Here is a 915,233-nt window from a genome sequence, read left to right on the forward strand (position 1 = left end):
TGTACCAGGCCGGGGATTCCAGGATGTTGCGGCGGATCACCGGCGGAGTCACGGTGTCGTAGTAGCCCTGGCCGATCATCTGGACTGCCGTCTTGTTCTTGGCGGCAAGCTTCCGCAGTTCCGTGAGGACTTCAACCTCGCTGAGGGCGTCGGTCAGCTTGAGCGCAGTTTCCTGGCGGATGGGCGCGGGGACGGCCACGTCAACCAGGCCATCCAGGCTGTCGTAGCCGATGGCCTTGAGCATGGTGTCGATGTCGGCCTGGCGGCGCGCGCCGATATGGCGGTCAACAAACGATGTTGGATGCGAATGAATCGTCATGAGGAACTCCAGATCTGGCCGGCCGAAGGTGGCACGGCGTGGGATGGGTTCCTCCCCGCTCTGTATTGGACCTGAGAGATTCCGCGTTGCCTGCTGTTGGCAGGGGACCGCTTGCACCGTCGGTGAACCAGGCAGAAGCCTGATTGCTTTCCAGAGTCGCCTCGCCGTGACGGTACGGGGGCCTGAGAGATTCCTGGGGAGGATTTGCTCCTACGGCGCCTGACCGGTGTTTCGCCGGGAGGACTCTCCCGTCACAGCTCGAAAGGCTTATTCAAATGTGGGTGATTCGGCTCACAAGGTACCGGGATAGACCCGTCCGTGGCAAATCGGGCGGCTTCCGTGCGGGGCTCGAGGGGCACGTGACGCCGTTCTTCCCCGCTTGTGTCGGGAGGGGTTTGACATTCGATCGTGACGGACACCACACTGAACCCCGGGATTGGCGCCGCCGGTGGCTGGCTCAGCGTATCCGGAGCAGCCCACCAGTCGGCGCCTGTCCCATTGCATGACCGGCCGTGGCCCAAAAAGCCTGCGGCTTCCAACTGAATACGCCTTCGACCTGCGGCGGGAGAGCCCTGCCGGGTACATCCAGCAGGCGCCGTAGGAGCAAACCCTCCCCAGGAAACTCTCAGGCCCACGTACCGCCGCGGACAGGCAACTCTGGAAAGCAGCCGGGCATGACCCTGGCTCACCGGCGGTGCAAGCGGCTTTTGCTGCGGAAACTCTCAGGTCCACTACAGAGCGGGGAGGAACCAAATCTTTTGCGGCACCCAAAAGCCGCTTTATCGATGGAGTTCCTCATGGCGATTCATCCCCCCACGTCCAACGGCGAACCAGCCCGCAGCCAAGGCGCTGCCACGGCAGCCCGCAGCGAGCCTCCCCACCTGGAGCGGCAGCTCACCAACCGGCATATCCAGCTCATCGCCATCGGCGGCGCGATCGGCACGGGCCTGTTCATGGGTTCCGGCAAGACCATCTCCGCGGCCGGCCCATCCGTGATCTTCGTATACATGATCATCGGCTTCATGCTTTTCTTCGTCATGCGGGCCATGGGTGAACTGCTGCTCAGCAACCTGAACTACAAGTCCTTCAGTGATTTCGCCGCCGATCTCCTGGGGCCGTGGGCCGGATTCTTCACGGGCTGGACGTACTGGTTCTGCTGGGTGATCACCGGAATCGCCGACGTCATCGCCATCGCAGGGTACTCAAAGGAACTTTGGCCGGCGCTGCCACTTTGGATCCCGGGCCTGGCCACGGTGGGCATCCTGCTCCTGCTGAACCTCGCCACCGTCAAGGCGTTCGGCGAGACCGAGTTCTGGTTCGCCCTCATCAAGATCGTCGCCATCGCAGCCCTGATCATCGTGGGACTCTTCATGATCTTCACCGGTTTCCAGAGCGACGCGGGCACCGCAAGCTTCACCAACCTGTGGAGCCATGGCGGGTTCTTCCCCAATGAGTTCATGGGCTTCGTGGCCGGATTCCAGATCGCAGTCTTCGCCTTCGTAGGCATCGAACTGGTGGGAACCACCGCCGCCGAGGCCAAGAACCCCGAGCGCACGCTGCCCAAGGCCATCAACGCCATCCCCGTCCGCGTGCTGCTCTTCTATGTCGGTGCGCTGGTCATCCTGATGGCGGTCACCCCGTGGACCCAGTTCGCCGCCGGCCACAGCCCCTTTATCGGGATGTTCTCCCTGGCCGGCCTCGGCGCCGCGGCCACGGTGGTCAACCTGGTGGTCCTGACTTCGGCGATGTCCTCCGCGAACTCCGGCATCTACTCCACGTCCCGCATGGTCTTCGGCCTGGCCCAGGAAGGCGATGCCCCCGGTATCTTCAGCCGGCTCTCCACGAGGAAGGTGCCCAGCAACGCGCTGTTCCTGTCCTGCGTCCTGCTGCTGTCCGGCGTCGTACTCATGTATGCCGGCCAGGATGTTGGCATGGCCTTTGAAATGGTGACCACCGTGTCTGCGGTCTGCTTCGTCTTCGTCTGGTCGATCATCCTCGCCAGCTACATCTCCTTCCGGCGCCGCCGGCCGCACCTGCATGCGGCGTCGAAGTTCAAGATGCCCGGTGGCATTCCCGCCGTGTGGGTGGTGTACGCATTCTTCGCCTTCGTCCTTTGGGCCCTTACCACCCAGCCCGACACTCTCGTTGCACTGCTGGTAACCCCCATCTGGTTCGTCATCCTGGGCGTGGCTTGGGCCATCCTGCGGCGCCGTCCCGCCCACCTGGCCCGCTTCGAGGTCTTCCGTGCCGAGCTTCAGGCAGACCAGGCCACTGCCGCGCGCAGCGGCGGCCAGGACGCCGGGGCGGCGGGGCGCGAGGTCCAGCAGGCCGGGAAGTAACGTCCGACGGCGGGTTGCAGCGGCGGCGGTGAGGTGCAGGTACCGCATCCTGCCGCCGCAGCGCGCCGGACGAAGCCACGGCCCGGAAGTTAAGCATGCTTAGTGTCTATCCACATAGGATGGAAAGGCACGGCAGCCTACCCGCTGCAGGTCGATTTGAATGAAGGTGACCATGGCCCGGCGCAGCAACCCCGCAGTACGCATCGCACAGGAAACCGCCCACAACGCAATGTTTGACGCCGAGGGCAAGCCCAAGCCCGGCGTCCACAACATGCTCCTGAAAGCAGTGCAGATCCAGCGGCCCCTGGTGGTTGGCTACATCCGCAGGCTCCAGAAGAGGCATCCGCGGGCGACGGCCGCGCAGCTGGCGGACATCGCAGAGCGCGACTACCTGCGGGCTGTTGCCGGAGGGGGAGCCCTGGTGGGTGCCACCGCCGTCGTCCCCGGCGTTGGAACCGTGGCGTCGCTGGGACTTTCCGCAGCCGCCACCGTTGGCTTCCTGGAAGCCACAGCCCTGTACGCAACCTCGCTGGCTGAACTGCACGGCATCCGGCTGACCAACCCGGAAAAGGCCGGCACCATGGTCATGGCCATCATGCTCGGCGAGGAGGGCACCGCCCTGCTGGGCACGCTCAGCGGCCAGGCATCCGGCGGCGCCACCAACACCTGGGGCAACGCGCTGTCCAAATCCATGGTGGTGCCGGGTTTCGGCAGCGTCCGGAAGAGGATCCAGCATGCCTTCCTCAAGAACCTGCTCAAGCGCCAAGGGACTGCCTTGTTCGGGCGGGCCCTCCCGTTCGGCATAGGGGCCGTTGTCGGCGGAGCCGGTAACCTCGTGATGGGCCGTGCGGTGGCCAAGAATGCCCGGGAGGCGTTCGGGCCGATGCCGGACACCATTCCCGGGGAGCTGACTTCCGCTGCCGGGCCGGACAACCTGACGCTGGAAGGCAACATCATTGGATCTCAACGCTGACGTAGGCCAATCATTCGGCTCCTGGACCGCGGGAGGCGATCCGGCGATGCTCCAGCTGGCAACCAGCGCCAACGTAGCCTGTGGCCTCCACGCGGGGGATCCCGTCACCATGCTCGACAGCTGCAGGGCCGCGTACGAACTTGATGTCACCGTCGGCGCGCACCTGGGCTACCGGGACCTGGCCGGCTACGGGCGCCGCATGCTTGGCATGAGCTTCGACGAGCTCTTCGGGGACGTGCTGTACCAGCTGGGCGCGCTCGACGGGGTTGCGCATGCCGTGGGCGCCTCCGTGGACTATGTGAAGGCGCATGGAGCGCTGTACGACACCACGATCCATGACGCCGAGCAGGCCTCCGCCGTAGTGGCTGCGGTCAACGCCTACGATCCAGGCCTTCCGTTCCTGGGCTTCCCGGGCTCGGAGCTGCTGAAGCAGGCCAAGGAAGCCGGGCACCCGGTGTTCGTTGAGGCTTTCGCCGACCGTGCCTACCTCGCCGACGGCGGCCTGGTGCCGCTCTCCGAGGACGCTGCCGTCCTGTACGACGTCGATGCGGTGGTCGAACGGGCCGTCCGCCTGGCCACGCAAGGCGAAGTGGTTGCCGTGGACGGATCCGTAATTGCGGTACGGCCCGACTCCCTGTGCATTCACGGTGGGACCCCTGACGCCGTAGAAATGGCGGCCCGGATCAGGGCAGGACTTCAGGACGCAGGCGTCGGGTTGGAGTCCTTCGCGTAGGAGCCTGCAGCCGTACGGCGGGCCGACTTCTTTCCAACAATTCCAGCGTCACTCCAGCCCTCCGTGCCGCCGTCGTACGCCTTATCGACACGCACATTCCTTTTCGCACCCCAAATATCCCCAGCGAAAAGGAAGATGCGCAGCGCCAAGATGAATCTGCAGCGAAAAGGAAGATGCGCAGCGCCAAGTCCACCCGGGACCTACAGCAGCGGAAAACTACCCAAAGATCAGCTGTGCCACCGTGAAAATCCCCAGCCCGGCCAGGGACCCCACCACGGTGCCGTTGATGCGGATGAACTGCAGGTCCTTACCCACCTGGAGCTCGATCTTCTGCGAGGTTTCCTCGGCATCCCACCGAGCCACGGTGTCCGTAATAACGCCTGCGATGTCCGAACGGTAGGTGCGGACCAGGTACCCGGCGGCGTCACCGATCCATGCGTTGACCTTCCCGGCCAGTTCGGGGTCGTCCACGAGCCGTGACCCAAAATCGCGCACCGCAGCCTTGAACTTGATGGTGAGTTCGCTGTCCGGATCATCCACGGCGCCCAGCAGCGCGTTCTTGACCGTTCCCCAGGTCCGCGAGGCCAGTTCGCGCACTTCGGGGTCGCCCAGGACCTGCGCCTTGATGTCTTCCGCGCGCGCAATCATCGCGGGGTCATGCTGCAGGTCCTGTGCCAGGTCGTTGAGGTACTTGTCGATTGACTGCCGCACCTGGTGGCGGGGGTCAGCCTGGACGGCACGGACGAACTTCAGGATCTCGATATAGACCTTGTCGCCCACCAGTCCGTCCACGAACTGCGGAACCCACGTGGGGGAGCGGTCGGACACCAGGCGGGTGACGGTTTCGTGGTTATCGTCCACCCAGTCCGCCGCGCGGTCCACCAGCAGGTCCACCAGCGTGTGATGGTGCCCGTCATGGAAGATGCGCTCCGCCAGCCTGCCCACGGGAGGTCCCCACGGCGGGGTGAGCAGATGCTTGCGCACCATGCCCTCGATGACGGCCTGGACGTCGTCGTCATTCAAAACCTTGAAGGCGCCGCGGATAACGGCAGCTCCCTCCTTGGCCACGCGTTCGGCACCACCAGGGCCAGCCAGCCAAACGCCGGCCCGGCGCGCGATGTTGACGCTGGCCAGCTTCTCCTGGACCACCTGCTCGGAGAGGAAATTGGTCTCCACGAACTCGCCCAGCGAGGCCCCGATCTGGTCCTTCCGGCGGGGAATGATGGCGGTGTGGGGAATCTTGATGCCCATGGGGTACTTGAACAGGGCCGTCACGGCGAACCAGTCGGCCAGCGCGCCCACCATTCCGCCCTCGGCCGCCGCGCGCACATACTGCAGCCACGGGTAGTCCTTCTGCAGCGCGAACGCAAAGACAAAAATCACGGCCATGGCGATCAGCAGGCTCAGCGCCAGCAGCTTCATCTTCCGCAGCGCTGCCGCTTTCTCGGCGTCGCCGGCACCGGGCTGGCGGCTTACGACGGCGCCTGCCGCCATAGTGCCAGGGCGCACCTGCTGCGCGGCCTCGGCGGGGGAATCCTGCGTGGTTGGCCCAGTAGTTGCCTCAGAGTTCACCTGCATGTGCCAAGCCTAGCCCCGAAGGCGGGGGCCGGTCGGCTACCGTGTGTCCATGACAATTGACGAGTCAGTGCCGCAGCGGCCGCTGGTCTTTGCCCATCGTGGTTCCAGCGGCGCATACGCCGAACACACCCGGGCCGCCTACCTGCAGGCATTGGCTGACGGGGCCGACGGGGTGGAGTGCGACGTCCACCTCACCCGGGACCAGCACCTGGTCCTGCTCCATGACGCCAACCTGGACCGGACGTCGGACGGGACCGGGCCGGTGGCTGAACGGACCCTGCGCGAGCTGCACCAGCTGGACTTCTCATCCTGGAAGGGGGTCCGCATTCCCGAAGAGTATGGAGCACGTTCGGAACAGCTGCTGACCCTCCCGGAGCTGCTGGACATCCTCCGCGGGGCGGGCCGCCCGGTGAAACTCGCCATCGAGCTCAAGCATCCCAGTCCCTACCAGCTCAAACTGGAGGACCGCGTGCTGGAGGTGCTCCGCAGCGAGGGCTGGGACCCGCAAAGCTCCACCGTGGACAACGTGGCCGTGACCTTCATGAGCTTCAGCCCGGACTCGGTCCGCCACCTGCTCCAGTCCGTCCCGCCGCAATACATCTGCCAACTGGTGGACGACCTCACCATCCATGAGATCCGCGGCGGGCTGGGCCTGGGCCTCATTACGGGGAGCGCCGTCGCCAACCTCATGAAGGCCACCCAGCTGGAGGGTGAACGGATCCTGGACGACCGGGAAGTAGGAATGGCCGGCCCCGGCATCGACTACGTCAGGGAGCGCCCGGCCACAATCCGCCGATGGCTGGACTCCGGGCGGCGCTTCCGGGTGTGGACCGTGGACTCCCCGGAGGATGTGGCACTTTGCCAGGAGCTGGGCATCCACGAGATCACCACCAACGTGCCGGCCCGCGTCCTGGACCAGCTCCACGCAGCCTCTCCGCAGGGAAAGTAGGGCGGACGTGGACGCGCACCACGTCAATCCGCTCCCGTATTCGCCCCGACGCTGGTGGGCCGGCGCCCTCGACGTCGAAGGCCTGGCACTGTACTCGGTGGGAGCCGCGGCGGAAGCGCTGAACCTGTATGCGCGCACGCCCGGCCGGTTCAGCACTACGCCGGCGCTTACCGCGGCTGCCTTCGATTCCTTCGGCCACCTGCGGATTGCCGGACGCAAGCCACAGGGCTTCGCGCCCCTGTCGGGCTTCCGGCAGACCCGCGATGGCTGGATCCGGCTCCACGCCAACTACCCGCACCACGAGCAGCGGCTGCTGCGCGCCTTGGGAGCCGCCTCCGCGGAAGGGGCGGAACAGGCTCTTCGTTCCATGGCGGCGCTTGAGGCTGAGGCCGCCATCCAGGGCCACGGCGGGATCGCTGCGGCCGTGAGGACGCGTGACGAATGGCTTGCGTCCGGCATGGGCCGGGCGGCGGGATCCGGACCCTGGATTGCCGTGGAGCATACCGACGGCACCACGGCCCGTCTGGGACTGCAGGACTTTGCCGCGGCGGCTACTACGGCAGGCGGCGAGGGCATCGGTGGCGGCCACAAACCGCCGCTGGAGGGGCTGCGGGTCCTGGACCTGACCCGGGTGATTGCAGGGCCGGTGGCCACCCGCCTGCTTGCAGCATTGGGAGCCGACGTCCTGCGGATCGACCCGCCAGCCTTCCCGGAAATCGAAGACCAGTTCGTGGACACCGCGTTCGGCAAGCGCAGCGCGGAAGCCGATCTGGGGCTTCCGCAGAACCAGCACAGCCTCCAGCAGCTCCTGGCCCGCGCCGACGTCGTGGTCACGGGTTACCGGCACGGCGCCCTGGACCGTTTCGGGCTCAACCCGCGGGAACTGCTGGCCTCGCACCCTCGGCTGGTGGTGGTCACCCTCAACAGCTGGGGGAGCGCCGGGCCATGGAGCGGTATGCGCGGTTTTGACAGCATTGTCCAGGCCGCCTGCGGAATCGCGCACGTGTACGGGAAGGACAATGACGACGGCGGGTGGCGCCCGGGTGCCCTGCCTGTCCAGGCGCTGGACCACGCCACAGGATACGGGGTGGCTGCGGCGGCCGTCCGCCTCCTGGACCGACGCCGGGAGGCTGGGATGGGTGCCTGTGCGCAATTGTCCCTGGCCCGCACCGCCGAGGAACTGTTTTCCCTTCCAATGGGCACCGAAGCAGGGGACACCGAACCAGGGGTCACTGACGGCCCGGCAGAGCTACCCGGACCCCACCACAACTCCATGGACAGCACCTACGGGCAGCTCCGCTACGTCGGTCCACCGTTGCTGGACGCGGGCCGGGCGGTGGACTACCTGTCCCCGCCGCCCCCGTATGGAAGCTCTCCGCCCGCCTGGAATTGAGGGACCTTGCCTCACAGGCCGGTTTCTGGCGGCCACCGTGGCTGTGATTGAGTGGTTCCATGCCTCTTCCCTGGTCCGGTCCTGCAGTCAGGGGCTTGTCCGTACCGAACTGTTCCCTTCAGGGCCCCGCCGTTCAGACCCTGTCCGCGGCTGCCATGGGAGCCCTCCTGCTGGCCAGCGCGGGCAAGCACTTCAGGGATCCCGGCTTCTACCGCGACGTCGTTCCGGACTACCTCTGCCGCCGGGACGCGGAACCGGATCCGGAACCCGGTGCGGCCCACACTGTGGTGCCCAACCATCCTGTGCCCAACCATCCCCTGGCCGTCCTGTCCCGGGATGAGTGGATCGCCGTGAGTGGACTGCTGGAGTTGGCCGCCGCCGTCGGAATCCTCCTCCCGCCCACCCGGAAGCTGACCGCCACCGCCCTCACAGCGATGTTTGCCGCATTCCTGGCGGGACACGCTGACGCACTGGCGAAGGCTTATGGTCCGCAGGGTACGCCCCGCCGGCGGAAGATCCACACCGTGCGGTTGCCGCTCCAGGCACCGTTGATCCTCTGGGCCTGGAGCCTCCGGAAGCCCATCCAAAAGGCACGCAAACCTGGAGGCTGGGTGTGAAACTCCTGGCCTCGCCGGCGGTCAGGGTGGGGATTTCCATCAGCATCGCCACCGGCCTTTATGGGGTGTCCTTCGGAGCGCTCGCAGTGACCTCGGGGCTCAACCTGTGGCAGACCATGGCCCTGAGCCTGCTCCTCTTCAGCGGTGGTTCGCAGTTCGCGTTTATCGGTGTGGTGGCAGGTGGAGGTTCGGGCATCGCCGCAATGAGCGCAGCAACCCTGTTGGGCATGCGCAACGGCATCTACGGCATGCAGTTGAACGCACTGCTGCGGCCCACCGGCTGGCGTAAGTTTGTCGGCGCGCAGCTGACCATCGACGAATCAACGGCCACCAGCACGGGCCAGACGGACCCGGCCGAGCAGCGGCGGGGATTCTGGACTGCAGGGATTGGCGTCTACGTGCTGTGGAACCTCTTCACCGCCGTGGGCGCGCTCGCCGGGAGCGGACTGGGCGATCCCAAGCAATGGGGGCTCGACGGTGCCGCGGTGGCCGCCTTCCTGGCGTTGCTCTGGCCGAGGCTTAAGGGCCGCGAGCCCATTGCCATCGCGGTGGTGTGTGCGGTGGCCACCGTTGTCGCCGTTCCCTTCGTGCCGGCGGGGGTGCCCATCCTGGTGGCCGCCCTGGTGGCCGCGCTGGTGGGCTGGTTCAGCCACGGCCGGCGCGACGAGGGCCTTGAGCCGGACGTCGAGCCCTATGGCGGACACCGTGACCATCACCCTGGCCGGCAGCAGGACGCAAGCCGCCCGTATACGGGTGCGCAGGGGAGCGAAGGCACGGATCCGGGGGCAGGCGCATGAGCCTGTGGATCTGGCTGCTTCTTGCCTGCGCGCTGGCGTACGCCTGGAAGATCGTGGGCTACTTCGTGCCCGCCAGGTTCCTCGAGGACCAGCGCACATCCCGGGTTGCGGGCACCATGACCATCGGCCTGCTGGCCTCCCTTACCGTGGTGAATGCCGTCGTGTCTGGCCAGGGACTCGCGGCTGACGCCAGGCTGGGGGCGCTTGCCGCGGCCGCACTCGCGCTGGCGTTCCGCGCACCCTTCCTGGTGGTGGTCATCGCCGGGGCCGGTACCGCTGCCCTGCTGAGGGCATTGGGCTGGAGCTAGTTTGGCAGGCGTCTGCATAAATTAGTGATGGGGGTCACTTCCCCGGCGCGGCGGCGGCTGTACTATGAAATCGGCTTATGCAGTTGGCCATGGCATTCCTACGAACGGCGACCATGGAAAATCAGCTGTATCCCGCAGGCGGCTTGGCGGGCAGACCCCGCCACAAGGACGCCCGACGGCGGGCGGGCCTCCCAGCCAAACGCTTCTTCAGGCGCTTTTCCCGCCTTTCGGACGTGCCGGAAGAGGACCTGGAAATTCTCGCCCAAAGGCTCCGGGAGGCATTCGACCTGGACCCGTCGTCGTCCGTTCCAGCGCTGCAGGCCCTGGTGCGTCAGGAACTCCGCAAGCGGGCAGACGCGGGCAACGCCTAGCGGGCCAGCATCGCGGGGCCAGGTGTGGTGGACTGGAGGAGATGCAGCCCACACCAGGCGGCCACCAAAGGAGGAATCGAGATGGACGAACAGTCACGGCCTGATAAGCCGCAGGACGGCCAGGGCACAGAGGACACCGAAGGGAAGGCTGGGGAAGCGCGCAGCACTGGAATTCCTGCCGCTGAGCAAACCGGCAAGCTGCGGCCCGCCTACCTGGACCCCCGCGGCTCCGAGGCAACGCGTGAATTACGGGACACTGCACGGCGGCGCCGGGATGCCGAGGAGAAACTCCAGCAGCACCTGATGGAGGCGAAGCACCACATCCCCAACGAGTTCCATGAGCACCATGACCACGAACCCCAGTCACACGGGCATCCTGAGCCAGGACAGCCATCAGAACAGCCCCGGCCCGGCACCCAAGGCGGAGAAACCGGCACTGGAGAAAACGGGGAAAATCCCTGACGGAACGCTCCCGATACCGGGGAAACACTCCTGACAGCCGGGCAGCGCCGGCCGGCTGTCAGGGGCTCGATACAGCGGTAGCTACGCCACGCCGTGGGCTGCGCCGTCGGGCGAGACCGACCTGCGGCAGCTTTCTTCCACGCCCATCTCGTACCACACCTGCGCGCCGAACTCGGGCTCGGGGGTATCAAGGTTTTGGTACAGGGCGTCAAGCAATTCGACGAGTTCCGCGGTTGTCAGCGCAGGGAGGACTTCTTCTGGCCCGCGGGCGTCAGTGAGGTAGTGGAAGAGTTTTGATCTGGTCATCGCAGCGCGGCGGTTGCAGGGTGGATACGCAGGAAAAGTTCCATGGGTCGCTCCATCTCGGACTATTCGAGGCTGGCTGCCTAACCCCGCTCTGAGTTTATTGCACGTGTTGTGTGCCGACAATGGTGCCCCCGGGGATGCCGGGTACTGCGGCAGCAGGGACGGGCACCAGCGCGGGAAGCGGGCGTGGCGGGCGGACCGTACGGATGGCGTCCTCGACCAGTGCCAGCGGACGGCGCCATGCATCGGAGCCCGGCTCCATGGTGTCGACAACGCCGATCAGCATGGCCAGCAGCCGGAACATGTCCGTCATGGTGATGTCCGTGCGCAGGCTTCCCTGGCCTTGCCCGCGCACCAAAAGGATGCTGATCGACTCCATGAGGGACCCGGTAATGCCGGTGAGGAGTTCGCGCCGGCCCGCCACAGCGCACAGCAGGTTGGCGTCGTCGCTTGCCGCAGCCATCAGGGCCTCGAGCACGCGCAGCAGCCCGGCAGCGGCATCGATATCGGCCAGGGCGCCGTCCATGACGGGATCCACGGTAAGCCGGAGCTGCCGGTTCAGTGCCGCCAGGACCAGTTCTTCCTTGTCCGCGAAGTTGCGGAACAGGGTTGCGGGGCCAACGCCCGCGGTGGATGCGATGGTTTGGAGCGGTACTTCCGGGCCGAACTCCCGGAAGCACTGGCGCGCCGCCGTGATGATTTTGTCCACGTTCCGCGCTGCGTCTGCGCGGAGGGGCTTACGGGCGACTGCGAGGCTCATGCCCAAAAGGGTAGCAACGGAGTCTTCGGCCACCATGGTTACTCCGGGGTAGGAGCTTATGTGACGGCGCGCTCCCGCGTTTGGGCCTGCGGCAGTCCGGGGACCGCGTGCGAAACTTGGAGGCATGTTGCTTGCATTTTCTGTTGCTCCGTCAGGCGTTCCCAGCGAAGGTTCCCGGCCAAACGATGCGTCCGTGCACGACGCCGTTGCAGCCGCCGTGAAGATCGTCCGGGAATCCGGGCTGCCCAACCAGACCGATTCCATGTTCACCACCATTGAGGGTGAGTGGGATGAAGTGTTCGACGTCGTAAAGCGCGCCACCGAGGCGGTCGGACGCTACGGCAGCCGCGTCTCACTGGTGATCAAGGCCGACATCAGGCCCGGTTACAGCGGCGAGTTGACGGCAAAGGTGGACCGCCTCGAAAACGCCCTGGCCCAGGAGTCCTAAGCCTGTCCTGAGCCTCCGCGCCGGGGCTGGCGTGGGCCCGGCTAAAGTGTCTGGACCGCCGGAACGCCGCGTGCCAAACTGTGCCCATGTTCGAGCACAAACCCCGGCCGGAATGGATTGCCACCGAGGAGTTCCTGTCCCGCACCGTGGTGCATCCGGACGAGGCGGTCCAGCAGGCCATCCGCACTGCGGCTGACGCCGGCATGCCGGCCATTGAGGTGGCGCCAAACGCCGGGAAGCTCCTGAAGCTCCTGGTCCAGTTGTCCGGCGCCCACCGCATCCTGGAGATCGGGACCCTGGCGGGTTACAGCACCATCTGGATGGGCCGCGGCCTTCCCCACCACGGCAAGCTCGTCACCTGCGAATACCTGCCGCAGCATGCAGAAGTGGCGTGGGCCAACATCGACGCCGCCGGCCTGGGTGAAAGGGTGGAAATCCGGCTGGGCCCCGCGCTGGAAACCCTGGCTGCCCTCGAGGAAGAGGACAGGGAGCCGTTCGACTTCATCTTCATCGACGCCGATAAGCAAAACAACAGCCGCTACCTCGACTGGGCCGTCAAGCTGGGCAGGCCGGGTGCGGTGGTGGTCCTGGACAACACGATCTGGGAAGGGGCCGTCCTGGACCCGGACATGGACCCGGTGAACGCGCCAGGAATCATCGACGCACTCCGGCTGCTCGGCAACCACCCGCGCCTGGACGCCACTGTCATCCAGACGGTGGGTTCCAAGGGGTGGGACGGGTTCGCGCTGGCGCGCATCCTCCCGCAAAAACAGTAAGTAAGCTGTGGAGATGCGTCCGGCGCAGTGCCGGGCATCGTAGAGGGAGGGCTTTTTGCACGCGGCACCTGCTCCTGTACTCCTGGACTCCACGCCCGCAGATTTTTCGCCATGGGTTCCGCTGGTCGAATCCGTCGGCGCCGCAACGGGTGACGTCCCTGCCCTGCTGGCCCTTGCCGTCGAGGCCGGGCGGACGTGGCCGCGGCCCGGTGAGGGGCGGACCGCCGTGTTGTGGGAGCTCCTGGCTTCCGTGGCTGCCACCGATGTGGCCGCGGCCCGGGTGCTTGAGCCGCACCTCGACGCCGTCGCCATTCTTGCCCAGGCTGCCCACGCAGCTGAGCCCGGACACCCGCTTCCGGACGGGAGCAGGGATGCCGCATGGGGCGTCTTCGCCGCAGAGGCGCCGGGTGCCCGGCTCGAAGCGCATTCCGCAGGTGCCGGCACCACCCTCAGCGGGTCCAAGCCGTGGTGTTCCCTCGCCGCGGCCCTGGACTGCGCGGTGGTCACCGCCCACACGGACGACGGCGGCAGGGCGGCCTTCGCGGTCAATCTTCGCCATCCCGGCGTGGCATGTGAGGAACCGGAGTGGATCGCGCGCGGGCTCCAGGAAATCCCCAGCGGAACAGTTCACTTCGACCAGGTCCCGGCGAGCCCCCTGGGTGGTACCGGCTGGTACCACAGCCGGCCTGGCTTCGCCTGGGGCGGGATAGGCGTGGCTGCCTGCTGGCTGGGGGGAGCAGTGGGCGTGGCACGGGACTTCCGCAACGGCTTGCTGGCAGGGGCCGAAGCGGGGCGGGAGCCCGACCAGGTGGCACTTGCGGCGCTCGGAGAGGTGGACCGCACGCTCTCGGCTGCCCTGCAGTATCTTGCCCGGACCGCAGCGGGCATCGATGCTGGCACCCTCGGCTCCGCCGGCAACCACAGCGCGTGGAGCGAAGCGCAGCGGGTCCGCGGAACTGTTGCGGCCGCCGTCGAACGCGTCCTTTCCCTGGTGGCTTCCAACCGGGGTCCAGGTCCGCTTGCCTTTGACGGGCCGTACGCCAAGAGGATGGCCGACCTGGCACTCTACGTCCGGCAGCATCACGGGGCACGGGATGATGCCCAATTGGGCCGGCTTGCGCTCAAGGGGGACTGCCCGTGGTGACCTTTTCGCACGCTGACCAGGGAACTGGCGAGGCCGCCTGGGCCGTGAGCGGCCTGGACGCAGCACCCGAGCTGCCGCTTGACCCCGCCGAACTGGCCGGCATGCGCTTCGTGGTCCTGGCGGCGCATCCGGATGACGAGACACTGGGGGCCGGTGGGCTGATGGCGTCCCTGGCGGCACTGGGAGCCGAGGTGGAAGTCCTGCTGTGCACGGCAGGGGAGGGGTCACACCCGGATTCGCCCACCACCTCCCCGGAACAGCTGGCCCACACCCGGCTGGCTGAATTCTCAGCGGCCCTGGCCGCACTGGGCCTGGCGGACCGCTGGGCATTCCTCGGGCTGCCGGACCGCGGACTTGGAGAGCATGCCGGAACCATGGCCAAGGCTGTCCGGGAGGCCGCCCGCCGGCTTCCCGGTGATCCCGACCGGCTGGCCCTCGTGGCACCGTACCGGGCCGACGGGCATGGTGACCACGATGCGCTCGGTGCGGCGGCGGCAGAAGTTGCGCGGCAGGACGGCCACGCGCTGCTGGAATACCCCATCTGGTTTTGGCACTGGGCCGCACCCCAGGTGCCGGAATGGCGGTCATGGCTGCGATTCCACCTGGATGAACCGGCCCGGGCGGCTAAAAGGCGGGCCATGGCGGAGCACGCAACACAGGTGCAGCCCCTGTCTCCGCTTCCCGGCGACGAAACACTCCTCAGCGGGCAATTCCTGGCGCACTTCTCACGCCCCTTTGAGGTCTTCGCCTGGACGCCGGCGCCCACTGCATCCGCGCAGGCGCATTCTAGCGATGACGCGGAACTGGTCTTCGACGGCGTGCATGGTGGCTCCACGGATCCCTGGAACTACACCGGGAGCTGGTACGAGCGGCGCAAGCGGGCGCTCACCCTTGCTGCCCTCCCGGAGGAATCCTATGAAAGCGGCCTGGAAGTGGGCTGCTCCATCGGGACGTTGACAGCCGGGTTGGCTGCCCGGTGCCGCAAGATGTTGGCGGTGGATGCCAGTGGAACCGCGGTCCACCGGGCCAGGCAGCACCTTGCAGGCTGCCCCGGGGTCCGGGTTGAACACTGCGTCGTTCCCGGGGCATGGCCCGGCGGAACTTTTGACCTTGTGGTGGTTTCGGAGGTTGGTTACTACCTGTCCGCGGGTGAGCTGGGCCAACTGTGGGACCGGATCGAAGCGTCCCTGAACCCGGGCGGAACCCTGCTCCTGTGCCACTGGCGGCATCCCATTGCAGGCTGGGAACTCGACGGCGACACCGTCCACGCGATGGCCCGGCAGCGTCTGGGCTGGCGGACCGCAGGACTGTACCAGGAACGGGACTTCGTATTGGAACTCATGGTGGCCCCCGGCCACAAAGCGTCGGCATGACGGTCACGGCTTCAGGGGGAAGCGGCGCTGCCAACAGCATCCGGCAAGTTGCGGTGGTGATTCCCGCGCACAACGAGGAGCAGCACCTTAAGCGTGCGCTGACCGCAGCCCGTGCCGCGGCAGACCGGGCCGAGTCGGAACTTACCGGCGTACGCGTGCAGGTGGTGGTTGTCCTGGACAGCTGCACGGATGGCTCCGCTGCGGTGGCGGCGGTCTTTGCTGCTGAGGACCCGCGGTACATGGTCCTGCCGGTGGACTTCCGGAGCGTGGGCAAGAGCAGGCAGGCAGGGGCCGAAGCCGCGCTGGAGAACGCAACCAGGCGTTCTCCTGCGGGTGGATCCACGGCAGGTTCTTCGCTGCGGCACGTTTGGCTGGCCAACACGGATGCCGATTCCTGCGTTCCGGAAAACTGGCTGGTGCGCCAACTGGAATTGGCCGCCGGGGGTGCCGACGTCGTCCTTGGATCTGTGGAGCCTGATGGCCACGGCATGCCCCACCACCTCGCTGCCCGATGGCATGCCCGGCATGTTCCAACGGAGAACCACCCCCACGTGTACGGTGCCAACCTTGGGGTGCGTGCCTCGTCCTACCTTGCGGCAGGCGGGTTTCCCGGGGTTGATTTCGATGAGGACCGGGCTCTGGTGGACCGGCTTCGCGGCAGCGGGGCGAGCATGGTTGCCACGGACACAACCCGGGTTCTCACCTCCGGAAGGACTGTGGGGCGGGCGCCGCGGGGGTTTGCCGCCTACCTCCTGGCGCTGGCCCAGCCATAGCCGGGACCCTCAACGGCGGGGCAGCATGGGATGCAGAAAGGGCTGCTGCCTTCCGGCAACAGCCCTTTACGGTGCGGACGCAGGTTCCGCGTGCAGGCCTTATACCAAGTCCGGAGCGCTGGCTACGATGTAGTCCGCCGCGGCGGGTCCGGTCATGGAAAGGTTGTTGCTGTCCGGGTTGATCCCGGCATCGTGCATGGCTTCCCAAAGCGCAGCCGGCGGCTGCAGTTCAGCTTTGTGCAGGAGGCACCAGCTGGTGTAGAGGCCGTACAGCTCGTCGCGTCCCAGGCCCAGGCCTGGCTCCCTGTCCGCGACAACTGCTTCGGAAAGAAACTGTTCAAAATGGGTAGCAGGCATGTCCGCTCATAAGGGTTGACCGTGGTGCCGCCGTCTGCTTCAGCGGACCTGCCGGTCTCCAAAGGATCCCGGCGAGGTATTCAAGAAAGTATTGCAGTTCACTGCGCTTTGTCCAGTCAGGGCCTGACCGCCGGGGGGAGGCTGAGGGGGCCGACGGCGACTGGGGGGACTGGCCTCGGTCTCAGAAGAGGCCATCTCACCGCCGACCCCGCATTGCCCCGGGCCGCATGCCACCCGGGAAACCTCAACAGGACCTCCAAGATGAATTTTCCTCCATCTTGAAGGTCCTGCCTAGTCCCTCTTCCGGTAGCCGGAGCGCGCCCGCTACGCCTTCCCGCTTGGCCGGCCGCCGTCGTCGGACTCCCCGTTGCCAGCGCGGTGCTGTACCTTCTCGCGGACCCTGTCGCGGTGCCGCTCACCGTGGTGGCCGCCGTCCTGGCCATTGCCGGCAGGCTGCCCGTCCTGGCTGTCGGCGGAGCCGTTACCGCCGTTCTCCGAGGAGTACTTCTCCCGGAGTTCGCGGCCGTGCTTGATGTCTTCCTCGATCTGCTGCTGCATCTTTTCGCTCTTTTTGGTATCCCGCGGGGGCAACTGGATGGTCTCCTCCGCCTTGATGCCGGCCTGGAGCTGGCGCCCCCGCTCGACTTCGGCGTCGAACTCAGCACCGAAGAGCAGGGACATGTTCAGGATCCAGAGCCAGAGCAGCATGATGATCACGCTGCCCAAGGCGCCGTAGGTCTTGTTGTAGTTGCCGAAGTTACCCACGTAGAAGCCGAAGCCCAGGGAGGCGATCAGGAACACGACCAGCGCGATTCCGGAGCCCATGCTCATCCAGCGGAACTTGGGCTGCTTGACGTTGGGCGTGGCGTAGTAGAGGACAGCAATGATGGCGATGATCAGGACGATCATGACGGGCCACTTGGCGATGTTCCAGACCATGAGGAACGGGCCGCTGAGGCCGATGAGCCCGCCCACGGCCTCGGAGACCGGCCCGCTGAGGACCAGCATGCCGGCCAACAGTGCCACGATGACCACGGCCAGGAGGGTGACGGCCAGCATGGTGCCGCGGAGCTTCACGAAGGCGCGCCCTTCATCCACCTCGTAAACCCGGTTCATCGCCCGCCCAAAGGCCCCAACATAGCCGGATGCCGACCACAGGGCGGTGGCAAGGCCGATCACCAGGGTGAGCCCGGCCGCCGGGGCACTCGTCAGTTCCGAGACGGGACCGCTGATCGTATTGACGGTCTCGGCAGGAGCGAAGCCGCGCACGATTTCCAGCAAGGCATTAGTGGTCTTCTGGGGATCGCCAAAGAGGCCAAGAAGTGAGACCAGTGCCAGCAGGGCGGGGAACAGCGACAGGACCGCGTAGTAGGTCAGGGCTGCTGCCAGGTCGGGGCACTGGTCCTTGCTGAACTCCCGGAGGGTCTTCCTGGTGATGTATTTCCAGGACGGTTTGTCCAGGTCCCTTGGGCTGGTGGGTTTCCTTGCGTCGTTTGGATCCGGAGCCTGGCCCGCCTTGGCGGTACTGGTCTCGGAATCGTCGTGAGTGGCCATGGGGTGTCCTCTCAATCAGGGGCGAAACGAACAGGCCGGCCCGCGGAGTGGCGGTGCCGGCCTGCCGAACGAAACTATTGCCTTACGGTGCGGTGCTGGACTGATCAGGTGTTTTGGACGTGGTCTTTGGCGTCGGTGGCGCGGTCTTTGACGTCGGTGGCGGCTTGTTGGCCTTCGAGTTTGACGTTTTGGGCGGCGTCGGTGGCGGTGGCCTTGACGTTTTCCATGGCTTCCTGGGCTGGTTCCTTGAGGTCCTGGGCCATGGTTTTGGCGGCGTCGGTGACCTGGGTTGCCAGGGGCTGGGCTGCGGTTTTGAGCTGGTCCGCGGCTTCGCGTTCCTTCTGGCTTGCCGGGATCAGCGAGGAGACCAGGAGTCCGGCGCCGAAGGCGATCAGGCCGGCGGCGAGCGGGTTGCCGGCGGTTTTGGCTTTGACCTGGTCCGGGGCGGCGGAGACGGCGTGGCCGGCGTCGCTGAGTTTTGCCGAGACGGTGTCGCCTGCCTGGTGGAGGCTGTCGCCGGCGGTGTGCATGGCGTTGGTGGTGTGCCCGGCGCCGGTGGCGGTGGTGTCGTGGACCTTGGTGGTGGCGTTGTCTGCGGCGCCCATGATTTTCTCCTTGACGCCGGTGACGGCGTCTTTGACCTTGTCGGTTTGGCGGTGGACGATGTTGGACGGGGTGACCTTGTCTGCCACGGCGTCCACGTTGGTGCCCAGGCGTGCCCGGGTGGCTTCTATGTCTGCGCGGATGACGTCAGGGTTTTCGCTCATCGGTTTACCTCACCTGGTTTTAGGGTTGGGGGAATTTCTGAGAGGGTTTCCCCGGTTTGGGGCAGGCCTTTGATCTGCTTGAGTTCCTTGCGGCCGGTGGAGGCCAGGACGGCGGCGATGATGGCCCAGATGACGGCGACGATCAGTGCGGACCAGCCCAGGGGCATGATGGCGCCCAGGGCCCACATCAGGGCCAGGGAGAGGAAGAGCAGGACGAAGTGTCCGCCGATGCCGGCGCCGGCGAGCATGCCGGCGCCTTTCCCTGCGCGGGAGGTGGATTGTTTGAGTTCGGCTTTGGCCAGTTCCACTTCCTGGCGCATCAGGGTGGACAGGTCCCGGGTTACGTCGCCCAGCAGCTCGCCCAGGGACGCGTTGTCCGCTTTCACATGCGCCGCACTCGGCGGCATTTCCGGAATCTGGCTACTCATTACAGGCCACCCGTCTGGCCGCCCCGGCTGCGGTCCTGCGTGAGGGGGTCGTTTGCCATGGGATCGTCGGCGAGTGCGCGGTCACGCAGCGGATCGTCCGAGAGCTGGTTTCCGGACCACGGTTCTTCCACCAGCTGCGGGCTGTCCAGGCCGCTGGCCGGCCCCGCTGCCTCCGGATAGCTGCTGCCCGGTGCACCGCCGTCGTAACCGGCCGTAGTGGTGGCCGGGCCGGGGAGCTGGACCGGAGGCGGAGGAACGGTCCCGCCGGCAACGGGGCTTGTCTGGTTGTACTGGCCACCGTAGGGGGTGCCGGAGTACTGGCCGGACAGGCCGGATGTCCTGGTGCCGGCAGAAGTGGATGAAGTGTCTGGCGCGCCTGCGGTGAGGCCGCGGGTGAGGCGTCCGGCAAGGACACCGGCGCCGGCGGCGAGGAGCAGGAACGTGCCGGGATTGTTGCGGGCGAACCGCTGGACCTCGTTCAGGAGGTCACCGGGTTCCCGGTTCTCCAGCCAGGACGCGATGGAAGACGTCCGCTCGGCTGCCTGCCGGACAAGGTCGCTGGCCATGCCCTGCTGGTCCGGGGCGCTGGCCATGCTGTGCAGCTGGCTGGAAATGTTGCGGATGCCCTCGGCGGCCTTCTGCTGCTGCGTGCCGGCCTGGGTGGTCAGGCCCGACTTGGCCTGGTGGAGCAGGTCCTGGGCATTGAGCTTGGCCTCGTGGGCAACATTCGCGGCCTCGCCCTTGGCGGTCTCCGCTACATTCTGGGCGGATCCGGCAGCGGTCCGGGCCACATCGGCTGCTTCTTCCTTGGCAGCGTCTTTGCGCGAGGACGCAGAGGTGTCACCGGTGGTGGGGTAGCCGGTTCCGGCTTCGCCCGCGTATGGGCTGGCGGTTGACGGGAAGGTGGTGGCCTGCCGTTCACCGGGGATTCCTGTACTGCCCGGAGGAGTCGTGTAAGCGGGGTCCTCGGGCCATTGGTTCTCTGTCATCTTCGCTCTCTCTTTCCAAGAAGGCCGGTTGTTGATCAAGAACCAGCAATACTGGCCGTAAAATGATAAGCATGGTTACTAATAAAAAGTAAGTACCCTTGCTAAGCGAGTTATAACCGTTCCAAAAATGTCAGCCGGAATGGCGAGGGCCTGCCCGGTCACAACGAAGTGGAAAGTGGTGGGAAACATGGATACAGCTCCATGGGTTTGGGTGATAGTTGCCATCGTTGTCATTGCACTGATCGTGGTGCTCCTTTTGGCCGGCGGAAAGCGCCGGAAGGCCCTCCAGCAGAAGCGGGACCAGGAGCACCGGGAAAAGGCGGCAGAGATCCGGCGTGAAGCCGAGAACATGGAAATCGACGCCCGCGAGAGGGAAGCCAAGGCCACCCGGGCACGCGCCGACGCCGAACAGGCACAGGTCGACGCGGCGCGCCTTCGGCAGGAAGCCGAGCAGCGGGCCCATGAGGCGCAGGCCCTGCGTGGCGACGCAGCCAGCCACACCCGGAAGGCGGACGAGCTCGATCCCGACGTCGGCCGGGATGGCCGGCGGGACCAGGCGGCGGGCCCAGACGGCCGCCAGGCGGAATACGGGAATGCCGGCCATGACGGGCGTGGACCTTCCGACGCTGGTGCCGGCCGGGCTACGGGCGGGGACGCGGGATACGTGGAGGGCCGCCATGCCGACCTGCCACATGACGGCCGCGGCAGCCGCGGCACGATTGACGGCGGAAACGGGTCGGATATGCCGGCGGGCATGACTGGCGCCGAATCCGAGCGGAGGCGTCATCGCGATGAGACTGGCACCCCGGGAAATACGGGCACTTCGGAAAATCCAACTAGTTCGGAAAATCCAAACACCCCCACGGGACGTGATGCACGCGGCAGGGAAAACCCGCGTATCTAAAGCCCGCAAGCGGCCGCAGGCGGCGGCCGCAGTGGTTGAGCCCGGGGTCTTAAGCGCTAGGGCCGCCGCGGCTTGAGGACGGGGGAAGGGCCAACGCCTTCCCCCGTTCCCATGCCCGCGAGGACTTCCTTGACGGCGTCTATTGATGACACCCGTGGTTCCCACCCCAGGATCCGTTGTGCGCGGCTGGTGTCCATGATGGGCGCGCCCGCCGCCATCTCCACCCATCCGGAATCCGTGGGCTGGATACGTGCCCGCCACGTCAAGTCCACCACGGCGTGAAGCAGCCGCATGGGGATGGGGAGGATCCTCTTGGCGCCCAGGATGCGGCCCAGTTCCTGCGGGGTCAAAACCGGCTCGGCGGCGATGTTGAAGGCTCCGCTGGCCCGCTGGTCCACCACCCGCCAGTAGGCCTCTGCCACGTCGTCCGCGTGCACGGCCTGGAAGACCAGGTTGTCCGGGACCGGCAGCAATGGAACCCAGGGTTTGCGGGGTACGAGCTGCGAAAGAACCCTTCCCAGGAAGTACCTGCCAATTTCACTCCCTGCGTTTCCCTGGAAGATGAGGGCCGGCCGCAGCCTGGCGACCGAAATCTCCGGTTCAGCGGCGGCGAACTGGTCAAGGAGCTTTTCCTGCTCGGCTTTGTGGCGGCTGTAATGCGATCCGGCCATCCCGGTGGCGGGCCAGGACTCGTCCCTGCGCCGGTCTTTGTCCGCCTTGCTGTAGGCGCCGACGGACGAGGCGCAGACAACCTGTTTGACGCCCATCTTTCCGGCAGCGTCCAGGACATTCCTGGTGCCTGTGACATTGGTGCGGTGCAGGAGGGGCAAATCGCGGTTCGGCTGGATCTGCCACGCCAGGTGGACGACGGAATCAACCCCTTCGAGCGCCTTCTCGAGCAGCGGCCTGTCCTGTTCCAGGCCCACGTCCAGGCTGTGCCACTGCACGCCGCCGTAGGGGTCCCGGGACGTGTCAGGCACCCTCCGGCTGATGCCAACCAACTGCAGGCTCCCGGGCTTTCGGGCGACGTGGCCCTGCAGGTTGCGCAGCAGTGCTGTTCCCGCGTTTCCGCTGGCCCCGGTGATGGCAATGCGCATGCCAACGACTCCTTTGCACGCTTGGACTGGTTGCGGGCCCTTCAGGACGAGCCTACAGCGGAGGAGCATTGTTTTATAAGCAACCTTATGATTTGCTGCTTCTAAGTCTTGCCGCAGGCTTTCGGAACCAGACCGAGGGAAACCAACACTCATGCCCGAATCCTTTGCCGCATTTGCCGTGGACGCTGCCCCTGTCCGCTGCCAACAGCCCGAACCGGCACAACAACCCACTCCTCCCGCAACCTCAGGACGGCTGCGGGAAACGTTTGAAAACGAACTGGTCCTCCGGTACCTGGACCTCGCCGAGGCTTTGGCCGCCCGTTTTGAGGCCCGCGGCCGGGAGCGGGCAGACCTGAACCAGGTGGCCTACCTTGGCCTGGTCAAAGCGGCCCGCGGCTTTGACCAGGCCAAGGGCGAGAGCTTTCCGGCCTACGCCGCGCCCACCATCACGGGCGAACTCAAGAGGTATCTCCGCGACCGGACCTGGGTTGTGCGCCCGCCACGCCACATCCAGGACCTGAGGACGCGGCTGTTCCGTGCAGAGCCGGAACTGACCCAATCCCTGGGCCGGAATCCCAGCGTCGCCGAACTGGCCAGCGAATTGGGAAGCGACCCGGCTGAGGTGCAGGAGGCCATCTCGGCATCCAGCAGCATGCACCCGGACTCCCTTGACGCCGCGAACCCCAACTCGGATGCCCCGTCCATCGGCGACGTCCTGGCAAGCCCCGAGACGCCCCTGGAACGGCTTGAGGAACTCGCCTGCCTGCGGGACGCCATGCAGGACCTGGATGACTCGGACCGGGAGCTTTTGTACCGGCGCTACTTCTGTGAGGAGACGCAGGTGCAGCTGGGGAAGCGGTTGGGGATGTCCCAGATGCAGGTGTCCCGCCGTTTGGCCAAGGTGCTGGTGGAACTGCAGCGGCGCCTGGAGGACGGCGCCCAGTTCGGCGCGCCGGAGGATGCCGCCGGCAACGGGACCTCATCCCGGGTTGTGCCGGCAGGCCGGACAGCCAACCACCCCGCGCCTTTCCGCCGTGCCCGGAACGGGCACACCGGCGCAGGTGCCGGCCGCCGCTTCGGCGGTGCGGAGACCAGGTAAAGCCCGGCCTTCGACCGGACCCGCGCAGTCAACGGACGACGGCGGGTGGCGGCCGCGGAAGCACATCATCGCCGGCTGCCGGGAGGGGCTGCGAAGCGCCCCGGAGGGAGTGCCTGCAGCAACAGGCATCCTATCTTGCCTGTTCAGCCGCCGAAAGGAAACACGCTCCTGCGGCTGAAAGAGGCCGTGGCCCTGTTTAGGAGCATCAGCAGGAGGGAACTGTTTGGTCATGGGAAGCTCTGAAAGATCCAAGCTCCGCGCTGTCCTGTTCGACCGGGACGGAACCTTGGTGATCGATGTGCCCTACAACGGGGACCCCGGCAAAGTACGGCCAATGCCCGGCGCCAAGGCCGTGCTGGACAGCCTGCGGGCGGAGGGTATCGCCACCGGCGTGATCAGTAACCAGTCGGGCATTGCCCGCGGCCTGATCTCGGCCGGGGACGTGGCAAGAGTCAACGCCCGGGTGGAAGAACTGCTGGGACCTTTTGACGTGTGGGAAGTCTGCCCCCACGCGGAGCAGGACGGCTGTACATGCCGGAAACCCGCTCCGGGGATGGTCCACAGCGCCTGCCGCAGACTTGGCATCCATGCCTCGGAGGCCGCCCTGATTGGGGACATTGGCGCCGACGTCGGTGCTGCCGAAGCGGCCGGCGCCACCGGAGTCCTGGTTCCCACCCCCGTGACCCGTGCCGAGGAGGTGGCTGCGGCGCGGCTGGTTGCTTCCGACCTGGCGTCCGCCGTCGGCCTGCTGCAGGGGACGCCCTGATGGGGCGCGTCCTGGTGGCCCGGCTGGACAGCATGGGCGATGTCCTGCTGGCAGGTCCGGCCGTGCGGGCGGTAGCCAACGGCCGTGCCCAGTACGGCGGCAGCACCAACCACGTGGTGATGCTGTGCGGCAGGCAGGGTGAAGCTGCGGCCGCGATGCTCCCTGGCGCCGCTGAGGTGTACAGCTGGGACAGTCCCTGGATCATGAACCCGGCGCCCGGGATGACCGGGCCGCACGCCGACCGGCTGATCGAGTATGTCCGCAATTCCCGGATCACCGAAGCAGTCATCCTCACGTCCTTCCACCAGTCGCCGCTGCCGCTGGCCCTGTTGCTGCGGCTGGCAGGAGTGGAACGCATCACCGGCGCCTCCACTGACTACGCCGGCTCCCTGCTGGATGTCCGCCTCAAGCCGGGGGAGGACTTCCCCGAAGACCAGCCCGAGGCGGAGCGGGCACTGGGCATTGCCGAGGCCGCAGGTTTCCGACTTCCCGCGGGCGACGACGGGAAGCTGCGCGTGAAGTCCGGTCCGGACGTGACGGGCCTGGTGGGTGACGAACCGTACGTTGTGGTCCACCCCGGAGCCGCTGTTCCCGCCAGGGCGTGGCCCCCGCTGCACCATGCCGCCGCCGTCGAACTCCTCCAGGGTGCCGGGTACCGGGTGGTGGTGACCGGCGGACCCGGCGAGGAGTCGCTGACCGCCACGGTGGCCGGCCCCTCTGCGGTGGACCTCGGCGGGCGCACCGACCTGCCCACCATGGCCGCCGTCATGGCCGGAGCCGATGCGGTGGTCAGCGGGAACACCGGACCGGCCCACCTGGCAGCTTCGGTGGGCACACCCGTGGCGTGCCTGTTTTCCCCTGTGGTCCCGGCCATCCGGTGGGCGCCCTATGGCGTGCCCCTGGAACTCCTCGGGGACCAGAACGCACCCTGCCGTATGTCCCGCGCCCGGCTTTGCCCCGTCCCGGGCCACCCCTGCCTCGACTCCGTATCGCCGGAGGAAGTGGTGGCAGCGGTGGAACGCCTGATCAGCGGAGTGAGCTCCTTCAGCACCCATGTCAGCACCCGTAGAAAGGCCCGCAACAGATGAGAATCCTGCTCTGGCATGTCCACGGTTCCTGGACGGACGCCTTTGTCCGCGGCCGCCACGAGTACCTGCTTCCCGTCCTGCCCGGAGGCGGCGCATGGGGCCTGGGCCGCGCCGGCAGGGACTGGCCGGAATCAGTGCGGGAGGTGGACCTGGCGACGCTCCACCCTGACGCCGTGGACGCCGTCGTCCTCCAACGCCCGGAAGAGATCGATGAGGTGGTCCGAACCCTGGGCCGGATGCCCGGCGTCGACCTTCCGGCCGTGTTCGTGGAGCACAACACGCCCAAAGGCAACTTCCCGAACACCAGCCACCCGCTTGCGGACCAAACCAGCATCCCGGTGGTCCACGTCACCCACTTCAACCGCCTGGCCTGGGACAACGGCTCCGCTCCCACCACGGTGATCGAGCACGGAATCCCGGACCCTGGCCAGCTCTATACCGGTGAACTGCCGGAACTGGGGGTAGTGGTCAACGAACCGGTCCGCCGCGGCCGGGTCACAGGAACCGACCTGCTGCCGGCCTTCGCGTCGGTGGCGCCGCTGCAGGTGTTCGGCATGAAGACAGAGGGCCTGGCGGCAGCCACCGGAATCGAGGCTTCACGCGTGACGTCCCGGGGCGACCTGAAGACCCGGGACCTGCACCGGGAACTTGCCCGCTGCCGGGTCTACGTCCATCCCATGCGCTGGACCTCGCTGGGGCTGTCCCTCCTGGAAGCCATGCACCTGGGCATGCCGGTGGTGGTGCTTGCCACCACCGAGGCCCCACGTGCCGTGCCGCAGGAAGCCGGTGTGGTCTCGGCCGACGTCGACGAGCTGCTCCGTTGCGCGGCGCGGCTGGTGGCCAATCCGGATGAAGCCCGACGGCGGGGAGTTGCCGCCCGGGAGGCGGCACTCGAGCGTTACGGCCTGGGCAAGTTCCAGGACCGCTGGGATGAGCTCCTGGCGGATCTGCGGAACCATCCGCGGCACCCCGTTAACGAGCGGCCGGACGAGCGGATCCTCGTTCCGGCGCGGGAGAGGAAGACACCATGAAGATCGCCATGATTTCTGAACACGCCAGTCCGCTGGCGGCACTGGGCGGGGTGGATGCAGGCGGGCAGAACGTACACGTTGCCGCGCTGTCCGAGGCCCTTGCCAAGCGCGGCCACCACGTCACCGTCTACACCCGCAGGGACGCAACGGAGCTTCCCGCACGGGTCCGGGTGGGGCGCCGGTTCGAAGTGGTCCACGTGGACGCCGGGCCCGCCCGCCACGTGCCCAAGGACCAGCTGCTGCCCTACATGGGCGACCTCGCGGACGGCGTGGCCAGGGACTGGGGGCATCGGCCGCCGGATGTGGTGCACGGCCACTTCTGGATGTCCGGCCTGGCAGCCCTGGAGGCGGCCAGGCGGCCCGATGCCGGATACCGCGTGCCCATGCTGCAAACGTTCCATGCGCTGGGCACCGTCAAGCGGAGGCACCAGGGCGCGGAGGACACCAGCCCGGAGGCACGCCGCTGGCTGGAACCCGGCGTGGGACGAGCTGCCGACCGGATCATCGCCACCTGCTCAGACGAAGTTTTCGAGCTCAAGGCCATGGGTATCGCCACCGGCAAGATCTCCATTGCACCCTGCGGCGTGGACCTGGGCTTCTTCTCTGCAGAGGGGCCGGTGGCAGCCAGGAAGCGCCGCTACCGGATCCTGTCTGTGGGGCGGCTGGTGCCACGCAAGGGTGTGGACCTGGTGATCCGTGCGCTCCCGTACCTCAAGGCGGCGGGATTCGACGACGTCGAACTCCTGATCGTGGGCGGGGGCGGCGACGCGAACGTGATGCACGCCGACCCCGAAATCCGGCGCCTGCTGGACCTCGCCGCCGGGCTGGGCGTGTCTGAACACGTGACCCTGCAGGGGCAGGTGTCCCGCGCGGAGATGCCCGGCATCTTCCGCAGTGCCGATGCCGTGGTGTGCGCACCCTGGTATGAACCGTTTGGCATCGTGCCGCTGGAAGCCATGGCATGCGGCATTCCGGTGGTGGCAGCAGCGGTTGGCGGCCTCCGGGACACGGTGGTTGACCACACCACCGGCCTGCACGTCCCGCCGCGGGACCCTGAAGCCATTGCCTCGGCACTGTCACTGCTGCTGGAAAACCCCGCCCTCAGGACGAAGCTCGGCCAGGCCGGGGAGCGGCGCGCGCGCACCCGTTACTCCTGGGACCGGGTGGCAGCGGAAACCGAAAAGGCATACCAGCTGGCCATGGCCGGTGCCCCGGCCAGCGTTTCGGCCGGGATCGTACCGATGGAAGGAGCCGCCCTGTGACTGCTGAATCGTCCCTGCGTGAAGCAGACCTCCGTACCCTGACCGCAGTACCGGCCCTGCCCGCTGTGCTCCCGGGCGCCACGTTCGTGGATGCCGCCAGCGCCGAGGCCGTCCGCACCCACCTGGACAACGTCATTCCGGCGCTTGATTCGCTCCGCAGCCAGTCGGGCCGGCTGGCTGCCTGGGGCGTGGAGCTGGCACAGCGCCTGCTGCGCGGCCAGCGGCTCCTGGCCGCGGGCAACGGCGGCTCAGCCGCGGAGGCGCAACACCTCACCGCCGAACTGGTGGGCCGGTTCGACAGCGAGCGGGTCCCGTTCTCCGCCATTTCCCTGCACGCGGAGTCATCGGCGGTCACCGCCATCGCCAACGACTACGGGTACGACGAAGTCTTTTCCCGGCAGGTCCGCGCGCATGGCCGCTCCGGTGACGTGCTGATGCTGCTGTCCACCAGCGGCAAGAGCCCCAACCTGCTGCGCGCCGCGGAAGCGGCCTCCCGGCTCAACGTGACCACCTGGGCGCTCACCGGCTCCGGCCCCAACCCGCTGGCCGACGTCTGCGACCAGGCCGTCATGATCGACGCCCTGAACGCCAACGCCCAGGAAGGGCACCTGATCGCCCTGCATGCCGTGTGCCGGGCCTTCGACCTTGAGGTTGCCCGGCACACCCCGTCAGTGGTCCCAGGGTTCCCCAGAGATGGCCGGCCATGAGGATCGTCGTCGTGGGAGACGTGATGCTGGACGTCGACCTTTCCGGTGAGGCCACCCGGCTCAGCCCGGACGCCCCTGTTCCCGTGGTGGACGTTTCGGCTGTCCGCCGCCGCGCCGGCGGCGCAGGCCTGGTGGCGCGCATGCTGGCCCAGGACGGCTGGCCCGTCACGCTGGTGACGGTCCTTGGCAACGACGACGCCGGCAGCCAGTTGCGTGCGCAGCTGGCCGGCGTGCGGCTCGTCGCGGGCAGCAGCAGCTATCCCTCGCCCGTCAAGACCCGGGTCCGGGCGGGTTCCCATCCGGTGGTCCGCTTCGACCAGGGCTGTGAAAAGACGCCGGTCCCGGAGGTCAGCCCCGCCATGCTCCGCGCCGTGGAAAAAGCCGGCGTGGTGATCGTGGCGGACTACGGCAGGGGACTGGCAGCCAACCCGCAGCTGCGCGACGTGCTGGCCCGGCTCGCGGACAGGGTGCCGGTCATCTGGGACCCGCATCCCTCGGGGCCCGATCCGGTGCCAGGCGTAACCGTGGTGACCCCGAATATCTCCGAGGCCACCAAGGCGGTGCAGTCCGGTCCGGGGAAGGGCTCCGCCCAGGCGGATTCCGCAGACCCAGCCGCAGCCGTGGCAGGGGTCCTGCTGGAACGCTGGCGCAGCCAGGCGGTGCTGGTGACCAAAGGCGAGGAAGGGGCCGTGCTGCTGCAGCGGGGCGGTACCGCCGCCCGTTCCGTTCCCGCGCCGAGGGTGGAGGCCGGCGATCCCTGCGGGGCAGGCGACCGGCTGGCAGCCAGCCTGGCGGTGCACCTCCTGGCCGGCCGCGACCTGCCGGATGCGGCGGCCCTGGCGGTCCACGATGCCGCCGATTTCCTGGCCGCCGGAGGAGTGTCGGCCCTGCCCGATGCCGGTGGGGAAGATGCCGCCCCCGGACATCGCGGGCCGGCGCAGGCGCCCGGCCGGCGTACCACCGAACCACTGCTCCTGGCCCGTTCGGTCCGTGAAAACGGCGGAAAAGTGGTTGCCACCGGCGGCTGCTTCGACCTGATCCACGCCGGCCACGTCCGAACACTCACCGCAGCCCGGGAGCTGGGGGACTGCCTGATCGTGTGCCTCAACTCCGACGATTCGGTGCGCCGGCTCAAGGGGCCGGAGCGTCCCATCATCGGCCAGCATGACCGGGCCGAGCTGCTCCTGGCGATGGAATGCGTGGACGCCGTGATGGTCTTCGACGAGGACACACCGGAAGCCGTCCTGGACCGTCTGCGTCCGGACATCTGGGTCAAGGGCGGCGACTACAAGGGCGCCCGCCTGCCCGAGACGGACCTGGTGGAAAGCTGGGGCGGCCGCTGCCTCACCGTCCCCTTCCACCCGGCCCGCTCCACCACCGGCCTGGCGGACGCACTCGCCAAGGTCAGCTGAACCTCCCTGCCCATCGACTTGTTTTCCCCATTGAAAGGAACACCATGACAGCAGAACCAACTGCAACCGCACCCACCAACCCCGGCCGCGTCCTGGTCACTGGAGGTGCCTCCGGACTGGGGGCCGCCGTCGTCGACGCCGTCCTCCGCTCAGGTGGCACCCCGGTGGTCCTGGACCGCGACATCAGCAGCGTCTCCGGGGTGAAGGCGTTCGAAGTGGACGTCGCTGACCGCGCTGCCGTGGAGAAGGCTGTCCTGGAAGCCGCCGAAACCCTGGGCGGCCTGGACGCCGTGGTCACCGCCGCCGGAATCGACCGCTGCGGCAAGCTCGCCGACGTCGAAGCCAACGAGTGGGAAAAGGTCATCGGCGTCAACCTGATGGGCACCGTTTCCGTGGTCCGCGCCGCCCTGCCCTACCTAAAGGAAACCCACGGCCGCGTAGTGACCGTGGCATCCACCCTGGGCAAGCGCGCCGTGGCTGATGCCACCGCGTACTGCGCCTCGAAGTTCGGCGTGGTGGGGTTCAGCCACGCACTGGCCGCGGAAACCGGCGGCGAAATCGGCGTCACCACCATGATCCCCGGCGGCATGAAGACCCGGTTCTTCGACGACCGCACCGAGCAGTACAAGCCGCAGGACGACTCCCGGCTCAACGACCCCGCCAACACCGCGCAGGCCATCCTGTTCGCACTCAACCAGCCCACCGGCTGCGAGGTGCGCGAGATGCTGATCTGCCACGAGGAAGAGGGCTCCTGGCCCTAAGCCGCCGCCGGCCACAACTACGCTGCCATCCGCAGTTTGCACAAGCGACATATCCAGCACCGACACATCCAGCACGGAAAGGCGGGAGGAACACCATGCCCACCACAGCCACCGAAACATCCGCAGGCCATGAGACAGTCCAGGGCTCCGGCATCACCATCCAGGACCCGCGAACCGGTGAAGTGCTTTGGACGGTGCCCGAAGCGGCGCCCGAGGCCATCAACCACGCCGTGGGTGTGGCCCGCAGCGGTGCAGCAGCGTGGGCCGCAACCGCACCGGCCGAACGGGGCGCCGCGCTGCGGGCAGCCGCCAAAGCCCTTGATGCAGCTGCGCGGGAGCTCGCGGGGCTGAACGCCAGCGAAACCGGCCGGCCGGAGGATGAGGCCCTGGCCGGCATCGCCGCCGGGGTTTCCACCCTGGAGCAGTACGCGGAACTTGGCCCGGTCCACCGTGGCCACAGCCTCCGCGGCAACCGGCTCGCCTCCGACTACACGCTGGCCGAACCGCGCGGCGTGGCCGTCCTGCTGACCCCCTGGAACGATCCGGTTGCCGTTGCCTGCGGGCTGATCGGCGCCGCGCTGGCCACGGGCAACACGGTCATCCACAAACCCAGCGAGCGGTGCCCGCGGCTTGGGGAGGCGCTGGGCGAAGTGCTGGCGCCGGCCTTCCCTGCCGGGGTATTCCAGACCCTCTCCGGTGGCGCAGGGGTGGGAGCGGCGCTGTCGCAGGCCGCCGTGGACGTCATAGCCCACGTGGGATCCAGCGCCTCAGGCGCCCGCATTGCCCAGGCCGGAGCCCTTACCGGCGCCCACGTCATCAGGGAAAACGGTGGCAACGACCCCCTGCTGGTGGACCGCGACGTGGATCCCGGGTGGGCTGCCCAGCAGGCAGCCATCGGAGCCTTCAGCAACAGCGGCCAGATCTGCACCTCCGTGGAACGGATCTACGTCCATAGGGACATTGCCGCCGAGTTCTGCAAAGCCCTGGAGGCCGAGGCAGCGCTCCGGAACAGCAGCGGCAGCGTGGCGCCGCTGGTGGACCTGCGGATGCGCGACGCCGTCCACGCCCACGTCGCCGAGGCCCTGGCCCAGGGCGCCCGCGCGGTGGAGGGCGGTGCCCTCCCGGCCGGCCCGGGTTCCTTCTACCCGGCCACCGTCCTGCTCGGCTGCACCGAAAGCATGCAGGTGATGGCGGAGGAAACGTTCGGCCCCGTGGCTCCGGTGCAGGTGGTGGACACGTTCGACGACGGCCTGCGCCTGGCGTGCAGCGGCAGGTATGGATTGGCGGCCACCGTCCTAAGCAGCAACATCGCGCACATCCAGCAGGCGGTGGCTGCGCTGCCCGTGGGAACGGTGAAGGTCAACGAGGTGTTCGGCGGCGCCCCCGGCGGAGCAGCCCAGCCGCGCGGCGAGAGCGGGGCCGGGTTCGGCTACGGGCCAGAGCTCCTGGACGAGTTCAGCCAGGTCAAGGTGGTGCACATCGCGGCCCCGCCGGCGGCCGGTTCCGGCGACGGCCCGGATACCATCATCAACACTGACGACCGGGACCTGCCGTGAACGCGTCCCCGGAATCCATCGACCTGTCCACCCAGCGGGCACTGTCCGACTGGCTCCCCGGCCGGCTCGCCGCGGAACATCCCTCCATCCTGGTCATCGGCGACGTGATGCTCGACGGCTGGTGGAGCGGCAGCATCGAACGGCTCTGCCGGGAAGCGCCCGCCCCCGTGGTGGACATCCAGTCCCGCGAATCGGTCCCGGGCGGCGCGGCCAACACCGCCATGAACCTGGCCGCCCTGGGAGCAAAGGTCTCGGTAGCCGGAATCATCGGCTCGGACGACGCCGGCGAAGACCTCCGTGCGCAGCTTGCCGCCGCCGGCATCGACGTCCGGCACCTGCACACCCACCCGGACATGGTCACCACCACCAAGATCCGGATCAGCAGCGGCGGCCAGGTGATGCTGCGCCTCGACGACTCGGCCGGCGCTGTCCCGGCCGACGCCCTGGCCGCGCTCGCCGCCTCGGTGCGTGCCGCCGTCGAACGCCAGGACGCCGTGCTGGTGTGCGACTACGGGACCGGCGTGGTGGCGGACCCTGTCCGCACGGAACTGGCGCGCGTCCTGGGACCTGACACCGCCGGCGAAAACCGTCCGCTTGTGGTGGTCGACGCCCATGATCCGCGCCCCTGGGCTGCCCTGCAGCCCCACTTGGTGACCCCGAACGCGCAGGAAACCGCCCGGCTCCTGGACCGGAAACTGCCGGAAGGGCAGGCGCGGGTGGAGGCGGTGTCCGCGGAGTCCGCGGCCCTGCTTCAGGCAACCGGCGCCCGGGCCGTGGTGGTCACCCTGGACCGGGACGGAACCGTGCTGTTGATGCCCGACGGCGTGCGGCACCGGACGTGGGCCCGGCCCGCCGCGGAGAAGCAGGCATCCGGGGCAGGGGACACCTTCGTGGCGGCCCTGACGCTTGCCCGTGCCGCCGGGCTGCCGCTGACCGCCAGCCTGGACCTGGCCCAGTCGGCCGCCGACGTGGTGGTCCACCAGCCCGGCACGTCTGTGTGCAGCACCGCCCAGCTCAGCCGGTACCTGGAGGCCTTCGCCGATACCGCCCTGAGTGCGGACGAACTGGAACGGCAGATGGAAATACACCGCGCCCAGGGCCAGCGGATCGTGCTGACCAACGGCTGCTTCGATGTGCTGCACAGCGGCCACACCAGGTACCTCAACCAGGCGAAACAGCTGGGCGACATCCTGGTGGTGGCACTGAACAGTGATGATTCGGTGCGCCGGCTCAAGGGCCCCGGCAGGCCCATCAACACCATGGCGGACCGTGCAGCCGTGGTGGCGGCCCTGAGCTGCGTGGACTATGTGACAGTGTTCGATACCCCCACGGCCACCCCGCTGATCCGCCGGCTCCGGCCCGAAGTCTATGCCAAGGGCGGGGACTACACGCCGGAAATGCTGGAGGAGACCCCGGCGGTGGAAGAGTACGGCGGCCGGATCGCCATCCTTGATTACGTGGCTGAACGGTCCACCACCGCCGTGGTGAAACGGATCCGCGACGGTGAAGGCGCAGTGCCTAGCAACTAAGGTTGAAGCATGACTGAAGCGTGGCACGGGTAATGGCAAAACGCGGAAGGTCAGGGGGCCGGAACAGCATCCGTGCGGTTGCAGGCGTGGTGGAGGTGCCTGCGGGCTCCCGCCAGAGTGGTCCGGTGGAGGGTGTCTACTACATCGATACCGGTGACTGCGAGCTGGTGGCGGACCAGGACAACTCCACGGGCTGGCTCCTGAAGATCAACGGGGTCATGAGCTCGCACATCGACCTCGCCGATCCCCTGTTTTTGGACTTCGAGTACATGCGGTGGATGGCGGCGCTCATTGAATCCCGCTGGCCGCCGTCGGACGCATCGTCGGCAAAGCTGCGCGGGCTGCACCTGGGCGGCGGCGCCTGCTCCATGGCCCGCTACTTCGCCGCAGCCTACCCGGACGCCCGCCAGGTGGTGGTGGAACTGGACGGCAAGCTCGCGGAGCATGTCCGCAACTGGTTCGACCTTCCCAAGGCGCCTTTGCTCCGGATCCGGGTAGGGGAGGCCCGCGCCGTGACGGAGACCCTGACGGCCGGCACCCGGGACTTCATCATCCGCGACGTCTTCGCCGGCGCCCACACCCCGCGCCCGCTGACCACCGCCGAATTCAATGCGCACGTCAAACGGGTCCTGGCCCCGGGCGGCCTGTACGTGGCCAACTCCGGCGATGCCCCCGACCTCCGGAATGCGCGGGAGGACGCGGCCACCATTGCGGCAGCCTTCCGGCACACGGTGATCATTGCCGACCCCGCCATGCTGAAGGGCCGGCGCTACGGAAACATGGTGATGGCCGGCAGCGACTCGCCCATCGTGGACGACCCACAGCTGCGGCGCAGGCTCCTGGGCGGAGCCGTCCCGGCCCACCTCTGGGACGACGCCCAGGTCCGGGCGTTCGCCGCCGGAGCGGCAGTCCGCCACGACCCGCCGGCGCCCCCGGAAGCCTAAGCCCGGCCCAGGAGCGCTTCGCGGTAATCCGCCATCCGTTCCCGGAGGGCCTGCACCACCGCGGCAACCGCGGGCCGGCGCAGCGAATCCGGGCGCAGGACCAGCCAGTAGGGGAGCAGTTCGCCGATCTCGTCGGGCAGCAGCCGGACCAGGTCATCGTGCAGGTCCGCCATGAAGCACGGCAGGAACCCGACCCCCGCCCCGGCCCGGGTTGCCTCCACGTGCACGAACACGTTGGTGGAGGTGAGGCCGTCGCGCATGGCCGGAACCAGCCGCCGCGGCGCGTCAAGGTCATCCACCTGCAGCATTGAATCCACGAAATACACCAGCGGGTGCCCGTTGAGTTCAGCCACGGTGGCCGGTGTCCCGTGCTCCGCCAGGTAGGCGCGGGACGCGTACATTCCCAGCCGGTATTCACCCAGCCGGATGGCCTCCGCCCGGTGCACCTGCGGCTCGCCTACCACCACCTCGATGTCCAGGCCGGACCGCTGCTGCAGGGCACGGCGCGTCATGGTCACCACTTCCACGCTGAGGCCCGGATGGTCCCGGCGCAGGCGCGCCACCGCTGGGGCTGCAATGTAGGCGCTGAAGCCATCGGTGGCGGTCATGCGTACGACGCCGGTAATCGGGTCGGGTGCCTGGCCTGCCGGTCCCAGCGTGCCCAGCACCGCTTCCACCTGTTCCGCTGCCCGCACGGCCCGTTCGCCGAGCTCCGTCAGTTCCCAGCCGCCTGCTGCCCGGGACAATACCCGGCCGCCGAGCGCTTTCTCAAGGGCGGCGATCCTGCGGGACACCGTGGTGTGGTTCAAGCCCAGGGCCTGGGCCGCCGTCGTAAACCTGGCCGAGCGGGACACTGCCAGGAGGACCAGCAGGTCATCGGGGTTCGCATTCATATCTGCAATTGTGCACACGTTTCGTGCCGCTTTGGGCATTGAAGCGCCTGGTTTGTGCAGCAATACTCATCTGAGTCACTTGTGCTGGAGATCACAGCGCGTGTCAATGTGGACACTAGGAGAAACCATGAGCGTAGAGCAGCGCCCCGCCAACGAGGCCGGGCATGCACCCAAAGGATCAGGACTGAAGAAGATCGTCGCGGCCTCCATGGTGGGGACGGTGGTGGAGTGGTACGAGTTCTTCCTCTACGCCACCGCCGCCACCCTGGTCTTCGGCAAGTACTTCTTCCCCGCCACCGGAAACGAGCTCGACGGGATCATCCAGGCCTTCCTCACCTACGCCGTGGGCTTCATTGCACGCCCGCTGGGCGGCATCGTGTTCGGCCAGATCGGTGACAAGCTGGGCCGCAAGCCCACGCTGCAGCTCACCATCGTGATCATCGGCGTCTCCACGTTCCTGATGGGCTGCCTCCCCGGCTTCGCCGACATCGGGTACCTGGCCCCCGCACTGCTGGTGGCCCTGCGGTTCATCCAGGGCTTCGCGCTGGGCGGCGAATGGGGCGGAGCAGTCCTCCTCGTGGCAGAACACAGCCCCAACAAGACCCGCGCCTTCTGGTCCAGCTGGCCCCAGGCCGCCGTCCCGGTGGGCAACCTGCTGGCCACCCTGGTGCTGTACATCATGTCCACCACCCTCAGCAGCGAGGCCTTCCTTGGCTGGGGCTGGCGCGTGGCCTTCTGGCTCTCGGCCGTGATCGTCTTCGTGGGCTACTACATCCGTACCCACGTCAGTGAATCCCCCATCTTCCTCGAAGCCAAGGAACTGGTGGAAAAGGAACAGGCCGTCAGCTACGGCGTGTTCGAGGTGGTCCGCAAGTACCCCAAGGGCATCTTCCAGGCCATGGGCCTCCGGTTCGCGGAGAACATCATGTACTACCTGGTGGTCAGCTTCGCGATTGTCTACCTCAAGAGCGTGCACAAGTACGACACGTCATCACTGCTGCTGGCACTGCTGATCGCGCACGTCATCCACTTCGCCATCATCCCGCAGTACGGCCGCCTGGCGGACCGGATCGGCCGCAAGCCGGTCTACCTCGCCGGAGCCATCCTGGGTGCCACCTGGCCGTTCTTCGCCTTCCCCATGTTCGACACCCGGAACGCCGTGGTGATTGTCCTTGCCGTGACCATCGGACTGTGCCTGCACGGCCTTATGTACGCCGGCCAGCCGGCCATCATGGCCGAGATGTTCCCCACCCGCATGCGGTACTCCGGAGCCTCCCTGGGTTCCCAGGTCACGTCCATCTTCGCCGGCTCCCTGGCGCCGCTGCTGGCCACCCAGTGGCTCAAGGACACCGGCTCATGGGTGCCCACCGCCATCTACCTGGTGGTGGCCTGCGCCATCACAACCGTGGCCGTCCTGAGCCTGAAGGAAACCAAGGGCATTGCCCTGGAAGACGTGGACAAGGAAGACGCCGCCCGCGAGGGACTGCTCAGCCCCACGCATGGCTGACCTGGCCACCATTGGACCGATGGAACCCGCTGGACTGCGTAGGCGCACAAAAGGAGAACTGCAATGGAGGACACGTTGAATGGACGCAAGGCGCTGGTCACCGGCGGTGCCAGCGGAATCGGGGCGGCGTGCGTGCGCGCACTTGCCGCGCGGGGAGCGAAAGTGGTGGTGGCCGACGTCGACGCCGCCGCGGCGGCGACGCTCGCCGATGAGGTGGGCGGCACCGCGTGGGGCGTGGACCTGCTGGACGTTGACGCCCTGGCCACCCTCAGCCTGGACTGCGACATCCTGGTGAACAATGCCGGTATCCAGCGCATCAGCCCCATCGAGGACTTTGAGCCGGCAGATTTCCGCCGGCTCATCACCCTCATGCTGGAGGCGCCCTTCCTGCTGATCCGGGCGGCGCTGCCACACATGTACGCGAACAACTTCGGCCGCATCATCAACCTCTCGTCGGTGCACGGGATCCGGGCCTCCCCGTTCAAGAGCGCCTACGTTTCCGCCAAGCATGGCCTGGAAGGGCTGAGCAAGGTGACGGCGCTGGAAGGCGGGGCTCACGGGGTCACGTCCAACTGCATCAACCCCGGCTACGTGCGCACGCCCCTGGTGGAGTCGCAGATCGCCGACCAGGCCAAGGTTCACGGCATCCCCGAATCCGAGGTCCTGGCCAAGGTGATGCTCACCGAGGCGGCCATCAAGCGCCTGGTGGAGCCGGAAGAAGTGGCGTCCCTGGTGGCCTGGCTGGCTTCCGCGGACGCCGGAATGGTCACCGGCGCCAGCTACACCATGGATGGGGGCTGGTCCGCGCGGTAGCACCCGTCCGGCCCCGCGCCTCCTATTCCAGGGGTTTGACCAGCCGGTGGTCGAAGAAGAAGACGCCGTAGGTCGTCTTCACCCCCACCGAACGCCGGTCCCGCCACACGACGACCCCTTCGCGCCTGCCGCTGAAGGGGTCGTCGCCTATGACGGTGTCACCCACCCGGTAAGGGGACCGCGGACTGAAGGCCTCCAGCATCAGTCCCAGGACCTGTCCCAGCGCTTCACCCACGCTGACGGGCTGGCCCAGGCGGGAAAAATCCTGTGCGTAGTCGTCCCTGGCCATGTGACCAACTCCTCCAGGCGGCAGCCTGCCGCCCGCTAACGGTGCTGGTTGGCCGAACGCTCCCAGCGGAGGATGGTCCTCCCATTCCGGCCGCCACCGTACGCCCACGCTAGGCGCTAATCACATCAGCAACATCAGTAACAGGTACTCAAGTTCTGAGGGGGGCATTACCTGCCCAGGCCGGCTCCGTTGATGATGTCCTCGGCGTTGTCGAATGCCCACGCAACCAAAGGCACCAGGAGAGCGCTCAATTCGTAGCCCCGCTCCGTGAGGCTGTAATCCACGCGGGGCGGAATGACCGGCTGGGCGTTCCTGCTGACCAGGCCATCACGCTCCAGGGTCTTCAATGTCTGGGCCAGCATCTTCTCGCTGATTCCCTCGGCCCGCCGCCGCAATTCACTCCAGCGCTGCTCACCCTCGGACAGGGAAAGCAGGATCAGGACTCCCCATTTGCTGGTGATGTGGTCCAGCAGGGTCCGGCTGGGGCACCCGGCGGGGAACACGCCGTCGGCAAAGGCCTGCGGGAGGGGCGACGCGTGAGGTGCTGTTTCCATGCCTTCAGCTTACCCAAAGCCTGGTACCTAACTCTTGGGTTAGTACCTTACTTCAAAGTGCGTACTCTCTGTTGGGAAGTTCTGCCGACTGGCCATGGTTGTGCCCTCTGACAGAGAAAAACCCCCGAAAGGAACCACCGTGAGCATTGTTGTTACAGGCGCCACCGGACAGTTGGGCCGCCACGTTCTTGAAGCCCTCCTGGAGAGGGGCGTACCCGCCGCGGATATCGTGGCCGCCGGCCGGTCGGTGGAGAAGCTCGCAGACCTTTCCGCGCGCGGGGTACGCGTGCAGCACATGGACTATGCCGACCCTGGTTCCGTGGCCGAAGCACTCAAGGGCGCCCGGCGGGTGCTGCTGATTTCCGGCAGCGAAGTGGGCCGGCGGGTGGAACAGCACCGCACCGTGATCAACGCCGCAAAGGCCGAAGGCGTGGAGCTGCTGGCCTACACCAGCATCGCCAATGCGGACACCACGGGCATGCTGCTGGCGGATGAGCACAAGGCCACGGAGGCGCTGCTGCGCGAATCCGGCGTCCCCTTCGTCCTGCTGCGCAACGGCTGGTACCTGGAGAACTACACGGAACAGCTGCCGGGCACCCTGGCCCAGGGAGCGCTCGCGGGCAGTGCCGGAGCGGGCAAGGTCAGCGGGGCCGCACGGGCCGACTACGCCCACGCCGCAGCAGCGGTCCTGGTGGCCGATGGCCAGGCCGGCAAGGTCTACGAGCTGGGCGGCGACGAGGCCTTCAGCATGGCGGACCTGGCGTCCGAGATCACCGCAGCCACCGGAAAACCCGTCCGCTACAACAACCTGCCCACCGAGGATTACGTTGGCCTGCTCACCGGTGTGGGTGTTCCCGAGGCTTTTGCCGGGATCCTGGCTGATTCGGACCTGGGCATTGCGCGCGGCGATCTCCTGGTCAGCACCGGCGACCTGCGCAGGCTGATCGGGCGCCCGACGACGTCCCTCGGCCAGGCGGTACGGGCCGCCGCTGCTGCGGGCTAGGGGAGCGCAGGCCTGACGGGGCAGTGGGCTGACAGGGCAGTGGCCTGACAGGCGCCGGTCTTACAGAGCAGAACATGGAAGTGCCCGGTCCGTTCGGGGACCGGGCACTTCTTGCTTCAGTACTGCTGCCAGGGCAGGTGCAGTCCTAGGTTTTGGATCCGGTTAGGGCCAGCGTTCCGCCGAGGCCGATCATCATTGCCCCGCCGACCGCCTCCACCGCGGGGACGCGCCGCGGTGAGCGGACGAACCACAGCCGCGCCCACCCCGCCGCGATCGCCCACACGCTGTCCGAGACCAACGCGATCAGCAGGAAGACAGCACCCAGCAGTGCAAGCTGGAACGGAATGTTGCCGGCAGGGTAGTCCACGAACTGGGGCAGGATCGCCACGAAGAACACCACCGACTTCGGGTTCGTGGCGCCCACCACCGCCCCCTGGCGCACCAACGTCCACGGAGTGGAGGCCGGCGGCGGCGCAAGCCGCCGGGAACCGTGCCCCCGGCGGACAATGGTCCGGATCCCCAGGAAAACCAGGTAAGCGGCACCTGCCAGCTTCACGATGCTGAAAAGAAGCACGGACTCGGCCACCACCACACCCACGCCAAGGGCCACGGCGATGACCTGGACCAACTGGCCCGTGGCATTTCCCAGGACGGTGAGGACGCCGCCGCGCCACCCCAGCGCGAGGGAACGTCCAATGACGAACAGCACGCTGGGGCCCGGGACGGCGATCAGGATTACGGACGCCAGGGCGAATGCCACCAGGTTGGACATTGGAACCATGGCTGATTGTAGCTCCGGTACGGGCGTCCGCAGCCGGCTGTTTCCGGCTTAGCTGCCCGTGCCTGCCCCGACCACCGGCAGCGGCGAGGTCTCGTCCTCAAGGTGGGCCCGGCGTCGGCCGTCACCCTTGATCCACAGGCGGTAGGCCATCACCAGCAGTCCCAGCCATGCCGCGCCCACGTACAGGGCGATCCGGGTGTCCTCGAACGCGCCCAGGATGGCGATCACCAGCACCATGAAAGCGATGGTCAGGACGGAGGCGGCGGGCCACCACGGCGACGGGAATTCCGACGCCGGCAGGCCCCCGCGGGCGATTTCCCGCTTCATTGCAACATGGGACGCGAGGATCATCACCCAGACCCAAACGGTGGCGAAGGTGGCAATCGAGGCAATCACCAGGAACACATCCTCCGGAATAACGGCATTGAGGACCACTCCCACCAGGAGGATTCCCGCCATCATGACCACGGTCATCCACGGGACGCCGTGCCGGGAGACCTTGCCGAAGGCGGCCGGTGCATGGCCCTGGCTGGAAAGCCCGAAAAGGATGCGTCCGGCGCCGAAGATATCGCTGTTGATGGCTGAAAGCGCGGCCGTGATCACCACGGCGTTCAGGATGTGCGGTGCCGCCGGGATGCCCAGGCCGCTGAAGATCTGCACGAATGGGCTGCCACTGGTGCCCACCTGGTCCCACGGGAAGAGGCTCATCAGGACTCCGAGCGTGAGGACGTAGAACAGCAGCACGCGCACGGGCACAGTGTTCACGGCCTTTGGGATGACCTTTTTGGGGTCAGCCGCCTCGCCGGCCGTGATGCCCAGGGTCTCGATGCCGCCGAACGCGAACATCACCACGGCGAACGATGCCAGGAGGCCTTCGAAGCCGTTGGGGAACAATCCGCCATGGTCAACGAGGTTGCCCAGTCCCGGAGCCACGGCAGTGCCGTCGCCCTGGAAGCCGAACACGATCAGTGCAGCGCCGCCCGCGATCATGGCGATGATGGCCGCCACCTTGATCAGCGAGAACCAGAACTCAAGTTCTCCGAAGACCTTGACGCTGAGCAGGTTCAGCGCGGCGAGGAAGCAGATGACGGCCAGGATCCAGATCCAGCGGTCCACCTGCGGGAACCAGAAGCCCATATAGATGCTGAAGGCCGTGACGTCGGCGATCGCCACGATGGCCATCTCGAAAACGTACGTCCAGCCGGTCACGAAGCCGGCGAGGGGGCCGAGGTACCGGCTCGCGTACTGGCTGAAGGAACCCGATACCGGGTGCCGCACGGCCATTTCGCCCAAGGCGCGCATCACCATGAACACGGCTGCGCCGCCGATGATGTAGGCCAGCAGAACTGCCGGCCCGGCTTTCTGGATGGCGGAGGCTGAGCCATAGAAGAGGCCGGTGCCGATCGCCGAGCCCAGCGCCATGAAGCGGATGTGCCGGACGTTCAGCCCGCGGTTGAGGACATGCCCCACGCCGGCAGTTGGCTTGTGCGTTTCCGCCGCGGTTTTGGTCCGGGTTGGGGTTGGAGCTGGTTGCATGCAAATACCTTCTCGTCATTGGGAGGGGAGCCGCTAACCAGCAGACCATTTTCGCAGGCACCGTGATCAGGCTCACGGCGGGTTGCTGTCTTTCATTTCAGACTGTTCGCAGCGCCCTTTCGCTGCGGATATCATTTGGCGCTGCGCATCTTACTTTTCGCGCCGGATATTTAGGGCGCGAAAAGGGATATGCGTGTCGATAAGGCGTACGACGGAGCGAATGTCCGGTATTTCAGACACGGTGACTCCGAACGGGGTTCAAACGACATCTCAAGGGGCGCAAGCTTAAGTACGGGATACCGGACAGAGCTAGCCAGAAAGACCCTTCCAGCCGATGAGCACTGCACTAAGCGCCGAAACAGGGGGCGCCGGGAACCAGGCGCCCCGGGCATCCGTCAAGGCAACGTCAAAAGTTCCTGCCGCAGAAAACACCCTGCGCATCCTCAAGCTGTTGGCTTCGCGGCGTGGCCCCATGGCGGCGTCGCAGATCGCGTCCAGCCTGGACCTGCCCCGCTCCAGCGTCTACCACCTGCTGGGGGTGATGGAGGCCAATGGCTTCGTCCTCCATTTGCACGAGGAACAGCGCTACGGGCTGGGCATCAGCGCTTTCGAGCTCAGCTCCGCGTACTCGCGCCAGGAGCCGCTGTCCCGGTTGGGCCGCCCACTGCTTGCCTCGCTGGTGGACGCGATTGGCGAGAGCGCCCACCTCGCCGTCCTGCACGGCCGCGACGTCCTGTACATCGTGGAGGAGCGGGCCAAGAACCGCCCGTCCCTGGTCACCGACGTCGGTGTCAGGCTGCCCAGCCACCTCACTGCCAGCGGCCGGGCCATCCTTGCCGCCCTGCCCAAATCCCAGGTGCGCGCCCTGTACCCCAACGCTGCTGCCTTCACTGCGCGGCACGAGGTGGAGGGGGCCATCATGAAGTACTCCGCCCTGTCCTCGCACCTGGACCAGGTCCGCCAGCGGGGCTACGCCACCGAACACGGCGAGGTGACCCCTGGCTTCGGCTCCATTGCCGCCGCGGTCACCGACCATTTGGGGTGGCCTACCGCGGCCGTCGCGGTCACCTTCCTGGAGGACAAACTGCCTGCTGACGAGTGGCCGGTACTGGCGGCCCGGGTGCAGAAAGTAGCCGACGAACTCTCGGTCCGCATCCACGGCCGCCCGGTCAATTGAGCGCAGCCAAACAACTGACGGCGCTGGTCTGAAATACCGGACAGCACCCCGCTAAAACCGCTGTGAAGCCCGTCCTCAAAGGGCTTTAGTTGATACAGAACTTCTTCGAAACCTCAGACACCAAGAAAAGGAGCCCATCATGGCACCCGCCGATTTCACCACCGGGGCCCGCCCGGTCAAAGCAGCCCGCGGCACCGAGCTCACCGCCAAGTCCTGGCAGACCGAAGCGCCGCTGCGCATGCTGATGAACAACCTGGATCCCGAGGTCGCCGAGCGCCCGGACGACCTGGTGGTCTACGGCGGCACTGGCCGCGCCGTCCGCTCCTGGGCAGCGTTCGATGCCATCACCCGCACCCTGGAGACCATGGAAAAGGACGAGACCCTGCTGGTCCAGTCCGGAAAGCCGGTGGGCGTCTTCCGTACCAACGAGTGGGCCCCGCGCGTGCTGCTGGCCAACTCCAACCTCGTCGGCGACTGGGCAACCTGGCCCGAATTCCGCCGGCTCGAGGCCGAGGGCCTCATGATGTACGGCCAGATGACGGCCGGTTCATGGATCTACATCGGCACCCAGGGCATCCTGCAGGGCACCTTCGAGACCTTTGCCGCGATCGCCCGCAAACTCACAGGGGACGAAAACGGCACGCTCGCCGGCACGCTGACCCTCACCGGCGGCTGCGGCGGCATGGGCGGCGCCCAGCCGCTCGCCGTCACCCTGAACGAGGGCGCCTGCCTGATTGTCGACGTCGACGAAACCCGCCTGCGCAGGCGGGCCGGCAAACGCTACCTGGACGAGGTGGAAACCGACCTCGACGCCGCCATCGCCAAGGTGCTCAAGGCCAAGGAGGAACGCCGCGGCTGGTCCGTGGGCTACGTGGGCAACGCCGCCGAAGTCTTCCCCGAGATCCTGCGCCGCCACAAGGCCGGCGAACTCACCGTGGACATCGTCACCGACCAGACCTCCGCCCACGATCCCCTGTCCTACCTGCCCGAAGGCATTTCCGTGGACGAGTGGCACCGCGAGGCAGAGGCTGATCCTGAAGGGTTCACCAAGAAGGCCCAGGCATCCATGGCCCGGCACGTCCAGGCCATGGTGGAATTCCAGGACGCCGGCGCCGAGGTGTTCGACTACGGCAACTCCATCCGCGACGAAGCCCGCAAGGGTGGTTACGCCCGGGCCTTCGAGTTCCCCGGCTTCGTCCCCGCCTACATCCGGCCCCTGTTCTGCGAAGGGCTTGGCCCGTTCCGCTGGGTCGCCCTGTCCGGTGACCCGGAAGACATCCGGGTGACGGACGAAGCCATCAAGGAGCTCTTCCCGGAGAACAAGCACCTGCACCGCTGGATTGACGCCGCCCAGGAACGGGTCGAGTTCGAGGGCCTGCCGGCGCGCATCTGCTGGCTCGGCTACGGTGAACGCGCCAAGGCCGGCCTGCTCTTCAACCAGCTCGTCAAGGACGGCAGGGTCAAGGCTCCCATCGTGATCGGCCGCGACCACCTGGATTCGGGCTCCGTCGCCTCCCCGTACCGCGAGACCGAGGCCATGGCGGACGGCTCCGATGCCATCGCCGACTGGCCAATGCTGAACGCCCTGCTCAACACTGCCTCCGGCGCCACCTGGGTGTCCCTGCACCACGGCGGCGGTGTGGGCATCGGCCGCTCCATCCACGCCGGCCAGGTTTCCGTCGCCGACGGCACCGACCTCGCAGCGCAGAAACTCGAGCGCCTCCTCACCAACGACCCCGGCATGGGCGTCATCCGCCACGCCGACGCCGGCTACGAACGCGCCCTCGACGTCGCCAGGGAACGCGGCGTCCGCATCCCCATGAATGAAGGCAAGTAGAAAATGACTGTTACGACACACGAACCGCTGACCGTCACCCTCGGGTCCGTCGGCGTCACGCCCGGGGATCTGCTCGCCGTCGCACGCCACGGCGCGAAGGTGACCATCGCGCCGGACGCCCTGGAAACCGTCGCCAAGGTGCGCGCCCACATCGATGACCTCGCCGCCAGCGACGTCCCCGCCTACGGCATCTCCACCGGGTTCGGTGCCCTGGCCAACCGCCACATCCCGAATGAACTGCGCACCCAGCTGCAGAAGTCCCTCATCCGGAGCCACGCTGCGGGCATGGGGCCGGCCGTGGAGCGGGAGGTGGTCCGCGGCATCATGTTCCTGCGCGCCAAGACCCTTGCCTCCGGCCGCACCGGCGTCCGCCCCGTGGTCCTGCAGACCATGGTGGACGTCCTCAACGCCGGCATCACCCCCGTGGTCCGCGAGTTCGGCTCGCTGGGCTGCTCCGGTGACCTGGCGCCACTGTCCCACTGCGCCCTGGTCCTGATGGGCGAAGGGGAAGCGGAAGGGCCCGACGGCGTGACTTACGGCGGGCGGGGAGAGCGGCCTGTCGCTGAGCTGCTGGCAGAACACGGCATCGAGCCCGTCACCCTCGCCGAAAAGGAGGGCCTGGCCCTGGTCAACGGCACCGAGGGCATGCTGGGCATGCTCCTGATGGCCATCGCCGATCTTCGCCAACTGCTGTCGACGGCGGACATCACCGCCGCCCTGAGCGTCGAGGCGCTGCTGGGCACCGACCAGGTATTCCTGCCCGAACTGCACGCTGCGCTGCGGCCCCACCCGGGCCAGGCGGCAAGCGCGGACAACATGCTCCGCGTGCTGTCGGACTCTCCCATCGTGGCGTCGCACCGGGTGGGGGACTCCCGGGTGCAGGACGCCTACTCGCTGCGCTGCGCCCCCCAGGTTGCCGGTGCCGTCCGGGACACCGTTGACCACGCCGAATTGGTGGCCACCCGGGAGCTGGCGGCAGCCATCGACAACCCCGTGGTCCTTCCCGACGGGCGTGTGAGCTCCAACGGCAACTTCCACGGCGCGCCCGTGGCATACGTCCTGGACTACCTGGCCATCGCCGTCGCCGACCTCAGCTCCATCGCTGAACGCCGGACCGACCGCATGCTGGATCCTGCCCGGTCGCATGGCCTGCCCGCTTTCCTCGCCGCTGACCCCGGCGTGGACTCCGGGCTGATGATCGCCCAGTACACCCAGGCCGGCCTGGTTTCGGACAACAAGCGGCTTGCCGTTCCGGCCTCCGTGGACTCGATTCCGAGCTCCGCCATGCAGGAGGACCATGTCTCCATGGGCTGGCATGCGGCACGCAAGCTGCGCAAGTCGGTGGAAAACCTCCGCCGCGTCCTGGCCATCGAACTGGTGACCTCGGCGCGGGCGCTGGACATCCGCTCGCAGCTCTCGGGCGGGGTCCTGACGCCGGGGCCCGCGGGTACCGCTGTCGTGGCCGCGCTCCGCGGGGTGGTGGAGGGGCCGGGGACGGACCGGTTCCTGTCGCCGGAACTGGAAGCGGCTGACCGCCTGGTCGCCTCAGGTGACGTGCTCCGGGCAGCCGAATCCGCCGTCGGGCCGCTCGCCTGATACCGAAGAATCTTCAGCGCCTACTGACCGTCCGTCCGAAAGGTGGAATTTCCGGCGCCACGACCCACCGTGGCGCCGGGAGTGTAGTAGAACTGAAGATGTAGTGAAAGTCACATCAAAGAAGCTGTGGCAGCAGAACGATACAAAGGGGTAGAAGTTCAAATGAAAGCACGTGGGGCAGTCCTGTCCAGGCGCAATGCCCATTCCGCCGCGGTATCCAACTGGAAGGCCCTCAAGGCCGGGGACCGCGTCGAGATCATCAAGCATGCGCATGTGGTGGCAGCCGGGGAGGTGGAAGAGGTGTCCCAAAGCGGCAACGTCCTTTGGCTGGTTCCGGCCGGTCCGTCAGGCCCCGCGGAGAAGCAGCTTTTCCTGAAGTCCGACGGCGTGGAGGTCCGCCGCGGCTAGCAGTCCCGCAAGCAGCAACCAAAAAATCCCCGCACTGCCGTATGGCGTGCGGGGATTTTTTGTAGGCGTGGTCAGGCCGCGAAGGACTCGTACGTTTCGCCGAAAGGTACTGATGCGTCCAGGGCTACCGTGTAGCTTCCCGGGTGCAGCCTGGTGACGCGGATGCCGCACTCGGCATCCTTCGCTGCCACCCCAATCAGTTCGGCCACCGCCTCTTCCAGTCCTGCGTGGACCTCGCTGGCGCTGGAGAACTCCAGGCTGATGGACCGCAAAGCAGGTCCTTCGGTGGGCTTGGCGGCGGCGGGGATCCGCTCCAATGTGGCTGTAGTCATGTACTGCACTTTCTGTGTTTCGTGCCAAGATGGCTCAACCATTCTACCGACTGCTCGGGATAGATGTCAGATGACTGTCCTTTGAGGGCTCCGGACGTGCAGTCACAATGGCGTCCGTTCGCGGGATCGCAGCGAATCAACGACCATGGATCTCGGGGCCCGGGGGCCCTGGAAGCACCCGATCGATACGGCTTGAGGAGAATTCGGTATGAAGATCATGCGCCTGGGCGAAAGCGGCAGCGAGCAGCCTGCGGTCCTGGTTTCCCCGGCGGACGGCATCGACCGGTATTTCAGCCTGTTGCCCCTTGCCGCCGACGTGGACGGGGAGTTCCTTGCCGGGGGCGGACTGGACAGGGTGCGGGATGCACTGGAGGCCGGGGAACTGCCGGTTTTGGCGGGCGCCGCTGCGCTTCGGGTTGGTTCCCCCGTGGCCCGGCCCGGTTCGGTGGTGGGCATCGGGATGAACTACGCCGCCCATGCCGCCGAATCGGGTGCCGAACCGCCAACGGTTCCCGTCGTCTTCCTCAAGCCCAGCAACACCGTCACCGGCCCCTGCGACCCCGCCCCGCTTCCGCCGCACTCCACCCAATATGACTGGGAAGTGGAACTGGGCATCGTGATCGGCAGCGAAGCCAGCTACCTCGGGTCCGTCGACGAGGCGTCCAAGTGCATTGCCGGCTATGTGACCGCCAACGACTTCTCCGAGCGGGAATACCAGTTGCCGGGAGCGGCGGGGCAATGGACCAAGGGGAAATCCCTTCCCGGGTCCACGCCCCTGGGCCCCTGGCTGGTTCCGGCGGGGGAGATCGACGGCGGCAACCTGCGGCTGCGCAGCTGGGTGAATGGTGAGCCGCGCCAGGATTCGTCGTCATCGGAGCTCATCTTTGATGCGCCCTCACTGGTCCACCACTGCAGCCAGTACATGCGGCTTGAACCGGGTGACGTGATCCTGACCGGGACGCCGCAGGGTGTGGCCCTCAGCGGCCGTTTCCCCTACCTCCAGCCGGGCGACGTGGTGGAGGTAGAGGTGGACGGCCTGGGCCGCCAGCGTCAGGAGTTGTTCCGGGCACGGGCGGCCGTCAGAGCCTAGGGTTACTGGCCCGCTTTTACCGCCAGGACCGGGCAGTCCGCCTCCAGCAGGATGCGCTGGGACGTGCTGCCCATGATCAGCTTGCCCACCGGGGTGCGGCGGCGCAGGCCGATCACGATCAGTTCGGCGTTGTGCTCCTCCGCGGCGTCCAGCACCTCGGCCGCGGCATCATGGCCGCGGACGGGCCGCTTGATCAGGTACTCGATGCCCTGGCCGGCCAGCCGCTTCTCGATGTCCTGGATGTCGCCGTCCTGCGCAAAGCGGTTGTCCACCGGTGCTTCGCCCTTTGAGGAGTTGATCAGCACCAGGGTGCTGTTGCTCTTCCTGGCCTCGGTGATGGCCTGGGTGAGGGCGGCTTCGCCCTCGGGGGTGGGGACGTATCCCACAACGACGGTCATGGAGTCTCCTTTTCTGCTCGATGCGGGTAGTGGGATCTGGCGACGGGGCGGCCCTGCTCAGTCGCTGTAGTCAGCTGCGCCCGAATTGGCGGGAACCAGCGGCCTGCGGTCCGGACGGCTGCGCCGGTACAGCTTGTAGGCAAAGGGCCAGAGCAGGATGAGGCCAATGATGACATAGATCCCGACGGCGATCGGCTCGCTGAAGAGCCCTGCCGGGTCACCCGCGCTCAGCTGCAGGGTCTTGCGGAGCTGCCCTTCGATCCGCGGACCCAGGATCACGCCGAGGATCAGCGGCAGGACGGGAAGCCCGAAGCGCCGCATCATGAAGCCCAGTGCGCCCAGGACCAGCAGGATCACCAGGTCGAACGCCTGCAGGTTCACCGAGTAGGCTCCCAGCGTGGCGAAGAACAGGATGCCGGCATACAGGTAGGGGCGGGGCAGCTGCAGGAGTTTCGCCCACATCGGTGCCAGCGGGAGGTTAATCAGCAGGAGCAGCAGGTTGCCAATGAAGAGGCTGGCGATCAGCGCCCACACAAGGGGCCCTTGGCTTTCGAAAAGCTGCGGGCCCGGCTGGATGCCGTAGCTGGTGAAGGCCGCGAGCATGACGGCGGCGGTGGCGTTGGTGGGCAGGCCCAGTGCCAGCATGGGGGTCAGGGTGCCGGCGGCCGCCGCGTTGTTGGCTGCTTCCGGACCGGCAACGCCCTCGATGGCACCCTTGCCGAACTCTTCGGGGTGTTTGCTGAGGCGCTTTTCCGTGACATAGGAGAGGAAGGTTGGGATCTCGGCGCCGCCTGCCGGCAGTGCGCCGAACGGGAAGCCAAAGGCGGTCCCCCGCAGCCAGGGCTTCCAGGAGCGCTTCCAGTCGGACTTGCCCATCCAGGGCTGGCCCACGGGAATGGCATGCAGGGGGGTACGGCGCAGGTGCGCGGCCACCCAGAGGGCCTCTCCCACGGCGAAGATGGCCACGGCCACCACCACGATGTCCAGGCCGTCCGCCAGGAGCGGCTGGCCGAAGGTGAGGCGGCGCTGGCCGGTCACGGAGTCCATGCCCACAAGACCAATGGCCAGGCCCAGGCCCAGGGAAGCAAAGCCGCGCAAGCGCGACGAACCGAGTACGGCCGTGACCGCCAACAGCGCCAAGACCATGATGGCGAAGTAGCTGGGTGCACCAAGGCTCACTGCGAACTTCACCACGATCGGCGCGCAGACGGCCAGCAGCGCCGTGCCGATGGTGCCGGCGACGAACGAGCCGATGGCCGCCGTCGCAAGCGCCTGCGCCGCCCTGCCCGCCTTGGCCATCTTGTTGCCCTCGATGGCGGTGACCACGGAGGACGATTCGCCGGGAGTGTTGAGGAGGATCGAGGTGGTGGAACCGCCGTACATGCCGCCGTAGTAGATGCCGGCGAACATGATGAAGGCGCTGGTGGGTTCCAGGGCATAGGTGACGGGGAGCAGCAGGGCAACGGTCATGGCCGGGCCCAGGCCGGGGAGGACACCGACGGCGGTGCCCAGGACGACGCCGATGACGGCGTACAGGAAATTCATGGGGGTCAGGGCGGTGGCGAAGCCGTCCATCAGGGAGGACCAGACGTCCATTTAGAGGATTCCTTCCAGGAGGCCGGCCGGCAGCGCGATGCCCAGGCCGAGGTAGAAGCCGTAGAAGGTCAACAGGGACAGGGCCACGGAGATCGCGCCGTCCCGGACGTAGCGGCGGCTGCCGAGGGCCAGGACGCTGCCCCAGAACAGGACGGTTCCGGAGATCACCCAGCCGGCCCAGTCGATCAGCAGGATGTTCAGGATGAAGGCGCCGGCCAGCGGCAGGACGGTCTTCCAGTCGGCGGGGTGCGTGAGGTCGACGTCCTCGCCGCCCTCAGCCTCGCCCTTGCCGTCGCGCAGGACGTTGACGGCCAGCAGCACGGCGCAGACCACCAGCATTCCGGCCACGATGAACGGAACGGTTTTGGGACCCACCGGGTCGGACTTCGAATACGGGGTTACCAGGCCGTTGGCATCCAGGAAGACCAGGACGCCGGCCGCCCCGAGCAGGAGTGCAACTCCCAGCTCGGAGCGGCCTTTGAGGCCTGTGGTCAGGGAGGTCACGCCAACCCAAGCTTGGTGAGGACGTCCGCCACCCGCTTGTCCTGCTCGGTGAGGAAGGTCTTGAACTGGTCACCGGTGATGAAGGCATCGGTCCAGCTGTGGGTCTTCAGCGCTTCCTTCCAGCCGGCCGTGCCGTGCATCTTTTCCAGGGCTGCGATCAGGGATGCCTTGTCCTTGTCGCTGATTCCCGGAGGGGCCACGACGCCGCGCCAGTTGGTGAACACCAGGTCGATGTTGGATTCCTTGAGCGTGGGTGCGTCCACGCCGTCCAGGCGCTTCTCGCCGCTGGTGGCCAGGACCCGGACCTCGCCGGATTCGATCTGCTTCAGGTACTCGCCGGCGCCGGAAGCGGCGAAGCCCAGCTTGTTGCCCAGGATTGCGGGCAGGAGGTCGCCGCCGCCGTCGTAGGCAACGTAGTTGACCTTGGTGGCGTCGATGCCCACGGCCCCGGCCAGCTGCATGGGCAGCAGGTGGTCCGGGCCGCCGGGGGAGGAGCCGCCGCCCACGGCGATGGAACCGGGATCGGCTTTCCAGGCCTTCACCAGGTCATCGATGGTCTTGTACGGGGAGTCCTTGCTGACCATGATGGCGCCGGGCTCTTCGATCAGCCGGGCCAGCGGGGTGGTGTCGGTCAGCTTGGACTCGGACTTGTTGGTGTAGCTGGCGCCGACAACGCCCAGGCCCATGAGCATGGCAAGATCGCCGTTGCCCTTCTCGTTGACCACGCGGGCCAGGCCCACCGTGCCGCCGGCCCCTGCGAGGTTGAAGACCTCGGTGTTGGTGGAGATCTTCTCGTCGTCGAGGACCTTCGCGGCGGCGCGGGCGGTGGTGTCGTAACCGCCGCCGGGGGTGTTGGGGACCATGATCTGCAGGCCGGTGATGGGTCCGGCGGCGGCGCCGGAGCTTTCCGAACCGGTGGAGCTCTTGCTGGTGGCACCGCAACCGGTGGCCATCAGGGCGATGCCGGCGGCAACGGCGGCAATTCGCAATGCGCGGATCTGGCGCATGTGTTCCTCTTCTCTCGAACAAATCTGACCGGCATCGGCTGCCTTGCGGTTCCGATGCCTTGTGGTTCCGATGCTAGGGGCGGCCGTGACGCCGATCACTCTTGTGTACGCAGAGAAAGTTGTGTTCATTGCGTTCACGTTTCCAAACCCCCACAACGGCCCGGCCGCGGGCTTTGGGATATAGTTCCCGGTACCAACCCCGGCCCTGGGCCCGCGCTGCTGCGCGCATAAGGGGCCAGCCAAACCCGCCGGACAACTCCCGGCCCAACCAGCAACTCCAGGAAGACCATTGTGACTCGACGACGAGGAATGTCCCTCGCGGGGCAGTACCTTCTGCTGCAGTTGCTCATTGTCCTGGCCGTCCTGGTGGGCGTGGTGGCCATCTCCCTGGCCCAGTCCGCGGCCGCCTTCGAACGGATCGAAGGCAGGCGTGCCCTGTCGGCCGCGGAAGCCCTGGGCGGCAACCCCGTGGTGCGCGAACTCCTCCCGGACGCCGAACCGCGCGGCGGGGCCGTCCTGCCGTCGGTGGCGGAATCCGTCCGGATCGTCTCGGGCTCCTCCCGGGTCGCGCTCGCGAAACTGGACCGCACCGTGGTGGCGTCCTCGGACCCCAGCCTGCTGGGCGAGCCGCTGGAGCTCGGCGCCAGCCGGGTGATGGAAGGCAGGGCCTGGACCGGAGTGGTGGGCGGCACGCCGGCCCCGCTCCTCTCCGCCCACGTCCCGGTCCTGGACGATACCGGCCGCATGATCGGGATCGCCTCCATCAGCCGCAACTATCCCACCGTGCTCGAGCGGCTGGGCGACGCCGTCCCCAACCTCCTCACGTACCTGGGCGTCGCCAGCGTCCTGGGCATTGCCGGCTCCTTGCTGCTCTCGCGGCGGGTCAAACGGCAGACTCTCGGCATGGAACCCAGCGAAATCACCAGCCTGGTGGAGAACCGCGAAGCCATGCTGCACGGCCTCAAGGAGGGTGTGGTTGCGCTGGACCTGCACGATCGGATCACGGTGGCCAACCACAGCGCCCGCGCCCTGCTCGGACTCCCGCCCGACTGCGTGGGCAAACGCGTGGCGGGCCTCGCCGTCGAACCCGCCCTCAAGGAAGTCCTCACCCGGGACCAGCCCGGGCCGGACCAGCTGGTGCTGGTGGGGGACCGGCTGGTGGTGATGAACCGGGTGCCCATCCAGTCCCGCGGCCGGGTCATCGGCTCGGTCACAACCCTTCGCGACCGCACGGAACTCTCCGAACTGGAGCAGGAACTCGGCACCACCCGCACTGCCACGGACACCCTGCGGGCCCAGGCGCACGAGTTCGCCAACCAGCTGCACGTCATTTCCGGCCTGATCCAGATCGGCGAGTACGACTCCGTGGTCCAGTTCGTCAACGGTGCCACCGTGGACCGGACCCGGCTCAATGACGAAGTGACCGGCCGGATCAAGGATCCCGCGCTCGCTGCCCTGCTGATCGCCAAGTCCAGCCTCGCCACCGAACGGGGCGTGGCCCTGCAGCTGCACCCCGACTCCGTGCTGGACCCCGTTGATGACGAGTTGTCCCGGGACCTCACCACCGTGGTGGGGAACCTGGTGGACAACGCGTTCGACGCCGTCACCGGGCTTCCGCAGGGAGCCGTCACGGTGCGGGTGGAGGGCAAGGCAGGGAAAGGCGTCGTGGTGACGGTGCGGGACAATGGTCCCGGCGTTCCCGGCAGCTCCACGGACCACATCTTCCGCCAGGGCTTCACTACCAAGGAACCGGGCCCGGCCGGCAGCCGCGGTTTCGGGCTGGCGCTGTCCCGGGTGGTGTGCCGCCGCAGTGGCGGGAACCTGGCGGTGGCCAACGATAATGGGGCTGTCTTTACCGCCGTGCTGAAACGAGGGAGTACCCAGCCATGATCAAGGTCCTGATCGTCGATGACGACTTCATGGTGGCCAAGGTGCATGCCGGCTTCATCCAGCGCACGCCGGGCTTCGCCGTGGTGGGTGCGGCACACACCGGGGCCCAGGCCGTGGCGGAAACCGAACGGCTCCAGCCGGACCTGGTGCTGCTGGACATCCACCTTCCGGACATCAACGGCCTTGACCTGATGCAGCGCCTGCGAGCGGTGGCACCGGAGCTGGACGTGCTGGTCATCAGTGCCGCACGGGAGGTGGAGACCGTGCGGAAGGCGCTCCGGGGCGGCATTGTCCATTACCTGATCAAGCCTTTTTCGCAGACGGACCTGCAGGAGCGGCTGGAGCACTACCGCAGTGCCTACCAAGGCCTTGACGCGTCCAAGGACGTGGCCGAGCAGTCGGACGTCAACCGGGTGTTCGGCCTGGACCGCGCCGAACGTCCGCTCCCCAAGGGCTGCAGCATCGAGACCCTGAGGCTGGTGGAGGCGGCACTGAACGCTGCCGCCGGTGACGTGTCAGCCGCAGAAGTGGCCCAGGAACTGGGCACTTCCCGCGTCAGCGCCCGCCGCTACCTGGAATACCTGCACGACGAAGGCACCCTGGAGGTGCGGCTCAAGTACGGCGTGGGACGGCCGGAGCGCCGGTACGTCCTGAAGGGAGCCTGATTCAGGGCTGCGGCGTCTTTCAGCGCAGCAGCGTGTCCACCAGCCGCGCTGCGGTTTTGGCGGTCCGGCCGTCGATGTCGAAGGCCGGGTTCAGCTCCGCAACGTCCAGGTGCAGGAGCTTCCCGCTCCGCGCCACCTGCCGGCACACGGCGGAAATAACAGGCAGCGGCACGCCGTAGGCCGCGGGCGCGCTCACCCCGGGCGCCACGGCCGCGGGCAGCACATCCAGGTCGATGGTCAGGTACAGCACGTCGATGTCCGCCAGGAAGGCGTCCACGAAGTCCCGCACCCTCTCTGCGTCGCAGTCCTCGTCCAGCAGGTACCGAACGCCCAGCGTCCGGGCGGTGTCGAACAGGACCCGGGTGTTGTTCGGCTCCGAGATGCCCACGACGGCGTAGCGGAATTCCCGCCCGGCGTCCGCTTCCGCATGGGCCATCTGCAGGAACGGGGTCCCGGAACTGGGCACCGGCTCGTCGCGGAGGTCGAAGTGGGCGTCAAGGTTCAGGACACCAAGCCGCTGCCCGTTGCGGACCGCCGACGAGGCGCTGACGCCGAGGTAGCTCGCGTAGGCGGTTTCGTGGCCGCCGCCCAGGACAACGGTCTGGTGGCCGGCGTCCAGCAGGGCCGCCACTGCGCGGCCAAGCCGTTCCTGCCCGGCTTCCAGGTCTTCCCCGGGCACCGCCACGTCGCCGAGGTCAGCCACCGTCCGGTCGAGGTGGAAAGCGAGCGGGCCCAGCGCCTTCCGCAAGGCTGCGGGGGCGGCGGACGCTCCGGTGCGCCCCTTGTTCCGGCGCACGCCCTCGTCGCTGGCGAAGCCCAGCAGGGCCACGGGCCTGCCGGTCGCCGTACCCCCCGTACTCGGCGCACCCATCCGGTCCCCCGCACCCGCCGTGGTGCTGTCCAGCGTGTCAACTGCCTGCCACCATCGGCGGTGGCCGGGAGCGTCGCCGTCGAACCTCCCGGTCCAGAGCTGGGGCGGGACATCGACGGCGGGGAGCTGGAGGGACATGACTCAAGCTCACCGCATGCGGGGCACGAAAACCAGCAACGCCGCCGTCGTCCTGTCCGGGATCCAAGAACCCCCTAACTCCAGGACCCGGCTTCCAGGTACCCGGACTTCTTACTGCGCCGGGGATATGCCGGGTGCAGGGGTTATGGTGAGAGCAGTCCGCCCCATCGAAGCGTGGCGTGTCCGCTTCCGGATCCACGCAACCATTCCAGGCTGGAGAGCCTTCCCCATGTTCGAAGCCCCAGACATCCTCTTTGCCGCGGCAGGCATCGCCGTCTTCATCGCCGCGGTCCTGCCCAAGCTGCTGCGCGACATGCCGCTGTCCATGCCCATGGTTTTCCTTGGTGCCGGGATGGGGGCGTTCGCGCTGATTCCATCGCTGCCGGACCCCAACCCGGTGGAGCACGGCGATTTTGTCATGCACCTTGCGGAGGTCTGCGTGATCATTTCGCTGATGGGCGCCGGACTGGCCCTGGACCGGCCGGTGGGACGCAAGCGCTGGTCCACCACGTGGCGGCTCCTGGGCATCGCCATGCCGTTGTGCATCCTGGGGTTGACGCTGCTGGGCATGTGGTTCCTGGGCCTGGGGCTGGGCGCGGCCCTGCTGGTGGCCGCCAGCCTCGCCCCCACGGACCCGGTCCTCGCGTCCGAAGTCCAGGTGGGCGAGCCCGCGGACCAGGATGGCCATACCGACAAGGAGGATGAGGTCCGGTTCGGACTCACCTCGGAAGCCGGGCTGAACGACGGGCTGGCTTTCCCGTTCGTGTACCTGGCCATTGCCATCAGCGTCGCCGGGGCAAGCCCAACTGCCTGGTTTGGCGAATGGTTCGGGCTGGACGTGCTGTGGCGGCTGGCCATCGGGCTGCTGGTGGGCTTCCTCACCGGCAAGCTGCTGGCAAGGGTCTTCTTCTCCGCCCATGCGGAGAGCTTCAGGCTGTCCAACCACTCCGAGGGGTTCGTGGCCCTGGCGGCGACGTTCCTGGCCTATGGGCTGACGCAAATGGTGGCGGGCTACGGATTCATCGCGGTCTTCGTCTGCGCCGTGACCATCCGCGCAGCTGAACGCACCCACGGCTACCACCGGGTGCTGCACTCCTACGTGGAGCAGCTGGAACGGCTCCTGACGGTGGTGATCCTGGTCCTGCTCGGCGGTGCAATCGCCCGTGGGCTGCTTGAAGGGATTGGCTTGGGGGAAGTGCTGGTGGCGTTGGCATTCCTGCTGGTGGTCCGGCCGCTTGCCGGCTGGCTGGGCCTGCTGGGCGGCAAGACCGGGCCGCGGGAACGCGTGGCGCTCTCCTTCTTTGGCATCCGCGGCATCGGGTCGGTGTACTACCTGGCCTTTGCGCTGGGCGAAGGCCACTTCACGGACCAGGCACACTGGCTCTGGTCCTTCATCGGGCTGGTGGTGGCGCTGTCCATCGTGATCCATGGCGCCACCACCTCGCCCCTCATGAACCGGCTGGACCGGCTGCGCGAAAGGAAGGCGCTGGCGGTGTCCGGCGACGAGGGACTCGCGCCGAACACCCCTGTATAGCTGCATGCCGTGCAGCTATACAGGGGTGTAGCTACATGCCCAGTGCGGCCTCGATGGGCCCGATGGCGAAGAACAGTGCGAACGCCGCGGCCACGGCCCACATCAGCGGGTGGATGTCCTTGACCCGTCCCTGGACGGTGCGGATCAGGACGTACGCGATGAAGCCTGCGCCCAGGCCGTTGGCGATGGAGTAGGTGAACGGCATCAGGGTGAACGTCAGGAACGCCGGGATGGCGATGCCCCAGTCCTGCCAGTCGATCTTGCCCACCTGGGACACCATCATGAAGCCCACCACTACCAGCGCCGGGGCCACTGCCTCGAACGGCACCAGGTTGATCAGCGGGGTGAAGAACATGGCCACCAGGAACAGCAGGCCGGTGACCACCGAGGCGATACCGGTGCGGGCGCCTTCGCCGATGCCGGCGCCGGCCTCGACATAGATCTGGTTGGAGGAGACGGAAGCGCCGCCGCCGATGATGGCGCCGAGTGCGTCCACCTGGAGCACGCGGTCGACGTCGGGAATGTTGCCGTGCTCGTCCACCGTTCCGGCCTCGTTGGCCAGGCCCACCATGGTGCCCATGGCGTCGAAGAAGATGCTGAGCAGGATTACGAAGGCCAGCAGGGTGGCGGCCACGAAGCCGAGGTGTTCGAAGGCGCCGAAGGGATTGGCCTTGCCGATCAGGGACAGGTCAGGGGCGGCCCAGCCGGAGAACGCCGGCGCCACCAGGGACCAGCCCTGGGGGTTGAAGTTCTTGCCGTCGAAGCTGGGTCCGATGTGCAGGGTTGTCTCAAGGATCACGGACAGCACGGTGGAGGTGATGATGCCGATCAGGATGGCGCCCTTGATCTTGCGCACCACAAGGGCGATGGTCAGGATCAGGCCGAAAACGAACACGGCCGTGGGCCAGCCCAGCAGCTTGCCTTCGAAGCCAAGGCCAACGGGCACCGTGGTGCCTGCAACGTCCGGAATGCGCCGCACGAATCCGGCGTTGACCAGCCCGATCAGGGCGATGAACAGGCCGATGCCCACCACGATTGCCGTCTTGAGGCCGTCCGGCACGGCCTTGAAGACGGCGGTCCGGAAGCCGGTGAGGACCAGGATCAGCATGGTGACGCCGGAGAGGACCACCAGGCCCATCATGTCCGGCCAGCTGAGTTCCGGGTTTGTGGCCACGGTGACGGCCACGAAGGCATTCACGCCGAGGCCGGTGGCCAGCGCGAAGGGGTGCCGGCCCCAGGCGCCCATCAGGATGGTCAGGATGCCTGCCACGAACGCGGTCACGGCGGCCACGGCGGTGAAGCCCAGTGTGGTGCCGTTCGAGTCCGGACCGGACAGGATCAGCGGGTTCAGCACCACGATGTAGCTCATGGCGAAGAAGGTGGCGAACCCGCCGCGGATCTCGCGGGAAAGGTTGGAACCGCGCTCGGTGACCCTGAAATACCGGTCCAGGGCAGAGCCTTGCTTAAGCATTAGTCCTCCGGGGAAGTGTGTGGGGATACCTGCATCCTAAGGGGGCGGCAGGGAATGGGCCGGCAAATGCGCCTAGTCTGTAAGGAAGCCAACACAAGGAGCAGCCCAAACATGCGCCACGTCCGCCGCCGACTGCTGGGCTTTGTGCCCGGTTTCTTCATCCTCTCCTTTGTCCTCGCCGCCGCGATGCTGGGCCTGGCGGGCCCGGCCAGCGCCCACGATGCCGCAGAGTCCACCAGCCCGGCCCAGGGTGCGGCGCTGCCGGCGCCGCCCGGCGAGGTTTCGGTGACCTTCAGCAACAAGCCGCTGGGCATCGGCTCGTCGTTCTCGGTCAAGGACGCCGGCGGTACCGAATGGGCTGACGGGTCCGTGCAGATCGTGGACAACGTGGCCACCCAAAAGCTTCGGCCAGGCGGCCCCGCGGGGAAGTACACCGTGGCATGGCGCGTGGTCAGTTCGGACTCGCACCCCATTGAGGGCACATTCACTTTCACCGCGGCCACAGGCGACCCGTCCGCAACGGCGGGCCCGGCCAGTCCGACGGCGGCGGGTGCAGTTCCGGGAATGGGTACAGCGCAGCCCGGGGTTACGGAGGAGCCGTCCGTGCCTGCCAATGCCGGCGAGCCCTTCCAGTGGAGCATCGTGATTTTTGCGGCCGTTGCCGTGGGGCTGCTGGTGGCCCTCGGCGTCCTGGCCCGGCGCCGGCTCACAGGCGACGGGGATGACGGGGACGGCATGGATGCCGGGGAGGACGGCCGGGGGTAGCCCGGCCCGGGGGTGCCGGCCGGCTCCGGCCTGGCGGCGGGCAGGGCTGTCAGCAGGTCAGCACCGCAAAGCTGCCCGTTGCCGGGAAGGCGCCGCCGGACGGGTGGCCACTGCCTGGATTGACCTTGGCGGAGATGGCCTGGCCCACCGTCTTGGCCTGGCGCAGTACTTCCTTGGGCGACGGCGTGATCAGCTCACCCACTCCCACCAGGTAGATGCCAATGGCCCGCATGGCCGCTGCCACGTTCCGGCCTACGGCGATCCCGAAGTCGTTGAGCATGCGCCGCAGCTGGCTGTGGGCGCACCTGGTCAGGACGATGTGGTCGGCCACCAGGATGCCGGTGGGGGTGTGCACCTGCCATTGCGGAGCGGCGCCGTGCCCGGGTCCCTGGAGCATGGTCAGCTGGACCGCGCGGGTTGTGTTCCGGACGTCCACGCTGTGGCTTGTGGCGTAATTGCGCAAATGGCGCAGGATCTCGTTGCGCTCCCGGAGGGTGTCGCTGTCCGCCGCGTCGCAGCGCTGCAGCGAGGACGTGTTTGCGGGTTGCCCGGCGCCGAGGATGTCCAGCCCGTCCACCACAATGGAGGCCACGCGGTGGCGGCGCAGTTCTGCGGCCACGGCAAGCCCGGACAGGCCCGTGCCAATGATGACAGTGGTGGTCTGTTCGGTCTGGGCATCCCCAGGCATGCTTGACACTACAGTTTCCCTCCTTCGAAGCTTTCGGCAGGTGCCGGCGTCCTCGCCGGCCCGCGTCCCGTTACCCCCAAGTACGGCCGCAGCGCATGGCCCGGGACAGTGCGCGCAGGAAGCTGCGGTTGGCGTCCCGGACCAACAATGTCCTGAAGACTACAGAACAAATGCGGCCGTGGATAGCCCAATGAGGAAAACGTTTCTGATGACATGAAGGCGCTTTCCCAGCCGCTCCGGAGGGCCTGTGGATAACCCGGCCTACCCGCCCCTGAACAGGCTTGCTAAGCCCTGGGGGACGGAGAATAGTGGGAATCGGGAACGGCCCTTTTCCTGCCGGTGCCGCTGGGGGCCGGGATGCACGGGGAGTGGTCCGTTTTCTGGCAGAATAGCCGCAACATCAGGCGTATCGCGAGGAGGCGGCCCCCATGGGCTCACGAGAGTTGCACCCGGACCAGGCCCGGGACGGTGGTGGTGCGTCACCCGCTCCCCACGGCATCGTGGTGGGCGTGGACGGTTCGGACCATGGCCAGTGCGCCTTGGTGTGGGCCGCGCGGGAAGCCCAGCGCCGCCGTCGTCCGCTCCATATCGTCACCGCCTATTCCGTGCCGATCTTCGCCGCGTCCGGACTGGACGGAGGCTATGCCACGGTGGACGATTCCGTCATCCGTGAAGGTGCCGAGGCCATCGCCAAGCAGGCTGTTGAAAAGGTTTCCGCTTACGACATTGATGTCAGTTCCTCCGTAGAGAACGGCGACGCAGCAGGAGTCCTGCTGGAAATCTCCGAAACCGCGCAACTCCTGGTGGTGGGCACCCGCGGCCGCGGCGGCTTCGTGGGCCGCCTCCTGGGATCGGTCAGCAGTGCCCTGCCTGCCCATGCAAAATGCCCCACCGTGACGGTCCCCTTGTTCTGTTCGGACCGGCTCGGTGAAACCACCGAGGACCGCCGCGTCAAGGCGGAGCAGGCCAAGTCCGGCCACCGGCTGGTGGAGAACGTGGTGGTGGTCGGCGTCGATGGCTCCGAGCAGGCACGCGTTGCCGTCCTCGAAGCAGCCGACCAGGCCGAACGGCTGGGTGCCTCGCTCCGCGTGATCTGTGCCGTCCCCCAGTACAGCGGTTCCCTGGCCTGGGTTCCCGCACCCATGGACCGGAAGGCATTGTTTGACGATATCCGGGTCACCCTGGAGGCCGGCATGGCGTGGCTCCGCAGCCACTACCCGCACCTGCGGGCTGACTACGAGCTGAAGGACGGTTCGCCGGTGGACGTGCTCGTGGAGGAAAGCCGGCACGTGGAACTGGTGGTGGTGGGTACCCGCGGCCGCGGGGGCTTCACCGGAATGCTTCTGGGCTCAACGTCCGATGGCGTCCTGCACCATGCAAAGGGCCCGGTCATGGTGGTCCCGGACCGGGAAGACCCCCGCCTGGCGGACCGTGCGCGGTTCGGTCCGATCCTCGGCGACGCCGCCTAGCCGGCACCGGACAAACAGCAAGGCATCCCCGGAATACCGCCGCTCGGATAAGGCATCTGGGACATGGAGCAGCCAGGGCTGTCAAAAGTCGGCACCAGCACGGACGCCGGGCTGGTGCTGGACCTGCGCCGGCTCGACGCCGGAATGCTGGGCTTGGCGGGTGGCAAGGCAGCCAACCTTGGAGAGCTGTTGTCCGCAGGGTTGCCGGTCCCGGAGGGTTTCTGCCTCACTACCGCTGCATACCGGCAGGCAACCGGCGCCCCCGACTCCCTGCCTCCCGCGCTGGCCGGGGTTTATGCCACCCTGGGGGACGCCGCCCGGTCCGGCGTTACGGAACCGCATGACGTGGCAGGGCTGGCTGAAACAGCCCGTGCCGCGATCCTGGCACTTCCGCTTCCGGCGGCGGTTTCCCGCGAGGTGGAACAGGCGTACGCGGCCCTGGGACCCGATGTTCCGGTAGCGGTCAGGTCCTCGGCCACCGCAGAAGACCTGCCATTCGCCAGCTTCGCCGGGCAGCAGGACACCTACCTCAACGTCGTCGGAGTGCCTGCCCTGCTTGAGGCCGTCCGCAACTGCTGGGCGTCGCTGTGGACGGACCGGGCAACCGCCTACCGGGCAAGCCTGGGGATCGATCCGGCCGGCGTTGCGCTCGCGGTGGTGGTCCAGCGGATGGTGGACGCGGACGCTGCCGGCGTCATGTTCACGGCGAACCCCCTGACCGGCCGCAGGCGGCAGATCGTTATCGATGCCAGTCCCGGCCTGGGCGAGGCCGTCGTCTCAGGCGCCGTCAATCCGGACCACTTCGTGGTGGACGCCCTGACCGGAAGGGTCCTGGAACGGAAACTGGGAGATAAGGGCGTGGCGGTACGCCCCCTTCCCGGTGGCGGGACGCAAACCCTGAAGGTTCCCGCAACCAGCAATGCTGCCTGCCTGACGGACAGCCAACTGGCTGGACTGGCGCGCCTTGGCCTCGAGGCCGAGGATCATTTCGGCGCCCCGCAGGACACCGAGTGGGCCATCGACCGTACCGGGGCCCTGTGGCTCACCCAGTCCAGGCCGATCACCACCCTCTACCCCGTCCCGGAGAGCAACGGTGCCGCGGGCAGGGTCCCCCAGGGCAGCCCCGCCGCAAGCGGTACCAGGGCGTATCTCTGTTTCAGCCTGGCCCAGGGGCTTACCCGCCCGCTGACGCCCATGGGCCTTGCGGCGCTGCGGCTCGTCGCCTCCTCCATCGCCCAGGCTGCAGGCTTCCCTGTTCCGGACCCCCGTGGCGGACCGTCGCCCTATGCCGAGGCCGGGCAGCGGATCTACGTCGACTTCACCACTCCCATCCGCAGCACCGTGGGCCGGCGCCTTGTACCCCGCGTCTTCGACATCATGGAGGCCCGGACAGCAACGGTCATGCGGCAACTGTTCGACGATCCCGCCTTTTCGGTGACCACGAGGACGCCTTTCGGGCTGCTGCATCACATCGTTCCCGTCGCAGCCCGCGCCAAGGTTCCCGCCACGCTTCTCCGGGCGCTGGTCCGGCCCCGGGCAGCGCTCCGGCGGCTGGACCGCTTCACGCGCGACTTCGAGGCATCCCTGGGCTCCGAAGACGGTGCCGGCGCGCCGGCACGCCTTGACCACGCCGAATCCCTCCTTGGGCAGCGCCTGTTCCCGATTGTTCCGGCAATTCTTCCCCTTCCCGCCCTGGGGTTCGCCATGCTCGGCGTTGCGGGAAGACTGCTGGGTGGCAATGCCTGGGCTGAGCTGCAGCCCGTGATCCGTGGCCTGCCCAACAACATCACCACCGAAATGGACCTGGAGCTGTGGCACCTTGCCAAGGAAATCCGGGAAGACGTTCAATCACGAACCGAACTCATGGCAGGCGATCCCACCGTCCTGGCAGCCGCGTACCAGGCCGGACAGCTGCCCGCACGCCTCGATGCGGGCCTCACCCGGTTCCTGGACGAGTACGGCCACCGGGCAGTGGGCGAAATCGACGTTGGACTGCCGCGATGGTCCGAAGAGCCGGCACACATCCTGGGCATCCTCGCCAATTACCTCAGGCTCGAGGACCCGGCCCTGGCGCCTGACGCACAGTTCAGCAAGGCCGTGGAGGACGCGGAAACGCAGGTGGACCGGCTCGTTGCCCGCGCCGCCGCCCGCGGCAGGATCCGGGGAAGGCTGGTGCGTGCCGCGCTGCACAGGGCACGGCTGTTCGCCGGCCTGCGCGAGCTGCCAAAGTACCAGCTGGTGACCGGCCTCGGGGAAGTCCGCCGGCAACTGCTGCTGGTGGGCGGGGAGCTGGCCCGGGCGGGCGTCATCGAACAGCAGGACGACGTGTTCTTCCTGGACCTGGTTGAAACCAGGCAGGCCTTGTCCGTGGACGCCGACGGCGGAGCGCCCGTCCAGGACTTTCGCGCACTCGTGGCCGGCCGCCGCGAGGATTACGCCCAGGAGCTCAGGCGCCGGCATATTCCCCGGGTTCTGCTCTCGGATGGAACCGAACCCGAAGCGGTGCGCACCGCCGTCGGCGTCACCATGGAAGGAATGCTGACAGGCAGCGCAGCCTCGGCAGGAACAGTGACCGCTGCCGCGCGCGTCATCCTGGATCCCGTGGGAGCCCGGCTTGAGCCGGGCGAAATCCTGGTTGCCCCTTCCACGGACCCCGGCTGGACGCCGCTGTTCCTCACTGCGGGCGGGCTGGTGATGGAAATGGGCGGAGCCAATTCCCACGGCGCAGTTGTGGCCAGGGAGTACGGGATACCTGCGGTGGTCGGAGTCGCGGACGCTACCGGGCTGATCAGGACCGGCCAACAAATAACGGTCGACGGCGGTGCGGGCACCGTAGTGCCGGAACGGCCCGGCCGGCAGCAGGATGGGGGCGCTGCGGGTGACACCGATCCACCTGCACCGGCGTAGTCTTTACCTATGGGCTCCAACACGCTGGATTCCAGCGGACCGTCGCAACGAAACAGCACAATGAACCGCCGGGCATGGCTGCGGTGGCTGCCCGCCGTCGCGGCTCCGCTGGCGATCGCTGCGGGCGCCTTGGCCGGCTCCCTTCCGGCCGGTGCCAGCAACCCACTTCCGGCCAAGACGCCGGCGCAGGTCCTGGAGTTGGCGGCAAGCCACCAGGTGCACACGTTCTCAGGGACAGTGGAGCAGTCCGCCGACCTGGGGCTTCCGGAGCTGCCCGCCACCGGGAAACCATCCGGTCCCGCGGCCGCGGGGAGTGCCGCATCCGTGATTGAGCTGCTGTCCGGCAAGCACACCGCGCGCGTCTACCTGGACGGCAAGGACAACGCCCGCGTGCAGGTGATGGACCAACTGGCTGAACGTGACGTGGTCCGCCACGGCAGCGACGTCTGGTTCTATTCGTCGAAGGACAACACAGCCGCACACTTGACCCTGCCGGAGCATGCCCAGGATCCATCCCGGGCGAAGGACCATCAGTGGGCAGGTGGGATGCCGACGCCAGGCGACCTGGCACAACGCTTCCTGTCCGAGGTTGAACCGACCACGGCCGTTTCGGTGGGGCCGGACGTTTCCGTCGCAGGACGGGCTGCCTACAACCTGCTGATTGAGCCGCGCACCGACGCGACCCTGGTGGGTAAGGTGGCCATCGCCGTCGACGGTGAAAACGGCATGCCCCTGTCCGTGCAGGTGACCGCACGCGGAGCGGACACCCCGGCGTTCCGTTCCGGGTTCACCAGCCTTTCGCTGGAGGCTCCTGACCAGTCCGTCTTCACCTTTACCCCGCCTCCGGGCAGCACGGTCAAGGAACTTCCCGTTCCGGACAAGCCCCATGAGCCCGCAGACATGCACAGCCCCGACGGCATGCATCCCGGTGCCACTAAAGACGTTTCCGTAACCGGCGCCGGATGGGAGACCGTGGTGGGCACGGCGCGTGGGTCTGCTGCCGCTGCCGAGTCGCTGCTGCAGGACCCGCTGCTGTCCCAGGCCGCCGTTGCCGTCCCCGGCGGCCGGCTGCTCTCCACCGCCCTGCTCAACGTCCTGGTCACGGACGACGGCCGGATCTTCGCAGGAATGGTGCCGCCGGAGCGGCTGCAGGCCGCAGCAGCAGCGGCCCAATAAGTGTTGGGTGGACGGGGGAGTGTTGGCCGGACGGGGGCCGGCCCGGTGAGCGCGGGGTTGGCGATCGAGACCCGGGGACTCAGCAAGCACTTTGGCCGGCAGGCCGCCGTCGACAGCGTGGACCTGGCCGTCCCGCACGGGAGTGTCTTCGGCTTCCTGGGGCCCAACGGCTCCGGCAAGACCACCACCATCCGGATGCTGCTCGGCCTGGCGGCCGCATCCGCGGGGACGGTTCACCTGCTGGGCCAGGAGATGCCCGGCAAGCTCCATGATGTGTTGCCGCGCGTGGGCGCCCTGGTGGAAGGCCCCGCCTTCTACCCTTTTCTGTCCGGCGCCGCCAACCTGCACCGGCTCGACGCCGCGGGCCCGCACACCGTGCCCGCCACACGCAAAGCGAGGGTGCAGCGGGCGCTGGAGCGCGTGGGCCTGGAGCACGCCGCCGGCAAACGGGTGCACGCGTACTCCCTGGGCATGAAGCAGCGACTGGGCATCGCCAACGCCTTGCTGTCGCCACGGGACCTGCTGGTACTGGACGAACCCACCAACGGGCTGGACCCGCAGGGGACGCGGGAAGTCCGGAACCTGGTGCGGTCGCTGGCGCATGAGGGCACCACCGTTTTCGTGTCCAGCCACCTGCTGGCCGAGGTGGACCAGATGTGCACCCACGCTGCCGTCATGAGCGCAGGAAAGCTCGTGGCACAGGGGCCCCTGGCTGAGCTGCGGCAGGCCGGCAGCACCCGGCTCCGGCTGGTAACGCCCGACGGCGGTGCGGCCCGGCAGGTCCTGGCGCGGCTGGGGCTGGTACCGGAACCTGGACACGCTGAACCCCGGCCCGCTGAACCCCGACAAGCTGAACCCGCGCGGGCGCGGCCGGACGGCGAGACGATCGTTGCGGCCATGGTGGAGGGTGCCCAGCCGCCCGCGGTGCTTCCCGAGGACGTCGTGGCGCACCTGGTCCAGGCCGGCGTCCGGGTCCGGGGATTCGCCGTCGAGCGTGAAAGCCTTGAGGACCGCTTTGTTGCCCTCACGGGGGAAGGATTCGACGTTGCCCAGTAGTGTTCCCGCGGATCTTCCGGAGGCTGCCGGAACAGCCCGGCCGGCCGCAGTGCCGCGCAGTTCCGGGCTGTCCCTGTTGGGGTCGGAGCTCAAGGTCCTGTTCGGGCGCCGGCGGACCTGGGCGCTGCTCCTGGCGCTCGCTGCCATTCCGGTCCTGATTGCCGTTGCCCTGAAGGTCTCTTCCGCGGTCCCGCCCGGGCGGGGACCCGCCTTCCTTGACCGGATCACCCAGAACGGCCTGTTTGTGGCCTTCACCGCCATGCTGGTTTCCGTGCCGCTGTTCATGCCGCTCGCGGTAGGTGTGGTGGCGGGGGATACGATCGCCGGGGAGGCGAACCTGGGCACCCTCCGGTACCTGTTGGTGGCACCGGCCGGGCGGGTCAGACTCCTCCTGGTCAAGTACGCGGGCGCGCTGGCCTTCTGCATCGTGGCCCCGTTGACCGTCGGTCTTGCCGGCGCTGCCATTGGCGCGGCACTTTTCCCGGTGGGTCCCGTGACACTGTTGTCCGGCGGGGTGGTCCAGCCGTCCGAAGCTGCCCTGCGCATCGTGCTGATCGCTGCCTACCTGGCGGTGTCACTCGCCGGCCTTTCGGCGATCGGGCTTTTCCTGTCCACGCTGACAGTGGTGCCGGTGGGAGCGATGGCCGCCACCGTGGTCGTCTCGGTGGTCTCGCAGGTCCTTGACCAGCTTCCGCAGCTGGAGTGGCTGCACCCCTGGCTCTTTAGCCACTACTGGCTTGGTTTCGGTGACATGTTGCGCCAGCCGTTAGTGTGGGATTCCTTTGCCAGCAATGCGCTCCTGCAGGCCGGGTATATGGCAGTGTTCGGTGCGCTCGCCTATGGCCGGTTCGTCACCAAGGACATCCTGAGCTGAGGCAGTCAAGCAATCTATCCGTGGAAGTCAACCGCACAATTCAACCGCACAATTCATCCGTGCCGCCTAGTAGCGGGCCGCGTAGGGATAGAGGTCCATGCCCACCATGGAGCTGATGGTGGAAACGGTAATGCCTTCCTGCGGGTTGAGTGCCTGCACCACCTGGCCGTTCCCGAGGTAGATGGCCACGTGGTAGAAGTTCGGTGCCGAACCCCAGACCAGCAGGTCGCCGCGGCGGGCCTGCGAAATGGGGACGTGGACCGGCGCGGCGGCATATTGCTGTGAAGCTGTGCGGGGAAGGTACTTGCCAGCTGCGGCGAAGGCGTTCTGCACCAGCCCGGAGCAGTCAAAGCCGTAGGGACCGGTACCGCCCCACTGGTAGAAGTACGGCGCGCCCACCTTTCCCAAAGCGACGGTGATGGCTGCCTCGTAGGTGCCCGAGCCGGTGGCAGGGGCAGGGGCAGGCGCCGGTGCAGGCGCGGGAGCCGGTGCCGGTGCAGCGGGTGCGGGTGCTGGTGCGGCAGGGGCGGGTGCGGGGGCAACCGGAGCAGGAACGGGGGCGGGTGCAGCCGGGGCAGGCGCAGGGGCGGCGGGGGCGGGAGCAGCCGGGGCAGGCGCTGCCGGAGCCGCCGGGGCCAGTTCCTGCCCGCGGCTGTTCTGGTTCGCTGCCTGATTCTGTGCTGCCTGGTTTTGGGCGGCGTTGTCCTGCGCAGCTTTTTCCTGGGCGGACTTGTCTGCGGCGGCGGACAGGGCGGCAAGCCGCGCCTCTTCACGCTGCCGTTCCAGGGCATCCACGCGGGCCGATTCAAGGGCCACAGTGGTGTTGCGGAGCTGCGCCAACTGGTCCACCAGGATGGTCCGCTGCGCTTTCGCGTCGGCCACGGCCTTGGCCTGCGCGGCATTGGCCTGTTCCGCCTGGGACTTCCGTTGTTCAGCGGTCTTCGCTGCGTCGTCTGCGGCTTTGGTGGCGTCGTCGGCAGCTGCCGTCAGGGACCGGTAGGCGGTGGCCGCGGTGTCCGCCGCTTCGAAGGCCCGGCTGCGGCTGGCCGAGAGGGCCTCGAGCGTGGCTGCCTGCTGCAGGCTCTCGCTGCCGCTGGCAATGGTTCCGAGGGTCGGGTTCAGGCCGCCGTTGCGGTACAGGTCCCCGGCAAGCTGCCCAACCTGCTTCCGGGTCTTGTCCTGCTGTTCACGGGCGGACGAGGCTTTGGCTGATGCAACGGATGCCGCTTCGGTCCTTTGCTGCAGCTCCACCAGTGCCTCGCTGTACGAGTTGTTGGCCTGCATGGCCACGGCAAAGGCTGCCTGCTGGGCTGCGGACGCGTCGGCAAGGATGCGCTCGATGGCGCCGACCTGGTCCGCCGTGGCGGCCTCACTGGCCTTAGCCGCGGCAATGTCCTCCGGCGAAGGGATGTCAGGCGACGCCGGAACGGCCAGTGGAGCGGACGGCGCCGGTACAGCGGCTGCCGGCGTTGCCGCGGATGCAAAAAGGACGACGGCGGCGCACAGCACGGCCGTCCTGCGGCCGGATCTGGATAAAGCCATCTGCAGAGACCTCGCAACGTTAAGGCCGGGAGTGAGGTTCTGGATGCGGCACGACGATGCCCCTCAGCTGCCCCCAGCAGTCCGAGGTTACGTGACCCCCTGCACATTAGCAACAGCAGTCACATCAATAACATAAACCACAACAGTGTCATTAGGGGCGGTTTTTGTCTGGTGTGTCGTGGTCGGCCGGGGTCAGGCGTGCTGGTGCGCCTCATGCTCGGAGTGGCTGGCAGGTTCCAGCTGGAAGGTGCAGTGGTCGGTATCGAAGTGGGAGCCCAGGCAGGTGATGAGCTTGTCCAGCAACTGGTCGGCGCCGCGGGCATTGAGCACTCCGTCCTCCACCACAACGTGGGCCGAGAAGACGGGGACGCCGGACGTGATGGTCCAAATGTGGATGTCATGCACATCCGTCACACCGGCCACCGAAAGGATGTGCTCGCGGATCATCTGCACCTCCACCCCTTTGGGACTGGCTTCCAGGAGGACGTCCACCACATCGCGCAGCAGGCTCCACGCCCGCGGCAGGATCATCAGCGCGATCAGGACGGAGGCAATGGTGTCCGCCGCCTGGAAGCCGGTCAGCATGATCACTGCGGCCGCGATGATGACGGCCACGGAACCAAGGAGGTCGCCAAGGACTTCCAGGTAGGCGCCGCGGATGTTCAGGCTCTCATCCTGTGCCGTGCGCAGGATCACGAGCGACACCAGGTTGGCCACCGCACCGAGGACGGCGGCAAACAGCATGATGTCCGTCTGCACTTCCGGCGGCGCACCGAACCGGCGGACCGCCTCCGTGAAGATGACCACGGAGATCACGATCAGGATCAGCGCATTGGCGAGGGCGGCCAGGACCTCAGCGCGCTGGTAGCCGTACGTCCGCTGGTTGCTCGCCGGGCGGCCCGCAATCCAGGAGGCCAGGAGCGCGATGGTGACACCTGCCGCGTCCGAGAGCATATGTCCCGCATCGGCGATTCCCAGGACGGCCACAAGGCGTTTCCGGTGCCGCCCCGTGGCGGTGATCCCATGGCTGTGGCTGTGGTCTTGTCCCATGCTTACAAGGCTAGCCCCAGCCCAGCTCATGCAGCCGGTCATCGGAAATCCCGAAGTGGTGGGCGATCTCATGCACCACCGTTACGGCCACCTCGTGGATCACATCGTCCCTGGAACCGCAGATCTCCAGGATGGGTTCGCGGAAAATCGTGATCCGGTCCGGCAGCGAACCGGCGTCCCACCAGGAATCGCGTTCCGTCAGCGGAACCCCTTCGTACAGTCCCAGCAGCACGGTGTCCGGATCTTCCCCCGGCCCCGGCACGTAGTCGTCGTCGATGAAGACGGCCACGTTGTCCATGGCCCGGGCCAGCCTGTCCGGAATGCTGTCCAGGGCATCCTGGACGGCTGCCTCGAACTCGTCAGGGGACATGGTGAATTCCGGCGGTTCGTGCGGGCCGTCGGGAATGATGGGCAGTCCCGGCGGAAGGCTGGCTGGCATACCCCGACTCTAGCGCCGAAGCGGCCGCGGGTCGCCGTGGACCCGGCTCCGCCGCCGGGTGAGCCCCACCCCCACCAGGCATACCAGCCCACCCACCAGTCCCAACGCCGAGGGGATTTCACCAAGCAGCAGCCAGGAGATGAAGACCGTGGTGCCGGGGACCAGGTATGTGGTGGCGGCCAGCTTCCCGGCGTCCACCAGTGACAATGCGTACGCCCAGGTGGTGAAGGCGATGGCGGTGGGGAACACCCCCAGATACACCAGCCCCAGCGTGGCCTGCGGCGGAGCCGCCTGCACCTCGGACACCAACTGCCCGGCGAACGGCAGGCAGCACACTGCCCCCACCACGATGCCAAACCAGGTTGCCTGCGCCGCCGGGAACTTCCGCACCACCGGCTTCTGGATGATGACGCTGACTGCGGCGAGCACCGCGGCAAGGAGGCAAAGCGCCACCCCGGCCAGGTCCGCCGTCGAACTTTCCCCCGTCCGTGGCTGTCCGGAGCCGAGGGCGATCATTGCGACGCCGGCGAAAGCCACGGTGCTGCCGATGAGCAGCCAGCGCGGGAAGCCTTCCTTGAGGAAGATGCCGGCCATGATGGCCACCAGGATGGGGTTGACGTTGATCAGCAGGGCGCTGGTGCCCGCATCAAGGATGTGCTCGGCGGCGTTCAGCGCCACGTTGTAGCCACCAAACCACATCACGCCATAGGCGAGGATGGGCAGCCATTCCCGTCCCCGCGGCAGCATCCGGCTCCTGAGCAGTTGCGGCACCACCAGGAAAGCCAGCACGACGGCGGCAATCGCCAGCCTGCCCAGGGTCAGCGGGCCGGGGGAGAAGTGGGGGCCGATGGCCCGGATGCCCACGAACGCTGAGGCCCACAGGACCACCGTGACCACCATGGCCGCCACGCCGAGGGCCTTCACGGGCTTTCCTGCTGCAGTGGCGGACGCCAGGGGTTCATGGGCGGGGCTGGTTGGCGGCATGGGACAAATGTACGGCCGGAACGGACGCCGGGCTGGCGGAAATCGGCCATGTCGGCAGCGGTGGTAACCGTGCCTGCGCCTTCCAGGGCCTACTTCGAACCGGCCCAGGCCAGCAGTTTGTCCGCCGGCCAGGTGGTGATGATCCGCTCGGCAGGCACGTTGTTGCGGGCGGCCCGCTCGGCACCGTACTGCAGGAAATCCAGCTGCCCTGGTGCGTGCGCGTCGCTGTCGATCGAGAACAGGCAGCCTGCATCCAGCGCCAACTGGATCAGCGCATCGGGCGGGTCCTGCCGTTCCGGGCGGGAATTGATCTCGACGGCCACGTTGTGCTCCGCGCACGCGGCGAACACTTCCGCGGCGTCGAATTCCGACGGCGGCCGGGTTCCGCGGGTGCCCTCCACCAGCCGCCCGGTGCAGTGGCCCAGGACGTTGGTGTGCGGGTCCTGGATGCCGCCGAGCATCCGGGCGGTCATGGTCTTCCTGTCCGCGCGCAGCTTCGAATGAACGCTCGCCACCACAATGTCCAGGCGGTCCAGCAGCCCAGGCTCCTGGTCCAGCTGGCCGGACTCCAGGATGTCCACTTCGATCCCGGTCAGCAGCCGGGTGTTCCCGCCGTTGCTGTTGATCGCTGCCACCACGTCCAGCTGGTCCAGCAGGCGCCCGGCCGACAGCCCGTTGGCGATGGTGAGGTTGGGGGAGTGGTCGGTCAATGCCAGGTACTCCCGGCCCAGCACCTCCGCTGCCGCCACCATCAGCTCAATGGGGGAGCCGCCGTCGGACCATTCGCTGTGGCTGTGCAGGTCGCCCCTCAATGCCCCACGGATTTCCGTCCCACCGGAGGCCAGCGGCTGGGCGCCCTTCTCCCGGAGGTCGGCCAGGTAGTCGGGAACCTCGCCGTCCACCGCCTGCCGGATCACCGCGTAGGTCCGGTCGCCGATGCCCTTCATGGACTTGAGCCGGCCGGTCCGGGCCCGCGTGGCTACTTCCTCAGGGCCAAGGGGGCTGATGGCCGCCGCCGCTTTGCGGAAGGCCTGGACCTTGAAGGTGGCGGCGCGTCCGCGCTCCAGCCAGAAAGCAATCTCATTGAGCGCTGCGACGGCATCCATCCGTCCATCTTGACCCGTGCGGCGGCCCAACGGCGCGGTTTTTCGCCGATTTTGGATAATTCCTGCGGAGGCCCTATAGTTTTAGAGTCCAGTTCGGAGAAACGCAAAGGACAAAGACGGAAAGCCTCGCTTGACGCCTTTTATTTTGTTCCGAACGGGTTCTGGCCCCCATCGTCTAGCGGCCTAGGACACCGCCCTTTCACGGCGGCGGCACGGGTTCGAATCCCGTTGGGGGTACGCAAGGAACTGGTCAAACAGGCTAAAAAAGTCTGGTAGGCTGGAAGCCTTGAAAAAAGCGGTAGAGATACTGCAAAAGCAAGAAACGCAAGGCCCTGTAGCGCAGTTGGTTAGCGCGCCGCCCTGTCACGGCGGAGGTCGCGGGTTCAAGTCCCGTCAGGGTCGCTCTGATTGTTGGAAGAAATTCCGGCTGTCATGGTGACTAGTCACCTAGGCTCTGTAGCTCAGTTGGTAGAGCGTTCGACTGAAAATCGAAAGGTCACCGGATCGACGCCGGTCGGAGCCACCACTGGGAAGCATCAGTTCTTCGGAACTGGTGCTTTTCTTCATTTACCGCCATTGGCCAGCCGCTCTTCAAGTGCGTTCCGTGCCCTTGTCCAGGTGGATGGCCCCGGAGCAACTGTCCGGCGCCCGCCTCACCTCCGGCGCACCAACCGCGGCATCGACACGCAAAATCGAAACCGACACCCTTGGTCGCCTGCGCAACCCATATTTGCGTATCGATACGGAATATGGGCGGCGCCGGCGAATGTGCGCGTCATGCTCAGGTGGGCCGGCCTTTGGGGATCGTGCGTGCCCGGCGCCACCAGGACGAGCGGCCTGCGGCGGCGTGGCCTGCGCAACAAATCGCTTGTCTTGTCAGGAAAAAATCGAGCCGCCCTGAAACATTTGATTATTGCCAAACCGATGTGGCACGCGCGCGCGTTGGCTTGCGTAAGCGCTTGCACCCTACTCGGCGGTAGCCGTTTTTGGGCTGTGAAACAGGGTTTGAACTGCATCCGGCGCCCGTTCTAGCGTGGAGCGCGGCGGAGGGAAAGCATGCTTTCCATCGGCCGCAGGGCCCCACCCAGGTCCTGATCCCCCCAGCACAACGGCGTCCCCGGCGACGCCTGAGGTGTTACCGGGCCGCGGTTGTTTTCGGGGTCATGGGCACATGCCCGTCTTCCACGAACAGTTACAACTCCGCGAGAAGAGCAAGAAATGCACAAGCACCCCCAACACCGGCTGCTGCGGTGGCGCCCTGCCGCCGCAGCACTGGCCGCAGCCGTTGCTGCCTCGGCCTTCCTGGCCGTCCCCTCTGCCCAAGCCAACGAGCCGTCGGACCCGCCGACGGTCCGGCAGCTGCCGGCCCCCACTCCCGGTTTCGCCCTCCCCACCGAGCACACGCAGGAGGCCTTCGACCCGGCGTCGGACTTCACCTCCAAGTGGACCCGCGCAGACGCCAAGCAGATCATGGCGCAGAGCGATCCCACGGTGGCTCCCGGCCAGAACTCCATGAGTCCCGACGTCACCATGCCGGAGATCCCCCAGGATTTCCCCGCCATGAATGACGACGTCTGGGTCTGGGACACCTGGTCCCTGACGGATGAAAACGCCAACCAGATCAGCTACAAGGGCTGGGACGTCATCTTCTCCCTTGTTGCCGACCGCCACGCCGGCTACGGCTTCGACCAGCGCCACTGGAACGCCCGGATCGGCTACTTCTTCCGCAAAACCAACGCCGACCCCGCCAAGGACAAGTGGAACTACGGTGGCCATCTCTTCCTGGACAACACCTCCATCGGCAACACCGAATGGTCCGGCTCCACCCGCCTCATGCAGGGCGACCACGTCAACGTCTTCTACACCGCCACCACCTTCCACGACGTGGCCGAGCGGAACGCAGGTGGCGGCGGGATCGCTCCTGACGCTGCCATCGCCAAGGCCCTGGGCAACATCCACGCTGACAAGAACGGCGTCAGCTTCGACGGCTTCGAGCACACCAAGCTGCTGGAACCGGACGGAAAGATGTACCAGACCAAGGCGCAGAACCCGGGCTTCGCGTTCCGGGACCCGTACACGTTCGCCGACCCCGCCCACCCGGGCAAGACCTTCATGGTCTTCGAAGGCAACACCGCCGGCACCCGCGGCGATTACCAGTGCAAGGGTGAGGACCTCGGCTACCAGCCGGGCGACCCCCAGGCAGAAAGCGTTGGCGACGTCCAGAACAGCGGCGCAAACTACCAGACCGCCAATGTGGGCCTGGCTGTAGCCGACAACAAGGACCTCACCAAGTGGTCCTTCCTGCCGCCGATCCTTTCGGCCAACTGCGTCAACGACCAGACGGAACGTCCGCAGATCTTCATCCAGAATGAAAACGGCAAGAACAAGTACTACCTGTACACGATCAGCCACCAGTTCACCTACGCGGCCGGCATGCGCGGCCCCGACGGCGTCTACGGCTTTGTTGGTGACGGCGTGCGCTCGGACTACCAGCCGGTGAACAACAGCGGCCTGGCCCTCGGTTCACCCACCGACCTCAACCTGCCGGCCAACAACCCAAGCGGTACCATCTCCGGGCAGCAGAACGGTCGCCAGTTCCAGGCATACTCGCACTACGTGCAGCCCGGCGGACTCGTGCAGTCGTTCATCGACAACGTCAACGGCGTGCGTGGCGGATCGCTGTCACCCACTGTCAAGATCAACTTCAGGAACGGCGTGACCCAGGTGGACCGCAGCTTCGGCCAGAACGGCCTCGGCCCGTTCGGCTACCTGCCCACCAACGTCAGGGTCGGCGGCGAAGGCCTCTACAAGTAGGACAGCCTGCACACCTGAATAGACCGCGGCTTCTGCCGCACCGCCGCTGACACAGGCGGCACCGCTCAGGCGGGAATGTCCTTGGGGGCGTTCCCGCCTGGGTCCTTTAAGTCCAGGCCGGTCGGCGGGCCGCAGAGTTTCCAGCGCATGTGCCGCACCCTGGGGATAGGGTGGAAACAACAGAAGGGGGAGTGCCTGATGGAATACCAGAACCCACAACCCGTGGTGCCAAACCGTCCTTCCGGAAGCCCGGCTCCGGGGCCCGGCCGGACGATAATTTCCGAGACTGCCGTGGCAAAGGTGGCGGGAATTGCCGCGCGGGCGGTTCCCGGGGTCTACTCCCTGGGTTCGGGCCCGTCCCGTGCCTTGGGCGCGATCCGCGACGCCGTCGGAAGTTCTGACCACGCTGCGGGCGTCCACGCGGAAGTGGGCGAAACGCAGGTAGCTGTTGATATCACCCTGGTGGCAAGCTACGGCACACCGCTGCATGCATTGGCCAATAATGTCCGCGCCGCCGTGTACCGCGCAGTTGAGGAACTGGTGGGGCTGCAGGTTATCGAGGTGAACGTCGAGATCGCGGATGTCTACGTTCCGCCGCCGGTCAAAACAACCGCGCCGTCTGCTCCCGAACGGGAGGCGCTGCTGTGAGCCTCACGATTGCAGGCACCGCCATCGGCGCCTTCGTGGCGTTCATGTCCCTGCAGTTCGGACTGTGGGGTTTCCTCGTCTCCCTGCTCTTTATGGCAATCGGAGCGCTCCTGGGCCGTGCCGCCGAAGGGAAGCTGGACCTGCGCGGGGTGTTCGATGCCATCACCGGCCGGCGCTCGTCCTCATGAGCTCGCCCGCGCCCGTTGTGCGTGGGCAGGCGCTCAGCGGCCATAACCGGATCAGCACCCAGGCCTTGACCAGCCTCGCCAAGGCTGCTGCGGCCCAGGCGTTGGGCGTCGACGCCCAGGACGTGCGGGCGGACTGGACGGACGACGACGGCCTGCTGGCTTTGTCCCTCGTCACCCCTATCGGCGTCCCGCCGCTGCAGTCCGTGGTGGCCAACCCTGCACGGGTGGACGCACTCGGCGGGTCCATCTGGGACCGCGCCGTCAGGGCCAAGGAAAGCATCCTGGCAACGGTCTCGGAATTGAGCGGTTCCCGGCTGAGCCGCGTGGACATCCGGATCAGCGGGGCAAGGATCAGTACAGAAGGGCGGGTACGGTGAGCAGCAGTGTGGAAAGCCGCCCGGTGAACAGCGGACCGCGCAGAAGCAACGGACCGGACATGCGCAGGGTGGTGTACCGCGAGACCCATTCCCCGCGGGCGGTGGTGTCGGTTGTTGCCGCCGCCCTTGTGCTTGTGCTGGCCGCTTACGGCGTCCTCGAATCGGGAGTGCACGCCGTGGGCCAGCCCGCGTGGCTGATTGAGCCCCAGGTGGCGGCGCAGCGCATCGTGGATCTTCCCGCCGGAACCTCGCCGCTGCTGCTTGCCGCGATCGGCGGCGTGCTCGCCATGGTGGGGCTGATCTTCCTCCTCAGCGGCATCCTCCCGGGAAAGCGCGCCCGCCATCTGCTGGCCGGCGGACGGGAGGAAGGGCTTCCGGCGGTGGTGGTGGACGACGAAGTCATCGCCTCCTCCCTCGCCCGCCGGGCACGGCTGGCCGCCAACGTCACGCCTGAACAGGTCATGGTCATTGTCTCCCAGCGGCAGGTTCTGGTGAACGTGCGGCCCACCTCCGGTGTACCTGTGGACCAGGACAGGGTGCTTGAAGCCGTCCGCGACGAGCTGGACCAGATGCTGCTGGAACCGGCGCCTGTTCCCCGCGTCAATGTCACTCCTTCGGGGGTGATCGGAGCGTGAACAGCACACCGGCGCTGCTCAACCGCATCCTGCTCACCCTGCTGGGCCTGATCCTCCTGGGGGCGGGCGTCCTGCTGTTGCTCCTGGCGACCGTTCCTCCGGTTGCCTCCTGGTGGCACTCCTGGTCCGCCGGGGTGTGGAGCGGCATCAACCGGCTCTTTGACGCCACCCGGTTCCCCGGCCGGCCGGAAAGCTGGCTGTGGATTGTGGTGGCACTGGCGCTGCTGGCATTGATGGGCCTCATGGTTGCCTGGATTGCCCAGCAAGGAAAGGGCCGGTCAAACCTTCTGGCCGCCGAATACGATCCCGGCGACACGCCCGGCGACGTCCGGATCGGCGGCGGGGTGGCGGAACAAGCGCTGCGGCACGCCCTCGAGGGACGGCCGGACCTGGCCGGTGCCACCGTCACCACCTACGACGTCAAGGGCTCTCCCGCGTTGAAGGTGCGTCTCCTGCCGCGCCAGGGCGTGGCACCGCACCTGCTGGCAGTGGAGGTCGCCGGGCTGCTTGACGCGATGGAAGCTGTGGTGGGCAAGGAAATTCCTGTCCTTATCCACATCGGGGCGGGCGCGCGGACCCGCTTCAGCCGGGCCGAGCGGGTCCGCTGAACCCATTGCCAACCGTAGGCTGCCGCGCCCGCGGTGCCGCTGCGCCAGTTGCGCAGCGGCACCTGCCCCGCTTCATCCTTTGCAGCTATATCCGTTGCAGGTACACGGTGCAGTCCACAGGAACCTCTGTCATCCCGGTCCAGTCGTCGGCCGGTTCGGGACCGCTGGAGAGCACTACGGCATAGCCTTCGGGCACGGGGGCCGAGGCGAAGCCCATGTTGGACAGGACCACCACCTCCCCGTTCCGGAACGCCAACAGTCCACTGTCCGGTGCGTGTTCGTCCGTCCACTCCACGCTGCCGCTGCCCAGGTGCCGGGCTGACCTGAATGCAAGGGCGGCACGGTAAAGCTCCAGCGTTGAGCCCTCCTCGCCGTCCTGCTGATCGGCGGCCAGGGGGCCGAAGCTTTCCGGCTGGGGGAGCCAGGGCTCGGGAGCTTCCCCTGACAGTGCTCCGGAGAAACCGAAGCCGGGTTGATCCCCTGCCCACGGCAGCGGGACGCGGCAGCCGTCCCGGCCGATCTCGGCACCGTCGGTCCGGAAGAAGGTAGGGTCCTGCCTGGCCGAGTCGGGAAGGGTGGTGTGCTCCGGGAGGCCCAGCTCCTCGCCCTGGTAGAGGTATGCCGAGCCCGGAAGCGCCAGCGCGACCAGTGAGGCGGCCCGGGCCCGGGCAAGTCCCAGGGCTGCGTCGGGCTGTTCGTCCGCGGCGCCGATGCCCTTGGGGAAAGTAGTGGGATCTTTGAGCCCAAACCGGGTGCTGTGCCGCACGGTGTCGTGGTTGCTGAGGACCCACGTGCACGGAGCACCCACGGATGCTGCCGCTGCCAGGGATGCGTCGATGGCGTCGGCCATGCGTTCGGCGTCCCAGCCGGCCAACAGGAAATCGAAGTTGAAGGCCTGCTGCATCTCATCGGGCCGGACATACCGTGCCAGGCGCTCGGCAGGTTCCACCCAGGCCTCGGCCACCATCATCCGGTCACCGCCGTATTCGGCCAGGACCCGGTTCCAGTCCCGGTAGATGGCATGGACCCCGTCCTGGTCGAAGAACGGCGACGGCGGGTACATCGGGGAGACGGCCCGGTGCGGTTCCTCGGCATCGGTGTGGGCATGCGGGGCGTCGCCCGGCAGGTGGCTTTCCAGGCGCGGAGCGGAGGTTCCTTCCACCATCGCCGCCACCCCATCCCAGTCCGGAAGACCCGCTTCCTTTACCAGGCCGTGGGCAACATCCACCCGGAAGCCGTCCGCGCCGCGGTCCAGCCAGAAACGCAGCACCGAACGCATTTCCTCCTGCACTTCCGGGTTGTCCCAGTTCAGGTCCGGCTGCTTGGTGTCGAAGAGGTGCAGGTACCACTGTCCGGGTGACCCGTCGGCTTCGGCCACTCGGCTCCAGGCCGGGCCGCCGAAGACGGACTTCCAGTTGTTGGGCGCCCGTCCGCCATCCCCGGACCCAGGCACCTCATCCTTGCCGTCACGGAAGATGTACCGGTCCCTTTCCGGGCTTCCCGGCTCCGCCGCCAGCGCTTCCCGAAACCACGCATGCTCATCGGAGGTGTGGTTGGGAACCAGGTCCACGATCACCTTCAGTCCGCGGCGGTGAGCTTCCTGCAACATGGCGTCGAAGTCGGCCAGCGACCCGAAAAGCGGGTCCACTTGCCGGTAGTCCGCTACGTCATAACCGCCGTCGGCCTGCGGCGACTTGTAGAACGGGGACAGCCAGATGGCGTCCACTCCCAGCCCTTCAAGATAGGGGAGCCGGTCCAGGACACCGCGAAGGTCGCCCATCCCGTCGCCGTTGCCGTCGGCAAACGACCGGGGATAGATCTGGTAGACAACGGCGTCTGTCCACCAGGAGGGCATTTGGCGGGGCGCCGGAACGGTTGGGTCGGGCATTTGGTTCCCCTCTGATAACTTTTTGATGTAAACGCTTGCATTCCCGACAGTCACCTTACTAGTGTGATGGTCACCACATCAACCTCACCTAGCAAGCGCACTGTCGACTTACTTGTCACTCAGCGAGGAGCTTCAAGCTAATGAAAACCCCGAGATTCCTGCTTCCGGCGGCCACTGCCGGCATCCTGGCCCTTACGTTGTCCGCCTGCGGCGGCGGAGGTGGAGGGGGCACCACGGGCGGTGGAGGCAGCGACGCTGACGCCAACCTCGACGGCCGCGGCCCGATCACTTACGTCCAGGGCAAGGACAACAACAACGTGGTGCGGCCGTTCATCGAAAAATGGAATGCGGCACATCCTGACGAGAAGGTCACCTTCAAGGAGCAGACCGACCAGGCTGACCAGCAGCACGATGATTTGGTTCAGCACTTCCAAGCCAAGCAGTCCGACTATGACGTGGTCAGCGTCGATGTTATTTGGACGGCGGAGTTTGCCGCCAAGGGCTGGCTGCAGCCGCTGAAGGACAAGATGGCCATTGACACTTCCAAGATGCTCAAGGCGCCGGTAGAAGCAGCATCCTATAAGGGCACGCTCTACGCTGGGCCCAAGGATTCCGACGGCGGCATGCTCTTCTACCGCAAGGACCTGGTCCCCAACCCGCCCAAGACCTGGGACGAGATGATGGGCATGTGCTCAATCGCCAAGACAAACAACATTGGGTGCTACGCCGGCCAGTTCAGCAAATATGAAGGCCTCACCGTTAACACTGCCGAGGCCATCAACTCGGCAGGCGGGTCCGTCCTCAACAAGGACGGAAAGCCCAACCTGAACACGGCCGAGGCCAAGGCCGGCCTGTCCAACTTGGCGAAAGCTTACGCGGACGGCAACATCCCGAAGGAAGCCATTACCTTCAAGGAAGAGGACAGCCGCCAGGCATTCCAGGGCGGCAAGCTCCTGTTCCTGCGCAACTGGCCTTATGTGTACAGCCTGATGAGCACTGAAGGTTCGTCGGCTGTGAAGGACAAGTTCGGCATGGCGCCCCTGCCGGGCAAGGACGGCCCCGGTGCTTCTGCCCTTGGTGGCCATAACGCAGCCATCAATGTGTACTCCAAGCACAAGGCCACGGCGCTGGACTTCATCAAGTTCATCGAGACCGAGGAAAATCAGAAGTTCTTTGCGAACCAGGCCTCGCTGGCTCCGATTCTGACGTCGCTGTACGAAGACCAGGCACTCGTGGCCAAGCTGCCCTACCTGTCTGTTCTCAAGACGTCCATCCAGAACGCTGTTCCCCGTCCCGTGACGCCGTTCTACCCGGCTGTCACGAAGGCAATTCAAGAAAACGCATATTCCGCAATCAAGGGAGAGAAGCCCGTGGATACCGCACTCTCTGACATGCAGAAGTCCATCGAATCCGCCGGTGCGGGATCGTAGTTCTGCCATGGCAACCGAACTAGGCCCGACGCCGGTCAAGGCACCGGCGTCGGGCGGCACCCCCGTCCATCACGCGCCCAAGGGTGTGGGGGAGGACAACAGGATCGCCAGCCAAGGACGCTGGGCATCCTGGCTGCTCGCTCCCACCATCATCGCTTTGGGCATTGTCATTGTTTACCCCATCATCAGCGCCATCGTCATGTCCTTCCAGAAGGACGCCGGCCTTGATCCCGCCACCGGCCTGTTCACCGCGGGTGGCCCGGCAGGCATCCAGAACTACGTGAACTGGCTCGCGCAGCAGTGTTCGGCGCCGACAGGCGGAACCGTCGCCTGCCCGCCTGGCACCCTTGGCGGCCAGTTCTGGTCCGCCACCGCCACCACCTTCTTCTTCACCATCGTCACGGTGGCGTTCGAAACCGTGCTGGGCTTCTGGATGGCCATGATCATGGCCCGCGAATTCCGCGGCCGCAGCCTGGTCCGCGCAGCTGTCCTGGTGCCGTGGGCCATCCCCACGGCCGTGACGGCCAAGCTCTGGTTCTTCATCTTCGCCTTCGAGGGCATCGCCAACAAGCTGTTCAACACCACCATCCTGTGGACTGGAAGCGAGTGGCCGGCAAAGTGGGCTGTGGTCATCGCTGACGTCTGGAAGACCACGCCGTTCATGGCGTTGCTGATCCTGGCAGGCCTGCAGATGATCCCGGCTGAAGTGTACGAGGCCGCAAAGGTCGACGGAACCACTGCATGGCAGCGGTTCCGGCTGATCACCCTGCCGCTGGTCAAGCCGGCGCTGATGGTGGCAATCCTGTTCCGTACCCTGGATGCACTGCGCATGTTTGACCTGCCCTACATCCTCACCGGCGGCGCCAACAACACCACCACTTTGTCCATCCTGGTCATCAACCAGATCAGGCAAGGGTTCAACTCGGCGGCCGCACTGTCCACCATCACCTTCATCATCATCTTCCTTGTGGCCTTCATCTTTGTCCGCTTCCTCGGGGCAAACGTGGTTGAACAAAGCGGCGCCACAGGAAAGGGGAAGAAATGACCACGGCTACGGCAGACGCCTCGGCGCTGCGGGCAAGGCAGGACAAGGGCCGTAAGGCAGCGCAGAACCGGGAAAAGTGGGCGCAGGGCAGGACCTATATCAGCGCGGCCATCGTGCTGCTCTGGTGCCTGGCGCCGGCCTACTGGATGGTGGTCACCGCCTTCCGCGAGGTCGGGTTCACCTACGACACGTCCATCCTTCCCACCCACGTCACGCTGGATAACTTCAGGACGGCGTTCGACACGTCGTTCGGCAACAGGTTCGGCCAGGCGCTGCTCAACAGTGTGTTCATCGGCGGCGTGGTTACGGCAGTCTCCCTGCTGATCGGCGTGTTTGCCGCCTACGCGCTTGCCCGGTTGAACTTCCGCGGCAAGTTCCTGGTGCTCGGTTTCATCCTGGGAGCTTCCATGTTCCCCGGTGTTGCCCTGATCACCCCGCTCTTCCAGCTGTTCACCAACATTGGCTGGATGGGCACGTACCAGGCGCTGATCATCCCGAACATCTCCTTCGTGCTCCCGCTGACGGTCTACACCATGACCTCGTTCTTCCGGGAAATGCCCTGGGAGTTGGAAGAATCGGCGCGCGTTGACGGCTGTACCCAGGGACAGGCCTTCCGCAAGGTCATCATGCCCCTGGCAGCGCCGGCAATCTTCACCACGGCGATCCTGGCCTTCATTTCCTCGTGGAATGAGTTCCTGATCGCCAGCCAGCTGTCCAGCGACGCAACCCAGCCGGTGACGGTGGCCATTGCCAACTTCGCCGGTGCACAGCCCAACCAGATCCCGTACACGGCCATCATGGCCGCGGGCACCATCGTCACCATCCCGCTGGTGATCCTGGTGCTGGTGTTCCAGCGCAAGATCGTCGCCGGCCTTACGGCTGGTGCGGTCAAGTGACGCCCAACGGTTCCCGCCCCCGCACTCCGGGGGCGGGAAACCGCAGCCGTATGGTCCGTTCGGGCGAAGACTTCGACATCATTATCGGCTTCCTCGCATTTTGGGCCCTTGTCCTCCTGGTGGTAACCGTGTGGATGGAAGTCACAGCCCAACCGGCCCTCGGCTGGGCCCTGGGCCTGCTGGCAACACTGCTGGCGCTGTATGGAATGGTTCGCCTGCGCCGAAAGCTGCCGGCCCGCAGGTAAGGGAGCCCATGCGTCGGTTCCCCGCCATAGTTATCAATGCCTCGCCGTGGAATGCGAAAATACAGGGCGGGCGTAACGCAGGGCCTTTCGGCCCTACGCCGAAAAGGAGTTAAAGAGGGGACACGGTGGCACGGACAACGGAAAGGTCCCAGCGGGGCGGCCATAACGGCGTCAGCATCGAGGACGTGGCGGCAGCCGCCGGAGTCTCAACAGCAACTGTCTCCCGGGCTGTACGCGGCCTGCCCCGGGTCTCGCCGGCCACCCGGGAAAAAATCCTGGAGGTGGCCGGAAACCTGGGCTACGTTGCATCGTCCTCCGCCTCCGGCCTGGCCACGGGCCGGACCAAGACCATCGGTGTCCTGGCCCCGTTCGTCAGCCGCTGGTTCTTCTCCAAAGCAATTGAGGGCGCGGACCGCGAGCTGCATGCCCGGCACTACAACCTCTCCCTGTTCAACCTCGGCGGCCACGGCAGCAACCGTGAGCGGCTCTTCAGCAAGACCATGGTCTACAAGCAGATCGACGCCCTGCTGGTTCTATGTATGGCGCTCAGCCACGAAGAGATCGAGCACCTGCAGAAGATCGACATTCCGCTGGTAGTGGTGGGTGGCCACGTGGAGGAATGCCCCTACATCGGCATCGACGACTACGCCGCCGCCTCAACAGCCGTCCGGCACCTGATCGACCTGGGCCACCGGGATATTGCCCTGCTGCATGGCGACGACGAAACCGACCTGAACTTCGACGTCCCCCGGGTGCGCATCCTGGCGTTCAAGGACGTGATGGCCGCGGCCGGCCTGCCCACCCGGCCGGAATGGGACGAATGGGGGGACTTCACGGTCCGCAGCGGACAGGAAGCCTTCCGCCGCCTGTGGTCCCGTCCCGGACAGAAGCCCACGGCAATTTTCTGCGCCTCGGACGAGATGGCCATGGGAGTCATCTTCGAGGCCAACCGCCTGGGCGTCAACGTCCCCGGCGAACTGTCGGTGGTGGGCATCGACAACCATGATTTCGCCGATGCCATGGGCCTGACCACGGTTGGGCAGCGCCCCGACGAGCAGGCCGAGCTGGCCACCAAGATGCTCCTGGACGAACTGGACGGCGAGATCGGATCCGTCCACTCAGCCGTCGCGCCCCATGAACTCATCATCCGGCGCACCACAGCGCCCCCCAGGAACTGACGCGTCAGGACGCGCGGGCCAGCTGCCGGATGGGGATCCAGCGGGACGCGAGCCTGCGGTAGGCGGCCGCAGCCCCGGTCATGTCACCCTCCGCCAGGCACTCGATGCCCAGCCTGATATCCATGGGGGATTCGTCCGGGTAGACCTTGTCTGCCACGGCGCCGTAGTCCAGTTCCACCATGGAGTTGACGTGGAACAGCTCAAGCCACTCCGTCAGCTGCGCCAGGTCGTCAAGCATGTCCAGGTCCGGGGCAGCGAGGGCCAGGTTGGCCACCGCGTAGCGGGCCCGTTCCAGGGCATCGGTGATGGGCGCCCAGACCCGAACGGTGAGGATGCGCCCAGCGGCCTCCACCACATCCTTGCGGTCCGACTCCATGAACAGCGAGAACCAGCTGAACGGGATTCCCCAGGTGGACGCCCGCGTATGTACCCGGATGGATCCGTCCCGGGCCTTCACCTGGTCGATCCGTTCCTGGTGCCGGTCACGCTGCTCCTCCGGGATCAGCAGCTCGGCCAGGGGGCCATGGATTCCCTCCATCAAGGCGTTGGCCGCCAGTCCGGCGCGCAGGACAAGCTGGCTGGGGCAGTACAGGAGGACGGGCTCGGCGTCGGCGTCAGCACCGTCGTCGGGCGCTCCACCCTCCGGGGCCGGCACGGTGGTGACGCGCACCAGGTCCGTGCGCCCCGTGGGGAAGGGGTCCCCGCCGGAGCGGGTGATGCGGCCCAGCGAGGCCAGCAGTTCAGCGTTTTCGACGGCGGCACGCGGGACCGCCCGGGCCCCCGCGGCCTTGATGGCCGGACGCTGGTCCTCCGGAAAGGCTTCCAGGGGTTCGTAGACGCGCAGGGTTGAGGAAAATGGCAGGCCGGCCTGGCCCCGATAGAGGTTTCCCGTCATTACGGTCTCCTTGAATGGGTCCAGGATGCAGTCATCAGTCCGCCAGTTCCACCAGCACGGGAGCGTGGTCCGAAGCGCCCTTGCCCTTGCGTTCCTCGCGGTCGATCGAGGCCCCGGTGACGCGCGCGGCCAAGGCGGGGGAGGCCAGGATGAAGTCGATCCGCATGCCCTCCTTCTTGGGGAACCGCAGCTGGGTGTAGTCCCAGTAGGTGTAGACGCCGGGGCCCGGCGTGTAGGGGCGCACCACATCGGCGTAGCCGGCAGCTTCGAACGCGTGGAACGCCTCCCGTTCTGGCGGGCTGACGTGAGTTGCGCGGTTCCGGATGAACAGGTCGATGTCCCAGACGTCGTCATCAAAGGGCGCGATGTTCCAGTCACCCATCAGGGCCACCTGTGCCTGGGGGTTGTCCGTGACCAGGGCCTGGGCGTGCGTCTTGAGGCTTTCCAGCCACTTGAGCTTGTACGGCATGTGCTCGTCGTCCAGCGAACGGCCGTTGGGGACGTAAAGGCTCCAGACCCGGATGCCGCCGCAGGTGGCAGCCATGGCGCGGGCTTCCTGCACGGGATCCTTGCCCGCCTTGCCGAACGAGGGCTGGTCCAGGAACGTCCGCTCCACGTCTTCAAGCCCCACCCGGGAGGCAATGGCTACGCCGTTCCACTGGTTCACCCCGAAGTGGGCCACCTCGTAGCCCATCCGTTCAAAGAGCTCCCAGGGGAAGTTATCGTCCTTGCACTTGGTCTCCTGGATGGCCAGGACGTCGCAGTCGCTGCGCTGGAGCCAGGCTTCAACACGGTCGGCGCGGGCACGGAGCGAATTCACATTCCAGGTAGCTATCTTCACGGTTCCTAACTTACCTTGGCAGCCGCAGGGCGGGTAAAGCCTTGGCCGTCCCCGCGTCCGCGATCCGCCGTGGTTGGTTCCGGGCGTGAAGGGGCGGGTATATTCGCAACAGAATGACCTGGATCACTCATCCGGCCACCATGCGAAGGAGCACCCAGCCGATGACCGCAGCCAAGGACAGCACAACGGACAACGCGGCAGGGGACGGAAGCGCGGACGTACTCTTTGAGCGCCGCGGCCGGCTGGGCGTGATCACCCTCAACCGGCCCCGGGCCGTCAACGCACTTACCGCGGGAATGGTGGGGCTGCTCCTGCGGCAGCTCACCGCATGGGCAGGGGACGACGGCGTGGCCACCGTCCTGGTCCAGGGCGCCGGGGAGCGGGGCCTGTGCGCGGGCGGGGACATCGTGGCCATATACCGGGACATGCTGCACGGCGGGAACGGGACGGCCCACTTCTGGCAGACCGAGTACCGCCTGAACTCGCTGATTGCCCGGTACCCCAAACCGTACGTCGCCCTCATGGACGGCCTGGTCCTGGGCGGCGGGGTGGGCATCTCCGCGCACGGGGACGTCCGGGTGGTCACCGAGCGGACCAGGATGGGGATGCCGGAGACCACCATTGGCTTCGCGCCCGACGTCGGCGGGACCTTCCTGCTTTCACACGCACCAGGCGAGGCGGGAACCCACGCGGCGCTTACGGGAGCACACCTGGCAGCCGGGGATGCCCTGTTCCTGGGCCTTGCCGACCACTACGTTCCGTCGAACGCGCTGCCGCGCCTCGTGGCTGCGCTGGAGAAAGAAAGCCCGGAAGACGCCGTCGCCCGTTATGCCGGGCAGCCCCCTGCCTCCATGCTGGCCGGGCAGCGGGAATGGATCGACTCCTGCTACGCCCCGGACGATGCTGGAGAGATTGTCCGGCGCCTCCGGGCGTGGACCGGGCCCGGACGCGACGATGCCGCGGAAGCCGCCGCCACGATCGAAGCCAAGTCACCCACCTCGGTCACGGTCACCTTGGCGTCGCTGCGCCGCGCGGCCGGCCTGACCCTGGATGAGGCCCTGGCCCAGGAGTACCGGGCCGGGATCCGCTTCCTGGCCGCACCGGACTTCCGCGAAGGAATCCGCGCCCAGGTAGTGGACAAGGACAGGAACCCGCAGTGGAAACCTGCCACGCTGGCCGAGGTGCTTCCCGCCCAGGTGGAGGGGTTCTTCCAGCCCCTGGACGGCGGGGAACTGGACCTCCATGTCCCGCCTGAGCTGCACCCCCGGCTTGAACCGCACTCCAACCCCGACCTGCAGATGAAGGAGACGGACCATGCCTGACAAGAGCGGTGTGGCCTTCCTGGGCCTTGGACACATGGGGCGTCCCATGGCCCTGAACCTGGTCCGCGCCGGTTACCGGGTTGCTGGTTTCGACGTGGTCCCTGAAGCCCTGCAGTCGGCCCGTGCACAGGGCATACCGGTGGCAGGGAGCGCCGTGGAGGCGCTGGCCGGTGCCGACGTTGTCCTCACCATGTTCCCCAGCGGCCGCCACGTCCTGGACGCCTACGTGGGCGGTGCAGACGGACCCGGGCTGCTGGCAGAGGCGCCGGCCGGGACGATGTTCCTGGACTGTTCCACCATCAACGTCGACGAGGCCAGGGACGCCGCCCGCCTGGCCATCGAAGCAGGCCACCGCTCCGTTGACGCCCCCGTTTCCGGTGGCGTGGTGGGGGCCGAAGCAGGCACCCTGACCTTCATGGCCGGCGGCGACGGGGCTGACTTTGAGGCGGTGCGGCCGCTCCTGGAGGTCATGGGCAAGCGGGTGGTGCACTGCGGCGGACACGGAGCCGGCCAGGCGGCCAAGATCTGCAACAACCTCATCCTGGGCGTCTCGATGATTGCGGTCAGCGAGGCCTTCGTGCTCGGCGAAAAGCTGGGCCTGACCCACCAGGCCTTGTTCGACGTCGCTTCCGCCGCGTCCGGCCAGTGCTGGGCGCTGACCACCAATTGTCCGGTGCCCGGACCGGTTCCCACCAGCCCCGCCAACAGGGACTACCAGCCGGGCTTTGCCGCAGCGCTCATGGCCAAGGACCTCAACCTCGCCGTCAACGCCCTGGACAGCACAGGGGTGGCGGGACAGATGGGAGCGCTCGCCGCCCGGATCTACGATAGGTTTGCCGCGGAAGGCGGCGCGGGCCGCGACTTCTCGGCCATCATCACCGACATCCGCGACGCCTCCGGGCAGCATGCAGCGAGGCAGCAAGAGCCGGCGGCGGGGGAGAACACCGGCACGGAAATGCCGGGCCGGCCAGGGACCACAACAGCACACGACGACGGGAGCCCCGAATGACGGAGTACGCCAACATCCTGGTGGAGCAGCAGGGCAGGGTAGGGCTGGTAACCCTCAACAGGCCGTCGGCGTTGAACGCGCTGAACAAGGCCACCATGGAGGAGTTGGTGGCCGCCGTTACCGCCATGGATTCCGATCCCGGTTTGGGTGCCGTGGTGATCACCGGCTCGGGCAAAGCGTTCGCGGCCGGAGCCGACATCAAGGAAATGGCGGACCAGGGCTACATGGACATGTATGCCGCCGACTGGTTCCGGGGCTGGGAGGACTTTGCCCGGCTGCGGATTCCCACCATCGCTGCGGTGTCCGGGTTTGCCCTGGGCGGCGGCTGCGAACTGGCCATGATGTGCGACCTCATCATCGCCGGGGACAACGCCAGATTCGGCCAACCGGAAATCAACCTCGCCGTACTCCCCGGCATGGGCGGCTCGCAGCGGCTCACCCGGGCCGTGGGCAAGGCGAAGGCCATGGACATGATCCTCACCGGCAGGTTCATCGAGGCGGAGGAAGCCGACCGGTGCGGGCTGGTGTCCCGTGTGGTTCCGGCGGCGGACGTCGTGTCCGAGGCACTCAAGGTGGCAGGGGTGATTGCCGCCAAGTCCAAGCCCGCGGCGATGGCTGCCAAGGAAGCTGTCAATGCCGCCTTTGAAACCGGGCTGGCCCAGGGGGTGTTGTTCGAACGGCGGCTCTTCCACTCCCTGTTCGCCACGGAGGACCAAAAGGAAGGCATGGCGGCGTTCGCCGAGAAGCGCCAGCCGGAATTCAAGCACCGGTAACCCGGGCGCAGGGGACGGGACGGGCGTATGTGGACAATCTTGACCGGTGCAGCCAGCCCCACTGAGGGACTCACCGGAATCGTCGGGTTTGCGGCGAGGGCCATCGACACTTTGGGGGAGTGGGGCGTGGGGGGCTTCACGCTCGCCGAAACCGTGGTGCCTCCCATCCCCAGCGAGGTGATCCTCCCCCTGGCGGGATATCTGGCCAAGCAGGGCTCCCTGAACCTTTTCCTCGTTTTTGCCACCAGCACCCTTGGCGCTTATCTGGGGGCGCTGTTCCTTTACTGGCTCGGCGCCAAGCTGGGGCTGGAGCGGTCCATCCGGTGGTTGTCCAAACTGCCCTTGGTGGACCGCGAAGACTTCGAACACGCGGCAGGATGGTTCCGCCGCCACGGCAGGTCATCCATCTTCTTCGGCCGCCTGTTGCCCGGCGTCCGCAGCCTCATCTCCCTTCCGGCGGGGGCGGCGGCCATGCCCTTTGCCACCTTCACCCTGTTCACCCTGGCCGGCAGCGGGCTGTGGAACGGCGCCCTCATCGGCCTGGGCTACCTGCTGGGCACCCAATACAGGCTGATCGAGGAGTACTCACGCTTCCTGAACTATGCCGTCTACGCCGGATTGGCCATTGCCGTGGTGCTGCTGGTGGTCCGGCGGACCCGGCGCGCCAAGACTGATCGGGCGGGCGCCGGCAGCTCCAAGACCAGCCGCTAGGCTGCCTTCCGCCTCTGCCCTACAGATACTTCTCCGCAAAACTGCGAAGGGCCGCCCGAACGAAGCCCGCCCCCTCCACTCCGCCGTAATTGGCGGCGAAGCGCAGGTCTTCCACGTACATGTCCGCCAGCCCCAGGACGTATCCCTTGACATTCCCGCTGTTTCCGGCGGCCGGAGTCCCGGGGATGGACCTCAGCCAGTCGACGTGCCGCGTTGCCAGTTCCCGGGCCTCGGGACCGTCCGCAGCAACGCCGGAGCGGGCGGCAGCCTTCCAGTCGTTGCCAAGGGTTTCCACCTTGGACATCCACTCCTGCTTTTCGTCCGACGCCATGCCGCGCCACCACGCGTCGGATTTTGCGTAGGCCTCCTTGCCCCACCGTTCCTCCACCTCATCCTTGTACTGGGTGTGGTCGAAGCCGTCGAACATGTCCTCTGCCATCAGTTGGCCTCCTGCCCTTACTGTTTCAATGGTTCGCCGCACGGATTGCATTTGCCGTGCCAGCCGCTGCTGCTCCTGTCCGAGCCACTCAAGATGACGGGTGAGCGCGGTGACCGGGTCAGCCTGCTGGTGGAAGACCTCCGCGATGGCCGGCAGGCCCAGGCCCAGCTCCCGCAGCAGGAGAATGCGCTGCAGTTGGAGGAGGGCGGCGCCGTCGTAATAGCGGTAACCGTTGCTGCCCACCCTGCTGGGCTTCAGCAGGCCGATGTCATCGTAGTGGCGCAGCGTGCGGCTGGTGGTGCCGGCCATCCTGGCTACGTCCTGGATGGACCAGTCCGTGCCGGTGTCGGGGATGTCTTCCATGCTCCGAGCCTAGGGTTTGACGCTGCGTCAAGGTCAAGGTCAAGGTCAAGGTTTGAAATTGTCACCGCGCCTGCCGGCGGCGCCTGGCCTGGGCCACCAGCCGCGTGAAAGCGAAAACAAACACTGCCTCGATCACCAGCATGAGGCCCGCCAGCAGCCACTGCTGCCGGCTGATGAACACAATGCACCCGGTCAGGGCCAGGATGGTTCCCAGCGCCAGGGCGTAAACGGCAAAGCCGACCGCCACCCGGGCGCTGCGTACCCCGGTGCGGAAGCCGAAACCGTAGGGCTCCCCGCCGGGCTGGCCCGGCACGCGGTCCGGTGCAGCGGGCCCCAGAGCGTCAAACTCCTCCCACGGATCCTTGTCCCTGTCCTGGTCCTGTCCGGTCATGGATCAATTATCCCAAAAGGGAAACCGGAGGACTGGCCCCGGGAACACGTGCCCCACAAAACCCCCACATAAAAGCAGCGGCCCCTCCAACCTGAGCTGGAGGGGCCGCTGGATGGGGTCCCGGCAGGTGCCGGAGGCCGCCGAAGACTTAGAGCGGGCGGATGTTCTCTGCCTGCGGGCCCTTGGGGCCCTGGGTCACATCGAATTCGACCTTCTGGTTCTCGTCCAGTGAGCGGTAGCCGCTGGTGGCGATTGCCGAGTAGTGGGCGAAAACGTCAGCGGACCCGTCATCGGGGGCAATGAAGCCAAAACCCTTTTCGGCGTTGAACCATTTAACTGTGCCTGTTGCCATGGCTGCATTCCTTCATGTGACTCTGATTCTCTCCCCGGGGAATCATCCCGGAGTGCGCGGGAGTTAGTCCCCGCAGTCCCAAACGTACGGGGCACAGGGCCCGGGTGCAAGGGTAAGGGCCATAAACCGCGGTTACCGCATGCCCTCACGGCGTATCGCGGTGGCAATAGCGGCCGCCCGCGTATCCACTCCGAGCTTTGCGTAGATGTGCGCCAGGTGGGTTTTGACGGTGGCCTCGGAGATGAAAAGCCGCCGCCCGAGCTCCCTGTTACTGAGGCCTTCAGTGAGCAAACTGAGCAATTCTGCCTCCCGGGGGGTGAGGACTTCTTCGGGGTTGCGCAGCTGCTGGAACAACCGCGAGGCCACCGGCGGGCTCATCACGCTCCTGCCCTGAACCGCGCCGCGTATGGCGGCAAAGATTTCCTCCGGTGCGGCGTCCTTCAACAGGTAGCCCATGGCACCGGAATCGACTGCGCGGACAATATCGGCATCCGAGTCGTAGGTGGTGAAAACCAGGACTGCCTGCCCGCTGTTGAGATCCCGGATCCGCCTGATGGCCTCGATTCCATCCATGCCAGGGCCCATGGCAAGGTCCATCACCACCACAGCCGGGAGGTGCGCATGCACCAGCTGCAACGCTTCCTCTCCCGAGGATGCCTCCGCCACAACCGCCAGGTCAGGCTGGGTTCCCAGCAACGCGCGCAGCCCGCTCCTGACCACAAGGTGGTCGTCCACCAGCAGGACCGTGATGCTGCTCATGCGCCCTCCAACGGCAATTGCGCCGCCACGATGGTCCCCTCGCCGGGGGCACTTTGGATCGAGAATATGCCACCCAGCTGCTCCACCCGCTGCCGCATGGCCCGCAGGCCGTAACCTCCGGCCGTCGACGGCGGAGCTGCCGCCGCCGGATCAAAACCGGCGCCGTCGTCGTAGATGTCCAGGGTGACGGCGTCCGGCAGGAAGCCCACCGTCAGGGCAGCGACTGAAGCCGCAGCGTGCAGCGCGGTGTTGGAGGCCGCACTCTGCACCACCCGCAGCAGTGCGTGCCGGATGTCCGGTGAGACTTGCCTGGGGGCTCCTGTCACCACAAGGGTGGCTTCCGGCAGGTATTGCCGGGCGGCCAGCAGCAGCGCTTCCGGCAGCGGCGTTGATTCCAGCCCGGGGGAAGCAAGCTCGTGGACCAGGCTCCGGGTTTCCGCCAGGTTGGTGCGGAGCAGGCTGGTGGCCTGGTGGAGATCCTGCTGCGCGGCGCCACTTGGCCAACCACGCCCCGCGGCTTCGAGCAGGAGCAGGCTGCTGGCGAGCCCCTGGGTGACGGTGTCGTGGATTTCCCGGGACACCCGCTCCCGTTCGGCGATGGTGCCGGCCCGGCGTTCACTGGCCGCCAGCTGGCCTTGGGCCTCGGTAACCTCCGCATGCAGGCGGCGCTGCTCCTCGGCGTCGTGCTGTATCCGGTCATAGATGAGCGTCAGCATGACGCCTACGGCCACAGGCCCCAACAGCATGGCAAGGTCCGTACCGTTGCCCAGCCGGAACAGGCCGGCCGCGGTTGCCAGGGTGATGCCGCCCGCCAGGACGTAGGACGCAGCACCGCGCAGGGCACTCCTGCACAGGAAGAAGAGGGCGAAGGAACACCAGGCGAAGCTCGGTGCTGCCACCACCAGGACCGCCCAGACAGCCACCAACGCGACCATCCACGGCGCGCTGTGCCGGTCCCGCAGCGAGAGCAGGGCCACGACGGCGTACAGCAGGCAGGCGGCGGCGGCGAGTCCCAGGACCAGGACGTTGTCGGAAGGGGAATGCCGCATGACATAGCGCACCACCGATGCCACCAGGAGCACCGCGAAGCCCAGATGGACGGCGGCCTCAATGCTGCCCAGGCGGCCCTTGGGGGTGGGCGGCACCGGACGGGACGCGCCCCCGGCGCCCCCGGCGGCAACGGCGGCCGCCAGGCCGGTGGCCGGGGTGGAATCTTTGGCAGGCATGCGGGATCCGGATCTCGTGGTGGGAAGCACTGCCTTCCATGCTAGGGCTCCACGCCTGCAGGGTTCCTCAGCCTTTTGGCTGATACGGCTGGCCTTTCGGGCCAGCAAGGGGCAGCCGAAGGCCCGATGCCACGCCAACCGCTGCCGAGAAGGATGGAAACCGGCAACAGCACACCTACCAACCCAAGGAACGCACCATGAAGAAATCCCACAAGGCACTCACAGCCGCCGCAGCCGCAGCAATCCTGGTCACGGCCGGAGCCACCGCAGCCGCCAACGCCGGCACCGGCCGCGTCAGCGGCACTGAAGCGCCCGCCGTCGTGCCCGCCGTTGACGTGCAGCCGGCGCCGGAGACTGTGGTGCAGCAGAACCGCATCTCCGCCACAGCCTCCGCCCAGGCAGTCGCCGCGGCACTCGCCAAGTGCCAGGCGGACAAACTGCCGTTCGTCACGGTGGCGCTCGTTGACCGCTTCGGCACCGTCCAGGCACTGCTGCGGGGAGACAATGCCGCGGCGCACACCATTGAGGCCGCCAAGGAAAAGGCCTACACCGCAGCAGCTTTCGGTACCCCCACCAGCGAGCTGGCCAAGCGCATCAATGGCAATGGCCCCTCGATCGCAGACTTGCCGGGCACCCTGTTCCTGGCAGGCGGAGTCCCGCTGAAGGTCAACGGCGTTTCCGTGGCCGGCATCGGTGTGGGCGGGGCGCCCGATGGCGCCCTTGACGAAGCGTGCGCCACTGCCGGCGCCGAGTCCATCGCAGGCACTGCGAAATAGGCTGCGGTCCGCCGTCGTGAAAGCAGCCCACGACGGCGGACCGGCCCCGGACAGCTACACGGCCTCCAGGATGCTGACGTAATTGGCGATGCCCACGCCGCCCATGTTCTGCACGGCTGCCCGGCGCGGAGCCGGGAGCTGCATGTCGCCCGCGGTGCCCGTGAGCTGCATGGCCGCCAGGACGTGCTGGGACACGCCGGTGGCACCCACGGGGTGGCCTTTGGACTTGAGGCCTCCTGAGATATTGATGGGAAGTTTCCCGTCCTTGTAGACCAAGCCTTCCTGGAGCGCCCGGGCGCCCTGACCGGGTTCGGTCAGGCCCATGGCCTCGTACATGAGCAGCTCAGCGATGGTGAAGCAGTCATGGACTTCGGCCAGGTCCAGGTCCTCAATCCCGACGCCGGCCATCGCCAGGGCACGCTGCCAGGACACCCGCGTGGCTTCGAACGCCGTCGGGTCCCTGCGCGCCGCGGGGAAGAAGTCGTTGGCCTGGCCAAAGCCGGCGAGCCGTACCGGTGCCGTGAGGCCTCCGGTTGGCGAAGTGGACAGCACGACGGCGGCGGCACCGTCGGACACGGGGGAACAGTCGGTCCGGCGCAGGGGATCGGCCACCATGGGGTTCTTGTCCGAGACGGTTTGGCAGAACTCCTCGCCGAGGTCCTTGCGGAGCTGGGCGTACGGGTTGTCCACGCCGTTGCGGTGGTTCTTGGCCGCGATGGTACCCAGGACGTCGCCCAGCTTCCCGTCAGCGTCGTAGCGTTTGGCGTAGTGCCTGGCCACTTCCGCGAAGAGTCCGGTGAACCCGGTGGTGGAGGGCCTGCCGGCCATGTCGTAGTCGGCGCCCAGCAGCCCGGCGCCCACCACATCAGCTCCCGCGTGGGTCATCTTTTCGGCGCCGATCACCAGGACCGTTTTGGCGGTTCCGGCGAGCAGTGCCTTGGTGCCTTGCTGGAAGGCCGCCGAGCCCGAGGCGCACGCGTTCTCCACGCGGGTGGACGGGACGTTGGCCAGGTCCGGTGACACCTGCAGCGCCAGGGAGGATGGAAACGCCAGCGGCATCATGCCGGAGTTGAACTGTCCCACGTAGATTTCATCGATCCGGGCCGGCTCAATCCCTGCGCTGCTGATGGCGTCCGTGGCCACCTGGACGATGAGGGATTCCAGGGTGTCGTCGGTGAGCTTCCCGAACCTGCTGTGACCCCAGCCGGTGATCAGGACATCCTTGCCGAACTGCTTTTTGAGGCTCATGCCGAGGCTCCTTCCAAGGTGGTGGCTGGATCGAGGGAGTGGGCGACCTCAAAGCCGGCTTCGGTCATTTCCCGGATGTCCTCCACGGTGACCCCCGGTGCCAGCCTGGTCAGCGTGAGCTGCCGCCCGCCGTCGTCCTTTTTGTGAAGGTCGAAGACGGCGAGGTCGCTGATGATCCGGTCCACGCAGCTGAGCCCGGTCAGCGGCAGCGTGCATTCGCGGACGATTTTGGCGGTGCCGTCCTTGGCGTTGTGTTCGGTGAGGACCACCACGCGCGGTGTTCCTGCCACCAGATCCATGGCACCGCCCATGCCTTTGACCATCTTCCCGGGGATGGTCCAGTTGGCCAGGTCGCCGTTGCCGGAGACCTGCATGGCGCCCAGGATGGCCACCTTGACGTGCCCGCCCCGGATCATGCCGAACGAGGTGGCGGAGTCGAAGATGCTGCCGCCCGGCAGGACCGTGACGGTCTGCTTGCCGGCGTTGATGAGGTCGGCGTCCTCCTCGCCCTCGTACGGGAACGGGCCCATGCCCAGCAGCCCGTTCTCGCTCTGCAGCACCACCCGCACGCCCTCAGGCAGGTTGTTCGCCACCAGCGTGGGGATGCCGATCCCCAGGTTTACGTAGTCGCCGTCGTTCAGTTCCTCGGCCGCAATCGCAGCCATTTCATCCCTGGTCCATCCCATGGGTTTTCTCCTTTGGTCGTCTTGGCTGTAATTCAGTTGGGTATTACCGGCGGCACGAACTCGAACGTCATTCCCAGCAGCCAGGCGAGCAGCAGGACCACCGGCAGGTGGAACAGGAACTGCTGGAACGTGAAGCCCACCAGGTCCCGGGCGCGCAGGCCCAAGACGGCCAGCAGCGGCAGCATGAAGAACGGGTTGATGAGGTTGGGCAGGGCCTCGGCCATGTTGTAGATCTGCACGGTCCAGCCGAGGTTCATGTTCACGTCGGTGGCGGACTGCATGACGTACGGTGCCTCCACCAGCCACTTTCCGCCGCCGGACGGAACGAACATGCCAAGGAGTGCCGTGTAGATGGCGATGATGACCGCGAACGCCCCGTTGCCGCCGATGCTGGTGAAGAAATGGGCCAGATGCTCCGAGACCGAGAGGCCGCCCGCGCCGGTGGCCTTGGTCAGGATGGCCGCCATCGCGGCATAGAGCGGGAACTGGACCAAAATGCCTGCGGTTGCGGGCACGGCCTTGGTCACGGACTGGAGGAATTTGCGCGGGGTTCCGTGCAGCACAAGCCCCAGCATCAGGAAGACCAGCAGGTAGCCGTTCAGTGAACTGACCACGCTGAGGACGGGCAGGGTCAGGAGTTGGGACACCAGCCACCCCAGCGTCAGAACCCCGGCCAGGACGGGGAGGACCCTGCTGTATTCGAGCCACTCGCCGGGGCGCGACTTTTCGGCCGGCGGTTCGGGCTGGTCATCAAGGTCGACGCCGAGGTCTGCCGCGGTTTTGACGGCGCCGCCCGTGGGGGCGGAGAAGTGGGCAATGACGGTGGTCAGCAGCATCAGGATGACCAGGGTCAGCAGGGACTGCCAGGTGAAGATGGTGGTGCCGAAGTCCAGGACGCCGGTGATCTTCAGCAGCGCCGGGGGAATGGAGGCCTTTGTGGCCTGGAGCTGGGCCGCGGAGGAGGACATGCCCAACGCCCAGACGGCGCCCAGCCCCATGAAGGCCGCTGCCCCGAGCGCCCGGTAATCGACGTGCAGATCCGCCCGGCGGGCCACGGCACGCGCCAGGAGGCCGCCGAAGATCAGGCTCAAACCCCAGTTCACGAACGACACCGACATGGACATCACGGCAACGAAGCTGACGGCGGCGCGCGCGGAGTTTGGCACCTGCGCCAGTCGGTCAATCAACCGGGCCACGGGCGGCGAGGTGGCCACCACGTAGCCGGTCAGCACCACCATGGCCATCTGCAAAGTGAAGGCGGTGAGGTCCCAGAAGCCGTTTCCGAAGGAGTCCACCACTGCCTTGGGAGAGGCGCCGATGGCGAGTGCTGCGATGGCCACCAGCAGCACGCCTGCCAGGGCGAAGATGTAAGCGTCCGGGAACCACTTCTGCGTCCATCCGGCCAGCTTTTCAGCCATCAGGGCCAAGCCCTTCTGGCGGACGTCCGGTTGGTCGAGCTGGCTGGTGGCCATGGCGGTGTTTCTCTCCATTGAGTGATGTTCTTCCGTTGTTGGGGTGGCCGGCGTCGGAGGCCGGTCAGGCGGAGACGAGGCCGGCGCGCTGCCGGACGGTCCGCTGCTCGATGTCCTTGACCCGGTCCGACGCCTGCACCAGCCGCTGGACGAAGACGCCGGGGGTCGCAACGTGGTTCGGGTCCAGCCGGCCGGGCTCCACGATCACTTCCGCCTCGGCGATGGTCAGTGTGCCGGCTGTGGCCACTACGGGGTTGAAGTTCCGGGCCGTGTAGCGGTAGATGAGGTTGCCGTCCGTGTCAGCGGTGTGGGCATGGACAAGCGCGACATCGGCCCGGATGGCCCGCTCCTGGACGTACGTTTCGCCGTCGAACACCTCGTGCGGTTTGCCTTCGGCAACCAGGGTGCCCACGCCGGTTTTGGTGTAGAAGGCAGGGATGCCGGCGCCGCCGGCGCGAAGCCGCTCGGCCAGGGTGCCCTGCGGAGTGAATTCCACCTCCAGCCTGCCGGCAAGGTACTGCTCGGCAAACAGCTTGTTCTCGCCGACGTAGGACGCGATGACCTTGCGGACCTGGCCCGCCTCGATCAGGATGCCCAGCCCCTTGCCGTCCACGCCCATGTTGTTGGACACCACGGTGAGGTCCCGGACGCCGGAATCACGCACAGCTTCGATCAGGTCGGCCGGAATGCCGCTCAGGCCAAATCCTCCTACGGCGAGGGTGATGCCGTCCTGCAGGGCCCCTTCCAGGGCGCTGGCGGCGGAAGCCTGGAGTTTCTTCATGTCGTCTCCTCGTTGAGCACGGTGGTGTCCACTAAGTGGATGCCGGGGATCTGAGTCTGGAGACTACGGGCGCATTATTGCGCCTGTCAAGGACCACGGCGTGGCCTATTTACAGTGTGGACAGTACGATGGCGTGTATCCATATTGTGGACATTAGGAGGGTTTATGGCCATGCAGGTGCAGGGCGCGCAGGTGGTAACGCGGATCGCCGGCCTGCTGCGGCTGGTGGGCAGGAGCTCGGAGGGAATGCCCCTGGTGGACCTCGTGCGGGAATCCGGCCTTACCCGTCCCACGGTCCACAGGCTCCTGACGTCCCTGGCCGCGGAAGGCCTGCTGGACCATGATCCCGTGACGGGGAACTGGGTGCTGGGCCCCGAGATCCTCCTGATGGGCTCGGTGGCTTCGGCGCGGTTTCCCCTGGAGGACATCGCCCGGCCCAGCCTCCGCCGGCTGGCGCAGGCCACGGGCGAGAGCGCCTTCTTCTCCATCCGCCGCGGCGCCGGGACGGTCTGCCTGCTGCGTGAGGAAGGCAGCTTCCCGGTCCGCTCCTTCGTCCTGCACGAGGGTGTCCGGTTCCCCCTTGGCGTCGCGTCGGCCGGGACGGCCATCATGGCCTTCCTGCCGGAAAGCGAGCAGGAGGAAATGCTGGGGCGCTGGAGCGAACACGCGGGCGAGTTCGCCGGGAACCATACTCCCGAACTGGTGCGGAAGAACCTGGCCCGCACCCGGCTGGCCGGCTATTCGGTGAACCCCGGCCTGGTCCTGGAGGGAAGCTGGGGGATGGGTGCGGCGGTGTTTGACCGCTCCGGGAAACCGGCTTGGGCATTGTCGTTGACGGGCATCGAACCACGCTTCAAGCCGGAACGGCAGGAGGAACTCGGCGGCCTCCTGATGGCGGAGGCGCACCGGATTACGCAGCAGCTTGGCGTGGGCGGCGACGCCGGGCGGCGGCCCCGCTGAGCCTCCCCGGCTCTGGCCGCGAACGACGACGGCGGGCGGCACCTTCCGGTGCCGCCCGCCGTCGTTCTCCCCGAAGACGTGCTCCCCAAAGGTGGGGAAGTCCGGCGAGGCTGCCTAGAGGCCCACGCGGGGCTCCTCGGGGCCCTGGTCCTTCCACCACGTGTCAAAGATGGTGACCGGCACGGTGCGCTTGTGGCGGGTCCGGAGGTACTTCTGTTCGATGGAATCGGCAACGGCGTCCGGAACCTCGCGGCCTTCGAGGTAGTCGTCGATCTGGTCGTAGCTGAGGCCCAGTTCGTCCTCATCGGTTCGGCCTGGCCGGTCATCGAGCAGGTCGGCGGTGGGTACCTTCTCCCAGACGCGCGCCGGCGCTCCAAGTTCAGCCAGCAGGGCGCGGTTCTGCCGCTTGTTGAGGCCGAACAGGGGCAGGATGTCCGCGCCGCCGTCGCCGTACTTGGTGAAGAAGCCGGTGACGGACTCGGCGCCGTGGTCGGTGCCAACCACCAGGTAGTTGTGCTCGCCCGCCAGCGCATACTGGGCGATCATCCGGGTGCGGGCCTTGGTGTTGCCCTTGTGGAAATCGGAGATCTCCGAGCCCACGGTCTTTTCGAACTCGTCTTCAAAACCGTCCACGGCGGCGGAGATGTTGAACGTCCATTCCGTCTTGGCCTTGATGAAGTCCAGGGCTGCCTGGGCATCTTCCTCGTCGTGCTGCACTCCGTAGGGAAGGCGGACGGCCACGAAATTGGCTTCCACGCCTTCGGCCTCAAGCTCATCCACCGCCAGTTGCGCAAGCTTGCCCGCCAGGGATGAATCCAGGCCACCGGAAATGCCCAGGACAAAGCCCTTGGTGTGGGTTGCCTTCAGGTATTCCTTGAGGAACGTGACGCGTTTGCGTACCTCCCCCGCGGGATCGATCCGGGGCTGAACGCCCATTTCTTCAATGATTTTGGCCTGGAGTTCGCGCATGTTGTCCAGCCTAGCCAGCACTGTCAACAACCCTCAACTGTTCCGGGCGGCCCCTGCGCGGCGTAGCGTAACTGCATGGAGCGGACAGGGTGTGCCGTGGTGGGCGGAGGCCCCGCGGGAATGATGCTGGGACTGCTGCTGGCCCGGGCCGGAGTGCAGGTGACCGTCCTGGAGAAGCACCGCGACTTCCTGCGCGACTTCCGCGGCGACACGGTGCATGCCTCCACCATCCGCCTGATCGACGAACTTGGCCTGGGCGCGGGATTCCGCAGCCTGCCCCAAAGCAGGCTGAACAACGTGGCTGTTCCGGTCCCCGGCGCCGGCCTGGTCACCCTGGCGGCCTTCGACTCTTTGAAGCCCCCGTACAACTACGTGGCCATGATGCCGCAGTGGGACTTCCTGGATTTCCTCGCCTCGGCGGCCGCTGCGGAACCGACGTTCAGCCTGCTTATGGAGAGCGAGGCCACCGGCCTGGAGTTCAACGGCGGCCGCGTCACCGGAGTGCGCTACAGGGCCACGGGCGGGGCCGGGCCGGGGGCGGAACACGTGCTGCATGCAGATGTGGTGGTGGCCGCGGACGGGCGCCATTCAGTGCTGCGGGAGGCGGCGGGAATGCGCACCAGGGAGTACCCGGTGCCGTTCGACACCTGGTGGTTCAGGCTCCCGCGCCACGCTTCCGAGCAGGGCGAAGTGGCGGGTGTGGTGCCGTCGCTGGGTGACGGGGACGCCATGATTGCCCTGAACCGCACCGACTACTACCAGCTGGGGTACCTCGCCCCCAAGGGCTCGGATGCCGGGATCAGGGCCGGCGGCGTGGAACGGTTCCGGCAGCGCGTGGCGGCACTTCGTCCGGATCTCGCCGACCGCGTCGACTCCATTCGCAGCCTGGACGACCTTCACTGGCTGGACGTTAAGCTGAACCGCCTGCAGCGCTGGTACACCGACGGATTCCTGTGCATCGGGGATGCAGCCCACGCGATGTCACCGGCCGGCGGCGTAGGCATCAACCTGGCCATCCAGGATGCAGTGGCGGCCGCCGAACGGTTGGCCCCGGACCTGTGGCGGGGCCACGTGCGGGCCAGGACCCTCGCGGCAATCCAGCGCCGCCGGCGCATGCCTACAGTGGTGGTCCAAACCGTGCAGCGCATCCTGCACAGGGTGGTTTTTGTTCCGCTCTTCGCCGGGAGATTGTCCGGGGCGACCCTGGCCGGCGATGGTGCCCGGACTACGCTCTCCATCACGCGGATGGTCTTCTTCATCCTGCGCCACAACCCCGTGGTCAGGCGTGTCCTGCCGCGCGTCATCGCCTTCGGGCCCCGCCCCGAGCACGCGCCAGGCTTTGCCCGCCCACTCACCGTCCGCCCACCCACTAAACTTGAGCCCATGACTTCGCCCTCTGACACTGCGGTAGACACCGCAGCTGCCCGCGCCCGCCTGCTCGAACTCATCAAGGAACTCGCCGTGGTCCGCGGCAAGGTGATCCTCTCGAGTGGGGCCGAGGCTGACTACTACATCGACCTCCGCCGCATCACCCTTCACCACGAGGCCTCCAAGCTGGTGGGCCAGGTCATGCTCGCCCTGGCGGACGACGCCGGGATCGACTTTGAGTGCGCCGGCGGCCTCACCATGGGTGCTGACCCGGTGGGCACTGCAGTGATGCACGCTGCCGCTGATGCCGGCCGTGCCGTGGATGCTTTCGTGGTCCGCAAGGCCCAGAAGTCCTACGGCATGGGCCGCCAGGTGGAGGGCCCCTCCGTTGAAGGCCGCAAGGTGCTGGTCCTGGAGGACACCTCCACCACGGGCGGTTCCGCGCTGACGGCAGTGGAAGGCGTCCGGAAGGCCGGCGGCAACGTGGTTGCGGTGGCAGTGATCGTGGACCGTGACACCGGTGCCAAGGAAAAAATCGAAGCCGAGACCGGCGTTCCATACCTGTTTGCGTTCAGCAAGGACGAGCTGGGGCTGTCCTAGGTCCTGCTGAGGACCCGGGAAATCGCCTGGGAACAAGTATGCTGGCCGTTGGCCGGGCTGTTGGCGCTGCTTTATGATGTCCTTTAACACTTTTCAGTTGCTTGGAGATCATGCATTTGCTCCCCCCAGAACAGCCTTTGAGCGCAACCGACCAGGTCCAGAACCTCATCCTGGAAAGCGCTGATTTTGAGGACTTCCTCAACGAACTGGCCCGTTTCTCCGCCCACCAGATGGCAGGCGACGGTGACGACGCCCTGTGTGGCATCACCCTGCTCCGTGACCGCAAGGCGGCCACCATCGGGTGGAGCAGCGATTCGGCGCGGGAAGTGGACGAAATCCAGTACTCCTTGTCTCAGGGCCCCTGCCTGACTGCTGCGGAGGAGGAACGCGAAGTCCACGTTCCCGATCTGCTGGAGGAGAACCGGTGGGGTCCCGATTACGCAACGGCCGTTGCCGCCCATGGCCTGCGTTCGGTGCTTTCCCTCCCGTTCACCCTGCAGGGCGAGGCCAAGGCGGCCCTGAACCTCTATTCCGATGTTCCCCGGAAGTTCGAAGGACGGGCCACGGCAAGGGCCCGGGACTTCACCCGTGAAATTTCGCAGGCCCTGCGCCTTGCCGTCCGGTTCTCCCTGCATGCGGACAGCGCGTCGAACCTCCGGGCCACGCTGGAGTCCCGCACCATCATCGACATCGCCGTGGGCATTGTCATGGCCCAGAACCGCTGCAGCCAGGCGGCTGCCGTCGAAATCCTCACCGAGGCATCCAGCAACAGCAACACCAAGCTGCGGGACATCGCCAAGTCCCTGGTGGACTCAGTGGGCGGAGCCGGTGCCCGGACGCACTATGAGGAGCCGGAAAAGGTAATCCGCGCGGCCCGTTCCTAAGGGTTGGGTTGTGCAGGGGCTCCCGCGGAGGTTAGGCTTGCGGAGGTTGAGCCGTCGGCCATAGACCTCTTTTGGAGTACCTATGGACCGAGCATTAGACGCAGTTGTTAATTTTGATGTCCCTGCAGACATCGTCCGGATTGAAGTCCGGGGGAGCCTTGACAGCGGTTCCCGCCCCCACCTGGTCCACATCATCCGCCGTGTCCGGCGAATGGGCATCCGCTGCCATATTTGCGTTGACCTCTCAATGGCGGACCTGGTGGAGTCAACCGCGCTGGCCGGCCTGCGCAGCGACCTGAATGCGCTGGATGCCAACGCGCTGCCGGGAGCCTGTGGTGCAGGCGTTTCCCTGCAGCTGGTACCCGCTGCCCACAATGCTTCCTTGAACCGGCCATCCGGCGAGCAGCCACTTCCCCTGGACGGCGACGTCCGTGAGCTGTTCCCCGGAGGCCGCTTCGCCGGGGAGTATCCACACCTTCCTGTCATGTGGATCGAGGAGTTGTACGGGCCGCCCCTTACGGAATACTCCAACGAGGAGCTCCTTGCGGCCAGTGACGCACTCTTCGCGCTGCTCGACAATCCAAACACCCAGGACAGTGCCGACCTGCTGGGCCGCTACAACGACATCGGCCTGGAGATCCATCGCCGCCGGCAGGAACCCACGTCCCCAATCCCCGCCGCGGAGGGCCAGGCCGCCTGCTGACCCCAGCGTCACCGAACGGTTACCCCCGCCCGTTGCGGCGGTACGTTTGGGTGGGCTTACGGTAGGAGTGTGCCGTATGAGGGGGAGGTAAGTCCGCAGGGCGGGCGCGGGGTTTCCCACGCCCGGCTGCTGGCGGAGGCGGCTGCGCTGAAACGCTTTTCGCGGCGCACGTTCCTGGCGGGTGCAGGGGCGTCCGGGCTGCTGGCTGCCGACATGCTGGTTACCCGCGAGGTCCAGTCGCAGCGCCGGACCACCAGGATCCTCAGCGTTGCGGACGACTTCGCGGACGCCTATTACCCGGATGCCAGCTGGTTCCTGTTCCCGGGGTACAAGACCAGCTGGGAAGAGGCACAATGGATCCTCAACACCCTGCGCGGGGCGCTGAACAAGCGCGCCCGGCTCGCCGCCGTCGGGTATTCCAACCTGGGGCTGAACATCACGGAGGTGGTCAACGCGATCACCGACTACATTGCCGAAGAGAAGATCACCAAGCTCTTCTTCTACGGGCACAGCTTCGGCGGGATGCTGGCCACCCAGGTGGCTGCCCGACTCCTTGCCCTGCAGGGAGTCCAGGTGCAGTTCATCCTCCTGGACTCCAGTCCCTACAGTGCGCACGACGTGCTGGACCAAAGCTGGTTCGACGGCGTGGTGTTCCTTTACGAGCGCGGCGTCAGGTTCCCGTCCACGCTGCGCGGTGGGTATGAGCTGGGTGAACGGATCATCCACAAGGACGAACGGAGCTGGCGGCAGGTCCTGGACCAGACCCTGGAGCAGCTGTCCCCGATCGCACCTTCCAGCGTCCTGATCCAGACCGAGTCCGCGTATATCTACCACTTCGAGGGAAGCCAGTTCGCCGGGAAGCTGGGCACGGCCAAGATGGCCTATATCGGGAACCCCAAGGACAGGACGGTCGACTACGAAACCGCGGCGGAAACCTGGGCCGTGGTCTTCAAGGACAACATGGTCTCAAGCAACCTGCAGACCACCGGCGCGGCACCCGCCCACGCCAGCCCCGGCTGGAATCCGCAGGTCTACCGGCCCCTGGTGACGGAACTGCTGGACGGGTTCTTCCCGCTGCCCCGGGGCGGCTCCCGGGTGAGCATCTTCTAGTCCTAGATCTGGTTCTTCAGGTCCGCCACGGAGTTCAGCACCTGGTTGGGGCGGAACGGATACGCGGCAATGTCATCCTTGTGCGTGATGCCGCTGAGGACCAGGACGGTGTGCAGGCCCGCTTCCATGCCGGCGATGATGTCCGTATCCATCCGGTCACCGATCATGGCGGTGGTCTCGGAGTGTGCATCGATCTGGTTCATCGCGGAGCGGAACATCATGGGATTCGGCTTGCCCACAATGTACGGCTCGCGGCCGGTGGCCTTGGTGATCAGGGCCGCGATGGCACCGGTGGCGGGCATGGGGCCGTCCTTGGAGGGGCCGGTGGCATCCGGGTTGGTGGCGATGAACCGGGCACCTGCAAGGATCAGCCGGATGGCCATGGTGATGGCTTCGAAAGAGTACGTGCGCGTCTCGCCAAGCACCACAAAGTCCGGGTTCTGGTCGGTGAGGATGAAGCCGGCCTCATGCAGCGCCGTCGTGAGCCCCGCCTCACCGATCGTGTAGGCGCGGTTGCCGGACTCTGAGCCCCGCACCTGGTCCTTGAGGAACTGCGCCGTGGCCAGCGCCGAAGTCCAGATGTTTTCCTCCGGAATTTCCAGGCCGGAGGAACGCAGGCGGGCGGCAAGGTCGCGCGGGGTGAAGATGGAGTTGTTGGTCAGCACCAGGAAGCGCTTGGACGTATCCACCCACCGCTGGATCAGTTCCGCGGCGCCGGGGATCGGCTGGTTCTCGTGGACCAGGACGCCGTCCATGTCCGTCAGCCAGCACTCGATCTCCTGGCCGCTGCGGTAAACCGCGGGGTTTGCTGCTACCTGGTCTTCTTCTGCCACGTTTACCTCCACCGGTGATGAATGCTCCAGTGCTCCAGTCTAGTGTTGAGGGGTGAACCAAACGCCCGGCCTGCCAGACGAACCCCGCCACGAGCCCGGGGAGGCCGAGCCCGCAAAGGCGGAGGTCGGCGTCGGGCCCTGGGAAGGCGAACTGCCCGAAGGCGACCACTGGGACCCTGACCTCCTTGCCGACGGGGACCGCCGCAACGTCCTGGACAAGTACCGCTACTGGAAGCACGAAGCGATCGTGGCGGAGCTCGATTCCCGGCGGCACAACTTCCACGTGGCCATCGAGAACTGGCAGCACGACCTGAACATCGGCACGGTGGTGCGCACCGCCAACGCCTTCCTCGCCAAAGAGGTGCACATCATCGGCCGGCGGCGATGGAACCGCCGCGGCGCCATGGTCACCGACCGCTACCAGCACGTCCGCCACCACCCCACGGTCGAGGACTTCGTCCAGTGGGCGCAGGGGGAGGGGCTGGCGATCATCGGCATCGATATCTTCCCGGACTCGGTTCCCCTGGAGACTTACGAGCTGCCGCGCGACTGCGTGCTGGTCTTCGGACAGGAGGGCCCGGGCCTGACCCCCGAAGTCCACCAGGCCGCCGCCGCCACCCTGTCCATCGAGCAGTTCGGCTCCACCCGGTCCATCAACGCCGCCTCGGCAGCCGCCATCGCCATGCACGCCTGGATCCGGCGGCACGTGTTCAACCAGCACGTCTGAGTGTTACTGAGCGGTGACCCGAAACACCCTCGTGGTCCGGGAATGGCTAGGATGGTGCCTAGCCGTAAGCGGTCTACTTGAGGGTCTTCCACCCACAGACGAAACTCAGCAGAGGAGCCAGCATGCCCATTGCAACCCCAGAGATCTACTCCGAAATGATCGACCGCGCGAAGGCGGGCGGCTTCGCATACCCGGCCGTGAACGTCACGTCCTCGCAGACGCTCAACGCAGCGCTCCGCGGCTTCGCCGAGGCGGAGTCCGACGGCATCGTCCAGGTTTCCACCGGCGGTGCGGCCTACTGGTCCGGCGCATCCACCAAGGACATGGTTGCCGGTTCCCTGGGCTTCGCAGCCTTCGCCCGCGAAGTAGCCAAGAACTACGGCGTCAACGTCGCCCTGCACACGGACCACTGCCCCAAGGACAAGCTGGACGGTTTCGTCCTGCCCCTGCTGGCTGCTTCCGAGGCTGAGGTCAAGGCCGGCCGGAACCCGCTGTTCAACTCCCACATGTGGGACGGCTCCGCCGAGACCCTCCAGGAAAACCTGCGCATCGCCCGCGAACTGCTCGGCCGCACTGCTGCCGCCAAGATGATCCTCGAAGTGGAGATCGGCACCGTTGGCGGCGAGGAGGACGGCGTGGAAAACGCCATCAACGACAAGCTGTACACCACCGTTGAGGACGCCCTGGCCACCATCGATGCCCTGGGCTCCGGTGAAAACGGCCGCTACATCACGGCCCTGACCTTCGGCAACGTCCACGGCGTCTACAAGCCCGGCGGCGTCAAGCTCCGCCCGGAGATCCTCAAGGACATCCAGGCCCAGGTGGGCGCGAAGATCGGCAAGGACAACCCGTTCGACCTCGTGTTCCACGGCGGCTCCGGCTCCTCCGACCAGGAAATCGCCGACGCCGTCTCCTACGGCGTGATCAAGATGAACATCGACACCGACACCCAGTACGCCTACACGCGTCCGGTTGCTGACCACATGTTCAAGAACTACGACGGCGTCCTGAAGGTGGACGGCGAAGTGGGCAACAAGAAGACCTACGACCCCCGCGTCTGGGGCGCCTCCGCCGAAGCCGGCCTGGCGGCCCGCGTGGTGGAAGCCACCAAGCAGCTCGGTTCGGCCGGAAAGACCTTCTAGATGTCGGACGAGTTCCGCCGGAACCTGATGGGGCCGGAGCCCACTCTCCTGCCTGCCGAAACCGAGGTGAACGCGCAGCTTGAGGCCGGCCAGGAGGCCCTGGACCTGGTGGCGAAGCACCCAACGTCCTCGCTCCTGTGGGCCGTCCTGGCTGAGGAGGCGTGGACGGAAGGCCGCACCATCGACTCCTACGCCTATGCCCGGGTGGGTTACCACCGCGGACTGGATGCGCTGCGCCGCAACGGCTGGCGCGGCGTGGGGCCCATCCCCTGGGAGCATGAGCCAAACCGCGGGTTCCTGCGGGCCCTCTACTCCCTGGGCCGGGCCTCGTCGGCCATCGGCGAGGCTGAAGAGCCGGAGCGGATCGAGAAGTTCCTGAACGATTCCGATCCCACGGCAAAGGCAGCCATCGAGGGCGAATAACTCCCTGGGCCCACGCCCGCACTTTTTCCTGGTGCAGATTGCCAGGGAGGGGTTCGGGCTGGGAACGACGGCGGGCGGTCACCTTTCAATGAGAAGGTGACCGCCCGCCGTCGTATCCGGCCTGGAATGCGCCGTCCCTCATTTCGGTTAAAAGAATCGAAGGGCCAGGGGAGGAAAGGAGGAGCTGCGCGAAGCGTGGGAAAGCAGGAGAAATCGCGTCTCAGGTTCTGTGACTACTACTCGTGGATGTCGTACGCCGACTTCACCACCTGGGTTGAAGCCGAAGACGAATCGGCACCGGGAATTTCGTTTACCGAGTCCGATGCCACAGGCTGAGCGGCGCAGGTCTTAAGGTTTGGCAATACCCGTGCGGGCCATGGCGTCTGCATAGGCAGTGCGCATGTCCTCCAGGTACTCCTCCTGGCGGGCCGGGGAACCGGCGAAGGCGCGGCCGCTCAGCGAGCGGACCTTGTAGGTCTTCAGGCCGCGGCGCCAGAGGAGGGGCACCTCGGTCTTCAACAGCAGGTTGGCCAGGCGGTTGGCTTCGGTGCCATGCGCCACGATCACCGAGGCGCGGGGGACCAGGGCCAGGAACTTCAGCAGGGGCTTCAGGCCTGACTGGATCTGGTCCGGAGTGAACTTGCCGTTGGCTTCGCCCGGGACGTGCCAAGGGTGGACGTTCCACGGCATGACGAACTCCGGGCGCAGGCCAAGCTTCCACTGGATCCCCAGCATGCGGGTAACAGCGTCCTGGTCGCCGGGGGTGATGAACCCGGACGGATCCACCTCGCCGATGTTGGAGAACAGGCTGATGATGCGGCATTCCTCCACGTCGTGCATGGGGTCCACGTAGGGCACCACGGTTCCGGGCTTGGCCTCCTGCAGGGAATCACACAGTTCGTTGACGGCGGCAACGCTGGGTTCGTAGCGGCGGCTCATGAGCTGTTCGTGGAATGTTTCGGGTGCCAGGGCTGTCATGAAGTGCTGGATCTCCTGCGGGGATTGGCGTTGCTGCCGCCACGGACATGGGCGCACGGCGGCACGGCACATCAGTGGCGGTTGATTGGGGTGGACCAACTCCTGGTCGGCCTACTCCAGTTTAGCAAGCCCAGGCAAGCGAAACGCCGGCCGCCCCTTCCGGTGATGGAAGGCACAGCCGGCGCGTCGGTGCGGGAGCGGCTAGAAGAGGCGCTTCGAGGCGCGGCGGGCACCCTCACCCAGTGCCTCCAGCTTGGCGAAGGCGATCTGCGGGTGCACCCTGCCGCCCAGGCCACAGTCGGTGGAGGCAATGACGTTCCCGCGGCCCACGAGGTCCGCAAAGCGGACGATCCGGTCCGCCACCAGGTCCGGGTGCTCCACCACATTGGTGGCATGCGAAACAACGCCCGGGATGATCACCTTGCCCTCGGGGAGCTTTGTGTCCTCCCACACCCGCCATTCGTGTTCGTGGCGGACGTTTGCCGCTTCAAAGGAATAGGCGCCGGCGTTGACCTGAAGCACAGAGCCGATGATGTCGGCGAACGGGATGTCCGTGGTGTGTGGGCCGTGCCAGGATCCCCAGCACACGTGCAGCCGGATCTGTTCCTGCGGCAGGCCGCGCAGCGCCCAGTTGGTCGCTTCGACGCGCAGTTGGATGAACTTCAGGTAATCGTCCAGGGATGGCTCGGGATTGATCTGGTCCCAGCTTTCGGCCAGGGACGGATCATCGAGCTGCACCGTAAGGCCGGCCTCGATGATGGCCTTGTATTCCTCCCGCATGGCATCAGCGCAGGCGTAGACGAGTTCCTCGTCGTTCTTGTAGTAGTCGTTGGCTACCCGCGCGCATGAGCCGGGGGAGAGGGAGGCCACGAAGCCATCCGTGAGGCCTGCGGCGGCGAGCCCGGTCTTCAGGTTCCGGATGTCCGAGGCCACCAGGTCCTGGCCCGTGTAGGTCAGCGGTCCGGCGATCTTGGGCTGGGCAACGCTCTTGCGGTGGGTGAGGATGCCGGATGCGGGATCGCTGTAGGCCTCGTTGAAGGCCTGCCGGTCGCGCCGGTCCGGGAACGAGGTCAGGACAACGTTGCCGGGGGACGAGCGGCGGACGCCGGACTCGGCCCAGCGGTCCACGGTGGTTGGCTCAAGGCCCCCGAGCCGGGCGAAGGAGTAATTCCACCACGCCCCGTAATCCACCGAGCTGGACATGGTGTGCCCGTACTCGCCGTCGTTGGGGATGTCGATGCCAAGGTCCTTCTGGCGCTGCACCACGTCCACTACGGAGGCTTCGAGGAGTTCCAGGAATTCCGGCGTGATGCCGTCGGCTTCCTTGGCGGCGTTGGCCGCAATGAGTTCAGGGGTGCGGGGCAATGAACCGGCGTGGGTCACGCGGATATGGTCGGTGTTCTGGGACATGCTGGAATCTTCCTTTCCATCGGTCCTGGCAGTAGCACCTTCGGCCGGCAGGAGTCTGCCGGGACGTGGTTGCTGCGGCGTCATTGAGCCAGGTCTCTCGGCCGCTCCGGATGGTCCACTCTCAGATAAATCGACGCGCGTGGAGCCGCGCAAATCCGCACCGCTTTATGTCGTGGGCATGTCCGGCCGGCCGCCGGCGGCAGGACCGGAACGTACTTACAGCGTTTGTCCAGCATATTGACAGGTTTCGTTAAGCTTGGTTGTGTGAATGTCACATGCCTCCGCTGCGACGGAGCGGCGGATGCCACCCGAGCACTCGAAAGAGGTAACTGTGACGAAATCCCTCAGGACCCTTGCCGTTAGCGGAGCCCTCGCGCTCGCCGTCGCAGCAGGTCCGGCGCCCCTGGCCGGCGCCGTAGGCGAAGGGCCTTCCTACGACGGCAACGGCCAGATCACCACGTCGAAGCTGGCCACCTACGACCAGATGGTCTCGTTCCTGAAGGACCAGGATGCGCGCCAGCCCGCCATGGAGCTGGAGGTCATCGGCCAGACCGTCAAAGGCCGCGACATCCACCTGGTCAAGTACATATCGGACCCGGCCAAGCCCACCATCCTGTATTTGACCCAGCAGCACGGCAATGAACAGCTCACCACCGAGGGTGCCCTCGAGTTCGTCAAGCACCTGGGCACGGGCAAGTCGGCAGGCATCCTGGACGGCGTGAACATCCTCATCGTGCCCATGCTCAACGGGGACGGTGCCATGGGGGATGTCAACTTCTCCCTGGACGACTACCTTGCCAGAGGGGACCGCCACCTCACCCGCTACAACGCGGAAGGCGTGGACCTGAACCGGGACCATGTGGCCAAGGTCCAGCCGGAGACCCAGGCGCTGCACAACAACGTGATGCGCAAGTACCGCATTGACTACATGATCGACCTGCACCACCAGGGCACCCGCGCCGAGCGCGACGGCAAGCTGGTTTCCGGCTCCATCCTGTACCCCACCACCCCGAACGCCGACCCCGCCGTCGTCGAGAAATCAAAGCGGCTCGGCGCCGTTGTCTTCAACAACGTTGACTCCACCGGCTGGGGCCACCTGGGCAGGTACCAGGGCGGCAGCGCCGAGACCATCAGCCGCAACGGCATCTCCGTGGAATACGGCATTGCCACCCTGCTTTTCGAGATGCGCGGCATGTCCGACCACTACCTGGATGGTTACGCGCTGGGGCAGCGGAGCAATGGTTACCTGATCAAGCAGACGGTCACCACGCTGGCGTCCACCGCCGCGGCCATCGCGGATGGATCCATTGCCGACGCCGACACCTCCTTCTGGGACACGCTCGCCGAGCAGACGTCCCGGCCCGCGGGGGAGGCCGAGGACGAGTAGGAGGCCCGGCGCCCGCCGCGGCCCATATTTGCGAAAGGGCCGCGGCGGGCCACAACAGTGGACAAAGTGCCCCATCGGCTAAACTTGGGTGGTAAGAGCCCCGGAACTCTTGCTTCGCCGTGCCGTGCTGCGGCTGTGCGAAGGCCGGTATGTTCGGGGCATTCTCATGAACGGCGCTGCATGGGCCCGCCACCAGGTGGCTGGACCCGGGCAGCCCGAACGAATGGGGGAGGATCCCATGCCAGCAATTGTGATCGTAGGAGCCCAGTGGGGCGACGAAGGAAAAGGCAAGGCCACCGACCTTTTGGGCGGCCGTGTTGACTACGTCGTCAAGCCCAATGGCGGCAACAATGCCGGGCACACCGTCGTCGTAGGCGGTGAAAAGTACGAACTCAAGCTGCTGCCGGCAGGCATTCTCAGCCCCAACGCTGTTCCCATCATCGGCAACGGCTGCGTGGTGAACCTCGAAGCCCTCTTCCAGGAAATCGACGGGCTCCAGGCCCGCGGTGCGGACACTTCGAAGCTGCGGGTTTCCGCCAACGCCCACCTGGTGGCCCCGTACCACCAGGTCCTGGACAAAGTGACCGAACGCTTCTTGGGCAGCCGCGCCATCGGCACCACCGGCCGCGGCATCGGCCCCGCCTACATGGACAAGGTGGCCCGGCTGGGCATCCGCGTCCAGGACGTCTTTGACGAATCCATCCTCCGCCAGAAGGTGGAAGGCTCGCTGCGCCAGAAGAACGAACTCCTGGTCAAGGTCTACAACCGCCGCAGCGTTGTGGTGGACGAGATCGTGGACTACTTCCTGTCCTTCGCCGAGCGGCTCCGTCCGCTGGTCATCGACAGCACCCTGGTCCTGAACACCGCGCTGGACGAGGGCAAGGTGGTCCTGATGGAAGGCGGCCAGGCTACGTTCCTGGACGTGGACCACGGCACCTACCCGTTCGTGACCTCCTCCAACCCCACCGCCGGCGGCGCGTCGGTTGGCTCCGGCATCGGGCCCACCCGCATCTCGCGCTCCATCGGCATCATCAAGGCCTACACCACCCGCGTTGGCGCCGGCCCGTTCCCCACGGAACTCTTCGACGAGATGGGCATGTACCTGCAGAAGACCGGCGGCGAATTCGGCGTCAACACTGGACGCCCGCGCCGCTGCGGCTGGTACGACGCCGTCCTGGCCCGGCATGCCTCCCGCGTCAACGGCTTCACGGACTACTTCGTCACCAAGCTGGACGTGCTCACCGGCATCGAACAGATTCCCGTGTGCGTGGCCTACGACGTGGACGGCGTCCGGCACGATGAAATGCCCATGACGCAGACCGAGTTCCACCACGCCAAGCCCATCTTCGAGTACTTCGACGGCTGGACCGAGGACATCACCGGGGCACGCACCCTGGCGGACCTGCCGGAGAACGCCCGGAATTACGTGCTGGCCCTTGAGAAGCTCTCCGGAACCCGGTTCTCCGCCATCGGCGTGGGCCCGGACCGGGACCAGACCATCGTGGTGAACGACCTCATCAACGACTGACACTCCCCAGGGCAGCATGACGACGGCGGCAGGCCACCTTTGCGGGTGGCCTGCCGCTTGTGCGTCCCGGGACGTTCGGCCCCGGGTGGAAAAGCAATTTACACAGGCTTAACGCGCACGGTCTTGTGAGGCTGCACGCGTACCGGCAAGACTCGGTAGTACCCCCTGGTGCCCAAGGAAGGATCGTCATGGCCGGAAAATTTGAAGCATTCATTGACGCTGATTCGTTGTTCCGGTTCCGGCTCCTGGCCCCGGATGGCGCAGTGGTGGCTGTCTCCGGGCCGTACCAGGACAAGCAGGCCCTGGCGGCAGGGATCGCTGCCGTGCGTGAGTGCGCCGGCACCGGCCTGGTCACCGACCTCTGTCCCGCCGGGGCCGTATCCCGTCCCGCAACCGTGCCCGTAGCGGCAGCCGCCGCCGTTCCCGCGGAGCTGCCCTCCGCCGTCGTACCTGTCTGTAGCGACGAGCGCCTGCCCGCCAGGCTGCACTTTTTCGCGCTGGCCAAGGCATCGCGCAGGCAGGCGACGCCGCCCCGGTGGACCAGGGCAGCTGCCCGCTGACAGCCGCGGAACGGCTGCCAAAAAAGTTTTTGAAATCGCGTAACCCTTTGGGGGTGCGTAGCGATTACCCCTATGAAGTGCCGGTCTGGAACCTGTCCCCCATCACGTTCCAGACCGGCTCTTTTGTTTTCCGCCCAGCCGGCTTCAGGTGCCGGGAGCCCGCAATGGCCCGCTTACCCGGCGCCGTGGCGCTTCCGGCAGCGGTTGTTACTGAAGGGTAAAGTAGGGGCAGCGTTCCGGATGTACTGAGCGTTCACCTTGCCAACTCCCTCTTTGACGGAAAGCACTACGTCAGTGACCGATGCACAGACAGACGAGGCTCCGGACCAGCCAACTCCCGGGACCGCTGCCTTCAGCCTCGTCTACAAGACGTACGCGTCGCAGGTGCTGGGCTATCTCACCGCCCGGGGAGTCGAGGATCCGGAGGCCGCCATGCAGGAAGTGTTTCTTTCCGTCCTGCCCAGGCTCGACAGTGTCCGCGGAGGGGATGCGGGGCTGCGTACCTTCATTTTCTCCGTTGCCCATGCGCGGATGGTGGACGACCACCGCCGCCAAAGCCGAAGCCCGCTCAAACTGCCGTTCGAGCCAGAGCTTGACCAGCGCCAGGACAGCTCAGCGGAAAAGCTGGCGCTGGAGCGCATCTCACCCCGGGAAGTCCTCGGGCTGCTGGACGGGCTGCCGCAGGACCAGCGGGACGTGTTGTCGCTTCGCCTGGTGGGTGGCCTGACAGTGGAACAGACCGCGGAAACCATCGATAAGAGCGCCGGTGCCGTGAAACAGCTCCAGCGGCGCGCGCTGCTGAAACTTCGGGAACTTGCGGCAGTGAAGGAGTATCTCACGCCATGACGTCCGCTTCGGATAATCTCATCGCCCTTGTCGACGACATGCTCCAGGACGCCGGTGCAGCCCAGGATGCGGAACTCCGTGACACCCTGGTCGCACTGGGCGCCCTGGCCTCACTGCCCGTACCCGCGCCCACCGGCGAGCTTGCCGCGATGCTGGCAGCAGGAGGTCCGACAGAAGACGCCGCTTCCGGGAATCTCGAGGGTGAGCAGCGGGTTGAGCAGCCGGGTACCCACCGGGGTGCGCGGCCGGGCGATGAACTGGCGCGCCGCCGCCGTCGGCACCGCCCCACCGCGCTGGGCCTGGTCCTCGTGGCGGGAATGGGGCTGGGCGTTGGCGGAGTAGCCGCCAGCTCCACCGCTCCCGGAGGCAGCCCCATTGAGCACGTGCTGACGGAATGGATGCCGTGGAACCATACGACCGACGCCGCGTCGGCCGCCTCCTCCACCGACGGCGGGCCAGACGTGGGCGCGGAAGGGGAAGTCACCCAGTCCGGCGCAACTGCCGCACCGGCTGGGGCTGCGGACGCGTCACACCGTGCGTCCCGTTTCCTGCGCGATCCTGCCGGCCTGTTCGGCGGCACCCGCACGCCGGCGTGTGCCGGCCCCGCCAAGCACGACGCCGGCACAGGTCCAGGGAACTGCGCGGCCGAACCCGGGGCTGCTGCAGTGGGTGGAGCCGTCGGCGGCATGGATGGCAGCGGACGGGCTGTGCCGGCGGGAACCCCGGCGGATCCAGCTGCGGCCGGACCGGGCAAGGCCGGGGCGCCGGCACCGGCTACTGTGGCAGGCGGCGTGGACCCGGCCGGGACGGCGCAGAAGGCGGCCGGTTCCGCTGCCACCACCGGCCGGGTGCCGGGCCAAGGCCAGCCACAAAACCCAGGGACGCTGGAACCAGGGACACAGGGCGCAGGGGGTTCAGAGTCGCAGGGCACAGGCCCCAAGGCCGCCACCCCGCTGAAGTAGCTGAAGCATGACAGGACGGGCAGCGTAGGCTGATCCCATGGGCCACACGAACGATCCCGCAGTCATCGAACGCCTTCTGCGAACCAAGGGCCGGTGGGCCATCGTCGGACTCACCACCAATGAGTGGCGCTCCGCCTACGACGTCTCGCTGATGATCCGCGACCGGCTCGGCATGGAGATCATCCCCGTCAACCTGAACGGCGACACAGTCCACGGCGAACCCGGCTATCGCACCCTCGGCGACATCCCGGCGGACAAGCAGCCCATCGACGTCGTGGACTGCTTTGTGAACTCGCAGAAGGTGGGCAGCGTGGTGGACCAGGCCATTGCCGCCGGGGCGAAAGCCGTGTGGCTGCAGCTGGGGGTCATCGACGAGGCAGCGGCGGAACGTGCCAAGGCGGCGGGGCTGGACGTGGTGATGAATCTGTGCCCGGCGCAGCTTGCCTGGAAGTACAACCTTTAGCGCTTCATCAACTCCGGATAGTGCCGTTCGGTCACGTCCGGGTGTGCCCGCATCCGGCCCTTGAGCATGTTGAGGCCGAACGATGCCAGGAGCGGGTTGTCCGGATCGTCCGTGATACCCCGGGCAGCCGCCTTTAGCTCGGGTGCCAGGGGGACGGGCTCGATGACCGCGTCGAGCCGCGGCGACCAGAAGAACGGCACCGAGTACCGGTCGACGCCCGGTGGCGGTGCCTGGACGCGGTGGATGGTCGCCGCCAGGTATCCCGCCGTGGCTACTTCGAGCATCTCGCCAAGGTTCACCACCAGTGCCCCCGGCAGGGGCTCCACAGGCAGCCACTGGGTGGTTCCGGGCGGCAGCACTTCCAGGCCGCCCACGTTGTCCTGCAGCAGGAGGGTTACGAAGCCGTAGTCCGCGTGCGAGCCAACGCCCTGGTCCCCGGCCGCTTCCACCACGCCGCCCACGTAGTGGACCAGCTTGCCCATCCATGCCGGTGAATCCCGGAAGGGCCCGTCGAAGTAGTCCTCCGGCAGCTGGAGCGAAACGGCGATTGCCCTCAACAGTTCCATGCCCACGCCGGACATCAGCTCCGCCCACTCCATGGCAGCAGGCTTCAGCTCGGGGAATGTTTCATCGGGCCAGAGATTGGGACCCTGCAGCAGCCAGTAAGGCTGGCTGTCCGGGTAGTCCCGCACCGGCTCGCGCTCCGGTGAATAGTCGATCTGCTCCCGAGCGTCGGCCCGGCCCTGGGTCACCTCGGTGCCCATGCGCGTGTAGCCACGGAAGTGGGGGGAGAGGCGGTTGTCCAGCTTCATCCGCTCCTCAAGGGGCAGGTCGAAGAAGCGCTGAATAGTGTCCAGGAGCTCTTCGGCCTGTCCCGGGCGGCCACCATAACCGGTGACCTGGAAGAACCCGATGTCGTGGGTGGCGTGCCGCAGCTGGTCGATGAACTCCGGGCTGAATGTGCCGTCGGCCCGCCGGGCGGCACGCAGGTCCAGAACAGGTATGGCTCCCTGGTCGCGTGACATGTTCGCAGACTAGCACCGCGCAGGTCTGCTTTATAGGCTTCCGTTATGGACCCAAGTGCGCTGCGGAAGATCTGCCTTTCGTTTCCCGGAGCCTATGAGGATTTTCCGTTCGGACCGGAGACTTCGGTCTTCAAGGTCCGTGCCGGGACTGCCGGGGGAGCGCGGCACGAGGCTAAACTGTTTGCCCTGTCGTCCATGGACGAACGCGATTTCTACGTGAACTTGAAGTGCGAGCCGGCCCTGGCCGTGCAGCTGCGCGCGGTACACCCGGCAATCACCGGGGCGTGGCACATGAACAAGACCCACTGGAATGGTGTGCGCATCGACGGGTCGCTGCCGGACGGGATGATCCGGGACATGGTGGAGGACTCCTACGACCTTGTGGTGTCAGGCTTGAGCCGGAAGCAGCAGGATCAACTGGGGTGGGCACGCCTCGAAAGGGCAGGCGGCGATGATTGACGCGGGAAGACTCGGCTATCCGGGAATTGGCGGCACGGAGCACGGCGTCGCGCCAGTGGGGTACGACCGCGTCCTTGAGGAAGCCCGCCTGGGTACCGGCCTTGGCGTCTACCGGCGCGTGGCGGACGGCATCCTGGGCTGGGAACTGCAGCGGAGGGCTGGCCTCACGGTGCGGGCAGACGCGCCAAGGGCTGTGCCCGGGGCACACGTGGTGAGCGGTTTCGGCGTCGGGCCCTTCCGCCTGCCCGCGCCCTGCCAGGTGGTGTGGGCGCGGGAGCCGGCACCGGACGGTGTTCCCCAATCCGCCGGGTTTGGTTACGGGACGCTGCCCGGCCACCCCGCCCGTGGCGAGGAATCCTTCGAGGTGGAGATCAACAGCCACGGAGAGGTGTGGCTGCGGATCCGTGCTTTCAGCAGGCCTGCCAACTGGTTCTACGCCGCCGGTGGCCTGGTCACCCGCGCGGCACAGCGCTACGTTACTTCCCGGTACATTGAAGGGGCACGCACCCTCGCCGCGGAAGGAACATCCCAGTGATCTTTATCGTCGTCAAGTTCAAGGTCAAGCCCGATTGGTCCGGGCGCTGGCTCGATCTGGTGGCAGACTTCACCCGGGCTACCCGGGAGGAGCCGGGCAACCTGTGGTTCGACTGGTCCCGAAGTGTGGACGATCCCAACGAGTTCGTCCTGGTGGAAGCGTTCAAGGACGACGCCGCGGGAGACCATGTCAACAGCGGCCACTTCAAGAAGGCCATGGCCGACATGCCCCAGGCACTCGCCGAAACACCCAGGATCATCAGCCGCCAGCTGGACGGCGAAGGCTGGGACCTGATGGGTGAGCTCACCATCGAGTAAAGACAGGGGCGGCCATGTGGATCGGCTGGATCGAGTTCGACATCCTCCTTGGGGACGTGCAGAGCCTGAAGGAAAAGCGCTCCGTCGTCAGGCCGCTCCTTGCCGAGCTCAAACGCCGCTTCGAGGTGTCAGTCGCCGAAGTCGGGGACCATGCCCAGTACCGGCGCTCGCAGGTCGGCGTTGGCCTGGTGGCAGCTGACCGGGCCCATCTCGTGGAGGTGCTGGCCGCCGTCGAACGTTTTGTGGCAGCCCGGCCGGAGTTCGAGCTGCTCAGTGCACGGCAGCGGGAGCTGCACAGCGAGGACTGAACCGGTCCTTAAATGCGGACGGACACCCAAAGCCCTCTCTATGGGCTTGAGTGTCCGTCCGCGTTCTGTGGGGCCTAGCCGAAGTACTTCGGCAGGGTCCCTTCGTGGGCTTCGCGGAGCGCGTCCAGGGACAGGCCCTCCACGCCGTTGATCTCCAGCTTGCCGCTGGCCGCGTCCACCACGCCGATGCGGGTGTGGGTGAAGCCGCGGGCGGTGCACATGTCCGTGAAGCGGACTTCCTCGGAGCGGGGGACGCCCACAACGGCACGGCCCTGGGACTCGGAGAACAGGGCCGTGAACAGGTCCACGCCGTCCCGGTCCATGACGTCCTGCAGCGCGATCCGGGCACCCACGCCGTAGCGCAGCGAGGACTCCACCAGGGCAGCCGCGAGGCCGCCTTCGGAGAGGTCGTGGGCGGAGTCGATCATGCCGTCGCGGGACGCGTTGATCAGGATCTCGCCCAGCGCGCGCTCGGCCTCGAGGTCCACCTTCGGCGGCTGTCCGCCCAGGTGTCCGCGCATGTTGGCCCATTCGGAACCGTCCAGCTCGGCGCCCGTGGTGCCCAGCAGGTAGATCGCCTGGCCATCCTCACGCCAGCCCGACGGCGTGCGGCGCGCAACGTCGTCGAGCTTGCCCAGGACTGCCACCACCGGGGAGGGGTGGATGGGCGTGGTGCCGGTCTGGTTGTAGAGCGAGACGTTGCCGCCGGTGACAGGGATGCCCAGCACCATGCAGGCGTCGGACAGGCCGCGGATGGCTTCGGCAAGCTGCCACATGACGTCCGGGTCCTCGGGGGAGCCGAAGTTCAGGCAGTCGCTGACGGCCATGGGGATGGCGCCTGCGGTGGCTACGTTGCGGTAGGCCTCGGCCAGTGCCAGCTGCGCGCCGTGGTACGGGTCCAGGTAGGTGTAGCGGCCGTTGGCGTCGGTGGCCAGGGCAACGCCCAGGCCGGTTTCCTCGTCCACGCGCACCACGCCGGCGTCGTCGGGGAACGCCATGGAGGTGTTGCCGCCCACGTAGCGGTCGTACTGGTTGGTGATCCAGGACTTGGAGCACATGTTCGGCGACGCCACCAGTTCGGTGACGGCCTTGGCCAGCTCAGCGGGGGCGGCCGGGCGGCCGGCGTCCTGCACGGAACCGGTGAAGGTGTCCGCCTGCACGGCATCCTGCCACTCGGGGCGGGCGAACGGGCGGTCGTAGACCGGGCCGTCGTGCGCCACGGTGCGGGGATCGACGTCGACAATCACCTCGCCTTCCCAGGTGACGATCAGGCGGCCGGTATCGGTCACCTCGCCCAGCCAGGAGTACTCCACGGCCCATTTGTCCATCACGGCCTCGAACGCTTCCACGTTCTCCGGGGTGACAACGGCCATCATGCGTTCCTGGGACTCGGACATCAGGATCTCGCCCGGGGTCAGCGTGGGGTCGCGCAGCAGGACGGAAGTCAGCTCAACCTGCATGCCGCCGTCGCCGTTGGAAGCAAGTTCCGACGTGGCGCAGGAGATGCCGGCGGCGCCAAGGTCCTGGATGCCTTCCACCAGGGAGCCCTTGAAGAGCTCCAGGCAGCACTCGATGAGGACCTTCTCGGCGAAGGGGTCGCCCACCTGGACGGCGGGGCGCTTGGAGGGCTTGGTGTCGTCGAACGACTCGGAGGCCAGCACGGAGGCGCCGCCGATGCCGTCGCCGCCGGTGCGCGCACCGAACAGGACCACCTTGTTGCCCTTGCCGGAGGCGTTGGCCAGGCGGATGTCCTCGTGCCGCATGACGCCGACTGCCAGGGCGTTGACCAGCGGGTTGCCCTGGTACACGGAGTCGAACACCATCTCGCCGCCGATGTTTGGCAGGCCCAGGGAGTTGCCGTAACCACCGATGCCCGCAACGGCACCATGCATGACGCGGGCGGTGTCCGGGTGGTCGATTGCGCCGAAGCGCAGCGGGTCCATGACGGCCACGGGGCGGGCGCCCATGGAGATGATGTCGCGGACAATGCCGCCGATGCCGGTGGCCGCGCCCTGGTAGGGCTCAACGAACGACGGCGAGTTGTGCGATTCGATCTTGAAGGTCACGGCCCAGCCGTCCCCCAGGTTGGTCACGCCGGCGTTTTCGCCGATGCCCACCAGCATGTCCTTCTTCATTTCCTCGGTGACCTTCTGGCCGAACTGGCGCAGATGGTTCTTGGAGGACTTGTAGGAGCAGTGCTCGCTCCACATGACGGAGTACATGGCCAGTTCGGCGCCCGTGGGGCGGCGGCCCAGGACCTTGACGATCTCGTCGAACTCGTTCCGCTTCAGGCCGAGTTCGGCCCAGGGAAGTTCGGTGTCCGGGGTCTTGGCCGCGTTCTCGACCGTGTCGATGTTGAACTTCTTGGTGGTTTCCGTGGTCACTTGTCGCCTCCCACAATCTTGTTCAGGACGGAGGTGAAGAAGCCCAGGCCGTCGGTGTCGGAACCGCCGATGCCGTCCAGCGATTCGGGCCCGAAGCCCGGCTCCACGGCGTGTTCGGGGTGCGGCATGAGGCCCACCACGTTGCCGGCGGCATTGGAGATGCCGGCGATGTCGCGGCGGGAGCCGTTCGGGTTGAAGCCCACATAGCGGAAGACAACGCGGCCCTCAGCCTCAAGGGCGTCCAGGGTCTTCTCGTCCGCGATGTACTGGCCATCCTGGTTCTTGAGCGGGATGGTGATCTCCTGGCCCGCCTGGTAGTCCAGGGTCCACGCAGTGTTGCTGTTCTCGACACGCAGCACCTGGTCGCGGCAGAGGAACTTCAGGTGGTCGTTCTTGATCATCGATCCGGGCAGCAGGTGCGACTCGGTGAGGATCTGGAAGCCGTTGCAGATGCCGAGGACCGGCAGCTTGGCATCGGAGTTGGCGGCGTCGATGATTTTGGACATCAACGGCGCGAAGCGGGCAATGGCGCCGGCGCGGAGGTAGTCGCCGTAAGAGAAGCCGCCGGGGATGACCACGGCATCCACGTCGCCGAGCTGGCTGTCGCCATGCCAAAGTTCGACGGCGGTGCCGCCCGCAAGGCGCACGGCGCGGGCGGCGTCGCGGTCATCAAGGGTGCCGGGGAAGGTAACGACGCCGATGCGGGCGCCGGCGAGGCGCGGCTCCGCCGCGACTGCGACGGCTTCGCCGATCAGGGGGAGTTCAGTCATGTCAGGCCTCGACGACCTCGACGTTGACGACATCTTCGATCACGGGGTTGGACAGGAGGGTCTCGGCGGCGTCGCGGGCCTGGGCCAGGATTTCCTCGGTCACCTCGCCGTCGACCGTCAGTTCGAAACGCTTGCCCTGGCGGACAGAGCTGAAGCTGGTGAAGCCCAGCCGGGGGAGAGCGCCGACGATCGCCTTCCCCTGCGGGTCCAGAATCTCGGGCTTGGGCATGACGTCAACAACGATCCGGGGCATCCGGCAACTCCTGTGCGTGAGCTTGGGTAAGGGCGCAGCGGAGTGGTGCCGTCTCACGCCGTACCGGGGTTGGGGGGACTGTTGGTCACCTGCGTTGGTTCACCATGAGGTCGGGCGCTCCGCGAGCTTGCCTTACCATTCTACCGGGCCGGGCGCACCCCTTTGCATCCGGCCTCCTGGGCAGCCGGGCGGCCGGGAATGAACCGGGGACGGGGGCGCCCCTGGGCGGGGTTATGGAGTTGCCGGAGGGCGTTCACTAGAGTTGCTGAATGGGAGAAAATTCGAAGTCCGTGCTGTTGCCGATGGTTGCCGCGGCCGTGTTCGCCGGCCTGGGCAGGATGGTGTTTCAAAAAGTGAAGGCGGACCGCCTGGCCCGGGAGACGCGGGTAGCCGGTCCTGTGGATGAAAAAACCAGGCAATGGATCAGTGACGTGGTGCGCACTCCCCGCCAGTAGTTTCGCCTGCGGTCTCTCGTCTGCCAGGGCGTCCTTCGGGGCGCCCTTTTCCATGCCTGTTTCCGGGTCCTGCGGGCCAACGCCCCACCCCCGTATGACAAGCGGAAAATTCTCAAATGTGCCCTATGTCATATCGTGCTCTCAGTCTGTACTCTGTGAACAGTCTGGTCTCAGCAAATTACAAAACCTGTAATTCCCTCTGCAGTTCCAGTCGTTCGGGCTGCCCACCAAGGCTGGGCGGTACATCGTGAAAGGGTTGCACGTGAAATCAACTGGAAAGAGCCCCTCGCGGGCTGGGGGCCTCCGGAAAGCGGCCGCACTGGCCGTCGGGTTGCCCCTTCTCCTTAGCTCCATGGCCGTGGGTCCCGCGTCGGCGGCACCCGGCGGCCAAGGTACGGAAAATGCCTCCTCCACTGCGAAGGACAGCCAATTCAAGGACGGCCGGTACATCGTGGTGCTGGCCGGCCCGGCTGCCGCGGCGTACGAAGGGGGAGTTGCCGGACTGGGAGCCACCAAGCCCCAGCAGGGCAGGAAGCTCGACGCCGGCAGCCCCAACTACAAGGCCTACGACGCCCACCTTCGCAACCAGCAGCGTGAAGTCGCAGCGGCGCAGGGTGTCAGCCCCGCAAAGCAGTACACCGCAGCACTGAACGGGTTCACTGCCGAGCTGACCGCAACGCAGGCGGCAGCCTTGTCCAAGGACAACCGCGTCCTGGTGGTTTCACCCGACGTCGAAAACAAGCCTGTCTACACCACCACCGACTTCCTCAAGCTCACCGGCCCGGACGGCGCATGGGCCCAACAGTTCGGCGGCCAGGCAAACGCCGGCAAGGGCGTTGTGGTGGGTGTCATCGACTCGGGGTACGCACCGGACAACCCCTTCCTGCAGGGCGAACCCGTGAAGCCACTGCAGGGTGACCCGCAGGTGGGCGTCCCGTACCGCACCGGCGATGGCAGGATTGCCATGCTCAAAGCGGACGGCACCACCTTCGAAGGGGAATGCCAAAAAGGCGAGGGCACCGGGGCCGGGTTTGACGGCTCGCTCTGCAATACCAAGGTCATCGGCGCCCGATACTTCGCCGATTCCTTCCTGCAGTACGTGGCGCCGGGAAACCGTGCCCCGGAAGAGCAGATTTCCCCGGTGGACGTTGGCAGCCACGGCACCCACACCGCCACCACGGCGGCGGGCAATGCCAATGTCGAGCAGGTGATTGATGGAACCAGCTTCGGCAAGAGCTCGGGAGTGGCCCCCGCAGCCAAAGTCTCGGTGTACAAGGTCTGCTGGGAGGACACCAACCCGGACACGGGCGGCTGCTACTCCTCGGCGTCGGTCGAGGCCGTGGACGCAGCCATCAAGGACGGCGTCGATGTCCTGAACTACTCCATATCGGGCAATAACAACAGCACCACCGATCCCGTGGCGCTGGCGTTCCTGAACGCGGCTTCCGCAGGTGTCTTCGTTTCGGCTTCGGCCGGCAACTCCGGCCCTGCGGCCTCCACCGTGAACCATGCCTCACCGTGGCTGACCACCGTGGCTGCTTCCACCTTCCCCAGCGACCTGCTGGGAACGGTCAAGGTGTCCGACGGCTCCCTGTACCGCGGAGCGTCCATTATGAAGTCGGAAGTGGCGGACAAGCCCGTTGTCCTTGCCGCGGCCGCCGCGGCCGCGGGTGCGGCAAACCCGAACCTCTGCGGCCCGGGGACCCTTGACGGCTCCAAGGTGGCCGGCAAGGTTGTGGTCTGCGACCGCGGCGTGGTGGACCGCACCGCCAAGAGCCAGGAGGTCCTGGACAAGGGCGGCGTGGGCATGATCCTGGTGAACCTCACCAGCAGCTCGGAGGACGCAGACAACCACGTTGTTCCAACTGTCCACGTCAATGCCCCCAAGAGCCTGGAGCTGAAGTCCAAGCTGGAAGCCAATCCGGTGCTGACCGTCAGCCTGGTCAAGGGCGACCTGACCGGCCTGCCACCAGCCGCGGCACCCCAAATCGCGGGCTTCTCGTCCCGCGGGCCCACCCTGGCATCCGGCGGCGACCTGCTCAAGCCGGACATCTCCGCCCCGGGCGTCAACGTCCTGGCCGGTGTCTCCACGATCGGTAACGACGGCGACCAGTTCGGGTTCATGTCCGGCACCTCCATGGCCGCACCGCACATCGCCGGTTTCGGTGCCCTGGTCCTGGGCAAGCAGCCGAAGTGGACCCCGGCAATGGTTAAGTCCGCCATGATGACCACCGCCTACCCTCTGGTCAATGCCGACGGTTCGCCCAACACCGACCCCTTCCAGGGCGGCGCCGGCCACATCGATTCCACCCGCGTCCTTGATCCCGGGCTGGTCTACGACTCCGGGACCCAGGACTGGCTCGGCTTCCTGAACGGGCAGGGCGTTGACACCGGAGCGCCGCAGGCCGGCAGCATTGCCGCCCGCGACCTCAACCTGCCCTCCATCGCGCTGGGCAGCCTGGTGGGCGAAGTCCAGGTGAAGCGCAAGCTGACCGCCCTGGTCCCGGGCATGTACCACCCCGAGGTGAACATGCCGGGCTTCAACGTCAACGTCGAACCCAAGGCGCTGAACTTCGCCAGGGCCGGCCAGACCCGTGAAGTCACCGTCACCATCCGGAACGTCAGCGGACCGGTTGGCAAGTTCAGCACTGGAAGCCTCACCTGGAAGGGCCCGCGGACGGTTACGTCCCCTATTGCCATCCGTCCTGTTGATGCCCAGATTGCCCCGTCGTTCTCCTTCAGCTCGGCCACGGGCACCGGCAGCGGCACGATGGAGCTCGTATCCGGCTCCGACAACCCCATCGCCGTCGGCGTGGAGGGCCTGGCACCACTGAGCCAGACCGCCATCACCAAGACCCCGGGCGAGTACGCGGCCACGAATGACGCGCACAACGCCCTGCTCCAGGTGAAGGTGCCGGCCGGTGCCTCGTTTGCGCGGCTGGGCATCCAGGCACAGTCGAACGACGTCGACTGGGACATGGTGGTCTACGCACCGAGCGCGTCTGGCGGGTTGACGGCCACCCAGGTGGCCACTGCCTCGGCCAGTGAATTCCTGGACCTGGAGTCGCCGCGGGCGGGCACCTACTATGTGGTGGCCAACCTTTACGCCACGCCGGACAATGGGCCGGCCACCGCGTCCGTCCAGGCTGTGACCTTCGCCGGTGACGCGGGCAACCTCACGGTGAACCCAAACCCCATCGTGGCGCCGAACGGAACCGCCACCTCGGCGACCCTGAGCTGGACCGGACTCCAGGAGGGCTCCTACCTCTCCCGGCTGAGCCTTGGCAGCAACGGCATCAAAACCTGGGTGAACGTGCAGGTGGGACAGGGCGCTGCCCCCGCCCCGGCCGGCGCTCCCCGGCTTGACCTGGCCCAGGCGGTACCCGCAACCTGATCCGGAAGGCATGGGGGGAGGTCCCGGGCGGCTATCAGGCCGCCCGGGACCTTTTTTCGTTCCTGCCGGCGGGAAGGCCAGGCAGCGGAAGGCTAAGTGGCTGTGCCGCCCAGTAAAGGTGCCATGGCCTTCCAGCGGGCGAGCTCGCAGCCGTCGGTGCGGGTAAAGGTCGAGTTGACGTGGCGCCCATGGAAAGTTCCGGTGACCGTGGCAACCTGCGGGCCGCCGTACTGCTGGGTGCACAGCTTGGGAGGACCAGGTTTGGGGAAGAAGATGCCTTCACCGAACCGCTCCACGGCGGCGAGGGCTGCTCCAGGTCGGGGCAGCGTGGTCCCGGCTGCGGGGGCGCCATCCGTGGCTACCAGCCGGAACACATGCTCCGGCGCATCGGGGGCCTCGCGGATTCGGATGGTCAGGTCGATCAATGCGGCGCTCCGTCCGACACGGCCCCGATTTCCGCGGCGAGCCGTTCCCGCAGGGCCCCCGCTTCCGTGGCGAAGGCACGCTGGTGCTCGACATAGGCGGCCTTGCCCTGCGGCGTTTCGATGGGGATGGCCGGATAGCCCCAGCCAGCCAGATCGTACGGGGAAGCCTGCATATCCATGGCCCGGATCCGCCAGGACAGTTCAAAGCAGTCCATGACCAGTTCACTGGACAGCGCAGGCAGCAGCTTGTACGCCCACTTGTAAAGGTCCATGTTGGCGTGCAGGCAGCCCGGCTGTTCCATGTGGCGCTGCGTGTCCCGGCTGGGGGAGTGTTCGTTGAGCGGGATGGCGTCGGGGGTATAGAAGCGGAACGCATCGAAATGGGTGCAGCGGATCCTGTTCTCCTCCACCACCCGGTCGGTGCCGGCCGCTCCCAGCCGCAGCTGCAGATACTCATGCCGGAGGTCGAATTTGTCCTGGCGGTACACCATGGCCCACTCGTGGAGGCCGAAACAGCCGAACTGTGCCGGCCTGGCCGCCGTCCCCCGGAGGATGATGCCGGCAAAGGCCACGGCATCCTTGCGGTCGGCCAGGAAGGCGCGCCGATCGAAGGTGGCCGCGGTGCTTCCCGCGGCCAGCCCAAGGGAGGCGAGCTCGCCGTCGTCGAGCATCCTGTAATGCTTCCACCCCAGCCGCGTGGCTGCCTGTGCGCCCGTAAGGACCGCTCCGGCGCCGGGGTGCCAGCGCTTCAGCTGGCCCGGCTTCTGCGTGTAATAGGTGAAGAGAAAGTCCTCCACCGGGTGTTTTTGGCCAGCGGACCGTCGGGCCAGGTAGGGATCGGCGTAGCGGCTCACGCGCTGCAGGTGGGCTTCTTCCCTCGCCTGGGCGTTGTCTGCCGCCAGGAGCTTAAGAGGCTCCACCGGCGGCACCCAGCACGTCCTTGGCAGCGTCCCACGCACTGATTTCGCATCCGTTGGTCCGGGCAAAGGAGGAGTCCACGGCAACACCGTCAACCATGCCCGTCACGGTTGCCTTCTGGGGGCCGCCGTACTGCTGGGTACAGGGTTGGGAAGTTCCCGGGGCCGCCGGGGACAGGATGGCCGGGTTGGCTTTCAGCGCTGCGCAGGCCGCGGCAGCGTTGGGGTGGCTGCTTTCCGCGGCAGGGGTGCCGGCGGAACAAACCAGGGTGTAGTCGAGTTCATCCGCGCCCTGGGACGGCACCACCGTGATGGCGAGTTCAGCGTTTCCCTGCCCCGGGCCGGCACTTGGCCGCGACGTGGTGGGGGCGGGAGCCGGTACCGACGTTTCGGTGTCCGGGGAAGGAGTAGGGGAGCCTGCGGATGAGCTTCCGGCTGCGGAGGTGGAGGGCGCAGGTGAGGCGGACGTGCCATTGTCAGGAGTGCCGCTGCAACCGGTGATTAGCCCGGCGCCAACTGCCAGGACCGTGGCGAGTATGCGGAAACTACGCATCAGGCTTCCTCTCCTTGGTCTGGTTATTCTAGTCGCTTGACGCCCTGCCGACGTGCCCGGGACGGGTCCTGCCGGCACTTAACGGGACGTCGCAGCGATCAGGCCCATCATGGACGCGTGCAGTTCCGTCACCTGCTCCCGGGTCAGCCCGAGCCGCTCCATCATGGTCCCCGGTACCTTGAGCGCCTGCTGCCGCAGGGCGGCACCCTTGGCCGTGAGTTCGACGGCGAGGGCGCGCTCGTTTCCGTCCGCCCGGTGCCGCGTGAGCAGGTCCGCTGCCTCCAGCCGCCGGAGGAGCGGGGAAATGGTGGCCGGCTCCTGGGCAAGGGCCTCGCTGATGTTCCTTACTGTCCGCGGGCTGTCTTCCCACAGGCAGAGCATCACCAGGTATTGCGGATGGGTGAGGTTGAGCTTCTCGAGCACGGGTTTATAGGCCCCCACCACACTGCGGGCAGCCACCGTGAGGGCGAAGCAGAGCTGGTGCTCCAGCAGCAGGTCGTCCTCCTGCACCCCGGATGGCCCTTCTGCAGAGTGTTCTTCCGTTTGCGCTTCTGCTGCGGCGGTCATACGTCCTCCATTGTTAGTGCACTAATCATTAGTGTACATTTGTTGGAGGTGAACAGTGAGTGGAAGGAAGCCTCTTCATGGGCAGGGATAAGTCCGCAGGCAAGGGCAATGCTTCCCAGCGCTTCATGCGCGCCACAGGCAAGCTGCGGGCGGTTTTCGGCCCCGCCAGCCGCACCGCGCTGGCGCACGACATGACCGAAGAAAACCGCCGGCTGCTGGTCCAGCGCCAGGCGGAAACCCAGCAGTGGGAAACCATCACCAGGCCGGACGGCAGCACTTACGTGGTGCCACGGAACCCCGAAGACCGGTCCCTGCGCTAGCAGCCCGTTCCGCCGCGAACAGGCGCCTTTTTCCTGCCCCGGGTCTAAAATAAGGGCACTGGCTCCTGCCGGAGCCTGCTGCACTTTCGCCCGAGGTCCGGGAAGGGGGTGGAAAACAGTGGCACATGTCCTCAGCGGTTTCATGAGCCTGACTGACAGGCTGCGCTTTGTCTTTGGTCCCGCCACCCGGCTGGATGCCGATGCGCCTGTAGTGCACAAGCATGATGAGTTCGAACAGGCCTCCGAAGAGGAACTCTCGCACTTCGTGGTCGAGACCGATTCAACCGGCCACCACTACGCGGTGCGCCGCGAAGACCTGGAACGCGAAAGCTAAACCTGTCCAGGCGCACGGTAAGACCAAAAAGCCGGGCTGCCTTTCCCGTGGGAGGAGAGGCAGCCCGGCTTTTTCGTTGAGTCCTTAGCGGCCGGTGCCCCCGTAAACCGTCGCTTCGCTTTCAGTGTCCAGCCCAAACGCCTTGTGGATCACGCGGACAGCCTCATCCAGCAGGTCGGCGTGGGTCACCACGGAAATGCGGATTTCCGAGGTGGAGATCATGTTGATGTTGATGCCGGCGTCGGACAGCGCCTTGAAGAAGGTGGCGGAGACGCCCGGGTGGGAGCGCATGCCGGCACCGATCAAGGAGAGCTTGCCGATCTGCTCGTTGTATTCAATGGCCTCAAAACCGATCTGGTCCTGGGCAGCGTGAAGTGCGGCCAGGGCGTCCGCGCCTTCAACGATGGGCAGGGTGAAGGAGATGTCGGTCTTGCCCGTGCCATGGGTGGACACGTTCTGGACGATCATGTCGATGTTGGAGTGTGCATCGGCGATGACCTGGAAGATTGCGGCGGCCTTGCCGGGGATGTCGGGGACGCCGACCACGGTGACCTTCGCTTCGGAACGGTCATGCGCAACGCCGGAGATGATTGGCTGCTCCAAGGCAACTCCCTCTTGAGTGGTGATCTTGTCGTCGGCGCTGGGGATGACCCAGGTGCCTTCATGCTGGCTGAATGAGGAACGGACGTGCAGGGGGACGCCGAACCGGCGGGCGTATTCCACGCAGCGCAGGTGGAGGATCTTGGCACCCGAGGCGGCGAGCTCCAGCATCTCCTCGCTGGAAATGGTGTCGATCTTCTGTGCCGACGGGACCACGCGCGGATCGGCGGTGAAGATTCCGTCCACGTCGGTGTAGATCTCGCAGACATCCGCTTCGAGGGCAGCCGCCAGAGCCACCGCCGTCGTGTCGGAGCCGCCGCGGCCCAACGTGGTGATTTCGTTCGTGGCCCGGCTCATGCCCTGGAAGCCTGCCACGATGGCGATGTGGCCCTTGTCCAGGGCGGTGCGGATGCGGTGCGGGTCGACGTCGATAATCCGGGCCTTGCCGTGGATTCCGTCGGTGATCATGCCTGCCTGGGACCCGGTAAAGGACTGGGCGGAGGCGCCGAGCTTGTTGATGGCCATGGCCAGCAGGGCCATGGAGATGCGTTCACCGGCCGAGAGGAGCATGTCCATTTCGCGGGCGGGGGCGGAGTCGGTCACCTGGGCAGCGAGGTCCAGGAGTTCATCAGTGGTGTCACCCATGGCTGAGACGACTACGACTACCTCGTTGCCGGCTTCCTGGGCATCCACGACGCGCTTTGCCACGCGCTTGATCCCGTCGGCGTCCGCAACGGAGGACCCGCCGAATTTCTGCACGATGAGCTGTTTCGTCACCGCGCCGGCGGCGGGGGCCACCTGGGGCTGGGTTGCGTTGTGCACTTCGGCAGTGGGCGTACTCATGCGCGTACCTTCATTGGATCAATTGGAGTTCTGGGAAACCAGGCAGCCTGACGCCGGGACGGCGCGACTTTCCTCCGACAGTTTATCGCCGCGCCCGGAGCGGCGTTGAATTGTGACCACATACCGGCCACGACGGTTCCTATGGACAGGCCCGGGGTGGTGGACCACGATGGGACCAGTTACCCGGCTTCACGGGCCGTAGCCCGGACCTTGGCAGGCACAGGGCCGGGGGTCCTTTGGAGATATGGAGGATTCCGTAGTGGCCGACGACCCGCAGCCAACTGCAGGAATGCCCCAGGAGCCGGTTTTTGAGCCGATCGGCCCGGACGCGGATAAGCGCGGCGGGGAAAGCGCCAACGAGGGCCTGGATACCGGCCGTTCCGGGTCTCCACGCCCGGGCTTCGCAAGGACAAGCCTGGTCAAGGGACTGGCCGACTGGCTGGTCAGCCTGACAACCATCCGGTTCTGGTTTACGGTGGCGGCCGCGGTCCTGTGCACGTGGGCTGCTGCCGGCTCCGTGGTCCTGCTGGCGCCCCTGGGCGGTGGGGCCGGTCGGGAGGTCTTTCCCATGCTGGTCTACTCGCTGGCGTCAGCCCTGATGCCGGCGACCGCCACTTTGCCCGCTGTTGCCTGGGGCGTGCGAGCGGAGGTCAGGTTCCGCGGCGTGAGGGGGCGTACCGGAGGTTTTGCCCTGTTGGCGGTACTGCTGGCCACGGCTTTGCGGGGACTGGTGTTGGCAGCTGTTGTTCTCGGTGTACTGCTGGTGCAGGCCTGGATCGCGGGCGCTTCGGGGGCAGTGGCGGCCGTTTCTGCGGGCGTCGTCCTGGTGGAGTGCGTGGTGTTCGGTGCCATGGGCGCTGGGCTCTCCGCATGGGCTGGACGTCGGCGCCTGGCGAATGCCGCCGGCGGGTTGCTGGCCTTGGCCTTTGTGGCAGGGGCCCCGGCCGCAGCCATCGGATTGTTGCCCCTGGTCCGGGCGGAGGAACGTGTCACGGTGGCGCTGAATGTCGAACGGGCGCGCGACGGAACCCACGTGGCCTTCCGATGCTCCGAGATCGAGGCCGGCATCAGCGAGGTTTACCACACCGAGCGTCTGATGTGGCTCCCGGCGCTGAGCCCGCCCGTCCTGTTCCTGATGGCTGGGGCGGAGGCAGACCGCGCCGGCCGGGTCCTGGGATGGGTGCCCGCAGCGATTCAGGAAGCTGCGGACGGGATGCAAGTGCCATGCGTGCAGGGGCAACCGCGCAGCCGGGACGAGCCCCGGGCGCCCATGCCCGGGATGGGGCTCCTTGGCCAGGCGGCGATTGCCGGCGCCGTCGTGGCGGGAGGTTACCGCGCAGCGCGGCGCCGCGACGGGGCACGGGGTGATCCGGCCTGAAGGGCGTGCTTCGGAAAAACCGGGCGCCTGCGCTCAGCCCAGGGCGTTGCGCCGGCCCTCGAAGGCCCGGCCCAGGGTGACTTCGTCCGCATACTCCAAGTCACCGCCCACGGGCAGGCCGGAGGCAAGACGGGTGACGGCTATGCCGATCGTCTTGAGCATGCGGGCCAGGTAAGTAGCCGTTGCCTCGCCCTCAAGGTTGGGATCGGTGGCGATAATCACTTCCTGGATTTCGCCGTCGTTCAACCGTGTGAGCAGCTCGCGGATCCGCAGCTGTTCCGGTCCCACGCCGGCGATGGGATTGATGGCACCGCCCAGCACGTGGTACCTGCCGCGGAACGAACGGGTGCGCTCCACGGCCAGGACATCCTTGGATTCCTCCACCACGCAGATGATCGCGGGATCACGGCGCGGGTCGCGGCAGATGTTGCACAGTTCCTGCTCCGTGACATTGCCACAGACCGTACAAAACTTGACCCGCTCCTTGACCGTGGTGATTGCTTCCACCAGCCGCTTCATATCCTGGGGGTCGGCTTCAAGGATGTGGAACGCCAGCCGCTGTGCGGACTTGGGGCCCACCCCCGGAAGGCGTCCGAGCTCGTCGATCAGCTCCTGGACAGCACCTTCGTACACGTTTCCCTCTTTAGTTTGGTGTGGATGGCGGGTGGAACACTCAGTTGGTCATGGCTGCGGGGCTGCCCGCCGGCGGTCGACCTTGCCGGCCGTCAATAGCGTGGCGTGACCGGGCTTCCGTCCAGCGACCGCTCCTCGATCAATTTTCCGCCCAGGATGCGTTCCACGGCAGCCCGGCCGAAGACGCCGGACTCCTCGATGGTTTCATCGTCGGCGCTGGGCACGTCCTGGACATAGGCGCTGGGTGCGGACGCGGCCCTGGCCGGTGCCTTCGCCCGTCCTGCCTCAGCCTCTGGGCTGTTGGACAGCCGCTGGTAGAGGCTTTGCCGCGTTTCAGTCCGTCCGGCCACGGGTGCAGCCGCCGCCGGCTGGGGACGGGAGGGCGCAACCGCTGCCTTGGCCACCCGGGCGGCTGCCGCCGAGGCCATGGCGAATTCCGGCGCGGGAGCGGAGGCGGGGGACTGCGCCGGGTAGGATCCCGCGGCGGGCGCGCCGCGACCGGGGCCGGAGACTGCACCCGGGGCGGAACCTGCGATGGAACCCGTACTCGAGCCCGAACCCCATCCCGCTGCTGCGACAGGGGCAGGGGCAGGGGCCGCGGCCGCGGGTGAAACGGGGATGGAGGGCGGTACCTGGGCTGTTGCAGGGGCGTAATGCGGAACGTCGGCCTGTGTTCCGATGTTATCGGGTACAGAGCCGGGTGCGGGGTTGGCACCCACGTTGCTCTTGTCTCCGACAACCCAGACGCCGGGGGCCTGTTCCACAGCCCGTGTCCAGGGATCGTGGGCCGGACCCGCATCTGTGCTGCCGGGCTGGGCAACGGTGTCCGGGGTGGAACCATTGGTTGCTGCCCCCCGGGGGCGCGCAGCGGCATCACCGCGGGAGCCTGACGGTTCCTGGCTGCCGCCCACTTCGGGGGGTGGTGGCGTTGCCCGGTTGCCGGACGGCGTGGCGGGCACCCAGTCCATCGGGGGTTCCTCATCCAGCGGGGGAGCGTCCTCATCCCGCGGCGGGCCCCAGTCGTCGTCGGAGTAGGAGTAGTCGCCACCCGCCGACGGGTAGGGGGATTGGCCGGCGTCCGGGCCAGAGGCGCCGGCGGCTGATCCCGGGCCCTGGGCGCCGGGACGGGAGGGCTGTGCGTCCCCGTGGCCGCGCACGCCGGCGTCGGTCACCGGACCTGCGCCTGGAGAGCCGGCCACAGCGGGAGTACCCTCCGGTACGGCTTCCGGGCTTGCGGCAACAGCTGTGCTCCCGGAGCTTCTGCCAACAGCGGAACCCTGGGCAGGCACCGGGTTCCGGGCAGCGGCGGGGCTCTCAGGGCTTCCGCCCGCCGGAGCCGCGGGTGGGGCGGCTGTGGGAGCCTGCGCCGGCGGGACAGGCTGCGCGGGGGCAGGAGCAAGCCCCCAGGCAACGTCAGCTGAAGTGGCCGGAACCACCGGGCTGGACGGCGCTTTTGGGTTTGGCACAGAGCTCGTTTGGCTGGTGCCGCCGGAAACCGCGTTGATCTGGCAGTCGATGCCGACGGTCTTGTGGATGGCCTGGCGCAGGTTGTCCGAGTGGTCCGCCCTCCCAAAGGCGCCCGCGAGTCCCGGCGTGGTGAAGGACAAGGTCACAACACTGCCGTCGAAGGCGCTGACCTGCGCGTTGGGCTCAACGAGGGCCCAGGTGCTGCGCTTGATTTTGGACAGTGCCTGCAGGACATCCGGCCACGCCCTGCGGAGGACCTCCACGTCACCCATGGCCGCGGGAGCCGCAGGGGCGGGCCTGGCGGGCGCCTCCTGGTGCGGCGACGGCACCGCTGCCTGGGCGGAAGCCTGCCGGTCCTCCGGAGACCGGGATGCGGCAATGGCTGGCGTTGCTGCGTTGCTTGGCGGCGCGGCATTGGCTTGCGGTGCTGCGCTGCTGGACGGCACGGCATTGCTTTGGGGCGCTGCGTTACTTTGGGGCGCTGCCTGGCCGGTGCGTGCGGCGGCGGGGCGCTCCGGTGTCCCGAGGCGCGCCGGGTCCTCGACAGGCCAGTCATTGGTGCTTACCCGCGGCGGTGTCAGCGGGCTCCGGGGCGCGTCAGTGCCAGGCCGGGCGGGCGCGGCCTGGGCCGGAATGGACTCGGCAGCGCCGGGCCGGGTGGGTTCGGATGGCGTGGGGACGGCTTGGGCCTGTGACTGTGGTGCCGCCTGAACGGAAGGGCCGGCCGCCACCGCTGGGTGCAGGGGCTCGGGCGAGGAGGTGCCCGGGGTGGCGGCGGAAGTTGCGGCTGCCGGCACTGCCGTTGCGGGAGCAGCCTGGGCCGCCGGAGCGGTGACGTCGTTCCCTGTGTAGTTGAGCCGCCGCTCCACCCGGTCAATGCGGGCCGCCATGCCGCGCTCATTCTGTTCCGAGCTGGGCAGCAGGATCCGGGCACACAGCAGTTCCAGGTGCAGCCGCGGGGACGTGGCTCCGGTCATTTCGGTCAGGGCCGTGTTGGTGACATCCGCGGCCCGCGAGAGTTCGGCGGCGCCAAGGTTGTGGGCCTGGTTCTGCAGGCGGGCGATCTGGTCCGCGGGCATTCCCCGAAGGATGGCGTGCGCACTTTCGGGCATGGCCTGGACAATGATCAGGTCCCGGAAGCGCTCCAGCAGGTCCTCCACGAACCGGCGGGGATCGTGCCCGGTCTGGATGACCCGGTCCACGGCGCGGAAGACTGTGGCGGCGTCGGAGGCGGCCACGGCCTCCACGACGTCGTCCAGCAGCGAGGCATGGGTGTAGCCCAGCAGTGCAACGGCGAGCTCATAGTCCAGTCCATGGGGTCCGGCGCCTGCCATGAGCTGGTCCAGGACGGAGAGCGAATCACGGACAGAGCCGCCGCCGGCCCGGATGACCAGTGACAGGACGCCGGGGGCGACGGGAACGTTTTCCTGGCGGCACAGGAGCTCAAGGTAAGCCATCAGCGGCTCGGGCGGCACCAACCGGAAGGGGTAGTGGTGGGTCCGGGAGCGGATGGTTCCGATGACCTTGTCCGGCTCTGTGGTGGCAAAGATGAACTTGATGTGTTCCGGCGGCTCTTCGACGATCTTCAGCAGGGCGTTGAACCCGGCGGAGGTGACCATGTGGGCTTCGTCGATGATGAAGATCTTGTAGCGGTCCCGCACCGGGGCGTAGGTGGCGCGCTCGCGGAGGTCCCGCGCGTCGTCAACACCGCCGTGGCTCGCCGCGTCAATCTCGATGACGTCAAGGGAACCGGAACCGCCGCGGGCCAGCTCAACGCAGCTGGGGCAGGTTCCGCAGGGGGTGTCCGTAGGGCCCTGGGCGCAGTTGAGGCAGCGTGCCAGGATGCGGGCGGACGTGGTCTTGCCGCAGCCCCTGGGGCCGGAAAAGAGGTAGGCGTGGTTGACCCGGTTTTTCCGCAAAGCCGTCATCAACGGCTCGGTGACATGCTCCTGCCCGATAACGTCAGCGAACGAGTCGGGACGGTATCTGCGGTACAGGGCGGTAGTAACTGTCACAGAGAAAACCCTACCAATCCGGGCCGACATCATGCCGCCCTGTGGGGGAATAGTAAAGACCCCCCATGCACCCGCCAGAGCCCGTCTACCCTTGCTACCTTCCGGTCCTGGGGGAGTTCAACAGGATGACGCCACATGAGGGGCCGCGAGCTACTTTACCCGAACATCCGGCTCGACTCGAATCGGCCGTCGCCTGCTTCCCGGAGCCCGCTTCTGGGGAACAACACAGTGCCGGAAGCTATTCAGACGGCGGTCTTCATTGCTTATCCCACCGGCAGCCGCGATCATTGGTATGTACACCGATTGGGGCAATCTCAAGGTTGTGAGCTGCGTGGCCTGGCTGAACGGGACGGACCCGGCAGCTCAACGGTGCATCGGGGAATGGGCGCGTTGGGGGCGTCCATTTCCAGCTTAAGGGCGATGCGCAGGCGTCTCCGGGCACGGGCAGGGGAGCGCGGAAATCCTGCTCCGAACAGCCCAATTGGGCGATGCGGAAAAGTTCAGGTAATCTAATACCTGCTTTTGATTCAGAAGCAGTTGGAGAATTCGCCTAGCGGCCTATGGCGCACGCCTGGAACGCGTGTTGGGTTAACGCCCTCGGGGGTTCAAATCCCCCATTCTCCGCCGGTTAAGAACCCGGCCCCGGTGATTCCGGGGCCGGGTTCTTGCGTTTCCTCCGTCATGGGCTCGTGGTCGTGGACCCCCCCCTAGGCCATGTCCGCCAAAGGCTCGCCCAGCCGCCTCAGGCGCTGCCTCGCAGCCAGTTCGCTGGGACCCATCCGCCGGCGAAGCCCGCCCAGGGCAAGATGGACGACGCCGAGCACCACCTTTGTGCCCAGCCTCACGGGCAGGGGGAAGGGGCCCAGCCGTGGAACGGAAAGCCCGAGCATCTGGCGGTACCGGGGTTCCAAGCTGTAGACGGCGGCCGCAAACAGGATCCGGTAACCGGGCTTCAGCAGGGGATGCAGCGGAGCGTTGCGGATGAACTGAACCGTTTCCTTCACCCTGTCGTCCGCGCGCAGGACGCCCTGCGTGTACCACTGGTCCAGCTGGCCGCGCATCTCCGCCTCGGTCAGCGGCGGGTTGTCCACTCCCACCAGCCGCCCGGCCTGGGCCCACTCCCGGACGTAGGCGTCCGGGCCGCCAGGAATGGGTCCGCCCCAGATCTTATGGGCTGCCAGGAAGCCATCCGTGAAGGCGATATGGATCCAGCCGGCCAGCCCGGAGTCGTTGGCACTGTAGGTGCGTGTGCCGCCGTCGTTGTCTTTGTAGGTGCCCTGGACCGGCTCATGGAGCCGGCGGACACGCCGTGTTGCCTCCTCCGCGGCCGCCGTTGAGCCGTATGTCACCGTGAAGATCCACCGGATGGTGTTGGCCAGCCGGCGCAAGGGGTCTTCCCGGAAGTTGGAGTGTTCGTGCACTCCCGCCAGGGCACCGGGGTGCAGCGACTGCATGAGCAGTGTCCGGATCCCGCCAACGATCGGCGTCATGGAGCCATGGACTGCCCAGACGGCCGAGCCGGGCAGGTGGTAGCCGGCGTCGTCGCCTTCCGCCAGCCGCAGCGACCAGTCCGGTGGTGCATCAGCCTTCCCTGAAAAGGTCTTCTTGATTTCGTCCTGCCATGTACGAAGGACATTGCGCATGAGATATTGTTGCCCATTTCTGCAGGGGCACCGCGACCAACCTCCTGAGCAGCGGAAACTCCCAACCCCCTAACGCCCGCAAAAAACCCGCAATGTGCACCCATGGGGTTTCCACCCCTGCGGTGCTGTGGTCCCATGGGACATACCGTCGAGACAACGGGCGGCAGGCCACGACGTGGAGTCAGTCACTTGGGCAAGAATCCAGCGCCCGGCACCAGAAAGCCGGCCCAGCGTAGCTTTCCCCCCGTTGCACGCGCCGTCGCCGCGGCGGGGGTGCTGGCGGCGTCCGTTTATGCCGTCAACCTTTCTGCCGGCCCGGCAGGGCCCGTGCAGTGGACGGGATCAGTTGCGGGCACCGGGACCGAGGGTGCTGCAGTCCCCGGCGGAACATCCGGCGGGAACAGCATCGAGGAAGCGCAAAGGGAACCCGGTCCGCCGGCGTCGGACCAGGTCGGCGCCGGCGCCCTTCCGCCGGCCATCCTGTCCAGTCCTATGGTCACCCTGGCCTTCCCACATACGGCGATAGGAAGTACGGGCGCAGATGCCCCGGCGGCCCTGACAGTAGGGCCGGCGGGCACGGGCAGGCCCGGAGCCGGCTTTTTGATGGCCCCGCTTCAGCTCCTCGAGCCGAGTTCGCCGTTCGGCTTCCGGGTCAGCCCGATCAGCGGGACTGCTGGTGATTTCCATCTGGGGCAGGATTATGCAGCGGCCTGCGGCATGCCCGTCCACGCAGCCGACGCCGGTGTTGTACGGGCGGCCGGATGGCATCCCTGGGGCGGCGGCAACCGTGTGGAGATCGATCATGGCGACGGCCTCATCACCACCTACAACCACCTTGAGTCCATCGGCGTCCATACGGGCGATACAGTGCAGGCAGGCCAAGTCATCGCGCGCGTTGGTACCACCGGATGGTCCACGGGCTGCCACCTGCATTTCGAGGCCATCCTGAACGGGCGGTATACAAACCCCCTCAGATGGAGCTTCCTGCAGCTCCGCACTTTGAACTGGGCCCTTCCTGCCGACATGGTCTCCTATGCGCCCGGCCAGGGGCTGTCTGCCGGCAGGATCAGCTGGACCATCCCCCTCCGGGTGGATCCGGGCGGAGAAATCCCCGCTGCCGGGCTGCAGGTTTCACCCTTCCCGCCACTCCTGCCGCTTGCACCGGCACCTGCGCCCTCGGAGGCGACGGGTGTAGTGCTTGCGCCCCCTGACGCGCAATTGACGACGACGGCCCCGCCACCCGCTGAACCTTCGGGGAGTGCTGCGTCGCCGTCGCCCACGGACCCCGCGCCCGGCCCGTCGCCGTCGCCGACCGACCCGGCAACTCCGACGGCCTCGCCGAGTGATCCAACTGCCTCGCCCAGCCCGACGCCGTCGCCGACTGACCCGGCAACTTCAACGTCAACTCCGACGGCCTCACCCAGCCCGACGCCGTCGCCGTCGCCGTCGCCCAGTGACCCTGGTCCAACTCCGACGCCGACTGAACCATCGCCCACCGCTCCAGCGGCCGCTACCCCAACCCCGGCGCAGACAACCCTCGAACCGACCCCAACCCCGAGCCCGGCGCAGACAACCCTCGAACCGACCCCAACCCCGAGCCCGGCGCAGACAACCCTCGAACCGACACCAACCCCGACCCCAACCCCGAGCCCCACGCCAACCCCAACCCCGGCGCAGACAACCCTCGAACCGACACCAACCCCGACCCCAACCCCGAGCCCCACGCCAACCCCAACCCCGGCGCCTCCGCCGGCAGAACCCGAGCCCACGGCAACCACCTCGTCAACCATGACGCCAAGCGCGACGGCCACCACCCCGGCGGCCTAGGAAATCTTCACTTTGGACCCGTACGGTGGGACCTCGGCAACGAACTGACCATATGAGCAACCTTCCGCAGACCCGACGGCATGCGCCGCTGTATCCCATCCCGCTGGTCCTCAACGACGGCACCCGGACGGACTTCAGCCAGTTCAAGGGAAAAGTGGTGTTGGTGGTCAACGTGGCCTCCAACTGCGGCTTCACCCCCCAGTACGCCGGATTGGAGGCCCTTTACGAGAAGTTCCGGGACCGCGGATTCGAGGTCCTGGGCGTTCCGTGCAACCAGTTCGCAGGGCAGGAGCCCGGAACCGACCGCGACATCGCGGAGTTCTGCGAACGCAATTTCGGGGTCACGTTCCCGCTCACCGCCAAGGCCGATGTCCGGGGCAGGAATCAGCACCCGCTCTACACCGAGCTCACCAAGTTCAAAACGGGGCTGCTGCCGGGGCTGGTGAAGTGGAATTTCGAGAAGTTCCTGGTTAACCGCGACGGCGAGGTGGTGGCCCGCTTTGCCCCCACCGTTGAACCGGACTCGGCCGAGGTCATCGACGCGGTCGAGCAGGAGCTCGGATAAACGCGGTCTGGCCGAACCGGGTCTGCAAAAGCGCAGTTCTTCCAACTTTTTCCACATCAGCTCCGGCGATTTACCCCAAGTTTGCCAAATGTCTGATTGGATAAATATTACTGAAGGGTACAAGGGAAGAACGGCTTCCCACCGACCATAGAGGTAGCAATGGAGCACATCGAGGCCGAACACCCCCGGCCACGCCACTTCCTACTCCACCTGAGCGATCCCCACCTGTTGGGAGGTCCAGACCCCCTCTACGGAACTGTCGACAGCGAAGCCAGGCTCATCCAGCTCTTCGACGAAGTCAAAGCATCCGGCGCAAGGCCGGAAGCCGTCATCTTCACCGGCGACCTCGCTGACAAAGGCGATCCCCGGGCCTACGTGAAACTGCGGGCCATTGTGGACCCTGCCTGCAAGGAGCTCGGCGCCCAGGTCATCTGGGCCATGGGAAACCACGATGACCGGGCCAACTTCCGCAAGGGCCTGCTCGACCAGCCCGGCAGCGACGAGCCGGTGGACCACAGCTACTTCATCAATGGGCTGCGCGTCATCACGCTGGACACCACTGTGCCGGGCTTCCACCACGGCGAACTGAGCGGCGCCCAGCTGGACTGGCTGGCCCGGCAGCTGGAAACCCCTGCCCCGGACGGCACCATCCTGGCCCTCCACCACCCTCCGGTCCCGTCCGTGCTTGACCTTTCCGTGCTTGTGGAACTGCGCGACCAGGCCTCGCTGGAGGCAGTGGTCCGCAACTCGGACGTCCGCACCATCCTGGCCGGCCACCTGCACTACTCCACTACGGCCAGCTTCGCCGGCGTCCCCGTCTCGGTCGCTTCCGCCTCCTGCTACACCCAGGACCTGAACGTCCCGGTAGGAGGCACGCGCGGGCAGGACGGCGGCCAGGCCTTCAACCTGGTGCACGTCTACGAGCACACCATCGTGCACTCCGTGGTCCCGCTGGGCGCTTCACCAACGGTGGGCGAGTACGTGTCACCCGAGGAAACGGCCCGGCGGCTGGAGGCTGCGGGGATCCGGATCCCGGAGACCACCAAGCAGCGCGGCAACGCCAAGCTCGGAGCGTCCACCAGGCGGTGACTACAGCCTGGACCGGGCTACTTCTCCCAGGGCGCCTTGATGGGGAAGTACCTTTCCAGGAAGTCCGTGACCACTTCGGCGCGCTCGTCCGCGCTGATCTCCGGGAAGCTCCCGTCGTTCAGGCAGAAGAAGTCCATGTTCCGCTTGGCCAGCAGCTTGGGCAGGTATTTCAGCCCTGAGCGCATGGTGGTGTCAACGTAGCGGACCTTGGCGGCTGTCTGTGTAACGGCCCGGCCGGTGAGCAGTGCGTAGTAGTGGTAGAACGAGTTGGTCACGGAGATGTTGTCCGCAGCGCGGAAGCGGCTGGCTGCCGTCTTGCTGAACTCCGCGGGGAACTCCTCCTCCATCTGGGCCACCACGCTGCGCCGCAGCGGCGCGGCGGTGTGCTCCAGGTGGCGGGTGGTGATCCGGCCGAACCGGTTCCACAGGAGCTTGCGGTTCACCCTGGCGGCATTCTCAAACCCGCTGCGCTCAGCGGCGTTCTCACCCAGGCCGATCCTGGTTTCCGCCTCGATGAACTTGGTGATGCCGCCGGGCGTGAAGAACATGTCAGGGCCCACGGGGCGGCCAAAGAACATGTCGTCATTGGAGTAGAGGAAGTGCTCGGACAACCCCTCGATGTGGTGCAGCTGGCACTCCACGGCCTGGGAGTTGTGGGTGGGCAGCACGGAGGGGTCAGCGAAGAACTCCTCGCTGCGGACTATGGTGACCGACGGGTGCTCTGCCAGCCAGGCAGGCGCGGGGGAGTCGGTGGCGATGAAGATGCGGCGGATCCACGGCGCGAACATGTACACGGACCGCAGCGCGTACTTGAGTTCATTGATCTGCCGGAACCGGGCCTCGTGGTCGTCACCTTCGCCCAGGACGACGCCCTGCTGCTGCGCGCGGCGGGCAGCAATGTATTCCGGGGAGCTTCCGTCCACCCAGGAGAAGACGAGGTCGATGTCGAAGCTGATGTCGCTTGCGTGGTCGGCGAACATGTTCTCGATGGTGGGCCAGGTATGGCCGTAGCGTTCCACGGTGCCGCGGACGGCGTCCTGGCGCAGCAGGGTCCTGCGGGTCAGCGAGTTTTCGATGGGAAGGATGAGTTCCTCGCCCTCGAAGGACCAGAGTTCGATCTGCACCCCGGCAGAGGCGCCGAACTCGAAGCCGCCCACCGGCTCCACCCGGGGCCGGTACAGGCGGAAGATGCGGCCCTGCCGGTTGGGCGAGAGCTCCCCGTCGGCCACCAGGACAGACGTCTTCTTCTTGGCGTCCACGGTCATGGAATAGAAGGGCTCGTCCCGGCACGCCTCCACCAGGGCGGCCCGGAGCTTCTTCCGGTCCTTCCAGTCCAGGGCCAGGACAGGGCGGTCGTTGTTGCCACGGACCAGCAGATAGTTGAGGCCCGCGTTCGCCAGGACATTGCGGAGGAACAGCAGGTCCTCCACCATGGCCTGGTACGGAGTCCTGGTGTCATTGATCAGGGCAAAACGGCCCTTGTGCCGGATGACATCGGGGCGGTGCCTGAGCCGCTGCTCTGCCGCCGGAGACGTGATCTCGGCGTGAAATTGTTCCTCCACGGACGCCTGGCCGCCGTAGTAGACCTCGTCCTGGACCGGTGCTTCTGTAATGGTTGTCTCCGAGCTGGTGGAAGTGGGCATTCTTAACTGCATGATAGTCCTGCTGGAGTAACGGAAGGTTTCGGGGCCCGGTTGAAGCCCCTTGGCGACGTTTCGACGGCGGCCCGGCAGGGGGCTCAGGCGTCCAGCGCCTCACGCCAGCTGCGCAGGAAGGCCCCGCCGGCGTCGTCGTGGATCACTGTTTCCTCCAGCCCGAGGTCCGCTGCGGTCAGCACCGGATAGGGCTTGGCCGGCACACCGTCCGCCGGCCGCACATCCACGTGCTTCACCGGGTGGTCGTTATGGTGCAGCCAGTCCGCCATGGCGTAGTCGGTGCGGGAATCGCCCACCGTCCGCCACGCCTGCGGCGTGATGCCCTGGGCCGCCAGCAGCTCCACCGCCCGGCTGGCGCCAAGATCCTTCCCCAGCCGCACCGACTCGATGTCCGTGGAAATGATGGTGGGGTCCACGCGGTAGTCCACCTCGTCGTCGGAGTTCGGTGCGTGGTGGTCCAGGCGGACAACGCCCAGCCCGTGGCGCCCCATGAGCGCCATGGCCTCGGCGTCGAAGAGCTTCTGCTCGGCCAGGTAGTCCGCGCTGGGCACATCGATGTGCTGCTCCACGGACACCATGGCGCGCTTGGTTTCGTCGAAGAACATGTGGGCTGCATAGTCCTCCGCCACCAGCCGGCGGATGTCGTCGCCGTACGCCGCCGGAACGGCAAGCTCCCGGTCCACGTGGATGGGGCCGGGGCCGGCAGAGGTGTAGCTGAACCAGACCGCACCCTTTTCGCAGACGGCATGGATGACAGTTCCGGCTGGAATGCCGGCGGCGATCATCGGTTCCATGACCTGCTCGCGGATGAAGGCGTCGGAACGGCCGGTGTTGAAAATGACGGGGATGCCGGCTGCGGCCAGCGCCACCAGGTCCAGGATGATGTCCGGTTTGACGTCCCGCGTCAGCGGGCTGGCCACGGGGCCGTCCACGTCAAGCAGGAGCGCCAGCGGCGGCGCGGACGGCTGGCGGATTCCGGGCACGGGCGCGGCAGGGGACTCGGATACTGTCATGGTTCCATTCTGTCAGCACGGCAGGCGCTGCCGCTGTGTGTCCGCCCTACGGCCGGGACGCATGGCATATGGTCACTGTTTGGCTACAACCTGGCGCCGGTCCGCCCTGCCACTTTCGCTGGGGCAGCGCGGTGCCTACTGTGGCATGGTGATATTCAAAGCTGTGGGCGAGGGCCGCCCTTACCCCGACCATGGTTACAGCACCCCCAAGCAGTGGGCGTCGCTGCCGCCGCGACCGGTCCGGCTGGACGAACTGGTCACCACCAAGCGCACCCTTGACCTGGAAGCGCTGCTGGCGGAGGATTCCACATTTTTCGGCGACCTGTTCCCGCACGTAGTGCAGTACAAGGGGACCCTCTACCTCGAGGACGGCCTGCACCGCGCGGTCCGGACCGCCCTGCACCAGCGCACCGCGATCCACGCCCGGGTCCTGGTGCTCGATGGCTAGGGGGCGGCCGAAGGATCCGAGTGTCCTTCATGGCCACCATGTTGTTTCCGGCCCTGAGCTGCGCGCCGCCATGGAAGCGGCCGCGGATGCCGATGAGACCGCCCGGGTCCGCCGCCGCGTGCTGCACGGGGTGGTGCTGGTCCTCCTGGCAGGCCTGATCGCCGCAGGCATCATCGTTGCCATGGCCATCATCAACGGCCGGTTGAAGATCCCCGCCGCCGAGCCCGCCCCGGCACCGGTTTCCTCCTGCCCGGCCTCCATGTTCGACTACGTACCCAACGACAAGATCAACCTCAACGTCTACAACTCCACCACCAGGGCCGGGCTGGCGCGCTCGGTGGCGGACGAGTTCCTGGCGCGGAAGTTCGTGGTGGGGAACGTCTCGAATACCAACGCCGGCTACCGGGGTGTGGCGGCCGTGGTGTCAGGTGCGGGCGGACAGTCGGCGGCATTCACCGTGCAGCGCAACGTGCCGGGGTCGGACTACTTCCAGGACGGCAGGACCGACGCCAGCGTGGACGTGATCCTGGCGCAGGACTACAAGGCACTGGTCCCGCCGGATCTGGTGGACCAGACGCCGGGAAAGCTCAGCTGCCCCCGGGAAAGCCGGCGCATAGCGGACACCAACAGACTGCCTGTTACCCCCGCGGCCTGACCTCCAGCCAGCCGGTCCTTAGCCGGCCACTGCGGAAAGCTGCGCCGCTGGCGGAAGCTGCGCCGCTGGCGGAAGCTGCGCCGCTGGCGGAAGCTGCGCCACCCGGATGGGCCGCCCGTCGTCGTCGAACCGCGCACCCGCACCCAACTGGATGAAGCGCACCGTCCTGGCCACGCGGGCTTCCAGCTCGGCCGGCTCGTCGCTGCCCCTGGCCGCACTGGAGGACAGGGTGCCCAGGATCAGCTGGGACTGCTGGCCCACGTCCGCCACCGGCAGGTACCCCTGCTCCATGCCGTCACGCAGGATGTCCTGCAACAGGACGCTTAGCTCGCCTACATGGTCCGAGAGCTTGGCAAAGGACGACGGCGACAGCACCGCCCCCATGGCAGGTCCGGGCGGGAGGTGGCGGCGGCTGAGGTCAACCACCTGGGCGCGGACGTACAGGGCCAGCCGTTCCACGGGGTTCTCCAGCCGGGCCAGCGATTCACGCAGGTCGGAAAGGAACTTCTCGGTCTCATCCAGGGCGTAGGAGATCAGGAGTTCTTCGATGTCTGCGTAGTAGTTGTAGACGGCCGTGCGGCCCACCCCGGCATGCCTGGCCACGTCTGTCATGGTCAACCCCGGGAGGCCATGGGTGAAGAGGAGTTCGCCAAAAGCGGTGAGGATGCGCCGCTGGGTGTCCGCGCGTTGTTCGGCATTGCTGGCCGCTGAAATCCTGGGCATGTAGACACTTTACCGCGATGTGTCAGTAAAAGGCGCTACACCGCGCAGCCGTCGGGGCCGCAGGCGCCGCCGTCGGAGGAGTTGACCAGGACCAGCGGGTTGGCAGCCTGCCAGGCCTGGGTGAGGGCGGCGGTGAACGTCTCCGCCGGCTGGGCTCCGGACAGCCCGAACTTGCGGTCGATCACGAAGAACGGCACGCCGCTGATGCCCAGGCCCTGTGCCTCCTGGACGTCGAACCGGACCTTGTCCGTGTACTTGTCCGTGGTGAAGAGCTCCTCCACCTCATCGGACGGCAGGCCAAGATCGTTGCCGAGGGAGGACAGGTAGTCCCGGCTGCCGATGTCCTTGCCGTGCTCGAAGTGGTCGCTCAGGAGGCGCTCCTTGGCCGCATCCTGCCGGCCGTGCGCCGCTGCAAGGTGGATCAGGCGGTGCGCGGTGAAGCTGTTGGCCACCACCACTTTGTCGAAGCGGTAGTCCAGGCCTTCGCCTTTTGCCTGCTCCGCCACGTGCTCAAACATCTGCGCGACCTGCCGTGACGGCATGCCCTTGCGGCTGCTCAGGTACTCCAGCTCGGTCCCGTCGTAGTGTTCCGGCAGGGTGGGATCCAGCTGGTAGCTCCGCCACACCACCTCAACGGCGTCACGGTGGGGGAATGCTGCCAGGGCCGCCTCGAACCGGCGCTTCCCGATGAAACACCACGGGCAGGCAACGTCAGACCAGATCTCAATCTTCATGCCTTGCACAACCGGGCCGCGCCTGCGGCCATTCCGCCGGCGCCTTATGAGATGGCACACATCCGCTCTTGTGGCCGGGGCAATCCTGGGCAATAGTCGGAGTTAGGTGAAGCAGACGCCAAACAAAATGAGAACACCACGGGACCCTAACGGTCCCGCGGGTTGATGCGCCTGGCGGCTGGGGAGCTCGGGCCCCTTCCTTGGAGGCCAGACATGCGAATTGGACTGATTGCGGGACCCTGGATTCCCATCCCTCCGTTGACTTACGGCGGCATCGAAAGGGTGGTGGACACCCTGGCGCGTGGCTTCGCGGCCGCCGGACACCAGGTCCTGCTCGCCGCCCCTTCCGAAAGCACATGCCCCGTGCCGCTGGTGCCGGGCATGCGGCCGGCGTCCCGGGACGAGCTTGGCTCAACCATGTCCGAACTCAGCCACGTGATCCGGGCCTACAAGGGGCTGCAGGACGTGGATATCATCCACGACCATACGCTCGCCGGCCCGCTCTACGCCCACCGTCCGGCCAAGGTTCCGGTGGTCACCACCATCCACGGCCCGCTCCACAAGCAGGCAGAGGACCTGTACCGGGCCATGGCGCCGGATGTGGCAATCGTGGCGATCTCCCGCGACCAGGCTTCACACGCTCCCGAGGTTCCCGTCACCCAGGTGATCCATCACGGCATGGACGTTTCCACTGTCCCGGTGGGAAGCGGCCGCGGCGGTTACCTGTGCTTCGTGGGGCGCGCATGCCATGACAAGGGGCTGCTTGAGGCCATCACGATCGCCCGCAGGGTGGGCATGCACCTGAAGATAGCGGTCAAGATGCGGGAGAAGGACGAGGTCCGCTACTTCCGGGAGGTCATCGAGCCCATGCTGGGCCCAAACGAGGATTTCGTGGGGGAAGTGGACGATGCCGCCAAGTACCGCCTGATGGGCGAGGCCACGGCCTTCCTCAACCCCATCCAGTGGTCCGAACCGTTCGGCCTGGTGATGATCGAGGCGCTGGCCACGGGCACTCCCGTCGTCGGGACGCGCGTCGGTTCAGCGCCCGAGATCGTGGAGCATGGCCGGACGGGCTTCCTGGGGCAGACAGAGGATTTGCCCGGATTCGTTGAGGCAGCAGCCGGCTTGAGCAGGGAACGGTGCCGGGCATCAGTGGAGGAGAGGTTCAATGCCCAACGGATGGTGGCGCAGCACCTGAGGCTCTTTGATGAACTGCTGGCGGGCAGATTGCCCGGAGGGGTTCCGGATGCCGCGCCCGTGCACCAAAATCGTTAAGGGGGCGGGCGGCCTTCCGGCTCCCCGGCAGCAAATCGCCTGAGAAGGGAGTCCTTCATGACCGCCTGGAACGAAGACAACGAGGCCTCCGGGTCGGACGTCGGCGCCGTCACCGTCCTGGAGGGTTCTTCGTTTTGCATATCGGCCGGAACCGGTGACATCAGCCCAGACGCCGGCACGAACGGCGCGTTCTTCCAGGACACCCGGATCATCTCCCGCTGGGTGCTGCGTATCAACGGCTCGATGCGGGAGCCGCTGTCTGCCCAGCGGCCGCATCCGTTCGAGGCCACGTTCGTTGGCCGTGCCGCGTGGCCCGGGGGCAGGTTCGACAGCCCGTTGGTGGTCCGTCAGGTCCGCCACATCGGGCCCGGCCTGCAGGATGACATCAGCCTGGAGAATTACGCGGCGGAGCCTGTTGAGTGCGACATCGAACTCCTCGTGGATGCGGATCAGGCCGATCTCTTCGACGTTAAGGGCGGGCGGACCACCGGCCCGGACGATACAACGCGCACCGTGGTGGATGGAAAGCTCATCATCGAGGCATCACGGCATGGCCAGCAGCGGGGCTCCGCCATCGGGGCACGGGGTGCAGACGTGGACACAGACGGGTTGCGTTTTCACATCACCGTCCCTGCCCGGGGCAAATGGGCCACCAGCGTGATTGTGGTGCCGCTGGTGAACGGGGAGGCGCCGGAAAAGCCCTTCAAGGAAGGGCAGCTTCCGCACCACCGGGAAGGTGTGCGGCGGCATCTGGCCTGGGAAGAGAACGTCCCGCGGATCAGCGTCGAGGACGCAAGCTTCCAGAACGTGCTCAACCGGAGCCAGAGCGATCTTGGTGCCCTGCGGATCTTCGACGCCCATCACCCCGACCGCGCCGCCGTAGCCGCAGGTGCGCCCTGGTTCATGGCGTTGTTCGGACGGGATTCGCTGCTGACTTCCTACATGAGCCTGATGGTCAACCCGAACCTTGCGCTGGGCACGCTGCAGACCCTGGCCGGGATCCAGGGGAAGAAGGTTGACCCGGATTCAGAGGAGGAACCCGGCCGCATACCGCACGAGGTCAGGCTTGGTGTCACCGCCGGCCTGTCGTTGGGCGGCACCGCGTATTACGGCACCGTCGACGCAACCCCCCTGTTCGTCTCCACCCTGGGCGAGTTGAGCCGGTGGGGGCTCTCCCGGGATGCGATCCAGCCCTTGCTGGCGCACGCGGACCGGGCCCTGGAATGGATCGAAAAGTACGGCGACCGCGACGGCGACGGCTTTGTGGAATACCTTCGTCCCAACGACCATGGCCTGGTGAACCAGGGCTGGAAGGACTCCTGGGACGGGATCAACTTCGCGGATGGGACCATCGCGGAGGCGCCGATCGCCCTCTGCGAGGTCCAGGCTTATGTGTACTCCGCCTACCTGGGCAGGTCCTTGCTGGCCCACTGGAGCGGCGATTCGGGGCTGGAACAGCATTGGGCCGGAAAGGCGGCAGCTTTCAAGGAGGAGTTCAACAAGAAGTTCTGGCTGCCGGACAAGGGGTACTTCGCGGTGGCACTGGACAAGGACAAGCGGCATGTTGATGCGCTGACCTCCAACATTGGCCATTGCCTATGGACGGGGGTGGTGGACGAGGACAAAGCCACGTCCGTCATGGAGAACCTGATGTCCCCGCAGATGTTCACGGGCTGGGGCATCCGCACGCTGGCGTCGGACATGGGCGCCTACAACCCCGTCAGCTACCACAACGGCTCGGTGTGGCCACACGATACCGCGCTGGTGGCCACCGGGCTGATGCGCTACGGATTCGTGGACGAAGCCAGGCGGGTGGCCTTGGGCATCCTCGACGCTGCCGAGCACTTTGACGGCCGGCTGCCGGAACTGTTCTGCGGCTTTGACCGCGGCGAATTTCCCGGCCCCGTTCCGTATCCCACCGCTTGCTCACCGCAAGCCTGGGCTGCGGCCGCGCCGGTGCAGCTCGCCCGGATCCTGCTCCGGTTCGACCCCGTCTTCACCCGCGGGGTGGTGCACCTGGCACCGATCCTGCCGGAGTCCGTGGGTTCGTTCCGGGCGGAAAACGTCCTGCTGGACAGCAGCCGGGTGACCATCAGCGCCGCCGGATCCACCGGAACCATCGACGGTCTCCCGCCGGGGCTGAAACTCCTGGACGAACCGCGTCCGCCGCTGGCCTACCCGGTGGAAAGGGTGGGCGCCGGCGCGAACGCCAGCAGGCTGCACTGACAGCGGCGCTGCCAATCAAGGACCTGGACCGCTACGGCAGTGCGCGCTCCAGCACGAAATCATGCTCCACTGTGCTGCCCAGCCGGAAGGATTTGGTACCCACCCTCCGGAAGCCGGACTTTTCATAGAAGCGGATGGCGCGGGCATTCTGGCTGTTGACACCCAGCCATGCCCCGGCGCCGCCGGTCCCTGCAGCAGCCGCCAGGCTGGCATGCATGAGTTCGGCGGCGGCGCCCAGTCCGTGGTAGTCCGGGTGGACGTAGCATTTGCTGATTTCCACGGACGGCAGCAGGGTCAGGACGGACGCCACATCCGGATCCGCGGCTGGCCGGTCCACCAGCAGGCAGTAGCCGTTGAGCCGGCCGTCCGCGTCGATGACCAGGATGGTGGTGTCCGGGTCCGCGAGGTATCCCTTGAAGTGTTCCTCGCTGAGCGTGTTGGCCAGGTGCGCGGCGATGTCGGCAGGTGACGACGACGGCGGGCAGGCCAGCGGAAAGGTGACGGAAGCCAGGGCGGCGAGCGGGCCGGCGTCGTCCGTTGTTGCCCTGCGGATGGTGTGGGTCATGCGTTTCTTCCAGGTCAGGCGGTGAGGGTCCGGATGGGGGCGCCGGCGAGCCAGGCGGTGATGTCCTCAAGGGCGCCGCCGTAGAACAGCCGGTAGCTTTCCTGGGTGACGTAGCCCAGGTGGGGGGAGAGCACGGTGTTCGGCGCGGCCAGGAGCGGATGGCCGGCCTGAAGGGGCTCCTGGTCGAAGACGTCCAGGGCGGCGCCGCGGATCCACCCCTGGTTCAGCGCCGTGACCAGCGCGTCCTGGTCAACCAGCGGGCCGCGGGCGGTGTTCACCAGGATGCCGTCCGGGCCCAGCAGCCGCAGCTCGGCCTCGCCCACGGTGTTCTCGGACCGCGGGGAGAGCCGCAGGTGGAGGGTGGCGACGTCGGCTGCCGTGAAGAGCTCCTCCTTGGACACCAGCCGGGCGCCGGCCTGTGCGGCGTCCTCAGCCGTGAGGTTCTGGCTCCAGGCCACCACGTCCATGCCGAACGCCTGCCCGTAGGCGGCCACCCGCCGGCCGATCTTCCCCAGACCCACGATGCCCAGGGTTTTGCCGGCGAGCTCCACCCCCACCGTCGACTGCCAGGTACCCGCCCGGAGCGAGTTTTCCTCCGCCGGCAGGTGCCGGGCGATAGCCAGCAGCAGGGCCCAGGTCAGTTCCGGCGCAGCGGAGGGCGAACCCGGCGTACCGCACACCGTCACCCCGTGGTCAGCAGCTGCCGCCAGGTCGATGGAGGCGTTCGCCATCCCGGTGGTGACCAGCAGCTCAAGCGCCGGCAGTTTTTCGAACACCTCACGGGGGAAGGCCGTCCGTTCGCGCATCGCGATGACCATGGTGGTGTCTGCCAGCGCCGACACCAGCGCATCCGGGGATGTGAAGGGCTCCCGGTAGGACGTCACGGTGACACCCTTCGCCTCCAGGGCCGCGAAGTCGGCGAAGCCGTGGGCCACGTCCTGGTAGTCGTCGAGGATGGCAAGGCGGTGCGTCATGGCTGTCCTTCGCGGTGTCCTACGTCCTTGGGTCACGTTCATCGTATGGCAGGGTGCCTAAAACTCCCGTCACGCCGGGCATGATAGCAATGGGAGTGATGAATCCACGCCCATTCCCGATTTTGCCCCTGTGAGCGGCCACGTCCTCTCCCGCGTCCCGAAGAGCTGGGTCCTGCTGGCCTGCATCGGCCTGCTGGCGCTGAACCTCCGCGGCCCCTTCGTCGCCGTCGCGCCCCTGGTGGACCCCATGCAGGCGGAACTGCACTTTTCGCCGGTACTGCTGGGACTGCTCACCAGCATTCCGGTGCTCTGCTTCTCGCTCGCGGCTCCGCTGGCGTCGCTGGCCGCCCGGAAATTCGGGGCCGAGTTCGCGGTCACGCTGACCATCCTGGGCGTACTGGCCGGCGTGCTGGTGCGCTCCGCCGGGGGCCCGGTGCTGGTGGTGGCCGGCACCGTGGTCATCGGGTTGGCCATCACCGTGGGGAACATCGCGGTGCCGCTGATCATCCGCCGTGATTTTGCGCCGCGCCGGCAGGGGACAGCGATGGGAATCTACACCGCCGCCCTGAATATCGGGTCCTTCCTGACCTCGGTGGCCATGGCCCCGCTGGCGGCCGTGACGGGGTGGAGGCTGGCCCTGGCCGCCGTCGCCGTCCTGGCAGTCGCCGCGGTGGTGGTGTGGGTCCTGGCCGTGGGACCGCGGACGGCGTTCCTGGTATCGGGGGACGACGGCGGGGACGCGCCGCTGCCCCGGGCGGCCGGTTCGGGCTGGACCACCTTCGGCCTCACGGCCGGCTTCGGCGGCCAGGCGTTCTCCTACTACGGCGTCACGGCATGGTTGCCCAGCTACCTCCACGACGAGCTCGCCATGTCGACGTCCGAGGCGGGCGCCGCGTCCTCGATCTTCCAGATCCTGGCCATCGTGGGCGGCCTCGGCGTGCCCTTCGCGGCCAAATACATGAGTACGACGGCGGTGGCGGTCACCCTGGGTACGTTGTGGCTGGCGGTTCCCCTCGGGCTGCTTTTGCTGCCTGAGCTCTGGTGGCTGTGGTCCACGTCCGGCGGCATTGCGCAGGGCGGCGGCATTACCCTGATCTTCATCGCCATCATCAAGCTGGCACGCGACCAGGCTTCCGCCGGCCGGATGTCCGCCACCGTCCAGGGCCTGGGCTACTGCCTCGCCGCAGTGGCCCCGCCGCTGGTGGGCTTCGTCCACGACAGCTCGGGATCATGGACTCCCGCACTGCTGGTCATCCTGGTGTCGGTACTGGCCTTCTTCGTCAGCACTACCCTGTCTGTGCGGAAGGTGCCGAAAGGGCGCTGAGGCGGGCGTCCGCCGTCGAACGTTCCGCCACTCAAACGCCCGCCCACTTTCTTTGGGAAAGCGGGCGGGCGTCTTGGTTTTCCCACACAAGTGAGCGGGGTGTGGCGGTTGCTCCGTCGCCGGGCCGGCGCCCCGGATTTCGGGGGGCCTGTTGCGGAGGGCGTGCCGGCCCGGCGGACGGAAGTGTGTGGTGCTGGTCCCTGGCTAGGCTGCGGCCAGCTCCTCGACGGTGGCCTTTTCGCGGGCCTCGGTGAGGTAGCGGGCGTAGGCGGGGAGGGTGAGGAAGGACGGGAACTCACGGGCCAGCGTTACTTCTTCGAAGATGTCCCGGGCGTCCTCGAAGCGGTCGCCGTCGAAGCGCTCCAGCCGGGCGAATTCCTCGTCCAGGAGTTCCTCCACCCATTCGTGGCTGATGATCTCGCCGTGGTCCGTGATGGCCCGGGCGTAGATCCACTGCCAGAGCTGGGACCGGGAGATCTCGGCGGTGGCGGCGTCCTCCATCAGGTTGTGGATGGCCACCGCGCCGTTGCCGCGCAGCCAGGACTCGATGTAGCGGATGCCCACTTCGATGTTGTTCCGGATGCCCTGTTCGGTGATGGTGCCGGTGGTGGCGGCCACATTAATCAGGGCGCGGTCATCGGGGGTGACGTCCTCGCGGAGCCGGTCCAGCTGGTTGGGCTTGTTGCCCAGGACGCCGTCGAACACTTCGCGGCAGACGGGCACCAGGTCCGGGTGGGCTACCCAGGAACCGTCGAAGCCGTCGTTGGCCTCGCGGGTCTTGTCCGCACGGACCTTTTCGAGGGCGTTGGCGTTGGCTTCCGGGTCCTTGCGGTTGGGAACGGCCGCGGCCATGCCGCCAATGGCCATGGCGCCGCGCTTGTGGCAGGCCCTGACCAGCTGTTCGGTGTAGGCGCGCATGAACGGCTGCGTCATGGTGACCTGGCCGCGGTCCGGGAGGACGAAACGGGGGCCGCGGGTGCGGAAGTTCTTGATCAGGGAGAAGATGTAGTCCCAGCGGCCGGCGTTCAGGCCCGAGGCGTGGTCGCGCAGTTCGTAGAGGATTTCCTCCATTTCGAAGGCCGCGGTGATGGTTTCGATGAGCACCGTGGCGCGGATGGTGCCCTGCGGGATGCCGAGCAGGTCCTGGGCCAGGATGAAGATGTCGTTCCAGAGCCGGGCTTCGAGGTGGTTCTCGATCTTGGGCAGGTAGAAGTACGGGCCCTTGCCCTGGGCCAGGAGACGGCGGGCGTTGTGGAAGAAGAACAGGCCGAAGTCCACGATGCCGCCGGCGATGGGCTGGCCGTCGATGAGCATGTGCTTTTCCGGCAGGTGCCAGCCGCGGGGGCGGACCACGATGGTGGGCAGGTCACCGGCGGGGCGGAGCTTGTATTCCTTGCCTTCTTCGCTGGTGAAGTCGATCCGGCGTTCCAGGGCGTCGGTGAGGTTCAGCTGGCCCTTGATGACGTTCCGCCAGGTGGGGGTGGAGGCGTCCTCCATGTCCGCGAGCCACACCTTCGCGCCCGAGTTCAGGGCGTTGATGGTCATCTTCTTGTCCACCGGGCCGGTGATCTCCACACGGCGGTCCTCCAGCCCGGGTGCCGGGGGAGCCACCCGCCAGGACGGATCATTCCGGATCTCCTCGGTCTCCCGCAGGAAGCGGGGGTCCGCCCCGGCGGCAATGTCGGCCCGCCGTGCCCGCCGTGCCTGCAGCAGCTCCTGCCGCCGCTCAGCGGTGGCCCGGTGCAGCTTGGCAACGAACGAGAGGGCGTCCGGAGTCAGCACCTCGTCCTGCCGGCAAATGGGCTGGGCGGTCAAGGTAACGCCATTGATCGTGAAGCTGTCAGTAAAGCTGTTCATCTCAGTCTCCTTAAAGACGAAAGGGAAGTTCGACGGCGGGTAGCAGCAGGGTGGCGACTGAGGCACGAGGCCGAGGAGCCGGTGTCGCGGCAGCCTGCGTAAAAGGGGCCCTGCGTCCGGCCTCGGCGAGTTCTACGAGCCCAAGGCCGGACGTGGGGAATAGCAGGCAGAGCGATGCCGGTCCGAAGGCCGGACGGAAGCGCCGCCGTCGTAAGCGTTAGTGGAACTGGCCCTCTTCGGTCGATCCGACCAGGGCGAGGGTGGAGGCGTTGGGGTTGAGCGCCGTGGAGATGGTGTCGAAGTAGCCGGTGCCGACTTCGCGCTGGTGCTTGGTGGCGGTGTAGCCGCGGGATTCGGAGGCGAATTCCTTTTCCTGGAGCTCGACGTAGGCGCTCATGCCTTCACGGGCGTAGCCGTGGGCGAGGTCGAACATCGAGTAGTTCAGGGCGTGGAAGCCGGCCAGGGTGATGAACTGGAAGGTGAAGCCCATGGCGCCGAGTTCGCGCTGGAACTTGGCGATGGTGGCATCGTCCAGGTGCTTGCGCCAGTTGAAGGACGGCGAGCAGTTGTAGGAGAGCATCTGGTCCGGGAACTCGGCCTTGACGGATTCGGCGAACTTGCGGGCCAGTTCCAGGTCCGGGGTGCCCGTCTCCATCCAGATGAGGTCGGAGTACGGGGCGTAGGCCTTGGCGCGGGCAATGCAGGGTTCGATCCCGTTGCGGACCTTGTAGAAGCCCTCGGCGGTGCGCTCGCCGGTGATGAATTCCTGGTCGCGTTCGTCGACGTCGGAGGTGATCAGGGTGGCTGCCTCGGCGTCGGTGCGGGCAATGACGACCGTGGGGGTGCCGGCGACGTCGGCTGCCAGGCGGGCGGCGTTCAGGGTGCGGACGTGCTGCTGGGTTGGGATCAGCACCTTGCCGCCGAGGTGGCCGCACTTCTTCTCCGAGGCGAGCTGGTCCTCCCAGTGAACGCCGGCCGCGCCGGCCTGGATCATGGATTTCATGAGTTCGTAGGCGTTCAGCGGGCCGCCGAAGCCGGCCTCGGCGTCGGCGACGATCGGCACCATCCAGTCCTCGACGGTCTGGATGCCCTCGGAGAACTCGATCTGGTCCGCCCGGAGCAGGGCGTTGTTGATGCGGCGGACCACCGTGGGAACGGAGTTGGCCGGGTAGAGCGACTGGTCCGGGTAGGTGTGGCCGGAGTTGTTGGCGTCGGCCGCCACCTGCCAGCCGGAGAGGTAGATGGCGCGCAGGCCTGCCTTGACCTGCTGCACGGCCTGGTTGCCCGTCAGGGCACCGAGGGCGTTGGTGTATCCGCCGGTCTTGTGCTCCTCGGTGAGCTGCTTCCACAGCTTCTCCGAACCACGGCGGGCCAGGGTGTGCTCTTCGGAGACACGTCCCCGGAGACGGACGACGTCGGAGGCTGAGTAGTCCCGGGTCACACCTTCCCAGCGGGGGTTGGCGGCCCACTCGAGCTCCAGGGCGGCGGCCTGCTGTTCGGGCGTCTGCTGGGTGGGCTCAAATGCTGCAGTCATCGTTGATCTCCTTGATTGAGCTCCGGATGGGGTAGGTGGGAACCGCGCCGTTGCGGTTCCCACCGGCTTTTCCGGTGCGGTGTTTCTTTCCGTAGTAACTACTTTTCAGCACTTCCAACCCCCTTTCTAGAGAAGAAGGGTGGAAAGAAATGCACTTCTTCACGTATTCTTCAGAAATGTCACCTTCAAGCTGGAACAGGGACGTTTCCCAGCCGTCGTCCACCGCCGCCCCGGAACTGGACGTCATTGCCCTGGGTCGCCGCGTCCGCCATCTGCGCAAACAAGCCAGGCTCACGCTCGATGACCTGAGCGCCGCCGTCGGCACCGCTCCCAGCCAGCTCAGCCTGATCGAAAACGGCAAGCGTGAACCCAAGCTGACCCTGCTCCAGCACCTCGCGGGGGCGCTCAATGTCACCATCGACCAGCTGCTGGGGGCCGAGCCGCCCAGCCGCCGCGCCGCCCTGGAAATCGAGCTGGAACGGTACCAGCGCGGTCCGCTTTATGAATCCCTGGACCTGCCGAAAATCCGCATCAGTTCGCGGCTGCCGCTGGATGTGCTGGAGGCCCAGGTGGGGCTGCTGCATGAGCTCGAACGGAAGATGAACGAGCAGGTGGCCACCCCCGAGGAAGCCCGCCGCGCCAACGGGGAACTGCGGGCCATGATGCGGGAACGTGGGAACTACTTTCCGGAGTACGAAGCCGAGGCCCAGAAGGTCCTCAAGGAGGTGGGCTACACCACCGGTCCGCTGAGCCAGCACGTCATCGCAGACATCGCCGCGCACCTCGGTTTCACCCTGCACCACGTGGGTGATTTGCCGCATTCCACCCGCTCGGTGACGGATTTGAAGAACCGCAGAATTTACCTGACCCAGAGCCAGCGGCAGGACCACGACCCCCGCTCCGTGCTGCTCCAGGCTCTTGGCCACTACGTCCTGGGCCACGAAACGCCCCGGAACTACGGCGACTTCCTGGCCCAGCGGGTGGCCACCAACTATTTCGCCGCGGCCCTGCTCCTGCCCGAGCAGGCCACCGTGGAATTTCTGCAAAAAGCCAAGGCGGCCAAGGAAATCGCCGTCGAGGACATCCGGGACGCGTTCGCTGTGTCCTACGAGACCGCCGCGCACCGGTTCACCAACCTGGCCACCAAGCACCTGGGCATCACCACGCATTTCCAGAAGACACACCAGAGCGGCATCATTTACAAGGCGTATGAGAACGACGGCGTGAACTTCCCCCAGGACCATACCGGCGCCATTGAGGGCCAGCCGTCGTGCAAGGCCTGGACGTCACGTGCGGTGTTCGACGTGCCGGACAAGTTCAGCGCGTACAGCCAATACACGGATACGCCGTCCGGGACCTACTGGTGCACCGCCCGTACCGAGCGCTCGGCCGCCGGGGAGTTCTCCCTGAGCATCGGGGTCCCGTACCAGCACGTGAAGTGGTTCCGCGGCCGGGAGACCACCGCGCGGGCCACATCCAACTGCCCGGATCCCACCTGCTGCAAGCGGCCACCAGCCGAACTGGCCACGCAGTGGGCCGGCAACGCGTGGCCCTCAGCGCGGGCGCACTCGCACCTGCTCGCCGCCATGCCTCCGGGAGCCTTCCCGGGCGTGGACGAAACCGAGGTGTACAGCTTCCTGCAGGCCCACTCGGGGAGCTGAACAACGCCCGCTCACTTCTGGCAGCTTGTCGCTGAACGCCCGCTCACTTTCTTGGCCAAAGTGAGCGGGCGTCGCCGTAAGTGCTGCCAAATGTGAGCGGGCGTTTTGGTTAGCCGTGCAGCGCCCGGTACGCGTCCGCCGCGGCCGGGTGCAGGGGGACCCCGGCGGTGTTGATGAGGCTCTCGGCGCTGAGGAACTGCACGCCCAGGCTGGACTGGGGGATCAGCTCGGCGGCCGAATGCACCAGCAGCTGCACCGTCCGCTCCACGGTGGCATTGTCCAGGTCCCGGCGGCACAGGAGCAGGTTGGGAGCGCCCACCGTCCACACCGCCGGCACTCCGGGATAGCTGCCCTCCGGGATGAGCACGCGGTCGTAGATGCCGCCGTACCGCCGCCGCAGTTCCGGCAGCAGGCCGGACAGGTCCAGAAGGCCCAGGGCCACCTCCTGCTGTGCCGCGGCGATGGCGGCAGTGGGAACGCCACCGGACCAGAACAGGGCGTCGACGGCCCCTGCCTTGAGGGCGGCGATGCCGTCATTCAGGCCAAGGTTTTCGACGGCGGCGCTTCCGGCTGGCGGCGCAGCGGCACCTGCCGAGGTACCCAGCCCCGCCGCTTCGAACAACCGGGGCGTGGTCAGCGACGTGCCGGAGCCGGGCTGGCCCACGGCGACCCGGCGTCCTGCCAACCCGGAAATTTCCCGGATGCCGCTGTCCTTCCGCACCACGCAGTGGACATAGTTTTCATACACTTTGCCGACCGCGGCGATCCCGGCGGCGTCAGCGCCCGGCTCCTGGTTCGCAGCATCCGCCAGGGCCACAGCAAACGCTGCCCGTCCCGCCCGCAGTTCCGCGATGTTGTCCAGGCTTCCCCCGGTGGTCACGGCCCTGGCGTGCTGCGCCAATCCGTGGCGTTCCAGGGCAGCGGCCAGCAGGGTTGCGAACTCAAGGTAGAAACCGCCCGGTTCGCCGCCCGCCACAATGAGGCTCTCCGGCCGGTCCCCGCCGGTGCAGGCACTGAGCGCAGGCGGCAGGCATGCGGAGAGTCCGACGGCGAGGGCTGACTTGAGCACGGAACGCCGCCGCGGGTGGGCGGCAGCACCGCCCGGGGCGCCAGGTTCACGCACGGGCACCATCCCTGCCGGACCCAACTGCCAGCTGGGCCGCCGATGGGGTGGGGAACCGGATCCGGGCCGCGAGACCGTGGGGGGCCGCTTCGGCCAGCACCAGCCGGGCCCCGTTCGCGGCGGCAAGCTCGCCCACAATGGTCATGCCCAGTCCGGTCCCCGGAACCGAAGAGTGCCTCGGAGACCGCCAAAACCTGGTGGCAGCCGAGGCGCGCTCGGACTCCGAAAGCCCCGGCCCGTCGTCGGAAATCTCCACCACCACCGCGTCCTTTTCCGTCCGCACGGCAGCGGTGACGGTGGCACCCGGGGCGTACTTGATGGCGTTGTTGAGCAGTTCGCCAGCCATCTGCGCCAGTTCTGCCGGGTGGCAGGCAACCAGTGCCGCCGGCTGCGGCGCCGCGGCAAGGACCAGCCGGCAACCGGCCTGCTCCGCCAGCGGTGCTGCCCGCTCCAGCTCCCCCTGGAGGATGGGAAACGGGTCCACGGGCTGGGCGGCCGCATGGTCTGCGGGAGTGCCGGACGCCCGCAGGTACCCTTCGGATGCCCTGTGCTCCGCGGCGGCGAGCTTCAGGACCCCGTCCAGGATCTCCTCCACCCGCTCAAGCTCCGTCAGGGCGCGCTCGGCGGCGTCGTGCTCGCGGGCGGTCTTCAGCTCGAGCTGGAGCAGGTCCAGCCGCAGCCGGAGTGCCCCCACTGGGTTCCGCAGCTGGTGCGACGCGTCCGCAATCAGCTGCCGCTGGGCCGCCATGCTGGCGCTCACGGTCCGTGCCATCGCCGTGAAGGACCGGCTCAGTTCCCGCAGTTCGGGCGGTCCGTCGTCCGGTAGGCGCCCGGCCCGCCCGGTCCGCTCCAGCTCGTGTACCGCTGAGTCCAGCCGCAGGACGGGCCGCAGCACCCAGCCGGTGACCCGCGCGGCGCCCACCAACAGCACGGCGGCCAAGGCAAGCGCAGCGATACCCACCGCGAGCCACCGCTCCCGGAGCTTTTGCTGCGCCGTGCCGGCGCGGACGTCAAGGACCACGGCGCCCAGGACCTGGCTGGCACTGCCGAAGGGCCTGAAGATGACGCGGGAACTGGAACCGAAGGGCTCCAGCGGTTCCAGGGATGTGTTGCTCACGTTCAGCCGGGCAAGGGACAGGGCATCCTGCACGTCGGACCGCCCTGCATCCAGGCCGCCGGACGCCAGGATGTCCTGCTGGACCCGTACTACGATTCCTTCCCCGTAAAGCCCGGAATAGGTGTCCATCTCCCGCTGCAGCCGCACGGTGTCGCCGTCGCCTGCGGCATCAAAAGCGACCTGCGCCAGCCGGTTCAGGGACGCCGCCCGGTTGATCTGGAGTTCCTGCGTCAGCTCGCGGGAGGCAGACCCCAGGATGGTCCCCGAAATCAGGAAGACCACCACCAGGCAGAGCACGCTGAGGACGCCCAGCACCCGGAGCCTCATGCGCCGGCCGCCTCCACCCGGTAGCCCACCCCGCGGACATTGATGATGAAACCGGGTTTCTGCAGTTTTGCCCGCAGCCCGGTGAGGTGCACGTCCAGGGACCGGGAAGAGGCCAGGAACGCATCGCCCCACAGGGCGTCCAGGATCTGCTCACGCGTGACCACAGAGCCGGCATGCCGTGCCAGCAGTGCGAGGAGTTCGAATTCGGTGGCCGTGAGGGGGAGCGGGTCACCGCCCTTGGATGCGGTGCGCCTGTTGAGGTCGATGGCAAGGTCGTCCAGGACAATAACGTCCTCCTGTGGTGTCCCGCGGCTCCGTCCCGCCCGCCGCGTCACGGCTTCAATCCGGGCCAGCAGCTCCACCAGCTTCACGGGCTTGACCAGGTAGTCGTCGGCGCCGGAGCGGAGCCCGAGCACCACGCTGCGTTCGTCGTCGCGGGCGGTCAGGATCAGGATGGGCACGTCGGTGACCTGCCGCAGCTTGCGCAGCACCTCCAGCCCGTCCATGTCCGGAAGCCCCAGGTCCAGGAGGATCACCTGGAAGTTCCGGTGCGAGAGCAGCGCGTCCGCACCCCGGGACAGCCGCTGCGGGTGATGGCCGGCGCTTTCGACGGCGGCGGTCAGGGCACCGGCCATGGCGTCGTCGTCCTCGACGATCAGCACGTCCATGGCCATCTTCCTTGCTGTAGTGCGGGGTCCGGTTCACCCCCGCTTGGTGAGATTACCGCGTGCCGGCCCGATTTGCCCGGCTGCAGCGGGGAGAACAGCGGAGCCGGGCGCCGAATCCTAAGGAAGTGTTAGGAAATGCCCCACGACGTTGGTTGTGCGGTGGATCACCCATACCGTGGATGAGGCCCTCCGCTGCCGGAGGCCGCCGTCACTACAAGGAGGAACTCGCCGATGAGCACCCAACAGACCGCACCCCCATCGGAGGCAGCCCAGACCCGACGGGCCGTGGGCAATATCCTGAAGGGCTCCGCCGGCAACCTTGTGGAATGGTACGACCTCTACGTCTACACCGTCTTCGCCGCCTACTTCCAGGCCCACTTCTTCAACTCCAAGGACGAGCTCCAGGCCGGCCTCGAAGCGATGGCCGTGTTCTCGACGTCGTTCCTCATGCGCCCCATCGGCGCCTGGTTCTTCGGCCGGTACGCGGACCGCAAGGGCCGCAAGGCGGCGCTCACGCTCAGCGTCACCATGATGTCCGCCGGTTCATTCGCGATCGCGGTGCTGCCGACGCAGGACGTGATCGGCCTGTGGGCCATGATCCTGCTGGTGCTCATCAGGGTGATCCAGGGCTTCTCGGTGGGCGGTGAATACGGCACCAGCGCCACCTACATGTCAGAGGCGGCCACCACTAAGCGGCGCGGATTCTTCTCCAGCTTCCAGTACGTCACCCTGATCGGTGGCCAGATGCTGGCCCTGCTGGTCCTGGTGATCCTGCAGAACGCCATGCCCAAGGGCGACCTGAACGAGTGGGGCTGGCGGATCCCCTTTGCCATCGGCGGCGTGGCGGCCCTTATCGTCCTGTGGCTGCGCCGCTCCATGGAGGAGACCGTCTCCGCCGAACAGATCAACGCCGCAAAGACTCCCGCCGTGGCCGGCCAGGCCCAGCCGGGCACCATGAAGCTGCTGTTCACCGGCTACTGGAAGCCGCTGCTGGTCTGCATTGGCATCACCCTTGGCGGCACCGTGGCCTTCTACACCTACACCAACTTCATCCTGAAGTTCATGAACGATACGTCCGGCATCGCCAAGACCGACACCTCCGTGATCAACTTCTGGGCCCTGTTCATCTTCATGCTGCTGCAGCCCGTCTACGGCATCATCTCGGACAAGGTGGGCCGCAAGCCCCTGCTGCTCTGGTTCGGCATCACCGGTGTGCTGTTCACCTGGCCGCTGCTGTCCACGCTCGCCGGCACCAAGGATCCGTTCACCGCGTTCCTGCTGATGATGGGCGGCCTGCTGATCGTGGGCGGCTACACCTCCATCAATGCCCTGGTGAAGGCCGAGCTCTTCCCGGCCTCCATCCGTGCCCTGGGCGTGGGCCTGGGCTACGCGATCGCCAACTCCCTCTTCGGCGGAACCGTGCCGCTGATCGGTGCCGCCTTCCAGAAGTCCGGACGGGAGGACCTGTTCTTCACCTACGTCACAGTGGCGGTGGCCATCTCGCTGGTGGTCTACATCTTCGCCCTGAAAAACAAGAAGGCCACGCACCTCGACGCCGAACAGGGCCACGCATGGGCATCCAACGCGACCGACGGCGAAGAGCGCGTGGGTGCCGGACGGTAGCCTTTAGCGGCACCCAGGGGCCAGCTCCCCAAGGAGGCGTACGACGGCGGCTGCCCGGCCGCCGTCGTACGTCTCCTCTGCATGCCCGTCAGGTGCCAGCCCAGGTGGGCGGACTATATTGGGCCATGTCAGCCACCACCACAAACGCGGGAGTCTGCACCCATGGCCAAGGAACTTGCCACCCAGCTCATCGAACAACTCCAGGCTGCCGGCGTGCAGCGGATCTACGGGATTGTGGGTGACAGCCTCAACCCGATCGTGGACGCCGTCCGCCAGACGGGTGGCGCCGCGAAGGGCGGCATTGACTGGATCCACGTCCGCCATGAGGAAGCGGCCGCCTTTGCCGCGGCTGCAGAGGCGCAACTCACTGGCAAGCTCGCAGTCTGCGCCGGCTCCTGCGGCCCCGGGAACCTGCACCTGATCAACGGCCTCTACGACGCCAACCGGTCCGGCGCGCCGGTGCTGGCCATCGCCTCGCACATTCCCAGCAAGCAGATAGGCAGCAGCTTCTTCCAGGAGACCCACCCGGACCGGCTGTTCAACGAGTGCTCGGTGTATTCGGAGCTGGTCAGCACCGCGGAGCAGGCGCCCCGCGTGATGCACAGCGCCATCCAGCACGCGCTGGGACTCGGCGGAGTCGCCGTCGTGACCCTTCCAGGTGACATCGCCGGCCTGGAAGCCACAGGCCCCACGCCGCTCCCGGCCACCTTCCGGCCGGCCAGCCTGGTCCCGGACCCGGCCAGCGTCCAGGCCCTCGCGGACGCCATCAACGACGCCGGCAAGGTGGCCATTTTCGCCGGCGCCGGCGTGGAGGGGGCGCACAGCGAGCTGATGGCGCTCGCCGAACTGGCCAAGGCGCCGGTGGGGCACTCGCTCCGCGGCAAGGACTTTGTCCAGTACAACAACCCGTTCGATATCGGCATGACCGGTTTGCTGGGCTACGGTGCCGCGGCGGAGGGGATCGAGGACGCGGACCTGCTGATCCTCCTCGGCACGGATTTCCCGTATGACCAGTTCCTGCCCGACACCAGGACCGCGCAGGTGGACCGGGCGGCGCACCGGCTGGGCCGCCGGACGGACGTGGACATCGCCGTCCACGGCGACGTGCTCCCCACCCTGCGCGCACTGCTGCCGCTGGTGAAGGCGAAGAAGAGCCGCCGGTTCCTGGACCAGATGCTCAAGAAGCACGACCGGCTGATGAACAAGGCGGTGGGCGCCTACACCCGCAAAGTGGAGAAGAAGCAGCCCATCCACCCGGAGTACGCGGCCTCGCTGCTGGACCAGGTGGCGGCGGAGGACGCCATTTTCACGGCCGATACCGGCATGTGCAACGTCTGGACCGCGCGCTACATCAACCCGCTGGGCACCCGCCGGCTGATCGGGTCCTTCTTGCATGGCTCCATGGCCAACGCCCTCCCGCATGCCATCGGGGCCCAGCTGGCCAACCCGGGCCGCCAGGTCATCTCGGTTTCGGGTGACGGCGGGCTGTCCATGCTGCTGGGCGAGCTGATCACCGCGGCCGCGTACAAGCTGCCAGTCAACGTGGTGCTGTTCAATAACTCCACCCTGGGCATGGTCAAGCTGGAGATGCTGGTGGACGGGCTGCCCGACTTCGGCGTGGACGTGCCGGACGCCAACTATGCGGCCGTGGCCAAAGCCCTGGGCTTCCATGCCGTGCGGGTGACCGATCCTGCGCAGATCGAGTCGGCGTACCGGGAGGCCTTCGCCCACCCGGGCCCGTCACTGGTGGAGCTGATCACCGATCCCAAGGCGCTGTCCATCCCGCCGAAGATTTCCGGTTCCCAGGTGATCGGGTTCGCTACGGCCATGTCCAAGGTGGTCCTGAACCGAGGGGCGGGCGAGGCCGTGAGCATGGCCCGCAGCAACCTGCGCAACATCCCCCGGCGCTAGCCACACGTCGAGCTCGCCGGGAACTGCCGGGTTCGCCGCAAAATCCCGGCGATCTCGAGGGTTTCCGGCGAACCCGGCGCGGGGAGATCGGTTCTACCGGGCGCCGCCCTGCCAGAGGGCGTCGAACGGGGCGCCGGAGGCAACACGGTTGCGGATGCCGGCGGTGACGAAGTCCTTTGCGGTCCGTGCAGCCTCCAGCGGGCTGGCGCCCTTGGCCAGCTCCGCGGTCACGGCCGCGGCGAGTGAGCAGCCGGCACCGGAGACGGCAACTTCGCCCACCTTCGGGGCGGTGAGGACTTCCAGGGTTTCGCCGTCGTAGAAGACGTCGACGGCGTCCGGGCCGTCCAGCCGAACCCCGCCCTTGGCAAGAACTGCCGCGCCGCTGAGTTCGTGGATGCGGACGGCGGCGGCCTTCAACGACTCGATGTCGGTGATTTCCAGGCCGGACAGGGACTCCGCCTCGAAGTGGTTGGGCGTGACGAACGTTGCCAGCGGCAGGATCTGCGCCTTCAGGGCCTGGTCCGTGTCCAGCGCGTGCCCGGGCTCCTGGCCCTTGCAGATCAGCACCGGGTCCAGGACCACGTTGGCGAAGCTGTTCTCCTGCAGGGCAGACGCCACCGTGCTGATGGTCGCGGGGCTGCCCAGCATGCCGATCTTCACGGTGTCCAGGGCGGAAGGGGCGCCCGACGCCGGACCGTACGCCGCCGTCGTCGCCTCCAGTTGGTCGGCGATCACCTGTTGGTCCACCGGCACGAAGCGGTGGTTCCAGCTGTCCTTGGGGTCGAAGGACACGATGCAGGTCAGGTTGGCGATGCCGAAGACGCCCAGTTCCTGGAAGGTCTTCAGGTCCGCCTGCGCGCCGGCGCCGCCGGTGGCTTCGGAGCCGGCGATAGTGAGGACGACGGCGGGGCCGGCGGCGGACAGCGTTGCGTCAGGGGTAGCGGAAGTCATGCACCCATCCTGCCACCCGCCGTCGGACGCTTTCCATGTGGTGCCGTACAGGGCGCCGGGACGTCATATGGTCAGGGTTCCAGCGGTGGGCCGGGCTTCTGCGCAGCCACGGGTTCCCGCGCGGGCGCGTCATGGATTGTGACGAGGCCGGACACAGCTGCCCGCCCCAGCGCCGCGCAGCACCCCGTCCATAGGACCATGCCCCACATCGCGGACCAGTGGCTGCCTGTGATGAACATGAGCGTAAGCATCCCGGTTGCCAGCCCTGCCACGCCGACGGCCAGGACGTGCAGCAGCTGGTTGCGGACGGTCCGCATGCAAATCCCGGCAGCCAGCGCCAGGGGCATTCCCAGAAGCAGTGCGGCGAGCGTTCCGTAGAGATAGCCGGGGACCCCCAGTGGGAACCCGAAGACCAGGACCGTAAGGCCCGCGCCGGGAAGGAACGCGCCAGGACCGAAGGTGACGCGGAGCGGGCGGCTCATTCCCGGCCCTTGGCGATCTGGAGCAGTGCCCGGCCCAGCTCCGGCTGGCTGTAGACGAAGCCCGCGTCGAGGAGTTTCTGCGGCTGGACCCACCTGCTTTTGAGCACAAGCTCGGTTTCGGTGCGGATCAGGACGGCCCCTGCACGGAGGAGCCACGCAGGGGTGGGGAGCCCGAAGCGGGCGCCGTAGGCGCGCCGCACCAGGCGCATCATTTCCCGGTTGCTCACCACGTCCGGCGACGCCACATTAACGGGTCCGGTGACGTCGGTCCGCATATGCAGGAAGCGGATGCTGCGGTACAGGTCCTCCACGTGGATCCAGCTGAACTTCTGCCTGCCGTCGCCCATGTGGCCGCCCAGGCCCAGCCGCGCCAGGTTGGCGAACGGCGCCAGCGCGCCGCCGCCGCGGCCCAGCACGGTGGCGATCCGCAGCGGGATCTTCCGGGTGGCCGGCGTGGTGGCCGCCGCGAGGGCGGCCTCCCACGCTTTGGCCACGTCCACGGAGAACCCGGAGCCAAGCTCGCCGTCGGTTTCAGGCTGGGGGTGGTCTCTGGCATCGCGGTAGATGGTGCCGGTGCTGGCATTCAACCAGGTCGACGGCGGCTCCGGGCATTGTGCGATGGCACGCCCGAGCGCCTGGGTGGTGGCCACGCGCGAGTCCATGATGATCGCCTTGTTCCGCCGGTTGTAGCGGCAGGAGACGGACCGTCCGGCGAGGTTCACCACCAGCCCGGCGCCGTTGAGCACCCGCACCATGCCGGCGTCGTCATCCCATCCGGCTGCGGCGCTGCCCGTTCCCTTGCGTCCAATGGTGCGCACGGTCCATCCGTCTTCCTGGAAGCGCCGGCGAAGGTACGTGCCGATGAAGCCGGAAGCCCCCGCCACCACAACGGTCTTTGTGCAGCCCATCTTTTCCCCCAATGTTTCTTCTCTAATCGCGGATGCTGCGGCCCAGGTCCAGGACGTCGTCCAACACCTTGCTGACTCCCGGGATGCGGGCCAGAGCGAGACCGCGGGCAATGAGTGGGGCCGCGCCGTCCACCAGCCTCCTGGTCCGCCTCTGGCTCTCCGAGGCGTCATAGACCCAGAAGAGGGTGATGCCCATGTAGCAGAGCCACAGCAGCTCCGGCAGGTCGGTCCGCAGTTTCTTCGGTACGCCGGGCCGGGCCCCATCCACAGTGCGCCTGAAGATGTCCAGGGAGGCCTCGCGCGCAGGCGTGGACCGTGCTGAGAAGGGGTTCACCGGTGATGTTGGCCGGATTGCGGTGGCAACGAAGTCCGCACCGAACCGGTGGTAAGGGGCCATGACGTCAAGGCCGGCATGCAGCGTGGCCTTCAGGCGCTCAGTCAGGGAAGCGGTCCCGTCCAACGCTTCCGAGGCCCGCGCCGCGTGCTCTGCCTGCACCTGGATGTACAGCTCGTGGACCAGGTCATCCTTGGACGCGAAGTAGTAATAGGCGTTGCCGACGGAGACGCCTGCCCCGGCGGCGATGGCGCGCATGGTGGTCTTCTCGAACCCGATATCTCGGAACATGCGCAGCGCCGTGTCCGCCACCAGCTGCCTGGTCTGTTCGCTCTTCGCTGCCATCGGCATCCCCATTCTTTGAACATGTTCAAAAGCAGTGTGCCACAATAGTTGAACAGGTTCAAAAACTGTCCGTGCTAATCAAACCTTCTCCTTGGGGAGCTTTGCCACGCGGCCCGGTGCGAGAATGGCACGAGTGCTAATACAACCGGCCGCCCAGTACGGCAGGCCGGCCCACCACTCCTGAACGGATCCCTCGATGACCTCCGCCCCCGGCCACAGTGCCCTGCCCCAAACCGTCCAACCCACTGCCGCAGGTCCCGCCGCCAGATTCGCGGAAATCGGTTCGCCCTACTTCGGGATCATGCTGGCAGCCATGGCAGTGGTGCTGATCCTGTCAAACATCGGAGCGTCCAAGGGGGTGGCATTCGGCCCCATCGTCACCGACGGCGGCTTCTTCCTCTTCCCGCTGGCTTACATCCTCGGCGACGTGATCAGTGAGGTCTACGGCTTCAAGGTGGCCCGCAAAGCCATTTTCACCACATTTGCGCTGTCCGTCTTCGCTTCCCTCTGCTACTGGGTAGTCATTGCGCTCCCCGGATTCGACGACGAGTACGGTGCCGCCAAGCAGTCCGCCCTGGAAGGGGCGCTTGGCCCCGTGCCACAAATCGTCCTGGCCTCCCTGCTGGCATTCCTGGCGGGGCAGACCATCAATTCCTGGATCCTGGTCCGGATGAAGGCCCGCACCGGGGAGAAGTCCCTATGGGCGCGGCTCATGGGATCCTCGGGCGCCGGGGAGTTTGTGGACACGCTGATCTTCTGCAGCATCGCCGCACCCGTCATCGGCATCGCCGACCCCGGCAGCTTCGTGAACTACGTGCTGGTGGGTTTCGTCTACAAGACCGTGGTGGAGTTCCTCTTCGTCCCCGTGACCTCGCTGGTCATCAACTGGGTCAAGCGTCGCGAGCCCAGTTACGGCGTCGCGGGCCACGCCGCGGAAGCGGTGACAAACGCCGCATAGCTGCCGCCCGGCGTCGTACGTTCCAACTGCTGATCGCGTGGGATCGCCGGAAAGCTGCCGGATCGCCGGAAATTACCGGCGGCCTGGTCCCGTTCCGGCGATTTGGCGCTCCGGCCGGCGGCGTGGCTACCGCCCAAGCGCAGCAAGGACACGGGCTTTGAACTCATGTTCACGGAAAAGGTCGGCCCATGTCAGGCGAAGGAAAGTCCAGCCATTCTCGGTGAGGGCCTTCTCCCGCTGCCGCTCCTGAAACAGCACCTCAGCCGTTGGCCCATAGTCGAAGTACTTCGTTTTCCCGTCGAATTCGAGTGCCACCTTCTTATCCTTCCAGGCGAAATCCAGCCGGTACCGGCCAGCACGTGTTGCCACCAACACTTGAGGCTCCGGCAGGGGAAGTCTCAGCCGCGTCAGGAGTTCGCGGGTTAGTGTTTCACCAGCTGACTCCGAACGTGGATCAGCGTGGGTAAGGGCGCGCCGGAGGGTCCGGACCCCGCGGCGTCCCTCCAGGCCCTCGGCCATGCTTTTCAGGAGGGCTTTGTCGGCCCCAAGCCGGAGGGCGTGATCGGTGAGCACCAGGGCCTGCCGGTAACCCAGCATCATGGCGCAATCCACTACCGTCCGCTCCAGCGAGGTCGCTTTGAGGCCGCCGAGGGTTACCACCTCCGACGCTGTCCACGGCCGGGTATGGCCCCGGACATCCTTGCCGAGCCGCTCGCTGGAAGGGTTCCCCGGCAGCAGAAGGTGGATCGTGTCATCGACTGCCCACAAGTGCAGACCGTGCAGCCGGGCGGCAGAGGTATGGCTGTACACATAGCCGCCCGCAGACCTGGTCAGCGTCCCGTGCGCGTGGGCGCGAATCAACTGCTTGCTGCGGACGGGACTCGTCTGCTTCTCCCACAGCTCAGCGCGGATGTAGCAGCCGTGGCGAAGACGTACCAGCTTCCCGTGGAGGACCAATGCCTTGATGGCCCGGGAATTGAGGCCCCTCTCGTGCAACTGCCCCGTCCGCCACAGGTTGCCGGTGCTCGGAAGGGAGGGGAGGCGGACTGGCGGCTGGGGTGTCATCCCGACAGGATCCTGCCGCTGCGACAGTTCAGGAAGGCGCCGCCGTCGTCATGTGGAAAACCTGCCAGGACCGTCCTGCCTCCCGGGGTCGCCGGAACCCGTCCGGCTCGCCGCAACGTTCCGGCGATCCGGCAGCTTTCCGGCGAGTTCGACGGCGGCCGGCCGGGTCAGCCCTTCAGTGTCCCGTCCAGGAGGGCACGCAGCTCACGGAAATGGCGTTCGGTGGCATCAGGGTGGAAGGCCGACGTGTCCGCCATCGTGTACCCGTGGGGCGCCCCTTCATAGATGACGTTGGACGCCTCGAGCCCCGCAGCCTGGAGCGCCTTGCCCAGCCGGGCGACGGCGTCGGGAGCCATGCTCCGGTCATGGTCCGCGTGGCCGAACACGAACCGGGCCCGCGCCTTCCCGAGCCCAAGGTGCGGGCTGTCCGGCTCGTCAGTGGCCAGTCCGCCGGCGTGGAAGCCGCCGCAGGCAGCCACCACTTCAGGGTGGGAGGTGGTGGTGCGCACAGCCAGCCGGGCGCCCATGCAGTAGCCCACGGTGCCGATGGGGCCGGGGGCGACGCCGTCCAGTGCCGCCAGCGCCGAAATCCACGCGTCGATGTCCGGCAGCGCCTTGTCAGGAGTCAGGCGGCCAATCCGCGGGAAGGCGGCCCTGCCCGCCGCTTCCCGGCCTTGCTGGGTGGTCATGTCCGTGGCGGGGGCGAGTTCGGCGGCCGTTCCGTCCCGGTAGAAAACGTTGGGGGCCAGCACCACATAGCCCCAGTCGGCGATGCGCTGGGCCATCTCCTGGATGCGGGGGCGCAGGCCGAAGGCGTCCATGTAAAGGATGACGCCGGGAAAAGGACCGGTTCCGGTGGACGGGCGGGCCACCAAGGCCTCTGCAGTACCTTCCGCGGCAGGGATATGAATGAGCATCCGGCCAGCCTAGCGGACGTGCCTAGGAGTAATACCGGCCCAGGGTTTCCGCCTTGAAATCGAAGAAGGTGCCGGACTCGATGGCCAGCCGGGCGTCATCCACCATCTTCACCACGAACCGCTCGTTGTGGATGGAGATCAGGGTGGCGGACAGCATCTCCTTGGCCTTGAACAGGTGGTGGATGTACGCCCGCGAGTAGTTGGCGCAGGCGTAGCAGTCGCAGCCTTCCTGCAGCGGCCCGAAATCGCGCTTGTACTTGGCGCCCGAGAGATTGAACCGGCCGTCCGGGGTGTAGAACGCGGAATTCCGGGCCACCCGGGTGGGGGAGACGCAGTCGAAGGTGTCGGCACCGTTTTCGATGGCCGTGAAAATGTCATCCGGCTCGGAGATCCCCAGCAGGTGGCGTGGCTTGTCCTCCGGCAGTTCCTCGTTGCACCACCGCACGATGGTGCCCAGGTTCTCCTTCTCCAACGCCCCGCCGATCCCGAACCCGTCGAACGGCATGGCACCCAGGTCCCGGCAGGCCTTCCGGCGAAGGTCCTCGTACTGGGCGCCCTGGATCACGCCGAACAGGGCCTGGTAGGGCTTGCCGGCCCGTGCCTCCGTGAGGCGGAAGTGCTCCTCGAGGCACCGCTCCGCCCATAGGCGCGTGCGCTCCAGCGACTCCTCCTGGTAACCGCGTGAGTTCTGCAGCGTGGTGAGCTCGTCGAACGCGAACATGATGTCCGCCCCGATCTGGTGCTGGACCTGCATGGAGATCTCGGGGGAGAACCGGTGGCGGTCCCCGTTGAGGTGGCTCTTGAACCAGACGCCATCGTCGTCGATGTGGGCCAGGCGTTCCTTGCCGGGGGCCACGGCATCGTCCGGTCCGGGCGCGCCCGCGGCGGCCACAGTCTTCATGTCGATGACCTTCTTGAACCCGGAGCCCAGGCTCATCACCTGGAATCCGCCGGAGTCCGTGAAGGTGGGGCCCGGCCAGTTCATGAAGGCACCCAGGCCGCCGGCCTCGTCCAGGATGTCCGGCCCCGGCTGCAGGTAAAGGTGGTAGGCGTTGGCCAGCAGCGCCTGGGCGCCCAGGTCTGCCATGGATTCCGGCAGTACGGACTTCACCGTGGCTTTGGTCCCGACGGCGATGAACGCCGGCGTCTGGATTTCACCGTGCGGCGTGGTGATGGTGCCGGTGCGGCCCAGGAACTCCCCGCCGTTTTCAGCCGTCCGGGCGGCAGCGGGCGGACAGGTCTCCGCCAGGCGGGTGCCCACTGTGAAGGAAAACTGTGACCGGGTATCAGGCAGGGCAAAGGCGGGATCGGCAGGCACGGTACCAGTGTGCCAGCAATTGGCGCTGCCCCAATAAACCAGCCGGCGCCGTCAGCTGACCGGTTCCGAGTCCGGGTAGTTCCTGGAGCGCCACGTATCCCAGGCGGACCGGATGGCGTCAACCTTGCCGGCGCCCAGGTCGTAGGTGGAGGCGATGACCAGCGACCCTTCACCCTCTGCCCGGACGTCCTTGATGGCGGGATGGTCGGCCACCACCAGCAGCCCCTCGCCATGCTCTGCGTAGCCGTGCACGGTGAGTCCCACCTGGTGGCTGGTCCGGTACCAGACCTTGCCGCTGATTTCCTCTCCGGTATCCAAGGTGATTTGGTACGGCTCGCCCGGGGCAGGGAGGTCGGCCAGCCCCAGTTTCTCGATCGCGGAGCCCTTCCCCTCTGTCAGGTGCAGGAACAGGGTGTGCCGCTTGCCGTGCGGGTGGCGTTCCAGGGCAAAGCGGAGCTGCTGCAGGAAGGTCAGCCAGCCCTGGGTGATGTCCTCGTCCCAGGCAGCCCACTCGGAGTCGTGATCCATGGCCCCGCGGGTGACGCTGACCCGGGTTCCGCCGGCCACCGGGTGAAGCTCGAACGTGTCCCCGCCGTGGACGGTGAGGCTGGTATGGTCCGCGGATTCCTCCACGTCGCTGGAAAAGTAGATCTCCTTGATCTCGGACTCCAGGTCCTCGGCCTGCCAGCCGTGCCACTGGGCTACCTTGGACGGTTCACGCAGCATGGTCCAGACCTGCGGCGCGTCGGCGTTGATCACTACGCTGAGATTGTTGGTCATAGCCCCGAATGTACAACTCCGGCTACGCCCCGGGTAGGGGTAATTTCCCCCGCCCCGAAGCCGGTCCTGCGGTCAGGACCGGACAGCCTCCAGCTCATTGCTGATCCGGCGTTCCAGCTCGGGCATCCCGATGGTTTCCGAGCCGCCGTGGGCCCGCAGGAACAGCAGGCTTTCCAGCCGCAGCAACCGCCATTCACGCTCGGCATCGTGGTTGGAGTTGTCGATGGAGCGGAAGATTTCCTTGTCGTACAGGTTGGGTTCGTTGAGTGAGCGCTGCCGCACCTTGGCGGCCATGCGTGCCTTGAACGCATCCGTTTCCTGGTTTTCCGGGGTGCGGATCAGCTTCTCATAGACCTCGGCGCGTTCGTCCTGGCCGTCCTGCCGGCAGATGTAGCTGGCCAGGGCGAGGGAGGCCTCCACCGAGGTCCACCGGCCGGGGTTCCCGTCATAGGGCAGCACGGTGAGGAGGTCAGCCACGGCCAGAGCCCCGTCGGCATCCTTGAGCGTGATGAACAATTCGTGCGCCAGGTCGGTAAGGTCCTTCAGGCAGCTTCCGGACTTGAAGTTGACGCCCTTGGAGAGCCGGTCGGCCAGGAGCAGGACGCCCTCGGCATCCGGGTGGGCCTCGGCGGCGGCTTCCACCACGGACTCAGGGGTGCCGGCCGGAGCCGGGATGAGGGCGAGTTCCTCCTCGCTGGGTCCGGTCGCCGCGGGCGGTACCGGCGGCAGGGGAGGTACGACGACGGCGGGCGCCACGGTGATGGGCCCGGTCCCGGCGGTTTCCACCGGCGGTGTGGCTTCCGGGAGGTCAGCCGGCAGCGGCAGCTGGGTGACGTCGTCGTGCGTTCCGTCCACAACGGTGACGGTGGCACCTATGGCGACCCGCAGCGTCCCGCCGCCGGAGAGGCTTGCCAGCACCAGTGCCGGGGAGCCGAAATCGTCCCGCTCAAGCTCCACCTGGTCGATTTCGGCGGTGCGGTGGCCGTCCGGAAGGAGGATGTGGGTGCCGGTGGTCAGAGATCCAGCCTGCTGTTCACGGTGGTGCCTGGCGGCTGGTGATTCGGTCATGGGAGTCCTTAAGTTCTCTTGCGGTCCGCCCTACAGTCTACAAAGGCGGGCGCCTAAAACCGGGGACCCCCAGGTCCCGGCGCGGATGTCAGAAGCCCACACCTGCGAACGCCAGGGCCTGCCGGATGAGGCCGCCGCGGCCTCCTGCGAACTCCATCTGGACGCCCGGGCTGAGGACTTCCTCGGGGGTCATCCATGTCAGTTCCAGGGCGTCCTGGCGGGGTTCGCACTCGCCCGTGACCGGGATGATGTAGGCCAGGGACACGGCGTGTTGCCGCTCGTCGGTGAACCCCGTCTGGGACGGTGCCGGGAAGTATTCGGCCACCGTGAACGGCACGGGGCTGAGCGGCAGCTGCGGAAACGCCAGGGGGCCCAGGTCCTTCTCCATGTGCCGCAGCAGGGCGGCGCGGATGGTTTCGCGGTAGATGACCCGGCCGGAGACCAGGGACCGCACCATGGTCCCGTCGGCGTCGGCCTGCAGCAGCGTGCCCACCTCGTTGACGTATCCCAGCGGATCCAGCCTGACCGGCACGGCCTCCACGTACACCATGGGCAGCCGCCCGCGGGCCTCAAAGAGGTCTTCTTCAGAGAGCCAGCCGGGATTCGGGTCAGGTGTGCGCACGTTCATGGTTAAGTTCTACCCCATGGGGCGGTGCTGGGAGATCCAGAGCGTGGCGGGCGCGTTGGGGCTGCCCACGTCCGGATTGGCAACGTGAAGAGTGCTCCCAAAGGCTTCCTCGGTCAGGCTGGCCGGGAAACCGGCACCGGCGAGGCGCTCCCGCAACGGTTCCAGCCCGCCGTCGTATTCGAAGCCCAGGCCTGAGCGCGGGGGCCCCGACGCCGGGCGCACCAGGAGGACGCCGCCGTTCTTGGCCGTGAAATCGGCGGTTTCGTCGTTGTCCGGCACCGGCCGGGGACGGGCGCCGGCGTGCAGCAGGGTGCGGATGGCTGCCTCCGGGTCCGGGGTGTACCAGACGCCGGCGACGGCCAGTGCGGGATCGGCATCGGCGCACTGGGCGCCGTGGACGGCCTTGTCCGCCAGGAAGCTGAATCCGTCCGGCGCGGTGACCCGGCAGGCCTCACCGTGGTCCGTTGCGACGAGTTCGGCCGGCTGCGTTGGTTCCTCTTGCGTTCCGTCCGCCTGCGGTCCGCCCTCCTGGGCGGACAGGTTGGTGCGGCGGGCGAACTCCGCCACGTCGCCCACTTCCACCCCAAACACGGTGCGGCCGTCCTGGCCGGACCCTGCCTCGGCGCCGTGCAAAGCCAGGCGGCCTGACGCGGAGTCGAAGACCTGCCACCCGCCGTCGTCCTCTGTCTGGACCATTCCCAGGGCGGTGAGGAACTGCTTCCAGGGCTCGATGCGGGACGTGAAGTGGACGGGACGGACTCGGAGCATGGCATTGTCCTTGATGCTGGTTGACGGGCGGCAGTGGGTGACGGCTGCTGTATGGCCATGATGCCACCGGAAGCGCCGGCGCACACAGGGCTTGTGGCCTGGGATTCTCCGGGCAGAATGGGGCCATGGCCGATGACCTCGATGAACTGCTGGTACCTGACGCTGCCGCCTGGCGTGCATGGCTGGAAGAAAACCACAGGACCAGCCCGGGAGTGTGGCTGGTCCTGCACAAGAAGGGCGGCACGGTAACCGGCCTGGACTACCCGGCGGCGCTGGACGAGGCACTCTGCTTTGGCTGGATCGACGGGCAGCTGCGGCGCCGGGATGATGAAAGCTCCTTCCAGCGGATGACGCCGCGGCGTCCGCGGAGCGTCTGGTCCGCCCGGAACGTGGGGCACGTTGCGCGCCTGGAAGAGGAGGGGAAAATGACCGACGCCGGCAGGGCAGCGGTGGAGGCGGCCAAGGCGGACGGCCGCTGGGACGCAGCGTACGGCGGGCAGGCCGACGTGAAGGTTCCGGCAGACCTGGCTGCCGCGATTGCCGCGAACCCCGAGGCCCAGGCGATGTTCGACGTCCTCACTAAAACCAACCTGTTCGCCCTGGTGTACAGGACCAATTCGGCCAAGCAGGCAGCCACCCGGGAACGCCGGATCGCGGGGTTCGTGGAGATGCTGGCCCGCGGCGAAACCCCGTTTCCGCAGAAGAAGCGCCCTGCCGGCCAGGACCGGCAATAGTTCATGACGCTCCGGGATTCGGTTCCCGGGCGCCGGGCCGGTAAAATTGACGGTTCACTTGCGCTGGTGCCGTTCCCCGAACCCGGGGGACGGCACTTGTGCGTTCAGCGACGGATCGACACAACATGCCATCCACCTTTTTCAGAACCGCGTTTGCAGCCCTTCGGCGGCGGCCCCTCCTGTGGTCCGTGGTGGCCGCGGTTGCAGCCCTGGCCCTGGCCGGTTCGCTGGTGCTCGTGGGAAATGCCCAGCGTGACGACAGCCGGCCGGCCGGGCAGCCCACGGCCGCACCCACGGAATCTTCTCCGGCTGCAGATCCCGGCTACCGCCCCGCCTACCACCTCAGCCCGGACCAGCGCTGGATGAACGATGCCCAGCGGCCCTTCCTGCTGGACGGCGTCTGGCACTATTACTACCTCTACAACGCTGACTACCCGGACGGAAACGGCACCGAGTGGTTCCACGCCACCAGCACGGACTTGGTGCACTGGAAGAACGAGGGCGTAGCCATCCAGAAGTTCCGCAATGGCCTGGGCGACATCGAGACCGGATCCGCGGTGGTGGACACCGAGGGGACGGCCGGGTTCGGCAAGGGGGCGGTGGTCGCCGTCCTCACCCAGCAGCACGACGGCGTCCAGCGCCAGTCCCTGTTCTACTCCACGGACAAGGGCTACAGCTTCCAAAGCTACGGGCAAAACCCCGTGATGGAGAACCCCGGCGCCGAGCACTGGCGGGATCCGCGCATCGTCCGGGACGACGCCAACAACCAGTGGCTGATGCTGCTTGCCGAGGGTTCCAAGATCGGCTTTTACACCTCGAAGGACCTGTTGCAATGGACCTATGTGTCGGGTTTCGAGAAGGACGGGCTGGGCATCCTGGAGTGCCCGGACTTCTTCCAGATGGATGTCGACGGCGACCCCGCCAAGCGCACCTGGGTCCTGGCGGCGAGCGCCAACGGCTCCGCCGAGGGCCGCAGCACGGGGCTGGCCTACTGGACCGGCGGCTTTGACGGCAAGGCCTTCACCCCCGAGGGCAGCCATCAGTGGCTCGACGGCGGCCCGGACTTCTACGCGGCCGTCACCTGGGAGGATCCGCGCCTGGACGACGGCCGGCGGAAGGCCTCCCGGCACGCCATCGGCTGGATGAACAACTGGGCCTACGCCCGGCAGCTGCCCACAAAGGACTGGCAGGGGGCCGCCTCGGTGGTGCGGGACATCAGCCTCACCTCCGAGGGCGGCCGCCCGGTGCTGGCGTCATCGCCCACCGCCGGGCTCCGGTCGCTGGAGGGGGACCCGGCGCACCTGCAGGCCGGCAGCATCGGGGACGGGCAGCCGCTCCCGGTTCCCGAGGGCGGCGCCTTCAAGGTCGACGTCGAACTGGAGAAACCCGGGAACGGGACCGGTGAAGCCCGGCTGCTCCTGCAAAGCGGCGGGAGCACCTACGCCACCATCGGCTACGACTTCACTGCCGGGCGGGCCTATGTGGCCCGCGACGGTGACACGGTGGCAGGCGGCCAACGGAAGGCCGCCGACCCGGCAGCCGACACCGAGTACCGGCAGCCGCGTTCCGTCCAGGTCCGGCCCACGGGGGACACGGTGCACCTCACGGCATACGTGGACCGCTCATCGATCGAGGTCTTCGTCGGCGGGCAGTCCCTGACCTCCCTGGTGTTTCCGCCCGCCGGCCCCAGGGAGGCCCGCCTGGCAGCCGACGGCGGGGTGCTGCTTGGGGCCGGCACCGTCACGCCCCTGGCCGGCATCCGTTAGCCAGCGGTTGGCGCGCTGCCGTCGGGACTTGCCGCGGTGACTGCCGCGGCAGCCTCCAGCGTCATCCACGCCTGCAGCTGCGTGGAAAGCTCGACGGCGGCGCCCGGGGGATACGCCTCAGCGGCCGGGTGGGCGGCATGGATGGAGAAGATGCTGGTGCCTTCAAGCCGTGCCCTGGCCTCCCCGGCGCCGACGGAGCGCCGGCCGGACCAGAACGCCTCCGCGGTGTCCGTCACCAGCCGGGCAGCCGTGGCACGGGTGGCCGCGGGCAGCCGGGTGTCGGCTGCCGCGAGCGCCAGGTAGCGGCAGAGGATCCCGGTGAAGAGGCCGCCGTCGCCCGTTCCTTCGCACCGGAGCACTGGGCTGTCCACGGCCGTGAGCTTCATGTTTACCGCGTCCACCAGGGCTGCCGCCCGGGCGAGGTTGGCGTCGCCGCCCAGTTCCAGGAGGGCCCCCAGCACGGGACCCTGGTTGTAGGTGTACACGGCGCGTTCCACCACCACGCCGCCGGCGGGGTCCGGGCGCACACCGTCCAGGTACAGGCCCTGGTCCAGGTCGAAGAGGGTGGCGTCCAGCCAGTCCAGCAGCGCCTGCGCCTTGCCGCGCTGCCCGGTGCGGGCGTAGAACAACGCCACGGGGGCCGTGGCAGGGGTGTTCTTGAAGTCCCGCTTCTTGCTCCAGAACGTGCCGCCGCCCAGGTCATCGGTGCATGCGGCGTCGAACTGCAGCGTCAGCGATGCGCGGACCGTGGCGTTGCGGCGGCGGCCGGGACGCCGTGTCTCCTCAGCCAGCCCGTCCAGCCTCAGCGTTGCCAGCGCCAGCCACGCCATGTCGTCGTAGTAGCTGTTCACGAAGGTCAGGGCGTTGCGCAGCCTGATGCCGGTGACCAGGCGCGAGGCCAGGCGTCCGGCGATGGGCCGGTCCGGGCCGTTGAACCGGGCCGCGGGGGTGGCTCCGCCGCCCAGCTCCCGCCGGCCGGTATCCACCAGGCAGTCCACGTAATGGGCCTGCCACCAGTAGTGCCACGGGAGGACCAGGCCCGCGGCCGGCCGGACGCGCCGGAGCGCCGCGAGCCACCGTCCCAGCCGCCGGCCGCCGGGCTCCTGTCCCTGCTCCGCCGCAGGCTGGTCCTGCCCCGCCGGGTGCTTGCCCTGCCACAGCACGGCGCCCAGGTGGGTTCCGGGCAGCAACAGCAGTTTCCGGCCGAACAGCGTGGTCACCGACCGGGCCGCGTGGTTCGCCCTGTCCTGCCAGGCGGTCAAGGAGGTGCTGCTGGAGGTCATGCCGTCCACCCTAACGGGGCACACGCAGCCCGGGCGCGTGCGGCGGTGGCGCATTTCAGTTAACATTCATTAACTGTTGCTCGAGGCCGCGCCGCGGCATGGGGACACGCATCAAGGAGGATGTATGGACATCAAGGGCTGCGTCGCACTGGTGACAGGCGGTGCCTCCGGGCTGGGAGCTGCCACGGCGCGGAGGTTGTTCGACGGCGGGGCCTCCGTAGTGCTCGTTGACCTCCCGTCCTCCAACGGGCAGGCAGCCGCGGACGAACTCAACGGCCGGGCCGAAGCCGGCCAGTCCGCCGTCTTCGCCCCCGCTGACGTGACCAGCGAGGCGGACGTGCGGGCCGCCGTCGGGACCGCCGCAGGGATGGGCCCGCTCCGGATCGTGGTGAACTGCGCCGGGATCGCCACCCCCGGAAAGGTCCTGGGACGCGACGGCGTGCTGCCGCTGGAAACGTTCAGCCGTGTCATCCAGGTGAACCTGATCGGCACCTTCAACGTCCTGCGGCTGGCGGCCGAGGCGATGGTGGCCACCGAGCCCGCCGTCACCGCGCTGGGCGGCCCGGAGCGCGGCGTCATCATCAACACCGCCTCCGTGGCGGCCTTTGAAGGGCAGATCGGCCAGCCTGCATATTCCGCGTCCAAGGGGGCGGTGGCCGCCATGACGCTGCCCATCGCGCGGGAGCTGGCGCGCTCGCTGGTCCGCGTGGTCACCATTGCGCCGGGAATCTTCGAGACCCCCATGATGGCCGGCTTGCCCCGGGAGGCCCAGGACTCGCTGGGCGCCCAGGTTCCGCACCCGTCCCGGCTGGGCAAGCCGGCGGAGTACGCCAACCTGGTGGCGCACATCGTGGACAACGCCATGCTGAACGGCGAAACCATCCGCCTTGACGGTGCCATCCGGATGGGGCCGAAATGAGCGCGCCTGACGTGTCACAGCTGCCCGCGGCGGACTTCTTCGCCGTCGAATCCCTGCTGGGCCAGGCCGAGAGGAACAAGCTGGCCGAGCTGCGGGACTTTTTGGCCGCCGAAGTGGCGCCGTACGCCGGGGACTGGTGGAACAAGGCCGAGTTCCCCGCCCACATCCTGCCCAAGCTGGCTGCGCTGGAACTGAGCACGCCCGCCCACCGCGGCTACAGCCACCTGTTCGCCGGGCTGGTCATTGCGGAGATGACCCGGGTGGACACCTCCATCGCCACCTTCTTCCTGGTCCACCACGATCTCTTCGTTGAGTCCCTGCACACCTTCGGCAGCGAGGACCAGAAGCAGCGGCTGCTGGCTGACGCCTCGGAGCTGCGCACCACGGGCGCCTTCGCCCTCACCGAACCCCTGCACGGGTCCGACGTGGCGGGCGGCATGGAGACGCGGGCACGGCGGATATCGTCCAGCACCGGGGAGCCGGACGGCGGCGGCGACACCTGGGTGCTCAACGGCGCCAAGCGGTGGATCGGCAACGGGACATTCTGCGACTACATGCTGGTGTGGGCACGGGACGAGGGGGACGGTTCCGTGCGGGGCTTCGTCGTGGACGCCACCCTGCCGGGGGTAAGCCGGAGCAGGATCGAGAACAAGATCGCGCTGCGCACTGTCCAGAACGCGGACATCGTGTTCCGGGAGGTCCGGGTACCGGAGGCGGACCGCTTCAGCGGGATCAGCAGCTTCGAGGACACCAAGGAACTGCTGCGCAGCTCACGGATCATGGTGGCCTGGCAGACGGTGGGCCAGCAGCTGGCGGCGTTCGACGTCGCCCGGCAGTACGCCGTGGAACGCGAGCAGTTCGGCCGCCCGCTGGCACACTTCCAGCTGATCCAGCAGCAGCTGGTGACCATGCTGGGCAACGCCGTGGCCAGCATGGCCATGATGGCCGGAATCGCCAGGCTGCAGGACCAGGGTGCTGCCGACATGCCGCAGGTGGCGCTGGCCAAGTCCTACCTGAGTGCCAGGATGCGGGAAACCGTGGCGCTGGGCCGTTCCATCCTGGGCGGAAACGGCATCGTCACCGATTACCGGATGGCCAAGATCTTCGCCGACGCCGAGGCCATCTACACCTACGAGGGATCGTTCGAGGTGAACACCCTGATCGTGGGCCGGGCCATCACCGGGATCTCCGCCATCTCCTAGGCAGGGTACGGCTGCTTCTCGCCTGCCTCCACCCGGATGTCCAGGCTGTTGTTCCTCACCGGCATGGGGCAGGTGCCGTAGGGCGTGAAGGCGCTGGGGTAGTTGATGGCCCGGTTGAAGTCCAGCACCACGGTCGCCCTGCCCGAGGCATCGTGCCGGGGCCTGGGCATGGAGAGTTTCCGCCATTCGTCAGTGGTGTCGCCGTTGGTCTCGTCATGGAACGTGACGGTCAGGGCGCCGAGCTTCTCTTCCTCCGCCTGGAGCCGGAACTCATGGTTGCTGCCGGGCAGCCTGAACACCACTTCCCCCACGCTGCGGTGCACGCCGTCCACCAGGGGGTTCGCGGTGCTGATCGGCACGTCCACCGGGGCCGGGTAGGGCTCAAACCGGCCCGCCACCTCCCAGTCCGGGTTGTACGGGTAGGTGGGGACGCCGTCAAACCCGGTGAAGGCCGGAGATGCAGAGTCCCGGGTGCGGATGGCGTACCGCCCGCCGCGCATGGCCAGTTCCACCACCACCTGGTCCCCATTGGGGCCGCCGAACTGCACCCACATCAGCGACTCCTCGTCCGCCAGGACGGCGGACACCGTGCCGTCCACCTTTTCCCCCGTCTCCACCAGCGTGAGCCCGTCCGGCGGAGCAGCGGTGAGGAACGCCGCGGTGCCTCCGGGGTCCGTGGACCACAGGCCCGGGGCCAGGTCGACGGCGGCGGGGGCGTCTTCGAGCCACTGGAACGAGGTGAGGGTGAGCCAGCCGTGCGGCGCTGCCAGGGCTTTGTCCCGGTTGGTGCGGAAGCGCTGCCAGCGCTCGACCTTGGCGGCGGGAATGGCGGCGGGGGCGTTAGCGGGGGTGGCTGGGGTGGTGGCCATGGTTCCTTCCGGTTGCGTTGCCCCCGCTACAACCGCAGGCATGGACGGTTCATTCCGCCGGACGGACGCCGGCAACCCGCTGGGCATCCCGGATTCCAGCTGCACGGTGGTCCGCCGGGGTTGAATGGAGGGGTGGACATCCTTGCCGGAGTGAATCGGGAGTGGCTGGCGGCGCTTACGTGGCTGGCGGCGCTGGTTGCCGGCGCCATGGTGCTGGCATGGCGACGCAGGCGGGCCGACCTCGCCGCGCTCGCCGCCGTCGTCGTCTTCATGGCAGCCAATGTTGGCGCCGGCATCTACGTCCTGAACCACCTGGCGGACGGGCGCTGGGGCGGGGACGCGCAAGCCAAGCTCGTTCCGCCGCCGCTTTCCGGGACCCCGGTGGTGGGCCGGTTCCTGGAGCCGCTTGACGGGGCCCTGGCGGGCATGGCCGGCGGGGTCAACGACTTCATCGACTTCCGCGCTGCGCTGCCTGTGGCCCTGGACTTCTTCGCAGCCGCCGGCTGGGCCCTGGCCGTTTCGGTGCCGGTGGGGCTGGCGGCCGCCGCCGTTCAGGCGGGGAGGGCCCGCCGTCGTAAGGCTGACGATGCCGCCTGGCGCAGCGAGGTGGAGCAGCTCCGCGTGGAACTGGACGCCGTGAAGCGCCATGTGGGGTACCGCGACATCTTTTGAGACGGATTCCACTGCTGCACCGCACCGGGGGTAGCATCTTTAGCTAGTAACGTGGCTCACAGTATCCAGCGCAGTGTACGAGCCAAGTCCATAACCCTCGAAAGATTGCTTCAATGGCACACACTGCAACAGCGCCCGAAACAGATCTCGCCTCCGAACTGCGCGCGGACGTCCGCCGCGTTTCCACCCTTCTGGGGGAATCGCTGGTCCGCCAGCACGGACCCGAACTCCTGGACCTGGTGGAGCAGGTCCGGCTCCTGACCAAGGAATCCAAGGAAGCAGCCCGCGGCGGTGCACATGCCACCGGCCCCTGGAGCGCGCACGACGTCGTTGCCCAGGTCCGTGAACTGCTCGGATCCCTGCCCATCGAGCAGGCAACCGACCTGGTGCGCGCCTTCGCGTTCTACTTCCACCTGGCCAACGCCGCCGAGCAGGTCCACCGCGTTCGCGGCCTGCGGACCCGGGCCGAGAAGGACGGCTGGCTGGCCAAGACCGTGGCGGAGATCGCCACCCAGGCCGGCCCCGGGGTGCTGCAGGAAGTGGTCAACGGGCTGGACGTGCGCCCCATTTTCACGGCGCACCCCACCGAGGCCTCCCGCCGCTCCGTCCTGGACAAGATCCGCAAGCTCTCCGACGTCCTGGCCCAGCCCACCGCCGAAGGGTCCACCGCACGCCGCCGGCAGGACCGGAAGCTGGCCGAGATCATTGACCAGATGTGGCAGACCGACGAGCTGCGCCAGGTTCGGCCCACCCCTGTGGATGAGGCCCGGAACGCCATCTACTACCTGGGCGGCATCCTCACCGATGCCATGCCGGAGATGCTGTCCGAGCTCTCCGAGCTCCTGGGCGAACACGGCGTCACCCTGGCGTCCAAGGACGCCCCCATCCGGTTCGGCTCCTGGATCGGCGGCGACCGCGACGGCAACCCGAATGTCACCGCCGCCGTGACCCGCGAAATCCTGCAGATCCAGAACCAGAGCGCCATCCGGATCAGCATCGGCATGATCGATGAGCTGATTTCCATCCTGTCCAACTCCACGGCACTGGCAGGCGCGGACGAGGCATTGCTGAAGTCCATCGATGAGGACCTGAAGAAGCTGCCCGGCCTGGACAAGCGGGTCCTGGAGCTGAACGCCCAGGAGCCGTACCGGCTGAAACTCACCTGCATCAAGGCCAAGCTCATCAACACCGGCAAGCGGGTGGCCGCAAACTCCAACCACGAGCACGGCCGCGACTACAACGCAACCGATGAACTCATGGCAGACCTGCAGCTGCTGGAACTGTCGCTGCGCAACCATTCCGCCGCCCTGGCCGCGGACGGGTCCCTGGCCCGCGTCCGCCGCGCCATCGCCTCCTTCGGCCTGCACCTGGCCACCCTGGACATCCGCGAACACGCGGACCACCACCACGACGCCGTGGGGCAGCTGATGGACCGGATCGGCGGCCCGGGGCTCCGCTACGCCGAACTGAGCCGCGAGGAACGCTTCGAGGTCCTGGGCTCCGAGCTGGCCTCCCGCCGCCCGCTGTCCGGCCACCCGATCAAGCTCGACGGCGCCGCGGACGGAACCTATGACGTCTTCCGCGAGATCCGCCGGGCCCTGCGCATGTACGGCCCGGACGTCATCGAGACCTACATCATCTCCATGACCCGCGGCGCCGACGACGTCCTGGCCGCCGCCGTGCTGGCCCGCGAAGCCGGCCTGGTGAACCTTTTTGGCGACAAGCCCTACGCCAAGCTCGGCTTCGCGCCGCTGCTGGAGACCGTCGAGGAGCTGCGCGCCTCGGCCGAGATCGTGGACCAGCTGCTGTCCGACCCCTCCTACCGCGAACTGGTGCGGCTGCGCGGGGACATCCAGGAAGTGATGCTGGGCTACTCGGACTCCAACAAGGAATCCGGCGTGATGACCAGCCAGTGGGAGATCCACAAGACCCAGCGCAAACTGCGCGACGTGGCCGCCAAGCACGGGGTGCGCGTCCGCCTGTTCCACGGCCGCGGCGGCTCCGTGGGCCGCGGCGGCGGGCCCACCTACGACGCCATCCTTGCCCAGCCGAACGGCGTCCTGGAAGGCGAAATCAAGTTCACCGAGCAGGGCGAAGTCATCTCCGACAAGTACTCCCTGCCCGAACTCGCCCGGGAAAACCTGGAGCTGTCCCTGGCCGCGGTGCTGCAGGGTTCGGCCCTGCACCGCGATCCGCGGACCTCGGCGGACCAGCGGGAGCGTTACGGGCACGTCATGGAGACTATTTCCGACGCCGCCTTCGACCGCTACCGCAAGCTGATCGACCACCCGGACCTGCCCGCCTACTTCATGGCCTCCACTCCGGTGGAGCAGCTGGGTTCCCTCAACATCGGCTCCCGCCCCTCCAAGCGCCCCGACTCCGGCGCCGGACTCGGCGGCCTGCGCGCCATCCCCTGGGTGTTCGGCTGGACCCAGTCGCGCCAGATTGTGCCCGGCTGGTTCGGCGTCGGTTCCGGGCTCAAGGCCGCCCGCGAGGCCGGACATTCCGCCCAGCTGGTGGAGATGATGGACCACTGGCACTTCTTCCGCTCGGTGCTGTCCAACGTGGAAATGACGCTCGCCAAAACGGACATGGACATCGCCGGCTACTACGTGGCCACCCTGGTCCCGGAGGAGCTGCACCACCTGTTCCGGAGCATCCGGGACGAGTATGAGCTCACCGTTGCCGAGGTCCGGAAGCTGACCGGCGAGAACCTGCTCCTGGACGCGCAGCCCACGCTGAAGCGCTCGCTGGAAATCCGCGACCAGTACCTGGACCCCATCAGCTACCTGCAGGTGGAACTCCTGCGCCGCATCCGTACCGAAGCCGGGATCAGCGGAGCGGAAATCGACGAACGCCTCCAGCGGGCCATGCTGATCACCGTCAACGGCGTGGCGGCGGGCCTCCGCAACACCGGCTAGGCACACGCCCGCTCACGTTTGGCGGCTTTCCATGGAACGCCCGCCCACCTCCCGCCCGGAAGGTGGGCGGGCGTTTCGGGTCCAGGAGCAGGATGTGAGCGGGGGTTTGGATAGGGTTGGAGGCATGCCTTCCTTCCAGACCCGCCTCAAGATCACCGGGCTGCGGCCGGGCAATCCGCCGGAGGCTGTCATGGACGCGGCCGTGGAGGCGCTGGGCACCCGCCACCACGTGGAGGCGCACCAGCTCCAGCTCGCCGGCGGCGTGCCGCAGCTGAACCTGCGCTTCCTCGTCGAAGCCAGCGAGTACAGCGGCGAGAACCGGCAGGCGGTGGAGTCGGCAGCCATGATGCGCGACGCCGTCGAACGCGTTGCGCTGACAGGCTCGCTCAGCGTGCTGCGGCGCAGCCGCGGCAAGTGGCTGCCCGTCTAGCCTGCGTCGGGGATTGGCTCGTCCTCCACCGGCGACCGGTCACCGCGCCGCCGGGTGACGATGATCCCCACGACGGCGCCGATCACCAGGCCAACGGCCACGCCGATGAGTGAGCTGGCCCAGAACGGCAGCTTGGTGGCCGAACCGGTGAAGTAGCCCAGCCCCACCAGCCAGCATGCCCACAGGACCGCCCCCAGCCCGGCGCAGAGGCTGAAGCCCCGCACGGAGACGTTCGCGATCCCGGAGGCGGCCGATGTGGCCAGCCTGCCGCCGGGGATGAACCGGGCCCCGATGATGGTGCCGTAGGTGGATGAACGGCCCGCCTTGGCCAGTCCGGCATGGATGCCGGCGTGGACGCGGCGGCCCCATTTCCAGCGGTCCAGCACATGGCTCAGCCGCCGCCGGAAGAGCTGGAACACCACCATGTCTCCCATCCAGGAGGCCAGGGCGGCCAGGACAAGCACCAGGAACACGTTGGCCCGGCCGTCGGCGGACAGCGCGCCTCCGGTAATCACCACCATCTCCGACGGGATGGGCGGAAAAATGGCGTCGCCGATCACCACCGGGATGACCCAGAAATAAAGGGCCGCCCCCCAGCTGTCAATGCCGCCGAAGTCCATTGCCACAAGGTACCGCACTTGGGAAACTGGCGGCATGCGGATCTCGGTTCTGCAGGGCGACATTACGCAGCGGCGGGTGGACGTGGTGGTGAACGCCGCCGACCCTTCGCTGCTGGGCGGCGGGGGAGTGGACGGTGCGCTGCACCGGGCCGCCGGGCCGGAATTGCTGGCAGCGTGCCGGGAACTGCGTGTCACGGCGCTGCCGCACGGCCTCCAGACCGGGGCCGCCGTGGCCACGCCGGCGTTCCGGCTGCCGGCCCGCTGGGTGATCCATACGGTGGGACCGAACCGCCGCGCCGGACAGACCAACCGTGCGCTCCTGGTGTCCTGCTTCAGCGAAAGCCTGCGGCTGGCCGACAGGTTGGAAGCCGGGGAGCTTGCCTTCCCGGCCGTGGGGGCCGGAGCCTATGGGTGGCCGGCTGCGGCGGTGGCGCAGGCGGCGCTGGAGGCCGTTGATGGTTTCCGGGCCTCGCATCCGGCAAGCGGCCTGGAACTGGTGGAGTTCGTGCTGCACACCGCAGACGTGGAGGCGGTGTTCAGGGACGTGTTGGGGCCGCTTCGCTGAGTTCCAGGCTGCTGCGGTACTCCACCGGCCGGCCGGAGATCGGATCCACGAACCGTATGCCGCGTGCCAGCAGCTGCAGCGGTCTGGCGTAGTCGTCCGGGGCTTTGTCCAGCAGGTCCGGGTAGAAGGCGTCGTTCACGATCCCCAGCCCCAGAGAGGCCATGTGCACCCGCAGCTGGTGGGTCTTTCCGGTGTGCGGTTCCAGCCGGTACCTGGCCAGGCGCGGCCTGCCGCCGGCACCGGTGCCCGCGGCAACCGCCGCCGGGCCGCCGTCGAACGTTTCCAGCCGCTCAATCCTGGTTTCCGCGTTCGGCTCGCCGTCGATGACCTCCGCCAGCAGGTAGCTGCGGGACTTGGTCATCCGGTTGCGCACCACTACGGGAAAGTCGACGGCGGGGTACCCCTGCGCGGGCTCGGCGGCCGAGACGCACTCGTATTCCTTCTGCACCTGCCGCTTCTCAAAAAGCACCTGGTACCTGCCGCGGGTCTTCGGGTTGGTGGAGAAGAGCAGGACGCCGGCGGTCATCCGGTCCAGCCGGTGCATGGGGATCAGGTCCGGCAGGTCCAACTGGTTGCGCAGGCGCACCAGGGCCGACTCCTGGATGTACGTGCCGCCCGGGGTGGTGGGCAGGAAGTGCGGCTTGTCCACCACCAGTAGGTGGTTGTCCTGGTGGAGGATGCTGATTTCCACGGGCAGCCGCGTCTCCGGCGGCAGCGTGCGGTAGTACCAGATGAAGGTGTGGTCCTGCAGCGGAGTGGCGCGGTCCAAAGGGACGCCGCCCTCGCCAACGATCTCGCCGGCGTCGAACCTGTCCTCGATGCCCTGCGGATCGATATGTCCCCAGCGGTGCATCATGTAGTCCATTGCCGTGTCCCACGGACCCTCTTCCGGAAGGCGCAGGCGGGTGGCGTTCACGCCGTCGCGCACGGGAAGGGGGGATTGCATCACCTGCCCATTCTACCGGGGCGGCCGTGGCCCTCCGGGGCCGGGTCCAGCCTCCACCGACGATAAAAAAGTTCTTGACAATAAAAGTTGTCGGTTGCGATAGTGGAGGCATGCAGGACATCGCAGTCATCGAGGACCCGGCCACGGCCGAGGTATCCCTGGACCCCATCCGCACCCGGATCCTGCGCGAGCTGGTCCAGCCGGCTTCCGCCACGCAGCTGGCTGTCCGTGTAGGCCTGCCCCGGCAGAAGGTGAACTACCACCTCAAGGCGCTGGAGCGGCACGGGCTGGTGGAACTGGTGGAGGAACGCCGCAAGGGCAATGTGACCGAGCGGGTCCTGCAGGCCACGGCGGCGTCCTACCTCATCTCACCTATCGCGCTGAATGAGGTGTCCCCGGACCCGCGACGGTTTGCAGACCGCTTCTCCGCCTTTTGGCTGCTGGCGCTCGCGGGCCGGATGGTCCAGGAGGTGGGCAAGCTGATTGCCGGCGCCGCCGCTGCCCGGCAAAAGCTGGCTACGTTCGCCATTGATGGCGAGATCACGTTCCGCACCGCGGCGGACCGTGCAGCCTTCGCCGAGGAGCTCGGCACCGAGGTCACCCGGCTGGTGGACAAGTATCACGACAGCGCCCCGTCACCACGGGGGCGGCGGCACCGGCTCGTCGTGGCGCTGCACCCTGCACTAAAAGAGACCAGTGCCCTCGAGGCAACCGATGAATCCCATCCAGGCAAGGAGCAGGACAAATGACCGACAACCGCAACTTCGAAATCGTCTACGACACGGAGCTCCCCGGCACGCCCGAGCGGGTGTGGGAAGCGGTGACCAATGGAACGTCCGCATGGATGTTCCCCACGGACCAGTGGCCGGACGTCAGGATGGTGGAGGAGTACCCGCACCACCTGGTCTCCCGGATGGACGGGCCCGACGGCTGGTTCAACCAGCTGGAACATGTGCTGGAACCGCTGGACGGCGGCCGGGCCCGGCTCCACTACGTCCACAGCGGCATCTTCGCGGACAACTGGGACCAGCAGTACGACGGTGCCAGCCGCCACACCGAGTTCTACCTGCACACGCTGGGCCAGTACCTGCAGTACTTCGACGGCAGGCCTGTGGTGTTTACGGACGTCCAGGCACCGGCGGCATCCCAGGCCCCCGATGGTTTCATCCGGCTTCGCGAAGCGCTGGGTGCCGGCGCGGCCGGGCAGGGCGCTGCGGTGGATGTGGAGCTCGACGGCGTGGGCTGGCTGACAGGCGAGGTGGACTTCTCCAATGAGCACTTCCTGGGCGTGCGCACCCCGGACGCCCTCTACCGGTTCTTCGGCCGCAACGCTTTCGGTGCCCCCGTTGGCATGACCGTGCACGACTTCAGCGGCACCGCCGATTCCGCGACCACGGCCAAGGCCTGGGGCGGTTTCCTGGAGCGCGTGTACGCGTAGCTGCCCCTAACGTTCTGTGTGGCGCTCCAAATCGCCGGAACGGTGCGGGATCGCCGTACCTCTCCGGCGGCTTGGCACCGTTCCGGCGATTCCGCTGGCGGCCGGTCGCGGCCGGTCCGGCGATTCCGACGGCGGCCAGTCCGGGCCCGGGTCAGGCGATGGCGACGGCGGGGGCATGGGTGAGCGAGCGCCGCAGCTGGGGAGCGGAGTCCAGCTTGTCCTGGGCGGCGCGCAGCGCCAGCACCGCCGTTTCGAGCTTGTCCGGTGGAAGGGCGAACGGCACCCGCAGGTTGCGTTCGAACGCGCCGCCGATGCCGAACCGGGGTCCCGCCGCCAGCCTGACCCCGAAGTCCGGCGCGAGCACTGTCAATGCCGTGCTGATGGGCGTGGGAAGCCGGCACCAGATGGACAGGCCGCCGGCTGCACGCGTGGTGCGCCAGGTGGGCAGATGTTCGGACAGGAGGCCGAGAAGTGCTGCCCGGTTGCCGCGGAGGGTCTCCAGCAGCGCGGGCAGCGGTTCGTCCAGGGCCCGCACCAGGTGGGCGGCGGCGAGCTGTTCCATGACGGGTCCGCCCAGGTCCAGGGTGGTGCGTGCCGCGGCAAACCGCTGGATCATCGCTTCCGAGGCCCGGATCCAGCCGGTGCGCAGGCCGCCCCAATGCGACTTGCTGAGGGATCCGATGGACACCACCGTGCTGCCGAAGGCGGCCAGTGGAGTGGTGGCGACGCCGTCCAGGTTCAGTTCACGGAGTGTCTCGTCCGCTACCAGCACGGTTCCGGCAGCGGCGGCGGCGCGGACCAGCCGCCGGCGCTGGGCGTCCGGCATGATCATGCCCGTGGGGTTGTGGAAGTCGGGGACCAGGTAGGCGAGCTTTGGCTTTTGCTGGGCCATGGCCGACTCCATGGCGGGCAGGTCCCAGCCGGACTTCGTGAAAGCCACCGGGACGGCACGGCAGCCGGCCGCCCGGATGGCATCCAGCGCGTGCGGGTAGCTGGGGTGTTCCACCATGACCCGGTCCTGCCGGCCTGCCAACGTGCGGATGATGATGGTCAGGGCATGCTGCGCGCCGGACGTCACCATGATCTGGCCTGCCTGGGTGGGCGCCCCGGCTGCCGAATACCTGTCCGCAATCGCCTGGCGCAGGGGCATTAATCCCAGGGCGTCGTAGCCGAATCCCGGCAGCAGGGCGGGAAGCTCCGTCAATGCCGCGGCGAAGGCCCGGTGCACCACCTCGCCGCTGGCAGGCAAGGCCGAATAGGCAAGGTCGATCAACCCTTCCGGTGCGGTGAGGCCAGGTGCGGTAAACGGTTCGGCCGGCCGCGGCTGCGGGCCGTAAAGCGCCCGGCCGAACGGCGTGAGTTCGGGGATGCGCGTCTTGCCGCGGCTGCCCTGGCCGCTGCTGAGGAAGCCCTGTTCCCGGAGGCTGGAGTAGGCGGCGGTAACGGTTGTCCGGCTGATGCCGAGGGCTGCCGAAAGGGACCGTTCGCTGGGCAGCGCGCTGTCCAGGGCCACACGGCCATCCAGGATCAGGAGCCGAACCACATCGGCCAGTTCCCGGTAGGCCGGGCCGGTGCCGTTGTTCCAGGTGCCAAGCAGGCGGGACAGGGCGGTGGCGCTCAAGGTGGTGGACATGTAGCCAGTATCTCAAACTGGCTATGTATTCCAATGCCAGTTGCATGGAATGGTTGTTTGCATGATGACCCGCAGACTCCTCCAGCTCTTCACCGGCCTCGCCATGTACGGCATCTCCCTGGCCATGTTCATCCGCGCCGGGCTGGGGCTGGACCCCTGGGACGTGTTCCACCAGGGGCTGGCGAACCGGACGGGTCTGAGCATCGGTGTGGTGGTCATCGCTGTGAGTTTCCTGGTGCTGCTGCTCTGGATACCGCTCCGGCAAATGCCGGGCTTCGGCACTCTCTGCAACGCGGTCCTGGTGGGCGTATTTGCGGACGTCGGCCTGGCCCTGATTCCTGCCGTACCCCACGTGGCCGGCCAGGCCGGGCTTCTTGCAGGGGCCGTCCTGGTGAACGGCGTCGCCTCAGCCTGCTACATCGGGGCCGGGTTCGGGCCGGGTGCCCGCGACGGGCTGATGACGGGACTGGCGCGCCGGACCGGGTGGTCAGTCCGGCTGTCGCGCACGCTGATTGAGGTGTCCGTGCTGGCCATCGGCTGGCTGCTGGGAGGCTCGGTGGGCGTGGGCACGGTGGTCTACGCCCTGGCCATTGGTCCGCTGGTCCACGTGCTGCTGCCGCGCTTCATGGTTCCTGCCGCCGTTCCGAAGACCGACGGCAAGGCACGGACCGCTATGGCTCCGGAGGGCTGCGCCTGACAGGACCACCTGCGCCTAAAGATCAACTGGGTACGGGCTGGCATTTCGGGCAGAAGTAGATGTCCCGCTCCTCCTCACCGTTTGGCTTGCCCAGGAGTCCGCGCTGGATGGGCGTGCCGCATTTCAGGCAGGGCTGGCGTTCCCGGCCGTACACCCAGTAGCCGGGCCTGCCTGCCATCCTGCCCACCGGCATGCCGCGGGCATTCAGGATGGTGACGCGGCGGCCGGGCCCGAGGTTCACTTCCAGAAGCTGTTTGGCATCGGTCATCAGGGTCCGCACGTCCGTGACCCCGGAAACCGGCGTGGCGGGATGCACCCCGGACAGGAAGCACGTTTCGCAGCGGTAAATGTTCCCGATGCCTGCGAGGTTCCGCTGGTCCAGCAGGGCAACCCCCACCGGCGCCTCAGGGCGCGAACGGATGCGCCGTTCCGCCTCGTCCGGGTCCCAGTCCGGGCCCAGGAGGTCCGGGCCGAGGAATCCCACGATGGAGTCCTCATTGGCTGTGGCCACCACTTCCACAATGCCAAGGGAAAAGCCGACGGCGTCTGCCACAGCGGTGCGGAGCACGCACCGGGCGGTGAATCCCGGCTTCCGCCACCTTCCGCCAGGCGGATACACCTGCCAGGCGCCTTCCATCTTCAGGTGGGAGTGAATGGTCAGCCGTTTGTCCTCCGGGCTGACCACCCGCATCAGCAGGTGCTTGCCCCTGGGAACCACCTCGGCAACGGTCCAGCCGGCCAGGTTGAGGGTGGCGAACCGGGGCACGCGGAAGTCCGAGGCGAGCAGCGTCTGTCCGGCTAAAGCCTGGTGCAGCTGGCGGGCGGCCCGCCAAACCGAATCGCCCTCAGGCACGGATCCTCAATCCCTTCGGGGTGGAGTAGGCGCCGGCGGAGCTGAGGGCAGCGGCCACCGGGGTGTCCAGGATGCCGTGCCCGTTCACTTTCTCCATGATCAGCTTGTCCACCGCACCGCGGGTGACCACCCCCACCAGCGCGGCACCCGCCGCCGCCAGGACGGCCTCGTCATCGCTGAAGGCCAGCAGGGTCTTCCCGCCACGCTCGACGTACAGGACCAGCGCACCGTCCACCAGGACCACCAGCGCGCCGGCCTTCCGGCCGGGACGGTGGCCGGTTCCGGCGTCGTCCTGCAGCGCGGGCCAGGGGAGGGCCGCACCGTAGGGGTTGGCGGGATCGGTGGCGGCGAGGGCCAGGGCCACCGGTTCGGCCTTCGCCAGCTGCGTGTCTTCCGAGTAGGAGCGGAGCCGGTCCACGGTGGCCGGAACAGCGAACTGGGCGGCACCAAGATGTTCGATGAAGTACCCCCGGCGGCAGCGGCCCGCCTCCTCCAGCCGGGCCAGGACCTTGTACATCAGGCCGAAGCCACCCACGATCTGTTCGGCCATGACCGAGCCGCGGGTGACCACGCCATAGCGGTCCAGCAGGAGTTCCGCCGTGGCGCGGGCATGGATGGTGGGATCGAGTTCAGGCTCGGGAAGCGCCGACCACCGCCCGGCGGCGGTGGGCGGAGTGGCGGCACCCTGCGTTCCATACCGGCCGCCGGCCAGCCCGGGGGAGCCCATCAGGCCGGTGCCGTGGGAGCGGCCCAGCCGGCTGAGCCGCGGCGCCCTGGCACGTGGTGCCCTTGCCACCTGGCGGTGGGCCGTGTGGCCTCCCGCGATCAAGGCCCGGACCGGGGCGAACGTGTCACCGGTGATCCTGCCGGCCCATGCGAGGTCCCACAGCGCAGCCACCACCTCCTGGTCGCTCAGCACGGCGTCCATGCCGCCCGCCACTTCGGTCAGCTGGCGGAAGAAGTACCCGCCGCCGTTGTTCCGCAGGTGGTCCAGGAGCCGCTGGCCGGCGTCCCCCGGTTCAAACTCGGGCGATGGGTTGAGGGTCAGTTCCACCGAGTCCGCCAGGTGAAGGCTGATCCAGCCATCGTTTCCCGGGAGCGCCCCGGCCCCCGACCACAGGACTTCACCTGCAGCCATCAGTTCATCCAGCATCGCGGGCTGGTAATTGGATACCCGTGTGGCCAGCACCAGGGGCTCCCAGGCTGACGCGGGGACGGGCACCCCTGAGAGCTGGTCGATGGCGGTGATGATGCCGTCCAGGCCGCGCAGCGAGGGCTGGCCGCGGCCGCCGCCGGGAGTCCTGACATGCTGCCACGCGGGCAGGAAACGTCCGTAGGCGGCAGCGTCCACCGGCTCCACTTCGGCACGCAGCGCGGCCAGGGAACGACGGCGGAGCTTGCGCAACACCTCGGCGTCGCACCATTCGCTGGCGATAGTGTGCGCAACGTCGGGGACGGGAGCGCTGGCGGCTTCATCGGCTGGCGGTGGTCCGGCAGGTTCGCCGGCCTCCGGCGGCGCGGTTTCGGGCGGGGTGACGTGGGGCCGGAATTCCCCCTCCACCACGCGTCCATCCGCTGCCAGGCGTTTCAGGGCCGTACCCACCACAGCCACACCGAGGCCCAGCCGGGCAGCGGCTTCGGCAGCGGTGAAGGGCCCATGGGTCCGGGCATACCGGGAGACAAGGTCGCCCAGGGGATCGGCCACCGGCTCGATGAAGGCCAGCGGAACGCCCATGGGCAGCGGAACGCCAATGGCGTCGCGGAGTCGGGCTGCATCCTCCACGGCGGCGAAGCGTTCAACCCCGCCGATGTTGACCTTGATGGCGCGGTTGGCGCGCTGGAGCGCGGCCAGGTGCGCTGCCGCCTCTTCCACAGTTGCGGCAGCGTCGACCGGCGGAGCGTCACCGGGCTCGAGGACCTGGACTGCGTCCCCTGCCGGCTGTGAACCCTGGAGCCGTGCCGCCGTTTCCCCGGCCGTCAGCGGGCCCAGCAACCGCAGGAGGTCCGCGACGCCCTCCATGCCCCGTGCACGCCGGTCAGGGGCCAGCCGCTGCAGCTCGCGTTCGGTGGCCTCGATGACTTTGGCGTCCAGGAGTTCGCGCAGTTCCACCCGGCCCAGCAGCTCGTTCAGGAGGGTGGAGTCCAGGGCCAGGGCGGCGGCCCGCCGTTCGGCGAGCGGGGAATCGCCCTCATAGAGGAACTGGGCCACGTAACCGAAGAGGAGGGACTTGGCGAACGGCGAGGGCTGTTGGGTGGTGGTCTGCAGGATCCGCAGCTCACGCCGTTCCACGGACGCGGCGATGTCCTTCAACGCCGGCAGATCGTAGACGTCCTGCAGGCATTCGCGGACTGTTTCCAGCACGATGGGGAACGTGGGGTACTTCCTGGCCACGTCCAGCAGCTGGGCCGACCGCTGGCGCTGCTGCCAGAGCGGCTGGCGCTTGCCCGGGGTCTGGCGCGGCAGCAGCAGCGCACGGGCAGCGCACTCCCGGAACCTCGAGGCAAACAGGGCGCTGCCGCCCACCTCTGCCGTGACGATCTGCTCGAGTTCCTCGGGATCGAAGAGGAACAGCTCGGCGCCGGGCGGCTCGTCCTCCATCATGGGCACCCGCAGCACGATGCCGTCGTCGGCGGCCATGGCGGAGCCGTCCAGTCCGTAGCGCTGGTGCAGCCGTTGCCCCACAGCCAATGCCCAGGGCGCGTGCACCGGCATGCCGAACGGGCTGTGCAGGATCACGCGCCAGTCGCCCAGTTCGTCGTGGAACCGCTCCACCACCAGGGTGGTGTCGCTGGGGACCACCTCGGTGGCCTGCTTTTGCTCGTTGAGGTACTGGATGAGGTTGTTGGCGGCGAAGTCGTCCAGGCCGCTGGCCTTGCAGCGCTCGGTGGCAGGGCCGGCGTCGGACGCGGACAGTTCGCGGACGAAGGCGCCAAGTGCGCGGCCCAGGTCCACGGGCCGCCCCAGCGAATCGCCCTTCCAGAACGGCAGCTTGCCGGGCTGCCCGAACGCGGGGGAGACCAGGACGCGGTCGTGGGTGATGTCCTCGATCTTCCAGCTGGTGGCGCCCAGGGCAAAGACGTCCCCCACCCGGGACTCGTAGACCATTTCCTCGTCCAGCTCGCCCACGCGCCGGCCGCCCTTTGGTGCGCGCGCCGGTTTGCCGTCCCCGGAGGGGGAGGCAGAGCCTTCCTGTTCGGTGCCGATGATGTAGACGCCGAACAGGCCGCGGTCCGGGATGGTGCCGCCGGACGTAACGGCCAGGCGCTGGGCTCCGGGCCGCCCCTCGATGGTGCCGGCGTTGCGGTCCCAGATGATCCGTGGCCGCAGCTCGGCGAACTCGTCGGACGGGTAGCGCCCCGCCAGGAGGTCGAGGGTCGCCTCGAACGCTGACCGGGGGAGGGAAGCAAAAGGCGCCGAGCGCCGGACGGTGCTGAACCACTCCTCCACGTCGATGCTGCCCAGGGCGGTTGCGGCAACGGTCTGCTGGGCCAGGATGTCCAGCGGATTGGCAGGGATGCTGAGCCGCTCGATCTTGCCACCCAGCATCCGCTCCACGGTGATGGCTGTGTGGACCAGGTCTGCCCGGTGCTTGGGGAAAAGGACGCCCTGGGAAATCTCGCCCACCTGGTGCCCGGCGCGTCCCACCCGCTGCAGGCCGCTGGCCACGGACGGTGGCGACTCCACCTGCACCACCAGGTCCACGGCACCCATGTCGATGCCCAGTTCCAGGGACGACGTAGCCACAACGCAGCGCAGCCGCCCGGACTTGAGGTCGTCCTCGATGAGCGCGCGCTGGTCCTTGGACACGGAACCGTGGTGGGCGCGGGCCAGGACCGGATCAGCGCCCGCGGAGCTGCCGGCCTGGGCCATCATGTGCGCAGGGGTGGCGGTTGAAGCGGGAATGCCCGACGGCGGTCCCCCCGGCGTGCCGGGCCCGCCGGCCTGCCCTTCCGGGCCGGGATCGTCCCAGCCCCCGCCGACGGCAATCAGCTGGCGTTCGGCGTAGATCTCGTTGAGCCGCGCCGTGAGGCGCTCGGCAAGCCGCCGGGAGTTGGCGAAGACGATGGTGGACTGGTTGGCCAGCACCAGGTCCACGATCTTTTCCTCCACATGCGGCCAGATGGAAGCCTGCGGCTGCAGGCCGGAAGCCGGGCCGGAGTCGAACGCCCCTGCCGCGCCCTGCAGGTCCGACATGTCCTCCACGGGCACCGATACGGTGAGGTCCCAGTTCTTCCTGGCCGGCGGGGCGACGATCTCCACGGGGGCTGAACCGGCCAGGAACTGGGCCACCAGCTCCCGCGGCTCCACCGTGGCGGAAAGCCCGATGCGCTGCGCAGGCTTGGGCAGCAGCGCGTCCAGCCGCTCCAGGGACACGGCAAGGTGGGCCCCGCGCTTGGTCCCGGCCACGGCGTGGACCTCGTCAATGATGATGGTGTCCACCTCGGCAAGGGTTTCGCGGGCCTTGGAGGTGAGCATGAGGAACAACGACTCCGGGGTGGTGATGAGGATGTCCGGCGGGTTGGTCAACAGCGTCCGGCGGTCCGCAGCGGGAGTGTCCCCGGACCGGACCCCTACCGTGATCAGCGGGGCGGGAAGTCCCAGCCGCTTTGCCGTCTGGGTGATGCCGATCAGCGGGGACCGCAGGTTCCGTTCCACGTCAACGCCCAAAGCCTTAAGGGGCGAAATGTAGAGGACACGGGTCTTACGCTTTGGCGCCCGGGCCCGCTTGCCTTTTGCGGGCACTTCGGCAGGGGCGGGATCAGCGGCCTGGGACGCCGAGGCGAGCAGCCTGTCCAGCGCCCAGAGGAAGGCCGCGAGGGTCTTTCCGGAGCCGGTGGGGGCCACCACCAGCGCATGCGATCCTGAGGAGATGGCGTTCCAGGCCCCGGCCTGCGCAGGAGTCGGCTCGGAAAACGCGCCAAGGAACCAGTCCCTGGTGGGCCGGCTGAACTGGCCCATGGGGGCGGCCGCACCGGAAACACTGCTGCCGGCAGGACGCTGTTCCTGGTTCATGCCTCCATCATGCCGCAAGGCACTGACACCCGACTCCCGGGCGGCCGGGGTTCCGCCCGAAGCCGAACATCACCCCGTCCAACCCCGGGATTTCGGCCAAGGCAGACGGCAGCCCTGCAGGGCCTCGGCCGGCAAATCCCTGTTCAATAGCTGATCAATTCCTGTTCAAACAGTTTCGGACTCCGGCAGGTCCTTGGTGGCCGGGCCTTCAAGCAACCTTCCCTGGTTCGTGAAGCGGGACCCGTGCAGGGGGCAGTCCCACGTCTGTTCGTTGTCGTTCCAGTGCAGGATGCCGCCCAGGTGCGTGCAGACCGCCGAGAGCCTGCAGGTGGTTCCTTCCACGGTGGATACAGCCACCGGCCGGTTGCCCTCGCGGTAGACCTTGCCCTGGCCTTCGGCCGGGACGGCGGCCGGGCCTGCGGTATCAGGTGTTGCGGGGGCAGGCGCTGCGGGAACGGTGGGTCCGCGGGTTCCCCGTTTGAGGCCGTCAATCCTGCGGCCCTCGGTGGTCACTTTCCCCCAGTCGGAGGCCATCCTCGCGGCAACGCCGGCGTTGAGCGCCACGGCGGACAACGCACCTGCCGGCGATGTAATGCGGTGGTGGATGGTGTCCGCCCAGGGCACCTGGCCGCCCAGGATGTCCGCCGAGATGCCCAGCGCGGCGGCGACGGCGTTGGTCATTCCCCACTTGTTGTAGCCGGTGCCGAAGTAGATCCGGCCTTTGCCGCGCGGGAGCTTTCCGAAGAAGGGCATGAGGTTGGTGGGCATGTAGTCCTGTGCCGACCACGTGTGCGTGGTGACCGCACCGGGGTAATGCCGGCCCGCCCAGTCGAGCAGCCCGGTGAGGTGCGCTTTCTCTGAGTCCGTCCGCCCCACGTGATGGCCGTGACCGCCCACAAGCAGCAGGTTCCGGCCGTCCACCTCATAGTCGCGAAGGGAGTGCGTGGGCTGCTCAACGGAGATATACATGCCCGGCGGAGGTGCCTGGTCATCCTGCAGGGCAAGGGCCGCCGCGTAGGAGCGGCTTGGCTTCAGCTTGGCGAAATAGAGGCCGCGGTTCAGGACGGGGATTCCGGTGGCAAGGACGACCGTGTCCGCCCTGACACTGCCACGGTCGGTCCTGACGGCGGAGGGCGCATCGCCGGTGACGTCCTGGAGGCGCACGCCGCTGACGATCCGGCCGCCACGGCGGCGGATGTCCGCCACCAGTGCGTCGAGGACCTCCATCGGGTTGATCTGGGCCTGGTCCCGCAGCCGGGCGGCCCCGTGGACGGGAAACGGCAAACCCGCGTCGCGGACGTAATCCACGTCCAGCCCGGCGGTGGTGGCGGCGCTGACCTCCTCCCGCAGCTTTTCCGTTCCCTGTGCTGACGCAGCATAGGTGTAAGCGGTGCGGCGCTGGAAGGGCACGTTGTGCTCCTCCAGGTAGCGCAGCAGCCAGGCCTGGCCCTCCCGGTTTCCGTCCACGTACGCCTGCACCTGTTTCTGCGAATACTGGCGGGCCAGCTGGGACAGGAACGTGCCCTGCAGCAGCGTTACTTTTGCAGTGGTGTTGCCGGTGGTCACGGCCCCCGGCCGGCGGGCCTCCAGTACCAGTACGCTTTGCCCGGAGCGGGCCAGCAGCAGTGCGGCGACCAGGCCGGTGAGGCCGGCCCCCGCCACCACCGTGTCATACCTGGTGTCCGGTTCAAACGGATCAGAAATGAAGGGATCCCTGCGGTCCAGCCAAATCGACGTCATGCCAGTCCAACCTGCCTACGGTCCACGGCCCTCGCAGGCCAGTTTGTGCCTCCCTCCATTCCCGGTTCCCTCCTGGGTCAGGTCCCGGGGTCAGGCGGGCTGGAACGCTCCAATGCTGAGCAGTGTGATGTTTGCGTTGCCGCAGGCCCGGGTAGGTTGCGGGAGGAACAGGGAATCGGTGTCCTCGGGCGGATAGATCCGGTAGCCGGCAGCGTCCACGGGGGAGCAGTCCATGTAGTTGCCTGCCTGCGTGTAGCGCAGCACCGCAGTGCCCGTCTGGCCGGGGGCCAGCAGAACGTCCACGACACCTGCGGACTCATCCCGCGTGGCGGGGGCGCCAATGGGGGCGCCGGCGGCGTCTGCCACCAGGGAGACGCCCGGGAAGCCCCTGAGGATGCACGGCTCGGAGCCGCTGTTGGTGAGGTTGAGCTTCATGTAGACACTGCCGGCAGCGCCGCCACCGGACGGATCCGTGGCCGCCGTGAGCCCGGCCGCCTTGCACAGGCCCGGAGTGCCGGCAGGGCTGACGGGGGACGGGGAAGCCGGCGTCGACGTGGCCGGCGCCGAGGACGCCGGAGGCGCCGTTGACGCGGTCGGCGAGGGGGACTGGCTGGCCTGCCCGGTGGCGGGCGCCGTCGTAGTCTGGGACTGCGGCTGGCTTGGACCGCACGCGGTGAGCAGCAGCGCTGCCGCTGCGGCCGCCGTCGTCATGGCAAACCCCTGGGAAATTTTCTGAGACCTCATGGGACCACCTTCGCGGTAGCCGTTGCCCGCGTCAACGATGCCACCTGCAGTAGGGGCAATTTGATGCCCGGATCGTGATGATCCGGGCACCAATTACGACCCTAGGGCTTGCCGGCCGGCTCCCGGCCGGCAGTGCCGGCGGCAGTGTTGCTGCCCGGCGCGCGGAGCCTGCCCTTGCTCCGCAGCAGTGCCGCCCCGCCCAGGACCAGTCCGCCCACGCCGGCAGCAAGCCCGGTCCAGCTGCGCGCCTCCGCGCCGCTGTCCGTCCCCGCCGCCTGTCCGGTGCCGTGGGCAGCTCCTGCCGCGCCGTGGGCGTCCGCGTTGTCCGCCGCCGTGATGGTGAGCGAGGGGGCGGGGGCTTCCAGCCCGTGGGGGTCCTGGCCGTCAGCGGCGACCTGGGACCAGTCGGTCTGGCCGCTTTCGCAGGTCTGCAGCGTGGGGAAGTTCAGGGTTGTCCCGGCCATGTCCGGCAGGTGCACGGAAAGGACCAGGGCGTCGCGCAGTTCGGGGCTCAGCGGCGTCTTGGCCGTATAGACGATCTGGCTGGTCCGCTGCGTGATGGCGGTTCCGTCCGGGAGCTTCCGGGGTTCAGCGAACTGTTCGGTCACCTTTTCCGCTGTCCAGTTGGGGTTGACCGTGGGTTGGGCGTCATTCAATTCCGGGGGCAGCGTGATGGCCACCTTCGTGGTGGGGGACGTGCCGCAGCCGTGCGGAATGCCGAACGTCAGCAGGGCATAAGAACCGGCGCCGGTCTTGTCCGGGGTCACGCCAACATGCGCTGAGGCGCCGCCCGCCGCGGCGAGCAGGAGAACGGCTGAGCCTGCGGCGGCTGCGGATGCGGTCACGGTACGGCGAAATAACGGGGTTGTCATGGGTTGCCTTTCTGGCGCACACCACTGATTCAGGGCGTGCAAAATGTGTACCCCGACGCCGGGCGGAAGGCCGGTGCGGGGCTTTAGCAGGGAAGCACGACGGCGGAAGGCGGGCCGCGCCGGCTGTCCTGGCGGACGTTGCGCCAGGGGGAGCGGTACAAGGGAACGTGCCTGAACAGTCCGTTGAGGCGGACGGCAGGGACAGGTGCCACCGGCCCGGGAAGGCCGGCAAAGGGCCGCAGCCAGTCGGCCAGTGCCCACAGGGCAGCTTCGCCTTTGGCGAGGAGGAGGGCGCAGCCCAGCGTGGCCGCCGCGTGCGCTGCGAGCATCAGTGGTGCCAACGCGGGATTCGCGGGACTCAGGTGCTCCGCCAGGGGAGCGAACGCTGCGAACCCGGCCAGGGGGACCTGGTGCAGGTGGGCCGCCGCCGGCGCACCTGCTGCGCTCTCAAGGGGAGCGGAAAAGGCGGTGAGAAGCTCGTGCAGGGCCAGCTGGCCGCCGCCCAGGAGCGCGGCCATGGCCGGAAACGCCAGCCGAAGGCGGGTTGCGGCCGTGCTGGCCAGTGCTGTCAGGGCCAGCACGGCCAGGAGGAAGCCCGGGGCCGGAAGGCGGCCTCCGCCAACCACGTGGGCGCCGCCGGCGAGGGCCAGGGTGCCGGCGGCCAGGGTCGAGGCACGGAGGAGGTGGAAAGGGACCTGCGGGAGGGAACCACGCACGGCTGCTCCTCCTGCTGTCCGCCGGCACTGCAGGGTGCAGGGCCGGTTCCGCCTACGGGTCCGGAGCCGGTGCCCGGACCCTCAAGATTCTACCGGCCCCTTAGTCAGTCTCCGGCCCGGTGCAGTAGGGGCAATCGTCCGGGCAGTCCGTCATGCCGGCACCCCTGCCAGGTCGTAGCCGTCGGCGATATGGAACAAGCGCCGGCCTCCCGCGGGGGCTGCCACCCACACCACGTCGCCGTCATCGGTCCGGGCATCCACCAGGCCGCTGAAGGCGGTGTGCCCATCCCTCCTGAGTTCCACGCTGTCGCCGACCTGGACGGCGTCCCAGCGGACAGGGCTCTTTACGCGGCTCGTCATTGAAGTCACGGATATTCCTTTGAAGAGGCTTGGCCGGGGCGGCTGCTGCGGCCCCGGTGATGCCATCAAACCGCTGCGCCACGGCGCGGCTCAATGGAGGAATGGCCACGGGTTCCGGTCCCTTGTTGTGCATCCCTCCAGCAGAGACCCTGTGCCGGCATGGAGCGGCAGGGTTAGACTGCCTGCATACGTGTTGGCGATCGAAGGAGAAGTTCATGGACTACACCGGAAGCCAGTCGGAGAAGGCCGTAACCGCCGGGGAACTGGGCCGCAGCCACATCGGGCAGACCATCAGCTTCAAACCGAACGAGTTCACGGTTGTGTTCGGCAAGCTCGCGGGCATCGCCCGGACTGAGGCCATGGTCTACCTGTCGCTGACGGGGGTTGGAAACGGCACCCACCTGAAGGACGAATATGACCTGCCGCTGACCCATGAGGTCTTTGTGCCGGTGGACGTCATCACCAACGCGGAATCCACCATCAAGGACCTGTTCGGCAAAGTCCAGGAAAACCTCCGCGGGGCCGGCCACAAGGGTGGCGAGGACCGGACGGACCGGCTCTAACCGCCCGCAGCAAGAGCAAGGAAGAAGGCCGGCACTTTCGTGGCGGCCTTCCGCTTGGCCTAGTACGCCTTGACCCGCTGCTCCACCACGAGATGGATGAGGGCGAATACGCCGTCCCGGTCAATCGCTGCCAGGGCTGCATCCAGCGCTGCCGGGACATCTCGGTCCTCGGTCACCGTGACCCCGAATCCGCCGAAAGCCCTGGCCATCAGCGCAAAGTCGGGGTTCTTCAGCTGGGTACCGGAGACGCGCCGGGGATAGTGCCGCTCCTGGTGCGTGCGGATGGTGCCGTACTCCTGGTTGTCCATGACCACCACCAGCGGCGTGGCCCCGTACTGGGCAGCCGTGGCCAGCTCCTGCCCGTTCATGAGGAATTCGCCGTCCCCGGCGATGGTGACCACGCGCCGCTTCGGTTCGGCCAGGGACGCTGCGATGGCCGAGGGGACGGAGTAGCCCATGGACCCGTTCCGCGCGCTGATCATGGACGCGTAGCGGCGGGTGGGGAAATACCGGTGCGCCCAGTTGGTGTGTTCACCTGCACCGAACGTCACCATCGCATCCTCCGGCAGCCGGGGGACGAGGTTGGCCATCAGGGTGTCCATCCGGGCCTGCCCGGCCGCCGGGGCAGCAGGAGGCAGCGTGGCAAAGCGCTCCTGCTCGGCGCGCATCCTGACCGTCCAGGCCTTCCACTCTTCCTTCACGGGCAGGCTGATGCCCTCCAGGCCGCGCACGAACGCTTCCGGTTTGGCCAGGATCTGCCGCGACACCGGGCCGGACCTTCCCCGCAGCGACGGGTCCACGGTGACCAGGAAATTTTCCTTGTTCCAGTCCTGCCGGCAGACGAAACCGTCCGTAATGACGTCGCCCGGCACCGTTCCCACGAAGACCAGGAGGTCGGTCTCCTCCAGCAGGTCGTAAGTGGGGCGCGGCCGGCCATAGCCGATCGGTCCCACGTAGGACGGCGAATCGAAGGGCACTGTTCCCTGCGTCCGCCATTCCGCCGCCGCCGGGATGTGGTGCCGTTCCAGCCAGGCGGTGAGCTGGTCCGCGGCCTCCTGCGTCCAGTCGTTGCCGCCGGTCACGAACAGCGGCTTGGACGATTCCGCCAGCGCCGCTTCCAGGGCTGACGCATCAGCGCTGCCCATCCCGCCTGCGGCCACGGGAATCGCAGGATGCAGCGCAGGGCTGACCTCCCGCCGGATGACGTCCTCGGGCAGGCCCACCACCACGGGCCCGGGCCGGCCGCTCATTGCCGCAAACATGGCCTCCGCCACTATCTCGGAGGCCCGTTCCGGGTGGTCAAGGACCATCACCCGCTTGGCGCCGGTGTCGAACCAGGACTTGATGTCGAATTCCTGGAACGCCTCGCGGTCCCGGTGGGCAAACGGGATCAGGCCCACGAAGAGCAGCATCGGCGTGGAGTCCTGCCAGGCGGTGTGCAGCCCTACGTGGGCGTTGGCCGCGCCGGGCCCCCGGGTCACCATCGCCACGCCCGGGCGCTGGTTCAGCTTTCCGTCGGCTTCCGCCATGTACGCGGCACCGCCTTCATGGCGGCAGACGATGGTTTCGATCTTCGAGTTGTGCAGGCCGTCCAGCACATCCAGGAAGCTCTCGCCGGGAACCACATAGGTGCGTTCCACGCCATGCGCCACCAGCGAGTCAACGATCACGTGCCCCGCGGATTTCAGGGCGGGCGCCACGGTGTCCTGGTGATGGACGACGGCGGCGGGCCGGGTGGGGGAGGAGGTCAGGGTGGGCTGCGGCTCTGGTGTCATGTTCTTTCTTTGGCTCGGAAGGTTGGCGGAAGGGATGGGGTCAGGAGATGGGGGTGCGGTTGGCGATGACGGGGGACTTTCCGGTGTAGCCGTCGCGGGTTTCGGCGATTTGGCGGATGCGGGTGCGGCAGGCGTACCAGCCGGCGACCATGAGGATGGAGGCGATGGCGGTGACGAGCATGGTCAGGGGTGAGTCGATGAAGACCATGATGAGGACGCCGATGAGGAAGAGCAGGGAGAGGTAGCCGGTGTAGGGGGCGCCGAACATGCGGAAGGAGGGGCGGGTGACCCAGCCTTTGTCGGCCCAGCGTTTGAGTTGGATTTGGCACAGGACGATGGTGGCCCAGGTCATGATGATGCCGACGGAGGCGATGTTCAGGACGATTTCGAAGGCTTCGGCGGGGACGAGGTAGTTCAGGGGGACGCCGAGGAGGGAGACGGTGGCGGTGATGGCGATGCCGCCGTAGGGGACGCCTGCTTTGTTCATGCGGGAGGCGAAGCGGGGTGCGGAGCCGTTGACGGACATGGAGCGCAGGATCCGGCCGGTGGAGTAGAGTCCGGCGTTCAGGGAGGACAGGGCGGCGGTGAGGACGACGAGGTTCATGATGACGTCTACGCCCTGGACGCCGATGGAGCCGAAGAAGGTCACGAAGGGGCTGACGCCTTTTTGGTAGGAGGTGAAGGGCAGCAGCAGGGCCAGGAGGATCACGGAGCCGACGTAGAACACGGCGATGCGGAAGACCACGGAGTTGATGGCCTTGGGCATGATTTTTTCGGGGTTTTCGGTTTCGCCGGCGGCGGTGCCGACGAGTTCGATGGAGGCGTAGGCGAACAGGACGCCCTGCATGAGGATGATCATGGGCAGCAGGCCGTTGGGGAAGATCCCGCCGTTGTCGGACAGGAGGCTGATGCCGACCTGTTGGCCGTCCACGGGGGTGCCGAAGATGACGAAGTAGGTGCCGATGATGAGGAACGCGACCAGGGCGGCGACCTTGATCAGGGCGAACCAGAATTCCATTTCGCCGAAGACCTTGACCGAGACCAGGTTCAGGGCCAGGACGACGATGAGGGCGGTCAGTGCCCAGGCCCACTGGGGGACGTCGGCCATCCAAGGGATGTAGTTGCCGAAGAAGTGCATGTAGAGGGCGGCGGCGGTGATGTCCACGATGGTGGTGGTGGCCCAGTTGATCCAGTAGAACCAGCCGGAGACGAACGCGGCTTTTTCGCCGAAGAATTCGCGGGCGTAGGAGACGAACGAGCCGGAGGAGGGCCGATGCAGGACCAGTTCGCCCAGGGCGCGCAGGATCAGGAACGCGAAGAACCCGCAGACCGCGTAGGCGATGACCAGGGACGGGCCCGCGGCGTTGAGCCGGCCGCCGGCGCCCAGGAACAGGCCGGTGCCGATCGCGCCGCCGATCGCGATCATCTGGATCTGCCGGGGCTTGAGGTTCTTGTGGTAACCCTTGTCCTCCGCGTGCAGGGAGGTCTCGGACGCATGCGCGTGACCACCATCAATTATGTGGTCGAAGCCAACCTCGTCATTGGGGTTGTTGGGCATGGGTATTTCCTTTCGATCCGGGGAAGATCTGTCTTGGATGGGAAAAACTAGAAAACTGACCAGCCGGTGCGGTCGGAGAGGTCGGCAAGGGCTGCCGTGCCGGCGAGGGAATTGCCCTTGGCATCCAGGCGCGGGCTCCAGACGCAGATGGCGCACTGGCCCGGCACGATGACCAGTATTCCGCCGCCCACCCCGCTCTTTCCGGGCAGGCCCACGCGGTAGGCGAATTCGCCGGCGGCGTCATACATGCCGCACGTCAGCATGATGGAGCCGATCCGCTTGGCCTCGCTCCGGGACAACACGGTGCCGGCGGCTCCCTGTCCGTCATTGGCAAGGAACAGGCCGGCCTTGGCCAACTCCGCGCAGGTCATCATGATCGAACACTGGCGGACGTAATTCTCCACCACTGATTCCGCAGGCTGCGTGAGGTTCCCGAAGTCCTTCAGGAAATGCGCCAGGGCAAGGTTGCGGCTGCTGCCGGCCAGTTCACCGGCGGCAGCTGCCTCGTCAATGAACGGCCCCTGTCCCCGGCTGTCCGCCTGTCCCTGGTGACCCGCTTGTCCGGTCAGGAACCGCAGGAGGTGCGCGGCGGCGTCGGGCGTCTCCTGCATCAGGTGGTCGGTGACCACCAGCGCCCCGGCATTGATGAAGGGGTTGCGCGGGATGCCATGTTCGGCCTCGAGCTGAACCAGGGAGTTGAAGGCTGTTCCGGACGGTTCGCGCAGCACCCGAGACCACAGCCGGGCGGACCGGCCGCCCTGCAGCGCCATGGCCAGGGTGAAGACCTTGGAGATGCTTTGGATGGAGAAGGGGACATCGGCGTCACCGGAGCAAAAAACGTCACCGGACGTGGTGGCGACGGCAATGCCAAACCGGTCGAAGGGGACCTTGGCCAGGAAGGGGATGTTGCGGGGTACTGCACCCGTTTCCTTCCGCGGACGGTGACGCCGGACGATGTCCTCGAGGAGGATGTCCAGGGGTGGTGCGCCGAGTGTTGTGGTCATTTCCTGCCTGAAGTGTCGTAGGAAGTGGAGGCCCACTCCTGGAGGTGGAGCAGCGCCACCAGGGAATCCCTGGGGCTGCCGAAGTCGAGGCCGGTCACCCGGGTGGCTTTGGCCACCCGGTAGTAGACAGTGTTCTTGTGCAGGTTCATCCGCCTGGCGCATTCGGCGACGTCGAAGGACGCATCGAAATACGTGCGGAGGGTGTCGGCGAGTTCGGCGTCCTCCTGGAGGAGCGCTGCCAGGCCGCGGTGGCGGAACGGTGAGGTGTGGAAGTTCCGCACCGCCTCGCGGTAGAGGATTTCCGCTTCGAAATCGCCCACCGCGGCAACCGTGCCGGGTTCTGCCGTGCCCACGCAGGCCAGCAGCGCCTCCGTCACCCCGGTCACCGTATGGAGGGACAACAGGTCCGGCACCAAGGGGCCCACGGCCGCGAATGGACTGATGCCGAGGTGCTTGCGGGCATCCCGGACGATTGCCTCGGCAAGGGAACGCAGCCCCGATTCCGCGGTGCTGGACTGCAGGTCAGGCACGATGATGGCGGTGTCACCCTTGAACTGGCCCACGACGGCGGTGGGCTTGTACGCGGCCGCGTGGATGGAGGCGAGATTGGCAAGTTCCCCGTGCTTGAGTGCGGCGTCGTCGGCGCGCGAGTCGGCGTCGGACATGCCGATGAGGATGAGGGCGGCGGGACGTTCCGAAGGGATTTTTCCGCTGTGCGCGCTGGCGGCGGCCTCCGCGGGACCTGACAGGATCCGAACAATCCGGTCCTCCCGCATATGGACGGACTGCTGGTTGCGGTACCGGATCAGTTCGGCCGAGACGCGTGCCGCGGATCCCGTGAGGACATACTCAACGTCCGGGCCGAACCCGGCTCCGGTCTCCTGGAGCCAGATGTAGCCCATGATCCGTTCGCCGGCAAAGAGCGCGATGGCCACCCGTTCCCGCAGCCCGTCCTGGGGCCGTGCGGGTACCCGGACCGGCTGCCGGGTGCGGTGCAGTTCGCGGTAGGCGCCAAGATCCTTGAGCAGCAGTTCGTATTTGCGGGGGCCGCGCCGGGCCAGGATGGAAGCCTTGCGGAGTTCGTCGATGTCATTGGTGACGGTGGAGTAGGCCAGGACCTTGTTGGCCGCATCCTCGATGAGCACGTGGCTGGACGTGAGCCGCGCTGTGGTCTGGGCGATCGCGAACAGGTCTTCCTCGAGCAGGGTCAGCACTTCGCTCTGGTAGCTGCGCGGCTGGATCCGGTCCTTGGCTATGGAGAGCAGGCGGTCCCAGTCTGCTGCCGGATCCACCAGCAGCAGTCCCGATCCGGCTGCGCGGAGGAGTTCTTCCGCTTCCGCCAGGTCTTCGCGCTGGCCCTTGACGGCGACCACCGGGGGCGGGTCCTTCAGGAGGCGCCGGAGGGCAGGCAGCGCCGAACGGCCACGGACCCCGATGAGCAGGACAAAGGCTTTGCCGGCCTGGGCTGCTTCATCGTCGGCGTCGACGATCAGGAACCGTTCGATGTCCGGCGCCGAGGGGGCCGGGCGAAGGATGAGGCTGGCGAAGCCGAGGGGAAGATCCGAGAGGATGTCATCCACCGTAACCGCGGCCATGGGTTGTCCTTTTGCGTCGATCCCACCGGACGGCTCTGTCCGGTCACCTCATGCTATCCAGCGTCCTGGGCTGATTTTATGGAACCTGCTCCAAGTCCAGGGGATCCTTTTTAGGCTCCAGCCTGAGGCGACGCACCGCACGTGACGGGACATGCGGGCAGGAACGCCGAAAGGCGGGCCAGCCGGTGCTGGCCCGCCTCTGGTGCGGTGCTGTGGCGGGTGCCGCGGCGGCCTGTCAGATCCAGGCCGGTGCCGGCGGCGCCGGGGTAGCTGCTTCGCCGTCGCGCTTCGCCGTGGTTCCGTCCGTGCCGCGGCCCGCGGCCCACTGGGCGATGGCGGCCAGTGAACCGGACACCACGGTGGGCGACGGGGCGGCGGTGTCCCCAAACGACAAGCCGGTGCCGTCCACTGTGATGAGGAGCCCGGCATCGGTGCCGCGCACATGCCAGGCGCCGGTGATGTCCTTGAGCAGGCGTTCCAGGACGGGTGCAGGGATGTCCTTGAAGGTGGCCCCGTTGTCCAGGTCCACGGCGTGGACCCAGACTTCGCGGGTGCGCATCCACGCGGTCTCTTCGGCCGGGACTGTCCTGCCCTGGACGGTTTTGACCTTGTGGTGCCAGTTGGCGGCGGGCAGGTCGCGCCATTCGACGTTCAGGTGCACGGCGGAGTGGTCGAACAGGTTCCGCAGGGCGATGGGGCTGAGGGTGGCCCCGAAGTCGATCTCGTGGTTGCGGACCTCAACGGACGGGTACATGGGTGTTTCCACCCCGGTGGCCGCCCACTCGACCAGACGGGCGATGGCCCTGGCGTTGTAGCCCACGTGGGCTACAACGTGGCGGCGGGTCCAGCCCGGCAGCAGCGAGCCCCCGTCCAGTTCCGCGTCGGGAAGCTCGTTGAGCTTGCGGGCGAAGAACGCGGTGCCGCGCCGCGCCTGCAGCAGCCCCTCGAGCAGGACGGGGTCGGTGGCCTGGTCGTGCCGGGCAACCATCAGGCTTCCTTGACCACGCGGTTGGTCAGCTGGCCCAGGCCCTCGATGGTGGTGACCAGGACTTGGCCTTCCTGCAGGTAGCGCTTGGGGTCCTGCGCGTGGCCCACGCCGCCGGGGGTGCCGGTGGCGATGACGTCGCCCGGGTTCAGGGTGATGATGGTGGAGATGTAGGAGACCAGGTATTCCGGGGTGAAGACCAGGTCGCTGGTGGGGGTGGACTGCTGGACGTCGCCGTCCACTGCCGAGGTCATCAGCGGCCCGGGGGTGAATTCGTCCTTGGTGACCAGGGCCGGGCCGAACGGGGTGGACTTCTCCCAGGTCTTGCCCTGCAGCCACTGGATGGTGCGGAACTGGTAGTCGCGCATGCTGATGTCGTTCAGCACGGAGTACCCTGCGATGTGCCCGGCAGCCTCTGCCTCCGGGATGCGCCGGCCGGCCTTGCCGATGACGACGGCGAGCTCGGCTTCCCAGTCCACGGTGTCCGATTCCTGCGGCAGCGCGAGGTCATCGTTGGGCCCGATCAGCGACTCGGCGTACTTGGCGAACAGGGTGGGGTACTCGGGGACCTCGCGGCCCATCTCCTTGATGTGGTTGCGGTAGTTGTGGCCCACGCAGATGATCTTGCCCGGGGAAGGCACGACGGCGGCGAGGTCGGCGCCGTCGAACGCGTGCGTTGCGCCGTTGGCATCCTTGGCGATGGTTTCCCAGTTGGGGTCCTGCAGCAGGGCCCCGACATCGGAAAAGCCCGGGATTTCGGTGAGGGTCTCGCCGTCCTGGCGGACCGCCGTCGTGCTCTTGCCGCTGCCGGTGCCGGCGGGGAGGCGGAGGGTGAGGAGTTTCATTACTTGGTGCGTCCTTCGATGTAGGTGCGGTTGAAGTTCAGGCGCTCAAAGATGGGTGCGTCGCTGAACCGGAACAAATCAAACTCGGATTCGGCCTGCAGTGACCAGGCGGCCCAGGACGGCACCACGAAGAGGTCGCCCTTGGCCAGGACCTTGGTTTCGCCGTTCAGGGTCACGGTGCCTGTGCCTTCGAAGACCTGCCAGACGCTGGAGCCCACCTCGCGGACCGTCTCCGTCCAGGCGCCGGCGCGGAGCCGGTGGAACTCGGCGCGAATGGTGGGCATGACGTCCCCGCCCGTGGTCGGGTTGGTGTACCGAACGGCGGCGTGGCCCTGTGACACGGTGGCCGGGTGGCCCTCGTCCTCGAGGAGCAGCTGTTCGCGCAGGGCGGCGTCGGTGTACTTCCACCGGTACGCCGCGATGGGGGAGTTGGTGGTGTCATCGAGGCCGGAGAGCGGGCGGAGTCCGGGGTGGGCCCAGAGCCGCTCGGAGCGGGAGATGTCCGGGGTGGCTTCGTCGGTGACGCGTTCGGTGCCGAACTCGAAGAACCCGGCGTCCGCGTAGTGCACGAACGGGATGTCCAGGCCGTCGATCCACGCCATGGGCTCGTCGGTGTCGTTGTGGTGGCCGTGGAAGTTCCAGCCCGGGGTGAGCAGGAAGTCGCCGCGGGACATCCGGACAGGGTCCCCGTTCACCACGGTCCACACGCCCTCGCCCTCGACGACGAACCGGAACGCGTTCTGCGAGTGGCGGTGCTCCGGGGCCGTTTCACGGCCGCCCAGGTACTGGATGGCCGCCCACAACGTCGGGGTGGCGTAAGGCGTGCCGGCCAGGCCCGGGTTGGCCAGCGCAATGGCGCGCCGTTCCCCGCCTCGGCCCACGGGCACCAGGTCCCCGGCGCGGGCGGCCAGGGGGTACAGGTCATTCCAGCGCCAGACGTGCGGCACTGCTTTCGGGGACGGGACCATGGGCATCAGGTCCGCGATCTCCGTCCACAACGGAATCAGGTTTTCCTTATCGAAATCCCGGTACAGCTGCTCAAGCTGCGCAGCCTCCTCCGGGGTGGGCTCGGGAACGTGGTGTTCCTGCGCCACGGATTCGTGCGTTTGGTTTTCAGCGCTGATCGACACTGGCCTTCTCCTTGCGTGCGGACTGACTGCGACGTGGATTCGACCCTAGGGAAGATCTGCTGTGATCCCCAGCATATTCTGGCATGCAGAATTCCTTCGGCCCTGCCGGTCAGCTTCCGGCTGCCCCGTCCGCCGGATTGGCCGCGATGTCTATTTCCAGCTGGCGCCGGGTCTCCATCATGACGCCCACCAGCCCGGCGTCGAACAGGGGCCGGAACCGTGCTACGGGAGTGGCCACGCTCAGGGCGCCCACCACCATGCCCTTGCCGTTGTGCAGGGCCATCCCAAAGGCGCTGATTCCCTCCTCGGTACCCTCGAAGTTGGCGGCAAATCCGTTGGCGCGGACGGACTCAAGCTCGCGCAGGAACGCGGGGTAGTCGGCGTCCGGGATGTAGTCGCCGCCCAGTTCCGCGTTGGGGCTGCGGAACAGCTGCTCCAGCACGGCGGGATCGAGCTCCGCCAGGATGGCTTTCCCGCCCGAGGCTTTATGCGCGGGGAGCAGGGTCCCCTGCCGGTCCCCGACGCGAAGGATGTTGGTGCTTTCCACCGTGTCCAAAAAGCGGACTTTCGTGCCCACCCGGATCATGAGGTTGACGGTCTCGTTGGTGCGCGCGCACAGCAGTTCCATGTGTGGCCGGGAGATGTCCCGCAGCTGGCGTGTCCAGCTCAAGCCCGCCGGGCCGGCGCCCATCGCGGGGCCCGGCACATACCGGCGCGTTTCATCCTGGACCGCGAAGCCCCTGTACACCAGCATGGCCAGGAGCCGGTGTGCCGTGGACGGCGCCACGCCGAGCTCCGCCGCAGCGTCCTTGAGCCGCAGGCTGCCGACGTCCCGCAGGAGCTGGAGGAGCTGCAGGGCGTTATCCACCGCTTCGATGGAGTAGGTGGGCTTCCGCCGGGCAGGAAGATTCTGCATGACAGAATAATATGGGCGCGCTGGTATGACTGCCAGCACAGTGGTGGGATGAATCACACAACTTCCGCTGCAGCGCCGCAGCGCACGGCCGCCCCCACCTCGGGCGCAGGCCTTTCCGGGTTCCCCCGGCGTTCCGTACTTGCCGTCCTGGTGTGCTGGCTGCTGGTCGTTTTCGACGGCTACGACCTGATCGTCTACGGCACCGTCCAGGGCTCACTCATCAGCGACACCGGCTGGGGCCTGACCAAGGCCACGGCCGGGACCATCGGGTCCATGGCCTTTGTCGGCATGATGATTGGAGCGGTCTTTGCCGGCCGTATGTCCGATACCTGGGGCCGGCGGCGCACCATCATCGGCTGCGCCATCGTTTTTTCCGCGTTCACCATCCTTTGCGCCTTTGCCCCCAATGCGCCGGTCTTCGGCGGCCTCCGCCTGCTGGCCGGCATCGGACTGGGGGGCCTGGTGCCCTCTGCCAACGCTTTGGTGGCCGAACTCGTGCCGGAAAAATGGCGGTCAACCATCGCCACCCTGATGATGTCCGGCGTTCCCATCGGCGGCTCCCTCGCCGCGCTGGTGGGCATACCGCTGATTCCGGCCTTCGGCTGGCCCATCATGTTCCTCGTGGCCGTCGTCGCCCTGGTGGTGGTGATCCCGCTGGGGTTCCGCTACCTGCCGGAAACACTGGCACCCAAGACAACCGGCGGCAGCACCGCGAAGGAGTCCGTGGGATTCGGCTCCCTGCTCCGGGCGCCTTACCTCGGCACCAGCCTGCTGTTTGCCATCGGCACCCTGGTGACCCTGTTCGCCTGGTACGGGCTGGGCACCTGGCTGCCCAACCTGATGCAGCTGGCCGGGTACAACCTTGGCTCCGCCCTGACGTTCGCGCTGGCGCTCAACCTCGGCGCCGTGGCGGGCTCGGTGCTGACCGCCTGGGCCGGCACAAGGTTCGGGCCCATCCCCACGGCGATTGCGGCAGCGGCGGTGGCCGCCGTCGCCCTGGTGGTCCTGGTGTCCGGGCCGCCCGTCGCCGTCGTCTATTTCATGCTGGTGCTGGCCGGCGTGGGAACGCACGGCACCCAGTGCCTGATTATCGCGGCCGTGGCCAGCCACTATCCGGCACACCTCCGCGGTACTGCCCTTGGCTGGGCACTCGGCGTGGGCCGCATCGGGGCAGTGGCCGCACCGCAGGCCGGCGGGCTCCTGCTCGCAGCGGGCCTGGGCGTCAACTCAAACTTCCTGGCGTTTGCCGGAGCAGCCGCCGCAGCAGCAGTCCTGCTCGCAGCAGTCGGCATCAAAATCAAGAAATCAACAGCAGTAGGAGTTTCCAATGTCTAACGTCAAAGCGTCCACCGACGTCCTCGTGGTGGGCGGCGGCATGGCCGGGCTTGCCGGAGCGCTGGCGCTTCGCGAAAACGGCGCCGGCGTCACCCTGGTTGAAGTGGCACCGGCCTTCGGTGAAGTGGGTGCGGGCCTGCAGATGGCCCCCAACGCATCCCGCGTCCTGAAGCGCTGGGGCCTGCTGGAGAAGGCGCTGGAAATTGGCGTCCAGCCCAAGCACCTGGTGTTCCGCGACGCCATCACCGGCGAGGAGCTGACCCGCCAGACCCTGGGCGGTGAGTTCGAGGAGCGCTATGGCGCCCCCTACGTCGTCATCCACCGCAGCGACCTGCACCGGATCCTGCTCGAAGCCTGCCAGGAAGCCGGCGTCACCCTGGTGAACGACGTCCTGGTGCAGAAGGTGGAAACCGACGGCGACCGGGCCCGCGCTTACGCCGCCAAGGGCGAGGTCTTTGAAGCCGACGCCATCCTGGCTGCGGACGGGCTCAAGTCCACCTTGCGCGGCACCGTTGCCAATGACGGTCCGGTGAATTCGGCCTACGTGGCGTACCGCGGAACCGTGCCCATCACCGAGGAGACCCCGGCCGCGGACCTGGAGGACGTCATCGTCTACCTGGGACCGGACTGCCACCTGGTCCAGTACCCGCTGCGCAAGGGCCAGCTGCTCAACACCGTGGCGGTGTTCAAGTCCCCGTCCTTCGAGCGCGGCGAAGAGCAGTACGGCGGCGTGGACGAGCTCGAGGCAGCCTATAAGGACTGCGTCCCCGCTGTGCAGGAAGCCCTGAAGAACCTGGCCACCGGCATCCGCTGGCCCATGTACGACCGCGACCCCATCGAGAACTGGGTTTCCGGCCGCATGGCACTCATCGGCGACGCCGCCCACCCGATGCTGCAGTACCTGGCCCAGGGTGCCTGCCAGGCGCTGGAGGACGCGGCAGTCCTGCAGGACGTGGCCCGCGAAAAGGTCTTCACGCCCGAGGGCATCGACGCCGGCGCCTGGGAAGCTGCCTTCCGCGGGTTCAACGAAGCCCGCGCCGCGCGGACGGCCCGAGTGCAGCGCACCGCCCGGATCTGGGGCGAGTCCTGGCACGTGGGCGGCGTGGCACGCGTCCTGCGGAACATGCTGTTCAAGAGCCGCGGCGACAACAACTTCCAGTACAACGACTGGCTGTACGGGCGCGGTGAGCCGGGCGTTCCCGCGGAGGTTCCGGCCGGGGTTCCGGCGGGGTCCAGGCTGGTGGAAGCCTAAGCACTGATTTTCCAGGGCGGGCGTACGACGGCGGGTGGCTCCCGCCGTCGTACGCCCGCCGGAGCGGCCCCCACCTGGACCCGCGCCAGCGGGGCCTTTCCAGGCAGGAAGTCGTTGACGCCATCGCCCGCCGCGGACGTCCGGGGGGGGGGGGGGGGGGGGGGGAATGAGCCTCGCCTTCCTATAGTCGTGCAGGGCCTGTGGACTCCCGGATGGTCAAGTGGGTGGGCATGACCGCCAGCTGCCGGGCGGCTCTTCCCGCCAGCGGGTTGAGCTGGGCCAGCAGCATGGACACCGCCACCCGGCCGGCCTGTTCGATGGGACTTGAAATGGTGGTCAGGGGCGGGTTGCAGAAGTCCGCGCCGAAGATGTCATCGGACCCGATGATGCTCATGTCCTCCGGGACGCGGATGCCGCGGGCCTGGAGGCGCTGGAGCATGCCGATGGCCAACAGGTCGTTGAAGACGATGCAGGCAGTGGCACCCGTCCTGACCGCCGCGTCTGCCGCGGCAGCCCCCGACGTCGTCTTCGGGGTGTAGGGCCCGATCCGGTGGACCTCCATACCGCGCCGTTTCGCGTCCTCCTCGAAGACCTTCCACCGCATCTGGTTTGACCACGACGTGGGTGGTCCGGCGACGTAGCAGACCTTGTGGTGGCCCAGGGAGGCCAGGTGTTCCAGGGCCTGGATGATGGCCGACGGCGTATCGATCATGACCGTGGGAGCGCTCGTGGAGGCGCGGTTGAAGGTGACCAGGGGCTGCGTCCGCGAGACCTCCGCCAGCTGGGCGTCCGTCAGGCGGGAGGCAGCGAGAATGAAACCGTCGGCGGATTTGCGCATCTTGTGCAATGCATCGAGTTCCACCTCGTTGGATTCTTCAGTGTCCACCAGCAGCTGGGTGTAACCGGCTGCCTTGAGCTGGTGCTGCGTGCCCCGGATGATGTCGAAATAGAACGGGTTGGTGATATCGGGCACCAGCACCGCCACGGCGTTGGTGCGCCCCGAACTGAGTCCCCGCGCCTGGGAGCTCGGCACGTAGTTCAGCTCCGCGGCTGCCTCTTCGATCCGCTGCCGGGTCCTCGCATTGACCCGGTCCGGCCGCGACAGGGCACGTGACACCGTGGAGGTGGCCACTCCGGCCAGTTCCGCCACGTCGCGGATGGTGGGCGGCCGGTTTGCACCGGCGTTAAGGTCTAGCGCACCGCGCGTGGTGGCTTCGACGGGTAGATCAGCCATGACGCTGGACCTTTCCTCGCTGGCTGGACGAACCGTCGTCGACAATTAACGCCGGCGAGGCCCCTGACTCTGTGCCTTAATCCCACCATTTTTGGCAACTTTTGGCAACCGCTTGCCGGAGTTGTTGCATCCTTCCTAGACTGGCATTCGAGTCGCCTGCAGTGATTTCCGCCACAGGACGGATGTGGCCATGTGGGTGTCCTAGAGGAGAAAAACAATGAGGTTTAAATCGACTACTGGGCTTGCGGCGATTGTTACGGCTGCAGCACTGGCCCTGACCGGTTGCGGTTCGGGTTCCGGGACCGGTGGGGGAGGGTCCACGAATGCGGACGGCAAAGTGGACGGGACGGGCAAGACGCTGAACGTCCTGACTGGCGTTCTCAGCCAATACCCCGAGCAGCAGAAACAGTGGCAGAGCGATATTGCCGCCAAGTTCAAGGCTGAAACCGGGGCCGACGTGAAGTTTGAAACCTTCGCCTCGGCCAACGACGAGCTCACCCGCATCCAGACTTCCGTGGTCTCCGGCCAGGGGCCGGATGTCTACGGACTCGGCACCACCTTCACCCCCACGGCCTATGCCACCAAGGCCTTCGTCACCCTCTCGGATGACGACTGGAAGAAGGTTGGCGGCAAGGACCGCTTCAACCAGGCTGCCCTCGGTATTTCCGGCCCGGACAAGGACCACCAGGCCGGCATCCCCTTCGTCAGCCGCCCGTTCGTGATGGCGTACAACAAGGACCTGCTCGCCGCGGCCGGCATTGACAAGCCCGCAACCAGCTGGGACGAGCTCGCAGCCCAGGCCAAGAAGATGACCAAGGCTGATACCTATGGCATCGCCACGGGCTACAAGGACAACTATGACCCCTGGAAGTTCATCTGGGCCATGGCCGTCCAGGCCGGAAACCCGTTGGTCGACGGTAACAAGCTCAAGATGGACGACCCCACCGTCAAGAAGGCCTACCAGACGTACTTCGGCTGGTTGACCCAGGACAAGGTCGTTGACCCTGCTTCCGTCGGCTGGAGCAACAGCAACGCCGTGGCGGCCTTCGCCAGCGGCAAGGCCGGCTACCTGATGATGACCACCTCCAGCTCCATCCCCACCCTGGACAAGTCCGCAGTTGCCGGGAAGTACGAGTACGCCCTGATGCCCACGGTCGCACCGGGCGAGACGCAGTCCAAGTCCGATGGCGAGGCCGCCAGCATCCTCTCGGGCGACAACCTGGTGGTGGCTGATTACTCCAAGCAGAAGGACCTTGCCTTCGCCTACATCAAACTGATCACTTCCAAGGACGAGCAGTTGAACTACCAGAAGACCTTCGGCGACCTGCCTGCAAACGCCGAAGCCCTGGCCGCTCTGACAGACCCCAAGCTCAAGCCGGTGGCTGACGCCGCCGCCAAGTCCAAGGCCACACCGTTCACTGGCGCCTGGGGCGATATCCAGCTCGGCCTCCTCAACGTCACCGTGCAGTCGATCCCGGACCTGGCCGCGGGCAAGGTGGACGAGTCAGCACTCGAACAAAGGATCAAGGACGCCCAGAACAAGGGCCAGGCTTCCCTGGACCGGGCCTCCAAAGGATAGGTTCTGATGTCAACCGACGCCTCTCATGAAGTCCGGCCTGCGGTGGATTCCGCCGCGGGCCGGGCGCCCCGCGATTCACACGACGCCGGGCAACAGCCCGGCCACCAGGGCGGCCTGCGCCGCAAGGGAATGAGCGAACGCAACCGGCCGCTCTGGATGCTGATCCCGGGTGGGGTCCTGATGATCATCATCATCGTGGTCCCGCTGCTGCTGGGCATCTACATGTCCGTCCTCAACCTGGACCAGTACACCCTGCGGAAATGGATCAGTGCGCCGCTCATCGGAGCCGAAAACTTCGTTGAAGCGGTGACGGCATCGCCCTTGCTGCACGCCGTCTGGCTCAGTGTCAGCTACTCGCTGCTGGCCATGGTGGTGACGCTGCCGCTGGGCATCGCCGCCGCGGTGGCCACGCAGAACGCGTTCAAGGGCCGGGCAGTGATCCGCTCGGTCTTCCTCATCCCGTACGTCCTCCCATCCTTCGTGGTGGCCACCGTCTGGCGCACCATGCTCCAGCCCGGCGGGATCGTGGACGAGGCCTTGGCCACCGTGGGGATCCACGTGGGGCTGTGGCTCAACGGCCCGCAGACCTTTTGGACGCTGGTACTGGTCCAGATCTGGGCATCGTGGCCGTTCATCTACCTGCTGGCCCTGTCCGGCCTGCAGTCGGTGGACCATGAGGTGCACGAAGCGTCGGCACTCGACGGTGCGCTGTGGTGGAACAAGCTCCGGTACGTGGTGTTCCCGTACTTGAAGGGCCCGCTGGCTCTGGCCTTCCTGATCGGGATGCTGCACCACATCAACAACTTCACCCTCCCGTTCGTGCTGTTCGGCGTCCCTGCGCCGGCCGACGTCGAAGTCCTCCCCATCCTGACCTACGTCACCAGCTTCCAGAGCTTCCGCTTTGGACTCAGCGCCGCAATGGCCTTCATTTCCCTGGTGCTGATCGCCATTCCGCTGTTCGTCTACCTCCGTGCCGTCAAGCTTGACGACGCCGAAACACCAGGAGCGAAGAAATGAGCACCACGACAGCCACCCGGCGGAGTGCGTCAACCGTTGATGTTGACCGTCCGGGCTCGCACCGCCAGCATGAGGTGCTCCGGCTCCTTCCGGGCCCCCTGCTGGTCATCATCCTGGTATTCCTCGGCGCACTTGTCCTGATCCCTGTGCTGTACATCTTCCTGGCTTCGGTGAACTCGGACATCGGGGTGGCCAATGGCGAGTTCTGGCCGTCCTCAGTCACATTCGATAACTACTCGAAGATTTGGACCAGCGTTGGCCTGGCCACCGGCCTCACCAACAGCGTCCTGGTGGCGGGAGCAACCGCGGTGGTCTCCGCAGCGATGTCCATCTCCACTGCGTTCGTCCTGGTCCGCTACAGCTTCCGCGGCAGGCTGACCATCCTCCGCGGGCTGCTGGCACTGCAGTCGGTGCCCGGAACCCTCATGGTGCTGCCGGTCTTCGTCCTGTTTTCCTCGGCGGCAACCTACCTCGGCATACAGGTGATCGGAACCCAGTGGGGCCTGTTCGTGACCTACCTCACCTTCGCCATGCCGTTCTCCACCTGGGTGATGGTCACCTACCTTCGCGGGCTTCCCAAGGAACTTGAAGAAGCAGCACGGATCGACGGCGCGTCCCACCTTGGCGTCCTGTTCCGGATCATCCTTCCGCTGAGCTGGCCCGGCATTGTGGTTTCGGGCATCTTCGCCTTCCTGCTGGGCTGGAATGACGTGTTGTTCGCCTCGGTGATGACCCGCCCGGAAAGCCAGACGGCCGCCGTCGCACTCCAAATCTTTGGTGCTTCGCAGGAAGGCGGCGCCATTCCGTTCTACGGCCAGATGATGGCGGCGGCATTGGTTTGCGCCGCTCCTGTGGTCATTCTTTACCTGATTTTCCAGCGTTACCTAGTAGGCGGGCTCACCGCCGGAGGAGTTAAATAACCATGGTTTCGACCACCCAGGTCACGTGGCAGCTGTCAGGCTTCGGCGACGAAATCGACGACGACCCAGCGGTCCAGATAGCAGTGCTGCAGGCCCTCGGCGCCAACCACATTGAAGTCCGCAGCGCCTGGGGCACCAACATCGTGGACCTGAGCGATGAACAGCTCCAGTCCCTGGCGTCCCTGCTGGCGGAGAAGGGCATGAAGGTCTCCGCCGTCGCTTCCCCCATTGGCAAGGTGGACGTCAGCCTGCCGGTGGAGCACGAGGTGGAACGGCTGCGCCGGGCGGTCAACGCCGCCAAGGTCCTGGACGCCAGGTACATCCGCATCTTCTCCTTCTACTACGGCGAGTCCGTGCAGGTCGAGTCCATCCGCGATGCCGTCATCGAACGCATGCGGGCGCTCGCCGATGTGGCTGCGGAAGCGGGCGTGATCCTGCTGCACGAGAACGAGAAAGACATTTTCGGTGACGTACCAGACCGCGTCCTGGACATCATCGAAACCGTCAACTCGCCCGCGCTGAAGGTGGCATGGGATGCCGCGAACTTCGTCCAGGTGGGGGTCAAGCCCTTCGATGAGGGATACGCCAAACTGCGTCCGCACCTTGAGTACCTGCAGGTCAAGGACGCACTGTTTGAAAACGGCCACGTGGTGCCGGCAGGTGAAGGCGACGGGGATGTGCTCCGCACCGTGGAGGCCCTGAAGGCAGACGGGTACCAGGGCTTCGCCTCCCTGGAGCCGCACCTCGCCGGTGCCCACGGACTGGGCGGTTTCTCCGGCCCCACCGCGTTCGGCATCGCAGCACGCGCCTTTGCAAAAGTCACCGCAGAAGCAGGAGTCCAGACCGCATGAGCACCCTTAACGTAGCCATCACCGGATGCGGCGTCATCGGGCGCACCCACGCCGTAGCCCTCGAGGCATTTCCGGAAGCCCGGATCGTGGCACTGGTGGATGCCATCCCGGCCGCCGCCGAGGCCCTGGCGGACTTTATCGAACAGCGCGGCGGCCAGAGGCCGGCGCTCTACAGCACACAGACGGAGGCCTTTGCGGCTGAGGACATCGATCTTGTGGCCCTGGCCACCCCCAGCGGCCTCCACATCCAGCAGGGCCTGGAAGTCCTGGCCGCCGGTAAGCACGTGGTGATCGAAAAGCCACTCGACGTTGACCTCACCCGGGCCCAGGAAATCGAAGCCGCAGCCAAGGAAGCGGCCAGCAAGGGGATTGTTGCCTCGGTGATCAGCCAGCACCGGTTTGACCAGTCAAGCGTCGCCGTTGCCGACGCTGTGGCCAAAGGACGTTTCGGGCGGCTGACGTCCGCCATCGCTTCCGTGGCTTGGTGGCGCAGCCAGGGGTACTACGACTCCGGCGACTGGCGCGGCACCTGGGCCATGGACGGCGGCGGTGCGCTGATGAACCAGGGCGTCCACACGGTGGACCTGCTGCTGTGGTTCATGGGACGCCCCGTTGAGATCCATGCGCACACCGCCAGGCTTGCGCACGAACGCATCGAGGTGGAAGACACCGCCGTTGCCACCATCACCTTCGAAAACGGCGGCCTGGCCGTCCTGCACGCCACCACCGCTGCCTACCCGGGGCTGACCGTACGCGTCCAGCTCATGGGGTCCGAGGGCTCGGCGGTGGTGGACAACGACCGGCTGCAGTACTTCCACAGCAAGGACGCGGGCGGCGAGTCCGCGGACATGGGCCTTCAGGGCGGGGGCAACCAGGCGGAACAGGAACTGGCCAAATACCCCGAGGAGGACTACAAGGCCGCGGACCCCACCGTGTATCCGGCCGGCCACGTCCGGCAGTACCGGGACATCCTGGGCGCCATCGCCGGTGGGCGGCAGGCCGGCGTCACCGTCAGCGACGCCGTCAACGCACTCGCCGCGGTGCGTTCCGTCTACGTTTCGGCCACGCTTGGCCAGCCCGTCCTCTTCGACGATGTCCTGGCCGGCAAGTACAACGACCTCGAAGTCCGCACCGGCGGCACTTCGGCAGAAAGCGCCTGAGCCATGAAGTTTTCAGTATTTACCGCATCAACCCCCGAATGGACCCCCGACGAAGCAGTGCAGCACCTGGCCCGGCAGGGCTGGGATGGCATTGAGTGGCGGATCACCGACCAGGCCGACGCTGCCGAGCCGGGCTTCTGGGCCGGCAACAAGGCCACCGTCCCGCTCACCGGCATGGAGGACCAGCTGGACCGGATTGCCGCCCTCACATCCGGCGCGGGCCTGGAATTCTCCGGCATCGGGGGATATGCACGGTGCGACAACCATGCGGACGTTGACCGGATGCTGGCCGCCACTGCCAGGCTCGGCGCCGGGCAGGTCCGGGTGACCACCCCTCCGTTGGGAACGGCCGTCTGGGGGAACGAACCGGCCAGCGGTACCCCGTACCCTGAGCTGTTTGCCGGTGCCCGCCGTGACTTCGAGTGGATCGCCGAACGGGCTGCCCACCACGGCGTGAAGGCACTCGTGGAACTGCACCACCGCACCATCACCGCTTCGGCCTCGTCCGCGCTGCGGCTGCTGGACGGACTCGATCCGCGGCACGTGGGAGTCATCCATGACCTCGGCAACCTGCTGATCGAAGGCCAGGAGGACTACCTCCCCGCGTTCCAGCTCCTGGGCGACTACCTGGCCCACGTGCACGTCAAAAACGCCGTCTGGGTCAACAGCGGCAATACCGACGACTCCGGTGCCGCCATCTTCCGGAACGAGTGGGCCCCGCTGCGTTCCGGCCAGGGCAGCGTGCTGGAGTACTTCAAGGCACTAGCGGCCCATGGCTATGACGGCTGGGTGACGGTGGAGGACTTCTCCACCGAACTCCCGCTGGCTGAACGGACGGCAGATAACCTTGACTACCTCCGCTCCGCGGCCGCGCTGGCGGGACTTTCCGTCCCCGCAGGGAGGCGATGACCCGTGGGAGCGCCGATTGCGGAACACCCCGACCGGCTGCTGCCGGCTGATCCCGGTGTCCGGAGCATCGCACGGTCACTGTTCACAACTGTGGAAGGGCTGCCCATCATCTCCCCGCACGGGCACGTGGACGCTGCGGTCATCGAGCAGAATACCCCTTTCCCGGACCCGGCTGCCCTGCTGGTCACCCCGGACCACTACGTCACCCGGCTGATCCACGCCGGCGGGGTGCCCATGGACCAGCTGGGGCTGGGCAGCCAACCCGCCGCGTCACGGGAGGTCTGGCGCCACTTCTGTGCCGCCTGGCCCACCTTTGAGGGAACGGCATCCGGTTACTGGATCCGGCAGGAGTTCGCCCACGTGTTCGGCCTGGCGGAGGAACCGTCCCGGGAGAACGCGGACCGGCTTTACGACGCCCTGCAGGCCAAGCTCTCTGAGCCGGGCTTCCGGCCGCGCGAGCTGTTCAAGGAATTCAACATCGAGGTGCTGGCCACCACGGATGATCCCCTGGACTCACTGGACAGCCACGCCGCGCTGCACGCGGACCCATCCTTTGCCGGGCGTGTCCTGCCCACCTTCCGCCCCGACCAGTACCTGAACATGGCGCACCCGGCCTGGCGGGACAACGTGGACCGCCTGATCGCTTCGGCGGGGGATGGCGCTTCGGGTTACGCCGGGTACATCAAGGCGCTTGAGGCCCGGCGCAGGCATTTCGTGGAGCGGGGCGCCGTCTCGGCCGACCACGGCGTTTTCACTCCTGCCACCCTGAAGCTGGACGACGCCGAGGCGGAGCGGCTTTTTGAGCGCGGGCGCAACGGCCAGGCGGATGCAGCTGACAGGGAAGCCTTCGAAGCGCACATGATCTACCAGATGGCGCGGATGTCCGTGGAGGACGGCCTGGTGATGACCGTCCACCCCGGATCCTTCCGCAACCACCATGCCCCCACGTTCGAGGCGTTCGGGGCGGATACCGGCCACGATATTCCTGTGGCGGTCAACTACACCGAGGCCATCCGGCCCCTGCTGCAGGATTTCGGGACCGCCAAGGACTTCCACCTGGTCCTCTTCACGCTCGACGAGACGGTGTTCTCCCGGGAACTTGCCCCGTTGGCCGGGTTCTACCCGTCGGTGTACCTGGGAGCGCCGTGGTGGTTCCTGGATGCGCCGGACGCCATGCTCCGTTTCCGGTCTGCCGTGACGGAGACGGCGGGCTTCTCCCGGTCCTCCGGCTTCATCGATGACACCCGGGCCTTTTGCTCCATCCCGGCCCGCCATGACACGGCCCGGCGGATCGAAGCCTCCTTCCTGGCGCGGCTCGTGGCCGAGCACCGGGTCACCGAAGAGCGGGCGCACGAACTGATCGTGGACATCGTGGACGCCTCACCCCGCCGGGTGTTCAAGCTGTGAGTGCCCCCTTTACGACCCCTCCGTCGGCCACGCCGCCCACTGCGGAGCTTCCGCGGCTGAACCGGACGCTCCGTCAGGTGCCCAAGGCGCCGGTCCGCATTGTCCACCTGGGGCTGGGCGCCTTCCACCGCTCGCACCAGGCCTGGTACACCCAACAGGCATCAGATTCCGCCGGCTGGGGGATCGCCGCCTTCACTGGCCGCCGGCCGGATGCGGCCCTTGCCCTGGCTGAACAGGATGGTCTCTACACGCTGGTGGAACGCGCAGACGAGGGGGACTCCTTTACTGTCATGGGCAGCATCGTGGAGGCCCTGGACGGTGCGGACATCGAGCGGCTTGCCGCCCTCGTGGCTGCACCGGAGACCGCCCTGGTAACGCTGACCATCACCGAGGCCGCCTACGGGTTGGGTGCGGACGGCAAGCTGGACACCAAGGCGCCCGACGTCGCCGCCGACCTTGCGCTGCTGGGTTCCGGCAGCGGACGGCCCACCACGCCGTTGGGACGGCTGGTGCTTGCGCTCGCCGCCCGCCGGGAAGCCGGTTCCGGGCCGATCGCGATTGTCTGCTGCGACAACCTGTCCAACAACGGCACGGTGGCACGGCAGGCAGTGGCGGGGTTTGCCGGGGCCTGGGATTCCGAATTCGCCGCGTGGGTCACGGGCAATGTCAGCTTCGTGAGCACATCCGTGGACCGGATCACGCCCAGGACCACGGAAGGGGACCTCGCCGTCGTCCGGGAAGCCTGCGGTTACGTGGACAATTCCCCGGTGGTGGCTGAACCCTTTTCAAGCTGGGTGCTCAGCGGGGACTTCCCCGCGGGCCGCCCGCGATGGGAGGACGCAGGTGCCCTGTTCGTCCAGGACATCGAACCCTACGAGAACCGGAAACTGTGGCTGCTGAACGGCGCACACTCACTGCTGGCTTATGCGGGCCAGTTGCGGGGTCATGCGACCGTCGCGGAGGCATTGGCCGACCCCTGGTGCAGGCGGGCAGTGGAGGCTTTCTGGGACGAAGCAGAAACGAACCTTGCCGGCCCCGCCGACCTGCGGATACCCGAGTATCGGCAGGCTCTCCTGGCCCGTTTCAGCAACGCGAGGATCGCCCATAACCTGGCCCAGATTGCCATGGACGGCAGTACCAAACTTCGGATGCGCGCTGTCCCGGTGCTGCAGGCTGAACGCGCCGCCGGACGGTCCGGTGCCGCGGCGGCGCTGATGATTGCCGCATGGATGGACTACAGTGCCACCGCGTCCCCGTTCCACGACCCTCTGGAGCAGGCCGTGACTGCCGCCAACCGGCTGCCAGGCACTGAGCGAACCAAGGCGCTGCTGGCAGTTGTCGACCCTGCCTTGGCAGGGGATGCCGGTGTGGTGGGACTGGTGGAAAGCCTGTGCGGCACCGCTGCCGGGCGTTCCGCTTCCGAATAATCATGAGTCAAATCTGCCCGGCACGTGCGCGTGCCGGGCAGATTTTGTGTGAAACGAAATTATGGCAATTTTTGGCAACCGGTTGCCACTGGGTTTGCCGTTTCGTTAGTATTACTGCCGGAGCAACACCCGGCGCGCCCACGCGGCCCGCACTTCTTCTCTTGGCCACCACCGCAATGACGCGTTAGGACTCTCAGAATGAACAGGCTGACCAAGCTCAGCATCCTCGGCTATGGCGCGGGGGATCTTGCCAACAATCTTGCATTCACCCTCTCCACTACCTACCTCCTGCTGTACTACACGGACGTCGCCGGTATCTCAGCGGCGGCAGCAGGCACCCTCTTCCTCCTGGTGCGCGTCTTTGATGCTTTTGCGGACATCTTCGCGGGCCGGATCGTTGACCGCACCTTCCACAGGAAGCTGGGCAAGTTCCGCCCCTTCATCCTCTTCGGTGGCCTTCCTCTGCTGATCATGAGTGCTCTGACCTTCTCCGTCCCGGCGGACTGGAGCCATGACGGCAAGCTTGCGTATGCCTACCTGACCTACGCCGGCCTGGGCCTGGCATACTCCATGGTCAATATCCCGTACGGCTCGCTGGCCGGCGCCATGACGCAGCAGCCGGCGGAGCGTGCCAAACTGGGCGCTGCCCGCTCCTGCGGTTCACTCGTTGTGGGTTCCGGCCTGCTGTTCTTCATCACGCCGCTCACCAAACAGGGTGCCGCGCAGCTGCAGCCACTCTTCACCACGCTGACCATTGCCTTCGTGGTGGTGGGCATGGCGCTCTACCTGCTGACCGTCTTCACTACCCGGGAAGTGGTCCACCGCGAGGTTCCCAAGGTGACCTTCAAGCAGTCCCTGGCCACCCTGAAGGGCAACCGTCCACTGCTCATGCTCTGCATTTCATCCCTGCTGATGCTTACCGCCAGCACGGGGCTGTCCACCATCCAGGTCTACTACCTGCGGGACGTGCTGCAGAATGTCAGCCTTGCCCAGCCCATGGCCGTCATCAACGTGGTCCTGGCCGTGGTGGTCATCGTGCTCACGCCGGCCATGGTCCGGCGCTGGGGGAAGAAGGCCCTGTACCTGGCAGCCGGAGGCCTGGTGGTGCTCGGTTCGCTGGTGGTCATGCTGGCCCCGCACTCGTTGACCTACCTGGCCTTCACCGGGCTCGTCATCAGCCTCCTGGGCGTGCAGATGATGAACATCGTGGTGTGGGCACTGGAGGCGGACACTGTGGAGTATGGCGAAGCACGTACGGGTGTCCGAACCGAAGGCATCATCTACTCCCTCTTCTCCTTCACCCGGAAGATGGGCCAGGCGCTGGGCGGAGCCGTCATGGCCTACGCCATTGCCAGCGCCGGCTACGTCCGGTCGGACAGCGGCCAAAGCGAGGCCACCATCCAAGGGCTGCAGCTTGCCGCAGGACTGGTGCCCCTGGTCCTCTGTGGGCTGGGCATGGCCATCATGAAGTTCTACAGGCTCACTGACACTGCCCACGCGGAAATCGTCGCCGAGATCAAAGCCCGCCAGGCTGTAGCCGCCGCCGGTACAAGCCGGCAGGCCGCCACCCACGCGGAACTCCACTAACCACCGAAAACACTCCTTCACGCCACAACGCCCCCTCCGACCGACCGTCTCCGAAAGGACCAGCTGTGAAAATCATTGCCGCGGAAGTGTTCGTTACCAGCCCCACCCGAAACTTCGTGACCCTCCGGATCACCACGGACGAGGGCGTGACGGGCATTGGTGATGCCACCCTGAACGGCCGCGAGCTGGCTGTGGCCGCCTACCTGAAGGAGCATGTGGCGCAGTTGCTCATTGGCAAGGATCCGCACCGGATTGAGGATACGTGGCAGTTCCTGTACCGGAGTGCGTATTGGCGGCGGGGTCCGGTGACGATGGCGGCGATCGCTGCGGTGGATATGGCGTTGTGGGATATCAAGGGCAAGGTGGCCGGGTTGCCGGTGTACCAGTTGCTGGGTGGTGCGTCGCGGAACGGGTTGCGGGCGTATGGGCATGCTTCGGGTGCGGATATTGAGTCGTTGTTTGATTCGGTGCGGGAGCATCTGGAGTTGGGGTACAAGTCGATCCGGATCCAGACGGCGATCCCGGGGATCAAGGCCGTGTATGGGGTGGCGGCGCAGGCGCAGGCGTCGGGGGAGCGGTATGACTATGAGCCTGCCGGGCGGGGTGCGTTCCCGCAGGAGGAGGACTGGGATACCCGGGCGTACCTGCGGCACCTGCCCACGGTGTTTGAGGCGGTCCGGAACGAGTTTGGGCCGGAGTTGCCGTTGCTGCATGACGGGCATCACCGGATGACGCCGATCCAGGCGGCGAAGCTGGGCAAGGCGTTGGAGCCGTATGACTTGTTCTGGTTGGAGGACTGCACGCCGGCGGAGAACCAGGAGGGGCTGCGCCTGGTGCGGCAGCACACCACCACGCCGTTGGCGATCGGGGAGATCTTCAATACGGTGTTTGACTTCCAGACGCTGATCAAGGAGCAGTTGATTGATTATGTGCGGGCGGCGTCCACGCATTTCGGTGGGATCAGTCCGTTGAAGAAGGTGATGGATTTCGCGGCGCAGTACCAGATCAAGTCCGGTTTCCACGGTCCGACCGATATTTCCCCGGTGGGCTTCGCGGCGCAGCTGCACGTGGGGTTGGCGATCCATAACTACGGGATCCAGGAGTACATGCAGCACTCGGCCAAGACCAACGAGGTCTTCGAGCAGTCCATGACGTTCGTGGACGGGTACCTGCACCCGGGCGACAAACCGGGCATCGGCGTCGAATTCAACGAAGAAGCCGCCGCGGCCTACCCCTACCAGCAGGCCTACCTGCCCTACAACCGCCTCGTCGACGGCACCGTCCACGACTGGTGAGACCGCCACGACTGGCAAGGACCAAACAATGATCAAACATCGCATTATCGTCATGGGCGTCTCCGGCTGCGGCAAGACCACCATCGGTGACCTCGTCGCCCGCGAACTGGGCGTCCCGTTCGTTGACGGCGATTCCCTCCACCCCGTGGAGAACGTCGCGAAAATGGCTGCGGGCACACCGCTGACGGACGAGGACCGCTGGCCATGGCTCGCAACGGTGGGCAGCAAGCTGGCGGCTGCGGGCGACGGTGGGCTGGTCCTGGCGTGTTCTGCCCTGCGCCGAAGCTACCGGGACGCCATCCGGGAACAGGCCCCGGACACCGTCTTCCTGCACCTGGACGGCAGTAAGGAGGTTCTGAAGGCGCGGACCGAGGGACGGACCGGGCACTTCATGCCTCCCGCGCTGCTGGAATCCCAACTCGCCACACTGGAACCTCTGCAGGAAGACGAGCGCGGCGTGGTGGTTGACATCGCCGCACCCGTTCAGGACGTGGTGGCGGAGGCACTCAAGGGGATTGCCGCCGTCGTACCTCCTGCCAAGGGGGCCGCGGGCACCAGGCCGCGCCAGTTCGACGTCGACCTTGCGGCAGCGCCATTCATGCTCGACGCCGGCGCGATCGCCTGGGTGGAAGGCACCATTGGTGCCATGACGCTCGAGGAAAAGATCGGGCAGCTGTTCATCAACCACAACAACGACTACTCGCCCGGATACCTCGACGGGGTGCTGGAAAACTACCACGTGGGCGGCATGCGGTACCGGCCCGGCCCGTCCGCCGCCGTCCAGGAACATATCCGCTACGCGCAGTCCAAGTCCCGGATTCCCTTGCTGATTGCCTCCAACCCGGAGATGGGCGGGGCCGGCAGCTGCGACGACGGCACGTTCGTATCCACGCACCTGCAGGCAGGCTCGCACCCGGACAGGAACATCGCCCGGCAGATGGGGCAGGTGGCAGGCGTGGAGACGGCTGCCCTGGGCTGCAATTGGGCCTTCGCGCCGATCGTGGACATCCACTACAACTGGCGGAACACCGTCATTTCCACACGGTCCTTCGGCAATACCCCGGAGGTGGTGGTGGAGCGCGCCAAGGAGTACTTCGACGGCATCAGCGAATCACCCACTGCCTGCGCCATGAAGCACTTCCCGGGCGACGGCATCGACGAGCGGGACCAGCATGTGGTCACGTCCTACAACACCCTCGGGTACGAGGAATGGAACCGGACCTACGGGCACGTGTACCGGGAGATGATTGCGCACGGCGTGCAGTCCATCATGGTGGGCCATATTGGGGCGCCGGAGGTCTCGCGGCATTTCCGGCCGGGTCTTCCTGATGCCGGGATCCTGCCGGCCACGTTGTCCCCGGAACTGCTGCAGGACCTGCTGCGCGGCGAACTGGGCTTCAATGGCCTGGTCCTCACCGACGCCTCGCAGATGGTGGGCCTGACGCAGGCAATGAAGCGGAAGGACCTGGTTCCGGCAACGATTGCGGCCGGCTGCGACATGTTCCTGTTCTTCCGAAACCCCGCCGAGGACTTCCAGTACATGCTGGACGGATACAAGTCCGGGGTCATCACCGAGCAGCGGCTGCACGACGCCCTGCGGCGGATCCTCGGACTGAAGGCATCCTTGGGGCTGCACCTGAAATCCGCTGACCAGTTGGTGCCGCCGGCCGAGGCGCTGGCCGTGATCGGCAGTCAGCCGCACCGGGCGATTGCGGCCGAGATCGCCGACAAGACCGTCACACTGGTCAAGGACACGGCAGGGAACCTGCCCATCACCCCCGGGACTCATCCGCGGATCCGGTTGTACGGCATTTCCGGCGGCGCCGACTTCACGCGGGCAGATCCGCTGGCCTACCTGGACGTGGTGAAGGAGGAACTGGAGGCCGCCGGCTTCGAAGTGTTCTTGTACCGGACGGCTGAACAGCGCGAGGCGGCGGGGGAGACCGGGGTGAACTTCATGTCCGTCATCTCCGAGGAAGCCACCGGGGACTACGCGGAAAAGTACGACGCCGCATTTGTCTTTGCCAACGTCAAGGGCTTCGCCCAGGAGGCCGCCATCCGGATCAAGTGGTCCTCGCCGATGGCCGCGGAGATCCCGTGGTACGTCACGGAGGTGCCCACGGTGTTCGTGTCCCTCAACCAGCCGAACCACCTGATTGACGTGCCCATGGTGAAGACGGCAATCCACGCGCATGCCGGGACTCGGGAAGCCATCCGTGCCGCGGTAGAGAAGATCCAGGGCAAGTCCGCGTTCCAGGGAACGTTCAACGAGAACGTATTTTGCGGCTCGTTCGACACCCGGCTTTGAGCAGGTACTGAAGAAGGAGGCGCCGCCGCAACAGCGGTGGCGCCTCCTTCATGCCCGGAAGGCCAGGGCTGGGTTCCGGGACACCGCCACGTTCTTCGCACTGCCTGATGACTTCTTGATGGGTGGTTGCCAGGCAGTTGCCTGCCTGGGACGTCAGTCGTTGCAGGGCGGCCGCAAAGGGGGGCCTTGGACTCTGTGGCGGCCAGATGATGGTTTGTAGGCTGCAAGGCATCGCGGAACCACCTCAACCAAAGGGAGGCGTGCCATGAGCAGCACGGCGTCGGATGTCCTGGCCTTCATTCGGCCGAAGACAGGCACGAATCATTCATCCACCCCTTCCCGCCGCCGGCTTTCCGGATTCCTTGGTGCTGCGGCCGCTGCCGGGTTTCTCACGCACGCCCTCGTGCCGCGTGCCCTGGGGACATGGGGAACCACGGAGCCCGAAAGAACAATGCCCCTTCCCGGGGACGAATTGATTCCCGATCCCGAGGACATCCAGACCATGGCGGTCACTGTCTCCGCCCGTCCCGACCAAGTGTGGCCCTGGATAGTGCAAATGGGTGTGGACCGGGCGGGGCTGTATTCCTACACGGCGGTGGAGAACGGATTGCTGCACCTGGGTGTCACGAACGCGGACCGCATTCATCCGGAGTGGCAGGACCTGCAGGTGGGGGACATCATCGCCTTCACGCCGGAAGGTTACCCGGGCGGCCGGCGCGGGCCGCGCGTGGTGGAGCTGGAGGAGGGCCGCCACCTTGTTCTGGACTCAAGCCCTGGTGCCCCGCCCGGAAAAGTGACAGGAACCTGGCAGTTCGTCCTCCACGATGCCGGTGCTGCCGGTACCAGGTTGCTGCTCAGGACGCGCACGGGCCCGGGACGCCCTGCCGGGCTTCGTGTGACGGACTTCCTTCTTCGGCCCGGCTACCTGGTCATGGACCGCGCCATGCTCCTGGGCATCAAAAAGCGCGTCGAGACGGAATCGCAGGGGCGTCCGCCGTTGTCGACCCCGCAGTGACGCCGTCCTGGACGTGGGCGCCTATATGGGCTCGGCGTAGTGTGAAGCAGTGGACTTTTCCTGTGTGATTGCCGAAGGTGTTGTACTCCGTCCCGTCCGGGCGTCGGACGCGGAGGCGCTGGCAGCGGCGTTTCAGGAGAACCGGTCATATCTCGCCCCGTGGGAGCCTGTCCGGCCTGAGGAGTTCTACACCGTCCAGGGCCAGCGGGACGTGGTTGAGCGGCGGCTTGTTGAACTCGATTCGGGCACGGCACTTCCCATGGTGCTGGCACAACATGACGGTATCGTCGGGCTGCTGACCCTCAGCTCAATCGTGCGTGGCGCATTCCAGAACGCGCACGTTGGTTACTGGATTTCCCGCAAAGCCCAAGGGAAAGGGCTTATGACGGCGGCAGTAGCGGCGGCCGTCAATATTTCACAGGCTGCATTGGGACTTCACCGACTCGAGGCAGCAACCCTGGTGCACAACACGGCGTCGCAAAGAGTGCTGGAAAAGAATGGCTTCGTGGCCTACGGCACGGCCCCCGACTACCTCCGGATAGCCGGCAGGTGGCAGGACCACCGGATGTATCAGCGGATTCTCTAATCCTGCGGAGACCGGCAGTGACGCCAATGCTCCCGGCAGCATCCGTGGCTGGCCAGCATGTGCGGCTTCGCGGCAGGACACAGGGGAGGGATTTCGATGCACCATCGCCGCGTGCGAAGATGTCGCCGGACTCCCGGCTGAACAGGACGGGACGAATTCGATGCCTGGAGGACACTATGCGCGCGATTGTCATGAACAGCATTGCCGGGCCGCTGGCGGTTCACGAGGTCGACGCCCCGGAGGCGCCTGCCGGCGGTGTGGTGATCACCGTCGTGGCCACCGGATTATGCCGCAGTGACTGGCACGCATGGGTAGGCCACGACGACATCGCTCTGCCGCACGTTCCAGGCCATGAGTTCGCCGGCGTTGTGGCCGTGGTTGGTTCGGGTGTGACCAGATGGACGGTTGGCGACCGCGTGACCGCACCCTTTGTGGAAGGCTGCGGCGCCTGCGAATGGTGCCTCGGCGGCAACGCGCAGGTCTGCCCGGAGCAGCAGCAGCCAGGCTTCACCCATTGGGGTTCCTTTGCCGAGCAAGTTGTGATCCATGCGGCCGACACCAACCTCGTGGCAATTCCCGAAGGGGTCAGCTTCGAAGCAGCGGCCAGCCTGGGATGCCGCTTCGCCACTGCCTACCGGGCGCTCACGGGCCGGGCCCGGCTTGCGGCCGATGAATGGGTCACCATCGTCGGGGCAGGCGGTGTGGGGCTCAGCGCCGTCATGGTTGCGAAGGCGCTCGGCGGAAAGGTTGCGGCTGTCGACCGGAACCCCGCCGCCCTGGAGGTGGCCGCTTCGCTCGGCGCAGACCGCGTATTGGTCGCGGACGGCTCGGACATCCCCGCACAGGTGCATGCGATCACGGGAGGATCCCATGTCTCCATTGATGCTGTCGGCAGCGAGCAGACGTGCGCCGACGCGCTCCTGAGCCTTCGTCGCCGTGGACGGCATGTCCAGATCGGCCTCCTCCCGCCCATAGAGGGTCACCCCCGCGTGCCTATGGCGCGCGTTATTGCCTGGGAACTGGATGTGTTCGGAAGCCACGGGATGGCTGCGGCCGACTACCCGCAGATGCTCGCCCTCATCGAGTCGGGGTCACTGGAACCGCAGAAGCTCATCGAACGCGTTATCGGGCTGACCGAGGCCGCTGACATGCTCCCGCAGTTCGACACTGTCAAGGTCGCGGGCATGACGATGATCGATCCCGCGCGCTGACGCTTTGGCCGCTGAGGACATATGGCCCGGGGAAAGCAAAAGGCCCTGGTTTCCTTGATGTACAAGGGAGCCCAGGGCCTTTTCCTATATGGCGGTGACGGTGGGATTTGAACCCACGTTGGCTTTTACACCAAACAACATTTCGAGTGTTGCACCTTCGGCCGCTCGGACACGTCACCAACCTCAATAGGGTACCGGAGCATGGCCTGCATCCCCAAAACGGACGCACAGTGGGTGCCTCTTGCGGGTTTCATCCAACCCAGCGCTGCCTGGGGGATGGGCGTTGGAGCAGGATCATAATTGTCGGACCCCCTTGCCATGATGGGTTTATGGGGAAAGCGGCGGTGGTGAGGGCGTTCGAGGAGATCCGTGCTGCCCTTGCTGTGCTTCAGGCTGAGGTGGACGGGGCGGGTCTGGAGGCGTTCTCGGATGCTGATGCGGTTTCTGATCCGCTGGCCGGTCTGGCCGATGGCTGCCTGGAGATTCTTGCCGGGGCCCGGGAGGTCGAGGCGCGGGTTGCGGGGTTGAAGGCGAAGGCTGCGGTGGCGTACGCGGAGGCTGCGCATGCTGTGGCGGGGCCGGACGTGCCGGTGGTGGCGCAGGAGATGGCGGTCGCGGCGGAGATCGGGTGCGTGCTGGCCCTGGGTCCGCGGGCGGCGGCGTCGTTCCTGGCCACGTCCCACGCCCTGACCAGCAGCTTGCCGCGGACTTTGGAGGCGTTGCAGTCCGGGACCCTGTCGTGGCAGCACGCGATAGTGCTGGCCGACGAAACGGCGAGCCTTGATGCGGCGGGGGCGGCGGCGTTGGAGGCGCATTTCCTGGACCCTGAAGCACAGGATGCCGCCCGGGGCTGCCCGGTTGGGGAGCTGCCGGCGCACCGGTTCCGGGTCAAGGCCCGGACCTGGCGGGAACGCCACCACGCCGAATCGATCGAGAAGCGGCACGCCAGGGGTCTGGCGGAGCGGCGGGTGGAGTTCCGGCCGGACCGGGACGGGATGGCGTGGCTGGGCGCGTACCTGCCCGCGGACCAGGCCATGTCCGGGTGGAACCGGCTCACCGCTGCCGCACGGGGCCTGCAGGGGCCGGGCGAGGACAGGACCATGCCCCAGCTGCGCGCTGACAGTTTCACCGCAGCGATCCTCGGCAGCGGCAACACCCGGGGCGGCAGCACCAGTCTCACCAGTGCCAGTGGCAGTGCCAGTGCCACTGCCGGCGTCTTGGCTGCTGCCGGGCCGGGCGCCGGTGCCGGTGGCACTGACGGCGCCGGGCCGGGACGCTTGCCATCGGTCCGCGCCGAGGTGCTGGTTACGGTTCCGGTGTTCGCGCTGATGGGTTTGACGGATGAACCGGCGATGCTGGACGGGTATGGTCCGGTGCCGGCGTCGATGGCGCGGCGACTGGTCGCGGACGGGGCGGGCTCGTTCTACCGGGTGTTGGTGGACCCGCGGGACGGGGCGCCGTTGGAGATTGGCCGGAAGAGTTACCGGGTTCCCAGGGCGATGCGGGCCTGGCTGCGGATGCGGGACGGGAAATGCCCGTTCCCGGGCTGCAGCAACACCTCCCTGGACACGGAGGCCGACCATCTCCTCGCCTGGCACCACGGCGGCACCACCGGAATCAGCAACCTGGGACAGCCCTGCCCGAAACACCACAGGCTCCGGCACACCACCGGCTGGAAACCCACCCCGGCCAGCACGAACGAACCACCCGGCTGGACCTCACCCACTGGCCGCCACTACACAAGCGAACACCAGGACTGGGAACCACCAAAGTGGCCGCCAGGGTTCCTGCCCGGCGAACGAAGCCTCCTCGAGGAGGCACTGCTTAAACACCTCGGCGTCTAAGCCGAAGCTGCTGCACTGCCGCGTCTTCAGTCCGGTCCGCCCGCGCAAGTTGCGGCAGGTCCACGTCCCGGCGCCACCCTCCGCACCCGCCCGCCTTGATGCCGGCACGGACGCCGCCGCGCGGCACCAAACCCCGCCATCCGCCGTCGGACTTTCCCCGCCACCGCGCGTCCGGTTAGATTCATCAGCAAGATGACAAATTCACAGACTCCGATCCACGCAACCGCTTACTGGACCACCGCCAAGGAACACGGCGAGCTCAGGGCCGAAGAAGTGCCCGCGCCGGGGCCGGGCGAAGCTTTGGTGCGTGCCCTGTACTCCGGCATCAGCAAGGGCACCGAAATGGTGGTCCACGCCGGAGCCGTGCCGCCACGTGTCGCGGAAGAGATGCGTGCCCCACGCCAGGAGGGAACGTTCCCAGGGCCGGTGAAATTCGGCTACCTCTCGGTGGGGGTCGTGGAGGAAGGTCCTGAGGAGTGGAAGGGCCGGCGCGTCTTTTGCCTGAATCCGCATCAGGACCTCTATGTGGTGCCGGTGACCTCTCTAACCAGGGTTCCCGACGGCGTTCCATCCCGGCGGGCGGTCCTCACCGGCACGGTGGAAACCGCAGTCAACGCCCTGTGGGAAGCCGGGCCTCGGCTGGGCGACCGGATTGCCGTTGTCGGAGCCGGCCTGGTGGGCGGCATGGTGGCTACGCTGCTGCGCACCTTCCCGTTGCAGCGCCTGCAGTTGGTGGACCTCGATCCGGGCAGGAAAAAGCTCGCGGACACCCTGGGCGTGGACTTCGCACACCCCGATGACGCCCTGGCGGACTGCGACATCGTGTTCCACTGCTCGGCCTCGCAGGAAGGCCTGGAGCGCAGCCTGCAGCTCGCCGGCGATGAAGGCGAAATCATCGAAATGTCCTGGTATGCCAACCGTGAGGTCACTGTGCCGCTGGGGGAGGACTTCCACGCCAGACGGCTGTCCATCAGGGCGAGCCAGGTGGGCATGGTGGCGCGTTCCCGGCGCCACAGGCGCACCAACGCGGACCGCCTGGACCTGGCCGTATCGCTGCTCAAGGACCCCGTCTTCGACGCGTTCCTGACGGGATCGTCCCGGTTCGAGGACCTGCCTGGCGTGGTCCAGAGCCTGGCGGACGGCAGCCTGGAAGCCCTGTGCCACGTCGTCGAATACCCTGCCGGCAGTCCCGCGCCCAGCCCAGCCACCCACACCCCCAAAGACTTGAGGTAACAATGTTCAGCCTGACCATCCGCCGCCACTTCATGATTGCCCACAGCCTTCCCCGTGAGGCTTTCGGCCCCGCCCAGGGCCTGCACGGTGCAACCTTCGTCGCCGAGGTGGCCTTCCGCCGTCGCGCCCTGAATGCCGACGCGATCGTCCTGGACATCGGCGCCGCCGGGACCATCATCGAGGAGGTGCTCGCCGGCCTGAACTACCGCAACCTGGACGAGCACCCGGACTTCGAGGGCAAGCTCAGCACCACGGAAGCCCTCGCCGAGTACATCGCCCGGAAGGTGGCCGCAGAGATCAAGGACAACGACGACGGCCGTGAACTCGCAGGACTGGAGGTCACCCTGCGCGAGAATCCTGACGCCTGGGCCACCTTTTCCCTGGACCTCACCGCGTAGCAATGCGTCCCATCCGGCTGCTGGTTCCCGGCAATATCCGCCACAGCTCAGGCGGCAACGTCTACAACGCGCGCCTGGTTGCGGGCCTGCAGGAACGGGGCGCGGAGGTGGAGGTGGTTGCCGTGGAGGGCAACTGGCCGGACGCCGGCGCCAAGGAACGACGCCGGCTGGGCACCCTCCTCGGAGCATGGGAACCGGAGGCACACCACGGGGACGCAGTGGCCATCGTGGACGGCCTGGTGGCGGTAGGTGCCCCGGATGAACTCGAATACGCCGCGAAGGCGGGCGGGGAAACATGGGTCCTGGTGCATATGCCCGTTGAGGAAAGCTCCGGGGCTGCAGCCCTGGAACGCGAAGCGAGAGCCCTCCGTGCGGCAACCGGCGTGATCTGCACCAGCACGTCGTCTGCATCCCTCCTCCTGGAAAGGGGGCTTTCCCGGGTCACCGTTGTCCTTCCCGGCGTCAACCCCGCACCCCTGGCCCAGGGATCCAGGCCGCCGCACGTGGCGGTCATCGCCGCGCTGCTGCCCAACAAGGACCAGCTGCTGTCCGTGCATGCCCTGGCCCGGATCCAGGACCTTGAATGGACTGCGTCGTTCGTGGGCTCCGAGCAGGCGGACCCGGACTACGCACGGGAGGTCCGGGCTGCCATTACTGCCCACGGGCTCCAGCGGCGGGTTCAGCTCACCGGCGAGCTCATTGGCGAAGCCCTGGAGGCCGAATGGGCGCGGACGGACCTGACCCTGCTGGTGTCGCGGCTGGAGGCTTTCGGCATGGCCGTCACCGAATCCCTGGCCCACGGCATTCCTGTTCTGGTCCGTGCCGGGACCGGGGCGGTGGAGGCGCTTGGCATGGGCGGGCTGGGAACGGCCGACGGCGAACCCCGCCTTCCGGGGGCAGTGCTTACCCTTCCAGACGGCGGACAGGAGAGTCCCGGCCGCCTGGCCAATGCCCTGCGGGGTTGGCTGGTGGATGGAAAGACCCGGGAAAAATGGCGTTCAGCTGCGCTTGATGCGCGGACCAGGCTGCCGGGATGGAGCGAAACAGCGCAGGACGTGCTGGCCCTCCTGGAGGGACCCGGCGGACACGGGGAGCGGCAGGGCTAGAGGCTGCTCCGGTGGGCGGCGAAAAATTCGCGCAGCAGTAAAGCGCACTCTTCCCCGCGGACCCCGGGATACACCTCAACCCAGTGGTTCAGCCGGCGCTCGCGGAGGATATCGAATACCGATCCCGCAGCGCCGGCCTTCTCATCCCAGGCCCCGAACACAACCCGGGGAATCCTCGCCAGGACGATCGCGCCCGCACACATGGCGCAGGGTTCCAGGGTGACCACCAGTGTGCAGTCGGACAAGCGCCACCCGTCGCCCTGGCCGCCGCCGAGCCGTGCCCGTTCCCGCAGCCGTCCGGCCGCCTCCCTGATGGCCACCACCTCGGCGTGGGCTGTGGGGTCGCCCAGCTCCTCCCGCTGGTTGCGTCCCGAACCCAGAAGGTCGCCGTCGGGCCCTATCACTACGGCGCCGATGGGCACGTCCTCCGTGTCGAGCGCACGGCGGGCCTCCGCCAGGGCAAGGCCCATCCAGGCCTCGTGTTTCTTTTCGGGCAAGGGCATGGCTCAATGATAGTTTCGGGGTTAGTCAGGTTACTTGCCGATGCCGGGAGGCACCATGGACACTCTTCGGGACCGATTGGGTATTTGGTTCAAACCCTATGCGGCGTTGATCCTCACCATCCTTGTGGGCGGTGTGGTCATCGTGTCCCTGGCGCTGCTTGGGGCAGAGGTCTACGACGATGTGGTGGACTCCGCTGGCCTAGCCAACCTGGACAAGCCTGCCCTTGCCTTTGCCGAAGGCCTCCGCAGCCCCGGCCTTGACTCCTTTGTCACCGGTTTCACCAACATCGGCGGCGGCATCGGGATGCCCATCCTGGCCAGCATCCTCACCGCGTGGTTGACCTTCCTGAGCCGGAACTGGCGTCCGCTGGTCCTGATCGGCGGTGCAGCGGCAGCGTCCGTCACCGCCACCACGTTCGGCAAGAAGCTGGTGGGCCGTACCCGGCCCGACCATGCGGACGCCGTCCCCCCTTACGAGGATTCGCCATCCTTCCCCAGCGGACACACCCTGAACACCACCGTGGTGATCAGTCTGGTGATCTACCTCATCTGCCTTCAGTTCCACACCATGCGGGTCCGGGTTACCGCCATCACCGCCGGCTCGATCTTCATCATCGCCATGGGCCTGAGCCGGGTCTTCCTGGGCCACCACTGGCTCACGGACGTTATGGCCGGCTGGATCCTGGGCCTGGCCTGGGTGGCAATCGTTATCCTGGCCCACCGGCTGTTCCACCTGGTCCGAAGGCGCGAGCACGCAGGGGCAGCGCCGTCGTTCGACCGTCCCATCGTCCGGGACGTGGTGGCCGAGGAACTGCACGACGGCGAACACTCCGGACGCGGGAAGGGCAGCGCCGAGTGATAGTTTTGGGGGATGCGCACTCTCGTTGTTGACCACCCCCTGGTCGCCCACAAGCTCACTGTCCTGAGGGACAAGAACACGCCGTCGCCGGTCTTCCGCCAGCTGACGGAAGAGCTGGTGACCCTGCTGGCCTACGAAGCCACTCGGGAGGTCCGCACCGAGCCCGTCACCATCGAGACGCCCGTCAGCACCACCGTCGGCACCGCCTTCACCAAGCCCACCCCGCTGGTGGTTCCCATCCTGCGCGCCGGCCTGGGAATGCTGGAAGGCATGACCAAGCTGGTTCCCACCGCTGAAGTGGGTTTCCTGGGCATGGCCCGGGACGAGGAGACACTGGACATCATCACCTACGCGGAGCGCCTGCCGGAGGACCTCACCGGCCGCCAGGTTTTCGTCCTGGACCCCATGCTGGCCACGGGCGGAACCCTGCGCGAAGCCATCAAGTTCCTGTTCAAGCGCGGCGCTTCCGACGTCACCTGCATCTGCCTGCTGGCCGCCCCCGAGGGCCTGGCGCGGCTGGAGGAGGAACTGTCAGGGGCCAACGTGCACATCGTCCTGGCCTCCATCGACGAGAAGCTCAACGAGAAGTCCTACATTGTCCCCGGGCTGGGCGACGCCGGCGACCGCCTCTACGGCATCGCCGGGTAGCACTTCAACCCTGTTTGAACGGGCTCTTTCCCAACGGGTGTCCCGCCGCTAGCCTGTGCGGATGGACTGGAAACTCGAGCTTGTCTTTGTCCCCGTATCCGACGTTGACCGTGCCAAGGACTTCTACGTCAACAAAGTGGGCTTTAACGCCGACTACGACGAGCGGCCGTCGGACTCCATCCGCTTTGTGCAGTTGACGCCGCCGGGCTCGGCCTGCTCCATCTGCATCGGCGAAGGACTCGTCGACGCCCCGCCCGGCACGGGCTCCAACCTGCAGATGGTGGTCGACGACATCAATGCGGCGCATGACCAGCTCAAGAGCAACGGCGTGGATGTCAGCGATGTGGACGTCCAGGACTGGGGCCACTTTGTGTACTTCGCCGATCCGGACGGAAACAAGTGGGCTGTCCAGTACATCCCGTGGCGGAACGCCGGGCCGGGCGCTGGCGGGAACACCGGACAGGACGCCGGACCGGGCGCTGGTTAACCAAAGCGGCGGGCCGCATCATGATGATGCGGGCCGCCGCTTTGGTGCAGTTCCCCCGGCATCGCTGCCGCCGGGGGGGAGTAGTGCCTAGTACCAGTTGTGGGCCAGGTGGAAGTTCAGGGCACCACAGGGCGACTGGTAGCTCTTCTTGATGTAGTCCAGGCCCCAATTGATCTGCGTGCGGTAGTTGGTGAGGTAGTCCGCGCCGGCGCTTGCCATCTTCTCAGCGGGCAGGGACTGGACGATGCCGTATGCCCCGCTGCTGGAATTGGTGGCCGTGGTGGTCCAGTCGGACTCCTTGGTCCACAGCGTCTGCAGGCACTGCATCTGGTCCGGTCCCCAGCCAAACGCCCCCAGCTGGCTGGCGGCGTACGCTTGGGCGCCTGCAGGATCGTTAACCGCGACGGCGCGAGCCGGCTCAGGTGCGGGGGCGGGCTCAGGCGCCGGGGCCGGGGCAGGCGCTGCGGGTGCTGCCGGTGCCGCTGCGGGGGCCGGTTCCGCTGCCTGCGGTGCCACGCTGATGGCAGCGGGCGCGGGGCTTGCTGCCGGGTTGGAGCGGATCTCGCTCTTCTCGATGCTCATTTGAGCGTCGGACGCCGACGTGGAAGGGTTGGACGCGGTGGATGACACCGGAGTCATGCTGCTGGTGGCCTGTCCTGCCGCGCCTACCCCCACCAGCACCGCGCACGATGCTGCAAGGACGGCGGCGCGCTGGCCCAGGGTGGTCTTCTTGGCCTGCTGCGCGGCCCTGTGTTTAGCCTTGGCCTGCAGCAGGCGTGCTTCTGCCGTGTTTTTGGACATGATTGATCGCCTCTCACACCTGCGGAGTTAGCTGTCGGGTTCGGATGAGGGCATCCGGCCGTACGGAAAGATCACGTACTGGCTTAACCCCAAGGGCATTCAATGCCCGGGACGGTGGGTCCCCCGCCTCTGCCGTAGCTCAATCGGAATCCGGGGAAGCGGCAGAGCTTGGCGTCGACCCGGGATATGCGGCCCGAACGGGGGCCGCACCCAATCGACGCTACAGGAAGTGCACGCGAAAGTCACATTTAGGTAACGGAAGTCACGATCCTCAGCGCGTTGATTTGCCGGATTCCCCGTTCGTAACCTCGGTCCCATTGGGGTATGGCCGCCCCATTTCATGAGCGCAGCGCGCCGACCGTTACAGTTCCCGTTACCCAGCCAACAGGTAGACGGTGGTGCCGCCAATGCTCTGCGCCGTGAAGTTGTTCGCCACCCACTGGGCGATCTGGGCGGCAGCGTCCGAACCGGTACTGGCCCGGATGGTTCCGCCTGTGATGAAGTAGTGGATCTTTCCCTGGGACACCAGATCCTGGAACTCCGCCAAGGTAGGGGCGGGATCTGTGCCGTTGAACCCACCCACCGCCATGACCGGCAGTTCCGTTGCCAACTGGTAACCGGCAGCGTTGTTCGACCCCACCACTGCCGCTGCCCAGGTGTAGCCCGAGGCGCCATTCCTGAGTGCTGCCACGAGTTCCGCGGACGGCGTGGGGGCGCCCAAGAGGCCTCCCACGGCCCCGCCTCCGCGACCACCGGCAGCAGCGGTTCCGCCGGGAAGTGTTCCCCCGGGCGCGCCCTGCTGGCGGGCCGTGTTTCCCTGGGTTGTTGGCTGCCTGGTGCTGCCTGTCCCGCTCCGGCCAGGGCCCGTCCCGCGAGGGGCGAAGCCCGACGAGGGCCCGGCACTGACGATCGCCCCGCTGTGCGTTGTCGACGCCGTGGAAAGGGAGTACGCCAGCGGCCCGGTGAGCGACGCCGCAATGGCGAGCGCCGCCGTCGTCCGCTGCACGGCACGCCAGCGCAGGAACCTGCCGAACGCCACGCCCGCTGCGGCCGCCAAGCCTCCGGAAAGGACCAGCCAACGCAGCCACGCGCCGTAGGCGGACGTGGTGCCCAGCAGCTGGAAGGCCATCAGGGCGGCCGCGGCCACCGCTGCGGCCAGCAGGAGTGCGGCGGGTGGCTGCTGCCGGTGCTGCCACAGGAGGACCGTGCCCAGCCCCGCAAGCCCGGCGATCCCCGGCGCCAGCGCCACGGCGTAGTAAGGGTGGATGATGCCGGCCATGAAGCTGAAGACCAGGCCCGTCACCAGCACCCACGAGCCCCAGATGATGACGGCGGCGCGCACCGCATCGGTCCGCGGGGCCCGCCGGCCCAACCACAGCAGGCCCGCCGCAAGGATCAGGGCGGACGGCAGCAGCCACGCGATCTGGCCGCCGAACTCGCTGTTGAACATCCGGAGCAGCCCGGGATCTCCCCAGCCGTTGCCGCCGCCCACACTGCCGGTCTCGTCGCCCGTCAGCCGGCCCAGCCCGTTGTAACCCAGCGTGAGCTCCAGGATGGAGTTGTTTTGCGATCCGCCGATGTAGGGACGCAGGCCGGCCGGCGTCAGCTCCACCGCCAGGAGCCACCACCCGGCGGAGGCCACCATGGCCGCTCCCGCCGCGGCCAGCCGGAGCAGGCGCCGCGGGAGACTGTGCGGGCCTGCCAGCGCGTAGGCGATTGCGAATCCCGGAACCACCAGCAGGACCTGCAGCTGCTTGGCCAGGAAGCCGAAGCCCAGGAACACTCCGGCAAGCAGGAGCCAGCGCAACCGGTCCTCCTGGACTGCACGGAGGACCGCGTAGGCGGCTGCCGTCATGAGCAGCACCAGCAGGGCGTCCGGGTTGTTGAAGCGGAACATCAGCGTGGCAACGGGGGTGAGGGCCAGGACGGCCGCGGCGATCAGTCCTGCGCGGTGCGCCAGGCGTGGATCGGCCGTGGCAGGCGACGCGGCCCGCCGTACGGCCAGGTAAAGCAGCCAGGCGGTGCCGACGCCCATCAGTGCCTGGGGGACCAGGATGCTCCAGGAACTGAGGCCGAAGATCCGGACGGACAACCCCATGATCCACAGCGACGCCGGCGGCTTGTCCACCGTGATGGCGTTGGCCGCGTCGGAAGAGCCGAAAAACCAGGCCGTCCAGTCCTGCGATCCGGCCTGGGCCGCGGCGGAATAGAACGCGTTGGCCCAGCCGGATGCTCCAAGGTTCCACAAGTACAGCACGGCGGTCCCGGCCAGCACCGCTGCCAGTTCCAGCCCCCGCCGGAGCGCCCGCGGGTCCGGCCGGTAGCAGGCCGGGACAGGATGATGCGCGGCGGCAGGAGCGCCGGCAGGGTGTCCGGTGTGGACCGACGCAGTGTGGACGGACGCTGGGTAGTGGCTGGCCATGGAGTCCTACTTGGTGAGTTGGTACACGGTGGAGTTGCCTACGGTCTGGGCCTGGAAGTTGGCCTGGACCCAGGCGGCCACCTCGGAATTGCCGCGACCACCCATGCCGCCGCCACCCATGCCACCGCCTTGGATGAAGTAGCCGATCTCGCCCTTGGCCACCATGTCCTGGAACTCGGCGAGCGTGGGGTAGGGGTCACCGCCGTTCCAACCGCCCAGGGCAATGACGTTGGTGTTCGTGGCGAGTTCCAGGCTGGCTGCCTGGCTGGCGCCGGAGACGATCGCGGACCACTTCGTGGTGGTGGCCTTCAGGAGTGCCGCCACCGCCGCATCTGCGGATCCTTCGCCCGGGCCGCCGGCGCCCCCGGCACCCCCGGCACCTCCGGGGCCGGCTGCGCCGTCGAGGCCGCCGAAGGGATCGAGTCCACCCGCACCGTTGGCAGCGTCAGTGGCGGCCTCCCTGCCGTCAGCCCGTGCGCCGCCGAATCCAGCGGCACGGTTGCCGAAGCCACCCGCGGACGAACCCGCCGGGCCCGACGTCGGAATGGAACCGGAGTGGGCGGAAGCAGCGGTGGCGAGGGTCCACCCCGCTGTCCCAAGACCGCCGGCCAGGAGGGATACGACGACGACGGCGGCCGCACCGGCCCGGCGGAACCGTCCGGAGGCGCCCAGTTTCGAGGTGCCCGGTTTCGAGGTGCCCAGTGCGTCGAGGCGGAGGAGGATTGCGGCGGCGGCGAGGACGCCGAGCACGATGATGGCGACCCGCAGCCAGGGGAGCCACGACGTGTCGCGGCCCAGCAGGACTGCCGACCACACAGAGGTGCCGAGGACGGTCACGGCGAGGACGATCCGGGCCGGCCAGTAGCTGCGGCCACGCCAGAGCTCCACTGCGCCTATGCCCACCAGCGCTGCGATCGCCGGCGCCAGTGCCACCGAGTAGTAGGGATGGACAATGCCGCTCATGAAGCTGAAGACACCTCCGGTGACCACGAGCCAGCCGCCCCACAGGATCAGGGCCGCGCGGCCCGGGGAGGTGCGTACTTCCCGGCGCGTGAACCAGAGGCCTGCCACCAGCAGGACCAGGGCGGCGGGCAGAAGCCACGAGACCTCACCGCCAAAGCTGGTCCCGAACATCCGCAGCAGCCCGGCCGCCCCGCCGAATCCGGCGTTGCCGCCGCCGAAGCCGCCTGCGGGACCGCCGGCAGCACCCCCGGCCCCGCCGGGCATGCCCTCGCCGGAACCGGTGAGACGGGCCAGCCCGTTGTACCCGAACGTCAGTTCAAGGAAGCTGTTGGTGCTGGACCCTGCCATGTACGGCCGCTCCGAGGCCGGCGTCAGCTGGAACAGGGCGATGTAGCTGCCGGCAACCACGACGATTCCGCCCAGCGCGCCAAGCAGATGCACCAGCCGGCGCCCCACCGGCGTGGGTGCGGCCCACAGATAGGCCAGTCCCAGAGCGGGAACAATCAGGAAGCCCTGCAGCATCTTGGTCAGGAAGGCCAGGCCAACCACGGCACCGGCGGCCACCAGCCACTTCCAACCCGCCCTCTCAATGGCGCGGGTGGTGAAGTAGGCGGCGAGCACCAGGCACAGGGTGAGCATGGCGTCCGGGTTGTTGAACTTGAACATGAGCGCAGCCACCGGCGTCAGCGCCAGGGCAGCGCCGGCCAGCAGGCCTGCGGCAGGTCCCGAGACGCGTTTGACGGCCAAGTAGAGGAACCCGACGGCGGCCACCCCCATGAGTGCTTCCGGCACCAGCATGCTCAGTGGTGAAAAACCGAAGATGCGCCCTGCGAGGGCGGGGATCCAGAGTGCTGCCGGCGGCTTGTCCACCGTGATGGCGTTCCCTGCGTCCAGCGAGCCGAAAAGGAACGCCGTCCAGTCCTTGGCGCCGGCCTGGATGGCGGCTGCATAGAAGGAGTTTCCGTAGCCGGTTGCTGCCAGGTTCCACAGATACAGGACCGCCGTGGCTGCCAGGAGCCCCACGGCGGAAGGCCTCACCCAGCGGGGCTGCGCACCGAAGGCGTAGCGGGTCCAGCGGGGTGCGGTATCGGCCGCCCCGGGGGAGGAGGCAGCGTGGCCGGATGGCGACGGCTGCCGGCCGGCGGGTGAGCCGGCGTCCGCCGGCGAAATGGTGGAGGTCATGATGCTGCCGTTTCTGTCGAAGTGGGGGCGTCTTTGGTGGTCCGGTTGCCGTGGTTGCCGCGGAACACCCAGAGCCGGAACAGCAGGAACCGGACCGCCGTGGCTGCCAGGTTCGCCGCCACAACGGTGAGGACTTCCACCCACCGGTCAGGCGTCGTCGTCCGGTGTACAAAGGCGAGTGCTCCGGAGGTGAGCAGCAGGCCGATGCCGAACACGATCAGCCCTTCGAAGTGGTGCCGGACCGGGTTGCCGCCCTGGATGCCGAACGTGAAGCGCCTGTTGGCGCCAGTGTTGGCCACGGCGGTGATCAGCAGTGCAAGGAAGTTGGCCAACTGCGGGTCCATGAATCCCCGGCAGAACACGAAGATCAGGAGGTACGCCAGGGTTGAGGCGGCGCCAATCGCGGCGAACCGGACCAGCTGGCCGAAAAGGCTGCTGCCGCGTGTCTGCTCACCGGACCGCGAGGACGCCGGGATCGGACCCCGTGCCAGGGCTGCGCGCAGTTCCGGGACCGGGATGCGACCGTAGACCAAGTCGCGGGTGAGCCGGGCCATTCCCCTCACGTCGGCCAGTGCTGTGCGTACCACGTCCACGCTGGAATCGGGATCGTCGATCCAGTCAACGGGGACCTCATGGACACGCAGGCCGCAGCGTTCGGCGAGGACCAAAAGCTCGGTGTCGAAGAACCAGGAGTTGTCCACGGTGTAGGGCAGGATCTGCTGGGCGACGTCGGCGCGGATGGCTTTGAACCCGCACTGCGCGTCGCTGAACCGCGCGCCCATGAACGAGTGCAGCATCATGTTGTAGCTGCGTGAGATGAACTCCCGCTTGGGCCCGCGGACGACGCGGGAGTTGCGGGTCAGCCGGGTGCCGATGGCGAGGTCCGAATGCCCGGAAATCAGGGGCGCCAGCAGCGGCGGCAGGGCGGCGAGGTCGGTGGAAAGGTCCACGTCCATGTAGGCCAGCACCGGTGACGGGGAGGCCAGCCACACTTTGCGCAGGGCGTTGCCGCGGCCCTTCTCATCCAGGTGGACCGCCACGAGCTCAGGGAACTCCCGGGCCAGCCGCTCGGCGATCTTCAGGGTTCCATCCGTGCTGGCGTTGTCCGCCACGGTGATCCGGAAGCTGTGTGGAAAGGTATCCAGCAGGTGCCCGTGGAGCCGGCGAAGGCATTCCTCAAGGTCACGTTCCTCGTTGAAAACGGGAATGGTCACGTCAAGGACGGGGACGGTGGTACGGGTGTCCACGGGTGCGCGCCGCGCGGCATGTCCGCGGGAAGGAAGGCCCGCCGGGGCCACCGCGGCGTCCGGCAGGGTTCCTGAAGTGGAGTCGGTGAGCGTCATGGATCAACAGTGGCGCCGCCGGATTTGAGGGCTTTAGGCGCAACCTGTGATGTGCCTGTGTAACTGGCGCTGTGCAACCGGCGCTGTGCAACTGGCGCAGTGCAGTTGGCGCAGTGCAGTTGGCGCGGGCTTGGCCTTCAGTGGCCACCGCCCTGTGCGTGTGTGGCGGTCAGGCGGCGGCGGGTCCGGGCACGGGAAGGCGGACCGCAAACTCGGTCCTGCCTGGCCGGGACACCAGTTCCACCGTGCCTCCGTGGGCCATGACGATGGATTCGACGATGGACAGGCCCAGGCCCGACGAGCCTTCTGAGCCTGAGCGGGCGGCGTCGGCCCGGGTGAAGCGCGAAAAGATGTTGCCCTGGAATTCGGCGGGGATGCCGGGCCCGTCGTCGGTAACCGTCACCACCACGCTCCCATCGGCCGAGCGCATCAACCCGGTGGTTACGGTGGTGCCGGCCGGTGTGTGCTTCCGGGCGTTGGACAGCAGGTTGGCCAGCACCTGGTGCAGCTGGGTGGCATCCCCGCGGACCGTGACGGGCTCGTCGGGCAGCGTCAGCTGCCACGTGTGGTCCGGGGCCATGACCTTTTCATCGCTGACGGTTTCCACCACCAGCTGGGTAAGGTCCACATCGGTGGTTTCGGTTGCCTTGCCCTCATCAAGCCTGGCCAGCAGGAGCAGGTCCTCCACCAGCGCGGTCATGCGCTCGGACTGGCTTTGGACGCGGCCCAGTGACTTCCGGCCGTCCTCGGTAAAGGTCTCGGTCATGCGCATCAGCTCGGTGTACCCGCGGATGGCGGTCAGGGGCGTCCTGAGCTCATGGGAAGCGTCCGCAACGAACTGGCGCACCTTCATCTCGCTGCGCTGCCGGGCTTCCAGGGCGCTGGAGACGTTGTCCAGCATCAGGTTCAGGGCATGGCCCACGCTGCCCACCTCGGTGGTGGGATGCGCTGCGGACGGCGGTACGCGCACGGCAAGCGCCACCTCGCCGGCGTCGAGGGGCAGTTTGGAGACCTTGGTGGCGACGTCGGACAGCTGTTCCAGCGGACGCATGGTCCGGCGGATCAAGGCAGTGCCCGCAAGCCCGATCACGACCAGGCCGCCCAGTGACACCAGCACCATCGTGAGCACCAGCGAGGCCTCGGTGCTTTGTTTCGTTGCCAGCGGCAGGCCGGTGATCACCACGTCGCCGTAAGGGGTGGCCGTGGCCATCAGCCGGTAATCGCCGTTGGACAGCTTGCGGTCCACGGGAAGGCCATTGCGGGGCAACGCCTGCAGGGTGGCCACATCGGCGGAAGTCAGCGCCGTGCGGGTGGCATCGGAAGACAGGAAGCCCGCCTCCCGGCTGACCTGGCCGCCCACCACCCGTGCGTTGAGCGTCCCCACACTCTGGCCCCGGGCATCGAGGGGGTCCGGTCGGCCGGACGGGTTGCCCTCCGGCGGCCGTCCGCGGGAGGCCAGCATCAGCTGCGAGTCCAGCTGGTTGGTCAGGACCACATCCATGGAGGCGTAGCTGACCACGCCGATGGCGCTGGAGATGGCCACCAGGAGCGCCATGGAGAGCAGGATCAGGCGGGTGCGGAGGTGCCAGGTGGACGGGTTGAACCAGGACCGGCCGGTGGGCCGGGGGACACCGGAAAGGGACACGCGTTTCCTTTGGCTAGTCTGCGGGCTTGATGACGTAGCCTGCTCCGCGCACGGTGTGGATCATCGGCGGATGGTTGGCTTCGATCTTCTTGCGCAGGTAGGAAATGTACAGTTCCACGATGTTCGCCTGGCCGCCGAAGTCGTAATCCCAGACGTGGTCCAGGATCTGGGCCTTGCTGACCACGCGCTTGGGGTTTTCCATCAGGTACCGGAGGAGCTCGAACTGTGTTGCCGTCAGCTGGATCCCTTCCCCGGCACGGGTGACTTCACGGGTGTCCACATTGAGCACCAGGTCGCCGACCACCAGTTCGGCAGTGTCCATGGCGGCCACGCCGGAACGCTGCACCAGCCGGTGCAGGCGCAGCAGGACTTCCTCCATGCTGAAGGGCTTGGTGACGTAGTCGTCCCCGCCGGCGGCCAGTCCCACAATGCGGTCCTGGACGTCGTCTTTGGCCGTCAGGAAGAGCGCAGGCACCTCCGGCGCAAAGGCGCGGATCCTGCCCAGCAGCTCCACGCCGTCGAACCCCGGCAGCATGACGTCCAGCACCAGGACATCCGGGTGGAAGTCCTTGGCGAGCTTGACGGCAGTGGGACCGTCGGCTGCCACGGCCACAGACCAGCCCGCCATGCGCAGGCCCATGCTCATGAGCTCGGACAGGCTCGGCTCGTCATCCACCACCAGGGCACGGATCGGCGACCCGTCCGGGTGGGTGAGCTGGGGAAGGTTGTTGGTCATGGAGTGCGGGGATGCCATGGGACAACTCTCCGATCTGTCGGTTTGCCGACGCTTTGCCGTTGCTGTGCTCCAGCTGTGAGGTCCAGCCTAGCCACCTGAACCCAACGCAAGCTCTGCCCTGGGGATGCGGCCCCGAAGGTCACAGGCAGGCTTGGCCTGCCGCACAGCCGCCGCACAGCATGGCGGCAGACCCTGTTGGAACAACAGCATCACCACCATCAGTTTCAACTTCTTGGAGAAAGCCATGGATCAGCAAGACGACCGCGCCGTCCCCGGGGCATCGGGGCAACCCGGCTCCTCAGGACGCACGCCCCAGCCGGCTCCAGTCTGGGGCGGGGCAGCCGACGGCACCGACCGGGACGGGGCAGCCACAGGATGGGGTGTCCCCGCAGGCAGTACCAGCGGCCGCGGGGAGCCAGCCCGGTCACCCCAGGGGCAGCCTGTGCAGGGTTGGGGTTCATCCGCTTCCGCTGCGCCTTCCGCAGGCTGGGGTACGACGGCGGCACCTGGCCAGGTGCCAAACGCCGGCGGTGGGTGGGGCGCGCCGCAGCCGTACGCCTCCGGCACGTCTTCCCGTTCCGGGAAAGGAAACTGGACCGCGAAGAAAGGCCTGTTGGTAGGCGGCGTGGCGGTGGTTGTGGGCGCCGCGGCCGGTGCCGGCGCCTACGCTGCCGGAAACGGTGCCACTGCGGCGTCGAACAACGGCCAGGGCACAGGTGCCGCGGGCCAGTTGGGCCCGGGAGGACAAAGCGGCATGACCGGACAGGGCGGCATGATGGGCCCCGGCGGCCAAAGCGGCATGGACGGCGGCATGGGCATGGACGGCGGAATGGGCATGGACGGCGGCCCCAGTGGCCTGGGGATGGGAGCGGCCGGCCTGAACGCTGCCGTCCACTCCGAATACGTGGTCCTCCAGGATTCGAACTACGTGACCATGGCGGGCCAGACAGGCACGGTCACGGAGGTTTCCGCGACCTCCCTGACCGTCAAGAGCGGGGACGGCTTCTCCCGCACCTATGCGGTCGGTTCCGGCGTGCAGGTCACGCAGGGAATGCGGCAGCGGGGCAGTGCATCCACCAGCAGCACGCTCAGCATGTCCAACGTGACCACGGGAGCGGGCGTCCGGGTGACGGCCGTGAAGGATTCGGACACCTACACCGCCCAGACCATCCAGCTGGCAACATCCGGCATGGCAACCACTCCGGGCTCCGGAGCAAGCAGTAACTGACACGCAAAGACGAACGGGGCAAACCATGTGGGGCCGGGCACCCGACGGTCCCGCGGCAAAAAAATTCGGGAAGAGAGGGAATGTCGGCTGGACAGGAGAGGGGCCTGTCCAGCCGATTCTATGTCAAACGGTTGAATTTCAGAGAGATTCGGTCAAATCCGATTCGAGCGAATAATGTTCTCAAAACGGCTAGATAGAAGGCCCTTCATCGGATAAGCATCAAAAATAAATCCCTCTTCCGAAATAGTGATCTACCGCACAATTCTGCGTTTCGTCTCACAATGCGGACGATTTGGTCCATTGTTACTTGCAAGTTGGCATTGTTACGCTGCACACTTCCAATGTGAACAAGAACTCAACAGCACCTGCAGCCGCAGAATATTGGCCCAGCACATCCGCTGCTGCCGACATGCGCTGTTGTCGAATGCACGCCTGACCTTCCCACCCAACGAAGTTCTTAGGCATTCGCCCCCAAGCCCAGCGTCGGGCGCCCATCCCCGGTTCCTGTGACGGGGAAGCCAGCATTCGAGCCGCGAAAACGGCCATTTCACATTGAGGTAAGCATTTCATGTCAGTTGCATCCGGATACGTCCACATCTCAGTCCGTAACGCCGCCAAGGCAGGCCAGCCCTCCGGCCTTCGTCCCGGTTTCGGCCCGCGCCCGGCACTCGCTCCCTCCACTCCCGGAAGCAGCTTCCCCGGCCAGGGTTTCGCCCCGCAGGGATACAACCCCAACTCATACGGGCAGCTCCGCGCCGTACATCCCGCAGACTCCGCGCCGGTGACCGCTCCCACCCCCGTCGTGGCCGGCGCCAACCAGGTCCGCCCTGTCGCCAACGAGAACGTCGCCCGCGGATTCGTCCTCTACATGGGCATCGACGAGGAGACCGCGGCAGCAGCCGGAACCTCCATCGCCAAGCTCGCGCAGGAAATCCGCGCATACGCCCAGTCGCTGGTCTCCGGCGCCGAAAGCTACGCCGCCGTCGCAGTAGCCCCGGCCGGCACCCCCGGTTCCGCTCTCGACGTCGTCCGTTCCACCTTCGGCGACCCCACCGTGAACTCCCGCCAGCGCTCGGAAACCCCGCGCCCTGCCCAGCCGCAGGAACCCCGCCCCTCCGGCGTGCTCATCGACCTCGCCCGCCGCGAAGTCCACCTCGACGGCGAATCCCTGAACCTGACGTTCAAGGAGTTCGAACTCCTCAACTACCTCGTCGAAAACGGAACCCGCACCGTGGGCCGTGACGAACTGCTCGAAGGTCTCTGGCGCAACGCCGAAGAGGTTCCCAACGAGCGCACCATCGACGTCCACATCCGCCGCCTCCGCTCCAAACTGGGCCGCCTCGCCAACACCGTCCGCACCGTCCGCGGCCAGGGCTACCGGTTCTACGAGCACCCGGAAGTTGTTGTCTGGGCCGCTCCGGAGTACTCGATCTAGTTCCTCTGTACGGGAGGCGCCCGCCCTCTGGGGGTCCTTGTGTCACTGTGGGCATGCTTTGGTGCGGTTCTCTGTTGCTGAGGCCTGTATTTGCGGGCGCCCTCTGCTTTTGCTGGGGCTAGGCTTGGGCCATGAGTTCGCACCATGTCCGACGCCTTGTGATCATGCGCCACGCCAAGGCCGACTGGCCCGGCGGGGTGGCCGACCATGAGCGGCCGCTCGAGGAGCGCGGGCACCGGGAGGCGCCGCTGGCCGGCCGCTGGCTGCTCAAGCACAACATCGTCCCGGACTTCATCCTGTGCTCCAGCGCGCTCCGCACGCGGCAGACCTGCACCTGGGTCTGCTCCGAACTCGGCGACAAAGCGCCGACGCCCAAGCTGGAAGACGGCCTGTATGCGGCCTCGGCCCTCCGCATGCTCACCGTGGTCAACCACGTGCCGGACACCGTGACCACCCTGATGGTGATCGCGCACCTGCCCGGCGTGCAGGACCTGGCCATGCACCTCGCCTCCCGCGACTCCGACCACGATGCCTACATGGACGCCGCCACCCGCTTTCCCACCAATGCGCTTACCGTCCTGGAGACGGAGAAGACGTGGGCGGAACTCGATGGGCAGGATGCCCGGATCACCCGCTTCAAGGTGCCCCGGGCCCACTAGCCCCAGCCTCACCAGCTACCGGGCCCACTGGCTCCCAGCCTCACCGGCTCCTGGCCCATCCGCCGCGATGCCGCGCAGCAGCGCCGCGACGTGCCTGATGCCCGGACTGGCCGTCATGGTCCTGCGATAGACCAACCCCACCTGCCGCGCCTGGACCGGATTGACCACTGGAATTGCGACGACGTCCGGAGGCAGCGCCGGGCGTCCCAGCCGGGGCACCAGTGCAACCGCCACGCCCTGCTCCACGAAAGCGATGTGCGTGGCAAAATCAGGATCGTAAACCCTGATGTCCGGAACCCGGCCCAGGTCGGCGAAGATCCGCAGGAGCGCTTCGTTGCAGATCGCGCCGGCCGGCGTACTGATCCAGCGCTCGTCGACAAGCTGGGCAGGGTCAACTTCCGCCCTAAGCGCGAGTGGATGCCCGCGGTGGACCAGGACATCGGCCACGTCCTCGCACAGCCACTCCAGCGCCAGGTGCTCAGGGATCACCAGCGGCACGGAGTTCCAGTTGTGCACCAGGCCCAGGTCGGCTTCGCCGTTGGCTACCCTGGCCACGGCCTCGCGCGGGTCCTCCGCCAGGACGGAAATGTCGAGCGCCGCCCCCGACTGCCCAACCTGGGCCAGCAGAGGCCCCACCAGTCCACGGCAGGCAGTGGAAAACGAAACGATGCGGAGGCTGCCGCTGGGCTTCGCCGGGTCTGCCAGCAGCGTGGACTCCAACTCCTCCAGCTCTGCCAGGATGCGCCGCCCGTAAGCCGCCAGGGCCAGCCCCCGCTCGGTGAGCAGAACCCCGCGGCCGCGGCGTTCCAGGACAGCGAAGCCGCCCTCTTTCTCCAACTTCTTCACCTGCTGGGACACGGCGGACGGGCTGAATCCCATGGCTTCCGCCGCCGCAATAACCGTCCCGTGCTGCTCGATTGCCGCAAGGGCGCGCAGCGACCCGATGTCGATCATGAAGAAAACGTACACGATTCAGTGCTGAATTACGCGCTGGTGCTTCATTGATACCTCTGCCAGAGTGGGAGCGTGAGCCTGCGCGAATCCCTCCTTGCCGTCCTTGTAGCCCTGCTGTGGGGCCTGAATTTCGTGGCCATCGACATCGGGCTCCACGCCGGCGGCCGGAATTTTCCCCCGTTGCTGTTCGTCGCGCTGCGTTTCGTCCTGGTGGTTGTCCCCTGGATCTTCTTCGTCAGGAAGCCGGACGTGGGCTGGAAGGCCATTATCGGCGTCGGACTTTTCATGAGCGCCGGCCAGTTCGGCCTTCTGTACCTTGCCATGGCGCTTGGCATGCCGGCCGGTCTTGCCTCGCTGGTGCTTCAGGCACAGGTGCTCCTGACCGTCCTGCTCGCCGCCGGGTTCCTGCATGAACGGCCCAGCGCACGCCAGCTCGCGGGTGTCGTGCTGGGGGTAGCAGGACTCGCCCTCGTGGCCGTGGGACGAAGCGCCGTGGCACCGCTCCTGCCGCTGGTCATCGTCCTGGCGGCGGCACTGTCCTGGGCAGCCGGAAACGTCATTGCCCGGAAGGCCAGGGCTGCCTCCGGCCTGGGGCTGGTTGTCTGGTCCGGAGCTGTGGTGCCACTGCCGCTGGGGGCGTTGTCGCTGGTGGTTGACGGGCCGGGCGCCGTGTGGGACTCGCTGTCCAATCTCCAGGGGCCAACCATGCTCAGCGCCCTCTACACCGCTGTTTTCGCCTCATTGGTGGGCTACGGAATCTGGAACCGGCTCCTGGCCAGCCACCCGTCGTCGGCTGTTGTTCCGTTCACCTTGCTGGTCCCCGTGGTGGGCATGAGTGCTGCATGGCTGGTGCTCGGGGAGGTGCCGTCGCCAACGGAGCTGGCGGGCGGGCTGCTCCTCCTGGGCGGGGTGGCGACGGCGGTGCTCACCGGTGCGGGCAGACGGCGTCAGCGCCGGGAAGCGGAGCCGCTCCCGGACCTGGGTGCCGGCCTGACTGAGGGGGAGGCGGACGACGACGGGCGCCTGGCTGCGGTCGAAGAGCCGCCGGACGGTCTACGGGTGACGGAGGCCCGCTGAGGGGCGGAGGCCTGGTTGCCGGAGCGCGCGGAGGGGCGCGTTGCCTGGGGACTTCCGCGCCTGGCGGAGGAAGGCCTGCGGGCCGGCATTGCCTGGCCCCTTCCCGGCCATAAGGCACCCAGGAAGAGGATCCCGAAGGTTCCGGCAAGGGCGCAGGCGGCACCCACGAAGTAGTTGTCGGGGTCGTCCGTGGGGAGTGGGGTGCCCAGGAATGAGGACTGGCCGCTGAACGCCAGCTCCCACGTGCTGACGAACGCCAGGGAGAAGCCGAGTGCCAGGGCGGTCCCGGCGCCCGCGGCCAGCAGGGCAAACCGCCGCCGCCTGACCAGGATCTCGGCAAGCGCGCCGAGGTAGGCCAGCCCCAGGACGCCCAGGAAAGCCAGGAAGACCGGTTCGGCCAGTGTCATCGCCGTGAGTACCAGCAGCCCCGCAGCGACGACGCCGCAGATGACCGCGAACTTTCCGCTCTTCCCCGTATGGCGCATGTGCTCCATCATCCCCGAGGAGCCGGCTCCTTGAGGACGTAGCCGCGCATGATGGCCATGATTGCTGCAACACTTTGGTCACGGGTGCGCTCGGGGTTGTAGGTCTGCCGGTCCAGGCCCACCACGAAGCAGGCCCCAAAGATGGCCGTCTCCAGGCTGCCCCGGGACACCGATTCGTCCACGGGATAGGCCTTGGCCACCCTCTCCACGGCCTGGCCAATGACCTCCAGGAGCTCGCGGCGCAGGACCGAGAAGGTGCCCTGCCATTCGCTGGGGATCCGCCAGTTCTCGCTGACCCACAGGCGGGCGAAGGAAGGGTATTCGGCCATGAAATCCATGGCCTGGCCGATCATCGCTTCCATGGCCAGCAAGGGGTCCCGGCCGGTGCCTTCGCTGTCCGCGGCCTCGAGCAGCTGCGCCTTGAGGATGTCCACACCGTGCCGCAGAAGCTGCGCGATCAGCTCCGATTTGCTGCCGAAGTTGTAGTAGACGGTGCCCTTGGAGACCCCGGCCGCCGCTGCGATCTCATCCACCGTGACACTGGCCGCGCCGCGCTCGCCGATCAGCTCCATGGAGGCATCGAACAGTTTCTGGCGGGTGGCGTTGGTGCGGGCGGGCCGGAGCCCTTTGCCCGCGGCCGTGGGTTCGGTGCTCATACCGCGATCTCCGGTTTCAGTGTCTTGAGCGTCCAGTATTTGTTCTTGCGTACTGCGAGGGTGGACATGGCCGCCCCCAGCAGGGTGTAGCCCAGCAGGCCCGCCAGCGTGGGGGCAATCATGGACAGGTCACCGCCGTAAATCAGGTGCCGCATCCCGGTCACCACGTAACCCATGGGCAGGACCTGATGCACCACGTGCAGCGGCTGCGGGGTGGTCTGCCACGGGAACGTGCCGCCGGATGACACCAGCTGCAGGACCAGCAGGATGAGCACCACCAGCTTGCCCGGCGAACCCAGCAGCGCCACCACACCCTGGATGAGCGCGCTGAACGCCATGGCAGCGGCGAGCATGAACAGCCACATCAGGACCGGGTGCGCCGGGTCCAGGCCCAGGGCCACGTCCACCACCAGGGTCAGCAGCGACGCCTGCACCACCGAGACCAGCAGGAAGGGAAGCCAGCCGCCCAACGCGATCTTCCACGACGGCGCGTTGGAGGCCAGTGCCCGCTGGGTGATGGGGCGCATGGCCTGGACCAGCATGAAGATCCCGATCCACAGGGCGAGCGTGAGGAAGAACGGCGCCAGCCCCGCACCGTACGATCCGGCCTTGGCCTGCGAGACGTTGCTGACCGCCACAGGATCGGCCATGACCTGGGACAGGTTGCTCTTCTGGGCATCGTCCGGGTTGGGGACCTGGCCGGCGCCCTTCCCGATCTCGTCGGCGAGAGTACCGGACCCCGTCGCGGCCTGGGCCGCTCCGTCGGACACCTGCGCTGCCCCCGCATCCACCTTCCGTGCTCCGTCCGCAAGGCCGGCGGAACCGTCGACGGCGGACTGCTCACCGGCTGCCAGCGCGGCAGCGCCCGTGTGCAGCTGGTCAGCCCCTGCCGAGGCCTGCGCGATCGCGTCCCTGAGGGCCGGCATCCCGGCTGCCAGCTGGGCTGCGCCGACACTGACCGCCTCGGAACCGCTGGCCAGCTGCTGGACCTGGGCCGCATCCGTCTGGATCCTGCTTTTGGCCGCTGCCACGGGGCTGGATGCCGCGGCGGCGTCGAAATCCGCCAGCACCTTGTCCGCCTGCTCCTGCGTCAGGACGCCCGAGGCGACGAGCCTGCTGTTGGACTCCACCACCCGGGAGCGCAGTCCCTGGTCCGCTGCCTCCAGCTGCGCCGCCACATCCTGGACCTTGGCGTTCAACTGGGCGTTCCCGGCAGCCACCTGGGCGGCGCCGGACGCGAGGGTCTGGGTATCGGTTGGCAGGGTGGCCGTCTTGTCCTTCAGGACTGACAGTCCGCTGCTGAGCTGCCCCGCGCCGTCGGTCAGCTGGTTGGCGCCGTCCCGCAGCTTCAGCTGGCCGGCGTACAACTGGTCCGCCCCGCTGCTCAGGGCCGAGGTCCCCTCGTGGAGGGTGACCGTTCCGTCCCTGAGCGTGGCCACGCCGTCTGCCAGCCGGGTGGCACCGTCCGCGGCCTGGACCATCTTGGAGTGGATGGTGCCGAACCCGGTGAGCAGCTGGTTGGCGGTCTCCTCACCCACCTCCTTGGCGACACTGGAGTGCACGGCAGTGGTCAGCTTGTCCACGATCGTGTTCAGGAGGTAGTTGTTGGCGTCGTTCGTGGTCACGTTCAACATGGCCTGGCTGGCCGAGTCGAAGCTGCCGGGCGATACCAGGTTGGCCGAAAAGTCCTTGGGGATCTTCAGTGCGAAGGCGTACTGCCCGCTGCTCACACCCGCGTCGGCCTCCGTGGAGCTGGCCACCGGCACCCAGTGGAAGACATTGCCTTCCACCAGGCTGTCCGCCACTTTTGTTCCGGCCTCAAGCCGGCTGCCGTCCGCCGTGGTTGCGCCCGCATCCTCCACCACCAGGGCTGCGTCCAGGTTGTTGAGGTGGCCGTACGGATCCCAGTTCGCGTAGAGGTACACCGCGCCGTAGAGGAGGGGGACCATGGTCAGCGCCAGAATGGTCAGCTTGGGGAGCAGGCCGCCGGTCATGCGCTTGAGTTCGGAGCGGGCCAGCCGCAGGACAGTCACTTGGCAACCTCTGTTTCGAGTGGGGTTTCCTGGTTTTCCGGGTCCGGCCCGGCTTCCGCGGCAGGGGCCGGCTCCGGGGCGGCGTTGCCGATGGCGGCGACGGGCCCGTCCCATGAGCCGGGGACGGCGCTGACGGCCGCAACGACGGCAAGCGGCCGCCCGCCGTCGTACGCCAGCTGCTGCAGGCGCGGCAGCCAGGTGAGCTCATCTGCACTGTGGCGGTCCGGGGAATCCACCACCAGCAGGTCCGTGCGGGGGTTGGCCAGGGCCAGCGCCGTGAGGAGTTCGAGCCGCCGGCGGGGTTCAAGCTGTTCCGTCCAGAGGCCCGCGATGTCCTCGAACCGGTTGACCTTGAGCCACGGGCCGCTGAGCAATGCCCCACGGTAGCGCCGGGGTATCAGGGCCAGGTCCTCGGTCACCAGGTCGCGGACGCTGAGGTGTTCTTCAGGTTCATTGACGCCGGGGGAGTCCACCAGGGCCGCTGCCAGGCGGAGCTGCTTGGTCCGGGAACTGTTGTCCCAGCCGACCTGGCCGCCCGAAGCCTTCATCCTCCCGCTGAGCAGGAGGGACAAAGCGGTGCGCTGGTCCTGGCGGTCACCGGTAACGAGCAGCAGTTCGCCGCGGCCCACGGCCAGCGAGGTTGGCGGAAGCAGCGGGTCCCGGCGTCCTTTGGCATGGAGCTGGAGTGCTGAGAGCAAGGCTTGCCTTTCGCAGGAATGGTCTGCATCAAGGCTAACCGAACTGACTGGTCAGTTCAAATAAGTGTCACAGGCCGTACTTCTCCAGCAGCCGGAGCCACACCTCGCTGATGGTGGGGTAGGAGGGGACGGCATGCCACAGGCGGTCCAGCGGCACCTCGCCCACCACGGCGATCGTGGCCGCGTGCAGCAGTTCCGCCACGTCCGGGCCGGCGAACGTTGCGCCAAGGAGGACCCGTCGGTCTTCATCAACCACCAGCTGGGCCCAGCCTTCGTAGTTCTCCGAATGGAGCGACGATCCGGCCACCTGGATGGGCAGCTCCACCGAGGATGCGTTGTACCCGGCCTTCCTGGCCGCCTGCAAGGTGCGTCCCACGCTGGCCAGCTCGGGGTCCGTGAAGACGACGCTGGGCACGGCGTGCTGGTTGGCCGTCTGGGCGAAGCGGGTCCACTCGCCGGGCGTGCCCTTGAGCTCGCCCCTGGCCCGTGCGGCAATGGCGTCAGCGGTGGCCCGCGCCTCGTACTTGCCCTGGTGGGTGAAAAGGTTATGGCCGGCGGCGTCTCCCACCGCGTACAGCCAGGGTTCGTCACCGGGGGTTCCCTGGACCAGGCCGGAGGTGTCCGTGGTGAGCGAAAGGTGCCCGGAGCCGTCCGGCTCGAACCCGACGCTCTCCAGGCCCAGGCCTTCGAGGGCCGGATGCCGGCCCGTTGAGACCAGGACCTTCTCGGCCGTGACGTCGGTTCCGTCGCCCAGGCTGACGGTGAGGGTGCCGTCGCCGTTCTCGCTGATGCGCTTGGTGGCGGTGTTGAAGCGGAGTTCGACGCCGTCCGCGCGCAGTCCTGCCGCAACCAGTGCCGCGGCCTCCTCCGGAAAGTTGCCCAGCAGCCCGCTGCGCGCCACCAGGGTCACGCTGGAGCCCAGGCGGGCGAAGGCCTGGGCCAGTTCGGCGCCGGCCACGCCGCCGCCCAATACTGCCAGGCGCTCCGGAACCTCGGCCGCCGATGTGGCTTCACGGGTTCCCCAGACCTGTACATCCTGCAGACCGTCGATGGGCGGGGTGTTGGCGGTGGAGCCGGTGGCGAGTACTACGGCATGCCGCGCCCGCAGCAGGTGGCGGGTACCGTCCAGGCCTGCCACCTCCACCGCCCTGGGGGCGGTCAGCCATGCATGGCCGCGCACCAGGTCGATGCCGGTGTCCTCCACCCATGAGACCTGGCTGTCGTCCTGCCAGTTGGAGGTGAAATAGTTTCGGCGTTCCAGGACGGCCGCGGCATCGAGGGTACGGGTGACTGCTTCCTTGGCGCCCGGCGTCGTCTGTGCTCCGTGCAGCGCGGTGCCGGGCCGCAGGAGTGCCTTCGATGGCATGCAGGCCCAGTAGGAGCATTCGCCGCCCACCAGTTCCGCTTCCACGAGCACGGCGGTGAGCCCGCCCTCCACAACGCGGCCGGCCACGTTTTCCCCCACGGCGCCTGCGCCGATAACAACAACATCAAATTCGCGCTCAGCGGCGTCGGGCATCATGTGCAAAGCCTAGCCGGGGATCACGGGCCCGGCTGCACAAAAAAGGTCCGCACCGGCGAGCCGGTGCGGACCTTGTTGGTGCGCCCAAAGGGATTCGAACCCCTGACCTTCTGTTCCGTAGACAGACGCTCTATCCAGCTGAGCTATGGGCGCATTCCGTGTCCCGGGAGAAGAACCGCTCTCCCCGAACCTCGAATTACTTTACGCGAGCAGGGCCCGTAGTGCCAAATCGAACCGACTGTAATCTCCGCAACTAGACCGGTATAGGTGACCTTTGTCACTTAATCGGCGTTTTTGCGGGAATAATTCCTTGATTTTCCGCGGAATTCACTTTTGGTGACCGGAGATGTCAGTCAAGCTCCCCAAAAACTCCACTGGTCCGGACCATAGCATTTAGCTCACACCGATGAACCCGAGGAAGGGAACTGCAATGGGCGATCTGGCGCAGAAGCCGCTGCTTGAGAAAGCACCCACCACACATGCCGGCCTGCTGGCATGGGTCGAAGAGGTTGCTGAGCTTACGCAGCCGGACCGCATTTACTGGGTTGACGGGTCCGAAGAGGAAAACACCCGCCTTACCGACGAGCTTGTTGCTGCCGGCACCCTGACCAGGCTCAACCAGGACCTCTTCCCGAACTCCTTCGCTGCGTTTTCCGATCCCGCCGACGTCGCCCGCGTCGAGGAACAGACCTTCATCTGCTCGGAAAACCGGCGTGACGCCGGCTTCACCAATAACTGGATGGAACCGCGGGAGATGAAGGAGAAGCTGCGCGGGCTGTTCGCCGGTTCCATGCGCGGCCGCACCATGTACGTCATCCCGTTCGTCATGGGCCACCTCGACGCAGAGGACCCCAAGTTCGGCGTGGAAATCACCGACAGTGCCTACGTTGTCGCTTCCATGCGCATCATGGCGAACATCGGCACCGAGGTCCTGGACAGGATCACGGCCACCAACGCCTTCTTCGTTCCGGCCCTGCACTCCCTCGGCGCACCGCTGGCCCCCGGCCAGGACGACGTGCCGTGGCCCTGCAACCCGGACAAATGGATTGTCCACTTCCCCGAAGAGCGCTCCATCTGGTCCTTTGGCTCCGGCTACGGCGGCAACGCCCTCCTTGGGAAGAAGTGCTACGCCCTGCGCATCGCCTCGGTCATGGCGCGTGACGAGGGCTGGCTGGCCGAGCACATGCTCATCCTCAAGCTCACCTCGCCGGAGAAGAAGTCGTACTACATGTCCGCGGCCTTTCCCTCGGCCTGCGGCAAGACCAACCTTGCCCTGCTCGACCCCACCATTGAAGGCTGGGAAGTCGAAACCCTTGGCGACGACATCACCTGGATGCGGATCGGCAAGGAAGGCGAGCTGCGCGCCACCAACCCGGAGGCCGGCCTCTTCGGCGTAGCCCCCGGCACCGGCTGGGGCACCAACCCGAACGCCATGCGCGCCATTGCCAAGGGCCACAGCATCTTCACCAACGTGGCATTGACCGACGACGGCGGCGTCTGGTGGGAGGGCATGACCGACGAGGTTCCGGCGCACCTGACCGACTGGCAGGGCAACTCCTGGACCCCCGATTCGGGCCGTCCCGCCGCCCACCCGAACTCCCGGTTCTGCACCCCTATCTCGCAGGTGGACATGCTTGCCGAGGAATACTACAGCCCGGAAGGCGTGGAGCTCTCGGCCATCCTGTTCGGCGGCCGCCGCAAGACCACCGTTCCCCTGGTCACCGAGGCACGCAGCTGGACCAACGGCATCTTCATGGGGTCCACCCTTTCCTCCGAAACCACGGCCGCAGCCGCCGGACAGGTCGGCGTGCTCCGCCGCGACCCGATGGCCATGCTGCCCTTCATCGGTTACGACGCCGGCGACTACCTGAAGCACTGGATCAGCGTCTCCGGGAAGGCCAACCCCGAACGCCTGCCGCACATCTTCCTGGTGAACTGGTTCCGCCGCACCGCCGACGGTGGATTTGCCTGGCCCGGCTTCGGCGACAACGCCCGCGTCCTGAAGTGGGCCATCGAGCGGATCGAAGGGAAGGCGGACGCCGTCGAAACACCCATCGGCTTCGTGCCCGCCGGCCATTCACTTGACCTCACCGGCCTTGACCTGACCCACGCCCACGTGGAGGACGCTGTCCGCGTGGACCGCGGGGAATGGGACGCCGAGCTGGCCTCCATCGAGGAGTGGTACGCCAAGTTCGGGGATTCACTCCCGGATGCCCTGCGTGCCGAGCTCGCTTCCCTCAAGGAACGCATGGCCAAGCACTAGTCACTGCTGAAGCCACGACGGCGGCCCCGCACCTTTTTCGAAAAGGTGCGGGGCCGCCGTCGTTGGATGGCTGTTTCAGCTGGCGAGCCAGATGTCCGGGCCGAAGACCTCGTAGTGGATCTTGGTGGCCGGGATGCCGGCGTTGATGGCCTCGTTGCGGATGTTCTTCATGAACGGCAGGGGGCCGCAGAGGTAGAGGGAGGCGTCCGCCGGAAGGTCCACTTCGCGCAGGGACATGAACCCTTCCCGGGCGCCCTCCACCGGCTTCTCCAGCCACAGCTGGAGTTCCGCGCCGTCCAGGCGCTCGACGTCGTCCGTCATCTGGCTGCGCAGGGCCCAGCTGTCCAGGGTGCTTTCGGCATGCAGCACCAGGACCTGCCGGTCGGAGCCTGATTCGGCGAGGGAGCGGAGGATGGAGGCGGTGGGCGTGCAGCCAATGCCGGCGGAGGCGAGGACCACGGGGCCGTCGCCCTCCTTGAGCGTGATCTCGCCGTAGGGGTTGGAGATCTCGACGACGTCGCCCACCTGGACGGTGTGGTGCAGGACGGGGGAGACCTCGCCGCCGTCGTCCAGCTTGGTGGTGAAGATGCGGCTGGTGCCTGCATCGCCGGAGAGGGAGTACTGGCGGACCTGGCGCAGCCCGTCCGGGAGGGCCACTTTGACGCTGATGTACTGGCCGGGCAGGGCGGGGGTGACGGGGGTGTCGTCGGCCGGCTCCAGGGTGAAGGTCATGGACCCGGTTCCTGCCGGTGCCTTGGCTGCCACCCGCCAGGGCGTCCACATTTTGTCGTTGGCCTGCGCGGCGTAGAGGCCCTTTTCGAGCTTGATCAGGGCGTCCGCCATCAGCCAGTACACCTCGGTCCAGGCTTCGGCGATTTCAGGAGTGATCACCTCGGCCAGGTCCTCGGCGATGGCGGCGAACAGGTGCTCGTAGACCACCTGGTACTGCGGCTCCGTGATGCCCAGGGAGGCGTGCCGGTGCGCGATGCGCGAAAGGACAGTTTCCGGCAGGGTGCCCGGGTTGTTCACCAGATGGGTGGCGAAGGCGGCGATGCTCCCGGCGAGGGCCTGCTGCTGGTTGCCGGAGCGCTGGTTGGAGCGGCTGAACAGGCCATCCATCAGTTCGGGGTGCGCCGCGAACAGGCGGGCGTAGAAGTTGGGGGTGATGGATCCGATCCGGGAACCGACCAGCGGCAGGGTGGCCTCAATGACGGGGCGGGACTTGTCCGAGAGCATCTGAACTCCTGAGGTAGTGGCCGGGGCCTTCGTCCGGCCGGAGGAAAACTCATATTTGAAATACGAGTATTTCTGCCTCAGTTCTACACCTTGTAGAAGTTTGAAATCAAACCGGGAGCCTGCGCTCGGATAGTCGGTTCAAAGCCCCGGGCGGAGGCCGATCATCTGGAAGACCGGAGCCATTTGCCGGGCCTGGGGGAGTTCCGCGATCACCACGGAGTCCAGCTCCGCATAGAAGGCTTCGCGGGCGCGGGCCAGTGCGCCGCGCAGTTTGCACTCGTTAATGAGCGGGCAGTTGCCGCCAGGCGCAACACAATCGGCAGGATCGGTGCGGGTATCAAGCTGCCGCAGGATCTGGCCCACGGAGGCGATCCGGCCCGCATGGCTGAGCCGGGAACCGCCGGACCGGCCCCGGACAACCTCAATCAGGCCCATGCTCCGCAGTTTGGCCATGGCCTTGCTGACATGGTTGTAGGGTGTGCCCACCGCGTCCGCGATGCTCTGGGTGGTGAGCAGCGTGCCGTCCGGAACGGCTGCGAGCACCATGAGTGCTCGCAGGCTGACGTCAGCGAAGGCATTGATCTTCATGGCTGCGGGTCCGGTCTAGTCCACCCAGATCGCAGGCTCGCTGGCGTCCGCGCCCAGTTCGCCGAACTCCCAGGACTGTGTGGTTGCGTTGGCGGAGTATGGCAGCACGGCCGCAAACAGGGATCCGTCGCGGTGTTCGGCGGCCACATGGATGGCGTCCGAATCCTCCTCCACCAGCAGGATGTCGCAGACCACCGCGGCGGCGCGGAAATCGTCCCGGTTCTGGCGGAGGAGGGCCTGAAGGTCGTGGATCATGGCATCCGCGTCGAAATCCCCGTCCGCGCCGTCGGCGGCATCAGCAGGCGAGACGGCCACCAGCCGCACCTCGCCGTCGTTCTGGACTGTCAGCGCGAAAGGCAGGAAACCGCCGTTGCGCTGGAGCTGCTCCTGGGCCGCGCTGACGCCCGTGCCCAGGAGGTTCTCCAGGTCAGTTGCCGTGGCCTCGGAGACGGAATCGCGCCAGCTTTCCTGCCCGCCGGTTCCGCCCGCTGCCTGCCCCGTGTGGTCAGCCATCCGCTGCTAGGCCCGCACCAGGGACAGGACGCGGTCGCGGATGCGTTCCATGGTGGCCCGGTCCGTTGCCTCGGCATTGAGCCGCAGGAACGGTTCGGTGTTGGAAGGGCGGAGGTTGAACCAGTAGCTGCCGTCGTTGGCCGTGAACGTGCTGCCATCCATGTTGTCCACGGTGAGGTCCTCGTCCGCGAAGGCCTGGCGCACCCGCTCCACCGCTGCGGGCTTGTCCTCCACCTCGGAGTTGATCTCGCCGGAGCTGACATACGGCTCGTATTCGCGGGCCAGCTCGGAGAGCGGGCCGTCCTGCTCGCCCAGGGCTGCCAGGACGTGCATGGCGGCCAGCATGCCGGTGTCAGCGTTCCAGAAGTCGCGGAAGTAGAAGTGGGCGGAGTGCTCGCCGCCGAATACTGCGCCTTCCTTTGCCATGACTGCCTTGATGAAGGAGTGGCCCACGCGCGTGCGGACGGCGCGGCCGCCGTCGTGCTCCACCAGTTCGGCGACGGCGCGGGAGGTCAGCAGGTTGTGGATGATGGCGGGCTTTTCCTCGCCCTGGGCCTTGGCGCGGGCGATCTCGCGGCGGGCCACCATGCCGGTGATGGCCGACGGCGAGACGGGCTCGCCCTTCTCGTCGATGACAAAGCAGCGGTCGGCGTCGCCGTCGAAGGCCAGGCCGATGTCCGCGCCGTGTTCGATGACAGCTGCCTGCAGGTCGCGGAGGTTTTCCGGCTCCAGGGGGTTGGCCGGGTGGTTGGGGAAGGAACCGTCCAGTTCGAAATACAGGGGAACGATATCGAAAGGCAGCTTGGGCAGCAGCGCGTCACCCAGGACGGCCGGGGTGGTCAGGCCGGCCATGCCGTTGCCTGCATCCACCACCACCTTCAGGGGGCGGGACGCGGAAAGGTCAACGAGCTTGCGGAGGTACTCGGAGTAGTCCTTGAGCACGTCGCGGACACTGATGAGGCCGCGCATGCCGCCTGCGGGGATGGACCCGGAGTTGAGGTACTGCTCCGCGAGGGCCTGGATTTCCTTGAGGCCGGTTTCGGAGGAGATGGGGACGGCGCCCGCCTTGGCCATCTTGATGCCGTTGTATTCGGCGGGGTTGTGGCTGGCGGTGAAGGTGGCCCCGGCGCGGTTGAGGAACCCGCAGGCAAAGTACAGCTCATCGGTGGAGATCAGGTCCAGGAGCTCCACATTGGCGCCGCGGGCTGCCGCTCCGTTGGCGAAGGCCTTGGTGAACTCGGGGGAGGAGGGGCGCATGTCCCCGCCCACCACGATGGTCTGGCCTTCGAGCTGCAGGACATCCACGAACGCGGCCCCCACGGCTTCGACGATTTCGGCGGTGATCGACTCGCCTACAATCCCACGGACGTCGTAGGCCTTGAAGGATGCCGAAAGGTCAAATGTCGTTGTCTGTTCGCTAGTCACGGGCTTTATCTTACGTGGGCAGCGCTTCCGGCCAATGTGGATTGGGGAGCTCTTTCGTAACGGGTCCGCTTTGCGGCCGGCTTTCCACATAGCAGCCCGCGGCTGTGCAGGGTGTCGGAGGGTGCTGGGATACTGAACCAATGGCCGATAACCAGTACACGTCCACAGTTTCCGCTACCGCCGCTGCAGACATGGCAGCTCCCGGCGCACCGGGCACCGCCACCCATGCCGAAGCGCTTGAGGTCCTGCGGGGCCTGGTGGGGCACCCGGACGCGGTCTTCCATGACGGGCAGTTTGAGGCCATTGAGGCACTGGTCGACGGCGGGCGGCGGGCTTTGGTGGTGCAGCGCACCGGCTGGGGCAAGTCGGCTGTGTACTTCGTGGCCTCCCTGCTGCTGCGGCGCCGGGGCGCCGGGCCCACCCTGATCGTCTCGCCGTTGCTTGCCCTGATGCGGGACCAGGTGGCCGCCGCCGCCCGGGCCGGGGTGCGCGCCGTTGCCATCAACTCCGCCAACCAGCTGGAGTGGGACGCCGTGCGTGGCCAATTGGCCGCCGATGAGGTGGACGTCCTCCTAGTCTCGCCGGAGCGGCTGACCAATCCCGCGTTCCGCGAAACCCAGCTGCCCGAACTGCTCCGCCGGACCGGCCTGCTGGTCATCGATGAAGCCCACTGTATTTCCGACTGGGGCCACGACTTCCGCCCCGACTACCGCCGGATCGCGGACCTCATCACGCGGCTGCCGGATTCCGTCCCCGTTCTGGCGACCACCGCCACGGCCAACTCACGCGTGGTGCACGATATCGAAGAGCAGCTCGGTGAGGGAGTCCTGACCATCCGCGGCTCCCTGGGCCGTGACTCGCTGCGGCTTGGTGTCCTGTCGCTCCGTGACTCCAAGGAACGGCTGGGCTGGCTGCTGACCCACCTGGCCGATCTTCCGGGCAGCGGGATTATTTACACCCTTACCGTTTCCGCGGCCGAGGACACCGCCCGCCTGTTATCAGAAGCGGGGCACAACGTACTCGCCTACACCGGACGGACCGATCCCGCGGACCGTGAACGGGCCGAGCAGTTACTGAAGGACAACCAGGTCAAGGCGCTGGTGGCCACGTCCGCCCTGGGGATGGGCTTCGACAAGCCCGATCTTGGCTTCGTCGTCCACCTCGGTGCGCCGTCCTCGCCCGTCGCCTACTACCAGCAGGTGGGGCGTGCCGGACGTGGTGCCGCCAACGCGGACGTCCTGCTGCTCCCGGGCGCGGAGGACCGTGAGATCTGGCAGTACTTCGCCACCGCGTCCATGCCGTCCGAGGAGAAGGCCGGAGCCGTGCTGACGGCCTTGGCTGAAGCCGGAACCGCCCTGTCAACCGTGGCGCTGGAGGCCAGGGTGGACCTTCGCCGCACGCCGCTTGAGCTGTTGCTGAAGGTGTTGTCGGTGGACGGGGCGGTGGAACGGGTCGGCGGGGGATGGCGGTCCACCGGCCAGCCCTGGGTTTATGACGCGGAACGCTACGGCCGCATTGCCGAGGCACGAGTGGACGAGCAGGACTCCATGGTGATCTACCAGGACACCGCAGGATGCAGGATGGAGTACATCACCTCGGTCCTGGATGACGAGACGGCCCGTCCCTGCGGGCGGTGCGACAACTGCGCCGGCCGGTGGTTCCCGGCAGACGTGGCAGCCGATGCCACGGCGGCGGCCGGCCAGACCCTGAGCCGGGCCGGCGGCGTCCTTGAACCGCGCCTTCAGTGGCCCAGCGGGATGGACCGGCTGGGAGTACCGGTGAAAGGAAAGCTCAAGCCGGCAGAGGGCCTTTCGGAGGGACGTGTCCTGGCCCGGCTGACCGACCTGGGGTGGGGCGGTGCCTTGCGGGAGCTGTTTGCCGCCGGCGCGGAGGACCGGCCGGTGGATCCCGGCATGCTCCAGGCCTGCGTGCAGGTCCTGCGCGAATGGGGAACCGGCGATGCCCGGAACCCGGGCTGGAGCGGCGCGGGCAGGCCGGCCGCCATCGTGGGTATGCCGTCCCGCAGCAAACCGCAGCTGGTGGGCTCGCTGGCCAGGGGGATTTCCGAGATCGGGCGCATTCCCTACCTTGGTGATCTGCAGCCGGCGCACGGCGGTCCCACCGGCGGACGCGGCGGAAACAGCGCTTACCGGCTGGCGGGCGTGTGGGACAGGCTGGTGGTGGGCCCGGAGCTCGAAGCCGCCCTGCAGTCCGTCCAGGGCCAGACGGTCATGCTGATTGATGACCTCGCCGACAGCCGGTGGACCCTTACCGTCGCGGGGCGCGCCCTTCGGCAGGCCGGGGCGGGAGCGGTGCTTCCCCTGGTTTTGGCCCAGGCCGGCTGACGGCTGCCCCCGCATGGCGGGGGAGCAGGATGCTGTCCGCGGTGCTGGCCAGCATCAGGACGGCCATTGCCACAAAAGCGCCGCGGAAGGGCCCGGCGGGGTCCTGCGGTCCGAGGGCCAGCCCGTCAAAGGTCCGGATAAGCAGGGCTGCCACCGCGATACCCGAGCCGGTGGCCAGCTGTACCAGGGTGGCCGACACCGTGTTGGCGGAGGTCAGCTGTGCCGGCGGGATGTCGGCGTACTGCACGGAGGCATAAGCCGAGAAACCGATGGAGCGGAAGGCCCCGCTGCACACCAGCAGCACAAACATCACCGCCTCAGGGGTCTGCGGTGTCAGCAGGGCACAGAGGGCGAAGGTGACGGCGGAGGCCAGCGAGGCGAACACCAGCATTGCCTTGAAACCGAACTTCCGGATCAGCGGGGTGGTGGCCGGTTTGATCCCGATATTCCCAATGAACACGGCCGCCACCAGCGCCCCGGCATGCAGGGGAGACCAGCCGAACCCGGTCTGGAACATCAGGGGCAGCAGGAACGGCACTGAACTGATGGTGACCCGGTATATGAACCCGCCGGTGGCCATAGCCCGGAAGGTCCGGGTGCGGAAGACCTGCAGGTTGAACAGCGGATGGGGAGTCCTGCGCATCCAGAACACGGCCCCGGCTAGGGCGGCAACCCCGGCGGCGGCACTGATCCCGGCCCAAGGCAGTTCAGGATGGCTGCTGGCCAGTTCCAGACCGGCCACGAGTGCGCCCACCCCCACCGTGGTCAGGGCCATTCCGGGCCAGTCCAGCCGCCGGTGCGGATCTCCCGGAGCCGGGGGGACCAGGCGCAGGGCGGCGGCAAACGCGGCGGCACCAAGGGGAATGTTCACCAGGAAGATCCAGTGCCAGGAAAGGTACGTGGTGAGCGCGCCGCCTACCAGCGGCGCGAGGACGGGTGCCAGGAGCCCGGGCCACACCAGGAAGGCGGTGGCACGCAGTAATTCGGATTTCGGCGTTCCGCGCAGGACCACCAGGGTTCCCACCGGCACCATCATGGCCCCGCCAACGCCCTGGGCGATGCGGCTCAGCGTCAGCGTGGCAAGGTCCTGGCTGAGGGCGCAGGCCAGGGAAGCGAGCGTGAAGATGGCGATGGCCGCGCAGAACATCCGCCTGGCGCCGAACCGCTCCGCCAGCCAGCCGCTGATGGGGATGCCGACGGCTACCGTCAGCAGGTACGCGGTCATGGTGATGTTGACGTCGGCGGCGGGGATGGCGAAGTCCGACGAAATGCTGGGAATGGCCGTGGTCAGGACCGTGCCGTCCAGGAATTCCATGAAGAACGTTGCCGCCACCAGAAGCGCCAGGCGTGGATTCCATGCCGCCCGGCCCACATCCGGTTGGTTTGAGTTGCTGCGTGCCGCCATGCGCTAATCCTGCCACTGCGGCAAGGCCTGCGCGCCCAGCGTCCGGCTACCGGACAGCGTTTTCCGCGGACCGGGCCCACGCCCGGCGTATCAGAAGCTTGTTCGCGTTTCCGAACCTTCAAGGCGCTGATTCGCCAACGGGCTTAGGACTGGCCAGGGGCCCCGGAAACGCAAAAGGCCCCGGTCCAGGGACCGGGGCCAAACGCGGAGACGGGGGGATTTGAACCCCCGGTCGAGTTTAACCCCGACCCTTCATTAGCAGTGAAGTCCATTCGGCCGCTCTGGCACGTCTCCAATTGCTATTCCTAGCCCACCAAGGATACGCAGATCCGGCCATGCAGTGCAAAACGGTCCCCGCCACGGCCGCGGGCATGCCGGCCGGGGCCCCGGCGTCCTATGGCAATCGTTGCCCGGGGCGGACGATGCGGATTTCCGGGAGGCCGGAACCGGCCCTCCGGACAGCCAGCCAGGGGCCCACGCCGGTCAGCCTGCCAGCGCCTTCCACAGGAAGTGCTGGCTGCGGGCCTGCAGCGCGGCAGCCTGCCGGTTGTCCGAGGCGCCAGCATGGCCACCCTCCAGGGCTTCGTGGAACCAGACGTTGGGGATGCCCATGGCCAGCATCCGGGCTGCCATCTTCCGCGCCTGCACGGGGCCAACCCGGTCATCGGAGGTTGCCGTCCAGATGAAGGTCTCCGGGTACTCCACCGCGTCCTTGAGCAGGTGGTAGGGCGAGAAGGTCCTGATGTACTCCCACTGTTCGGGAACGTCCGGGTTCCCGTACTCGGCGATCCACGAATGGCCGGCGGAGAGCTTGGTGTAGCGGCGCATGTCCAGCAGGGGCACTCCGCAGGAGACGGCCCTGAACAGTTCGGGGTACCGGGTGAGCATGTTGCCCACCAGGAGGCCGCCGTTGGAGCCGCCCACGCAGCCCAGGCGTCGGGGCGAGGTGACGCCGCGGGAGATGAGGTCCCGTGCCACGGCCGCGAAGTCCTCGTAGGCCCGGTGCCGGTTTTCCTTCAGTGCCGCCCGGTGCCAGGCGGGCCCGTACTCCCCGCCGCCCCGGATATTCGCCACCACGTACACTCCGCCGCGGGAGTGGGGCGCCTTCCCGCCGTCGCCGCCGGACAGCGTGGTCCGCCGCTCCAGCCATGCCCGGCCCACCGTGCCGCTGTAGGACGGCGTCCGCGAAACCTCAAACCCGCCGTAGCCGGACAGCTGGGTGGGGTTCTGCCCGTCCAAAGCCAGCCCCCGCGGAGCAATCTGGAAATACGGAACCCGGGTGCCGTCGTCGGACACTGCGAAGTGCTGCTCCACTTCATAGTCAGTGTCGGCAAAGAACGACGGCGAGGCCTTGATTGCCGCATGCCGGCCCACCACGCCGGACGTCCCGGCGCTGTGCTGCTCCAGGGTGCCGCGCATGAGCGTGGTGGGGGTGGTGAAACCGGTGGCGACGAGCCAGAAGTCGTCGCCGGCGCCGCCGTCGGCTGGTCCGTCGTCCTCGTCGTCCACGGCGTAGGCATTCACGTCATGCAGCGGTGGGCAGGCGTCAAGGAGGGTGGCCGCCCAGCCGCAGTCCGTGGTGCCGGCGGGCCTGGATGGATCCAGGACCCGGATTTCCGAGGAAACGTCCCTGAGCAGGTTCAGCAGCAGGAAGCTGCGGGTCCAGCTCCAGGACTGCAGCGATGTGTGGTCATCGGGGGTGAACAGCACGGTGAGCTGCCGGCTCCCGGCGAGGTAGTCCTCGAAGTTTGCGGCGAGCAGGGCGCCGGAGGGGTAGGTGGTTCCGTCGAGGACCCAGTCCTGTTGCGGGCGGAAGAGCAGCCATTCCCGGTGCGCGCTGACGTTGACGTCGGTGGGCACATCGATCGGCGTCCAGTCACCGTCCCGGAGCACAAAGTTGGTCCGGTTGAAGAAGTCGATGTAGTCAACAGCGAAGGTGCGCTCAAATCCGGGTGTGGAATCGTGCGCCGCGACGGCCATCATGTGGTCCTCCGGCACGTCGAAAAGGCGCGGGGCAGCGGCCAGGGAACCGCCGCGTTTGAGGGTCACCGCTGTGCGGGCGTAGGACGACGCGGTCTTGGGCAGGCCTTCCGCGGTGGAGGAAACCAGGAGTGTGTCGGCATCCAGCCACGACACGTTGCCCTTCGCCGTCGGCAGGTCGAACCCGCCCCGGGCGGGGTCAACGAAGCCGCGCGCCTCGACGTCGAACTCGCGGTAGCGGTTCGCGTCGCCGCCGTCGGGGGACAGGGCCAGCAGCGCCAGCCGGTAGGGGGCTCCGGCCGCGGGGCGCAGGAACGTGGCGCCGTGGAACACCCACTCTTCGCCTTCGGTCCGGGACAGCTCGTCCACGTCCAGCAGGACGTCCCAATCGGGGGAATCGGTGAGGTAGCTCTCCCAGGTGGTCCGCCGCCACAGGCCCTTGGGGTTCTGGCTGTCCTTCCAGAAGTTGTAGTACCACTCGCCCCGCTTGCCCACCATGGCGATCCGGTCCGTGGAGTCCAGGACCTCCAGGATGCTGGTCTCCAGTTCGGCGTACCCGGCGTCCTCCAGCAGGTCCTCGGTCCGGGAGTTCTGCTCCCTGACCCAGGCCAGCTGTTCCTCGCCGTAGATGTCCTCCAGCCACACATTCTCGTCGACGGGCACGGGCGCAGTTCCCTGGGATGCGGTGCCGGAGGTGTCCTGGCCGGGGCCGGGAGCGGAGGCTTGATCAGCTGCTGTGGTGGTCATGCGCCCCATCCAAACAACATCCCCCAAGGCTGGCAAGTCAAGCGTCCGGCACATCCTCCGCTTTCAGCCCGTACGCTGGATGCCGTGGAATTATCGCAGAGCAACCGGGCCGTCATCATCGGCGGCGGCCCCCGTGGCACCAGCGTGCTCGAGCGGCTGCTCGCCCACGCCGCCGCGGCCGGAGGCCCTGCACAGCTGCACATCGACGTGGTTGACCCCTACCCGGCGGGCCCGGGGCACGTGTGGCAGCCCGGCCAGTCACGGCTGTTCCTCATGAATACGCAATCCTTCTACCCCACGCTGGTTCCCCAGGAACCGTCGCTGCCGGCGCCCGTGGCCGGCACCACGTTCGACCAGTGGCGTGCCCGGCAGCAGCGGGATCCGTTGCCGGCCCTCACCGGTGAGGAGCGGGCGGAACTGGCGGTGCTGGGGTCCAATGACTTCCCCAGCCGCGCCCTGTACGGCCGCTACCTGAAGTGCATGCTGGAGGAGCTGCTGGCCAAAGCTCCCGACGGCGTCACGGTCGAATTCCACGAAACGTCGGCTGTGTCCGTGCGTCCGGTGGGGGACGGAATGTTCGACGTCGGCCTGGCCGCCGGGGCTGCCCTCCGCGCCAACGCAGTGGTGCTCGCCCTGGGGCACATCCCGTCCCGGCTGAATCCGGAACAGCGCGGCCTGCACGCCGCGGCCGAGCAGCTGGGCCTGCAGTACTTTCCCCCTGCCGTGCCCGCAGACGTGGACTGGACACGGATTCCCGCGGGGAAACCCGTGCTGGTCCGCGGGATGGGCCTGAACTTCTTCGACACGATGGGGCAACTCACCGAAGGCCGCGGCGGAAAGTTCGTGTCCGCGGGAAGCCGCCTGGAGTACGAACCGTCCGGCCAGGAACCGCTGATCATCGCGGCGTCCCGGCGCGGAACCCCCTACCGTGCAAAAGCAGCCCTCAACGGCTATTACGCCACCTCCATCACGCTCCGCTACCTCACCGAAGCCGCCCTGGAGCGGCTGGCCAAGGCCGGAATCCGGCCCTCGTTCGACCACGACCTGTGGCCCCTGCTGCACCGCGATGCCCTCTGGGCGTACTACGCAACCCTGGTGCGCTCGCAGCCGGGGGCTGTCCCCGATGCGGCGGCTTTCCTGGCAGCGCTGGAGGAAGCCCTGCAGCCGCACGCCCACAGCGCCGCCAACTGGGAAGACGCCGTGGAAAGCGTCCTGGCCGTCCACGTTGGTCCGCGGCACCGGCTGGACCTACCGGGCCTCGCGGCCCCCTTGGCGGGGCGCTCCTTCGCGTCCCGGCGTGAGCACGATGCCGCCGTGGTGGAGTTCCTGCTGGACGATGCACGCCGGTCCGCGCTCGGCGAGGACGACCCCGTCAAGATGGCCATCGGCGCCCTGCACCACGGGCGGGCCCTCCTCAAGACGGCGGTGGCCGACGGCGGCATCACCGATGAATCATGGGTCGCCGGGCTGCGCGGCTGGTTTGAATCCTTCGTGGAAGGCCTTGCCAGCGGGCCGCCGGCGCTGCGCGCCGAACAGCTCGCCGCACTGGCCAGGGCAGGGGTGGTCAGCTTCGTTGGACCGGACCCCAAGTTCGGCGTGGACCGGCAGTCCGCGATGTTCACGGCTTCCTCGCCGTGGGTTGCCGGTCCGCCGGTCCTGGCACGGACCATGGTGGAGGCCCTTGCGCCGGGCAACAGGGTGTCGGCCAATGATTCGCCGGTCCTGGAGCAGATGCTGTCCGATGGGCTGGTGCGTCCACGGCTCATGATGACCGCAGAAGGTGCCCCCGTCGAGTCCACGGGCCTGGACGTGGAGCCCCACCCGTACCGCCCACTTGCCTCCAACGGGTCCGTGACGGAAAACCTGTACGTGCTGGGCCTCCAGTTGTCCTCCACCCAGTGGGGCACGGCCATCGCGGCCGAAGCCCTCCAGCCGGGCAGCCCCGCCTACCGCAGCGGCCAGCGCACCCTCAGGGATGCAGATGAGATCGCGGCAGCCATCCTGCGACGCTGACCCGAACGCCCTGTCACGCTTGACCGGTAAGACAGCAGCGCCCAAAACACAAAACCCCTGGCGGCCGGTGCCGGCTGCCAGGGGTTTCCAGTGCGGAAGGTAAGAGATTCGAACTCTTGGTACGGGGTTACCGCACACTGGTTTTCAAGACCAGCTCCTTCGGCCGCTCGGACAACCTTCCTCAGCTAGTAGTGTTTCATAGGCACTTGCCTGCAACAAAACAGGAGCGGGAAGGTGCCCGGTGCACACTTGTTGCAGCCAGGATTTGAGTCAGGAACGGGAGAGGTCCATGAAAGCCGTCTACATATCGGAACCGGGCGGCCCGGAAGTGCTGGAAGTCCGGGACGTGGATGCGCCGGTGCCTGGCCAGGGCGAAGTGCTCATTGACGTGGTGGCTGCGGGCCTGAACCGGGCCGATGTCCAGCAGCGCCGGGGTTTCTACCCGCCGCCTCCCGGTGCCTCCGAGATCCCCGGGCTGGAAGTTTCGGGCCGGATCGCAGGCTTTGGCCCCGGCGTCAGCAAGCCATTTTCGTTGGGGGACAAGGTGGTGGCCCTGCTGGCCGGCGGCGGCTATGCCCAGCAGGTGGCGGTTCCGGCCGAGCAGGTACTGCGGGTGCCGGACGGGGTGGACCTGGTCACAGCGGCCTCGCTGCCGGAAGTGGCCGCAACGGTCTATTCGAACCTGATCATGACGGCGCAGCTGCAGCCGGGGGAGACCGTCCTCATCCACGGCGCCACCGGCGGGATCGGCACCATGGCCATCCAGCTTGCCAAGGCCTTTGGCGCCAAGGTGGCCACGACTGCCGGCACTGACGAGAAGGTGGGCACCGCCAAGGCGTTCCTTGGTGCTGACATCGCCATCAACTACGCCGAGGAGGACTTCCCGGAGAGCCTGCGGCGGCAGAACGATGGCTACGGGGCGGACGTCATCCTGGACGTGGTGGGGGCCAAGTACCTCAAGCAGAACGTGGAGGCCCTGGCCGACTACGGGCGCCTGGTGGTGATCGGCCTGCAAGGCGGCACCAAGGGGGAGCTGGACCTGGGCCTGTTGCTGAAGAAGCGGGCAGCCGTGGTGGCCACCGCCCTGCGGCCCCGGCCGGTAGCCGAAAAGGGTGCCATCATGACTGCGGTGCGGGACGCCGTGTGGCCGCTGGTGGCTGACGGCCGGATCCGTCCGCTGGTCGCCAAGACCTTCCCGCTGCACCAGGTAGCGGCAGCCCACCGCTATTTCGACAGCGGCGACCACGTGGGCAAGGTCCTCCTGGTCATGTAGGAACCCCCGATTGCATACCCGGTATTGCGCCGGGGCGTCAGTCGGGGCTAGGCTGCCTATACGCGGTATGCACGGGTCTTGGGGGCTCGTGCATACCGGTTGGAACCAGCCCGGGGGAGCACAATGTCCATTCGCCACAGCCTCCTTGCCCTGTTGCAGGACCAGCCGCGCTACGGCTACCAGCTGCGGGTCGAGTTCGAGAACCGCACCGGGGCCACGTGGCCGCTGAACATCGGGCAGGTGTACACCACGCTTGACCGGCTGGAGCGCGATGCCCTGGTGGCTAAGGAGGGCGACGACGGCGAAGGGCACGTGGTGTACAGCATCACCCCTGCCGGCAAGGACGAGGTGCGGAACTGGTTTTCCGCCCCCGTGGAGCGGAACAGCCCACCACGCAACGAGCTCGCCATCAAGCTTGCGCTCGCCGTTACCCTGCCCGGGGTCGATGTCCAGGCCATCATCCAGGCCCAGCGGGTGGCGTCCATCCGCGCCCTGCAGGACTACACCAGGGCGCGCCGCGATACGGCGGCAAACCAGCGGGCCACGGATACTGCCTGGCTGTTGGTGCTCGATTCACTGATCTTCCAGACCGAAGCGGAAGTCCGCTGGCTGGACCTTTGCGAGGCCAGGATGGTCCAGCAGGCGCAGGCCACGGCGGCAAGTGGAGCCCGGAAAGCCTCCAACGGGGCCACGGAAGACACCCCGCTCAACGCGGACATCCGCCGGTGAGCGTGCAGGGGCCGCAGCAGGTCGTTGAACTCGCCAGGGTGGGAAGGACTTTCGGGCACGGCGCGACGGCGGTCGCCGCCCTCCGCGACGTTGACCTCACCATTTCAGCAGGGGAGTTCGTCGCGGTCATGGGCCCGTCGGGCTCCGGCAAGTCCTCCCTGCTGGCCATTGCCGGCGGACTGGACCGGCCGACGTCGGGCGCTGTCTACGTTGAGTCCACGCCGCTGGCCGGGCTGGGCCTGAACGAACTGGCCCGGCTGCGCCGCCGGGCCGTGGGGTACGTCTTCCAGGACTTCAACCTGGTTCCCACGCTGACCGCCGCGGAGAACGTGGCGCTGCCGCTGGAACTGGACGGAACTTCCACCAGGAAAGCGCACCGGCAGGCCGCCGATGCGCTGCGGCAAGTGGGGATTCCCGAACTGGCGGACCGGTTCATGGACCAGATGTCCGGCGGCCAGCAGCAGCGCGTCGCGATCGCCAGGGCCATCGTGGGCCAGCGGCGGCTGATCCTGGCCGATGAACCCACAGGTGCATTGGATTCGACAACGGGCCAAGGGGTCATGGAGGTCCTGCGGGCCCGTGCCGACGCCGGAGCGGCCGTCATGCTCGTCACCCACGAAGCCAGGCACGCCGCCTGGGCGGACCGCGTGGTTTTCCTTCGGGACGGGCGGATCATCGACCAGGCCGCCGCCATGCACGATCCCACCATGCTGCTCACCCAGGCCGGTCTCTGATGCCGGTGGACCTTGCTCCGGAGCCCACAAGCCGCCGGAGCAGCCTTCGGGTTGCCCTGCGGCTGGCGCGCCGGGACATCACCCGCCACAAGGGGCGGTCCCTCCTCATCATCCTGCTCATCATGCTGCCCGTGGCCGGGATGACGGGTGCCGCCACCCTCTACCAGAGCTCACAGCGGACGCCGGGTGAAATCGTCACCTACGAACTGGGAAGCACCCAGGCCAGGTTCAGCGTCCTGCCCGTTCCCAGCGCGGACTCCCTCCAGGACCCGCTCAATGACGGTGTGGTCGCCTCCAGCACCGGCCGGTTCGATCCTGAATTCCGGCGGACCGACCCGCTTGACGCCTTTCCCGCGGGCTACGATGTGCTGCCGCAGCGCCTGCTCCAGCTGACCACCGGCGTGGGGGAAGCACTTGTTTCGCTGCAGGGCCGCGAAGTGGATGCCCTCAATCCGGCCTTCACCGGAAAGTTCAGCCTCCTGGCGGGCCGGGCCCCGCGCGACGGCACGGAGGTGCTGGCGTCGCCCGGGCTGATGACGCGCTTCCACCTCACTTTCGGACAGGAATTTACGACGTCGGCAGGCACCTTCGTGCCGGTGGGCACCATTCGCGATGCCGGCCTCCCGGACGGCACCAGCTTCCTGTACCTGCAGGCAGGACAGGTACCCTCTGACCTTGCCAGGGGACCGCAGACCCGCCAGTCCGTGTCCTACTACCTGGTGGGTCCGGAGCCGGTCACCTGGCCGCAGGTCATGGAAGCCAACAGTAAAGGCGTGGGCGTGCTGTCCCGCAGCGTGGTGCTGGACCCGCCGTCCCGGGAGGAACGGACCGTTGCCGGTTCCGTGCCCCGGGATGATTCCACGGAAGCGGTGGCCGTCTACGCCGGCTTCGGCCTGATCGGCGCCCTGGCGCTGCTGGAGGTGGGCCTGCTGGCCGGTGCTGCCTTCGCCGTGGGCGCCAGGCAGCAGGTGCGTGGGCTGGCACTGCTGGCATCCTCGGGTGCGGAAGGCCCCGCCATCCGCGCTGTTGTCACCGCGGGTGGACTCTGGCTGGGCGGAGTTGCCGTTGCCGCCGGAGCCGCGGTGGGGCTGGGAGCCGCTGCCGTCGTCGTCCACGTGGTCCGGTTGCACGGCTCGGCACGGCTGGCAGGGCTGCATCCGGATTTCCTGCTGACACTCGCCGCCATGGCCATGGGGCTGGCATCCTGCACCATCGCGGCGATGGTACCTGCCCGCCAGGTTTCCCGTCAGGCGGTGCTGGGTGCCCTCAAAGCCGGCCGGGCACCCTCCGCGAAGCCGCGGCGGGCACCCCTGGCCGGCGCCGGGGTGCTGGTACTCGCTGCCGGGCTGTTGGCGGCGGGCTGGCTGTTGGGACGGTCCACCAACGATCCGGACCGGCTGGCGGAGCAACTGCCGCTGGTGGTCACGGTGCTCATCCTCGGCGCCGTGCTGGCGGTTGTTGCCCTGGTGCTGCTGACCGGCTGGCTGGTCCTCCGCCTGACCTCCCGCATCCAGTGGATGCCGCTGTCACTCCGGATGGCGGCCCGTGATTCGGCCCGGAACCGCGGGCGCAGCGTTCCCGCTGTGGCCGCGGTACTCGCCGCCGCCACCCTGGCAAGCGCCGCCCTGGTGCTCTCCGCCAGCCAGCAGGCAGGGATGCGGGAATCACATTACTGGGGCGCCCTGGAAAACCAGGCGTACCTGCCGCTGGTGGTGGACCCGCCGGCGTCGGCCGATGGCAGCAGGAAGCCGGCCGTCCGGGTGGATGTCCCTAAGCTCTCCTCTGCGGTGGCAGATGCCCTTGGCACCGTCGAATCGACGCACGTGATCACGGCGCCGGAGGGCCTGCGCAACTGCCCCGAGGGCCCGGCTGATCCCGGACTGCCGGCGCGCACGGATACGTCAAACTGCCTGCTGTTTTCGCTTGCCAGGCCGCAGGCAAATGAATGCCCTAGGACTCCCAAGGGAAGGGTGTTGGACCCGGGCGACTGGCGGTGCCGCGGTTCCATGGTCAGCGAACAACCGTCCGGCCGGGCCATCCTGGTGGGCGGCGGCGAGGAGATCCGGGCGGCGCTGGGCCGCAGCGCCACCGCCGAGGCAACGGCGGTGCTGGACGCCGGCGGGATGGTGGTGACCAACCCGGTGTTCGTCAGTGATGGAAGGGTACTGCTCGAGGGAAAGGACGTACGGACCCAAGAGCCGGCATCCTCGGGGCCGGGCACCGTCCCCTCAACCGTCAGGAGCGACTCCCTTGCCGCGGCAGTGCTTGAACCGGCTGTCCCGGTGCCCTACTACGGCGTTGTCTCGCCGGAAACCGCCGAACGCCTGGACCTCCGCGCGGCCCCGGCCGGACTGCTCGTGCAGCTCTCTGCCTACCCCTCCGAGGCTGAGGCAGATGCGGCCTCCGCTGCGGCCGCCGCCGTCTACGGGCAGCCGGGCATGACTTTCCAGGCGGAACCGGGCGTTTCGCAGGTAAGCCAGTGGATCACCTGGTCCATCGTGGCCGCGGCTGCGCTGATCACCTTCAGCGCGGCGGGCATTACGACAGGACTCTCCATGGCTGATGCCCGGAAGGACCATGCGGTCCTCGCCGGCGTCGGGGCCTCGCCAAGGCTGCGCAAGGCCCTTGCCGGGTCGCAGGGACTGTTCACCAGCGGCGTTGGAGCCGTTCTGGGGACGCTGGCAGGAACGGTGCCCGCGGTCCTGCTGGTCCTTTCCACGGACATGCGGACAGCCCTCGAGGTTCCCTGGCTGCACCTGTCCGCGCTGCTGGTGGCAGTGCCCTTGACGGCGGCAGCGCTCGCCTGGGCCTTCACCCGGTCCGGGCTGCCCCTGTCCAGGCGCAGCCTGGCGGAGGGGCATTAGGTCAAAGTATTGGGTCTTTTTGATCACCGGGATCAGGCCTACCGTAGGTGCACGAGCCGCCCGCCCGGGCGGTGGAACTTACGGAGGAACTTCATGACGACCCATGTTGCCGACTGCAGTGTCACCCGTTGTTCATTCAACGACCATGAAGGCTGCACCGCCCATGCCATCACCGTGGGGGGAAGCCAGGACCACGCATCCTGCGCCACGTTCATCGAGACCGGCATCCACGGCGGCCTGCCCAAGGTCCTCGCCGACGTGGGAGCCTGCCAGCGGGCCGAGTGCGTCCACAATGACCACCTGATGTGCAACGCCCCGGAGGTGCACGTCGGGCCGGGAGCCGACAACGCTGACTGCCTCACCTACGCCCACGCCTGACCGTCCCTGCCGCCATGCGAAGGGCGAAGGCTCCCGTCCGGAATCCGGACGGGAGCCTTCGCTTTTGCCGCAGCCCGCCGTCGTACGTCCGTCACCGCTCATTCAGCGCCGGACTGCCGCCGCTCGCCGCACAGGCCGGCGCCGCGCCGCCGTCGGACCCTTTTGGCAGGATCGGCGTTGGTAGGGTGCCCAGTAGCAAACGAGGGAAAACTCTCAAGGAGGAGACATGGCCGGAATGCCTGACCAGCGGAACAACGGATCCCGGGCGGAGGGCGGGTTGGCGACTGACCCGAATCTTCCCCCGCCCGCTGTGGACGAGGCACGGCTCGACGCCGAAGACCGGAGGTGGACGCCAGGCAAGATCGCGCTCTGGGCAGCAATCGCCCTCCTCGGCGGGGTGGCCTGGTTCATGCTGGCGATCGTCCGCGGGGAAACCGTCAATGCCATCTGGTTCGTCTTTGCCTCCGTCTGCACCTACCTCATCGGGTACCGCTTCTACTCGAAGGTGATCGAGCGCTACATCACCAAGCCTGACGACCGGCGCGCCACCCCTGCCGAATACAAGGCAGACGGCAAGGACTACGTCCGCACCGACCGCAACGTCCTGTTCGGCCACCACTTCGCCGCCATTGCCGGCGCCGGCCCGCTGGTGGGGCCGGTCATCGCGGCGCAGATGGGCTACCTGCCCGGCACCATCTGGATCATCCTCGGCGTCGTCCTTGCCGGGGCCGTCCAGGACTACCTGGTCATGTTCTTCTCCATGCGCCGCGGCGGCCGGTCGCTGGGCCAGATGGCCCGCGAGGAACTTGGCGTCATCGGCGGCACGGCCGCCCTCATCGCCACCCTGCTCATCATGGTGATCATCGTGGCCATCCTGGCGCTCGTCGTCGTTAATGCCCTGGGCGAAAGCCCGTGGGGCGTGTTCTCGGTGGGCATGACCATCCCCATCGCCCTGTTCATGGGTGTCTACCTCCGTTACCTGCGCCCCGGCAAGGTCATGGAGGTCTCGATCATCGGCTTCGTCCTCCTGATGGCGGCCATCATCGGCGGCGGCCTGGTGGCGCAGACCCAATGGGGCGCCACCGTGTTCCACCTGGACAAGGTCACCATCGCCTGGGGCCTGATCGTTTACGGCTTCATTGCTGCGATCCTGCCCGTATGGCTGCTCCTGGCTCCGCGCGACTACCTCTCCACCTTCATGAAGATCGGCGTGATCGTGATGCTCGCGCTGGCGATCATCGTGGTCCGGCCCGAAATCACCGTCCCGGCCTTCAGCGAATTCGCCGGCCGCGAGAACGGGCCCGTGTTCTCCGGCGCACTGTTCCCCTTCCTGTTCGTGACCATCGCCTGTGGTGCGCTGTCCGGTTTCCACGCCCTGATCTCGTCCGGCACCACCCCCAAACTGGTGGAGAAGGAACGGCAGACCCGGTACATCGGCTACGGCGGCATGCTGATGGAATCCTTCGTGGCCATCATGGCGCTGGTAGCAGCCATCTCGATCGACCGCGGCCTCTACTTCGCCATGAATGCCCCCACGGCGCTGACGGGCGGCACCGTGGAAACGGCAGCCACCTGGGTCAACGGCCTGGGCCTGAGCGGCGTCAACATCACCCCCGGCCTGCTCAGCGAAACCGCCGCCAACGTTGGGGAGCAGAGCATCGTCTCCCGCACCGGCGGCGCACCCACGCTGGCCGTCGGGCTGGCGCACATCATGCAGCAGTTCATCGGCGGGACGGCCATGATGGCGTTCTGGTACCACTTCGCCATCATGTTCGAGGCGCTCTTCATCCTCACCGCCGTGGATGCCGGCACCCGCGTTGCACGTTTCATGCTGCAGGACTCGATCGGCAACTTCGTCCCCAAGTTCAAGGAAGCCTCCTGGCGGCCCGGGGCCTGGCTCTGCACGGCCATCATGGTGGCTGCCTGGGGTGCCGTGCTGCTGATGGGCGTGACCGATCCGCTGGGCGGCATCAACACCCTGTTCCCGCTGTTCGGCATCGCCAACCAGCTCCTGGCCGCCATCGCGCTGGCTGTATGCCTGGCCATCGTCGCCAAGCGCGGCACCTTCAAGTACCTGTGGATCGTTGCCCTGCCGCTGGCCTTCGCCGCCGTGGTCACCATCACCGCCAGCTACCTGAAGATCTTCTCGCCCGTCCCTGCCGTGGGGTACTTCGCGAACAACGCCGCCTTCAGCAAGGCGCTGGCGGACGGCAAGACCGAGTTCGGTACCGCCAAGACCGTGGCCGCCATGGAAGCTGTGGTCCGCAACACGGCCATCCAGGGCTGGCTGTCCGTGATCTTCGTGGTGCTGAGCATCATCGTGATTGCCACGGCGGTGCTGGCCACGGTCAAGGCATTCCGTGACAGGGCGGCCGGCACTGCCACCACGGACAACGAGGACCCGGCGGTTCCCTCGCGCGTCTTCGCCCCCGCCGGACTGGTGCCGACGACGGCCGAACGTGAGTTGGCAGCCGAGTGGGACAGGGTGCCCGCAGACGCACGGCTTGAACGGGCCAGGCACTGATGGGCGCCGGTGTGGCTTTGGTGGCCAATGGCTTCCGCGGGTTCGCCCGCTACCTGGGCGGCGTCATGGGCGCGGACGCCTACACCAAGTACCTCGAGCACCACAGGGCAGCCGGGCACCAGGAGGAGCCCCTCAGCGAACGCGAGTTTTGGCGGGACCGTACGGACCGCCAGGACAACAACCCGCAGGGCAGGTGCTGCTGATTGGGCCTGCTGATTGAGCCGGCAGCGGACAAACCCGCCACAGGCGTTCACGGGTGGACTCCGGGCGGATGGGCCGTGAGAGTATGAACGCATGAGCGATCCCAACGACACTCAGGCAGCTGAGGACCTCCCGGTAGAAGGCACTCCCGTTGACGACACCCAGGACCCCGTGCAGATTCCGTCCGCCGCGGACGGCAAGCCCAGGGGCAGCAGCCTGCAGGATCTGGTGGACGAGCCTGCCAAGGTGATGCGGATCGGCACCATGATCCGCCAGCTTCTCGAAGAGGTGAAGTCCGCGCCGCTTGACGACGCTGCTCGGGGCCGGCTGGCCGCCATCCACGCCCGCTCCATCAAGGAGCTGGAGGACGGGCTTGCGCCGGAGCTGGTGGCAGAACTGGACAGGATCAACCTGCCCTTCTCGGACGACGCCACGCCCTCCGACGCCGAGCTCCGGATCGCCCAGGCGCAGCTGGTGGGTTGGCTTGAGGGCTTGTTCCACGGGATCCAGACCGCCATCGCGGCGCAGAACGCCGCCCGCGAACACGCCGCCGCGCAGCTGCAGCTGCGTCAGCTGCCGCCAGGCACCATGATTGCGCCCGGCGTCGTCATCGGCGAAAACGGCGAGCCGCAGCGCGCCCCGGCCGGAGCACGGCCGGGGGCGCAGGCACGGCCCAACCAGCGTGACGAACCGGACCACGGTCCCGGGCAGTACCTGTAGGCTCCGCTTGGGCTTTTTCAGCGCCGCACGGCAGGGGCGCAAGGATGATGTTGAACTGGGCAAGGGGTTGTGGCGCCGCGCGCACGACCGCTTCCAGCGGGGACTTGACCGCTTCCACCAGGTGCTCGAAGGGGTGGAGGACGACCAGCTGTACGGGGAACTGGTGGATATCGCCAACGAACTGGCCGGCCTCCTGCAGCGTGTCCGGACGGTATGCATGGAAGCGCAGCGGCGTGCGCCCAGTGACGGCCTGGACATCCCGGCCGGCCTTGCGGACGTCCACAGGTCCCTCTCCAAGGCGGGCAATTCGCTGGCCACCACGGCTGAGGCGGCGGCAATGTTGAGGCTCGCCGTGGGGCCGGTACCGGTTGGTGCGGTGTCGGTCCGGCGCCGGGCTGAGGCGGTGTTCCAGCAGGTGAACGACGCCGAGAGGCAGCTTCGCGGGGAGTAGCTGGACCGGTGCCGCGCAAATATTCCCGGTTTGGGACGTAAATATCGCGGTTACGCGCGTGGCTGACATTGAACCAAACGGGAGCCTGAAGCGGGGGACGTTTGGCAGGATGAAGAAATGACTTCTTCACCTACCTTGACTTTCAACGACGGAAACACGATCCCCCAGCTCGGCTATGGTGTGTGGCAGGTTGAGGACGGCGTGGCTGAAAAGGTTGTCCGCCAGGCCTTCGAAGCCGGCTTCCGGCACATCGACACGGCGAAGATCTACGGCAACGAGGCAGGCGTTGGCCGTGCAATCGCCGGCTCCGGCCTGTCACCGGAACAGATCTTCATCACCACCAAGCTGTGGAACGCGGACCAGGGGTACGAATCCACCCTCGCCGCCTTCGAGGAATCCATGGACCGGCTTGGCCTCGAAACGCTGGACCTCTACCTGATCCACTGGATGCAGCCCAAGCAGGACAAATACGTGGACACGTGGAAGGCGCTGATCGAACTCCAGAAGCGCGGCCGGGTCAAGTCCATCGGTGTCTCCAACTTCACCGCCGAGGGCCTGCAGCGCCTGATCGATGAAACCGGAGTGGTTCCGGCCATCCACCAGATTGAACTGCACCCCTACTTCAGCCAGCGTGAACTGCGGGAATTTGGAGCAGTAAAAGGCATCCTGACCCAGGCATGGTCCCCGTTGGGCCAGGGCGGGGAACTGCTGCAGGACCCTGTTGTTGCGTCGATCGCTGCCAAGCACCAGGCGACTCCCGCCCAGGTGGTCATTGCGTGGCACCTGGCCATCGGCAACGTGGTCATCCCCAAGTCCGTGACTGAGTCCCGCATCAAGGAGAACTTCGCGGCACTCGAGGTTTCCCTGGACGCCGGGGACGTTGAAGCCATCAACAACCTGGACCGCACCGCCGGCGGCGAGGGCCGCATCGGACCCGATCCCGCGGTCTCCGACTTCGCGTAACCCGCGACCGGCGGTGCCGGCCCAACCGGCCGGGGACCTCCGCCGAACCAACGTCAGCCCGTGCTGCCGGCAACCGCCAGGCAGCGCGGGCTGACGGCTTTAATGCGAGGCTGGCGCCCGTAACCGGCGTGGCTGTCCTGCCTGGTTTGCACCCTGGTTGGCGGAGCTGGGCCGCGGCTGGCCTGGGCAGTGGACCGCGGGGTTTTTGGCTGAACCGGTCAGGCGGCGATTCGGACGTGCTCCACGGTGACGGCGTCCACCACGGCCCAGCTGTCTTCGCCGTGGCAGTGCCGGGAGGCGAAGCGCTCGGCCTCTTCGAGGGTGTCAAAATACTCGGAGCGGGCCCGGCCGCAGTCGGCGTCGAAGTACGTTACGTGAAATTCCTGTACGGCTTGGTTTTCCATAAATCCAGTGTGCAACCGGGGTCTGACATTCACCGGAAGCAGCGCCGCGTGTTGTTGGGATTTGCCAACCCGGCTGAAGCCAGGCCGCGCACCTGGCGGGCTAAAGGGCCCGTGGATCCGGGACTGCGGCGCCGGTGGCCCGCACCTTCAGCACGAGTGCGGCCACGGACAGCATTGCCAGCCCGCTCCATGTGAGGGTTCCGCTCCATATCTCGGGCGGGAAGCTGAGCGCCCGGTCGTGAAGCGCCACAGTAGCGAAATAGGGGGCCCAGAAGACGACAGGTGAGAGGCCTGCCGCGGTCAGGAGCCGCGCGGGACTGTCCGGGACCGGCCGCGCCACCGCCCACACCACTCCTACCAGGAGTGAACCGGCCAGGGCAGCCGGCAACAGCCAGGCATCCCGAAGGGCCACCATGATCTGCAGGGCTGCGGAGGGGACCAGCACCATCGCCGCCGGCACCAGGGCCGGCAGCCGCCACCGCAGCGACAGCAACAGGATGGGAACGAAGAGCACGAACGTCGAGACCAGGAATGTCGCCAAGGAGACCATGATGCTCGACGACGTTGGACCCGTCACCGCCGGCTGGGTCCCGGCGGGGCCGGAGTACGTCTGGATGAGGCCATGGCGGGAGAAGACCGCAAACTCCTGCAGGATGAAAGCTGCAACCATGCCGGCGAGCATCGCGCTCACGAACGCCGGCACCAGCCGGGCCCACGGCCGGGCAGGTGAGTGCCACGCTGCCGAGAAAGGTGCACCAAGAATGAGGAAGCCGCCGGTAGCCAGACCCAGGTGGGACGGGCTGAACAGGGCGCTGATGTTCTGCTCAATGCCGAACACCGAATGCCAGGCGAAGTCGCCCAGCCCGGAAGCAAGGAAGAGGAGTACGCCGGCGGCGGCTGCCCCATAGCCGGCAGGGACTGCTTCCCGCCACCTCGTCCCCGGGGCGTGCCGGCGCCAGGTCAAGGCGCCGATCCAGAGGGCGCAGGCGGCGAAGCCTGAGTAGAGGATCGCGTGCCACGGTGTGAAGAACGTCTCCAGGCCGCGGAGGTTGTTGTGCGCCCAGCCGTCAACGTAGGTCCCCGTGAGGAGCCAGACGCCGGCCGCGAGGGTGACGGCGTCTTCCACGGCCGTGGTGGGACGGTGAACCGATACCGGCGGGATCGCAAAGGCGTGTGCTGCTGCGGCGTCCATAGCTCCACAGTAGGTCCCGCCGATGCCCGGGGCGAGAGGGCATGCCAAGTAGTTGGCGCCCCTCAGGTGCTGGCCAGGCGGAGTACGCGTTCCTGTGCCAGCATGGCCGTGCGGCTGGCTTTGTCGGCCGCCCGGACCGCCTGTTTCGCTTCTGCGGTGGTGGCGGCGAGCCGCTTCCGGGAACGGTCCAGGCTTTCCTCGGCGGCCTTGAGCCGGTTTCGAAGCTCAGCCGTTTCCTGCTGCAGTAACGCGATTTCCGCACGTGTCTGCTCCTCCCGGTCCTGCAGCTCGCCCGCGAGCCGGGAGGCCTCTTCTTCAGCGGCCTGGGCCTCGGCCAGCGCGGCCCTGGCCCTTTCCAGCGCCGGCGGCGAGGCCGGCCGGGGAGTCTGCCTCACTGCCTCAAGCCGGGGCTTGGCGGGCTTTGGCTGGGTGTGGTGCTCCGCCGTCGTGCGTGTCTTTGCCGCTGTTGCCTTTGGCCCCGCTGCCTGCGCCTCCGTTTTCGTCTTTGGAGCCGGGGGAGCACTTGCGCGGGCGGTGGCCGGCGCGGCCGGGAGCAGCCCGGGGAGGGCCACTGCCCCGTCCAGGTCGACGTCGTTGATGCCGTCGGCTGACAGGACTTTCAGCAGCCGGCCGCTGCCCACCGCAGCCGCCGCACGCTCGTCTGCCGTCAGTGCCCGCAGGGTCTCCTCAACGTCGGCGGCCATCGCGTCGCTGATGGAGCGGCCCTGCTCCTGGGCCACAGACCGGGCAGCGTCGACGGCGTCAGCCAGCATGGTGCGGCGCTCCCGGCCCAGTTCGCGCAGGGCGGGCGCATCCAGCGAGTTCTGCGCTGCCCGCATGCGCTCGCCAAGTCCGCGAAGCGCGGCCAGCACGTCCGGCCGGTGCCGTGCCAGCATGTTGAGCGCCCACGCGGCGACGGATGGTTTCGGCAGGGCGCGGACCGCTGCCCCCAGTTCCTTGTCCTGCCGCCCGGCGTCCTTCGCAGCGGCGGTCCTGGCCGCTATGAAGTCGTCCAGCGTCCCGCCGTACAGCCTGTCCGCAATGTCCGCCAGGGCTTCGTCTTCCATGCCGCCATCTTAGGTGCCGTGCTCCCGCCGGCGTCCGGTCCCGGCGGGCGCCGGACGCCGGCCGCCCTGCCAGTGGCCTCGGCACTCTGTTACTCATCGGCCCGGAGGGGTAAGTTGCACGAATGGACGATTCATACCAGGTCATCGTGGTTGGCGGCGGATTCGCCGGAAAGACGGCGGCTGAGGAGTTGGGCCGCAAGGGCGTCCGGGTGCTGTTGCTCGATGCCAACAATTACCAGCAGTTCCAGCCGCTCCTGTACCAGGTGGCTGCATCCCAGATTGGCGTCTCGGCGGTCACCCGGCCGCTCAGGTCGGAGTTCCGCAAGGTCAACAATGTCCGCGTCCTCACCGCGGAGGTGACGTCTATCGATGCGGCCAACCGCACCGTCACCACCGCAGACGGCTCCAGCTACCGGGCCAGGATCCTGGTCATCGCCACCGGGGCCGTACCGAACTTCTTCAACACCCCGGGCGCCGAAGAGCACGCCTACCCGCTGTACTCGGTGGCGGACGCAACGCGCCTGAGCGCCGCGATCACTGCTGTTTTGGACGAAGCTGACCGCGAGCCCGGGGCGGAAGCCGACGTGGTCGTGGTGGGCGGGGGTCCCACTGGTGTGGAAACTGCAGGCGCCTTGGCGGAGAACGTCAAATACATCGTGCCCAAATACTTCTCGCCGGGGCTGGCTGCCCGGTGCCATGTCCACCTGGTGGATATGGTTCCGAACGTCCTCGCCGCGTTCTCCGAAAAGTCGCAGGCGTATGCGCGGGACCGCCTGACCAAGCTGGGCGTACAGCTGCACATGGGCCAGCCTGTTGGTGAGGTCCGCCCGGACGGCGTGACCCTCAAGGACGGCACCGTTATTCCCGGCCGGGTGGTGGTGTGGGCCGGTGGCCTCCAGGCCGGCCGGATCATTACCGGGTCCGGCCTGAAACAGGGCAAGGGCGGCAGGGTGGACGTGCAGGCCGATCTGACAGTCCCTGATTTTGACGGCGTGTACGTGCTGGGGGACTCCGCCAACATCACCGATGCCACTGGAAACAAACTGCCGCAGCTCGGGTCGGTTGCGCAGCAATCAGGCAAGTGGGCGGCCCGCAATATCTATGCAGACCTTACCGGCGGTGTGCGCCAGCCTTTCCGGTACTGGGACAAGGGGTATATGGCCATGGTGGGACGCGGCGCAGCGGTCGCGGAGCTGGGGCGCCGCCGCCTGCAACTGCAGGGCCCACTGGCGTTCGTGTCCTGGCTGGCGGTCCACCTGGCCCTGCTGCCCGGATTCCAGCAGAAAGTCAGGGCGCTGTTCTCCTGGGCCAACGGCTACGTCACCCACAGCCCGGCCCAGGTGGTGGTGGGCAGGCCGGATTAGTTCCCGGCGAAACCCGGAAGGTGGCGCCCGCCATCGCGCATCGACGGGGTCCTGCGTTCGCTAACGTATGGATCAGCACCTACCCGGCCGGCGGAGCTCCGGAGGCATGCTCAGGGCAGATGGGTGAAGGAGATTCCTGCTGCCAGCAGCTTGTCCACCGCCTGCTTCACGCCTTCCGCCGTTCCGCCGCTGGGGTGGTTTCCATGGCAGATGACCACGTCTCCGGCCCGGGCCTTTCCCACTTCTTTGGCGACGACGGCGGCGGGATAGGTGGCGCCGCCGTCGCCATTGATGCTGAAGCCTGCCGGCTTCACGCCCAAGGTATTCAGGATGTCCACGGCGATGTCATCCATGTACGCGGTGCCCGGGCGGAAGTACCGGGGACGCTTGCCGGTGATGCCGGCCAGGACGCCGTCGTTGGGTACGACCTCGTCATAGACTTCCCCCGCGTTCCTGGTGCCCGGGATGCCGTAGGCCGTGTTGCCGGCGGTGGACAACGGCTTATGGGACGTCCCGTGGTTGGCGATCTCAAAGAGCGGATCCGCTGCCAGCTGACGGGCCGTGGCCGGGTTGGCTGTGATCCACCGCGAATTCAGGAACAGCGTTGCCGGGACGTGCCGTTGGCGCAGGGTATCAATCAGCACCTGATCGTAACCGCTGCCGCCGGGACCGCCGCAAAAGTCGAAGGTGAGGGCGATGCCCTGTGATCCGGGCGGCAGCCGCGTCAGGACGCCGGGTGCCTCCAGGCCCCAGTAGTGGGCCTGGCGCTTCGCATAGGTGTCGATGATCTGTGCCCGGGCGGGCACGGTGCCTGCAGGCGTCCTGGATGCCGGCCCGTCGCCGTCGGAGCCGGTATGCGACAGCGGCGCGGAGCCGTCCGCCGGACCGTTGGCGGTGTCCGCGGACGTGTCCTGTGCCGCGGAAGGGTGCCCTGGTTGCGGCTGCAGGTCGGGCACGGCGGCCGACAACGTCAGCACGGCTGCCAGGAGGATGGTCCTGCGGGCGGGTCCTTTCCCGTCCTGGTTCATGTGCCGGGGTGCGTGCTGGTTCACCCCTGGGATCCCCCCAACGCCGCGAAGTGGGCGCTTGTCCTGCCCCGCCGGGCCGGGCCTCCGGGGGTGTACGGCAGGAGGTGGCCGAAGCTGCTTGCATGTGCCGCGGCGCGCGGAACAGCAGCCTGGAAGCGGGTGGTCATGTGGGGAGGATACCTTGGCTTTCTTGCCGTTCCCTGAACCTCGCACTGCACCCGGGGTGGCGGGCGTAATAAAGTGCGGATCCGGGCCCGGCGGTGGCAGCTCAGCGTCCCGGTTCGGGGCAGGCCGTTCCTAAGTTCCCTTCCCTGGGCGGCCCGGACAGGAGCGGTTGTCGGGGCGGCCCTGAAGGTAGCTGACCAGGTTCGGCGGCCGGTAGGGGACGCCGGAGCGCCCCCTTCACGTTCAATCCTGCGGACACCGGCTTGGCCTCCGCGCCGCGCTCGTCAGCCGACGTGAATGCCTGGCCTTGCCGCCTGGTCGGGTTCAATCTCGCGGAGGATCTCCCGCACCAGCGGCGGGGTGTCACCCTGCCCGAGGAAAAGATAACGCATCAGGTGCGCCACCGGGCTTCCCTCGGACCACTCGAAATAGCACTGCGGTTTCACGCCGGTGGAGTTCCGCATCGCCAGCAGGACCGCCGCGATGGCATTTGGCACGGCCGGGGACTTCACCCTAAGCACCCGGTAGTCCTCGACTTCAAGACCTTCGACCCGGAGCGTGTGCGTGAAGTCCGACGGGTCGGAGATCTCGACCTCGAGAAAGATAACGTCGGCTGGGCCCGGAACCGGGTTCAGCCCCCGCTGTTCGTACTCCTTCTCGGCGTACTCAGCCTTGTCACCGCTTTGCTTCTTGTTGGCGATGATGTGCAGCTCGCCGTCGAAGGCAATCGAGTCTGTGATGAACTGGCGGGCGGCCTCATCGAATTCAATGGTGTCCACGCGCAGTTCGGTGGAGCGGGTGACCCGCGAGATGAGCGAGACCGCGATGATCCCGGCGATGAAGAACGCCGAGATGACGATCCCGTCCGGTTTTTCGAGGACGTTGTCGCCCAGGGCGTACAGCAGGATCAGGGTCAGGATGCCGAAGCCGACGGCCCCGGCCCTGCTCCGGCGCCGGAGGGCCGAGACCGTGACGGCGACCGCCCCGGAGACCATCATGGCCAGGATCCCGGTGGCGTACGCGCCGGCCTGAGCGTTCACGTCAGCGCGGAACGCGATGGTGATGCCGATGCTCAGGACGGTGTAGACCAACACCACGGGGCGGACCGCGCGGGCCCATTCCGGTGCCATTCCGTAGGCGGGCAGGTACCGCGGCACGATGTTGATCAGCCCTGCCATGGCGGACGCGCCGGCGAACCAGAGGATCAGGGCGCTGGAGATGTCGTAGACGGTACCGAACCCGGCTCCGAACAGGTCGTGGGCGAGGAACGCGAGGGCGCGTCCGTTGGCCTGTCCACCCTCCTCGAATTCCTTGGCGGGGATCATGACCGTAGTGATGAAGCTGGTGGACATGAGGTAGACGCTCATGATGAGGGCGGCCGTGGTGAGCAGCTTGCGGGTGTTTTTGACCCGGGAGGCCATCGCTTCCTCGGGTGTGCGTCCCGTGGCCTTGATCAGCGGCATCATGGAGACGCCGGTTTCGAAGCCGGACAGGCCCAGGACCAGCAGCGGGAAGGCGATGATGGCAGGGCTGACCAGCCCGATCGGGCCGCCGCCGCTGGAGAACAGCCGGTCGGTCCAGCCGCTGACCAGCGACGGATCCGCGGCCAGGTGGAGGAACCCAGCCACCACAACGGCGGCATTGAGGAGCAGGTAGATGGCCACCAGGGGGATCGCCACACCTACAGCTTCGTTGAAGCCGAGCAGGAACACCCCGCCGAGGATCAGAAGCAGAATCACGGTGATGATGACGGCGCTGCCCTTGAGGGCCTCGGGGATGAGCGGGTTCTCGAGCAGGTGGACGGTCGCGTCAGCGCCGGAGAGGGTGATCGTGATGATCCAGGAGGTTGCGACGAAGCCCAGGAGCAGCAGGACGAAGAACTTGCCGCGCCAGAACGGCAGCAGCTTCTCCAACATTGCCACCGATCCTTGCCCGTGGGGGCTTTCCTGCGCGACCCTGCGGTACATGGGAAGCATCCCCAGCAACGTCAGGGCCACAATCAGCAACGTGGCCAGTGGGGAGAGGGCGCCGGCAGCCAGGGCGGCGATGCCTGGCAGGTAGGACAAGGTGGAGAAGTAGTCGACTCCGGTCAGGCACATGACCTTCCACCAGGCGTTGGGTTTATGGTCTTCCTTGGCCTCCGGGCCGGCGGGGGCCACCTGGTTGGCGAGCAGCCAGCGGACCAGGGGAGCCTGGTCCAGGCTTGAGTCCTGCTTCAGGGAGACCTGGGCCGGAACCGGGTGGTCAGAAGGGGGTGTCATTGAGGACTTTCTATTGATGACCAGGGTGGTCGGCGACGAATCGAAGCGCCCGAACGGGCCAATTCTAGTCCGGTTCCGTACGTGGAACTGGGGTTACGGGGCGTCCATTGGGCCTGTCCCACAGCGGCGGCGGCTGGTCCGGGACGGGTTGCGCAGTGTCGGTGATTGGCCCGCCGACCATGAGCAGATGGTCAGGTGTGGAGTTCGCGCCAAAGTCGCTGCAGCAGTTTTCGGGGAACGCCCCCGGTTCGTGCGAAGTAGGCGTAGAACGGCGCGTTGTGGTGGTTTCAGCGGCAGCTCGCTCCCGTCAATAGCCCTGGCGGACTGACGTCGAGGGCCTGCTTGGCGCACGTTCCGGGCGGCCAGCACTGTCTTTGGATCGTGGCCGGGAGGGGTTCCCATCATGTGCCCTGCCCTCCGGCAGTACTACCCGCTTAACCAGCGAAAAACCCCGGAAACCCCTGAAAACAGGGGCTGTCCGGGGTTTATCCCGAGCTTCCTATCAGAATCGAACTGATGACCTTTTCATTACGAGTGAAACGCTCTACCGACTGAGCTAAGGAAGCACCGCACCAAATCCCCCGGACGAACCGGGCGCTTCATGCAAGAGTCAACTGTAATAGAGTCCCGCCGCCCCGGTCAAAATGGCCGGCGTGACGCTGCTGCGAACCTCAGCACACCGTATTGTCGGCCGGCAGCTTGCCGCTGACCAGATAGTTGTCCACGGAATCCTCCAGGCAGCTGTTGGCCCGGCCGTACGCGGTGTGTCCTTCACCCTTCCAGGTCAGCAGGGAGGCGTTCCCCAGCTGCTTGCGCAGTGATGCTGCCCATTCAACGGGGGTTGCAGGGTCGCCGGTGGTGCCGATGACCACGATGGGGGAGTCGCCGCTGTACTCCACCGCCGCCGGCGTGCGGACGTTTTTGTACGGCCAGTCTGCGCAGATGGTTCCGCCGTAGGCAAAGAAGTAGCCCAAGGTGGGTGAATCCTGTTCCAGCCGCTTTTCCTCCGCCCGCATGCCCGCGGCGTCCGAAACCATGGGGTAGTCCAGGCAGTTGACCGCATTGAAAGCGAGCGCCGAATTGGACGTATAGGAGCCGTCGGGGGCCCGGTCGGCACCGATATCGGCAAGCCGGAGCATGAGGCTGACGTCCCCGGAAACGGCGGCCTCCAGCGCTTGGGTGAGGGCCGGCCAGCTTTGGTCGTTGTAAAGCGGGGTGATCAGGCCGCTGACGAACTGGGTTGCATTGACCAGCCGCCCGTCCTTGGCCGTGCGGGGTGTCTGCCGTATGGAGTCAATGAGGTCCCGGATCTGCTGAACGCCGGAGTCGACATCACCGCCCAGGGGGCACTTGGTCTGCTTCTGGCAGCTGGCCACGTAGCTGTGGAGCGCCTTTTCGAAGGCCCGGGCCTGGCCGCTGGTCAGGTCCTCATTGCTGATTGACGGATCGAGGGCGCCATCGAGGACCATCCGGCCTACGTTGTCCGGGAAAAGCGAGGCGTAGGTGGAGCCCAGGAACGTGCCGTAGGAGTACCCCAGGTAGTTCAGCTTGGAGTCGTTCACAACCGCGCGGAGCACGTCCAGGTCCTTCGCGGCGCTGACGGTGTCAATGTGGCCCAGGACGGGGCCTGTTTGTGACGCGCACTGGGTAGCGATTGCCTTGCTGTCAGCCAGTGCCGCCGCCAGCCCGGCATCGGTTTCGTACGCGTAGATCTTGGCCCGGGCGGCGTCGCGTTCGGCGTCCGTGGCACAGGTGACCGGAGCGGAGCGCTTCACGCCACGCGGATCGAAGCCCACGAGGTCGTAGGCGTTGCGGACAGCCGCTGAAAAGTGGGTTCCGGCAGCGTCTTTGACAAAGTCGTAACCGGAGGCGCCCGGGCCGCCGGGATTGACCAGGAGGCTGCCGGTCTTCTTACCGGTGCTGGGTGCCCGGAGCGCTGCGATCTGGATGGTGTCGCCGCCGGGATTGGCGTAATCCATGGGCACGTTCACCTTGGCGCACTGGAATTCCCCTTCGCAGGGCTCCCACACGATTTGCTGCGAGTAGAACTTTTCCAGCCCTGCGGGAGCAGACGCCACGATGGAGGGGTCAGCCTTGGCCGTGGCAGCTTCCGGCGGGTTCTTGTCGCCACCAAGGAGGCTGCAGGAGGCCAGGACAACGGCCACGGCCATTGCTGCGGCGGCGCGGACAGCGACCGTCAGGGACCTGTGGCGTGCGGGCAGGGGGCGGGCAGTCATCGGGTCTCCTTGGAGGGCTGTATCAGGCTGGCAGCCATGGACTCAATGGTCAGCAGCGGGGCAACGTTGGTGGTGGTGATGCGTTCACGGGCTTTGTTAATGGCGTCCATGCGGGCCAGCGTGGCTTCCGGCGTGGAGCGGGCTGCGAACTCTTCCAGCTCACTCCTCAGCTCAACGTTGACCAACTCCACGGCGTTCCCAAGCTGGATGATCAGGACGTCGCGGTAGAAGGACAATAAATCCGTCAGGGTCCGGTCCAGGGAGTCCGTGATGGATCTCTTGGCCCGCCGCTTCTGGTCGTCTTCGAGCTGTTTCAGCTGGCTGCGCATGGCCGGGGGGAGGGCGCCGGTTTCCGGTGCTCCCAGCGTCGCCAGCAGTGCGGCCTTCTCTGCTGCATCGCGTTCCTCGTTGGAGCTGTTGGCCTCCGCAGTGGCGATCTTGACCAGCTTGTCCGCCATCATGACCGCCGCTGTTACGCCGCGCAGCCCCAGCGGGAAGCGGACAGTCTCCAGGCGGCGTTCCCTTGCCGCCGGATCCCTGGCCAGCCTCCGGGCGATGCCCACATGGCTTTGGGCAGCGCGGGCGGCCTGCTCCGCAAGGGCAGGGTCCACGCCGTCGCGCCGGACCAGCAGCGCTGCCACGTCCGACGCGGGCGGCAGCCGCAGGGCAACGCTTCGGCAGCGGGACCGGATGGTCACCAGGACATCGGCCGGGGACGGCGCGCAGAGCATCCACACGGTCCGCGGCGTGGGTTCCTCGATGGCCTTGAGCAGCACGTTGGTGGTCCGCTCGGCCATGCGGTCGGCGTCCTCCACCACGATGATCCGCCACCGCCCGGACGACGGCCGGTTGCCGGCGGTTGCCACCAGTTCGCGGGCCTCGTCAATAGTGATGGTGACCTTCTCTGTGCGCACGAAGGTCACGTCCGAATGCGTTTCACCCAGGATCGTGTGGCAGGCCTGGCACTGTCCGCAGCCACGCTGGCCCACGTCCTCCTGGTCGCAGTTCAGTGCGGCCGCGAACGCCTTGGCGGCATTGGAGCGGCCGGACCCCGGCGGACCGGTGAACAGCCAGGCGTGCGTCAGGCTTTCGCCGCCGGCGGCTTGGCGCAGTTGTTCGACGACGGCGGGCTGGCCCTGGAGGTCATCCCAGACGGTCATGAGTCACCGCCGTCCGTGGCTGCTGCGGCGGCAGGAACGGCAAGGAGGGTTTCCACCCGGGCGAGGATCTGAGCGGCAAGGTCTTCCACCGGGAGGTGGGCCGGGAGGACCAGGTACGACTCCGGGCGGTCCGCAGCAAGGCTAAGGAAGGCCTCCCGGATCCGGGTATGGAACTCGTCAGCCTCGGATTCCAGGCGGTCTTCCGCTGCCTGGCCGGCAGTTCGGCGGCGGCGGCCAAGTTGGGGGTCAACGTCCAAAAGGACTGTGAGGTGGGGCTGGAGGCCCGATGTGGCCCACTCATTGAGGGAACGCACCGCGTCCAGGCCCAGGTTGCGGCCGGCACCCTGGTAGGCCACCGAGGAGTCGATGTACCGGTCCGTCAGGACGATTTCACCGCGGCCAAGTGCCGGGCGGATTACTTGGGTGGCGTGCGCGGCCCGGGAAGCCGCAAATATGAGGGCCTCGGTGTGCGCGTCGATGTCGCCATTGCCGTGGTCCAGCACAAGCGACCGCAGCTTCTCGCCAACCGGGGTGCCGCCGGGCTCCCGGGTGCGCAGCACGGTGTAGCCCAGGGACTCCAATGCTGCCGCAAGCCGGCCGGCCTGGGTGGACTTGCCTGCACCATCGCCACCCTCGAACGCGATGAATACGCCGGCCCTCTGTTTGTTCACTTCTCAAGCCTACCGAGGGGTACCGACTTTTCCCGATCCGTAGCTACCTCGAAGGCGGCAGTCCGGTGAACGGCAGCCGTCCACAAAACGACACCGCTTTCCGGCGGATCCGGCAGGAACAGTACGCTTTTCACCATGAGTCTTTCCGAGCACCAGGCCGCTTCCCTTTCACCCGAGACCGTGGTGGTGGCGGCCGGGCGTCCGCCGCGGGAAAGGGACCAGCCGGTCAATCCTCCCATCACGCTTTCCTCCACCTACTTCGGTACCGGTCCGCTGGGTGACGGCGACCGGGGTTATGGCCGCTATTCCAACCCCACCTGGGATCCCTTTGAGGAGGCCCTCGGCCAGCTTGAAGGAGCTGCCCTTCCCGGACTGCTCTACGCGTCGGGGCTGGCGGCGGTCAGTTCCGCGCTGTCCCTGATCCCTGCCGGCGGCGTGCTGGTCATGCCCAACCACAGCTACTCCGGCTCCCTGGTGATGGCGACGGAACTTGCCCAAAAAGGATTCATCGAACTCCGGACCGTGGACATTGCCGACACGGACGCCGTCAAGGATGCCCTGGCACCGCAAGGCCCGTCGGCGAAAGCCGCGGCCATGCTGTGGCTGGAAAGCCCCACCAACCCCATGCTCGGAATAGCGGACATGCCGGCCGTCGCTGAGGCCGCCCATGCAGCCGGGGCAATCGTCGTCACTGACAACACCTTTTCCACGCCACTGGTGCAGCAGCCCCTGCAGCTCGGATCCGACGTCGTCCTCCACTCGGTGACCAAGTACCTCGCCGGGCACTCCGACGTCGTCCTTGGCGCCCTGGTTACTTCCAATCCGGACATCCGGTCGTCGCTGCTCCACCACCGCATCATCCACGGCGCCATCGCGGGTCCCTTCGAAGCGTGGCTCGCACTGCGGGGTCTGCGGACCCTCGCGCTGCGCGTGGAACGGTCGCAGGAGTCGGCAATGATCCTGGCGGAACGCCTCGCCGCCCACCCCGCCATTGATTCCATCCGGTTCCCCGGGCTCGATTCCGACCCCGGCCATGCCCGCGCCAAGGAACAAATGCAGGGCTTTGGCTCCATTATCTGTGTCCAGGTGGCACCCACGGCGGGCCTGGGCGGCGCCGACGCCGCGGACAAGCTGGTGCAGGCGTTGGAGCTTTGGCTGCCGGCCACCTCCCTGGGCGGGGTCGAATCCCTGATCGAACGGCGGCGCCGGCACTCGGCGGAACCCGCCAGCGTCCCCGAAAACCTGGTTCGGCTGAGCGTCGGGGTGGAAAATGTTGAGGACCTGTGGGCTGACCTGAAGCAGGCGCTGGACACGCTGGAGGGCTAGGCTGGGCTTGTGGACGGTCGAATAATTATCGCGTACGTAGAGCAGGCAGTGTTCTTTATCCTTGGCCTGGTGGCCCTGGGGCTTGAACTGTGGGCGTTCGTGGACTGTGCCAGGCACCGGGCCAACGCCTTCGAAGCCACGGGCAAGCGGACCAAGACGTTCTGGCTTGCCCTCACCGGCGGTGCGTTGCTGGTGGGCATCATTTCGCTGTTCGGCGCCGGTGGCGGCATTGTCAGCACCCTTGGCCTCTTCGGGCTCGCCGCCGTGGTGGCAGCCTCCGTCTACCTGGCCGACGTCCGTCCCGCAGTGAAGGACGCAGGCCGCGGCGGCAGCCGCAACATGGGCCCCTACGGCCCCTGGTAACCAGGTTCCACGGCCGCCCAGTCCACCGTCAGCTCGCCCAGCCGCCACCTGGCCGGCCCGTCCTGCACCGGCCACCCGGCCTCGCGCAGGCCCCGGCACATGCCGACCCAGCGCTGCCTGTTGCCGAACGAGGCGAGCGGCGCGCTCCCAAGCCATGCGCGGTCCATCGCCTGCATGAAGGCATGAACAGGTTCGCCAGGGACGTTGCGGTGGATCAAGGCCTTGGGAAGCCGCTCGGCCACGTCCGAAGGCAGGTCGAAGCTCCCGAAACGGACCGAGATGCTCAGCGACAGCGGACGGACCCGGTCGAGGGTCACCCACGCCACGCGCCGCCCGATCTCGTCGCACGTGCCGTCCACGAATATGCCGCCCGGCGACAACCTGCCCTGCACCAGCTGCCAGATGCCCCGGACATCAGCTTCCTCGTACTGCCGCAGGACATTGAAGGCGCGGACCAGGACAGGATGGCCGGGAACGGGCAGCTCGAAGCCGCCCAGGTGGAAGGTCAGCCCGGGCCGCTGCAGCGGAAGCGCAGCGCGGACGCGCTCCGGTTCGATCTCGATCCCGCAGACCCGCACGTCCGGCCGGACAGCGGCGAGCCTTTCATGGAGTTCGACGGCGGTGGCTGGTGTTGCGCCGTAGCCCAGGTCAATGACGAGCGGGTCAGCCGCCGACCGCAGGCGCCAGGCCTGAGGTCCGGCCAGCCAGCGGTCCACCCGGCGCATCCGGTTGGGGTTGGTGGTGCCGCGGGTGACGTTGCCCACCGGACGGCCCTGCCGGGCGGCCGATGTCCTGCCGGATAGTTGCGGGGAGTTCACCCGTTCAGCCTTTTGAACCACCGCACAACCCTATCCCTGGCCCTGGCGGAAGCGGGCCCACCGCGGCCTGGCTTGTAACGCTGGGCGGGCGGCAACACTGCTCGGCTAGGATGAAAATCATGACTTACAAGCTGATTCTGCTGCGCCACGGCCACAGCGAATGGAACGCAAAGAACCTGTTCACCGGCTGGGTGGACGTTGACCTGAACGACCAGGGCCGCGCGGAAGCAGCGCGCGGCGGTGAGCTGCTGGTGGAGAACAACATCCTTCCGGACGTGCTCTACACCTCCCTGCTGAAGCGGGCCATCAACACCGCGAACATCGCCCTGGACAAGGCCGACCGCGGCTGGATTCCGGTCAAGCGCGACTGGCGCCTGAACGAACGCCACTACGGCGCGCTGCAGGGCAAGGACAAGGCGCAGACCCTCGCCGAATACGGCGAAGAGCAGTTCATGGAATGGCGCCGTTCCTACGACACCCCGCCGCCGCCCCTCGACGACAACTCCGAGTTCTCCCAGGCGCACGACCCCCGTTACGCGGGACTCGGCGATGCCCTGCCGCGCACCGAGTGCCTTAAGGATGTCCTGGTGCGGCTCCTGCCCTACTGGGAATCGGACATCAAGGAGGACCTCAAGGCAGGCAAGACGGTCCTGGTGACCGCACACGGCAACTCGCTGCGTGCCCTGGTCAAGCACCTCGACGGCATCAGCGACGAAGCCATCGCCGGCCTGAACATCCCCACCGGCATCCCGCTGGTGTACGAACTGGACGAGGACTTCAAGCCGGTCAAGCCCGGCGGAACGTACCTGGACCCCGAAGCTGCCGAAGAAGCCATCCTGGCAGTGGCAAACCAGGGCAAGAAATAGGACATTAAACCCGTTCGACGGCGGGCCGGTCACCTCAGGTGACCGGCCCGCCGTCGTCCTCCGGCAGCTTGGGTGTCAGCTGTGTTCTGTCCCGGTGGGCTGCCATGCGCCCGTGACCAGGTAGGTCACCTTCTGGGCGACGGAGACGCCGTGGTCGGCGAAGCGCTCGAAGTAGCGGCTGGCGAGGGCCACGTCCACGGTGGTGGCGGGGGACTCGTGCCACTCAGGCGCGGCGATGGCCTTGAAGACGCTCAGGTGCAGGTCATTGATCGCCGTGTTGGCTTTGAGGATGTCCCTGGCCACCTCGAGGTCGCGGCTTTCAAGCAGGACGGTCAGCTTGTCGGCGATCTCCTGGTCGAGCTCGGCCATCCGGTTGAAGGTCTCCGTCATGGACTCCGGAATCACCGTGGAGGGGTAGCGGAGGCGGGCCAGCTGGGCGATGTGGCGGGCCAGGTCACCCATCCGCTCGAGGGACGCGCTCATCCGCAGGGAACCGACGATCATGCGCAGGTCGCTGGCGACAGGACCCTGCAGTGCCAGAATGTCGATGGCCCGCTCATCGAGGCTGTTCTGCAGGAAATCGATGCGCGCGTCCGCGGCGATGACATCCTGGGCGAGGTCCACGTCCGCTACCTGGAACGAGGTAGTGGCCTTGTTGATCGCTTCGCTGACCAGTCGGGAGATCTCCACCAGCTGGTCACCGACCTGGGTGAGCTCTTCCTGAAAAACCTTACGCACGTAGGCGTCCTTTCCTTGGAACTCCCGCCGGCCGCTGCAGGGCAGCAGGAATCGTGTCGCCATTAGGCGCTCTGACCACCAACTCTGTCATCGCCCGGTAAACGATTATGCCCACACAGATGAACGTTAGTTGAACCGTTGGCCGGATAGGCCGGAAGTCGGCAGGGGGCTTAGGGCAAGAGCATAAAGTGGAGCTGTGGATCCTATGCTCATTGGTCTGGTTGCCGGCCTTATCGGCCTGGCGCTTGGCACGTTCGGCGTGCTTGCCTACCGGGTCAGCGAGAAGCAGCGCGAGCTGCTGGAGATCGACGCCGGGGAGCTGGCACTGCCGCCCGGCGCAGCGGAGGTGCTCGCCGTCGTCGGACGGGCTTTTGTGGTGCTGGACGACGTGGACGGCGTGGTCCGGGCCAGCCCCGCAGCGTACGCGTACGGCCTGGTCCGCGGGCACACCGTGGTCCACAGGGAACTCCTGGACATGACCGCGGGAGTCCGGCGGGACGGCGTCATCCTGGAAAAGCAGCTCGAACTCCCGAGGGGGCCGCTGGGCAAGGGAACCATCATCGTCCAGGTGCGGGCGGCCATGCTGGGTGAGGAATACATCCTGCTCCTCGCCGATGACCGGACGGAGATCACGCGCACCGAAGAGATCCGCAACGATTTCGTCGCCAACGTATCCCACGAACTGAAAACCCCCGTGGGTGCCATTTCGCTGCTGGCCGAGGCGCTCGAATCCTCCGCCGACGATCCTGACGCTGTCCGCCGCTTCGCCAAGCGCATGCACAAGGAATCCGCCCGCCTGGCCGCCCTGGTCCAGGACATCATCGAACTTTCCCGCCTGCAGGGCGCCAGCGTGACCCAGCAGGGCGGCCCGGTGGACATCAACGCCGTCATCGCCGAGGCCGTGGACCGGTCGCAGCTTCCCGCGGAAAGCAAGAACATCAGCATCGTGGTGGGCGGCCGCACCGAGGGCAAGGTCTTCGGTGACCAGGACCTGCTGGTGACGGCGCTGCGAAACCTTATCGACAACGCCATCCGCTATTCACCCGACAACACCCGGGTGGGGATCGGTGTACGTTCCAGGGAAGGCGTAGTCTCGATTTCCGTGACGGACCAGGGCGAGGGGCTGACCCCTGAGGACCAGGAACGCGTGTTCGAACGCTTCTACCGGGTGGACGCCGCCCGTTCCCGCCAGACGGGCGGTACCGGCCTGGGCCTGAGCATCGTGAAGCACGTGGCGTCCAACCACGGCGGCGAAGTGACCCTCTGGTCCCAGCCCGGGCAAGGGTCAACCTTCACCCTCCGGCTGCCCGAAATGGAAGGCCAGGACGGCGAGGCCGCGCCGGCCGGGCCGGAAGCACCGGCACAGGCGCCGGAAAAACCCAGTCTTACCCACCTACCCCGCGCCGCCGGCGCAACAGATCGAGGAGCCAGCGCTTGAGCAGGATTTTGATTGTCGAGGACGAGGAGTCGTTCAGCGATCCCTTGTCCTATTTGCTGGGCAAAGAAGGGTTCGAGGTGGAGGTGGTGGACAACGGCCTTGATGCCATCACCGAATTCGACCGCAACGGCGCCGACCTGGTGTTGCTTGACCTGCAGCTCCCGGGCCTCTCCGGCACTGAGGTGTGCCGGCAGCTCCGCCAGCGCTCAAGCGTCCCCGTCATCATGCTGACCGCCAAGGACTCGGAAATCGACAAGGTGGTGGGCCTGGAACTCGGTGCTGACGATTACGTCACCAAGCCCTACTCCTCCCGCGAACTGGTGGCCCGCGTCCGGGCGGTATTGCGGCGCCAGGGGGAGCCTGAGGAGCTGATTTCCTCAACCGTCCAGGCCGGTCCGGTCCGCATGGACATCGAACGGCACGTGGTGAGCGTGGACGGCCAGCAGGTCCTGCTTCCCTTGAAGGAGTTCGAGCTCCTGGAGATGCTGCTGCGCAACTCGGGCAGGGTGCTGACCCGCGGCCAGCTCATCGACCGCGTCTGGGGCTCCGACTACGTGGGCGATACCAAGACCCTTGACGTCCACGTGAAGCGCCTCCGCGGCAAGATCGAACCCGATCCGTCCGCTCCCCGCTACCTGGTGACCGTCCGCGGCCTTGGGTACAAATTCGAGCCGTAGGCCGTACCGGGACTCCGTCAGCAGGCATAACAAAAGGGAGGAGCCAGTGGGCTCCTCCCTTTCGTTGTGTCCGGGGTTCCGGCGCCTGCTTAGCGGCTCGTGGCGGTCGCGGTGGCAGTAGCCGGGGCGGAGGCGCTCGAAGTGGCGCTGGTGGTTGCGCCGGCAGAGGGGGTGGCGGATGAAGAAGCGGACGACGAGGACGTTGCCGAAGCGCTCGGCGTAGGTACGTAGTCCTTGTACTCCTCCAGCGTGGCGTCCAGGACGGGAACCTTGACGGTGTTGCTGACGTTGGTGCCGTTCTCGCTGATCTTGACGTCCACCAGGGAGCCGGGCTGGCCACCAGTGGTGCTCAGGATGGCTTCGTCGGACTTCTCGTTGAGGAGCGTGTACGAGTTGGCCTTCACCGGTACCTCGGTCTGCGAGCCCTTGGCGCCGTTGACCGTGAGCTTCACGTCCTTGGAAGAGGAGTTGTAAACGGCGCCGATCAGGCGGCCGGGCTTGTCCTCGCCGGTGGAAACAATCAGGATGTTCCGCAACTGCAGGGGACCGAGGTCCGCGCGGATGCCGTCCGAGGCGGAGTACTGATGGCTGGTCTGCTGGGGCGTGATGTAACCGCAGCCCGCGGTCAGCAGGCTGGCGCCAAGGGCAGCAGCCGTCAGTGCCAGTTTGCCGCGCTGGGCCCGGTTCATCGCAGTGGAACGCACGTCACGTACTCCTCGAGAAATTTGAAGTCTTTTTCAGCCCATAGCCTATCCGCAATGAGGGGCAAACGAGGATTCGGCGGTGTCACATCCACTGTGGGAGCGCTCACCTGATGCACTAATCCTCCCATCCGTCAAGGGGGTGAAGGGGGTTGATTGGGCCCATTTTCCGCGTATTTTCGCGGTTGGAGGCCCTTTCTCCGGCCGGTCATATGCCTGAATCGTGATAAACTGGTCTGCGGGAAAGGGGAAATGTCCACATGGTATTTGAGGTCGGCGAGACAGTAGTTTACCCTCACCACGGTGCTGCGAAGATTGAAGAAATCAAGATGCGCACCATCAAGGGCGAAGAGAAGATGTATCTCAAGCTCAAGGTGGCTCAGGGTGATCTGACCATTGAAGTTCCAGCAGAGAACGTTGACCTTGTTGGGGTCCGGGACGTAGTGGGCAAGGAAGGCCTGGAGCACGTGTTTGATGTGCTCCGCGCCGAGTTCACCGAGGAACCCACCAACTGGTCACGCAGGTACAAGGCAAATCTGGAGAAGCTTGCTTCCGGTGACGTCATCAAGGTGGCAGAGGTCGTTCGCGACCTGTGGCGCCGGGATCACGACCGGGGCCTTTCCGCAGGCGAGAAGCGTATGCTGGCCAAAGCCCGTCAGATTCTGATTTCAGAACTGGCGCTGGCTGAAAAGACCGACGAGGAGAAGGCTGCAAGCGTTCTCGACGAGGTCCTGGCTTCCTAAGAATTTAGCCCCGGCGGCACGCAAGTGCCGCCGGGGCTTCTTTTTTTGGCATCACCCGCCGGTGTCCAAGCCGCCTGACCGCAGTGGCGGCGTCGTAGGCTAGTCCGCATGAGTGAATCACCCACGCGCCTGGTCACGGCCGTCATCCTCGTGGCCGCCGGTTCCGGGCAGCGCCTCGGCTACGGCATGCCCAAGGCCGCTGTTCCGCTCGGCGGCGAGCCCATCCTGATACATGCCCTGCGGGGCATTGTCGCGTCAGGAGTGGCGAGCCAGGTGTGCGTGGCGCTGCCTGCCGATGACCGGGGCCTGCGGGAGTTGTGTGACGACTTCCGTGGCGAGCTTGCCGATGGTGGTCCACTCCTGACGATTGTCGACGGCGGAGCCACCCGGGCCGACTCCGTCCGCGCAGGCATCTCGGCACTGATGGACGGCATCGAGGCGGTCCTGGTCCACGACGCCGCCCGCGCGCTCACGCCCGAATCCGTTTTCCACCGCGTCTCCGATGCCCTTGCCGCCGGCGCTGCCGCCGTCATTCCGGCGCTGCCCGTGGTAGACACCGTCAAAACGGTGGCCGCCACTACCGGGGAGGACGCGGCCTTTGCACCCGAAGTTGTCACGGGGACAGCCCGCCGCCAGGAGCTCCGGGCCGTGCAGACGCCCCAGGGTTTCCGGATCGGCGCGCTGCTGCAGGCGCACCAGGCCGCACAGTCCCTGGACCAGCAGCAGTCCGCGGCCGTCACCGACGACGCCATGCTGGTGGAGATGCTCGGCACCCCCGTCCATGCCGTCCGCGGATCAACGCAGTCCCTTAAGATCACAACGCCCCTTGACCTGATCTTCGCGGAAGGGCTCCTGGAAGGCCCGCTCGGCGCCCGGTGGGTGGAAGGATGAGCGCGGAGATGGTTCTGCCGCGCACCGGGGTGGGAATCGACGTCCATGCCTACGCGCCGGAAGACTCGCCCCGGCCCCTCTGGCTCGGTGGACTCCTATGGCCCGGCGAACGGGGCCTCGCCGGGCACTCAGATGGTGACGCCGTCGCCCATGCGGCCGCGGACGCCCTGTTCTCGGCCGCCGGTATCGGCGACCTTGGCACCCACTTCGGCACCGACCGCCCGGAGTTCGCCGGCGCATCCGGCGCCACCCTCCTGGCCGAAGCCGCCCGGATTGTCCGGGCAGCCGGGTTCGAAATTGGCAACGTTGCGGTGCAGTTCGTGGCCAACCGGCCCAAGTTCGGGCCGCGCAGGGAAGAATCCCAAAAGGTCCTCAGCGAAGCCGCAGGCGCCTCTGTGGGCGTCACGGCAACCACCAGCGACGGCCTGGGATTCACCGGACGCGGGGAAGGCATTTCGGCGGTGGCCACCGCGCTGGTGTACCCCCAGCAGCCCCAGCCCATCAGTTAGTCTGGAGCGGTGACCCTGCGCTTCTATGACACCGCCTCCGCCGAAGTCCGGAACTTCGTCCCCATCGTCGACGGCAAGGTCAGCCTCTACTACTGCGGCGCCACCGTCCAGGGCATGCCGCACGTGGGGCACATCCGCTCCGCCATCGCCTTTGACCAGCTCACCCGCTGGCTTGAGTACCGGGGCCTGCGCGTCACGGTCGTCCGCAACGTGACGGACATCGACGACAAGATCCTGGCCAAGTCCGAGGCTTCGTTCGCGCCGGACTTCAGCCCGGAGGTGGGCGAAGTGCCTCAGGAGGAATGGTGGGCGCTGGCGTACCGCTACGAGCAGGAATTCCTGAAGGCCTACGACACCCTTGGCGTCTCCCGGCCCACGTACGAACCCCGGGCCACCGGGCACATCCCCGAGATGCATGCCCTGATCCAGCAGCTCATTGACCGCGGCCATGCCTATCCTGCCCTGGATGATTCAGGGGACGTGTACTTCGACGTCCGTTCGTGGGACACTTACGGCGCACTGACCCGGCAGAACATCGATGACATGCAGGCAGCGCCCGACGCCGACCCCCGCGGCAAGAAGGACCCCCGCGACTTTGCGCTGTGGAAGGGCTCCAAAGAAGGGGAGCCGGCCACCGCCAGCTGGGCTTCGCCCTGGGGGGCAGGACGGCCCGGCTGGCACCTTGAGTGCTCGGCCATGGTCACCAAGTACCTGGGTACCGCATTCGATATCCATGGCGGCGGCCTGGACCTGCGCTTCCCGCACCACGAAAACGAGATGGCGCAGTCACAGGCGGCAGGACACCCGTTCGCCAACTTCTGGATGCACAACGGCATGGTGACCTACCAGGGCGAAAAGATGTCCAAGTCCATCGGCAACACCATCAGCCCCGCGGAGATGCTGGAACTCGCGTCGCCGCGGGTGGTGCGCTACTACCTCGGCCAGGCGCACTACCGCTCCATCCTGGACTACCGGCCCACCTCCCTGCAGGAGGCCTCGGCCGCCGTCGAACGCATTGACGGCTTCATCAGCCGGGCCGTGCGTGCACTTTCCTCTGACGGAACCTACACCCTTGCCACGGACGGGCTTGTTCCCGAGGCGTTCGAACGCGCCATGGATGACGACCTGAACGTCCCCCAGGCGCTGGCAGTACTCCATGACACCGTCCGCTCCGGAAACACCGCCCTCACTGAGGACCGGCTGGAGGACGCCCGGCAGGCGCTGCACCATGTCCACGACATGCTCGGGGTCCTGGGGCTGAACGCAGTCGAAGGCTCCGCTGCCGCGGCAACCCGGGAGGCCGAGGCCCTTGGCGTGCTGGTCGAAGCGCAGCTGGCCGCCCGCGCGGCTGCCCGGGCCCAAAAGGACTGGGCCGCCTCCGACGCCATCCGGGACACGCTCAACCAGGCCGGCGTCGTGGTGGAAGACGGCCCGGACGGCGCCACGTGGAGCCTCAAGCGGGACTGATCCCCACCCGCCCCAGGGGACGGATCGCTTGCCGGCGCTGCCGATTTTTCTTCGGTCAGTAGACTGGTAGGCAGATTCAGTCAACACAATCAAGGGTGGAACATCATGGCCAACAATGGTCGCCGATCGGTTAAAGCGAAGAAGGGCCCAACCATCGGAACCGGTGGCCATGGCCGCAAGGCCCTCGAGGGCAAGGGCCCCACGCCCAAGGCCGAGGACCGTCCGTACCACAAGGCACACAAAGCCAAGCAGCTGGCCGAGCGCTCCGCTGCCAAGCGCGGAACCGGTGCCCGCAGTGCCGGTGCCGCCAAGTCCGGACCCAAGGGCCGTGCCACCGAGGAAGTGGTGACCGGACGCAATTCGGTCGTAGAAGCGCTCCGCGCCGGCATCCCTGCCAAAGCCCTGCACGTTGCCATCCGCATCGAGATGGACGACCGGGTCAAGGAATCCCTGAAGCTCGCCGCCGAACGCGGCATCCCGCTGATGGAAACCGGCAAGGCGGAACTGGACCGGATGACGGACGACGCCGTCCACCAGGGCCTGGTGCTGCAGATCCCGCCTTACGATTACCAGGACGCCTACGAACTGGCCGAGGAAACCGTGGAGAAGTGGAAGAAGGGGCACGTCGCCAACGCGCCGCTCTTCGTTGCACTGGACGGCATCACGGACCCCCGGAACCTGGGTGCCATTATCCGCTCCGTCTCCGCCTTCAGCGGCCACGGCGTGATCGTGCCCGAGCGCCGCTCGGTGGGCGTCACCGCCTCGGCCTGGAAAACCAGCGCCGGCGCGGCGGTCCGCGTGCCCGTGGCCCGCGCCTCCAACCTGAACAACGCCCTGAAGCAGTTCAAGAACATGGGCATCTTCGTCCTGGGGCTCGACGGCGACGGCGACGTTTCGCTGCCTGACCTCACCCTGGCCAAAGAACCGGTGTGCATCGTTGTGGGCTCCGAGGGCAAGGGCCTGAGCCGCCTGGTCCGTGAGAACTGCGACCAGATCGTCTCCATCCCCATCGATTCCGCCATGGAGTCACTCAACGCGTCGATGGCAGTGGGCATCTCGCTGTACGAGGTCTCCCGCCAGCGCGCGGCGGGGTAAGTACTTCCAGCCCGGTATCCCGGGATGGTTACCCGGCGCCGCTGTGGCGTACGGGCAGGTCAGGTGCCGCTGGCGGCTACTATTTAGGTGATGGTCATGCCGCTCTTCGACACTGCTTCCGCCATGGATGCCTCCTCGGCTGTTCCCCTCGGTGTCAGCGTTCCGCGCGCTGATTCCGGCGGTACCCGCCACCACGCCGGCGCGCGCGCCAACGTCGCCTGCCTTGCCCCCGGGGTGTCCAGCCTGGACATCGTGTACTGCCCTCCGGGCGGCCAGTGGCGGGTCCAGACGCTGCCCAACGTTACGCGCGGCGTCCATCACGGCATTGTCGAGGACCTGCCCTACGGATCGCACTACGGCTTCTGTCCCACGCCGGACCGTCAAATCCTGCCCTCCGGGCTTCCTGCAGGCAATGGGAACGGTTCCGGCAGCCAGCCCCTGCTCCTGGACCCCTATGGCCGGGGAGTGGACCAGCGCGACGGCGTCCTCACCAGCGTCCGGACCGCAACCGACTTCGACTGGGGGTCGGACGAACGCCTGCGCCTTCCCTGGCGCAACACGATCGTGTACGAAGCCCATGTCCGTGGCCAGAGCATGCTCCATCCCGACGTGCCGGAAGAGCTGAGGGGCACCTATGCCGGCCTGGCCCACCCAGCCGTGGTGGAGCACCTGACCAGCCTGGGCGTTACCTCCGTCCAGCTCCTGCCCGTGCACTTCCACGTCGATGAGCCGCACCTGCAGGACCTGGGACTGACCAACTACTGGGGGTACAACACCGCTGCGTTCTTCGCCTTGCACCCCGGGTACGCCACCCGGGCCGCCCGGGAGGAAGGCCCGCAGGCTGTCCAGGATGAGTTCAAGGCCATGGTCAAGGCACTCCACGAGGCCGGGCTGGAGGTCATCCTCGACGTCGTCTACAACCACACCGCCGAGGCCGGACCGGGCGGGCCGGTCCTGAGCTTCCGCGGACTGGGGGAGGACACCTACTACCGCGTGGACGGTCACGGCAGGTACATCGACACGACGGGCTGCGGCAACACGCTGAACTTCGCGGACCAGCGCGTGGTCCAGCTGGTGACCGATTCCCTCCGGTACTGGGTGGACGAATACCACATTGACGGATTCCGGTTCGACCTGGCCGTCACGCTCTGCCGGGACGCCGCGAACGAATTCGACCCCGAACATCCCTTCCTCACCGCTGTCGCCGCCGACCCCGTGCTGTCCGAGGTCAAGCTGATTGCCGAGCCCTGGGACATTGGCTACGGAGGCTGGCAGACAGGCCGCTTCCCGCCCGGATGGGTGGACTGGAACGACCACTTCCGGGACGCCGTCCGTACCTTTTGGCTGGCAGACCGTGCCGCCATCGACACTGGCGGGCACGGCGGGACCATGGCCAAACTCGCCGACGCCCTGTCCGGTTCCGCCAGCCTCTTCCAAGCGTCCGGCCGGTCACGCCTGGCATCGGTCAACTTCGTCACCGCCCACGACGGCTTCACCATGAACGACCTCGTGTCCTACGACCGCAAGCACAACGAGGCCAACGGCGAAGAGAACAGGGACGGGCACGGGGACAACCGCAGCTACAACCACGGCGTGGAGGGCCCCACCGAGAACGGTGTGATCCTCGCCCGGCGGGCGCAGTCGCGGCGGAACCTGATGGCATCACTGATGGTTTCGCTGGGGGTTCCTATGATCACCGCCGGGGACGAGCTCGCCCGGACGCAGCAGGGGAACAACAACGCCTATTGCCAGGACAATGCCATCACCTGGCTTGACTGGACCATGACGCCGGAAGCGCACGAAATGCTGCGCAGCACCAAACGGTACATCCGCCTGCGCAAGGAGTTCCTGGCTGCCCAGCCGCATGATTTCCCGGTGCGGGACGAGCAGTCCTACCTCTACTGGTTCGACCAGCACGGCCAGCCCATGTCCGCTGAACGCTGGAACGATCCGCACCACCGCGTCATGCAGCTCCTGCTGGGTGACGACGGCGGCGAACTGGCCGGCCTGGTGGTAGTGAACGGCAGTGCCTCGGACGTCACGGTCACCCTGCCGGACGCCGGGAGGAAGAATCCAAGCCTGTTCGAGCTTCGGCTGACCACCTCGCCCCGCCACAAGCAGCGGCAAGGCATCCAGGTGGCTTCGGGGGAAACCGACCTGGCCGAGGCCAACTCCATCAGCATCTACCGCACGTAGCTCACATGCGGAACCGCTCCATCCTCCCCCTGCTCCTGGCCGTGCTGGTAGTGCTGGCCATCGTGGCGTTCGGCGGTGCCGGGCTGCTGGGCCGGCAGACGGAAGGCACGACGCCGGAAACTGCTTCCAGCCGCACCCCCACACCGGGCGGAGCGGCAACGTCCCCGGCAGCGAAGCAGTCCCCGCCGCAGCGGGGCGCGAACCCGTCCAGCCTGCCGGAGATCAGGGAGTCCGCCCTTCCCGTGGAGGGCCGCCGGGTGCTGGGGCTGATCCGGGCGGGCGGTCCGTTCCAGTACAGCCAGGACCAGCAGGTGTTCGGCAACTTCGAGCGGGTCCTGCCGGTCCGGAACCGTGGCTACTACCGCGAGTACACCGTCCCCACCCCCGGCGAACCGGACCGGGGCGCACGGCGCATCGTCGCCGGTGACGGCGGGGAGAAGTATTACACCAGTGACCACTACGCAACGTTCAAGTACATAGCGGAAGGCAGCTAGCGCAACCATGAGAATCTTCTCCGGCGACACCTGGACCCTGGAAGAACTGCAGGAACAGGTGGCGGATGCCGGCCGGCGCAGCGTGGTGGTCCCACCCGCGGACAGCAAACGCGCCGTCCTGGAAACCTTCGGTGAGGTCCTGGATTTTCCCGAACACTATGGCGTTAACCTGGACGCGCTGAACGACTCGCTCCACGACTTCGCGGACAGCATCACCGACAATGGCAACCCGCCCGTCACGGTCCTGTGGCAGGTGGCTGCCCCGTTCCGCAGCGACAGGTCGTTCGGGATCATCTGCGAAATCCTGCAGGACGCCGAACGGTACGCGGGCAATGACCTTGCCGTCACCGCCGTCATGCTCTGACCCGGCTCCCGTCCTGAAAGTCCCGTTCCTCCCCAAGGGACCGGGCACACGCGGCTAGCCCTCCGGTCGCTCCTCGTGCGCGGCATAGGTGTCCAGCAGCGCAGAGGCCCGGCCGCCGTCGTCCTCCGCTGACAGCCCTTTCCGCATGTTCTCCGCCTTCTGGCGCCCGGCCGGGAACGGCGGAAGCAACGGGACCTCGGGGTCGGCCAGTACCTCGATCACCACGGGGCAGTCCGCGGCGAAGGCCTGGTCCCAGGCGTCTGCGATTTGCTCCGGGGCCTCCACCCGGATGCCCCTCAAACCCAGCAGTTCCGCGTAGCCGGCGAACGGAAAATCGGGAAGCTCCTGGCTTGCGGCAAACCTCGGCTCGGCCTCCGACTCACGCTGCTCCCACGTGACCTCGGTAAGTTCCCGGTTGTTGAAGACGCACACCACGAACCGTGGGTCCTGCCACTGGCGCCACCTGTGCGCCACCGTGACCAGCTCGGCCACGCCCAGCATCTGCATGGCACCGTCCCCGGCCAGGGCCACGAGCGGGCGGTCCGGATGCGCCAGCTTGGCGGCAATCCCGTAAGGGATGGCGCAGCCCATGCTGGCCAGCGTCCCGGACAGGTGCGCCGGGACGTTCAGGGGCAGCACCAGTTGACGGGCATACCAGTAAACACAACTTCCGACGTCGACACTCAGCTGGGCGTTCTCCGGCAGCCTGCCGTTAAGCTCACGCACCACACGTTCAGGATTAATGGGGCTCGCCGCAACTGCAGCCCGGTCTGCCGAGAGGATGCGCCACCGGCTGACGGCCTCCTCCACATCTGAACGCCATTGGGTGCGTGGGCGGTGTTCCAGCCGTTGGTTCAAGGCTTCCAGGGCGGACGCGGCGTCTCCCGCCAGGCCCACCTCCACGGGGTAGCGGTTGCCGATCTTCTTCTCGTCAATGTCGATCTGCACGGCGCGCGCGGCCCCGGGCGGCGGGTAGAACTCGGTCCAGGGGTCGTTGGAACCCACTATGAGGAGGGCGTCGCAATTGCCCAGAAGGTGGGCACTGGCCGTGGTGCCCAGATGCCCCATGGTTCCCACCGCGAAGGGCAGGTTCTCATCCACGTAGGGCTTGCCCAGGAGGCTGGTGGCGATGCCGGCCCCAAGCTTTTCCGCCACGGCAACCACTTCCTTGCCGGCGTGCCTGGCACCCTGGCCCACCAGGAGGGCACCCTCTCTGCGGAATTGAGGAGGGCAGCTGCGGCGGCCAGGTCTTCCCCGCGGGGGCTCTTGGCCGCAGCACTCCAGGAGGGGGCTGTGACAACGATGCCGTGCAGCTGCTCCAGCTCCGGGGCAGGCGCGGACTGCACGTCATGCGGAATGATGACCACGCAGGGGGAGGAGGTTGCCTTCGCCGTCCGGAAGGCACGGTCCAGCACCATGGGCACCTGCTCGGGCGCGCTCACCAGCTGCACGAACTGGGAGGCGACGTCCTTGAACAAGGCGTTGAGGTCGATTTCCTGCATGTAGGCCGAACCCAGCACGGTGCGGCTCTGCTGCCCCACGATGGCCACCACCGGCACGCCGTCCAGCTTCGCGTCGTACAGCCCGTTGAGCAGATGGACGGCGCCGGGGCCTTGGGTGGAGGTCACCACGCCCACTCCGCCCGTGTACTTGGCATGGCCCACGGCCATAAAGGGCGCCGACTCCTCATGCCGGGCCTGGACGAACTCAACCCGTCCATCGGTGCGGCGCAGGGCACCCATGAATCCGTTGATGCCGTCCCCGCTGTAGCCGAAGACCCGCCCCACACCCCACGTGGTGAGGCGCTCCACGATCACATCCGCTAACGTACGTTCGGTCATTGCGCCCTCCTGCGTCGGGTTGGTCCCTGCCTGCCCAGGAGCCGTACCCATCGGAGCGGCGGGCTAAGCGTTGACGATCAGCCCCAGCTCCGCCTTGGAGGCCAGTGCTTCATGCCGGGGCAGTACGCGGACGGTGTATCCGAACGGTCCGGAGCGGTCGATCACCAGCGAACCGCTGAACAGGTGCCGTCCGTTGCCAAGGTCCTCCTTCACCTGCAGCTCCATCATGGTGATGTCTGCCAGGGCGTCGTTCTCTTCGGCCCGGCCATAAGCCACTTCCACGCAGACATCCTCGGGGGTGAGGGCATTCAGCGCTATGTAGGCGTTGACCTGCAGTGTGTCGCCGATCTGCGGATCCTCGGACACACCCACGGAATCCACGTGCTCCACGTGCACCTGGGGCCAGGCCAAGCGGACCTTGGCCGACCACGACGCCAGGGCACGGGCCTGGGCATAGGAGTTGGCGGTGGCGCTGCGGCCGGCTTCGGCGGCGGGGCGGTACAGGATGTTCACGTAGTCGCGGAGCATGCGCTCCGCGGAAACGGCCGGACCCAGGTGGGACAGGGTGTGCTTGATCATGGACACCCAGTGCGTGGGGACCTTCTCGCTCCTGGTGGTCGAAGGCCCGGCAGCTCCTGCCCCCTCGGATACCGTGCTCCCGTAGAAGCGCGGTGCCACCTGTGTTTCAAGCAGCTCGTACAGCGCCGCCGCCTCGATGTCGTCGCGTTCCTCGGGGGAGGCGTCGTTGTTGGCGGTGGGAATCGCCCAGCCGTTCTCGCCGTCGTACATCTCATCCCACCAGCCGTCCAGGACGGACAGGTTCAGCGAGCCGTTCAGCGCCGCCTTCATGCCGGAGGTCCCGCAGGCCTCCAGCGGCCGCAGCGGGTTGTTCAGCCAGACGTCACAGCCCGGGAACAAGGTCCTGGCCATGGCGATGTCGTAGTTGGGCAGGAACGCGATACGGTGCCGCACCTCGGGATCGTCCGTGAAGCGCACCAGGTCCTGGATCATTTTCTTCCCGGCATCATCGGCAGGGTGCGACTTTCCAGCGATGACCAGCTGGATGGGGTGCTCCTTGTGCAGCAGCAGCGCCTTGAGCCGGGCAGGTTCGCGCAGCATCAGGGTGAGCCGCTTGTAAGTGGGCACCCGGCGGGCAAAACCGATGGTCAGCACATCCGGGTCCAGGACGCTGTCCGTCCAGCCCAGCTCGGCGTCGGCCGCGCCGCGCTTCTTCCAGGCAGCGCGCAGCCTGCGGCGGACGTCCTCCACCAGCGCAGCCCGCATCTCCCGGCGGAGCGCCCAGACATCGGCGTCGCTGACGTTGTAGGCCAGGTCCCATTTGCCCAGCGCTTCCGCCTCGCTGCCGAACTGGTCGCGGGCCAGTTTGGAGATGCGGCTGTCCACCCAGGTGGGTACGTGCACGCCGTTGGTAACCGAGGTGATGGGCACCTCGGAGTGGTCGAAGCCCGGCCACAGGGCGGAGAACATGCCGCGGGACACTTCGCCGTGCAGTTTGGCCACGCCGTTGGCGCGCTGGGCAAGGCGCAGGCCCATCACCGCCATGTTGAAGACGGACGGGTTGCCGTCCGCATAGTTTTCCCTGCCCAGTTCCAGGATCCGGTCCAGCGGCACCGCGGGAGCCAGGCCGGCCTGGAAGAAGTGGCTGATCTGGTTGATTTCGAACCTGTCAATGCCTGCCGGGACGGGCGTGTGCGTTGTGAACACCGTGGAGGCACGCCCCGCGGCCAGTGCTTCGTCGAAGCTCAGGGCCTGTTCACCGGACATCAGCTCCTGGATGCGTTCGATCCCAAGGAACCCGGCGTGCCCTTCATTGGTGTGGAACACCTCCGGTGCGGCGCAGCCTGTCAGCTTCTGGAAAGCGCGCAGGGCCTTGACGCCGCCCATGCCGAGCAGGAGTTCCTGCTGCAGCCGGTGGTCGCCGCCGCCCCCGTACAGCCGGTCCGTGATGCTGCGGGCGGCATCGTCGTTGCCCGGCACGTTGGAGTCCAGCAGGAGCAGGGGAACGCGTCCGACGTCGGCACGCCAGATGTGTGCCAGCAGCCGCCTTCCGTTGGGGAGGGGGAGTGAGATCTGCAGGGCCTTGCCGTTGCCGTCGGGGGACGGCTCGCGGAGCAAGGTCAGGGGCAGCCCGTCCGGATCCAGGACCGGGTAGGTCTCCTGCTGCCAGGCATCGCGCGAGAGTGATTGCTTGAAATAACCCGCCTGGTACAGCAGGCCCACCCCGATCAGGGGAACACCCAGGTCCGAGGCAGCCTTCAAGTGGTCACCGGCCAGGATGCCCAGGCCGCCCGAATACTGGGGGAGGACCTCGGTAATGCCGAACTCGGGGGAGAAGTAGGCGATGGAGGCGGGGGCGTCCGGGCCCAGGCCCTGGTACCAGCGGGGTTCCTCAAGGTACCGGTCGAGGTCCTCTTCGGCAGCCCGCACCCGGTCCACCACTGACTGGTCCGCGGCGAGCCGCTGGAATTCCTCGCGGCTGACCATTCCCAGGAAGCCGATGGGATCCTGCCCGCTTTCCTCCCAGAGGCGCGGGTTCAGTGCCGCGAAAAGCTCCCGCGTGGGCCGGTGCCAGGACCACCGCAAGTTGCTGGCCAGCCTGGCCAGGGGCCGGATGGGCTCGGGGAGGACTGTACGGACCGTAAACCTGCGGATTGCCTTCACCTGCGTCACACTAATCGACAACATGCGCGGCTGGAACCAGCTTTCGGTTTCTTTTGGGTAAATGACAGGGGCGTGAAGAAATTGGGCCGCGGCGCGAGGAATTTTAGTGAGCACGCTTAGCAATCCTGGCCATTTCTCGCTAACGTCGAGCCTGTGACGACTAACTCAGGAACCAGTGCCGCATCCACCAAAATGCCCCAGCGCCGTATCACGGAGGGCCTTCGGTTCGGGCGTTTTCCCATTACCGCAGTGCAGCCCGTCGTCGAGGGCGGCAAGTTTCCGGCCAAAGCCCTGCCCGGCGAAGCCATCGTGGTGGGCGCCACCGCCTTCCGCGAAGGGCATGACCAGCTCGGTGTGAGCGCCGTGCTCCTGGACCCCTCCGGCGCGGAGCGCCAGCGTGTGCGGCTCGCGCCGCCCCGCGGGGAACGCGGCATGGGAACGGACCGCTGGGAAGGCGTGCTCACGCCGTCGGAAACCGGGAACTGGTCCTTTGTGATCGAAGCCTGGCACGACCGCTACGGCACCTGGCACCACAACGCCGAGGTGAAGATCGACGCCGGGATCGACGTCGAACTCATGCTTACCGAAGGTGCCAAACTGCTGGGCGAAGCGTCCACCGAGGACTTCCGGGACGAGGTGGACCGGGCAGCGCTGCGGCACGCCTCCGACGTCCTGGCCGACCAGTCCCGCAGCACCGAGGAACGGCTCGGGGCAGGGTTCAGCCAGGAAATCGCTGACATCGTGGCCCGGCAGCCCATCCGGGAACTGGTGACGGTTTCCGAGAAGTTCCCCCTCCTGGTGGAGCGGGACCGCGCCGGCCGCGGCGCCTGGTACGAGTTCTTCCCCCGCTCTGAAGGCGCGGTCAAGGACCACAACACGGGCGCTTGGACGTCAGGAAACTTCCGGACCGCGGCAAGGCGGCTCGACGCCGTGGCCGCCATGGGCTTCGACGTCCTGTACATGCCGCCCATCCATCCCATCGGCGTGCAGCACCGCAAGGGACCCAACAACACCCTGGTTGCCGGCCCCAATGATCCCGGCTCGCCCTGGGCCATTGGAGCCAAGGAGGGCGGCCATGACGCCATCCACCCCGACCTCGGTTCCTTCGGGGACTTCGACGCCTTCGTGGCGCGGGCCAACGAACTGGGCCTGGAAGTTGCCCTGGACCTTGCGCTTCAGGCAGCCCCGGACCACCCTTGGGTGGAGTCCCATCCGGAATGGTTCACCACCCGGGTGGACGGCAGCATTGCCTACGCCGAAAACCCGCCGAAGAAGTACCAGGACATATATCCGCTCAATTTCGATAATGATCCTGAAGGGCTTTCCCGGGAAATTCTGCGGATTGTCCTGTTGTGGGTCAGCCACGGCGTAAAGATTTTCCGGGTGGATAACCCGCATACCAAACCGGTGTGGTTCTGGGAATGGCTTATTGCCGAAGTGAATAAAACGGTCCCGGGCGTGGTGTTCCTCGCCGAAGCGTTCACCCGCCCCGCCATGATGCACGCACTGGGCAGGGCCGGCTTCCAGCAGTCCTACACCTACTTCACCTGGCGCAACACCAAGAAGGAGATCGAGGCGTACTTCGACGAAGTCAGCCACGAATCCCCGGCCTTCTTCCGCCCCAACTTCTTCGTCAACACCCCGGACATCCTGACCGAATACCTGCAGTACGGCGGCCCCGCCGCGTTCCGGATCCGGGCGGTCCTTGCCTCCACCGGAAGCCCGCTCTGGGGCGTCTACGCCGGCTACGAACTGTACGAGCATGTGGCCCGGCCCGGCGCCGAGGAGTACATCGACAACGAGAAGTTCGAGTACAAGGCCCGCGACTGGGACGCCGCAGCCGAGTCCGGGCGCTCGCTGGCACCGTACATCACACGGCTGAACCACATCCGCCGTGACCACCCGGCGCTGCTGGACCTTCAGAACCTGACGGTCCACCAGAGCACGGACGAATCCACGGTGGTGTACTCCAAGCACAAGACCCTTCCCGACGGGACCAAGGACACCATCATCGTGGTGGTCAACGTGGACCCGCATGTCACCAAGGAAAGCAGCGTGGTGCTGGACCTGGCAGCCCTGGAGCTCGATCCGCAGGACCGCACCCCGGGCGGCGGCTTCTACGTTGACGACCTGATCTCCGGCCAAAGCTGGGAGTGGGGCGAGTACAACTATGTGCGGCTCGACCCGCACGTGGAACCGGCCCACATCCTGAGCGTGAGGAGAATGCATTCGTGAGTTTTAATCCGCAAAGTTCCGGCCACTTCACCCCAAAGAGCACGTTCGAGCTAAATGCCCCTGGCCTCCAGCATGACCCGCTGTGGTACCGCAAGGCCGTGTTCTATGAAGTACTTGTCAGGGCCTTTGCGGATGCCAACGGCGATGGGTCCGGGGATTTCTCCGGGCTCATCGACCGGTTGGATTACCTGCAGTGGCTGGGCGTTGACTGCCTCTGGCTGCCCCCGTTCTTCCAGTCACCGCTGCGCGACGGCGGCTACGACATCTCCGACTACAACTCCGTCCTGGACGAATTCGGCACCATCAGCGATTTCAAGCGCCTCGTGGCAGAAGCCCATGCCCGCGGCGTCCGGGTGATCATCGACCTGCCCCTGAACCACACTTCCGACCAGCACCCGTGGTTCCAGGAATCGCGGAAGGACCCGGACGGCCCTTTCGGGGACTTCTACGTCTGGAGCGACACGGACGAGAAGTACCAGGACGCGCGCATCATCTTCGTCGACACCGAGGAATCGAACTGGACGTTCGATCCCATCCGCCGGCAGTTCTTCTGGCACCGGTTCTTCAGCCACCAGCCTGACCTGAACTTCGAAAACCCGAAGGTGATCGACGCCGTCTTCGACGTTGTCCGGTTCTGGCTGGACCAGGGGATCGACGGTTTCCGGGCAGACGCCATCCCCTACCTCTTTGAGGAAGAGGGCACCAACTGCGAGAACCTCCCGGCCACCCACGAGTTCCTCCGCCGGCTGCGGGCCATGGTGGACGAAAGCTATCCCGGCCGCGTCATCATTGCCGAGGCAAACCAGCCGCCCACCGAAGTGGTGGAGTATTTCGGCACCGTTGAGGAACCCGAATGCCACATGGCGTTCCACTTCCCCATCATGCCCCGCCTCTATTACGCGCTGCGGGACCAGAAGGCCGCTCCCATCATCGAAACCATGCGCGACACCCCCGACATCCCCGAGGGCGCGCAGTGGGGAACATTCCTCCGGAACCACGACGAGCTGACCCTGGAGATGGTCACCGCCGATGAGCGCGCGGCGATGCTGGGCTGGTACGCCCCCGACCCCCGGATGCGGGCCAACATCGGCATCCGGCGCAGGCTGGCACCGCTGCTTGATAATTCCCGCGCCGAGATCGAGTTGATCAATGCCCTCCTGCTCTCGCTTCCGGGCAGCCCCTTCCTGTACTACGGGGACGAGATCGGCATGGGGGACAACATCTGGCTTGAGGACCGCGACGCCGTCCGCACCCCCATGCAGTGGAACCCGGACCGGAATGCCGGCTTCTCCCATGCGGATCCCGGCAAGCTGTACCTGCCGCCCATCCAGTCGCTGGTCTACAACTACGGCATGGCCAATGTCGAAGCGGAGGCTGCCCACTCCGGGTCCCTGCTGCGCTGGACCCGGCAGATCCTCAGCGTCCGCAAGAACCACCCGGCTTTCGGACTGGGCGGGTTCAAGCACGTGGAGGCGGACCACGACGCCGTCCTGGCCTACCTTCGTGAACTGCCGGACAGCAACCCTGCGGGCGTCGATGGAGAAATCATTTTGTGCGCCTTCAACCTCTCCCAGCACCCCGTCGCCGCCACGCTGCGCATTCCGGAATATGCCGGGCGCGGGTTGCGCGACGTCTTCGGTGGACAGATCTTCCCCGGCATCGGCGATGACGGCACCCTCACCCTGACCCTCGGAAGCCATGACTTCTTCTGGCTCCGCATGCGGTCGGCGGGGTCCAATCCGTCGTCGCCCTTCACCCAGGCCATGCCCATCCTGTCGATAGAGAACTGAGATGAACCAGCCAATCCTCACTCCCGCCCTGACCGCGCTGCTCAAGGAATGGCTGCCGCAGCAGCGATGGTTCCCCGTCAAGACACCCGATTTCGCCATTTCCCAGGCCGGCAGCCTGGGCCTGGAGGATCCCACCGGGCACGCCGCGCTGGCCGTATTCCTCCTCAACGTCACCATGGAGGGGCCCGACGGCGGCCCGCGCAGCGCCGTGGTCCAGGTCCCCTTGAGCTTCCGCCCGGCACCGGCCGGCGGCATGGAACGGGCGCTGGTAGGCGAAGCCGCAGGAATGGATCCAACCCGTCCCTGGGTCTACGACGCTGTCCACGACCCCGACTTCGTAGGCGCCTGGCTCGACCTCATCCGGGACGGGTCGAAGGCCGCAAGCGGCAGTGCCACCGGCTTCCGGGTGGAAGGGCCGCACCGCCTGCCCACTGCCAAGGGCGTGGTGAAGGTGCTCTCGGGGGAGCAGTCCAACAGTTCAGTCATCGTGGACGACGGCGAATCTGCCGCCATGGTGAAATTCTTCCGCGTCCTGTCGGACGGGACCAACCCGGAGATTGAAGTCGGTGCTGCCTTGACCAGGGCCGGCACAGCGGAAGTCCCCGCCACCCTGGGCTGGGTCCGCGGGGAGTGGCTCGGAAAATCCGGTAACGCCGGACAAAGCAGCCGCTACGTCCAAGGTGAGCTTGCGGTGGCCCACGAGTTCCTCGCCGGCGGCCGCGACGCCTGGCGGCTGGCGGTTGACGCCGCCCGCTCCGGCACCGACTTCACGGCAGAAGCCCGAGCCCTGGGCGCGGCCACCGCAACGGTGCACAAGCGGTTGGCGGAGGCACTGGGGCAGTCAGCCGAGCCCGAACCCGGAAAGGCGCCAGGAGCTGCTGTTGCCCAGCGTGTCCGCGCTGCTTGGGCGGAAGCCCGTGCCGCCGTCGGGCCTTACGACGACGCCCTGGACGCCCTGCTGGCTGACCTGGACAAGGTTCCCGCCGGGCCGCTGCAGCGCATCCACGGCGACCTCCACCTGGGCCAGATCCTCCTCGTGACCGGACAATCCGGCGACCAGTCGCGCTGGGCCATCCTGGATTTCGAGGGCGAGCCCCTGCGGCCCATCTCCGAACGGAACGTCCCGGACGTACCACTCCGGGACGTGGTGGGAATGCTGCGCTCCTTCGACTACGCGGCCGGTGCGGCGCAGCGCGAGCAGGAAGGTGCGCAGGTCCCGGACAGCTGGGTCGACGATTGCGCTGATGCCTTCCTTGCCGGGTACGCGGGGGTCATTCCCGGCACGGTGGACCGGACCTCGCCCCTGTTTGTGGCATTGTGGCTGGACAAGGCGCTGTACGAAGTTGTTTATGAAATGCGTAACAGGCCCGACTGGGTGGCGATTCCAGTAAACGCCTCCAGGCGGCTCCTAAGCGGTAACGGTGCCGGCGATCAGGCCGGTGCAGCATCGGAAGGTAACAAAATGACAGGCTCAGCACGAACTGACCAGCCGGGGGTGCCGCTGCACGTGGATGAAGGCACCCTGGGCAGGATCGCGAACGGTGAACACCACGCCCCCCACTCCGTCCTGGGCGCGCACCTGGACGACTACGGGCATGTCACCATCCGCACCGTGAAGCATCTTGCCGAAGCGATCACCGTGGTCACCCAAGCCGGTGAAGTGCCAATGCAGCACGAGGCACACGGCGTTTGGGTTGCGGTCCTGGATCCGCAGGACCAGGGCCACGTTCCCGACTACCGGCTCTCGGTCACCTACCCGGGCAAGGACCCGGTGACCATTGATGAGCCCTACCGCTACCTGCCCACCGTAGGCGAAGTGGACCTGCACCTCATTGGTGAAGGCCGGCACGAAAAACTGTGGCAGGTTCTCGGTGCCCACGTGCGGCACTACAAATCATCGCTTGGGGACGTCAACGGTGTGTCGTTCGCTGTCTGGGCCCCCAACGCGCAGGCCGTCCGGGTCAAGGGCGATTTCAACGCCTGGGACGGACGGGAAAACTCCATGCGGTCGCTGGGTTCCTCCGGTGTCTGGGAAGTGTTCATTCCCGGCGTCCCGGCAGGTGCCTGCTACAAGTACGAGATCCTGACACGGGGCGGCTACTGGGTGGAAAAGGCCGATCCGCTGGCCTTCGGCACGGAGGTGCCCCCACTGACGGCGTCCCGGGTGGTGGAACCTTCCTACGCCTTCAAGGACGACGAATGGATGGAAGCGCGGGCCAAACGGGACCCGCACAACTCGGCCATGAGCGTCTACGAAGTGCACCTCGGGTCCTGGCGGCTGGGCCTTGGCTACCGTGAACTCGCCGACGAACTGGTGGAGTACGTCAAGTGGCTCGGGTTCACGCACGTGGAATTCATGCCCGTCGCGGAGCATCCGTTCGGCGGTTCCTGGGGTTACCAGGTCACCTCCTATTTCGCACCCACGTCCAGGTTCGGACATCCCGACGAGTTCCGCTACCTGGTGGACGCCCTCCACCAGGCGGGCATCGGCGTGCTCCTGGACTGGGTGCCTGCACACTTCCCAAAGGATTCCTGGGCATTGGCCCAGTTCGACGGCGAGCCTCTTTACGAGCACGCGGATCCGGCGCTGGGGGAACATCCGGACTGGGGCACCCTGATCTTCGACTTCGGCCGCACCGAGGTCCGGAACTTCCTGGTGGCCAACGCGCTGTACTGGCTGGATGAGTTCCATATCGACGGCCTGCGCGTGGACGCGGTGGCCTCCATGCTCTACCTCGATTACTCCCGCCAGGAAGGCCAGTGGCGGCCCAACCGCTTCGGCGGAAGGGAAAACCTGGAAGCCATCTCCTTCCTGCAGGAAGTCAACGCCACCGTCTACAAGACACACCCCGGCGCCGTCATGATCGCGGAAGAGTCGACGGCCTTCCCGGGCGTCACCGCTCCCACCAGCCACGGTGGCCTGGGCTTCGGCCTGAAGTGGAACATGGGCTGGATGCACGACTCCCTCAAGTACATCTCCGAGGATCCCTTCAACCGCAAGTGGCACCACGGAACGGTCACCTTCTCCCTGGTCTACGCCTTCACGGAGAACTTCCTGCTGCCCATCAGCCACGATGAAGTTGTCCACGGCAAGGGCTCCATGCTCCGCAAGATGCCGGGCGACCGCTGGCAGCAGCTGGCCAACCTCCGCGCCTTCTTTGCCTACCAATGGGCGCACCCCGGCAAGCAGCTCATCTTCATGGGAACCGAGTTTGGCCAGGAAGCGGAGTGGTCTGAGCAGCACGGACTGGACTGGTGGCTCGCGGACATCCCCGCGCACCGCGGACTGCAGCTGCTGACCAAGGACCTGAACGAGCTGTACGCTGCCACACCCGCCCTCTACACCCAGGACAACGTTCCTGCGGGTTTCCAGTGGATCAACGGGGGAGACGCCGACCGTAACGTCCTGTCCTTCATCCGATGGGACGCCGACGGCAACCCGGTCGTCTGCGCCATCAACTTCTCCGGTACGCCGCACGTCGGCTACACCCTTGGAGTTCCCACGGCCGGCGCATGGACCGAGGTCCTTAATACGGACCACACCACCTACGGCGGATCGGGTGTGCTGAACAGTGGAGAGCTGAAGGCCACCAACGAGGGACAGGATGGCCAGCCGGCCACCCTTACTGTCACGCTTCCCCCGCTGGGAGCGTCCTACTTCAAGCCCGGGGCCGCATCGGCTGACCAGGCCGACGGGAAGAAATAACGGCAGATGCAGTAAGCGAAAGGCCCGGAATCCGCGTGGTTCCGGGCCTTTTGGCTGCCCGCAGGACGCCCTCCGGCAGCGGACTGGCGATCCGTAATTAGTGGTGGTAGAGTTTATTTCCGCGCTGCTCCACGGAGTCAGACGGAAAACCGAACCCCCCAAGCTAACGCTGAGGATGGTCGCGGACGCCGGTTTGACACGAGAGAGATCAGCCGGTAAGTTTGGAAAGTTGCTCCGGAGCGAGCCTGGACGTTGGTTTGGGTGGTGCCGGGTGTGTCTGTTGTTTGAGAACTCAATAGTGTGCCAAGTTTGTTGATACCGATTATGTATGTAATTGGTTGATTGTGCTGTGCCGCCACCCCGTGGTGTGCATGGTGTTTTTAGCTGGTTTCAAATTTTGTGCAGCTGTTTCTGCCGTTATTTCCGGTGGTTGTGGTTGTGTCTGTTTTTGTTTTACTTCAACGGAGAGTTTGATCCTGGCTCAGGATGAACGCTGGCGGCGTGCTTAACACATGCAAGTCGAACGATGATGCCAGCTTGCTGGTGGATTAGTGGCGAACGGGTGAGTAACACGTGAGTAACCTGCCCTTGACTCTGGGATAAGCCTGGGAAACTGGGTCTAATACCGGATATGACCTTCCATCGCATGGTGGTTGGTGGAAAGCTTTTGTGGTTTTGGATGGACTCGCGGCCTATCAGCTTGTTGGTGGGGTAATGGCCTACCAAGGCGACGACGGGTAGCCGGCCTGAGAGGGTGACCGGCCACACTGGGACTGAGACACGGCCCAGACTCCTACGGGAGGCAGCAGTGGGGAATATTGCACAATGGGCGAAAGCCTGATGCAGCGACGCCGCGTGAGGGATGACGGCCTTCGGGTTGTAAACCTCTTTCAGTAGGGAAGAAGCGTAAGTGACGGTACCTGCAGAAGAAGCGCCGGCTAACTACGTGCCAGCAGCCGCGGTAATACGTAGGGCGCAAGCGTTATCCGGAATTATTGGGCGTAAAGAGCTCGTAGGCGGTTTGTCGCGTCTGCCGTGAAAGTCCGGGGCTCAACTCCGGATCTGCGGTGGGTACGGGCAGACTAGAGTGATGTAGGGGAGACTGGAATTCCTGGTGTAGCGGTGAAATGCGCAGATATCAGGAGGAACACCGATGGCGAAGGCAGGTCTCTGGGCATTAACTGACGCTGAGGAGCGAAAGCATGGGGAGCGAACAGGATTAGATACCCTGGTAGTCCATGCCGTAAACGTTGGGCACTAGGTGTGGGGGACATTCCACGTTTTCCGCGCCGTAGCTAACGCATTAAGTGCCCCGCCTGGGGAGTACGGCCGCAAGGCTAAAACTCAAAGGAATTGACGGGGGCCCGCACAAGCGGCGGAGCATGCGGATTAATTCGATGCAACGCGAAGAACCTTACCAAGGCTTGACATGAACCGGACCGCTGCAGAAATGTGGTTTCCCCTTTGGGGCTGGTTTACAGGTGGTGCATGGTTGTCGTCAGCTCGTGTCGTGAGATGTTGGGTTAAGTCCCGCAACGAGCGCAACCCTCGTTCTATGTTGCCAGCACGTGATGGTGGGGACTCATAGGAGACTGCCGGGGTCAACTCGGAGGAAGGTGGGGACGACGTCAAATCATCATGCCCCTTATGTCTTGGGCTTCACGCATGCTACAATGGCCGGTACAAAGGGTTGCGATACTGTGAGGTGGAGCTAATCCCAAAAAGCCGGTCTCAGTTCGGATTGGGGTCTGCAACTCGACCCCATGAAGTCGGAGTCGCTAGTAATCGCAGATCAGCAACGCTGCGGTGAATACGTTCCCGGGCCTTGTACACACCGCCCGTCAAGTCACGAAAGTTGGTAACACCCGAAGCCGGTGGCCTAACCCCTTGTGGGAGGGAGCTGTCGAAGGTGGGACTGGCGATTGGGACTAAGTCGTAACAAGGTAGCCGTACCGGAAGGTGCGGCTGGATCACCTCCTTTCTAAGGAGCACCTCCAACTCTTCTGTGCTGGTGAATGCCGGTGTGGGGGGTTGTCAGGAAGCAAGCCCGCAGCATGGACGATTGTTCCGTGGCGGGTGCTCATGGGTGGAATATCAGCAAATAGCGGCTGCGTGTTTTTTTGTCTTGTCTAGTACGAGCCAGTGATGGTTCTGGAACGGTGGGCGCGGGGATGCGTGGTTTTGTGTTTGGCACACTGTTGGGTCCTGAGGCAACAGGGCCGGGGAGGGGTTGCTGCGGCTTTGGTCGTGGTGGTTCCTTGTCGGGTTTGTTTGTTTCTGGTTTCCCTGCCGTGACGTTCCGTGCGCCTGTTTGGGTGTGTGGGGTGTGTGGTGTGGGGTTGTTGTTTGAGAACTACATAGTGGACGCGAGCATCTTGTATAAGAAGCAATTTCCAAGATTAATGAACCTGGATCTGGCTGCGCTGTTGATGCCCTTTGGGTGTTGGGGTGTGGTTGGTTTCTGTGGTTCTCTCGAGAAATGTTTTTGATCTTTGTGGTCAAGTTTTTAAGAGCACACGGTGGATGCCTTGGCATTAGGAGCCGAAGAAGGACGTAGGAATCTGCGATAAGCCTGGGGGAGTCGATAACCGGACTGTGATCCCAGGGTGTCCGAATGGGGAAACCCCGCCGAGCGCGCGAGTGACTCGGTGACCCGTACCTGAACACATAGGGTGCGTGGGGGGAACGCGGGGAAGTGAAACATCTCAGTACCCGCAGGAAGAGAAAACAATAGTGATTCCGTTAGTAGTGGCGAGCGAACGCGGATCAGGCTAAACCGTTCCATGTGTGATAGCCGGCGGGCGTTGCATGGTCGGGGTTGTGGGACTTTCCATACCAGTTCTGCCGGGCTGGTGGGGTGTGATGTGCGCGCATAGGTGAACGGTTTTGAAAGGCCGGCCAGAGAGGGTGTTAGTCCCGTAACCGTAATGTGTTTGTACCGCCTGTGAGAGTATCCCAAGTAGTACGGGGCCCGAGAAATCCCGTGCGAATCTGTCAGGACCACCTGATAAGCCTAAATACTCCCTAATGACCGATAGCGGACCAGTACCGTGAGGGAAAGGTGAAAAGTACCCCGGGAGGGGAGTGAAACAGTACCTGAAACCGTGTGCTTACAATCCGTCGGAGCCAGTCTGATTCTGGTGACGGCGTGCCTTTTGAAGAATGAGCCTGCGAGTTAGTGTTACGTCGCGAGGTTAACCCGTGTGGGGCAGCCGTAGCGAAAGCGAGTCTGAATAGGGCGTGTGAGTGGCGTGATCTAGACCCGAAGCGAAGTGATCTACCCATGGCCAGGTTGAAGCGACGGTAAGACGTCGTGGAGGACCGAACCCACTTCAGTTGAAAATGGAGGGGATGAGCTGTGGGTAGGGGTGAAAGGCCAATCAAACTTCGTGATAGCTGGTTCTCCCCGAAATGCATTTAGGTGCAGCGTTGCGTGTTTCTTGCTGGAGGTAGAGCTACTGGATGGCTAATGGGCCCTACAAGGTTACTGACGTCAGCCAAACTCCGAATGCCGGTAAGTGAGAGCGCAGCAGTGAGACTGTGGGGGATAAGCTTCATAGTCGAGAGGGAAACAGCCCAGACCACCAACTAAGGCCCCTAAGCGTGTGCTAAGTGGGAAAGGATGTGGAGTTGCCCAGACAACCAGGAGGTTGGCTTAGAAGCAGCCACCCTTAAAAGAGTGCGTAATAGCTCACTGGTCAAGTGATTCCGCGCCGACAATGTAGCGGGGCTCAAGTACACCGCCGAAGTTGTGGCATTCACATTTTAGCTAAGCCCTTGTGGTTCAGGCGTGTGGATGGGTAGGGGAGCGTCGTGTGGGCGGTGAAGTCGCGGTGTAAACCAGCGGTGGAGCCTACACGAGTGAGAATGCAGGCATGAGTAGCGAAAGACGGGTGAGAAACCCGTCCGCCGAATGATCAAGGGTTCCAGGGTCAAGCTAATCTGCCCTGGGTAAGTCGGGACCTAAGGCGAGGCCGACAGGCGTAGTCGATGGACAACGGGTTGATATTCCCGTACCGGCGAAAAACCGCCCATGCTGAGCGGGGGATACTAACTGCCCGAAGCCTGCCCGAGCGCCCTTGTGGTGTGAGGGTTTTGGTGGAGCGCAGGACCTGATCCCGGGAGGCAAGCGTATTAACAGGTGTGACGCAGGAAGGTAGCCGAGCCGGGCGATGGTTGTCCCGGTCTAAGGATGTAGGGCGAGTGGTAGGCAAATCCGCCACTCATGGTGCCTGAGATCTGATGGGACCCCCGTTTGGGGGGATTTGGTGATCCTATGCTGCCGAGAAAAGCATCGACGCGAGGTTTTAGCCGCCCGTACCCCAAACCGACACAGGTGATCAGGTAGAGAATACCAAGGCGATCGAGAGAATTATGGTTAAGGAACTCGGCAAAATGCCCCCGTAACTTCGGGAGAAGGGGGGCCCCAACCTTGATACACCCTTTGCGGTGTGGAGGGGATCGGGGCCGCAGAGACCAGGGGGAAGCGACTGTTTACTAAAAACACAGGTCCGTGCGAAGTCGCAAGACGATGTATACGGACTGACTCCTGCCCGGTGCTGGAAGGTTAAGAGGACCGGTTAGCCGCAAGGCGAAGCTGAGAATTTAAGCCCCAGTAAACGGCGGTGGTAACTATAACCATCCTAAGGTAGCGAAATTCCTTGTCGGGTAAGTTCCGACCTGCACGAATGGAGTAACGACTTCCCCGCTGTCTCAACCATAAACTCGGCGAAATTGCAGTACGAGTAAAGATGCTCGTTACGCGCAGCAGGACGGAAAGACCCCGAGACCTTTACTATAGTTTGGTATTGGTGTTCGGAGTGGCTTGTGTAGGATAGGTGGGAGACGTTGAAGCCCGGACGCCAGTTCGGGTGGAGTCATCGTTGAAATACCACTCTGGTCACTTTGGACATCTAACTTCGGCCCGTAATCCGGGTCAGGGACAGTGCCTGATGGGTAGTTTAACTGGGGCGGTTGCCTCCTAAAAAGTAACGGAGGCGCCCAAAGGTTCCCTCAGCCTGGTTGGCAATCAGGTGTCGAGTGTAAGTGCACAAGGGAGCTTGACTGTGAGAGAGACATCTCGAGCAGGGACGAAAGTCGGGACTAGTGATCCGGCGGTACATTGTGGAATGGCCGTCGCTCAACGGATAAAAGGTACCTCGGGGATAACAGGCTGATCTTGCCCAAGAGTCCATATCGACGGCATGGTTTGGCACCTCGATGTCGGCTCGTCGCATCCTGGGGCTGGAGTAGGTCCCAAGGGTTGGGCTGTTCGCCCATTAAAGCGGTACGCGAGCTGGGTTTAGAACGTCGTGAGACAGTTCGGTCCCTATCCGCTGCGCGCGCAGGAAATTTGAGAAGGGCTGTCCTTAGTACGAGAGGACCGGGACGGACGAACCTCTGGTGTGTCAGTTGTACTGCCAAGTGCACCGCTGATTAGCTACGTTCGGATGGGATAACCGCTGAAAGCATCTAAGCGGGAAGCTCGCTTCGAGATGAGATTTCCATACACCCTCGGGTGTGAGAGGCCCCCAGCCAGACCACTGGGTTGATAGGCCGGATGTGGAAGCGAGGACTAACGACTCGTGAAGCTGACCGGTACTAATAGGCCAACAACTTACACCACACAGATACATACAAACTCTGCTTGCGTCCACTATGTGGTTCCCAACCAACAACCCCCCAACACACGGGTTGTCACGGCACGGAACCACCACAACTGAATAACAACACCACAATGTTGTAACCACCAGACTTCCCACCCCCGAACAAAACACCGGGCGGGCGGGTACAAGGGTTACGGCGGTCATAGCGTGGGGGAAACGCCCGGTCCCATTCCGAACCCGGAAGCTAAGACCCACAGCGCCGATGGTACTGCACCCGGGAGGGTGTGGGAGAGTAGGTCACCGCCGGACACACATTAAGCAGGGCCCTGACAACGAATGTCAGGGCCCTGCTGCTTTAACCGAACAGCACAAAGAGGATGCCCTGCCTCCGGGCGGACTCTACCCCCGGGCACCGTGCCCGGGGGTAGAGTAGTCCCTCATGAGCAGCATCTTCAGCCACCCGCAGGACCCTTTCGAAGAAGCCGGACAGCGGGCAATTGAGCCGCTGGAACCGGTGGTCCACACCGTAGTCGTGCCCGGTCCCGTGGCCCGGGCTTTCGTTGGTTTCACGGAGCACACCCACCTCTGGTGGCCCCTTGAGCAGCACAGTGTCTATGGTGCCGGCTCCTACGTGGAGTTTGAAGAGAACCTCATCCTCGAAACAGCCGATGACGGCCGCACCAGTATCTGGGGAACCCTTGATGACTGGCAGCCGCCCCTGTCCTTCCATGCCACCTGGCATCCCGGCACTACGGCGCTGTGGTCCACCGAGCTCCTGGTGGCGTTCCGCGCCCTCGGCGGCGGAACTGAAGTCCGGGTCTTCCATGAAGGGTGGGAAGGCGCCGAGGATCCTGCCGCCGCGCGTCAAGAGTACGCGGAGGCGTGGCCCCGGATCCTGGACAGGTATGCGCGGTTCATGGGCGCCGGGGACGCCGCAGAGGACAGCGCGACTGGAGGCGTGGCCTAGCCCCGCCCCGCGGCCTTGTCCGGCGGCACGGCGGTGCTGTTCCGGATCACAAACTCCGTAGGGTATTCCTGGTCCCGCGCTCCATCCGCCGCTAGGCCGCCGTCGGAACCTGCGCCCTCGGAACTTGCGCCCTCGGAACTTCCACCCGCATTGTCCAGCAGGGCCAAAGCAGTGGCAGCCGCGAGCCTTCCCTGTCCGCGTGGATCCTGGCTGATGGTGGTCAGCCCAAAGGTCTCTGCAAGTTCGTGCCCGTCAATCCCCACGACGGAAAGGTCCTGTGGGACCTGAAGGCCGAAGTCCCGGGCGGCGAGCATGATGCCCACGGCCATCTCGTCGGACGCGGCGAAGACTGCGGTGGGGCGGTCAGCGGAGGTGCCCAGGAGCCGGCGGCCCGCCGCGTACGCGCCCTGGATGGTGAAGTCGGCCGTGGCCTGCCACTCTTGCCGCACCGTCAGCCCGGCTGCTGCCATAGCCGCTGCAAAGCCCTTCTGGCGCAGCTGCGGAAGGTTGAAGTCCCGGTTCAAGGCCGCATCCCCGGTAACATGCGCGATCCGGGTATGGCCCAGCCCGATCAGGTGCCGGGTGGCCATCATGGCCAGGCCTTCGTCGTCGATCCTTATGGTCGAGGCGCCCCGCAGCGCCCCGCCGATGCCCACAATCGGACGGTGCACGGCGAGCAGCTGGCCGATCTCTTCCTCGCTGAGTACCAGCGCCACCGCAATGACGGCGTCCAGGCGTTTCCGCAGCAGGAAGTCGTTCAAAATGCTGCTGCGGTGCTCCGGCTGCTCTCCCACGTTGTACAGCGTCAGGTCGTAGCCGGCGTCCAGGAGGGCTTCCGAAACGCCCTCCAGGACCGAAGAGAAATACCAGCGCTGGACGTTGGGCACCACCAGGCCGATGTTGTGGTTCCGCCCGGAGGCGAGGCTGGAGGCGTGGTAAGAGGGGACGAACCCGAGTTCCCGTGCCGCCTCCTGCGCAAGGCGGCGGCTCCTGGAGGAGACGTTGGACTTGCCGCTCAGCGCCCTGGAGACGGTGGCCACGGACAGGCCGGCCCGGCTGGCAACTTCTTTGATGCCCGCCATGGTCAGCCTGCTGCTGTGATGCGGATCCAGGCGGTTTCGCCCGAAGCCAGCAGTCCTTCCGTGCCGGACCTCGTACTGCGGATAAGGACGCGGCCCGCAGGTATCTCCAGCGGCTCGTGGTTCAGGTTCATAACCACCAGCGTAGTGCCGTTGAGGTAGCCCAGCGATGACCCGGTGCACCAGTCCTCGGCCCAGGACAGGGATCCCCGGCCCAGGTCCAGGTCGCGGCGGCGTGCCAGGGCGTCGCGGTAGAGGGACAGGTGCGACGACGGCGATTCCGCCTGCAGGTCCCTCGCCAACCCGCCAAAGGAAGCGGGAATGGGCAGCCATGGTTCATTTCCCGAACCGAAGCCCAGGTGTTGTTCTCCGGCACGCCAGGGCAGCGGCACCCGGCAGCCGTCACGGCCAAGCCGCTGCCCGCCGGTCCGGGCGAACGTGGGGTCCTGGCGCAGGTGGCCGGGGATGTCGATGCCGTCCGGCAGCCCCAGCTCCTCGCCCTGGTAGAGGTAGGCGGCACCGGGCAGTCCCAGCATGAACAGCGAGGCAGCAGCTGCGCGCTGCCGGCCGAGTTCCTCATCCGGCTGGGGATCGGCCGCCCCGATGCCGTCGCCGTCCCGTGGGCCATGGCCGTTGTAGCCAAACCGGCTGGCATGGCGGACCACATCGTGGTTGGACAGCACCCATGTGCTCGGGGCGCCGACGCCGTCAAGGACGGTCAGGGAATCGGTGATGACCGAGCGCAGCCGGTAGACGTCCAGGCCCGCATGGAGGTAGGGGAAATTGAACGCCTGGTGCATCTCGTCGGGCCTGACCCAGTGGGCCAGCCGGTGAAGGTCCACGCTTGCCTCGGCGCAGAGGATCCGGTCCGGGCCGTACTCGTCCAGGATCAGCCGCCAGTTGCGGTAGATGTCGTGGACGCCGGGTTGCCCGAACATGGGTGCCTCGTGGCCGGGGTACCCGTCGCTGTTGCCGCCATCGGCCCGGCCGCCCCAGGCGGGCAGGCCCGGGGCCTTGACCAGGGCATGGGCTACGTCCACCCGGAAACCGGACACGCCGCGGTCCAACCAGAAACGCAGCACGCGCTCGAACTCGGCGTGGACGGCGGGGTTGTCCCAGTTGAAGTCCGGCTGGGAGGAGTCAAAGAGGTGCAGGTACCACTGGCCCGGCCGGCCGTCGGCGTCTGTTACCCGTGTCCAGGCAGGTCCGCCAAAGTGTGACTGCCAGTTGTTCGGTGGCTCCTCTCCGTCAGGCCCGGTGCCGTCACGGAAGATGAACATGTCCCGTTCGGGGCTACCGGCCGGTGCCGCAAGGGCTGCCTGGAACGCCGGATGCTGGTCCGAACAGTGGTTGGGCACCAGGTCCACGATGACCCGCAGGCCCAGGCGGTGGGATTCGGCCATCATGACGTCGAAGTCGGCGAGTGTGCCAAAGATCGGGTCAACGTCGCAGTAGTCGCTGACGTCGTATCCGGCGTCACGCTGGGGGGAACGGTAAAAGGGTGACAGCCAAACAGCGTCGACACCCAGGTCCGCCAGATGCGGCAGTTCCTCGGTAATTCCCGCGAGGTCTCCCACGCCGTCACCGTTCAGGTCCCGGAATGACCGGGGGTAGACCTGATAGATCACGGCAGAGCGCCACCAGCCGGGAGCGGTATCGGCAGCGTGGATGAGCGTCAGGGGGCCAGTGGCAGCTGAGGTGTCCTGGGTCACAGTATCGACAGACATGAAAGCCAGCATAGCGGCGGACGGGCGATAAATGAAAACGCTTCCATACATGTTTCGCCTAATTTTACACGAACTTTCGAGGCTCTGCAGTCCAACAACTGGAAGCGATTGCACGCCGGCAAATCCAGAAGACCGGAGCGTCGCACGCCCTAGACTGGGTAGACATGTCCGACGACGGGTGGAGGCTTTGTGGGAAGCATCGTTGACGAGCTGGAGGCCATCCTGGCGCCAGGGCAGCTGGATGTCAGCGAGGTCTCGCTCCGGCGGTACGCCATCGACCAGGCCCCCGTCATCGATTTCCAGCTTCCCCTGGCGGTGGTGTTCGCCGAATCAGTGGCCGACGTGCAGGCGGTGATGAAAACCTGCGCCGGCAGCGGAGTGGCCATTGTCCCCCGGGGTGCGGGTACAGGCGTTTCCGGTGGTGCCCATGCCACCAGGAACTGCATCATCCTTTCGCTGGAGCGGATGAACCGGATCCTCGCCCTGAACCCAGACGATGAGACAGCCATGGTGGAGCCCGGCGTGGTGAACGCGGTCCTCAACGAAGCCGCAGCAGCGCACGGCCTCATGTATGCCCCCGATCCGGCCAGTTTCCGAAGCTCCACCATCGGCGGGAACGTGGCCACCAATGCCGGCGGCCTGCGCTGCGCCAAGTACGGGGTCACCAGGGATTCGGTCCTGGCACTGGATGTGGTCCTGGCCGACGGGTCCCTCATCCACACAGGCCACCAAACCTTCAAAGGCGTGGCGGGCTATGACCTGACGGGCCTCTTCGTGGGATCCGAAGGAACCCTGGGCGTCGTCGTCGGAATCACCGTGCGCCTGAAGTACCTGCCACGGGAAGTCCACACCGTGGCCGCCTTCTACCCGGACTTCAGGATGGCTGCCGCAGGGGTCCTGGCCGTAGGCAAGGCACGCGTCCAGCCGGCGATCACGGAACTGCTCGACGGCGGTACCCTGGCCCAGCTCGACGACATCCACGGCTCCGACCTCACCGCCCGCGGAAAATCACTCCTGCTGGTCCAGACCGACGGGTTTGGCGCCGCCGCGGAAGCGGAGGTTGTGCGCCAGGTCCTCCGCGCCGGCGGGGCAACGGTGACTACTGAGGCAAGCGCCGAGGCGGAGCGCCTGGTGGAACTCCGCCGGCACAGCAGGGGGACGGAGGTGGACGACGAGTACCGTGTAGGCGAGGACGTGGCCGTTCCCCGCTCCCGGTTGGTGGACTACGTCGCGGAACTCGAAGCCATGGCCGCCAGGCAGCAGGTACACCTCAAGGTGGTGGCCCACGCGGGTGACGGCAACCTGCACCCCACATTTTGGATCGACCGGCAGGGGGCAAGCGTGGACTCCGCAGCCATGCAGCGGCTGCAGGCGGCACTGGACGAGTCCATCACCGCGGCGCTGGCGATGGGCGGCACCATCACCGGTGAGCACGGAGTAGGGCAGTACAAGCTCCGGTGGCTGGGACAGGAGCAGCCGGAACCGGTGCGGGAGCTCCAGCGCAGGATCAAGGACCTGTTCGATCCCGCGGGGATCCTCAACCCCGGTAAGGCGATCTAGGACTCAGTCGTCCGAATCCGGGTATTCGTCCACCGATTCGTCTTCGCCGTAACGGGACTCCTCGGTCTCCACCTCAAGGATTTTCAGCAGCTCGGTATCAGGGTTCAGCATGATCGCGGCCTCGTCCCGGCGGTGCCGGAGGATCGAGTCGATGTAGGACTGGACAGCTTCCGCCAGCGGAATGTGGCGCTCCTGCTTCTCGGACATGTACCACCGGTGCTCCAGGACCTCGTGGACCACTTCGGCGTGCTCCAGTTTGCCGGACAGGTCCCGGGGAATGGCGCGCACGATCGGTTCGAAGATCTGGCTGACCCACAGGTGGGCGCTGTATTCCTCATCCATGTCCGGGTTGTTGTCCGCCCGGAAGGAGTCCATGTCATTGAGGAGGCGGCGGGCCTGGTTCTCCTGGGCGTCCAGGCCGGTAAGCCGCAGCAGCCGCCGCTGGTGGTGCCCCGCGTCCACCACCTTGGGCTGGAGCTGGATGGTGGAGCCGTTCTGGGTGGTCTTTATGGCGTATTCCTCGACGTCGAAGCCGAGTTCGTTCAGGCGCCGGATGCGGGCGCTCACCCGCCAGCGTTCGCCCAGCTCAAAGGATTCCTTCTCCGTCAGCTCGGCCCACAGCCGCCGGTAGCTGTCCATGATCAGCTCACTGGTGGCCACGGGGTCCACCTTTTCCTCGATGAGACCGCCATCCAGGAGGTCCATCAGCTCGCCGGCGATGTTCACCCTGGCGATCTCAAGGTCGTATTCGCGCTGGCCGGTGGAGAGGTCGGGGTAGAGCTCACCGGTTTCGGCGTCCACCAGGTAGGCGGCAAACGCGCCGGCGTCGCGGCGGAACAGGGTGTTGGACAGCGAGACGTCGCCCCAGTAGAACCCGATCAGGTGCAGCCGCACCATGAGCAGCGCCTGGGCGTCGATGAGGCGGGTCAGGGTGTCCTTGCGCAGCATCTGCGAAAACAGTGCGCGGTACGGCATGGAGAATTTCAGGTGCCGGGTCACCAGGACGGGGTTCAGCGGGCGTCCGTCAGGGGTGGTGCGGCCGGTGATCACGGCCACGGGTTCCACGCAGGGGACGTCCAGCCGGGCCAGCTTGCGCAGCATGTGGTACTCGTGCCGGGCCACATGCTCGGAGGTTTCCTTGATGGCAATCACCGAGCCGCCAAGGTGGGCGAAGCGCACGATGTGCCGGGAGATGCCCCGGGGGAGTGCGGCCAGGTACTGCGCCGGCCACTCCTCGAGGGCGATGTGCCAGGGCAGGTCCAGCAGCTCCGGATCCGCCGCTGCGGCGGTGATGCTCAGCGAGGAGGCTACCGAAGCGGCCTTGTTCTCGTCGGCGCTGGCGGCCACGAACCGCGGGAGCTTACCCACCTGGGCATAGTCTGTGGGTTCGTCATGCCACTGGGCGCTGTGTTCCTCGGTCATGGGCTCAATTCTTCCGTACTCAGGGCAGGGACGGTAAATCCTGTGCGGCCATGGTTAAAGGCCGACGGCGGCCCGCACCGTTGCGAAAAGGTGCGGACCGCCGTCAGTTACGCGCGTGGGTGGGCCCACGCCGTTAGGGTGCCGGTGGGGAGTTTAGTCGCCCAGGCGCAGGCCGGTCTTCGTGTCGAAGAGGTGCACGTGGCCGGACTGCGGACGGACGTAAATGACCTCGCCCTTCATCGGGGGGCGGCGGCCATCGACACGGGCCACGATGTCGTGGTCCTTGCCGTCCAGCGTGGTGTGGCCGTAGACGTAGGCGTCGGCGCCGAGCTCTTCAACGACATCTACCTCAACCTTCAGGCCTTCGCCGTGCGGAGCGGTTTCCAGGTCCTCGGGACGGCTGCCCAGCGTAACCGTGGAGCCGTGTGCCTCTTCGAGGACGTCGCGCGGCACGGGGTAGACGGTGCCGCCGAACTGGACGCCGCCGTCGACGACGGGAAGTTCCAGCAGGTTCATGGCGGGGGAGCCGATGAAGCCGGCAACGAAGACGTTCTTGGGGCGGTCGTAGAGGTTGCGGGGGGTGTCCACCTGCTGCAGCAGGCCGTCCTTCAGCACGGCGACGCGGTCGCCCATGGTCATGGCCTCGACCTGGTCGTGCGTGACGTAGACGGTGGTGACGCCCAGGCGGCGGGTCAGAGATGCGATCTGGGTGCGGGTCTGGACACGGAGCTTGGCGTCCAGGTTGGACAGCGGCTCATCCATGAGGAAGACCTGGGGGTTACGGACGATTGCGCGGCCCATGGCAACACGCTGGCGCTGGCCGCCGGAGAGTGCCTTCGGCTTGCGGTCCAGGTACTGCTCAAGGTCAAGGAGCTTTGCGGCTTCGCGGACGCGCTCGGCGCGCTCTTCCTTGGAGACGCCGGCGATCTTCAGGGCGAAGCCCATGTTGTCGGCCACAGTCATGTGCGGGTACAACGCGTAGTTCTGGAAAACCATCGCGATGTCGCGGTCCTTCGGCGGAACATCGGTGACGTCACGGTCACCGATCAGGATGCGGCCTGCGTTGACGTCCTCCAGGCCGGCGAGCATGCGCAGGGAGGTGGACTTGCCGCAGCCGGAGGGTCCAACGAGGACCAGGAATTCGCCATCGGCGATGTCGATGTTGAGCTTATCGACGGCGGGCTTATCTGTGCCCGGGTACAGACGCGTAGCGTTATCAAAAGTAACTGTAGCCACAGTTATCAATCCCTTCACCGGCAGGTACGTGCCGGACGATCCGTTGTGAATGGTTCATGTTTATTCAGTTGTGTTCCCACAAAATGCTCCGCGGCTTTGCGCGGAGCACCACGTGACGCCGCACGGTTGTTGTGCGCCACATCACACCCAAGAGTATGCCAGAAGTTGCTTCTTTTACCGCAAATGTTACGGATGTCACATGTGCTTCCGGCCGCGGGCTATCCGGAAGCGGCCTGGGGGTCTTCCTCGGCGACGGCGATGCTCCGCTCCTGGAGCAGGGCTTCCAGCAGCTCCGCGATATGGACAGGCGCCTCCACCCGGTATTGGGCCTGGGTGAAATCGAGGCCAACCTTGACCCCTACGTCGCCTGGTTCAAGCCGGCCGAAAGCGTCCTCGTCCGTCACGTCATCACCGGCGAACAGCACGGCAGTGGCCCCGGTGGCCTGCCGCAGGAAGCTGACGCCTTCGCCCTTGGAGGCATTGACCACGGAGGTCTCCAGGACGCGCTTGCCCTCCTTGAGGAAGATGCCCTTTCGCTCCTGGAGCACCGACCGGGCTGCTGACACCGCGTCCTCGGCCACGTCATCCGCAGCCAGTCGGGTGTGCAGGACGACGCCGGCGGGCTTGTATTCCAGGGACGTGCCAGGCGCCTCCGCGACGATAGCCGCCAACTCGGCGCGCACCTCTTCAAGGAGGGTCTTCTGGCCGTCGTCCAGCGTCAGTTCCGTGGAGCCCGGCCCAAGCCAGGCTTCGGCCCCATGGCTGCCAATCAGCAGGGTGTCCACGGGCGGGGACGCCACCTCGCGCAGGCTGGCGAGGGCGCGCCCGGAGATGAGTGCCGTCGTCGTGCGTGGAAGCACGGCGAGCCCCGCGAGCGCCGCGGCTGAGCGTGGAAGCGGCCGCGCATCCTGGGCGCGGCCCACGATGGGGGCGATGGTCCCGTCAAAGTCCATGGCCACCAGCAGGTGCTCCGTACCGGCAATGCGGTGCAGCGCTTCCCGCAGTTCGGGGGTGAGCGCCAGCGCTGCCTTGGTGTGGCCGTCAGGAGTCATCGCGGACCACCTTCTCGTTCAGTGCGTTCAGGAAGTCGGCGGACCAGTGGTCCACGTCGTGTTCGAGGATTTGCTTCCGCATGGCCCGCATCCTGCGGCCGGACTCCCGCGGCTGCATCTCCACGGCACGCATGATGGCGCTCTTGAGGCCGTCGATGTCGTGCGGGTTCATCAGCAGTGCCTGCTTGAGCTGGTCGGCTGCGCCGGCGAACTCACTGAGGACCAGCGCGCCGTCGTTGTTGGTGCGCGCCGTGACGTATTCCTTGGCGACCAGGTTCATGCCGTCCCGAAGGGCCGTGACCAGCATGACGTCGGCGGCAAGGTACAGCGCCACCATCTCCTCCACGGGGTAGCTGTGGTGCAGGTAGCGGACGGCGGTGTTCTCGATGGTGTCGTAGGTGCCGTTGATGTGGCCCACCGTGCCCTCCACCTCCTCACGCAGGAGCCGGTACTGCTCGACGCGCTCGCGGCTGGGGCTGGCCACCTGGATCAGGGTGGCGTCTCCAACCGAGAGCTTGCCGTCTGCCAGGAGCTCCTCGAAGGCTTTAAGCCGGTGCCTGATGCCCTTGGTGTAATCCAGTCGGTCGACGCCGAGCAGGATGGTCTTCGGGTTCCCCAGATCCTGGCGGATCTGGCGGGCGCGCTCAATGATGTCCGGCCTGGCGGCTAGCTCGCTGATGTGCTTGACGTCGATGGAGATGGGGAAGGCCTGTGCCCGGGCAATGTGTGTGACCTGCCCGTCCTGGCCCTTTACGTGGACCTGCTGCTGCTTAACGCTGGCACCGAGGAAACGGCGAGCGGAGCGCATGAAGTTTCCGGCATCGCTGGGCCGCTGGAAACCCACCAGGTCTGCGCCGAGGAGTCCGTCGATGATGGCCTGGCGCCACGGCAGCTGGGCAAAGATCTCCGGCGGAGGAAACGGGATGTGGTTGAAGAATCCGATGCGCAGGTCCGGCCGCGCCTCGCGCAGCATGCGGGGCACCAGTTGGAGCTGGTAATCCTGCACCCACACGGTGGCGCCTTGGTCCGCATGCTGTACGACGGCGTCGGCGAACCTGCGGTTGACCCTTCGGTAGGCGTCCCACCAGGTGCGGTGGAACTCCGGCGGGGCAATGACGTCATGGTAGAGCGGCCAGAGGGTGGCGTTGGAAAACCCCTCGTAGTACAGCTCCACGTCGTCGTTGCTGAGCTGGACCGGGACGAGGTCCATGCCGCCGTGGCTGAAGGGTTTGACAGTCTCGTCCGGCGCGCCGTGCCATCCGACCCAGGCGCCGTCTGTCTTGGTCATCATGGGGGCCAGGGCGGTCACCAGTCCCCCGGGGGAGCGGCGCCAGCCAGACTCGTCATCACCGGCATCCCCTGCCGCGACCCGGTCAACAGGCAGCCTGTTGGAGACCACCATGAAGTCGTACTTCGTATGGCCGGCATGGCTGGGACCGGAGCTGCCGGCCGTTGCTTTGCCGGCGGGTTTTTCCTGGACGGGTGTTTGCATTGCTGCCCCCTGGGGTTGCTTGTGCCTCTTAGCCACCCTAGCCGGACGGAATCATCGGGGCTATTCGTCCGTTGGTCAAGCCGGTGGAATGGTTGAAACCGCAAGCGCTCAGCTTTCTCCCCTAAAATGTTGGAGTGCCACGAAGTGGTCCCCCTACGTCGACCGACCCAAGGAACTCATGAGCCCCGCAAACGAAGTACGTAAGTCCAAGGCTGAGCGAACCGCGGAGGCGCGGGAAAAGGCGCGCCTGATCAGGGAAGAGCAGCTGAAGAAGGACAAGCGCAACAAGCTGCTGATCGGCTGGGGCATCGTGGCGGCAGTGGTGGCCATCCTGGTGGTGGTGGCGCTGGTGGTGACGAACAGCCTCAAGCAGAACGCCCCCATAGCGGACCAGGGCCCCACGCCTGCCAACGCCAACGTGCATGGCGGCGTCACTTTGCTGGCCAATACGGATGTGGCCAAGTCGGAACCGGCCACGGTTGACGCCGCCTCCCTGGGGGACGCGCCGAAGACGGCGCCCGCCGAGGTAGTGGCTCCCGGCGCCGAAGCGGAGGCCGGCAAGCCGGTCAAGGTGGTCCTCTACATCGACTTCATCTGCCCCATCTGCAAGAACTTCGAGACCCAGTACAACGACCAGCTCACGTCGCTGCGCAACGAAGGCAAGATCACCGTTGAGTACCGGGCCCTCGGATTCCTGGACAGCCGGTCCACCACCAACTACTCATCCCGGGCCGCCAACGCAGCAGCGTGCGTGGTCAACGAATCCCCGGAGAAGTACTCCGATTTCGTCAACGCATTGTTCGCCAAGCAGCCGGCGGAAGGCAGCGCAGGCCTTTCCGACAGTGATTTGAAGAAGATGGCGTCCGACATGGGCGTCAACATCGGTTCCTGCGTCGATGACAAGACCTACCGCCCGTTCGTGAAGTTCACCACGAAGGAGGCCGCGGCCATCGGCGTCACCGGTACGCCCACCGTGTTCGTGGACGGCAAGCAGTGGGGCAAGGGCGACAGCGCGCAGACGCCGTTCCCGGACTTCCTGCAGGCAGCCATCGCCGCCAAGGGCTAAGGATTCCCAGTCAGGGCAGGGGCCCGCTCCGGACCGTTTCCGGGGCGGGCCCCTGGCGCATTCACCGCCAGTAGTCCGGCGTTTTTACGCCCGGCGGGAGTTGGGCTAACCTTATCTAGCGCCTTCACGGTGCACGCCCGCAGGGGCGCGCCTCCTTAGCTCAGTTGGCCAGAGCACCGCTCTTGTAAAGCGGGGGTCGTCGGTTCGAATCCGACAGGGGGCTCCATTCAACCTCCGGGTTTAAGCTGGATCCATCCACATAATCAGCGTGCTGACTAAAGGAGGATGGGTGCCATGCCCAAGACCGGCAAGAACGATCATGCCCGCAAGGAAGAACTTCCTTCCACCCTGCAGCGTTCTGAGCAAAAGGCGCAGGACACATTCGCCAAGACCTATGATTCCGCCCTTGAGTCGTACGACCAGGATGAGCAGCGGGCGGCCCGGGCAGCATACGCATCCCTGAAGCACAGCTACGAGAAAGTGGGCGACCACTGGGAGCCCAAGGAAAAAAGGGGCCCGTCGGACAAGCGCGCAGAACAGGGCATCAGCTCCTCCGAACCCACCGCGGGCGGAGTCAACGCCAATGCGTCCAAGGACCACCTCTACAAACTGGCCAGGGAACTGGACGTCAAAGGCCGCTCGAAGATGGACAAGGGTGAATTGGTCAAGGCCATCCAGAAGGCCAACGACGCCGCCACCCGCAAAGCCCGCAGCAAATAGCCTGTGCTCTTGCCGTCCTGCCGTCCAAGGTGTCGAATCAGAGGGACACGTCAGGTCGGGTCGGCGATGATGCCAGGAGGTTCCAATGTCGGTGAAGAGCACCAAGGAGTCAGCGCGGGCGGGAGGCGGCAGGAACGGGCCTGAGTCAAAGCGCGCCGACCAAGCCACCGGCATCGCGGCCCAGGACCCGGCGCGGATCCGGAACGTGGCCCTGGTGGGTCACTCGGGCGCCGGGAAAACAATGCTGATCGAGGCGCTGCTGGCAGCCAACGGCATGATCACGCGCAAAGGCTCCATCGCCGACGGATCCACGGTCAGCGACTCGGACCCCGCCGCGGTTCACCAGCAGCGCTCCGTCACCCTGTCCCTGGTGCCCCTGATGGTGGACGAGACAAAAGTGAACCTCCTGGATACACCGGGCTACCCCGACTTCATTGGTGAGCTGCGGGCGGGGCTGCGCGCCTCCGATGCTGCCCTCTTCATAGTGTCGGCCGTGGACGGAATCGACGCCACCACCACCGCCCTGTGGGGCGAGTGCGCGCACATGCTGCTGCCACGCGCCGTCGTGATCACCCGGCTGGACCACCCGCGGGCAGATTACGACGGCGCCGTGGCCGCCTGCCGCAAAGCGTTCGGCGACGGCGTGCTGCCGCTGTGTGTCCCGTTGCCTTCAGCAGAGGAGGCCCCCGGGCCGCTGTCCCTGCTGGGCCTGCTGTCCCGGGAGGTAACGGACTACTCCTCCGGCGAGGCAACCCCTGAAGTCCGGGCTGCCACGCCGGATGAACTCGCGGCTGCCGGGCCTGCCCGGGGCGCACTCATCGAGGGCATCATCGCCGAAAGCGAAGACGAAACGCTGATGGACCGCTACCTGGAAGGCGAGGACATCGACACCGGAGTGCTCGCAGCAGACCTGGAAACCGCCGTCGCACGTGGCTCGTTCTTTCCCGTGCTGCCCACGTCCGCCGTCACCGGGCTGGGGACCGCCGAACTGCTGGACCTGCTGGTCCGCGCCTTTCCGCCGCCAGGGGAGCGCAGCCTGCCGGACACCACCGACCTCGCGGGGGAACCGGCCGGGAGCCTGTCCTGCGATCCGTCCGGCCCCCTCGCAGCCGAGGTGGTGCGCACCTCCAACGATCCCTTCCTGGGCCGCATCTGCCTGGTGCGGGTGTTCAGCGGAACGCTCCGGGAAGACTCGCCGGTCCACGTGGGCGGTCACGGCCTGGCCGACCGGGGTCACCAGGACCATGACACCGATGAACGGGTGACCCATATCTACTCACCGCTGGGTGCCACCCTTCGCCCCGTCCCCTTTTGCGTGGCGGGGGACATGTGTGCCCTGGCGAAGCTGGGCAGCGCCGAAACCGGCGACACCATTTCCGCCCGGGAAAGCCCGCTGTTGCTCGCCACGTGGGAAATGCCTGAGCCGCTGCTGCCGGTTGCCGTGGAAGCCGATTCCCGCAGCGACGAGGACGCGCTGGCCCGCAGCCTGGGCCGGATAGCGGCGGGAGACCCCACCTTGCGGGTGGACCGGAACGCCGAAACGCATCAGCTGGTCCTCTGGTGCATGGGCGAAGCGCACGCGGAGGTGGTCCTGGACAGGCTGCGCGAACAGGGAGTGAAACTGCACACCGTGGACGTGGTGACGCCGCTGCGGGAAACCTTTGCCACAGGCGCCTCCGGCCACGGCCGCCATGTTAAACAGTCCGGCGGACACGGCCAGTACGCCGTGTGCGACATCGAGGTGGAACCGCTGGAGCGCGGCGCGGGGTTCGAGTTCGTGGACAAGACGGTGGGCGGCGTGATCCCGGGAACGTTCATCCCGTCCATTGAGAAGGGCGTCCGGGCCCAAATGGACAAGGGCGTCGCCGCGGGCTTTCCCGTAGTTGACCTGCGGGTCACCCTGGTGGGCGGCAAGGCCCACAGCGTGGATTCGTCGGATGCGGCGTTCCAGGCGGCCGGGGCGCTGGCGCTCCGGGAGGCCGCGGCAGCAGGAAGGATCCAGCTGCTGGAGCCGGTATCATCCGTCTCCATCACGGTCGCCGATGAACATGTGGGCACAGTGATGAGTGATTTGTCCGGCCGGCGGGGACGCCTCACCGGCACCACCTCTTCCGGTGAGGGCCTCACGGAGATCAGCGCCGAAGTCCCGGACCAGGAACTCCTGCGGTATGCGGTGGAACTGCGGGCGCTGACCGCCGGCACCGGGCGCTTCCGCCGCCAGTACCTGCGCCATGACCCCGTACCCCCGAATTACAGCCCATCCTGAGCCCGCCATGGCAGGAACAGATACAGGGAACGGCCGCCGGTGAACGCCGCAGCACGAAAGATCCAGACCGTATACCTGACGCTGACGTTGGGCAACACCCTTGCGGCGTCGTTCATTTGGGGCATCAATACGCTGTTCCTGCTCGACGCCGGGCTGACCAACCTGGAAGCCTTCGCTGCAAACGCCTTCTTCACTGCCGGGATGGTGCTTTTCGAGGTTCCCACCGGGGTAGTCGCGGACAGCTGGGGGCGCCGGACCTCCTTCCTGCTGGGCACCGTAACCCTGGCAGGATCCACCTACCTCTATTACCTGCTGTGGCAGTTGTCCGCACCGTTCTGGTGGTGGGCCGGGGTGTCGGCGCTGCTGGGGCTTGGCTTCACCTTCTTTTCGGGGGCAGTGGAAGCCTGGCTGGTGGACGCCCTGCACTTCTCCGGTTACGACGGCGGCCTGGAAGCGGTCCTGGGCCGCGGCCAGATGGTTTCCGGGGTCGCCATGCTGGCAGGGTCAGTGGCCGGCGGCGTCATCGCGCAGGCAACGAACCTGGGCGTGCCGTTCCTGCTGCGCGTCGCGGTGCTGGTGGCAATGTTCGCGGTGGCCTTCCTGCTCATGCACGACGTCGGCTTCACCCCGGAGCGTTCGGCCCACCCGGTGCAGGCCACGCGGGCTGTCCTGCGCGCCTCGCTGGACGGCGGCCTGCGGAACCCGCCGGTGAGGTACATGATGCTGGCTGCGCCGTTCACCGAGGGCGTGGGATTCTATGTCTTCTATGCCCTCCAGCCTTACCTGCTGCAGCTCTTCGGAGATCCCAGGGCCTACGCCATCGCAGGCCTGGCAGCGGCCATTGTTGCCGGCGCGGACATCCTGGGCGGCTGGCTGGCTCCGCTGGTCCGGAAACTGGTCCGCCGGCGCACCACCGTTCTGATCATTTCTACCATCACCAGCTCGGTGGTCCTGGTGGTGCTCCTGGCCACCAGCATCTTCTGGCTGGCACTGGTGCTCCTGGCACTCTGGGCCGTGGTGGCCTCCGCCGGAACCCCCGTGCGCCAGGCCTACCTGAACGACATGATCGGCTCGAAACAGCGGGCAACCGTCCTGAGCTTCGCCTCGCTCATGGGGTCCAGTGGGGGAGTGGTGGTGCAGCCGGCGCTCGGCAGGGCCGCAGACCTCTACGGCTACCCGGCATCGCTCGCATTGGGCGGCGCGGTGCAGCTGCTGGCGGCACCCTTCATCCTCCTCAGCCGCCGCCGGCGCTCGCCGGCAGATGTTGCTACCGGGCTCGCGGCAGCGCCCTGAGCCGCAAAGACCCGGGCCCCGGACGCGTCGTCCAAGGCCCGGGTCTGCACGAAGCAGCGCCGCGGCCGCGGTAGCCGCTACTTGACGCCCACGGTTTCGCTGGCCGCCGGCGTCGGCTTTTCCTCGGCGGGCGGGGGCGTAGTCTTCAGCTTGAACCGCTTGCCGAGGTCACCACCGCCGCCGCTGCGGTTCTTGTTGAAGATGTCGAAGCCGACGGCGACAAGGAGTACCAGGCCCTTGATGAGCTGCTGGTAATCGGTGCCCAGGCCCAGGATGGACATGCCGTTGTTGAGCACGCCCATGATCAGGCCACCGATCATGGCTCCCGCGACTGTTCCGATGCCACCGGTAACGGCGGCGCCACCGATGAAGGCCGCGGCGATGGAGTCCAGTTCGAAGCCTGTTCCACCGGCGGGCTGTGCCGAGTTGAGCCGCGCAGTGAAGACCAGGCCTGCCAGTGCGGCGAGCACGCCCATGTTCACGAAGAGCCGGAACGTGACGGCCTTGGTCTTGATGCCTGACAGTTCAGCTGCATGGAGGTTGCCGCCGATGGCGTACGTGTGCCGCCCGAAGACACTGTTGCTCATCAGGGCGGTGTAGGCGATCACCAGGACGGCCAGGACCACCAGGACGATCGGGGTGCCGCGGTAGGAGGCCAGCAGGAAGGTGATGATGAGCATGAGCAGCGCCGTGAAGGCGGTTTTGATGACGAACCAGACCAGGGGTTCGCTTTCGAGATCGAACTTCCTGCGGATCCTGCGCTCTTTGAGGGCCTGGATCAGCAGTGCCACCGTAGCGCCGACACCCAGGATGACGGTGAGCCATTCCAGGACGGAGGTGCCGCCGGAGATGTCCGGAAGGAAACCGCCGCCCAGGGCCCGCAGTTCGGCGGGGAAGGGGGTGATCTGCTGGTTCTTGAGGGTGATGAGCGTGAGTCCGCGGAAGATCAGCATGCCCGCCAGCGTGACGATGAAGGCCGGGATCCCCACATAGGCGATCCAGTAGCCCTGCCAGGCGCCCACAAGGGCACCCACCACCAGGCAGGCAGGGATTGCGGCCCACCACGGCCAGCCCCAGTGCACGATCATGACGCCGGCCACCGCACCGATGAACCCGGCAACGGATCCGACGGAAAGATCAATGTGCCCGGCGATGATCACCATCACCATGCCGATGGCCAGGATGAGGATGTAGCTGTTCTGGACCACCAGGTTGGTGACGTTTTGCGGTTCCAGCAGGATCCCGCCGGTCAGCCCCTGGAACAGCAGGACGATCAGGATCAGGGCAACGAAGATGCCAACCTGGCGGAGGCGGCTGGTGAGGAATCCGAGCGATTCTCGTAAGGCGGACATTTCGCTATTCCTTCTCTTTGGTCATGTAGTGCATCAGGGTTTCCTGGGTGGCCTCGGCGATGGGGACTTCGCCGGTGATGTGGCCGGCGGCGAGGGTGTAGATGCGGTCGCAGATGCCCAGGAGTTCGGGAAGTTCCGAGGAAATGACGATCACGGCTTTTCCTTCGGCCGCCAGTTTGGCGATGATCGTGTAGATCTCGAATTTTGCCCCGACGTCGATCCCGCGGGTGGGTTCATCGAGGATGAGCACGTCCGGGTCGGAGAACATCCATTTGCTCAGCACCACCTTCTGCTGGTTGCCGCCGGAGAGCTTGCCGGTGATGGCGGCCACCGAGGGCGCTTTGATGTTCATGCTCTTCCGGTAGCCGTTGGCCACCACGGTCTCCTGGTTCTTGTCCACGAAGCCGCGTTTGGCGAGCTTGCGCAGCGCTGCCAGGGAGATGTTGCGCTTGATGTCCTCGATGAGGTTCAGGCCGTAGTGCTTGCGGTCCTCGGTGGCGTAGGCGATGCCGTGGCGGATGGCGTCGGAGACGGTGGAGGTGTTGATTTCCTCGCCGTACTTATAGACCTTGCCGGACATTGCGGTGCCGTAGGTTCGGCCGAAGACGCTCATGGCGAGTTCGGTGCGCCCGGCGCCCATCAGCCCGGCAAGTCCCACCACCTCGCCCTTCCTGACATGCAGGTTGGCGTTGCGGACCACCATGCGGCTGTGGTCCTGGGGATGCCGGACGGACCAGTCCTCGATCCGGAGGACTTCCTCACCGATGTTCGGCTCGCGGTCCGGGTACAGGCTCTCCAGGTCGCGGCCCACCATGCCGCGGATGATGCGTTCCTGGGTGATCTGGCCTTCATCGAGCCGGAGGGTCTCAATGGTTTTGCCGTCCCGGATGATGGTGACGGCGTCGGCCACCTTCCGGATTTCATTGAGTTTGTGGCTGATGATGATGCTGGTGACCCCCTGGCCCTTCAGATGGAGGATCAGGTCCAGCAGGTGGCCGGAATCCTCGTCGTTGAGGGCGGCCGTGGGCTCGTCCAGGATGAGCAGCTTCACTTCCTTGGACAGCGCCTTGGCGATCTCCACGAGTTGCTGCTTGCCCACGCTGATGTGCTGGACGGGGGTGACGGGGTTTTCGTCGAGGCCCACGCGGGCCAGCAGCTTTGCTGCCTCCAGGTTGGTCTTGCGCCAGTCCACCCATCCGTTGGTGGCTTGTTCATTGCCAAGGTAGATGTTCTCCGCGATGGAGAGGTACGGGCTCAGCGCCAGTTCCTGGTGGATGATCACGATGCCCCGCTTCTCGCTGTCCGAGATGCTGGAGAAGTTGCAGGGTTCGTTTTCGAAGAGGATTTCCCCTTCGAAGGTGTTGTGTGGATAGACGCCGGACAACACTTTCATGAGCGTTGATTTGCCGGCGCCGTTTTCGCCGCAGATGGCGTGGACCTCTCCACGGTTCACATCGAGGGTGACGTCCTGCAGCGCTTTCACGCCGGGGAAGGTCTTGGTGATTCCTCGCATTTGAAGAATGGGTGTGTTCATCGTCAATTCCCACTGACTGGTCGAAGCTTGGCCGTCCTGCTGCTGCAGGAGGTTGCGGGCGGGGCTGCGGCCGGATGGAGGTCCGGCCACAGCCCCCGGACGCTGACTACTTGACGTCGGCGTCGGTGTAGTAACCCGAGTCGATCAGTTCCTTCTTGTAGTTGTCCTTGGTGATGATCACGGACTTCAGCAGGAAGGCCGGAACAACCTTGACCTTGTTGTTGTAGGTCTTGGTGTCGTTGGTTTCAGGTTCCTGGCCCTTGAGGACGGCGTCGACCATCTTGACGGCCTGTGCGCCGAGCTGGCGGGTGTCCTTAAAGATGGTGGAGTACTGCTCGCCCGCGACGATGGACTTCACGGAGCCCTTTTCGGCGTCCTGGCCGGTGACCACCGGAAGGCTTCCCTTGGCGTAGCCGCCGGTGCTGGTGAGGGCGGAGATGATGCCGATGGACAGGCCGTCGTACGGGGAAAGGACGCCGTTCAGCTTGGTGCCCGAGCTGTAGGCGGAGGTGATGATGTCCTCCATGCGCTTCTGCGCCACGGGTGCCTGCCAGCGAAGGATGGCGGCCTGCTCAAACTTGGTCTGGCCGCTGGGGACCTTCAGGGTGCCGGCATCCATGTAGGGCTTGAGGGTGTCCATGGCGCCGGTCCAGAAGAAGTTGGCGTTGTTGTCGTCCGGGCTTCCGGCGAAAAGTTCGATGTTGAAGGGGCCCTTGCCGTCCACCTTCTTGCCGCTCGCGTCGACCAGGCCCAGGCCGGTCAGCAGCGAGGTGGCCTGCTGGACGCCCACGGTGTAGTTGTCGAACGTGGTGTAGTAGTCCACGTTCGGAGTGCCGTTGATAAGGCGGTCGTAGGCGATGACCTTGACGTTCTGCTCCTTGGCCTTGGCCAGGACGTCGGTCAGGGTGGTGCCGTCGATGGCAGCGATGATCAGGGCCTTGGCGCCCTTGGTCAGCATGTTTTCGATCTGCGAGACCTGCGTGGGGATGTCGTCGTTGGCGAACTGGAGGTCCGTCTTGTAGCCGAGGTCTTTCAGGGACTTCTCAACATTTGCGCCGTCGGCGATCCACCGTTCAGATGTCTGGGTTGGCATCGAGATGCCAACCAGCGAGTCGCTGGGCTTCGCTGCGCCGCTGGATTCGCTGGTTCCGCCACGGGAGCCGCAACCGGTGGCTCCCACGGTCAGGGCGAGGACAAGGGCCACCGCGCCCATGAGTTTTCTGATTCTCACCATAATCTCCTTCCGCGGCAGCATTGCCGCGAAGTGTTGTTGGGCCGGGAAGCAACGGTGCTCCCGGTCCTGGCCACATGGTTGATGTGTCGGTTCAATATAGACTGATTTGTGAACGCTAACAAGAGCCTGCTCCCGGAAACTCCGAAATCTTTCGATGTCATTGACTTCTTCTTTGTTAGCGTTCACACTTGCTGCAGCACTTAGCTCGACCCTGACCCTACAAAACCGGTAATGAGGCCGCTTGCCTCCCGGATGGAGGCAACCCCATGCCAGATGCGCTGTTCACTTCCAGCTCCGACCCCCGCCACGACCACTGCGTGGTCGGCGTGGACTTCGGGACCCTGTCCGGCCGCGCCGTGGTGGTGCGGGTCCGCGACGGCAAGGAGCTTGGGAGCGCCGTCCATGAATATCCCCATGCGGTGGTGACCGGCTCCCTGCCCGGTGACGTGGCGGGCGACGACGGCACGCGGCTTCCCGGCGAATGGGCGCTTCAGGTGCCCAACGACTACCGGGACGTCCTGCGCACCGCCGTTCCTGCCGCGGTGGCTGACGCGGGGATCGACCCGGCCGCCGTCGTCGGCATTGCCACCGACTTCACCGCCTGCACCATGGTGCCCGTGAAGGCCGATGGCACGCCGCTGAACGAATTGCCGGGCTATGCCAACCGCCCGCATGCCTACGTGAAGCTCTGGCGCCACCACGCCGCCCAGGGGCAGGCCGACCGGATCAACCGGCTGGCGGCCGAACGCGGCGAAGACTGGCTTCCCCGCTACGGCGGCCTGATCTCGTCCGAGTGGGAATTCGCCAAAGGCCTGCAGCTGCTGGAAGAGGACCCGGAGGCCTACGCCGAAATGGACCACTGGGTGGAGGCGGCCGACTGGATCGTCTGGCAGCTGTGCGGCCGCTACGTCCGCAACGCCTGCACCGCCGGCTACAAGGGCATCTACCAGGACGGGCGGTACCCCTCGGAGGATTTCCTGGCCGCCCTGAATCCGGACTTCAAGGACTTTGTCAGTTCCAAGCTGGAGCACACGATCGGGCGGCTGGGGGACGCCGCAGGGACCCTGACGGCGGAGGCTGCAGCCTGGACCGGGCTGCCGGAGGGCATCGCCGTGGCCGTGGGAAACGTTGACGCCCACGTCACTGCCCCTGCTGCCAAGGCCGTGGAATCCGGCCAGCTGGTGGCCATCATGGGCACCTCCACCTGCCATGTGATGAACGGCAGCGAACTGCGTGAAGTGCCGGGAATGTGCGGGGCAGTGGACGGCGGCATCGTGCCCGGCCTGTGGGGCTACGAGGCCGGTCAGTCCGGTGTGGGGGACATCTTCGGCTGGTTCACCAAGTACGGCGTCCCCCCCGAATACCATGAGGCTGCCGGGGACGCGGGGCTGGGAATCCACGAGTACCTCACCGGACTGGCGTCGCGGCAGGCCATCGGGGAGCACGGCCTGATCGCGCTCGACTGGCACTCGGGCAACCGCTCGGTCCTGGTGGACCACGAGCTGTCCGGCATCGTGGTGGGCCAGACCCTTGCCACCCGGCCCGAGGACACCTACCGTGCCCTGCTGGAAGCCACGGCCTTCGGAACCCGCACCATCGTGGACGCCTTCCGCGACGCCGGGGTTCCGGTCAGGGAATTCATCGTCGCGGGCGGCCTGCTCAAGAACAGGCTGCTGATGCAGATCTACGCGGACGCCACCGGCCTGCAGCTGTCCACTATCGGCTCGGAGCAGGGCCCGGCCCTGGGATCGGCCATCCACGCCGCCGTGGCCGCGGGTGAATACGCGGACATCCGGGAAGCCGCCGCCGCCATGGGCGCCGAACCCGGCGAGGTCTACACGCCGATCCCGGAAAACGTTGCCGCGTACGAGGAACTGTTCCAGGAATACAGGGCACTGCACGACTACTTTGGCCGCGGCGGCAATGACGTGATGCACCGGCTCAAGGCCATCCAGCGCAAAGCCGCCCGGGCCAGCCTGCCCGGCTCCGCCGCCGAACCTGCCGTGGGGGTCTCCGCATGAGCACCGACACCGGGATCCTGGAAACCATCGCCCGGGTCCGTGAGGAAGTGTGTGCGCTGCATGCCGAGCTGACCCGCTACGAACTGGTGGTGTGGACCGCAGGCAACGTTTCCGCCCGGGTGCCGGGCACCGACCTCATGGTTATCAAGCCCTCCGGGGTCGCCTACCAGGACCTGACCCCGGAACAGATGATCGTGACGGACCTGCACGGCATGCCCGTCAGGGGCACCAACGTCGGTGGCGGCGGGACCGTGGACTGGGGCAACCCGCCGCTGTCGCCGTCGTCGGACACCGCAGCGCACGCCTACGTGTACCGGCACATGCCGGAGGTGGGGGGCGTGGTGCACACCCACTCCACCTACGCCACTGCCTGGGCTGCCCGGGGGGAGGCCATTCCGTGCGTGCTGACCATGATGGGCGATGAGTTCGGCGGCTCCATCCCGGTGGGCCCATTCGCGCTGATCGGGGACGACTCGATCGGCCACGGGATCGTGGAGACGCTGAAGAACTCCAATTCACCGGCGGTCCTGATGCAGAACCACGGCCCCTTCACCATCGGCAAGGACGCCCGCTCCGCGGTGAAGGCCGCCGTGATGTGCGAGGAAGTGGCCCGCACCGTCCACATCTCCCGCCAGCTGGGCGAACCGCTGCCCATCGACCAGGGCTCCATCGACTCCCTCTATGCCCGCTACCAGAACGTCTACGGCCAATAAACAACACAGGCCAGTAATCCACGGCGCCGTCATTACACAACTTCCCAGGAGAATCCATGAGCACCGCAGCAAGCACCTCCCTCGACGGCTACGAGGTCTGGTTCCTCACCGGCAGCCAGCACCTGTACGGGGAGGAGGTCCTCAAGCAGGTGGCCGCCCAGTCGCAGGAGATCGCCAACCAGCTCAACGCCAATTCCGCCGTCCCGGTCAAGATCGTCTGGAAGCCGGTCCTCACCGATTCGGATGCCATCCGGCGCACCGCCCTGGAGGCGAACGCCGATGATTCCGTGATCGGTGTGACCGCCTGGATGCACACGTTCAGCCCGGCCAAGATGTGGATCCAGGGCCTGGACCTGCTGCGTAAGCCCCTGCTGCACCTGCACACCCAGGCCATCCGGGACCTGCCGTGGGCGGACATCGACTTCGACTTCATGAACCTGAACCAGGCCGCGCACGGCGACCGCGAGTTCGGGTACATCCAGTCCCGGCTGGGCATCGCCCGGAAGACCGTCGTCGGGCATGTCTCCAACCCCGAGGTGGCACGCCAGGTGGGCTCCTGGCAGCGCGCCGCCGCCGGCTGGGCCGCCGTCCGCACCCTTAAGCTGACACGCTTCGGGGACAACATGCGCAACGTCGCCGTCACCGAAGGCGACAAGACCGAGGCGGAGCTGCGCTTCGGCGTCGCCGTGAACACCTGGTCCGTCAATGAGCTCGCGGACGCCGTGCACGGCGCGGCGGAGGCCGACGTCGACGCACTGGTGGCGGAATATACGGACCTTTACGACGTGGTGCCGGAGCTCCGCGCAGGCGCGGCCAGGCATGAATCGCTGCGGTACGGCGCCCGGATCGAGCTGGGCCTGCGCAGCTTCCTCGAAGCCAATGGCTCCGCCGCGTTCACCACCTCCTTCGAGGACCTGGGCGCGCTGCGGCAGCTTCCCGGCCTCGCCGTGCAGCGGCTCATGGCCGCCGGGTACGGGTTCGGCGCCGAAGGCGACTGGAAGACCGCCATCCTGGTGCGCGCCGCGAAGGTGATGGGTGCCGGCCTGCCCGGCGGTGCGTCCCTGATGGAGGACTACACGTACCACCTGGAGCCCGGGTCCGAGAAGATCCTGGGCGCCCACATGCTGGAAGTTTGCCCCTCCCTCACGGCGTCGAAGCCGCGCCTGGAAATCCACCCGCTGGGCATCGGCGGCAAGGAGGACCCGGTCCGCCTGGTGTTCGACGCCGATGCCTCCCCGGGCGTCGTCGTCGCCCTGTCCGACATGCGGGACCGTTTCCGCCTGGTGGCCAACGCCGTCGACGTGGTTCCCCTGGACCAGCCGCTGCCAAACCTGCCCGTGGCCCGCGCCCTGTGGCAGCCGAAGCCGGACTTCGCAACCTCCGCCGCCGCCTGGCTCACAGCCGGCGCAGCCCACCACACCGTGCTCTCCACCCAGGTGGGCATGGACGTGTTCGAAGACTTCGCCGAGATCGCCAAAACCGAACTGCTGACCATTGACCACGACACCACCATCCGGCAGTTCAAGAAGGACCTGAACTGGAACGCCGCCTACTACAAGCTGGCAGGCGGGATCTGATCCAATGGCACGGCTGAGCTCCCGGCGCCCGCCACGGACAACAACCCCGTGACGCACGGCAAACCACGCCGGCTGCCGAGGCTTGAGGACGTGGCGGAGCTGGCCGGGGTCTCACACCAGACCGTGTCACGGGTGGTCAACAACCACCCCAACGTGAGCCCGGGGACGCGGGAAAAAGTGGAAGCGGTGATAGCCCGGCTCGGCTACCGCCGCAACACCGCAGCCCGGAGCCTGGTCACCCGGCGCTCGCAGACCATAGGCGTCCTGGGCAGCGAGCTCTCCCAGTACGGTCCTGCCAATACATTGCTGGGCGTGGAACGCGCTGCGAGGGACGCCGGATATTTCGTCAGCGTCGCCGCGTTGCGGGAGGTCAGCCGGGACGCGATCCTGGACGCCGTCAGGCACTTCCTGGACCAGTCGGTGGACGGCATCGTGGTGATCGTTCCGCACCTTGAGACGCTGGCCGCCCTGGCGGAACTTCCCATCGGGGTCCCGGTGGTGGCCGTTGGACCCGAGGGGAATGACACTGTTGGCGGCGTCAGGGTGGACCAGCGCCGCGGGGCCGAACTCGCCGTGCGGCACCTCATTGGGCAGGGGCACGTCAGGATCGGGCACGTCGCGGGCCCGCAGGACTGGATCGATGCCGTGGCGCGTGCCGACGGCTGGCGGTCCACCCTTGCCTCCGCAGGACTCGAGGCGGACCTGATCATCGAAGGTGACTGGAGCGCCGGCAGCGGCTACGCCATCGGCCGACGGATCGCGGCCACCCGCCGGGCCACCGCCCTCTTCGTGGGCAACGACCAGATGGCCCTGGGAGTCCTGCGCGCCCTGACCGAGGCCGGCATCAAAGTGCCGCAGGACGTGTCCGTGGTGGGCTTCGACGACCAGCCCGAGGCCGGCTATTTCAGTCCGCCGCTGACGGTGGTCCGGCAGGACTTCGAGGAACTGGGCCGGCGGTGCATGCAGATGATGTTGACGGCGTTCAGCGGCGCGGAAGGACCCCGGACACTTGTCGTGGAGCCGGAACTCGTCCTGCGCAGCAGCACGGCACCGCCCGCCTGAAGAACCCGCCTGCCGAATCCGGCCGGAGATCCTGCCGGCAGCTGATTTAATCCGGGGGAGACCGGCGCGAAACGTGGCCACAACAATCGCTGCGTAGTTTTCAGTGCATGACGGCTACCCTGCTCATCCGACTCCGCGACTGGCTGCTGGACACCTTCACCTACGAATCCGAGTCCAGTGCCGCCGGCGCCATGGCCGACGCCACCCGGTGGGGCTGGCTTCCGGCCTTGAGCGGAGTGTCCCTCGGTGCCGACCAGGCCCGGTCCGGGCATGCAGGAACAGCGGGCGGAAGCGGCAGAATGTCTGCTTAGCCACACTATTGCGCCGGTAGCGCGATAATGCCCTAAACTGCTGCACTGAGGTGCCTGAAATGGCGCTGCGCAGCAACGAAAGTGAACACGCTATGGCTACCGATTACGATGCTCCACGCAAGCAGGAAGAAGAGTCGCCGGCCGACTCTCTCGAGGCCCTCCAGGCGTCACGGGGCGGCAACGCGCAGACCGCGGTTATCGATGTCGACGAGAACGACACCGCTGAAGGCATCGACCTGCCCGGCGCCGATCTGTCCAATGAGGAACTGACCGTCATTGTGGTTCCCGAGCAGTCCGATGAGTTCACCTGCTCGTCGTGCTTCCTGGTCCGGCACCGCTCCCAGGTTGCCCGTGAAAAGGACGGCCTGAAGTACTGCCGCGACTGCGAAGGCTGAGTGTCTTCCTGATTTTTGCCGGCGCCGGCCACCTCCCCGAGGTGGCCGGCGCTGCTTTGTCCCCGGACGCCGTCGTTATCAAAATGCCCCCTCGTTTCCCGGTCCGGACACTCCTACGCTGGAAGCATCCAATGGTCTTTAGTCGTGGATGGCACTGCTATGAAGAAGTTCCTCACCTGGCTCGCGGCAATCCTGTTGGCTTCCGGGCTGGGAATCGTGGTCCAGGCGCCCGCCTCGGCGGCGCCCTACTGCGGCCTCACATGGGGCTCCCTTGCGAAGACCGGGCAGGATACGGGGACCGCATCGGTCACCAATGTCCGGACCGGGCAGCACTACTGCTTCGACCGGCTGGTGGTGGACCTCAACGGGCCCGCCGTGTCCTACACGGTGCAGTATGTGCCGCGGATTGAGCAGGAAGGCTCCGGGGCCTTCATCCCGGTACGGGGCGGCGCGCGCCTGCATATCAGCATCAAGGCGCCGTCCTACGACCAGAACGGCAACCCCACCTACAACCCGGCGGACAAGGCTGAACTCAGCAACGTGGCCGGCTACCAGACGTTCCGCCAGGTGGTTTCGGCCGGAAGCTTCGAGGGGTACACAAGCCTCGGTCTGGGCGTCCGGGCCCGCCTGCCGTTCCGGGTCTTCACCCTGGCCGGTCCCGGCCCGGGCTCGCGCCTGGTGATCGACGTGGCGCACTACTGGTGAAAACGAAAAAGGTGCCGTGCCCCTGATGGGGGCACGGCACCTTTTTCGTTCAGGCAGCGTTGTGGCGGCCTCCAGCGATCTATTCCGGCACTACCAGCGCGGGGGTGTCCCGCTTGAGGGTTTCGCCGCGGAAGAAGCCGGGGTGCGTGCGGGACATGACCAGCATGACGACGGCGCCCAGGGCCAGGATGCCGATGCCCAGGATGAACACCAGGCCCACGCCGAAGACCTCGGAACCACTGCCGAACTCCGGCGCCAGGCTGTCCACGGCGGTCTGGACGAACACCACGAACAGGCCCACGCCGCCCACCACCGGGCATACCAGCCGCAGCAGGAAGTGGCGGGTGCTGTTGAACAGGCTGTGGCGGAAGTACCAGGTGCAGGCCAGCGCGGTGAGGCCGTAGTAGAAGCAGATCATCAGACCCAGGGCCAGGATGGTGTCATTCAGGACGTTTTCGCTGACCACGTGCATCACCGCGTAGAACCCGGCGGACAGGATGCCGGCGGCGATGGTGGCGTAGCCCGGCGTCGCGAACTTCCTGCTGATCCGGCTGAACGGTTCAGGCAGGGCGCCGTAGTGCGCCATGGCCAGCAGGCTTCGGGACGGCGACATGAACGTGGACTGGAGGGAGGCCGCGGAACTGGACAGCACGGCGAGGGACATCAGGATGGCGAAGGGGCCCATGATGGGGGAGGCCAGGGCCGTGAAGATGTTCTCTTGGTTGTCGGCGTTGTTCAGGCCGTTGCCGGTGTCCCCGACGCCGGCGAACATCATGGTGGCGATGCTGACCAGGAGGTAGATGGCCAGGACGATGACGGCGGTCAGGGTGCCGGCCAGTCCGGCCGTCTTCTGGCCGTTCGCTGTTTCCTCGTTGACCGTGAGGCACACATCCCAGCCCCAGTACACGAAGATCGACAGCGAGATGCCGGCGGCAATCTGGCCGAACGTCTCGATCTTCGTGACGTCGAACCAGTCCCAGCTGAACGGGATGGCCGTTTCGGACGTGGACCAGTTGGCGAAGGCCATGGCGACGAACAGGCCCAGGACCAGAAGCTGGAAGCCCACCAGGCCGTACTGCACCACCTTGGTGGTGTGCAGCCCGCGGTAGCTGACCCAAACAGCCAGCGCCACGAACACGAAGCAGGTCAGGACGTTCAACGCTTTGTTGCCGGCCAGGTCTGCCAGTTCCGGTGAGCCGGTGAGCTGGGACAGGAAGAGGTAGAAGAAGTCGACGGCGACGCCGGCCAGGTTGGACAGCACGATGATGTTGGCGGCCAGCAGGCCCCAGCCGCCCATCCAGCCGACCCAGGGGCCGAAGGCTTTGGTCACCCAGGTGAAGGTTGTGCCGCTGTCCGGGGAGTCGGCATTGAGCTCCCGGTAGGCGAGCGAGACCAGGATCATGGGGATGAACCCGATCAGGAAGATGACTGGCAACTGGAGTCCGGCTTCATTGACGGTGGGTCCGAGTGCGCTGGTGAGGGTGTAGGCGGGGGCGATGGTTGAAATGCCCAGGACGACGACGGCGAGGAGCCCGAGCTGCCCGCCCTTGAGGCCTTTGGCGCTGACGCCGTCCGCGGACGGGGCGTGGGCGTGCGGACCGGGTTTGGCCGTACTGGTGCGGATTGTCTCTGTCATGGCACCACTTTCTGGAAGGCTGTGAGACGGAGGTCACTATATGAATGGCGTTCATTTAGTATGGGGGTGCCGGACCTGTGATGCAAGACGCAATATGAATCACATTCGTTTATGACTTCCTTTCCAAATTAGTAAGCTCACTGAGAAATTGCCGAAAGCCCTGCCGCCGCTAGGTGCTCGGCTGGTAGCGTCGGCCGTATTGGACCACTTGAGGAGGACGCATGAAAGCTTCACCGACACTGACCAACAATCTGCAGGCTGTCCTGGCCGACCTGATCGAACTGCACGTCCAGGGCAAGCAGGCGCACTGGAACATCGTGGGCACCAACTTCCGCGACCTGCACCTGCAGCTTGATGAGATCGTCGACGCTGCCCGCCAGTTCGCCGACGACACAGCCGAACGAATGCGCGCCCTGCATGCACTCCCGGACGGCCGCAGCTCCACCGTTGCCGAAACCACCAGCCTGGCCCAGTTCCCTGAAGGGCTGATCAGCACTACGGATGCCATCGAGCGGATCGTTGCCGCCATGGAAGCCGCCGTGGGCACCATGCGCAAAGTCCATGACGAGGTGGACGAGGAGGATCCCACCTCCGCGGACCTCCTGCACGAGTTCATTGCCCGGCTGGAGCAGTTTGCCTGGATGGTACAGGCTGAAAACATGAAGCCGACCGCCAAGGTCACAGCCGCCGACTCCAAGTAGCCGGCAGCCACCCGCCTGGACCCTTTGGGCGCCTGGTATCGGAATTAATCCGGTACCAGGCGCCCTTTTTGTTTCGCTTGGTCAGGCCGCTTTCGGCACCTTCCGCAGCACGACGGCGGCGAGGACTGCCGCCGTCGCCATCAGTACCAGCCCAATTGCCGCAGTGATGTGCACGCCGGAATCAAACGCTGACGCCGCAGCGTCCCGGACGGTGTCCGACAGGGAAGCGGGCAGCAGGTTTGCTGCTTCCACTGCGCCGGCAAGTGTTTCCCTCGCGCTGTGCAGGGAGGAGCCGGGCAGCATGCCGTCAAGGCCTGCGGGCAGCCGCAGGTTCTGCTGGTAGGACGCCGTCAGGATGGAGCCCAGTACCGCCGTGCCCAGCAGCGACCCCACCTCGTAGCCGGTCTCGGAGATTGCCGCGGCAGCGCCTGACTTCTCCGGCGGCGCGGACCCGAGGATGAGGTCGTTGGAGATGGTTTCGGCCGTACCCACGCCCAATGCAAGGACCAGCAGGGCTGCCAGCAGCAGCGAGGGGCCGCCGTCGTGATTCCCGAATGCGACCATGGTGTAGCCGGTGGCACTGAACGCCAACCCCGCTGCCACCACGTATCCCGGGCGGACCTTGCGGACCAGCGGCACCACCACCAGGCCGGCCACCACCGTGGCGGCCAGTGCCGGGATCATGGCAACGCCGGCTGCGGACGGCGTCATTCCCTCGAGGAGTTGGAGGTGCTGGGCGAGGAACAGGATGAAGCCGTTGAAGGAGAACAGGGCAAGGATGTTGGCGCTGATGGCCATGCTGAACACCCTGTTCCGGAATAGGGACATGTCCAGCAGGGGGTGCGCCAGCCGCTGCTGCCGCTGCACGAACACCGCCCCCATGGCCAGGCCGAAGGCGATGGCGCCCAGACCTGCCGCCCCTGGACCTTCGGTGGCAACTGCCTTGATCCCGTAGACAACGGGCACCATGACCAGCATGGAGAGCAGGATGCTGGGGATGTCCACCTTGCCGGGTGCCGGATCCTTCGATTCCGGGATGAGGGCCGGTCCAAACGCCAGCAGGGGGAGCATGAGGGGGACCGCCACCAGGAAGACGGCACCCCACCAGAAGTGCTCCACCAGCCAGCCGCCGAAGATCGGACCCAGGGCCGCGCCGCCGGAGAATCCGGCGGCCCAGATGGCGACGGCCAGCCTGCGGCGATTGGGCTCGGGGAAAATGTTGCGGATCAGCGACAAGGTGGACGGCATCAGCATGGCGCCGAAGAATCCCAGGGCGGCGCGGCCGGCGATGAGCCATTCCGGCGCGGGTGCAAAAGCCGTCGCAACGGACAGCGCGGCAAAGCCGATGCTGCCAAGGATGAGCAGCCTCCGCCGCCCAATCCGGTCGCCGAGGCTTCCCATTGATACCAGCAGCCCGGCCAGCACCAGGGGGTAGGCGTCAACGATCCACAGCAGCTGCACGCCCGTGGGTTCCAGGGCCCGGGCGATGGCCGGCAGCGCGAACGTCAGTGCGGTGTTGTCCACCGCCACCAGCAGCACGGGAAACATCAGGAGCCCCAGCGCCAGCCAGTCGCGCCACGGAGGACGCACGGAAGTGCTGCTTGCCTGCCCGGTTGCCGAACTCTCGATGGAAGTGGTCATAAGATAACTATACCGTCCGGACGGTATAGTTTAAAAATGCGATGGTTTTCCTTATTCCTGCGCGGGGGAGGGCATGATGGAGGGCATGCCCCGAAAGCCTGTTGCCCGTGACGCGGTCCTTGACGCCTTCGAGTCCCTGCTGATTGAAGTGGGTGAGCGGGCGGCCACCCTCGATGCCGTGGCGCGCAGGGCCGGCGTATCCAAAGGCGGCCTCCTCTACCACTTTCCCAACAAGGAAGCCATGATTGCCGTGTTGCTCGACCGCCTGGAGGGCCTGGCGGGCGAGGATGCCGATGCCATGGCGTCGGCAGCTGAAGGCGCCGCGGCCTACTTCATCCGTTCCTCGGTCTGGGCGGATACCCCTTTGGACCGTGCCATCGTGGCCGCCACCCGGCTTGCAGAGGTGGCCCACGAGGAGACGCGGCGCCGCTTCGCGGCCATCCAGCAGCGCTGGCTGGACGAAATTGCTGCGGATGTGGGACCTGGACTGGCCAAGGCAGTCCTCTATATGGGGGACGGCCTGTACTTCAACGCCATGCTGTCCGTGGCCCCTGCGCCGGCCGGGGGAGCGGCCGCTGACGTGGAGGAACTCCTGGCCGCGCTGGAACGGCTCCGCAGGTAGCTCCGTCATTTGCCGGGAGGGGTTGCCGCGTAGAACAATAGAAAGTTGTGAGGGCTGTCACCGGCCTTCATGATCCAACAAATGAATAGCCTTTGATCTGCGGCGGGAGAGTTCTGCCGGAAGTACAGGCAGGCGCCGTAGGAGCAAATCCTCCCCAGGAATCTCGCAGGCCCCCGTACCGCCGCGGCGAGGCACCTCTGGAAAGCAGCAGGCAGTCTTATTCTCTTTTGGAGAGGTAGGGACTGTTGTGCTCACCGACGGTGCAAGCGGGTCCTGCCCAGGCAGGGAACGCGGAAACTCTCAGGTCCAATACAGAGCGGGGAGGAACCCGAATAGCTGTGGCGTACCCTTCGCCGCCTGAGTAAATGGAGTTCCTTCGTGTCGGTTACCCCAGCCTCCACCACTTTCGTAGACCGCCATATCGGCGCGCGCCGCCAGGCCGACGTCGACACCATGCTCAAAGCCGTAGGCTACGACTCGGTCGATTCCCTTGTGGACACCGCGGTTCCCAAGGTCATCCGCCAGGACACCGCCCTTCGCCTGCAGGACGCCCTCAGCGAGGTTGAAGTCCTCACGGAACTGCGGAAGCTTGCCGCCAAGAACAAGACGGCAGTCCAGATGATCGGCCAGGGCTACTACGACACCGTGACTCCACCGGTGATCCGCCGCAACATCCTGGAATCCCCGGCCTGGTACACCGCCTACACGCCCTACCAGCCGGAGATTTCCCAGGGCCGGCTTGAGGCGCTGCTGAACTTCCAGACCATGGTGCAGGACCTTGTGGGCCTGCCCATCGCCAACGCTTCGCTGCTGGATGAAGCAACGGCGGTGGCCGAGGCCGTGCTGCTGATGCGCCGCGCCAACAAGACCAAGCCCGCGGCAGACGGCAAGACCGTCCTGGACATCGACGTGCTGCCGCAGACCATCGCCATCGTGCTGGGGCGTGCGGAGGCGCTCGGCTTCGAGGTGGAGGTCGCCGACCTGTCCAAGGGCCTGCCCGAGGGCGACATCAACGGGATCGTGCTGCAGCAGCCCGGCGCTTCCGGCCGCGTCTGGGACCAGTCCGCGGTGATCTCTGCAGCGAAGGACCGGGGCGCGCTGGTCACGGTCGCTGCGGACCTGCTGGCCCTGACACTGATCACACCTCCGGGCGAGCAGGGCGCGGACATTGCCGTCGGCTCAGCCCAGCGCTTTGGCGTGCCGCTGTTCTTTGGGGGCCCCCATGCCGCCTACATGGCTGTCCGCAAAGGCCTGGAGCGTTCCTTGCCTGGCCGCCTGGTTGGGGTGTCAAAGGACGACGCCGGCACGCCTGCCTACCGGTTGGCCCTGCAGACCCGCGAGCAGCACATCCGCCGCGAGAAGGCCACGTCCAACATCTGCACCGCCCAGGCGCTGCTGGCCATCGTTGCGTCCATGTACGCCGTATACCACGGCCCCGACGGCCTGAAGGCGATTGCCCAAACGGCGCACCGCCACGCCCGTAGCCTGGCGGCCTCGCTTGCGGCCGCCGGCGTCGAGGTGCTGCACACGAGCTTCTTCGACACCCTTACGGTCCGGGTCCCCGGACGGGCTGCTGGCATCATCGCCGACGCCGAGGCGCGGGGCATCAACCTGCGCAGCGTCGACGCCGACACCGTAGGCATCGCCCTCGATGAAACCACGACGGTGGCCATCGTCGCCCAGGTTGCCGACGTCTTTGGCGCCACGGTTGCCGAGGTCCAGGGCGAGGGCCAGGGCTTTGGGCTGGAGGCCGCCGTCGAGCGTTCCTCCGACTACCTGCAGCACCCGGTCTTCAACACGCACCGGTCTGAAACCCAGCTGCTGCGTTACATCCGCAAGCTCTCGGACCGCGACCTGGCGCTGGACCGCACCATGATCCCGCTGGGTTCATGCACCATGAAGCTGAACGCCACGGCCGAGATGGAAGCCATTTCCTGGCCGGAGTTTGCCTCGATCCACCCGTTCGCCCCGGACTCCCAGACCGAAGGCTGGCGCGAACTCATCGCCGGCCTGGAAGCGGACCTCGCCGAGATCACCGGGTATGACCAGGTGTCCATCCAGCCCAACGCGGGCTCGCAGGGCGAGCTCGCCGGGTTGCTCGCGATCCGCGGCTACCACCATTCCCGGGGCGAGCAGCAGCGCAACGTGTGCCTGATCCCGGCCTCGGCGCACGGTACCAACGCCGCCTCCGCCGTGCTCGCGGGCATGAAGGTGGTCGTCGTGGCCACGGCTGCCGACGGCACCATCGACCACGACGACCTGACGGCCAAGATCGAGGCCAACAAGGACGTCCTGTCCTGCATCATGATCACCTACCCCTCCACCCACGGTGTCTACGATGGGGATGTCCGCGAAGTCTGTGACGCTGTGCATGCTGCCGGCGGCCAGGTCTACATCGACGGCGCCAACCTCAACGCCCTGGTAGGGCTGGCCCAGCCGGGCCAGTTCGGCGGGGACGTGTCCCACCTGAACCTGCACAAGACCTTCTGCATCCCGCACGGCGGCGGGGGACCCGGCGTCGGGCCCGTTGCCGCCAAGGCGCACCTGGCACCGTTCATGCCGGGCGACGCGAACAAGGCGGCGCACGAAGCCGGGCACGGTGTGGCGATCTCGGCGTCCCGGTTCGGTTCGGCCGGCGTGCTGCCGATTTCGTGGGCGTACGTGAAGCTGATGGGCGGTGAGGGCCTGACCGAGGCCACCAAGTCCGCGCTGCTGGCGGCCAACTACGTCGCGTCCCGCCTGAACGAGTACTTCCCGGTCCTGTACACCGGTGAAGGCGGGCTGGTGGCGCACGAGTGCATCCTGGACCTGCGCGAACTCACGGCGAAGACGGGGGTGACCGCAGAGGATGTTGCCAAGCGGCTGATCGACTTCGGTTTCCACGCCCCCACCCTGTCCTTCCCGGTGGCGGGCACGCTGATGGTGGAGCCCACCGAGTCCGAGGACCTGGCGGAGATCGACCGCTTCATCGAGGCCATGATCAGCATCCGCAAGGAAATCGACCAGGTGGCCAATGGCGACTTTGCCGTGGCGGACTCACCGCTGCGCCGCGCACCGCACACGGCGGCCGCCGTCGTCAGCTCTGACTGGGACCGCGCCTACCCCCGCGAGCAGGCGGCCTTCCCTGCCCACCACAAGCAGGACAAGTACTTCCCGCCCGTGGGCAGGATCGACGGCGCCGCCGGGGACCGGAACCTGATCTGCTCCTGCCCGCCGCTGGAAGACTTCGAAAACTAAGGACCGGCGCCATGACCGAGAAATACACCGCGCTTTACGACGAGCACAAGAAGCTTGGAGCTTCCTTCACGGACTTCGGCGGGTGGCAGATGCCGCTGAAGTACAGCTCGGAGCTTGCTGAACACCACGCCGTCCGCAAGGCTGCCGGCCTGTTCGACCTTTCCCACATGGGCGAGGTCTGGGTGACCGGCCCGGATGCCGCAGCCTTCCTGGACTACGCCCTGGTGGGAAAGATCTCCGCCATGGCCGTGGGCAAGGCCAAGTACTCGCTGATCTGCAACGAGGACGGCGGCATCATCGACGACCTCATCACCTACCGACGCCCTGCCGCGCAGGACGGCACCGACGTCTTCCTGGTGGTGCCCAACGCGGGCAACGCCGCCGTGGTCGCCGCAGCCCTGCAGGAACGGGCCGCCGGGTTCGATGTTGTAGTGGAGGATGCCTCAGCCCGCACGTCGCTGATCGCCGTCCAGGGCCCCAAGGCCCAGGAACTCCTGCTGCGCCTGGTCCCGGCCGCGCAGCACGCACTGGTCACCGAGCTGAAGTACTACGCCGCCGTCAGCGTGCCGCTCCTGGTAGGCGGCGCCGGAAAGGAACTCCTGCTTGCGCGCACCGGGTACACGGGTGAGGACGGGTTCGAAATCTTCGTGGGCAACGACGATGCCCCCGCGCTGTGGCAGTCACTGATCGCCGTCGCCGACGACAGGGAACTGACCCCGGCAGGCCTCGCCTCCCGTGACTCCCTGCGCCTCGAAGCGGGAATGCCCCTGTACGGCAACGAACTGTCGCTGCAGGGCGACCCGTTCGCCGCCGGCCTCGGCCCCGTCGTCGCGCTCTCCAAGGAAGGCGACTTCGTCGGCAAAGCCGCCCTGGCCGCCAAAAAGGAAGCCGGAGCCGGCAGCACCTCCGGCCGCCGCCTCGTGGGGCTCAAAGGCCAGGGCCGCCGCGCCGGACGCGCGCACTACCCCGTCCTCAAGGACGGCGCCACGGTTGGCGAAGTCACCTCCGGCCAGCCGTCGCCCACCCTTGGCTACCCCATCGCCATGGCCTACGTCGACGTCGAATACTCGGCACCCGGCACCGCCCTCGACGTGGACCTCCGTGGCAAGGCGGAGCCATTCGAAGTCGTCGACCTCCCGTTCTACAAACGCCAAAAGTAAGCCCTGTACCGCACCGTGGCCGGGCTTCGGGTCCGGCTCTGCCGGCCCCTGGTGCGCATGGACCGGTGTGTCGAGGCTGACAGGACGTACAGGAAGTGGGTTGAGCGGCAACCGAACCAGATTTAGTTAGGAAATACCCCGTTATGGCTGTTGGTGTCTTTGACCTGTTTTCGATCGGGATTGGGCCTTCGTCTTCGCATACTGTGGGGCCGATGCGGGCTGCTGCGGTGTTCGCTGAGGAGCTCAAGGGCCTGGGTGTCCTGGGTGATGTGGCGGGGTTGCGGGTTGATTTGTATGGGTCGTTGGCGGCGACGGGTCATGGGCATGGGACGATGACCGCCGTTTTGTTGGGGTTGGAGGGGTTCCATCCGGAGTTGATCCTGCCCGCCGAGGTGGAGGAGCGGCTGGCCTCGATCGCGGAGACCGGGGTCCTGAACCTGGCCGGTTCGGTGGCCTTGCCGTACGGGGTGAAGGATATGGTGCTGCGGCCGTTGACGGTGTTGCCGCGGCACACGAACGGGATGACGTTCACGGTCACTGATGCGGCCGGGGAGGTGCTGCATGCGGCGACGTTTTTCTCGGTGGGTGGCGGGTTCATCGTCCGGGAGGGCGAGGAGGACGCGGCGCAGCAGGAACTGGACGCGTCCAAACAGGAGCTGCCGCTGCCGTTCCGGACCGCGGCGGAGCTGCTGGGGCACTGCGCGGTGACCGGGTTGGGCATCGCCGATGTGATGCTCGTGAACGAAAAAGTCTCCCGGGACGAGGAGCAGATCCGGGCGGGGCTGCTGCAGATCTGGTCGGTGATGGAGGGCTGCGTGGCCGCCTCGTTGAGGCGGGAAGGGGTGCTGCCGGGCGGGTTGAAGGTCCGCCGCCGCGCCCCTGACTGGTACGACCGGTTGAAGAAGGAATCCGCGGGCGGCCCGGTCGAGGAGACGGATGCGGCGTGGGACGCGGGCCCGTTCGATGCCAGGTATTGGCAGGAGTGGGTTAATTTGGTGGCGTTGGCGGTGAATGAGGAGAACGCCTCCGGCGGGCGGGTGGTCACCGCCCCGACGAACGGGGCGGCCGGGATCATCCCCGCGGTGCTGTTCTACGCCCTGCATTTCGCCCCGGGCATGGACAAGGCCACCCAGGAGGACCGGGACGCTGTGGTGGTGCGGTTCCTGCTGGCCGCGGGCGCGGTGGGGGTGCTGTACAAGGAACAGGCCTCGATCTCCGGGGCCGAGGTCGGCTGCCAGGGCGAGGTGGGGTCGGCGTCCTCGATGGCGGCCGCGGGCCTGGCCGAGGTCATGGGCGGGACCCCGGCGCAGGTGGAGAACGCCGCGGAAATCGCGATGGAACACAACCTGGGCCTGACCTGTGACCCGATCGGCGGGCTGGTCCAGGTCCCCTGCATCGAACGGAACGCGATCGCGGCCGCGAAAGCGATCAACGCCGCGAAAATGGCGCTCTGGGGCGACGGCACCCACCGCGTGTCCCTGGACGAAGTCATCATCACCATGCGCGAAACCGGCAAGGACATGTCCTCCAAATACAAAGAAACCGCCATGGGCGGCCTCGCCGTCAACGTCGTCGAATGCTGATCCCCACCTGGCAACGCGACGCCACAGGCCACGCGGAGACCATCGCTTAGTTATGCGCCGCGGCCCACCAGTTCAGGCTGGCCGCAAACACCAGCCATGACACGTAGGGCAGCAGGAGCAGCCCGGCCGTGCGGCTGATGGGACCAAAATACACAACGGTTACTGCGACGGCGGCGATCAGGGCAAGGACGATGGCCAGCCCCAGCCACAGGGCCGGCGTGCCAAGGGCGGGGTAAAGGGCGAAAAACGCGGGGGTCCAGGCAAGATTGAGGACCAGCTGGACGGCGTAGGCGGCCATTGCCGGACGTGTCCTGCTGGTCCGCCGGCGCCAGACCAGCCACGCTGCGACAGCCATTGCCGCATAGAGGACGGTCCAGACGGGACCAAACACGCCGTTGGGCGGGGACCAGGGCGCCTTGTCTGCGGTGGCGTACCAGCCGGAGACATTGGCCGCCGAGGCCAGGCCGCCCAGCGCCGCCACCAACAGTGACGCCACCAGGAATCCGATAAGCGCGGCCACCTGCACCCCGGCGCTGTAGGGCTGTCCGTCGCTCCCCGTGCGGGCTGTAGTCTCTTCCCCATCCGGCCTCATGCCTACACCCTTGTTGACCGCCAACAGCGGCGTCAAGCGGGCATTCTGAACGCGGATGCCGCCCGTGCACCGCCGGTCGGCGAAAAGCCGGAAGCACATCAGGCTTTAGACTTGAGGCTGCATGTCCGCACGCACCCAGAACTACCGAAACCGCGCACAGACCCGATTGGACAAGGCCCCCTTGCGACAATTCACCGCACGTTTTGCCACCGCCGAGGAAATTGAAAACTGGGACAAGCACGTCACGGCCAATCCGAACGGCGGCAATATGCTGCAGTCCGCCGCCTATGCATCGGTCAAGAACGGAAGCGGCTGGAAAGTCCGGTTCCTGGTGCTGGAAAGCCCCGGAAACTCCAGCTACAACCTGGTGCTGGAGAAGAGCTTCCCCGTCCTGGGACGGTTGTGGTACCTGATCAAGGGCCCCGACCTGGCCGATGCAGCGGACCTCGGCCCCGTCCTTGAATCCGTTGCCGCGTTTGTCCGCGGCAGGAAGCTGAATGTCTTCAACATCAAAGTGGAACCGGACATTATCGACTCCGACGAGGTGCAGAAGGAACTGCGCGCGGCCAACCTGGTGAAAGCGCCCAATATCCAGTCCAACGACTCCACCGCCCTGCTGGATATCTCCGGCTCCGAAGAGGCAGTATTCAAAGCCATCTCCTCGCGCGCCCGCAATGCCATCCGGCGTGCCGAACGCGAAGGCTGCCAGGTGGTCCGGCAGGAACCCGGACCTGAAACCTACCGCGCCCTGTACGACCTGATGGTCAACACCGTCAGCGCCAAGGGATCCATGCCCCTGCGGAGCTACGATTACTACGCACAGTTCTGGGATGAGTTCAGCAACCGCGGCCAGGGCAACTTCTTCTTCACCTACGAGGACGGAAAGCCCAGCGTGGGCGCATTCGTCATCAACTACGGTGCCAAGGCAACCTACAAGGACGGCGGTTCCACCCAGAACCGCAAACAGTACGGTGACTCGCACCTGGTCCAATGGGCGGCCATCCGCCGGATGCAGGAACTCGGCTGCACCGAGTACGACTTCTGCGGCACGCCTCCAGCTGCGCGCATCAAGGACAAGACCCACAACCTTTACGGAATGGGCATGTTCAAGACCAGCTTCACCAAGACAGTGACCGACTTCGTGGGCTGCCACGACTACGTCCTGTCCCCGCTGCGGCACCGGCTTTGGGTCAAAGGCGGCGAAAAGATCTTCCGCCGGATTGAAACCGCACGGACCGGCCAGCAGTTCTACTGACCTGCAGCCGCCAGACCCGCAAAGCTCCCGCGACCCCCGCCGGACCAGCACGCCCGCGTGCCGGCCGCCCCGAACACCGCCCGCCCATCGCGCGCCCACCAGGCCGCGAAGAGTCCAGAAGAAGGTCACCCCTTGAATCCAGTTTCCGCCGCTACCGGGCTTGAATACGCCAACCTCAGCGACGCCGACTTTGAGGCCTTCGCCCTGAAGCACCCGCAGAACAGTTTCCTGCAGTCCATTGATTTTGCCCGTTTCCAGCGAGCACGCGGCCAGCAGGTGGAACTCTTCGGAGTCCGGCGCAATGGGGAACTCGTGGCGGCAGGAAAGCTCAACTACACCACAAACCGCCTCGGCTACACCGTCTGTGAATGCGCCAAGGGCCCCCTTATGGACTACACGGACCGGAACCTGGTGGGCGCCGTCGTCGAGCTTCTCCGCAAGCACGCGGCAGGCCGCAAAGCCGCTGAACTGCGGATCTCGCCGAACGTCAGGTACATCGCCCGGGACGCCGACGGCGCCGAGCACCCCGACGTCGAGGACAACCGGCCCCTGGTGGCCGACCTGGAACGGCTGGGGTTCAAGCACCAGGGCCTGGACATGAACTTCGTCAACGTCAACTGGATGTTCATCAAGAACCTGGTGGGCATCCAGGACGCCGAAGAACTGATCATGAGCACCAGCTACCGGACGCGCAAAGCCATCCGCAAAGCGGAAAAGAACGGCGTCTTCCTGGAACAGGCCACCCTGGACACCCTGGACGACTTCTACGGGGCCCTGAGCCGGGCCGGTGACGAAAAAGGATTCGTCTACCGCGAACGCGCCTACTACGAACACCTGCTCCGGACCACCACCCCGGAATTCACCAAGCTGATGATGGCGAAGATCGACATCCCGGCCTACCGGAAATCCATCACTGAGCGCCTGGAAACGGAGTCAGCCACCGCAGCAGATCTCCGCCGTGAGGTGGAGGAGACCGGCAGCAAAAAGAAGGCCAACCGGCTCAAAGTGGTACAGGACCTGGTGGACAGCTACGAGCGGAGCCTGAAGGACATCGAAAGGTTCCCCGACTCCGTGGGGACGGCCACCGTGGCAGCCATCCACTTCGTTTGCTACGGCGATGAGGTGGTGTGCGTCATCGGCGGCACCGTCCAGGACTACATCTACTTCAACGGCGCAACCTCCCTGTACTGGGGAATGATGCTGCATGCCCTCGAGAAGGGATACCCGCGGTACAACTTCTACGGCACCTTCGGCATCTCCGGCCAGGACGAGGAAGGCCACGGCGGCTACGAATTCAAGAAGGGCTTTGGCGGCGAAGTGGTCCAGCTGGTGGGAGACTTCGTCGTGCCGGTGCGGCCCGCCGTCTTCCATGCCAACAGGCTCGCCAGGTCCGCTGCGGCCGCCGCCCGCACGCTGCTGGGCAAGTTGCCGCTGAAGCGTGCAGCCTGACCGTCCATAAACCGCGTACAGGGAGGAAGCGGGCATGACCGAACGGCACGAACGGCCAGGGCACAGGCCAAAGACTGACGGCCTGCCCAAGACTGAACCGCTGACCCCTGCGCAGCTTCGGCAGGACGCTGCCGCCAAGAGGATGCTGCGCCGCCTGGTGCAGGGCGAGAATCCACCAACCGCCCCGTTGAGCATCGTGGACCGGCTGGCGGGGAGTCCCTACGCCAACCCCACCATCCAGGTGGGTGGCGTGGACACCTCCGCCCGGAAGACCCTGGATTTCGCCCTGCACCTGGCCGAGACCATGTTCCGGTATGGCGCCGGCGCCCTGGAAGTGGAAACCAGCATCATTGCCGTCACCGCGGCCCTGGGGCTGAAGAACATCGAGGTGGACATCACCAACCAGTCCGTGGGTATCAACTACGCACCCAAGGACCAGACGCCGATCGCCCTGCTGCGCGTGGTGCGCTCCTGGACCAACAACTATGCGGGCCTGGCCAAGGTGCACCAACTGGTCACGGACATCGTGGCCGGCGGCGTGGGCCGGGATGAGGCGATCCGCCGGCTGAACGAGGCCATCACCAGCCCGAAACCCTATCCGCGCTGGATGGTCACGGCCGCCTTCGGCATCTTCGCCGCCGTGTTCGTTGGCGTGCTGGGCGGCGGTCCGGTGTCCTCGGCAGTTGCGTTCGTGGCCAATATCGGCATCAGCCTGCTGGCCCGGCAGCTGGGACGCTGGCGCGTACCGGACTTCTTCATCACCGCCAGCTGCTCTTTCGTGGTCACCATGCTGGCGCTGCTGCTCTGGCAGTTCGGGCTCACCGCATCGCCGTCCATCGTGGTGGTGGGCGGCATCCTGCTGCTCCTTCCCACCGGGCGCCTGGTGTCCTCCGTGCAGGATGCCATCAACGGCTTCCCGGTGACGGCGGCCGGACGGTTCCTGTCCACGCTGCTGACGTTCGGCGCCATCGTGGCAGGGATCGCTGTTGCCTTCGTGGTGGGGGAGCTGACCGGGCTGCAGCGCATCGACGTCACCCAGACCTTCCCGCCCGCCTACGATCTGTGGGTCCTCATCATCTTCGTAGCCGCCGCCGTGATGGCCATCGGCATTACGGAACAGACCACCTGGAAGCTCCTGCTGCCAACCGCAGCCGTAGGCGTGGCGGGCTACCTGGTGCTGCTGGGCTGCGGCCTGCTGGGCATCGGGGACCGTTTCGCCCCTGCCATGGCCGCCGTCGTCATTGGCCTGCTGGCACGGGTGGTGGCGCTGCGGATGGGTGCGCCGCAGCTGGTGGTGGCAGTTCCCGCAGCCCTGATCCTGCTGCCCGGCCTCACGATATTCCGGTCCATGTACGTCCTCACCGTGGAGGAGTCCGAGATCCTGGCCGGCGCCGGAGGAATGCTCAGCGCCGGTGCCATCGTGCTGGGAACGGCCGGCGGGATCGTCCTGGGCGACGTGCTGGCCCGGCCCCTGACCCGCAGCCTGGCAAGCAACGAGCGGCGCCGGGCGCGCCGCCGCTAGATCTGGCCGACCGGGAGCTTTTTCTCGGCCTGGAACACGTCCTCCACGCGGCCCTGCGCCCAGTAACCGGAGAGGGACACCTGCCGGCGGTCCAGGCCGCGCTGCTTGAAGAAGATTTCGCGGAGGGCCTTCATATAGCCGCGTTCGCCATGTGCAAACACATCCACGGTGCCGGTGGGCCATTCGGCCTCCGCCACCGCCCTGACCAGCAGGTCGCTGGCACCTGCCGGTGTGCCGTTGCGGGCCAGCCAGGTAATCTCCAGCCCGGCAGGGGCGGAAACGGACTGGATGTCGGCCTCGGAACCTACCTCCAGGAAGGCAAGCCCGGTTGCCTCCGCGGGCAGGGCCTCGATGCATGCGGCGATGGCAGGAAGCGCTGCCTCATCACCGGCGAACAGGTACCAGTCGGCCTCGGGGTTGGGGTTGTAGGCGCCGCCGGGTCCGGTGAAGGTCAGTGTCTCGCCCGGCTGTGCCCCTGCCGCCCATGGACCCGCCAGGCCCTCGTCGCCGTGGACCACGAAGTCGATGGCGAGTTCGCTCGCCTCCGGATCTACCCAGCGCAGCGTATAGGTGCGGGTGAACGGCCACTGCTCGCGCGGCATGGTTTCCCGGACGGCCCACAGGTCCAGCGGGGAGGGGTAGTCAACCCCGGGCTGCGGGAAAACGATCTTCACGTACCGGTCCACGAAGCCGTTGTTGGCGAAGTCGCTGAAGCCCTCCCCGCCGGCCACGATCCGGACCATGTGCGGGGACAGCTGTTCCTTGCGCAGCACGGTCAGGGTGACCTGGGGGCGGCTCTTCTTCGTGGCGCTGGTGGCGGCGGGGACGGTGCTCATAAGGCAAGCCTAAGCTAGGGCGACGGCGGGAGTTCCCAGGTTACGGCCGTTGCACCCTGTTCGCGCAACAGTTGGTTCACCCGGCTGAATGGCCTGGAGCCAAAGAACCCGCGGGAGGCGGACAGCGGGCTGGGGTGCGGGCTGATGACGGCGGGGGCGCCTGCCAGCAGCGGCTGGAGGCCCTCCGCCCCCTTGCCCCACAACACCGCCACCAAAGGCATCCTGGACCCATCCGCGGCCCGGCGGCATGCCAGGGCGGTGACGGCCGCCGTCGTAATGTCCTCCCAGCCTTTGCCCCGGTGGGACCCAGCAGATCCTGCCCTGACCGTGAGTACCCGGTTCAGGAGCAGCACGCCCTGCTCCGTCCATGCCGACAGGTCGCCATGGACGCGCGGCGGAATGCCGAGGTCCGATTCGAGTTCGCGGTAGATGTTCACCAGGCTGCGGGGGAGGGGGCGCGTGCGGGCATCGACGGAAAACGACAGCCCGACTGCGTGCCCCGGGGTGGGGTAGGGGTCCTGGCCCACGATGAGGACCTTGACGTCGGCGAGCGGCTGGCGGAAGGCGCGCAGGACGTTCGACGGCGGCGGCAGGAGTTGGTGCCCGGCCGCCTCTTCGGCAGCCAGGAAGGCCAGGACCGACCGGAGCTTGCCCTCCACTCCCTGCAGGGCCGCGGCCCAGTCCGGCGCCATGAGCTCCGCCAGGGGCAGGTCAGCCAGGTCAGCGAAGCGGGTGCCGTCCGCCGGGTCCTGCTGCAGCTCGAACAGCGCATCCGATTCAAACATCGTTCCATTCTTGCAGGCCATCGGGGGACGCCCGCCCGCGGCACCGGGCCGGTGCAGGCGCGGGGCGCGAATGACACCGGTGTTATTCGACCGGTAGCATGGGGGTAAGACATTTACCGTAACCAGCGAAGGAGTGTGCCGTGGCGGAACCGGCCCGGGAACACCTGCCGGAGCAGGATCCACGGAAGTCCCTTTTGGCGGATTTCACCCTCCGTGAGTCCTCCCTCTCCGAGCGCGAACAGCAGATGCTGGCCCTGGAACGGCAATGGTGGAAGTACGCAGGGGCCAAGGAGCAGGCCATCCGCGACCTCTTTGACCTCTCCGCGACCCATTACTACCAGCTCCTGAACGCACTGATCGACCGCGAGGATGCGCTGGCACACGATCCCATGCTGGTGAAGAGATTGCGTAGACTACGTACGTCGCGCCACCGTGCGCGCACTGCCCGGCGCCTGGGATCCGACGCTTAACAACCCCCAGGCCGGGACAACAGCCGCAATCAACAAGGATGTCCTTCCACCATGACCAGATACGCCCGCGATGAATTCGACAAGGTCCCGGAGGCCGCGTCGCGACAAGGTGTCCACCGGACGGCCTCGGCCCCGTCCCGGGTGCGGCTGTGGCCCATCCTGGTAGTGGGGATGGCGGCCCTTGCCATAGGGCTGGTGTCCTTCCTGATCCTTCCCAAGATGGGATTCAGCGCCACCGCGAGCCAGGCATCGGCGAGCGTGGAGTCAGCTCCGCTGGCCGGAACCGGAACCACCCCATCGGCCACGCAGGCATCCGCGCCTCCTGCTTCGCCGTCTCCGTCTGCTTCGTCTGAACCAACCCAAAGCAGTGACCCGGAGCCCCAGGCCACACCTTCCGCCACCCGGGAGGCAGCCGTCGACAGGACGCAGGCAGTGGCGGTTTACAACGCGGCAGGCACGGCAGGGCTGGCCAGCCGGGTGGCCGGAACCGTCCAGGCGGACGGATGGCGCCTCGGCCAGGTAGGCAACTGGTCCGGCGCCCCGCAAAAATCCTCCGTGATCTTCTACTCCGGCCCCCAGCAATTGGCAAACGCACAGGCGCTTGCCGGGCTGCTCAACATCCCCACCGTGGTGAACAGCACCGAATTCCAGGTGCCGCTCGTGGTGGTGCTTGGCCCCGGATACCGCTAGCCGCACCCGCTCCGCCCACGGCTGCATAACCCCAACGGAAAGAGTTGTTCATCATGGCACTGGGAACCGTCAAATGGTTCAACGCTGAAAAGGGCTATGGCTTCATCACCGTTGACGGCTCCGGTGATGACGTTTTTGTCCACTGGTCCGCGATCCAGGGGGAGGGCTACCGCGCACTGGATGAGGGGCAGAGGGTGCGGCTGGAAGTCGGGGAGGGCGAAAAAGGTCCCCAGGCAGAAAACGTCCGGCCCGCCCAGTGATGCCGTTTTACCGTTTCCCGGTCCGCGGCCGAGCGGCGCTGGCCGTTTCCCTGGGGGCAGTCCTCGCGGTCACAGCATGTTCGGGCGCCGGCGGCAACGCCAGGGTGGACCCGGTCGAAGCCTCCGGCGATGGCGTCCTCCGGGTGGGCCTGATCCTGGACAACACCGGCGGCAATGCCTTCCTTAATGCGCCCCAGCTGGCGGCCGCCAAGCTGGCCATCCAGGAAATCAACGCCGCCGGCGGACACAAAGGCCGGCCGGTGGAGCTGCTGCCGGCGCATCCGGACCAGGAAGCCGCAGGCCAGGCCAAGGACCTGGTGGCCGCCAAGGCGGACGTGGTCATTGGACCCACCGATTCCAGCCACGCGGCCGCCGCCGTGGACATCCTGTCCCACGCACGCATACCCCTCATCTCGCCGGCCAACACCGCTGCCGCCCTCTCCGGGATCGCCAGCGGAGGCTACTACTTCCGCACGGCCGCGGCCGACGTCGCGCAAGGTCCTGTGCTGGCCAAACTCGCCAAGGACGCCGGGGCCGCCAGCATCACCGTGGTGTACCAGGAAGGTGCCTACGGCAAGGACCTGTCGGCTGCCGTCACGAAAGCCGCGCAACAGTCCGGCCTGACGGTCCTGCCCGGAGCCGCCTTCAAGCCCGGCGCCGCCGCCGAAGCCGCACGCTCCGCAGCCAAGGCCAGCCCGGACGCCGTGGTCCTGGTTGCCCGGGAAGGGGCGCAGGGCGCGTTGGCCGAGCTGAACAACTCCGGCCTCAGGGGTTCAAAAATTCTCCTCAGCGATGGCGCCTTTGCCCGCTACGGATCAGGGCTCCCCTCCCGGGCCCTGGACGGCGCCCGCGCCGTCGTCCCGGGCCAACTGCCCACCGCCGCCTTCCAGGGAAAGCTCCTGGCCGTTGATCCTTCCCTGAAGGACGTCTCGTATGCTGCTGAAACCTACGACGCCGTGACCCTGGCGGCCCTGGCGGCGGCAAGGGCCCAGGACGATGCCGGACGCTCCATCGCCGCCAACCTGGTTCCGGTTTCGGGTGGCGCCGCATCGGGCAGGACCACGTCCGACGGGACGCCCTCCGCGGGGACGCCTGCCCCGGGGGCAACAGCCCCGCCCGCCCCGTGCCTGACGTACAAGGAGTGCTTGGGCGGCCTTGCTGCCAATCCGGACATCAATTACGACGGCGAGTCAGGACCGGTTGCCTTCGACGCCAACGGGGATATCACCACCGCCGTTTTCTCCGTATTCACCTACGGCCCGGAGAACAACCCCACCCCCACCGGCCGGGAGACGGCCGGACATTCAAGCTGATCGCCCTGGGCGAAGCCGCTGCCCCTACCCGCCCGTCCGGCGTCTTTTCGCTTGCACTCTCACCTGGGGAGTGCTAATTATTGAGTTAGCACTCTGACGTACCGACTGCTAAAGCAAAGCCTGGTTCCGGCCGGCGGCGCGGGGCACCGGACGAGGAGCGAAAGAAACACCTCACTTCAGTGAGATCCCCTCCCGGAGGCATACAGAGGCCGCCGTCAAAGGATCGTCCGTCGCGGGCACTGCAGCGAAGGTTCATTCTTAACGACTGTCCCGAAAGGACTACTGCCGTTATGGCCAAGATCATTGCATTTGATGAAGAGGCACGCCGCGGCCTTGAGCGTGGCCTGAACACCCTCGCCGACGCCGTTAAGGTCACCCTCGGCCCGCGTGGACGCAACGTCGTCCTCGAAAAGAAGTGGGGCGCCCCCACGATCACCAACGATGGTGTTTCCATCGCCAAGGAGATCGAGCTGGACGATCCTTACGAGAAGATCGGCGCTGAGCTGGTCAAGGAAGTTGCCAAGAAGACCGACGATGTTGCCGGCGACGGCACCACCACGGCCACCGTCCTGGCACAGGCCCTGGTCAAGGAAGGCCTGCGCAACGTTGCCGCCGGCGCCGACCCGCTGTCCCTCAAGCGCGGCATCGAGAAGGCCGTCGAGGCTGTCACCCGCGAACTCCTGGCTTCCGCCAAGGAAATCGAAACCAAGGAAGAGATCGCGGCCACCGCCTCCATCTCCGCCGGTGACGACGAAATCGGTGCCCTCATCGCCGAAGCCCTGGACAAGGTGGGCAAGGAAGGCGTTATCACGGTCGAGGAGTCCAACACCTTCGGCCTGGAGCTCGAGCTCACCGAAGGCATGCGCTTCGACAAGGGCTACATCTCCGCCTACTTCGTCACGGACGCCGAGCGCCAGGAAACGGTCCTTGAGGATCCGTACATCCTGATCGTCAACTCCAAGATCTCCAACGTCAAGGAACTGGTTGCTGTCCTGGAAAAGGTCATGCAGTCCAACAAGCCGCTGCTGATCATTGCCGAGGACATCGAGGGCGAGGCCCTGGCCACCCTGATCGTCAACAAGATCCGTGGCACCTTCAAGTCTGTCGCCGTCAAGGCTCCGGGCTTCGGCGACCGCCGCAAGGCCCAGCTGGCCGACATCGCCGTCCTCACCGGCGGCCAGGTCATCTCCGAAGAGGTTGGACTCAAGCTGGAGAACGCCGGCCTGGAACTCCTGGGCCAGGCCCGCAAGGTTGTTGTCACCAAGGACGAGACCACCATCGTTGAAGGTGCCGGCGACGCCGACCAGATCGCCGGCCGCGTTTCCCAGATCCGCGCCGAGATTGAGAATTCGGACTCCGACTACGACCGCGAGAAGCTGCAGGAGCGGCTGGCCAAGCTGGCCGGCGGCGTTGCAGTCATCAAGGCCGGTGCCGCCACCGAGGTTGAGCTCAAGGAGCGCAAGCACCGCATCGAGGACGCAGTCCGCAACGCCAAGGCTGCAGTTGAAGAAGGCATCGTGGCCGGTGGCGGCGTGGCCCTCATCCAGGCCGGTGCCAAGGCATTCGCCAACCTGCAGCTCTCCGGCGACGAAGCAACCGGCGCCAACATCGTCCGCGTTGCCATCGACGCCCCGCTGAAGCAGATCGCCTTCAACGCCGGCCTCGAGCCGGGCGTCGTGGTGGACAAGGTCCGCGGCCTGCCCGCAGGCCACGGCCTGAACGCAGCCACCGGCGAATACGTCGACCTGCTGGCTGCCGGCGTCAACGACCCCGTCAAGGTAACCCGCTCTGCCCTGCAGAACGCGGCTTCCATCGCTGGCCTGTTCCTCACCACCGAAGCAGTGGTGGCTGACAAGCCGGAGAAGAACGCCGCCCCCGCAGGCGGAGACGACATGGGCGGCATGGGAGGCATGGGCGGCTTCTAAGCCCTCCTGCCGGGACCTCTCCCGCCAACCGCAAAGTGCGGCCCCCTCGTTTGCGAGGGGGCCGCACTTTTGTGCCGGAGGTTTTGTTCCCGGCCACGGATGCGGCCTGTGCCGGCTTGGCCGCCCGGACAAGGAGCTGTGGGAGGGGAGTTACTTCCGGGCCGAATCCAGCATCCCCTGGACTTCCTTCTTGAAGGCTTCCGCCGCGGCCTGCGGGGTCATCCGGTCGTACAGCACTTCATCCGTGTACCTCCTGATGACGTTCTGGACGCTCCCTGCACCCACGGGCGGGACAGGCGGTGCGTCCTTGATGTCCGGGGCTATGTCCTTCAGGAATCCAACCACGGTGGTGTCAGCCGGCTTAAGCTGCGGGGTGATGCCCGAAACGATGTCCGGATTGGTGGGGACGCCCCTGTCGGTCATCAGGATGGCACCCGCCTCCGGACTGTTGGTGAGGTAGTTGATGAACTCCGCGGCCTGCTGGGAATGCTTCGAACGGGAGGATGCAGACCAGAACATGGTGGGCTTGTAGTACATGCCATTGCCGGCCGAGGCGCCGTCGACGCTGGGGGCCCGCAGTATCTTTATGCTGCTGCCGGTGGTGGCTTCAAGGGAACCAAGCTGGTTGGTCCACCACCAGGCCATGGCCACCCGGTTTGTTCCGAACAGGCTTTCCTCCAGTCCTGCCCCTGCATCCTCGGTTGCCACGGTGGCCGCCGGGCTGGCCTTGGAGTCGCGCTGTTCCTTGATCCGTTCCCAGAAGGACGCTGCAGTCGCGGCTTCAAAGTCGAGCTTGCCGTCCCCTGAGTACAGATTCTCGCCGTGCTGGCGCAGCCAGATGATCAGGTCGGCTTCGTTGCTGCCATAAGCGGCCCCGTAACTCTTCCCGTCACCTGCTGCGCTGATCTTCGCCGCCGTGTCCACGAAGTCTTTCCACGTCCAGGTCTTGTCGTCCGGCACGGGCACTCCCGCTGCCTGGAACACTTTCGTGTTGGCCATGATGACATAGGCGTTCCGGCCTGTGCTCAACCCGTACTGGGCGCCGCCGTACTGGCCCGACGCAAGCGCTTCCTTGTCCAGTTTTGAGGTATCGATGCCGTTTTGCCTGGACAGGTCCATCAGCGCCCCGCGGCCGCCGTATTCGGCGATGTATTTCTGGTCCATCTGGACGACGTCGGGCGCATCGTTGGCGGCGGTCTTCGTTGCCAGCTTGTCCCAGTAGCTGGACCATTCTCCCGGCTCCGCTTTGATCTTGATGTTCGGGTGCGATGCCTCAAAGGCCGCGATGACCTTGTTTGTCTGTGCGTTCAGGTATTCATTGCCCCACCAGGCGAACCGCAAGGTCACCTGGCCGTTGTCGCCTGAACCGCCGGGGGCCCCGCAGCCGGTGGCCAGGATGGAGAGTGCCAGCGCGGCCGCGCCCAGCTGGAAGCGGCGCCGGCTTACGACTGGAATCGTCATTGATGTTCCTTCCGGATGGGCTCCTTGTGCGCCGGGGTCGCCGTGATGCGCTGACCGGCGAAGATCAGAAACCGTTTTCTCGAGTGATGAAGTGATTGTGTCGCGCCCGGCATGCTCACGTCAAGAAGTTTCGGTAAGCGTTTTCCCAACTCCTGTCGCTTCGGCCGTCAAAGTTGCGCTTACGACCATTCGCACAGCCCGCTGCCGGGGCACCGAAGGGGTGCGGCAGCCCGGCCAGGCTGGGATGCTGTGGCGTCGGTCCAATGTCGGTGGCTTCTGGCAGGATGGTTTGGTGACGATTACTGCAGCGGCTGATGGTTCGGCCTTGGGAAATCCCGGTCCGGCCGGCTGGGCCTGGTATGTGAATGACGATTGCTGGCGGGCCGGGGGCTGGCCGCACGGGACCAACAACCAGGGTGAGCTGATGGCTGTCCTTGACCTCCTGCGCGCCACCGCCCACCTGCCCGGTGAGGACCTGCGCATCCTTTGCGACAGCCAGTACGTGATCAACTCAATTACCAAATGGATGCCGGGCTGGAAGCGCAAGGGCTGGCGCAAGGCAGACGGAAAACCCGTCCTGAACGTGGAACTGTTGAAGGAACTCGACCGCGAGCTGGCCGGCCGGGTTTACACATTTGAGTGGGTCAAGGGCCACGCCGGCCATGAACTGAACGAGGCTGCGGACGAACGGGCCAGGGCCGCGGCAACGGCGTACCAGCAGGGCGTGGCAGCCAGGTCCGGGCCCGGGTTCCCCGGCGGACACCACCCTGGCGCGCACCACGCAGCTGCACACCACGCAGCCGCACACCAACCTGCTGCGACCCCATCCGACTCCGGACATGCCGCCGACGGGCAGCCCTCCGGTATTGGCTTCCCGCCCGCCACCCTGGACATCCCGACCGCTGCTCCTGGCCGCCCGGTACCAGGGGCCGGCGGCGGCGCACCGGCCGCGGGCGCCGGCAGGCCGCGCGCCACCCCTGAACCGCTCCCGGCCTTCGATGAACTTGACCTGTTCAGCGAACTGGACAGCGACGCCCTTGACATGGTCGAGGCAACGCAACAGGCCGGCGCCATCCCGCCTGAGGCGCTGGTGGAAGAGCTCGAACGTGAGCTGCTGGGCCCACTGGTGCGGGGGGATATCGGCCGGACAGCTGTCCTGCTGCACCCGGACTTCATGGAGATTGGCAGCTCGGGAAGGGTCTGGACCCGGGACGCCATGATGATGGCCCTCGAAGAGGATCCCGGTGAACGGACCGATATCGAAATCCTGGGCGCTGACCGCATCGGCACCAGCGCGGTCCTGCTGACCTACCGCAGTTTCGCCCGCTCAGGCACCACGCTGCGCAGCTCGCTGTGGGTCCTCGACGGCGGCCGGTGGCGGCTACGGTTCCATCAGGGAACGCCGGAAGCGTAGGCGAACCGTTCAGCTCACACGGGCGTCAGCTGAACCGCTGCGTGTTTCCCTGCTCCGCCTGGGCATACGTGGCCGCTGCAGAGGCCAGGGCCGCGTTGATGGACGCCAGCGACGCCTCCACCCGGCCCTGGGTGATGGTCCATTCGGTGATGAGCGCCTGGAAGTTGGTGGCCGCTGCACCGCGCCATGATCCCTGCAGTTCGTCGAGGCCACGCTTCATTGCGTGCACGTCCGCGCTGATCCGGTCCACGGTGGCCTGGACGTTCGCGGACTTCAGCTGCAGTAATTCGGTGTCGACGGAAATAATGCTCATGGCTGTGCCTTTCGATACGGCGGGCGGAGCGCCCCCGCGCCCGGCGGATCCGGGCTGCTGGGACGAGCCTATGGAGCAGAACCGGGCGGCAGCCATGGCCGGAGGACTATATGTGGATAACCGACCCGTCGCTGCCCTTGGCCCCTGCGGCACTGCGGGCGGTGGTTTCCTGCCCGTCCACGCCGCCAGTGCGGGCGGAATCCTCACGCCGCGGAAGGCTCACCACCAGCGTGGCGCCGCCGCCGTCGGTCTTTTCCACCCTTACCGAACCGCCGTGCGACCCCACGATGGCCGCCACGATGGCGAGCCCGAGGCCGCTGCCGCCCGTCTCCCTGGTCCGGGACGTGTCAGCCCGGTAAAAGCGTTCAAAGACCTTGGCTGCGTCCTCTTCCGAGATACCCGGCCCATGGTCCCGGACTTCGATGATGGAACGTTCTTCGCCGTCCGTCCCGCGGACCCCGACGGCGACTTCGATGGGGCTGCCCTCCGGGGTATAGCGCAGGGCATTGCCCACGAGGTTGCCCACCACCTGGCGCAGCTTGGCCTCATCCCCAAGGACCGGGGCCGGTGCCGCCGGACCGCCGTCGAGCCCGGTGAGCGTGATCAGCCGGGACCGGTCGCTGGCCTGGGTATCAACCACGGCGTCGTGCGCAATCAGTTGCAGGTCCACGGGCTTCTGCTGCAGCGGCCGCTGTTCGTCGAGGCGTGCCAGCAGGAGCAGGTCCTCAACCATCGAACCCATGCGCTTGGCTTCGCTTTCGATCCGACCCATGGCTGTGGCCACGTCTTCGTCCGTCGCCAGGGCGCCGTGGCGGTACAGCTCGGAGAACCCGCGGATGGTGACCAGGGGAGTGCGCAGTTCGTGGGACGCGTCGGCGGCGAAGCGGCGCATCCGTGCCTCTGAGGCGGTCCGTGCAGCGAACGCGGTCTCGATGTGCGCCAGCATGGCGTTCAGCGAGCTGCTCAACCGGCCCAGCTCGGTGGCAGGGTTCTCCACCTCCACACGGCGGGAGAGGTCACCGGCGGCAATCGCTGCCGCAGTCTTCTCCACACGGGCCAGCGGCCGGAAGGACCTCGACACGGTCCAGCTGGCAATAAGCGAGGCCAGCAGCAGCGTCAACAGGCCCACCCCGGTGACCACCAGGGTGGCGTGCTTGAGGACATCGTCGACGCTCTCCAGGGGGAGGCCGATGACCACCACGGCGGTGGTCTGGCCGTTCTGGACGGTCACTGCCACCACCCGCCAGTTTTCCCCGTCCGTTCCACGGACCTGGAAGGGAACCAGCCCGCGTGCCTGCGCCTGCTCCACGGTGATGGCGCTGATGTCCGGGTGGTCGTCCGGATCGCCGCCGAAGGTGTACGGCTGCTCACCCGGGGCGAAGAGCATCAGCGAATAGTCGGTGGGAATGGAGCTGGGCGCCTGCAGCTGCGTGAACGAGCGCTGTTTCCGGGCAGAGTCGACGGCGGCATTCAGCTTGTCGTCCACCTGCCCCTGTAGATAGCTGTGCAGCAGCGTCAGTGTGACCGCTCCGGTCACCGTCAGGGCCACAATCAGCAGGGCCATGATCATGGCCACCAGCTGCGACCTGAGCGAGGCCGACTTCCACCGCTTCAGCAAGGTCAGCGCTTTTCAGCCGTCCGGAGCACGTAGCCCACGCCGCGCTTGGTCTGGATCAGGGCCGGCGCCTCCGGGTCGATGTCCACTTTCCGCCGAAGGTAGGAAATGTAGGACTCCACGATGGACGCGTCGCCGTTGAAGTTGTACTCCCACACATGGTCCAGGATCTGCGATTTGGACAGCACCCGGTTGGGATTGAGCATGAGGTAGCGCAGCAGCTTGAATTCCGTGGGGGAGAGCTCGATGACAGTGCCCCCGCGCCGCACCTCGTGGGCGTCGTCGTCGAGTTCGAGGTCGTCAACGCGGATCACCGCATCGTCGTCCAGCAGGGGCTGCGTCCGGCGCAGGACGGCGCGGATCCGGGCCACCACTTCGTCGAGGCTGAAGGGCTTGGTGACATAGTCGTCACCGCCCACGGTGAGGCCGGTGACCTTGTCCTCGGTGTCGTCCTTCGCGGTCAGGAAGAGGACCGGGAAGTGCTTCCCGGCGGCACGGAGCCGGCGGGTCACGGTGAAGCCGTCCATGTCAGGCAGCATGACGTCCAGCACGGCCAGGTCAGGGGCGTGCGTGTCGGCCGCGGCGAGGGCATCGCGCCCGTTGGCAGCGGAGACCACTTCAAAGCCGGCGAACCGCAATGACGTGGAGAGGAGCTCGCGGATGTTGGGTTCATCGTCGACGACGAGCAGCCTGGCTTCTGGACCGTTCTTGTTCATGTTCCCATCATGCTCCCAGTCTCTGGGAGTTGTCTGGATATTCGTTGTGAGCATGATGAAGGCCCGCTTGGGCTTACCAGTCCATTGTTCCCGGCTCGCCTTTGAAGGGACCCACCACGCGGCTGGTGATCCAGCCACCATAGAAGCGGCCCGGCTGCGCCTGCACCCGTTCCCCGTCAACTTCGCAGAAATCCATCCTCCCGGCGTAGACGGCCACCCGCCCGGCGAGCGCCTCAAACCCGGACGCCGGCTCGGGGTAGGACCAGGCAGCGCCGTCCGCCTCCTTACCCCCGCCGCGCACCGTCAGGTAATTGGCCGCGCCCTTGAACTCGCAGAAGCTGCTGCCGGCAGCAGGCTCCAGCGCGCCGGAGACGAATGCTGACTGCCGGACGTAGTACACCGGTGGATGGCTGGTCTCAAGAACGCGCAGCGAGTCGGTGGTGTCAAGGATCACCTCGCCTCCAAGTACGATGCGTATGCGTTCCGTGCTGGGTTCGATCCGCGGCGGCCGGGGATAGTCCCAGACCGACTCCTGCCCGGGCCCGGGCACGACGGGAATGATTCGTGGACTCATGCTTCCAGTGTGCGTCGCAGACCGCTGTTACGCACCAGGGAACCCAATTCACGGCAAGAACGTTCCGCGCCCCGCATCTTCCCCCGCCCTGCGGCCGGGAATACAGTGATGCTTGCCGGGCGGTCAAGCCCGGCACCAGCGTTCCAACGGATCACCGGCTGCCGCCTCGTCCCGTCCCTGGTGGTCCCGCGCCAACAACGGTAGTAACCCGATAGTTCCTGGCCCATCGAAGGGGATAGACCATCATGACTGACCTGAGTGCTTCTGAAAACGCAGCTGTAAACGAACGCAGCATCCGGGATTGGGCAGACCTTGCCGAGGAGATGTGGTCCTATCTCACCGGCAAGGGTGCTGCGATCAACTACCAGTTCGTCGATATGACCATTGAAGTTCCACGCGACATCGGCCCGGACGCGCCGCGCGCCACATGGAAGCTCAACGGCGGCCTGCGCGTCACCACCAGCGACAGGGATGCCGCCGGGTCGGACGCGAACCGCGGCTGACGGACATGCCCCAGTACCGTCTGGACGTTGATCTGGACTTCTCCTACACGGACGAGTCCGGTGCCGTCACCTCGGGCAGCGCCAGGGCCGCCGGCACCGAGGTAACAGTGTCCCTGGAAGGCCTGGCGCCGTTGACCGGCGGCGGGCTGCCCTCCCTGGAGGAGATCAAACCGCTGGCGGAGCTGCTGGCCCGCAAGGGGGTGAGCATCACCGTGGCCGGCCCCGGCGGAAACATCCTCAGCCTGGGCAACGTGGCCAGCCCTGCCTCCCAGCGGCTGGTCACGCGTTCCCCCCACATCAAGCTCGGCAAACTCGGCTCCCTGCTGCCGTTGGTCCGCCAGGGCAGGCGGAGGCCCAAAGGAATGCGGCTGCTGCCGCCGTCGACGCCCTTGCCGCTGGTGCCCACTGTCCAGCGGAAGATCACCCGCCGCATCACCACCACCCACTACGCCAGGGGCGGTGGCCGGCCGCGGCTGATCTTTGTCCAGGACGCCGCCACCTGGACCGGGCAGATTCCGCGGGAGGTGGCCCTCACGGCAGACGTTACAACGATAGGGAGCGGCGCAGGCGCGGACGTCCGGCTCGAGGGCCTGGCGGAGCTGCACGCCGAAATCAGGCACGACGGGCAGGATGAATACGTCCTGGTACCGAACGGTCCCGTCAGCGGCAGCGTCTCCCGGACGGGACCATCCGTCCTGCGGACCGGGGCAAGGATCCAGATGGGGCAATGGTGCCTGGCCTTCTTCCGGGAGGAATTTGCGGACCACGGCCGTCCCTACGGCGGCCGCAGCGGCGGGGAACTGGCCTACGAACGCCCGCAGTTCGATCCCAGAACGGGCACCATGGAGCGCGACAGTTCCGAGGGCGTGACGTGAACGGCGTGCACGCTGCGGGTCAGTCCGCGGCGTGCACGTCCTTGGCGTCCATGATCCGGTAGGCATACCCCTGCTCGGCCAGGAACCGTTGGCGCCTGGCAGCGAACTCCTGGTCCAGGGTGTCCCGTGCCACGAGTGAGTAGAAGCGGGCCGCCCTGCCGTCCTTCTTGGGCCGCAGCAGCCGGCCCAGCCTTTGCGCCTCCTCCTGCCGCGAGCCGAAGGAGCCTGAGACCTGGATGGCCACCGAGGCCTCCGGCAGGTCGATGGAGAAGTTGGCCACCTTGGACACCACAAGGGTCTGCAGCTCCCCGGCGCGGAACGCGTCAAAGAGCTTCTGCCGTACCTTGACGGAGGTATCGCCCTTGATCACCGGTGCCTGCAGCCGCTCGCCCAGATCGTCCAGCTGGTCAATGTACTGGCCTATCACCAGCAGCTGCTCGCCGGCGTGCAGCGCCACCAGCTGCTCCACCACGTGTGTCTTGGATTCGGAGGTGGCGCACAGCCGGTATTTGTCCGCGTCGTCGGCCATGGCGTAGGCCACGCGTTCGTCCTTTGGCAGGTCGACGCGGACCTCCACGCAGTCGGCCGGCGCGATGTAGCCCTGGGACTCGATGTCCTTCCAGGGTGCGTCATACCGCTTGGGTCCGATCAGGCTGAACACCTCGCCCTCGCGCCCGTCCTCCCGGACCAGGGTGGCGGTCAGCCCAAGGCGGCGGCGGGCCTGCAGGTCGGCCGTCATCCTGAAGATCGGTGCGGGCAGGAGATGGACCTCGTCGTAGATGATGAGTCCCCAGTCGTGGCCGTCCACCAGTTCCAGGTGGGGGTAGATGCCGCCGCGCTTGGTGGTGAGCACCTGGTAGGTGGCGATGGTCACCGGCCGGACCTCTTTCAGGGCGCCGGAGTATTCGCCCACTTCCTCCTCTGTAAGGGAGGTGCGCCTGAGCAGTTCGTCCTTCCACTGCCGGGCGGCCACGGTGTTGGTGACCAGGATCAGTGTGGTGGTGGAACCGGTGGCCATGGCCGCGGCCCCCACCAGGGTTTTGCCGGCGCCGCAGGGCAGCACCACCACCCCGCTGCCGCCCGCCCAGAAGTTTTCGCTGGCCAGGCGCTGGTAGGGCCGCAGTTTCCACCCGTCCTCGTTGAGGGAGATCAGGTGCGGCGTGCCGTCCACGTAACCGGCCAGGTCCTCCGCCGGCCAGCCGAGTTTCAGCAGCAGCTGCTTGAGCTGCCCACGCTGGGAGGCATGCACCACCACCGTCTCGCCATCGATCCTTGGACCCAGCAGCGGTGCGATCTTTTTGGCCCGGATCACTTCCTCCAGCACGGGGTAGTCATCGGTCCGCATGACCAGTCCGTGGCGCGGGTCCTTTTCGAGGCGGAGGCGTCCATACCGGGACATGGTCTCCTCGACGTCGATCAGCAGCGAATGCGGAACCGGGAAACGCGAGTACTTCAGCAGCGCATCCAGCACCTTCTCCGCATCCAGCCCGGCGGCCCGGGCGTTCCACAGCCCCAACGGGGTCAGCCGGTAGCTGTGCATGTGCTCGGGCGCCCGCTCCAGCTCGGCGAACGGCGCAATGGCGTGCCGGGCCTCGGTGGCCAGCTCATGGTCCACCTCGAGGAGGATGGTTTTATCGCTTTGGACGATCAGGGGTCCGTCGGTCACGCGGGGAATCCTTTACTGGCGCAGTTCCTCTGCGGCCTCAATGTCGATGATGCGATGGACGGACAGGACCCGCTCGGTGTCCTTGGCAGGATCGAACACGCGGACCCGGCCCCCGCTCACAGAAAGCGGAACAACAATTTCCAGGCTTGCATTCCCCAGATTGTCCACCACGTTCATGTGGATCCGCTGCTTCAGCCGGATGGCCCGTTGCAGTGCCTCAAGCCCCAGCTGGGTTGCTGCCTCGCCGCCGGCGGCGGTACCGGGGTGGTGTCCGACGGCGGGGCCCGGCCGCCGCAGGACGTCCAGCTGGGCGTCAACCTCCTCCGCCGCGGGCGCCATCCGCGGGGCGGTATAGACGGGACGCAGGCTTTCCTGCGGTACGGAAGACCGGCGGACGTGGGCGGCGGGTTCGACGCCGTCCACAGAAGGGGACAGGCCCAGGCTCCGAAGTGCGGCGGCGAGTTCGCGGGGCGGTGCCGACGACGTGAGGACCGTGGGGGAAAGGCGGGCCAGGCCGAGCTGCGCCGCTTTGGGCCCCGCCAGCAACTCGCGGAGTGCGGCTTCATCATCGCTCTGGACAAAGCTTGCGGCCTGGCCCACCCGGAGCTGGCCGTGCCGGGAGGCCGTGTCCTCCACCAGGTACTCCAGCGGCTGGGGGACAGCGGTGGCGGAGTGTTCCCGGAGAAACGCCAGCAGGCCTGCGGCGTCGTAGCCCTCATCGAGTGCCCGTTTGATGGACGTCGCCGAGAAGCGGTAGATGGTGGCCGGGCCCTGCCCCTCGGCGTCCGCCATGACCAGGAGCTTTTCGGTCAGGGCGGGAGCGAGGTAGCCGGGGGCAACGGCGGTCAGGTCTGCCTGCAACAGCACATGGTTCAGGGCTGCCGGCAGGTGCTCGCCAAGGATGGCAAGGGCAGCATCGGGCTGGTCTTCGGCGAACGCGCTCCCGAGTTGGCTCAGCGCACCTGAGCCCACCAGGCCCAGCATCTCCGCCTCGGCGAGGACTCCCCGGATGAGGGAACTGAACCGCCGGGCCATCCGCGGCTGGGACCATTCCGCACGCTGCAGGACCGCGGCGGCATCCAGCACGGGCACGGTGCCGTCCGGTCCTGCAGCTTCGAGCGTGAGTTCGTGCAGGATCTCCAGGATGCGCTTGCGGACCACCGGGGCGTCAGGCCGCTGCGCACCGGCGGACAACGCCGGGATGGTGGCTCCTGACGGTCCCCGGGATGGTGCTGCCGCTGCCGTGTTCATGGGCTGGCCCACCATAGATGGCACGCGCTCGCTGGCCAGCCAGGCGTTGACCAGCCACAGCCATTGTTCCTGCCTCGGCAGCACCAGCCATTCCAGCTGCGGCGGCTGCACCCATGAGGACGAGTCGACGTCGAGGCGGATCAGGCCTGCCAGGCCGCACAGCTCCAGCAGCCGGCCCGTCACGCCCTGGTCGACGCGCAGCTGGTCGGACAGGCGGCGCATCTCGCGTATCCCCACGCCTCCGCTGCGCAGCGTGGCCAGCGGGTTCTCCCTGACGGCATGCAGCAGTTCGGAGACCAGCCGCAGGGTTTCAGAGATGGCGCTGAGCGCTGCATTCCTGCGCAGCGCCGCGGTGGTCCGGCCAAGCTCCGGGACCGGCGGGGACAGGGTGAAGTCGTCGATGATCGCCCCGCCGCGCAGGGCCAGCCCCACGCTGTGCGGCAACTCCACATGGGCGGCATCCAGCGGAACCAGCAGCCCGCGCGCAAGGAGCCAGTCCACGGGCCCGACGTCGGCACCCTCCGTGGTGACCGACGCTTTCCGTTGCGCCTGGGGGACGGCACCCATGGCCCAGTTGCGGAACCTGGCGAGCAACGCCGTCGTCCGTTCCGGGGCGTTGGCGAGGATGTCCCGCAGTGCCTCGGGGGAGGAGGTCCAATGCTGGAGCGCCAGCGCCGCCTCCATGGGCGTGCTGGCATCGTGGATCGCGAATCCGCCGCGGTGCAGTTCGGAGACCAGCTGGACCACCCGCTGGGCGAAGGCCGGCTGCAGGCGGACCAGCTCCGTGTAGCTGCGGCCCAGCCCGGCGGGATAGATTCCCACCACATCCTTGAGGGAGCCGACAGGGAGGTAGTAGTGGTGCCCGGCAGCCTGGGCGTGGGCGCCATGCGGGGGGACCGCAGGATGCGCCAAAGCGAGTTCCTGCAGGGTGTCCATGATCTGTTCGATGACGGCCAGGGATGAACCCCGGATCAACTGGTGCAGGCCCTCCGCCGAGGCGCTGTGCCCGGTGTCCGTGTTGGTGCACAGATGGAGGGTCTCAAGCACCTGCATCTGCGGCCGGGTGAGGCGCTCCAGCGCACGCTGGACGCTGACCCGTGAACTGGCACGCGCCGCCAGCGCGGCGAAGTCCGGAACAGAGGGGGAAATGAGGTCCGGCCGCGCGGCGAACAACGCGCGCAACGAGTCGTCGCTGCGCGCCTCCAGGTCCTTGCCGAGCGCTCGAATGAGGGACATCAGTCCAACGTTACCGCGGCTCCCGCTTCCCCGCCCGCCGCCTGGCGGCAACGCCGTCCAGGACCACCAGGAGCATCAGGACGAAGGCCGCCGGCAGGCCGTAAAGGGCCGAGTAGGTGACCCAGGCGGGGGCGACCGTGTTGGCGAAGGCAAGCGCCATCACAGTTCCCACAGCAATGAGGGACAGCACGGCTATAACAGCGGCGAGGACCATCAGCGGCCGCCGGTAACGCAAGGGAGTCATGGACGTAACGCTACAGCGGCAGCAGCGCCGCAAGTGAAAGGACCGGGAGCTTGCGCCCGGGGCGGAACGGTGCGGCCGGAAGCGTGATTAGGGCACGCGGCAGGATAACCTTGAAGGATACAGACCAACACGGTTTGCGCTGGCCATACCTTGAACCCGCACAACAATGCGGACGCGGTGGCAGCCGGCCGTGTCTCATGACAGCAGAACGAAGAAGGTTGATTACGTGCCTACCGGCAAGGTCAAGTGGTATGACAAGGACAAGGGCTTTGGGTTCCTCGCGGGCGAAGACGGCCAGGAGGTCTTCCTGCCCAAGTCGTCGCTGCCCGAGGGCGTGACGGAATTGAAAGCGGGCACCCGGGTGGAGTTCGGGGTTGCGGACGGCCGCAAGGGCGCCCAGGCCCTGGGCTTGCGGGTGCTGGACAAGACCCCGTCCATCGCCAAGGCCAAGCGCCCCAGCGCGAAGGACCTCGCCCCGCTGGTTCAGGACTTGGTGACCGTCCTGGACAACCTGTCCGGAACCTTGTCCAAGGGCAAGTACCCGGACGGCAACAAGGGCAAGGCCATTGCTGCCGCCCTGCGTAAGGTTGCCGACGAGCTGGACGTTTAGGCTGCCCATGGACCCCCAACCTGATCAGCCGGGCACGCCAGTGCAGGAGCAGGCTGCCAAGACCCAGCCCAAGCGCAAGGCAGGCGTGCCCGTGTGGCGCACGGGCAAGCCCGATGCTTTCCTGGCCGCGGCGGTGGACACCGCCCGGGCTGCAGTGGAGGGCATCACCCCGGCCGGCACCATCGGGCCGCACCTGGCAGCCAAGAGCGAGGGCGACCGGCTGGTCACGCACCTGTTCGAATCCCGGCTGCCCGGCTATGTGGGCTGGCAGTGGTATGCGGTACTGACCCGTAACTCGCGCTCCAAGGTGGTCACGGTCAACGAGTTGGGCCTGCTGCCGTCCGGGGACTCCGTCCTGGCCCCGGAGTGGGTGCCGTGGGCCGAACGCGTCCGTCCCGAGGACGAACAGCAGCAGGAACCGGAGCAGCAGGAGCCGGAACAGCAGGAACCGGAACAGCAGGAGCCCGGGCAGGGGACCCCGGATGGGCTTCGGGCAGCGGAGCGGGAACCCGGGGATGAAGGGCCGGCCGACGACGGCGCGGAGCCTGACGCCGAAACAAGGACTTCCTGACCACAAACAAACGGCGCCGTCCGGGGGAAACCCGGGCGGCGCCGTCGTGCTTTAACTGTGGTTACTTGCGCAGCTCGGGTTACTTGCGCAGCTCGGGTTACTTGCGCAGCTCGCCCACCACGTAGTCGATGCTGGCCAGCAGGGCGGAGACGTCGCTGGGCTCGATGGCCACGAAGGTGGCGATGCGCAGCTGGTTGCGGCCCAGCTTCCGGTAAGGCTCGGTGTCCACGATGCCGTTGGCGCGCAGGACCTTGGCCACGGTGGCGGCATCAATCGATTCGTCGAAGTCGATCGTGGCGATCACGTTGGAGCGTTCCTCGGGCTTGGCCACGAACGGAGTGGCGAAGCCGGACGCTTCCGCCCAGCTGTAGATGCGGCCGGCTGAATCGGCCGTCCGTGCAGCCGCGAAGTCCAGGCCGCCGTTGGAGTTCAGCCACTGGACCTGGGCATTCAGCGTCACCAGCGTGGACAGCGACGGGGTGTTGTAGGTCTGGTTCAGGCGGGAGTTATCGATGGCGGTCTGCAGGTCCAGGAAATCCGGGATCCAGCGGCCGCTGGCCTTGATGCGCGCGGCGCGTTCCAGCGCTGCGGGGGAGAACAGGCCAAGCCAGAGGCCGCCGTCGGAGGCAAAGTTCTTCTGCGGGGCGAAGTAGTAGACATCGCTCTCGGCAACGTCCACGTCCAATCCGCCGGCCGCTGATGTGGCGTCCACGAGGACCAGTGATCCCTCGTCGGCTCCGGCTACCCGCTTGACGGGGGCGGCGACGCCGGTGGAGGTCTCGTTCTGCGGCCAGGCGTAGACGTCCACGCCGGCCTCGGCCTTGGCTGCGGGCCGGGTGCCGGGCTCGGACTTGATGATGGAGGAGGCTTCCAGGAAGGGCGCCTTGTTGGTGGCGGCGGCGAACTTGGACCCGAACTCACCGAAGGACAGGTGCTGGGCCTTCTTCTCCACGAGGCCGAAGCTCGCGATGTCCCAGAAAGCCGTGGAGCCGCCGACGCCGAGGACCACCTCGTAGCCCTCCGGGGCGCGGAAGAACTGGCTCAGCCCTTCACGGACCGCTCCGACCAGGTTCTTGACCGGGGCCTGCCGGTGCGATGTGCCAAGGATCGTCTTGGAAGCTGCTGCCAGCGCGTCGATCTGCTCCTGCCGGACCTTTGACGGGCCGGCTCCGAACCGCCCGTCCTGGGGCAGGAGGTCGGCGGGGATCGTGATGCTGGTGTCGCTCACAGGTGCTCCAATTCGGCGGGGACAAAAGTTTGGTCCGGAAGGGCGGGCGGTCGGTGGTCGGCAGCGCCGGTGGCTGCGCTGCGGGCCATTCCCATTCTGCCTGAACCGCCGCCGGGGGCGGGAGCCAGGCCCGTCATAGTCCGGACAGTGAGACGTGCCGTCCCCGCGCAGCCCCTCGGGGCGCGGCTATTCGGACAAAGTCAAAATAGGCTAAGCTTTCCCCCGGACTACTTTGCGCGAAGAGGCGATACGGTGGGACAACGCAAGGTACTGCGCTCGAGGAGCTGAGCTGGATGACGGATCTGATCGACACTACGGAGATGTACCTCAGGACCATTCTGGAGCTTGAGGAAGAAAACATCGTTGCCCTTCGGGCCCGTATCGCCGAGCGTCTGCGCCACTCCGGTCCCACCGTTTCCCAGACCATCGGCCGCATGGAGCGGGACGGGCTGGTGGTCGTGTCCGGCGACCGGCACCTGGAACTCACGGACACGGGCCGCAAGCGCGCCACGGAGGTCATGCGGAAGCACCGGCTGGCCGAACGCCTGCTGGCAGACGTCATTGGCCTGGACTGGGCCTACGTCCACGACGAAGCCTGCCGCTGGGAACATGTCATGAGCGAGCGCGTTGAGCGCCGCATCTACGAGATGCTGGACCACCCCACCGAGTCGCCGTACGGCAACCCCATCCCTGGCCTTGCGGCGCTGGGCGGCCAGGCGGGGCCCGGCTTTGCCGACGGCGCCATCAGCCTGGTGGAAGCGATGAAGAATTACGGGCCCGCCTCCGGAGTGACCATCAGCCGCCTGGCGGAGCCGATCCAGGTGGAACCGGAGCTGCTGGCGCAGCTGGACGAGGGCGGTATCCGGCCGGGTGCCGCCGTGGCGCTGGAACGCGTGGGCGAATACATCTCCGTGCGGGTCCCCGGAATCGAAGGCGCATTGGAGCTGCCGCCCGAGGTTGCCGCCCACGTCTTCGTGGCCATCAGCCAGCCCTGATCGGGGCCCCCATACCCCACAGAGGGGCGACCACGCAAAGGTAACGGAATTGTTACCTAGGGTCTTAAGCCTCTATAGTGGAACCAAGCGTTGATACATAAGCGTTACCTGATCCGGAGCCGAGCTCTGCCAGCGGGTCAGGTGCACGAGTCGTTACTGGCAGAGGCGGGGGAACCACAAGCGGCAGCGGGGGACTGCCTTGGGGTGAAGTCCGTCAGCAGCAAGCCTCTCCAGTGAAGGATTCTTCCGGGAATACCCCCTGTGCAGAAGCTTGCCTAAGGCGGACCGGGTCTTTGATCTCTCTGACCCGAATCCGACAGCTAACTCCGCAGGCTTCTTCCAGAGAGGAACCCTTCTTGACCATGCAGACCTCCCGGGGCCGCCGCCGCGCGGCCGGCCCCCCTTCGGCACCCCGGGTTGCCGAAGTTGTCGCAGCGGAGCGCCCCCGCGACCTGCATCGTGACGCGCGCCGCCGCCGGGGTCCCTTCCGGCAGATGACGGAGTTTGCCGCGGCCAGCGGTATTGGCCAAAAAGCCGGCATTGCCCTTGCCGCCACAGGCCTGGTGCTGACGGTCACGGTGCCCGCCACGAGTCCCGTCATGGCCACGGATGCCGCCGGCAGTGCCCCCTTGGCCGCGTCCGCCGTCAGCCCCCAGCCCCAGATCTCGGCCGATGTCGGAGCACAGATCGACTTCAGCCGGTCGGCCGTGGTGACCCAGGCCGACCCGGACGGGAAGCTGAAGCAACTCCTGAGCGCCCAGTCCGCCGGCTCCGTCACGCGTGCCGCTTCGGCCGGCACCCTGGCTGCACCCCTCGCCTCCCTCACCACCGCTTCCCCCTTCGGCTACCGGGTCAGTCCCATCACCGGAGGCTCCGGAGACTTCCACCGGGGCCAGGACTTCGTGGCGCAGTGCGGGACCTCGGTCCTGGCCGCCGCGACAGGTACCGTGACCTTTGCCGGCTGGCACCAGTTCGGTGGCGGAAACCGCGTGGTCATTGACCACGGCAACGGGCTGGAGACCACCTACAACCATCTCTCGTCCTTCAACGTCAAGGTGGGCCAGACCGTCTCCCGCGGGGACGTGGTGGCACTGAGCGGTACCACGGGCGCATCCACCGGCTGCCACCTCCACTTCGAGGTGCAGGTCAATGGCGAAGTTGTCGATCCCATGGGCTGGCTGTAACCAAATGGTTGCCCGCTCTCACATGTCCGCGACGCGCCGTGACCTGAATGTGACATTGAAGCAAAACTGCTGTACCGTCTAACTCGCGTCAACTTTTCCGAAGTTGACGCTCTTGAGTGGATTGCCTAACTCTGCCACCGCTCAAGGTCCGTTCGCATTTCATCGTCTGGCAGGGGCGGGGGAACCAATTTTGGCCTTCATGTTCAGAAGGCCTTGGGGTTAAGTCACAAGCTTCCCAGGAAGCAGCGTGGCCGGGTGACTCCCATCCGAATCCGACAGCTCACCTCGCAGGCATTGGGAGAGGCTACCTTCGTGTCTTCACGCCATCATTCTGCGCGCCACCGTGCGCAAACGGTTCGCACCAACCCCCTGGACGCCATGTCCAAGGCCGTCAGTGCAAATGCCGGGACCGTAGGCCGCCAGGCTGCCGTTGTGGCAGCGGCTTCCGGCCTCATCCTGAGCATGGGCCTGCCCGCCACGGCAGCTGACACGACGGCCGGTGTCTCTGCCTCCACCGAGTCCGGCTCGTCCCAGGCAGCCCTCGCTGTCACGGCCGCACCCACGGCCACGGTGTCCTTCGAGCGTCCGGTCGTCAAGACCACCGCTGCTCCGAAGGTGGAAGCGGTGCGTACCCAGTCCACGGCATCGGCGAACCGCGCCACCACTACAGGCCAGGAGGCGTCTCCGGCCGCCAAGACGGCGGAGACCGTATCCGCTGCGGCAACCTCGGGCATCGCTGCCATCGCCTACACCGGCATCGGCCACTCCTACGTGTGGGGCGGCACCAGCCCGGTCACCGGCTGGGACTGCTCCGGGTTCGTGCAGTGGGTTTACGCCCAGGCCGGAATCAGCATCCCCCGCACCAATGCGTGGAGCATCATGACTCCCACCTCCACCCCGCAGCCGGGTGACCTGGTTGTCCAGAACGGTGGCGCGCACGTCGGCATCTACGTCGGCAACGGCATGATGATCAGCGCACTCAACCCCTCCCAGGGCACGCTGCTCCACTCGCCTGCAGCCACTGGCACCTCCTCGTACTACCACTACGGCAACTAGTTCTTGGGCTTAACGCTCCAAGGGCTATTTCTTTGCCCAAGGCTTTTTCGCTAGAAACCACATCCCCGTTCGGGACGCGCCGACGTACCCCCAAGATGCCGGCGCGTCCAACAACCTTCGCCTGCCTACAAGCGGTTTGAGGGAAAAACGAAAGAGAGAACTGATGACGACTCGTGCCACCGCACGGCATCGCGCCGAGGTCACCAAAACCAACTCGATCGCTGTTATTGCAAAGGCCGTCAGCGACAACGCAGGCGGCATGGGCCGCCAGGCTGCGGTTATCGCTGCCGCTTCCGGCCTGGTCCTGACCAGCGGCATCGCGGCCAACGCTGCCGACGCCAACGTCAAGCGTGATTCCGCTCCGGCGTCCGCACTGGAAGTTGAATCCGCAATCGACGCCCCGATTTCCGCGGCTTCCACCATCGCCATCAGCTACGAGAAGCCCGCTGTCACCACCACGCCGGCTCCCGTCGCCGAGCCTGAGCCCCAGGTCGAGGTGCAGGAAGCTGCTCCTGCCGCCGAGCCCGTTGCGGCTCCCAAGGTCACCGCCAAGGTTGCCACCGCTGCTGCTCCGGCCGCTCCCGCTGCCCAGGCTTCCGCCAGCGGCAAGGGCGCTGCAATCCTCTCGGCCGCCTACGCCCAGCTCGGCGTTATGCAGGACTGCACCATGCTGGTCACCAACTCGCTGGCCGCCGTCGGCATCCACTTCCATGACTGGCCCGCCGGCTACCTGTCCCTGGGCCGCACCGTGAGTGCAGCCGAAGCGCAGCCGGGCGACCTGATCTACTACGCTGACGGCGGCGCGGGCATGGCCCACATTGCTGTCTACGCCGGAAACGGCATGGCAGTCCACGGCGGCTACAACGGAAACCAGACTGTGGTCTTCAGCGCAAACGTGGGTTCCGGCCCCGTGTTCATCCGCGTCAACTAAGCATCCCAAGGCAGGCCTGAACGGCCGCAGGCCTGGCAATGCCCCCAAGGACCCCCGCCATCCCGGTGGGGGTCCTTCGCGCTTAATCGGCCCGCGCCGCCCGCGGCCGACCCTCCCGCGGTGTCCAGCCGTTGTCCTGCTCCAGAGTGGCGATTACCCGATTCTGCACTTCTTTGTTTACTCTTGTGATGTCGATCCATAGCCCGGACATGCCGAGGGCAGCCGGCCCTCGTGCCCCTGACGGGTGCGGCCGTGAAGAGGTAAGTGCATGCGCACTCTCGTTCTGAATGCTGGATATGAACCGCTGGCGGTTATTACTTTCCGCCGGGCGCTGGTGCTTGTGCTCACGGGCAAGGCAAGTGTGGTTGCCGAAGGTGACGACCCCGTGGTGGGCCCTACTGACATTCTGGGCCGCCCGTCCGTGATCCTCCTCAACCGCTACATCCGGCCCCGGTACAACCACTCCACGGCCGTCAGCCGCAGGGGCGTACTCCGGCGCGACGGGCATAAATGCGCCTACTGCGGGAAAGCGGCGCACACCATTGACCATGTTCACCCCAAGTCCCGGGGCGGGGCCGATTCGTGGGAGAACCTGGTGGCCGCCTGCCTGCGCTGCAACAACGTCAAGGGCGACCACACTCCAGCCGAGATGGGATGGACCCTGCGGTTCGTGCCCGAACCGCCGCACGGAACCATCTGGCAGATCAAGGAACTGGAGAAGCCCACGCCGGCCTGGGACCCCTTCCTGCTTCCGGAACGCGCTGCCTGACACCCCGCGCTGCCTGAGTTGCCGTGATGCTCCGGTGCGCCGGACGTTCTGACCCGCAGTGCGGCCCCTACGCTGCCGGTCGCTAGGCTGGGGGAGTGGAAGTGAACGGGCTTGCCTTTGATGCCGTGATCCTGGCCGGGGGGAGGTCATCGCGGCTGGGCGGCGTACCCAAGCAGTCGCTCGTCTTCCAAGGCCAATCCCTCCTCGAACGCGCTGTCGCTGCCGCCGCGGGGGCCCGGCATGTGGCAGTTGTGGGCGAGATGGCTTCCCTGCCAATCTGGCCTCCCAACCTGCTGAGCTGCAGGGAGCAGCCGCACTTCGCGGGCCCGGCGGCAGCCATAGCGGCCGGGCTGGATGCGCTGGCGGACATCGGCGAGGGTGCGCCCTACCTCCTGGTGCTGGCCTGCGACATGCCGCTGGCATCCCAAGCGGTGGCAGCGCTTCAGGAAGCTTTGCAGATGTCCACGGCGGCGGACCCGGCAAATGTCATGGCTGCCGAAGGCGGCCGCCCACAGCCACTGGTGGGTTTTTACCGCACGCCTGAGTTAACAAAGGCGTGCAGGGACCTCGCTGCCCGCGGGGCGCTGGTCAACGGCTCTGTCAGGTCGCTCCTTGCTAATCTGGACGTGCAGCTTGTCACAGTCCCTGCCGGGTCCACCTCCGACGTGGATACCTGGGATGACGCTGCCGCGCTGGGGATTGCCGCCGGGAACCAGAGCGAACGCCAGGACCGGCAGACGGGCGGAGCAAACGTGGGAGGCAATTCGTGAAGAGCCAGGACGAAACACTGGAAGAGTGGTGCAGGGCACTTCTCCAGGCGTACAAGCTTGAGGACGTCCAGGTGGACGTCAACGCGGTGCTGGCGCTTGCGGGCGTCGCCGCCCATGCTGTGGTCCGGCCAGCCGCTCCGCTCACCACTTTCATCGCCGGGTTCGCTGCGGGCCTGGCTTCGGCTCCCGGCAGGGAGATGGACGCTGAATCAATGGATGCGGCCCTGGCCGTTGCCCGCACCCTGGCAAAGGACTACGAGGCCGAGGCTGCCGCCGGGACTCCCGGCGAATGACCGCGGAACCCCAAAGCGATCCGGAAGCGCCACCTGGCAGCGAAGCGGAAGGGCCAGCCGGCATAGCTGGACCCGGACCCACTGAACCCGGACCCACTGGACCCGGACCCACTGAACCCGGAACCACTGACTCCGGCGCAGTCCAAGCCGGGACGGCGGAAGCAGGGCATGCGGGCCAGCACCATGCTGCCCACACGTGGGAAGAGGCCCGGCAGGCGGCGTTCGACGCCGCAACCCCCATTCCTCCCGGGCCAGTGGCACTGCGTATCGCGTTGGGCCGCAAACTGGACCAGGACATCGTGGCCCTCCAGGACATGCCCCACTATGCGTCCTCGGCCATGGACGGCTGGGTAGTCAACGGAAGCGGCCCCTGGATCCCGGTGGAACCCGGCACCCGGCTGGCACCGCACCAGGCCAGCCCCATCGCCACCGGCGGCCTGATCCCTGCAGGCGGCAAGGCAGTGCTTCGCACCGAGAGCGCAGTCCTTGGCCAGGACGATGAAGGACTCCCACTCCTGATGACCGGAGGCAAGGCCCGCCCGGGCGAGCCCCGCGCGGGAGAGCACATCAGGAAAGCCGGGGAGGAAGCCCTGGAAGGGGACATCCTGGTCAAGGCGGGGGTGGAGCTCAATCCCGCCCACCTGGCACTTGCCGCGCTGGCAGGCTACGACGATGTGCAGGTCCAGGGAAAGCCCGTGGTGCGCCTGGTCCTGACCGGGTCCGAAGTGGTGGAACACGGCACGCCGGCCCCGGGCCAGGTGCGCGACACCTTCGGCCCGCAGCTGCCGGATGTCGTCGCCATGCTGGGCGGCATACCCGTCGGGCAGCAGCGGATCGGCGACTCCTATGACGAATGGCTTGCGGCGCTCGAGGACGTGCTGCCGGAGGTGCCGGACGCGCCGGACCTGCCGGCCGACGTCGTCATTACTACCGGTGGCACCGGGCGCTCGGGAACGGACCACCTCCGCAGGGCAGTGGCCGAACTCGGCGGCCGGCTCATCATCGATGGCGTGGCCATGCGGCCCGGCCACCCCGCCGTGCTCGCCGAACTGCCCGACGGACGCTTCGTTTTGGGGCTTCCCGGCAACCCGCTCGCGGCCATGATGGCCCTTTCCACTGTGGGGGCCCCGCTGCTGGCCGCACTGGGGCACCGTCCCATGCCGGCGGTGGAGGAGGTGCCGTGCGGGACCATGATCGAGCCGGACCCCGGGCGTACCCGGCTGATGCCGTTCCGGCTGCTGTACGGCATGGCGTCCCCGGCGCAGCATACGGGGCCAGGGATGATGCGCGGGCTCGCCGCCGCGGACGGTGTGCTGGTAGTGCCACCGCACGGCGTGCAGCTCGGCGAGCCGGTGCCCGCGTTGGCCCTGCCATGGGGGCCGCCAATACCTCCTACCCAGGACGGCCCGGCCAAAGCCAAACCAAGAAGCGCCGCACGGACAGGCCAGCCCAAGGGTAAGCCGGCACCCAGCGGACCCGTGGACTGGAGCGCCCTCCTGGGCTGAGGCGGCCCCTGTTGGTGCCATGATGGAGTAATGAACAAGCAGGGTGGAACATGGGACGCGTAACCCAGCGCCGCAAGGTGCACAAGTATGTCCTGGACGGTTCGCCGGGAGCCCTGGAGTACCCGGTCCGCCACCGCGAAGACGTCCTCGCCGTCGAGGAACCGCTGGAGATCCGGCTGGGAAAGCTTTCCTATTCGGTCACCATGCGAACCCCGGGGGACGACTTTGACCTGGTGGCTGGATTCCTGGTGTCCGAGGGGGTCATATGGGCCCCCGAACAGCTGGTTTCGCTGCGATTCTGTGCCGGCGAGGACGAGAACGGTGTCCAGACATTCAACGTGGTGGAGGCCCAGCTGCGGCCGGATGTGCCAGTTCCCGACACCGGCCGCAACGTCTACACGTCCAGCTCCTGCGGCATCTGTGGAACGGACTCCATCGAAGCTGTCCAAAAGTCCTCCCACTTCAGCCCCCGGACGGACCCGTTGACTGTGGACGCGGAAGTCCTGGCCGCCCTGCCGGGGATGTTGCGGAAGTCCCAGCGTGTCTTCGAGGACACCGGCGGCGTGCACGCGGCAGGCCTGTTCAGGATCGATGACGACGGCGAGCCGCAGCTCATGTGCCTGCGCGAGGACGTGGGACGCCACAATGCCGTGGACAAAGTGGTGGGCTGGGCACTGCGCGAGGGCCTCCTGCCTCTTACCGGAACCGTCCTCCAGGTATCTGGCAGGGCGTCCTTCGAGCTGGTCCAGAAAGCATCCCTTGCGGGCATTCCCGTCCTGGCTGCCGTGAGTGCCCCTTCCAGTCTTGCCGTGGAACTGGCCGAGGCGAACGGCTTGACGCTGGCGGGTTTCAGCCGGCACACCAGCTTTAACGTCTACGCCGGGGACTCGCGGATCCTGCGCCCTGCACCAGCCGTGCCCAGTGGCTAGGAGGGCCAATGCACGGCTGGGACGTGGCTGCCCGGGCAAGGGGGTTGGTTGCAATGCTGCCGGAGGGTAGATTTGTCCATCGAATGGACGCGATGATCCAGCCCCGAGCCTAAAGAGGACTTATTTTGCATGACGACCGCAGGATCACGGAAGTCCGCCTGGCCAGGTTTGTGCGCGAGCGCATCGCCCCTGCCGTCTACAGCCGGACGGTCCCGCTTGCCCTGAGCAGTTGGGACGCCCCCGGTGAACCGGTCCCCGCGCTCGAAGCGATGCGGCAGGAGTTCCAGCCGCAGGAGCACGGCGCCGCCTGGGGCCGGCCGTGGGGGACCACCTGGCTCCGGCTGCAAGGGGAGGTGCCGGAATCCTGGGGCGGCGGCCCGGAAACCACCGTGGAGGTGGTGGTGGATCTTGGGTTCACCACCGAAGCGCCCGGGTTTCAGTGCGAGGGCATCGCCTGGCGGCCTGACGGGACCATCATCAAGGCCATCTCACCCCGCAACCAGTACATTCCCCTGAAGCTGCTGGGCGGCGGCATGGCCGTGGACTTCTACGTGGAGGCGGCCGCGAACCCGGACATGGCGCAAGGCTGGACCTTTGCCGCCACCCCGCTGGGAGACAAGGCGACCGCCGGGGGAGCACCCCAGTACCGGCTGGGCAACATCGCCATCGCTGAACTCAACCAGTGCGTGTGGGAACTCCAGCAGGACGTGTGGACGCTGGCCGGCCTCATGGAACAACTCCCCCTGGAGCTTCCCCGCCGCCATGAGATCCTCCGGGCCTTCGAACGCATGATGGATGTGATGGACCCTGACGATGTTGCCGGGACCGCGCCGGCAGGACGGCAGGAGCTCGCCGAAGTCCTTGCCCGCCCCGCCTACGCTTCCGCGCATCAACTGGTTGCTACGGGCCATGCCCACATCGACTCGGCCTGGCTCTGGCCGGTCCGTGAAACCATCCGCAAATGCGCCCGGACGTTCTCCAACGTGGTGGCACTGATGGATGAAGACCCGACTTTCGTCTTCTCCTGTTCGTCCGCGCAGCAGCTGGCATGGATCAAGGAGCTGTACCCGGAGCTGTACAGCCGGATCCGGGAAAAGGTCCGGGCAGGCCAGTTCGTGCCCGTCGGCGGCATGTGGGTGGAATCGGATACCAACATGCCCGGCGGCGAAGCCATGGCGCGGCAGTTCGTGGAGGGCAAGGGCTTCTTCCTGGCGGAGTTCGGCATTGAGTGCAGGGAGGCGTGGCTCCCGGACTCGTTTGGATACAGTGCCGCCCTGCCCCAGATCGTGAAAGCCGCGGGCAGCCGCTGGTTCCTTACCCAAAAGATCTCCTGGAACCAGACAAACAGGATGCCGCACCACACCTTTAATTGGGAGGGAATCGACGGCACCCGGCTGTTCACCCACTTTCCGCCGGTGGACAGCTACAACTCGGACCTCAGCGGCAGGGACCTTGCCCACGCCGAGCGCAACTACCGGGACCACGGCCGCGGGACGGTGTCGTTGGTGCCCTTCGGCTATGGCGACGGCGGCGGCGGACCCACCCGCGAAATGCTTGCGGCGGCTGCCCGCACCGCGAATCTGGAGGGATCGCCCAGGGTCAGGATCGGCTCTGCGGAGAGTTTCTTCCTGCAGGCCGAGGAAGACTACCCGGCACTGCCTGTCTGGGTGGGCGAAATGTACCTGGAGTTGCACCGCGGCACGTACACCAGCCAGGCGCGGACCAAGAAGGGCAACCGGCGCAGCGAGCACCTGCTGCGTGAAGCGGAACTGTGGTGTTCCACGGCTGCAGTCCGGTCGGCCGGCGCATACGACTATCCGGATGCCGAGCTCAAGCGGCTCTGGCAACTGGTACTGCTGCAGCAGTTCCACGACATCCTTCCCGGCAGCTCCATTGCCTGGGTCCACCAGGACGCCGAGCGTAACTACCAGGCCATCGAAAAGGCGCTTGAAGCAATCATCGGCCAGGCAGCTGCCGCCATGCTGGGCTCCGGGGACCGGCAGTTCCTGCTTAACGCTGCGCCGCACGCAAGGAATGGAGTGCCCGCCCTTGCGGCAGCGGAACCAACGCCGCTCCCTGGGCCGGTGCTCGCCACGCCACACCACGGCGGCTACATCCTGGACAACGGGATTATCCGGGTCGAGGTGGACGCCGATGGACTCCTCGCGTCCCTGCGTGACTACGCCACCGGACGAGAGGCCATCGCCCCTGGCCAGCGCGGCAACCTGCTGGAACTGCACCGCGACACCCCCAACGAATGGGACGCCTGGGACATCGACGAGTTCTACCGCCGCAATGTCACTCCGCTGGTCCACGCGGAGTCGGTCCGGCTGGCCAATGAAGACGGCAGCGCCGTGGTGGTGGTGGAACGGATGGCAGGGAGCTCGCCGCTGACCCAGCGCATCACATTGGCCCCCGGCAGCCCGTCACTGGAAATCACCACGGCCGTGGACTGGCAGGAGCGCGAAAAGCTGCTGAAACTCGGCTTTGCCCTCGACGTGCGGGCAGACCGGTCAGCTGCCGAAACACAGTTCGGCCACGTCTTCAGGCCCACCCACACCAACACCTCCTGGGAAGCCGCGAAGTTCGAAATCTGTGCCCACCGGTGGATCCACGTGGGGGAGCCCGGCTACGGGGTCGCGGTGGCCAACTCCTCCACATACGGCCACGACGTGGGCAGAAGCATCAGGGAATCCGACGGCGGAACCACCACTACGGTGCGCCTGTCCCTGCTGCGGGCTCCTAAGTTCCCCGACCCCGACGCCGACCGCGGACACCAGGAGTTGACGGTGACCATCCGCCCAGGTGCTGACATTGCGGCCGCCGTCCAGGAAGGGTACCGCACCAACCTGGCGCCCCGGCTGGTCAGCGGCGGCACCGCGGTGGAGCCGCTCTTCTCCGTCAGCAATCCGGCCCTGGTCATTGAAGCGGTGAAGCTGGCCCAGGACGGATCGGGCGATGTGGTGGTCCGGCTCTATGAGTCGTTGGGGCAGCGGTCCGTGGGAACTCTCACAGCCAACTTCCCTGTCAATGGCGTGGTGTCGACGGATCTCCTGGAGCGTGCCGCCGAGGCGCCCGGAATTGTTCCGGCAGATACCGGTGCCGAGCTCGCGCTCCGGCCGTTCCAGTTGGTGACATTGAGGTTTGCCAGGAAATAGGATCAGTGTCCCTTGGGGGCCATGGTCCTTAAATAGGCTGAGTGGGGGCGGTCCCCAACGATCCGCCACCACTCATCCCCCCAATGCGTGCAAAGGCCCCCGGGGCGGCCGGCGCTTTGGAATTTATCCCCGTTCGAAAACGCTTGGCAGCCCCGCCTTCACACATTCATGATTGTTTCACATTCTAATGTTTTTGTGAAAGCGCACGAAGGTTACATTTCGGTAGATGTCCTCCGGCGTGCCTCAGTCCGCCGGTTAACCACCCTTGAGGCCCAGATCAGGGCCAGCCCGACGACGAAGCACAGCACGGCCGTGTAGTTGATGATGAATTCTATCTGGCCGAGGCTGGGCGGGATAAGAGGGAAGAGCAGCGTAAGGGCCACCGCCACTCCGCCCAGGGCCAGTAACGCAGCGGCGATGCGTACCAGGACCGGCAGCCGTTCCCGCACTGCCCGCACCATGGCCGGCACGAGGACCAGGGCGACGAAGGCGGGATAGGCGCGTCCAGCCGCACCGTAGTACTCAACCAGCGCGAAATGACGCGCATCCTTACCCGAGATGGCGCTTAGTCCTGCCGATGACCCGGCGGTGTCCATGGAGAAGAACAGTGAAATCACGACAGCCGAGACAGCGAGCAGGACAATGATGCCGGCCCTTCCGGTTATGAGACGGTAGGCACTGCCGGCACCGAAGCCCCTGGAAACGCGGATACCCATGAAGAAGATGGCGCCGAAAATGACGAAGCGCAGCAACAGGTTGGCCAGGTTGATCCCGCCCAGCGCCTGGTCGATGACGATGTACGGCCCCTGGATGCTCAACAGGATGGCCAGGGTCATCAAGGCAAAGATGCCGAAAAGGGAGCGGTTTTCTCCTCTGAGTGTGCTGGGGACGCGGGCCACCGCAATAAGGGCGCAAATGGCCAGCGTGCTCCATTGAAGGGTTTCGATCATCCCAGGTTCTCCCAAATTTTTTCTGTCTGCGCTTGGTCCTGCTCCTGGCGGCGCAGTACTTTGCCCATTGCCTGAAGCCGGTCTCCAGCAAGGGCTGTGAGTTCTCCGTCGGTGAGGCTGTCCAGCGCCGCCTGCCGGGCACCGGGAGGCCAGCCGGCCTCCTCCTCCGTAATGATTCCCGTGGCCACCAGTCCGCCGGCGGGTCCCACTCCGGCCGCCAATGCCGTCGCCAAGGCGAGCTCCGGGGACAGCCGGTTGGCGGTCAACTGGGCGGAATAGTTTTGCGGCGCCACTCCCGTGGAGGCGGACACGCGGTGCCGGACCTCGCCGTCGTCTATGGCATCGACCCAGTTCTTCACGGAGGTGGCGTGCGGGGCAGGAGTGAGGGCGGGAGCGGCTGCTCCCCGGGCCGCATCCATTGCGGGGCGGGCCAGGAGCGCCCGCAGGAGGTCCGGCGTGGAAATCTGGCTGACCAGCTCGCTGCGGGTGGGTGGACGCGGCGGGCTTCCCAGGGCGCTGTAGGCGTCAAACCCAGACAGTGCGTCGACGGGGTTGATGTTGTACGCGCGGCTGATGCTGACCACCGTGCTCACGGAGACTTTGCCCCGGACCAGCTGCTGGGCCAGCGTGGTCCGCTTGATTCCGGAGACCCTGCAGACGTCTGCAGTGCTGGCATCTGGCGCGATGCCTTGCAGCCAGCGCTGGAACGCCTTGGCAGGAAGGGTCATGGAGTGCTCTCTGCAGAACGGGTGGTGAGGACGATTTTACCGTGCCGTCCCCGCCCCGGCCGTGCCGCCGATTTTGCCCATGGTCCACCTTCGCCTATAGTTGATGGTCGAGCCCGCTGGTCCGTACACCCCCCAAGTCCGGACCAGCGGGTTCTTCTATGTCCTGCAGCCCCAGCGGCGCCGCGGCCCGGTTTTCGCCGCCTCTGCCGGCCGTCGGCGGCTGTCCGGGCAGCGGCGAAAGGACGATTCGATGACTGCAACCCTTGTTGCGAAGGACATCTCCGGTGGCCACGGCCACCGGGTGCTCTTTTCCGGGCTCTCGCTGACGGTTGCCCCCGGCGACGTGGTGGGCGTGGTGGGTGCCAACGGTGCCGGTAAATCGACGCTGCTGCGCCTCCTGGCCGGTGTCGACCAGCCCCAGCAGGGCTCGGTCAACCTTGCGCCGTCCGATGCCTTCGTTGGATGGCTCCCACAGGAGCACGAGCGCATTGCCGGCGAAACAGTGGCGGCCTACATTGCCCGCCGCACCGGCTGCGCGGAGGCGACCGCCGACATGGAGTCCACCGCGGAAGCACTCGGTTCCGGCGCTCCGGGGGCGGATGACGCCTACGCCCGTGCCTTTGACCGCTGGATGGCCTCCGGCGCCGCTGACCTGGAAGACCGTGTCCCGGCGGTGCTGGCAGACCTCGGGCTGGACGCCGGCGCCGATGCGCTGATGACGGGTCTTTCGGGCGGCCAGGCCGCCCGGGTGGCCCTGGCGGCCCTCCTGCTGAGCCGCTTCGATGTGGTGCTCCTGGACGAGCCCACCAACGACCTCGACCTCGCGGGGCTGGCCACCTTGGAGAACTTCGTAATGGGGCTGCGCGGCGGCGTGGTGCTGGTCAGCCATGACCGCGAATTCCTGGCGCGCTGTGTGACCCGCGTCGTCGAACTTGACCTGGCACAGAACAGTGTGGCTGTCTACGATGGCGGCTACGACGCCTTCCTCGAGGAACGCGCTGTGATGCGGCGGCACGCCCGCGAGAAGTACGAGGAGTTTGCCGCCACCAAGGCAGACCTGGTCTCGCGGGCACGGACGCAGCGGGAGTGGAGTTCGCAGGGCGTTCGCAATGCCATGAAGAAGAACCCCGACAACGACAAGATCCGGCGCGCCGCCAGTACCGAATCCTCCGAAAAGCAGGCCCAGAAGGTCCGGCAGATGGAATCCCGGATCGCCCGTCTGGACGCGGTGGAGGAGCCCCGGAAGGAATGGCAGCTCCAGTTCAGCATCGGCCAGGCACCGCGCTCCAGCGCCGTCGTCGCCACCTTGCGCAAGGCCGTGGCACGCCAGGGCGACTTCACGCTGGGACCGGTCAGCCTCCAGCTCAACGGCGGCGAGCGCGTGGGCATCACCGGCCCCAACGGCGCCGGCAAATCCACCCTCCTGCGCCTGCTGCTGGGCACCCAGGCGCCGGACGACGGCGATGCCTCCATGGGTGCCTCCGTCGCCGTCGGCGAAATAGACCAGGCCCGCGGGCTGCTGGACGGCGCCCTGCCGCTGGGCGACGCTGTCGAAGCGGTGCTGGCGGACTGGAACAGTGCCGACGTTCGCACGCTCCTGGCCAAGTTCGGCCTCAAGGCGGACCACACGTCGAGGACCGTGGATTCCCTGTCACCGGGTGAGCGGACGCGGGCGGCCCTGGCGCTGCTCCAGGCCCGCGGCGTGAACCTGCTGGTGCTGGACGAACCCACCAACCACCTCGACCTGCCGGCCATTGAACAGCTGGAAGAGGCACTTGAAAGCTACGACGGAGCGCTGCTGCTGGTCACCCACGACCGCCGGCTGCTGGAAAACGTTCGACTCGACTACCGGTGGCACCTGGAAAACGGCACGGTCCAGGAACTCCACCACACTGCAACCCAGGAGAAACAGCCATGAGCATGGACCGCGTAGCCTGGAGTTCGCTCTACAACATCAGCACCGCAAAGAGCGCTTCGAAGCCATTTTCCAAAGAGACCCTGAAGCGGGTGCTGGCCTTTGCCGCCCCCCACAAGGGCAAGCTCATCGCCTTTGTGCTCTCCTCCATTGCGGCTGCCTTCCTGGCCGTCGCCACCCCGGTGCTTGCCGGCAAGGTGGTTGACGCCATCATCGCCAAGACCGGCGTTGACACGGTCATCTGGCTGGCAGTGCTGATCGCCATCGTGGCCGTCGGTGAGGCCGGGGTGGGGCTCTTGACCCGCTGGCTGTCCTCGACCATCGGCGAAGGCGTCATCGTGGACCTGCGCACGCGGGTGTTCGACCACGTGCAGCGGATGCCCATTGCCTTCTTCACGCGGACCCGCACGGGCGCGCTGGTCAGCCGCCTCAACAACGATGTCATCGGCGCCCAGTCCGCCTTCGCCGGAACCCTTTCCGGGGTGGTGAGCAACTCGGTGGCGCTGGCCCTGACGCTGGCCGTGATGCTCAATACGTCGTGGCTGGTGACCGTCCTCGCCATGGTGCTGCTGCCGATCTTCCTGATTCCGGCCCGGCGCATGGGCTCCAAGCTGGCTGACCTGCGCCGGGAAGCTGCCGCGCACAACGCCGCCATGGGCACCCAAATGACCGAGCGGTTCTCGGCGCCGGGCGCAACCCTGGTCAAGTTGTTCGGACGGCCTGACGAGGAATCCCGCGAATTCGCTGCCCGCGCTGGCCGCGTCCGGGACATCGGCGTCCGCATGGCGATGCTGCAGTTCACCTTCGTCACGGCCCTGACCCTGGTGTCCGCGCTTGCACTGGCACTGGTGTACGGCCTGGGCGGCTGGCTTGCCCTGGGCGGCCAGCTGGCACCCGGGGATGTGGTGGTGCTGGCACTGCTGCTGACCCGGCTCTACGCTCCGCTCACGGCCCTGTCCAACGCCCGGGTGGAAGTCATGAGCGCCCTGGTCAGCTTTGAACGCGTCTTCGAGATCCTGGACCTGCAGCCGCTGATCCAGCAGAAGCCGGACGCGAAGCCCGTTCCTGCCGGCCCCGTGTCCGTCGAATTCGACAACGTCCGCTTCGCCTACCCGTCCGCGGATAAGGTCTCGCTGGCCTCGCTGGAGGAAGTCTCCACCCTGGACACCCGCGGCGGCGAGGAAGTGCTGCACGGCGTGAGCTTCCGGGTGGAACCGGGCCAGACGGTGGCGCTGGTGGGTTCCTCCGGCGCCGGCAAGTCCACCATCGCCCAGCTGCTGTCGCGGTTGTACGACGTCGACTCCGGCGCAGTGCGTCTCGGCGGCACTGCGCGGGGCACGGGGCTGGACGTGCGGGACGCCACCTTCGATTCGCTGCGGGACACCCTGGGCATGGTGACCCAGGACGGCCACCTGTTCCATGAAACCATCGCGTCCAACCTTCGGCTGGCCAAGCCCGACGCAACCGAAGAGGACATGTGGGACGTGCTGCGGCAGGCGCGGCTGGAGACGATGATCAGGTCCCTGCCGGACGGGCTGGAAACGGTGGTGGGGGAGCGCGGCTACCGGCTTTCCGGCGGCGAACGCCAGCGGCTGACCATTGCCCGGCTCCTGATCGCGCAGCCCCGCGTCGTCATCCTCGACGAGGCCACCGCTGCCCTGGACTCCACGAATGAAGCCGCCGTGCAGGCAGCCCTGGGCGCCGCACTCGAGGGGCGGACCGCCGTCGTGATTGCCCACCGGCTGTCCACCGTCCGCGCGGCCGACGCCATCCTGGTGGTCGAGGGCGGTCAAATTGTGGAACGCGGAACCCACACGGAGCTCCTGGCCGCCGGCGGCCGCTACGCCGAGCTCTACCGGACGCAGTTCGCGGAGGCCACCGCCGTGGCCCAGGAGTCCGTCCCCGAGTTCTAGGGTTGATCAGCTAAGCCTGCGCGGCTCCCGGGACTGCCCGGGCGGCCAGCAGGGGCAGGATGTGGTCCGTCAGCAGTGGCGCCAGGTCCCGGGCCTGTCCGGCGCCGGAAGCCAGGACGTCCAGGTCCAGCCAGCGGATCTCGGCAATCTCAGCTGAAGGGTGTGCTGACCAGGTGCCCGGAGCGGTATAGACGGTGGCTTCAATGTCAGTGGCGGCCTCGTTGGCTGCGTCGGCGATCCACACGCCCATCAACACCAGTTCGCGCGGGTCGATGGTGATGCCCACTTCTTCCTCAAGCTCCCGGGCTGCGGCCTGCACAGCTGTCTCGCCCGGTTCCGGCTTGCCGCCCGGGTGCATGAACATGGTGGTGCCGCGCTTCCGCACGGTCAGCAGGCGGCCGGTGTGGTCGAACACGCAGACGGCGGAAACCACGATGCGGTGTTTCATGCCGGTGCCTGCGTCCGCACCAGGTGTGAAGTCAGCAGCAGGTCCTTGCGCGGACCGGTGACATCCCAGCTGTAGCTGAAGTGGTCAGGGCCCTCCAAGGTGTAGGTCACCCGGTAGGTGTCGGGATCACACCAGTGGCTGTCCAGGTTGGCTTCCGGCGTGAAGCTCATCCGGTGGAAGGGGCGGCCATCGGGGAAGAAGAAGTCCAGCGCGTCAGGGCGCCCGGTGGTCCGCAGCAGGTACTCGCGTGAGGCGGGGCCGGAAAAAGCAGGCCAGCGCATGGTGCCTTCCTCGCGAAGGGCCAGGCCGCCGTCGTCCGTGGGGATGAAAAGGACGACGCCGGAAAAGGTTCCGCGGGTGCCCTCCGACCTGTCCAGCAGGTCGCGCTCCACCAGCCAGCGGCCCGGGTGGGTGTCGTGGCTTGCGGCGCCGGCCGGCTGGTTGCCCAGGAGGTAGGCGCGGAGGCTGGGCTCCGGGACACGGGAGTTCAAGTGCCCTCGATTGGAATCGAACCAACGACACCGGCTTTAGGAGAGCCGTGCTCTATCCACTGAGCTACGAGGGCGGGCATCCGGTGGTTCGGCGGGGCCGGTCCGTCCGGACACGGTTACAAGCATACAAGGTGCCGGGCCGTACTACGCTCATGGCATGAGTCCAGCCCCCACTGCCGCTCCCGCCGCCGCCTTCATTCCGAACGTTGCGTCCACCCGGCAGTACATCGGGGCCTGGGCAATCCTGAGCGTGCTGCAGTATTTCGCCGCGGAGGCAGCCGTGGCCATGGCGTGGGCCGGACCCCGTCCCTACGACCTGCGGACCGGGTATATCAGTGACCTCGGTGCCCTCCACTGCGGGACGTTCTCAGGCCGGGACGTCTGCTCACCCCTGAACTGGCTGATGAATGCCTCGTTCGTGGTCCAGGGCCTTGGCCTGCTGGTGGGGGCGGTGATGCTGACGTCCGGGCTGCTGCGCGTGGCCGCCCGCCCCGGGACCCGGGTCGGCTGGGGCCGCAGGGGGCCCTGGCTCGCGGCCGCCGCGGTCCGGCTGCTCACCGGAGCCGCCGGGGCAGGGACGGTGGTTGTGGGACTGGTCCCGGAGGACGCCGGCTCACCCTGGCATTATTCCGGCGCTGTCACGTACTTCGTGACGGGTGGTGCGGCTCTCCTGGTCCTGGGACTCCTGTGGCTCCGGAAGACCGGGATGGCGTGGTTCCTGGTGGCCTGCGGCGGCGTGTCACTGGCCGCGGTGGCAACCGGCGGGCTTACCCGCATGATGGTTCCCGAGCCCGGGACGCTGGAGCGGCTCATGGGGTACCCCGTGACAGTGGGCATGGCCGCCGCCGGGCTGGTCATTGCACAGCGGGTGCACCGGCACCGGAAGGAACAGCGGGCGGCCGCTGCGGCGGCCCGGGTAACTGCCGGCTAGGTCTCGTTCCGTTTCCGGCTGTTCAGGAATACAGCTGCGGCCCCGGCCAGGAGGCTCAGGACCAAAAGCACCCACCCCGCCGCCGTGAGGCCGGACGCCAGGGCAACCTGGCCGGTGTCGGGACCTTCCGAGGCCATCATGGCGTCAATAACTACGTTCCCCCACAACCGGACCACAACGAACAGCATGGGCAAGGCCCACAACGCCCAGCGCAGCCCCTTCCGTGCCACATTGGTCCCAATGAGCAGCAGCCACGTGAAGCCGAAGATCAGCGGGAAGAGGGTCCCCGCGGTCTTGTGGACGTAGTTCAGCTGGCCCAGGGCATCGCCGTCCATCGCTGCCTGCAGGCGGCCGATGTAGCCGGGATCGAACCCGCCCACCAGCGAATCGGGCATGGCAAGGCCCTTGGTGAGCTGGGTGAGCTGGTCCAGGGTCAGAAGGTGCAGGTACCAGAACAGGAACAGGCTTGCCACCACGCCGGCAACCACAATCAGGTTGCTGTTGCCCTGAGCCTTCTGCGGCGTCCGCGCCGTGGTGGGGTTCACCACAGGTGGAAGGTGGTGCTGCGGCACAACCGCTTTGTCGCCGTGCTTCTTGATCCTCTGGGCAGGGGTTTTGGCCATGGCACCATTATCCCGCCCCATAAACTGAAGCCATGACCACTGGCCGACACAGCGCAGCTGTTCTTGATCCCGCACTGGACGACTACGAACTGGCGGCCGCGCTGGTCCGCGAAGCCGGGCAACTGGCGCTCCTCATGCGCATGGCCGGCCTGCAGTCGGAACAGAAGACCTCCGTCTCGGACGTGGTGACGGCGGCGGACCACGCCGCCGAGGCCTACGTGCTGGAGCAGCTCCAGCGTTGCCGGCCGGATGACGGCATCCTGGGTGAGGAAGGCGCCTCCGTCCAGGGAACCAGCGGCCGTACCTGGGTGATCGACCCCGTGGACGGCACCTACAACTTCCTGCACGGATCCACCTACTGGTGTTCCGCCATTGCCCTGAAGGACCGCGATGATGTGCTGCTGGGCGCCGTCTTCCAGCCGGAGGAGGACAAACTGTGGCTCGGCGGCCGTGACCGGCCCGCCACCCTGAACGGTGGCCTCCTCACCGGTTTCAGCGACGACGGCGGCAAACGCAACGCCACCAGCGTCGCCGAGCTTGGGGCCGCCACCTACATCCACCCCACCTGGCTGATGGATCCCATGTGCGCCATGCCCTGGCACGCGGCCGCCACCTCCGCCGCGTCCCTCCGCATGCTGGGATCCGGGTCCTGCGACCTGGGCCGTGTCGCAGACGGGCAGCTGGGGTGCTGGTTCCAGCACAGCTGCCCGGAATGGGACTGGCTGCCGGGCAAGGCGATCGTCCGGGCGGCGGGGGGCGCCGTGGACACAGTCCGCGTCAACGGGCTGGAGTGGTTCCTCGCAGGAGGAACGACGGCGGTTCAGGAGTTGCGTGCAGCCCTTCAGTCAGGCTCGGCGGCCTGAGGCGGTTGCCGGCACTGGTTCACGGGTCAGCGGCAGTAATCCACAGGCTGGAAGGCGTTGTCGGTCCCACCGCCTAGACTTGTATGCACCATGGATATGTTGTTTGACCCGTACTCTGACGGACCGTTCAAGGCCGCTCCTGCCGCCACCGCCCGAACCAGGACGGTGCCGGAAGGCGTTGCCACCACGGCCTGGCCCGGCGGAATGCCGGGCAGCCAGGCCGGCTGGCAGCAGAACAACGGGGACCGGCACGACCCGGACCGGAACAGCACGGACAGGCACGACGGCGGCCGGCACCAAGGCAGCCACCGCCCGGACGCTGCCCAGCTGCTGGAGGGGCTGAACCCCCAGCAGGAGGAAGCGGTCAAGCATGCCGGGCCGGCGCTGCTGATCGTCGCCGGTGCCGGATCCGGAAAGACCCGGGTGCTCAGCAACAGGATCGCGTACCTGATCGCCACCGGCCGTGCCCACCACGGCGAAATCCTGGCCATCACCTTCACCAACAAGGCCGCCGCGGAAATGCGGGAGCGCATTGAGGCGCTGGTGGGCGGACGCGCCAAGATCATGTGGATCTCCACGTTCCATTCCTCCTGCGTGCGGATCCTGCGGCAGGAAGCGGCCAACGTCGGCCTGAAATCCAATTTCTCCATCTACGACTCCGCCGACTCCCTGCGGCTGGTCACCCAGGTCTCCAAGGCCCTGGACCTGGACCCCAAAAAGTTTGCGCCCAAGGCCATCCAGCACAAGATCTCGGCGTTGAAGAACGAGCTCATCGACGCCGATTCCTTTGCCTCGGCAGCCAATTACAACGACCCCTTCGAACATGCGGTCGCGGACGTTTACAAGGGCTACACCCAGCGCCTCCGGCAGGCCAACGCCATGGACTTCGACGACCTGATCGCCGAGACCGTCTACATGTTCCGTGCCTTCCCCGCGCTCGCCGAGTCCTACCGCCGCCGGTTCCGCCACGTGCTGGTGGACGAATACCAGGACACCAACCACGCCCAGTACGCCCTGGTGCGGGAAATCGTGGGGGAGGGCCCGGGCGCGTCGGAACTCACCGTGGTGGGTGACTCGGACCAGTCCATCTACGCCTTCCGGGGGGCGGACATCCGGAACATCGTGGAGTTCGAAAAGGACTACCCGGAGGCCCGCACCATCAAGCTGGAGCAGAACTACCGCTCCACCCAAAACATCCTGAGCGCGGCGAACTCGGTCATCTCCCGCAACCCCAACCGTCCGGAAAAACGGTTGTGGACCGCCGAGGGCGAAGGCCACAAGATCATCGGCTACGTCGGCGAAAATGAACACGACGAAGCGCAGTTCATTGCCAAGGAGATCGACCGGCTCCAGGACGAGGAAAACCTGCGCCCCGGCGATGTTGCCATCTTCTACCGGACCAACGCCCAGTCCCGCTCCATCGAAGACGTCCTGGTGCGCGTGGGCCTGCCGTACAAGGTGGTGGGCGGCACCCGCTTTTACGAGCGGAAGGAAATCAAGGACGCCCTGGCGTACCTGCGCGTCCTGGTCAACCCGGATGACGACGTCAACCTCCGCCGTGTATTGAATGAGCCCAAACGCGGCATCGGCGACCGCGCCGAAGGCGCCGTCGCGGCCCTGGCCCAGCGTGAGCGGACGTCGTTCATGGAGGCGGCCCGCCGCGCCGACCAGGCGCCCGGCATGGCCACCCGGTCCGTCAACGCCGTCCTGGGCTTCGTGAAGATGCTGGACGACCTGGCCGAGGTTGCCTCCGGATCCGGAGCGGCCGCCGCCCTGGAAGCCGTGCTGGAACAGACGGGCTACCTTGCCGCGCTGCGATCCAGCACCGATCCGCAGGACGAGTCCCGCGTGGAGAACCTGGCTGAACTCGTGGCCGTAGTTCGCGAGTACGAGCAGGAGAACCCGGAAGGAAGCCTTGGCGCGTTCCTGGAACAGGTCTCCCTGGTAGCGGACGCCGACCAGATCCCGGATGCTCCCGGTGCGGACATCGACGCCGCCGTCGCCGAGGCCAAACGGCTGGGCGTGGTGACCCTCATGACCCTGCACACGGCCAAGGGCCTGGAATTCCCCGTGGTCTTCCTGACCGGCATGGAGCACGGCCTCTTCCCGCACCAGCGCTCCGCCACCGACCCCAAGGAACTGGCCGAGGAACGACGCCTGGCGTACGTGGGACTGACCCGTGCCCGCAAGCGGCTCTACGTGACCCGGTCCGAGGTGCGCAGCATGTGGGGCCAGAGCCAGTACAACCCCGCCAGCCAGTTCCTCGAGGAAATCCCGGCGGAGCTCCTGGAATGGAAGCGTGAAGGAACCAGCAGGCAGGCCGGCGGCTGGGGCGGCGGTTCCATCGGGTCCGGCCGCTACAGCGGGTCCTTCTGGGGCGCCGGCACTGCCCGTGGCGCGGCAGCGGACTCCTCGGCGGGATTCAACGCCGACGTTCCGGCGTTCATCGCCAAGAACCGGGTGCAGCCGCAAAAGGAAATCATCGCCGTCAGCGTGGGAGACAAGGTCAACCACACCAGCTTCGGCAACGGCACGGTCCTGGCGCTTGAAGGAGTGGGGGACAAGACCGTGGCCAAGGTGAAGTTCGACGTCGGCGAGAAGCGCCTGTTGCTGCGGTACGCGCCGCTGACCAAGCTCGACGCCTAAGCCGCCCCCGGCCGGGCATAATGGAGCCCATGCGACGGAATGTCTGGGGGATGCTCGCCGCCCTTCTCCTCCTCATTGCTGTCACCGCCACGGGATGCAGCGTGACCACCAAGGACCCCTCCTACGTTCCACCGGCCCCGCTGCCGCCCATGGAACAACTGGAAAAGGCGCCCTTGGCCGACGCCAAGACATACTCCAGCGGTGGCGACGTCCTCTCCTTCATCACCGCGGACCGCACCATCGCCTGTTCATTGACGTCCGCGCGCGGGGACCACGTGAACCTGCCGTACCAGCAGAACCGCTACGGCGACGCTGCCAACAACAAGCTGCCCATTGTCCCGGTGGCCCACTGCGAGCTGGCCACCTATCAGCCTCCACAACCCGGGGACGTTAGGGATGACTGCGCCGGAACCCACCTGGGCTACCTGGGCGGCGTGGCTCTGCTGGCCCCGGACAGTGCACGCTACGGCGAATGCCGCTCCGGCGTCACGTCGATGGAAGCGGCCTACGGACCCAAGGGGACCAAGGCCGGCCCGCTGGCCCAGCTGCCTGTGCTTGCGGACGGTCAGAACCTCGAACGGAACGGGCTGCGCTGTTCCGCCTACAACGGCGGCGTGGCGTGCGGAAACGTCTCCGCCGGCGTCGGATTCTTCATCTCCCCCGAACGTTACGAACTGGTCCCGGGCCCCGCCAAAAGCAGTGCATCCCCGCAGGCAGAGGGCCCAAAAACCCCGTAAATCCGCGGTTTTTCTACGCTCCATAGAATAGTGTGCTTACTCACATAAGAGGTAGTCTGGGACGGCCCGGTCCCTCCAAAGGACTAGAGTTCCCCATGGAGCATTACGCCGCGTGGCTCGTTTCCAGACAGGCCGCCGGTGCGTGCAATCCGCAGCCCGGTCATCGTCTTTTCGGATGGTGTCCGACTGTACAGAAACTACTTCGACGTAGAAGGACACTAAACCGTGGACCTGTTTGAATACCAGGCGCGCGATATGTTCGAGGCGCACGGTGTACCCGTGCTTGCCGGCATCGTGGCGTACACCCCAGAAGAAGCAAAGGCAGCCGCCGAGAAGATCGGCGGCGTAACCGTTGTCAAGGCACAGGTCAAGGTAGGCGGCCGCGGCAAGGCCGGCGGCGTCAAGGTGGCAAAGTCCGCCGACGAAGCGTTTGAGCACGCCACCAACATCCTGGGCATGGACATCAAGGGCCACACCGTTAACAAGGTGATGATTGCCCAGGGTGCGGACATCGCCGAGGAATACTACTTCTCCGTCCTGCTGGACCGGGCCAACCGCAACTACCTGGCCATGTGCTCGGTTGAGGGCGGCATGGAAATCGAACAGCTCGCCGTCGAACGCCCCGAAGCGCTGGCCAAGATTGCCATCGACCCCGCCGTGGGCATCGACCAGGCCAAGGCGGACGAGATCGTCGCAGCTGCAGGCTTCGCCGAGGAACTCCGCGGCCAGGTGGCCGGCGTCATCCTGAAGCTCTGGGACGTCTTCAAGAAGGAAGACGCCACCCTGGTGGAGGTCAACCCGCTGGTCAAGACCGGCAACGGTGACATCCTGGCCCTCGATGGCAAGGTTTCCCTCGACGAGAACGCCGACTTCCGCCACCCGAAGCACGCGCAGCTCGAGGACAAGGACGCAGCGGACCCGCTTGAGGCCAAGGCAAAGGCGCAGGACCTCAACTACGTCAAGCTCGACGGCGAAGTAGGCATCATCGGCAACGGCGCCGGCCTGGTCATGTCCACCCTCGACGTCGTGGCCTACGCCGGCGAGAACCACGGCAACGTCAAGCCCGCCAACTTCCTGGACATCGGCGGCGGAGCCTCCGCAGAGGTCATGGCCGCAGGCCTGGACGTCATCCTGGGTGACGAGCAGGTCAAGTCCGTGTTCGTCAACGTCTTCGGTGGCATCACCGCGTGCGACGCCGTCGCCAAGGGCATCGTTGGCGCGCTGGCCGAGCTGGGCCACTCCGCCAACAAGCCGCTGGTAGTCCGCCTTGACGGCAACAACGTCGAGGAAGGCCGCCGCATCCTCACCGAGGCCAACCACCCGCTGGTAACCCTGGCCGCCACCATGGACGAGGGCGCCGACAAGGCCGCCGAGCTCGCCAACGCAGCTAAGTAAAGGGACGCACCATGTCTATCTATCTGAACAAGGACTCCAAGGTCATCGTCCAGGGCATCACCGGCGGCGAAGGCACCAAGCACACCGCGCTGATGCTTAAGGCGGGCACCAACATCGTCGGCGGCGTCAACGCCCGCAAGGCCGGCACCACGGTCCTGCACGGCGACAAGGAAATCAACGTCTACGGCACCGTCAAGGAAGCCATGGCGGAAACCGGCGCCGACGTCTCCATCGTCTTCGTGCCGCCGGCATTCACCAAGAACGCCGTTGTGGAAGCCATCGAGGCCGGCATCGGCCTGGTCGTGGTCATCACCGAAGGCGTCCCCGTCCAGGACTCCGCCGAATTCTGGGCCCTGGCCCAGTCCAAGGTGGATGCCGACGGCAACCAGGTCACCCGCATCATCGGCCCGAACTGCCCCGGCATCATCACCCCCGGCGAAGCGCTGGTTGGCATCACCCCGGCCAACATCACCGGCAAGGGCCCCATCGGCCTGGTTTCCAAGTCGGGTACCCTGACCTACCAGATGATGTACGAACTGCGCGACCTGGGCTTCTCCACCGCCATCGGCATCGGCGGCGACCCCATCATCGGCACCACGCACATCGACGCCCTGGCCGCGTTCGAGGCTGACCCCGAGACCAAGGCCATCGTGATGATCGGCGAAATCGGCGGCGACGCCGAAGAGCGTGCAGCCGACTTCATCAAGGCCAACGTCACCAAGCCGGTCGTCGGCTATGTGGCCGGCTTCACCGCGCCCGAAGGCAAGACCATGGGCCACGCAGGTGCCATCGTCTCCGGTTCCGCCGGTACCGCCCAGGCCAAGAAGGAAGCCCTCGAGGCCGCCGGTGTCAAGGTCGGCAAGACGCCGTCCGAGACAGCCAAGCTGCTCCGTGAGGTCTACGCAGCCCTCTAGCAGTCCTGCACAACGCGGGGCCACCCGGCCCGGTTCCCCTTTGGGGGCCGGCAGGGCGGCCCCGCGTTTGCTGTTTAACCCACCTGACTGTTTGACGCACGACGACGGCGGGCAGCGCGCGCCCGAGTGCGTCGAGTAATGTTGAGGAAGGAAAATCAGGGCGCCTTGCGCGCGCAGGCAGGGGATGACGGATGGCAGAGAAGCGACCGACCCTGGTCGACGCCGTCGTCGACAAGGTCCTTGAGCACATCCTCAGCGGAGAGATCAAGGCCGACGACGCCCTGCCGCCTGAAGCGGATATCGCCAAGGAGTCCGGTGTCAGCAGGCTGACGGCCCGCGAGGCCATGAAGGTATTGAAAGCGCAGGACGTGGTGTACGTCCGGCGCGGCCTGGGCACCTTCGTCAACCCGCCCGAGCGCTGGACCGGACTGGACGCCATCATGCGCGCAGCCTCCAGGGGAGTGGCCTCGGACCAGGTGGCACTCCGTTTGCTCGAGGTCCGCCGCATGGTGGAGACCGGCGCGGCCGAACTCGCTGCCTCCCGGCACCGGCCGGCTGACCTCGCCGCGCTGCAGGACAGCGTGGAGCAGATGGAAGCGGCCCACCATGCCGGCGACGTGGACGCGCTGACCGTGGCAGACATCGCCTTCCACGACACCGTTCTGCGCGCGTCCGGCAACCCGTTCGTGCCGGCCCTGCTGGGCCAGCTGTCCACCCTGCTCTACGCCATGCGGCGCGAAACCTCGGCGTTCCCCGACGTGCAGCGGCACGCCATCCACCACCACAAGATGGTCCTGGCCGCCATCGCCGCCGGAGACCCGGCCACCGCCCGCTCCACCATGGATGCACATATCACCCAGACTTTCGAGGATTACGAGCACTACCTTGCCGTGTCCAGCCGTAGCGGAGCCGCGGCCCGCTAGCCGCCTGTCCGGGCCCGTCCCATCGGGGTATTCCCTGTCAGCGGCATCCCCACCAGGCCGCGTCCGCAGCCGTGTTGACGCTCCCGTCCCCTGTGATTAGAATCTCATACAGACATCAGACATCTGATATCGCCCCCAAAAAATGCCGCCAGCCAAAGGAGTCGTCATGCGCGCGCATTCCCTTTTCGAGGGTCCCCACACCACCCTGGGAGGCCTGCGATGACCTCCCGTGCTGCTGCCCCCGCTCTCAGCGAGTTGGGCGAGACCACCCTCCGCAAGGTTCGTCGGAGGCTCATGCCCCTGATCGTCCTCCTGTACTTCATTGCCTACCTGGACCGGAACAACGTTGGTTTCGCCAAGCTCGGCATGCAGGGGGACATCGGACTGACCGAGGCCGCCTACGGCCTGGGCGCCGGCATCTTCTTCCTCGGCTACGCACTGCTCGAGATCCCGTCGAACGGCGGCATGTACCGCTATGGCGCCCGCAAGTGGATCGCCCGCATCCTCATCAGCTGGGGCATCTTTGCCACCGCCATGTTCCTGGTGAACGGTGAAGCGACGTTCTACATCATCCGCTTCCTCCTCGGAGCCGCCGAGGCAGGCTTCTTCCCGGCCATCCTCTTCTACCTGACCCTGTGGTTCCCCGCGGCGCAGCGCGTGACGGTGCTGGGCATCTTCATCCTGGCCCAGCCCATCTCCAACGCCCTCGGCGCCCCGGTGTCCGGCATGCTCCTGAACCTGGAGGGCGTGGCAGGCCTGCACGGCTGGCAGTGGCTCTACATCCTGGAAGGCATTCCCGCCATCCTGTTGGGCATCATCACCCCCTTCGTCATGACGGACCGGCCCGAACACGCCAAGTGGCTCAAGCCGGAAGAGCGTGAGTGGCTCTCCAACACCATGAGCGCCGAACTGGCCCACAAGCAGAAGTCCGGCAACCACAACTTCCTTGCCGGATTGAAGGACCCCCGCACCATCGCATACTCGGCCCTGTACTTCGGCCTGGTATGCGGCATCTACGGCCTGGGCCTCTGGCTGCCCACCATCGTCAAGGCGCTGGGCAAGTTCGACTCGACCCAGGTGGGCTTCATCGTCTTTATCCCGTACGCCATCGCTGCCGTCTTCGTCTACTTCTGGAGCAAGCGCTCAGACCGCACCGGCAACCGGGTATGGCATGCCAGCATGAGCATGGTGCTCGCCGCCGTCGGCCTCCTGGGCGCTGGCTACCTGCTGCCGGTCAATGCCGTGCTCGCCATGGTGTTCCTGACCCTCGCGGCCATGGGCATCTACTCCGCCATCGCGCCGTTCCTTGCCATGCCCTCCGCAGCCCTCACCGGTGCTGCAGCCGCCGCCGGCCTCGCCATGGTCAACTCCCTTGGCAACCTGGGCGGCTTCGTGGCGCCCTACATCGTGGGCATCCTCAAGGACGCCACCGGAAACAGCCAGAGCGGGCTGGTCTTCCTGGCCGCCTGCCTCGCCGTGACCGCCGCCGCCACCTACCTTTACGCACGCAAGCGGCCGGAGGGTGTCTCCGCCCCCGGGGTCACAGTTCCTGCCGCCGAAACCCACTAGGACGCATCAATGACTACACAGCACACCTTCCCCGCAGAGCGCACCGCTGTCCTCACCGGGGCAGCATCTGCCCGCGGCATTGGCCGGGCAACCGCTGACCGGCTGGCCAGCGAGGGCTGGTCCATCGCCATCCTGGACATCAATGCCGAAGACGCGAAGGCCGCGGCTGCCGAAATCGGCTCCAGCCGTGCCGTCAAGGCCATCGGCGTGGGCGCCGACGTCTCCGACGAGGCATCGGTTGACCGCGCCATCACGGAAATTGAGGAGGCGCTTCCGCCCATCGTCGGACTGGTCAACCTGGCCGGAATCAGCTCACCCACCCCCTTCATGGAGACCACGGTGGCGGAATGGGACAAGGTCTTCGCCATCAACATGCGCGGCACCTTCCTTGTTTCCCAGCGGGTCCTCAGGGGCATGATCGAGCGCGAACTCGGGAGGATCGTCAGTATCTCCTCCATCTCGGCCCAGCGTGGCGGCGGCACCTACTCCAAGGTGGCCTACAGCGCCTCGAAAGCCGGCATCCTCGGTTTCACCCGTGCGCTGGCCCGTGAAGTGGGTGAACACAACATCACCGTGAACGCCATCGCCCCCGGTCCGATCGACACTGACATCATGGGCGGAACGTTGACGGACGAGCGCAAGGCCCAGATGTCCGAGGGCATCATGATGGGTCGGGTGGGAACCCGGGAGGAAGTGGCGGCGCTGATCGCATTCCTGCTCAGCGAGGACGCCGGCTACATTACTGCCGCCACCTACGACATCAACGGCGGCCTGCAGGTTTCCTGACCACCGGTTTCCGCTGGTGCAGTGCTGCCTGCCGGCCGTACGGCACCAGCGGGACGTGTCCGGGGACACCCCATCCCACGCGCTCCCGCACATTTTCCGGCTATAGGATTTCTACATGGCAACCAAGAACCAGGCCTCCGGCGGCGTGAGCAGGCAGGTCCTCGCCGACCACGTTTACGAAGCGCTTCTTGTTGCCCTGATGGACGGCCGGCTGGAGGCGGGAACCCCGGTCAGCATCGACGGGATGGCCAGGGAGCTGGACGTTTCCCCGACGCCGGTGCGCGAAGCGCTCGCCCGGCTGGAAGCGACCGGGATGGTGCGGAGGATGGCCCTGCGCGGCTACCGCGTGGCACCGCTGTTCTCCCCGGAAGAACTGGCCGACCTGATGGACGCCCGCCTGGTGATCGAACCGGCCAATGCCTTCATGGCCTGCAAGCATGCTGACCCGGAACTGACCGGGCAGCTGGAGCAGGCCATCGAGGACCTCAAGGCAGCCCCGCGCGGTCCATCCTTCACGGAGTTCCGCGCCTACTGGGAAGCCGATGAACGGTTCCACCGGCTCATCGCCGAGTCCGCTGACAACCAGTTCCTGCTGTCCGCATATAACGCCCTGGGCGGGCAGGTGCAGCGCTTCCGCTTCTTTGGCGGCCTGGGCGTGACCGATGCCGACTACGCCATTGCCGAGCACACCGAGATCCTCAAAGCCTTCGAGACCGGCGACGCCGATCTTGCCCGGCAGAAAATGATCGACCACATCGAAGGCGTCAAGCAGCGCTCGCAGCACGACAGCGAAGTGCGCAGCTAGCACGCACGCCCATGGGCCCAATATGGCCCGACTTTTTCACCAACCTCCGCCCGGGAGGAACAGAGAGGCCCTTGACAGGGCCTCGAATAGCGTAGATCCTATAGGAAATGCGATTCTAAATTTGGAGTGACAATGCCGTACACCGCTGAAAACTGGCCCATCGCTGCTGCCCTGCTGCAGTTCCCGGGAACAAGGCCGGACGGGACCACCGCCCAGGAGGCCCCCGCCAGCGACTGGCAGCAGGTCTTTGAAGAAGTCGCAGACGCCGGCTTCAGCAACGCCGACCTCACCGACAGCTGGGTGCGCCCGGGCGATCTCTCAAGCGCCCGTCTGGACGAACTGAAGGCCGCGGCCAGTGCCGCCGGCCTCGGGCTTCCCTCCATCTCCGCCATCCGCCGCAGCGTGATTGAGGAAGGCAAGTGGGAGGAAAACCTGGCCTACACCCACCGGACCATCGACGCCGCTGCGCAGCTCGGTTGCGAGGTCGTCTCCATCGGCCTGCACCAGGCCATCACCCCGGAGCAGCAGAAACAGCTCTGGTTCTGGACCGTTGAAGGCCACAAGGACCCGGTAGCGGACAAGGAAACCTGGAACAACGCCGTCACCCGCATCCGGGAGGTCGGCAAGCACGCCGCTGAACTCGGCCTCCTGGTGTCCCTGGAGATGTACGAGGACACGTACCTCGGCACTGCTGACTCCTCCGTGCAGCTCGTCCAGGACGTCGACCTGCCCAACGTTGGACTGAACCCCGACCTGGGCAACCTGATCCGCCTGCACCGCCCCATCGAAGACTGGCGCGAACTGGTGCACAAGACGCTGCCCTACTCCAACTACTGGCACGTCAAGAACTACATCCGTGACGAGGACCAGGCCCGGAACCACTACGTCGCCATGCCGGCGCCCATGGAATCCGGCCTCATCAGCTACCGCGAGGCCTTCCAGTTCGCCATCTCGGTGGGCTTCCAGGGCATCATCTGCACCGAGCACTACGGCGGCGACGGCCTGAGCGTCACCGCCGCCAACCAGGACTACCTGCGCCGCCAGGTCCTGCCCAAGCGCGATGGCTACACCCTGGGCACCAGCATGGTAGCGCAGGGCCGGCAGGCCCCGGCGGCTGTCCCCGCACGCTAAGCCACGGCAGGCTTCCCAACCGATCCAACCGGTTCAACGAGGAATCATGACAAAGATATTTGACGATCCAGCGCAGTTCGCAGACGACGCCCTCGACGGTTTCGTGGCCGCCAACCGCAAGTATGTGGCGCGAGTCGACGGCGGCGTTGTCCGTTCCACCGAAACACCAGAGGGCCAGGTGGCAGTGGTCATTGGCGGCGGTTCCGGCCATTACCCCGCCTTCGCCGGCCTGGTGGGGGCAGGGCTCGCCGCCGGAAGCGCCTGCGGCAACATGTTCGCTTCCCCCTCCGCCGGGCAGGTGTACCGCGTGGCCAAGGCATCCCAGACCGGCGGCGGCGTCCTCCTGAACTACGGCAACTACGCCGGCGATGTGCTCCACTTCGGCCAGGCCCAGGAGAAGCTGAACGCTGAGGGCATCGAAACCCGCACCGTCCTGGTGACTGACGACATCGCCAGCGCGCCCCTCGAGGAGATCGGCAAGCGCCGCGGCATCGCCGGCGACCTGACGGTCTTCAAGGTTGCCGGCGCGGCGGCAGAGGCCGGGCTGGACCTGGATGAGGTGGAGCGGCTTGCCATTAAGGCCAACCACCACACCCGTTCGCTGGGCGTGGCGTTCGCCGGCTGCACCCTCCCCGGAGCATCCGAGCCCCTCTTCACCGTGCCGGAAGGCATGATGTCCGTGGGACTGGGCATTCACGGCGAACCGGGGATTTCAGACCTGCCCCTGCCCAGTGCCAGTGAACTGGCCAAGCTGCTGGTGGACGGGCTTTTGAAGGACAAGCCGGAAACCGCAGGCCACCGGGTAGTGCCCATCCTCAACGGACTGGGAACAGTCAAGTACGACGAACTCTTCCTGTTGTTCGGCAAGATCGAGGCCCTGCTCACCGCTGCCGGACTCGAGATCGTTGAGCCGGAGTGCGGTGAACTGGTGACCAGCCTGGACATGTCCGGCCTGTCATTGACGCTGTTCTGGCTGGATGCGGAACTGGAGAAGTTCTGGGCCGCGCCGGCTGACACCCCCGCCTTCCGCAAGGGCAACCTGGCCCCGCGCCGGGCCCGGGCCGTCGAGTCCCTGGCCGAGGCGGCCACGACGCCGGGGCTGGCCGCCACGCGGGCGTCCACCGCGCTGGCTGCCACGGCGGTGGGAGTGTTGAAGGAAGCCCGGTCCGTCGTCGTCGAACACGAGGAGGCACTCGGGAAGCTGGATGCCATCGCCGGGGACGGCGACCACGGCATCGGAATGCGCCGCGGAGTGGATGCTGCCGTTGCCGCCGCGGAGAAGTCCCATGCCGGCGGTGCCGGCCTGGAGGAAGTGCTCGCGGCGGCGGGGGAGCAGTGGGCCGAGCGTGCCGGCGGTACCTCCGGGGCCCTTTGGGGCGCGGCGGTCACCGCCGTCGGCAGGACCCTGGGCAGCAAGGACGCCTACACCGCGGCCGACGCAGCGGCGGCCGTCAATGCCCTCCGCGACGCCATTGTCACCTTGGGCAAGGCCGAGGCGGGAGACAAGACCATGGTGGACGCGCTCCTTCCGTTCGCCGAGACCTTCACCAAAGCAATTGACGACGGCGGCAGCCTGGCCGGCAGCCTTCGTGCGGCAGCGGAGGCCGCCGCCGAGGCCGCTGACGCGACTGCCGGACTCAGCCCCAGGAAAGGCCGGGCGCGCCCGTTGGCCGAGAAGAGCCTGGGCCACCCGGATCCCGGCGCCGTTTCGTTCGGCCTCATTGCCCGCAGGGTGGCCGAGTACGCCGCCACCATCGAAAGCCACTAAGGAGAATCGCATGACCGAACACACCCAGCAAGGCTGGCGCATCGTCGTCGGCAATGACGAAGCCGGCGTCGAATACAAGAACGCGCTGCGCGAGATGCTGGAGGCAGACCCCCGGGTCGCCTCGGTGGAGGACGTGGGCGTGGGCGCCGACGACGCTACTGCCTATCCGCACCTTGCCGTCGCCGCAGCCCGCAAGGTCGCAGCCGGAGAGGCGGACCGTGCCCTGCTGATCTGCGGAACCGGCCTCGGCGTGGCCATCTCGGCCAACAAGGTTCCCGGCATCCGGGCCGTCACCGCACACGACAGCTACTCCGTGGAGCGTTCCGTGCTGTCCAACAACGCCCAGGTGCTGACCATGGGCCAGCGCGTCATCGGCCTGGAACTGGCCAAGAAACTGGTGGGCGAGTGGCTTGACCACCGCTTCGATGAAAACTCCGCATCCGCGGCCAAAGTAGACGCAATCTCCTCCTACGAGGACGCGTCGGAAGGACTTGAAGACAAATGAGCAACCGCAACATCGCCGTCGTCGGCTCAGGCTATATGGGCGGCGGGATCGCCCAGGTCCTGGCACTCGCAGGAGCCCGCGTGGCACTCGCCGACGTCTCCGCTGAAATCGCGCAAAACAACTACGAGCGGCTCCTGAAGGAGTCCGACGAGTTCGTCGCCGCCGGCCTGTTCCCGGACAACGCCACCGACCTGCTCAAGGAAAACCTCTGGGCAGCCAAGGACATCGAAGAAGCCGTGGCCGGCGCCGAGTACATCGAGGAGGCAGTGCCGGAAATCCTGGAGATCAAGCACGCCACCCTGGGCAGGATCAGCGCCGCCGCCCGCCCCGAGGCCATCATTGGTTCCAACACCTCCACCATTTCCATCGCCAAGCTGGCCGAGGTGGTGGACAACCCGGAGCGCTTCCTGGGCGTCCACTTCTCCAACCCGGCACCATTCATTCCCGGCGTGGAAGTCATCCCGCACGAGGGCACCTCCGAGGCCACCATCCAGGCGGCCCGCAGCATCGTGGGGGAGACCGGCAAGGAAACAGCCACCGTCAAGGACGTGACCGGCTTCGTGCTCAACCGGCTCCAGTACGCCCTGTTCCACGAGGCAGCCCAAGTGGTGGAGGAAGGCATCGCCACCGCGGAGGACGTGGACACCCTGGTGCGCACCACCTTCGGCTTCCGGCTGCCGTTCTTCGGGCCGTTTGCGATCGCCGACATGGCGGGCCTGGACGTATATGCGTTCTGCTACAAGTCCCTCCAGACCGGGTTCCCGGAGCGGTTCGCCACCCCCAAGATCCTGCAGGAAAAGGTCGACGCCGGCCAGCTGGGCACCAAGACCGGTTCCGGCTTCCTTGACGTCCCCGCAGACCGGACCGCAGCCCTGGTTGCCTACCGGAACAAGGCGTACGTCGCCATGCAGAAGCTCATCGAAGAGCTGGGCCCTGCCCCGCTTTCCTGATCCGAAGGAACACCTCCATGACAGCATTTCCCACAGACCGCACGGTGATCGTTACCGGCGCTGTCTCCGAACGCGGCATCGGCCGGGCCACCGCAGACTACCTGGCAGAGCGCGGCTGGAACATCGGCGTGATCGACATCGATGACGCCGCCACCAAGGCCGTGGCCAAGGAGCTGGCCGAAAAGTACGGAATCAAGGCCCACGGAGCAGGCGCAGACGTCAGCAACGAAGCGTCGGTCCGGGCGGCCATCGACGAGATCGAGGCCGAACTTCCGCAGCTGGTGGCCCTGGCCAACATCGCGGGCGTCAGCTCCCCGGTGCCGTACCTGGAACTGGACGCCGCCGAATGGGACCGGGTACTCAGCATCAACTTGAACGGCGTCCACTACGCCACCCGCCGTGCCGCCGAATCGATGGTCAAGAACCAGCTGGGCCGGATTGTGAACATTTCCTCCGTCTCCGCCCAGCGCGGTGGCGGAACCTTCAGCAAGACCCCGTACTCCGTGGCCAAGGCCGGCGTCATCGGCCTGACCCGCGCCACCGCCCGTGAACTGGGGGAGTACGACATCACTGTCAACGCCATCTCGCCCGGGCCGATCGACACCGACATCATGGGCGGCACCCTGAGCGAGGAACGCAAGGACGAGCTGGTCAAGGACCTGGTGGTGAACCGCGTGGGCAACACGCGCGACATCGCTGCCGCCATCCATTTCCTGATTGGCGAGGACGCCGGGTATATCTCCGGCCAGACGCTGAACGTCGACGGCGGACTGTACATGCACTGACGGGCTCCGTTTCCCTTCGCATCACGAAGACCGGAGCCACCACCAACATGCGGGCCGCCGGCCCGCGGAAACCACCACGTCACCACTCGAAGGAGAGTGTTGTGTCCGAAACCACCGCAACATCCAAGGAACTTCTGGCCCGTCCGGTCCTGAAGTCCGCGATCTTTAAGGCGGCCCGCCGGCTCATGCCGATGCTGGTCATCCTGTACGTCGTTTCGTTCCTGGACCGCACCAACGTCGGCTTTGCCGAGGCGGCCCTCGGGGCGGACAAAGGAGTGTCCGCCGCAGCCTTCGCCCTGGGCGCCGGCATCTTCTTCATTGGCTATGCGATCTTCGAGATCCCCAGCAACCTGCTGCTCAAGAAGGTCGGCGCCAAGATCTGGCTGGCGCGCATCGCCATCACCTGGGGCATCGTTTCGGCGTGCTTCGCCTTCGTCCAGGGCGAGACCTCGTTCGTGATCCTGCGTTTCCTCCTCGGCGTGACCGAGGCCGGCCTGTTCCCCGGCGTGATCATGTACCTGGCCGAATGGTTCCCCAACAAGGTGCGCGTCCAGATGTTCGCCATCTTCTACCTGGCCCAGCCGTTCTCCCAGATGATCGGCAACCCCCTCTCCGGCTGGCTGATCAACATCGGCGACCAGGTGCCGGGCCTGCGCGGCTGGCAGGTCATGTTCTTCGTCGAGGGCCTGCTCGCAGTCCTGGCCGGCATCGCCGCCTTCTTCTTCCTGATCAACGGTCCTGAAAAGGCCAAGTTCCTCAGCCGGGAGGAGAAGTACGCGCTCAAGGAAGTCATGGCACTGGAAGACAACATCAAGGACCAGACCGGCCCCCGCGGCATCCTCGCCGCCATGCGCAACGGCCGGGTCTGGTACTTCACCGCCATCTACTTCTGCCTGCAGATCGCCGTCTACGGCGTGACGTTCTTCCTGCCGCAGCAGGTGTCGTCCCTGACCGGGCAGAAAGTGGGCCTCGCCGTCGGCCTGCTGATCGCGGTCCCGTGGTTCTTCGGCATCTTCTCCTGCTACTTCATCGGCCGGGCGGCTAACACCGTTGCCAAGCGGCGGAAGTTCGGCACCATCCTGTTTCTCTCCACCGGCCTGTGCATCTTCGGCTCGGCCTGGGCGGGAACCAACCACCAGCCGGTCCTGGGCATGATCTTCATAACCCTGGCAGTCTGCAGCTTCCTCGCCGTCGGTCCGGTGGTCTGGTCCTACCCAACCGCGTTCCTCGCCGGATCCGCAGCAGCGGCCGGCATCGGCCTGATCAACTCGCTGGGCAACCTGGGCGGCTTTGTGGCCCCGATCCTGCGGACCGCCGTCAACGAGGCCACGCACTCGCCCACGGGATCCATGGGTGTGTACGCCCTGGGCGTCCTGCCCTTCGTGGCCGCCGCAATGATGTACGCCACCAAGCGGTTCAAGAACAAGGCCGACGACCTGCTCGACTGAGCACCACAAGTAAGAGGAAACCCAATGCCCACCTCCGGCAGCAGCACAGGCAACGGCACCGTCCACATCGGCGTCAGCACCAAAATGTACCTGGGTTACCAGGCAAGCCTGCGCTGGCTGTCGGAGGTGCGCTCCGTTGTGGACGAAAGGCCCGGGCTGGGTGCGCATTCCGCCCAGGACGCACCGGTCCGGGTCTTCGTCATCCCTTCCTTCCCCGTCCTGGAGCCGGCCACACGGATCCTGGCCGGCTCACCCGTCCTGCTCGGCGCCCAGAACTGCGCCTGGGGGGACGGGCCCCTCACCGGGGAAGTCAGCCCCGGCATGCTGGCCGAACTGGGCGTCCAGCTCGTCGAGATCGGCCACGCGGAACGCCGCAGCCTGTTCGCCGAGGACGACGCCGTGGTGGCACGCAAGGTGCGTGCCGCCGTCGACAGTTCCCTAACCCCGCTGCTTTGCATCGGTGAGCCGGACAGGCTCGACGCCGGTGCTGCCGCCGACTTTTGCGTGCGGCAGGTCCACGCCGCTACTGGCGGCGACCCCAGCCTCCTAAGCTGCCTGGTCCTGGCCTACGAACCTGTATGGGCTATCGGTGCTCCGGCACCCGCCCCGCCGCAGCACATCAACTCCGTGTTGACCCTGCTCCGGGCCGCACTGGGCCCGGGCTGCCCCCTGATCTATGGCGGCAGTGCCGGGCCAGGGCTGCTGCCGCAGCTTCCCGCAGCGAACGGACTCTTCCTGGGCCGTTTTGCGCACGACGCCGCCAACCTTGGCCGCGTGCTGGACGAAGCCCTCGCCCTGGCTCAGACCCGCGCCCCGGCCAGCAATTCCTCCAGCCGCTCGTAGCCCTCGCTCAGGCCGCCCTCCATCCCGGACTGGGCCATGCCGTCGCGCGCCTCCTGGCTTGGGTAGACGGAGTGGCCCCGCAACCGGGTCCTTCCGTTGCCCAGGTCCTCAAACGTCATGAAGTCCAGGCTGACCACATCCGGGTATCCGCCGAACTCAAAGGTCTGGATGGCGAATTCGTTGTCCCGGACGGTGTGGAAGATGCCCTTGAACTCGTAGGCCACACCGTCCGGTCCTGTGTGCAGGTAGCGGTAGCTGCCGCCGGTGCGGAAATCGTAGTGGTCGATCTCCATTTTCAAGCCCCGCGGGCCCAGCCACTGGACAATCAGGTCCGGTTCTTTGTGGGCGCGGAACACGTCCGCCACCGGGAAATCAAACTCGCGCTCGTAATCGATGAAGGGGACGCCCTCAGGAACGCTGAGTTTCAGGGAATTGCTCATCATGACTCCTTGGAGGATTTGTCGCCGCTGTCCGCAGCGTTTGACCTAAGAATGGCGTCGAGGTTGCGGAACTGGCCTTCGCGGACCAACCGGTACCGGTCAATCCAGGCGGTCAGCTCCTCAAGCCGCGCCGTGTTCAGGTGGACGGGCCTGCGCTGTGCATCCCTGCTTCGGGTCACCAGCGCTGCCTGCTCGAGCACCTGGATGTGTTTCGAAACCGCTTGTTTGGAGATTTCGAACGGTTCTGCCAGTTCGTTCACTGTTGCCGGGCCCCGGCTGAGCCGGGCGATGATGCTTCTCCGCACGGGATCTGCCAGGGCCATGAAGGCCGAGTCCAATGCCGCACTTTCAGGGTTCATTGCCTGCCCGTTTCTAATCAACCTCCAGGTTTATCAACCTTTAGGTTGTTTAAGCATAAGGGTCCCAGGGTGACGATTCAAGACCCGCGTCTTCAGGGATTCCGGCTACGTGGAAAACAGTGCCCGGTGGCTGGTCCTTCGGCTTCGGCTGCGCGCAGTACGCACGGGAGAGTTGGCCGTCGCTAAAAAGTAGTTCCAGCACCCGCAATATTGGGACAGGGGCGCCCGGCAACTTTACTTGTAAGTATGTCAGTACAAACTTTTGACAGGACATTGGATCTAAGGCAAAGTAGTGCCTGTGGCCCGCGCCACGGCCTGCCAGTCCCGGAACTCCTGCCCCGCGAAGGATCCGCGTTCCACACCAGAAAGGTCCACGATTCCCGTGACCCACGAGCTTCTTACGATCGGGCGCATCAGCGTTGATATCTACCCGAACGACATCGGGGTTGGCCTGGAGGACGTTAATTCCTTCGGCAAATACCTTGGCGGTTCGCCCTCCAACGTCGCTGTTGCCGCCGCCCGCCACGGACGCCGCACCGGGGTCATTACCCGGACCGGGGATGATCCGTTCGGCGCCTACCTGCACCGCGAGCTGCGTAAGTTCAACGTCGATGACGCCTTTGTTACCCCGGTGAAGGACTGGCCCACGGCGGTGACCTTCTGCGCGATCAAGCCGGCCACGGACGAGTTCCCGCTGTACTTCTACGGCCGGTTCCCCACCGCTCCGGACCTGCAGATCAAGGCTGAAGAGCTGGACCTGGACGCCATCCGTGAGGCCGGGATCTTTTGGTCCACGGTGACCGGCCTGTGCCAGGAGCCCTCGCGATCAGCGCACATTGCCGCGCATGAGGCGCGGCCGCGGACCGGGCTGGCTGAGGGCCAGTTCACCATCCTGGACCTGGATTACCGGCCGATGTTCTGGGCTTCCGAGGAGGAGGCCCGGGCCGAGGTTGCCAAGGTCCTGCCGCACGTCACGGTCGCGATCGGCAACGACAAGGAATGTGCCGTGGCAGTCGGCGAGGGGACTCCCGATGAGCAGGCGGACCGCCTGCTCGCTGCCGGCGTGGAAATCGCCGTCGTCAAGCTCGGCCCCGAAGGCGTGATGGCCAAGACCCGCACCGAACGCGTGGTCTCCGCGCCCGTCCCGGTGGAAACCCTCAACGGCTTGGGTGCCGGCGACTCCTTTGGCGGCGCCTTCTGCCACGGACTCCTCTCCGGCTGGCCGCTGGCACAGGTCCTGGACTACGCCAACGCCGCCGGCGCCATCGTCGCCTCACGCCTTTCCTGCGCCGACGCCATGCCGACGCCGGAGGAGGTCACCTCGCTGCTGGCCGAACGCGGCCGCGCGGTTCCGGGCGCCTCGATTCCCGAAGGAGCAGCACTGTGACCCTCACCTCTCTTGCTTCCAACAACGCTGTGGACGACGATCCGCGCCGCTATGAGCACCTGAGCACTATACGGCTGGAAGACCCTGGTGCCGTGGCCCGGGCGGCCAAGTCCCGCCGGCGCCACCCCGGCCTGAAGTCGGGGCGGCAGAACTTCATCGTCGCCGCCGACCACCCCGCCCGCGGCGCCCTTGCCGTCGGCAGCGACCCCGTGGCCATGGCTGACCGGCGTCAGCTGCTGGACCGGCTGCAGATCGCCCTGGCCAACCCCGCCGTCGACGGTGTCCTGGCGTCCCCGGACATCATGGACGACCTGCTGCTGCTGGGCGCCCTGGACGGCAAGCTGGTCTTCGGTTCCATGAACCGCGGCGGCCTCTCCGGGCTGGTCAACGAGTTCGATGACCGCTTCACCGGCCACACCGCCGCCGCTCTGGAGGCCCTGGGTGCTGACGGCGGCAAGATGCTCACCCGCATCTGCCTGGGCGACCCCGACACCGTGGCCACCCTGGAAGCGACCGCCAAGGCCATCGATTCGCTGGCGGAGCGCAAGCTGATTGCCATGGTGGAACCGTTCCTGTCGGTCCGGGAAAACGGCCGCGTCCGCAACGATCTGTCCACCAACGCCGTGATCAAGTCCATCGCCATCGCAGAGGGGCTGGGCTCCACCAGTGCCTACACCTGGATGAAGCTTCCCGTCGTGGCGGAGATGGAACGCGTCATGGCGGCCACCACCATGCCCACCGTCCTTCTGGGTGGAGACCCGGATGGGTCCCAGGACGAGGTCTTTGCGTCCTGGCAGGCGGCACTGGCGCTCCCGGGCGTCCAGGGCCTCACTGTTGGCCGGACGCTCCTGTACCCGGCCGACGGAGACGTCGCCGGCGCCGTCGCCAGCGCCGCTTCGCTCCTGAACCACACCACGGAAGTATCGGAGTAGCCTCCCCATGGACACAACAGGAACGCGCAGGATGACGGTGGCCCAGGCCGTCGTCGAATACCTGTCCAAGCAATACACCGTCGACAAGGTGGGCGGTGTGGACTACCGGGAGCGGCTGATCCCCGGCACGTTCGGTATTTTCGGGCACGGTAACGTTGCCGGTGTGGGGCAGGCCCTGAAGCAGTACCAGCAGCTGGACCCGGCCATCATGCCGTACTACCAGGGCCGGAACGAACAGGCCCAGGCGCACCAGGCCGTGGGGTATGCCCGGCATACCCGCCGCCGCCAGACCTTCGCCATCAGCACCTCGATCGGCCCGGGGTCCTCCAACCTGCTGACCGGTGCCGCTTTGGCCACGACGAACCGGCTGCCGGTGCTGCTGCTGCCCAGCGACACGTTCGCCACCCGCGCGGCAGACCCCGTGCTGCAGCAGCTCGAACAGCCCTACGCCTACGACATCACCGTTAATGACGCCTTCCGGCCACTGTCCAAGTTCTTCGACCGCGTCACCCGCCCGGAACAGCTGTTCTCCGCGTTCCACCACGGCCTGCGTGTCCTGACGGATCCGGCGGAGACCGGCGCCGTAACCATCTCGCTGCCTCAGGATGTCCAGGCCGAGGCGTTCGATGTCCCCGAGGAGTTCCTGGCCGAGCGGGAGTGGCGGATCCGCCGCCCCGACGCGGACGACGACGACATCGCCCGTGCCGCCGCGGCCATCCGTGCCGCGAAGCGCCCGCTGATCATCGCCGGCGGCGGCGTCCTCTACGCCTACGCCAACGACGAGCTCGCAAAGCTCGCCCAGCTGACGGGCATCCCGGTAGGCAACACGCAGGCCGGCGTCGGCGTCCTGCCGTGGGACCACCAGTTCAGCCTGGGTGCCATCGGCTCCACCGGTACGACGGCGGCCAACGCCATCGCTGCCGACGCCGACCTGATCATCGGCATCGGCACCCGCTACGAGGACTTCACCACCGCGTCACGCACAGCGTTCCAGAACCCCGGGGTGCGCTTCATCAACATCAACGTTGCCCCGATCGACGCGTACAAGCACGGCACCACGCTGCCGATCGTCGCCGATGCCCGCAAGGCACTGGTCAAGCTCAACGCAGCACTGGGCGGCTACCGGGTAGGCGCCGACCTGGAGCAGAAGGTCGCCGCCGAGAAAAAGCGCTGGAACGCCACTGTGGACGAGGCCTTTGACACCCGCTACACCCCGCTGCCGGCACAGAACGAAATCATCGGCGCCGCCAACCGGGCCATGGACGCTGCGGATGTGGTGATTTGCGCGGCCGGGTCCCTGCCCGGGGACCTGCACAAGATGTGGCGTGTCCGGGACCCGTTCGGCTACCACGTCGAATATGCCTACTCCTGCATGGGCTACGAAATCCCCGGCGGCCTCGGGGTCAAGCGCGCAGCCCTGGCCGAAGCCGCGCGCGGCGGCGAGCAGCGGGACGTCGTGGTGATGGTGGGGGATGGCTCCTACCTGATGATGCACACCGAACTGGTCACCGCCGTCGCCGAACGCATCAAACTGATCGTGGTCCTGATCCAGAACCATGGATACGCCTCCATCGGCTCCCTGTCCGAATCCCTGGGCTCGCAGCGCTTCGGCACCCGCTACCGGGCCCTGGACGAAGAACAGCACAGCTTCGACGAAGGGGACACCCTGCCGGTGGACCTGGCCCTGAACGCCGAGTCCCTGGGCGTGAAGGTCATCCGGATCGAACCCGGGGAGAAGGTGATCGCCGAACTGGAGCAGGCCATCCGCGACGCCAAGGCCGCCCCCGAGGGCAGCGGGCCCATCCTCATCCATGTCGAGTCCGATCCGCTCCTGGACGCACCATCCTCCGAGTCCTGGTGGGACGTTCCGGTCGCGCAGGTTTCCGAACTGGATTCCACCAAGCAGGCCTTCCATACCTACGTCGACCACAAGTCCCGCCAGCGCAAATTGCTCGGCTAACCCTCCTCCAGACACCCCCCCTCAAGGAAGAGTCCCCATGACTGCCACCACCCAGACCACCGATACCCAGACCACCGTGATCAACCACTTCATCAACGGCGCCGAAACCGCCGGCGCTGGCGACCGCACCACCCTTGTGTACAACCCGGCCACTGGGGCCGTGACCGGCGAGCTGCGCCTGGCCAACCGCGCCGACCTTGACGCCGCCGTCGCCGCCGCCCGGAAGGCTGCCGACAGCTGGGGTGACATCTCCCTGGCCAAGCGCACCGCCGTTTTGTTCAAGTTCCGCGAACTCGTCGCCGCCCACGTGGACGACCTCGCTGAACTAATCACGGCCGAGCACGGCAAGGTCCTCTCCGACGCCAAGGGCGAAATCGGCCGCGGCCTGGAAGTCATCGAGTACGCCTGCGGCATCCCCACCCTGCTCAAGGGCGACTACTCGGACCAGGTCTCCACCGGTATCGACGTGTTCAACTTCCGCGAGCCCCTCGGCGTGGTCGCCGGCATCACCCCGTTCAACTTCCCGGTCATGGTGCCGCTGTGGATGGCCCCGATGGCGATCGCCACCGGCAACGCCTTCATCCTCAAGCCCTCCGAGCGCGACCCCTCCGCGTCCCTGCTGCTGGCCAAGCTCTGGAAGGAAGCCGGCCTGCCCGACGGCGTGTTCCAGGTCTTGCACGGCGACAAGGAAACCGTCGACGGGCTGCTCACCCACCCGGACGTGGACGGCATCTCCTTCGTCGGGTCCACCCCGATCGCCCAGTACGTCCACGAAACCGCCACCAAACACGGCAAGCGCGTCCAGGCCCTGGGCGGGGCGAAGAACCACGCCATCATCCTGCCCGACGCCGACCTGGACAACGCCGCCGACCACCTCGCCGCCGCCGCCTTCGGCTCCGCCGGCGAACGCTGCATGGCCATCTCCGTCGCCGTCGCCGTCGGGGACGCCGCCGACCTTCTGGTCAAGAAAGTCGAAGAACGCGCCCTGGCCGTGAAGGTCAACAACGGCACCGCCCCCGACGCCGAAATGGGGCCGGTCATCACCCCGGCCTCCAAGGAACGCATCGTCAAGATTGTCACTGAGGCGGAAACTGCCGGCGCGGCCATGGTGGTGGACGGCCGCGACCTGGTGGTCCCCGGCCACGAGAACGGCTTCTGGGTGGGGCCTACCGTGATCGACCACGTCAAGACCGAAATGACGGCTTACACGGAAGAGATCTTCGGGCCGGTCCTCGTGGTGGTCCGCGTTGACACCCTCGAAGACGGCATCAAGCTGATCAACGCCAACCCCTACGGCAACGGCACCGCCATCTTCACCTCCTCCGGCGCCGCCGCCCGCAAGTTCCAGCGCTCCGTCACCGTCGGCATGATCGGCATCAACGTGCCCCTCCCGGTCCCCGTGGCCTACCACTCCTTCGGCGGCTGGAAAGCATCCCTCTTCGGCGACAAACACATCTACGGCCCCGAAGGCGTCTCCTTCTACACCCGCGGCAAAGTCGTCACCTCCCGCTGGCCCGAAACCCACCACGCCTCCGAAGCCTCCTACAACTTCCCGTCCAACTAACACCCAGAGAGACAACGCTGTCATGACTGAGAACAAGCTGATCATCGGCACGGCGCCGGACTCCTGGGGCGTCTGGTTTGCGGACGATCCGAAGCAGACCCCGTGGGAACGCTTCCTCGACGAAGTGGCCGAGTCCGGCTACAAGTGGATCGAACTTGGCCCGTACGGCTACCTTCCCACCGACCCAGCCCGCCTGGCGGAGGAACTCAAGCAGCGCGACCTGAAAGTCACCGCCGGCACCGTGTTCACCGCCTTCCACCGCGGCGTGGACCAGTGGGAGACCGCCTGGGAGCCGGCCCGCAAGGTCGCCGAACTCACCGCGGCAATGGGCGGCGGGCACATCGTGGTCATTCCGGCCATGTGGCGCGACGACGTCACCGGCGAGGCCGTGGAGAGCGGCACCTTGAGCGACAAGGCCTGGAGCGACCTGTTCACCGGCCACAACCGCCTGGGCAAGACCCTGCTGGAGGACTTCGGCCTGAAGCAGCAGTTCCACTCCCACGCTGACTCCCACGTTGGCGCGCAGGAGGACATCGAAACGCTGCTGGCAGCTACCGATCCGCAGTACCTGAACCTCTGCCTGGACACCGGCCACGCGGAATACTGCGGTGCCTCCAGCCTGGAGCTCATCAAGAACTACCCGGACCGCATCGGCTACCTGCATTTGAAGCAGATCAATCCGGACATCCTCAGGCGAGTCAACGAGGAAAACATGACCTGGGCCGCGGCCAACCTCGCCGGCGTCATGACCGAACCGCCGAGCGGGCTGCCCGACCTCCGCGCTGTCATCGAGGCCGTGGAAGCCCTGAACCGCCCCATCTTCGGGATCGTGGAACAGGACATGTACCCGGTTGCCTTCGACGTCCCGATGCCGATCGCCAAGCGCACCCGCAACTACCTGCTGACCTGCGGCTCCCGCACCGCCGTCAACTGACCTCTTCCCGCCAACGCCAAAAGGACCAAACAATGACTGAAACCCTCCGCGTCGCCGTCATCGGCGCCGGCCGCATGGGCGCCGACCACATCCAGCGCCTCAACAAGCGGATCCATGGCGCCGAAGTGGCCGCCGTCGTCGACGTCGACCTCGCCCGCGCCGAGGCCGCCGTCGAAGACATCCCCGGCGCAGTCGCCCTGGCCGACGCTGACGAAGCCCTCAACAACGGCGACGTCAACGCCGTTCTCATCGCCACCCCGGGCTTCCTGCATCAGGACATCCTGCTCAAGGCCATCGCCAGGGACATTCCGATCCTCTGCGAAAAGCCGCTGACCCCGGACGCCGAATCCTCCTGGAAGATTGTCGAAGCCGAAGTGGCGCTGGGCCACCAGCGCATCCAAGTGGGCTTCATGCGCCGCTTCGACGCCGAATACGCAGCGCTCCGCTCCATCATCCGCAACCATGAGCTGGGCGAACTGCTGATGCTGCACCACCAGCACCGCAACCCCAACACCCCTGAGGGCTTCACCAACGAGATGCTCATCAATGACTCCGTGGTCCACGAATTCGACGCCATCCGGTTCTTCACCGGCGAGGAAATCACCAGCATCCAGGTCCGGCTGGGCAAGCCCACCCGCAATGCTCCCAACGGCCAGCACGACCCCCAGCACGTCCTGATCGAGACCGAGTCCGGCGTCCTGGCGGACGTCGAGATCTACGTCAACGCCAAATTCGGTTACGAGGTGGCCACCCAGGCCTCCTTCGAGGACGGCATCGTCAGCATCGGCGGCGACAAGGGTCCCTACACCCGCAGTTCCGGCCGCTGGGGCGGCAGCGTCACCCCAGGCTTCGAAGAGCGTTTCGGCGCCGCATACGACGTCGAAATCCAGTCATGGGTGGACGCTGCACTGAGGGGCGAAATCGGTGGCCCCTCCGCCTGGGACGGGTACGCCACCGCGGCATGCTGCGAGGCAGGCGTCGAGGCGCAGAAGAACGGCGAAAAGGTCGCCGTGAAGCTGGCTGCGAAGCCCGACCTCTACAAGTAGGACAGGAGAAGGGGACGGAGGGGAAAACGACCATACGGCAGCCCGGCAACCACCAGCGCGCCCTGCGGACCGCCACGATCATCTCCACCTTTGGCGGCCTGCTGTTTGGCTACGACACCGGCGTAATCAACGGCGCGCTGCCCTATATGCAGCAGGATCTGGGCCTCACCCCGCTGACCGAGGGCCTGGTGGCCTCGTCCCTGTTGTTCGGCGCCGCGTTTGGCGCCCTGTTCGGCGGCCGCCTGGCAGACCGCAACGGCAGGCGCGGGATGATCATGGTCCTGGCAGTTGTCTTCCTGCTGGGCACCCTGGGCGGCACCTTCGCGCCGAACACCGAAGTGTTATTCGCCGCGCGGTTTATCCCGGGGCTTGCCGTGGGCGGGGCATCCGTTACCGTTCCGGTCTACCTGGCCGAGATATCGCCGCGCGACCGGCGCGGCCGGATCGTCACCCAGAACGAACTCATGATCGTCACCGGGCAGTTGCTGGCCTTCATTTTCAACGCCTACGTGGGCAACTCCTTCGGCGAATCGCACGGCATCTGGCGCTGGATGCTGGTCATCGCCACCCTGCCGGCCATCGCGCTGTGGATCGGGATGAACGTCATGCCCGAGAGTCCACGCTGGCTGGCCTCGACCCCGTTGAAGATCCGTGGGCTGAGCATGGGCGCGTCGGCCTTCCTGCTGTGGATCGTGAACTTCCTGATCGGCTTCGGCTTCCCGCAGCTGCTTGCGGCCATCGGGATCTCCAACACGTTCTTCGTGTTCGCCGTGCTGGGTGTTGGCGCCATCACCTTTGCCGCCAAATACGTGCCCGAGACCAAGGACAAAAGCCTGGAGGACCTGGAGCACTACTTCAAGAATGTGGCCGGCAGCAAGGCCGGGGCCGCCGCGGCGAAGGTTCCCTGACCGGACCAGCGCCCCGCTGCTCCTTGCAAAGCCCCTATGAGGATCCTCAAAGGGGCGTTGCTGTCTTATGCGCGCGCATGCAGCCCGGGCAGTGCGTCAACCAGCGGTGCGAGTTCCGGCATGGTCATCGCCTGGCCGAGGGCCCGCTCAAGCGTGGCATCGTGGACGGGCCGTGCTTCCTCAAGGAGGCGCAGGCCGGTGGGCGTCAGTTCCGTATAAATTCCACGGCGGTCGTCGTCGCACAGGATCCTGGTCAGGAGGCCGCGGTCCTCAAGCCGGTTCACCAGCCGGGTGGTGGCGCTGGGGCTGAGCGCCGTGGCACGCGCCAACTGCTGCATCCGCATGTGCCAGCCGTCCTGCCGGCTGAGGGCGTCCAGCACTGTGTACTCCACCACGGAGAGCTTCGACTCTGCCTGGAGGGAGCGCTCCAGCTCGCCTTCGATCAGCCCATGCAGGGCCGCCAGGGTGCGCCAGCCCTGGGCGCGGACCTCGACGGCGTCGTCCTTGATGCCCATGGTTGCTCCTTTACGAATTGTCCCGGCGGGAGAGCCCTCCGGCAGCCGCGGGTAGAGATAGTTGCTTGCGCGGCATATTTGCATGTGCAACAATAAATACCGCGCCTGCAACTATCTTAGGCGCCTTCCACTTCACGGAACAACCACACGTACAGCTCAAAGGAGCATTCGCATGCCTGTTGGCCTGATAGCACTCGCCCTGGGCGGGTTTGGCATAGGACTCACGGAATTCGTCATCGCCGGCCTCCTCCCGCAGGTGGCAACCGACTTTGGCGTCACCGAAGCGGAGGCCGGCTGGTTCATCTCCGGCTACGCACTCTCCGTGGTGGTGGGCGCGCTGGGCCTGACGGCAGCCGTGACGCGATTCCAGCGCAAGCCCGTACTGGCCGCACTGCTGGTCCTGTTCATTGCCGGAAACCTGCTTTCCGCCACTGCTGACGGTTACTGGCCAATGATGCTGGGCCGCGTTGTTGCCGCCCTCTCGCACGGCGCCTTCTTTGGCATCGGGGCAGTGGTGGCGGCCGGCATGGTCCCGCCCAGCAAGAAGGCAGGCGCCATCGCGCTCATGTTCACGGGACTGACCGCGGCCAACGTCCTTGGCGTGCCGTTCGGGACGTTGCTGGGCCAGGCGGCCGGCTGGCGTGCCACCTTCTGGGCCATCACGGTCATTGGCGTGGCTGCGCTCGCTGGCATCCTGGCCCTGGTTCCCAAGCCGGCCCGTGAAGCGGGGCAGGCGGGAAGCCTCCGCTCCGAGCTTCGGGCCTTCCGCTCCGGCCAGGTGTGGCTTTCCATCCTGGTGACCATCCTCGGCTTCGGCGGCATGTTCGGCGCATTCACCTACATTGCGTACACCCTCACCGAGGTGTCCGGATTTGCGGCCTCCACCGTGCCATGGCTGCTCATTGTCTTCGGGGCGGGCCTCTTCGCCGGCAACACCCTTGGCGGCAAAGCCGCAGACCGCAACGTGGACCGGACGCTCCTGGTGGTGCTCGCCGCGCTGGCCGTGGTCATGGTGGTGTTCGCTCTGACGGCCGCCAGCCCTGTCCTGACGGTCATGTCGCTGGTCCTGATGGGCGGCTTCGGCTTCGCCACCGTGCCGGGCCTGCAAATGCGCGTGATGAAGTATGCCTCCGGGGCTCCCACCCTGGCCTCCGGCGCCAACATCGGTGCCTTCAATGTGGGCAACGCCCTGGGCGCCTGGCTGGGAGGGGTCACCATCACCGCCGGCCTCGGCTACACCTCACCCATCTGGGCGGGCGCCGTGATCACCGTTGCGGGCCTGGCCGTCATGGCGTTCGCCGCCGCCGCGGCCAAGCGGGAACGGCAGCTTGAAGGCCAGGTGCCGGTGCCTGTCGAGGAGCTGGCCAGCCGCTAGGCGGCGGGGTTCCTTAGGCACCGAACGGAAGCCGCGGGTCGATGTTTTGGGTCTCCCAGGTCTGACGCACCCAGCCATGGTGGGGATCGTCGCTGATCAGCCATTCCCGCACCGGGCCCGGACCTGCCATGACGTTGAGGTAGTAGAGGTCGTAGCCGGGCGCGGCCATCGCCGGGCCGTGCCAGCCGTAGGGGACCAGGACCACGTCGCCGGTGCGCACCTCGGCCGACACATCGATGGGCCGCTCATCGGAGGCGTAGACGCGCTGGTACCCGATGGCGTCGGCGTCGGGTGGTGCTGCGGAGCCGGACGCCACCTGGGTTTCGAAGTAGTAGATCTCTTCGAGCTGGGTCTCGCCGTCCTTTTCCTCGTCATGCTTGTGGGGAGGGTAGGAAGACCAGTTCCCTGCGGGGGTGAGGACCTCGCAGACGATGAACCGGTCGGCCTCCAGCGCTGCCGGGGTGCCGAAGTTGTGGACCTGGCGCGAGCAGTTGCCGGCGCCGCGTAGTTCCACGGGGGTCTCCGCGGCATGGACCAGCCGGGTGGGGTAGGAGGCTTTCGCGGGGGCCGTGGCCACTGCCACCCTGCCGCCGTCGGCGGATTTGATCCTCACGGCGCGTCCGGCGCCGGAATAAAGGACGTCGCTGGGCCCGGAGAAGACCGAGGGCCGGCCCGCCAGGGGATAGTCGGTGCCGTCAACCGTCACGGTGAAGGCCCCGTTGAGGGGCACCACGATCCGTTCCTCGTCCGCGGCGGAGAGTTCGACGGCGGCACCGGCCGGCACCGTGGCCACCTTCAGGCCGGTGTGCGCCCAGCCGTCCACGGCGAGGGAGGAGTCGGAGGTTCCGATCGAGATGTCCCATTTGCCGTCAGCGGCGGTGCCCAGGGGGTAAACCCAGTTGGTCATGGAGTTGGCTCCTTGGATTATCGCTGTACGAGAGTCATTTCAAAACTGTAGGAATCGGCGCGGTACACGTGGTGGCCCGTTTCCACGCGCCGCCCGGTGTCGTCGACGGCAGTACGTTCCATGGTGACCAGCGCGGATCCCGGCGTCGTGTCCAGCATGGAGGCCTGGTAGTCGTTGGCATTGACGGCGCCGATGCGCTGGTTGGCCAGGCGGAAGTTGACCCCGCCGCGCCGGAGGATCGAGTACAGGCCTTCAGCGGCGAGCATGGCCTCATCCATTTCCGCGATGTCGTCCCGAACCCAGTTCTCCATGAGGGCCAGCGGATTGCCGCCTACCTTCCGGAGCCGGGTGAAGTGATAGACCTTTGAGCCTGCCGGAAGCTGCAGTGTTGCCCGGGTGGCGTCGTCGGCTTCAATGTGGGAGAAGCTCAGGACTTCGGTGGTGGGTTTCTTGCCGTCGTTGGTGAGGTCGTCGTAAAGGCTGGAAAGCTCGAGCGGACGGCGCACCTGGCTGGAGACCACCTGGGTTCCCACGCCGCGTTTACGGACCAGGAGTCCGGAGCGGACCAGCTCGTCCATGGCCTTGCGCATGGTGGGCCGGGACAGGTTGAGCTGGGCGGCCAGGTCGATTTCGTTCTCCAGCCGGCTTCCGGGTTCCAGCACCCCGCTGTAGATGGCCGCTTCGATGCCCTGGACCACCTGGTGGTACAGGGGCACGGGAGAAGAGCGGTCGATGCTGAGTCCCAGATTGTTCGCCACGGTGCGTTCCCTCATGTTCATGTCTGCGCGTCCGCCCGACCGGCGCCTGCGCCAGTGGCGCACTGCCACCATATGTTCGCTTGATAGGACATACTCTTCTTCCACGATCGTAACAGGCGCTACTCCCGGGTCAAGGGAGGCAGGCAGAATCAGGCGGGGTGGCAGGCTTCCGGTCCCCGGGAGAATTTGAGAGGCAACAAGGTCCGGCCAGCGTTGCCTTGCGTGGCCTAGGCTGGCTCCATGATGTGGACTGGAAGGCGGCAGCCGTGAATTTCGCCGGAAGCCTTGGTCCCCGTCCCCGCAACCTCGAGGTCCAGGATCTGGCCAGCTTCGACCGCCTGGTGGCCGGCGGCGCAGTTAACCTGCATGGCTGGCACGCGCAGTCGCTGGACCTGCGGGGCCGGTCGGCCGCCCTGAAGAGCGTCACCGTCGAAGGTGCCATGTTCCTCGGCTGCCTGTTCGACGACGGCATGGAAGGCAACCTGCGCAGCCGCGGTGCCCTGATTTTTCCCCGGCTGGAAGGCGTCCCCTTCGACCCCTACCGGGCATCGCTGTACTCCCCGGCTGAACTGTATGCCGGACTGGCATCGTCTCCCTACGAGGAACTGCCGGACGCCCGCATCTACCACTGGAGCATCCAGTCCGGCCAGCGGCGCCGCGTGGATGCGACCCTGGCCTCTGCCCTGCACGACCATGCCATCGGGGACGCGCTGGAAGAGCTGACGGGGTCGGCGGCCTGGACCCGCCGCTCCATCGTCGGGGTCATGGGCGGCCATGCAGCGCCGCGCGGCAGCCTGGAGTTCGCGGAGGCGGCACGGCTGGGCAGGCTCCTGGCCCTCCAGGGGTATTCGGTGGCTACCGGCGGCGGGCCCGGCGCCATGGAGGCGGCCAACCTGGGCGCTTACCTGAGCCAGGCGTCCGACGGCGACCTGGACGCAGCGCTAGGCACGCTTGCCGCGGTCCCCGGGTTCCGTCCCTCGGTGTCGGCGTGGGCACGCGCGGCGGCGGCCGTCGTCGAACGTCATCCGGGCGGGACTGCATCCCTGGGGATCCCCACCTGGTTCTACGGGCACGAACCGCCCAACTACTTTGCCACGCACATCGCCAAATACTTCGCCAACGCCATCCGGGAGGCCATCCTGCTGGAACTGTGCCACGGCGGAATCGTCTTCCTGCCCGGAGCAGCCGGGACCGTCCAGGAGATCTTCCAGGACGCCTGCGAAAACTACTATGGCGCCCGCGAGAAAGTGGCGCCCATGGTGCTGGTGGGGCGGCGCCACTGGGAGCAGGAGTACCCGGCCTGGCCCATGCTGCGCAGCCTGGCCGCCGGGCGGCCCATGGCGGACTACATTCACCTGGTGGATACGGTGGATCAGGCCGTGGAGGTCCTCCGGGGCTGAGCCCTATCCGACCGCCGTGCCGAAGAGCAGGCCCAGCAGGTAGGTGATGCCGGCGGCGCCGAGGCCGATGGCGAGCTGGCGCAGGCCGCGGGTCAGCGGGGAGGTGCCGGACAGCAGGCCGACGGCGGCACCGGTGGCCAGCAGGGCGATGCCCACCAGCACCCCGGCCACCACCAATGCGGCGACCCCGGTCAGGCCGAACAGGAACGGCAGGATGGGCACGATGGCGCCGGAGGCGAAGAAGCAGAAGCTGGACAGCGCCGCACCCCAGGCCGTCCCCACGGCCTCGTGCTGGTCCTCTTCCTCCGGCAGATCCGGCTGCAGGGACAGGCTGGGGTCGCAGTCGCAGGACAGCAGCCCCATGCGCTCGGCCACCCGGTGTTCCGCCGCCTCGCGGGACATCCCGCGGGCCAGGTACACCAGGAGGAGTTCGTTGTGTTCAAGGTCCAGCTGGGGCGCGGCCGCCAGCGTGATCTGCGTGGGGCGGGTGGCCGCCAGCAGCTCGCGCTGGGAACGCACGGAGATGAATTCCCCGGCGCCCATGGACATGGCACCGGCCAGCAGCCCGGCGATGCCGCTCAGCAGCACCACGGTGCTGGCCACGCCGGACGCCGCCATGCCCATCACCAGGGAGAGGTTGCTGACCAGGCCGTCGTTCGCGCCGAAGACCGCTGCGCGGAACGTACCGGCCAGGCGGTTGCGGCCGCGCGTTGCCAGGCCCCGCACCACTTCCTCATGGATCTGCTCATCGGCGGCCATGGCCGGAGTGGCGTTGGGGTCCTTGGCGTAGGGGGAGCGGCCCTCGGCGCGCTGGGCGAGGGCCAGCACGAACACGGAGCCAAAGTGCCGGGCCAGGAACCCCAGGAAACGGCTCCGCGCCGAGGCCCTCTTTGGTTTGCCCGCGTGGTCTCCCAGCAGGGCCAGCCAGTGGGCCTCGTGCCGGCCTTCGGCCTCGGCCAGGGCCAGGAGGATGTCCCGTTCCTCCCCCTCGCGGTTCTGGGCGAGGTCCCGGTAGACGGCTGCTTCCGCGCGCTCGTCCGCCAGGTATTGGCGCCACCGTTTGATGTTCGACGGCGAGGGCTGGCTTTGCGGGGTGCCGGCGGCCTCCGGGTGCGGGGTCCGGGAATTGGACCCGACGTTGTTGGACTGGGCGTGCTGCGACACTGGTAACTCCTGGGCTGGAAAGGGCATGTTTATCGCGCCTTTGCCTTGCCAGCGTACTGCGTATTTCCGCGGTTTTTTGGCTGGCCAACCTCGCTGGGAACTTTCGGTATGCCTTAAAAGCGGGGCCGATACCGCCCCCGTTGGCCACTCTTCCGGGCGCCGCCACGACTATTGACCCGTCCGCCCGGCGGGTGCTGTGATGAAGGTGTGGCGCATCCTGCGCCCTACCCTAAAGAGCACGTCAGGCGAATAACGGAGGTTGAATCATGAGCACCACCGGACAGCACCCGGACATGCCGCACCTGGACGCCGTGGAAGCGGACCCCGCCTACGATTACGCCGAGGATGCGCCGGTAGACGATGCGGACGCGGAGGACGGGGTCCTTGATGAAGGGGAACCGGTGGTCCAGCCGCCACCGATAGTCATCGACGCCGAAGACCGCGAGGTCCCGCTGGATGACGACGAGCCCCGCGACACTGAGGGGTAGGGACCCAGGAGGGTAGGACTTACGACGGCGGCGCCTCCTTGCGCGTGAATGCGAAAGGAGGCGCCGCCGTCGTGCTTAATGCTTAGTCAAGTCAGCGGCCGGCGAGGACTTCCTCGGGCGCTTCTTCCGGCTCCTGGCCGGCAACACGAAGCTGCCAGGCACGCATGACGGCGGGGTCCGTGGGGCGGGTAAGCAGCGAAGCCGTGATGTAGACAACCGCGGAGGCGATCAGGCCGTAGTAGATGGGCTCGTTGGCGTATATCCCGTCCAGCGGGGCCTTGGCGTTCACTTCCAGGATGATCATGGTGCCGAGGGTGATGACCGAACCGACAGCCATGGACGCGGCGGCTGCCACGCCGGTGCCCCGCTTCCACACCAGGCCGCCCAGGATGGCCACCAGCAGGCCGCCCACCAGGATGTCGTAGGCAATGGTCAGGGCCGCTACCACGTCCTTGGTGATGATGGCGATGACGATGGCCACAATGCCCAGCGCCAGGACCCAGATGCGGTTGGCCTTGACGTCGTGCTCCGGGTTTTCGGTGTCGCCGGTGTTGACGTCCTTGCCGAACCAGCCGGCAACGAACGGCAGGACGTCGGCACGGGCAACGGTGGCGGCGGCGATGAGGGCGCCGGACGCGGTGGACATCATGGCAGCCACGGCGGCGGCCAGGACCAGTCCGCCGATGCCGACGGGGAGCAGGTTCTGGGCCACCTCGGCGTAGACGTCGTCCTTCGCCGCGATCTTGACGTTGGCCAGGGCCACGTTGGCGGCCATGCCGATCAGCGCACCGGCCACGCCGTAGAGGATGCAGTAGATGCCGGCGGTGGCGCCGCCCCAACGGGCCACCCTTGGGGTCTTGGCGGTGAACACGCGCTGCCAGATGTCCTGGCCGATCAGCAGGCCCAGGGTGTAGACGACGAAGTAGGTGATGATCGTCTGGACGCCGATGCCGTCCATCTGGAAGAAGCTGGCATCCACGCGGCTGCGGATCCCGTCGAGGCCGCCCGCGGCGTTCAGGGTGAAGGGGAGCATGAGGAAGAAGATGCCCACCGTCTTGATCACGAACTGGACCTGGTCCGCAAGGGTGATGGACCACATGCCGCCGATGGTGGAGTACACCAGGACGATCGCGCCGCCGATGGCGATGGCCAGCGCCCGGTCCAGGTTGAACAGCACGACGAAGATGGTGGCATAGGCGCCGGTTGACGTGGCGCAGAGCATCAACGTGTACGCGAGCATGACGATGCCGGAGGCTTGGGTGGCCTTGCTCCCGTAGCGGAGGGTGAGCATCTGGGACACGGTGTAGATCTTCAGTTTCTGGATGGTCCCGGCGAAGAGAAGGCTCAGCAGCAGGACGCCGGCGCCAATGGCCACCACCAGCCACATGCCGGAGATGCCGAACTTGTAGCCAAGGCCCACGCCGCCCACCGTGGACGCCCCGCCGAGGACGACGGCGGCCATGGTCCCGGTGTACAGGAACGGTCCCAGGCGACGGCCGGCAACGAGGAAGTCGCTGTTGTTCCTGGTGCGGGATTTGCCCCACCAGCCGAAGGCCAGCATTGCGAGCAGATACACCACCACGATGGCGATGTTGATGGCACTTGCATCCATAGTTGGCTCCTTGGAGCTGTGGGCCGGGTGTGGTGCCGGGGGCGACGGCGCCCGGCACCGCCGCGGACGAACGGAGAGGGGTTCCTGGTATTGCCTTATAGGCAACAGGAGTTTCCAAAGACTAGAGTGTGACGGCTGCAACAGTCAAGGATCGGAACGCCGGTGCCGCTCCCGTGTGGCATGCGCGTGTCACAAAAGCGCCGCAGATTAGTATGGCTCGAGAGTGGAGCCGGACTGCCGGCCATGAAAGGTTCGTAGATGAAGGCACTGCCAGTTGAGCCCAGTAACGTCCCTGTTGCCATCGGCTCAAGGATCCGGGCCGCCCGGCAGTCCCAGCGGCTCACCATCGAGCAGGTTGCCGATGCCACCGGCCTGACAAAGGGTTTCCTCAGCAGGGTGGAGCGGGACCTGACCTCACCGTCGGTGGCCTCACTGGTGACGCTCTGCCAGGTCCTGTCCATTTCCATTGGCGACCTTTTTGCGGCACCCGAGACCCACTTGACCAAGCGGAACGACGGCCCCCGGATTTCGCTCGGCGGCCAGGGCATCGTGGAGCGGCTCCTGACGGCGCGCTCGGAGCGCAGGGTCCAGATCATCCAGGCCGTGATCGAGCCGCACGGCCGCGGCGAGTCCGAGCTCTATGCGGTGGACTGCGACGTGGATGTGCTGCATGTGATCAAGGGGTCCATCAAGCTGATCCTCACCAACGAGGAATACGACCTGAGCACCGGCGACACCGTAACCTTTCCCGGCCGCGAACCCCATACCTGGGTCAACCCCACGGACAAGCCCGTAGAGGTGCTCTGGGTCCTGGTGCCCGCCGCCAGCCGCTGACTTGTCCTCGGGGTTCGGGGGTAGGTTTGGTAAACACCTGATGCTCTAGGGGAAACAGGAGTGTATGATTGCAGTCACACCTGTCCCTTACCTCCTCGAAGGAGAGGCCTCCATTGGAAGAGCTGCGCATTGAAGCCAACGGCAACCTTGGCCCCATCGATTCATCCCGGATTCCCCGCTATGCCGGAGCTGCCACCTATGCCCGTCTTCCCCGCCTGGACCAGGTGGCCAAGGCTGACGTGACCGTGGTGGGGGTGCCGTTCGATTCAGGTGTTTCCTACCGCCCCGGGGCCCGTTTCGGCGCCAACCATGTCCGCGAGGCCAGCCGGCTGCTGCGTCCCTACAATCCCGCCTGGGATGTCAGCCCGTTCGAGAACATCCAGGTGGCCGACGCCGGCGACATGGCCGTCAACCCGTTCCACATCAACGAAGCCATCGAAACCATCCAGCAGAACGCGCTGGACCTCACCGCCGCCGGGAGCAAGCTGCTGACCCTGGGCGGGGACCACACCATCGCGCTGCCGCTGCTGCGGGCCGCTGCCGAGCGCGCCGGCGGGCCCATCGCCATGCTCCACTTCGATGCCCACCTGGACACTTGGGACACCTACTTCGGCGCCGAATACACCCATGGCACGCCCTTCCGCCGCGCGGTGGAGGAAGGCATCCTGGACACCGAAGCCATTAGCCACATCGGCACCCGCGGCCCGCTCTACGGCAAGAAGGATCTCGACGACGACCACCGCTTTGGGTTCGGCATTGTCACTTCAGCGGACGTCTACTACCAGGGCGTGCTGGAAACCGTCGCCAAGGTCCGCGACCGGATCGGCAACCGCCCGCTCTACATCTCGGTGGACATTGACGTCCTGGATCCGGCACACGCACCGGGCACCGGCACGCCGGAAGCAGGCGGCATCACCAGCCGCGAACTCCTGGAGATCATCCGCGGCTTCCGCGGCATGAACCTGGTGGGGGCCGACGTCGTTGAAGTAGCGCCCGCCTACGACCATGCCGAAATTACCGGTGTTGCCGCCAGCCACGTGGCGTACGAACTGGTGACCCTCATGGCGGACAATGCCGTTCCCGGGAGCCGCTTCGGAGCCGAAACGGGCTACCAGGCGCAGGCCCTGGGCCAGGAGGCCCGCCGTCCCGCCGGTTTCGCCGCGGCCACCAAGGAGTAGGGCGGTGACCGAACTGGCGGCACCCGCCCCCGCAGAGGTAAGGGGTGCCCGCAATGGCGGGGACCTCGTCGTCGAGACCCTCGAAGCGTTGGGTGCCAAGACGGTGTTCGGCATCCCGGGGCAGCATGCCCTGGGACTGTTCGACGCGATGGGACGCGGCAACCTGCACTTCGTTTCCTCCCGGATCGAGAACAACAGCGCCTTTGCCGCGGACGGCTACTCCCGCGCCACCGGGGAAGTGGGTGTGCTGTTCCTGTCCACCGGCCCCGGCGCGCTGACGTCCCTGGCCGGCCTGCAGGAGGCTTACGCCACGGGTGTGCCCATGGTGGTGGTGGCCAGCCAGATTCCCCTGGAGGGGCTGGGTGCCCGACGCAAGGGCATGCTGCACCAGCTTGATGACCAGAAGGCGTCGGCGGCGAACGTGACCAAGAGCCAGCGCTTGATCCAGCATGCCTCGGGCATCCCGTCCGCCATCCAGGACGCCTGGACCGAGGCCATCTCCTCGCCGCAGGGCCCGGTCTGGCTGGAGATTCCGCAAAACGTGCTGCTGGATCCCATTATGGTGCCTCCAGTGGAGGATGCCTTGGCGGAGGCAGCGGACAACCCGCCGCGGATCGAACTGGTGCGGGAGGCCGTGAAGTGGCTGGAAGCAGCCAGGCGCCCGGCAATCATTGCAGGAGGCGGCACCCGCCGCGGCAAGGCGGAGAAGTCCCTCCTGTCCATCGCGGAGAAACTCCGCGCTCCCGTGATTTGCACGCCGGGCGGCAATGGCGCGTTCCCCTGGAACCACGAGTTGTCCCTCCAGGCCTGGATCGAGGACCGCTACATGACCGACGTCCTGGAGGACGCCGACGTCCTGGTGGTGATCGGCTCCTCGCTGGGCGAGGTGACGTCCAACTACTTCACGTTCGAACCACGCGGGCGGATCATCCAGATCGACGCCGAACCGCGGGTGCTGGAATCCAACCGGCCTGGCCTTGGCATCCGTGCCGACGCCGGGCAGGCGCTCGCGGCCCTTGATGAAGCACTGCAGCCCGGCAGGGCCGCGGCCCCGGACTGGCATGGTGCCACCCCGGAGTCGCTGGTGCAGGAATCGCTCGCCAAGGTCCGCGCCCGGCTGGAATCCCAGGACCTGGGCAAGGAACTGAAGTTCATGGCCGACATCCGCGAGGCCGTGCCGGCGGACATGCAGACCTTCTGGGACATGACCATTGCCGCCTACTGGGGCTGGTCCTGCTGGGACGCGCGGCAGGGGCAGTTCCACTCAGCCCAGGGCGCCGGCGGCCTGGGCTTCGCGTTTCCCGGCGCCATTGGAGCGGCCGTGGGATTGGAAACCCAGGGGAGGCCGGGCCGGGTACTCGCCGTGTCCGGCGATGGCTCCTCGATGTATTCCATCGCCGAACTGGCTACGGCGAAACAGCACAACGTGCCGGTCACCTGGCTGATCGTAGACGACGGCGGCTACGGCATCCTGCGTGAATACATGGTGGGTGCCTTCGGCAAGGCAACCGCTACCGAACTGGCCCGCCCGGACTTCGTCAGGCTTGCCGAGTCCTTCGGCATTCCCGCCACCCGGGTTGCCCCGGAGGATGTGGGGGACGCGCTGAAGGCGGGCTTCGCCGGGGACGGGCCCAACGTCGTCGTGGTTGAGACGCTTTTAAAGATGTTCGGGCCCACCCACCTGGGCGACTGATGTAGCCAATAACGCTCACACGCTCCCCCACTTCTGCCACAACGGCTGAAGTGGGGGAGCGTGTGTGTTTAAGGGCCAGCGGCAACAACTTCGTTTCCCTAAGCAACCTTTTCCTGATACAGTTGCTTGCAGCAACTAATTCTTTAGGGAGGATCATGTCTGTCGCACCGGCCACTGCAGCCGACCTCGTCAGCAACATCTATGACCTCCAGCGCGCATTGCGCTGCGTCACCATGATCAACATCAAGGGCCAGGACACGGGCATCGCCCTCCAGGGCGTGCTCAAGTTCATCGGCGAAGGGGAGACCCGTGCCGCGCACCTGGCTGAGCGGCTGGGGGTCAGCCCTCCGGTGCTGAGCCGGCATGTGGCGGAGCTGGCGGACGCGGGCCTGGTGGTCCGCACCCCGGATCCGGACGACGGCCGGGCCCAGCTGCTGGCACTCTCCCCGCGCGGCAAGGAAAAGCTTGCGGAGTTGGTGCGGCACCGGGCGGAGACCCTGCAGGCCTACCTCGCCGACTGGAACGAGGACGACGCCGTGGCAACAGCCGCGATGCTGAGCAAGCTCACCACATCCCTGAAGAATTCCATCCGGGCAAGGGCGGCCGGAACCACCATTGAACACGAAACGCAGGAGTCCATTAATGGCTAACGTCACCGCCGCCGCGGACCAGGAACAGGAGCGCCAGCGCCAACGCAGCGCCAAACAGGAGTCGCGGCAATCCAAGCGCCACGAACCCGGCGCACCCATGAACCACCGGCAGATCATGGAGGCCCTGACCGGTCTCCTCGCTGCCTTCTTTACCGCAATCCTCAGCAGCACCATCGTGGCCAACGCGCTGCCCACCATCATGTCCGAGCTCAAGGGCACCCAGACGGACTTCGCGTGGGTCATCACAGCCGCGCTGCTGGCCAACGCAGCAACCACCCCCATCTGGGGCAAGCTCGCCGACCTCTTCGACAAAAAGGTCCTGGTCCAGCTCAGCATCGTGATTTTCGTGGCCGGCTCGGTGATGGCAGGCTTCTCCGAAAACATCCCGTTCCTGCTCACCGCCCGCGTGATCCAGGGCATCGCCATGGGTGGGCTGACTGCCCTGGCCCAGGCGATCATCGGCTCCATCATTCCGCCGCGTGAACGCGGCAAGTACTCCGGCTACATGGGTGCCGTCATGGCCGTCGGTACCGCCGGCGGACCGCTGCTGGGCGGCTTCATCGTGGACAGCTCGCTTGGCTGGCGCTGGACGTTCTTCGTCTGCGTGCCGCTCGCCGTCGTCGCCCTGATCCTGCTCCAGGTCACGCTCAAGGTTCCGCACATCAAGCGCCCGGCCAAGATCGACTGGCTCGGTGCCATCCTGCTCACCTCCGGCGTCAGCCTGCTCCTGGTCTGGGTCTCCTTCGCAGGCAAAGCCGACTACTACGACTGGTGGTCCTGGCAGACCGCGGTAATGGTGGGCGGCGGCGTCCTCCTGCTCGCACTGCTGGTCCTGGTTGAATCCAAGGTCTCGCAGCCGATCATCCCGCTGAAGATCATCTCCGAACGCACCACCGCGCTGGCCATCGTGGCATCCGTTGCCGTGGGCGTGGCCATGTTCGGCTCCTCCACCTTCCTGGGCCAGTACTACCAGGTGGCCCGCGGCGCCACGCCCACCGAGGCGGGCCTGCTGACCCTGCCCATGATCGCCGGCAACCTGGTCGGTTCCGTCCTGTCCGGCCAGCTGATCAGCCGCTACGGCAAGTGGAAGCGCTTCCTGATCGGCGGCACCGTCCTGCTGATCGGCGGCTTGGCGCTAGCCGGAACCATGGACCACACCACCGAACTCTGGCTGACCGGCCTTTATACCGGCATCTTCGGCATCGGCCTGGGCATGCTGATGCAGAACCTGGTCCTCGCCGTGCAGAACACGGTCCAGGCCAAGGACATCGGTTCCGCGAGTGCCTCCGTCGCGTTCTTCCGCTCGGTGGGCGGCGCCATCGGCGTGTCCGTCCTGGGCGCCGTCATGGCCAACCACGTCAAGAACCTGGCCACCGATGGACTGTCGAAGCTGGGCATCCAGGCTTCCGGCAACAGCGGCGCCAGCATGGACCTCAAGGACCTGCCCGCACCGGTCGCGGACATCATGCGGGCGGCCTACGGTGACGCGACTGCCGGCATCTTCATGATTTCCGCGGTCGTGAGCGCGGTTGCCCTCATCGCCGTGATCTTCATCAAGGAGGTGCCGCTGCGCAGGACCGTGGACATCACCCCCGAGGCCACACTGCAGGCCAACGCCGCCGGCGAAGCCGGAATGACCGCCATGACCGGCCAGCTGCCCGTGGTCCCGCCGGTCGGGAACGCCCCCGGGAACGGACTGCCCGCAAGGAGTGCCACACCTGCAGGGCTGGGTTCAGCGCCGGCCAGGATGTACGACGGCGGTGCTGCCGCTGCTGCGGCGGCGTCCGGGCGGGTGGCCACGGAGGACTTCGAGGAAGTCTTCGCCAGGAGCTTCCGTTCCGAAGGGCTGGACCTGCGCTCTGCCGACACGATGGACAAGGCTGCCGACGCGGTGGCCAGCGCCGCCGCCACCCTGCAGAAACTGCAGGACACCCAGCACCTGCTGGCCCGCCAGCAGGCGGAACTGGGCGGCCTGGTGCTGGACATCCAGGAACAGCTGCGCTCCCAGCAGGACGTGGCGGCCAGGCAGGCGGCCACCGCGGCAGAGCTCAGCAGGATGCAGCGCAAGCTCCTGAAGGAGCGCAAGATCCAGGCAGCGGCCGCGCTGTACCTGGCAGGGCGCGGGAAGCACAGTGCCGCAGCGCCTGACGCACCGTCAGCCGATGCCCTGTCAGCCGAGGCTCCGTCCGCCGGGGCCGGCTCCTAGCAGCGCCTGGCAGGCGATCGACAGCAGGGCGCGGCCCCCCGCACCGGCAACACCAACGCCGCAGCCCGCACTGGGAAGACACTTCCCGGTGCGGGCTGCGGCTTCTACTGCGGACTGCGGGGAATGCCGCTGCCCATGGTGCCCCCGTAGACTGGCCCTCCACCAGTGGCTCCGGCCGGAAAACCTGCTTCCAAGGGGACCCAATGTCGGTGGGCATCACTAGAGTTGAGTCCATGCTCCTCACCCTTATACGGCGCTACTCCAAACCGTATTTGCCGTACATCCTGGCTGTCCTCGTTTTCCAGCTCGCGTCCACCATTGCCGCCCTGTATCTGCCCAGCCTGAATGCGCAGATCATTGACGAAGGGGTGGCCCGCGGAGACACCGATTTCATCTGGCGCACCGGTGCAGTGATGCTCCTGGTGGCCTTCGCCCAGATAGCTGCGGCCATTGCCGGCGTCTACTTCGGCTCCAGGACGGCCATGGCGGTGGGCCGCGACCTGCGCCGCGCAGTGTTCCGCAAAGTCACCAGCTTCTCCGCCAAGGACGTCAACGCGTTCGGCGCTCCCACGCTCATCACCCGCGGCACCAACGATGTCCAGCAGGTGCAGATGCTCCTGCTGATGGCGCTGAACTTCATGGTCGCCACCCCCATCATGTGCATCGGCGGCATCATCATGGCGCTGCGTGAGGACATCAACCTCTCCTGGCTGGTGTGGGTGTCCGTCCCGCTGCTGGCCGTGGTGGTGGGGTACCTGGTGGTCCGCCTCATGCCGCTGTTCCGCTCCATGCAGCGGAAGATCGACCGGATCAACGCCGTCCTGCGCGAACAGATCATCGGTATCCGCGTGGTCCGGGCCTTCGTCCGCGAACCGTATGAGACGGACCGGTTCGGTGGCGCCAACAAGGAACTCACGGACGTCTCCCTCCGCATCGGCGCCCTGTTCGTCCTGATGTTCCCGGCCATCAGCATGATCCTGCATCTGTCCACTGCCGCTGTGCTGTGGTTTGGCGGGCAGCGGGTGGACGCCGGTGCCATGCAGGTGGGGTCGCTGACCGCATTCCTGCAGTACCTGCTGCAGATCCTGATGGCCGTCATGATGGGCACGTTCATGGCAATGATGATCCCGCGCGCCTCAGTCTGTGCTGACCGCATCGGCGAGGTGCTCGGCGTCGAACCTTCCATCCACGACCCCGAGCGTCCCGAAGCCCCGGCCTCCCTGCAAGGCGTGGTTGAGTACCGCAACGTCACGTTCGCCTACCCGGGAGCCGAGTCCCCGGTGCTCAGCAACATCAGCTTCACTGCACGCCCCGGCCAGACCATCGCCATCATTGGGTCAACCGGTGCCGGCAAAACGTCCCTCCTTTCCCTCCTGCCGCGGTTGTACGACGCCGCAGAAGGCCAGGTGCTGCTTGACGGCGTCCCGGTGGACAGGCTGGACCGCGCGGAGATCACCAAACGCGTCGCCCTGGTGCCGCAGCGTCCCTACTTGTTCTCCGGCACCATCGGGCACAACCTCCGGTTCGGCAAGACCGAGGCGACCGACGAGGAACTGTGGGATGCGCTCCGGACAGCCCAGGGTGAATCATTTGTCCGGGAAAAGAAGAACGGACTCGATTCCCGGATCTCGCAGGGCGGCACCAACGTCTCCGGCGGCCAGCGCCAGCGCCTGTGCATCGCCCGCGCGCTGGTGACCAAACCGCGCGTCTACCTGTTTGACGACTCCTTCTCCGCCCTGGACGTTGCCACCGACGCCCGGCTCCGTGCCGCCCTCAAACGCACCACCTCGGACGCCACGGTGATCATCGTGGCCCAGCGGATCTCCACCATTACCGAGGCTGACCAGATCCTGGTCCTGGACAACGGGCGGATCGTTGACCGTGGAACCCATGAGGAACTGTTGGAAACCTCACCCACCTACCAGGAAATCGTCGAATCCCAGCTGAGTGTGGAGGAAGTGGCATGAGCCCGCGCAAGAAGGACTCCAGTCCCGTGGAAGAGACGCCAATGTCCGTCCAGCCGCCCGCGGGGGAGGCACAACCGGGCGCAGGGCAGCCGGAGGATGACGACTACGTCGAAGAGGAGTTCCAGCCCACCGAAGCCGACGGCGGCATGTTCGGTGCCATGCCGGCCAAGAAAGCCGAGCATTTCTGGCCGGCTGCCAAACGTCTCATGGGGCTGCTGAAGCCCGAAGCGCTGGGCATCTATGCCGTGGTGGGCCTGGTGGTCATCTCCGTGGTCCTCAACGTCATCGCCCCCAAGATCCTGGGCCAGGCCATGGACGTGATCTTCGCCGGGGTGGTTGGCAAACAACTTCCCGCCGGGGCCAGCAAGGAGCAGTTCGTTGCCGGCCTCCGGCAGCAGGGGCAGGACAACTTTGCGGACATGGTGGCCCGCATGGAACTTGTGCCCGGCACCGGCATCAACTTCGACAAGCTCACCATGCTCATCGCCATCGTGCTGCTCATGTACTTCGTGGCGAACATCTTCATGTGGCTGCAGGGGTACGTGCTGAACCGGATCGTCATGAAGGTCATCCGGCGGCTGCGCGATGACACCGAGGCCAAGCTGAACCGGCTTCCCCTGAACTACTTCGACACCCGGCAGCGCGGCGACGTGCTGTCCCGGGTGACCAACGACGTCGACAACATCCAGCAGGCACTCCAGCAGGCCTTCGCCCAACTGGTCAATTCCGTGCTGAGCGTGGTGGGCATCGTGATCATGATGTTCATCGTCTCCTGGCAGCTGGCCCTGATTGCCCTGATCGCGCTTCCGCTGTCCGGAGTGGCCGCTGGCCTGATCGGAGTCCGGAGCCAGAAGCTCTTTGCTGCCCAGTGGAAGAACACCGGGTCATTGAACGGCCAGATCGAGGAGTCCTTTTCCGGGCACGACCTGGTCCGCGTCTTCGGCCGCGATGCGGACATGCTGGCCCGGTTCGAGGAACGCAACGAGGCCCTTTACAAGGCAAGCTTTGGGGCGCAGTTCGTGTCCGGAATCATCTTCCCCGTCATGCAGTTCGTCTCCTACTTGAGCTACGTGGGCATCGCAGTGGTGGGCGGCCTGCGGGTGGCATCCGGCGCCATGTCCCTGGGTGATGCCACCGCGTTCATCCAGTACTCCCGTGAGTTCACCCAGCCCCTGGGCCAGATGGCGGGCATGGCCAACATGCTGCAGTCCGGCGTGGCATCCTCCGAGCGCGTCTTCGAATTCCTGGACGCCGACGAACAGGACGCCGAGACCGCCACCGAACACCTGCCGCCGAAGACCGACGGGCATGTGGACTTCCGGAACGTCACCTTCAGCTACACCCCGGACAAGCCGCTCATCGAGAACCTGTCCTTCACGGCAGAGCCCGGCAACACAGTGGCGATCGTGGGGCCCACGGGCGCCGGCAAGACCACGCTGGTGAACCTGGTGATGCGGTTCTACGAGCTCAACGCCGGCTCCATCATGCTCGACGGCGTGGACATTACGCACCTCAGCCGCTCCGAGCTGCGCTCCAAAGTGGGTATGGTCCTCCAGGACGCGTGGCTGTTCGGCGGCTCCATCTACGACAACATCCGCTACGGCAACCTCAACGCCACGCACGAGCAGGTGATGGCCGCCGCGAAGGCCACCTTCGTGGACCGCTTCGTGCGGGCGCTGCCCGAGGGCTACAACACCGTGATTGATGAGGAGGGCAACAACGTCAGCGCCGGCGAGAAACAGCTCATCACCATCGCCCGTGCTTTCGTGGCGAACCCCTCGCTGCTGATCCTGGACGAGGCCACCAGTTCCGTGGACACCCGCACCGAACTCCTGGTGCAGAAGGCCATGGCCGCGTTGCGCTCGGACCGCACGAGCTTCGTCATCGCCCACCGGCTCTCCACCATCCGCGATGCCGATACCATCCTGGTCATGGAAAACGGACAAATCGTGGAACAGGGCAACCATCAGGTGCTGCTCGATGCCCGGGGCGCCTACCACCGCCTCTACATGTCACAGTTCGCGGGTGCAGATGCCGGAGAAGTACCGGTGGACGATTCGACGGCGGTGCGCAGCTGAGCGCCCAGCAGGCCGAGGCAGCCCAGCGGCTGCAGCGGCATGAAGACGGACGGGAGGCCGCGGAAGGGGCCGGGCCGGACGGCGGTAAGCGCATTGAGGTCCTGGTGCCGATGCGCTGGGGAGACATGGACGCCTACGGCCATATCAACAATGTCCAGATCGTCAGGATGCTGGAGGAGGCGAGGATCGCCGCCTTCGGGCCGCCCCGGGGCGCGGGTCTGCCCGGTGTGGAGCCGCCGGTATCGCTGTTCAACGACGTTCCGGCCGGAACCATGGCGCTGGTGGTGGATCACAAGATCCGCTACGTCCGGACGCTGGAGTACCGCAACATTCCGGCGGTGGTGCAGCTCTGGATCGGCGCCGTCAAGGGAGCCAGCTTCGATATCCACTACCTGCTCCAGGACCCCGTCACCCGCGAGGACTGCGTGAAGGCGAGCAGCCACCTGGCGTTCGTGGACGAAACGACCGGCCGGGTGCAGAGACTCAGCCAGGAACAAAAGGAACGGATGGCCCCCTACAGGCAGTAAGCCTCTGGACAGGGCCGGTCTGGACACACTGGACTGGAACAACCAGCGGTGAAAGGAAGCCCCGATGGCTAAAAACAAGATGGCTAAAAAGGCTAAAAACAAGATGGCTAAAAACAAGATGGCCAAGAACAAGACCCATGGCCGCCGGAACAAGAAGACATGGAAGGAAATGTCCCCATCCGGCAGGGCGGGCATCATCCTTACCGCGATCATGCAGGTGTCCCTGCTGGTTGCCGCCCAACGGGACATCTCGCGCAGGCCCGCCGAGCTGATTAACGGCCCAAAGGCTGTTTGGCGGGCGGCCTCCTTCATCAATTTCATCGGCCCCATGGGGTACTTCGTCTTCGGCAGGAAGCGGCCCGCCACCGGCATTTAGCCCGGCATGGCGGATGGGCGGCCGGACGGTTTGGAGCGGCCGCCCAGCTTGACCCTGTAAATTTGGAGGCATGACCCCCACTGCCACTGTTGCCATGACCCGCGCCCTCGGCATCTCCAAGGAGATCGAGGATGCGGCGTGGTTCGTGCTGGGGCCCGGTCTCCAAGGCAAGGCTTCACCCCTGGACGGCCGCACCCGGACCTGGTCGGTTCCGGCGGCCGCGGAGTTGCTCGACCGCCTGGACCGGGGCATCGCCGATTCCAAGGCCCCGATGATGACCAACCTCCGCGAGAACCTGGAGGGCGCCACCCGCGGGGCCAAGCAGTTGGCCGTGGAGCTGCTGTTCCTGCAGTCGCTTCCGCTGGCCCACGAAGTGAAGTCGTTGAAGGTCAAGCGCGCCCGCGTGGCCGAGGCCGCGGGCTGGCTTGAGTCGCCGCTGGAGCTTCCCGAGGAGCTGTACGCCGGCATGACGGACCACGGCGTGATCCGCGACCGGACCGCCGAATTCAACTGGACCATCTGGGAGCACCTGAAGTGGCTGTGCCGGTTTGTGCAGAACGTGGCGCAGCGGCCGGCAAGCGTGGTGCAGGCGGCCATCAAGGACCCCGTGCAGTTCCACCGCCTCGCTGCATCAACTCCCGACGATCAGCCCGCCATCCGCCGCAGCATTGAGTTCCTGGCCTGGCCCAGCTACTTCGAGCCGGTGGTGGCGGACGTGGAGCGGCAGGAAATCCGGGACGCGTTCGCGTCGCTGGTGGGCGGGGCCAACGGCGACAGCGAAGAGGACATCACGGCGGACATCCACCGCATCCGGCTGCACCTGGACGAGCAGGCGGGCCAGCGCACGGACTGGTACTCCCGCCAGCTGGTCAGCCAGTGGCGCAAAGTGGGCGACCCCGGCCGGCGGGCCTGGCTGCTCCGCACGCACAGCGACCACGCCGAGCTGCTCACGGCCTGGCACGGCGAGGAAAAGGTGACCCTCGACGTCGAACATCTCCGGCACCTGGACCCCGGCGTCACCGCCGGCCTGGTCCAGCACGCCGTGGACGAGGACTACAAACACCTTGGCTACGTGGAACGCGAGGACACCAAGACTGCGGTGTTTGCCTTCCTGACCGTCATGAAACCGGGTGATTTGGTGCTCTACCAGCACGCCGGAACTGTCCGGCTGGGCGGCGTGCTGGGGGAGCCCGAGTACAACGACGACAACCGCCGGCTGCGGCGCAAGGTGCGCTGGTTCGACGACGGGCACACCACCACCAGCCTTCCCCGGCACGTCCAGCGCCAGCTCGCCACCCCCGGCATCGTGGTGGACGTGACCCGGGTGGTCCAGGCGCTGCAGGCGCTGCTGCCTGCCGAGGCGGAAACCGAGCCCGACGGCGACGCTGACGGTGCCGCCGTCGTCCAGCCTGTCCAGGAGGGCTTCCGCCCGCTAACGCAGGAATTCGCGGCGTCGCTGCACATGGAGCTGGAACCGCTCCAGGAGATCGCGGACCTGCTGGAGGAGAACCGCCAGCTGGTCCTCTACGGCCCTCCGGGCACCGGCAAGACCTACCTGGCCAAGCACCTCGCCGCCGAGCTGGCTGACGACACCACCGACGAGCGCGTCAAGCTGGTCCAGTTCCACCCGTCCTATGCCTACGAGGACTTCTTCGAGGGCTACCGGCCGGACAAGACGGACGAGGGCCAGGTGTCCTTCAAGCTGGTGGCTGGCCCGCTGCGCCGCCTGGCCGAGGAAGCCGCCAAGCCCGGGAACGAGAAGAAGCCGTACTTCCTGATCATCGATGAGATGAACCGCGCCAACCTGGCCAAGGTGTTCGGCGAGCTGTACTTCCTGCTGGAATACCGCGACGACCGGATCTACCTGCAGTACAGCCCCAACGAACCGTTCACGCTGCCGGACAACCTCTACATCATCGGCACCATGAACACTGCGGACCGCTCCATCGCCATGATGGACGCAGCCATCCGCCGCCGGTTCTCCTTCATTGAGCTGCACCCGCAGACCGAGCCGGTCAAGGGCTCCCTGCTCCGGTTCCTGCAGGCCCGGCAGCTGGACACCACCCCGGCGCTGCTGCTGGATGCGCTGAACGGTGCCATCGACGAGTGGGATCGGGACCTGATGATCGGGCCGTCCTACTTCATGAAGCCGGCGGCCCAAACCCCGGCCGGGCTCCGCCGGATCTGGAAGTATGAGCTGATGCCGCTGCTGGAGGAGCACTACCACGGCCAGCTCACGCGGGCGCAGCTGGAGGAGCGCTTCGGGCTGGACCAGCTGCTGGGACGCGTTGCAGCGCGCTGATCCCCGGGCGTCCGTGCGGCACCTGGTCCTGGACGAGCTGTCAGGCGGCCTGGTGGAACGGCTGGACGCGCCAAGTGCTTCCTTCCTGAACTCCAGCGGGCTGGCCAAGGCATCTCCCATGGGCATGGGGCTGTACCGGATTGAACCGGTGGGCAAGGTGGGTTCCGTCCGGACCCCCACGCTCCAGCTGGACGTCCGGCCCAAGGACAGGCTGGGGCTCAGCCGGCTCCTCTTCCTCCTCAGTTATGCGGGGGATCAGGGCTTCCGGCCGGACCTGGTGGCCGCTGACGAGGACCGGGACCTGTGGAGCGCCCTGGCCGAGTCGCTGGCGCAGCTGGCCGAAGGGGCCCTGGGCCGTGGTGTCCTGCAGGGCTACCTCACCGTGGACGAGTCGCTGCGGACGGTCAAGGGACGCATCCGGATTTCGGACCAGATCTCCCGCCGTCCCGGGATGCTGGTTCCCCTGGAGGTCTCCTACGACGAGTTCACCGAGGACATCGCGGAAAACCGGATCCTGCGCGCTGCGCTGGAGCGGATGGGGCAGGTGCCGGGGGTACGGCCGGAGGTGCTGGGCAGGCTGCGGCAGCTGAAGGGAAAGCTCGACGCCGTCACGCGCCTTCCGTCCGGGGCGCCGGTGCCGCCGTGGAAGCCCACCAGGATGAACCTGCGCTACCACGCCGTGCTGCGCCTGGCGGAGCTGATCCTGCGCAACGCGTCCGCGGAAGCGGGGGAGGGCAGGCAGCGGACGGCCTCGTTCGTGGTGGACATGGCCCAGGTGTTCGGGGACTTCGTGGGAACCGCACTGCGGGCGGCGATGGCCGCGTATCCGGGGGAGCTTCGGCTGCGGTACAACGCCCTCCTCAGCGAGGCGGTGCGCGACTCGGACCGCCTGTCCGTGCGCCCGGATGCTGTCCACCTGCTGGGTGGGCGGCCGGTGGTGGCGTATAACGCCAAGTACCGGGCCGCGTCGGACGCCGGTGCGTCCCTCACCGCAGACCATTACCAGATGCTGGCGCACTGCACGGCGCTGGCCGTACCCACCGCCTGGCTCGTCTATGCCGGCAAGGGCGAAATGAAACTCCGCCGCATCCTTAACACCGATATCGACATCGTGGAGTTCCCGCTGGATCTCAGCCAGCCGCCGTCGGCCATCCTTGCCTCCGTCAGGGACCTCGCCCGCCAGTCCTGGGGCGAGGTGGTTTTCCACCCGCGTCCTGCCCCTGCAGGCCCGGCCAGGTAACCCCGCGGGCGCGGGGCCGCTACACCGGTACCCGGAACATGAAGGTGGTCCCTTCGCCCAGCGTGCTGTCGACGCCGATGGTGCCGCCATGTGCCTCGACGATCGCCTTGCTGATGGGCAGGCCCAGGCCCACGCCGGGGATGGCGGTGCGGCGGACGCTGCTGGTGCGGAAGAACTTGGCGAACACTTCGGAGGCGTCCTCCGGGCTCATCCCCATGCCGGTGTCGGTGACGCGGCAGGCCACGTGGCCGTCCTCCTGCGCGAGCGACACCACCACCTCGCCGCCGTCCGGTGAGTACTTGATGGCATTGGACACCAGGTTGTCCAGGACCTGGGAGATCCGGGCGCTGTCCACGTGAGCTTCCAGGCGCTCCGGGGTTTCGGCCCGCAGTTCGACGCCGGCGGCGGCGGCCCGCGGCATCGCGGAGGAGACGCTGCTGCGCACGAGTTCGGCCACATCCACGGCGTGGGGCGTGACGATCAACTGGCCGTTCCTGCTGGACAGCAGGTCCGACACCAGGGTCAGGAGCCGCTCGGAGTTCCGGCGGATGATCTCCAGCATCTCGCGCTGCGGCCCTTCCAGCTCATCGGCCAGAAGGATCTCCACGTACCCGAGGATGGAGGTCAATGGCGTGCGGAATTCGTGGGAGACGCTGGAGACGAAGTCGTCCTTGGCGGTGAGCGCGTTCACCAGGTCCGTGACGTCGCTGAAGACGATGACGGAGCCGCCGAGGTTGCCATCGGAATCCTTCATGGCGCGTGCCGTCGTGACAAAGGCCCGCTGTTCTTTCCCCTCGCCCAGCCAGACGAGGTAATCGGTGAAGGTTTCCCCCAGGACAGCCCGGCGGACCGGCCGCTCCTCCACGGCGACCAGCGTCTTGCGGTCAGGGCCGAAGACCAGCAGCTGTGACTCGTTGGGGTCCGCGATATTCTTTGGCCTGGCCAGTTCATGGTTGGCGCGCTGTTTCCGGTTCATCAGGACGTCGTGGCCGTCGGCGTCGACGGCAAGGACGCCCAGGTGCACGGTTTCCAGCACGGTGTTTAACAGGGCCTCCTGGCGCTTGCTGATGCGCAGGTTGGCCCTCAGCTGCTCGTCTTTTTCCTCCAGCTGCGTCTGCTGGCGCATCATGCTCAGGGTCAGGACGCTCACTGAGACGCCAATGCCCAGCATCATGACCGGCAGCAGGAGCGACCGGGCAAAGTCCTGTGGCGTGTAGTTTCCCTTCACGAGCAACGGCACCCAGATAATGGCCAGCGGTCCCAGGAAGGAGAGCCACAAGGCGGCCCGCGGGTAGTAGCCCGACGCGCAGAGCCAGATGACCGGGAACACGGCCAGCAGGCTGATACCCGCGAGGCTTTCCTGTCCGCCCTCCCGGCCGGCGGCGATCGAGATGAAGTCCAGCAGCGGGATGGCCAGGAAGCTGGTGTAGGGCAGCCGCTCCCAGGGGATGAGGTAGCACAGCGCCATGATCGCCAGCTGGGAGATGAGGAACGTGACGAAAAGGGGGTTGTCCATGGTGTCCGGGAAGAACGCCCAGACCAGCAGGGCCGTCAGGATGGTGGTCACGAACAACGGCATCTGGCTCATGGCCACCCGGTCCGTCAGCCGGTACTCGTGAAAGGGCCGCTTGAAAAACCGCAGCCGTCCGGAGGACCAGGCTGTGGGGTCGCTCATGGGGTGGAAGACGCGGATGTGGGGGTTTGCAGGGCCATACCAGCAGGATATCCGCAGCCAGCTATACTTCTGACGTTGGCACTGAGGGGGCTCTATGAGTGAGGCACGTGTGGGTCTGGTCATCGAGGATGACCACGACATTCGGGAACTGGTTCGCACTGTGCTGACCCAGGCTGGATTCGACGTCTCGGTCGCCAGCGGCGGCGCGGAGGGCGTCCTGATGGCAAAGAGCCTGAATCCTGACGTCATCACCCTGGACCTGGGGTTGCCGGACATCGACGGATTCGAGGTGTCGCGGCAGATCCGCGAGTTTTCGGATGCCTACATCGTGATGCTCACGGCCCGCACCGAGGAACTGGACACCCTGATCGGGCTCGAGTCGGGTGCGGACGACTACCTCACCAAACCGTTCCGGCCTCGCGAATTGCGCGCCCGCGTCGCGGCCATGATGCGGCGGCCACGCTCCGTTCCCGACCCCGGCGAGGTAACGGTGGATGCTTCCCAAGACGGAACTGCCCACCCCGAGCGTGGAAACTTCAGCCACAACGGGCTGGAGCTCAGCTACGCGTCCCGCACGGTGGCCGTCGACGGCAAAGAGATGAACCTGACCCGCACGGAGTTCGAACTCCTGTACGCGCTCCTGGAAGCCGGCCGGACGGTCCGGACCAAGTCCGACCTGGTGCGCAGGCTTCGGGATGAGGATTACGACGTCGGCAGTTACATCAGCGAGGCCGACGAACGTTCCGTCGAGGTCCACATGGGAAACCTGCGCAAAAAGCTGGGCGACTCGCCGCAGCAGCCGCGGTGGCTGCAAACAGTCCGCGGAGTGGGTTACCGCTTGGCGCCCGGGCAGCACTGAGCCTGCAGCCGGTGCGTGGTTTGCCTGCTGCACTGGGTGATGGGCCGCAGGTACGCGGCTGCCAGCCTGGGCAATGCCACCGTCATGTCAGCGTGTCGCGCCTCGGCCCGGATCTCGTTCTCCAGTTCCAGGGCAAGCCCCGCCAGCCGCTCGGCTCCAACCATCTGGCTTGAGGTCTTCAAGCTGAGGACGGCATCCATCGATCCGTCGAGGTCTCCGGTGGTCAGGGCAAGCCGCAAACGGGCCAGCCGTTGTGGCAGGTACTCGATGAAGTTCCCCACGAAGACCCTGCTGTAGCCTTCTTCCTCCTCAAGCTCTTCCCGCAGCCGGTCCAGGACGGACTGGTCTACCAGCGGCCTGGGCGCATCATCTGAAGTGCTCATGACACTCCTTTCTGCTGGAATTGCTGACTCGGAAAACAGGGTGGTAATGCGGAGGTGCTTCGTCTTTTTTCAGGTTAGGACCGTTCCCTTTACCTTGCAGAAGACTCGGCAAGAATTGTGGTTTTCTTGATGGGAGTGCGGTTTGCTGCCCATAGGATCAAGGCCAGTGCTTTCCGCATTGACGTCAACAGCGGCCCAAAACCGCCTTCAATCTGGGGATAGATTGCCGTGTTCCGAACGCTCAGGACCTTATTTGCCGCGCTCTTAATCGTGGCTGGTTTGGCCGTGTCCATAATCCAGCCGGCCAGCGCAGCCACTTCACCTCAAGTTATGCTCAACCCGGCTTCCGGTCCGGCCGGTTCCGCGGTGACCGTTACCGGAACAGGGTTCAAGGTCTCCACTACCGGGACAGTGATTGTGGGTTCCACGACCTTCGCGTTCCAGACCACATCGACGGGTGCTTTCAGTACGGGGATCACCATTCCAGCGGCGTCAACCGGAAACCTCACCATCACTGCCAAGACCTCGTCCATCAAGGCTTCCGCGATTTTCGTGGTTCAGGCTGCCCCGGCTCCAGCACCAGCGCCCGCCCCGCAGCCGCCCACAGTCAGCACGGCTCCCTTGCGCTTCGGAGTGGCAACCGCCGGGGGAGCGCTGGCCGGCACCGAGCTTGACGAGGTGGCCACCCTGGCCGGGGAAAGTCCCTCGATGGTCATGATCTACAAGGATTTCCTGCAGTCTCCGCCAATCACCGAGATGGATGCGGTGCGCTCGCGGGGTGCCACGCCCCTGGTGACCTGGGAGCCGTGGGCTTGGGGCGGCGGGGTGGAACAGCCGGCCTATTCGCTTGACCGGGTGGCTGCCGGTGACTTCGACGCACATATCACCCAGTGGGGCCAGTCGCTGGCGGCCTGGGGCAAGCCGGTCATGCTGCGCTTTGCGCACGAGATGAACGGCAATTGGTATCCGTGGGCCGAGGGCGTCAACGGCAACCAGCCCGGAGACTATGTGGCCGCTTGGCGTCATGTGCACGACGTTGTCGCCGCGACGGGTGCCGCCAATGTCCAGTGGGTTTGGTCCCCGAACGTGCCCTACTGGGGCTCGACCGACCTGGCCGGCCTGTACCCGGGGGCAGGCTACGTGGACATCGTGGCGCTGGACGGCTACAACTGGGGCACGTCCCAAACCTGGAGCAGCTGGGTTTCCCCGATGGATCTCCTTGGCCCCGGCATCTCCCAGCTCCGCACCCTGGCACCCGGAAAACCCGTCCTGATCGCGGAGACAGCGTCCAGTGAGTTGGGTGGTTCCAAAGCCGCCTGGAACACGGACCTGGTGTCTTATCTGGCCGCGCAGCCGGACGTGATGGGCTTCGTCTGGTTCCATCTGCAGAAGGAAACGGACTGGCGCATCAACAGCAGTGACTCGTCCGCATCCGCCTTCAAGTCCGCCCTGTTGGCCCGGAGAAGCTAGGGGATAGGGAATAGCCGCTCCGAAACTGCCAGTGGCGTGCTGCCTGATCGCGGCAACCCGTTCATCCTGCCCCGCCAGGATCAAGGACAGTGCCGGCAGCGGCTAAAGATTTCCTCAAGAATTCCTGCGTCAGCCGCCGGCGTCCAGGAAGTTCACCAACTGGGTTTCGAGGGCTGAACGGTCCTTCAGCTCGCACTCCCAGACTGTCAGCACTTCCCAGCCGGCGTCTTCCAACTGCCGGCGCTGACCTTCGTCGCGCTCTCGCGTCCGGGTGCGTTTGGCGGCCCAGAACTCGGCGTTGGCTTTCGGAGCGTGCAGGCCCACCCTGCAGTCATGGAAATGCCAGAAGCAGCCGTTGACGAAGATCACCTTGTGCCGGGCGGCGAAGACGAGATCCGGATTTCCCGGCAGTTTGGTGCCGCCGGACCTGCCGTGCAGGCGGTACCGATAGCCCTTGGCGTGCAGCAACCTGCGGACGAGAAGCTCGGGTTTGGTGTTCTTGCCGCGGATCCGGGACATGTTCCAGCTGCGCTGCTCGGGGGTGAGCTTGTCTGCAGTGGACCTGTCCGCCATCCTTCCAGTCTAGGAGCGGTTAGATCTCCCGTTCCGGCTGTTCGCCGAACACGAAGTGCCGGCCACTGACGGACTTCGGTTCGATCTCCACGTAGAAGTCCTTGAGTGTTGGAACCCAGGTCTTCAGGCCAAGCTCCTCAATGGCTGCGAGCTCATCCGAATTGCTGAGCACACGCGCTGTGCCCCTCAGGACAACCGACCAGGCCTCCTGCGAGAGGATGCCGTCGGTCTCGAACAGCACCTGGGCGTTGATGGTCAGTTGCGCGAGTTTGTTTCCCGGCGCCGTGCGCAGGTAGACCTTCCGGTTTGAGGTCACGTAATTCACCGGGAAAATGTCCGGTTCCCCCGCAACAGAAACCACCAGCCGCCCGTGCTGCGTTGCCGCCAGCAGGCGCCAGGACTGCTCGTCATCGAGTTCCAGGACGGGATTGCCGTCCGCGTGTTCAAACATCATGCGGCCATTGTTCTACTCGCAGTAGAAATGCGCCAGAGGCTTTGTACCCATCTCCGCCTGTTTGTGACAGGTCCGTCAAGGCTTAACACTTCCGAAACAGGCTTGTGACCGGACTGTCTTTCCTGCTGGATAGCGTCGCACGCAGGGCCGTGATGGCTAAACGCAAACGAAAGCGACGCACCTAATGGGCAACGACACAGATACAACGCAATTACTGGAACCGGCGGCACCATCCGGTGCCGCCGTCGTCGGACATTCCCCGGCAACCCCGACGGCAGGCAACACTGCGGCGCTGAACGCCACCAAGGAAAGCCTGGAGGACTACACGCTGCGGTTCGCGCCGCGCTCCTACCGCAAGTGGAGTGCAGGAGTGGTGGCAACGAGCGCGCTGGGCGGCATCGCCTACCTGGCGGACTTCTCGATCGGCGCGAACATCGGGATCTCGTACGGCACTGTCAACGCGATCCTGGGGATCCTGGTGGCAGCCGTCGTCATCTTCGCCACCGGATTCCCCTTGGCCTACTACGCGGCCCGGTACAACATCGACCTGGACCTGATCACCCGCGGTTCCGGCTTTGGCTACTACGGATCGGTGGTCACGAACGTTATTTTTGCGACCTTCACTTTCATCTTCTTTGCGCTGGAGGGCTCCATCATGGCGCAGGGCCTGGAGCTGGGGCTCGGCGTCCCGCAGTGGCTGGGGTATGCCGCCTCCACCGTGATCATCATCCCGCTGGTGATTTATGGGATGAACACCCTGGCCAAACTTCAAGTGTGGACCACTCCGCTGTGGCTGCTGCTGATGGTGGTTCCCGTGGGCTACCTGCTGATGTCCCATCCGGAGAGCATCGACAGCTTCTTCGCGTACACGGGTGCGTCCGGCGATGGCGGACCGAACCTGGCGTCCGTGATGCTCGCAGCCGGAGTGTGCCTGTCCCTGATGGCGCAGATCGCCGAGCAGATCGACTACCTCCGGTTCATGCCGCCGCGTACCGAGGCCAACAAGGGAGCCTGGTGGCGTGCGGTGATCCTTGCCGGTCCGGGCTGGGTGATCTTTGGGGCGATCAAGCAGATTGTGGGACTGTTTATCGCCATCTACCTGATCGCCACACTGGACCCCGCCGCCTCTGCCACGGCCAATGAGCCCGTGCACCAGTTCCTGGGCGTCTACCAGGAGATGATGCCGGCCTGGCTGGCCATGACGCTGGCCGTGGTGCTGGTGGTCATCTCGCAGATTAAGATCAACGTCACGAACGCTTATTCGGGCTCCCTGGCGTGGACCAACTCGTTCACGCGCATCACTAAGACGTACCCGGGCCGGATGGTGTTCGTCGTGGTGAACCTGCTGATTGCGCTGGTTCTGATGGAAGCGAACATGTTCGATTTCCTCAATACCATCCTCGGCTTCTACGCCAACTGCGCCATGGCCTGGGTGGTCACGGTGGCGTCCGATATCGCCATCAACAAGTACCTGCTGAAGATCTCGCCGAAGGTGCCGGAGTTCCGCCGCGGCATGCTGTACGCCGTGAACCCGGTGGGATTCGTGTCCATGCTGGTGTCCGCAGGAATTTCCATTGCCGTGTTCTTTGGTGCGTTCGGTGCCGCAATCCAGCCGTACTCGCCCACTTTCGCGGTTGGCCTGGCGCTGGTCCTGCCGCCGGTTCTCGCTGTGCTGACCCGCGGCAGGTTTTATCTTCGCCGCACCGAAGACGGCATTGATCTGCCCATGTTCGACGCCGATGGGAACCCGAGCGACGCCAAGCTCCTGTGCCACGTGACGGGGTTGGAATTCGAGCGGCCGGACATGGTGCGTTCCGCGCAGGACGCTCCCGACGGCGGTATCCAGTACGTTTCTTCGCTCGCCTTGTCGACGGACAAGACAGGGGAGTTGGTGCTCCCAGCCGGAAAATAGGCGCTTTAGTTCTGGCGGTCATTACAAAAAGGAAGCCGGTGCACGTGGTGTGCCGGCTTCCTTTATGACTTCTTCTGTCGCATTCCGGATGGTAGAAACGGAACCGGGTCCGCCTGTGGATAAGTTCGGTCGCCGAATTGTGACGTGGGCTACCCTTAACTCACTGTCCGGAGCAAGCCGTCTTGAAATTTACTGGGGGTACAGCGGCCCATGACATCACAGAACTTCTTTACGTCCCGCGCTGTGCGGTCCGGGGCAGCAGCCCTTGTTATTGGTCTTTCACTGGCTCTGTCCGGCTGCAATTCCGGGGGCTCTCCGGGGCCGGGCGGCACTTCGTCGCCCGTGGCGGCCGAGACGCCCACAGCCAGCACCACGCCGACTCCCACCCCCACACCCAGCGCCGTCTATAAGCCAGCCGACGCGTCCGGGCCCGCCCAAAACGTTCCCGTCCCCGTGTTGCCGGAAGTAGCCAAGACGGAAACGAAAGAAGGGGCAGAGGCATTTACTAAGTATTGGTTCTCCGTCCTGAGCTATGCATATGAGACGGGTGACACTGTTGCTCTATCGAAGCTTTCCAAAGCTGAATGCACCTTCTGTCGGGGTCTCGTTGACGATATCGAAGCTGCTTGGGCTGAAGGTAAGTGGATTTCTGGCGGCCAAATAGAAGTTCCGGTTGCTACCGCCAAGCCTTCCACCAACGGCTCTATGCAGGTGGTTCTACAAGTACTTCAGAAAGAACTGGCTATCCATAACCACGACGGAAGCCTCTATCAAGAGAAGACAGCCGCAACAAATGCGGGAAGCGTCGCGATGGTGAAGTTCGCCGACGCAGCATGGGTGGTCAACGACCTTGGGCTGACCCGATAGCCATGGCCTACCTAGGCAAGGCCCTCGCAGTCCTCGCCTGCTGTGTGGTGCTTTTGATTACGTCTTTTTTGACTGCCTATGCAGAAGACACTTCGGACTCGAAGCCACGGATCGGCGGGGGCTTTGTGAACACCGGAGTTCGCGTAGGGGCTGATAATTGGGTGCCTGACCCCGGTACTGGCGAATTTAGTCGTGCTGAACCTGGGACTGTAAGCACCGACCCCAACGAGTACAAGTACGAGCTCCAATGCCACCTCGGCGGAGGAGACTTTGACACCCCTTGCCTTGCCCGCCAGCTCGACTGCAAGGACCGGGAGGACGGTGCCAAGGGCATTCCGGTCGTGTGGTTGTCGCGGCCGCGGGGCGTGCCCGGCGCGGTTTGGGCGCATCACTCAGGACCCACCTGCCTTTACGACCCGAAGCCCGAGGACCTCCTGCCCCGGATCGCCGCCGATATCCAGCGCCAGTTCCAGAACCTGCCGGTCAACGCCGGGAAGGTTGTGGCGCAGCCCAGCCCCAATACCCTCCGGGGCGCGGAGACGAACTTTTACGCGGAAGCGATTGAACAGCAGTTCGACATCACCATGTTCGGCCAACAGGTACACGTGGTGGCGACACCCGTCCAATACACCTGGAACTACGGGGACGGCACGGTTTTCGGCCCCCAGCCGTCAATGGGCGGCGCCTTGCCGCAGGACAGGTGGGGCGAGAAGACCCGGACCAGCCACGCCTACGCATCCACCGGCGATTTCCAGGTGGTGCTGACAACCTCGTTCCAAGGCACCTATTCGGTGAACTCCGGTCCACCCCTTCCGATACCCGGCCAGGGCCAGTTCAGCGCGCCCCCGCAAGGGATCAGCGTCTGGCGCTCGCTCACCCGCAACTACGCCGACGACTGCAACGCCAATCCCCAGGGGCAGGGCTGTCCGGGTGCCGGAGCGCCACGGTAGGTTCAAAAGCAGGGCAGAACTGGCTGTGATCCCCATCGCACCAGCGAAAGTCCGGAATAGTTGCACGCGCCCCACAGTTGGCAAAGGCAGTACGTCTTCAGCCTTCGAAAGGAACTGCGCATGCTGTTTTCCCCACTCACCCTCGGCGAACTTGAACTTCCCAACCGGCTGGTGATGGCACCCCTGACCCGCCTCCGCGCCGGTCAGGAAGGCATCCCGGGCCCGCTCGTCGTCGAGCACTACCGCCAGCGCGCGTCCCTTGGCCTCATCGTCAGCGAGGGCACCTACCCCACCCCCGCAGGACAGGCCTATCCCGGCCAGCCGGGCATCGTCACCCAGGAGCAGGTTGCAGGGTGGAAAAAGGTTACGGATGCCGTCCACGCCGAAGGCGGGCGCATGTTCGCCCAGATCATGCACGGCGGCCGGGTTTCGCACCCTGACATCACCGGCGGTCTGCACATCGTCGCCCCCAGTGCCGTAGCGATTGACGGCGACGTCCGGACGCCGGCCGGCAAGAAGCCCTACCCGGTGCCGCAGGCACTGACCACCGACGAACTCCCCGTCGTCATCCAGGAGATCGTCAACGCCTCCCTGAACGCAATTGAGGCAGGGTTCGACGGTGTGGAACTGCACTCGGCCAACGGTTACCTCCTGCACGAGTTCCTAGCGCCGAATTCCAACATCCGGACCGACAGCTACGGCGGATCACCCGAGAACCGCGCCCGTTTTGTGATCGAAACGGTCAACGCAGTGGTTGCCGCCCTCGGCGCGAACCGGGTGGGCCTGCGCATTTCCCCGGAGCACAACGTCCAGGGCATTGCCGAGACCGACGCCGCGGATGTTCGTGCTACGTACGAAGTCCTCGTGGACAGCATTGCGCCGCTCAACCTCGCCTACCTGAGCATCCTGCACCACGAACCTGCCGGCGAACTTGTCCAGGACCTTCGCGTACGCTTCGGCGGCACCTTCCTGGTGAACACAGGCTTCGGCGTGGTCACCACCCGGGAAGAAGCCGTGAGCCTGGTGGCTGAGGGCCATGCGGACGCCGTGGTGGTGGGCCGCCCCGCGATCGCTAACCCGGACCTTGCCCGCCGCTGGAAGGAAAGCCTTCCGCTGAACGAGCCCGACGCCTCCACCTTCTACGCCGAAGGCGCCACCGGTTACACGGATTACCCGGCCTACCAGGGCTGAGCGGCTTACCAGGGCTGAGCGGCGGATCGGCCGAGTCGAACAAAACGACGACGGCGGCACCCATCATGGGTGCCGCCGTCGTTGGCTGTCTGGGGTGCTGGTCCCGGGCAGCAACACCGGAAGGTCATCCGACGACCTCACGGCTGAAGAATTATGTGGCCCGCCGGACTCCATCGGATGCCGGCGGTGATCAGATGCTACTCCAACGAATGGACTCTTACCAGAGCCAGTTTTGCCGCAAGGAAAAAGCGCTAGAGCACGGCTTCCCGGCCGGTCCCTTCCTTCATCACCAAGCGCCCGTCCTCGATGGACACCAGCACACTCTTGGGCCTGCCGCTGACCTTGGTGATGGCTTTCAGCCCACGGTTGGTGACCTCAACGCCCACCTGGGCACCCTTGGCCGGCAGCTCTACCGAGACCTCTGACGCGATGCCGAGAAGCGGATTCGTGGAAATCCCCACATCCCTGCGCACAGCCTTCCCGTTCACGGTCACGGTGACGTTCGCTTCGTCGAACCCGTCCTGAAACACAACCAGCAATTCCCGCATGGTGGCCTCTTCCTCGAGCATGGGTGCCAGTGATGGCTAGTCCACTACAGCACTTTGCGCGTCCCAGGGGAATACCTGCTTTTCCCTATGGCGCCTCAGCGAGTACGGCGGCGGTGAAGCCCCGCAGGCCGGTAAGGCAAGATGTTCTGGTGACCCAAATGCCAGGACCTTCCGCCGCTTCCGTCCGCCCCAGCGCATCAGGGGAGGACGAACTCTTTGCCCAGATCGCTGCTGAGCTGGGGGTCAAGGCCTGGCAAGTGAAGGCTGCAGTTGAATTGCTCGACGGCGGCTCGACAGTTCCGTTCATCGCCCGGTACCGCAAGGAAGCCACCGGGACGCTGGACGACACCCAACTCCGCGACCTCGACGAACGGCTCCGCTACCTCCGGGAGCTGGCGGACCGCCGTCGTGCCGTCCTCGACGCGATCGAAGCGCAAGGCCAGCTGACGCCGGAACTGCGCAAGGCAATCCTGGCGGCGGACACCAAGTCGCGGCTTGAGGACATCTACCTGCCGTTCAAGTCCAAACGGCGGACGAAGGCCCAGATCGCCCGGGAAGCAGGCCTGCAGCCGCTCGCGGACACACTCTTGAAGCGGCCGGACCTGGATCCCGACCGCGAGGCCGCGAAGTACCTCAACAGCGCGCATTCCGTTGATGACGCCGCCGCCGCGCTCGCAGGTGCACGCTCCATCCTGGTGGAAAGGGTGGCCCAGGATCCCGACCTCGCAGCAAATTTGCGGGACCGGCTGTGGGTCCAGGGCCGGATGGTGTCCCGCGTCAAGAAGGGCAAAGAGGCAGAAGGCCAGAAATTTGCGGACTACTTTGAGTTCGCCCAGGCGCCGGACAGGATGCCGTCCCACCGGGTCCTCGCGCTGTTCCGCGGGGAGAAGGACGGCATCCTTGAGCTGGACCTCGCCGAAGCCGATCCATCGGACGACGCCGCCCTCACCGCCGCCCGCGCCCGCTACGAGTCCGCCGTGGCCAGGTTCCTCGGGGTCGCCGACCGCGGCCGCCCCGCCGACGCCTGGCTGCTGCAGACCGCGCAGGTGGCATGGCGCTCGCGCGTGCTGTCCCGCCTCACCTCTGATCTCCGGGCAAGATTATTCGCGGCGGCGGAAGACGAAGCGGTCAGGGTGTTCGCAGCAAACCTCCGCGACGTCCTGCTGGCCGCCCCTGCTGGAAACCGCGCCACGCTGGGGCTGGATCCCGGACTGCGCACGGGCGTCAAGGTCGCAGTGGTGGACGGCACCGGCAAGGTGGTGGCCACAGACACGGTCTACCCGCACGCCCCGGCACGCAGGTGGGACGACGCCCTGGCCACCCTGGTGCGGTTGGCGCGGCAGCACGCCGTCGAACTCGTAGCCATCGGCAACGGCACGGCGTCCCGCGAGACGGACAAATTGGCTGCCGAACTGATCAAGCTCCTCCCGGACGTGGACCGGAAACCGCAGAAACTCGTGGTGTCCGAGGCTGGCGCGTCCGTCTACTCTGCTTCCGCGCTCGCCGCCGCGGAACTGCCGGGAATGGACGTTTCGCTCCGGGGCGCCGTTTCCATTGCCCGGCGGCTGCAGGATCCGCTGGCCGAACTCGTGAAGATCGACCCCAAATCCATCGGCGTGGGCCAGTACCAGCACGACGTGACGGCGTCGAAGCTGGACCGCAGCCTGGACGCCGTCGTGGAGGACTGCGTCAACGCCGTGGGTGTTGACGTCAACACCGCCTCGCCCGCGCTGCTGAGCCGGGTGGCCGGCGTCGGTCCTTTGCTGAGCGAAAACATTGTGGCCTACCGGAACGAGCACGGACCCTTCAACAAGCGCACCGACCTCAAGAAGGTACCGCGGCTGGGCGCGAAGGCCTTCGAACAGTGTGCCGGCTTCCTGAGGATCTCCGGAGGAGCCGAGCCGTTGGACGCGTCGAGCGTGCACCCGGAGGCATACGCCGTCGCGCGCAAGGTTTTGAAGGCCGCCGGCGCGGCCCCGGCGTCGTCCCTGGACCCACAGAAGTTCGTTGACGATACCTTCGGTCTGCCGACGGTCAGGGACATCCTGGCTGAGCTGGACAAACCGGGGCGCGACCCCCGGCCCGCCTTTGCCGCCGCCACCTTCTCGGAGGGGATCGAAAAGATCGCTGATCTGTTGCCGGGCATGATTCTCGAAGGAACCGTGACCAACGTTGCGGCGTTTGGTGCCTTCGTGGACATCGGAGTCCACCAGGACGGCCTGGTCCACGTCTCCGCCCTGGCCAACCGCTTTGTGTCCGATCCGCGCGAGGTGGTGAAGTCCGGTCAGGTGGTCAGGGTCAAGGTCCTGGAAGCTGATCCTGAGCGGAAGCGGATTTCGTTGACCCTAAGGCTCGACGACGAACCGGCCAGCGGCGGTGCAGGTTCCGGGCGGAGCGGCTCGGCGAAGCCCGGGGCAGGGAGACCGGGCGGGAACGACAACCGCCGGGGAGCGGGCGGCGGCAAGGGTGAGCGCAGCGGACGCCCGGACCGGCAACAGCCAGGGAAGCAGCCGTCAGGCAGGACCGCGGGTGGTGGCCGTCCCACTCCTGTAGCCCAGCCCGTCAACACGGCAATGGCGGAGGCGCTCAGGAAGGCCGGCCTGGGCAAGTAGTCCATCAGGGCTTTTGGCAGTGGCGGCTTTTCTGCAAGGGTGGAGTATGACCTATTTCCTGGAGTACACAGTTCCTGCCGCTCCCGGTGATGCCGAGTTCGAGTTCCCGCACGACGAGATCAACACCGGCACCACGGTTCCGCTGACCCAGACCGGCGCCGACGTGGTGCACACGCCCGAGCTCCCGGCCCGTACGGCAATTATCGGAGCTACCGTGCCCGAGGCGAAGCTCGAGGCTGAGCAGCTGATCACCCACAGCCGCGCCTCGGAGGCATCCTTGTACTTCGACCCGTCGAACTCCCTGCAGGCGGGGGTGGGCACGCTGGTGAGTACTTTCAGCGAAGGCCAGGGCTGGCAGGACGTCTAAAGGTTTGCATCAGCCGGATCGTGAGGTTTAGCCGGTGGCGCTGGCGCAGACCAGGCGTGGCCTGCCGAATCTGGTCCGGACTCCAGGCGAGTAGAGGACAGACTCGGGCGGCCCGCCCGCACTGATGCCGGCAGCTTTGATGAGTCCGTCGCTGAGCTGGTGGACATTAGCTCCGAACAGTGGCCACGCTTGGTGCGTGTTCGGTATGAAGGCCGTCCTTCCGAAGAAGTGCCCATGCATGCCGAACCTGGCGGTCAGAAAGACTGACAGGGGATCGCCGGCGGCGGCGCGGAGTCTGGGAACCACCGTGAAGTCGCTGCGTGCCGCCGCGCTGCCGAACCGGCGCACGGAGTAGCCCACAGGAAATTCATCAGTGATCGCGGCGGCCTCGACCTCGCTGTGGCCATGCTGGCGCCGGACGACGCTACTGCCGGGAAAAGGCGGCCTTTGCCGGATACGGGACCACACGTAGGGAATTCCCACCGCTCGCGTTGCCAGAACGACGGGCAGCCGGTTCGCATCCAGGCTCAGGAACACTACGCCGCGGGTCCCATTTGGTTCCCGCGAATACAGCCGAACGTTGACCTCGTTGAAGCTCCCCAGATAGGGAATGCCCGGCCCGCGTCCAAGTCCCGCCTGTTCCATGCGGAAACCGATCAGGCCCACCCACGAACTGCCGTCGAACACGTCCGGCCGGACGCCATCGGGCATGAAAGTTGCTGCCTCTTCCTCCGTGATGCGCCAGTGGAGGAAGACTGCGTCGAGCCACCGCTGGTCGGAGAATACCGGCGCAGGAAGTTCCGGTGGCCGCGGCCACACTGCCGGGGCACCCAAGTTTCCGGTCAAGGCCCATGTGCTCCTTCGATTGGCCCGGCTGAATAGGCTCGCTGGACTGATCTAGGCAGAGAAATTCAGCAACGTTCGCACTGATGTGCCCGTCATGCTTGAAGCCTAACTGAGGCTGCCGGTCCCCGGGTGGTGTTGTCGAAGGAAGGGCCGGGCCGGGCCGGAAGAGCCTGATGGCAAGGGGGGGTCCCGGCCGGGACTTCTGGGCAACCGTAGTGGCAAGGCCGTCTGGTTCATTCGTATTGGTGGGGTGGTGGTGGGGGTTTGAAGTAGTGGTTTTGTTGGGGTTTTTGGGTGGGGTCGAGGTGGGGTGGGGGGATGAAGGTTGGGGTGTGGTTGGTGGTGGTGATGGTCCATTGTTCTTTGTGGATGAGGTGGTGGTGGTGACTGCAGAGCAGGACGCCGTTGTTGGTGGTGGTGGGTCCGCCGTGTGACCAGTAGGTGATGTGGTGGGCTTCGCACCAGGGTGCGGGGATGGTGCAGTTGGGGAAGGCGCAGCCTTGGTCTCGGGTGGTGAGGGCGGTGCGTTGGGCTGGGGTGAAGAGGCGGGTTTTGCGGCCGAGGTCGAGGATTTCGCCGTTGGTGCCCAGGAGCGCGGGGATGATGTCGGCGTCGCAGGCGATTTTGCGCAGGGTGGTGGCGGCGACGGGGCCGGTGAACGCGAAAGCCCCTTTCCCTGTCCCTGTGCCTGTCTGTGTCCCTGGTGGTGCGGGTATTCCAGGCCGTTCTCCTGTCGCTGTTGCTGTGGTGTGGGTGGGGAAGAGGTCCCGGTAGTGGATGGTGGCGATGATTTGGGGTTTGTTGCCGCCGGTGGTGGGCAGGGTGTTGGTGGCGAGTGCGGTTTTGGTGGCGGTGATGATGCCGTCGAGTTGTTTTTGGGCGCGGGTGCGCCGGTCCAGGTCCGGCAGGTCGGGCGGGGCCGGCTGGGCAGGCAGGTCGGGCACGGCTGCTGTTTCGGCTGTTCGTCCGTGGTGTTCGGTGCCGGTGCCGGTGCTGGTGTTTGGGGTGGTGGTGCGGGGGTTGGTGGCGGTGTTCATGACGGTGAGGAGGTGTTCGTATTGGTCGGTGGTGGCGAAGATTTCGAGGTGGTGCAGGCCGTGGCGTGGTTTGCGGATGAAGGCGCCTTGGGTGTGGCGGAGGGCTTCTTCGGTGGGTTCGGTGCCGTCGGCGTCGATGGTGTCGGTCCAGCGTTGGGCCAGGCGGGTGAGGAAGTCGGGGTCGGTGGTGGTGGCTGCGGTGGTGAGGTGCTTTTCGATCCGGTACAGGGTGTGGGGGGTGGTGTGGTGTTGGAGCCGGTCCAGGGTGGAGTTGATGAGGGTCGCGGCGTGGGAGGACACGGCCGGTGCCTGGAGGCTCCCGGTGGGCGGTTGCGTGGTGGTCCCGTCAGTGGCGGGGTGGGGGGTTAGGGCGGTGGCGAGGTGGGGCCGGGTTGGTGGGAGTGGTTGGCCGGTGAGGCTGGTGCGGGGCAGGGTGTGCTGGGCGAGGGTGAGGCGGCGGCGTGCTTCGCGGATGGGGATGCGGAGCCTGAGGCGGAGGAACTCTGCGGTGTTGCGGCAGCCGTCATCGGCAGGGGAGGGCGGGGCCAGGGGTCTGCGGGCTGCTGTGGTCCTGGCCGCGGCCTGGGTGATGGCTTGGGTGCGGGTCCGGTCCACAGTCAGGGCTGAGATGAGTTGCAGATACTCCACGGTGCGGGCAAGGTTCTCGACCCGGGCGGCGTAATCGGCGGCCTCGATGTAGGTGGCGGTGGCCAGCACGCCCGGGGCGGCCAGGGCGGCGGTGGCGAGTTCTTCGGCAAGTGCCCCGAGGATGTCAGGGCCGGATCCCTCCCCGCCGGGGACGGCGCGAAGGCGGGCCGGACTCGTCCGCCGGCTGCCGGCGTCGTCAGCGTTCCCGCCGAACAACCCGCCGAACGACTCATCCAGCTGCTCCCCAATGGCCTCCATAACCCAACTCTGCCAGCCACCACCGACACTCAAGAGCCCCCAAAACCCCTATGTGGAAAACCCAACCCCGGGTGCTCAGCGTGGGGCGGCGGCGGAGCCGGTACGGGCCGCGGCCGGCTCCTTTTGCCAGGGCCAGCGCCCCGTGATTTCCAATTCCAGGGAGAAGCTGAGGAACGTCCTGATCAGCACGATGATGGCCAGCACCCCAACGCTGGCGAACGTGGGTGTGACGGCAACGGTGCGGATGATGTCGGCGGCGACGAGCAGTTCAAGGCCCAGCAGGATGGACCGGCCCAGCAACTGGCGGTAGGACCGGTAGAAACCCAGCTTCCCCGCCCCCGGTGGAAGCTGGTGCGGCTGATGGCCACGGATCGCCAGCGGGAGGGACACCACGGCCCCGATCACCATCACCGCGACTCCCGCAAAGTCGACAAGCTGCCCAACTGCCTCAATGACCTGCCGAAATTCCATGCCCCGCCTTAGCTCGGGCCAGGCATCCCGCGGCCAACCTGGCTGTAACCCATTGGACGGCGGCCTTCGTCACGGATGGCGGATGCCGTTCCCTGCTATGACGTCCCTGTACCCTTCCCGGAACGTGGGAAACGTGAAGGTGAACCCGGTGCTTCGGAGCAGGTGGTTACGGCAACGCTTGTTGCCTCCACGAGCGGGACCGGCGTCACCCACCCGGGGTTCTGGAAGCCCAAGTTCGGCTGCAAGGAACCGCAACACGGAACCCAGCTCGGCCGGCTCATCATCCACGCCGATATATGCCGGCGCGGGCGCAGCCTCCATGGTGGCAAGGTGCACAATGGCGGCCGCTGCATCGTCACGGTGGATCCGGTTGGTGTAGCGCACGTCCTCGGGAACCACGGCCGAGCCTGTCTTCACCTGGTCAATCAGCCGCGTCCGGTCCGGCCCGTAGATGCCTCCCAGCCTGAGCGCAATACCGGTGGTCCCGGTTCCCGCAAGCCTGTTGTGCAGGAGATCCTCGGCTTCCACCAGCACCCGTCCGGAGAAGCCGCCCGGATCCGGCGCCGTGGATTCGTCCACCCAGCCGCCACCCGCATCGCCGTAGACGGCCGTGGAGGAAACAAATAACACCCGGTCCGGGTGCACGCCGTCACGTTCGAGCGCATCCAGGACATGTGCCACACCACGTACATACGCCGTCCGGTATGCCTCTTCCGAGGGGGAATCGGCAGCGACGGCAATGACGACGGCGGTGGTGTCCGCAGGGACTGGCGGCAGTTTGGGCGAGCCCAGGTCCGCCGCAGCACCTTCAATGGCTGCCGGAAGCTTCGCAGGGGACCGGCGCCAGCCCACAACCCTGTGCCCCGACGCAGCGAACCTGAGCCCCGCTTCGGTACCCAGGTCGCCGCACCCTGCCAAAAGAATCGTCACGGCCTACGGCGCCTCAACCGGGAAGAACACGCGCGGATCCTGCAACAGCGCCGGGTACGCGAACGCGGAGCGGTCAATGATCTCCATGACCTCGAAATTCCTGCCAAAGCGGCCGTCATCGAGGGTGATGGGGCGCCCCACGACCTGTCCCACGGCGAACCTGGCTCCGTTCTCGAACGGAACCGCAACCGGCGTCTTCCCCGGGAGGGTCCGGAACGCCTCCTCCTGCGCCGCGCGCTTGCGGGTGGGCTTCTTCTCCTGAGGCTTCGGGGGCGCCTTCCTGGGCGCCCGTGACGGCCGGCGGGACCCGTCGTCCACGTAGACAGGGGAGTAACCGTCATCTCCGGCCGACATCGCGGCCGCGGCAGCAGCGCTCCGGTTCACCGGCGGAAGCGCAACGGTCCTGAGCGACTGGGGGTCGACGTCGTCATGCGGCTCCCGCAGGATCCAGAGAATGTCCCCCTCCGGTTCCTGCGGCAGGAATTCGTGCCGGGGTTCGGGCCAGACGTAGTCCATGTCCGGAATGGCGTCCGGGAAAACGGACGTGTAGAACTTCGGTTCCTTGTGCACCAGCTTGGAACGGTGGCTCAGGTGGAAGTCGGGGTCCCCGAGCCAGGGCGGCAGGATGATCTTGGCGGCGTAGTCCGGATGGGCAGCCTGCGGCGCAAACTCGGCGATGTTCGCCCGGGTGTTGTCCGGGTGGCCACGTTCGATCCATTCGTCCACCATCGCCAGCCCATACATGGTGAGGGCCGGCACGTGGCCCATCCACATGCGGATCGCGGGGTGGGTCTGCCAACCGTACCCGGGAATCACCAGGGCGCGGAGGGTCTGCAGCGCTTCAACCCGCTGCTTGCCCAGCCGTGCAGTGTCCAGGGCTTTGGCGCTTTGGCGGAAGTCAGGGTACGGGAGGAAGGTTTGCATCCATTCAGTCTGACGGTCCCCGGCGGAAGTGCCAATTGCTGTGCCAACGGCCACATCGCGGAGAGGTTAATGTCCAAATAGTGGACGCATGCATACGACGTTCAGGTTAAACCACTAAGATCACCGCAACCCCAACCGCGTTTCGGAAGCTCTCTCATGACATCTACACCTGACAAAGCAGTCGCCCACGCCCGCACCGCCCTGCCCCGTTTCGGGCAGATGCTGGCCCCGGAAGCCCAGGGAATCCTGGTCCTCGACGAGTTCACCATCGATCCCGCCGCCGCGCGCAAGGACCAGCACCGGTTCCGCGACGGCATGGCCACCGTGGCCAGGACGGTCCGGCGGATCGCCGCCCTTCGCGTGGTCATCGCGCTTGTGGCCATTGGCAACCTGCCCCTGTTCCTGCTGTCCAGCGGCGTGTGGATCTACGGAGTCTCACTCGCCCTGGTCGTTGCGGTCCACGCAGCAGTGACGCTGCTCAACCGGCACGAACCGCGGCTCAAGCAGCGCTCCGCCCTGGAACTGCACATGCACCGCGAACGCAGCGCCAACTACCGCAAGGTGCGCGACGCCGTGAAATACATGATCGACACCCCCAGCCGCATGAACGAGCACCTCTACCTGGAGTTGCTGGCCGTCAAGCGTGTCGCCCTGAACCTTGCGCACGGCACGGTTGCCCTGCTGGACACCAGCGACGACTCCGCCTGGAAGGTGCGGATCGTCCGCGAACTGCCGGCCAGCTGACCGGCGGTTCCCTGCCGACTCCGGCAGCGGCCCGGGAATTAAAAGAACGACGCCGGCACATCCCTTGTGGGGGTGTGCCGGCGTCGTCTTTTGGTCAACGGAATTTGTCTATCGCCGACCTGTCTGTGTCGCCTTCCAAAAGGCGGGCGGCCAGGGGGCCGCTGGTGATGCCGCCTCAGGCGTTACGCGGGAAGCTGGATAACCTGTCCCTCGAACACGAGGTTCGGATCCGAAATGGTGTCCAGGTTGGCGTCGGCAAGATGCTGCCAGCCGCCCTGGATGCCCAGCTTGTCGGCAACAATGCTCAAGGTATCCCCGGCCTGAAGCGTGTAGGTCTCGCCGCTAAGGGCAACCGACGTAGCATGCCGCGGCGCCGGTGCCTGCTTAACCGGAGCACTTTGAGCCGGGGCACTTTGAACCTGGACGCTCTGCGTGGGAGCAGCCTGGACGGGCGCGCTCTGGACCGGGGCTCCGCCGCCACCGCTCAGGCCGAGCTGGGACGCGCAGGAGGGCCAGGCACCCCAACCCTGGGAGGCCTGGACCCGCTCCGCTACCGCGATCTGCTGTTCACGGGTGGCATCCGCGGGGGAGCCGGTTCCGCCGTAAGCGGCCCAGGTGCTGGAGGTAAACTGCAGGCCGCCGGAGAAGCCGTTACCGGTGTTGATGGACCAATTGCCGCCGCTCTCGCACTGGGCGAGTGCATCCCAGGTGGAGGTCGGGGTGGCTGCGTTGGCCGCCGTGGCTGAGAGGGCCAAACCTGCCGCGGAGACGGCGGCCAGGGTGACTCCACGGCGTGCGGCAGTACGGAATTTGGTGTTTTTCATGATGGTGATGCTCCTGAAGGCCACCAGCGCTGGTTCCGTCCCCGGAGATCGTCGCGCCACTGCCCGCCCCTGACAAATAGAGGTCACTGTCGGTGGCTGCCGCTGGGCAGTTCTGGTGGAGGCAGCACCGGGCAATCAAAGAGCCCGCCGGGCGGGCATGCATTTCACGCTAGGACATCGCTTGGGCGTTATCAAATCGAGATTCCAGCAGGGGTGTCGGGTAGGTGCAGTGCATCTGCGGGGAGCCGGCGGTCTTTAAGGCGTCGAAGTCCCGGGCAGGCGCAAAACCGGGAGGGGCACTATCCTGACCGGATGGACAACTTTGCCGGCGGCAGCACCATGCCCGAAACCGAAACGGACCCTGCGGAACCCGCAGCCCCTGCCAAGCCCCTCCCGGTGGCAGAACTGCACCTGCACATCGAGGGCACGCTGCAGCCCGAGCTCATCTTTGCCTTGGCCGAGCGCAACGGTATTGCGCTGCCGTATTCCGGTCTGGACGAACTCCGCGAGAAGTATGAGTTCACGGATCTGCAGTCCTTCCTTGACCTCTACTACGCCAACATGGCGGTGCTGCGAACCGAGCAGGACTTTGCGGACATGACCCGGGCCTACCTGGAGCGGGCTGCTGCCGCCGGGGTCCGGCACGCGGAAATCATGATGGACCCGCAGGCGCACCTCTCCCGCGGCATTCCCCTTGAGGCGTGCGTCAGGGGTGTGGCATCGGTGCTGGCGACCTCGGAGGAGGAATACGGTATCTCCACCATCCTGATCGCGGCATTCCTCCGGGACCTGCCGGAGGACTCCGCGCTGGAAGTCCTCGGCCGGCTGCTGGCCATGAATGCGCCCATCGGTGCCATCGGCCTGGATTCGGCCGAAGTGGGAAACCCGCCGTCCAAGTTTGAGCGGCTGTACGCGAAGGCGCGTGAAGCAGGCCTGCGGTTGACGGCGCACGCGGGGGAGGAGGGCCCGGCGTCGTACATCATCGAAGCCCTGGACCTCCTGGGCGTGGAGCGGATCGACCACGGCATCCGCTGCATGGATGACCCCGACCTGGTGGAGCGCCTGGTGGACGAACGCATTCCCCTGACGGTCTGTCCCCTGTCCAACGTCCGGCTCCGTGCCGTGGACACCCTGGCCGACCATCCGTTGCCCGCGATGCTGGCCGCCGGACTCAACGTCTCGGTCAACTCAGACGATCCCGCCTACTTCGGCGGCTACGTGGATGACAACTTTGCGCAGCTGACTTCGGTGTTTGAACTCTCTGATTTCGACAGGGCACGCCTTGCAGCGAACTCCATCCATTCCTCGTTCGCGTCAGAGGAGCGGAAAGCGGAGCTGCTGGCGGAATTGAACGGCAGGGAAGTGTCCGACTGACCGCTGCTGTGTCGGGGGCAACAGCCGGTCTTTCTGCCCGGTAAACTAAGTGCCGCAGGCGTGTCTGGGGAGTGCAGGGCAGCATCCATGCCAGCACTCGAGGGTTATGCAGACAGCCCTTACCCGAGACCTCCGCCTCACTTGCGGCACTATCCGCTTCATAGTCGGTCACGACACGCAGAATTTACCAATTAAAGTCGCGCGATTTAATCGGCTGTTGGCAAGATGCCTAAGACCGATCGCTTTTATATAAGGGGAATCATGGCCAAGTCCACCGCAGAAAACACCTACCTTCGACTCAAGACCGTGCTCGATGTCCTGACCGAAGGCGTGTGGTCCGGCGATGCACTGAATGCAGGCCAGGTCCTGGCGGAAGCAACTGCCCGCGTGCCGTTCAACGAGCATGAGGCAGAACTTCTCAGCGGCGGAATCCCGCGCGGCCACAAGACCCTCACCTCCGCCACCGCCAAGCTGGTCAAGGCCGGCTGGCTGATCAAGGGCCGCTCGGGCTGGACCATCACCGAGGACGGCATGCGCGCTACCGTCGCCTTCCCCGACGCTGATTCCTTCGCCGCAGCGCTCGACGCCGGCACTCCCGTCCCTGCCGATACTCCCGTTCCCACGGCTCCCGAAGGCTTTGTCCGCCCGGTCTCCGCCGCCGCGGCGACGCTGGAGGTTCCGGCCAAGGAGGAGGCTCCGAAGAAGACCGCCAGGAAGGCTCCCGCGAAGAAGGCCGCCTCGGCGGTGGGCAAGGCAGCCAAGGCGATCGAAGACGCCGTCGAACCCGTAGTGAAGGCAGTACGCAAGGGCAAGGCTTCGGCCAAGGACAAGGCAGCAGCAGCCCCCGCTGCCGAGACCTCCGCCGCCACCGAGCCGTTCGAGGGCCCGGACGTTGAAACCCTTCCGCAGCCCGAAGCTGTGGCCTTGGCTGGTGACTTCAACACCATCCTGGGTGCCCCGGAGAACTGGGCACCGCAGTACGACGAAGCGCAGATGGAATTCGATTTCCTGGACCAGCTGTGGAAGAAGAGCGCCGAGCTTCCCGCCGGGTTCTACACCTTCAAGATCGCCCTCAACCGATCCTGGACTGAGAACTACGGTGCCTTCGGCACGTTCGACGGTCCCAACCACGAGTTGCACCACGCCGGCGGCAAGGTGACCATCCGCTACAACCACGCCACCCGCGACATCACCATCAACTAAGGGATGCATCCGCCCGGCCGGGCCGCGCTGACTGTCGTTTCCAAACAACGGTGACAGGTAGCGCGGCCCGGCCGGGACGGCAAGCTGCGGACGAGGAGGTCCACCATGGGTAGGCACGCAGGGCCCGCGCAGGAAAACCCGGCGCAGGCCAATATCCGGCTGGACGCGCGCGTGTCCGGCATGGTGCAGGCTGTGGGCTTCCGCTTCCGGACCATGGGCCAGGCTGAGGACCTTGGACTTTCCGGCGAAGTGAAGAACCTCGACGACGGTTCGGTTTCCGTGGTGGCCGAGGGGCCCGAGCCGAAGGTGCGCCAGCTCCTGGAGTGGCTCAAATCCGGCCGCACGCCGGGCCGGGTGGACAACGTGGAGGCATCGATGTCCGAAGCCTCCGGTCAATTCCGGGGCTTCCGGGCGCACTGAGCCGCTCCCGCGGCAGCGACGTTCCCGCGGCGCCGTCAGGGGGCCTGTCCCGCGCTAATCCCGCGGACTAAGCCCGATGAAGGCCCCGAGTTCCTCCAGCCCCGCGGGCTTGTGCGGCATGTAGCTGGTGAGGTCGGGGGAACGGATGATGACCGCGCGCCACTGGCCGCGGGACACCGCCACGTTGATGCGGTTCCGGTTGAGCAGGAACTCCGCTCCCCGCGGAGCCTCTGACACGGCCGAGCATGCCATGGAGACCAGCACCACGGGAGCTTCCTGGCCCTGGAACTTGTCCACGGTGCCCACCCGGACATCGGGCAGTCCGGCCTCCGCCAGGTGCCTGCGGATCAGGTGGACCTGGGCGTTGTAGGCGGCCACCACCAGCAGGTCCTGCTGCCCGAGGGGGCGGGATTCGGTCTCCGGGCCGCAGGTCCATTTCAGGCCAAGGTGCCGGCGGGCCTGGCTTACCACTTCTGCAGCTTCTTCTTTTGACGCGGTGGCGTTGCCGGTGTGGTTGACGAACACCGTCTCCACCCCGGGCGCCAGGACCTCCAGTTCGCGAAGGGACGCGGCCGGAGCCGATGCCAGCCTTCCCTCGTAGCTGAGGTTCGACACTGCCCGGCACAGGTCCGGATGCATCCGCCAGGTATCGGCGAGGAAGTAGCCCAGGCTTACGGGAAGGGTGGCGTGGCCGGCCGCGAGCCAGCCAAGCGCGGACTGGTCCACTGGTTCCGGGTGCGCGCCCTGGGTGACTTGCGGGAGCTGCTGGGGATCGCCAAGCAGGAGCAGCCGCGTACCCGCGACGCTGACCGCCAGGGTGTTGGCCAGCGAGAACTGCCCGGCCTCGTCAATGACCAGGAGATCGAGGGACCCGGCGGGGACTTCCTTGCCGGTCATGGTCCAGGCGGTGCCGCCCACCAGGCATCCGCCCGGGGATGCCAGCAGGCGGGACACGTCGCCTTCTGAGGTGAGGTTCCAGGGGACAGGATGGGGTGCGGCCAGTTTCTTGCCCACCACCTGGGGGTCCACTCCGCCGGTTTCGATTGCCCGGCAGAGCAGGTTTTCCACCACGTTGTGGGACTGGGCAACCACCCCGACCTTCCAGCCCTCGGCCACCAGCCTGCCGATGACATGGGCACCAACGTAGGTTTTGCCTGTCCCTGGCGGACCCTGGACGGCCAGATAGGAGTGGTCCAGGTCCCGCAAAGATTCGGTGATGGCCGGCGCGTAATCGGCTGAACCATCGTCGCCATGCCGGACGTCCGCCGGCCCTGGCAGCGAGTGGAACCGCGGCGGCAACTTGCGCAGGATGTCCAGGCCCGGTTGCGCGGGGAGGGACGGCACCGAAGCCCCGACAGCGCTGGCGATGTCCGCGATGGCTGCTTCAATGCTGGCGGTGGCCAGGGGCTGGTCCTCCGTGAGTGCCACCGGAAGGTGCGGATAGGCGCGAACTTTCCCGGTCTCCCGCTCGGCAATGGTCACGAAGTGTTCCGGGCTGTCCGGTGCCGGCTCCAGTTCGCTGATCCTGGTCCCGAAGGAGTAGGCCCTGGTCCCCGGGGCAGCGTCCGGGGCGGTCATGCCATCAGGTCCCGGGGCGTCGTACAGCCGGCACCAGTTGGAGTCGGCGCGGAAATCGGAGCCCTCCGTCATGGTGCCTCGGAGCTTCAGGACGCGGGTTTGCATCCGTTCCCGGGGCTTGGCCAACGCCCAGTCCGAGACGACTTCCGCTGACGATACAACGAACACGTTGCGTTGGTCGGACCAGTTTTCCAGCGGCGCCTCGACCCGGTCGAAGTGTTGCCACCAGAACTGCTTGCGCTCACGCCGGTGATATCCGGTGGCTGCCGCAACCATGGCGATGGCACGCTCGTCGTCAGTCCACGGGCGGTTGTCCGGCAGGCCGGCAAGATACTCGCGGAGCCGACGTTCTTCGGCGGTTTCGTCCTGTGCATCCTGGCGTCCGTCGACTGCGGGATCTGTCGGGGGAGCAACGGTCAAAGCAGCCGCCGCAGGGGCGTCCCCTGACGCTTGGGCGTCCGCACGGGCCACGGAAGCGATTCGAAGCAACCAGTCACGCAGCCGAAGGGTGGAGAGGCAGTCGTACCGGTTGTAGTCGGAAATCGACGCCAGGATGGTGTCGGCCTCGTCCTGCCGCCCTTCATCGCGGGCGGCACAATAGGCGGCGTAGGCCACCACCGAAGCGCCGGCGTCCTTGACTTCCCCGGACCGGAGGTTGTCTCCCATGTACAGCGGTTCAAGCTTCTTGATGGAGTACGACGCCTCCGAGATCCGAAGGGAATGCCGCACCGTGGCGTACAGGTCCACCAGCAGCCCCTGCCGGAGCCAGTCATCCACCGTGTCCTCGCCCGCCTGGTGCGCAAGCGAAAGGTTCCGCAGCGCGGTCTTTTCGTACGGGGCGTAGTGGTAAACGTGCATGTCCGGGTACCGGGCACGCCGCTTTTCCACGTAGTCCAGGAAGTCCAGGAAGGCGCGGCGCTCCCCGGAACGGGAGTGCGCCCAGAACGGGCGGAAGACGGGATCGCCTTCCGCACCAGGCACCGGGGCCTCGATGACGCCAAAGAGGTACTCAATGCCCCACGCGCCGGTGGCCGGGTCCTGCCACAGCGGATCGCCCTCGAAGTCGAAGAAGATGTCCCCGGCACTGGGGGCGGGCAGCGATCCGATGGTGTTGTCCGGAAGGACCGTGTAGGAGACCGTGTGCGGCTGGCCATCCTTGGTAAATGTCCTCGAGCCTGCGGGCTGGTCCAGGCCCAGCTGCATCCTCGCCTGGGCGCGGAGCCGGGCCACGGAGTTCCTGGCTTCGCCGGCCGGCATGGCTGCCAGTTCATCGATGCTGGTGATCTTCGCAGCATGAAGTTTCCGTCGCTGGACCACGGACATGCCCGCCACCATCAGCAGATCCCTGTGCAACTTCACCTGCTCGGCGCAGTAGTCGCAGCGCCCGCAATGCACGACGCCGGGCTGCTGCCACTGGACGGGACCATCGGCCGCCCGGTGGGTGGCTGTGAGTTGGCGGAAGCGCCGCCGTCGTTCACGGAAAACGGGCAGCAGGTCCGGCAGGGAATGGCTGCTCCGCAGCCAATCGTCGCCGACGCGGGTGCCGAGGACCAGCGTGACGGCGGGGGAGGGATCCAGCCCCATCCCGAGGAGCTGGTCGCCGTAGGCAGCCAGCTGCAGCAGGGCCCCCACCTTGGCGTGCCGGGCAAGTTTGGTGTCCCAGACCTCGTACCGGCCGGGGTTCCCGGTGCCTGCCGCCTCATTGACCAGGAAATCCGCGTAACCAAGGAACTCGCCGTCGAAGAAGGTGGCCTGGAACACGACGTCCGCCCCGGACCGCAGGGCAAGTTCGGTCTCTGCGTGTTTCGCCTGAAGCTCGCCCCGGAGGTTTTGGCCGCGGTCCAGTGAGTAGACGCCGGACCCGCGGCCCGCGTCCCATTGGCCGTACTTGGCCACCAGGCTGGCCAGCACGGTCTGTTCATGCCGGTCGCCCAGTTCGCCGGCGCGCTTCTGCATCTCATCGACCGGGAACTCTGCCTTGGGAGTACGCCCCAGCTTTTCGTCCAGGATTCGCAGCGTGCGGTACTCACACTCGGAAGCTGCCACAAGGTCGCTGGCGGAGAAGACCAGGTCCGGCGGCGCAGCGGATCCGGCATGATGACCGGCAGCGTCCAGCAGAAACACGGGGCCTCCCCAACTGTTTGCGGGCCCGGAGACGGTTTCCCTGGCCTGGAATCAAACCTAGCAAGAGGGACTGACAAACAGGCACCGTGGGTAATTGGTTAGCCCATTTGGGTGGTTGGAATTTCCGTGGACGCCGGAGTCCCGCAGCAGTACCCTTTCAGTGCGGGCAGCCGCCACAAGCGCCTGGCCGGGAGATGAAGAAGGCGCCCATCCAACTCCGGCGCCGCGTTTGGGTCTGCGATCTGGGGGCAACCAACCGGCCCTATCGGCTGCTGCGGGCCTTGGCCGCCGCCGGCAGCTAACGGAAATCCCATATCCCAGAAACGGTTCCAGTCATGACTGTCCTTCTTCGCCGCGCTGCCATCTTCAGCCTCGCCGGGCTGTCCATCCTCGCTGGGAGCGCCGCTCCGGCCCAGGCAACCAACGACGCCGCCAGTTGCGTCGGAATTATTGTTTCCACCCAGGCGCAGGCAGGGGAGCTTGACGTGAACTACTTCAAGGACCTGGCTGATGACGAAGACGCACCCAATTTCGGGCAATTCGTCCAAGGCGGTGCGCACTTGCACTACGGCTCGATGGAGGCATGCCTTCCTGATTAGCTCCTGATCAGCCAGCCTGACCAGGGCGCGCGCGACGGCGGGACTTCCCGCCGTCGTCGGCCGCACACCTTGGGTGACTTAAGTCAGGCGGGCAACGCTCCGCCGTGAAGGACGCCGGGCAGCCGCGTCGGAGAACAGCTCCGGGGTGGATTCCTGGATGCGCTGGACGTCCTCGAAGACGGCGCGAAGGTGAAGGCGCAGGCGGCTGTCCGCGTTGGAGAGGTCGTTGGCTTCCAGTGCGTCCACCACGGCCGTGTGCTGCTCGATCAAGGTGGAAACGGGCCGGGTGTCCAGCAGGCTCATCCGGCGCGCCCGGTCCAGGTGTGCCTTGGCGGAGTTGACCGCACTCCAGGCGGATTCGTGTCCGGCCAGGCGCAGGAGTTCCCGGTGGAAATCCTCGTCCAGCCGGAAGAATTCCTCCACGTCGCCGCTGGCGTCAGCATCCGACTGCGCCTTGAGAATACCCCGCAGGACGCCGATGCCTTCCGCGTCCACGGCGAGATCCCGGAGCGACGCGCACTCGATGGCTTCGCGGATGAACTGCGCTTCGGAGACCCGCGCCAGGTCCACCAGCGAGACGAACGAGCCGATCTGGGGAAAGACCTGCACCAGTCCTTCCTCGCGGAGCAGGATGAGGCTCTCGCGTACCGGCGTGCGGCTGACGCCCAGCTCCTGCGCCAGCTCGTTCTCGGATAGGGGCTCGCCCGGCGGGAGTTGCAGCGAGATGATCCTGCTGCGGAGCGTCTCGAGGGTTTGGTCGCGCACCGAAAGCCGGGGGGAAGCACCTCTTTTGTCCGTTGCCATGCCATTAGTCTAGCCCGTTGACACACTAGAATGGTAGTGCTTGTATGGTAGTAGAAATCGAAGTGCTGCCGGTTCACTGATGCCCATCCGAGGGGCCCGGCCGGGCAGTCCACAGCTTTCCGCTGTTCAATCCCCTTCAACGTTTTTCCTCCCCCTAGACAGCATCACCTGCAAAGGAGCAACTGATGACCGAAAGCATTGCACCGCCTACCAGCAGCAAGGTTGAAGCCCGGAACACCCGCGACCTCGCAAAGGTGGCCGTCTCCGGCTGGCTTGGCACGGCCATGGAATTCATGGACTTCCAGCTGTACTCCCTGGCAGCCGCCATCGTCTTCAACAAGATCTTCTTCCCGGACGTCAGCCCCGTCATCGGCCTGATCGCCGCGATGGCCACCTACGGCGTGGGGTACGTTGCCCGCCTCTTCGGTGCCGTCTACTTCGGCCGCATGGGCGACCGCATCGGCCGCAAGAAGGTCCTGTACATCACCATCGCCCTGATGGGTGCCTCCACCACCCTGATCGGCGTACTTCCCACCTACGCCATGGTGGGCATCTGGGCACCCATCCTCCTGGTGGCCCTGCGCCTCATCCAGGGTTTCGGGGCCGGCGCGGAAATCGCGGGTGCCACGGTGATGCTGGCGGAGTTCGCTTCGGCTCGCCGACGCGGCATCATCTCTTCCCTGGTCTGCCTGGGCACCAACTCCGGAACCCTGGGCGCCTCGGCATTGTGGGCCATCCTGGTCAGTTCCCTTTCGCAGGAGGACCTGCTGAGCTGGGGCTGGCGCGTCCCGTTCCTTGCCAGCTTCGTGATCATGCTGTTCGCCGTCTGGATCCGCCGCTCCATCAAGGAAAGCCCGGTCTTCGAACAGCGTGCCGACGTGGTTGACGGCGTGGCACTCACCAAGGACAAGATCAAGAGCGCAGCCGCAAAGGCCCCCGAACTCGCGGGAACCAGCACCATCGAAGCTGCCCTGCACCAGAAGAAGGGCAAGGCGTTCCTGATCGCACTGGGCCTGCGCTTTGGCCAGGCCGGCAACTCCGGACTGGTGCAGACCTTCCTGGTGGGCTACCTGGCCACCGTCCTGATGACGGACAAGAGCGTGGGCACCAACGCGATCATGTACGGCTCGATCCTCGGCTTCGTCACCATCCCCTTGATTGGCCTCCTTGGTGACCGCTTCGGCCGCCGCCCCCTGTACCTGGTGCTCAGCGCCCTCACTGCCCTCTACGCCATCCCGATGATGCTCATGATCACCAGCGGCAATTCGGCGCTTATCACCATCGCCATGGTCATCGGCCTGAACCTGGGCGTGCTGAGCCTCTTCGCCATGGAAAGCGTCACCATGGCCGAGTTCTTCGGTGCCCGCACCCGCTTCACGCAACTGGCGCTCGCCAAGGAGATCGGCGGCATCCTGGCCACAGCCATCGGCCCGCTGCTGGCGGCAACGCTTACCGCAGTCACCGGACACTGGTGGCCGCTCGCCGCCATGGTCATCGGCTACTCGCTGATCACCCTGGTCTCCGCAGCTGTTGGCCCCGAGGTCCGCGGCCGGGACATGGTCCGCCTGGAGGACGCAGTATGAAGGCAGTCGTCGTCCACGGTGCCAACGACCTCCGCATCGGTGACCGGCCCGAGCCCGTCGCCGGGCCGGGAGAGGTAGTGCTCGACGTCGAATGGGGCGGCATTTGCGGCAGCGACCTTTCGTACTGGCGCCACGGAGCGTCGGGTACCGCGGCGCTGAAGTCACCGCTCGTCCTGGGGCACGAGGTGGCGGGCCGGATCGCCAAGCTGGGCGCCGGCGTCGAACATCTCGAAGTGGGCCAGCCCGTCACGGTGCATCCGGCCGAACTGGTGGGGGACGGCGCGCTGCCGGAGCGGCTCCGGGGCCGGACCAACCTCTACCCGCAGATCAGGTACTTCGGTTCGGCGGCGTTCGACCCCCACACCGACGGTGGGTTCAGCGAACGGAAACTCGCCAAGGCATTCCAGGTCCGGCCGCTTCCGGACGGGGTGGACACCCTCCGCGGGGCACTGGCGGAGCCGCTCGCCGTCGCCATGCATGCCGTCAGCCGCGCCGGCAGCCTTCGAGGCCGCGACGTGCTGGTCAACGGTGCCGGTCCCATCGGGTCGCTGGTCACGGCGGCCGCCAAGTACGCCGGAGCCCGGACCGTAATTGCCACCGACATCAGCGACGCGTCCCTGCGGATTGCCAAGGCCATGGGCGCAGACGAGGTACTGAACGTCTCGGACACTGCGCTCCCCACGGACATGGAGTTCGTCTTCGAGGCCACCGGGATCCCTGCCGTTTTGGGCGGAGTCCTGCGCGCCACGGCCCGCGGCGGCACCGTCGTCCAGGTGGGCAACCTGCCCGGCACCCCTGCGGCCTCCGCGCTGGGGGACCTGGTTACACGTGAAATCACCTGGATCGGGTCCTACAGGTTCGTGGATGAAATCACCGATGCCTTGCAGGCCATGAAGGACGGCCTGGACGTCTCGCCCATCATCACCCACAAGTTCGCCATCGAGGACGCGGCGCAAGCCATGCAAACCGCCGCGGACCCCGCGGCCGGCAGCAGCAAGGTCATGCTCCGCCTCAGCTCGGACTGACACCCACCCCACCGAAACAGCGGTAAGTGCCCGTTCTGAACTCTCACAACGGGCACTTACCGTCAACGAACATTGCATACCACCATGAGAAGGACTCCCAGTGAAGATCACCGACGCACGGGTTGTGGTTTCGTCGCCCGGACGGAACTACGTCACGCTCGTAATTGAAACCGAGGACGGCATCACCGGCATCGGCGACGCCACTTTGAACGGTCGCGAGCTGGCTGTAGCCTCCTATCTCTCCGAGCACCTCTGCCCGTTGCTCATCGGCCGCGATGCCCGCCGCATCGAGGATGCCTGGCAGTACTTCTACAAGGGCGCCTACTGGCGCCGCGGCCCGGTGACCATGACGGCCATCGCAGCCATCGACGTCGCACTCTGGGACATCAAGGGCAAGGCGGCCGGCATGCCGGTCTATGAACTCCTGGGCGGCGCGGCCCGCGAGGGCGTGATGGTCTACGGACACGCCAGCGGCACCACCCTTGAGGACCTCAGCGCAGACTTCCAGCATCACCTGGACCTTGGCTACAAGGCCATCCGCGCCCAGGCAGCCGTGCCCGGCCTGGACAAGACCTACGGGATCGCCCCCGTGGACGGCAGACTCTACGAGCCGGCCAGCGGCAACGTGCCCCAGGAAGACGCCTGGGAGACCACCGCCTACCTGGACTTCGCACCGAAAATGATGGCCCACGTCCGAGGGGAGTTCGGCTACGGCGTCCACGTCCTGCACGATGTCCATCACCGGCTCACGCCCATCGAAGCAGGCCGGCTTGGCGCCTCCCTTGAGCAGTACCGGCCGTTTTGGATCGAGGACCCGACGCCGGCCGAAGACCAGTCGGCATTCCGCCTGATCCGCCAGCACACCACCACCCCCGTCGCCGTGGGTGAGGTGTTCAACTCGATCTGGGACTGCCAGCAGCTCATCACCGAACGCCTGATCGACTACATCCGCACCTCCGTCTCGCACGCCGGCGGCATCACGCACCTGCGCCGCATCTTCTCCCTCGCAGACCTCTACGGCGTGCGCTCGGGCTCGCACGGCGCAGGTGATCTGTCGCCGGCCTCGTTCGCAGCCGCACTGCACGTTGACATGAGCATCCCCAACTTCGGCATCCAGGAATACATGGGCCACCGCGACCCCGCCGGGGAAGTCTTCACCACCTCCTACACCTTCAGCGACGGCTACATGCACCCCGGGGACGCTCCCGGCATCGGCGTAGAGTTCAATGAGGAAGCCGCCGTACGCTTCCCCTTCGACCCCAAGTACCTGCCGGTGAACCGGCGCCTGGACGGATCGGTGCACGACTGGTGAACACTGCAGCCCACCAACCCTTTGACGTGGTGGTGATGGGGGAGATCCTCGTCGAAGTCGCCACCGACCTTCCCTTTGCCCACGGCGTTCCCGCGCAGCTTGGCATCTCCGGCGACGCCCTCAACGTCGCAGCCTCCGCCGCCGCCGCAGGCGCCACGGTAGGCCTGTTGTCCGTGCTGACCGATGACGAATTGGGCCACGCCATTGCCGCCCGTATCGCCGAACTGGGCGTTTCGACCGACCTTCTAAAGTTCCGGCGCGGCCAGCAGGGCGTTTACCTCGTCCACAGCGATCCTGCCGGCGAACGCGAGTTCTCCTACGCCCGCAGCGGCAGCGTGGGTTCCACCCTGGGCCCGGAGGACGTCGATCCCGAAGTTGTCGCGGCAGCCGGGGCCCTGGTGGCGGGCGGCATCGCCTGCGCCATTTCACCAACGTCGCGCGCCGCCGTCGTCAAAGCTGCCGGCCTGGCCACACGCTTTGTCTACGATCCCAATTACCGCCCCCGCCTCACCACCGTGGAAGAGGCGACGGCGGCACTCACCGCCCTGGCGCCGCAGGCCTTCCTGGTCACGCCGTCATTCCCCGGCGAGACGGATGCCCTGCTGGGCGTTGCCTCTCCGCAGGAGGCCGCGGCCAAGCTGCGCTCGCTGGGTACCGCCAACGTTGCCGTCACCTGTGGGGCGGAAGGGGTCCAGCTCGAATGGAGCGGCGACGCCGCCCAAGGTGCCGGCTCTGCGTGGGTGCCGGCGGTTCCCGCCCCCGCCGTGGTGGACCAGACCGGTGCCGGGGACGCGTTCGTTGGGACGCTCACCGCGCGTCTGGTGCTGGGCGACGACTTCCCGACGGCGGCACGTTTCGGGGCTGCCGCATCGTCGCTGGTGGTGGGCGGCAAGGGCGGTACCGGTTTCATCCCCACATTCGAACAGACCAGGGCGCACGCCTCCGGGAACTTCTCCGAAGGAGCGCAGCCATCGAACGCCTGACTACATCTTCCCTGGCAACCAGCGGACACCACGCCGGCATCAAGCGGGACAAACTGCAGCCCGGCATCGTCCACCTGGGCCTGGGAGCCTTCGCGCGCGCCCACACCGCGGTCTTCACGGAAGACGCAATGCTTGCCGCCGGCGACTTCGAGTGGGGGATCATCGGGGTCACCCAGCGTTCCAGCACCGTGGCCCGGCAACTGGCGCCCCAGGATGGCTTGTTCACCGTGGCAGAACGGGGAGGCAACGCCGCCCCGCTGCGTGTGGTCTCCAGCATCGTCGACGCCATATCCGGGCGCGACAACCCCGAACCGGTGGTCGAGCGGATCGCCGCACCGGCCACAAAGATCGTCACCCTCACCATCACGGAAAAGGGATACCGGTTCGATCCGAAAACCCGCACCCTTGACCTGCAGGACCCGGAAGTCCAGGCGGACCTCTCGGGACGCCCGCCGCGTACCGCCATCGGGCAAATTGTCCGTGGCCTGCAGCAACGGCCACTCACGGGTGCCGGAGCCATCACCGTGGTGTCCTGCGACAACCTGCCCGGCAACGGCGAACTGACCGGAACCCTGGTCCGGAATTTCGCGGCCGCCCTGCCCGCACCTGAAAGCGAACCCCTGCTGGTCTGGTTGGCAGGAAAGGCAACCTTCCCCAGCACCATGGTCGACCGGATGGTGCCGGCCAGCACGCCAGGCGACCTGGCCGGCGTCGAACGTGAACTTGGCCTTCGGGACGAAGCCGCCGTGGTGGCCGAACCCTTCAAGCAATGGGTGATTGAGGACAATTTCGCCGCCGGCAGGCCGCGCTGGGAGGATGCCGGGGCGGTGTTCAGCACCGACGTCGCCGCGTGGGAGGCAGCCAAGCTGAGGCTGCTGAACGCCAGCCATTCGATGCTGGCCTATCTGGGGCTCGCCGCGGGCAAGGAAACCATCAGCGACGCCGTGGCCGTGGACGCGTTCCACACCGCCTGCCGGCGCATGATGCTCCAGGAAGCGCTGCCCACCATCACCCTCCCGGCCGGGCTGGGCGGGGAGCAGTACTGCGACGAGGTGCTCCGCCGCTTCGCCAACCCCGCCCTGGGCCACACCACCGCGAAAGTGGGCAGCGACGGTTCCCAGAAGATAGGGCTGCGCCTGCTGCCCACCATCAGGGGAACGCTCGACGCCGGCCGCGAACCCCGCTGGGCTGGGCTCGCCATTGCCGCGTGGATGCACCATGTGGCCGCCACCCTGGAAACCGACCTCAACGATCCGCTGGCCGCGGAGCTGAACGCAACACTGCCGGCCGCCAGGGACGCCGACAGCGTGGTGCCTGCACTGCTGGGCTTCCGGCCCGTTTTTGACCAGGACCTGGCGGAACATGGCGGCTTCCGCAACCTGCTCCTGCACTGGTACCGCATCATCGAAACCAACGGGCCGGACGGCCTGGGAAATGAGATCAACCATGGCTGACGCATCAGGCGTCCTTGGCGTTTCACCTGTCATCCCGGTGGTCACCATCGACGACGCCCAGGATGCGGTGCCCCTGGCCCGTGCCCTGGCGGACGGCGGCGTGAAGACCATCGAGCTGACGCTGCGCACCGACTCCGCGCTGACCTCGCTGAAGCTGATCGCCGAGGAGGTGCCGGACATCCTGGTGGGCGCCGGCACCATCCTCACGCCGGGCCAGGCCGACGCCGCCGTCCAAGCGGGTGCCACATTCCTGGTCAGCCCCGGTGTCACCCCGGCCCTGCTCAAGCACATGCTGTCCCTGGACGTCCCGGTGCTGCCCGGCGTCGCCACCGTGGGCGAGGTAATGGCCGTCCTGGAAGCCGGATTGGATGCGATGAAGTTCTTCCCCGCCGGGCCTGCAGGCGGTCCGTCCTATCTGGCGGCCATCGGGGCGCCCCTCCCGCACGTGCAGTTCTGCCCCACCGGCGGCATCAGCCTGGCCACCGCCCCGGATTACCTTCGGCTGCCGAATGTGGCCTGCGTGGGCGGCAGCTGGCTCACTCCGGCGGACGCCGTCGCGGCCAAGGACTGGGCGCGGATCACCAGCCTGGCCAGCGGGGCGGCCGCGCTGGGCCGGTAATCCACCCCGCAAGCCGGCCGGGCGTCAGCTCTCGGCTGCGGCAGCCCGGACCTGGGCTTTGTCGTGCTCCGCGTGGGCGTTGCGCAGCAGCTCCATGAACTCGGTTTCGTTGCGGACCAGCCGCTTGTACTTCTCGGGAAGCTTGCGGATCTGGTTTTCTTCGCGGCACATCTTGGCGAAGATCTTGTCGCGTTCGGCCATGTCCGTCTCGTAGTTGAGGTCCATGTATTCCGTGGCGTGGCGCCGCGCCCCGGACACCGCGTTCTTGGCCTTGCCCTTGGGGCTGAAGATGGACGCCAGGATGGTCACCACCAGGACACCCAGGATGACGCCCAGCGAGACGACGGTGCTGACCTCCACCACGTTGACGTGCTTGCCGTCATTGATGAAGGGAAGGGTGTTCTCGTGCAGGGCGTGCAGGATGAGCTTCACGCCGATGAAACCCAGAATGACCGCCAGGCCGTACGAAAGGAAGATCAGCCGGTCCAGCAGGCCGTCAATCAGGAAGAACAGCTGGCGCAGGCCCATCAGCGAGAACGCGGTGGCGGTGAACACGATGAACACGTTCTGGGTGAGGCCGAAGATGGCCGGAATTGAATCCAGGGCGAACAGGATGTCCGTGCCGCCGATGGCCACCATCACCAGCAGCATCGGCGTCAGGACCCGCTTGCCGTTCTCCACCGTGAAGAGTTTGTCGCCGTCGTAGTGTTGCGACGCCGGCAGGAGCTTCCTGGCGAGCCGGACCACCAGGCCTTCGGAGTCGTCGTCGTGGCTGTCGGGTTTGAGCAGGTTGCCGGCGGTGAGCAGCAGGATGAGCCCGAAGATGTAGAACACCCAGGCAAAACTGTTGATCAGTGCCGCGCCCAGGAAGATGAACGCCGTGCGGGCGATCAGGGAGAACACGATGCCGAACAGCAGCACCTTTTGCTGGTCCGCGCGGGGCACCTTGAAACTGGCCATGATGATGAGGAAGACGAAGAGGTTGTCCACTGACAACGCCTTCTCCGTCACGTAACCGGCAAAATATTCCGTCCCCATGTCGGGTCCGCCGAACACCAGTACGGCCAGCCCGAACAGCACGGCAATTCCCACGTAGATCGCGGACCAGGTGGCGGATTCCTTGAGGGAGGGCGTGTGCGCCTTACGGACGTGGAAGAAGAAGTCGAAGGCCAGCAGCCCCACGATTCCCGCAATGGTCAGGGTCCAGATATAAGCAGATACTTCCACGCGGCGGGCCTTTCGTCGGAGGGTCCCTCCAGCCTACCTAAGCGGGCTTCAGGAGTTCGTGCTCCATGACGGCGGTCCGGGACAGCGTCTTGTACCCCTCCTGTTCAAAGAGCACCGTGATGACGTCGTCCTCATGCCGCATCACCAGGCCGGGCCCCCACTCCTTGTGCACCACCGCGGACTGCAGCGGGAAAGGCTCGGCGGCGGCGGAAGCCGGCCCGCCGCCGTCGGACGCCTTGCCCGGCTGTTTCTTCCCCTGCTTTTGCTTGGCGTGGGACTTCTTTCCCGCCTTCCCCTCGTCCGGCTGCCCCGCGTCCCCCGAAGCGGCAGCAGCGCACCCGTCGCAGTTTCCGCACGGCTCCGGCAGGTCCTCGCCGAAGTAGCCCAGCAGGAACTGCCGCCGGCAGCCGTCCGTCTCCGCGTACGCACGCATCATGGTCAGCCGGGACTGGTCCACGCGCTGCCGGGCTTCGGCGAGTTCGACGGCGTCGTCCACCAGTGCGGGCAGCTTGGCTTTGGAGGTCAGCCGGATGCCCCGCTTGCCTGTGCTCACGGCGCCAACCTCCTCCAGCTGGTTGATGAGTCCCGTGATGCGGCGGGCGGGTAACCCGGTGAGCTCGGCCAGGGACGCCTTCGGCGCGGGAGCCTTGGCGGCCTTGAGGATCTTCAGCACGGCCAGGAGGGAACCGGGGTCGGGGGAGTGGGTGCCGAAGAACTTCCGCAGGCCCAGGTCCTCGGAGCGGTAATGCAGCACGGCGGATGCGGGTTCGCCATCCCTGCCTGCCCGACCGATCTCCTGGTAGTAGGAGTCCAGCGACTCCGGAATGTCGGCATGCACCACGAACCGGACGTTCGGCTTGTCGATGCCCATGCCGAACGCCGTGGTGGCAACCACGACGTCCAGCTGGTCAGCCAGGAACAGCTCATGGATGTGTTCCCGGTCCCTCGCGGAACGGCCGGCATGGTAAGCCTCCGCGCGCAGCCCCTCCTTGACCAGCTTGGCCGCGTATTTCTCCGTGTCCTTCCGGGTGGCCGCATACAGCAGGCCTCGACCCTTCCCGGCCAGCTCCGCCACCTGCTCAAGGACGGCCTTGCGCTTGCCCTTGTCCTCATGGTGGCGGACCACATCGAGGCTGATGTTGGGCCGGTCGAAGCCATGGACCAGGACCAGTGGCTGGTTCATGCCCAGCCGCTCCACGATCTCGTCCCTAACCGGCGGGGAGGCCGTAGCGGTCAAGGCAGCCACGGGCGGATTGCCCAGCTGTTCCCGGACATTGCCGAGGGCGAGGTAGTCAGGTCGGAAATCGTGGCCCCAGGAGGAAACGCAGTGGGCCTCGTCCACCACGAAGAGGGAGATGCCCAGGGCTTTGATGCGGTCTACGGTTGACTGCTTGGCCAGCTGTTCGGGGGCGAGGAACAGGAACACGGCCCGGCCATCCTCGGCGGCCTGCCATGACGCCTCGACTTCGGCGTCACTGTGCGAGGAGTTGATGGCCACAGCGGCATCCGGCCCGAGCGCCTGGGCCAGGCCGTCCAACTGGTCCTCCTGCAGGGCAATAAGCGGTGAAACCACGACGGCGGGACGTCCGGTGGTCCTGTGCAGGTGCAGGGCGGCGACCTGGTAGATGGCGGATTTGCCATATCCGGTGGGCATCACGGCCAGGACGTCGCGGCCGTCCGCAAGGGCTGCCATGCCGGCCAACTGGCCGTCCCGCAGGTGGGGCAGCGAGAAGGGTGATTCAGCAAGGGCCCGGAGGGCTGGTTCGTCGGCCATGGAAAGCGGCTCCGCACAGAAGAAAACTGCGGCCGCTTGCTTCAGCCGTAGGAACCACCCTACGCCAGCCCCGCGCCGCCGTCGTAAACCTTCGGGCGTAGGTGGAAAAGCAGGCCGGACAGGGTGTCAGCCTACGGGCCTGCCGGCCGGCGGCCGTCCTTGACTTCAGGGGCAGCCTCAACAACTGTGGAAATTACCGAAACGGCTGGGCATCAGGCGCATCTGGGACCGGCAAGCAAGGAGAACCCAACGTGGCGCGCGAAAACCCGAAGGTCGAAGAACCCGACGAATCCGAACTTGAGGTGAGCGGCCATCCCAAGACCTGGGCTGCCGGCGTGCCCGGCGTCTACCACTCGATGCAGCCTGCCCTCAAGCACATGGGCGTGGAGCGCTCGCGCAAGACCCTGCTGGCGCTGAACCAGAAGGACGGCTTTGACTGCATGAGCTGCGCGTGGCCGGACCCGGGCCACCGCAAGACCTTCGAATTCTGTGAGAACGGGGCCAAGGCGGTCACCTGGGAAGCCACCCCTGTGGTGGTCGGAAGCGAATTCTGGGCCGGGCATCCCGTCAGCGAACTGCGCCGGCGCACTGAGTACTGGCTGGGGATGCAGGGCCGGCTCACCGAACCGGTGTACAAGCCCGCGGGGGAGGACCACTACCGTCCGGTCAATTGGGAGGATGCCTTCACGATCATCGCGGACAAGCTGAAGTCCTTGCCCAACCCCAACCAGGCAACGTTCTACACCAGCGGCCGCACCTCCAACGAGGCCGCCTTCCTGTACCAGGTGTTCATCCGGGCCTACGGCACCAACAACCTGCCCGACTGTTCCAACATGTGCCACGAGTCCTCGGGCTGGGGCATGGGCCAGACCATCGGCGTGGGCAAAGCGACTGTCTCCTACGACGACTTCGGCAAGGCCGACCTGATCATCGTCATGGGCCAGAACCCGGGCACCAACCACCCGCGCATGCTGACGGCACTGGAAGAAGCCAAGGAGGCCGGTGGCCACATCGTCGCCATCAACCCGCTGCCCGAGGCCGGACTGATGCGGTACAAGAACCCGCAAAAGGTCAAGGGCGTCATCGGCCACGGCACCCAGATTGCCGACCAGTTCCTGCAGGTGCGGATCGGCGGGGACATGGCTCTGTTGCAGGCCGTTTCGAAACGGGTGCTGGATGCCGAGGATGCCAATCCGGGCAACGTCCTGGACCACGCCTTCCTCCAGGAACACTGCGAGGGGCTGGCAGAACTCCGGGCGCACCTGGCCAACCTCGACGAAGCTGCGGTCCTCGAAGCCACGGGTCTGCGCAGCGGGGAAATCGATGAACTGGCGGCCCGCTACCTGGCTGCGGACAAGGTCATCATCACCTGGGCCATGGGCATAACCCAGCAGAAAAAGGGCGTCGCCACCATCAAGGAGATCATCAACCTCCTGCTGCTGCGCGGCAACATCGGAAAACCCGGCGCCGGGGCTTCCCCAATCCGCGGCCACAGCAACGTCCAGGGTGACCGCACCATGGGCATCTGGGAACAGATGCCGCCTGCCTTCCTGGACGCCCTGGGCAAGGAGTTCAGCTTCGAACCGCCCCGGGAACACGGCGCGGATGCCGTGGAAACCGTCCGGCAGATGCGCGACGGTGGCATCAAGGTCTTTGTGGGGCTTGGCGGCAACTTCGTGGGCGCGATGTCGGACACCTCAACGGCCGAGAACGCCATGGAGAACACCGAACTTTCCGTGCAGATCTCCACCAAGCTCAATCACTCGCATGGAGTCACCGGGGCTGAAGCGCTCATCCTGCCAACCTTGGGCCGGACGGAGATCGACCGCCAGGAAACCGGGCCGCAGTTTGTTTCAGTGGAGGACACCGTCTGCGCGGTGCACTCTTCCCACGGCACGGTGGAACCGGTGGGACCCAACCTGCTGTCCGAGGTGGCGATCATCTGCCGGCTGGCCCAGGCGACGCTGGGAGACACCATCAACGCCGACTGGGCCGGCTTCGAGAAGAACTACGACCTCATCCGGGACCACATCTCCCGCGTGGTCAACGGGTGCGGGGACTACAACCGCAAGATCCGGCAGGCCGGCGGCTTCGTGCTGCCCAACGGCCCGCGGGATTCACGGACTTTCCACACTCCCACCGGCAAGGCCATCCTGACGGTCAACGAACTTGAGCACGTGGAACGCCCCGCCGGCACCCTGATCCTGCAGAGCATGCGCTCGCATGACCAGTTCAACACCACCATCTACGGCAACAACGACCGTTACCGTGGCATCAGGAAGGGCCGCGAAGTGGTTTTCGTCAATCCGGCAGACCTTGCCGAACTGGGGCTGGCCGACGGGCAGCGCGTGGACATCCGTGGCGTATACAGGGACAACGTGGAACGGGTCCTCTGGAACTACCGCGTGGTGTCCTATCCGTCCGCGAAGGGCTGTGCCGCGGCGTACTACCCCGAGGCCAATGTCCTGGTTCCGCTGGACAGCGTGGCCGAGGGCAGCCAGACACCCGTGTCCAAGGCGGTCATCGTCCGCCTGGAGCCGGTGAAGGTACTGGAGGACGAGCCCACCGCCGCGGGCTGACTGTTCTCGCCGGCTATTGACCGGTGTCCGCCCACCCGCTGCCTGCCGGCCCGCCGTGGGCGCCGTCGTCGATCAGCTGGAACGCCACCTTGGCAGCCTTCTCGATGGCTGCACCAGCGGCTTCCCTGTTCCCGGCGCTGCCCGTGCCTGCCTCCAGCGCTGCCGCGTAGCCCACCAGGAACGTGGTGACGGGGGCGGCGGCATGGATGACGTTCTCGGAGGATTTGCGGGCCAGGTCAAGGAGCAGCTCCTGGTCCATGTTGAGGTCAAGGATCTGCAGTGCCTGGGCCAGCCGGTGGCTCCACTGGTCCAGCACCCGTGCTTCGTCGTCGTTCATTGCCATGGTTCTCCTTAGCGCCGTTGGTGCGTTTACGTGTCGATAGTGGACATGTTGGGGTAGCGGGCGCCGGCAGTTGCTCCGGCCGGTGCCAGCTGGTCCAGCAGCTCAAGCTCGTCCTGGCTGAGCTCGATGTCCACGGCGCCCAGGTTCTCGCGCAGCCGTTCACGTTTCTTGGTGCCCGGGATGGGGACGATATGTTCCCCCTGCGCCAGCAGCCAGGCGAGGGCCAGCTGGCCGGGAGTGCACTGTTTTTTGTCGGCCAGCTCCCTGACCCGGTCCACGAGTTCCAGGTTGCGGGTGAAGTTGTCGCCCTGGAAACGCGGGGAGTGGCGGCGGAAGTCGTCCTCGGCGAAATCGTCCACGCTGCGGATCTGCCCGGTGAGGAACCCACGGCCCAGCGGGCTGTAGGGCACAAAACCGATGCCCAGTTCCGCGAGCACGGGAAACACCTTGGTTTCAGGCTCCCGCTCCCACAGCGAATACTCGGTTTGCAGGGCGGTGATGGGGTGCACGGCGTGGGCCCGCCGGATGGTCGCGGCGGATGCTTCGGACAAGCCAAGGTGCCGGACTTTTCCGGCCTGGACCAGTTCCGCCATGGCGCCAACCGTGTCCTCGATGGGAACGGTCTTGTCCACCCGGTGCTGGTAGTACAGGTCGATGTGGTCCACGCCCAGGCGCTGGAGGCTGGCGTCGCAGGCGGACCTGACGTATTCGGGGCGGCCGTTGATGCCCACCCAGGAACCGTCTTCGCGGCGCTCGTTTCCGAACTTGGTGGCCAGGACCGCTTCTTCGCGGCGGCCGGCGATGGCGCGGCCCACCAGTTTTTCGTTGGTGAAGGGGCCGTACATGTCCGCTGTGTCCAGCAGGGAGCCGCCGGCATCCAGGAACTCGTGGATGGTGGCGATCGACTCCTGCTCATCGCCGTCGCCGTAAAACTCGCTCATGCCCATGCAGCCAAGGCCCAGGGCGGACACTGTGAGTTGTCCAATGGTGCGCGTTTTCATGGGTGCTCCTCAACGGTAGAACGTGTTCGGAAACCAGCCGGCAGCGTCCGTTTCCAGGGCAGCGGAACCGGTTGGTGCAGCGTACGCCACTATAGGGGTTTCCCTCATGGATTGCTCCCCTAAACAAGGGGCTTCATACCCCTAGACCCCTTGGTGGGCCGTGCCTAGACTGGGCGAATCCCCACCCGGAACCGTTGCCTGACCACTTCACATATCAGGACGCACCAATCGGCCAGGGCTGTTCCCCTCGCGGGATGTGCCACCCAACCAGATCACGGCCGTCCCACCGGACGCCTGACTACAGGAGCGATAGATGACAGGGAACAAAGCCGTTGCCTACAAAGAAGCCGGCAAGGTGGAAGTAATCGACATTGACTATCCGACGTTTGAGCTCAAGGACGGGCCAGGTGTCAACCCCGCGAACGTGGGACGCCCGGTCAACCACGGAGTGATCCTCAAAACGGTGGCCACCAACATCTGCGGATCGGACCAGCACATGGTGCGCGGCCGTACCACGGCTCCGCCCAACCTGGTGCTGGGCCACGAGATCACCGGCGAAGTGGTGGAGGTGGGCCGCGATGTCGAGTTCATCAAGGTGGGCGACCTCTGCTCGGTGCCGTTCAACATCGCCTGCGGCCGCTGCCGGAACTGCAAGGAGCGCAAGACCGGCATCTGTTTGAACGTGAATCCCGCGCGCCCCGGCGCCGCGTACGGCTACGTAGACATGGGCGGGTGGGTCGGCGGCCAGGCCAACTACGTTCTGGTGCCGTACGCAGACTGGAACCTGCTGAAGTTCCCGGACAAGGACCGGGCCATGGAGAAGATCATGGACCTGGCCATGCTTTCGGACATCTTCCCCACAGGGTTCCATGGCGCAGTCACGGCAGGGGTGGGCGTCGGTTCCACCGTGTACATTGCCGGGGCCGGTCCCGTGGGTCTTGCGGCAGCCACCAGCGCGCACCTGCTGGGGGCCGCCGTCGTCATCGTGGGCGACATGAACGAAGACCGGCTGGCACGGGCGCGCAGCTTCGGCTGCGAAACCGTGGATCTGACCAAGGGCGATCCGAAGGACCAGATCGAGCAGATCCTGGGCGTCCCGGAGGTGGACTGCGGCGTCGACGCCGTGGGATTTGAAGCGAAGGGCCACGGCCACGATGCCAAGGAGGCGCCGGCAACGGTCCTGAACTCCCTGATGGAGCTCACGGCCGCTGGTGGAGCCCTTGGTATCCCCGGCCTGTACGTCACGGGCGATCCGGGCGGCATCGACGAGGCCGCCAAGAAGGGCGCACTGTCACTGAGCCTCGGCACCGGCTGGGCAAAATCGCTGAGCTTCACCACTGGCCAGTGCCCGGTAATGAAATACAACCGGCAGCTGATGATGGCCATCCTGAATGACAGGGTCAACATCGCCAAGAACGTCAACGCCAAGGCCATCCCGCTGGAGGAGGCACCGAAGGGCTACGCGGAGTTCGACGCCGGCGCAGCCACCAAGTACGTCCTCAATCCCAACGGCTACTTAAGCTGACGCGGCGGCGGGCGGGGATGCCACCAAGGGCCCCTTGCTGCGGAAATAACTGTTGCCCGGGCCGGGTTAGGCTTTGCACGGGCAACACAAACCGCAAACGAAGGAGTTTCCCTTGAGTGACATCACCGTCCGCCACAATCCCGGGCGCGAACGCTTCGAGATCCTCGACGCCGGCAACGTGATCGGCAAGGCGGTGTACAAGGAGTACGACGGCGGGGAGTCGCCGCAGCGGATTTTCTACCACACGGTGATCAACGAGGAATACGGCGGGCAGGGCCTTGCCGGGCGGCTGGCCACGGCTGCCCTGGACAGCACGGTCCAGGCCGGGAGCAGCATCATCCCGGTATGCCCGTTCATCAAGAAGTTCCTTGCAAAGCACCCGGAATACTCGGCCAACGTGGTGCCTGTGGCGCCGGCGCACCTGGAATTCCTGGACAGCGCGCTGTCCGCCCGCGCCCGCGGCTAGCGCATCCCTATTACAGCCGGCGGAACACCCCGCAAGCCTTCAGGAAGCTCCCAACCGCCGGTGATTTAATCAGCATCTGTCAGCGCGGCTCACCGCCGCGCTGGTGTTGTTTTTGATTGCCGAGGCGGGACAGGAGCCCTTGTATGTCCGTGCACCCCATGGTGCCCACACCAGGCCGCGGTGCTCCGCTGCAACCGCCGGGCAGGCCATCAAACGGCAAGCCAGCTCCGGGCAGGAACCGGGGCCACAGAAGGCTGCTGTGGCTGGCCCTTGCGGTAGTACTGGTCATCGTCGGGACCATCACCCTGGCCGTGGTCCGGTCCGAGCCACTCACCGGTGCCGTGGTCCCCACCCAGCCGGCCGTACCCGCAGCGCCGGTGGCGGCAGCTCCGCCGTCGTTGCAGGACAGCGTGGACGACATCCTCAGTGACGCGGCCGAATACCGGATTGGGCTGGCGCTCGCCGATGTGTCCGGAGGTGCGGAACGGACGTTCGGCGACCAGGACACGTTCACCGCGGCCAGCACGGCCAAGATCCTCACTGCCGCCGCCTACTATCACCTGGTGGAAAACGGGCAGGCGGGCCTGGAGGATCCCATGGGCGACTACGACGCCGCGTTCCAACTCAAAGCCATGGTCAACGACAGCAACAACGACTCCTGGCTGTTGCTGATGGATGCCATGGGGTACCCGCAGTTGATCGCCTACGCGGGCTCCATCGGCGTCACCTACGACCCCGAAGAGAACCTCCTGACCGCGGCGGACATGGCCCTGATCCTGAAGAAGCTCTATGCAGGCGAACTCCTGGATAAGGACAACACGGCGCAGCTGCTCAGCTACATGCAGGACACCAACAACGAGGACCTCATCCCGGCGGGATCACGGTCCGGTGTGGATGTCTACCACAAGTACGGGGAAGTCTCCGGGGAACTGCACGACGCCGCGCTCCTGAGCTACCGCGGTTCGACCTTCGCCCTGGTCATCTATACGGAGAACCCCGACGGCGGGGCGGATGAGGGCCAGGCCGAGGTGATCCGGGACCTGACCAGGGCGGTGGAGGACGCACTCTTCCCGGTGGGAGTGGCAGGAAAATAGCGCACGCCACACCGCCCGGGAGCCCGCCGAGTCGCCCGCGGTGGAAGCTTTAGGCCAGACTGTTACCGTGAGCAACAACCCCCGGACTGCCCTGGCCGTCGCCGGACTCAGCCTGGGCACGGCACTGAACCCACTGAACTCCTCCATGATCGCCGTGGCCCTGGTGGTGCTGCGCGCCGACTTCGGGCTCGACGTTGCTGCCGTCACCTGGGTGGTCACCTCGTTCTACCTGGCCTCCGCAGCCGGGCAGCCGGTGATGGGCCGGCTCGCCGACCGGTTCGGCCCGCGCCGGATGTTCATGCTGGGCATGGGACTGGTCGCCGTCACCTGCGCGCTGGCCCCGCTGGCCCCGAACTTCGCGCTGCTCTGCGTGGCACGGGCGGTCATGGCTCTGGGAACTGCCACCGCATATCCCAGTGCCGTGGTGATGGTGGGTGCTCTGGCGCACCGGGCCAAGGTGGACTCGGCCCGCCCGCTGGGCCGGTTGCAGATGGCCAACACGTCCGCAGCCGCGGTGGGCCCGGTGGTCGGCGGCCTGCTGGTGGGCTTCGTGGGCTGGGAGTCGCTATTCCTGGTCAACGTCCCGCTGGCACTCGCGGCGTTGCTGACCGTGCGGAAGGCCGCACCGCCGGACCAGGTCCGGGAGCGCGGCAGCGTGGCGGAACTGGTGCGGGACTCCGACGTCCCGGGCATTGCCGGGTTCATCGCCGCCCTTCTCCTGGTCATGATGGCTGCGCTGAACGTCGCGCCGGACTACCGGTGGTGGATGCTGGCCACCGGAACCGTGGTCGCGGGGCTGTTTGCCTGGCGGGAGCTGCGCTTCGCCAAACCCTTCCTGAACCTGCGGCTGCTGGGCCGGAACCGGCCGCTGATGCTCGTGTACCTGGCGTTCGCCGTGTTCAGCAGCGTGTACTACTTCGTCTTTTTCGGCCTCCCGCAGCTGCTGCAGGAAGCCGGCGGTTACGACCCCGGCGTGGTGGGGCTGCTGATGCTGCCCCTGGCCGGCATGTCCGTGGTAGCCACCCCGTGGGCAGTCTCCGCCATGGGAAGGTTCGGTGTCCGGCGGGTGCTGCTTGCCGGCGTCGTCCTTTTGACCGTGGTGGCGGCGCTCATGTGGCTGCTGACCGGCACGCTGGCCATCCCCGTTGTGGTGGTACTGACCGCGTTGATGGGCATCCCGTACGGCACGGTCAGCATCGCCTCCAACCAGGGCATGTTCGTGTCCACCCGGCCGCAGGACCGCGGGGTGGCGGCCGGGATCTACCAGACCTGCCGCTACGTGGGCGCGATCACCGCCACCGTGATGATCGGCGTGTTCGCATCAGGCGGGGTGCACCAGGACAGCTGGATGCGGATGGTGCTGGCCATGCTGGTGCTCTGTGCCGTGACGTTCGGGATCTCCGTGTTCTGGCGGCAGCAGAAGGCCTAGGCAGCCGGCGCACTCCTAGTCACCCCGATCTATTACCGGCGTGACCCGGATCCGGGCAATCCGTAACCGGTCCATGCTGAGGACCGTCAACACGTACCCCGGTATCTGCACCCGGTCGCCTGCCTTTGGGAGGCGGCCCAGGCGGTCCATCACGAACCCGGCCACCGTTTCGTAGTGCCCCTCCGGGAGTTCGATTCCGGCGGCGGCCTTGAACTCCTGCAGGATCAGGCCGCCGTCCACGTCGATGGTTCCGTTGGCCACGTTGACCCGGTCCTCGTGCTCGGCGCCGGTGTCGTATTCGTCGTAGATCTCGCCCACCAGTTCCTCCACCAGGTCTTCGAGCGTGACCACGCCGTCGGTGCCCCCGTACTCATCCACCACCAAAGCGATGTGCTGGTTGGTCTTGCGCATCCGTGAGAGGGAGGGGAGCACGCGGTTGGTGCCGGGCAGGGGCAGGATCTCCCGGGCGATGTCCCGCACGGGCGAATGGTCCTGCACCTCGTCGCGGGGCATCAGGTCGCGGATGTGGACGAAGCCCAGGACGTCATCCGGGCTGCGCCCGATCACCGGAAACCGTGAGTACGGGCCGTCCCTGACCATCCGGCGGGCGTCCGCCACCGTCATGGCACCGTCGATGAAGGTCACCTCCGTGCGCGGGCGCATCACCTCCTGCAGCGTCCGGTCGCCGGCGCCGAACACGTCGGCCAGGATGTGGCGGCTGCTCTCTTCGAGGAGTTCGTTCTCGGCCACCATGTCCCAGAGCTCTTCGGAACTGATGCTTTCCCGCTTGACGCGCGGGTCACCGCCAAAGAGCCTGACCACGGCGTCCGTCGAGACCGACAGGAGCCAGATGACCGGCCGCATGGCATGCGACAGGGCAATCAGCGGCGGGGCCAGGATGCGGGTGAAGGCAACAGGGCTTTGCAGCGCCAGCCTCTTGGGGGCGAGTTCGCCCAGGACCAGGGAAAGAAAAGCCACCAGCAGGGTCATGCCGATGAAGGACACGGGCCCGGCAGCCGCACCAAGTCCGAGGGCTTCAAGGAGGGGTACGACGGCGGGAGCGATCGCCGAGGCCCCATACGCCGCCGAGAAGAATCCGGACAGGGTCACGCCGATCTGGACCGTGGAGAGGAAACGGTTGGGGTTGCGGGCAAGGGCGGCAGTCCGGGCGCCGGTGTCCCCGGATTTCTCGATGCGGCGCACCTGGCTTTCGCGCAGGGAGACCAGTGCGATTTCCGCCGCCGCGAACACCCCGCCCAGCAGCACGAAACCGAGAACCAAAGCGATATTAACCAGGGTGCCGCTGTCCATGACACGACCTTACCCAGCCGCGGACCCGCCGGCGCCTGCCTTCGTGTCGAAGTCAGGACGCCGCGGGGCGGGGCCGAAGCCGGAGTGCCTGCATACCGCCGTCAACAGCCAGGTCCACTCCCGTGGTGGACCCGGCGAGGGGGCTGGCCAGGTATGTGACGGCTGCAGCGACCTCTTCCGGGCAGACGAGCCGGCCGTGCGGCTGACGGGCCTCAAGGGCGGCCCGCTCGGCCTCGGGGTCTGCCGCTGTGGACAGCAGGCGAGCGATCCACGGAGTGTCAGCGGTACCCGGGTTTACGCAGTTGACCCTGATCCCTTCCTGAAGGTGGTCGGCAGCCATGGCCAGGGTGAGTGACAGCACAGCACCCTTCGTTGCGCTGTAGAGGGCGCGTTGGGGCAGGCCTGCGGTAGCCGCGACGGAGCAAGTATTGACGATCGCCGCGTGGGAGGACCGGCGCAAGTACGGAAGGGCGGCCCTTGAAACGCGGACTATACCCATCACATTGATATCAAACACACGGTGCCACTCGTCGTCGTCGTTGGATTCAATGGTGCCCTGTGCGCCCACTCCGGCGTTGTTGGCCAGGATGTCGATCCCGCCCAGCTGCTCTGCTGCCTGCCGTACGGCCCGCCGGACAGAGCTGTCATCCGAGACGTCGCACTGAATTGCTGTGACCCCTTTCGGCGCCTGCTCGGGGCGGAGGTCCAAAACCGCCACTGCTGCGCCGCGCTCCTGCAGCAATTGGGCCGTTGCGGCCCCTATTCCGGAGGCTCCGCCGGTGACGATTGCCTTAAGTCCCGCAAACTCCATTGTCTGGTCCTTTCGTGGTCGGGCTACCTAGCCCTGGAAGAATTCCTGGCGCTGGCGGCCGAGTCCCGCTACTTCAATTTCGACGACGTCCCCGGCCTTCAGGTAAGGAAAGCGCCCGGACAGGGCGACCCCCTCCGGAGTGCCGGTGCAGATCAGGTCCCCTGGCTCAAGGACCAGGAACTGGCTGAGATCGTAGATCACCTGCTCCACCCCAAAGATCAGGTCACGGGTGGAGGAGTCCTGGCGGATTTCACCGTTGACCCAGCTCCGTAACTGCAGGTCGCCGGCGTCCACTTCATCCGGGGTGACCAGGTACGGGCCGGTGGGGCAGAATCCGGCGCAGCTCTTTCCCTTGGACCACTGGCCGCCGGACACCTCCAGTTGGAATGTGCGCTCGGACAGGTCATTGACGGTGACGTAGCCGGCGATGTGGTCGCGAGCCTGTTCGGGGGACTGCAGATAGGAAGCCTGCCGCCCGATGACCACTCCCAGCTCGACCTCCCAGTCGGTCTTGGTGGACCCGCGGGGAATCGCCACAGCATCGAACGGGCCTGCCACCGTGTTTGGGGCCTTATGGAAAATGATGGGCACCGACGGGGGAGCGGCCCCTGACTCGGCCGCATGGGCCGCATAGTTCATGCCCACGCATATGACCGATGACGGCCGGGCGATCGGGGCGCCGATCCGGGCACCATCAACTGCGATCTCTGCCAGTTCCCCGGCGGCTAGGGCTGCCGCTGTGCGCACCGGTCCGTCGGATTCCCAGAAGCCGGCATCGATGTCCGCCGCCACCTGTTCGAGGGAGTAGTACTTCTGGTGGTGCAGGACGGCTGGTACTTCCTTGCCTGGCTCGCCAATTCGTGCGAATTGCATGGTCCTTCTTTCGCTAATTGATGCTGTTGGGTTGGGGGAACTACGTGATGAGGCCGCGGTTGCGCAGCTCGGCCCATAGCTGGTCCGGGACTGCCTGCGATGCCAGATCGAGGTTTTGCTTCACCTGTTCGGGCGTCCGCATGCCCAGGACCACGCTTGTCACGGCGGGGTGCTGGTACGGGTACCTCAAGGCGGCGGCAGGGAGGGTGGTTCCATGCGACTCGCAGATGTCGGCCAGCAGGTATGCCCGGTCTAAAAGCTGCGGGGGCGCGGGTTGGTAGTTGTAGGTGGCGTTGCGCGCCGGACGGTCTTTGGAGAGCAGGCCGGAGTTGAAGACTCCGACGTTCACTACTCCCACTTTCCGCTCAAGGCACGCCGGCAGCAGATCCGCTGCTGCTCCCTGCTCCAGCAGCGTGTACCGGCCCGCCAGCATGATCACATCGATGTCCGTTTCGGTGACGAAGCGGGCGAGCATTTCGGACTGGTTCATGCCTGCGCCCCAGGCACCGATGACGCCCTCATCCCTCAAGGCGGACAGGGTGGGTGCGGCACCGTCGACAGCCTCGCTCCAGTAGTCGTCCGGGTCGTGGATGAAGACGATGTCGATCCGGTCAGTCCCGAGCCGCTGGAGGCTTTCCTCGATGGAGCGCAACACCCCCTCGCGTGAGTAGTCGCGGACCCGGACCAGATCATCGGGCACGTCGAACCCCTGGGTGTCCTTACCGTTCGGGGATGGGTTGGGTCGCAGTAGGCGCCCCACTTTGGTGCTGAGCACGTAGCTGTTGCGGTCCTGGCCGGCGAGTGCTTTTCCAAGGCGGCGCTCCGAAAGTCCCAGCCCGTAGTGTGGGGCTGTGTCGAAGTACCGGACGCCACCCTCCCAGGCTGCTTCAACGGCGTCGATCGCCTCCTGCTCCTGCACCTGCCGGTACAGGTTGCCGATGGGGGCGCCCCCGAACCCGAGGACGGGCAGTTGGATTGCGGTGCCGGGGATGGTGCGGGTTTCTGTTTGCATGGTTAGTCTTTCTCCTCTTCCGGGTGTGCCGGACCCCGGACTGCCTTGAGTCCGTAAGCGCGAACTGCGGTTCCACGGGCGACGTTTTCGCGTTCGTAAGAGGAGGCGTCGGACATCGCCTGCTCCACCGTGAGAATCCAGTCCTGGTACGCGGCCGGCTCCGTCAGAGAGACCGGCCAGTCACTGCCGATCATGCACCGATCGGCCCCAAAAACGTTTAAGGCTTCCAGGATGAAGGGCAGCGCCTGCGGCCCAAGTGGACGCGTGGGGTCAGCTTCCGCGCCCGCCCCTGAAATCTTCACGACGACGTTGGGCAGCCTGGCCAATCGACGCATCGCTGTGCTCCATTCGCTGAGGCTGCCGGCTGCAATGGGTGGTTTGCCCATGTGGTCCAGCACTATGCACAGTTCCGGTATCCGGGCAGCAAAAGCTGCAAGTTCCGAAAGCTGCCACGAGCGGACGCAGGCGTCGAAGGCAAACCCGGCCCTCCCTACATGGCGGCCTCCGGCCAGTGTTTCCGCCGTCAGCATGAAACCGGCCTCCCTGTCCTGGAACAGCTGGCGCACCCCGCGGACCAGGGGCCGCTGACACAGCTCCGCAAGGTCTTCGGACACGCCGTCCCCGCGGTTGATGGGGGCATAGGCCACAATCGCCGCCAGCTCCGGCCAGGTGGCCCGGAGGCTCGCCACCCAGTCAACTTCCTTCAGCGCCTGGTCATCACGGCAATCGGCCTGCACAAAGACAGCCTGCGTCCCGGGCGCGTGTGGAAGTTCCCGTGGAAGGAAGGGCCGGTTCAGGGAAGGGACACGGTTCAACCAGTCATAACTGAGCACGGAAGGGTCCCAGACGTGGACGTGTGAGTCTATTACCTGAAGCAACTGTCAGCCCTCATGCCTGTCCGTCGGGCCGAACGCCGATGGTCAGGAGCAGGTTCGCGTAGTGCCGGGTGTCCCCACTGGCGATGACGACGGCGACGTTCGGCGACCGCGCGGCATCGTAGAAGTCGAAGCGCTGGTGCGAAGTGATGGGAATTGCGGTGCCCAGCGCTCGTCCGTAGCCTTTGACTGCCTCCGTCCAGTTTCCGTCCGGAGGCGTCATTACCGCGGCGGCTTCGAGCGGAACGGCGTCGATCAGCACCTCCAGTACCTGGTCAATGGTCAGCAGGCCGGGCCGCAGATTCAGGGCTATCCGCCTCGCGGCTGCAGGGGCGCCGGTGTTGTGCGGGTAGTTTGCGTCCGCCAGGAGGATCTGCGAGCCGTGGCCGGATTCAGCGAGGGCTGCGAGCAGGCCCGGGTGGGTAAGTGTGTAGTTGATCATGCCTGTTCCCCTACCCTTTCCCCGGTCCCTGCCCGAGCGAAGGCGACACCGCGCTCAGCGCGGGCCGATTCCCATGCCTGTTCGGCTTGGCCGGCGTCGGTGCCGGCCCAATAACTGCCCCGGGGAAAGGAATACGCCTGCAACGTCTGCTCCTTCAGTTCCGACGAGTACCCAGGGTTCGCCGGCATGATGTAGGCGCCGTCCCGGATGATGCACGGATCCACAAAGTGTTCGTGCAAGTGATCCACGAATTCGGTGACCCTGCCGGCCAGGTCTCCGGAGACGGCAATGAAGTCGAAGATGGACAGGTGCTGGACGAGTTCGCACAGACCTACCCCGCCGGCATGTGGGCACACCGGGACACCGAACTTGGCGGCCATCAACTGGACGGCCAGCACTTCGTTGACGCTGGCGAGCCGGCAGGCATCCAACTGGCAATAGTCGATCGCCCCGGCCTGGAAGAGCTGTTTGAAAAGGACGCGGTTCATGCCGTGCTCGCCGGTGGCCACCCCGATCGGTTGGACGGCCCTTCGGATCTCGGCGTGGCCCAGGACGTCATCCGGGCTGGTGGGTTCCTCGATCCACAGCGGATTGAATTCAGCCAGCTGCTTGATCCAGTCGATGGCCTGCGGAACATCCCATACCTGGTTTGCGTCGATCATGAGGTTGCCCTCTGGCCCGATGACTTCGCGGGCGATCCTGAGGCGGCGAATGTCGTCCTCGAGGGATGCGCCAACCTTGAGTTTGATGTGGCGGTAGCCCTGGTCCACGGCCTCCTGGCAGAGCCGCCGTAGCTTCTCGTCCGAGTAGCCCAGCCAACCGGCCGAGGTGGTGTAGCACGGGTAGCCGTCCCGGGCCAGCTGGTGGATGCGCTGATCCCGGGTGGGGTCGAGTCGTTCCAGAAGCGCCAGGGCTTCCTCCCGGGTGAGGGCATCTGAAAGGTAGCTGAGGTCGGCCGCGTCCACGATCTGTTCGGCGGTCATGTCCACCAGGTAACGCCACAGGGGCTTTCCCGAGCGGCGGGCGGCAAGATCCCAGACGGCGTTCATCACGGCTCCGAGGGCAAGGTGCTCCACGCCTTTATCGGGCCCCAGCCAGCGAAGCTGGGAATCACGTTTCAAGCTTCGGTACGCCTCGCCAAGGTTGCCGCAAAGGACATCCAAGTCTTGGCCTATGAGGGGCCTGGCGCGCAGTTCCATCGCGGCGGAGCACACCTCATTGCCCCTGCCGATGGTAAAGGTGAAGCCGCAGCCATAAAGGTCTGGGTCGTCCGTTTTCAGCACGATGTACGCAGCGGAGTAGTCTGCGTCATGATTCATGGCATCTGAACCGTCTGCGGAAAGCGACGTGGGAAACCGCACGTCGAAAATATCGAAACCGGTGATTTGTGGCAAGGTGAGCCCTCCAGGTTCAGGCCGTGAAGACGGCGCTCCAGCAACATCGCGAGCGTCATCTGATGTATGTGGAAGTATTTGATGAGAATATCGGAAGAAGCATCCCTTTCCAAGGGATACATCTGATGAAAGTGAATTGTGCGTTCAGCGTCACTAGACGAAGCACTGGGAAAGGTGGCTGCGATGACCAACAGCAACTCCACTGGGTCGATGTCCCAAACCGACGTCGTTATTTCGGGCGTGAAGCAGATGCTGTCGTCCCGCAGGCTTCGGCCCGGCGACCGGCTGCCCATTGAGAAGGACCTGGCAGCAGAGCTGCAGGTTTCCCGGGGTTCCCTTCGGGAGGGCGTGCGGGCATTGTCCACTATGGGCATTCTGGAGACGAGGCAGGGCGCCGGCACCTTCGTGACCAGGCTGGAGCCGTCGGCTTTGCTCTCCGCGATGGAATTCTGGGTGGGCCTGCAGGATGGAGAGCGGGCAAACCAGGTGCACACTGTGCGGCGGGCCCTTGAGACAGAGGCTGCTGCCGCGGCGGCGGTTTGTATCGAAAGCTCGCAACTCGACGAGGCCGAAAGCATATTGGAGCGGGCGAACGCGGCCATTCAAGCATCGCCCATAGACCATGCCGGCGCCATGCAGTGTGACATCGAATTCCATCGGCTCATCGCCCACGCCTCAAGGAATCACGTGCTGTCAGCGCTGATCGAAACCGTCTCCACCAACACCATCCGCGGCCGGATGTGGCGGTCCATTCATGACAATGAAGGCCTGCTGGCCACGCATCGGGAGCACCTGGGAATCCTGGAGGCGCTCAGGCGGAATGACGTGGACAGGGCCAGAACCCGCATGGCGAACCACCTGTACGCGGTAGAGGACTACGTGACAACCATTCCCGCTCCCGAGCTTGAGGAACAGACGTAGGATTCGTCAGACCTTGTATTGACTATTTCCGACAAATAGCCGGTTTAGGGTCGATCCAGGAATTTTGGAGTCAAAAAGATCAGATGATTCCTTGACTTTCCAAACTGGGGCGGGTCATGCTGTTGGGGACAAGGGTTGCGGGAATTACAGCGGGCAGGCCACGAGGACGTCGCCGGGCAGCCTTTGTCCCCAGCTATTGAAAGGACGTTCGTTGTGTCGACTAACCGTGTTACCGGCAAGCTGCTGACAGCTGCAGCGGTTGCAGCCCTGGCCGTCGGAAGCCTTACCGCATGTGGTTCCTCAAGCGGGAGTTCATCATCGGGGGAGAGCAAGGAAGCCTCCGCCATGTACACCTGGATCACCAATGAAAACGACAGGGCCCAGTGGCAGGCCTTTGTGGACGCAGCCAAGAAAAAGGACCCTGCATTCAACCTCACTTTGGAGGGTCCGAGCTTCAACGATTACTGGACCAAGGTCAAGACCCGCCTCTCCAGTTCCGGAGCGCCGTGCATCATCACAACGCAGGCGGCTCGTGCCCAGGAGCTTAAGGACCTTACGGTGCCGCTGGACGACATGGTTAAGAGCAACAACATTGACGTGTCCATGTACAACAAGGCAATGATCGACGGCCTGACCGTTGATGGCTCGCTGCGGGGGATACCTTATGACGCCGAACCGGTGGTTCTTTACTACAACAAGGATCTCCTGGCCGCGGCCGGCGTGGCGCCGCCTACCACCAAATACACCACCAGCCAGTTCGCGGCCGACCTTAAGGCGCTGACAAAAGGCGGCGTGATGGGCCTCGCAGTGCCGCCGGGATTCGGCTCGGGCCCGGGGCTTCCCATGGCATTCGCCAACGGCAATGAACCGGTCAAGGATGGAAAGCTTGACCTCACCAACCAGGGCCTCGTCAACGACCAGCAGTTTGCCTTCGACCTTGTGGCAAAGGCGCAAGTCGCGAACCCGCCGCAGGCGTCGGACGGGACCGATGTGCCGGAGCAGCAGTTCATGAGCGGCAAGGCGGCGATGATCATCGACGGTCCCTGGATGTACGACACCCTGACCACCAAAACGCAGGGCAAGGTGGGCATCGCCGTCGTCCCTTCCACCTCGGGAGAGAGCATCGGCATGATCCAGGGGTCCGCGTTTGCCATCGCAGCGTCCTGTAAGGACAAAGAAGCTGCCTTCAAGAACATCATGAAGATCACCACCCCTGAGGTCATCGGCGCTGTTGGGGCCGCCCGTGGAACCGTTCCATCTGTTGAGTCCGCGGTGAAGGACTGGGCCGGGACCAAGCCGGCGGCTGACGTGGCAGTTGTCCAGGCCCTTCTGAAGAGCGGGCGTCCGCTGGTTACCACCCCTAGCTGGAATCAGGTGGAGACCAACTTCACGCAGTACTCCGGAGAAGGCTTCCGCGGCAGCAAGACCGCGCAGGAACTCCTCTCCACCATCATGAATTCAGCCAAGTAAACTCCCCGGGGGCAGGCTCCCGCACCGGAGCCTGTCCCCTTCATGGAACAGGTCAACGATGACTGCTTTACCCACACTTGCTGTCAAAGACGTGAAAAGGACCCCCGCCAGGGGCGGGCAGGGCCGGCTCGCAGCGGCTTACCTCGCTCCCGGGATGCTCGGGTTCCTGATTTTTATCGTGCTTCCGCTGGTGGCTTCGCTGGTCATCAGCCTGTTCGACTGGCCCTTGTTCGGGGCACCAAAATTCGTGGGGCTGGACAACTACGTTCGGCTGCTCACTGGTGACCCGGTGTTCTGGACGGTTCTGGGCAACACCCTCTTTTTTGCCGTCTCCTACACCGTGGTCAACCTGATCGCCGCCCTGGCTGTTGCCACCTGGCTTCACAACCTGGGCAGTTGGGGCCCGTTCTTCCGGGTGCTTTTCTTCATTCCGGTGGTGACCCCCATGGTCGCCAACGCGTTGGTTTGGCGCCTGATGCTGACCGATGACGGCGTCATCAACAGTTTTCTGGCCAACTTTGGCATTCACGGGCCTTCCTGGCTCAGTGACAGCCAGCTCGCCATGGGGTCGTTGATCGCAATGTCTGTCTGGCAGGGGATCGGCTACAACATCATCGTTCTCGGCGCAGGGCTCAGCGGCATCTCGCCGAATTTGCTTGAGGCCGCCCGCATCGATGGGGCAGGAGCCTGGCAGCGGTTCTTCCGGGTGGTGCTGCCGATGCTGTCGCCGTCGCTCTTCTTCTGCACGGTCATGACCATCATCGGCTCTTTCAAGGTATTTACCCAGCCTTACCTGCTGACACTCGGCGGGCCGGGCGATTCCACCAACACGATCGTTCTGTACCTCTACCGCAACGGTTTCTCCTTTGACAAGCTCGGCTACGCGTCGGCACTCGCTTGGGCGTTGTTCGTCATCGTCATGCTCATCACCGCACTGCAGTTCTCGCAGCAAAAGAGGCTGGTCAACTATGACAACTGAAACTCTCGCCCAACCGGAAATCGACAAGGGCCTCGCGCACCGTCGGCACGCAACAGCGTCGCGGAAGAAGAGGCGGGCCGGCCGCCTCGTCAGCCGCATCGGCGTTGTCCTGGTCGGCGCTGCGTTCTTCTTCCCGTTCCTCTGGATGTTCGCCACATCGCTGAAGCCCACCTCCGAAATATTCTCCACCGGTGCCAGCTTCCTTGCCTCCCGCGTGGAGTGGTCGAACTACCAAACAGTGTGGACCGCTATTCCCTTCGGACGGGTCATCATCAACAGCTTCTTGGTGGCCGTCTCCGGAGCGGTGCTGACAACGGTCGTGTCATTGCTGTCCGCCTACGCTTTTGCCCGGCTGCAGTTCAGGCACCGGGAGAAGTTGTTCCTCGTTTTCCTTGGCACGCTGGTGCTGCCCCAGGAAGTCCTGGTAATTCCGCTCTACATCATGATGGCAAAGCTGGACATGATTAACTCCCTGCCGGCGCTCATCGTCCCTTTTGCTTTCGGTGCCTTCGGTGCGTTCCTGATCCGACAGTTCCTGCTGTCCCTGCCCGTTGAGTTTGAAGAGGCAGCCCGTATCGACGGAGCAGGTTCGATCAGGATCCTGTGGAGCGTGATCCTTCCGCTTGTCCGTGCGCCGCTGGCCGTGGTGGCTGTCTTCAGTTTCATCGATTACTGGAGCAGTTTCCTGTGGCCGCTGATCGTCATCAACGACGTCTCGCAGGCAACCATTCCACTGGGGCTCTCCATGTTCTCCGGTGAACGCGGAACGGACTGGGGACCGCTCATGGCGGCCGCTACTTTGGCGGTGATTCCCAGCCTGCTCGTGGTCATCCTCCTGCAGCGCCAGCTCGTGAAAGGCGTCAGCATGGGCGGCTTCGGCGGCCGCTGAGCACCGCCCTGACCCCTGGAATTCCCAAAATCAACCATCTGGAAATTGGAGTGCATTATGACTGACAGCACAGCTACGCCTGAAGACTGGAACAAATTGGCCAGGCCCGTGCCGGAGTGGTTCCAGAACGCGCCGTTCGGCATCTTCATCCACTGGGGCGCCTACTCCGTTCCCGCCTGGGCCGAACCCATCGGCGCCCTGGGCACCATCGAGGACCGCGAGTGGTTTACCCACAACCCCTATGCGGAGTGGTACTACAACACCATCCGCATTGACGGCAGTCCTGCCCAACAGCACCACCGGGACGTGTTCGGAGGCGAGGACTACGACGCCTTCCTGGACCAGTGGAAAGCAGAACAGTTCGATCCGGGGGACTGGGTGGAGCTGTTCAAATTCGCCGGTGCCGATTACGTGGTGCCCACCACGAAGCACCATGACGGCATCGCGCTCTGGGACGCTCCGGGAACAGGCGAACGGAACACGGTCCACCGCGGACCGCGCAGGGACCTGATCGGCGAAATCGCCCGGGCCGTGGGTGACGAGGGCCTGAAGCTGGGCCTGTACTATTCCGGCGGACTGGATTGGCATGTACGCCCCTTCCCGCCGCACGTCACCAGCGAAAGCGTCCACGACACTTCCCGCCCCAAGGACGCCGGCTACGCCGAATACGCCTACAACCACGTGGTGGACCTGGTGGACAAGTATCGTCCAGACGTCCTGTGGAACGACATCGAATGGCCCGACGCCGGCAAGCACTTTGGCGAGTACGGGCTCGGCAGGCTGTTCGAGCACTTCTACTCGATCAGTCCGCAAGGCGTGGTGAACGACCGGTGGGGCGCCACCCACAAGGACTATGCCACCAGCGAGTACGAAGCGGCCAGGGAGAACGAGTCCGAATCCGAGTGGGAGAACTGCAGGGGCATCGGATTCTCCTTCGGCTACAACCAGGTGGAAGGACCGGAGCAGTCGCTGACCGGCCAGCAGTTGGCCCGCCAGCTCACGGACGTGGTCTCCCGCGGTGGCCACTTCCTGCTGAACGTGGGACCGCGGGCGGACGGCACCATTCCTGAGATCCAGCGCCAGGCCTTGACCGATCTTGGCCACTGGATGGCTTCCGCCAAGCAGTACCTCGTGGGTGCCCGTCCGCTTCAGGATGGAACCGTGGCAAGCAGCGACGACCCCTGGATCCGCTGGGTTGACCGCGGAACGGAAGCCGTGGCCTTCGTTGACTTGCTAGGCGGGGGAACGGAAGCCGCCTTGAAGCTGGACGCGGGCAGGTTCTCATTGTCACAAGCGTCAGCGGCGGGTGGCGGCGGAACGGTCGAGGCCACCGTGGATGGACTCAAAGTCACCCTGTCGCCTGACCGAACCGGGCCGGCCATCGTCCGCGTCCCCAAGGCATAGTCCCGGAAGTGCATCGACGGCGGCGGGCAGCACCCGCCGCCGTCGTGCGTTACCTCAAAAACAATGGCTTAGGTGTACATCAGCGAGCCGGGCGTAGTGAGTTTTTCGCCGGTTTCCAGCCATGTCTTGAGACCGGAGAGGATCATCGGCCAGCCGCCGTAAAGCTGTTCGTTGGCGCCTTCGCGCAGGTCGCTGTGGGTGACGGTGAGGTGGCAGGAATCGCCCACCGGTTCGATCTCCCAGGTGATGGTGGACGTGCCCTCGGCCTTGACGTCCTCGCCCCACAGGGCGCGCATGGTCTGGACCAGGCGGCGCGGCGGGTCCACCTCCAGGTTTTCGCCTTCGCCGAGGGCCTCCCCGGCCTTCGGGTTGCCCATCACGAAGCGTCCGCCCGGTGACCAGTCGGAATCGATGGTGTTGCCGAACTGGTACTTGCTGCGGATGTCGCTGTCCGTGATGGCTTCCCAGAGCCGTTCGGGCGTGGTCTTGATGTAGATCTCGAAGATTTTTTCCATGGGACTTTCCAATCTGGATTTGAGGTCGCTGAGGGCAGCGGCCCATGGTTCTGCGTATTTGCTGACCCAGCGGTCGTGGACCAGGCGGATGGGGACAGGATTGAGGAAGTGCAGCTTTTCCCGCCCCCGACGGCGGGTCACCACCAGGGCTGCGTCCTCCAGGATGCGGAGGTGCTTGGCGATCCCGAACCGGCTCATGCTGAACCGGGCTTCAAGGGCGCTCAGGGTTTGGCCGTCCTCGCGGTAGAGCTCATCGAGCAGGTCCCGGCGGGTGGGGTCGGAGAGTGCCTTGAACACGTCGTCCATGACAGCAATGATATGTGACCTAATGGTCACCTATCAAGGGGTCTTGCCTGCCTCAGTTGCGGGAGGCAAGGTTCCGGTCCCGCTCCTCGAACACTTCCTCACCGGGCCCGGTGAACGCGCGCGACCTCTCCACTGCCTCGATGGAGCCGGTGAACAGCTGCGATTCGTGCGGGTCCGCCGGGGGACGGGCACCGGCGGCCGGGGGCGACCCCAGCCCGCGCAGTGGTGCCCTGCGCCGTGCGGCCGTGCCGCCGTCGTCCGCTGCCTGCTCCCAACGCTGGTGCGGCAGGGCCTCCGGATGGTTCTGCTGCAGGAACATGACCATGGTTTCCCGGACCAGGCAGCGCAGGTCGAAGAGCGCGGCACTGTCCGCCGCGCTGACCAGGATCCGGACGCGGACAAAGCCGCCGGTGGCGTCGGTGATCTGCAGGACGCCCACGCGCTCGTCCCAGAGCTCGGAATCCGCCAGGACGCGGCGCAGTTCGGTGCGCATGTCCTCCACGGGGGCGCGCCAGTCCAGGTCGAACTCCACGGTGCCCATGACCTCGGACTGGCGGCGGGTCCAGTTCTCGAAGGGCGTGGTGGTGAAGTAGGTGGACGGCAGGATGAGCCGCCGGTCGTCCCAGAGGTGCACCACCACGTAGGTGAGGGTGATCTCCTCGATCCGGCCCCATTCCTTCTGCACCACCACCACGTCGTCCACGCGGATGGCATCGGTGAACGCCAGCTGCATGCCGGCAAAGACGTTCACCAGCGACGTCTGCGCGGCGAGGCCCGCAACGATGGAAATCACCCCGGCGGACGCCAGCAGCCCCGCGCCCAGCGCCTGGATGGCGGGGAAGGTCAGCATCGCGGTGCCGACGGCGAGCACCACCACCAGTGCCACGGCAATGCGCCGTGCCAGGATCATCTGCGTGCGCAGGCGCCGTGCCCGCCGGTTGTCCGCCACGTCCACGCTGTGCCGGTTCAGCACCACGGCTTCCACGATGAGCAGCACCGCGACGGCGAGCCAGGCGACCGCGCCGATGAGGGCGATCAGCAGGAGATGGTCGACGCCGGCGTGCCAGCTTTCGTTGTTGGCAGTGAGCCTGAGGGCAGCACGGACGCCCACCAGGCACAGTGCCAGCCGCAAGGGCTGGCGGGCCACCCGGGAGGTTGCCTGCAGCTCGGGCCGGTTCCGGTTCAGATGGAGGACCACCTTGCGGAGGAGCCAGGACAGGACCAGTCCGGCGGCCACCGCCACGGCGACGGCAAGGAAGGGCATGGCGCGGTTAAGTAGGTCTGGCATCCGTTAACCACTACCAACTTCGGCGGCAGGACCGAAATCGCGCCGGCGCCTTGGCGTGCCCCGCTTATGGCCCCAGCGGCAGCAGGAGCAAGGCAACGAGTGCCGGGACGGTGGCCGCGAGGGTTCCCGGCACACTCTCCCATTTACTTGGGTAGTGGCCCTGGATGTCGGCGAGCAGCATGGTGGGGGCGGTGAGGACCATGTTGGCGCAGCAGTAGACCACCAGTGTGTAGCCCACCACGAGCTGCCCGGAGTTGGCGGCAACCACTCCGGCGATCACCCCCAGCGCAATCACCAGGTTCCTGTAACCGGTGGGGATGGCCCACATCATCACTGCACGCACATTTTCCGGCGGCGTGCTCAGGAACTTCTGAGCCCACCGGTGACGGCGGAGGAGGAAGCTCTCCACTGGAAACACGACGATGTAGATGGCTGCGGCGAGTACCGCGAAGACCTGCGCTGCGGCGTTCATGCTTGCAGCGTAGGGCTGCGCCTGCGGGCTGCTCCATCCCCGCATTGGGGGATCTTGGACGCCCACGCCGACGCTGGCGCCCGCGCTCGTACCGGAAGGCCGTTTGGCACGTGTTCATCTCCCCACCACGTGGGTAGCCTTGGGCCCATGCAGAAGATATCTATTGACGCGCTGGCCCGGCAGCAGCTCGAAGCAGCCATCGGCTCCCCGAACGGAAGGGCTGCGGACACGGTGTACGGGGGCCACGAAAAGATCCTCCGGCAGACGGTCATGGCGATGACCGCGGGAACGCAGCTGAGTGAGCACCAGAATCCGGGCGACGCCACGGTGTTCGTGATCCGGGGCTGCGTCAGCCTCCGCGCCGGCGGGGAATCCTGGCAGGGCAAGTCCGGCGACCTGCTGATCGTCCCGCCCGGTCTGCACAGCCTTCACGCCGAGGAGGACTCCACCTTCCTGTTCACGGTTGCCAAGCACCGGGACTGACCCAGGGTCAGGCCGGGTCCTTGACGGTGTCCTTCACCGGCCGGGGCTCCAGCCAGATGCGTTCACGGGGGCCTGGTGGGTAGGCGTAGCGCTTACCGGCAAGGGTGATCACCAGGGCGGCAACCACAGGAATCGCCGCCGCCGCCGGGACCAGCAGCGGGCCGCCAACCACCAGGGCCGCGGAGCCGTAAAGTGCCCCGACGGTGATGCCCAGCTGGATGGTCAGGACGGTGAGCCCGTTCGCGGCCTCACTGTATTCGCCGCCGGCCCGGAGGATCGCCGACTGGTTGTAAATGCCGATCGCGCCCAGGCCGGCTCCCCAAATGGTCATCAGCACCAGGGCGGCGGGCAGGTTCCCCACGGCGAGGGGCAGGAGGAACATCGATGCTGCGATGGCCGCCGTCGTGATGAGCAGCGAGCGGCGGGGACGCGAGTCCACGGTGAGTCCAGCGATCCAAATACCCAGCAGTCCGGACCCGCCCAGTACCGTGAGCGAGAGGCTGATGGCGTAGTCCGGCAGGGCCGCCTCGCGGATGAACGGCGCGATATAGGTGAACAGCGCGAAGTGGGCCAGGACCAGCAGCGGCCAGGCGGTGGCCACCGGCTTCACGCCGGGCTGGCCGATGGCCCTGCGCAGTGACGGCCGGACCGAATCGGTAATGCGCCGGACGCGGGGAAGCAGCCAGAACGCCAGCACGGTCAGGACCACGCCGAACCCGGCGAGCACCAGGAACGCTGCGCGCCAGCCCAGGAATACGCCCAGAGCCGTACCCACCGGAGCGCCGATGGCCAGGCCCAGGCTGTTGCCGCTGAACACTATGGCCAGGGCCTTGCCCACCTTGTCCGCCGGGACCACGCGGGATACGAACGGCGCCATGGTGGTCCACAGCAGCCCATGCGCCAGCCCGCCCACCAAACGCGCGATCATCGCGGCGGTGAAATCCGGTGCGAGTCCCACCATCGCGTTGCTGAGCGCGAAGGTCAGGACCAGCCCAACCAGCAGGGCGTGGCGGGGAATCTTCCCCAGCATCCGGGCGGCCGGAACCACCGTGACAACAATGACGGCGGCGTAGGCGGCGGCAAGGTAGCCGGCCACCGGCTCGGACACTCCCAGGCCGGTGCTGATCTGGGGCAGCAGGCCGGACGGCAGGAGTTCAGTGGTGATGGCCGTAAAAGCGATGGTGGCGAGGACCACCATCGCGGCATACGGAAAACGGGCAGGTTCCGGCGCAGGGATCGCGGAAGACATGGGGGAAGCGTCCATTCAAGGGGGAGGGTGTGGAATGCGGCGCTGCTCGCCTGACAATTCCTCCCTTAAATTTACCGGATCGAAGGGTCTGTCACAGACATGACACGTTGTCCGGATCGTGCTCCCGCTCCTGCCGTGCGGGACCCGCTGCCAGGCTCCCCGAACCTGGTCCACGGCCGTGATCCCCGAACCGTGATTCCGGTCAGGAAGTCCTACCTGCGGCCGAAATCGGTGTCCGTGTACGACCCCGGCCGGCCGGACGCACTGCCTTGGCAGGTACAGGTGCCCTGCACTTCGATGCGCACCGCCGTCGGCCGCGCGGCGTCCAGGTGCAGGGTCACGGGCTCATGGTCCGCAGCGGCGACGCGCAGGAGTGATTCTTCGGGGGAGATGGCAGACATCGCTGTCCTTTCGGAAGGGGGGTCGTTTTAGGGGGATTGTTCAGGAGGACTGTTTCCGGGGGCAAGCCGGGGGCGTGCCGCCCGGGACGAAGTGCCGAATCAGAGGCCGGCTGATTCGCTGGCCTGCAGGGTTTGGTTAAGGCGTATGTCCAGCAATCCTGCCGCGACCGCCGGTGCCAGCCCGGGGGCCAGCGGAAGGCGGGGGACCACCAGGCAGTGCCACAGGTGGTAGATGTCCGCCTTACCTGACCATACGGTGGAGGAGACATTGCCGTTCTCGTCGAGTTCCTGCTTCCAGGACCCATGCTCGTAGTCGATGAACCAGTCACGGGCATGGTCCCAGATCCGCTCATACCAGTCCGCGTACTTCTGGTCCCCCGTGGCGATATAGAGGGCTGCCGCACCCCCGATTGCCTCGGCGGGCACCCAGCGGATGCGGGTGGTGACCACCGGCTTGCCCTCCCAGTCAACGGTGTACACAAAGCCGGGGTGGCCGTCCGGTTCCCAGGCGTCGCGGATGGCGGCGTCAAACAGGCCGCGCGCATCGTCGAGCAGCCAGGCCGGGACGTCCAGGCCGCGGGCTTCGAGCCCGGCACGGAGGTGGAGGAGCAGGCGCGCCCACTCAACCCAGTGGCCCGGGGTGCCGCCGTACGCCCGGAACTGGCTGGCCCGGTCATCGGTGTTGTACTCCGGCATGGGGTTCCACTCCGGGTCGAAGTGCTCGAACACCCGGTAGTTGTTGTTGCGGGCAAAGTTGTGGATGAGCACTTCGGCGATGTGCAGGGCCCGTTCGAGCCAGCGGTTCTCCCCGGTCACATCGGCCACAATGAGGTATGCCTCCACGGAATGCATGCTCGCGTTTCCGCCACGGTATGCCTCGGTTTCCGTGAATTCCCGGTTCCACGAGTCGAAACACATGTTGGCCTGGTGGTCCCAGAATTTGGTGTCAGCCACCCGGAGCGCCTCGTCCAGCAATTCGCGGGCCCCTGGCCGCCCTGCGGCGACGGCACTGGCAGCGGCGAGGAGCACGAAGGAATGCTGGTAGCCGGACTTCGTATCGTTCACGGGGCCGTTCGCGTCCACCTCGGCGTACCAGCCGCCGAACTCATCGTCGTGGAGGGGGCCGTTGAGCGCAGCGATGCCGTGGTCCACAAGGAGCGCGGCACCCGGCCTGCCCATCAGCGCGGCGACGGCGAAACTGTGCGTCATCCGGGCGGTGATCCACAGATGGGTGGGCTTGTCGGCGAACACCTTGCCGTAGTTGTCCAGCCAGCCGAATCCGGTGGGGACCTTGGAGGCCTCGGCAAAGCGGACCAGCCGGTCCGTCTCCGCCTCAAGCCATCGTGCGTGGGCGGCACTGTCGAGCCACGTCATGTTAATTCCTCTCTCTGGTGCTGGTGCAGGTGAAAAAATGTCGGATCAGGCGACGGCATCGGATATGCCGCGGATGATGGTGGCGGCCGCGCCCAGGTAGGCCAGGACGATCAGCAGTATCTGCGCTGCGCGGGTGGGGACGTGCTTGGCGGCGAGGTCGCCGAGAACCAGGCCGGCCAGGCAGGCGACGGCGACGGCGAGCCACATCGCCAGGGGCATCACGGGGAACGTCTGGGGCGCGGTGATCGCCTTGGAGATGAGCGAGAAGACGCCGATGGTGAAGAAGTACGGTTGCATCGTGGCCGCGAAGGACTTGTGCTGCCACCGGGTGGCGATGGAATACATGCTGACGGCTGGACCGCCCACTCCTGCCGCTGTGTTCATGAACCCGCTCAGGCTGCCGGCGGTGAGCAGGTACCGCCGGCGCGCCGGCAGCGTGGCGGACTTCAGGGCCAGCAGGATGGTCAGTCCGGCGGCGAGGATCACCCCGATGGAAATTTCCAGGACCGCCGCCGGGACCAGCCGGATCAGGAATGCGGCCGGGACAATGCCGAGCAGCGCCGAGGCCGCGAGCATCAGGTACCGCTTCCAGTCGATGTCCCGCACCACCCGGAAGATGATGGCGCCCGCCGTCACGGCGCCGCACACATTCACCAGCACTACTCCTTCCACCGGGCCCAGGAGCAGGACCAGGAATGGCGCGGCCACCAGGGCGAAGCCCATCCCGGTGATCCGCTGCATCCCGGCGCCCATGACGACGGCGCCCAGCACCAGTCCGGTGGTCAGCACTTACGGCCGCCAGGCCACGTACTGGACCTCCTCGAACTCTTCGAGGCCCAGGCTTGATCCTTCCCGGCCCAGGCCCGACTGCTTGGCGCCGCCCATGGGAGCGAAAGCAACGGAGGGCAGGGGATCGTTGACGCCCACTATGCCGGCTTCGAGGCGTTCGGGAATGTCCCAGCCGCGCTTGGCGCTGCTGGTCCACACGTAGGCAGCCAGGCCCATCTCGGTGGCGTTCGCCTTCCTGATGGCGTCCTCGTCGGAGGAGAAGGTGACGACGCCGGCCGCGGGGCCAAAGACTTCCTCGGTCACCAGGCGTGCGTCGTCCGGGACGTCCGCCAGCAGGGTGGGTGCCAGGAAGGACCCCTTGGCCGGGACGTCGGTGCGCTGGGTGACCTGCCGGGCGCCCCGGCTGAGTGCGTCGTCCACCAGGGACTGAACCGCGGCCACCCTTTCGGCGTCGATAACGGGACCGAGCTCCGGAACCGGTGCGCCGCCGTCGGGAACGCCGTGGCCGATGCTCATCGCATCAAAGCGGGCGCCCAGCCTCTGTGCAAACTCTTCCGCGATGCCCTCCTGGACCAGGAACCGGTTGGCGGCAACGCAGGACTGGCCCGTGTTGCGGAGCCGGCCCAGGACGGCACCGTCGACGGCGGCGTCCAAATCGGCGTCCTCGAACACGATGAAGGGTGCGTTGCCGCCCAGCTCCAGCAGCGGCCGGACCACGCGTTCCGAGGCTGAGGCCATGATCTGCCGGCCCACGCCGGTGGATCCGGTGAAACTGACGGCCCTGACCGCGGGGTGGGACATCAGGGCGGCGGTGATGTCACGGGAGGGGCCGTGGACCACGTTGACCACGCCGGCGGGGAAGCCGGCGTCGTGCAGGACTTCGAACAGTCCCGTGGCAGCCAGCGGCGCCTTCTCAGACACCCGGCCCACCACCGTGCAGCCTGCGGCCAGCATCGCGGCGAGCTTCCGCGCCTGGATGGAGACCGGGAAGTTCCAGGGGGTGAGGCTGAGCGCCACTCCGATGGGTTTGCGCAGGCTCAGATGGCGGCGGCCACGCAGTTCAGGCGGGCTGACGGTGCCGGTGGCCCGGCGCGCCTCCTCCGCGAACCAGCGGAAGTACTCCACGGAGAAGTCCACCTCCCCCTGCGCTTCGGGAAGCCGTTTGCCGGCTTCGAGTGCCAGGGTGTGGGCCAGTTCGTCGCGGCGTTCTGCCAGGAGGTCGGCGGCGTTGCGGAGCAGGTCTGCCCGGTGGCGGACGGTGGAGCCGGACCAGGAATTGAAGGCCTCCGCGGCGGCGTCGGCGGCCTTGGTGGCATCGTCGGCCGTGCCCCAGGCCACCTCTCCCACGGTGGTGCCGTTGCCCGGGTCAATCACGTCCTTGGCGGTTCCGGAGGTGTGCCAGGTGCCGCTAATGAGGTGCCGGGCGGATTTGAGGTTCATGGATTGTGCCTTTCGTAGGGCTGGGAAAAGATTCGGCAGTTCCGGGCGGCCGCCAAAGCCGGGCCCGGGGCCTGGTTCCTTATCCCTTGCTCGCGCCGGCGGTGATGCCGGCTACAAAGTAGCGCTGCAGGAAGACGTAGGCGATGACGACGGGCAGGGATGCCAGGATCACGCCGGCGAACAGCAGCGGGTAGTTGGTTTGGAACTCGCCCTGGAAACTCAGCAGAGCCAGCGGCAGGGTGCGGTTGCCGGGGGACTGGATGAACAGCAGCGGGTACAGCAACTCGTTCCAGTGGATGACGAACAGGAAGATGGCGGCTGCGGCGATGGAGGGCGCCGAGAGCGGCAGGGCGATGGAGAAGTAGGTCTTCCACGGTCCGCTGCCGTCGATGGAGCTGGCCTCGTAGAGTTCCTTGGGCAGGGTCCGCATGAACCCGCCCAGGATGAACACGGCGATGGGCAGCGTGGAGACCACGTTGGCCACGACCAGGCCGGCCAGGTTGTCCAGCAGGCCAAGCCGGCCGAAGAGCACATAGAGCGGCACCATGTTGGCCTGCGCCGGGATGGCCATGCCCAGGACCAGGAACCCGAAGATGGCCCAGGCCATAAATCCCTTCAGCCGGGACACTGCGTAGCCGGCCAGGCTGGCAAGGAACAGGGTGAGCGGCACGGAGATACCCGTGACGATCGCGCTGTTCATGAAGGATGAGCCCAGGTTCTGGCCGCCCACCACTTCCGCGAAGTTGTCGGCGGAGAGGGAGTGCGGCAGGCTGAATGGCCCGGCGAACAGTTCCTGCGTGGACTTGAAACTGCCGAACGCCACCACGGTCAGTGGAACGATGATGATGACCGCATAGATGGCCAGGATGGCGCGGCGGCTTAGTGAGGCGAGCATGCTGCTATTCCCCCTTCGGGGTCAGCCGGAGCAGTCGGCGCTGAAGCCAGGTGACCAGGGCGATCATCGCCATGAAGATGATCGACTGGGCGGCGGCGTAGCCGAACTCCGAGTTGGCAAAGGTGCTGTAAATGCGGGTGGACAGGATGTCCAGGGCAGCCTTGGGCGGGTTGCCCGCGATACCGAGGATCAGGTCGAATGCCTTGAACGACTGGACGGTGGTGTAGGCCACCACAATGGACGTGGCCGGGGCCACGAATGGCCAGGTGATGGACTTGAACTGCTGCCACTTGTTGGCGCCGTCCATTTCGGCTGCTTCGTAGAGTTCCCTGGGGATGGCCTGCAGCCCCGCGATATAGACCACCATCATCTGGCCGGAATGGAACCACACCTGGGTGACAGCAACCCAGTAGAGGGCCTGGGCGTCATTGCCGAGGTAGGCCCCGCCGTCCACCCCCACGGTTCTGAGGACCGAGTTGGCCAGGCCGAAATTGGGGTCGTAGATGAACTTCCAGATGAAGGCCACGGACACCGAGGACAGGATGGTGGGGAAGAAGAACAGGGCGCGGAGCAGGATGCTGCCGCGTGAGTTCCGGGTGAGGAGCAGTGCCAGGACCAGCGAGAACGCCGTTTGGGCGATGACCACCAGCAGCACGAACTTCAGGTTGTTGGTCAGGGCATTGGTGAACAGCGAGTCCTTGGTGAACGCACGGATGAAGTTGTCCAGGCCCACGTAGTTGAAGGCCGCCGAGAAGCCGTTCCAGTCCGTGATGGCGTACTGGAAGGCCTGCAGCGTGGGCATCACCAGGAAGAAGGCGACGACGGCGACGGCGGGCAGTGGGAAGAGGTACAGTGCCGGATTCACCCGGGTGGGGGAGCGCCGGCGCACCTTGGGGGCGTTGGCGGAGGTTTGGCTCTCCGGCGCCTTGCCCTTGGCTGCGGTTCCGGGATGGATGCTCATAGCCGTTCATCAACAATCTTCTGGGCGGCGGCGGCTGCCTGTTCCGGGCTGGTGCCGGAGATGACGGCCGTGGCACTGGCCTCCACCGCATTGCGGACGTCGAGGTTCTGGAACTGGAAGCGGGCTGCGAGCGCCGTCTTCTTCTGCAGCCAGGGGCTCAGCCGCTTCAGGTCCGGGTTGGTGTACTCCACCTTGTCCACGGACACGTGCTGGGCGGTCTGGTTGGCGTAGTAGCCGGCGTTTTCGGGCTCGGAGAGGAAATCGATCCAGGCTGCTGCGGCGGCCTGGTTCTTGCTGGCCGAGTTGACGCCGAGGATGAACGTGGCGTTGTAGGCGCCCTCGTATTTGCCGTTGCCGTCGGAAGTGGTGTTGGGGAACACCAGGTCGATGGGGAACTTGGCGCCGAGTCCCCGCACGGCGGCGATGTGGTAGGAGCCGGTGGCCAGCATGGCGGCCTTGCCCTGGGAGAACAGGTTCTGGGCCGGTTCCACGGCGGTGCCGGTGGCGTTGGGCTGAACGAAGGGCTTCAGGTCCTTGTACTGGTTGAGCATCTTGATGAACCAGTCGTCGGTGCACTTGAGCTTGCCCTGTTCGATCTGGGCGCACATGTCGTCAACGGGGGCGTTGTTGGCAATCATGCAGTTGAACAGCTGGCCGCCGTTTCCAACATCGCCGCCCGGCCAGGAGATGGGGATGACACCGGCGGAGGCCAGCTTCTCGCACATGCCCAGGAACGCATCCCAGTTCTTGGGGGCGATCTCCGCACCGGCCTTATCAAAGAGATCCACGTTGGCCATGGGCATGGGGAACACCACCTGGTAGGGCAGGCCCAGTTGGCTGTCGCCGTTCCGGCCCGCGGACAGCAGCCCCTTCTGGTAGTTGCCCACCGCCTTGCTGTCCTTGAGCTCGGTGTAGATGCCGGCTTCGGTGAAGTTCTTGAACTGGGCGCCGCGGAAGGTGGCAAAAGCGTCGCCGATCGAGCCGCCGCGCAGCTTCTGGAGGGCCTGGGCGTTGTAGTCGTTGGAGGTGGAGATGTCCTGGGCAACCTCCACGCCGTTGTGCTGGGCGGCGAAGCGCTTGATGAGTTCGTCGAACACGGCCTTGTCCTCGCCGCGCCAGTGGGCGAACGACACCCTGCCGGTCACGGCGCCGGTGGAGGGTGCCGCCGGTCCGGTTGCACCGCCAGGTCTGGTGGAACCGCCGGGCCCGGCGCACGCTGCCGCAGCGGCGCCGAAGCCCATGGCTCCCAGAAGGGCGACTGCCTGCCTGCGTGAAATCTGACTCACAATAATCTCCTCGTTGAGTGTTTGGTGTGCCTTGTTTGCTTACTGCGGAAAGGGTCTGCCCCGGTCAGGACGTTGGTGCGCGCCACTTATGGCTACGCGTGCGTCCTCTGCGCGGAGACGACGTCGTCAACGACGGCGCAGAGGCGCTGCAGCCGGCGGACGGCGTCGGTGGAGAGGGATTCGACGACGTCGGGGGCACCGATGCAGGATGCCCAGACGGCGCGTCCGGAGAGGAAGCCGCTGGCGCCTTCCAGGCAGGCCCACCGAACGGCATCCGGGAAGACGTCCTCGGGGACGCCGGAGGACAGGACCACCCAGGGGCCGTCGATGGCCTTGGTCAGTTCGGCGCAGGCGGCGCGGACCTGGTCTTCGGGGGCTTGGCCGTGGAAGGGGACCTCCGCTTTGTAGAGGTCGGCGCCCAGGCTTCCGAGTTCCTTGGCTGCGGCCAGGATGCCGGCATCCCAGTCAAAGTCGCCGCCGGCCAGGGGCTTGCGGGAGACGGGCTCGATGATGCTGATCAGTCCGGCGGACCGGCAGCTTTCCACGAATTCACGGACCATGGCCACACGGCCTTCGGCGGGCTCGTCCGGGCGGTAGAGGACCAGCAGCTTGAGGGCCTTCACCCCCAGGGCCGCGTACTTCTGCGGATCCACCAGCCGGTCGATGGTGACCTCGCCAACGAGCTCGCCGTGGGCGGATTCGAAGTGGTCGGCGGAGGCGATGAGCCCGCAGTTGGGGTCCACGACGCCGGCTTCGATGGCCTGGTCCAGGGCGAACTGACGGTCGATCAGGATGCCGGAGGCGTACGGGGTCAGGATCCGGGCCGCTTCAAGCTTGAAGTCGCGCAGGTCCTGGTCCGTGACGGGCTGGTCGGTGTGTTCGGCGAACATGTTCCGCATGGCTTCGCGCTGGTCCACGGCCAGCATGGCGAAGGCGCCTGAGGGGCGCTGGAGCGGGGAGAGGTCGGTATGGCTCATGGGGTGGCTTCTTTCGGTGGTCAGTTGGACGCTGGGACAAGATTGACGGTTTGGTGCGGGATGGCGGACCGGCCGTCCAGTCCGCCGCAGGAGGCGGAGGCGGTGCGCCCGGCGAATACGGCGGCTTCCACCAGTGGAAGTCCGGCAGCGACGGCGGCGAGCAGGGCGCCGTGGTAGACGTCGCCGGCACCGAGGGTGGACACGATGGTGGCGGGCGTGGCCGGGACGTGGACGGGTTCGGCGCCGCGTTCCAAAACCCAGGCACCTTCGGAGCCGGCGGTGGCGACGACGGCGGAGGCGCCGTCGTCAATTGCCTTCCGGAGCAGCGACTCAGGGGAGAGGTCCTCGCCGTATTCTGCGCGGAGCCTTTCGATGGTGGGGACGTACAGGGCCACGCCGCGGGGGCTGAAGGCGGGGATGGGGTTGCCGGCGTCCACGCTGATGGCCAGGCCGGCCGGCCGCGCGGGGGCATTGGCCACCGCGTTCCAGCCCAGGTGGTCCGTGTGGACCCAGGCCGCTGACTGGAGCAGTTCGGAGAAGCGGCTGTCCCCGGGGAAGCTGACCGGCGGGACCGGACGGGTGACGATGGCCCGGCTTTCGGTGGCCCTGCTGACCACGATCACGCTGGCACCGGTCTTGACGCCGGCGTCGCGGATCACGGCGGAGGTGTCCACGCCTTCTGCCTGAAGGCCGCTGACGATGCGGTCCCCTTCTTCGTCGGTTCCCAGGACGCCGGCAAAGGCCGTCCTGGCTCCGGCGCGGGCGGCCGCTACGGCTGCCGTGGCGGCGGGTCCGCCGCCCGCCGTGGCAAAGTCCGTGGCGACGGTGCGGCTGTCCGCGGCAGGGTAATCCTGCACCAGGGCGATGGCGTCAAGAGTGGCGCAGCCTACGAAGAGCAGGGTTCCGGTTGACGGTTGGGGCACGTTCCACCTCGTTGTAGTTCCGGCTGATACTGAAGAAATATACACATAGCATGTTGGAAAAACAACACTTTCTGTATAGTTGTGTTTGGGATGCAACGCCGCGGTCCCGCCCACTCAACGTAGAGAAACGGAGCAGCTCATGTCATTGCCTACTGCGGAATCGGTCCGGACCATCCGGTATGGCCTCATTGGAGCGGGCCATATGGCACGCGAACACGTCCGGAACCTTGCCCTGATCCCGGGAAGCCGCATCACCGCAGTCTCGGATCCCACACCCTTTTCACTGGAAGAGACGGTGAAGGAGATCGGCCATGAGGTGCGGACTTTCCCTTCCCACCAGGAGTTGCTGGCCTCGGGCCTGGTGGACGCGCTGGTGATTGCCAGCCCCAACGACACCCACCTGGGCATCCTCAAGGACATCTTCGCCAGCGGGACCAACCTTCCGGTCCTCGTGGAGAAGCCCGTGTGCACCACGGCGGAGCAGGCGGACGAACTGGAGGCGCTGGCCGGCAGCTACCCGGCCCCGGTGTGGGTGGCCATGGAATACCGGTACATGCCGCCGGTCCAGGAGATCATCCAGGCGGCGCATGGCGGCAAGCTGGGCAACATCCACATGCTCTCCATCGTGGAGCACCGCTTTCCGTTCCTGCACAAGGTGGATGCGTGGAACCGCTTTGCGGAACGGACCGGCGGGACGCTGGTGGAAAAGTGCTGCCACTTCTTTGACCTGATGCGCCTGATCCTGCAGGACGAGCCCGTACGCGTCTTCGCCAGCGGCGGCCACGACGTGAACCACATGGATGAGGTCTACGACGGCCGGGTGTCGGACATGCTGGACAACGCCTATGTGATCGTCGATTTCAAGGGCGGCCGCCGCGCCATGCTGGAGCTGTCCATGTTCGCCGAGGGATCCAAGTTCCAGGAACGCATCTCCATTGTTGGGGATGCTGCCAAGATTGAAACCCTCATCCCGGTGGCCGCCAACCACTGGATTCCCGGTGACCACGCTGAAGCGACGGTTGAATTCAGCCCACGGTCCCCGCTGGGTCCCGAAAAGCACGAGGTTCCGGTGGATGAGGCTGTCCTGGCGGCCGGCGCGCACCACGGCTCCACCTACTATGAGCACCAGGGCTTCCGGAAGGCCATCCTGGGCGAGGGGCCGGTGGAAGTCACCATTGCGGACGGACTGCAGTCCGTACGCATGGGCCTGGCCGCCGAACGCTCTATTACGGAAGGACGCCCCGTTGAGCTTGGCAATGCCGCCCTCGGGGTACGTTCATAAGAAGATACATGTTGGAATTGCAACATCCCGCCAGGCTCCTGCCCGGCGCACGGGGGAGGGAGAACAGCCAATGGGCACCGCAGATAAAGAGGCGCCGCTGACACCCCGCCAGCGCACCATCCTCGATGAGCTGGGCCGCCGGGGGTTCATTTCAACAAATGATCTGGCGGAGACCTTTGCCGTCTCCGACATGACGGTGCGGAGGGACACCCGGGTGCTGTCCAAGCGCGGACTGGCCCGGGTGGTCCACGGCGGCGTCAGCGCCGTGGACGGTCATGGCCAGAACGCGAACTTCGCCGCGCGCGTCCGGGAGGACGCGGACGCGAAGCTTCGGGTGGCCAGGGTGTGCCTCTCGATGATTGGCGAACGGGATGCCATCATCCTTGATGCCGGCACCACGACGTACCAGATCGCGCAGGAACTGCCCACGTCGTTCACCGGCACCATCATCACGCACTCCGCGCCCGCCATCCAGCGCTGCCTGCAGCTGACGGCGGCGCGCACCATCTGCCTGGGCGGGGAGCTGCTGCTGGACAGCCAGGCGTTCAACGGACCGATGACCGTCAGCGCCGCCTCCGGACTCCGTGCCAAGACAGCCTTTATTGGCGTCAGCGGCATCCATGACGAGGCGTTCTATATTGAGCGCGACGTGGAGCGCGCCACTAAGATCGCCCTTATGAATTCAGCGGAACAGGTAGTGGTGGTGGCAACCCACCAGAAGATGCTGCGGTACGCGCTGGCGCGGCTGGCGGCGTTCGACGCGGTGGACATCCTGGTCACGGACGCTCCGCCGCCGCGGGAGATCGAGACAGCCCTGCGCGCCGCCAACGTCAAGCTGATGGTTGCCGCATGACGGCCCGCCTGCGCGTGTGCCTGCCGTCCCGGGACCTGCTGGACGCACTGGCGCCGATTGACGGCGTCGACTTTGTCCTGTGGGACCTCACCGGGCCGGCGCCGGACGGCCGGCTGGACCTGCTGGTGCCCGGCTACATGGGCAAACCGGCGGCGCTCGCCGCACTGGAGGGCGTGGACGTCGGCCTGGTGCAGAGCCAGTCCATCGGGTACGACGGCGTCGCCTCGGTGCTGCCCGCCGGCGTCACCTTCGCCAACGCGGCGGGAGTCCATGAAACCTCGACGGCGGAGCTCGCCGTGGGGATGATGGTTGCTTCCCAGCGCGGCATTCCGGACTTTGTCCGGAACCAGGAAACCGGTACGTGGGACAACAGCCAGCGGCCCAGCCTGGCGGACCGGCGCGTGCTGCTGGTGGGTTACGGGGGAGTGGGCAAGGCCATCGAGGCCCGGCTCCTGCCGTTCGAAACCGACGTCACCCGGATGGCCAGCCGCGCCCGCGACGATGAGCGCGGGACCATCCTCGGGATCGATTCGCTGTACCAGCAGCTGCCGCTGCACGAGATTGTGGTGGTCAGCGTCCCCCTGGGCGAAGACACCAAGCAGTTGGTGGATGCGAAGTTCCTGGCGGCCATGCCGGACGGGGCCCTGCTGGTCAACGTGGCCCGCGGCCCGGTGGCGGATACCGGGGCCTTGCTGGCAGAGACCGCAAGCGGACGGCTCCGGGCCGCGCTGGACGTCACCGATCCGGAGCCGCTGCCCGCCGACCATCCGCTCTGGACCACTCCCGGCGTGCTCATCACACCGCACGTGGGCGGCGCCAGTTCGGCCATGTTCCCCCGGATGGTCCGGTTGCTCAGGAAGCAGATCGGGCTGCTGTTGGAGGGCAAGGACCCGGTGAACGTGGTCCTCCCTTAACCGCGGCGGTTCCCGCCCCTATGCTTGGCCCATGTCCACTTTTGAAGTCCGCCGCAGTTCCGTCATCCCTGCCGCCGCCGAAGACATCTTTCCGCTCGTCAACAACTTCCACGAATGGACTGCCTGGTCCCCCTGGGAGACCATCGACCCCCGCATGAGCCGCCGCTACTTCGGCACTGAAGCAGGCACGGGGGCCGGGTATGAGTGGAGCGGCAACCGCAAGGCGGGCAGCGGCACCATGGAGATCGAGGAGTCGGTGCCGTCGAATCTGGTCCGGATCCGGCTGCAGTTCACCAAGCCCTTCAAGGCCCTGAACCCCACCACCTTCACGTTCACCCCTGCCCCGGGCGGCACCGAAGTGACCTGGCGGATGACCGGCGAGAACAAGGGCCTGGGGAGGGTGTTTGCACTGTTCATGAACATGGACAAGATGGTGGGCGCCGATTTCGAACGCGGCCTGGCCGCGTTGGCTGCCACAGTGGCGGCACGAAAGAGCTGAGGCCGCCACATGGGTGTCGTTGACGAAGCCCTGGACAGGATTGACGGACCGGACCGCAGTTGCCTTCAGCACGTGGTGGAGATTGCGCGGTCCCTGGCTCCCGACGCCACGGAGGGCATGAGCTACGGCATGCCCGCCCTCAAACTGGACGGCAAACCGCTGGTGGCGGCCGTGGCCGCAGCAAAGCACCTCTCGGTTTTCCCGTTCTCCTCCGCGGTGGTGGAGGCAGTGGCCGGCCGGCTGGAGGGGTACTCCCTGTCCAAGGGGACCATCCGCTTCACGGCGGACCATCCAGTGCCGGACGACGTCCTCGCTGACATCGTCCGGCTGCGGATGGCGGAAATACGGAAATAGGGCGCAGGACGACGGCGGGACCTATGGTCCTTCCAGCCGGCCGCGCCAGTGCATAGCGTGGTGCCATGGCTGATACTCTCTCCTCCCTCGCAGACTCCTTCAAGAACATGGGCGTTGCCCGCGCGTACGGCTCTCCCGTGAATGTGGGCGGGGAGGACATTGTGCCGGTGGCGCTGGTGTCCTTCGGTTTTGGCGGCGGCACGGAATCGGACCAGGGGGCATCGGGCGGCGGGGGCGGCGGTTTCGTTGTCCCGTTGGGCGTGTACCGGACCGTGAATGGGCGCGCGGTCTTCCGCCCCAACACCATCGCCATGCTGGTGTGCCTTGTCCCATTGGTTTCTGTGGCCGGCGCGGCGTTCCGAAAAGCGGCGCGCTCGGCCCGGAAATAAGCGCCGGCCGGCGGCCCGGCATTCCATAAAATTCCCCTATTTCGTCCCCGGTAATTCGGTTCCATAATGGCCTCGTAGACTTCGGGAACCTCCCGCCGCTGTCCTGTGCCACGGCGGAACCAGGGGTTCCAGGTGGCCGCCCCGGCAATCGGCGGGAAGGACGGCCACGAGGCCCGGCCGGGACGGCCGGACTGTTTCAGGGGGAGAGCAACGCCACTAAATGCACAAGGAGAATTGTCATGCTCAAGGATAGGGAAATCATGGCTGTGCTGCCGGCCAAGGATATTGACCGGGCACGGGAGTTTTACCGGGACAAGTTGGGACTGGAGCCGGTCCAGACGGTCGAAAACGACAACCTTATCTACCGCTGCGGCAAGGGAACGGGCTTCCTGCTCTACCAGACGGACAACGCCGGTTCCGCCAAGAACACCCAGATGTCCTGGGGCGTCGATGACGTCGAAAAGGAAGTGGAGGAACTGCGGGGCCGCGGCGTCGTCTTTGAGGAGTACGACATGCCGGGACTCAAGACCGAGAACGGCATCGCAACGATGGAAGGCATGGGCAAGGGTGCGTGGTTCCTCGACAGCGAGGGCAACATCCTGAACATTTCCTCGATCCCCGTCACGTAGCCATCCCCCTTGCACAGGCGCATACTCAATCACCTGGCAGCAAAGCCATAAGTACGACGCCGGCACGTGCCGCCCAAAGCACCCGCACCCGGGTGCGTGGCAGCGGCAGGCCGGCGCCGCCGTCGTAAGCGGCCTGAAAGGAAGGCGCGGGAATGGGCGCGGAAGAGATGGTTCCGGAGACAAAAGGCGTCTCGGTGGAGTTGCTGGCGGCCGTAGACCTTGATGGCGAGATTGACGGGATGGAAGGCCGGCAGCTGCGGATGCGGATGGTGACGATCGACCCCGGCGGGGTCTTCGGGCCCCTCCACAACCATGTTGGGCGTCCGGGAACCGTCTTTATCCTGCAGGGAACCATCACCGACCACCGCGACGGCGCCGCCACGGACTATGGGCCCGGAGTGGGCTGGCCGGAGGACCGGAACACCACCCACTGGCTGGAGAACAGGGGGACGGTCCCGGCGGTGGAAGTCTCCGTGGATATCGTCGCCAAGCTTCCGTCATAAATCCACGTGTTGTAGAAACCGGTGGCTTATCCGCCGTGTTCTGGGTATCTTGTGCATACCCGTGGTTGAGCAGTCAGCTGGCAAGTTACTCATGGGAGCCACTGATGGACGCCGCTGCTGACCAGCCACCTTCCGGGAGGATCCGTCCCGGCACCAGCTCACAGGGCAGGGTGTTCCATGCCTTCCGGCGCTGGCCGCTCGTCCCGGCCGCCGACCTGCTCCTGCTGCGCCACGCGCTCGTCGGCCAAGACTCCTCCACCGAACCGGACCACGCGTCCGCTCTCCGTTGCCTGGTCGACGACGAACTCACGCGCCGGCTGGCCCTTCCGCCCGCTTCTGGGGACTAAGACTGCCGTGGGTCGGTAACGTGTGACATTGGGGGACCGGCCCACGGCCCAAATAAGCCGTCTGTTCCTTCCCCCGCCAGCCAATTCAAACGGCGGGCTGGCGCCGCCCCAGCGCCAGCCGCAGGGCGGCGCGGAGGGTGAGCCGGTTCCGCCTGGTTACCGCGATGACGGCTGCGACACCCGCCAGCAGCACCACGATCCCGCCTGCGGCCACGGACCAGCGGGCGCCGAACTGGCTCCCGATCCAACCGACCAGCGGTGAACCCAGGGCGGTGCCGCCCTGCAGGATGGCCAGGTACAGGGCCAGCACGCGACCGCGGAACTGTGGCTCCACGGACAGCTGGATGCTGGTATTGCAGCTGTTCAGGAACGTGATGGACGCCAGCCCCACGGGAATGAGGAGGGCAGCGTAGGCCCAGAAAGACGGCGCGACGCTGCCCAGGATGGTGAAGACACCCAGGCCCAGCGCCCCGCCCAGCAGGAACCTCAGCCGAGGACGGGACCTGCGGGCCGCCAGGAGGGCGCCGGCCAGGGTGCCCACCGCCATGATGGAACCGAGAAGCCCGAATTCACCCGGGCCCATGCGGAATTCGGTGGTGGCCATCAGCGAGTTGATGACGGGAAAGTTCATGCCGAACGCGCCCAGGACGCCCACCAGGACCATGATCAGCATCAAGTCCGGCCTTCGGCGCACGTAGCGGATGCCCTCAACCACCTGGTGCTTGTTCCGCTCGCCCTTTGCCACCGGGGCGGGCTGGGTAATGCGGATCCTGAACAGCGAGACCAGGACGGCCGCGAAGCTCGCCGCGTTGAGCAGGAACACCGGGCCCGTTCCCACCCAGGCGATGAGCACCCCCGCGATCGCGGGGCCTGTGAGCCGGGCGGTGTTGAAGGAGGCGGAATTCAGGGCCACCGCATTGGAGATGTTCTCCTGCCCCACCAGTTCGGAGACGAAGGCCTGGCGCGCCGGTGCGTCCACGGCACTGGCAACGCCCAGGCAGAAGGCCGCCACGTACGCATGCCACAGTTGGGCGGTGCCGGTCACCACCAGGAGGCCGATGGCGAGGCCGGTGGATGCCATGGCCAACTGCGTCCACATGAGGATAATGCGCTTCCGGTACCGGTCAGCCAGGACTCCGCCGTAAGGGCCGAACAGCAGCATGGGCAAAAACTGCAGGCCCGTGGTGAGGCCGACGGCGGCGCCTGAGTGGTCGGTGAGAACGGTCAGGACCAGCCAGTCCTGGGCCACGCGCTGCATCCAGGTGCCGATGTTGGAAACGATCGCACCGCTGGCCCAGATGCGGTAGTTGGGGTTTTCGAGGGCCCGGAACATCGCGCTCATTTGCCGCTCATTTCCTGCATGATGCGGGCCGCCCGGCTGAGGGTAAGCCTGTCGTCCTCGCTGAGCCCGGCCACGCGCTGGGCCAGCCAGGCCGTCCGCTGGCTCCGTGCCTCGGCGAGGACCGTCCTTCCCGCATCCGTGATGTCCACGCGGACCTGCCGCCCGTCGTCGGGGTCTGCGCTCCTGGTGACGAAGCCCTGGTCGGCGAGCGCGTTGACGATCCTGGTCATGGACGGCGCCTGGACGTGCTCACTCTCGGCAAGTGCCCGGAGCGTGCTGGGGCCGCTGCCGTTCAGCAGGGCCAGGACTGTGTATTGCCCGGGGGTGATGATGTCGCCCGTTGCCTCAACGCGGAGCCGGCGTGAAGTACGCATCACGGCGGTGCGGAGCTCGATGGCGAGGGTATCGGGCGTAGTGGGGTCTGCGGTTGCTGTGTTCTTCGTTTGGGTGGGTGACATGTATGCGGGTGCGCCTCCTGCTGACGTTCCTTAGCAGTGCTAATTAGTTCTGCTAACTATTATGGTCTGCTTGCTTATCAATGGGCAACAGCCTGCGGTGTGGGTTTGGTGACATGCTCCGGCAGAATGGGATGCGTGACTGGGGGCAGAGCTGATGTAAAGCGCAAATCCGCGTTGTCGTGGAAAGGAAAAGCGAACCTTGCGGTGGCCGTCCTGGTCATCTGCCTGGGCCCGATCCTGATTGGCGTGGGCAGTTTCATGATCAACGCCGACGAGGAGCTTGCGCGGACCGGGACACAGGCCACCGGAACGATCGTCCACTTCAAGGACGTCACCAAAGCCTCCTCGCGCAGGATGCAGGTTGAATTCACGGCGGCGGACGGGCTGCCCCACAGGACGTTCGCGGCCGTTGACCACGACCAGCATCCCGTCGTCGGCAGCGAAGCCACGGTGGTCTATGCCGAAAATGACCCGGCCAGGGCCGTTGTGCTGGGTTATGAGAGCGACGGTGTGTGGTTCCGTGGCGTGGGCATTGTGCTGACCGTCATCTTCGGCGGGCTGGGACTGCTGCTCTGCCTTGGGGTTGGCACCGCGGCCCTCCGTGCCAAATTCCGGAAACCCGCCACAAACCACGTGGTCTGAGACTGTCACGGCTCTTGGGTCTGGCCGCTGCGGCTCGGCGGGCGTAGGCTCGGTCCACCATGACCGAGCAGCAGCCCTTTGAATTGATCCGGCGCTATCCGCATTTCGAGCTGCGCCGGTATCCGGACTACGTGGTGGCCGAAGTGACGGTCACCGCGGATTTTGACCGCGCCGGCAATGCCGCCTTCCGGCATCTCTTCAACTACATCAGCGGCAGCAATAATGCCCGGCAGAAACTGGCCATGACCGCTCCGGTGCTCCAGGAACCAGGGCCCCGGAAACTGGCAATGACCACCCCCGTACTCCAGTCCGGTCCGGTGCCGGGGTCGGGGGAGCCTGCCGAATATTCGGTGGCGTTCGTCCTTCCGGCCGGCGTGACAGCTGACGGCGCTCCGGTCCCTGCCGATCCCATGGTCAGGATCCGCGCGGTGCCAGGTTCCCTTGCCGCAGTGCTGGGATTCTCCGGCAGCGGTTCGGCATCGGCTTTCCAGAAGCGCAACGACGGCCTGCAGGCTGCGCTCACCCTGGCCGGGCTGACTCCCGTGGGGACGCCGAGATTCGCCCGCTTCGACCCCCCGTTCAAGCCTTGGTTCCTGCGCCACAATGAGGTTGTCCAGGATGTCCTGGAACCCCAGGCGGGTGGAACGGCACCGGGCGCTTAGCTGGAAGCAGCGCTGTAGGTTTCTTTCCCCCTCCCCACCCGATACTTTCCTGCCTGCCCGGAAAGATCCCTATTCGGGCAACCATGCATAAAGGATGGCCAGTCCGCACTCCGCTGCCCCATTCTCTGGGTAGTGGCGCCCTTATGGGTGGTTGCAGGGGGCGCGGAGTCTCCTCCCACTTTCGGTTTTCTGTTGTTATTGCTGAAACTTTACGATAGTTTCTCACTGTGATGCAGGTCGCACTGGTGGGAGCCCGCGGCCATGATGCCAACAAAAGGACGATGATGACCCGCGAGCACAGCACCAGCACCTCCGAACACCGCTTCAAACGCCTGCACGAACGTCTGGGCGGCATCGCCTACGGGGGTGACTACAACCCCGAACAGTGGCCACGCGAGGTGTGGGACCAGGATGTCCGGCTCATGAAGCAAGCGGGCGTCAACCTGGTCACCCTGGCCGTCTTTTCCTGGAGCCGGCTTGAGACAGCCGACGGTCTTTACGACTTTGGCTGGCTGGACGAGGTGATGGACCTGCTGCACCGGAACGGCATCGGCGTGGACCTGGCCACTCCGGACGCCGTCCCGCCGGCCTGGTTGATCGCCCAGCACCCGGACATCCTGCCCGTCCTGGCCGACGGCTCTACGTTCGGCTTCGGCTCCCGACAGCACTTCGACGTCTCCCATCCTGCTTACCGGGAAAAATCGCTGGCCATGGCAGAGAAGATGGGGGAGCGCTACGCTGCCCACCCGGCCCTGCGCATGTGGCATGTAAACAACGAGTACGGACCGGTCTCGTACGGCCCGTACGCCGACCGCGCCTTCCGGGCATGGCTGCAGGAAAAATACGGCGACCTGGAGAACCTGAACCAGGCATGGAGCACCGACGTATGGGGACAGCGCTACTCCGACTGGTCGCAGGTGAACGCACCCGCCCGGCCGCGCACGTGGTCCAACCCGTCCCGCCGCCTTGATTACCACCGGTTCACTTCGGACAGCATGCTGGAGCACTACAAGGCCGAGCGGGACATCCTGCGCCGGTACACGCCAGATTTGCCGATTGTCACCAACTTCATGCGCTTCTACAAGAACAACGATTACTGGGCCTGGGCTGCTGAGGAGGACGCCGCGGCCCTGGACATCTACCCGGACCCGCGCGAGGAAGACGCCCACGTGGCCGCGGCGCTCAACTTCGACCTGATGCGCTCGCTCCGCCGCGGCCAGCCATGGCTGGTGATGGAACAGGCTACCGGCGCCGTCAGCCAGTGGTCCGTCAACGTCTCCAAGCTGCCCGGCAAAATGAGGCTTGGCTCCTACCAGGCCATCGCGCAGGGCGCCGATTCCATCCTCTTCTTCCAGTGGCGCCAGGCCAGGGGCGGCACCGAACGCTTCCACTCCGGCATGGTCAACCACGCCGGGCCCAATACGCGCATTTTCCGGGAAGTTTGTGAACTGGGCCAGGAACTCAAGGGCCTGGCCGGCCTCACCGGCACACGCTCCAGCGCCAAGGTCGCGCTGGTCTTCGACTGGGACTGCTGGTGGGCCCTGGAACTGGGGAACTCCCCGCGCTCGGACCTGAACTACGCCCAGGAAGTCCTCCGCCTCTACCGCCCCTTCTTCGACGCCAACATATCCGTGGACTTCGTGAACACCACCAGCGACCTCAGCCAGTACGGCATGGTGGTCCTGCCGGCGTCGTACCTGCTCACCGACCAGGCCGCCGGGAACATCGAGGACTATGTGGCCCGCGGCGGGCATCTGGTGGCCAGCTACCTCTCCGGCATCGTGGACCAGGACAACACCATCCTCCTGGGCGGCTACCCGGGCGCGCTGCGCAACGTCCTGGGGGTGTGGAGCGAGGAGATGCATCCGCTGGCCGGGGAGGGCGAGGCAGTCAAGCTTTCAACGGCCGACGGCGGTACGGCCTCAGCCGATTACTGGACCGAGCACCTGCACACCACCACGGCTGACGTTGTTGCGAGCTATGCCTCCGGCCGGCTGGAAGGCTCGCCCGCCGTCACCCGCAACAGCTTCGGCGCCGGCACTGCCGTGTACCTGTCGGCCAGGGTGGACAGCTCCTTCCTTGCGGAACTGCTCTCAACTGAACGTGCCGCTGCGGGAATCCGCGCGGAACTGGATGCGCCGCTGGGAGTGCAGGTCCGCCGTCGTGCCGGCAACGGACGCAGCTACCTGCTGGTCCTGAACCACAACGATGCACCCGCCAGGGTGGACGTGGGGCACGGCGGCACAGACCAGCTCACCGGAGCCAATGTCACCGGCACGGTGGAGCTCGCCGCCAACGGCGTGCTGGTGCTGGAGGAAATACCCACTAAAGACTCAACCGCGGAAACGGGCCGGTAGGAGGCAGTCATGGCCATGCGATTGGAAGTACCTCCCGAGGCGGTCCCCACGGACGCCGATGCGCGAACTGAAAAACCGCGGAACAAACCCGGAGGCTGGAAGCTGGCCTTCAGGCGGGACTGGCGGCTCTACACCCTGGTGCTGTTGCCGCTGGCCTACTTCGCCATCTTCCGGTACCTGCCCATGGCAGGCAACGTGATCGCGTTCCGGCAGTTCCAGCCCGGCGGCAGCATTTTCGGCGAGAAATGGGTGGGCCTGAAATACGTCACCCTCTTCATCAACGATCCCAGCTTTTGGCAGGCGTTCCAGAACACCATCATCCTGGGCGTGCTGACACTGCTGTTCTGCTTCCCGATGCCCATCATCTTCGCGCTGATGCTGAACGAACTGCGTTCGCAGAAGTTCAAGAAGTTCGTCCAGACCGTGGCCTACCTGCCGCACTTCATGTCCGTGGTGATCATCGCCGGCATGATCCTGCAGAACTTCTCCATGACAGGCACCGTAAACCAAATTGCCAACTCGCTGTTCGGCACCACGGTTAACTTCACCCAGGACGCCGCGTGGTTCCGGCCCATGTACATCAGCTCCGAGGTGTGGCAGACCATGGGGTGGGGAGCCATCCTCTACCTGGCCGCCCTGACCCGGGTGGACGAATCGCTGTACGAGGCAGCCCGGATCGATGGCGCCAACCGCTGGCAGCAGACCTGGCATGTGACCCTGCCGGCCATCCGGCCCACCATCATCACACTGCTGATCCTCAACATCGGCACGTTCATGGCCGTGGGCTTCGAAAAGATCCTACTGATCTACAACCCGCTGAACTACCAGACCTCGGATGTCATCTCCACCTACCTGTACCGGGTGGGCCTTGAATCGTCGAACTTCAGCTACGCGGCGGCGATCGGCATGTTCGAATCCGTCATCGGCCTCACGCTGATTCTCTCCGCCAACGCCATATCCAAGCGGCTCGCCGGAACGAGCCTGTGGTGAAGGGGACAACTGTGAAAGGGACAGCCGTGAAAGAACCCGGCGCGAAAGCAGCACCAAAGGACACAGGTGTCCTGGTCAAGGACATGAAGGTTTCACGCAGCATGCGGCTGTTCCGGGTGGTGAACCTGGCCTTCCTGCTGGTGGTGGTGTTCCTGACCTTGTATCCGTTCCTGAACATCCTGGCGCAGAGCTTCTCAAGCGAAGGATTCATTAACGCCGGCAAGGTCAACCTGTTCCCCATGGGCTTCAACACCGAGACTTACCAGCTGATCCTGGCCGACTCGGTCTTTTGGCGGAACTACGGCAACACGATTCTGTACACCGTGGTGGCCACGGCTATCTCCATGGTGCTGACCACCAGCTTCGCGTATGCAATCGCGAGGAAGGACCTGAAGGGGCGCAGCCTGTTCATCGGCATCGCGGTGTTCACCATGTTCTTCAATGGCGGCCTGATCCCCAACTATGTGCTCATCACCTCGCTTGGAATGCGGGACACCTTATGGGCCGTAGTGCTGCCCAACGCCATCAGCGTCTTCAACCTGCTCATCATGAAGTCGTTCTTCGAGAACATGCCGCGTGAACTGGAGGAAGCGGCCGCCATTGACGGACTTACCCAGTACGGGGTGCTTTTCAAGGTGGTCCTGCCGCTGAGCAAGGCAATCGTTGCCACCATGGTCCTGTTTTACGCAGTAGCCAACTGGAACTCCTGGTTCCAGGCGTTCCTGTACCTGGACAACCCCGATCTGTTCCCGGTGACCATCTACCTTCGCAACATGATTGCCGGCGTCACCACGGCAGGCTCCGCCGGCGGTACGGCGGAGAACGTGGGCCAGATTGCCGCGAACATCCAGTCCGTCACCATCGTCCTGACCGTGATCCCCATCCTCTGCGTCTACCCCTTTGTCCAGAAGTACTTCTTTTCGGGCGTCATGCTCGGCTCCGTCAAGGAATAACCCTTATGAAAGGAAAACCCATGATCCGCAGACGAGATTTCCTCGGCCTGTCCGCGCTCGCAGCCTTCGGCCTGGTGATGGCGGGATGTGACTCTGACTCCGGCAGCAAGGCCGATACCTCAAAGGCCCGCAATGGTGCGATGGACAGCTTTGGGGTTGGGGACACGTTCAAGGCGACGGCGCCGCTGAGCTTCACCTTCCTGTTCAGCGATCAGCCCACCTACCCATACAAGAAGGACTGGCTCCTGTTCTCCAAGATGGCCAGCGACAACAACGTCACCCTGGAACCGACCATCGTTCCCAGCAGCGACTACGAGCAGAAGCGCAGCCTGTTGATCAGTTCGGGCAAGGCTCCGGAGATAATTGCCAAGACCTACCCGGGGCAGGAGAGCGCGTATGTATCCTCCGGCGCCGTCCTTCCCGTCAGCGACTACGTGGACCTCATGCCGCACTACCAGGACAAGATCAAGAAGTGGAAGCTGGAGCCTGAGATTGCAGGCCTCACCCAGGAGGACGGCAAGTACTACGTCCTGCCCGGTCTGCACGAGGAACTCTGGCCGGACTACACGCTGGCGTTCCGGACCGACGTGCTGGAGAAGGACGGGATCGCGGAGCCCAAGACCTGGGACGAGTTCCGGGAGGTGCTGCGCAAACTCAAGAAGAACCATCCCGATGTGGTGCCCTTTTCCGACCGGTTCAACGGCAACAGCGTGCTGAACATTGCCGGCACCGCCTTTGGCACCGTGGCAGGCTGGGGCCTGGTGGACGGACTGACGTTCGATGAAGGCAAGAAGGAGTTCGCCTTCGGTGCCGGCAGCGGCCAGTTCAAGGATCTTGTGACCTACTTCAACTCCTTGGTTTCGGAGGGGCTGATGGATCCGGAAAGCTTCACGCAGACCGATGATTCCGCCATCCAGAAGTTCACCTCCGGCAAGTCGTTTGTGATCAGCGCCAACTCCCAAAACATCATCACGTACCGCACGTCAATGGAGCAGTCTCTGGGGAAGGGCAACTTCGCCGTCCGAAAGATCACGGTTCCCGGCGGCCCCGCAGGCGATGTCATTGGCGGTTCCCGGCTGGAAAACGGCATCATGCTGAACGCGTCCGTGAAGGACAAGGACAGTTTCGTGGCGCTGATGCAGTACATCGACTGGCTGTTCTACAGCGACGAAGGCCAGGAGTTCGCCAAGTGGGGAGTGCAGGGCACCACCTACAACAAGGAAGGCGGCAAACGCGTCCTGGCCAAGGACATCAACTTCCAGGGCCTGAATCCGGGCGGCACCAAAGACCTGCGCGTGGATTACGGCTTCTCCGGCGGCAACTTCGCCTACGGGGGCACCACGGACCTGCTCCAGTCCACCTTCAATGAGGAAGAGCTGGCCTTCCAAAAGGCCATGAAGAGCAAGAAGCCCAGGCCCGTTGCCCCGCCCGTGCCGTTCAGCGACACCGACCGGGAGCAAGCCACCCTGACTCTCACGCCACTGAAGGACCACGTCAAGCAGAACACCTTGAAGTTCATCACCGGCCAGCGCAGCCTCTCGGAGTTCGACGCCTACGTCAAAGAGCTGGACAGCAAGGGCATGGGCAAATACGTAGAGTTGGCCAACAAGGCCTACAAGGCATACGCCGAAAAGAAGTAGGGCGTACGACGGCGGCCGCGGGCCTTCCGCGGTGACCGAAAGGCAGTCAGTGGTTCAGAAGAAGGCGGAGTACGGAGCCGGCCCCCTGTTCAGGGCGGCCGGTACCGTTGCGGGCGTGATGATGGGCTCGGTCCTCCTGGGGCTGGCCAATATCCTGCTGCTGCCGGCCCTGGTGGCGGCACCCATCGCGGGGGCCTGGCCCCTTGTGGTGGCACTCGTTCCGGCGGGGCCGGCCCTGGTGGCGTGCATGTACGCATTCAACCGAATGGCCGCCGGCCATGAGGGCGGGGTTTACCAGGACTTCGTCCGCGGGTACCGGATGAATCTGGGGCAGGCCCTGCAGGTTTGGGTGCCGTACCTTTTGGTTCTGGCCGTCATCGCGGTCAACCTGGCCGGGCTGTCCTCGCTGCATCCGGGCAACCCGGCCACGCCCGCGCTCAGGCCGGCGATGCTGCTCCTCGCAGTGCTCGTGACCACCGCCGGCCTGAATGCTTTGCTGCTGCTGTCCAGGTTTTCGTTCCGGACCCGGGACCTCTACCGGCTCTCCCTGTACAGCTTCAGTGCCCGGAAGCGGGTTTCACTGGGCAACGCCGGGATCCTGTTCGTCGCGGGAACCCTGCTGCTGGTGACCACTGCGTACCTGCTGCCGGTTCTCGCCGGCACCGTAGTGTTTCTGGTGTGCCTGAACTCCCGGCCGCTGCTGGCGCTGGTTGAGGAGAAATTCACCGCCGCCTGACCGGTCATGGGTGCAGTTCAGCTGGTTCGGGAAGCCGCTGACTGGATGGCCCCGGCGAGGTCGCGGGGACGGCTCCACATGGGCCAATGCCCCGTTGGGAGGTCGATGACGTCGAGGTGTTCAATGTTCGCCACTTCGGCAAACATGGCATGCCCGGAGCGGGCGAGCTCCAGCACCTGCGCGCCCGGGATCGAGCAGCACACCAGGGTGGTCCGGACCTTGTGGCGGGCATCGTTCGTGAGCTCGACGGCCTGACGAAGCACAGGGCCGGGTTCAGGGACAGCCCGGGCCCGAAAACGCTCGAGGACTTCTGGGCTCAGGCCGTCGAGGCTCGCCTGCTGGGCCAGGACATCGAAGGGCGGCAGCGGAAGCTCCGCCAACTCCTCCGGGATGCCCGGGCCGAAGGCGCTTCCCGGTGCCACAGGGCCGGAGTCGACCCACACCACTCGATGGACAAGCTCAGGGTGTCGGTCCAGGACGAGGCTGACGGGGGCGTTTGCCCCGCTGTGGGCGACGAGAGTGGCGGGGTGGTCCCCAGAGGCCCCGAGCTGGCTGATGACGTCCAGGACCGCCGCGGCCTGGTCGTCGAGGGTCTTTGCCGCACGCCCGGGATCGTCCCCGTCGAGACCGGGCAGCGTCATCGCGACGGCGCGGGATTGGTCGGTTGCCAGGTGTTCCAGCACTTCATCCCACGCCCAGGCGCCCAGCCAGTGGCCGGCGATGAGAATGATGACGGGACGGCTTGCAGTAGTTGTCATGCCAATAGCCTCGCAGCCGCCTTGGACAAGGGTGTGTCACTATTTATGTCATGAATCTGCCCGGGCTTGAACGGTGAAGCGGGTCGAACGGCTCCATGCCCTCTCCGAGATATTGCGCCGCAGCGGCAGGCAGGGGGTTTCTGCCGAACGGCTGGCTGCAGAACTTGAGGTATCTGTTCGCACCATCAAGAGGGACCTCGATGCGTTGGAGAACAGCGGTGCGCCGGTATGGTCCCGCCCAGGTCCGGGCGGTGGCTATGGGTTGGCTGCAGGCGGGTCCCTGCCGCCAGTCAGCCTGTCCCCGGCGCAGGCCGTGGCGCTCATGGCAGCGGTGTCCGCTGCGTCGGATGCCCCCTACGCCGATCTGGCAACAGCAGGTGTCCGGAAGATCATGGATGTCCTCGATCCCAAAACACGGGCACGAGCCGACGCGTTGGCCCACCGTGTCTGGGTCAACGCCCTTCCCTCCTCGTCGCGGGCCATCAAGTCGGTACTGGAGGAGGCGATGGCCGAGCAGCGCGTGATTCGCCTTCGCTACACATCCGGGGACGGGACCACCACCACCCGCGACGTCGAGCCGGTGCTGTTCGCAGCCACCAACGGCCAGTGGTACCTGGTTGGGTGGTGCCGGCTGCGCAACGCCATGCGGTGGTTCACCGTTTCGCGTATCGAGCGGGCCAGCGTCACCAAGACGGCCTGCAGTGGCCATGGCATCCATGAGGTTGGGGAACCCCCGGCAAACGCCAGGCCGGTGCACGGCCGGGGGTGAGTCCTCAATCAACCTCTCGGGTCAGTACACGCCCGGAGCGGCGCCACCGTTGCCGGTGTCAGCATGTCCCGGTCAAAACCCACGACGCGGCGACCGCCCTGCAGGATGAGTTCGTGGCTGTGGGTGTCCCGGCTGCTGGAGGTCGACACGTGCAGCTTCACCAGGCCCGGCGTCACCACCCGCTTCAGATCCACCCCTGTGAAGGACGTCCGGTCGGCGTGCACCGTGAACTCGACCCTCGCCGATGCGCCGGCGGCAAGGTCCACCCGGGCGTAGCCAATCAGTTCGCGGAGGGGCCGCACCACCTCGCCCACCGGGTCCTCGAGGTACAGCTGCACCACTTCGGCGCCGTCAACGGGGCCGGTATTGGTCACGGTGCATCCCACGGTGACGGCATCCGCTGTGGACATGGCGTCCGCACTGGCCGAGTGGCAGGAAAAGTCGAAGGTCGTGTAAGACAGGCCGTGCCCAAAGCTGAACAGTGGCGAGGGGTCCAGCGCGCTGACGCCGGACGGCCCAGCCAGGCGGCTGTGCAGGTAGGTGCCGGGTTGTCCGCCGGCAGTTCGGGGTACGGAAACGGGCAGTTTGCCGGACGGGTTGACGGCCCCTGTCAGGATGTCCCAGAGCGCCTCCGCGCCCTCTTCGCCGGGAAAGAAGCCCTGGACGATCGCCCCGGCCCGGTCCGCGAAGTCGCCCAGGGCGTAAGGCCGGCCGCTGAGGACCACGACGACGGTGCGCGTTCCGGCAGCCTCGGCCGCGGTGAGCACCTGGTCGAGCATGCGGTGCTGGTCCCCGGGCAACTGAAGGTCAGCTGCGTCGTTGCCTTCCCCGGAGGTGCCGCGGCCGAAGAGGCCGGCGTTGTCGCCCACCACGATTACGCAGGTGTCCACCGACGCGGCAGTCCGGCAGGCCTCCGCGATCTGTTCGTCCGTGATGGCCTCGCAGGTGCCGGTCGCAGCGCTGCGCAGCGATCCGAAACGGTTTCTGCCTGCCGAGGCCACGGTGGGAACGTGGACACCCATGGGAACGTCCGGGTGTGATGCGCCCACATGCGCGTCAAATGAGTAGCAGCCCAGCATTGCGAATGGATCCTCTGCCAGGGGCCCCACCACGCCAAGCGAGGCCAACGCCGTAACGGGCAGCGGGAGGCTGGCGCCGCCGTCGTGCATCCCGTTGGTCAGCAGCACCAATGACTGGGCGGCGATCTCGCGGGCCAAAGCCCGGTTCCCGGCTGGATCCAGGTCGACGGCTCCGGCGCTGAGGACCGGGGGCGCGGGGTCAAAATCCGGCGCGAGCAGCCCGGCCTCCTGCTTCTGCCGCAGCACCCGGCGAAGGGCGGTGTCCACCAGAGATTCGGGGACCTCGCCGGAGCGCACGCGCTCAAGCAGGGGCGTGCCATAGCAGTTCACTGTAGGCAACTCCACGTCAACGCCCGCTCTGAGTGCCAAGGCGGCTGCATCGCCGGAATCGGCGGCAACGCCGTGGGTGACATGCAGGAAGGCGATGCCGAAGTAGTCGGCAACCACGGTGCCGGCGAAGCCCCACTCGTCGCGCAGCAGCGAGGTCAGCAGTGCGCGGTTGGCGGCTGCAGGAATGCCGTCGGTGTCCGTGTACGCATGCATCACGGAGCGGGCTCCGCCGTGTTTAAGCGCCATTTCGAACGGGGGCAGCATCACGTCCGCCAACTCGCGCGGGCCCATGGACACCGGTGCATGGTTGCGTCCGGCGCGGGACGCAGAGTAGCCAACGAAGTGCTTGAGCGTGGCCACGATTCCGGACCCTTCCAGCCCGGAGACGTAGGCGCTGGCTACCGTGCCCACCAGGTAGGGGTCCTCGCCGATGGTCTCCTCCACCCTGCCCCAGCGCAGGTCCCGCACAACGTCCAGCACGGGAGCCAGCCCCTGGTGGACGCCGAGTGCCCGCATCTGCCCACCAATGAGACCCGCCATCCGCCGGATCAGCGGAGGGTTAAAGGTCGCGCCCCACGCCAGGGGGACGGGGAAAGCCGTGGCCTTCCACGCAGCCAAGCCGGCGAGGCATTCCTCATGGACCTGCGCCGGAATCCGGAAGCGCGAGGCCGCCATGATCTGTTCCTGCGCCGCGGCCAGCCGCCGGGCGCCCTCGAGAGGCTCCAAGGGCACCGTGCCGTACATGCGGGTGATCTGCCCCAGTCCGGAGGCAATCATCTCCTCCCAGGAGCGCGCGTCGCCGGCCATCTCATTCTGCAGCGGCGCTACGGAGCCTCCGTCCGTGGACGCATTAACCCACACACCTGCCAGTTGGGCCAGCTTCTCTTCCAGGGTCATGTGCCGCACCAGCTCATCAATGGAGAGGCGTTCGACGGCGTCACGGGAGCCGTTGCCGGCGGCCGGGGAGGTGATGGCTTGCTTTTCGGCGGCACCGCTGGTCACGGGCGTCTCCTGGGATCGTAGGAAGTTTCTAAGAAACTATCAGAAACTATTGTTTACTTTCTAGGTCCTAAAGCATTGACTCTTCAAAGATAATCCTCCTACGGTTGACAGTGGGCGTGGGATAAGTCTGCGACGGAACCCACGAAACTTCGTGAATGGAATAGAAACTTTCCATTGACTTTGGGACTAGGCGCCCGGAGGCACTTCGGACCACTTCGAAGCCCTGGGGCGCTACCTACATCACTGCAACGACGGAGAAAACATGCGGACGTACAGAGTGGCCATCGTGGGAACCGGCGGGATCGCGGCGGTCCATGCTGACAACCTGGCCCGGACAAACGGCAGGGCGGAGCTGGTGGCGGCATGCGACGTGGACCAGGGCCGGCTGGATGCCTTCGCGGAGAAGCACAGCATCCCTGGTACGTACCTGAGCCTGGCCGATCTTCTGGCAGAGGCCAAGCCGGACATTGTCCACCTCTGCACGCCGCCCATGTTCCACATCGGCCAGGCCATCGAATGCCTCGAAGCAGGCGTCCATGTCCTCTCCGAAAAACCCCCGGCGCTAAGCCTCGCTGACTTCGACCGGCTGGAGACCGCCCAGGCAAAGGGCGGCGCCCAGTTCTCTTGCGTCTTCCAGCACCGGTTCGGGGATGCGGCAGCCGCGGCCTGCCGGCTGATTGGCGGCGGTGACTTCGGCCGTCCCCTGGTGGCCCGGTGCGACACCCTCTGGTACCGGCCGGACAGCTACTGGGAACTTCCCTGGCGCGGAACCTGGGAAGCCGAGGGCGGCGGGCCCACCATGGGTCACGGCATTCACCAGTTCGATTTGCTGTTGCACCTGCTGGGTCCGTGGGAGGAAATCACCGCCATCGCCAGCCGGCAGGCACGGCCTACTTCCACTGAAGACTTGTCCGCCGCCCTGGTCCGGTTCAGTAACGGAGCCGTGGCCACCATTATCAACTCGCTGCTCTCGCCGCGGGAAACCTCGGACATCCGAATCGACTGCGAATTTGCCACTGTGGAGCTGAGCCACCTCTACGGCTACAGCACGGACAACTGGACCATTACGGCAGCGCCCGGCCACGAGGACCAGGTAGGAACAGCGTGGAACGGCGAGCCCTTGGATCAGGGAAGCGGACACGCGGCCCAGTTCCTGGCCATGTATGGCGCGCTCGACGCCGGCCGCCCTCTTCCGGCCGGGGCAGACTCCGCACGGCAAACTCTGGAGTTCGCTGCCGCCCTCTACGCCTCCGCCTTTACCGGAAAATCCGTGCACCGCGGCGAGATCGTCACCGGCCACCCCTTCTACGGGGGCATGGACGGCGAAGGGCTGGGCGCGAAAGTCCTCGAGGAGACAGCCTTCAACCTGACCGCCCTCAAAGCCACCAGCGTCTGAGCCCATACCCAAGGAGGCACCACCATGACCACCCCCACAGCAGCGTCCCTTTCCGCTGTGTCCGCGGCATCACTCAGTTTCCACGACGATGGAGCGGCCCTCACCTTCACAGCCAAAGGCAGGCCTATCGCCACCTATACCTACAAGCCCACGGACGACCAGTACGAGAGTCCGCGGCCGTTCTTCCATCCGCTGACCACCCTGGGCGGGGACGAGGTGACAATTTCCCGCCCGTGGGACCACGTCTGGCATAAGGGACTTTCCTGGGCGCTGCCCAACGTGGGCAAGCACAATTTCTGGGGCGGAGCCACCTACACACGCGCCACGGAGTACGCCAACCTGGACAACAATGGTGCCATGACCCACGGATCCTTCACGGGCATCGACCAATCCGGCCCCGGCATCACGGCGTCGGAATCCCTGACCTGGACCTCGCAGGAAGGGGAACCGGTCATTGCGGAGAGCCGCCGGTTCAGCCTCCGGTTGGTGGAAGACGCTGCCACGGAGAACAGCGAAACCGAGGGGGCATACGCCATCCTCTTTGAGACCAGGATGAGCAATATCTCCGGCGAAGAGATCCGCATCGGCAGCCCCACTACGGAAGGCCGGCACAACGCCGGATACGGTGGCCTCTTTTGGCGCGGCCCCAGGTCCTTTACAGGCGGCGTGTTCCGCAACCAGGAGGATGCGGGTACGGACGAATTCATGGGCACCCGCTCGCCGTGGATCGCCTTCACCGGTACGCATGACGTCACCTGCCGGGCCTCCACCATCGCGTTCGTGGAGGACGGAAATAACCCCGGTGCACCCAACCAGTGGTTTGCCAGGTCGTCCATGTTCGCGTGCCTGGGCTCAGCCCCCTTCTTCAGCGAGGAGGTGCCCCTCCGTGAAGGTGCGCCGCTTTCCTACCGCTACGCCGTGGTGATTGCCGATGGCGGTGTGGACGCCGAACGCGCCCAGGCGCTGGCGGATGCTGCGCAAGCAGCGCTTCGCGATTGGGCGTAACGGATGGCCTCAACGTTTCCGGGCGCCACTGGGCTCTCCGAAATCAGCATCTACGACTGGCCGGGCGCCGACGGTGCAGCCGGCGGGTCGCCGCACGTGCACACCGCTTCCACGGAGGCGTACGTGGTGCTCCAGGGAATCGGCAGGCTGGAGACACTTGACTCGCGCGGCTTCACCTCAACACCGTTGGCGCCTGGGGTGGTGCTTTGGTTTACCCCCGGCACCGTGCATCGCGCCATCAATGATTCGGGTGACCTGAAGGTCCTTGTAGTCATGCAGAATGCCGGGCTGCCCGAACACGGCGACGCCGTGATGACATTTCCGCCCGAGTACCTTGCGCACGCGGAAAAGTACCGGAGCGCAGCGGCGCTGGAACACAAGGACGCCGACGCTGGGCCGGACGCGGGCGAGCACGCCGCGCGCCGCCGTCGTGATTTGGCCCTGGAAGGTTACTTTGCGCTTAAGCAAGCCGTGCTGGTTTCCGGTCCGGCAGCACTGGCCGACTTCCATGCTGCCGCTGCCCGTCTGGTCTCGGACAGGACCAGCGCCTGGGCAGACGTTCTGGCGGAGGGAGCTGCCCGCCAGGCGGAAGTCACCCGGCAGCAGCTGGCCTCTCTGGACACGGCAGAAAGTATCTATCTGTCCGGTGCGCGAACTACGATGGGAAAACGGGAAAACCGCAGAATTTACGGCATGTGTGGCCGGATCCAGACGTGGGAACTTTCCGATACATAGCACCGGGCGCGTGACCCGGGTGAGAGGGCGGTTTCCGTGGTGAGCAAGCAGGACACCAGGCGCGCGACGATCAGTGAGATTGCCCGTGAAGCAGGGGTTTCGGTTCCCACCGTGTCCAAGGTGCTGAACGGGCACGCGCACGTGGCGGCAGAGACGCGTGCCCGGGTGGAGGAGATCATTGCCCGGCGCGATTATGCGCGCCGCCCTGCCAAACGCAGGCAAAAGGCCGGCCTGGTGGACCTGGTGTTTCCGGGGCTGGGCTCGGAATGGGCCCTGGAGATCATCGAGGGCGTAGAACGTGTGGCACAGGACGCCGGCTACGGGACTGTGGTCAGCAGCCTGAGCCTGGACGGCTCGCGCATCCGGCCGTGGCTGGCCAACCTCGCGGAGCGGAAATCGGATGGGCTGCTCATGGCCGTCTACCAGTTGGATGCCAAGCAAATCCAGCGGATCAAGTCCTTGGGGATACCTGTGGTGCTGATCGATCCTGTGGGCCAGCCTGGCCCGGACCTGATGACAGTGGGGGCGGCGAATTGGGAGGGTGGCTATTCGGCCACGGAACACCTTTTGCAGTTGGGGCATAAGCGGATCGCCATGATCGGCGGCCGCGAGGACCTGCAGTGCAGCAGCGCCCGAGAGGATGGCTACATCTCGGCACTGCGCCGCGCGGGCATAGCCCTGGACACGGCGTTGATGGTTCCCGGCGACTTTTCCATCGAAGCGGGCGAGGCTGCAACCCGCAAGCTGCTGGAGTTGTCGGACCGTCCGACGGCGATCTTCACCGGCAACGACGACCAGGCCTTGGGTGCGTACCGGGCTGCGCGTTCCGCCGGGCTCCGCATTCCCGAAGACTTGTCCGTCATTGGGTTTGACGACATTCCGGCGGCCGAGTGGATCGAGCCGGGGCTGACCACGATCCGGCAGCCGGTAGTGCAGATGGCCGAAACTGCCATGCGCGCCCTGCTCCGGCATCTGGATGGTGACGAGGAACTGCCGCAGCGGATCGAGCTCGGCACCGAGCTGGTGGTCCGGGGTTCCACTGCCCCGCCGGCTAAAAAGTAGTCCGCACCCGCCGACGCCCCCTCCCTTTTAGCAGCTTCTTTTAGGGTTTGTGCGCGTCCCGGATGTCCGCAGGGGTCTGGCCCTGCATCACCCAGCGGTTGCCGTCGGGATCGCTGAAGTAGGCGAACAGGACGCCGCCCAGGTCCTGGATTTCGCTGATGTCCGCGCCCCGCCTGACCAGTTTGGCCCGGACCTCGGTGATGTCCGGAACCACCAGTTGCAGTCCCTCCAGGCTGCCCGGCGTCATGGCGGTCATCCCGGTGCCGATGACTACTGATGTGGGCGAACCCGGGGGAGTCAGCTGGACCACCCTCATGCCCGGAATGTGTTCCACGTCGTGGTCCAGGACGAAGCCAAGTTTTTCGGTATAGAACGCTTTCGACCTGTCGACGTCGGAAACCGGGACCTGGACAACCTCAAGACGCATCTGCATCCGGCCACTCTATCTTTGCGGCTCGCGCAAGGGAATGGGAGCCGAACAGACGGGTTTAGCCACGCGAAACCGCGAATTATGAAGCACTCACACGGTATTGCGTCGGGCTTTCCTCAAGGTCCGATCAAGACTTGCTGAATGTTGGCCGAGGACGCGCAGGACGCCCGTTTTCGGTTTCGGTTGGACCATAGGCTCATGCCGATGAGTTTGTCGGGCTTAGCAGCAGGCCCGCCAAATGTGGGGGACCCATATGGGGACCCCGTGAAAATGGGGAAAGAATGCCCGACCACGACACCCTTTTCGGGTTTGTTCCACCTGCGGCGGCACCGAAGCCGCCGCGGAAACCACGCATTTCAACGTTTATTGTTGCCGGCATCACCGCACTGTTCATGCTTTTGGGCGCGCTGAGCGGCGGAGTGGGCGGAGCCCTGATTTTCCTGGGCATTTCAACCGCACTCACCGGCCTTTACGTCCTGCTTACAGGGCGGCGCTCCTGGGCCTGGCTCCCGGCGCAACGCAAGGCCGGCGCCATCGCGATCGCCGCGTCCCTCGCCCTCTTCATCGGCGGGGCCGTCGCCTTGCCGCACGTTGCCAGCGCAGACCTCGAGGCAGCCTCCTCGGAGAGCACCGCCAAGGTGGCGTCCGCCAAAGCGAGCCCAACCGCCACAGCCACGGCTTCGCCGTCGTCCACGCCCACTCCCACCGCTGACAGCACTGGTGAGCCGCTGGACCCGGAGAACCCGGCCGTCCTTGCCGCCGGCGTCACCGCCACCGCCCCCAACGCGCAGCCGGCCTACGCCACAAAGGCGGTCGATCTGTTGGCCACCCTTTCCATCAAGGGCCGGGCGCCGAAAACGGGGTATGACCGGGCGCAGTTCGGCCAGGCGTGGCTGGACGTGGACCGCAATGGCTGCGATACCCGCAACGACATCCTCCGGCGGGACCTCACCGGCATCACTTACACGAACAGTGTTCCCTGCAAAGTCCAGACAGGGACCCTGGCGGATCCCTACACGGGCAAGACCATCAGTTTTGTCCGTGGCTCGGGGACCAGCACTGCCGTGCAGATCGACCATGTGGTGGCGCTGAGCGACGCGTGGCAGAAGGGCGCGCAGCAGTTGACCACCGAGCAGCGGACGGCGTTCGCGAATGATCCGCTGAATCTCCAGGCAACGGACGGCCCCACCAACCAGCAAAAGGGCGACGGCGACGCGGCCACCTGGCTGCCCCCGAACAGGCCCTTCCGGTGTGAGTATGTGGCCCGGCAGATCTCGGTGAAGGCGACATATGGGCTGTGGGTGACACAGGCGGAGCACGACGCGATGGCCCGCATCCTCGGTGACTGCTCCGGACAGTTGGCTCCGACCAGCCAACAGTCCCCGGCTCCCGCACCGGCGGTGGCTGAACCGGCGCCTGCCGCGGCTGCTCCTGCTCCGGCGGCGGTTGCCCCCGCACCGGCACCGGTCGCTCCGGCGCCCGCGCCCGTTGTCCCGGCGGCACCTGCGCCGGCTGCACCCGCACCTGCTCCCGCCGCACCGGCACCTGCCGCCGTCTACTACGCCAACTGCACTGCGGCGAGGGCTGCGGGAGCTGCGCCGCTCTACGCCGGCCAGGCCGGCTACCGGTCCGCACTGGACCGCGACTCCGACGGCATCGCCTGCGAGTAGGCCCGTTCTTGTCCGGACTCTCCGGACGCGATTTCAACACCATCACACGCATTCCTAGGGGGAATCATGAAAACAAGTCCCATGCCTGCCGCCGGCAGGTTGAAGAAGACGCTGGCTCTGGCTGTGCTTGCCGGCCTCATGCTGACGGGCTGCGGCGGCAAGCAGGCGGCGACGCAGCCTGCAGCAGCCGCAACCGCTGTTGCGCAAACGATCGAGACCGTCACCGTTCCGTCCGTGACGGGTTTGGCCCTGGACAAGGCCACGGACCAGCTGAAAGACCTTGGGTTTGAAGTTGATGCCAAGGACACGGCCCACGGCAAGTCGATCATGGTCAAGAGCAACTGGCAGGTGACCACCCAGGACCCAGCCAACGGTGCAAAGGCTGACAAGGGGTCCACGGTGCATCTCGGCGTCAAGAGCCTTGACGATATTGCGGCGGAGAAGGCTGCGGCCGACAAGGCGGCAGCTGACAAGGCCGCGGCCGAGAAGGCGGCTGCTGCTGCGAAGGCGGCCGCTGAGAAAGCCGCTGCCGACAAGGCCGCCGCCGATCAGGCAGCCGCTGCGAAGGCTGCCGCGGCTAAGCAGGCCGCGCAGGCTCCCGCACCTGCTCCTGTGGCAGTTCCTGCCGCACCAGCCCCCGTGCAGGCTCCGGCAGCTGCCTACTACGCCAATTGCACTGCAGCCAAGGCCGCGGGTGCGGCGCCTTTGTACAGGGGACAGTCGGGGTACAGCTCTTCCCTTGACCGCGACGGCGACGGCGTCGCCTGCGAGCGTTAGCCAGGCGGGGCAGTGCTAAGACGAGCCGCGGATCCTCCTTTCCGGAGGTATCCGCGGCTCGTGGCTTTAAGGGCCAACCGAGGAAATTGAGGTCGGGGCCGGAAATGGGGGAGGCCAGACAGCATGTGCGGCAGCACACACCAGGGAATTACGACGGCGGGAGGCCGCTTGGGTGCCCCGACGGCCGTTCCTGCCCCGGGATTCCGCGGATCTTCACCCGCTAGGGGGTCGATTTGCGGTTGGGTGTGGGGGCGGGTATTGTTTTCTGAGTCGCCGCCGCTGAAGCGGAAAGATAGCGGCCAAACCCCTTACTGAACGGCCTGGAAATGGTTCGCCTCTTGGCGTGCCGGACGCGGGTGGGGCTGGTTTTGGAGTGGAGTGGATCGCGGTAACGCTGATTTGCGAAGCTTGTTGGAACCGGGTAAGTTTGGAAAGTTGCTCCGGAGCGAGCCTGGACGTTGGTTTGGGTGGTGCCGGGTGTGTCTGTTGTTTGAGAACTCAATAGTGTGCCAAGTTTGTTGATACCGATTATGTATGTAATTGGTTGATTGTGCTGTGCCGCCACCCCGTGGTGTGCATGGTGTTTTTGGCTGGTTTCAAATTTTGTGCAGCTGTTTCTGCCGTTATTTCCGGTGGTTGTGGTTGTGTCTGTTTTTGTTTTACTTCAACGGAGAGTTTGATCCTGGCTCAGGATGAACGCTGGCGGCGTGCTTAACACATGCAAGTCGAACGATGATGCCAGCTTGCTGGTGGATTAGTGGCGAACGGGTGAGTAACACGTGAGTAACCTGCCCTTGACTCTGGGATAAGCCTGGGAAACTGGGTCTAATACCGGATATGACCTTCCATCGCATGGTGGTTGGTGGAAAGCTTTTGTGGTTTTGGATGGACTCGCGGCCTATCAGCTTGTTGGTGGGGTAATGGCCTACCAAGGCGACGACGGGTAGCCGGCCTGAGAGGGTGACCGGCCACACTGGGACTGAGACACGGCCCAGACTCCTACGGGAGGCAGCAGTGGGGAATATTGCACAATGGGCGAAAGCCTGATGCAGCGACGCCGCGTGAGGGATGACGGCCTTCGGGTTGTAAACCTCTTTCAGTAGGGAAGAAGCGTAAGTGACGGTACCTGCAGAAGAAGCGCCGGCTAACTACGTGCCAGCAGCCGCGGTAATACGTAGGGCGCAAGCGTTATCCGGAATTATTGGGCGTAAAGAGCTCGTAGGCGGTTTGTCGCGTCTGCCGTGAAAGTCCGGGGCTCAACTCCGGATCTGCGGTGGGTACGGGCAGACTAGAGTGATGTAGGGGAGACTGGAATTCCTGGTGTAGCGGTGAAATGCGCAGATATCAGGAGGAACACCGATGGCGAAGGCAGGTCTCTGGGCATTAACTGACGCTGAGGAGCGAAAGCATGGGGAGCGAACAGGATTAGATACCCTGGTAGTCCATGCCGTAAACGTTGGGCACTAGGTGTGGGGGACATTCCACGTTTTCCGCGCCGTAGCTAACGCATTAAGTGCCCCGCCTGGGGAGTACGGCCGCAAGGCTAAAACTCAAAGGAATTGACGGGGGCCCGCACAAGCGGCGGAGCATGCGGATTAATTCGATGCAACGCGAAGAACCTTACCAAGGCTTGACATGAACCGGACCGCTGCAGAAATGTGGTTTCCCCTTTGGGGCTGGTTTACAGGTGGTGCATGGTTGTCGTCAGCTCGTGTCGTGAGATGTTGGGTTAAGTCCCGCAACGAGCGCAACCCTCGTTCTATGTTGCCAGCACGTGATGGTGGGGACTCATAGGAGACTGCCGGGGTCAACTCGGAGGAAGGTGGGGACGACGTCAAATCATCATGCCCCTTATGTCTTGGGCTTCACGCATGCTACAATGGCCGGTACAAAGGGTTGCGATACTGTGAGGTGGAGCTAATCCCAAAAAGCCGGTCTCAGTTCGGATTGGGGTCTGCAACTCGACCCCATGAAGTCGGAGTCGCTAGTAATCGCAGATCAGCAACGCTGCGGTGAATACGTTCCCGGGCCTTGTACACACCGCCCGTCAAGTCACGAAAGTTGGTAACACCCGAAGCCGGTGGCCTAACCCCTTGTGGGAGGGAGCTGTCGAAGGTGGGACTGGCGATTGGGACTAAGTCGTAACAAGGTAGCCGTACCGGAAGGTGCGGCTGGATCACCTCCTTTCTAAGGAGCACCTCCAACTCCTCTGTGCTGGTGAATGCCGGTGTGGGGGGTTGTCAGGAAGCAAGCCCGCAGCATGGACGATTGTTCCGTGGCGGGTGCTCATGGGTGGAATATCAACAAATAGGTGCCTGGTGGCACGGACTGGTGTGGTTAGTACGAATGTTTTGTTCTTCTCTTCGGGGGAGGGCGGGTGTTCTGGAACGCGGCTGGTTTGGGTTGCTGGGTAGTGTTTGGCACACTGTTGGGTCCTGAGGCAACAGGGCCGGGGGGTTTTCCCTTCGGGTTTGTTTGTTTCTGGTTTCCCTGCCGTGACGTTCCGTGCGCCTGTTTGGGTGTGTGGGGTGTGTGGTGTGGGGTTGTTGTTTGAGAACTACATAGTGGACGCGAGCATCTTGTATAAGAAGCAATTTCCAAGATTAATGAACCTGGATCTGGCTGCGCTGTTGATGTCCTTTGGGTGTTGGGGTGTGGTTGGTTTCTGTGGTTCTCTCGAGAAATGTTTTTGATCTTTGTGGTCAAGTTTTTAAGAGCACACGGTGGATGCCTTGGCATTAGGAGCCGAAGAAGGACGTAGGAATCTGCGATAAGCCTGGGGGAGTCGATAACCGGACTGTGATCCCAGGGTGTCCGAATGGGGAAACCCCGCCGAGCGCGCGAGTGACTCGGTGACCCGTACCTGAACACATAGGGTGCGTGGGGGGAACGCGGGGAAGTGAAACATCTCAGTACCCGCAGGAAGAGAAAACAATAGTGATTCCGTTAGTAGTGGCGAGCGAACGCGGATCAGGCTAAACCGTTCCATGTGTGATAGCCGGCGGGCGTTGCATGGTCGGGGTTGTGGGACTTTCCATACCAGTTCTGCCGGGCTGGTGGGGTGTGATGTGCGCGCATAGGTGAACGGTTTTGAAAGGCCGGCCAGAGAGGGTGTTAGTCCCGTAACCGTAATGTGTTTGTACCGCCTGTGAGAGTATCCCAAGTAGTACGGGGCCCGAGAAATCCCGTGCGAATCTGTCAGGACCACCTGATAAGCCTAAATACTCCCTAATGACCGATAGCGGACCAGTACCGTGAGGGAAAGGTGAAAAGTACCCCGGGAGGGGAGTGAAACAGTACCTGAAACCGTGTGCTTACAATCCGTCGGAGCCAGTCTGATTCTGGTGACGGCGTGCCTTTTGAAGAATGAGCCTGCGAGTTAGTGTTACGTCGCGAGGTTAACCCGTGTGGGGCAGCCGTAGCGAAAGCGAGTCTGAATAGGGCGTGTGAGTGGCGTGATCTAGACCCGAAGCGAAGTGATCTACCCATGGCCAGGTTGAAGCGACGGTAAGACGTCGTGGAGGACCGAACCCACTTCAGTTGAAAATGGAGGGGATGAGCTGTGGGTAGGGGTGAAAGGCCAATCAAACTTCGTGATAGCTGGTTCTCCCCGAAATGCATTTAGGTGCAGCGTTGCGTGTTTCTTGCTGGAGGTAGAGCTACTGGATGGCTAATGGGCCCTACAAGGTTACTGACGTCAGCCAAACTCCGAATGCCGGTAAGTGAGAGCGCAGCAGTGAGACTGTGGGGGATAAGCTTCATAGTCGAGAGGGAAACAGCCCAGACCACCAACTAAGGCCCCTAAGCGTGTGCTAAGTGGGAAAGGATGTGGAGTTGCCCAGACAACCAGGAGGTTGGCTTAGAAGCAGCCACCCTTAAAAGAGTGCGTAATAGCTCACTGGTCAAGTGATTCCGCGCCGACAATGTAGCGGGGCTCAAGTACACCGCCGAAGTTGTGGCATTCACATTTTAGCTAAGCCCTTGTGGTTCAGGCGTGTGGATGGGTAGGGGAGCGTCGTGTGGGCGGTGAAGTCGCGGTGTAAACCAGCGGTGGAGCCTACACGAGTGAGAATGCAGGCATGAGTAGCGAAAGACGGGTGAGAAACCCGTCCGCCGAATGATCAAGGGTTCCAGGGTCAAGCTAATCTGCCCTGGGTAAGTCGGGACCTAAGGCGAGGCCGACAGGCGTAGTCGATGGACAACGGGTTGATATTCCCGTACCGGCGAAAAACCGCCCATGCTGAGCGGGGGATACTAACTGCCCGAAGCCTGCCCGAGCGCCCTTGTGGTGTGAGGGTTTTGGTGGAGCGCAGGACCTGATCCCGGGAGGCAAGCGTATTAACAGGTGTGACGCAGGAAGGTAGCCGAGCCGGGCGATGGTTGTCCCGGTCTAAGGATGTAGGGCGAGTGGTAGGCAAATCCGCCACTCATGGTGCCTGAGATCTGATGGGACCCCCGTTTGGGGGGATTTGGTGATCCTATGCTGCCGAGAAAAGCATCGACGCGAGGTTTTAGCCGCCCGTACCCCAAACCGACACAGGTGATCAGGTAGAGAATACCAAGGCGATCGAGAGAATTATGGTTAAGGAACTCGGCAAAATGCCCCCGTAACTTCGGGAGAAGGGGGGCCCCAACCTTGATACACCCTTTGCGGTGTGGAGGGGATCGGGGCCGCAGAGACCAGGGGGAAGCGACTGTTTACTAAAAACACAGGTCCGTGCGAAGTCGCAAGACGATGTATACGGACTGACTCCTGCCCGGTGCTGGAAGGTTAAGAGGACCGGTTAGCCGCAAGGCGAAGCTGAGAATTTAAGCCCCAGTAAACGGCGGTGGTAACTATAACCATCCTAAGGTAGCGAAATTCCTTGTCGGGTAAGTTCCGACCTGCACGAATGGAGTAACGACTTCCCCGCTGTCTCAACCATAAACTCGGCGAAATTGCAGTACGAGTAAAGATGCTCGTTACGCGCAGCAGGACGGAAAGACCCCGAGACCTTTACTATAGTTTGGTATTGGTGTTCGGAGTGGCTTGTGTAGGATAGGTGGGAGACGTTGAAGCCCGGACGCCAGTTCGGGTGGAGTCATCGTTGAAATACCACTCTGGTCACTTTGGACATCTAACTTCGGCCCGTAATCCGGGTCAGGGACAGTGCCTGATGGGTAGTTTAACTGGGGCGGTTGCCTCCTAAAAAGTAACGGAGGCGCCCAAAGGTTCCCTCAGCCTGGTTGGCAATCAGGTGTCGAGTGTAAGTGCACAAGGGAGCTTGACTGTGAGAGAGACATCTCGAGCAGGGACGAAAGTCGGGACTAGTGATCCGGCGGTACATTGTGGAATGGCCGTCGCTCAACGGATAAAAGGTACCTCGGGGATAACAGGCTGATCTTGCCCAAGAGTCCATATCGACGGCATGGTTTGGCACCTCGATGTCGGCTCGTCGCATCCTGGGGCTGGAGTAGGTCCCAAGGGTTGGGCTGTTCGCCCATTAAAGCGGTACGCGAGCTGGGTTTAGAACGTCGTGAGACAGTTCGGTCCCTATCCGCTGCGCGCGCAGGAAATTTGAGAAGGGCTGTCCTTAGTACGAGAGGACCGGGACGGACGAACCTCTGGTGTGTCAGTTGTACTGCCAAGTGCACCGCTGATTAGCTACGTTCGGATGGGATAACCGCTGAAAGCATCTAAGCGGGAAGCTCGCTTCGAGATGAGATTTCCATACACCCTCGGGTGTGAGAGGCCCCCAGCCAGACCACTGGGTTGATAGGCCGGATGTGGAAGCGAGGACTAACGACTCGTGAAGCTGACCGGTACTAATAGGCCAACAACTTACACCACACAGATACATACAAACTCTGCTTGCGTCCACTATGTGGTTCCCAACCAACAACCCCCCAACACACGGGGTTGTCACGGCACGGAACCACCACAACTGAATAACAACACCACAATGTTGTAACCACCAGACTTCCCACCCCCGAACAAAACACCGGGCGGGCGGGTACAAGGGTTACGGCGGTCATAGCGTGGGGGAAACGCCCGGTCCCATTCCGAACCCGGAAGCTAAGACCCACAGCGCCGATGGTACTGCACCCGGGAGGGTGTGGGAGAGTAGGTCACCGCCGGACACACATTGGTCGAGGCCCCAACCACCAGGTTGGGGCCTCCCACATTTAACCCACCAATCACCACAACGCGATCCCGCACCTGGGCCCCGTGACGCGCCATCAGCTTTCGTCCCCTCACCGGTGACGCGACACCACGTCCCGCGCCACGACAGAAGACTCTCACGAAGTGATGAGGCGTGGCCGGCGAACGGGCCGGATGTGATGGCGCATCCCGCGAAAACCCACAGGATGTGATGGCGCATCCCGCGGAAACCTGCAGGATGTGATGGCGCGTCACGGGTAGGAAGGGTAATAGGGGCTTCGGATTGTTGAACAATCCGAGTTTTTAGGGCATTCTTGGATGAACAGCAATCCGAGACGGAGATCACAATGCCCAGCATCGACCTGAACAGCGACGTCGGCGAGTCCTTTGGGAACTGGTCCTTCGGAGACGACGCGGCCATCTTTGAAAGTGTGTCCAGCGCCAACGTGGCCTGCGGCTTCCACGCCGGCGACCCTGTAGGCATCATGGCCACCTGCCAGGCCGCCGTGAAGGCCGGCGTCACCGTGGGCGCACACCCCGGTTACCGGGACCTTGCCGGCTTCGGCCGGCGCTTCGTGGACATGACCCCGGCCGAGCTGACCGCCGATGTGGTCTACCAGATCGGCGCAGTCCAGGCCGTGGCCCTCGCCGCCGGCACTGCCGTCCGCTACGTCAAGCCGCACGGTGCGCTCTACAACACCATCGTCACCCACCCGAAGCAGGCTGGGGCCGTTGTGGCAGCCATCCTCGCAGTGGACCCCACCCTGCCCCTTATGGTGCTCCCCAACTCCGAGATCCAGCGCCAGGCCGAAGCCGCGGGCCTGCGGACCGTGGCCGAGGCCTTCGCTGACCGTGCCTACAACCCGGACGGCACCCTGGTCTCCCGGCGCGAACCCGGCGCCGTGCTGCACAAGGTGGAGGACGTCGTCGAGCACGTACTGCGCCTGGCCGGGGACGGCGTAGTCCGCGCCATCGACGGATCGCTGGTTCCCGTCCACGCCGAAAGCATCTGCCTGCACGGTGACACCCCCGGCGCCGTGGCAATGGCTGCCGCCGTCCGTGCCGCACTGGTGGACGCCGGCATCCGGATCGAAAGCTTCGCCTAGCATGGCCGCCACGCAGCAGCAGCGCACCGCCACTGCCCCTCGCCCGGAGCTGACCGGGATCCGGCGCGCGGGTGACCGGGCCATCCTGGTGGAGCTGTCCTCCCTCGATGCCGTCCTCAGCCTCCAGGCGCAGCTGACCGCACACCCGCAGCCGGGCCAGATCGACGTCATCGCAGCCGCATCAACCGTCCTTGTCACCGCGGATTCGCCCCAGGCAGTCCAGGCGCTGGCCGCGCACGTCCGCGGGCTGGACCTTGAGGCGCCAGCGGACACCGAGAGCGCGCTGGTCACCATCGACGTGGTGTACGACGGCGAGGACCTGGACGAGGTGGCGTCGCTCACCGGACTGGGCCGTGAGGGAGTGGTGGCCGCGCATGCCGGCCAGCTCTGGACCGCAGCCTTTGCCGGATTCGCACCGGGCTTCGCCTACCTCAGCGGCGAAAACCCCAGCCTCGAAGTCCCGCGGCGCCGATCCCCGCGCACGGCTGTGCCCGCCGGCGCTGTGGCCTTGGGCGGCGCGTACTCGGCCGTCTACCCGCGGCAGTCGCCGGGCGGCTGGCAGTTGATCGGCCGGACCGAAGCCGCCATGTGGGACCTGGACCGGGAAAATCCCGCCCTCATCCGCCCCGGCGATACCGTCCGCTTCAAGGCCGTCCGCAGCCACGCCATCATGACGGAACGGCCCAAAGTCCCAGCCAACCGGACGGCAGAGCACCAGGGGCACGCAGGCCTTGCCGTCCGCAAACCGGGGCTGCAGGCCACGATGCAGGACCTGGGCCGGCCGGGCTTCGCCTCGCTCGGCGTCAGCAGCGCCGGCGCCATGGACCGCGGAGCCCTGCGCCGCGCCAACCGCCTGGTGGGCAACGCCGAAGGCGCAGCCGGCATCGAACTCCTCTTCGGCGGCCTCGAACTTGAGGCCCTCACCGACCAGGTCCTGGCCGTCGCCGGAGCGGCCGTCCCGCTGCAGATCACACCGGGGGCAGACTCAAAAGAGGACAGGCATCGGACGACGGCGGCGCGGCACCCCGCGTGCGACGCCCCCTTCGCGCTGTTGGCGGGGGAGAGGCTGACCGTGGGCACCCCCACGGCAGGGCTCCGCTCCTACGTCGGCGTCCGCGGTGGACTCGGTGGCCCCGATGCTCTCGGCAGCCGCTCCACGGACACCATGTCAGGGATCGGCCCCGAGCCGCTCGAAGCGGGAACCATCCTGCCGGTGCACGCCGCCAAACCGGGCAGCGTGGTGGGCCACCCGGAAGTGTCCCCCCTTCCGATTCAGGACGGGGCGACCGTGCTGCGGGTGGTCCCCGGGCCCCGGCAGGACTGGTTCAGCACCGACACGCTGCAGGACTTCCTGGCCCAGGAATGGACCGTCACGCCGCAGTCCAACCGGATCGGTCTGCGCCTCAACGGCCAGCCGCTCAGCCGCAGCCGGGACGGCGAACTCGCCAGCGAAGGAACCGTCCGCGGCGCCGTGCAGGTGCCGCCGGAAGGCCAGCCCGTCCTGTTCCTCTCCGACCACCCGGTGACCGGCGGGTACCCGGTGATTGCCGTCGTCGTCCATGCCGACCTGGACAAGGCCGCCCAGCTTCCCCCGGGCACAACCGTCCGGTTCACCGCCGCAGCTCCTCCGGCAGAACTGCCCGAAACACCTAAGGAAAGCCCCCATGCGTAAAGTCCTCATTGCCAACCGCGGCGAAATTGCCGTCCGGATCGCCCGGGCCTGCGACGATGCAGGCCTGGAAAGCGTGGCCGTCTACGCCGACCCGGACGCCGACGCGCTGCACGTCTCCGCCGCCACCGAGGCCTACTCGCTGTCAGGCTCCCGGCCCCAGGAAACCTACCTGGACATCGACAAGCTCCTCGCCGTTGCGGCGAAAAGCGGCGCCGACGCCGTCCACCCCGGCTACGGCTTCCTGTCCGAGAACGCCGGCTTCGCCCAGGCCGTAATCGACGCCGGCCTGACCTGGATCGGCCCCTCCCCGGAGACCATCCGGCTCCTGGGCGACAAGGTCAGCGCCCGCGAGGTGGCGGTCCGGGCCGGTGCCCCGCTGGCACCCGGCAGCGACGGACCGGTGGCCAGTGCCGCGGAGGTCCGTGCCTTCGCCGAAAAGGTGGGCCTTCCCGTGGCCATCAAGGCGGCGTTCGGCGGCGGCGGGCGTGGCCTCAAGGTGGTCCGGGACCAGGCCGACATCGAGGAAAGCTTCGACTCCGCGGTCCGCGAATCCCTGGCCGCCTTCGGCCGGAGCGAATGCTACGTGGAGAAGTTTTTGGACCGGCCGCGCCACGTGGAGGCCCAGGTCATCGCGGACACGCACGGCAACGTGGTGGTCGTGGGCACCCGCGACTGTTCGCTGCAGCGCCGCCACCAGAAACTCGTGGAGGAAGCCCCCGCCCCCTTCCTCACCGCTGAGCAGCGGGCCGCCATCCACGCCTCGGCCAAGGCCATTTGCCGCGAGGCGGGCTACGTCGGTGCCGGCACCGTGGAGTACCTGCTGGACGGCACGGGGTTCCTGAGCTTCCTGGAGGTTAACACCCGCCTGCAGGTGGAGCATCCCATCACCGAGGAGACCTCCGGGGTGGACCTGGTGGCCGCCCAGCTGTCCATCGCGGCGGGGGAGAAGCTTCCCATCCTCGAGGACCCGGAGCCGCGCGGGCACGCCTTTGAGTTCCGGATCAACGCCGAGGACCCGGGCCGCGGCTTCCTGCCGTCCCCCGGCACCGTGGAAACCTTCGAAGCCCCCACCGGTCCCGGGATCCGGGTGGACACCGGCGTCCGTTCGGGCTCGGTGGTCCCCGGGCAGTTCGATTCCCTGCTGGCCAAACTCGTGGTGACCGGGGCGGACCGCCAGCAGGCGCTCCGCCGCGCCCGCCGCGCCCTGCGGGAGTTCCGCATCGGCGGCCTGGCCACCGTGCTGCCGTTCCACCGCGCGGTGGTGGACGCGCCGGACTTCACCCGGACGGACACGCTGGGCGTCTACACCACCTGGATCGAAAACGAATTCACCACCGCCCTTGAGGCGGATCCGGCCTTCAGTCCCGCCGCGCCGGAGGAGCCCCGCCGAACCATCGGCATCGAGGTGGACGGCAAGCGGATGGAGCTGGGACTCCCCAAGGCGCTGCTCGATTCCCTGCTCGACGGCGGCGGCAGGGGACGCGCAGCGGCTCCGCAGGACGGCGGGGAGGCTGCGGCGGAGAAGAACGACGGCGACCTGCTGGCCACCATGGCCGGCACCGTGGTCAAGTGGCTGGCTGAGCCCGGGGCCAGCGTCGAGGAAGGCGAAGCGGTGCTGGTGCTCGAAGCCATGAAGATGGAGACGGCCGTGGCCGCCCACCGCGCCGGCACCGTCGGGGAGCTGTACGCGGCGGCCGGAGACGCCGTCGGGCCCGGGCAGGTGCTCACCACCATTTCCTGAACGCACCTCACGAGGGCATCCGCGCGAACACGCGGCACACCGCCAGGCTGAACCAGAGCTGGAGGTCGTGGAACCTGTCCCGGAGCAGGTGGCCGGTGAAGAGCCCTGACGGCTCCTGGTGCGCGGCCAGCCAGTCGCGCGCCTGGCCGGTTTTTTCCGTTCGAAGGCCGGGGTGGATGATGCTGATCGCGTCGAGGGCGGAAACGAGGTCCGTCATCCAGAAGGGAAAGCAGAACTCGGTCCAGTCGGAGACGCGGCCCTTATCAGGATAGGCGTCCGGCTCGAAGAAGCGGCCCGCCAGCATTTCCGCAGCCTTCTGTGCGGAGGTGCTTGCGCGGTGCGCGGGATGGGCCGCGTAGGCCCTGAGCACCACCCCGGTGATCAGGTGCGAGAACGGCTGCGACGGATCGCCGGGAATGGTCTGCGGCTCGTCCAGCGCGTCCAGCTTCCTCCCCCGGGTGCGGAGGGGAAGGGCCCAGCCGCCGTCGTCCTGCCGCGACGCCTCAAGCCAGCTGAACGCGCGTTCCACGCGCGGGTGGTCGCCGTACCCCGCTTTGCACAGGAGCCCGATGAGGGCCGCCGTGTAGTTGGGAGACACCTGGTTGCCGTAAATCCCCCGAAGGTCACCTGGCTCGGACTGGTGTGAAAGCACATAACCGGCGGCCGCGGCGATGGCCGGATGCCGGCGGGTGAGCCCGAACATCTCCACGAGGAACCCGAGTTGCCGGTAGGTCTCCAGCAGGTCGTAATCCATGCGGTCCCGGGGCCGTCTTCCCGGATAGGCCCACGACCCATCCGCCGCCTGGTGCCGCAGGATCCGGCGCGGGACCGGAAGGTCCCAGAGTGCCTCATCGGCCGCCGGGGCGGCCGGCAGCCCTCCCGGTCCGGGGACCAGCTCGCGGACGGCCCAGGAGCGCACGGCGGGGTGACCGCTGGACAGCAGCGGGGCGATCGGGTCGAACCGGAGGCCGTCAAGCCACGTCATGGTCACCATGATGGCGGAATACGTCCGGTGCGGACAGGGCACCGCTGTCCTGCCCGATATCGTGGTGCCATGACGTTTGACGAGGTACTGGCCGATCTCCAAGCCCAGGCCAGGACCACAAAGCACGCCGAAACGGGCCTCTGGGTGGCCGCCCAGCTGCGCAGCCGCATCGCCGCCGGCCAGCTGGCTCCCGGATCAAAGCTCGCCGAGGAAGCCCTCCGCGAGGCCCTCGGCGTGTCCCGCAACACCCTGCGGGAAGCATTCACGGCGCTCCATGCCGAACACATCGTGACCCGCATCCCCAACCGGGGTGTGTTCGTGGCCCACCCCACGGCATACGACATCCGCGAAATCTACCGGGTGCGCCGGTTCCTGGAGCCCGCGGCGGTCCTGTGGTCCGGCGATGCCCCGCTGGAGCCCCTGGCGGCAATCATCAAGGCCGCCAGGGCGGCCGCCGCCGACGGCGACATCCCCGGCATGGCCAGCGCCAACCAGGACTTCCACCGCGCCATCGTTGACCGCTCCGGCAGCGAGCGGCTCAACAGCCTCATGGACCAGGTGCTGGCCGAGATGCGCCTGGTGTTCCACTCCATGGCGGCCAACCCTGCCTTCCACGAGCCCTACGTGGAGGACAACGCCCGGATAGTGGACCTCCTGGAAGCCGGTGAGCTGGCCGCGGCAGCGGACTTCCTGGCCGCCTACCTGGACCGCGCGGAAGCGCAGCTGCTCGCCGCCGTCGGCCGCTAGCCAACCCTTCCCCAAAAAAGGGGGTTGCAGGATTGTTGAACAAAAAGCTATGCTTTAGATCACACCGTTGTTCTGCAGCTCACTTAACCCTGCAGCCCTAACGTGTCCGGGGCTCCCGCCCCTCGGCGCCGTCACCCCCACCACCACACTCACGGACGCGCCGGCCCCCACTTTCGCAGACCCGTCACGGGTCCCCTGGGAAGGGATAATCATGCTTGTACTCATCGGGGTGCTGCTGGTGATCGTTGGCTTCGCCATCCGCCTGAACCCCCTGATTGTCGTCACCGTTGCGGGTATCGTCACCGCACTTCTGGGCGGCATGAACCCCGCGCAGATCCTCGACTCGTTCGGAACCGGTTTTGCCAGCAGCCGCTCGGTCACCATCTTCGTGGCCGTGCTGCCCGTGGTGGGAATCATCGAGTTCTTCGGGCTGCAGGAACAGGCCAAGGTCCTCATCGGCCGGCTCGCCAAGCTGACGGCAGGCCGGGTCCTGATCGGCTACCTGGCCGTCCGCCAGATCACCGCCGCCGTCGGCCTGAACAGCATCGGCGGCCACGCCCAGACCGTCCGCCCGCTGGTGTTCCCCATGGCCGAAGGCGCAGCGCTGCGCCGCTACGGGCACGTCCCGGACAAGATCAGCGAGAAGATCAAGGGCCACTCCGCCGGGGCGGACAACGTGGGCGTGTTCTTCGGCGAGGACGTGTTCGTCGCCGTCGGCTCCATCCTGCTGATCACCACGTTCGTGGACACCACGTACCACCTCCACCTGGAACCGCTCCAGCTGGCCCTCTGGGCCATCCCCACCGCCATCGCGGCCTTCCTCATCCACGGCTTCCGGCTCCTGCGCCTGGACAAGCAGCTGGACAAGGAATACCGCGAATACGAGCTCACCGCCCAGAAGGAAACCGCAGGAGAAGCGAAATGATTAACGTTGAAGCCGTCTACTGGCTGATCGGCCTTCTGTTCGTCGCCTGGGCATCACTCATTGCCGCCGACACCAACCACCCCCGCCGCTGGGGCAGCTCCTCCTTCTGGGGCCTGCTGGGCCTGTGCTTCTTCTACAGCACCTGGGTCCAGGCCGGCACGGCGCCCGGCTGGATCCTGGGCATCGCCGTCCTGGTCCTGGTGGTGCTGGCCTCCACCGGCCTGCTGGGCCACGGCAAGCACCGCACCTCCACCGGCCACGAGCGCGAGGCCTTCGCCAAGCGCTTCGGCAACAAGCTCTTCATCCCGGCCCTGACGCTGCCCCTGGTCACCGTCATCCTGGTGCTCGCAGCCCCGCTGCTGTCCATCGGCGGCACCCCGCTGCTGGACCCCAAGAACACCACGCTGGTAGCCCTGGCCATCGGCGCCGTGGCTGCCGTCGTCGTGGCCCTGGTTATCCTCAAGCCCAAGAACCCGGCCACGCCCATCTTCGAAAGCCGCCGGATCCTCGAATCCATCGGCTGGGCCGCGCTGCTGCCCCAGATGCTCACCACGCTGGGCATCCTCTTCACCAAAGCCGGCGTGGGCACCGCCGTGGGCACGCTCGCCTCCGGCCTGCTGCCCAAGGGCTCACTGATCGCCGGCGTGCTGGTCTACTGCATCGGCATGTTCCTGTTCACCGTGCTGATGGGCAACGGCTTCGCTGCGTTCCCCATCATGACCGCTGCCATCGGCTGGCCCGTGCTGGTGGAGACGTTCCACGGTGACCCCGCGATCGTCTTCGCGATCGGCATGCTGGCCGGCTTCTGCGGCACGCTCTGCACGCCCATGGCAGCCAACTTCAACCTGGTGCCGTCCGCGCTGCTGGAAATGGACAACAAATACGGCGTCATCGCCGCACAGGTGGGCACGGCCATCCCGCTGCTGGCGGTGAACATCGCGCTGATGTACTTCCTGGCCTTCCACTAACCCTTCCGCAGACCCTGCCATTCAAAGGAGCATGATGGACAACGATCTTCGCGCACAGGCGGCACCGGACTACGCGGCCGTGGTGCTGGGCAACCTTTCCGAGCCCTTCCCGCACTCGGCCCACCACACCCAGGTGTCAGCCGACGACCGGCCAACCCCCGAGCAGATCCACCCCGCCTTCTACACCTCCTTCGACTGGCACTCCTGCGTGCACATGCACTGGCTGGGGGTGAGCCTTGTGGGGGGCACTCCCGGGTCACCCTTTGCTGGGACTACCGCGGCAGGAGCGTCCGACGGCGGCACGGCGGCTTGGGTGGATGCCGCCAACGAGGCGTCGCTCCGGGCAGCCCTGGGCGCCAACCTGACCCCGGCCAAGCTGGCAGTGGAACGGGACTACCTGCTGGCCAACCCGTCCTGGGAGCGGCCCTACGGCTGGGCCTGGCTGATGCGGCTGGCCGCCACCTGCTCCGCCTCCCGGGATGCGGAGATCCGCGAATGGGGCACCGCTTTGGAACCCCTGGTGGATGCCGTGGCGGAGCTCAGCGCCGCCTGGATGGCCAAGGCGCAGTATCCCGTCCGGCACGGGCTGCACACCAACGCCGCGTTCGGTGTGGGGTACATGCTGGATGCCTTCCGCTCCCTGGGCAGGGTTGATGCCGCCAAAGCGTGCGAGGACGCGGCGCGCACCTGGTTTGCCGATGACCGCGGCTGGCCGGGCGACTGGGAGCTCAGCGGCCAGGACTTCCTCTCCGCGGGCCTGAGCGAGGCGGACCTGATGCGCCGCGTGCTTTCCGCGGACGAGTTCGCCGGGTGGTTCGCGGGGTTCCTGCCGGAGCTGTCCACCGCATCGCGCATCCTGCAGCCGGTGAGCGTGACGGATGAGACCGACGGCTACCTGGTGCACCTGCACGGACTGAACCTGACCCGCGCGGGACAGGTGGCACGGATCATCGCCACGCTTCGTCAATCCAGCGGCCCGGAAGCCTCGGCCGCCGCGGCCGTGCTGTCCGACGCGCTGGACCCGCTCCTGAAGGCCGGGCTGTCCGGACTGGAAAGCGGCGACTTCATGTCCACGCACTGGCTGGCCAGCTTCGCGTGGGATGCGCTGGGATCGGTGGCTGAACTCGACTGATTCCGGGCTGGCGTGGCGCACGCACCAGTCACACTCCGTTCGGAGCGTCTGGTGGGTGCATGCCACGCCGCTGGACAGCTAGTCTTGCATCACCACGCGCGAGTGCGTGACCTGGGAGCAGCGGGCAGGGTTGTAATGAGCTGACCATCCGCCCGCGAGCCCAAGGAATCCCATGCGCCAGCAGCTCACGACCTGCCCGCCAGACCCCGCAACAGCAGTGGAGTCCACCACGCTTCGGCCCAGGAGGAAGCGGACCAGGCACCCGCGGCTGGCGGTGGGGGACCGGGTCCGCTTCGCCGAGGGAACCCTTGCCGGCACGGGTGTGGTGGACGCCGTCACGTCCGACTACTCGGTCATTTGGGTGTGGACGGACGAAGGCCAGGGCCGCCGGATGTTCCTGCAGGGCTACGGAAGCATCGTGTCCTCGATTTAGGTACGACGCCGGTCCGCGCGGCGCTCATCCGCCTGGCCGATTCCGTCCCGGACTGCGGCGCGGATGACGCCGTAGAGGATGTAGAAGAAGACCGCTCCGAAGAGGACAAACAGGACCAAGCCTGAGAAGTCACCCATGGTTGCTGCCCTCCTCCGGCCAGTACTGCTGGGCTGCCTTTGCGGCATCCCGCAACTTCCCGCCGTCGAGCATGATGGACGTTTCCTCAAGGCCGAAATCGGTCCACTGGGAAACCAGTCGGAGGCTGCCGGCAGGGGGAAGCGGCCAGAGCCAGAGCGAGCCGGTGCCCTGGAACTCATCCTCTCCGCCACCGCCGCCGCCATTGTTCAGGACCAGCGCCGGAGGTTCGGGTTCCTGGCCACGCTCCACGAAGCCGTGGGGACCCAGCGTGCCGGTGCTGGCTTTGGAACCATCGGGGAACTGGACGCCGAACATCAGGCCGGTCTGTTGTCCGCGGCCACTGCGGATGCCCCTTCCCGGCTGGAAGAAGAGGTGCTGCAGGTCGGCCCAGTCTTCGTCGGATTGCTGGTCACGGCGGAACAGCCAGGACAGGTTGAACACGCAGCCGGTGGAGAACACGTCCGCACTTTTGACCGCCACCACCCTCCACGGAGTCCTGGACACAAACCTGCCGATGTGGACCACGGACGGCAGCTCGTAGACTGGGGCGCCCGCCCATGGCGGCGGGACGTACCGTTGAGACCTCGGCCTCGGTGGGAGCGGAGGTACTGGAAAGTCCTGGAAGAAGGTCACGGTGATCCTTGGGTCCGCTGGCTGCGACCGACCAGCGGAACAGCGGCAGCGCCGCCATGGATCCCCCAATCCGTCCTTACCCGGCCAGTCTAGCCTCCGGTTTGCCGACCCGCGGGACGCGCGGGACCCCCGTTGACCCGGTCAATCCCGGCCGCCAAAATGCTGGCCGATGGCTGCCTGGATGTGATGCGGCGGCGGAGGTAGCGTGCGTACTGTCAATTAGTCATCGCGCGGATGGTGCTTTGCTGGCCGAAACATATGCGCTGGCCAGTTCGCTGCCCTTAACTCTTGCTGCCCTGCGCTCCGGGCATATCTCTTGGCAGCATGCCCGGACCATGGTGGACCAAACCGCCAGCCTGGACTCTGCAGGCGCAGCCGCCCTGGAAGCGCACTTCCTGGATCCTGACACGCGCAACCCGGCCCGGGGTTGCCCGGTCGGAGAGATGCCGGCCCACCGGTTCAAGGCCAAAGCCCGCATCTGGCGCGAACGCAACCACCCGGAGACCCTGGAAGGACGCCACGCCAGGAGTGCAGCGGACCGGCGCGTGGAGTACACGCCGGACTGTGACGGGATGGCTTGGATCTCCGCCTATCTGCCCGCCACCACAGCCTCGGCGGTCTGGAACCGCACCACCGCCATTGCCAGGGGACTCCAAGGCCAGGACGAGCACGGGGCCCTTTCGCAACTCCGCGCTGACGTGCTCTCCGCCGCCCTGCTCACCGGTGGCGGCAACCAGGACCTCCAAGGAGGCAACAAGCCACCGCTGTGGCCCCATGTGCGGAACCGGTAGCTCCTCCCTGGGCTCCCTCACGCCTTTGGTGGGACAATAAAGGTAGGGCACCTGTCACGGCGCCACCCAGGCGTCGGCACGTCCCACTCGAGTAACCAGGAGGGGATCCTGGTGGACGCCACCACTATCGTTGTCATCGTCCTCGTTGTCCTGCTTCTCATCGCTGCAAGAATGTCCATCCGGATCGTGCGGCAATACGAGAAGGGCGTACTGTTCCGGCTTGGCAGGGTCATTGGCGTCAGGGATCCGGGCCTGCGGCTGATTGTCCCGATCATCGACCGGCTGCCGCTGGTCAGCCTCCGGATCGTGACCATGCCCATCCAGTCGCAGGGCATCATCACCCAGGACAACGTCAGCGTGGACGTCTCCGCCGTGGCCTACTACCGGGTGGTGGACGCCGTGAAGTCCGTCATCGCCATTGAGAACGTGGCCTCCGCCATCGACCAGATCGCCCAGACTACGTTGCGGAAGGTGGTGGGCCGCCACACCCTGGACCAGACCTTGTCCGAGACCGAACGGATTAACGGCGACATCCGCGAAATCCTTGACGTGCTCACCGTCGAATGGGGTGTGGAAGTCACCTTGGTGGAACTCAAGGACATCCAACTGCCGGAAAGCATGAAGCGCGCCATGGCCCGCCAGGCCGAGGCGGAGCGTGAGAAGAGAGCGAAGATCATTGCGGCCGAAGGCGAGGCCATCGCTGCGGCAGCGCTCGGCGATGCCTCCGACACCATGATGGCCCACCCGCTGGCACTGCAGCTTCGCAACCTGCAGTCCCTGGTGGAAATCGCGGTGGACAAGAACTCCACGGTGGTGTTCCCCGCCCCGCTGATGAGCACCATCGGCGAACTTTCCGCGTTCCTGGCGCGCGAGAACCAGGCGGCGTCCGCGGCCGGCCCGTCACCTGTAAAGGCGGCCTGACCCGCTGTCTGACTCGCGCGCAGCCAAGGAGCGGGCCGGACCCAGCACGCCAGGACTTTCGGTGCGGAACCGCGGCGGCCGCTAAAGTCGTGCCATGACCACTGCTGCTCTACGGCCTGTCTACTTCCTGTCGGACAGTACCGGCATCACCGCGGAAACACTGGGCAATACACTGCTGACGCAGTTCCCGGTGGACAATTTCGACCGCGTCACCATTCCCTTCATCACCACCCCCGACCAGGCGAGGTCCGTGGTCCGCACCATCGACGGCCTGGCTGCCGCCGGGCCCCGGCCCCTCGTGTTTTCCACCGCCGTCAACAGCGAAATACGGCAGATCCTTGGCGGTTGCAACGGTGTGATCGTGGATCTGATCGGCACCCATGTGGGGGTCCTGGAGCAGGCGCTGGGCACCCCTGCCAGCGGTGAGCCGGGCCGGGCGCATGGGTTGGGGAACGCCGCGCGCTACCAGTCCCGGATGGCCGCCGTCGAGTACGCCATGGAGCATGACGACGGGCAGAGCCTGCGTGCGCTGGAGAAGGCCCAGGTGATCCTGGTGGCCCCGTCCCGGTGCGGAAAGACGCCCACCACCATGTACCTGGCGCTGCAGCACGGGATCTTCGCGGCGAACTTCCCGCTGGTGGATGAAGACTTCCAGCGGGACGGGCTGCCCAAGCCGTTGCGGCCTTTCGTGTCGAAGTGTTTCGGCCTGTCCTCCAACCCGCTGCGCCTGAGCCAGATCCGTACCGAACGGCGCCCCAGCTCGCCCTACGCATCCCTGCGGCAGTGCGGTTTTGAGCTGCGCAGCGCCGAGCAGCTGTACGTTTCCCACCGGATCCCGTACCTGAACTCCGCCACCGTCTCCGTGGAGGAAATGGCGGCCACCATCCTGCAGCGGATGAACCTCAAGCACTAGCCGCCATTTCACAAACGTGGCGTAGCGCACATCATGTGGAAAGTGCGCTGCAGACCTGCCACTGTTGACAGGGTTTTTTCTTCCGGCCGGCACTACCGTGACGGCCAGCATTGCTTACGCCACCCACTGCAAAGGAGCAGCAATCATGACGACAGACGTTCTGTGGTTCTCTGAACTTGGACTCAAGGACCTGGACAAGGTGGGCGGCAAGAACGCCTCACTGGGCGAGATGGTGCAGAACCTGACCTCGGCCGGCGTCCAGGTTCCGGACGGCTTCGCCACTACGGCAGACGCCTACCGCCGGTTCCTGTCCGACTCCGGACTGGACCAGAAGATCGCCGATCGCCTGGTGGGGCTGGACACGGATGACGTGACGGCCCTGGCCTCCGCCGGCCAGGAAATCCGCTCCCTGGTCCGGGATACGCCCTTCCTGCCCGACTTCGAAGCACAGGTCCGCGAGGCGTACCAGCAGCTGGTGGACAAGCATGCCGGCTCCGCGGACCTGTCCTGGGCGGTCCGGTCCAGCGCCACGGCGGAGGACCTGCCCGATGCCTCGTTCGCCGGGCAGCAGGAGACCTTCCTGAACGTCCGCGGGATCGAGAACATCCTGCAGGCCATCAAGGACGTCTTCGCGTCGCTCTACAACGACCGCGCCATCGCCTACCGCGTGCACCACAAGTTCGAACACGCCGAGGTGGCACTCTCGGCCGGCATCCAGCGCATGGTGCGCTCCGACGTCGGCGCTTCCGGCGTCATGTTCACCATGGACACCGAGTCCGGCTTCCAGGACGCCGTGTTCGTCACCTCCTCCTACGGGCTGGGTGAAGCCGTGGTGCAGGGTGCGGTGAACCCGGACGAGTTCTACGTGTACAAGCCCGCCCTGGCGGCCGGCCGCCCGGCGATCCTCAAGCGCGGCCTGGGGGAGAAGGCCCTGCAGATGACGTACACCAACAACAGCGAGATCGGCCGCACCATCGACTTCGTGCCGGTGGAGGCTTCGCTGCGCTCGCGCTTCAGCCTGACGGACGACGACGTGGAGCAGCTTGCCCGCCACGCCGTGGCCATTGAGAAGCATTACGGCCGTCCGATGGACATTGAGTGGGGCAAGGACGGGACCGACGGCGGCCTCTACATCCTGCAGGCACGCCCGGAAACCGTGCAGTCCCGCCGGGCCCCGGGCAGCATGAGCCGTTTCCGCCTGAACGCAACCGGCCCGGTGCTGGTGGAAGGCCGGGCCATCGGGCAGCGGATCGGGGCCGGCAAGGTCCGGATCCTTACCGCCATCGACCAGATGGCGTCGTTCCAAACCGGCGACGTGCTGGTGGCGGACATGACCGACCCCGACTGGGAACCGATCATGAAGCGCGCCTCCGCCATCGTCACCAACCGCGGCGGACGCACCTGCCACGCCGCCATCATCGCCCGCGAACTGGGGATTCCCGCCGTCGTGGGCACCGGCAACGCCACGGACACGCTGTCCGACGGCCAGGAAGTCACCGTGTCCTGCGCCGACGGCGAGACGGGGGCCATCTACGAGGGCCTGCTGGACTTCAGCGTTGAGGAAACCGGCATCACCAACCTGCCCGAGGCGCCGGTGAAGGTCATGATGAACGTGGGCACCCCCGAGCAGGCGTTCACCTTCGCGCAGCTGCCCAACCACGGCGTGGGCCTGGCCCGGCTGGAGTTCATCATCAGCCGGCAGATCGGCATCCACCCCAAGGCCCTGCTGAACCTGGACAGCCAGCCTGCGGATGTGGCCGCCGAGATCCGGGAACGGATCAGCGCCTACGACAGCCCCCGCGAGTACTACATCAAGCGCCTGGCCGAGGGCGTGGCCACCATCGCCGCCGCCTTTGCGCCGGAACCGGTGATCGTCCGGATGTCCGACTTCAAGTCCAACGAGTACGCCAACCTCATCGGTGGCCCGGCGTACGAGCCGCATGAAGAGAACCCGATGATCGGCTTCCGCGGCGCGTCCCGGTACCTGGAGCCGTCCTTCCGGGACTGCTTCGACCTTGAGTGCGAGGCCCTCTCTTTCGTGCGAAACGAGATGGGGCTGACCAACGTCAAGCTCATGATCCCGTTCGTGCGCACCCTGGACGAGGCGCGGGGCGTCATCGAACTGCTCGCCGAGAACGGGCTGCGCCGCGGCGAGAACGGCCTCGAGGTGATCATGATGTGCGAGCTGCCCTCCAACGCACTGCTCGCCGACGAGTTCCTCGAGTACTTCGACGGCTTCTCCATCGGCTCCAACGACATGACCCAGCTGACCCTTGGCCTGGACCGGGACTCGGCGATTGTGGCCAACAGCTTCGATGAGCGGGACCCGGCCGTGAAGAAGCTGCTGAGCATGGCCATCAAGGCCTGCAGGGCCCGCGAAAAGTACGTCGGCATCTGCGGCCAGGGCCCCAGCGACCACCCCGACTTCGCCGAGTGGCTGGTACAGGAAGGCGTCAATTCCGTCTCCCTGAACCCGGACACCGTGGTGGACACCTGGCTTCGGCTCGCCGGGGCCTCAGCTGACGCTTCGGAAGGTGCAGCCGTGGCCGCCGTCGGGGCAGCCTGACCGGGAACGCTTGACGATCAAAGGGGCGGTTCCGCCACTGCCGACAGGTGGTGACGGAACCGCCTTCACTGGTTGGACGGTTTCACTGGTTGGACGGTTCGGGGAGCAGCCCCAGCTGGCCAAGAAGTTCCATCTGGTCGAAGTAGGCGTGGTGCGCGGTGATCAGGCCTGCCTCCACTTTGGTGATGTCGCAGCTTCGCACCCGGACCTGCTTTCCTGTCGGCGGCAGCGTCCCGCCGGTGGGCAGGTTCAGCTGCCCGGTGTTCGTGCCCACCACGAAGCCCTCCAGGATGGCAACGTCCCCGGCCTCATGAGTGGCCACCTGCTGGTACGTGACGTCCGGCATGGCCTCCCAGAAGTGGAGGAAATAGTTGGTGATCGCCTCGCGGCCGGAGATCTCTCCCTGGTCCGGAGTGCTGATTACGGCGCCTTCGGCGTAGCAGCCTGCCAGCGCATCCCTGTCCTTTGCGTCCATGGCCGTCATCAGCCGGCCCATGACGTCACGTGCCTGTCCCATTGCAGCCTCCATTGTGGTTCCCGGTTTTCCTCTACGGACGGCCCGCTTCGTGCGGCGTCCGTAAAAGGAAAAGTACGACGGCGGAACACACCCCCGCGATCCCCGCACCAGGGGTTTCGGGGTGCCTGGAAAACCACCCATTTGGGGGATTGCCGGCCTGCCTGCCGGGCGGATACTGGAGGTATGTGGGAGGAGCGCGCGGAGCGTGCCCGGCGGGACATCGCCGCCATGGCCGCCGGCGGGATGGACCTGCCTGTCCTCTATACCTCGGCGCTGGCCGTGGTGCAGCGGGAGGTGCCGTTCGAGCAAGGGTGCTGGGCCGCCGTCGACCCCGCCTCCATGGTGATGACCTCCGTTACCAACTGGCTGCCGTGGCCGGTGGGTGGGCGCCAGTTCGAGGAGTATTTCCTCCGCTTTGCCCAGTCCGAATACACAGGCCGGGAACCCAACACCTTCGCCGAGCTGCTGCGCCGGCCCCGCCCCATCGCGAGGATTTCGGATGCGCCGCACCGTGAGGTGGTCCGCAGCGTCCGGATCAACGACCTGATCAAGCCGCTGGGCTTCGAGCATGAGTTGCGGGCCGCGTTCCGCGTGGACGACTTGTGCTGGGGCGTGGGGAGCATCTTCCGGGAAGGCGGCAGCGACTTCACCGACCGGGAGGTGGAATTCCTGGGCGCGGTGACTGCCACGCTCGCGTCGGCCACCAGGGCCGCCGTCCGCGTGGCGCACCCGGCGGGACCGGCCGCCGTCGGGCCTGTCATTGTCCTGGCCGGGCTGCACGGCGACCTCCGCGCGGCCACGCCGGCCGCCGCCTCCTGGCTTGCCCAGGTGGAGGAAGCTGCGCCCGGGCGCTTCAGCCAGACGCTTTATTCGGTGGTGGCGCAGGCGCATGCGGCGGCATCCGGGACGGCGCGGGCCAGGATGCGCGACGCCGGGAACAATTGGGTGGTGCTGCAGGCCAGCAGCCTCATCACCGGCGATGATCCCGAACAGATGGTGGTCACCGTGGAACCGGCAACCACCCACGACCTCGTGGCCCTGCTGCTGATGGCGTACGGCGTGACCGCCCGGGAACGGGATGTCTGCCTGGAGGTGCTGGCCGGAAGTTCGACGGCGGAGATCGCCCGGCACCTGTTCATCTCGCCGCACACGGTGCACGACCACTTGAAGTCGCTCTTTGAAAAGGTGGGCGTCGGCAGCCGCGGCGAGCTGGTGGCCAGGCTCCTAGCCTGACGGGCAGTCTGTTTTAACGGGTCCGAGGACTCTGTGTCCGCGGGCGCCCGCCCTGGAAGCTGGAGGTACAGCCGGCAACCGGAGGATCCCATGCATGCCTTGGCGGAATCGGTGCGCACGCACCCGCTGTGGTGGTACTACGTTGTTACCTTCCTCTTGTCGTGGGGCGCCATTGTGCTGGCGGTGTGGGCTGTCACGGGCGGCCTGTCGCCTACGCCGGAGCAGTTCCAGCTCACCATCCCCGTAACCGTGCCGGCGATGCTGCTCGGACCAGCGTTGGCCAGCCTGGTGCTTACCGGAGTTGCGTCGGGACGGGCAGGCTACCGGGATCTTCGGGCGAGGCTGCTGAGATGGCGTGTGGGCGGGCGCTGGTATTTGGCCCTGCTGGTGGCGCCGGTCTGTTTGGCCGCGTTCGTGCTGGTGCTCTGGCTGGCGTCCCCGGATTACGCGCCTCGGATCGCCACGGCTACAGATAAGGGCGGCACCATCCTCACTGGACTGGCCATCGGGCTGGCGGCGGGATTTCTCGAGGAAATCGGTTGGACCGGCTTCGCCATCCCCAAGGCGAGGCAGCGCTTCAGTGTTCTGTGGACGGGAATCCTGGTGGGGGTCCTGTGGGGTGCGTGGCACTTCTTCGTGAATTATTGGGGTGGGGGCGGGACCAATGGCGGGGTGCCCCTGGGAATCTTCCTGTCGCTGTGGCTGGTGGCCGTCCTCGTCGGCCAGCTTACGGCGTACCGGGTGCTCATGGTGTGGGTTTACGACCATACAGGCAGCGTGCTCCTGGCAGCGCTGATGCACGTGAGCCTCGCGGCGTTCCAGTACATCCTCAACCCGCTGACACCTGGCATTCCGCAGCAGGTCTATCCCTGGGGCCAGGCGGCCGCCATGTGGCTGCTGGTTGCTGCCGTGGCCCTTGCCCGCCGCGGGGACCTCACAAAACAAGGAACGACGACGGCGCCGGCATGAGCGCTGCGAGGCCGAGGCAGCATCTCAGTCCGCGCCTTTGCCGGCCAGGATCTGTTCGCGCAGGATGTCCGCGTGGCCGCAGTGCTGGGCGAGTTCCCGCAGCATGTGCAGGTACAACCAGCGCAGCGGGAGCGGTCCCCGCCGGTTGCCGGTCACGACGTCGTCGAGGCCCAGAGGGGCGGCCGCGCACCGGGACGCGGCGCACGCGTCCCGGTGGGCTTTCCGGACGGAGTCGATGGTGTCGCCGTCGTCCAGGATGAACGACTCGTCAGGAGTGGCGGGGATGCCGATCTCGCTGCGGGGACGGCCGGTGAAGGCTTCGTCGAACCAGACCTTCTCCACGAAGGTGGCATGCTTCACCAGCCCCAGCAGGGTGGTGCGGGAGGGAACCAGCCGACGCCGGACCTGCTCCTCGGTCAGCCCGTCCAGGCACCCGTTGAGCGCGGCCCGGTGCTCATCCAGGAAGAACTCGAACTGGACACGCGCAGGTTCGTTGATGACGTCGTCCATCGAGTGGGAGTGGGAAGCCATAAGCAGACCCTAGCAAGCCGCGGTTGGCATCGCCCGCGGCTATGGCCGCGGTTCCGGGGGCCGCCGGTGCCTGTGGTGGAGCTCGTAGTGGTCGAACACATCGGAGGACGTGCTTCCCACGTGGCCGAACTTCCCGCGCAGCACTTCGGCCAGGTCGTCCAGCGCCGCGTAGAGCATGCGCCCGGCAAACCGGAGTTCGGGGTTGTCGCTGCCTTGGGCGTCCGAGGCCAGGTGGTGGGCGTAGGCGATGGTGGCGGGAAGGGAGCCCCGTTGCTCCACCTCATGGAAGTAATAGGTCTCGTGGAAGGACAGGAGGTCGATGCTCACGGACGCCACGTTCTCCGCCATGGATTCCAGCAGTCCTGCTGCATGCCGTGCATCAAGTGAGGCGATGCCGGACGGACCCGCCGCTTCCCGGAACAGGTTCAACTGGTGGGCGAGTGCGCGCCGGCGGCTCAGCGCCGGGTAGGTCTGCAGGATCCACGAGACCGTGGCGGTCAGCAGGCCGAAACCGGCCACGGCCTGGAACGCCATCACCAGCCGCAGCAGCGGGTGCGTGGCCACGATCTCACCGAATCCAGCGGTGGAGAGGGCCACCAGCGAGATGTACAGGGCCTCCGCAAAGTCAGCCTGCCGTGGCACGTTGGCCGAGTAGGAGAACCCGTTCGACAAATGCGGGAGGTACAGCAGGGCCCAGCCCACGGCAGCCAGCGCCGCCCACGCAGCGATGACAGCCGCCATGGCCAGCGGGGCTGCGATGGAGGACGCCCCGCCCCTGAGTCTCCTGGACAGCAGCCAGAACCCGCGCATGATGGTCCTGCCCACCGGGCCCGAGCCGTGCGGGTACAGCAGGGTATGGAAGACGTCGGCGACCATCAGCAGAATCAGCGCGGCACCAATCACCGTCAGGAGCGCGTCCTCGAAGTTCATGCCTCATCTTAAGTGCGCCGGCTGCCCAGCCGGGGACCGGACAAGGCATAGAGGTACGACGGCGGAACACGGCGTGGGAGCGACGGGCCACTGGTTAGGCTGGCGCCATGGACTTTCGACTTCGCCAAGCGACACCGGAGGACGCCGAGGCGGTGGTGCTCATGCAGACTCTGGCCCATGAGGAGTGCTACCCGCATCTGCTCTCTGCGGAATTCTTCCGCCGCCGCAGGGCCAGCATCCCCGAGCGGGTGGAACGCCGGCGGCCATTCCTGGCCACTGACGAGCCACGGATCCTCGCGCTGGACGCCGACAATGACCTGGTGGGCTTCGCGGACGCCGGCCCGGGGCGCGACGACGACGGCCCCGAAGCCGTGGAGCTCTACTCGATCTACACCCTCCGGCGGACCTACGGAACGGGCCTTGGGGCAGCCCTGGTGAGCGCCGCCGTCGGCTCCGGCCCGGCCTACCTCTGGGTGGTGGAGAACAATCCCCGGGCCCTGGCCTTCTACCTGAAGCAGGGGTTCCGGCCGGACGGCAGGCGCAACACGCTTCCACCCGAGTGGGAGGGGCTGCCGGAGTTCCGGTTGGTCCGGCGCAGCAGCCAATAGTGTTCGACGGCGGCCCGTGGCCTGAGTGCAGCGCCCGCCTGAGTACAGCGCGGGGCTTAGTGCGGAGTCAGTTCATAGCGCCCGGGCGAGCGCCCGGCCGGCGGTCAGGCCGGTGAAGAGACAGCCGCCCAGGAAGGTGCCTTCCAGCGCGTTGTAGCCGTGGGCGCCGCCGCCGCCGAACCCCGCTGCCTCGCCGGCGGCGTACAGCCCGGGAATGGGGGCGCCGTCCTGTCCGAGGGCCTGGCCGTCAAGGTTGGTCTGGATCCCGCCCAGCGTCTTCCGCGTGACAACGTGCAGCCGGACGGCGATCAGTGGGCCCGCGGCAGGGTCCAGGATCCGGTGCGGCTTGACGGTACGGAAGAGCCGGTCGCCCAGGTACCGGCGGCTGTTGCGGATGCCCGCAACCTGGACATCCTTGGAGAAGGGGTTCCTGATCTCGGCGTCGCGCTCCTCGATCTGCCGCCTTATCAGCGCATGGTCCAGCAGCGGCTGGTCAGTCAGCCCGTTCATTCCGCGGACCAGGTCCGCCAGGTTGTCCGCCACCACAAAGTCCGCGCCGTGCTCCTTGAACGCCTCGATGGGACCGGACGAGCCGCGGCCCAGCCGGGTCTTCAGCAGCAGCTTGAGGTCCCGGTTGGTGATGTCCGGGTTCTGCTCGGAGCCGGAGAGGGCAAACTCCTTTTCGATGATGCGCTGGTTGAGGATGAACCAGGAATGGTCGTGCTGCTGGAGCTCCGGCGTTGTCCGGAGCAGGCGGAGTGTGCCCAGGGTGTCGTAGCCGGGCAGGCCGGGGGAGGGAAGGCGCCGACCCAGGGCATCGAACCAGAGGGACGACGGGCCGGGCAGGATCCGGATGGCATGGTCCGGCCAGATGGGGTTCCAGTTCTGGATCCCTTCGGTGTAGTGCCACATCCGGTCACGGTTCACCAGCCGCACCCCGGCCCCGTCTGCGATGTCCAGCATCCGTCCGTCGACGTGCTGCGGCACGCCTGTGACCATTTTCCGCGGCGGCGTCCCCAGCCGCGCAGGCCACCAGCGCCGAACCTGCCCGTGGTTGCCGCCGATTCCGCCGGACGCGATCACCACAGCCTGGGCCCGGAGTTCGAAATCGGCAACAACATCCCGGTTTGAGGACACCCCGCGCGGGGAATCATCAGGCGCCAGCACCGCGCCCCGCACCCCGGTGACCGTGCCGCCGTCGAACGTTAAACCGTCCACCCGGTGCCGGAAGAAGAACCTGGCGCTGCCCGCCCCGGAGGCCGCCCGCGCCTTGTCCGCGAACGGCTCCGAAACCCCGGTGCCGGTTCCCCACGGGACGTGGAAGCGGGGGACCGAATTGCCGTGGCCGCCGGCCCTGCCGTCGCCGCGCTCGGCCCAGCCCACCAGCGGGGTGAACCGGATGCCCTGTTCCTGCAGCCACGCGCGCTTCTCACCGGCGGCGAACTCCACATAGGCACGGCCCCACTGCTGTGCCCACTCGTCCTCAGGGTTGGGCCCGGAAAGCCGGTCCCACTGGGCGGAACCCTGCCAGTCCTGCCACGCCAGGTCGAAGGAATCCTTCACGCCCAGGCGCCGCTGCATGGGGGTGTCCACCAGGAAGAGCCCGCCCAGGGACCAGAAGGCCTGCCCGCCCAGGTTGGCCGCGTTTTCCTGGTCCACGATGGCCACCCGCCTGCCCACACGGACCAGCTCATTGCTGGCCACCAGCCCGGCCAGGCCACCGCCGATAATGATGACGTCCGCGTCCAGGCCTGTCACCGGGTGTTGTCCCGGCTGCCGGCGGCACCGGAGCGGCCGACGCTCCCGGCGGCACGAGCCAGCTTTTCGAACGAATCGCTCCACCCGTTCCGGTGCAGTTCCAGCCGCTCCTCCGTGAGGAACGGTACCTGCGAGAGCACCACCCGGGTTCCGGTTCCGGTGCCGGCGAGGGAGAGGTCCACGACGGTCTCGGTGTCGTCCGGCGCCGGTTCCTCCCAGGCGAAGGTGTAGACCAGGCGCCAGGGCGGATCGATCTCCAGGAACTTTCCTGAGAGGTGGAACGGTTCGCCCTCCGGCGGGGCCATGCGGAACCGGTAGCGCCCGCCCGCCACCAGGTTGATGTCCACTTCGGGGATACTGAAGCCGTGCGGGCCCCACCACTCGGCAAGCCGGGCAGGTTCCGTCAGCAGCAGGAACGTTGTCTCCGGCGGGGACGGGACCGTGCACTCCAGGTTCAGGACCAGCGCGGCTGGTTGCTCACTCATCGTCCCACTCTGCCATCCGCCGCGGCGGGCGGAAAGCAAGGCGCTGCGTGTGCGTGCCCGATGGGCTGTGCAGGGCTGACAGGGGAGTGCCTCAGCCAACCAAGCCGCTCGCCGCGCAATTCCTGCCGCTCGGCGCGCCAATAGTACGTTTGCTGATGATTTGCATGATGATAGCCCAAGGCAAAGGGCCCGGGTTCAACAAGGCCTTTCGCCTCTGGATCGATCAGACATCGACGTCATCGACAAGCAAAGGGAATCAACCATGGGCTTCCTGGACCGTGACCACTCCATCGCCCCGCCGGGCTTCAACCGCTGGCTGGTCCCGCCCGCGGCGCTCGCCGTCCATCTGTGCATCGGCCAGGCGTACGCCACCAGCGTCTACAAGACGGCGCTGGTCAAGCACTTCGGGGCCAGCCTGACCGAGATCGGCGTCATCTTCTCCATCGCCATCGTGATGCTGGGCCTTTCCGCCGCTGTCATGGGCACCTGGGTTGACACCAACGGCCCGCGCAAGGCGATGTTCACCTCCGCGATATTCTGGGCCGGCGGCTTCCTGATCGGCTCGGTGGGTATCTTCACGCACCAGCTGTGGCTCGTCTACCTTGGGTACGGGTTCGTGGGCGGCATCGGGCTGGGCATCGGCTACATCTCTCCGGTGTCCACATTGATCAAGTGGTTCCCGGACCGCCCCGGCCTGGCCACCGGCATGGCGATCATGGGCTTCGGCGGCGGCGCGCTGATCGCCAGCCCCGTGTCCCAGGCCCTGCTGAAGGCGTACGATCCGAACTCCGGCGCCCAGGGCTGGGTGGCCAGCGGCGATGCCGTGGGCAAGCTCTTCCTGACCCTCGCCGTCGTCTATCTCGCCTACATGCTGTTCGGCGCCTTCACCGTCCGGGTGCCCGCCGACGGGTGGCGCCCCGCAGGGTTCGACCCCGCCAAGGTCAAGGCGGCCAAGCTCGTCACCACGGAGAACGTGTCGGCGAAAAACGCCATCAAGACCCGGCAGTTCTGGCTGGTATGGGTGGCGCTGTTCTGCAACGTCACGGCCGGCATCGGCATCCTGGAGCAGGCGGCGCCCATGATCCAGGACTTCTTCCGGCAGTCCGACGGAAAGTCCCTGGTCAGTGCGAGCGTTGCTGCGGGCTTTGTGGGGCTGCTGTCCATCGGCAACATGTCGGGCCGCTTCGCCTGGTCCGCCACCTCCGACGTCACGGGGCGCAAGCGCATCTACATGGTGTACCTGGGCGTAGGTGCCGTGCTGTATACGGTGCTGGCGTTGGCCGGATCCACCGCCACCGCCCTTTACGTGGTGCTTGCCTTCGTCATCATCTCCTTCTACGGCGGCGGGTTTGCCACCGTCCCGGCGTACCTGCGGGACCTCTTCGGGACGTACCAGGTAGGCGCCATCCACGGCCGGCTGCTCACCGCCTGGTCCGCGGCCGGGGTGGCCGGGCCGCTGATCGTCAACAGCATCCTGGACGCGCAGGGCAAGCCCGGGCAGCTGAATGCCGCGTCCTACCAGCCCGCGCTGCTGACCATGGTGGCCCTGTTGGTCATCGGGTTCGTGGCCAACCTGCTGGTCAAGCCCGTCGACGCACGGTTCCACGAACGCCGCCCCGAGCGGCACGAATCTTCCCTGGAGGCATGAAATGAGCAGCACAGCACACAACCACGGCGCGCACCAGCCGGTCCGCCGGTCCACCGGCAGGCTGGTACTGGCTTGGGTTTTGGTGGGAATCCCGCTGGCCTTTGGGGTCTTCCAAACGCTGACCCAGGTGGCGGCGCTGTTCGGGTAGCCGCCCGGGCTGGGCCAGCGTTGGGCCGTGCGTCACAGTGGCCCAGTTTTGGTCGGCAAGCGACGGCAGCCGCCCGCGATACTCAGGGTTTCACCATGAAAACTGGGCCACTCTGGGCGCGCATCACGCCAGGCGTCAGGCCGTGGCAGGGTTGGCGAGCCGGCTGCGCAGCACCGTTGCGGTCAGCCACGTGACCACGCTGCAGGCTGCGGCTCCCCACAGGATGTCCGTCACGGCCACCAGGGCCGTGAAATCCTTCAGCACAGCGAACCCGGTCAGCGCCCATGTGGCGTAGGTGAAGAACCCAAAGAGGGCAGCGCCGCCCACCCGCTGCCGCAGGCTGATGCCGGGGGTGTTGGGCCGGACGCCGTAGTGCACCATCCCCGCCACGAAGATGACATAGAAGAGGACAGCGCCGGGCAGATTGGCCCTGGGCGCCAGCAGGTGGCCGATCTGGCTCTGGTACAGCGGGTTGGCCACCAGCAGGATCCACACCACATCCAGCACCGCGAATATCAGTGCGCTGACAACGTACGTGATCAGCCAGTTCCTGGTGCGGGGGACCATGCTTTGACTCCTTGTGTCGGTGACGGTTGCAGAAGCTGTTCGGCGCCGTGGCAAGGGATGGACTGGTCATACGCGCGGGCCACCCATACAAGCCCCCCGCCGCTCCGAAGACCAAGTGGCAGGCGCCGTGCGTTGTGGAGAATGAAGGTGGCCGCATGATCGTTGGGACCGGCCGTGCAGCAGAGCGCGGCGGGCCAGGGGAAAGGAACGTGTCCGTGAACGAAAAGAGCCGCAAGGCACTCATCAGCACCGTAATTGCCGTGGTGGTGGCGGTTCTCATTGCCCTGGCCGGCAGCCAGGGCGGCTCCCGGATTGGCGGGTTCCCGGTGTTCGCGCTGGGGGTTGCCATCGCGTTCGTGATCCAGTGGCTGGTGTTCATCCCGTCCTACAGGGCGCAGACGGAAAAGTTCTACGACCTTACCGGCGCCCTGACCTACATCTCCATCACGGTGTTCCTGGTCCTGGCCTCCCCGGGCGTGGACGCGCGGGGAGGGGTGCTGGCGGCCATGGTGGTGCTGTGGGCCGCGCGGCTGGGCAGTTTCCTGTTTATGCGGATCAGCAAGCACGGCAAGGACGACCGCTTCGATGAGCTCAAGCCGGACTTCTTCCGTTTTCTGAACACCTGGACCATCCAGGGCCTGTGGGTGGTACTCACCGCGGCGCTGGCCTGGGTGGCCATCACGTCCGACCAGAAGATGGGCCTGGACGGGTTCTTTTGGGTGGGCCTGCTGGTATGGGCCGCAGGGATCGCCATCGAGACCGTGGCTGACCTCCAGAAGACCCGCTTCAAGGACGACCCCGCCAACAAGGGCCGCTTCATCAGCACCGGACTGTGGTCCAGGTCCCGCCACCCCAACTACTTCGGCGAGATCACGCTCTGGGTGGGCGTGGCCATCATCGCCCTGCCCGTCCTGCAGGGCTGGCAGTGGGCGGCCCTAATCTCCCCGGTTTTCGTGGCCCTGCTGCTTACCAAGGGCAGCGGCGTGCCGCCCCTGGAGAAGAAGGCGGACAAGAAGTGGGGCGGCCAGGCGGACTATGAGGAGTACAAGAAGAACACGCCCGTGCTGGTCCCGAAGCTCAAGTAGGGGCTTTGGGCAGGACGTACGACGGCGGCACCCGGGCTGGGTGCCGCCGTCGCGGCTTGGAAGGGCGGTTCGCTCCAAGCAAGTAGCCCCTAACCTCCGATCCGAGTACCCCCTTACCCGTGCCCGGCGGCGGGTGGCAACGTAGTCTCGAAAGACAGTGCGGTTATGCAGAGGCCTCTTGCGCTGCACGTTGCTGGGGACGTGGGGTTCTACTCCGGGGAGCGACATTGTCAAAGCATAGGAATTTCAACAGGGGTCTACCGGGCAGCGGAGGCAGGCCTCCCTGGCTCAACAGGCCGAAGGACATGAAACCCGGGGCGGTGCTGACGGCGCTCCTGCTTGCGGCCGAGGGCGGCATGGTCATGGTGCCGGTTGCCGCGACAGCCGCTGGCGCGCAATTGCCCGCTGCCACAAACTGTTCGGCCACCCTGCTCCCGGGCATCGGCGGCCAGGGCAGCAACGCAGTGGCGTCGAGCAGCAACGGCCTGGTGGTAGGCCTCGCCGATACTGCCTCCGGAGGATCCGCGCCGGTGCTCTGGCGCGATGGCCAGCCCACCCAGTTGGCGATTCCACTCGATGCCGCAGTCCCCACCTCCGTAAACAAGGACGGAGTAGTCGTCGGCACGGGATATGACACGGCCAATGAGGTCCTGGTCGGCTGGTGGTGGCAGAACGGTGTCTATCACACCCTTCCCGTCAACCCGGGTGACATCGCGCTCCCGTCGATGGTCTCGGACAGCGGCGTCGTGGTCGGCGCGCTGATCAACGACGAGGAGCACTCGGACGGCCCGGGCGCGGATGACGACGAGCGTCCCGCTGTCTGGTCCACGCTGACCACGGCACCCCGGGCGCTCACCCTGCCCGCCGGTGCACAAGGTGGGCATGCTTTCGCGATCGGTCCGGACGGCACGATCGGCGGGGTGGCCCTCGACAGCGGCGGCACGCCGGTCCTGTGGTCGCCGGCCGGTACCCCGACGTCCCTTCCGACCCTTAGCGGGCGCGGCGGTGTGGTCCTTGCCATCGACTCGGCGGGGCAGGCGATCGGCCAGAGCGCCGTCAATGAGGGAACCCACGCTGCCACCTGGGACAAGTCCGGCTCCGTCAGCGATGCAGGCGCGGCAGCCGGCCCCTCCTCGAGTGCGGCATCGGGCGTTCCGGGCATCGCGGTGGGAACCGGCAGTTCGTCGTCCTTCCGCGGGGACCGCCCCCAAGCGGTGATGTGGATCGGCAAGAGCGCACGGATCCTGCCGCCAGGCTCTGACGGCCAGTTCACCGGAGTGTCCGGGGCGGCCACGTCGGCCTCACGGCAGGCCGGCCCCACCGTTATCACCGGCTACTCCGCCGCAGCCAACGGGCTGCGCCGCGCTACTGTTTGGAGCTGCAAGTGAACGCCCGCAGGCGCATGCGCCACCCACTGCGCTTGACGCTGGCAGTCCTTCTCGGCACTGCCCTTGTCCTTGCGAATGTCTCCTTCCTTGCCACATCGTGGAACCCGCAGGCCACCGCGGCCACCACCGTGAGCCTGGGGTTCGCCGGTGACACCGGCGGCAACACGAACACCGGCAAGGTGATCGATGCGGCACGCAACGCCGGGACCTCCGCCATGTTCAACCTCGGCGACCTGTCCTACTCCCAGATCACCCCGGAGTCTGCCTGGTGTTCATTCGTCAAGCAGCATGCCGGGACCATGCCCTATGAGTTCATCACCGGGAACCACGAGGACGACGGGCCCGACGGCGTCTGGTCCAACTTCGCCTCGTGCCTGCCGGACAAGCTCGGCGCGGTGGGGAATTACGCCCAGCAGTTCTACACGGACTATCCGGCAACCAGCCCCCTGGTCCGGCTGATCATGGTGTCCCCGAAGCTGACGTACAGCGGAAGCGGCCTTGACTGGTCCTACAAGTCCGGGACGCAGGGCTACAAATTCGTGACGTCGGCCATCGACTCGGCCCGTGCTGCCGGGATCCCCTTCATCATCGTTGGCATGCACATGTACTGCCTGTCGATGGTGAACTACCCCTGTGCCGCCAGTCCTGACCTGATGAACATGCTGGTGTCCAAGAAGGTGGATCTGTACCTGCAGGCCCACGACCATGCCTACGCTCGCAGCTACCCGCTGGCGCTCAAGGGCAGCTGCACGTCCATCCCCGTCACCAGCTTCAATCCCGACTGTGTGGCCGACACCGATCCGACGGGGCAGTTCGCCGCCGGTACCGGGACCATCCTGGCCACAGTTGGTTCGGGCGGCAGGTCGCTCAACAGTGAGAGCAACACGACGACGGCTCCGTACTTCCAGCGATTCATGGGCAGCAACAACAATCCAACGTATGGCTTCCTGAAGGTGTCGGTGACCAGCACCACCCTGAGCGGGTCATTCGTCGGCGCCTCGGGCGGGACGTTCACCGACAATTTCTCGGTCACCCGGCCTGCCCCTTCACCAAGCCCGACGCCGACCGCTACGGCGACAGCGACTGCGACTGCCACGCCAACGCCTACCCCGACTCCAACTCCAACGCCAACACCGACTCCAACGCCGACGCCCACGACGACGACGCCCCCGGCGACAGCCGTCTCGGTCCGGTCGACGGCCACGGGATCGGGTGAACTGACGGCGGCCGGGTCCTATACGCCCTCCCTGCCGGCAGGCTGGCAGCCTGGCGACACGGTATTCCTGTACTCGCAGGTAACCGTGTCCGGGTCCGCGAACACCACCGCTCCGGCGGGGTGGACGCGGGCAGTGGGCGATTTCACCAGCGCCAGCTCCGCCTCGGCGCACCAGGCAGTCTGGTACCGGGTGATGCAGGCCGGTGACACCGCCCCGAGCGTGCCTGAGCCGGCCTCCCGGTATGCCTGGTCCACTGTTGCCGTCCAGGGCGCAAACACCACAACGCCGCTGGACGTCACGCCCACCACGGACACCAACAGCGGGGTGGCCTACCCGGATGTCCGGGCGCCGTCCATCACGCCGGTAACACCGGGGTCGCTGTTGTTGACCGCCCACGGCGTCAGGAACGGCACCAACTCGGCCACCACGTCCTTCACGCCACCGGCAGGGACCACCGAGCTGGGTGATGCCACCTCCAATATCGCGGCCAAGTCGAACGCGGCCATTGAGGTCAACGCCCTTCCGCTGACCGATACGTCCGCCACCGGCACGAAGGCCGCCACGGCATCCTCAAGCCTGGGCACGCTCATCAACCAGTGCGGCTCGGCCATCGTGGTGCGGCCGGCGGGTCCGTGAGCGGGAGCCAATGATGATGCAGCGGAAGCCTACGTAGCCGTCTCCGGAGGGCTTTCGACGGCGGCACCCGGCCCGGGTGCCGCCGTCGCCGTGTCTGCGCCGTACTTGTGCACGCCTGTCCGGCCCAGCAGGGCGACGCCGAGGGTGAGGAGTGCGGTCAGCAGGACCCCGAGCCCCAGGTGGAGCTGCACGAACCCGGCGCCCACCGCTGCGCCGGCCATGATGAGCCCGATCGCCGCGAGCCGCCGTCCCCAGAACGGGTGCGTGCCGGCGCCAAAGCGGGAGTCGGCCGCCAGGCCCGTGATGGTGGAAGTGACCACCACGGTGGGGACATCCTTGACATTGAGGTGCCGCGCGGTGGCGGCCTGCACACCCATGGTCACCGCCAGGGTGCCGGTGATGGCAACGGTCAGGGCTTCATTGTGCCTGGGGTGCACGCCGCTGAGGAGGAGGGTGGCCACAACAGCCATCACAGCGCTGACGCCCACCAGCAGCCCGGTGGTGCGGCGGTTCCACCCTGACGTGGTGGGCCGCAGCGCCCGGCCGGAGATGACGGCGCCGGTCATGAATCCCGTGAGCGCCACGATGGGGCCAAGGATCGGGAGGTTGTCCCCGCCCAGCAGCGCCATGCCCAGGATCACCACGTTGCCGGTCATGTTCGCCGTGAACACCCGGTCCAGGCCCAGATAACCGACGGCGTCGAGCACCCCGGTGGAAAACGTGAGGACCAGCATGAGCAGCAGGTGCAGCCTGGCCGGATGGGCGGGGAGGAAGCGGGCGGGCATGCGCATACCTTTCGGCAGTCCTGGTGGCGGGACGCGGATTGTGCCCAGCAGGGGCGACTGTTCCAGTATGCGCCGGGGCCTTGCCGGCCGGGGAAACGCGGGAAGAGGGAGCAGCCGCAGCTTCACGTCCTTGCCCGAAACAATGCCCGCGCCAGGCACGCGCTGGACGGCCGCCGTCGTCCTTTCCGCGTTGTTGGCGCTCTTCACACCAGGCCTGCCGGCGGTTGCGGTCGACGGCAGCACGGTCGCCGTCAATGCAGCCGATGTGCTGGAGACCCTCCCGGTCAAGGGGCGGGCGCCGAAGACGGGGTACGAGCGGTCGCTGTTCGGGCCAACGTGGGCGGACGTGGACCAGAACGGCTGCGACACCCGCAACGACATCCTGCGGCGGGACCTTACCGAGGTCACCTACACCGGCAGCGTCACCTGCACGGTCAAGACCGGAGTGCTGGCGGACCCGTACACCGGAACGGTCATCAACTTCGTCCGCGGCACCACCACCAGCAGCGCCGTGCAGATCGACCACGTGGTGGCGCTCAGCGATGCCTGGCAGAAGGGCGCGCAGCAGCTGACCACCAAGCAGCGGACGGCGTTCGCGAATGATCCGCTGAACCTGCAGGGAACGGACGGACCCACCAACCAGCAAAAGGGCGACGGCGACGCGGCCACCTGGTTGCCGCCGGCCAAGGCCTTCCGATGTGAGTATGTGGCCCGGCAGGTGTCGGTGAAGGCGCGGTACAGCCTGTGGGTGACGCAGGCGGAGCGCGATGCGATCGCCGGCATCCTGGCAAGCTGCCCCGGGCAGCCGGCACCGGCGACTGTGGCGCCCGCCGCCGCTACGGCTGTTGTGTACTACGCGAACTGCGCCGAGGCGGTGGCTGCCGGAGCCGCGCCGCTGTATGCCGGCACTGCCGGCCACCGGGCCGGGCTGGACGGCGACGGCGACGGGGTGGCCTGCGAAGGGTAGCCGCGGGACTTAGCGCCCGGGGAAGGGAGCGGGCCCCGTTTCCGGTGGCCTGCCGTTTTGCATACCGGCCCCCGCAATGAGCGCGCCGGCAACCAGGAGGACCAGCGGCGTCTGGAAGACAGAGCCCAGGATGGACAGCCCTGAATCCGCGATGGGCCTGGACGCCGCGACGAGGCATGCCACGTCCATCGCCAGGGCCACCACATAGCCGGCGACGAAACAGACCACCGCCGCGCGAGGCCTGTAGTTCCTGGTGGCGGCCCGCACCGCGGCGTCGTAGACCCGGTACTTGAGTCCGATGAAAAGGGGAGTGAACGTCAGGATGTACAGGACATCCACTTCTTCCGGAAATTTGAAGAGAGGAACGTTTGCGTTGCCGTGGTAGACGCCGTCGGAGAAGAACCACAGGGCGCCCACGTGGATCAAAATCAGCAGGACCGAGACCAGTCCGTACCGCAGCCACGCCCCGCGCCTGGTCATTCCCATCGCCATGGACCAGTATGGCATCGGCCGTAAAGGGATTTTCAAGGAATCTGCGGCAAACTTGAGACTGCTCCCACGAACGAAAGCAGACCCAATTGATTACCCTCCAGCAGGATGCCGACGGCTTCATCCGGATGAACCGGCACTACCCGGCCAGCGTCCGGATCCGGATCGCTTTCAAAGACGGCACTACGGGTGAGTTCTCCGGCCGGACCCTGAACAACGCCTACGACGCCGCGCTCGCGGAATTCCGCGCCAAAAACGGGCTGGATGCGCGCGGCTACTCCCGGACCACCGCGGGCCGGACCAACTCCGGCAACAGCGTCGACTACGTTCCCGTCCACCCCGGCATGGGGGAGTAGCGGGACGCCATGGCCGATGACGGAGCACCCGCGGCCCTCTTTGACCGCGCCGTTGTGATCTTCAATCCGGGCAGGGCCGGGATGGACGCGCGGATCGAGGCGTTGCATCTGGACCTGGCGGCAGACCTGCCGGGCCTGCCGGTTGAGCTGCTGCCCACGGAGTATGCGGGGCACGCCCGCGTGCTTGCGCGGACCGAGGCTGGGCGGGGTGCACCACTCATCGTGTCCGTCAGCGGCGACGGCGGGTACAACGAGGTGGTCAACGGCGTGATGGACGTTCCCGGCAGCAAAGCGGTGTGCACCGTGATTCCTGCAGGCAACGCCAACGACCACTACCGGAGCCTGCCCGCCCGGACCCTCAGCCAGGCAATCCGGGAGAAAGCGGTCCGGCCCATCGACCTGCTGCGCGTCACGTTCCGCAGCGGCGGCCGGGAGGAGGTCCTGTACGCGCATTCCTACGTGGGTTTCGGGCTGACGCCCTTGATGGCCATCGGCATCGAAAAGGGCGGCAAAGGAAAAGTCCTGGAACTGGTGTCCGTTGCCCGCACGCTCCGGAACCTGAGGCCGTTCGAGCTGGTGCGGGACGACGGGGCGACGGCAAAGTTCGACAGCCTGATCCTGGCCAACATCTCCCGCATGGCGAAGTACGGAACGGTCAGTGAGTCGCACTATCCGGACGACGGACGGTTCGAGGTAGTGACCCTGCCCCACGCCGGGCTGATGAAGATGGCGCTGATGACGCTCCGCGCCGTGACGCTGGGACTGGGGGAGCAGCCCAGCGTCACCAGCTATGCCTTTTCCACGCGGAATGCTGTGCCGTGCCAGATCGACGGCGAGGTGGTCCATATCCAGGCAGGTACGCATGTCCTGGTGGAAAGCGCCAAGGGTGCCCTGGCCACTCTGTGACCGTTCGCCGCAGGACTGCGCCCGTGCGTACAGGCCGGAAGTGGTTACGGCTGCACGGAGTCGAAGAACGTGTAACCGGTGTCCGGCTGTCCGTTCGCTGCCTCATGTGATTTCATCCGGATGAAGTCCATGTCCTGCTGGGACAGCGTGGTCTCGCCGTGGACGTCGTCGTTGGCCGCTTCGCCATTGGCCGCACTGATTTCCGCGGAGAGCGTCCGCGGAAGGATCATGCACCCCGGGTTTTCCATCAGCCACTGCGTTACAGCGGAGGGAAGCTGGTTCCATTGGTCGCGGATGCGCAGATCTGTCATGGTGTGCCTTTCGTGGCAGTTGCCGGATGCGAGTCGAAGAGAGTGTCGGCTGCTGCCCGGCGGAGGGACCCAAAGGGACGTACTGTCGGAGACAGGATGTCCAGTCACGGGTGTCCCGGGTACGTTGAGTGTACGCCCAATAGCGGGCTCCAACGTGCGGGAAGCCCTGGCATTTTCTGGCTTCCCCCAGGGCTGCCATCCGGCGTCCGTTCAGGGGCGTTCCATGGTGACCGTACCGGCGTCGCCATCCACGGCGATCCGCTGCCCGCTGCTGAGCCGCTGCGTCGCCACCCCGGTGCCCAGGACCGCCGGGATGCCATACTCGCGGGCCACGATGGAGCTGTGGCTCAGCGGGCCGCCCACGTCGGTCACCACGGCGGATGCCATGGCGAACAGCGGAGTCCACGCGGGAGTAGTAATGCGGGCCACCAGCACCTCGCCGGGCCGCATCTGGCCGAAATCCCCGGGTCCGCGCAGGACGCGCGCCGGTGCGGTGACCTTGCCGGAACTGGCGCCGGCGCCTTTGATCACGTCGCCGGCCTGGTGCTGGGAGCCTGCCGGCATCCACGACCCGAAAGACCGTTCCATCCACTTGCTCTCGGGAAGCATCTGCGGTGCATTCGCCTTCGCCTGGCCCCGCCACAGCATCCGGCGCTCCTCGACGGCGGCGGCCCGGACGGGACGGGCAGCTCCGGCAATCACCACGGCGGCCGGAGCCCCGGGCTCGGCGAGACCGAATTCGACGGCGCTCCGCAGCTCCTGGTGCCGGAGCCAGAACACGTCATCCGGCGCCGCGACCACGTGGGAGTCCACCAGGCGCCGGCCGAGTTCCAGCAGCATGCGCCGCATCAGCGGCCAGGCCAGCCCGACGTCGGCCAGCGCGTCTTCGCGTGAGGGTGCCGTTTCCTGGGCCCACTTCAGCAGCCGGTGGAACAGGGCCCGGCGCCGCGGCCCCAGCCGGGCGGCCATCTCCCGGGTCAGTTCCTCCCGGCGTTCGGTGAGCTGCCGCTGCCGCTCGTGCGGGTCCGTGCCCTGCCCGCGCAGGTAGAACTTCACCGTCTCCAGCTGGGCGGACGGGTCGTCGGCCGGCACCGGGGTGGCGAAGTCCAGGTTGTAGACGGCATGCCCGTACAGGTCCAGGTGTTCCTTGAAGGCAAGCCGCCATTCCTGCCACAGGACGTCGTCCACCCCTTCCGGTGCGGCACCGGTGCGCTGGCACCCGGCGAGCTCCGCCGTCGGCCGCTCCAGCAAAGCCGCTGCCAGCGCCGGATCGCTGCGCGCCCAGCCCGCCAGATCGTAGAGGGACTTTTCCGCCCGGATGGGTTCGCTGTCGAAGCCCAGCAGGAACGCCGGGGCCGGGGGATCGCCGTGGCGCCGGACGGCCCTGCCATAGAACGTCCGGAACGAAAGCTCGCTCATGGCGGCGAGCGGAATGATGGACTGCACGGCCGTGTAGTACACGGTTCCGGCGTCCAGGAGGGCCTGCACCCCCTCCAGCAACTGCCCGCCGGTGAGCTCCGAGGGGGGTTTCACGGACCAGTCCTTGATCACCCGTTCGTAGCGCGGGTGCGAATAGTCGCGCCACCCGGCGATGCCCATGTGCGCCGTGCCGCGGAACAGCGCCCCCATCGCCGGCACCGTCCGGCCCGTCATCCGCAGCATGGCCCAGTTGCGGTAGTAGTAATAGGCGTAGCCGTTGATGGTGGGGAACCGCACCTCGCCCTCGCGCAGGGAGCTGATGCCCAGCGCCTGGTTCATCAGGGCGGACAGCGAGCGGGACACCGAGCCGTCAATGAGGTCGGCGAAGAGCGGGGAGAGCGGGTCCGGCATCTGCTCCACGATGCTCGCCCGGAAGTAGAGCCCGTTGGGATAGGGCACGGGCCAGGTCTCGGGGACGTCGGCCGCGGGTTCGGCCAGTGCGGTGATGGTCCGGGACTGCAGCAGGAAGAACCGGCCGCCGGCCCGCGCCCATTCGACGTCCTGCGGAGACCCGAAGTGGTCCGCGATCCGCTGGCCGTAGCGGGCCAGCTCCGCAGCTGCCGCGTCATCCAGGACAGACGCACGACGGCGGGCTTCCGCCACCGGCTGCTCCCGGGTTCCGTTCTCCACGGGAACGGTCATGACCTCCTTGTCGGCCGTCTGCCGCGAGATGATCCTTCCGGTGGCGGACTCAACCACCAGGTCATCGGTGGTCACCGTTCCGCTGACCACGGCCTCGCCCAGGCCCCATGCGGCGCTGATCGCCGTCTGGTCGCGCCGGCCGTTGGCGGGGTTGGCGGTGAACATGACGCCGGCGGCGTCGGCTTCCACCATCTGCTGGACGACGACGGCGAGCCGCACCTGCCCGGGCTGCACACCTTCGCGGGTGCGGTAGGCCATGGCGCGCGCCGTCCAGAGGGAGGCCCAGCAGTCGGTCACGGCTTGGGCCAGGGCGTCCTGGCCGCGGAGGTTCAGGTAGGTTTCCTGCTGCCCGGCGAAACTGGCCGACGGCAGGTCCTCGGCGGTGGCGGAAGAACGCACAGACACGGACGTCCCGCTGCCCAGGCGTTGGTAGGCGGTGGCGAGTTCGGCTTTGATGGCCGGTGGCATGGTGCCTTTGCCGAACAGGGCCCGTAGCTGCCCGGAGGCGTGTTCGTAGTCCTCCGGCGAGGCGTCGGGTGGGAGGGAGGCCAGTTCCCGGATGGCCGCATCGAGGTTGTTCCCGGTGACGAATTCCGAGTAGGCGGCGGTGGTGAGGACGAACCCGGGCGGGACCGGCAGGCCGGCCTGGATGAGGCCGCCGAGGCCCACCGCCTTGCCGCCGGCTGTGCCGAGGTCGTCCAGGCCCACGTCGCCCAAGTCTTTGACGTAGGTCATGACTGTGTCCCCCTGCCGCGCATCGCCGTCGGCCGTTTCAGACGGCACACCCGCCTGCGTCCCGGGAGCCGTCCTCCTGCAATTGACATGTTCCAGCCTGTGCCGCGGCGCCGGGACCCAGCTAGGGCCTAACGGCCTTCCGGAAGCGTCCGCATACCCCTAATCGCGGTGTTGCCACGGCGCCCGCCATTAGGTATCCCCGCGTATTGACTGCCTGTAGCCGGAGGCATACTTTCGGCCTTGTCGGGGCCGGACATCCGTAATCCGCGGAATGTGGCGCCGTCGCATGCACATGCCAGGGAGGAAAGACCATGCCGAAGTATTTGTTTGAAGCAACGTACGTGGGCCAGGGGATCAAGGGGCTGATGCAGGAAGGCGGTACCAAGCGGCGTGATGCCCTGGCGGAGGCCTTGAAGTCCGTGGGCGGCTCGCTGGAGAGCTTTTATTACGCGTTTGGCTACTATGACGTCCTTGGCGTGTTCGAGGCGCCGGACGATGCAAGTGCCGCGGCACTGTCGCTGCTGATCAATTCGACCGGGAACGTCAACGTCCGCCTGAAGCCGCTCCTCACCGTGGAAGACCTGGACGAAGCAGCCAAGAAGACGCCGTCGTACCGGGCCCCGGGACAATAGGCGGGTTTGCAGCTTTGCAGTGGGCCGGCGTCGGGGAATTTACGACGGCGGCCCGCCGGCTTGGGCGTTCCACCCAGCTTGGGCGTGCCAGCGTGCAGTGTGGGGCCTAGGGCAGGGCCGGATGGCCGAAGGAGGGACGCTGGCCGGAGCGGTAGGCGGAGTCGATGATGGGTTCGAGTTCGTCGAGCACGGTGTGGTTTCCGGGGAGAACCACATGGGCCAGGAATTCCGATTCAAGCGTGGCAATGCCGGCTGCCGCCGCCCCGAGTTTGGCGTCGATGGCCAGCGCCAGGGCATGCCAGGATTTGCGGTTGACGCGTTCCAGGACCTTGGCGTTCGCTTCGTGGAGCCGGCTGTCCGCGATGTCCCCGCGGATGGCCAGGGCGCCTTCTGACTGCAGCAACTGCATGACGATCCGGAACTGCCTGCCATCGCCCTTGAAGGCGACGGCGCCCAGGCTTCCCCGCTGGCTGAAGATGATGTCCGTTGCCCCGTAGTTCTCGAGCGCCTGCCTGATGTGTTTCCGGGAAACCTCGCTGCTGTAGGAGTCACCCCGGGTGTAAGGACCTGTCATCTTCTAACTATGCGCCCTTTTGGCAGCGTGCGCGTACGCGCACCACGGCAGGTGGGGCTATTCCGCGGTGCCAAAGACTTCTGCGACCAGCGGAGCGCCCACGGTGTGGACCGCAGGTAGGATCGGAGGATTGCCGCGGGGGTCGGCAATACGTTTGGGGGAACACCGTGATGCATCTGCCGCTCCGCCGTGCCGCAGGCGCGGCCTTTTCTGCCGGGACGGCACTGCTGGCCAGCGCTTCGCTCATGCTGGGATCCGCCGTCGTAGCCGCCCCCGCGTCCGCGGCCGATCCGAAGGTGATTGGCGCCGTCGGCCAGCCGCTGGGTATTGCGTCCGGCCCGGACGGCACGCTGTACGTCAGCGACTACAACTGGGCGGGCAGCGTCAACGTCTACAGGCCGGGGGAGACGGTGCCGTCCCGCACCATCACCACCGGGCACTTCCCCGCCTCGCTGGCCGTAACGCCGGACGGGACGCTGTACGTGGCGCAGAGCGATGGTGCGCAGTCAGAAATCGGCGTGGTGGCACCGGGCACGGACGAAGTCTCGCTGGTGATGAAGGTTCCTGCCGGCACGCGGTGGCTGGCCGTGGGGCCGGAGGGATCGCTCTACGTGGTCAATTCGGACCAGAACTCGGTGTCGGTGGTGAAGCCGGGCGATGCGTGGGTGCAGCGGATCATCCAGGCCGGGCCGTATCCGGTGAAGGTCGCACTGGCCAGGGACGGGACGGCCTATGCCACCAACCAGCTGGCCGGCACCGTCACCGTGGTTCCGGCCGGTGCGCCGTGGCCGTCGCACACGATTGATGTGGGTGCCAGGGCCGAGCCGCACGGGATCGCCGCGGCGCCGGACGGGACCGTCTATGTGGCCAACATCCTCACCAACGATGTTGCGGTGATCGAGCCCGGCGGCACAACGGTGGAGCGGCGGATTCCCGTGGGCACTGCGCCTCAGGAGGTGCTGGCCGCTGCCGACGGGACCGTGTACGTGACCAACAGCCTGGACGATACCGTGTCCGTCATTCCCGCCGGGGCGGCGGCTGCCGCGCGTACCATCGCCACCGGGGACGATCCTGCCCGGATGGTGCAGCGGAGCGACGGGTCCGTGGTGGTGGTCAACAGGAAAGGCAGGTCACTGACCGTTCTCGACGGCGGACAGGCCACCGGAGCGGCGCCCACCACGGGTGGGGGAGAGCCGGCAGCAGCAGCCGACGGCGGCGCATCAGATGGTGCCGGGTCAGATGGTGCCGGGTCGGAAGGTGCCGGGTCAGAAGGTGCCGACATCGCCCAGGGATCCTTCGATGTGGCAGTTCCGGCCGTCGCCGCCGGAGCGGGCGCTTTGTTCCTGGGCGGCGCCGTCTTGCTTGTTGTGGTGCTGCGCCGCCGCCGGAAGGTCAGCGGGGCTGACGGCGCCGAGGTGTGGGCGCTGGACTAGCCCAAGCGCTCCGGCTGATGCGCCGGGCAGAGGCGGGTCCCATATTGTTGGGGCCCGCCTCCACATGTCAGCGGCTGGCGCCCAGCGCCGCCCACGCCTTATTGCGGCGTTCAGCAAGATCGCGGCGCGCCTCCAAAGCATCCGCAAGGCTGACGGGCACAAAACGGGTCGCCGTTCCGGGAGCCGCCCTGGCAACCAGATCCATGTCGGCGCTGATCACGGTGCCCACCATCGCGTAGCCGCCGCCGGAGACGGCATCGCGGTGCAGGATGATCGGCTGGGTGCCGCCGGGAATCTGGATGGATCCCACGGCATACCCCGCGTCCACGATGTTGGAAGGGTCCGAGCCGGCGCCGAACGGCTGTTCGCGCTCTTTCCATTTCACCCCAGGTCCGGAGTAGCGAAGACCCATCCGGTCGGCCACGGGAGTCACTTTCCACTCCTCGTGGAGGAGATTGCCCAGGCCTTCGTCGGTCAGGCGGTGGTCGTACAACCCCAGCACGATCCGGACTTCCTGCTCCTTGGCGAAAACGGGCCGGTATTCATCCGGGACGCTTTCGGCCTGGGGGAGGCTTCCGCCGTTGAGGGGAGCGCCCACGGGGACAACGTCGCCCGCCTCGAGCTTGCGGCCCTTGAACCCGCCGATCCCGCCCAGGCTGTACGTGGACCGGCTGCCCAACACCTCCGGGACGTCGATGCCGCCCTGGACGGCGATGTAGTAGCGGGTGCCGCCCTGGATCACGCCGAAGGAAAGCTGGTCCCCGGCCTTCAGCAGCAGGCGGCTCCACTGCGGCCGCGGCTCCCCGTTGACCTTCACCTCCACAGGAGCGCCGGTGACGGCGATGACGGCGTCGCTGTCGGTGGTCAGCACCGGGCCCAGGTAGGTGCACTCAAGGACCGCTTCCCGTGCCGTGTTTCCCACCAGGGCGTTTCCCAGTTCGGTGGAGTACTGGTCCATGGAACCGCTTTGCGGTATGCCCACGTTGTAGTGGCCCGTTCGCCCCTGGTCCTGGACCGTGGTGGCCAGGCCCGGGTTTCCGATTTCAAATGCCATTGAGGGCCTCCATGAGTTCACGGTTGTAGCCTTCCGGGTCGGCCAGCGCCCTGGACAGGTCGAACGTCACCGGTGCCTGGCGGTAGCGGAAGGTGCCAGCGGAGATCTCCGCCTGGATGGTGTTGTATTCCGCCTCCGTGACCGGTTTGAACTTTACGATGTCCCCGGGGCGGAAGAACACCATGAAGTCCTTGAAGTCCGCCAAGGCCTGGCCGGGGTCGAAGATGGGGGCGGCGGCCACTCCGAACATCTGGTACCCGCCGGCGCCCCGGACCGAATAGATGCAGCCGAAGCATCCGCCGTGCCCCACGGTCAGCTTGGGGGTGTCGGTCCGCGGGCTCAGGTACTTGGGCACCTCCAGCTGCTTCTCGCGGTCCACCAGCTGGAACAGGAACGGCAGTCCGGCCACGAAGCCCACCATGGACACCAGCCACGGCTGTTCGTGGTGCCGCTGGATGAACTCCGTAGCATCCTTGAGGTGGTTGACCTTAGCCGCGTAATCGATGTCGCTGCCTGCAGGCTCCTGGTGGAACCCTTCACGGAACCGCTGGGCCACTTCCGCGGTGAAGGGGTCCTCGTACCAGACCGGAACCTCGACGATCCGGGTCTCCAGTGCCCGTTCCTGGTGGGACGTCAGGTCCCGCTCGATGTCGCGCACAGCAGTTTCCAGCTGTTCCGGAGGTAGGACGTCGGGGTCGAACCGCACTAGCAGGGATGCGTTGGCCGGGCAGATGTCAACGATTCCCGGAAGCGCGGCGTCGGATAACCTGCCGGCGATGGACATCACCTTGAAGTTCGCGGGCAGGCTCATCGCTTCGGAGACTTCCACGAACAGGAATTCGTCCCCGCCCCAGGTGTAGCGCGCACCCGGGAGGATGGCGGCTTCGGTGGTCATTTTGCCCCCATGAGGTCGGCTGCGGTTTCAATGAACTTGGAGTGGTGGCTGACTTCGGCGAATTCAGGCCGCGCCAGCAGCGCCAGGTGGACGGGGACGGTGGTCTTGACCCCTTCAATGTGTGTTGCCTCCAGCGCCGCCAAGGTGGCCGCGATGGCGGCGTCCCGGTCCGCGGCGTGGACGGCCAGCTTGGCCAGGAGGGAGTCGTAGTAAGGGCTCACCACCGAACCTGCTTCCACCCCGGTGTCCACGCGGATGCCATCACCCGATGGCCAGTCCAGGGACCGGATGGTTCCCGGGCTGGGGAAGAAGTGGTGGCTGGGGTCTTCCGCGTTGATGCGGCATTCGATGGCGTGGCCGCTGAAGTGCACGTCGTCCTGGGAGATGGACATGGATCCGGTGGAGGCAATCAGGAGCTGCTCGCGGACCAGGTCCACGCCGGTGATTTGCTCGGTGATGGGGTGCTCCACCTGGATGCGGGTGTTCATCTCAATGAATGCGGCCTCATGGTTCCCGGGGTCGTACAGGAACTCCACCGTCCCCGCCCCGTGGTACCCGCACTGGCGGGCAAGGGCCACGGAGGACTCCCGGATGGTGGCCCGGACGGCGTCCGGGAGGTTGGGTGCAGGGGCTTCCTCCAGTACCTTCTGCGAACGGCGCTGCATGGAACAGTCGCGGTCGCCGAGGTGGATGAAGTTGGTCCCGTCGCCCAGGACCTGCACCTCCACATGGCGGGCATGCTCCACGAACCGTTCCAGGTAGACGGTGGGGTCGCCGAAGATGGCGGCGGCCTCGCCCCTGGCCATCTCGATGGTTTCCAGCAGATCGCTCTCGTCATGCACGAACCGGATGCCCCGGCCGCCACCGCCGGCGGAGGCCTTCACCACCAGCGGGTACCCAATCGAACGCGCAATGTCGACGGCGTCCGCCTCCGGATCCAAGGGGCCGTCAGACCCCTTGAGCACGGGGACGCCGGCGTTGGCTGCCGCTTCCCGGGCCAGGGATTTGTTGCCCATCATGGAGATGGTGTCCGCGGTGGGGCCCACCCAGGTGAGGCCGGCCTCTGCCACCCTCCTGGCGAAGTCGGCGTTCTCCGACAGGAAACCGTAGCCCGGGTGGACGGCGTCGCACCCCTGCTCGAGGGCCGCAGCGACCAGGGCGTCCTGGTTCAGGTAGCTGGCGGTTGCCTGGGCCGGGCCCACCACCACGTAGTGGTCGGCTGTCCGGGCTGCCAGTGATTCCGCGTCGGGCTCGCTGACCCCCAGGACGGTTTCGATGCCCATGTCGCGGGCAGTCCTGGCGATCCGCACGGCGATCTCGCCGCGGTTTGCGATAAACAGTTTCATGGGCTGCCTTTATCCTTCCCGGATGACGACGATCGAGTCGCCCGGGTTGACCATGTCGCCTTCGTTGACTTCAAAGGATTCCAGGGTCCCGGCGACGTCGGACTGGATCTCGGTGAACTGCTTCATGATTTCCACGATGCCGATGGTCTGGCCGACTTCGATGGTGTCGCCTTCGTTGGCAAAGGGGGGTTTGCCCGGCCCGGGCTTGCGGTAGAAGACTCCGGGAAGGGGTGAAACGATGGTGGCCATGTGCTGCTCGCTTTCAGGAGTGGGCGGATCGGGATGAGTCGAGTGCCTTGCGCACGGCGGAGGCCACGGCGACGGCGTTGGGTGCATCCGAGTGAACGCAGATGCTCTGGAAGGCGATGTTCAGGGGAGTGCCGTCGACGGCGGTCACGGGTTCGCCAGCCACCGCCCGGCTGACGCGTTCCGCGGCGGCGTCCGGGTCGGTGGGCGCGGGCCGTCGCTGGATGAGGAGCTCGCCGCCGGGGCCGTAATTGAGGTCCACATAGAGTTCCGCAACGAAGTCCACGCCCATGGCGCGGCACACGGATTCATGGGCGGTCCCCGCCAGGCCGTAGAACGGAACGCCGAACTGTTTGGCTGTTCCGGCCGCCGCCTGCATAAGGCCTTCGTCTCCGGCGAGCATGCCATAGAGCGCGCCGTGGGGTTTGATGTGGTTCAGGGACAGCCCGTTCTTGGCCAGGAAGGCGGTCAGCGCCCCGGTCTGGTACAGGATGATCGACTCGACCTCCTCCGGGGTGAGCACCATGCGGCGGCGGCCGAACCCCATGGGATCGGGGAGCCCGGGATGGGCGCCCACGGCCACCCCGTGTTCGGCGGCAAGGGCCACCGTCCGGTTCATGACGTCCGGGTCCCCGGCGTGGTAGCCGCAGGCGACGTTGGCGACGTCGATGATTTCCATGAGCGCGGCGTCGTTGCCGAACTCGTGCAGGCCGAAGCCTTCACCCATGTCCGAATTCAGCAGCACCTGGGCAGGCGTGGTTTCCGTCACGTTTTTTTGCATGCAGGCAACGGTACAGAGAGGGCGAGCCTGCAGGAACTGGGCGGATCGCCGAATGTGGCCACCCGGATTATGCTTCTTGCACTAACAAGGAGGGGTTGCCATGCGTGTTGCCGATCTCGTGGCGGATGCTGCGCTGAACATCCGCCTTGCCGTGCCGGGCAGCCCCGGACGCCTGGCCCGGCCCATTGCATGGTGCGCTCCCACGGAGCACATGGACCCCACGCCGTTCCTCAGCGTCAACGCGCTGTTGCTCACCAACGGGATGGGCCTGAACGTCAGGGACTACCGCATCTGGGATGCGTACGTGGAGCGCCTGATGTCCGTTCCCGTTTCGGGTCTGGTTTTCGGCCTCGGCGCAGCGCACCGTGAACTGCCGCCGGGACTGGTGAAGGCCTGCGAAGCCCATGGCCTTCCACTGCTTGAGCTTCCTCCCGAAGTGCCGTTTGTCCAGGTGATGCGGCACGTGGACCAGCTCATCGCCGCCGAACGCTATGCCGAACTGCGCGCCGGGTGGGACCTGGCGGACGAGTGCACCAGGCTGGCGGCGGGTGGCCATTCGCTGGCGCAGGTCCTGGAACGGGTGGCCACCACCATCCGGGCGCGCGTGGCGGTCCTTGACCACAATGGGTTTGAACTCATGTCGGCAGGAACGGCCGCGGGCGGAACGGCACGGACCACCCTGAGCCTGCCCAGCGGCGGAATCCTCCGGTTCAGGCTGGCCATCGAAGGAATCAAGAGCAGCCTGGTGCTCCAGCCGCTGTTGGGCCCGGTGGCTGCGGTGATCGCCATGCAGCTGAGCTACACCCTTGGGTCCCGGTCGCCCCTGCATTCACGGGAAGCCGCCCGGTTCATCGAGGCGCTCTACGAGGCCAGGGGGACACCGGCCCCGGCCTTGCGGCGCTACGCCGCGGAGGCCGGGTTCGAGCCGGACGGGGCGTGGGGCTCCGTGCTGATCGGCGGCGCAGGGGAAGTTGCGCCGGCCAAGCTGCGGACCATCGCCTGGCGGGTCCGGGTGGGTCTGCAGGCCGAATTTGGGACCGTGCGGTTCATGGAGGAAGCCGGGCTCACCACGGTCCTGGTGCAGCGCCGGGAAGCGGGGATGGAGCTCATGGAAGCCGTCCAAAAGTCTTTCCAGGAGGCGCCGGAATTGTCCGCCGTCGTCTCTGGGTGCGGGAACCTGGACGAACTTCCGCTGGTGCTGCAGCTGGCCCGCCGCCGGATGGGTGAGCCGGGGCTCCATCGGGCGCCGGTCGCTGACCTGGCCGGTGTGGTGGAGGGCCTGCCTGGCGCCGGGCTGGTGGCGATGTCCCGGCGCCTCCTGGCGCCGTTGATGTCCGACGGCGGCACGGCCTTGCGCGAAACGCTTGACGCGTACCTGCGGTACAGCGGGAATACCCGCGAAACCTGCAGTGAGCTCTTCATCCACCGCAACACCCTGACATACAGGTTGCGCAAGATCGAGGAGCTTCTGCGGGTTGACCTCGCTGACGGCGAAGTGCGGGCCACCTGCCTGCTGGCACTGCGGATCGTCGCCGCCGGCACCTAGTCCGCGAACCCTGAATCACTGAAACCTAGTTGGCGGCCATCTCGGCGGCCGCCCTGGCGGCGCTGCTTTCGCGGACGTACAGGGTGGGTTCCAGTTGTACGGGGTCGGGCTTTTCGCCCCTGAGCACGGCCTGGATGAGCTGCACCGCCGTCCGTCCAATGTCCGCCATGGGGGAGTGGACCGAGGTCAGCGGAATGGGAAGTTCGGCGGCCAGGGAGGTGTCGTTGTAGCCCACCACGGCCACGTCCTGTCCTACGGTGAGGCCGCGGGCGCGGAGGGCTCCCATCGCGCCGATGGCGGCGAAATCGTTAACCGCGAAGATGGCGGTGGGGCGCGGCCGGCCGCTGGCGAGGATCTTTTCCCCGGCCTCCCGGCCGCCGGCGGTATCGAACCTGGACCACACCACGTCGTCGTCGGAAATGGTGCCGCCCAGGGACCGCCACCGGTCCAGGAAGCCTGCTGTGCGGTCGACGGCGGTGCTTGCGTAGGGCTCGCCGGCAATGACCGCCACCTGCCGGTGGCCCATCTCCCACAGGTGGCTGGCGACGAGTTCGCCGCCCACGACGTCGTCGCAGGTGGCGGACGGGTAGCCCGTCACCCGGCGGTTAATCAGCACGAACGGGACCTTCCGGTCCGTCAGTTCCTGCAGGAGGCCGCCGTCGAGATGGGCGTCGCCAATGATGAGGCCGTCCACCCGCCGCGCCAGCATGAGGTCGATCTTCCGCCGTTGTTCGTCCGGGTCATCGCGGGAGTTCATGACGAACGCGGAATACCCCACCTCGGCTGAGGCCTCGTCGATGCCCTCGTACATGATGGCCAGGACCAGGTCCGAAAGCCGGGGGACGATGACGCCCAGCAGTTTGGTCCGCCGCGTGCGGAGGCTGGCGGCCTGCGGGTCGGGGGAGTAGCCCAGCTTGCGGGCCAGTTCACGGACGCGTTCGGCGGTGGCGGCCGAGGCCGCTCCCTTGGCCACGTCGGAACCGGAATGCAGGACCCTGGAGACAGTGGACGGATGGACGCCCAGCTCCCTGGCCAAATCCTTCAGCGTGACCGTTCCGCTGCCGTCGGCCTTTTCTTTCATGTCCCTCTCCTGCCCACCGGGGCCACTGTAGCCCAGGTCTGCCCGGGCTGTCCGGAAGGGCGCCAAGGCAGCCCTTGACGTGACCCGCTTCACATCCTATAGTCGTTCATCAACGCTACCCAAACGTTTGGGTAGATCACCCACAAAAAATTTTCCGGTGCCCCCACCCCCAGGCGCCGCCCCCGTTTCCAGGCATCTCCCCTTTTTCGTGGACGATCACCCAATCGATTGGGTTGCGGACCGCGCAGCAAACATCCGGAGCTGAAATGACTGTTACCGACTCCCACGTCGTGCTGCTGGCTACTGGAGGCACCATCTCGTCGCGTTCTTCCGAGGCCGGCGGCGCGGTCGCCTCCGATACCGGCGAGCAGGTGTTCAAAGCCCTCGGCTCGCGTGTCTCTCACCCCGTCCGGGTGCTGGACGTGTTCCAGAAGGGGTCCTACCTCCTGACGTTCGACGACATGCTGAGGATCTGCGCCACCATCCAGGACGTCCTTAAGGACCCCAGCGTCCTGGGCGTGGTGGTCACCCACGGCACCGACACCATGGAGGAGACCGCCTACCTCGCGGACCTGACGCACACGGACGAGCGGCCGGTGGTCTTCACCGGCTCGCAGCGGGCCGCCGACTCCGACGCTCCCGACGGGCCGGACAACCTGGCCCGGGCCATCGCCGTCGCCGGTTCGAAGGACGGGCGGGGTAAAGGCGTCATGGTCCACTTTGCGGGCACCATCTTCCCGGCCGCCGGCGTGCGGAAAAGCCAAACTCTCCGGCTGAATGCCTTTGCGAACCCCGATTTCGGGGTACTTGGCCAGGTATCAGCCCAGGGAGAAGTTGCCATGGACGGCAGCGGCGGCAGGTTCGACGCCCTGCCCCTGCCCCAGCCGGGCGGCGGCTCCCCGCGGGTGGACCTGGTTGCCGCCTATCCCGGCGCCGATTCCACCCTGATGCACGCCGCCCTTGAAGCAGGAGCGGAAGGCATCGTCCTGCAAGGAACCGGAAGCGGCAATGCAAACGCCAGCCTCTGCGCAGAGGTGGCCGCCGCCGTCGCGTCCGGCGCCGTGGTGGTCACCAGCACCCGCGTGGACGCGGGACCGGTGGTGCCCATCTACGGGGCCGGCGGCGGTGGCGAAGACCTGCGCGTTGCCGGTGCCATCAGCTCCGGCCACCTCCGGCCGTCACAGTCGCTGATCCTGCTCAGCCTCCTACTCAGGATCAATCCTGACAGGGACCGGATTACCCAAATTTTTGCCCAACGAGGGAGGCCCCCTGAACCCTCCGCCTGACACCCAGAACATCCCGGTTTGAACGAATTGAAAGGAAAATCTCATGGCTAAGGACATTCAAGTCGCCTTCGGCGTGGACGTAGACGCAGTGGCAGGCATGCTCGGCTCCTACGGAGGAGAGGACTCCCCGTGCGACATCAGCCGCGGCCTGTTCAGCGGTGAAGTCGGCGGCCCCCGGCTGATCCGGTTGTTCCAGAAATACAACCTCCCGGCCACCTGGTTCGTGCCGGGCCACTCCATCGAAACCTTCCCCGAACTGACCCAGATGATCGTGGACGCCGGGCACGAGATCGGCGTGCACGGATATTCGCACGAAAACCCGATCGCCATGACCCGGGAGCAGGAGACCGCCATCCTGGACCGCGCGATTGAACTGATCGAAAAGGTATCCGGCCGCCGGCCCACCGGCTACGTTGCACCGTGGTGGGAGTTCTCGCCTGTCACCAACGAGATCCTCCTGGAGCGCGGCATCAAGTACGACCACTCCCTGATGCACCGGGACTTCGAGCCGTACTACGTCCGGGTCGGGGACTCGTGGAAGAAGATCGACTACACCAAGGACGCCCAGACATGGATGGAGCCCCTGGTGCGCGGGCAGGAAACGGACCTGGTGGAAATCCCGGCCAACTGGTACCTAGATGACCTGCCTCCCATGATGTTCATCAAGGCATCCCCGAACTCGCACGGGTTCGTCAACCCCCGCGACATCGAAGAAATGTGGCGGGACCAGTTCGACTGGGTCTACCGCGAAATGGACCAGGCCGTCTTCACCATGACCATTCACCCGGACGTCTCCGGCCGCCCCCAGGTGCTCCTCATGCTCGAGCGGCTCATCGAACACATCAACTCCCATGAGGGCGTCAGCTGGCTGACCTTCGACCAGATCGCCGACTCCTTCCTTTCCCGCAGCCCCCGTAAGGAGAACAAGTCATGACCATCCAAGAACCGGCTGTCGACCTGTCACAGCCCCGCCCGGACGAGAAGCGCCGCTTCCCGGTCTTTACCAAGCGCCACACAACGACCGCAACCGTCCTTGCCTTGCTGGCGTGGACCGTTGCCGTCTTTGACTACGGCTTGTTCGGTACCCTGCTGCCGGCCATGCAGCAGGAATTCGGCTGGTCCGCCACGGAGGCGTACGCCATCAACACGTGGATCGCGGTCGGCACCGCTGTCGTCTGCTTCGGCATCGGTCCCGTCATCGACAGGCTCGGCCGCCGCAAAGGCATGATGACCACCATTGGTGGGACCGCCGTCGTCTCCGGCCTGACGGCACTGATCCCTACGGGCGTGCCTTTCTTCAGCAACGCCATGCTGGTAGTGATTCGTTCGTTCGGTGGACTCGGATTCTCCGAGCAGGCCGTGAACGCCACCTACATGAACGAGGTGTACCAGGTCACAGAGGTGGCCGATAAGCGCAAGCGCCCCGGTTTCCACTACTCCTTCATCCAGGGCGGATGGCCGCTGGGGTTCCTGCTGGCCAGCGCACTCGCCCTGGCTTTCCTGCCCTCCCTGGGCTGGCGCGCCCTGTACCTCATGGCCACGATTCCCGCTGCAGTGATCGTCTGGGTGATCGCCAAGAAGCTCAAGGAAACTCCCCAGTTCGAACTGCACCACAAACTGACCGAGCTCGAAAAGCACGGAAAGACGGAGGAGGCCCACTCCCTGGCCCACGCTTACGGCGTCGAGCACTCCTCGGCAGCCCCGCTCAAGCGCATCTGGGAGCCGCACCTGCGCCGGAACACCATCGTCTTCTCGCTGGCCTGGATCTTCAACTTCTTCGGCATCATGATCTTCAGCATCCTCGGCTCCTCCGTCCTGAAGAACGCCAAGGGCGTTGAACTCTCGGACGCCTTCTGGATGCTGATCGTCATCAACATGCTGGCCTACTTCGGCTACGTCTTCCACGGCTGGCTGGGCGACAAGATCGGCCGCAAACGGACCATCATCGGCGGCTGGATCCTCTCCGGCATCTCCTTCACCATCATGCTCAGCCCCATCGCCACCAGCCCGTTCATGATCATCCTGACCTACGGCGCCGGCCTGTTCTTCCTGGTGGGCCCGTATGCGGCCATCCAGTACTTCATGGCCGAGTGCTACCCGGTCAGCTGCCGGGCCACCGGAACCTCGTTCATCGGCGCCATGAGCCAGCCCGGCGTGATCCTCGGCGGCGCCCTGTTCACCGCTGCCGCAGCCGGCGCCGGAACTGGGCCCGCCGCTCTGTGGGTCGGAGCCGTGGGAACCCTGTTCTCCGGACTGCTGATGATCGCCGCCAAGCCCCCCGCCGAAGCCCTCCTGGAGGACCACCCCCATGACGTCGCCTAACAAGGCCGCCATCATCACCGGTGCCGCCAGCGGCATCGGCCGCGCCCTCGCCGTCCACTACGCCCGCAAGGGGGTGGTGTCCATCATCGGCACCTTCCCCGGCGACCCCCACGACCCAGAGGAAACCCTCCGCCTGGTCAAAGAGGCCAACGGGGAAGCGGTGATCCACGAAGTGGATGTACGCACCACCGCGTCCGTGGACGCCCTGGCCCAGCGGGCCGTGGACGAGTACGGCCGGCTGGACTACGCCATCGCCAACGCCGGAATCCTGCGCAACTCCCCGCTGGGGGAGATGACGGACGAGCGCTGGCATGACATGCTCAACGTTGACCTCACCGGCGTGCTGCGCACGCTGCGTGCCGGGGCGGAGAGAATGACCGACGGCGGAGCACTGGTTGCGGTCTCGTCCATCGCCGGCGGGGTTTACGGCTGGGAGGAACACGCCCACTATGCCGCCGCCAAGGCAGGCGTGCTGGGCCTGGTCCGCAGCGTGGCCGTAGAGCTCGGCCCGCGGCAGATCCGCGCCAACGCCGTCATCCCCGGCCTCATCGAGACCCCGCAGTCCCTCGACCCGGTGAACTCGCTGGGACCGGAGGGCCTGAAGCGTGCCGGGAACGACATCCCCTGGGGCCGGGTGGGCAAACCGGAGGAAGTGGCCAGCGTCATCGGCTTCCTCACCTCCGACGATTCCCGCTACGTCACGGGGCAGGCGCTGGTGGTTGACGGCGGCCTCACTGTGAAGATGCGCGCCTGACAGCCCAAAGAAAGGACACCATGAACACATCGACTCATGCTTTCGGAAACGCCCAAGCCTCGAACGGCCGCCGTGTGGTGGTCACCGGCGGTTCCAGCGGAATCGGCAAAGCCATCGCCGAGGCCTTCCTGGCCAACGGCGACCGTGTTGCCGTGCTGGACCGGGCCGGAGAGGACGGCGCCATCCGCGTGGACGTGGCCGATGAAGCCAGCGTGCGCGCGGCCTTCGCCGAGGCCCGGGAGGCGCTGGGCGGCATCGACGTCCTGGTCAACAGCGCGGGCCTGCTGACGGAGTCTCCGCTGGAGGACATGTCCCTGGACATGTGGAATGAGACCCTCACTGTGGACCTGACCGGTGTGTTCCTGTGCTGCCGGGAGGTGGTGCGGGAGATGCGGCAACGCAAGTGGGGCCGCATCATCAACATCGCCTCCCAGCTGGCCATCAAAGGCGGTGTGGGGCTGACGCATTACAGTGCCGCCAAGGCCGGCGTCGTCGGCCTTTCCAAGGCGCTTGCCCTGGAAACGGCGGCGGACAATGTGCTGGTCAACTGCATCGCCCCGGGGCCGATCGAGACGCCGCTGGTGGAAGGCATTTCGGAAAGCTGGAAGGCCGCGAAGCGCGCCGAGCTGCCGTTGGGGCGCTTCGGGACGCCCGCGGAAGTGGCTCCCGCGGCTCTCCTGCTGGCCAGCGATCCGGGTGGAAACCTGTTTGTGGGACAGACGCTGGGACCCAACTCCGGCGATGTGATGCCTTAAGGAAAGGGAGCGACATGTGCGGTGCCTGCGGAAGGACCACCGTGGCGGACCCCGCCCTGGGCCCGGCGCGGACCATGCGGCAACACCTGATCGTGGCAGCGACGGTCAATGCCGTCTGCGCCGGCCTCCCCGGTGCTCCGAAGGTGACAGCCCTCAATGACGGGTGGCTGATGACCGGGGCCGCCGGAGCCTCCGCGCAGTGCCAGACGCTCAACGAACTGTGGTCCGCGGTGCTCGGGTGCTTCAAGGATGCATCCGTGTTGGACCAGCTGAACGGCCGCCGGCAGGCATACGCGGCTGATCCGGCCAATGCGGGCCTGCCTGCGCGGGCAGCCGGTCTTCTGCCGGACCCCGAATACTACCAAGGAGATTTTGCATGACTGATTACTCCCCGCTCTGGTCACCCATCCGGATCGGTGCCACCGAGTTAGACAACCGGGTGGCCCTGGCACCCATGACGCGGATCAGCGCCACCGAGGATGGGCATGCCACAGACAGAATGGCGTCCTACTACCGGACCTTTGCACGTGGAGGCTTCGGTCTGCTGATCACGGAAGGCATCTACCCGGACACCGCCCACAGCCAGGGCTACCATCACCAGCCCGGCATTGCGACGGAGGAGCAGGCCCGGTCCTGGGCCACGGTGGTCGACGGCGTCCATGCGGAGGGTGCCAAGATCTTCGCCCAGCTGATGCATGCGGGGGCGCAGAGCCAGGGTAACAGGTTTGTGGCCTCCTCTGTGGGGCCATCGGCGGTGGCACCCAAGGGGGAGCAGCTGGGGTTCTACCGCGGCGAAGGTCCGTACCCGGTTCCTTCCGCGATCACCCTGTCCCAGATGAAGGAAGTCCGGGACGGGTTCGTCACGGCCGCGCTGCATGCGCAGCAGGCGGGGTTCGACGGCGTGGAGATCCATGGTGCCAACGGGTACCTGCTGGATCAGTTCCTCACGGACTACCTGAACCAGCGCGACGACCACTACGGTGGTTCAGCCGAAAACAGGGTGCGATTCGCCGCTGAAATCTGCCGGGACGTCCGCGAGGCTGTTGGCCCGGACATGACCGTTGGTATCCGCATTTCCCAGTCCAAGGTCAGCGACACCGAGCACAAGTGGAGCGGGGGAGTGGAGGAAGCCGAGGTCATTTTCGCCACCTTGGGCGGGACGGGGATTGATTTTGCCCACACCACCGAATACCGCGCCACCGAGGCCGCGTTCGCGGATGCCGGGGAGACCCTGGCTGCGCTGGCGAAGAGGTACTCGGGCCTTCCGGTGATTGCCAACGGCAAGCTTGATGATCCGGATACCGCCGTGTCCATGCTGGTGGACGGCTCGGCGGATGTCGTGGCGCTGGGCAAGGGGGCGCTGGCCAACCGGAACTGGCCCCACCTTGTCCGCAACAACCTGGAGTTCGGGGAGCTCGACCCCGCCGTGTTCGCTCCTTTGGCGGACGTCAAGGACTGGGAGCTGGAAGATCCCGCATAAGTCTCAACAATGGGCCGTGTGACATCCGGCGCCCGGCTGGGCGTCACGCGGCTCTCACCCCGCGGGCCGGGCCAGGCGCCGGAGCAGGGACACGGCATCGTCGACGGGCACAGGCTGGAAGAACTGCGCGTCGGCGAGTTCGACGGCAGCGATTGCGCGCGGCGCCAGCTGGGCTCCGGCGCCGGTGACGCGCAGCCGTTTGGCACGGGTGTCCGCCGGATCGACTTCCCGTTCGATGAGTCCCTTGGCTTCCAGTGCGCGCAGGACCTGGGAGGCCATCTTGACGTCGGTGCCGGCCTGCCGTGCCAGGGCCAGCTGGTTCGGGTGCTCACCTTGGTTATTGAGCCACCAGGCGCAGGCGAGCAGCACGAACTGCACGTGGGTGAGATCGAGCGGCGCGAGTGCTGCCGCGATGTCCCGCTGCCAGCGCAGCGTGGTGTGCCAGAGCAGGAATCCTGGACTTTCGCCGGGGTTGAGAGGCATCAGCCGCCGGCCATCCTGACCAGCGCGGCCATGGTCTCGGGCCAGTCGGCGGTGATGCCGGGTCCAATCTGCGGGCCGGCTTCGTCTGCGCCGCTTCCGGTGAGCTCCATCCGGTACACCACCCGGTTCCGGTTGGGTTCGATGGTGTCGATGCGGTGGGTGGTCCTTAGGAGAAGGTTGCCGAAGCGGGCCTCGTCCACGAACCGTTCGTTTTCAATAGCTTCGGCGATGACCAGCGGGATCGGATCGTCACCCGGGGGCGTCATCAGGATCTGCGAGCCCGCGGCGAACGGGCCGTTGATCTCGATCTTCTCGATCTCCCCGTTCCAGGCGCCCCAGTTCTCGACGTCGGACCACAGCCGCCAGATGGACTCAGGCGTGGCACTGGTTTCGATGCTGTTCTCGTATTCCCACATGGTGGCCTCCTCAGCAGATGGTCTATGCAAAGATTATCTATGCGCAGACTATTTCTGTCCAGAGGCAACCCGTGGCGCTCCTGTATCCTGACATGTAGGTTCAAGGGCTTCAGCGCCCCATCGACCAAGCCCGGTTTACTGCCGGATGTCGGTCTGGAATCCTGGCCCGCCGCCTTGGACGTCATCGAACCGCCACTGCAATCGTCAGGATCCGATTGCCCCCAATATCTTGGAATGGATCTTCATCCCTACTCACACCCCAGCTCCCGCGGGAATCCCACCCGCTGACCCCAAACCTTCGCGCGCTGCTGCGGTGGATGGATACGTGGCCTGGGTTGAGGCCGGCGCCGGCATGACCGCGCGGTGGCGCTCGGCGAACGGCAGGCCGGCACCGGGGCGCGTGGAAGTGGTGGACGACTCCCTCACGGCCGAGGATGCGTACCGCATGGCGTCACAGGGGATCGCGATGCTCTGGCACGGCGACTTCCACAACGCGCGGCAGATCCTCAACGCCCTGGACCGCCGGATAGGCACCGGAAAGAAGGCCGGCGGAACCCCTGCCGAGCAGTTCTACCGGCACCGGCAGTCCGCCTCGCACCGGGCACGCATTCTGGGCCTGCTGCTGATTCCCCTCGATCCGGGCCCAGTGGTGCCGCTGCGCCGCGCACCGGATATCCGGGAAGCCGCGGCGGAAGCGTACGGAGGCATTGGAGAATCTTCCGTGGTGTCCCTGCACGAGCTCGTCGGGGCCGTCGGCGCCCACGAGTGGCGGCGGAATGGTGTCTACGTCGATGCTCTGCAGGACCGCATCCACCCGCATTACGGCACGTTCTTTCCCACCCGCAGCGAGTACGTGGATCTCGTGGCGGCGGCCGCACTGCCCTCCGATACGCTGGCGTTCGACGTCGGAACCGGCACCGGAGTGCTCGCCGCCGTCCTCGCCCGCCGCGGCGTCCGCCGCGTGATCGCCACCGACAACGAGCCGCGTGCCATCGCCTGCGCCACTGAGAATTTCCGGAACCTCGGTGTCCAGGACCGCGCGGAGGCGGTCCTGACCGACATGTTCCCGCCCGGACGGGCACCGCTGATCGTGTGCAACCCGCCCTGGATTCCGGCCACGCCGCATTCCAGCCTGGACAGCGCCGTCTACGACCCTGGGAGCAGGATGCTGTTCCGCTTCCTGAACGAACTCCCCGGCCATCTGGAGCCGGGCGGTGAGGGCTGGCTGGTCCTGTCCGACTTGGCCGAGCACCTGGGCCTGCGGTCGCGGAAGGACCTGCTGGCCGCCGTCGAAGCGGCCGGGCTGAAGGTGACGGAGCGGCTCGACACCAAGCCAACGCATCCGAAAGCTTCCGACCGCGAAGATCCCCTGTTCGCGGCGCGCTCGGCCGAGGTCACGTCACTGTGGCGGCTTGTCAGCCGCTAGCACCGCTGGCGATCCTACCGAAGAGATGGTTTTCACACCGATCACGGACCTCGGGCTCCCGTAGCGGAGGCGGCTGCGGGACTCGCCATCCGTTCCCGTTATCGAAAAAAGGGGGGAGCGTTGGCTTCTGGCGCCTCTTGCCGTCAGTGTTGGCTGGGCGTAACGTCCGCAGCATAAGGGTTGCCTTTGGAGGCCTCCATGCGTGTGCTGCTGCGCCGTTTCATCTCCATGACATCAGTCTTGTCTGTCTGCCTCGGCCTTTCGGCGTGCACCGTCGCCGAGACGCCATCCCCGGCACCGACTACGGAGGCCCGCACGGTCCCACCGTTTTCCACGGTCCCACCGTTGCCGGACAGCGGCCACATCGACCCAGGTACATATCTCGTCACCAGTTTCGCAGAGAATTTCGAGATCACCGTCCCGGACGGCTGGTCGGCCGACGGTGATGGCTTGCGAAAGGACGACCCGGATCACCCGGATGCGATGGCGGTCTTCGTGGGTTGGTGGCACTCCGACCATGTGCCGACGGACGCATGCGCGTGGCAGGGCGCGCTCGTCGAGGTCAATCCGTCGGCCAATGCATTCGTCGACGCGATGATGGCGCAGACGTCAACGGCGAGCACCCCTCCGGTCGAGGTTGTGGTTGGCGATTATTCCGGCGTCGAGTTCGATCTCTCCGTCGAGGGTGACAGGGACATCAAAGCCTGCGACAACGGTCAGTTTTGCGTTCACTCAGAATATTCGAACCTATGCACCCGCTGGTACTCGAGCGCCGCTGAGCGCGAAACTTACCGGGTGGTCAACCTGCACGGCCAACGCGCAATGTTCTGGGTGGTCCAATTCCACGAATCGATCAATCCGGAGCTGACACGAGAGGCACGCGCCGTCTTCGACTCGATCGTGTTCAAGCTCCGACAAGTGACCAGCTAGTGCGGTAGGCGATCTCCTTGCGGGACGGACGGACCAGGCACTTAGGCCTTTCTCTTTTCCGGAAGTACTGACGAAATAGGCCATTGGCGTTCGCGTTTGACGCGCGCTGCCAGGGGCCCGGGCGGAGCACATAAGCGACGAGGAGTCGCGAAGTGCGTTCAACCAGCGTCACTATCGCTGAATTGTTTCCTTTCCCCATGATGAGGGCACCTACCAAATGGCCAGCTTCCTCCCTGGTGGCGGTGTGGGCTGGGCGGTCCCCGATCTTCAGCTCATCAGTAATGTACTTGCGTGGCTTCACCTTGGTCCTGGACCTTGGTCGCCTGCTGAACTTAACCGAACGCAGCAGGCGGGCAGATCCTGCTGGAACGGGTGGATGCTGAATTGGTAGAGCGCACGCTTCTCAACCAAGCCCTATGGGCCCCTTCTTCGCGATCGGCGCGTCGAACTGCGCATGATCCAATACCTCTTTCAGATTGGTGTTGCGACGTTCGTGAGAAGCCGCCCTGCGTTAATTGGGTGCGGCCCCGTACTCGGTCAGGCCGTTCCTGATCGCAAACAGGGTGGCCCCCACCCGGTTGGTTGCACCGATCTTGGTGTAGATGTGCTCCACGTGGTTGCGGACGGTCTTCCGGGAGAGGAAGAGGCTGTCCGCGATCTCGGCCGGAGTCATGCCGCGGCAGAGCATGCCGAGGATTTCCACTTCCCGCGGGGTGAGCCCAGCCGCGGCGGCATGCGAACGGCGGGGCTGCTGGCCGGCCGCCACAAGTACGGCCTCCACTGCTCCGGCGGCGAGCCTCCCGGCTGAAACTTCCTGCCGGAGACGGGCGGCCGCATCAGCCGGCGTGAGTGCGGGCCGGTGCGGGCGTGGCTCCACGGAGGCATGGTAGGAGTCCGCTGCCGCCAGGATCCGCTGCTTGATCCCCAGCTCGTTTCCGCCGATCCCTCGTGGATAGCCGGACCCGTCCAGCCGCTCGTGGTGTGAGCCGGTGAGGGCGGCCTCGCCCTTCAGGCCGGGAACGCGGCTGAGGATCCGCTCGCCCAGAAACGGATGCATGCGGATACGTTCCAGCTCCAGCCCGGAGAGGGGCTCCTTCTTGTCCCACACCTGGTTGGATACCCCCAGGCGGCCCAGGTCGTGCACCCAGCCTGCGCGGCGGAGCTCCGTGACGTCGTCCGCCGGCAGCCCATGCTCCTCGCCCGCGGCCGCTGCCAAGGCCGCCACCGCGCGGGAGTGTCCGGCCGTGTAGGGGGACTTGAGGTCTGCAAAGTCGCCGATGGCGCGCAGCACTGTATCCAGCTGGCTGCCCGACAGGGGAGCGTCAGTGGGAGCCAGGTCAAGGGCCGCCTGCCAGCAGTCGACATCGAGGAGTCCTTCGGTGAGTGCCTGGGCCTGGTCGATGAACAGCCCGGCCAGTGCGGGATCGAACTGGCTGCCGCGGCGGGCCCGCACCATGGCCACCGCGCCGGCCACTCCTTCCCTCCGCAGGAAGACCTCGGCCGTATCCGCCAGGTGCATGATCCGCATCTCCAATGGAATGTCCGCCCCCGCCACCCCCTCCGGCAGGCCCTTGCCGTCCCACCGCTCAAAGGTGTGGGTGAGCAGTCCTGCCACGCCGTCGTCGAGCCCTACACTGCTGGCCAACACCCCGGCCGAGACGCAGTGCGAGGCAATCATGGTCCGCACCGCCCCGCTGCCGGTCGCCGCGAAACGCGTCCAGCGGGCAACGCGGGCCAGCGGCGGGAGGCCGGCGCCGGCGTGGCTGAACATGCCGGCGTACATGGGCAGGCCGTGCTGGTCGCGGTCGTAATAGTCGGCACGGAAGGCGATATCGTCCGTGAACAGCGCGGCGAGTTCAAAGGAATCCGCGTGGCAGCCGATCCAGGCCAGCTGGTTGGCGTAGTAGATCCTGCCCTGGCCGGCGGCGTCAACGCCCGCAGCCCCGGCGATCCGCAACGCCAGCAGGGACGCACGCAGCATGTGCTCCATCGGCTGCCCCAGCCCCAGGTCGATGGCGAGCGACAGCGCGGCCAGGACTTCGCTGCGCCGCGGCGCAGCCGGTGACTGCATCACACCTGCCATTCTAGGAAGCCGCCGGCCGCGGCAGTAGGAACCACGCGTGCGGCTGTTATGCCGTCTGGTTCCTCCCGGTCCGTGCCTGGACGGGGCCTGGTCCGGCGGATCGTGCGGTGGACGGGAACCTCACGCCCACCTGCGCTCCGAAAAGTCCACGCTGTGGAAGCCAGAAGTCCGCCAGGTGGTCCTGGACCGGCAGTGGGCCCGGAGCTCCCGCGTCCTCCCCCCGGATGGTGGCCTGGGAATCCGTCACGAGCCACAGCTGCCGTGGCTGGGCCTGGAATGTCTGGCCGTTAGGCACCACACCCGAGACTTTCATCCTGCCCGCGCCGAGCAGCGGGCCGGCGAATGCCCCCATGGCCCGGAGCACCAGCTCGTTCCGCCAGAGGCTTTCCGGCATCCGCACGGCCATGGCAGTCAGCATCGTGGTGGCCGCGGAGGTGCCCAGCTGCAGGCGCCAGTCGAGGACTCCCGGCACCGTAATCAGCGCGGTGAAGGGCCCGCTCCACTGGATGTCGACGTGGGTCTCCACCGTATGGTGGACCGCCGCCCCGAAGTAGCGGGCGCAGCTGAACTCGGGCGCGGTGTTGGCGTAGATGGTCCACTCGCCGCCGGGCGTCCGGTGCCAGACGGAGCGGTAGCCGGGGCCAACGGAGCTCACCGGGAAATCCCGGAACGCCAAGTAGTGGCCGCTGGTGAAAGGCAGCCCCAGGACGGCGTAGCCGGCGAAGTGCTCGGCGGCGTCCTCGGGAAGGTCGGCAACGTTCGGTGTTGCCTCTGCTGATGACTGCGGCTGGTAGATGGTCATGGCCGCCTCCTTGTCTCTATGAGGCGAGACTATGACCGGGCCGCAGCAGCGGCATGGGGCAGTTGCCCCATTTGGCATCGGCTTTTATGCGGCGTCGAGCCAGTCCTGGAACGTCTGGCGTCCGACGGCGGAACCCGGCGCCGGGATCAGCCCGCCGTTGCGCATTGCCTTGCCCATGGGGCCCGGCACCCGGAGCGGAACGATCAGTTTTTTCTGCTGCGTCTTGGCCAGATAGGCCGCCACCAGGCCTTTCAGGTGTTCGGTCCGCGGGCCGCCGAGGTCTGGAATGCGTCCCTTCGGCCCGGACTCGGCCGCATCCACCAAGGCTGCGGCTACCTCCTTTGCCGCAACCGGCTGGGTGACCATCGTGGGCACGAAGACCAGCGGGCACACTGAGGCGGCCTTGATGGACATCGGCACGAACTCGTGGAACTGGGTGGACCGGAGGATGGTCCACGGAATGCCGCCGTGCCTGACTTCGTCCTCCTGCACCAGCTTCCCGGCGTACAGTCCCGAATTGGCTTTATCGATGCCCACAATGGACAGCACCACATGGTGCTTTACGCCGGCCTTCTTCCCGGCTGCCAGCAGGTTCTGGGTGGCGTTGGTGAAGAAATCCACGGCTTTCTTGGTGGACAGGACCTGGATGCCGGAGACGTCGATGACGGTGTCGACGTCCTGGAGTGCCTGGTCGAGGCCGCGCCCGGTGAGGAGGTCCACCCCTTCGGCGCGGCTGAGGCTGACCACGTGATGCCCGCGCTCCCTGGCGATGGCCACAACGTGGCGGCCCACTGTCCCGGTTCCCCCTGCAACGGCAATCCTCATGGAAGGAATCCTATGCCGGGGCTACGACAAATACTGGTGAGTTTCCGCCGCCGTCGCCGTGCGGCGAGGCATTGCGCGGTTACCCCCAGGAAAGCAACGGCGCGACGGTGCTGCGCTGAAAATCGCCCGCGACGGACAGTGGTGGCTTCACTGGAGCCGCTTGAGCGTGAGCGGAGACTAACTGAAGCCTAGGACCTTTTGATCCTTTGGCAGTGGCGGTTTAACGTCCGAGCTCTGTGTGGATCGATCCGACGGTCAACCGCAGTGAGCCCTCGTAAAAAATGGAGATGAGCCGTAGGGCGGCAGGGGAGAGGCCCATAGTCGGCCATTAGAACGGCATGCGTTGCATTTTCCATTCCAACGCCGCGATAGCGGTGTGTCGATCATTTCAAAATAGATATTGCAAATATTAAGCGCGGGCGACACAAGCGTCATCCGTTGCTCAAGATTGCATCAAGATCTAATCAGGTTATGCCAAGGATATGCCCTTTTTGTCTTTTGCCGACCCTGGAACAAATACTCTCTTTTCAGATGCGACTTATCACATCGAGAAGTACCACAAAGCTCATGAGCATTTTGAGCACTCCCCTTTGCGGTCTCTGCGGTTGATTGATGGGTAGCACTCGCATTTGCACTCGCACGAATCATTGGGGGCCACATTGTCCGAAATTGAATCCCTGCCTGGAATTCCTCCAAGGCCAGAGGCCGCACCTCTTTCCAAAACGGCAGATCACGGTCCCAACGCTGAAGAGGGCGCCGCTTCACTGAATCCTACGAAACTGGGGAAGCGCCGGTTTTCACGTTTCAAAAGTAAAGCACAGCGGGGAATGCTGACTGGCTTAGGTGTCAATTCCACTCCTTCAAAAGGCGCGAGCAAAGGAAGCCCCAAACCACGGATTAGATGGTATTGGGCCGTGAGTGCTGCGGTGATCACCCTCATTGGAGGGACGGCAATTGGCGCAACTCTTCCAGATCCCACGAAAAGTGATGAGTATGTTGCTCTCCAGTCGCAGAAGGACGGCGTCAGCGCGGATCTAGCCAAACTGCAGAGTCGCTATAACACTCTGAACTCGAGTATTTCCGGGCGCGAGTCGACAATTTCTACCAAAGAATCCGCATTGACGGTTCGCGAATCGGCAGTGAAGGCCGCGGAAGACAACGTGAAAAAGCGGGAGGAAGCGGTGACGGCTGCCGAGAAGGCGAAAGCAGCGAACACCATCAAAGAAGGAACCTGGACGGTGGGCAGGGACATCGAACCAGGGACGTACCGAACCACTGCTGACGTAGCGGGAAGCTGCTACTGGGGCATCTACCGCACAGGCTCCAACGGGTCGGACATCGTGGACAATGACATTGTCACGGGCGGGCGTCCTTCGGTGACACTGTCAGCGGGCCAGGATTTCAAATCTTCCCGCTGCGGTTCGTGGTTGAAGCAATGATCTGTTTCATGGTTGCAGAACAGTACATCTTGCCAACGCCGAGAACACGGCTCCTTCCCGGCCTGCCCCTACATTATTCCCGTTTGTACAGAAGTCATCCGATGTACCAGGAGCCGCGGGGCTGATGCAAAGCTGCTGGCTGCCCTTCTCGCCTGTAGTTGAACTGGTCGAGATTGGCGCTGCGGTTGGGAGGCCGGCCTCCAATTTCACGTTACTGTCACCACTCCTTTATTTAAGCCGCCATGTTGGAGGTGGCCGGGTCACGACGCCGAGGAAAGTCAAACATGTCTTCAAAATTCACTATCTATACTGTCCTGCTGGTGGGATCACTCGCTCTTTCCGGCTGTTCAAGCTCTAAACCGGCCGTTACTGCAGAATCCACCTCGACAGCGACACCGACGGTAACCGCGCCACCTGCAAATGGGGGCAGCTACTCAACCGTGTCGGCGCTTAAAGCCGCTTATGTCAAGGCCGGGGGTGCATGCCCGGACTTCATACAAACAAACAAGATCACACTTGCCGCCGAGTCGGCCGAGTGCTCGTCGAATACGGTCATCTCGACATACCTCTCAAGCAGTGACATCAGCCAGCTGATTCAGAATGTGAAGAAACTCAACGCAGATCTGAAATCATCTGGTGGAAACTCGTGGCTTGTGGGGGAGAACTGGGTTATTAACAGCCCGACAACGGCAGAAGTCCAAGGGAAATTAGGCGGAAGGCTTGTCAGCTTCTAGTTTATTGAGGAGCAGTTAGAGCCGATTCTGTTGGCACATTTAGGGGATGGAGATGCGTGCAGGTTGGTGGGACATAGCGGAGTGGTTCCCCAGCCAAACGATCTTCCCGAAGTCAATAGTTAACGATCCAGACAGGAATAAAAAATGACTGATAACACAATCATGACTGATGCAAAGCGCGACGGCAAAGCTCAGGCCGCGGCCGATAAGGCGTATCGCAAGGCCTCGCGTCCCTGGTTCAAGAAGAAGCGCTTCATGATTCCGCTGATCATTCTCGTGATAGCGATCGTTTCGTCGATGGCGAATGGTGGCAAGAGTAATTCTTCAGCCACTGCCACGCCTGCCACGGACGCATCAGCAGTCGCATCTGCTGCGGGGCCCGCAGCAGCAGCACCTGCGGCGGCGCCCGCTCCTGCAAAAGCGGCTCCTGAGGTGGTGCAAGTCGAAGCTGGTACTCTTCTGGCGGACTTCAAGGGCAATGAGGCCGCGGCCGACGCGAAGTACAAGGGCAAGGTTCTGCAGGTCACCGGCTTCGTCGATAAGGTCGACACTGAATTCCTCGATAAGGATCAGTACATCGTGCGGCTCGATAACGGAGACAAGTACAACTTCTTGCACGTCAACTGCAACGACGTGCCAGCAGCACGAGCAGCCACCATTGTGCCCGAGAGCGCGATCACTGTGCGGGGCACTTTTCAGGATGGCGGCGACCTCGGCGTCGAGCTGAAAGCTTGCGAAGTTCTCTAACGGGCTCATCCAGTCTTATCGGTCCGAGTCTGCGCCACTACCTGGGCGCAGACTCGGACCGTTCTGTTTAACCAGGTTCTGTCTGCACAGAGAGTAATCGGCTCTGCTCTCAGATCACCTACGCGGCCGCCGAGCAAGCTCTGACAAGCACCCTCTTCAATCGCGAGCGTCCCATGCCCATGTAGCAAGCCCCTGGTTAACCATTTGGCAGATTGAGGGAGCGGACGCAGGGAGGGAACCTACCCCGCCACTGCCGCCTTCGCTGCCCGGGTGGCGTTCATCCACTCGGTCAGCCATGGGGCCCGGACGCTGGAGGTGATCCGGCAATCGGCCACGAACGTCCCCTTCGCGCCGGCGTCGATCCAATCCTGCAGCGCGGACAGGTCGCCAAGGGAGCGGATGACAGCTGACTCAGCCCCAAGAGCACTCGCAACTCCACTGAAGTCCACCTCCGGAATCAGCATCGGCTTCTCGGTGAGCCCCTGCGAGCCGTACTGGTGGATCTCGGCCCCGTAGGCGGCGTCGTTGTAGATCACCACGATGGCGCTGCGGGCCGTACCGATCAGAGACTCGAGGTCGGACAGGCCCATCAGGAAACCGCCATCGCCGGAGGCCAGCACCAGAGTGCGGCCGTCCTCCAGCGCGCGGGCTGCCCCGACGGCGCTGGCCAGGCCCAGCCCGATGGTCTGGTAGGCGGTCCCCACCATCACCAGGTCCTGCGGCCGCGGGATGTTCCAGTACATGGGCGCCCAGCCGATGAAGTGGCCGCCGTCCTGGACCACGGTGCGGCGCTCCGGCAGCACGGCGTCAAGGGCGGTGGCGAGGGCGCGCGGGTCCAGGCGCCCGTCCACAGTTTCGGCCGAACCCAAATCCTGCCCCGGCCCCGCAGCCAGGCGCTTCGAGGCTTCGGCGCGCCAACCAGCCGCAGCGGCCTCGCCGTCCAACAATGACAACAGCCGCGTAGCAGCAGCCTTCGCGTCCGCGCTGACGAACAGGTCCACCCGCGGGTTCGTCTGCTCCACCGCAGTGTCGATCTGGATGACCGTGGCATCCGGGCCCAGCAGGTGCCCGAACCGCAGGGTGAACGGGCTCAGGCTGGCCCCGGCCACCAGGACCACGTCGGCCTCGCCCATGAGCCCGGCCGCCGTGTCGGTGCCGAAACCGCCCGCCACGCCCAGGTACCCCTCGCCATTGAGGAGGTTGAGCGCCAGGGCGGTTCCGGCGGTCAGTGCGCCCAGCCGGTCGGCGAGTTCGCGGAGTTCCTCCCTGGCGCCGGCGAGGTGTGCGCCCCGGCCGGCCAGGATCAGCGGCCGCCTGGCACCGGCCAGCAGGCGGGCGATTTGCCCGAGGCCGCCGTCGACGTCGTCCGTCACCTTTGGTGCCGCCGGTTCCGGAAGGTCCTCATCCGAAGCCTCGAGTGCGGCGAGGTCGTAGGGGATGGCAAGGACGACGGCGGTGCGCCGGGTGAGTGCGTATTCCACCGCCTGCCGGGTGATGGCGCCCGCGGCCTCGCGGGTGACGGTGAAGGTGGCGGCGCCGAGTCCTGCGGCGATGGCGGCCTGGTCCACGTCCCAGGGCCGGGCGCCGGTGGTGGGGGCATCGCCGGTGACCAGCACCACCGGGATCTGCGCCTGGACGGCCTCGGCGAGGGCGGTGAGCGCGTTGGTGTAGCCGGGGCCGTAGGTGGTGGTGCCCGCGGCGAGCCGCCCGGAGGTCCGGTAGTAGGCGTCGGCGGCGGCGATGGCGGCGCCCTCATGCCGGACCGGGGAGAAGCGGAGGCCCTGCTGCTCGGCGGCGTCCAGGAAATAGACGTTGCCGTTGCCCATGACGCCGAAGACGTCGCTGACATAGCTGCTGAGAACCTGCGCCACGCGGCCCGAGACGGTAAGTGAAGTCATGCAGGCATCGTGTGGCCTGGCGCGGAAACAGGCAACACACGGAAATTCAGTTGGTACTTTTGGCGGCGGAGGAGCGGGCTAACTGACAAAATGCCCAGTTGTGGTGCGTATCACGCCTCCCGCTCAACGAGCTTCCGGAACGTCTCCAGCTCGCCCTGAAAGCTGCCTTGATACGAGCCGGTCGCGAAGAGCCGGCCGAAAATCGCGGACACGAACCCGCGCGTCACGATCACCTGGTCAATGCGGGTGCCCGCGCCGTCGGCGGTGAACGTCACATCGGACTCGCCCTTCAGGATGGCGTTGCCGAAGCGGGTGCGGATGTGCCGGGGCCGCTCGACCGCGAGGACCTCGGTGGGGCTCGTCATCCGCCCGAACTGCACCGTGTAGCGGCTGCCGGCCTCATCGACAGGACCGACGCGGTCGGTCACGCCGCTGACTCCGCCGATCCATTCATGGAACCGGTCGGGATCAGTCCAGGTTGCGAAAACCCGCTCAGGAGGCGCTCCGACGAACGTGGACAGCCGGTACGTTGGCATGTGTTCAGTATGCGCTCCCCGGCACGCGGAGGCGAGGGTTTGCGGCTTGCCCGCACGCCGGGAAGCCACAGCGACGCACGCCGCCCGATGCGGTCAGTCCGCCGGACGCGATTCCTGCTCTGACAGCCGGCTGATGAGGCCGTCGTAGCGGGGCGGCATGAGCTCCAGGATGGAGATGGCCGTGCTGGTCCGCTCGATTCCCTCGATCTCCAGGATCTCGTTGGTGATGCGGTAGAGGTCGGCGGTACCGCGGGCCACCACCTTGGCCATGAGGTCCGCGTCGCCGGTGGTGGCGTGCACCTCGATGACTTCCGGGATGGCGGCGAGCCCGTTCTCCACCGAGCCCGTGCGGGTCTGGCTGATGGACAGCGAGAGGAAGGCCATGAGTTCGTAGCCGAGCGCGGCGGGGTCCAGCCTGCGGCTGAAGGAACGGAGCGCGCCGCTGCGCTCCAGCCGGGCCAGCCGGGCGTGGACGGTGTTGCGCGCGACGCCGAGTGACCGGGAGAGTGCCAGCGCGCTGGCTTCCGGGTCCTTGTCCAGGGCAAGGATGATCCTGCCGTCGAGCGAATCGAGGGTGCGAGAGGTCGCGATGGTCATATTTTCACCAGAGGTACTAGAAGTTGAGCAGAAGTCCCAAGCACCGGAGCCTACCTTGCATTGTGGTCCGGGTCACTTCCATGATCGGACCTCATGACCAGTGATCAGCTTTTGGCCGTTCCCGAAACTGCGGCGCCCACCCTGCGCGGCGCGGTGGCCGGCCTTCCGTCCTACGTCCCCGGCCGCCGGGGTGCCGGCGCGGACGTCGCCGCCCTCGCCAGCAACGAAAGCCACTACGACCCCCTGCCCTCAGCCGTGGCTGCGGTGGCTGATGCGGCCGGCACCATGAACCGCTACCCGGACAGCGCCGCCGTCGAACTCCGCGAACGGCTGGCCCGGCACCTGGGCGTCACCGCCGGGGAGATCGCGGTGGGGCCCGGCAGCGTGGGCGTCCTCCAGCAGATCATCACCGGACTGTGCGACGCCGGGGATGAGGTGGTCTTCGCATGGCGCTCCTTCGAGGCCTACCCCATCCTGGTGGAACTGGCAGGCGCCCGGCCGGTCCGCGTCCCGCTGGACGGCGCCGAGGGCCACGACCTGGACGCCATGGCCGCCGCCGTCACCGACCGGACCAAGGTGATCCTGCTGTGCACGCCCAACAATCCAACTGGTGTGCCGATCAGCCATGACCGACTCGAGGCCTTCCTGCAGTCCGTCCGCTCCGACGTCCTGGTGGTGATCGACGAGGCCTACGTGGAATACGCCGACGCCGGCAGCGGCCCCGATTCCCTGGCGCTCTACCGCCGGTACCCGAACGTCTGCATCCTCCGCACCTTCTCCAAGGCCTACGGCCTCGCCGGCCTCCGCGTGGGATATGCCATTGCGACGCCGGCCATCGCCGAAGGACTGCGCCGCACCGCCCTGCCCTTTTCCGTGAGCGCGCTGGCGCAGAAGGCCGCCATCGCGTCCCTGGACGCGGGGGAGGAGATGGCAGCGCGCGTTTCCTTGGTGAAGCAGGAGCGCACCCGGATGGCAGCTGCGCTGGAGGCGCAGGGCTGGAAACTGCAGCCGAGCCAGGGCAACTTCCTGTGGCTTCGCGCCGACGAGGACCTCCGGGGCCGGCTGGTGGAGGCCTTCGATGCCGCCGGCATCATGGTGCGCGCGTATCAGGGCGACGGCGTGCGGATCACCGTTGCCGATCCCGCTTCCAACAACCGTGTGCTCCGGCTCCTGGCAGCGCACGCGGCCTGACAGCTTTCCGACTTCTCTCCAATCCGTTCCACTACAACCAGAGGAATTTCCATGGAACAACAGACAAAGACGTCTGCGCGCCCACTCGGCGCAGCCCTCAAACCCCGCCAGCTCACCATGATGGGACTGGGCAGCGCCATCGGCGCCGGCCTGTTCATCGGCTCCGGCGCGGGCATCCAGGCAGCCGGCCCGGCGGTGCTGATCTCCTACCTCGTGGCCGGCACCCTCATCATCCTGGTGATGTGGGCCCTCGGCGAAATGGCCGCCGCCAACCCGGACAGCGGCGCCTTCTCCGTGTACACCGCCAAGGCCTACGGTCCGATGGCCGGCGCCACGGTGGGCTGGCTTTGGTGGATCCAGCTGGTGGTGGTCATCGCCGCCGAGGCGCTCGGCGCGGCCGGCCTGCTGGCCACCATCTTCCCGGCGCTGCCGGTGTGGCTGATGGCGTTCGTTTTCATCGTGGTGCTCACGGCCGTGAACCTGACCAGCGTGAAAAACTTCGGCGAGTTCGAGTTCTGGTTCGCCCTGCTCAAGGTGGCGGCGATCGTCGGGTTCCTGCTGGTGGGCTTTGCGCTGCTGTTCGGCTGGCTGCCGGGCGTGCAGTCGCCCGGCCTGTCCAACTTCACCGGTGCCGGGTTCGCGCCGAGCGGTTTCGCGGGGATTGCGACGGCGCTGTTTGTGGTGGCGTTCGCGTTCGGCGGCACCGAGATTGTGTCCGTGGCGGCGGCCGAGACGGCCGAACCGGCCCGCAGTGTGAAGAAGGCAGTCCGCACCGTGCTGTGGCGCATCCTGGTGTTTTACATCGGTGCCATCTTTGTGATCGCGGCTGTTGTTCCCGTTGGTTCGGCGGGGCTGAAGAGCCCGTTCGCCGCCGTGCTGGACGCCGCCGGCATGCCCGGTGCGGCCACCGCCATTACTCTGGTGGCTGTTGCGGCACTGTTGTCTGCCCTCAACGCCAACCTTTACGGTGCTTCACGGATGGCGTACTCATTGGCCGAGCGGGGTGAAGCTCCGCGTTGGCTCGCTTCGGTTTCGAAGGCACGGGTGCCGGTTGTCGCCGTGCTGGCCAGCGTGGCGTTCGGTGTTGTGACCGTGGTGCTGGAGCTGGCATTCCCGGAGAAGGTCCTGCCCGTCCTGCTGAACATTGTGGGCTCGACGTGCCTGCTGGTATGGACGTCAGCTCTCCTGGCCCAGCTGGCGCTGCGCTTCCGGGCCGACCGCGACGGGACCGAGCTTCCGCTTCGGATGCCCGGGTTCCCGTGGCTCACTTCCCTTGGCCTGGTGATCCTCGCTGCGATCTTCACCGTGGGCTTCATCGGCGAGGACTCGCGTCCCCAGTTGCTGAGCACGTTCGGGCTCGTCGCGGTTCTGGCGGTGGGGTGCTGGGTGAATCACCGGAAGCGGGAAGCTCGGCGCGTTGATGAAACTCCGAATGGTGAGAAGGAGCCGGTGCTCATCGACTGAATCGGTTAGTTCGACCCATCCTAGGTCAGAGCCAAAGGAGGGCGCGTCCGGCTACTGCCGGGCGCGCCCTCGAATGAATGCATTCCCTGTGACCAAGGTGGCCATCGGGCTGCTCACCCAGTCAAGTCAACCGAGCAGGTCGCGGTGGCGTCTACCCGCGCTAACGCCATTGAAATTGGGAAGCCGGTAGGTGTCCAAGCAGTAGCGTTGGCGAAAAGCGTCTCGTCTCACAACTTCCAGACTCAAACCTCGTCAGCCATACGGGGAATACCGGCTACATAGCGAGAATGGTGGCGGTGCCTCCGCCGCCCATAACCTTGATGAGAAGGATGCGATTATCGCTACAGCAATGCTCGTGGCAATCCATGCGCGGGCTGAGGAGTTGGTAATCAAAGGCGAGGTTGAAGGACGAGTTTTACCAAAGATGGACTGCAGGTTTCGGGGAGTCGTCCGGACCGAAAATATAATACGGACCCGGGTGAACCGCTCCAGCCTAAATGAAAAAACCCAGCTCCCACAGCAGCGGCTTTCCTTTACAAATTAGTGGGGTTCCGTCCCCTCAAGCGCCGGGGAGATTCGCCTGAACGTGTGCCCTTTGGAGCACGAGGTTGATTATCCATAACGTCCCTACGCATCATTCTTAGGTAGATGACCCGCCTGAGAATTAGGAAGGTCATTCGCTCTGCGAATGAATTCCACCAGCTTTTCCATTTGCTCGAGGAGACCGTGAAGCCAGGGTGTGGTTTGCGACCAGTTGCCTACAACAGCGTTGGCTACCAACGCTTTCCTTAATTTGATAGGCGTGCCAGTGTGCTGGTCATCTCTTAAAGGGTTTACGTACAAGGCCCCTGTCCAGAGAGACTCTGCATTTTTGTGGGCCTCCTTTACTGCTTTACGGAGCAGATTAACGGGCACATAATTCTCGATTGTGTAACCTTCCGTGATCCATGAATGCCCATGCAGATCCTCCAATAGTGCGGAAGCAACTTTCTCTTTACTCTCGCCAAGTGAATCGGAGAACTTTTCCTTGTCAGAGTCCATCACAACTACCATGTTGCGATTCAGTCTACGAAGCGAAATAAATTCTTCAACGTCACTCTCCGGGTCATCAGTAGATAGGTGATTTAGCACCGACCCCCCATAAAACATAATGACGTAGTGGATGCCTTCAATGAGATCACTGTCAAAACACCTCAACCAGTGACTGATGTAGATTCGATCAGACGGACCTTCAACCCATATCACGCAGTTTGCTTGGACTATGTCTGATGCTCGGTAGCCAAGTTCCGCGCTAATTCTCGACAAATGATGCGGCGTAACAGCAGGCTGTACGACTGTCCCGTCTTGTTCCATGGTGACATGGGATATTGAAGCATTGTTTTGATCGAGAATATGAGCGGAATGAGTCGCAACAAGATACTGATTCGTAGTCGCTGCACCTGCTAGGTAGGCCAAGAGCCGTCGCTGAAGGAGAGGGTGAAGGTGCACCTCTGGTTCCTCGATACAGACGAGGCTATTTTCGATGACCGTGGCCGCGGCTGCGAGTATAACCACTTGGTGGATTCCGTCGCCGAGACTTTCGAGGGGCAAGACTCGTCCATGGCTTTTGAAAAGTATTACATCTTGAGTATGCGGAATGAGAATTTGCGCTTGAGGACTTTCGGTAACAATTCTGACAAATTCGTTTATCGCGCAAAACTTTGTTAGTAGTTTTGGGTCATGGTCAACTGGGTTCTGCAAGGCGGCCAGTTTCTTGATGAGCCCCAGGCCGCTGTGAGATGAAGTGCCGTCCTCTCCGGCCTTCACGCGCCTCGACGACTCAATAAATTCAACGTCGGGGATGTGTTTTAGTATTTCTAAGCTATTGAAGATCCGTTGCATGTCTACAAAGGGATTATCTTCATGGCTGTGTGGACGCTGTTGAATGGCAGTAAGTATTCCACGAAGGGAGAGGATGCTTCCACGGTCATAGAATGGTTCTTCGCCAGACTGGTCCTTTTCGAAGTCGCGAAGATATGTATCGGTTGCTCGCTCAAGCTGATCCAAATCAAAGCGCAGGTTTCCTTCTCCCTCGCTGAGGTAGTCAATCCAACAGAGATCATTGCCCTTTTGCCTGAAGGCCGGCTGCTGTAATAGATGACGGAGAGAGTCGAAGGTTCGCTGTTGATCTTCCTTTTCGGCGAGTCGGGGTGCTAATTCCAGGAGCGAGGCTTTGTCTGTGTTCAGCCCAATGCTCACCGCAGGCTGTACAGACTTGGGGGTTTTGGGCTTGTCAAGATCGGAGAAGTCCGCGAAGGGGTTACCGTCCCTCAGTGCGGGAAGGTAGTGAGACGCAAACCTAAGAATGTTGGATTTTCCCACGTTGTTGGCTCCGACGATCAGGTGAACGGAACCCAAAGGGCCAATGCGCTGCGGACCCGGACTCCAAAAACTTCGGTAACCAGTGAAACCAAAACCAGAGACTGCAGAGATTCGCTTCATTCGCATAATTCTACCCCCATTTCACGAATATATTAAAACCCGCATTGTCGTTGCATTGTCTACCTCGAGGAGTATTACGACTTCATGGGTTTCAAGCTTCCCGGAGCAGGGAGGCTGATGGTAAATATTCATCTGATCATCCTGATTATGTGACCTCGTTCTCAAAGCTCTCGACCGTCGTGACGATATATGTTTAACTCGATGATGCAGGTTAACTTCATCGAAGAGCATTAGGGATTGTAGACTCGTCTGGTGTTGAACATAGGGTTCTTGCTGGGTGGGCATCAATTCCCGACGACGATAACCCTATTACGGGCAAACCCAATCTTCTATAAGCGTTCATATCACTGTCGTGTCCTCCGTCAAGTCTGCTGAAACTCGTCAAATGGTATTCGGTTCCAGAACCGAAGCAGGCATGTAGCGCCAACTGCGCGCAAGGAAAGGAGTGCCCGGTAACTTGAAAGGCATTCGGAACGATGTCGGATGCACTCGCCATGCAGAATCGTCACGTTACTCGGGAAGAACATGATGTGGACGTATGGGCAATTCCTTTGAAGCGATTGCCGGCCTCTTCACTGGCTTGAGCGCGGCCATACAGGCCCCTGACAGCAGTACTTATCCTTTACCCCGTGGCCGTCATTCTCATTAATCTGGTGAAGTTCGCGTTTAGGCGCTGCTTGCTGTGACGAACCGGGCGGACCACCGGTCCGGGATGGATATAGGGCGACACCAATTATCAGCTGACACCGTGCCGTTCGAATGCGAGTCTTTTCTGTTTGCGACCCCGTAAATGGTACTCAAAATCTCAGTTGTCAGCAGGCGCGCTAAAAGCTTGAGAGCTTTAAGTCGACCGCTTTTAGGCCAGTAAGCACTTCCTGCACCGCTTTTAATTCAGTAGAAGGGTCTAGATTTCTTAGCGTAAGACTTGGACTTCTATGCACAAAATCACCACGCTCTGATCCCCAGGAACTCATGTGATTCAGCCATGTTTGTTCAAGGTCATCGGCCAGTATGCCTACCCGAGTGAAGAGCGGTAGGATATCAGCCTCTTTGACTCCATTGTTTGAGCTGAGTTGGTGGCTCAATTCGGCCATTCCTTTTTCAATGTAGAAGTCAATATCCTGGACGTTATCCAAAGCGGATCCTTTTTTACTCGATGCCGCAACTACCTTGCGCTCACCCGAGTAATAGCCAATAAGACCAATCACGACGCGACTGGCTTTTTGGTCTGCGTCCCACCGCTTCTTGTGAAGGAGCGCAACTTCCTTCACACGATCTTCGATATAATGCTCGACTTCTGCATGCGCGAGGATCCTGAAAACCATTGCCCTATCATGGACACGTTGGGGGTAGGATCCGGTAGGATCTAGCTTTCTTGGTAACCATTTCTTTCGAAGTTCCGAGATTCCTCGAATCAACGATCTGTACCTCTTGGATGTGCCAGTGCTCATTGACGGTGTTTCTCCATCAGCTGTTCAACGTCATCGAGCGCAGGGAGTGCGATATCAAGCGTCTGCTCTAGGGTGTGGCCCCATTTTTGAAGACGCGTTAGGGTTGCAGTGAGTGTCTTGGTTGTGGTCTGGATGGAATTATTGAAATCGGCGTCAGATGTGTTCAAGTTTTGAAATGCCCGCTCTACGGCTGAAGGCTTTGCGAGAGCTCGTTCCCGCACGTCCGTGGACTTGAAGTAGTACGTCATCGTGTCGAAAACAGCTCTATTGAAATTCCGCTGGTAACCATCAGTAGTCCAGCGCCGGAACGCATTCGAACCAAAAATTTCCAATGTGCAACCTATTGCCGCGTCAAGGGATTTGGCAGATTTCTCGACGTCATCTTTACTGCGAGGCCATTCAATATTCAACTGCAAAGTTGTATCGTCTAGAAAGCGTTTTAGATTGCCCTGATAATTTTCTAGAAAAAAATCAAAAGCGAAGAATCGTAAGGCGATTTCAACGTCTCGCATTCTAAAATCGGGTCGTTGGATATTAAGGGCTTTCTTGAGCGGCCTGGAATTGGAGGCATACGCGTCTAGAAACTCGGTAAAAGGCCCCGGTGCTAGTGCTTGACGCAATTCCTGAGGTGAAAGCCCGACACTTCCGGTGTTTAATCTAAGAAAAATTAAGTTTAGGAAATCCTCATCAGGCCATGAACGAACAACCACAGTGCGGATCGTCTGGTTAAGAAATGAGTTAAGGTCGTCAAGGAATTGTACTGATTCCTCCAGGTTTGCCAAGCTCATAGACTTAAGCTCCGGTCTGATATCAAGTCCTGTGAGGCGCAGCGGACGAAACTCTTCCATGCCGGAATCAAGGCTCGAACTCGAGGCGAATTGTTGTATTGCCAGCAGTCGCTGTTTGCCATCGAGGACAATGTATTGACCTCTGGCATTAGCTTTTTCGGCTAACACTATTTGCGGAACCGGAAGCTGAAGGATGAGGCTTTCAATGAACCGACTTTTCCTGACCGCATCCCAAGCATCCCGACGTTGAAACTTGGGTGACAAATCAAAGTTTCCCCGGCGCATCTGACTCAAAATCGTCTCAACAGTCCAGTCCGTCCCCGTAACCACAGCCTGATGACCTTGGGCCAACTTCAGGTCTGACTCAGCGTCGTAGGCATCGCCCCAGAGTGGCTGGGACTCTTCGTAAGTTTCTTCGCTCAAGACCTGTTCCTTATGGAAGTGATATCGGTGGTTGATCCTAATCGACTCTAGCCTCTTGTTTGGTTGCTTAGGGATGCGCAGGCAGCCTTCTGCGCGAGCTCACCGGCCCCTGTCTGAAGCACTCTCGACAGTCCTGCGCGGCGTTAAGCTGTGGCCATCATGTTGCCCTCGTTCCTGCTGGCAAATAGCCTGGCCCAGTGAAGACATCCGATGGGGGACCATCAGTTGAACAATTGTCGGAGGGGTTATATGAACAGCTCAAAACTGAAAGGCTAATAGCTGGTCTTTCTAAAGTTCCCGAGCTAGAACCGGAATTTGAGTTCATTGAGGACGAAGACTCTCCAGACATTCTCTCCCGTCACGTCGCAGACGCAGTTCGAAAAGCTCTCGCCGGAGCGAGGCCGACTGACAGGGTGGCTCTGGCAAATCGACTTCTTCAGGAGCTTCACTACGACGACCTCATCACGGAGGTGCCTTGCCAACTTCATTCTCTTCATACTCCTGACGCATTAAGGCGCGGCCAGCCTCGCCGCCCCAAGACGAAGCTGAGTGACTCGGCGCTTCTCACCAACAGCAAGGACGAGCCCAACCTCGCCGCGGAACTCAGGGCCGAGATAGAGTCCGCGAACACCGTCGACCTTCTCTGCGCCTTCGTTCGGTGGACTGGCCTGAGGCTCCTGGAGCCTGCCTTAGAGCAACTCAAGGAGCGCGGCGCCAAGCTCCGAGTCATCACCACCACCTACATGGGGGCCACCGAACGCCGAGCCATTGACGAGCTCGTCAATCGGTACGGGGCCGAGGTAAAGATTAGTTACGAAACCCAGGCCACGAGGCTGCACGCCAAGGCCTGGCTGTTCCGCCGCAACACGGGTTTCGACACCGCCTACGTCGGCAGCTCTAATCTGAGCCAGGCTGCACTCCTGGACGGGCTGGAGTGGAACGTCCGGCTCAGTTCTGTCGCAACGCCCGCCCTCCTGCAGAAGTTCGAGGTCACCTTCGACAGCTACTGGGAGCAGCGGGCTTTCCAGAGCTACGACCCGGAGCGCGACGGCGTAAAGCTGGACGCTGCGTTGGAACGGAACGGCGGCCGTCGCACAGCGGCCCCGGATGCCCCCACTGGGCTGGAGGTTCAGCCGTTCCTCCACCAGGAGGAGATGCTGGAGGATCTGGAAGCGGAGCGCCTCAAGGGTTTCAACCACAACCTCCTGGTCGCCGCCACCGGCACCGGCAAAACAGTAATCGCCGCCCTGGACTACAAACGGCTGTCCGAAGCTGCCGGTCGCGATCTCAAACTACTCTTCGTCGCCCACCGCCAAGAAATCTTGAAACAGGCGATGCGCACCTACCGTGATGTTATGCAGGACGGAGCCTTCGGTGAGCTCTACGTGGGGGATCACAAGCCGCAGGAGTGGAAGCACATCTTCGCGTCCGTCCAGTCGCTGTCTTCCCTCGGCATCGAGCAGCTGGAGCCTGACTTCTTCGACGTCGTGGTCATCGATGAGTTCCACCACGCCATGGCGCCTACTTACCGGCGGCTGCTGGACCATCTGAAACCGCAGCAGCTCCTCGGACTCACGGCGACCCCAGAACGCGGGGACGGCGTTGACGTCGCCAAACAGTTCTTCGACGGGCGTACCGCGAGCGAACTAAGGCTGTGGGACGCCCTCGACGCCGACCTGCTGGTCCCGTTCCACTACTTCGGCGTCTCCGATGACGTGGACCTGAGTCAGTTGGAATGGAAACGCGGCAACTACGACACCACCCAGCTGAGCGCCCTCTACACCGGAAACGACGCCCGCGCCGCCAAGGTGATTCGCGAACTCCGGGACAAGGCCACCAGCACCGATCAGATGCGGGCCATCGGCTTCTGCGTCTCCGTGCAGCACGCCCGCTACATGGCCGAGGTGTTCAACAGGGCTGGCATTGCCGCCGTCGTCGTCGACGGCACCACTGACAATGCTGACCGCGATGAGGCCCTCCGGCGCCTGGGGCAACGGGAGATCAACTGCATCTTCGCCGTCGACCTCTTCAATGAAGGCCTGGACCTGCCGCAGGTGGACACCATCCTGCTGCTCCGGCCCACGCAGAGCGCCACGATCTTCCTCCAGCAGCTGGGGCGCGGGCTGCGCCGTGCGGAGGGCAAGGCGGTGCTGACGGTCCTGGACTTCATCGGCCAACAGCGCCGTGAGTTCCGCTTTGATCTGCGCTACCGGGCGCTGACCGGCTACGGCCGCAAGGAGCTGGAGAAGGCTGTCGAGGACGAGTTCCCGTACCTGCCCTCCGGCTCGCAAATCGTGCTGGACCGGGTGGCGCAGAAGGTGGTGCTGGACAACATCAAGGCACAGCTGCGGTTCAACCGGGCACAGCTGGTCCGGGACATCGCCTCGTACGCCGAGACCGAGCTGGAGGCCTATCTGGAGCGGTCCGGGAACGAGGTGAAGACGATCTACCGCTCCACCAAGGACTCGTGGACCGGCTACCTCCGCCAGGCAGGACTGATCGAGGGGCTCTCACCCCTGGAGACCGTGCTGCGCGGGAAGCTCGAGGAGCTGTCGGACGCGGAGGAAAAGAAGCTGCTGGGCCGCATCGCCGCGCTGATTCACGTGGACGATCCGGAACGTGCCGCCGCCTACTCCATGCTGGTCGCTCCCGACGCGCCCCGCTACGCGGAGCTTGGCATGCGCGAGCAGGGCTTCGCCCGCATGCTCTTTTACACGCTGTGGGATGACGGCGGAGGATTCAAGACGTACGACGACGGCCTGGACCACCTGCGCCGCTACCAGTTTGTGTGCCGCGAGATCCGCCAGGTTGTGGAGCTGGGAGAGGCGGCATCGAAACATGCAGCGAAGAGCCTGGGCGCCGGGCTGCAGCACATCCCGCTGCTCTCGCATGCCACCTACCGCCGCGAAGAGGTTCTGGCAGCGTTGCAGTACGGCTCGCTGGAACAGGGCAAGAACGTCCAGCACCGTGAGGGCGTTGCCTGGTGTCCTGCAACTTCCACAGATGCCTTCTTTGTCACTCTGAACAAGGACGACGAGAAGCATTCGGCGACCACGATGTACAAGGACTACGCGCTCAGTCCAGACCTGTTCCACTGGGAGTCGCAGAACGCTACCTCTCCGAGCAGCCCGACCGGTCGGCGATACCTCGACCGGGTTTCCCACGGCTCGAAAATTCTGATCTTCACGAGGAACACAGCGGACGACGAGACTGGCCTAACTGTTCCCTACACATGCTTGGGGCAGGTGGACTACGTGCAGCACGTGGGCGAGAAACCGATCTCGATCACGTGGAAGCTGCACCGGCCGATGCCCGCCGATGTGTATGCCACAGCCGCTGCCGTTGCGCAGTGAGTGAAAACGCGGGGGACATGGCCCGCTTTGTTCCCTTCGCACATGTAGATGGTTAGATGAGTCTTGACCCTCGGGTCACTGCTGCCTACGCCCTACCCGGTAGCTATGGGGACAGAAGAAAGCAAGGATCAGTGTCAGCTCCAGTCAACGAGCAGGTCGAGCTCAACGTCGCACCAGGTTCCATCGTTCACGTTCGAGACGAGGAATGGCTAGTTACGGGAGTAGAGGAAACGGGCGACGGCCTCCTCATAAGAGTCCGCGGACTCAGTGAGCTTGTTCGCGACACAACAGCGGCCTTCTATAAGAGCCTGGACAAAATCGAAGTCGTTGACCCCGCCCAAGCCGTTCCCGTGGCCGATGCGAGCCCAAACTACCGCCGCGCCCGCCTGTGGCTCGAGTCCACCCTCCGTAAGACGCCCATTCCGCAGGATCATGAGGGCCTCACGGTCTCCACGCGCATGCTCGCGGACAAGCTCGAGTACCAGCGCATCGCCGTCGCCCGCGCTTTGGACCCCCAGAACGTCCGCCCCAGAATCCTCATTGCGGACGCGGTCGGCCTAGGCAAGACGCTTGAGATCGGCATGATCCTGAGCGAGCTGGCTCGGCGCGGAAGGGCAGAGCGCGTCCTGGTCGTCACTCCCCGGCATGTCCTTGAGCAGATGCAGCACGAGCTCTGGTGCCGCTTCGCCCTCCCGTTTGTCCGCCTGGACTCCGCCGGCATCCAGAAGGTCCGTCAAACGCTCCCGGCGACGCGCAATCCATTCACGTATTTCAAGCGCGCCATCATCTCGATCGACACCCTGAAGTCAGCCCGCTACAAGGCGCATCTGCAGAAGATCCGCTGGGACGCCGTCGTCATCGACGAATCCCACAACCTCACCAACGCAGGAACGCTCAACAACGAGCTCGCCAGGATCCTCGCCCCCAACACCGAGGCCCTCATCCTCGCCTCGGCAACCCCTCACAATGGCAAGCAAGAATCTTTTGCCGAGCTGATCCGTCTCCTTGACCCAACCGCGATCCGTCCGGACGGCACCTTCGACGGAAACGATATTCAGCGCCTTATTATCCGGCGTCACCGTCACAGTCCCGAGGTAGCCGCCGAGGTTGGCGCCAACTGGATGGAGCGCCTCGAACCAGACAACCGTCTGATCCCGGCAAGTCCTGCCGAGAACGCCGTCGCCCAGGAAATCGCAGATATGTGGCTATATCCCCAAAACGGTTCCAGCCCCTACTCCGGCGCGAACAGCTCTCTCTTCCCCTGGACGCTCGCGAAAGCTTTCCTCTCAAGCCCTGCGGCGCTTCTTGAAACGGTCAAGGAGCGCCTCCGCAAGGTCGCGGACCCGAAGCTGCCAGCAGAGCACCGGGAGCACGAAGCTCTTGAACACCTCAGGGCCCTGACCGAGGAGTCGCTCAAGAAGCCTTCAGCGAAGTACCAGGAGCTCGCCCAGTACCTGAAAGGAATCGGTGTCGGTCCCAAGTCGGACATGCGCGCCGTCGTCTTTGCCGAGCGGGTCCCCACGCTCATGTGGCTCGAGCGCCACCTCCCCAAGGACCTCGGCCTCAAGCCGGAGAATGTCCGCATCCTGCACGGCGGCCTCAGCGACGTTGAACAGCAGGAGATTGTCGAAAGCTTCAAGCAGGAGTCCTCACCCATCCGCGTGCTTGTCACAGGAGACGTCGCCTCCGAAGGCGTGAACCTGCACAGCCAATGCCATCACCTCATCCACTTCGACATCCCGTGGTCGCTTATTCGCATCGAGCAGCGCAACGGCCGCATCGACCGGTACGGTCAGAAGAAGAACCCCCAGATCACCACGCTCCTCCTGCACCCGAACCACGAGAAGTTTGCCGGAGACCTGAAGGTCATTACCCGCCTCATGGAGCGCGAGCATGAAGCCCACGGCGCCCTCAATGACGTCGGCTCTCTTATGGGCGAGCACAGCGTAGAGGCAGAACAGAAAGCGATCCTCGCCGTCCTCACAGGCAGGAAGTCGGAGGACCAGGTCGTGCGGACCGTCGAGGACGTCCTTGACCCGGCCCACACCGCCGACGGCGCCTTCGACGATTTCGACAGCTTCTTCGAGCAGCTCACCGCGGACGACGGCGGCGACTCACCCCGGGTGCCGACGGACGCCGGCGGAGGGCTTTATTCCAGCGAGCTGGACTACCTCGACGACGCCCTCCACGAGGCCTTCGGTAACCCCGAAGAGCCACCCTCCAACGGCGCCGGGGGAGGGGTGAACTGGAGGGTCCACGCCCAGCACCAGGTCGCAGAACTCGAACCACCCCGCGACCTCCAGCAGCGGCTCGCGCACCTGCCGCAGGGCTACCTCGCCGACCGCAAGATCACGGAAAAGCTCAAACTGGCCACGACCCTGGACAAGGGCCAAAATGAGCTCGACGCAGCCAAGAAGGCCATCCCGGCGAAGGGCGAGAAGGCAACCACCTGGCCAGAGGCCCACTTCCTCGGCCCGCTGCACCCAGTCCTCGAATGGGCCAGCGACCGCGCCCTCGCGTCGATGGCCGGCAACGAGGTTCCCGTGGTCCGCGCCGACGTCGAGGAGCCGAGCATCCTCCTCATGGGCACGCTGATGAACCGCCGAGGACAGGTCATCTCCCAAGCGTTCTTCGCCACGCAGGGCGGCAAGCTGTGCATCCCCGAGCAGATCGGCAGTCTCGCCGAGTACCTCCGTGGTATCGGCCTCACCGACAAGTCGATCAACACCGGGCCCGTCGCGGACGCCGGGGCGTATCAGCCTTATATCGCCCGGGCCGTCAAAAACACCACTGGCTCGCTCGACATAACGTTCGAGGCCGCCGCCCAGGCCGCGGATCATCGGCTGGGGGAATGGCACGGCCGAGCGGACGCGTGGAGCGAAGTCAACGGGCAGGCACAGCTCCCCGGCATGAGTACGCGGCGCCTCAAAGAGAACAAAACACGCGTCAAGCAGGAACAGGAGATCGTCTCCTCCCTTGCCCCGGACCGCCGCCTTGTGCGGCCGCTGCTCGTCGTCGTGCCCCTCAACACCCCCGCGGAAGGAGAGCACTGAGATGCCCTCGTTCGATTCATTCGTCGTCGGTGAGGACTTCGTCAGCGAGCACTTCTTCACCACGGACACCACCAAAGCCGGCGAGTCCTTCCAATCCGAGGTCCTCAGGCTCCGCAAGGAATGGGACGACACGTCCAAAGAAGGCCACGAGTCCCCGCTGGACCGATTCCGAAAGGCTCGCGGCCAACTCCAGATTGACCTTGGCACCCTTGCCGAGGAGCAGGGTAACGCCTCTCGCGTCTACCGGGACCTGCGCCAAGCGCTCGGCTTCCAAGGCACGAGCACCACGTTCAAGGCCGAACGAAGCGGTGCCGAACTCCTGGCGCACCGCGTTTGGTCTACCCCGAACAACGACGTCCTCTTCGTTGAAGCCCAGCCGGCCGACTCCCTCGAAGACGCCCTCGCCAAGGACCGCGGCGACCTCCTCCAGAAGCCGCTCGTGGACGACAAGGAAGCCAACTATTCGGCCAGCAAGCTCATCTCCGAGCTCTACCAGACCGACGAAGCCCCGCAGTTCATCGTCCTTATGGCCGGCCGCTGGCTCATCCTGACCGAGCGCGAGCGGTGGCCCGAAGGCCGGTACCTCGCCGCTGACGCCCTGCTCGCCGTCGAACGGAACGACACCAAACGCGGAGGCGAACTGGACCGCTTCCTCGCCGTCTTCGGGCGCGACTCGCTCCACCCGGACGCGAACGAGCAGATCAGGTGGAACAGCGTCATCGAGTCCTCGGTCAAGCACACCGTAGGCGTCTCGAAGGACCTCCGCGAAGGCATCCGGCTCTCCATCGAAATCATCGCCAACGACGTCCTCACCCGCCGCACCGCAGCCGGGATGTCAAACGACTACGTAGACGGCCAGTCGCTTGCACGCCAGTCCCTGCGCTTCCTCTACAGGATCCTGTTCCTGCTCTACGCCGAGGCCTCGCCGGAGATGGGAGTCATCCCCGTCGGCGACGAGCAATACGATCAGGGCTACGGCATGGACCGAATCCGGGAGCTCGTCCTCAACCCGATCACCTCGGAGAAGGCCAAGCAAGGCACCCACCTTTACGACTCCCTCAACCTGCTCTTCACCCTGGTTAACAGGGGCCACCGGCCGATGCAGGCCGACGACGCGCTCACCTTCGAAAACCTCGAAGCTGATCTCTTTTCGCCGTCCCGGACTGCTGACATCGACGGGGTCAAGCTCGGCAACGCCCCGCTCCAGAAAGTCCTTGAGCACCTCCTGCTGAGCAAGGAGGCCCGCGGCAAGGACCGCGGCTTCATCTCCTACGCCGAGCTCGGCGTCAACCAGCTCGGAGCTGTATACGAGGGACTCATGTCCTACACAGGCTTCATTGCGCAGGAGGACCTCCACGAGGTCGCCAAGGACGGCGACTCGTCCAAGGGCTCATGGGTTGTTCCGGTGACACGTTCCGCCGAAATTGATGCCAAGCACTTCGTCAAGACGCAGGATGAGGTAACCGGACAGCTCAAGCCGGTCCTTCACCAGAAGGGCACCTTCGTCTTCCGGCTCGCCGGCCGGGAGCGGCAACAGTCGGCCTCGTATTACACTCCTGAGGTGATGACGAAGTTCGTCGTCTCCCAGGCTCTGGAGGAACTACTCGACCAGAACGGCACGACGACGGCCGCCGACGAGGTCCTCAACCTCACCGTCTGTGAGCCCGCCCTCGGTTCTGGAGCGTTCGCGATTGAAGCCGTGCGTCAGCTGGCCGCACAGTACCTCGAGCGCAAGCAGAAGGAGCTCGACGTGCGCATCCCGGCCGACGAGTACCCGCTCGAGTTGCAGAAGGTGAAAGCGCAGATCGCCCTGCACCAAGTGCACGGCGTGGACCTCAACGCGACGGCGGTCGAGCTCGCCGAGGTCTCCCTTTGGCTGGACACGATGGTGGCCGGTTTGCAGGCGCCGTGGTTCGGCCTCCGGCTTCGCCGCGGCAACTCACTCATTGGTGCCCGCCGCGCGACATACTCTGCGGCTCAGGTCAGGGACAAGTCCTGGCTCACCTCGACACCACAGGACGCCCCCCTCAGCGGGCTGGCTGCCGGGCTGGGAACGGACGATGACGATCCCGCCGTGGTCGGACGGGTCCACCACTTCCTCCTCCCCGCTCAGGGGTGGGGCGCAGCCTCGGACGCCAAGGAGGTCAAGGACCTCGCTGGCGACGCGCAGAAGGCCCTCGGGGCGTGGCGCAAGTCTCTGCGCGCTAAGCCGACAAAGCAGCAGATCGACCGCCTGCTCAATCTTTCCCGACGGGTCGAGTCTCTGTGGAAGCTCACGCTGCGCCGCTTTGACATCGCAGATCAGGAAGCCCGCCGGGAGATCGACTACTTCGGCAAACCGAAGGCGCCCAAGCCTGCTGAAACCACACGGGCCGTGACCCGAGCCGAGATTGAAGAGGCAATCAACAACCCAAACGGCGCCTACCAGCGACTCCGTCGTGTGATGGACGCCTGGAACGCATTATGGTTCTGGCCGCTGACCCGGCAAGCCACAAAGGGAGCCGTCCCGCCGAGCCTCGACCAATGGCTCGACGCTCTAGAAGACCTGCTCGGACGAACCGGTAAGGACTCCCGAATGGTGGGCCAGCGCGCCCTCAGCGCGGGTGCAAACTGGGATGAGCTTAACGATGCGGAACACGCCGATCTCCAGCTCGCACTGGCGAGGGACGTGGAGGATCTGCTCTCAGAGCATCCGTGGTTGTCTGTATGCGACCGTGTGGCTCGAGACCAGGGATTCTTCCACTGGGAGCTGGACTTCGCCTCCGTCTTTGGGCGCGGAGGTTTTGATCTGCAGGTGGGAAATCCGCCATGGGTCAGGCCGCGTTCTGACGAGGCCGCGCTCCTTGCAGAAGGTGACCCGTGGTGGCAGCTCATCGAGAAGCCTACGCAGGCTCAGATTCGTTCGAAGCGCGAGGCAACGCTGGCCCTCGATGGAATGCGCGAGTACTTCGTCGAGACCGCGATAGTTATCCCTCAAGTGGCTGAATTTGTCGGTGATCCGACCGTATATCCGCTCCTGGCGGGACTCCAACCTGATCTTTATCGCGTCTTCATGGAACGAGTATGGAAATCAGCTTCACACAGTGGAGCAGCTGCGCTCCTCCACCCCGAGTCGCATTTCACGGAGAAGAAGGCGGCAATGCTGCGGGCGGAGACGTATCGGCGACTGCGGCGTCACTGGCAGTTCATTAACGAGCTGTCTCTGTTCGAGATCCACCACTTGGTCTCGTATGGAGTTCATGTTTATGGGCCCCACCGGAATAGTCCGCGATTCAAGATGGCCGCCTCCCTGTATCACCCGGAAACGGTTGTGCGATCCCTCGCCCACAACGGCGATGGACCAGTGCCTGGGCTGAAGGACGATGAAGGCAATTGGGACCTCCGGCCCCATCCGGAACGGATCATCGACGTTGACGAGTCGGTCCTCACGGTTTGGGCGGACATTCTCGATGAACCCGGGACGCCTCCAGTCCAAGCCCGTATGGTCTACCCCGTGAACCGCGCCAGTTCCCGGGTTCTCGAGAAACTGAGCAAGGCTCCAAGGATTCGAGAGCTCGGCTTCCAATACTCAAGCGGCTGGCATGAGGCTGCCGACCGAAAGAAGGGCTACTTCGAGGTCGGATCTGCCGTGCCTCACTCTTGGGACGATGTGATCCTGCAAGGTCCCCACTTCAGCGTTGCTAATCCTTTCGCCAAACAGCCTAACCCGACGATGAAGAACAACCTTGATTGGACCGAGATCGATCTCGAGGCTCTCCCGGAGAATTTCATCCCACGCACCAGTTATCAGCCTTCTGGCGCACGACTTGATTACGACGCCGCATTCACCAGATGGGCGTTCTCGGGTCGTGTGGAATCGTCCAGGAAACAGGCTCGGCTTGCGTGGCGGCTGATGGCCGCCACGACCGGCGTGAGGACTTTTTATCCCACTGTGATTCCAGCAGGTGCCGCTCATGTCAATGGTGTCATCGCTGCCGGTGGACCGGCTCTGCTTGACAGCGGATTGCTTCTCGAAGCGGCAGGATTTTTGTCAGCTCTGCCGGTTGATTTTCTTGTCAAAGCAGGGTCTTATGGCCATTTTTATGGCTCCGTTGTGGAAACGCTACCCTTCGTTAGTGATTTCTCGTTGATGCATGCAGTTCGTGTCCGGGCAGCGCGATTGGTTTGTTTGACAAGTAGCTTTGGAGATGTATGGGCAGCTGCGGGCTTAGGTGAGTGGACCGCGAATTCGCCTGCCAGGATCGCGAGTGATCGACGAATGCTTCAAGTAGAACTTGATGCACTGGCGGCGATCGCGCTGGGTATAACGGATGAGGAACTTGCCGTTGCCTATCGGACTCAGTTCCCGGTGCTCCTTGGCTACGAGCGCACGGACCTCTACGACGCGAATGGCCGCAAGGTTCCGGGAGAAGTTGCCAGACTGTACCGGCAGGTTGGAGAGGACATGAGAGTCGAGGATAGGACTTGGACGCACCCCCAGAGCAACGTGGAGTACATCTTCGAGTTCCCCTTCGTTTCGTATGACCGTGAAGAGGACATGCGCAAAGCCTATGCTCATTTCGAGAAGCTTCTGGCGGAGAAGAGCTAATGGCCGTCCTCCTGCCCACACATCAGGTCAAGGACCTTCAGGTTGGGCTGATTGACTATCTGTCGACGACGTTCGCCCTAACCGACCGGGACGCGCGCAACGGTCTGCAAGGGTTTCTGGAGGATCCGCAGGACGGCATCTTTAAGGGTCCGTTCGTGCGGCTTAGGCTTCCGTTCGAGCCAGCGGCCGACGGGTGGCGTGCCTGCCTTGACTGGTACAAGGGATTCGCACCCTACGGCCATCAGGCTCTTGCCTTTCAGCGGCTGACGTCGAAGGGGCGGACGACCTCAGCCACGCCCGCCATGACCGGTGCACTCCGCCGTCCCGAGCCGACTATGGTCACCACCGGCACGGGTTCGGGCAAGACCGAGTCGTTCCTGTACCCGATCATTGACCACGTACTTCGGGTCAAGGCTGCGGGCATAACTGGCATGAAGGCGCTCATCCTCTACCCAATGAACGCCCTCGCCAACGACCAGGCTCAGCGTCTCGCCGGCCTGCTCACCGAGAACCCCGAACTCGGCGGTATTACCGCAGGCATCTACACAGGCCAAAAGGATGGCCAGAAGCACACGAAGGTATCAGCGGCAGGGCTCATCAATACCCGCGAGATCTTCCGCAGCGAGGCCCCGGACATCCTCCTGACCAACTACAAAATGCTGGACATGCTGCTGCTCCGCAGCGAGGACGCGTCGATCTGGGAACAGTCGGCCACCTCGCTGCAGTACGTGGTCCTCGATGAATTCCACACCTATGACGGGGCCCAGGGGACCGACGTCGCAATGCTCCTGCGCCGCCTCGGCCTCGCCCTCAAGAGCCATTGGCCCAACGATCTCAGCACAGTTCCACACGGCCCGAGTGAGGAGGACCGTGCCCGCCCGCTCGGCCGCATAACACCGGTCGCGACCTCTGCGACGCTCGGCGCGAAGGGCGAGTCTGAGCCGATGCTCCGCTTTGCCCAGACTGTCTTCGGAGAAACCTTCCCTGACGACGGGGTCGTTACCGAATCCCGCCTCAACATCGATGCTTGGTGCGAGGCCTGGGCCGGTGATCCTGCCGCTGAGTTGACGCGCGTTGCCGAAGGTATCGAGGACACCGGCAAGGCCATCGAGACTGTCCTCGGCGCGGGAGCCGAAGACCCTAACGCTGTCATCGTTGAGCACGTCTCCCAGCTCCTCTTCGGCGAACAGCCAGCGGACCTCCTCGGCGCAATCCGCCAGCATCCGCTCACCCGCGCAGTGCTGCACGAGGCGAGCGACGCCGTCGCCCTCGCCAACCTGGCCGAGAGCGTCTTTGGTGAGTTCAACACCTCCGGCGGCCCGCGCCGACGTGCGACGCTCGCCGAGCGGCACGCCGAGTTCATGGCCAACTTCCTGGCCCTCCTAAGCCATGCCCGCGCGGTCCCGGAGCCCAATCGAGACGCCATCTCCGTCGAGACTCATCTGTGGGTGCGCGAGCTCTCCCGCCTCGACAAGTCGGTGGACAATGAGCACCATTACCGCTGGGGCGACGACGGCCCCCACACTGACCGGACCCTCTACCTTCCCGCGGTCTTCTGCCGCCACTGCGGCCGCTCCGGCTGGGGCGCCGTCCTTGGCCCCACAGGCACAGACGTCGAGAACGACGACTCGAAGATCCGCCGCGAGCAGGCCGCCGGCAACCCGCGCTTCCGCGCGCTAATCCACGCCCCCAACGAGGACGCCCTCCGCGCCGAGAAGGGCGAGATCGCCGACAGCCTCGTCTGGCTCGATACCGTCAACCGCAGCATCCTGCACGAGCCGCCCGCCGAGGACACCGCCGAGGCCCACGAGGGCCACATTGTCCCCGTCCTCATGCTCCGGGGCCAGGACGCGGACGACGACTCCAAGCGCGAGGTCTGCCCTGCCTGCCAAACGGCGGACGGCATCCGCTTCCTGGGCAGCGCCATCGCCACCATGCTCTCCGTGAGCATCTCAAACCTCTTCGGCGCCGATGGCCTCGATACGGGGGAAAAGAAGGCCCTCGTCTTCACCGACAGTGTCCAAGACGCCGCCCACCGTGCCGGCTTCGTTCAAGCCCGTTCGCACATCCTCACCCTGCGAGCCGCCTTCCGCAATGCGCTCGAGGCTGCGGCACCGGACGGGGGAGTCGTCACCCTCAAGCGGCTGGTCGACAGGGCAATTGCGGACGCCGCCACTCCCGTCCGCAAGTACCAGCTCATCGCCCCCGACTACGCCGACAGGCCGCAGTTCCGCGCCTACTGGGATCCGGAGGCCAACGCCCAGGAGAAGCGGAACGCGACACGCAACGCGGAGAAGCGCGTCCTTTTCGACGCCACCCTTGAGTTTGGCCTCCAGTCCCGCCTCGGCCGCACCCTCGAGCTCACCGGCAGCATTGTCGCCGAGACCGACGCCGGGACACCCCCCGCCATGCTCACGGCCGCACGTATTGCGCTTCAGGCGGTGCCCGGCACCCTTGGTCTCGAAGACCAGCTCACCGACGACGGTGCGCTGCTCGCGTGGGTGCGCGGCGTCGTCGAACGCGTTCGCACCCAAGGCGGCATCCGCCACCAGTGGCTCAGCGACTACATGGTCGAGGCGGGGGAGAAGGCCCAGCGCTGGAAGGTGTGGGGCGGCCGGCGCCGCAGCGAGGGTATGCCCGCCTTCCCTTCCGGGCGGTCCAAGCCAGCCTTCCCGCGGCTGGGCGGCGGTGACTCCGGCTACATGGACCCAATAGCCCAAGCCCAAAGCTGGTACACGCGATGGACCGCGCTGTGCCTCGACATCCCGAAGGCGGACGCCACATTTGTGGCCAAGGCCCTCTTCAGTCAGCTCGCTTGCCAAGGCGTGCTCGAGACCGTGCAGGCCAAGGACGGTGCCACGGTCTTTGCACTTCCCACCGACCGGATCCTCCTTCAGGCACCCACAGGCGAGGGCCTCGGCGCGGGCCGCCACTTCCTCGCGTGCTCCGTATGCCGCGCAGTTACACCGGGTTCCGCGACTGTGGTGGACCAGCTCGACGGTGCGCACTGTCTATATGTTCGGTGTCCCGGCCGGCTCGCGCGCCAGCCTGAGGAGGAGAACTTCTATCTCAAGCTGTACGGAGCGCGGGAGCCGAAGCGCGTCGTCGCCAAGGAGCACACGTCACTGCTGCCTGATGAGGAGCGGGTGCGCGCTGAGAATGAGTTCAAAGCCTCAGTCCAGACGCCGCAGGCACCTAACGTACTGGTCGCGACACCCACTCTGGAGATGGGCATCGACATCGGTGACCTTTCCTGCATCATGCTCGCCTCCCTCCCCACCTCCGTCTCGTCGTACTTACAGCGGGTGGGGCGCGCCGGCCGCCTCACTGGAAACTCACTCGTCCTCGCCTACGCACGTGGACGTGGAGAGCACCTGCCCAAGCTTCACGACCCGCTGTCTGTGATCAACGGGCAAGTCCGCCCGCCTGCCACCTTTCTTGACGCCGAGGAGATCCTGCAGAGGCAGTACCTCGCCCACCTCGTCGACAGGTTCGCGCGCGACGCCGGCCGACCCCACCCGCGCAAGGCCGCCGGCGCACTCGCCGGCGACGGACCGGGAACCTTCCTGGGCGACCTCATCGAGACAGCTCACTCCAACGCAGAGGAATATATCGAGGAGTTCCTCGGCCAATTCGGGGATCTTCTGGCTCCCGACAGCGCCGCTAGGCTCCGGGAATGGGCTGCCCACCGGGCTGACGGCTCGAGCGGGCTCGCCGAGCACGTGGTCCGGGCCGCCAGGCTGTGGGCCGACGACTGCGACGAGCTCAAGACGCGCATCGATGACGTCGAGAAGGCGATGCCCGAGCTGAAGGCCATGGCCGAGTCCAACGCGGCCACGGACGAGGACAAACGGGCACCCAAATCCGCCGAGGCCACACAGCGCATGCTGCGGGGACAGCTCTTCGCCCTGCGCGACGAGTACTGGATCTCCGTGCTCGAGAAGTACGGGCTGCTGCCGAACTACACGCTCCTCGATGATTCGGTGAATCTCGACGTCGGCGTGACCTGGCAGGAAGTCGAAACCCAGGACTACGTCACCGAGACGATCTCGCTGCAGCGCGGCGCTGCTATCGCGATCAATGAGCTTGCCCCGGGTGCCACCTTCTACTCGCGTGGCCTCGAGGTAAAGATCGACGCCGTGGACCTCGGCCCACAGCAGAGCCACATCCAACGCTGGCAGGCATGCCCGGAGTGCGGGTGGATACACACCGACGTGGACAGCGCAGGTCCGGTCAAGTCATGTGCCCGATGCCATCTCGGCGGTATCGCCGACGTAAGCCAGCAATTCGATGTTGTGGTCATGAAGAACGTCTCAGCAGAGGTGCGGCGCGACGAGGTGGCCATCGGCGATCGCTCTGACCAACGTGTCAAGGAGCGCTTCAATACGCTCCTCGCAGCGGATATCGATCCCGAGCACCTCACCGACGAATGGTTCCTCGAGGACTTCGAGTTCGGCGCCAAATACGCGAACCGGGTACAGCTCAGGTGGCTCAACCTGGGACGTGCCTCTGCCAACGCCGCGCCCCGGATTATCGCTGGCAACGAGTCCAAGGCACCGCTTTTCCGGGTCTGTTCGTACTGCGGCAAGCTGGACTCCGCCGGGCGCGCGAACAACCCTGATGAGCACCGCTTCTGGTGTAAGTACCGGAAATCCGGCGACGAGCACGTGGCAGAGGTGGCGCTCGCACGTGTCCTCGCCACGCAGGGGGTTGCCCTCCGCCTCCCGGCCGGTCGCGTCCTGGGGGATGACTTTGCCCTCCCCAGTCTGACCGCTGCGTTACTCCTCGGCCTCCGCGAAGTGATTGGGGGATCCCCCGACCACATCGCGGCCGTGCCGATCAACGAACCTGCCGACGGCGGCACCGCCGTCTCCCTGCTCCTGCACGATAAAGTCCCCGGCGGCACTGGCTACCTCGCCGAATTCGCCGAACCGGAGAAGGTATGGAACCTGCTGCGGGCGGCATGGGACGTGGTGCGGAACTGCGAATGCCGCGACGAGGAGCGCCTCGCCTGCCACCGCTGTCTCCTTCCTTTCGCGTCCCCTTGGCACGTCGACAAGGTGGCCCGCGTGACTGCGGAGCGTCTCCTGCGCAGCATCCTGGCCGGGCACGACGGTGTTCCGGACGACGGCGATCCCGCCTTCGGTGGCTGGACCGTGACCAAGGTTCCTCCACCGGCGCCAGCCCTGGAATCACACCTCGAGGTCAAGTTCCGCAAGGCACTCGTGGACAGGCTTGCCGCCGTCGGCGCCAACGTCAAGGTCACCCCCGGGCTTCGCGCAGACAAGGTGGAGTTCCGCCTTCCGGGCGCCAAACACATCTGGTGGCTGGAACCCCAAGTGGACATTCACGGCACTCGGCCTGACTTTGTCCTCTCAACGGCAGACCCGAACATCCCGAAGATCGCGATTTACACCGACGGCTACATTTTTCACGCGTCCCCTGAACACAACCGCGTGGCGGACGATGCGGCCAAACGGGAGGCTCTACGGGCCGTTGGTGTGGTTCCGTGGGCCATTACGTGGGAGGACATCGATGCCTTCTCCGGCGACGGATTGTCGATGCCGCCGTGGTTCACGGACAAAGCGGCGAGCATCGTGCAGAACGGGTCGACGCCGCTCCAGCCCGCGCTGCTTGCCGCCGTCAAGTCCGACGCCATGAGCCAGCTGTGGCAGTGGATCCGGGAGCCAAACAGGGACGCATGGGCGGACCTGTCGGATGCCATTCCTCTGCTCATGCTGGGAAAGTGCACCACCTTCAAGGGATCCGTTGTGGATCTTCCGGACTTCGTGCAGACCACGTTGGATGACCCGGAAGCGGCGCCTGAGTTGGGGGTGGGGCGCGCATGGATATACGCGGAAGGTCCTCTCCGATGTGCCGCAAACCTGACGTCGCCGCTCATGGTGAGCGCCGACGTCGTGCTCGTCCTTGATGGACGGGACGAAGCAGTGGCGGGGCCTGGGTATAAGAACGTGTGGCGCGAATGGCTGCGCCTAAGCAACCTGCTTGGATTCAGGCGGACAGCCCCGGCTATCGGCGCGGTTACTCTTGCGATGCCCTCGGTCCCGGTCACTGTGGAACCGGGAGCGCTGGGTAAGCACCTCCGGCCGGAATGGCAGGATCTACTGGACATCGCCACGCACGCCGAGCGCGAACTGTTGGCAGTGCTGGCAGAAATTGAGGGGTTCCCCCTACCCGAACTCGGGTACGAGCTCCACGACGGGACGCCTTTGGACATCGCTTGGCCGGAGCACAAACTTGCTGTCATTCTCCACGGAGCGGGCGAGTATGACGGCTGGACTTTGATGCCGGGCGATGCGGAACAAATTTTGGAAGCGCTGAAATTGAAGGAGAACGACTGATGGCATCGGTAACCCTGATGAAGGGGGCCAACAAGGTCGACGGATCGCTCAAGGGCAAAGTCTTGGACTTCCTTTACAAGCTTCAGGAAGACGACACCGCCCCGGGCCTCCACATCGAACCGATGAAAACCTACAAGGACTCCCGGGCGCGCACAGGCCGCGTTGACCAGCAGTTCCGGGCCGTGTTGTTCAAGCTTAACGCCGGGACAGAACCGCATTACGTCTATGCGGGCACGTTCAACCACGACGAGGCAATCAAAAAGGCACAGACAAGCATCCTGACCGTCAACCCGGTCAGCGGTATTGCTGAACTCATCAGCGCACCGGCAGAAGGATCAGCGACCCCGCCACCGGCCGCTGTTGTTCCCCCGACAGCGACAGGTCCCGCCTATGAGAACGGCCTCCAAAAAGCCGGGTACACGCCGTCGTACCTCTTCGAGGAGCTGGGCATTCCCGAACGTACCGGCGCAGCTGCGATCGGTGCGGCTTCTATGGAGGCGTTCGAACAGGTGGTCACTGACGAAGCAGTCCCCGAATGGCAGGGTCTTGCCCTTATTGACCTTGAGGCAGGGAAGTCCCTCCAGGAAGTCAAAGAAGGCCTGGGGATTGGCGACTACGTCGATGACCCCACGAAGTCCGATGATGAGAAGCTTGCCGAGGCGCTCAAGCACCCTGCCTCGAAGCTTGAATTCACGTATGCCGAGGGGTTCGAAGACCTCGAGTACGTCATCAACAACGAGAGTTTTCAGGACTGGCTGGTATTCCTGCACCCGGCCCAAGCCCAGTACGCGGTCAAGGACCGCAACGGGGCCTTCCGGCTTTCCGGCGGGGCGGGTACGGGCAAAACTGTGGTGGCGATCCACCGTGCAAAGCACTTGGCGGACCAGGACCCGGGCTCGCGCATCCTGCTGACCACATTCACGAAGACGCTGGCCGATAGTCTTGCTCAAAACGTGGGGCGTCTGGATCCGGTGCTGAATCAGAGCGACAAGCTCGGTGAAGCCCCGGTGACTGTAGCCGGCATCGACTCCGTCGCTGCCCAGGTCTGGTCAAAGGCATCGCCTGAGGAACAAGCTGGCGCCTTTAGTGCGGTGCTTGGGACGCCCGATGCCGCGGCGACGAGCCGCTCGAGTGACAAGGAATGGGGTGAGGCCCTTGAGCAAGTGGAGCACAAGCTCGAGCCCGCTCTGGCGAACCCCACATTTCTGGGGCAGGAGTACCTGTCTATCGTCCTTGCGAATTCAGTGACTGACAGGGACGGGTACCTGACCGTTCCGCGAGGAGGTCGCGGCACGGCCTTGAACCGGATGAAACGGATCGAGGTTTGGAAGGTCATTGAGGCTTATCGGCGGATCTGCCGGAGCAAGGGAGCCGTAAGTTATCCCGAACTCGCAGCACTGGCTGCTGGGGTCCTTGACCAGCGGGCCGCTGGGGGAGGGGCCCGCCCCTTCGACCACGTGATTGTTGATGAGGCTCAAGATTTTCACGCTGGCCACTGGCTCCTGCTGCGTGCACTGGTGGCGCCTGGTGCCAACGACTTGTTCATTGCGGAGGACTCCCACCAGCGGATCTATGGGCAGAAGGTGCCCCTCAGCCGGTTCGGCATCCAAATCGTTGGGCGCTCACGGCGTCTGACGCTCAACTACCGGACGACGGCCCAGAACCTTGCTTTCGCCGTCGGCCTCCTCTCCGGGATTCCGTTCACTGACATTGAGGACACCGCGGAGGAATCCTCAGACTACCGGTCCGCTAGAAGCGGGCCGCACCCCCAGCTTGAGGGTAAGGAGTCGCTCTCCAAGGAGCTCGATAACGCCGCTGATTGGGTCAAGGCGTGGACAGCCGATCCGGACTTCGCGCCGGAAACCCTCGGCGTTCTCGTGCGCTCAGGCAAGCAGGTGGACTTCGTGGTCAGCGGACTGCTTGAGCGCGGAGTCTCTACCCAGAAAGTTTCCGGTGACAAAGAGGCACATCCTGGCGAGCCGGTTGTGATGACCATGCACCGGGCGAAGGGCATGGAGTTTTCTAAGATCATCCTTTTCGGCGTAGGGGAGGCGAATATGCCTCTGCAATGGGCGCTCAAGGATCTCGGTGACGCCGAGAAGTCTGACGCCCTGTTGCAGGAGCGTTCATTGTTGTACGTAGCTGCGACGCGGGCGCGGGATGAACTGGTGGTCTCCTGGAGCGGGAAACCGTCGGAACTGCTGGGGGTTAGTTCCTAGACGGGGCACCGCTACTGAACCAGGGGAGTGCAAGCGTGGGGCCTCTACTTTGCGAACTTACCTGCTCACAACGCATGGCTTTCTAGAATTGTCGGTCGTTCCAGCTACATTATTGTGACTGAGCTAGAACGACCCATAGGGGCCGACAAAACTGGGGGCAATAGTGGGTGTAGACGCCGGCGTCGGATCTCTCTCTAAGGCGGCTGAACTTCAACGGGAGCAGTCCTATTTCGATCGAGCGAAGCAATACCGTGACAGCCAGGACGCAGTGTGGTCCCTGGCCACGGCTTCCTCGGGTTCAGCAGTTGAACGGCGTGCCTATAAACGCGCCATGGAGAAACGCAGGGTTGCCTCCCCTGATGACCCGATTGCACTTTCGCGCATTGACTTTGAAGACGGCGACAAACTGTATATCGGTAAGGTTGCCATCTTCGATGAGGACAAGAATCTCCTGGTCGTCAACTGGCAGGCCCCAGCCGCGGCGGTAGCTAATCAGGCCTCCATACAAGACCCCATGGGGCTGCGCAGCAAGCGGGTCTTCGACGCGCCAGCGAACAAGATTCTCGATTTCGAAGACATCGTCTTCAAAGCTTTGGCCGAAGCCGTTAGCGAGCTCGACGAGCATACCTATACGGGGGATGCCCTACTGCAGGCCTTGAGTCGTAAGCGCGGCTCCGAGATGACGGATATCGTCAAGACGATCCAGGCGGCTCAAGACAAGCTCGTGCGCGCGGAGCCGGACCAGCTCCTTGTCATACAAGGTGGTCCCGGCACTGGCAAGACGGCGGTGGCCCTTCATCGTGTTTCATGGCTTCTGTTTAACTATCAGGACGAATTGCCGCCAGAGGATGTACTTGTCGTCGGGCCCAATCCGACCTTCACGAAATACATTCGAAGGGTTTTGCCCGATCTTGGAGACGATGACGTCGTCCAGCAAGCATTGCAGAACCTCTTGTCCAACGACGTGCGTATCAGCGGGGAAGACTCAACTGAGACGGCGAGGGTTAAGGGCTCGGCACGTATGAGCCAGGTCTTGAAAAACGGGCTGAAGCAACGCATCCGAGTTCCGGCCGCGGATGTACGAATTCAACGACGAAATACAGTCCTTACTGTTTCTATCCCTGCAAATTCCGTCGCCGATGTCTTGAGTAACATGCAGTTCGAGACATTTGCTGACGGCCGCCGTCGCTTTAGGCAGCGGCTCGTCGAGCTGTGTGCCCCTTTGCTTGGCAACATCCGTCAGGTTGCCCCGGAACAATTTCTCGATGTACGGGCTCTGGAAGCGGAAGTCGAAAAAATCTGGCCGCAGATAACTCCCCAGCAATTTCTGCGGGAACTCCTTGGCTCTAAGGAACGACTCAAGCGGGCTGCCTACGGGCACCTGACGTCGGAAGAGATCGAGCTGCTGTACCGGCAGCAATCCGACAAAGTAGGAGATGAGGCTTGGACTGTCGCCGACCTCGCCCTGCTCGATGAGGCGCAGGCGCTAATGCGCGAGTCACCTCGCACATACGGGCACATTGTGGTGGATGAAGCACAGGACCTCTCCAAGATGCAGCTTCGTGCGATACGCAGACGTTCCAAAAACGGATCGATGACTGTAGTCGGTGACATAGCTCAGTCGACCGGGCCGTACTCACGCGATTCCTGGGACGACGTGGCGCAGATTCTCAGTGAGGGCACAGCGGACAGCACGGGCACCCGCGTGGTGGAGCTTGAGCACGGCTACCGGGTACCGAAGCAGGTCTTTGACGTCGCCCTGCCGCTGCTCAAGTCAGCTGCACCTTCAATAACCCCTCCGCGCATCTTGAGGGAAGTTGACTACGAGCCCCGATTCGTTGGCGCCCACCGGGAGGAACTGGCCCTCGAGGTATCGCGCTCCGTATTCACCCACAGTGGACGGGGCCGCTTTGTCGGCGTGATCGCCCCGACATACTTGTGGCCGGAGCTTAGAACCGCATTCCGAAGTGATGATCTGCAGTGGAGCGAATCAACCGAAGGTGAGCTGTCCACCGCCATCAATCTTGTTACGCCTGAGGATGCCAAGGGGCTCGAGTTTGACGCCGTCCTGGTGGTTGATCCGGCGGGAATCCTGGCCATGCCGCATGGCGAACGCATGTTGTACATCGCACTAACACGTACAACTACTCATCTGGACGTGATTTATCCCTCGGGCTCGTGGCCGCCGATTCTTGGTGGTTCGGACAAGCCGGAGCCACCAATGGCAGTTGACGTTGAACAGCCGCGACAGCCATCCAAAGCTGACGTGAAGATCTTGAGTGATCCAGCTCCCGGAGCCGACTCCGCTACTCCGGATGCCGCATCTACTATCGCGCTTCGTAACCTGGTCTCCGACGTCGTCCCATCCCTTACTGTTGGCGCTGCCCCGGAACATTTTGTGGGGACGGAGATGTCCCGCCTGGATGGAATGCAGCAGGCGATGGCTGAGCATTGGGCCAAGTTCTTCGCATCCCAGCTGCGGGATAACGTGCCGCCCAAGTTGGTTCCAGCTATCGTCGAAGAGCTGGCCCGCATCGCTTCGGAGGAGTGAATACTAGGCAGAACTTGACTCAAAATTGAGGCTCCAGCCATAGGTTGGACTGAAAACTCAGCAGACCAACTAGACAGATATCCTTCAGTGGACGATCGGCTCGAAAAGACCGAGACGCTGAATGCAATGCATCAATTCTCCGCGTGGGGCGGAAAGGTAGGAGAAGCCGTGTCGACAGGCAATGGTGTCTTGGACAAAAAGCTCGCGTTGCAGATGCAACGCTGGCGGGACGACCTGTTGTCGATCGACAGACGTCAGAGGCTTGTCTATTTCCAGCACCCCAAGAGTGGGACTTTCGAAATCGTTGAACCTGGCTGCTCAGGGGTAGAAGCCTTGGTGGCGGAGGGCGACGTCATGCTCGTCAGCAGTGAACCTGCAGACGATGAAGCGGGTGAATCGGCACAGGCCCTGAGGCTTCCCACGAAAGGTTCACGAACCCTACGCGTCACTGGCAAAACCGCTGCCCAAATCCTGAGCACGTCAAAGCGGCTGCATCAACGCTCGGAACAAGAATATGCGGACCGCGGGGTATGGACCCTTTATTTGGGCCACGGCATGCTCAATTGGATTGATCCCGCTGACGGAAAGAAAATCTCAAGTCCGTTGCTGCTTGTGCCCGTCCGTCTAGCCAAGGAGGGAAAGCAGTATGTGTTGAGGCGAACGGAAGACGAACCGGCATTGAACACGGCCCTCGGCCTTAAGCTCAGTAGGGACTTCGGCCTGGACCTCCCGGAGTTCGAGGTGGATGACCTGAACGTAGCGACGGTACTGTCCGGCGTGCGCAAGGCTATCGCGCAGTACGCAGACTGGAATGTTGACGAGCGGGTTGTCATGTCCATTTTCAGCTTCCACAAGGAAGCTATGTACCGTGACCTTGAGCAAAACGAAGCCAAGATTGTCGCCAACGGCATGATTCAACTCATGGCACTGGGCCCGGAGGCACCGAACTCCGAGGTGTTCGCCTTTGACCCTGTTTCTGACGAAGAGCTGGATTTCCGTCTGCCGCCCGAAAAGCTCCACAGCATTCTTGACGCCGACGGAAGTCAAAGAAAGTGCATTCTTGCGGCGAGAGAAGGCCGCAGCTTTATCATGGACGGCCCTCCAGGTACCGGCAAGAGCCAGACCATTGCCAACATCATCGCTGAGCTCATCGCAACAGGAAAAACGGTGCTGTTTGTCAGTGAAAAGGCGGCCGCCCTCGACGTGGTGCGCGATCGGCTGACAAGCAGGCAGTTGGATCCATTCCTGCTTGAACTGCATAGCCATAAGGCGACCCGTAAGCAGGTGGTCCAGACGCTTCATGCTGAGCTCACCCGCCGCCCGGTAGTAAAGAGCTCTTTCTCGGAAACGGACCGATCTCAGCTCATCAAAAGCCGGACCAGGCTAAGCGACCATGCTGACGCAATGAACGAGGTCCGAAGCCCGTTAGGACGGAGCCTCTTTGATGTCTTGGGACGGCTGGCTCAGTTAGCAAACGTGGGCGAATACCCTTCTGGGGATCCCAGCAAACTTGGCTTGCTGTCTGCGGACGCACTAGCAGACATCCTGCTTGCCGCCGCATCACTGTCGAAAGTGTGGCGCCCGGCTGCAGAAGGAGAATCATTTTCCTGGCGAGGTCTCGCGGGATCGAGCCTCACACAAGCACAAATCAAGGAGGCCGAGAAGTGTGTGGACGTTCTGGCCCTGGCAACAGAACGCCTCCTGCGGACAGTCAGGCTCTTTGACGCACAGATCCCATTCTGGCCTGTTGCCCTCGACGTTGCCGGCGTTCGTTCGCGAGCGGATCTTTCCGCCCATCTCTGTACAAGAAGGAACGTTCCCCGGCATTGGTATTCCGAGCCCAAATTCACTGATGTTCTTCGAAGGATCGACAGCCTTCAGGCAGAGGACGTCGAATACCAGACCAAAAAATCTGAAATTGACAGTATTTGCGTGGACAGATGGGACAAGAACGACAAGAGCCTTATAGCCCCGCTTGAAACTTTTCTTGAGCACGATCCGGCAATTTTCAGTCGTCCTCTTAGCCAATTTCCGTTCGGCCAGCTTAGCGGCATCGAGCTGGGAACTTCCAGGGCTGCCTCCTTACTCGAAGCTCTACTCGACAAGGCCCAGCAACTAGGTGTGCTTTTCGATGTTGAACCGCAATCACTGACTCTAAACAAATGCCTAGCCCTCTCATCACTCGCAGAGCTCAGCCAACAGGGCAGCCTGCCGGAACCACATTGGATCAACCCGAGTGTCCAAGGGGCTTTGGACGAAAGCGCGCGAATTCTTGAGGAGCTGGCTGCGATCGTACGCGACCGTCAGTCGGCAATGGAGTCAACCTTCAGCCCTGAAATCCTCGCATTGGATCTCAAAGGCCTTAAGGCCCGTTTCGAATTGCAACACAGAGGACTGAAAGCCTGGAGTAAACAAGCCCGGGCGGACAAGAAAACGCTTCGCGAGGTGACCGTTGCCGGGGTCGTCAACAAGGAGATCATTGCCATGCTTGGTGATGCCATCTCTTGGCAGACAGCACAGGAGAACCTCGCTAACAGCGAGCCCGAATATGGGCCTCGGCTCGGTAGTTATTACCGTGGCACTGCGACTGACTTTGCGAGGATCGCTCAGGCACTTGAGGTTGCCAGAACGGCTTTGAAGCTGGCCGGAGATGACATAGCGTCCTCCGCGCTGGCCCGGCAGCTGAGCAAAGCCAACACGCCAGACGCAGAGCTGATCCCTCTGGCGAGAGACGTTGCCAATATGGTGGAGCGCTTCGGTGTCGACACGCATGCACTCTTCGGCACTGTTTTCCATGAACAGGTCGGTGATCTGCCACTGACTCACATTTTGGGAATCCTCAAGGCGGCCCAGGAGAACTTTTCGGCCGCGCAAGTTTTGCGGGACCGACTTTCGAAGATGCTGGGCGAGACGGCAACACCGGTTGCGGCCAGTGCGGTTCTCCGGCAGATCGATGCGTTGGACGCGATGGATGAGAAAACCGCCGAACGTTCGCGGCACGATTCCGAGGTATTGGGCAAGCGATACAGTCCACGGAAAACAGACTGGGCAGCGGTGCGAGCCGACTACGATTGGATCGCAGCCTTGCGCAGAATCGTCGGAGGACCAATCGAGGATGACGATGTTTGGTTCGTTGAGGAGTTCGACGCTTCCGACCTTGATTTGGCAGAAGGCCTTTCCTCCTGGCTGGAAGCCCGAGACAAGCTGGTCGGCTTCTTTGATGCCGAGCGCTCGACCGAGCTCCGCGCCGAACTGAACCATGACCTTGAATACGCAGAGGAACTCCTTGCTGCCCTTGGTTTTAACCCGGCTGCTGATATCGATGTTTGGTTCGAATATAAAAGGCTCTTTGCTGCTCTTTCCGATGCCGGAGTGCCTGAGACGCTGACAGCCCTGTGCGACAGCCATGCGCCAGCGGACCAAGTAGTGTCAGCAATTGAAAGGGCTGCGCTGGAACCTTGGGCAGAAAGCATCATTGAAGGGGACGACAGGCTATCGGAACACCGTGCGTCCGGCCGCGAAAGCCTACTGAAACAGTTCAAGGAATTGGACGGAAACCTAATCGTCAATGCTTACGCCGACGTCGTAACGGCCTGTGTTGCCCGACGTCCACGCAGCATGGCCGGCCCTGCGGCAGTCATCGCGCACGAGGCCAACAAGAAGTCCCGTCACAAGCCCATTAGGCGGTTGCTGGAAGAAACCGGCTCTATAGTCCAGGGGCTGAAGCCCTGTTTCATGATGAGTCCTCTTTCCGTATCGCAGTATCTTCCTGCAGGGTTCGTCTTCGATGTCGTTATCTTCGATGAGGCCTCTCAGGTCATGCCCGCGGATTCCGTCAATTGCATCTACAGGGGCAAACAGCTGATCGTGGCTGGGGACCAGCGACAGCTCCCGCCAACGTCCTTCTTCTCGGCTGCAGATATTGAAAGCGACGACGAAGATGAACCGGACAACTTCGATAGCGTCTTGGACCTATGTAAGGCTTCGGGGGCTATGGTGTCCCTGCCGCTCTCATGGCACTACCGCAGCCTTCATGAAGATCTCATTACCTATTCGAACTACCGGATTTACGAGGGGAAACTCAATACATTCCCTGGCGCCACCCAGGAAGCTGACGACCTCGGGGTACATCACGAATTCGTTCAGGGTATCTATCAGCGAGGAGCTGGTAGCAAGAATCCCATTGAAGCAGAGCGCGTTGTGGACCGTGTCCTTGAACACCGCCGCGTTAACCCGGACCTCTCGCTCGGAGTCGTAACGTTCTCTACACAACAAGCCGAGGCTGTTTCCGAAGCTATTGAACGTCGCGCAGAACTAGAGCCGCTGCTTACGGGTCTCATGGAAGACCATGATCGACTCCGCGGGTTCTTTGTGAAGAATCTCGAGTCCGTCCAGGGCGACGAGCGAGACATCATCATCTTCAGTATTGGCTACGGGCCCGATGACGCGGGAAAGCTGGCAATGAACTTCGGACCCCTGACTCGGAAAGGCGGCGAACGGAGACTAAACGTGGCAATCACGCGCGCACGCCGAAGGGTCGAAGTAGTCAGCTCATTCCATGCTGGAGACATGTCTGACGGCGCGTCAGCAGGAAATCGTCACCTGAAGAATTATCTGGACTTTGCTGCCCGGGGCCGAGCGGCCTTAGCCTCTGACATATCCGGATCTGTGGGGGATGCCGAGAGCCCCTTTGAAGAGGAAGTCCTTCGCGTAATCAGGGCATGGGGTTACGACGCCGTGTCTCAGGTTGGGGCTGGTGGCTACAGGATAGATATAGGGGTTCGTCATCCTGACAAGCCCGGGAGCTTCATGCTGGGCATCGAGTGCGACGGAGCCGCTTATCATTCGGCAAAGAGCGCGCGTGACAGAGACCGCCTGAGGGAATCTGTGCTGCGGGGGCTCGGGTGGGATATCTATCGGATCTGGGGTTTGAGCTGGTACAGAGACCGGTCCACACAGGAGATCGCTCTGAAGCAGGCAATTGCGGACGCTGTGAGTGGGAACCACGGCGTTCCGGCTATTGCTCAGGCGGCGGAAAGTACCGGGCCCATGGAGTATGAAGAGATAGACCTGTCCGCCCCGCCCGCCTGGACGGTGCCATACACCTCCGCCTCAAAGCCTGCGCACCGGTATTGGTACCAGCCGGGAGATGCCGACGCTCTTACAGACCTCATCCAGTATGCGGCCCACGTCGTTAGCGTCGAAGCACCGCTGCACGTAGATACCTTTCACACTCGGTTGCGGGAGCACTGGGGAGCCGGCGCCATTGGTCCGCGCGCCAAAATCAACATTGAAAGAGCATTATCACTTGCCAAAGTTAGCGGCATGAAAGTGAAGCTCGATAAAGAAGGCTTTATCCGAGTCGATGGCGCAAACGCAGTAAACGTACGACGACCAACGGGACAAAGTGACATTCGTAAAGCGGGTGCAATCCCGCCTGAAGAGTTCGATGAGGCCGTACGTCTCGTAGTTGCTGACTCAATAGTCATTACAGAAGAAGAGTTACTCGTCGCCGTCCGTAATGTCTTCGGCTGGGCACGACGAGGCCCCGATATCCAGAATGCACTTCAGCGGAGCCTTCGGAGAGCCGTAAAGAAGGGTTACTGCCTGCGCCGGCCAGACGGCTCATACGAGACTGCGCAATAAGGTGCGTTTAAAGCGCCCGCCAGGCGCCATCTTGGCGGGCGCTTCATGCTCATGATTTGGCAGGGGTGAGCAAATCAAGCACATCGAGCCTTCCTCAAGACGCACAGGGCGGGGTGTGAATACTCGATCGATGTATTCTCATCCCTAAGCACTAAGACTCTAAGGAGACGCTTGTGGTTCGAGCGGAAAATGGGACGCTGGCGGGCGTTCTAGAAGGCAAGAAGCAGTACCAGGTTCCTCTGTATCAGCGGGTGTACTCGTGGGGGAAGAAGCAGCTCGACCAGTTGTGGTCAGACGTCGTGGAGCTGGAGCGGACCCTTGTCGACGACCCGAAGGCCTCTCATTTCATCGGGTCCCTCGTCCTGGCGAGCAGCCCTGATTTCGGGGCTATCGGCGTCAATAAGTTTCTTGTCGTTGACGGCCAGCAGCGCCTGACCACTCTGACTCTTCTCCTGGCTGCACTTCGGGACCACTTGATCGAAACCGGGGAAACTGACCGAGCTGGCGGCATCGATGCCCAATACCTCATCAACGTTTACGACAAGGGCAAGCCACTCAAGGTGATGCCGACGCAGACAGACCGGCCCGCCTATATGGCTGTTCTCAACCGTGCTCCTCAGGCCGGCGGTGAGGATACCATCGGCGACGCCTACCGATTCTTCCGCTCGAAGATCGCGGCCGCTGACGACCCAGACGATCCACACGACCTCTATCTGCTCGAGGCCGCCGTCGTCCGCGGACTCGCGCTCGTCGTCGTTACCGCCGAACCGTCAGACAACGCACACCGCATCTTCGAGTCCCTGAACAATACCGGTCTTCGCCTGACACAAAGTGACTTGCTCAAGAACTACCTGTTTATGAGGCTCGGTGACCGCGCAGAAACCGTCTATGACAATATTTGGCTTCCACTAGAGAAAAAGCTTGACTCTGAAAACCTCGAGTTGTTGTTTTGGCTCGATCTCGCTCAACGCGACGAACGGGCAAAACAGTCTGATACATACGTAGGACAGCAAAAGCGGCTCGAGAAACTCAAGACCATCGACGAGGTAGAGGCTGAGGTAGTTCGTATAGCCCGATTGGGCGACGTGCTCGCTACGATTCTCAACCCTGCGGAGGAGAGACATACCGAGATTCGCAGGCGCCTCACCAGAATCAAGGCGTGGGGTTCGACCACTGCGTATCCCGTGGTCATGCAGATCCTCGCCCGACGCGCCGCCGGCACCGCTGCCAATGACCAAGTGGTTCGCGCGTTGACTTATCTCGAGTCCTACTTCGTGCGGCGGATCATCATCGGACGCGCTACCGCCAACCTGAACCGGACACTGCTCCAAGCTGTTGGTGCGATCAGTGGTGCCGAGGACATCGACAAGGCACTACGCGACTACCTGTCCCAGGGTCGAAAATACTTTGCAACCGATCAGCAGGTCCGAGAGGCTGCCCGGGCTGTCGCCTTCTACTGGCAGGGCCGTGGGACACAGAAAAAGCTGATCCTGCAGTGGCTTGAAGAAGCCTACCGCCCGAAGGAGATCGTCGACCTTGACCCAAGGCACCTGACCATCGAGCATGTCTTGCCCCAGACTATGACTGAGCCCGTACGGGAAGCGTTCGCAGAGGGTTTCGACGCAGACGCAGACATTGATTACGAGCATGAGCGCGTCGTACACACCCTTGGCAACCTGACTCTCAGTGGGTACAACAGCGAGCTCAGCAACAAGCCGTTCCACGAGAAGCGGGAGTTGCTGGCTAAGAGCGGCGTTTCGATGAATCAAGCGATTGCCACGCACGCAACATGGGGTGCCAAGGAGATCAACGCGCGCAGCTCCGAATTGGCAGAGAAGATCATCGATTTATGGCCAGGCCCTGACGAAAGCATTATTGCTGTGGGCGAGGAGCCGTCAGCTCTGCGGAGCCAAATTGCTGCGGTCGTAGCGGAGATCCCGGCCGGCCGATGGAGCTCCTATGGGGATGTCGCCATCGTGGCGAACACCTGGCCGCAACCACTGGCCGGAATACTTGCGAGCTATCCGATAGCGAACGCCTGGCGAGTCCTGCAAAGTGGCGGAACCATCTCGCCTGGTTTCCGCTGGCTCGAGCCCCGCCGCAATGATGACCCACGGGCGGTTCTCGAGGAGGAAGGAATTCGATTCGATGCTGAAGGACGCGCGGATCGCGACCAATTTATGGGTGCAGAGGAGCTTGCTAACGCGGCAGGTCTAGACGTCGACGAGAATGTGATTTCTGCACGACGCAATAGGGTGACCGGTCAGGCTCGCGCGGGAAACAACGTGGCGCTGAAGAACGCACAGCTGGACTTCTTCGAGCGAGTACGAAACTTCGGGCTCGCTAATGCAATCAACATCAGGACGTGGCGTAAACCATCACCACAAAACTGGTATGACGTGAGCCTGGGGGATTCCCGTGCTGTCATCTCGCTTTCGGTTAACTCGCAGAGCAAGCTCGTAACCGCGCAATTCTGGATCAATAACGACAAGGGTCTTTACGGGGAGTTACTTGCCCAGCGCACCGCTATCGAAGCCGCTCTAGGGTTTGAGGTGGAGTGGGACGACAAGCCCGACCGCAAGGCCTCCAAGCTTGTCAGCAGGCGGCCCGGTGATTTCCTTGATGAAGCACAGTTTCAGGAGCTTGTGGAATGGCTCGTGACGAGGGCCGACAAGTTTGCACAGGTATTGGCGAAGTACCTGCAAAACCGAGACCTGCAAGGGGTCGGGGAAGAGCAACTCGTCTTGGAGTGGGAACCGGACCTGGCGCAACAGTCCCCGGAAGGTTGATCATGAACTAGCAGGGCTCGTGCCCGTTGCTACTCCTTCTGCATCTTGTCTATTACTGCCGCTACCTTGCGGTAGGTCTCTTTGGCTTCAGGGCTTGTTGCTGCACGATAAATTCTCTTCCCGTCCACAAGCAGCTTCTCGGCCTTGGCCTGCATCTCCGGGTCCTTGGCGAGAACGTAAAGTCTGGTAGTGGCGGCTTTAGCCTTTTGTCCGACGTCCTTCATCGCGGCTGCGGCTTTGTCTGCTTGCCGGCCATGGTCTGCTCCATGTCTGCGATGGCTGTTCTTATCAGGTAAACGTGCACAAAACCGATGAGCGCTCTGCGCACCGACACCTTAGGCGGGGACCGCAGGGAAAACTACGAGCGACCCGTCGCTGTTCCGCTCAATCTCAATTGCGACGTCGTCCCGGTGGTCATTTACCTGGAGACCGTCTCCCAAAGCACGAAGTCGATATGCGGCCTGCAGCAGCTGGTCTACCTCGCCGGGCGTAAATGCGGGAAGCCGGAAACCGCCGTCCCGCTTCACCTCGAGGGCAGACAGTCGAAGCAGAAGCTGGTTGATGCCCGACTCCAACTCGTCGGTGCTGCGTCCGTCGGCATGAAGCGCCCCGATGAAATTTTTGAACGAATTGCTTTTGTCCTGCTGGGCGTGTTCGACTGCTTGAAGCACAAGCACCCGGCGTTTAAGAGCGACCGCTAGCCGGGCAATTTCCAACTGCGCCCGGAAGGTGCCGCCTTCCTCGGTGATGCCGGGAAATGACTTCTTTAGTTCGCCAACTTCGACTGCGCCGCCGGGCAGGGCATCCAGTGCAGCTTCCCACTTCTTTAGCCGCCTACGGGTAGCCGCAATAGCGGTGTTGATACCATGCACGGAAGAATCTAGACCGAGCGAAAAACCGATCCGGCCCTGGTCAAGGAGGATCGAGGTCGCTTTGTCGATCGCTTCACGGCAACCGTCCAACTCGTTGCGCTCCTTATCGAGGTTGTCCTCGTGCAACTGCTCCAAGAGGACAGTGATTCGCTCAATCGCTTCCTGGCGCTGGTGCTCGGCATGTGCGCTGACGCTAACGGCTACGGCCATCAGCACAAGTGGCGCGGCTACCGTCAGGGCTCCAGCACTGGCAACCGCCACGCCGGCTGTAGCTGCCGCACCAGTTGCCGCACCGGCGGTGCCTGCAGCTGCGGCTCCGCTTGCGACAGGGACGAATGTAGCGGCACCCACGATTCCGGTCGAGTTCACGAGGGAACCATGAATAGCCCCTGCAACTCCTTTGGCGGCCATAGGACGAACGAGTCCTTGCCCGGCCTGGGCGGCAAGCTTGGCGGGCACCACCAACCGGTAAAGTACCTCTCCCGTTTCGGCCACGTTCACCTTGGGGGGAGCGGATTTTGCGGTTTGCGTTACGAGCTGCGCCAGTTGCTTTGCGAGCGGACTTGCAACGTCAAGCGGTAGGCCGCCCTTGCGGTCGCGGGTCTCCGGCATTGCATGCATCTCGAGCGTTGCGATGGGGGAATTCGCCAGGGTTGCCAGAACCGTTCTCAGCTCGGCCAGACGAGCCGGCGTTAGGCCTTCATTGCCCAGCACGTCAGAAACGCCCACTGCTTCTGTAGCGAGTGTCCATACCGGCACGAGTGTTTTGCAGTCAGTAGTCACTTTTTGTCCCCTCCTGAAAGTGAAGCCGCCCTGGACGGCGATAGCATCGGTGCCGAGGATCCGAGAACGTGGTCCTTGCTCAAATGTCATCGGTCGTTATCGTCCCACATTGAGAGCGGGTTTCCTGAAAGTGTCGCCGCCGTCCTGATGGGTGAGTCCCACTACACTGAGGCTGAATAAGCCAGACAGCAATCTGGAAGGCAACCAAGAGGAACGGAACCTAGGCCGTTTCACGGCAAAAGGGGTCCAATGTCCAAAGCCAGATCATTCAAACCGGTCGCGGTCGTTGCATCTGCGGTAGCTTTGCTTCTCGCTGCGCTGCTCGTGGCAACCATGCTTGGATTCGGTCCGTTAGCGAGCAAGAGCGAGCGAAGCGTTCTTCTGAAGTCCGTTAGAAACGTAAGCCAATACCACGCGGCGGTCGGCGATTTTCAGCTCTTATTGGACGAGAGGGAAGACACTGGCGGACTGCCTGGTTTTATCGCAGGACGACGTACGCTCTTTGTGGCCGCTGGCACTGTCAATGCCTATGTCGACTTATCAGGTCTCACCAAAGAGGACCTCACGGTGTCTGCCGATGGCAAGTCGGTGACGCTGCGACTACCCGAGCCGCAGCTCGATAAGCCCAACATCGACCACGAACGGTCCTATGTCTACAGCCAGGACCGTGGCATCGCTGACCGGGTTGTAGATGCGTTCACGGCACCTCAGCAGGCAGAGCTCTATCTCCTCGCCGAATCGGATATGGCTAACGCTGCTGAGAAGTCTGAGCTGCGGCAGCGAGCGGGTGAAAATACCAAGAGCATGCTGACTGGTCTGTTCGGGTCGCTCGGGTACGAGGTCTCCTTTGAGAGGGATACAGCAGGCTAGATCAACGGCCGAGAGCGGGCGAAGCGAGGAACGATAAGTACCGCGCATCTCCGCGACCCGTCCGCCGTCCCAGCGCTTCCACTGCCTCGAAATCCCTAGCACCCATGTCCATGGACAACCACCGCATCAGCAGCCCGGCATCCCCATTGGCCCGCACGGCGGAACCAACAGCAAAATCCAGTTGGTCCCGCAGCAGCTGCACCGCCAGGACGCCGGACCGGCTGAGCAGCGGAGCGGTGTACGCCTCCAGCGCCTCGGCCACCCGCCCGGCGCGCAAGAGCCGCAGCACCCGCCCCGAATCCGAACAACCAACAAGCCCGGCGGCCAGCCGGTACGGGTTCGACTCCACCGCACCACCCAGCATCGACCGGACCCGGAACATCTCGGTCCGGATGGCCTGCGGCGTGCCCGTGTCGCCATGCAGCTCGTAAGCCAGCTCCTCGGCGCTCCAGCCCTGAGACCGCGAATCCAGCAGGGCCAGGATCTCCGCCCGGCGCAGCGTCAGCGGCACCCGGCTTCCGTTGGAAAACACCGCCGCGGGCCGGTCCCCAAGCAGTTCCAGCGACGAAACAGCAACCTCAGCCCGGCGGACACCCTGCCGCGGCGCACGCACGGAAGATGACGCACCCGGGGAGGCGCCGCCGTCGGGAGTTCCCAACAGCGACTCCGCCACCCGGACGGCGCACCGCACCATCCGCAGCGTGTCCGCGCTGATGGTGTCCAGCGGTCCGGACACGTCGAGCACGCCAAGCAACGCACCCGTCACAGGATCCGTGATGGGGGCCGCCGTGCACGCCCAGTCGTGGTGGGTGCGGACCAGGTGCTCGGCGGAGAACAGCTGCACCGGCCCGCCGGTGACCAGCGCCTCGCTGATGGCGTTGGTGCCGATGCCGGCCTCGGACCAGTCGGCCCCTTCGGAGAACTCCAGCCGGTCCGCCCGGCGCAGCGCTTCCCGGCTGCCCACCCGCCACAGAATCTCCCCGGTGGCGTCGGTGAGCACCAGCAGGTGGCGGCCGGAACTGGAATCGTCGGCCAGCAGGTCCTGCAGCGCAGGCATCACCCGCTGCAGCCGGTGCTCCCGCCGCAGCTGAACCACCTCGGACGGATCGTGCAGGTGCCGCGGGCTGTGCTGGTCCGGGCTGATGCCCAGCGCCATGGACCGCCGCCACGACTCCGCCAGCGGCACGGGGATCTCCGGGCGCGGGACACCGGCAATGACCAGCTCGTGCGCCCGGCGCAGGGCACGCGCGTACTTCGCCGGGTCCGAAAACCTCAAGCCGTAGTCCACCGTCTCCTCCTCACCGCCGGCGTCCTTGCCGGCAGTGCCCGTGTAACGCGCTTGTAACCCCCGCCGCGTTCCAATAGTGATGCAGCTCACGCCCGCCCCAGCATACCGCAGGGACACCGGCGGGAGGGGGCCGCCCGGACCACCTGAGGGACCGCACACAAAGGAGTGGAGATGACCGAAACACCCACCGCCGCCGCGCAGGCCTGGCTGGCCAGCCTGGACGGCGCGCTGCAGCGCCGCGACGTGGACGCCGCGCTGGACCTCTTCGAGGACGAGAGCTACTGGCGCGACTTCGTGGCGTTCACCTGGAACCTGAAAACCCTGGAAGGCAAGACGGACATCCGCCGCATGCTCCAGGCCACGCTGGACCACGTCCAGCCCGCCAACTGGGCGCTCGCCGAGGACGCCACAGGCAGCGCCGGCCCGGACGGCACCGTGGAAGCCTGGATCACGTTCGAAACCGGCGCCGCCCGCGGCTACGGCCACCTCCGGCTGCGCAACGGCAAATGCTGGACGCTGCTCACCACCATGCAGGAGCTGAAGGGCTTCGAAGAGAAGAAGGGCCCCCGACGCGAGCAGGGCGTGGCCCACCAGATCATCCGTGGCCGCCGCTCCTGGAAGGAACTCAAGGAGGAGCAGGAAGCCCGGCTGGGCTACGAGGAGCAGCCCTACTGCGTGATCATCGGCGGCGGGCAGGGCGGCATCGGCCTCGCAGCGCGGCTCAAGCGGTTGGGCGTGCCCACCATCGTGATCGAGAAGAACCAGAACCCGGGCGACTCCTGGCGCAACCGCTACAAGTCCCTGCACCTGCACGACCCCGTCTGGTACGACCACCTGCCCTACCTGAAGTTCCCGGACGACTGGCCCGTCTTCGCCGCCAAGGACAAGATCGGCGACTGGCTGGAGCACTACACCCGCATCATGGAGCTGAACTACTGGTCCAGTACCGAGTGCGTGGGCGCGGAGTACGACGACGGCACGCAGGAATGGGCGGTCAGTGTCCTCCGAAACGGGGCGCCTGTGACGTTGCGGCCCAAGCAGCTGGTCTTCGCCCTGGGCGTCTCCGGCTACCCGAACATCCCCGCGTTCGACGGGGCGCAGTCCTTCCTGGGCGAGCAGCGGCACTCCTCCCAGCACCCCGGCGGCGGTGACTGGACCGGGAAGAAGGCCGTGGTGATCGGCTCCAACAACTCCGCGCACGATATCTGCGCGGACCTGTGGGAGCACGGCGCCGACGTCACCATGGTGCAGCGCTCCTCCACCCACATCGCCCGCAGCGAATCGCTGATGGATCTGGCACTGGGGGACCTGTACTCGGAGAAGGCGCTCGCCAACGGCGTCACCACGGAGAAGGCGGACCTGCTGTTCGCGTCGCTGCCCATGCGGATCCTGCCCGAGGCGCAGGTGCCGGTGTACCAGGAGATGGCGAAGCGGGACGCGGAGTTCTACTCCCAGCTGGAAGCCGCCGGGTTCGACCTGGACTTCGGTGTGGACGGCTCCGGCCTGTTCCTGAAGTACCTGCGGCGCGGCTCCGGCTACTACATCGACGTCGGCGCCTCCCAGCTGATCATCGACGGCAGGGTGAAGCTGAAGTCAGGCCAGGTTTCCAAGATCACCGGCAACGCCGTGGTTATGGCGGACGGGACCGAGCTGGAGGCCGACCTCATTGTCTACGCCACCGGCTACGGGTCCATGAACGGGTGGCTGGCGGACCTGGTCTCGCCCGAAATCGCGGACCGCGTGGGCAAATGCTGGGGATACGGCTCAGACACGCCAAAAGACCCTGGCCCATGGGAGGGGGAGCTGCGCAATATGTGGAAACCAACCAACGTCCCCAACCTCTGGATCCACGGCGGCAACCTGCACCAGAGCCGGCACTACTCCTCCTACCTGGCCCTGCAGCTCAAGGCCCGGATGGAGGGGCTGGAGACGCCGGTGTACGAACTGCAGCCCAGCCACCACACCCGCTGAAAGGAACAGCCCATCATGAAGGCAGCCCGATTCCACGCCCGCAAGGACATCCGCATCGAGGACATCCCGGAGCCGGAACTCCGCGCCGGGGCGGTGAAGATCGACGTCGCGTGGTGCGGCATCTGCGGCACCGACCTGCACGAGTACCTCGAAGGGCCCATCTTCTGCCCGGCGCCCGGGCAACCGCACCCGCTCTCCCACGAGGAATCCCCGGTGACCCTGGGCCACGAATTCTCCGGGACTGTCTCCGAGGTGGGGGAAGGGGTGACGGGCCTGGCGAAGGGGGACAACGTCGTCGTCGAACCCTATTTTGTGGACGGGACATGCGACATGTGCCAGGCGGGCAGCTACCACCTGTGCCGGCAGATGGGCTTCATCGGGCTGTCCGGCGGCGGGGGAGGGCTGAGCGAGAAGATCGTGGTGGACGCCCGCTGGGTCCATCCCGTCGGGGATATCCCGCTGGATGAGGCGGCGCTGATCGAGCCGCTGTCCGTGGCGCACCACGCGGTGGCGCGTAGCGGCGTGAAGGCGGGCGACACCGCGCTGGTGGGCGGGTCGGGTCCCATCGGGCTGCTCACCGCTGCGGTTCTCAAAGGTATGGGGGTGACCACGATCATCAGCGAGCTCACCCAGGCGCGCAAGGAAAAGGCCACCTCCAGCGGCGTGGCGGACCACGTCCTGGACCCCAGCAAGGAGGACGTGCCGGCGCGGGTGCGGGAACTCACCGGCGGCACCGGGGCAGACGTGGCTTTCGAATGCGCCGGCGTGAACGCGGTGCTGGACACCATGCTCGACGCCGTCCGGCCCGGCGCCGTGGTGGTCAACGTGTCCATCTGGGGCGCGCCCGCCACCATCGATATGCAGAAGATCGTGCTCAAGGAAATCGACCTGCGCGGCACCATCGCCTACGTCCGCGACCACCCCGCCGTCATCAAGATGGTGCAGGAGGGCAAGGTGGACCTCAAGCCGTTCATCACCGGCCGGATCGCGCTGGAGGACCTGGTGGAGCAGGGCTTCGATACCCTGATCAACCACAAGGACACGGCGGTGAAGGTGCTGGTGCACCCGTGAGGCTGGCGGGCGGACGCCCGGCACGCGTCTCTGATTTTTGAAGCCGGGGTCAAGCACCTCGCCCATGGCCGTGTGAGCACACGTCAGCCTAATATTCCTCGGGCGAGACGCCGGCGGGTTCACACTAGTGGCCAGCGCGATCGGCGATACTCGATTCATGGTTATCAACATCAGGCTCAGCGACCGAACGACGGCGGAGAGCGATGATCCGCTTGGACGTGATTGGTACGGTTATGACCCTGACGCAACACCGGAGCAGCTCTGGGCCAACAATCGGGGTGACTGGTTTCTGAGTGCGAAGAGTATCTCAGATGAGCGTTGGGCCGCGCTCAACTACCAAGGCCGGGTCGTGCTGGTTGCGAAGCTCAAGAACCCGAATCACGAGATTCTGGCAGGTAACACACGGGCGCCAAAGAAGGCTCTCATAGGCCGCGTCCTGCCGGCCGGACATTCCATTCACGATGCCCTGATCGGAACGCAGGTCGATTACGCGCCTGGCAGCAGGAACTCAATTCTGTATGGCCCGGACCCTGAGATGGGCGAGGTAGACGCGGACCTAGCTGAGGCGGGGGATCTAGCCGGTGCTGAAGGGCAAGGGCTACAAATGGACGCCGAGGTCCGCAAGACGATTGAGAACGCTGCGCAGGATCGTTTGATGCGGTACTACCGAGACCTTGGCTGGACGGTTACAGATACCCGACACGATCGTCCCTACGACGCTGAAGCGGTCAGAGGTACTGATCGAGTCTACCTTGAAGCGAAAGGCACCCAGAGCAGAGGGAACTCGGTTATTGTCACGCGCAACGAGGTCGATCACGCCCGCCTGTATCCCGGACTCTGCATGATGGGCGTATGGTCCGGAATGCAAATTGTGGACGACGAAGTGGACCCTGAGGCGGGAGAGTTCAGGATCCTTCCCTTCAATCCGGACGACGGGAAACTACGTCCCCGCGATTTTGATTGGACTATCCCCGGCGACGCGCCATGACGACCACCGGGCACCTCCTTGTCCGTGGACGGATTCCGATTGCCAGGGCGTCGCTCAGTCAAATGGGCTGTTTCCCATGCTTACTTAGCGGTGCAAGATTCTCTGCTGACCCCCAAGCCTATATACGAAATGAGACGAAAACACCTTGATCAGCCGTCCCCAAACCATACAGATCTATCTGCCCCAGGGTGATCCAGCCGGCATCCGAATGGCTGAAATCACTACGCGCACGGTGCGCGTCTTTGACGTCCCACGAACGCTACTGACCGAATTCCTCAAAATGCCGGAGGCCTCCCAAGTCGGTCTCTATTTTCTCTTCGGCGCCTCAGAGGACGCCTCCGAGGTTTGCTACATCGGCCAAACAGGAAACGTCGGCGGCCGGCTGAAGCAGCACACTGCGACTAAGGACTATTGGGAGCGGGCATTGGTCGCCGTCTCATTGACCAATACCTGGACCGACACCCATGTGGGGTACATGGAATGGCAGGCCATCGACAAATCGCTCCGGGCCGATAGGTTCAAGCTAATGAACGGTAACGGCGCATCCAACCGGCACACCCCGGCCCCACTGGAGGCTGATTGTAACGAATACCTGGACACCATCTCCGTGCTCCTAACGACGCTCGGATTTCCCGTGATGGAGCCGCTCCAAAAGCACGAATCGAACCTCGTACCGCTCCAAGCAGCCGTTTCATCTGCGCACTACCTTTCCTTCACCCGTCCAGGATGTGAGGGAAAGGGAACTCTAACCCCGGAGGGGCTGGTGGTGCAGGCCGGATCATACGGCCGTCCCTTGGAATCGAACGGATGTCAGGCTTGGATCGTAAATCTGCGACGAAAGCTTCAGGAGCAGGGAGTTGTTGAAATTACGAGTGACCGGCTGACCTTGTTGAAGGACCATTTGTTCAATAGCCCCACCGCCGCCGGCGTTACTCTGGTGGGTCGATCAATAAACGGCAGGACCTCCTGGAAGAACGCTGCCGGAAAGACGCTGGATGAGCTAGAGCGCATGAACCTCGACGCGACCTAAAAGGGTTAAAGCGACCGTCGTCGTTTCAGCAAAGAAACGCTTGCAGAGGTGTCGCTCATTTGAAGCGTCCCGCTCTGTGGGCGCCGGCAGGTAGCCGCCGCGGTGCCACAGATGGCCGAATGTTGGGACCGCCCGAGGTCAGAAGATTGACCTGCGCGGCACCATCGCCTACGTCCGCGACCCCACGCCGTCATCAAGATGGGTGCAGGAGGGCAAGGTGGACCTCAAGCCGTTCATCACCGGCCGGATCGCGCTGGAGGACCTGGTGGAGCAGGGCTACGACACCCTCATCAACCACAAGGACACGGCGGTGAAGGTCCTGGGGCATCCATAGGGACCGGCGGGCGATTGCCTGGCACGGAAGGACGGACGACGGCGGGACGCAAGTGCCGCCGTCGGGCTTCCCTTTGCGAGCGTTCTACTTGTGGGGAGCTGCCTGGCGGGCGCTGTTGCGCACCACCAGGGTGGGCGGGATGGGCGTGCGGTCCACGTCCCGCCCCTCCATGGCACCGATGAGCACCTCGGTGCTCATCAGCGCCAGCGCGTTGAAGTCCTGCCGCACCGTGGTCAGGGGAGGCAGGAAATAGTCAGACCCCTCAACGTCGTCGAATCCCACGATGCTGACATCGTCCGGAACCCGGATGCCGTTTTCGGTGAAAGCGCGGATCAGCCCCAGCGCAGTGTGGTCACTGGCGGCGAAAATGGCCTGCGGAACCTTCCCCTCCCGTACCAGCCGGAGGCCCGTTTCATAGGCCCACTTGGGGCTCCAGTCACCTTCGATGCACAGCCCCGGCTCCAGCCCCGCATCCCGCAGTGCCGCTTCCCAGCCACGCTTGCGGACCCGTCCATCGAACCAGTCCATGGAACCGGCAATATGGGCGATGTCCGTATGGCCCAGGTCTATCAGGTGCTGCGTGGCAAGCCTCGCTCCGAGTTCCTGGTTTTCCGAGTAGGTGAAGACATTGGGGGTCGAGGAGGCTCCGGCGGCGATCATCTCCACCGGTACACGGCACGTGGCGTTCCAGACGGCTGCCGCCATATCCACAACCGGCGCGATGACGATGATCCCTCCCACGCCGCTGTCGTCCAGGCTGTCGAGGGCGTCCTGGACAGACTCTTCGTAGGGCTTCTCAACGCTGATGACCGTTGTGGCGAAGCCCTTCTTTCGCGCAACGTTTTCAAGCGCCAGCAGCGTTCCCACCGGGCCGAACCGCGGCGAGCCGTCGGAGAGTATGCCGATGGACGTCGAGCGGTTGGTAACCAGTGCGGTGGCCGCCCGGTTCCGCCGGTAGCCGATGTCCTTGATGATCTGGAGAACGCGTTCGCGGGTTGAGGCGCTGACGTCCGGCGCGTCGTTCAGGACCCGCGAGACAGTGCCAAAGGAGACGCCCGCCATCTGCGCCACATCGTTGATGGTGGGTTTCCTGCGCGACGGCGCTGCCGGAGGCCCGTCATTGCCCTCCCGGCGGACTGCCATGCCTGCCATGCCTCTCCTTGTCCTGCGCTGTGCGAGCTGAGCCTGGGACAGCTGTGAGCCCGCTTAAGCTTACGTCCCTGCCCCCGCAACAGCCTGCCATGTGATCGTTGACACGCGCTCCGTTAGCGTTTACGCTAATTACCGTAAACGTTCACGGAAGCTTCGTAAACGTTCACGAGGCAAACTTGGACTAGAGAGTGAGCGGTATGAGCGACACAATCGCGGCCGCTCTTTCACTCAATCCAGGGATCAGCTTCCGGAACGTCGATGAAGCCCAGTGGGCTCATTTTGAGGTACTGCTTACGGGCGCAGCACGTGATGATCTCGCAGCAGCTGTCCGCACTTTTGTCCCCGCCGGTTCCTCGGCAGTTATCGGCGTATTCGATGACAACACCCTGTGGGCAAGCCTGGTTGTCTCCCTCGACCAATCCGGCACGCCTGTGTCACTGACGACCATCCAGGGGTCAGTGGTCCAGGCCGCCGGCGGCATGGCAAAGGTGGCAGGGGAGGCGGTGCGGTGGGTGCAAACCCACCACGGGCCGTGTTCATTGGGCTTTTTCGTAGACAAGGTCCACGCGGAAGCCTTCGTGAAGGCTGCCGACAAGGCGGCCGCTGTCCGCACAGCCGCAGCCGCAGGCTGCCTTGTCCTGTCGCCGGTTCCCCCTGCCCTCGCCATAGCGCTGGCCTGATTCAAACACCACACCACCCATTCCATACAAGCACTGGAGAACAATGATGATCCGCAGGCTTCCCCTGGTGGCCTTGGCCGCAGCTCTGTCCCTTTCCGTCGCATCCTGCAGCAGTTCAGCAGCGGGCACCTCCAATGCCCCTGATGCCGGCGTTTCCGAGAAGGCCCAGCAGGCCCTAGACAAGATCAAGGGACAGGTCATGAGCAAGGGTCCCAACGGCGAAACTCCGTCCCCGGCCTCCGCTGCGGACCTGACGCCCGAAGAGATTGGAAAAATCAAGGCACTCAATGCCAAAGCCGCCATCGTGATGCACTACGGCGGCAACGACTGGGCCAACGCCCAGACCAACGGCCTCAAGAGCGAGTTCGAAAAGCTCGGCATCCAGGTGATAGCGACAACGGACGCCAACTTCAAGCCGGACAAGCAGGTCTCGGACATCGAGACCGTCATGACACAGAACCCGAACATCATTGTGTCCATCCCCACCGACCCCGTGGCCACCTCCTCGGCCTACAAGAAGGCCGCTGCCGCCGGAACCAAGCTCGTCTTCATGGACAACATCCCCCAGGGACTGACCGCCGGCAAGGACTACGTTTCGGTCGTTTCCGCCGACAACTACGGAAACGGCGTCGTCTCCGCACACCAGATGGCCAAAGCAATCGGCGGCAAGGGCAAGATCGGGCTTGTTTTCCACCAGGCTGACTTCTTTGTGACCAAGCAGCGTTACCAGGGCTTCAAGGAAACGATCACCAAGGAATACCCCGGGATCCAGATCGTCGAAGAGAAGGGGATCGCCGGTCCGGACTTCGCCGGTGATGCGCAGGCAGCCGCCAACGCCATGCTGAGCAAGTACGCCGACCTCTCCGGCATCTGGGCGGTATGGGATGTCCCGGCCGAAGGTGTCATGGCTGCCGCCCGCGCCGCGGGCCGGCCGGACTTGAAGATCGCCACCGAGGACCTCGGCAAGAACGTCGCCATCGCGCTGGCCAAAGACCAGCTCGTCGTCGGGCTCGGCGCCCAGGTTCCCTTCGACCAGGGTGTCACTGAGGCCCGGCTGGCCGCAGGAGCCCTCATCGGCAAGCAGGCACCGGCCTACGTGGCGCTGAGCGCACTGCCCGTGGACCACTCCAACGTCCTGGAAGCCTGGAAGCAGGTCTACCACGAGGACGCCCCCAAGGACATCCAAGAGTCCTACAAGAAGTAGCCAGAGCCGACCGTGCGGGGGCCGCAATGCCCCCGCACGGTCCCGAAAGGGCAACAATGAACACCGCAGACAATGCCGTCGAAATGCGTTCGATCTCCAAAGGCTTCAATGGCGTCTCCGTGCTGAAGGACGTCAGCTTCGACGTCCGGAAGGGCGAAGTCCACGCCTTGGCAGGCGGTAACGGCGCCGGAAAATCCACGCTCATGAAGATCCTCCAGGGCGTTTACCAGATGGACGCGGGCGAGATCCTCATCGGCGGGAAACCCACCGTCATCAACTCGATCCAGGAAGCCAAGGCAGCCGGCATCGGCATGGTCTTCCAGGAATTCAGCCTGGTACCCAGCCTGACCGTGGCCCAGAACATTTTCCTTGCCGCCGAGCCACTCGGTGCGGGCGGGTTCATTGACGACAGGGCCTCGGTCCGGCGGGCCAAGGAAATCTTCGCCGACATGGAGGTCGATGTAGACCCCCAGGCTGAGGTCTCCCGGCTGGGTACCGCGTACTGGCAGCTGACCGAGATCGCCAAGGCACTCTCGCAGAATGCGCAGGTGCTGATCATGGATGAGCCCACCGCCAGCCTTGCCCGGCACGAGTCCGAAGCGCTCTTCGAACTGATTGACCGGCTCAAGCAGCGCGGGATTTCCATCATCTATATCTCCCACCGGATGGACGAGGTCTACCGGCTCGCGGACCGGATCACCATTCTCCGTGACGGCCGCCGGCTCCTGACCGAACCCTTAAGCGCGGTGACGCCCGAACAGATCGTCGAAGGCATCGTTGGCAAGAAAATCGAAGGCCAACTTGCCTACCGCGAGCGGGCGGACGTGGCCCATGGGGGAGCACCCCTGCTGGAGGTCCGAGGCCTGAACGTCGGGCGGCGGGTGAAGGACATCTCCTTCACGCTTCGGCCCGGCGAGATCCTTGGGCTGGCAGGGCTCATGGGAAGCGGGCGCACCGAACTTGCGCGCGCCCTGTTCGGCATCGACCGGCGTCACAGCGGTGAAATCCTCATCAGGGGGATAAAGAGCACCCTAGCCTCACCGCAGCAGGCCATCGACGCCGGCATTGCCCTCATCCCCGAGGACCGGCGGGCGCAGGGCCTGGTCCTGGACCACTCGGTCCGCGACAACCTTTTGCTGCCGCTGCTGGGCCAGATTCAGCGGGGACCACTGCTGGACGGTGCCAAGGGCAAGGAGTTGTCCTCGTCCCTGATCAAGAAGTTCGCGGTCAAGGTGGCCCACCCCCACCGTCCTGTGCGGCTGCTCTCCGGTGGCAACCAGCAAAAAGTGGTCATCGCTAAGTGGCTGGGCACCAACCCGGACATCCTCATCCTCGATGAACCGACAGCCGGCGTCGACATCGGCACCAAAAGCGAAATCCTGGACATGATCCGCGAACTCGCCAGTGCCGGCAAAGCCGTCATCGTCATCTCGTCCGAGTACCCCGAACTACTCGCGGTCAGTGACCGCGTCCTCGTCCTCAAGGACGGCTCCGTCATCCGTGACATCCCCCGCAGCGAGATCGCTGACGAGGAATATCTTCAACTTGCAGTCCAGGGAGTCTGACCAGTGAGCAACGCAAACACCATCACCCCGCGCGAGGCCGCGGTACCCCGCAATTTCGGGTCCATGCTGAAAGAGCTGGACTGGCGCCGCTACGTGATCTACATCGGCTTCGTCGTCGTCTTTATCTTCTTCGCCGTCCTGCTGCGGGACCAGGGCTTCCTGTCCCCGCAGAACCTCCTCAACATCTTCCGGCAGACGGCCACCATCACGGTCATCGCCGTCGGAATGACGTACGTCATCTCGTGCGCGGAAATCGACCTGAGCGTGGGCTCCGTGGCAGGCCTTTCCAGCGTCTGCACGGCCATGGCCCTGGCACAATGGGGCCTGGTCCCCGGCATCCTCGCGGGCCTCGCCGTCGGACTCGTGGTGGGCTCCGTCAACGGTGCGCTGGTCAGTCTCCTCGGGATCCCCTCCTTCCTGGTGACACTGGGCATGCTGGGCATCGCCGTCGGTGTGGCGCAATGGATCACAGCCTCGGCCCCGCAGCCGATCCTGGACGACACCTTCAACACGCTGTTCGGGTCCGGAGACTTTGGCCCGGTGCCCGGCCTGGTGGTCTGGAGCGCAATCTTCGTCGCCATCGGCGCCGTCGTCCTGAACCGCACCAGGTTCGGCCGCCAGGTCCTCGCAACGGGTGGTAACCGCAACGCTGCCGAGTTCACCGGCATCAACACCAAGCGCATCAAATTCCAGGTGCTCCTCATCTCGGGCATGGTGGCCAGCGTTGCCGGCATGCTGTACGCCGGCCGCCTCCAGTCCGGCCGGTTCCAGTGGGGATCGGGCGATGAGCTCTCCGCGATCGCCGCCGTCATCCTGGGCGGTACCAGCCTCTTCGGCGGATTCGGCTCCATCATCGGAACGCTCTTTGGCGCCCTTCTGATCGGCCTGATCAACAACGGACTGATCCTGGCCGGCCTGGACAGCAGCCAGCAGCAGGTGGTCCGCGGCGCAATCATCATCCTGGCCGTCGCCCTGGCCCGGAAGAAGTAGCACCCGTGGCTTCCCAACTACGCGCCGGAATTATCGGAACAGGCTTCATGGGTTCCGTCCACGCCCACGCTGTACGTGCAGCCGGCGGTGACGTCATTGCAGTCGCCGGACGCACCCAGGCTTCTGCCGAAGCCGCGGCATCCGCGCTCGGTGCCCGCTTCGCAGCCGAATCCCCGGAAGCGCTGATCGCACGAGCAGACGTGGATGTCATCCACATCTGCACCCCGAACGCCACCCACGCCGACCTGGCACGCAAGGGCATTGCGGCAGGAAAAGCAGTGATCTGCGAAAAACCCCTGGCCACCAGCGTGGATGATGCCCTGGAACTGACGGATCTCGCCGATCGGGCAGGGGTCGTCACCGGGGTGCCTTTCGTGTACCGGTTCTATCCCGCCGTCCGCGAGGCCCGCGACCGCATCGGACGCGGCGACGCGGGCAACCTGTGGCTCCTGCACGGCTCGTACCTGCAGGATTGGCTGGCCGGCGCAGAATCCACCAACTGGCGGGTGGATTCGACCATCGGAGGAGCCTCCCGGGCCTTCGGTGACATCGGCGTCCACTGGTGCGACCTCATGGAATTCACCACCGGGCACAGAATCACCAGGCTCGTGGCGAGGACCAGCCGCGCATACGACCAACGGGAAACCGGCGGGCAGTTGTCCTCCGTGGCTACCGAGGACGGCGCCACGCTCCTGTTCGAGACGGACAAGGGCGCCACAGGGTCCCTGGTGGTCAGCCAGGTCAGTCCCGGCAGGAAGAACCGCCTCTGGTTCTCTTTCGACGGAACCGAAGCATCATTCAGCTTCAACCAGGAACAGCCGGACACCCTGCACGTGGGCCGCATCGACTCACGCTCCGAAATCCCTGTCGGCCCGCAAACACTCACCACCCCGGGCGGCCGGCGGTACGCCAAACTTCCCCCGGGCCACCCGCAGGGATACCAGGACAGCTTCAACGCCTTCGTCGCAGACGTCTACGCGGCTGTCCACGGTCAGGAACCCGCTGGCTTGCCCACCTTCCGCGACGGACTACGCGCAGCACTCCTTACCGAGGCGGTCGTAGCCTCGGCTGCCCAGCAGCGGTGGGTCGACGTTCCCCACACAGACAACCTCATCGGATCACTCAGATCTTCCCCGGCAGCTGAAAGGCAGAAGCAATGAAACTCGGTTACTGTTCCATCACCTGGGGCGGCGTGGTCGGCCATCCGCAAGGCGTGACGAGCGTGAAGGACCTCTTCTACATGACCCATGGGTCCATGCGGGACGCCGTCCAGGACATCGCATCCGTCGGATACCAGGGCGTCGAGATGTTCGACGGCAACCTGGCCGAATACGCCGACAAGCCCGAAGAGCTCAAGGAAATCCTGGGTACTGCCGGAGTCGAACTAACAAGCGTCTATACCGGGGCGAACTTCATTTACGCCGACATACTTCCCGACGAGCTGCACCGGATCCGGCGTGCCGCCGAGCTGGCTGCCAACTTCGGAGCGGAACGGCTCGTCGTAGGAGGCGGGGCACGCCGCGCGGCCGGCACCACCGACGAAGACTACCGCCGGCTCGGCGACGCGCTGGACCAGGTAACGGACATCGCCGAAAGCTTCGGGCTGTCGGCAAGCTACCACCCGCACCTGAGCACCATCGTCGAGAGCCCGGACGAGCTGGAGAGGCTGATGCCGCTCACCCGGATCGGCTTCTGCCCGGACACGGCCCATCTTGCTGCCGGCGGGGCCGACCCAGCCGCCATCATCCGCAAATACCCGGACCGTATCCGGCACGTCCACCTCAAAGACTTCCAGCAGGACCCCTTCAACTTCCTCCCCCTGGGGCAGGGCGAGCTGGACTTCCCGGACATCATCGCCGCAATCCGGGAAAGCGGGTATGACAGCTGGCTCATGGTTGAGCTCGACAACTACGACGGCGACCCCCGGGAAGCAGCAGTCCTCAGCAAGAAGTACCTCGACAAGCTCCTCACTCACTAATTCTCAACCGCAGGGGACTGCCACAGCCGGCAGCTGCCCCGCCCTCCGGAAGGAACAAGATTCACATGCAGCACCTCAACGTCGGCCTCATCGGAGGCGGCTTCATGGGCAAGGCCCATTCGCTCGCTTACGCCGCCATGCCCATGTTCTTCTGGCCTGCACCGGCACTGCCCGTCCGCAAAGTCATTGCGGAAGCCAACCCGGATCTCGCAGCGGAGGCGGCCCGCCGCTTCGGGTTCGAGAACTCCACCTCGGACTGGCGCAGCATCATCGACGATCCGGACATCCACGTGGTGGACATTGCAACGCCCAACCACCTCCACGCCGAGATTGCCATTGCCGCGGCCGAAGCCGGCAAGCACATCATCTGCGAAAAGCCCCTGGCCCGTACGGGCGAAGAATCCAAGGCCATGTACGACGCGGTCAAGGACAAGAACATCGTCCACATGGTTGCCTTCAACTACCGCCGCACACCCGCCGTAGCGCTGGCGAAGAAATACATCGAAGAAGGCGCAATCGGGCAAGTCCTCAACTTCCGTGGGACCTACCTGCAGGACTGGAGCGCCGACCCCAACTCCCCGCTGTCCTGGCGCTTCCAGAAATCCATCGCAGGTTCCGGCGCCCTCGGCGACATCGCAACGCACGTCATTGACATGGCGCGCTACCTGGTCGGCGAATTCAGCGCCGTCAATGCCCTCCTGTCCACCTGGATCCCCGAGCGGCCGCTGCAAACCGGCGGCGCCGACGCGCTGGGCACCGTCCGCGGCGGAGAAGGCCCGCGCGGCCCGGTTGATGTGGACGACGAGGTCATGACCATGATCCGCTTCGCCAACGGCGCTGTGGGTTCGGTGGAAGCTACACGCAATGCCCACGGACGGAACAACTACATCACCTTCGAAATCCACGGGACCGAAGGAAGCATCGTGTTCAACTACGAGCGGCGGGATGAACTGCAGGTCTGCTTCGCATCCGACCCGGGTGACCGGCGGGGATTCCGCACCGTCTACACCGGGCCCGCACACCCCTACGGCGAAGGACTCTGGCCCATCCCTGCCCTCGGCATTGGATACGGCGAAACGAAGATCATCGAGGCGCACGACTTCTTCAAGGCCATTGCGGAAGGCGGCAGCGTCAGCCCGAGCTTCGCCGACGGCTACCAGGTGGCCCTCATCGATGACGCAATCGTCGAGTCTGCTGCAAAAGAAGCGTGGGTCGAGGTTCCGCAGATCGACGCATGACCCAACGGGAGGGGCGGCGGCCATGCCGCCCCTCCTGCCGGCACAGGAGCACCCCAGGAGGTAAAAATTGGGACAGACAACGGTCAGCCAAGTAGAAGCGCAAGCCTGGCTAATGCCAGTGTTCACCGCAAAAGCAGGGCACGAAGCCGCGCTTCATGAAGCACTCCTGGGGCTTCAGTCCGCGAGCCGAAAAGACGCCGGATGCCTGGAATACACCGTCTTCTCCGATGATCAAAGGCCAGGTACCTTCATCCTTTTTGAAGGATGGGCCCGCCGCGACGACCTCGCAGCCCACAACGAAGAAGACCATGTAAAGGAATTCGTGAAAGGGGTGCAGTCACTGCTGGCCGAACCGTTCTCCGTAACCGCCATCACCCCGCTTACCTGGCACTAAACGGCCCTCCAAACGCAGGGAAACAGGTAGTTGCAGCCCAAAAGACAGGTACCGGCCAACGGTGACCGTGGGGTTGCCCGGTCTATAGACTCCGGCTTGAGCAGGTGATCTTCGTCAGGGTTGCACGAACGCCCCAGGACAGGATTTGCTCTCGAAACGGGGGAAGCGTGATGCAGCTACTGAGTACGGGGTCCGGGCGATACCAGGGTTCACCTTCATCCGCTGCCCGCCTTCGCGGCCGGAGTGTGGCACTCATCGGGACGATCCTGGCGGCCCTCATGCTGGCGGGCAGTATCCCGGCAACCGCTGCGGCCACGGTGACCTCCACCATTCCGGTCGGCTCAAGCCCCAGGGACGCCGCGTTCACCCCGGACGGATCGAAAGCCTACGTCACCAACTGGGAAGCCGGCACGGTGTCGGTCATTGATGTCGCGTCGGGCACGGTGGCTTCCACGATCCCGGTCGGGCCGTCTCCGCTGGGTGTTGCGGTGGCCCCGGACGGGTCGATTGTTTACGTCACCAGCGGGGATTCCGACATGGTGTCGGTCATCGATGTCGCGTCGGGCACGGTGGCTTCCGCGATCCCGGTCGGGGCGGCTCCGTTCGCCGTTGCGTTTGCCCCCGACGGGGCGACGGCCTATGTCACCAGCGGCGGCAGCGGTTCAGGCACGGTGTCGGTCATCGATGTGGCCTCGGGCACGGTGGCTTCCACGATCCCGGTGGGGCCGCTTCCGAATGCCGTCGCGTTCGCCCCGGACGGGTCCAAGGCCTACGTCACCAACGGGCAGGACTCCAACATGGTGTCGGTCATTGATGTCGCCTCGGGCACGTGGACCTCCACGATCCCGGTCGGGTCATCTCCCACGGGCGTGGCGTTCACCCCGGACGGGTCAAAAGCCTACGTCGCCAACAACGAGGGCGACTCCGTATCGGTCATCGACGTTGCGTCGGCCGCGGTGACCTCCACCATCCCGGTCGGGTTTGCCCCGGACAGCGTTGCCATTGCCCCGGACGGGTCGGCGGCCTACGTCACCAACTCCGCGGCCGACACGGTGTCGGTCATCGACGTCGCGTCCGGCGCGGTGACCTCCAGCATCACGGTCGGGACGCATCCGACCGGTGTTGCGGTCTCCCCGGACGGGTCGGCCGCCTACGTCGTCAACACCTCGTCCAACACGGTGTCGGTCATCACCGTGGACGCAGCACCCCTGGTGTTCACCGCGGCCACACCGCCCACCAAGGCGAACACGCGGAGCGCCTACAGCTACACGTTCGCCGCCACGGGTGCCCCGGCCCCGACGTTCCATGTGTCCTCCGGTGCACTGCCTGCAGGCCTGGGCCTGGACGCCGCCACGGGTGTCCTGTCCGGAACCCCGGCCAAGGCCGGCAAGTTCACGTTCAGGGTCACGGCCGCCAACGGGGTCAGCCCCCATGCGGTCACGGACCGCATCACAATCACCGTGACCAAGGCGAAGGCCCGCTGAGCGGACACGCCACGGTCGGTCGAAAAGACGCCTAAGGCTTTGCGGGCGGACGCCCGTTATGGAAGGAAGGAAGGACGACGGCGGGACGCAAGTGCCGCCGTCGTTCCTCCTGCCCTGCCTGCTGGCCACAGCCCGGGTGGCCGGGAAAATATCAAGGGGCTTTCCCCCTATCCAGCCGGGCCATGCGCGCGGAAGATAAGCCCATGAAAAAGCTTGTGCTGGCGAGCTTCGCCGCCCTTCTCCTGGTTATTGGCTCCTTTCTGGGCGGTGTGGTCCCCGGCAATGCCGCGGCCGACCCTGCCATCACTGGAGGGCAGATCCTGGTCAAGTTCCGCGACAATGCCGCCGCCGCGGGCGCCCTTAGATCGCACGGGCTGACCGACGGGCCCGACGTCGGCAGCACCGGCGCGCACCTGATCACCGTGCCGGCAGGGAAGGAGCTGCAGCTGGTCGAAGCGCTGGGCCGGAACCCCGCCGTGGAGTACGCCGAACCGGACTATGTGGTCACTCCGGCTTCGGACGACACCTACTTCCCCAGCCAGTACGCGCTGCAGAACACAGGCCAGTCGTTCACGAATACCGCCGGTACGGTGACCGTTCCCGCGGGCAAACCTGACGCCGACGTGGACGCCGTCGAGGCCTGGACCGTCACCACCGGCACCGGGATCCGGGTGGCTGTCCTCGACTCCGGCGTCGCGATGGACAACCCCGACATCAACCCGAAGGTCGTGGCGCGGACCAACTTCACCACGTCCAGGAGCAACGACGACAACTACGGCCATGGAACCCACGTCGCCGGAATCGTTGCCGCCACCGCCAACAACGGCATGGGTGTGGCCGGCGTGTGCCCGGGATGCAGCATCCTGGCCGGGAAAATCCTCAGCGACACGGGGATGGGATCAAGCTCAGGCCTGGCGAACGGCATCAACTGGGCCGTCAAGAACGGCGCGAAGGTCATCAACATGAGCCTGGCGGTCGGCGCGTCAACCACCCTGGAAACTGCGGTCAATAATGCCTGGAACGCGGGTGTGGTGCTGGTTGCTGCGGCCGGCAACGGTGGGAACACCTCCATGAATTACCCGGCCGCGTACGCCAATGTCATTGCCGTGGGCGCAACCGACAACAACGACACGAAGGCGACATTCTCCACCTATGGCACGTGGGTGGACGTGGCGGCGCCGGGGGTCAGCGTTTACTCCACCTTCCCCAACCACCGGTTTACCCTCGCCAGGGAGTACAACCGTTCCCAGGGGTATGACATCGGCAGCGGCACCTCGATGTCCTCGCCTGTTGTCGCCGCGGTGGCCGCGCTCGCCCGCAGTGCCAACCCCGGCGGCACCACCTCGGACATCCGCGCCAAGGTCGAATCCACCACCGACGCGGTTGGCGACATCGGGAAGGACTGGGCCCATGGCCGGGTTAACGCCTGCAGAGCGGTCGGGGCGCTAGGTTGTTGACCCTTCCGGCGGCGTGGAGCCCGTTGTAGGGTCGTGGCGTGATCGTCCCCGATATTTCCCAGAACGCCGTGGCGGTGGCGGATCACTACGACGAGCTCGATCCCATCTATCGCCGGGTGTGGGGGGAGCATGTCCATCACGGCCTCTGGGTGACCGGCCATGAGACACCCGGCGAGGCCGTCGAGGCGCTGGTTGATACAGTTGGCGACCGGCTGGGGCTTCTGCCCGGGCAGGCGTGCATCGACATCGGCTGCGGTTACGGCTCCACAGCGAGGCGGCTCGCAGTGACACGAGGTGTCCGGGTCACCGGCTTCACGCTGTCCGCTGAGCAGGCCCGCTACGCCGCTGCGCATCCCGTACCGGACGTGGACATCCAGGTCCGCGACTGGCTCGCCAACGGGCTTGCTGACGCTTCGGCCGACGCGGCCTGGGCAATCGAGTCGAGCGAGCACATGGTCGATAAACCCAGGTTCTTCGCCGAGGCACACCGCGTGCTGTCACCCGGCGGCCGCTTCGTCATCTGCGCGTGGCTCGCCGAGACCGATGCCAGCGGGTGGAAGGTCCGCCACCTGCTGGAGCAGATCTGCCGCGAAGGGCGCCTGCCGTCGATGGGCACGCGCGAGGAGTACGAGGCGATGGCAAGGGCGGCGGGCTTTACGGTCACCGGCTATGAGGATGTCAGCAGCCGCGTCGCCCGGACCTGGCCGATCTGCGCCGGCCGGCTCGTGAAGTTGCTGCTCACCGACCGCGAAACGCGGCGTCTCGCCCTGAGCGCACGAAACCGCAACTCGTTTCTGGGCATTCCCCGCCTGATCCTGGCCTACCGCACCGGTGCGATGCGATATGGCATATTCACGCTCGCCAAGGCTGCGGAGAGCGGGCCGTAGCCCGCACGCCAACTGCCTCAGGGCAGCGGCTGCCGTTCGCCCACGCTGACGGAGGACGACGGCGGCAGGTACTCACGCCGTCGTCGTTCCATCCGCCGCTGCTGGCCCGGAGACGGAATATGCGCACGCTTGGCCCGGTTGCACCTGGCGCAGGCTGCCACGAAGTTCTGCAGACTGGTGGAACCGCCCTTGGACCACGGGTAAAAGTGGTCGCCGTGCTCGGCCGGGCGGCCGCAGCGACGCCCAAACCCGGCTTCCAGCTCGCATAGCCCGCCAGCGCGGGCCATCCCTTCGCGGCGCTGCTGGCGGGTGAAGCGCCGCACGGGATCCCGGCGTCGTAGGTCCCGGCTGGTGATGATGGCGGCCGCAATGCCAAGAACGACGGCGGCCACGCCGGGGACAGTGACTGCGGCGACGACGCCGTCGAACAGGCTGCGCAACACCCCGGCGGCGGAGGACGCTCCCGCTCCCGCAGCCGGAGCTGCCTTCGACATGAGCGCTGACATCACCGCGACAGCGAGCCATACCATCACCGCTGAATACGCCAGGCGAAGCCCCTGCCGGGTCCAATAGATGCGGCTGAGTTCCGGCATAGATCCCCCCTGTTTTGTTCGCCGGAAGCCCCCGATCCCGGTCGTCCAGGAAATCGTATAGGCCGGGTGGGAGCGGATGTCCCAGGTTTTACCGAGTTTTTGCTGAACTTCCCCGATCAGGGGCAGCCGCCGTCGGAAGAAGTAACCGTCTGTAAGGATGGACCCATGAATGAGAGCAGCATCCTCCAGCACCAGGAATCTGTCACCGTCAAGGCATCAGCCGAGACCCTCTACGACCTGGTTTCCGACATCACCCGCACGGGCGAGTGGAGCCCGGTCTGCACGTCGTGCTGGTGGGACGACCAGGAAAGCGCGGGCCAACCCGGCGCCTGGTTCACCGGGCATAACGAGCTCCCGAACCGGACCTGGGAGACCCGCTCGCAGGTGGTGGCTGCCGAACGCGGCCGCGAGTTCGCCTGGGTGGTGGGCGGCAGGTTCGTCCGCTGGGGCTTCACCCTCACCCCGGCAGCAGACGGAACCGTCCTGAGCGAGTCGTGGGAATTCCTGCCGGAGGGAATAGCCATGTTCAAGGAGAAGTACGGTGAGGTGGCTGACGCCCAGATCGCCGACCGCACCCAGCAGGCCATGGACGGCATTCCGACAACGCTCGCGGCTATCAAGCGGATTGCGGAGTCCATCGAGTCACACGAGGAAGTCAGGTCCTAGGACCGGATTTGCAGGCCTCATGGCCGGACGGGCGCGGCCGCCTCTTTCCCGAGCACCGTTGTCCAGGGGCGGGCGGTCCAGGACGTCACGACGCCAGCTTTGACGTAGGGATCGGCGGCTGCAAAGGCCTTTGCCGCCTCGAGTGCGTTCTCGCCGGTGAAGATCAGCAACCCGGTGAAGGGTCCGTCACCAACGGCCCCGCCCAGCAGAAGCTCGCCGCGTTCCACTGCTTCCCAGCCCGCCTTGAGGTGGTCTGAACGGTATTGTTCGCGGGTCTGAAGGTAGTTGTCCTCGTAGGTGTATTCGAGCACGGCGTGCATGTGGTTCCGTCCATTTCGTTGAGTGGTTTCGCTCGTTGTAGAAGTAGCGTACCCATGGCTGGCGCTGTTCAGGGCTCCGAATGGACCCCGGGCTGTTCGTGGATGCCGCACCAGCCGGCGATGAACAGGGCGATGCTCTTGGTGATCCGGCGAATGGATTCGACCGAGACCCGCTCGTCGAACCCGTGGATCGACTCTGAAACGGGGCCGTAGACCAGCGCCGGCGTATCGGCATAGAGCGTGAAGACCCGGCCGTCGAGGTAGCCCGGCGTGGTGAAGCTTTTCAGTTCACTGCCGTACACCTGCTCATGGGTGCGCTCCAGCATGGCCTCCGCTGCACTCCCGGGCTCCAGCACATAGCCCTCGGAGAAGAAACCTGTCTTCACGCCCACCGCATTGATCGGAGCAGGCCCACCGCCCAGGGAGGCAAGGCAGTCCTGAAGTTCAGCCCATGCCTGCTCCGCGGGGATGCCGGGATATATTGCCGCGCGCACGTCGAACTCGCACCAGGCCGGGACGCTGGAGGGCCAGTCCCCGCCCTGGATGCCGCCGAAGTTGAAGTTGATGGGGTGCTCCAGGTCTTCGAAGTAGCGGTGCTGTCCGCGGTCCGCATTCCACTTCTCTTCGACCTCCCGCAGCGCAGAGATTGCCGTATACGCTGCGTCGATGGCGTTGAAGCCGGTGCCCATCTCACGGGGATGGGTCGGATTCCCGGTGACCCTGACCCTGAACCAGAGCACGCCGACGTTGGCGCGCACCAGCATGTCTTCTTCTGGTTCGGGGATGATGACGGCGTCGGCACGATAGCCGCGCATCAGGGCGGACAGGGAGCCGTTGCCTGTGCATTCCTCCTCGACGACGGACTGGAAGTGAATGCGGCCGGCGGGCTCGAACCCCGCCGCGCGGACGGCGTCGAAGGCGAAGAGGTTGGCTGCGAGACCTGCTTTCATGTCTCCGGCGCCGCGGCCATACATCCATCCGTCGATGATGGGGGCGTCCCAAGGGTAGCGGGACCAGGACTCGGACGGACCCTCGGGGACGACGTCGATGTGGCCGTTAAGGATAAGGGATCGGCCCTGCTCGGAGGCTGGACGGTACGTGCCCACCACGTTAGTCATGCCCGCATAGGAAACCGTTGTGGGCCCGTAGCCCTCATGGGCGGACAGGTCATCGGCGTCCAGCTCCCACCGGTCCATCTCCAGGCCACGGCCTGCCATGGCCGCATGCATCAGGTCCTGGGCGCTGCCCTCCCGGGTGCGCAGCGACGGGTGCTTGACCAGGTCCTGGGTGAAGGTCAGCTGGGCATCGAAGGCGGCGTCGACGGCCTCCAGGATGCGGAGTGTTTGGTCGTCACTGAGCAATTTTGTCTCCTAACGAAACGGGGAGCCGTCCGGTGGACGGCTCCCCGTTCTGGTGGTTGAGCATTCGAAAGAGAGTAAAGCTTGGGCTACTGTCTGCGGCCGGCCCTAGCTGCCGGCGACAAGCTTCTTGTCCTGGACCCGCAGGCGCTCGCCGAAGAACCCGCCGACGGCGGTGAGCAGGGAGATGATCGCCAGGATCAGGGCCGCACCCCACGACTGGTTACCGGAGACGCCCAGCATGGCCGTGGCCAGCAAGGGCATGAATCCACTGGTGGCACCTGCGATGTTATAGCCCAGGGCCACACCGGAGTAGCGCAGCTTCGGCGGGAACAGCTCGGTCAGCAGGGCACCATTGACGGCGTACGCCACCGCTATAAGCATGATCCCGACGGTGATTGCCAGCGTAATCAGCAGTGGGGATTTCGTGTCAATCATGGCGAAGAGGGGGAAAGCGGCGACGGCGCTGACGATACCGCCCCACATGGTGACCTTGCCCGGCCCGATCTTCTCTGCGAGCCGGCCCATGAGGAACGTGACTCCGATCTGGGCCACGGCGGCAACCAGTGTTGCGTTGACCATGACGTTCCGGTCCACCTTCAGGGTGTTGGAACCGTAGCTCACCGCGAAGGTGGTGATCATGTAGAAGCCACCCACGCCGAGGAGGGCCGCGAGTACGGCCACGAGCAAGCGGCCGGAGGCGTGGCGGAAGACCTCGAACGCCGGAACCTTGGACGTTTCACCCTGGGCGAGCAGATCCTTGAAGATGGGGGATTCTTCCACCTTGAGGCGGATCCAGAGCGCGATGCCGAGCATGGGGAAAGCCAGCAGGAATGGAATCCGCCAGCCCCAGGCGTCAAAAGCTTCCGACGGGAATAGGAGGACGAGCGAGAAGGCGCCCGAGGCCAGCAGCGTAGCCACCGGCGAACCGACCTGTACCAAGGCGGCGTACCGGCCCCGCTTTTCAACGGGGGCATGCTCGACGGCCATGGTTACCGCACCGCCCCATTCACCGCCGACAGCCAGGCCCTGGACCAGCCGCAAGACGGCGAGCAGGATGGGCGCCGCCAGGCCGATGCTGCCGAAATCGGGCAACAGGCCGATGAAGGCCGTGGCCGCGCCGATCATGACGATGGTCATCAGCAGCGCGGGCCGGCGTCCGTAACGGTCGCCGATGTAGCCAAATATCATGGCCCCGATCGGACGGGCTGCGAAGCCGACGCCGAACGTGGCAAAGGAGGCCAGCAGCGCCGCGGTGGGGTCCATATTGGTGAAGAACAGCCGGTTGAAGACCAGCGCCGCAGCCGTGCCGAAGAGGTAGTAGTCGTACCACTCCAGCGCGGTCCCGACGAAGGCGGCACGGGCAATCTTTCCTGCGTCCTTGCCGGAGATCACCGGAGGAGCACCTGCGGCGGGGGAAAGTGAATTTGAGGTGGTCACTGCGTGGGCCCTTTCGAGCGGGGTTGAGTTCTTGCATCTCGGGTCCCGCGGCGGGCGAAGGGCGATGGCCTGCACTGCTGCGGTGATTATTCGAGAGTAGGTGAGTGATAACGCCCTAAACAATGATAATTCCCACCCACTTTCGGCCCCTTTCTTAGGCATTTTCACAAACTAGTCGGTGAACTCGCTGTAGCGGCTGAGGGCGATGAGTGCCCGCGCGGCCTCGCCCGGCACTGTGAGGTCAAGGCCGATCGCCTCGTGAAGGCTGTGGAGGCGGTTCACTACGGTGTTGCGGTGGCAGAACAGCTCCTCCGACGTTTCTTTGATGGATCCGGTCCGCCCATAGCTGCGTGCCACCTCCAGCAGGCGTTGCCGTTCGACGGGCGTGCACTTGTCCAGAGCGTTCTTTATGGAGGTGGAAAAGCCGGGAAACTTCTGCTCCAGGAGGCCGCTGGCGATTCCCATCCATGCGTCCTCCATCGTAGCCAGCCGGGTGCCGCGGCGCTTCTGCTGTGCCAGCACAAGTGCCGAAGCCGCAGCGGAGGGAACGGCATCCAGTCCCTCCACTCCCGGTACGTACCCGGCAGGAAAGTCCGGCGGTTCGTGACGCCAGGTCAGCCCCTTCCGCTGCTGCCGGAAGACATACAGGACTCCGCTGTTCTCGTACATATAGATGCTGTGGTCGGACTCGAACTGCTGCTGGGCCTGGGATACGGCGTCCAAGGTCACTGCGAGCACTTCGAAGGTCCCGGTGGCCTGCACTTCGAGGGCCGCTGCAAGGTCCTGGACTTCACGTGGGGTGCCAGGTCCGGCATTGAACAGCCGGGAAAGCAGGCGCTGGCGGTACAACTGCTTGTTGCGGGCCAGGCGCGCCTCTTCCTCGGCATAGGCCTGTTGGATGCTGGTCACGTAGCCTTCGACGGCGTCCAGGACCCGGTCCATGTTGGCCACCAGGACACCGATCCCCTTGTCCCGCGCGACCCGTTCCAGCCCCTTCCAGAGAACACGGAAGTCATTGCGGATGGCTACCAGGAACGCGTCGAGGGGAACGCCCTGGCGGGCGCGCCGGGCGGCCACCTCGCGGGGAAGCGTCTGCAGGTCCGGGGGGAGCTCCAACCCGGCCATCTGATAGAGGAACATGTCCATGGTGTCCGCTGCGGTCCAGTAGATGTCCTCCTTGGGAACCACTGCTTCACCATAGGAAATGGAGGAAAAACGCTCCAGGAAGTCGTCCACCAGCAGGGATCGATCCTTCCAAAGACTCTCCAGCAACTCGGTCCATTCCGGCTCGGTGGGACGGCCGGGACGGAACTCCCTGGCGGTCGTACCGTAGGATCGCGCATCGTCACCATCATTTGCTGTCATGCAGGCATTTTATGCAAAAGCCTAAAGTTTGACCATGAAACAGCGTTCTATATCCATTGAAGGCAGCGATATCACAGAGTTGAATGGACGGAGCCGCACTTTCAGGCCGCGGTCCTAACTCCTCGGAAAGGCCCGGGGACCCTAGCAAAGAGGATCCATGCCCTTCGATCTCCTGATTCGCAATGCACGCATACTGACCCAGGATGCCTCCCGCCCCACCGCGACAAGCCTGCTCATTCACGACGGCAGAATCCTCGATGTGGATCCCGACGCCAGCCTTTGCGGCCACGCCCTCTGGACCATTGATGCCGCCGGAACCACGATTGTCCCTGGGTTCAATGACGTCCACGCGCACAGCGTCTGGTTCGGTCTGGGGCTCATGGAGGCCAACGCAGGGGCAGCGGCAAATCTGGACGGGCTGTACCAGATCATCGCCGAGGCCGCCGCCGAAATGGCCCCGGGGGAGTGGGTTGTGGCATCCGGCTACAGTCCGCTGCTGCTTGGCGGCCAGCAACCGGACAGGGACCGGTTGGATGCGGCGGCCGGGGGACGTCCAGTGTGGATCAAACACTCCTCCGGCCACGCCTGCACGCTCAACGGCGTAGCACTGGAGCTCGTAGCCGCCCAGGCCGATATCAGTGCACCGATCGAAGGCGGAGCCGTCGTCATGGGCGAAGATGGCCTGCCGACGGGGCTGCTGGAGGAAAACGCCATGCGCTTGGTGCAGGACATCCTGCTGCCGTATCCGCTGGAGACCATTGAACGCGCACTGGATCTGGCCACGTCACACTACCTCTCCGAAGGAATTACCAGCGTCACGGATGCGGGCATCGCCGGTGGCTGGATCGGCTATTCGCCGCGGGAGTTCGCCGCGTACCAGAATGCCCGCGACAAGGGGATGCTGAGCGTCAGGATGCAGCCAATGCTGGTTATGGATGCCCTCCACGATGTGCCCGGCCACGCCGATGACCCGGCCTCCATAAGCCTCGACGCCGGAATCCGCACCGGCCTGGGCGACGATTGGCTGCGCCTGGGACCAGTGAAGATCTTCAGCGACGGTTCGCTCCTTGGCAGTACCGCCTACATGACCGAGGACTATGTCGGCTGCACCCACAACCACGGCTACCTGCAAATGGACGCGGACCAGCTGCGCGAGTCGGCGCTCAGCGCCTACCGGGCGGGCTGGGCGATTGCGATGCATGCCATCGGTGACCACGCGATCGATCACGCCATTGACATCATCACTGAGGCACAGGAAAAGTTCGGTTCCAACGCGCAGCCCAACCGGATCGAGCACGGCGGCGTGGTCCGCCCCGATCAGCTTGACCAGATAGCCCGGGCCGGCATCGTGCTGGTCCCGCAGCCGCACTTCATCACCGAGTTTGGAGACGGTATGGCCCGCCTGCTGGGCCCCAAACGCACCTCGTGGTCCTATCCCGCCAAAAGCCTGCTGAAGCGAGGAGTTACACTGCCGGGAAGTTCAGACCGCCCCGTCTCCAACGGCCGGCCCCTGGATGTCATGCAGTCGTTCGTGGAGCGGCTGACTCCTTCAGGCGACGTGTACGGCCCGGCCGAAAGGATCACCGCGGCCGAAGCGCTGGCAGCCTACACCACGGGATCGGCCGCCGCCACGGGAACCGGGCACATCAAGGGCCGCTTGGCACCGGGGTACCTGGCGGACCTCGTGTTCCTGGACCAGGACCCCACCGCCGTGGACCCCTCAAACATCTCAGCCACCCGCGTGCTCGCCACCATGGTGGGCGGGCAAATCCGTTTCGGCGAGGAAAATCTGCCGGCGCCGGTCCGCGCCACAGACCTTGAGGCAGCATTGACAGGGAAGGAAACCCCATGAGCACCGCACACGACGAGTTCCTCGCAGACTTCGCCACGATGTCTGGCTTCGGCGCCACGCCCGGGGGAGGCGTGGACCGGCAGGCCGGCACGGCAGCAGACCATGCCACGCGGGCATGGTTCAGCCAATGGTTGGCCCAGCACGGCTATACCGAATCAGTGGACGGGGCAGGCAACCAGTTCGGCACCCTGGACCTGGTCTCCGGCGCCCCCTATGTGCTGGTCGGCTCACACCTGGACTCCCAGCCGCTGGCCGGCCGGTACGACGGGGCCTATGGCGTGCTCGCAGCGGCCCATGCAGGCGCCCGCGTCGCTGCGGAAGTCCAGGCCGGAAAGCTCCGCCCCACCTACAACCTGGCCGTTGTGAACTGGTTCAACGAGGAAGGCAGCCGCTTCGCGCCCAGCATGATGGGAAGCTCTGTCTTCACTGGGAAGCTGCCGCTGGAGGGCGCGCTTGCCACCGCAGACCCTGCCGGAATCACAGTGGCGGAAGCCCTGGCCGCCGGACACAGCACTTCGCAAGGAAATGCCCCGGTCCTCGCCGAGGTTGCACGCTATGCCGAGATCCACATCGAGCAGGGCAGGAACCTGGAAGAAACCGGCACCCAAGTGGGGATCGTGGACCGCACCTGGGCCGCCAGCAAGTACCGGGTTACCGTGGACGGAGCCCAGTCACACACTGGCGCCACCCGCATGGAGGATCGCCGTGACGCCCTCTTTGGGGCTGCGCTGGTCATCGCCGCCGCTCGTGAACTGACTGCGGAATTCGAGCCCGGGCTGCTGCACACGTCGGTATCCGAGCTGTATGTCCTGCCGAACTCACCGGTCACCATCGCCCGCCAGGTCCTGATGAACCTGGACCTGCGTTCCCCCGATGAGTCCGTCCTGGGCGTGGCCATGGAACGGCTGGGCAAGAGGATTGTCGACGCCGAGGCAGATTCCCGGACGGAGATCCGCCTGGACCTGACGCACAACTGGGGTGTGGTGTCCTACCAGTCCAAGGGCGCGGCCTTGGGCAGGGTAAGCGCAGAGAGTCTGGGCTACAGCCACAGGGACGTGATGACCGTCGCCGGGCACGATTCCACCAACATGAAGGATGTGGTTCCGACCGTCATGCTCTTCGTTCCCAGCGTCGAAGGCATCTCGCACAACGAAGCGGAGTACACCCGCGACGACGACGCGTTGCGCGGCGTCGAACTGTTGACGGACGTTACGCGGCGGCTTGTCTGCGGCGAATTGGAAGAGGACTGAGCCGGTAGCCTTTCGAACCAGGCGTTTCGGGGAAGGTTAAGAGGCATGAGCGGTAGGGCCTTGCCCGCTTGGGTGGCCCTACTGTCCTGGCACGGGGGCGCCGGCGCCCCGCCGCAGGCCGGCCGTCACCCCAGCCAAGTCCGTCATGGCGTGGACGGCGTCCTCATTTGCGAGCCCGTTCTCGTGGCAGAGGGAACGCCAGGTCCAAAAGGACACCGCGTGGGCGACGACGGCGCGCAGCCTGGCGCTGCCTGGCTCCGGAAATGCCTCCAGGAGGCGGTCACGGAAGAACGTGTCGCGCTCCCGGAGGCCTGTGCGGTGCTTTTCCGGAAGGGCAGCCCAATCGCCGTAGATGTTCCTGAGCATGGGCTCGCCGTCGCGGTAGAACCGGTACAGGTCTGTGAGTCCGGCATGGAGGCGTTGGAGGGGGTCCGGGTGCTCACACCACGCCGAAGGATCTGGCGGCTGCTGTTGTGAAAGCCAGTGCGAGGAGCAGGCGGAGAACAGCGCTTCCTCGTCGGCGAAATGACGGTAGACCGTCAGCCGGGTGACCTGGGCCTGCTCAGCGATGCCCGCAATGGTGGTCCGGGCAGGGCCGACTGACCCGTGGAGCGCCACCGCCGCGTCCACGATGCGCTGCCGGGTTGTGTCCACCTGCTCGGCACGCTTGTTCATCTGGTACTTGCGCGCTTTGGCTGAACGCTGCTGTTCACTCAAAGTATTGACACCGGTCCTGCGTGGGCTGACAATTCGATATACACCACTGTATATCGAAATTGAAAGGGATGGATGCCATGGGCGCTGAGGAGGCTCCGCGGCTGACAGTCGTGCAGCCTGGGGAGGGACGCCAGGGCAGTCTCGGAAGTATCGGGGTTGTCTTCAAACTGTTCGGTGAACACACCAACGAGCAGATCTCCATCGTGGAACACCCGTTTCCGGTGGGGGCCTTGGTTCCAGTGCATATGCACAGCCGTGAGGACGAATACTCAATCGTCCTGGAGGGCGAGATCGGATTCCGGTCCGGTGAGCGCGAGGCAGTGCTGGGCGCCGGGGGCTACATCACCAAGCCGCGCGGCGAACTGCACACCATGTGGAATGCGGGCAAAGTTCCGGCGCGGATGATCGAAGTCATCAGCCCCGCCGGGTTCGAGCATTTCTTCTGGGGACTGGCCGACCAGCTTGAAGCCGGTGGACCGCCGGACCCTGAAGCCATCGGCAAACTGGCCGCAGAATACGGCCTCCAGTTCGGCGAGGCGCCATGGCTGCCGGACATCATCGCCCGGTACGGGCTAAATCCACCGATGGGCTGACGGGAAGGCCATGGGCCTCCAGGTTCCCCTTTACCGAACGGGACGGCGACGTGGCCCCGCCGCGCAGAAGCCGGGCGCGCCGCTGGCCGGAATGGCCGCCGTCGTACTTCTGCTGCACGTGGTGGGCTGGGGTGTGCTGGTGCTGGGCGTCGTCCCGCAGAACCTCCTCCTCGGCTCCAGCCAGGTCTTCGGACTGGGGATCGGGTTGGGTGCCTACCTGCTGGGCATGCGCCACGCCTTCGACGTGGACCATATCGCCGCGATCGACGGCACCACCCGAAAGCTCATGGGGGAGGGCCTTCGGCCCGTCTCCGTCGGTTTCTGGTTCTCCCTTGGCCACTCCAGCATCGTCCTTGGCCTCTGCCTGCTGCTGGCTGCGGGAGCCCGCAGCCTGGGAAACCAGCTCGGAGATGGCGCCTCGTGGTGGCGGGAGGTCCTGGGGCCAGTGGGCGCCACCATCTCAGGATTGTTCCTTTACCTCCTGGCCTTCCTCAACCTTGCCCTGCTGGTCCGCGTCGCCAAGGACTTCCGGCCGCGGGCGGGGCAGCCGGGATTGGGGACGACTGTCGAGGTCCCGGGCCTTCTGGTCCGCCTGCTGCGCCCGGTCATGCGGAGCATCACCCGGCCGGGCCAGATGTATGTGGTGGGCCTGCTGTTCGGCCTGGGATTCGATACGGCCACCGAGGTGGCGCTGCTGGTTGTGGCCGGGGGAGCGGCGGCGGTGGAACTTCCCTGGTACGCCGTCCTCACCCTGCCCGTCCTCTTCGCGGCGGGCATGAGCCTGCTTGACAGCCTGGACGGATGGTTCATGAACGCGGCCTACGGTTGGGCGTTCGCGCACCCGCGCCGGAGGCTGCTGTACAACCTGCTGTTGACCGGGCTCTCGGCCACCGTGGCGCTGGGTGTGGGGACCGTGGAACTGCTGTCCGTGGTTACGGCGAATACGGGAGCGGTTTCCGGGGTCTTTGCGGCCATCGGCAGCATCGATCTGACGGGGCCTGGCTACGCCGTGGTGGGCTTGTTTGTTCTCGCCTGGCTGGCCGGGGTCTTCATCTGGAGGTTCCGGGGCGGCTCGCCCACTGCTGCCAGCCTGGAGGAGTGAGCCGCCTTTTGGTTCCCGTTTGCCTCAGCCTTCCGGCAGGAGGTTGGCCGCCAAGGTACGGGCCATGAATCGTCCGAAATGCTCGGCACTCCAGCCGCGCTTGAGGACCAGGGTTTCGTAGAGCTCGGCCGAGGTGCTCATGAAGAAGACGTCGGCCACCTCCTCCGCGGTCAGGCCCGGCCGCAGGAATCCCCTTCCGAGCACTTGGCGCGCGTTGTGCAGCATCCGTTGGTACCGCCCGTCATCCACGTCGCGCAGGAGCGCGGCCATGTCCTGGTCCCCGCTCGCCGCGGCGTCCCGGATGAGGAGGTAGACGGGGGAGCCCAGCGGGCTCACCTCGGAAATGAAGCGGCCGAACTGTTCCATGAGTTCGCGGGGATCGGTGACCGTGGCCTGGGCGCGGTCCGACCGCTCTTCCGCCGGCGGGCCGCCGGCGCCCAGCAGGCTCTGTTCGTAGATGGCCCGCACCAGCCCAGGCTTTCCGCCGAACCCCTTGTACACGGACTCCTTGGAGACGCCGGCCGCGTGGGCGATGGCGGCGATGGTGGTCCGGCCGTACCCGTGGGCCAGGAACAGCGCGCGGGACTGGGCCATCACCCGCTTCCTGGCTTCCCCGGCAGCCTCCTGCCGGCGCCGGGCGTCGTAGCTGCGGGAGCGGGGTGGCGCACCATTGACCGCGGGTCCCATCGGGCTTAAGCTCCTTGTATCAGTTAGATACAGCTGACTGTATCAAATTCAGCGTACCAGCCTCTCCGCCTCCCGCGACGGAACCTAAGGAGCAGATCATGGACGCTTCAGGAATCGGGCGCGTCCCCGAAGGCCCGGTCCGGCGCATGCTGGCCGCGGCCAACCGCCATGACCTCGAGGCCATGGTGTCCCAGTTCGCGGAGGACTACCGGAACACCACCCCCGTCCACCCGGCCCGCAGCTTCACGGGCTCCGCGCAGGTCCGGAAGAACTGGACGGCGCTCTTTGCCGGCCTGCCGGACCTCACCCTGACGGTCCATGACGCGGCCACCGGACCGGACGGTAAAGTCTGGATCGAATGGAGCAACCGCGGCACCCGGCCGGACGGATCCGTGCAGCGCGCCGCAGGGGTGGCCATCTTCACCCACCGCGACGACAAAATCGCCGCCGCCCAGTTCTACCTCGAACCCGTGGACCAGGACTCCGGCGACGTGAACCAGGCCGTCAGCGAGGCAGTCCATGGGGCAGCCGGAGGTGACCGGTCATGATCCTGGTGGTCGGCGGTACAGGCCGCCTTGGCCGCGCCGTGGTTCCCCTGCTCGTTGCCGCAGGGCAACAGGTCCGCATCATGGCCCGGGGCAAGTCCCAGCCCTTCCCGCAAAAGATGGGCGACGGCGTCGAACTCCTTCACGGGGACCTCGGCTCTGACGCGGACTGCAGGCAGGCGGTGGCTGGCTGCAGTGAGGTGGTGTTCGCGGCGTCGGGGTTCGGGATCAAGGACTCCAGCCCGCGCGCGGTTGACCGCGACGGCGCCATCCGGCTGGTCCGCGCGGCGGCCGCGGCCGGAGTGCGGCACGTGGTGATGATGTCCATGCCCGGCGCTGCCGCGGACGGGCCCATCGATTTCCTGCGCTGCAAAGCCGCGGCCGAGGACGCCGTGCGCTCCTCCGGCATGGACTGGACGATCGTCCGGATCGGCGCCCTCCTGGAACAGCGGCTGGAGATCATGACGGCGCCGCTTGAGTCGAAGGGCAAGGTGCCCGTGTTCGGCTCGGGGTCCGCCCCGGTGACCTATACCTCGGTCCGGGACGCGGCCGCCGTCGTGGTCCGTGCCCTCCGCGACCCGGCGCTGCGGAACCGCGTCATCGAATGGGGCTCGCAGACGCTCCCCGCACATGAGGTGGCGGAGGCTCTGCTTGCCCGGGCCGGCCATGGATCAATCCAGCGGGTTCCGGCCGCCGCCGTCCGGCTGCTGTCCGTGGCGGCCAGGCCGCTTTCACCGTTCCTTGCCCGGGTGGCGGGTGCCGCGGCCTGGGAGGAATCGGGGGCGGCGGCGTTCGAGTTTGGCCCAGCGCGGGCCGAGTTTCCCGACATCCCGGTCACCGGGCTGCAGCAGGTCCTCGAGGCGTCAGGTGCTCCGGGATCTCTGGCCTAGCCGCGTGCAACAATGGCGCCATGACCCATGAGCAGCATGAATCCACCGCGCCGGAACCAGACCGCGCCGCCCACCCCGCATTCGAAGCCGCCTACCAGGCCGCCCAAAAGAGCCTGGCCGAGGGCGGGATCCCCATCGGGGCGGCGCTCGCCCGGGACGGCGTGGTGGTTGCCAGCGGGCATAACGAGCGGGTCCAGAACGCCGATCCGATCGCGCACGGCGAGATGTCCGCGCTGCGCGTCGCCGGCCGGCAAAAGAGCTACCGGGACACCACGCTCTACACCACGCTGGCACCCTGTGCCATGTGCGCGGGAACCATCATCCAGTTCAAGATCCCCCGCGTGGTGGTGGGGGAGGCACGCACGTTCGACGGCGAATTGGAGCTCCTGCGGTCCCGCGGGGTTGAGGTGGTGGTGCTGGACGATCAGCGCTGCGTGGACATGATGCGCACCTTCCAGTCCGACCACCCGGAGCTGTGGGCCGAGGACATCGCGGAGTAGGGGTGCGAGGCAGCTGGCTAGCTGCCCGGGGAGATCGTGTGAAGTCCTGCTCGGGTTGCTGCCCCCAGCAGTTCCTTGCCGAAGGCGATCAACCGGTCTGCTTCAAGCCTGATCGCAGCCGCGAGGTGGATCGCGTCCGCGCTGCGCAATTTACCTGGCAGTGCGGCCGCGTACAGGAGGTCTGAACGCGTCAGGTCCACCAGGTTGATTCCGGTCAACACCGCGTTAACCAGTTCCGGCGGCAGGCCGCGGCGGTTGGCGGCGCAGTGCAACTCCGTGTGAAGGAGCATCGAGGCAACAAGTCGGTCACCCCGCTGCGCCGCCGTTGAAAGAAACTCCGCAGTGGGACCGGACTCAGGTTCCTCGACCACCAGTTTCAGGGCCGCCGACGTGTCGACGTACAGAATCACCGGTCGCCGCGGAGGTCTGCGATTATGTCGGCCGTGCCCACATCAGACGTCACGCGTTGGAGCAACTGGAAGTCGACCAGGCTTTCCGCGGCCTGCCGCACGCTGCCGGACAGGAGCAGGCGCTCGAAGGGTGAGGCTGCAGGCGGGATAAGGGTGGCGGCAACTTCGCCGTTATTCGTAACATCGATGGTTTCGCCGTTTTTCACCCGCTCCAGGATTTTGCTGCTTTGATTCCTTAGCTCGCGGTGGGGGATTGTTGTCATGGCACACCTCCGTAGCAATCGTAGCATTCGCTTCGAAGCCTAGGACTCAACGACTGACGGCAGCCACCTCAACCTGTACCCCTGCGTCCCGGAACTTCTGCACCTGGGCGGGGTTGGCGCCGTCGTCCGTCACCAAAGTCCATGGCAGCGCCAGCCGCACCCAGGCGTGGAAGGGGCGCAGCCCCAGCTTGGAGGAGTCGGCCAAAACATAGACTTCCCGGCCGCGCCGGGCCATGAGCTCCTTGAGCCGGGTCTGGGCATGGTCGGCTTCGCAGATGCCGTCCTCGGCCGTGACGGCGTCGGCGCCCAGGAACACGCGGTCAAAGCTCATCCGCTCCAGCGCCGCCTCCGCCAGCGGACCCACAAAACTCTGCGAAAGGCTGCGCAGCCGGCCGCCCAGGCAGTCCACCTCGATGCCCTCGGACTCGGCCAGTTCCTGCATGGTGTTGATGCCCGGCGTGGTGACCGCGAGCTTCCCGAACCCGCGCAGTTCGTGGGCCAGGGCACCCACTGTGGAGCCGGCGTCGAGCAGGATGTTTTCCCCGGGCCGGATCAGGGCCGCCGCCCAGCGGGCGATGGCGTGTTTCTGCTCGAACGCCTCGCCGGTGCGCTGCCGCAGCGACGCCTCGGGGTGGGCGCCCAGTGCCATGGCACCGCCGTAGGTGCGGGCCAGCCGGCCCTGTCCGTTCAGCAAAGCCAGGTCGCGGCGGATGGTGGAGGCCGTCACCTGGAACCGGGCGGAGAGCTCCTCCACGGAGGCCAGCCCGGTGGTCACGGCAAGGTGGTAGATCTCCTCGCGCCGCGCGTTTGCGCTCAGCATTCCCGGTCTCCTCCCGTGGGCATGGCGGTGGCAGTGCTAACCATGCTAGTTCCGGCTCCGGCAAGTTCCGCAGCCCAGAGCCGGCAAAACGGCCGGTCAGCAATATTACGCTGACCGGCCGATTCTTCCGTGCGGCTAGGGGGCCTCGTCGCGCGACGGCGCCAGGTCAACTGCCTGCCGCAGTGCCTCCAGCAGCGACTCATGGTCCGCGATGTTCTTGCCCGCGATGTCGAACGCCGTGCCGTGGTCCACGGACGTGCGCACCACGGGCAGGCCCACCGTGATGTTCACGCCGTTCTCCAGGCCCAAAACCTTCACCGGGCCGTGGCCCTGGTCGTGGTACTGGGCCACCACCAGGTCGAAGTCGCCGCGGCCGGCCAGGAAGAACAGGGTGTCCGCCGGGAGCGGGCCAAAGGCGTCGATCCCGTCCGCCTGGGCCTTCTCGATGCCCGGCTGGATCTTCTCCGCCTCCTCGCCGTAGCCGAACAGCCCGTTCTCGCCCGCGTGCGGGTTGATGGCGCACACGGCGATCCGCGGATTCTCGATGCCGGACGCGCGCAGCAGTTCATAGCCCCGCTTGATGGTCCGGTACACCAGGTCGCCGTTGATCTTGGCGATCGCATCGATCAGGCCGATGTGGGTGGTCACGTGGATGACGCGCATCTTGGGCGCCGTCAGCATCATGGACACTTCCTCGGTGCCGGTCAGTTCGGCAAGGAGTTCGGTGTGGCCGGGGAACTTGTGCCCGGCCGCGTGCAGCGCCGCCTTGTTCAGCGGCCCGGTGCAGATGGCGTCCACCTGCCGGTCCATGGCCAGCTGGACGGCCTTCTCGATAAAGAGGTAGGACCCGTGTCCGGCGGCGGCGGAGAGCTCGCCCCAGGCAAGGTCCTCCGGGATGCAGTCGATGTCCAGCACGTCGATGGTGCCTTCCTCGAACAAAGCCTCGGACGGCTCCAGGACCGGGCGCAGGGTCAGCGGGCTGGCGACGATGTCCGCTGCCAGCCGCATCCGGCGGAGGTCGCCGATGACCAGCATCCGCGCCTTTGACCGAAGCTCCGCGTCGGCAAGCGCTTTGACGATGATTTCCGGGCCAATGCCGGCCGCATCGCCCATGGTGATGGCAACAATCGGGCGTCCCATTATTTGATACTCATTTCAGTCGTGGTGGCAGTAAGGAAGTTGGTGGTCCGGGCCAGGGTCCCGGCGTCGCCGAACGCGCCGGCCTTGGTGACCAGCAGGGGAAGTGACCCGGGAAGCAGGCTCATCACGACGCCGGGCTCAATCTCTCCGAGGACGGTGAAGCTGCCGGCGCCGAGGGCTTTCAGGACCGCCGTGGCCGTCTCCCCGCCGGTGAGGACCAGGGCGTCGCAGTGCCCGATGCCCGCCGCGGTGGCACGGGCCAGGGCCGCCGCCACAACAAGTGCCTGCGACTTGTCCACGGCGCCCATGGGGTCCGGGGTCAGCACCACGTTTGTCCGCCCCATCGCCTGGGCAACCAGGTGAGGGACCGCAGTGCCGTCCAGGGTGGCGTGGTCCAGGGTGATGTGTTCAGCCCCGGCCGCGACCAGCTCACCAATCTGCTGCCGGGCAAGGGCGGAGTAGCTGCCGATCACGGTCAGGGTCCGGCTGACGCGCCGAACCTGCGCGTTTTGCGCAGAGGCTCGTTCTTCGCGGTCCGCGATGTGCCCTGCCAGGCCGCCGGAACCGACCAGGAGGGCGGGGAAGTCCAGCAGGTCCGCGGCAGCCGCGATGGCCTTGAGGTCATCGTCGGAGACGGCGTCCAGTACGACGGCGTCAATTCCGCGTTCCTGCATGTCCCGCAGGTGCCGCGCGAGTTCCTCCGGCGTGCGTCCGGTTGTTCCGGCGACTTCGGCGGTGAGGCCGCCGGCGGCGAGTGCCGCGGCGGTGTCCCCGTCAAAGTTCCCTGCGGTGTGGGGAACACCGTTGACGCGCACGATGCCGCCGAGGGTGGTCCGTCCCGTGCCCGGGAACGCGGGGGCAACAACGGCCAGGCCTTTGCCGCGGCCCTGGGCGAGCCGCGCCAGTGTTGCCGCCACTTCCACGCCCACGTTGCCGCGCAGCAGTGAATCAATCTTCTTGAAGACCCGCCGGTGCTGGCCCAGGGCCCGGCCGGCCGCCGCCGTGACGGCCTTGGCTGCTTCCGCGGGAGGCAGGTAGCGGCTCTCGGTATTGATCGAAAGAATCCCGGCGTCGGGCCAAGCGCTGTCGATGTCGAGGATGACGGAACTGCTGTGCGTGGGCCCGTAGGCTGCGGCCGCATCCGCCGCTCCCGTCAGGTCGTCGGCAATGATTGCCCAGCGCATGGCTGCGTTGGTGTTCATACTGCTGGGGACACCTCGAGAGTCTCCACGGTCTGCTTGGCTTTCAGGCGCTTAGCGTACCAAGCGACCATGAGGGGGCAGCCGATGGCGGTGACCACCACGGAGGCGGCAACCAGCACGGTGGCGGGGCCGGCTGCGGGAGCGTAGGCCGGATTGGCTGCCGCCACCAGCATGGGAACGGTCGCTGCGTTGCCGGCCGTGGTGGCTGCCGCCAGGCCGGCAATGCCCGAGCCGCCGGTCAGCTTGTCCGCAAGGAAGAGCACGGCGCCGCCGGCGATGAGGACGAACAGGCCGAGCGCCACTCCCAGCAGTCCCGCGTTGACAACCTGTCCCAGGTTCAGGCCGAAGCCCAGCGCGAGGGCGAAGAACGGAATGAGGACGGGGGCCGCGGAGGACAGGAACTTGCGCATGGCCGGATCCAGGGCGCCCAGGATGGCTCCGAGGAGCAGGGGGATGATGGCACCCACCAGGGCCTGCCAGGGGAAGGCGGACAGTCCGGCGACGCCGAGGGTCACCATGGTCAGGAAGGGGCCGGATTCCAGGGTCATGACGGAGTAGGCCGCCACATCCTTGGGCTTGCCGTACTGGCCCATCAGGGCCATGTACATTCCGCCGTTGGTGTCATTGAGGGCCGCCAGGATGGCCAGGACAGAAAGGCCCGACAGGATCCCGCCGTCAATGGGAAGTTCGCCCAGGAACCTGCCGGCGATGACGCCGATGATGATCGCGAACAGGACCTTGCTGCCGAAGAGGACGCCGCCCTTTTTCAGGATGTACGGGGTGGCCTTGATATCGATGCTGGCGCCCATGCAGACATAGAAGACCGCAAGGATGGTGGTGCCACCGGTGAAGAGTGCGCCGGTGAAGGAGCCGAAGAACTTGGCGGAATCCGGGGCGAAGGTGCCGAGAAGGGCACCGATCAGCAGGGGAATCAGCATCATGCCGCCGGGAACTTTTTCCATGGTGGCCTTGATTGGGACAGACATGAATCAACCTCATTGTTGTTGGGGGAGAGGGGCCGAGCAGTCAGCTCGAAGCATGATGTAGATCATATGCCGCACTGCGCGTTAAGCGCAAGCCACCTTGCGTGAACCGCGCAGCACGTTGGAGGCCGGCATCGCGGCGTTGCGATGTCTCACGCTTCCCGCGAGTAGCATTGCTGCCACTTGACCAGCGTCGGAAGGAAGCAGCGCCATGCAGTACGTCGTCATGCAGGTGATCCTCAAGGAGAAACTGTGGGGAACCGGTTCGGGCAACCTGACCTCGCTGGAAAAAGCCATCAACGACCAGGCCGCGAAGGGCTACCGGCTCCACACCATCACCACGTCCAGCAGCGGGAGCAAGGGACTTGGCGGCGGTGACCGCATCCAGGCAACGATGGTCTTCGAGAGCCTGGTCTAGGTCCACACCTCCAATCGAGCCGCGACCCCTGAATAGCCCGCCGCGATGAGTCAGGCTGCTGTCCGGGAGGCCCGCCGACGATGGACCGGAACCATTGGGTGGCTTTTGCTCGTCCTCGCCTCGATGGTCCTGATCGGCTATGGGATTGTGCGCGCCGATTTCTATTTCTGGCTGCCCACTCCGGCGGAGATGGAGGAGTCCTGGGTCGGTAACCGCTTCACCTACGGCGGATGCGTGATGTCGATCGCGGCCGCCATCTGGTCGCACCGTCGTGGCAACCCCATCTGGGTGACTGTCTGCGTGGGGCTGCCGGGTGTGCTCGTGGGCTGGGCGGCACTGGCGGAGCCCTACAACCTGATGCGCTTCCTGGCCGCCGTCGTTGCGTTCCCACTGGCCCTGGGCGGCGTTGCTGAGGTTATCTGGGCGCGGGGCCGCCGACAACGGGGATAGCTGGGAAAGGCCTTCGGCATTCTTGGGCACCGCCCCCCGCAGGATTCACAGCACTCCACCCTTGACAGCCGGTCCAACGCGTAAGGAGGATCAAGGTGCCGGTGCGCGTGGCTGCCTAATGCACGCCGACCTGCGGTTTCGCTGCTCGAAAGGGGATACGGGATGCGGCAAGCACTCCCTCGCCACAAACCCTTCCGGCATGTAGCCGCAGTTTCCGCAGTCCTGCTGGCGCTCTCTCCCACGGCCTGCACGCCGAAGCCGCCGGAGCCCGCGCCTCCCGGGCCCGATGTCCATATCGCCGCGGTGGGCGACATGAACCCCGCCGACAACGTTGACCCTGACAGCCCGTCCGGGCGGAACGGCGCGGCGATAACCAAGCTTGTGGAGAACAATGAGATTGACGCGTTCCTGGGGCTGGGGGACTTCCAGTACGAGACCGGATACTGCGACAACTACGTGAAGACCTGGACACCGCTGTGGGGCGGCACCAAACCCAAGCTGTATTGGGTGTCCGCGCCCAATCACGACTGGGAACCCGGCCGCAACGAAGACCTGGCGAAGTTCATGAACGGACAATGCCCGGGATCTCCCGAGAAGGCGGCGATCAACCAGGAGCGTGGATTCATCCCGAACGGCGAGCCGTACTCGAAGGACTTCGGCAACTGGCACTTCGCCTTCCTGTCGTCCGCGCTGTGGCGGTACGACAAAGCGGAAGCTTCGGCTGCAACCACGTGGCTGGACAAGGACCTCGCCGCCGCCCAAAAGGCGGGGAAGTACCTGGCTGTCGTGTACCACGAGCCCTACTTCACCTCGGATACGGAGGAGCACGGGCGGGCCGGTGACCAGAAGCCGTGGATCGACCTGATGTGGAAGTACAGGGTCCGGCTGACTTTGTCGGGGTCGCAGCACAACTACGAACGGTCCTGCCCGGTGAACAACGCGGACAAGTGCGTCAATGACGGGATGACGGCATTCCAGGTGTCCACCGGAGGCATCGATACGCGCCCGTTCATCAGCAAGCCAAAATACATCGCCAAGCGCTTCAGTGACACCCGCGGCTTCCTTCGGCTGACTCTGCACGGCGACGGGTCCTTCGACTGGAACTTCGTCCCCACCGCCGGCTCCAGCAAGGACTCGGGAACCCGCTCCGCACCCTAGGGCTGCACCCATGGAGATAGAACCCCGGTGACCTTCGCCTCTACATCCACCGACGCCTGGCAAGCAGACTGGAGCGCAGGAAGTGCGGAGCAGGGAGGTGGCTCGCCGTGCCGCAGTGGGATCTGGGAATTGCCGGCCTGTTATTGCTGGCGGCCATGTCGCTCGCCTTCGGCCTGCTGGCCCACCTGATTGTCGGCAGGCACGTGACCCGCTGGCTCTGGCTCTACGCGGCCCTGGCCTATTTCGTTGCCGGAATCCTGGTCAGCGAAGCCTGGTTCGGCTGGGCTACCGAGGAGGAGCTGCAGCCGAACATTGACGGGCTGTCCTTCGACGAAGTGCAGCTGGTGACTCTCGCCGGCCTCATCGCTGCGCTCACTGCGAGGTTCATGCTCCGGAGGAAAGGCCGCGCCGGAGGATCCGCAGGGAAACCGGCCGGATGAAGCCCTGACCGCCGGCTGAAGCCCTGACCGCTACTTTGCCCGGACGAGCGCACCGATCCACGTCGCGCCGAGCCAGGTTGAGAACCTCTCGTCACTCCAGCCGCGCTGCCCCACCAGCTGGGCCCACAGTGTGCCGTCCATGGTGGCGAACAGCACGTCCCTGCATTCCTCCTCGCTGACGCCCAGGTGGCCGGTCGCAGCCGCGGCGTGCGCGTAGCGGGTGGCCACGTCCAGGCGCCGGTCCGCCCACTCGGCGAGCATGGCGGCGGCGTCGGGCTCGCTCGCAGCAGCTCCGGTAAGGGCGTCCAGGAGCGGAAAGATGCGGCGGTTGCTCGCCGTCACGAAGACGGCGTGGCGGCGGATCCTCTCCGACAGGTCCGGCTCGGCCAGGATGGACTGCATCTCCTCCCTGTCATAGAGCGCCACGTCCGCTTCATCCCCCCGGAAATCGACATACCAAACGTGCCTGAGCAGCGATGCCTTGGTGCCGAACGTGGCGTATACGGTCTCGACGGAGACGCCGGCGCGCGCGGCCACCTGCTTGATGGTGGTCTGGCCGTATCCCTGGGCAATGAAGAGTTCGTTCGCCGCCGCGATGATGGTCCGCCGGGTTTCTGCAGCCTGCTCCTGGCGGCGACGGGAATCGTACTGCCTCTTGATCTTCCGTTCCATTGGATGCATTATAGCTGTATTCAAAACAGTATGACTGTAATGGAGTTGGTCATGTCCACCGAAACGGATGCATTCCTGGCCGAAATGATTCCCCGGCAGCGGGCCGCGGACGCCGCCATCCACAACGGTGACGTCGCCCCGCGCATCGCGCTTTGGTCGCAGGACGATCCTGTGACGCTCTTCGGGGCGCGGCTCAGCGGCACCGGCTGGGCCGAGGTGGAGCCGATGTTCCACAGCGTGGCCTCGTGGTTCACGCACGCAGACTCCTTCGACCTGGAGATCATCGCTGCCGGAGCAAGCGGCGACCTCGCCTACACCGTGGGCTACGAGCACACCTCCGCCACCGTCGACGGAACGCCGCGCCAGTACACCTTGCGGGTAACGCACGTCTACCGCCGGGAGGACGGGAACTGGCGGATCGTGCACCGGCATGCGGACTTCCCGCCGGGGGAGGCCAACGTTCCTTTGCCTGGCGCCCGGACCGGCACCTAACGGCGGGCGGGCCATGCACAAGGAAGTCATGCACAAAGAAGCCATGCACAAGGAAACGGACGCGTTCCTGGCGGAGATCCTGCCAAAGCAGCGGCACATGACGCTGGCGCTGCACAAGGGAGACGTGGCACCCCGCCTGGCCCTGTGGTCACACCGGACCCCCGTGACGTTGTTCGGTGCACACATCTCCGGAGCAGGCTGGGCGGACCTCGAACCCAAGTTCCGCCAGGAGGCCCGCCGGTTTACGGGATCTGCCGGATCTGAGTTCGAGCTCGTCGCCGCGGGTGCCAGCGGAAGCCTCGCCTACACGGTCGGCCTTGAGCACAGCAGCGCCGTGGTGGATGGCATCCCCGCCGTCTACACGATGCGCACAACGCACATCTACCGCCGCGAAGAGGGTGCCTGGCGGATCGTCCACCGGCATTCTGATTTCCTGGCAGATCAAAACTCCCAGCTGGCCACGAGGGTTTAGCGGGCAGGCTCAGCCACCGAGTTCCAGCGTAAACACCCACAGCAGCACGTCCTCGCCGGGCACATGCCAATCCCGTTCCGGCGCACGGCGGAAGCCCAGCGACCCGTACAGGGCGTGCGCGCGCTCCATGAACGTGGCGCTGGTGATGCTGATGGCCCCGATGTACGGCTGGCCGGCGAATGTCAGCGTCACCGCTGCCACCACCTTCCCGGCGGACTCCGCCACCCACACCTCGGCATGGGCGGCGCGGTGCTCCACGTCTTCCAGCACGCCCATGTAGGGATGGTCTGCCGCGAAGTGCCCGGCCCGGGCGTACGCGTCCCGGGTGATGCGCATGACCTCGGGAAGGTCCGACGGCGCCGCCCGCCGCAGTGTCACGCTCACCGTGTGTCCACGGCCGGGGCAATCCGCTCCAGATAGTAGCCCAGCCGTGCCAAATCGGGCTGGGAGGAAGGGTCGCCGACAGCGTCGGCACCCACCAGGTTGGCAGCAGAAAGTGCCGAGGTGTAGTCCAGGCCCCGCTGCAGCGCCAGGACCAGGGCGGCGCAGAACGCGTCCCCGGCGCCGATGGTGCAGGTGTTCTGGGCAAGGGATTCAGGGAGTGGCCGGCAGACGTACGGAGGGATCTCGAGCGGAGTCGGGAGCACTTCCTGGGCCCGGCAAATTTCGGACGCTGGGATGCGGTCCAGGCAACGACGCATCTGCTGCGGGCCAGCGACGTCGTGGAGGCAGTGCGGCTTACTTCAGCCCGGCGGGCGCCCGTGCCGGAGGTTCCGGGCATGGAGGTACACCATCAGCACCAGGAGCGGAACGTGGATGGCGGGCAGGTTGTGCGCGAACCATCGCGGCAGGTAGATGTCGGTGACGGAGCCGCGCTCGGCGCCGTAGCGCTCCGCGAGTCCGGTGAGCGGACAGCGGAACCCGTTTCCGGCGAACACCATTGATTCGGCGGCAACCACGGCGGCCGCCCACCCCACCCGCCTGTCCGTGCGGCCGGCCAGGCCGCTGTAGAGCACGTAGATGACGCAGGACTCGATGGAGAACCAAGCCAGTGTGTGGACGGCCCTGACCGCCGCCACCGCAGCTTGGCGCCGCAACAGAACGCCTACAGCGTCTCGGGAACCGGGCGTCCGGGGAACAGCGTTGAGTACTGTTTCCGGTACATCCGCCGTCCCACCAGGCGGTAGGCGAGCCGCACCGGGGGAGGGATTTCCTTGAACAGTTCTTTCCGGTCCGCCGGCGGGTTGGTAGCCAGCACCATGCCGAGGTAGCCCACCAGGAATTTCTTGTCGAGTTCCTGGATCCCGTGCTGCCCCACCGCGGCAGCTTCCTTCTCCGTCATCACCCTGTCAGCAACCGGCATCATCTCCGTGACTTCGCGGCGCAGATGTACGTTGAGGACGCCGGACAGGTCTTCATAGCGGGCGGCGAGTTCCGCGCCGGACTCCTCATCCGCCGTCTGCATCCAGCGCAGCCGGACCGGCTCGATGGCCTCCAGCCTCTGCGTGACCTGCCTGTGCTGCTCAAGCATCTGCCCCACATGCAGCGCGCATGCCGGTGCCCGCTCCTTCAGCTGCGGGTACATCAGGAGGTCTTCGCCTTCGTGGTGGATATGCAGCACCTTGTCGAAGTTGCCCAGCACTTCGCCCACGTAGGCTGCCCGGGCAGTGTCGCCGGCGGCGGCGGAGCGCACCAGTCCCGGCGCCTCGCCGTAGGCCCAGAGGAAGAACCGGTGGATGCGCCGCATCGCTGCCGTCCCCGCGCACAGGACGGGTCCCGCCGGCAGGGGAGGCGCCGTCTCGCCGGGCTGCATTGTGAAGAAGTCGGTCATGTGCGTGGCCCTTTCCAGTCTCGCGAGACAAAGGACCTCTCCCCGGGAGCATCGTAGCCCCGGGCTCCACGGCGCACAACGGATTTGCAGAAGTACGACGGCGACGGACCAGGCCTTAATGCGCGCAGGGCCGGGTGCACCCGGAGGGGCTGCGCGGCAGGTCCTGACACCGGTACTACTTAAGTAGTAAATTAGGTTCATGGAAGGCAAGGTCGCTGCGATGCCGGAGCTTGATGGCGTCACCCACAGATGGATGAACATCCGCGGCATCCGATTGCATATCGCTGAGGCAGGTAGCGGGGATCCCCTGGTTCTCCTGCACGGCTTCCCGCAGAACTGGTGGGAATGGCACGGCGTGATGCCCTTGCTGGCCAGACATTACCGGGTGATCGCGCCGGACCAGCGGGGTTTCGGTTGGAGTGATGCACCACAGGGCCGATACTCAGCCGGGTTGCTGGTGGAGGACGTCATCGGACTCATGGCAAAGCTTGGCATCAGCCGAGCCCGCTTCCTCACCCACGACTGGGGTGCCATCGTGGGGCAGCTACTCGCCATGCAGCGGCCTGATCTTGTTGAGGCACTCATCGTTACAGGTGCCCCCGACGTCCACATCAGGCCCAATGCCCGGCTGGTTTTGGTCTTTCCCAAGCTGTGGCACGCCTTCGCCCTGGCCGTTCCATTTATCGGCCCGCGGATCCAGCGGAGCCGGAAGGTGATGCAGCACCTCTTCACAGCATTTGAACCCGCAGGGGGCGTATCCGAGGCGGACATGAACCTCTACAACGCAGCAGCCGCAAAGCCTGCCAGGGCAAGAGCGGGCTCGGCACTCTACCGCGGCACCATCCTGCCAGCCTTCCTGAAGATCATTTTCGGGGTGTACGGCCGGCGCGACTTCACGGTCCCCACCCTCGTCCTTATCGGATCCATGGAACCATCGGCCACCCTGCAACGGATGGGCCACCGCCGCGGCCGGGGCGGCAACGTCACCACCGAGATCGTGCCGGGTGAGGGGCACTTCATCGCCGACCACCGGCCGGAACTGGTCTCCGGCAGAGCTATGGAGTTCTTCAGGACTCCGCGCGCTGCTTGACCCCGCGGAGCACGCCAACTTCCATGTAGTGGTGCAGCGGGTCGCCAATGAAAAGGTCGACGGCGCGTGCCAGCAGCATCGCGCCCGGAACGTTTTGGAGGGTGAAGGCCAAAGCCCGGGTTGCCATGGGAGCGTCGGGCCCGGCACCGCGCGCCGCGGCGCTCAGGTACCCCTTGCCGCGGTACCGGATGATCAACCGGGTGCGGTTCCCCGGCAGGGGCCGCAGGATGAACTGTTCTCCCGCCACCAGGTGCCGCTTGGGCTCAAGCGCGGTGACGGTCGCGTACACGCCCCCGCCATACGGTACCTTGTCGCCCACCTTGAGGTCCTGCAGTTCCGGGTGGATTCGGGTTGCAGACTGTTTGCCCTCGACGTACCGGGCATGGAACAGGGCACGCTCGACCCGGTCATGCGTGTAGAACCCGGCGCGGTAGATTCCCATCTGCACGATCCACGGCCACACGCGCTCGGGCGGGGCGTCGATGCTGATGGCCCTGGTGCTCTGGATCACCGGTTGGGGCTCAAGGTCGTCGCCGGGCAGCCGCTCCACGGCTTCCGTGCCCTCGGTTCCCCAGCGCAGCATGGCCGGACGCCACAGCAGATATGCCGTGATCTGTACGCCGAGCGACGCCGCCAGGAGCTGCAGGCGCCTGCGCCGATTAGCTCCGCCGTCCGTCCGTCGCAAATATCGCAGTCCGGCCATAGCCGCAACATGCCACGGGACCCCCGGCACGCAAAGTGCCGAAGGTCCCGCCGCCCGGGCCACGCAGGAAAGTCACGCAAACGCCCGCCGCGAGGCGTCAGGCCCGCGCCTGCAGCCCCGGCACGCCGTCGCGGATCTCAAAGGAGGCCTTCGTGGCAACGGGTGCGCCCGGCGTCGTCACGTGGTCCAGCACGCGGAAGTCCGCCGTCATGGAGTCCCTGGTGATGCGCGTGTTCACATAGCCGCGGTTGTCGTTGTAGAACTTCAGGTGCGGGTTCCAGGCCATGGTGGCGTCCGTGGTGGAGCCCGTGCCGTCACCCGTGGAGGTGATGGACGTGCACACCAGTTCCGAGCCCACTACGGGGGAGGCGGGGTCCTTGTAGTCCACCTTCACGTCGTTGGCCCAGTGCCGGTGCACATCGCCGGTGAGGACGACGGCGTTGCGCACCTTCGCGTCGGTCCATCCCTGGGTGATGCGGCGGCGGGAGGCCGCGTACCCGTCCCAGCCGTCCATGGAAACGTCGTCGATCTCCGGTGCCTTGTTCCGGTCGCGCTCGGCGAAGAAGACCTGCTGGCCCAGGATGTCCCACCGCTGCGTGGAGTTCCTGAATCCGTCCAGCAGCCACTTCTCCTGCTCGGCGCCGGTGATGGTCCGGTTTTCGGCGAGCCGCTCTGTGACGTTCTTCTTCCAGCCGTCGCCGGCAAGCTGGTCGTCCCGGTACTGCCGTGTATCCATCATGTGGAAGTTGGCCAGCTGGCCCCACTGGATGCGGCGGTAGATCTTCATGTCCGGCCCGGCGGGGAGCGAGGACGGGCGCAGCGGCATGTTCTCGTAGTAGGCCTGGAAGGCTGCGGCGCGGCGCTGCCGGAAGTGCTCCACGCTGTCGTTCAACTGGGCGGCGTCCTGGTTCTCCGGAACGTCGTCCGCCCAGTTGTTGTCCACCTCGTGGTCATCCCACACCACCGCCCAGGGTGCGACTGCGTGCGCTGCCTGCAGGTCGGCGTCGGCCTTGTACTGGGCGTGGCGCTGCCGGTACGTCTCCAGCGTGACGGTCTCCGGGCCCTCGTGGTCACGGGGGTTCCCTCCGCCGATCACGTAGCTGCCCTTCTTGTATTCATAAAGGTAGTCGCCCAGGTGCAGTACCAGGTCCGGGTGGTCCTCCGCCAGGCGCCGGTACGCGGTGAAGTAGCCGCGCTCATACTGCGCGCAGCTGGCGAACGCCATGGCCAGCGCGGCGGGCGTCTCGTGCAGGGCAGGGCTGGTGAGGGTGCGGCCCACGGGGCTGACGTACTTGCCGGTGCGGAACCGGTAGAAGTACTCGCGGCCCGGCTGCAGGCCGCGCAGCTCCACGTGCACCGAGTGCGCGGTCTCGGTGCGTGTCTGCTCCACGCCGCGGGCCACCACCTTCCGCATTCCCTGGTCCTCGGCCACTTCCCACTGCACGGCCACCGGGCGCGACGGCATGCCGCCCAGCCCGTCCTCCGCCACCGGGTTCACGGCCAGGCGCGTCCACAGGACGAAGCCGTCCGGCCACGGCTCGCCCGATGCGATGCCGAGCATGAAGGGATCGGTGCGAAGGCCGGCGTCGTCCGCGGTGGAAACGGCGACGGCGGCACTTGGCAGTGCGGCGACGATGCCGGCTCCGATGCCGGCGGAGATGAGCGTTCTGCGGGAGATGTTGTCCATGGCTTCCACGCTATTTCCAGCTGTTGGACAGGTTTCGAGGAGGATATGAATGGCCGGTTAACGGCGTGACAAAACCTGTTGATGGATCCGCCGACGCTGGAGCCAGAGCGGGATGCGGCGCAGGGCCTTTGGACTCTGGCCCCGACGCGGGGTCGCAGGCAGAGTGGCTCACAACCCTAAGAAGCCAGGGAAAGAGGAAATCATGCCCCGCACCTCCGTCGTCACCGGCGCAGCCTCCGGCATTGGCAAAGCCACCAGGGAACTGCTTGAGCAGCGCGGCGAACGCGTCATCGGGGTGGATCTCCACGATGCCGAGGTGGTGGCCGACCTGTCCACCGCCGAGGGACGCGACGCGTTGCCGGATGCGGTGAGGAAGGTCAGCGGCGGCAGGATCGATGCCATCTACGCCAATGCCGGCCTCGCCGTTCCGGCCCCCGCCACCGTGGCCGTCAATTTTTTCGGGACGGTGGCAACGCTGGAAAGGCTCCGGCCCCTTCTGGCGGGGTCGGACGCGCCACGCGCCGTCGCGGTCTCATCGATGGCCGCCCTCCTGGCCAGCGACAGCGAGCTTGTTGCACTCCTGGCCGCCGGGGATGAACCGGCGGCCATGGCCCGCGCCGAGGTCATGGCCAAGGAACCAGCGACCACGGGCCAGCTCATCTACGCCTCCACCAAGCTGGCGCTCTCCCGCTGGGTCCGCCGCCAGGCCGCAACGGCAGAGTGGGCCGGCACCGGGATCCCCCTGAACGCGGTGGCGCCGGGCGTCATCGCCACCCCAATGACGGCGGACCTGATCGATACCGAAGAGGAACGAAGGTCGCTGCTGGAAGTGGTCCCGATGCCGCTGAACGGCATCGCCGAGCCCATTGTGGTGGCCCGCCTGCTGGCCTGGCTCAACAGCGAGGAGAACACGCACCTCTGCGGGCAGATCGTCTATGTCGACGGCGGCAGCGATGTTGTCCTGCGCGGCGACTCGGTATGGTGAGTCTCCGGGGACTCGGACTTTAGTCCCTGTTCTGGACTAACCCTCAGGCGTAGCTTGAAAGTGGTTCCCGCAACCGCGGGGCGAGCAGTCAAGGGGGCGTCATGACCAGGCCCAGGCATTCGGCACTCAGCATTCTCGGGTTCAGCAGCCTGCTGCTCCTCACGGGGTGCTTCGGCCCTCCCGCCCCGGCCCCTTCCAGCAGTTCCCCGGCCCCCAGCCCCACCGCCAGCAGCGCCAGCCCCAGCAGCGCGTCCCCAAGCACGACGGCGAGCCCCACCGCGTCGGCCACCCCCACCACCCCTGCCAGCACCTCAGCCGCGCCCACCACGTCAGCCGCCGCTCCGCCGTCGTCCGCTCCTGCCAGCCCGCCGCCCACGGCGGAACCGACGCCCACCGGGCTGCCCGAGCAGGTGGCCCCGCTGACCATCTACTACGTGGCCGTGGGTGACAACGGCGTCTCCGGGCCCGCGATCGGCTGCGGTGACAGCCTGGTGGCCACCACCACGGCCCCCGTCCGCTTCACCGACCAGGTGGGCCCCAGCATCAACACCCTGCTGGCCAACAAGAGCCGCGACATCGGCCTGTCCGGCCTCATCAACGTCCTGTACCAGTCGAGCTTGACCTATCTTGGTGGCGAGTTGAACGGCAGCACCATCACCATCTGGCTTTCCGGGCAGTTCATGCTCGGCGGCGTGTGCGACATCCCACGCGCCAAGGCCCAACTGGAACACACGGCCATGACGGCATCCGGTGCCACCAGCGCGCAGGTGTTCGTCAACGGCCGTCCCATCGACGAGGTACTGAGCCTCAAGTAGCGATCCTGGGCAGAACGTACGGCAGCAGACCTGTACGCCCGGCCGAGAGTCTCACGCCATCTGCACATTCGTGCAGTTAGGGCGGTGCTGTCGGAACGGTGCCGGCTCCAAAGGCCACGGGGGCCTCGGCCGCGCTTTATAGCTACTCACCAGTAACAATGAATATCCCGGCGTGCTGGGGCCGGCCGGGTTGCGGTGGGCCGGACGCGGACCAATTCCCCGCACGTTCGTGCAGGCGGGTCCACCTGCGGGTCCAGGCTGCCTAGCATTTCTAGGACCGCACCCCGGGCACCGGCAGGCACACCGCCGCTGGCACCTCGGGCCGCGGAACCCCTGCTGACACGCGAACAAAGAGGTTTATATGTCACTGCTGAAACGCGCCCTGTCCGTCGCCGCAGCCGCCGTCCTGGCAGGCTCGCTCTCCGCGACTCCCGCCCAGGCCGACACCCTGGACATCGCGCCGCCGGGCGCCAACGACTGGTCCTGCAAGCCCTCCGCCGAACACCCGTACCCCGTGGTCCTGGTGCCCGGAACCTTCGAAAGCATGGCGAAAAACTGGTCCACGCTTTCGCCCTACCTCAAGAGCGCCGGATACTGCGTCTTCGCCCTCAATTACGGCGAGACCAACGGCGTCTACGCAACCGCCCCGGTGGCCGACTCCGCGAAGGAACTCGCCCCGTTCGTTGATGCCGTCCGCGCCGCCACGGGTGCGCCGAAAGTGGACCTGGTGGGCCACAGCCAGGGCGGCATGATGCCGCGCTACTACATGCACCTGCTGGGCGGCGCCAAGTACGTCCACCACCTGGTGGGCATTGCGCCATCCAACCACGGCACCCAGGGCCTGATCGTGCCGCCGCCGGATGCCGTCCCGGATCCCGCCTACACCACCCTGGGCTGCGCAGCATGCGCGGACCAGCAGGCCGGGTCGGCGTTCATGCAGGAACTCAACGCCAAGGGCGATACCGTCGCCGGCCCGTCCTACACCGTGATCTCCACCGTTTATGACGAAGTGGTGATTCCCTACAACAGCCAGTTCCTGGCGGGACCGGCCAGGCAGGTCACCAACATCACCATCCAGGACAAGTGTCCTGCCGATGTCTTCGAACACGACCAGACACCCAACGATCCCGTGGTGCACCAGTTTGTGGCGAACGCGCTGGGCCAGGCCTCCGGCCCGGCGGACCCCGCGTACCAGCCCAGCTGCCTGTAGCCCGGACCGCCTTTACCAGCCGCGCCCGGCCCCGGCACCCACGCGCCGTGCCATGATGAGAGCCAGACAGTCCCAAGGAGGTATCCGGATGGACCACACACCTGGCGGCACGGAGGGCGGGGTGGGGCCGGGCCCGCTGCAGCATCCATTCTTTGCCCGGGCATTTGCCCGGGCCGTGGGCGGCATGGACCGCCGCGGGGCAGCCGACCACCGCCGCCGCGCCCTGGCCGGCCTGCGTGGATCAGTCATCGAAATTGGGGCCGGGGCCGGCTCCTCCTTCCCGCTGTACCCTCCCGCCGTCACCCGCGTCCTGGCCCTGGAACCCGATGACTACCTCCGGGCCCTGGCGCAGAAACAGGCCGCCACGGCCAGCGTCCCCGTAACGGTGGTTGCCGCCGCCGCAGAGAACATTCCGGCGGAGACCGGCAGCGCCGACGCCGTGGTGGCCAGCCTGGTTCTCTGCAGCGTCAAGGACCAGGCCGCCGTGCTTGCGGAGATCCGCCGCGTCCTGCGCCCCGGCGGAACACTGGCCTACTACGAGCATGTCCGGTCCCGGCACCCGGTCCTGGCCAGGGCAGAAGACGTCCTGACCCCGCTTTGGGGCCGGTTCATGGGCGGATGCCACCTCAACCGGGACACCCTGGCCGCCATCACCGCAGCAGGCTTCACGGTCCAGGACAACCAGCGCTTCGGCTTCGCCGTGCAGCGGCTGAACCCTCCGCTTGCCCACATCCTGGGCACGGCCACCAGCCCCGGACCGCCGGGCTGACGCGCCCCGCTGGCGCGCCGCACTGATATGTCATTGAGCGCCTGAACGCCCCGGCCCGCCTGGCCAACCTCGACCTTGGGCCCTTGGCGAGGCCACGCCGTCGTACCCTTGCCCTAAGCTAACGCCACGAAAGCAAACGTCCGAACGGATGCGGCATGACAGAGCTCAATGTCCGGGAGCGGAGCTCCCTCCAGCTGCCAATCACTGACGCCGCGAGCCTGACATCCGGACAGACGCTTGCGCGCCTGGCCTCCGGCCCGGACGGCCTGCCGGAGGAGGAAGCCGCCGCCCGCTTTGGCAGCCTTGGCCCCAATGCCGTCCGCACGCACCGCGCCAACGCCTGGGCCGTGCTGGGCCGGCAGTTCGCCAGCCCCATCCTCATCCTTTTGCTGGTCACCGCCGGGCTGTCCCTGTTCCTGGGTGACGCAACCAACTCGATCGTCATCGGCGTGATCCTGCTGGTCAGCGTGGGCCTTGGCTTCACCAACGAATTCCGCGCGGAGCGGGCGTCCGAGGCGCTGCACGACCGTGTCACCCACCGCGCCGTGGTCCTTCGGGGCGGGACCACCAGGGAAGTGGACGTTACCGCCCTGGTGCCGGGCGACGTCGTCCATCTCTCCCTGGGTGCCATCATCCCCGCCGACATCCGGCTCCTCGCCACCAACAACCTGCTCTGCGATGAAAGCATCCTCACGGGCGAGTCCCAGCCCGCCGCCAAGGACCCCGCTCCCGTGGCCGCAGGCGCGGCACTGGGCGACCTCGCCTCCTGCGTGTTCATGGGCACGGTGATCCAGTCCGGCAGCTGCACCGGGGTTGTGGTGGCCACCGGTGGCCGGGCTGAGTTCGGCCGCATCGCGCTGGGCCTGGGGGAGAGGCAGCCGCAAACCGAGTTCCAGCTGGGACTCAGGCGCTTTTCGTTCCTGCTGCTGCAGGTGGCGATGGTGCTCACCACGCTGATTTTCGTGGCCAACCTGCTGCTGCAACGCCCGCTCATTGAATCCCTGCTGTTCTCGCTGGCAATCGCCGTAGGCATCACCCCGCAGCTGCTTCCCGCCGTGGTGAGCACGTCCCTGGCCACCGGTACCCGGCAGCTGGCCAAGCGGAAAGTGCTGGTCAAGCGGCTGGTGTGCATCGAGGACCTGGGGGACATGGACATCCTGGTCACGGACAAGACCGGCACCCTGACGGAGGGGCGGATCAGTTTCACCAGCGCGCTTCCGGTGACGCAGGACGTTTCCGAAGACGACCTGCTCACTTTGGGCCTGCTCGCCACGGAGGCCGACTACTCGGAAGGAAATGCGTCCCCGGCAGGGCAGAACCCGCTGGACGCCGCCCTCTGGGACAGCCCCGGCGCCGCCGCCTTTGAACCGAAACGTCATCAGCGCCTGGACATGATCGGCTTCGATCACCAGCGCCGCCGCACCACCGCGCTGGTCCGTGAAGACGGCGGCCCCGCCCGCCTGGTGACCAAGGGCGCCCCCGAGGACGTCCTCGCCCTGTGTGGGCCAACCCCACCCGCGGTGCAGAGGCTGTTGGACGAGCAGTTCGACGCCGGCTCCCGGGTGGTCGCCGTGGCAACCCGTCCGGCTGCAGACCTGGAGAAGCTGGCCCCGGCTGATGAGCATGGGCTGACGCTGGCCGGGTTCCTCGTTTTCCTGGACCGGCCCAAAACCAACGCCAGGCAGTCCCTGGACCTGCTGGAGGCCCTGGGTATTTCGGTAAAGATCGCCACCGGCGACAACGCCAAGGTGGCGGAGAAAGTCTGTGCCGACCTGGACGTGATCTCCGGCGGCACCCTCACCGGTGCCCAGGTTGAGCAGATGTCCGACGCCGACCTTGCCGCCGCCGTGCGGACAGCCACCATCTTTGCGCGCGTCTCGCCCGAACAGAAAGCGCGCATCATCGGCCTGCTGCGCCTCAGCGGCGGCTCCGTGGGCTTCATGGGCGATGGCGTGAACGATGCCCTGGCACTGCACAAGGCGGACATCGGCATCTCCGTCGACACGGCAACGGACGTTGCCAAGGACGCGGCCGACGTCGTCCTCCTGGACAAGGACCTGGGCGTGCTGGCGGACGGCGTGATGGAGGGGCGGCGGATCTTCGCCAACACCATCAAGTACGTGCTGATGGGCACGTCCAGCAACTTCGGCAACATGTTCAGCGCGGCAGCAGCCTCCGTGGTGCTGAGCTTCCTGCCCATGCTGCCGGGCCAGATCCTGCTGAACAACCTGCTGTATGACTCCGGGCAGCTGGCTATTCCGGGGGACCGGGTGGACAAGGAGCAGCTGCGGGCGCCGTCCCACTGGGACATCGCCTTCATCCGCCGGTTCATGCTTCTCTTCGGGCCCATCAGTTCGCTGTTCGACTTCGCCACCTTCGCCCTGATGCTGTTCGTGTTCACCGCTGCGCCGGGGGAGTTCCGGGCCGGCTGGTTCATCGAATCCATTGCCACCCAGACGCTGATCATCTTCGCCATCCGCACACGACGTGTTCCCTTCCTGCGCAGCCGGCCGTCAGCCGGCCTGATTGCCGCGTCGCTCGGCGTGGTGGCGCTGGGGATCTTCCTGCCGCTCTCGCCGTTGGCCGGCCTGCTCGGCTTCGACCCGCTGCCTGTGCCGTTCTTCCTGGCCCTGCTGGGCATGGTGGTGGTGTATCTGGTCCTGGTGGAACTGGCCAAACGATGGTTCTTTGCCCGCAGCGCCCAGCAGCTGCCCGCCCCGCCACCTCCCGTCAAGCGCCGGCACGCCACGCACCACATCGCCCGCAGGGCCTCGAGGTACAGCATCCCGGTCAAGGTCCCCAAGCCCGCGGTCCCCTCAGGCGTGCCCAGGCTTGGGCGGAGCAAGGCGCGGCAGGAGAGATCTGTCCGTAACCCATAACCCTTGTGGCGACGCCGGGGTTAGCATGGAGGAGGGAGAAGCTGGGGCTTTCGCTGAGATGTTCAAAGCAGGGTGATGAAGGCCGCCTTGGATCATGCTGTTCGAACTTTGGGGTGTACTCTCATGTGGCGTGAACCGATCAGGCGGCGGACCCGGGAACTTCTGCGGGAGTTCGTAGAACGGGCTGATGACCTTGTCCGGGCACAGGAACACGTTGAAGGCCTGCTCGGTGCAGTGGTGTCCCTGACCGAAGACCTCAGCCTGGAAGCGGTGCTTGACCGGGTGGTGCAGTCTGCTTGCGAACTGGTGGGAGCGCGCTACGGGGCTCTGGGCGTCATCGGTGATGACCAGCAGCTCAGCCACTTCATCACCGTAGGCATTGATGACGAGGGAGCCCGCCTCATCGGTGACCTTCCAACCGGCCACGGAGTGCTTGGCGAACTGATCCGCGAACCCAAACCGCTGCGGCTCCACGATCTCGGCGAGCTTCCCATTGCCGTCGGTTTCCCCGCCAACCACCCGCCGATGGGCACGTTCCTGGGTGTTCCGGTCCGTGTCCGGGACGAGGTCTTCGGGAACCTGTACCTGACGGAAAAAATCGGCGGGCAGGATTTTTCGGGTGAAGACGAAGACCTGGCTGTAGCCCTTGCTTCTGCTGCCGGCGTGGCCATCCAAAACGCTAAGTTGTTCGATGACAGCAAGCGGCGCCAAAAATGGCTTGAGGCGGGCATGGAGGTCAGTGACTGCCTGAAGGACCGGCCACGCTCGGATACCGAAAACCTGGACATGATCGCGGAACGGGCCGTTAAGGCCTCCGCTTCGGTCCTGGGGGTAATCGCATCCGCGGGCGGGGACGGAACCGTCAGGTGCCGTACATCGGTGGGCGTGCAATCGATGCCTGGCGGCCAGGAATTGCCAGCCTCTGACGTGTTATCCGAAGTCCTGGAAAGCGGGGAGTCCAGGGCGCTGGCAGACCCGTCCCTGGTATTTGACCATGAGCTGGCAGAGAAACTCGGGCCGGTCCTGGTTGCCGCCCTGGGAAGCAACAGTGACGGACACCGGGACAGTGTGCTGATCCTGGCCCGGGGGACCGTTGGAAGCCGCTACACGGACGTGGATGTTGAGCAGAGCGCCGTGTTTGCCTCGCGGATCGGCCTGACGCTGGACCTGCTCAAGGCAAACCAGCTGCGGGAAGAGCACGCGTTGTTCATCGACCGCGAGCGGATTGCGGCGGACCTGCACGACCTGGTCATCCAGCGGCTGTTCGCAGCCGGGTTGAGTATCCAAGGCCTGCGCCGCTACACCTCCGACACCGTTGCCCATGAGCGCCGCATCGCCGATATCACCACTGAACTGGATGACTGCATCCACCAGCTCCGCGACACGATTTACTCACTGCAGGCCAGGAAACCCGACCGGGAACTCCTCAGCGGCCGCGTCCTGCGCGCCGTGCAGGAAGCAGCCAACGCCGGTGGCTTCCTGCCAAGGATCCAGCTCTCGGGCCCAGTGGATGACATCGTGGACGAGGACGTGGCCGAACAATTGTTGCCGGTGCTGTCTGAAAGCGTCAGCAACGCCGTGCGGCATTCGGGCTCTGAAGAAATTTACGTCCTCCTCGCCGTTCAGGACGGCGACGTGGTCCTCACCGTCCAGGACCATGGCTGCGGATTTGCCGATCCCGGCCGGATCAGCGGATTGAACAACATGAAGAGCCGGGCCAGCCGGCTGGGCGGGACCTGCACCATTGAGAGCGCCCCCGGCCAAGGCACCAGCGTGACCTGGCGGGTGCCCCTTCCGGCCTGACGGCGGCGTGCTCTCTCAGGACAGCATTTCCCACGCGCGCGGGATGGGAGCCGGGATCAACGGGCTGCGGCGCCGGAATCCCAGCTTTTGCAGTACCGAGGACACGGTGCCAACCACCGCATCTTCGGGGAGCACCAGCTCCTGGCCGATCTGCCGGTTTGTCAGGCCGCGGGCCATGAAGGCAAGCACGTTCCGCTCCCTCCCTGTGAGGCCTTGCAGCCAGGAGGCAGAGGCGGCTGCGTACAGGCTTTCGGCAACCCTTTCCCGGACCTCCGGCCGGAACAGTGATGCGCCGGCGGCGGCACAGCGGATGCTGTCCACCAGATCCTTGCTGTTGCTCACCTGCTTGAGGACGTACCCGGACGCGCCCGCCAGCACCGCCGCCCGCACGGCATGCTGTTCGTCCCAGCCGGTCAGGATCAGGCATCGGACCCCGGGGGCCGTGGCGCGGAGGTCGCGGCAGACCTCAATCCCGGTTCCGTCCGGCAGCCTGTCGTCCAACACAGCGATATCGGGTTTCAGGCTGGGGATCAGGCGCCGGGCCTCTGCGGCCGATCCGCTCTCGCCGGCAATCGTGAACCCATCATTTTCGAGCAGGTCCTTCAGGCCCCGCCGCACCAGTTCATGGTCATTGAGGATGAAGATCCGGGCGGTCCCGGCTGGGGACTGAAAGACATCCCGGGGTTCTGCGGGTGTTTCCATGACGACGCTCTCATTGATTCGACGCCCTCCCCGGCTGCCCGTCTGATGCAGCCGCCCCGGTCGGAAGGATCCTCGTTCAATCATTTCGCGTCCCTCTGCTGTGCCAGCAGGGCCAAAAGTCCGTTCCTGATTCGTCACCAGCCGAAGCCACGGGGAGCCAATGGCCCGGCTGCCTCCTGAAGCTGGCGAAGGGCGCTGCAGCCAGAGCACCTCATGGTGTCTCCGGCCCCCTTTGCCCTGACCCACCGGTGCGATTCCTCCAGCCGGTACTCAAGCCAGCCCGAAAGCTTTTGCAGCCGGTTGAGTGCCACGCTGGCTTTCTCCCAGGAACTCCAGCGTCCCACGACGGCACCGTTGTCCTTGAAAATGACGTTGCACCCGCCATCGCCAATTTCCGCTGGGGCCTGGCCGCCAGGCGCTTCCTGACCGTACACGGCCCTGTACTCTTCAGAAGTTGCCACGGTGCCTCCCTGATCAGGCAGCTTTGGTTTGCGGGCGGGCGAGAAACGCCTCCAATGACTGGAGGGTGATGGTTGCGTCAGTGAAGGCCGGGCTGCCATGCGGGTGCAGGCGCTCCAGCAGGCCACCGTTGTAGCGGAGGCGGCGGAGGGCGGTGGACACGGCACGGATGGCGTATCCCAGGTCGCCCTGGTGCCGGAGCAGCGCGAGCGTCATGCCCTGCATTGATGCCAGTGCGACAGCAAGCACGTTTGCGTCCAGCTGCCGGCCCGCGGCCCGGTGACGGCGCAGCTGGGCGGCAAACCCGTCCCAAACCTCCCGGGCCGCAATCCGGGCCACTTCCGTCCGCGCATCCTTCTCCGCCAAACCGCGGCCCACCAGGTCCGCATGAAGGCATTCGAACCTGCTGCTGAGTTCCCCGGCCCTCCCGCCGGCTTCGCTGCCCGGGGATGTTGAGGGTTTGAAATTGGCAGGATGCAGGAGCATCGCCCGACGGCGGGAGGCGTCCTCCCGCGACAGCCGCGCGGCTTGCAGCGGCGCTTTCAGGGCGGGACGGAGCGTGCGGATGTCAGGCATGCTGGTCCTTTCAAAGTGCAGCGAGCTTGCAGCATGTGCCAGCGGGGGCATCATCTGCGGTGACACTGCGGGAATGCCTCAGCGGCAAGGGAAGTGTGTGCAAGTGAAGTGTGTGCAAGTGAACTGTGTGCAAGGGAACTGGGTCTCAGGGGAGGGGCGTCAGGGGGAAAGCCACTCCGGCCCCGCAAACCTGAGGACCCGGACGGCGCCCCTACAAGGATGCCAAGGGTCTGGGGTCCCGCTGTAGGGCTGAAAGTCCCGTCATGGGGGAGGACGGGTACAGATTCCCGCGTGGAAGGTTTGGAGGTTTGGTTCCCATGGAAGGCGGGGGCTTTGTGCCCTGTTTCCGGTTGCGGGGCCGGCCCTAGCCTGAAATCAGCAGGGCGGCGTAAGGCCGCCTGCCGGATCCGGGAGGCACACGGTGAAATCGGCGAACGCAAGCATCATTGCAGGCCTTGTCCTTATTGGGCTGGGTGGGCTCTTACTGCTGGACCGGCTCGGCGTCATGGACACGGCAGCTTTTGTCGCACCGCTGATCTTCGCGGCCATAGGGGTTTTGTTCCTGTCCCTGTTCGTCCAGCGCCGGGAGAACTGGTGGGCGGCCATCCCCGGTTCCGTGTTCCTGGGCCTGGCAGCGGTCATCACCACCACGCAGCTCACCAACGGCGCATGGGGTGCATCTTTCCTCTTCCTCTTCATGGGTGGCGGGTTCGCCGCCGTGTTCCTGCGCGAGCGCACCAACTGGTGGGCCCCGATCCCGGCGGGCGTCATGTTGACGCTTGCTGTCATCGTGGCACTCCCGCAGGAACTGCAGGGCATGCCGACCGCGGCCGTCCTGTTCCTGGGCCTGGCAGCCACCTTCGGCGCGCTCTCCCTGGTCCCGGTCCGTAGCTCCGGGCACGCTGCCGACCACCCCAGCGAAAGGATGAGTTGGCCGCTGATCCCCGCCGCGGTCCTGACGGTCATGGGTTTGATCTTTGCGCTCCAGGCCACGGTGGTGTTCATTTCCCTGGACTTCGCCTTCCCGGCCATCATGATCCTGGCGGGAATCACGCTGATGGTCTACGCCTACGTCGCCCACCGCGACGGACGGCAGAAGACGCACGGCCCCGGGCCCCGGGCAGGCTAAGGGGCCCAGCGGGCCGGTGGGCCGGCCGGTGAGCCCATGCGGCCCATCAGAGGAGCGCCTCCGCCCGGGTCCAGTGCCCACGCAGCAGTGCGGCGACCCTCTGCGGCTCAGCCCGGTGCGGGGGGTCGAAATGGTGGCGGCCCGGGAAGACTTCCAGCCGGTAATCGGAAAAGACGCGGGCCAGCCGGGCGGCGTTGTCGCCCTGCTCGTCCGGACTGCTCATGCCGCCCAGCATAAACAGCACAGGTTTCGTGAAGGAGGCAAGGCGGCCGCGGTCCAGGTTATAGGTGTTGAACGCCTGGAGGAAGGCGTTGATGCCTGCCGGCCGCTTGGCCATCCACGGCGGCGGCGGGCCGGGCGGCGGTGCCGGCAGGACGGCGTCGGGCTTTACCTGCAGCCTCATGAAGGCCGGCATGAACTCGTCCTGCGGCAGGGCGGACAACTGGCCGTAACGCTGCCACAGTTCGGTGTGGGCAGGGCTCCAGTCCCAGTTTCCCGCCCAGGCCGGCTCAAGCAGCGCCAGGCTGCGGAGCCGTCCGGGATGTGAGGCGGCAAGGGCCAACGCGGCAGCCCCGCCGCCGGAATACCCCACCAGGTGGAAGGTGTCCCAGCCATGGGCGTCGGCCTCGCGGAGCACGCCGTCCCCCTCTGTATCCAGGCTCCATCCCGGCGGCGGGGCATCCCCGGCGTAGAGCTCCAGGTCCTTGGCGATGGCGTCCACTCCGGGTCCCAGGACCTGCAGCAGCGCGCCGTAGGCGGGGCCGGCGGGAAGGACGCTGCCGGGAAGCAGGATCACGCGGAGCGGTTCCATGGCATTGTCTTTCGCCGGCGCCGGTCAGCGGCGCGCTGCCAGATGTCCGGTCACGTACTCGGCGTCCGGGCCCGCCCCCACGAGGGTGGCGGAGATATGGCGCGTGAGCCAGGGGAGCCCGACGGCGTACAGGCCCGGGTGCTCCGTCACGCCTTTCGTGTGGCGCGGGTAGTTCCATTCGTCCAGGAGGGGAAGGTCCAGCATGCTGAAGTCCAGTGCGTAGCCCGTGCACCAGATGATGGAGGTGATCCCTTCCGCCTTAAGGTCCAGCCGGGCGCCTGGCTCTGCGGGCAGCCAGTGGTCTTCCTCCGGCACGTCCGCCTCCGGAGCGTCGATCCCGGCAGCCTTGATGTACGCATCGGACAGCCGTCCCAGCCGCTGCCCGAACCCTGCCTCAACCAGTGCCAGGCGCTCGGCGAGGTCGTCGGTGAAGACGAGGACGCCGTCGTCGATTCCCTCGAACCGGCCGTGCAGCCGGACGCCGCGGCGGCCCAGTTCGCGCAGGTGCACGCTGTGGCCGCCGTCGTTGCCGGACAGCAGCGGATTGCACATGAAGCGTCCGGCGGGGGAGGGCAGCCCGTCCACCTGGAGCGCGTTGATGCCGTACTCCGGGCCGTGGACGTTCACCTCCACGATCCAGTGGAAGATGTCCTGCCCACGGTACCGCCTGGGCGCCTCCGGGCAGCTGGACACGGACAGGTGTACGGCGCGGCCGGCGTCCAGCAGGTCCTCGGTGATCTGGCCGCCCGATTGCCCGGTGCCCACCACCAGCACCGCGCCCTCCGGGAGCTGGGCGGGGGTGCGGTAGTCGTGGCTGTGCAGCTGCAGGACTCCGGGGGAGAGGCCGACGGCGGCAGGCGGGGTCCGTGGGCGCTGGAACGCACCGCTGGCCAGCACCAGGTTCCGGGCGGCCCAGGTGCCCCGGTCCGTTTCGAGGGTGAACCCGGCATCCGCCGGGGCGATCCGGGTCACCGTCGTGTCCAGCTCCACCGGGGCATGGATGTCCCGGGCGTAGCGGCGGAAGAAGTCGATGGTGGCGTCCCGGGCGATGAACCCGTCCGGTTCCGGTCCGTCGTAGGGCTTCCCCGGCAGGGAGACTGAAAAGTTGGGGGTGTTCAGGTAGAAGGAATCCCACCGGTCCTGCCAGGCGCCGCCCAGGGCGGGCCGCTGCTCCAGGATCCGGTGTTCCACGCCGCGCTGCGACAGCCAGTAGCTCGTGGCCAGGCCTGCCTGTCCGGCGCCCACTACCACCGTGTTGGTCTCATGGCGGGAAACCGCGGGGGCGGACATGGCTACTGCGCCGCCCTTGAGGTCCTGGACGCACGGGCTTTAGGTTCCTTGGGCCCTTTGGGCGGCAGGGACGCGACGTAGTCCAGCGCCTTCCCGGCCCAGGCCCGCGCCCGGGTGTCATCGCCGTCGCCCTCTTCATTCCACATTTCCGGCAGCCCGGTGTAACCGCCCATGGGCCGCTCGGCCGGCCCGAACGGCACGGTCCGTTCGGACGACTCCAGCACCTCCTTGTCCTTCGGGGAGAGCTTCACGCCGATGGTGGAACCGAACAGCCCGGCGAACATGTTGCCGTTGACGAACGCGCCAAGGTTGCCGAACATCGGCTTCACCACCACCCCCGGATGGTCGGGAACCACGCGCCGGAACCGCTCTTTGTCTTCCTCGGTGGCTTTGGGCATCTCCATGGCTTCATCTCCCGGTGGCAGGTGTATCCGCAGGATCTGGATGCAGGATATGCCTATTCGGAGGTGGGGTCGAGGGTCCGGGATGCATGCGCCCAGCCGGCAATAAATCCCGTCCTGAGCAGGTTAAACTTCCCGGCGGAGTGCTATATATAGCTCAAGGCAACTATTTTGTGGCTGCCCCGCCAGGTCGCATGGATCCGGGATTGTCCCGGGGGCTGGAGGCAACGGTGCTGAACACGCCGGCCTCCGCCCCGGCTGCAGGAATCCGGTGCCGCCCGGCCAACCGTCCCGCCACCGCACCCCGGCTCGCGTTCGTTGCCCTCGCCGCGCTCGCCCTCCTCACCGGCTGCAGCGGCGGCACCAGCCAGTCGGTGGCCACCGCCGTGAAGGACAGCTCCTCCGCGGTGGCCACAGCCCGGATCGCGCTCCGGCAGGATATGGACGGCAAGCTGACCCGCGCCGCCACCTCCACCGCCCTCGACGATGAGCTAAAAGAAGTCCAGGGGAGCCGGAACACCGTCCTCAACCTCTCGCCGGCAACGCAGGAGGACCGCGACACCCAGAAGCAGGCACTGGACGTGCTGGACCACTGCGCCGCGGGGTTCGCCGTGGCGCGCGCCGCCCTGGCAGGGAACGACGGCGGCGCCCCCTCCCTCGCGGACGGTGACAAGGCGCTCGCGGACGCGCAGGACGCCCTGAAGCAGCTCGAAGGCAAGGTGGGGTCACAATGAGGGCGGAACCGTGAAGCGGCTCCTCGGCGTCGCGCTCGGGATCCTCACCGCCATCGGCGGGTTCGTGGACATCGGGGACCTGGTGACCAACGCCGTTGTCGGTTCCCGCTTCGGCCTGTCGCTGGTGTGGGTGGTGGCCGTCGGCGTACTGGGCATCTGCCTCTTCGCCAACATGTCCGGCCGGGTGGCGGCCGCATCCGGCCGCGCCACGTTCGAAGTGATCCGCGAACGCCTGGGGCCCCGGGCCGGGCTGGCCAACCTCTCGGCGTCGTTCCTAATCAACCTCATGACGGTCACGGCGGAGATCGGCGGCGTGGCCCTGGCCCTGCAATTGGCCAGCAGTGTGTATTACCTGTTGTGGATTCCCGTGGCCGCGGTGGCAGTGTGGCTGGTGATCTGGCGGGTGCGGTTCTCCATCATGGAGAACGTCACGGGCCTGCTGGGGCTGACGCTGATTGTCTTTGCGGTGGCGCTGTTCCTGCTCAAGCCGGACTGGGGTGCGCTCGCCGGGCAGCTGGCGCCGGCCGTGCCGGAGCAGGAAACGGTATGGACCTACAGCTACTACGCGATCGCGCTGTTCGGCGCTGCCATGACCCCCTATGAGGTCTTCTTCTTCTCCTCCGGGGCCGTCGAGGAAGGCTGGACCGTGAAGGACCTGCTGCAGGAGCGCACCAACGTCCTGGTCGGCTTCCCGCTGGGCGGCCTGCTGTCCGTGGCGATCGCCGGGTGCGCCGCCGTCGTCCTCCTGCCCGCCGGTATTTCGGTGACGTCGCTGTCCCAGGTGGTCCTGCCCGTGGCGGAGGGTGCCGGGAAGGTCGGGCTGGCGTTTGTGCTGGTGGGCATTGTGGCCGCCACGTTCGGCGCCGCCCTGGAGACCACCCTCTCGTCCGGATACACCCTGGCCCAGTTTTTTGGCTGGTCCTGGGGGAAGTTCCGCCGGCCGGCGGAGGCCGCGCGGTTCCACCTGTCGATGATGGTGTGCCTCCTGGTGGGCATGGCCGTCCTGGCCACCGGCGTGGACCCGGTGCTGGTGACCGAATACTCGGTGGTGTTCTCCGCCATCGCCCTGCCGCTCACGTACCTGCCGGTCCTCATCGTGGCCAATGATCCCCAGTACATGGGCGAGCATGTGAACGGGCGGGCCGTGAACGTGCTGGGAATGGTTTACCTGGTGATCATCCTGGTGGCCTCGCTTGCCGCCATCCCGCTCATGATTGTGACAGGAGCCGGCTCATGACGTCGCCATCCGGTCCTTTGCCGCCGGTTCCGCGCGTAAGCGGCCGCATCCTGGACGCGCAACTGCACCTCATGGACCGGCAGGTCCTGGACCACGACGGCGTCCCGGTCACCACCGTGGACGACCTTGAGGTGGGCGGGCCTGATTTGGACGTGGAGATTCCGGCGGGGACGGCACCGCCGGCCATCACGGCCCTGCTGACCGGCGCGGTCCTGGGCACGCGGATCTTTGGCGGCAGGCCGCCGTCGTCCCGGCTGATCCGCATCCCGTGGAAGGACGTGGCGGAAGTGGGTGTGGTGGTGCGCCTTGGCGTGAGCGGGGAGCCGCTGGACGCCAGCTGGGTGGAACGGTGGGTGCGGGACAAGATCATTGCGCGGATACCGGGAGGCCGCCATGATCCTCGGTGACCTGCTGGGCACACCGGTCCACGATGCCGACGGCGGACGGCTGGGCCGCGTTGCCGACGCCCGTTTCGTGCTGGACGGAGCCCCGCACCAGCTGATGGCGGAGCCGCGGCTGCTGGGGCTGGTGGTCAGCCCGCACAGTGTCGCATCGTTCCTGGGCTACGAGCGGAACGGCCTCACCCGGCCCTGGCTGCTGGCCCGGATCCTCCGGTGGCGGCACCGCGGCTCGTTCCTGGTGCTGTGGGAGGACATATCGATGGTGGGGCCGCACTCAGTCCGGCTCCGGCCGGGATACACCCGCTACAGCACGGCGTTGGAAGGCGGCGGCCAGGTTTAGCGGCGCCCAACCGGTGCGGGATTAGGTGTGGGCCGAAACTCCTGTAGTGTTGAGACTGTTGTTGTGTTTATGCAGTTGGTAGTTCAGGCAGTACGCGCGGTCGAAAGTCCGTGTTCTTCTGAAGTAGCGGTTTTTGAACACCCCACGCCGGAGGGCCCGAAAGTCGGGATTTTCCCTCCACCTTCACGAAGGACAAAAATAATGGCTACTGGTACCGTCAAATGGTTTAACGCTGAAAAGGGCTTCGGCTTCATTTCCCCGGACGACTCCTCGCAGGACGTTTTCGCGCACTACTCCGCGATCAACTCCAACGGCTTCCGCTCCCTCGAAGAGAACCAGAAGGTTTCCTTCGACACCGAGCAGGGCCCCAAGGGTCCCCAGGCCACCAACATCCAGGCTCTCTAATTCCTTAGAGTTCCGGGACCGTTAGGTTTCCAAGCAGGGCCTGCCGTTTATCGGCAGGCCCTGCTTTCTGTTTAACCCATGTGTGCCAGTTCCCCGGGTTGGGCCTTGCCCAGGGCTGAGCGTTGGGCGGGCATCTTCCTTGGAAGAACCGTCTCGACAAATGTGAATTGCAGGAGCACTCTTGTACTGCGCACGCCTCTGACGTGCGGAACCAGCGCCTTGGCTGGGAAGAGAATTGAACCTGCGCGGCACCAGTTGGGGTGGTGCATATCCGGCCCCGATCACCGGCCGGCACTGGCTGCCCGCGCTCCCCGGCATCGGCAGCCGGCACCTTCACTCCGAAAAAACAGTGGCCGGTTGGGCCAGTCATGCAATGGGTTTGAATCGGCCGCAGCTGCAAATCGGCATTTAACAGATCGCCGTTCAAGAAAGCATCGCCATGAAGCACTATCGGGGAATCAAACCGAGATCCAACAAGCTGGCATTGATTGTGGCATTCGCTGTCGCATTGCTCGCCTCCCTGGCTGCAGCCGGCCCCGCGTCAGCCGACGGATGGGGCCACCGGACCTGGCAGGTACAGGTGGGCTCTGAGTCCAGCGACCAGGAGATCCAGGGGATGGCCTTCCTTCCCTCAGAGATCTACATCAATGAGCGGGACACCATCACCTGGCAGGCAAACTCCGCAGAAATACATACCGTGACGTTCCTGGCGGCAGGCCAGTCGCTGCAGCCGTTCAATCCGTTCAGCGACGATGAGCTGCAGAAGCGCGGAAAGGATTATTACGACGGAAAGTCGTACTACAACTCCGGCATCCTGGCCAACGTGGACGTCCCTGGCTTCCCGGACGCAAGGAGCTACACCCTGTCCTTCCCCCGGGAAGGAAACTTCACCTACTACTGCCTGGTCCACGGCACCGTGATGAAGGGGACCGTGCACGTGCGCGACCGGGGCACCGACTACCCGTACAGCCAGGCTGACTACGACAAGGCATCACGGGCGCAGGAGCGGGCCATCCTCCGGGACGGGCACCAACTGGACGCATCCCTGGCACAGGAGGCATCCAACCACAAGGTGATGGCAGGCGGTGACGACGGCGTGGCCATGGTCATGCGGTTCGTGCGGCCCACCGTGACGGTGCACGTGGGCGAGACGGTGGAGTTCGTCAATGACGGCATGGGCGCACCCCACACGGTCACCTTCGGCACTGAACCGGCGAACATTTTCGCCCCGTCCGGCGACCCGGAGCATTTCACCGGCGGCGACCTTAGTTCGGGCATCATCCCGCCCGGTGGCGGCACATTCGAAGTAACGTTCAAGTCCAAAGGAACGTTCGAGTACATCTGCGCACTCCATGACTACATGGGCATGGTGGGCAAGGTGAGAGTGGTCGACTAACGCCGGCTACACGGTCCGGCCGGGGCGGTTGCCCCGGCCGGACCTGCGTTTTCCGGGTCAGTGCAGCCCCATGGCCTCCCGCACCTCATCGAGGATGTGGTGCATGGCCCGTTCAGCCTCCGCCGTGTCACCGCCGGCCACGGCTGAGGCCACGTCCTCGTGCGCCTTCAGCGCCTCGTTCCTCGGCTTGAACGGCATGAGCCCCTGCCGGGTCCGGCTGGTCAGGACCTCTGCGATCATTCCTTCCAGCGCACGGAACATTTCATTGCCGCAGCTTCGCAGCAGCAGCTGGTGGAAAGCGATGTCGGCGGCCAGGAAGGCCTGAAGATCACCAGCCTCGCCCAGCTTGCGGAGGTCAGCGGCCAGGGCCACGAGCTGGGCACGTTCTGCTGCGCTGGCCCGGCGTGCCGCCCCGGCGGCCGCGATGGGTTCGACGGCGATGCGCAGCTCGGTCAGGCTGCTGTACTGCAAGTCCCGCCGGTCCGAGGCCAGCCGCCAGCGCACCAGGTTGGGGTCAAACACATTCCACAGGGACGGTTCCTGCACCACGATGCCCACGCGACGCCGCGAATAGACCAGGTTCATCGATTCCAGGACCTTCATGGTGTCCCGGGCAACGGTCCGGGAGATGCCGTAGTCGTGCTGCAGCCCTTCAAGGGTGAGGCGGGTGCCCGGGGCCAGCTTCCCGGAGGCTATGGCTACCCCCACTGCCTCAATAACCCGGCCCTGCGTGGCTGGGGCAGGCCCGCCGTCGTGCACTTCATCGCCGTCCTGGACTGTCGCCGTCGACATTCTTTTCCCCGTTCCCTTACGCGCCGGTGCGCCCCTCAAGAATAGCCCCCTAACCGCCAAAGGTATGACTTGTGACAAGAATAGATAGTATCTATTGCTCAAAAAGGTGATACCTTATCGCTTGGTCCGATGAACACCGGACCCGCAGCGAGCTTCTTCGAAAGCCAAAGACGTCTTCTCCGGAGGTATGACATGCAGTATCCAGCCACGCACCTGGTGGTCATGGGCGTTGCCGGTTCCGGCAAATCCACCCTGGCGGCCGCCCTGTCCCAGCAGCTGGGATGGGCCTGCGCCGAAGCGGATGAGTTCCATCCAGAAGCGAACATCACCAAGATGAGCCAGGGGATTCCCCTCCAGGACGAGGACCGCTGGCCCTGGCTCGATGAGATCCGCAGCTGGATGACCGCGCAGGCCGCCGCCGGCAAGAGCACCGTCCTCACCTGCTCCGCGCTCAAGCGCGGCTACCGGGAGCTGCTCGCCGGCGCCGAAGGCCGTGTCATCTTCCTCCACCTCGACGGCGGCGCGGACCTGATCAGCCAGCGGATGCAGGGCCGGGTGGGCCACTTCATGCCGCCCGCCCTGCTGCCCAGCCAGCTTGCCACCCTTGAACCGCTCAGCCAGGAAGAGCTCGACGCCGGCAGCCTCCGCCTCGATATCTCGCACTCACCCGAAGAGCTGGTCGCCGCCGTCGTCCGGGCCCTGAACCTCCCCGCCGGCCAGGCGCCCAAAGCGTCCTGACCCCGTAGTCCCCAACCCTGTTTCAAAGGAGAACCATGACCATCGAAGGATGGACCCAGACGATGGGTGCAGGCCCCCTGCTGCTCATCGCCGCGGCGGCAATTCTTGTGCTGCTGTTCCTCATCATCCGGCTGAAGATGCACGCGCTGGTGGCACTGATCCTCATCAGCCTCGCCACCGCCTTCGCCACCGGAATCCCCGCCAACCAGGTGGTTCCGGTCCTGATCAACGGCTTCGGCACCACCCTGGGCACCGTGGCACTGCTCGTCGGCCTCGGCGCCATGCTCGGCCGCATCGTGGAAACCAGCGGCGGCGCCAAAGTCCTGGCCGATTACCTGATCGGCGTCTTTGGCGAGAAACGGGCACCGTTCGCCCTGGGCCTGGCCTCCCTGATCTTCGGCTTCCCCATCTTCTTCGACGCCGGCCTGGTGGTCATGCTGCCCGTCGTCTTCGCCGTAGCCCACCGACTTGGCGGCGGCGTGCTGCGGTATGGACTTCCGGCCGCCGGCGCCTTCTCGGTCATGCACATCTTCCTGCCGCCGCACCCGGGGCCGGTCTCGGCCGCTGCATTCTTTGACGCCAACATCGGCCTGGTGCTGATCGCCGGCCTCATCACCGCCATTCCCACCTGGTACGTCACGGCCTACCTGTATGGCCTCTGGACCGGCAAGAAGCTGGTCCTGCCCGTGCCGGAAATCCTGGGCCACGCCAGCGCGGAGGCCGAGTCCCACCCGCCCCGGTTCCGCACCATCATTGGCCTGCTGCTCCTGCCACTGGTCCTGATCTTCCTCAACACCGGCCTGAACACCCTGGCCTCCTCCGGCGTGCTGTCCGACGCCGTGAAGAAGGAACAGTGGTTCCAGCTCCTTCGCACCGTGGGTGAAACGCCGGTGGCGCTGCTGATCGCCGTGCTGGTGGCCATGTATGTCCTCGGAGCCCGCCGCGGAACCCACGCCGGTGCCCTGGAGAAGCTGCTTGAGTCCTCGCTGGGCCCGGTCTGCTCTGTCATCCTTATTACCGGCGCCGGCGGCATGTTCGGCGGCGTCCTGCGCACCTCGGGCATCGGCGCGGCGCTGGCTTCTGTCCTGGGCAACCTGGGCATCCCGCTGATCCTGGCCGGCTTCCTCATCTCCGCCATCCTGCGCATCGCCCAGGGTTCGGCCACCGTCGCATTGACCACCACCGCGGGCCTCATCGCCCCGGCAGTGGCCACCGCGGGGCTGACCGGCATGCAGGTGGCGGCGCTGGTCATCGCCGTGGCTGCGGGCTCAGTGGTGGTCTCACACGTCAACGACTCCGGCTTCTGGCTGGTTGGCCGCTTCTTCGGCATGGACGTCAAGACCACCCTGAAGACCTGGACCGTGATGGAAACGCTGATCGGCGTGATGGGCTTCGCCGTCGCCGCGGTCATCTTCATGGTGGCCGGTATAGGGGGCTAAGCAACCCACCAAACACGTGGCGCCAGCCTCCGGTCAGATGCCTCTGACCGGAGGCTGGCGCTTCTTGCATTCAGGCGAGAAGCTGGCGGGAGCCTGAATCGAATGCGCTTGCTTCGGGTGGCCATCCGAGTGGCTTAACAGGGGGAATATCCGCCAAAAAAGGGGGATTGTAGGGGAGCCCGGGCCATGGACGCTGTCCGCCGAGGGCAGTATCCTTTAGCTGCAATTGCAGATCCATGCAGGCGTAAGGATGCTGCTGTTGCCGTTTCGGGGACCCCGCGTAACGCGGGGCGCAGGGCTTTGCCCATGGTAGCTGGGGGTCAACAGAGCGGCTCATCTCGCCATCAGCGAAGAGTCCGATGGCCATCAACTAAAGCCCCGCCTTCGATGATCATTCGGAGACGGACCGCCACCCTAGAGGCAATCATGAGATCTTATCTCCGACCACTGTTCATGCTGTTCGCAGCAATCGTCATTGTGTTCACGACCGGGCTTTCCGCCCAAGCCGCCAGTCCACACTTCAAAAAAGGCGGCGAACCGGTCTGTACCGTGACCGCCAACGGGTCAACATCCACCACCACTTGTCGCGCCGTACTCGCGGGCCTCGGAAATTCCGATCTCAAGGCCACGGTCACCGTTTCCGGTTTCGCCGTCTACCAGTGCCAGAACCAGGGCGGCAACGTTGCCCCGGGTCAGAACAAGGTCCTGGAAGGGCCTGTCAGCGAACCCACCTTCATCGATAGTTCGGCGATCAAGAACGGTAACCTGACCCTCGTGACCAACCCGGTCGACCTGACCGCCAAGAACGAGGTCACTGCGGCTGAAGCGGGATGCCCGAACAGCAACTGGAAAGGCATCAACCCGGTTCTGACGGTCACGTCCATCACGCTCGTGATCGAGCAACCGGTAGGTACAGTGATCTTCCGCTGCACCGCTACCGACCCGAACGGGTTCACCGGGACAGTAGCACTTTCCTGCTAAGGCGTAATTCGGCAGGGTGCCGATCGGCACCCCCATAATAAATTGGGCCCGGACCCAGTCCAGTTCCCTGCGGAGCGGAACGCGTCCGGGCCCGTTTATGCGTCAGGTCCGCCCCTGGCGGGAACACCGGCCGCCCCGCCGTCGTTGTTCCCCATGGCGTGCATTCCATGCGCGCCACCCGCCAACCGAAGGACACCCCTTGACTCCTCGCACCATCGTGATCACCGGCGCCAGCGACGGCATCGGCGCTGCGGCCGCCCGGACACTGGCAAAGGCGGGGGAGCAGGTGGTCGTCGTCGGCCGTTCCGCTGAAAAGACCCGCGCCCTGGCGGAGGAGATTGGTGCAGACTTTTACCTCGCCGACTTCGCCGACCTTTCGCAGGTCCGGACCCTGGCCACGGAACTTGAGGAAAAGTACCCCCGCATTGACGTCCTGGCGAACAACGCCGGCGGCATGATGGGCAAGCGAACGCTCACGGTGGACGGGAACGAACTGACGTTCCAGGTCAACCACCTGGCGCCGTTCCTGCTCACCACCCTGCTGATGGACACGCTGGCGGCCAGCAACGCGAAGATCATCAACACCGCCAGCGCCGCAAACTACTCGGGAAAGATGGACCTCTTCGACCTCAAGGCCGAGCAGGGGTACCGCACCTACCGCGCCTACGGGACGGGCAAGCTCGCCAACATCCTCTTCACGTCCGAGCTGCACCGCCGCTTCCATGACCGGGGAATCACGACGGCGGCGTTCCACCCCGGCGTTGTCCGCACCAACTTCGCGGCAGATTCCACCAGCCCCTTCCGGCATGCCTACAAGACCCTGCTGAACCGCTTCATGCTCAGCCCGGACCAGGGTGCCGACACCATGCTGTGGCTCATCAACGGCACCCCCGGCACGGACTGGATCTCCGGGGCCTACTACGCCAAGCGGGCCCTGGCCAAGGCCAACCCGCAGGCCTACGACGCCGAACTGGCGCGCGGGCTGTGGGACAAGAGTGATGAGCTGGTCAAGGCCTTCGTCCAGCCCTAACGCTCACAGGCAACGCCGTCGTGGTCGGCGTCCAGCCCGTAGATGTCCCTGCCAATAACCTGGAGGGGGCCACTGACGTAGGCCGGTCCGTTGCCGCTTCCGCCGGCGCAGTCCACGTCCGAGGCAATGGGGACGCACCCTGAGTAGTTCGGGTCGCAGCCGGGATTGGTGCCCGGAACGGCCGGGGCAACAGGGGCCGGAGGCGCAACGGGAGCGGGCGGCGCTGCCGCCTTCGCGGCTGCTTCGGCGGCGGCCTTTGCTGCCGCAGCATCCTGCGCCGCCTTCGCCTCGGCGGCCTGCCGGGCGGCGGCTGCGTCAGCCGCGGCCTTGTCGGCAGCGGCTTTGTCAGCTGCCGCCTTCTCGGCGGCTGCCTTTTCCGCCGCGGCCTGGTCGGCGGCCGCCTTCGCTGCGGCAGCGGCTGCCAGCTTCTCCGTGACGCGCTTGGACTCCGCGGCTTCCAGCCACACCAGCCTGCCCGACCCGTCCTTGGTACAGACGTAGGTGGTGCCGGCCGAAACCTGCTGCCCGTTTGCGGCGGTGCACGGCGTACCGGCAATGGGCGTTGCGGTGGCGGATTCGCTGGCGGGTCCGGCAGCGGCGCTCAGGGAGGCCTGGGGTGCACCGCACCCGGTCAGCAGAAGCACGACGGCGGCGGCCCCGGCGCCCAGCACCTTGTGCGGGCCCCTCCGCCCGGCGGCTCCTGGGGTCAGCGCGGGTTCCCGACGGCGGGTGCGGGGCGCGGAAAAGCGTTGGACGGCAGGCATGGTTCCCCCAAGTGCGTGTGCTGGATGCGATGTGCACGGCCAGCGTAGCTACGCCGGGATGGCCGGAACGGTTTAAGCGCAAATCTTGATGTATTCCTGCACCAACCTTGAAGCTCCCGGTTGTGCGGAGGTCAGCCCTGCCTGGCCAGCGCCCCACCGATCAGCCGCGCACCCTCCGGGTAGGCGCCCGGATTCGGACCCGAGTAGTTGAGCCGGATGAAGGCTCCGGCGGGTTCGGCCGGGAACCACTCCGTGCCGGCGGCTATGATCACGCCGGCATCCTCGCAGTCCCGCACCAGGCGCGGCAGATCCGTGGCATCGGGCAGGCGCAGCCACAGGTTCAGGCCGCCCTTCGGCAGGACATCGAGGTGCGCCTGGGGGAGGTGCTCCCGGATGCTGGCGGCCAGCAGGTCGCGGCGTGACTGGAGCTGCTGCCGGAGGCTCCGCAGGTGGGTCTGCCACCCGGGTTGCGTCACCACGTCCAGCGCGGCGGCCTGCAGGAGCCCGCTGACGTACATCGACTCGGCGGCGCGCTGGCCCAGGATGCGTTCGCGCGCCGGTCCCCGGACGATCACGGCAGCAATCCGGATGGCGGTGGACACGCTCTTGGTCAGGGACCTGATGTACACCACGTGCCCGGAATCATCGCGGGTTGCCAGCGGAACGGGGTCGGAGGTGATGCCGAAATCGTGTGCCCAGTCGTCCTCCACCAGGAAGGCGCCGTGCCGGCGGGCCACGTCCAGGATCTCGTCGCCGCGCCCTGCCGCCCACTGCCCGCCCGTGGGATTCGAATAGTTGGGCTGCACGTAGAACGCCCGCGCCCCGGTCTCGGCAAAGGCGCGGTCCACGTCCGCGGGATCCGGCCCGTCCGGGCCGGTGGGCACCGGAACCACCCGCACCCCGGTCTGCGCGGCGGCAAGGATGGCGCCCCAGTACGACGGCGACTCCATCAGCAGCGGCTGTCCCGCGCCCACCAGCGCACGGAAGATGGAGCTGAGCCCGCTCTGGCTTCCGGGCAGCACAACCACATCATTCGGGGTGGGGGGCGTGATTCCCACCGGGGTGGCCGACCCCACTTCCTGCGCGAACCATTGCTGCAGCTCCGGCATGCCCGCCGCCGGCGGCCGCGACAGTGCGGCGTCGCCCCGGGCAGCCCGGGCCAGCGCGGCGCGGACCAGCCGTTCCGGCAGCAGTTCGCGGTCCGGGTAGCCGGAATGGAACCAGATGGCATCGCCGGGAACGTTGCGCATGGTGCCCGACGACGACGGCAGCGGGGACGACGGCGACCGCAGCGCAGCCGTCTGCCAGCCATAGTCCGACGGACGGGCGGTGCGCACGGCACGCACGAACGTTCCAACGCCGGGCCGGCTTTCAATCAGCCCCTGGGCGGTCAGCGCCTGCAGCGCCTTCTGCACTGTCACCGGGCTGGCCTGGTACTCGGCAACGAGCTGCCGGGTGGACGGCAGCCGGGCCCCCGGAGCCGCGCCGCCGACCCATTGCCGGAGTGCCGCAACGATCCGCGAACTGCTATCGTCATTCATGAAAGAACATAGTAGCGCTACTGTCCTGAATCGCCCAGTGATATCGCCGCGAAAGGCCACCGGAATCTGGTGGGGCCTGCTCGGCGTGGCGGCCTTCTCCTTCACCGTTCCGTTCACCCGCGTGGCCGTGGCAGGCATCCCGCCGCTGCTCATCGGTTCCGGCCGGGCCGTCGTGGCCGCTGCCCTCGCCATCGCAGCACTTGCCATCACCCGCCAGCGGCTGCCCCCGCCCCGCACCTGGCTGCGCCTGGCGCTCGTGGCGGGCGGCGTCGTCGTCGGCTTTCCGCTGCTGACGTCCTATGCCCTCACTGCCGTACCGGCGGGACATGGAGCCGTGGTCATCGCCCTCCTGCCGGCCGCCACCGCAACGGTGGCGGTCCTGCGCGCCGCTGAGCGGCCCCCGGCCGCCTTCTGGGTGGTGATGGCGCTCGGCTCGCTGGCCGCCATCTCCTTCGCCTTCCTCCAGTCAGGCGGCGTGGGGCACCTGCACTGGGCGGACCTCCTGCTGCTCGGCGCCGTGGCCTGCGCCGCGGTGGGGTACGCGGAGGGCGGCCTGCTGGCGCGCACGCTGGGCTCGTGGCAGACCATCGCCTGGGCGCTGGTCCTTGCCGCGCCGGCCATGCTGGTCCTCGCCGTAGTGTCGGTCCTGGACCAGCCGCCGTCGGCCACACCCGTCCAGTGGGCTGCCTTCGCCTACCTCGCCGTGGTCAGCATGTTCCTTGGCTTCTTCGCCTGGTACCGGGGGCTGGCCATTGGCCCCATGGCGCAGGTGAGCCAGATCCAGCTGCTCCAGCCCGTCCTCAGCATCGGCTGGGCCGCGCTGCTGCTGGGGGAGGCGCTCACCTGGACCACCCTGATCGGCGCCCTCGCCGTGATCCTCTGTGCCGCTGCGGCCGTCCGCGTCCGGCTCAAACCGGCCCCCTGAACTGCTGAAAGGACTTCCCATGTACATTCCCGCCCACTTTGCTGCCGGCCCCGATGCCGTCCGGCACCTCCTCACGACTCCCGGCGCCGCCAACCTGGTGACCATGACGGACCACGGCCTGCTGGCAACACTGCTGCCCTTCGCCTTCAACCCGGCGGTGGGGGAGCACGGCGCGCTGCAGGCACACATGGCGCGCACCAACCCGCAGTGGTCCACCGCGCCGGCCGGCGAGGCGCTGGCCATCATCCAGGGCCCCGACGACTACATCTCGCCGTCGTGGTACGCCGCCAAGGCCGAGCACGGGCGCGTGGTCCCCACCTGGAACTACAGCACCGCGCACGTGTACGGCGAGCTGGTTATCCATGACGACGCCGGCTGGCTGGCACGGCACGTCCGGCACCTGACCGGACTGCACGAGGACGGCCGGGCAGACCCCTGGGCCGTGGACGACGCGCCGGAGAAGTTCATTGCCGGGCAACTGCGGGCGATCGTGGGCGTGGAGCTGGTGATCAGCCGGATCGAGGCGAAGGGAAAACTGAGCCAGAACCGCTCCGACGCCGATGCTGAAGGAGTGGCAGCGGGTCTTCGGGCCGAGGGGCGCGAAGACGGCGCGGCCGCCGTCGAACGCGCGCGCCGGAACTGACGCCTATGGGCCCTAAGCCGCCCGTTCCAGCAGCACCATCACCTCGTAGTGCGTGGTCTGCGGGAACATGTCCAGGACGCGGGCACGCCGGGCGGTGAACGACGGGAGCGCGGCCAGGTCCCGGGCCAGCGACTGCGCGTTGCAGCTGGAGTACACGACGTGCTGCACGTCCGAGGCTTCCAGCCAGCCGCAGAGCTCCTTGCCGATGCCGCGCCGGGGCGGGTTCACGATCACCAGGTCCGGCGACTGCTTGCTGGCCAGGGCAAACGCGGTGGCGTCCCCGGCCTGGAACTCCATCCCCTCCAGGCCTGCCTCGTCACTGCTGAGGCGGGCGGACACGATCGCTTCGCTGCTGGTTTCAATGCCCGTGACGGTGCGGGCCGGTGCGGCGCTGTGCAGGGCGAACCCGCCCACGCCGCAGTACAGGTCCCACACCGAGGCCGGCGCCAGTTCGTTGACCCACTCGCGTCCCTGGCGGTACAGGGCCGCGGCCATCTCACTGTTGGTCTGGAAGAAGCTTTGCGGGCGGAGGTGCAGGTTGATGTCGTTGACCCGCATGTTCAGGGTGGCCTGGCCGGTCAGCAGGATCTCCCGGTCGCCTTCCAGCACGGCCTTGTGTTCCGGGTGCACGTTGACCGAGACCACCTTCACCTGCGGCAGGGCGGCCAGGAGGTCCGGGAGGTGCTTCCGGATGCGCGGTACCACCTGGTCCGAGCGCAGGACCAGCCGGAGCATGACCTCGCCGTCCGGCGACTCGGTGAGGATGACGTGCTTGAGTTCACCGGTCCGGCGGGGAACGTCATAGGGCGTCAGGCGGACCCGGCGGATGAAATTCGCCAGCACGGGGAAACAGGCGAGCAGGCCGGGTGAGCAGACGCCGCACTTGCGCAGGTCCACGCCATGCCCATCGGCGTCCAGGATCCCGATGGTGGGATTCTGCGCGGTCCCGCCGATCACCATCTTGGCCTTGTTGCGGAAGCCGGACTCCTGGCTGGCCACCGGCGGCAGCCATTCGAGTTCGGTGTGACCGGACAGGAGGGTCTGGCAGTGCAGCTGTTTGCCGGCCAGCTGCTCACCGTAGGGCACGCCCATGTGGGTGCAGGAGCGGCAGGTGCCGGCATCAAAGTAGGAACAGCGCATGACCGGACAAGTTTACCCGGTTGCCTTCCCCGCCACGACGTGCAGGTCCGACGCCGGCACTTGGGGGAGTGCCGGCGTCGTACTTTTCAGGGCTGTACCGTCAGGGCAGCGCAACCGGCAGCACCCCATCCGGGAAGGGCGCAACGAAGGCGGCTCCTGCTTCTTCCCCTGCAGAGCCGTAGCCCCAACCGGCGAAGACGGTGGGAATACCGTGGACGGCTGCCCCGGCCACGTCGTAGCTGCGGTCACCCACCATGAGCGGGGCAGAGACATCCACCTTGGCCGCCCTCAGCCTGTCCAGCACTTCGGCAATGACATCTGCCTTGCTCCACCTGGCTTCCTGGTCCGATGCGCCGCAGACGGCGGAGAAGTAATGGTCCATCCCAAACAGGCGGGCCATCCGGAGCGCCTGGGCTTCGGCCTTCGAGGTGGCAACCGCCATGGGTACGCCCGCACGATGGAGCTGTTCCAGCAGTTCCCTGATCCCGTTGTACGGAACCGACTGGTGTGCACCGTGATCCGCGTAAGCCTTCCGGTAATGCCGCAGTGCCAGCCGGGCAAGGGCCTCATCGTGTCCCAGGTGCTCGCGGAAGGACTCAAGCATGGGCGGCCCCACCAGCCGGACCAGGTCCCCGGCCGGTGGCACAGCGGCCCCCACGGCGGCAAGCGCCCGGGCGGCGCTCGCCGTCACGCCTGCCGCCGAATCCAGCAGCGTCCCGTCCATGTCCAACAGCACGCAGCTGAAGGCTCTCCGCTGACTCCGTAGTGGCTGCTGCCGAAGTATCATCTCTGTGTGCTTTCGTTCTGGAGCCGGGCCGACTCGTGTCTGCTGTTGTGAAGTCATGCGGTGAAGGGTGAAACATGGATCGGGCGAGTCTTGACCGGATCGACCAGGGCATCCTGGCGGAGCTGACCCGCAATGCCCGGGTCAGCCACGCGGAGCTGGCTGCAAAGGTGATGCTGTCCCGCAATGCGGTCCGGCAACGCATCGACAGGATGGAACGGCAGGGTTACATCCAGGGCTACACCGTGGTGACCGGCGCCCCGGGGCACGGCACAGTCTCTGCTTTCCTGATGGTCTACCGGAAGGACAGGGTGCGCGGATCGGACGTCATCGCCGTGCTGCAATCGATCCCGGAGGTAGTCCTGTGCGATGTGGTCAGCGGCGACTTCGACCTGCTGGTGCGGGTGGAAGCACGGTCGCTTGAACGCATCCAGGAGATCTGGGAGCAGATAGCGGCCACGCCCGGCGTGACGGACACCGTGACGGCGATGACCCTGTCCAACTACATCCGGCGGGATGCGGCAGCGAAGCCGGCCCAGCCGGGAAACGCTCTCGACCAGGCTCCGTTTCCGGTGATCAGCCCTGGCGCTTGATGCACACCACTTTCGGCTGGGTCATCTCCTCATAGGCGAAGCGGACGCCTTCGCGGCCCAGGCCGCCATACTTGGATCCCCCGAACGGCATGCCGTCGAAGCGGTAGTCCGATGAGTCGTTGACCATGACGCCGCCTGCGTCGATGCGGCCCGCGGCGTCCAGGGCCGTGTCCAGCGAGCCGGTGAAGATCCCGGCGTGAAGGCTGAAGTCGATGGCGTTGGCGGTCCCCACGGCTTCGTCGAAGGTTGTGAAGGGTTGCAGCATGACGACCGGCCCGAACACCTCCTCCGTCCACAGCCTGCTGCCGGCGGGCACTCTCTCCAGGACCGTCGGATGCAGCACGTTGTTTACCCTGGTGTTGCCGGCGAGGACCACGGCGCCGGAGGCAACCGCCGCCTCAATCTTGGCCTGGAGCTGATCCACGGCGGCGGGACTGATCATGGGACCGACGTCGGTGGCTTCCTCGGCGGGGTCGCCCGCCACCAGCCGCGACGTCTCCTGCAGGAAGCGCCGACGGAACTCGTGGTAGCGGGAGGCGGCCACGAGGATGCGCTGAACCCCCACGCAGTTCTGTCCGGCTGCCCAGAAGGCTCCGGAGACGCAGGCTGAAACGGCAGCATCCATGTCGGCGTCATCCATGACGATGACGGGGGCGTTCCCGCCAAGGTCCATGGATAGCTTCTTCAGGCCTGCGGTCCTGGCAATGGCCTCGCCGGCCGTGAATCCGCCGGTGAAGGACACCATGCGGACCTCCCGGCTCCGCACGATCGCCTCCGCCACGTCCGTGTCCCCGTGGACCACTGTGAGGACGCCGGCAGGCAGGCCAGCTTCGGCGAAGACTTCGGCGAGCAGTTGCGCGGACAGGGGCGTCACCGCGGACGGCTTGAGGATGACGGCGTTGCCTCCGGCGATTGCCGGGCCCACCTTGTGTGCCACCAGATTAAGGGGGTCGTTGTACGGGGTGATGGCCGCAATGATGCCCAGCGGTTCCCGTGCGTACCACCCCATGCGGTCCTCGGAGCCTTCATAGGAGTCAAAGGGAATGATCTCGCCGGCGTTCCGGCGTGCCTCCGCGGCGGACAGGCGCAGGGTGTTGACTGCCCGCAGCACCTCCTTTCGTGCCTGGCGGATGGTTTTGCCGCTCTCGGCTGTGATGGTCTGGGCGAATTCCGCGTGGCGCGCGTCGATTAGTGCGGCAGCCGCGTCCAGCAGCTTCCCCCGGGCATGGCGGGACAATGCGCGTGCCTGCGCCGCCCCGGACCTGGCAGCCCGGATAATCGCGTCCACGGACTCCGCCGTGGTCAGGGCCACGGCTCCCAACACCCGGCCGTCGTAGGGGCTGAGCACCTCCCGGATCGCGGCCGTTGCGTGATCCAGCGGTGCAAGGGTTGATTCACGCATCTGCAGCCACCTGGTTCCGTGCGGCGTGCATGGCGATGATGTCGGACAGCAGGGCGTACGCTGTCTCCACCCGCCCGGCCCCGGGTCCGGACACCGTCACCGGGCCGAGGAGATCGGTGTTGAACGACACTGCATTGTTGGCACCCGAAACCCCGGCGAGGCCGTGGGCCAGGGGGAGCGCCACGGGGGCAACTCCGGCACTGATGCTTCCATCCAGGTTCCGCCGCGCGGAGCCCACCAGTTTCCACCGCCGCCCCTCGTTCCTGGCGCGCCTGATGTCCTCGGGCGACAGCGTTGACATCCCTTGGCGCTGCACATCCGCCAGCGTGATGTCCGCCCCCAGCAGCTCATTGGCCAGGATCAGGACTTTCAGTTGGACGTCGTGGCCCTCGATGTCGGCCGTGGGATCTGCCTCTGCGTACCCCCGGCTCTGGGCTTCGAGGACCGATTCCTCAAAGCTGAGGCCCTCTTCCATCCTGCCCAGGACATAGTTGCTGGTGCCATTGAGGATGCCCTCGAAGCCATTGAGCGCCAGTCCGGGGAACAGTTGTTTGGCCAAACGGATGACGGGTGTCCCGCTCATCACCGCGCCTTCGAATTCGAAATGCAGCCCTTTAAGCTTCGCGAGCCGGCTCAACTCCTGGCCATGCAGGGCGACCGGACCCTTGTTGGTGGTGCAGACACTCTTTCCCGACTCCAGCGCCCAGCGAACGTGTGAAGCCGCAGGCTCGCCGTCTGCAGGGTTGGTGAACGTTGCTTCGCAAATGATCCCTGCGGAGCAGGTCCGGATCACGCGCTCGTTGTCCGGGTCCGCTGACCCGCCGTACGCTGCAAATGTCGCGACGGCGGGATCCAGGCCCAAGGCCATGTCAAGATCGATCCCCCCGTCCTGGACCAGGGAACCCAGCCCAAGGTCCGTAATGGCAACCACCCGCAGGTCAAAGCCGAGGGTGCGGCCAAGCGCATCCCCTCTGGTGGCAATCAGTTCGGCCAGGGTCCGGTTGACGCCGCCGAACCCGATCAGCGCGATGTCGTAGGTGGTCATTGCTACTCCCTTGAGGTGGTTGTTGTTGCTCCCATCCTGTGCCCACCCGGTGTCCGTTGAGGCATGTCCAAACGCTCCGCCGGGGAGGCGAAACGACCATCTGAAGGGCAAATCGACATACGGAGTAACAGCAATAAACGTGCAACATTCGCATTTGAATATGATTTTGATGACTAAAAATGCCACTTTGTGTTACTTTCGTCACTGTCGACGCGCTTAAAGCTTTCATGGACCGGCACCCGAACCGCGGCCGTCCTTCCGACCATCCCCCACTGGAGGCACCACTTGGAATCTTCGACCCCCCTCACCCTCAAGCCGGAGCCGGACGCACCGCCGTCAACGGAATCAGGGCTCCGCCGCTCCATGGGGCCCCGGCACCTTGTCATGATCGCCATGGGCGGCGTGATTGGTTCCGGACTGTTCCTCAGCTCGGGCTACACCATTTCCCAGGCCGGCCCGCTGGGTGCCGTTCTCGCCTACCTCGTCGGTGCCTTCGTGGTTTACCTGGTCATGGCCTGCTTGGGGGAGCTCGCCATCGCCTACCCCGTCTCCGGTGCGTTCCATATCTATGCTTCCCGGTCCATTGGTCCCGCCACGGGATTCGCCACCGCCTGGCTCTACTGGCTGTGCTGGGCGGTCGCCATCGGATCGGAGTTCACAGCCTCGGGCCTGCTGATGCAGCGCTGGTTCCCGGGCGTTGACGTCTGGGTCTGGTGCCTGATCTTCGCCGCAACGTTGTTCGGCCTCAACGCCGTGTCATCCAAGTTCTTCGGTGAGTCGGAATTCTGGTTCGCCATCATCAAAGTGGGCGCCATCATCGGGCTCATCGTCCTGGGCGGGGCAGCCCTCCTGGGCTTCCACCCGCTCAGCGCATCGGGCAACCATCCCTTCCTGTTCGAAAACTTCAACACCGAGGGAGGGCTGTTTCCCAACGGTTTCACCGGCGTTCTGGTGACGGCGCTCGCAGTCTTCTATGCCTTCTCAGGCTCTGAACTGATCGGCGTCGCCGCAGGGGAGACGAAGGATCCCGCCACCAGCATTCCCAAAGCGATGCGCAGTACGGTCATCCGCCTCCTGGTGTTCTTCGTCGGAGCCATCGCCGTCATCGCCGCCACGATCCCGTACCAGGAAGTTGGGCTCGACGAAAGCCCGTTCGTGACGGTGTTCACGGCGACGGGTGTTCCCTTTGCCGCCGATCTGATGAACTTCGTCATCATCACGGCGCTGCTGTCTGCAGGCAACAGTGGCCTGTTCTCGTGCGCCAGGATGCTGTACTCCCTGGCCGACGAAGGCCACGCACCCCGGGCGCTTAAGAAGCTGACTAAGCGCGGCATTCCCATGACCGCGCTCTCGGTGAGCATGCTCGGAGGGCTGGCCTCGCTCATCAGCAGCGTGGTTGCTCCGGAAACCGTCTACCTGGTGCTGGTATCGGTAGCGGGCTTCGCAGTGGTGGGAGTCTGGATGTCCATCACCGCCTCGCATTTCTTCCACCGGCGGTCTTTTGTCCGGAACGGCGGGGACGTGTCCACCTTGTCCTACCGCGCGCCGCTCTTCCCACTGGTGCCGGTCCTGGCATTCACTCTCTGCACAGTCTCCCTGGTCGGCATCGCTTTCGATCCGGCCCAAGTGGCGGCGCTGTACTTTGGGATTCCTTTCGTCGCCGCCTGCTACGGTTACTTCCACATCAGGCACGGGCGCCGGGCCGCAGCCGAAAAGACGGCGCAGGGCTGAACCGTTTCCATGGCCTGGCGCGGACGGCCGAACGTCCGCGCCAGGCCATCGCCGTGCCCGGGACTGCGTTGCTTCCGGCTGATTGGTGTTTCCCGTTGGGCGGTGCCGCAACGTGTGAGGGTAGGCTGGTTGCCGGTCGGAAGGAGCAGCAGGGTGGATAACTCCCCGGAGGCGGCGTCGCTGGCGCAGGGATTGCGGATAGTGCGCCTGGTCATTGACCGGGAAAAGACGGGGAAGCAGCTTATGGGTGTCTCCCAGTTGGCCGCCGAGCTGGACATGGACCAAAGCCGCGTCTCCCGTCTGACCCAGGAGCTTTGTGAGCTTGGCCTGCTGGAGCGCCGCGAACGCGGCCCGTTCCGCGTAGGGACGGGCTTCTTCGGCCTTGCCGCCACCCTCAATACGGGGTGGATCCGGCATGCGGCGGCGGAACTGGAGGCGCTGGTGGCCACTACCGGGCTGCGCGCCCGGGTCTCGGTCCGCGACGGCTACCGGGTCATCCTGCTCCTGGCGTCCAGCAACGATTCGCAGGCGGGCAGCTTCGTCCAGCCCGGCATGGTGACGCCTGTGTGGTGTACCGGATCGGGCAGGGCGCTGTTGTGGGACCATAAGCGGCGCGGGTTTGAAGCTTTGCTTTCCGACGTGAACTTTGTCGGCGTCGGTGGTCCCGGCGCCCCGCATTCCAGCGCGGAGGCCTGGGAACTCATGGCCAAAGACAAGCCCCATGGTTTCGTTGTCGCCACCGAGGAATTCGAACACGGCATCGTGGAGGTGGCCGTGCCTGTCCGGGATCCGGGCGGTGGGATCGTCGCTTCGCTGAGTGTGCTGGGCGGGCAGCCGGACGTTGGACCCCGCGCAGGGGAATTGGCGGATGTGCTCGCGGAGGCCGCGGCAAGGCTCGGTTCGGTCCATCCCGGGCCGGAGGGGTAGGCGGCCCTTAGGGGTTGCTGTCCGGAGACCGCCATCCCAGCATGCCTTCCAGCCAGCGGCCCTGGCGGACGAGCGCTTCGGCGTGCCGGGACCGGCTGGGTTCAAGGCGGCCCTTCAGGCCCACCACCTGCAGGGCCGCCACCACGTCGCCCCTGAAATCCCTGATGGGTACGGCCAGTGAGTAGAGCCCGGGCTCCGCTTCCTCGTCGACGATGGAGTAGCCGCGGACCCGTGCGTCCCTGAGCCGTGCCAGGAAATCCTCGACGTCCGCGGGGGTGTTCGGGCCGTGCTGCTGGAACTGGACGCCCGCGAAGATTTTGCGGACCTCATCGTCCGGAGTCTCCCACAAAAGTGCCTGCCCGGCGTCGCTGCAGTAGGCAGGGTAGGGCCGGCCCAGCCACGAGCCCACCAGCCGGCTGCTCGCCGGGACGCTTTCGCCCACCGTTACGGTGCTCCTGCCGCTGAGGACCCCCAGGAAGCACCCCTCATCAGTCTCCCTCGAAAGGCGTTCCAGGGCGGCGGTCCCGTCGGTTGCCAGCCGGCGCCGGTTCAGCAGGAGGGCGTCGGTCAGGACGCTCCAGTCCAGGGCGAAGGTGCGTTCGGGGGTTCTCCGCAGGAAACCTTCCTGTTCAGCTGTCCGCAGGCTTCTGGAAACCTGGCTTCGGTCCCTGCCCAGGTCCGCAGCGATCTCTGCAACCGTGCCGCCGGGGAGGCCACGCAGGTGGCGTTCCCCGGCCGCCAGGACGGCCATGACGCCACGTCCCATGCTTGAAGTCCTCGACATGGTCCGAGTCTAGAGGACCGCCCGCCCGGGTCAGGAGATGGCGAAGACGCGGGCCGGGAAGCCGCTCCCTTCGGAGGGTTTGGCCCAGCTGGCCACGATTGCGGCACCCGATTCAGGGAGGCCGGACAAATCAGCCATCAGTTCTATCTGCCAGCGGTCCTTCGCCAGGATGTAGGTTTCCAGGCTAAAGTCCCCCTGCGAGGTTGCCAGCCCCGGATCGGTGTCCGTTTGCTCGTGCCCGATGGCCGAAACCCAGCGTTCCTCCACCAGGAAGGACAGCACCTCACGGGACCACCCGGGAGTGTGGCTGACTCCGTCCGCATCCTTGTTGGCCATGGCATCTCCGTCCGGCCACCGTGAGCTCCAGCCGGTCCCCAGGGCAACGAAGCATCCAGCCGGGATTCTTCCGTTCCGGTCTTCCCATCCGTGCACATCCTGCAGGGTGGGGGTTGCATCCGGATCCCGTTCCACCCGCCGGGTGATGTCCAGGACCACAAGGGGAAGAATCATGTCCTGGACTGGAATCCGGTCAAGGGTGCGTCCACCCCGGATGAAGTGGGAAGGCGGATCCACATGCGTGCCCCACTGGCCAACGATCGAATACCGGTGGGCCGTAAACCCGTCGCCCCTTTCAAGGTCGAAAAGAGCCTCCCGGGTTTCGTCCGGAAAGGCGGCGAAACGGGGCTGGCCTGGATGGAAGGCATGGGTGAGGTCCGTGAACGTCCTGCCTGCCAGGGCGGACTGAAGCGCGGGCCAGGCGGCAGTGGTGGTGAGTGTCATGATGCTGCCGCCGCCGAGGGGGTTTTACGGTGCAGCCCACCGGCCACGCTCACGGGACCGGTCACCTCGATGACAGGCAGTTCCCACGGGTGGATGGCCACCAGTTCCTGCATAACCCGTTCCAGGACGGCCTCGTCCAGGGTGGCATCAAAATAGGTGGTGAAGACGAACGTGGGGGAGAGGGTCTGCTCGCCCACCCTGCCAAGCGTGGGCGACGCCCCTTCGCCGCACGAGAATCCTTCGAATCCGATGCCGGATTCGAAGACGTGCTTGTAGTTCCCGAAATCACCGAGGTCCGGGTAATGCCCAACGGTGTGCAGGAGTTCTGCCAGCCCCGGATCCTGCTGGACGGCGTTGGCGTCTCCGGCGGCTATCCGGCCGAAGGTTTCCGCACTGATGGGCCAGTGGACCCGTAGCTTGCGGACACTGTTCAGGTGCACACTCACGAATATTCCTCCTGTAATGGTCGTTGCTGCAGTCATCGTGGCACACGGTGATATGCATTACAAGCATGGAAACTTGCCTATAATGAGCAAAACAGCCACCAATCGACCGGAGGTGCGATGCCTAGCCGCCGTTCCCTGTCCACCCTGCTTGACGCCGGCGCAGGCCTCGTAGCTGACGGCGCCCTGGCCACCGAACTGGAGGCCCGCGGCTGCGATTTGAACGACGCACTGTGGTCCGCCAAGGTCCTCCTGGAGCAGCCCGAGCTGATCAGGGACGTGCACCGGGACTACTTCGCCGCCGGCGCGAACATCGCCACCACCGCCAGCTACCAGGCCACGCCCCGGGGGTTTGCGGCGCGGGGGATGGGCGAACGGGAAGCCCTGGAGCTCGTTGCGCTGTCCGCCCGGCTGGCGGATGAAGCGCGGCGGCAGCATCTGGAGGACCACCCGGACGCCGGGCCGCTGCTGGTCGCCGGTTCCGTGGGTCCCTACGGTGCCTACCTTGCGGACGGCTCGGAGTACCGGGGGGACTACGCCCTCACCGCAGAAGAGTTCCAGGACTTCCACGGCCCCCGCATCGCCGCGCTGGTGGACGCCGGCGTGGACCTCCTGGCCTTGGAAACGCTGCCTTCCTTCGCTGAGGCCGAAGCCCTCCTGGCACTCAGCCGGGAACACGGCGTCGACACCTGGTTCTCCTTTTCCCTGCGCGACGGCGGGCACATCAGCGACGGAACCCCGCTCGCCGACGTGGCCCGGCTCCTTGACGGACAGCCCCACGTCGCCGCCGTGGGTGTGAACTGCGTCCCGCTCAACCTGGTCGCTCCCGCGCTCGCAGCACTGGGCCTGCACACGGACAAGCCGCTGCTGGCCTATCCCAATTCGGGAGAGACCTACCATCCCGCGACAAAGACGTGGAGCCAGGACCGGGCGGCTTCCGGCAGCGGTGCTCCCTCCAGCCTCGGCACAGGTGCCCCTGAGTGGCGGCAGCTTGGTGCCCGCATCGTGGGCGGCTGCTGCCGGACCACGCCCGCCGACATCGCAGCGTTGGCCGGGAAGGCATAGTTACCGGGAACACTGCCGTCTCCACCGGTGTTAAAACCTAAGGAGAAATGAACGATGAACAACAGAACTTATACAGCACTTGTTGTACCGGCCGGCAATTCCGAGCCCATGCGCATCGAGCAGGTGCCGGCAGACCTGCAGGCCTTGGAAGCCCTGGTGGGCGGGCCGCTGGAGTCGGTGATCCGCGGCGACTGGCATGTCTACCTCAACGCCGAAAGCGTCACCATGCTCCTGCCGGTCAACTTCCGCGCCGGGCAGTTGATGCACGAATGCGGCCTGGACCTTGACGGGATCCGTGGCACCGCGGTCTTCCTCGGCCGCGGCGAGCACGGGGCCGAAGCGGACATCCCGGACCACTTGTCCCGGCTTGCGGAGGAGCTTTTCGGGGCCCCGCTGGCCGCGTAGGCTTAGTCCCCGCGGACCCCGTAGGTGCTCAGCACGTTGCCCTTGCTGGTGGTGGACTGGTCAAGCAACACCAGCCGGGTCAGCGGGTCACCGTCCTGGAACAGCCTGCGGCCGCTGCCGGCAATGACCGGGTGCGTCATCAGCTGCAGCGAGTCCAGCAGCCCGGCGAACAGCAGCTGCCGCACCACCGAGATGCTCCCGCACACGGCGATCTCGCCGCCGTCGCGGTCCTTCAGGGCGGCAACGAACTCCTCAAGCGGAGCGTCCATCAACTGAGAGTTCTGCCATTCCAGCTGCCCGGTCAGGGTGCGTGACGCAACGAACTTTTCCACCGGGTTGATGAACGCGGCAAAGTCCTGGTCTGCCGAGGCGGTGGGCCAATAACCAGCCCACTCCTGGTAGCTGACGCGGCCCAGGACCACGGTATCCACGGTGTTCATCATCTTGGTCAGGCCCGCGCCGAGTTCGTCGTCGAAGCTGTCGAACTGGAACTTGAAGGGTTCGGACACCACCCCGTCCACGGAGTGGAACAGGCCGGCAGTGACTTTGCGCATGGGAACCTCCAGTTTTCGAGCGGACAGGCATTACGGTATGCGCCCAGGGCCTTTCCGGGAAGGGCGCCGGACCTTATTTTGGCCCGGGAATTCGGACGACGGCGGATGGTTACGTTAGCTTGATCACTCGCCGTGTCGTCTTGCACGGTTTCGCGCCGGCCGGGCCCCATACTTGTTTTTGAGCGGCTTTCGCCGTCCCCCCGGCCAGGCAGGAGGAAGTGCATGGAAACCCTGAAAAAAGTCGTGACCAACCAGTATTTTCCTGCCGGCGCTGTCCTGACGGCCGTAGTGCTGTTCTGGGTTGTTGGAATGCTGGGCGGACTGTCCCTGCTCAACAACAACCAGCCACCGCTCACCACCCTGACCTGGATGCTGTTCGTCTACGCGGCAGCTGTGCTGACCCCCCTCGCGGGCCTGCTGGCCGCCGTCGACCTGGTCCGCCGCTGGCGCCGCAACCGCGCCGCCGCACCCGATGTGCACGCTGAACCTGCTGCTTCCGCAACAGCCGTGACGCCGTACGCTGGCCGGCCGGCAGAAACACCCGCCAATGCGGCAGCCGTTGCTGAGCAGCGGCCGTCCGGTCAGAAGGCCCCGCAGAAGAAGTCTGGCGGGAAAAAGGCAGCATAGCGCCTACGGTGCGAGCATCACCTGGTTCCGCCCTGCGGCCTTTGCCGCGTAAAGGGCTGCGTCGGCTTCATTTAGCAGCATTTCGGCACTCACCACATGCCCCGCGGAGAACCCGGAGACTCCAGCGCTGAACCCCAACTGGCCCGATGGGTCGCCGGCATGGGGTATGGCCAGGTCACGTACGGCGCATAACGCCCGTTCCACAAGGGCCCTGGCCCCGATCACGCCCTGTCGGGGAAGCACCAGCAGGAACTCCTCGCCCCCGAACCGGTAGACACCGTCAGTCCGTCGTGCCGTTGCCGCGAGGGTGGATGCCACCGCCCGAAGGGCCAGATCGCCGGCCTGGTGACCGTAGAGGTCGTTGTAGCTCTTGAAATTGTCCACGTCGCACAGCGCCACACTGTACCCCTCGCCATGGCGGGCGCTCCGGGCGTGCAGTTGCTCCAGGTCCTCTGAAAGTTTCAACCGGTTGTGAAGTCCGGTCAGGGGATCGGTGCGCGCTTGCTCCGAGAGGACTTTCCGGTAGTGTGCGAGGTCCGCGTGAAGCGTGGTGATCCGCAACGCCACTAGGAGCCTGGTGTGCAGGACAAAGGGGTCCAACGGCTTGGTGACGTAGTCGTCGGCGCCGGCCTCGAGCCCGGACAGAACGTCGTCGCGCGATCCTTGCGAGGTCAGCAGCACGATGTAGGTGTACAGCTCAGGCTCCTCTGCACGGATGGCCCGGCAGAGTTCCAATCCGTCCATCACGGGCATCATCCGGTCGGTGACCACCACATCCGGCCGGTGTGCCTGGAACAGGGCCCATGCCTCGCCACCGTCCGCAGCCGTCATGCAGTCATGCCCCGAACGTTCGACGGCGGCCGTGGCCACCAGGAGCGACCCCGGATCATCGTCCGCTACGAGAACTCTCAATGGTCCCCCTTCACTGCGGCCTCCAGTTCGGCGTCCAACCGCTGCAGTTCAGCCTCGAGCCGGCTGACGAGTCCCTCGGCGTTGCCCAGTTGCCCGTTGCGGCCCAGCTCTTCGAGCTCGGCACAGACCGAAACCACGCCGGAGGCTCCGATGTTTGCCGCGGACCCCTTCAGGGCGTGGGCAGCCTGCACCAGGACCTGGCTGTCGCCAGGAACCGCTGCGCGAAGCGCCGCCACGCGCACCTGGCTCTCCCGTCGGAACGCCTCCAGCGTTGCCCGCAACAATGCCCCTCCGTCATCCTGGCCCACGTCCCTAAGGACGGCGAGGCGGTCCGGGTCCAGTGCGGGCCCGGGGCTTCCGGCGGAAGGACCTCCGGTGACAGCAAGAGGCTGCGGGAGCTGCACGGGAACCCAGCGGGACAACGCAGCTTCCAGGGCAGCCGCGTCCACGGGTTTTGACAGGTAATCGTCCATGCCCGCGGCGAGGCAGCGTTCCCGGTCTCCATCGAGGGCGCCTGCGGTCATGGCAATGATGGGCACCCGGATTGCAGAGGGCAGGCGGCGGATCTCGCGGGTTGCCTCGAAGCCGTCCATCACCGGCATATGGCAATCCATCAGGATGGCGGAGTATCTTGTCGCGGCCGCGGCCGCCACCGCTTCGGCACCGTTGCACACCACATCCACCGCGTAGCCGAACTTTTCGACTGTTGCGCGTGCCACCAACTGGTTCACCTCATTGTCCTCAACGACCAGGATCTGCCCGCGGCGCGGCGTGCCGCGCCCAGCCTGGGCGGTTCGGGCGGGCCTTGGGCGGCTCCAGGATTCCGGTGTGGGCTCGCGGGTCGAGATCAGGCGGACCAGCCGGTTGTAAAACTCGGAACTGCGGACGGGTTTCATCAGCCACTCACGCACACCCGCGGCGGCAATCTCTGCCGGGTCTACCTGCATGGTCGAGGTCAGCATGATCAGTTCCATGCCCGCAAGTGCTGCGTCGGCCTTGATGCGCCGGGCCAGCTCCAGGCCATCCGTGTCGGGCATGCAGTAGTCCAAAACGGCGAAATGGAAGGGTGTCCCGGCCTGCCGCGCGGCGCGGGCCACTTCCAAAGCGGCCGTCGCGTCCGGAACGGATTGCGGTTCAAGGCGCCAGCCACGGAGCTGGGATTCGAGGACCAGCCGGTTTGTGGCATTGTCATCCACCACCAGGACGCGGAGACCGGTGAGGAATCCGGCGGCCGGCACAGGATCCGTGGACGGGGGTGCTATGGGCAGCGGCAGCCGGAACCAGAATGTGCTGCCCTGGCCCGGCGCACTGTCCATCCCGATGGCACCGTCCATCACAGCGGTCAGGCGCCTGCAGATGGCCAGGCCAAGACCCGTACCGCCGTAGCGGCGGGTGGTGGAAGCATCCGCCTGCGAGAAGGATTCAAACAATTTGCCGTGATGTTCCGGGCTGATGCCAATGCCGGTGTCGCGGACCTCGAACTCAATTGCCGCGGTGCTTCCCGGGCCGTAGCCCGGGTCCTTGGCCGTGACCCGGATGGAGACCTCCCCGGATGCCGTGAACTTCACGGCGTTGGAGGCAAGGTTGAGCAATATTTGCCGGATCCTGCCGGAGTCGCCCTGCAAACGGGCAGGAACGTCAGGCTCACAGTAGGCGATCAGCTCCAGGTTCTTGGCCAGTGCAGGTTCGGCCAGCAGGGCGGCCACCTCTTCGACGAGGACCCTGGGGTCGAAGGGACGGACGTCCAGGTCCACCTTTCCGGCCTCCAGCTTCGAGAAATCGAGGATGTCATTGATAAGGGCCAGCAACGATTCCCCCGCACCCTTAACCCCTTGGGCGTACTGACGCTGCGTCTCGTCCAGCCCGGTTTCCAGAAGGAGCCCGGTTAGGCCGACTACCCCGTTCATCGGAGTGCGGATTTCGTGGCTCATGGTAGCGAGGAATTCGGATTTGAGACGGCTGGATTCCAACGCCGCCTCCCGGGCCGCCTCAAGTTCCACGGTGCGGGCAGCCACTTCATCCTCGAGTCCGCCGGTCAGGCTGATGTTCTCGAAGACGATCAGCACCTGACGGACCAGCACGGAGGAAAGGACTGTGGCTCCCACTACGAGAAGGAACGGATCGAGCTCCTGCAGGTGCGGGCCGGCGAATTGGAGTACAGCCAGGAGGAGGGGAACGTATGGGAGCAGTTCCAGTGCAAGCGTGTACCCCTTCCGGTCCGGGCCTGTGTTCTCCACGTACGGTGCAGCAGGAGCCATGGCGATGATGAGGAAGGCGCCTATCCAACCCAAGGCAAGCGGTGATCCGGTGGTTCCCGTCACGCCGTCGAACGTCATGCGCACGTAAATGCTGTCCGTAACGGCCAGCACCACCAGGCCGCCACCGAAACAGAGCCAGGGCAGGCGCTCGCCCGGCTGACGCCGCATGGCCAGGACCAGTACCAGGGACGTGATCACCAGATCCACCACGGGGTAGGCCATACCGGTAAGGCGTGTCAGTGGATCCCCAACAGCGTTGAAGGCGGGGCCAAGGGCCGTGTACCAGCTGACCACAAGCACCGAGCCGGCAATGACGGCGGCGTCCATGATCGCCCGAAACAGCGCCACGGGAGTGCCGGCGCGCCGCTTGAACGAGAACAGCGCCACGACAGCGGGCACCGAGTAGCCAAGGAACAGGGCGTCTGCCAGGGAGGGAAAGGGGTAAACATGGTCGTTCAGAAGGCCGTAAAACGCGTAGAGCGCCATTCCGGCTGCCCAGACGAAGGACGCCGCAGCCATATAGGTCCAGGCCTTCGCGTTCGCACCACCTCGGGCACCGGCTCGCGCACAGCTCACCCCGGCCACCAGGGACGCGGCCAAAATGAGGAAGTCGCCGGTAACAAGGGCGGCCGGAGTGCCCCTGTTCACTGCCAAAAACACCCCGAGTCCATTGAGGACCAACGCTGCCGCCACGATCCGCGGCCACAGCCGCGACCTACCGCTGTTGACACGGTGTTCCAAGAGACCAGACTGGGACACGGAGACCCCTTCCCCCTAATTGCGCCCAATGCCCCAAAACAGGGGCGGAGCCGCCGGAGACCACGGCGGAGACGCCCCCTCATAATATCCCGCGCATCTTTGGAATGGGCCGGAAAATTACCGCCCCTTCAAGGCATTGAGGGCTTCCTCCGCGTTCTGCAATGCGTGGCCAAGCCGCTCGCCTGGCTCCGGCAAGGAAAACAGGTAACCCTGCAGCGAATCGCACTCCAGCGCGGCCAGGTAATCCGCCTGGGCCGCCGTCTCAATCCCTTCAGCCGTGACGGTCAGCCCCAGGCTGTGGGCCATGTTGATCATGGAGCTGAGGATCGGCAGGCGCTCGTTGCCGGTCCGCACCATGGACACAAAAGACTTGTCGATCTTGACCGTGTCCACGGGCAGGTCCTGCAGCCGGCCCAGTGAGGAGTAGCCGGTGCCGAAATCATCCAGTGCCACCCTGGCGCCAGCGTCCCGCAGCGTGCTGAGTTGCCGGATCAGGCTGCAGTCGGCGTCGAAAAACACACTCTCGGTAACTTCCATGACCAGCTGGTAGGGGGCCACGCCGCTGGCTGCCGCCAGCCTTAGGACGGTCTCGGCGAAGTCCGGTTCCTGCAACTGGACTCCGGAGACATTCACCGCCAGGGACCGCGCCGGATCCTCGCTGAGCCATCGCGCCAGCTGCACCATGCCGGACGCCATTACCTCGGCCCCGATCTCGCCGATCAGCCCGGTGCGCTCGGCAAGGGGGATGAAGATCGACGGCGGCACCCGCTCACCGCCGCGGTCCCACCTGGCCAGCGCCTCGAGTTGGACCACCTGCCCCATGCGGTGCGACACGATCGGCTGGAAATCCACGGTGATTTCGCCGCGCGGAACAGCCAGCCGCAGCCCGCCCTCCATGTGGGTGCGCTGCACCAGTGCCTGCATCATGTCCGGGTGGAAGCGGAGGAACCGGTTCTTGCCTGCCGCCTTGGCCGCATACATGGCAATGTCGGCATGCCGCAGGAGTTCCGAGGGCCCAACGCTGTCCTGGCCCAACGAGGCGAGGCCCAGGCTGAGGCTCGGCCGGAGGACAGTGCCGTCGATGGTCACGGGGACGTGCAGGCAGCGCACGATGCACGCCGCGATGGCGTCGGCATCCGGGCACGCCGTCAACAGCACCACGAACTCGTCCCCGCCCAATCGTGCAACGACGTCAGCTGTAGGGACGCAGCCGCGAAGCCGGCGTGCCACTTCGATGAGCATGTCATCACCCGCCTGGTGGCCAAGGATGTCGTTGACCTCCTTGAAGTCGTCCAGGTCAAGGAGCAGGACATCCACCGTCTTCAGCCGGGCTTCCTGAAGTGCTTCGGCCAGGGCGTCGTTGAACACGGCCCTGTTCGCGAGCCCGGTCAGGGGGTCCTGGAACGCCATGGCCCGCAGCTTTTCGGCCTGGACGGCCAGGTCCATCATGGCCCTGTGCGCCTGCTCCTGCGCTTTTCGCCGGGGCGTGACATCGCGGAAGCTCCACACCCGTCCAACGATCTTTTCCTCTACCCGTTGGGGGCGGGAATATCTTTCATAGGTGCGGCCGTCCCTGAACTCGACCACGTCGTGGCTCTCGGCGGCCGGGTCTTCCTGAAGTTCGCCCAGCCGGGCGGTGAAGGCCGCTGGGTCTGCCACCTGCTCCACGATGAGCTGCATGGCCGGTTCTCCGCTGTCCGCTTCCATCAACTCGGGCGGGATGCGCCACATGGCAAGGAATTGTTCGTTGAACCCAGCCACCCTGCCGTCATTGCCCATGACCAGGATGCCGTCGGCAGTGGATTCAAGGGTGGCCGTCAACAAGGACATGGCCTCGCGCAGATCCTCGTCCGCCGCCTTGCGGTGTGCCGTGCCACGGGCGGAGAGCAGCAACCGCGCTCCGGATTGCCCTGCCCGTTCTTCCGATTGCCCTTCGGGTCCGCGCTCTGCGCGGGCGTGGTCCGCGGTTGGCTGGGGGAGGAGTGCGGCCGCCACTTCGATGGGGATCTCGCTGCCGTCGTGACGGAGTCCCCTGATCTCGCGGGGCAGCGGATGCCCTTCCGGCTCTGCAAGGAGCTGGAGGAACAACTGGCCTACCTCGTCGCGGAAATCCTCGGCAATCAGTGGGCGGTGGTCCAGGCCCGCAAAAGCTTCCTTCGGTAAGCCGAAGAGCCTTGACGCTGCAGAATTGGCCGCAAGGATAATACCGTCCGCGGTCAAAGCCAGCAGTGCGTCCGGGCTGGCATCCATGACCACGCCAAAAGTTTGTAATGCCACATCATCGCCACGGCCCATAAAACTGGTCATTACACCACCCCTTCGCCATCATAAAGGCCATTGGCAGGAATTGGGTGCGCACCAGGGAAGGCAAATTGGGGCGGCGCGGAACAGAGAAAGCGCCGTCCTCCTATTGGGGAGTCCGGCGCTTCTTGTTCAGTTGACTTTGTGCTGCGGCTACACCCTGCGGCCGCTGCGGTTGGCGACTGCCCCGTAGATCAGCAGCACGATGATGGAGCCGAGGATGGCCAGCAGCCAGGTCCTGAGGTCGAAGAATTCGGCCAGTCCGCCGCCAAAGATGAGCGATCCAATCCAGCCGCCCAGAATGGCTCCGACGACGCCGAGGACCAGGGTCACTACCCAGCCGCCGCCCTGGCGACCCGGCAGGATTGCCTTTGCAATGGCTCCAGCAATCAGGCCCAAAATGAGAAATCCGATAATGCCCATGTTGCCACTCCTTGTCAGTAAGTTGTGCCGGGCCCCCATTTCCGGTTCCATAATTCAATCAGCAGGCTTACTACTGTGCAAGGCCTTGAATATCACAGGATGACTGTCAGTTTCAGGCGTAATGCCGTGCTTTTATCCATCAGTGTCCTGACGGTCCTTGGTTTTCCGCCGTGTGGCCTGGCTTTGGCATCCCGTGAACGTTCATTCTCGGGTGCGGCCTGCCTGGCGTCCGCCGATAGGATGGCAAGTCCCCGAACAGACCAAGGAGCGCAGGCATGCCCAGCCAGACCGCCAGGCCCCGTGCCATCTTCCTCGACATCGACGGAACCTACGCCGACCACGGCCTGGCTCCGGCAGCGCACGTGGACGCGGTGCGGACCGCCCGGGCACGGGGCCACCTCGTCTTTGTCTGTACCGGACGCCCGCTGTCCATGGTCCCCGGCCACATCCTGGACGCTGGGTTTGACGGCACCATCACAGGCGCCGGCGCCAGGGTGGAGGTCAACGGGGAGATCCTCAAGGATGCCCGTTTTGAACCCAGCCTGGCCGCACGCATCGTTGAGGCCCTGGATGCCCACAACGCCGCCTACATCCTGGAGGCCCCGGAAGCCCTGCATGGCCGCACCGGTGTGGACCGGCGGCTGAGGGAGGTGCTGGGCCCCATCTTCGCCGGGCGTCCACGCCACGACGGAGTGCTCAGCACGGACGTGGATCCGCTCGAGGACATCCTGGGGCCAATGCATTACGGCGATGACCTCCGCGCCACCTCCTACGCCAAGATCTCCTGCTTCGATGCACCGGTGCCGCTGACCCGCCTGTTGGAGGCCTTCGGGCCGGAGGTTGGGCTGATCCCGAGCTCCCTGTCAGCGCTCGGCGACCGTGCAGGGGAAATCTTCATGGCCGGCACGCACAAGGCGGTGGGCATCCAGGTGGTGGAAGCCCGGCTCGGCCTGGACCGGGCCGACATCATTGCCATCGGCGACAGCGCCAACGACATCGAAATGCTTGAGTACGCAGCCGTCGGCATCGCCGTGGAAGGCGGCCACCCCGCCGTCCTTGCCGTGGCGGACAGGACCACTGCCGCACCCGCCGGCAACGGCGTGGCCCTGGCCTTCGCTGAGCTGGGGCTCCTCGGCTAGGCCGTCCCCTGTCGGGCGTCAGCCCACCGCGCCTGCCGTAGCCAAGGTGCCGGCGGAGGTGCCAAGGCCGCGCACCAGCCAGCCTTCCTCCCGCCACGCTGCCGCGTCCAGCACGTTCCGCGCGTCCAGGACCACCCGCCGTCGTACCAGCTGTCCGGTGACGGCGGGGCACAGCCGCCGGTACTCGTCCCATTCGGTGAGGAGCAGCACCAGTTCGGCATCCTGGAGTGCCCGCCCGGTGGACGCCTCGAAGCGCAGGCGCGGGTAGCGGCGCCAGGCAAGATTGACCGCTTTGGGGTCGGTGACGGTGACGTGCGCCCCGGCAGCGGCCAGCCGGTCCGCCACATCCAGCGCCGGCGAATCCCGGATGTCGTCCGTATCAGGCTTAAAGGAGGCGCCCAAAACAGTGACCGAGCGTCCGGCCAGCGCTCCGCCGCACAGCTCCCTGGCGAGGCCGACAGTGCGTTCACGCTGGCCAAGGTTCACCGAATCGACCAGCCGCATCCAGTCCTCCACAGCGGGCACGCCGAGTGTGGCGGCCTGTGCACGGAAACTGCGGATGTCCTTGGGCAGGCAGCCGCCGCCGAATCCCAGCCCCGCGTGCAGGTACCTGCTGCCGATCCTCGGATCCAGCCCCATCGCCGCGCTGAGCTCCGTCACGTCCGCGCCGGCAGCATCACACAGCCCTGCCACTGCATTGATGAAGCTGACCTTGGTGGCCAGGTACGCGTTCGCGGCCGATTTGATCAGCTCTGCCGTGGCGAAGCTGCAGACCAGGCGGGGGATCCCGGCGGCCAGCAGCGGTTCATAGACGGCATCCAGTGCTGCCGCCACCCCAAGGGGTGCGCCGGTTGCCGGGTTGAAGGCAGCGGGCCGGCCGCCCTCCACGCCGTAAACCAGCCGGTCCGGCACCAGCGAGTCCTTGACGGCGGTGCCCTGCCGCAGGAACTCGGGGTTCCAGCCGAGCAGCACGTCGGGCCGTTGCGCCAGGATGCCGCGCAGCATGTCCACGGTGCCAACCGGCACGGTGGATTTGCCCACGACGACGGCGCCCGCGGCCAGGTGCGGCAGCAGGCTTTCCAGGGCGGAGACCAGGAAGGTGAGGTCGGCGGCGTCGGACGCCTTGTCCTGCGGCGTCCCCACGCACAGGAAATGAACCTGCGCGCCCCTTGCCTCTGCCGGGTCGGTGGCGAACCGCAGCCTTCCGGTAGCGCGGCCGTCCTGGAGCAGCTCGTCAAGCCCGGGCTCGTGGAATGGCGCCACCCCCTGCGCCAGTTGCTGCACCTTGCCGGGATCGACGTCGATGCCCACCACCGAGTGGCCCATGGATGCAAGGGCCGCCGCGTGGACAGCGCCCAGGTAGCCGCAGCCTATTACAGAAATCCTCATGACGGTGCTCCTGCCTTTGACGCCTTCCGCGGGGGACCGGGAACCGCCGCGGTGACGTCCCGGTAGTGCTGCACCAGTTCGGCGCACAGCGCCGGCCAGGTCCTGTCCTGCACCGACGCGTGGGCTGCCGCCGCGAACGCCCGGCGCTTGGCGTCGTCGCCCACCAGGTCCTCCACCCTGGCGCGCATGGCCGCCAGGTCGCCCGGTTCGTAAAGCCACCCGGTCCGCGAATTCTCCACCAGGTCCAGCGGACCGCCCCGCCCCGTGGCCACCACAGGAACAGCCGATGCCATGGCCTCCTGGATGGTCTGGCAGAAGGTTTCGAACTCGCCGGGGTGGACGAACAGGTCGAAGGACGCCACCGCCCGGGCCAGTTCTTCGCCGCCCAGGAACCCGGTGAACACCGCGCCGGGGAGTACCGTCTCCAACGCCGTGCGCTGGGGCCCGTCGCCCACAATCACCAACCGGGTGTTGGGGAGGCCGGAGAGGGCGGCCAGGTCCTCCACCTGTTTTTCCACGGCGAGCCTGCCCACGTAGCCGATGATCCGTTCACCGTTCGGGGCCACCGAAGCCCGCCACCCGCCGTCGCGCTTTTCCGGTGAAAACCGCGCGGTGTCCACGCCGCGGCGCCACATCCGCACCCGCGGAATGCCCCGGCCGCGCAACTGGTTCAGCGCGAACGTGGAGGGCACCAGGGTTCGGGTGGCCAGTAAATGAATGTTCTCCACCCGGTTCCATGCCCAGTTCTCCAAAAAGGGCACACCGTACCGGGCGGCATAGCTGGGGACCTCGGTCTGATAGACCGCCACGGTGGGAATGCCCAGCTGCGCGGCAGCCTGGGCGGCGCGCCAGCCCAGCACGAACGGCGAGGCAAGATGCACCACATCGGGCGCGTACTCGGCAAGGATTCGCTTGACCCGGTACACACCTCCCACGGCCACCCGCACGTTCGTATAGCCTGCCAGCGGAACCGCTGGAAGCCGGTGGACCTCGGCGCCGTTGACGTGGACTGCGGCCTCCCCGTCGTGCGCGGACGGGGCAATGACCATGACGTCGTCGCCCCGCTCCTGCAGATGGTCCAGGACCCGCAGGATTGAGTGCGTGACGCCGTTCATCAACGGCAGAAATGATTCGGCGACTATTGCGATCCTCACCCCTCAACCGTGCGCGGCCTCCCTGAAATGGCGGGGGAGTAGGCATTACCCGGAGGCAAAGGCCCGGTGAACAACTGGACCCAGTCCCGAAAAAAATTACTAAGTAGGCTTGGCATTCGATGCTAAGCATGCTTACGGTAGGGGGGTAGTCAGCGCAGAGCCTCAAGCAGCCGGGGCGGAAACCGGGCGTCGGGGACATCCCGCGCAAGGACATCCATTGCTGGCAGACCCAGTGCAACGACACATCCAAGGAGAGTCATGCTCAACAGGGAAAATCTTGAAAACCTGCTCACCAAGGGCGGCAACGTCGTCGGTTCCGATGGTACGAAGATCGGCTCGATTGGCCAGTTGTACGCAGACGACGACACGGGTGAGCCCACTTGGGTCACGGTCAAGACCGGCCTTTTCGGCACTTCCGAATCGTTCATCCCGGTCGAAGGCGCACGCCACCAGGACGACGACTTGGTAGTCCCCTACACCAAGGAGCACGTCAAGGACGCGCCCCGCGTGGACGCGGACGGCCACCTCACCCCCGAGGAAGAGGACCGTCTTTACACCTACTACGAACGCGGTGCCCGGACCTACACGCAGGCGACCACCGGCACTGACCGGGACGTTGACCTGCAGGGCGACGCCGACCTGAACGCCGGCACCCCCACGGCAGGCCTGGCGGCAGGCCACGGCACCTCCGACCGCGACACCACACGGGGAACCGTCGGCCACGACACCTCCGGCCCCACCACCGATGACGCCATGACGCGGTCGGAGGAACAGCTTCACGTGGGCACGGAGCGTGAGGCCACCGGCCGCGCGCGGCTGCGCAAGTACGTCACAACCGAGAACGTCACCAAGACCATCCCGGTGGAGCGCGAAGAAGTCCGCATTGAGCGCGAGCCCATCACGGACGCCAACCGCGGTGCCGCCATGGGCGGACCGGCCATCAGCGAGGAAGAGCACGAAGTGGTCCTCCATGAGGAGCGCCCGGTGGTGGAGAAGGAAGCCGTCCCCGTGGAGCGGGTCCGGCTGGACAAGGATGTTGTCCGCGACGACGTCACGGTCAACGAGGAAGTCCGCAAGGAAAACATCGAAACAGACGGCGGCAGCCGCCGCTGACAGGTGCGGGGGGACTCGTCCCTACGTTCCGCGGGCAGGCTGGCTGAAACAGCGGCCCTGACACGGTGAACGGCGCCGGGAGCCTACTTGGGGGCTCCCGGCGCCGCACTCTTTAAACGCTGGTGCAGCCGCGCATAAACGTGGCTGCACCAGCCAGTAGGACGAATATCTTCAGAACTTACGGTTCATCTCTCATTCGCGGCTCCTGTTTTCCCGGTTTACGGAATCCGGGTCATCGAACTGGCGCCGGGTCACGGCGGCGGCCAGCAGAAATCGCAGCACGCCCTCGGCGGGGCAGCGGGTGTTGGTTTCTACCAATTTTACGGCGGCCTCCAGGAAAAAGCGCCGGCGTCGCGGTCATTTGATTGATCATCCGCGCCCCCGTGGAGCCTGTCGTTCGCGGGCAGAGCCCACCCGGCGTGACACCATGGAGCACGATGAAACTGCGCGCTGACCAGACCGGAGACCGTGGCCTTCCCATGCCGTTGTGGCTGCAGGGAGCCCTTGAAACGGCGCAGGCGGCCATCATTTCCGCGCTGGTGGTGGTGGCGCCCATCGTGGCTGTCTGGGCCACCGCCGGTTTCCAGAACGGGCAGTTCGAGGTCCTGGCCCGGCTGGCAGGCCAGTCCTGGCTCCTCGTGCACGGCGTGCCGCTGGAACTGGCGGGTGCGGGACCGCAGGCGGCCACGCACGGCGGAACCGGCGTCCTCAGCCTGATTCCCCTGGGCCTGACCCTGATTCCGTTCCTCCTTGCCTGGCGGGCTGGCCGCCGGCTGGCCCGTGCTTCCTACACGGACCAGCTGTGGCAGGCGCTGCTTGGATCCTGGGTGGTCTACGGGGCTTTCGGCGCCGCCACCGGGTTCGTCTGCCGCAATGCCGACGTCGTCATCAATCTTTGGTACGCCATGCTGGTTCCCCTGGTTCCCTACGGACTGGGCATGGTGATCGGCGCGCGCAGGGAAGCAGGATCCTGGAGCCGGCTCATCGGCGTTGACGCGGTGGACTGGCTTTCGCGCACCAGCCAGCATTCACGCTGGGCCGGTTCCTACTTCGCGTCGGTGGCCAAGGCAGGATTCGTGGCGGTGGTGTCCGCGCTTGCGTTGGCAGCAGCGCTGCTCGCAGTTGACCTGTTCATCCACTGGAACCTTGTGGTGTCTGTCTATGAAGCGCTCGACGCCGGCCCGGTGGGAGGTGCCGCCCTCACCATCGCGCAGCTCGGCTTCCTGCCCAACCTTGTGGTCTTCGCCCTCGCCTGGACATCCGGTGCCGGCTTCGCCATGGGCGTGGGCTCCCAGGTGGGTCCGCTGGGCACCGCCGTGGGTCCGCTTCCGTCCATCCCCGTCCTGGCCGCCATCCCCTCGGGCCCCCTGGATTACGCCTTCGTGGCCATGATCGTTCCGGTGCTGGCCGGTGTCATGGCGGGGTGGTGGTTCCTCCGGGAGGGAGAGAACCACTTTGATGAGTGGCTTGCCATCAAGGTCCACGCCCGCTGGTTCACGGCGACAGTTTCCACCCTCGCCCTTGGCGCGCTGGCCGGCGTGGCCGCGGGGCTGCTGACTCTGTGCCTGGCCTGGGTTGCCAGGGGTTCAGCCGGGGTGGGCCGCCTGACCGCCATTGGACCTGACCCGCTGTGGACGGGACTGTGGGTGGCCGCCGAGGTGGCTGCCGGCGTCGTGATTGGCTACGCAGCCGGACCATGGCTGGAACGCGAGAAAAGCACGGCTGTTGAACGGGACGCGGAACTGGTCCACTAGGACCTGCGCGGGGCCTAGCGCACCTTGGTGGGCAGGACGTCCTGGAACTGCACCATGCAGGCGTGGGTGGCCCGGTCCGTCAGCGCACGGCCAAGGCAGGCCTGGTACTCGCGGACCTGGTCAAAGAGGACCATGGTGGTGACAATCAGCAGCACCATGACGGCAGCGACCACCAGGCCGGAAATGGTGCCGAAGAGAATCAGCTTGGATTCCTTCAACCGGACTGCGCGGACCAGCAGGACAATTCCCAGGACCAGGCCCGAGGCGGTGAGCACCGTGGTCAGCCAGAGGTAGCCCACATCCAGCTGGTAGACGAAGAACGCGCCGAGCACCGAGACCGCGAACATCCGGAACAGGGTCTGGGTCTTGGCGAGGGACGCTTTCGCCGCCTCGCTGAGCGGGGGCCTGACCTGCTGCTGCCCGCTCCGGCCCGGTTCGCTGTTCATGTTTTCCAGCGTACGCGAGCCTGCACCTAAGCTGGACCAATGCGTATCGTCGTCCTCGTTTCCGGCACCGGGTCCAATCTCCAGGCAGTCATCGACGCCGTCAAGGCGGGCGGGCTCGCTGTGGAAATCGCTGCGGTGGGCGCGGACCGCGAAGGAACGTACGGCGTCGAACGCTCCGCTGCCGCAGGCATCCCCACGTTCGTGGTGGACTTCAAGGCCTACCCGGACCGTGCCGACTGGAATGCCGCCCTGACCGAAGCCGTGGCCGCCTACAAGCCGGACGTGGTGGTGTCTTCAGGGTTCATGCGGATTGTCAGCCCCGGTTTCATCGACGCGTTCAACGGCAGGTACCTCAACACGCACCCGGCGCTGCTGCCGGCGTTCCCAGGGGCCCATGGCGTGCGGGATGCGATGGCATACGGGGTGAAGGTCACGGGCTGCACCGTCCACTGGGCGGACGCGGGCGTGGACACCGGCCCCATCATTGCCCAGGAGGCCGTGACCATCGAGGACTCAGACACCGAGGAAACGCTGCACGAACGCATCAAGGTGGTGGAGCGGCGGCTCCTGGTCTCCACCTTGGCGGCCCTCGCCGCAGACCCCTCGTTCCCGTCCCCCCAGCCCCCCAACTAGCTCGCAGTTGTTGTCGTTTTGACCCGTCAAAACGACAACAACTGCGAGTCACTTAATCATCGCCGCAGCTGGCTGTGGATAACTCCGGCAGATGGCAGAAGTGTTTGCGACTATGGTCGCGTGAAGACGCCTCGTCCACTTCCCGCCGAGATCGCCCGGGTGCCGTTTACGTGCCAGGAAGCGGTCGACGCCGGCGTAACTCTTAGGCGCCTGCGCCACGGAGAGCTGGACGCCCCCAGCCGCGGCATCAGGGTCCCGCAAGACGGCTCGGGCCAGGGTCGAGAGGGCACGGCCCTGTCTGAAGCCTTGAGGCCGTTTACGAGGATCACTTCGTTTTCGGCGGTGTCCCACGCCACGGCCTTCACGTTCTGGAGTTTTCCTGGTTTTTTGCCCGGTCATGAGGACCCGCTGATCCATATCTCCCGTCCGGACACCATGGCTATTCCCCGCCGCAAGGGCGTTGTCGGCCACGTAGGACAGTTCTTCGATGACGAGATCGTGCACGTGGAAGGGGTGCTGGTAACCAGCAGGCCCCGGACATGGCTGGACAATGCCCGAAGGATGAGCGTTGAGGAGCTGACGGTAGTGGCGGACCATCTTCTGCGGGTGCCGAGGGCTGCGTTCGAAATCAGGACGGAGCCGTTTTGTACCCTTGGGCAGTTGTCCGACATGTTGGATCGACACAAAGGTACACCCGGCATCCGGAAGGCAAGACTTGCCCTGGAGTTGGCGCGGGTTGGTTCGGACTCGGCGCCGGAGACGCGGCTTCGGCTTGCCCTGAACGCCGCGTGCCTGCCTGAGCCGATGCTGAATATGCCCATCGAACTTCGCCCCGGCGTCATTCGTCAGCCTGACCTGAGCTACCCGGAGTACAGGATTGCGGTGGAATACGACGGCGACGGCCATTCCGAGCCACAACAGATCGTTAGGGATATCGACCGCGAGGAGGATTTCAGCCGAGGAGGATGGCTGCTCGTGAGGATCTCAAAGCGCCACATGCAAAACCAGGCGTTGTCCGCCCTCTCGAAAGTGCGCGGGGCGCTTCTCAGCAGAGGCTGGGTACCAAAGTAGCTCGCAGTTGATGCCGTTTTGACGTGCGAGAACGACAGCAACTGCGCGAGTCAGTTGGGAGCCGTCTACTGCAGCCGGCGCTGGCGGGTTTCGGGGGAGAAGAACGCCATCCACAAAACGGAGACCAGTACCAGGGCTCCCGCCAGTGCAAACGACGTTGCAAGCCCGAGTTCCGGCCAGAAGTAGTTCGCGAAGATCAGCGGCCCAAAACCTGCGCCGAGGCGCGAGAACGTGGATGCCCAGCCGAAGCCGGTGCCGCGCAGTTCTGTGGGATAGAGCTCGGACACGTAGGCATACAGCACGGGGATGGCCACCTGCACCACGAAGCCGAACACCAGCAGCCAGAACACCGCGGCCGTGGGGATGTCCACCACGAAAGCCACAATCACCAGCGTAAGTGCGGACAGCGGGCCGGTGATGGCCAGGATCCATTTGCGGCCCACACGCTCCACCAGGAGCGCTGCCACCACCACGCCAAGGAAGCCGACGGCGGCCATGGAGGCTGTTGTGACGAACGCCTTGTACTCGGCGAACCCTGCGCCGATGAGGATGCGCGGCATCCAGGTCAGGGACAAGTAGTAAACCAGCAGGATGCTGAAGAACAGGGACCATGCGGCGGCGGTGATCTTCCAGCTGAACTGCCACACTGAGCGCAGCTGCGTCCAGGCGCTGCCGGCGGAGAGCCGCGGGACATCCCTGGCGTCCGGAAGGCTGTAGGCACGCGGTTCTGCCCCGGTTGCTTCCACCAGTCCGTCGATGATCCGGGCCGCTTCCTCCCGCCGGCCTTTCCGGATCAGGAACAGCGGGGACTCGGGCACGCTGCGCCGGACCCAGAAAACCAGCAGCGCCGGCAGGACCATCACCAGCATGGTCAGCCGCCAGTCGCCGTAAAGGGCCACCAGCCCGGCGGAGACGAATCCCGCCAGGGCAGCGCCGATTGGCCACCAGCCATCCATGGCCGTAAGCACTTTGCCGCGCTGCTTCCGCGGCGTGAACTCACCCACCAGTGCGTAGTCCACGGGAATGCAGCCGCCAAGGCCGAATCCTGCCAGGAACCGGAAGGCGCAGAACCAGATGAAGTCGGGGGCGAAGGCGCCGCACACGGTGAACACGGAGAAGAGCAGGAGGGTTGCCGTGAAGGCCTTCTTGCGCCCAACGGTGTCCGCGATGGTCCCCCAGATGAAGGCGCCCAGCGCCATGCCGACCAGGTTCGCCGTGCCCACCCAGGCCGCTTCCCCCGCGGAAAGGGACCAGTGCTTGGACAGCAGCGGAATCAGGATGCCGTTCAGGGTTACATCCCAGGCATCGAACATGAAGCCGAGGCCTCCGATCAGGAAGATCCTGCCCTGGACTTTCCATCGCCAGGGCAGTTCCTGGACCACCTGTTCGCCGCTGGGCACAGTGGTGTATGTATTCATCGCCGCCTCCTGTCCAAAACTTTAGCCCGGCCCCAGCCCGTTCACACTCCGGCGTCCACGCCGGGCAACCGCGCCCTTCGCGATAAACTGGCCCTATCCCCACCAACCGCGGCCCTGTACCGCGAGATAAGACGGAGACATTTGTGAGCTTCACGCAGCATGAGCGCGTATCCATTGACCGTGTACCCATCCGCCGGGCCCTGATCTCGGTTTACGACAAAACCGGTCTGGAGGAGCTCGCCACGGGCCTGCACGCAGCGGGCGTGAAGCTCGTCTCCACCGGCTCCACGGCAAAGAAGATCGCCGCCGCGGGCATCCCCGTGCAGGAGGTGGAGGAAGTCACCGGTTCCCCCGAAATGCTGGACGGCCGCGTCAAGACGCTGCACCCGCGTGTGCACGGCGGCATCCTGGCGGACCGGCGCGTTCCGGCCCACATGGAAACCCTTGCCAGCATGGACATCGAAGCCTTCGACCTGGTGGTGGTGAACCTCTACCCGTTCGTGGAGACCGTCAAGTCCGGCGCCGCCCAGGATGACGTCGTCGAACAGATCGACATCGGAGGCCCCGCCATGGTGCGTTCGGCCGCCAAGAACCACGCCGCCGTCGCCATTGTGGTGGACCCGTCCTTCTACGGCCAGGTGGTGGAGGCCGCCGCCGCCGGCGGTTTCGACCTCAAGACCCGCCGCCGCCTCGCCGCCAAGGCCTTCGCCCACACCGCGTCTTATGACAACGCGGTTGCCACCTGGACCGCCAGCCAGTTCCTGGACGAGGACGGCGACGGCGTCATCGACTGGCCTGCCTACGCCGGCCTGTCCCTGGAACGCTCCGAGGTCCTCCGCTACGGCGAAAACCCGCACCAGCAGGCTGCACTGTACGTGGACAAAGCCGCCCCGGTGGGCATCGCCCAGGCGGACCAGCTGCACGGCAAGGCCATGAGCTACAACAACTTCGTGGACGCCGACGCCGCCCTGCGCGCTGCCTATGACTTCAGCGAGCCCGCCGTCGCCATCATCAAGCACGCCAACCCCTGCGGTGTGGCCGTCGGCTCCAAGGACGCCGCAGACCCCATCGCCGACGCGCACGCCAAGGCCCACGCCTGCGACCCCGTCTCCGCGTTCGGCGGCGTCATCGCCGCAAACCGCCCCGTCACCGCAGGCATGGCCAACACCGTCAAGGACATCTTCACCGAAGTGGTCATCGCCCCCGGCTTCGAGCCGGAAGCCGTGGAGATCCTGTCCAAGAAGAAGAACATCCGCCTGCTCGCCCTTCCCGAAGGCTACGGCCGTTACCCCACGGAGTTCCGCCAGGTCTCCGGGGGCATGCTGGTCCAGGTAAGCGACAAGGTGGACGCCGATGGCGACAACCCCGCCAACTGGACCCTCGCAGCCGGTGAAGCAGCGGACGAGAAGACCCTCGCGGACCTTGCCTTCGCCTGGACAGCCTGCCGGGCCGCCAAGTCCAACGCCATCCTCCTCGCCGAGAACGGCGCAGCTGTGGGCATCGGCATGGGCCAGGTCAACCGGCTCGACTCCTGCCGCCTGGCCGTGGAGCGGGCCAACACGCTGGGCGTCACGGTGGAGTCCGACGTCGAAGGTGCCGGCGGTGCCTCCAACGCCAGCGCTGCCGGCGCACCGCAGCGGGCCCGCGGCGCCGTGGCTGCCTCCGACGCGTTCTTCCCGTTCGCCGACGGCCTCCAGATCCTGATCGACGCCGGTGTCCGCGCTGTCGTGCAGCCGGGCGGATCCGTGCGCGATGAAGAGGTGATCGCGGCAGCCAATGCGGCCGGCATCACCATGTACTTCACCGGGGCCCGCCACTTCTTCCACTAGGACAAACGACGGCGCCCGCCCCCTGAGCAAAGGGGGCGGGCGCCGTCGTCGTTGTGCCGGCTTAGTCCTGGTCAGCTGAACCGGGGCCGGGCTCCGGAAGTTGGATCTCCCGGGGCTTGGCCTCTGCCATTCGTTGCTTTGTCCAGTACTCGAGGACTTCCTCGTGTGACTGGGTCAGGTCAACGTGGCTGACAGGATCCTCGTCGGGCCCGGGTTCCTTAGGATTTTGCTGCACTGGCGTAGGTTGCCTGGATGACTGAGCCCCAGTATGGGCCGTACATCACGGCAGAACGGTTGTAGCCGTAGCTGTTGATGGAGTTCTGCACGCCATCGGAGCTGGTCCCGATGAACCACGGGCCGCCTGAGGAACCCCCGGTCATGTCGCAGGGGATGCCCTGGCTGTTGAACTGCGGGTTGTTCGGATCATTGGTTGCCGTGCCGGTGCAGCTCTTGAGGGTCTCACCGTTGTACGGGGCAGCGGCGGGGTAGCCGTAGGACTTGTAGGTCAGGCCCCGGGCCTGGTTGAAGGCCACGCCCGAGCCTCCGACCACAGCGGTGAGGTTCTTGCCGTTCAGGGGGTTCATGACGGCGAAGCCGGTGTCGTACGTCATGTCACCGTTTGAGACCCACTGGCTCGGCGCGTACAGGGCCCGTGCAGACCACTTGCCATACGGTGCTGCGCCATTCTCATAGGCAGGAACAAAGACGAAGTTGGTGGCGTACGCTCCAGGCCCCTCGTTAACGCAGTGTCCCGCTGTGGCAACCGTGCTGCCGTTGGTCGATGAGACAGCGTTGCCGGAGCACACATAGTTGGCGCCCCCCAGGGTGAAGAAGACCTTGCCGATGTGGCTGACCGGCGTTTCGCTCTTGGCAGTGCTGCCGGTGCTCTTGGTGCCCTTGGTGGAAGACGGTTTGCCCTTCTCCACGACGGCTGCGCTGGAGCGGTTGCCGCGTTCCAGCGCCTTGCCGGCAAGGGTATCGCCGGGGATGGCGCTCTGCATCCGCTCCGGTGTCCAGTAGTCGGCAGCACCCGCCGCGTCAAGGACAGCACTGGTAACGGACGGATTCGTGTGGTCGTCCGCCGCTGCTGGTGTTGCGGTGGCGGCACCTGCACTGGTGAAAGCCAGAACGGCGGCCGCGGAGAGGCTCAGGAGGGCGGAAGCCAGAGACCTGGTGCTTGTCATTGTTGTCCTGTCTGAACGGGGAAAGGCGTGGGAATGCCAAGTGTGACCCTGCGAATTTATCCCTCCATGACAGATTTGTAAATAGTAGTGACGTATCATGTATGGCCTGCATTGTCCCGGGATGGAGCCCTGGTGGCCGGGTGCCCGGGCGCGGCGGGCACCCGGTTTCCTGCCGCCGTCGGCCGTTCTCCATCGCTGTAATCCTGCCCACGGCAGGGGTAACGCTGGGCCTCCGGTACGCTTCAAACTGGTGTCCTCGGGTAAGTTGTACATGGTGAAATAGACCGAATTTTCACAACCAAGCCGACCCACAGGGAGACGCCCGCGCATGTCCAAGATTATCTACACCCACACCGACGAAGCGCCGATGCTGGCTACCTATTCGTTCCTGCCCATCATCGAGGCGTTCGCTTCGACAGCAGGTGTGGAGGTGGAGACCCGCGACATTTCGCTCGCCGGCCGCATCATCGCCCAGTTCGGTGACTACCTGACCCCCGAGCAGCAGATCGGTGACGCCCTTGCTGAGCTCGGTGAGCTGGCGAAGACGCCGGAAGCCAACATCATCAAGCTGCCCAACATCAGTGCCTCCATCCCGCAGCTGAAGGCCGCCATCGCCGAACTGCAGGGCCAGGGCTACGCGCTGCCGGACTATCCGGACAACCCCTCCTCCGACGAGGAAACCGCCGTCCGCTCGCGCTACGACAAGATCAAGGGCTCGGCTGTGAACCCGGTCCTGCGCGAAGGCAACTCGGACCGCCGGGCCCCGCTGTCAGTCAAGAACTACGCCCGCCAGAACCCGCACTCCATGGGCGCCTGGACCCCTGACTCCAAGACCAACGTGGCCACCATGGGCCAGGATGACTTCCGGTCCAACGAGAAGTCCGTGGTCATCGAGTCCGAGGGCACCATCGCCATCCAGCTGGTCCGCGAGGACGGCTCGGTGAAGGTCCTGAAGAAGGCCTTCCCGGTCCTGGCCGGCGAGGTCATCGACGGCACTGTGATGCGCGCCGCCGCCCTGGATGAATTCCTGAAGGCCCAGGTGGCCCGCGCCAAGGAAGAAGGCGTGCTGTTCTCCGCACACCTGAAGGCCACCATGATGAAGGTCTCGGACCCCATCATCTTCGGCCACGTGGTCAAGGCCTACTTCTCCGAACTCTTCGAAACCTACGGCAAGCAGCTCTCGGCAGCCGGCATCAGCCCCAACAACGGCCTTGCCGCCATCCTGAGCAGCCTTGAGGACCTTCCCGCGGATGTGCGCGACGGCGTGCAGAACCTGATCAAGAAGGGCCTGGAAGACGGTCCTGCCCTGGCCATGGTGGACTCGGACAAGGGCATCACCACCTTGAACGTCCCCAGCGACGTCATCGTGGACGCTTCCATGCCTGCCATGATCCGCAGCTCCGGCCACATGTGGGGACCGGACGGCAAGGAAGCGGACACCCTGGCCGTCCTGCCGGACAGCTCCTACGCCGGCATCTACCAGGTGGTCATCGATGACTGCCGCGCCAACGGTGCCTACGACCCCACCACCATGGGCACTGTGCCGAACGTTGGCCTCATGGCACAGGCAGCCGAGGAATACGGCAGCCACGACAAGACCTTCGAGATCCAGGAAGCCGGCCGGATCCAGATCGTGGACGGTTCGGGCAACGTGCTGATCGAACACGAGGTTTCCGAGGGCGACATCTGGCGCGCCTGCCAGACAAAGGATGCCGCCATCCGCGACTGGGTCAAGCTGGCCGTCACCCGCGCCCGTGCCTCGCAGACCCCGGCCGTGTTCTGGCTGGACGAGGAACGCGCCCACGACGCCAACCTCATCGCCAAGGTCAACGAGTACCTGAAGGACCACGACACCAACGGCCTGGACATCCAGATCATGTCCCCGGTCAAGGCGATCGCCTTCACCCTGGAACGCATCCGCAAGGGCGAGGACACCATCTCCGTCACGGGCAACGTGCTCCGCGACTACCTCACGGACCTGTTCCCCATCCTGGAGCTGGGAACCAGCGCCAAGATGCTCTCGGTCGTTCCGCTGATGAACGGCGGCGGACTCTTTGAAACCGGTGCCGGCGGTTCCGCGCCGAAGCACGTCCAGCAGCTGCTCAAGGAAAACCACCTCCGCTGGGACAGCCTGGGCGAGTTCCTGGCGCTGGCCGTCAGCTTCGAGCACCTGGCCACCACCACGGGCAACGCCCGCGCGCAGGTCCTGGCCGACACCCTGGACCGCGCCACCGGCACGTTCCTGCTGGAGAACAAGTCCCCGAGCCGCCGCGTGGGCGAGCTGGACAACCGCGGCAGCCACTACTTCCTGGCCCGCTACTGGGCGGAGGAGCTGGCCAAGCAGACGGACGACGCCGACCTGGCCGCCGCTTTCGGTTCCATCGCCAAGGAGCTGTCCTCCAAGGAGGAGACGATTGTGGGCGAGCTGGCCGAGGTCCAGGGCTCACCCGTGGACATTGGCGGCTACTACCGCCCCGAGGATGCCAAGGCCTCCGCGGTGATGCGTCCTTCCGCCACCCTTAATCAGGTCATCGCCGGCCTGGCCTAGCACCGGCCGCTGCTGCGGCAGCTGACAAAGAGAGGCGGTGCCCGGATCGTTCCGGGCACCGCCTCTCTTTGTGCTCTTTATAGTATGGGCGGGTTAGTTCTTGCCTTTGCCTTTGTCGGCGTTGCTGTTCTTGCCGGTGTCCGCGCCGGAGCCGCCCGCGTTGCCCTGGGCCGGTGCCGGGGCGGGAGCCGGCTGGGGCGCGGGTGCCTCGGCGGTGGGGGATGGGCTTTGAGCTGCCTGCGCGGCGTTCCGGGCATCCTCGGCGGCTTTGGCCGCAGCCTGCTGTGCGGCGACAACCTCGTTCAGGTCTGCCCGGACAGCGGAGGCCACGGTGGTGATGCTGCGGCGCCGTTCCTCCGAGACCTTGCCCTTTGCCTGCAGTGAAGTGAGGTCGGCTTCAAGACCTTCCAGCGCCTTCAGTGCCGACGCAGGATCGTTTTGGGACGACGCCTGCGTCACTTCCAGCACGCGTGCCTGGAGCTGTGCCGCAGCTTCGCGCTGAAGGCCGTTTCCCGGCGCCGCGCAGGCGCTGAGGTAGCCTGCCGCCAGAAAGGCCGCCGAGAAAGCCAGGACCAGCCGGCCCGGGATTGTCTGCCGCGGCGTCACGGCTCCACGCTTTTCTGCAGCTCCTGCAGATGGTCGCCCAGGACGCCGGTCACGGTGGGATAAGGGACGACGTCGGCGGGCCGGGCCGAGATGCTCATCATCACCGCAGCCACGGCTGCAGCAATGACAAGGACACCAAGCACGACGACCAGCCAGATCCGTTGGTTCCGGGAGAGGCGGGGTGTGCGGGGAGCCTTGCCTGCGGATGCACCGGCAACCACTCCGGCCGTTGCCACTCCGCTCGTTGCCACTCCGGAACCAGCCGGTGATGCAGCAGGTTGGGCGGCTGATGCGGGATCGGCAGCCTCTGTAGAGGCCGCTGCCTCGCGCACATCATCCACCGATTCTTCAGCGGTGATCGAGGGCGGGTGGAAGGGCATGGCGGGAAGCACCCGCGTGGTTTCCGGTGCCAGTTCTCCCGGCGTTGAAGCCGGCGAGACAAGTGCCTGACGGAGTGCCGTTTCGATGTCGGCGGCCGCAGGGCGTTCCAGCGGCTCGATGCCAGTCATGGAACGGATGAGGTCCGCCCATTCCGGGGGAACGTCGTCGGGGATCTCCGGGGCGCGGTGGAGCCGGGCAACGGCGGATTCCACTGCGCTGCCGGGGTACTCCACGGTGCCCTTGATGCACTCAAGCAGCACCAGTCCAAGGGAGTAGATATCCGTGGCTGACGAAAGGGGTTTGCCAAGGGCCTGCTCGGGGCTGAGGTAGGCAGCCGTGCCCACCATGGTGCCCGTGGCCGTGAGCCGGGTGGAATCCGCGATCCTGGCGATGCCGAAATCCGTGAGCTTGGGCCGCAGCGGCTCACCCGGGCGGATCTGGACCAGCAGGATGTTCCCCGGTTTGATATCGCGGTGGATGATGCCCAGGCCATGAACGTACGCCAGAGCGTCGGCGATGCCGGCTCCGATCACGGACAGCTCTTCCAGGGGTACCCGGCTGTGCCTGATGCGGCTGCGCAGGTCCTGGCCCTCGACGAGTTCCATGGTCAGGAAGGGCCGGGGCTCGTCCGGAATGCGGTCATCGATTCCGGCGTCGAAGAGCGTCACCAGGCCGGGGTGGTTCAGGGTGGCCAGAAGTTGGATTTCGGCTTCCTGCCGCTTAAGCTCGTCCGCATCCGGAGCCTGCGGGGCGAAGAGTTTCAACGCCACGTCACGGCCCAGCTTTTCGTCCCGTGCGCAGTACACCGACGACATCCCGCCGCGGCCTATGACCTCACCTAAACGATAGCGACCGCCGACAACTTCATTCTTGATGGAGCTAGGCGATTCCGCCACCATGACCGTTCCTCCCGGTGCGCTGCGGCACTGTCGTACCTCAAATTATACGGGCGGGACGGCGGAACCAGCGATTGACCTAGGGTTTCGCGTTGCGACACGCCGACGGCCCGGCGGCGATTTCAAACACGTTCGCCGCCGGACCATTGGCTACAAGGACATGTGTGCTGATGACATGTTTTGTACTGTTACTTGGTTGTTCGGTGGGTGTCCTCCTCTCGTCAGCCCGCCGGGTGCTGCCGCTTCAGGCGCGTGCGCGGGCGGTTTCCTTACAGGACTCAGGCCTCAGGACACCTTGCGCTTGCGGAGCATCAGGAGTCCGCCTGCCAGAAGCACCAGTGCCAGGGGAACCAGCGCTCCGTCCCAGCCGGTGTTGGCCAGGCGGGTGTGGGCTGAGCCGGTGTTGGCAAGGGCAGGATTGCCGCCAGTCGGAGTGCTCCGCGGTGTGGTGACCGGGGCGATGGCCCCGCTCACTGCGGTGGAGCCTGCCGGTGCAGCGGTGAAGTTGCCGCTTCCTGCAGTACCAGTACCGCTTGTGGAGTCATTGCCGGAAGTCGAGCCGCCGTTGCCGGCAGGGTCGCCTGACCCCGGAGTGCTGGTTCCGGGATCAAGGGTGCCGGTGTCTCCGGTGGTGCCGTCTCCCGGGGTGGTGGTTCCCGGGTCAGTGGTGCCGGGTGTGTTGGTGCCCGGAGTGCTGGTTGCGCTGTCATTACCGAGTCCGATACCCAGGTCAATGCCAAGGTCGACAACGGCATCCAGGCCGCCAGCGTCGGCAGTTCCGGTGTCCACACCGGCTCCAAGGTCGATGCCTGCGTCGACTCCACCCGATGTATCACTGCTGGTGACGCCACCGATGGTGAGGTCGAGAACTGCCTCAACGGTAGTGCCGAGCCCACTGGTATCGCCGGCACTCACGCCGCCGAGTCCCAGGTCTGCGGCTGCGTCGACGGCGAGGTTTGCCGTGGTGGCGTCCGTGGTGGTGGTGCCGGTGCTTCCGAGGCCGAGGTTTACGTCCACTGCGGCGGCCAGGTCGGTGGTGCCGGTTGTTGTGGGGTCGGTGGTGCCGGCGAGTCCCAGGTCTGCGGCTGCGTCGACGGCGAGGTTTGCCGTGGTGGCGTCCGTGGTGGTGGTGCCGGTGCTTCCGAGGCCGAGGTTTACGTCCACTGCGGCGGCCAGGTCGGTGGTGCCGGTTGTTGTGGGGTCGGTGGTGCCGGCGAGTCCCAGGTCTGCGGCTGCGTCGACGGCGAGGTTTGCCGTGGTGGCGTCCGTGGTGGTGGTGCCGGTGCTTCCGAGGCCGAGGTTCACGTCCACTGCGGCGGCGACGCCTGTTGAGCCGGCCGGCGTTGGGTCACCCAGCAGGCCCAACGACGTCGAGTCAGCGGGCGCCGCCGCCGAGATGAGGGCGGAAGCGGAAAGATCCGTCCCGCTGGTGGTGTCCGCTGCGTTTGCGGCAGCGCAGCCGAAGGCCAGAAGACCGCCGGCAAAGAGGGTGCTAAGCAGCCCCCTGCGAAGGGTGCAGTTCATGATGGTTACTCCTGAAGTTGAGGTAGTTCGGGCGCTTATCAGCTGCCCGTAAAGCCACGTGCTGCCCGTTGGGGGCAGACGGCCTCAACTAGTCAGGGGAAGAACCGGGGTCGAACGACACCGGCGCAGGGGCGTGCTCGGAGGCCTCGCCGGCGGGAACAGCGCCAGGCCGCTCAAAACCAAAATAGGCAGGGCTAAGCCATGCTGCGGCACCGGATGAACCGCCGGATGATCCAGCGCTGCCGGTGCCGGATCCCGGTGCGGCAGGAACCTGGGCAGGCAGCGGTGCCGGCTCGACGGGAAGGGGCTGCCCCGACGCGGGGTCAGCCGGGACAGACATGCCAGCCCACGGGGAGGACGTGTTGGCCAGGGCTGCACTGCGTACCGTTGCCAAGGCCACGCTGCCGCCGGCAACCGGCGCCGTGGGCGACGCATCCGGTTCCTGCCCCGGTTCCAGCCCCGTTCCGGCCCCATCCGGAAGGATTTCCAAGGCCACGGGCTGAGCTGCCGCGGGACCAGGGACAACCCCGGAAGGAAGATCTGCCGGCACGGCGTCAACGGCCGGGGCGGGAAGCGGAAGTGGAGCGGTGCCGGTCAGAAGATCGGCAACGGGCTGCAGCGCCGGTTCAAGTACCGGGACGGCCTCGGCTGCAGGGGCTACAACAACCTGCACCACCCCGGCCGTCACTGTGTCGGCGATCTCCCCAACGGGAGCGGAGACAGTGGAAAGGGTTCCCGCCGGAATCACCTGGTCCAGCACGGGAACGGAGTTAATGAGCTTGTCGGCAACGCCGGCGACCTGGGCTACGACAGGCTGCACCAGTCCAGGGCCTGCAGCAGGTCCGGCCGGGGAGGCAGCAGGAGCCAGTGAAACAGTGTCCGCAAGTTCGTAGGCCATGGATGAGGCCGAGCCGGTGACGCTGCCGAGCAGGGAAGGGGAGTCAGGCCCGGCGTCGGCGGATGCTGAAGTTGACGAAAGCGCCAGCCAAGTAACTGCGGCTGCTCCGGCCAGGAGCGCTGGTCGCAGGGCACGCCATGGCGAACTCATGCTAGCCATGCGTACCACCCCCCCAGTGAGCTGTGCAATCAATGCTGGCTAAAGCCTATGACTCCTTGTTGCCGCAAGTCCAGACTTTGCTAAAGGGATTTTACAAAGGGCGGGAACAAGCACTGAAGGTGTCAAGGGCGAAAGCAGGAAGTCATATGCCCCAACCTCACCGCGAAAGCCGCCTTGCCGGCGTCGAGCATCTTTCGCGGCGCCTCTTGCTAATGGCCGTCGTTGGGGTAGGTCACACCGAGCTGGGCACGAACGCCATCGAAAAGCCGCATGGTGTTCAGTGTGTCTTCGAGCGGCATCACCGGACTCTCCGTCACTCCCTGCTGGACACACCGCATTACTTCGCGCAGCTCGTAGGTGTACCCCTTGCCCACAACGTCGAAGGTTTCCCTCCGGCGGTCTTCCCACCCCTTGGTGATGAGGAGTTCGCGGGGGTTGTTGATGGAGCCCACGCTCTGCAGGAAGCCCAGGCTCCCTGCGACGGTCGCCGTGCGCGGACCGTGTGCCAGGAGTGAGGAGGTGAGCTGGACCTGGGCCGCGTGGCCGTAGCCGAGGGTCATGGCGTTCTGCGAATCCACGCCGTCGTCGTTGACGAAGCCCGTGGCGCTCACGGTGTGGGGAAAGCCAAGGGTGCCCAGCGCCCACAGGAGCGGGTAGACGGACAAGTCCAGCAACGCCCCTCCGCCGTCCTTCCGCGCCCACAACCTGGCCGTGGGGGAGTAGGGGGCGGGGAAGCCCAGGTCCGCGGTAATCCAGTGGATGTCGCCAAGTTCACCCGAAGCTGCGATCTGGAACGCGCGCTGCATCGAGGGCAGGAACCGGCTCCACATGGCTTCCATGAGGAAGAGACCTCGGCTGCGGGCAACATCAATGAGCTCGGATGCTTCCCGGGCGTTGATGGTGAACGCCTTCTCGCAGAGCACGTGCTTGCCGGCGTTGAGGGCGGCGAGAACCATCTCGTGGTGCTGCGCGTGCGGCGTGGCGACGTAGACAACGTCCACGGCGTCATCGGCGAGGAGCCGCTGGTAGCCGGGGACACCGCCGTCGTCACCATAGGCTTTTGCGAAGTCATAGGCCACGGCAAAAGCGTCCGCGCTGTCCTGTGCCCGGGAGCTGACCGCGTACAGCTCGGCGTCTTCAAGCAGCGCGAGATCCTGGGACACGGCGCGGGCGATGCTGCCCGTTGCAATAATTCCCCAGCGCAGGGGAGCCCCGGTGGCGGAGCGGGGATCCTGGTCAGGCTGGCTGGAAAGCCATGGCGTGGCGATGGGAGCAGTCATAGCTGCAATCCTGTCACAGCGGCGGGTGAGGACCGGGGACGTGCCCGCGACGGGGACAAGCAATAAAGGGGCCAACGGTGGGGGACGGGATGTCCCCCACCGTTGGCCCCTTGGCTGAGGTCAGGCGGAAGCGGCGACGGCGGTCCGGCCGCGGACCGGTTCCTCCGTCAGCTTGCCCTGCTGGAGGCGGAAGCGGCGGTCCGTCTTGTTCGCCAGGGCCCGGTCGTGGGTGACCACCAGGATGGTGGTGTCGTGGTCGCGGCTCAGCGAGCTGAGGAGTTCGATGATGTGGTCGCCGGTCTGTTCGTCAAGGTTGCCGGTGGGCTCATCGGCGAGGATGAGCTTCGGTTCGTTGGCCAGGGCCCGCGCAATGGCCACCCTTTGCTGTTCGCCGCCGGAAAGCCGGTTGATGCGCCGTTCGTGCTTGGACGGATCCAGCTGGACCTGCTCCAGCAATTCCCTGGCGCGCTCCAGCCGGGCGGCCTTGCGCACCCCGGCAAATTCCATGGGAAGCATGACGTTGTCCACGGCGGACAGGTTGGGGATCAGGTTGAACTGCTGGAACACGAATCCGATGTCCCGGCGGCGGTATTCCGTCAGCTTGCTGTCCGGCAGGCTCGCCAGGCTGACGCCGTCCACGACGACGTCTCCGCTGGTGGGCTTGTCCAGTGCCCCAAGGAGGGACAACAGGGTGCTCTTGCCGCTGCCGCTCTTGCCCACGATCGAGGCCAGGGTGCCCTGGTCCAAGGCGAAGCTGACGTCGTTGACCGGTTTGATGGTGCGGTCACCGGAGTTGAAGGTGCGGACCAGGTTCTTGACTTCTATCATGGCTATTCTCCTCGCAGGACTTCGATGGGACGGATGCGCGCGGTGAGCAGCGCGGGAACCAGGGCGCCGATGATGGCGACACCGAACACAGCAGCGATGCCACCGGCGATCACCCCCGGTGAGGCGCTGGCGGTCACGGAGTTCAACAGCTGGGAAGCGCCGCCGAAGGGTCCGCCCTGGCCGCCCGGGAAGCCCGCGCCACCACCGGCCCCGCCCGGGACGCCGCGGCCCGTGGCCGCGGTGGTTCTGGTGGTGTTGCTGCTGATCAGTGCCGAGGCGATGCCGCCGCTGGCGAACGATGCAATGGCGGCACCGACGGCGCTGCCCAGGGCTGCCAGGACCAGTGCCTCGAGGACGAACTGCAGGCCGATGGTGCGGTTGGGCGCGCCGATCGCCTTCAGCACGCCGATTTCCCTGCGGCGCTCGCGGACCAGCATCACCATGATGAGCAGGATGATGAGCCCTGCGGTGCCCAGGGCGGCGATGAAGGCGATGAAGGAAATGTTCTTGACGCTGTCCAGCGAACTGACCGCGGTCTGCAGGTTCTGGCCCTGGGTGACATCGGCCTTGTCCGTGCCGAGAGCCGTCTGCAGGGCCGTCTTGGTGCTGGCCACGTTGTCCATGGAGTTGACCGTGACGATCATGCTGGACAGTTCACCCGGTGTGCCTGCCAGGGTCTGGGCGGTGGGGAGGGTGACATACACAGCGTTGTTGCCAAAGGTGGTGCCGGCGTCGAACAATCCCGAGACCGTGTAGGTCTGGTCGTTGATGGTGAAGGTGGAGCCAACCGTGAGGTTGTTCTTCCCTGCCAGGGTGGTGCCCAGCAGGGCACTGGTGGATGCTGCCGAGTAGTCGCCGAGCCCGGAGCCCTGCGTGATGTTCAGTGCCTTGCCGGTGGTGTCGACTTCGGCGCCAATGCCGATGGCGGTGATCGGCAGGGACCGGACGGGCTGCTGCGTGGTTCCGGTGGAGCCCGTGCTTCCGTTGGCCTGCTGGTTGCGGTTGCCAAGGGTGCCTGCGTCCACCGCCGCCGTGAGGCTGGTGGTCAGTGTGGCTGCCGCCTGGCCGCCGGGGCCGCCCTGCCCGTTCTGGCCTCCGGGCCCTGCCTGCCCGGTCTGTCCCGTTTGCCCGGCCGCGGCCTGTGCGGCCGCTTCGGTGGCATTGCGCAGCCGCAGGGAGGATGTCCCGACGACGGCACTGACGTTGGGCACGCCGGCGGCCGTGGCTGCCTGGCTGGTGGTGAGCGGCTCACCGCCGCCTTCGAAACCTTGCCCGCCGGCGGGGTTGACGGTCAGGACGGTGCCGACGGACGCATTGAGCTCCTGCACTTTCGCCCCGACCGCCTGGTTGGCTACCAGCATGGCCAGGGCAAGGCCAATGGCGACGGCCAGCACCGCGACAACAGCTGCGGTGCGGACCCTGTTTCTGAAGGCATTGCCTACGCTTCGGGCAAGGACGCTCACGTTACTCCTATGACTCAGGTGCCGGCGCGGAGGGCCGGCTTCGCATCAACCCTCGCTGGGCATCCTGTGCAGCAATCCGGCCCCACCTGTGTCTGGGCTGTGAAGGGCAGGGCCGGGAATCGAGTGCTGGTACTACAGTGGATGCATGGCTGCCAGCCGCAATCCGCTTGACGACCTGCGCGAAACCATCGGCCGTCTGGCCGATCAGCTCAAGCTGCCCGGTTCGGAGCGCGTCGACGACCTGGTGGGCGATCTCATGGCTGCGAGGCCCGGGCCGGCGCGGCCGCTGTCCGAGCTGCAGGCCGAGCTCGACGCCCTGGTCGGACTGGAGACAGTGAAGGAACAGGTGCGGGCGCTCGTCGCACTGCTCCAGGTCCAGGCCCGCCGTAAGGCGCACGGCCTGCCGGAGGTGGCCACATCACAGCATCTGGTATTCCTCGGAAACCCGGGCACGGGCAAGACCACCGTGGCGCGGCTCCTGGCCGAGATGTACCGCGCGGTCGGCCTGCTGCAGAAAGGCCATCTGGTCGAGGTCGACCGTTCGGGCCTGGTGGGGCAGTACGTCGGCACCACCGCCATCAAGACAGACCGGGTGATCCGGCGCGCGCTGGACGGCGTCCTGTTCATTGACGAGGCCTACGCGCTGGCCCCGGACGACGGCCGGATGGATTTCGGCCCCGAGGCGATCGAGGTCCTGCTCAAGCGGATGGAGGACCACCGCCACCGCCTGGTGGTGATTGTGGCCGGGTACCCGCGGCTGATGGAGTCCTTCCTGCTCTCGAACCCCGGACTGCGCTCCCGGTTCGCCCGTGAAATCACGTTCCCCGACTACTCCGTCGACGCACTCCAGACGATCTTCCACCGGATGCTGGCCCAGCACGAGTACAGGCTGGAGCCGGGTGCGGACCAGATGCTGCGCCGCATTTTCACCGGGCTGCACGCGGGCGAGGACTCCGGCAACGCGCGGTTCGCCCGCACATTGTTCGAGCAGGCGCTCAACCGTCAGGCGCTGCGGCTGTCGCTCGACGAGGAACAAAGTCTTGACGCGCTCGATCGTGAGGCCGTCATGACGCTCACCGCGGACGACATCGTCGGGGCCGCACTGGCCTTGGGCGAGGAGCCGGAGCCGGAACCGACGCCGGAACAGAAGCAGCCACGCTGGTGGCGCTGGCTGGTCTGACCGGATCTGCCGGCGCCGCGGCTTCGGGCTGCTCCCCGGACAGCGGACTGCCCTTAAACACGAAACTGCTCCCCGTAAGTCGGAACTGAATCTTCAGTCCAACTTACGGGGAGCAGTTCAGCCGGGGGCCGGGCTTCCGGCCCCCGGGTGTACCGGCTGTTTCTGCCCTGTGCTACTTGGTGATCGGGCCCAGTACGGGATCGTCCTTGTAGGCCGTCTTGACGTTGGCAGAGGTCACGATGACCGGCTCCAGCAGGTATGCCGGAACGGTCTTGACCTTGTTGTTGTAGGACTTGTCATCGTTGATCTCCGGCTTCTTGCCTGCCTGAAGGTCCTTGACCATGGTGATGGCGTGCTCAACGAGCTTGCGGGTGTCCTTGTTGATGGTGGAGTACTGCTCGCCCGCCAGGATGGACTTGACGGACTCAACCTCGGAGTCCTGGCCGGTAATGACCGGAATCGGCTTGCCAGCTGCCTTGACCGAGGTCAGGACGGCGCGGGCCAGGGTGTCGTTGGGGGAGAGCACGCCATCCAGGGTTGCGCTGCCATAGCTGCCCGTGAGCAAGGTGTCGGCACGGCGCTGGGCGTTCTCTGCCTTCCAGCCCTGGGTTACAGCCTGCTCAAAACCTGTCTGGCCGGACAGGACCTTGAGGGTGCCGTCGTCGATCTTCGGCTTCAGGACGCTCATGGCGCCGTCGAAGAACACCTTGGCGTTGGCATCATCAGGGGAACCGGCAAACAGTTCGATGTTGTACGGACCGGACGGCTTCTTGGCCTTCATGCCGTCGAGCAGGGCCTGGCCCTGGAGGACACCGACCTTGAAGTTGTCGTAGGCCACGTAGTAGTCGACGTTCTCGGTGTTCAGCAGCAGGCGGTCGTAGGCGATGATGGTGGCGCCGCTGTCCTTGGCCTGCTTAAGCTGGGTTCCCAGCTGGGAGCCGTCGATGGCGCCCACGATAATGACCTTGGCACCCTTGGTGACCATGGCGCTGATCTGGTTCTGCTGCTCCGAAACGCCGCCGTTGGCGAACTGGACATCGGCCTTGAACCCGGCGCCGTTGAGGCCGTCGTTGAAGAGCTTCTCTGCCAGAACCCAGTTTTCACTGGTCTTCTGGGGCAATGCCACGCCGATGGACGAGTCCTGCGGGAATCCGCCTGCGCTGCCGCTGGAGCCGCCACCGGACTCGGAGCGTCCACAACCCGTCAGCGCCAGTGCTGCGATGGCAGCGACTGCCGCGGCCTTTCCTGCTTTACCAATCATTCGCATTGTTGGTTCTCTCTCTATTTGGTGTTAAAAGGTCAGGTCGCAGAGCTCAGGCTTCCCTGGCGATCGCTTCCTTGGTGGAGGTGGTTTCGTCGGGCTGAAGAGGGTTGCTGGGGCCGCCGCCGGAGGAGCGGTTGAAGTTCCTGGTCAGCATGCCAATGATCGACGTCTTGCCCTGGGACTTGTTGTAAACATCGAATGCGACCGCGATCAGGAGCACCAGGCCCTTGATGATCTGGGTCAGGTCTGCACCGACGCCGAGAAGCTGGAGGCCGTTGTTCAGGACGGCCATGACCAGGCCACCGATGATGGACCCAATCACCGTGCCCACGCCGCCGGTAACGGCCGCGCCGCCGATGAAGACTGCGGCGATGGCATCAAGTTCCCAACCGACGCCGTCGAAGGGACCCGATGCAGTGGAACGGCCAACGAAGATCATGCCGGCCAGGCCGGCCAGGATGGACATGTTCATCATCACCAGGAAGTTGACCTTCTTGGACTGGACGCCGGACAGCTCTGCCGCATGGCGGTTGCCACCCACTGCGTAGACGTGGCGGCCGATGATCGTCCGGGAGGAGATGAAGCCGTAGATCAGGACAAGGACGGCCAGGATGAGGCCGGGGATGGGGAAGGAAGTACCAGGGCGGCCCGTGGCGAACAGGTACGTGGCGTACAGGATGGCGGCGCAGACGAGGACCAGCTTCAGGACCGTAACCCACATTTCGGGAACTTCGGCACCGAGGGCATTGGCCCTGGAGCGGGACCGCAGCTCGCTGACAACCACGAAGACGGCGGCGGCAAGGCCAAGCAGCAGGGTCAGGTTGTTGTAGCCCAAGTTGGGCCCCACCTCGGGGAGGTAGCCGGAGCCAAGGTATTGGAAATCGGCGGGGACCGGGATGGTGTTGGATTTGCCAACGAACTGGTTGAAACCACGGAACAGGAGCATGCCGGCCAGCGTCACGATGAACGCCGGGATTCCGACGTACGCCGTCCACCAGCCTTGCCAGGCGCCGATCACCGCGCCCAGCAGCAGACCCAGCAGGACCCCTGCGTACCAGGGGATGCCCCAGTCACGGATGGCAAGGGCCACGGTGACGCCGACGAAGGCCGCGACAGAGCCGACGGACAGGTCGATGTGTCCTGCAATGATCACCAGCACCATGCCGATGGCCAGGATGAGGATGTAGGAGTTGCCGTTGAAGAGGTTGATGACGTTGCCGGGGGTGAGGGTCCGGCCGCTGGTGGCGATCTGGAAGAAGATGATCAAGGCCACCAGGGCGAAGATCATGCCGAATTGGCGGGTGTTTCCGCCAAACAGCTTTTTGAGGGCGTTCATGGTGTCAGTCCTTGTGTCCGGAAGGTTCTGGAATGGCCAGTGGGTCAGGCGGCTTTTCGGGGCGCGGCGGAGGTCATCAGTTTCATCAGGCTTTCCTGAGTGGCCTCGTCCTTGTTCAGGACGCCCGTGATGGCGCCTTCGAAGATCGTGTAGATGCGGTCAGACAGTCCCAGGAGTTCGGGGAGCTCCGAGGAGATGACGATGACCCCTTTGCCCTGGTTGGCCAGCTGCTGGATGATGCCGTAAATCTCGTACTTGGCCCCGACGTCGATGCCGCGGGTGGGCTCGTCCAGGATCAACAGGTCGGGGTCGGTGAACATCCACTTGGCGAGCACCACCTTCTGCTGGTTGCCGCCGGAAAGCTTGGCCACGCCTTCCTCCACGGACGGCGTCTTGGTGCGCAGCGACTTGCGGTACTGCTCAGCAACCGTGAACTCCTGGTTGGGGTCCACCACGTAGTTGTGGCTGATCTTTCTCAGGTTGGCCGCAACCGTGGTGGTCTTGATGTCGTCGAGCAGGTTCAGGCCCAGGGACTTCCGGTCCTCGGTGACGTAGCCCAGCCCGGCATCGATGGCCTGCCGGACGTTCTTGAGGGTGACCTCGCGGCCGTCCTTGTAGATGTGGCCGCTGATGAACCTGCCGTAGGACCGGCCGAAGACGGAGCGTGCCAGTTCGGTCCGCCCTGCGCCCATGAGGCCGGCAAACCCGACGATTTCGCCCCGGCGGACAAAGAAGCTGGATCCCTTGCAGACGAGGCGGTCCTGGATGGCCGGGTGGCCCACGGTCCAGTCCTTGACCTCGAAAAACACTTCCCCAATCTTGGGCGTGTGCTCCGGGAACCGGGACTCGAGGGTGCGTCCCACCATGCCCTTGATGATCCGGTCCTCGTCAACCCCGTCTGCCTTGACGTCAAGGGTCTCGATGGACTGGCCGTCACGGATGATGGTGATGGAGTCGGCGATCTGCTCGATCTCGTTGAGCTTGTGGGAAATGATGATTGAGGTAATGCCCTTGGCCTTCAGGCCCAGCATCAGGTCCAGCAGGTGCTGTGAGTCCGACTCGTTCAGGGCGGCTGTCGGCTCGTCCAGGATAAGGATCTTCACGGACTTGTTCAGGGCCTTGGCGATCTCCACCAGCTGCTGCTTGCCGACGCCGATTTCCTTGATGGGGGTGTCGGGGTCATCACGCAGGCCCACGCGCGCCAGGAGGTCCAGGGACCGCAGCCGGGCTTCAGCCCAGTCGATCACCCCGCGCTTGGTGGGTTCGTTGCCCAGAAAGATGTTTTCCATGATGGACAGCTCGGGGATCAGCGCGAGTTCCTGGTGGATGATCACGATGCCGGCGTGTTCGCTGGCCCTGATGTCCCGGAAGTGCTGAACCTGCCCCTGGTAGACGATGTCGCCGTCGTAGCTTCCGTACGGGTAAACGCCGGACAGGACCTTCATGAGGGTGGACTTGCCGGCGCCGTTTTCGCCGCAGATGGCGTGGATCTCGCCGGCCTTAACCCGGAGGCTCACGTTCGACAAGGCTTTAACGCCGGGGAATTCCTTGGTGATGGACCGCATCTCGAGAATGATCGGATCCGTATGCGTGGTCTGGGACGTCATGAACCCTAACCCTCCAATGCAATGACTTCTTTGTCCGGCCGGCAAAGCGCAGGGCCGTCTGAACCAAAAGTAAACTGGATCACAGCTGTTGTCGTCAAGTCTTTAACGCAATTGCTGGGTAACGATGTGGTCTACGGCTTGCGGATTCCGGCGTGCTGGAAGACCAGGGCGGCCGCGCCGAGGGCCTCTGCCCGGTCGCCCAGGGAGGACATGGTGAGGGTGGTGGTCTCCCCGATGACCGGCACCGCATGCCGGATCAGCCCCCTCCTGATTGGGTCCAGGAGGATGTCCCCCAGGCCTGCCAGCGGCCCGCCCACCACGATCACCTCGGGGTTTATCAGGTTTGCAACATTGCCCAGTGCCCGGCCCACCGCCAGTCCCGCGTCGTCCACCACACGCAGGGTGGCGGAGTCCCTGTTCAGGGCCTTGCGGACAATATCCGCCGGCGTCAACGGCCGGTCCTCGCCCCGGCTGAGGAGCTCAATCATAGTGGTGGTGGATGCTATGGTTTCGAGGCATCCGCGGTTGCCGCAGCGGCACACCAGGCCCTGTTCGTGGATGGTGGCATGGCCTATTTCGCCGGTGATTCCAACGTTGCCGTAGTAAGGCGAACCGTTGAGGATCAAGCCGGCGCCGATGCCGGAACCGATCTTCAGGAACATCAGGTTGCTGACGCCGGAGTGCTGCCCCCAGGTCACCTCGGACCATGCGCCCAGATTGGCGTCGTTGTCAACGAACACGGGGATTCTCAACGTTTCCTCCAGGTGCTGAAGGATGTTGATGCCCACCCATTCGGGAAGGATGGCCCCTTGGGCTACGGTCCCGGTCCGCCGGTCAATGGGGCCCGGAATACCGACGCCGGCGCCCACCACGGAGGTGCGTTCCACCCCGCTTTCCCGGAGTAGTTTCTCCAGTAGTTCCACCGCTGCATGGATGCCCTCATCCGCCTGGTGGCCCAGCGGGAGCAGCACTGATTCTTCAGCGATGACGTGGTAGCTGAGCGAGGCCAGGACCACCCGCAGGTGCCGCCGGCCGAAGTCGATGCCGACCGCCACGGCGCCGTTGCTGTTCAGTCGCACATTCAGCGCCCGGCGCCCTGAACTGGTTATCGGCTCTGTGGATGCCAGGCCGGAGTCAAGCATGATTTTGACGATGTTCGAGACGGTGGCGGTGGAGAGCCCCGTCTGCCGGGCGAGCTCCGCCTGCGTGGACGGGCCGCCCATGAGTGCCTCAATAATCCGCTGCTGGTTCAGTTGCCGCAGGGCGGACTGGGACCCTGGATTCTTGGGCTTGCTCCTCGTTGAGCGCGTGGTTGCGGACATGCTAAGAAGATTGCCCTATCGCTGCTCTTGTAGTCAAGAAGTTAACGCATGGCCTGTACGGGCATGCGGGAAATCGGCTGTCATGAGTACCCTCCGCGGCTTCTGTGCATTCCGTCCCGGCGCGCGGGCGCCCGGGTCCAAACGACCCACAATCCTCCGCTGGCGGCTGGTTAGGCTGGAACGAGAGATCAGTCGGGCCCAGCCATTTCAGATGGACGGGGATACAGAAGGTGGTAACGATGCTGCTGTCCGTCCTGCAGGCGAACGCCGTGGTCCTGGACGTCGAGGCCAATCTTCGGACCATCGACGACGCCGCCACCCGGGCTGCCCGTGCCGGTGCCCACCTGCTCCTGACGCCGGAGCTTTTCCCCGTGGGCTACGCCCCGCTGCGGGTGCGCGGCGACCTGGACCCGGCAACCCTTCCCGCTATCCGCGAACGGCTGGCTGATATCGCCCGCCGTAACAGGATTGCCCTTGTCTACAGCCTGCCCGCCGAAGCGGCTGGGGACGGTGCGGGCGCTGGGGTCGCCGGCAGCCCCGCGTGGCACATTACAGCGACCCTGGTTGATGCCACGGGCACCGAACTCCTCAGGTATGCCAAGGTGCATCTGTTCGGCAATGAGGAACGCAAGGCGTTCGTGGCAGCCGCGCAACCTCCCGCCGTCGTGGATTTCGAGGGTGTCCGCACCTCCCTGCTGATCTGCTACGACATCGAGTTCCCCGAGGCCGCCCGGGCAGCGGCGGCCCGCGGCGCGGAACTGCTCCTGGTCCCCACTGCCCTGTCGGCCGGTTACGACGCCGTGCCCCGGGTACTCATCCGGGCGCGGGCGCTGGAAAGCCAACTTCATGTTGCCTATGCCAACCACTGTGGGGTCGAGGACGCCTACACTTTCGGCGGCGGAAGCGTGGTGGCGGGACCCGACGGCAGGCTCCTCGCCGAAGCAGCGGACACCCCTGCAGTGCTTTTCGCGGAGATAGGCCCTGATGCGGTGCGCGCAGCCAGGGACGAGGTGCCGTACCTGCGGGAACGCCGGCCGGAGCTTTACCGGGAGTGGGAGGCCGGCCTGGCGCGGGAAGCAGGCCAGCAGGGCGGATGACCGCCTTCAGGCGCCGTTTCCCGCCGCCCCGCCGGTCAGCCCTTCGGTGTACTGCAGCGCAATCCAGAGCTCAGCCCGCACCTGCGCCTGGTTGAGGTCCATCCCCAGCAGGTCGGCAATGACGCCGATCTGCCGCCGCACGCTGTTGCGGTGCAGCCCCAGCAGCTTGGCGGAACCATCCCAGCTGCCGTTTTCGCCAAGCCAGCCACGCAGGACGGCCAGCAGCGGATCGCGCCGGTCCGGTTCGAGCGCCAGGACAGGATGCAGGAGCCGCTCGGCCAGCAAGGTTCCGGCCTCACGGCCCAGCAGGCCCGTGACCGACCAGGACACCTCGTCGGCCCGCAGGCTCTGTCCACTTCGCTGGACCCGGCTGCGCAGGGACGTGGCCCGTTGGTACGCGGCGGGAAGGCTGGTCAGCTCGGTGGGTTCGCCGATCACCAGGCGCCAGCCGAGCCTCTCGACGTCGGCAAGCAGCGCGTCGTCCACCTTGAGCCGGGTCAGCGCGGCGAACCCGTAGTCGGTGATCTCCACCAGCTTGGTGTCGAACATGCGCCGCCACTGCAGCAGTTCCCTGACGGGGCTGTCTCCCGCCGGCCACTCCGGGGCATCCACCTTGACGCCTTGAAGCACGCGGATGGGCGCGGACCGGGTGGAAGACAGGCTCTGCGCCAGCAGGTCCTTGAGCCCGTTGACGTGCTTGCTCCCGCCGGTGGTGAGGCTCTCGGGGTGCAGCAGGACGGCGGTGGCCAGCTGGCTGGGGGCGAGCGAGCCACTGGTTCGCTGCCGGACCAGCAGCTCCAGCAGTCCGACGGCGGACTGGACCACGTTGTTCTGGGCGGGGGTCAGCGGATCGTCCGAGCCCAGGATCAGGGCACCGAGGTTGGCGTCCCTGGTGCTCCGCAGCGGATGGCCCACCACCAGCGCCGAGCCGGGCTGGTCAAAGCCGTCCATTTCCACCCGGGGGCCACGGCCGGACAGCAGCCGTTCCAGCATGGGTTCCAGCAGGGAAAGTTCGACGGCGGTGCTGCCGCCGGCGCTGGTGCCCCGGGCCCGGACCCGGCCGTCCGCTCCCACCATCACGGCCCACACGGGCACGCGCTGGACCAGCGCAGCCAGCAGTTCGTGCTCCGGTTTGGGGGAGAGGACGGCGCGCATGAGCTGCCGGTTGGTCTCTGCCAGCTGCCGGAAGACCCTGGCGTTGTCGGTTTCCAGGAGCTGGGAAAACTGCAGGCCGATCGCCGCGAAGGGAAGCGACTCGGGCACCTCGAACAAGGTGAGGTTGTGCCGCCGGCACGCGTCGAGGACCACCTCCGGGACGGCGTCGAAGTACGGCCTGATCCCGAAGCCCAGGGCCGCCACCTTGGCCTCCACCAGCCGGCGGACATAGGCGTCCACGCTGGCGGGTGATCCCCCGTCACCAAGGAAGGGGAGGCCGGCGGTGAGCAGGAATTCCCCCTCCGGAAGGTAGGGCGTGGGGTCCTCCAGCTCACTGGGCTCAACCCACCGCAGCAGCCGGCCGCCGCTGCCGCCGTCGTGAAGCACTGTCAACAGCGGCGGCAGCTGGTCGAGGAACTGCTGGAGGGTGACGAAGCTCAGCCGTCCTGACGTGGCCGGCTCAGCCGACATCATGTGCATTAAGTCTCATGATGGATCACTATAAGTCATTTTGCACCGCGCTGAGAGTTGGCTCACATGCCAACCTTGGGAAGGGGAAACCGACAACTACTCTGAAGGGACGTCAACGGTGACTGTGCCTGTGACCACCGAACAAACTCTTGTGCCAAGCGGCGTGCGGCCCAGCCTCCGGACACAGCTGCTGCGCCGTAAACCGATCGGCCAGATGGTAAGCGAGGCCGGAACAGGCCAGGACGGCACTGGACTGGTTCGCAGTTTCGGCATCCTCCACCTGACCATGATCAGCGTGGGCGCCACCCTGGGGACCGGCATCCTGGTGATCCTTGGCGAGTCGGTTCCGTTGGCAGGCCCGGCCATCTGGATCTCTTTCGTCATCGCCGGCCTGGCCGCGCTGCTCTCCGCGGTGTCCTACGCCGAAATGGCAGGCCTGGTCCCCGTCGCGGGCTCCAGCTACTCCTACTCCTACGCCACCATGGGCGAGGGAATGGCCTGGATCTGCGGGTGGTGCCTTGTCCTTGAATACGCCGTCTCCGTCGCTGCCGTAGCTGTGGGGGCAGGGCAGTACGTCAACGAGGCGCTGGCAGCGTTCGGCCAGGTGCTGCCCGATGCCATGTCGCAGCCGCCCGGGGACGGCGGACTGGTGAACATCCCAGCGGTGGCCATCGTGGTGCTGGCCATGGTCCTGCTGGTCCGCGGCGCCCGTGAAAGCGCCTGGATCAACACCGCCGTCGTCATCATCAAGATCGGCATCCTGCTGTTCTTCTGCGCTGTTGCCTTTACTGCCTTCAACGCCGGCAACTTCGAACCGCTCCTTCCCATGGGTGCCGCAGGTGTGTCCGCGGCCGCTTCCCGGGTGTTCTTTTCCTACATCGGTTTCGACGCGGCATCCACTGCGGGCGAAGAGGCCAGGAACCCCAAACGCGATCTTCCCCGCGCCATCCTGCTGTCCATGGTGATCGTCACCAGCATCTACGTCCTCGTGGCCGTCGCCGCCATCGGTGCCCGGCCCTGGGGCTGGTTCGACGGCACCGAAGCCGCCCTGGTCCAGATCCTGGAGGAGACCACCAACCAGCCGTGGATCGCCTTGGTCTTTTCGGTCGGCGCTGTCCTTGCGATCGCCAGCATCGTGCTCACGGTCCTGTATGGCCAAACCCGCATCCTGCTCTCGATGTCCCGGGACGGCCTGGTGCCCGAGGTCTTTGGACGCGTCTCCGCCCGGACCGGCACCCCGGCCGCGGGAACCCTGATTGTCGGCACCGCCGTCGCACTCACCGCGGGCCTGGTCCCGCTCGGCGCCCTCGCCGATGCCACCAGCATCGGAACCCTGTTCGCCTTCGCGCTGGTCAATGTCGCCGTCATCTACCTGCGGCGCAACCGGCCGGACCTCAAGCGAAGCTTCCGGGTGCCGCTGTATCCCTTGACTCCCGTGCTGGGCACGCTGATGTGCGCCTACCTGATGGCCAACCTTGGAGCCGATACCTGGGTTGTCTTTGGTGCCTGGATGCTGGTGGGGATCGCCATCTACTTCGGCTATGGACGCCGGAACTCGAAGGTAGCGGCTCTCAGTGAGCTCGACTACCGTGAACTGACCGCCAAGGCCCCACGCCAGGAACCTGTGAAAGCAGAACTATCATGACAACCGCAACCGAACTGCCGGCCTTCGACCCCTCCAGCACCTCAGCGGCTCCCGCAGACGCCGCCGGACGGGGCATCGCCGGAAACGCGGCCCCCATCACCATGCTGAACCCCGACTTTCCGTTCAGCTACGACCACTACCTGGCCCACCCCGATGGCCTGGGTTCCGTCCCGCCGGAGCTTTACGGCACGGAAGTTGCCGTCATCGGCGCCGGCCTCTCCGGCTTGGTGACCGCCTATGAACTGATGAAACTGGGACTGCGGCCCGTGGTCTATGAAGCGGACCAGATCGGCGGGCGGCTCCGCACCGCCGCCTTCCCCGCAGCGCCCGGAGTGGTGGCGGACCTGGGCGGGATGCGCTTCCCGGTATCGGGCAAGGCCTTCTACCATTACGTGGACCTGCTGGGCCTGGAGACCCAGGAGTTCCCAAACCCCCTCGCCGAGGCCACGTCCAGCACCGTGATCGAGCTGGCCGGCAAGAAGCACTATGCGGAGAAGCCGGGCGACCTTCCGCCGTTCTTCCGCGAGGTGGCCGACGCCTGGAAGGCCGCGGTCAATGACGGCGCCAAGTTCGTCGAAATGCAGGACGCCATCCGGGCCCGGGACATGGCCCGCATCAAGGACCTCTGGAACGAACTGCTGCCGCTCATGGACGAGCAGACCTTCTACGGCTTCATCGCAGCCAGCGAGTCCTTCAAGAAGGCAGGCTTCGCCCACCGGGAGGCCTTTGGCCAGGTGGGGTTCGGCACCGGCGGCTGGGACACCGACTTCCCCAACTCCATACTTGAAATCCTTCGCGTGGTCTACACCGACGCGGACGACCAGCACCGGCTGATCCGCGGGGGAGCACAGCGCCTGCCCGAGGCACTCTGGCAGCACGCGCCGTCGGACATGGTGCACTGGCCCGCCGGCACCTCCCTTTCCTCGCTGCACTCCGGATCGCCCCGCGGTGCCGTGGGAAGGATCAGCCGCGACCCGGACGGGAACCTGCGGATCCGTGAACGCTGGGGCCGCGAGGCCAGCTACCCGGCGGTGGTGACCACCTGCCAGTCCTGGCTGCTGTCCACCCGGATCCACACGGAGGAGGCCTTGTTCCCGGCCGAGCTGTGGACCGCGATGGAGCGCTCGCACTACATGCAGTCCTCCAAGACGTTCGTCATGGTGGACCGGCCGTTCTGGAAGGACATCGACCCGGACACCGGCAACGAGGTCCTGTCCATGACGCTGACCGACAGGCTGAACCGCGCCACCTACCTGCTGGACAACGGCCCGGACCAGCCCGCCGTCATCCTGCTCTCCTACACCTGGAACGACGACGCGCTGAAGTGGCTGGCCCTTGACGCCGACGAACGCGTGGAACTGATGCTGCACTCGCTCGAACAGATCTACCCCGGAGTGGACATCGCAGGGCACATCGTGGGCCAGCCCATCACCGTGTCCTGGGAGGCGGACCCCAACTTCATGGGTGCCTTCAAAGCCAACCTCCCCGGCCACTACCGCTACCAGCAGAGGCTGTTCGCCCACTTCAAGCAGGACAAACTGCCGGAGTCCCAGCGCGGCATCTTCCTGGCCGGCGACGACGTCTCCTTCACCGCCGGCTGGGCGGAAGGCGCCGTCACCACGGGGCTGAACGCGGTGTGGGGCGTGGTGAAGCACCTGGGCGGGTCCTCCGCGCCGGGCAACCCCGGCCCGGGCGACCTGCTGGACGAGTTCGGGCCCATCAGCCTGGACTGATGCAGGCCGGACTGGGTCAGGCGTGGAGCTCGCGGTGTTTCGCCGCGAGTTCCACGTAGCGCGCCGCATTGGCGCGGACGCCGTCGAACTCTTCATCCGTGAGTTCGCGGCGCACCTTGGCGGGCACGCCCGCCACCAGCGACCGGGGCGGAACCACCGTTCCTTCAAGCACGACGGCGCCGGCCGCCACCAGCGAGCCGGCGCCGATCACGGCGCCGTTGAGGACGGTGGCGCCCATGCCGATCAGGCAGTCGTCCTCCACCGTGCAGCCATGGACGACGGCGGCGTGCCCCACGCTGACCCGTTCGCCCACCGTGCAGGGGAAGCCGGGGTCGGCGTGCAGCACCACGTTGTCCTGCAGGTTGCTGCCGGCACCCACGGTGATGGCCGCGGTGTCGGCGCGGACGGAGACGCCGTAGAAGGCACTGGAATCCGGTCCCAGGCTGGCGTTGCCGATGATCGAGGCCGACGGGGCTACGAACGCTGAGTCATGGACAGCCGGGGAATTTCCGGCGAAAGGGTACAGAGGAGCCATGGCTTCACCCTAAGCCACCCCTGCACCCAACTGAGTAGCAGTAGATGCCGTTTTGAGGCCCCAAAACGGCATCTACTGCTACCTAGTTGAAGACCGCGTCAGTTGAAGACCACTGTTCGGTTGCCGTCCAGGAGCACGCGGTGCTCGGCGTGCCACTGCACGGCCTGGACCAGCGTGCGCCCCTCCACGTCGCGGCCCATCTGCACGAACTGCTCAGGGGTGCGGGCGTGGTCCACCCGGATGACTTCCTGTTCGATGATGGGCCCCTCATCCAGGGCGGCCGTCACATAGTGAGCCGTGGCACCGATCAGCTTCACGCCGCGGGCATGTGCCTGGTGGTACGGCTTGGCGCCCTTGAAGGAGGGCAGGAACGAGTGGTGGATGTTGATGGCCTTGCCGGTCAGCTCGGTGCAGAGTTCATCGGAGAGGATCTGCATGTAGCGGGCCAGCACGGTCAACTCGATATCGTGCTCCGCGATGATGGCGCGAAGTTTGTCCTCCGCCTGCACCTTGGCGTCCTTGGTCACCGGGATGTAGTGGAAGGGGATGCCGTAGAACTCGGCCAGCCCGGCGAGATCCTGGTGGTTGGACACAATGGCGGGAATCTCAATGGGCAGGGTGCCCGAGCGCTGCTGGAACAGCAGGTCGTTGAGGCAGTGGGCAGAAGTGCTGGCCATCACCAGGGTGCGCACCTTGTCGCCAACAGTATTGAGGTTCCACTGCATGGAGAAGGCCTCCGCCACTGGCTCCAGCGCGGCACGGAGCTCCGACTTGGGGGCTGCCGTGGTCACCTCAACGCGCATGAAGAAGTTCCCGGTTGAAGGGCTGCCGTACTGCTGCGAATCCGTGATGTTGCACCCCGCCACCAGCAGCGCTCCGGCTACCGCGTGGACGATTCCGGGACGGTCCGGGCAGGACAGGGTTACAACGTACGCTTGGTTCAGCTGCTCTTCATTCACGCGTAATAGCCTACCCGCGCCGGGGGCGCCGGTTTTGGTAGGCTGGGATGGTCGCAACTGGCGTTGGGTGGCTAACCACCAGGGAGCGGCAATCACGAAGACCACGGATCGTACGCCTGGGCCGAGGGTCATGTTTTGCCGGAAATGGGGCTGCACCCGGGTCAGCGCAGCAGCGCCATGCCGAGCTTTCACGCCCTGTCATCAACGCGGTGCGAAAGTGCGCCACCCGGTAGCCTGACCTAAGCAGTGCCCATATCCCTAGCCAGGAGTTCTCCGTGACTACTACAGCCACCTCAACCACAGCCGTGAGCAACCAGCCGTTGGCTGAGCTCGATCCCGAAATTGCAGCAGTGCTGGACCAGGAGCTCGGCCGCCAGCGCGGCACCCTGGAAATGATTGCCTCCGAAAACTTTGCGCCCCGCGCCGTGATGGAAGCCCAGGGCTCCGTCCTCACCAACAAGTACGCCGAGGGCTACCCGGGCCGCCGCTACTACGGCGGCTGTGAATACGTCGACATCGCAGAGCAGCTGGCCATCGACAGGGTCAAGGCACTGTTCGGCGCCGAATACGCCAACGTCCAGCCGCACTCCGGCGCGCAGGCCAACGCCGCCGCCCTCTCCGCCATGATCACCCCGGGCGACAAGATCCTGGGCCTTTCCCTGGCCCACGGCGGGCACCTGACCCACGGCATGAAGCTGAACTTCTCCGGCAAGCTGTACCAGGTGGCCGCCTACCAGGTTGAGGAAGACACCTTCCGCATCGACATGGACAAGCTCCGCGAGCAGGCCATCGCCGAAAAGCCGCAGGTCATCATCGCCGGCTGGTCCGCCTACCCGCGCCACTTGGACTTCGCTGCCTTCCGCTCCATCGCCGATGAGGTTGGCGCGCTGCTCTGGACCGACATGGCGCACTTCGCCGGACTGGTTGCCGCCGGACTGCACCCGAGCCCGGTGCCGCACTCCGACGTCGTCACCTCCACCGTGCACAAGACCCTGGCCGGTCCGCGCTCGGGCGTGATCCTCGCCAAGGAGCAGTGGGCCAAGAAGCTGAACTCCAGCGTCTTCCCGGGCCAGCAGGGCGGGCCGCTGATGCACGTCATCGCCGCCAAGGCCGTGGCCTTCAAGATTGCCGGCACGCAGGAATTCAAGGAGCGCCAGGAGCGCGTCCTTGAAGGCGCCCGGATCATCGCCGACCGCCTGAACCAGGCCGACGTGTCAGAGGCCGGCGTCTCCGTCCTCACCGGCGGCACGGACGTCCACTTGGTGCTCGTGGACCTTCGCAACTCGCAGCTGGACGGCCAGCAGGCAGAAGACCTGCTGCACTCGGTGGGCATCACCGTCAACCGCAACGCCGTGCCGTTCGACCCCCGCCCGCCGATGGTCACCTCCGGCCTGCGCATCGGCACCCCGGCCCTGGCCACCCGCGGCTTCGGTGCCGCCGAATTCACCGAGGTGGCCGAGATCATCGCCACCGCCCTCAAGGCAGGCACCAGCACCGACGTCGAGGCCCTGCAGGCCCGCGTGGACAAGCTGGCAGCCGACTTCCCGCTCTACCCGCAGCACGAGCAGTGGTAACCGATGGCTGAAACCACAACCGCGCAGATCCTTGACGGCAAGGCTACCGCCGCCGCCATCAAGGCCGAGCTGACCGAACGCGTGGCCGCACTCAAGGCCAAGGGCGTCACGCCCGGCATCGCCACTGTGCTGGTGGGAGCGGACCCCGCCTCGCAGCTGTACGTGTCCATGAAGCACAAGCAGTCCGAGCAGATCGGGATGAACTCCATCCAGCGTGAGCTTCCGGCCGATGCCACGCAGGAACAGGTGGAGGCCCTCATTGACGAACTCAATGCGGACCCGGCCTGCCACGGCTACATTGTGCAGTTGCCGCTGCCCAAGCACCTGGACACGGACGCCATCCTGGAGCGCATCGATCCCGCCAAGGATGCCGACGGCCTGCACCCCACCAACCTTGGCCGGCTGGTGCTGAACGTCAACAACAAGATCACCACGCCGCTGCCGTGCACCCCCCGCGGGGTCATCGAGCTCCTGGAGCGCAACGGATACAGCCTGGCAGGCAAGCACGTTGTGGTGGTGGGGCGCGGCGTCACGATCGGCCGCTCAATCGGCCTGCTGCTCACGCGGCGCGAGGTGAACGCCACCGTGACCCTGACCCATACCGGGACCAGGAACCTGTCAGAACTGCTGCGGCAGGCGGACGTCATCGTGGGCGCGGCCGGTGTGAAGCACATCGTCAAGGCCGCGGACGTAAAGCCGGGCGCAGCGGTGCTGGATGTCGGCGTTACCCGCGAGACCGATCCGGACACCGGCAAGAGCCGCGTCTACGGCGACATCGATCCCGCCGCCGCCGATGTGGCCGGCTGGATTTCGCCGAACCCCGGGGGCGTCGGTCCCATGACCGTGGCGCTGCTGATGACCAACGTGGTGGAGGCCGCCGAACGCGCGGCAGCCAACGCGCACTAGTCCCCGGCACTAAGCGCACGACGGCGGCACGGTACCTTCCGCAGGGAAGGCGCCGTGCCGCCGTCGTCCGTTTCAACGTAACTGCAAGCACACTTCCACCTGCGCCGCGCCTCCACTAGTCTGCACAGGTGCACAACCACGCCCTTACCCCCTCCGGCACGATGACCGGGGGCCCGCCGTCCGGCACCGTCATCTCCGCCGAAAACCTGACCAAGACCTACGGCGACGTGGCCGCCGTGGACGGCATCTCGTTCACCGTGCAAGCGGGGGAGTCCTTCGGCCTCCTGGGGCCCAACGGGGCGGGCAAATCCACCACCATGAAGATGATCGGCGGCGTGACCCGCCGGTCCGCCGGCCGGCTCACCATCATGGGCCTGGACCCGGACACGCACGGACCCGAGGTACGCGCCCACCTGGGCGTGGTTCCGCAGCAGGACAACCTGGACGAGGAACTCCGCGTCCGCGACAACCTCCTGGTCTACGGCCGCTACTTCGGCCTGCCCATGAGCTACCTCAGGCCCAAGGCCGATGAACTGCTGGAGTTCGCACAGCTGACGGACAAAGCGAGATCCAAGGTGGACGCGCTCTCCGGCGGCATGAAACGCCGCCTGACCATCGCCCGTTCCCTGATCAACGAGCCGCAGATCCTGCTGCTGGACGAGCCCACCACGGGCCTGGATCCCCAGGCCCGGCACATCCTGTGGGACCGCCTGTTCCGGCTCAAGGAGCAGGGCGTCACGCTGATCCTCACCACCCATTACATGGATGAGGCCGAGCAGCTCTGCGACCGGCTGATCGTGGTGGACAAGGGCCGGATCATGGCCGAGGGCTCGCCCGCGCAGCTGATCCGCGGGCATTCCACCCGGGAGGTGGTGGAACTGCGGTTTGGTTCCGAGCGGAACGCCGCAATCGCGTCGCGGCTGGAAGGCATCGGGGAACGGCTTGAGGTGCTGCCGGACCGGGTGCTGATGTACGCGCACGACGGCGAGTCAGCCCTTGAGCAGGTGTCGGCCCGCGGCCTGAGGCCGCTGACATCGCTGGTCCGGCGGTCGTCGCTGGAGGATGTGTTCCTTCGGCTCACCGGCAGGAGCCTCATTGACTGATAGGCAGGCGTCCGGGCGGCAGCCGACCGGAGGGCAGGCAGGGGCCGCGCAGCCGGGCGGCCTGCGCGCGCATGCGCCGGCGGTTTCGGCGGCAAGGGCGCGGCGCTGGGGCTCCTTCTACTATGCCGAGCAGGTGCTCCGGGTGATGAAGGGTTACAGCTGGTCCATCCTGATGTACAGCGTGGGCCAACCGGTGGCGTACCTCTTCGCCATGGGGGTGGGACTGGCCACCCTGGTGGATACCGGCAACGCGACCTTTGGCGGCGTGTCCTACCTCGCCTTTATCGCCCCGGCGCTGCTGGTGTCCGCCGCCGTGATGACGGCAGCCAACGAGTTCACTTTTCCCGTCATGGCAGGGTTCAAATGGCGCCGGGTCTACTACGGCCCGCACGCGTCGCCGCTGACGCCGCAGCAGATCGCCGCCGGGCAGGTCATGGCCGTGACGCTGCGCCTGGTGCTGCAGTCGGCCATCTACTTCGCGGCCGTGGCACTGTTCGGTGCCTCGCCGTCGGGCTGGGGCTGGGCCGGGATACTGGTGGCCACCCTGACAGGGCTGGCCTTCGGGCTGCCGCTGATGGCATATTCCGCATCGATCACCGAAGACAAGGGGCAGTTCGCACTGGTGATGCGGTTCATCGTGATGCCGCTCTTCCTGTTCTCCGGGACGTTCTTCCCGCTGGACAACCTGCCGTTGGCGGTCCGCTGGGTGGGCTGGATTTCGCCCATCTGGCATGGCACCGAACTGGGCCGGGTGCTCAGCTTCGGATACCGCGAACCGGCGATCCTCAGCGTGCTCCATGCGGCCGTCCTGGCGGGGTTGGCAGTCACCGGCTGGGTCCTGACGCGGCGCCGGTTTGCCCTGAGGATGGGCCAGTGAGCACATTTTCCGGTCCCGCCGGCGCCTCCCGGAGCGCCGCGGAGCAAGCCCGCAGCCGCACTTTCGGGCCTCTTTATTCAGGCAATGCCAGGGCAGTCATTGCCCGTGGGCTGATGGCCACACGGAGCACCAACTGGCTGGTGATGCTGTCCGGGTTCTTTGAGCCGGTGCTGTTCCTCCTTTCCATGGGGGTGGGACTGGGCGCCATCGTTGGCAGCGTCCAGGGACCCAACGGAACCACCATCAGCTATGCGGCCTACATCGCACCGGCACTGCTGGCCGTCTCCGCGATGAACGGCGCCGTCTATGACTCCACCTGGAACGTCTTCTTCAAGATGAACTTCGCCAAGCTCTACCAGGGCATGCTGTATACGTCCCTGGGCCCGCTGGACGTGGCGCATGGCGAGATCTTCCTGGCCCTGCTGCGGGGGATGCTCTACGCCACCGGCTTCACTGCGGTCATGGGCATCATGGGACTGATCACCACGCCCTGGGCACTGCTGATGATCCCCGCCTCGGTGCTGATCGCCTTTGGGTTCGCCAGCCTGGGCATGGGCATCACCAGCTTCCTCAAGACCTTCCAGCAGATGGACTGGATCAACTTCATCCTGCTGCCCATGTTCCTGTTCAGCGCCACGTTCTACCCGCTCAGCGTCTACCCACAGCCCATCCAGTGGTTCATCCAGACCATGCCGCTCTGGCACGGGGTGGAACTGCTGCGGCAGATCAGTGTGGGCACTTTTACGGCTGCCACGCCACTGCATGTTGGCTACTACCTGGTGATGACCGCCGTCGGGATGCTGCTGACCACGCTGCGCCTGCGGAGTTTGTTCCTGAAATAGCCTGCCCGGCGAGCTGCCCTGTTCGCCGGGGGTGGAAGGCGGCGGGAGCACAGTCCGCCGTTTGAGACAATGGCTGCATGCGAACATTGGGCAGCTCCTCGTCATCTTCCAAACCCGCCCGGGGCGGTTTTTCCATGTTCCGGATCAGCGGGCCGGGCCTGATGGTCCTGGTGACGGCGTTCATTGTGGCCGTGATCTTCGCCGCAAACCAGAACGACGTGGTGGGCTGGGTTGTCGCCATCATCGCCGCCTTCTGGCTGGCACTGGCTGCGTTTGTGGTCTTCAGCATCCAGCGGGCCGCCAGGAAAGCGGGCGCAAAGCTGTCCGAAGCCCAGAGCGCCTTCAACACCGTCACCGGCCGCGTACCGGCCCGCACCTCCGCCGACCACGGCGGCACCCGGGTGGTCTACGAACGTTCCGAGGCAGACGAGGTGCGCGACCTGAAGCTGGACCATTCCTTCAAGATCGTCCAGGTGCAGGTCCGCGTGGTGGAGGAGGAGCGGGCCAAGGGCGCCGCCGCCAACCAGGACACGATCAACCGCGCCCTTGAAACCATCGAAATCACAGCCACCAACGCCCGGGACATGATCAAGTCCTCCGGCGGCAGCGGGGAGCCGGTGACCGGAACCATCATCGACTAGAGTGGAGCGGGTGAGCTCGGCATTGAACAAGGACCACCTTCGCATCGCATCCGTCAACGTAAACGGCCTCCGGGCTGCCTACAAGAACGGAATGGCGGCCTGGCTTGAGCCGCGGGAAGTGGACATCCTCTGCCTGCAGGAGGTCCGAGCCCCTGACGCCGTCGTCCGGCAACTGCTGGGGGAGGACTGGCATATCCTGCACGCGGAAGCGGAAGCAAAAGGCCGTGCCGGCGTCGCCATTGCCTCCCGCCAGGAGCCCCTGGCCACCAGGAACGGCATCGGTGACGACTACTTCGCCACCGCCGGGCGCTGGGTTGAAGCCGACTTCCGCGTCCCCGACGCCGCAGGGAACCCCGTGCAGCTCACGGTTGCCAGCGCCTATGTGCATTCCGGTGAAGTGGGGACGCCCAAGCAGGATGACAAGTTCCGCTTCCTGGACGTCATGACCACCCGCCTGCCGGAACTGACCAAGCACAGCGACCACGCCCTGGTGGTGGGCGACCTCAACGTGGCGCACACCCCCCGTGACATCAGGAACTCCAAGGGCAACCTCAAGAAGGCCGGGCACCTGCCGGAGGAACGTGCCTACTTCGACCGGTTCTTCGGTGAGGAGATCGGCTGGCATGACGTCCACCGGACCCTGGCCGGGGATGTCGACGGGCCCTACACATGGTGGTCCTGGCGCGGCAAGGCATTCGACAACGACACCGGCTGGCGCATCGACTACCACATGGCCACCCCCGAACTGGCGGCCTCCGCCATTTCGGCTGTCGTGGACCGTGCAGCCTCCTGGGACACCCGCTTCTCCGATCACGCCCCGCTGGTAGTGGATTACCAGCTCTAAGCCCGAAAGTTTTCCATGACCAGCCAGACTTCCTCCACTGCCAAGAAGCGCATCCTTTCCGGTGCCAAGCCCACCGCCGACTCCCTGCACCTGGGCAACTACATCGGTGCCGTGCGCAACTGGGTGGACATGCAGGCGGAGTACGACGCCGTCTTTTTCATCCCGGACCTGCACGCCATCACAGTGGACTTCGACCCCGCCGAGCTGGCCAAGCGGACCCGCATTGTGGCTGCCCAGTACATCGCGGCCGGCATCGACCCGGACAAGAGCATCTTCTTCGTCCAGTCCCATGTTCCCGAGCATGCGCAGCTTGCGTGGGCGCTGAACTGCATTACCGGGTTTGGCGAGGCTTCCCGGATGACCCAGTTCAAGGACAAAACCCAGAAGTCCGGCGCGGACTCCGCAACACTGGGCCTGTTCGCCTACCCCACCCTGATGGCCGCGGACATTCTCCTGTACCAGAGCGACCTCGTGCCCGTCGGCGAGGACCAGCGGCAGCACCTGGAACTGACGCGGAACCTGGCGCAGCGTTTCAATACCCGGTTCGGCCACACCTTCACGGTTCCGGAGGCCACGATCGTCAAGGAAAGCGCCAAGATCTACGACCTCCAGAATCCCAGCGCCAAGATGTCCAAGACGGGGGAGTCGCCCAACGGTGCCATCCAGCTGCTGGAGGATCCCAAGATCGCAGCCAAGCGCATCAAGTCGGCAGTGACCGACGCCGGCACGGACATCCGCTTCGACCCTGAGGAAAAGCCCGGCGTGTCCAACCTGCTGACCATCTACTCCTCGCTGACGGGCAAGTCCGTGGCGGAGCTTGAAGCCGAGTACCAGGGCAAGATGTACGGCCACCTCAAGGTTGACCTCGCCGAAGTTGTGGTGGACTTCATCACCCCGCTGCGCAACCGGACCAATGAGCTGATGGCAGATCCCGCCGAGCTTGACCGGCTGCTGGCCCTTGGCGCTGAGCGGGCCCGCGAGATCGCCTCCGTCACCCTGGCCCAGGTCTACGAGCGCATGGGCTTCCTGCCGTCCCTCAGCCTCGCGGGAGTCCGCTAGCGCCATGTCTTCGGGAAAAGTCACCGCCAGGGGAGGTGCCTGCTCTGCCGGCCAGGTGGAGCAGACCCTGGCTGACCGCTTGGGAGACCAGCCAGGCCGGAATGCGGCGGCGAACCATGAGGTGGCCCGCAGCGAAGAGGTCAGCGTGGGCGTCATCCTGGGCTTTCCAGCAGACATCGCCGAAGAGCTGCAGCGCTGGCGGGCGTCGTTCGGTGACCCGCTGGCGGACGTGGTACCGGCCCACATTACGCTGGTCACCACCACCCCCACCCAGGACTGGGAAGCGACCCTCCGGCATGTCCGCGAAGTGGCCCGCTGCCAGAGCCCGTTCATGGTGACCATCGCCGGGACCGGAACTTTCCGGCCCGTTTCCCCCGTAGTCTTCATCAATGTGGAGGACGGGTTCGAGCACTGCGTGGACCTGCACCGCAAGCTCCAGCAGGGCCCACTCCACCGTGAACTGCCCTTTGCCTACCATCCGCACGTCACCATCGCCCACGATGTCGCCCCGGAAAGCCTTGACGAGGCCGAAACGGTGCTGAAGAACTACAAGGCCACCTTCCCTGTGGTTAGCATGGGACTCTACGAGCACGATGCCGACGGCATCTGGCAGCTACGGGAAGAGCTGGATTTTGGGACCGAAACTGACAACAACGCCGGCACCCGGTTCACGGACGCTGCCGCGGACACCCCAACCGACGCAGGGTAACCAGCAGCCGCTGCCCACCGAGCAGGCCAGGCTGAAGCTGGAGGTCATCCAAAAGCGGATGGAATGGAATCGGGCGCGCAGGTCCGGCAAAAAATTCGGTGCCCTGATGGCCTTGGTTCAGTGGCTCACCGCCCGCCTGAACGTCCTGCGCCCCATGCGCGCCTTCCGGCACTACACCCTCCACTACGGGCCGCTGATGAGCGCCGGCATTGGCTTCAACATGTTTTTCTCCGTCACAGGCCTGCTGGCCACCGGCTTCTCCATCGCCGGGCTGGTCCTCAGCGGCCAGCCGGCGCTGCTGGACACCGTTATCGGCAGCGTGGCCGCCAGCGCACCGGGCCTACTGAAAGTCAACGGCGGACCGGGGCTGGTGGACCCCAAGGACATGTTGGATCCCAACGGCCTCGGCTGGACCGCGGTCATCGGTGCGCTGGTAACGGTGGTCACATCACTCGGTTGGATCAACGGCCTCCGGGACGGCCTGCGCGGCGTCCTGCAGCTGCCGCCGCTGATCGTCAATCCCATCGTGATGAAGCTGCGCGACGCCGGAACCCTGCTGCTGCTGGGCGTGGCCCTGGTGATCAGCGGCGGTGCATCGCTGGTGTTCGGCACGCTGGCGGGTTGGGTAGCGGACTTCCTGCACCTCAGCGACGCCTTGGCCGGCCCGCTGACCACCTCCGTCAAAATCGTCGTCCCGCTGGTCCTGAACTGGGTCACGGCGCTGATCATGTTCCGGCTGGCCGCGGGGCTCAAGCTGTCCCGCCAGGCACTGGTCGAGGGCACCGGCCTGGCAGCCGTGGGCACCACCATACTGCAGATCTTCAGCACTGAACTTCTTGGCGGGGCCAGCCGCAATCCCATCCTGGCGCCGTTTGCCATCATCATCGGCCTGCTCATCTGGTTCAACCTCGTCAGCCAGGTCTACCTTGTCTCGGCAGGATGGGCGGCCGTCCGTGAAGCGGACCTGGAGTCGGACGCTCCTCCGCGCAAGACGATACTCGGCGCACGCCGAACCACGCCCCAAACATGACGCGCGCCCGGCCGTAGAATTGTCCGGCCCTCCAGCACAGCGACGTCAGGGGGCCGGCACCAGACCTTCCCACGCAACGGTCCAGCCGGGCGGAAAGCCCGGAGCGTGGCGGTCCGGGCCGTGGTCCCAGCCGGCAGCCATCAGCGCGGCCGCGGCAAGGAGCCCCCCGTTGCCTGGAAGGTACAACGGCAAGGAGTCCGTCTGCCGGTTGTGACCGTTCGTCAGGACTGTGTTCTTACCGGCCTCCTGCAGGAGCGCGTCGACGGCGTACTCCGGGTCCCCGAGCCGGGCAGCGGTCATCGCCATCACCGGGTAGTCCCACCCCCATGTGGTGGTCCAGTCCCAGTCGGCCAGGACATCCTCAAGGGTGGCCCGCATGACTGCCTCATCGATCAGGTCTGTCAGCGGCAGGACGCCCAGTGCGCAGAGCATCGAGGGATGGTCCGTCCTGATGGTGAAGGGCTCCACGTCCATTGCCGCATAGACGCCGTCGACTACGCGCGGGCGCACCAGCCCGTCAGCAACCTCCTGCCAGCATGCAACGGGCTCGAGGCCCAACCGTTCCCGCCAGGCGGCGGCAGTCCTGAGGCCCCACTGCCAGTAAGCGAGTTCGAACGTCGGGTTTTTGATCTTCGCCCGCATGGACCCATAGCTCTCCTGTGCGGGTATGAGCGGCGGCCCAAGTTCGAAACCCCTCGGGGTGCGATGGGCGAAGCCCGCCATGAACGCGGCGGTTTCGAACACGATGTCAGCGAACTCCTCCAGCACGTCAGGGCCCGGATTGGCCCGGTACAGCAGCTCGGCCAAATGGATGGGATGCGGCTGCTGCCAAATCAGGAACGTCCCGATCGGGCTGGGGCTCTCCCTGCCGTCCGGGCCTACCTGCTTGGGCCAGCGGGCGCCGTCGAAGCCCTGCGCCCTGGCGGTTTCCCGCGACGTTTCCAGCACCGTTGAGTACCAGCGCAGGGAGGGGAGGAGGAGCTCCGTTCGGTTCCAGTGCGCAAAATGGGCGGCGTGCCACCAATGCATCTCCAGGTGGAAGCGGCCGCGCCACGAGCTGCACACCAGGCCTGTTTCCTGCGGCGGCAGCGATCCGGAGCAGTTGACGGCCGTCAGGTACTGGGAGAGGATAATCCGGCGTTCGAGTTCCCTGGCCCGTGGGTCCGGCGTGGCAGCCAGCTCGATGGCACCTCCGGACGACCAGAACCTGGGCCAACGGTCCATGGAGGCGGCTGCAACGTTGCTGCCGGGCTGGTTTGCGCTGGGAACCGACGGCGCCGAAGGGGAAGGCCCGACGGCGGGACCCGCATGGCGGCCAACGCACGCCTTGCCTGCCACTCTGGAAAGGCCCGCACCGCCCCGGGGGATACAGTCCCCGTCCGCGGCGGATATGAACTCAATGGACAGGTCCAGCGCCTCGGTGCTTGAGTGGACATCCGGCCGTATGCGCAGGTGGTGCGCCCCGGTCTGTTCCACGACCAGGCCTTGGCCGGTGATCACCACGCGGTAGCGCGCGTTGTCCAGTTCGCGGTCCACCGTCCAGCTGCTGGCCCCTGCATGGAGTACTGCAGGTTGCGGTCTGTTGAGGATGGTGGTGTGGGCGCCCGGCAGATCCCACCCGGCGCCGTTGTGCCACGCCTCGGAGCCGTACGGGAAGTCGATGCCGATCACCAGGCCGTCACCCAGCGCGGGTGACTCCACCCGAATGCCGAGTTCGTCGCGGTCCGGATGGCAGGCTGTGGTGACCGTGGCCTGGTGGCCGGCGATGGCGAAGGTGCTGGTGACGATGCCCGTCCAAAGATCAAGAATCTGGCTGGCGTGGGAAAGCTCGCTGCTGCTGATGGGCCGGCTGGTTCCGTCCTGCAGCAGCTGGAAACCGATGCGTCCCAGATCCAGGCGGTGCGGGTTTGCCCGCAGCCATGCTTCGGCCGTTGAGGTGCCTGTCTCACGCTCATTGACGATGTCACCCACCATGTCCACGTACGGCACCGGACCACGTGGGGAGTCGTAGAGGACCGTGGAACCTGCCAGGCTGTAACGATCGCCGCCAGGCATGGAGTGCCAGCCCCAGGTGGATTGGGTGCCCAGCAGCGTTCCCGGGGGAAGCGAGTCCTCACGGGGCCCCACGGGGTACTCGGCTGGCAGGCTTTGAAGGCCCGTGAGGTCCATGGTGAAGGCAAACTCCCCGTTGCCCACTGAGACAGGGCTTCGCGGATCAAGACTTTGCTGACGAACGTTGTGCCGCCGGACCAGCGCCTTCCTGTCAATCTGCTTGTGCCGCCGGTGGGACGTGGTCGTGGCCTCCGGCCGTACGGTGCTGGCGTGGCTGTGCACGGTGCGCGCCCTCCTTACAGGTGTGTGGTGACTGATGCCGCGAAATGTCCGGGCATGGCCAGCGCGCCTCCCCGGAAACGCGGCACTGGGGAGAAAGCGGTTTCTGGCGATTCCATCCTTGGCGGGTTCCACAGCGCTGTCAAGGGGCCGTCATGTGAAATCGTGCGCCGAGAACTCCAGGTCGATAACCGGTACGGAAACCATGACGGGATCCTATTGACGGGCTTTGCCCGCCGTTGATACGTTTCACGAAATCGCTTTCTCTCGCTCACCCACCCTTCTCACCAAGGAAGAAGCTTGCCCAATGACGCGCCCTGCTACCGGAACAATCCGTAAATCCCTTGCCGTCCTCTCAGCCGCAGCCCTTCTGGCCGTGACGGCCGGCTGTTCCAGCCCGTCGTCCAACAGGGCCGGGGACGGGCCCGTGGAGATCCGCTTTTCCTGGTGGGGCAATGCCGGCCGGGCCGAGCTGACCAACAAGGCCATTGCTGAGTTTGAGGCCGCCAACCCCAACATCAAGGTCAAGCCGGAATATGGCGACATCAGCGGCTACTTCGACAAGCTCGCAACCCAGATGGCCGCCAACGACGCGCCGGATGTCATCACCATGGGGGGCGCCTACCCCGCCGAATACGCAAACCGCGGCGCGTTGCTGGACCTGACCACGGTGCAGGGCTCACTGGACCTGTCAAGGATCGACCAGGGCGCCCTGGAAAACGGACAGGTCAAGGGCAAACAGTACGGCGTTTCCACCGGCGCCAACGCACTGGCCATTGTGGCCAATCCCGCCGTCTTCGCGGCGGCAGGGGTTCCGCTGCCAGATGACAGCAGCTGGAGCTGGGACGACTTCGCCAGGATTGCCGGTGACATCACCGCCAAGAGCCCCCAGGGCACCTACGGAACTGCAACCGTGCTCACCCATGACTCCCTGGACGCCTTCGCCCGCCAGCGCGGCGAATCCCTGTACACCCAGGACGGACAGCTGGGACTGGGCAAGCAAACGGTGCAGGACTACTTCCACTACTCGCTGAAGCTTAGTGAATCCGGTGCCGCTCCGAGTGCTTCGGAGACGGTGGAGAAGCTCAATGTCAGCACTGAGCAGACCCTCATGGGCATGGGCAAGGCCGCAATGATGCTCACGTGGAGCAATTCACTGACCGCCCTCAGCAAGGCCTCCGGCGCAGACCTGAAACTGCTCAAGCTACCGGGGGAGAAGCCCACCCCGGGGATCTGGCTGCAGTCCTCGCAGTTCTACACCATCTCCGCACGCAGCAAGCACACGGACGCTGCCGCCAAGCTCGTGAACTTCCTGGTCAACAACCCGGCGGCGGCCAGGATCATCCAGAGCGACCGGGGCATCCCTGGCAACTCCGACATGCGCGCCGCCATCCAGGACATGCTCACCCCTCAGGGCAAGGTGGAGGCGGAGTACATCAACCAGATCGGCAAGATGGATTTCGCCCCAACGTACATCGGCCCCACCGGGTCAACCGCCGTCTCGGAGATCACCGCCCGGATCAACACGGACGTCCTTTTCAAGCGGGTCACGCCGGACAAGGCAGCCGAACAGTGGATCAGCGAGAGCAAGGCGGCTATCGGCAAGTAGGGCCGGCCAAACTGGCCGGGGAGGGTCAGGCAGGTGCTGCGTCGAGGTACTGGTCCGCCCAGGCGGCGATGATCCTGGCCGCCCGTGCGGCCTGGCCCTTGCCGGTGAGCAGGTGGTCGCTGCCCTCAAGGGACACGAAGTTCCTCGGATGCCTGGCCGTCTGGAAGATGGTGCTGGCATTCTCGATCCCCACGGTGTTGTCGGTGGGGGAGTGCAGCACCATCAGGGGCTTGTGCAGCTGCTTGATGCAGTCCGTCAGGTCCGCGTTCTCCAGGTCCTCCACGAAGTGCCGGCGGATCTCCACCCGCTTGCCTCCGAGGTCAACTTCGGCGCTGCCCTCGCTCAGGATCCTGTCCAGCGCGGCATCGAAAACGTGGGCCACATGCTTGGGGGAAAAGGGCGCTCCCACGGTGGCAACGGCGTCGAGCTCCGGAATCTCCCGCGCTGCGGCAAGAACCGCGGCGCCGCCGAACGAGTGGCCCACCAGCAGGGAGATCTCCTTGCCCTGACTGCGCATGAACTCCGCGGCCTTCACCGTGTCGGCCACCTTGTGGCTGAACGAGCCGGCGGACCATTCCCCGGCGGAGCCGCCCAGGCCCAGGTTGTCGAAGCGCAGCATGCCGATGCCGCTGTCCGCCAGCGCCTTGCACATCCGCGCTGCGGAGGGGCTGTCCTTGCCCAGCGTGAAACCGTGCGAGAAGACACCCCAGCCCTTGACGGGGCCCTCCGGGACGTCAATGATGCCGGACAGCATCTCGCCGGTGGAACCGGCAAAGGACACTTTTTCGGAGCGGGACAAGGAGGACCCCTTTCTGCTGAAACGACGACGGCGCCCCCACCACGTGTGGTGAGCGACGCCGTCGGCCGTTATATCTGTTGGTGAACGAGCCTAGATCTTGCGGGCCAGGATGGCCTGCTTGACTTCCGCAATGGCCTGCGTGACCTGGATGCCGCGGGGGCATGCCTCGGAGCAGTTGAAGGTGGTGCGGCAGCGCCACACGCCTTCCTTGTCGTTGAGGATCTCCAGGCGCATGTCGCCGGCATCATCACGGGAATCGAAGATGAAGCGGTGTGCGTTGACGATCGCGGCGGGGCCGAAGTACTGACCGTCCGTCCAGAACACGGGGCAGGAGGACGTGCACGCGGCGCAGAGGATGCACTTGGTGGTGTCGTCAAAGCGCTCCCGGTCCTCCGCGGACTGGAGGCGTTCCCGGGTGGGCTCGTGGCCCTTGTTGATCAGGAAGGGGATGACTTCGCGGTACGACTGGAAGAAGGGCTCCATGTCCACGATCAGGTCCTTCTCCACCGGCAGACCCTTGATGGGCTCCACGGTGATGGGCTTGGACGTGTCCAGGTCCTTCAGCAGCGTTTTGCAGGCAAGGCGGTTGCGGCCGTTGATGCGCATGGCGTCAGAGCCGCACACACCGTGGGCGCAGGAGCGGCGGAAGGACAGGGTGCCGTCCATCTCCCACTTCACCTTGTGCAGGGCATCCAGGACACGGTCCGTGCCGTACATGGTCAGGTGGAAATCATCCCAGGTGGCTTCCTCGGAAACCTCCGGGTTGTACCTGCGGACCCGCATGTGGACGTCGAACGTGGGGATTTCCCCGCCCCCGCCAACGCCGGCAGGAAGTTCAACCTTTGAGGCTGGCTCAGCGATTTCAGCGGTCATCTTAGTACTTCCTCACCATCGGCTCGTAGCGGGTAAAGACAACCGGCTTGGTGGCGAGGCGGATACCGGCGATTGACTCCGCCGATCCGTCAGCCGGCGCATGGTCATCCTTGTACGCCATGGAGTGCTTCATGAATTTCTCGTCGTCACGCTCGGGGAAGTCCTCGCGGAAGTGTCCGCCGCGGGATTCCTCACGGTGCAGGGCGGCCACGGTCATGACCTTGGCCAGTTCCAGCAGGAAGCCGAGCTCAACGGCCTCGAGCAGGTCCAGGTTGAAGCGCTTGCCCTTGTCCTGGACATTGATGCGCTTGTACCGCTCCTCGAAGGATGCGATGTCGCGCAGCACCTGGTTCAGGGTGTCCGCCGTACGGAACACCTGCATGTTGGCGTCCATCGTGTCCTGCAGTTCCTTGCGGATCTGCGCCACCTTTTCGTCGCCGGTGCCGTTGCGGGCAATGTCCAGCAGTTCGGTGGTGTAGGCCAGCGGGTTCTCCGGCAGTTCCACGAACTGGGCGGTCTTGGCGTATTCCGCGGCAGCGATGCCGGCACGCTTGCCGAACACGTTGATGTCCAGGAGCGAGTTGGTGCCAAGGCGGTTGGAACCGTGGACGGACACGCAGGCCACCTCGCCGGCGGCGTAGAGCCCGGGGACCACGGTGTCGTTGTCCTGGAGCACTTCGGTTTCGATGTTCGTGGGGATGCCGCCCATCGCGTAGTGCGCGGTGGGGAACACGGGCACCGGCTCGGTGTACGGTTCCACGCCCAGGTAGGTGCGGGCGAACTCGGTGATGTCCGGCAGCTTCGCATCGATGTGCGCCGGCTCCAGGTGGGTCAGGTCCAGGAGGACGTAGTCCTTGTTCGGGCCGCAGCCGCGGCCTTCGCGGACTTCGTTGGCCATGGAGCGGGCCACGATGTCGCGCGGTGCCAGGTCCTTGATGGTGGGGGCGTAGCGCTCCATGAAGCGCTCACCCTCCGAGTTGCGGAGGATGGCACCTTCACCGCGGGCGGCCTCGGACAGCAGGATGCCCAGCCCGGCCAGGCCGGTGGGGTGGAACTGGAAGAACTCCATGTCCTCCAGGGGGATGCCGCGGCGGAAGGCGATGCCCATGCCGTCACCGGTCAGGGTGTGGGCGTTGGACGTGGTCTTGAAGACCTTGCCGGCGCCACCGGAGGCGAACACCACGGACTTGGCCTGGAACACGTGCAGTTCACCGGAGGCGAGATCGTAGGAGACGACGCCGGCCACGCGCTTCTGCTTGTAGGGCGTCCCGTCTTCGCGGACAGCATCCTCTTCGACCGTCAGCAGGTCCAAAACGTAGTACTCGTTGTAGAACTCAACGTTGTGCTTGACGCAGTTTTGGTACAGGGTCTGCAGGATCATGTGGCCGGTGCGGTCCGCGGCGTAGCATGCACGGCGGACCGGAGCCTTGCCGTGGTCGCGGGTGTGGCCACCAAAGCGCCGCTGGTCGATGCGGCCCTCGGGGGTGCGGTTGAAGGGCAGGCCCATCTTTTCCAGGTCCAGCACGGCGTCGATGGCTTCCTTGGCCATGACCTCCGCGGCGTCCTGGTCAACCAGGTAGTCGCCGCCCTTGACGGTGTCGAACGTGTGCCATTCCCAGTTGTCTTCCTCGACATTGGCAAGGGCTGCGCACATGCCACCCTGGGCCGCACCGGTGTGCGAGCGGGTGGGGTAGAGCTTGGTCAGTACTGCTGTGCGCGCGCGCTGACCGGACTCGATCGCGGCGCGCATGCCAGCGCCACCGGCACCGACGATGACGACGTCGTACTTATGGACCTGCATACCAGACGCTCTTTCTCTCAAAATTCGCTATAAAACAACGGGGCGGCTTTGCCTGCTCCGCAAAACAGGGCCCGCGGAAAAGCCCGCGGGCCCGGGGTTGTGCCAGTTCTAGGCAGGGCAGAATCCACCCGGAAGGGCAACGCCGTTCACCACGGGGCACGGGTTGAAGGTGAAGATGACCAGCGTGCCGAGGAGGATGATGACGACGGCGGCCGCGTAGAGGACGGTCTTCAGCCAGCGGCGGGTGGACGTCTTCTCTGCGTAGTCGTTGATGATGGTCCGGACGCCGTTGGTGCCGTGCAGCATTGCCAGCCAAAGCATGGCCAGGTCCCAGAACTGCCAGAACGGGTCTGCCCACTTGCCGGCCACGAAGCCGAAGTCAATGGCGTGGATGCCTTCGCCCACCATGAGGTTCACGAACAGGTGGCCGAAGATGAGGACCACCAGCACTACGCCGGAGAGACGCATGAACAGCCAGGCGATCATCTCGAAGTTGCCCCGTGAGCCGCTGCTGCGGCGGTACTGGGGGGCGATCCGCCCGCTGCGGGGGCTCTCGATCGTTGCAGTCATGGCTTAGTGACCTCCGAGGGCGAGGGACAGGTGGCGGATGGAGAAGGCGACCATGGTCACGACCCAAAGGGCCAGGACTGCCCACAGCATCTGCCGCTGGTACTTTGCGCCCTTCTTCCAGAAGTCGACCGCAATGATCCGCAGGCCGTTGAAGGCGTGGAACACGATCGCGGCAACAAGGCCGGTCTCGCCCAGCGCCATCAGGGGGTTCTTGTAGGCGCCGATCACAGCGGTGTAGGCCTCCGGTGACACACGCACCAAGGAGGTGTCCAGGACGTGGACCAACAAGAAGAAAAAGATCACTACACCGGTAATGCGGTGTCCTACCCAGGACCACATGCCTTCACGGCCGCGGTACAAGGTGCCAGCTGGTTTTGTCGGCACTGATAAACCTCCCTGCAACACAGCGGCGCTGGCATGAGATCCATGCGGGGGGAACGCCTGCTGCGAGAGCACTCGTAGCTCAGGCCTAAATCTAGGCTCCGCTAACAGCTTATTCAATTTCGGAGATTCTTGGTGCCCAGTACTGGAGCGGATTTTCCGGGGAAATGAGACGAACGCCACATCCCTGCAGGCTTTTGGGTACGACGGCGCCGCAAAACGCAGGTCTGATGTGTCGCCAAAGGAGCCGGTTGGGGCCGTTCCGCTAAAGTAGCCGTGATGAGTACAGACAAAGTGACAAGCCCGGCTTCACCCCTTGACCGCTTCATCGCGGTGATTCCGGCAGGCGGAGTGGGGACCCGCCTCTGGCCCCTGTCACGTGCAGCAGCTCCCAAGTTCCTTCACGATCTCACGGGATCGGGCAGCACGTTGCTGCGCGCCACCTATGACCGGCTGCACCCTTTGGCGGGCAACCGGATGCTGGTGGTGACCGGCCGGGCGCACCGCGACGCCGTATGCCGCCAGCTGCCCGAGGTGCAGGACGCCGACCTTGTCCTCGAGTCAGAGCCAAAGGACTCCGCTGCCGCCATCGGCCTTGCGGCGGCGATCCTGCACGAGCGCGATCCCGACACCATCATGGGTTCCTTCGCAGCCGACCAGGTGATCAGCCCGGATGATCTGTTCCAGCAGGCCGTCCGCGAAGCCATCCACACCGCTGCCACCGGCAAGATCGTCACCATCGGCATCAAGCCCACGCACCCGTCCACCGGCTTCGGCTACATCCGCTCCGGCAAGGCCCTGCACATTGAAGGCGCGCCCAGCGCCCACGACGTGGTGGAGTTCGTCGAAAAGCCGGACGAAGTGGTGGCCCAGCAGTACGTGGACAGTGGCGACTACGTGTGGAACGCCGGCATGTTCGTGGCACCGGTGGCGTTGATGCTCAAGCACCTTGAGGCGAACCAGCCCGAACTGTTCCAGGGGCTGCAGGAAATCGCCCGGGCGTGGGACACCCCCCGGCGCGACGAGGTCACGGCACGCATCTGGCCCACCCTGCCGAAGATCGCCATCGACTACGCAGTGGCCGAGCCCGCCGCCGAAGCCGGGGACGTCGCCGTCGTTCCCGGAACTTTCCGCTGGGACGATGTTGGCGACTTCGCCTCCGTTGGCCGCCTCAACAGTGCCAAGGAAGTGGACGACGTCACCGTCCTCGGCGAAGGTGCCCGCGTGTTCACCGAGAACTCAAGCGGCGTTGTGGTTACCGACACCAAGCGCGTGATCGCCCTGATCGGCATCCAGGACGTGGTCATCGTGGATACCCCGGACGCTTTGCTGGTGACCACCATGGCCAATTCCCAGCGCGTCAAGGCTGCCGTCGACGCACTTAAGGCAAGCGGCGACACGGACGTCCTCTGACCCGGAACCTGCCGGCGCCACCGGTGCCGGCAGTCTCCGGAATGTAATGAGGCGTCAGTGAATGGGCACTAAAGCCGGCACCCTCGCTAGAGTGAAACAGTGCGCAACTACACTACTGAAGCCGAGCCCACCGCCCTGGTGGCTCCCTGGCTCGAACCGCTTTTGCCGGAACTGATCGAATTCCGGCGGGACCTGCATGCGCACCCGGAGCTGTCCTTCAAGGAGTTCCGCACCACGGACAAGCTTGCCGAGCGGCTCGAAGCCGCCGGCCTGAGTCCCCGCCGCCTGGAAGGCACCGGGCTGACCGTGGACGTGGGCGAAGGTCCCATCGCCACGGCGCTGCGCGGCGACATTGACGCCCTGCCCATCATCGAGGAGACGGGCCTGCCGTTCGCGTCGAAGAATCACGGCGTCACGCACGCCTGTGGCCATGACGTGCACACCACCACCATGCTGGGCATCGCCCTGGTATTGAACCGGATGCACCAGGAGGCACCCCTTGGGGCCACCGTCCGGATCATCTTCCAGCCTGCCGAGGAAACGATGCCCGGCGGCGCGCACGCCTGCATCGAACAGGGCGTCCTGGAGGGCGTCCCCCGGATCCTGGCCCTGCATTGCGACCCCCGGATTGAGGTGGGCAAGGTGGGAACGCGGATTGGTGCCATTACCTCGGCTTCGGACACCATCCGGATCGAACTCTCCGGCCGTGGCGGCCACACGTCGCGCCCGCACCTCACCGAGGATCTGGTGTTCGCGCTGGCCCAGATCGCCGTGAACGTACCGGCCGTGCTGTCCCGCCGGGTGGACGTCCGCAGCGGCGTCTCCGTGGTGTGGGGCCAGATCACCGCGGGCTCGGCACCCAATGCGATTCCCGGCAGCGGCTACATGGCCGGGACCATGCGCTGCCTGGACCGCGACGCTTGGCACGCTGCCGGCGAACTCCTTGACGAAGTGGTCCACCAGGTGGCCGCACCGTACGGCGTGGACGTCCACCTGGAGCACACCAGGGGGGTGCCGCCGGTGGTGAACTCGGAACACGAGACAGCCATCATCGAAGCTGCCGCCCGGGCCGAAATCGGCGAGAGCGCCGTGGTGCTGACGCCGCAGTCCATGGGCGGCGAGGATTTTGCCTGGTTCCTGGCGGAACTTCCGGGAGCCATGATGCGGCTGGGCACCAAGACGCCGGGCGGTGAGGACTACGACCTCCACCGCGGCGATTACATCCTGGACGAGCGCGCCCTTGGCCTGGGCATCCGGGTCCTCACCGCAGCGGCGCTGCGGACCATCCGGGACCTCGAGCAGGCACCGCTTCCGTAACCTCTTTGGCCGGGGGGGCGCGCCTGGCAGAGCCCGGCCGGAAAGATGCCCTGCCGCCGTCGTTCGCATGCCGACGGCGGCGCAACAGGGGCTGCCCCACCTGCAGTAAGTTGTGCACAACTTAATTGTGGGCTATCGTTTCTGTATGACCGAAGCACCCCGCCTGGACCGGCAAGTCTGTTTTGCCCTGTACTCAGCTTCCCGTGCCGCCACCGCCGTCTACCGGCCCGTGCTGGACCAACTGGGGCTCACCTACCCGCAGTACCTGGTGATGCTGGTCCTGTGGGAAAGCGAACCCCGGGGCGTGAAGGAACTCGGCGGGGAACTTGGCCTCGACTCCGGCACCCTGTCGCCGCTCCTTAAGCGCCTGGAAGCCCTGGGGCTGGTGGAACGGCGGCGGTCCGGCGAGGACGAACGCCGCGTCGCCATCCACCTGACGGATGCCGGGCGGAACCTCAGCGGCGCGGCCAGCGCCATTCCGCAGCGGCTGGCCGATGCCGCAGGACTTTCGCTGGACGAACTCGAACAGCTGCGGACCACCCTGGGCAAGCTCACGGCTGCCCTGCATGAATCGCTGTGAACCCGAATACTGCACCATCCCATCTACAGGACGGATTTTTTCGTGAAGACTCTCTACACCGCCGAGGCGCTGGCCTCGGGCGAAGGGCGCGACGGCGCTGCACGCAGCAACGACGGCAGGCTCGCAGTGGATCTCGCCAGCCCGGTCGAACTCGGCGGCAGCGGCCACGGCACCAACCCCGAACAGCTTTTCGCCGCCGGGTATGCCGCCTGCTTCCATTCCGCACTGCGCCTGGTCGGCCGCAAGGCAGGCGCTGACCTGACGGACTCGGCAGTGGCAGCGAAAATCCACCTGGGGCAGCTGGAGAGCGGAGCCGGCTTCGGGCTGGCCGCCGAACTGGAAATCGCCCTGCCCGCCCTGGACCTCGCCACGGCGGAAGACCTTGTGGCCAAGGCGCACCAGGTCTGCCCCTATTCCAACGCCACCCGCGGCAACATCAACGTCGACCTCAAGATCCTGGAGTACGCAGCATGAGCACAGCCCTTGCAACCACCACCCGCGAAATCCGGTTGGCTTCGCGCCCCGAGGGACGCCCGTCCAATGAGAACTTCGAACTTGCCGAGTCTCCGCTGCCCGCACTCGAAGACGGCCAGATCCTGGTGCGGAACCTCTTCATGTCCGTAGACCCGTACATGCGGGGCAGGATGAATGACGTCAAGTCCTACTCCGCGCCCTTCGCCGTGGGCAAGGCGCTCGACGGCGGGGCGGTGGGCGAGGTGATGGCGTCCCGGTCGTCCGCACACCAGGAGGGCGACGTCGTCGTGCATCCGCTTGGCTGGCGCGAGTATGCGGTGGTCGACGGCGCTTCTGCCACCCCCGCCCGCACTGACCTGGCCCCGGCGTCCGCTTTCCTGGGTGCCCTGGGCATGACCGGGCTGACGGCCTACACCGGTCTGTTGAAGGTTGCCGAATTCAAGCCGGGCGACGCCGTGTTCGTTTCGGGCGCGGCGGGTGCCGTGGGCTCGCTGGTGGGACAGATCGCCAAAGCCATGGGCGCCTCCCGGGTCATCGGCTCGGCTGGCTCGCCCGCCAAGGTGGCCCGGCTCCTGGAGCTCGGTTTCGACGCCGCGTTCGACTACCATGACGGTCCCGTTGTCGGGCAACTGGAAAAGGCGGCCGGCCCGGCCGGCATTGACGTCTACTTCGACAACGTGGGCGGCGAGCACCTCGAGGCAGCCCTGTCGGTCCTCAACGTGGGCGGCCGGGTGGCAATGTGCGGCGCCATCGCGCAGTACAACTCAACCGAACCCACTCCTGCACCCCACAACCTGATGCAGGCTATCGGGAAGCAGCTCACCCTCCGGGGCTTCCTGGTGGGCGGGCAGCGCCAGCACGCGGCGGAGTTTGCGGAGAAAATGGCCGGCTGGCTGGCGGACGGGACCGTGCGCTACGACGAGACCATCGTTGACGGACTGGAGAACGCGCCGCAGGCCTTCATGGACCTCCTGGACGGCGCAAACACCGGGAAAATGCTCGTCCGGCTGTAGCCGCCACCATCACGCACAAGCAGTAGGGACACCGCATCCGCGGTGTCCCTACTGCTTGGTAACAACTTGTAAACAATCTCCCGGCTGGGCTCCTGGCGTGCTATGGGGACGTGGCGCAGGCCACTAAAGTAAGTGCCATCAGTGCGCTCCGGCGCAGTGCTGCGTGCCTTCAGTGAAAACAGAATTTCAGCGCCGAAACGGACACTCATTGAATTCCAGCCCGTAGCGCCACTCGCATCATCCCTGGAGGAAAATTGAAGAAATCACTGCGTGCCAGCTTCAAGCGCGGTTCAATGGCCGGAGTGGCCACCCTCGGTGCGTCCGCGCTTGTGCTCACCGCCTGCGGTGCAGCCCCCGAAGCCGGAAGCACCTCATCCGCAGGTGCCAGCGACTACACGGGCTGCATCGTGTCGGACTCCGGTGGATTCGACGACCAGTCCTTCAACCAGTCCTCCTACGAGGGCCTGAAGAAGACCGAGAAGGACCTTGGCATCAAGGTCAACCAGATCGAGTCGAAGACCAATAACGACTTCGAACCCAACCTGCGGGCAATGGTCACGGCCGGCTGCAACCTGACCATCACGGTGGGCTTCCTGCTCGGCGACGCCACCAAGGCCCAGGCCACCGCCAACCCGGACAAGCACTTCGCCATCATCGACTTTGGCTACGACAAGCCCATCAGCAACGTCAAGCCGATCATCTACGACACCGCGCAGGCGGCCTTCCTCGCCGGCTACCTGGCTGCAGGAACCACCAAGACCGGCACCGTGGCCACCTTCGGCGGCATCAAGATCCCCACCGTGACCATCTTCATGGACGGCTACGCCGACGGCGTGAAGTACTACAACCAGCAGAAGGGCAAGAACGTCAAGCTGCTCGGCTGGAACAAGGATGCCCAGGACGGCAGCTTCACCGGCGACTTCGAAAAGCAGGACGTGGGCAAGCAGCTGACCAAGAACTTCCTGGACCAGGGCGCGGACATCGTCATGCCCGTGGCCGGTCCCGTGGGCAAGGGCGCCGGAGCTGCGCTTAACGAGGCCAAGGCTGCCGGCAAGGACGTCAAGCTGATCTGGGTTGACTCGGACGGCTACCTCACCGCCCCGGACTACAAGGGCATCATGCTCTCCTCTGTCATGAAGCAGATGGGCGAGGCCGTGGAGACCGTTGTCACCGAGGACAAGGACGGCAAGTTCAACAACACCCCGTACGTTGGCACCCTTGCCAACGACGGCGTGCAGCTGGCACCCTTCCACGACCTCGACTCCCAGGTCCCCGCCGACGTGAAGTCCGACCTCGAGAAGATCAAGAAGGACATCGTCGACGGCAAGCTGAAGGTCGAGTCCGCAGCCAGCCCCAAGGCCTGATCCACCACAGGAAGCGCCACCGCCGGTCCGTCACCCACTGGCCGGCCGGTGGCGCTTTTTGCTGGCCGAACGTTTACAGCGCCCGGCCGGCTCCTCCCGGGACTGCAGCCACTAGGCTGGTGCTGCAGCCATATATCCCGTCCGGTCGATCACCGGACGCTTCGAGATTGGTCAGAGTTTTGAAACTTGAACTCAGAGGGATCACCAAACGTTTTGGCACGCTCCTGGCCAACGACCACATAGACGTGGTGGTTGAGCCGGGACAGATCCACTGCCTCCTTGGTGAAAACGGGGCGGGGAAATCCACCCTGATGAATGTGCTCTACGGGCTGTATGAGCCTTCCGAAGGCGAAATCCTCATCGATGACAAGCCCGTCACGTTCCGGGGCCCGGGCGATGCAATGGCGGCCGGGATCGGCATGGTGCACCAGCACTTCATGCTGGTGCCGGTCTTCACCGTGGCAGAGAATGTTGCGCTGGGCGCCGAACCCACCAAGGCGGCCGGGTTCCTCAACCTGGACCAGACCCGGCAGCGCATCAAGGAAATCTCGGACCAATACGGCTTCGATGTGGACCCGGACGCCCTGGTGGAGGACCTGCCGGTGGGCGTGCAGCAACGGGTGGAGATCATCAAGGCACTGGTCCGCAACGCCAAGGTGCTGATCCTGGATGAGCCCACCGCCGTGCTGACTCCGCAGGAGACCGACGAGCTCCTGGATATCATGCGCCAGCTGAAGTCGCGCGGAACCTCCATCGTCTTCATTTCGCACAAGCTCCGCGAGGTCAAGGAAGTCTCGGACACCATCACCGTGATCCGGCGGGGCAAGGTAGTGGGCACGGCCGATCCCGCCGCCTCCACCACCGAACTTGCCTCGATGATGGTGGGCCGTGCCGTAAGCCTGACCCTGGACAAGGCTCCGGCCCAGCCCAAGGACACCACCTTCGAAGTCCGCGACCTCACCGTCATCGCGCCCAACGGCCAGCACGTCGTGGACCATCTCAGCTTCCACATCAAGCGCGGCGAGATCCTGGCCGTTGCCGGCGTCCAGGGCAACGGGCAAACCGAACTCACCGAAGCGATCCTGGGCCTGCAGGAGCGGGTCACCGGTTCCATTGTCCTGGACGGCAAGGAGCTCGTGGGCCGGTCCGTCAAGGAAGTCCTGCAGGCCGGCGTCGGGTTCGTTCCCGAAGACCGCAAGGTGGACGGGCTGGTGGGCACCTTCTCCGTGGCGGAGAACCTGATCCTTGATCTTTATGACAAGCCGCCCTTCGCCAAGGGGATCAGCATGAGCCCTGCGAAAATCATGGAGAATGCCAAGGCGCGCATCGGCGAATTCGATGTCCGCACACCCTCCGCCGCAGCCGCCGCCGGGACCCTGTCCGGCGGCAACCAGCAAAAACTTGTGATGGCCCGCGAACTTTCCCGTCCACTGCGCCTGTTCATCGCCTCCCAGCCCACCCGCGGCGTGGACGTGGGTTCCATCGAGTTCCTGCACCGGCGGATTGTCGCGGAGCGTGACCAAGGGACCCCGGTGATGATCATTTCCACCGAACTGGACGAAGTCATGGAACTGGCGGACCGCATTGCGGTGCTCTACAAAGGCAAGCTGGTGGGCACTGTCCCCGCCGGAACCAGCCGGGACGTCCTTGGCCTCATGATGGCTGGCATCCCGCCGGAAGAACACGCACACACCCCGCAGGCCGGCACCCCGGCCGCCACCTCCAACGCCGAGGGAGCCGACCATGCCTGACCAGCCTTCCCCCAAACACGCAGACGAAAGCCGGCACGTCGACAACGAACAGCCCGGCGCCGGGTCTGCCGCCGGCCAGGATGCTGCGGAGGAATCGGCCGCAGTAGTGGCCGTCGACACCGCCGGCGGGGCGATGCAGCCCTCGGCTGTTCCAGCCACGGCCCAAAGCGGACTGCTTCCCGGCGGCTCCGACACCGTCCTGCGCAGGATCTTCACCGGAAGCGGCATGGTGTCCGTGCTGGCAGTGCTGCTGGCGCTGATCATTGGCGGCATGCTCATCGCGAGCACCGACAAGCAGGTGGCCACCACCGCCGGCTACTTCTTCGCCCGGCCCACCGACATGCTGACGGCCGTATGGAATGCTGCCACGCGCTCCTACATAGCGCTGTTCCAAGGCTCGGTGTTCAACCCCCGCGGCAATGGGCTGGCCGCACAGTTCGCACCCTTCATGGAGACCCTCACCATCGCCACGCCGCTCATCACGGCCGGCCTGGGCGTGGCGCTGGCGTTCCGGGCCGGGCTCTTCAACATCGGCGCCCAGGGGCAGATCATCGTGGCCGGCATCCTGGCGGCCTGGGTGGGCTTCGCCCTGCACCTGCCGTTCGGCCTGCACCTGCTGCTGGTGCTGGTGGCCGGCATCATTGGCGGCGCCCTCTGGGGCGGCCTCGCCGGCCTGCTGAAGGCCCGCACCGGAGCCCACGAAGTCATCCTGACCATTATGTTCAACTACATCGCGCTGTACTTCCTGCGCTACCTGCTGAATACCCCGGCGTTCCAGCGGCCGGGGGAGTCGAACCCCATTTCGCCCATCCTGGATCCCAGCGCTGTCTACCCCCAGATCCTGGGCAGCCAGTACCGGCTGCACCTGGGCTTCATTCTGGCCATCGCGGCCACAGTCCTGGTGTGGTGGCTCCTCAACCGGTCCACGGTGGGCTTCGAGTTCCGTGCCGTGGGCGCCAACCCCAAGGCAGCCCAGACCGCCGGCATCAACGTCTCCCGCTCCACCATCCTGGTCATGGCCATCGCCGGCGGGCTCGCAGGCATGTCAGGCGTGGCCCAGGTCGCGGGCACGGAGAAGGTGCTCACGGACGGAGTCGCCGCCACGTACGGCTTTGACGCCATCACGGTCGCCTTGCTGGGACGTTCGACGCCGTGGGGCACCTTCGCTGCCGGCCTGCTGTTCGGCGCCTTCCGCGCCGGGGCGGTCCAGATGCAGATCCAGACCGGCACCCCCATCGACATCGTCCTGGTGGTCCAGTCCCTGATTGTCCTTTTCATTGCCGCGCCGCCGCTGGTGCGGGCCGTCTTTGGACTGAACCCGCGGCGCAGGAAGCCCGCGCGCGCAGCCAAGTCCGGGCAGGCAGCCACTACCGGAGGTGCCGCATGAGCACAACAGTTTCATCGTCCAGGCCGGGCAAACCCCAGCCCGGAGGGCCCAAGGCGGACGCCCCTTCCGCAGCGCCGGCCGGCAAACCCGTCAGCTGGAAGACTCCCGTCCTGCTCGCTGTCTTCGCCCTGGTCTCCCTGGTGTTCTTCGGATTCCTGGCGCCCAGCCAGACGGCCAGCTTTGGCATCTCCACCGGCGGCGACTTCTTCCAGCTGCCTGCATTGGAGATCAATGCGTTTGCCGGCGGCATCGTACTGTCGGTAGTGCTCATGGCGCTGGCAGGATACGCCGTCTACCTGAAGACCAAGAACCAGCCGGCTCCGGGCTGGTTGGCGGTCACCTTCATCGTGATCTTCGTGGCGGCCTTCCTTATTTGGGTGGTGGGCGGGGCCCGCACCCCCGCCATCTCGCTGGCGGGGCTCATCGCCGGGTCCGTCACGCTTGCGGTTCCGCTCGTGTTCGGTTCATTGTCCGGTGTCCTGTGCGAGCGGGTGGGCGTGGTCAACATCGCCATTGAAGGACAGCTCCTGGGCGGCGCATTCACCGCAGCCATCGTTGCCAGCATGACAAAGAACGCCTTCATCGGGCTGCTGGCCGCGGCCATTGCCGGGGCGGTCGTGTCCATGGTCCTGGCGCTGTTCAGCATCAAGTACCTGGTGAACCAGATCATCGTTGGCGTCGTCCTGAACGTCCTGGTCTCCGGGGTGACGGGCTTCCTCTTCAGCACCGTGATGCAGGCCAACAAAGCCCAGTTCAACTCACCGCCGGGGCTGGACGTCATCGACATCCCCATCCTCTCCAGCATCCCCATCATCGGCCCCATCCTGTTCCGGCAGTCGCTGGTGGGCTACCTCATGTATGTGGCCGTCGCGGTGGTTTGGGTAGGCCTGTTCAAGACCAGGTGGGGCCTGCGCGTCCGGGCAGTGGGGGAGCACCCCCAAGCCGCAGACACCCTTGGCATCAACGTCAACGCCACGCGGTTCTGGAACGTGACCCTGGGCGGTGCCGTCGCCGGAATTGGCGGCTCCTTCTTCACCCTGGTAGCGATCGACAGCTTCACCAAGGAGATTTCCGGCGGCCGCGGCTTCATCGCGCTGGCCGCCCTCATCTTTGGCCGCTGGAACCCGGTGGGCGCCTTCTTCGCGGCACTCCTGTTCGGTTTCGCCGACAACCTGCAGAGCATCGTGACCATCATCGGCACCCCGGTGCCCAGCCAGTTCATGGCCATGCTGCCCTACCTGGTGACCGTCCTCGCCGTCGCCGGCCTGGTAGGCAAATCCAGGGGCCCGGCCGCCAGCGGCATCCCCTACGTCAAGGGATGACAGCCATGGCCGGCACGCAGCCGGTGGACTGGGCCGCCCTGGAGGCGGCCGCAGTCGCCGCCATGAAGAACGCCTACGCCCCGTACTCGAAGTTCCCGGTGGGAGCCGCGGCCCTGACCGGGGATGGCCGGATTGTCAGCGGCTGCAACGTGGAGAACGCCAGCTACGGGCTGACGCTCTGCGCGGAATGCGCCCTGGTGGGAAACCTGCACATGACCGGCGGCGGCCTGCTCCGAGCGTTCTACTGCGTTGACGGGGCGGGGAACATCCTCATGCCCTGCGGCCGGTGCCGGCAGCTGTTGTACGAATTCCGCGCCCCGGATATGCAGCTCATGACTGCCCAGGGCATCAAAACCATGGACCAGGTGCTGCCCGACGCCTTTGGTCCCGAACACCTGGAGGAGACCCGGTGACCGAGAGCAGGACTGAGGCGTTCGACGCCGTTGACATCATCCGCACCAAGCGGGACAAGGGAACGCTGAGCCCCGAACAGATCGACTGGACCATCGATGCCTACACCCGCGGAGCGATCGCGGATGAACAGATGGCAGCCCTCAACATGGCCATTCTGCTCAACGGCATGGACCGTGCCGAAATTGCCCGGTGGACCGCCGCAATGATTGCCTCCGGCGAACGGATGGATTTCTCCAGCCTCCGGCGCCCCGATGGCGGCCTGAAGTACACCACGGACAAGCATTCAACGGGCGGTGTGGGGGACAAGATCACCCTGCCGCTGGCCCCGCTCGTCGCAGTGTTCGGCGTGGCCGTTCCGCAGCTGTCAGGCCGTGGTCTGGGGCACACCGGCGGAACCCTGGACAAGCTGGAATCCATTCCCGGGTGGCGGGCCAACCTCTCCAATGACGAGATCCTGGCCCAGCTCCAGGACGTGGGGGCTGTGATCTGCGCCGCCGGAGCGGGCCTGGCGCCGGCGGACAAGAAGCTCTACGCCCTGCGCGACGTGACCGGCACCGTGGAGGCCATCCCGCTGATCGCGTCGTCCATCATGAGCAAGAAGATCGCCGAGGGCACCGGCTCGCTGGTCCTGGACGTTAAGGTGGGCAGCGGCGCGTTCATGAAAGACGAGGCCAAAGCCCGCGAACTCGCCGGGACCATGGTGGCGCTGGGCAAGGATGCGGGGGTCAACACGGTGGCGCTGCTGACCAACATGAACACCCCGCTGGGGCTCACCGCCGGCAACGCCATCGAGGTGGAGGAATCAGTGGAGGTGCTGGCGGGCGGCGGTCCCGATGACGTTGTGGAACTGACCGTCCGGCTCGCCGAGGAAATGCTCGCCTGCGCAGGAGTGCATGACGCCGACCCCGCTGCTGCCCTCAAGGACGGCCGGGCCATGGACGTCTGGAACCGGATGATCGCCGCCCAGGGAGGCGACCCCCGGGCCGCGCTGCCGGTGGCCAGGGAATCCGACGTCGTTTACGCTCCGGCGGACGGTGTGCTGGTGGAACTGGATGCACTCGCCGTAGGGGTGGCCGCCTGGCGGTTGGGCGCCGGACGTGCCCGCAAGGAGGATGCGGTCCAGGCGGGGGCGGGAGTGCGCATGCACGCAAAGCCCGGCGCCACAGTGCGCGCCGGGGAACCCCTGATGACCCTGCTCACGGACACCCCTGAGCGGTTCGCGCGGGCCAGGGAAGCCCTTGAACATGCCGTGGTCATCGCTCCGGAAGGTTCGCGGCCTGCCCAGCAGCTCATCATCGACCGCATAGCATAGGCACCAATGCAGGCCATCAATGACTTCATCCTCGCCGCAGCCGGGCAGCCCTGGGTGCTGGTACTGGTGCTGGCCTGCTGCATCATTGACGGCTTCTTCCCGCCTGTCCCCAGCGAATCCGTGGTGGTGGGCCTTGCAGCCGTCGCCGCCACCGCCGATGTGCCCAACCCGCTGCTCCTGGCCCTGGTGGCGGCCGCCGGTGCCTTCTCCGGTGACAACATCGCCTACCTCCTGGGCCGGCGAGTGGGCACCGGGCGCTGGGCCTGGATGCGCGGCCCGCGGATGCAAAGCGCGTTCCGCTGGGCGGGCCGCGAACTGCGGAAGCGTCCCGCCTCGCTGATCCTGGTGGCCCGCTTTGTCCCTATCGGGCGGGTGGCGGTCAACCTGACCGCCGGCGTCACCCACTACCCGCATCTTCGGTTCGTGGGCCTGACCATCCTGTCGGCCAGCCTCTGGGCCGGCTACTCGGTGGCGATCGGGCTTTTCTTCGGCCAGTGGTTCGAGGACAACCACCTCCTGGGCGCGGCAATCGCCATCGTGTGCGCCGTGGCCCTGGGCATTGTGGTGGACCTGGTAATCAACAAATTCCGGGGCAAACCCAACGTCGTGGAGCGGATCCGGGAACCCGGTGCCTGACCGGCGCGTTTAACCTGTAATTCCGGGCTTCGGGGCGTAGCGCATTGCGGCTCCCGCATGGGACACTTAGGAACGATTTCCGCTTTGGCTGCGGCACTTTGGCTGTGTCATTTTTTATACAGGAGCAACACCGCGTGGAGTTTATTAATGAGGCCGTGCTCCATGCAGCGGGCCAATGGTGGATTTACCCCGTCCTGTTGGTGTTCTTCTTCGTGGACGGCTTCGCCATGGTGGTCCCCAGTGAGACGCTGATCGTTGCGCTGGCGGCTTTTTCCCGTCACAGCGGCGAGCCCAATCTTTGGATCCTGGGCTTGACGGCCCTGGTCGGCGCCATCTGCGGCGACAACATGGCCTATATGCTCGGCCGGAAGATTGGCCTGGACCGGTGGGGGTGGATGCGCCGGCCCAAAGTCCGGAAGGTCTTCGCCTGGGCGCGGTATGAGCTTGAAAAGCGGGGTGCCGTACTGATCTTCACCGCCCGCTACATCCCCTGGGGCCGGGTGGCGGTCAACTACGTCGCCGGCAGCACCGGCTTCTCGCACCGCAGGTTCTTCGTCTTCGACGCCTTCGCCTGCGTCACCTGGGTGGGCTACTCCCTTGGCATCGGCGTGCTGGCCAGCTCGTTCCCCTGGCTGCACCACAACCCACTGCTGAGCGCGGGTATCGCCGTCGTGTTCGCGATTGTCCTGGGCATCGTCATTGACCACCTGCTGCGCTGGTGGCACAAACGGCTGGGCCGGAACGACGCACCTGACGCGGACGGGTGGAGCGATGAAACCTCCGGCTCCGGCCACGAGGGACGACCCGGCACCCAGGCCCTTGTAATGCCGTCGGCAGAGGCCAGTCCCGCGGCCAAGTAGCGCCGGGCTTTGAACGGCTGGCTTTGAACTCTGGCCCACCCTAAGGTGGGAACGTGACTGAGCCTATTGTTGACGCTGCCCCTGCCATCGATTTTGACCTGAAGAGCCTGCCCAAGGTTTCCCTTCACGACCACCTGGACGGAGGACTCCGTCCGGCCACCATCATCGAACTGGCGGAGGCCGTAGGCCACACGCTCCCCTCGACCGACCCGGTGGCCCTGGGGCAGTGGTTCCGGGAGTCAGCGGATTCCGGATCCCTGGTCCGCTACCTGGAGACGTTCGACCACACCGTTGCCGTGATGCAGACCTACGACGGTCTGTTCCGCGTCGCGAAGGAGTTCGTTGAGGACCTCGCCGACGACGGCGTGGTGTACGGCGAAGTGCGTTGGGCCCCCGAGCAGCACCTCCAGAAGGGCCTGAGCCTTGATGAAGCCGTGGAAGCGGTTCAGGATGGCCTGGAGGCCGGCGTCGAAGCCGTGTCCGAAAGTGGCCGCGAAATCCAGGTGGGCCAGCTGATCACCGCCATGCGGCACGCCGACCGTGGCCAGGAGATCGCCGAACTGGCCGTCCGCCACCGCAACAAGGGCGCAGTGGGTTTTGACATCGCCGGGGCCGAGGACGGTTTCCTGCCCAGCCGCTTCAGGGACGCCTTCACCTACCTGGCCCAGCACAATTTCCCTGCCACGGTTCACGCCGGCGAGGCGGCCGGGCTGGAGAGCATCCAGTCCGCGCTGGTGGACGGCCGCGCCCTCCGCCTGGGCCACGGCGTCCGGATCGCCGAGGACATCATGGTGGAATTCGACGACGACGGGGAAGCCGGGGACACCGTTGGCCTGGTCACCCTCGGGGACCTCTCCAGCTGGATCCGCGACCGCGGCATCGCCCTGGAAATCTGCCCGTCCTCAAACCTCCAGACCGGCGCGATTGCAGAATTCGGTGAGGGCATCGAGAGCCACCCGCTGGACATGCTCTACCAGCTGGGCTTCAACGTCACCATCAACACGGACAACCGCCTGATGAGCGGCGTCACCCTGACCGACGAGTTCAACCTGCTGGTGGAAACCTTCGACTATGACCTCGACGACCTGCTGGAGCTGACCCTCAATGCCGCCGAAGCGTCCTTCCTGCCCCTGGAGGAAAAGGAAGCGCTGGTGGAATACATCAACGACGCCTACGCCAACCTTGGCTGACCAGGCGCCCGTCGGGAGGCTCGTCACTGTCATAGGGCAGCTGCGTGAGCACTGTCCCTGGATGGGCGCCCTGACACACGCCTCGCTGGTGGAGTACCTCCTGGAGGAGGCGTACGAGGTGGCCGAAACCATCGAGGAGGGTCACCCCGACGCCGAACTCCAGGGCGAGCTGGGCGACGTCCTGCTCCAGGTGGTGCTGCACGCCCGGCTGGCCGAGGAACGCGGTGCGTTCAAGTTCGACGACGTGGCGCGCGGCCTGGCTGCCAAAATGATCCGCCGGAACCCGCACGTGTTCCAACCTGACGGTTCCCTGCAGGAGAGCTTCCCGGCCACCGTTGAGGAGATCGAGCAGAAGTGGGACGAGGTCAAGCGGGCCGAACGCCCGGAGCGGCCCAGCGCCTTTGAGGGCATCCCGGAGGCCCTCCCGGCGCTGGCCAAGGCCCAAAAGTCGTTGGACCGTGCCGCCCGCGCGGGCCTCGGGCTTCCCGACGGCGCTGCCGTCCCTCAAAGCGAGGAGGAACTCGGAAACCTGCTGCTCGCCGTCGTGCGTTCCGCCCGTGACAACGGCATGGACGCTGAGCGTGCCCTCCGTGCCGCGGTCCGCCGTTACCAAGGCGGCCACGCGCCATCATGACGTCACGGCCCCGGCCGGTTTGAGTAACCCGGACCACTCTCGACTACGCTAGTCCCTGACGAGTACGTCGAGTTTTTTGCCTGATTCCCCCCGTTAATCGCCCATAAGGAGCAAATTCATGGCGCTTATCGATGCCATCCACGCCCGCGAGATCCTCGATTCCCGTGGCAACCCCACCGTAGAAGTTGAAGTCCTGCTTTCCGACGGCCAGATCGGCCGCGCGGCCGTTCCCTCCGGCGCTTCCACCGGCGAGCACGAGGCCGTCGAACTGCGCGACGGCGACAAGGGCCGCTACCTCGGCAAGGGCGTGCAGAAGGCCGTCGACGCCGTGATCGACCAGATTGCCCCCGCCCTGACCGGCTTCGACGCCACCGACCAGCGCAGCATCGACCAGGCCATGCTGGACCTGGACGGCACCCCCAACAAGGGCAAGCTGGGCGCCAACGCCATCCTGGGCGTCTCCCTGGCGGTCGCCAACGCAGCCGCGGCCTCTGCCGACCTGCCGCTCTACAAGTACCTGGGCGGCCCCAACGCGCATGTCCTGCCCGTGCCGCTGATGAACATCCTCAACGGTGGATCCCACGCCGATTCCGACGTCGACATCCAGGAATTCATGATCGCCCCGATCGGCGCCGAGACCTTCTCCGAGGGCCTGCGCTGGGGCGTCGAGGTGTACCACAACCTCAAGTCCGTGCTCAAGGAAAAGGGCCTGTCCACCGGCCTCGGCGACGAAGGCGGCTTCGCCCCGAACCTGCCGTCCAACCGTGCAGCACTGGACCTGATCCAGGAAGCCATCAAGAACGCCGGCTACACCCCGGGCAAGGACATCGCCCTGGCCCTGGACGTTGCCTCCTCCGAATTCTTCAAGGACGGCGCCTACCAGTTCGAAGGCAAAGCGCTCTCCGCCACCGAGATGAGCGCGTACTACGCCGAACTCGTGGCCGACTACCCGCTGGTCTCCATCGAAGACCCGCTGGACGAGAACGACTGGGAAGGCTGGAAGACCCTCACCGACACCATCGGCGACAAGGTCCAGCTGGTGGGCGACGACCTGTTCGTCACCAACCCCTCCATCCTGCAGCGCGGCATCGACACCAAGACCGCCAACTCCCTGCTGGTCAAGGTCAACCAGATCGGTTCCCTGACCGAGACCCTGGACGCCGTCAGCCTGGCCCAGCGCGCCGGCTACACCACCATCACCTCGCACCGCTCCGGCGAAACCGAGGACACCACCATCGCCGACATCTCGGTGGCCACCAACGCCGGCCAGATCAAGACCGGCGCCCCGGCCCGCTCCGAGCGCGTCGCCAAGTACAACCAGCTGCTGCGCATCGAAGAGGAACTCGACGACGCCGCACGCTACGCCGGACGCAGCGCGTTCCCGCGTTTCAAGGGCTAGTAACCGCCTAAACCCATCCGCGGTGGCTATGGTTGAAAGACCATAGCCACCGCTGTTGTTTCCAGCAGCATTTGTTTCAGCAGTGTTTGTCCAGCACAGATAGTGGCTGCCCAGGCAGGCTGCGTTTCAGGAGTGTCATGGCTACCCGCCGCCCCAAAGTTCCCAAGGTCGCCCCCGCCCGTCCAGCCAAGGAAACGGCCGACGACGGATCCGCCGGCGGTGCCGAGGTCATCCGGGCGGATTTCCGGCCGGGCAAGGGCGCCGCTACGACGGACAAAGCACCGGCGGGCGATAACCCGGGGCGTGGAACTGCGGGCAAGGCCGCGGCGAAGGCAGGGCAGGCAGCCAAGTCCGGGCCTTCCGCCGCACGCAAGGGCAGCAGTTCCGTTGACGGCAAGAGTGTCCGGGACGGCGATGAGGATCAGCACCCTGTCCCCGCCAAGGCGTTCTCCGGCCGCATGCTGGCGCTGGCCGTGGTGATGATTGCCATCACCATCATGCTGGCGCCCACGGTGAAGATCTTCTTCGACAAAAAGGCCGAAATCGACGCGCTGAACGCCGATATCGCCGCACGCCAGGCGGAAGGCGATGCCCTCCGGCAGCAGGTTTCGCGGTGGCAGGACCCCAACTACGTCAAACAGCAGGCCCGCGACCGCATTAACATGGTTATGCCGGGCGAAACCGGCTACTGGGTTTTTGGCAGCGATGAGCCGGCCGGAGAAAGCAGTAGCCCCGCCGGCGCAGCAGCACAAGACCCCGCCGATCTGCCGTGGGTGGATTCCCTGTGGGAGTCCATCAGGCGCGCGGCCACAGACTGAACCGCACAGGAAGGACGGCCCGCGAACATGGAACACAACACGGCAGCCGCCCGGGACGAATCCCGCCAACCGACAGCACACGACCTTGAAGTACTGAGCAGGCAGCTGGGACGCCCCGTCCGCGACGTCGTGGAGATTCCGGCGCGCTGCGTCTGTGGAAACCCCCTGGTGGCTGCCACCGCCCCGCGCCTCAGCAACGGCACCCCCTTTCCCACCACCTTCTACCTGACGCACCCGGTGATCACATCCGCGGTTTCCAGGCTTGAAGCGGCCGGCGTCATGAACAGCATGAATGAACAACTGGCAGGCGATGCCGGGCTCGCGGCTGCCTACCGCTCAGCACACGAGGAGTACCTCGCTGCCCGCGCGGCCATCGGGGAGCGTTCGGGCATCGGCGCTGTGCCTGAAATCGACGGCGTCTCCGCCGGCGGGATGCCCACGCGCGTCAAATGCCTGCACGTCCTGGTGGGCCACTCCCTGGCGGCAGGCAGCGGCGTCAATCCCTTAGGCGACCAGGCGCTTGACATGATCAGCGAATGGTGGACGGCGGACAGGTGTTACTGCGACGGTGCCTGGGACACCACAGGCGAGGCACCGTCCAGGGACCTCAGCCGCCACGGACCGCAGGGCCTGCCGGACATCGTGGGGCGCCCTGCCCCCGTGCGGAAGTCCGCCGGCGCCGCAGAGGCCGCCGAATGACCCGCGTGGCCGCCATAGACTGCGGCACCAACTCCATCCGGCTGCTGATTGCGGACATCGACCGCAGCAGCGGCGCCGCGAACCTCACCGACGTCGTCCGGGAGATGCGCGTGGTCCGGCTGGGCCAGGGCGTGGATGCTACCGGCGAACTGGCCCCGGAGGCGCTGGACCGGACCTTTGCCGCAGCGGCTGACTACGCCCGGCTGATCAAGGAGCGCGGCGCGGAGCGGATCCGCTTTGTGGCCACCTCCGCAAGCCGCGATGCGCGCAACCGGGACGTCTTCGTGGACGGCATCAGGGACCTGCTGGGAGTGGAACCTGAGGTGATCTCCGGGGACGAGGAAGCGGCACTGTCATTCGCCGGCGCCAGCAGCGTCCTGCCCATCCTCGACGGCCACCAGGTGCTGGTGGTGGACCTCGGCGGCGGAAGCACCGAATTCGTCCTCGGCACTGCAGCCGGGGTAACCGCGGCAAAGTCCGTGGACATCGGCTGTGTCCGGCTCACCGAACGGCACCTGCGCAACGATCCTCCCACCGCCGAACAGATCGCTGCCGCGGAAGCCGACGTGGACGCTGCCATGGCCCGCGCCGGGCGCGACGTACCGCTGGAACGTGCCACCGCCGTCGTCGGTGTTGCCGGGTCCGTCACTACCATCACCGCGCACGCGCTCCGCCTGCCCGGGTATTCCCCCGCCGCAATCCACGGCGCCGAACTCCCCATCGGGGAAGTCCGCGCCGCCGCCACCGACCTGCTGGGCATGACCCGGGCGCGCCGCGCGGCACTGCCGTACATGCACCCGGGACGCGTGGACGTCATCGGCGCCGGGGGACTGGTATGGCGCCGCATCCTGGAACGGATGGGGGAGCTGACCGGGGGGCGCATCACCGCGGCCACCGCAAGCGAGCACGACATCCTCGACGGCATCGCGCTGAGCATCGGTTAGGCCATGCACTCCACCCCAGCTTCCATCCCGCTCCTGCCCCGTGCGGCGGCCGCCGCCGTAGCCGTCCTCCTGGCAGCGTCCTGCCTGTGCGCCGGCCTCTTCACTGCACCCGCCGCAAACGCCGACGAATGGCGCGACAAGGAATACTGGCTGGCAGACTCCGGTATTACCAAGGCCTGGGAGGTGTCAAAAGGTGCCGGCGTCAAGGTGGCCGTCATTGACAGCGGCATCGACGCCCAGCACCCGGACCTCAAAGGCGCGGTCGTCGGCGGTTACGACGCCTCGGGCTCCGGCCAGCCCGACGGCCAGAAAAGCGTCGGCTCCAAACCCGAACACGGCACCTTGGTGGCCACCATGCTGGCCGGCCGCGGACACCAGCCGGCCAGTGCAAGCCCCAGCCCGGGTCCCGGGCAGCCCGGCACTCCGCCGGACGGGATCATGGGCGTGGCGCCGGAGGCCCAGCTTTTGTCCGTTTCCACCTGGCTGGGCTCGGCCAACCCCTCGGGCAAAAGCGACCAGGACCAGATTCCCGAGGCCGTCCGCTGGGCCGTGGACAACGGCGCCAAGGTGATCAACATTTCGCTGGGCAGCACCACCCCGCAGTGGCCGCAAAGCTGGGACGCCGCGTTCCTGTACGCAGAACAAAAGGACGTGGTCATCGTTGCCGCCGCGGGCAACCGCGTGGGCGGCAACACCCAGGTGGGCGCCCCCGCCACCATCCCCGGCGTACTCACCGTGGCGGGCCTGGACCGGAAGAACGTGGCCAGCGTGGACGCCTCATCGCAGGGGATCAGCATCGGGGTGGCTGCCCCCGCAGAGAACCTCCTGGGCGGCCTCCCCGGCGGGAGCTACGCGGAGTGGGCCGGGACCTCCGGGTCCACGCCCATCGTTTCCGGCGTCGCCGCCCTGATCCGGTCCAAGTGGCCGGACATGAGCGCCGAACAGGTGATCAACAGGATCGTCTCCACGGCAAAGGATGCCGGCCCTCCGGGCAAGGACCCGCTGTACGGCTATGGCATCCTGAACGCCGAGGCCGCGCTCAAGGCCGACGTCCCCCAGGTGTCGGTGAACCCGTTGGGCACCGTAGCCGAATGGATCCGCGTGCACCGGCGCGGCAACGCCGCGCCTGCAACTCCCCAGCCCACCGCCACCTCAGCGCCCATCGCGGCACCCACGCTGCCGGACGCCACCGTCCCGGCCGCCAAGGCACCCTCTCAGCGCGACACTGCCATCGGTGCCGCCGTCGTGATCGGTTTTGCCGTCCTGTTCGTGGCGATCATCGCTGCTGCCGGCATCTCGCTCCGGAGGGCTGCCCGGAACCCGGCCCTTGCCCGGGAGGAGCCGGAGACAGGGGTAGTGGAACAGGTGCAATCGCGCAGTAATCCGCACGTTACGGACCGGGGGGCAAGTTAGTGAAGATTTTCACAAACTGCGCTATCCTTAAACTATGGCAACCACCCCACAGCTCCAGGACCGTCCCAGGGTACTCGTCGTCGGCGGCGGGTACGTCGGCCTGTACGTAGCACTGAAACTGCAGAAGAAGATCGCGAATGCCGGTGGCATCGTCACCGTCGTCGATCCGCTGCCCTACATGACCTACCAGCCCTTCCTCCCCGAGGTGGCCGGCGGCAACATCGAGGCCCGCCACGCGGTGGTGTCCCACCGCCAGCACCTCAAGCAGACGGAACTGATCCAGGGCCGCGTTACCTCGATCGACCACGAAAACCGCACAGCTGTGGTGGCTCCCGCCGACGGCGGCGAAAACTTTGAAATTCCGTACTTCGACGTCGTGCTCGCAGCCGGCGCCATCACCCGCACGTTCCCCATCAAGGGCCTGGCGGACAAGGGCATTGGCCTGAAGACCATCGAGGAAGCCGTTGCGCTGCGCAACAAGCTGCTGGAGCGCATCGAGGTTGCCTCCACCATGACGGACCCCGCCGCACGCGCCCGCGCCCTCACCTTCGTGGTGGTCGGCGGCGGCTTTGCCGGCATCGAGTGCATCACCGAGATGGAAGACCTCGCCCGCGCAGCCGTGCGCAACAACCCCCGCATCAAGCAGGAGGAAGTCCGCTTCGTCCTGGTCGAAGCCATGGGCCGCATCATGCCCGAGGTCACCGCCAAGCAGGCCGAGTGGGTTGTGGAACACCTGCGCAGCCGCGGCATCGAGGTCCTCCTGAACACCTCGCTGGACAGCGCCGAAGGCACCCTGAAGCTCATCAACCTTCCGGACAAAACCCCCGCCCAGGAATTCGAAGCCGACACCCTGGTGTGGACGGCCGGCGTGCAGGCCAACCCGATGGTCCGCTCCACCGACTTCCCGCTCGAGCCCCGCGGCCGCGTCCGCGTCCTGCCGGACCTGCGCATTGCCGGGGACGAAGGCATCGTGGAGAACGCGTGGGCCGCAGGCGACATCGCCGCCGTTCCGGACCTCACCGGCAAGGGTCTGCCTGACGGCACCTGCGTCCCCAACGCCCAGCACGCCCTGCGCCAGGCCAAGCGCCTTGCCAAGAACCTGTGGGCTTCGCGCTGGGACAAGCCGCTGGCTGACTACAAGCACAAGAACCTTGGTGCGGTGGCCGGCTTCGGCGAATGGAAGGGCGTTGCCAACATCAACCTCCTGGGCCGGATCGGCCTCAAGGGCCCGCTGGCGTGGCTGGCCCACCGCGGCTACCACGGCATGGCCATGCCCACGTTCGAGCGCAAGTTCCGCGTGATCTTCAACTGGATCATCGGCTTCTTCGCCGGCCGGGACACCACCCAGCTCATGGACCTGGACAACCCCCGCGGCGCCTTCGTCGCGGCAGCTACCCCCGCCCCGAAGCCGGCAGCCGCACCAGCGGCAGTTCCGGCCGGCGGCTCTGGTTCAACCGCCACCACCGCTGCCAAGGAAACGGTGGCGGCCAACGCCAAGTAGTGCGTCTGCTCCCGCTTTACAGCGTCCGACGGCGGCCGTCCCCTTTGCGGGGCCGGCCGCCGTCGGCGTTTCCAGCCAACGTGCCATTCACAGGTACCATTGACCCCGGCGCCCCAGTAGCCCAATTGGCAGAGGCAGCGGACTTAAAATCCGCGTGTTGTGGGTTCGAGTCCCACCTGGGGTACAGACTGTCCCGGCACGGCGCTGCCGTCCCGGCGTTCCGAAAGCCGCCTGCCCAGCAGGCGGCTTTCGGCGTTTAATGCCCCACAGGAAACTACTGTTATAAGGCTGTGACCTCAGTCACTTAGGTTCGCTGGCGTCTATGCACTAGCTTGAAGCTAAATCAGGAATACCTGGTCCCGCTCCGGGCGCCACAGCGCCCGTTCCGCACCCGCATCGCACGGTCCTGTTTCGGAAGGCAGATTAATGTACCGAAAGAAAGTCCTCACTTCGTTGGCAGCGGCAGCCACGTTCAGCATGCTGCTGTCGGCCTGCGCCAACCAAGCAGGCCCCAGCAACACCGAGAGCTCCGGCTCGTCCAACAAAGTGAACATCCCCGCCATTTCGAAAGTGGACGTTCCCTCCGGCGCGGTCAAGCCCGCCGGCGACGGCAAGGCGACCTGCCCGGCCACCACCACGCTGGCCTACGCCGGCGCCCAGACCGGCCCCAACGCGCAGCTCGGCGTCAACATTTTCAACGGCATCCAGCTGGCCATCGACCAGCACAACAAGGCCAACCCGGGCTGCCAGGTGCAGTTCAAGAAGTTCGATACCGAAGGCGACCCCAACAAGGCCACCGGCCCCGTCACCCAGCTGGTGAGCGAGCCGGACATCCTGGGTGTGGTCGGCCTCCCGTTCTCGGGTGAGTCCAAAGCCACGGGCAACATCTTCGAGCAGAAGGGCCTGGTGCACATCACGCCGTCGGCCACCAACCCGGGCCTGACCAACAACGGCTGGACCACCTTCTTCCGGGGCCTCGGCAATGACGCCGTCCAGGGTCCGGCGGCCGCCAAGTTCCTCACCGGGAAGCTCGGCGCCAAGAAGGTCTACCTGGTCCAGGATGATTCCGACTACGGCATCGGCCTGGGAACCTCCACCTCTGCCGGCCTGGGCAGCGCACTGGCGGGGACGGAAAAGGTGACCACCGGGCAGAAGGACTTCTCGGCAGTCATTTCCAAGATCATGAACGCCAAGGCGGACGCCGTCTTCTACGCCGGCTACTACGCAGAGGGCGCCCCGTTCGACCAGCAGCTGGTCGGCAAGGGGTTCACGGGAACGTTCGTGGCACCGGATGGCGTCAAGGATGACCAGTTCATCAAGCAGGCAGGCGATGCTTCCAACAACGCCTACTTCACCTGCCCCTGCATCCCCGGTGAGCTGATTCCTGATTTTGCATCGGCTTACAAGGACATCGCCAAGGGTGCAGAACCCGGTACGTACTCTATCGAGGGCTACGACGCCGCAACCGTGCTCCTGTCCGGGATCGACGCCGGCAAGCAGAACCGCGCCGACCTGCTTGCCTGGGTCAAGGCCTACGACAAGGACGGCCTGAGCAAGCACTACAAGTGGGATGCGAAGGGCGAGCTCCAGGCCCCGACCGTGTACGGCTACAAGGTGGAAAACGGGAAGATCGTTCCCATCGGCCCCATCGGGGAGTAGCAGCCCGGCGCAAGACAATGGCTGTGGGGGCCAGCATCAGCAGGCCCCCACAGCCTTTTCTTCGCTTGGCAGCAGCCCAGGACCAAACTACGTCAATAGACACAAGTCCCACGGCCGGGCCCACAAGGCCGCGTGCAACTGGATCAGGATGTTCCCATGCTTCCCTCTCTTGTCCCACTACTCCCGACTGAAAACGACTGGATCACCTTCGACATACCGTCCCTGGCCCAGAACTTCTGGAGTGCCACCTTTGACGGCCTCACCTTCGGGGCCATCTACGCGCTCGTAGCGCTGGGCTACACCCTGGTCTACGGCGTGCTGAACCTGATCAACTTCGCCCACTCGGAAGTGTTCATCGTCGGCTGCTACGCAGTCTTCTTCACCCTCAGCAGCCTGGGCTTCGGCCCCTCGGTTCCCCGGCTCGACATCTGGGCGATCATCCTGAACCTGTTGCTGGCGCTGGTTTTGGCCATGGTTGCCTCGGCCGTCACAGCCTTCCTGCTGGAACGCATCGCATACAAACCCCTTCGGCGACGCAACGCCCCCCGCCTGGTCTTCCTGATCACGGCCATTGGTGCTTCCTTCACCATCCAGTACCTGATCTACCTGTGGCGTGGTCCCAGCCCCGAGCTTGCCCTGACCATGTTCCGGCCCACCCCCATCTTCGACGTCTTCGGCACCATCATCGATTCCCAGCAGCTGGTGATCATCATCGCCGCGGTGATCATGATGGTGGGCATCGACAGGTTCATCAGCAAGTCCCGCACCGGCCGCGGCATCCGGGCCGTTGCCCAGGATCCTGATACCGCAACATTGATGGGCGTCAACAAAGAGCGCATCATTATTACCACCTTCGTCATCGGAGGCCTGCTCGCAGGAGCCGCCGCCTTGTTCTATGTCATGAAAATCCCGTCCGGTGTCCAGTACAGCGGCGGATTCGTCCTGGGCATCAAGGCCTTCGCGGCCGCTGTGCTCGGCGGCATCGGCAACGTCCGCGGCGCCCTGCTGGGCGGCCTGCTGCTCGGCCTGATCGGCAACTACGGCCAGATCCTGCTGGGCAACTCGCAGTGGACCGACGTCGTGGCCTTCGTGGTGCTGGTGCTCGTGCTGCTGCTGCGGCCCGAAGGCATCCTGGGAACCTCCCTTGGAAGGAGCAAAGCATGAGCATGACGGACGGCCCCACACCGCTGCAGACAGCGGCGGCCCAACAGGCAGCAGAGGACCGCGAAGCTTCCTCGAAGGCCGCAGGAAAGAGCGACCTCCGCCAGCGGGGCAGACGCAAGTCCGGGTACTTCTCCGACCGGTGGCACGCACTGTCCCGGCAACAGCAGTGGGCGTTCCTGATTATCGTCGTCGTCCTGGCCTACCTGCTCCCGCTGATGAACCCGCCCATCATCACCACCGAGCCCGGCAACAACTTCGCCCTGGCCTGCTTCGACATGGCCCGGTTCGCACTGATCGCCGTCGGCCTCAACGTGGTGGTGGGATACGCCGGCCTCCTGGACCTGGGATACGTCGCCTTCTTTGCCGTGGGCTCCTACTGCGCAGCAATGCTGACCAGTCCGGACTCGCCCTTCCTGCATATCCCATACCTGTGGACCATTCCGATCGCCATGGCCGTCACCATGTTCTTCGGCGTAGTGCTGGGCGTGCCCACCCTGCGCCTTCGAGGCGACTACCTGGCCATCGTGACGCTCGGATTCGGCGAAATCGTCCGCATCCTGGCCACGATCATCCCGGCAATGAAGGGCCAGGTGGGCTTCCAGAACGTTGGCCACCCGCCGGGTACCGAGGCTGACGGAACGCCCATCTTCTCCAACTCGAACGGCGTGCCCTGGTACTGGCTGACGTTGACCATCATCATCATCGTCACCCTCCTGGTAGGCAACCTGGAACGCAGCCGGGTTGGCCGCGCCTGGATCGCCATCCGTGAAGACGAGGACGCCGCCGAAATCATGGGCGTTCCCACCTTCAAATACAAGGTGTGGGCCTTCGCCATCGGCGCAGCGATCGGCGGACTATCCGGCGCCCTCTTCGCCGGGCAGGTGGGGTTCGTCAACAACCAGAAATTCGACGTCACCACGTCCATCCTGTTCCTCGCCGCCGTCGTGCTTGGCGGAGCGGGCAACAAGGTTGGTGCCATCCTTGGCGGCGCCCTGGTCAGCTACATCCCGCTGAGGTTCACGGCCATTGCCGAATACAAGTACCTGATCTTCGGCATTGCCCTGGTGCTGATCATGATCTTCCGTTCCCAGGGACTGCTCCCGGCACGGCAGCGGTTGCTCGCCTACGGACGGACTGCTCTGAACAAGGTGGTCACCCGCGAGGTCACCCAGCCCAAGGACACGGACAATCCACCAGCCGGTCCCGACACCCGGGCGGCCGGACAGAGAGGAGCGGAGGCATGAGCTCCGAGGAAAGGCACGGCGGCTCCAGCAGCGTGGAGGAACAGCCGGCAAGTGATGGCTCCGCGGCTGTTGCGCCCGAGATCGACATCGAAGCCCTGGCAGAGGCCGGCGTGGACCCGGAACTTGCCGAGAAGGTGGCCCCGGACCGCGACATCGCGGTCAAGGTGGGCGACAACATCGTGGAAGTCCAGAACCTGACCATCAAGTTCGGCGGCCTCGTGGCGCTGGACAACATCAGCTTCAACATCAAGCGGGGCGAGATCCTGGGCCTCATCGGGCCCAACGGCGCCGGCAAGACCACCTGCTTCAACGCGATGACCGGCGTTTACAAGCCCACCAGCGGGAAGGTGGTGCTGGAAGGCCAGGTCCTGAACGGCATCAAGCAGCACAAGATCACCCGCCTGGGCCTGTCCCGCACCTTCCAGAACATCCGCCTGTTCGGTGAGATGACCGCCCTCGAAAACGTGGTGGTGGGCCTGGACGCCCGGCACCGGACCAGCGTCGGCGGGGCGCTGCTGCGCCTGCCCACCCACATCAGGGAGGAGAAGTCCGCCATCGAACGGGGCATGGCCCTGCTGGACTTCGTTGGCATCGGCAGCCACGCGCATGTCCTGTCCCGGCAACTGCCGTACGGCTACCAGCGCCGCCTGGAGATTGCCCGGGCCCTGGCAACCGATCCGAAGGTCCTGTGCCTCGACGAGCCTGCGGCCGGATTCAATCCTGCCGAAAAGGAAGAACTGATGGCGCTCATCCGCACCATCAGGGATGAGGGCTACACCGTGCTGCTGATTGAGCACGACATGAAGCTCGTGATGGGCGTGACGGACCGGATCGTCGTGCTGGAATTCGGGAAGAAGATTGCGGATGGACTGCCGCGCGAGATCCGCGAGGACCCGCGCGTTATTGCCGCCTACCTAGGAGAGCCCGAAGATGACGTTGCTTGAACTTAAGGACGTTTCCGTGCACTACGGCCGCATCCAGGCCCTGCGGAACATCTCCTTCACCGTGGATGAAGGTGAAGTCGTGGCGCTGATCGGCGCCAACGGTGCCGGCAAAACCACCACGATGCGGACAATCTCCGGGTTGCTGAACTGCTCGGAAGGCCGGATCATGTTCGCCGGCCAGGACATCACCAAGATGAAGGCCCATATCCGGGTGGTCCACGGAATCTCCCAGGCCCCCGAAGGCCGCGGTATCTTCCCGGGCATGACCGTCATGGAAAACCTCGATATGGGCACTTTCGGACGCAAGGACAGAAGCGGGGTGGGGAAGGACCTGGACCGCGTGTTCGACCTGTTTCCCCGCCTGAAGGAGCGGGAAAAGCAGTACGGGGGCACCATGTCCGGCGGCGAGCAGCAGATGCTGGCCATTGGGCGGGCCCTGATGTCCAACCCGAAGCTGCTGCTCCTGGACGAGCCCTCCATGGGCCTGGCACCACAGTTCATCCGCCAGATTTTCAAGATCATCAAGGAAATCAACAACCAGGGCACCACCGTCCTGATGGTGGAACAGAACGCCAACCAGGCCCTGGCCGGGGCACACCGCGCCTTCGTGCTGGAGACCGGGGAGATCACCCACAGCGGAACAGGAAAGCAGTTGCTGGACGACCCGTCCATCAAGGAGGCCTACCTGGGGGTGGGGTAGTTCGCCGCACGGGGCCCGGTGCCTGGAAAGGTGCAACGGTCACGGTTCGGTTGCAACCGGGCCCCAAGGGAACTTTCCCTGCTGCCTCCGCGTGGGAATTGGTAGCGTAACAAAAAGCTCATCACCCACATCCACATGGAGGAATCCCGCAATGGCACTTGGCGGCAACCCGATCTTCAACGGAAAGAATTTCCGTGGAGCCACCCAGGCACCGCCTGTCCCGCAGGCTCCCTACGGCGCTCCCTACGGCCAGCAGCCCTATGGCGGCCAGGCACCGTACGGCCGCCAGCCCTACGGCCAGCAGGGCTGGGGCACGCAACCCCAGAGCATGACCGACGAGCAGCTGCGGCAGATGTACAGCCAGCCCTCGGCCGGCCCCGCAGACACCGGCAGGATGACGTTCGACGACGTCATCATGAAGACCGCGGCCTGCCTCGGCGCCGTGCTGGTGGGCGCAGCCATCACCCTCACGGTGGGCCTGCCGCTGGCGTCAATGCTGATGATTGTCGGCGCCCTGGGCGGGTTCGTGCTGGCCCTGGTCAACACCTTCAAGAAGCAGCCTTCGCCGGCACTGATCCTTGCGTACGCGGCGCTGGAGGGCCTCTTCCTCGGCGGACTCACCAGGATCCTTGACACCCAATTCCCCGGTGTGGGGCTGCAGGCGGTCATCGGTAGCCTGTCCGTATTCGCCGTGACCCTGGTGCTCTTCAAGAGCGGCAAGGTCCGGGCCACCCCCAAGGCCATGCGGTTCTTCATGATCGCCATCATCGGCTACGCCGTGTTTGCCCTGGTCAACATGGTGCTGATGTGGACCGGCGCCCTGCAGCAGCCCTTCGGCCTGCGCAGCGTCGAGATCTTCGGGATCCCGCTGGGCGTCTTCATCGGCCTGCTCGCCATCGGCCTCGCCGCCTTCTCGCTGATCATGGACTTCACCAGCATCGAGGAAGGGGTCCGCAGCGGAGCCCCGCAGCGCTTCTCCTGGACCGCTGCCTTCGGGCTGACCGTCACCCTCGTCTGGCTCTATGTGGAGATCATCCGCCTGCTGGCCATCCTGCGCGGCGACGACTAGGCACCCGGCCAGCTTCCGCCGTCGTAAACCAAAAACCGTGGGCTCCACCAGACTGGTGGGGCTTACGGCCGTTAAGGGCTGACGGCATCAGGCTGCCGCGGCGTCCCTAGGCAATGCGCATGGCGCCGGCGGCAGGGGAAACGGTAAAGATGTCCGGCGCCTTGAAGCCGGCGTCGGCAAAAGCCTGGGTGACGGCGGCGCGCACCTTCTGCTCGGCGTCCACCGGGGTCAGCGCAATCGCAGCTCCGCCAAAGCCGCCCCCGGTCATGCGGGCACCAATGGCCCCATGGGCCCGCGAGGTGTCCACGGCCAAGTCCAATTCCGGGCAGGAAATTTCAAAATCATCGCGCATGGAGGCATGGCTGGCGTCCAGCAGGGGACCGATGGCGCTGGGACCGGGGCCGCCCAGAAGCTCCACGGCCTGGAGCACGCGGTCATTTTCGGTGACAACGTGCCGCACCCGGCGGAACGTCACCTCATCCAGCAGGCCGCTTGCCTCCTCAAGGTCAGCCACCTCGACGTCCCGCAGTGCCTTAACCCCCAGCACTTCCGCCCCAAGCTCGCAGGATTCCCGGCGTGACGCATAGCCCCCGTCGGCGTGGGAGTGCGACACCTTGGTGTCAATCACCAGGAGCACCAGGCCTGCGGGTTCGGTCTCGAAAGGAACCAGGCTTGCCTTCTGGTCCCGGCAGTCCAGGAAGACGGCGTGGCCCTTCGAGCCGCGAAGGGAAGCTGACTGGTCCATGATCCCGGTGGGCGCACCCACGAAGTCGTTCTCCGCACGCTGGGTTGCCAGCACCATGTCCTGGGCCGACAGCCCGGCACCCGTGAGGTCGTTGAGCGCCGTGACGACGGCGCATTCGATGGCGTGCGACGACGACAGGCCGGCACCGAGCGGGACGTTCGAGTCCAGGAGCAGGTCCAGCCCGGGAACGGTGATGCCCCGCTCCCGGAGGGCCCACATGACGCCGAGGGGGTACTTGGTCCAGCCCTTCGCTGTTCCCGGCCGCAGGGTGCCGAGGGTGGTGGTGACCACGCCCTGGTCGCCGTACGTGGACAGGAGCCGCACGGTTGAATCCGGGCGGGCCGCGATGGCCACCCGGGCGGTGCGGTCGATGGCGAAGGGGAGGACGAAGCCCTCGTTGTAGTCGGTATGTTCGCCGATGAGGTTAACCCGGCCCGGTGCCTGCCAGATGCCGTCGGGAGCGCCTCCGAACTCGAGTTCAAAGCGGGCGCCGAGACTTTGGGCGGCGGGTGCGGATGCGGGCGCGGCCTTGGCCGGATCCTGGGTGCTCACGCGGAAGCTCCTTCCGGGGTGGCCGCCATGGCGGCGGCAGGCACGGACGACGGCGGGACCGCAACACTGCGCAGCCGTTCCGCCACAATTTCGGGGGTGGTGTCGTTGATGAAAGCGCCCATGGCCGCTTCGGAGCCGGCCAGGTACTTCAGCTTATCGGCCGCCCTGCGCGGGGAGGTGAGCTGAAGATGGAGGTAGCCCGCCGGCCGGAGGAAGTCATCCAGCGGCGCCTGGTGCCAGGCGGAGATGTAGGGAGTGGGCGTGGGGTACAGGGCATCCACCCGCTTGAGCAGGTCGAGGTAGACGTGTGCCAGCTCGTCCTTTTCCTCTCCGCCCAGTGCAGCCAGGTCCGGCACCCGGCGGTGGGGGACGAGGTGGATCTCCAGCGGCCAACGGGCCGCGAAGGGCACATAGGCGCTGAAATGCGTGCCTTCGAGGACCATTCTGCTGCCGTCTTCCCGTTCGGCCCGCAGCAGGGAACCGGTCAGGGTGTCCCTGCCGTCCTGCGCGTCGTAGTACTTCCGGGCGGCCGCCCCCAGGGTGCCGGCCCGCGGGGTGATGTAGGGGTAGGCATAGATCTGCCCGTGTGGGTGATGCAGTGTCACGCCGATGTCCGCGCCGCGGTTTTCGAACGGGAACACCTGCTTGACGCCGGCCATGGCGCTCAAGGCAGCGGTACGCTGCGCCCAGGCCTCGATCACCGTGCGGGACCGCTCCCCGCTGAGGCCGCTGAAGGACCCGGTGTGGTCGGGGGTGAACGACACTACTTCGCAGCGGCCGTACGCCGGGCCTTTCGTTCCCCATGCGGCGTTGTCAGGCACGGGCCCCAGGGCCGGTCCCAGCGAGGGGAACCGGTTTTCGAAGACCACAACGTCGTAATCCGGGGCAGGGATCTCGGAAGCGTTGGCGGCCGTGGTGGGGCAGATGGGGCACTGGTCTGCCGGCGGCAGGTGGGTGCGGGCCTGACGGTGCGCGGCGACGGCCACCCATTCGTCCGTCAGGGCATCGAAGCGCACCTCGCCCGGCTCCCCGCGAGGGGGCAGGCCGCGGTGGTCGGTGGTGAGGTGTCCGGCGCGTGACGTGCTGGTGCTGTCATCGTCGAAGTAGATCAGCTCCCGCCCATCGGAGAGTCTGGTACTGGTAATCCCTGTCATACAAAAAGTCTTGCACAAACGATCAAGAATGAATAGTTAACAACAAAAAGTAACAAAGGGGGATGGAAGGGCCTTTCGTGCCATGTACGGTAATGCCCATGACAGCCTCTTCCGAACACGGAACCTCCACCCGCTCATCCGCCCTGTCCTGCGCCACCGGCCGGCAATACGAGCTTCGCCGGGGCGACGCCGTCGCCGTGGTCACGGAGCTCGCTGCCGGGCTCCGCTCCTTCAGCCGGGGCGGGGTCCTGCTGACCGAAACCTACGGCGATGATCAGATCGCCCCCGGTGGGGCAGGCATCACCCTGGCACCCTGGGCCAACAGGGTGGAGGACGGGGTCTGGTTCCTCGACGGCCGGAAGCAGCAGCTGGACATCACCGAAGTGTCCCGCAACAACGCCAGCCATGGCCTGCTTCGGAATACCGGCTACGCGGCGGTTGCGGAGTCGCAGGACGCCGTGGCACTGGAGGCCACAGTTTTCCCGCAGCACGGCTATCCGTTCCTGGTGCGCCACAGGGTGGAGTACCGGCTTTCGGAAGACCTGGGGCTGCAGGTCAGGCAGACCCTCACGAACGACTCGGCGGCGGCCGCCCCATTCGTTCTGGGCGCCCACCCCTACCTGCGGCTTGGTGACACCCCGGTTGAGGAACTGCAGCTGACCGTTGCCGCCGGCACCCAACTGGTGACCGATGAGCGATTGATTCCCCGCAGTTCGGCCCCTGTCGCCGGGGATGTGGATTTTCGGTCCGGGCGGCACATCGCGGACCTGGCGGTGGACGTGGCCCTGACGGACCTCAGCTTCGAAGGGGGCAAGGCGCGGCACACCCTCGCGGCGTCCGACGGCGGGGAGGTGTCGCTGTGGCAGGACGAGGCCTGCCGCTACGTCCACATCTTCGTGAGCACGGTGTACCCGGGCCGTAGCCGTGCAGTGGCGGTGGAGCCCATGACCGGACCGGCCAACGCGTTCAACTCCGGCGACGGTCTCCGGTGGCTGGCTCCGGGGGAGTCCTTCAGCATGCAATGGGGCATCGACTACAAGCCCGGCGCGGCGGGGGAGTAGTTTCCCATCGGGCCGCAGCTGGGGAAGTATTGGCATATGACGCCTAACGAGGACGACGTTACCCTGGCCCGCCCGGTTTCAGCGCCGGCGCCCGCCTCCGCTGCGCCGCTGCGGGTCCTGACGGACCGTGAGCTGGACAAGGACATACCCTACGGCATCCGCATAGCGGCGTCCTGGTCGTGGCGGCTGGGCCTGATTCTCCTGATGGTGGGGACGCTGGTCTGGCTGCTCAGCCACATCACCCTCCTGATCATCCCGATTATGGTGGCCGCCCTCCTCGCCGGTCTCCTGAGCCCGGTCACGGTGTGGCTGAAGCGGCACGGGCTGCCTGCTGGGCTAGCCGTAGCCGTGACGGTCCTCGGGTTCATCGGTGTCATTGTCGGTGCCCTGGCCCTGGTGGGCAGGCAATTGGCGGTGGGATTCGGCGAGCTCTATTCCCAGGCCCTTGAAGGCGTCCGGCAGGTCCAGGACTGGCTCTCTGCCGGCCCCCTGCACCTCACGGCCGCCCAGATCGACCAGTACATCAAGGAAGCCACCGACGCGCTGCAGAACAACAGCAGCAGCATCCTCAGCGGCGCCCTGTCCTTCGGCAGCACCGCGGGGCACTTCGCTGCCGGCATGCTGCTGTCGCTGTTCATCCTGATCTTCTTCCTCCTGGAAGGTGACCGGATCTGGGCGTTCCTGGTTAAGATGCTTCCGCGCAAAGCCCGGGCCGCCACCTTCGGCGCCGGCCGCAGGGGCTGGGCGTCCATGGTCAGCTACGCGCGCATCCAGATGTTCGTCGCAGCAGTGGACGCGCTCGGCATTGGCGTGGGCGCCGCCATTATCGGAGTCCCGCTTGCGCTTCCACTGGGCGTGCTTGTCTTCCTCGGCTCCTTCATTCCGGTGGTGGGCGCCCTGTTGACCGGTATCGTGGCCATCCTGCTGGCGCTGGTGGCCAACGGCCCCATCAACGCCCTGATCATGCTGGCCATCGTCCTGCTGGTCCAGCAGCTTGAGGGCCACATCCTGCAGCCCCTGGTCATGGGCAAGGCAGTCTCGCTGCACCCGGTGGCTGTGATCCTCAGCGTTGCGGCCGGTTCCTACCTTGCCGGCATCCCCGGAGCGCTGTTCTCGGTACCCATCCTGGCCGTAGCAAATTCGGCTGTTCGCTACATCGCCGCAAGAACGTGGGAACATGAACAGGTGCCGGTAATTGCCGGGAAGCCCATCACGGCCGGAGCAGGCGGGGACAACACCATCAAGGACGTTGAACCGCCGTCTGTACCTGGCGCGGGGAAGGACACGGCGTCCGGCACTCCAGCCGAACACCGCGATGCCCGTGATTCCTCCCCGGAAGGCACCGGGGCAGAACCCAGAGGAGAGTAGTCCGTGAAGATCCTTGAAACCCTTCCCGTCACACTGGACGATGTCCTTGAGGCGCAGAAGCTGCTTGACGGGATTATCGCGCGCACTCCCGTGGAATCGTCGCGGGCGCTGGGGACCATGGTAGGCGGCGACGTCTATTTCAAATGCGAAAACCTGCAGCGCGCCGGCTCGTTCAAGGTCCGCGGGGCCTACGTCCGGATGGCGCGGCTCTCCCCGGACGAGAAAAAGCGGGGAGTGGTGGCAGCCTCCGCCGGCAACCACGCCCAGGGCGTTGCCGTCGCCGCCAAGAGCCTGGGCATCAAGGCCCGGATCTACATGCCGCTGGGCGTGGCACTGCCCAAGCTCGCCGCCACCCGCAGCCATGGCGCCGAAGTGGTCCTGCACGGGCACAACGTGGACGAGGCGCTCGCCGAAGCCCAGCGCTACAGCAACGAAACGGGCATGGTCTTCGTCCACCCGTTTGACAATGTGGACGTGGTGGCCGGCCAGGGCACCGTGGGCCTGGAAATCCTCGAGCAGGTCCCCAACGTTGACACAATCCTCATGGGTGTGGGCGGCGGTGGGCTCCTGGCAGGGGTCGCCGTCGCCATCAAGGCCCGCGCCAGGGAACTGGGCCGGGAGATCCGCATCATTGGCGTCCAGGCGGAAAACGCCGCCGCCTACCCGCCCTCGCTGGCCGCCGACGCGCTGGTGCCGCTGAAGAAGGTTTCCACCATGGCGGACGGCATCGCCGTGGGGCGTCCGGGGCAGCTGCCCTTCAGCATCATCCGCGAGCTGGTGGATGATGTGGTCACCGTCAGTGAAGACTCCCTGGCCCGCGCCCTGATCTTCCTGCTGGAACGGGCCAAGATGGTGGTTGAACCTGCAGGGGCGGTGGGCGTTGCAGCCCTCATGGACGGCAAGATCGAGAACCCGGGAACCACCGTGGCCGTGCTCTCCGGCGGAAACATCGACCCCATGCTGATGCTCAAGGTGATCCAGCGCGGCCTCTCCGCCGCAGGCCGCTACATGACGGTGCGGATGATGCTTGATGACCGCCCCGGCTCACTGGCAACCATTGCCCGCATCATTGCCGAAAACGATGCCAACGTCACCGGCCTGGACCACACGCGGGTGGGAGGCTCCATCAGCATGGGCGACGTCTCCATCACCGTGAACCTGGAAACCAAGGGCCACCAGCACGGTGAGCAGGTCCTCAGCGCACTCCGTGCCGAGGGTTTCCAGCCGATCGTCGTGCACTAGGAACGGGCCTTGGCAGGACTGACGGGCAACGGACGCCTCCCCGGGCGGCAGGCCATCGCGTCGCGCGCGAAGGGCGGGTTGGTGGTGCTGGGCGGCTTTGTGGCTGTGCTGTTCGCCATTGAAGTGGTCAACACACTGATGATGGGGGCCCTCACCCGGACCTTCGGCCTGCGGCCCAGGAGTGCCGACGGGCTGCTGGACATCTTCACCTTCCCGCTCCTGCATGCCAACCTGAACCATCTGCTTTCCAACAGCCTGCCCCTGGTCGTCTTCGGCTTCCTGGTGTTCCTCTCCGGTTTGCGCGTGTTCCTCACCGCCCTTGCCTTCAGCTGGCTCGGCAGCGGGCTGACGGTGTGGCTGATCGGGAACGGCATCACCGTGGGCGCTTCAGGCCTGGTGTTCGGGCTCTTTGCGTTCCTGCTGGTCAGGGGGTTCTTCAACCGCAGTTGGCGCCAGGTCCTGCTTGCAGTGGTCCTTTTCATGGGCTACGGCAGCATCCTCCTGGGCGCCCTGCCGTTCGTGTCCGGATACGTGAGCTGGCAGGCGCACCTTGGCGGGGCCGCCGGCGGCGTGGTGGCGGCGCTGCTGCTTCGTCCGCGCGCGCCTGGGATGCCGGCGAAGTCATAGCAGCCGGCCTGAAGTAGGCCCGCCACAAGGCCTTAACGGAAAGCGGTGGCCGTCCCCTGGGGGGACGGCCACCGCTTCCCGGTTTCGCACTGTCCTGTTACGGAGCACTGCGCGTACAAGCTATGCGCGGAGCTAGCCGGCGTAGGGCTTGGCGGAGAGGATCTCCACCTTGATGTCCTTGCCGTTGGGCGCCACGTAGCTGAGGGTCTCGCCCTCCTTGTGGCCCAGGATGGCAGCGCCAAGCGGCGACTTTTCACTGAAGACATCCAGGTCTGAGTCGCCCGCGATCTCACGTGAGCCCAGCAGGAAGGTCTCCTCGTCGCCCGCGATCCTGGCCACCACGATCATGCCGGGCTCCACGATGCCGTCATCGGCAGGCGATTCACCCACATGGGCATCCCGGAGCAGTGCCGTCAGCTGGCGGATGCGGGCCTCAATCTTGCCCTGCTCCTCCTTGGCCGCGTGGTAGCCCCCGTTTTCCTTGAGGTCCCCCTCTTGCCGCGCTGCTTCAATCTTCTGGACGATCTCCGCCCGGCCAGCGCCGGAAAGGTGGTCCAGCTCTGCCTTCAGGCGGTCAAAAGCTTCCTGGGTGAGCCAGGCTGCAGATGCGCTGTTGGTGGTAGACACGGACTTCTCCTCTAGTGGTCCTACAATGCAAAAGACCCCGCCACGGTGGCCACTTGTGGAACAGCAACCAGCTCAGCGGGGTAAAGGTATCTCCCCATTGTAGTCAATCCTCTGGAGATAACCCAACAGGGAAGCGTTCCACGTCACACTGCTCAGGACGCCCCGGCTGGAATCCAGCAGCTGTCCACCACGCCCGATACCGACTCCGACTCCGTGCGCAACGTGACGCGCTGGGCCACCGTCCTGCCGCCGTCGGCCGTTCTATCCGCCACCGAAGGCGGGATGTCCACCACTTTCCAGCCCACAACAGCGAACTTGGAATCCAGTGCCTTCACGGCACATTTCACGGGCTTGCCCGGTTCCCGCGTCACCTGGAAGTCCACCTCGGCGAGCGTGGCATCGGTGGTGCTGTAACCCACGTCCTTGAACGTCACGCCGGAGAGCGAATTCGATGTGGTCACCCACGCCAGGAACCCGATTCCCGCGGCAAGCGCCAGGCCGATCGCGGCCCGGGTGGCCTTAGGGGAGAGCCGGCGCTTTTTAGCACCATACCGATTGGCTAGGCTAGTGTCTGCGGGCGCGGGGCGGGCCGGCTGGTCCGGGGAAGTCACCAGACCAGTTTAGTTCCCTTTCCGCCGGCGCTTTGCGGTGGCTGCAGCTGCCGGCGAGGCAGCGCACCCGCGACACCATCCGAAAGCTGCCACGAGCCGCAAAAGAAGAATTAGGAGCCGTCCCCTCCATGACAGCGTCCAGCAACTCCCAGGTGCCGCTGCGGCTGCTCGCGGTCCACGCCCACCCGGATGACGAATCAAGCAAGGGTGCTGCGACCATGGCCATGTATGCGGCTGCCGGTGTGGACGTGCTGGTGGCAACCTGCACCGACGGTTCCCGCGGCGACATCCAAAACCCTGCGGTGGAAGACGAACCCCACCCCAAGCGGGATATGGCCGGTGCCCGGAGGCTGGAGATGCAGCAGGCTGCCGCCATCCTCGGGATCCGCCAGCGGTGGCTTGGATTTGTGGACTCCGGCCTTCCCGAAGGCGACCCGCTGCCGCCGCTCCCCACCGGATCGTTCGCCACCCTGCCCCTGCACCAGGCCGCGGCGCCCCTGGTGCGGCTGGTGCGTTCCTTCAAGCCGCACGTCATCCTCAGCTATGACGAGAACGGCGGCTACCCGCACCCGGACCACATCATGGCGCACAGGGTGGCCGTGGAAGCCTTCGAGGCCGCAGGCGATCCCGAACGCTATCCGGAGGCGGGGGAGCCATGGGAGCCAGGCAAGCTCTATTACGACCGCGCCTTCAGCCCTGAGCGGTTCCGGGCGCTGCACTTTGCGCTGGAGGAGGCAGGGCTGCAGTCACCGTACGCCGAGCGCCTTGCCGCCTGGCTGGAGTCCGACGCCGAGGGGCACACCCCGCCGCCGGCCGCGCACCCCACCACCACCCAGATTGACTGCGGGGACTTTTTCGAAGTCCGCGACGATGCGCTGCGCGCGCACCGGACGCAGGTGGACCCGCTGGGGTTCTTCTTCGCCGTTTCGCCCGACATGCAGCGCCGGGTTTGGCCGTGGGAGGACTATTCGCTGATCCATTCCAGGGTGCCCTCCGAGCTCCCCGAGAAGGACCTGTTCGCCGGGCTAAGATAGACACGGCAGGCTATTTCTATCTTGCGTAGAAGACAGGCGCGGCGACGGCCGGTCCCGTCCGCTTCCTGCTGCATCCGCTCCACCAGAAGGTATTAACCGTGCAATCTCTGCTCCTCAGCCTCGCCACTACGCCGACCCCGCTGCCTACTCCGACACTGCGGGAGGGGATTTCCGAGGACCAGGTGACGCCGGGCCTGCTGGGGTTCATCATGACGGCGTTCTTCGTCGTGGCGACTGCCCTGCTCATTGTGGATATGGTGCGTCGGATCCGCAGGGTGCGCTACCGGGCCCAGGTGGAGGAAGAGCGCCTGGCCGCTGCAGCTGCCGCAGATGTTGACGCCGCGGACGTCCAGGACGGGCGCGACGGCGGGACGCCTCCGGAAGCTACCGATGCCAACGGAAACGGCACTGCCGGGGGACATCCGCAGCCGCGCGAATAGGGCTGTCCCTTCGGCCGGGCCGGCTCCGGAGTGAAGGGGTTCTAGTCGAGGACTGCCATGGCGATCGCCGCGAAGTGTGCCGCGAAGGCGAGCACGGTGAACGCATGGAATAGTTCGTGGAAGCCGAAGTGGTGGTAGCTGAAATTGGGCTTCTTCAGCGCGTAGAAAATTGCGCCCGCGATATAGAGGACGCCGCCCACGCAGATCAGCACGGCCGCCGGGATGCTTGCCTGGAAGAACTGCGGCAGGTAGAACAGCGCGCCGCAGCCCAGTGCGATGTAGATGGGCACGTAGAGCCAGCGGGGGGCTTCAGTCCACAGCAACCGGAACAGCACGCCGAGGATGGCTCCGGACCAGATGACCCACAGGAGGATCACCGCCTGCTGGCGTTCCAGGAGAGTCCATGCCAGCGGCGTATAGGTGCCGGCGATCACCAGCATGATGTTGGTGTGGTCGAGCCGCTTCAAAACGAGCTTGACGCGCGGGGACCAGTTGCCGCGGTGGTAGACGGCGCTGACGCCGAAGAGCAAAACACCTGTGGCGGCGTAGATGGCGGACGTGATCCGGCGGTCCGTGGTGGGGGCAATGACAACCAGGATAATCCCGGCGGCAAGGGCGAGCGGGGCCGTGACCGTGTGGATCCACCCCCGCCACTTGGGCTTGATCATCAGTAGTTCCGCGAGGCGGACGGCGGCGTCATCCATGGCGCTGGGCCCTGGTTCCGCGGCGGTGTTCCGCTCCTCCGGCTGGGGGTCCCGGGAGGCGTGCGGAGAGTCGCTGTTCATGCCAACAGAATAACTTACGGGCCGGTAAGTTACCCGCGGGTAACATCCCTGCTTTGATGTTCCCGGGGTACTGGCCGTGCCAGCCGGCCACGGGCGGTAGCCTAGGATGTGGATGTACGTACGGCAGGAAAGTCAGGTGAGTGGACGCGTGGAGTTGCCCGGGTTCCTCTATGGCTATTACGAACGCCGGCTGCTTAGGGACCTTCCCCGCGACCGGATCCCCCGCCATATCGGCGTCATGGTGGACGGCAACCGCCGCTGGGCCAAGCAGTTCAACGCACCCACCAGCCAGGGCCACCAGGCCGGGGCGGACAAAATCCACGAATTCCTCGGCTGGTGCCAGGAACTCGGTGTAAAAGTGGTGACGCTCTACATGCTGTCCACGGACAACATGAACCGCTCCAGCGAGGAACTGGACCTCCTGATGGGCATTATCGCCAACACCCTGGACCGGCTGGACGAGGACGCCAACATCTCGGTACACGCCATGGGCGCACCTGAACTGCTCCCGGACTACCTGGCCGAGCGCCTTAACAAGCTCACCGCCAGGACACCCGTCCGGGAAAAAATCCATGTCAACGTGGCGGTGGGCTACGGGGGCCGGCGTGAAATCGTCGACGCCGTCAGGGAACTCCTGCACGACGCCGTCGCCAAGGGCATGGACATCTCCAAGCTTGCCGATGACCTGTGCGTTGATGACATCTCACGCTTCCTGTACACGCGCGGACAGCCGGATCCGGACCTGGTGATCAGGACGTCGGGGGAGCAGCGGCTATCCGGCTTCCTCATGTGGCAGAGCGCCTACAGCGAGTTCTACTTTTGCGAGGCCCTCTGGCCTGCTTTCCGCAAGGTGGATTTCCTGCGCGCCCTGCGCGACTACGCCGGCCGCCAGCGGCGCTTTGGCACCTGAAACCCCCGGTTCATAACAAGTTCACACACCTGCGAGAGAAATCGCCGCGTAATGGTTGCGGAAATTACCCCGGGTGGATTTACGTTATATCCATCAGCAGGCAAAACCGCCGGCTGATCGGGGAGGCCAGTACATGGAGCGAAACATCGCACCGGTTGTATGGGAGGCCGGACCCGGCCTCTTGGCCGAGCCGCCTCACCAATAACAATTCCGGGCTGGCGCCCGGGGCTGGAGTCGATGTGGCTACTTCTGAACAACTGCCCGAGGTCCTGTTTGGACTGGGTGGAAAAGCTACCTCTCGCGCCGAGCGAGCTACCTCTGAAACCGGCGCAGCAACTGATGCTGCGGCCGGTTTTGCTGTCTCCGGAAGGGAAGCCGACATCCACACCTTCGTCATCGACACCTCCGTCCTCCTCTCGGATCCGCGCGCACTCCTGCGGTTTGCCGAGCATGAGGTAGTGGTTCCCGTCGTGGTCATCACCGAACTCGAGGCCAAACGGCATGACCCCGAACTCGGCTACTTCGCACGGAAAGCCCTGCGGCTCCTGGACGACCTCCGGGTCAAGCACGGCGGCCTGAACCAGCCCCTTCCCATCGGCGACGAGGGCGGGACCCTGATGGTGGAACTCAACCACATCTCGTCCGAGGTGCTGCCGTTGGGCTTCCGCAGCGGGGACAACGACAGCCGCATCCTCGCCGTCGCCAAAAACCTTGCCAACGAAGGACGCAACGTTACCGTCGTGTCCAAAGACCTGCCCATGCGGGTCAAGGCGTCCGCCATGGGACTTACCGCCGACGAGTACCGCAACGAACTGGTCAAGGACTCCGGTTGGACGGGTGTTGCCGAAATCGAAGCGGACGAACAGGAGATTTCCACCCTGTACGGCCACGAGCCCGTCTTCATCCCCGCGGCCGCCGAGCTGCCCGTCAACACCGGGCTGGTCCTGCTGTCCAACCGCGGCTCCGCGCTCGGCCGGGTGGGCGCCGACAAGCAGGTGCGCCTGGTCAAGGGCGACCGCGACGTGTTCGGCCTCCACGGCCGGTCCGCCGAGCAGAGGCTGGCCATCGACATGCTGATGGATCCCGCCGTAGGCATCGTTTCCATTGGTGGCCGCGCCGGCACCGGCAAGTCTGCCCTTGCCCTCTGCGCCGGCCTCGAGGCGGTGCTGGAACGCCGCGAACACCGCAAAGTGATCGTCTTCCGGCCCCTTTACGCGGTTGGCGGACAGGAACTGGGCTACCTGCCAGGTTCGGAGTCCGAGAAAATGAACCCCTGGGCGCAGGCCGTGTTCGACACCCTCGGGGCCTTGGTCAGCCAGGAAGTAGTGGAGGAGGTCATGGACCGCGGCATGCTCGAGGTCATGCCCCTCACCCACATCCGCGGACGTTCCCTGCATGACGCCTTCGTGATCGTCGACGAAGCACAGTCCCTGGAAAAGAACGTGCTCCTGACGGTCATGAGCCGCATCGGCCAGAACTCCAAGATCGTCCTCACCCACGACGTCGCCCAGCGGGACAACCTGCGGGTCGGCCGCCACGACGGAATCGCCGCCGTCGTCGAAACCCTGAAAGGACACCCCCTCTTCGGCCACGTCACCCTGACCCGCTCCGAACGCTCGCCCATCGCCGCCCTGGTCACCGAACTTCTGGAAGGTTAGCGACACCTCGCCGAGGGCCGTGGCCGGGTTCGTCCCGCCACGGCCCTTTTCGTGCGTGGCAGTGGTTGGGTTCGCGGGGCCACGGCCCTTCTCCGTCGCTTAGACACAACGCATAGGGCCGTCTCCGGTCGCTGGGCGACCTCCGGCGGCCGATGCGTCGCGATGCGCTCCTACGAGAAGGACCGCAGCCCCGCTCGAGCGGGATCCCTACCGGAAGTGTTCAGAAGGCGCGCCCTGGCACACGTCCGGTTCGAGTCCTTCGTGGAGGAGCGCATCGCCGAACGGAGCAATGCGTCGGGAGGTGTCTAAGCGACGGCGAAGGACTCGGGGCGGACGAACCCTGCCACGGTAAGGCAATCAGGTGACCTTGAGGAACTTGGCCACAGCCTCGTGGCCCTCTACCTTCAGCTCCCAGTCGGGGCGCTTGAAGGTCTCCGGGGTGACGCGGACGTGCTGGAGTGTTTCGATTTTGGGGCCCCAGGCTTTGCGGGTGGTGCCGTTGAGTTCGTAGCCGAGGGAGCGGGACACGCCCAGGGAGGCGCTGTTCCAGATGGCTGCCTCGGATTCGGCGACTTCTGCCCCCAGCCGGTCAAAGGCCCAAAGGACAACGGCGGCACGCATCTCCTTGCCCAGGCCGCGGCCTTGAACGGACTGCTTGAGCCAGGATCCGGTGGTGACTGTCCTGAGGGCCGCGAAGTCCTTGGCTCCAACGTCCTGGCAGCCGGCGAACTGGCCTTCGTGCCAGATGCCGAGGAGCAGCGTCCAGCTTTCGGGCGTGCATTCGGCCCGGCAGCGCCAGTACCAGCGGGCCATGTTGGGGCCCAACTCCTCGTCGGGCAGCTCGGTCCAGGGAGTGCTGAAGGGGTTCCTGCCGGCGTCATGGATTCCGCCCCGGGCCGCCGCCACGGCCGCGGGGATGTCCTGGTCGGTGAGGGGGCGCAGCTCCAGCCGCGGCGTGGACAGCGTGAGGTCGAACAGCGGCCAGATGGAGCCCAGGGTAGTCATCCGCGAAGCCTAGCCGATCGGTGGCATGCGGGGTTGTCACGCCTTGGCGGCGATGTCCCAGCTGATGTGCCGGCGGACGTCGGTGAGATTCATGGACTGTGCCAGGAAGAGGTCATCGAGCATGTACTCATCCACGGCGAGGATCCGGATCCAGTGGCCATACTCCCCGGTTTCCTGCTCCAGTGACTGGCTGGATACGCAGACGCCGGTACCCATGTCCACCCGCAGGAGTGAACTTCCGGGAAGGCAGAGGGGGGCGGCAGGATCGCCCGGGCGGTAGGCGGCGCTGGGGGCCACCACCGCCTCCAAAACCGGCCGGCCTTCGTGCTCGGCGAAGCGGGTGTCCCGGATGTCCAGGGCGTTGCTGCCCGGGAACTCGATGGGCACGGGGGCGTTCCCGGCCAATTCCACGGGGTCCAGGGCGGCTGAAAAGCGTCCATTTCCGAACCCGGGCTCGCCGTAGGCGGCTTCCGGCCGGCGGCGGACCAGTCCGGCGTCGTCGTACACGGGCGTGACCAGGTGCGGAGGGAGCAGCCAGGACTTACGGGTGGCGCTGACGTAGATGCCGTCGCGGGAGTCATTGATGCCTGTGGTGCTGTGAAGGACCAGGCCCTCAGGGCTTTCAAGGCGGAGCGCCCCCGGCCGGCGGAGCCACGCACGGACGAAGGGTGCACCGGGCGTGGGAGCTGACGCAAAGGCCTGGTCCCAGTACTCAAAACGCAGCGCCTGCCACTTCCAGGGGGAAGACCGGCAAAGGTTCCGGAACATCGCGGCCAGATCCGCGGGGACGGAAGGAGGGCCCGGAACCGCCCGGCGCCGGGAGTCCCAGGTCGACATATCCACATTTTACGCGGGGGTGCTACGGGCGGAATGGTGGATCCAGTAGCATCCGAGGGGTGATCGGACGACTCGGCGAACTCTGGCAGCACACCCCGCTGGCCTTCTGGCTGGTACTGGCGGCCTGCCTTTACTTTGCGGTGATGGCGGTCCGGCTCACCATTATCGACGTCCGGCACCACCTCCTGCCCAACAGGATCGTCTTCCCGTCCTATGCGGTGGCCGGTGCGCTCCTCCTGGCGGCGGCCGCGGTTGCCTGGGCCGGTCCCATGCCGACTGCAGGGAACACCGGCGGGATCCTGGCCATCCCTGCCCTCCGCGTTGTGGCCGGCGCCGCGATCCTGTGGCTGTTCTATTTTGTCCTCCGGTTCATCTATCCGCCGGGGATGGGGTTTGGCGACGTCAAGCTGGCGGGAGTGCTGGGAATGTACCTTGGCTACCTCAGCTGGGGCCATCTGTTCGCGGGCACGTTCCTGGCGTTCCTGCTGGGCGGCTTGTGGTCACTGGCCCTGCTGGCGGCCCGGCGGGGCACCCTGAAGTCCGCCATCCCGTTCGGCCCGTTCATGCTCGCCGGCGCCGCCGCCGCGATGCTGCTGCCCGCGTGAGCTGCCTGCGATGTTGCCCGGGCTGTTCGATAGGCTGGCGGTATGCCTGCACCTGAATACGTCCTGAAGCTGCGCGAGAAGATCGGCAACGACCCCATCTGGGTCCCCGGGGTGCGGGGTGTCGTGGTGGACGATGCGGGCCGTATCCTGCTGGCCCAGCGGGCAGACAACGGGCAGTGGGCGCTGGTGAGCGGCATGCTGGACCCGGGGGAGCAGCCTGCACGGGGGCTCATCCGGGAGATCTTCGAGGAAACAGCTGTGGTGGCCGAAGCGGAACGTGTGGTGTCCGTGGGCGCGGTGGGGCCGGTTACCTATCCCAACGGTGACATCTGCGAGTTCCTGGACGTGGTGTTCCTGTGCCGTTACGTCTCCGGCGAAGCCAAGGTCAATGACGACGAATCCCTGGCTGTTGGCTGGTTCAGCATGGACGACCTTCCCGAACTCATGCCCGGCCACCTCACCAGCATCCGCCAGGCACTGGCGCCCTCCGGAGCCGTCCACTTCGAGCCCTGAAAAACCGGGTATCCGACGGCGGTCAGCGGCCCGGCGAAACCAGCTCGCCGTCGTCGTCCTTCACGTGGTCCCCGCGCCCACCTGCGTCATAATCAGTGTCCCGTCCAGTGTCCGCCTTAGTGCCGGCGGCGCCTGCGGGAGCTCCGGCGAGGCCGGCGGCGAGCCGCTCGGCTTCTTCGCCGCCCACTGCCTCGCCGCGGGCCACCATCCCGGCCGTGTCCGAGAGCGGAATTTGCTTCAGCGTGAGGGCCAGGAGCAGTGCCGCGGCGATGAAGGGGAGCAGGTACCAAAACACCGGTGCCAGCGAGTCGGCGTAGGCATTTACGATAGCGTCACGCAGTTGCTCCGGGAGCTGGTTCAGTGCCTGCGGGTCCAGGGTCCGGGTGGACTGCCCGGCCTGCTCAGCGGTAGCACCTGCCCCCGTGAAAGCGTTGGTCAAGGCCTCCGAAAGGCGGGTGGTGAAGATCGAGCCGAACACCGCCACGCCCAATGCTGCGCCCACCTCGCGGAAGTAGTTGTTGGTGCTGGTGGCGGTGCCGATCTGGTCGGCCGGAACGGAGTTCTGGACCACCAGGACCACCACCTGCATGATCAGGCCGAGGCCGGCCCCGAACAGGAACAGCTGGACGCAGATCACCCAGATGGGGGTGCTGGCGGCAAGCGTGGTCATCCACAGCATGGCGGCCATGGTGAGCACGGCACCGAGGATGGGGAACATCCTGTACTTTCCGGTCCTGGAGATCCGGATACCGGAGTAGATGGACGTGCCCATCAGGCCTGCCATCATCGGCAGCATCAGCAAACCGGATTCGGCTGCCGACGTGCCGGACGACATCTGCAGGAAGGTGGGGACGAACGCGATGGCGGAGAACATGCCCAGGCCAAGGGTGAAGCCAATGGCCGTGGCATTGATGAAGATCCGGTTCCGGAACAGGCTCAGCGGAATGATGGGGTCATCAGCCCGCCGCTCCACCATCACGAAAGCGGCGGCGGAAACCAGCAGGCCGGCACCAAAGGCCCAGGTGAGGGGTGAATCCCAGCCCTCGTCCTTCTTGCCGCCAAAGTCGGTGAAGAAGATCAGGCAGGTGGTGGCCGCGGACAGCAGCACAACGCCCAGCACGTCAATCCGCTTTTCTGCCTTCTTGTTGGGAAGGGTCAGGGCGAACCAGGCAATGGCGAAGGCCGCAAGGCCCACCGGGATGTTGATATAGAAGGCCCATTCCCAGGTGAGGTGGTCCACGAAGAAGCCGCCCAGCAGCGGTCCGGCTACGGCGGAGAGCCCGAAGATGGCGCCGAGCGGGCCCATGTATTTGCCGCGCTCCTTGGCGGGAACGATGTCGGCGATGATCGCCTGGGACAGGATCATGAGGCCGCCGCCGCCCAGGCCCTGGATGGCGCGGAAAATGACGAAGCCCCAGAAGTCGGTGGCCAGTGCGCATCCAACAGATGCCAGGGTGAAGAGCGCGATGGCCACCAGGAAGAGGTTGCGCCGGCCCAGGATGTCGCCGAACTTGCCGTAGATGGGCATCACGATGGTGGTGGCCAGCAGGTAGGCGGTGGTGATCCACGCCTGGTGCTCCACGCCGCCCAGCTTGCCCACGATGGTGGGCATGGCGGTGGAAACGATGGTCTGGTCCAGGCTGGAGAGGAGCATGCCCGCGATCAGTGCGGAGAAGATAATCCAGATGCGTTTTTGCGTCAGCAGCAGGGGTCCTGCCGGTGCCTTGGTGGTGGCGGTGCTCATGGTTGTCCTTTTGCGGCAGTGTCCGGGATATCGAAGGGTTGGGAAAACAGGACGCTGGCTGCGGAGATGTTCGCCAGCAGCAGGTCCGGGTAACTGCGGGTGTTGCCGTCGGAGAAGTAGGCCATGCTGCTCTTGCGGGCGATGGTACTGAGCAGCACTACGGCCATCTGCACCACGGGGTGGTCGGGGGCCACTCCTTCGCGGCGGGCCACGTCCATGGCGAACTGGGCTTCGCGCTGCTCCGTGACGCCAATGATGCGGAGGATGAGCTGGGGCTCCTTGTGGACGACGCCAATCAGCTGCCGGGTTTCCTCTTCGGAGGCTGACATGCCCTCGGCCAGGCGGAGCGAGAGCCGGATGAGGTCGCGAAAGAGTGTGGGGGAGATTTCGCCGGCGGGAGAGTCTGCTCCGCCGGCAACGAACTCGTCGATGGCTTCGGCCGGGATGTCGTCTTCGGCGTGCCCGATGATGGCGTCTTCCTTTGTGGGGAAGTAGTTGAAGAAGGTGCGGCGCGATATTCCGGCGGCGTCGCACACTTCCTCCACGGTGTAGCCGTTGAGGCCCCGCTCGGCGGTCATGGCGCGGGCGGTTGACGTGATGGCGCTGCGGGTGGCTGCACGTTTCCGCTCCCTGAGGCCCTCCGAACTTGCACTCAAACTCATGGAGTAAAGTTTTGCACTATTCAGTTATCCGTGCAACTTATGAAAGAGGCCTTAATAGCAGTACGACGACGGCCGGCACCTTTCGCAGGAAAGGTACCGGCCGTCGTCGTACTTTTGGGCGGTGGTTCGTCAGGCCTTGTGGGCGGGGGACGTCATGGTGGTGACGTCCAGTGCCTTCTCGAGGTCGGCCTCGGAAACCTTGCCGTCGCCGTCGCCGACGAAGCCGAGCTTCTCGGTGGCCTGGCGGATGGTCAGGCCCTCCTTGACGGCGGTCTTGGCGATCTTGGCGGCGTTCTCGTACCCGATGTACTTGTTCAGCGGGGTGACGATGGACGGGGAGGCCTCGGCCAGGAAGCGGGCGCGCTCCACATTGGCCGTGATGCCGTCGATCATCTTGTCGGCCATGACCCGGCTGGTGTTGGCCAGCAGGCGGATGGACTCCAGCAGGTTCGCGGCCATGACCGGGATGCCCACGTTGAGCTCGAAGGCGCCGTTGGTGCCGGACCAGGCGATGGCGGTGTCGTTGCCGATGACCTGGGCAGCGACCATGATGGACGCTTCGCAGATGACCGGGTTGACCTTGCCGGGCATGATGGACGAGCCCGGCTGGAGGTCGGGGATGGCAATTTCGCCAAGGCCGGTGTTGGGGCCGGAACCCATCCAGCGGAGATCGTTGTTGATCTTCATGAACGAGATGGCGATGTTGCGCAGCTGGCTGGACGCCTCGATCAGGCCGTCGCGGTTGGCCTGCGCCTCAAAGTGGTCGCGGGCTTCGGTCAGCGGCAGGCCGGTGTCCGTTGCCAGCAGCTCGATGACGCGCTCAGGGAAACCGGCAGGGGTGTTGATGCCGGTGCCCACGGCGGTCCCGCCCAGCGGAACCTCGGCAACACGGGGGAGCGAAGCGTTGATGCGCTCGATGCCGTAGCGGACCTGCGCGGCGTAGCCGCCGAACTCCTGGCCCAGGGTCACCGGGGTGGCGTCCATGAGGTGGGTGCGGCCGGACTTGACGACGTCCTTGAACTCAACAGCCTTGCGCTCCAGCGACTCGGCAAGGTAACCCAGGGCGGGAATGAGGTCGTTGATCAGGGCCGAGGTGGCAGCTACGTGGACCGAGGTGGGGAACACGTCGTTTGAGGACTGCGAGGCGTTGACATGGTCGTTCGGGTGGACCACCTTGTCGCTGCCGGCGGCCTTCAGCGCGCGGGTAGCCAGTTCGGCCAGTACCTCGTTGGTGTTCATGTTCGAGGAGGTGCCGGAGCCGGTCTGGAAAACGTCGATGGGGAAGTCGCCGTCGTACTTGCCGGCGGCCACCTCATCGGCAGCGTCTGCAATCGCCTTGGCCAGCTCGCCGTCGAGCACGCCCAGTTCTGCGTTGGCCTGGGCGGCAGCCTTCTTGACCCGCGCCAGCGCCTCGATGTGGGTGCGCTCAAGGGTCTTGCCGGAAATGGGGAAGTTCTCCACTGCCCGCTGCGTCTGCGCGCGGTACAGTGCGTTCACGGGGACGCGGACTTCGCCCATCGTGTCATGTTCAATGCGGAACTCTTCAGTGGAAGTCATGGGGCTAGCTTATGGCGATCCGGCGCCCCATCGAAAACCGTTAAGGGAGCTTTGCCGGCGGTCCAGTGGACCGCCGGCACGTGGGTCCTAGAGCTCGCCGATTCCGGAAACAAGGTCGGCGCGGCCCTCTGCCAACCGGTAGGAGAGCCCGATGACCGCGGTGCGGCCGCCCTCGATTGCGTCGGAAATCACACGCGAGCTGTCCGCCAGCCGCTGCGATGTCTGCTTGACGTGCTCCACCACCATGTCGTTGACCTCAGGCTGGTCATTCCGCAGGGACGTCAGGACCGAGGGTGTGATGCGCTCCACGAGGTCGCGGATGAACCCCGCAGGCATGTCGCCGGTCTCAACGGCATCCTTGGTGGCCGTCACGGCACCGCAGCTGTCGTGCCCAAGCACCACGATCAGCGGTACACCCAGCACGCCGACGCTGTACTCCAGGGAGCCCAGGACGGCGTCGTCGATCACCTGGCCGGCGGTGCGGACCACGAAAACGTCGCCGAGGCCGACGTCGAAAATGATCTCTGCGGCGAGCCGTGAATCGGAGCAGCCGAAGATCACCGCGAAGGGGTTCTGTGTCTCCACCAACGATGAGCGGTGGGAGGCATTCTGGTTCGGATGGGAGGACTGGCCTTGTACGAAACGTTCGTTGCCTTCGCGCAGGCGGCGCCAGGCCAGTGCAGGAGTCAGGTTAGTCGTCACGGCCCCACCTTACGGCGTAGGCGCACCCGACGGTGAAACTGTGACGGCGGGGCTGCCTTCAAGGGAGTTGACGACGGCGGCGGCGAGCGTTGCGAATTCGTCCAGTTGCGCGGCGCCGGAGAGGACGATGGTACTGCCCCTGTAGTTGAGCACCATCGACTTTTCACCCTTGCCGGTGTCGCGCAGTTCCCACTCCTTGCCGCCGGCGTTCCGTGAGCCGGTGACGGGGGCGTTTTTGGTCTGCTGGAGGAGCCAGGTGGGGTTTGCGCTCCTGGTCTGCACCAAACTGATGAAGGACGTCTTGGGGGTCACATAGCCAACCTCCCAGGTGGGCACGCCGCTGCCCGTGCCGGCTTCCCACCGGGCGTAGTTGGGGCGGAAGGCATTGCCGGTATCAGGGGCAATGGGTGTGAATCCCGCCACATCCGCCGCGTTGCGTGCCACCGAGGCAACATCGATGTCCGGCCGGTAGCCGTCGCCCTTGGGCTGGGGATTCATGAGGACAACGGGCAGGAACGCCGCGATGCTGAGCACCAGGGCAATGATCATGCCGATCACGGAGGCGTTGGCGCGCTTGGCGGCCGCCGCCGGAATGACGGGCTTAACCGGGGTGTCCGCACTGCTGCCGGCGGGGCCGGAACGGCCCTCGGGCTGTGCCTGGCCGGAGCTGGGACTGGTGGCTTCCTGCATGTCATTCACCCCTCTATAGTCGCCCATCCCGGAGCCGGACTTCCATTCGGCCATGTCCCGGGGCGCGAGGGGGGCTGCGGTGCACATTGCGCGGTTGCGTCATGGGCCGCCCTCGGCGCGGTGCCGCGACTATGATCGATAGCAGAGGAATCACCGTCCTGCTGCACCGGCGGGCGGGTTCAATGATCGCCACTCGAAGAAGAGGTTCACGTGTCACCAGCGTCCATGACCCAGAAGTACTCCACGATTTCATCGTCCCTTGCGGTGGGCCACGACGAGCCGGACCGCAACCTCGCCCTTGAGCTTGTCCGCGTCACCGAGGCCGCGGCCATTGCCGGCGGCCACTGGGTGGGTTTCGGCGACAAGAACACCGCCGACGGCGCAGCCGTCGACGCCATGCGTTCCTTCCTTCAGACCGTCCACTTCAACGGTGTTGTGGTGATCGGCGAGGGCGAAAAAGACGAAGCCCCCATGCTGTTCAACGGTGAACGCGTCGGCGACGGCACCGGCCCCGAATGCGACGTGGCCGTTGATCCCATCGACGGAACGCGGCTGACTGCACTGGGCATCAACAACGCCCTGGCCGTCCTTGCCGTTGCCGAGCGTGGCTCCATGTTCGATCCCTCTGCCGTGTTCTACATGGAAAAGCTCGTCACCGGTCCCGAGGCCGCGGACATGGTGGACCTGCGCCTGCCGGTCAAGCAGAACCTGCACCTGATCGCCAAGGCCAAGGGCGTGAAGGTTAACCAGCTCAACGTGATGATCCTTGACCGCGACCGCCACAAGCCGCTGGTGGAGGAAATCCGCGAGGCCGGTGCACGCACCAAGTTCATCATGGACGGCGACGTCGCCGGCGCCATTGCCGCGGCCCGCTCCGGCACCGGCGTGGATGCGCTGATGGGCATCGGCGGCACCCCGGAAGGCATCGTGGCTGCCTGCGCCATCAAGTCCCTGGGCGGCGTCATCCAGGGCCGGCTGTGGCCCACCAGCGACGAGGAAAAGCAGAAGGCAATCGACGCCGGCCACGACCTCGACCGCGTGCTTTCCACCAACGACCTGGTCTCCAGCGACAACTGCTACTTCGCCGCCACCGGCATTACCGACGGTGACCTTCTGAAGGGCGTCCGCTACTCCAAGGACAAGGTCCTCACCCAGTCCATCGTCATGCGTTCCAAGTCCGGCACCATCCGTTTCGTCGATGGCGAGCACCGCGCCGACAAGTGGGAAGGCTACGCCCGCAAGAGCTGATCCGCAGCCACTGCAGGATGTCAGGGCCCCGGGGCACCGCGTGCGCACCGGGGCTTTGCCGTTAATGCCTTGGTATAGGGTTTAAGCCATGATTCCTGCTGTTGTGCCCTGTACTGACCGCGCCCTTTGGGACGAATACGTCGACCGGTTCCAGGGGCATCCGCAACAGCTGTGGGGCTGGGGCGAGACCAAGGCAACGCACGGCTGGTCCGTGGACAGGGTCCTGGTCAAGGCCGGCGAGGAAATCATTGGCTGCGCCCAGTTGCTGGTCCGCAGGCTTCCCGTCCCCTTCCGGGCGCTGGTCTACATTCCGCGCGGCCCCATGTGCTCCGTGGAGAACGCCCAGGTGGTCCTGAACCGGCTGGCCGAGCACGCTGCCCTCCGCCACCGCGGCGTGGCCCTCAGCATCGAACCCGACTGGGACCGCGACTCAGGTTTTGCCGGCGCCGTCGCGGCTGCCGGCTTCCGCGAGTCCGCCAACACCGTGCTCATCCCGCGCACGCTCATCCTGGACCTCACCCGTTCCGACGACGAACTGATGGCGGAGATGTCCAAGTCCACACGGGCGAACATCCGCAAGGCCATGCGAAGCGACGTGGAATTCCGCAAGGTCAAGAACGACTCCGAGCTGGAACAGGTGCTGGCCATTTACCACGACACTGCGGCACGGGCGGGCTTCGGGATCCACGAAGACCAGTACTACCGCGACATCTTCCGCAACCTCGGCGACGCCTCACCGATCATCGCCGCGTTCGACGGCGAGCAGATGCTTGCCTTCACGTGGTTGTCCCGCAGCGGTGCCACCGCGTTCGAGCTCTACGGCGGGGTCTCTGCCGAGGGGCAGAAGCAGCGCGTGAACTACGGCGTGAAGTGGGCGGCCCTGCAGTCCATGCGCGAGGACGGCTGCAGCCGGTACGACTTCAACGGCCTGCTCAACGACGGCATTTCCGACTTCAAGAAGCAGTTCGCCAAACACGAAAACATGCTGCTGGGCACCTGGGACAGGCCGCTGTCGCCGTTCTACCCCGCATACGCCACAGCCATGCCGCTGGCCCGCAAGGGCCTCCAGCAGGGGCGCCGGCTGGTGAAGACCGCAGCTGGCCGCGTCGTGCCCCTGGTCCGGAAGCTGCGGCCGGCCAGCTGACCGCACTATGACAGGAGGGCGACGGCGGCACCCGGGTGGGTGCCGCCGTCGCCCTTTGTTGTTGCCGGCGCGGCCCTGCTAAAGACCGGTGGTCACCGCGAATGCCAGCGCCGTGCCGTCGCTGCCTGCCGCCCGGTGGACGTTGACCGGAGCTTCCGCAGCGGCGATGAATGCGCTGCCGCCGCGCGACAGCTGCAGGTCCCCCTTGGGGGAGTCGAGGTACACGTCACCTGCCACCACGATGATCACGGCCGGTCCGGCCTGGGCCAGTGGAACGGGACCGGCGTCAGGGCCCAGTTCGATGCGCTGCAGCTGGAATTCCCGGAACGGCGGGCGGAAGATGTCCTGGTCCAGCACCGTCTTTTCGGCGTCCAGCATCGGCACGGCCACGGGATGGAAGTCGATGGTGCGCAGGAGTTCGGGCACATCCACGTGCTTGGGCGTCAGGCCGCCGCGCAGGACGTTGTCCGAGGAAGCCATGACCTCCACGCCCAGCCCGTGCAGGTACGCGTGCACGTTCCCGGCAGGAAGGTAGACCGCCTGGCCCGGCTTCAGTGAGATCCTGTTCAGCAGCAGCGAAATCAGGACGCCGGGATCGCCGGGGTACTTTTCGTTGAGGCTGATGGCGGTACCCAGCTCTGCCTGGTATGGCTCAAGCGGAGCCCCGGACACCAGGGCTGCCACCACCAGGGCCGTTTCCTCTGCCACGTCCGTGCCGCCCGTGATCAGCCGTTCGAAGGCTCGGCGGAGCGCCGCACCCTCATCCGGACCGTCGAGGTCGCCAAGAAGGGCCCGGAGCAGCTCCGGCGCCTGTCCGCCGCCATGGAAGGCAGCCGCAACGTGCTGCAAAATCTTCCGGGTCTCCGCAGCCGGCCGGAACCCGCACAGCGCCTCGAAAGGTGTGAGTGCCAGGATCATCTCCGGCTTGTGGTTGTCATCCTTGTAGTTCCGGTGGGCGGCATGGGGATCGATCCCGGCCTCATTTTCGCGCGCAAACCCCTCCCGCGCCTGTTCCAGGCTCGGGTGGACCTGGAGCGAGAGGGGCTGGGCTGCCGCGAGGATCTTGGCCAGGAACGGCAGCCGGGGGCCGAACGCGGAGACGGATTCAGCGCCCAGGAAATGCTCAGGGTCAGAGGAGATGAGGGCATCGAGCGGGCTCCGGGACCCGTCCTCGGGCAGGTGGGCCACCGAGGGAGAGTCAGGGTGTGCCCCGATCCACAGCTCGGCCTCCGGGCGCCCTGACTCGGGACGGCCCAGCAGCGAGGCGATGGCCGTCGTCGAACCCCAGGCGTAGTCCCGGAGGACGTTCTCAATCTCGTACAAAACCGTTCCGTTCCTTATGGGTGGGCAGATGTGTGGCCCTGATGGCTGGGCACTGGGTGTTTGGCCCGATGGGGCTGAAGGTTACAGCGGGGCGCACTGTCCGTTGGTCGCCACGAGTTGGCGGATGGCCTCTTCGTCGCCCGCGAGCTTGAGCTGGGTCAGCATCTCCTCGGTGATCGGCTCCCCGTCGGGCGTCGTGGTCACGGGGGTGAAGTCCGACGGCGAGGGCTGCTGGGCGGCATTGCCCGCGGCGGGCAGACTGGCGGGGACGGCCCCGCCAGCCTGGACGTGGCCGGCGCCGGCCTGGGGAACCGTGATCCCGTCGTCGGGAATTCCGGCCGACTGGGCACCCTTGGCGGATGCTGATGCCAGCAGCTGGTCCACGCGCTCATGGATCTGGTCGAAGTCAGGGTTGGTGGAGAACGAGGGGTCGAAGTCGGGCGGTCCGATGGTGAGCCGCTTGACGTCCTTGCCCTTCGCCTTGATGGCGAGGTCCAGGAAACTGCCCAGCTGGGCGGAGGAGATGTTGGACTCCACCACCTTTGTTCCGGCCCGGGCGATGTCCTCGAACTTGGACAGCAGGGTGGCCGGATCCAGCTGCTTCAACATGGCCTGCTGTACGCACTGCTGGCGCTGGATGCGGGAATAGTCGTCCACGTACTCGCGGGAGCGCCCGTACCAGAGTGCCTGGGCGCCGTTGAGCGTCTGGTCTCCGGCGGGGATCCATCCCAGCGGCATGCCGTGGGTCTTGGTGGCCTCGTCGAAATAGCCGCTCATGGGAACCCAGCCCCCGGCTTTGATCCGGATACCCCCCATGGCGTCGATGAGCGTCGAGAAGCCCTCCATGTCAACCAGGACGTAGGCCTGGATCTGCATGCCCAGGGTGCCGGAAACGGCCTCCATGGTCGCCTGGGCGCCGGGGTCTGCCACGCCGGGGTAGAGGTCGGCGTGTTCGTTGGTGACCTCGGTATTGATGGCGTTGATCAGGCATTCGTCACCGCAGTTGTACCCGTCAGGGTAGAGGGCGCGCATGGGGGAGCCGGCGCTGAACTGTGCATTCTGGAAATTCCGGGGGACCGAAATGATGGCGGTCTGCCCCGTCTGGGCGTCCACGCTCAGGATGGAGAGGCTGTCCGGCCGGCGTCCGGTGCGGTCGTCGCCGGCGTCGCCGCCCATCATGAGGAAGTTGTAGCGTCCGTCCACGGGCTCCATGGCCGGGCCGGAGGAAAAGATGTTGCCGATCGCGTTGCGGCCCACGTTCAGCAGGTAGGCGGCGTAGCCCAGGGAGCCGCTTCCCACCACCAGCGCGAGCACCAGGGCGATGCCGACGGCGGGACGCGCCCGCGGAGCCAGCAGGACAGGCCGGATGAGCCGGAGGGTGTTCAGGAAGAGGAAAGCCCAGCCGAGCGCCAGCGCCGCCAGCAGGACCACCAGCACCATCGACGTGATCGGGTTGGTGAGGATATTGATGACCAGGCTCCGGTTGAGCAGCAGCATGGCCACTGTCAGTACCAGGAGCGCCCACACGCAGAGCGTTACGCGCAGGGCAGTCCGCCCCAGCTTCCGGTCCCCGGCGACGAGTTGCGCGCTGCCCGGTACCAGGAGCGTCAACAGGACCAGCACGAACGCACGCTTGGTACGGACCGCGGGGGAAGCACTGACCGGATAGCGTACCGGGTCCGTCATGGAGGCGCCGGAGCCGGTGTTGAGCACGCTGCTGCTGCTGGCCATGCCCGCCGCCCTAACGGCTGCCCCGGAGAGCGCTTGAGCCGCCGGGGAAGACTTCGCTGACTTTTTGCCGCAGGCTGGCCCCCTTGCGGGAGGCGACGGCGTTGAGGTCGGCGGCGAAATCCAGGAGGTCCGCCCGCAATGAAGAGGCAAGCTCATCTGTGCCGGAGGCCAGCATCCGTACGGCCAGGAGCCCGGCGTTCCGCGCCCCTGCGATGGATACCGTGGCAACCGGCACGCCGGCCGGCATCTGGACGATGGACAGCAGGGAGTCCATTCCGTCAAGGGTCTTCAGGGGAACGGGAACGCCGATCACGGGCAGCGGCGTGACGCTGGCGAGCATGCCCGGCAGGTGCGCGGCGCCGCCTGCGCCGGCAATGATGACCCGCAGGCCGCGTTCGTGGGCGGTCTGGCCGTACCGGATCATCTCGGTGGGCATCCGGTGGGCCGATACGACGTCCGCTTCAAAGGGGATGCCGAACTCGGCCAGGGCGTCGGCCGCAGCCTCCATGACGGGCCAGTCCGAGTCGGAGCCCATGACCAGCCCCACCAGGGGACCGGCGCCGGAACCGGCGGCTGTGGTTGCTTCGGCGCTCATGCATTCTCCTCGAATATTGCGGAAGGTTCTTCGGTGTCAACCCGTCCATCACGGATGATGCCTGCCACGGCCGTGGCCCGCCGGCGCACCGCGTCGACTTCCGCGGTTGACGATCCCAGCAGGTTGACGTGGCCGATCTTACGTCCGGGCCGCACTGATTTGCCGTAGCAGTGGATTTTGGCGGCCGGTTCGGCGGCGAGAGCCATGGGGTAGGCGGAGTACAGGTCCTGGTTGTCCCCGCCCAGGAAGTTCTTCATGACCGCGACGGGCGCCAGCGCATCGGTGGCGCCCAGGGGCAGGTTCAGGACGGCGCGAAGATGTTGTTCGAACTGGCTGGTAATTGAACCGTCCTGGGTCCAGTGGCCGGTGTTGTGCGGACGCATTGCCAGTTCGTTGATAAGGAATCCGGCACCGCTGCCCGGTGTTTCGAAGAGTTCCACGGCAAGGACGCCGGTCACATCCAACTCGGCGGCGATGCGCAGGGCGGCGTCCTCCGCGGCGGCAGCAACCTCCAGCGGAATGTCCAGCGCGGGAGCAATCACCTCGTCGCAGACACCGTCCACCTGGATGGTGTGGACCACCGGCCAGGCCCGTGCCTCGCCGTCGGGCGTGCGTGCCACGAGGGCGGAGAGCTCGCGGGTGAACTCGACTTTCGCCTCTGCCAGCAGGGGACTCATGGCGGCAAACCAGTCCCCGGCTTCAGCGGCCTCGTCTGCTGAGCCCACGATCCGGACCCCCTTGCCGTCGTAGCCGCCCCGTGGGGTCTTCAACACGACAGGCCAACCGGTTTCGTCGCCGAAGCGGACCAGCGCGTCCACGTCCGCGACCGACGCCCAGGCCGGGTTGGGCAGTTCCAGCCGGTCGATGGCGGCACGCATGACCAGTTTGTCCTGGGCATGGACCAGGGCGTCCGGTCCGGGCTGGACGTTGACTCCGGCCTCCAGGAGGGCTCGAAGGTGGTCCGTCGGCACGTGCTCGTGGTCGAACGTCATCACGTCCAGGCCCTTGGAAAATTCCAGGAGCGTCTGCAGGTCCTTGTAATCGCCCACCGGCGTGGCCGGTACGGCCGACACTGCGGAAACGTCGTCGCCCTCGGCCAGGACGCGGAGTTCAAAGCCGAGTGCGGTAGCGGCAGGGGCCATCATTCGCGCGAGCTGGCCGCCGCCAACCACGCCTATCACTGGGAAAGTCACATCTGCCAGCCTACCGAAGAGGGGCCCGATCCCGCTTTTCCCGCCCGGCGGGGGACGCAGATTTTACGCCGCTGGGCTACCCGGTCTGCTGGCCGGCAACACATGCTCAAAGCTTTGGGGGCTAAAATGGGCATTTGGCCGTGTGGCCCACAGTTCGGACGGCCATGGAGGGTCATGTTTAGCGCACTTTCAGATCGTATCCGGGGACTCGCCTCACTCTTCTGGCGCGAGGTGGCCAAATTTGGTGCGGTGGGCGGTGTGGCGTTCGTCATCGACAACGGGCTGACGTATTACCTGATGCACGGTCCCATGTCGGACAGCGAGGCGAAGGCCCGCTTTGTGGGTGCCACTGTCGCTACCGTCTTCTCATGGGTGGCGAACCGTTTCTGGACGTTCCGTCACCGCCGCCAGGCCAACATCCTCCGCGAATTTGTCATGTTCGCCATCATCAATGGCATTGGCATCGGTATCTCCACCGGATTCACGGCACTGGCCAAATACTGGATGGGCATCGACGACAAGAACCTGCTGTTCCTGGCGGGTGTGGCCGGCATCCTGGTCGCCACGGTGGTCCGCTTCTTCGCGTACCGCTTCCTGGTGTTCAACGAGGAACTGGACCAGGAGCCGGAGTTCTCCCACGACCACGAGATCATCGAAGCCCACCGGCACAGGGAGCACGCACATGCCGCTGAACGCCCGGCTCCCACCCCGGCCGACGGCGGTCCGCAGGCCTAGGCTGTGCAACCTGATTAACTGCCGTGGATCCGTTCGTCTGCGAGCAGTTTGTCGGTAAGCGCCACGTCAGGATGGGTCAGCACCACGGAGCCGCCCTGCCGCCAGGCCCCCAGCGCGTTGGCCAACGCGGATTCCAGTCCCTGGTCTGCAGCAACATGCACCCTGGCTCCTTCCGAGTGCGGCAGGGCGAAACTGCTGGTCAGTTCGCTGTGCAGGATGGTTCGCCCATCGTGAGTCCGGAGCGCGCAGGCTGAAGGATCCGGGTCGGCGTGCGGCATGAACACATCCCCGTGGGACCGCACCTCCGCGGCGTAGTCAAGGCAGCCGGCGGGAAGCTCCCCGGTCCAGCGCATGGCCAGGGCGGGCAGCGCAACTGCAATAACGGCGTCGTCCTGTTCCCCGGCGCCGGCGGGATCGTCCGTGGCCAGGAAATCTGCCGGCCCGCCGTCGAGCACGGTTTCCAGTCCAAGCTGCCACCCGGCCAGGGCCCAGACCAAAGCCTTCCAATGGGCCGGCAGCGCGAGCCGCAGGCGCATGCCCGGCTCCGCATCCAGCTCGTCCTGCAACAGGTTGCTGGTCTTGGCCACCCAGTTGTCCAGGACCCGTCCCGACAGTTCCACCCGTTCCGAGTCGGGCCCGTACCAGGTCAGGCGGGGTGCCGTGGAATTTCCGGAGCGAAGGGTGCCCATCAGGTCTATGGCGGGGATTGTCGTCATGGCTTCATCCTGCCACCTTCCCGGGTCTCCCGGCGGTGCCCATTTCCTGGCGGCAGTTTCCTGCCGGCTCCCAGGGTGATAATAATCACACACACTGCTAAGCGTGCTTGCTATTTCGGCGGGGACCGGGTATTTTCCCCGCGGATCCGGAGAATTTGCGGTCTGTTTGGCCCTTGTCGGCACCCCGCGGCATCCGCCACGCCCGGGTGAATGGAAATCCCGGGCGTGGCGTGCGCAAACTTCCCAGGTTGGACTGTCTATTATCCCGGCAACGGCTTGACTCGCCCTAGTTACACACGTGTAATTAGGTAACTAAAGCAATTGCGTAAATACCGGCACACAACCGAGTGTCCACGTATCCAGGCAGTGGCTGAAACATCAGGAGGGTCGCCGTGGGGCAAGCAGAGCGTATCCAGGAAGATGCCGTCGTGGCCGGTCAGGCAACGGCAAAATACCGTGCGCGGGGGGTGCCGAGTGATTGGTATGTTGACCCCGCCGATCCTGATGCCGCAGAGCGGTACAACAGGAATTCCGGCAGCATCCTCGAGGACCAGGCCACCGCGTTCCTTGCGGCACACGAGGCCCTCCTTGACGGCGGCGCCGAGCCGGAAGACGACCTGGATCCGCCCATGGAGCTGGCAGCGCCCGGTACCGCCCAGCCGGTATGGATTGGACTTCCGCTCCAGCAGGACTTCGACGACGAGGGCGAACTTGGCTGGCAGACGGACGCATTGTGCGCCCAGACGGATCCGGAAGCATTCTTCCCGGAAAAGGGCGGCTCCACCCGCGATGCCAAGAAGGTCTGTGGTGCCTGCAACGTCAGGTCCCAGTGCCTGGAGTATGCGCTGGCCAATGACGAACGGTTCGGCATCTGGGGAGGCCTTTCCGAGCGTGAGCGCCGGCGGCTAAGGAAGCGAGCAATCTAATTCTTCAGGATGTCCATGTCACTGCCGTTGTGGTCGCCCACAACGGCAGTGCCTATCTGCCCAGAACCCTTTCGGCCCTGGCGGCCCAAACCAGGCCCGTGGACCGCGCCATTGGCGTGGACACCGGATCCCGCGACGACTCGCACAGCCTCCTTCAGGAAGCCTTGGGGGAGGCCGCCACTGTCAGCCACCCCCGGGGCAAGGGCGGTATGGGCGCCGCCGTCTCCGCCGCGCTTGGCGCGCTGGCGCCCTTCGAGGCAACTGTCGACGGTCCGGGTACGGAGTGGGTCTGGCTGTTGCACGACGACGCCGCGCCCGCCCCTGAGGCCTTGGCTGAACTCCTGGGCGCCGTGGAGCGTGCGCCTTCAGTGACTGTTGCCGGCTGCAAACAGCTGGACTGGCATTCGCCGCGGAAGTTGATGGATGTGGGTTTGTCCACCAGCCGGTGGGCGGAGCGGCTTACCCTGATCGACGCTGACGAAATGGACCAGGGCCAGTACGACGGCCGCACTGATACCTTCGCCGTCAACTCCGCAGGCATGCTTGTCCGGCGGGACATCTGGGAACACCTGGGCGGTTTCGACCCCGCCCTGCCCGGCAGCGGCGATGACGTCGACTTCTGCTGGCGTAACCGGCTGGCAGGCCACCGCGTCGTGGTGGTCCCCGCAGCCCGTATGTTCCATGTGGCGCACCGCCCGCACGCCCTTGGAAACCCGTCCGCAGCCCGGAAAGCGCAGGTCCACCTGCGCCTGAAGCACAGCCCGCTCTGGATGGTGCCCCTCCACGGCATCGGTGCACTGCTGGGCAGCCTCTTCAAACTTGTCCTGAGCGTTGTGGTCAAGGATCCCGGCCACGGCATTTCCCAACTCCTTGCCACTTGCGCTGCCCTTGGCCGGCCCGGGGCCGTGGCGAGGGCCCGGCGGACAGCCAAACGCACCCGGCGCATCCGCCGGTCCGTGATCCGCAAGCTCCAAACGCCCCGACGCGAGGTCTGGAGCCACCGCAGGTCGTTGATGGAGGCCCTGGGATCCGACGGGTCTGGCGCAGACCACCTCGTGCAGGATCCGCTCGCGCACCAGCCCACCGGCGATGCCGCGGACGATTTCGCCGCCCTGGCCACCAGCAAACGCGGATGGGTGGGTAACGGCGCCCTGGCTGCCGTCATTATTGCGGCGGTCGCCTCGCTCCTGGCCCTGGCGGGGCTGTTCCGCGCGGGGGCCGTAACCGGGGGCGCCCTGATTCCTGTCTCCGCCCAATTGGGCGATATCTGGCACCATGCCTCGAGCTGGTGGATCAGCCTGGGGGCGGGACTCCCGGGGCACGGCGATCCCTTTGACTACGTGCTCTGGATCATCGGCGTCCTCGGCGGAGGTGACGCCAACCCCGCCATGGCGTGGCTGCTCCTGCTCGGGGCCCCGCTGTCCGGACTCACCGCGTGGTTCGCCGCGGGCGGGGTCACAGTGCGCCGCCGGCTCAGGTTCGTGGCGGCGATTTTTTGGGCTGCTGCTCCAGCACTCCAGGTGGCACTGAACCAGGGCCGCGCCGGTGCGTTGATCGCGCACATCATGCTGCCGCTGGTGGTCCTGGGCCTGCTGCGCGCTACGGGCTCGGCGGTAGGCCACGGCCGTTTCAACCCCGCGTCAGCCCTTGACGACCGGCCGGCCGAACTGCCGCCGGCCAAGGCGGGCATCAACGGGGTGCCATCATGGACGGCCGCCGCAGCTGCCGGCCTTGCGCTGGCGGTCACAACGGCGTCGGCGCCCTCTTTGCTTGTCCCTGCGGCCGCGGTCATCGTGCTCTGCGGGGTCCTGCTGGGACGGCGCGGGCGGACAGTGTGGTGGGCGCTGTTGCCCAGTGCAGCCTTGTTTGTCCCCTTCGCGTTGTCGACGCTTGACCGGCCGAGGGCACTCCTGGCCGACCCCGGACTCCCGCTGGGATTCGACGCCGCCCCACTCTGGCAGCAGATCCTGGGCCAGCCCCTGTCATTCGACCCTGCTGGCGGCATACAGGGGCTGGCGGCCTTCGCGGGCGGACCGATGCCGTGGGCCCTGCTGCTGGCACTGCTGGTCGCCGTGCCCGTGCTGGTCCTTGCCGTGGTGGGTCTCCTGGGCCCCGGGCGGCGTGCCGGGACTGCCAGATGGTTCTGGGTTGCCGCGGTGATCTTCCTTGCCGGTGGATGGCTGGCCAGCCACGTTGCCACGGGCCTGAACGAGGACGTCCTAGTAACGCCCTTCACCGGACCGGCAGTGTCTGCCGCGTCCTTTGCCCTCCTCGCGGCAGCCCTCCTCGGAGCCGAGAAGTTGCTGTCCGCTGCGGCACGGGCTTCCGGTACCGGGGCCAAGACCCGGACTGCGGCACGCGCCGGCCTGGCACTGGGCCTGGTGGTACTGCTGGCAGGACCGTTGGCCGGAATGGCCGCCTGGTCCGCGCAAAACCTGCTGCGCCCGGCCGGAGCAACGGCCGCGCCTTCAGTGGCCACGCTGGGAGATGCCACCAGCCCAGCCCCTTCCGGGGCCGGGGGAGCCCTGGGCGCGCCGCGGCTGGTGGAAGCCACTGCCGGACGGTCCCTTCCCGCCACCGCCATTGACAGGGGGATCGGACCCGAGCAGACACGAACCCTCCTGCTCCGTACCGGCGACGACGGTACCTTCAACGCATCCCTCATGCGAGGGAGCGGCACCACCCTGGACAGCTTGTCTGCCATCGCCTCCGCACGGAACATCATTGGCGCTCCCGGCGCGGAAGAGGTACGTGGCGACGACGACGTCACCGCTGCGCTTCGACGCGTTGCAGCCACCCTGGTTGCCGGGCAGGGCGTGGACCCGCGGACGGACCTGGAACAACTCGGTGTCGGATTCGTGGTGCTCCGCTCCGCGGACACCGCAGCCCAGCTGACCGCCAGCCGGATGGATGCAGTTCCCGGCCTGGTGGCCGTGGGACAGACCGACGTTGGCTGGCTGTGGCGCATCAGCCCGCTGAACCAGCCGGTCATCCAGGCCGCCGATGTTGCCCACCGTGTCCGCATTGTCGATCCCCGCGGCGCGGTCACGGCGCTGGTGGCATCCGGAACTGATGAGGTCGACGCCGCAGTCCCGCCAGGTGCCGAAGGCCGTTTGGTGGTGCTTGCCGAACGCGCTGATCCCGGGTGGACTGCCTGGCTCGATGGGCGGAAGCTGACCTCCACCACCTCAGGCTGGTCCCAGGCGTTTACCCTTCCGGCATCGGGAGGCCGGCTTACCGTCCGGTACGAAAACCCGTGGTCCTTCTGGACTGCCGCCGCCCAGATCACGGTGATCGGACTGACAGTCATCCTTGCCATCCCCATGCCGGCCCGACGGCCGCGGACCGGCCTCTCCCGTGACGAGGGCTCCTTGCGTAAGGAACACCAACATGCATGACCACACCCCACCGGCCACGGCGCAGTCCGATGCCGGAACGCAGCCCGCAACCAAGCAGCCGGCCCCGGAGCGGACCGGGACCGGGACAGACAGGAAGGCATCCGGCCGCGGCGCTACCCGGCTGCCCGGCGCCAAGGGCCGCGCAGCATCCGCGGCCGGAGTGGCGGCAGGCGTCCTCATCCTTGCCGGCACCGGTGCCGTGGTGGCCGCGGGGTCATTGACGCCGCATCCGGAAACCAGCCGGACTGTGCCGGCCGCGGAAGCCGCTGTTCCCGCAGGAGCCAGCATCGGAGTCTGCCCCGGGCCTGCGCGGCTGCTGGAAGGCACCGACGCGGGCACTGACGCCCAGTTCCGGCCCGAGTCAGCCACGGCCGCAACCAGGGTCAGCGCCGCTGTGCTTGGCGCGGGCGGCGTGCTGCCGGGGAGCCGGCTGTCAGGACTGGACGGAACGGCCGCCGTCGAAATCGCCAAGGACCCCGGCGCGGCGCCCACTGCCGGCACCCCCCAGGAGCTCCTTGCCGGAGTAGTTGCCGACCGCGCGGTGGACCAGGTCAATGTCCTCAGTGCCAACGCCCTGGCAAACCAGAACGCATCGGCTGCGGGTGCCATGAAGTACACCGCCAGCGACGGCGACCTCCAGGGCAGTGCCGCGGCGACGTGCGCGCAACCCTCCAACGACCAGTGGCTTGCAGGTGCCGCCACCACGCTTGGCCGCACCTCCGTGCTGGCGCTGACCAATGCCTCCAGCACTCCTGCCACCGTGAGCCTGGAGCTGTTCGGGGCGGGCGGTCAGATCCAGGCTCCGGGCAGCCGCGGACTGCTGGTTGCCCCCGGCACCACGCGCAGCGTAGTCCTCGCAGGGCTGGCGCCCAACGAGTCCCAGCTCAGCGTGCATGTCCGCAGCGCCGGTGGCCCGGTTGCCGCGTCAATCCAGCAAAGTGTCCTGCGCGGCCTTACCCCGGGCGGCGTGGATTTCATTAGCCCGGGGGCTGCGCCCGCAGTCCGCCAGGTAATGACGGGGGTGGACATCCAGGATCCGGCCGGTGTCGCTGCACTGACCGGGCAGCCGGGGTACCGGGACGCGGGCCCCGCCCTGGAGCTGACCGTTCCCGGCGCCTCCGACGCCGTGGTGGAGATCAAGCTGTACGGTCGGGACGGCCAGCATGCGCTTCCCTCCGGCGGTGTTATCACCGCGAAAGCCGGGTCAACCACGGAAGTATCCCTGGCCGGGGTTCCTGCCGGCCAGTACACCGTCGCGGCCTCATCCGACGTGTCCTTCGTTGCGGCAGCACGCATGGGCCGCGGCCTCCAGGCGGGTCAGCCCCTGGACGTGGCATGGGCGGCGTCCGCCGTGCGGCTCGGCAGCCAGCACGTGGTTCCCGTTCCCAAGGGAGGACTTCGCCAGCTGGTTTTCGGCGCCCTGGACGCCCGGGCCACCATCACTTACGCACCCATCACGGCTGATGGAAAGGTGCGGCCGGCGGCCACCGCGGACATCGCCGGGGGGACAACCGCCTCCATCAGCATTCCGGCACAGGCCGACGGGGCCGACGTCGTGGGCTATGTCGTGTCCGCGTCAGGCGGCGCAGCCTATGGAGCGGTGCTCGTGGGACAGGACGGCCGGAACGATGTTTCCTCCCTGGCTTTCCTGGCTGCTGCGGCCGGGCGGGAAACAGTCCCGGTCACGCTGGGCTACTAAAGGTTCCCGGCTGCCGTTATCAATAGCGGCGGCGGTACACGGGATCCAAGGTTTCCGGAGCCACGCCGAGCATCTCGGCCGTGTGTTCCACCACCACATCGTGGACCAGGTCCTGGAGCTCTTCCACGCTGGAGCAGGCCTGCTCCACAACCCGCCGGTACACCGTAATCATGGGCCCGTCATCACCGGAAGCGGGTGTGTAGGAACCCATCGGCGGCGTGGTGGCATGGGCGGCCAGCTGCTCAAGGTCCGGCGGGATCTCGTCCACACCAAAGCGCACGCCGTCCAGTGTTTTGCCCCAAATATCGTGCAGCCGCTGGGCTGAATCCAGCACCATGTCGTCAAAGCGGTCGGCACGCGTCCGGTATCCGGGGTGCGTGGGCAGCATCACCTCACCGCGAAGGCCACGCCCGTGGCGGTTCCGGCGCCGCCTGAAGAAGCTCCTGCCGGCAGTCTCCACGCCCGTTGCCGTGCTGGCATCCGGGTCAGCCAACCGGACCGAAAAGCCTGATTCATGGTTCGATGACTGCATAAATCGACTCTAAACCCGGGGGAGGATTTACGCGATACATCCCTGTGGCTGCGGAGACGCGTCGGCCCGTGCGCCAATGCGCGGTTTTTGCGCAGCCAAGGGGTAGTCTGTGATGTCGTGGGAGCTATCCGTCAGTGTTCAAGGTCAGCCTGCCGCCAGTCGGCGGTAGCCACCCTGACGTACGTGTATGCAGACTCCACCGCAGTCCTGGGTCCGCTGGCCACGTATGCGGAGCCGCACTGCTACGACCTCTGCGAGCAACACGCTGACTCGTTGACCGTTCCCCGCGGCTGGGAAGTGCTGCGCCTGGCCATGCCGTCGACCCCCCAGCAGCCAGGGCCGGATGACCTTTTGGCGCTCGCCAACGCCGTACGGGACGCCGCTGCCCTCCCCCCGGAAGCCCAGCCAAGCGCCCAGCGCGGCCACCATTCCGCCCTTGAAGCTCCTGCGGGCGCCGAAGGGGTACGCCGGGGGCACCTGCGGGTCCTCCGGGAACCTTCCTGACCTCCATCTGGCGGTACGCTGGAAGCTGCACATCTTTCCGCTACCGGCGCGAGCGCGCCCGCCAGGGAGCATGAACAAATGCCTAAGATCAGTCCCGAGCTGTTGTCCGTCCTGCGTTGCCCCGTGACCGGCTCGCCGCTGGTCCAGGAGGGCGAAGAACTGGTGGCCACTGCCGCCGGGGATACGGGGATCAGGAACCGGTACGCCATCGAAGACGGGATCCCGCTGCTGCTGCCTCCGGAACTGCTGGCTGCAGCAGCATCGGCAGGTTCGGACCAGCACGATCACGCCGCGGCAGGGCTCTAGTTCACCTGTATCCGCCCGCACAGAAACAGCAGAACGGGGACTGGACCAGGACCCGGACCAAGCAAAGGACCACCCATGACTTTTGACTACAAAGTTGCCGACATCTCCCTGGCGGAAGCCGGCCGCCACCAGATCCGCCTGGCGGAGCACGAAATGCCCGGCCTGATGTCCCTCCGCGAGGAGTTCGGCCCCACCCAGCCGCTCAAGGGTGCCCGGATCGCCGGTTCCCTGCACATGACGGTGCAGACCGCGGTGCTGATCGAGACCCTTACCGCGCTGGGCGCCGAGGTCCGCTGGGCCTCCTGCAACATCTTCTCCACCCAGGACGAGGCCGCCGCGGCCGTGGTGGTGGGCAAGGGTACCGTTGAGGACCCCAAGGGAGTACCCGTGTTCGCCTGGAAGGGCGAGACCCTTGAGGAATACTGGTGGACCGCCGAGCAGATCCTCACCTGGCCCGGCGCCGACTCCAACCCCGAGCTGGGTCCGAACATGATCCTGGACGACGGCGGCGACGCCACCATGCTGGTCCACAAGGGTGTCGAGTTCGAGGCCATCGGCAACGTGCCGTCCGCCGATGCCGAGGATTCCGCGGAATACGGCATCTTCCTGGACGTGCTGCGCCGCTCGCTTGCCGCGGACCCGCAGAAGTGGACCCGGACGGCAGCCACGATCAGGGGCGTCAGCGAGGAGACCACTACCGGTGTCCACCGCCTCTACCAACTGGCTGACCAGGGCAAGCTGCTCTTCCCGGCCATCAACGTCAACGACTCCGTCACCAAGAGCAAGTTCGACAACAAGTACGGCATCCGCCATTCGCTGCCCGACGGCATCAACCGGGCCACGGATGTGCTCATGGGCGGAAAGGTCGCTGTCGTCTGCGGTTACGGCGACGTGGGCAAGGGCGCGGCCGAGGCGCTGCGCGGCCAGGGTTCACGCGTCATTGTCACCGAGATCGACCCCATCTGCGCGCTGCAGGCGGCCATGGACGGCTACCAGGTGGCCAAGCTGGAATCCGTCCTGGCCCAGGGCGACATCTTCATCACCACCACGGGCAACAAAGACGTCATCATGGCCGAGCACATGACCGGCATGAAGAACAAGGCCATTGTGGGCAACATCGGCCACTTCGACAACGAAATCGACATCGCCGGCCTGGCCCGCATCCCCGGCGTCAAAAAGGTCGAAATCAAGCCCCAGGTCCACGAATGGGTCTTTGAGGAAGGCACGGCGGCGGAGCGCTCCATTATCGTCCTGTCCGAGGGCCGCCTGCTCAACCTTGGCAACGCAACCGGCCATCCGTCTTTCGTGATGAGCAACTCGTTCGCAAACCAAACCATTGCGCAGATCGAGCTGTGGACCAAGCGGGACCAGCACGAGTATGAGAACAAGGTCTACGTGCTGCCCAAGGTCCTGGACGAAAAGGTGGCCCGGCTGCACCTGGACGCCCTGGGCGTTGAACTTACGGAACTGACCAAGGACCAGGCGGAATACCTGGACATCGACGTCGCCGGTCCGTACAAGCCCGAGCACTATCGTTACTGAGACGTAAGGGCCCGGGCGCCATCGAGCGCCCGGGCCGTTATTTTCTGCACCTAGGATCGAAACATGGAGCCTGATGTAAAGCCCCGCCGGCGGGGGACTGCCAAGAAAATCCTTGCCGTGGCAGCCGTGTGTGTCCTGGCTGCCCTGGGCGGGGTTTTCGCCGCCGTCGCCCCGGGCCTTGCCGGCGGCCCGCTTGAATCCGAAGCAGGCTCCGCACTGCGGACATCGCCGGGCATCGCTTCCCCCGTTGTTCCGCCCGTGACTTTCGACGCGGCGCCGGCCAACGGTGCAAAGCAGGTGAACCCTGCGGCCCCGGTGTCCCTGAAAGTGGGCAACGGGACCATCCAGCGCGTCACGCTCGCCAGTACGGCGGGGAAGACCATTGATGGCAGCATCGATGCCAGTGGGACGGCGTGGTCCGCCACCGGGCCCCTGGAATTCAACACCGAGTACAGCTACACCTACGTGGTCAAGGACGCCGCCGGACGCGAGACCAGCACCACGCAGTCCTTCAACACGGTGACAAGTTCCCACGAGGCCGACGCCGCCGTCTACCCGCTGAACGGCATGAAGGTGGGCGTGGGGCAGCCCCTGCAGATCATCTTCAGCGAACCCGTGACCAACCGCGCCGCCGTGGAAAAGGCCATCAAGATCACCACGACGGCGGGACAGGCCGGAGCATTCCATTGGTACAGCGACACCATGGTCCGGTACCGCCCGGAGAACTTCTGGGCAGCGAACTCCACCGTCACCATGGACATGCAGCTCTTCGGGGTTGACCTGGGCAACGGCCAAATCGCGAACTTCAACAAAAAGGTGAATGTCTCGATCGGAGAAAAGAAGGTGGCCGTCGCCGATGCCACCGCGCATACCTTCACGCTCAGCGTCAACGACCAGCCCGTCAAGACCCTGCCCGTCAGCATGGGGGATAAGCGCTTCCCCTCGGCAAAGGGATATGCAGTGCTCATGGAGAAGAACCGCTTTGACCACTTCAGGGCGGCAAGCATCGGGCTGAAGCCCGACGATCCTGCCTACTACGGTGAGGCCGACGTCGAATACACCATCCGCCTCACCCTGAGCGGCGCCTACATCCACCAGGCCCTTGAATCGGCCTTTCCATACATCGGGAACGCCAACGTGTCCCACGGGTGCATCGGCTTCCTGCCCGACGGAGCGGCGTGGGTGTTCGACAACATGGGAACCGGCGACGTGGTCCAGATCATCAACACCGAGGGTGACTACGCGGCGAATACCGACGGGTTCGGCGACTGGAATATCCCGTGGAGCGAATACGACAACTAGGTCAGGTGGAGAACGGCAGACGCTGCAGCCGTTCCCCGATCTCCGTGTTCCGCCGGTGTGACAGCGACAGCCTGGTGAACTCCCTCTGCCGCCGTTCAGCCACGACGGCGGCCAGATAGTCGTCGGCGCCCGTGCCCGGAGGCGGGGGCGGAGCCACGTGTGCGGAGAGTTCAGCGGCGATGGCCTGCGCCATGCCCGCCCGGGACAGCGGTGCCATCCGGCCGGCCTGGCGGATAAACTGGGCGGCCCTGCGGGCTGTGGCATCCGGAATATGGCCAATATCCGCCGCTGCAGCCCACGACTGCAGATGGGGTGGAACAAAGACCCGGAGGGCCTGGTCCGCAGGTACCCGGCTGCGGACAGCATAGTTGCCTGCGAGCAAATCGCCGAGCCGCCTGGACTTGTCGTTGAAGAGCGCCACGGCGAGGGCAAGGCCGCCGAACGTCAGATAGATCTCAAGGAACCCGGTCAGGCCGCGGATCACCGCATGCCGGAACCGGATGGCGCCGCCGTCCTCACGGACCACCCGCAGGCCCGTGGCCAGCTTACCCAGCGATCGGCCCCGGCTCAGGGTCTCGACGGCCACGGGCACCACCACCAGGCAGAACACGACGGCGGCCAGGCCCAGGGCCCGCGCGGCTGCCCCGTCGAGGTCCGCGCCTGCGGCCGACAGGCCAATCATGACCAGCACCAGCAGGACTACGTGGACGATTGCGTCGATAAACAGGCCCAGGGCCCGGGCGGCGAAGCTCGCCGGCCGGAGCTCCAGCACCACTGCCTCGCCGGTGATTATCGGGCTCACACTGCATCCCTGCCCTTCGCATCTGGTGGTTCGAACGATCACATGGTGCAGACGGTCAAATTCTAATGCCGGGCGCTAGGCTGTAGCCGTGGACATGGATGCCTTCGCCGCCGTCAATGCGGACAAGTGGGCGCGCCTGCGTAAGCTTGCCGGCAAGGGCAGGCTCACCGGAGCCGAAGCCGACGAATTGCTGGCGCTGTACCAGTCCACGTCCGGCCACCTGTCGCTGGTCCGTTCCATGGCGCCGGAAAGCGGACTCTCCGCGTCCCTCTCGGCCACGCTGGCCCAGGCACGGACCCGCTTCACCGGCGCCCGCTCGAATGCCTTGGCTGACCTTGCACGGTTCTTCGTCGTGGCCCTGCCGGCGGCCCTGTACCGGCTGACCTGGCTGACCCTGGCCTGCGGCACCGCTTTCGTGCTCATCGCTGCCGCGTACGCCATCTGGATCGGGACGTCCCCCGAAGCCCTCCGGGCCGTGGCCTCGGAAGCCGCTGCCGCCCAGTACGTGAACGAGGACTTCATCAATTACTACTCGGAGAACCCGGCAGCGTCCTTTGCCGGTGCCGTCTGGACCAATAATGCCTGGATCAGCGCACAGGCCGTGGCCCTGGGGATCACCGGTGTGTGGGTGCCAATGATCCTGTTCAGCAATGCCCAGGGAGTGGGCATTGCAGCGGGCATCTTCGCGTCTGCCGGCAAGTCCGACGTCTTCTTCAGCTACATCCTGCCGCACGGGCTCATGGAGCTCACCGCCGTCTTCGTTGCCTCCGCAGCAGGCCTTCGGGTCTTCTGGGCAATGGTCGCACCCGGACCACGGACCAGGGGCCGCGCCGTCGCGGAAGAGGGCAGGTCACTGATTACGGTGGCCCTGGGGCTCGTGGTGGTGCTGTTCGTCTCAGGCCTGGTGGAAGGGTTCGTCACCCCCAGTCCGCTGCCGGCCTGGGCCAGGATCGGAATCGGGGCGGCGGTTCTCAGCGCGTATTGGGTCTACGTCCTGGTGTGGGGCAGGCGCGCCTGCCTTGCAGGGGAGCGCGGCGACCTCCGCCGCGAGGATGCCGGCTACACGGAAATCGCTGCCTGAATCGTTGTAATCCTGACGGGGTGGTTCCTCGCCCGGCGGAACTTCCGGACGGTAGGCTCGACTGCAGAATGAATCGCACCGGCTGACTGGGACCGGTGCGGAACCCAACGGAAGTGACGCTGCTGTGAATGACGAGACACCGGCCCGCGCCAAAAGCGCCACGCCGCAGCCGGAGCCGTTCCTGGACACGTCCGGGGACTCCGACGAGCCCGCATTTTCCTGGCTGACGCCCGCTGCCGGGGACAAACCGGCCCGGAACGAACCGGCCGGGGACAAACCGGCCGGGGACAAACCTGCCGCTGGCAAGCCAGGCGGAGAAAAGCCAGCCGGCGACAAGCCCGGCATCAATAGGACCGGCCCCGACGAGGCCGGCGGACACGCCGGCCGGAACCAGGCAGCGGCAGGAAGCAAGGCCGCCCAGCCAGGAAGCCGGGCCGACCGCAAGGCCGCGGAAGCCGCCGTCGGATCCTCCGCCAACGGCTCCTCCACCGCCGGAGCCCCAGCCGCCGCAGCTGCCGCCTCCCGCAGGCCCGCGGAACACACTTCCGCCGCGGGCTCCGCCGCGGCCGGGCCCGGCACCGGTTCGCCGGTATTCAAGGAACCCCTTCCCACGTCAGCACTGCACGTCCGTCCCCCCGAGGAGGAAGTGGAGCGCCGCAACGCCCAGCGCGAAAGCGCCGCGAACGCCAAACCCGTGGCACCGCGTGTCATGCAGGTTTTGCTGGCCATCATCTACCCGGTAATCCTGCTGATCCTGGCCGTCCGGGCGGTGACCAGCCCGCTTTTTCTCTGGGTGGAGTACAACCGTCCCGGGTTCCCCGGTGACGGGTACGGCTTCAACACCGACGACAGAATGACGTACGGCTCCTATGCGGTGGACTACCTGAGCAACTGGGCGGGCCCCAGGTACCTGGGCGATCTGGTGCACCGCGGCGGCGAAAAGCTCTTCAAGGACGGCGAAGTCAGCCACATGGCCGACGTCAAGGTTGTCATCCTGTCCACCTTTGGTGCCGGTGCACTGCTGCTCCTCCTGGCGCTGACCGCCATCCTGTACCTGCGCAAACGCAGCACCGGCGGGATCCGGCGCGGCCTCTTCGCCGGTTCCATCATCACGCTGGCACTGATCCTGGGCCTCGGCACGCTGGCGGCCCTGGGCTGGCAGCAGTTCTTCACCGAATTCCACCGGGTCTTCTTCGCCGCCGGGTCCTGGACCTTCAGCCTGGATGACACCCTGATCCGGCTGTTCCCCAGCCAGTTCTGGATCGACGCCGGCATCGCCATCGCGGGCCTGGTGCTCCTGGCATCCATTGTGACGATGGTCCTCACCTGGCCCACTCGACGCCGCCGCGGTATTGCGCAGCAGGCAAAGCCGGCCAGGGCGGATCAGGACAAGGCGGACCGGGAAAAGACGGGGCCGGCCACGGCGGATCAGCCGTAGATTCCGGCAATCTCCGCCTGAAACTCTTGGACCACTGCGGAACGCTTCAGCTTCAGGGACGGTGTGAGGTGCCCGGACTCGACGCTGAACTCGGCGTCCAGAAGCCTGAACGTGCGCACCGATTCGGCTTTGGACACCATCCGGTTGGCCAGGTCCACTGCCTCCTGCACCGCAGCCAGGACGGCGGGATCGTTCGCGGCTTCGCTGAGGGGGAGGGGAGGAAGGCCCCTTTCGGACCGCCAGTTGGCAACGCCCTCCGGGTCCAGGGTCAGCAGGGCTGACACGAACGGTTTGCCGTCGCCCACCACCACGGCGTGGGCCACCAGTTGGTGGCTGCGGATCTTCTCCTCCAGCGGCCCGGGCGCCACGTTCTTGCCGCCGGCCGTGACCAGGAGGTCCTTTTTGCGTCCCGTGACGGTAAGGAAACCGTCCTTGTCGAGTTCACCGAGGTCTCCGGTACGGAAGAATCCGTCCACGAACGCCTCGGCGTTAGCCTCCGGATTGGAATGGTAGCCCCGGAAAACACCGATTCCCTTGACCAGGATTTCGCCGTCTTCGGCCACCCGGATGGTGGTGCCCGGGATGGGAATGCCCACCGTTCCCACTTTGGTGCGGGAAGGCGTATTCGCGGTGCATGGCGCCGTGGTCTCGGTCAGCCCATACCCCTCCAGGACGGGAATGCCTACGCCACGGAAGAAATGGGCATCCTCGGAAGCCAGGGGACTGGCCCCGGACACGGTGTATCCCACCTCGCCACCCATCGCCTGGCGCAGCCGCGGGTAGACCAGCCGGTCATAGATCCCGTGCCTGATCCGGCTCAACCGGCCCGGACCAGGCCCCTCGCCGCGGCTGTGCCGGTCCTGTTCGCGTGAGTACTCGATGGCGGCGGCCGCTGCGGCGTCGAAGAGCCTGCCCTTGCCTGCCACAGCGGCCTTGTGGGCGGCCGTGGCCCTGACCTTTTCGAAGATGCGCGGCACCACCAACAGGAAGGTGGGGCGGAACGTGCCGAGGTCTTCGAGGAGCTGGGCGGCCCCGGGGGTATGCCCCAGCGTTGCCCCTGCGGCAAGGCACACCACCTGGACGGCGCGGGCCAGCACGTGGGCCAGCGGCAGGAACATCAGGGTGCGGGCCTGGTCCTCCTGCAGGATCTCGGGCAGGAACGCAACGATGTTCTTGGCCACCAGGGCAAAATTCCCGTGCGTGATCTCGCACCCTTTGGGCTTACCCGTGGTGCCCGATGTGTACACCAGGGAGGCGAGGTCGGCCAACCCCACGCGGCTGCGGTGCCGCTCCAGTTCAGCATCACTGACTCCGGTGCCCGCAGCGGCGAGGCTGGCAAGGTCCGGGGCCTCGCCGTCGTAATCCATCCGCACCACGTTGACCAGGCGGTCGCTGAGCTCGGCGCAACCGGCCACCACTCCGCTGACCAGCTGCACCGTGGCCCGGTCACCGGCGAAGACGCGGCGGACCCCTGCGTCCTGGATGATCCACTCCACCTGGCTGGCCGAGGACGTTTCGTAGATGGGCACCGTCACACCGCCGGCGAACCAGATGGCGAAGTCCACCAGGGTCCATTCGTACGAGGTGGGCGACATCACGGCCACCGTGTCGCCGGGCTCCAGGCCCCCGGCGATGAGCCCCTTGGCCAGGGCGCTGACGTCCTGGAGGAATTTTTGCGCGGGGATATCCACCCAGCCGTTGGGGCCCTTCCGCCGGTACAGGGCGTGGGCCGGGTTGGCGGCGTGCTGCTCCAGCAGCAGGTCAGTCACGTTGCTGTTGGCCTCAAGCTCAACCAGCAGTTCCGTGCTCGCTTCTCTCACAGCAGGTCTCCGTTTCCGCTGCCATGCCGCGGCAGCGGCTCCTTCAGGTCTCTGTTGCCATCCTGCCCTAGATCCAGGATGGCATCCACATCCGGACCTTCCAGTCGACGTACGGGATGACCTCGCCGGTCCAGATCGGGTAGAAAAACGCCGACAGCAGGAGCGCCGCCGCCAGGAACAGGACCACCAGATACATGCCGGAGCGACGGCGCCACGGCGGATCCGTGGCCCGGCCCAGGACCAGCCCCAGGCAGTACACCAGGGCCAGGACCAGGAACGGCTCAAAGGACACCGCGTAGAAGTAGAACATGGTCCGCTCCGGATACATGAACCATGGCAGGTAGCCCGCGCCCACCCCGGCCAGCACTGCCCCGGCGCGCCAGTCCCGGCGTCCCACCCACCAGAACAGCAGGACCACCAGCGAGATGGCTGCTGCCCACCAGATCAACGGGTTACCGACGGACAGGATGGCGGAGGTGCACTTTTCCACGTCACAGCCCGGGGTGCCCTGGGGCGGGGATTCATAGAAGAACGACGTCGGCCGTCCCATCACCAGCCAGCTCCAGGCGCTGGCCTGGTAGGGGTGCTCGGAGCTCAGGCCCTGGTGGAACTTGTACGCTTCCAGGTGGTAGTGGACAAGGGACCGGACGGAGTCGGGCAGCCAGCCCCATTCCGCTGACGGGTTGCTCTCCGCCCAGTGACGGTAGTAGGCATTGGCCGAAAGGAACCAGCCGGTCCAGGTGGCCGAGTAGACAATGGCTGCGACGGGCACGGTGGCCGCGAAGGCGGGAATTCCGTCCCGGATCACGCCGCCGCTGATCCAGCCGCGGATGCCCGCCACCCGTCGGGCGTTGAGGTCCCACAGCACGGTCAGGAGGCCAAAGCCCGCCAGGAAGAACAGGCCGGACCACTTGGTGCCCACGGCCAGGCCCAGGCAGACCCCCGCGGCCACCCGCCACCAGCGCACGCCCAGCCACGGTCCGGCCAGCAGCGCCCGGGCCGGGGGCTGTCCGCCGTTCGTGGCGGCGGCATGGGCAAGCCGGGCCGCCAGGCGACGGCGCCCGTCGTCGCGGTCCATCAGCAGGGCTCCGAACGCGGCAAGGATCCAGAACGTGAGAAAGATGTCCAGCAAGGACGTCCTGGACATCACCAGGTGGTGGCCGTCGACGGCGAGGAGCAGCCCCGCGGCACCCGCGAGCGGAAGCGAGCGGAACAGTTTCAGGGCGATCAAGGACACCAGCAGCACCGTGAGGGTGCCGGTGAGGGCTGCGGCGAAGCGCCAGCCAAAGGGATTCTCCGGCCCGAACAGCCACATCCCGGCCGCGATCATCCACTTGCCCGCCGGTGGATGGACGACGTATTCGGGAGTGTTCAGCAGGACGTCCGGATTGCCGGCATTAAAGGAATCATTTGCCTTGTCCGGCCAACTGCGCTCATAGCCGCTCATGAGGTAGGAGTAGGCGTCCTTGACGTAGTACGTCTCGTCGAACACCAGCTTGTGCGGCACTTCCAGGCGGATGAACCGGAGGAGGCCGCCGGCCACCGCCGTCAGGACCGGGACCAGGACGAACCACAGCCGGAGCGACGGCGGATAATCCCGCCAGGACATGCCGGTACCAATGAGCCTTGCCCGCAGTGCCTCCACCGTGAACGCCTCATCAGGCCGGCTGATCCAGGGGCGGGCGGCCTTACCGCCGGGTGCCGTCCCGGTTGCCCCGGCTTCGGCCGGGGATCCCGCGGCGTTGGGTTTCCCGGGCCCCGTGGGCCGCGTCGAAGTCTGCGTCACGAGCCCCATGCTACCTTTTGCGGCTGCGGAGACCCGGCGGCAGTAGGCTTGGTGGGTGGACCCGAACCCCAGCCCCCTTTCCGAACCCGGCCCTGCGACCGCGGGACGGATCGTCCTTGCCGCCACTCCCATCGGGAACACCGGAGACGCCTCGGCCCGCCTCGTGGAACTGCTGGGCACTGCAGACATTGTGGCCGCTGAGGACACGCGGCGCCTCCACCGTCTGGTCCAAAGCCTGGGCGTTGACGTGGCGGGCCGCGTCATCAGCTACCACGAGCACAATGAGGCCACCAGGACCGCTGAGCTCCTTGACCACGTGCGCTCCGGCAGCACGCTCCTGATGGTCACTGACGCCGGGATGCCGTCGGTATCCGACCCCGGCTTCCGGCTGGTGGAAGGCGCCATTGCGGCGGGACTTCCCGTCACCGCGGTTCCCGGACCGTCCGCGGTCCTCACGGCCCTTGCGTTGTCGGGCCTGCCCACGGACCGGTTCTGTTTTGAGGGATTCCTTCCCCGCAAGGCCGGCGAACGGGCCTCCCGCCTGGCGGACCTTGCCGGGGAGCGGCGCACCATGGTGTTCTTCGAGGCGCCGCACCGGCTCGAAGCCATGCTGCGTGCGCTGCGCGAGAGGTTCGGGCCGGACCGGCCCATCGCAGTCTGCAGGGAACTGACGAAAACGTACGAGGAAGTCATCCGCGGCACTGTTGGCGAACTGCTCCAGTGGGCCGAGGACACGGAGGTCCGCGGCGAGATCGCCGTGGTGCTCGGCGGGGCTCCTGAGCAGGCGGCCGGCACCCCGGAGGACCATGTGGCTGCCGTCAATGAGCTGGTGTCCCAGGGCATCCGGCTCAAGGAGGCCGTCGCCGCCGTCGCCGAAGACGTCCGGGTCAGCAAGAGGGAGCTCTACTCGGCCGTCCTGGCGGCCCGCTAGCCGGGCCACGGTCCGCTTTCGGCGCCTGTGCAGGTGCACAGCGAAGCCGCGATTCCGCAGTGCGCATCGGCGTAGACCATAGCCATGCCCCGCAGTAGTCTGGCTGTTAATCAGCCCCATGATCCCGGTCACTCCGGCCGCGGCGATGGGCTGCCACAACCCTACTGACGAGGGAGTCATCGTGACTGTCACTGCACAGCCGGCCGTTTCCGCCGAGCGCGAAACCCGGCTTTTGGCCTCCGTTCCCACCGGGCTGCTCATCAATGGTGAGTGGCGCGACGCCGCCTCAGGCAAGACGTTCGACGTCGAGGATCCCGCCACCGGGAAGGTGCTGCTGAGCATTGCCGACGCCGGCCCCGAGGATGGTGCGGCAGCCCTCGATGCTGCCGCGGCTGCCCAGGAATCCTGGGCAAAGGTGCCGCCGCGCGAACGCGGGGAGATCCTGCGCCGGGCCTTCGACCTGGTCACCGAACGTGCAGAAGACTTCTCCCTCCTGATGACCCTGGAAATGGGCAAGCCGCTGGCCGAGGCCCGCGGCGAAGTAACCTATGGCGCCGAGTTCCTGCGCTGGTTTTCCGAGGAAGCAGTCCGGGCTTTCGGCCGGTACTCGGTCTCGCCGGACGGCAAGTCCCGCCTCCTGGTCACCAAGAAGCCGGTGGGCCCCTGCCTGCTGATCACCCCGTGGAACTTCCCGCTGGCCATGGCCACCCGCAAGATCGCCCCGGCCGTCGCCGCCGGCTGCACCATGGTATTGAAGTCGGCCAACCTGACGCCCCTGACCTCCCAGCTGTTCGCTGCCGTGATGCAGGAGGCCGGGCTGCCTGCCGGCGTCCTGAACGTCATCCCCACCTCAACGGCCGGTGCCACCACCGGGCCGCTGATCAAGGATTCGCGCCTGCGCAAGCTGTCGTTCACCGGTTCCACCGAGGTGGGACGCCGGCTGCTGGCCGATGCGTCCGAAACCGTGCTGCGGACCTCCATGGAACTGGGCGGCAACGCCCCGTTCCTGGTCTTCGAGGACGCTGACCTGGACGCGGCCGTTACCGGCGCCATGCTGGCCAAGCTGCGGAACATGGGCGAGGCGTGCACCGCAGCCAACCGCTTCATCGTGCACGAGTCCGTAGCCGGGGAGTTCGCGGAGAAGTTCGCCGCGAAGATGAAGGACATGACCACCGCCCGCGGCACCGAGCCCGAGTCCAAGGTGGGGCCGCTGATCGACGCCAAGAGCCGGGACAAAGTCCACGAACTGGTCTCCGACGCCGTCGCCTCCGGCGCGAAGGCCGTCCTGGGCGGCGCACCGGTAGAGGGACCGGGCTACTTCTACCAGCCCACCATCCTCTCCGGCGTCACCGAAGGCACCCGGATCCTCTCCGAGGAAATCTTTGGCCCCGTCGCTCCGATCATCACCTTCTCCACCGAGGACGAAGCCGTCCGCCTGGCCAACAACACCGAATATGGGCTGGTGGCCTACGTCTTCACCAAGGACCTCAACCGCGGCATCCGGATGGGCGAGAAACTCGAAACCGGCATGCTCGGCCTGAACGCCGGCGTCATCTCCAACGCCGCGGCGCCCTTCGGCGGCGTGAAGCAGTCGGGCCTGGGACGCGAAGGCGGCCTCGAAGGCATCGAGGAATACCTATACACCCAGTACATCGGCATCGCCGACCCCTACGCCGGCTAGTTCCGGAAGTTTCGCAGAAATCAAGTGCCGGCCGGGGTTTCCCCGGCCGGCACCTGCCGTTCAGCCCTGCCCGGCCCCGCGGCCGCCGTCGGCCGCCCCCGCCTTGGAACGCCGTCCTGCCGACGGATGCCCGGGCGCCCCGGGGCGTAGGCGCGCTGCAGCGTGAAGTGCTGTGCGGATGGTCCTGCCGGCCGCAATGAACGGCATCCTGAGCAGCTGGCCCAGCCGGCGGGTGACCGACGGCGGAAGCCATGCCGCCGTCAAACGCCTGCGCAGGGTGGCGTTTGCCCGAAGGGACGCTTCCACGGCCGCAACCCCGGCTGCAATGTCGCCTTCGGTCGGGTCGGGGCCGGAGCCCTGGGAACCAGTGCCGCCCGGGCGGCCGTACCGGTAATGTTCGAACGCCGAGGTAAAGCGCGACACTGCCCCGTGCGCCTCCTGGTCCATACCTCCGGGCTCACCCAGCAGTTCAGCCCGGAACCGGGATGAATATGCCCTGGGCGTCTCGCTGTCCGCGGGGGGCAGGCCGTAGTCGGCGCCAAGATCCTTGATCTCATTCCATGCCGACGGTACGGCCAGGTCCGGTCGCCTTGGACGCAGCCGCCGTGACCTGATACCCCTCCGAACCAGGTGGGGGGCGGCCACCAGGAGAAGCAAGCCCACCAATGCGGCTGCACCAAGGAACCAGGGGGTCAATTGCGCGGAGTCGCCTGTGCTGCTGCCGGCGCCGGGGACGGCCTGGGCAGTGGTGCTGGGGGATGGGGCGGGAACCGGGGCCGTATCGGGGATGAGGCCGTCGTTGTTGCCCAGGGAATCCGCGACCGAAGGCGCTGAGGCCTCGGTTGCGTAGTCCGGGACCACCCCCCGCGACGGCGTCGGCTCGAACGGTACCCAGCCCAGGCCCTGGAAGTACAATTCCGGCCAGGCGTGGGCGTCGCGCGCATCTGCCTCGTACTCCGGGAGGGCGCCTTGGCCGGACACAGAGACCGTCGCCCCGGTCAGCCTGCCGGGGGCATAGCCCACGGCGATCCTGCTGGGGATTCCGTCCAGGCGGGCCATCACCGCCATCGCCGATGCGTAATGGATGCAGTAACCGCTCTTCTGCTGCAGGAAGTCAGCAAGGACGGAAAGGCCGTTACCGTCATAGCCGCCCTGCACCGGGGACTGCAGTGAATATGTGAACTCGGACGAGCGCAGGTACTTCTGGATGGCCAGGGCCTTCTGGTACGGCGTCCCCGCACCCCCGGCAACGGTCTGTGCCGTGGTTTTGACGATGTCCGGGACGTTGCCCGGGATGCGGGTGAAAATGTCGGGGATGCCCCGTGCGGGCCCTGAGGACTGGGCCAGGAGCGCCGCTGAAAGCTTGGGCACCGCGGAGGTCACCACGTACTCCTGCCGCCGGGTGGTGGTGTCAGTGCCCTTGATGCTCAGCGTGGCCGGATCCCAGGTCCACTGTCCGCCCAGTCCGCGGACGGTCTCGGGCGCATAGGGCGCCGGCAGGTAGGGACTGGTGAAGGACCCGGTGTCGATGGCTGTCACCAGCCGCACCTGCTCATCGGTCAGGACCGGATACCCGGGGTCGATCCGGCCGTCAAGGGGCACCCTGGAGGCGGTGCGGTCGTCCGGTCCCCACGAATCGCCGTCGAAATTGTCCACGGTGACCGATCGCAGGTAGAGGGGGTTGGGTGACGTGGTGGCGTAGGTGATCCTGCCGCTTCCGTCCGGTGTGCGAAGGCTGTTGCCCAGGGTGATCATCGGATTCAGGCCTGTGGCGGCACCCCACGGATTCAGCCGTGAACCCTGCGGGAACGTGCCTGTGTCGAAGCCGGGAATCGCCAGGGGCAGCACCAGGGTGGCTGCCAGCGCCACGGAGCCCGTCAGCACGGCCCTGCGCACCAGGCCGGGGCTTCGGGCCGAGCCGCCCTGCAACCTCCCGTCCGGGGCAAACCATTGGCTGCAGGCGAGGATCAGCAGGTAGCCCGCCACGGTGGCAACGAAACTCCATACCCCCACGCTCTGCGGTTTGATCATGGCCGGAACCACCAGCAGCGCAAGCAGGCCTGTGCCGGAGGCAGCCGGCATCCCGAGCGGAACCGCGAGTGCATCGACCAGGATGACCGCCAGGCCAAGCACGGCACAGACCACCATGACGATCCCGGCGTTGGGCGCCACGGGTGCAGTCTCTGCCAGGACAGTCTCGCTGGCCCGCCGGATCAGCCGGTCCAGGTCCGGGAGCGTGGCACCTGTAGGGACCACCCACAGGAAACTGGAGCCGCGGAAGAACGTCAACGTCAGGACGGCGCCCAGTGCCACGAATCCGCCTGCGGTGACCAGCAGGGGCTGGGCCCGGACGGAACGCAGCGCGGCAAGCGTGAATGCCACCACCAGCACGGTGGTCATCACCGGCCAGTACCAGTTCCAGCCCCGCAGGACACCGTTCAAGGACAGGGCAGCGCCGCAGACGGCCACGGTGATGGATCCCCCCATGGCCCACGGGTAGGCGCCGGCGCGCAGGCGTCCCGCAGGCACTTCATGCTGTGCCTGTGCCTCGTGGCCCGCACCCGTTGGCCGGGCCGGCGCCATGGTCATGTGGCCACCCCTGCTCCCCGCCGGACCTCTGCCGCCGTAACCACCGGCAGGGCCGGGTCCTGGTCGAACTGGCGCCACGCGGCGGCAAGCTGCGTCGCGGGCGCCACGGCCACCGCCCGCCAGCCGCCCTGCCGCAGCACCTCCAGGACATCCTGGGACTCCATGGGACGTTCCACGGCCAGGATGGCGAACGCGTTGGTGCCGTACGAAGCGGCAGGGGCCAATGCTGCGGCTTCCTCCCTGGTGATGCGACCCAGGACAGCGATCAGTGGCCCGCGCATCCGATGGGCGGACAGCTTGTCCATCAAGTGGTCGTCAAAGGCCGGCAGTCCCTGCTCCGGGCTTCCCTGTGTCCGCACTTTCGGGGCGCCCGGGCGCGGCGCGTTCCTGGCCATGACACCCCGCTGCATGACGCCCCGCTGCACATCGTCCCCGCGAGTGCTGTCCCGGTGAGTGCTTTCCCGGCGGGGGTGGGGCGCCCCGGACAGGTGGATGGCGGCAAGGCTTTCGGCAATGGACTGCAGGCCGGATGATCCGCTGAATTCTTCCACCGCCGGTTCCGGGGACGAGGGGGAGTGGAGGAACGCCGGTTCCCCGCCCGTGTCCAGCGCCCGAAGGCTGTAGTTGCGCTCGGCAAGGTGTGCGCTGACGGACATGGTGGCAACAACAGCCCACTCGAAGGTGTCGCTGGTGGCCGGCGCATGCCCCTCCGGCACGGGCAGGCCCGGCATCGACGTGCCGGAGCCCCCGCCGAACGCACTGGCCCGATGGTCCAGGATGATGGTGGCTTCCGGCGTGGTCACGGACTCCTCCTGCCTGACCATCAAGGACCCATGCCGTGCCGTGGCAGGCCAATGGACCCGTCGCATCGGGTCACCGTGGCGGTATTCCCGGGTCATGATGTCGTCGTCGCTCGGGTTTGCCCGGACACGGGTGGCGGTGACGCCGTCGTTCCCCCGCGCTCCCGCCAGCCCGGCGGCAGGCAGGACGACGGCTGCCGGCGTCACGGTGAGGATGTCGCCGTCGTCAATCGCCTGCCGGTGCAGGGAGAGGCCGAAAGGGTCGGTGAACTCGGCCGTGACCGGGCCGATCCTGAACTGCCCCCGGTACCTGGACGTGAGGTGGTATTCGTAGCGGCTTGTGCCGCCGGTGGCCGAACGGGACGGGAACCGGAAGGACGGCGCGTGGCCGAAGTGCGCCGGCAGCCGCTCCTCCATGGCAACCCGTCCGCTGCCCGGGCCCGTCCTGGCCACGGCAAGGTGGACCGTCGCCGGGGCGGAGGTTTCCACAGGGGAGGGATTGAATTCGCGGTAGACGCGGAAGCGCGGCTTGACCAGCCTGACGCCGGCAAGGGAGACGAGCGGCAGGACCAGCAGCAAGATGGCAAGTGTCAGGAGGTCCCGGCGCCCCATGACCTGGGCCGCGGCCAGCGTGAAGGCCCCGGCTGCGAGCATGCCCCAGCCGCGCCTGGTGAACAGGTGCCGCGGAAGCTTATCCAGCAGGGCCATGGTCCGTGCCTAGCGGTTCCTGCTGCCGGCGGCGGCCGCGGCCCGGTTGGGCTGCCCCGGCTGGGCCTGTGGCACGGGCAGCCTGGACAGGATGCCCCGCAGGACGCTGTGGGGTGTCTCGCCTGCGCCCGCCGCCTTCCGGTCCAGGATGATGCGGTGCGCCAGGACGGCCTCGGCCACGTCCCGCACGTCGTCCGGCAGGACGAAGTCGCGGCCCTCCAGGGCGGCTGTGGCCTTGGCGGCACGCAGCAGCTGCAGCATGGAACGGGGACTGGCGCCGAGCCGCAGCAGCGGGCTTTCCCTGGTGGCCCTGCCCACTGCCACCGTATATTCCTTCACGGCGTCTGAGACATAGACCTGCTGGACAGTTGCGGTCATGGCCGCGACGTCGGACGCGGTGACCACGGGGGAGACATTGGCCAGCGGCGAGACCGCCTGGTGGGTTTCGAGCATCTCGATCTCTGCGGCCTTGTCCGGGTAGCCCATGGAAATCCGGGCCATGAACCGGTCCCGCTGGGCCTCCGGCAGCGGATAGGTGCCTTCCATTTCAATGGGGTTCTGGGTTGCGACCACCATGAACGGCTCATCGAGCTTGTAGGACGTGCCGTCCACGGTGACCTGATGCTCCTCCATGCACTCCAGCAGGGCGGACTGCGTCTTGGCGGATGCGCGGTTGATTTCATCACCGATGACGATGTTGGCGAAGACCGCACCCGGCCGGAACTCGAACAGCCTTGAGGCCTGGTTGTAGATGGACACCCCGGTGACATCCGAGGGCAGCAGGTCCGGGGTGAACTGGATGCGGTTGACCGTGCAGTCGATGGTCCGGGCGAGGGTCTTTGCGAGCAGGGTTTTCCCGACGCCGGGCACGTCCTCGAGCAGCAGGTGGCCTTGTGCGAGGAGTACGGTGAGCGCCAGCTTGGCGGCATCGGACTTGCCGTCGATGACGGTATTGACCGTGGTGAGGATGCGCTGCGCCGCGGCGTGGAAGGACACCGGGTCCATGGCCGCAGGCCGGTGCCCGTTCAGGTGGCTGACGGAATCAGCGACGCCGGCCAGGTTAAGGTTCGGTGCGCTTCCATTGTTGGCAGTGCGTCGGTGGGGTTCCATCGGCAACCTTTCAGCCCGGGTTTCACCTGGACGGGACAGCAAGCCTGCCTTCGCCCCTTGGTGGGCGTGCGCGTGTGTTCGTTCCAGACTACTAACACAACTGCCGTGCCTGACAGAGAGTTCCGGCAAATATGGGGGTACCTTTCGGCCGATAGTCTGGGTGGATGTGCAATTCGTCAATTCCCGCCGCTTACCGGGTACCTGCAGACGAGGAGACTCCGGACCAGGCCGCCGGCCGCCGGAAGGATTTTCCGCCCGCGCCGGAGCCCCTGCCGGTACCAGTCATGGACAACCACACCCACCTGGACTTCCCGGACGGAAAGGGGCCGGTGGGGATCAAGGCTGCGCTGGATGCAGCGGCGGCCGTGGGAGTCCAGGGCGCCGTGCAGGTGGGCTGCGACCTCGAATCCTCACGGTTCACGGTGGAGGCGGTGGACCGGGACGAACGGCTCCTGGGCGCCGTGGCCCTGCACCCCAATGACGCGCCGCATTATGCTGCCCGCGGTGAACTGGAAGCGGCCCTTGCCGAAATCGAACGCCTGGCGGGGCATCCCCGGATCCGGGCCATCGGCGAAACCGGACTGGACTTCTACCGCACCGAGGGAGAGGGGCTGCGGCACCAGGAGTACTCGTTCCGGCGGCATATCGACATTGCCAAACGCCTGGACCTCACCCTCCAGATCCATGACCGGGACGCGCACAGCGACGTGGTGCGCGTCCTTCAGGAAGAGGGCGCGCCGGACAGGGTGGTGTTCCATTGCTTCTCCGGTGGCGAGGACCTGGCCAAAACCTGTAACGACCAGGGCTGGTGGATGTCCTTTGCCGGCACGCTGACGTTCAGGAACGCCACGAATCTGCGCGCCGCGCTCGCCGTCGCGGACCGGCAGCTCATCATGGTGGAAACGGACGCTCCATTCCTGACCCCGCACCCGCACAGGGGGCGTCCCAACGCGAGCTACACGGTCCCGTACACCGTGCGGGCCATGGCAGAATTGACAGGCTCCGACCTGGCCGGCCTGTGCAGCGCAATCAGCGAAAATACCGTACGGGCATACGGATCCTGGGCCTGACACTCCTTCCCCTGCCGGCTGCCAAATGCATATCTGGTATGCAAAAATGTTGGCCACTTTATAACGCTACGGTTACAGTGGGAAACTATTAGCCGGGGTCGGGGAAGGCCAACGGGTAATTTCACTTCATTCGCAGCCGGCCCGGCTTGTCCAGTATCCGGCCATGCCGCTGCGCGGAGTGTGGCGGCGCACCGGTGCCCGGACTGTCCTTTTCAAGGTTGCTCCGGGCATTTTATTGCGCGTTTCCCCGTGCCCGGATGGACCGAGAGTTACGGGCAATCGTGATCAAGTTCTTCACATCGGACGGCAAGTTCAGCTATATCAAAGTTGGCGCCCAGCTGCTGGTGCTTTGCGGCCTGGTCGCAGGTCTCGTAGCCTTCGTGGGCAATAACAAAACAGTCACGCTCAACGTGGACGGCAAAGCGTCGTCCGTGCAGTCCTTTGGCGGAACAGTGGAACAGGTGGTCAAGAGTGCCAACCTGGAACTGAAGCCCGGCGACCGCGTGTCGCCTTCCCTCGACGCGACGGTCCAGAACGGCACCGTCATCAACATCAACCAGGCCAAGGAAGTCAAAGTCAGCCTTGACGGGGCTGAAAAGACGGTGAACACCACCGCCCAGGATGTCGAAGACCTGGTGACAGAACTCGGCGTCGCCAGTGCCTCGTCCGTTTCAGCGCCCAAGGATGCCACCCTTTCGCTGGCAGGTTCCTACGTCTCGATCTCCACGCCCAAGACCGTCAGCATTGTGGCTGACGGCAAAGTGAACACCGCCACCACCACGGCCCCCACCGTTGGCAAGGTGCTGGAGGATTCCGGCGTGACCCTCGCCGCCAACGACCGCACCTCGCAGCCGGCCAACGCCAACGTGGTGAACAACATGGTCATCAAGGTGTCCCGGGTGGACACCAGCCAGACCACGGTCACCAGTGAAGACGTGCCCTTCGAGACCGTTACCGCCGAAAGCGCAGACATGCTCAAGGGTGAAAAGGAAGTGACCCAGGCGGGCGCCGCCGGAAAGCTGGAACGCACTTTCAAGCTGGTACTCGTGGACGGACGGGAAGCGTCCCGCACGCTGGTGTCCGAGAAGGTGGCCGTGCAGCCGGTCACCGAGAAAGTCACCGTTGGCACCAAGGCCAAGCCTGCACCCCAGGCCGCACCTGCGGCCGCTGCCGGCGCCAACACCGGCGCAGCTGCACCGGCCATGATGAACGAGGCCATGTGGGACAAGATTGCCCAGTGCGAATCCAGTGGAAACTGGAGCATCAACAGCGGCAACGGCTACTACGGCGGCCTCCAGTTCGACATCCGCACCTGGATCGGAGCCGGCGGCGGCGCCTACGCCCCTAACGCCAGCCTCGCCACCAAGGCGCAGCAGATCGACATCGCCAACCGCGTCTACGCGCAGCGCGGCCTGTCGCCCTGGGGCTGCGGCTGGGCAGCAACCAGCTGATCTACCGGACATAAGCGCAGAGTCAATGGCCGTGGCCGGGCCCGGGGTACCCGGGCCCGGCCACGGCCGTTAACCCGGCAGGGCGGACGTGCCGCGCGGGATAGGATACCTAGGTGACTGAACCGATCCCCGCCGTGCCCGCACCGTTGTTCGGTGCCTCCGACATACGCCGGCTGGCAGAGGAAATCGGGATCAGGCCCACCAAGACCCTTGGGCAGAACTTTGTCATCGATGGCAACACCATCCGGCGCATTGTCGCCGCGGCGGGCGTGGGACCGGATGAAACGGTGCTTGAGGTGGGCCCGGGGCTGGGGTCCCTCACGCTGGGCCTGCTCGACGCCGCGGCGGCAGTTGTCGCCGTCGAAATTGATCCTGTCCTTGCCGCGAAGCTGCCCGAAACCGTGCAGGAATGGCGGCCGGCCGCCGCCAACTCCTTCCACCTGGTGCATGCCGATGCGATGAAGGTCACCGAGCTGCCTGTCGAGCCGACAGCACTGGTGGCCAACCTGCCCTACAACGTGGCGGTTCCGGTGGTGCTGCACCTCCTGCAGTATTTCCCAAGCCTGCGGCACGGCCTGGTGATGGTGCAGGACGAGGTGGCTGACCGGCTGGCAGCCGGCCCGGGATCCAAGACCTACGGGGTGCCGTCCGTTAAGGCCGCCTGGTACAGCCAGATGCGCAAGGCCGGCGTGATCGGCATGAACGTTTTCTGGCCGGCACCGAAGATCCATTCCGGGCTGGTGGCCTTTACCCGCCGCGAACCGCCCGCCACCACCGCCACCCGCGAGCAGGTGTTTGCCGTGGTGGATGCCGCGTTCGCGCAGCGCCGCAAGACGCTCCGGGCCGCCCTGGCGGGCTGGGCCGGGGGAGCCCCGGAGGCCGAGCGCTGCCTGCTCGCAGCCGGCGTCGACCCCACCGCACGCGGCGAGGTCATCGACATCGCCGCGTTCGCCAGGATCGCCGAAGCCCGGGAAAACCGGCCGTGAGCGCGGGACTGGACAAGGCAGGCAGGGGGCAGTTCGCCGCCAGGACGGTCCGCGTCAAGGCGCCCGGCAAAGTCAATGTTTCCCTGGCCGTCGGTCCGCTCCGGCCGGACGGCTACCATTCCGTGGCCAGCGTCTACCTCGCGGTGTCCCTCTACGAGGAAGTGGCGGCGACCAGCACCGCCGAGCCCGGGATTACCATCAGCCTCAGCCCCGAAAGCACCCTGGACCTCGACGCGGTCGATATTCCCCTGGACAGCAACAACCTTGCCCATAAGGCGGCTGCCATCATGGCTGACGTCTCCGAACACGCCACGGGGGTGCACCTGGAGATCACCAAGCGGGTCCCGGTGGCCGGCGGGATGGGCGGCGGATCCGCCGATGCCGCCGCCACGCTCCTGGCCTGTGACGCACTCTGGAACAGCGGGCTGTCACGGGAGGAACTGGCGCACCTGGCGTCCGAACTCGGCGCCGACGTCCCCTTCTCGCTCCTGGGCGGGACCGCCGTCGGCCTTGGCCTGGGCGATGAACTCTCTCCGGCGCTGGCCAAGGCGCAGACCCACTGGGTGCTGGTGGTGGCCGACTACGGCCTGTCCACTCCCGAGGTGTACCGGACGCTGGACCGGCTGCGTGAGGCCGAAGGGGTGGAGGCCAGTGAGCCCACCGGAGTGGATCCACAAATCCTGACGGCGCTGCGGGGCGGGGATGCCGAATCCTTGAGCCGGGTGCTGGTCAACGATCTGCAACGGGCTTCCATTGAGTTGTCGCCGGCGCTGCGCGATACGCTGGGAATCGGCGAATCCCATGGGGCCATTGCCGGAATCGTTTCGGGTTCCGGCCCCACCGTGGCTTTGCTGGCTGATGATTCCGTTGCTGCGGAGGCGCTGGCGGAGGACCTGCGGCGCTACGGCCTGACAGCCCTTCCCGTCCACGGCCCGGTCCCCGGCGCGCGCATCATCTCCGACATCCTCCTTTAATTAAGACTTCCAGTCCGGCAGCAGAAAGCAGTTCCCTTTGGCACACCTTCTTGGCGGCGAGAACCTCACGGTTTCCTACGCAACCCGCACCGTCCTGGACGGCATCACCCTGGGACTGGAGGAGGGGGACCGGATCGGCATGGTGGGCCGCAACGGTGATGGCAAGTCCACGCTCATGCGTCTGCTGGCGCTGCGCTCCACCCCGGACTCCGGCCGCGTCACCAAACGCGGCGACGTCAATGTGGGGTACCTGGACCAGAGCGACGTGCTCGACGGCGACCTGACGGTGGGTGCCGCCATCGTGGGTGACCAGGCCGACTACGAATGGGCCCGCAACCCGCAGATCCGCGAGATCATGGGCGGCCTGGTGTCCGACGTCGACTGGCATGCCAACGTCCACGCCCTCTCCGGCGGCCAGAAACGGCGGGTGGCCCTCGCCAAACTGCTCATCGAGGACCACGACGTCATCATGCTGGATGAGCCCACCAACCACCTCGACGTCGAGGGCGTGGCCTGGCTTTCCCGGCACCTGAAGACGCGCTGGCGGCCCAACCAGGGCGCCTTCCTGGTGGTGACCCACGACCGCTGGTTCCTGGACGAAGTCTGCACCAAGACCTGGGAGGTGCACGACGGGATCGTGGACCCCTTCGAAGGCGGCTACGCGGCCTACGTCCTGGCCCGCGCGGAGCGCGACCGCATGGCGTCCGTGGTGGAGGGCAAACGCCAGCAGCTGGTCAAGAAAGAGCTCGCCTGGCTGCGCCGGGGCGCCCCGGCCCGCACGGCCAAGCCGAAGTTCCGGATTGAGGCCGCCAACGCGCTCATTGAGGACGTTCCCGCCCCGCGCGACTCCATGGCGTTGAGCAAGATGGCCACGGCGCGCCAGGGCAAGGACGTGCTGGACCTGGAGAACGTGTCCCTCAACTTCCAGGGCGCCGACGACGGCCGGAAGCTTTTCGACAACATCACCCTTCGCCTGGCTCCGGGGGAGCGCCTGGGCCTGGTGGGCGTCAACGGTGCCGGAAAAACCACCCTCCTGAAGCTGCTCAACGGCGAGATCACACCCGATGCGGGCAAGCTGAAGCGGGGCAAAACGGTGGTCACTGCTGTGCTCACCCAGGAGGTCAAGGAGCTCGACGACGTCTCGGACCTGCGCGTGATCGAGGTCATCGAGCGGGAGAAGCGTTCCTTCAACGTCGGCGGCAAGGAATTCAGCGCAGGGCAGCTCGTGGAGCAGCTCGGCTTCACCAACGAGAAGCAGTGGACACCGGTCAGGGACCTGTCCGGCGGTGAGCGGCGCCGCCTGCAGCTGCTCCGGCTGCTGGTGGGTGAACCCAACGTGCTGATGCTCGATGAGCCCACCAACGACCTTGACACCGACACCCTCGCCGCCGTCGAGGACGTCCTGGACGGCTGGCCCGGCACGCTGGTGGTGGTCAGCCACGACCGCTACCTGCTCGAACGCGTCACCGACCACCAGATGGCGCTGCTGGGCGACGGCAAGCTCCGCGGCCTCCCCGGCGGCGTGGACCAGTACCTCGAGTTGCGCGAAGCCGCCCTCGCCGGTTCCACCGTCACCGGCGGTGGAAACCCTGTCACCAGCGCGGGCCAGGCGCCGGCCACCGGGACCGGCCCGTCCGAGGCGGAGAAGCGGGACGCCCGCAAGGCCCTCAACAGGATCGAACGGCAGATCAAGAAGCTGGACCAGCAGGAAAAGAAGCTTCACGACGACATGGTCAAAAGCACGGAGAAGTCCGATTTCGACGCCCTGGCCGAACAGAACAAGCAGCTCAAGGACCTGGCCGACG

815 protein-coding genes, 12 tRNA genes, 6 rRNA genes, 1 other RNA gene, 5 pseudogenes and 8 riboswitches (2 of these 847 cut by a window edge) are annotated in these 915,233 nt (G+C 66.1%); of the genes and pseudogenes, 496 read left to right on the forward strand and 343 right to left on the reverse strand.

Annotation, left to right across the window (positions count from 1 at the left end):
- A protein-coding gene (gene gcvP / locus LDO86_RS02150) for an aminomethyl-transferring glycine dehydrogenase (protein WP_224084232.1) crosses the window boundary here: on the reverse strand, positions 1-319 show its 5' portion. It extends 2,555 nt beyond the left edge of the window; 319 of the gene's 2,874 nt are visible here — the first part of the coding sequence; the start codon lies at positions 317-319; the stop codon falls past the left edge of the window.
- 160 nt (positions 320-479) lie between these two features.
- Positions 480-580, reverse strand: a riboswitch (glycine riboswitch).
- Between the two features lie 291 nt (positions 581-871).
- Positions 872-970, forward strand: a riboswitch (glycine riboswitch).
- 146 nt (positions 971-1,116) lie between these two features.
- On the opposite strand from gcvP (LDO86_RS02150), the gene cycA reads away from it, so the two are divergent.
- From cycA to LDO86_RS02165, 3 genes are all read left to right on the forward strand, one after another.
- On the forward strand, positions 1,117-2,658 hold the full coding sequence (gene cycA / locus LDO86_RS02155) for a D-serine/D-alanine/glycine transporter (RefSeq protein WP_223993577.1): 1,542 nt from the start codon (positions 1,117-1,119) through the stop codon (positions 2,656-2,658).
- A 172-nt stretch (positions 2,659-2,830) separates the two neighbouring features.
- The gene (locus LDO86_RS02160; RefSeq protein WP_026266216.1) at positions 2,831-3,631 is read left to right on the forward strand and encodes a hypothetical protein; all 801 of its coding nucleotides are present in this window, start codon (positions 2,831-2,833) and stop codon (positions 3,629-3,631) included.
- A complete protein-coding gene (locus LDO86_RS02165) occupies positions 3,615-4,364 on the forward strand; it encodes a 5-oxoprolinase subunit PxpA (protein WP_026266215.1) in 750 nt (249 codons plus the stop codon). The genes LDO86_RS02160 and LDO86_RS02165 overlap by 17 nt, the downstream gene beginning before the upstream one ends.
- A 216-nt stretch (positions 4,365-4,580) precedes the next feature.
- On the opposite strand, the gene LDO86_RS02170 is transcribed toward LDO86_RS02165, so the two are convergent.
- Complete coding sequence (locus tag LDO86_RS02170) at positions 4,581-5,942, reverse strand: DUF445 domain-containing protein (RefSeq protein WP_223993578.1); 1,362 nt, start codon at positions 5,940-5,942, stop codon at positions 4,581-4,583.
- A gap of 49 nt (positions 5,943-5,991) precedes the next feature.
- Between LDO86_RS02170 and LDO86_RS02175 the strand changes: the two genes are divergently transcribed.
- The 7 genes from LDO86_RS02175 (at position 5,992) to LDO86_RS02205 (ending at position 10,839) form a co-directional block, all read left to right on the forward strand.
- On the forward strand, positions 5,992-6,891 hold the full coding sequence (locus tag LDO86_RS02175; RefSeq protein ID WP_018772223.1) for a glycerophosphodiester phosphodiesterase family protein: 900 nt from the start codon (positions 5,992-5,994) through the stop codon (positions 6,889-6,891).
- A 7-nt stretch (positions 6,892-6,898) separates the two neighbouring features.
- Positions 6,899-8,284, forward strand: a complete 1,386-nt coding sequence (locus LDO86_RS02180) for a CoA transferase (RefSeq protein ID WP_223993579.1) — start codon at positions 6,899-6,901, stop codon at positions 8,282-8,284.
- 155 nt (positions 8,285-8,439) lie between these two features.
- Positions 8,440-8,901, forward strand: a complete 462-nt coding sequence (locus LDO86_RS02185; protein WP_223993580.1) for a hypothetical protein — start codon at positions 8,440-8,442, stop codon at positions 8,899-8,901.
- Positions 8,898-9,698, forward strand: a complete 801-nt coding sequence (locus LDO86_RS02190) for an AzlC family ABC transporter permease (RefSeq protein WP_018772220.1) — start codon at positions 8,898-8,900, stop codon at positions 9,696-9,698. Before LDO86_RS02185 ends, LDO86_RS02190 begins: the two co-directional genes overlap by 4 nt.
- Complete coding sequence (locus tag LDO86_RS02195; protein WP_223993584.1) at positions 9,695-10,006, forward strand: AzlD domain-containing protein; 312 nt, start codon at positions 9,695-9,697, stop codon at positions 10,004-10,006. Before LDO86_RS02190 ends, LDO86_RS02195 begins: the two co-directional genes overlap by 4 nt.
- 233 nt (positions 10,007-10,239) lie before the next feature.
- A complete protein-coding gene (locus LDO86_RS02200; protein WP_223993586.1) occupies positions 10,240-10,377 on the forward strand; it encodes a hypothetical protein in 138 nt (45 codons plus the stop codon).
- A gap of 81 nt (positions 10,378-10,458) precedes the next feature.
- Positions 10,459-10,839 carry a hypothetical protein gene (locus LDO86_RS02205; RefSeq protein WP_056389632.1) on the forward strand — a complete coding sequence of 127 codons (381 nt, stop codon included), beginning with the start codon at positions 10,459-10,461 and terminating at the stop codon, positions 10,837-10,839.
- Between the two features lie 81 nt (positions 10,840-10,920).
- On the opposite strand, the gene LDO86_RS02210 is transcribed toward LDO86_RS02205, so the two are convergent.
- Positions 10,921-11,145 (reverse strand): hypothetical protein, encoded by a 225-nt coding sequence (locus tag LDO86_RS02210; RefSeq protein WP_018772216.1) that lies wholly within the window; start codon positions 11,143-11,145, stop codon positions 10,921-10,923.
- A 97-nt stretch (positions 11,146-11,242) separates the two neighbouring features.
- On the reverse strand, positions 11,243-11,905 hold the full coding sequence (locus LDO86_RS02215) for a TetR/AcrR family transcriptional regulator (protein WP_056389672.1): 663 nt from the start codon (positions 11,903-11,905) through the stop codon (positions 11,243-11,245).
- Positions 11,906-12,029: 124 nt separating this feature from the next.
- Here LDO86_RS02215 and LDO86_RS02220 point away from each other — a divergent pair, with 124 nt between their 5' ends.
- The 5 genes from LDO86_RS02220 (at position 12,030) to LDO86_RS02240 (ending at position 16,419) form a co-directional block, all read left to right on the forward strand.
- Complete coding sequence (locus LDO86_RS02220; RefSeq protein WP_018772214.1) at positions 12,030-12,353, forward strand: thiamine-binding protein; 324 nt, start codon at positions 12,030-12,032, stop codon at positions 12,351-12,353.
- A gap of 86 nt (positions 12,354-12,439) precedes the next feature.
- Positions 12,440-13,129 (forward strand): O-methyltransferase, encoded by a 690-nt coding sequence (locus LDO86_RS02225; protein ID WP_056389630.1) that lies wholly within the window; start codon positions 12,440-12,442, stop codon positions 13,127-13,129.
- 55 nt (positions 13,130-13,184) lie between these two features.
- Entirely contained in the window at positions 13,185-14,273 is a 1,089-nt protein-coding gene (locus tag LDO86_RS02230) for a hypothetical protein (RefSeq protein ID WP_056389628.1), read from the forward strand.
- Positions 14,267-15,646, forward strand: a complete 1,380-nt coding sequence (locus LDO86_RS02235; RefSeq protein ID WP_224084233.1) for a bifunctional PIG-L family deacetylase/class I SAM-dependent methyltransferase — start codon at positions 14,267-14,269, stop codon at positions 15,644-15,646. The genes LDO86_RS02230 and LDO86_RS02235 overlap by 7 nt, the downstream gene beginning before the upstream one ends.
- Positions 15,643-16,419, forward strand: a complete 777-nt coding sequence (locus LDO86_RS02240; RefSeq protein WP_224084234.1) for a glycosyltransferase — start codon at positions 15,643-15,645, stop codon at positions 16,417-16,419. Before LDO86_RS02235 ends, LDO86_RS02240 begins: the two co-directional genes overlap by 4 nt.
- Before the next feature lie 99 nt (positions 16,420-16,518).
- On the opposite strand, the gene LDO86_RS02245 is transcribed toward LDO86_RS02240, so the two are convergent.
- From LDO86_RS02245 to LDO86_RS02265, 5 genes are all read right to left on the reverse strand, one after another.
- Positions 16,519-16,776, reverse strand: coding sequence for a hypothetical protein (locus LDO86_RS02245; RefSeq protein ID WP_018772209.1), 258 nt, complete (start codon positions 16,774-16,776; stop codon positions 16,519-16,521).
- Positions 16,777-17,100: 324 nt separating this feature from the next.
- Positions 17,101-18,330, reverse strand: a complete 1,230-nt coding sequence (locus LDO86_RS02250) for a YihY/virulence factor BrkB family protein (protein WP_224084235.1) — start codon at positions 18,328-18,330, stop codon at positions 17,101-17,103.
- A gap of 104 nt (positions 18,331-18,434) precedes the next feature.
- Positions 18,435-19,097, reverse strand: coding sequence for a DUF3618 domain-containing protein (locus LDO86_RS02255; RefSeq protein WP_224084236.1), 663 nt, complete (start codon positions 19,095-19,097; stop codon positions 18,435-18,437).
- Complete coding sequence (locus LDO86_RS02260) at positions 19,094-19,525, reverse strand: phage holin family protein (RefSeq protein WP_224084237.1); 432 nt, start codon at positions 19,523-19,525, stop codon at positions 19,094-19,096. The genes LDO86_RS02255 and LDO86_RS02260 overlap by 4 nt, the downstream gene beginning before the upstream one ends.
- Positions 19,525-20,514 carry a hypothetical protein gene (locus tag LDO86_RS02265; protein WP_224084238.1) on the reverse strand — a complete coding sequence of 330 codons (990 nt, stop codon included), beginning with the start codon at positions 20,512-20,514 and terminating at the stop codon, positions 19,525-19,527. Before LDO86_RS02265 ends, LDO86_RS02260 begins: the two co-directional genes overlap by 1 nt.
- A 187-nt stretch (positions 20,515-20,701) precedes the next feature.
- On the opposite strand from LDO86_RS02265, the gene LDO86_RS02270 reads away from it, so the two are divergent.
- Positions 20,702-21,418, forward strand: coding sequence for a hypothetical protein (locus tag LDO86_RS02270; protein WP_224084239.1), 717 nt, complete (start codon positions 20,702-20,704; stop codon positions 21,416-21,418).
- A 56-nt stretch (positions 21,419-21,474) separates the two neighbouring features.
- Here the strand turns inward: LDO86_RS02270 and LDO86_RS02275 are convergent, their stop codons facing one another.
- On the reverse strand, positions 21,475-22,515 hold the full coding sequence (locus LDO86_RS02275) for an NAD-dependent epimerase/dehydratase family protein (RefSeq protein ID WP_134165215.1): 1,041 nt from the start codon (positions 22,513-22,515) through the stop codon (positions 21,475-21,477).
- A 151-nt stretch (positions 22,516-22,666) separates the two neighbouring features.
- Between LDO86_RS02275 and LDO86_RS02280 the strand changes: the two genes are divergently transcribed.
- From LDO86_RS02280 to LDO86_RS02330, 11 genes are all read left to right on the forward strand, one after another.
- Entirely contained in the window at positions 22,667-23,614 is a 948-nt protein-coding gene (locus LDO86_RS02280) for a sigma-70 family RNA polymerase sigma factor (RefSeq protein WP_224084240.1), read from the forward strand.
- A 229-nt stretch (positions 23,615-23,843) separates the two neighbouring features.
- Positions 23,844-24,380, forward strand: coding sequence for an HAD family hydrolase (locus LDO86_RS02285; protein WP_223993602.1), 537 nt, complete (start codon positions 23,844-23,846; stop codon positions 24,378-24,380).
- Positions 24,380-25,468: a glycosyltransferase family 9 protein gene (locus LDO86_RS02290; RefSeq protein WP_018772193.1), complete on the forward strand. Its 1,089-nt coding sequence runs from the start codon at positions 24,380-24,382 to the stop codon at positions 25,466-25,468. The genes LDO86_RS02285 and LDO86_RS02290 overlap by 1 nt, the downstream gene beginning before the upstream one ends.
- On the forward strand, positions 25,465-26,499 hold the full coding sequence (locus LDO86_RS02295) for a glycosyltransferase (RefSeq protein WP_223993605.1): 1,035 nt from the start codon (positions 25,465-25,467) through the stop codon (positions 26,497-26,499). Before LDO86_RS02290 ends, LDO86_RS02295 begins: the two co-directional genes overlap by 4 nt.
- Positions 26,496-27,761, forward strand: a complete 1,266-nt coding sequence (locus tag LDO86_RS02300; RefSeq protein WP_223993606.1) for a glycosyltransferase — start codon at positions 26,496-26,498, stop codon at positions 27,759-27,761. Before LDO86_RS02295 ends, LDO86_RS02300 begins: the two co-directional genes overlap by 4 nt.
- A complete protein-coding gene (locus tag LDO86_RS02305) occupies positions 27,758-28,468 on the forward strand; it encodes an SIS domain-containing protein (protein WP_223993608.1) in 711 nt (236 codons plus the stop codon). The genes LDO86_RS02300 and LDO86_RS02305 overlap by 4 nt, the downstream gene beginning before the upstream one ends.
- On the forward strand, positions 28,465-29,880 hold the full coding sequence (gene rfaE2 / locus LDO86_RS02310) for a D-glycero-beta-D-manno-heptose 1-phosphate adenylyltransferase (protein WP_223993609.1): 1,416 nt from the start codon (positions 28,465-28,467) through the stop codon (positions 29,878-29,880). Before LDO86_RS02305 ends, rfaE2 (LDO86_RS02310) begins: the two co-directional genes overlap by 4 nt.
- A 44-nt stretch (positions 29,881-29,924) precedes the next feature.
- Positions 29,925-30,641: an SDR family oxidoreductase gene (locus LDO86_RS02315; protein ID WP_018772198.1), complete on the forward strand. Its 717-nt coding sequence runs from the start codon at positions 29,925-29,927 to the stop codon at positions 30,639-30,641.
- Between the two features lie 95 nt (positions 30,642-30,736).
- Positions 30,737-32,197: an aldehyde dehydrogenase family protein gene (locus tag LDO86_RS02320; RefSeq protein WP_018772199.1), complete on the forward strand. Its 1,461-nt coding sequence runs from the start codon at positions 30,737-30,739 to the stop codon at positions 32,195-32,197.
- The gene (gene rfaE2, locus LDO86_RS02325; RefSeq protein WP_223993611.1) at positions 32,194-33,726 is read left to right on the forward strand and encodes a D-glycero-beta-D-manno-heptose 1-phosphate adenylyltransferase; all 1,533 of its coding nucleotides are present in this window, start codon (positions 32,194-32,196) and stop codon (positions 33,724-33,726) included. Before LDO86_RS02320 ends, rfaE2 (LDO86_RS02325) begins: the two co-directional genes overlap by 4 nt.
- A gap of 32 nt (positions 33,727-33,758) precedes the next feature.
- Positions 33,759-34,670, forward strand: coding sequence for a fused MFS/spermidine synthase (locus LDO86_RS02330; RefSeq protein WP_018772201.1), 912 nt, complete (start codon positions 33,759-33,761; stop codon positions 34,668-34,670).
- On the opposite strand, the gene LDO86_RS02335 is transcribed toward LDO86_RS02330, so the two are convergent.
- A complete protein-coding gene (locus LDO86_RS02335; RefSeq protein WP_018772202.1) occupies positions 34,667-35,563 on the reverse strand; it encodes a LysR family transcriptional regulator in 897 nt (298 codons plus the stop codon). The genes LDO86_RS02330 and LDO86_RS02335 overlap by 4 nt on opposite strands.
- A gap of 127 nt (positions 35,564-35,690) precedes the next feature.
- On the opposite strand from LDO86_RS02335, the gene LDO86_RS02340 reads away from it, so the two are divergent.
- Together LDO86_RS02340 and LDO86_RS02345 are read left to right on the forward strand one after the other, a co-directional pair.
- Positions 35,691-37,070 (forward strand): MFS transporter, encoded by a 1,380-nt coding sequence (locus tag LDO86_RS02340; protein WP_018772203.1) that lies wholly within the window; start codon positions 35,691-35,693, stop codon positions 37,068-37,070.
- Positions 37,071-37,133: 63 nt separating this feature from the next.
- The gene (locus LDO86_RS02345; protein WP_018772204.1) at positions 37,134-37,883 is read left to right on the forward strand and encodes a 3-hydroxybutyrate dehydrogenase; all 750 of its coding nucleotides are present in this window, start codon (positions 37,134-37,136) and stop codon (positions 37,881-37,883) included.
- 22 nt (positions 37,884-37,905) lie between these two features.
- Here LDO86_RS02345 and LDO86_RS02350 read toward each other — a convergent pair whose 3' ends face one another.
- A complete protein-coding gene (locus tag LDO86_RS02350; RefSeq protein ID WP_018772205.1) occupies positions 37,906-38,172 on the reverse strand; it encodes a hypothetical protein in 267 nt (88 codons plus the stop codon).
- A 167-nt stretch (positions 38,173-38,339) separates the two neighbouring features.
- Entirely contained in the window at positions 38,340-38,726 is a 387-nt protein-coding gene (locus LDO86_RS02355; protein WP_223993613.1) for a helix-turn-helix domain-containing protein, read from the reverse strand.
- 139 nt (positions 38,727-38,865) lie between these two features.
- On the opposite strand from LDO86_RS02355, the gene LDO86_RS02360 reads away from it, so the two are divergent.
- Positions 38,866-39,729 (forward strand): SDR family oxidoreductase, encoded by an 864-nt coding sequence (locus tag LDO86_RS02360; protein WP_276572212.1) that lies wholly within the window; start codon positions 38,866-38,868, stop codon positions 39,727-39,729.
- A 145-nt stretch (positions 39,730-39,874) separates the two neighbouring features.
- On the opposite strand, the gene LDO86_RS02365 is transcribed toward LDO86_RS02360, so the two are convergent.
- Positions 39,875-40,510, reverse strand: a complete 636-nt coding sequence (locus LDO86_RS02365; protein ID WP_026266143.1) for a LysE family translocator — start codon at positions 40,508-40,510, stop codon at positions 39,875-39,877.
- Positions 40,511-40,558: 48 nt separating this feature from the next.
- Positions 40,559-42,046, reverse strand: coding sequence for an amino acid permease (locus LDO86_RS02370; RefSeq protein ID WP_224084242.1), 1,488 nt, complete (start codon positions 42,044-42,046; stop codon positions 40,559-40,561).
- Between the two features lie 334 nt (positions 42,047-42,380).
- Here LDO86_RS02370 and LDO86_RS02375 point away from each other — a divergent pair, with 334 nt between their 5' ends.
- From LDO86_RS02375 to LDO86_RS02390, 4 genes are all read left to right on the forward strand, one after another.
- Entirely contained in the window at positions 42,381-43,223 is an 843-nt protein-coding gene (locus LDO86_RS02375) for an IclR family transcriptional regulator (RefSeq protein WP_224084243.1), read from the forward strand.
- Between the two features lie 139 nt (positions 43,224-43,362).
- Positions 43,363-45,060: a urocanate hydratase gene (hutU, locus tag LDO86_RS02380; protein ID WP_018771732.1), complete on the forward strand. Its 1,698-nt coding sequence runs from the start codon at positions 43,363-43,365 to the stop codon at positions 45,058-45,060.
- Positions 45,061-45,063: 3 nt separating this feature from the next.
- Positions 45,064-46,656 (forward strand): histidine ammonia-lyase, encoded by a 1,593-nt coding sequence (gene hutH, locus LDO86_RS02385; protein ID WP_224084244.1) that lies wholly within the window; start codon positions 45,064-45,066, stop codon positions 46,654-46,656.
- Positions 46,657-46,818: 162 nt separating this feature from the next.
- Positions 46,819-47,064, forward strand: coding sequence for a hypothetical protein (locus tag LDO86_RS02390; RefSeq protein WP_018771730.1), 246 nt, complete (start codon positions 46,819-46,821; stop codon positions 47,062-47,064).
- 71 nt (positions 47,065-47,135) lie between these two features.
- Here LDO86_RS02390 and LDO86_RS02395 read toward each other — a convergent pair whose 3' ends face one another.
- Positions 47,136-47,396, reverse strand: a complete 261-nt coding sequence (locus LDO86_RS02395) for a hypothetical protein (protein ID WP_056392283.1) — start codon at positions 47,394-47,396, stop codon at positions 47,136-47,138.
- Between the two features lie 208 nt (positions 47,397-47,604).
- Here LDO86_RS02395 and LDO86_RS02400 point away from each other — a divergent pair, with 208 nt between their 5' ends.
- Positions 47,605-48,486: a fumarylacetoacetate hydrolase family protein gene (locus LDO86_RS02400; protein WP_224084245.1), complete on the forward strand. Its 882-nt coding sequence runs from the start codon at positions 47,605-47,607 to the stop codon at positions 48,484-48,486.
- A gap of 2 nt (positions 48,487-48,488) precedes the next feature.
- Here LDO86_RS02400 and LDO86_RS02405 read toward each other — a convergent pair whose 3' ends face one another.
- The 4 genes from LDO86_RS02405 to LDO86_RS02420 are packed head-to-tail and all read right to left on the reverse strand — an operon-like array spanning position 48,489 to position 51,991.
- A complete protein-coding gene (locus LDO86_RS02405; RefSeq protein ID WP_018771727.1) occupies positions 48,489-48,884 on the reverse strand; it encodes a universal stress protein in 396 nt (131 codons plus the stop codon).
- A gap of 57 nt (positions 48,885-48,941) precedes the next feature.
- Complete coding sequence (locus LDO86_RS02410) at positions 48,942-50,480, reverse strand: tripartite tricarboxylate transporter permease (protein ID WP_018771726.1); 1,539 nt, start codon at positions 50,478-50,480, stop codon at positions 48,942-48,944.
- Positions 50,481-50,984, reverse strand: coding sequence for a tripartite tricarboxylate transporter TctB family protein (locus tag LDO86_RS02415; RefSeq protein WP_224084246.1), 504 nt, complete (start codon positions 50,982-50,984; stop codon positions 50,481-50,483). It abuts the gene before it with no gap.
- A complete protein-coding gene (locus LDO86_RS02420; protein WP_018771724.1) occupies positions 50,981-51,991 on the reverse strand; it encodes a tripartite tricarboxylate transporter substrate-binding protein in 1,011 nt (336 codons plus the stop codon). The genes LDO86_RS02415 and LDO86_RS02420 overlap by 4 nt, the downstream gene beginning before the upstream one ends.
- A gap of 309 nt (positions 51,992-52,300) precedes the next feature.
- Here LDO86_RS02420 and LDO86_RS02425 point away from each other — a divergent pair, with 309 nt between their 5' ends.
- Together LDO86_RS02425 and LDO86_RS02430 are read left to right on the forward strand one after the other, a co-directional pair.
- Entirely contained in the window at positions 52,301-53,881 is a 1,581-nt protein-coding gene (locus tag LDO86_RS02425; protein WP_224084460.1) for a sensor histidine kinase, read from the forward strand.
- On the forward strand, positions 53,878-54,546 hold the full coding sequence (locus LDO86_RS02430; protein ID WP_224084247.1) for a response regulator: 669 nt from the start codon (positions 53,878-53,880) through the stop codon (positions 54,544-54,546). Before LDO86_RS02425 ends, LDO86_RS02430 begins: the two co-directional genes overlap by 4 nt.
- Before the next feature lie 19 nt (positions 54,547-54,565).
- Here LDO86_RS02430 and hutG read toward each other — a convergent pair whose 3' ends face one another.
- On the reverse strand, positions 54,566-55,555 hold the full coding sequence (hutG, locus tag LDO86_RS02435; protein ID WP_224084248.1) for a formimidoylglutamase: 990 nt from the start codon (positions 55,553-55,555) through the stop codon (positions 54,566-54,568).
- A 229-nt stretch (positions 55,556-55,784) separates the two neighbouring features.
- On the opposite strand from hutG, the gene LDO86_RS02440 reads away from it, so the two are divergent.
- On the forward strand, positions 55,785-57,089 hold the full coding sequence (locus LDO86_RS02440; protein WP_056392276.1) for a cation:proton antiporter: 1,305 nt from the start codon (positions 55,785-55,787) through the stop codon (positions 57,087-57,089).
- A gap of 31 nt (positions 57,090-57,120) precedes the next feature.
- Here LDO86_RS02440 and LDO86_RS02445 read toward each other — a convergent pair whose 3' ends face one another.
- Positions 57,121-58,560, reverse strand: a complete 1,440-nt coding sequence (locus LDO86_RS02445; RefSeq protein WP_056392274.1) for an NCS2 family permease — start codon at positions 58,558-58,560, stop codon at positions 57,121-57,123.
- Between the two features lie 111 nt (positions 58,561-58,671).
- On the opposite strand from LDO86_RS02445, the gene LDO86_RS02450 reads away from it, so the two are divergent.
- On the forward strand, positions 58,672-59,325 hold the full coding sequence (locus LDO86_RS02450) for a copper resistance CopC family protein (RefSeq protein ID WP_224084249.1): 654 nt from the start codon (positions 58,672-58,674) through the stop codon (positions 59,323-59,325).
- 49 nt (positions 59,326-59,374) lie between these two features.
- Here the strand turns inward: LDO86_RS02450 and LDO86_RS02455 are convergent, their stop codons facing one another.
- Complete coding sequence (locus LDO86_RS02455) at positions 59,375-60,013, reverse strand: NAD(P)-binding protein (RefSeq protein WP_018771717.1); 639 nt, start codon at positions 60,011-60,013, stop codon at positions 59,375-59,377.
- A 428-nt stretch (positions 60,014-60,441) separates the two neighbouring features.
- Here LDO86_RS02455 and LDO86_RS02460 point away from each other — a divergent pair, with 428 nt between their 5' ends.
- From LDO86_RS02460 to LDO86_RS02480, 5 genes are all read left to right on the forward strand, one after another.
- Positions 60,442-61,482, forward strand: coding sequence for a universal stress protein (locus LDO86_RS02460; RefSeq protein WP_224084250.1), 1,041 nt, complete (start codon positions 60,442-60,444; stop codon positions 61,480-61,482).
- A 63-nt stretch (positions 61,483-61,545) separates the two neighbouring features.
- Complete coding sequence (locus tag LDO86_RS02465; RefSeq protein ID WP_018771715.1) at positions 61,546-64,389, forward strand: PEP/pyruvate-binding domain-containing protein; 2,844 nt, start codon at positions 61,546-61,548, stop codon at positions 64,387-64,389.
- A gap of 60 nt (positions 64,390-64,449) precedes the next feature.
- On the forward strand, positions 64,450-65,565 hold the full coding sequence (locus LDO86_RS02470; protein WP_224084461.1) for a hypothetical protein: 1,116 nt from the start codon (positions 64,450-64,452) through the stop codon (positions 65,563-65,565).
- Positions 65,566-65,610: 45 nt separating this feature from the next.
- A complete protein-coding gene (locus tag LDO86_RS02475) occupies positions 65,611-66,621 on the forward strand; it encodes an ATP-binding cassette domain-containing protein (RefSeq protein ID WP_224084251.1) in 1,011 nt (336 codons plus the stop codon).
- Positions 66,611-67,495: an ABC transporter permease gene (locus tag LDO86_RS02480; RefSeq protein WP_223993641.1), complete on the forward strand. Its 885-nt coding sequence runs from the start codon at positions 66,611-66,613 to the stop codon at positions 67,493-67,495. Before LDO86_RS02475 ends, LDO86_RS02480 begins: the two co-directional genes overlap by 11 nt.
- 66 nt (positions 67,496-67,561) lie before the next feature.
- On the opposite strand, the gene LDO86_RS02485 is transcribed toward LDO86_RS02480, so the two are convergent.
- From LDO86_RS02485 to LDO86_RS02505, 5 genes are all read right to left on the reverse strand, one after another.
- Entirely contained in the window at positions 67,562-69,037 is a 1,476-nt protein-coding gene (locus LDO86_RS02485) for a C40 family peptidase (protein WP_224084252.1), read from the reverse strand.
- A 192-nt stretch (positions 69,038-69,229) separates the two neighbouring features.
- Entirely contained in the window at positions 69,230-70,087 is an 858-nt protein-coding gene (locus LDO86_RS02490; RefSeq protein ID WP_224084253.1) for a cation diffusion facilitator family transporter, read from the reverse strand.
- A gap of 10 nt (positions 70,088-70,097) precedes the next feature.
- Entirely contained in the window at positions 70,098-70,526 is a 429-nt protein-coding gene (locus LDO86_RS02495) for a metallopeptidase family protein (RefSeq protein WP_018771709.1), read from the reverse strand.
- Between the two features lie 9 nt (positions 70,527-70,535).
- The gene (locus LDO86_RS02500; protein WP_224084254.1) at positions 70,536-71,510 is read right to left on the reverse strand and encodes a DMT family transporter; all 975 of its coding nucleotides are present in this window, start codon (positions 71,508-71,510) and stop codon (positions 70,536-70,538) included.
- An 89-nt stretch (positions 71,511-71,599) separates the two neighbouring features.
- Complete coding sequence (locus LDO86_RS02505) at positions 71,600-72,616, reverse strand: PHP domain-containing protein (RefSeq protein WP_018771707.1); 1,017 nt, start codon at positions 72,614-72,616, stop codon at positions 71,600-71,602.
- 164 nt (positions 72,617-72,780) lie between these two features.
- Between LDO86_RS02505 and LDO86_RS02510 the strand changes: the two genes are divergently transcribed.
- From LDO86_RS02510 to LDO86_RS02550, 9 genes are all read left to right on the forward strand, one after another.
- Positions 72,781-72,853 (forward strand) — tRNA-Glu (locus LDO86_RS02510).
- Between the two features lie 91 nt (positions 72,854-72,944).
- A tRNA-Asp gene (locus LDO86_RS02515) sits at positions 72,945-73,018 on the forward strand.
- A gap of 48 nt (positions 73,019-73,066) precedes the next feature.
- Positions 73,067-73,142, forward strand: a tRNA-Phe gene (locus LDO86_RS02520).
- Positions 73,143-73,834: 692 nt separating this feature from the next.
- Positions 73,835-75,430, forward strand: a complete 1,596-nt coding sequence (locus LDO86_RS02525) for a glycoside hydrolase family 68 protein (RefSeq protein WP_224084255.1) — start codon at positions 73,835-73,837, stop codon at positions 75,428-75,430.
- Positions 75,431-75,628: 198 nt separating this feature from the next.
- A complete protein-coding gene (locus LDO86_RS02530) occupies positions 75,629-76,078 on the forward strand; it encodes an Asp23/Gls24 family envelope stress response protein (RefSeq protein ID WP_026266136.1) in 450 nt (149 codons plus the stop codon).
- Positions 76,075-76,266 (forward strand): membrane protein, encoded by a 192-nt coding sequence (locus LDO86_RS02535; protein WP_018771704.1) that lies wholly within the window; start codon positions 76,075-76,077, stop codon positions 76,264-76,266. The genes LDO86_RS02530 and LDO86_RS02535 overlap by 4 nt, the downstream gene beginning before the upstream one ends.
- The gene (locus tag LDO86_RS02540; RefSeq protein ID WP_018771703.1) at positions 76,263-76,643 is read left to right on the forward strand and encodes a hypothetical protein; all 381 of its coding nucleotides are present in this window, start codon (positions 76,263-76,265) and stop codon (positions 76,641-76,643) included. Before LDO86_RS02535 ends, LDO86_RS02540 begins: the two co-directional genes overlap by 4 nt.
- Positions 76,640-77,278 (forward strand): hypothetical protein, encoded by a 639-nt coding sequence (locus LDO86_RS02545; RefSeq protein WP_224084256.1) that lies wholly within the window; start codon positions 76,640-76,642, stop codon positions 77,276-77,278. Before LDO86_RS02540 ends, LDO86_RS02545 begins: the two co-directional genes overlap by 4 nt.
- Positions 77,275-77,886, forward strand: a complete 612-nt coding sequence (locus tag LDO86_RS02550) for a hypothetical protein (RefSeq protein WP_134165193.1) — start codon at positions 77,275-77,277, stop codon at positions 77,884-77,886. The genes LDO86_RS02545 and LDO86_RS02550 overlap by 4 nt, the downstream gene beginning before the upstream one ends.
- Positions 77,887-77,971: 85 nt before the next feature.
- Here the strand turns inward: LDO86_RS02550 and LDO86_RS02555 are convergent, their stop codons facing one another.
- The gene (locus tag LDO86_RS02555; RefSeq protein ID WP_224084257.1) at positions 77,972-79,774 is read right to left on the reverse strand and encodes a glycoside hydrolase family 13 protein; all 1,803 of its coding nucleotides are present in this window, start codon (positions 79,772-79,774) and stop codon (positions 77,972-77,974) included.
- 140 nt (positions 79,775-79,914) lie between these two features.
- Here LDO86_RS02555 and LDO86_RS02560 point away from each other — a divergent pair, with 140 nt between their 5' ends.
- The 5 genes from LDO86_RS02560 (at position 79,915) to LDO86_RS02580 (ending at position 84,568) form a co-directional block, all read left to right on the forward strand.
- The gene (locus LDO86_RS02560; RefSeq protein ID WP_224084258.1) at positions 79,915-81,204 is read left to right on the forward strand and encodes an ABC transporter substrate-binding protein; all 1,290 of its coding nucleotides are present in this window, start codon (positions 79,915-79,917) and stop codon (positions 81,202-81,204) included.
- Positions 81,205-81,211: 7 nt separating this feature from the next.
- Entirely contained in the window at positions 81,212-82,249 is a 1,038-nt protein-coding gene (locus tag LDO86_RS02565; protein ID WP_224084259.1) for a sugar ABC transporter permease, read from the forward strand.
- A complete protein-coding gene (locus tag LDO86_RS02570) occupies positions 82,246-83,145 on the forward strand; it encodes a carbohydrate ABC transporter permease (protein ID WP_224084260.1) in 900 nt (299 codons plus the stop codon). Before LDO86_RS02565 ends, LDO86_RS02570 begins: the two co-directional genes overlap by 4 nt.
- On the forward strand, positions 83,142-83,390 hold the full coding sequence (locus tag LDO86_RS02575) for a hypothetical protein (RefSeq protein WP_026266133.1): 249 nt from the start codon (positions 83,142-83,144) through the stop codon (positions 83,388-83,390). The genes LDO86_RS02570 and LDO86_RS02575 overlap by 4 nt, the downstream gene beginning before the upstream one ends.
- Positions 83,391-83,515: 125 nt before the next feature.
- On the forward strand, positions 83,516-84,568 hold the full coding sequence (locus tag LDO86_RS02580) for a LacI family DNA-binding transcriptional regulator (RefSeq protein WP_018771695.1): 1,053 nt from the start codon (positions 83,516-83,518) through the stop codon (positions 84,566-84,568).
- 4 nt (positions 84,569-84,572) lie between these two features.
- On the opposite strand, the gene LDO86_RS02585 is transcribed toward LDO86_RS02580, so the two are convergent.
- Positions 84,573-85,463 carry a hypothetical protein gene (locus LDO86_RS02585; protein WP_018771694.1) on the reverse strand — a complete coding sequence of 297 codons (891 nt, stop codon included), beginning with the start codon at positions 85,461-85,463 and terminating at the stop codon, positions 84,573-84,575.
- A gap of 34 nt (positions 85,464-85,497) precedes the next feature.
- Positions 85,498-86,304, reverse strand: a complete 807-nt coding sequence (locus tag LDO86_RS02590; protein WP_026266132.1) for an exodeoxyribonuclease III — start codon at positions 86,302-86,304, stop codon at positions 85,498-85,500.
- Positions 86,305-86,465: 161 nt separating this feature from the next.
- Between LDO86_RS02590 and LDO86_RS02595 the strand changes: the two genes are divergently transcribed.
- The 4 genes from LDO86_RS02595 to LDO86_RS02610 are packed head-to-tail and all read left to right on the forward strand — an operon-like array spanning position 86,466 to position 90,119.
- Positions 86,466-87,626 (forward strand): enoyl-CoA hydratase/isomerase family protein, encoded by a 1,161-nt coding sequence (locus LDO86_RS02595; protein ID WP_223993659.1) that lies wholly within the window; start codon positions 86,466-86,468, stop codon positions 87,624-87,626.
- Complete coding sequence (gene mmsB, locus LDO86_RS02600; protein WP_223993661.1) at positions 87,619-88,635, forward strand: 3-hydroxyisobutyrate dehydrogenase; 1,017 nt, start codon at positions 87,619-87,621, stop codon at positions 88,633-88,635. Before LDO86_RS02595 ends, mmsB (LDO86_RS02600) begins: the two co-directional genes overlap by 8 nt.
- Positions 88,632-89,408 (forward strand): enoyl-CoA hydratase, encoded by a 777-nt coding sequence (locus LDO86_RS02605; RefSeq protein ID WP_018771690.1) that lies wholly within the window; start codon positions 88,632-88,634, stop codon positions 89,406-89,408. The genes mmsB (LDO86_RS02600) and LDO86_RS02605 overlap by 4 nt, the downstream gene beginning before the upstream one ends.
- A 27-nt stretch (positions 89,409-89,435) precedes the next feature.
- On the forward strand, positions 89,436-90,119 hold the full coding sequence (locus LDO86_RS02610; protein WP_018771689.1) for a DedA family protein: 684 nt from the start codon (positions 89,436-89,438) through the stop codon (positions 90,117-90,119).
- 19 nt (positions 90,120-90,138) lie between these two features.
- On the opposite strand, the gene LDO86_RS02615 is transcribed toward LDO86_RS02610, so the two are convergent.
- From LDO86_RS02615 to LDO86_RS02635, 5 genes are all read right to left on the reverse strand, one after another.
- Complete coding sequence (locus LDO86_RS02615; protein WP_018771688.1) at positions 90,139-90,921, reverse strand: MerR family transcriptional regulator; 783 nt, start codon at positions 90,919-90,921, stop codon at positions 90,139-90,141.
- Between the two features lie 61 nt (positions 90,922-90,982).
- Complete coding sequence (locus LDO86_RS02620; RefSeq protein ID WP_018771687.1) at positions 90,983-91,312, reverse strand: hypothetical protein; 330 nt, start codon at positions 91,310-91,312, stop codon at positions 90,983-90,985.
- Positions 91,313-91,460: 148 nt separating this feature from the next.
- Complete coding sequence (locus LDO86_RS02625) at positions 91,461-91,664, reverse strand: cold-shock protein (protein ID WP_009357211.1); 204 nt, start codon at positions 91,662-91,664, stop codon at positions 91,461-91,463.
- Positions 91,665-91,796: 132 nt separating this feature from the next.
- The gene (locus LDO86_RS02630; protein WP_018771686.1) at positions 91,797-92,423 is read right to left on the reverse strand and encodes a response regulator; all 627 of its coding nucleotides are present in this window, start codon (positions 92,421-92,423) and stop codon (positions 91,797-91,799) included.
- Positions 92,420-93,649: a histidine kinase gene (locus LDO86_RS02635; RefSeq protein WP_018771685.1), complete on the reverse strand. Its 1,230-nt coding sequence runs from the start codon at positions 93,647-93,649 to the stop codon at positions 92,420-92,422. Before LDO86_RS02635 ends, LDO86_RS02630 begins: the two co-directional genes overlap by 4 nt.
- Positions 93,650-93,846: 197 nt before the next feature.
- Between LDO86_RS02635 and LDO86_RS02640 the strand changes: the two genes are divergently transcribed.
- Positions 93,847-94,425, forward strand: a complete 579-nt coding sequence (locus LDO86_RS02640; RefSeq protein WP_018771684.1) for a heme-binding protein — start codon at positions 93,847-93,849, stop codon at positions 94,423-94,425.
- 54 nt (positions 94,426-94,479) lie between these two features.
- On the opposite strand, the gene LDO86_RS02645 is transcribed toward LDO86_RS02640, so the two are convergent.
- The 4 genes from LDO86_RS02645 to LDO86_RS02660 are packed head-to-tail and all read right to left on the reverse strand — an operon-like array spanning position 94,480 to position 98,612.
- Entirely contained in the window at positions 94,480-95,673 is a 1,194-nt protein-coding gene (locus LDO86_RS02645) for an acetyl-CoA acetyltransferase (protein WP_018771683.1), read from the reverse strand.
- On the reverse strand, positions 95,670-96,359 hold the full coding sequence (locus tag LDO86_RS02650; RefSeq protein ID WP_018771682.1) for a CoA transferase subunit B: 690 nt from the start codon (positions 96,357-96,359) through the stop codon (positions 95,670-95,672). The genes LDO86_RS02645 and LDO86_RS02650 overlap by 4 nt, the downstream gene beginning before the upstream one ends.
- Before the next feature lie 32 nt (positions 96,360-96,391).
- Complete coding sequence (locus LDO86_RS02655; protein ID WP_224084261.1) at positions 96,392-97,849, reverse strand: TIGR00366 family protein; 1,458 nt, start codon at positions 97,847-97,849, stop codon at positions 96,392-96,394.
- Between the two features lie 46 nt (positions 97,850-97,895).
- On the reverse strand, positions 97,896-98,612 hold the full coding sequence (locus LDO86_RS02660; RefSeq protein ID WP_018771680.1) for a CoA transferase subunit A: 717 nt from the start codon (positions 98,610-98,612) through the stop codon (positions 97,896-97,898).
- Between the two features lie 171 nt (positions 98,613-98,783).
- On the opposite strand from LDO86_RS02660, the gene LDO86_RS02665 reads away from it, so the two are divergent.
- Positions 98,784-99,572, forward strand: a complete 789-nt coding sequence (locus LDO86_RS02665; RefSeq protein ID WP_144601252.1) for an IclR family transcriptional regulator — start codon at positions 98,784-98,786, stop codon at positions 99,570-99,572.
- Positions 99,573-99,686: 114 nt separating this feature from the next.
- Here LDO86_RS02665 and nadE read toward each other — a convergent pair whose 3' ends face one another.
- Entirely contained in the window at positions 99,687-100,541 is an 855-nt protein-coding gene (gene nadE / locus LDO86_RS02670) for an ammonia-dependent NAD(+) synthetase (RefSeq protein WP_018772237.1), read from the reverse strand.
- A 123-nt stretch (positions 100,542-100,664) separates the two neighbouring features.
- Here nadE and LDO86_RS02675 point away from each other — a divergent pair.
- The 5 genes and pseudogenes from LDO86_RS02675 to LDO86_RS02695 all read left to right on the forward strand — a co-directional run.
- Positions 100,665-101,828 (forward strand): annotated as a pseudogene (locus LDO86_RS02675) (FAD-dependent oxidoreductase); the annotation flags it as partial.
- A 96-nt stretch (positions 101,829-101,924) separates the two neighbouring features.
- Positions 101,925-102,509 carry an orotate phosphoribosyltransferase gene (gene pyrE / locus LDO86_RS02680; protein ID WP_196804802.1) on the forward strand — a complete coding sequence of 195 codons (585 nt, stop codon included), beginning with the start codon at positions 101,925-101,927 and terminating at the stop codon, positions 102,507-102,509.
- A 110-nt stretch (positions 102,510-102,619) separates the two neighbouring features.
- A complete protein-coding gene (locus LDO86_RS02685; RefSeq protein ID WP_043425743.1) occupies positions 102,620-103,393 on the forward strand; it encodes a GAF and ANTAR domain-containing protein in 774 nt (257 codons plus the stop codon).
- An 82-nt stretch (positions 103,394-103,475) separates the two neighbouring features.
- Positions 103,476-104,096, forward strand: a complete 621-nt coding sequence (locus LDO86_RS02690) for a hypothetical protein (RefSeq protein ID WP_026266219.1) — start codon at positions 103,476-103,478, stop codon at positions 104,094-104,096.
- A gap of 69 nt (positions 104,097-104,165) precedes the next feature.
- A complete protein-coding gene (locus LDO86_RS02695) occupies positions 104,166-105,206 on the forward strand; it encodes a thioesterase domain-containing protein (RefSeq protein WP_018772232.1) in 1,041 nt (346 codons plus the stop codon).
- Positions 105,207-105,208: 2 nt separating this feature from the next.
- Here LDO86_RS02695 and LDO86_RS02700 read toward each other — a convergent pair whose 3' ends face one another.
- Positions 105,209-106,039 (reverse strand): HAD-IIA family hydrolase, encoded by an 831-nt coding sequence (locus LDO86_RS02700; RefSeq protein WP_026266218.1) that lies wholly within the window; start codon positions 106,037-106,039, stop codon positions 105,209-105,211.
- 52 nt (positions 106,040-106,091) lie between these two features.
- Between LDO86_RS02700 and LDO86_RS02705 the strand changes: the two genes are divergently transcribed.
- From LDO86_RS02705 to LDO86_RS02720, 4 genes are all read left to right on the forward strand, one after another.
- Entirely contained in the window at positions 106,092-106,766 is a 675-nt protein-coding gene (locus LDO86_RS02705; RefSeq protein WP_018772230.1) for a TrmH family RNA methyltransferase, read from the forward strand.
- A 122-nt stretch (positions 106,767-106,888) separates the two neighbouring features.
- Positions 106,889-107,908: a class II fructose-bisphosphate aldolase gene (gene fbaA / locus LDO86_RS02710; RefSeq protein ID WP_018772229.1), complete on the forward strand. Its 1,020-nt coding sequence runs from the start codon at positions 106,889-106,891 to the stop codon at positions 107,906-107,908.
- Positions 107,909-108,331: a DUF3151 domain-containing protein gene (locus LDO86_RS02715; protein WP_018772228.1), complete on the forward strand. Its 423-nt coding sequence runs from the start codon at positions 107,909-107,911 to the stop codon at positions 108,329-108,331.
- A gap of 195 nt (positions 108,332-108,526) precedes the next feature.
- Positions 108,527-108,667 (forward strand): hypothetical protein, encoded by a 141-nt coding sequence (locus tag LDO86_RS02720; protein ID WP_018771833.1) that lies wholly within the window; start codon positions 108,527-108,529, stop codon positions 108,665-108,667.
- Positions 108,668-108,679: 12 nt separating this feature from the next.
- Here LDO86_RS02720 and LDO86_RS02725 read toward each other — a convergent pair whose 3' ends face one another.
- Complete coding sequence (locus LDO86_RS02725) at positions 108,680-109,309, reverse strand: uracil-DNA glycosylase (RefSeq protein WP_142069093.1); 630 nt, start codon at positions 109,307-109,309, stop codon at positions 108,680-108,682.
- 201 nt (positions 109,310-109,510) lie between these two features.
- A complete protein-coding gene (locus LDO86_RS02730) occupies positions 109,511-110,719 on the reverse strand; it encodes a cobalamin-independent methionine synthase II family protein (RefSeq protein ID WP_018771835.1) in 1,209 nt (402 codons plus the stop codon).
- A gap of 13 nt (positions 110,720-110,732) precedes the next feature.
- Positions 110,733-110,836: riboswitch (SAM riboswitch) on the reverse strand.
- Between the two features lie 184 nt (positions 110,837-111,020).
- On the opposite strand from LDO86_RS02730, the gene LDO86_RS02735 reads away from it, so the two are divergent.
- The 6 genes from LDO86_RS02735 to LDO86_RS02760 all read left to right on the forward strand — a co-directional run bounded on the left by LDO86_RS02735 (position 111,021) and on the right by LDO86_RS02760 (position 116,465).
- Positions 111,021-112,106, forward strand: coding sequence for a M14 family zinc carboxypeptidase (locus LDO86_RS02735; protein ID WP_155845661.1), 1,086 nt, complete (start codon positions 111,021-111,023; stop codon positions 112,104-112,106).
- 238 nt (positions 112,107-112,344) lie between these two features.
- A complete protein-coding gene (locus tag LDO86_RS02740) occupies positions 112,345-113,634 on the forward strand; it encodes an adenylosuccinate synthase (protein ID WP_026266160.1) in 1,290 nt (429 codons plus the stop codon).
- A 188-nt stretch (positions 113,635-113,822) separates the two neighbouring features.
- The gene (locus tag LDO86_RS02745) at positions 113,823-114,194 is read left to right on the forward strand and encodes a YegP family protein (protein ID WP_018771838.1); all 372 of its coding nucleotides are present in this window, start codon (positions 113,823-113,825) and stop codon (positions 114,192-114,194) included.
- Between the two features lie 294 nt (positions 114,195-114,488).
- Positions 114,489-115,040: a sigma-70 family RNA polymerase sigma factor gene (locus tag LDO86_RS02750; protein ID WP_018771839.1), complete on the forward strand. Its 552-nt coding sequence runs from the start codon at positions 114,489-114,491 to the stop codon at positions 115,038-115,040.
- Positions 115,037-116,002: a hypothetical protein gene (locus LDO86_RS02755; RefSeq protein WP_018771840.1), complete on the forward strand. Its 966-nt coding sequence runs from the start codon at positions 115,037-115,039 to the stop codon at positions 116,000-116,002. The genes LDO86_RS02750 and LDO86_RS02755 overlap by 4 nt, the downstream gene beginning before the upstream one ends.
- A 37-nt stretch (positions 116,003-116,039) precedes the next feature.
- The gene (locus tag LDO86_RS02760) at positions 116,040-116,465 is read left to right on the forward strand and encodes a CoA-binding protein (protein WP_018771841.1); all 426 of its coding nucleotides are present in this window, start codon (positions 116,040-116,042) and stop codon (positions 116,463-116,465) included.
- Here LDO86_RS02760 and LDO86_RS02765 read toward each other — a convergent pair.
- Entirely contained in the window at positions 116,462-117,490 is a 1,029-nt protein-coding gene (locus LDO86_RS02765) for a 2-oxoglutarate and iron-dependent oxygenase domain-containing protein (RefSeq protein ID WP_018771842.1), read from the reverse strand. The genes LDO86_RS02760 and LDO86_RS02765 overlap by 4 nt on opposite strands.
- 45 nt (positions 117,491-117,535) lie before the next feature.
- Here LDO86_RS02765 and LDO86_RS02770 point away from each other — a divergent pair, with 45 nt between their 5' ends.
- The 4 genes from LDO86_RS02770 to LDO86_RS02785 are packed head-to-tail and all read left to right on the forward strand — an operon-like array spanning position 117,536 to position 119,109.
- A complete protein-coding gene (locus tag LDO86_RS02770; protein ID WP_018771843.1) occupies positions 117,536-117,949 on the forward strand; it encodes an MmcQ/YjbR family DNA-binding protein in 414 nt (137 codons plus the stop codon).
- Positions 117,942-118,484 (forward strand): DUF1990 domain-containing protein, encoded by a 543-nt coding sequence (locus tag LDO86_RS02775; protein ID WP_224084262.1) that lies wholly within the window; start codon positions 117,942-117,944, stop codon positions 118,482-118,484. The genes LDO86_RS02770 and LDO86_RS02775 overlap by 8 nt, the downstream gene beginning before the upstream one ends.
- Entirely contained in the window at positions 118,481-118,801 is a 321-nt protein-coding gene (locus LDO86_RS02780) for a putative quinol monooxygenase (protein WP_018771845.1), read from the forward strand. The genes LDO86_RS02775 and LDO86_RS02780 overlap by 4 nt, the downstream gene beginning before the upstream one ends.
- A 14-nt stretch (positions 118,802-118,815) precedes the next feature.
- Complete coding sequence (locus tag LDO86_RS02785; RefSeq protein WP_018771846.1) at positions 118,816-119,109, forward strand: DUF503 domain-containing protein; 294 nt, start codon at positions 118,816-118,818, stop codon at positions 119,107-119,109.
- Positions 119,110-119,183: 74 nt separating this feature from the next.
- Here the strand turns inward: LDO86_RS02785 and purL are convergent, their stop codons facing one another.
- From purL to purS, 3 genes are read right to left on the reverse strand one after another with little or no spacing between them, the layout of a single operon-like run.
- Positions 119,184-121,493 (reverse strand): phosphoribosylformylglycinamidine synthase subunit PurL, encoded by a 2,310-nt coding sequence (gene purL, locus LDO86_RS02790; RefSeq protein WP_018771847.1) that lies wholly within the window; start codon positions 121,491-121,493, stop codon positions 119,184-119,186.
- Positions 121,490-122,263, reverse strand: coding sequence for a phosphoribosylformylglycinamidine synthase subunit PurQ (gene purQ, locus LDO86_RS02795; RefSeq protein ID WP_018771848.1), 774 nt, complete (start codon positions 122,261-122,263; stop codon positions 121,490-121,492). The genes purL and purQ overlap by 4 nt, the downstream gene beginning before the upstream one ends.
- Before the next feature lies 1 nt (position 122,264).
- Positions 122,265-122,516 carry a phosphoribosylformylglycinamidine synthase subunit PurS gene (gene purS, locus LDO86_RS02800; protein ID WP_015935902.1) on the reverse strand — a complete coding sequence of 84 codons (252 nt, stop codon included), beginning with the start codon at positions 122,514-122,516 and terminating at the stop codon, positions 122,265-122,267.
- 269 nt (positions 122,517-122,785) lie between these two features.
- Between purS and LDO86_RS02805 the strand changes: the two genes are divergently transcribed.
- A complete protein-coding gene (locus LDO86_RS02805) occupies positions 122,786-122,971 on the forward strand; it encodes a hypothetical protein (protein ID WP_018771849.1) in 186 nt (61 codons plus the stop codon).
- Between the two features lie 352 nt (positions 122,972-123,323).
- On the forward strand, positions 123,324-126,365 hold the full coding sequence (locus tag LDO86_RS02810; RefSeq protein WP_224084462.1) for a S8 family serine peptidase: 3,042 nt from the start codon (positions 123,324-123,326) through the stop codon (positions 126,363-126,365).
- Positions 126,366-126,457: 92 nt separating this feature from the next.
- Here LDO86_RS02810 and LDO86_RS02815 read toward each other — a convergent pair whose 3' ends face one another.
- The 4 genes from LDO86_RS02815 to LDO86_RS02830 form a co-directional block, all read right to left on the reverse strand.
- On the reverse strand, positions 126,458-126,790 hold the full coding sequence (locus tag LDO86_RS02815; protein WP_018771851.1) for a hypothetical protein: 333 nt from the start codon (positions 126,788-126,790) through the stop codon (positions 126,458-126,460).
- Positions 126,787-127,719: a hypothetical protein gene (locus LDO86_RS02820; RefSeq protein ID WP_018771852.1), complete on the reverse strand. Its 933-nt coding sequence runs from the start codon at positions 127,717-127,719 to the stop codon at positions 126,787-126,789. Before LDO86_RS02820 ends, LDO86_RS02815 begins: the two co-directional genes overlap by 4 nt.
- Positions 127,697-128,260, reverse strand: coding sequence for an SSI family serine proteinase inhibitor (locus tag LDO86_RS02825; RefSeq protein WP_018771853.1), 564 nt, complete (start codon positions 128,258-128,260; stop codon positions 127,697-127,699). The genes LDO86_RS02820 and LDO86_RS02825 overlap by 23 nt, the downstream gene beginning before the upstream one ends.
- A 78-nt stretch (positions 128,261-128,338) precedes the next feature.
- On the reverse strand, positions 128,339-128,827 hold the full coding sequence (locus LDO86_RS02830) for a MarR family transcriptional regulator (protein WP_018771854.1): 489 nt from the start codon (positions 128,825-128,827) through the stop codon (positions 128,339-128,341).
- Positions 128,828-128,904: 77 nt separating this feature from the next.
- On the opposite strand from LDO86_RS02830, the gene LDO86_RS02835 reads away from it, so the two are divergent.
- Entirely contained in the window at positions 128,905-129,147 is a 243-nt protein-coding gene (locus tag LDO86_RS02835; protein WP_018771855.1) for a hypothetical protein, read from the forward strand.
- Between the two features lie 118 nt (positions 129,148-129,265).
- Entirely contained in the window at positions 129,266-129,481 is a 216-nt protein-coding gene (locus LDO86_RS02840; protein WP_018771856.1) for a hypothetical protein, read from the forward strand.
- 84 nt (positions 129,482-129,565) lie between these two features.
- On the opposite strand, the gene LDO86_RS02845 is transcribed toward LDO86_RS02840, so the two are convergent.
- Positions 129,566-130,924, reverse strand: a complete 1,359-nt coding sequence (locus tag LDO86_RS02845) for an aspartate kinase (protein WP_018771857.1) — start codon at positions 130,922-130,924, stop codon at positions 129,566-129,568.
- Positions 130,925-131,183: 259 nt separating this feature from the next.
- On the opposite strand from LDO86_RS02845, the gene LDO86_RS02850 reads away from it, so the two are divergent.
- Entirely contained in the window at positions 131,184-132,302 is a 1,119-nt protein-coding gene (locus LDO86_RS02850; protein ID WP_224084263.1) for a hypothetical protein, read from the forward strand.
- 33 nt (positions 132,303-132,335) lie between these two features.
- Here the strand turns inward: LDO86_RS02850 and recR are convergent, their stop codons facing one another.
- The 3 genes from recR to ffs form a co-directional block, all read right to left on the reverse strand.
- Entirely contained in the window at positions 132,336-132,935 is a 600-nt protein-coding gene (recR, locus tag LDO86_RS02855) for a recombination mediator RecR (RefSeq protein ID WP_018771859.1), read from the reverse strand.
- 92 nt (positions 132,936-133,027) lie between these two features.
- Complete coding sequence (locus LDO86_RS02860) at positions 133,028-136,417, reverse strand: DNA polymerase III subunit gamma and tau (RefSeq protein ID WP_224084264.1); 3,390 nt, start codon at positions 136,415-136,417, stop codon at positions 133,028-133,030.
- Between the two features lie 51 nt (positions 136,418-136,468).
- Positions 136,469-136,565, reverse strand: an RNA gene (gene ffs, locus LDO86_RS02865) — signal recognition particle sRNA small type.
- Positions 136,566-136,956: 391 nt separating this feature from the next.
- On the opposite strand from ffs, the gene LDO86_RS02870 reads away from it, so the two are divergent.
- Positions 136,957-137,041, forward strand: a tRNA-Ser gene (locus tag LDO86_RS02870).
- Between the two features lie 83 nt (positions 137,042-137,124).
- Here LDO86_RS02870 and LDO86_RS02875 read toward each other — a convergent pair.
- Positions 137,125-138,060, reverse strand: coding sequence for an oxygenase MpaB family protein (locus tag LDO86_RS02875; protein WP_018771861.1), 936 nt, complete (start codon positions 138,058-138,060; stop codon positions 137,125-137,127).
- A 717-nt stretch (positions 138,061-138,777) separates the two neighbouring features.
- Between LDO86_RS02875 and LDO86_RS20170 the strand changes: the two are divergent.
- Positions 138,778-138,969, forward strand: a pseudogene (locus LDO86_RS20170) (M23 family metallopeptidase); the annotation flags it as partial.
- 122 nt (positions 138,970-139,091) lie between these two features.
- On the opposite strand, the gene LDO86_RS02885 reads toward LDO86_RS20170, so the two are convergent.
- Positions 139,092-139,556 carry a hypothetical protein gene (locus LDO86_RS02885; RefSeq protein ID WP_018771862.1) on the reverse strand — a complete coding sequence of 155 codons (465 nt, stop codon included), beginning with the start codon at positions 139,554-139,556 and terminating at the stop codon, positions 139,092-139,094.
- A gap of 383 nt (positions 139,557-139,939) precedes the next feature.
- Between LDO86_RS02885 and LDO86_RS02895 the strand changes: the two genes are divergently transcribed.
- Together LDO86_RS02895 and LDO86_RS02900 are read left to right on the forward strand one after the other, a co-directional pair.
- A complete protein-coding gene (locus LDO86_RS02895) occupies positions 139,940-140,452 on the forward strand; it encodes a glutathione peroxidase (protein ID WP_018771863.1) in 513 nt (170 codons plus the stop codon).
- Between the two features lie 159 nt (positions 140,453-140,611).
- Positions 140,612-141,541 (forward strand): phosphodiesterase, encoded by a 930-nt coding sequence (locus LDO86_RS02900; protein ID WP_018771864.1) that lies wholly within the window; start codon positions 140,612-140,614, stop codon positions 141,539-141,541.
- Between the two features lie 17 nt (positions 141,542-141,558).
- On the opposite strand, the gene LDO86_RS02905 is transcribed toward LDO86_RS02900, so the two are convergent.
- Positions 141,559-143,196 (reverse strand): stealth family protein, encoded by a 1,638-nt coding sequence (locus LDO86_RS02905; protein ID WP_043425594.1) that lies wholly within the window; start codon positions 143,194-143,196, stop codon positions 141,559-141,561.
- 83 nt (positions 143,197-143,279) lie between these two features.
- Positions 143,280-144,209, reverse strand: coding sequence for a hypothetical protein (locus LDO86_RS02910; protein WP_018771866.1), 930 nt, complete (start codon positions 144,207-144,209; stop codon positions 143,280-143,282).
- A 148-nt stretch (positions 144,210-144,357) separates the two neighbouring features.
- On the opposite strand from LDO86_RS02910, the gene LDO86_RS02915 reads away from it, so the two are divergent.
- Together LDO86_RS02915 and LDO86_RS02920 are read left to right on the forward strand one after the other, a co-directional pair.
- Entirely contained in the window at positions 144,358-144,657 is a 300-nt protein-coding gene (locus LDO86_RS02915; RefSeq protein WP_026266165.1) for a hypothetical protein, read from the forward strand.
- Positions 144,650-145,312: a LytR C-terminal domain-containing protein gene (locus tag LDO86_RS02920; RefSeq protein WP_026266166.1), complete on the forward strand. Its 663-nt coding sequence runs from the start codon at positions 144,650-144,652 to the stop codon at positions 145,310-145,312. The genes LDO86_RS02915 and LDO86_RS02920 overlap by 8 nt, the downstream gene beginning before the upstream one ends.
- Before the next feature lie 18 nt (positions 145,313-145,330).
- Here LDO86_RS02920 and LDO86_RS02925 read toward each other — a convergent pair whose 3' ends face one another.
- Together LDO86_RS02925 and LDO86_RS02930 are read right to left on the reverse strand one after the other, a co-directional pair.
- Positions 145,331-146,035, reverse strand: coding sequence for a TetR/AcrR family transcriptional regulator (locus LDO86_RS02925; protein WP_018771869.1), 705 nt, complete (start codon positions 146,033-146,035; stop codon positions 145,331-145,333).
- Between the two features lie 35 nt (positions 146,036-146,070).
- A complete protein-coding gene (locus tag LDO86_RS02930) occupies positions 146,071-146,769 on the reverse strand; it encodes a DsbA family oxidoreductase (RefSeq protein ID WP_018771870.1) in 699 nt (232 codons plus the stop codon).
- Between the two features lie 213 nt (positions 146,770-146,982).
- On the opposite strand from LDO86_RS02930, the gene LDO86_RS02935 reads away from it, so the two are divergent.
- Both LDO86_RS02935 and LDO86_RS02940 read left to right on the forward strand, forming a co-directional pair.
- On the forward strand, positions 146,983-148,044 hold the full coding sequence (locus LDO86_RS02935; protein ID WP_018771871.1) for a glycosyltransferase family 4 protein: 1,062 nt from the start codon (positions 146,983-146,985) through the stop codon (positions 148,042-148,044).
- 57 nt (positions 148,045-148,101) lie between these two features.
- A complete protein-coding gene (locus LDO86_RS02940) occupies positions 148,102-150,270 on the forward strand; it encodes a glycogen debranching N-terminal domain-containing protein (RefSeq protein WP_018771872.1) in 2,169 nt (722 codons plus the stop codon).
- 31 nt (positions 150,271-150,301) lie between these two features.
- On the opposite strand, the gene LDO86_RS02945 is transcribed toward LDO86_RS02940, so the two are convergent.
- A complete protein-coding gene (locus LDO86_RS02945) occupies positions 150,302-150,835 on the reverse strand; it encodes a GNAT family N-acetyltransferase (RefSeq protein ID WP_018771873.1) in 534 nt (177 codons plus the stop codon).
- Positions 150,836-150,849: 14 nt separating this feature from the next.
- On the reverse strand, positions 150,850-151,809 hold the full coding sequence (locus LDO86_RS02950) for a D-2-hydroxyacid dehydrogenase family protein (protein WP_018771874.1): 960 nt from the start codon (positions 151,807-151,809) through the stop codon (positions 150,850-150,852).
- A gap of 130 nt (positions 151,810-151,939) precedes the next feature.
- Here LDO86_RS02950 and LDO86_RS02955 point away from each other — a divergent pair, with 130 nt between their 5' ends.
- The gene (locus LDO86_RS02955) at positions 151,940-153,133 is read left to right on the forward strand and encodes an MFS transporter (protein WP_018771875.1); all 1,194 of its coding nucleotides are present in this window, start codon (positions 151,940-151,942) and stop codon (positions 153,131-153,133) included.
- A gap of 204 nt (positions 153,134-153,337) precedes the next feature.
- Here the strand turns inward: LDO86_RS02955 and aceB are convergent, their stop codons facing one another.
- A complete protein-coding gene (aceB, locus tag LDO86_RS02960; protein ID WP_224084265.1) occupies positions 153,338-154,990 on the reverse strand; it encodes a malate synthase A in 1,653 nt (550 codons plus the stop codon).
- Between the two features lie 217 nt (positions 154,991-155,207).
- A complete protein-coding gene (gene aceA / locus LDO86_RS02965) occupies positions 155,208-156,524 on the reverse strand; it encodes an isocitrate lyase (protein ID WP_018770809.1) in 1,317 nt (438 codons plus the stop codon).
- A 149-nt stretch (positions 156,525-156,673) separates the two neighbouring features.
- Here aceA and LDO86_RS02970 point away from each other — a divergent pair, with 149 nt between their 5' ends.
- A complete protein-coding gene (locus LDO86_RS02970) occupies positions 156,674-158,185 on the forward strand; it encodes a helix-turn-helix transcriptional regulator (RefSeq protein ID WP_018770811.1) in 1,512 nt (503 codons plus the stop codon).
- Positions 158,186-158,294: 109 nt separating this feature from the next.
- Here the strand turns inward: LDO86_RS02970 and LDO86_RS02975 are convergent, their stop codons facing one another.
- From LDO86_RS02975 to LDO86_RS02985, 3 genes are read right to left on the reverse strand one after another with little or no spacing between them, the layout of a single operon-like run.
- On the reverse strand, positions 158,295-159,308 hold the full coding sequence (locus LDO86_RS02975) for a TAXI family TRAP transporter solute-binding subunit (RefSeq protein WP_224084266.1): 1,014 nt from the start codon (positions 159,306-159,308) through the stop codon (positions 158,295-158,297).
- Positions 159,301-160,752 carry a HAMP domain-containing sensor histidine kinase gene (locus LDO86_RS02980; RefSeq protein ID WP_018770813.1) on the reverse strand — a complete coding sequence of 484 codons (1,452 nt, stop codon included), beginning with the start codon at positions 160,750-160,752 and terminating at the stop codon, positions 159,301-159,303. The genes LDO86_RS02975 and LDO86_RS02980 overlap by 8 nt, the downstream gene beginning before the upstream one ends.
- A complete protein-coding gene (locus tag LDO86_RS02985; protein ID WP_026266003.1) occupies positions 160,749-161,420 on the reverse strand; it encodes a response regulator transcription factor in 672 nt (223 codons plus the stop codon). Before LDO86_RS02985 ends, LDO86_RS02980 begins: the two co-directional genes overlap by 4 nt.
- A 231-nt stretch (positions 161,421-161,651) precedes the next feature.
- Between LDO86_RS02985 and LDO86_RS02990 the strand changes: the two genes are divergently transcribed.
- Together LDO86_RS02990 and LDO86_RS02995 are read left to right on the forward strand one after the other, a co-directional pair.
- A complete protein-coding gene (locus LDO86_RS02990; RefSeq protein WP_018770815.1) occupies positions 161,652-163,043 on the forward strand; it encodes an MFS transporter in 1,392 nt (463 codons plus the stop codon).
- 162 nt (positions 163,044-163,205) lie between these two features.
- Entirely contained in the window at positions 163,206-164,954 is a 1,749-nt protein-coding gene (locus tag LDO86_RS02995; RefSeq protein WP_018770816.1) for a pyruvate dehydrogenase, read from the forward strand.
- Between the two features lie 93 nt (positions 164,955-165,047).
- Here LDO86_RS02995 and LDO86_RS03000 read toward each other — a convergent pair whose 3' ends face one another.
- From LDO86_RS03000 to LDO86_RS03015, 4 genes are all read right to left on the reverse strand, one after another.
- Positions 165,048-165,905: a hydroxymethylpyrimidine/phosphomethylpyrimidine kinase gene (locus LDO86_RS03000; protein ID WP_018770817.1), complete on the reverse strand. Its 858-nt coding sequence runs from the start codon at positions 165,903-165,905 to the stop codon at positions 165,048-165,050.
- 71 nt (positions 165,906-165,976) lie between these two features.
- The gene (locus LDO86_RS03005; RefSeq protein WP_018770818.1) at positions 165,977-166,387 is read right to left on the reverse strand and encodes a hypothetical protein; all 411 of its coding nucleotides are present in this window, start codon (positions 166,385-166,387) and stop codon (positions 165,977-165,979) included.
- Positions 166,384-167,295 (reverse strand): TIGR01777 family oxidoreductase, encoded by a 912-nt coding sequence (locus tag LDO86_RS03010; protein WP_018770819.1) that lies wholly within the window; start codon positions 167,293-167,295, stop codon positions 166,384-166,386. The genes LDO86_RS03005 and LDO86_RS03010 overlap by 4 nt, the downstream gene beginning before the upstream one ends.
- Positions 167,296-167,317: 22 nt before the next feature.
- Complete coding sequence (locus tag LDO86_RS03015; protein ID WP_018770820.1) at positions 167,318-167,974, reverse strand: TetR family transcriptional regulator; 657 nt, start codon at positions 167,972-167,974, stop codon at positions 167,318-167,320.
- A gap of 196 nt (positions 167,975-168,170) precedes the next feature.
- On the opposite strand from LDO86_RS03015, the gene LDO86_RS03020 reads away from it, so the two are divergent.
- A complete protein-coding gene (locus LDO86_RS03020) occupies positions 168,171-168,932 on the forward strand; it encodes a queuosine precursor transporter (protein ID WP_224084267.1) in 762 nt (253 codons plus the stop codon).
- Between the two features lie 126 nt (positions 168,933-169,058).
- Here LDO86_RS03020 and LDO86_RS03025 read toward each other — a convergent pair whose 3' ends face one another.
- The 7 genes from LDO86_RS03025 to LDO86_RS03055 all read right to left on the reverse strand — a co-directional run bounded on the left by LDO86_RS03025 (position 169,059) and on the right by LDO86_RS03055 (position 175,476).
- Complete coding sequence (locus tag LDO86_RS03025; RefSeq protein ID WP_018770822.1) at positions 169,059-169,997, reverse strand: type IV toxin-antitoxin system AbiEi family antitoxin domain-containing protein; 939 nt, start codon at positions 169,995-169,997, stop codon at positions 169,059-169,061.
- A gap of 167 nt (positions 169,998-170,164) precedes the next feature.
- The gene (locus tag LDO86_RS03030) at positions 170,165-170,914 is read right to left on the reverse strand and encodes a dienelactone hydrolase family protein (protein ID WP_018770823.1); all 750 of its coding nucleotides are present in this window, start codon (positions 170,912-170,914) and stop codon (positions 170,165-170,167) included.
- A gap of 22 nt (positions 170,915-170,936) precedes the next feature.
- Complete coding sequence (gene tgt, locus LDO86_RS03035; protein WP_018770824.1) at positions 170,937-172,232, reverse strand: tRNA guanosine(34) transglycosylase Tgt; 1,296 nt, start codon at positions 172,230-172,232, stop codon at positions 170,937-170,939.
- 51 nt (positions 172,233-172,283) lie between these two features.
- Positions 172,284-173,012 carry an SRPBCC domain-containing protein gene (locus LDO86_RS03040; RefSeq protein ID WP_018770825.1) on the reverse strand — a complete coding sequence of 243 codons (729 nt, stop codon included), beginning with the start codon at positions 173,010-173,012 and terminating at the stop codon, positions 172,284-172,286.
- Positions 173,013-173,084: 72 nt separating this feature from the next.
- Positions 173,085-174,080, reverse strand: coding sequence for a DUF6707 family protein (locus LDO86_RS03045; protein ID WP_018770826.1), 996 nt, complete (start codon positions 174,078-174,080; stop codon positions 173,085-173,087).
- A gap of 88 nt (positions 174,081-174,168) precedes the next feature.
- The gene (locus LDO86_RS03050) at positions 174,169-174,708 is read right to left on the reverse strand and encodes an NUDIX hydrolase family protein (RefSeq protein WP_018770827.1); all 540 of its coding nucleotides are present in this window, start codon (positions 174,706-174,708) and stop codon (positions 174,169-174,171) included.
- A gap of 9 nt (positions 174,709-174,717) precedes the next feature.
- Positions 174,718-175,476, reverse strand: a complete 759-nt coding sequence (locus LDO86_RS03055) for a hypothetical protein (RefSeq protein ID WP_018770828.1) — start codon at positions 175,474-175,476, stop codon at positions 174,718-174,720.
- A 125-nt stretch (positions 175,477-175,601) separates the two neighbouring features.
- On the opposite strand from LDO86_RS03055, the gene LDO86_RS03060 reads away from it, so the two are divergent.
- Entirely contained in the window at positions 175,602-176,210 is a 609-nt protein-coding gene (locus LDO86_RS03060; RefSeq protein WP_018770829.1) for a YdeI/OmpD-associated family protein, read from the forward strand.
- Positions 176,211-176,335: 125 nt separating this feature from the next.
- Positions 176,336-177,976: a glycoside hydrolase family 32 protein gene (locus LDO86_RS03065; protein WP_018770830.1), complete on the forward strand. Its 1,641-nt coding sequence runs from the start codon at positions 176,336-176,338 to the stop codon at positions 177,974-177,976.
- Here the strand turns inward: LDO86_RS03065 and LDO86_RS03070 are convergent.
- Positions 177,973-179,259, reverse strand: coding sequence for a glycoside hydrolase family 76 protein (locus LDO86_RS03070; protein ID WP_018770831.1), 1,287 nt, complete (start codon positions 179,257-179,259; stop codon positions 177,973-177,975). The two genes, LDO86_RS03065 and LDO86_RS03070, sit on opposite strands and share 4 nt — an antisense overlap.
- A 124-nt stretch (positions 179,260-179,383) precedes the next feature.
- Here LDO86_RS03070 and LDO86_RS03075 point away from each other — a divergent pair, with 124 nt between their 5' ends.
- On the forward strand, positions 179,384-180,178 hold the full coding sequence (locus LDO86_RS03075; protein WP_018770832.1) for an SDR family NAD(P)-dependent oxidoreductase: 795 nt from the start codon (positions 179,384-179,386) through the stop codon (positions 180,176-180,178).
- Complete coding sequence (locus LDO86_RS03080) at positions 180,175-181,380, forward strand: acyl-CoA dehydrogenase family protein (RefSeq protein WP_018770833.1); 1,206 nt, start codon at positions 180,175-180,177, stop codon at positions 181,378-181,380. The genes LDO86_RS03075 and LDO86_RS03080 overlap by 4 nt, the downstream gene beginning before the upstream one ends.
- Here LDO86_RS03080 and LDO86_RS03085 read toward each other — a convergent pair.
- Complete coding sequence (locus LDO86_RS03085; protein ID WP_018770834.1) at positions 181,377-182,249, reverse strand: DUF1684 domain-containing protein; 873 nt, start codon at positions 182,247-182,249, stop codon at positions 181,377-181,379. The genes LDO86_RS03080 and LDO86_RS03085 overlap by 4 nt on opposite strands.
- Between LDO86_RS03085 and LDO86_RS20175 the strand changes: the two genes are divergently transcribed.
- The 4 genes from LDO86_RS20175 to LDO86_RS03100 all read left to right on the forward strand — a co-directional run bounded on the left by LDO86_RS20175 (position 182,248) and on the right by LDO86_RS03100 (position 186,272).
- Positions 182,248-182,373 (forward strand): hypothetical protein, encoded by a 126-nt coding sequence (locus LDO86_RS20175; RefSeq protein ID WP_263422042.1) that lies wholly within the window; start codon positions 182,248-182,250, stop codon positions 182,371-182,373. The genes LDO86_RS03085 and LDO86_RS20175 overlap by 2 nt on opposite strands.
- Before the next feature lie 8 nt (positions 182,374-182,381).
- Positions 182,382-182,921: a hypothetical protein gene (locus LDO86_RS03090; protein WP_018770836.1), complete on the forward strand. Its 540-nt coding sequence runs from the start codon at positions 182,382-182,384 to the stop codon at positions 182,919-182,921.
- Positions 182,922-183,034: 113 nt separating this feature from the next.
- Positions 183,035-185,842 (forward strand): phosphoenolpyruvate carboxylase, encoded by a 2,808-nt coding sequence (gene ppc / locus LDO86_RS03095; protein ID WP_018770837.1) that lies wholly within the window; start codon positions 183,035-183,037, stop codon positions 185,840-185,842.
- 124 nt (positions 185,843-185,966) lie between these two features.
- Positions 185,967-186,272, forward strand: coding sequence for a hypothetical protein (locus LDO86_RS03100; RefSeq protein ID WP_018770838.1), 306 nt, complete (start codon positions 185,967-185,969; stop codon positions 186,270-186,272).
- Here the strand turns inward: LDO86_RS03100 and LDO86_RS03105 are convergent.
- Positions 186,269-186,892 carry a VTT domain-containing protein gene (locus tag LDO86_RS03105; protein WP_043425249.1) on the reverse strand — a complete coding sequence of 208 codons (624 nt, stop codon included), beginning with the start codon at positions 186,890-186,892 and terminating at the stop codon, positions 186,269-186,271. The genes LDO86_RS03100 and LDO86_RS03105 overlap by 4 nt on opposite strands.
- 34 nt (positions 186,893-186,926) lie before the next feature.
- On the opposite strand from LDO86_RS03105, the gene LDO86_RS03110 reads away from it, so the two are divergent.
- Entirely contained in the window at positions 186,927-187,457 is a 531-nt protein-coding gene (locus tag LDO86_RS03110) for an O-acetyl-ADP-ribose deacetylase (RefSeq protein WP_018770840.1), read from the forward strand.
- Here LDO86_RS03110 and LDO86_RS03115 read toward each other — a convergent pair.
- Positions 187,429-188,403 carry an RluA family pseudouridine synthase gene (locus tag LDO86_RS03115; RefSeq protein WP_018770841.1) on the reverse strand — a complete coding sequence of 325 codons (975 nt, stop codon included), beginning with the start codon at positions 188,401-188,403 and terminating at the stop codon, positions 187,429-187,431. The two genes, LDO86_RS03110 and LDO86_RS03115, sit on opposite strands and share 29 nt — an antisense overlap.
- Positions 188,404-188,513: 110 nt before the next feature.
- Here LDO86_RS03115 and LDO86_RS03120 point away from each other — a divergent pair, with 110 nt between their 5' ends.
- A complete protein-coding gene (locus tag LDO86_RS03120) occupies positions 188,514-189,152 on the forward strand; it encodes a helix-turn-helix domain-containing protein (protein ID WP_018770842.1) in 639 nt (212 codons plus the stop codon).
- On the forward strand, positions 189,149-189,841 hold the full coding sequence (locus LDO86_RS03125) for an ATPase (protein WP_018770843.1): 693 nt from the start codon (positions 189,149-189,151) through the stop codon (positions 189,839-189,841). Before LDO86_RS03120 ends, LDO86_RS03125 begins: the two co-directional genes overlap by 4 nt.
- 151 nt (positions 189,842-189,992) lie before the next feature.
- On the opposite strand, the gene LDO86_RS03130 is transcribed toward LDO86_RS03125, so the two are convergent.
- Positions 189,993-191,474: a PLP-dependent aminotransferase family protein gene (locus LDO86_RS03130; RefSeq protein WP_018770844.1), complete on the reverse strand. Its 1,482-nt coding sequence runs from the start codon at positions 191,472-191,474 to the stop codon at positions 189,993-189,995.
- Positions 191,475-191,535: 61 nt separating this feature from the next.
- Between LDO86_RS03130 and LDO86_RS03135 the strand changes: the two genes are divergently transcribed.
- The gene (locus LDO86_RS03135) at positions 191,536-192,171 is read left to right on the forward strand and encodes a membrane protein (protein WP_018770845.1); all 636 of its coding nucleotides are present in this window, start codon (positions 191,536-191,538) and stop codon (positions 192,169-192,171) included.
- 22 nt (positions 192,172-192,193) lie between these two features.
- Here the strand turns inward: LDO86_RS03135 and LDO86_RS03140 are convergent, their stop codons facing one another.
- The 7 genes from LDO86_RS03140 to LDO86_RS03170 form a co-directional block, all read right to left on the reverse strand.
- The gene (locus LDO86_RS03140; protein ID WP_018770846.1) at positions 192,194-193,024 is read right to left on the reverse strand and encodes a DNA-formamidopyrimidine glycosylase family protein; all 831 of its coding nucleotides are present in this window, start codon (positions 193,022-193,024) and stop codon (positions 192,194-192,196) included.
- Complete coding sequence (locus LDO86_RS03145; protein WP_018770847.1) at positions 193,017-198,038, reverse strand: ATP-dependent helicase; 5,022 nt, start codon at positions 198,036-198,038, stop codon at positions 193,017-193,019. The genes LDO86_RS03140 and LDO86_RS03145 overlap by 8 nt, the downstream gene beginning before the upstream one ends.
- 165 nt (positions 198,039-198,203) lie before the next feature.
- Positions 198,204-199,778, reverse strand: coding sequence for an FAD-dependent oxidoreductase (locus LDO86_RS03150; RefSeq protein ID WP_018770848.1), 1,575 nt, complete (start codon positions 199,776-199,778; stop codon positions 198,204-198,206).
- A 90-nt stretch (positions 199,779-199,868) separates the two neighbouring features.
- The gene (locus tag LDO86_RS03155) at positions 199,869-200,522 is read right to left on the reverse strand and encodes a DUF4232 domain-containing protein (protein ID WP_026266006.1); all 654 of its coding nucleotides are present in this window, start codon (positions 200,520-200,522) and stop codon (positions 199,869-199,871) included.
- 101 nt (positions 200,523-200,623) lie between these two features.
- Positions 200,624-201,394: a YcnI family protein gene (locus tag LDO86_RS03160; RefSeq protein WP_051081414.1), complete on the reverse strand. Its 771-nt coding sequence runs from the start codon at positions 201,392-201,394 to the stop codon at positions 200,624-200,626.
- An 83-nt stretch (positions 201,395-201,477) separates the two neighbouring features.
- On the reverse strand, positions 201,478-202,110 hold the full coding sequence (locus tag LDO86_RS03165) for a hypothetical protein (protein WP_018770852.1): 633 nt from the start codon (positions 202,108-202,110) through the stop codon (positions 201,478-201,480).
- Between the two features lie 150 nt (positions 202,111-202,260).
- A complete protein-coding gene (locus LDO86_RS03170) occupies positions 202,261-202,470 on the reverse strand; it encodes a hypothetical protein (RefSeq protein ID WP_018770853.1) in 210 nt (69 codons plus the stop codon).
- Positions 202,471-202,685: 215 nt separating this feature from the next.
- On the opposite strand from LDO86_RS03170, the gene LDO86_RS03175 reads away from it, so the two are divergent.
- Positions 202,686-203,033, forward strand: a complete 348-nt coding sequence (locus LDO86_RS03175) for a hypothetical protein (RefSeq protein ID WP_018770854.1) — start codon at positions 202,686-202,688, stop codon at positions 203,031-203,033.
- A 59-nt stretch (positions 203,034-203,092) separates the two neighbouring features.
- Here LDO86_RS03175 and LDO86_RS03180 read toward each other — a convergent pair whose 3' ends face one another.
- The 8 genes from LDO86_RS03180 to LDO86_RS03215 all read right to left on the reverse strand — a co-directional run bounded on the left by LDO86_RS03180 (position 203,093) and on the right by LDO86_RS03215 (position 212,841).
- Positions 203,093-204,808, reverse strand: a complete 1,716-nt coding sequence (locus LDO86_RS03180; RefSeq protein ID WP_018770855.1) for a thiamine pyrophosphate-dependent enzyme — start codon at positions 204,806-204,808, stop codon at positions 203,093-203,095.
- A 40-nt stretch (positions 204,809-204,848) separates the two neighbouring features.
- Positions 204,849-206,366, reverse strand: coding sequence for an amino acid permease (locus LDO86_RS03185; protein ID WP_224084268.1), 1,518 nt, complete (start codon positions 206,364-206,366; stop codon positions 204,849-204,851).
- A 47-nt stretch (positions 206,367-206,413) separates the two neighbouring features.
- Positions 206,414-207,370: a glutaminase gene (locus tag LDO86_RS03190; RefSeq protein WP_018772168.1), complete on the reverse strand. Its 957-nt coding sequence runs from the start codon at positions 207,368-207,370 to the stop codon at positions 206,414-206,416.
- On the reverse strand, positions 207,367-208,965 hold the full coding sequence (locus LDO86_RS03195) for a helix-turn-helix domain-containing protein (protein ID WP_018772169.1): 1,599 nt from the start codon (positions 208,963-208,965) through the stop codon (positions 207,367-207,369). Before LDO86_RS03195 ends, LDO86_RS03190 begins: the two co-directional genes overlap by 4 nt.
- Positions 208,966-209,200: 235 nt before the next feature.
- On the reverse strand, positions 209,201-209,953 hold the full coding sequence (locus tag LDO86_RS03200) for a maleylpyruvate isomerase family mycothiol-dependent enzyme (RefSeq protein WP_018772170.1): 753 nt from the start codon (positions 209,951-209,953) through the stop codon (positions 209,201-209,203).
- Positions 209,953-210,795 carry a fumarylacetoacetate hydrolase family protein gene (locus tag LDO86_RS03205; protein ID WP_018772171.1) on the reverse strand — a complete coding sequence of 281 codons (843 nt, stop codon included), beginning with the start codon at positions 210,793-210,795 and terminating at the stop codon, positions 209,953-209,955. Before LDO86_RS03205 ends, LDO86_RS03200 begins: the two co-directional genes overlap by 1 nt.
- The gene (locus LDO86_RS03210) at positions 210,795-211,925 is read right to left on the reverse strand and encodes a cupin domain-containing protein (protein ID WP_018772172.1); all 1,131 of its coding nucleotides are present in this window, start codon (positions 211,923-211,925) and stop codon (positions 210,795-210,797) included. Before LDO86_RS03210 ends, LDO86_RS03205 begins: the two co-directional genes overlap by 1 nt.
- Before the next feature lie 109 nt (positions 211,926-212,034).
- Positions 212,035-212,841 carry an IclR family transcriptional regulator gene (locus LDO86_RS03215; RefSeq protein WP_018772173.1) on the reverse strand — a complete coding sequence of 269 codons (807 nt, stop codon included), beginning with the start codon at positions 212,839-212,841 and terminating at the stop codon, positions 212,035-212,037.
- Between the two features lie 48 nt (positions 212,842-212,889).
- Between LDO86_RS03215 and LDO86_RS03220 the strand changes: the two genes are divergently transcribed.
- Both LDO86_RS03220 and LDO86_RS03225 read left to right on the forward strand, forming a co-directional pair.
- Positions 212,890-214,176, forward strand: coding sequence for an aromatic acid/H+ symport family MFS transporter (locus LDO86_RS03220; RefSeq protein ID WP_018772174.1), 1,287 nt, complete (start codon positions 212,890-212,892; stop codon positions 214,174-214,176).
- Entirely contained in the window at positions 214,169-215,428 is a 1,260-nt protein-coding gene (locus tag LDO86_RS03225; protein ID WP_018772175.1) for an FAD-dependent oxidoreductase, read from the forward strand. The genes LDO86_RS03220 and LDO86_RS03225 overlap by 8 nt, the downstream gene beginning before the upstream one ends.
- Positions 215,429-215,609: 181 nt before the next feature.
- Here the strand turns inward: LDO86_RS03225 and LDO86_RS03230 are convergent, their stop codons facing one another.
- Complete coding sequence (locus LDO86_RS03230) at positions 215,610-216,662, reverse strand: LacI family DNA-binding transcriptional regulator (RefSeq protein ID WP_018772176.1); 1,053 nt, start codon at positions 216,660-216,662, stop codon at positions 215,610-215,612.
- A gap of 217 nt (positions 216,663-216,879) precedes the next feature.
- On the opposite strand from LDO86_RS03230, the gene LDO86_RS03235 reads away from it, so the two are divergent.
- From LDO86_RS03235 to LDO86_RS03300, 14 genes are all read left to right on the forward strand, one after another.
- On the forward strand, positions 216,880-218,241 hold the full coding sequence (locus tag LDO86_RS03235) for an extracellular solute-binding protein (protein WP_026266211.1): 1,362 nt from the start codon (positions 216,880-216,882) through the stop codon (positions 218,239-218,241).
- A gap of 6 nt (positions 218,242-218,247) precedes the next feature.
- A complete protein-coding gene (locus LDO86_RS03240) occupies positions 218,248-219,258 on the forward strand; it encodes a sugar ABC transporter permease (protein ID WP_018772178.1) in 1,011 nt (336 codons plus the stop codon).
- Positions 219,255-220,178 carry a carbohydrate ABC transporter permease gene (locus LDO86_RS03245; RefSeq protein WP_018772179.1) on the forward strand — a complete coding sequence of 308 codons (924 nt, stop codon included), beginning with the start codon at positions 219,255-219,257 and terminating at the stop codon, positions 220,176-220,178. The genes LDO86_RS03240 and LDO86_RS03245 overlap by 4 nt, the downstream gene beginning before the upstream one ends.
- Before the next feature lie 2 nt (positions 220,179-220,180).
- Positions 220,181-221,029, forward strand: a complete 849-nt coding sequence (locus LDO86_RS03250; RefSeq protein WP_018772180.1) for a sugar phosphate isomerase/epimerase family protein — start codon at positions 220,181-220,183, stop codon at positions 221,027-221,029.
- Positions 221,026-222,189 carry a Gfo/Idh/MocA family oxidoreductase gene (locus LDO86_RS03255; RefSeq protein ID WP_018772181.1) on the forward strand — a complete coding sequence of 388 codons (1,164 nt, stop codon included), beginning with the start codon at positions 221,026-221,028 and terminating at the stop codon, positions 222,187-222,189. Before LDO86_RS03250 ends, LDO86_RS03255 begins: the two co-directional genes overlap by 4 nt.
- A gap of 3 nt (positions 222,190-222,192) precedes the next feature.
- Positions 222,193-223,098: a sugar phosphate isomerase/epimerase family protein gene (locus LDO86_RS03260; protein ID WP_018772182.1), complete on the forward strand. Its 906-nt coding sequence runs from the start codon at positions 222,193-222,195 to the stop codon at positions 223,096-223,098.
- A 3-nt stretch (positions 223,099-223,101) separates the two neighbouring features.
- A complete protein-coding gene (uxaC, locus tag LDO86_RS03265) occupies positions 223,102-224,505 on the forward strand; it encodes a glucuronate isomerase (RefSeq protein WP_018772183.1) in 1,404 nt (467 codons plus the stop codon).
- 77 nt (positions 224,506-224,582) lie between these two features.
- Complete coding sequence (locus LDO86_RS03270; RefSeq protein WP_018772184.1) at positions 224,583-225,932, forward strand: mannitol dehydrogenase family protein; 1,350 nt, start codon at positions 224,583-224,585, stop codon at positions 225,930-225,932.
- A gap of 198 nt (positions 225,933-226,130) precedes the next feature.
- Positions 226,131-227,519, forward strand: a complete 1,389-nt coding sequence (uidB, locus tag LDO86_RS03275) for a glucuronide transporter (RefSeq protein WP_018772185.1) — start codon at positions 226,131-226,133, stop codon at positions 227,517-227,519.
- Positions 227,520-227,584: 65 nt separating this feature from the next.
- Positions 227,585-228,814, forward strand: coding sequence for a D-mannonate dehydratase ManD (manD, locus tag LDO86_RS03280; protein WP_144601039.1), 1,230 nt, complete (start codon positions 227,585-227,587; stop codon positions 228,812-228,814).
- Positions 228,815-228,842: 28 nt separating this feature from the next.
- The gene (locus tag LDO86_RS03285; RefSeq protein WP_018772249.1) at positions 228,843-231,122 is read left to right on the forward strand and encodes a gluconokinase, GntK/IdnK-type; all 2,280 of its coding nucleotides are present in this window, start codon (positions 228,843-228,845) and stop codon (positions 231,120-231,122) included.
- A 265-nt stretch (positions 231,123-231,387) separates the two neighbouring features.
- Positions 231,388-232,137: a hypothetical protein gene (locus tag LDO86_RS03290; protein ID WP_051081469.1), complete on the forward strand. Its 750-nt coding sequence runs from the start codon at positions 231,388-231,390 to the stop codon at positions 232,135-232,137.
- Positions 232,138-232,186: 49 nt separating this feature from the next.
- A complete protein-coding gene (locus LDO86_RS03295; RefSeq protein ID WP_026266221.1) occupies positions 232,187-232,723 on the forward strand; it encodes a GNAT family N-acetyltransferase in 537 nt (178 codons plus the stop codon).
- Between the two features lie 176 nt (positions 232,724-232,899).
- Entirely contained in the window at positions 232,900-233,934 is a 1,035-nt protein-coding gene (locus tag LDO86_RS03300; protein WP_018772246.1) for a zinc-binding dehydrogenase, read from the forward strand.
- 89 nt (positions 233,935-234,023) lie between these two features.
- Here LDO86_RS03300 and LDO86_RS03305 read toward each other — a convergent pair.
- A tRNA-Ser gene (locus LDO86_RS03305) sits at positions 234,024-234,113 on the reverse strand.
- Between the two features lie 150 nt (positions 234,114-234,263).
- On the opposite strand from LDO86_RS03305, the gene LDO86_RS03310 reads away from it, so the two are divergent.
- The 4 genes from LDO86_RS03310 (at position 234,264) to LDO86_RS03325 (ending at position 238,515) form a co-directional block, all read left to right on the forward strand.
- A complete protein-coding gene (locus LDO86_RS03310) occupies positions 234,264-235,778 on the forward strand; it encodes an HNH endonuclease signature motif containing protein (RefSeq protein WP_224084269.1) in 1,515 nt (504 codons plus the stop codon).
- 192 nt (positions 235,779-235,970) lie between these two features.
- Positions 235,971-237,011: a zinc-binding alcohol dehydrogenase gene (locus LDO86_RS03315; protein ID WP_018771246.1), complete on the forward strand. Its 1,041-nt coding sequence runs from the start codon at positions 235,971-235,973 to the stop codon at positions 237,009-237,011.
- A 2-nt stretch (positions 237,012-237,013) separates the two neighbouring features.
- Positions 237,014-237,409 carry a 6-carboxytetrahydropterin synthase gene (locus tag LDO86_RS03320; protein ID WP_018771245.1) on the forward strand — a complete coding sequence of 132 codons (396 nt, stop codon included), beginning with the start codon at positions 237,014-237,016 and terminating at the stop codon, positions 237,407-237,409.
- Positions 237,410-237,411: 2 nt separating this feature from the next.
- Entirely contained in the window at positions 237,412-238,515 is a 1,104-nt protein-coding gene (locus tag LDO86_RS03325; RefSeq protein WP_018771244.1) for a glycosyltransferase family 4 protein, read from the forward strand.
- Here the strand turns inward: LDO86_RS03325 and LDO86_RS03330 are convergent.
- On the reverse strand, positions 238,512-239,018 hold the full coding sequence (locus LDO86_RS03330; RefSeq protein WP_018771243.1) for a nucleoside deaminase: 507 nt from the start codon (positions 239,016-239,018) through the stop codon (positions 238,512-238,514). The two genes, LDO86_RS03325 and LDO86_RS03330, sit on opposite strands and share 4 nt — an antisense overlap.
- Before the next feature lie 55 nt (positions 239,019-239,073).
- On the opposite strand from LDO86_RS03330, the gene LDO86_RS03335 reads away from it, so the two are divergent.
- The 3 genes from LDO86_RS03335 to LDO86_RS03345 all read left to right on the forward strand — a co-directional run bounded on the left by LDO86_RS03335 (position 239,074) and on the right by LDO86_RS03345 (position 241,012).
- On the forward strand, positions 239,074-239,877 hold the full coding sequence (locus tag LDO86_RS03335) for a phosphatase PAP2 family protein (RefSeq protein WP_043425400.1): 804 nt from the start codon (positions 239,074-239,076) through the stop codon (positions 239,875-239,877).
- Positions 239,878-239,889: 12 nt separating this feature from the next.
- Entirely contained in the window at positions 239,890-240,525 is a 636-nt protein-coding gene (gene upp / locus LDO86_RS03340) for a uracil phosphoribosyltransferase (RefSeq protein WP_018771241.1), read from the forward strand.
- A 61-nt stretch (positions 240,526-240,586) separates the two neighbouring features.
- Positions 240,587-241,012 carry a VOC family protein gene (locus LDO86_RS03345; RefSeq protein ID WP_018771240.1) on the forward strand — a complete coding sequence of 142 codons (426 nt, stop codon included), beginning with the start codon at positions 240,587-240,589 and terminating at the stop codon, positions 241,010-241,012.
- An 87-nt stretch (positions 241,013-241,099) separates the two neighbouring features.
- Here LDO86_RS03345 and LDO86_RS03350 read toward each other — a convergent pair whose 3' ends face one another.
- The 6 genes from LDO86_RS03350 to LDO86_RS03375 all read right to left on the reverse strand — a co-directional run bounded on the left by LDO86_RS03350 (position 241,100) and on the right by LDO86_RS03375 (position 250,122).
- On the reverse strand, positions 241,100-241,813 hold the full coding sequence (locus tag LDO86_RS03350; protein WP_018771239.1) for a hypothetical protein: 714 nt from the start codon (positions 241,811-241,813) through the stop codon (positions 241,100-241,102).
- Positions 241,814-241,818: 5 nt separating this feature from the next.
- A riboswitch (cyclic di-AMP (ydaO/yuaA leader) is annotated at positions 241,819-241,979 on the reverse strand.
- A gap of 207 nt (positions 241,980-242,186) precedes the next feature.
- A complete protein-coding gene (locus LDO86_RS03355) occupies positions 242,187-244,235 on the reverse strand; it encodes a glycosyltransferase family 39 protein (RefSeq protein ID WP_018771238.1) in 2,049 nt (682 codons plus the stop codon).
- 6 nt (positions 244,236-244,241) lie between these two features.
- Complete coding sequence (locus LDO86_RS03360; RefSeq protein WP_018771237.1) at positions 244,242-246,380, reverse strand: glycosyltransferase family 39 protein; 2,139 nt, start codon at positions 246,378-246,380, stop codon at positions 244,242-244,244.
- Complete coding sequence (locus tag LDO86_RS03365; protein WP_018771236.1) at positions 246,377-247,723, reverse strand: bifunctional glycosyltransferase family 2/GtrA family protein; 1,347 nt, start codon at positions 247,721-247,723, stop codon at positions 246,377-246,379. Before LDO86_RS03365 ends, LDO86_RS03360 begins: the two co-directional genes overlap by 4 nt.
- Before the next feature lie 169 nt (positions 247,724-247,892).
- Positions 247,893-249,368 carry a HAMP domain-containing sensor histidine kinase gene (locus LDO86_RS03370; protein ID WP_018771235.1) on the reverse strand — a complete coding sequence of 492 codons (1,476 nt, stop codon included), beginning with the start codon at positions 249,366-249,368 and terminating at the stop codon, positions 247,893-247,895.
- A gap of 13 nt (positions 249,369-249,381) precedes the next feature.
- On the reverse strand, positions 249,382-250,122 hold the full coding sequence (locus LDO86_RS03375; RefSeq protein WP_018771234.1) for a response regulator transcription factor: 741 nt from the start codon (positions 250,120-250,122) through the stop codon (positions 249,382-249,384).
- A gap of 226 nt (positions 250,123-250,348) precedes the next feature.
- Between LDO86_RS03375 and LDO86_RS03380 the strand changes: the two genes are divergently transcribed.
- The 3 genes from LDO86_RS03380 to LDO86_RS03390 all read left to right on the forward strand — a co-directional run bounded on the left by LDO86_RS03380 (position 250,349) and on the right by LDO86_RS03390 (position 253,426).
- A complete protein-coding gene (locus LDO86_RS03380; protein WP_155845630.1) occupies positions 250,349-251,332 on the forward strand; it encodes a hypothetical protein in 984 nt (327 codons plus the stop codon).
- Positions 251,333-251,900: 568 nt separating this feature from the next.
- Entirely contained in the window at positions 251,901-252,767 is an 867-nt protein-coding gene (locus tag LDO86_RS03385) for a winged helix-turn-helix domain-containing protein (protein ID WP_018771233.1), read from the forward strand.
- A gap of 131 nt (positions 252,768-252,898) precedes the next feature.
- On the forward strand, positions 252,899-253,426 hold the full coding sequence (locus LDO86_RS03390) for a histidine phosphatase family protein (RefSeq protein ID WP_026266065.1): 528 nt from the start codon (positions 252,899-252,901) through the stop codon (positions 253,424-253,426).
- 15 nt (positions 253,427-253,441) lie between these two features.
- Here the strand turns inward: LDO86_RS03390 and LDO86_RS03395 are convergent, their stop codons facing one another.
- A complete protein-coding gene (locus LDO86_RS03395) occupies positions 253,442-254,380 on the reverse strand; it encodes a LysR family transcriptional regulator (RefSeq protein WP_043425390.1) in 939 nt (312 codons plus the stop codon).
- 72 nt (positions 254,381-254,452) lie between these two features.
- Here LDO86_RS03395 and LDO86_RS03400 point away from each other — a divergent pair, with 72 nt between their 5' ends.
- A complete protein-coding gene (locus LDO86_RS03400; protein ID WP_018771230.1) occupies positions 254,453-255,457 on the forward strand; it encodes an EamA family transporter in 1,005 nt (334 codons plus the stop codon).
- 493 nt (positions 255,458-255,950) lie between these two features.
- Here LDO86_RS03400 and LDO86_RS03405 read toward each other — a convergent pair whose 3' ends face one another.
- The 5 genes from LDO86_RS03405 to LDO86_RS03425 all read right to left on the reverse strand — a co-directional run bounded on the left by LDO86_RS03405 (position 255,951) and on the right by LDO86_RS03425 (position 261,004).
- Positions 255,951-256,598 (reverse strand): TetR/AcrR family transcriptional regulator, encoded by a 648-nt coding sequence (locus LDO86_RS03405; protein WP_018771229.1) that lies wholly within the window; start codon positions 256,596-256,598, stop codon positions 255,951-255,953.
- Entirely contained in the window at positions 256,595-258,631 is a 2,037-nt protein-coding gene (locus tag LDO86_RS03410; RefSeq protein ID WP_018771228.1) for a YhgE/Pip domain-containing protein, read from the reverse strand. Before LDO86_RS03410 ends, LDO86_RS03405 begins: the two co-directional genes overlap by 4 nt.
- The gene (locus LDO86_RS03415; protein ID WP_018771227.1) at positions 258,628-259,329 is read right to left on the reverse strand and encodes a hypothetical protein; all 702 of its coding nucleotides are present in this window, start codon (positions 259,327-259,329) and stop codon (positions 258,628-258,630) included. Before LDO86_RS03415 ends, LDO86_RS03410 begins: the two co-directional genes overlap by 4 nt.
- A gap of 67 nt (positions 259,330-259,396) precedes the next feature.
- Complete coding sequence (locus tag LDO86_RS03420) at positions 259,397-260,851, reverse strand: NAD(P)/FAD-dependent oxidoreductase (protein WP_224084270.1); 1,455 nt, start codon at positions 260,849-260,851, stop codon at positions 259,397-259,399.
- A gap of 76 nt (positions 260,852-260,927) precedes the next feature.
- Positions 260,928-261,004, reverse strand: a tRNA-Arg gene (locus tag LDO86_RS03425).
- 277 nt (positions 261,005-261,281) lie between these two features.
- On the opposite strand from LDO86_RS03425, the gene LDO86_RS03430 reads away from it, so the two are divergent.
- On the forward strand, positions 261,282-263,114 hold the full coding sequence (locus LDO86_RS03430) for a phosphoenolpyruvate carboxykinase (GTP) (protein ID WP_018771225.1): 1,833 nt from the start codon (positions 261,282-261,284) through the stop codon (positions 263,112-263,114).
- A 75-nt stretch (positions 263,115-263,189) separates the two neighbouring features.
- On the opposite strand, the gene LDO86_RS03435 is transcribed toward LDO86_RS03430, so the two are convergent.
- The 4 genes from LDO86_RS03435 to LDO86_RS03450 all read right to left on the reverse strand — a co-directional run bounded on the left by LDO86_RS03435 (position 263,190) and on the right by LDO86_RS03450 (position 266,876).
- A complete protein-coding gene (locus LDO86_RS03435) occupies positions 263,190-264,350 on the reverse strand; it encodes a globin domain-containing protein (protein WP_018771224.1) in 1,161 nt (386 codons plus the stop codon).
- A 138-nt stretch (positions 264,351-264,488) separates the two neighbouring features.
- Entirely contained in the window at positions 264,489-264,938 is a 450-nt protein-coding gene (locus LDO86_RS03440; protein ID WP_018771223.1) for an Rrf2 family transcriptional regulator, read from the reverse strand.
- A 15-nt stretch (positions 264,939-264,953) separates the two neighbouring features.
- A complete protein-coding gene (locus tag LDO86_RS03445) occupies positions 264,954-265,451 on the reverse strand; it encodes a hypothetical protein (RefSeq protein WP_144600277.1) in 498 nt (165 codons plus the stop codon).
- Between the two features lie 6 nt (positions 265,452-265,457).
- On the reverse strand, positions 265,458-266,876 hold the full coding sequence (locus tag LDO86_RS03450) for a phosphomannomutase/phosphoglucomutase (RefSeq protein ID WP_223993842.1): 1,419 nt from the start codon (positions 266,874-266,876) through the stop codon (positions 265,458-265,460).
- Between the two features lie 191 nt (positions 266,877-267,067).
- Here LDO86_RS03450 and LDO86_RS03455 point away from each other — a divergent pair, with 191 nt between their 5' ends.
- The gene (locus LDO86_RS03455; protein ID WP_224084463.1) at positions 267,068-269,221 is read left to right on the forward strand and encodes a RecQ family ATP-dependent DNA helicase; all 2,154 of its coding nucleotides are present in this window, start codon (positions 267,068-267,070) and stop codon (positions 269,219-269,221) included.
- Here LDO86_RS03455 and LDO86_RS03460 read toward each other — a convergent pair.
- From LDO86_RS03460 to LDO86_RS03470, 3 genes are all read right to left on the reverse strand, one after another.
- A complete protein-coding gene (locus LDO86_RS03460; RefSeq protein WP_018771219.1) occupies positions 269,145-270,626 on the reverse strand; it encodes an MFS transporter in 1,482 nt (493 codons plus the stop codon). The genes LDO86_RS03455 and LDO86_RS03460 overlap by 77 nt on opposite strands.
- 205 nt (positions 270,627-270,831) lie before the next feature.
- A tRNA-Ser gene (locus LDO86_RS03465) sits at positions 270,832-270,920 on the reverse strand.
- Positions 270,921-271,109: 189 nt separating this feature from the next.
- The gene (locus LDO86_RS03470; protein ID WP_224084271.1) at positions 271,110-273,353 is read right to left on the reverse strand and encodes a prolyl oligopeptidase family serine peptidase; all 2,244 of its coding nucleotides are present in this window, start codon (positions 273,351-273,353) and stop codon (positions 271,110-271,112) included.
- Between the two features lie 84 nt (positions 273,354-273,437).
- Here LDO86_RS03470 and LDO86_RS03475 point away from each other — a divergent pair, with 84 nt between their 5' ends.
- Positions 273,438-275,366 (forward strand): FAD/NAD(P)-binding protein, encoded by a 1,929-nt coding sequence (locus tag LDO86_RS03475; RefSeq protein ID WP_224084272.1) that lies wholly within the window; start codon positions 273,438-273,440, stop codon positions 275,364-275,366.
- A 93-nt stretch (positions 275,367-275,459) separates the two neighbouring features.
- Here LDO86_RS03475 and LDO86_RS03480 read toward each other — a convergent pair.
- A tRNA-Ser gene (locus tag LDO86_RS03480) sits at positions 275,460-275,547 on the reverse strand.
- A 108-nt stretch (positions 275,548-275,655) separates the two neighbouring features.
- Between LDO86_RS03480 and LDO86_RS03485 the strand changes: the two genes are divergently transcribed.
- The 10 genes from LDO86_RS03485 (at position 275,656) to LDO86_RS03530 (ending at position 286,203) form a co-directional block, all read left to right on the forward strand.
- Complete coding sequence (locus tag LDO86_RS03485) at positions 275,656-276,639, forward strand: NAD(P)H-quinone oxidoreductase (protein WP_224084273.1); 984 nt, start codon at positions 275,656-275,658, stop codon at positions 276,637-276,639.
- A 123-nt stretch (positions 276,640-276,762) separates the two neighbouring features.
- Positions 276,763-277,368, forward strand: coding sequence for a PadR family transcriptional regulator (locus LDO86_RS03490; protein ID WP_224084274.1), 606 nt, complete (start codon positions 276,763-276,765; stop codon positions 277,366-277,368).
- On the forward strand, positions 277,365-278,102 hold the full coding sequence (locus LDO86_RS03495; protein ID WP_224084275.1) for an ABC transporter ATP-binding protein: 738 nt from the start codon (positions 277,365-277,367) through the stop codon (positions 278,100-278,102). The genes LDO86_RS03490 and LDO86_RS03495 overlap by 4 nt, the downstream gene beginning before the upstream one ends.
- Positions 278,102-280,966, forward strand: coding sequence for a hypothetical protein (locus tag LDO86_RS03500; protein WP_224084276.1), 2,865 nt, complete (start codon positions 278,102-278,104; stop codon positions 280,964-280,966). Before LDO86_RS03495 ends, LDO86_RS03500 begins: the two co-directional genes overlap by 1 nt.
- Positions 280,967-281,059: 93 nt before the next feature.
- Positions 281,060-281,344: a DUF1540 domain-containing protein gene (locus tag LDO86_RS03505; protein ID WP_018771212.1), complete on the forward strand. Its 285-nt coding sequence runs from the start codon at positions 281,060-281,062 to the stop codon at positions 281,342-281,344.
- Between the two features lie 226 nt (positions 281,345-281,570).
- On the forward strand, positions 281,571-283,868 hold the full coding sequence (locus LDO86_RS03510) for a carbon starvation CstA family protein (RefSeq protein ID WP_056389249.1): 2,298 nt from the start codon (positions 281,571-281,573) through the stop codon (positions 283,866-283,868).
- Entirely contained in the window at positions 283,868-284,071 is a 204-nt protein-coding gene (locus tag LDO86_RS03515; RefSeq protein ID WP_144600285.1) for a YbdD/YjiX family protein, read from the forward strand. The genes LDO86_RS03510 and LDO86_RS03515 overlap by 1 nt, the downstream gene beginning before the upstream one ends.
- Positions 284,072-284,162: 91 nt before the next feature.
- Positions 284,163-284,789 (forward strand): bacterial proteasome activator family protein, encoded by a 627-nt coding sequence (locus LDO86_RS03520; RefSeq protein WP_018771209.1) that lies wholly within the window; start codon positions 284,163-284,165, stop codon positions 284,787-284,789.
- 7 nt (positions 284,790-284,796) lie between these two features.
- Positions 284,797-285,240 carry a hypothetical protein gene (locus LDO86_RS03525; protein WP_018771208.1) on the forward strand — a complete coding sequence of 148 codons (444 nt, stop codon included), beginning with the start codon at positions 284,797-284,799 and terminating at the stop codon, positions 285,238-285,240.
- Between the two features lie 117 nt (positions 285,241-285,357).
- Positions 285,358-286,203, forward strand: a complete 846-nt coding sequence (locus tag LDO86_RS03530; RefSeq protein WP_224084277.1) for an aldo/keto reductase — start codon at positions 285,358-285,360, stop codon at positions 286,201-286,203.
- 218 nt (positions 286,204-286,421) lie between these two features.
- Here LDO86_RS03530 and LDO86_RS03535 read toward each other — a convergent pair whose 3' ends face one another.
- From LDO86_RS03535 to LDO86_RS03545, 3 genes are all read right to left on the reverse strand, one after another.
- Entirely contained in the window at positions 286,422-286,607 is a 186-nt protein-coding gene (locus LDO86_RS03535; protein WP_018771206.1) for a hypothetical protein, read from the reverse strand.
- 100 nt (positions 286,608-286,707) lie between these two features.
- A complete protein-coding gene (locus tag LDO86_RS03540; RefSeq protein WP_134165819.1) occupies positions 286,708-287,799 on the reverse strand; it encodes a hypothetical protein in 1,092 nt (363 codons plus the stop codon).
- A 62-nt stretch (positions 287,800-287,861) separates the two neighbouring features.
- Positions 287,862-288,866 carry a hypothetical protein gene (locus tag LDO86_RS03545; RefSeq protein WP_224084278.1) on the reverse strand — a complete coding sequence of 335 codons (1,005 nt, stop codon included), beginning with the start codon at positions 288,864-288,866 and terminating at the stop codon, positions 287,862-287,864.
- A gap of 122 nt (positions 288,867-288,988) precedes the next feature.
- On the opposite strand from LDO86_RS03545, the gene LDO86_RS03550 reads away from it, so the two are divergent.
- On the forward strand, positions 288,989-290,230 hold the full coding sequence (locus tag LDO86_RS03550; protein WP_018771203.1) for an NAD(P)/FAD-dependent oxidoreductase: 1,242 nt from the start codon (positions 288,989-288,991) through the stop codon (positions 290,228-290,230).
- A 110-nt stretch (positions 290,231-290,340) separates the two neighbouring features.
- Here LDO86_RS03550 and LDO86_RS03555 read toward each other — a convergent pair whose 3' ends face one another.
- The 7 genes from LDO86_RS03555 to tmk all read right to left on the reverse strand — a co-directional run bounded on the left by LDO86_RS03555 (position 290,341) and on the right by tmk (position 297,752).
- Positions 290,341-291,282, reverse strand: a complete 942-nt coding sequence (locus LDO86_RS03555) for a polysaccharide deacetylase family protein (RefSeq protein WP_224084279.1) — start codon at positions 291,280-291,282, stop codon at positions 290,341-290,343.
- Positions 291,279-291,425 (reverse strand): hypothetical protein, encoded by a 147-nt coding sequence (locus LDO86_RS03560; RefSeq protein ID WP_186447769.1) that lies wholly within the window; start codon positions 291,423-291,425, stop codon positions 291,279-291,281. The genes LDO86_RS03555 and LDO86_RS03560 overlap by 4 nt, the downstream gene beginning before the upstream one ends.
- A gap of 282 nt (positions 291,426-291,707) precedes the next feature.
- Positions 291,708-293,684, reverse strand: a complete 1,977-nt coding sequence (locus LDO86_RS03565) for an amino acid transporter (protein WP_224084280.1) — start codon at positions 293,682-293,684, stop codon at positions 291,708-291,710.
- 493 nt (positions 293,685-294,177) lie between these two features.
- Positions 294,178-294,250, reverse strand: a tRNA-Thr gene (locus LDO86_RS03570).
- Positions 294,251-294,355: 105 nt separating this feature from the next.
- A complete protein-coding gene (locus tag LDO86_RS03575; protein WP_144600289.1) occupies positions 294,356-295,921 on the reverse strand; it encodes an alpha/beta hydrolase in 1,566 nt (521 codons plus the stop codon).
- Positions 295,918-297,081, reverse strand: a complete 1,164-nt coding sequence (locus LDO86_RS03580; protein ID WP_056389228.1) for a DNA polymerase III subunit delta' — start codon at positions 297,079-297,081, stop codon at positions 295,918-295,920. Before LDO86_RS03580 ends, LDO86_RS03575 begins: the two co-directional genes overlap by 4 nt.
- On the reverse strand, positions 297,078-297,752 hold the full coding sequence (tmk, locus tag LDO86_RS03585; RefSeq protein ID WP_018771198.1) for a dTMP kinase: 675 nt from the start codon (positions 297,750-297,752) through the stop codon (positions 297,078-297,080). Before tmk ends, LDO86_RS03580 begins: the two co-directional genes overlap by 4 nt.
- A 135-nt stretch (positions 297,753-297,887) precedes the next feature.
- On the opposite strand from tmk, the gene LDO86_RS03590 reads away from it, so the two are divergent.
- Positions 297,888-299,078 (forward strand): aminotransferase class I/II-fold pyridoxal phosphate-dependent enzyme, encoded by a 1,191-nt coding sequence (locus LDO86_RS03590; protein ID WP_018771197.1) that lies wholly within the window; start codon positions 297,888-297,890, stop codon positions 299,076-299,078.
- Positions 299,079-299,087: 9 nt separating this feature from the next.
- Positions 299,088-299,441 (forward strand): DUF2516 family protein, encoded by a 354-nt coding sequence (locus tag LDO86_RS03595; protein ID WP_224084281.1) that lies wholly within the window; start codon positions 299,088-299,090, stop codon positions 299,439-299,441.
- Here LDO86_RS03595 and LDO86_RS03600 read toward each other — a convergent pair.
- Positions 299,426-300,259, reverse strand: coding sequence for a class I SAM-dependent methyltransferase (locus LDO86_RS03600; protein ID WP_223993856.1), 834 nt, complete (start codon positions 300,257-300,259; stop codon positions 299,426-299,428). The genes LDO86_RS03595 and LDO86_RS03600 overlap by 16 nt on opposite strands.
- A gap of 119 nt (positions 300,260-300,378) precedes the next feature.
- Between LDO86_RS03600 and LDO86_RS03605 the strand changes: the two genes are divergently transcribed.
- On the forward strand, positions 300,379-301,125 hold the full coding sequence (locus LDO86_RS03605) for a phosphoglyceromutase (RefSeq protein ID WP_018771194.1): 747 nt from the start codon (positions 300,379-300,381) through the stop codon (positions 301,123-301,125).
- A 75-nt stretch (positions 301,126-301,200) separates the two neighbouring features.
- Here LDO86_RS03605 and phoU read toward each other — a convergent pair whose 3' ends face one another.
- Entirely contained in the window at positions 301,201-301,863 is a 663-nt protein-coding gene (gene phoU, locus LDO86_RS03610) for a phosphate signaling complex protein PhoU (RefSeq protein WP_018771193.1), read from the reverse strand.
- 205 nt (positions 301,864-302,068) lie between these two features.
- Between phoU and LDO86_RS03615 the strand changes: the two genes are divergently transcribed.
- Both LDO86_RS03615 and LDO86_RS03620 read left to right on the forward strand, forming a co-directional pair.
- Entirely contained in the window at positions 302,069-303,301 is a 1,233-nt protein-coding gene (locus LDO86_RS03615; protein ID WP_224084464.1) for an ATP-binding protein, read from the forward strand.
- Positions 303,298-303,978 carry a response regulator transcription factor gene (locus tag LDO86_RS03620; RefSeq protein WP_026266060.1) on the forward strand — a complete coding sequence of 227 codons (681 nt, stop codon included), beginning with the start codon at positions 303,298-303,300 and terminating at the stop codon, positions 303,976-303,978. The genes LDO86_RS03615 and LDO86_RS03620 overlap by 4 nt, the downstream gene beginning before the upstream one ends.
- A gap of 89 nt (positions 303,979-304,067) precedes the next feature.
- On the opposite strand, the gene LDO86_RS03625 is transcribed toward LDO86_RS03620, so the two are convergent.
- Entirely contained in the window at positions 304,068-304,667 is a 600-nt protein-coding gene (locus LDO86_RS03625; protein WP_056389217.1) for a hypothetical protein, read from the reverse strand.
- A gap of 272 nt (positions 304,668-304,939) precedes the next feature.
- Between LDO86_RS03625 and LDO86_RS03630 the strand changes: the two genes are divergently transcribed.
- The 8 genes from LDO86_RS03630 (at position 304,940) to LDO86_RS03665 (ending at position 312,438) form a co-directional block, all read left to right on the forward strand.
- Positions 304,940-305,422 carry a CarD family transcriptional regulator gene (locus LDO86_RS03630; protein WP_011690592.1) on the forward strand — a complete coding sequence of 161 codons (483 nt, stop codon included), beginning with the start codon at positions 304,940-304,942 and terminating at the stop codon, positions 305,420-305,422.
- Positions 305,423-305,530: 108 nt separating this feature from the next.
- Positions 305,531-306,313, forward strand: coding sequence for a 2-C-methyl-D-erythritol 4-phosphate cytidylyltransferase (gene ispD, locus LDO86_RS03635; protein ID WP_224084282.1), 783 nt, complete (start codon positions 305,531-305,533; stop codon positions 306,311-306,313).
- An 8-nt stretch (positions 306,314-306,321) separates the two neighbouring features.
- A complete protein-coding gene (gene ispF / locus LDO86_RS03640) occupies positions 306,322-306,822 on the forward strand; it encodes a 2-C-methyl-D-erythritol 2,4-cyclodiphosphate synthase (protein ID WP_018771188.1) in 501 nt (166 codons plus the stop codon).
- A gap of 9 nt (positions 306,823-306,831) precedes the next feature.
- The gene (gene cysS / locus LDO86_RS03645) at positions 306,832-308,289 is read left to right on the forward strand and encodes a cysteine--tRNA ligase (RefSeq protein WP_224084283.1); all 1,458 of its coding nucleotides are present in this window, start codon (positions 306,832-306,834) and stop codon (positions 308,287-308,289) included.
- Positions 308,290-308,394: 105 nt separating this feature from the next.
- Complete coding sequence (rlmB, locus tag LDO86_RS03650; protein ID WP_018771186.1) at positions 308,395-309,384, forward strand: 23S rRNA (guanosine(2251)-2'-O)-methyltransferase RlmB; 990 nt, start codon at positions 308,395-308,397, stop codon at positions 309,382-309,384.
- A gap of 90 nt (positions 309,385-309,474) precedes the next feature.
- Positions 309,475-311,580, forward strand: a complete 2,106-nt coding sequence (gene glgX, locus LDO86_RS03655) for a glycogen debranching protein GlgX (RefSeq protein ID WP_224084284.1) — start codon at positions 309,475-309,477, stop codon at positions 311,578-311,580.
- Positions 311,581-311,585: 5 nt separating this feature from the next.
- Entirely contained in the window at positions 311,586-312,074 is a 489-nt protein-coding gene (locus tag LDO86_RS03660) for a ribonuclease domain-containing protein (RefSeq protein ID WP_018771184.1), read from the forward strand.
- Between the two features lie 7 nt (positions 312,075-312,081).
- Entirely contained in the window at positions 312,082-312,438 is a 357-nt protein-coding gene (locus tag LDO86_RS03665; protein ID WP_018771183.1) for a barstar family protein, read from the forward strand.
- 54 nt (positions 312,439-312,492) lie between these two features.
- Here LDO86_RS03665 and LDO86_RS03670 read toward each other — a convergent pair.
- Both LDO86_RS03670 and glgP read right to left on the reverse strand, forming a co-directional pair.
- A pseudogene (locus LDO86_RS03670) lies at positions 312,493-314,279 on the reverse strand (thiamine pyrophosphate-requiring protein).
- A 63-nt stretch (positions 314,280-314,342) separates the two neighbouring features.
- The gene (gene glgP, locus LDO86_RS03675) at positions 314,343-316,961 is read right to left on the reverse strand and encodes an alpha-glucan family phosphorylase (protein WP_186447770.1); all 2,619 of its coding nucleotides are present in this window, start codon (positions 316,959-316,961) and stop codon (positions 314,343-314,345) included.
- Between the two features lie 192 nt (positions 316,962-317,153).
- Between glgP and LDO86_RS03680 the strand changes: the two genes are divergently transcribed.
- The 7 genes from LDO86_RS03680 to LDO86_RS03710 all read left to right on the forward strand — a co-directional run bounded on the left by LDO86_RS03680 (position 317,154) and on the right by LDO86_RS03710 (position 331,265).
- Positions 317,154-319,196: an alpha-1,4-glucan--maltose-1-phosphate maltosyltransferase gene (locus LDO86_RS03680; RefSeq protein ID WP_018771180.1), complete on the forward strand. Its 2,043-nt coding sequence runs from the start codon at positions 317,154-317,156 to the stop codon at positions 319,194-319,196.
- Entirely contained in the window at positions 319,193-320,986 is a 1,794-nt protein-coding gene (treS, locus tag LDO86_RS03685; RefSeq protein ID WP_018771179.1) for a maltose alpha-D-glucosyltransferase, read from the forward strand. The genes LDO86_RS03680 and treS overlap by 4 nt, the downstream gene beginning before the upstream one ends.
- A gap of 1 nt (position 320,987) precedes the next feature.
- Positions 320,988-324,692: a 1,4-alpha-glucan branching enzyme gene (locus LDO86_RS03690; RefSeq protein ID WP_018771178.1), complete on the forward strand. Its 3,705-nt coding sequence runs from the start codon at positions 320,988-320,990 to the stop codon at positions 324,690-324,692.
- Between the two features lie 458 nt (positions 324,693-325,150).
- A 16S ribosomal RNA gene (locus LDO86_RS03695) occupies positions 325,151-326,673 on the forward strand.
- 515 nt (positions 326,674-327,188) lie between these two features.
- Positions 327,189-330,318: ribosomal RNA gene (locus LDO86_RS03700) — 23S ribosomal RNA — on the forward strand.
- Between the two features lie 172 nt (positions 330,319-330,490).
- Positions 330,491-330,607 (forward strand): 5S ribosomal RNA (rrf, locus tag LDO86_RS03705).
- The 16S, 23S and 5S rRNA genes sit together here, the layout of an rRNA operon.
- 130 nt (positions 330,608-330,737) lie before the next feature.
- Positions 330,738-331,265 carry a hypothetical protein gene (locus tag LDO86_RS03710; protein WP_018772053.1) on the forward strand — a complete coding sequence of 176 codons (528 nt, stop codon included), beginning with the start codon at positions 330,738-330,740 and terminating at the stop codon, positions 331,263-331,265.
- Here the strand turns inward: LDO86_RS03710 and LDO86_RS03715 are convergent.
- Together LDO86_RS03715 and LDO86_RS03720 are read right to left on the reverse strand one after the other, a co-directional pair.
- Positions 331,262-332,347, reverse strand: coding sequence for a LacI family DNA-binding transcriptional regulator (locus tag LDO86_RS03715; RefSeq protein ID WP_018772052.1), 1,086 nt, complete (start codon positions 332,345-332,347; stop codon positions 331,262-331,264). The genes LDO86_RS03710 and LDO86_RS03715 overlap by 4 nt on opposite strands.
- A gap of 2 nt (positions 332,348-332,349) precedes the next feature.
- Positions 332,350-334,083 (reverse strand): glycoside hydrolase family 13 protein, encoded by a 1,734-nt coding sequence (locus LDO86_RS03720; protein WP_018772051.1) that lies wholly within the window; start codon positions 334,081-334,083, stop codon positions 332,350-332,352.
- A 177-nt stretch (positions 334,084-334,260) separates the two neighbouring features.
- On the opposite strand from LDO86_RS03720, the gene LDO86_RS03725 reads away from it, so the two are divergent.
- Positions 334,261-335,631: an FAD-linked oxidase C-terminal domain-containing protein gene (locus LDO86_RS03725; protein ID WP_018772050.1), complete on the forward strand. Its 1,371-nt coding sequence runs from the start codon at positions 334,261-334,263 to the stop codon at positions 335,629-335,631.
- Positions 335,632-335,634: 3 nt separating this feature from the next.
- Here LDO86_RS03725 and LDO86_RS03730 read toward each other — a convergent pair whose 3' ends face one another.
- The 4 genes from LDO86_RS03730 to otsA form a co-directional block, all read right to left on the reverse strand.
- A complete protein-coding gene (locus LDO86_RS03730; RefSeq protein WP_018772049.1) occupies positions 335,635-337,053 on the reverse strand; it encodes a DUF4032 domain-containing protein in 1,419 nt (472 codons plus the stop codon).
- A gap of 153 nt (positions 337,054-337,206) precedes the next feature.
- Positions 337,207-338,289 (reverse strand): sn-glycerol-3-phosphate ABC transporter ATP-binding protein UgpC, encoded by a 1,083-nt coding sequence (gene ugpC / locus LDO86_RS03735; RefSeq protein ID WP_018772048.1) that lies wholly within the window; start codon positions 338,287-338,289, stop codon positions 337,207-337,209.
- A gap of 218 nt (positions 338,290-338,507) precedes the next feature.
- Positions 338,508-339,341 carry a trehalose-phosphatase gene (gene otsB, locus LDO86_RS03740; protein ID WP_018772047.1) on the reverse strand — a complete coding sequence of 278 codons (834 nt, stop codon included), beginning with the start codon at positions 339,339-339,341 and terminating at the stop codon, positions 338,508-338,510.
- Positions 339,331-340,833, reverse strand: coding sequence for an alpha,alpha-trehalose-phosphate synthase (UDP-forming) (gene otsA, locus LDO86_RS03745; RefSeq protein WP_018772046.1), 1,503 nt, complete (start codon positions 340,831-340,833; stop codon positions 339,331-339,333). Before otsA ends, otsB begins: the two co-directional genes overlap by 11 nt.
- A 178-nt stretch (positions 340,834-341,011) precedes the next feature.
- On the opposite strand from otsA, the gene LDO86_RS03750 reads away from it, so the two are divergent.
- The 5 genes from LDO86_RS03750 (at position 341,012) to LDO86_RS03770 (ending at position 346,178) form a co-directional block, all read left to right on the forward strand.
- A complete protein-coding gene (locus tag LDO86_RS03750; RefSeq protein ID WP_018772045.1) occupies positions 341,012-341,899 on the forward strand; it encodes a thioredoxin domain-containing protein in 888 nt (295 codons plus the stop codon).
- A gap of 149 nt (positions 341,900-342,048) precedes the next feature.
- Positions 342,049-342,125 (forward strand) — tRNA-Thr (locus tag LDO86_RS03755).
- A gap of 68 nt (positions 342,126-342,193) precedes the next feature.
- Positions 342,194-342,619, forward strand: a complete 426-nt coding sequence (locus LDO86_RS03760; RefSeq protein ID WP_043425668.1) for a ChaB family protein — start codon at positions 342,194-342,196, stop codon at positions 342,617-342,619.
- An 85-nt stretch (positions 342,620-342,704) separates the two neighbouring features.
- Positions 342,705-344,885 (forward strand): elongation factor G-like protein EF-G2, encoded by a 2,181-nt coding sequence (locus LDO86_RS03765; protein ID WP_018772043.1) that lies wholly within the window; start codon positions 342,705-342,707, stop codon positions 344,883-344,885.
- Positions 344,886-344,924: 39 nt separating this feature from the next.
- Positions 344,925-346,178, forward strand: coding sequence for an MFS transporter (locus LDO86_RS03770; protein WP_018772042.1), 1,254 nt, complete (start codon positions 344,925-344,927; stop codon positions 346,176-346,178).
- Positions 346,179-346,255: 77 nt separating this feature from the next.
- Here LDO86_RS03770 and mmsB (LDO86_RS03775) read toward each other — a convergent pair whose 3' ends face one another.
- The 3 genes from mmsB (LDO86_RS03775) to chvE form a co-directional block, all read right to left on the reverse strand.
- Positions 346,256-347,530, reverse strand: coding sequence for a multiple monosaccharide ABC transporter permease (gene mmsB / locus LDO86_RS03775; protein WP_018772041.1), 1,275 nt, complete (start codon positions 347,528-347,530; stop codon positions 346,256-346,258).
- Positions 347,531-347,534: 4 nt separating this feature from the next.
- Entirely contained in the window at positions 347,535-349,064 is a 1,530-nt protein-coding gene (mmsA, locus tag LDO86_RS03780; RefSeq protein WP_026266198.1) for a multiple monosaccharide ABC transporter ATP-binding protein, read from the reverse strand.
- A 106-nt stretch (positions 349,065-349,170) separates the two neighbouring features.
- Positions 349,171-350,319, reverse strand: a complete 1,149-nt coding sequence (chvE, locus tag LDO86_RS03785; RefSeq protein ID WP_043425664.1) for a multiple monosaccharide ABC transporter substrate-binding protein — start codon at positions 350,317-350,319, stop codon at positions 349,171-349,173.
- A 245-nt stretch (positions 350,320-350,564) separates the two neighbouring features.
- On the opposite strand from chvE, the gene araB reads away from it, so the two are divergent.
- The 7 genes from araB (at position 350,565) to LDO86_RS03820 (ending at position 357,082) form a co-directional block, all read left to right on the forward strand.
- Complete coding sequence (gene araB, locus LDO86_RS03790) at positions 350,565-352,319, forward strand: ribulokinase (RefSeq protein WP_018772038.1); 1,755 nt, start codon at positions 350,565-350,567, stop codon at positions 352,317-352,319.
- Entirely contained in the window at positions 352,316-353,032 is a 717-nt protein-coding gene (locus LDO86_RS03795; RefSeq protein ID WP_018772037.1) for an L-ribulose-5-phosphate 4-epimerase, read from the forward strand. Before araB ends, LDO86_RS03795 begins: the two co-directional genes overlap by 4 nt.
- 56 nt (positions 353,033-353,088) lie before the next feature.
- Positions 353,089-354,609 (forward strand): L-arabinose isomerase, encoded by a 1,521-nt coding sequence (gene araA, locus LDO86_RS03800; protein ID WP_018772036.1) that lies wholly within the window; start codon positions 353,089-353,091, stop codon positions 354,607-354,609.
- A 48-nt stretch (positions 354,610-354,657) separates the two neighbouring features.
- Complete coding sequence (locus LDO86_RS03805; protein WP_018772035.1) at positions 354,658-355,671, forward strand: LacI family DNA-binding transcriptional regulator; 1,014 nt, start codon at positions 354,658-354,660, stop codon at positions 355,669-355,671.
- 107 nt (positions 355,672-355,778) lie between these two features.
- A complete protein-coding gene (locus LDO86_RS03810; protein ID WP_018772034.1) occupies positions 355,779-355,982 on the forward strand; it encodes a hypothetical protein in 204 nt (67 codons plus the stop codon).
- A gap of 92 nt (positions 355,983-356,074) precedes the next feature.
- Complete coding sequence (locus tag LDO86_RS03815; RefSeq protein ID WP_026266196.1) at positions 356,075-356,377, forward strand: DUF4193 domain-containing protein; 303 nt, start codon at positions 356,075-356,077, stop codon at positions 356,375-356,377.
- Positions 356,378-356,536: 159 nt separating this feature from the next.
- Positions 356,537-357,082, forward strand: coding sequence for a hypothetical protein (locus LDO86_RS03820; RefSeq protein WP_018772032.1), 546 nt, complete (start codon positions 356,537-356,539; stop codon positions 357,080-357,082).
- A 79-nt stretch (positions 357,083-357,161) separates the two neighbouring features.
- On the opposite strand, the gene LDO86_RS03825 is transcribed toward LDO86_RS03820, so the two are convergent.
- On the reverse strand, positions 357,162-358,718 hold the full coding sequence (locus LDO86_RS03825) for an APC family permease (protein ID WP_018772031.1): 1,557 nt from the start codon (positions 358,716-358,718) through the stop codon (positions 357,162-357,164).
- A 221-nt stretch (positions 358,719-358,939) separates the two neighbouring features.
- Between LDO86_RS03825 and LDO86_RS03830 the strand changes: the two genes are divergently transcribed.
- Positions 358,940-359,419, forward strand: a complete 480-nt coding sequence (locus LDO86_RS03830; protein WP_018772030.1) for a DNA starvation/stationary phase protection protein — start codon at positions 358,940-358,942, stop codon at positions 359,417-359,419.
- Between the two features lie 81 nt (positions 359,420-359,500).
- Here the strand turns inward: LDO86_RS03830 and LDO86_RS03835 are convergent, their stop codons facing one another.
- Complete coding sequence (locus tag LDO86_RS03835; RefSeq protein ID WP_018772029.1) at positions 359,501-361,060, reverse strand: MFS transporter; 1,560 nt, start codon at positions 361,058-361,060, stop codon at positions 359,501-359,503.
- Between the two features lie 85 nt (positions 361,061-361,145).
- On the opposite strand from LDO86_RS03835, the gene LDO86_RS03840 reads away from it, so the two are divergent.
- The 4 genes from LDO86_RS03840 to LDO86_RS03855 all read left to right on the forward strand — a co-directional run bounded on the left by LDO86_RS03840 (position 361,146) and on the right by LDO86_RS03855 (position 367,662).
- Positions 361,146-361,682 carry a TetR/AcrR family transcriptional regulator gene (locus LDO86_RS03840; protein ID WP_018772028.1) on the forward strand — a complete coding sequence of 179 codons (537 nt, stop codon included), beginning with the start codon at positions 361,146-361,148 and terminating at the stop codon, positions 361,680-361,682.
- Positions 361,683-361,775: 93 nt separating this feature from the next.
- A riboswitch (glycine riboswitch) is annotated at positions 361,776-361,873 on the forward strand.
- A gap of 26 nt (positions 361,874-361,899) precedes the next feature.
- A riboswitch (glycine riboswitch) is annotated at positions 361,900-362,007 on the forward strand.
- 53 nt (positions 362,008-362,060) lie between these two features.
- Complete coding sequence (gene gcvP / locus LDO86_RS03845) at positions 362,061-364,919, forward strand: aminomethyl-transferring glycine dehydrogenase (RefSeq protein WP_224084285.1); 2,859 nt, start codon at positions 362,061-362,063, stop codon at positions 364,917-364,919.
- 11 nt (positions 364,920-364,930) lie between these two features.
- Positions 364,931-366,079 (forward strand): glycine cleavage system aminomethyltransferase GcvT, encoded by a 1,149-nt coding sequence (gene gcvT, locus LDO86_RS03850; protein ID WP_018772268.1) that lies wholly within the window; start codon positions 364,931-364,933, stop codon positions 366,077-366,079.
- Positions 366,080-366,222: 143 nt separating this feature from the next.
- Positions 366,223-367,662, forward strand: coding sequence for an L-serine ammonia-lyase (locus LDO86_RS03855; RefSeq protein ID WP_224084286.1), 1,440 nt, complete (start codon positions 366,223-366,225; stop codon positions 367,660-367,662).
- Positions 367,663-367,708: 46 nt separating this feature from the next.
- Here the strand turns inward: LDO86_RS03855 and LDO86_RS03860 are convergent, their stop codons facing one another.
- Positions 367,709-368,254 (reverse strand): TspO/MBR family protein, encoded by a 546-nt coding sequence (locus LDO86_RS03860; RefSeq protein WP_026265810.1) that lies wholly within the window; start codon positions 368,252-368,254, stop codon positions 367,709-367,711.
- Positions 368,255-368,375: 121 nt separating this feature from the next.
- Here LDO86_RS03860 and LDO86_RS03865 point away from each other — a divergent pair, with 121 nt between their 5' ends.
- From LDO86_RS03865 to LDO86_RS03875, 3 genes are all read left to right on the forward strand, one after another.
- Positions 368,376-369,509: a peptidoglycan bridge formation glycyltransferase FemA/FemB family protein gene (locus tag LDO86_RS03865; RefSeq protein ID WP_018769526.1), complete on the forward strand. Its 1,134-nt coding sequence runs from the start codon at positions 368,376-368,378 to the stop codon at positions 369,507-369,509.
- A 132-nt stretch (positions 369,510-369,641) separates the two neighbouring features.
- Positions 369,642-370,958: a peptidoglycan bridge formation glycyltransferase FemA/FemB family protein gene (locus tag LDO86_RS03870; RefSeq protein WP_018769527.1), complete on the forward strand. Its 1,317-nt coding sequence runs from the start codon at positions 369,642-369,644 to the stop codon at positions 370,956-370,958.
- Between the two features lie 34 nt (positions 370,959-370,992).
- Entirely contained in the window at positions 370,993-372,480 is a 1,488-nt protein-coding gene (locus LDO86_RS03875) for a threonine/serine exporter family protein (RefSeq protein ID WP_018769528.1), read from the forward strand.
- On the opposite strand, the gene LDO86_RS03880 is transcribed toward LDO86_RS03875, so the two are convergent.
- A complete protein-coding gene (locus tag LDO86_RS03880) occupies positions 372,477-373,316 on the reverse strand; it encodes a siderophore-interacting protein (RefSeq protein WP_018769529.1) in 840 nt (279 codons plus the stop codon). The two genes, LDO86_RS03875 and LDO86_RS03880, sit on opposite strands and share 4 nt — an antisense overlap.
- 14 nt (positions 373,317-373,330) lie before the next feature.
- A complete protein-coding gene (locus LDO86_RS03885; protein ID WP_018769530.1) occupies positions 373,331-374,101 on the reverse strand; it encodes a uracil-DNA glycosylase in 771 nt (256 codons plus the stop codon).
- Between the two features lie 140 nt (positions 374,102-374,241).
- On the opposite strand from LDO86_RS03885, the gene LDO86_RS03890 reads away from it, so the two are divergent.
- The 5 genes from LDO86_RS03890 (at position 374,242) to groL (ending at position 378,759) form a co-directional block, all read left to right on the forward strand.
- Positions 374,242-374,571, forward strand: a complete 330-nt coding sequence (locus LDO86_RS03890; RefSeq protein WP_018769531.1) for a DUF3263 domain-containing protein — start codon at positions 374,242-374,244, stop codon at positions 374,569-374,571.
- Between the two features lie 51 nt (positions 374,572-374,622).
- Positions 374,623-375,261, forward strand: coding sequence for a LytR C-terminal domain-containing protein (locus LDO86_RS03895; RefSeq protein ID WP_018769532.1), 639 nt, complete (start codon positions 374,623-374,625; stop codon positions 375,259-375,261).
- A gap of 53 nt (positions 375,262-375,314) precedes the next feature.
- Positions 375,315-375,521: a cold-shock protein gene (locus tag LDO86_RS03900; protein ID WP_155845569.1), complete on the forward strand. Its 207-nt coding sequence runs from the start codon at positions 375,315-375,317 to the stop codon at positions 375,519-375,521.
- Positions 375,521-376,834, forward strand: a complete 1,314-nt coding sequence (locus LDO86_RS03905) for an ABC transporter substrate-binding protein (protein WP_224084465.1) — start codon at positions 375,521-375,523, stop codon at positions 376,832-376,834. Before LDO86_RS03900 ends, LDO86_RS03905 begins: the two co-directional genes overlap by 1 nt.
- 290 nt (positions 376,835-377,124) lie before the next feature.
- A complete protein-coding gene (gene groL, locus LDO86_RS03910) occupies positions 377,125-378,759 on the forward strand; it encodes a chaperonin GroEL (RefSeq protein ID WP_018769535.1) in 1,635 nt (544 codons plus the stop codon).
- 150 nt (positions 378,760-378,909) lie between these two features.
- Here the strand turns inward: groL and LDO86_RS03915 are convergent, their stop codons facing one another.
- The gene (locus LDO86_RS03915; RefSeq protein WP_018769536.1) at positions 378,910-380,220 is read right to left on the reverse strand and encodes an extracellular solute-binding protein; all 1,311 of its coding nucleotides are present in this window, start codon (positions 380,218-380,220) and stop codon (positions 378,910-378,912) included.
- A 292-nt stretch (positions 380,221-380,512) separates the two neighbouring features.
- Here LDO86_RS03915 and LDO86_RS03920 point away from each other — a divergent pair, with 292 nt between their 5' ends.
- A complete protein-coding gene (locus LDO86_RS03920; RefSeq protein WP_018769537.1) occupies positions 380,513-381,634 on the forward strand; it encodes a ribonuclease HI family protein in 1,122 nt (373 codons plus the stop codon).
- A gap of 25 nt (positions 381,635-381,659) precedes the next feature.
- Here the strand turns inward: LDO86_RS03920 and LDO86_RS03925 are convergent, their stop codons facing one another.
- From LDO86_RS03925 to LDO86_RS03940, 4 genes are all read right to left on the reverse strand, one after another.
- Complete coding sequence (locus LDO86_RS03925) at positions 381,660-381,947, reverse strand: WXG100 family type VII secretion target (RefSeq protein WP_018769538.1); 288 nt, start codon at positions 381,945-381,947, stop codon at positions 381,660-381,662.
- A gap of 106 nt (positions 381,948-382,053) precedes the next feature.
- Entirely contained in the window at positions 382,054-383,565 is a 1,512-nt protein-coding gene (locus LDO86_RS03930; protein ID WP_018769539.1) for a HAMP domain-containing sensor histidine kinase, read from the reverse strand.
- 2 nt (positions 383,566-383,567) lie between these two features.
- Entirely contained in the window at positions 383,568-384,278 is a 711-nt protein-coding gene (locus LDO86_RS03935; protein ID WP_018769540.1) for a response regulator transcription factor, read from the reverse strand.
- A 73-nt stretch (positions 384,279-384,351) separates the two neighbouring features.
- Complete coding sequence (locus tag LDO86_RS03940) at positions 384,352-384,852, reverse strand: DUF427 domain-containing protein (protein WP_026265813.1); 501 nt, start codon at positions 384,850-384,852, stop codon at positions 384,352-384,354.
- 245 nt (positions 384,853-385,097) lie between these two features.
- On the opposite strand from LDO86_RS03940, the gene LDO86_RS03945 reads away from it, so the two are divergent.
- Together LDO86_RS03945 and LDO86_RS03950 are read left to right on the forward strand one after the other, a co-directional pair.
- Positions 385,098-385,355, forward strand: a complete 258-nt coding sequence (locus LDO86_RS03945; RefSeq protein WP_018769542.1) for a hypothetical protein — start codon at positions 385,098-385,100, stop codon at positions 385,353-385,355.
- A gap of 5 nt (positions 385,356-385,360) precedes the next feature.
- Complete coding sequence (locus LDO86_RS03950) at positions 385,361-386,230, forward strand: FHA domain-containing protein (protein ID WP_224084287.1); 870 nt, start codon at positions 385,361-385,363, stop codon at positions 386,228-386,230.
- Positions 386,231-386,249: 19 nt separating this feature from the next.
- Here the strand turns inward: LDO86_RS03950 and LDO86_RS03955 are convergent, their stop codons facing one another.
- Genes LDO86_RS03955 through LDO86_RS03965 form a run of 3 tightly spaced genes read right to left on the reverse strand, consistent with a single transcriptional unit; the run spans position 386,250 to position 390,627 of the window.
- The gene (locus tag LDO86_RS03955; RefSeq protein WP_018769544.1) at positions 386,250-387,896 is read right to left on the reverse strand and encodes a DNA repair helicase XPB; all 1,647 of its coding nucleotides are present in this window, start codon (positions 387,894-387,896) and stop codon (positions 386,250-386,252) included.
- Between the two features lie 12 nt (positions 387,897-387,908).
- The gene (locus LDO86_RS03960; RefSeq protein ID WP_134165645.1) at positions 387,909-390,383 is read right to left on the reverse strand and encodes a helicase-associated domain-containing protein; all 2,475 of its coding nucleotides are present in this window, start codon (positions 390,381-390,383) and stop codon (positions 387,909-387,911) included.
- A 10-nt stretch (positions 390,384-390,393) separates the two neighbouring features.
- The gene (locus LDO86_RS03965) at positions 390,394-390,627 is read right to left on the reverse strand and encodes a hypothetical protein (RefSeq protein ID WP_223993879.1); all 234 of its coding nucleotides are present in this window, start codon (positions 390,625-390,627) and stop codon (positions 390,394-390,396) included.
- 226 nt (positions 390,628-390,853) lie between these two features.
- Here LDO86_RS03965 and LDO86_RS03970 point away from each other — a divergent pair, with 226 nt between their 5' ends.
- Complete coding sequence (locus tag LDO86_RS03970; RefSeq protein WP_018762148.1) at positions 390,854-391,237, forward strand: cold shock domain-containing protein; 384 nt, start codon at positions 390,854-390,856, stop codon at positions 391,235-391,237.
- A gap of 7 nt (positions 391,238-391,244) precedes the next feature.
- Entirely contained in the window at positions 391,245-391,808 is a 564-nt protein-coding gene (locus LDO86_RS03975; protein WP_224084288.1) for a DUF3027 domain-containing protein, read from the forward strand.
- A gap of 97 nt (positions 391,809-391,905) precedes the next feature.
- Here the strand turns inward: LDO86_RS03975 and serC are convergent, their stop codons facing one another.
- A complete protein-coding gene (serC, locus tag LDO86_RS03980; RefSeq protein WP_056389141.1) occupies positions 391,906-393,036 on the reverse strand; it encodes a phosphoserine transaminase in 1,131 nt (376 codons plus the stop codon).
- Between the two features lie 293 nt (positions 393,037-393,329).
- Here serC and LDO86_RS03985 point away from each other — a divergent pair, with 293 nt between their 5' ends.
- The 10 genes from LDO86_RS03985 (at position 393,330) to LDO86_RS04030 (ending at position 404,626) form a co-directional block, all read left to right on the forward strand.
- Positions 393,330-394,031 carry a metal-dependent transcriptional regulator gene (locus LDO86_RS03985; RefSeq protein ID WP_018769550.1) on the forward strand — a complete coding sequence of 234 codons (702 nt, stop codon included), beginning with the start codon at positions 393,330-393,332 and terminating at the stop codon, positions 394,029-394,031.
- Between the two features lie 107 nt (positions 394,032-394,138).
- Positions 394,139-394,383, forward strand: a riboswitch (cyclic di-AMP (ydaO/yuaA leader).
- Positions 394,384-394,393: 10 nt separating this feature from the next.
- The gene (locus LDO86_RS03990; protein WP_224084466.1) at positions 394,394-395,215 is read left to right on the forward strand and encodes a M23 family metallopeptidase; all 822 of its coding nucleotides are present in this window, start codon (positions 394,394-394,396) and stop codon (positions 395,213-395,215) included.
- A gap of 112 nt (positions 395,216-395,327) precedes the next feature.
- Positions 395,328-395,523, forward strand: a riboswitch (cyclic di-AMP (ydaO/yuaA leader).
- 4 nt (positions 395,524-395,527) lie between these two features.
- Positions 395,528-396,271 carry an NlpC/P60 family protein gene (locus tag LDO86_RS03995; protein ID WP_321165527.1) on the forward strand — a complete coding sequence of 248 codons (744 nt, stop codon included), beginning with the start codon at positions 395,528-395,530 and terminating at the stop codon, positions 396,269-396,271.
- A gap of 163 nt (positions 396,272-396,434) precedes the next feature.
- Positions 396,435-397,202 (forward strand): NlpC/P60 family protein, encoded by a 768-nt coding sequence (locus tag LDO86_RS04000; protein WP_018769553.1) that lies wholly within the window; start codon positions 396,435-396,437, stop codon positions 397,200-397,202.
- 268 nt (positions 397,203-397,470) lie between these two features.
- The gene (locus LDO86_RS04005) at positions 397,471-397,971 is read left to right on the forward strand and encodes an HNH endonuclease (protein WP_018769554.1); all 501 of its coding nucleotides are present in this window, start codon (positions 397,471-397,473) and stop codon (positions 397,969-397,971) included.
- A gap of 95 nt (positions 397,972-398,066) precedes the next feature.
- A complete protein-coding gene (locus LDO86_RS04010; protein WP_018769555.1) occupies positions 398,067-398,741 on the forward strand; it encodes an NTP transferase domain-containing protein in 675 nt (224 codons plus the stop codon).
- Complete coding sequence (locus LDO86_RS04015) at positions 398,738-399,034, forward strand: DUF6457 domain-containing protein (RefSeq protein ID WP_018769556.1); 297 nt, start codon at positions 398,738-398,740, stop codon at positions 399,032-399,034. Before LDO86_RS04010 ends, LDO86_RS04015 begins: the two co-directional genes overlap by 4 nt.
- On the forward strand, positions 399,031-400,539 hold the full coding sequence (locus LDO86_RS04020) for a molybdopterin molybdotransferase MoeA (protein WP_018769557.1): 1,509 nt from the start codon (positions 399,031-399,033) through the stop codon (positions 400,537-400,539). The genes LDO86_RS04015 and LDO86_RS04020 overlap by 4 nt, the downstream gene beginning before the upstream one ends.
- A 50-nt stretch (positions 400,540-400,589) precedes the next feature.
- Positions 400,590-401,468 (forward strand): formate dehydrogenase accessory sulfurtransferase FdhD, encoded by an 879-nt coding sequence (gene fdhD, locus LDO86_RS04025; protein ID WP_018769558.1) that lies wholly within the window; start codon positions 400,590-400,592, stop codon positions 401,466-401,468.
- A gap of 125 nt (positions 401,469-401,593) precedes the next feature.
- Positions 401,594-404,626 carry a glycoside hydrolase family 38 C-terminal domain-containing protein gene (locus LDO86_RS04030; protein WP_018769559.1) on the forward strand — a complete coding sequence of 1,011 codons (3,033 nt, stop codon included), beginning with the start codon at positions 401,594-401,596 and terminating at the stop codon, positions 404,624-404,626.
- A 212-nt stretch (positions 404,627-404,838) separates the two neighbouring features.
- Here the strand turns inward: LDO86_RS04030 and LDO86_RS04035 are convergent, their stop codons facing one another.
- Together LDO86_RS04035 and LDO86_RS04040 are read right to left on the reverse strand one after the other, a co-directional pair.
- Positions 404,839-405,576, reverse strand: a complete 738-nt coding sequence (locus tag LDO86_RS04035) for a hypothetical protein (protein WP_018769560.1) — start codon at positions 405,574-405,576, stop codon at positions 404,839-404,841.
- Positions 405,573-406,304 (reverse strand): hypothetical protein, encoded by a 732-nt coding sequence (locus tag LDO86_RS04040; RefSeq protein WP_018769561.1) that lies wholly within the window; start codon positions 406,302-406,304, stop codon positions 405,573-405,575. The genes LDO86_RS04035 and LDO86_RS04040 overlap by 4 nt, the downstream gene beginning before the upstream one ends.
- 250 nt (positions 406,305-406,554) lie before the next feature.
- Between LDO86_RS04040 and LDO86_RS04045 the strand changes: the two genes are divergently transcribed.
- Together LDO86_RS04045 and LDO86_RS04050 are read left to right on the forward strand one after the other, a co-directional pair.
- Positions 406,555-408,222 carry an ABC-F family ATP-binding cassette domain-containing protein gene (locus tag LDO86_RS04045; RefSeq protein ID WP_224084289.1) on the forward strand — a complete coding sequence of 556 codons (1,668 nt, stop codon included), beginning with the start codon at positions 406,555-406,557 and terminating at the stop codon, positions 408,220-408,222.
- The gene (locus tag LDO86_RS04050; protein WP_018769563.1) at positions 408,219-410,132 is read left to right on the forward strand and encodes an ABC transporter ATP-binding protein; all 1,914 of its coding nucleotides are present in this window, start codon (positions 408,219-408,221) and stop codon (positions 410,130-410,132) included. The genes LDO86_RS04045 and LDO86_RS04050 overlap by 4 nt, the downstream gene beginning before the upstream one ends.
- A gap of 10 nt (positions 410,133-410,142) precedes the next feature.
- Here LDO86_RS04050 and LDO86_RS04055 read toward each other — a convergent pair whose 3' ends face one another.
- The 3 genes from LDO86_RS04055 to LDO86_RS04065 all read right to left on the reverse strand — a co-directional run bounded on the left by LDO86_RS04055 (position 410,143) and on the right by LDO86_RS04065 (position 411,145).
- Positions 410,143-410,580: an NUDIX domain-containing protein gene (locus LDO86_RS04055; protein WP_018769564.1), complete on the reverse strand. Its 438-nt coding sequence runs from the start codon at positions 410,578-410,580 to the stop codon at positions 410,143-410,145.
- On the reverse strand, positions 410,577-411,071 hold the full coding sequence (locus LDO86_RS04060; RefSeq protein ID WP_018769565.1) for a DUF6314 family protein: 495 nt from the start codon (positions 411,069-411,071) through the stop codon (positions 410,577-410,579). Before LDO86_RS04060 ends, LDO86_RS04055 begins: the two co-directional genes overlap by 4 nt.
- 1 nt (position 411,072) lies before the next feature.
- Positions 411,073-411,145: transfer RNA gene (locus LDO86_RS04065), tRNA-Arg, on the reverse strand.
- An 83-nt stretch (positions 411,146-411,228) separates the two neighbouring features.
- Here LDO86_RS04065 and LDO86_RS04070 point away from each other — a divergent pair.
- Positions 411,229-412,002 (forward strand): DUF998 domain-containing protein, encoded by a 774-nt coding sequence (locus tag LDO86_RS04070; protein WP_018769566.1) that lies wholly within the window; start codon positions 411,229-411,231, stop codon positions 412,000-412,002.
- Here LDO86_RS04070 and LDO86_RS04075 read toward each other — a convergent pair.
- Entirely contained in the window at positions 411,999-412,625 is a 627-nt protein-coding gene (locus tag LDO86_RS04075) for a hypothetical protein (RefSeq protein ID WP_018769567.1), read from the reverse strand. The two genes, LDO86_RS04070 and LDO86_RS04075, sit on opposite strands and share 4 nt — an antisense overlap.
- Before the next feature lie 32 nt (positions 412,626-412,657).
- Here LDO86_RS04075 and LDO86_RS04080 point away from each other — a divergent pair, with 32 nt between their 5' ends.
- The 16 genes from LDO86_RS04080 (at position 412,658) to LDO86_RS04155 (ending at position 430,693) form a co-directional block, all read left to right on the forward strand.
- Positions 412,658-413,488: an inositol monophosphatase family protein gene (locus LDO86_RS04080; protein WP_018769568.1), complete on the forward strand. Its 831-nt coding sequence runs from the start codon at positions 412,658-412,660 to the stop codon at positions 413,486-413,488.
- Positions 413,489-413,578: 90 nt separating this feature from the next.
- On the forward strand, positions 413,579-416,134 hold the full coding sequence (gene pcrA, locus LDO86_RS04085) for a DNA helicase PcrA (protein ID WP_043424983.1): 2,556 nt from the start codon (positions 413,579-413,581) through the stop codon (positions 416,132-416,134).
- Positions 416,135-416,154: 20 nt separating this feature from the next.
- On the forward strand, positions 416,155-416,871 hold the full coding sequence (locus LDO86_RS04090; protein WP_026265816.1) for a hypothetical protein: 717 nt from the start codon (positions 416,155-416,157) through the stop codon (positions 416,869-416,871).
- A gap of 225 nt (positions 416,872-417,096) precedes the next feature.
- Positions 417,097-418,266, forward strand: coding sequence for an ADP-forming succinate--CoA ligase subunit beta (gene sucC / locus LDO86_RS04095; protein WP_018769571.1), 1,170 nt, complete (start codon positions 417,097-417,099; stop codon positions 418,264-418,266).
- 11 nt (positions 418,267-418,277) lie between these two features.
- Positions 418,278-419,180 carry a succinate--CoA ligase subunit alpha gene (gene sucD, locus LDO86_RS04100; protein WP_018769572.1) on the forward strand — a complete coding sequence of 301 codons (903 nt, stop codon included), beginning with the start codon at positions 418,278-418,280 and terminating at the stop codon, positions 419,178-419,180.
- A 191-nt stretch (positions 419,181-419,371) separates the two neighbouring features.
- Complete coding sequence (locus LDO86_RS04105) at positions 419,372-420,103, forward strand: FadR/GntR family transcriptional regulator (protein WP_018769573.1); 732 nt, start codon at positions 419,372-419,374, stop codon at positions 420,101-420,103.
- Positions 420,104-420,322: 219 nt separating this feature from the next.
- A complete protein-coding gene (locus LDO86_RS04110) occupies positions 420,323-421,672 on the forward strand; it encodes an MFS transporter (protein WP_026265817.1) in 1,350 nt (449 codons plus the stop codon).
- A gap of 9 nt (positions 421,673-421,681) precedes the next feature.
- Positions 421,682-422,458, forward strand: coding sequence for an SDR family NAD(P)-dependent oxidoreductase (locus LDO86_RS04115; protein ID WP_018769575.1), 777 nt, complete (start codon positions 421,682-421,684; stop codon positions 422,456-422,458).
- Between the two features lie 115 nt (positions 422,459-422,573).
- Positions 422,574-423,263, forward strand: coding sequence for a GntR family transcriptional regulator (locus tag LDO86_RS04120; protein WP_018769576.1), 690 nt, complete (start codon positions 422,574-422,576; stop codon positions 423,261-423,263).
- A 132-nt stretch (positions 423,264-423,395) separates the two neighbouring features.
- On the forward strand, positions 423,396-424,394 hold the full coding sequence (locus LDO86_RS04125) for a sugar phosphate isomerase/epimerase family protein (RefSeq protein ID WP_018769577.1): 999 nt from the start codon (positions 423,396-423,398) through the stop codon (positions 424,392-424,394).
- 46 nt (positions 424,395-424,440) lie between these two features.
- Positions 424,441-426,162: a dihydroxyacetone kinase subunit DhaL gene (dhaL, locus tag LDO86_RS04130; RefSeq protein ID WP_018769578.1), complete on the forward strand. Its 1,722-nt coding sequence runs from the start codon at positions 424,441-424,443 to the stop codon at positions 426,160-426,162.
- Positions 426,163-426,172: 10 nt separating this feature from the next.
- On the forward strand, positions 426,173-426,667 hold the full coding sequence (locus tag LDO86_RS04135) for a ribose-5-phosphate isomerase (protein WP_018769579.1): 495 nt from the start codon (positions 426,173-426,175) through the stop codon (positions 426,665-426,667).
- A complete protein-coding gene (locus LDO86_RS04140) occupies positions 426,664-427,617 on the forward strand; it encodes a 3-hydroxyacyl-CoA dehydrogenase family protein (RefSeq protein ID WP_018769580.1) in 954 nt (317 codons plus the stop codon). The genes LDO86_RS04135 and LDO86_RS04140 overlap by 4 nt, the downstream gene beginning before the upstream one ends.
- A gap of 17 nt (positions 427,618-427,634) precedes the next feature.
- The gene (locus tag LDO86_RS04145) at positions 427,635-428,402 is read left to right on the forward strand and encodes an SDR family NAD(P)-dependent oxidoreductase (protein WP_018769581.1); all 768 of its coding nucleotides are present in this window, start codon (positions 427,635-427,637) and stop codon (positions 428,400-428,402) included.
- A 101-nt stretch (positions 428,403-428,503) separates the two neighbouring features.
- Entirely contained in the window at positions 428,504-429,850 is a 1,347-nt protein-coding gene (locus tag LDO86_RS04150) for an MFS transporter (protein ID WP_018769582.1), read from the forward strand.
- A gap of 24 nt (positions 429,851-429,874) precedes the next feature.
- Entirely contained in the window at positions 429,875-430,693 is an 819-nt protein-coding gene (locus LDO86_RS04155; RefSeq protein WP_018769583.1) for a triose-phosphate isomerase family protein, read from the forward strand.
- Here LDO86_RS04155 and LDO86_RS04160 read toward each other — a convergent pair.
- Entirely contained in the window at positions 430,651-431,133 is a 483-nt protein-coding gene (locus LDO86_RS04160; protein ID WP_018769584.1) for an SRPBCC family protein, read from the reverse strand. The genes LDO86_RS04155 and LDO86_RS04160 overlap by 43 nt on opposite strands.
- The gene (locus LDO86_RS04165) at positions 431,133-431,492 is read right to left on the reverse strand and encodes a metalloregulator ArsR/SmtB family transcription factor (protein WP_018769585.1); all 360 of its coding nucleotides are present in this window, start codon (positions 431,490-431,492) and stop codon (positions 431,133-431,135) included. The genes LDO86_RS04160 and LDO86_RS04165 overlap by 1 nt, the downstream gene beginning before the upstream one ends.
- A gap of 382 nt (positions 431,493-431,874) precedes the next feature.
- Here LDO86_RS04165 and iolC point away from each other — a divergent pair, with 382 nt between their 5' ends.
- Genes iolC through LDO86_RS04200 form a run of 7 tightly spaced genes read left to right on the forward strand, consistent with a single transcriptional unit; the run spans position 431,875 to position 440,223 of the window.
- Positions 431,875-432,879 (forward strand): 5-dehydro-2-deoxygluconokinase, encoded by a 1,005-nt coding sequence (iolC, locus tag LDO86_RS04170; RefSeq protein ID WP_018769586.1) that lies wholly within the window; start codon positions 431,875-431,877, stop codon positions 432,877-432,879.
- Entirely contained in the window at positions 432,876-433,811 is a 936-nt protein-coding gene (locus tag LDO86_RS04175; RefSeq protein WP_018769587.1) for a hypothetical protein, read from the forward strand. Before iolC ends, LDO86_RS04175 begins: the two co-directional genes overlap by 4 nt.
- Positions 433,812-433,842: 31 nt before the next feature.
- Positions 433,843-435,771, forward strand: a complete 1,929-nt coding sequence (iolD, locus tag LDO86_RS04180) for a 3D-(3,5/4)-trihydroxycyclohexane-1,2-dione acylhydrolase (decyclizing) (protein WP_018769588.1) — start codon at positions 433,843-433,845, stop codon at positions 435,769-435,771.
- A gap of 37 nt (positions 435,772-435,808) precedes the next feature.
- Complete coding sequence (locus tag LDO86_RS04185; protein WP_018769589.1) at positions 435,809-437,335, forward strand: CoA-acylating methylmalonate-semialdehyde dehydrogenase; 1,527 nt, start codon at positions 435,809-435,811, stop codon at positions 437,333-437,335.
- A 22-nt stretch (positions 437,336-437,357) separates the two neighbouring features.
- On the forward strand, positions 437,358-438,269 hold the full coding sequence (locus LDO86_RS04190; RefSeq protein ID WP_018769590.1) for a sugar phosphate isomerase/epimerase: 912 nt from the start codon (positions 437,358-437,360) through the stop codon (positions 438,267-438,269).
- 32 nt (positions 438,270-438,301) lie between these two features.
- Positions 438,302-439,315 (forward strand): Gfo/Idh/MocA family oxidoreductase, encoded by a 1,014-nt coding sequence (locus LDO86_RS04195; RefSeq protein WP_018769591.1) that lies wholly within the window; start codon positions 438,302-438,304, stop codon positions 439,313-439,315.
- A 32-nt stretch (positions 439,316-439,347) separates the two neighbouring features.
- The gene (locus tag LDO86_RS04200; RefSeq protein WP_043424989.1) at positions 439,348-440,223 is read left to right on the forward strand and encodes an MFS transporter; all 876 of its coding nucleotides are present in this window, start codon (positions 439,348-439,350) and stop codon (positions 440,221-440,223) included.
- 65 nt (positions 440,224-440,288) lie between these two features.
- On the opposite strand, the gene LDO86_RS04205 is transcribed toward LDO86_RS04200, so the two are convergent.
- A complete protein-coding gene (locus tag LDO86_RS04205) occupies positions 440,289-440,738 on the reverse strand; it encodes a MarR family transcriptional regulator (protein ID WP_018769593.1) in 450 nt (149 codons plus the stop codon).
- Between the two features lie 172 nt (positions 440,739-440,910).
- Between LDO86_RS04205 and LDO86_RS04210 the strand changes: the two genes are divergently transcribed.
- On the forward strand, positions 440,911-442,113 hold the full coding sequence (locus LDO86_RS04210; protein ID WP_018769594.1) for an MFS transporter: 1,203 nt from the start codon (positions 440,911-440,913) through the stop codon (positions 442,111-442,113).
- Positions 442,114-442,126: 13 nt separating this feature from the next.
- Here LDO86_RS04210 and iolB read toward each other — a convergent pair whose 3' ends face one another.
- A complete protein-coding gene (gene iolB / locus LDO86_RS04215; protein WP_018769595.1) occupies positions 442,127-443,020 on the reverse strand; it encodes a 5-deoxy-glucuronate isomerase in 894 nt (297 codons plus the stop codon).
- Positions 443,021-443,037: 17 nt separating this feature from the next.
- A complete protein-coding gene (locus LDO86_RS04220; protein ID WP_026265818.1) occupies positions 443,038-443,778 on the reverse strand; it encodes a GntR family transcriptional regulator in 741 nt (246 codons plus the stop codon).
- A 266-nt stretch (positions 443,779-444,044) separates the two neighbouring features.
- Between LDO86_RS04220 and LDO86_RS04225 the strand changes: the two genes are divergently transcribed.
- The gene (locus tag LDO86_RS04225; RefSeq protein WP_134165621.1) at positions 444,045-445,178 is read left to right on the forward strand and encodes an LOG family protein; all 1,134 of its coding nucleotides are present in this window, start codon (positions 444,045-444,047) and stop codon (positions 445,176-445,178) included.
- A 3-nt stretch (positions 445,179-445,181) separates the two neighbouring features.
- On the opposite strand, the gene LDO86_RS04230 is transcribed toward LDO86_RS04225, so the two are convergent.
- Positions 445,182-446,342, reverse strand: coding sequence for a VIT1/CCC1 transporter family protein (locus LDO86_RS04230; protein ID WP_018769598.1), 1,161 nt, complete (start codon positions 446,340-446,342; stop codon positions 445,182-445,184).
- A gap of 266 nt (positions 446,343-446,608) precedes the next feature.
- Between LDO86_RS04230 and LDO86_RS04235 the strand changes: the two genes are divergently transcribed.
- Positions 446,609-446,830, forward strand: coding sequence for a hypothetical protein (locus LDO86_RS04235; RefSeq protein ID WP_018769599.1), 222 nt, complete (start codon positions 446,609-446,611; stop codon positions 446,828-446,830).
- Between the two features lie 91 nt (positions 446,831-446,921).
- Here LDO86_RS04235 and LDO86_RS04240 read toward each other — a convergent pair whose 3' ends face one another.
- Positions 446,922-448,442, reverse strand: a complete 1,521-nt coding sequence (locus LDO86_RS04240; RefSeq protein WP_018769600.1) for a sodium:solute symporter — start codon at positions 448,440-448,442, stop codon at positions 446,922-446,924.
- 258 nt (positions 448,443-448,700) lie between these two features.
- Here LDO86_RS04240 and LDO86_RS04245 point away from each other — a divergent pair, with 258 nt between their 5' ends.
- The 11 genes from LDO86_RS04245 (at position 448,701) to LDO86_RS04295 (ending at position 463,493) form a co-directional block, all read left to right on the forward strand.
- Positions 448,701-449,276, forward strand: a complete 576-nt coding sequence (locus tag LDO86_RS04245; protein ID WP_018769601.1) for a cupin domain-containing protein — start codon at positions 448,701-448,703, stop codon at positions 449,274-449,276.
- Positions 449,277-449,389: 113 nt separating this feature from the next.
- Positions 449,390-450,454 carry an agmatinase gene (speB, locus tag LDO86_RS04250; protein WP_018769602.1) on the forward strand — a complete coding sequence of 355 codons (1,065 nt, stop codon included), beginning with the start codon at positions 449,390-449,392 and terminating at the stop codon, positions 450,452-450,454.
- A gap of 4 nt (positions 450,455-450,458) precedes the next feature.
- Positions 450,459-452,147, forward strand: a complete 1,689-nt coding sequence (locus LDO86_RS04255; RefSeq protein ID WP_018769603.1) for a thiamine pyrophosphate-binding protein — start codon at positions 450,459-450,461, stop codon at positions 452,145-452,147.
- A gap of 155 nt (positions 452,148-452,302) precedes the next feature.
- Positions 452,303-452,797, forward strand: coding sequence for a MarR family transcriptional regulator (locus tag LDO86_RS04260; RefSeq protein ID WP_018769604.1), 495 nt, complete (start codon positions 452,303-452,305; stop codon positions 452,795-452,797).
- Positions 452,790-455,003, forward strand: coding sequence for an MDR family MFS transporter (locus LDO86_RS04265; RefSeq protein WP_018769605.1), 2,214 nt, complete (start codon positions 452,790-452,792; stop codon positions 455,001-455,003). Before LDO86_RS04260 ends, LDO86_RS04265 begins: the two co-directional genes overlap by 8 nt.
- Positions 455,004-455,236: 233 nt before the next feature.
- Positions 455,237-456,970: an ABC transporter ATP-binding protein gene (locus tag LDO86_RS04270; RefSeq protein ID WP_018769606.1), complete on the forward strand. Its 1,734-nt coding sequence runs from the start codon at positions 455,237-455,239 to the stop codon at positions 456,968-456,970.
- A gap of 41 nt (positions 456,971-457,011) precedes the next feature.
- Complete coding sequence (locus tag LDO86_RS04275) at positions 457,012-459,048, forward strand: ABC transporter ATP-binding protein (RefSeq protein ID WP_051081374.1); 2,037 nt, start codon at positions 457,012-457,014, stop codon at positions 459,046-459,048.
- Positions 459,049-459,158: 110 nt separating this feature from the next.
- A complete protein-coding gene (locus LDO86_RS04280; RefSeq protein ID WP_018769608.1) occupies positions 459,159-459,575 on the forward strand; it encodes a thioesterase family protein in 417 nt (138 codons plus the stop codon).
- Between the two features lie 64 nt (positions 459,576-459,639).
- Positions 459,640-459,951, forward strand: a complete 312-nt coding sequence (locus tag LDO86_RS04285; RefSeq protein ID WP_018769609.1) for a hypothetical protein — start codon at positions 459,640-459,642, stop codon at positions 459,949-459,951.
- A gap of 70 nt (positions 459,952-460,021) precedes the next feature.
- Positions 460,022-462,253: an AAA family ATPase gene (locus LDO86_RS04290; protein ID WP_018769610.1), complete on the forward strand. Its 2,232-nt coding sequence runs from the start codon at positions 460,022-460,024 to the stop codon at positions 462,251-462,253.
- Positions 462,240-463,493 carry a restriction endonuclease gene (locus tag LDO86_RS04295; protein WP_018769611.1) on the forward strand — a complete coding sequence of 418 codons (1,254 nt, stop codon included), beginning with the start codon at positions 462,240-462,242 and terminating at the stop codon, positions 463,491-463,493. Before LDO86_RS04290 ends, LDO86_RS04295 begins: the two co-directional genes overlap by 14 nt.
- 19 nt (positions 463,494-463,512) lie before the next feature.
- Here the strand turns inward: LDO86_RS04295 and LDO86_RS04300 are convergent, their stop codons facing one another.
- The gene (locus LDO86_RS04300) at positions 463,513-465,168 is read right to left on the reverse strand and encodes a PAS domain-containing sensor histidine kinase (RefSeq protein ID WP_018769612.1); all 1,656 of its coding nucleotides are present in this window, start codon (positions 465,166-465,168) and stop codon (positions 463,513-463,515) included.
- Positions 465,169-465,262: 94 nt separating this feature from the next.
- Between LDO86_RS04300 and LDO86_RS04305 the strand changes: the two genes are divergently transcribed.
- Entirely contained in the window at positions 465,263-466,027 is a 765-nt protein-coding gene (locus tag LDO86_RS04305; protein WP_026265822.1) for a response regulator transcription factor, read from the forward strand.
- Here the strand turns inward: LDO86_RS04305 and LDO86_RS04310 are convergent.
- A complete protein-coding gene (locus LDO86_RS04310; protein ID WP_018769614.1) occupies positions 466,000-466,410 on the reverse strand; it encodes an Hpt domain-containing protein in 411 nt (136 codons plus the stop codon). The two genes, LDO86_RS04305 and LDO86_RS04310, sit on opposite strands and share 28 nt — an antisense overlap.
- Positions 466,411-466,740: 330 nt before the next feature.
- Here LDO86_RS04310 and LDO86_RS04315 point away from each other — a divergent pair, with 330 nt between their 5' ends.
- Positions 466,741-467,880 (forward strand): glycosyl hydrolase, encoded by a 1,140-nt coding sequence (locus LDO86_RS04315; RefSeq protein WP_018769615.1) that lies wholly within the window; start codon positions 466,741-466,743, stop codon positions 467,878-467,880.
- Between the two features lie 129 nt (positions 467,881-468,009).
- Here the strand turns inward: LDO86_RS04315 and LDO86_RS04320 are convergent, their stop codons facing one another.
- On the reverse strand, positions 468,010-468,453 hold the full coding sequence (locus LDO86_RS04320; RefSeq protein ID WP_018769616.1) for a very short patch repair endonuclease: 444 nt from the start codon (positions 468,451-468,453) through the stop codon (positions 468,010-468,012).
- A gap of 19 nt (positions 468,454-468,472) precedes the next feature.
- Complete coding sequence (locus LDO86_RS04325) at positions 468,473-468,907, reverse strand: pyridoxamine 5'-phosphate oxidase family protein (RefSeq protein WP_026265824.1); 435 nt, start codon at positions 468,905-468,907, stop codon at positions 468,473-468,475.
- Positions 468,908-469,091: 184 nt separating this feature from the next.
- Here LDO86_RS04325 and LDO86_RS04330 point away from each other — a divergent pair, with 184 nt between their 5' ends.
- The 4 genes from LDO86_RS04330 (at position 469,092) to LDO86_RS04345 (ending at position 473,827) form a co-directional block, all read left to right on the forward strand.
- Entirely contained in the window at positions 469,092-470,819 is a 1,728-nt protein-coding gene (locus tag LDO86_RS04330; protein WP_018769618.1) for an allantoin permease, read from the forward strand.
- Positions 470,820-471,272: 453 nt separating this feature from the next.
- Positions 471,273-471,686 carry a DUF6318 family protein gene (locus tag LDO86_RS20180; protein ID WP_231377427.1) on the forward strand — a complete coding sequence of 138 codons (414 nt, stop codon included), beginning with the start codon at positions 471,273-471,275 and terminating at the stop codon, positions 471,684-471,686.
- Positions 471,687-471,847: 161 nt separating this feature from the next.
- The gene (locus LDO86_RS04340) at positions 471,848-472,636 is read left to right on the forward strand and encodes a PKD domain-containing protein (protein WP_043424992.1); all 789 of its coding nucleotides are present in this window, start codon (positions 471,848-471,850) and stop codon (positions 472,634-472,636) included.
- A 120-nt stretch (positions 472,637-472,756) separates the two neighbouring features.
- Positions 472,757-473,827, forward strand: coding sequence for an alkene reductase (locus tag LDO86_RS04345; protein ID WP_018769620.1), 1,071 nt, complete (start codon positions 472,757-472,759; stop codon positions 473,825-473,827).
- A 251-nt stretch (positions 473,828-474,078) separates the two neighbouring features.
- Here the strand turns inward: LDO86_RS04345 and LDO86_RS04350 are convergent, their stop codons facing one another.
- Complete coding sequence (locus LDO86_RS04350) at positions 474,079-474,396, reverse strand: hypothetical protein (RefSeq protein WP_018769621.1); 318 nt, start codon at positions 474,394-474,396, stop codon at positions 474,079-474,081.
- Positions 474,397-474,533: 137 nt separating this feature from the next.
- Between LDO86_RS04350 and LDO86_RS04355 the strand changes: the two genes are divergently transcribed.
- The gene (locus LDO86_RS04355; RefSeq protein ID WP_018769622.1) at positions 474,534-476,987 is read left to right on the forward strand and encodes a Tex family protein; all 2,454 of its coding nucleotides are present in this window, start codon (positions 474,534-474,536) and stop codon (positions 476,985-476,987) included.
- Positions 476,988-477,033: 46 nt separating this feature from the next.
- The gene (locus LDO86_RS04360) at positions 477,034-477,354 is read left to right on the forward strand and encodes a hypothetical protein (protein WP_018769623.1); all 321 of its coding nucleotides are present in this window, start codon (positions 477,034-477,036) and stop codon (positions 477,352-477,354) included.
- A 27-nt stretch (positions 477,355-477,381) separates the two neighbouring features.
- On the opposite strand, the gene LDO86_RS04365 is transcribed toward LDO86_RS04360, so the two are convergent.
- The 5 genes from LDO86_RS04365 to LDO86_RS04385 form a co-directional block, all read right to left on the reverse strand.
- A complete protein-coding gene (locus LDO86_RS04365) occupies positions 477,382-478,200 on the reverse strand; it encodes a DUF2071 domain-containing protein (protein WP_018769624.1) in 819 nt (272 codons plus the stop codon).
- 233 nt (positions 478,201-478,433) lie between these two features.
- Positions 478,434-480,143 carry an HNH endonuclease signature motif containing protein gene (locus LDO86_RS04370; protein WP_224084290.1) on the reverse strand — a complete coding sequence of 570 codons (1,710 nt, stop codon included), beginning with the start codon at positions 480,141-480,143 and terminating at the stop codon, positions 478,434-478,436.
- 75 nt (positions 480,144-480,218) lie between these two features.
- Positions 480,219-480,614, reverse strand: coding sequence for a DUF1622 domain-containing protein (locus tag LDO86_RS04375; protein ID WP_018771399.1), 396 nt, complete (start codon positions 480,612-480,614; stop codon positions 480,219-480,221).
- Between the two features lie 69 nt (positions 480,615-480,683).
- On the reverse strand, positions 480,684-481,544 hold the full coding sequence (locus tag LDO86_RS04380; RefSeq protein ID WP_026266095.1) for an SDR family oxidoreductase: 861 nt from the start codon (positions 481,542-481,544) through the stop codon (positions 480,684-480,686).
- Between the two features lie 3 nt (positions 481,545-481,547).
- On the reverse strand, positions 481,548-482,468 hold the full coding sequence (locus tag LDO86_RS04385) for an MSMEG_6728 family protein (RefSeq protein WP_018771397.1): 921 nt from the start codon (positions 482,466-482,468) through the stop codon (positions 481,548-481,550).
- Between the two features lie 156 nt (positions 482,469-482,624).
- Here LDO86_RS04385 and LDO86_RS04390 point away from each other — a divergent pair, with 156 nt between their 5' ends.
- Positions 482,625-483,212: a hypothetical protein gene (locus LDO86_RS04390; RefSeq protein WP_018771396.1), complete on the forward strand. Its 588-nt coding sequence runs from the start codon at positions 482,625-482,627 to the stop codon at positions 483,210-483,212.
- A 182-nt stretch (positions 483,213-483,394) separates the two neighbouring features.
- Here the strand turns inward: LDO86_RS04390 and LDO86_RS04395 are convergent, their stop codons facing one another.
- Positions 483,395-484,036, reverse strand: coding sequence for a transglycosylase family protein (locus LDO86_RS04395; RefSeq protein ID WP_026266094.1), 642 nt, complete (start codon positions 484,034-484,036; stop codon positions 483,395-483,397).
- A 339-nt stretch (positions 484,037-484,375) separates the two neighbouring features.
- Here LDO86_RS04395 and LDO86_RS04400 point away from each other — a divergent pair, with 339 nt between their 5' ends.
- The 3 genes from LDO86_RS04400 (at position 484,376) to LDO86_RS04410 (ending at position 487,033) form a co-directional block, all read left to right on the forward strand.
- Positions 484,376-485,410 carry an adenosine deaminase gene (locus LDO86_RS04400; RefSeq protein ID WP_051081444.1) on the forward strand — a complete coding sequence of 345 codons (1,035 nt, stop codon included), beginning with the start codon at positions 484,376-484,378 and terminating at the stop codon, positions 485,408-485,410.
- Positions 485,411-485,671: 261 nt separating this feature from the next.
- Positions 485,672-486,613 (forward strand): glycosidase, encoded by a 942-nt coding sequence (locus LDO86_RS04405; protein ID WP_018771393.1) that lies wholly within the window; start codon positions 485,672-485,674, stop codon positions 486,611-486,613.
- 105 nt (positions 486,614-486,718) lie between these two features.
- Positions 486,719-487,033 carry an acylphosphatase gene (locus LDO86_RS04410; RefSeq protein WP_018771392.1) on the forward strand — a complete coding sequence of 105 codons (315 nt, stop codon included), beginning with the start codon at positions 486,719-486,721 and terminating at the stop codon, positions 487,031-487,033.
- 54 nt (positions 487,034-487,087) lie between these two features.
- Here LDO86_RS04410 and LDO86_RS04415 read toward each other — a convergent pair whose 3' ends face one another.
- Entirely contained in the window at positions 487,088-490,735 is a 3,648-nt protein-coding gene (locus tag LDO86_RS04415) for a TM0106 family RecB-like putative nuclease (protein WP_018771391.1), read from the reverse strand.
- Between the two features lie 335 nt (positions 490,736-491,070).
- Between LDO86_RS04415 and LDO86_RS04420 the strand changes: the two genes are divergently transcribed.
- Positions 491,071-491,334, forward strand: a complete 264-nt coding sequence (locus LDO86_RS04420) for a hypothetical protein (protein ID WP_018771390.1) — start codon at positions 491,071-491,073, stop codon at positions 491,332-491,334.
- 78 nt (positions 491,335-491,412) lie between these two features.
- Here the strand turns inward: LDO86_RS04420 and LDO86_RS04425 are convergent, their stop codons facing one another.
- Positions 491,413-492,138, reverse strand: coding sequence for a GntR family transcriptional regulator (locus LDO86_RS04425; RefSeq protein WP_026266093.1), 726 nt, complete (start codon positions 492,136-492,138; stop codon positions 491,413-491,415).
- A gap of 185 nt (positions 492,139-492,323) precedes the next feature.
- On the opposite strand from LDO86_RS04425, the gene LDO86_RS04430 reads away from it, so the two are divergent.
- The 6 genes from LDO86_RS04430 to eda all read left to right on the forward strand — a co-directional run bounded on the left by LDO86_RS04430 (position 492,324) and on the right by eda (position 499,114).
- The gene (locus LDO86_RS04430) at positions 492,324-493,721 is read left to right on the forward strand and encodes an MFS transporter (protein WP_018771388.1); all 1,398 of its coding nucleotides are present in this window, start codon (positions 492,324-492,326) and stop codon (positions 493,719-493,721) included.
- Positions 493,718-494,746, forward strand: coding sequence for an L-idonate 5-dehydrogenase (locus tag LDO86_RS04435; RefSeq protein WP_018771387.1), 1,029 nt, complete (start codon positions 493,718-493,720; stop codon positions 494,744-494,746). The genes LDO86_RS04430 and LDO86_RS04435 overlap by 4 nt, the downstream gene beginning before the upstream one ends.
- A gap of 100 nt (positions 494,747-494,846) precedes the next feature.
- Positions 494,847-496,058: a D-mannonate dehydratase ManD gene (manD, locus tag LDO86_RS04440; protein WP_018771386.1), complete on the forward strand. Its 1,212-nt coding sequence runs from the start codon at positions 494,847-494,849 to the stop codon at positions 496,056-496,058.
- The gene (locus LDO86_RS04445) at positions 496,055-497,041 is read left to right on the forward strand and encodes a PfkB family carbohydrate kinase (protein ID WP_018771385.1); all 987 of its coding nucleotides are present in this window, start codon (positions 496,055-496,057) and stop codon (positions 497,039-497,041) included. The genes manD (LDO86_RS04440) and LDO86_RS04445 overlap by 4 nt, the downstream gene beginning before the upstream one ends.
- Before the next feature lie 80 nt (positions 497,042-497,121).
- Positions 497,122-498,495, forward strand: coding sequence for a mannitol dehydrogenase family protein (locus LDO86_RS04450; protein WP_263422043.1), 1,374 nt, complete (start codon positions 497,122-497,124; stop codon positions 498,493-498,495).
- A complete protein-coding gene (gene eda, locus LDO86_RS04455; protein WP_018771383.1) occupies positions 498,488-499,114 on the forward strand; it encodes a bifunctional 4-hydroxy-2-oxoglutarate aldolase/2-dehydro-3-deoxy-phosphogluconate aldolase in 627 nt (208 codons plus the stop codon). Before LDO86_RS04450 ends, eda begins: the two co-directional genes overlap by 8 nt.
- Before the next feature lie 24 nt (positions 499,115-499,138).
- Here eda and LDO86_RS04460 read toward each other — a convergent pair whose 3' ends face one another.
- Positions 499,139-500,341 carry a TerC family protein gene (locus LDO86_RS04460; protein WP_018771382.1) on the reverse strand — a complete coding sequence of 401 codons (1,203 nt, stop codon included), beginning with the start codon at positions 500,339-500,341 and terminating at the stop codon, positions 499,139-499,141.
- A 37-nt stretch (positions 500,342-500,378) separates the two neighbouring features.
- Positions 500,379-502,115 (reverse strand): ATP-dependent DNA helicase RecQ, encoded by a 1,737-nt coding sequence (locus LDO86_RS04465; protein ID WP_018771381.1) that lies wholly within the window; start codon positions 502,113-502,115, stop codon positions 500,379-500,381.
- Between the two features lie 251 nt (positions 502,116-502,366).
- On the opposite strand from LDO86_RS04465, the gene LDO86_RS04470 reads away from it, so the two are divergent.
- Positions 502,367-504,694: an FdhF/YdeP family oxidoreductase gene (locus LDO86_RS04470; protein WP_018771380.1), complete on the forward strand. Its 2,328-nt coding sequence runs from the start codon at positions 502,367-502,369 to the stop codon at positions 504,692-504,694.
- A gap of 13 nt (positions 504,695-504,707) precedes the next feature.
- On the opposite strand, the gene LDO86_RS04475 is transcribed toward LDO86_RS04470, so the two are convergent.
- Complete coding sequence (locus LDO86_RS04475; RefSeq protein WP_026266091.1) at positions 504,708-505,037, reverse strand: DUF6457 domain-containing protein; 330 nt, start codon at positions 505,035-505,037, stop codon at positions 504,708-504,710.
- A 26-nt stretch (positions 505,038-505,063) separates the two neighbouring features.
- Entirely contained in the window at positions 505,064-506,038 is a 975-nt protein-coding gene (locus tag LDO86_RS04480; protein ID WP_018771378.1) for an aldo/keto reductase, read from the reverse strand.
- A 313-nt stretch (positions 506,039-506,351) separates the two neighbouring features.
- On the opposite strand from LDO86_RS04480, the gene fdhA reads away from it, so the two are divergent.
- The 4 genes from fdhA (at position 506,352) to LDO86_RS04500 (ending at position 510,552) form a co-directional block, all read left to right on the forward strand.
- Positions 506,352-507,563 carry a formaldehyde dehydrogenase, glutathione-independent gene (gene fdhA, locus LDO86_RS04485; protein ID WP_018771377.1) on the forward strand — a complete coding sequence of 404 codons (1,212 nt, stop codon included), beginning with the start codon at positions 506,352-506,354 and terminating at the stop codon, positions 507,561-507,563.
- A gap of 112 nt (positions 507,564-507,675) precedes the next feature.
- A complete protein-coding gene (locus LDO86_RS04490; protein ID WP_018771376.1) occupies positions 507,676-508,029 on the forward strand; it encodes a GNAT family N-acetyltransferase in 354 nt (117 codons plus the stop codon).
- 143 nt (positions 508,030-508,172) lie between these two features.
- Positions 508,173-509,123: a serine hydrolase gene (locus LDO86_RS04495; RefSeq protein WP_018771375.1), complete on the forward strand. Its 951-nt coding sequence runs from the start codon at positions 508,173-508,175 to the stop codon at positions 509,121-509,123.
- Positions 509,124-509,190: 67 nt separating this feature from the next.
- On the forward strand, positions 509,191-510,552 hold the full coding sequence (locus tag LDO86_RS04500) for an MFS transporter (protein ID WP_018771374.1): 1,362 nt from the start codon (positions 509,191-509,193) through the stop codon (positions 510,550-510,552).
- Between the two features lie 15 nt (positions 510,553-510,567).
- Here the strand turns inward: LDO86_RS04500 and LDO86_RS04505 are convergent, their stop codons facing one another.
- The 7 genes from LDO86_RS04505 to LDO86_RS04535 are packed head-to-tail and all read right to left on the reverse strand — an operon-like array spanning position 510,568 to position 517,270.
- Entirely contained in the window at positions 510,568-511,863 is a 1,296-nt protein-coding gene (locus LDO86_RS04505; protein WP_018771373.1) for a hemolysin family protein, read from the reverse strand.
- A gap of 52 nt (positions 511,864-511,915) precedes the next feature.
- Positions 511,916-512,674, reverse strand: a complete 759-nt coding sequence (locus tag LDO86_RS04510) for an SDR family oxidoreductase (protein ID WP_018771372.1) — start codon at positions 512,672-512,674, stop codon at positions 511,916-511,918.
- Positions 512,675-512,701: 27 nt separating this feature from the next.
- Positions 512,702-513,547, reverse strand: a complete 846-nt coding sequence (locus LDO86_RS04515) for a fumarylacetoacetate hydrolase family protein (protein WP_018771371.1) — start codon at positions 513,545-513,547, stop codon at positions 512,702-512,704.
- A 40-nt stretch (positions 513,548-513,587) separates the two neighbouring features.
- Entirely contained in the window at positions 513,588-514,559 is a 972-nt protein-coding gene (locus LDO86_RS04520) for an aldo/keto reductase (RefSeq protein ID WP_018771370.1), read from the reverse strand.
- A 2-nt stretch (positions 514,560-514,561) separates the two neighbouring features.
- Positions 514,562-515,392 (reverse strand): amidohydrolase family protein, encoded by an 831-nt coding sequence (locus LDO86_RS04525; RefSeq protein WP_231377457.1) that lies wholly within the window; start codon positions 515,390-515,392, stop codon positions 514,562-514,564.
- A 55-nt stretch (positions 515,393-515,447) separates the two neighbouring features.
- The gene (locus LDO86_RS04530; RefSeq protein WP_018771368.1) at positions 515,448-515,876 is read right to left on the reverse strand and encodes an RbsD/FucU domain-containing protein; all 429 of its coding nucleotides are present in this window, start codon (positions 515,874-515,876) and stop codon (positions 515,448-515,450) included.
- Entirely contained in the window at positions 515,873-517,270 is a 1,398-nt protein-coding gene (locus tag LDO86_RS04535; RefSeq protein WP_018771367.1) for an L-fuconate dehydratase, read from the reverse strand. The genes LDO86_RS04530 and LDO86_RS04535 overlap by 4 nt, the downstream gene beginning before the upstream one ends.
- A gap of 183 nt (positions 517,271-517,453) precedes the next feature.
- Here LDO86_RS04535 and LDO86_RS04540 point away from each other — a divergent pair, with 183 nt between their 5' ends.
- The 5 genes from LDO86_RS04540 to LDO86_RS04560 all read left to right on the forward strand — a co-directional run bounded on the left by LDO86_RS04540 (position 517,454) and on the right by LDO86_RS04560 (position 522,933).
- Positions 517,454-518,191: an FCD domain-containing protein gene (locus tag LDO86_RS04540; RefSeq protein WP_018771366.1), complete on the forward strand. Its 738-nt coding sequence runs from the start codon at positions 517,454-517,456 to the stop codon at positions 518,189-518,191.
- 213 nt (positions 518,192-518,404) lie between these two features.
- Entirely contained in the window at positions 518,405-519,661 is a 1,257-nt protein-coding gene (locus LDO86_RS04545) for a sugar ABC transporter substrate-binding protein (protein WP_051081442.1), read from the forward strand.
- 154 nt (positions 519,662-519,815) lie between these two features.
- Positions 519,816-520,640 carry a sugar ABC transporter permease gene (locus tag LDO86_RS04550; protein WP_018771364.1) on the forward strand — a complete coding sequence of 275 codons (825 nt, stop codon included), beginning with the start codon at positions 519,816-519,818 and terminating at the stop codon, positions 520,638-520,640.
- Positions 520,630-521,529: a carbohydrate ABC transporter permease gene (locus LDO86_RS04555; protein ID WP_018771363.1), complete on the forward strand. Its 900-nt coding sequence runs from the start codon at positions 520,630-520,632 to the stop codon at positions 521,527-521,529. Before LDO86_RS04550 ends, LDO86_RS04555 begins: the two co-directional genes overlap by 11 nt.
- 57 nt (positions 521,530-521,586) lie before the next feature.
- Positions 521,587-522,933: an alpha-L-fucosidase gene (locus tag LDO86_RS04560; protein WP_018771362.1), complete on the forward strand. Its 1,347-nt coding sequence runs from the start codon at positions 521,587-521,589 to the stop codon at positions 522,931-522,933.
- A 68-nt stretch (positions 522,934-523,001) separates the two neighbouring features.
- Here the strand turns inward: LDO86_RS04560 and LDO86_RS04565 are convergent, their stop codons facing one another.
- The 3 genes from LDO86_RS04565 to LDO86_RS04575 all read right to left on the reverse strand — a co-directional run bounded on the left by LDO86_RS04565 (position 523,002) and on the right by LDO86_RS04575 (position 525,514).
- Positions 523,002-523,754 carry a metalloregulator ArsR/SmtB family transcription factor gene (locus LDO86_RS04565; protein WP_018771361.1) on the reverse strand — a complete coding sequence of 251 codons (753 nt, stop codon included), beginning with the start codon at positions 523,752-523,754 and terminating at the stop codon, positions 523,002-523,004.
- 52 nt (positions 523,755-523,806) lie between these two features.
- Entirely contained in the window at positions 523,807-525,042 is a 1,236-nt protein-coding gene (locus LDO86_RS04570; RefSeq protein ID WP_026266089.1) for a mechanosensitive ion channel domain-containing protein, read from the reverse strand.
- 64 nt (positions 525,043-525,106) lie between these two features.
- On the reverse strand, positions 525,107-525,514 hold the full coding sequence (locus LDO86_RS04575) for a DUF1304 family protein (protein ID WP_018771359.1): 408 nt from the start codon (positions 525,512-525,514) through the stop codon (positions 525,107-525,109).
- Positions 525,515-525,661: 147 nt separating this feature from the next.
- Between LDO86_RS04575 and LDO86_RS04580 the strand changes: the two genes are divergently transcribed.
- A complete protein-coding gene (locus LDO86_RS04580; protein ID WP_018771358.1) occupies positions 525,662-525,997 on the forward strand; it encodes a cupin domain-containing protein in 336 nt (111 codons plus the stop codon).
- A 7-nt stretch (positions 525,998-526,004) separates the two neighbouring features.
- Here the strand turns inward: LDO86_RS04580 and LDO86_RS04585 are convergent, their stop codons facing one another.
- The 10 genes from LDO86_RS04585 to LDO86_RS04630 form a co-directional block, all read right to left on the reverse strand.
- The gene (locus LDO86_RS04585; protein WP_018771357.1) at positions 526,005-527,246 is read right to left on the reverse strand and encodes an MFS transporter; all 1,242 of its coding nucleotides are present in this window, start codon (positions 527,244-527,246) and stop codon (positions 526,005-526,007) included.
- A 212-nt stretch (positions 527,247-527,458) separates the two neighbouring features.
- Positions 527,459-527,647, reverse strand: coding sequence for a hypothetical protein (locus LDO86_RS04590; RefSeq protein WP_018771356.1), 189 nt, complete (start codon positions 527,645-527,647; stop codon positions 527,459-527,461).
- Positions 527,648-527,746: 99 nt separating this feature from the next.
- Positions 527,747-529,021 carry an AGE family epimerase/isomerase gene (locus LDO86_RS04595; protein ID WP_223993989.1) on the reverse strand — a complete coding sequence of 425 codons (1,275 nt, stop codon included), beginning with the start codon at positions 529,019-529,021 and terminating at the stop codon, positions 527,747-527,749.
- Between the two features lie 45 nt (positions 529,022-529,066).
- Positions 529,067-529,810 (reverse strand): sulfite exporter TauE/SafE family protein, encoded by a 744-nt coding sequence (locus tag LDO86_RS04600; RefSeq protein WP_018771354.1) that lies wholly within the window; start codon positions 529,808-529,810, stop codon positions 529,067-529,069.
- Positions 529,811-531,250 (reverse strand): NAD-dependent succinate-semialdehyde dehydrogenase, encoded by a 1,440-nt coding sequence (locus LDO86_RS04605; protein ID WP_018771353.1) that lies wholly within the window; start codon positions 531,248-531,250, stop codon positions 529,811-529,813.
- Between the two features lie 79 nt (positions 531,251-531,329).
- Positions 531,330-532,145 (reverse strand): carbohydrate ABC transporter permease, encoded by an 816-nt coding sequence (locus LDO86_RS04610; RefSeq protein ID WP_018771352.1) that lies wholly within the window; start codon positions 532,143-532,145, stop codon positions 531,330-531,332.
- A 4-nt stretch (positions 532,146-532,149) separates the two neighbouring features.
- Complete coding sequence (locus LDO86_RS04615) at positions 532,150-533,106, reverse strand: sugar ABC transporter permease (protein ID WP_018771351.1); 957 nt, start codon at positions 533,104-533,106, stop codon at positions 532,150-532,152.
- Positions 533,103-534,392: an extracellular solute-binding protein gene (locus LDO86_RS04620; RefSeq protein WP_026266088.1), complete on the reverse strand. Its 1,290-nt coding sequence runs from the start codon at positions 534,390-534,392 to the stop codon at positions 533,103-533,105. The genes LDO86_RS04615 and LDO86_RS04620 overlap by 4 nt, the downstream gene beginning before the upstream one ends.
- A 92-nt stretch (positions 534,393-534,484) precedes the next feature.
- Entirely contained in the window at positions 534,485-535,369 is an 885-nt protein-coding gene (locus LDO86_RS04625) for an aldolase (protein WP_018771349.1), read from the reverse strand.
- Between the two features lie 20 nt (positions 535,370-535,389).
- Positions 535,390-536,292, reverse strand: a complete 903-nt coding sequence (locus LDO86_RS04630; RefSeq protein WP_018771348.1) for a PfkB family carbohydrate kinase — start codon at positions 536,290-536,292, stop codon at positions 535,390-535,392.
- Between the two features lie 139 nt (positions 536,293-536,431).
- Here LDO86_RS04630 and LDO86_RS04635 point away from each other — a divergent pair, with 139 nt between their 5' ends.
- The 9 genes from LDO86_RS04635 to LDO86_RS04675 all read left to right on the forward strand — a co-directional run bounded on the left by LDO86_RS04635 (position 536,432) and on the right by LDO86_RS04675 (position 542,062).
- On the forward strand, positions 536,432-537,574 hold the full coding sequence (locus LDO86_RS04635) for a Gfo/Idh/MocA family oxidoreductase (RefSeq protein ID WP_224084291.1): 1,143 nt from the start codon (positions 536,432-536,434) through the stop codon (positions 537,572-537,574).
- A gap of 70 nt (positions 537,575-537,644) precedes the next feature.
- Complete coding sequence (locus tag LDO86_RS04640) at positions 537,645-538,427, forward strand: DeoR/GlpR family DNA-binding transcription regulator (RefSeq protein ID WP_018771346.1); 783 nt, start codon at positions 537,645-537,647, stop codon at positions 538,425-538,427.
- The gene (locus LDO86_RS04645; RefSeq protein WP_018771345.1) at positions 538,424-539,341 is read left to right on the forward strand and encodes a 2-hydroxyacid dehydrogenase; all 918 of its coding nucleotides are present in this window, start codon (positions 538,424-538,426) and stop codon (positions 539,339-539,341) included. The genes LDO86_RS04640 and LDO86_RS04645 overlap by 4 nt, the downstream gene beginning before the upstream one ends.
- Before the next feature lie 31 nt (positions 539,342-539,372).
- Complete coding sequence (locus LDO86_RS04650) at positions 539,373-539,840, forward strand: SRPBCC family protein (RefSeq protein WP_018771344.1); 468 nt, start codon at positions 539,373-539,375, stop codon at positions 539,838-539,840.
- A 9-nt stretch (positions 539,841-539,849) separates the two neighbouring features.
- Complete coding sequence (locus LDO86_RS04655) at positions 539,850-540,194, forward strand: DUF1801 domain-containing protein (RefSeq protein WP_018771343.1); 345 nt, start codon at positions 539,850-539,852, stop codon at positions 540,192-540,194.
- A 65-nt stretch (positions 540,195-540,259) separates the two neighbouring features.
- Positions 540,260-540,583: a hypothetical protein gene (locus LDO86_RS04660; RefSeq protein WP_026266086.1), complete on the forward strand. Its 324-nt coding sequence runs from the start codon at positions 540,260-540,262 to the stop codon at positions 540,581-540,583.
- Positions 540,584-540,822: 239 nt separating this feature from the next.
- A complete protein-coding gene (locus LDO86_RS04665) occupies positions 540,823-541,212 on the forward strand; it encodes a VOC family protein (RefSeq protein WP_018771341.1) in 390 nt (129 codons plus the stop codon).
- Positions 541,213-541,364: 152 nt separating this feature from the next.
- Entirely contained in the window at positions 541,365-541,715 is a 351-nt protein-coding gene (locus tag LDO86_RS04670; protein ID WP_018771340.1) for a cupin domain-containing protein, read from the forward strand.
- Between the two features lie 104 nt (positions 541,716-541,819).
- Positions 541,820-542,062 (forward strand): hypothetical protein, encoded by a 243-nt coding sequence (locus tag LDO86_RS04675; protein ID WP_018771339.1) that lies wholly within the window; start codon positions 541,820-541,822, stop codon positions 542,060-542,062.
- Positions 542,063-542,147: 85 nt separating this feature from the next.
- Here the strand turns inward: LDO86_RS04675 and LDO86_RS04680 are convergent, their stop codons facing one another.
- Complete coding sequence (locus tag LDO86_RS04680; RefSeq protein WP_026266085.1) at positions 542,148-543,404, reverse strand: MFS transporter; 1,257 nt, start codon at positions 543,402-543,404, stop codon at positions 542,148-542,150.
- Complete coding sequence (locus LDO86_RS04685) at positions 543,401-543,862, reverse strand: MarR family transcriptional regulator (RefSeq protein WP_018771337.1); 462 nt, start codon at positions 543,860-543,862, stop codon at positions 543,401-543,403. Before LDO86_RS04685 ends, LDO86_RS04680 begins: the two co-directional genes overlap by 4 nt.
- A 135-nt stretch (positions 543,863-543,997) precedes the next feature.
- Here LDO86_RS04685 and LDO86_RS04690 point away from each other — a divergent pair, with 135 nt between their 5' ends.
- The 7 genes from LDO86_RS04690 (at position 543,998) to LDO86_RS04720 (ending at position 551,842) form a co-directional block, all read left to right on the forward strand.
- Positions 543,998-544,504: a DUF3592 domain-containing protein gene (locus LDO86_RS04690; RefSeq protein ID WP_043425439.1), complete on the forward strand. Its 507-nt coding sequence runs from the start codon at positions 543,998-544,000 to the stop codon at positions 544,502-544,504.
- Between the two features lie 59 nt (positions 544,505-544,563).
- The gene (locus LDO86_RS04695; protein WP_018771335.1) at positions 544,564-545,166 is read left to right on the forward strand and encodes a heme-binding protein; all 603 of its coding nucleotides are present in this window, start codon (positions 544,564-544,566) and stop codon (positions 545,164-545,166) included.
- 230 nt (positions 545,167-545,396) lie between these two features.
- Positions 545,397-547,523, forward strand: a complete 2,127-nt coding sequence (locus tag LDO86_RS04700) for a beta-galactosidase (protein WP_224084468.1) — start codon at positions 545,397-545,399, stop codon at positions 547,521-547,523.
- Between the two features lie 9 nt (positions 547,524-547,532).
- On the forward strand, positions 547,533-548,513 hold the full coding sequence (locus LDO86_RS04705) for an ABC transporter permease subunit (protein WP_018771333.1): 981 nt from the start codon (positions 547,533-547,535) through the stop codon (positions 548,511-548,513).
- An 83-nt stretch (positions 548,514-548,596) separates the two neighbouring features.
- A complete protein-coding gene (locus LDO86_RS04710; RefSeq protein WP_026266084.1) occupies positions 548,597-549,466 on the forward strand; it encodes a carbohydrate ABC transporter permease in 870 nt (289 codons plus the stop codon).
- 20 nt (positions 549,467-549,486) lie between these two features.
- Positions 549,487-551,106 (forward strand): extracellular solute-binding protein, encoded by a 1,620-nt coding sequence (locus LDO86_RS04715; protein ID WP_018771331.1) that lies wholly within the window; start codon positions 549,487-549,489, stop codon positions 551,104-551,106.
- A gap of 49 nt (positions 551,107-551,155) precedes the next feature.
- Complete coding sequence (locus tag LDO86_RS04720) at positions 551,156-551,842, forward strand: DUF624 domain-containing protein (RefSeq protein ID WP_018771330.1); 687 nt, start codon at positions 551,156-551,158, stop codon at positions 551,840-551,842.
- Between the two features lie 17 nt (positions 551,843-551,859).
- Here the strand turns inward: LDO86_RS04720 and LDO86_RS04725 are convergent, their stop codons facing one another.
- Positions 551,860-552,600: an alpha/beta hydrolase gene (locus tag LDO86_RS04725; RefSeq protein WP_018771329.1), complete on the reverse strand. Its 741-nt coding sequence runs from the start codon at positions 552,598-552,600 to the stop codon at positions 551,860-551,862.
- Between the two features lie 73 nt (positions 552,601-552,673).
- On the opposite strand from LDO86_RS04725, the gene LDO86_RS04730 reads away from it, so the two are divergent.
- Positions 552,674-553,369: a WYL domain-containing protein gene (locus tag LDO86_RS04730; RefSeq protein ID WP_018771328.1), complete on the forward strand. Its 696-nt coding sequence runs from the start codon at positions 552,674-552,676 to the stop codon at positions 553,367-553,369.
- Between the two features lie 8 nt (positions 553,370-553,377).
- On the opposite strand, the gene LDO86_RS04735 is transcribed toward LDO86_RS04730, so the two are convergent.
- Positions 553,378-555,780: a glycoside hydrolase family 3 N-terminal domain-containing protein gene (locus LDO86_RS04735; protein WP_018771327.1), complete on the reverse strand. Its 2,403-nt coding sequence runs from the start codon at positions 555,778-555,780 to the stop codon at positions 553,378-553,380.
- Between the two features lie 262 nt (positions 555,781-556,042).
- Between LDO86_RS04735 and LDO86_RS04740 the strand changes: the two genes are divergently transcribed.
- The 4 genes from LDO86_RS04740 to LDO86_RS04755 are packed head-to-tail and all read left to right on the forward strand — an operon-like array spanning position 556,043 to position 559,978.
- The gene (locus tag LDO86_RS04740) at positions 556,043-557,176 is read left to right on the forward strand and encodes a Gfo/Idh/MocA family oxidoreductase (RefSeq protein ID WP_018771326.1); all 1,134 of its coding nucleotides are present in this window, start codon (positions 556,043-556,045) and stop codon (positions 557,174-557,176) included.
- 24 nt (positions 557,177-557,200) lie between these two features.
- Positions 557,201-558,181, forward strand: a complete 981-nt coding sequence (locus tag LDO86_RS04745) for a PmoA family protein (RefSeq protein WP_018771325.1) — start codon at positions 557,201-557,203, stop codon at positions 558,179-558,181.
- A 3-nt stretch (positions 558,182-558,184) separates the two neighbouring features.
- Complete coding sequence (locus LDO86_RS04750) at positions 558,185-558,916, forward strand: cupin domain-containing protein (protein WP_018771324.1); 732 nt, start codon at positions 558,185-558,187, stop codon at positions 558,914-558,916.
- A gap of 36 nt (positions 558,917-558,952) precedes the next feature.
- Positions 558,953-559,978: a LacI family DNA-binding transcriptional regulator gene (locus LDO86_RS04755; RefSeq protein WP_018771323.1), complete on the forward strand. Its 1,026-nt coding sequence runs from the start codon at positions 558,953-558,955 to the stop codon at positions 559,976-559,978.
- Between the two features lie 40 nt (positions 559,979-560,018).
- Here LDO86_RS04755 and LDO86_RS04760 read toward each other — a convergent pair whose 3' ends face one another.
- Positions 560,019-560,411 (reverse strand): VOC family protein, encoded by a 393-nt coding sequence (locus tag LDO86_RS04760; RefSeq protein WP_018771322.1) that lies wholly within the window; start codon positions 560,409-560,411, stop codon positions 560,019-560,021.
- Positions 560,412-560,689: 278 nt separating this feature from the next.
- On the opposite strand from LDO86_RS04760, the gene LDO86_RS04765 reads away from it, so the two are divergent.
- From LDO86_RS04765 to LDO86_RS04800, 8 genes are all read left to right on the forward strand, one after another.
- Positions 560,690-562,078 (forward strand): DUF1524 domain-containing protein, encoded by a 1,389-nt coding sequence (locus tag LDO86_RS04765; RefSeq protein ID WP_018771321.1) that lies wholly within the window; start codon positions 560,690-560,692, stop codon positions 562,076-562,078.
- A gap of 66 nt (positions 562,079-562,144) precedes the next feature.
- Positions 562,145-562,855, forward strand: coding sequence for an excalibur calcium-binding domain-containing protein (locus tag LDO86_RS04770; RefSeq protein ID WP_026266082.1), 711 nt, complete (start codon positions 562,145-562,147; stop codon positions 562,853-562,855).
- A gap of 664 nt (positions 562,856-563,519) precedes the next feature.
- A 16S ribosomal RNA gene (locus LDO86_RS04775) occupies positions 563,520-565,042 on the forward strand.
- 513 nt (positions 565,043-565,555) lie between these two features.
- Positions 565,556-568,685, forward strand: a 23S ribosomal RNA gene (locus LDO86_RS04780).
- Positions 568,686-568,858: 173 nt separating this feature from the next.
- Positions 568,859-568,975, forward strand: a 5S ribosomal RNA gene (rrf, locus tag LDO86_RS04785).
- 369 nt (positions 568,976-569,344) lie between these two features.
- The gene (locus LDO86_RS04790) at positions 569,345-570,103 is read left to right on the forward strand and encodes a 5-oxoprolinase subunit PxpA (RefSeq protein WP_018770564.1); all 759 of its coding nucleotides are present in this window, start codon (positions 569,345-569,347) and stop codon (positions 570,101-570,103) included.
- Between the two features lies 1 nt (position 570,104).
- Positions 570,105-571,775, forward strand: a complete 1,671-nt coding sequence (locus tag LDO86_RS04795) for a 5-oxoprolinase/urea amidolyase family protein (protein WP_018770563.1) — start codon at positions 570,105-570,107, stop codon at positions 571,773-571,775.
- Positions 571,768-573,516, forward strand: a complete 1,749-nt coding sequence (locus tag LDO86_RS04800) for a biotin carboxylase N-terminal domain-containing protein (protein WP_018770562.1) — start codon at positions 571,768-571,770, stop codon at positions 573,514-573,516. The genes LDO86_RS04795 and LDO86_RS04800 overlap by 8 nt, the downstream gene beginning before the upstream one ends.
- 7 nt (positions 573,517-573,523) lie before the next feature.
- Here LDO86_RS04800 and LDO86_RS04805 read toward each other — a convergent pair whose 3' ends face one another.
- Positions 573,524-574,501 (reverse strand): prenyltransferase/squalene oxidase repeat-containing protein, encoded by a 978-nt coding sequence (locus LDO86_RS04805; protein WP_224084292.1) that lies wholly within the window; start codon positions 574,499-574,501, stop codon positions 573,524-573,526.
- Positions 574,502-574,570: 69 nt separating this feature from the next.
- Between LDO86_RS04805 and LDO86_RS04810 the strand changes: the two genes are divergently transcribed.
- The 5 genes from LDO86_RS04810 (at position 574,571) to LDO86_RS04830 (ending at position 578,706) form a co-directional block, all read left to right on the forward strand.
- Positions 574,571-575,248: a GntR family transcriptional regulator gene (locus LDO86_RS04810; RefSeq protein ID WP_018770560.1), complete on the forward strand. Its 678-nt coding sequence runs from the start codon at positions 574,571-574,573 to the stop codon at positions 575,246-575,248.
- Between the two features lie 211 nt (positions 575,249-575,459).
- Positions 575,460-576,173, forward strand: a complete 714-nt coding sequence (locus LDO86_RS04815; RefSeq protein WP_018770559.1) for a DUF969 domain-containing protein — start codon at positions 575,460-575,462, stop codon at positions 576,171-576,173.
- A complete protein-coding gene (locus tag LDO86_RS04820) occupies positions 576,170-577,141 on the forward strand; it encodes a DUF979 domain-containing protein (RefSeq protein WP_018770558.1) in 972 nt (323 codons plus the stop codon). Before LDO86_RS04815 ends, LDO86_RS04820 begins: the two co-directional genes overlap by 4 nt.
- Before the next feature lie 31 nt (positions 577,142-577,172).
- Positions 577,173-578,273: a DUF2891 family protein gene (locus LDO86_RS04825; protein ID WP_224084293.1), complete on the forward strand. Its 1,101-nt coding sequence runs from the start codon at positions 577,173-577,175 to the stop codon at positions 578,271-578,273.
- Positions 578,274-578,445: 172 nt separating this feature from the next.
- Positions 578,446-578,706, forward strand: coding sequence for a hypothetical protein (locus tag LDO86_RS04830; protein ID WP_018770556.1), 261 nt, complete (start codon positions 578,446-578,448; stop codon positions 578,704-578,706).
- Here LDO86_RS04830 and LDO86_RS04835 read toward each other — a convergent pair.
- Both LDO86_RS04835 and LDO86_RS04840 read right to left on the reverse strand, forming a co-directional pair.
- Entirely contained in the window at positions 578,703-578,843 is a 141-nt protein-coding gene (locus LDO86_RS04835) for a hypothetical protein (protein ID WP_166673134.1), read from the reverse strand. The genes LDO86_RS04830 and LDO86_RS04835 overlap by 4 nt on opposite strands.
- A complete protein-coding gene (locus LDO86_RS04840; protein WP_224084294.1) occupies positions 578,836-579,324 on the reverse strand; it encodes a hypothetical protein in 489 nt (162 codons plus the stop codon). The genes LDO86_RS04835 and LDO86_RS04840 overlap by 8 nt, the downstream gene beginning before the upstream one ends.
- Before the next feature lie 209 nt (positions 579,325-579,533).
- Between LDO86_RS04840 and LDO86_RS04845 the strand changes: the two genes are divergently transcribed.
- The 4 genes from LDO86_RS04845 to ppsA all read left to right on the forward strand — a co-directional run bounded on the left by LDO86_RS04845 (position 579,534) and on the right by ppsA (position 584,668).
- The gene (locus tag LDO86_RS04845) at positions 579,534-580,268 is read left to right on the forward strand and encodes a DUF222 domain-containing protein (protein WP_346655923.1); all 735 of its coding nucleotides are present in this window, start codon (positions 579,534-579,536) and stop codon (positions 580,266-580,268) included.
- Positions 580,269-580,379: 111 nt separating this feature from the next.
- The gene (locus tag LDO86_RS04850) at positions 580,380-581,189 is read left to right on the forward strand and encodes a slipin family protein (RefSeq protein ID WP_018770552.1); all 810 of its coding nucleotides are present in this window, start codon (positions 580,380-580,382) and stop codon (positions 581,187-581,189) included.
- 94 nt (positions 581,190-581,283) lie between these two features.
- Positions 581,284-582,102, forward strand: coding sequence for a pyruvate, water dikinase regulatory protein (locus LDO86_RS04855; protein ID WP_018770551.1), 819 nt, complete (start codon positions 581,284-581,286; stop codon positions 582,100-582,102).
- A gap of 145 nt (positions 582,103-582,247) precedes the next feature.
- A complete protein-coding gene (gene ppsA / locus LDO86_RS04860; protein ID WP_224084295.1) occupies positions 582,248-584,668 on the forward strand; it encodes a phosphoenolpyruvate synthase in 2,421 nt (806 codons plus the stop codon).
- Between the two features lie 82 nt (positions 584,669-584,750).
- Here ppsA and LDO86_RS04865 read toward each other — a convergent pair whose 3' ends face one another.
- Positions 584,751-585,185 (reverse strand): nuclear transport factor 2 family protein, encoded by a 435-nt coding sequence (locus LDO86_RS04865; RefSeq protein ID WP_018770549.1) that lies wholly within the window; start codon positions 585,183-585,185, stop codon positions 584,751-584,753.
- A 183-nt stretch (positions 585,186-585,368) separates the two neighbouring features.
- Between LDO86_RS04865 and LDO86_RS04870 the strand changes: the two genes are divergently transcribed.
- Together LDO86_RS04870 and LDO86_RS04875 are read left to right on the forward strand one after the other, a co-directional pair.
- Positions 585,369-586,418, forward strand: coding sequence for a LuxR family transcriptional regulator (locus LDO86_RS04870; RefSeq protein WP_224084296.1), 1,050 nt, complete (start codon positions 585,369-585,371; stop codon positions 586,416-586,418).
- Positions 586,419-586,508: 90 nt separating this feature from the next.
- Entirely contained in the window at positions 586,509-587,387 is an 879-nt protein-coding gene (locus LDO86_RS04875) for a CPBP family intramembrane glutamic endopeptidase (protein ID WP_224084297.1), read from the forward strand.
- 24 nt (positions 587,388-587,411) lie between these two features.
- On the opposite strand, the gene LDO86_RS04880 is transcribed toward LDO86_RS04875, so the two are convergent.
- Together LDO86_RS04880 and LDO86_RS04885 are read right to left on the reverse strand one after the other, a co-directional pair.
- Positions 587,412-587,918, reverse strand: coding sequence for a DinB family protein (locus LDO86_RS04880; RefSeq protein WP_224084298.1), 507 nt, complete (start codon positions 587,916-587,918; stop codon positions 587,412-587,414).
- 39 nt (positions 587,919-587,957) lie between these two features.
- Positions 587,958-588,848 carry a potassium channel family protein gene (locus LDO86_RS04885; protein ID WP_134165533.1) on the reverse strand — a complete coding sequence of 297 codons (891 nt, stop codon included), beginning with the start codon at positions 588,846-588,848 and terminating at the stop codon, positions 587,958-587,960.
- Between the two features lie 107 nt (positions 588,849-588,955).
- Between LDO86_RS04885 and LDO86_RS04890 the strand changes: the two genes are divergently transcribed.
- Positions 588,956-589,456 carry a GNAT family N-acetyltransferase gene (locus LDO86_RS04890; protein ID WP_144601507.1) on the forward strand — a complete coding sequence of 167 codons (501 nt, stop codon included), beginning with the start codon at positions 588,956-588,958 and terminating at the stop codon, positions 589,454-589,456.
- 72 nt (positions 589,457-589,528) lie between these two features.
- Here LDO86_RS04890 and LDO86_RS04895 read toward each other — a convergent pair whose 3' ends face one another.
- Together LDO86_RS04895 and LDO86_RS04900 are read right to left on the reverse strand one after the other, a co-directional pair.
- The gene (locus LDO86_RS04895; RefSeq protein WP_224084469.1) at positions 589,529-591,205 is read right to left on the reverse strand and encodes an FAD-binding dehydrogenase; all 1,677 of its coding nucleotides are present in this window, start codon (positions 591,203-591,205) and stop codon (positions 589,529-589,531) included.
- Between the two features lie 5 nt (positions 591,206-591,210).
- Entirely contained in the window at positions 591,211-591,699 is a 489-nt protein-coding gene (locus tag LDO86_RS04900) for an SRPBCC domain-containing protein (protein WP_224084299.1), read from the reverse strand.
- 262 nt (positions 591,700-591,961) lie between these two features.
- Here LDO86_RS04900 and LDO86_RS04905 point away from each other — a divergent pair, with 262 nt between their 5' ends.
- Both LDO86_RS04905 and LDO86_RS04910 read left to right on the forward strand, forming a co-directional pair.
- Entirely contained in the window at positions 591,962-593,347 is a 1,386-nt protein-coding gene (locus tag LDO86_RS04905; RefSeq protein WP_224084300.1) for an OFA family MFS transporter, read from the forward strand.
- A gap of 1 nt (position 593,348) precedes the next feature.
- Complete coding sequence (locus LDO86_RS04910) at positions 593,349-593,495, forward strand: hypothetical protein (protein ID WP_018770535.1); 147 nt, start codon at positions 593,349-593,351, stop codon at positions 593,493-593,495.
- A gap of 135 nt (positions 593,496-593,630) precedes the next feature.
- On the opposite strand, the gene LDO86_RS04915 is transcribed toward LDO86_RS04910, so the two are convergent.
- Positions 593,631-594,062: a DUF2177 family protein gene (locus LDO86_RS04915; protein ID WP_224084301.1), complete on the reverse strand. Its 432-nt coding sequence runs from the start codon at positions 594,060-594,062 to the stop codon at positions 593,631-593,633.
- Between the two features lie 215 nt (positions 594,063-594,277).
- Here LDO86_RS04915 and LDO86_RS04920 point away from each other — a divergent pair, with 215 nt between their 5' ends.
- From LDO86_RS04920 to LDO86_RS04930, 3 genes are all read left to right on the forward strand, one after another.
- On the forward strand, positions 594,278-595,147 hold the full coding sequence (locus LDO86_RS04920) for a DUF1295 domain-containing protein (RefSeq protein ID WP_224084302.1): 870 nt from the start codon (positions 594,278-594,280) through the stop codon (positions 595,145-595,147).
- Positions 595,148-595,452: 305 nt separating this feature from the next.
- Complete coding sequence (locus tag LDO86_RS04925) at positions 595,453-596,535, forward strand: hypothetical protein (protein WP_018770532.1); 1,083 nt, start codon at positions 595,453-595,455, stop codon at positions 596,533-596,535.
- A complete protein-coding gene (locus tag LDO86_RS04930) occupies positions 596,532-598,388 on the forward strand; it encodes a metallophosphoesterase (protein WP_224084303.1) in 1,857 nt (618 codons plus the stop codon). Before LDO86_RS04925 ends, LDO86_RS04930 begins: the two co-directional genes overlap by 4 nt.
- 29 nt (positions 598,389-598,417) lie before the next feature.
- On the opposite strand, the gene LDO86_RS04935 is transcribed toward LDO86_RS04930, so the two are convergent.
- Positions 598,418-599,173 carry a YoaK family protein gene (locus tag LDO86_RS04935; protein WP_224084304.1) on the reverse strand — a complete coding sequence of 252 codons (756 nt, stop codon included), beginning with the start codon at positions 599,171-599,173 and terminating at the stop codon, positions 598,418-598,420.
- Between LDO86_RS04935 and LDO86_RS04940 the strand changes: the two genes are divergently transcribed.
- The gene (locus LDO86_RS04940) at positions 599,121-600,140 is read left to right on the forward strand and encodes a DUF1524 domain-containing protein (protein ID WP_224084305.1); all 1,020 of its coding nucleotides are present in this window, start codon (positions 599,121-599,123) and stop codon (positions 600,138-600,140) included. The genes LDO86_RS04935 and LDO86_RS04940 overlap by 53 nt on opposite strands.
- A gap of 9 nt (positions 600,141-600,149) precedes the next feature.
- On the opposite strand, the gene LDO86_RS04945 is transcribed toward LDO86_RS04940, so the two are convergent.
- A complete protein-coding gene (locus LDO86_RS04945) occupies positions 600,150-600,620 on the reverse strand; it encodes a hypothetical protein (RefSeq protein WP_224084306.1) in 471 nt (156 codons plus the stop codon).
- 98 nt (positions 600,621-600,718) lie between these two features.
- On the opposite strand from LDO86_RS04945, the gene LDO86_RS04950 reads away from it, so the two are divergent.
- A complete protein-coding gene (locus LDO86_RS04950) occupies positions 600,719-600,985 on the forward strand; it encodes a hypothetical protein (RefSeq protein WP_018770526.1) in 267 nt (88 codons plus the stop codon).
- A 9-nt stretch (positions 600,986-600,994) separates the two neighbouring features.
- Positions 600,995-601,891 carry a diacylglycerol kinase family protein gene (locus LDO86_RS04955; RefSeq protein ID WP_224084307.1) on the forward strand — a complete coding sequence of 299 codons (897 nt, stop codon included), beginning with the start codon at positions 600,995-600,997 and terminating at the stop codon, positions 601,889-601,891.
- A gap of 44 nt (positions 601,892-601,935) precedes the next feature.
- On the opposite strand, the gene LDO86_RS04960 is transcribed toward LDO86_RS04955, so the two are convergent.
- Positions 601,936-602,202, reverse strand: a complete 267-nt coding sequence (locus tag LDO86_RS04960; protein ID WP_144601518.1) for a hypothetical protein — start codon at positions 602,200-602,202, stop codon at positions 601,936-601,938.
- A gap of 210 nt (positions 602,203-602,412) precedes the next feature.
- Positions 602,413-605,058, reverse strand: a complete 2,646-nt coding sequence (locus tag LDO86_RS04965) for a PEP/pyruvate-binding domain-containing protein (RefSeq protein WP_224084308.1) — start codon at positions 605,056-605,058, stop codon at positions 602,413-602,415.
- 311 nt (positions 605,059-605,369) lie between these two features.
- Here LDO86_RS04965 and LDO86_RS04970 point away from each other — a divergent pair, with 311 nt between their 5' ends.
- Positions 605,370-605,690 (forward strand): GYD domain-containing protein, encoded by a 321-nt coding sequence (locus LDO86_RS04970; protein ID WP_018770522.1) that lies wholly within the window; start codon positions 605,370-605,372, stop codon positions 605,688-605,690.
- 106 nt (positions 605,691-605,796) lie between these two features.
- On the opposite strand, the gene LDO86_RS04975 is transcribed toward LDO86_RS04970, so the two are convergent.
- Positions 605,797-606,264: a hypothetical protein gene (locus LDO86_RS04975; protein WP_018770521.1), complete on the reverse strand. Its 468-nt coding sequence runs from the start codon at positions 606,262-606,264 to the stop codon at positions 605,797-605,799.
- Between the two features lie 170 nt (positions 606,265-606,434).
- Here LDO86_RS04975 and LDO86_RS04980 point away from each other — a divergent pair, with 170 nt between their 5' ends.
- Complete coding sequence (locus LDO86_RS04980) at positions 606,435-607,697, forward strand: hypothetical protein (protein ID WP_224084309.1); 1,263 nt, start codon at positions 606,435-606,437, stop codon at positions 607,695-607,697.
- Between the two features lie 67 nt (positions 607,698-607,764).
- On the opposite strand, the gene LDO86_RS04985 is transcribed toward LDO86_RS04980, so the two are convergent.
- Genes LDO86_RS04985 through pxpA form a run of 5 tightly spaced genes read right to left on the reverse strand, consistent with a single transcriptional unit; the run spans position 607,765 to position 612,019 of the window.
- On the reverse strand, positions 607,765-608,751 hold the full coding sequence (locus LDO86_RS04985) for a biotin-dependent carboxyltransferase family protein (RefSeq protein ID WP_144600675.1): 987 nt from the start codon (positions 608,749-608,751) through the stop codon (positions 607,765-607,767).
- The gene (locus LDO86_RS04990; protein ID WP_144600674.1) at positions 608,741-609,646 is read right to left on the reverse strand and encodes an allophanate hydrolase subunit 1; all 906 of its coding nucleotides are present in this window, start codon (positions 609,644-609,646) and stop codon (positions 608,741-608,743) included. The genes LDO86_RS04985 and LDO86_RS04990 overlap by 11 nt, the downstream gene beginning before the upstream one ends.
- The gene (locus tag LDO86_RS04995) at positions 609,643-610,992 is read right to left on the reverse strand and encodes an acetyl-CoA carboxylase biotin carboxylase subunit (protein ID WP_144600673.1); all 1,350 of its coding nucleotides are present in this window, start codon (positions 610,990-610,992) and stop codon (positions 609,643-609,645) included. Before LDO86_RS04995 ends, LDO86_RS04990 begins: the two co-directional genes overlap by 4 nt.
- Positions 610,993-611,001: 9 nt before the next feature.
- Positions 611,002-611,241: an acetyl-CoA carboxylase gene (locus LDO86_RS05000; RefSeq protein WP_018770516.1), complete on the reverse strand. Its 240-nt coding sequence runs from the start codon at positions 611,239-611,241 to the stop codon at positions 611,002-611,004.
- Between the two features lie 13 nt (positions 611,242-611,254).
- Entirely contained in the window at positions 611,255-612,019 is a 765-nt protein-coding gene (pxpA, locus tag LDO86_RS05005; RefSeq protein ID WP_018770515.1) for a 5-oxoprolinase subunit PxpA, read from the reverse strand.
- A 100-nt stretch (positions 612,020-612,119) separates the two neighbouring features.
- Between pxpA and LDO86_RS05010 the strand changes: the two genes are divergently transcribed.
- A complete protein-coding gene (locus LDO86_RS05010) occupies positions 612,120-613,565 on the forward strand; it encodes a PucR family transcriptional regulator (RefSeq protein ID WP_224084310.1) in 1,446 nt (481 codons plus the stop codon).
- 25 nt (positions 613,566-613,590) lie between these two features.
- Here LDO86_RS05010 and LDO86_RS05015 read toward each other — a convergent pair whose 3' ends face one another.
- Complete coding sequence (locus LDO86_RS05015) at positions 613,591-614,646, reverse strand: LacI family DNA-binding transcriptional regulator (RefSeq protein WP_224084311.1); 1,056 nt, start codon at positions 614,644-614,646, stop codon at positions 613,591-613,593.
- A 266-nt stretch (positions 614,647-614,912) separates the two neighbouring features.
- On the opposite strand from LDO86_RS05015, the gene LDO86_RS05020 reads away from it, so the two are divergent.
- From LDO86_RS05020 to LDO86_RS05050, 7 genes are read left to right on the forward strand one after another with little or no spacing between them, the layout of a single operon-like run.
- A complete protein-coding gene (locus LDO86_RS05020) occupies positions 614,913-615,932 on the forward strand; it encodes an asparaginase (RefSeq protein ID WP_224084312.1) in 1,020 nt (339 codons plus the stop codon).
- 43 nt (positions 615,933-615,975) lie between these two features.
- Entirely contained in the window at positions 615,976-616,866 is an 891-nt protein-coding gene (locus tag LDO86_RS05025; protein ID WP_018770511.1) for a polysaccharide deacetylase, read from the forward strand.
- Positions 616,863-618,254: an MFS transporter gene (locus LDO86_RS05030; protein WP_144600668.1), complete on the forward strand. Its 1,392-nt coding sequence runs from the start codon at positions 616,863-616,865 to the stop codon at positions 618,252-618,254. Before LDO86_RS05025 ends, LDO86_RS05030 begins: the two co-directional genes overlap by 4 nt.
- Positions 618,241-619,008, forward strand: coding sequence for an SDR family oxidoreductase (locus LDO86_RS05035; protein WP_144600667.1), 768 nt, complete (start codon positions 618,241-618,243; stop codon positions 619,006-619,008). The genes LDO86_RS05030 and LDO86_RS05035 overlap by 14 nt, the downstream gene beginning before the upstream one ends.
- Before the next feature lie 20 nt (positions 619,009-619,028).
- Positions 619,029-619,763 carry an SDR family NAD(P)-dependent oxidoreductase gene (locus LDO86_RS05040; RefSeq protein WP_018770509.1) on the forward strand — a complete coding sequence of 245 codons (735 nt, stop codon included), beginning with the start codon at positions 619,029-619,031 and terminating at the stop codon, positions 619,761-619,763.
- Between the two features lie 41 nt (positions 619,764-619,804).
- On the forward strand, positions 619,805-620,143 hold the full coding sequence (locus LDO86_RS05045) for a hypothetical protein (RefSeq protein WP_224084313.1): 339 nt from the start codon (positions 619,805-619,807) through the stop codon (positions 620,141-620,143).
- The gene (locus LDO86_RS05050) at positions 620,140-621,243 is read left to right on the forward strand and encodes an NADH:flavin oxidoreductase (protein WP_224084314.1); all 1,104 of its coding nucleotides are present in this window, start codon (positions 620,140-620,142) and stop codon (positions 621,241-621,243) included. Before LDO86_RS05045 ends, LDO86_RS05050 begins: the two co-directional genes overlap by 4 nt.
- Before the next feature lie 54 nt (positions 621,244-621,297).
- Here the strand turns inward: LDO86_RS05050 and LDO86_RS05055 are convergent, their stop codons facing one another.
- Both LDO86_RS05055 and LDO86_RS05060 read right to left on the reverse strand, forming a co-directional pair.
- Positions 621,298-621,726 (reverse strand): MarR family transcriptional regulator, encoded by a 429-nt coding sequence (locus LDO86_RS05055; protein WP_018770506.1) that lies wholly within the window; start codon positions 621,724-621,726, stop codon positions 621,298-621,300.
- The gene (locus LDO86_RS05060) at positions 621,726-622,142 is read right to left on the reverse strand and encodes a hypothetical protein (RefSeq protein WP_018770505.1); all 417 of its coding nucleotides are present in this window, start codon (positions 622,140-622,142) and stop codon (positions 621,726-621,728) included. The genes LDO86_RS05055 and LDO86_RS05060 overlap by 1 nt, the downstream gene beginning before the upstream one ends.
- A 352-nt stretch (positions 622,143-622,494) precedes the next feature.
- On the opposite strand from LDO86_RS05060, the gene LDO86_RS05065 reads away from it, so the two are divergent.
- Both LDO86_RS05065 and LDO86_RS05070 read left to right on the forward strand, forming a co-directional pair.
- The gene (locus tag LDO86_RS05065; RefSeq protein WP_224084470.1) at positions 622,495-623,568 is read left to right on the forward strand and encodes a class I SAM-dependent methyltransferase; all 1,074 of its coding nucleotides are present in this window, start codon (positions 622,495-622,497) and stop codon (positions 623,566-623,568) included.
- Positions 623,569-623,766: 198 nt separating this feature from the next.
- Positions 623,767-624,498, forward strand: coding sequence for a hypothetical protein (locus LDO86_RS05070; protein ID WP_134165546.1), 732 nt, complete (start codon positions 623,767-623,769; stop codon positions 624,496-624,498).
- Positions 624,499-625,009: 511 nt separating this feature from the next.
- Here LDO86_RS05070 and LDO86_RS05075 read toward each other — a convergent pair.
- From LDO86_RS05075 to LDO86_RS05085, 3 genes are all read right to left on the reverse strand, one after another.
- A complete protein-coding gene (locus LDO86_RS05075) occupies positions 625,010-626,569 on the reverse strand; it encodes an HD domain-containing phosphohydrolase (protein WP_224084471.1) in 1,560 nt (519 codons plus the stop codon).
- Between the two features lie 58 nt (positions 626,570-626,627).
- Positions 626,628-627,383 carry a hypothetical protein gene (locus LDO86_RS05080; RefSeq protein ID WP_224084315.1) on the reverse strand — a complete coding sequence of 252 codons (756 nt, stop codon included), beginning with the start codon at positions 627,381-627,383 and terminating at the stop codon, positions 626,628-626,630.
- 84 nt (positions 627,384-627,467) lie between these two features.
- On the reverse strand, positions 627,468-628,208 hold the full coding sequence (locus LDO86_RS05085) for an NAD(P)H-binding protein (RefSeq protein ID WP_224084316.1): 741 nt from the start codon (positions 628,206-628,208) through the stop codon (positions 627,468-627,470).
- Between the two features lie 914 nt (positions 628,209-629,122).
- On the opposite strand from LDO86_RS05085, the gene LDO86_RS05090 reads away from it, so the two are divergent.
- From LDO86_RS05090 to LDO86_RS05100, 3 genes are all read left to right on the forward strand, one after another.
- On the forward strand, positions 629,123-629,647 hold the full coding sequence (locus tag LDO86_RS05090) for a hypothetical protein (protein ID WP_224084317.1): 525 nt from the start codon (positions 629,123-629,125) through the stop codon (positions 629,645-629,647).
- Positions 629,648-629,931: 284 nt separating this feature from the next.
- On the forward strand, positions 629,932-630,381 hold the full coding sequence (locus LDO86_RS05095; RefSeq protein ID WP_224084318.1) for a hypothetical protein: 450 nt from the start codon (positions 629,932-629,934) through the stop codon (positions 630,379-630,381).
- Positions 630,382-630,525: 144 nt separating this feature from the next.
- Positions 630,526-631,128 carry an OB-fold putative lipoprotein gene (locus tag LDO86_RS05100; protein WP_224084319.1) on the forward strand — a complete coding sequence of 201 codons (603 nt, stop codon included), beginning with the start codon at positions 630,526-630,528 and terminating at the stop codon, positions 631,126-631,128.
- Positions 631,129-631,367: 239 nt separating this feature from the next.
- Here the strand turns inward: LDO86_RS05100 and LDO86_RS05105 are convergent, their stop codons facing one another.
- The 3 genes from LDO86_RS05105 to LDO86_RS05115 all read right to left on the reverse strand — a co-directional run bounded on the left by LDO86_RS05105 (position 631,368) and on the right by LDO86_RS05115 (position 634,159).
- Positions 631,368-633,026: a thiamine pyrophosphate-binding protein gene (locus LDO86_RS05105; protein WP_224084320.1), complete on the reverse strand. Its 1,659-nt coding sequence runs from the start codon at positions 633,024-633,026 to the stop codon at positions 631,368-631,370.
- A 110-nt stretch (positions 633,027-633,136) separates the two neighbouring features.
- Positions 633,137-633,562 carry an SRPBCC domain-containing protein gene (locus tag LDO86_RS05110; RefSeq protein WP_224084321.1) on the reverse strand — a complete coding sequence of 142 codons (426 nt, stop codon included), beginning with the start codon at positions 633,560-633,562 and terminating at the stop codon, positions 633,137-633,139.
- A gap of 93 nt (positions 633,563-633,655) precedes the next feature.
- The gene (locus LDO86_RS05115) at positions 633,656-634,159 is read right to left on the reverse strand and encodes an Lrp/AsnC family transcriptional regulator (RefSeq protein WP_224084322.1); all 504 of its coding nucleotides are present in this window, start codon (positions 634,157-634,159) and stop codon (positions 633,656-633,658) included.
- 93 nt (positions 634,160-634,252) lie between these two features.
- Here LDO86_RS05115 and hisC point away from each other — a divergent pair, with 93 nt between their 5' ends.
- Together hisC and LDO86_RS05125 are read left to right on the forward strand one after the other, a co-directional pair.
- Positions 634,253-635,350: a histidinol-phosphate transaminase gene (gene hisC, locus LDO86_RS05120; RefSeq protein ID WP_224084323.1), complete on the forward strand. Its 1,098-nt coding sequence runs from the start codon at positions 634,253-634,255 to the stop codon at positions 635,348-635,350.
- A gap of 51 nt (positions 635,351-635,401) precedes the next feature.
- Positions 635,402-636,814: an amino acid permease gene (locus LDO86_RS05125; protein WP_224084324.1), complete on the forward strand. Its 1,413-nt coding sequence runs from the start codon at positions 635,402-635,404 to the stop codon at positions 636,812-636,814.
- A gap of 627 nt (positions 636,815-637,441) precedes the next feature.
- Here the strand turns inward: LDO86_RS05125 and LDO86_RS05130 are convergent.
- The 3 genes from LDO86_RS05130 to LDO86_RS05140 form a co-directional block, all read right to left on the reverse strand.
- The gene (locus LDO86_RS05130) at positions 637,442-639,295 is read right to left on the reverse strand and encodes an ATP-binding protein (protein WP_224084325.1); all 1,854 of its coding nucleotides are present in this window, start codon (positions 639,293-639,295) and stop codon (positions 637,442-637,444) included.
- 824 nt (positions 639,296-640,119) lie between these two features.
- Entirely contained in the window at positions 640,120-640,620 is a 501-nt protein-coding gene (locus LDO86_RS05135; protein ID WP_224084326.1) for a hypothetical protein, read from the reverse strand.
- Between the two features lie 122 nt (positions 640,621-640,742).
- Positions 640,743-641,957, reverse strand: a complete 1,215-nt coding sequence (locus LDO86_RS05140; RefSeq protein WP_224084327.1) for a DUF262 domain-containing protein — start codon at positions 641,955-641,957, stop codon at positions 640,743-640,745.
- Positions 641,958-642,190: 233 nt separating this feature from the next.
- Between LDO86_RS05140 and LDO86_RS05145 the strand changes: the two genes are divergently transcribed.
- The 8 genes from LDO86_RS05145 (at position 642,191) to LDO86_RS05180 (ending at position 672,518) form a co-directional block, all read left to right on the forward strand.
- Entirely contained in the window at positions 642,191-645,310 is a 3,120-nt protein-coding gene (locus tag LDO86_RS05145; RefSeq protein ID WP_263422044.1) for a DEAD/DEAH box helicase, read from the forward strand.
- Positions 645,311-645,441: 131 nt separating this feature from the next.
- A complete protein-coding gene (locus LDO86_RS05150) occupies positions 645,442-648,363 on the forward strand; it encodes a helicase-related protein (RefSeq protein ID WP_224084329.1) in 2,922 nt (973 codons plus the stop codon).
- Between the two features lies 1 nt (position 648,364).
- Entirely contained in the window at positions 648,365-652,951 is a 4,587-nt protein-coding gene (locus LDO86_RS05155; RefSeq protein ID WP_224084330.1) for a DNA methyltransferase, read from the forward strand.
- 302 nt (positions 652,952-653,253) lie between these two features.
- The gene (locus tag LDO86_RS05160; protein ID WP_224084331.1) at positions 653,254-659,313 is read left to right on the forward strand and encodes a DEAD/DEAH box helicase; all 6,060 of its coding nucleotides are present in this window, start codon (positions 653,254-653,256) and stop codon (positions 659,311-659,313) included.
- Positions 659,313-661,532, forward strand: a complete 2,220-nt coding sequence (locus LDO86_RS05165; protein WP_224084332.1) for a 3'-5' exonuclease — start codon at positions 659,313-659,315, stop codon at positions 661,530-661,532. The genes LDO86_RS05160 and LDO86_RS05165 overlap by 1 nt, the downstream gene beginning before the upstream one ends.
- Positions 661,533-661,863: 331 nt before the next feature.
- Positions 661,864-664,083 (forward strand): UvrD-helicase domain-containing protein, encoded by a 2,220-nt coding sequence (locus tag LDO86_RS05170; RefSeq protein WP_224084333.1) that lies wholly within the window; start codon positions 661,864-661,866, stop codon positions 664,081-664,083.
- An 87-nt stretch (positions 664,084-664,170) separates the two neighbouring features.
- Entirely contained in the window at positions 664,171-669,729 is a 5,559-nt protein-coding gene (locus tag LDO86_RS05175; RefSeq protein ID WP_224084334.1) for a DUF3320 domain-containing protein, read from the forward strand.
- A gap of 173 nt (positions 669,730-669,902) precedes the next feature.
- Positions 669,903-672,518, forward strand: a complete 2,616-nt coding sequence (locus LDO86_RS05180; RefSeq protein ID WP_224084335.1) for a DUF4268 domain-containing protein — start codon at positions 669,903-669,905, stop codon at positions 672,516-672,518.
- 29 nt (positions 672,519-672,547) lie between these two features.
- Here LDO86_RS05180 and LDO86_RS05185 read toward each other — a convergent pair whose 3' ends face one another.
- Both LDO86_RS05185 and LDO86_RS05190 read right to left on the reverse strand, forming a co-directional pair.
- The gene (locus tag LDO86_RS05185; RefSeq protein WP_224084336.1) at positions 672,548-672,742 is read right to left on the reverse strand and encodes a hypothetical protein; all 195 of its coding nucleotides are present in this window, start codon (positions 672,740-672,742) and stop codon (positions 672,548-672,550) included.
- Positions 672,743-672,853: 111 nt separating this feature from the next.
- Positions 672,854-674,263 carry a hypothetical protein gene (locus tag LDO86_RS05190; RefSeq protein WP_224084337.1) on the reverse strand — a complete coding sequence of 470 codons (1,410 nt, stop codon included), beginning with the start codon at positions 674,261-674,263 and terminating at the stop codon, positions 672,854-672,856.
- Positions 674,264-674,422: 159 nt separating this feature from the next.
- Here LDO86_RS05190 and LDO86_RS05195 point away from each other — a divergent pair, with 159 nt between their 5' ends.
- Positions 674,423-675,043, forward strand: coding sequence for a DUF4230 domain-containing protein (locus LDO86_RS05195; RefSeq protein ID WP_141161293.1), 621 nt, complete (start codon positions 674,423-674,425; stop codon positions 675,041-675,043).
- Between the two features lies 1 nt (position 675,044).
- Here the strand turns inward: LDO86_RS05195 and LDO86_RS05200 are convergent, their stop codons facing one another.
- On the reverse strand, positions 675,045-676,331 hold the full coding sequence (locus LDO86_RS05200) for a GAF domain-containing protein (protein WP_224084472.1): 1,287 nt from the start codon (positions 676,329-676,331) through the stop codon (positions 675,045-675,047).
- 171 nt (positions 676,332-676,502) lie between these two features.
- On the opposite strand from LDO86_RS05200, the gene LDO86_RS05205 reads away from it, so the two are divergent.
- The 5 genes and pseudogenes from LDO86_RS05205 to LDO86_RS05225 form a co-directional block, all read left to right on the forward strand.
- The gene (locus LDO86_RS05205; protein WP_224084338.1) at positions 676,503-678,302 is read left to right on the forward strand and encodes an NAD(P)/FAD-dependent oxidoreductase; all 1,800 of its coding nucleotides are present in this window, start codon (positions 676,503-676,505) and stop codon (positions 678,300-678,302) included.
- 15 nt (positions 678,303-678,317) lie between these two features.
- Positions 678,318-679,373, forward strand: a complete 1,056-nt coding sequence (locus LDO86_RS05210; protein ID WP_224084339.1) for a 2,3-butanediol dehydrogenase — start codon at positions 678,318-678,320, stop codon at positions 679,371-679,373.
- Positions 679,374-679,530: 157 nt separating this feature from the next.
- Positions 679,531-680,361, forward strand: coding sequence for a DUF3883 domain-containing protein (locus LDO86_RS05215; protein ID WP_224084340.1), 831 nt, complete (start codon positions 679,531-679,533; stop codon positions 680,359-680,361).
- Between the two features lie 208 nt (positions 680,362-680,569).
- Entirely contained in the window at positions 680,570-681,391 is an 822-nt protein-coding gene (locus LDO86_RS05220) for a GIY-YIG nuclease family protein (protein ID WP_223994259.1), read from the forward strand.
- 145 nt (positions 681,392-681,536) lie between these two features.
- Positions 681,537-681,725 (forward strand): annotated as a pseudogene (locus tag LDO86_RS05225) (2,3-butanediol dehydrogenase); the annotation flags it as partial.
- An 84-nt stretch (positions 681,726-681,809) separates the two neighbouring features.
- Here LDO86_RS05225 and LDO86_RS05230 read toward each other — a convergent pair.
- Positions 681,810-682,877, reverse strand: a complete 1,068-nt coding sequence (locus LDO86_RS05230) for a LacI family DNA-binding transcriptional regulator (RefSeq protein WP_018770474.1) — start codon at positions 682,875-682,877, stop codon at positions 681,810-681,812.
- 197 nt (positions 682,878-683,074) lie between these two features.
- Here LDO86_RS05230 and LDO86_RS05235 point away from each other — a divergent pair, with 197 nt between their 5' ends.
- The 11 genes from LDO86_RS05235 to LDO86_RS05285 all read left to right on the forward strand — a co-directional run bounded on the left by LDO86_RS05235 (position 683,075) and on the right by LDO86_RS05285 (position 694,754).
- On the forward strand, positions 683,075-683,557 hold the full coding sequence (locus LDO86_RS05235) for a hypothetical protein (RefSeq protein WP_224084341.1): 483 nt from the start codon (positions 683,075-683,077) through the stop codon (positions 683,555-683,557).
- Between the two features lie 43 nt (positions 683,558-683,600).
- Positions 683,601-684,761 (forward strand): substrate-binding domain-containing protein, encoded by a 1,161-nt coding sequence (locus LDO86_RS05240; RefSeq protein WP_224084342.1) that lies wholly within the window; start codon positions 683,601-683,603, stop codon positions 684,759-684,761.
- 56 nt (positions 684,762-684,817) lie between these two features.
- Positions 684,818-686,326: a sugar ABC transporter ATP-binding protein gene (locus tag LDO86_RS05245; protein ID WP_224084343.1), complete on the forward strand. Its 1,509-nt coding sequence runs from the start codon at positions 684,818-684,820 to the stop codon at positions 686,324-686,326.
- A gap of 3 nt (positions 686,327-686,329) precedes the next feature.
- On the forward strand, positions 686,330-687,316 hold the full coding sequence (locus LDO86_RS05250) for an ABC transporter permease (protein ID WP_224084344.1): 987 nt from the start codon (positions 686,330-686,332) through the stop codon (positions 687,314-687,316).
- A 5-nt stretch (positions 687,317-687,321) separates the two neighbouring features.
- The gene (locus LDO86_RS05255; protein WP_224084345.1) at positions 687,322-688,476 is read left to right on the forward strand and encodes a Gfo/Idh/MocA family oxidoreductase; all 1,155 of its coding nucleotides are present in this window, start codon (positions 687,322-687,324) and stop codon (positions 688,474-688,476) included.
- Positions 688,473-689,294 carry a sugar phosphate isomerase/epimerase gene (locus LDO86_RS05260; RefSeq protein WP_224084346.1) on the forward strand — a complete coding sequence of 274 codons (822 nt, stop codon included), beginning with the start codon at positions 688,473-688,475 and terminating at the stop codon, positions 689,292-689,294. The genes LDO86_RS05255 and LDO86_RS05260 overlap by 4 nt, the downstream gene beginning before the upstream one ends.
- 65 nt (positions 689,295-689,359) lie before the next feature.
- Positions 689,360-690,532, forward strand: a complete 1,173-nt coding sequence (locus LDO86_RS05265) for a Gfo/Idh/MocA family oxidoreductase (protein WP_224084347.1) — start codon at positions 689,360-689,362, stop codon at positions 690,530-690,532.
- A gap of 67 nt (positions 690,533-690,599) precedes the next feature.
- On the forward strand, positions 690,600-690,926 hold the full coding sequence (locus tag LDO86_RS05270; RefSeq protein ID WP_224084348.1) for a putative quinol monooxygenase: 327 nt from the start codon (positions 690,600-690,602) through the stop codon (positions 690,924-690,926).
- A gap of 245 nt (positions 690,927-691,171) precedes the next feature.
- On the forward strand, positions 691,172-692,410 hold the full coding sequence (locus tag LDO86_RS05275; protein ID WP_224084349.1) for a beta-propeller fold lactonase family protein: 1,239 nt from the start codon (positions 691,172-691,174) through the stop codon (positions 692,408-692,410).
- 203 nt (positions 692,411-692,613) lie between these two features.
- Positions 692,614-693,867 (forward strand): S8 family serine peptidase, encoded by a 1,254-nt coding sequence (locus tag LDO86_RS05280; RefSeq protein ID WP_224084350.1) that lies wholly within the window; start codon positions 692,614-692,616, stop codon positions 693,865-693,867.
- 38 nt (positions 693,868-693,905) lie between these two features.
- A complete protein-coding gene (locus tag LDO86_RS05285; protein ID WP_224084351.1) occupies positions 693,906-694,754 on the forward strand; it encodes a class I SAM-dependent methyltransferase in 849 nt (282 codons plus the stop codon).
- Positions 694,755-694,771: 17 nt separating this feature from the next.
- Here the strand turns inward: LDO86_RS05285 and LDO86_RS05290 are convergent, their stop codons facing one another.
- Positions 694,772-695,347 (reverse strand): HNH endonuclease, encoded by a 576-nt coding sequence (locus LDO86_RS05290; RefSeq protein WP_224084352.1) that lies wholly within the window; start codon positions 695,345-695,347, stop codon positions 694,772-694,774.
- A 165-nt stretch (positions 695,348-695,512) separates the two neighbouring features.
- On the opposite strand from LDO86_RS05290, the gene LDO86_RS05295 reads away from it, so the two are divergent.
- Positions 695,513-696,013 carry an SRPBCC family protein gene (locus LDO86_RS05295; protein WP_224084353.1) on the forward strand — a complete coding sequence of 167 codons (501 nt, stop codon included), beginning with the start codon at positions 695,513-695,515 and terminating at the stop codon, positions 696,011-696,013.
- Positions 696,014-696,030: 17 nt separating this feature from the next.
- Here LDO86_RS05295 and LDO86_RS05300 read toward each other — a convergent pair whose 3' ends face one another.
- The 4 genes from LDO86_RS05300 to LDO86_RS05315 all read right to left on the reverse strand — a co-directional run bounded on the left by LDO86_RS05300 (position 696,031) and on the right by LDO86_RS05315 (position 700,496).
- Positions 696,031-696,333: a YciI-like protein gene (locus LDO86_RS05300; protein ID WP_056393303.1), complete on the reverse strand. Its 303-nt coding sequence runs from the start codon at positions 696,331-696,333 to the stop codon at positions 696,031-696,033.
- 68 nt (positions 696,334-696,401) lie between these two features.
- The gene (locus tag LDO86_RS05305) at positions 696,402-697,694 is read right to left on the reverse strand and encodes an ArgE/DapE family deacylase (protein ID WP_224084354.1); all 1,293 of its coding nucleotides are present in this window, start codon (positions 697,692-697,694) and stop codon (positions 696,402-696,404) included.
- Positions 697,695-697,799: 105 nt separating this feature from the next.
- Positions 697,800-699,131 (reverse strand): MFS transporter, encoded by a 1,332-nt coding sequence (locus LDO86_RS05310; RefSeq protein ID WP_018770459.1) that lies wholly within the window; start codon positions 699,129-699,131, stop codon positions 697,800-697,802.
- A gap of 171 nt (positions 699,132-699,302) precedes the next feature.
- Entirely contained in the window at positions 699,303-700,496 is a 1,194-nt protein-coding gene (locus tag LDO86_RS05315; RefSeq protein WP_224084355.1) for a helix-turn-helix domain-containing protein, read from the reverse strand.
- 157 nt (positions 700,497-700,653) lie between these two features.
- Between LDO86_RS05315 and LDO86_RS05320 the strand changes: the two genes are divergently transcribed.
- The gene (locus LDO86_RS05320) at positions 700,654-702,348 is read left to right on the forward strand and encodes an amidohydrolase (RefSeq protein WP_224084356.1); all 1,695 of its coding nucleotides are present in this window, start codon (positions 700,654-700,656) and stop codon (positions 702,346-702,348) included.
- The gene (locus LDO86_RS05325; RefSeq protein WP_224084357.1) at positions 702,345-703,598 is read left to right on the forward strand and encodes a M20 family metallo-hydrolase; all 1,254 of its coding nucleotides are present in this window, start codon (positions 702,345-702,347) and stop codon (positions 703,596-703,598) included. Before LDO86_RS05320 ends, LDO86_RS05325 begins: the two co-directional genes overlap by 4 nt.
- A 78-nt stretch (positions 703,599-703,676) precedes the next feature.
- On the opposite strand, the gene LDO86_RS05330 is transcribed toward LDO86_RS05325, so the two are convergent.
- Complete coding sequence (locus LDO86_RS05330; RefSeq protein ID WP_224084358.1) at positions 703,677-704,315, reverse strand: TetR/AcrR family transcriptional regulator; 639 nt, start codon at positions 704,313-704,315, stop codon at positions 703,677-703,679.
- Positions 704,316-704,392: 77 nt separating this feature from the next.
- Between LDO86_RS05330 and LDO86_RS05335 the strand changes: the two genes are divergently transcribed.
- A complete protein-coding gene (locus LDO86_RS05335) occupies positions 704,393-704,908 on the forward strand; it encodes a cupin domain-containing protein (RefSeq protein WP_026265952.1) in 516 nt (171 codons plus the stop codon).
- A gap of 10 nt (positions 704,909-704,918) precedes the next feature.
- The gene (locus LDO86_RS05340; protein WP_224084359.1) at positions 704,919-706,010 is read left to right on the forward strand and encodes a HoxN/HupN/NixA family nickel/cobalt transporter; all 1,092 of its coding nucleotides are present in this window, start codon (positions 704,919-704,921) and stop codon (positions 706,008-706,010) included.
- A 24-nt stretch (positions 706,011-706,034) separates the two neighbouring features.
- Here LDO86_RS05340 and LDO86_RS05345 read toward each other — a convergent pair whose 3' ends face one another.
- Positions 706,035-706,697, reverse strand: a complete 663-nt coding sequence (locus tag LDO86_RS05345; protein WP_224084360.1) for a TetR/AcrR family transcriptional regulator — start codon at positions 706,695-706,697, stop codon at positions 706,035-706,037.
- A gap of 98 nt (positions 706,698-706,795) precedes the next feature.
- On the opposite strand from LDO86_RS05345, the gene LDO86_RS05350 reads away from it, so the two are divergent.
- The 3 genes from LDO86_RS05350 to LDO86_RS05360 are packed head-to-tail and all read left to right on the forward strand — an operon-like array spanning position 706,796 to position 708,632.
- Positions 706,796-707,245, forward strand: coding sequence for a nuclear transport factor 2 family protein (locus LDO86_RS05350; protein WP_224084361.1), 450 nt, complete (start codon positions 706,796-706,798; stop codon positions 707,243-707,245).
- Positions 707,242-708,132 (forward strand): NAD(P)H-binding protein, encoded by an 891-nt coding sequence (locus LDO86_RS05355; RefSeq protein WP_224084362.1) that lies wholly within the window; start codon positions 707,242-707,244, stop codon positions 708,130-708,132. The genes LDO86_RS05350 and LDO86_RS05355 overlap by 4 nt, the downstream gene beginning before the upstream one ends.
- A gap of 20 nt (positions 708,133-708,152) precedes the next feature.
- The gene (locus tag LDO86_RS05360) at positions 708,153-708,632 is read left to right on the forward strand and encodes a nucleoside deaminase (RefSeq protein WP_224084363.1); all 480 of its coding nucleotides are present in this window, start codon (positions 708,153-708,155) and stop codon (positions 708,630-708,632) included.
- A 17-nt stretch (positions 708,633-708,649) separates the two neighbouring features.
- Here LDO86_RS05360 and LDO86_RS05365 read toward each other — a convergent pair whose 3' ends face one another.
- The 6 genes from LDO86_RS05365 to LDO86_RS05390 all read right to left on the reverse strand — a co-directional run bounded on the left by LDO86_RS05365 (position 708,650) and on the right by LDO86_RS05390 (position 713,453).
- Entirely contained in the window at positions 708,650-709,042 is a 393-nt protein-coding gene (locus LDO86_RS05365; RefSeq protein ID WP_224084364.1) for a type II toxin-antitoxin system VapC family toxin, read from the reverse strand.
- A complete protein-coding gene (locus LDO86_RS05370) occupies positions 709,039-709,305 on the reverse strand; it encodes a type II toxin-antitoxin system prevent-host-death family antitoxin (RefSeq protein ID WP_224084365.1) in 267 nt (88 codons plus the stop codon). Before LDO86_RS05370 ends, LDO86_RS05365 begins: the two co-directional genes overlap by 4 nt.
- Positions 709,306-709,351: 46 nt before the next feature.
- A complete protein-coding gene (locus tag LDO86_RS05375) occupies positions 709,352-710,125 on the reverse strand; it encodes a DeoR/GlpR family DNA-binding transcription regulator (protein ID WP_224084366.1) in 774 nt (257 codons plus the stop codon).
- A gap of 135 nt (positions 710,126-710,260) precedes the next feature.
- Positions 710,261-711,265 carry a 4-hydroxythreonine-4-phosphate dehydrogenase PdxA gene (gene pdxA, locus LDO86_RS05380; RefSeq protein WP_056393322.1) on the reverse strand — a complete coding sequence of 335 codons (1,005 nt, stop codon included), beginning with the start codon at positions 711,263-711,265 and terminating at the stop codon, positions 710,261-710,263.
- Positions 711,265-712,467, reverse strand: coding sequence for a four-carbon acid sugar kinase family protein (locus LDO86_RS05385; RefSeq protein WP_224084367.1), 1,203 nt, complete (start codon positions 712,465-712,467; stop codon positions 711,265-711,267). The genes pdxA and LDO86_RS05385 overlap by 1 nt, the downstream gene beginning before the upstream one ends.
- Positions 712,464-713,453 carry a 2-keto-3-deoxygluconate permease gene (locus LDO86_RS05390; RefSeq protein WP_018770443.1) on the reverse strand — a complete coding sequence of 330 codons (990 nt, stop codon included), beginning with the start codon at positions 713,451-713,453 and terminating at the stop codon, positions 712,464-712,466. Before LDO86_RS05390 ends, LDO86_RS05385 begins: the two co-directional genes overlap by 4 nt.
- Positions 713,454-713,661: 208 nt before the next feature.
- Between LDO86_RS05390 and LDO86_RS05395 the strand changes: the two genes are divergently transcribed.
- The 4 genes from LDO86_RS05395 to LDO86_RS05410 all read left to right on the forward strand — a co-directional run bounded on the left by LDO86_RS05395 (position 713,662) and on the right by LDO86_RS05410 (position 715,916).
- On the forward strand, positions 713,662-713,868 hold the full coding sequence (locus LDO86_RS05395) for a DUF4177 domain-containing protein (protein WP_018770442.1): 207 nt from the start codon (positions 713,662-713,664) through the stop codon (positions 713,866-713,868).
- Positions 713,869-713,913: 45 nt separating this feature from the next.
- Positions 713,914-714,318: a hypothetical protein gene (locus LDO86_RS05400; protein WP_155845590.1), complete on the forward strand. Its 405-nt coding sequence runs from the start codon at positions 713,914-713,916 to the stop codon at positions 714,316-714,318.
- 162 nt (positions 714,319-714,480) lie between these two features.
- Complete coding sequence (locus LDO86_RS05405; RefSeq protein ID WP_018770440.1) at positions 714,481-715,476, forward strand: hypothetical protein; 996 nt, start codon at positions 714,481-714,483, stop codon at positions 715,474-715,476.
- A 107-nt stretch (positions 715,477-715,583) separates the two neighbouring features.
- Positions 715,584-715,916 (forward strand): hypothetical protein, encoded by a 333-nt coding sequence (locus LDO86_RS05410; RefSeq protein ID WP_018770439.1) that lies wholly within the window; start codon positions 715,584-715,586, stop codon positions 715,914-715,916.
- A 30-nt stretch (positions 715,917-715,946) separates the two neighbouring features.
- Here the strand turns inward: LDO86_RS05410 and LDO86_RS05415 are convergent, their stop codons facing one another.
- On the reverse strand, positions 715,947-716,588 hold the full coding sequence (locus tag LDO86_RS05415; RefSeq protein WP_018770438.1) for a TetR/AcrR family transcriptional regulator: 642 nt from the start codon (positions 716,586-716,588) through the stop codon (positions 715,947-715,949).
- A gap of 51 nt (positions 716,589-716,639) precedes the next feature.
- Here LDO86_RS05415 and LDO86_RS05420 point away from each other — a divergent pair, with 51 nt between their 5' ends.
- Together LDO86_RS05420 and LDO86_RS05425 are read left to right on the forward strand one after the other, a co-directional pair.
- On the forward strand, positions 716,640-717,080 hold the full coding sequence (locus LDO86_RS05420; protein ID WP_018770437.1) for a nuclear transport factor 2 family protein: 441 nt from the start codon (positions 716,640-716,642) through the stop codon (positions 717,078-717,080).
- 28 nt (positions 717,081-717,108) lie between these two features.
- Positions 717,109-717,552 carry a nuclear transport factor 2 family protein gene (locus tag LDO86_RS05425; protein WP_224084368.1) on the forward strand — a complete coding sequence of 148 codons (444 nt, stop codon included), beginning with the start codon at positions 717,109-717,111 and terminating at the stop codon, positions 717,550-717,552.
- Between the two features lie 9 nt (positions 717,553-717,561).
- Here the strand turns inward: LDO86_RS05425 and LDO86_RS05430 are convergent, their stop codons facing one another.
- The 4 genes and pseudogenes from LDO86_RS05430 to LDO86_RS05445 all read right to left on the reverse strand — a co-directional run bounded on the left by LDO86_RS05430 (position 717,562) and on the right by LDO86_RS05445 (position 719,383).
- The gene (locus LDO86_RS05430; RefSeq protein WP_081620226.1) at positions 717,562-717,888 is read right to left on the reverse strand and encodes a hypothetical protein; all 327 of its coding nucleotides are present in this window, start codon (positions 717,886-717,888) and stop codon (positions 717,562-717,564) included.
- A gap of 44 nt (positions 717,889-717,932) precedes the next feature.
- Positions 717,933-718,124 (reverse strand): annotated as a pseudogene (locus LDO86_RS05435) (PfkB family carbohydrate kinase); the annotation flags it as partial.
- Between the two features lie 171 nt (positions 718,125-718,295).
- Complete coding sequence (locus LDO86_RS05440; RefSeq protein ID WP_223994348.1) at positions 718,296-718,649, reverse strand: hypothetical protein; 354 nt, start codon at positions 718,647-718,649, stop codon at positions 718,296-718,298.
- Positions 718,650-718,657: 8 nt separating this feature from the next.
- Positions 718,658-719,383 carry a hemerythrin domain-containing protein gene (locus LDO86_RS05445; protein WP_018770432.1) on the reverse strand — a complete coding sequence of 242 codons (726 nt, stop codon included), beginning with the start codon at positions 719,381-719,383 and terminating at the stop codon, positions 718,658-718,660.
- Between the two features lie 199 nt (positions 719,384-719,582).
- On the opposite strand from LDO86_RS05445, the gene LDO86_RS05450 reads away from it, so the two are divergent.
- The gene (locus LDO86_RS05450; RefSeq protein WP_155845588.1) at positions 719,583-720,473 is read left to right on the forward strand and encodes an alpha/beta hydrolase; all 891 of its coding nucleotides are present in this window, start codon (positions 719,583-719,585) and stop codon (positions 720,471-720,473) included.
- On the opposite strand, the gene LDO86_RS05455 is transcribed toward LDO86_RS05450, so the two are convergent.
- Positions 720,451-721,176: a hypothetical protein gene (locus LDO86_RS05455; protein ID WP_051081399.1), complete on the reverse strand. Its 726-nt coding sequence runs from the start codon at positions 721,174-721,176 to the stop codon at positions 720,451-720,453. The genes LDO86_RS05450 and LDO86_RS05455 overlap by 23 nt on opposite strands.
- 97 nt (positions 721,177-721,273) lie before the next feature.
- A complete protein-coding gene (locus LDO86_RS05460) occupies positions 721,274-722,863 on the reverse strand; it encodes an alkaline phosphatase D family protein (RefSeq protein ID WP_026265947.1) in 1,590 nt (529 codons plus the stop codon).
- Between the two features lie 202 nt (positions 722,864-723,065).
- On the opposite strand from LDO86_RS05460, the gene LDO86_RS05465 reads away from it, so the two are divergent.
- Positions 723,066-723,848 (forward strand): SDR family oxidoreductase, encoded by a 783-nt coding sequence (locus LDO86_RS05465; protein ID WP_018770428.1) that lies wholly within the window; start codon positions 723,066-723,068, stop codon positions 723,846-723,848.
- Between the two features lie 88 nt (positions 723,849-723,936).
- On the opposite strand, the gene LDO86_RS05470 is transcribed toward LDO86_RS05465, so the two are convergent.
- On the reverse strand, positions 723,937-724,275 hold the full coding sequence (locus LDO86_RS05470) for a hypothetical protein (RefSeq protein WP_142068197.1): 339 nt from the start codon (positions 724,273-724,275) through the stop codon (positions 723,937-723,939).
- On the opposite strand from LDO86_RS05470, the gene LDO86_RS05475 reads away from it, so the two are divergent.
- The 5 genes from LDO86_RS05475 to LDO86_RS05495 all read left to right on the forward strand — a co-directional run bounded on the left by LDO86_RS05475 (position 724,259) and on the right by LDO86_RS05495 (position 731,324).
- Positions 724,259-724,663 (forward strand): GerMN domain-containing protein, encoded by a 405-nt coding sequence (locus tag LDO86_RS05475; RefSeq protein ID WP_018770426.1) that lies wholly within the window; start codon positions 724,259-724,261, stop codon positions 724,661-724,663. The genes LDO86_RS05470 and LDO86_RS05475 overlap by 17 nt on opposite strands.
- Positions 724,664-725,024: 361 nt before the next feature.
- Positions 725,025-725,873, forward strand: a complete 849-nt coding sequence (locus LDO86_RS05480; RefSeq protein WP_018770425.1) for an alpha/beta fold hydrolase — start codon at positions 725,025-725,027, stop codon at positions 725,871-725,873.
- A gap of 88 nt (positions 725,874-725,961) precedes the next feature.
- On the forward strand, positions 725,962-726,642 hold the full coding sequence (locus tag LDO86_RS05485; RefSeq protein ID WP_056393349.1) for a class I SAM-dependent methyltransferase: 681 nt from the start codon (positions 725,962-725,964) through the stop codon (positions 726,640-726,642).
- 155 nt (positions 726,643-726,797) lie between these two features.
- Positions 726,798-729,521 (forward strand): magnesium-translocating P-type ATPase, encoded by a 2,724-nt coding sequence (mgtA, locus tag LDO86_RS05490; RefSeq protein WP_018770423.1) that lies wholly within the window; start codon positions 726,798-726,800, stop codon positions 729,519-729,521.
- 123 nt (positions 729,522-729,644) lie between these two features.
- Positions 729,645-731,324, forward strand: a complete 1,680-nt coding sequence (locus LDO86_RS05495) for a GAF domain-containing protein (RefSeq protein ID WP_018770422.1) — start codon at positions 729,645-729,647, stop codon at positions 731,322-731,324.
- A 15-nt stretch (positions 731,325-731,339) separates the two neighbouring features.
- Here LDO86_RS05495 and LDO86_RS05500 read toward each other — a convergent pair whose 3' ends face one another.
- The 3 genes from LDO86_RS05500 to LDO86_RS05510 all read right to left on the reverse strand — a co-directional run bounded on the left by LDO86_RS05500 (position 731,340) and on the right by LDO86_RS05510 (position 733,061).
- Positions 731,340-732,026 carry a response regulator transcription factor gene (locus tag LDO86_RS05500; protein ID WP_018770421.1) on the reverse strand — a complete coding sequence of 229 codons (687 nt, stop codon included), beginning with the start codon at positions 732,024-732,026 and terminating at the stop codon, positions 731,340-731,342.
- A 134-nt stretch (positions 732,027-732,160) separates the two neighbouring features.
- Positions 732,161-732,487: a hypothetical protein gene (locus tag LDO86_RS05505; RefSeq protein ID WP_134164607.1), complete on the reverse strand. Its 327-nt coding sequence runs from the start codon at positions 732,485-732,487 to the stop codon at positions 732,161-732,163.
- Between the two features lie 13 nt (positions 732,488-732,500).
- Complete coding sequence (locus LDO86_RS05510) at positions 732,501-733,061, reverse strand: hypothetical protein (protein WP_018770419.1); 561 nt, start codon at positions 733,059-733,061, stop codon at positions 732,501-732,503.
- 421 nt (positions 733,062-733,482) lie between these two features.
- Here LDO86_RS05510 and LDO86_RS05515 point away from each other — a divergent pair, with 421 nt between their 5' ends.
- Entirely contained in the window at positions 733,483-734,190 is a 708-nt protein-coding gene (locus tag LDO86_RS05515; protein WP_018770418.1) for a hypothetical protein, read from the forward strand.
- 46 nt (positions 734,191-734,236) lie between these two features.
- Here LDO86_RS05515 and LDO86_RS05520 read toward each other — a convergent pair whose 3' ends face one another.
- From LDO86_RS05520 to LDO86_RS05530, 3 genes are read right to left on the reverse strand one after another with little or no spacing between them, the layout of a single operon-like run.
- Positions 734,237-735,001 (reverse strand): alpha/beta hydrolase, encoded by a 765-nt coding sequence (locus LDO86_RS05520; RefSeq protein ID WP_224084369.1) that lies wholly within the window; start codon positions 734,999-735,001, stop codon positions 734,237-734,239.
- A 24-nt stretch (positions 735,002-735,025) separates the two neighbouring features.
- Positions 735,026-736,291: an NAD(P)/FAD-dependent oxidoreductase gene (locus tag LDO86_RS05525; protein ID WP_224084370.1), complete on the reverse strand. Its 1,266-nt coding sequence runs from the start codon at positions 736,289-736,291 to the stop codon at positions 735,026-735,028.
- A 2-nt stretch (positions 736,292-736,293) separates the two neighbouring features.
- Positions 736,294-736,695 carry a TfoX/Sxy family protein gene (locus LDO86_RS05530; RefSeq protein ID WP_056393363.1) on the reverse strand — a complete coding sequence of 134 codons (402 nt, stop codon included), beginning with the start codon at positions 736,693-736,695 and terminating at the stop codon, positions 736,294-736,296.
- Between the two features lie 191 nt (positions 736,696-736,886).
- Between LDO86_RS05530 and LDO86_RS05535 the strand changes: the two genes are divergently transcribed.
- From LDO86_RS05535 to LDO86_RS05560, 6 genes are all read left to right on the forward strand, one after another.
- Positions 736,887-737,426 carry a hypothetical protein gene (locus LDO86_RS05535; RefSeq protein ID WP_134164601.1) on the forward strand — a complete coding sequence of 180 codons (540 nt, stop codon included), beginning with the start codon at positions 736,887-736,889 and terminating at the stop codon, positions 737,424-737,426.
- 10 nt (positions 737,427-737,436) lie between these two features.
- Positions 737,437-738,663 (forward strand): Nramp family divalent metal transporter, encoded by a 1,227-nt coding sequence (locus LDO86_RS05540; RefSeq protein ID WP_224084371.1) that lies wholly within the window; start codon positions 737,437-737,439, stop codon positions 738,661-738,663.
- Positions 738,660-739,070 carry a hypothetical protein gene (locus tag LDO86_RS05545; protein WP_056393368.1) on the forward strand — a complete coding sequence of 137 codons (411 nt, stop codon included), beginning with the start codon at positions 738,660-738,662 and terminating at the stop codon, positions 739,068-739,070. The genes LDO86_RS05540 and LDO86_RS05545 overlap by 4 nt, the downstream gene beginning before the upstream one ends.
- Positions 739,057-739,404 carry a hypothetical protein gene (locus LDO86_RS05550; protein ID WP_018770411.1) on the forward strand — a complete coding sequence of 116 codons (348 nt, stop codon included), beginning with the start codon at positions 739,057-739,059 and terminating at the stop codon, positions 739,402-739,404. The genes LDO86_RS05545 and LDO86_RS05550 overlap by 14 nt, the downstream gene beginning before the upstream one ends.
- 201 nt (positions 739,405-739,605) lie before the next feature.
- On the forward strand, positions 739,606-739,809 hold the full coding sequence (locus tag LDO86_RS05555) for a cold-shock protein (protein WP_009372930.1): 204 nt from the start codon (positions 739,606-739,608) through the stop codon (positions 739,807-739,809).
- Positions 739,810-740,248: 439 nt separating this feature from the next.
- Positions 740,249-741,205 carry a plastocyanin/azurin family copper-binding protein gene (locus LDO86_RS05560; RefSeq protein ID WP_224084372.1) on the forward strand — a complete coding sequence of 319 codons (957 nt, stop codon included), beginning with the start codon at positions 740,249-740,251 and terminating at the stop codon, positions 741,203-741,205.
- A 57-nt stretch (positions 741,206-741,262) separates the two neighbouring features.
- Here the strand turns inward: LDO86_RS05560 and LDO86_RS05565 are convergent, their stop codons facing one another.
- Positions 741,263-741,997 carry an FCD domain-containing protein gene (locus LDO86_RS05565; RefSeq protein ID WP_026266159.1) on the reverse strand — a complete coding sequence of 245 codons (735 nt, stop codon included), beginning with the start codon at positions 741,995-741,997 and terminating at the stop codon, positions 741,263-741,265.
- Positions 741,998-742,189: 192 nt separating this feature from the next.
- Between LDO86_RS05565 and LDO86_RS05570 the strand changes: the two genes are divergently transcribed.
- The 4 genes from LDO86_RS05570 to LDO86_RS05585 all read left to right on the forward strand — a co-directional run bounded on the left by LDO86_RS05570 (position 742,190) and on the right by LDO86_RS05585 (position 746,185).
- Positions 742,190-742,735: a gluconokinase gene (locus tag LDO86_RS05570; protein WP_056393373.1), complete on the forward strand. Its 546-nt coding sequence runs from the start codon at positions 742,190-742,192 to the stop codon at positions 742,733-742,735.
- Positions 742,736-742,770: 35 nt separating this feature from the next.
- Entirely contained in the window at positions 742,771-744,174 is a 1,404-nt protein-coding gene (locus LDO86_RS05575; protein WP_018771829.1) for a GntP family permease, read from the forward strand.
- 453 nt (positions 744,175-744,627) lie between these two features.
- Positions 744,628-745,155: a hypothetical protein gene (locus LDO86_RS05580; RefSeq protein WP_018771828.1), complete on the forward strand. Its 528-nt coding sequence runs from the start codon at positions 744,628-744,630 to the stop codon at positions 745,153-745,155.
- A 199-nt stretch (positions 745,156-745,354) separates the two neighbouring features.
- Positions 745,355-746,185 (forward strand): SDR family NAD(P)-dependent oxidoreductase, encoded by an 831-nt coding sequence (locus LDO86_RS05585; protein ID WP_043425583.1) that lies wholly within the window; start codon positions 745,355-745,357, stop codon positions 746,183-746,185.
- Here the strand turns inward: LDO86_RS05585 and LDO86_RS05590 are convergent.
- Together LDO86_RS05590 and LDO86_RS05595 are read right to left on the reverse strand one after the other, a co-directional pair.
- Positions 746,182-746,949, reverse strand: coding sequence for a hypothetical protein (locus LDO86_RS05590; protein WP_155845660.1), 768 nt, complete (start codon positions 746,947-746,949; stop codon positions 746,182-746,184). The two genes, LDO86_RS05585 and LDO86_RS05590, sit on opposite strands and share 4 nt — an antisense overlap.
- Before the next feature lie 131 nt (positions 746,950-747,080).
- On the reverse strand, positions 747,081-748,490 hold the full coding sequence (locus tag LDO86_RS05595) for a PLP-dependent aminotransferase family protein (protein ID WP_018771825.1): 1,410 nt from the start codon (positions 748,488-748,490) through the stop codon (positions 747,081-747,083).
- On the opposite strand from LDO86_RS05595, the gene LDO86_RS05600 reads away from it, so the two are divergent.
- A complete protein-coding gene (locus LDO86_RS05600) occupies positions 748,489-749,415 on the forward strand; it encodes a DMT family transporter (protein ID WP_043425580.1) in 927 nt (308 codons plus the stop codon). The two genes, LDO86_RS05595 and LDO86_RS05600, sit on opposite strands and share 2 nt — an antisense overlap.
- Before the next feature lie 19 nt (positions 749,416-749,434).
- A complete protein-coding gene (locus LDO86_RS05605; RefSeq protein WP_026266158.1) occupies positions 749,435-750,058 on the forward strand; it encodes an FMN-binding negative transcriptional regulator in 624 nt (207 codons plus the stop codon).
- Between the two features lie 12 nt (positions 750,059-750,070).
- On the opposite strand, the gene rlmC is transcribed toward LDO86_RS05605, so the two are convergent.
- Both rlmC and LDO86_RS05615 read right to left on the reverse strand, forming a co-directional pair.
- Positions 750,071-751,198, reverse strand: coding sequence for a 23S rRNA (uracil(747)-C(5))-methyltransferase RlmC (gene rlmC, locus LDO86_RS05610; RefSeq protein ID WP_018771822.1), 1,128 nt, complete (start codon positions 751,196-751,198; stop codon positions 750,071-750,073).
- Between the two features lie 100 nt (positions 751,199-751,298).
- Positions 751,299-751,934 carry an HAD hydrolase-like protein gene (locus tag LDO86_RS05615; RefSeq protein ID WP_018771821.1) on the reverse strand — a complete coding sequence of 212 codons (636 nt, stop codon included), beginning with the start codon at positions 751,932-751,934 and terminating at the stop codon, positions 751,299-751,301.
- Positions 751,935-752,059: 125 nt separating this feature from the next.
- Here LDO86_RS05615 and LDO86_RS05620 point away from each other — a divergent pair, with 125 nt between their 5' ends.
- Entirely contained in the window at positions 752,060-752,575 is a 516-nt protein-coding gene (locus LDO86_RS05620; RefSeq protein ID WP_018771820.1) for an Lrp/AsnC family transcriptional regulator, read from the forward strand.
- Here LDO86_RS05620 and LDO86_RS05625 read toward each other — a convergent pair.
- Complete coding sequence (locus LDO86_RS05625; RefSeq protein ID WP_224084373.1) at positions 752,559-753,977, reverse strand: aldehyde dehydrogenase family protein; 1,419 nt, start codon at positions 753,975-753,977, stop codon at positions 752,559-752,561. The two genes, LDO86_RS05620 and LDO86_RS05625, sit on opposite strands and share 17 nt — an antisense overlap.
- Complete coding sequence (locus LDO86_RS05630; protein ID WP_018771818.1) at positions 753,970-755,022, reverse strand: homoserine dehydrogenase; 1,053 nt, start codon at positions 755,020-755,022, stop codon at positions 753,970-753,972. The genes LDO86_RS05625 and LDO86_RS05630 overlap by 8 nt, the downstream gene beginning before the upstream one ends.
- Positions 755,023-755,307: 285 nt before the next feature.
- On the opposite strand from LDO86_RS05630, the gene LDO86_RS05635 reads away from it, so the two are divergent.
- Entirely contained in the window at positions 755,308-756,753 is a 1,446-nt protein-coding gene (locus tag LDO86_RS05635) for an amino acid permease (protein WP_018771817.1), read from the forward strand.
- 153 nt (positions 756,754-756,906) lie between these two features.
- Positions 756,907-757,680 carry an IclR family transcriptional regulator C-terminal domain-containing protein gene (locus LDO86_RS05640; RefSeq protein ID WP_018771816.1) on the forward strand — a complete coding sequence of 258 codons (774 nt, stop codon included), beginning with the start codon at positions 756,907-756,909 and terminating at the stop codon, positions 757,678-757,680.
- 7 nt (positions 757,681-757,687) lie between these two features.
- Here the strand turns inward: LDO86_RS05640 and LDO86_RS05645 are convergent, their stop codons facing one another.
- Genes LDO86_RS05645 through LDO86_RS05655 form a run of 3 tightly spaced genes read right to left on the reverse strand, consistent with a single transcriptional unit; the run spans position 757,688 to position 759,690 of the window.
- Entirely contained in the window at positions 757,688-758,464 is a 777-nt protein-coding gene (locus tag LDO86_RS05645) for an IclR family transcriptional regulator (protein WP_026266157.1), read from the reverse strand.
- Positions 758,465-758,494: 30 nt separating this feature from the next.
- On the reverse strand, positions 758,495-759,244 hold the full coding sequence (locus LDO86_RS05650; RefSeq protein ID WP_018771814.1) for a cyclase family protein: 750 nt from the start codon (positions 759,242-759,244) through the stop codon (positions 758,495-758,497).
- Positions 759,241-759,690: a hypothetical protein gene (locus LDO86_RS05655; protein WP_018771813.1), complete on the reverse strand. Its 450-nt coding sequence runs from the start codon at positions 759,688-759,690 to the stop codon at positions 759,241-759,243. The genes LDO86_RS05650 and LDO86_RS05655 overlap by 4 nt, the downstream gene beginning before the upstream one ends.
- Before the next feature lie 117 nt (positions 759,691-759,807).
- On the opposite strand from LDO86_RS05655, the gene mmuM reads away from it, so the two are divergent.
- Entirely contained in the window at positions 759,808-760,752 is a 945-nt protein-coding gene (mmuM, locus tag LDO86_RS05660) for a homocysteine S-methyltransferase (RefSeq protein WP_018771812.1), read from the forward strand.
- A 54-nt stretch (positions 760,753-760,806) separates the two neighbouring features.
- Positions 760,807-761,157: a hypothetical protein gene (locus LDO86_RS05665; RefSeq protein WP_018771811.1), complete on the forward strand. Its 351-nt coding sequence runs from the start codon at positions 760,807-760,809 to the stop codon at positions 761,155-761,157.
- Between the two features lie 2 nt (positions 761,158-761,159).
- Here the strand turns inward: LDO86_RS05665 and LDO86_RS05670 are convergent, their stop codons facing one another.
- Positions 761,160-761,711 carry a dihydrofolate reductase family protein gene (locus tag LDO86_RS05670; RefSeq protein ID WP_018771810.1) on the reverse strand — a complete coding sequence of 184 codons (552 nt, stop codon included), beginning with the start codon at positions 761,709-761,711 and terminating at the stop codon, positions 761,160-761,162.
- Positions 761,712-761,933: 222 nt separating this feature from the next.
- Here LDO86_RS05670 and LDO86_RS05675 point away from each other — a divergent pair, with 222 nt between their 5' ends.
- Positions 761,934-762,338 carry a hypothetical protein gene (locus tag LDO86_RS05675; protein ID WP_018771809.1) on the forward strand — a complete coding sequence of 135 codons (405 nt, stop codon included), beginning with the start codon at positions 761,934-761,936 and terminating at the stop codon, positions 762,336-762,338.
- Between the two features lie 3 nt (positions 762,339-762,341).
- On the opposite strand, the gene LDO86_RS05680 is transcribed toward LDO86_RS05675, so the two are convergent.
- From LDO86_RS05680 to LDO86_RS05695, 4 genes are all read right to left on the reverse strand, one after another.
- Positions 762,342-763,250, reverse strand: a complete 909-nt coding sequence (locus LDO86_RS05680; protein WP_018771808.1) for a diguanylate cyclase — start codon at positions 763,248-763,250, stop codon at positions 762,342-762,344.
- Positions 763,247-766,168, reverse strand: coding sequence for a response regulator (locus tag LDO86_RS05685; protein WP_018771807.1), 2,922 nt, complete (start codon positions 766,166-766,168; stop codon positions 763,247-763,249). The genes LDO86_RS05680 and LDO86_RS05685 overlap by 4 nt, the downstream gene beginning before the upstream one ends.
- 216 nt (positions 766,169-766,384) lie before the next feature.
- Complete coding sequence (locus LDO86_RS05690; RefSeq protein ID WP_224084374.1) at positions 766,385-768,574, reverse strand: bifunctional diguanylate cyclase/phosphodiesterase; 2,190 nt, start codon at positions 768,572-768,574, stop codon at positions 766,385-766,387.
- Between the two features lie 147 nt (positions 768,575-768,721).
- Positions 768,722-768,991 (reverse strand): GlsB/YeaQ/YmgE family stress response membrane protein, encoded by a 270-nt coding sequence (locus LDO86_RS05695; protein WP_018771805.1) that lies wholly within the window; start codon positions 768,989-768,991, stop codon positions 768,722-768,724.
- A 275-nt stretch (positions 768,992-769,266) separates the two neighbouring features.
- Here LDO86_RS05695 and LDO86_RS05700 point away from each other — a divergent pair, with 275 nt between their 5' ends.
- Positions 769,267-770,130, forward strand: coding sequence for an HAD family hydrolase (locus tag LDO86_RS05700; protein WP_018771804.1), 864 nt, complete (start codon positions 769,267-769,269; stop codon positions 770,128-770,130).
- Positions 770,131-770,148: 18 nt separating this feature from the next.
- Here the strand turns inward: LDO86_RS05700 and LDO86_RS05705 are convergent, their stop codons facing one another.
- Positions 770,149-771,519 carry a UDP-glucose/GDP-mannose dehydrogenase family protein gene (locus tag LDO86_RS05705; protein WP_018771803.1) on the reverse strand — a complete coding sequence of 457 codons (1,371 nt, stop codon included), beginning with the start codon at positions 771,517-771,519 and terminating at the stop codon, positions 770,149-770,151.
- Positions 771,516-772,673 carry a glycosyltransferase family 1 protein gene (locus LDO86_RS05710; protein ID WP_043425573.1) on the reverse strand — a complete coding sequence of 386 codons (1,158 nt, stop codon included), beginning with the start codon at positions 772,671-772,673 and terminating at the stop codon, positions 771,516-771,518. The genes LDO86_RS05705 and LDO86_RS05710 overlap by 4 nt, the downstream gene beginning before the upstream one ends.
- Before the next feature lie 258 nt (positions 772,674-772,931).
- Here LDO86_RS05710 and LDO86_RS05715 point away from each other — a divergent pair, with 258 nt between their 5' ends.
- Positions 772,932-773,786, forward strand: a complete 855-nt coding sequence (locus LDO86_RS05715; protein ID WP_018771801.1) for a PRC and DUF2382 domain-containing protein — start codon at positions 772,932-772,934, stop codon at positions 773,784-773,786.
- Between the two features lie 437 nt (positions 773,787-774,223).
- The gene (locus LDO86_RS05720; RefSeq protein WP_018771799.1) at positions 774,224-775,540 is read left to right on the forward strand and encodes a DUF6350 family protein; all 1,317 of its coding nucleotides are present in this window, start codon (positions 774,224-774,226) and stop codon (positions 775,538-775,540) included.
- A 14-nt stretch (positions 775,541-775,554) separates the two neighbouring features.
- Here the strand turns inward: LDO86_RS05720 and LDO86_RS05725 are convergent, their stop codons facing one another.
- The gene (locus LDO86_RS05725; RefSeq protein WP_018771798.1) at positions 775,555-775,986 is read right to left on the reverse strand and encodes a hypothetical protein; all 432 of its coding nucleotides are present in this window, start codon (positions 775,984-775,986) and stop codon (positions 775,555-775,557) included.
- A 39-nt stretch (positions 775,987-776,025) separates the two neighbouring features.
- Here LDO86_RS05725 and purN point away from each other — a divergent pair, with 39 nt between their 5' ends.
- Both purN and LDO86_RS05735 read left to right on the forward strand, forming a co-directional pair.
- The gene (gene purN / locus LDO86_RS05730; RefSeq protein WP_018771797.1) at positions 776,026-776,619 is read left to right on the forward strand and encodes a phosphoribosylglycinamide formyltransferase; all 594 of its coding nucleotides are present in this window, start codon (positions 776,026-776,028) and stop codon (positions 776,617-776,619) included.
- A 120-nt stretch (positions 776,620-776,739) separates the two neighbouring features.
- A complete protein-coding gene (locus LDO86_RS05735; protein ID WP_018771796.1) occupies positions 776,740-777,690 on the forward strand; it encodes a hypothetical protein in 951 nt (316 codons plus the stop codon).
- Positions 777,691-777,755: 65 nt separating this feature from the next.
- On the opposite strand, the gene LDO86_RS05740 is transcribed toward LDO86_RS05735, so the two are convergent.
- Positions 777,756-779,108, reverse strand: a complete 1,353-nt coding sequence (locus LDO86_RS05740; RefSeq protein ID WP_018771795.1) for an MFS transporter — start codon at positions 779,106-779,108, stop codon at positions 777,756-777,758.
- 143 nt (positions 779,109-779,251) lie between these two features.
- Here LDO86_RS05740 and purH point away from each other — a divergent pair, with 143 nt between their 5' ends.
- The gene (gene purH, locus LDO86_RS05745) at positions 779,252-780,937 is read left to right on the forward strand and encodes a bifunctional phosphoribosylaminoimidazolecarboxamide formyltransferase/IMP cyclohydrolase (RefSeq protein ID WP_018771794.1); all 1,686 of its coding nucleotides are present in this window, start codon (positions 779,252-779,254) and stop codon (positions 780,935-780,937) included.
- A 61-nt stretch (positions 780,938-780,998) separates the two neighbouring features.
- Here purH and LDO86_RS05750 read toward each other — a convergent pair whose 3' ends face one another.
- Positions 780,999-781,172 (reverse strand): hypothetical protein, encoded by a 174-nt coding sequence (locus LDO86_RS05750; protein WP_166673078.1) that lies wholly within the window; start codon positions 781,170-781,172, stop codon positions 780,999-781,001.
- On the reverse strand, positions 781,156-782,121 hold the full coding sequence (locus LDO86_RS05755) for a hypothetical protein (protein ID WP_018771793.1): 966 nt from the start codon (positions 782,119-782,121) through the stop codon (positions 781,156-781,158). The genes LDO86_RS05750 and LDO86_RS05755 overlap by 17 nt, the downstream gene beginning before the upstream one ends.
- A 328-nt stretch (positions 782,122-782,449) precedes the next feature.
- Here LDO86_RS05755 and LDO86_RS05760 point away from each other — a divergent pair, with 328 nt between their 5' ends.
- Positions 782,450-784,669, forward strand: a complete 2,220-nt coding sequence (locus LDO86_RS05760) for an NADP-dependent isocitrate dehydrogenase (RefSeq protein WP_018771792.1) — start codon at positions 782,450-782,452, stop codon at positions 784,667-784,669.
- A 93-nt stretch (positions 784,670-784,762) separates the two neighbouring features.
- Here LDO86_RS05760 and LDO86_RS05765 read toward each other — a convergent pair whose 3' ends face one another.
- From LDO86_RS05765 to LDO86_RS05795, 7 genes are all read right to left on the reverse strand, one after another.
- A complete protein-coding gene (locus LDO86_RS05765) occupies positions 784,763-785,275 on the reverse strand; it encodes a hypothetical protein (RefSeq protein ID WP_018771791.1) in 513 nt (170 codons plus the stop codon).
- Entirely contained in the window at positions 785,272-786,555 is a 1,284-nt protein-coding gene (locus tag LDO86_RS05770; protein ID WP_026266154.1) for a serine/threonine-protein kinase, read from the reverse strand. The genes LDO86_RS05765 and LDO86_RS05770 overlap by 4 nt, the downstream gene beginning before the upstream one ends.
- A 282-nt stretch (positions 786,556-786,837) precedes the next feature.
- The gene (locus LDO86_RS05775) at positions 786,838-788,076 is read right to left on the reverse strand and encodes a hypothetical protein (RefSeq protein WP_224084375.1); all 1,239 of its coding nucleotides are present in this window, start codon (positions 788,074-788,076) and stop codon (positions 786,838-786,840) included.
- Positions 788,077-788,164: 88 nt separating this feature from the next.
- Positions 788,165-789,133, reverse strand: a complete 969-nt coding sequence (locus LDO86_RS05780; RefSeq protein WP_224084376.1) for a hypothetical protein — start codon at positions 789,131-789,133, stop codon at positions 788,165-788,167.
- Between the two features lie 209 nt (positions 789,134-789,342).
- A complete protein-coding gene (locus LDO86_RS05785; RefSeq protein ID WP_018770245.1) occupies positions 789,343-790,413 on the reverse strand; it encodes a Gfo/Idh/MocA family oxidoreductase in 1,071 nt (356 codons plus the stop codon).
- A gap of 120 nt (positions 790,414-790,533) precedes the next feature.
- Entirely contained in the window at positions 790,534-791,241 is a 708-nt protein-coding gene (locus LDO86_RS05790; protein ID WP_018770244.1) for an ABC transporter ATP-binding protein, read from the reverse strand.
- Between the two features lie 2 nt (positions 791,242-791,243).
- On the reverse strand, positions 791,244-792,704 hold the full coding sequence (locus LDO86_RS05795; protein ID WP_018770243.1) for an FtsX-like permease family protein: 1,461 nt from the start codon (positions 792,702-792,704) through the stop codon (positions 791,244-791,246).
- Between the two features lie 145 nt (positions 792,705-792,849).
- Here LDO86_RS05795 and LDO86_RS05800 point away from each other — a divergent pair, with 145 nt between their 5' ends.
- The gene (locus tag LDO86_RS05800) at positions 792,850-793,884 is read left to right on the forward strand and encodes an AAA family ATPase (RefSeq protein WP_018770242.1); all 1,035 of its coding nucleotides are present in this window, start codon (positions 792,850-792,852) and stop codon (positions 793,882-793,884) included.
- A 172-nt stretch (positions 793,885-794,056) separates the two neighbouring features.
- On the opposite strand, the gene LDO86_RS05805 is transcribed toward LDO86_RS05800, so the two are convergent.
- The 4 genes from LDO86_RS05805 to LDO86_RS05820 all read right to left on the reverse strand — a co-directional run bounded on the left by LDO86_RS05805 (position 794,057) and on the right by LDO86_RS05820 (position 799,413).
- Positions 794,057-795,151 carry a sugar-binding protein gene (locus LDO86_RS05805; protein WP_026265927.1) on the reverse strand — a complete coding sequence of 365 codons (1,095 nt, stop codon included), beginning with the start codon at positions 795,149-795,151 and terminating at the stop codon, positions 794,057-794,059.
- Between the two features lie 46 nt (positions 795,152-795,197).
- Positions 795,198-796,484 (reverse strand): multiple monosaccharide ABC transporter permease, encoded by a 1,287-nt coding sequence (mmsB, locus tag LDO86_RS05810; protein ID WP_018770240.1) that lies wholly within the window; start codon positions 796,482-796,484, stop codon positions 795,198-795,200.
- Between the two features lie 44 nt (positions 796,485-796,528).
- On the reverse strand, positions 796,529-798,091 hold the full coding sequence (mmsA, locus tag LDO86_RS05815; protein ID WP_018770239.1) for a multiple monosaccharide ABC transporter ATP-binding protein: 1,563 nt from the start codon (positions 798,089-798,091) through the stop codon (positions 796,529-796,531).
- 131 nt (positions 798,092-798,222) lie between these two features.
- The gene (locus LDO86_RS05820; RefSeq protein ID WP_018770238.1) at positions 798,223-799,413 is read right to left on the reverse strand and encodes an ROK family transcriptional regulator; all 1,191 of its coding nucleotides are present in this window, start codon (positions 799,411-799,413) and stop codon (positions 798,223-798,225) included.
- 239 nt (positions 799,414-799,652) lie between these two features.
- Here LDO86_RS05820 and LDO86_RS05825 point away from each other — a divergent pair, with 239 nt between their 5' ends.
- Positions 799,653-800,510 carry a nitrilase-related carbon-nitrogen hydrolase gene (locus LDO86_RS05825; protein WP_018770237.1) on the forward strand — a complete coding sequence of 286 codons (858 nt, stop codon included), beginning with the start codon at positions 799,653-799,655 and terminating at the stop codon, positions 800,508-800,510.
- Positions 800,511-800,516: 6 nt separating this feature from the next.
- Here LDO86_RS05825 and LDO86_RS05830 read toward each other — a convergent pair whose 3' ends face one another.
- Entirely contained in the window at positions 800,517-802,136 is a 1,620-nt protein-coding gene (locus LDO86_RS05830) for a PucR family transcriptional regulator (protein WP_026265926.1), read from the reverse strand.
- Positions 802,137-802,266: 130 nt separating this feature from the next.
- On the opposite strand from LDO86_RS05830, the gene LDO86_RS05835 reads away from it, so the two are divergent.
- Together LDO86_RS05835 and LDO86_RS05840 are read left to right on the forward strand one after the other, a co-directional pair.
- The gene (locus tag LDO86_RS05835) at positions 802,267-803,781 is read left to right on the forward strand and encodes an amino acid permease (protein ID WP_043425085.1); all 1,515 of its coding nucleotides are present in this window, start codon (positions 802,267-802,269) and stop codon (positions 803,779-803,781) included.
- Positions 803,778-805,514 (forward strand): NAD(P)/FAD-dependent oxidoreductase, encoded by a 1,737-nt coding sequence (locus LDO86_RS05840; RefSeq protein ID WP_018770234.1) that lies wholly within the window; start codon positions 803,778-803,780, stop codon positions 805,512-805,514. Before LDO86_RS05835 ends, LDO86_RS05840 begins: the two co-directional genes overlap by 4 nt.
- Before the next feature lie 16 nt (positions 805,515-805,530).
- On the opposite strand, the gene LDO86_RS05845 is transcribed toward LDO86_RS05840, so the two are convergent.
- Positions 805,531-806,049 (reverse strand): gamma carbonic anhydrase family protein, encoded by a 519-nt coding sequence (locus LDO86_RS05845; RefSeq protein WP_018770233.1) that lies wholly within the window; start codon positions 806,047-806,049, stop codon positions 805,531-805,533.
- 98 nt (positions 806,050-806,147) lie between these two features.
- Complete coding sequence (purU, locus tag LDO86_RS05850; protein ID WP_018770232.1) at positions 806,148-807,008, reverse strand: formyltetrahydrofolate deformylase; 861 nt, start codon at positions 807,006-807,008, stop codon at positions 806,148-806,150.
- 275 nt (positions 807,009-807,283) lie between these two features.
- Between purU and glyA the strand changes: the two genes are divergently transcribed.
- The 10 genes from glyA (at position 807,284) to LDO86_RS05900 (ending at position 816,593) form a co-directional block, all read left to right on the forward strand.
- Positions 807,284-808,582 (forward strand): serine hydroxymethyltransferase, encoded by a 1,299-nt coding sequence (gene glyA, locus LDO86_RS05855; protein ID WP_018770231.1) that lies wholly within the window; start codon positions 807,284-807,286, stop codon positions 808,580-808,582.
- A gap of 3 nt (positions 808,583-808,585) precedes the next feature.
- Positions 808,586-809,488 carry a bifunctional methylenetetrahydrofolate dehydrogenase/methenyltetrahydrofolate cyclohydrolase gene (locus LDO86_RS05860; RefSeq protein ID WP_018770230.1) on the forward strand — a complete coding sequence of 301 codons (903 nt, stop codon included), beginning with the start codon at positions 808,586-808,588 and terminating at the stop codon, positions 809,486-809,488.
- A 161-nt stretch (positions 809,489-809,649) separates the two neighbouring features.
- Positions 809,650-810,591 carry an ABC transporter ATP-binding protein gene (locus tag LDO86_RS05865; protein ID WP_018770229.1) on the forward strand — a complete coding sequence of 314 codons (942 nt, stop codon included), beginning with the start codon at positions 809,650-809,652 and terminating at the stop codon, positions 810,589-810,591.
- A 61-nt stretch (positions 810,592-810,652) separates the two neighbouring features.
- The gene (locus tag LDO86_RS05870; protein WP_051081396.1) at positions 810,653-811,468 is read left to right on the forward strand and encodes an ABC transporter permease; all 816 of its coding nucleotides are present in this window, start codon (positions 810,653-810,655) and stop codon (positions 811,466-811,468) included.
- Positions 811,465-812,310 carry an ABC transporter permease gene (locus LDO86_RS05875; protein ID WP_224084377.1) on the forward strand — a complete coding sequence of 282 codons (846 nt, stop codon included), beginning with the start codon at positions 811,465-811,467 and terminating at the stop codon, positions 812,308-812,310. Before LDO86_RS05870 ends, LDO86_RS05875 begins: the two co-directional genes overlap by 4 nt.
- A 77-nt stretch (positions 812,311-812,387) precedes the next feature.
- A complete protein-coding gene (locus LDO86_RS05880) occupies positions 812,388-812,951 on the forward strand; it encodes a hypothetical protein (RefSeq protein ID WP_026265924.1) in 564 nt (187 codons plus the stop codon).
- A gap of 10 nt (positions 812,952-812,961) precedes the next feature.
- Complete coding sequence (locus tag LDO86_RS05885) at positions 812,962-813,795, forward strand: exodeoxyribonuclease III (protein ID WP_018770225.1); 834 nt, start codon at positions 812,962-812,964, stop codon at positions 813,793-813,795.
- A 15-nt stretch (positions 813,796-813,810) separates the two neighbouring features.
- Entirely contained in the window at positions 813,811-814,854 is a 1,044-nt protein-coding gene (gene trpS / locus LDO86_RS05890; RefSeq protein WP_018770224.1) for a tryptophan--tRNA ligase, read from the forward strand.
- 4 nt (positions 814,855-814,858) lie between these two features.
- On the forward strand, positions 814,859-815,563 hold the full coding sequence (locus LDO86_RS05895) for a 2'-5' RNA ligase family protein (protein WP_081620213.1): 705 nt from the start codon (positions 814,859-814,861) through the stop codon (positions 815,561-815,563).
- Between the two features lie 106 nt (positions 815,564-815,669).
- Positions 815,670-816,593 carry a YihY/virulence factor BrkB family protein gene (locus LDO86_RS05900; RefSeq protein WP_043425099.1) on the forward strand — a complete coding sequence of 308 codons (924 nt, stop codon included), beginning with the start codon at positions 815,670-815,672 and terminating at the stop codon, positions 816,591-816,593.
- Positions 816,594-816,638: 45 nt separating this feature from the next.
- Here the strand turns inward: LDO86_RS05900 and LDO86_RS05905 are convergent, their stop codons facing one another.
- On the reverse strand, positions 816,639-818,927 hold the full coding sequence (locus tag LDO86_RS05905) for a hypothetical protein (protein WP_018770221.1): 2,289 nt from the start codon (positions 818,925-818,927) through the stop codon (positions 816,639-816,641).
- 304 nt (positions 818,928-819,231) lie between these two features.
- Here LDO86_RS05905 and LDO86_RS05910 point away from each other — a divergent pair, with 304 nt between their 5' ends.
- Positions 819,232-820,533: an extracellular solute-binding protein gene (locus LDO86_RS05910; RefSeq protein ID WP_018770220.1), complete on the forward strand. Its 1,302-nt coding sequence runs from the start codon at positions 819,232-819,234 to the stop codon at positions 820,531-820,533.
- A gap of 25 nt (positions 820,534-820,558) precedes the next feature.
- Here LDO86_RS05910 and LDO86_RS05915 read toward each other — a convergent pair whose 3' ends face one another.
- The 5 genes from LDO86_RS05915 to sdhC all read right to left on the reverse strand — a co-directional run bounded on the left by LDO86_RS05915 (position 820,559) and on the right by sdhC (position 824,915).
- Entirely contained in the window at positions 820,559-821,332 is a 774-nt protein-coding gene (locus tag LDO86_RS05915) for an alpha/beta hydrolase (protein ID WP_018770219.1), read from the reverse strand.
- Positions 821,333-821,422: 90 nt separating this feature from the next.
- Positions 821,423-822,205 carry a succinate dehydrogenase iron-sulfur subunit gene (locus LDO86_RS05920; RefSeq protein WP_018770218.1) on the reverse strand — a complete coding sequence of 261 codons (783 nt, stop codon included), beginning with the start codon at positions 822,203-822,205 and terminating at the stop codon, positions 821,423-821,425.
- Between the two features lies 1 nt (position 822,206).
- On the reverse strand, positions 822,207-824,006 hold the full coding sequence (gene sdhA, locus LDO86_RS05925; protein WP_018770217.1) for a succinate dehydrogenase flavoprotein subunit: 1,800 nt from the start codon (positions 824,004-824,006) through the stop codon (positions 822,207-822,209).
- Positions 824,007-824,114: 108 nt separating this feature from the next.
- The gene (locus LDO86_RS05930; RefSeq protein WP_018770216.1) at positions 824,115-824,576 is read right to left on the reverse strand and encodes a succinate dehydrogenase hydrophobic membrane anchor subunit; all 462 of its coding nucleotides are present in this window, start codon (positions 824,574-824,576) and stop codon (positions 824,115-824,117) included.
- Between the two features lie 3 nt (positions 824,577-824,579).
- Complete coding sequence (gene sdhC, locus LDO86_RS05935; RefSeq protein WP_026265921.1) at positions 824,580-824,915, reverse strand: succinate dehydrogenase, cytochrome b556 subunit; 336 nt, start codon at positions 824,913-824,915, stop codon at positions 824,580-824,582.
- Positions 824,916-825,236: 321 nt separating this feature from the next.
- Between sdhC and LDO86_RS05940 the strand changes: the two genes are divergently transcribed.
- From LDO86_RS05940 to LDO86_RS06075, 28 genes are all read left to right on the forward strand, one after another.
- Positions 825,237-826,370, forward strand: coding sequence for a mannose-1-phosphate guanylyltransferase (locus LDO86_RS05940; RefSeq protein WP_018770214.1), 1,134 nt, complete (start codon positions 825,237-825,239; stop codon positions 826,368-826,370).
- 99 nt (positions 826,371-826,469) lie between these two features.
- Positions 826,470-827,687: an amidohydrolase gene (locus tag LDO86_RS05945; protein ID WP_018770213.1), complete on the forward strand. Its 1,218-nt coding sequence runs from the start codon at positions 826,470-826,472 to the stop codon at positions 827,685-827,687.
- A gap of 145 nt (positions 827,688-827,832) precedes the next feature.
- Entirely contained in the window at positions 827,833-828,267 is a 435-nt protein-coding gene (locus LDO86_RS05950; protein WP_018770212.1) for a MarR family transcriptional regulator, read from the forward strand.
- Positions 828,268-828,309: 42 nt separating this feature from the next.
- Complete coding sequence (locus tag LDO86_RS05955; RefSeq protein ID WP_018770211.1) at positions 828,310-828,741, forward strand: organic hydroperoxide resistance protein; 432 nt, start codon at positions 828,310-828,312, stop codon at positions 828,739-828,741.
- A complete protein-coding gene (locus LDO86_RS05960; RefSeq protein ID WP_018770210.1) occupies positions 828,738-829,754 on the forward strand; it encodes an NADP-dependent oxidoreductase in 1,017 nt (338 codons plus the stop codon). Before LDO86_RS05955 ends, LDO86_RS05960 begins: the two co-directional genes overlap by 4 nt.
- Positions 829,755-830,047: 293 nt before the next feature.
- The gene (locus tag LDO86_RS05965) at positions 830,048-831,118 is read left to right on the forward strand and encodes a BMP family ABC transporter substrate-binding protein (protein WP_051081395.1); all 1,071 of its coding nucleotides are present in this window, start codon (positions 830,048-830,050) and stop codon (positions 831,116-831,118) included.
- Between the two features lie 179 nt (positions 831,119-831,297).
- Positions 831,298-832,869 (forward strand): ABC transporter ATP-binding protein, encoded by a 1,572-nt coding sequence (locus LDO86_RS05970; RefSeq protein WP_018770208.1) that lies wholly within the window; start codon positions 831,298-831,300, stop codon positions 832,867-832,869.
- Entirely contained in the window at positions 832,862-834,256 is a 1,395-nt protein-coding gene (locus tag LDO86_RS05975) for an ABC transporter permease (RefSeq protein ID WP_018770207.1), read from the forward strand. Before LDO86_RS05970 ends, LDO86_RS05975 begins: the two co-directional genes overlap by 8 nt.
- The gene (locus LDO86_RS05980; protein WP_018770206.1) at positions 834,253-835,578 is read left to right on the forward strand and encodes an ABC transporter permease; all 1,326 of its coding nucleotides are present in this window, start codon (positions 834,253-834,255) and stop codon (positions 835,576-835,578) included. The genes LDO86_RS05975 and LDO86_RS05980 overlap by 4 nt, the downstream gene beginning before the upstream one ends.
- A 5-nt stretch (positions 835,579-835,583) precedes the next feature.
- Positions 835,584-835,991: a cytidine deaminase gene (locus tag LDO86_RS05985; protein WP_018770205.1), complete on the forward strand. Its 408-nt coding sequence runs from the start codon at positions 835,584-835,586 to the stop codon at positions 835,989-835,991.
- Complete coding sequence (locus LDO86_RS05990; protein ID WP_018770204.1) at positions 835,988-837,304, forward strand: thymidine phosphorylase; 1,317 nt, start codon at positions 835,988-835,990, stop codon at positions 837,302-837,304. The genes LDO86_RS05985 and LDO86_RS05990 overlap by 4 nt, the downstream gene beginning before the upstream one ends.
- A gap of 6 nt (positions 837,305-837,310) precedes the next feature.
- On the forward strand, positions 837,311-837,940 hold the full coding sequence (locus LDO86_RS05995) for a VTT domain-containing protein (protein WP_018770203.1): 630 nt from the start codon (positions 837,311-837,313) through the stop codon (positions 837,938-837,940).
- A 134-nt stretch (positions 837,941-838,074) separates the two neighbouring features.
- Positions 838,075-838,800, forward strand: a complete 726-nt coding sequence (locus LDO86_RS06000) for a DedA family protein (protein ID WP_224084378.1) — start codon at positions 838,075-838,077, stop codon at positions 838,798-838,800.
- Between the two features lie 53 nt (positions 838,801-838,853).
- Positions 838,854-839,990, forward strand: coding sequence for an adenosine deaminase (locus LDO86_RS06005; RefSeq protein ID WP_018770201.1), 1,137 nt, complete (start codon positions 838,854-838,856; stop codon positions 839,988-839,990).
- A 61-nt stretch (positions 839,991-840,051) separates the two neighbouring features.
- Positions 840,052-840,624 (forward strand): MazG nucleotide pyrophosphohydrolase domain-containing protein, encoded by a 573-nt coding sequence (locus tag LDO86_RS06010; RefSeq protein ID WP_018770200.1) that lies wholly within the window; start codon positions 840,052-840,054, stop codon positions 840,622-840,624.
- A 118-nt stretch (positions 840,625-840,742) separates the two neighbouring features.
- Positions 840,743-842,023, forward strand: coding sequence for a phosphopyruvate hydratase (gene eno, locus LDO86_RS06015; protein WP_018770199.1), 1,281 nt, complete (start codon positions 840,743-840,745; stop codon positions 842,021-842,023).
- 137 nt (positions 842,024-842,160) lie between these two features.
- The gene (locus tag LDO86_RS06020) at positions 842,161-842,841 is read left to right on the forward strand and encodes a septum formation initiator family protein (protein WP_018770198.1); all 681 of its coding nucleotides are present in this window, start codon (positions 842,161-842,163) and stop codon (positions 842,839-842,841) included.
- A gap of 27 nt (positions 842,842-842,868) precedes the next feature.
- Positions 842,869-843,540 carry a DUF501 domain-containing protein gene (locus tag LDO86_RS06025; RefSeq protein WP_018770197.1) on the forward strand — a complete coding sequence of 224 codons (672 nt, stop codon included), beginning with the start codon at positions 842,869-842,871 and terminating at the stop codon, positions 843,538-843,540.
- Positions 843,537-844,484 (forward strand): Ppx/GppA phosphatase family protein, encoded by a 948-nt coding sequence (locus tag LDO86_RS06030; protein WP_018770196.1) that lies wholly within the window; start codon positions 843,537-843,539, stop codon positions 844,482-844,484. Before LDO86_RS06025 ends, LDO86_RS06030 begins: the two co-directional genes overlap by 4 nt.
- A 3-nt stretch (positions 844,485-844,487) precedes the next feature.
- Positions 844,488-845,897 (forward strand): S8 family serine peptidase, encoded by a 1,410-nt coding sequence (locus LDO86_RS06035; RefSeq protein ID WP_018770195.1) that lies wholly within the window; start codon positions 844,488-844,490, stop codon positions 845,895-845,897.
- A gap of 34 nt (positions 845,898-845,931) precedes the next feature.
- Positions 845,932-847,398, forward strand: coding sequence for an FAD-dependent oxidoreductase (locus LDO86_RS06040; RefSeq protein ID WP_018770194.1), 1,467 nt, complete (start codon positions 845,932-845,934; stop codon positions 847,396-847,398).
- A 110-nt stretch (positions 847,399-847,508) separates the two neighbouring features.
- Positions 847,509-847,582 (forward strand) — tRNA-Leu (locus tag LDO86_RS06045).
- A 242-nt stretch (positions 847,583-847,824) separates the two neighbouring features.
- The gene (locus LDO86_RS06050; protein ID WP_018770193.1) at positions 847,825-849,057 is read left to right on the forward strand and encodes a branched-chain amino acid ABC transporter substrate-binding protein; all 1,233 of its coding nucleotides are present in this window, start codon (positions 847,825-847,827) and stop codon (positions 849,055-849,057) included.
- Between the two features lie 156 nt (positions 849,058-849,213).
- Positions 849,214-850,221 (forward strand): branched-chain amino acid ABC transporter permease, encoded by a 1,008-nt coding sequence (locus LDO86_RS06055; RefSeq protein WP_018770192.1) that lies wholly within the window; start codon positions 849,214-849,216, stop codon positions 850,219-850,221.
- A complete protein-coding gene (locus LDO86_RS06060) occupies positions 850,218-851,465 on the forward strand; it encodes a branched-chain amino acid ABC transporter permease (RefSeq protein ID WP_018770191.1) in 1,248 nt (415 codons plus the stop codon). Before LDO86_RS06055 ends, LDO86_RS06060 begins: the two co-directional genes overlap by 4 nt.
- Positions 851,462-852,409 carry an ATP-binding cassette domain-containing protein gene (locus tag LDO86_RS06065; RefSeq protein WP_018770190.1) on the forward strand — a complete coding sequence of 316 codons (948 nt, stop codon included), beginning with the start codon at positions 851,462-851,464 and terminating at the stop codon, positions 852,407-852,409. Before LDO86_RS06060 ends, LDO86_RS06065 begins: the two co-directional genes overlap by 4 nt.
- A complete protein-coding gene (locus tag LDO86_RS06070; RefSeq protein WP_018770189.1) occupies positions 852,396-853,109 on the forward strand; it encodes an ABC transporter ATP-binding protein in 714 nt (237 codons plus the stop codon). Before LDO86_RS06065 ends, LDO86_RS06070 begins: the two co-directional genes overlap by 14 nt.
- A 151-nt stretch (positions 853,110-853,260) precedes the next feature.
- The gene (locus tag LDO86_RS06075; protein WP_018770188.1) at positions 853,261-854,178 is read left to right on the forward strand and encodes a Bax inhibitor-1/YccA family protein; all 918 of its coding nucleotides are present in this window, start codon (positions 853,261-853,263) and stop codon (positions 854,176-854,178) included.
- A gap of 106 nt (positions 854,179-854,284) precedes the next feature.
- Here LDO86_RS06075 and galK read toward each other — a convergent pair whose 3' ends face one another.
- Both galK and galT read right to left on the reverse strand, forming a co-directional pair.
- Complete coding sequence (gene galK / locus LDO86_RS06080) at positions 854,285-855,475, reverse strand: galactokinase (RefSeq protein ID WP_018770187.1); 1,191 nt, start codon at positions 855,473-855,475, stop codon at positions 854,285-854,287.
- Positions 855,472-856,629: a galactose-1-phosphate uridylyltransferase gene (gene galT, locus LDO86_RS06085; RefSeq protein WP_018770186.1), complete on the reverse strand. Its 1,158-nt coding sequence runs from the start codon at positions 856,627-856,629 to the stop codon at positions 855,472-855,474. The genes galK and galT overlap by 4 nt, the downstream gene beginning before the upstream one ends.
- 98 nt (positions 856,630-856,727) lie before the next feature.
- On the opposite strand from galT, the gene LDO86_RS06090 reads away from it, so the two are divergent.
- The 4 genes from LDO86_RS06090 to LDO86_RS06105 are packed head-to-tail and all read left to right on the forward strand — an operon-like array spanning position 856,728 to position 860,927.
- Entirely contained in the window at positions 856,728-857,690 is a 963-nt protein-coding gene (locus tag LDO86_RS06090) for an aldose 1-epimerase family protein (protein ID WP_018770185.1), read from the forward strand.
- Positions 857,691-857,726: 36 nt separating this feature from the next.
- Positions 857,727-859,058: an AI-2E family transporter gene (locus tag LDO86_RS06095; RefSeq protein WP_018770184.1), complete on the forward strand. Its 1,332-nt coding sequence runs from the start codon at positions 857,727-857,729 to the stop codon at positions 859,056-859,058.
- Between the two features lie 3 nt (positions 859,059-859,061).
- The gene (gene ilvA, locus LDO86_RS06100) at positions 859,062-860,300 is read left to right on the forward strand and encodes a threonine ammonia-lyase (protein WP_018770183.1); all 1,239 of its coding nucleotides are present in this window, start codon (positions 859,062-859,064) and stop codon (positions 860,298-860,300) included.
- Between the two features lie 9 nt (positions 860,301-860,309).
- On the forward strand, positions 860,310-860,927 hold the full coding sequence (locus tag LDO86_RS06105) for a rhomboid family intramembrane serine protease (RefSeq protein WP_018770182.1): 618 nt from the start codon (positions 860,310-860,312) through the stop codon (positions 860,925-860,927).
- Between the two features lie 132 nt (positions 860,928-861,059).
- Here the strand turns inward: LDO86_RS06105 and greA are convergent, their stop codons facing one another.
- Entirely contained in the window at positions 861,060-861,554 is a 495-nt protein-coding gene (gene greA / locus LDO86_RS06110; RefSeq protein WP_018770181.1) for a transcription elongation factor GreA, read from the reverse strand.
- A 152-nt stretch (positions 861,555-861,706) separates the two neighbouring features.
- On the reverse strand, positions 861,707-862,165 hold the full coding sequence (locus LDO86_RS06115; RefSeq protein ID WP_026265918.1) for a DUF4307 domain-containing protein: 459 nt from the start codon (positions 862,163-862,165) through the stop codon (positions 861,707-861,709).
- A gap of 128 nt (positions 862,166-862,293) precedes the next feature.
- Here LDO86_RS06115 and mca point away from each other — a divergent pair, with 128 nt between their 5' ends.
- Together mca and LDO86_RS06125 are read left to right on the forward strand one after the other, a co-directional pair.
- Positions 862,294-863,199 carry a mycothiol conjugate amidase Mca gene (mca, locus tag LDO86_RS06120; RefSeq protein WP_018770179.1) on the forward strand — a complete coding sequence of 302 codons (906 nt, stop codon included), beginning with the start codon at positions 862,294-862,296 and terminating at the stop codon, positions 863,197-863,199.
- A 98-nt stretch (positions 863,200-863,297) separates the two neighbouring features.
- Positions 863,298-863,639, forward strand: coding sequence for a hypothetical protein (locus tag LDO86_RS06125; protein WP_026265917.1), 342 nt, complete (start codon positions 863,298-863,300; stop codon positions 863,637-863,639).
- 41 nt (positions 863,640-863,680) lie between these two features.
- Here LDO86_RS06125 and LDO86_RS06130 read toward each other — a convergent pair whose 3' ends face one another.
- Positions 863,681-864,343 carry a hemolysin III family protein gene (locus LDO86_RS06130; RefSeq protein ID WP_043425080.1) on the reverse strand — a complete coding sequence of 221 codons (663 nt, stop codon included), beginning with the start codon at positions 864,341-864,343 and terminating at the stop codon, positions 863,681-863,683.
- Positions 864,344-864,572: 229 nt separating this feature from the next.
- Between LDO86_RS06130 and LDO86_RS06135 the strand changes: the two genes are divergently transcribed.
- Entirely contained in the window at positions 864,573-865,334 is a 762-nt protein-coding gene (locus tag LDO86_RS06135; RefSeq protein WP_018770176.1) for an isoprenyl transferase, read from the forward strand.
- A gap of 239 nt (positions 865,335-865,573) precedes the next feature.
- The gene (locus LDO86_RS06140; protein WP_018770175.1) at positions 865,574-866,992 is read left to right on the forward strand and encodes a PhoH family protein; all 1,419 of its coding nucleotides are present in this window, start codon (positions 865,574-865,576) and stop codon (positions 866,990-866,992) included.
- A 357-nt stretch (positions 866,993-867,349) separates the two neighbouring features.
- On the opposite strand, the gene LDO86_RS06145 is transcribed toward LDO86_RS06140, so the two are convergent.
- Both LDO86_RS06145 and LDO86_RS06150 read right to left on the reverse strand, forming a co-directional pair.
- Positions 867,350-867,997, reverse strand: coding sequence for a GNAT family protein (locus tag LDO86_RS06145; RefSeq protein ID WP_018770173.1), 648 nt, complete (start codon positions 867,995-867,997; stop codon positions 867,350-867,352).
- Between the two features lie 36 nt (positions 867,998-868,033).
- Positions 868,034-868,834 carry a hypothetical protein gene (locus LDO86_RS06150; RefSeq protein WP_026265915.1) on the reverse strand — a complete coding sequence of 267 codons (801 nt, stop codon included), beginning with the start codon at positions 868,832-868,834 and terminating at the stop codon, positions 868,034-868,036.
- Between the two features lie 59 nt (positions 868,835-868,893).
- Between LDO86_RS06150 and LDO86_RS06155 the strand changes: the two genes are divergently transcribed.
- Complete coding sequence (locus LDO86_RS06155; protein WP_018770171.1) at positions 868,894-869,439, forward strand: A24 family peptidase; 546 nt, start codon at positions 868,894-868,896, stop codon at positions 869,437-869,439.
- 42 nt (positions 869,440-869,481) lie between these two features.
- A complete protein-coding gene (locus LDO86_RS06160) occupies positions 869,482-869,952 on the forward strand; it encodes an NUDIX domain-containing protein (RefSeq protein ID WP_018770170.1) in 471 nt (156 codons plus the stop codon).
- Between the two features lie 22 nt (positions 869,953-869,974).
- Here LDO86_RS06160 and LDO86_RS06165 read toward each other — a convergent pair whose 3' ends face one another.
- The 5 genes from LDO86_RS06165 to LDO86_RS06185 form a co-directional block, all read right to left on the reverse strand.
- Positions 869,975-871,696 carry an MDR family MFS transporter gene (locus LDO86_RS06165; protein WP_018770169.1) on the reverse strand — a complete coding sequence of 574 codons (1,722 nt, stop codon included), beginning with the start codon at positions 871,694-871,696 and terminating at the stop codon, positions 869,975-869,977.
- Entirely contained in the window at positions 871,693-872,358 is a 666-nt protein-coding gene (locus LDO86_RS06170) for a TetR/AcrR family transcriptional regulator (RefSeq protein WP_018770168.1), read from the reverse strand. Before LDO86_RS06170 ends, LDO86_RS06165 begins: the two co-directional genes overlap by 4 nt.
- A 129-nt stretch (positions 872,359-872,487) precedes the next feature.
- Positions 872,488-873,915: a class II fumarate hydratase gene (locus LDO86_RS06175; protein ID WP_018770167.1), complete on the reverse strand. Its 1,428-nt coding sequence runs from the start codon at positions 873,913-873,915 to the stop codon at positions 872,488-872,490.
- Positions 873,916-874,002: 87 nt separating this feature from the next.
- Positions 874,003-874,617 carry a carbonic anhydrase gene (locus LDO86_RS06180; RefSeq protein ID WP_018770166.1) on the reverse strand — a complete coding sequence of 205 codons (615 nt, stop codon included), beginning with the start codon at positions 874,615-874,617 and terminating at the stop codon, positions 874,003-874,005.
- A gap of 9 nt (positions 874,618-874,626) precedes the next feature.
- Positions 874,627-875,394: a DUF4245 domain-containing protein gene (locus LDO86_RS06185; RefSeq protein ID WP_081620211.1), complete on the reverse strand. Its 768-nt coding sequence runs from the start codon at positions 875,392-875,394 to the stop codon at positions 874,627-874,629.
- A gap of 138 nt (positions 875,395-875,532) precedes the next feature.
- Between LDO86_RS06185 and glpX the strand changes: the two genes are divergently transcribed.
- Positions 875,533-876,555: a class II fructose-bisphosphatase gene (gene glpX / locus LDO86_RS06190; RefSeq protein ID WP_018770164.1), complete on the forward strand. Its 1,023-nt coding sequence runs from the start codon at positions 875,533-875,535 to the stop codon at positions 876,553-876,555.
- A gap of 88 nt (positions 876,556-876,643) precedes the next feature.
- On the forward strand, positions 876,644-877,699 hold the full coding sequence (locus LDO86_RS06195; protein ID WP_018770163.1) for a peptidoglycan bridge formation glycyltransferase FemA/FemB family protein: 1,056 nt from the start codon (positions 876,644-876,646) through the stop codon (positions 877,697-877,699).
- A gap of 78 nt (positions 877,700-877,777) precedes the next feature.
- Here LDO86_RS06195 and manA read toward each other — a convergent pair whose 3' ends face one another.
- The 4 genes from manA to LDO86_RS06215 form a co-directional block, all read right to left on the reverse strand.
- Positions 877,778-879,022, reverse strand: coding sequence for a mannose-6-phosphate isomerase, class I (manA, locus tag LDO86_RS06200; protein WP_018770162.1), 1,245 nt, complete (start codon positions 879,020-879,022; stop codon positions 877,778-877,780).
- Positions 879,023-879,103: 81 nt separating this feature from the next.
- Positions 879,104-880,753, reverse strand: a complete 1,650-nt coding sequence (locus LDO86_RS06205; protein WP_018770161.1) for an LCP family protein — start codon at positions 880,751-880,753, stop codon at positions 879,104-879,106.
- Between the two features lie 10 nt (positions 880,754-880,763).
- Positions 880,764-881,348: a 5-(carboxyamino)imidazole ribonucleotide mutase gene (purE, locus tag LDO86_RS06210; RefSeq protein ID WP_018770160.1), complete on the reverse strand. Its 585-nt coding sequence runs from the start codon at positions 881,346-881,348 to the stop codon at positions 880,764-880,766.
- The gene (locus tag LDO86_RS06215; protein WP_018770159.1) at positions 881,345-882,493 is read right to left on the reverse strand and encodes a 5-(carboxyamino)imidazole ribonucleotide synthase; all 1,149 of its coding nucleotides are present in this window, start codon (positions 882,491-882,493) and stop codon (positions 881,345-881,347) included. Before LDO86_RS06215 ends, purE begins: the two co-directional genes overlap by 4 nt.
- A gap of 222 nt (positions 882,494-882,715) precedes the next feature.
- On the opposite strand from LDO86_RS06215, the gene LDO86_RS06220 reads away from it, so the two are divergent.
- Positions 882,716-883,276, forward strand: coding sequence for a GtrA family protein (locus tag LDO86_RS06220; protein WP_018770158.1), 561 nt, complete (start codon positions 882,716-882,718; stop codon positions 883,274-883,276).
- A gap of 14 nt (positions 883,277-883,290) precedes the next feature.
- On the opposite strand, the gene LDO86_RS06225 is transcribed toward LDO86_RS06220, so the two are convergent.
- On the reverse strand, positions 883,291-883,992 hold the full coding sequence (locus tag LDO86_RS06225; RefSeq protein ID WP_018770157.1) for a TIGR03089 family protein: 702 nt from the start codon (positions 883,990-883,992) through the stop codon (positions 883,291-883,293).
- 392 nt (positions 883,993-884,384) lie between these two features.
- Between LDO86_RS06225 and LDO86_RS20185 the strand changes: the two genes are divergently transcribed.
- From LDO86_RS20185 to LDO86_RS06240, 3 genes are read left to right on the forward strand one after another with little or no spacing between them, the layout of a single operon-like run.
- Positions 884,385-884,918 (forward strand): WhiB family transcriptional regulator, encoded by a 534-nt coding sequence (locus LDO86_RS20185; RefSeq protein WP_018770156.1) that lies wholly within the window; start codon positions 884,385-884,387, stop codon positions 884,916-884,918.
- Entirely contained in the window at positions 884,918-888,316 is a 3,399-nt protein-coding gene (locus tag LDO86_RS06235; protein ID WP_261377396.1) for a glycosyltransferase family 2 protein, read from the forward strand. The genes LDO86_RS20185 and LDO86_RS06235 overlap by 1 nt, the downstream gene beginning before the upstream one ends.
- Positions 888,309-890,015, forward strand: a complete 1,707-nt coding sequence (locus LDO86_RS06240) for a DUF5719 family protein (RefSeq protein WP_018770154.1) — start codon at positions 888,309-888,311, stop codon at positions 890,013-890,015. The genes LDO86_RS06235 and LDO86_RS06240 overlap by 8 nt, the downstream gene beginning before the upstream one ends.
- Positions 890,016-890,034: 19 nt before the next feature.
- Here LDO86_RS06240 and LDO86_RS06245 read toward each other — a convergent pair whose 3' ends face one another.
- On the reverse strand, positions 890,035-890,547 hold the full coding sequence (locus LDO86_RS06245) for a metallopeptidase family protein (protein ID WP_018770153.1): 513 nt from the start codon (positions 890,545-890,547) through the stop codon (positions 890,035-890,037).
- Between the two features lie 117 nt (positions 890,548-890,664).
- Between LDO86_RS06245 and LDO86_RS06250 the strand changes: the two genes are divergently transcribed.
- The 4 genes from LDO86_RS06250 to LDO86_RS06265 all read left to right on the forward strand — a co-directional run bounded on the left by LDO86_RS06250 (position 890,665) and on the right by LDO86_RS06265 (position 894,201).
- A complete protein-coding gene (locus tag LDO86_RS06250; RefSeq protein ID WP_026265913.1) occupies positions 890,665-891,051 on the forward strand; it encodes a DUF3499 domain-containing protein in 387 nt (128 codons plus the stop codon).
- 78 nt (positions 891,052-891,129) lie between these two features.
- Positions 891,130-891,357 (forward strand): hypothetical protein, encoded by a 228-nt coding sequence (locus tag LDO86_RS06255; protein WP_018770151.1) that lies wholly within the window; start codon positions 891,130-891,132, stop codon positions 891,355-891,357.
- A 75-nt stretch (positions 891,358-891,432) separates the two neighbouring features.
- Positions 891,433-892,899 carry an adenosylhomocysteinase gene (gene ahcY / locus LDO86_RS06260; RefSeq protein WP_018770150.1) on the forward strand — a complete coding sequence of 489 codons (1,467 nt, stop codon included), beginning with the start codon at positions 891,433-891,435 and terminating at the stop codon, positions 892,897-892,899.
- Positions 892,900-892,962: 63 nt separating this feature from the next.
- On the forward strand, positions 892,963-894,201 hold the full coding sequence (locus tag LDO86_RS06265) for an Ig-like domain-containing protein (RefSeq protein WP_018770149.1): 1,239 nt from the start codon (positions 892,963-892,965) through the stop codon (positions 894,199-894,201).
- 1 nt (position 894,202) lies between these two features.
- On the opposite strand, the gene LDO86_RS06270 is transcribed toward LDO86_RS06265, so the two are convergent.
- Positions 894,203-895,003, reverse strand: coding sequence for an RDD family protein (locus LDO86_RS06270; protein ID WP_224084379.1), 801 nt, complete (start codon positions 895,001-895,003; stop codon positions 894,203-894,205).
- Between the two features lie 88 nt (positions 895,004-895,091).
- Here LDO86_RS06270 and LDO86_RS06275 point away from each other — a divergent pair, with 88 nt between their 5' ends.
- Together LDO86_RS06275 and LDO86_RS06280 are read left to right on the forward strand one after the other, a co-directional pair.
- A complete protein-coding gene (locus LDO86_RS06275; protein WP_018770147.1) occupies positions 895,092-896,084 on the forward strand; it encodes a stage II sporulation protein M in 993 nt (330 codons plus the stop codon).
- 124 nt (positions 896,085-896,208) lie between these two features.
- Entirely contained in the window at positions 896,209-897,522 is a 1,314-nt protein-coding gene (locus tag LDO86_RS06280; protein WP_018770146.1) for a TIGR01906 family membrane protein, read from the forward strand.
- On the opposite strand, the gene LDO86_RS06285 is transcribed toward LDO86_RS06280, so the two are convergent.
- Both LDO86_RS06285 and LDO86_RS06290 read right to left on the reverse strand, forming a co-directional pair.
- Positions 897,513-899,342: an AMP-dependent synthetase/ligase gene (locus LDO86_RS06285; protein WP_018770145.1), complete on the reverse strand. Its 1,830-nt coding sequence runs from the start codon at positions 899,340-899,342 to the stop codon at positions 897,513-897,515. The two genes, LDO86_RS06280 and LDO86_RS06285, sit on opposite strands and share 10 nt — an antisense overlap.
- A 67-nt stretch (positions 899,343-899,409) precedes the next feature.
- Positions 899,410-901,137, reverse strand: a complete 1,728-nt coding sequence (locus tag LDO86_RS06290; protein WP_018770144.1) for a phospholipid carrier-dependent glycosyltransferase — start codon at positions 901,135-901,137, stop codon at positions 899,410-899,412.
- Positions 901,138-901,183: 46 nt separating this feature from the next.
- Between LDO86_RS06290 and rsmI the strand changes: the two genes are divergently transcribed.
- The gene (gene rsmI, locus LDO86_RS06295; protein WP_018770143.1) at positions 901,184-902,059 is read left to right on the forward strand and encodes a 16S rRNA (cytidine(1402)-2'-O)-methyltransferase; all 876 of its coding nucleotides are present in this window, start codon (positions 901,184-901,186) and stop codon (positions 902,057-902,059) included.
- 181 nt (positions 902,060-902,240) lie between these two features.
- Positions 902,241-903,740, forward strand: coding sequence for an NAD-dependent succinate-semialdehyde dehydrogenase (locus LDO86_RS06300; RefSeq protein ID WP_026265912.1), 1,500 nt, complete (start codon positions 902,241-902,243; stop codon positions 903,738-903,740).
- 60 nt (positions 903,741-903,800) lie between these two features.
- On the opposite strand, the gene LDO86_RS06305 is transcribed toward LDO86_RS06300, so the two are convergent.
- The 3 genes from LDO86_RS06305 to LDO86_RS06315 are packed head-to-tail and all read right to left on the reverse strand — an operon-like array spanning position 903,801 to position 908,947.
- Entirely contained in the window at positions 903,801-906,329 is a 2,529-nt protein-coding gene (locus tag LDO86_RS06305) for a DUF3488 and transglutaminase-like domain-containing protein (RefSeq protein ID WP_018770141.1), read from the reverse strand.
- Positions 906,326-907,837, reverse strand: coding sequence for a DUF58 domain-containing protein (locus LDO86_RS06310; RefSeq protein WP_018770140.1), 1,512 nt, complete (start codon positions 907,835-907,837; stop codon positions 906,326-906,328). The genes LDO86_RS06305 and LDO86_RS06310 overlap by 4 nt, the downstream gene beginning before the upstream one ends.
- A 9-nt stretch (positions 907,838-907,846) precedes the next feature.
- Positions 907,847-908,947 carry a MoxR family ATPase gene (locus LDO86_RS06315; protein WP_018770139.1) on the reverse strand — a complete coding sequence of 367 codons (1,101 nt, stop codon included), beginning with the start codon at positions 908,945-908,947 and terminating at the stop codon, positions 907,847-907,849.
- 164 nt (positions 908,948-909,111) lie between these two features.
- Between LDO86_RS06315 and LDO86_RS06320 the strand changes: the two genes are divergently transcribed.
- From LDO86_RS06320 to LDO86_RS06340, 5 genes are all read left to right on the forward strand, one after another.
- The gene (locus LDO86_RS06320; RefSeq protein WP_018770138.1) at positions 909,112-910,017 is read left to right on the forward strand and encodes a TatD family hydrolase; all 906 of its coding nucleotides are present in this window, start codon (positions 909,112-909,114) and stop codon (positions 910,015-910,017) included.
- A 257-nt stretch (positions 910,018-910,274) separates the two neighbouring features.
- A complete protein-coding gene (locus LDO86_RS06325) occupies positions 910,275-911,468 on the forward strand; it encodes a resuscitation-promoting factor (protein WP_186447783.1) in 1,194 nt (397 codons plus the stop codon).
- Positions 911,469-911,581: 113 nt separating this feature from the next.
- Positions 911,582-912,454, forward strand: coding sequence for a 16S rRNA (adenine(1518)-N(6)/adenine(1519)-N(6))-dimethyltransferase RsmA (gene rsmA, locus LDO86_RS06330; protein ID WP_018770136.1), 873 nt, complete (start codon positions 911,582-911,584; stop codon positions 912,452-912,454).
- Positions 912,451-913,428, forward strand: a complete 978-nt coding sequence (locus LDO86_RS06335) for a 4-(cytidine 5'-diphospho)-2-C-methyl-D-erythritol kinase (RefSeq protein WP_018770135.1) — start codon at positions 912,451-912,453, stop codon at positions 913,426-913,428. The genes rsmA and LDO86_RS06335 overlap by 4 nt, the downstream gene beginning before the upstream one ends.
- Before the next feature lie 37 nt (positions 913,429-913,465).
- Positions 913,466-915,233, forward strand: partial view of an ABC-F family ATP-binding cassette domain-containing protein gene (locus tag LDO86_RS06340; RefSeq protein WP_018770134.1) — the 5' portion only. Its footprint extends 56 nt past the window's final position; 1,768 of the gene's 1,824 nt are visible here — the first part of the coding sequence; the start codon lies at positions 913,466-913,468; its stop codon lies beyond the right edge, outside the window.

The sequence above is a fragment of the Arthrobacter sp. StoSoilB19 genome, assembly GCF_019977275.1.
In the GTDB taxonomy this organism is placed as follows: Bacteria; Actinomycetota; Actinomycetes; order Actinomycetales; family Micrococcaceae; genus Arthrobacter.

What these genes read in the sequence shown, in the direction of transcription:
- cycA (WP_223993577.1), top strand. Translation starts at nt 1,117, where the DNA reads ATGGCGATTCATCCCCCCACGTCCAACGGCGAACCAGCCCGCAGCCAA.
- LDO86_RS02160 (WP_026266216.1), top strand. Translation starts at nt 2,831, where the DNA reads ATGGCCCGGCGCAGCAACCCCGCAGTACGCATCGCACAGGAAACCGCC.
- LDO86_RS02170 (WP_223993578.1), bottom strand. Translation starts at nt 5,942, where the DNA reads ATGCAGGTGAACTCTGAGGCAACTACTGGGCCAACCACGCAGGATTCC.
- LDO86_RS02175 (WP_018772223.1), top strand. Translation starts at nt 5,992, where the DNA reads ATGACAATTGACGAGTCAGTGCCGCAGCGGCCGCTGGTCTTTGCCCAT.
- LDO86_RS02185 (WP_223993580.1), top strand. Translation starts at nt 8,440, where the DNA reads ATGGGAGCCCTCCTGCTGGCCAGCGCGGGCAAGCACTTCAGGGATCCC.
- LDO86_RS02195 (WP_223993584.1), top strand. Translation starts at nt 9,695, where the DNA reads ATGAGCCTGTGGATCTGGCTGCTTCTTGCCTGCGCGCTGGCGTACGCC.
- LDO86_RS02205 (WP_056389632.1), top strand. Translation starts at nt 10,459, where the DNA reads ATGGACGAACAGTCACGGCCTGATAAGCCGCAGGACGGCCAGGGCACA.
- LDO86_RS02210 (WP_018772216.1), bottom strand. Translation starts at nt 11,145, where the DNA reads ATGACCAGATCAAAACTCTTCCACTACCTCACTGACGCCCGCGGGCCA.
- LDO86_RS02215 (WP_056389672.1), bottom strand. Translation starts at nt 11,905, where the DNA reads ATGAGCCTCGCAGTCGCCCGTAAGCCCCTCCGCGCAGACGCAGCGCGG.
- LDO86_RS02220 (WP_018772214.1), top strand. Translation starts at nt 12,030, where the DNA reads ATGTTGCTTGCATTTTCTGTTGCTCCGTCAGGCGTTCCCAGCGAAGGT.
- LDO86_RS02225 (WP_056389630.1), top strand. Translation starts at nt 12,440, where the DNA reads ATGTTCGAGCACAAACCCCGGCCGGAATGGATTGCCACCGAGGAGTTC.
- LDO86_RS02240 (WP_224084234.1), top strand. Translation starts at nt 15,643, where the DNA reads ATGACGGTCACGGCTTCAGGGGGAAGCGGCGCTGCCAACAGCATCCGG.
- LDO86_RS02245 (WP_018772209.1), bottom strand. Translation starts at nt 16,776, where the DNA reads ATGCCTGCTACCCATTTTGAACAGTTTCTTTCCGAAGCAGTTGTCGCG.
- LDO86_RS02250 (WP_224084235.1), bottom strand. Translation starts at nt 18,330, where the DNA reads ATGGCCACTCACGACGATTCCGAGACCAGTACCGCCAAGGCGGGCCAG.
- LDO86_RS02255 (WP_224084236.1), bottom strand. Translation starts at nt 19,097, where the DNA reads ATGAGCGAAAACCCTGACGTCATCCGCGCAGACATAGAAGCCACCCGG.
- LDO86_RS02260 (WP_224084237.1), bottom strand. Translation starts at nt 19,525, where the DNA reads ATGAGTAGCCAGATTCCGGAAATGCCGCCGAGTGCGGCGCATGTGAAA.
- LDO86_RS02265 (WP_224084238.1), bottom strand. Translation starts at nt 20,514, where the DNA reads ATGACAGAGAACCAATGGCCCGAGGACCCCGCTTACACGACTCCTCCG.
- LDO86_RS02270 (WP_224084239.1), top strand. Translation starts at nt 20,702, where the DNA reads ATGGATACAGCTCCATGGGTTTGGGTGATAGTTGCCATCGTTGTCATT.
- LDO86_RS02275 (WP_134165215.1), bottom strand. Translation starts at nt 22,515, where the DNA reads ATGCGCATTGCCATCACCGGGGCCAGCGGAAACGCGGGAACAGCACTG.
- LDO86_RS02280 (WP_224084240.1), top strand. Translation starts at nt 22,667, where the DNA reads ATGCCCGAATCCTTTGCCGCATTTGCCGTGGACGCTGCCCCTGTCCGC.
- LDO86_RS02285 (WP_223993602.1), top strand. Translation starts at nt 23,844, where the DNA reads ATGGGAAGCTCTGAAAGATCCAAGCTCCGCGCTGTCCTGTTCGACCGG.
- LDO86_RS02290 (WP_018772193.1), top strand. Translation starts at nt 24,380, where the DNA reads ATGGGGCGCGTCCTGGTGGCCCGGCTGGACAGCATGGGCGATGTCCTG.
- LDO86_RS02295 (WP_223993605.1), top strand. Translation starts at nt 25,465, where the DNA reads ATGAGAATCCTGCTCTGGCATGTCCACGGTTCCTGGACGGACGCCTTT.
- LDO86_RS02300 (WP_223993606.1), top strand. Translation starts at nt 26,496, where the DNA reads ATGAAGATCGCCATGATTTCTGAACACGCCAGTCCGCTGGCGGCACTG.
- rfaE2 (WP_223993609.1), top strand. Translation starts at nt 28,465, where the DNA reads ATGAGGATCGTCGTCGTGGGAGACGTGATGCTGGACGTCGACCTTTCC.
- LDO86_RS02315 (WP_018772198.1), top strand. Translation starts at nt 29,925, where the DNA reads ATGACAGCAGAACCAACTGCAACCGCACCCACCAACCCCGGCCGCGTC.
- LDO86_RS02320 (WP_018772199.1), top strand. Translation starts at nt 30,737, where the DNA reads ATGCCCACCACAGCCACCGAAACATCCGCAGGCCATGAGACAGTCCAG.
- LDO86_RS02330 (WP_018772201.1), top strand. Translation starts at nt 33,759, where the DNA reads ATGGCAAAACGCGGAAGGTCAGGGGGCCGGAACAGCATCCGTGCGGTT.
- LDO86_RS02335 (WP_018772202.1), bottom strand. Translation starts at nt 35,563, where the DNA reads ATGAATGCGAACCCCGATGACCTGCTGGTCCTCCTGGCAGTGTCCCGC.
- LDO86_RS02340 (WP_018772203.1), top strand. Translation starts at nt 35,691, where the DNA reads ATGAGCGTAGAGCAGCGCCCCGCCAACGAGGCCGGGCATGCACCCAAA.
- LDO86_RS02345 (WP_018772204.1), top strand. Translation starts at nt 37,134, where the DNA reads ATGGAGGACACGTTGAATGGACGCAAGGCGCTGGTCACCGGCGGTGCC.
- LDO86_RS02350 (WP_018772205.1), bottom strand. Translation starts at nt 38,172, where the DNA reads ATGGCCAGGGACGACTACGCACAGGATTTTTCCCGCCTGGGCCAGCCC.
- LDO86_RS02355 (WP_223993613.1), bottom strand. Translation starts at nt 38,726, where the DNA reads ATGGAAACAGCACCTCACGCGTCGCCCCTCCCGCAGGCCTTTGCCGAC.
- LDO86_RS02365 (WP_026266143.1), bottom strand. Translation starts at nt 40,510, where the DNA reads ATGGTTCCAATGTCCAACCTGGTGGCATTCGCCCTGGCGTCCGTAATC.
- LDO86_RS02370 (WP_224084242.1), bottom strand. Translation starts at nt 42,046, where the DNA reads ATGCAACCAGCTCCAACCCCAACCCGGACCAAAACCGCGGCGGAAACG.
- LDO86_RS02375 (WP_224084243.1), top strand. Translation starts at nt 42,381, where the DNA reads ATGAGCACTGCACTAAGCGCCGAAACAGGGGGCGCCGGGAACCAGGCG.
- hutU (WP_018771732.1), top strand. Translation starts at nt 43,363, where the DNA reads ATGGCACCCGCCGATTTCACCACCGGGGCCCGCCCGGTCAAAGCAGCC.
- hutH (WP_224084244.1), top strand. Translation starts at nt 45,064, where the DNA reads ATGACTGTTACGACACACGAACCGCTGACCGTCACCCTCGGGTCCGTC.
- LDO86_RS02390 (WP_018771730.1), top strand. Translation starts at nt 46,819, where the DNA reads ATGAAAGCACGTGGGGCAGTCCTGTCCAGGCGCAATGCCCATTCCGCC.
- LDO86_RS02395 (WP_056392283.1), bottom strand. Translation starts at nt 47,396, where the DNA reads ATGACTACAGCCACATTGGAGCGGATCCCCGCCGCCGCCAAGCCCACC.
- LDO86_RS02400 (WP_224084245.1), top strand. Translation starts at nt 47,605, where the DNA reads ATGAAGATCATGCGCCTGGGCGAAAGCGGCAGCGAGCAGCCTGCGGTC.
- LDO86_RS02405 (WP_018771727.1), bottom strand. Translation starts at nt 48,884, where the DNA reads ATGACCGTCGTTGTGGGATACGTCCCCACCCCCGAGGGCGAAGCCGCC.
- LDO86_RS02410 (WP_018771726.1), bottom strand. Translation starts at nt 50,480, where the DNA reads ATGGACGTCTGGTCCTCCCTGATGGACGGCTTCGCCACCGCCCTGACC.
- LDO86_RS02420 (WP_018771724.1), bottom strand. Translation starts at nt 51,991, where the DNA reads ATGCGCCAGATCCGCGCATTGCGAATTGCCGCCGTTGCCGCCGGCATC.
- LDO86_RS02425 (WP_224084460.1), top strand. Translation starts at nt 52,301, where the DNA reads ATGTCCCTCGCGGGGCAGTACCTTCTGCTGCAGTTGCTCATTGTCCTG.
- LDO86_RS02430 (WP_224084247.1), top strand. Translation starts at nt 53,878, where the DNA reads ATGATCAAGGTCCTGATCGTCGATGACGACTTCATGGTGGCCAAGGTG.
- hutG (WP_224084248.1), bottom strand. Translation starts at nt 55,555, where the DNA reads ATGTCCCTCCAGCTCCCCGCCGTCGATGTCCCGCCCCAGCTCTGGACC.
- LDO86_RS02440 (WP_056392276.1), top strand. Translation starts at nt 55,785, where the DNA reads ATGTTCGAAGCCCCAGACATCCTCTTTGCCGCGGCAGGCATCGCCGTC.
- LDO86_RS02445 (WP_056392274.1), bottom strand. Translation starts at nt 58,560, where the DNA reads ATGCTTAAGCAAGGCTCTGCCCTGGACCGGTATTTCAGGGTCACCGAG.
- LDO86_RS02450 (WP_224084249.1), top strand. Translation starts at nt 58,672, where the DNA reads ATGCGCCACGTCCGCCGCCGACTGCTGGGCTTTGTGCCCGGTTTCTTC.
- LDO86_RS02455 (WP_018771717.1), bottom strand. Translation starts at nt 60,013, where the DNA reads ATGCCTGGGGATGCCCAGACCGAACAGACCACCACTGTCATCATTGGC.
- LDO86_RS02460 (WP_224084250.1), top strand. Translation starts at nt 60,442, where the DNA reads ATGGGCTCACGAGAGTTGCACCCGGACCAGGCCCGGGACGGTGGTGGT.
- LDO86_RS02465 (WP_018771715.1), top strand. Translation starts at nt 61,546, where the DNA reads ATGGAGCAGCCAGGGCTGTCAAAAGTCGGCACCAGCACGGACGCCGGG.
- LDO86_RS02470 (WP_224084461.1), top strand. Translation starts at nt 64,450, where the DNA reads ATGAACCGCCGGGCATGGCTGCGGTGGCTGCCCGCCGTCGCGGCTCCG.
- LDO86_RS02485 (WP_224084252.1), bottom strand. Translation starts at nt 69,037, where the DNA reads ATGGCTTTATCCAGATCCGGCCGCAGGACGGCCGTGCTGTGCGCCGCC.
- LDO86_RS02490 (WP_224084253.1), bottom strand. Translation starts at nt 70,087, where the DNA reads ATGGGACAAGACCACAGCCACAGCCATGGGATCACCGCCACGGGGCGG.
- LDO86_RS02495 (WP_018771709.1), bottom strand. Translation starts at nt 70,526, where the DNA reads ATGCCAGCCAGCCTTCCGCCGGGACTGCCCATCATTCCCGACGGCCCG.
- LDO86_RS02500 (WP_224084254.1), bottom strand. Translation starts at nt 71,510, where the DNA reads ATGCCGCCAACCAGCCCCGCCCATGAACCCCTGGCGTCCGCCACTGCA.
- LDO86_RS02505 (WP_018771707.1), bottom strand. Translation starts at nt 72,616, where the DNA reads ATGGATGCCGTCGCAGCGCTCAATGAGATTGCTTTCTGGCTGGAGCGC.
- LDO86_RS02525 (WP_224084255.1), top strand. Translation starts at nt 73,835, where the DNA reads ATGCACAAGCACCCCCAACACCGGCTGCTGCGGTGGCGCCCTGCCGCC.
- LDO86_RS02530 (WP_026266136.1), top strand. Translation starts at nt 75,629, where the DNA reads ATGGAATACCAGAACCCACAACCCGTGGTGCCAAACCGTCCTTCCGGA.
- LDO86_RS02540 (WP_018771703.1), top strand. Translation starts at nt 76,263, where the DNA reads ATGAGCTCGCCCGCGCCCGTTGTGCGTGGGCAGGCGCTCAGCGGCCAT.
- LDO86_RS02555 (WP_224084257.1), bottom strand. Translation starts at nt 79,774, where the DNA reads ATGCCCGACCCAACCGTTCCGGCGCCCCGCCAAATGCCCTCCTGGTGG.
- LDO86_RS02560 (WP_224084258.1), top strand. Translation starts at nt 79,915, where the DNA reads ATGAAAACCCCGAGATTCCTGCTTCCGGCGGCCACTGCCGGCATCCTG.
- LDO86_RS02565 (WP_224084259.1), top strand. Translation starts at nt 81,212, where the DNA reads ATGGCAACCGAACTAGGCCCGACGCCGGTCAAGGCACCGGCGTCGGGC.
- LDO86_RS02570 (WP_224084260.1), top strand. Translation starts at nt 82,246, where the DNA reads ATGACCACGGCTACGGCAGACGCCTCGGCGCTGCGGGCAAGGCAGGAC.
- LDO86_RS02585 (WP_018771694.1), bottom strand. Translation starts at nt 85,463, where the DNA reads ATGACGGGAAACCTCTATCGGGGCCAGGCCGGCCTGCCATTTTCCTCA.
- LDO86_RS02595 (WP_223993659.1), top strand. Translation starts at nt 86,466, where the DNA reads ATGACCGCAGCCAAGGACAGCACAACGGACAACGCGGCAGGGGACGGA.
- mmsB (WP_223993661.1), top strand. Translation starts at nt 87,619, where the DNA reads ATGCCTGACAAGAGCGGTGTGGCCTTCCTGGGCCTTGGACACATGGGG.
- LDO86_RS02605 (WP_018771690.1), top strand. Translation starts at nt 88,632, where the DNA reads ATGACGGAGTACGCCAACATCCTGGTGGAGCAGCAGGGCAGGGTAGGG.
- LDO86_RS02610 (WP_018771689.1), top strand. Translation starts at nt 89,436, where the DNA reads ATGTGGACAATCTTGACCGGTGCAGCCAGCCCCACTGAGGGACTCACC.
- LDO86_RS02615 (WP_018771688.1), bottom strand. Translation starts at nt 90,921, where the DNA reads ATGGAAGACATCCCCGACACCGGCACGGACTGGTCCATCCAGGACGTA.
- LDO86_RS02620 (WP_018771687.1), bottom strand. Translation starts at nt 91,312, where the DNA reads ATGACCGGACAGGACCAGGACAGGGACAAGGATCCGTGGGAGGAGTTT.
- LDO86_RS02625 (WP_009357211.1), bottom strand. Translation starts at nt 91,664, where the DNA reads ATGGCAACAGGCACAGTTAAATGGTTCAACGCCGAAAAGGGTTTTGGC.
- LDO86_RS02630 (WP_018771686.1), bottom strand. Translation starts at nt 92,423, where the DNA reads ATGAGCAGCATCACGGTCCTGCTGGTGGACGACCACCTTGTGGTCAGG.
- LDO86_RS02635 (WP_018771685.1), bottom strand. Translation starts at nt 93,649, where the DNA reads ATGCCTGCCAAAGATTCCACCCCGGCCACCGGCCTGGCGGCCGCCGTT.
- LDO86_RS02640 (WP_018771684.1), top strand. Translation starts at nt 93,847, where the DNA reads ATGAAGAAATCCCACAAGGCACTCACAGCCGCCGCAGCCGCAGCAATC.
- LDO86_RS02645 (WP_018771683.1), bottom strand. Translation starts at nt 95,673, where the DNA reads ATGAGCCTCAAAAAGCAGTTCGGCAAGGATGTCCTGATCACCGGCTGG.
- LDO86_RS02650 (WP_018771682.1), bottom strand. Translation starts at nt 96,359, where the DNA reads ATGGGATGGACCAGGGATGAAATGGCTGCGATTGCGGCCGAGGAACTG.
- LDO86_RS02655 (WP_224084261.1), bottom strand. Translation starts at nt 97,849, where the DNA reads ATGGAGAGAAACACCGCCATGGCCACCAGCCAGCTCGACCAACCGGAC.
- LDO86_RS02660 (WP_018771680.1), bottom strand. Translation starts at nt 98,612, where the DNA reads ATGAAGAAACTCCAGGCTTCCGCCGCCAGCGCCCTGGAAGGGGCCCTG.
- LDO86_RS02665 (WP_144601252.1), top strand. Translation starts at nt 98,784, where the DNA reads ATGCAGGTGCAGGGCGCGCAGGTGGTAACGCGGATCGCCGGCCTGCTG.
- nadE (WP_018772237.1), bottom strand. Translation starts at nt 100,541, where the DNA reads ATGCGCGAACTCCAGGCCAAAATCATTGAAGAAATGGGCGTTCAGCCC.
- pyrE (WP_196804802.1), top strand. Translation starts at nt 101,925, where the DNA reads ATGACTTCGCCCTCTGACACTGCGGTAGACACCGCAGCTGCCCGCGCC.
- LDO86_RS02685 (WP_043425743.1), top strand. Translation starts at nt 102,620, where the DNA reads ATGCATTTGCTCCCCCCAGAACAGCCTTTGAGCGCAACCGACCAGGTC.
- LDO86_RS02690 (WP_026266219.1), top strand. Translation starts at nt 103,476, where the DNA reads ATGGACCGAGCATTAGACGCAGTTGTTAATTTTGATGTCCCTGCAGAC.
- fbaA (WP_018772229.1), top strand. Translation starts at nt 106,889, where the DNA reads ATGCCCATTGCAACCCCAGAGATCTACTCCGAAATGATCGACCGCGCG.
- LDO86_RS02715 (WP_018772228.1), top strand. Translation starts at nt 107,909, where the DNA reads ATGTCGGACGAGTTCCGCCGGAACCTGATGGGGCCGGAGCCCACTCTC.
- LDO86_RS02725 (WP_142069093.1), bottom strand. Translation starts at nt 109,309, where the DNA reads ATGACAGCCCTGGCACCCGAAACATTCCACGAACAGCTCATGAGCCGC.
- LDO86_RS02730 (WP_018771835.1), bottom strand. Translation starts at nt 110,719, where the DNA reads ATGTCCCAGAACACCGACCATATCCGCGTGACCCACGCCGGTTCATTG.
- LDO86_RS02735 (WP_155845661.1), top strand. Translation starts at nt 111,021, where the DNA reads ATGCCACCCGAGCACTCGAAAGAGGTAACTGTGACGAAATCCCTCAGG.
- LDO86_RS02740 (WP_026266160.1), top strand. Translation starts at nt 112,345, where the DNA reads ATGCCAGCAATTGTGATCGTAGGAGCCCAGTGGGGCGACGAAGGAAAA.
- LDO86_RS02745 (WP_018771838.1), top strand. Translation starts at nt 113,823, where the DNA reads ATGGCCGGAAAATTTGAAGCATTCATTGACGCTGATTCGTTGTTCCGG.
- LDO86_RS02755 (WP_018771840.1), top strand. Translation starts at nt 115,037, where the DNA reads ATGACGTCCGCTTCGGATAATCTCATCGCCCTTGTCGACGACATGCTC.
- LDO86_RS02760 (WP_018771841.1), top strand. Translation starts at nt 116,040, where the DNA reads ATGGGCCACACGAACGATCCCGCAGTCATCGAACGCCTTCTGCGAACC.
- LDO86_RS02765 (WP_018771842.1), bottom strand. Translation starts at nt 117,490, where the DNA reads ATGTCACGCGACCAGGGAGCCATACCTGTTCTGGACCTGCGTGCCGCC.
- LDO86_RS02770 (WP_018771843.1), top strand. Translation starts at nt 117,536, where the DNA reads ATGGACCCAAGTGCGCTGCGGAAGATCTGCCTTTCGTTTCCCGGAGCC.
- LDO86_RS02775 (WP_224084262.1), top strand. Translation starts at nt 117,942, where the DNA reads ATGATTGACGCGGGAAGACTCGGCTATCCGGGAATTGGCGGCACGGAG.
- LDO86_RS02785 (WP_018771846.1), top strand. Translation starts at nt 118,816, where the DNA reads ATGTGGATCGGCTGGATCGAGTTCGACATCCTCCTTGGGGACGTGCAG.
- purQ (WP_018771848.1), bottom strand. Translation starts at nt 122,263, where the DNA reads ATGACTGAACTCCCCCTGATCGGCGAAGCCGTCGCAGTCGCGGCGGAG.
- purS (WP_015935902.1), bottom strand. Translation starts at nt 122,516, where the DNA reads ATGCCCCGGATCGTTGTTGACGTCATGCCCAAGCCCGAGATTCTGGAC.
- LDO86_RS02805 (WP_018771849.1), top strand. Translation starts at nt 122,786, where the DNA reads ATGGGAGAAAATTCGAAGTCCGTGCTGTTGCCGATGGTTGCCGCGGCC.
- LDO86_RS02810 (WP_224084462.1), top strand. Translation starts at nt 123,324, where the DNA reads ATGGCCGTGGGTCCCGCGTCGGCGGCACCCGGCGGCCAAGGTACGGAA.
- LDO86_RS02825 (WP_018771853.1), bottom strand. Translation starts at nt 128,260, where the DNA reads ATGCGTAGTTTCCGCATACTCGCCACGGTCCTGGCAGTTGGCGCCGGG.
- LDO86_RS02830 (WP_018771854.1), bottom strand. Translation starts at nt 128,827, where the DNA reads ATGACCGCCGCAGCAGAAGCGCAAACGGAAGAACACTCTGCAGAAGGG.
- LDO86_RS02835 (WP_018771855.1), top strand. Translation starts at nt 128,905, where the DNA reads ATGGGCAGGGATAAGTCCGCAGGCAAGGGCAATGCTTCCCAGCGCTTC.
- LDO86_RS02845 (WP_018771857.1), bottom strand. Translation starts at nt 130,924, where the DNA reads ATGAGTACGCCCACTGCCGAAGTGCACAACGCAACCCAGCCCCAGGTG.
- LDO86_RS02875 (WP_018771861.1), bottom strand. Translation starts at nt 138,060, where the DNA reads ATGCGCAATGTCCTTCGTACATGGCAGGACGAAATCAAGAAGACCTTT.
- LDO86_RS02895 (WP_018771863.1), top strand. Translation starts at nt 139,940, where the DNA reads ATGAGCAACCTTCCGCAGACCCGACGGCATGCGCCGCTGTATCCCATC.
- LDO86_RS02900 (WP_018771864.1), top strand. Translation starts at nt 140,612, where the DNA reads ATGGAGCACATCGAGGCCGAACACCCCCGGCCACGCCACTTCCTACTC.
- LDO86_RS02905 (WP_043425594.1), bottom strand. Translation starts at nt 143,196, where the DNA reads ATGCAGTTAAGAATGCCCACTTCCACCAGCTCGGAGACAACCATTACA.
- LDO86_RS02910 (WP_018771866.1), bottom strand. Translation starts at nt 144,209, where the DNA reads ATGACAGTATCCGAGTCCCCTGCCGCGCCCGTGCCCGGAATCCGCCAG.
- LDO86_RS02920 (WP_026266166.1), top strand. Translation starts at nt 144,650, where the DNA reads ATGGCTAGGGGGCGGCCGAAGGATCCGAGTGTCCTTCATGGCCACCAT.
- LDO86_RS02925 (WP_018771869.1), bottom strand. Translation starts at nt 146,035, where the DNA reads ATGCCCAGGATTTCAGCGGCCAGCAATGCCGAACAACGCGCGGACACC.
- LDO86_RS02930 (WP_018771870.1), bottom strand. Translation starts at nt 146,769, where the DNA reads ATGAAGATTGAGATCTGGTCTGACGTTGCCTGCCCGTGGTGTTTCATC.
- LDO86_RS02935 (WP_018771871.1), top strand. Translation starts at nt 146,983, where the DNA reads ATGCGAATTGGACTGATTGCGGGACCCTGGATTCCCATCCCTCCGTTG.
- LDO86_RS02940 (WP_018771872.1), top strand. Translation starts at nt 148,102, where the DNA reads ATGACCGCCTGGAACGAAGACAACGAGGCCTCCGGGTCGGACGTCGGC.
- LDO86_RS02945 (WP_018771873.1), bottom strand. Translation starts at nt 150,835, where the DNA reads ATGACCCACACCATCCGCAGGGCAACAACGGACGACGCCGGCCCGCTC.
- LDO86_RS02950 (WP_018771874.1), bottom strand. Translation starts at nt 151,809, where the DNA reads ATGACGCACCGCCTTGCCATCCTCGACGACTACCAGGACGTGGCCCAC.
- aceB (WP_224084265.1), bottom strand. Translation starts at nt 154,990, where the DNA reads ATGAACAGCTTTACTGACAGCTTCACGATCAATGGCGTTACCTTGACC.
- aceA (WP_018770809.1), bottom strand. Translation starts at nt 156,524, where the DNA reads ATGACTGCAGCATTTGAGCCCACCCAGCAGACGCCCGAACAGCAGGCC.
- LDO86_RS02970 (WP_018770811.1), top strand. Translation starts at nt 156,674, where the DNA reads ATGCACTTCTTCACGTATTCTTCAGAAATGTCACCTTCAAGCTGGAAC.
- LDO86_RS02980 (WP_018770813.1), bottom strand. Translation starts at nt 160,752, where the DNA reads ATGAGGCTCCGGGTGCTGGGCGTCCTCAGCGTGCTCTGCCTGGTGGTG.
- LDO86_RS02985 (WP_026266003.1), bottom strand. Translation starts at nt 161,420, where the DNA reads ATGGACGTGCTGATCGTCGAGGACGACGACGCCATGGCCGGTGCCCTG.
- LDO86_RS02990 (WP_018770815.1), top strand. Translation starts at nt 161,652, where the DNA reads ATGAGCACCCAACAGACCGCACCCCCATCGGAGGCAGCCCAGACCCGA.
- LDO86_RS02995 (WP_018770816.1), top strand. Translation starts at nt 163,206, where the DNA reads ATGGCCAAGGAACTTGCCACCCAGCTCATCGAACAACTCCAGGCTGCC.
- LDO86_RS03000 (WP_018770817.1), bottom strand. Translation starts at nt 165,905, where the DNA reads ATGACTTCCGCTACCCCTGACGCAACGCTGTCCGCCGCCGGCCCCGCC.
- LDO86_RS03005 (WP_018770818.1), bottom strand. Translation starts at nt 166,387, where the DNA reads ATGAGCCGCCCGCTCCGCGTCACCTTCGGTCCTGGCGCGTTCCTTCCC.
- LDO86_RS03010 (WP_018770819.1), bottom strand. Translation starts at nt 167,295, where the DNA reads ATGGGCTGCACAAAGACCGTTGTGGTGGCGGGGGCTTCCGGCTTCATC.
- LDO86_RS03015 (WP_018770820.1), bottom strand. Translation starts at nt 167,974, where the DNA reads ATGGCAGCGAAGAGCGAACAGACCAGGCAGCTGGTGGCGGACACGGCG.
- LDO86_RS03020 (WP_224084267.1), top strand. Translation starts at nt 168,171, where the DNA reads ATGACCTCCGCCCCCGGCCACAGTGCCCTGCCCCAAACCGTCCAACCC.
- LDO86_RS03025 (WP_018770822.1), bottom strand. Translation starts at nt 169,997, where the DNA reads ATGACACCCCAGCCGCCAGTCCGCCTCCCCTCCCTTCCGAGCACCGGC.
- LDO86_RS03030 (WP_018770823.1), bottom strand. Translation starts at nt 170,914, where the DNA reads ATGCTCATTCATATCCCTGCCGCGGAAGGTACTGCAGAGGCCTTGGTG.
- LDO86_RS03040 (WP_018770825.1), bottom strand. Translation starts at nt 173,012, where the DNA reads ATGACCAACAATCTCAGCGTAGTGATCAACGCCGACGCGCCGCAGGTC.
- LDO86_RS03045 (WP_018770826.1), bottom strand. Translation starts at nt 174,080, where the DNA reads ATGACCGAATCACCAGCCGCCAGGCACCACCGTGAACAGCAGGCTGGA.
- LDO86_RS03050 (WP_018770827.1), bottom strand. Translation starts at nt 174,708, where the DNA reads ATGAACGTGCGCACACCTGACCCGAATCCCGGCTGGCTCTCTGAAGAA.
- LDO86_RS03055 (WP_018770828.1), bottom strand. Translation starts at nt 175,476, where the DNA reads ATGCTCCGAGTCCGTCCCGTCCACTTCACGTCCCGCATCGAGCCCTGG.
- LDO86_RS03060 (WP_018770829.1), top strand. Translation starts at nt 175,602, where the DNA reads ATGGCCGATGACCTCGATGAACTGCTGGTACCTGACGCTGCCGCCTGG.
- LDO86_RS03065 (WP_018770830.1), top strand. Translation starts at nt 176,336, where the DNA reads ATGCCATCCACCTTTTTCAGAACCGCGTTTGCAGCCCTTCGGCGGCGG.
- LDO86_RS03070 (WP_018770831.1), bottom strand. Translation starts at nt 179,259, where the DNA reads ATGACCTCCAGCAGCACCTCCTTGACCGCCTGGCAGGACAGGGCGAAC.
- LDO86_RS03075 (WP_018770832.1), top strand. Translation starts at nt 179,384, where the DNA reads ATGGACATCAAGGGCTGCGTCGCACTGGTGACAGGCGGTGCCTCCGGG.
- LDO86_RS03080 (WP_018770833.1), top strand. Translation starts at nt 180,175, where the DNA reads ATGAGCGCGCCTGACGTGTCACAGCTGCCCGCGGCGGACTTCTTCGCC.
- LDO86_RS20175 (WP_263422042.1), top strand. Translation starts at nt 182,248, where the DNA reads ATGGTTCCTTCCGGTTGCGTTGCCCCCGCTACAACCGCAGGCATGGAC.
- LDO86_RS03085 (WP_018770834.1), bottom strand. Translation starts at nt 182,249, where the DNA reads ATGGCCACCACCCCAGCCACCCCCGCTAACGCCCCCGCCGCCATTCCC.
- ppc (WP_018770837.1), top strand. Translation starts at nt 183,035, where the DNA reads ATGGCACACACTGCAACAGCGCCCGAAACAGATCTCGCCTCCGAACTG.
- LDO86_RS03100 (WP_018770838.1), top strand. Translation starts at nt 185,967, where the DNA reads ATGCCTTCCTTCCAGACCCGCCTCAAGATCACCGGGCTGCGGCCGGGC.
- LDO86_RS03105 (WP_043425249.1), bottom strand. Translation starts at nt 186,892, where the DNA reads ATGGACTTCGGCGGCATTGACAGCTGGGGGGCGGCCCTTTATTTCTGG.
- LDO86_RS03110 (WP_018770840.1), top strand. Translation starts at nt 186,927, where the DNA reads ATGCGGATCTCGGTTCTGCAGGGCGACATTACGCAGCGGCGGGTGGAC.
- LDO86_RS03115 (WP_018770841.1), bottom strand. Translation starts at nt 188,403, where the DNA reads ATGCAATCCCCCCTTCCCGTGCGCGACGGCGTGAACGCCACCCGCCTG.
- LDO86_RS03120 (WP_018770842.1), top strand. Translation starts at nt 188,514, where the DNA reads ATGCAGGACATCGCAGTCATCGAGGACCCGGCCACGGCCGAGGTATCC.
- LDO86_RS03125 (WP_018770843.1), top strand. Translation starts at nt 189,149, where the DNA reads ATGACCGACAACCGCAACTTCGAAATCGTCTACGACACGGAGCTCCCC.
- LDO86_RS03130 (WP_018770844.1), bottom strand. Translation starts at nt 191,474, where the DNA reads ATGTCCACCACCTTGAGCGCCACCGCCCTGTCCCGCCTGCTTGGCACC.
- LDO86_RS03135 (WP_018770845.1), top strand. Translation starts at nt 191,536, where the DNA reads ATGATGACCCGCAGACTCCTCCAGCTCTTCACCGGCCTCGCCATGTAC.
- LDO86_RS03145 (WP_018770847.1), bottom strand. Translation starts at nt 198,038, where the DNA reads ATGAACCAGGAACAGCGTCCTGCCGGCAGCAGTGTTTCCGGTGCGGCC.
- LDO86_RS03150 (WP_018770848.1), bottom strand. Translation starts at nt 199,778, where the DNA reads ATGACGTCGATTTGGCTGGACCGCAGGGATCCCTTCATTTCTGATCCG.
- LDO86_RS03155 (WP_026266006.1), bottom strand. Translation starts at nt 200,522, where the DNA reads ATGAGGTCTCAGAAAATTTCCCAGGGGTTTGCCATGACGACGGCGGCC.
- LDO86_RS03160 (WP_051081414.1), bottom strand. Translation starts at nt 201,394, where the DNA reads ATGACAACCCCGTTATTTCGCCGTACCGTGACCGCATCCGCAGCCGCC.
- LDO86_RS03170 (WP_018770853.1), bottom strand. Translation starts at nt 202,470, where the DNA reads ATGACGAGCCGCGTAAAGAGCCCTGTCCGCTGGGACGCCGTCCAGGTC.
- LDO86_RS03175 (WP_018770854.1), top strand. Translation starts at nt 202,686, where the DNA reads ATGGACTACACCGGAAGCCAGTCGGAGAAGGCCGTAACCGCCGGGGAA.
- LDO86_RS03180 (WP_018770855.1), bottom strand. Translation starts at nt 204,808, where the DNA reads ATGACACCAGAGCCGCAGCCCACCCTGACCTCCTCCCCCACCCGGCCC.
- LDO86_RS03185 (WP_224084268.1), bottom strand. Translation starts at nt 206,366, where the DNA reads ATGCCCAACAACCCCAATGACGAGGTTGGCTTCGACCACATAATTGAT.
- LDO86_RS03190 (WP_018772168.1), bottom strand. Translation starts at nt 207,370, where the DNA reads ATGACCACAACACTCGGCGCACCACCCCTGGACATCCTCCTCGAGGAC.
- LDO86_RS03195 (WP_018772169.1), bottom strand. Translation starts at nt 208,965, where the DNA reads ATGGCCGCGGTTACGGTGGATGACATCCTCTCGGATCTTCCCCTCGGC.
- LDO86_RS03200 (WP_018772170.1), bottom strand. Translation starts at nt 209,953, where the DNA reads ATGGTTGCCCGGCACGACCAGGCCACCGACCCCGTCCTGCTCGAGGGG.
- LDO86_RS03205 (WP_018772171.1), bottom strand. Translation starts at nt 210,795, where the DNA reads ATGAAACTCCTCACCCTCCGCCTCCCCGCCGGCACCGGCAGCGGCAAG.
- LDO86_RS03215 (WP_018772173.1), bottom strand. Translation starts at nt 212,841, where the DNA reads ATGCAGAATCTTCCTGCCCGGCGGAAGCCCACCTACTCCATCGAAGCG.
- LDO86_RS03220 (WP_018772174.1), top strand. Translation starts at nt 212,890, where the DNA reads ATGAATCACACAACTTCCGCTGCAGCGCCGCAGCGCACGGCCGCCCCC.
- LDO86_RS03225 (WP_018772175.1), top strand. Translation starts at nt 214,169, where the DNA reads ATGTCTAACGTCAAAGCGTCCACCGACGTCCTCGTGGTGGGCGGCGGC.
- LDO86_RS03230 (WP_018772176.1), bottom strand. Translation starts at nt 216,662, where the DNA reads ATGGCTGATCTACCCGTCGAAGCCACCACGCGCGGTGCGCTAGACCTT.
- LDO86_RS03235 (WP_026266211.1), top strand. Translation starts at nt 216,880, where the DNA reads ATGAGGTTTAAATCGACTACTGGGCTTGCGGCGATTGTTACGGCTGCA.
- LDO86_RS03240 (WP_018772178.1), top strand. Translation starts at nt 218,248, where the DNA reads ATGTCAACCGACGCCTCTCATGAAGTCCGGCCTGCGGTGGATTCCGCC.
- LDO86_RS03245 (WP_018772179.1), top strand. Translation starts at nt 219,255, where the DNA reads ATGAGCACCACGACAGCCACCCGGCGGAGTGCGTCAACCGTTGATGTT.
- LDO86_RS03250 (WP_018772180.1), top strand. Translation starts at nt 220,181, where the DNA reads ATGGTTTCGACCACCCAGGTCACGTGGCAGCTGTCAGGCTTCGGCGAC.
- LDO86_RS03255 (WP_018772181.1), top strand. Translation starts at nt 221,026, where the DNA reads ATGAGCACCCTTAACGTAGCCATCACCGGATGCGGCGTCATCGGGCGC.
- LDO86_RS03260 (WP_018772182.1), top strand. Translation starts at nt 222,193, where the DNA reads ATGAAGTTTTCAGTATTTACCGCATCAACCCCCGAATGGACCCCCGAC.
- uidB (WP_018772185.1), top strand. Translation starts at nt 226,131, where the DNA reads ATGAACAGGCTGACCAAGCTCAGCATCCTCGGCTATGGCGCGGGGGAT.
- LDO86_RS03285 (WP_018772249.1), top strand. Translation starts at nt 228,843, where the DNA reads ATGATCAAACATCGCATTATCGTCATGGGCGTCTCCGGCTGCGGCAAG.
- LDO86_RS03290 (WP_051081469.1), top strand. Translation starts at nt 231,388, where the DNA reads ATGAGCAGCACGGCGTCGGATGTCCTGGCCTTCATTCGGCCGAAGACA.
- LDO86_RS03300 (WP_018772246.1), top strand. Translation starts at nt 232,900, where the DNA reads ATGCGCGCGATTGTCATGAACAGCATTGCCGGGCCGCTGGCGGTTCAC.
- LDO86_RS03310 (WP_224084269.1), top strand. Translation starts at nt 234,264, where the DNA reads ATGGGGAAAGCGGCGGTGGTGAGGGCGTTCGAGGAGATCCGTGCTGCC.
- LDO86_RS03315 (WP_018771246.1), top strand. Translation starts at nt 235,971, where the DNA reads ATGACAAATTCACAGACTCCGATCCACGCAACCGCTTACTGGACCACC.
- LDO86_RS03320 (WP_018771245.1), top strand. Translation starts at nt 237,014, where the DNA reads ATGTTCAGCCTGACCATCCGCCGCCACTTCATGATTGCCCACAGCCTT.
- LDO86_RS03325 (WP_018771244.1), top strand. Translation starts at nt 237,412, where the DNA reads ATGCGTCCCATCCGGCTGCTGGTTCCCGGCAATATCCGCCACAGCTCA.
- LDO86_RS03330 (WP_018771243.1), bottom strand. Translation starts at nt 239,018, where the DNA reads ATGCCCTTGCCCGAAAAGAAACACGAGGCCTGGATGGGCCTTGCCCTG.
- LDO86_RS03335 (WP_043425400.1), top strand. Translation starts at nt 239,074, where the DNA reads ATGGACACTCTTCGGGACCGATTGGGTATTTGGTTCAAACCCTATGCG.
- upp (WP_018771241.1), top strand. Translation starts at nt 239,890, where the DNA reads ATGCGCACTCTCGTTGTTGACCACCCCCTGGTCGCCCACAAGCTCACT.
- LDO86_RS03345 (WP_018771240.1), top strand. Translation starts at nt 240,587, where the DNA reads ATGGACTGGAAACTCGAGCTTGTCTTTGTCCCCGTATCCGACGTTGAC.
- LDO86_RS03350 (WP_018771239.1), bottom strand. Translation starts at nt 241,813, where the DNA reads ATGTCCAAAAACACGGCAGAAGCACGCCTGCTGCAGGCCAAGGCTAAA.
- LDO86_RS03355 (WP_018771238.1), bottom strand. Translation starts at nt 244,235, where the DNA reads ATGGCCAGCCACTACCCAGCGTCCGTCCACACTGCGTCGGTCCACACC.
- LDO86_RS03360 (WP_018771237.1), bottom strand. Translation starts at nt 246,380, where the DNA reads ATGACCTCCACCATTTCGCCGGCGGACGCCGGCTCACCCGCCGGCCGG.
- LDO86_RS03365 (WP_018771236.1), bottom strand. Translation starts at nt 247,723, where the DNA reads ATGACGCTCACCGACTCCACTTCAGGAACCCTGCCGGACGCCGCGGTG.
- LDO86_RS03375 (WP_018771234.1), bottom strand. Translation starts at nt 250,122, where the DNA reads ATGGCATCCCCGCACTCCATGACCAACAACCTTCCCCAGCTCACCCAC.
- LDO86_RS03380 (WP_155845630.1), top strand. Translation starts at nt 250,349, where the DNA reads ATGGATCAGCAAGACGACCGCGCCGTCCCCGGGGCATCGGGGCAACCC.
- LDO86_RS03385 (WP_018771233.1), top strand. Translation starts at nt 251,901, where the DNA reads ATGTCAGTTGCATCCGGATACGTCCACATCTCAGTCCGTAACGCCGCC.
- LDO86_RS03390 (WP_026266065.1), top strand. Translation starts at nt 252,899, where the DNA reads ATGAGTTCGCACCATGTCCGACGCCTTGTGATCATGCGCCACGCCAAG.
- LDO86_RS03395 (WP_043425390.1), bottom strand. Translation starts at nt 254,380, where the DNA reads ATGATCGACATCGGGTCGCTGCGCGCCCTTGCGGCAATCGAGCAGCAC.
- LDO86_RS03405 (WP_018771229.1), bottom strand. Translation starts at nt 256,598, where the DNA reads ATGAGCACCGAACCCACGGCCGCGGGCAAAGGGCTCCGGCCCGCCCGC.
- LDO86_RS03420 (WP_224084270.1), bottom strand. Translation starts at nt 260,851, where the DNA reads ATGATGCCCGACGCCGCTGAGCGCGAATTTGATGTTGTTGTTATCGGC.
- LDO86_RS03430 (WP_018771225.1), top strand. Translation starts at nt 261,282, where the DNA reads ATGGGCGATCTGGCGCAGAAGCCGCTGCTTGAGAAAGCACCCACCACA.
- LDO86_RS03435 (WP_018771224.1), bottom strand. Translation starts at nt 264,350, where the DNA reads ATGCTCTCGGACAAGTCCCGCCCCGTCATTGAGGCCACCCTGCCGCTG.
- LDO86_RS03440 (WP_018771223.1), bottom strand. Translation starts at nt 264,938, where the DNA reads ATGAAGATCAATGCCTTCGCTGACGTCAGCCTGCGAGCACTCATGGTG.
- LDO86_RS03445 (WP_144600277.1), bottom strand. Translation starts at nt 265,451, where the DNA reads ATGGCTGACCACACGGGGCAGGCAGCGGGCGGAACCGGCGGGCAGGAA.
- LDO86_RS03455 (WP_224084463.1), top strand. Translation starts at nt 267,068, where the DNA reads ATGGCAGCTCCCGGCGCACCGGGCACCGCCACCCATGCCGAAGCGCTT.
- LDO86_RS03460 (WP_018771219.1), bottom strand. Translation starts at nt 270,626, where the DNA reads ATGGCGGCACGCAGCAACTCAAACCAACCGGATGTGGGCCGGGCGGCA.
- LDO86_RS03470 (WP_224084271.1), bottom strand. Translation starts at nt 273,353, where the DNA reads ATGACCACCACAGCAGCTGATCAAGCCTCCGCTCCCGGCCCCGGCCAG.
- LDO86_RS03485 (WP_224084273.1), top strand. Translation starts at nt 275,656, where the DNA reads ATGAAAGCCGTCTACATATCGGAACCGGGCGGCCCGGAAGTGCTGGAA.
- LDO86_RS03490 (WP_224084274.1), top strand. Translation starts at nt 276,763, where the DNA reads ATGTCCATTCGCCACAGCCTCCTTGCCCTGTTGCAGGACCAGCCGCGC.
- LDO86_RS03500 (WP_224084276.1), top strand. Translation starts at nt 278,102, where the DNA reads ATGCCGGTGGACCTTGCTCCGGAGCCCACAAGCCGCCGGAGCAGCCTT.
- LDO86_RS03505 (WP_018771212.1), top strand. Translation starts at nt 281,060, where the DNA reads ATGACGACCCATGTTGCCGACTGCAGTGTCACCCGTTGTTCATTCAAC.
- LDO86_RS03510 (WP_056389249.1), top strand. Translation starts at nt 281,571, where the DNA reads ATGGCCGGAATGCCTGACCAGCGGAACAACGGATCCCGGGCGGAGGGC.
- LDO86_RS03515 (WP_144600285.1), top strand. Translation starts at nt 283,868, where the DNA reads ATGGGCGCCGGTGTGGCTTTGGTGGCCAATGGCTTCCGCGGGTTCGCC.
- LDO86_RS03520 (WP_018771209.1), top strand. Translation starts at nt 284,163, where the DNA reads ATGAGCGATCCCAACGACACTCAGGCAGCTGAGGACCTCCCGGTAGAA.
- LDO86_RS03530 (WP_224084277.1), top strand. Translation starts at nt 285,358, where the DNA reads ATGACTTCTTCACCTACCTTGACTTTCAACGACGGAAACACGATCCCC.
- LDO86_RS03535 (WP_018771206.1), bottom strand. Translation starts at nt 286,607, where the DNA reads ATGGAAAACCAAGCCGTACAGGAATTTCACGTAACGTACTTCGACGCC.
- LDO86_RS03540 (WP_134165819.1), bottom strand. Translation starts at nt 287,799, where the DNA reads ATGGACGCCGCAGCAGCACACGCCTTTGCGATCCCGCCGGTATCGGTT.
- LDO86_RS03545 (WP_224084278.1), bottom strand. Translation starts at nt 288,866, where the DNA reads ATGGAAGACGAAGCCCTGGCGGACATTGCGGACAGGCTGTACGGCGGG.
- LDO86_RS03550 (WP_018771203.1), top strand. Translation starts at nt 288,989, where the DNA reads ATGGACGATTCATACCAGGTCATCGTGGTTGGCGGCGGATTCGCCGGA.
- LDO86_RS03560 (WP_186447769.1), bottom strand. Translation starts at nt 291,425, where the DNA reads ATGACCACCCGCTTCCAGGCTGCTGTTCCGCGCGCCGCGGCACATGCA.
- LDO86_RS03565 (WP_224084280.1), bottom strand. Translation starts at nt 293,684, where the DNA reads ATGACACCCCCTTCTGACCACCCGGTTCCGGCCCAGGTCTCCCTGAAG.
- LDO86_RS03575 (WP_144600289.1), bottom strand. Translation starts at nt 295,921, where the DNA reads ATGACTGCCCGCCCCCTGCCCGCACGCCACAGGTCCCTGACGGTCGCT.
- LDO86_RS03580 (WP_056389228.1), bottom strand. Translation starts at nt 297,081, where the DNA reads ATGACCGTCTGGGATGACCTCCAGGGCCAGCCCGCCGTCGTCGAACAA.
- LDO86_RS03590 (WP_018771197.1), top strand. Translation starts at nt 297,888, where the DNA reads ATGAGTCTTTCCGAGCACCAGGCCGCTTCCCTTTCACCCGAGACCGTG.
- LDO86_RS03605 (WP_018771194.1), top strand. Translation starts at nt 300,379, where the DNA reads ATGACTTACAAGCTGATTCTGCTGCGCCACGGCCACAGCGAATGGAAC.
- LDO86_RS03615 (WP_224084464.1), top strand. Translation starts at nt 302,069, where the DNA reads ATGCTCATTGGTCTGGTTGCCGGCCTTATCGGCCTGGCGCTTGGCACG.
- LDO86_RS03625 (WP_056389217.1), bottom strand. Translation starts at nt 304,667, where the DNA reads ATGAACCGGGCCCAGCGCGGCAAACTGGCACTGACGGCTGCTGCCCTT.
- LDO86_RS03630 (WP_011690592.1), top strand. Translation starts at nt 304,940, where the DNA reads ATGGTATTTGAGGTCGGCGAGACAGTAGTTTACCCTCACCACGGTGCT.
- ispD (WP_224084282.1), top strand. Translation starts at nt 305,531, where the DNA reads ATGAGTGAATCACCCACGCGCCTGGTCACGGCCGTCATCCTCGTGGCC.
- ispF (WP_018771188.1), top strand. Translation starts at nt 306,322, where the DNA reads ATGGTTCTGCCGCGCACCGGGGTGGGAATCGACGTCCATGCCTACGCG.
- rlmB (WP_018771186.1), top strand. Translation starts at nt 308,395, where the DNA reads ATGGCCAACAATGGTCGCCGATCGGTTAAAGCGAAGAAGGGCCCAACC.
- glgX (WP_224084284.1), top strand. Translation starts at nt 309,475, where the DNA reads ATGGTCATGCCGCTCTTCGACACTGCTTCCGCCATGGATGCCTCCTCG.
- LDO86_RS03660 (WP_018771184.1), top strand. Translation starts at nt 311,586, where the DNA reads ATGCGGAACCGCTCCATCCTCCCCCTGCTCCTGGCCGTGCTGGTAGTG.
- LDO86_RS03665 (WP_018771183.1), top strand. Translation starts at nt 312,082, where the DNA reads ATGAGAATCTTCTCCGGCGACACCTGGACCCTGGAAGAACTGCAGGAA.
- LDO86_RS03680 (WP_018771180.1), top strand. Translation starts at nt 317,154, where the DNA reads ATGCCCCAGCGCCGTATCACGGAGGGCCTTCGGTTCGGGCGTTTTCCC.
- LDO86_RS03690 (WP_018771178.1), top strand. Translation starts at nt 320,988, where the DNA reads ATGAACCAGCCAATCCTCACTCCCGCCCTGACCGCGCTGCTCAAGGAA.
- LDO86_RS03710 (WP_018772053.1), top strand. Translation starts at nt 330,738, where the DNA reads ATGAGCAGCATCTTCAGCCACCCGCAGGACCCTTTCGAAGAAGCCGGA.
- LDO86_RS03715 (WP_018772052.1), bottom strand. Translation starts at nt 332,347, where the DNA reads ATGGCGGGCATCAAAGAAGTTGCCAGCCGGGCCGGCCTGTCCGTGGCC.
- LDO86_RS03720 (WP_018772051.1), bottom strand. Translation starts at nt 334,083, where the DNA reads ATGCTGGCTTTCATGTCTGTCGATACTGTGACCCAGGACACCTCAGCT.
- LDO86_RS03730 (WP_018772049.1), bottom strand. Translation starts at nt 337,053, where the DNA reads ATGACCGAGGAACACAGCGCCCAGTGGCATGACGAACCCACAGACTAT.
- otsB (WP_018772047.1), bottom strand. Translation starts at nt 339,341, where the DNA reads ATGACTCCTGACGGCCACACCAAGGCAGCGCTGGCGCTCACCCCCGAA.
- otsA (WP_018772046.1), bottom strand. Translation starts at nt 340,833, where the DNA reads ATGCAAACACCCGTCCAGGAAAAACCCGCCGGCAAAGCAACGGCCGGC.
- LDO86_RS03750 (WP_018772045.1), top strand. Translation starts at nt 341,012, where the DNA reads ATGAGCCCCGCAAACGAAGTACGTAAGTCCAAGGCTGAGCGAACCGCG.
- LDO86_RS03760 (WP_043425668.1), top strand. Translation starts at nt 342,194, where the DNA reads ATGCCCAAGACCGGCAAGAACGATCATGCCCGCAAGGAAGAACTTCCT.
- LDO86_RS03765 (WP_018772043.1), top strand. Translation starts at nt 342,705, where the DNA reads ATGTCGGTGAAGAGCACCAAGGAGTCAGCGCGGGCGGGAGGCGGCAGG.
- mmsB (WP_018772041.1), bottom strand. Translation starts at nt 347,530, where the DNA reads ATGTCCGCCTTACGAGAATCGCTCGGATTCCTCACCAGCCGCCTCCGC.
- mmsA (WP_026266198.1), bottom strand. Translation starts at nt 349,064, where the DNA reads ATGAACACACCCATTCTTCAAATGCGAGGAATCACCAAGACCTTCCCC.
- chvE (WP_043425664.1), bottom strand. Translation starts at nt 350,319, where the DNA reads ATGCTGCCGCGGAAGGAGATTATGGTGAGAATCAGAAAACTCATGGGC.
- araB (WP_018772038.1), top strand. Translation starts at nt 350,565, where the DNA reads ATGCCAGATGCGCTGTTCACTTCCAGCTCCGACCCCCGCCACGACCAC.
- LDO86_RS03795 (WP_018772037.1), top strand. Translation starts at nt 352,316, where the DNA reads ATGAGCACCGACACCGGGATCCTGGAAACCATCGCCCGGGTCCGTGAG.
- araA (WP_018772036.1), top strand. Translation starts at nt 353,089, where the DNA reads ATGAGCACCGCAGCAAGCACCTCCCTCGACGGCTACGAGGTCTGGTTC.
- LDO86_RS03810 (WP_018772034.1), top strand. Translation starts at nt 355,779, where the DNA reads ATGACGGCTACCCTGCTCATCCGACTCCGCGACTGGCTGCTGGACACC.
- LDO86_RS03815 (WP_026266196.1), top strand. Translation starts at nt 356,075, where the DNA reads ATGGCTACCGATTACGATGCTCCACGCAAGCAGGAAGAAGAGTCGCCG.
- LDO86_RS03820 (WP_018772032.1), top strand. Translation starts at nt 356,537, where the DNA reads ATGAAGAAGTTCCTCACCTGGCTCGCGGCAATCCTGTTGGCTTCCGGG.
- LDO86_RS03825 (WP_018772031.1), bottom strand. Translation starts at nt 358,718, where the DNA reads ATGACAGAGACAATCCGCACCAGTACGGCCAAACCCGGTCCGCACGCC.
- LDO86_RS03830 (WP_018772030.1), top strand. Translation starts at nt 358,940, where the DNA reads ATGAAAGCTTCACCGACACTGACCAACAATCTGCAGGCTGTCCTGGCC.
- LDO86_RS03835 (WP_018772029.1), bottom strand. Translation starts at nt 361,060, where the DNA reads ATGACCACTTCCATCGAGAGTTCGGCAACCGGGCAGGCAAGCAGCACT.
- LDO86_RS03840 (WP_018772028.1), top strand. Translation starts at nt 361,146, where the DNA reads ATGCCCCGAAAGCCTGTTGCCCGTGACGCGGTCCTTGACGCCTTCGAG.
- gcvT (WP_018772268.1), top strand. Translation starts at nt 364,931, where the DNA reads ATGACCGAGAAATACACCGCGCTTTACGACGAGCACAAGAAGCTTGGA.
- LDO86_RS03855 (WP_224084286.1), top strand. Translation starts at nt 366,223, where the DNA reads ATGGCTGTTGGTGTCTTTGACCTGTTTTCGATCGGGATTGGGCCTTCG.
- LDO86_RS03860 (WP_026265810.1), bottom strand. Translation starts at nt 368,254, where the DNA reads ATGAGGCCGGATGGGGAAGAGACTACAGCCCGCACGGGGAGCGACGGA.
- LDO86_RS03865 (WP_018769526.1), top strand. Translation starts at nt 368,376, where the DNA reads ATGTCCGCACGCACCCAGAACTACCGAAACCGCGCACAGACCCGATTG.
- LDO86_RS03875 (WP_018769528.1), top strand. Translation starts at nt 370,993, where the DNA reads ATGACCGAACGGCACGAACGGCCAGGGCACAGGCCAAAGACTGACGGC.
- LDO86_RS03880 (WP_018769529.1), bottom strand. Translation starts at nt 373,316, where the DNA reads ATGAGCACCGTCCCCGCCGCCACCAGCGCCACGAAGAAGAGCCGCCCC.
- LDO86_RS03885 (WP_018769530.1), bottom strand. Translation starts at nt 374,101, where the DNA reads ATGTTTGAATCGGATGCGCTGTTCGAGCTGCAGCAGGACCCGGCGGAC.
- LDO86_RS03895 (WP_018769532.1), top strand. Translation starts at nt 374,623, where the DNA reads ATGACCAGATACGCCCGCGATGAATTCGACAAGGTCCCGGAGGCCGCG.
- LDO86_RS03900 (WP_155845569.1), top strand. Translation starts at nt 375,315, where the DNA reads ATGGCACTGGGAACCGTCAAATGGTTCAACGCTGAAAAGGGCTATGGC.
- LDO86_RS03905 (WP_224084465.1), top strand. Translation starts at nt 375,521, where the DNA reads ATGCCGTTTTACCGTTTCCCGGTCCGCGGCCGAGCGGCGCTGGCCGTT.
- groL (WP_018769535.1), top strand. Translation starts at nt 377,125, where the DNA reads ATGGCCAAGATCATTGCATTTGATGAAGAGGCACGCCGCGGCCTTGAG.
- LDO86_RS03915 (WP_018769536.1), bottom strand. Translation starts at nt 380,220, where the DNA reads ATGACGATTCCAGTCGTAAGCCGGCGCCGCTTCCAGCTGGGCGCGGCC.
- LDO86_RS03925 (WP_018769538.1), bottom strand. Translation starts at nt 381,947, where the DNA reads ATGAGCATTATTTCCGTCGACACCGAATTACTGCAGCTGAAGTCCGCG.
- LDO86_RS03935 (WP_018769540.1), bottom strand. Translation starts at nt 384,278, where the DNA reads ATGAACAAGAACGGTCCAGAAGCCAGGCTGCTCGTCGTCGACGATGAA.
- LDO86_RS03940 (WP_026265813.1), bottom strand. Translation starts at nt 384,852, where the DNA reads ATGAGTCCACGAATCATTCCCGTCGTGCCCGGGCCCGGGCAGGAGTCG.
- LDO86_RS03945 (WP_018769542.1), top strand. Translation starts at nt 385,098, where the DNA reads ATGACTGACCTGAGTGCTTCTGAAAACGCAGCTGTAAACGAACGCAGC.
- LDO86_RS03950 (WP_224084287.1), top strand. Translation starts at nt 385,361, where the DNA reads ATGCCCCAGTACCGTCTGGACGTTGATCTGGACTTCTCCTACACGGAC.
- LDO86_RS03960 (WP_134165645.1), bottom strand. Translation starts at nt 390,383, where the DNA reads ATGTCCCTCATTCGAGCGCTCGGCAAGGACCTGGAGGCGCGCAGCGAC.
- LDO86_RS03965 (WP_223993879.1), bottom strand. Translation starts at nt 390,627, where the DNA reads ATGACTCCCTTGCGTTACCGGCGGCCGCTGATGGTCCTCGCCGCTGTT.
- LDO86_RS03975 (WP_224084288.1), top strand. Translation starts at nt 391,245, where the DNA reads ATGGACCCCCAACCTGATCAGCCGGGCACGCCAGTGCAGGAGCAGGCT.
- LDO86_RS03985 (WP_018769550.1), top strand. Translation starts at nt 393,330, where the DNA reads ATGACGGATCTGATCGACACTACGGAGATGTACCTCAGGACCATTCTG.
- LDO86_RS03990 (WP_224084466.1), top strand. Translation starts at nt 394,394, where the DNA reads ATGCAGACCTCCCGGGGCCGCCGCCGCGCGGCCGGCCCCCCTTCGGCA.
- LDO86_RS04000 (WP_018769553.1), top strand. Translation starts at nt 396,435, where the DNA reads ATGACGACTCGTGCCACCGCACGGCATCGCGCCGAGGTCACCAAAACC.
- LDO86_RS04005 (WP_018769554.1), top strand. Translation starts at nt 397,471, where the DNA reads ATGCGCACTCTCGTTCTGAATGCTGGATATGAACCGCTGGCGGTTATT.
- LDO86_RS04020 (WP_018769557.1), top strand. Translation starts at nt 399,031, where the DNA reads ATGACCGCGGAACCCCAAAGCGATCCGGAAGCGCCACCTGGCAGCGAA.
- fdhD (WP_018769558.1), top strand. Translation starts at nt 400,590, where the DNA reads ATGGGACGCGTAACCCAGCGCCGCAAGGTGCACAAGTATGTCCTGGAC.
- LDO86_RS04035 (WP_018769560.1), bottom strand. Translation starts at nt 405,576, where the DNA reads ATGATCGAAACCCTTCAATGGAGCACGCTGGCCATTTGCGCCCTTATT.
- LDO86_RS04040 (WP_018769561.1), bottom strand. Translation starts at nt 406,304, where the DNA reads ATGACCCTTCCTGCCAAGGCGTTCCAGCGCTGGCTGCAAGGCATCGCG.
- LDO86_RS04045 (WP_224084289.1), top strand. Translation starts at nt 406,555, where the DNA reads ATGACTGCAACCCTTGTTGCGAAGGACATCTCCGGTGGCCACGGCCAC.
- LDO86_RS04050 (WP_018769563.1), top strand. Translation starts at nt 408,219, where the DNA reads ATGAGCATGGACCGCGTAGCCTGGAGTTCGCTCTACAACATCAGCACC.
- LDO86_RS04055 (WP_018769564.1), bottom strand. Translation starts at nt 410,580, where the DNA reads ATGAAACACCGCATCGTGGTTTCCGCCGTCTGCGTGTTCGACCACACC.
- LDO86_RS04070 (WP_018769566.1), top strand. Translation starts at nt 411,229, where the DNA reads ATGAGTCCAGCCCCCACTGCCGCTCCCGCCGCCGCCTTCATTCCGAAC.
- LDO86_RS04075 (WP_018769567.1), bottom strand. Translation starts at nt 412,625, where the DNA reads ATGGCCAAAACCCCTGCCCAGAGGATCAAGAAGCACGGCGACAAAGCG.
- LDO86_RS04080 (WP_018769568.1), top strand. Translation starts at nt 412,658, where the DNA reads ATGACCACTGGCCGACACAGCGCAGCTGTTCTTGATCCCGCACTGGAC.
- pcrA (WP_043424983.1), top strand. Translation starts at nt 413,579, where the DNA reads ATGGATATGTTGTTTGACCCGTACTCTGACGGACCGTTCAAGGCCGCT.
- LDO86_RS04090 (WP_026265816.1), top strand. Translation starts at nt 416,155, where the DNA reads ATGGAGCCCATGCGACGGAATGTCTGGGGGATGCTCGCCGCCCTTCTC.
- sucD (WP_018769572.1), top strand. Translation starts at nt 418,278, where the DNA reads ATGTCTATCTATCTGAACAAGGACTCCAAGGTCATCGTCCAGGGCATC.
- LDO86_RS04105 (WP_018769573.1), top strand. Translation starts at nt 419,372, where the DNA reads ATGGCAGAGAAGCGACCGACCCTGGTCGACGCCGTCGTCGACAAGGTC.
- LDO86_RS04110 (WP_026265817.1), top strand. Translation starts at nt 420,323, where the DNA reads ATGACCTCCCGTGCTGCTGCCCCCGCTCTCAGCGAGTTGGGCGAGACC.
- LDO86_RS04115 (WP_018769575.1), top strand. Translation starts at nt 421,682, where the DNA reads ATGACTACACAGCACACCTTCCCCGCAGAGCGCACCGCTGTCCTCACC.
- LDO86_RS04120 (WP_018769576.1), top strand. Translation starts at nt 422,574, where the DNA reads ATGGCAACCAAGAACCAGGCCTCCGGCGGCGTGAGCAGGCAGGTCCTC.
- LDO86_RS04125 (WP_018769577.1), top strand. Translation starts at nt 423,396, where the DNA reads ATGCCGTACACCGCTGAAAACTGGCCCATCGCTGCTGCCCTGCTGCAG.
- dhaL (WP_018769578.1), top strand. Translation starts at nt 424,441, where the DNA reads ATGACAAAGATATTTGACGATCCAGCGCAGTTCGCAGACGACGCCCTC.
- LDO86_RS04135 (WP_018769579.1), top strand. Translation starts at nt 426,173, where the DNA reads ATGACCGAACACACCCAGCAAGGCTGGCGCATCGTCGTCGGCAATGAC.
- LDO86_RS04140 (WP_018769580.1), top strand. Translation starts at nt 426,664, where the DNA reads ATGAGCAACCGCAACATCGCCGTCGTCGGCTCAGGCTATATGGGCGGC.
- LDO86_RS04145 (WP_018769581.1), top strand. Translation starts at nt 427,635, where the DNA reads ATGACAGCATTTCCCACAGACCGCACGGTGATCGTTACCGGCGCTGTC.
- LDO86_RS04155 (WP_018769583.1), top strand. Translation starts at nt 429,875, where the DNA reads ATGCCCACCTCCGGCAGCAGCACAGGCAACGGCACCGTCCACATCGGC.
- LDO86_RS04160 (WP_018769584.1), bottom strand. Translation starts at nt 431,133, where the DNA reads ATGAGCAATTCCCTGAAACTCAGCGTTCCTGAGGGCGTCCCCTTCATC.
- LDO86_RS04165 (WP_018769585.1), bottom strand. Translation starts at nt 431,492, where the DNA reads ATGAACCCTGAAAGTGCGGCATTGGACTCGGCCTTCATGGCCCTGGCA.
- iolD (WP_018769588.1), top strand. Translation starts at nt 433,843, where the DNA reads ATGACGGTGGCCCAGGCCGTCGTCGAATACCTGTCCAAGCAATACACC.
- LDO86_RS04185 (WP_018769589.1), top strand. Translation starts at nt 435,809, where the DNA reads ATGACTGCCACCACCCAGACCACCGATACCCAGACCACCGTGATCAAC.
- LDO86_RS04190 (WP_018769590.1), top strand. Translation starts at nt 437,358, where the DNA reads ATGACTGAGAACAAGCTGATCATCGGCACGGCGCCGGACTCCTGGGGC.
- LDO86_RS04195 (WP_018769591.1), top strand. Translation starts at nt 438,302, where the DNA reads ATGACTGAAACCCTCCGCGTCGCCGTCATCGGCGCCGGCCGCATGGGC.
- LDO86_RS04205 (WP_018769593.1), bottom strand. Translation starts at nt 440,738, where the DNA reads ATGGGCATCAAGGACGACGCCGTCGAGGTCCGCGCCCAGGGCTGGCGC.
- LDO86_RS04210 (WP_018769594.1), top strand. Translation starts at nt 440,911, where the DNA reads ATGCCTGTTGGCCTGATAGCACTCGCCCTGGGCGGGTTTGGCATAGGA.
- iolB (WP_018769595.1), bottom strand. Translation starts at nt 443,020, where the DNA reads ATGACCAACTGGGTTTACCCCCTGGGCACCGCCGCTGACGGCAAATGG.
- LDO86_RS04235 (WP_018769599.1), top strand. Translation starts at nt 446,609, where the DNA reads ATGAGCACCACCGGACAGCACCCGGACATGCCGCACCTGGACGCCGTG.
- LDO86_RS04240 (WP_018769600.1), bottom strand. Translation starts at nt 448,442, where the DNA reads ATGGATGCAAGTGCCATCAACATCGCCATCGTGGTGGTGTATCTGCTC.
- LDO86_RS04245 (WP_018769601.1), top strand. Translation starts at nt 448,701, where the DNA reads ATGAAGGCACTGCCAGTTGAGCCCAGTAACGTCCCTGTTGCCATCGGC.
- LDO86_RS04260 (WP_018769604.1), top strand. Translation starts at nt 452,303, where the DNA reads ATGTCTGTCGCACCGGCCACTGCAGCCGACCTCGTCAGCAACATCTAT.
- LDO86_RS04265 (WP_018769605.1), top strand. Translation starts at nt 452,790, where the DNA reads ATGGCTAACGTCACCGCCGCCGCGGACCAGGAACAGGAGCGCCAGCGC.
- LDO86_RS04270 (WP_018769606.1), top strand. Translation starts at nt 455,237, where the DNA reads ATGCTCCTCACCCTTATACGGCGCTACTCCAAACCGTATTTGCCGTAC.
- LDO86_RS04275 (WP_051081374.1), top strand. Translation starts at nt 457,012, where the DNA reads ATGTCCGTCCAGCCGCCCGCGGGGGAGGCACAACCGGGCGCAGGGCAG.
- LDO86_RS04280 (WP_018769608.1), top strand. Translation starts at nt 459,159, where the DNA reads ATGCGCTGGGGAGACATGGACGCCTACGGCCATATCAACAATGTCCAG.
- LDO86_RS04285 (WP_018769609.1), top strand. Translation starts at nt 459,640, where the DNA reads ATGGCTAAAAACAAGATGGCTAAAAAGGCTAAAAACAAGATGGCTAAA.
- LDO86_RS04290 (WP_018769610.1), top strand. Translation starts at nt 460,022, where the DNA reads ATGACCCCCACTGCCACTGTTGCCATGACCCGCGCCCTCGGCATCTCC.
- LDO86_RS04300 (WP_018769612.1), bottom strand. Translation starts at nt 465,168, where the DNA reads ATGAGCGACCCCACAGCCTGGTCCTCCGGACGGCTGCGGTTTTTCAAG.
- LDO86_RS04305 (WP_026265822.1), top strand. Translation starts at nt 465,263, where the DNA reads ATGAGTGAGGCACGTGTGGGTCTGGTCATCGAGGATGACCACGACATT.
- LDO86_RS04310 (WP_018769614.1), bottom strand. Translation starts at nt 466,410, where the DNA reads ATGAGCACTTCAGATGATGCGCCCAGGCCGCTGGTAGACCAGTCCGTC.
- LDO86_RS04315 (WP_018769615.1), top strand. Translation starts at nt 466,741, where the DNA reads ATGCTCAACCCGGCTTCCGGTCCGGCCGGTTCCGCGGTGACCGTTACC.
- LDO86_RS04320 (WP_018769616.1), bottom strand. Translation starts at nt 468,453, where the DNA reads ATGGCGGACAGGTCCACTGCAGACAAGCTCACCCCCGAGCAGCGCAGC.
- LDO86_RS04325 (WP_026265824.1), bottom strand. Translation starts at nt 468,907, where the DNA reads ATGATGTTTGAACACGCGGACGGCAATCCCGTCCTGGAACTCGATGAC.
- LDO86_RS04330 (WP_018769618.1), top strand. Translation starts at nt 469,092, where the DNA reads ATGGGCAACGACACAGATACAACGCAATTACTGGAACCGGCGGCACCA.
- LDO86_RS04345 (WP_018769620.1), top strand. Translation starts at nt 472,757, where the DNA reads ATGCTGTTTTCCCCACTCACCCTCGGCGAACTTGAACTTCCCAACCGG.
- LDO86_RS04350 (WP_018769621.1), bottom strand. Translation starts at nt 474,396, where the DNA reads ATGCTCGAGGAAGAGGCCACCATGCGGGAATTGCTGGTTGTGTTTCAG.
- LDO86_RS04355 (WP_018769622.1), top strand. Translation starts at nt 474,534, where the DNA reads ATGCCAGGACCTTCCGCCGCTTCCGTCCGCCCCAGCGCATCAGGGGAG.
- LDO86_RS04360 (WP_018769623.1), top strand. Translation starts at nt 477,034, where the DNA reads ATGACCTATTTCCTGGAGTACACAGTTCCTGCCGCTCCCGGTGATGCC.
- LDO86_RS04370 (WP_224084290.1), bottom strand. Translation starts at nt 480,143, where the DNA reads ATGGAGGCCATTGGGGAGCAGCTGGATGAGTCGTTCGGCGGGTTGTTC.
- LDO86_RS04375 (WP_018771399.1), bottom strand. Translation starts at nt 480,614, where the DNA reads ATGGAATTTCGGCAGGTCATTGAGGCAGTTGGGCAGCTTGTCGACTTT.
- LDO86_RS04385 (WP_018771397.1), bottom strand. Translation starts at nt 482,468, where the DNA reads ATGCAAACCTTCCTCCCGTACCCTGACTTCCGCCAAAGCGCCAAAGCC.
- LDO86_RS04390 (WP_018771396.1), top strand. Translation starts at nt 482,625, where the DNA reads ATGACATCTACACCTGACAAAGCAGTCGCCCACGCCCGCACCGCCCTG.
- LDO86_RS04395 (WP_026266094.1), bottom strand. Translation starts at nt 484,036, where the DNA reads ATGAAAAACACCAAATTCCGTACTGCCGCACGCCGTGGAGTCACCCTG.
- LDO86_RS04400 (WP_051081444.1), top strand. Translation starts at nt 484,376, where the DNA reads ATGCCCGAAACCGAAACGGACCCTGCGGAACCCGCAGCCCCTGCCAAG.
- LDO86_RS04405 (WP_018771393.1), top strand. Translation starts at nt 485,672, where the DNA reads ATGGCCAAGTCCACCGCAGAAAACACCTACCTTCGACTCAAGACCGTG.
- LDO86_RS04410 (WP_018771392.1), top strand. Translation starts at nt 486,719, where the DNA reads ATGGGTAGGCACGCAGGGCCCGCGCAGGAAAACCCGGCGCAGGCCAAT.
- LDO86_RS04420 (WP_018771390.1), top strand. Translation starts at nt 491,071, where the DNA reads ATGACTGTCCTTCTTCGCCGCGCTGCCATCTTCAGCCTCGCCGGGCTG.
- LDO86_RS04425 (WP_026266093.1), bottom strand. Translation starts at nt 492,138, where the DNA reads ATGGCAACGGACAAAAGAGGTGCTTCCCCCCGGCTTTCGGTGCGCGAC.
- LDO86_RS04430 (WP_018771388.1), top strand. Translation starts at nt 492,324, where the DNA reads ATGACCGAAAGCATTGCACCGCCTACCAGCAGCAAGGTTGAAGCCCGG.
- LDO86_RS04435 (WP_018771387.1), top strand. Translation starts at nt 493,718, where the DNA reads ATGAAGGCAGTCGTCGTCCACGGTGCCAACGACCTCCGCATCGGTGAC.
- eda (WP_018771383.1), top strand. Translation starts at nt 498,488, where the DNA reads ATGGCTGACGCATCAGGCGTCCTTGGCGTTTCACCTGTCATCCCGGTG.
- LDO86_RS04465 (WP_018771381.1), bottom strand. Translation starts at nt 502,115, where the DNA reads ATGGCCGACGAACCAGCCCTCCGGGCCCTTGCTGAATCACCCTTCTCG.
- LDO86_RS04475 (WP_026266091.1), bottom strand. Translation starts at nt 505,037, where the DNA reads ATGGCAATGAACGACGACGAAGCACGGGTGCTGGACCAGTGGAGCCAC.
- LDO86_RS04480 (WP_018771378.1), bottom strand. Translation starts at nt 506,038, where the DNA reads ATGAAAACGCGCACCATTGGACAACTCACAGTGTCCGCCCTGGGCCTT.
- fdhA (WP_018771377.1), top strand. Translation starts at nt 506,352, where the DNA reads ATGACAGGGAACAAAGCCGTTGCCTACAAAGAAGCCGGCAAGGTGGAA.
- LDO86_RS04495 (WP_018771375.1), top strand. Translation starts at nt 508,173, where the DNA reads ATGTCCGTGCACCCCATGGTGCCCACACCAGGCCGCGGTGCTCCGCTG.
- LDO86_RS04505 (WP_018771373.1), bottom strand. Translation starts at nt 511,863, where the DNA reads ATGGACAGCGGCACCCTGGTTAATATCGCTTTGGTTCTCGGTTTCGTG.
- LDO86_RS04510 (WP_018771372.1), bottom strand. Translation starts at nt 512,674, where the DNA reads ATGGAGTTTGCGGGACTTAAGGCAATCGTCACCGGCGGAGCCTCCGGA.
- LDO86_RS04515 (WP_018771371.1), bottom strand. Translation starts at nt 513,547, where the DNA reads ATGCAATTCGCACGAATTGGCGAGCCAGGCAAGGAAGTACCAGCCGTC.
- LDO86_RS04520 (WP_018771370.1), bottom strand. Translation starts at nt 514,559, where the DNA reads ATGCAAACAGAAACCCGCACCATCCCCGGCACCGCAATCCAACTGCCC.
- LDO86_RS04530 (WP_018771368.1), bottom strand. Translation starts at nt 515,876, where the DNA reads ATGATCAACTACACACTTACCCACCCGGGCCTGCTCGCAGCCCTCGCT.
- LDO86_RS04540 (WP_018771366.1), top strand. Translation starts at nt 517,454, where the DNA reads ATGACCAACAGCAACTCCACTGGGTCGATGTCCCAAACCGACGTCGTT.
- LDO86_RS04550 (WP_018771364.1), top strand. Translation starts at nt 519,816, where the DNA reads ATGCTCGGGTTCCTGATTTTTATCGTGCTTCCGCTGGTGGCTTCGCTG.
- LDO86_RS04555 (WP_018771363.1), top strand. Translation starts at nt 520,630, where the DNA reads ATGACAACTGAAACTCTCGCCCAACCGGAAATCGACAAGGGCCTCGCG.
- LDO86_RS04560 (WP_018771362.1), top strand. Translation starts at nt 521,587, where the DNA reads ATGACTGACAGCACAGCTACGCCTGAAGACTGGAACAAATTGGCCAGG.
- LDO86_RS04565 (WP_018771361.1), bottom strand. Translation starts at nt 523,754, where the DNA reads ATGGACGACGTGTTCAAGGCACTCTCCGACCCCACCCGCCGGGACCTG.
- LDO86_RS04570 (WP_026266089.1), bottom strand. Translation starts at nt 525,042, where the DNA reads ATGCCAGACCTACTTAACCGCGCCATGCCCTTCCTTGCCGTCGCCGTG.
- LDO86_RS04575 (WP_018771359.1), bottom strand. Translation starts at nt 525,514, where the DNA reads ATGAACGCCGCAGCGCAGGTCTTCGCGGTACTCGCCGCAGCCATCTAC.
- LDO86_RS04580 (WP_018771358.1), top strand. Translation starts at nt 525,662, where the DNA reads ATGCAGAAGATATCTATTGACGCGCTGGCCCGGCAGCAGCTCGAAGCA.
- LDO86_RS04585 (WP_018771357.1), bottom strand. Translation starts at nt 527,246, where the DNA reads ATGTCTTCCGCGATCCCTGCGCCGGAACCTGCCCGTTTTCCGTATGCC.
- LDO86_RS04590 (WP_018771356.1), bottom strand. Translation starts at nt 527,647, where the DNA reads ATGTCTGCCATCTCCCCCGAAGAATCACTCCTGCGCGTCGCCGCTGCG.
- LDO86_RS04595 (WP_223993989.1), bottom strand. Translation starts at nt 529,021, where the DNA reads ATGACGTGGCTCGACAGTGCCGCCCACGCACGATGGCTTGAGGCGGAG.
- LDO86_RS04605 (WP_018771353.1), bottom strand. Translation starts at nt 531,250, where the DNA reads ATGAACCTCAAATCCGCCCGGCACCTCATTAGCGGCACCTGGCACACC.
- LDO86_RS04610 (WP_018771352.1), bottom strand. Translation starts at nt 532,145, where the DNA reads ATGCTCGCCTCACTAAGCCGCCGCGCCATCCTGGCCATCTATGCGGTC.
- LDO86_RS04615 (WP_018771351.1), bottom strand. Translation starts at nt 533,106, where the DNA reads ATGAGCATCCATCCCGGAACCGCAGCCAAGGGCAAGGCGCCGGAGAGC.
- LDO86_RS04625 (WP_018771349.1), bottom strand. Translation starts at nt 535,369, where the DNA reads ATGAGCCATACCGACCTCTCCCCGCTCCAGCGCCCCTCAGGCGCCTTC.
- LDO86_RS04635 (WP_224084291.1), top strand. Translation starts at nt 536,432, where the DNA reads ATGTCATTGCCTACTGCGGAATCGGTCCGGACCATCCGGTATGGCCTC.
- LDO86_RS04640 (WP_018771346.1), top strand. Translation starts at nt 537,645, where the DNA reads ATGGGCACCGCAGATAAAGAGGCGCCGCTGACACCCCGCCAGCGCACC.
- LDO86_RS04645 (WP_018771345.1), top strand. Translation starts at nt 538,424, where the DNA reads ATGACGGCCCGCCTGCGCGTGTGCCTGCCGTCCCGGGACCTGCTGGAC.
- LDO86_RS04650 (WP_018771344.1), top strand. Translation starts at nt 539,373, where the DNA reads ATGTCCACTTTTGAAGTCCGCCGCAGTTCCGTCATCCCTGCCGCCGCC.
- LDO86_RS04655 (WP_018771343.1), top strand. Translation starts at nt 539,850, where the DNA reads ATGGGTGTCGTTGACGAAGCCCTGGACAGGATTGACGGACCGGACCGC.
- LDO86_RS04660 (WP_026266086.1), top strand. Translation starts at nt 540,260, where the DNA reads ATGGCTGATACTCTCTCCTCCCTCGCAGACTCCTTCAAGAACATGGGC.
- LDO86_RS04665 (WP_018771341.1), top strand. Translation starts at nt 540,823, where the DNA reads ATGCTCAAGGATAGGGAAATCATGGCTGTGCTGCCGGCCAAGGATATT.
- LDO86_RS04670 (WP_018771340.1), top strand. Translation starts at nt 541,365, where the DNA reads ATGGGCGCGGAAGAGATGGTTCCGGAGACAAAAGGCGTCTCGGTGGAG.
- LDO86_RS04675 (WP_018771339.1), top strand. Translation starts at nt 541,820, where the DNA reads ATGGACGCCGCTGCTGACCAGCCACCTTCCGGGAGGATCCGTCCCGGC.
- LDO86_RS04680 (WP_026266085.1), bottom strand. Translation starts at nt 543,404, where the DNA reads ATGAGCGCGATGTTCCGGGCCCTCGAAAACCCCAACTACCGCATCTGG.
- LDO86_RS04685 (WP_018771337.1), bottom strand. Translation starts at nt 543,862, where the DNA reads ATGTCACCCACCCAAACGAAGAACACAGCAACCGCAGACCCCACTACG.
- LDO86_RS04695 (WP_018771335.1), top strand. Translation starts at nt 544,564, where the DNA reads ATGACCGAGCAGCAGCCCTTTGAATTGATCCGGCGCTATCCGCATTTC.
- LDO86_RS04700 (WP_224084468.1), top strand. Translation starts at nt 545,397, where the DNA reads ATGCAGGTCGCACTGGTGGGAGCCCGCGGCCATGATGCCAACAAAAGG.
- LDO86_RS04705 (WP_018771333.1), top strand. Translation starts at nt 547,533, where the DNA reads ATGGCCATGCGATTGGAAGTACCTCCCGAGGCGGTCCCCACGGACGCC.
- LDO86_RS04710 (WP_026266084.1), top strand. Translation starts at nt 548,597, where the DNA reads ATGAAGGTTTCACGCAGCATGCGGCTGTTCCGGGTGGTGAACCTGGCC.
- LDO86_RS04715 (WP_018771331.1), top strand. Translation starts at nt 549,487, where the DNA reads ATGATCCGCAGACGAGATTTCCTCGGCCTGTCCGCGCTCGCAGCCTTC.
- LDO86_RS04725 (WP_018771329.1), bottom strand. Translation starts at nt 552,600, where the DNA reads ATGACAACTACTGCAAGCCGTCCCGTCATCATTCTCATCGCCGGCCAC.
- LDO86_RS04740 (WP_018771326.1), top strand. Translation starts at nt 556,043, where the DNA reads ATGCGGACGTACAGAGTGGCCATCGTGGGAACCGGCGGGATCGCGGCG.
- LDO86_RS04745 (WP_018771325.1), top strand. Translation starts at nt 557,201, where the DNA reads ATGACCACCCCCACAGCAGCGTCCCTTTCCGCTGTGTCCGCGGCATCA.
- LDO86_RS04750 (WP_018771324.1), top strand. Translation starts at nt 558,185, where the DNA reads ATGGCCTCAACGTTTCCGGGCGCCACTGGGCTCTCCGAAATCAGCATC.
- LDO86_RS04760 (WP_018771322.1), bottom strand. Translation starts at nt 560,411, where the DNA reads ATGCAGATGCGTCTTGAGGTTGTCCAGGTCCCGGTTTCCGACGTCGAC.
- LDO86_RS04765 (WP_018771321.1), top strand. Translation starts at nt 560,690, where the DNA reads ATGCCCGACCACGACACCCTTTTCGGGTTTGTTCCACCTGCGGCGGCA.
- LDO86_RS04770 (WP_026266082.1), top strand. Translation starts at nt 562,145, where the DNA reads ATGAAAACAAGTCCCATGCCTGCCGCCGGCAGGTTGAAGAAGACGCTG.
- LDO86_RS04790 (WP_018770564.1), top strand. Translation starts at nt 569,345, where the DNA reads ATGCCCAGCATCGACCTGAACAGCGACGTCGGCGAGTCCTTTGGGAAC.
- LDO86_RS04795 (WP_018770563.1), top strand. Translation starts at nt 570,105, where the DNA reads ATGGCCGCCACGCAGCAGCAGCGCACCGCCACTGCCCCTCGCCCGGAG.
- LDO86_RS04800 (WP_018770562.1), top strand. Translation starts at nt 571,768, where the DNA reads ATGCGTAAAGTCCTCATTGCCAACCGCGGCGAAATTGCCGTCCGGATC.
- LDO86_RS04805 (WP_224084292.1), bottom strand. Translation starts at nt 574,501, where the DNA reads ATGACGTGGCTTGACGGCCTCCGGTTCGACCCGATCGCCCCGCTGCTG.
- LDO86_RS04810 (WP_018770560.1), top strand. Translation starts at nt 574,571, where the DNA reads ATGACGTTTGACGAGGTACTGGCCGATCTCCAAGCCCAGGCCAGGACC.
- LDO86_RS04815 (WP_018770559.1), top strand. Translation starts at nt 575,460, where the DNA reads ATGCTTGTACTCATCGGGGTGCTGCTGGTGATCGTTGGCTTCGCCATC.
- LDO86_RS04820 (WP_018770558.1), top strand. Translation starts at nt 576,170, where the DNA reads ATGATTAACGTTGAAGCCGTCTACTGGCTGATCGGCCTTCTGTTCGTC.
- LDO86_RS04825 (WP_224084293.1), top strand. Translation starts at nt 577,173, where the DNA reads ATGATGGACAACGATCTTCGCGCACAGGCGGCACCGGACTACGCGGCC.
- LDO86_RS04830 (WP_018770556.1), top strand. Translation starts at nt 578,446, where the DNA reads ATGCGCCAGCAGCTCACGACCTGCCCGCCAGACCCCGCAACAGCAGTG.
- LDO86_RS04835 (WP_166673134.1), bottom strand. Translation starts at nt 578,843, where the DNA reads ATGGGTGACTTCTCAGGCTTGGTCCTGTTTGTCCTCTTCGGAGCGGTC.
- LDO86_RS04845 (WP_346655923.1), top strand. Translation starts at nt 579,534, where the DNA reads ATGGATCCCCCAATCCGTCCTTACCCGGCCAGTCTAGCCTCCGGTTTG.
- LDO86_RS04855 (WP_018770551.1), top strand. Translation starts at nt 581,284, where the DNA reads ATGACCACTGCTGCTCTACGGCCTGTCTACTTCCTGTCGGACAGTACC.
- ppsA (WP_224084295.1), top strand. Translation starts at nt 582,248, where the DNA reads ATGACGACAGACGTTCTGTGGTTCTCTGAACTTGGACTCAAGGACCTG.
- LDO86_RS04865 (WP_018770549.1), bottom strand. Translation starts at nt 585,185, where the DNA reads ATGGGACAGGCACGTGACGTCATGGGCCGGCTGATGACGGCCATGGAC.
- LDO86_RS04870 (WP_224084296.1), top strand. Translation starts at nt 585,369, where the DNA reads ATGTGGGAGGAGCGCGCGGAGCGTGCCCGGCGGGACATCGCCGCCATG.
- LDO86_RS04875 (WP_224084297.1), top strand. Translation starts at nt 586,509, where the DNA reads ATGCATGCCTTGGCGGAATCGGTGCGCACGCACCCGCTGTGGTGGTAC.
- LDO86_RS04880 (WP_224084298.1), bottom strand. Translation starts at nt 587,918, where the DNA reads ATGGCTTCCCACTCCCACTCGATGGACGACGTCATCAACGAACCTGCG.
- LDO86_RS04885 (WP_134165533.1), bottom strand. Translation starts at nt 588,848, where the DNA reads ATGAACTTCGAGGACGCGCTCCTGACGGTGATTGGTGCCGCGCTGATT.
- LDO86_RS04890 (WP_144601507.1), top strand. Translation starts at nt 588,956, where the DNA reads ATGGACTTTCGACTTCGCCAAGCGACACCGGAGGACGCCGAGGCGGTG.
- LDO86_RS04900 (WP_224084299.1), bottom strand. Translation starts at nt 591,699, where the DNA reads ATGAGTGAGCAACCAGCCGCGCTGGTCCTGAACCTGGAGTGCACGGTC.
- LDO86_RS04905 (WP_224084300.1), top strand. Translation starts at nt 591,962, where the DNA reads ATGGGCTTCCTGGACCGTGACCACTCCATCGCCCCGCCGGGCTTCAAC.
- LDO86_RS04910 (WP_018770535.1), top strand. Translation starts at nt 593,349, where the DNA reads ATGAGCAGCACAGCACACAACCACGGCGCGCACCAGCCGGTCCGCCGG.
- LDO86_RS04915 (WP_224084301.1), bottom strand. Translation starts at nt 594,062, where the DNA reads ATGGTCCCCCGCACCAGGAACTGGCTGATCACGTACGTTGTCAGCGCA.
- LDO86_RS04925 (WP_018770532.1), top strand. Translation starts at nt 595,453, where the DNA reads ATGAAACCCGGGGCGGTGCTGACGGCGCTCCTGCTTGCGGCCGAGGGC.
- LDO86_RS04940 (WP_224084305.1), top strand. Translation starts at nt 599,121, where the DNA reads ATGAGCAGCAGGTGCAGCCTGGCCGGATGGGCGGGGAGGAAGCGGGCG.
- LDO86_RS04935 (WP_224084304.1), bottom strand. Translation starts at nt 599,173, where the DNA reads ATGCCCGCCCGCTTCCTCCCCGCCCATCCGGCCAGGCTGCACCTGCTG.
- LDO86_RS04945 (WP_224084306.1), bottom strand. Translation starts at nt 600,620, where the DNA reads ATGACCAGGCGCGGGGCGTGGCTGCGGTACGGACTGGTCTCGGTCCTG.
- LDO86_RS04955 (WP_224084307.1), top strand. Translation starts at nt 600,995, where the DNA reads ATGGCCGATGACGGAGCACCCGCGGCCCTCTTTGACCGCGCCGTTGTG.
- LDO86_RS04960 (WP_144601518.1), bottom strand. Translation starts at nt 602,202, where the DNA reads ATGACAGATCTGCGCATCCGCGACCAATGGAACCAGCTTCCCTCCGCT.
- LDO86_RS04965 (WP_224084308.1), bottom strand. Translation starts at nt 605,058, where the DNA reads ATGACCTACGTCAAAGACTTGGGCGACGTGGGCCTGGACGACCTCGGC.
- LDO86_RS04970 (WP_018770522.1), top strand. Translation starts at nt 605,370, where the DNA reads ATGCCGAAGTATTTGTTTGAAGCAACGTACGTGGGCCAGGGGATCAAG.
- LDO86_RS04975 (WP_018770521.1), bottom strand. Translation starts at nt 606,264, where the DNA reads ATGACAGGTCCTTACACCCGGGGTGACTCCTACAGCAGCGAGGTTTCC.
- LDO86_RS04980 (WP_224084309.1), top strand. Translation starts at nt 606,435, where the DNA reads ATGCATCTGCCGCTCCGCCGTGCCGCAGGCGCGGCCTTTTCTGCCGGG.
- LDO86_RS04985 (WP_144600675.1), bottom strand. Translation starts at nt 608,751, where the DNA reads ATGGCATTTGAAATCGGAAACCCGGGCCTGGCCACCACGGTCCAGGAC.
- LDO86_RS04990 (WP_144600674.1), bottom strand. Translation starts at nt 609,646, where the DNA reads ATGACCACCGAAGCCGCCATCCTCCCGGGTGCGCGCTACACCTGGGGC.
- LDO86_RS04995 (WP_144600673.1), bottom strand. Translation starts at nt 610,992, where the DNA reads ATGAAACTGTTTATCGCAAACCGCGGCGAGATCGCCGTGCGGATCGCC.
- LDO86_RS05000 (WP_018770516.1), bottom strand. Translation starts at nt 611,241, where the DNA reads ATGGCCACCATCGTTTCACCCCTTCCCGGAGTCTTCTACCGCAAGCCC.
- pxpA (WP_018770515.1), bottom strand. Translation starts at nt 612,019, where the DNA reads ATGCAAAAAAACGTGACGGAAACCACGCCTGCCCAGGTGCTGCTGAAT.
- LDO86_RS05010 (WP_224084310.1), top strand. Translation starts at nt 612,120, where the DNA reads ATGCGTGTTGCCGATCTCGTGGCGGATGCTGCGCTGAACATCCGCCTT.
- LDO86_RS05015 (WP_224084311.1), bottom strand. Translation starts at nt 614,646, where the DNA reads ATGAAAGAAAAGGCCGACGGCAGCGGAACGGTCACGCTGAAGGATTTG.
- LDO86_RS05020 (WP_224084312.1), top strand. Translation starts at nt 614,913, where the DNA reads ATGACTGTTACCGACTCCCACGTCGTGCTGCTGGCTACTGGAGGCACC.
- LDO86_RS05025 (WP_018770511.1), top strand. Translation starts at nt 615,976, where the DNA reads ATGGCTAAGGACATTCAAGTCGCCTTCGGCGTGGACGTAGACGCAGTG.
- LDO86_RS05030 (WP_144600668.1), top strand. Translation starts at nt 616,863, where the DNA reads ATGACCATCCAAGAACCGGCTGTCGACCTGTCACAGCCCCGCCCGGAC.
- LDO86_RS05035 (WP_144600667.1), top strand. Translation starts at nt 618,241, where the DNA reads ATGACGTCGCCTAACAAGGCCGCCATCATCACCGGTGCCGCCAGCGGC.
- LDO86_RS05040 (WP_018770509.1), top strand. Translation starts at nt 619,029, where the DNA reads ATGAACACATCGACTCATGCTTTCGGAAACGCCCAAGCCTCGAACGGC.
- LDO86_RS05050 (WP_224084314.1), top strand. Translation starts at nt 620,140, where the DNA reads ATGACTGATTACTCCCCGCTCTGGTCACCCATCCGGATCGGTGCCACC.
- LDO86_RS05055 (WP_018770506.1), bottom strand. Translation starts at nt 621,726, where the DNA reads ATGCCTCTCAACCCCGGCGAAAGTCCAGGATTCCTGCTCTGGCACACC.
- LDO86_RS05060 (WP_018770505.1), bottom strand. Translation starts at nt 622,142, where the DNA reads ATGTGGGAATACGAGAACAGCATCGAAACCAGTGCCACGCCTGAGTCC.
- LDO86_RS05065 (WP_224084470.1), top strand. Translation starts at nt 622,495, where the DNA reads ATGACCGCGCGGTGGCGCTCGGCGAACGGCAGGCCGGCACCGGGGCGC.
- LDO86_RS05070 (WP_134165546.1), top strand. Translation starts at nt 623,767, where the DNA reads ATGCGTGTGCTGCTGCGCCGTTTCATCTCCATGACATCAGTCTTGTCT.
- LDO86_RS05075 (WP_224084471.1), bottom strand. Translation starts at nt 626,569, where the DNA reads ATGCAGTCACCGGCTGCGCCGCGGCGCAGCGAAGTCCTGGCCGCGCTG.
- LDO86_RS05080 (WP_224084315.1), bottom strand. Translation starts at nt 627,383, where the DNA reads ATGACCATCTACCAGCCGCAGTCATCAGCAGAGGCAACACCGAACGTT.
- LDO86_RS05085 (WP_224084316.1), bottom strand. Translation starts at nt 628,208, where the DNA reads ATGAGGATTGCCGTTGCAGGGGGAACCGGGACAGTGGGCCGCCACGTT.
- LDO86_RS05095 (WP_224084318.1), top strand. Translation starts at nt 629,932, where the DNA reads ATGTCTTCAAAATTCACTATCTATACTGTCCTGCTGGTGGGATCACTC.
- LDO86_RS05100 (WP_224084319.1), top strand. Translation starts at nt 630,526, where the DNA reads ATGACTGATAACACAATCATGACTGATGCAAAGCGCGACGGCAAAGCT.
- LDO86_RS05105 (WP_224084320.1), bottom strand. Translation starts at nt 633,026, where the DNA reads ATGACTTCACTTACCGTCTCGGGCCGCGTGGCGCAGGTTCTCAGCAGC.
- LDO86_RS05110 (WP_224084321.1), bottom strand. Translation starts at nt 633,562, where the DNA reads ATGCCAACGTACCGGCTGTCCACGTTCGTCGGAGCGCCTCCTGAGCGG.
- LDO86_RS05115 (WP_224084322.1), bottom strand. Translation starts at nt 634,159, where the DNA reads ATGACCATCGCGACCTCTCGCACCCTCGATTCGCTCGACGGCAGGATC.
- hisC (WP_224084323.1), top strand. Translation starts at nt 634,253, where the DNA reads ATGACCAGTGATCAGCTTTTGGCCGTTCCCGAAACTGCGGCGCCCACC.
- LDO86_RS05125 (WP_224084324.1), top strand. Translation starts at nt 635,402, where the DNA reads ATGGAACAACAGACAAAGACGTCTGCGCGCCCACTCGGCGCAGCCCTC.
- LDO86_RS05130 (WP_224084325.1), bottom strand. Translation starts at nt 639,295, where the DNA reads ATGAAGCGAATCTCTGCAGTCTCTGGTTTTGGTTTCACTGGTTACCGA.
- LDO86_RS05135 (WP_224084326.1), bottom strand. Translation starts at nt 640,620, where the DNA reads ATGGTTTTCAGGATCCTCGCGCATGCAGAAGTCGAGCATTATATCGAA.
- LDO86_RS05155 (WP_224084330.1), top strand. Translation starts at nt 648,365, where the DNA reads ATGCCCTCGTTCGATTCATTCGTCGTCGGTGAGGACTTCGTCAGCGAG.
- LDO86_RS05160 (WP_224084331.1), top strand. Translation starts at nt 653,254, where the DNA reads ATGACCGGTGCACTCCGCCGTCCCGAGCCGACTATGGTCACCACCGGC.
- LDO86_RS05165 (WP_224084332.1), top strand. Translation starts at nt 659,313, where the DNA reads ATGGCATCGGTAACCCTGATGAAGGGGGCCAACAAGGTCGACGGATCG.
- LDO86_RS05170 (WP_224084333.1), top strand. Translation starts at nt 661,864, where the DNA reads ATGGAGAAACGCAGGGTTGCCTCCCCTGATGACCCGATTGCACTTTCG.
- LDO86_RS05185 (WP_224084336.1), bottom strand. Translation starts at nt 672,742, where the DNA reads ATGAAGGACGTCGGACAAAAGGCTAAAGCCGCCACTACCAGACTTTAC.
- LDO86_RS05190 (WP_224084337.1), bottom strand. Translation starts at nt 674,263, where the DNA reads ATGACATTTGAGCAAGGACCACGTTCTCGGATCCTCGGCACCGATGCT.
- LDO86_RS05195 (WP_141161293.1), top strand. Translation starts at nt 674,423, where the DNA reads ATGTCCAAAGCCAGATCATTCAAACCGGTCGCGGTCGTTGCATCTGCG.
- LDO86_RS05205 (WP_224084338.1), top strand. Translation starts at nt 676,503, where the DNA reads ATGACCGAAACACCCACCGCCGCCGCGCAGGCCTGGCTGGCCAGCCTG.
- LDO86_RS05210 (WP_224084339.1), top strand. Translation starts at nt 678,318, where the DNA reads ATGAAGGCAGCCCGATTCCACGCCCGCAAGGACATCCGCATCGAGGAC.
- LDO86_RS05215 (WP_224084340.1), top strand. Translation starts at nt 679,531, where the DNA reads ATGGTTATCAACATCAGGCTCAGCGACCGAACGACGGCGGAGAGCGAT.
- LDO86_RS05220 (WP_223994259.1), top strand. Translation starts at nt 680,570, where the DNA reads ATGGCTGAAATCACTACGCGCACGGTGCGCGTCTTTGACGTCCCACGA.
- LDO86_RS05230 (WP_018770474.1), bottom strand. Translation starts at nt 682,877, where the DNA reads ATGGCAGGCATGGCAGTCCGCCGGGAGGGCAATGACGGGCCTCCGGCA.
- LDO86_RS05235 (WP_224084341.1), top strand. Translation starts at nt 683,075, where the DNA reads ATGAGCGACACAATCGCGGCCGCTCTTTCACTCAATCCAGGGATCAGC.
- LDO86_RS05240 (WP_224084342.1), top strand. Translation starts at nt 683,601, where the DNA reads ATGATGATCCGCAGGCTTCCCCTGGTGGCCTTGGCCGCAGCTCTGTCC.
- LDO86_RS05245 (WP_224084343.1), top strand. Translation starts at nt 684,818, where the DNA reads ATGAACACCGCAGACAATGCCGTCGAAATGCGTTCGATCTCCAAAGGC.
- LDO86_RS05260 (WP_224084346.1), top strand. Translation starts at nt 688,473, where the DNA reads ATGAAACTCGGTTACTGTTCCATCACCTGGGGCGGCGTGGTCGGCCAT.
- LDO86_RS05265 (WP_224084347.1), top strand. Translation starts at nt 689,360, where the DNA reads ATGCAGCACCTCAACGTCGGCCTCATCGGAGGCGGCTTCATGGGCAAG.
- LDO86_RS05280 (WP_224084350.1), top strand. Translation starts at nt 692,614, where the DNA reads ATGAAAAAGCTTGTGCTGGCGAGCTTCGCCGCCCTTCTCCTGGTTATT.
- LDO86_RS05290 (WP_224084352.1), bottom strand. Translation starts at nt 695,347, where the DNA reads ATGCCGGAACTCAGCCGCATCTATTGGACCCGGCAGGGGCTTCGCCTG.
- LDO86_RS05295 (WP_224084353.1), top strand. Translation starts at nt 695,513, where the DNA reads ATGAATGAGAGCAGCATCCTCCAGCACCAGGAATCTGTCACCGTCAAG.
- LDO86_RS05300 (WP_056393303.1), bottom strand. Translation starts at nt 696,333, where the DNA reads ATGCACGCCGTGCTCGAATACACCTACGAGGACAACTACCTTCAGACC.
- LDO86_RS05315 (WP_224084355.1), bottom strand. Translation starts at nt 700,496, where the DNA reads ATGACAGCAAATGATGGTGACGATGCGCGATCCTACGGTACGACCGCC.
- LDO86_RS05320 (WP_224084356.1), top strand. Translation starts at nt 700,654, where the DNA reads ATGCCCTTCGATCTCCTGATTCGCAATGCACGCATACTGACCCAGGAT.
- LDO86_RS05325 (WP_224084357.1), top strand. Translation starts at nt 702,345, where the DNA reads ATGAGCACCGCACACGACGAGTTCCTCGCAGACTTCGCCACGATGTCT.
- LDO86_RS05335 (WP_026265952.1), top strand. Translation starts at nt 704,393, where the DNA reads ATGGGCGCTGAGGAGGCTCCGCGGCTGACAGTCGTGCAGCCTGGGGAG.
- LDO86_RS05340 (WP_224084359.1), top strand. Translation starts at nt 704,919, where the DNA reads ATGGGCCTCCAGGTTCCCCTTTACCGAACGGGACGGCGACGTGGCCCC.
- LDO86_RS05345 (WP_224084360.1), bottom strand. Translation starts at nt 706,697, where the DNA reads ATGGGACCCGCGGTCAATGGTGCGCCACCCCGCTCCCGCAGCTACGAC.
- LDO86_RS05350 (WP_224084361.1), top strand. Translation starts at nt 706,796, where the DNA reads ATGGACGCTTCAGGAATCGGGCGCGTCCCCGAAGGCCCGGTCCGGCGC.
- LDO86_RS05355 (WP_224084362.1), top strand. Translation starts at nt 707,242, where the DNA reads ATGATCCTGGTGGTCGGCGGTACAGGCCGCCTTGGCCGCGCCGTGGTT.
- LDO86_RS05360 (WP_224084363.1), top strand. Translation starts at nt 708,153, where the DNA reads ATGACCCATGAGCAGCATGAATCCACCGCGCCGGAACCAGACCGCGCC.
- LDO86_RS05370 (WP_224084365.1), bottom strand. Translation starts at nt 709,305, where the DNA reads ATGACAACAATCCCCCACCGCGAGCTAAGGAATCAAAGCAGCAAAATC.
- LDO86_RS05375 (WP_224084366.1), bottom strand. Translation starts at nt 710,125, where the DNA reads ATGCTGAGCGCAAACGCGCGGCGCGAGGAGATCTACCACCTTGCCGTG.
- pdxA (WP_056393322.1), bottom strand. Translation starts at nt 711,265, where the DNA reads ATGGGACGCCCGATTGTTGCCATCACCATGGGCGATGCGGCCGGCATT.
- LDO86_RS05385 (WP_224084367.1), bottom strand. Translation starts at nt 712,467, where the DNA reads ATGAACACCAACGCAGCCATGCGCTGGGCAATCATTGCCGACGACCTG.
- LDO86_RS05390 (WP_018770443.1), bottom strand. Translation starts at nt 713,453, where the DNA reads ATGTCTGTCCCAATCAAGGCCACCATGGAAAAAGTTCCCGGCGGCATG.
- LDO86_RS05395 (WP_018770442.1), top strand. Translation starts at nt 713,662, where the DNA reads ATGCAGTACGTCGTCATGCAGGTGATCCTCAAGGAGAAACTGTGGGGA.
- LDO86_RS05400 (WP_155845590.1), top strand. Translation starts at nt 713,914, where the DNA reads ATGAGTCAGGCTGCTGTCCGGGAGGCCCGCCGACGATGGACCGGAACC.
- LDO86_RS05405 (WP_018770440.1), top strand. Translation starts at nt 714,481, where the DNA reads ATGCGGCAAGCACTCCCTCGCCACAAACCCTTCCGGCATGTAGCCGCA.
- LDO86_RS05415 (WP_018770438.1), bottom strand. Translation starts at nt 716,588, where the DNA reads ATGGAACGGAAGATCAAGAGGCAGTACGATTCCCGTCGCCGCCAGGAG.
- LDO86_RS05420 (WP_018770437.1), top strand. Translation starts at nt 716,640, where the DNA reads ATGTCCACCGAAACGGATGCATTCCTGGCCGAAATGATTCCCCGGCAG.
- LDO86_RS05425 (WP_224084368.1), top strand. Translation starts at nt 717,109, where the DNA reads ATGCACAAAGAAGCCATGCACAAGGAAACGGACGCGTTCCTGGCGGAG.
- LDO86_RS05430 (WP_081620226.1), bottom strand. Translation starts at nt 717,888, where the DNA reads ATGCGCATCACCCGGGACGCGTACGCCCGGGCCGGGCACTTCGCGGCA.
- LDO86_RS05445 (WP_018770432.1), bottom strand. Translation starts at nt 719,383, where the DNA reads ATGACCGACTTCTTCACAATGCAGCCCGGCGAGACGGCGCCTCCCCTG.
- LDO86_RS05450 (WP_155845588.1), top strand. Translation starts at nt 719,583, where the DNA reads ATGGAAGGCAAGGTCGCTGCGATGCCGGAGCTTGATGGCGTCACCCAC.
- LDO86_RS05455 (WP_051081399.1), bottom strand. Translation starts at nt 721,176, where the DNA reads ATGGCCGGACTGCGATATTTGCGACGGACGGACGGCGGAGCTAATCGG.
- LDO86_RS05460 (WP_026265947.1), bottom strand. Translation starts at nt 722,863, where the DNA reads ATGGACAACATCTCCCGCAGAACGCTCATCTCCGCCGGCATCGGAGCC.
- LDO86_RS05465 (WP_018770428.1), top strand. Translation starts at nt 723,066, where the DNA reads ATGCCCCGCACCTCCGTCGTCACCGGCGCAGCCTCCGGCATTGGCAAA.
- LDO86_RS05470 (WP_142068197.1), bottom strand. Translation starts at nt 724,275, where the DNA reads ATGGTCAGCGGGGCCACCTGCTCGGGCAGCCCGGTGGGCGTCGGTTCC.
- LDO86_RS05480 (WP_018770425.1), top strand. Translation starts at nt 725,025, where the DNA reads ATGTCACTGCTGAAACGCGCCCTGTCCGTCGCCGCAGCCGCCGTCCTG.
- LDO86_RS05485 (WP_056393349.1), top strand. Translation starts at nt 725,962, where the DNA reads ATGGACCACACACCTGGCGGCACGGAGGGCGGGGTGGGGCCGGGCCCG.
- mgtA (WP_018770423.1), top strand. Translation starts at nt 726,798, where the DNA reads ATGACAGAGCTCAATGTCCGGGAGCGGAGCTCCCTCCAGCTGCCAATC.
- LDO86_RS05495 (WP_018770422.1), top strand. Translation starts at nt 729,645, where the DNA reads ATGTGGCGTGAACCGATCAGGCGGCGGACCCGGGAACTTCTGCGGGAG.
- LDO86_RS05500 (WP_018770421.1), bottom strand. Translation starts at nt 732,026, where the DNA reads ATGGAAACACCCGCAGAACCCCGGGATGTCTTTCAGTCCCCAGCCGGG.
- LDO86_RS05510 (WP_018770419.1), bottom strand. Translation starts at nt 733,061, where the DNA reads ATGCCTGACATCCGCACGCTCCGTCCCGCCCTGAAAGCGCCGCTGCAA.
- LDO86_RS05520 (WP_224084369.1), bottom strand. Translation starts at nt 735,001, where the DNA reads ATGGAACCGCTCCGCGTGATCCTGCTTCCCGGCAGCGTCCTTCCCGCC.
- LDO86_RS05525 (WP_224084370.1), bottom strand. Translation starts at nt 736,291, where the DNA reads ATGTCCGCCCCCGCGGTTTCCCGCCATGAGACCAACACGGTGGTAGTG.
- LDO86_RS05530 (WP_056393363.1), bottom strand. Translation starts at nt 736,695, where the DNA reads ATGGAGATGCCCAAAGCCACCGAGGAAGACAAAGAGCGGTTCCGGCGC.
- LDO86_RS05535 (WP_134164601.1), top strand. Translation starts at nt 736,887, where the DNA reads ATGGATCCGGGATTGTCCCGGGGGCTGGAGGCAACGGTGCTGAACACG.
- LDO86_RS05545 (WP_056393368.1), top strand. Translation starts at nt 738,660, where the DNA reads ATGACGTCGCCATCCGGTCCTTTGCCGCCGGTTCCGCGCGTAAGCGGC.
- LDO86_RS05550 (WP_018770411.1), top strand. Translation starts at nt 739,057, where the DNA reads ATGATCCTCGGTGACCTGCTGGGCACACCGGTCCACGATGCCGACGGC.
- LDO86_RS05555 (WP_009372930.1), top strand. Translation starts at nt 739,606, where the DNA reads ATGGCTACTGGTACCGTCAAATGGTTTAACGCTGAAAAGGGCTTCGGC.
- LDO86_RS05560 (WP_224084372.1), top strand. Translation starts at nt 740,249, where the DNA reads ATGAAGCACTATCGGGGAATCAAACCGAGATCCAACAAGCTGGCATTG.
- LDO86_RS05565 (WP_026266159.1), bottom strand. Translation starts at nt 741,997, where the DNA reads ATGTCGACGGCGACAGTCCAGGACGGCGATGAAGTGCACGACGGCGGG.
- LDO86_RS05570 (WP_056393373.1), top strand. Translation starts at nt 742,190, where the DNA reads ATGCAGTATCCAGCCACGCACCTGGTGGTCATGGGCGTTGCCGGTTCC.
- LDO86_RS05575 (WP_018771829.1), top strand. Translation starts at nt 742,771, where the DNA reads ATGACCATCGAAGGATGGACCCAGACGATGGGTGCAGGCCCCCTGCTG.
- LDO86_RS05580 (WP_018771828.1), top strand. Translation starts at nt 744,628, where the DNA reads ATGCTGTTCGCAGCAATCGTCATTGTGTTCACGACCGGGCTTTCCGCC.
- LDO86_RS05590 (WP_155845660.1), bottom strand. Translation starts at nt 746,949, where the DNA reads ATGCCTGCCGTCCAACGCTTTTCCGCGCCCCGCACCCGCCGTCGGGAA.
- LDO86_RS05600 (WP_043425580.1), top strand. Translation starts at nt 748,489, where the DNA reads ATGAAAGAACATAGTAGCGCTACTGTCCTGAATCGCCCAGTGATATCG.
- LDO86_RS05595 (WP_018771825.1), bottom strand. Translation starts at nt 748,490, where the DNA reads ATGAATGACGATAGCAGTTCGCGGATCGTTGCGGCACTCCGGCAATGG.
- LDO86_RS05605 (WP_026266158.1), top strand. Translation starts at nt 749,435, where the DNA reads ATGTACATTCCCGCCCACTTTGCTGCCGGCCCCGATGCCGTCCGGCAC.
- rlmC (WP_018771822.1), bottom strand. Translation starts at nt 751,198, where the DNA reads ATGCGCTGTTCCTACTTTGATGCCGGCACCTGCCGCTCCTGCACCCAC.
- LDO86_RS05620 (WP_018771820.1), top strand. Translation starts at nt 752,060, where the DNA reads ATGGATCGGGCGAGTCTTGACCGGATCGACCAGGGCATCCTGGCGGAG.
- LDO86_RS05625 (WP_224084373.1), bottom strand. Translation starts at nt 753,977, where the DNA reads ATGCGTGAATCAACCCTTGCACCGCTGGATCACGCAACGGCCGCGATC.
- LDO86_RS05630 (WP_018771818.1), bottom strand. Translation starts at nt 755,022, where the DNA reads ATGACCACCTACGACATCGCGCTGATCGGGTTCGGCGGCGTCAACCGG.
- LDO86_RS05645 (WP_026266157.1), bottom strand. Translation starts at nt 758,464, where the DNA reads ATGTCGAGGACTTCAAGCATGGGACGTGGCGTCATGGCCGTCCTGGCG.
- LDO86_RS05650 (WP_018771814.1), bottom strand. Translation starts at nt 759,244, where the DNA reads ATGACACTCACCACCACTGCCGCCTGGCCCGCGCTTCAGTCCGCCCTG.
- mmuM (WP_018771812.1), top strand. Translation starts at nt 759,808, where the DNA reads ATGCCTAGCCGCCGTTCCCTGTCCACCCTGCTTGACGCCGGCGCAGGC.
- LDO86_RS05665 (WP_018771811.1), top strand. Translation starts at nt 760,807, where the DNA reads ATGAACAACAGAACTTATACAGCACTTGTTGTACCGGCCGGCAATTCC.
- LDO86_RS05670 (WP_018771810.1), bottom strand. Translation starts at nt 761,711, where the DNA reads ATGCGCAAAGTCACTGCCGGCCTGTTCCACTCCGTGGACGGGGTGGTG.
- LDO86_RS05675 (WP_018771809.1), top strand. Translation starts at nt 761,934, where the DNA reads ATGGAAACCCTGAAAAAAGTCGTGACCAACCAGTATTTTCCTGCCGGC.
- LDO86_RS05690 (WP_224084374.1), bottom strand. Translation starts at nt 768,574, where the DNA reads ATGACCAGTTTTATGGGCCGTGGCGATGATGTGGCATTACAAACTTTT.
- LDO86_RS05695 (WP_018771805.1), bottom strand. Translation starts at nt 768,991, where the DNA reads ATGGGCATTATCGGATTTCTCATTTTGGGCCTGATTGCTGGAGCCATT.
- LDO86_RS05700 (WP_018771804.1), top strand. Translation starts at nt 769,267, where the DNA reads ATGCCCAGCCAGACCGCCAGGCCCCGTGCCATCTTCCTCGACATCGAC.
- LDO86_RS05705 (WP_018771803.1), bottom strand. Translation starts at nt 771,519, where the DNA reads ATGAGGATTTCTGTAATAGGCTGCGGCTACCTGGGCGCTGTCCACGCG.
- LDO86_RS05715 (WP_018771801.1), top strand. Translation starts at nt 772,932, where the DNA reads ATGCTCAACAGGGAAAATCTTGAAAACCTGCTCACCAAGGGCGGCAAC.
- LDO86_RS05720 (WP_018771799.1), top strand. Translation starts at nt 774,224, where the DNA reads ATGAAACTGCGCGCTGACCAGACCGGAGACCGTGGCCTTCCCATGCCG.
- LDO86_RS05725 (WP_018771798.1), bottom strand. Translation starts at nt 775,986, where the DNA reads ATGAACAGCGAACCGGGCCGGAGCGGGCAGCAGCAGGTCAGGCCCCCG.
- purN (WP_018771797.1), top strand. Translation starts at nt 776,026, where the DNA reads ATGCGTATCGTCGTCCTCGTTTCCGGCACCGGGTCCAATCTCCAGGCA.
- LDO86_RS05740 (WP_018771795.1), bottom strand. Translation starts at nt 779,108, where the DNA reads ATGAATACATACACCACTGTGCCCAGCGGCGAACAGGTGGTCCAGGAA.
- LDO86_RS05755 (WP_018771793.1), bottom strand. Translation starts at nt 782,121, where the DNA reads ATGACAAGCACCAGGTCTCTGGCTTCCGCCCTCCTGAGCCTCTCCGCG.
- LDO86_RS05760 (WP_018771792.1), top strand. Translation starts at nt 782,450, where the DNA reads ATGTCCAAGATTATCTACACCCACACCGACGAAGCGCCGATGCTGGCT.
- LDO86_RS05770 (WP_026266154.1), bottom strand. Translation starts at nt 786,555, where the DNA reads ATGGTGGCGGAATCGCCTAGCTCCATCAAGAATGAAGTTGTCGGCGGT.
- LDO86_RS05775 (WP_224084375.1), bottom strand. Translation starts at nt 788,076, where the DNA reads ATGAACTGCACCCTTCGCAGGGGGCTGCTTAGCACCCTCTTTGCCGGC.
- LDO86_RS05780 (WP_224084376.1), bottom strand. Translation starts at nt 789,133, where the DNA reads ATGGCTAGCATGAGTTCGCCATGGCGTGCCCTGCGACCAGCGCTCCTG.
- LDO86_RS05785 (WP_018770245.1), bottom strand. Translation starts at nt 790,413, where the DNA reads ATGACTGCTCCCATCGCCACGCCATGGCTTTCCAGCCAGCCTGACCAG.
- LDO86_RS05790 (WP_018770244.1), bottom strand. Translation starts at nt 791,241, where the DNA reads ATGATAGAAGTCAAGAACCTGGTCCGCACCTTCAACTCCGGTGACCGC.
- LDO86_RS05800 (WP_018770242.1), top strand. Translation starts at nt 792,850, where the DNA reads ATGGCTGCCAGCCGCAATCCGCTTGACGACCTGCGCGAAACCATCGGC.
- LDO86_RS05805 (WP_026265927.1), bottom strand. Translation starts at nt 795,151, where the DNA reads ATGCGAATGATTGGTAAAGCAGGAAAGGCCGCGGCAGTCGCTGCCATC.
- mmsB (WP_018770240.1), bottom strand. Translation starts at nt 796,484, where the DNA reads ATGAACGCCCTCAAAAAGCTGTTTGGCGGAAACACCCGCCAATTCGGC.
- mmsA (WP_018770239.1), bottom strand. Translation starts at nt 798,091, where the DNA reads ATGACGTCCCAGACCACGCATACGGATCCGATCATTCTCGAGATGCGG.
- LDO86_RS05820 (WP_018770238.1), bottom strand. Translation starts at nt 799,413, where the DNA reads ATGTCCGCAACCACGCGCTCAACGAGGAGCAAGCCCAAGAATCCAGGG.
- LDO86_RS05825 (WP_018770237.1), top strand. Translation starts at nt 799,653, where the DNA reads ATGCTGCTGTCCGTCCTGCAGGCGAACGCCGTGGTCCTGGACGTCGAG.
- LDO86_RS05830 (WP_026265926.1), bottom strand. Translation starts at nt 802,136, where the DNA reads ATGTCGGCTGAGCCGGCCACGTCAGGACGGCTGAGCTTCGTCACCCTC.
- LDO86_RS05840 (WP_018770234.1), top strand. Translation starts at nt 803,778, where the DNA reads ATGACAACCGCAACCGAACTGCCGGCCTTCGACCCCTCCAGCACCTCA.
- LDO86_RS05845 (WP_018770233.1), bottom strand. Translation starts at nt 806,049, where the DNA reads ATGGCTCCTCTGTACCCTTTCGCCGGAAATTCCCCGGCTGTCCATGAC.
- LDO86_RS05860 (WP_018770230.1), top strand. Translation starts at nt 808,586, where the DNA reads ATGGCTGAAACCACAACCGCGCAGATCCTTGACGGCAAGGCTACCGCC.
- LDO86_RS05865 (WP_018770229.1), top strand. Translation starts at nt 809,650, where the DNA reads ATGACCGGGGGCCCGCCGTCCGGCACCGTCATCTCCGCCGAAAACCTG.
- LDO86_RS05880 (WP_026265924.1), top strand. Translation starts at nt 812,388, where the DNA reads ATGCGAACATTGGGCAGCTCCTCGTCATCTTCCAAACCCGCCCGGGGC.
- trpS (WP_018770224.1), top strand. Translation starts at nt 813,811, where the DNA reads ATGACCAGCCAGACTTCCTCCACTGCCAAGAAGCGCATCCTTTCCGGT.
- LDO86_RS05895 (WP_081620213.1), top strand. Translation starts at nt 814,859, where the DNA reads ATGTCTTCGGGAAAAGTCACCGCCAGGGGAGGTGCCTGCTCTGCCGGC.
- LDO86_RS05900 (WP_043425099.1), top strand. Translation starts at nt 815,670, where the DNA reads ATGGCCTTGGTTCAGTGGCTCACCGCCCGCCTGAACGTCCTGCGCCCC.
- LDO86_RS05910 (WP_018770220.1), top strand. Translation starts at nt 819,232, where the DNA reads ATGACGCGCCCTGCTACCGGAACAATCCGTAAATCCCTTGCCGTCCTC.
- LDO86_RS05920 (WP_018770218.1), bottom strand. Translation starts at nt 822,205, where the DNA reads ATGACCGCTGAAATCGCTGAGCCAGCCTCAAAGGTTGAACTTCCTGCC.
- sdhA (WP_018770217.1), bottom strand. Translation starts at nt 824,006, where the DNA reads ATGCAGGTCCATAAGTACGACGTCGTCATCGTCGGTGCCGGTGGCGCT.
- LDO86_RS05930 (WP_018770216.1), bottom strand. Translation starts at nt 824,576, where the DNA reads ATGACTGCAACGATCGAGAGCCCCCGCAGCGGGCGGATCGCCCCCCAG.
- sdhC (WP_026265921.1), bottom strand. Translation starts at nt 824,915, where the DNA reads ATGTGGTCCTGGGTAGGACACCGCATTACCGGTGTAGTGATCTTTTTC.
- LDO86_RS05940 (WP_018770214.1), top strand. Translation starts at nt 825,237, where the DNA reads ATGAGTACAGACAAAGTGACAAGCCCGGCTTCACCCCTTGACCGCTTC.
- LDO86_RS05950 (WP_018770212.1), top strand. Translation starts at nt 827,833, where the DNA reads ATGACCGAAGCACCCCGCCTGGACCGGCAAGTCTGTTTTGCCCTGTAC.
- LDO86_RS05960 (WP_018770210.1), top strand. Translation starts at nt 828,738, where the DNA reads ATGAGCACAGCCCTTGCAACCACCACCCGCGAAATCCGGTTGGCTTCG.
- LDO86_RS05965 (WP_051081395.1), top strand. Translation starts at nt 830,048, where the DNA reads ATGGCCGGAGTGGCCACCCTCGGTGCGTCCGCGCTTGTGCTCACCGCC.
- LDO86_RS05975 (WP_018770207.1), top strand. Translation starts at nt 832,862, where the DNA reads ATGCCTGACCAGCCTTCCCCCAAACACGCAGACGAAAGCCGGCACGTC.
- LDO86_RS05980 (WP_018770206.1), top strand. Translation starts at nt 834,253, where the DNA reads ATGAGCACAACAGTTTCATCGTCCAGGCCGGGCAAACCCCAGCCCGGA.
- LDO86_RS05985 (WP_018770205.1), top strand. Translation starts at nt 835,584, where the DNA reads ATGGCCGGCACGCAGCCGGTGGACTGGGCCGCCCTGGAGGCGGCCGCA.
- LDO86_RS05995 (WP_018770203.1), top strand. Translation starts at nt 837,311, where the DNA reads ATGCAGGCCATCAATGACTTCATCCTCGCCGCAGCCGGGCAGCCCTGG.
- LDO86_RS06010 (WP_018770200.1), top strand. Translation starts at nt 840,052, where the DNA reads ATGGGCGCCCTGACACACGCCTCGCTGGTGGAGTACCTCCTGGAGGAG.
- eno (WP_018770199.1), top strand. Translation starts at nt 840,743, where the DNA reads ATGGCGCTTATCGATGCCATCCACGCCCGCGAGATCCTCGATTCCCGT.
- LDO86_RS06020 (WP_018770198.1), top strand. Translation starts at nt 842,161, where the DNA reads ATGGCTACCCGCCGCCCCAAAGTTCCCAAGGTCGCCCCCGCCCGTCCA.
- LDO86_RS06025 (WP_018770197.1), top strand. Translation starts at nt 842,869, where the DNA reads ATGGAACACAACACGGCAGCCGCCCGGGACGAATCCCGCCAACCGACA.
- LDO86_RS06030 (WP_018770196.1), top strand. Translation starts at nt 843,537, where the DNA reads ATGACCCGCGTGGCCGCCATAGACTGCGGCACCAACTCCATCCGGCTG.
- LDO86_RS06035 (WP_018770195.1), top strand. Translation starts at nt 844,488, where the DNA reads ATGCACTCCACCCCAGCTTCCATCCCGCTCCTGCCCCGTGCGGCGGCC.
- LDO86_RS06040 (WP_018770194.1), top strand. Translation starts at nt 845,932, where the DNA reads ATGGCAACCACCCCACAGCTCCAGGACCGTCCCAGGGTACTCGTCGTC.
- LDO86_RS06050 (WP_018770193.1), top strand. Translation starts at nt 847,825, where the DNA reads ATGTACCGAAAGAAAGTCCTCACTTCGTTGGCAGCGGCAGCCACGTTC.
- LDO86_RS06055 (WP_018770192.1), top strand. Translation starts at nt 849,214, where the DNA reads ATGCTTCCCTCTCTTGTCCCACTACTCCCGACTGAAAACGACTGGATC.
- LDO86_RS06060 (WP_018770191.1), top strand. Translation starts at nt 850,218, where the DNA reads ATGAGCATGACGGACGGCCCCACACCGCTGCAGACAGCGGCGGCCCAA.
- LDO86_RS06065 (WP_018770190.1), top strand. Translation starts at nt 851,462, where the DNA reads ATGAGCTCCGAGGAAAGGCACGGCGGCTCCAGCAGCGTGGAGGAACAG.
- LDO86_RS06070 (WP_018770189.1), top strand. Translation starts at nt 852,396, where the DNA reads ATGACGTTGCTTGAACTTAAGGACGTTTCCGTGCACTACGGCCGCATC.
- LDO86_RS06075 (WP_018770188.1), top strand. Translation starts at nt 853,261, where the DNA reads ATGGCACTTGGCGGCAACCCGATCTTCAACGGAAAGAATTTCCGTGGA.
- galT (WP_018770186.1), bottom strand. Translation starts at nt 856,629, where the DNA reads ATGACAGGGATTACCAGTACCAGACTCTCCGATGGGCGGGAGCTGATC.
- LDO86_RS06090 (WP_018770185.1), top strand. Translation starts at nt 856,728, where the DNA reads ATGACAGCCTCTTCCGAACACGGAACCTCCACCCGCTCATCCGCCCTG.
- LDO86_RS06095 (WP_018770184.1), top strand. Translation starts at nt 857,727, where the DNA reads ATGACGCCTAACGAGGACGACGTTACCCTGGCCCGCCCGGTTTCAGCG.
- mca (WP_018770179.1), top strand. Translation starts at nt 862,294, where the DNA reads ATGACAGCGTCCAGCAACTCCCAGGTGCCGCTGCGGCTGCTCGCGGTC.
- LDO86_RS06130 (WP_043425080.1), bottom strand. Translation starts at nt 864,343, where the DNA reads ATGGATGACGCCGCCGTCCGCCTCGCGGAACTACTGATGATCAAGCCC.
- LDO86_RS06145 (WP_018770173.1), bottom strand. Translation starts at nt 867,997, where the DNA reads ATGACTACCCTGGGCTCCATCTGGCCGCTGTTCGACCTCACGCTGTCC.
- LDO86_RS06150 (WP_026265915.1), bottom strand. Translation starts at nt 868,834, where the DNA reads ATGTCGACCTGGGACTCCCGGCGCCGGGCGGTTCCGGGCCCTCCTTCC.
- LDO86_RS06160 (WP_018770170.1), top strand. Translation starts at nt 869,482, where the DNA reads ATGCCTGCACCTGAATACGTCCTGAAGCTGCGCGAGAAGATCGGCAAC.
- LDO86_RS06165 (WP_018770169.1), bottom strand. Translation starts at nt 871,696, where the DNA reads ATGAGCACCGCCACCACCAAGGCACCGGCAGGACCCCTGCTGCTGACG.
- LDO86_RS06170 (WP_018770168.1), bottom strand. Translation starts at nt 872,358, where the DNA reads ATGAGTTTGAGTGCAAGTTCGGAGGGCCTCAGGGAGCGGAAACGTGCA.
- LDO86_RS06175 (WP_018770167.1), bottom strand. Translation starts at nt 873,915, where the DNA reads ATGACTTCCACTGAAGAGTTCCGCATTGAACATGACACGATGGGCGAA.
- LDO86_RS06185 (WP_081620211.1), bottom strand. Translation starts at nt 875,394, where the DNA reads ATGTGCACCGCAGCCCCCCTCGCGCCCCGGGACATGGCCGAATGGAAG.
- glpX (WP_018770164.1), top strand. Translation starts at nt 875,533, where the DNA reads ATGACCCAGAAGTACTCCACGATTTCATCGTCCCTTGCGGTGGGCCAC.
- LDO86_RS06195 (WP_018770163.1), top strand. Translation starts at nt 876,644, where the DNA reads ATGATTCCTGCTGTTGTGCCCTGTACTGACCGCGCCCTTTGGGACGAA.
- LDO86_RS06205 (WP_018770161.1), bottom strand. Translation starts at nt 880,753, where the DNA reads ATGGCCAGCAGCAGCAGCGTGCTCAACACCGGCTCCGGCGCCTCCATG.
- purE (WP_018770160.1), bottom strand. Translation starts at nt 881,348, where the DNA reads ATGAGCGCCGAAGCAACCACAGCCGCCGGTTCCGGCGCCGGTCCCCTG.
- LDO86_RS06215 (WP_018770159.1), bottom strand. Translation starts at nt 882,493, where the DNA reads ATGATGGCCCCTGCCGCTACCGCACTCGGCTTTGAACTCCGCGTCCTG.
- LDO86_RS06220 (WP_018770158.1), top strand. Translation starts at nt 882,716, where the DNA reads ATGTTTAGCGCACTTTCAGATCGTATCCGGGGACTCGCCTCACTCTTC.
- LDO86_RS06225 (WP_018770157.1), bottom strand. Translation starts at nt 883,992, where the DNA reads ATGACGACAATCCCCGCCATAGACCTGATGGGCACCCTTCGCTCCGGA.
- LDO86_RS06240 (WP_018770154.1), top strand. Translation starts at nt 888,309, where the DNA reads ATGCATGACCACACCCCACCGGCCACGGCGCAGTCCGATGCCGGAACG.
- LDO86_RS06245 (WP_018770153.1), bottom strand. Translation starts at nt 890,547, where the DNA reads ATGCAGTCATCGAACCATGAATCAGGCTTTTCGGTCCGGTTGGCTGAC.
- LDO86_RS06255 (WP_018770151.1), top strand. Translation starts at nt 891,130, where the DNA reads ATGCCTAAGATCAGTCCCGAGCTGTTGTCCGTCCTGCGTTGCCCCGTG.
- ahcY (WP_018770150.1), top strand. Translation starts at nt 891,433, where the DNA reads ATGACTTTTGACTACAAAGTTGCCGACATCTCCCTGGCGGAAGCCGGC.
- LDO86_RS06265 (WP_018770149.1), top strand. Translation starts at nt 892,963, where the DNA reads ATGGAGCCTGATGTAAAGCCCCGCCGGCGGGGGACTGCCAAGAAAATC.
- LDO86_RS06290 (WP_018770144.1), bottom strand. Translation starts at nt 901,137, where the DNA reads ATGGGGCTCGTGACGCAGACTTCGACGCGGCCCACGGGGCCCGGGAAA.
- LDO86_RS06305 (WP_018770141.1), bottom strand. Translation starts at nt 906,329, where the DNA reads ATGACCATGGCGCCGGCCCGGCCAACGGGTGCGGGCCACGAGGCACAG.
- LDO86_RS06310 (WP_018770140.1), bottom strand. Translation starts at nt 907,837, where the DNA reads ATGGCCCTGCTGGATAAGCTTCCGCGGCACCTGTTCACCAGGCGCGGC.
- LDO86_RS06315 (WP_018770139.1), bottom strand. Translation starts at nt 908,947, where the DNA reads ATGGAACCCCACCGACGCACTGCCAACAATGGAAGCGCACCGAACCTT.
- LDO86_RS06320 (WP_018770138.1), top strand. Translation starts at nt 909,112, where the DNA reads ATGTGCAATTCGTCAATTCCCGCCGCTTACCGGGTACCTGCAGACGAG.
- LDO86_RS06325 (WP_186447783.1), top strand. Translation starts at nt 910,275, where the DNA reads ATGGACCGAGAGTTACGGGCAATCGTGATCAAGTTCTTCACATCGGAC.